We start from the raw sequence: 815,377 nt of genomic DNA, 5'->3' as shown, positions 1-815,377 counted from the left end.
AAAAATTTGTAGGAATAAGGTCAGTTAGAAGCAAAATAATTTTTTTGCAATAAATAATTTTGTAAAAGCAAAAATAAATAAAATTAATATTTGCAATAAATAATTTAGTAAAAATAAAAATAAATTAAATCTATAGGTGATTCATTTCAAACGGGAATATTCTCTCTAAGCTGATATAATATTACAACCAAGAGGTGGTCTGTTTTAAATCTTAAAAATTATTTTGCCACAGTGTTGTTTGATTGAACGATTAAGTTTTACAAATTTAAAATCTATGATTGTGTGATTTATAAATTATGTTTCTTATTGTTTTACTAAATCTATATATAGTTAATCTAAAAATTTGATTTCTTATATGATGTAAGTATTATTAGTTGAAATTTAAAATAGTCGTATAAATTTATTATAAGCCTGAAATTTTCTTTGTTATTCTCGAAATGTTTCTTGAAGCATTTGCTTTCTTTATAATTCCAGTTTTTGCAACTTTCATTAACTCAGAGTTCAACTTTGGCAAGAATTTTAGAGCTTCATCTTTTTTCTTTTCTACCAAAAGAAGGTTCATTTTTTTTATAGCATTTCTGTACTTGCTCTTACGAGCCTTATTAACCAATGTTTGTGTAGCAATTCTTCTAATTCTTTTAATTGCTGATTTTGTGTTTGCCATAAGCGCAGTGGTATAGCTTGAGAATTTATACTGGTCAATAGAATAATTCCCTATTTTTGGCATGTATTACAATAGAATGTTGACCTATTAGATATAAATATTTTCTGAATTTTCCCATTACATTTAGTTCTTAAGCAGCTTAGATTTTCTCTTTGATACACCCTAAATTCTTTTTGGAAATTTCCACTTTTTCCAGTGATGTTTTTAAAATCTCGAATACTTGACCCTCCTTTTTTAATAGCCCTATTAAGTACACTTTTTGAATAAGTAATAATTTTTTTGCAATCTTGCTTAGTTAACTTTGATGCATAGGTAATTGGATTAATTTTACATAAAAATAAAATTTCACTAGCATAAATATTTCCAATTCCTGATACAAATTTTTGATCTAATAAGAAACTTTTTATATCCTTTTTTTTATTTGTGAAATAACCAATTAAATATTCTAAGTTAAAATTTTTAAAAAATGGTTCAGGTCCTAAATGACTAAATCTTTTTTCAAGTTCCTTCTTGTTTTCTATAAATTTAAAAAATCCAAATCTTCTAGGATCATTGTATATAACTCTTAAACCTTTAAAATGAATTTCAACATGATTATGTTTTTTTGGTAGGCTTGGTGAATTATAAAAACTAGTATTGGTAAACTTACTAATATTATTTTTTTTTATTAAATGAACAGTTCCAGACATCCCTAAATGAATTAAACAAAAAGATTGATCAGAAAAATTCAAGATCAAATACTTTGAAAATCTAGTTACTTTTTTAATAATTTTATTTTTTAATAATTCTTCAAATTTTAAAGGAATTTTAAACCTTAAATTTCTATTCGTAATTATTATTTTTTTGATTTTTTTATGCTCTAATTTTTTAGATAGCGATTGTTTGACTATTTCTACTTCTGGTAATTCTGGCATTTGAGACTATATTATCAATAAATAATAAATTTAATATGCAGCAATATCTCCAAAACAAAAAGGGCCTTGTCCAAAGTGTCTTTGATAATGTCTATGACAAATATGATTTAATGAATGACTTTATGTCATTGGGTGTTCATAGAATTTGGAAAAAAGATCTATTAAGTTGGATGAACCCTTCAAATAATAAAACTTTAATTGATGTCGCCTGCGGAACTGGAGATCTTGGTAAACTTTTTTTAGATGCAACTGATAAAAATGGTGAAATATTTTGCGTTGATCCAAATAAAGGGATGATTGGTAAAGGCAAAGAAAAGTTAAATACTTATAAAAATATCAATTGGATAATTGCTCCAGCTGAAAAGTTGCCTATTAAAGATAATTCTTGTGATTATTATACAATTAGTTTTGGACTACGAAATACTAAAGATCTAAATAAAGCTTTATCAGAAGCTTATAGAGTTTTAAAACCAGGAGGTCGTTACTTATGTTTAGAATTTTCTAAAATTCAAAACTCTAATTTAGACTTTATATATAAAAATTATTCAAAACTTATTCCTTTAGTTGGAAAAGCTATAGTTGGACAAAAAGAACCTTATGAATATCTGGTTAAAAGTATTGAAGAGTTTATTAATCAAGAAGAGTTAATTGATTTAATGAATAAAAATAAATTTGTTAACTGCAGTTATAGAAACTTATCAGGTGGAATTGTAGCTATTCATTCAGGCTGGAAAATCTAATGTTAAAAAAAATATTCATCTTATTTAAATTAGGAAGAAAATTAGCTCGTTCTGATATATTAACTATTCTTTCTAAATTTAAAAAACCACCATTAGCAATTAAGATTCTCTTCCAAATACTTTCATTTTCTTTTTCTCCACCTAATAAAAATAATTTAAACGAAAATGAAGGAGCAAAACTTTCTAAGTCGCTACAATCAATGGGAACTACATTTATTAAGTTAGGACAATTTTTGGTTACTAGACCTGATATTATCGGAGATGATTTAGCAAAACAGTTAGAGGGCTTACAAGATAGATTGCCCGCTTTTACTTTAACTGAAGCAAAGGCAATAATTAAAAAAGACCTAGGAGATGATACTTTCAATTCAATCATTGATTTAAGTGAACCAGTTGCAGCAGCTTCAATAGCACAGGTTCATAAAGCAAAAATAAATGACAATGGAACCATAAAAGATGTTGCTATTAAAATTTTAAGACCAAATATAAAAAAAGTATTTAATGAAGAGATAGATGCTTTGATGCTTTTTGCTTTTATGGTTGAGTCATTTATAAAAAAAACAAAAAGGCTGAAATTGGTAGAAGTAGTTTTTCTTCTTAAAGAAATAACTAATTTAGAAATGGATTTAAGATTTGAAGCAGCAGCTGCAAATGAATATGCCGAAAATACAAAGAATGATGCAGGTTTTAGAGTTCCTGCTATTTATTGGAATTTTACAAGCGAAAATGTCATGACACTTGATTGGGTAGAAGGCGTTTCTATTCGTGAAACAGAAGATTTACAAAAAAGAAATATAGATACTAAGAGAATAGCCTCTGATGTAATTCAGCATTTTTTAAGACATGCTGTTAGAGACGGTTTTTTTCATGCTGATATGCATCAAGGAAACATATTTATTGACGATAATGGGCAAATTGTTCCTATAGATTTTGGAATAATGGGAAGATTAGACAATCTTAGCAAAAGATTTTTAGCTGAAATTTTATTTGGATTTATTCAAAGAGACTACAAAAAAGTTGCTGAGGTACATTTGGTTGCTGGTCTAGTTCCTAAAGATGTGCCTGTTAATGATTTAGCACAAGCATTAAGATCAATTGGTGAACCAATTTTTGGTCAATCTGTAAAAGATATTTCTGGGGGAAAATTATTAAAACAACTTTTTGAAGTTACTGAAAAATTTAATATGCAAACTCAACCTCAATTATTAATGTTACAAAAAACAATGGTAGTGGTTGAGGGTGTTGCGAGAAAACTTAACCCTAATACCAATATATGGGAAACTTCAAAACCAGTTTTAGAAAGTTGGTTAAGAGAAACAAAAGATCCAATTAATACCTTAAATGAAAGTTTAAAAAGTACTACTGAGGTAATTAAAAGATTGCCTGATTTTCCAGAGATTATGGATAAAGCCAATCAAGCTTTATCATTTTTAGCAAGTGGGCAGATCCCCCAAAATTCAAATTCATTTACAGCCTTAAATGAAAAGAGATCTGAAATGACTGCCTTTAGAAATCAGTCTATTGTTGGTTTATTACTGCTTGTAATTTTTGGTCTAGTAGTATTTTAATTCTCACAATGAATAATATATCTGAAAGAAAAATACTTTTAATAATATGTGGTGGCATATCTGCTTACAAAAGTTTAGAATTAATCAGATCATTAAAAAAATTAGGTGCAAAGGTTAAAACTATTCTTACTAAAAGTGCTAAAGAATTTGTAACTCCTTTGTCCGTTGCCTCACTATCTCAAGAAAAAGTTTATGACGATTTATTTAGCCCTGAAAATGAGGCTGAAATGGATCATATTTCACTATCTAGATGGGCAGACTTAATTGTTGTAGCTCCAGCTACCGCTAATACAATCTCAAAATTAAGCACAGGGTCTTCAGATGATCTTGCTTCAACTGTAATTTTGGCTTCAGATAAAGATATTTTTTTAACACCAGCAATGAATGTTAGAATGTGGAACCATCCATCGACGAAAGAACACCTTAAAAAATTAAAATCATTTGGTTATAAAATTATAGGTCCTGAAATTGGAGATATGGCCTGTGGAGAATTTGGTGAAGGGAAAATGACTGAACCAGATAATATTGTTCAAGAAATTAATTTATACTTTAGTGAATTAAGTAAAAATTATAAATTAAAAGCCTTAGTAACGGCTGGACCAACTAATGAATATATTGACCCTGTAAGATTTATAACAAATAAATCTTCTGGAAAACAAGGTTATGCTTTAGCAAAAGCATTTGCTAAAAAAGGATTTCAAACCACTTTAATTTCTGGACCTACAAATTTAGAAGTAGGCAACAATATAAACTTAATTAAAGTAGAAACTGCAGACGAAATGTTTAAAGCTGCACAAAATAATTTACCAACAGATGTAGCAATTTTTTCAGCAGCTGTTGCTGACTTTAAAGTTAAAGAAATAAGTAATAGCAAAATTAAAAAGCAAGAAAAATTAAATCTAGAACTAGAAAAAAATATTGATATTTTAAATTATGTATCAAAACATAATTCTCTTAGACCAAAGTTGGTAATTGGATTTGCTGCAGAAACTAATAATATAGAAGAAAATGCAAAAAAAAAATTAGATGAAAAAAACTGTGATTGGATAATTGCAAATGATGTTTCCAATAAAGCAATTGGATTTGACTCTAGTTTTAATGAAGTTTCGATTTATTATAGAGATAAAAATATGGATGATGAAAGGCTTACAATAAAAAGTAAATCTGAAATTTCTGATGAAATAGTAGATAGAGTTATTAAAAGATTAAATTAAAATTCAGTGGCTAAAGTATTAATCAAAAAATTAAATCCTAAAGTAGAATTACCTGCTTACAAAACAGATGGTGCTTCAGGTATGGATTTGATGGCTTTTATAGAGGAGCCTATTAGAATAGCACCTAATAGCTCATATTTGGTTCCTACAGGGCTTTCAATGGCATTTTCAGAGGATTATGAAGTTCAAATTCGTCCTCGATCTGGTTTGGCTGCTAAAAAAAGTATTACAGTTTTAAACACTCCGGGGACAATTGATAGTGATTATAGAGGAGAAATTAAAGTTATACTTTTTAATCATGGTAAAGAAGATTTCCTTATCAACAATAAAGATAGAATAGCACAAATGGTCTTAATGCCTGTAATTAAGATGGAGTTTGAAGAAACAGATAATTTACCTGATACATTGCGAGGTGACGGTGGATTTGGCTCAACAGGTAAATGAATAGCCAATTAAAAAAAGCATCAATAGAAAGATACTCAAGACAAATAGTACTAAAAGATATTGGCACTATTGGACAAAAAAAAATTATATCTTCAAAAGTTTTAATTGTTGGAATGGGTGGTTTAGGATCTCCTGTTGCAGAATTTCTTGCAAGAGCTGGGGTTGGTTCGATAGGTATAGTTGATGATGATAAAGTTAGTTTATCTAATCTGCACAGACAAAGTCTTTATAACACCAGCGATATAGGAAAATTTAAAGTTCAAGTAGCAAGGGTTAAAATTAAAAAAATAAACCCAAGTATTAAAATTAAAATTTACAAAATAAGACTTGATAAAAATAACTTTAAGAAAATTATAAAAGATTATGATTATATAGTTGACGGTTCTGATAATTTTTCAACAAAATTTTTATTAAATGATTTTTGTTATAAATTTAAAAAAATACTTGTAACCGGAGCCATAAGTAAATTTGACGGTCATATATTTACTTTTAATTTTAAAAATAAAAAAATTCCATGTTTAAGATGTTTTTTTCAAGACTCTGATATTTCAGATGACTTATTAAATTGCGAGTCAGAAGGTATTCTTGGCACTGTTGCTGGTATAATTGGAACAATACAAGCAAATGAAGTTTTAAAGAAAATACTTGGTATTGGAAAAAGTCTTGATGGATATATTTTTATCTTAGATTTATTACAATTAAATTTTAGAAAAGTTAAATTTAAAAAAAGAAAAAACTGTTTTTGTAAATGATAAAAAAAATAGCTATCTGGTTTTTGTGTCTATCAGTTTTATTTGGTCAATTTTCAATGGCAGAAGAAAAGTTTCTTTCTTTAAAAAAAAGTAAAGTAAATGTTCGATATGGACCAAGTTTTGATTCAAAAATCAAATATATTTATAAAAAAATAAATTTACCGATAAAACAAATAGATCAAAAAGAAAATTTTAGGAGAATTGTAGATTTAAAAAATAATAGTGGATGGATCCACATTTCTCAGATTAAAAAATCAAATTCTATTATTATTTTAGAAGATAAAATTTTATATAAAAAACCATCTAACTTTTCAAAACCAATAGCCAAACTAGAAAAGGGAAGACTATTAATCTTAAAAAAATGTGAAAATATATGGTGTAACGTAAAAACTGAAGATTATTCAGGCTGGGTCAAAACTGAAAATATCTGGGGTTCTATTAGATAAAATCATCACATAGCGATTTAATGCTATTTTCTGATAGTTTTGTTGTGTGAGTATACTCTTTATGATCAATCCCAAGTTCAATAGTTGCACTATCTGATTTAAATTTAGAAATTTGATCACCATTTAATTTGAAATGGATAAACTGTACTGAAGAAGCTTTTCCTTCTGCTGATGTTCTGTCAACATCTGCTTCTGGAACTGCTTTAACAATTTCATTATTAATTTTCATAAATACCTTTTCTTCGATACCTCCAACTTTACCTAAAAATTTAGCTCTTGAAATTGGATTATCAATTTCAAACATTAATGTTGCTATAAGTTCTTTTCCACTTGGTACTAAGGGATTGTAGGCTATTAATTCATCTTTTAATTGCTCATCTCCACCTTTTTCGATGTGAAGCATTTCTTGAACTTGGGCAACCATAGTTTCAAAACTTTCAAAATAAAAAGTAGCATAAGGACCAAGTGCTATTCTTCTATCTTTTTTAAACTCAACTAAATCTTTTCTGATTTGTTTTCTACTTTTTGCGTAAACATCAGATGGTAGTAAGTCTTCTTTTTCTATTAGTCTTTTTTCTTTACTCATAATTACAATCTATAACTTTTTGCCATTAATTCGATAGGATGAAGTGCCTCATCATTTGAAATATTTGTGTCTGTTTCTAATTGTTTCAAATGCTTACCTGCCAAAGGACAATCTGAAGCCATGTATTTATTATTTTTATTTTTAATTTGTTTTGCTGTTGGTGTTCCAACTTTTATAGCTAGATCGTGAGTTTCCTTCATCACACCAAAAGTTCCTCCGTGACCAGCACATCTTTCAACAACATCCATTTTTATATTAGGAATGAATTTAAGCATATCTCTAGATTTAATACCCATATTTTGTGCTCTTGCATGACAAGCGTTGTGAACTGTAACCCCGCCATCAATTTCTTGTAAGCCCTCTGCTAAGCCTTCGTTTTGTGCTATATCAACGATATACTCATCTATATCACTAACACTTTTTGAAAGTCTTTTAATATTTTCATCGTTTGGTAATAGCAATGGCCATTCAAATTTTAACATTAGACCACAGCTGGCTGTTAGAGTAATAATTTGATAACCCTTATCTACCCACTCTAATAAATCTTTGGAAACTTTTTTAGCTTGCTCCACAACTTTTGGTAAATCTGCTTGCTCGAGATAAGGCATTCCACAACAACCTGGGTAAGCCTCTTGAACCTCTACTCCATTTTTTTTTAAAACTTTTAATGCAGCTACACCAGTGTCTTTTTTATTAAAATTAACAAAGCATGTTGAATAAATTACAACTTTTCTATCTTTAGATGGAGCTTCACTGTTTACTGGAATATTATTTTTTTTAAAATATTTTGTAAATGTTTCTGAATTGTAGGTTGGAAGCTTAACCCTCATATCAATTCCAGCAACTAATTCTAATATTTTTCTAAAAAATGTATTTTTAATGTTTGATGCCCAGTTTATAAGTGATGATAACATTACACCAATTTTTGCATTTCTATCAATTCGAGCTAATTGTGCCGGTACTGCAGGTAATTTATTTAATTTTTTTTGAGCTGTTCTGTATCTCAACATTAAGTGAGGAAAGTCTAAATCAAAATCATGTGGCGGTACATAAGGACACTTGGTCATAAAACACATATCACACAATGTGCAAGCATCTACTACAGGTTCAAACTGTTCACTTTTTAAACTTTCTACATCCTCATTTTCTGACTCATCTATCATGTCAAATAATTTTGGAAACGAGTCACATAAATTAAAACATCTTCTACATCCATGGCAGATATCGAATGCTCTTCTCATTTCATCATCTAATTTTTTAGGATCTAAAAAATCTGGATGCTCAAAATTGATTGGGTGTCTAATGGGTGCGTCTATACTGCCTTCTTTACTCATATTTAAAATTTTAGGATTTAATGGTGGGGGAAAACCCCACCATAAATTAAGTTTTATTTACGCAATAGATTCTAATGTTTTTTGGAATTTACCTGCGTGTGATTTTTCAGCTTTTGCTAAAGTTTCAAACCAATCAGCTATTTCTGGAAAACCTTCTTCTCTAGCTGTTTTTGCCATACCTGGGTACATGTCTGTATATTCATGAGTTTCACCTTGTACTGCTGAAGCTAAATTTGCTTTAGTCTCACCAATTGGTAGTCCCGTTGCTGGATCTCCAACTTCTTCAAGATACTCAAGGTGTCCATGTGCATGACCTGTTTCACCTTCGGCTGTAGATCTAAATACAGATGCTACATCGTTATAGCCTTCGATATCTGCTTTTTGAGCAAAATATAAATAACGTCTGTTTGCTTGGCTCTCACCTGCAAATGCATCCTTTAAGTTTTCTTCTGTTTTACTTCCTTTTAATGACATATTTTTCTCCTTAATGATTATGGTGCACATATAATCATTCTAAACTGTAAGTCAACAGTTTAGAATTATTTTAATGTAATTATTAAATTATTGAAATTATTGAATTATTTTTGAGTTTGATTATCAGTTGCAACTTTAATCAATACTTCTACTGATTTTATTTTTTTTCCTGTGATATTTCTTTTTATATTCACTGAATCAATTTCTTCGTTGCTACAATCAATCAACTCATTTGTATCTTCGTCAAAAAAGTGATGGTGTTCAGTTACGTTAGTGTCAAAATAACTTTTATCACTATTAATTGAAATTTCTTTTAAGTATCCTTTTTTCTTAAATGCATGAATTGTATTATAAACTGTTGCTAGGGAAATTTTTTCACTCAACTTTTCTTCAATAATTTTGGTCAAATCATTTATCGTAAAATGAAAAGTTTTTTCAGGTGAAAACAATACTTCACAGATTTTTAACCTTTGTCTAGTTGGTCTTAAGCCAGATTCTCTCAGTTTTTCTTTGTATATATTAATATTATTCATTGTTGTTTATAATAATTCTAAACTATTTCTATATTATAATCATCATAAATCAAGTATTAAGGGACTGAAATTTATGAAAAAAAACTCATTCACATATAATGAGCTAATAAGCTGCGGAAATGGAGAACTTTTTGGCCCAGGTAATGCAAAATTACCGCTTCCACCAATGCTCATGTTTGATAGAATAACAGAAATCAACGAGGACAATGGTACTTTTAGCAAAGGCTCTTTAAAAGCGGAGCTTGATATCAAAAAAGACCTTTGGTTTTTTGATTGTCACTTTAAAGGAGACCCTGTTATGCCAGGTTGTCTTGGCTTGGATGCTATGTGGCAGTTAGTTGGTTTTTATCTTGGTTGGCTTGGCAATCCAGGCAAAGGGAGAGCTTTAGGTGTGAGTACAGTAAAATTCACTGGTGAAGTTTTACAAAATGTTAAAAATGTAAGATATGAAATTGATATGAAAAAAATTATGGCACCAGGTGGAACAACAGTTGGTTTGGCAAATGGTTTAGTATTTGCCGATGACAAGAAAATATATTCAGCAGAAAGTTTAAAAGTGGGGTTATTTAAATAATGAGAAGAGTAGTAGTTACAGGTTTGGGAGTTGTTTCTTGTTTGGGGAATAATCAAGAAGAAGTTTATCAATCTCTTTTAAATTCAAAATCTGGAATATCTTTTTGCGAGGAATATAAAGAGCATAATTTAAGAAGCCACATTCATGGCAAACCAAATATTAAACTTGAAGATCATGTCGATAGAAAAACTATCAGATTTATGGGCTCTGGATCTGCATATAATTACATTGCAATGAAAGAAGCTATTAAGGATTCAGGATTAGAGGATAAGGATATAAGTAATTTTAAAACTGGAATAGTTATGGGTTCTGGGGGTCCTTCAATAGAGAATGTTGTTTTATCAGTTGATAAGACTAGAGCCAAAACTCCAAAGTTAATGGGACCATTTATTGTTCCAAGAACTATGGCTAGTACATCTTCAGCAACTCTTGCTGTACCTTTTAAAATTAAAGGAGTTAATTATACGATGAGTTCTGCGTGTGCAACTAGCGGACACTGTATCGGTCATGCAAGTGAATTAATTCAAATGGGTAAACAAGACGTTGTGTTTGCAGGTGGTAGTGAAGAATTACACTGGGCAATGACTGCAATGTTTGATGCGATGACTGCATTATCTTCTAAATACAATGATGCACCTGAAACTGCTTCTAGAGCTTATGATAAGACTAGAGATGGCTTTGTAATAGCAGGTGGTGGTGGAGTTTTGGTGCTTGAGGAATACGAGCATGCAAAAGCAAGAGGTGCAAACGTATATGCTGAATTAACAGGCTATGGCGCGACTTCTGACGGGTATGATATGGTAGCCCCATCTGGTGAAGGTGCTGTTAGATGTATGAAAATGGCTTTAGCAACTGCTAAGAATAAAATGGACTACTTAAACACTCACGGAACTTCAACTCCTGTTGGAGATATAACAGAACTTAGAGGTGTTGGAGAAGCATTTGGTGCTGAGGTACCAAAAATAAGTTCTACTAAATCCCTTTCTGGTCACCCACTAGGTGCTGCTTCAGTTCATGAGGCAATTTATAGTTTAATCATGATGAAAAATAATTTTATCACAGCTTCAGCTAACATCACTGAAATGGATGATGAAGCAAAAAAATTCCCAATCGTTACTAAAACTGAAACAGATGTTAAATTAAACTCTGTTATGTCTAACAGCTTTGGTTTTGGCGGAACAAATGCAACTTTAATTTTTGAAAAGGTTTAAATGAGTTTAATGAAAGGCAAAAGAGGATTAATCATGGGCGTTGCCAATGAAAGGTCTATCGCTTGGGGTATTTCGCAGAAACTTGCAGAAGCTGGAGCAGAACTTGCATTCACTTATCTTGGTGATGCATTAAAGAAAAGAGTAATCCCTTTAGCAGAAAAATTAAATTCAAAAGCTACATTTAGTTGTGATGTTGAGAATAAAGAAGAAGTAATAAAACTTTTTGAAGATATTAAATCTGAATGGGGACAAATAGATTTTGTGGTTCACGCAGTTGCATTTTCAGATAAATCAGAATTATCAGGTGAGTATTTAAACACTACTAGAGAAAACTTTTTAAGAAGTATGTTAATCTCATGTTTTTCATTTACAGAAGTTGCAAAAGAAGCATCTAAAATAATGAAAGAAGGTGGAAGCATGTTAACCTTAACTTACGAATCTACTAAAGCTATTCCAAATTATAACGTAATGGGTGTTTGTAAATCAGCTCTTGAGGCAAGTGTTAAGTATCTTGCAAGAGATTTAGGTGCTAAAGGCATGAGAGTGAATGCTATAAGTGCTGGACCCATTAAGACTTTAGCAGCTTCTGCTATTGGAGATGCAAAATTCTTATACAAGTGGAATGAAGATCATTCTTTCCTTAAAAGAAACGTAGATATTCATGATGTTGGAAATTCAGCATTATATCTATTAAGCGACCTTGCAAATGGTGTTACTGGTGAAATTCATTATGTAGATGCTGGATACAACAAGGTTGGAATGCCAGATCCTAAAAATATTACTTAAAATATAGTTAAATTTAGTTAAAAAAATTTGGAAGAATTTTTTAGACTTAATAATTTATATTTAAAAAAAATAAAACATAAGCTAAGATTTTGAATGATTTTTGTAAAAAATCTTGCTTCTGTTTTAAGTCAAGAATGGTCATCAACTGAAAAGTATCCTGGAGTAAGGTGGAAATTTTTAATTGATGCAGATTTTGATGGTAGTTCTGGTTTATCCCTTGGTTTTGCTGAAATAGCGCCTGGTGGAGATTTAACCCTTCATTATCACTCACCAGCGGAAATATATGTAGTTACCAGTGGTACAGGAATATTAAATAAATCAGGTGAATTTGAGACAATTAAAAAGGGCGATGTAGTTTATATAGCTGGAAATGCTGAACATGCATTAAAAAATAATGGAAAAGAAACCCTTGAGTTTTATTGGATTTTTCCGACAGATCGTTTTTCAGAAGTAGAATACTTTCCAGCAAAACAAAAGAGTGTGTAAGGTTTTTAATAAAAGCCCCATAAAAAAAAACCCCCAGAACTTTCATTCCAGGGGTTTAGAATTTTAATTTAAAAATTATTCAGCAGCTTGTTTCATAGAAAGTTTAACTTTACCTCTATCGAAACCAATCACTTTAACTTTTACTTCATCACCTTCTTTAACAATATCAGTAACTTTTTCTACTCTTTTAGTAGCAAGTTCTGAAATGTGAACAAGACCATCTTGTTTGCCTAAGAAATTTACAAATGCTCCAAACTCCATAATCTTCATTACTTTACCTGAGTAAATTTTATTTAGTTCAGCTTTTGCTGTGATGTCTTTGATCATTTGCATAGCAATGTTTCTAGACTCTTCGTCCGGAGCAGCAACAGTGACCACACCTTCATCGTTTACATCTAGTTTAGCGCCTGATTTTTCAACAATCTCTCTAATCGTTGCTCCACCTTTTCCAATTACAGCTGCAATATCTTTTTTATCAACAGTAATTTGTTCCATTTTTGGAGTGTGTTCACCAACATCAGCTCTTGATTCACTTAAAGCTTTATTCATTTCACCTAAGATATGAATTCTTCCTTCTTTTGCTTGTTTTAAAGCCTGCTCCATGATTTCAAATGTGATACCTGTAATTTTAATATCCATTTGAAGCGAAGTAATTCCATCTTTAGTTCCAGCAACTTTAAAGTCCATATCTCCTAGGTGATCTTCATCACCTAAAATATCTGACAAGACACTAAAGTCATCGCCTTCTTTAATTAACCCCATTGCAATACCTGCAACTGGCTCTTTAATTGGCACTCCAGCATCCATAAGTGCAAGAGATGCACCACAAACACTCGCCATTGATGAAGAACCATTGGATTCTGTAATTTCTGATACTATTCTGAAAGTATATGGAAACTCTTCCTTTGGGGGTAATGAAGAGTTAATTGCTCTCCATGCTAATTTTCCATGACCAACTTCACGTCTTCCAGTTCCAATTCTTCCAGTTTCACCAACTGAGAAAGGAGGGAAGTTGTAATGAAGCATAAATCTTTCTCTATGCTGTCCATCTAAACTTTCCAATCTTTGTTCGTCATCAGATGTACCTAAAGTAGTAACCACAATCGCTTGTGTTTCACCTCTTGTAAATAAAGCTGATCCGTGAGTTCTTGGTAAAACACCAACTTCACACTCAATAGCTCTTACATCAGCCAAGCCTCTGCCATCAATTCTTTTTTTATTTTTAAGAATATCAGTTCTAACAATTTTCTTTTCAAGATTTTTTAATTCATCATTAACATTGAAATCAGAGTAATTTTCATCATCTGCAAAAAGTTGTTTTGCTTTATCAGAAATTTCTGAAATTTGATTTGATCGTTCTTGTTTGTCTATTGCTGCAAAAGCTTTAGTTAAATCTTCTGTAAAGTTTTCTTCAAGTTTTTTCTTAACTTCCGATAAATCTTTTTTTTCAACAGTCCATTCTGGTTTCCTGCATTCTTTTGCAAGTTCCTCTATCATTTCGATTACTGGGACAAAACCTTCGTGACCAAATTTAACTGCATCTAACATTACTTCTTCTGTTAAACCTGACGTTTCTGACTCAACCATAAGCACAGCATCTTTAGTACCAGCCACAACTAAATCTAAAGTAGAGTTTTCTAACTCAGCTTTTGATGGGTTTAATATGTATTTTCCATCAATTAAACCAACTCTTGAAGCACCTACAGGCCCCATAAATGGCATTCCTGAAATGGCTAATGCAGCTGATGAAGCTGTAATTGCTAAAATATCTGGTTGGTTGTCTTTATCATATGAAATTACAGTTGGTAACAACTGAACTTCGTTTTTGAATTCACTTGGAAACAAAGGTCTGATGGGTCTATCAATTAATCTTGAAATCAATTGTTCACTTTCAGTTGGTCTTGCTTCTCTTTTAAAATATCCACCAGGAATTTTACCACCTGCATAATATTTTTCTTGGTAATTTACAGACAGAGGAAAATAATCCATATCTGGATTTACTTTTTTGGCTCCTACTACTGTTGCTAAAATAACTGTTTCACCACATGAAGCAATGATTGCTCCGTCTGCTTGTCTTGCTACTTTACCTGTTTCTAAACTTATCTTCTTACCTGCTACTTCAATTTCCTTCTTGTATACTTTGAACATCTATTTTCCGTTTCCTTCTGTCTATTTTCTTAAATTTAATTGAGTTAATACATTTTTGTAAGAATCAAATTTATTTTTCTTTAAATATTCTAACAATTTTTTTCTTCTATTTACCGCTCTTAATAATCCAACTGAAGAGTGTTTATCTTTTTTGAATTGTTTAATGTGTGCTGAAAGAGTTTCAATTTTTCCTGTTAATAATGCAATTTGTACTTCTGAAGAACCAGTGTCCTTCTCGTGCATTTTTAATTCTTCTGCTTTTTTCGTCATACTATTTATTTTCCTATTTATTTGTTTGTTTTATTAAGTTTTCTATTTTTTCTGCGTACTCAAATGAGTCGTCTTTAGCAAAAAGTATTTTTGGTAAATATTTCATAATTATTTTTTTAGATAAAGCTTTTCTAATTAAGAAAGAATATTCTTTTAATTTTTTAATAACTAGCTCCGTATCTTTACCGCCTAATGGTAATACGTAAGCTTTTGCAATTTTAAGGTCTTGACTCATTTTTACTTCAGTAACCGTTATAGTGTTAGTTTCTAAATTCGGGACCTTAGCTTCATTTCTGGCAAAAATCATGCCTAAAGATTGCCTAATCATCTCTCCAACACGCAATTGTCTCTGTGATACTGGTTTTCCTATTCTATCAGCCATTATACTGTTCTATCCGTTGTGGTCGTACTAAAGGCCTCTATTGTATCGTTTTTCTGGAAATCTATAAAGTCCTTAAGCGTTATTCCACACTCTTGGCCATTACTAACCTGTTTTGCCTGATCTTTTTCTCTAAAAATAGTACTTATTTTACCCGTATAAATAATTGCTCCATCTCTTACTACCCTAGCACTTGCGCCACTAGTTATTTCACCTTCAGTTACTTTTGAGCCTGCAACTTTTCCTGTACCTGAAACTTTGAAAATTTCTAAAATTTGAGCTGTACCAATAATTTTTTCCTGAACATCTGGAGCAAGAAGTCCTGACATTCTTAATTTAATATAATCCAAAACTTCATAAATAATATTATAAGAAGAGATTACAATTTTTTCATTTTCTGCTAATTTTTTTGCTTCCTTACTTGGTTTAACATTGAATGCAATTAGTGCAGCGTTAGATGCTTTTGCTAAAGTTACATCTGTTTCTGTTACCATTCCAATATCAGATAAAATTATTTTAGGTTTTACTTCATCATGGGTAATTTGATTAATCGCACTTTTGATTGCCTCTGCAGATCCATGAACATCTGATTTTACGATAATATTTAATTCTGCCGCTGACTTATCAGCAAAAGCTGAGTCTTGAGTAGCAAAAGTTAAAGGACTTCCACCAGTTTTGCTTTCTTCTGCTCTATTCTGACTTAATGTTTTTGCCTCTTTTTCTGAATCTAGTACAATAAAATCATCTCCAGATTTAGCCGCTCCATTAATTCCAAGAATTTCAACTGGCATTGATGGTGGTGCTTCATTAACATTTTCTCCTTTATCATTAATTAAAGCTCTTACTTTTCCCCATTTTAATCCACTAACAAAGAAATCACCTTTTTTAATTGTTCCAGATGTAACCACAACTGTTGCAACAGCTCCTCTGCCAATATCAATTTTAGATTCTAAAACAATTCCTGTAGCTTTAGATTCAAAGTCAGTTTTTAAGTCTAAAATTTCTGCTTGTAGAACAATCGACTCTACTAACTTATCTAAATTCTTTTTATTTTTTGCAGAAATTTCAACCATTAAAGTATCTCCCGATAGATCTTCTGCAATAAGTTCATATTCTAAAAGTTGGTTCTTTATTTTTTGTGGATCTGCTTCAGGTAGATCACACTTGTTAATTGCTACAACAATTGGAACGTTCGCAGCTTTTGCATGTTTTATAGATTCTATTGTTTGAGGTTTAACACCATCATCTGCAGCAACTACTAATACTACAACGTCTGTTAATTTTGACCCTCTAGCTCTCATTTCTGTAAATGCAGCATGACCTGGTGTATCAATAAAAGTCAGTTTATTAGATTCATGTTGTATTTGGTAAGCTCCAATGTGTTGTGTTATTCCACCAAATTCACCAGAGACAACATTCGCACTTCTTAAAACATCTAATACCGAGGTCTTTCCATGATCCACGTGGCCCATCACAGTTACGATTGGTGGTCTATTCTTTAAATTTTCAGATCTAGACTCTTTTATTTTTTGAATAATTTCTTCTGCTTTTGTTTCTCTAATCGGATTGTGACCAAATTCTTTTACTAAGTATTCAGCAGTATCTGCTGCTAATGTTTGATTAATAGTAACTGTAACACCCATTCCAAATAAATGTTTAATTACATTGCTTGATTGCTCAGCCATTCTGTTAGATAGTTCTCTCACTGTTATAGCTTCAGGAATATTTACATCTCTTTTTACAGGCTTTAAGCTTTCTTGAATTTCTTCTTTAGTTAGTTCTCTATTTTCTTTTAATTTTGCTCTTTTAAGCGAAGCCATACTTCTTGATCTTGCTTCGATCTCATCACTTAATGCTCTTGATACTGTTAATTTTAATTCTCTTTTTTTAGTTTCAGGTTTACCTGTATCCCCTTTCAATCTTCTAGTTGCTCTTTGTTCAGCTAACTTACGTTTTTCATAATCATTAGTTATTGGAGAAGCCGGTTTAGGTGCTGATGTGGTTCTTGGAGGGAAACTACTTGTTGTTGATACTGCTGGTTTTGACCTAACACTAGCAGGTCTAGTAAAGCTACTTCTAGGTGCGAATTTGCTGGGCTTTTTTTCAATTACAACGGAATTTTTACTTTGAGTTTTTGCTAACTCTATATTCTCTATCGATTTCTTGGCTATGCCAGACAGTGTTAATTTTGTTTTTTTGTTTTCCATATTTCATTACTCAATCTTTGTAAATTATGCTTCTTGCAGACATAATTAATTCATCCGCTTCTGTTTTTGATAAAGCAAAATCTTCAAGGTATCCTTGAATCTTAATTCTTTCACCTTTCACAACATCATAACCACCTGTTAATTCATCAGAAGCTAGGTCTGCAAAATCTCCTAATTTTAAAATCTTTTGCTCTCCTAAAGTAACTAACATTCCTGGTGTCAGTCCTTTGTGATTTATAAGATCATCTTGAAGTCCCAAATCTTTAATTCTTTGGGTAATATCTTCTTGATCTTTTTGGTAAAACTCTTTTGCTCTTTCAATCAAAGCCTTCGCAGTGTCTTCCTCTATACCTTCAATTTTCATTAAATTTTCTGGTGAGCTATCTTTAATATCTGAGATTGAAGAAAAACCTTCAGCAACAAGTAATTGTCCTAATGTTTCGTCCAACTCTAAATTTTTAACAAAGTTTTCAGTTTTTTCTTTAAATTCAGATTGTCTTCTTTCAGAATCTTCTGCATCAGTCATTATATTAATTTCGTAATTTAATAATTTAGTAGCAAGTCTTACGTTTTGACCTCTACGACCAATTGCTTTACTTAAATTTTCTTCTGTTAGAATTACATCTAATTTTTTTGCAACACTATCAACATTTACTCTTTGAACTTCAGCAGGTGACAATGCATTTGAAACTACTATTGCTGGATCTTCAGACCAATTAACAATATCAATTTTTTCACCTTGTAATTCGTTAACCACTGCTTGAACTCTTGATCCTCTCATACCGACACAAGCTCCTACTGGATCTAATGAAGTATCAACTGCTTTAACACAGATTTTTGCTCTACTACCAGGATCTCTTGCTGATGATTTGATTTCAATTAAACCATCATAAATTTCAGGAACCTCTTGAACAAATAATTTTTCCATAAATTTTGGATGTGCTCTTGATAAAAATATTTGTTGTCCTCTAGCTTCTCTTTTAACATCATAACAATAAGCTTTAACTCTATCTCCAGCTTTAATGTTTTCTCGAGGGATCATTTCATTTTTTTGAATAATTGCTTCAGTTCTGCCTAAATCGACTATCACATTTCCAAATTCTAGACGTTTAACAATTCCACTTAGAATTGAATCTTTTTTATCTATAAAATCATTGTATTGTCTTTCACGCTCTGCTTCTCTTACATTAAAACTAATAACTTGTTTTGCTGTTTGCGCAGCTATTCTTCCAAAATCAAAAGAGGGAAGCGGTTGTAAAATTTCGTCACCAATTTTTTTATCTTTGTTTGCTTCATTTAAAATGATTGCATCTTGAAGATTAATTTCTGTATTTGTATTTTCTGGTTTTTCTACAACAATTAATTTTCTGAAAATTCCAATATCACCACTTTCTCTGTCTATTAAAACTTTAATTTCATTGTCCTGTCCAAATTTTGATTTGGCAGCTTTTGCAATTCCCGTTTCCATGGAATCTATAATTAATTCTTTATCTATAGACTTTTCCAAAGCAACTGCTTCAGCAATTCTTAATAATTCTAATTTATCTGATCTTCTATTTAACATAAGTTTATTAGCTCCAAAAAAAAATGGGCTAAAGCCCATTCTGTAATTTCAATAATGTAAGGGCAATATATAAAGATTTTTTTTTAATTCAATAGCAACTATTTAGAAAAAACGTCTTTTTTATCAGTTTTTTCCCATGAAAATGAGCCGTTAGCTTCAGGCACTCTTCCAAAATGACCATAAGCTGCTGTTTTTTCATAAATAGGTTTATTTAGGCCAAGCATTTCTCTTATACCTCTTGGGCTTAAATCAAAATTTTCTGAGATTTTTTCTGTTACAAATTTATTTTTTTCTAAATCATTATCAAATAAATCTACATAAATTGATAAAGGTTTAGAAACTCCAATTGCGTATGCTAATTGAATTAAACATTTTTCAGCAATGTTAGATGCAACAATATTTTTAGCAATATATCTTGCTGCATAAGCAGCTGATCTATCAACTTTAGTTGGATCTTTACCAGAGAAAGCTCCTCCACCATGAGGTGCTGCTCCACCATAAGTATCTACAATAATTTTTCTACCTGTTAAGCCACAATCCCCATCTGGGCCACCAATTACAAAATTTCCGGTTGGGTTTATATATAATTCTTCTTCATTAAAATCTTTCAAAAACTTTTCTGGAATTGATTTTAATAAATAAGGTTTTAATAATTCTCTAACTTTAGCTTGATCTACATCTGCTGAGTGCTGTGAAGATATAACAACTGATTTTACTTTGGTTGGTTTTCCATCTTCATACTCAAACGTAACTTGACTTTTTGAATCTGGCTCAATATTTTTTAATTTTCCAGATTTTCGATCTTCCGCCATTAATCTCAAAATCTTATGAGAATAATGAATTGGTGCTGGCATTAATTCTTCAGTTTCGTTACAAGCATAACCAAACATTATTCCTTGGTCACCCGCTCCCTCATCTTTATTACTTGATGAGTCCACACCCATCGCTATATCAGCAGATTGTGCATGAAGGTGGCTTTCTATTTTTGTAGCTTCTCTCCAAGTAAAACCATCTTGATCGTACCCTATATCCTTGATGCATTCTCTTACTTTTTGAATAAGATCTTCTTCTTTGATGCTTGGTCCTCTTACTTCTCCAGCTAAAACAACTTTATTTGTAGTGGTTAAAGTTTCACATGCTACTCTTGAAAAAGGATCACCTGAAAGAAAGCTATCCACAACCATATCAGAAATACGATCTGACACTTTGTCTGGATGTCCTTCAGAAACAGACTCGCTTGTAAATAAAAAATTTTTTAAATTACTCATGTGTGATTTTCTTAAATGAAAAAATTAAAAAAATATATAATAAAATAAGTATAAAAAATATCTTATCCCCATAATTCATATAAGGTGTAGATTTAAGGATTTTACTCTCTTTAAAATCAACATATCCAATAGTGCCAAACTCAACTTTTTTTTCTATAATACCTATTGGATTAACAATGGCAGATATTCCATTGTTTGCTGATCTAATTACATATTTTCCACTTTCAATTGATCTAAAGATACTGTGTGCAAAATGTTGCTTTGGGCCAATAGAATTTCCAAACCACCCATCTTCTGAAATATTGATTATATAATCAAAATTTTTGTCTTTAAATAATCTATTTGAATAAATAATTTCATAACAGATTAAGGGAAGTAATTTTAATTCTATCTTGTCATTTTTTATTAAAAGTGCTTTTTGGTTCTCACCTTTTGAAAAAGATTGGTAATCATTGGTTACTGTTTTAAGTCCTATTAAACTAAGAACTGATTCAAATGGAGTAAACTCTCCAAATGGCACTAAATTAATTTTGTTATAACTATGAATTAAATCCAATTTATTATTAAAAATCGCCATTGAATTAAAAAATAAATTTTCACTATTTTTAATTTTTACACTATTTAGACCCATGATAATTAAATCATCACTCGAAAAACTATTTGAAAATAATTCCTTATATATATCCATATCTCTTAAATAACTGTCTGGAATAATTCCTTCAGGCCATAAAAAAATCGTTGGTTCTTTTTTTTCTGGGCTACTCAAGGTAATTAGTTCTTGTATTATCTTTAATTCATCCTGCTTTGAATAAAATCGGTCTAAACTAATATTGGGTGATACGGCTCTTATTGTAAAATTATTTTTAATATCAGCTGTAGTATTGAATTGATTATATTTTAAATTGCCAAAAACTAAAAAACCTACAGAAATTATTATAAAGAAAAAACAGACAATAATTTCTTTTTTGGTTTTTCTTAAGATAAATACAGCTGGAACAGTAAACAAAGATATACAAATTAAATTGAAAGAATAAGTCCCAATTACTGAAAGAATTTGAATAAAATAAATACTTTCTGAAAAACTAAAAGCAATTAAATTCCATGGAAAACCAGTAAGAATGGACCCTCTAATAAATTCAATAGATCCAAATAAAATTGAAAAAATAAAAAATGTACTAACAATATCTCTAGAATAAAAGACAGAAAACAAATAAGTTATAAATCCATAAAATATTGCAAGAAAAGCAGGAAATAAAACTATAGCTATTGGTATTAAAAATTTAAAGCTTTCATCAAAAGTTAAAGAAATTGCAATCCAATATAAACTACATAAAAAATAACCAAAACCAAAAAACCATCCATATTTAAAGAACGATTTATTATTTGGATTAGTTTTTTTTTGTGTAAAAAGAAAAATAAAGAATAACGAAAAAGTAAAAAAATTAATTATAAAATAATTATAAGGTGGCAAGCTGTAAGAGCTGATAGCACCTAAAAAAAATACATATAATATGTTTAAAAAATTTTTTTTAAGCAAGTTAAGCAACTTTTGTTTTAATGAATTTATAAATTAAATCTTCTTCTTTAATCATTTTTTTAAAATCTTTTAGTTTTATATGATCGTGTCCTAATAAATGAAGAAATCCATGAATAAAAATTTTAACGACTTTTTGTTTAAACTCTAAAATGCTTATATTTTTTGGTTTATTCATAAACTCATAGCTAATTACTATATCACCGAGATAATTTGATTTTTTTGGGTTAAATTTTTTCTCAAATGGAAATGATAATACATCTGTAGGTTTATTTTTATTTCTAAAATCTTTATTAAGCTTTTTAATATTCTTATTATTTGAAAGTAAAATTGTTAGATTTATTTTTTTACCAATAAATTTATATTTTTTTGGAAAAAATTTTAGAATAGAATTAAAAAAAGTTTTATTTCTTTTGATTTTTTTGCTCCAGAGAGTGCACTCCGAAACTACATCAATTTTAATCATTTTCTTGGTCAGAGTACGCTTTTACAATCTTAGATACCAAAGGATGTCTCACCACATCTGAATGATCAAAATCTACAACTGAAATTTCTTTTAAGTGCCCAAGTAATTTCTTAGATCTACTTAGGCCTGACATGTTTTTATTTGGAAGATCTATTTGAGAAGGATCACCATTTATAACAATTTTAGAATTCTCACCTATACGTGTTAAAAACATCTTAATTTGAGTATCTGTTGCATTTTGGGCTTCATCTAAAATTGCAAAAGAATTCTTTAACGTTCTTCCTCTCATGAAAGCAAGTGGTGCTATTTCAATATCACCAATTTCAATCATTCTCTGTATTTTTTCGAAATCAAATAAATCATAGAGAGAATCATATAGAGGCCTTAAATAAGGATCTACTTTCTCCTTCATATCTCCTGGTAAAAAACCAAGTCTCTCACCAGCTTCTACTGCTGGTCTTGATAGAATAATTCTTTCAATCTTTTTATCAAGCAACATAGTTAATCCAACTGCTACTGCTAAAAAAGTTTTACCTGTTCCTGCAGGGCCTGCAGATATGACAATATCACTTTGTCTTAAAGCTCTAACATATTCTTTTTGTCTCTCTGATCTAGGGATAACAGATTTTTTTGGTGTTTTAATTATATCAGAAACATTTTGATTTTTTACTTTTTCTTCAATCATAAATTTATCTATAGATGAGATTATATCTTTTTTCTCAATACTGCCATTGTTAATAAATTGATTTGCAAGAAATTGAATAGCATTTTTTGTAATTTCGTTTTGTTCTGGGGTTGATTTTATTAAAATAGAATTTCCCCTTGAATAAAGATTTGTATTAGTAATTTTTTCAAGTTCTTTTAAATTTTCATTAAACTCACCAACAACTCCCATTAATAAATCATTATCATGGAAGATAACACTTAAAGAGTTATTATCAGAGTATACAAATTTTAATGTTGAATTAATTTTTTTTGAAACTGTATTATTCAATTTTAAGCTACCTTTTTTTTAGAGCTTTCAGTTAATTTTCCAAAAAGACTATTTTGATTGCTACTTGTTATTTCGACTTGCACAAGTTTTCCAATATTTTCTATATTCCCATCAAAAATTACTGATGTCATATATTCTGTTCTGCCAAATAACTTAATCCCATCTTTCATTTTATTTTCTACTAGAACATTTAAAATTTTATTTTCTAAAGATTTATTTTTTTTTATTTGGTTATTAAATAATTTCTCCTGAATTATCTCTAATCTTTGTTTAGATTTTTTTTGATCCACGAGTGTTAAATTTGCAGCAACGGTTCCTGGTCTTGGGCTAAAGATAAACGAATAAGAGTTGATAAATTTTACTTTTTCAATTAGTTCCATTGTCATTTTAAAATCTTGCTCATCTTCTTCTGGATATCCAATAATAAAATCACTAGAAAACTCAATTTTTGGGTTAATCTTCCTTAATTTTTCATAAACTAGCAGGTATTCTTCAATGGTGTGTTTTCTATTCATTAGATTTAAAATTTTATTTGATCCACTTTGTACTGGTAAATGTACAAGGGGCATCAGTTTAGATGATGTCTTATAAACATTAATCAAATCATCTGTCATATCCTTAGGATGAGATGTTGTGTATCGAATTCTTTCAAGTTTATCAAAGCTATCAAGTTTGATTAACAAATCTGATAGTCTATATTCTTTACCTTCCTCATCATAACTGTATGCGTTTACATTTTGACCTAACAAGATAATTTCTTTTGCACCACTTTGAACCAATTCTTTTGCTTCATTTATGATTTGGTCAAAAGGTCTGGAGTATTCTGGTCCACGAGTATAAGGCACTACACAAAAATGACAGAATTTATCACAACCTTCTTGGATTGTTAAAAATGAAGAGACTTTACTGTCTTTATTTTTAATCTGACTTAAATAATTAAATTTAGAAATTGTATCAAATTCTGTTTCTTCCTCTTTTTTTTTGTTTTTTAAATGATTTAATATTGCCTCATTTATTTTATGGTAAGACTGTGGACCAATTACAATATCAATATAAGGTTCTCTTTTTAACATTTCTTGATTTTCAGCTTGAGCAACACAACCAGCAACAATTACAATTGGTTTTTTTTTCTCTCTAAAAATTTTTTTGACTCTTCCTATTTCATGGTAAACCTTTTCTTTTGCTTTATCACGAATATGACAGGTGTTTAAAAGATAACAATTTGCATCCTCATATTTTTCAGTTTTTTCAAAGCCTATTTTTTTTACAGTATCAAATATACGATTTGAATCGTATTCATTCATTTGACAACCGAAAGTTTTAATAAAAATTTTTTTTAACATTGTGTTAGGATTTTTTTTTAACCCCATATAATTCTAATTTGTGATCAACCAATCGATAACCGTATTTATCAGCAATTTTTTCTTGTAGCTTTTCTATCTCTTCATCCACAAATTCAATAATTTCTCCTGATTTAACATCAATTAAATGATCATGATGTCCTTCATTTAATTCCTCGTATCTAGCTTTGCCTCCTTTAAAATCGTGTTTAGCTAAAATTCCAGACTCCTCAAAAAGTTTTACTGTTCTATATACTGTGGCAATACTTATTTTTGGATCAATCTTTGAAACTCTATTATATAGTTCATCTACATCTGGATGGTCATTAGACTCTGACATTACTTTTGCGATAATTTTTCTTTGATCCGTTAGTTTAACTCCTTTAGCTAAACATTTTTGTTCAATATTTTCTGACATTTTTTAATTTTAACTTAAATAAATAGGATTAATCAAATTCTTTTTAATTTTAAATTTTTCACATAAACTAGGGACTTCTTCATACTTAACTTCTTTAAATCCTTTAAAATCTTCAAAACTAAAACAATAATAATTGATTTTTTTTGTTAGAAATAAAGCTTTAATTGTCGCTAATGAATTTCTAATTCCTGCAAAACTACCAGGTCCTCTGTTAACATAAATAATATCAATTTGATCTAAAGTAGAGGAATTTACCTTTAAAAAATCATTAATTAAGATCATTAATTTTTCAAAATTAATTTTACTATTTTCATGAGTACAAGTATAAATATTTTCACTAACTATGAGTGTTAAAAAAATTTTATCTCTTGTGGCATCTACTATTAAATTTTTCATTATAATAATGTTATTTGCTATCAATTCTAAAGCAGAAGAAAATAATATCAAATATTATTCTGAAGATAGTGGCATTCTTTCTTTGATGTATCACCGATTTGATGAAAATAAGTATCCTTCAACAAATATACAAATGGATATTTTCAAAGAACAAATGTCTATAATCAATACCTCAAATTATAAATTTTTTGATCCACAATATTTACAAAAAGAATTTAATTTTCCAAAAAATAAAAAAGAAATACTTATCACTGTAGATGATGCATTCTTATCTTTTTATAAAATTGCGTGGCCATATTTGAAAAGAGAGAAAATTCCTTTTATTTTATTTGTTTCAACTGAAACTGTAGGTAAAACTGGCTATATGAGTTGGCAACAAATACAAGAAGTAGAAAAAGAGTCATATGCTTACATTGGCAATCATTCACATTCTCATAATTACCTGGTTGATATGAAAGCAAAAAATTTTTTGGCTGATATTAATACTTCAATTGAAATTTTTAATCAGAACTTAGGTTATAACCCAATCTTTTTTTCATACCCATTTGGGGAGTATAGCAAAACTATTAAAGATTTTATTTCCAAAAATTTTGATTTTGCTTTTGGACAACATTCTGGTGTTATTGATATTAATAAAGATCCTCATGAATTACCCAGATTCCCAATTAATGAAAAATATGGTGACTTAGAAAGATTCAAATTTTTGATTAATCTTGGGCCACTTCCATACAAATCTTTAAACCCTGAAGACAAGTATATTATCAATAACAATCCACCAAAATTATCTGTTGAATTTTTTGAAAATCAAAAAAATATAGAAAATATTAATTGTTTCTCTGATGAGGGTAGTGGATGGGATAGGTCAAATATTACTTTTAATAAAAATATACTAAACATAAATTTTAGAGAAAAATTTACATTCAGAAGAGGTAGAGTTAATTGTTCACTTAATGATGATGGAATATGGAGATGGTTTGGCGTTCAATTTTCAGTGAATCAAAATTAAATTAAACTTTCTAAATCTTTGCTAGATGGTAATAACTTTGCATCATCAAAATCTGTTAAATCATTTTGTCTAATAATTTGTTGTAAAATTTTAACATACTCTTTTCCTGTCTCCGCATATTTATCTAGGTATTCAGTAAGAATCATACTGTCTAATTCCTTTCCTTCATCTCTCAATTCTGCTCTTGCACTTCTAAAATCTTTATAAGATGAGTGTGTGTTTAAATTTCTTTGATAAGCTTTTACAGACGCCTGCAAAACCTTAAATCTCATAACTTTATGTGTACTATTATCTTCTGCATCGGCTGGTTTTATTCCTTCTCCACTCCACGTCCACTGACCAAACAATGCATTTCCCTCTTGAGCAAACCTTGATGTTCCCCAACCAGTCTCCTTTGCTGCTTGTGCAATTGCCATTGAAACAGGCACTTCATCCATTCTAATTTTCAATGTTGATAAATCTTTATTTACAACTCCATATTGTTTAAATTTTATGTTTAACCACTCTTGTTCTGTCTTTGTATTTTTGCTTTTATTTAAAATACTAAAGAGCTTTATTCTATCTAGTTTAATACTATTATTTTCATCAATGACTAAAGGCAAAATTATCTGAATGAATAAGTCTTTTCTTTTTTTAGTATTTTCTATTTTTCCAATTTCTTTTGGTAATAGATCTAAATTTATAGGCTTTACTAATTTATTTTCTCTAACATCTTTTAAATTATAATTTGTTGATTTAAAAAGTTCTTCAATTGTTGCAGCACTTAATAGTATGGCATCTGAGGGCTGTTCATCGAATGTTAAAACATCTTCATATAAAAACTTTTTATTTAATTGTTCATCTAGTTTTGTTGTTTTGTTTTCTAATAATTTTTTTAAATTATTCTTTGAATTATTTTCATAGTCCTTAGAAAGTATCATTTTTTCTTTTGTAAGATTAATGGCTAATGGAGCTATAAAAAAAATTGATATAATGATTAAACTTGATAAAAAAGTTCTTGAAAGATTATCTAGTCCACTTTTTTGTGCTTTTAATTTATTTTTTTTTTTAAATCTTTTGCAGTTTCAAAAAACGATGTAAGTTTTTTTCTAATAATTATTTCTTTTCTCATAACTATATTGCAACCACTTCTTTAACCTCAGGCAAATAGTGACATAAAAGATTTTGTACTCCTTGTTTTAAGGTCATTGTCGAGCTGGGACAACCAGAGCAGCTTCCCTGTAATTCTACCTTAACAATTCCATCTTTAAATTCTTTAAATTTAATATCACCACCATCTTTTGCAACAGCAGGTCTAATCTTTGATTCTAAGATACTTATAATTTGCTTTTCGATTTCAGTGTGTTCTTCTTTTTTTTCTCCAAGTAACTCATTGGCAATTACAAATTCTTTTCCTGTAGAATAAAAATCATTAATCAGTGAAATAGCTATATGTTTAATATCTTCCCAATTTACTTCTTCATTTTTATTTATAGATATAAAATCTTCTCCTAAAAATACGCCTGTAACCCCATTAATTGATAAAATATTTCTTACTAATTCATTGTCAGTTTCTTCTTTTTTTATCACTTCAAATGAGCCATTATTGGAAACTGTTTTTCCAGGTAAAAACTTTAGTGAATTTGGGTTTGGTGTTACTTCGGTTTGAATAAACATCTTTTTATATATAATGATTACTGAGAAAATTTAAACTAATTAATATAATCTTATTAAAAACCTACTAAATCTTTAATTTCTTTTATTTTTTTTGAAGCAATTTTATTAGCTTTATTAGAACCTTCTAAAAGAATTTTATCTAAATAACCTTCATCGTTTAATAATTTTTTTATTTCTTTTGAGATTGGGTCAATAGTTTCAATTAAAGTCTCTGATAACTTCTCCTTAAACTCTGAAAAATTTTTTTCTTTAAATTCAATAATAGATTTTTCTAAATTTTGATTTTTTAAACTTGAATAGATCCCTAATAAATTTTCTGCTTCTGGTCTCTCATTTAAATCTTTAATATCTGAAGGAAGTGGCAAAGGATCCGTTTTTGCTTTTTTAATTTTATTTAAAATCTCTTCGCTATTATCTGTAAGATTAATTCTGCTCAAATCTGAAGGATCTGATTTGCTCATTTTTTTTAAACCATCTTTAAGACTCATTATTCTAGAAAACTCTTTCTGTATTAAGGGCTCTGGAACTTTTAAAAAATCTGTTGCATTAAAATCGTTATTAAATTTTTGTGCTATATCTCTACAAAGTTCTAAGTGTTGTTTTTGATCATCACCAACAGGAACATGAGTTGCGTCATACAACAGGATATCAGCAGCCATTAATACAGGATAGGAGTAAAGGCCAATACTAGCTTTTTCCTTATCTTTTCCAGCTTTTTCCTTAAACTGAGTCATTCTATTAAGCCAACCAATTCTTGAAACACAACTTAATATCCATGCGGCTTCAGAGTGAGCTGGAACCATTGATTGATTAAAAATTATACTTTTGTTAGGATCTATTCCACTTGCAATAAATGTTGCTGCAGTTTCTCTTATATTCTTTTTTAGTTCCTTAGGATCTTGTTTTACTGTAATTGCATGAAGGTCAACTACACAAAAAATACACTCATTTTCTTTTTCATTTTGGAGTTTTACAAAATTTTTAATTGCTCCGAGATAGTTTCCTAAATGTAGGTTGCCAGTAGGTTGTACTCCAGAAAAAATTTTTTTAATCATATCAATAGTTTAAATTAATATCAGTTCTTTTAAAAGCCTTGATTAAAACTGCAATGAAAAAATAAAATATAAGACCAGTAATAACAGCACCCACTAAATAGATCGCTTTAAAATTTTCCTGATAGGATAATTCATTATTAAAAAAATAAATTATATAATTAAAAAATATTCCCATAATCACTGATGTTGTTAAAATTTTAACTAATCTATCTATAAAGATAAGATTAAAATTGAAAAAACTTTCTTTTTTTAAAAAGATAAACAATAGCAATGCATTAAACCAAGATGAAATGGTAGTTGCGATTGGTATGATTATAAAACCAATTTGTTTAAAAAAAATAACACTTATAAATATATTTAATAAAACAGATAATAATGAAATATAAAACGGTATTTTTGTATTATGTCTTGCGAAAAAAAATGTCGAAAAAACTTTTATTAATGAAAAAGCAGGCAAACCAATTGCAAAATAAAATAGAGCTTTTGCTGAATTCTTAACACTTAACTCATCAAAAGAACCATAGCCAAATAATGAAGAAATAATTTCTTCTGAGGCAATTAATAATGCAACTGTTGCTGGGATACTCAAGAATAGACTAAGTTCTAAAGCTTTATTTTGAATTAAGTTTATTTTATCTTTCTTTTGACTTTTAACATATTTGGATAGTTGGGGTAAAATAACTGTACCAATTGCAATTCCAGCAATGGCTAAATTTATTTGATAAACTCTATCAGCATAATAAAGGTAAGAAACCGCACCAGCTTGAAAAGATGCAATAATTGTTCCTACTAGAATATTTATTTGAGTAACACCTGATGAAAAAATACTTGGTAATAATTTTTTAAAAAAGTTTTTAATTTTTTTATCAATGTTAATTTTAAATTTAATCTTAGGTGAAAAATTTTTTTTTACAAAAAAGTATAGAAAAATAAATTGTACAACGCCTGAAATGGTTACTGCATAAGATAAATAATAAACAAGATTATCGTCTAATATTTTTGCAAATAACAAAACTCCAATTAAAAGTATATTTAAAATAATTGGAGCAGCGGACGCTATTGCAAATTTATTATGTGAATTTAAAATTGCAGAAAAAAATGATGCTAAACTTATAAAAATTAAAAATGGGAAGGTAATTCTTGTTAAGGTTATAGCTAGTTCCATTTTATCATAATCACCTTCAAAACCTGGTGCAATTAGATAAACAAATAAAGGCATCAATATCTCTACAATCAGAACTAAAACTATTAGGCCTAGGGTGAGTAGATTAAAAATACTATTAGCGAAGTTTTGTGCTTTTTTTTTATTATTCAATAATGATGAGTAGCTCGGAACAAAAGCCGCATTAAATGTTCCTTCAGAAAATAACCTTCTAAAAGTATTGGGAATTCTAAACGCCACAAAAAAAGCATCTGCTAAAATTCCAGTTCCAAGGAATACTGCTATTAAAATATCTCTTAAATAGCCCAGTAACCTACTAATTATTGTAAAAAAGCTAAACGTGCTTGTTGACTTAATAAGGTTCATAAATCATATTAGTCTTAAATTTGCTCCATTTGTATATCTAATTAACATAAATGAAAAAAACTAAAATAGATCATTATACTGATAAAGAAGCTCTAGAATTCCACAGCTTAAATAAGCCAGGAAAAATAGAAATAAATTCTTCAAAACCAATGACAACTAAGAGGGATTTGGCATTAGCTTATTCTCCTGGTGTTGCAGTTCCAGTTCAAGCAATCGCTGACGATCCAGAGACAGCATACGATTATACATCTAAAGGAAATTTAGTTGCAGTGATAAGTAATGGCTCAGCTATTTTAGGAATGGGTAATTTAGGAGCACTTGCATCTAAACCTGTCATGGAGGGAAAGGCAGTTTTATTTAAAAGATTTGCCGATATAGATTCTATTGACTTAGAAATTGACTCACAAGATTCTGATGAAATTATTAATAGTATTAAAAACTTTGCATGCAGTTTTGGTGGTATTAACTTAGAAGATATCGCAGCTCCTGATTGTTTTATAATTGAAGAAAAATTAAAAGAAATTTTAGATATTCCAGTTTTTCATGACGATCAACATGGAACAGCAATAATAACTACAGCTGCATTAATTAACGCCCTAGATATTAGTGGCAAATCAATAAAAGACATTAAAGTTGTTGTAAATGGAGCAGGTGCATCAGCAATTGCTTGTACAAATTTATTTAAAAATAGTGGTGTACCTAGTGAAAATGTAATCATGCTTGATCGTAAAGGAGTGGTCTATAGAGGTAGAACTGAGGGAATGGACCAGTGGAAATCTGCCCATGCAGTAGAAACTAAAAAAAGAACTTTAGAAGAAGCTATAAATGGAGCTGACGTATTTTTAGGATTATCTGCCAAAGGAGCTTTGAAAAAAGAGTTAGTAAAAACTATGGCTAAGAACCCAATAATTTTTGCCTGCGCAAATCCTGATCCTGAAATAACACCTGAAGAAATAATGGAAGTTAGAGATGATGCCATTATTGCAACTGGAAGATCTGATTATCCCAATCAAGTAAACAATTTAATTGGTTTTCCTTATATTTTTAGAGGAGCATTAGACGTAAGAGCTACAACTATTAATGAAGAAATGAAGGTTGCAGCTGCAAACGCAATTGCAAAATTAGCAAGAGAAGATGTTCCAGATGAAGTTGTTGCCGCAATGGGAGGAGATCGTCCTAAATATGGAAAGGATTATATAATTCCATCCACGTTTGATCCAAGACTGATTAGTGTAATTCCTGCAGCTGTTGCAAAAGCTGCTATGGATAGTGGTGTTGCAAAAAAACCTATAAAAGATTTTGAGGCTTATAGAGACCAACTCAAACAAAGGCTAGATCCCTCAGTAACTATTATGCAAGGTATTAACTCTCATATCAAAAAAAATCAAAAGAGAATTGTTTTTGCAGATGGAGAAGACGAAAACACTCTTAAGGCGGCAATTGCATTTAAAAATTCTAAATTAGGTACACCAATTTTAATTGGTAAAAAAAATAAAATTAAAGAAAGAATAAAAGAAATTGGCTACAATGAAAATTTTGATATCGAAATAATTAATTCTGAAGACACAACAAAAAGAGAGAAGTACGTAAACTTTTTATTTGAAAAATTGCAAAGAGAGAAAGGTCTTTTGGAAAGAGATTGTGATAGATTAGTTAGAAATGATAGGGTTATATGGGCATCTTGTATGGTTGCTTGTGGTGATGCAGATGGTGCTGTCACTGGAAATACTAGAAGATTTGGAGCTTCTTTTGATAAAGTTACACAAGTTGTAGATGCTAGACCAGGTGAAATCATGTTTGGATTAAATATGGTTGTTGCTAAAGGAAAAACTATTTTTGTTGGAGACACGAGTGTAAATGAATATCCAAGTTCAGAGGAGCTTGCAGAAATTGCAATTTCATCAGCTAGAGTAGTTAAAATGTTTGGCTTTGTTCCAAAAGTAGCTTTTGTTTCTCACTCTACTTTTGGTCAACCTCTAACAAGTAGAACTAAACATATAAAAAAGGCTGTTGAAATTTTAAAAGATAAAAATGTAGATTTTGATTTTGATGGGGACATGCAGCCAGATGTTGCCTTAAATGAAGAATACAAAGAATTATATCCTTTCTCAAGTATTGTTGGAAATGCAAATATATTAATAATGCCAGGCCAACACAGTGCCGCTATTTCTTATAAAATGATGAAAAGCTTAGGTGATACAAAAGTTATTGGTCCTCTTTTAATTGGATTGGGTCAACCCATTGAAATAGCTCCTTTAAGGTCATCTACTTCAGAAATCATAAATTTAGCATCAGTTGCTGCCTACTCTGCTGATGTAATTGATTATAAAAAGAGTTAATTTTTTTGAATTCTTAAATCTTCAACCAAGACAATACTTGCAATAACATCTTCTACATCTAGTATTTCTTTTGCTTCATTTATTACTTCTTTTCTTTCTTCTGTGGTTAAAGAAATCCCATAAATAAATATTTTTTTCTTATAAGTGTCGATTTGATAATTGGTTGCTTTAATTTTTTTGTTAAATATTAAAGCAGTACGAAGTTGGGATGTAATTAACAAATCTTTAGCAGATTGTTGAAAATTAAAATCTTCTTTTATTTTAATATCATTTTTAACTGACCTGGCACCTTTTGTTTCCCATGCAAGTTTAGTAATTTGAAGTTTTTCTTCAGGATCATCTACTTTTCCTGTTACAAATATTTTTCCATCTAAAACTTTTGTGCTAACAGCTAAGATATAGCTCTTGTCTCTTAGGGCTAATCTTGCAGCTAAATTTTTTTGCATTACAGAATCGTCTATTTGGGTCCCTAAAGATCTTGGATCAAACGCAACACTAACACCTGTTCCAAAAACTCCTTTTGAGCTAATCCCAACACATCCTGTTAAAATTAAAAAAATTAAACTTATTAAAAATATTTTATTTTTCATTTTTTATTTTTAGACAATAATTGTAAATTTCTTTTTTTGATACATTAGTATTTTGGCTAATTAAATCTGTAATATCTTTTATGCTTAGTTTTTTAATTAATTTTTGAATAGTCATTTTATCAGATTCTTTTAATATTATCGATGAATTTTTTTCTTTTACCTTTTCAGAAATAACAATTGTTAACTCTCCTTTGGGATCAGATTTAAATGGTTCAAGTGTCTCCACATCTGTTCTTATATATTCCTCATAAAATTTGGTCATTTCTCTGCAAACCAAAATTTTTCTATTTGCAAAGTAACGTTTTAAATCTTTTATCGATCTATTAAATTTTCGTGGAGAAATAAAAAAAACAATACAGCACTCTAAATTTGCAAGCCTTTCGAAATCTTCATTTAATTTGCTATTTTTATCTGGAAAAAAACCATAAAAAAAATATTTTTCATTAAATCCACTTATGGAAACTGCAGAAGAAACAGCTGACGCACCCGGAATTGGAAAGATATCTATTTCGTTAATAGCACATTCATTGACTAATATAGCTCCTGGATCTGAGATAGATGGAGTTCCAGCGTCAGAAATCAAAGAAACGACCGATCCTGATTTTAAAATATCAATTACTTTCGATAAATTTTTTTTTTCATTAAATTTATGATTTGCAATAAGTTTTGATTTAATTTCATACCGTTCTAATAAATTTTTTGAAATACGTGTGTCCTCACACAGTACATAATCCGATTTTTTTAATACTTCTAGGGCTCTTAAAGTGATGTCGCTTAAATTCCCAATAGGAGTAGATACAATATAAAGACCACTTTTAACTTTATTATTTATATTTTCAGTATGTAGAATCATCAAATTATAATAGTTATAATAATAACATTAAAATGAACAAAATTATTAAAATTATACTTTTTTTAGCTTTTGGTTTCTTAATTACTCCAGTAGCACTCTTGGCAAATGAGAAAATTAGGATTGGTCTTCTTGTCCCTTTAACTGGAAAGAACTCTGAAATAGGACAATCTATAATTAAATCTACACGTCTTGCAATCAATACAATAAACAATGCATCAATTGAGATTATACCAAAAGATACACAATCAAACCCTGAGGTAACTTTAGTGGTAGCCAAAGAGTTGGCTAATTCAGGAATAAAAATTGTTGTTGGTCCAGTTTTTAACGAAAGTCTAATTTACCTGGATGAGTTAAGTGAATTAACATTCTTGGCTCTAACGAATAAGAATGATAATTTTTCCAAAAACATTATTAACGCTGGAATTAATGCAACTTCACAACTAAATGCAATTAAGAAGTTTATAGAATTAAACGAAATAAAAAAAACTATCTTTCTTACTCCAGATGTAAGTTTTAAAAATGAAATTGAAAAAGCTATTTCTAATTCTAAAATAAAAACATTAGAAAATTATATTTATAATACTGACCCGACTAAACTTACCAAACAAATTGAAAAAATTACACGTTATGAAATTAGAAAACAAAACCTTGAAGATGAAATAAATAGACTAGAGAAATCGGAACAAAGCAATAAAGAGCTCTTAATTGAAAGGTTAAAAAAGAGAGATACTCTTGGTAGTGTAAAATTTGACTCAGTGGTAATTTCTGATTTTGATGAAAGTTTAAAAAGTGTAACAACTTCCCTGCTTTATACGGATATAACTCCTAAAGAAAAATATTTTATTACTCTTAATCAATGGTTTGATGAGTCTCTTTTAAAAGAGACAAGCTCACAACCCTTGTATTTTCCTTCTGCAAATAAAGATAATTATGATGAATTTTCTAATGAATATTTTGAAAAATATAATCAGTACCCTAATCAATTGTCATTTTTAAGTTATGACTTGGTTGGGCTTGTGTATTATTTAATTCTTCAAAACGAATCTGTTATTGATAAAAAAATGTTTACTAAAAAAACCTTGTTTAAAGGAAAGGTTGGAGTTTTTGAAATTAAAAACAATAAAATTAATCATATTTTAAATTTTTATAAAGCTGAAGATGGAGAATTTAAAAAAGTTTTTTAATTTTTTTAAAAGCTTTAAATCTATGATCTATTTTATATTTCTGTGATGCTCTCATTTCACCAAATGTAATTTTTTTTCCAAGTGGTATGAAAATAGGATCATAACCAAAACCATTTTTACCTTTTATAACTGGTGAAATAAAACCTTCAACCCTTCCAATAGAATTTATTATTTCTTTATTTTTATTATAAATGGTTAAGGCACAAATAAACCTGGCCTTAATTTTTTTCTCTCGCCAATTTTTGTCTTTTTTATCTAACTCCTTAAAAACTCTATTCATTGCTTTTTTAAAATCGCCTTTTTTACCTCCCCATCTAGCTGAATAAATTCCAGGATCTCCATCTAAAACATCTATTTCTAAGCCTGAGTCATCAGATAGACATGTCATTTTTGATTTTTTAGAAAAAAATTTAGCTTTGATTAAAGAGTTTTCCTTAAATGTCTTGCCATTTTCAGGAGGGCTTTTTATTTTAAAGTCCTGTGGAGAGTATATTTCAACATTTTTAGGCAATAAATCCTTAATTTCTCTTAATTTTCCTTTATTATTAGTGCCTACCAACAATTTTATAATTTTATTCTTTAACATCTAGCAATTATCAAATTTCATACCATATAAGTTGTCATGGAAAAAGATCAAAACATTAATTCTGAAAACCAAAATGAAGAAATTAAAGAGAGTGAAGCTGAGGAGCAAAACCAAGTAGAACAAGAAATTTCAGCTGATAAAACTGAAGAGGCAAAAGAGGTTACACCTGAAGAAAAAATTAAGGAGTTAGAAGATAAACTTACAAGAACTTTTGCTGAAATGGAAAATCAAAGAAGAAGATTTGAAAAGGAAAAAGATGATGCTTTTGATTATGGTGGATTTTCTTTTGCAAAAGAAGCTTTAAATTTAATTGATAATCTTGAAAGGTCAAAACAAATTTTAGAAAGTGATGAAGTATTAAAAGATACTGAAGCTTTAAAAAAAACTTTAGAGCATTTTGAAATTATTAGTAAAGATATGGTGTCGATTTTTTCAAAAAATGGAATTACACCTGTTGTTTCTATTGGTAAAAAATTGGATCCCAATCAACACCAAGCTATGATGGAAATTGATGACGATCAAAAAGAACCTGGAACAATAGTTCAGGAAATTCAAAAAGGTTTTATGATGAAAGATAGACTTTTAAGACCAGCATTAGTCGGAGTTTCAAAAAAAACTAAAACTCCAGATGATCAAAAAAGTGAGGAAAATAAAGAAAATTCAGACAATTAATTATAATTGTAAGAACTTGTAGATTGAAAATTAACACTTATATGAAGGAAAGGAATTAAATTATGAGCAAAATTATAGGAATAGATTTAGGAACAACAAATTCATGCGTGTCTATCATGGAAGGTAGTCAGCCAAAAGTTTTAGAAAATGCTGAGGGTGCAAGAACAACTCCTTCGGTTGTAGCTTTTACTGAGGATGGGGAAAAACTTGTAGGTCAACCTGCAAAAAGACAAGCTGTAACTAACCCTGAAAATACTATTTTTGCTGTAAAAAGATTAATTGGAAGAAGTTTTGAAGACCCTACTGTAAAAAAAGATATTGCAGCTGCACCTTTTAAAATTGTGAATTCAGAAAAAGGAGATGCTTGGATTGAAGCTAAAGGGGAAAAATATTCACCTTCTCAAATTTCAGCTTTTATTCTTCAAAAGATGAAAGAAACAGCTGAAAAATATTTAGGCCAAGAAGTAACGAAAGCAGTAATCACGGTTCCTGCATATTTTAATGATGCTCAAAGACAGGCAACAAAAGATGCTGGTAAAATTGCTGGCCTTGAAGTTTTAAGAATTATTAACGAACCAACAGCAGCTTCTCTTGCTTACGGTTTAGATAAAAAACAAAATAAAAAAATAGCTGTTTATGACTTAGGTGGTGGAACTTTTGATGTTTCTATCCTTGAACTGGGTGATGGTGTATTTGAAGTTAAATCTACAAATGGAGATACATTTTTAGGTGGTGAAGACTTTGACAATACAATCGTTGATTACTTAATTGGTGAATTTAAAAAAGATTCTGGAATTGATTTAAGATCAGATAAATTGGCTCTTCAAAGATTAAAAGAAGCTGCTGAAAAAGCAAAAATTGAATTGTCTTCTGCAGAACAAACAGATGTTAATTTACCCTTTATAACAGCTGATAAAACTGGTCCAAAACATATCAATCTAAAAATGACTAGAGCAAAATTAGAAGCTTTGGTTGAAGATTTAATCTCAAGAACATTACCACCATGTAAAACTGCTCTTAAAGATGCAGGGCTTACTGCAAGTGAAATTGATGAAATTGTAATGGTTGGTGGAATGACAAGAATGCCTAAAGTTCTATCTGAAGTTAAAAACTTTTTTGGTAAAGAACCTAATAAAAGTGTAAACCCTGATGAAGTTGTAGCAATGGGTGCTGCAATCCAAGCTGGTGTTCTTCAAGGAGACGTTAAAGATGTCCTTCTTTTAGATGTAACACCTTTATCGCTTGGAATTGAAACATTAGGTGGGGTTTCAACAAAATTAATTGAAAAAAATACAACAATACCAACAAAAAAAAGCCAAGTATTTTCAACAGCTGATGACAATCAACCTGCCGTATCGATAAGAGTGCTTCAAGGTGAAAGAGAGATGGCATCTGACAATAAAATGTTAGGAAACTTTGAACTAGTTGGAATTGCGCCTGCTCCAAGAGGAGTGCCTCAAATAGAAGTAACTTTTGATATTGATGCAAATGGAATTGTGAGTGTTTCTGCTAAAGATAAAGGAACGGGAAAAGAACAAAAAATTCAAATCCAGGCCTCTGGTGGCTTAAGTGATGAAGAGATTGAAAAAATGGTAAAAGATGCTGAAGCAAATAAAGAAGAGGACAAAAAGAAAAGAGAATCTGTTGATGTTAGAAATCAAGCAGACACTCTTTTACACTCTACTGAAAAAAATCTAAAAGAGCATGGTGCCAAAGTTTCTGATGCTGATAAAAAAGCAATTGAAGATGCCTCAACTGACTTGAAAGAAGCTATTAAAGGAACTGATACCGAAGAAATTAAAAAGAAAACTGAAACTTTAGTTCAAGCCTCTATGAAGTTAGGTGAAGCAATTTATAAATCTCAAGAGAAAAAAGAAGGCTCACCAAAAGAAGGTGATAAAAATGATGAAGGAAAAAAAGACGATAATGTAGTTGATGCTGACTTTGAAGAAGTTAAAGAAGAAAGCAAAGAAGGCAAAGAAGAAGATAAAGAAAAAAGCGCCTAAGACTTACAGCAACTATCATCTTAAAGTAACTTATGGCTAAAAGAGATTTTTATGACGTCTTAGGGGTTAGCAAAAGTGCAAGCCCTGAAGAATTAAAATCTGCTTACCGTAAATTAGCTGTAAAATATCACCCAGACAAAAACCCAGGTGATAAAGCCTCAGAAGATAAATTTAAAGAAGCTGGTGAAGCTTACGGCATCCTTTCAGATAAAGAAAAAAAACAAAACTATGATAACTTTGGCCACGCTGCTTTTGAGGGTGGTGGAGGCAGACAAGGAGGAGGCTTTGGTGGTGGTTTTGGTGGAGCTGATTTTTCAGATATATTTGAAGATTTTTTTGGAGATTTTGGTGGTGGACAATCAAGGGGAAGAAGAAAAACTAATAATAGAGGGTCTGATCTTCGATATGATTTATCTATTACCCTTGAAGAAGCATATGAGGGTAAAAAACAAGATATAAAATTCTCAACTACAGAAAAATGTAATACTTGCAGTGGTAATGGTTCTAAACCTGGTCATTCTCCAGACAGATGTACGGTTTGTGGTGGAAATGGAAAAGTAAGATCTAACCAAGGTTTTTTTACTGTTCAACAAACTTGTCCTCAATGTGCAGGCTCTGGTGAAGAAATAACAAATCCATGTACAGATTGTAATGGTCAAGGTAATAAACAAGCCTCCAAAAAAATATCAGTTACAATACCTAAGGGTGTCGATGATGGAACTAGGATTAGATTAGCTGGCAAAGGTGAAGCAGGATCCAAAGGTGGGGCAAATGGTGATCTTTATCTATTTGTAAATGTTCATTCACACGATTTATTTAAAAGATCTGATGAAAACTTATTCTTTGAATTTCCTATATCCATTGCTGATGCAGCTTTAGGAACCACAATAGAGATACCAACAATTGATGGCGGAAAAGCTAAAATTAAAATACCTGATGGAACTCAAAATGGAAAACAATTTAGGCTAAAAGGCAAAGGTATGCCTTATATGAGAGGTAGTGGAAATGGAGACCTTTATGTCCAAGTAAATACTGAAGTTCCTATTTCTTTAAACAAAGAACAAAAAGCTTTACTTGAAAAATTTAGAGAAATTGAAAATGAAAAGTCTAATCCAAGTATCAAACAATTCTTTCAAAAAGCAAAAAGTTTTTGGAAAAACTAAAGACTAATTAACTAAAAAAGGTTAATATTTTCCTAGATGAAAAAAATTAATTTAGCTATTTCTGGCTGTCTAGGTAGAATGGGTCAACAGCTTATTAGATCCTCAAAAAATAATAAAAACTTTAAACTAACTGCTCTAACAGAAAATAAAGCTATCAGTAAAAAAATTGCTGGTATCAAGCTTGATGTAAATACTGAAGAAACTTTTAAAAAAACTGATGTAATAATAGATTTTACAGTTCCAGCCTGTACTTTAGATATTTTAAAAATTGCCTCAAAATTAAAAAAAAGAATAGTAATAGGAACAACGGGATTTGATCAAAAAGAAGAGGCCTTGATTAAAAAATTTTCTAAAACCATTCCAATTTTAAAAGCAGGTAATATGAGCCTTGGCGTTAATTTATTAATGTATTTAACAGAAATTGCCTCAAAATCACTAAATGAAGAATATTTAAGCAAGGTTTTTGAAGTTCATCACAAACACAAGAAAGATTACCCATCAGGAACAGCCTTAATGCTAGGAAAAGGAATTGCAGATGGAAAAAATAAAAACCTTTATAACTTAATGGGTAAAAAATTTTTAAATAAAAAATCTTTTCCTTATGGAAAAAAAATTAATTTCAATTCAATTAGAAAAGGTGAAATTATTGGTGAACATGAAGTTACATTTTCTAGTGGAAAAGAAATAATAAAATTAAGTCATGAGGCTTTTGACAGAGCACTTTATTCAGATGGAGCTCTAACTGCTGCAAAATGGTTGATTAATAAAAAACCAGGACTTTATTCGATGAGAGATTTATTGAACTTTAGATAATGGATGAAAAAGATAAAGCTAAAAGAATACTAAAAATTTTAAATAAACTTTATCCAACAACCCCTATCCCGCTAGATCATATTAATAACTTTACTCTCTTAATGTCAGTTCTTTTATCGGCACAATGCACTGATCTAAATGTTAATAATGTAACTAAAAATATATATCCAAAATATAATAAACCTGAGCATTTTGTAAAATTAGGCAAAAAACGAATAGAAAAATTGATTAAAAGTATTGGTCTCTTTCGAGTTAAGGCTAAAAGTATTTATTTGATGTCTAAACAGCTTCTTGAAAAGCATGGAGGCAAAGTGCCCAAAAGCTTTGAAGAGCTCGAAAAACTGCCTGGTGTAGGCCATAAAACTGCAAGTGTGGTTATGTCTCAAGGTTTTGGAGTTCCAGCTTTTGCAGTTGATACCCACATCCATAGATTAGCTCAAAGATGGGGTTTAACAAATGGCAAAAATGTAATTCAAACTGAAAAAGATTTAAAAAGAATATTCCCAGAAAAAACATGGAGCAAATTGCATTTACAAATAATTTATTATGGAAGAGAATTTTGTAAGGCAAGGGAATGTTATGGTTTGACTTGTAAAATTTGCACGACTTGTTATCCTAATCGAAAAAATCCAGTTAAAATAAAAAAAGCTTAATATGAAAATACTAGGAATTGGTAATGCCATTGTTGACGTCATTTGTAAAGTTGATGACCAATACTTAATAAATAATCAATTAATAAAAAGTACAATGAAACTGGTTGACGAAATAGAATTTAAAAAACTTTTATCAAGTCTTAAGATAGAACAAACTATCTCTGGTGGGTCGGTTGCAAATTCTATTGTTGGACTATCACAATTAGGAAATGATGTTGGGTTTATAGGTAAAGTTAACGATGATAATTTGGGACAAAAATACGAAGAAGGTCTAACTAAAGAAAAAGTTCAATATTTTTATAATAAAAAAAAAGAAATCTCACCAACGGGTACTTGTTTAATCTTAATAACACCAGATGCAGAAAGAACTATGGTTACATTTTTAGGTATTGCTGGAAAAATTAGCCCCAGTGATATTAATGAAAAAGCTATACAAGAAAGTAAAATGATATTTTTAGAAGGATATTTGTGGGATGAGGGAGAACCCAAGTCAGCTTTTGATAAGGCAATGTCAATGTCTAACACTAAAGCAATGTCCTTATCAGATCAATTTTGTGTGGATAGACATAAAAGTGATTTTTTAGATTTAGTTAAAAATAAACTTGATATTACCTTTGCTAACGAACAAGAAATTAGATCATTAATTAATGCTAAAAACTTTGAAGAGGTTATTGAATTTGGAAAACAACTGGGGAAACTTTTAATTATCACACGTGGTGAAAAAGGAAGCATTGCTGTTAAGAATCAAGAAATTACAGAATGTAAAAGTAAACCAAATTTAAAAATTGTAGACTTAACAGGTGCTGGAGATCTATTTGCGGCTGGTTTTCTTCATGGGTTAATCAATAATAGTTCTACTAAAGAATGTCTCGAAAAAGGGACTGCAATGTCTTCAAAGATAATTCAAAAAATTGGTGCTAGACTAGATTAGCTATTTTAGTCAATAAAATAGCCATTTTTATGGCTTAGTATAAATTTTTCATCTTTGAATAAATCACTTATTTTTTTTCGAAGTCTATAAATATGTGTTTCTACCGTGTGGGTTTCCATATTTGCCGAGTAACACCATATATTTTTTTGTAAGTCTTCAACATTGTGTTTAATTTTTTTATTATTTAAATACAAAATAATTTCAATTTCTTTTTCTGTTAACTTTAATTTTAAATTATCTTTAGAAAAGAATTTAGAATTTAAATTTAACTCATAGCCCTTAATTATAATTTTAGACTGTTGGTTAAATTTTAATTTGATTAATTTAATATTGATTAATTCTATTAATTTTTTAAATGATAAGGGCAGATCATTAAAATGTAAAAAATTTTTATCAGTTATATTAATATTTCGTAGTAATTTATGACCTGTTTTTGAAATTATTAAATAATCTAATCTATTTAGATCAAATTTCTTTTGAAAATCTTCTTCATTCTCAATTTTTATAATCGTAAAAGATAAATTTTCTTTTATCTCGTCTAAAATTTCATATAGTGAATGAAAGTTTAAAATAAAAACATTTTGCATAATTATATTTAATATTACTTATGATAATTCATGTGCCAAATAAAAACACTCTTATAATTGACGAATTTAAATTGAAATGCTCTGTTGGAAAAAGTGGCTTAAATTCTAATAAAAAAGAGGGAGATCATTCAACCCCAAAAGGGTTATTTAATTTAAGAAAATTATATTTTAGAAAAGATCGTGTTGGTATCCCAAAATGCAAAATCAATAAAAAGATCATTGAACAAGATATGGCTTGGTGTGATGACCCAAAACACAAAAAATATAATGAAGAAATTACAACAAACAATAAAAATTTTAGAGAAAACCTTCATAGAAAAGATCATAAATATGATTATATAATTTCAATTAGTCACAATGAAAAAAAAACTCCAGGTAAAGGGAGCGCAGTATTTATTCATTTAACAGATGATTATAAACCAACAGCGGGATGTGTTACTCTAAAAAAAAAAGATTTTGAAATTTTACTAAAATTAATAGATAAAAAAACTAAAATTAAAATTGGTTAAGTTCTACTACCAAATATTTTTGAGCCAACTCTAACATATGTTGCATTATATCTAATAGCCTCCAAGTAATCTCCCGACATGCCCATACTTAGCTCTTTAAAGTCTAATTCTTGGTTTATTTCATTCATCTCAGAAAAATATTTTTTGGTATTGTCATCATTTGGTGGAATACACATCGTACCAATGATATCTAAATTTAAATTTTTGCAAAATTTATAAAAATCACTCAGTCTTTCTTTATTTATTCCAGATTTTTGATTTTCGTTACCAATATTGACTTGAATAAATATCTTAGGTTTTTTTCCTTGTTTAGTTTGTTCATCAGCAATTTTATTAGCTAATTTTTCACTATCCAATGCATGAATATAATCAAATATTCTTAAAGCTACTTTTACTTTATTGGTTTGAAGTCTTCCAATTAAATGAAGCTGAATACTCGGATTTTGATTTTTTATGTGAACCCACTTATCAAGGGCTTCTTGAACTTTATTTTCTCCAAAATGAAGATGGCCATACTCAATTAATGGTAAAATATTTTCTATTGGAAAAGTCTTTGATACTGCAATAATTTTAGGCAATTTAACATGATTTACTTTAGATTTAACGAGGTCTTCTATATAAATTAAATTTTTAACTGTATTATGCATAATAAAATTCTAAAAAAATATTACTTCATAAATAAATTTAATCAAAGTCATATAGATAAACAAGATCAAGAAACCACTATAATCTACAGGAATTATGAACAAGATATAGATGAAAAACTAATTTTAAGAATAAAAAGTTATTGTAAAAAGAGAGGTCACAAATTCTTACTATCAAACAACATAAAATTAGCCATAAAACTTAACTTGAATGGGGCGTACATTCCATCTTTTAATAACGACAAAAAACATCTCTCTTATTCTTTTAAAAAAAATTTTATTATTTTAGGTTCTGCTCACAATGTTTTTGAAATAAGAAATAAGGAATCACAAAATGTTAAAGCAATTTTTTTATCATCAATATTTAAAAAAAATAAAAACTTTTTAGGTATTAATAGATTTAAGTTACTATCTCGTCTGAGTAAAAAACCATTTATAGCTCTTGGTGGTATTTCAAAGACTAGTTTGAAAAAATTAAATTTAGTTAACTGTATAGGCTTTGCTGGTATTTCTTTTTTTGAACAAAAAAAAGGCCCCTAAAAAGGGGCCCTTTTATTAATTTGTGTTCTAAATTAATTAGAATGCAAATGCTAAACTTATATCGTAACCTTTAACATCATTAACAGCTGTAGTTAAACCACCTCTGTTTTTCTCTTCAGCAAAACCTGCTGCTAAAGTCATTCCACCTTGAGTGTATGATACTGATAGGTTAGAGTTTTCTTGGTCAGTAGTTTTATCACCTGCATCGTAAGTAGACTCAGCGTAACCAACTGATAGACTATCTGATACAGCGTAAGTAACACCATATGCAGTCCACTCGTCAGAAGCAGCTACTGTATTAGCATCTATTTCTGATTTTTGGTAACCAACAGTTACTGGACCATATGCATATTTAACATACATAGTGTCATTGTCAGTGTTGCTAGTTCCACCAGCAGCATTGTTTTCACCCATAGCATAACCAAGAGTTAAACCTTCGTAGCCAGTGTATTCAAGACCGTAGTCAACTGAACTTTCAACTTCACCTGTTCCTGATGGAACGTATGAAGCAGAAATTTTAAGACCTTCAACAGCAGTTGTGTTGTCGTATCTCATCATGTTGTTACTTCCAGCTGAACCAATAGCACCAAATAGAGTAGAAAGAGTAGCTGTTACTCCACCATTGTCTATATCGTTTCCAATGATATCCCAAGTTTCACCGTAAGCTGTTGGCATTACATCGTCAACACCACCTACAACTGAATCAAGACCATGACCACCAAAAGCAAAAGTTCCAGCATCACCCATATTAATAGTCACACTTCTGTTATCCATATTACCAGTGCCTGTTTCATCATTATCTAATTGCATAGATAAAGTTACATTCCAACCATTATCTAATTCTCCACTACCTGAAAAAGTTACTTCATCATTCATGTAGAAACCGTTTGCAGAAGTACCTTTATCAGCACCACCGAAACCAATACTAGCTGAACCAGATGCAGTTAGTTCAGTTGCATGTACTGAAGATACGGCTAGACAACCAGCTAAAGCTGTTAGTCCTATTTTTTTTAAGTTATTCATATTTTTTCCTTATTGTTATTGTTTATTGTTTAATATTAAACACGGTATCTATATAGAAATCTGGGTTTTCGTTGTTTATAAAGTCCATATATTTAGTAAATTTTTAATATGTGTTGCATATATACATCACATTGTATGTCTATTTTCCTATATTTTTAATGTTTTCTTAAGTAAAGTGTGTAAATTCTCAAAATAACAATAAATTTTTCATGAATATAGCAAAAAACCTAAAATTCTTATTTTTAATATTTCTTTCTGCAATTTTTTTAAATTCTTGTGGTGGTAAATTACCCGGTGCTGACGCAAGAAAATATCCTCCTAACCCCGAAGCACGTGTTAAAAAAAATATTGAGGAAGGTAGAGGTTTTAGACTTTCAGATGTTGGGAAAAATAAAGGTGGAACATTTGAGTTTGCAAGTTCGAATGAATTATGGAGAGCTTCCTTAGACACAATTGATTTTATGCCATTAGCTTCTGTAAATTATAGTGGAGGCATTATAATCACAGATTGGTATTCATCAAATGTTGACAATGAAAGTATTAAAATCTCAATAAGGTTTTTAACTAATGAAGTAAGGTCTGATGCTTTAGATATAAAGGTTTTTAATAGAAAGTGTAATGTGCAATTTAATTGTGTGATAACTGAAAAGTCTGGGAATTTAGTTTCTGAATTGACAAATAAAATTTTAAAAACCGCAGCTGTTTACGAAAAACAAATGAAAGATAAAAACTTCAAACCATATATCACTTCTGACCCCAAAGATTAATAAATAATAATAAAATTAATAATTAATTTTATGGATAGATATAATTTTAAAACTGTAGAAGAAAAATGGCAAAAATTTTGGCATAAGAATAAAGTTTTTTCATCAAAATTAGATAAAACCAAAAAAAAATTTTATTGCCTAGAAATGTTTCCATATCCATCTGGTAAAATCCATATGGGACATGTTAGAAATTATACAATTGGTGATGTGCTAGCACGTTATAAAACATTGCAGGGCTACAATGTTCTTCATCCAATGGGCTGGGACTCGTTTGGTATGCCCGCAGAAAACGCTGCAAGACAAAATAATTTAGATCCTAAAACCTGGACTGAATCAAACATTAAGACTATGAGATCCCAACTTAAAAAGCTTGGGTTATCGATTGACTGGGACAAAGAAATTTCAACTTGTTCTGAAGATTATTATAAACACCAACAAGAATTTTTTTTAGATCTGTACGACAAGGGATTAGTTTACAGAAAAGAAAATTATGTTAACTGGGACCCAGTTGATGAAACTGTTCTTGCCAATGAACAAGTGGTAGATGGGAAAGGTTGGAGGTCAGGAGCTACAGTTGAAAGAAAGAAGCTAAATCAATGGTTTTTTAATATCTCAAAATTTTCAGAAGACCTGTTGCAAGGATTAGATGCATTAGAAAATTGGCCCAATAAAGTAAAAGTGATGCAAAAGAACTGGATAGGTAAATCGTTTGGTTGTGAAGTTGAATTTAAAATTGAAAGTGAAAAGCCTATTGAGAGTATTAAGTGTTATACAACAAGGCCTGATACTTTATTTGGTTTTTCCTTTCTTGCTCTTTCAGTTGACCACCCTTTAGCAAAATATTACGAGGAAGATAAAGAATTTCAAAAATTTAGAGAAGAGTGCTCTAAAACAGGTACTACTGAAGAATCTATTGCTTCTGCAGAAAAGCTTGGTTTTAAAACTGACATGATTGCAGTTAACCCACTAGATAAAAATATGAAAGTTCCAGTTTATTTTGCAAACTTTGTATTAATGGATTATGGGTTAGGTGCTGTTTTTGGTTGTCCAGCACATGATCAACGAGATTTAGATTTTGCAAAAAAATATAATTTAAAAATTACACCTGTTGTTAAACCTGAAAAAGATAAAGACTTTAAAATAAATAATGAGGCTTATACGGGTGAAGGATATCTTTGTAATTCAGATTTTCTTGATGGTTTAAAAGTTCCAAGCCAATCTATTATTAAAACTATAGAATTTCTTGAAAAGAATAATCTAGGAACAAAAAAGACTAATTATCGATTAAAAGATTGGGGTATATCAAGGCAGAGGTACTGGGGCTGTCCTATTCCAATAGCCTATGATGAAAATGATCAGCCTATTAAAATTCCAAGAGATATGTTGCCTGTTAAACTTCCAGAAATTGAAAAATTAAGCAACACAGGAAATCCTTTGGACTCAGAAGATAACTGGAAATTCTTTATCTTAGATGGCAAAAAATATAGAAGAGAAACCGATACATTGGATACTTTTGTCGATTCTTCTTGGTATTTTTTAAGATTTTGTTCACCTCATAATCTAGATCGTGGATTTACTCAAGAAGAGGCTAACTACTGGATGCCAGTTGACCAGTATATTGGAGGTGTTGAACATGCTATTTTACATTTATTATACTCAAGGTTTTTTATGCAAGCACTATCTTATAAAAATGATGATTTTAAATTAAAAGAACCGTTCGATGGATTGTTTACACAAGGAATGGTTTGTCACGAAACTTACAAAGACCAAAATAATAAATGGTTAAGTCCAGAAGAAGTGTCTTCTGAAAATGGTAAAGAATTTTATAAAAAAGATAATCCTTCTGAAAAAATAATTGTTGGACCAACAGAGTCTATGTCAAAATCTAAAAAAAATACAATAGATCCAGAGAATATAATAAAAAATTATGGGGCAGATTCTGTTAGATTATTTATTTTATCAGACAGTCCTCCAGAAAAAGATGTGCAATGGTCAGATCAGGGAATGTTAGCATCATTTAAATTTGTTCAAAAACTATGGACATTAAATTCTAAAATTTTAGATAAAATAAAAAATAATGATCAAGGCAGTGAGGGTAACGATTTAACTAAATTTACTAATCAACTAATTAATAAAATAACCCAAAACCTAGAAAAGTTTCATTATAATGTAATAGTTGCTAACTTTTATGAAATGTATAATTTTTTGATCAAAGAAATAGACAAGCCTATAAAAAAAGAGATTTTAATTGAAAACTATAAAAAAATTTTAATTGTAATGAATCCATTTATTCCACATTTTTCAAATGAGTGCTTAAATACCATTAATGAAAATCAAATTAATTGGCCAAAAATTTCAAAGGAAGATTTAATAGAAGAAGATATTAACTTTGTTATTCAGATAAATGGTAAAAAAAGAGCTATTTTAAAGGTAAAAAGAGATGTGGTTGAAAAAGAAATTTTAGAGATCATAAAAACAAACCTAGAAATTGAAAAATTTTTAAAAGACCAATCGATAAAAAAATCAATATTTGTACCCAACAGGCTTATAAATATTATACTATAAAAAATGCTACGAAAACAAATTATACTTCTTCTTTTATTACTACTATCATCATGTGGGTATGAAGCAATTTACTCCAAAAAGAATTCTGTAAATTATAATTTTTCAGTAAGTGAATTAAATTTTGTTGGAGATAGAATGGTTAATCTAAAGATCAAAGAAAAACTAAATAACTATGCTCAAGCTAAAAAAGATAAAGACTTTACACTAAAAATTTCTAGTACTTCAGAAAAAGTAATTTTATCAAAAAATACTGCCGGTGACGCAACTTCCTTTAAAAATTCAGTTTCTATTAATATAGAAGTTTTGATGAACAATAAATTTAAAAGCAATTTTATAATTTTGGAAAGTTTTAATTATAACAACATTTCTAATAAATTTAATTTAAAGCAGCTTGAAAAAGATATTAAAAATAATTTGGCAGAAATAGCCTCTGATAAATTAATTTTTAAACTATCTAATATTCAATGATACTAAAATCGTTTGAATTAAACAAAATAAAACTAGATAATTATAAATTTTATCTATTCTATGGTGAAAATGAAGGTCTAAAAGAAGAAAATATTAAAAATTTATTTGAAGAAAACTATAAAGATAAAATTCATAGATATGAAGAAAAAGAGATATTAGATGATATTAATATTTTTTTTAATAGTGTTCTTACTAAATCCTTTTTTGATAATGAAAAACTCATAATTATTAATAGAGCTACAGATAAAATTAAAACAATCATAGAAGAATTGATAGAGAAAAACCCTGAGGATATAAAAATTATCTTAAATTCAAAAAATTTAGAAAAAAAATCTACTTTGCGAAAATTTTTTGAAAAAGAAAAATCAATTGTATGTGTCCCGTTTTATGAAGATAATAATCAAACTTTAAACTCAATTATTAGTCTTTTTTTTAGAAATAAAAAAATCCCAATATCTCAGCAATTAATTAATGTCTTAGTAGAAAGAAGCAGGGGTGATAGAAAAAATCTGAATAATGAATTAGAAAAGATTGAAAATTTTTCATTGAATAAAAAAAATTTGAACATTCAAGAAATAATTAAGTTAACTAACCTTGCAGACAACTATAGTGCTTCGGAACTCGTGGATCACTCATTAGCTAAAAATACTAGGAAAACACTCACTATTTTAAGTGAAAACAACTATTCAGACGAAGATAATATCATAATAATTAGAACATTATTAGCTAAACTAAAAAGACTAGTTAAAATTTATGATTTAATTGATGAAAAAAACAATATTGAACAAGCAATTTCTGCTTGTAAACCACCAATTTTTTGGAAAGACAAACCTCTTGTTACTCAACAAGTAAGGTCTTGGAAAAAAGATGGGTTAGAGCAGTTAATTTATAAAACTAATGAAATTGAACTTTTAGTCAAAAAAAACTCAGTGCTTGCTAAAAATATATTGGCAGATTTTATAATTAATAATTCAAAAAAAACTAATAATTAGATTTAATAATTTCAATTATTTTATTCAACTGATCTAAATCTTTATATTCTAATAATAAAGATCCTGAATTATTTTTTTTATTTTTAATTAAAACATTAAGACCAATTTTTTCTCTAATTGAGTTCTCCAATACTTGTAGGTTAATATCCTTAGATGTTTTAAGAGAGTGTTTTTTAGTTTTAAATATTTTAACAAAATTTTCTGACTGTCTAACTGAGAGATTTTTTTCAATTATTTTATTTGCAACAAACTCTGCATTATCCAGACCTACTAAAATTTTTGCATGTCCTGCTGATAATTTTTGCGTTTGAATTAACTTTAAAACTGCTTGTGGAAGGTTAAGTAATCTCAAACAATTAGTAATATGGCTTCTACTTTTTCCAATAAATTGGGCTACTTTTTCTTGATCATATGAAAACTCTTCAATAAGCCGCTGATAACCTTGTGCTTCTTCTATTACATTTAAATCATTTCTTTGAACATTCTCAATAATTGCAAATTCTAAAGATTTTAAATCATCTATGTTCGTTATAACTACTGGAACTTCGTGTAGCCCTGCTTTTTGTGCTGACAACCACCTTCTCTCACCTGCAATTATCTCATACTTTGAGTTATCTTCACTAGACTTTCTGACAATAATTGGCTGAATAATACCCCTCTCTTTTATTGAGTTAGTTAAATCTTGTAAACTTTCCTCATCAAATATTTTTCTTGGTTGAAATTTATTGCTTACGAGATCAGATATCGAAACTTTATTGATATTTGCTTCTGCTTTTGTTTCACCTATTAAAGATGACAAACCTCTACCTAGGCCTTTTTTTATTTTATTTGCATCCATTATGCGGCGCTCCCTATTTTTTGTTCTTGATTAATAAATTCATCTGTAAAGTTAAAATATGATTTACTACCAGGACAAGATTTATCATACATTAAAACTGGCAGGCCATGAGATGGTGCCTCAGACAGTCTAACATTTCTTGGGATCACTGTTAGATAAACTTTTTCATTAAAATAGTCTCTTGCTTCTTTTTCAACTTGTGTGGATAGCTTATTTCTTTTATCAAACATTGTTAAAAGTATGCCTCTAATTTTTAATTCAGGATTTAAATTAATTTTTATCCGTTCTATGGTTTTCATTAGCTGGGTTAAACCCTCCAAAGCAAAAAATTCAGTCTGCAGTGGAACTAATAGTGAGTGAGAAGACACAAGAGACATAACCGTAAGCAAGCTTAGTGATGGTGGGCAGTCTATAAGCACATAATCATAGGTTGCTCTAGAATCATTTAAAAAAGCGGTTAATTCGCGTTTTAAAATAAATGCTCTCATACTATCATCGGCTGTCTCAACCTCAAGCCCAGATAAATCTACATTTGAAGTAATAATATCTAAATTTTTAAACGCTGTTTTTCTAATCACATCAGAAATGATTCTTGTTCCATTTAGCACCCCATAAATAGTATCTGTCGAACTTTCTAAATTGGAAAGACCAAGACCTGTAGTAGCGTTTCCTTGTGGATCAAGGTCTATTACTAAAACTTTTTTTTTGTGTTGGGCTAAACCTGCTGCAAGATTAATTACTGTTGTTGTTTTTCCAACCCCACCCTTTTGATTTATGACAGAAATAATTTGCATTTAGTTTTTTAATTTTTTTTTTAATGTTTTTTATATTTAATAAAAATGAATCTTCGCTCGTAATACTTTTTTTTTTTCAAAATCAAAATCCCAATTCATTAAAGTTTCTTCTAAAACTTTTTCTCCATTTTTTCCCATGAATACAATTAAATTTTTATAACTGCTAAAATTTTTATAAACTAAATCTAAAATTATTGGTAAAGGTTTAAAAGCTCTTGCCATTATTGTACCTGAGTCTAAATTTTCTGCTTCAAAAATATTTTCTTGCATAACTTCAGTATTTAATTTTAAATCTCTAGATACTTTTCTTAAAAAAGAGCTTTTATGGTGACTTTTTTCGTATAAATGAACTTTGGTTGAATTTTTTTGATTTTTAATCATAATTGATATAATTATACCTGGCATACCTCCACCTGAACCTATATCTGTTATAATACTACTATTTAAATCAACAAATTCAATGATTTGTGCTGAATCGATTATATGACGATCTCTAATAACCTTATTTTTAGCTGTTTCTTTACTTATTATATTAATTTTTTCATTTTCTGTTTGAAGCATAGATATGAATAGATCAAAATCAATTAATGTTTCACGTGGAACATTTTGGTTTTTTAGTAGTGGATAATTTTTAAAAATTTCTTCCATTAAGCTATTAGCTTAATAGACTTTCTTTTTACATATGACAACAAAATATATACGGCAGCTGGAGTTATTCCATCAATTCTCAGTGCTTGTCCCATAGTTTTTGGTTTTATTTGTTCAAATTTGGCTTTTACCTCATTTGATAGTCCAGAAAGATCATCATAATTAAGATTTTCAGGTATAACTAAATTTTCATCTCTTTTAAATGCTAATATATCTGCTTTTTGTTTTTTAAGATAACCTCTGTAATGAGCATTTATTTCAATTTGCTCATCTATTTTTTTATCAAAATAAGGAATTTCAGGCCAAATTTCTCTTATTTTTTTCATATTAACACCTTTTTGGGTTAATATTTCATTAGATTTTCTTAGAATGCCATCTTTTGCAATTTTAATATTAAAGCTCTTAATTTTTGTTGGAGAAATTAACGATTCACCCATTATTTTGGATATTATTCCTAGTTTTTTTTCTTTATCCTTAAAAATGTCCTCTCTTTCTTTTGATATTAATCCTATTTCAATTCCCTTATTTGTTAACCTTTGGTCTGCATTATCTGCTCTCAAGCTTAGTCTATATTCTGCTCTTGAGGTAAACATTCTGTAAGGCTCCGCAACACCCTTTGTTACCAAATCATCTATCATAACTCCAATGTATGCATCTGATCTATCTAAAATAAATGGTTCTTGTTTCTTAAAAGATAACGCAGCATTAATTCCCGCTATTAAACCTTGAGCCGCAGCTTCTTCATATCCAGTTGTCCCATTTATCTGTCCAGCAAGATATAAATTTTGAATTTTTTTAGTTTCAAGAGTTAAAAATAGTTCTCTAGGGTCAATATAGTCATATTCTATAGCATAACCGGGTCTAATTATCTTAACATTTTCTAAACCATTGATATTATTACATATTTCTTGCTGTACATCTTCTGGTAGCGAAGTTGATATTCCATTTGGGTATATTGTATGGTCATTTAGCCCCTCGGGCTCTAAATATATTTGGTGGCGGTCCTTATCTGCAAACTTTACTATCTTATCCTCTATTGAAGGGCAATATCTTGGACCAACCCCCTGTATGCTTCCTGAGTACATGGCGCTTCTTTTTAAATTTTTTTGAATTATCTTATGAACCTTTTCATTTGTATATGTCATCCGACATGAAACTTGTTTGTTTAAATTTTTTTTAGTTAAGAAAGAAAAAAAATAAGGATCCTCATCTGCAAACTGTTCTTCTAAATTGTCATACTTAATTGTTCTAGTATCTAGCCTTGGTGGTGTTCCTGTCTTAAGTCTTCCTATTTTGAAATCATATTTTTCAAGTTGTTCACTTAATCCTGTTGAAGGCTTCTCATTAAATCTTCCAGCCGGTGTTCTTTCATCACCAATATGAATCAAGCCATTCAAAAATGTGCCCGTTGTTAAGATTAGCTTACCACATAAAATTTTTTTACCTGAATTTGTTTCAAAACCACTTATAGTGTTTTTATTAAAAATAAATTTTATTACTGGATCAGAAAAAACGCTTAAATTACAATAGTTTAGTAATTTTTCTTGCATATATTTACGGTATAATGATCTGTCTGATTGCGTTCTAGGCCCCTGTACCGCTGGCCCTCTACTTCTATTTAATAATCTAAATTGTATACCTGATTTATCTGCAACATCTCCCATCACACCGTCTAAAGCATCTATCTCTCTAACAAGATGACCTTTGCCAAGACCACCTATCGCTGGGTTACAAGACATCTCTCCTATGGTCTCAATTTTGTGTGTAAAAAGGGCAGTGTTAATTCCAAGACGAGCAGACGCTGCAGCAGCTTCACAGCCAGCATGTCCTCCTCCAATAACTACTACCTCAAATGATAAATCATTTTTCATAAGTTAAATTTATAACTGATATAAATATTTACAAGCAGACAGTATTTTTTTAATAAATATTTCTTAAGTTAATTAAGGCTACTTTTTTATGATTAAAATTGAAGAATTAGTTATGGTTATCAACTAAAATAGAGAAAATAGGCTAAAAAACCCCTCTAATGTTGATTATTTGCCAATGCAAAAATCATTGAAAATACTACCTAATATCTCTTCAACATCTACTTTTCCAACTATCATTCCTAAATGTCGTGTTGCTAAACGAAGATCTTCTGCAGCTTTATCAAAATCTTCTGCTTCATTTTTTTCTTCAAAGTTTTTCAAACAATTTAAGCTTTGTTCAAGATGTTGTCTATGTCTTGCACGGGTAATTAAAATATCCTCACTTGTGATAAATTTATTTTTTAACTTATTTTTAATCTTTGAAATTAAATCTTCTAAATTGAGATTATTTTTTACAGAAATTAAAACATGTTCATAATTTTTTATTTCAGAATTTAAATCTTTATTTAGAAGATCTGATTTATTAATCACTAGTATTGCATTTTCGTCCATCAATTCCTTCAAAACTCCTTTAAAATCAATGCTTTTAGCGTCTATAACAATTAACTTTAAGTCTGCATTTTCTGCTTTATCAAGGGCTAATTTTATTCCTTTTTTTTCTATTTCATTTTTAGAATCTCTAATTCCTGCAGTATCAGAAACAACAACTGGATAACCATCAATATTTAAATGAGTCTCAATTACATCTCTTGTTGTTCCAGCTATTTCTGAAACAATTGCTACATCTCGATTAGAAAGGTGATTTAGTAAGCTAGACTTTCCAGCGTTGGTTGGTCCTATGATTGCAATCTTAAAACCTTCTCTAATTCTTTCACCAACTTTCTGATCGTCTAGAATTTTTTTTATATTTAAAATTACTTCATTAGAAATTTTTTTTATATTTTTTAAAATATCTTCTGGCAGATCTTCATCTGGAAAGTCTATTTTTGCTTCAACGTGTGATAAAATTTTTAAAAGTTTTTCTCTTAAGTTATTAAATTTATCTGCTGATTTTCCATTCATAATCTTAATTGCTTGTTGTCTTTGGATTTCAGTTTCTGCTGAAATTAAATCTGCAATACTCTCTGCCTTAAGCAAATTTATTTTTCCATTTTGAAAGGCAAGCTTTGTAAACTCTCCAGGATCAGCTAAACGACAATTTTTAATTTTTGAAATAGAGTGATGCAGGGCATCAATTACTGCTTTACTTCCATGTATGTGGAATTCCGCCATATCCTCCCCTGTGTAGCTCTCAGGGCCAGGAAACCACAATATTATACCTTCATCAATAAGCTCAGAAGTATTGATTTTATTGATTTTTCTTAAAGTAGCAACTCTTGTCTCTGGGAGAGCCGCGTTGGTTAATAGTTTTATTACTTTTTTAGTATCTTTTCCAGAAACTCTAACAATAGCAATTCCTGAAATACCTGGACCAGTGGAAAGAGCATAAATTGTCATGCTGATATTATAACTTCTATTTTACAGTTCTGTAAAACGTTAAATTGACAAGGATAAAATTATTTTTTCAAAACTCTTAGTAAAATCTTTTGTGTCGAAGAGAGATGATTTTAATACTTTTTCTCTCAAATTTTTTCCAAAATTTTGCAAAGAGTTTTTTTCTTTTTGAAATGAAATAGCTTTGTTAAAATAATCGTCTTTGTTTTTAGCAATAAAGTTTTCCATTTGGAGATTAATATTTATACTTTCTCCACATCGTGAATTAAAATTATGACCTTTCATTGTTAAAACAGGAACACCCATTAGTACGGCATCAAAGCTAGTTGTGACACCTGGGTAGGGGAATGTATCTAGCGCAACATCAACATTATTATAGAGGCCTAAATGGTCTTGGAAATCTTTTTTACGATTAATAAATAAAATTTTTTTTTTTCCACCCCTCTAGCTATAAATTTCTTTAAAAGATTTAATTTTAGTTCTTCACCAACAATACTTGATGGCATAGGGTTTTTTAAAATAATTTGAGAATTAGAATTGTTCAAAATTTTAGACCACACATCTATAGTGTCATCTGATATTTTATGAAAATTATTAAAAGAAGCATATGTAAATATCGAATTATTTTTTTGTATTTCAGGTAAAATGTCTGGTGGGGTCATCGCGTTCCATATTTTTGGTAAAAATAAAACTTTTTCAGAATACAATTTTTCTTCTTCTTTTTTGATTAAATTATGGTCTGCAATAAGATAATCCATGTTTTTAATTCCTGTTGTATTATTGTAGCCAAGCCAACAAGCTTGAATTTTTGCTGCTCTATTTGAAATAACTTGAAATCTATTTCCTCTAAAGAAACCACAAAGATCTATTAAAATATCAAGCTCAAATGATCTCAATAAATTAGTAGCCTCAGAGTCTGATAGACTACTAATATTTATCCAATTTTTAGTTAATAACTTTAATTCATCGGTTATATTATCATAATGAGATTTGTGTAAATTGCTAATTAAACTAATTTCAAATTTATCTTTATTTAAATTTAATAATAAACCTTTTAAAAAAAATGATACTGGATGAGTTTTAAAATCACTTGATAAAAAACCAATTTTTATTTTATTATTTTTTAAATTTTTAAAATTATAATTATAATCTTTTAAGTCTTTATTAGTTTCTATTAATTTTAAATAATTTTTACATTCAGAAAGATAATATTCTTGAGTTATACCGCTGGCATAATTTAAAGATGTTAAAAATTCATCTCTATTAATTTTTGATTTGGGATTAATTTTAAATAGAATTTTATAATATTTTATAGACTCGTTTAAATTAGCTAAATAAAGGTGAATTTTACTTAATCCAAGTAATAGCCTCTCATCACTCTGATTAATTTTATATGCTTCTTCAACATAGGGCAAAACGACTTTAAATTCTTGAGTTCTAAAACTAAGTTCAATCATGTTGCATAATAGTTGCAAGTCATGTCTATTATTAACATAAAGCATCTCAAATAAATTATGTGCGTGTTTGAGATTTTTAATGTTTGAAGATGGATTTAATGTTAAAGCACATGCATAATAAAATATTATTGCAGGTGATTTTTTTTCTGGTTTGGCTAATTTTTCATAATGAAGCTGTAGTTTGTTATACTGTTGTTCATTTAAATATTTTATAAAAATTTTATTAAGATTTATATTTTCTTGTTTTATCGACATTATGATAATAATTACCTCAAAAAAACAACGGATAAAATAAATAAAATTATATTGTTTTATGATCATTTGGTTGGCTTCATATCCAAAAAGTGGAAACACTTGGGTTAGATTATTTTTAGACTCCTTGTTATTTAAGCAAGATGCTAATGTAAATATTAATGATATAGGTATAAAACAATTTCCATTAAGAGGAGATTTTAATGGCCTGACTGATAAAATTGATGATGAAAATGAATTTGTTAAAAATTGTAATCTAGCTCAGACAAAAATAAATTTAGATAATGAAATTAAATTTTTAAAAACTCATCATGCATTATGGCGAAATGGCAATTATTCATTTACAAATACAGAAAATACACTAGGCGTTATTCATATAATTAGAGACCCAAGAAATGTGATTACCTCTATTTTAAATCACTTTAATAGAGATGATTATGTGCATGCATTAGAATTTATGAAAAACCCCCTTCAATGCATAGGAGATAGAGAAAGAGGCAACAGTGCTGACTTGATGACCATTATTTCCTCTTGGGGAAATCATTATAGTTCTTGGAGAAAATTTAAAAAGAATAACCTATTAATTAAATATGAAGATTTAATAAATAAACCAGAGGAAGAATTTTTAAAATTGTGTAATTTTGTTGAGAAAATCACAAGTTTGAAATTTGAAAAAAATCTGGTTTTGAAAGCAATTAAGAATTGTGAATTTGATAAACTAAATAGACAAGAAGAGACTAATGGGTTCAGAGAGGGAGCTAAAAATATAATTGGTAAAAATAATAAGTTTTTTTATTTAGGACCAAAAAATAATTGGAAGAAATTATTGAACAAAGAAATTAAATGTGAAATTGAAAAATTATTTGAAAAGGAAATGTTGGAGATTGGATATCTCTAATAATAGATTAAATACAAAAATTAAAATAATGCTTGGCTTTTCCTGAGAAAGTACAACTTTAAGCTGGTTTGTTCATTGAGCTAAAGAAATCCGCATTACTTTTTGTTTCTTTAAGTTTTGAATTAATAAATTCAATAGCATCCATTGTTCCCATAGGACTGATGATCCTTCTCAATACATTCATTTTTGAAAGGTCATCCTTATCAAAAAGTAATTCTTCTCTTCTTGTTCCAGATTTAGTTATATCAATTGCTGGATAAATTCTTCTTTCTGCAATCTTTCTATCCAAAACTGTTTCACTATTTCCAGTTCCTTTAAATTCTTCAAAAATAACTTCATCCATTCTTGATCCCGTGTCAATCAGTGCAGTTGAGATGATTGTTAATGATCCACCTTCTTCAATATTTCTAGCAGCGCCAAAAAATCTTTTTGGTCTTTGAAGTGCATTTGCGTCAACTCCACCTGTTAGCACCTTTCCAGAACTTGGAATTACTGCATTATAAGCTCTACCCAATCTTGTGATTGAGTCTAATAAAATTACAACATCTTTTTTATGCTCAGTTAATCTTTTTGCTTTTTCAATTACCATTTCAGCTACAGCAACGTGTCTTGATGCAGGCTCATCAAAAGTAGAACTGATAACCTCACCCTTAACCGTTCTTTTCATATCCGTTACTTCTTCTGGTCTTTCATCAATCAATAAAACCATCAAGTAACTTTCTGGATAGTTTTTAGCTATTGAGTTTGCAATACTTTGTAAAATCATTGTCTTACCCGCTTTAGGAGGAGATATAATTATTGATCTTTGACCTTTCCCAATTGGACTTACAAGGTCAATTAATCTTGGAGTTAAATCTGGTTTTTTTTCAATCTTGGTTGTCTCAACTTCCATCACCATTTGTTTGTTTGGGTAGAGTGGAGTTAAATTGTCAAATGCAATTTTGTGACGAGCTTTTTCTGGTTCTTCAAAATTTATTTTTTCTACTTGTAATAATGCAAAATATCTTTCTCCCTCTTTGGGCGCTCTAACAGGACCTTCGACGGTGTCTCCTGTTCTTAAACCAAATTTTCTAATCTGACTTGGACTAACATAGATATCGTCTGGTCCAGCCAAATAGTTTGATTCCATTGCCCTTAAAAAACCAAACCCATCTTGTAATAATTGTAAAACTCCAGCTCCAGTTATCTCCTCTTTTTCTGCAACTTTTTTTAGTATAGCAAATAAAATTTCTTGTTTTCTAAGTGTGCTAGCATTTTCAATCCCAAGCTTTTCTGCTTGAGCTATTAATTGTTCAGACGATTTTAGTTTTAGTTCTTGAATATTCATGTTGAGGGATTGTGTTTAAGGTTATTGGATGATTTCAATATATATACTCTAACGAGTATTTCAAGTCTAGATCGGTTTAAATATAACAATAAAAACAACCAAAATAAGCAATATTGTTGGCACTTCATTAATTATTCTAAAAAATTTAGAGGATTTAGTATTTTGATCTATTTTAAAATCATTAAGTAATTTTCCTAAATAGAAATGATAAATTGTTAATAAAGTTATTAATATTAATTTTAGTTTTAACCAAAGTGTTAAAATAACCTCATGGCCAATAACAGAGATTAATATTAATCCAAAGAGCCAAGATAAAATCATTGCTGGCATCATGATAAAATAAAATAATTTTCTTTCCATTGTTTTAAATATTGAGGAAGAAATTTTATGATCAATATTTTCAATATGGTAAACAAAAATTCTTGGAAGATATAAAAGGCCAGCCATCCAAGAAATTACAGCTATCAGATGGAGGCTTTTAAACAAAAGATAACTATTCATAATTTAAACAAGGACACTTTTTAAAATTTGAAGGACACTGAATTTTGGGAGGATAAAGGTTTTCACTAAATTTATATTCATTTTTTTTTATTATTAATTCCGACATTGCTTTAATAAAATCCTCATTAGTGCCAAGAGCTGGAACTCGTGTATAATTTTTGCATCCATTAGCGTCTGCAATCTCCTTATACTCTATATCTAATTCAACCAGTGTCTCTGAGTGTTCAGAAACAAATGCGATAGGGACCAAAACAATATGCTTGCCAAGTTTAGAATTTTCAATAATTATATCTTCAGTGGACGGACCTATCCATTTCAGTGGTCCAACTCTACTTTGATAACTTAATATCCAATCCAAGTTTTCAATGTTCAAATTTTCAACTATTTTTTTAACAGATTGTTCTACTTGCCATTGATAGGGGTCTCCTTTTTTAATATTTTTTTCTGGCAGGCCGTGCGCAGAAAATATTAATTTAAAATTTTTAAGATCTTTAATTTTTTTTATTATTTCTTTTGTGTGTGCATTGATAAAATTTTGATCTGTTGGATAACAGCATATTGTGTTTGTTTTAACATGGTAGTTGTTTTTTTTACAAACATCTCTCCACTCTTTAATTGAAGACCCAGAAGTTGCAGCAGAATATTGTGGATAAAGAGGCATCAAAATAATTTCTTCAGGGTTAAATGATTGAACGTCTTTGATCACATCATTTGCTCTAGGGTTCCAACACCTCATTACAATAAAACATTTATATTCGCTATCGATTTCGGTTTGGTTTAATTTTGTTTCAAGTGCTTTTGATTGCTCCATGGTTAATTTTAGTATCGGTGATGAGCCACCTAGCTCTTTATAAATTTTTTTAGCAACGGGTGCTCTTCTGTTGGATATCAGTTTTGCCAAAGGGTATCTTAATATAGTTGGTAAATTTAGAATTGCTGGATCATTAAATAAGTTAAATAAAAATGGCTCAACATTTTCAATTTTATCAGGACCACCAAGGTTAAACAAAATTACTGCTTTTTTCATTTAATAATCTTTCACTATTTTAACCAAATACTCTACCATATTTGGATTGGTTTCGGGTAACACCCCATGACCCAAATTAAATATATAGGGATGATCTTTAAAGGTGTTTAAATATTTTAAAGTCTCTTTTTTCAAATTTTCTTTGTCCGTTAATAAAATTTTAGGATCGAGCCCTCCTTGAACTGGTATTTTTATTTCTTTACATGCTGAAACAGGATCAACATCATAATCAATATTAACTGCATCAGGTTTAACAATATCGCAATAATTTTTATAATTTTTTATTCCTCTGGGGAAACAAATTACAGGAATATTTAATGATTTAATATAATTCACTAAATTTAGTGTTGGAACATACACATAGTTTGGTAGGTCTTTTTCTTCCAGGAGACCCGCCCAACTGTCAAAAATTTGAATTACAGTTGCACCGTTTTTAATTTGCTGGTCAATATGTAATTTTAAAAACTTTTCTAAAATTATTAAAACCCTATTTATTAAAAATTCATCTTTAAAAAAATCTTTTACTAATTCTTTTTTTGGGGAATGTTTATTAATCATATAAACTAACAATGTCCATGGTGCACCCACAAATCCTATTAAATTTTTATTTTTTATTAAATTGTCTTCACTAACTTTTTTGATTGATTTATAAACTGGATATAATTTTTCTACAAAATCAATTTCATCAATCTTAGATATTTTTTCTAAATCTAATAAACCCAGTTTTGGACCAAAATTTTTTTCAAATTTTACTTCTTGGTTTAATCCATATGGGATCATTAAAATATCTGAAAAAATTATAGCCGCATCTAAGTCAAATCTTTTAAGAGGTTGTAAGGTTATTTCTGAAGATAGGTTTTCGTTTAGACATAAGTTTATAAAATCTGGATTTAATTTTCTAATTTCTCTAAATTCTGGTAAATATCTACCTGCCTGTCTCATTAACCATATTGGAGAATTATTAGTTTTTTTGTTTATTATGGTTTCTTGGATGGGTGTCATAATAATAAGTAAATATTTAATTATAGTATTAGTTATATAGTATGTGAATAATGGTAATTAATTGTTTTTCAGTTTTTATACATGATTTATTAACAATTAATAATTTATAGAATTAGCACATAGTCTTAAATTTAAGGGTTTATTTAATATTATTAGATAAAATGTATATTATTGCTTAACATGTTTATTAATGTTTATAAAAATGGGTTTTTACAAAGAAAAATAATAAACAAGATTATTTTGAAGAATGATAAAAATAATACTTAATTATCAACATTTTATTCATGAGTAATACATATCAAATATACCTTATTTCTGACTCCACAGGTGAAACACTAGATAGAGTTTTTCTAGCAATTAAGGCTCAATTCAAAAATATAAAATATGATGTTAAATCTTATTTTTTTACAAGAACAGAAAATCAAGTTTCAAAAATAATGGATGAGGCAAAAAAAAATGATAATGCAATAATTTTATATACGATTGTTGACACTTCACTTGCAAAATTTTTAGCAAACAAAGGAGATGAAAAGAAAATTCCATGTTTTAGTGTTTTAGGAAATTTAATAATGAACTTCTCAAAACTTTTAAATCAAAAAGCATCTCACGTTCCAAGCGGGCAACATGCTTTAAATGAAGAGTATTATGAAAGAATAGAGGCCATCCAATTTACTATGGCTCATGATGATGGCAACCTTGTTGAGGATGTAGATAAAGCAGATTTGATATTATTGGGGGTAAGCAGAACAAGCAAAACACCAACATCAATTTATCTTGCTAATAGAGGTTATAAAACTTTGAATATTCCTTTAGTAAATGAACAATCAATACCAGAAAGCTTAAAAAAGAACCCTAAACTTTCTTGTGTAGTGGGTTTAACAACCGAACCTCAGCGCTTAGTTGATATTAGAAAAAACAGAATGAATGCTCTTAAAGAAAAAGAAAATACAAACTATACAAATATCAATAAGATAGAAAAAGAAATTAACGAAGCCAAAAAAACATTTATCAAATACAAATGGCCAACAATTGATGTTACTAGAAAATCAGTGGAAGAGACTGCAGCATCGATCATTAAAATATATGAAATAAACAAAAATAATGGTTAAAGAAATTATACTTGCATCAAAAAGTGGTGTGAGAAAAAAGATTTTAGAGGAAAATAATATTCAATTCAGGGTGGAGCCATCTAATGTGGATGAGGATAGTGTTAAAGAAAGTTTGTTAAAAGAAAAAGTAACTCCAACGATTATTTCAAAAAATCTAGCAGAATTAAAGGCCAATAAAATTAGCCAAAAATTTACAGAAGAAATTGTACTTGGTGCAGATAGCGTAATAGATTTAGAAGGCAAAATAATCTCAAAACCAAATGATAGAGAAGAGGCACTAGAAATTTTAAAAAGGATGAATGGAAAAACTCATCAATTGATAAGTTCAGTTTGTATATCAAGGGGTGGATCAATGATATGGAATTACACTGATAAAGCCTCATTAACCATGAAAAATATGACTTTTTTAGAATTAGAGAACTACCTAAAAAAAATTTCTGATAAGGATCTGTATGCTTATAATGTTTATCAAATTGAAGGAGAAGGAAGAAATTTATTTTCAAAGATAGAAGGAGATGAAGATACAATTATGGGCCTTCCAGTCAAAAAAATTAAAGAATATCTTAAAATTATAAAATGAAAAAAACTTTTTTAGTTATAGGAAATCCAATTAAACATAGCCTATCGCCAAAACTACATAATTATTGGATCAAAAAATATAAAATTAATGCAACCTATGAAAAAAATCTTTTAGATCATAGCGAAATAGAAGATTTAATTTTTAATATTAGAAAAGAAAAAATTCATGGATTAAATATAACAGTCCCTTTTAAAAAGATGATTATACCTTTTTTAGATGAGCTGAGCGAGGAAGCAGAAATTTCTCAATCGGTAAATACAATTTATAAAAGAGATAATAAAATTATAGGTGATAACACTGATATTGAGGGTTTTAAACTTAGTTTAGAAAAAACAGAACAAAATGTTAAAAATAAAAAGGCTCTAATACTTGGGGCGGGTGGAGTTGTCTCTTCAATTATTATTGCACTTAAAAAAATCCAAATTGAAAAAATTTATTTAAGTAATCGTACAGAATTAAAGGCAATAGAGTTGAAGAAACACTTTCCAGAAATTGAGATAATTAAATGGGGAGAAACTATAGATTTTGATATGATCATAAACGCAACAAGCATTGGATTAAAAGAAGAAGATGAAATTAATATTAATTATCAAAAAATAAGCAAAGACAAATTTTTTTATGATGTAATTTATAATCCACCAGAAACAAATTTTTTAAAAAATGCAAAAAAGTACGGTGGAATAACAAAGAATGGTAAAATGATGTTTATTTATCAAGCTCAAAAAGCCTTTTTTATCTGGCATAAAATTGTTCCAGAAGTAGACAGTGAAACAATTAATCTTTTAGATGTATGATTAAAATTGCAGTTGTAGGGGATATTGGTTCTGGAAAAAGTCATATTGCTAAACTTTTTAGTTATCCAGTTTTTAATGCAGATCAAGAAGTAGCAAGTATATATAAAAAAAACAAAAATTGTTTTAGAAAATTAAAAAAAATTTTACCTAAATATTTTTCAGCATTTCCAGCAAACAAAATACAAATTATAAAAGCAATAGAGGACAGTGAAAAAAATTTAAAAAAAATTACTAAAATTATTCATCCAGAAGTTAGAAAGAAATTAACTATTTTTTTAAAAAAAAATAAAAAAAGAAAAGCTATAATTTTAGACATTCCTCTTTTATTAGAAAATAAATTAAACCAAAAAAGTGATATAATAGTTTTTGTTCAGTCAAAAAAAAGTGAAATTATTAAAAGACTAAAAAAAAGAGATAATTTTAATTTAAATTTATATAATCAATTTAAAAAAATACAGTTACCACTTAGTTATAAAAAGAAAAAAGCGAATCATGTTATTAAAAATAATTTTACCAATAAGCTTGTTAAGAAAAGTGTAAAAAAAATACTAAAAGAAATTATATAAAATGAAAGAAGTGATACTAGACACTGAAACAACAGGACTATCTGTTAGAGATGGACATAGAATTGTAGAAATTGGATGCATCGAGTTAGAAAATTTGATACCAACTAAAAATAGATTTCACTGCTATCTTAATCCTGAAAGAAAAGTTTCTGAAAAAGCCCTAGAAGTTCATGGTTATACGGATGAATTTTTATCTACTCACAAAAAGTTTGGAGATATAGTTGATGAGTTTTTAGTTTTTATAGAAAATAAGAGACTTGTAATACATAACGCTGAATTTGATCTATCTCACTTAAATAATGAATTATCATTGCTAGGCAAGGAAAAATTAAATAGTGAAAATGTTGTGGATACGCTTGCTTTAGCCAGGGACAAATTTCCAGGCTCTCCAATAAGTCTTGATGCGTTGTGCAAAAGATACAGAATAGATAACTCAAAAAGAACACAACATACTGCTCTTATTGACTGTGATTTATTAGCTAAAGTTTATATTAATCTTCTTGATCAAAAAGAACCAACTTTAAATTTTAAAAATGAAGATAATGAAAAAATAATAATAAACTCCAATGACACAAATCGGTATTACAAAAAAGTAGTTAAACCATCAGAGGCAGAACTTAAACTTCATAAAGAATATTTAAAAAATAGTTTAAAGAAGAATTTTTTTAATTAGCTCTTTGTTTGTATAATTCAGTAAAATCAATTTTTTTTTCAAATTTTATTCCAGGATAACCAGAGTCGGTTAATAAATTTAAAAATATTCTCTCTAGGTCAGGATAAATTTTATTAGGGACATCACATAGAATAATTTTTTCCATTTCTTTTTTATCAGAAACCTTTTCATCTACTTTAACTATAGATGTGTAAGTTATCTCAAAATGTGCTTTTTTTAAAATTTCAGGTTGGTCTGAAAATCTTAAGATTGTGTTAACTTCAATAATTCCATTTTTCACTGCCTTTGAATTAATATCAATGTTTAATTTGTATTTAGAAATTTTATCTCTTACAAATATATATGTTGGAGTGTCAGGTGTTTCACTCGACATATCTTTAATAAAATTTCCAATGATTTTATAATTTTCTGTCATTTTCATCCTCTATATCTTCAAATTCACCATTAATAAAATCTTGTTTTTTATTTATAGGCTTTTTTTTAATTGATACTTTTTTAAATATCAATTTTCTTGTTGGTGGAAATATTATTAATAAACCCAAGAAGTCTGTAGCAAAACCAGGTAAAATCAAAAGTAATGCTGCAAATGCTAAAGCTGCACCTGAAATAATTTCATAAACTGGCAGTTCATTTTTTACCATTTGAGACATTCCCGACTTTAGAGTGTTAAAGCCCTCATATCTGGCGTAGATAACCCCAAAAAAAGCCGTAATAAAGATAAGTAAAATGGTGTTAAAGGCTCCAATTTGAGAACCCAGCTTGATAAACAAATAAATCTCAACGATTGGAATACCAACTAATAATAATAAAAATGTGTTCATTTGTCCTTAGTCTAAATTGCTAGTTGTAATTAATCAACATAGTAAATATTATTAAATTATGAGTTATAGTTTTGAGTACATAGATATTATTCTTTTAGCAATGATTGCTGGTTTTATCTTTCTTCGTCTAAGAGGAATACTTGGTAAAAAAACTGGTTTCGAAGGAAAAATTCCACCACAATTTGAAAAGGAATTTCAAAAAACAAATATAACCCCAAAACCAGTTAGTGAAAATTTTGATGAAGTGTCACAAAAAGAATTTTTAAAAGGCGCCAAAATTGCTTATGAAACAATTATTACAGATTTTAGTGATAGTGATAATAAGCTGATAGCAAGCAAACCGCTTTTAAGTAAAAAAATTTATGATCAGTTTAAAGAGGCGCTTGAAGATAGAGCTAACAAAGGTCATTTTGCTGAAATAACTTTTATAGGGATTAAGTCAGCTGTAATTAAAACGCATAAAAAAATTGAAGATAGCTTAGAAGTTACAGTAGATTTTGTTAGTGAAATTATAACATGTATAAAAGATAAAGATAAAAATATTGTATCAGGGGATAGTGATAAAATAAAAACTGTTTATGATACTTGGGTTTTTTCAAAAGACATTAAATCATCAAATCCAAATTGGTTATTAATTAATACTATTACCTAATTGATTAAGAAGATAACAGACAAAGATAAAGAAGATTGGGAAAATTTCCTAAACAATAAAAAAAAAATTATCAATAAAAATTCTGCAAAACAAAAAAATATAAATAATCAAGACGAAAACAAACAAGACTGGGAAAACTTTTTAAATAATAAAGATAAAATTCCCAATAAAGATTTTATTCTTAAAAAAAATATAAGATATGAAAAGATAAAGAAAATAGATTTGCATGGTTACACTATTGAAGAAGCAAATAAGGCCATAGAACAATTTATTCAAAAATGTTTTGATGAAAATGTTACTAAAATAATAGTGATTACAGGCAAAGGACTAAGATCTAAAAATATTGAAAATCCTTACCTCTCAAAAGATTTGAGTATACTAAAATATTCAGTTCCAGAATTTATTGAAAAAAATATAAGTTTAACTCAATTTATTATTGAAACAACAGATGCTAAGATTGAAGATGGTGGTAGTGGAGCTTTTTATATTTATCTTAAAAATAAAAACAAATTTAAAGAATAAATTTAGATAAATCTGTATCCTTAACAAGCTCATCTAGATTTTGTTTTACATAATTAGAATCTATTATAATTTTTTCACCAGCCCTATCTGTTGCAGTAAAACTGATATCATCTAATATTCTTTCTATAATAGTATGAAGTCTTCTAGCACCAATATTTTCTACAGTGTTATTAACTTCTGAAGCCATATTAGCAATTGCATCGATACCATCATCAGAAAATTCTAGCTCAACGTTTTCTGTTTTTAAAAGAGCAACATATTGTTTTATCAAACTATAGTCTGGTTCTTTAAGAATTCTTTTAAAGTCATCACTGGTTAAAGCTTCAAGTTCAACTCTTATTGGAAGTCTACCCTGTAACTCTGGAAGTAAGTCTGAAGGTTTAGCAAGCTGGAAGGCTCCAGAGGCAATAAATAAGATATGATCAGTTTTAATTGTACCATATTTTGTACTTACTGTTGTTCCCTCAATTAAAGGAAGTAAATCCCTTTGTACTCCTTCTCTAGAAACATCTCCACCAGATCTATCTGTTCTTCCTGAAATTTTATCTATTTCATCTAAAAAAACTATCCCATTATTTTCTGTTGAATCTTTTGCTGATTTTATAATTTTATCTTCTTCTATTAACTTGTCAGCTTCATCATTAATTAAAATTTCATGAGATTCTTTGACAGTCATTTTCTTCTTTTTCTGTTTATTCCCAACAGATTTTCCAATCATCTCTCCAATATTTATCATTCCTATGTTTGCTCCAGGCATTCCAGGAATTTCAAACGCAGCTTGAGAGCCACTATCGTTTACTACAATTTCAATTTCATTGTCATCTAAATCACCATCTCTTAATCTTTTTCTGAAACTTTCTCTAGTAGCAAGACTTGCTTTATTTCCAACCAAAGCATCTAAAACTTTTTCTTCTGCTAATTTTTGTGCCTTCGTATGAACTTCTTTTCTTTTTTTTACTTTCTCCATTGCAATTGCAATTTCAAGAAGATCTCTTATGATTTGTTCAACATCTCTTCCAACATATCCAACTTCAGTAAATCTTGTAGCCTCTACCTTTACAAAAGGAGCTTCAGCTAACTTAGATAGTCTTCTAGAAATTTCTGTTTTACCAACTCCAGTTGGCCCAATCATTAAAATATTTTTAGGTAAAACTTCATTCTTCATTTCACCTTTTAAAGCTTGTCTTCTCCACCTATTTCTTAAAGCAATAGCCACTGCCTTTTTAGCTTTATTTTGTCCAACAACATATCTGTCTAATTCAGAAACTATTTCTCTAGGTGATAAAGAACTGACTAAAGAGTTATCTTTCTTTTCAGTTTTTTCTTTTGGAAAAGGTGTAACGTTTGTGTCTTCCATTAAATTTTTTCAATTTTAATATTATTATTAGTGAATACACAAATTTCAGATGCAACTTGAATTGCTTTTTTAGCAACTTCTTCAGCACTCAAATCTGTATCTAATAAAACTTTAGCAGCAGCCAAAGCATAATTTCCACCCGATCCTATACCTATGGCATCACCCTCTGGTTCTAACACATCACCTGTTCCTGAAATTATAAAACTATTTTCTTTATCACCAATAGCCATTAAAGCTTCAAGTCTTCTCAAATATTTGTCAGTTCTCCAGTCTTTTGCTAACTCGACAGCTGCTCGTGGAAGATTACCAGCATGTTTTTCAAGCTTTGCTTCTAGTCTTTCAAACAAAGTTAAAGCATCCGCAGTTGATCCAGCAAATCCAGCTATTACATTTCTTTTTTCAATTTTTCTAACTTTTGCAGCAGTACTTTTTATAACAGTATTGCCCATACTAACTTGCCCGTCTCCAGCAACCACTACTTCATTGTTTTTTCTAATAAGTACTATTGTAGTCATAGATTATAAATGGATATTAATTTTTATTCTTCAAGTAGTAGATTGCAAATATTGATATAGTTAATTAATCCCTATATACATATTATATATTATGAGCAGAATTGGAAAAGTTTCCAGAAAAACAAAAGAAACCAGTATTAGTGTTGAAGTTAATATTGATGGGAAAGGTCAATATAAAATTGATACTGGAATAGGTTTTTTAGATCATATGCTTGAACAATTATCAAAGCATTCACTGATTGATTTAAAAGTTAAAGCAAAAGGTGACACTCATATAGATCTTCACCACACAACAGAAGATACTGGAATTGCTATAGGTGAGGCTTTAAAAAAAGCATTGAAAGATTTTAAAGGAATTAAAAGATATGCTCATGCAATGATTCCAATGGATGAAACATTAACAAGAGTTGCAATTGATGTTTCAAATAGACCTTATTTAATATGGAAAGTTAAATTAAAAGTAGAAAGACTTGGAGAAATGGACACAGAACTTTTTAAAGAATGGTTTCAAGCATTCTCTCAATCAGCAGGAATAACTTTGCACATGGAAAATATTTATGGAGATAATAGTCATCATATAATTGAGTCTTGTTATAAGGCTCTAGCAAGGTCATTAAGAACAGCTTTAGAAATAGACCCTAGAAATAAGAAGAGCATTCCATCAACTAAAGGCTCATTATAAGTTTAATGAATGTCACAATTGTTGATTACAACTCAGGAAATATCAGTTCTGTAATAAATTCCTTTAAAGAAGTTGCTAAAGACAAAGTTAATATTGAAGTAACATCAGACTTAAATAAGATTAGATCAAGTGACAAGGTAGTATTGCCTGGACAGGGATCGTTTAAGAGCTGTGTTGATGCATTAAATGCTATAAATGGCCTTGTAGAGACACTAAATGAGTTTGCAGTCACTAATAAAAAACCTCTTCTTGGAATTTGTGTTGGTTTGCAGATGTTTGCAGATTTTGGATATGAAGAAACTAAAACAAAAGGACTTGGTTGGATTTCAGGAAAAGTTTCAAAGATCGACAATCAAAATAATAAATTTAAACTTCCACACATTGGTTGGAATGAAATTAACATTATTAAAGATAGTAAAATTTTTAAGAACATAGAAAATGAATCACACATGTATTTTGTACACAGCTATGAATTTATTCCAGATGATAAAAGTGTAATTTCTTCAACAACAAATTATTCATCAAATATTGTTTGTTCAGTTGAAAAAGAAAATATCTACGGAACCCAGTTTCACCCTGAAAAGAGTGATAAATTAGGGCTTAAAATTATAGAAAATTTTTTAAATTTATAAATATGAAAATATTTCCAGCTATAGATATTAAAGATAAGAAATGTGTAAGATTAATTAAAGGGGACTTTAATAATAAAACTGAATATGAAATATCACCAATAGATCAAGCTGGTAAATACAAAGATTATGGCTTTAAAAATTTACATATTGTTGATTTAGATGGCGCCTTAACGGGAGAGACAGTTAACCTGGATATTATTAAAGAAATAGTTCATAAATTTGATTTAAAAATTGAAGTAGGTGGAGGTGTTAGAAGCATTGATAGTATTAAAAAATATATAAATGCAGGAGTTGAAAAAGTTATTTTAGGAAGCGCAGCTATAAAAGATAAAAATTTTTTAAAAGAAGCATGTCAAAAATTTCCAAACAAAATTGCCTTAGGTCTAGATGCTAAAGATGGATACTTGTCAGTTTCAGGATGGAAGGAAAATTCTAATCAATTGACTTTAGATTTTTTAAAAGAAGTAAACGATTATGGTGCAAGCAGATTAATCTATACAGACATAAATAGAGATGGCACTAAAGAAAGTCCTAATTTTGAAGAAACAACCAATATTGCAAATGTATCTAATTGCCCGGTAATTATTTCGGGAGGGGTGTCTTCAATTGATGACATTAAAAAAGCAAAAGGTTTAAAAAATATTGAAGGAATAATAGTTGGTAAGGCTATTTATGATGGTGATATTAAATTGGAAGAATTAGTAAAAGAATTAGATGCTTAAAAATAGAATTATACCCTGTTTAGATGTTAAAAATGGGAGAGTTGTTAAAGGAATTAACTTTGTAGATTTAAAGGATGCCGGTGATCCAGTTGAGCAAGCTAAAATTTATAGTGATGGTGGTGCTGATGAGATTTGTTTTTTAGACATTACTGCTTCCAATGAAAATAGAGACACAATATATGATGTGGTTGAAAGAACGTCTAAAAAATGTTTTGTGCCGTTAACGGTTGGGGGTGGGGTTAGAGGAGTTGAAGATATTAATAAATTATTAAATTGTGGTGCAGATAAAGTTTCAATCAATACTGCGGCAGTTCAAAACCCTGAAATGATAATTGAAAGTTCAAAAAAATTTGGATCACAGTGCATTGTTGTAGCAATAGATGCTAAAAAAAATGGCAATAAATGGGAAGTTTTTACTCATGGAGGAAGAAATAACTCAAATATAGATGCAATAGAATTTGCAAAAAAAATGGAAGATAATGGAGCAGGAGAATTATTAGTTACTTCTATGGATAGAGATGGCACCCAAATTGGTTATGATAATGATTTAATGTTTAAAATATCTTCAACAGTTAATATACCAGTGATTGCCTCTGGCGGAGTAGGTAACCTGGATCACCTTGTGGATGGTATTAGGCTTGGCAATGCTAGCGCTGTACTAGCAGCTTCAATTTTTCATTACGAAACACATTCTATTAATGAAGTTAAACAATATTTGAATTCAAAAGGAATTCCCGTTAGGATTTAGAGATGTCAGAAAATCTATTAAATTTAGTAAATACAATTAGAGACAGAAAAAATAAGGATGAAGATAAATCTTATACTTCATCATTATTATCAGGTGGCCTGTCAAAATGTATAGATAAAATGGAAGAAGAATTTGATGAACTAAAAGAGGCCCTAAATGATAAATCTAATATAGTTCATGAAGCAGCAGATACAATATATCATATATTAGTTACACTTGAAGCAGCTGATATTAAGTTTGAAGACGTCTTAAAAGAGTTGGAAGGCAGAAAAAAACAATCAGGTATTGAAGAAAAGAATAATAGATAATGAGTTACGACAAAAATAATATTTTTGCAAAAATTTTGAGAAAAGAAATTCCTTGTAAAAAAATATTTGAAAATGAATATGTCCTTTCTTTTCATGATATAAGTCCTCAAAAAAAAATACATGCACTAGTTATTCCAAAAGGTGAGTACATTGATTTAGATGATTTTAATGCTAGAGCTTCAGATCAAGAGATAGTTGCATTAAGTAAAGCTATTTCAGAAGTTTCGAAAATATTAAATATCTCAACAGACACAGGTAAAGGTTATAGAGCTTTAACAAATTTGAGTGAAGATGGCGGTCAAGAGGTTCCACATTTACACTTCCATTTATTTGGAGGAGAAAAAGTTGGAAAAATGGTTGTGTGACAGAAAAAATTTATCGAAGTTATTTAGAGATAAGATCTCTAGATGAATTAAAAGAAGTTAAGAGGCCTGCAGAGAATTATTCTGTAGAGCTTGTAGAACCAAAAGATTTTCAATTAAATAAATTTTTTTACAAATCCATTGGTAAGAATTGTCAATGGATTGATAGACTTATTTGGACAGATTTAAAATGGACAGATTATGTTTCTAATGATCAGTTATTTACATACATTCTTAAAGATAAAGGTGAAATAGCTGGCTATTTTGAACTGTTATTTAATAAACAAAGCAAAGAAGCTGAAATTGCTTATTTTGGAATTTTAGAAGAATATTTTGGAAAAAAATTAGGAGGATATTTATTAAGTGAGGCAATTAAATGCTCATTTAATATGGGTGGTGTAAGAGTTTGGCTTCACACTTGTTCTCTAGATCACAAAAATGCGTTAAAAAATTATCTAGCTAGAGGTATGAAAAATTTTAAGTCTGAAACCTTAATTAGATGATTAATTATTTTCAGGTAATTTAAAAATATTTCCATCTATCTCTTGGTTTTTTTTGATAGAAGAAATAAATGTTATTGATAAATTTTGATAAATATCTTTAGTTTGCCATCCAATCAAATTTAAATCTTTCTTATCAAAAAAAATATTAATTTCATTATTATTCTCAAAAATTTTAAAATTTAAATACTTATTGTCGATATCCCTTGGTTCCAGTTTTTCTATCTTAGAAATTAGATATTCTTTATCTAGTAAAAATTCTAAAGGAGTTTTGTTAAGTGGGTAACGATAATAACTTCCTTTATTATTAGTCTCAATAACTAAAGAACTTCCATTTGAAACTAAAATTTTTTTATTAGCATTATTGTATACACAAAAAATTTTTTTAGGATATTCAATGATACATTTTCCATCTTCACTTTTATCATTAATGGTTTGTTTGAAATTAAAATTTAAATTATTAGTAAGTTTCATTTGCGAAATTATTTTATCTTTTGGGGATGAGTTGCCTGGAAGATAAAAACTGAAAAACAATAAGATGATTATTACTTTAAGCATTAAAGCACATCTCTTTTACCAACATGATTAGCTTTACTCACAACCCCGTCAGCTTCCATCATATCAATAATTCTTGCAGCTCTATTATACCCTATTTGCAATTTTCTTTGTAAAAATGAAGTAGATGCCTTGCCCTCTGATTTAATGATATCAAGTGCAGCCTGGTACAACTCATCTTTATCTCCAGAGCTAGAAGTTTCTCCACTCAATTCTTTCTCATCAGCGAAATTTAGGATTTCATCTATATAATCTGGCTCTGCTTGACTTCTTAAATAATTATTAACTTTTTCAATTTCAGTTTCAGATACAAATGGAGCATGAATTCTAACGATCCTATTTGCTGAAGACATATAAAGCATATCTCCCTTGCCAAGTAGTTGCTCTGCACCTTGTTCGCCTAAAATTGTTCTACTATCTATTTTTGAGGTTACCTGAAAAGATATTCTGGTTGGAAAATTTGCTTTAATAGTTCCTGTAATAACATCAACACTTGGTCTTTGTGTGGCCATTATAATGTGAATTCCAGCAGCTCTTGCCATTTGTGATAATTTTTGAATATAATTTTCTATTTCTTTACCAGCAACAAGCATTAGGTCAGACATTTCATCTACTACAACAACAATATAGGGCATAGCCAAAGTATGCTTAGCATTATAGCCATCAATATTACGAACTCCTTCTTTGGTCATAAGTCGGTATCTATTTTCCATCTCTTTAACAACCCAACCTAAGACAGAAGCAGCTTTTTTTGCCTCAGTAATCACAGGACACAATAAGTGAGGTATGCCTTCATAGGTTGATAGTTCAAGCATTTTAGGATCGATGAGTATGAACTTACATTTGTCTGGTGTGTGCCTGTAGAGTAACGACAAGATAATAGTATTTATACAAACAGATTTACCTGATCCAGTAGTTCCAGCAATTAATAAATGAGGCATAGAAGCTAAGTCTCCAACAATAGGAACACCAGAAATGTTCTTGCCAAGTGCAATTGGTAATCGAATATCTTTTTTATTAAAATCAGAGTTAGAGAGTATTTCACTTAAATAAACATTCTCACGACTAGAATTTGGAAGCTCTATACCGATGGTGCTACGTCCTGGAATAGTAGCAATTCTTGCAGATTCAGAGCTAGTATTCCGAGCAATATCATCTGAAAGATTAATAATTTTTGATACTTTAACACCTGCTGCTGGCTCAAATTCATTTAGTGTTACTACAGGGCCATGACTAACCTTCTTTATATCCCCACTAACCCCAAAATCTAATAAGATTTTTTCTAAAAATTCACTATCAATATAATCTTCATCTTTTAGTTTTCCCCTATCTTTTTGTGTTGGGATTTTAAGTAAGTCGATAGTAGGTAGTTTGAAGCGAATTTTTTTACTTGGAGATTTATTTTCACTTTTTATAAAAGGTAAATCTTCTTGAATTAAATTTGTAATTTCTTCTTGTGGTATAAATTCACTAATTATCTCATTTTCATTAGTATAACTCTTTTCTTTTTTTATAAAGATTAATTTAAAAAGTTTTTTTATTAATTTATAAAAATAAATAATTTTAAAATGAATACTAATTAAAAATAAAACTAAAATAATTAAAATTAAAAAGTAATAAGAAATTTGAGAATTAATATTAATTAAAGAAGTTAAAAAAGTTGTTTCTAAATATTTTCCAATAAAACCACCATTTCCATTAATATAAAGGTTGAAGGCAGTAGGGTAAAAAAAAGAAAAAAATAAAGAACCAAATGAAGAATAAAGAACTGAATAAAAAATACTTTCAAATATCAAAAAAATTTTCTTATTCAGAACTATATTTATGCCAGAAAATATGAGCGTAAATGGAATTAATAAAGAAATGAGTCCAAAGGTTTGAAAAAAAAGATCAGCTGTGTAACTTCCATTAAAACCAAGCAAATTTTTAATTTCTGTATTATCTGGGAAAATAAAATTAGGGTCATCGGGAGAAAAAGTTGCAAGGGAAACCAACAAAAGAAGACCAATTATAACAAAAGCAATTCCAGCAGTTTCTATAATTCTGTTTATACCGAAATTAATTGTATTGTTGGCTAATTTTTTAAATTCCATAAATAAATGAGTCTAATTAATCACTTTGTATCATCTAATTTTTATTGTTAAAATTAAAATTATTATGAATGTTTGTATTATTGGTGAAGGTCTAACTGCTCTATCTTTAGCTAAAAGCCTTATAAATAAAAAAATAAATGTTCATTATTATTATAAGAGTAAAAATAGTAATTTTTCCTCCAATAGAACAATAGGAATATCCAAAAGTAATTTTGAATTTTTCAAAGAAAAAATTTTTCAAATTTCAAAAAATAATTACTGGAAAATAAATAGAATAGAAATTTATACTGATAAAATTGATACAGAAAATTTATTAAAATTTGAAAATGATAAAAATGATCTATTTTATATTATAAAAAATGATGAGCTTCTAAAATCGTTAAATAGTAACCTTATTAAAAATAAATTTTTTAAAAAAATAATATTAAGCAAAAATATAAATGAGGAGTTTTTAAATAAAAAAGGATATGATTTAATAATAAATTGTGATGCAAATAATTTTTTAGCGAAAAAGTACTTTACAAAAAAAATTAGTAAAAATTATTATAATCTTGCTTATACCACTATTTTAAAACATAAAAAAATAGAGAATAATACAGCAACTCAAATTTTTACAAAGCAAGGTCCAATTGCATTTTTACCAATCTCTAGCACCGAAACATCTGTAGTATACTCAATGGATATTAAGAATAAAAAATTTGATAATAGCGATGTAATAGATTTAATTAATAAAAATAACCCCAAATATCTAATTAACAAAATTGATAAATTAAATAGTTTTGAGTTGAGTTCTTCAAATTTAAGAAACTATTATCATAAAAATATCTTAGCTTTTGGAGACATGCTTCACAGAGTGCACCCATTAGCAGGACAGGGATTTAATATGACAATACGAGATCTTAGAATTCTAACTAAAATTATTGAAGACAAAATTGAATTGGGTATGCAATTAGATTCACAAATATTTGATGAATTTGAAAAAAAAACGAAGGATAAAAACTTTGTTTTTTCTAAAGCCATAGACTTAATTTATGAATCTTTCAATTTAGATAAAAAAGTTCAAAATAAAAGCTTTAGCAAAATTATTAAAAACATTGGAAAAAATAAAAATCTAAATAATTATTTTATTAAACTAGCTGATGTAGGAATAAATTTTTAAGTCTACTGAATAGTTGTATTGTGAAAATCATCAAAACTGTAAGTACTCAGTATTTCAGAAATTTTATCTTTTCTTGCTTCTAAATTCTTACTTTCTAATAAAATTTGTTTCTCTTCTAGTGAAAAAGGAGATGCCATTGCTAGAGCATTTATCGTTTCATTCAAATCTTGTTTCTCTAAAGATTTCCAATTTATAATATATCCTTTTTTTTCAAATAATAATTTTAAATCTTTAAATATTGGCTCTAGATCAGAAAGTTTTAATTTCTTTTTTTCAGAAGTTAAATCTAGCTCAAAATTATCATAAGTAGTTTCGCAAATACGATAAGGTTTTGAACTTTTAATTTCTTTAGTTACTTCAAACCGCGTTATACCATTTAGATCAATCATATATCTGCCATCTGATGTATCTTTAAAATTGGTTATTTTACCTAAACAGCCAACCTTATGAAGACCAGGGATTGAACTATCATCATTATTTTTTGGTTGAATCAAACCAATCATCTTGTTTGTTTTCATACTATCATTAATCATTTCAATATATCTTGGTTCAAATATATTTAATGGAACTGTTGTATGAGGAAATATAATAAAGTTACTTAATGGAAATACAGGGATAGTTTTTGGTAAATCTTGTTTTTTCATTCTTTCTTTTAGCAAATTTTTGAAAATCTATATACCAATGAAACACTTTATTATTGATTGAACTAAAAAAACCATCTATTTATAGTGTCTTTTATAAGCGGGTCTAGCTCATTGGTAGAGCGAATCGTTGCCAACGATTAGGTAGAGGGTTCGATTCCCTTGACCCGCTCCAAAATTTTAAAACATATTAATCAATGAGTGATTTACTTAATAAAAAATGTGTACCATGTGAGGGTGGAATTTTACCTTTTGATATTAGTGAAATTCATAAATATCAAAAAAAAGTTGATGGTTGGGATGTTAAAAAAAATACAAAAGAAATATATTTTTTAGAGAAAAATTTTATTTTTAAGAATTTTGTTAATAGTCAAAATTTTATAAATAAAGTTGGTGAAATATCTGAAAATGAAAATCATCATCCAGATATTTCTTTTGGTTGGGGATATGCTAAAATTATAATTACTACTCATGCTATTGAAGGATTGTCAGAAAATGATTTTATTTTAGCAGCAAAAATTGATCAAATTTTTAATGTCTAAAATGTCTTGTTTTAGAGAAAACTAAAATAGTACCAGTTTGGTTTGCAAATTTTATTATCTCCTTATCTCTAATTGATCCAGAAGGCTGTATTACAGCTGAAACTCCTGATTGTACTAATTTTTCAATACCATCAACAAATGGAAAAAATGCATCAGAGGCTGCCACAATATCTTCTTTTAAGTTTTGAAATTTATTCATTTTATCTATAGCAATTTGACAGCTATCAAGTCTACTAGGTTGCCCTGAGCCAATACCAACAGTTGCTTCTTGGCTTGCAAGAACAATTGCATTTGATTTTACATATCTACAAACATTAAATGCAAAAATTAAATTTTTTAATTGAGATTTATTTGGTCTTAGTTTTGAAACAACTTTAAAATCTTTAGGTTCAAAAACTTTTAAATCCTCAGATTGTGTTAATATAGATTCATTCACAGAACCAAATCTAATTAAATCTTTCATCATAAATTCTGATGCATCAATAATTCTTATATTTTTTTTCTTTTTTAAAATTTTTAAAGCATCAGCTTGAAAACCATTAGCAATGATAACCTCTAAGAAAATTTTATTAAGCTCCAATGCTAGAGTTTTATTTATTTTGAAATTACAAGAAACTATTCCTCCAAAAGCGCTAACTGGATCAGAAGCAAGAGCCAATTTATAACTTTTCAAACTATTTTTATTAATCGAAACACCACAAGGATTAGCATGTTTAACTATAACGGTTCCGGAGTTTTTTGGTAAAGATTTTGATATTGTTAATGCAGAAAAAATATCATTATAATTATTATAACTTAACTGCTTACCATGAATTTGTTTAATATTAAGATTTTGAGTTTTAGAATAAATGGCAGCTTCTTGATGTGGATTTTCACCATATCTTAATTTTTCAATTAAATTTCCATAAATAATTTTTTTTTTGGGAAAATTGTTTTTTTTAATTTTATTAAAATAGTTAGAAATTACAGCATCATAATAAGCTGTTTCAGAAAAGGCCTCTAAAGACATCTTTTCTCTAAATTCAATAGATGTTGATCCTTTATTATTTTCCAATTCATTAATTAAGGTTTCATATTGATCTGAGGATGTAATAACAGTAACATCGTTATAGTTTTTGGCAGCTGCCCTAACCATAGTGGGACCTCCAACATCAATATTCTCTATTATTTTTGAATGATTGGTTGTTTGATCTAAAGTTTTTTCAAAAGGATAAAAGTTAACAATAACAAGGTCAATTTCATCATATTGATTAGCTTTTAGTTCTTTAGTGTGAGATTTGTCGTTTCTTTTACTTAATATACCAGCATGAATTTTTGGGTGTAGCGTTTTAACTCTTCCACCAAGAATTTCTGGTGAACCAGTATACTCTGAAACTTCTTGGCATTTAAATTTAAGTTTCTTTATTTCTTTAAAGGTGCCTCCAGAGCTAATTAATTCAATTTTGTATTTCGCTAAAACTCTTAAAAGACTGCCTAAATCTTTTTTATCAGATACTGAAATAAGAGCTTTTTTTATTTTTTTCATTATAATTTTGTGATTTCCCATCTTATAGTTTGATTTTCTTCATTAGTCATTCCTGAAATAAATATATTTTGATTATTTGTAAAAGAATTTTTTTCTCCAAAATATAACCCTTCTTCAATATTTATCTTAGAATTTTCTGAGCTAAATTTCCAACCTTCTCCATCAAGATCAATAAGTATTGATTTTTCATCTTGAGTTTTCATTAATCGAATATTTGGCTCCAAATGAAATCTAATATCAAATTTTAAGTTTTTAATACCCTTGTTAGAAATAATTTTATCATGGCCAATGAATTTTAATTGTTCTGGGTAAAATTCTATTTCTCGATCATGAACAATACCAAGTGGTTTTGAATAGCCATCATGAGAAGCATTAATTTTCCAATAATTTTTTTCAAATACTACTTTTTTTTTTAATATTCTTAATTCTTGATTAATTTTAGATTTTTTACCTCTTACTTTGTTAAAATTACAAGAGGATTTATCATCTAAAATTAGTGTGCTATGGACTGCGCTTGACTTAGATATCTCATTTAATTGATGATCAATTTTTTGAAAATAACCACAATTACTAATTAATTTTTTATTATTTGATATAATCTCAAAAGATAAAGCACCAGCTTGATAATCTGAAGATAATTTTTTATTTGGGCTCGATCCAATATCCATTATTAAAGAATTTTTTTTATTATTAAGGACAACATAGCCACCCAGCTCATTATTTTGATTTTTAAAATTATATCCAAGTCTTTTTAAATAAAGGTCAAAATTATGGTTATTTGTTTTATGATTACCATTAAAGAGAAAATCTATTTTATTGTTTTGCCAAATAAAAGCGTAAGCCTGACCTAAATAATATATATTTTCATTTATAAAATCTGGTATTTCATTTTGAGATTCTTTGAACCATTCCCTAATTAATATAAAATATTTTAAGTAAAAACTTAACTGTCTAATATTCCTTGATTTTGGAAAGCCATCATTATCCAATGAATATTTGGCTAATTTTTTTAGTAAACTTAACCCAGTATTTAAATAATTATTATTTTGAGGGTACGATAGACCAGTTAAAATGATAGCTGCACACCCTATAATTTTATTATCGATTAATTCAGAGGTTTCAATTTCATTAATAAGGTGATTGATCTGCTTCTTTATAGTGCCGTTAAACTTGTCTTTATAATCTATATTGCCATCTTCATAGGTAAGCCTAGAATTTGAAATCCAAGCTATTATTCTTTTTCCAATTATATCAATTTTCCAATTTTTAGAGTTGTACCTGTCATTTGTATTAATCCATTGATTAATGACATTTTGAGTATCTTTTTTTGAAGATCTAAGATCTAGGCTAAATAGCCAAAAAAAACTGTTTAAATTTTGTTGGTCTTTTTCTTTTAAATTTGGATTATCCCAAATTTCATTTAACGAATAATTTTCTATGTTAATCTTTTTTTTATCATATTTTATAAGGCCATCTAACAAGCTAGGGCTTGGCTGATATTCTAGTAACTCAATAGAAGAGGGTGTAATTTTTTTATTATATAGATAGGAGTTTAAATAAAAGTGACGAATTTTTTTTTTAATAAGACTAAATGAATTGTTTAAAATCATTATTCTAACTTGATTTTAAAAGGTCTATATTTTTTTTTATATCTCCATTGTTATTTTTAAATATAGTTGTCCCAGAAACTAAAATATTTGCTCCAGCTTCTATTGCTAGTTTATTATTATCAAAATTGATTCCACCATCAATCTCGATATCAAAATCTATATTTTTTTGATCTCTTATTTTTTTTAATTCTTTAATTTTTTCTAAAACTTCTGGCATAAACTTTTGTCCTCCAAATCCAGGGTTTACGCTCATAATTAAAACTAAATCTATCTGATTTAATAAGTCAGTTATTAAATTAATTTTACTTTCTGGATTTAAAGAAACCCCTACTTTTTTTCCTAAACTTTTAATATGGTTAATAGAGACTGCTAAATTTTCAGTTGCTTCTGGGTGTATAGTAATAATATCTGCACCTGCGTCTGCATAATCTTTAATATACTTATGCACGGGTGAAATCATTAAATGAACATCAAATGGTAGTTTTGTAAATTTTCTTAATGATTTTATGATTGGTGGACCCATGGTTAAATTAGGAACAAAATGACCATCCATCACATCCACATGGATCATATCTGCACCACCTTCTTCAAGTCTTTTTATTTCATTTCTTAATTGACTAAAGTCAGCAGATAAAATTGAAGGGGATATTTGTATTTTTTTCATTGATTGCTAGCTCTACTAGTATCAATTTTTAAAATTTAATTGAATTAAATAATTGATAAATTTGTTTAGAAATTTCACTTTCTAGAGGAAATGACAACATTCCCATTACAGAATAACCTAAGACCCATGGCATAAAGTAAAATCTAATCATATAAAAGAACCATGCTACATATAATGGTACCAGAGGTCCTATAATGAAAGAAGGGGTTATTGGTTTAAAAATTTTTATTAGTGGATCGGTATATTTGACAAAAATCTTCATAAAAAAGAACTCTGAGTCTTCTTTTTGAAAAATATTCATCGCAACTCTTCCTATTAAAGTCCACATAATCATACCAAATAAGTAATCTATAAAATAAATTAAGGGATGGAAGTTTGCTGACATTTAATGAGTTATATTAGAAATGAGATTAAATTAAAAGGGGCGAAATTAATCGCCCCTTAAAATTAAAGTTTATTAGTTCTACTTACCAGTAACAGTTTTACCACTTGGTATACGAACTTCATCAACCATTTTTTGAATTGTTTTATCTGGTTCTTGAGTCATTAAACTCACTACAACCATTGAAACAAAACTAACAGCTGCTCCGAAGATACCAAATGTTAGCTGAGTAAGTCCTAAGAACCCACTTCCACCATTTCTTACCCATACAAGGTACCAAATAGCAGAACCAAGACCTAAAACCATACCAGCAATAGCACCTTCTCTGTTAGCTCTCTTCCACCATACACCAAGTACAAGTGGGAAGAACAATCCAGACATCGCAAAGTCAAAAGCCCAGATCACTGAACCTAAGATACCTTGGATCTCCATTGCCGCAATAGTTGCTCCAGCAAAACCAATTATTACAAGTAATACCCTTGCAACAAGAAGTCTTTTTGCAGTCTCTGCTTTTGGATCAATCATTTTGTAATAAACGTCATGAGAGATCGCATTTGCAATTGCTAGAATCAAACCATCAGCTGTTGACATGGCAGCAGCCATACCTCCAGCAGCAACCAGTCCTGAGATTACATAAGGTAATCCAGCTATTTCTGGTGTTGCTAACACAACCGCTTTACCACCCATGAAAAACTCGTTTAACTCAAGAGTTCCATTGCCGTTAAAGTCACTGATGAACATCAAGTTTGCTTGATTCCAGTTTTGGAACCAATCTATTGATTGAACTTCAGCAAATGATTTACCAATAATACCTGTTGGTAGTGTTGGATCGATCAACGATAGTTTAGATAGTGTTGCTAACATTGGTGCAGAAGAATACAGAAGGAAGATAAAGAATAACGACCAACCAACTGATTTTCTAGCTGCTTTAACGCTTGGAGTAGTAAAGTATCTCATCATCACGTGCGGTAATGAAGCTGTTCCCATCATCATCGCCAATGCTAATGAAATAAATGCCCAAGGCGTTGCATTTACTGCAGAGTGTGCTTTAGTTATTCCAGCTAACCCTTTAGGTACCGTTGCTAGATCAGCAGCAGAGTTTTTAACAAAACCAAACTGTTGTTCTAACTCACCAATTCTAGCTACTTCATCAGCTAACATAAAGTGAGGGAAGAAACCTGCACCCATTTTGTTACTGATCCAAAAAATTGGAAGCAAGTAAGCTATAATTAGTACGATATATTGTGCAACCTGTGTCCAAGTTACCGCTCTCATACCCCCTAACATTGAACAAAGTAAAATACTTATTAGTCCAATATATACAGCGTATTTAAAGTCGATATCTAGAGCAACAGATGCAATAGTACCTGTAGCGTTTATCTGTGCAGTCACATACGTAAATGAAGCAACAGTTAAAACTATTACTGCACATAGTCTAGCTAAATTACCACCGTATCTTGTACCTACAAAATCTGGAACTGTGTAACAGCCAAATTTTCTTAAGTATGGTGCTAATAAAGTTGCAACTAATATGTAACCACCAGTCCAACCGACAAGTAGAGCCATATATCCATAGCCTTTGAAGTAAATACCACCTGCCATTGCAACGAATGAAGCACCAGACATCCAGTCTGCCGCCGTCGCCATTCCATTGAATACAGTGGGCACTTGTCTTCCAGCCACGTAATATGCGTCTGCTTGAGCTGTTCTTGATAGATAACCGATCAATGCATAGATGAATATTGTAAAGGCTACAAAAGCAACACCTATTGCTTTAGCAGTCATACCCATCTGCTCACCAATTGCCATTAAGATTATGAAACCTATAAAACCTCCTGTATAGATTCCGTAAACTTTTGGCAAATTGTCTATAAATTTACCTTTAATCATTATTGATCTCCCCTTTCGTTGAAGCCAAATTCTTCATCGATTTTCTCTTGCCTATTAGCAAACCAGAAACATAAAATTACAAAAATTCCAAGAGATCCTTGACATGTAAACCAGTATGTCCATGGATAACCGAAAGGTCCTGTAACCTCATTCATTTCAGCTGCAAAAAGGAAGATGCCGATTGAGAAAACAAACCAAATAGCCAGTGTTACGAATAACAATGATCTAGTCTTTTCCCAGTGTTTTGTTGCGTTTGACATTTATACCTCTCTATTTTTAGTTATAACTACCCTAAACCATAACCATTCTGTAAGTTTTTAAAAGACTTAAAATTGTTCATATTAGGTGCTTATTTACTTACTTTTTTAAGGTATAATGACCATATATATGAATTTTTATGCAAAAATATAAACTCTCTTGGAAAGACATATCGTTTGATGATTTTAAAGTTTACTTGTTTGCCATGTTTAGGGCTTTTATTCCAAAGAAAAAAATTAAGAATTTAGATGAGCTTGAACACTTTATTCAAACAAAATCTGCTTGGGTAACACAAGTAACTTTATATAGTTATTTAAAAACCAGGATGGGAACAAGGTATGTTCTTCATTTTGACAATGACGTGTTCATGGCATCTCTTGATATTGCCAGATGGAATATTTATTCTGTTGCTTTACAGGATCTGACATTATTTACGTTTTCTTATTTAAAAGTTAATTTTAATTATCAAAACCTTGACCAGTCTAAAGAAATTTTTTCTAAAATTTTAGATGATGAGATTTCTAATAAGATGCCACTTGATATTATTGAGGAAGCAAAAAAAACTTTTAATGAAAGACTTCAAAATATAAACTGGGAAATTTATTATAAAGATTTACCCTTTAATCCAAGTGCTTTGTCATTATACGAATGGGCCCCAATAGCTGAAGAGCTTAAAACTTTAGATCGAAAAATCGTATTGAATTCTATGATATTGAAATGGGATATTATTAAAAAAGAATTTGAGAAATTAATAGAATTTTAAATATTCTTTCTATTATCCACCAAACTTTGCACAACGCTTGGATCAGCTAAAGTTGTTGTATCCCCTAATTGGTCATGTTCATTAGCTGCAATTTTTCTTAAAATTCTTCTCATAATTTTTCCAGACCTTGTTTTTGGAAGTCCAGGTGAGAAATGAATAATGTCAGGTGTCGCTAGTGCACCGATTTGTTTTCTTACCCAAAGCTTTAAATCTCTTTCAAGATCTAAATCTGATTTCTCTTCAACATTTAGAGTTACATAACAATATAGGCCGTTACCTTTAATATCATGTGGATATCCAACCACAGCAGCTTCAGCAACTTTTGGATGAGCAACAAAAGCACTTTCTATCTCGGCAGTTCCAAGGTTATGACCAGAGACAATAATTACATCATCTACACGGCCAGTTATCCAGTAATAGCCATCCTTATCTCTTTTAGCACCATCACCTGTGAAATATTTTCCATCAAACTGAGAAAAATAAGTATCAATAAATCTTTGATGATCACCATAAACAGTTCTCATTTGACCAGGCCAAGATTGAGAAATGCACAATCTTCCTTCACCAGCTCCTTTGATTTCTTTACCATCTTTATCAACTATAGAGGGCTTAATTCCATAAAAGGGTTTACTTGCAGAACCAGGTTTTAAATTCATAGCTCCTGTTTGAGGGCTAATTAAAATTCCACCTGTCTCAGTTTGCCACCATGTATCAACAATTGGACATTTAGAATTTCCAACTGTTTTATAATACCACATCCAAGCCTCAGGATTAATGGGTTCACCAACAGTCCCTAATAATTTTAAAGATTTTCTTGAGGTTTTCTTAACAGGCTTATCACCCTCTCTCATTAAAGCTCTAATAGCAGTGGGCGCTGTATAAAAAATATTAACTTTGTGTTTATCAATAATTTGCCACCACCTTGAGCTGTCTGGATAGGTTGGAATTCCTTCAAACATTATTGTTGTTGCACCATTAGCAAGTGGTCCATAAACAATATAACTGTGACCCGTTACCCAACCAATATCAGCAGTACACCAATAAACATCTTTTGGTTTATAATTAAAAATATATTGATGGGTCATGGATGCATAAACCATATATCCACCTGTTGTATGTAAAACTCCTTTTGGTTTTCCAGTAGAGCCAGATGTGTAAAGAATAAACAAAGGATCTTCTGCATTCATTTCCTCAGGCTCACATTTAGTTGACATATCTTTAATTAAATCGTCAAACCAAACATCTCTTCCTTTAACCCAATTAACTTTATTTCCAGTTCTTTTTACAACAATACATTTTTTGACATTAGGACAACTTCTTAAAGCCTCATCTGTAATTTGTTTTAGTGGAATAGTTTTTCCACCTCTAACTCCTTCATCAGCAGTTATTATGTATTCTGACTCACAGTCATTAACTCTGCCAGAAATAGAGTCTGCCGAAAAACCACCAAAAATAATAGAGTGAACCGCACCAATTCTAGCACAAGCAAGCATTGTTACTGCAAGTTCTGGAATCATAGTTAAATAAATTGTAACTCGATCACCTTTTTTAATTCCTAGTTTTCTTAAACCATTTGCAGCTTTAGAAACTTCATTATGTAATTGTTTATACGAAATTTTTTTAGTATCTTTTGGATCATCACCCACCCAAATAATAGCGGTTTTATCTTTTTTATCTTTAAGGTGACGGTCTATACAATTGGCAGAAGCATTCAATGTGCCATCCTCATACCATTTAATTTTAACCTCTTTTTTACTGTATTTTATATTTTTAATCTTTTTGTACGGTTTAATCCAAGTAATTCTTTTCCCCTCATTCTTCCAAAAGTCATCATTTTTTTTAATCGAGTCTGAGTATTTTTTTTGATATTTCGCTTTATTTACTAGAGCACTTTTTACCCACTCAGGTTTAGTTTTTATGATTAATTCTTTTTCTTCGATTTTTTTTAAAACCTTTTTCTTAAAAGGCTTTACTTTTTTTTTAGCCTTAGTTTTTTTTGAAGTTTTTTTTTTCACTTTTGATAATGATTTTTTTTTAGGCATGAATTTTTTTTATTTAAATACTACTCATCTTATTTAAAATTTTCCAGCTTTTAGAGTCTATCGGCATAACAGATAATCTGCTTTGTCTAATAAGTGATAAATGGCTAAGAGACTTGGTTTTTTTAACCTCTTCTAGAGTTACACTTTTCTTTAATTTTTCTTTAAACTTTACTTGAACAGCTACAAATCGTCCATCTTTGTCAGTTTTATCTAAAAAAGCTTCTTTAATAACCTCAACTATACCAACAATTTCTTTGCCTATATTTGAGTGGTAAAAAAAACAAAGGTCTCCTTTTTTCATTGCTCTTAAATTTTTTGCAGCTTGATAATTTCTTACTCCATCCCAAGGAGCACCTTTAGCACCAGCTTTTTTTTGTTGATCAATTGACCAAACATCAGGTTCTGATTTCATTAACCAGTAGTTCATTTATTTATCTAATTTTTTTAAATAATTATACATATGGATAATCAAGCTCATGTAGATCTTTTTTAAATATTTCATTTATTTGATTTTTTATTTCAAGGGGTAAAATTTTTTGCCAACGGTTGTTAAACCCTAAATTAAAAAAATTTATTTTTTTACCAGTTTTTTTTGAATAAACACTTTCTTCAAAACCTTCGTTGAGCTCCTTATTTTTTAAATTTGAGAAACTGGTTGTTTTAATAGAATTATAAAATTTTTGTTCATCTATTTTTTTATTATCTCCTGTAACTTCATTAATAAAAAAAATAATTTTTTTAAAAATTTCAATTTTATTTTTTCTTAAATCTTCATATTTAATAAAAAGAGTTTTAAATTCAGAATTATTTTTCCATGATTTATAATGATTAGACCATGAGCTTAAATAAGTAAAATTACTATAATCATTATCATGAGATTTCTCTAATAAAGAACTATTTTCATCAGACATTTTTTCTATAGCTTCTTTATAATCAATTACATAATGATGAGTTAGTGAGGTTATTAAGTTTCTTGGATCTCTAACTACATATATTGCTCCCAATGTTTGATTTTTTGATGTAAAATTGTTTCCTTCATACGGATATAAACAATTGTGTGTTTTAACTAAATTAAGTTTATTTTTACTAAAAAAAGTGTTTTGATTAAACATCCAATTTTTACTAGCTTCCTCATTTGTTTTAGGATCAAACTTTGAAAATTTAATATTTGGAAACTGATGGATTTTAAGTAGTTGGTCAAAATTAAAATTTCCATCTTCAGAATAATAATAACTGGCAAGAAAAGATCTTAAATAAGTATTTCCACTTTTAGGGTATGATGCAATCCAGATTATCATTTGCTCTAATTTTATCGCAAATGAGAAATAATTACTAATGATTTTATATGACGGTTATTTTTAGATTAACTAATATTTTGTCATAGTCTTACTCCGGCACCCTTTAAAAAAGCAGCATCTGCATCTAGGGGCCACCTAGGTTTTGCAGGACTATCTAATTCACTAAACTGTTTTAACTTAAATTTTTCTAATCCAACCATTGCAATCATTGCCGCATTATCTCCACATAAATTAATAGGTGGAAATATTGCTTCAAATTCTTCTTCTTTGCAAAGATTAGTTAGAACTTCTCTAATTCTCTTGTTTGCAGCAACACCACCTGCAACTACAAATTTATTTTTAATTGTTGTGTTCATTTTTTTAAATTCTTCAAAAGCAATTTTACTTTTCTTATATAGTATTTCTTCAATTGTTTTTTGAAAAGATGCTGCAAGATCATATTTTTCTTGTTCAGTTTTTATTTGTTTTGATATTTTTAAAACAGCAGTCTTTAAACCCGCAAATGATAAATTACACCCTCCTTTATGAAAAATCGGCTTTGGTAGCTCATATTTATTGGGATCACCTTTTTTTGCATACACTTCAATTTGTGGCCCACCTGGAAATTCTATTCCTAATAATTTTGCTGTTTTATCAAAGGCTTCACCTACAGCATCATCAATAGTTGTTCCTAATCTTTTATAATTTCCCAAGCCCTGCACACTTAAAAATTGAGTGTGACCTCCAGAGATTAAAAGTAATAAATAAGGATAATTTAATTCAGAATTTAGTTTTGGGCTTAATGCATGTCCTTCTAAATGATTAACAGCTATAAAAGGTTTATTTAGCGAGGAGGCCATTGCTTTTCCAAAACTTAAACCAACAGACAGACAGACCATAAGACCAGGTCCTGCTGTGGCTGCTATTGCATCCAGTTCTTCCATTTTTACTCCACTTTCATCAAATGCTTTTTTTGTGATTAAATCTATTTTTTCCATATGGGATCTTGCGGCAAGTTCTGGCACAACACCGCCAAACTCTTTATGAACATCCACCTGACTTGAAACAATACTTGATAAAATTGTTGGCATACCTTGCTCATTTTCAGTTATGATAGAGGCCGCTGTTTCATCACAGCTTGATTCAATTCCTAAGATTATGGGTTTTTTATTCATTAAATTAGTTTTTATTAATAATACATTCTCAATATAAGTATGAAGTATAAAGCAATTAAATGAAAAATAGAAAAATTATTATAGGCTCTAGAGGAAGCAAATTAGCACTAATCTATGCTGAAAAGGCTAGAGAAAAAATTCTCAAACATTCAAAAGATTTTGGAATTGAAGAAGTAATCATTAAAGAAATTGTAACTAAGGGTGATCAAGTTCAAGACAAAAGATTATCAGAAGTAGGGGGTAAGGGACTTTTCTCAAAAACTATAGAGGTTGAATTATTAGAAAAAAAAATAGATATAGCGGTACATGCATTAAAAGATATGCCTTCTGAAGAAACTAGAGGATTGTTAACAGATTGTTTTTTAGAAAGAAATGATCCTAGAGAAATTTTAATTAGCAAAGACAATAAACATCTAAAAGATTTAGCATCAAATTCAATTATTGGAACATCCTCATATAGAAGAGAATTTCAGATTAAAAAAATAAGAGATGATCTTAATTGTAAATTAATTAGAGGAAACGTTGATACAAGGATAAGAAAACTTAAGGAAAATTTATATGATGCAATTATCTTATCTTATGCTGGAATCGATTCTTTAGGATTAAATCAAAATATCTCTCAAACTTTTTCTACTTCAGAAATTATACCTTGTGCTGGACAAGGAGTTATTGCCTTGCAGTGTAGAGATAACGATGAAAGTTTAATTGAATTATTAAAACAAGTTGATCATCAATCAACACATAGCTCAATAAAAGCTGAAAGAAATGTTTTAAAGGTTTTAGAAGGAGATTGTGAAACAGCAGTAGGAGCATTTGCAAATATTGAGGGGAATAAAATTAATCTTGAAGTAGAGCTTTTTTCACTAGACGGCAGTAAAAGATTTTATTTAAAATCATCTGAAAGTGTAGATAAAGCAGAAGAATTGGGAATAGAGATGGGAAAAACTCTTAAAAAGATGTCTAATAATTCTTACAAAAAATAATATGCATATTTTATTTACAAGACCTCTAGAAGATTGTCATGAAATGATATTAAAATTTCAATCATTGGGTCATGAAATATCTCATTTACCTTTAATTAATATTGAAGGTTTAAAATACGAAGCACCAAACTATTCGGAGTTTAAAGCAATTATTTTTACCAGTGCTAATGCTGTTAAATTTTTGGATATTAAGAACATTGATAAAAAATTAAAATGCTTTTGTGTTGGAAGTGCTACTGAAAAAAAAGCCAGAAGTGTTGGTTTTCAAAATGTTTTTGCAGCTGAAGGAAATGTTAGTAATCTTAAGGAATTAATCTTGCAAAATTTTAAACCTTCTGATGGAAAGCTAATTTATATAAGTGGAGAAATAATCTCTAGTGATTTAGACAAAGAGCTTATTTCGAGTGGGTATACGATAGAACGATTAATTAATTACAGAGCTAACCCAATTGAAAAATACGATGAAAGCTTTATCGAAAAACTAAAATTAAAAATGCCTGAAATTACTTACATTTATTCGCAAAATAGTGCGATTAATTTTTTAAAAGTAATTAAAAATTATCAGCTAGAAACCTTATGGATGAATACTAATTTAATGTGCATTGGAGAAAAAACCTCTTCAATTCTTAATGAAATAAAGTGGAAAAAAATTTTTCTTTTTAACCCTGGAGAAGAGGAATTTTTGCTATATAAAATTTAGCTATGGACATTTTTAACAATTTTAGTGACTTATTTTTTTCAGTTTGGTCAAAGGGAATTCACGGTATTGATATTTTTCAAATATTAATTGGAATTGGGATTTTTTTTATTTTTTTAATTTTTAGAGGAATTATCAGTAAAGTAATTATTAAAAGATTAGAAAGTATCTCTAAAAGAACAACCAATAAACTAGATGACACTTTCGTCCATGCAATGGTTGGGCCAGCAAGATTTCTTCCCATTGTTCTAGGTTTTTTTATTGCAAGTTATTACATGTCTTTTGGAGAAGATGGTAAAGTAGCTATTGATACAATTAATAGAACTTTAATAACTATTTTTATTTTTTGGGTGATACATCAAATTGTTGAACCCATCTCTTATATTTTAAGTGGTTTAGATAAAATGTTAACTAGAGAGTTAATTGGCTGGATTATTAAATCATTAAAAATTTTGATTTTCATTCTAGGCTTAGCGGCTGTTCTTGAACTTTGGGGAATAAAAATTGGACCAATTATTGCTGGACTGGGTTTATTTGGTGTTGCAGTTGCTTTAGGTGCACAAGACTTATTTAAAAATTTAATATCAGGAATTTTAGTTTTAGTTGAAAAAAGATTTAAGATCGGCGATTGGATTTTAGTTGAAGGAACAATTGAAGGTATTGTTGAAAAAATTGGATTTAGATCAACAGTGATTAGAAAATTTGATAAATCTTTAGCAATAATTCCAAACTTTCAATTTGCTGAAAACTCAGTAGTTAATATTAGTGAAACAACCAATTGGAGAATAAGATGGTCCATTACTCTTCAATATGATACCACTGTTGCACAGTTAAAAAAAGTAAGAGAAGAAATAGAAAACTATATTAATAAAAGCGAGGACTTTAGCCAAAGTGTTGGTGTTGCGGTAAGAATTGAAAAGTTTTCTGATAGCTCAATAGATTTATTAGTTAGATGTTTTACGGCCAGCAACAGTTGGAGCGACTCTCTTTTAGTTAAAGAAAGATTAGCGATTGCAATTAAAGAAATAGTAGAAGGAAACAAAGCTTCATTTGCATTCCCAAGTCAGTCAATTTATATCGAGAAAAAATGATAGCAATTTTTTATTTGGTTCTTCAAATATTAAAGCTCTATTCTTATGTGGTAATTGCAAATGTAGTTATCAGCTGGCTTGTCGCATTTAATGTTTTAAATACTCAAAATAGATTTGTTTATTCTATTTTAGAGGTGACTTATCGATTAACAAATCCTGCACTTAATAAAATAAGAAGTTTTTTACCTAATTTAGGATCAATAGATATTTCACCAGTTATATTACTTTTATTGATTTGGTTTATAGAAATGTGTATGAAGTTGTACATCGCGCCAATGATTTTTTAGGGGAACATATGATTTTAATAGATGGAAAAAAAATAGCAGCTGAACTTAGAGAAGAATTAAGACAAGAGGTCGTAGAGCTAAAAGCTAAACACAATAAAATTCCTGGGCTTACAGTTATTTTAATTGGAGAAATGGCCCCTAGTCAAATTTATGTTCGTATGAAAGAGAAAGCTGCGAATGAGGTAGGGTTAAAATCTGAAGTAATTAGATACCCTGAAGCTGTGGAGGAAAAAACAGTATTAGATAAAATTGAAGAATTAAATAAAGATGAAAGTATTTCAGGAATTTTAGTTCAACTACCTTTACCAAAACATATCGATAAGCAAAAAGTTATTGAAACTATTTTACCAGGAAAAGATGTTGATGGGTTTCACCCAATGAATGTTGGAAATCTTTCTTCAGGCTATGAAAGCTCAGTTCCTTGTACTCCTTTAGGATGTTATTTAATGATTAAAAAAATTGAACCAAATTTGAGTGGAAAAAAAGCTGTTATGATTGGTAGATCAAATTTAAACGGTAAACCAATGGCGCAGTTACTTTTAAAAGAAAATTGCACAGTAACAATTACTCATTCAAAGACTAAAGATTTAAAAGCAGAATGCTTGGAGGCAGATATTATAGTTGCTGCTGTTGGCATTCCAGAGCTTGTGAAAGCGGACTGGGTTAAAAAAGATGCAATTGTAATAGATGTTGGGATTAATAAAACTGAAAAAGGTATTGTCGGTGACGTTGCATTCGAAGAAGTTTCAAAAGTTGCAAGAGCTTTAACACCTGTTCCAGGTGGAGTAGGGCCAATGACTATTGCCTGCTTGTTAAAAAATACTATTGAGTGTTTTAAAAGATCTCAAAAATAAAAATATCAATATAGGTGGCAAAATTTATAATTTTTATATTTATAATTATTGCATATAACTCATCACTAATTGCTATGGAAAAAAAACCTTATCATCATTTACCAGATGGAACTTTTAGAAATCCAGAAGGATCACCTGTTAGAACTAGTCAAGCGAAGTTTTCTTACACACAATTCATTAAATTGAAAAAGAAAATAGACATGACGGTCCCTAAAGAACACGTTGTTGATAAAGAAAAAGTTTTATCTGATTTAGAAAAGTATAAAAATGAAGATTATATTGCTTGGATTGGTCATGCTACTTACTTAATTAAACTTGGAGATACAACAATTATAACTGATCCAGTGTTTTCAAAAAATGCGGGACCTTTAATTTTTGGCCCAGACAGATTTACTGAGCCTGCCTTAAATTTAAATGAAATTCCAAAGACTGATTTATTGTTATTAACACATAATCACTATGATCATCAAGATATGGGAACCATTAGAAAATATCCGTTCAAGAATACAAAAGTTTTGGCACCACTAAATCTTGGAAAATACTTTACAAAAAATAAATTTAAAGATGTAAATGAAATGGATTGGTATGAGGAAATTCAAGTTAATGATGATCTGAAAGTAACATTACTCCCAGCTGTCCATTGGTCGAAGAGAAGCCTTACAGATATGAACAAAACACTCTGGGGCAATTTCTTAATTGAATATAGGGGTAAAAAAATCTTATTTGCTTGCGATACTGGCTATGGAAATATTTACAAAGAATTAGGTGAAAAATATGGTCCAATTGATTTAACAATGATTAATATTGGAGCTTATGACTTTAAGCCTATGTTTGATAAATCGATTTATCACACAACACCAGAAGAAGCTTTAAATGTAGCAAAAGATTTAAGAAGTAAAAAGGTTATGGGAACACACTGGGGAACTTTTGTTTTATCGCTGGAACCTATTATGGAACCACCAGTAAGATTTAAAGCTAGTGCTGAGGAGTATGGTTTTAAAAAAGGTGATGCTGTAATCTTTAAAATTGGAGAGATAAATTCATTAAAAAATATATTATCTAATTAAGATTATTTTTTTTCCATTAACCATAAAGCATTTTCACTTAAGAAAAATATTTTACCATTAGATGGATGAACTTGAATATCTCTTATTCTTCCAACATTATCTTTAAATATAACATCTTCTTTCACATTAGTTGGATCATTAAATATTAGTTTTCTTAAAGATCTATCTTTTAAAGAAGTAATTAGCGCATGCCCATTCCACTCTTTAAACTCATTTCCTTTGTAAATTGTAATAGCACTTGTAGCTATGGAAGGTACCCAATATTGAATTGCTTTAGTAAAACCTAGCTTCCATTTTGGGCCAATAGGAATTCCAGAATAATTTTTTCCACCCCAGCCTAAAATTTTCCATCCATAATTTTCTCCTTTTTTAGCTTCTCCAAACCAATCACCACCTCTTGCTCCATGATTACTTAAATATATTTTTCCATCATAATCAGAGAGTGTTAAACCTTGTGGATTACGAACACCTATTTGATAAATTTCAGGCAACCAATCTGGTTTACCAGTAAACTTTGGGTTATCTTTAGGAATACGACCATCAGTATGAATTCTAATAATACTACCAGGATGTTTTGTGGGATCTTGGGCAATCATACCTTGGCCTCTTTCACCAGCTGATGCATAAATATAATTATCTTTAATCGCTAATCTTGAACCAAAATGATAACCAGAATCTATAGGAGGGTTTGCTTGAAAAATATTTTTAAAATTTAATTCTTGTTTGTTTAATTGTGCTTTTGCAATTGACGTGCTTGTTTTTAAATTTCCCCTATCTTCTGAATAAGAAATCCACAGAGCATTATCTTGATGAATAATATCTAATAACCCACCTTGGCCGACTTCTAAAAAATTAAGATTATGTTTAATCTCTGTAACTTCTTTTGAAATAATATTAACAATTTTAATTTTTCCACTTTTTTCAGTAATAATGATTTCATCATTGTTAATAAAGGATGATCCCCAAGGTTCATCTAACTCTATAATTTTAGTGAATGTATAATTATTGGAATAGCTTTTTGAAGCAAAGAAAAGAAAAAAAATTACTAATAAAAAATATTTTTTCACTTTAAGAAAGTTTTGATCTACCACCATCAACAGCTATTATCTGTCCAGTAATCCAAGAACTCTCTTCAGTAATTAAAAATTTTGCAAGCGCCGCAGAATCTTTTCCTTCACCCAATCTTTTAAGAGGATGAGCTTTAGCAATTCCTTCTGCAATTGCAGGATTTTTTAACATTGGTTCTGCAATTTTAGATTTTGATAAACTGGGTGCAATACAATTTACTCTAATATGTGGAGCAAACTCAGCAGCCAGTGTAACAGTTAGTCCCTCAACTGCAGCCTTAGCAGAAGCAATAATTGTATGATTAGTAAAACCTCTTTGAGCAGCAACAGTTGAAAATAAAACAACTGAGCCTTTGTTCTTTTTTAAACTTTCTTGAAATCCTTTTATCGCTTCAATAGCTGAATAAAGGTTTAGTTTCATACATTTATTCATGTCTGCTTCTGTAACCATCCTTAATGGTTTTAAATCAATAGATCCCACACAGTAAGCGATACCCTTAATTTCACTAATGTCTGATTTTACTTTTTCTATAAATCCTTCTTCTAAAACGTCAGCAACCGTATAAGTGCAGCCTAATTTTTCTGCAATAGTTTTAACTTCATTTTCATTTCTTGCTATTAGATGAATATCATTTCCTGAATTTTTCAATTGTTCAGCTAAGCTGGAACCCACAGAACCTGTCGCACCAAAAATAAGATATTTTTCTGACATATAATTTTTATTTAGTTATATTTAACTATGAAATTGTTTTTTATACTTGGCAATCAATTATTTCCATTAAAATACGTAGACCGCTTCAAAAAGGACCACTCTTTTTACATGGCAGAAGACTATGAACTATGTACTTATGAAAAGCATCATAAACAAAAGATCCTGCTATTTCTCTCTTCTATGAGGTCTTATGCAGATATGCTTAAGGTGAACAAATACAAACTTGAATATTCTAAAATTGAGGACAAAGGTTTTAAAGATACTTATTTTAAAAAATTAAAAATTATCATTAATCAAAAAAAAATTACTGAAATTTCAAGTTTCGAGGTTGAGGATAAATTTTTTGAAAAGAAAATTTATCAATTTTTAAAAAAAGAAAAAATAAACTGGAATATTATTAAAACTCCAATGTTTTTAAACTCAAGAGATGAGTTTAAAAATTATTTAGTAAAATCAAAAAAACCTTTTATGGCAACATTTTACAAAGAAGTTCGTAAAAAATCTGGAATATTAATGGGAGCAGATGGAAATCCTATTGGGGGTAAATGGAGTTTTGATGAAGATAACAGAAATAAATTACCAAAAGATATATCAATACCAAAATTTCCAAAAATTAACGAAACTAATCATACTAAAAAATTAAAACCAATTATTGAAAAATTATTTAAAGATCATCCTGGTAGCACAAATGATTTTTGGTTAGCAACAGAATACAATGATGTGGTCAAACTTTTAGATTTTTTTATTAAAGAAAAATCAAATTTATTTGGCGATTATGAAGATGCTGTTAATCAAAAAGACAATATTTTATTTCATAGCGCATTAAGCCCGTACATTAATTTAGGATTGATAACCCCTGAAATTATCATTCAAAAAATTTTAGAATTTCATAAAAAACACAAAATTAGAATGAACTCACTTGAAGGTTATATTCGTCAAATAATAGGCTGGAGAGAGTTCATGCGTGGAATTTATCAAGGTTACTCTGATGAAATGGAAACAAAAAATTTTTTCAACCATGAAAGAAAAATGAAAAAGTCTTGGTATGAAGGCACAACAGGTTTGCCTCCACTGGATCATGCAATTAAAAATGCCGTTAATCATGGCTGGTCTCATCATATAGAAAGGTTAATGATTTTATCAAATATAATGAACCTTTGTGAAGTGAAACCAACAATTGTTTATAAGTGGTTTATGGAAATGTTTGTAGATTCTTCTGATTGGGTGATGGTCCCTAATGTTTATGGAATGGGCTTATTTAGTGATGGAGGTATTTTTGCAACGAAACCATACATTTGTGGATCAAGTTATTTTATGAAAATGATGGATTTTAAAAAAGGGGAATGGTGTAATACGATGGATGGTCTTTATTGGAGGTTTATAAATAAAAATAGAAAATTTTTTTTAAAGAACCCTAGATTGTCTATGATGGTTTATGTTTTTGATAAAATGAAAGATGAAAGAAAGAAAATGATTTTATCTGAAGCTGATAAATTTATTAAACAAAATACTATTTAATGAAAAAAGAAAATTTACCTTCAAAAGTTTGTCCTGTTTGTAAAAGACCTTTTGTTTGGCGTAAGAAGTGGAAGCTTAATTGGGATAAGGTAAAGTATTGCTCCAAAAAGTGCTCTAAGTGATTTACTTATCTTTATTTGCTATATCTTTTTTAGCAGCAACCATTTTACCATTTTCATCTGAGCTGACATTGGCAGGATTAATTGCAACATCAAATTTTGATAATTTATTATTGTTAATTGTTGCTAGCTTTGGGAATATTTTGGGATCAGTTGTTAACTGGGTCTTGGGATTCTATTCAAGAAATCTTACTACAAAAAAGTGGTTTCCGTTTAAAGACAAACAAATAGAAAACTCTTCAAAATGGTTTAGTAAATTTGGTAAATGGTCATTATTATTTGCTTGGGTTCCAATAATAGGTGATCCACTGACTTTAGTTGCAGGTTTATTAAGAGTTAGATTTTTAGATTTTATTATTTTAGTGGCAATTGGAAAAGTAAGTAGGTACGTCTTAATTTACTATTTGTTTTAATATTTGCTGAATTTATCCAGGTAACTATGCTAGAAAAGTGAATGCTTGAAATATTTATTCAAACTTTCTTTTTATATTTTATTGTTATTGATCCACTAGGAAATACACCATTATTCTTAGCAGTAACTCAAAATATGAGTAGCCAACAAAGAGTTAAAACTGCATTGAGTGCAACAATAATTGCATCAATCATATTGCTATTCTTTGCATTTCTTGGAAGCACTTTATTAAGTTATTTGAATATATCTTTTCCAGCATTTACAATTGGTGGAGGCATCATTTTATTAATAATTTCGATGGAAATGTTGTTTGATAAAAGACAACAACGAAAAGAAGATGACATTGATTTCAATTCTGAAAATGTAAGTGTGTTTCCTTTAGCAACACCGATTATAGCAGGACCGGCTGCAATCACATCTGTTATTGTTTCTGTTTCAGATATGGGAAGTAATTTTACAAACCAATCTGTCGGAATGATTGCTTTGGCTTCAGTTTTGCTTTTAACTTTTATATTTTTTTTTACTGCTTCAAAATTTTCTCAGATAATAAATAAAAAAGTTATTAGTGTAATTTCAAGAGTAATAGCAATTATTCTAGTTGGATTAAGTGTTCAGTATATTTTAGACGGAATAAAAACCTTTTTAGCTTAAAGTATTGTTCAGTAGACTATTTTAAAATGCTATAAATATAGTAATGAACATAATTGTCTTACAGCATATAAAGATTGAAGACCCAGGCTATATCAAAGATTTAATGTTAGCTGATGGTTTTAACTTAACCACTATAGAGCTAGATGAAGGTGAAAAAATCCCAAGTGATCTAAGAAAATTTGATGGAATGTTTTGTATGGGTGGTCCAATGGATACTTTTATGGAACAAGAATATCCATGGCTAATTGAAGAAAAAAAAGCAATTAAAGAATTTGTTGTTAATTTAAAAAAACCTTATTTAGGTTTTTGTCTTGGGTGTCAGTTATTAGGTGAGGTAATAGGTGGTAAGGTAGTTAAATCAAATCCAGCAGAAATTGGAATAATGGATATAAATTTTACTAAAGAAAAAAAGGAGGATATTTTATTTTCAAAATTTCCAGATCAAATTAAAAGTTTGCAGTGGCATTCATATGAAGTGCAAGGAATAGATAATAATAAGGATGTAACTTTACTAGCATCATCTCCTATTACTAAATATCAAATTTTCAAATACCAAAATCACGCATATGCAATTCAATTTCATATAGAAATTAAAGACACAACAGTTAATGAGTGGGGGTGTGTGCCTGAATATAAAAAAGCTCTTGAAAGTCAATTAGGTGAGGGAGCTTTAGATAAATTTGATCAAGCTGCAAAAAATAATATGCCTGATATGAATAATTATTCTAAGATACTTTATGAGAATTTTAAAAGGCTATTATGAATAATAAATTTTTTGAATGGGCAGGGGTTATTACGGCAATCCTTTATTCTATGTTTGTAGCCTTAAACATTGGAATAGAGTTTTTAGGATTTTGTTTGTTACTGTTGTCTGCCATTTTAATGGGTATCTGGGCATATAGAGGAGGTCACAAGGGAATACTTGTGTTGCAATTTTTTTATGCAACAGCAGGTATAATTGGAATGATACGTTGGTTTTAATTAAAATTAGCAATAATTTTTGGAATATAATTTTTAAAATTAAAAAAACCCTTATTACAATATTGCCAAGAAAACTGATCCAACTTTCTATATAAAAATTTTATATTTTTTAATTGATTATTTTGAATAAAATTTAAATTTTCACCAACGGTTGGATAAAGCGCATAAACTTCTTCGGTAATATTTTTTAAATCATTAATATTAATAGTTTCACAATTTATTGATTTTTCTTTCAATCTTATTTTTTGATCCTCTAAAAGATTTGCTTTAAATTTCAACACCTTTTCACTTAATTTGATAGTTCTATCTGTATTATTTGAGACTAACAAAATTTTTTTAAACTTATGTTCTTTAAAATCAGAAAATTCAAATGTCATATTATTTTCAAATATTAATAAAGTTTTATCTTCCAAAATCTCAGAATTTTTAAAGCCTTTGTTAATAACAGAATATATCTTATCATTGGATATAGGTTTGGCATTTTCACTTAGTTTTATGTTTTTAAATCTATTATTTGTAAATTTATTTATATTCCATTCACTTGCGAGGTAATGCTTGCCTTGAGTTTGAATGCCAGCAACCCATCTCCAACCAAGGGTATTTGATGCAGCATCCCCATCAAATAGATGTTGCATAAAAAACTCAGCCCCCAACTGCCATGGTAATTCTAGTGTAAAAATCCAAATGCTAGCAAACCACATTCTTGTGTGGTTATGAAGATAATTGCTTTCTTTAAGTTCAATTACCCATTGATTAAAACAATCTACATTTGTTTTTCCTTCAGTTGCTCCCAAATAACTTTGATTGTTTTTAAATTCTTTTTTAATTTTATCTAATTCTATTAAGTAATCTGACCAAACATCAGGTCTTAATTCTAGCCAACCTTTCCAATAAACACGCCAAAGAACTTCCTGAATAAATTTTTCATTTTTTGCAAATGAAAACTTTTTAAGAGATTTATTAATTACTTCTAATTCATTAATTATTCCGTGAGTTATATAGGGGGATAAACAAGAAACATTAGATCTATTACTAGGCCCAAAATCAAAATTTCTTAGTTTTGAATAATCTGAAAGATTTTGTTCAACAAAAGTATTTAATTTATCAACGGCTTTAGCCCTTGAAGCTTCAAAAATCATTTTAAACTATTTAGATTTTCTTTTCTTTAGACCCAATTTATCACTGTGTCTTAATCTTAAAATAACTATTGCAGATGCAATTAGAACTATAGCTATAGCTTCATAGACTAATGCTGATGGATCCATTTCTTTTCCTTGTAATATAATAAATCGTGCGAGAGCAGTGATGGCAATTAAAAGAGGTAAAGTTATACTGATTGATTGTTGATTCCAAAAAACACGAACCATTGCTAAGACCTCTAAATAAAGAAACATTAAAAGTAAATCTGCTAGCATTACAGATTGATTTAGAAACATATTATTAATTTCCATACCAACAGCAATTACAGTGCTCACTAAAATAATGCACATTAGTGCAAGCTGTAAAATTTTTGCTATTTTATCCATTACTTATCTTTACTAAATGGTAGCCATTTTTCAAACACTGATTTTACTGGTCCATCATATGGAATTGAATAAGAGCTAGGGTTTGGACTTGTTAAAATTTCTATTCCCTTAGAAAATACAAAGATGAATACAATTACAAAAACAATAACCATAATCTTAAATGGATCAAAGTTTTTAGTTTTGAATACACTGCTAGATTGCGCCTCTGCTTTATGAAAATGTTTGAATGTCATATAAACTGCAAATATCAATCCAATATGAGCAACGTATAAACCAGCCCAACCAAATGCAAAAGTTGTATAAGAAAATATGTATAAACTAAAAACAGTTGTCCAAACGAAACTCAGAACTAATAAAATTTGTAATCTAACAGATCTTGGTAAAGATCTTAGATCATTTTTGCTATCATCAAATAAAATGTTAGCAGCATCTTTCATCCAATTTTTTAGTGCTTCCATATGGCTAGAATAGATATTTATATGTTAAAGGCAAAGGATAAAGTGTCCTTTAATTTTTAGCTTAAATTGGACTTTATTACACTTTTTAAATTTGCAGAGCTTTGGGCGCCTGAAATAAAATCTGTTCCTATTTCAAAGAAGGGTACTCCATTAATTTCTTTCTCTCTTGCGACTGAAATATATGAATTAATTTCTTCAATATTTTTTAAATTAAAAAAATTATTGATTGTATCTCCATTAATATTAAATTCTTTGCCAATATTAATTAAGATTTCTTTATCTCCAATATCAAGACCTTCAATAAAGTATGATTGATATATTTTTTCTTTAATTTCGTTTTGCACATTAGATTGTTCGGCTAATTTTATTAATAAGTGAGAAAATACTGTATTGGGTGTTTTCTTTATCTTATCTAGATTAAAATTAAGATTTTCTTTATTCGCCTCTTCTGTCATTCGATCATACATTGGTTGAGCAAACTCTTTTCCACCAAACTTTATTTCTAAGTACTTGTTTCTTTCAATTCCTTCTTTAGGCATGTCAGTATTTAGTTGAAATGGAACATGCTCTATCTCAAACTTAGTTTCAGGAAAATTTTTTAATGCTTTATTTAATCTTGTTTGACCAATAAAACACCACCCACAAATTGTGTCAGCAAATACTTTTATTTTCATTAATTTATGAACGAAGCTTTTGTTTATGAAAGTTAATAAATCTTTCTACATTTGATTTATTAAAGGTTTTATTTTCTTCAAAAGAAACTTTTTTCATTGAGTAAGCATTACTTTTTGTCTGTCTAGACATTATGGTGATATTACCTTTGTATAATTTAAGCTTAACAGACCCATTAACTTTATTCTTTTTAAGATCGACAATTTTTTGAAGTTTAAATCTTGCTTTTGAGTACCAGTAACCATTGTAAATAAGTTCAGCATATTTAGGCATAATTTCATCTTTTTTATGCATAGTTTCTTTGTCCAAAGTAACAGACTCAATTGCTCTGTGCGCTGACATTAAAAGTGTTCCACCAGGTGTTTCATAAACACCCCTAGATTTAATTCCAATAAATCTGTTTTCAACTAGATCAACTCTACCTATTCCATTTTTACCAGCAACATCGTTAAGTTTTTCTAATAAATTTCCAGGTGATAATTTTTTACCATTAACATTTATGGGGTCTCCATTTTTAAAGCCTATAGTTACAAATGAAGCTTTGTTAGGTGATTTTTCAGGTGACACTGTTCTTTGAAAAAGAAACTCAGGAGCTGAATTTTTTGGGTTTTCTAAAACCTTACCTTCAGTTGATGTGTGGTATAAATTATCATCAATAGAGAAAGGAGGAGCACCTTTTTTATCTGTTGGAATTGGAATATTATTTTTTTTTGCGTATTTAATTAAATCTGTTCTAGAGTTTAATTTCCATATTCTCCATGGTGCAATAATTTTTACTTTTGGACCAAAGTAATGATATCCTAATTCAAATCTCACTTGATCATTTCCTTTGCCAGTTGAACCATGAGAAACTGCATAAGCTCCAAATTTTTTAGCGGCAGCAATTTGACGTTTTGCAATTAAAGGTCTTGCAATTGAAGTACCCAATAAATAAACACCTTCATAAATTGCATGCCCTCTAATCATTGGAAAGACATAGTCTTTTACAAATGTATCTTTTAAATCTTCAATAATGATATTTTTAACACCTAGTCTTTTAGCATTTTTTATAATTTTTTTTCTATCAATTTCTTGCCCAACATCTGCAGTATAACAAATAACTTCTGCATCATAATTTTCTTGAAGCCATTTTAAAATAATAGAAGTGTCTAGTCCGCCAGAATATGCGAGTACAATTTTCTTTTTAGATTTCATTTAATTAACTGCAGCTAGTTTTTGCAGCATTATAGGCTTTAGTAAATCCTAACAATGAATAATGGTCTATAGTTTGAGAGCCTTTTTGATTGTGACCAGTGATCATAATTCTTGATCCTCTCTTCATGGTCTTAATCATTTTATTTTCAAGTTTGTTATCAGCAATCCAAGCAAATCCCTCTTGAGCAATATCAAATTTGTATTTAGATTTACCTGAAGTAGCTATAATAGAATTTTTGTTGTTAAATTCATAGCCACCAGTAATGCTTATTTCATTACTCACTTTTTCACTTGGTCTAAATGAAACAAACATCCTTGCTTCTCTAGGGTTAGATTTTGGAGCTTGTAATACCGGAACTGATTGAGCAAAACAAACTTTACCTGCTTGTTCAGTGATAACCATTGTTTCCCAGTCTTTAAATTTACCAATTTTTTTCACTTCTTGTGAATTTGCACTAAGAGAAAACACACTTACAATAATTAGGATTATGAAATTTTTAATTATGGACATGGATTAGGGTAAATTGTTTGTACTTCATTTATTTCTTTAATTACTTCATCAGTTAAATCTATATTTACACTTTCCACGTTGGTTTTCAACTGCTCCATTGTAGTTGCCCCAATAATAACACTTGTCATAAAAGACTGTATTTCACAAAACTTTAAAGACATTTGAGTTAAATTAAGGTTATGTTTTTTAGCTATTTCAAAGTATGCATCTACTGCTTTACCAGTATTAGGTTTTGCGTACCGAGTCCAAAAACTACCATCACGTTCAATTCTTGAATTTTTTGGCATTTGATTATTTCTATATTTTCCAGATAAATATCCACTTGCTAAAGGAGAGTAGGCCAATAAACCAATTTCATCTCTTACCGAAATTTCAGCAAGACCAACTTCATAAGTTCTGTTTAATAAGTTATAAGGATTTTGAATTGACATCATTCTTGGAAGACCTTTTTCTTTTGATAACTCTAAAAACTTAGAGACACCCCAAGGTGTTTCGTTAGATAAACCCACTTCTCTAATTTTACCAGCATCAACAAATTTTTGTAAGTTGCCTAAAACATCTTCAAATTTATTCCATTCTCCATTATCTTTATGTTCATAACCCAATCTTCCAAACATATTGGTATTTCTTTCTGGCCAGTGTAGTTGATAGAGGTCGATATAATCTGTTTGTAGTCTTTTTAGACTATCATTTACAGCTTGAGTCATTTTCTCTATTCCATAATTATTTCCACCACCTCTTAAATAGGCTCTCATAGGTCCAGCAACTTTAGTTGCTAAAATAACTTTGTCTCTTTTATTGGATTTTTTAAACCAATTACCAATTATGATTTCTGTATGACCGTAAGTTTCTTCTCTTGGAGGAACAGCATAAAGCTCTGCAGTATCCCAAAAATTTACACCTTGATCTAAGGCATAATCCATCTGTTCGAAACCCTCATTTTCAGAGTTTTGCTCACCCCAAGTCATTGTACCGAGACAAATAGTGCTTACTTTTAAATCTGTATTTCCTAATTTTTTATAATTCACAATAATTTAACCTTATTAAGACATCTTGAAATAATAGTAAAAGGCTATTATATATGTGTCATGGAATTCAATAAGCAAAACATATTAAATAAAGTAAAAGAAGCTCAGCAATCAACTGTAGTAATGGATGAGGGCTTAAGAGCCTACATGCTAAAAGTCTATAACTACATGGCTTCTGGTATTTTGTTAACAGGACTTATATCTTTAATATTTTTCAAACTATCTGTAGTAACAGATGCCAATGGATCAATTACAGCATTAACAAGCTTAGGAAATACTATATTTCTTTCAGGCTTTAAATGGATTGTGATGCTTGCTCCACTTGGAGTAGTTTTTTACATGAGTGCTAGAATTAATAAAATGACAGCTTCGGCTGCTCAAACTACTTTTTGGGTTTTTGCCTCTTTAATGGGGTTATCATTATCTTCAATATTCCTAGTTTATACTGGAGCCAGTATCACTAGAGTATTCTTTATTACCTCTATTACTTTTGGTGCAATGAGTTTGTATGGTTACACAACTAAAAGAGATCTTACAAAATTAGGATCATTTTTAATGATGGGCTTAATTGGAATTATTGTTGCATCAGTTGTTAACATGTTCTTAAAATCTTCAATGATGGATTTTGTAATCTCAATTCTAGGTGTTTTAATTTTTGTAGGTCTTACTGCTTATGACACTCAAAAAATTAAAAACATGTATGTATCAAGCGATACGGGTGAGTTGATGGGTAAAAAAGCTGTAATGGGTGCTTTAACTCTTTACCTAGACTTTATAAATTTATTTATAATGTTGTTAAGATTATTTGGTCAAAGACGATAGTCTTTTTATTTCTTAAGGTTTTTCCAATTAGTATTTTTAAGTAAAATTTTTAGATCAAAGGAATTTTTTAAAACTTTCCCATTAGAGTCTGTAATTAAATACTTTAGATTTTTACTACTAGGTTTAAAGTTTTTACAAATTTTATATAAAGCATTCTCTGCTGCATTTTTAAAGACACTAAAGCTAACCTGTCTGTTAGAAATGTTTAGACCATAGTCTTTCCATGATCCTTCAGAGACCATTTTTGCATATAGATCTAAAATGATTTTAAGTTCATTTTTTTCAAAAAATTGTCTTTCTCCTATTTGTTTGTGAGGATTATTTACGACTAGCTTTAAGTTTCTATTCATCAAGCTTGTATTTATTAATCAATGATATTTGAAATGCTGTAAAGACAAGGGTTATTGGTAACATTCCCCATACCTTAAAATTAACCCAAAACTCTTCTGTTTGCGTTCTCCAGACACATTCATTAAGGATTGCAAGAAAGAAGAAAAAGTACATCCATCTTTTGTTTAATAATTCCCAACCCATATCAGTTAGAGCAATTGATTTACCCATAATTTTTTTAAGGACAGGTTCTTTTGTAAAATATTTTCCAAAATATAAAGCAAGGGCAAATAAAATATTAATGATCGTTGGCTTTACATAGATAAAAACTGGATCATTAAAATAAATTGTTAGACCCCCAAAAAATGTAATTAAGATACCACTTATTAATGGCATCATAGGTATTTTTTTTTCAAAAAACCAAACAACTGCTAGTGCAATTAATGTTGCAACTATGAGTGGAGGAATCGCAACTGCTAGGTTCTTATCATTATTATAATAATAATAAAAAAAAACGGCTAAAGGCCCAAAGTCTGTTGCAAATTTAAGAAAAGATTTATTCACTTGACAGATATTAACATAATAAAAAAAATATAAATGTTTTTTATTGATTTTTATTTTTAAACCCCCATATTAATAACAATGGCAATTCAAAAAGCAAAATTTTCAATAGGAGACATTGTAAAACATAAACACTTTGAGTTCAGAGGTGTAATTTATGATGTTGATTTCGAATTTAATAATTCTGAAGAATGGTATCAATCTATTCCAAAGAATGTTCGTCCTAGAAAAGATCAGCCTTTTTATCATTTGTTAGCCGAAAATGATGAAATTACATATGAAGCATATGTTTCAGAACAAAATCTATTAATGGACGATTCAGAAGATCCAATTAAACACCCTTTAATTGAAGAGATTTTTTCTGGTAAAAGAGGCTCTAGCTACTTTAAGCCCTCTAATTAATTCTTTTTTCAAACACAATTAATTCAAATCTTCGACATATATAGTTGTTATCTTTAATTATGTTCTGATCAAGAGTGTTAAATAACGTTTTTATCATTATTGACTCCCTCTGCATTCTTGATCAGGATGACCTTCCATAAAAAAAATTAAATTATCTTTTTTTAATATATATAATTTAAAAATGTTTAAATATTTTGAACCTAATAAAATTTTTGCAATAACCTCTAAAGCACCAAAGTACGTTCTTTTTTTATTTATTATTGTCTTAACAATTGGTTTAACAGAAGCGCTTATACTTTCACCTGAAGATTATAAACAAAGTGATGCAGTAAGAATTATGTATGTTCATGTGCCAGCTGCATGGATATCACTTGGAATATTTACAAGTTTAGCTTTTTTGTCTGTTGGAAGTTTTGTTTTTAAAAATAAAAATTTTGCATTAATTGCTAAAAGTTTAGCACCTTCTGGACTCATCTTTAATATTATAGCATTAGTTACAGGATCAATTTGGGGAAAACCAACTTGGGGTACTTGGTGGGCTTGGGATGCAAGAATAACTTCTATGTTAATTTTAGCCTTGTTTTATGGAATGTATTTATTGGCTTGGAGAATTTATGAGGACAAAGAACAAGTAATAAAGGTTACATCTTTGATTGCAATTTTAGGAGTGGTAAATGTTCCCATCATTAAATTTTCCGTAGACTGGTGGAACACGTTACATCAACCAGCTTCAATTAATATTTTATCAACCAACACAGCAATTCACCCAACAATGTTAGTCCCATTGGGCATTATGACTGCGGCATTTGCCCTTTTTTCATTACTCATTTTTTTGATGAAATATAATACAGAGCTGATAAAAGTTAAAAATAAAGGATTAGATAGATTATGATAAATGAAATAATTTCAATGAATGGATATGGAGCTTACGTTTGGTCAGCTTTTTCATTTACATTGATTAGTTTTACAGCCCTGTACTTTGTAACTAAATTACAACTTTCAAAAGAGCAAAAAAGATTTGCTTCTAAATTTGGTTCTCTAAATGTTGAGAAAGCTAGAGCTGCAAGATCACAAAATATTAATAGAGAAATATTATCCAATACATCAAATATTTAACTAATAAACCATGTATGGTAAAAAGGTTAAATTACGATTTATATTCTTAGCTTTAATCTTAGCCTCGGTAATTTTAACAGTTTTTTTAGTTTTACAATCATTAAAAGAAAACGTTGTATATTTTCAGTCTCCATCTGAAATAAAATCTTTAATAGAATTAAATAAAAAAAAAATAAGAGTGGGTGGGATGGTTAAAGAACAATCGATTTTTATAGATTCTGATAAAGTTAATTTTGTTATTACTGACTTTCAAAACGAAATTAATGTTGTCTATACAGGGGCAGTCCCCAATTTATTTGCTGAAGGAAAAGGAGTAGTTGCTGAAGGCTTTTTAAAAGATAAGAATTATTTTACAGCTACTAAAATTTTAGCAAAACATGATGAAAATTATATGCCCCCAGAAGTTAAAGAAGCCTTAGGAGATAAATAAATTGCTAGCTAATCAGATAGGTTATTATTCTTTAATTTTAGGGTTGTTACTTTCGGTATTGCTTTGTGGAGTTTCAATTAAAGACTTTAATAAAACTAATAAGCAGATTAACCAAAATATATTATCTCTATCATTTCTACAGTTAGTTTTTGTAATTGTGAGTTTTTTGAGTTTGATTATATCTTTTATAAACTCAGACTTTAGTAATGAGACAGTTTTTAATAATTCTCACACAACCAAACCATTATTCTATAAAATCTCAGGAACTTGGGGAAACCATGAAGGAAGTTTGTTATTATGGTTATTAGTATTAACTTTGTTTATTTTTTTGTTTTTAATTAAATCAAGAGAGCAGCCTCAAAAATATAGAATCTTAACTTTATTATTTCAGCAAATAATAATTATTGGGTTTTTCTTATTTGTATTAATGACATCTAATCCTTTTAATTATCTATTTCCAATTCCCAATGAAGGTCTTGGTCTTAACCCAATTTTACAAGATCCAGCTTTAGCAATTCATCCCCCAATTTTATATTTAGGTTATGTTGGTACTTCTATAATATTTTCATCATCTCTTGCTGCAGTTACACAAAATTATGTCACCAAAGAATGGGGGCAGCATATTAAAAAATGGGTTTTAGTTTCTTGGATTTTTCTAACTATTGGAATTATGCTTGGATCAATTTGGGCATATTACGAACTAGGATGGGGAGGTTTTTGGTTTTGGGACCCAGTTGAAAATGTTTCTTTAATGCCATGGCTAACACTAACTGCATTGTTGCATTGCATTGTAGTGTTAGAAAGAAGAGCATCACTAACATCTTGGGTGGTTATACTGTCTATTACAACATTTACCCTAAGTATGTGTGGAACTTTTTTAGTAAGATCCGGAATATTAAATTCTGTACATACATTTGCTAATGATCCTGCAAGAGGTATTTTTATATTAATATTTTTATTTGCACTAATTGTCTTATCGTTAGGAATATTTTTTATATTTCACAAAGAAAATAGTAAAAGTTCAAATAATTTTTTTTGGCTTAGCAGAGAAACCTCTATCTTAATAAACAATTGGTTTATGATGTATTTTTTAGCTGTTGTTTTAATAGGTACGGTATATCCAATATTTCTAGATGTAATATCTAGTGAAAAAATATCAGTAGGGCCTCCTTTTTATCAAAAATTAATTGTTCCTTTTTTAATACCATTTCTATTGTTCATGTCTCTTGGACCAAGACTTAAATGGATTAAATCAAAAATTGAAAATAAGAAATCACTTATTATCACATTTATAATTTCGGTAATGTTAACCTTTTTTATTATAAAAAATTTAACTACTGACTTACTTTTTTATACGGTTTTAATTTCAGCTGCTTTTTTTCTTTTCTTTACAACTTTAAAAGAATTATTTATTAAAAAATTTAATAATATTTCTCAAACTGTTTCACACTTTGGTTTTAGTTTATTAATATTAAGCATTCTATTTAATAGTATTTTATCCTCAGAAATTATAACCAACATAAAAATTGGTGAAAGATATGATTATAATAAAGGCGAAATTTTTTTTAAAAAGATAGAGGAAAGAAAAGAAAGTAATTTTAACTCCATCATTGCCTCTTTTGAAATAAAAGACAAAAATGGCAAAACTATTGAATTAAAACCCGAGATTAGAATTTATAATCAGCCTGTAATTATTACTAGTGAGGCAGATATAAGAACAACACTATTAGAGGACAAGTTTTTAGTAATGAATCTTGTAAAAGGTAATGAATATTTTAATATTAGATATCAAGTAAAACCATTTATGGTTTGGATATGGATATCAGTTTTGTTGTTAAGTCTTGGTGGATTAATGAGTTTATTTAAAAGAGAGATATGAAAAATAAGTTTAGCTTATTTGTTATAGTTATTTTTTTAAGCTTTTGTTTTGTTATTTTTTATAAAGGATTAAATACTCCAAATAACTACACACCCAAGGTTAATGAAAAAAAAAATATCCCAACCTTTAAAGCAAAAGACTTTTATTCAAATAATTATGTAAATTCAGATAACATTTTTGAAGAGAACACCTTTTATATTGTAAATATTTGGGCTTCCTGGTGTGTACCTTGTAGAACAGAACACCCCTTATTAATGCAACTAAGTAAAAACCAATCAATTAAACTAATTGGATTAAATTATAGAGACAATTTTAATAATGCAAAAAAATTTATTAATGACCTTGGCAATCCATATTCAAGAATTTTAATTGATAAAGATGGAACTCTAGGAGTTGAATTTGGAGCTTATGGAGTTCCAGAAACTTTTTTAATAGATAAAAATAAAGATATAATCAAAAAATTTGTTGGTCCAATCAATCAAGAAATTGTTAGTGAAATTAAATTAATTATTAAATGAAAGTATTAAAAATATTTATAATCCTATTTGTAGTTGCAAACTTTTCAGAGTTAAAATCAGCTGAAACAAATGATATTTTAAAGAATAAAATTTTAAAGAATGTTCGTTGTTTAATTTGTCAAGGTCAGTCAGTATACGATTCTGAATCAGAGTTTGCTTCTAGCATCAAATTAATTGTTGATAGAAAAATTAATGAAGGATTAAAAGAAAAACAAATATATCAATTTTTAAGAGAAAAATATGGTGACTGGGTAATTTTTGACCCCCAATTAAACAAAAACACATATGTTTTATGGTTATTACCATTATTGTTATTTTTGTTTGGCGGTGCAATAATATATAAAAAAATAATATTAAATAAAAATAACAAAATTTAAATGAAACATTACAAGTTGATATCAAGATTTATTTTTATCATTTTCTTCAGCCTATTATCTTCAGTTGTTTATGCTGAAGAAAATAGTTCTAAATTTAATGTTTATTCTGGAATGTTTGATTTCAGTGATACTGGTAAAAAATCAACATTAATTGGATTTCAACATCAAAATGAGGATTTAAATAGAGATACTTTTTTAGGTAATATTTCTCCCATAACAGGTGCATTAGTGACTGCAGACTCTGCTGCATATATTTATACAGGTGTTCAGGCACAATATAAGCTAGGTAAAATTAATTTTACACCAAGCTTTGCACCAGGATTATACAGTAAGGGTGATGGTAAAGATCTTGGTCATATTCTAGAATTTAAAAGTGAATTACAAATTTCAGTAGACTTTGTTAGTAATAGTCAACTTGGTTTTTCTTATAATCATCTTTCTAATGCAAGCTTAGGAACAAAAAATCCTGGTGTAAATAGTTATATGTTTAACTTTTTTAAAACATTTTAACTTAATCAATGAACCTAAAAGACTGCTATAATTTTAATGACTTTAGAAAATTAGCAAAAAAACGATTACCTTCTCCAATTTTTCACTACATTGATGGCGGTGCAGATGATGAAAAAACCTTAAAAAGAAATACAGATTCTTTTGATGATTGTGATTTAATTCCAAATATTCTAGCTAGTGTTGGTAAACCAGATCTTTCAACGACTGTTTTTGGAAAAAAAATTGATATGCCAATTTTTCTTTCACCAACTGCAATGCAAAGACTTTACCATCATGAAGGTGACAAAGCCTCAGCAAGAGCTGCTGAAAAATTTGGAACCTTTTATAGTATGTCTACAATGGCTAATAATACCATTGAAGAGGTTGCTGATATTTCAAATGGACCAAAGTTATTTCAATTATATGTTCATAAAGATCAATCAATTACTGACGATCTAATAGACAGATGCAAAGTGTCTGGTTTTAATGGCATGTGTTTGACAGTTGATACATTAGTTGCTGGAAACAGAGAAAGAGATCACAGAACTGGTTTTACTACTCCTCCAAAATTGACACTTCAAAGCTTAATGAGTTTTGCCATGCGACCTGAATGGGTATTTAATTATTTTACTCATAAAAAATTTGAATTATCTAATGTTAAAAATAAAACAGATAAAGGAACCAATATTTCAAAATCAGTCATCGAATATATTAATGAACAATATGATCCGGCCATGAATTGGAAGGATGCTGAATACTGTGTAAAAAGATGGAACGGTCCATTTGCCCTTAAAGGTGTGATGTCAGTTGAAGATGCAAAAAGAGCAATAGATATTGGTTGTACAGCAATAATGATTTCAAATCATGGGGGTAGACAATTAGACGGTTCAAGATCACCCTTTGACCAAGTTAATGTAATTAGAGAGGCTGTTGGTGATAAATTAGAGATTATTTTAGATGGTGGTGTAAGACGTGGAACCCATGTTTTAAAAGCTTTAGCAGCTGGTGCAACGGCATGCAGTTTTGGAAAAATGTTTTTATTTGCTTTAAGTGCTGGAGGTCAACCAGGTGTGGAACGTCTATTGCAAAACATGCATGATGAAATTAATAGAAATATGGTACTAATGGGTTGTAAGACTTTAAAAGGATTAGATATGTCAAAATTAATTTATAGAAAATAGTTTTTACTTATCAAAATTATATATAAAAAAAATAAATTAAATTATATAATATTGATATTAGAATTAAATTATTATGAAATTAGCAAAAAATTTACAAAGACTAGGAACTGAATCTGCATTTAGTGTTTTAGCTGAAGCAAAAAAATTAGAAGCACAAGGCAAACCAATGATTCACTTAGGTCTAGGTCAGCCTGATTTTAAGACACCCCAACACGTAGTAGATGCTGCAAAAAAGGCATTAGATGAGGGTCATCATGGATATGTTTTATCAAACGGAATTTTAGAGTGCAGACAAGCTGTTACTAGAAAAATTAAAAAACTTTATAATAAGGATATTGACCCTGAAAGAGTATTGATAATGCCAGGTGGGAAACCAACAATGTATTATGCGATACAATGTTTTGGGGAGCCAGGTGCGGAAATTATACATCCAACACCAGCATTCCCAATATATGAATCAATGATTAATTACACAGGTTCAACTCCAGTCCCTTATGACTTAACAGAAGATAAAGATTTAAAATTTGATCCAGAAAAAATTCTATCTTTAATTACAGATAAAACTAGATTGTTAATATTAATTAACCCGAATAATCCAACGGGAAGTTTTGTTGAAAAATCTGCAATAGATGTTTTAGCAGAAGGGTTAAAAAAACATCCTCATGTAGCAATCCTAAGTGATGAAATTTATAGTAGACAAATTTATGATGGAAAAGAAATGCCAACATTTTTTAATTATCCTGATCTGCAAGATAGATTAATTGTTTTAGATGGTTGGAGTAAAGCTTATGCAATGACTGGATGGAGAATGGGATGGAGTGTGTGGCCAGAAGAATTAATACCACATGTAAATAAACTAATTATTAATAGTGTTTCATGTGTTAATGCTCCGTCACAATTTGCAGGAATTGCAGCTTTAGACGGACCAGATGATGCAATCCATGAAATGATGGTAAAATTTGATCAAAGAAGGAAATTGATTCACGAAGGTTTAAATAGTTTACCAGGTGTGGAATGCAGTTTACCAGGAGGAGCCTTTTATGCATTTCCTAAAGTTATTGGAACAGGAATGAATGGTTCAGAATTTGCAAAAAAATGTATGCATGAAGCAGGAGTAGCAATAGTTCCAGGAACAGCTTTTGGTAAAACTTGCCAAGATTACGTAAGATTTAGCTTTGCAGCTTCACAAGACAACATATCTAACGCATTGGAAAATATCAAAAAAATGCTAGGCTAAGACTAATGAGTGAATTAGTTCTGCCAAAGATTGACAAAGCAACGATCAATAAAAAAGAATATATTTTTAAAAATCTTGCCAAAATTATCAATCCAGAAAATGTTTTAAGTCATGCAGATGATATTAAACCATATGAAACTGATGCATTAGCAGCTTATACACAAACACCACTCGCTGTTGTGATGCCAGAAAACACTGAAGAAGTAAGTAACATTTTAAAGTTTTGTCACAAAGAAAATATTAAAGTTGTACCAAGAGGTGCTGGCACTGGTCTTTCAGGGGGAGCTCTACCTTTAAATGATGCAATTTTATTAAGTCTTGGAAAATTTAACAAAATTATAGAAATTGATTTTGAAAATAAATGTGTAGTAACCCAACCTGGTGTAACAAATTTAGGAATAACACATGCCGTACAACATAAAAATTTTTACTACGCACCAGACCCATCAAGTCAACTTGCATGCTCAATAGGGGGCAATGTTGCTGAAAATTCTGGAGGCGTTCATTCTCTAAAATATGGAACGACAACTAATAATATTTTAGGTGTTGAAATGGTAATGATGGATGGAACAGTTTGTAGAGTTGGTGGAAAAACTCTTGATCAAGAAGGGTATGATCTAATGGGATTAATTTGTGGTTCAGAAGGATTATTAGGAGTAATTACTGAAGTGACAGTAAAAATTTTAAAAAACCCTCAAGTAGTTAAAGCAGCGCTAATAGGCTTTCCTACAATTGAAGAAGGTGGAAATGCAGCATCGGAAATAATTTCAAGTGGAATTGTTCCAGCAGGTATGGAAATAATGGATAAAGCTTTGATAGAGGCAACAGATAATTTTAGTAAAGCAGGATATCCAAGAGATGCGGAACTTTTATTAATTGTAGAATTAGATGGAACCGAATCTGAGGTAGATGAATTATTAAAACAGGTGAGAAGTATTTGTGAAAAAAATAATTGCTCAAGTTTAAAATTAAGTAAAAATGAAAAAGAAAGACTATCATTTTGGGCAGGTAGAAAAGCAGCATTTCCAGCATGTGGAGCTATGGCACCAGATTATTATTGTATGGACGGATCTATACCAAGAGGAAAACTTGCGGAAGCTTTACTTGAAATAAAAAGACTTTCTGAAAAATATGAGTTGCCAGTAGCAAATTGTTTTCATGCAGGAGATGGAAATTTACATCCATTAATAATGTTTGATGGAAGTGATAAAGAACAACTGCGAAAAACAGAGGAATTTGGAGCCGAGATACTAAAGACGTGCGTTAGATTAGGGGGAGTGATCACTGGAGAACATGGGGTAGGAGTAGAAAAAAGAGAACTAATGTGTGAGATGTTTAATAATACAGATATTCAACAACAATTAGATATTAAAAAATCACTGGATGAAAAAAATTTACTAAACTCAGGAAAAGTTTATCCAATATTAAGAAAATGTGCAGAGGAAGGAAGGGTACATGTCCACAGAAATGAAGAAAAATTCCCAGATCTTCCAAGATTCTAATAATACTTATTATCCAGAAGATGAGCTGCAAGTTTCAAATCTAGTTCAGGAACTTTACAAAAAAAACCAACCAACAGAAATAATTGGCACAGGTTCAAAAAATTTTATTGGTAACAACATTCAATCTGCAAAAAAACTATCTATGTCTAAGTTGTCAGGTGTAATTGAGTATTTGCCTGAAGAACTATATATTAAGGTTAAAGCTAACACGCCATTAGAGTTAGTTGAAAAGGAGTTAGAAAAAAACAATCAAGAACTTGCTTTTGAGCCTATTGATTTTGGATTTATTGAAAATGGAAAATCAAATAAGGGCACCATAGCAGGCCATTTAGCTTGTAACTTTGCTGGCTCTCGAAGATTTAAAGTAGGAAGTTTAAGAGATCACATATTAGGTTTTAGAGGTGTGAATGGTAAAGGAGATATAATTAAATCAGGTGGGACAGTTGTAAAAAATGTTACAGGTTATGATCTATCAAAACTAGTAACAGGATCTTTTGGAACTTTAGTTGCTTTAACTGAAATAACATTGAAGGTTCTACCTAAAAAAAAATTATCTAATACAATTACTATACATACTGATGATAAAAAATTAGTTAAAAATTTATTTGATAAGATATCTAGTTCAAGCAGCGAAGTCTCTGGAGCTGTTTATATTCCTGAAGAACCCAAAGATGAAAATTATGACCAAAACAAAGAGATGGTCTTTAAATTTAATGACTTAAAATACAAAGGTTCATTTTTAGCGCTAAGAATAGAAGGAGATAAAATTTCAATAGATGAAAAATTAAAAGCTTTAACAAATGAACTGGAGCTTAGTAAGCTGAATACAACAGTTTTAGATGTTCATCAATCAACACCATTTTGGAAAAAAATAAATAATCTTGAAATATTCAAATCAACAAAGAATAACCTTTTAAGAGTAGTAGTGCCTCCTTCGAAAGGCCCTAAGTTGATGCAATTCTTAGGTAATAAGTATAAATATTACATTGATTGGTGTGGCTCATTATATTGGATAGAGGTTCAATCAAAGAAGAACTCTAAGGTTAGCGATATTAAAAAATTAACCAAGGAATTAGGTGGTTATTTAACTATCATAAAGACATCGGATGAATATGATTACGAAGAAACAATTTTTACAGTAGATGATACAAGACTTTTAATATCAGAAAAGATCAAAAAAAGTTTTGACCCTAAAAGAATTTTTAATCCTGGAAAAATGTATAGAGGAATTTAATGCAAACAAACTTTACTGAAAAACAATTAAAAGACAGTGACAACGCTGCAACAGAAAAAATTTTTAAAAAGTGTGTTCATTGTGGTTTTTGTAATGCAACTTGTCCAACCCATCAAATATTTGGTGACGAATTAGATGGACCGCGAGGAAGAATTTATTTGATTAAAGATATGTTGGAAAATCAAAAAAAGCCAACAGCAAAAACTGTAAAACATATAGATAGATGTTTATCTTGCTATAGCTGCATGACCACTTGTCCTGCTGGAGTGAATTACATGCACATCATTGATCATGGTAAAAAATATATTGAAAAAAACTATGAAAGATCTTTTTTTGATAGAACAATTAGAAATTTTTTATCAGTAGTGTTACCAAATACAGGATACTTCAGATTAGCAAGTTATATGGTTAAATTAGCTAAACCTTTTAAATTTTTAATGCCATTAAAAATAAAAGATATGATGAATTTGATGCCGACAAGTTTTCCAAAAAAAACCATAAAACAAAAAGAAATTTATTCCGCAACTGGTAAAAATAAAATTGCAAGAGTTGCTCTTTTAACTGGATGTGTTCAAAAAGAAATTTCTCCTCAAATTAATGAGGCAACAATCAGACTTTTAAATAGACATGGAGTTGAAGTAGTTGTGCCTAAAAAGATCAGATGTTGTGGATCATTAAATCATCATTTGGGAAAAGAAGATGACGCGCACCAAGATTTTAGAAATAATATTAATACTTGGTATGACGAACATCAAAAAGGAAATTTAGACGCTATTTTATCAAATACTTCTGGCTGTGGAACTACCATGAAAGACTATGGTTTCATTTTTAAAGATGATGAAGAAATGAAAAAGAAAGCAAAAGTGATTTCTGATTTAACAAAAGATGTTTCTGAATATTTAGATACTAATTTAAAATTAAATTTTAAAGTAAAAGATAAGAAGTACAAAATTGCTTATCATTCTGCATGTTCAATGCAACATGGACAAAAAGTACACAGTCAACCCATGTCATTACTTTCAAAAACAAATAATGAAATTATGGAAATTCCAGAAGGCCACATCTGTTGTGGATCTGCTGGAACTTATAATATTTTGCAAACTGAAATTGCTAAAGAACTATTAAGCAAAAAAGTAAAAAATATTGAAAGTTTGAAACCAGATTTTATATCAACTGGAAATATTGGTTGTATTACTCAAATTTCTAATGGAACGAAAACTCCAATTTTACATACCATTGAGATATTAGATTGGTATACTGGTGGCCCAAAACCAAAAATATTACAAAAAAACTAACTATGAAAAAAATTCTAATTACACGAAGATTGTTAAAAGAATCTGAAGACAAAGCTTCAAAAATGTTTGATGCAAAATTTAATGGCAATGATGAATTATATTCTCAATCAAAGCTTATCGAATTAAGTGAAGGTCATGATGCAATATTAACTTCTTTAACTGATAAAATGGATGAAGAGACCATAAACAAACTTCCAGACAGTATTAAGGTAATTTCTAATTTTGCAGTTGGATTTGGAAACATTGATTTAGAAGCAGCCAAAAAAAGAGGAATAGCTGTAACTAATACACCAGAGGTTTTATCTGATGCCACAGCTGAGATTGGAATTTTATTAATTCTTGGAGCATGTAGAAGAGTTCCAGAGGGCATTCAGGCTGCAAAAGAAAGTAGCTGGAAATGGTCTGCAGATTATTTGATAGGAAAGCAGTTAACTGGTACGAGGCTTGGAATTTTAGGAATGGGGAGAATAGGTCAAAAGATTGCAAAAATTGCAAAATCTTTAGGAATGATTATTCACTATCACAACAGATCAAAATTAAGTGACGAAAAAGAACAAGGTGCCATTTATCATGATAGCATTAAAAGTCTTTTTGGAGTTTCAGATGTATTGTCAATTTGTTGCCCCGCAACAAAAGAAACAGAAAATTTAATTAATAAAGAAACATTAGAATATTTTCCAACAGGTGCGGTTATAACAAATGTAGCTCGTGGAGACATTGTTGAAGATGAAGCTTTAATAGATGCATTAAATAGAAGAAAAATCTATGCAGCAGGACTTGATGTTTATAAAGGTGAACCAAATTTAAATTCAGGCTATCTGAAGATTAAAAGTGTTTTTATTTTGCCTCACCTTGGAAGTGCCACTAAGCACACAAGAATTGCTATGGCTAATCTAGCTATAGACAATATTGATGAGTTTTTCAAAACAGGAAATTGCAAAAATAAAGTTAATTAATACAACTTGGAATTGAAAGTTATTATTTTTTATAACGTTTATAGGAATTAATATAAATTTTACCTATTCACATTTGTTCTGTTTTGAGAGAAGCTTGATCATTGAATAATTAACAATAGAGGAGAGAAGAAAATGAAAAAAATACTTTCAACATTAAGTACTTTTTTGTTCGTAAGCTCAATTGCTACTTCTGTATTTGCTGCTGGTGATGAGGCAACAATTAAAAAGTTAAGTAGTATGTATAAATCAGGCGACGCTACACAAGCAATTGTAATTCCACAGGATACTAAATTTGCTGCAAATGTTAAAAAAAACATTTTGCCAAATATTAATTTGCCTGCTGGGTTTTCAATTAGTGTGTTTGCTATAGTACCTGATGCAAGACACATGGCTGTTGCAAGAAACAAAACAACAGTATGGATTGGAACAAGAAAAGATAAGGTTTGGCAAGCAACTGATAGAGACATGGATGATATTGCAGATACTGTAGAGCAGTTTGCTCCAACAGTTAAGTTTGATATCCCCAATGGTGTTTGTTTTAGTGATGATGGCCATTTGTATGTAGCAGAAAGAAACAGAGTTTTATGGTTCCCAGCTGCTGAATATTTTATGGAAAGTCCTGACACTGTAGCTGTACCGATTATTGATCAAGGTAATTTGATACCAGTTGAGGAGGAATCTTATAACCACACGGCTAGAGTTTGTGCTGTTAATAAAGCAGACAATAAACTTTATGTTAGTTTAGGTCAGCCTCACAACGTAGCTCCAGCTGATAAATTGGATTTATATCAAGAAACTGGAATTGGTGGAATGATTAGCTTTAATCGTTTCCCAGGAGACCTTGATAGAAAAGTTGTAGCAACAGGAATAAGAAATTCTGTTGGTCACGCTTTTAATCCTAAAGATGGATCTTTATGGTTTACTGATAACCAAGTTGACGGTATGGGAGATGAAACTCCTCCAGGTGAGCTAAACAGAATGCCTAAAATGGGCATGTGGTATGGTCACCCGTATACTGGTGGTGGAGAAGTTAGAACCAATGAGTATAAAGGACAAACAATTCCAAAAAAAGATGCTGATAGATATGTTAAGCCTCAAGTTGAGATGGTTGCACATGCTGCTGACTTAGGAATGATGTTTTATACTGGAAAACAGTTTCCAAAAAAATACCATAATGCAATTTTTAGTGCACAACATGGTTCATGGAATGCTGTAAAACCTAGAGGTGCTAGAGTTATGGTTACTTATCTAGACTCAAAAGGCAATGCTAAAAAGACAGAACCTTTTGCTGATGGTTGGATGACTGAAATGGGCACTTACTTAGGTAGACCAGTTGATGTTCAACAATACTTTGATGGCTCTATACTAGTGTCAGATGATAAAGCTGGAGTAGTATACAGAATCAAATACGAAGGTTAATAAAATATAAATTAGGGACCGGCTTAATCTCCGGTCCTTTTTTTTAAACAAAAATTTAAAGGAAACAATTATGATCAAAAAAATTTTAATAATTATATCATTTTTAGCAATTTGCACGGGAGTAAGCTTTGCAAATACAGATGAAAAAAAAGTATGCACAGGTTTTGGTACTTGGACAAAGGATGGAGAATATAAAATTGTAAGAAGTAAATGTATTACTGAAAAAGAATATCAGGCATCATTAAACGCTCCTGATTATCTGTGTAAATATTATCAAAAGTCTATTTGGAAAGAATCTGAAAGACCTTATGGAAAAAAACAGTATCAGTATACAGATTCAAGTTTAACAAAAATAAATGCCCTTAAAGATGAAGGTAAAGCCCTTTGTGATGCTGGAAAATTAAGGGATGGTGAAGCAAAACTTGTAGAAGCTATTAAAATTATTAGCCATACTCGGATGAATTAATAAAGAGTATGAAGAAATTAATTATATTAGCTATATTTTCTTTATCACTTTTGAGTACCCCTCAATTAGCTGCAGAAGTTAATTTAACGGAAACACTTAAAGCTGGTAAAGAAATTGCCCAAAATATTTGTTCTGGTTGTCATGGTGTGAGTGGTAAAGCCGAATCTGGTGGAAATTCTGGTGCAGTACCAAATATATATGCACAAGAAAGAGATTATCTAAAAATAAAGCTTAAAAATTATAAGTCTGCAAAATTACAACATCCTCAAATGACCATGATAGCTCAGATGCTATCAAACGAAGATATTGAAAATGTTTCAGAATGGTATTCAAGAATAAAAGTTAAAGTATTTGATCCAGAGATAGAATTATCAGAACCGAATTAAGTTAAGCAATTAAACTGTTTTTGGAAAACATACACCAACACCTATTTGTCCACCACCTTGTTTATTATAATAAGTATTAGAATATTTTGCATAACGAGTAATTTTATTAAACGTAAAAGTATTAATCATCTTTTCATTTAAAAAATGACCAACTAAAGCTTTTTCATTATTCAGGATAATTTCTAAAGAAAAAAGATATCTTTTTACTTCTTTATCAAAAATTTTAATCTCATCATTATTTGAAATATAAAAATCATAGTCTATAGTTTTTTGGCTCCATTCATTTTTGTCTGTCTCATAAAATTTAGTGTCCATTTTACAAAAATGTTCTAGTTTTTTTTCTTCTGTAAAAGAATTAAAAGGTAAAAAAAGTATAAACAATATAAAAAAATATTTCATATCAATTTTATTTAAAAGAATAATCTTTGAATAAACCAATAAAGACCAATGGATGCAATAATTAATGAAAGAGGTCTTGTAACTTTATTACGATACCATAATCTTTTTTGGAACAACAATGCTATAAAAACATAAGATAAAAAAATTACACTAATTTGCCCAAGTTCAACACCCACATTAAAAGAAATTAGACTTGAAATAAATAATCCATCTGAAATTCCAATTTCATTTAGAATACCAGCAAAACCCAAACCATGAAGTAATCCAAAAATAAAAATTATATAAGGTCTCGTTTTTTTTATATTTTCAGTAAATAAATTTTCAATAGCAATAAAACAAATAGATAAAGCTATAATAGGCTCCACAATAACAGATGGAATTTTAATTAAATTTAATACACCTAAAAATAAAGTAATTGTATGAGCCAATGTAAATATTGATACCTGTAGCAGTAAAGGTTTTATTTTGGGTGTTAACAAAAATAAGGCTAATACAAACAAGATATGATCTAAACCTTTGGGTATTATGTGTTTAAACCCTAAATGAGTGTATGATCTGATATTTTCAAAAAAATCTACTTCTTTTTTATTTTTAGGGTTAAACCAGTCTGATTTTTTACCAGTCGCGATTAGTTTTGAATATAAATCTTCATTATTAGGAGAATTAACTCGTAAAATAATTGATCCTAAATTTTTGTCCCAAAAAAATTTTAAGTCTTCATCCTTTATATTTTGAATATCAAAATCAACAATAGTATCCCTAGCAACGTTGGTATTTCCAACCCCAGGTATATCTATATTCAGTAGAACTAAGTTATAATTAGAGTTAGTTGATATTAAATAAATTTTGTTTTGAAGGTTTTTTATTTTAGAATTAAATTTTTCAAGCAACTCAACTGCACTCATATTTCTTAAGCTTTCATATTTATCAGATTGTTTAGATTCTTTCGTATTCGAGTGATTTATGTCTACTTCTGCAATAATAGCCTCAAGATTTAATCGGATTGATAAAGTGGCATTTGTGATATTGTCTTCTTCATAAATATTGAGATTTGCAATTGCTGGACGCAATTCATGAGCATAAGATGATTGTATGAAAAATAATAAAAATATAAATATCTTAAAAAACATTAACTTATTAAAGCAGATTTTTTATTTTTTTGCAGTCTTATTATTTATTACTTTTTTGAAATTTAATTCATACGCACATGAATTATGGCTTGAGCCAGTTAACTTTAAATTTAACAATAAGGAAGTATCGAAGATACATATTAATATAGGCCAAAATTTTATAGGTTCTCCGTTTGGCTATTATGAACCAAATAAAAAAAGCTTATATTTGGAAAATAAAAATAAAGTAATAAATTTACCTCAGAGAGATGGAAATTTTCCAGCTATCCAAACACTAATTTTAGATAAAGGTTTTCATATTTTAAATTATGAAACAAATTATGAATTCTTAAAATATGAGTCTATTGAAAAGTTTGAAGATTTCTTAAAAGAGCAAAATTTTGAAAGCACTTTAAACAAATTTGATAAAAATAAGCTGCCCACAGAGAGTTATCGAAGATTTGCAAAAGCATTAATGACAAATGGTAATAAAAGTTTTTTTATTCAAAAGCCAAAATTAGACTTTGAGATTATTGCTTTAACTTCACCATATAACTTAAAGGAGGAGATATTTGAGTTTCAACTATTTGAAAAGGGCAACCCTCTAGAAAACTGGCAAATTACTATCTTCAGTAGAGATGAGGAAAATAGCTACAAGGAAATTGTAAAAACAAACCCAAATGGAGTAGGAAAAATAAGGATTTTTGAAAATAGAACCTATTTATTGAGTGCAGTTAAGTTGGACAAAGCAAATTATATAGAAAAACTAAAATATAAATCAGACTGGTTTAGCTTGTGGGCAAGCTTAACATTTAAAAAATAATGCAATTTTAAGTTGTAGTTATAATAGTCGTACCATTGAATTAGCCTTATATAACAAGTGTTTTTTCAACAAAACTAAACACTATTCATTAGACTCTAATTTTATTTTGTGCTTAAAATGATACTAGTTAATTAACTAATATAAATAACAAGGAGAGAGAAATAATGATTAAAGAAAAAAAATCATTGAAGAATTCAACTTCTTCAAGACGTAAGTTCTTTAAGACTGCTGCTAAAGCTGGTGCTGTAGCTGCAGCAACTGTTGCAATGCCAAATATTGCAACTGCAGGATCTCACGCTACTGTATTAAAGATGCAAGCTGCTTGGCCTTCAGGCGCAAACATCTTTTTTGAAATGGCGCAAGACTACTGTAACATGGTTAGCGATATGTCAGGTGGATCACTTAAAATTGATCTTCAGCCTGTAAACGCAATTGTTAAAACTTCAGAAATCGGAGCGGCGGTAAGCGATGGAATCGTTGATATGGGTCACTGGGTGACTGCGTATTGGTACGGTAAAAACGCTGCAGCTTCACTTTTTGGAACTGGTCCTTCATACGGAATGTCATCTCAAGAAGTTATGGGATGGATGGAGTATGGTGGAGGAAGAAAATTATATGAAGAAGCAGTAGCTAGTGTTGGATATAACTACACTGGATTCTTTCATATGCCTATGCCAGCACAACCTTTTGGTTGGTTCAAAAAGAATGTAACTAAAGTATCTGATGTTAAAGGTATGAAGTATAGAACAGTTGGTCTAGCGACTAACGTTTTAACTGCTATGGGGATGGTCGTAAGACAATTACCAGGTGGTGAAATCCAACCAGCAATGAAAACTGGTTTGATCGATGCTGCTGAGTTTAACAACCCAACATCAGACTCACAGTTTGGAATGCAAGATGTCTCTAAACACTATCACTTAGGAAGTTTCCACCAATCTCAAGAGATGTTTGAAATTCCTATGAACACGAAGAGACTGAACAGCCTTTCACCTGCTCATCAAGCTATCTTGAAGAACGCTGCTTATGCTGCTAACTCAGATAACTACTTCAAAGCACTTGTTAGATATTCTGACAGTTTAGCTGATTTGATGAACACACATAAGGTTAACGTTTACCAAACATCTGATGCTATTTTAGCTGAACAGTTAAAAGGTTGGGATAAAGTTGTTGGAGAATTCTCTGGAAAAGATGCATTCTTCAAAAAAGTGGTAGACTCTCAAAAAGCATACGCTAAGAAAGTAATGAAGTACTTGCTGATGAATCAGCCTAATTACAAACTAGCTTATGAAAATGAGTTTGGACCAATTGGAAAAGTTAAAATCTAATTAACTTTTTAATAATTTAAGAAGGGGGTTTCGGCCCCCTTTTTTTATAGTACAGTTTTTAACAAAATTAGAGTATCCTATTCAAATCATGATGAGAGCCTACATAAAATTAGCTGACACGTTAAGCACTTCGATAGGTAAGGCTTTTTCTTGGTGTATAGTTATTTTGATGGGTGGAACTTGTTATGAAGTTATGATGGCCTATGTATTTAATAAGCCAACACTTTGGAATTTTGACTTTAGCATGCAGATGTATGGTGCAATATTAATGATGTCAGGTGCTTATTGTTTAGCAACTGAATCTCATGTTAGAGGAGATGTAATTTACAGATTATTTAAACCAAGAACACAAGGCTATATTGATTTAGTACTTTATTTTATTTTCTTTTTTCCTGGTGTCGTGTCTTTAGCATTTTATGGCTATGAATATGCTGCACTTGCTTGGAAGATAAAAGAAACTAGTTGGAGTAGCCCAGCACAAATTAATATTTATATGGTAAAATCCTTAATACCAGCTGCGGGAGTATTTTTAGTTATTCAGGGAATAGCCGAAGTATTTAGAGCAATTATTTGCATTAAAACTGGACATTGGCCAGCAAGAATGGTTGTTGCAGAAGAAACAGAACAAATTTTAATGAGAACAGCGCAGGACGAGGATCAAAAAGATGTTATTTAGTTTAACAAATCCAGAAGTTGCCATCTTCATGATGGGGATATTTTTATTTGCGGTGCTATTAGGTTTTCCAATTGCCTTCACTTTAATGGCCATGGGAATAGGTTTTGGATATTATGCTTATTACGATCCTGCTTTAATGGATCACATATTTGATAATAGGATATTTTCTTTATTTGTAAAAAATACTTATACCGTTATGGATAATAACGTGCTCACCGCCGTCCCACTATTTCTATTTATGGGGTATCTAGTTGAAAGAGCTGGAATTGTATCAAAATTATTTTTTGCAATAAGACTTGCAGCTCACAGATTGCCAGCTTCAATGGCAGTAGCTGCTCTAATAACATGTACTTTATTTTCTACAGCCACAGGAATTATTGGTGCCGTTGTAACCCTAATGGGTCTACTTGCTTGGCCTGCAATGGTTAAAGCAGGATATGATAAAAAATTTGCTTCAGGAGTAATTTGTGCGGGTGGATGTTTGGGTATTTTAATTCCACCTAGTATCATGTTAATTGTTTATTCAGTAATAGCTCAGTTATCTCCTTTGAGATTATTTGCTGCAGCAATTTTTCCAGGACTTTTACTTGCAGGACTTTATATAGTTTATGCAGTAGGTAGAGCTTGGCTCCAACCATCAATTGCACCTAAGCCAAGAGCAGAAGATATTCCGCCACGAGCTGAAATTTTAAAAGAAGTATTAGTTTCTTTTGTTCCTCTTTTTGGATTAATTATGTTAGTTCTTGGAACAATCTTAGCAGGTATAGCAACGCCAGCAGAGGCAGCAGCAGCAGGAGCATTTGGTGCTATATTGTTATCTTGGTTTTACAAAACACTTAAATGGCAAAGCTTTAAAGAATCTGTTTTTCTAACAGCAAAAACTACAGCAATGATTATGTGGTTATTCATTGGTTCTTGGACTTTTTCTTCTGTATTTTCTTATCTAGGTGGTCATGAAATTTTTGAACATTTTTTTACATCAATTGAAATATCAACTTGGCAATTTTTAATTATTACTCAAGTAATAATTTTTCTTTTAGGATGGCCATTAGAATGGACTGAAATTCTAATTATATTTGTTCCAATATTTTTACCCTTACTTGAGGTGTTTGATGTTAATCCATATTTCTTTGCAATGTTAATCGCTCTAAATTTACAAACATCATTTTTAACGCCTCCTATGGCCATGTCCGCTTATTACTTAAAGGGCGTTCAAAAGAAAAATGTTGAATTGATGGAAATATTTGCCGGAATTATGCCTTTCTTAGGAATAGTAATATTTGCTATGTTTCTTATGTATATGTTTCCAGGTATTGCTTTGTGGCTACCAGAAACGTTATTTGCAAACTAAATAATTTAAAATGTTAAATATATTTACTTTAACAACTAATAAATTAGTTGAGCACTTAAAATCGGGTCAGATTTCTTCAGTAGAGGTTTGTAATCAATATATTGAGAGAATTGAAAAATTTGAAAAAGATGTAAAGGCGTGGGAATATTTTGATAAAAAAAAGCTTTTAGAAAAAGCTGCTGAAGCAGATGAGTATAGAAAATCAGGAAAACCTCTTGGGTCTTTGCACGGTCTACCAATAGCAGTTAAAGATATAATAGGTACTTTTGAAATGCCTACAGAATGTGGCTCTCCTGTCAGAAAAAAAATGCCAAGCTCACAAGATTCTGAAGTTGTTAATCTACTTAAGATTGAGGGAGCAATAGTAATGGGAAAGACTGTAACTACTGAACTTGCATATTTTCACCCAGGCAAAACTACTAACCCACATGATAATTCAAGAACACCTGGAGGATCATCAAGTGGCTCTGCGGCTGTTATAGCAGCACATATGGCACCATTATCAATTGGATCACAAACTAACGGCTCAATTATTAGACCTGCTTCTTACTGTGGAGTTGTTGGTTATAAGCCCTCTTATGGGTTGATTTCACGAAGTGGAGTGATGAGACAATCTGATAAATTAGATCACATCGGAGTGTTCGGAAAAACGGTAGAAGATGTTGCCCTATTTGCAAAATCATTAATAAAAAAAGATTTATACGATCCATCAACTATTCATTATGCGGCAGATGAAATGTTAACTGTTTGTAAAAAAGGACCACTTTATGAGCCAAAATTTATTTTTTATAAAACAAAAAACTGGAAAAATATTGATAAAGAGTCACAAAAATCTTTTGAGTTCTTTATAAAAACTTTTAAAAAAAATATTGAAGTATTCGATACCCCTTCCTATTTTGATGATATTCCAAAATACCATAAAATAATTCATGAAACAGATATGGCAAATAATTTTCAAGGTTATTATAAAAAATCAAAAAAACATCTTTCTAAAGAAATGGTCAGTGCAATTGAAAGAGGACTAAAATACTCAGCCAAAGAATATGCTGAAGCGATAGATTTTATGAAGAGAAGTTATGAATCTTATAAAGAGGTTTTTGAAGATTATCATGGGGTGTTAACTCCATCATCAGCAGGGGTTGCACCTAAGGGTCTCAAGAGCACTGGAAGCCCTGAATTTTGTACTATTTGGACTTATATGGGTCTACCATCTATTTCATTACCTTTACTTGTTGGAGAAAATAATTTACCATTAGGTATACAGCTAATTGGAGACAAGCTAGATGATTTAAGATTTCTAGGTGTAGCTAACTGGCTAGAAAAAAATTGTAAAAAATATGCTAAATAAAATAACAACTCTAATCGGGTCAGGCCTTGCAACATTATTTCTTATTGGCCTTGCAACAACTTTAACTAGATCTTCGATGATAGGATTTTGGGATATATTGCCAGTGTTTATTTTAATGGCAGTAGCAATTTTTATGATGTTCTACGAAGCTTTTTTCGACAAGAATTAAATCTTCTTTTAAGTGAATAATTCTAAAAATAGCTATTTACCTTTCTTATTATTATTTATTCAACCAATTTTTATGGCTAGCAACTTAATCGTTGCAAGAGGTGGGGTTGAGTATGTTCCTCCAATATCTTTAGCTTTTTGGAGATGGACTGCAGTTTTTTTAATATTACTACCATTCACCTACAGTTCTTTAAAAAAAAATTTTAAGTTTGTAAAACAAGAATATAAAAGAATATTTTTCATTGGATCGATGGGTTGTGGAGTTTGTGGAGCTTTTCCATTTTTAGCTGGTCAAACAACAACGGTTACCAACATGGGAATTATATATTCCTCTTCTCCAATTTTTATAATCATAATCTCAAGTTTATTTTTTAAGGAAAAAATCAATCTTCTTAGGATTATTGGACTAGTTTCATGTTTAATAGGTGTTTTTGCCATTATTATTAAAGGTGATTTATCTTTATTAATTAGTCTTAAATTCACAATTGGTGACCTCTGGATGCTAGCTTCTGCAATAGGCTGGGCTCTTTATTCTATCTATCTATTTTATTGGAAAACTAATCTAAAAATTTTTGATAGATTTACTTTGATTGCATTTTTTGGAGTGGTTAGCTTGCTCCCATTTTATCTAATCGAAGAAGCTTTTTTTGTAAGAACTGTATTTAATTCTGATTTTTTTATGTGGGTTTTATTTGCAGCTATTTCACCGGGAATTATAGCTTTTACCTTGTATACAATGGCACAAAAAAAACTTGGGGCATCTATAACTGGATTTACTCTTTACATTTTTACAGTTTATAGTGCTATTTATGGAGTTTTATTCTTTAATGAGCAACTCGAGTATTATCATTATATAGGGACAGCCCTTGTTTTTGGTGGGGTATATATAGTTAAGAGAAAAGTTTAAATAAATTAAGCCACAATCTAAACAAATAATTTACAAATTTCATATTTATACAATAAGTATGAAAAAAATTGTTAGGAATTTATTTATTATAATCTTTGTAGCTAATTTTACTTATGCGGATGAAAAAGATTATTCTGCGGACAATTTTTTTCATATAGGTCAGATGAATTCACATGATGAAAATTTTAGTCTTTATTTTAAAACTAGAGAAAAACCTATTTTAGCACGAGGGGAAGAATCTAATTATATAACTGATTTTCCTCAGGATCTTTATATCTATAACTATAAAACAAAAACTTCACTTCCTCTAATTTCATACGAGTGGTTTCCTTCAAAGGCTAAATTTTTTTTAGAAGAGTATGATTTTCCAGTGTTCCCTGAAGATTTTGCTTATTATTTATTAAAAGATAATAATACATTAGTTATGATTAGTGCTATTAAAAATATTAATAAAAATTTTCAATTCGATATTACTAATAAAAAGTTAAATCAATATCCTTCTAGTGGAAAATTTGAATTTATAATTTCATCGATCGCAAAAAACTGTGGTCACTCACAATTAAAAGAAAATTATAAATGTAATTATTATAAACCTTTAATTTCGAATAATTTAATCAATTAATTTGAGTAAATGCTTCTGCAAATTTTTCTGCATTAAAAATTTGTAAATCATCCTCTTTTTCACCAAGTCCAAGAGCAATTATTGGAAGCTTATATTTTTTAGCAAGGGCTAATAAAATTCCTCCTTTTGCAGTACCATCTAATTTTGTCATTATCAAACCAGTAAGAGGTATAATTTTGTTAAACTCTTCAACTTGACTGATAACATTTTGGCCAGAGGTTGCGTCAAGCACTAGGATTACATCGTGAGGAGCATCTGGATCTATTTTTTTTGTTACATGGGCAATTTTTTTGTATTCTTCCATTAAATTTTTTTTATTTTGTAATCTCCCTGCCGTATCGATCAAAACATGGTTAAAATCGTTCTTTAATGCCTCTTCTATTGCCTTGTAGGCAACTGATGCCGGGTCGGATCCTTGAGTAGATTTTGTAATTTGCACATCAATTTTATTAGCCCAACTTTCTAATTGTTCTATAGCAGCTGCTCTAAACGTATCACAGGCAGAAAACATAACCTTGTTACCATTAGATTTTAAAATTTTACCAACTTTTCCAATAGTTGTTGTTTTTCCAACCCCGTTAACTCCCGATACTAGGACTGCATTAAGTTTTTCTTTTTTATTAAAAAAATTCTCATTTTCCAAAGGTTTCATTAAAGTAACTATATAGTTTCTAAGAATCAAGTTTACCTCATGCATAATATCTTTTTTGGGGTCAATTTTTTCTTGAGCAATAATTTTTTTAATTTCTTCAGCTGCAACAAGACCAACATCTGATTGAATCAAATATTCTTCAATTTGATCTAATGTTTTGTCATCTATTTCTTTTTTTACAATTATATCTCTTAAACCAGATGTAAATGTAGAAGCACTTTTCTTAAAACCAATTTTAAATTTATCAAAAATTCCCATTACAACTTAATGTTGATATTTTTAATATCAGACACAGGTCCTTTCATATGAATGCTATTTCTTTCATCAATAGAAATTGTTAAACTACCTAAGGCAAACTCTATATCTGTAGTTTTTTCTACCAGATTATTAATGTTAGCTGCAACAGCTGTTGCACAAGCTGCCGTCCCACAAGCCTTGGTAAGTCCAGCTCCTCTTTCCCAAACTTTTACTTTTATTAAATTTCTATTTATAACTTTGGCTAGGGTCACATTACATTTTTCAGGAAATAGAGGATGATTTTCAATTTTCGGACCAATATTTTTTAAGTCAAATGCTTCAATATCATCTACAAAAAAAATTATGTGCGGATTGCCTACATTAATGGCTATTCCACCAATATGTTTGGTATTATTTCTATCTATAATTTCAATTTTTAAGTCTTGAGTATCTAGCTGCTTACTTAATGGAATCTCTTGCCAATTAACTTTTGGTATACCAATTTCAGTCTCGACTAAATTATTTCCTAAAATTTTTGATTTTAGTGAGCCAGAAGTTGTTAAGAGCGTTATTTCTTTTTTACCACTTTCTTTTGATAGAAGATCTGCCACACACCTAGTGCCATTTCCACAAGCACCAGATATGCTTCCATCTGAATTAAAAAATTCTATATTTGCATCTATTTCTTTATTTTTCTTAATTAGGATGAGTTGATCGCATCCAATAAAACTACGATCACTTATCTTAATTATTTGATCTTTATCTAAATTAAAATCTTGGCTTCTTTGATCAATAATTACAAAATCATTGCCTAAACCATCCATTTTAAATGCTTTAATATCCATATACAGATATTTAACTTATTTATTGACTTTTTGAACCTCTATTATAGGTTGATTTCGTTTCCACAAAAACGTTAAATTTGTGGTGTCTTTGGAAACAAAGAGATCAACACTAGTCAGCGATATTCGCCCACTAGTGCGAAACTGCTGTGCGTAATAAATATGTTTGAAAACTTAACAAATAAATTCGAAGAAATTTTTTCTTCTTTAAAAAAAGCACCTTCACTTGATGAAAAGCAAGTAGATGAGGGCTTAAGGGCTATTAGGCAGGCCCTCTTAGAAGCTGATGTCTCTTTAGATGTAGCTAAAGATTTTATAACAAAAGTTAAACCTAAAGTATTAGGTCAAGAGATAATCAGATCAACTTCACCAGGAGATATGGTTGTTAAAATTGTTTATGATGAACTAGTAAGCCTTTTAGGCGAAAGTAACACAGATATTAATTTAAATGCAGTTCCGCCAGTTCCAATGATGCTAGTTGGTCTTCAAGGTTCTGGTAAAACTACAACAACAGCAAAATTAGCCAAATACTTAGAAAAAAATAAAAAGAAAAAGATAATGATGGTTAGCCTTGATGTTTACAGGCCTGCTGCCCAAGAACAATTAAGGTCTTTAGGAGAACAAAATAATATTTTAACACTCCCTATAATTGAAGGACAATTACCAGCAGACATTTGTAGAAGAGCAGTTAGTGCTGCAAGCTTAAATGGAGCAGAAATTATATTGTTTGATACAGCTGGTAGAACTCAAATTGACCTTCAGATGATGAGCGAAATTAAACAAATAGAGAATATAATCAATCCAACTGAAACATTTTTAGTTGCAGATTCTTTAACAGGACAAGTTGCTGCAGAAGTTGCAAAAGAATTTAAAAATACGGTAAACTTAACAGGCATTGTTTTAACTAGAGCTGATGGTGATGCAAGAGGTGGTGCAGCTCTTAGTATGAAATATGTTTCTCAAGTACCAATTAAATTTTTAGGGGTAGGAGAAAAAATAGAAAACTTAGAAGTTTTTCATCCAGATAGAATAGCAAATAGAATACTAGGAATGGGAGATATTGTTTCCCTTGTAGAAAAAGCAGCAGAAGATCTTGGTGAAGAAAATTTAAAAAAAGCTGAAGAAAATTTGAAAAAAGGACAATTTTCAATGGAGGACTATCTATCCCAACTAAGACAAATGAAAAAAATGGGTGGTATAGAAGGAATAATGTCATTTATGCCAGGTGTTTCAAAGATGAAGTCACAGATGGATGCTGCGGGAATTGATGAAAGTATTATTACTAAAAACGAAGCAATAATTTTGTCTATGACCAAAAAAGAAAGAGGGAATCCTAAAATCATAGATGGTTCTAGGAAAAAAAGAATTGCTAATGGCTCTGGAACAGATGCGGCCACTATCAATAAATTGCTTAAGCAATTTAAAATGATGTCTGAAATGATGAAGAAGATGTCAAAAGGAAACCTGAAGGGTATGTCTGATAAAGGAATACCTCCAGAGCTACTAAATCAACTTAAATAAAAAAAGGAAAAAAAATGATAAAAATAAGACTATCAAGAGGTGGAACAAAGAAAAGACCAGTATATAAAGTAGTTATAGCTGACAGTCGTCGTGCAAGAGATGGAAGATTTATTGAGAAGGTAGGATTCTTTAATCCACTTTTACCAAAAGATAAAAAAGAAAGAGTAGGACTAGAAGCAGAAAGAATTAAATATTGGTTAGGTCAAGGTGCTCAACCAACTACTAGAGTTGCAAGAATTTTAGGTGAAAATGGTATTATAGCAATGCCTGCAAACGGTAGTAATCCAAGTAAAGCTATTCCTAAAAAAGAAAGAAAAAAAGAAGGAGACGAAGCAGCACCAGCAGCAGCTCCTAAAGCAGAAGCAGCACCAGCAGCAGAAACTCCAAAGGAAGAAGCTCCTAAAGCAGAAGCAGCACCAGCAGCAGAAGCTCCAAAGGAAGAAGCTCCAAAGGAAGAAGCCCCTAAAGCAGAAGCAGCACCAGCAGCAGAAGCTCCAAAGGAAGAAGCTAAATAGTTGGATTCATGTGGCAAGCTCAGATATTCACACTCTATCCTGATTTTTTTCCTGGCCCTTTAAATAAAGGGCTATATGGAAAAGCATTAACAAATAAAATTTGGGATTTAAAAGTTGTAAATTTTAGAGAGGCTGCTGAGGACAAACATAAAACAGTAGACGACACCCCTTTTGGAGGTGGATCTGGAATGCTGTTGAAAGCTGACATTTTAGCAAAATCTCTTGATGAAAATAAAAAAGAAGGAGAAAGAATTTTTTATTTATCACCAAAAGGAAAAAAGCTTGATCAGAAATTAGCACTAGAACTGTCTAAAGAAAAATCTATTAGTTTAATTTGTGGTCATTTTGAAGGTGTTGATGAAAGGTTATTATCTACAAGGAATATAGAAGAACTTAGCATAGGAGATTTTATTTTATCTGGAGGTGAAACAGCAGCATTTGTTGTACTAGATAGTGTTCTAAGATTGCTTCCAGGTGTCTTAGGAAATGAACAATCAAAGAATGATGAGAGTTTTGAGAACGGACTTTTGGAGTATCCTCAATACACAAAACCTCAAATTTGGGAGGAAAAAAGCGTTCCAGAAGTGCTATTATCAGGAGATCACAACAAAATTAAAGACTGGCGTTTATCACAATCAGAGGCTATAACACGCGTCCGAAGACCAGATTTATGGGAAAAATATAAGAAAAATTAATTTGATAAATACTAATATGAAAACAATTGAAGAAATAAATCAACTAAACGTTAAAAAAATACTATCTGAGAAGAAAATCCCAGATTTTTTTCCAGGAGATGTAATAAAAGTTGGTGTTAGAATTACAGAGGGTAAAAAAGATAGAATTCAATATTTTGAAGGTGTGTGTATAGCTAGAAAAAATAGAGATATAAATTCTTCATTCACAGTTAGAAAAATTTCATTTGGTGAAGGTGTTGAAAGAACATTTCCACTATATGGTACTGTTATAGATACAATTACAGTTATCCGTCATGGTAAAGTTAGAAGAGCAAAATTATATTACCTAAGAGACAGAACAGGTAAATCAGCTAGAATTGCAGAAAAAATTAGAAAAAAAATTGGTATAGAAGTTGATGTTAAACCAGAAATGGTAACAGAAGAAACTTTAGCACCAGTAGCTGCAGAAGCAGAAAAACAAACAGAAGTTCAAGCAGAACCTGTAAAACAAGCAGAAGTTCAAGTAGAACCAAAAATAGAAAAATCAGAAGAAAAAAAATAATTTTTTTTTCAATGCCTTTAACTCTTTACGATAAAATTTGGAATGATCATTTAGTAGATCAACAAGATGATGGTACAGCACTATTATTTGTTGATCGACATTTAGTACATGAAGTAACAAGCCCACAAGCTTTTGAAGGATTAAGAAACTCTAATAGAAAAGTTAGACAACCTGGCTTAACACTAGCAGTTGCAGACCATAATGTTCCAACTACTGATAGATCTAAAGGAATAGCGGATGCAGAGTCTAAAATTCAAGTAGATACCTTAGAAAGCAATTGTAAGGAATTTGGAGTTCAATATTTAGGAATGAATGACAAGAGACAAGGAATTGTTCACATAATTGGTCCAGAACAAGGTTTTACACAACCTGGTACAGTAATTGTTTGTGGAGATAGCCACACAGCAACACATGGTGCATTTGGTGCTTTGGCATTTGGAATTGGGACCTCAGAAGTAGAACATGTTCTAGCAACGCAAACATTAGTACAAAAAAAAGCAAAAAATTTTAGAATCAATGTTAACGGAAAACTTCCTATTGGAGTTACCTCTAAAGATGTAATCTTACAAATTATAGGAAATATTGGAACTGCGGGAGGAACAGGATCAGTTATTGAGTATGCCGGCAGTCTAATTTCATCTTTAAGCGTAGAGCAACGAATGACTATTTGCAATATGACTATTGAAGGGGGAGCAAGAGCAGGGTTAATTGCTCCTGATGAAAAAATATTTGAATATTTAAAGGGTAAACCGATGTCTCCAAAAAATGAAAATTGGGATAAGGCTATGAAATATTGGGAAAGTTTAAAAACTGATGATGGAGCTAAATTTGATAAAGAAATCAACTTAGTTGCAGAAGATATTTTACCGATGATTACTTGGGGAACCTCTCCACAAGATGTAATCACTATAGATGGAAAAGTTCCAAATCCTAAAAATGAACAAGATGAAGATAAAAAGAACTCTTTAGAAAGATCATTAAATTATATGGGCTTAAAAGCTGATACACTAGCTACAGATATTAAGATTGATAAAGTTTTCATAGGAAGTTGCACAAATGGTAGAATTGAAGATTTAAGGGAAGCTGCCAAAATATTAAAAGATAAAAAGAAAGCGTCCCATGTTCAGGCAATGGTTGTTCCGGGCTCAGGTTTGGTTAAAGAACAAGCGGAGCAGGAAGGTTTAGATAAAATATTTATAGCTTCAGGTTTTGAATGGAGAGAGCCTGGCTGTTCTATGTGTCTTGCAATGAATGCTGATAAATTAAAACCAGGAGAAAGATGCGCCTCAACTTCAAACAGAAATTTTGAAGGAAGACAAGGTAGAGGTGGAAGAACACATTTAGTAAGTCCTGGAATGGCAGCTGCAGCTGCAATTTCTGGAAACTTAGATGATGTTAGAAAGTATCAAAACTAAAATGCAAAAATTTAATTCACTTACTAGTATCCCAGCATATTTACCAATAGTAAATATTGATACAGATATGATTATTCCAAAACAATTTCTTAAAACGATTAAAAGAACAGGGTTAGGAAAAAACTTATTTTTTGAAATGAGATACGATGATAATGGAAATGAAATTAAAGATTTTATTCTAAATCAAAAACCTCACAATCAATCAAAAATATTAATCGCAGGAAAAAATTTTGGCTGTGGCTCATCAAGAGAACATGCACCTTGGGCACTTCTAGATTTTGGAATAACATGTGTGATAAGCTCTAGTTATGCTGATATTTTTTACAGCAACTGTTTCAAAAATGGAATTTTACCAATTACTCTGCCAGAAGAAAAAATAAAAGAATTATCAGAGTATTCAAAAAGAAAAGAAGAAATTTCAATAGACTTAAATGAAGAAAAAATAATTTTTGGAAATAGTGAAATCAAGTTTGATATTGATCCTTTTAAGAAAAAATGTTTGTTAGAAGGACTTGATGATATTGCACTATCGTTAGCCAAAAAAGAAAAAATTATAACTTTTGAAGAAAATCTAAAAAATAATAAACCATGGATATTTAATGATAAAGATTAAAAAAAGAAAAATTTTACTTCTTCCTGGGGATGGTATTGGACCCGAGGTTATTCAAGAAGTTAAAAAAGTTATTTTATGGTTGAATTCAAATAAATCTCTAGATTTTGAAATTGATGAAGATTTAGCTGGAGGTTGTTCTTATGACAAACATGGGACACCAATCACGGATGAAGTTTTTTACAAAGCTCTAGAAAGTGAATTTGTTATGTTAGGTGCAGTTGGCGGACCAAAATGGGATAACTTAGAGTTTTCAAAAAAGCCTGAAAGAGCCTTATTAAAATTAAGAAAAGAATTAAAACTATTTGCAAATTTAAGACCTGCAATTTGTTTTGAACAATTAGTTGATGCCTCAACCTTAAAACCAGAAATCGTGTCTGGATTAGATATTATGATAGTCAGAGAATTAACAGGTGGAATTTATTTTGGTGAACCAAGAGGAATTAAGCCGATAGAAAATGGTGAAAGAAAAGGGATTAATACCCATTCATACACAACTAGCGAAATAGTCAGAGTTGCAAAAGTAGCTTTTGATTTAGCAAGAAAGAGATCAAATAGAGTTACTTCATGTGAAAAGTCAAATGTAATGGAAGCAGGACAACTTTGGAAAGAAGAAGTTCAAGAACTACACGACAAAGAATATAAAGATGTAGAATTAAGTCATATGCTTGCTGATAATTGTGCAATGCAATTATTAAAAAACCCAAAACAATTTGATGTAATTGTTACGGACAATTTATTTGGAGATATGCTTTCAGACCAAGCCTCAATGTTAACGGGATCTCTAGGTTTATTACCATCTGCTTCTTTAGGTGCAAAAAATAAAGATGGAGAAATGAGAGCTATGTATGAGCCTATTCATGGTTCTGCACCGGATATTGCTGGAAAAGAAATTGCAAACCCAATAGCCTCAATTTTAAGTTTTGCAATGGCTTTAAGATACTCTTTAGATTTAGATAGTGAAGCTGATGCTTTAGAAAAAGCTGTACAAGATGTCTTAAATGATGGTCTTAGAACAAAAGATATTCTTTCTCAGGGAAAAAAAGAAGTATCAACATCAGCTATGGGTGATGCAATCATTTCAAAATTGCAATAATTAAATAATTATTCTAGAGTTCTGGAATGCCAAATTATACTGCTCCAGTCGAAGACATGATGTTTCTTTTTGATAAATTAAGAAATAATAAAAATTATAATGATCTTGAAAAGTATAAAGAGGTTAATTCAGAATTAGTAAAAGATATTTTAGAAGAAGCAGCCAAGATTAATCAAAACTTAATATTACCATTAGCAAAATCTGGTGATGAAAATCCAACAGTTCTAGAGAATGGTGTGGTTAGAACACCGCCAGGCTACAAAGAAGCTTATTCTAAATATATAGAAGATGGTTGGACTTCACTTTCTTGTGATCCAAAATATGGAGGACAAGGAATGCCAAAAACAGTAAGTGCTTTTTTTGACGAAATGTTATCATCTGCAAGTTTATCATTTAAACTTTATAGTGAGTTAAGTATTGGTGCATATAATTGTATTTCTCATCACGCTACAGATGAAATAAAAGAAAAATACCTTCCAAAAATGGTTGAAGGAAAATGGAGTGGCACGATGTGCCTTACTGAACCAGTTTGTGGAACTGATTTAGGTCTTTTAAAAACCAAAGCTATTGAGCAATCTGATGGAACTTTTAAGTTAAGTGGACAGAAAATTTTTATTACATCAGGTGATCAAGATTTAACTGAAAATATTATCCACTTAGTTATTGCAAGAGCAGCTGACTCACCAGCAGGCACAAAAGGAATAAGTTTATTCTTAGTACCTAAATTTTTAGTAAATGAAGATGGATCTATTGGAGCTAGAAATGGAGTTTCTACAGGGTCTATAGAAAGTAAAATGGGAATTAAAGGTTCTGCTACATGTGTATTAAATTTTGATGATGCAACTGGTTATATGATCGGATTGAAGAATAAAGGCTTAAACGCAATGTTTACTATGATGAATTTAGAGAGAATTGTTGTAGGAATTCAAGGCTTGGGGATTTCTGAAATTGCCTATCAAAACTCTTTGAGTTACGCAAAAGAACGAAAACAAGGAAAAACAAATAATACAAAATCAACTAATGGAGCAGATTTTATAATTGAACATGCAGATATTAGAAAATCTTTGCTTAATATGAAATCTATTATTGAAGGCGAAAGAGCTTTATGTTTTTGGCTGTCTCAACAAACAGAAGTTAGCCTTTATCACCCAGATGAAAAAATTAAACAAGAAGCTTCAGATCTTGTGTCGTTAATGACACCTGTGGTTAAAACGATGTTTAGTGATATGGGAATGGAAATAACCAGTGAGGCTATGCAGGTTCATGGTGGTTATGGCTATACGAAAGATCAAGGTATAGAACAGTTGTATAGAGATAATAGAATCACCCCAATTTATGAAGGAACAAATTCTATCCAAGCAGCTGATTTAGTTTTTAGAAAATTGGTAAATAAAAATGGTGATATAATTGACAAATATTTGGAACTGATCAAGAATGATTGCAGTACTGAAAATGAAAAATTAAAACCTTTTATAAAAGAATTAAAAACGCATCTAGAGGTATTATCTACTTTTACTGATTGGATTAAAGAAAAAGTGCAAAACTCAAAAGACGATGCAAGCGCAGCATGCAATGACTATTTAAAAGCATTGGGGTTTGTGTCCATAGCACATGCGTGGATAAAAGTTTTAGAGGTAAGTTTTAAAGATTATGAACAAAACAAAGACTTTTATGAAGATAAAATACAGACTGCAAATTTTTATTTTAAAAGAGTTTTACCAAGAGCCGAAAGTCATTTTAAAACAGCCACATCAGGAAGTGACTATATAATGAATTTTAAATTTAGTTAATATGAGTCATTACGATACAAATTTAGATAAAAATGAGGCTAATTATGTTCCTCTTTCTCCTTTAACATTCTTAGAAAGAACTAAAGATATATATCCAAATTATGAAGCCTTAGTTTATGAAAGTAGGTCGTATACTTGGGAAGAAGTTTATAAAAGATGTGTTAAGTTTGCTAGCGCATTAGATAAATTGGGTGTGAAAACTGGAGATACAGTTTCTATAATGGCTTTCAATACACCAGAAATTTTTGAAGCACATTATTCAATACCGATGGTGGGGGCAGTAATTAATGCAATCAACACAAGACTAGACCCCAATACTATAAGTTATATTTTACAACATAGCGATGCAAAGGTTTTAATTGTAGATAGACAATTTCATGATGTAATTGAGAAGGCTTTAAAAAATGTTAAAAATAAAATTACAATTATTGATATTGACGACCAGGACATAGACACAAGTTCTTTTAAAAAAATAGGTGAACTTGAATATGAAAGTTTCTTAAACACAGGTAATGAAAATTATGAATGGAAAAAACCAAAAGATGAATGGGAAGCGATTTCATTAGGGTATACGTCAGGAACTACTGGAAACCCAAAAGGAGTAGTTTATCATCACAGAGGGTCATATTTGATGGCAACAGGTAGTGTTACAGCTTGGAATATGCCTAACAAATTAAATTTTTTATGTGTTGTCCCAATGTTTCATTGCAATGGTTGGTGTTATCCTTGGACATTAGCAATGCTGCACGCAAGAGTAATTTGTTTAAGAAATATTGATGTTAAAAAGATGTTTGAACTAATTGATAAATATGAAGTAACACATTTTGGTGGAGCTCCAATAGTTTTAAATATGATTGTTAATGCTCCTAAGGAAGATCAAAAAGCCTTAAAAAGAAAAGTCAACGTTTTAACTGCAGGTGCACCTCCACCAAGTATTATTTTTGAAAAAATGGAAAATCTTGGCTTTGAGGTTATGCATGTTTATGGATTAACAGAAACTTATGGTCATATGTTGCAGTGTGCGTGGAATGATGATTGGAATTCTTTAGAAAAAGATAAAAAGAATGAAATCAAAGCAAGGCAAGGTGTACGTTACCCAAACACAGAGGGCGCTATTGTAATGGATCCAGAAACAATGAAGCCAGTACCCAAAGATGGAAAGACTATGGGTGAAATTATGATTAGAGGGAATATTGTAATGAAAGGATATTACAAGGATAAAGAAGCAACAGATAAGTCAATGGCAGGTGGATGGTTTCATTCAGGAGATTTAGCTGTGACCCATCCTGATGGATATATAAAAATTCAAGATAGATCTAAAGATATCATTATTTCTGGAGGAGAAAATATTTCTTCAATAGAAATTGAAAATGCAATTGCAAAACACCCTTCAGTTTCTTTAGCAGCTGTAGTTGCTAAACCAGATGAAAAATGGGGAGAAACACCTTGTGCTTTTGTTGAATTAATTAAAGATAAGCCAGCAACAGAAAAAGAAATAATAGATTTTTGTAGAGAAACATTGGCAGGATTTAAACTTCCTAAGAGTGTTATTTTTTGTGATTTACCAAAAACTTCAACAGGAAAAATTCAAAAATTTGAACTTAGAAAGAAAGTTAAGGAATTAAGTTGATCTTTCAAGTAGACAACAAAAAAGTCTTTGGATCAGATTCAGGCCAAGGTATTGATAAAAAAAAATCCACAATAGTTTTGCTGCATGGAAGTGGTCTCTCACATATTGTTTGGTCCTTAACAGAACAGTATTTATCAAATCAAAATTATAATGTTTTAGCAATAGATTTACCTGGACATGGAAATTCTGAAGGTGATTGTTTAAAATCAATAGAAGAAATTTCAGATTGGTTAGAAAAAGTTTTTAAAAAACTTAATGTTTCTGAATTAACAATAATAGGTCATTCCCAAGGGTGTTTGGAAGCATTGGAATATTCATTAAGGTATTCTAAAAGAGTTAAAAATTTAATATTTATAGGTGGTTCTTACAGAATGCCTGTTAATCAAGATTTAATTGATCTTGCTGAAAATGGAGATGATAAAGCAGTTCAGTTAATGATGAAATGGAGCTATGAGAATTATAAAAAATTCATTGGAGGTAATCCTGTGGAAAAAATTATTAATTCTCCAAGAAATATTAGAGAAGTTTTAGCTATCGATCTTATAGCATGTAATAATTATAAAAATGGATCTGAGGCGTTAAAGTCAATCAAGTGTCCGACATTATTTATCTTTGGTGAGCTAGATAAGATGGTTAATATTGAAAAAGGTAAGAAATTTGCAGAGCTCGTTCTTAATTCAAAAACTCATATAATTAAAAATTGTGGACATATGATTATGTTTGAAAAAGCTTTTGAAATGAGAGAAAAGATCTCTGAATTTTTAAAAAAATGAAAAATTTTTCAATAGCAAAATCAAGAAGATTAAGAAGTACTCCTTATACCTCAAGAATAGAGAAGCAAGGAGTTACAGCATACACAATATATAATCATATGTTGTTACCTGCTGCATTTGGATCAATAGAGGATAGCTACAAACATTTAAAAGAACATGTTCAGATATGGGATGTCGCTGCAGAAAGACAAGTAGAAATATCAGGAAAAGACTCGGCAGAGTTAGTACAATTGATGACATGCCGGGATCTATCAAAATCTAAAATAGGCAGATGTTATTATTGTCCAATAATAGACGAAAATGGAAATTTAGTTAATGACCCAGTTGTTTTAAAACTTGATGAAAATAAATGGTGGATATCAATAGCAGATTCAGATGTAATCTTTTTTGCCAAAGGCTTAGCATCAGGACACAAATTTGATGTTAAAATTGTAGAACCAGTAGTTGATATTATGGCAATACAAGGTCCAAAATCCTTTGCGTTAATGGAAAAAGTTTTTGGAAAAAAAATTACTGAGCTAAAATTCTTTGGGTTTGATTATTTTGATTTTGAAGGCACAAAGCACCTTATAGCTAGATCAGGATGGTCTAAACAAGGAGGATATGAAGTATACGTTGAAAACACACAGTCAGGACAAAAATTGTATGACCATCTTTTTGAAGTTGGAAAAGAATTTAATGTAGGGCCAGGATGTCCGAATTTAATAGAGAGAATTGAGAGTGCGCTGTTATCTTATGGTAATGACTTTGATAATAACGACAATCCATTTGAATGTGGTTTTGATCAATATGTTAGCTTAGATAGTGATATAAATTTTTTAGGAAAAGAAAAATTGAAAGAAATAAAATTAAAAGGACCCAAAAAAAAATTAAGGGGAGTTAAAATTGATATAAAAGAAATTAGTCTTACTGGATCAAAAAACATATATGATGAAAATAATAATGTAATTGGTGAATTAAGATCGGCTTGTTATTCACCTCATTTTCAAAAGGTTATAGGCATAGCAATGATAAAGAAATCCCACTGGGAAGCATCTCAAGGCTTTAAAATTCAAATAAACGATAATACCATTAATGGAAACGTTTGTGATTTACCCTTCATCTAGTATAAAAGTAAAATAATATCATGAATATAGCAATTGTAGGAGCCACAGGTAATGTTGGAAGAAAAATGCTCGAAGTATTAGAGCAGAAAAAAATTTCAATAGACCAATTATTTTTAGTTGCCTCTCCAAGGAGTGCTGGTCAAAAAGTAAATTTTGATGGAAAGGAGCATGAGATTTTTAACTTAGAGACTTATGATTTCTCAAAAGCTGAAATTACCTTTTTTGCAGCTGGTGGAAAAATATCAGAAAAATATGCAGAAAAAGCAGCAAAACATACTACAGTAATTGATAATTCTAGCTTTTTCAGAATGGATCAAGATGTACCTTTAATTGTTCCACAAGTGAATCCAGAAGCAATTAATGTTTTAAAAAAAAATATTATTGCTAATCCAAACTGTTCTACAGCACAATTAGTAATAGCTCTAAAACCCTTACATGATGAATTTAATATAAAAAGAGTAGTTATATCAACTTATCAATCTGTATCTGGTGGTGGTAAAGCATCAATGGATGAATTGATTGAACAAACTAAATTATCATTAGATAAAAAGAAAATAAATTCTAAAAATTTTACTAAACAAATTGCATTTAATGCAATTCCTCACATAGATGTTTTTGCAGATGATGGTTACACAAAAGAAGAATTAAAGATGGTTAACGAAACAAAAAAGATTTTAGATGACAAAATTGAGCTAACTGCAACATGCGTAAGAATTCCAGTGCTAGTTTCTCATGCTGAATCTGTAAATATTGAATTTGAAAAACCATTTAGCTTACAAACAATACACTCTTTATTAGATAGTGCAGAGGGATGTGAGGTGTATGATAAAAGAGAAGATGGAGGTTACATTACTCCTTTAGAGGCAGAAGGTAAAAATGAAACTTATATTTCTAGGATTAGAGAAGATAAAACAAAAAAAAATACACTCAATATGTGGATAGTATCAGATAATTTATTAAGAGGTGCTGCACTGAATGCAGTAGAAATAGCTGAGCTTTTAATTAGGAAGAATAATGGATAATAACAACCCTTTATCACCACACATTCAAATTTATAGATGGCACATATCTTCTTTGGTTTCTATTTCTCATAGGATTACAGGAATAGTTAATATATTTGCAATAACAGTAATTTGTTTGTGGATATTTTCTTTGTTGTTAGGAGAATCTAGCTACGATCTAACAAAATTATTTTTGCAATCTATTTTTGGAAAATTTATTATTATTTGTTTAACTTGGTCTTTTAGCTTTCAGGTATTGAGTGAAATAAGACATTTAGTAATGGATCTTGGTTATGGTTTTGAACTAAAGACCACAAAGATTACAGGTTTATTGGTAATTTTTGGATCTATTTTTTTTACAATTCTATTTTATCTATTAGGAAGGAATTTTATTTAAAATGAACTCTGTAACAAAAAAATGGCTGTTCATGAAAATTAGTTCAGTAATTTTAGTACCTTTAATGATTTGGTTTATTCTAAATTTAGTTTCAATTTTTGATAAAGATTATATTGAGGTTGTTAATTTCTTTACCACTCAACCATCTAAAATTTTAGTTTCTTTAACACTAGTATTTGCTTACTTTTTTTCTGCCCTAAGTATTAGCGAGGTATTTGAAGATTATATTCAGAATGAAAAAATCAAAAATGCCGCAAACAAAGTACTTAATATTTTTGCTATAATAATGCCAATTATAACAATAACTGTAATATTGAATTTAAACTAATGAGCTCATATAAAATAATAGACCATGAATACGATGTCATCGTACTTGGTGCCGGAGGATCAGGTCTAAGAGCTGCTGTTGGTTTAAGTGAAGCTGGTTTAAAGACAGCCTGCATTTCAAAAGTATTTCCAACAAGAAGTCATACCTCAGCTGCTCAAGGAGGAATTTCTGCATCTTTAGGGAATATGGGTGAAGATGATTGGCGTTGGCATATGTATGATACTGTTAAAGGTGCTGACTGGTTAGGTGACCAAGATAGCATTGAGTATCTTTGTAAAGAAGCTCCAGCTGCTGTTATAGAGTTAGAAAAATATGGAGTTCCATTTAGCAGAACTGATGATGGCAAAATTTACCAAAGACCTTTTGGTGGAATGACAAAAAATTATGGTAATGGAATTGTTCAAAGAACATGTGCAGCTGCAGATAGAACTGGACACGCAATACTTCATACTCTTTATGGACAAGCTTTAAAACATAACACTGAATTTTTTATTGAATATTTTGCTTTAGATTTATTAATGAAGGATGGTGAATGCAAAGGTCTTATTGCTTGGAATTTAAATGATGGAACAATTCATAGATTTAGAGCGCACAGCACAATAATTGCAACAGGGGGTTACGGAAAAGCTTATTATTCTGCAACTTCAGCACACACTTGTACTGGAGATGGAAATGCAATGGTTTTAAGAGCAGGCTTACCATTACAAGATATGGAATTTGTACAATTTCACCCAACAGGAATTTATGGGCACGGAACTTTAATTTCTGAAGGTGTTAGAGGTGAAGGTGGATATTTAGTTAATTCAAAAGGTGAAAGATTTATGGAGCGTTACGCACCAAAAGCTAAAGACTTAGCATCTAGAGATGTAGTAAGTAGATCAATGTCAATTGAGATTAACGAAGGAAGAGGTGTGGGTAAAGAACAGGATCATGTTCATTTACACTTAAGTCATTTAGACAAAAATATTATTGAAAGTAGACTTCCAGGAATAACGGAAGCAGCAAGATTATTTGCAAATGTTGATGTAACTAAGGAGCCAATACCAGTAGTGCCCACTGTTCATTATAATATGGGAGGTATCCCAACAAACTATAAAGCTGAAGTATTAACAGGAAATGATTCTGAAACAGTTCCAGGATTAATGGCAATTGGTGAGGCTGCCTGTGTTTCTGTTCATGGAGCAAATAGATTGGGATCTAATTCTTTAATTGATCTAGTTGTATTTGGAAGAGCTGCAGCCAAGAGAGCTGCAGAACTTGTAAAACCAGGAACTCCACACGAGGATATAGGAGAGACTGAAACAGAAAAATGTTTAGAAAGATTTGATAAATTAAGAAACTCTAATGGTGAAAATAGTACTGCAGAACTTAGACTTTCAATGCAAAAAACTATGCAATCAAAGTGTGCTGTTTTTAGAACAGAAAAAACGCTTAAAGAAGGTGTTGATAATATTAGAAAAGCATATGATGGAATGGAATCAATTTCTGTAAAAGATAAGTCACTTGTTTTCAATACTGATTTAGTGGAAACATTGGAATTTGATAATTTGATAAGACAAGCAATTACAACAGTGGATTCTGCTTATAATAGACAAGAGAGTAGAGGTGCGCATGCAAGAGAAGATTTCCCAAAAAGAGATGATGAAAAATTTATGCAACACACTATTGCTTGGTGCAATGGAAAAGATTCAAAAATTGGATATAGACCAGTTACTAAAACAACTTTAACAAATGAAGTTCAATACTTTCCACCTCAAGAAAGAGTTTACTAGTGGTTCAAATAAATTTACCTAAAAATTCAGAAGTTCAAAAAGGTAACTATTACCAAGATAAGACTGGGTCAAAAAATATTAGAAAAGTAAATGTTTACAGATGGGATCCCTCAAATGGAGAAAACCCAAGAGTAGATACCTATGAAGTGGATATGGATAATTGTCCATCAAAAGTATTAGATATTTTAAATAAAATTAAAAACGAAATTGACCCATCATTAGCTTATCGTAGATCGTGTGCACATGGAGTTTGTGGATCTTGTGCAATGAATATGGATGGTAAAAATGGTTTAGCATGTACAAAGCCTCATTCAGAAATTGAAGGTGATATAAATATTTATCCATTACCTCATTTAAAAGTTAAAAAAGATTTAATTGGTGATTTAAGTGGATTATACAAACAGTATGAATCAATCGAGCCATGGCTAAAAACAAATACAAAAGTTGAAACCACTGAGATATTACAAACTAAAGAAGACAGAGTAAAATTAGACGGTGCATATGAATGTATCATGTGTGCATGCTGCTCAACATCTTGTCCAAGTTATTGGTGGAATGGTGATAAATATTTAGGTCCTGCAGTTTTACTTCAGGCTTATAGATGGATAGTTGATAGTAGAGATGATGAAAAAAAAGAGAGATTAAAAAAAGTAGCTGATGAGCTTAAACTTTATAGATGTCATACTATTATGAATTGTACTAATGCTTGTCCAAAGGGATTAAATCCAGCAAAAGCTATAGCTGAATTGAAAAAAATGCTTGCAACAAGCTAATTACCCCTTTAAATAACACCATTCATGAATTTATTAGAACATTTTGTTGGCGGAAAGCTAATTTCAGGCTCTTCTGACAGAAAAAGTAAAGTTTTTAATCCAGCAACTGGTGAACAAGAGTCTGAGGTAAGATTAGCCAGTAAAACTGATCTAGATAAAGCTGTAGAAGTAGCTCAAAAAGCTTTTGAAACTTGGTCTTTAAAACCTTCACTTCAAAGAGCAAGGGTAATGTTTAAATTTAAAGAGTTAATAGAAAAAAATGCCGATGAACTTACAAAGTTAATAGTTTCAGAGCATGGGAAAGTTTATGAAGATGCCAAAGGTTCTTTAACAAGAGGACTAGAAGTTGTTGAATTTGCGTGTGGTATTCCACATTTACTTAAAGGAGAATTTTCAGAAAATGTAGGAACAAATGTAGATAGTTGGTCTATGCGACAACCACTTGGAGTTGTTGCTGGAATTACACCTTTTAATTTTCCTGCAATGGTGCCAATGTGGATGTTTCCTATTGCTATTGCATGTGGAAATACATTTATTTTAAAACCGTCAGAAAAAGATCCATCTTGCCCACTAAGATTAGCAGAATTGCTAACAGAAGCAGGACTACCAGATGGTGTTTTTAATGTTATTAATGGAGATAAAGAAGCTGTTGATGCGATTTTAACAAACAAAGATGTCAAAGCTGTAAGCTTTGTAGGCTCAACACCAATTGCAAAATATATTTATGAAAACTCTGCAAAAAATGAAAAAAGGGTTCAAGCTTTAGGTGGTGCAAAAAATCATTTAGTTGTAATGCCTGACTGTGACCTTGATGGTGCGGTAAATGGATTAATGGGTGCTGCATATGGGTCTGCAGGAGAGAGATGTATGGCACAATCAGTAGCAGTAGCTGTAGGAGATATAGGTGATGAGCTAGTTGCTCGTTTATCAAAAAAAGCTGAAGCATTAAAAGTAGGACCTGGTATGGATAAAACATCTGAGATGGGTCCACTAGTTACCAATGAACATTTAGAAAAAGTAAAAAGTTATGTTGATCTTGGAGTTGAAGAAGGTGCTAAATTAGTTGTTGATGGAAGAAATATAAAACTTCAAGGATATGAAAATGGTTTTTTTATAGGGGGTTGTTTATTTGATCACGTTAAAAAGGATATGAGAATTTATAAAGAAGAAATATTTGGACCTGTTTTATCAGTCATAAGAGCTAAAACTTTTGAAGAAGCAACAAAGTTAATTAACGACCATGAGTATGGTAATGGAGTAAGCATTTACACAAGAGATGGTGATGCTGGAAGAACGTTTGCTAGTAAAATTCAAGTTGGTATGGTTGGAATTAATGTTCCAATACCTGTACCAATGGCATTCCATAGTTTTGGTGGATGGAAAAGATCATTATTTGGAGATAGTGCAATGCACGGAGCTGAAGGAATTAAATTTTATACAAAGCTTAAAACAGTAACATCAAGATGGCCTTCTGGAATAAGATCTAATGCAGAATTTGTCATGCCAACAATGAAATAAGGAGAGAAATGAAAAAAATATCTTTAATAGGAGCAGGTCAAATTGGGGGCACTCTTGCTCACTTAATAGGAACTAAAGAAGTAGCTGATGAGGTGGTACTTTTTGATGTTGCAAGTGGTATAGCTAAAGGAAAAGCTCTAGACATAGCTCAATCTTCCTCTGTTGATGGTTTTAATGTAAAATTTTCAGGTACAGACAATTATGAAGATATAAAAGATTCAGATGTAATAATAATCACTGCAGGAGTTCCAAGAAAACCAGGAATGAGCAGAGATGATTTATTAGGTATTAATTTAAAAATTATTAAACAAGTAGCAGAGGGTATTAAAAAAAATGCACCCAATGCATTTGTAATATGCATTACAAATCCACTAGACGTTATGGTGATGGCCTTTCAAAAATTTTCAGGCTTACCAGCAAATAAAGTAGTTGGAATGGCAGGAATTTTGGACAGCTCAAGATTTAAATTATTTTTATCTCTAGAGCTTAATGTTCCGGTAAAAGAAATTGAAGCAATGGTTATGGGAGGTCATGGAGACACAATGGTTCCCCTACCAAGATTTACAAAAGTTTCAGGTAAACCATTATTAGACTTAGTTAAAGAAGGAAAAATATCTCCAGAAAGGTTAGAAGAAATTAATCAAAGAACTAGAGATGGAGGAGCTGAGATTGTTAAATATCTAGAAAAAGGTTCTGCATTTTATGCACCAGCAGCTTCAGGTGTACAAATGGCAGAAGCATATTTAAAAGATGAAAAAAAATTACTTCCATGTGCAGTTCATTTAAATGGTGAATATGGAGTTAGTAATGTTTATGCTGGTGTACCAGTAATAATTGGTAAAGATGGTGTTGAAAAAATAGAGCAAATAGATTTAGATGAAAAAGAAAAAAAAGAATTTATGCACTCTATAGATGCTGTGAAAGCATTATGGGAAGCTGCATCTAAAATAGATCCAGATCTTTCTAAATAATGAATATTCACGAACACCAGGCCAAGCAAATTTTAAAAAAATATGGAGCGGTAGTTCCTGAAGGAGTTTTTGCTTTTACAGTTGATGAGTTGATTGAAAAAGTAAAATCATTAAAAACAGAAAAATTTGTTTTAAAAGCACAAATTCATGCTGGTGGACGAGGTAAAGCTGGAGGTGTAAAAATTTTAAACACAATTGATGAATTAAGTGTTGCTGCAAAAGAATTGCTTGGAAAAACACTCGTAACACATCAAACTGGCCCAGCAGGAAGAGAAGTAAAAAGATTATATGTAGAAGAGTCCTCTAATATTGATAAAGAATTTTATTTATCTTGTTTAGTAGATAGAGCAAGTTCAAAAATAGTATTTATATCTAGCGATCAAGGTGGAATGGACATTGAAGAAGTTGCAGAAAAAACTCCAGAAAAAATTATAACAACTAAAATAGATATTACTGATGAAATTTCTGATGCTGACTGTGAAAAAATAATTGCAATTTATGCTTTAGCAGATGATGCAAAAAAACAAGCAATAGCGCTGATAAAATCAGTATATAAAATGTTTTTAGGCACAGACGCCAACATGGTTGAAGTTAACCCACTAATATTAACTAAAGAAAAAAAAATAATTTGTTTAGATGCAAAAGTTAATTTTGACTCTAATGCTTTATTTAGACATCCTGAAATAATCGAGCTTAGGGATTTAAATGAAGAAGATCCCACAGAAATAGATGCGAGTAAACACGATCTTGCTTACATAAAGCTAGATGGAAGCATTGGCTGCATGGTCAATGGAGCAGGTCTTGCAATGGCAACAATGGATATAATTAAATTATATGGTGAAGAGCCAGCAAATTTTTTAGATGTTGGAGGAGGAGCTTCAAAAGAAAAAGTTTCAGCTGCTCTTAAGATTATTCTTTCGGACAAAAATGTTAAAGGTATATTAATAAACATTTTTGGGGGAATTATGAGATGTGATGTCCTTGCTCAAGGTGTTGTTGATGCTGCCAAAGAAATAAATATAAGTGTTCCATTAGTAGTTAGACTTGCAGGAACAAACTTTAAAGAAGGAAAAAAAATTTTAGATAATTCAGGATTAAAATTAATTTCAGCAGAAAATTTAGATGATGCTGCACAAAAAATAGTAGAGGCTATAAAATAGAATGTCAGTTTTAATTGATAAAAATACAAAAGTTATATGCCAAGGTTTTACAGGTACACATGGAACTTTTCATTCAGAACAAGCATTAAAATATGGAACTAATCTTGTGGGTGGAGTTACTCCAAAAAAGGGAGGACAAAAACATCTTGACCGTCCAGTATTTAATACTGTAGCTGAAGCAAAACAAGAAGTTGGCGCTGATGCAACTATGATTTATGTGCCAGCAAAATTTGCAGCGGCAGCTATTATAGAAGCAATTGATGCATCCATTGAGCTTATAGTTTGTATTACCGAAGGTGTACCAATTCAAGATATGCTTCGTGTAAAACAAAAGCTAAATAATTCAAAAAGCAGATTGATAGGACCTAATTGTCCAGGAATAATTACTCCTGATGAATGTAAGATTGGGATTATGCCTGGAAATATTCACAAGAAAGGTTCTGTTGGAATTGTTTCAAGATCTGGAACTTTAACTTATGAGGCAGTTGCACAAACAACTGAAAATGGATTAGGACAATCTACTTGTATAGGAATTGGTGGAGACCCGATAAATGGGACAAACTTTATTGATTGTTTAGATTTATTTTTAAATGATGCTGAGACGGAATCTATTCTTATGATTGGTGAAATTGGCGGTTCTGCTGAAGAAGAAGCAGCTGAATTTGTTAAAAACCATAAAATAAAAAAACCTATGGTTGGATTTGTTGCTGGAATAACAGCACCTCCAGGAAGAACAATGGGTCATGCAGGAGCTATTATTTCAGGTGGTAAGGGCGGAGCAGAGGATAAGATAAAAAAGATGGAAGAATGTGGAATTACAATTGCAAAATCACCATCAGAACTTGGCAAAACATTATTTAATAAATTATCTAATTGAAAATTATTTATCTGATATTATATCAATAGAATAGATGTCATCATCAAAAAATCTCGAATTCGAAAAAACTTCATTTCTTAGTAAGTCTAACAGTGCATTTATAGAGCAAATGTATTTAAAGTTTATAAATAAAGACAAAGATCTTCCTGAAAGTTGGCAAAATTATTTTGAGGGTATGAGTGAAGATTTAAGTATGATTGCCAAAGAAATTAATGGTCCATCATGGAGTATAAAAAAAAAATTGATATTGATGAAGTTGAAAAAAGGACTGAAGAAGGCGAAAAAAAACTTTCTAATGAAGGCAACATTGCAAAAGTTAATTCAAAAGATTTAGTCAAAAGCAATATTAACTCAATTAGAGCTGTTGCATTAATTAGAGCATATAGACAAAGAGGACATTTATTAGCTAAGCTTGATCCTCTAGGAATGATGGAAACAGAATATCTAGATGAACTTCATCCTGAGCATTATGGATTTAAAAAAGAAAATTATGATGAGAAAATTTACTTAGATGGTGTAATTAATAAAGAACACTCTACTATAAAAGAAATATTAAATTTCCTAAATAAAACTTACTGTGGTCCAATTGGTTATGAATATATGCATATATCAAACCCAACAGAAAGAAAATGGCTTAGAGATAGAATTGAGCAAGATGAGAACTCTCTTCAATTTACAAAAAATGGTAAAGAAGCTATTTTAATGAAACTAATTCAAGCAGAAGGTTTTGAAAAATTTTTACATAAAAAATATGTGGGAACAAAAAGATTTGGTTTAGATGGGGGAGAAGGTTTAATACCTGCGCTAGAACAAATAATTAAAATTGGTGGGCAAGCTGAAGTTAAAGAAGTCAAAATTGGTATGTCTCATCGAGGAAGACTCAATGTATTAGCAAATGTATTACAAAAATCTTACAAAAGAATATTTAATGAATTTGCAGGAGATGTTCAAACATCAGGGGAAGAAGGTGCAGGAGATGTAAAATACCATCTAGGAGCATCATCAAATAGAGAGTTTGATGGCAATTCTGTGCATGTTAGTCTTACAGATAACCCTTCACATTTAGAGGCAGTCAATCCTGTGGTACTTGGACAAACTCGAGCAAAACAATTTTTTCACAAAGATAAAGAAAGAAATAAAGTTATACCAATTCTGATACATGGAGATGCAGCCTTTGCTGGACAAGGAGTTGTGGCTGAATGTTTTGCCATGTCTGGTTTACCAGGCCATAACACAGGTGGAACAATTCATATTATTGTTAATAATCAAATAGGCTTTACTACAAGCCCAAGATTTGCAAGGTCATCACCATATCCATCTGATGTTGCAAAAATGGTAGACGCTCCAATACTTCATGTGAATGGAGATGATCCAGAAGCAGTTGTTTATGCAACAAGGATTGCAACAGAATTTAGATTAAAATTTAATAGAGACGTAGTGGTTGATTTAATCTGTTATAGAAGATTCGGACATAATGAAGGAGACGAACCTTCTTTTACACAGCCATTGATGTATAAAAAAATTAGGTCTCACCCTACACCAGTTGAGCTGTATGGGAAAAAATTAGTAAATGAAAATACACTTTCTGAAAATGAGTTAAGTAAATTTAAAACAGATTTTAAAAATTTGCTTGATGATCAATATAAAAATGCAAAAGACTATAAACCAAAAATAGAATGGTATGAGGGAACATGGTCAAGATATAAACCAGAAAAAGGAAAAGATAAAAGAGGTGTAAGTGGCTATGATCAACAAAAACTTTTAGAAATTTCTGAAAAAATTAATGCAACTCCAGAAAAATTAAAATTACATAAAACTATTGTTAAAATTTTAGATGCTAGGAAAGCATCGGTATCTAATGGAAAAGGTATTGACTGGTCAACCGCTGAAGCACTAGCATTTGGATCATTGTTAGAAGAAGGTTATCCAGTAAGATTAGTTGGACAAGATTCTGGTAGAGGAACATTTAGTCAAAGACATTCAGTTTTGAGGAATCAAGAAGACAACTCTAGATATATACCTTTAAATAATATTTCAAAAAATCAAATGAGATACGAAATAGTTGATAGTTTTTTATCAGAATTAGCAGTTTTAGGTTTTGAGTATGGATATAGTTTAGTTGAACCTAATACTTTAACTATTTGGGAAGCACAATTTGGAGATTTTGCAAATGGAGCACAAGTAGTTATTGATCAGTTTATTGCATCAGGAGAAAGAAAATGGACTAGAGCATCTGGGCTAGTAATGCTTTTACCTCATGGATATGAAGGCCAAGGACCAGAACACTCTTCAGCAAGACTAGAAAGATTTTTACAACTATGCGCAAATGATAACTTACAAGTATTGAATTGTACAACTCCTGCAAATTATTATCATGCTTTAAGACGACAAATGCATAGAGAATTTAGAAAGCCATTAATAATAATGACTCCAAAATCTTTATTAAGAAATAAGCATTGTGTTTCAAATATAGAAGACTTTGGTAAAGATAACTTTTTTCATAGAATTTTATGGGATCATGCACTAGATGAAGAAAATGGATTTATAAAATTAAAAGAAAGCTCAAAAATTAAAAAAGTAATTTTATGTTCAGGAAAAGTTTATTTTGATCTACTAGAAGCAAGAGAAAAACTTAAGAAAGACGATGTAGTATTGTACAGAATTGAACAACTTTATCCTTTTCCGGTAAAAAGTTTAGTTAGAGAAATTAAAAAATATGCAAAAAATGCTAATTTTTATTGGTGCCAAGAAGAACCAAAAAATATGGGGGCATGGTTTTCTGTAAGAGATTATATACAATGGACATTAGAAACTATTAACGCTAATAATACTGGAATTTCTTATATAGGAAGAAGCCCAGACGCGTCTCCAGCTACAGGTTATGCAAAAAGACATCTTGCCCAACAACAAGAAATTATAAAAAAGGTTTTTGAATAAAAATGAGCGAAAAAATTTTAGTACCAGTTCTTGGAGAAAGCATTACTGAAGCGACAGTTGCTAAGTGGCTTAAGAAAGAAGGCGATACAGTGGTAGCTGATGAGGCAATTGTAGAATTAGAAACTGATAAAGTTAATTTAGAAGTACCATCTCCAATTGATGGGGTTTTGTCTGAAATAAATTCTAAAGATGGAGAAACAGTCGAAGTAGGTGCTCTTCTTGGTATGATAAGTCAAAATGGAGCTCAACCATCTGAAAAAAAGATAATTACAAAAATTGAACCTAAGAAAACAGAAAATAATGTAGTTAATTTAGAAATTAAAAAAGAAGCTCCTAAAGTTCTTAAAGAACCTGAAGAGGAAGAGCCATTGGTATTAACCAATGAGGTTAAAGAGGAGAAAACTAATTCTTCAAATAATAATAATGAAATACTTTCACCAGCAGTAAGAAAAATTGTAGTTGAAAATAAAATTGATTTAAAAAAAGTTAGTGGCTCTGGTAAAGAGGGTAGAGTTCTTAAAGGTGACCTAATTAGTATGATGGGAGAGAACCCTCAACCATCAGAAAGAAAAATTAAATATGGTCAAGAAGAGAGAATTAAAATGTCTAGGCTTAGACAAACAATTGCAAAAAGATTAAAACAAGCACAAGAAAATGCAGCATTATTAACAACTTTCAATGAAGTTGATATGACTGGCATAATGGAAATGAGAAAAGAGAACCAGGAAGACTTCCAAAGCAGGTACGGAATTAAATTAGGGTTCATGTCATTTTTTGTAAAAGCATGTGTTGCTGCACTAAAAATGTATCCATCAGTTAATGCTGAAATTGATGGAGATGAAATTATTTATAAAAATTATTATAATATGAGTTTTGCAGTAGGAACTGAAAAAGGATTAGTAGTACCAGTATTAAGGGATGCAGATCAATTGTCATTTGCTGATATTGAAAAAAATATTAAAACTATTTCTGAAAAAGCGAGAGATGGAAAAATAACCATAGAAGACCTTCAGGGTGGAACTTTTACAATTAGTAATGGTGGAGTGTATGGTTCAATGTTATCTACTCCAATATTAAACTTACCTCAATCTGGTGTATTAGGTATGCATAATATAGTCGAAAGACCAATGGTAGTTGATGGTGAGATTAAAATTAGACCTATTATGTATCTTGCCTTATCTTATGATCACAGAATTATAGATGGAAAAGAGTCAGTATCATTCTTAAAAATGGTTAAAGAAAATTTAGAGGATCCAAGAAGGTTATTTTTAAATATTTAAATGTCAGATAAATTTCAAGCAGTAGTAATAGGTGGTGGTCCAGGAGGCTATGTGTGTGCGATAAGATTAGCACAATTAGGACTTAAAACTGCATGTATAGAATCAAGAGGTTCATTAGGTGGAACCTGTTTAAATGTAGGGTGCATACCTTCTAAAAATTTACTAAATATTTCAGAAAATTATCATAAGGCACAAAATTTTTCTAAACTTGGCATAGAAGTGGGTGAGGTAAAACTTAATCTTCAAAAAATGATGCAAAATAAGGATAAAGCAGTAACAATTTTGACTAAAGGTGTAGAATTTTTATTTAAGAAAAATAAAGTCACTTACTTTAAGGGTACAGGAAGTTTTAAATCTGCAAATAAAATTTCAATATTAGATGATCAAAAAAAAGAAACTATAATTGAAACAGATAAAACAGTTATTAGCACCGGGTCAGTTCCAGTTGCATTACCAGGTATTGAATTTGATGAAAAAATAATTGTATCTTCAACAGGAGCATTAACTTTAGAAACTGTGCCAAAAAAAATGGTTGTTGTTGGTGGTGGTTATATAGGGTTAGAGATGGGATCTGTTTGGTCTAGATTAGGCGCTGAGGTTCATGTGGTTGAATTTTTAGAGCATATTACTCCTGGTATGGATAGAGAAATATCTACAGAGTTTATGAAAATATTAAAGAAACAAGGAATTAATTTTCATATGCAGACAAAAGTAGAAGGAATTAAAAAAAATGCTAATGGTGCTATAGTTTCAACAACAGATAAAGATGGAAAAAAAGCAGATTTTGATTGTGATGTAGTTCTTATATCTGTTGGTAGAAAACCTAATACAACTAACTTAAATTTAGAAGCAATTGGTGTTGAATTAGATCAAAAGAAAAGAATTAAAACTAACAAAACATTTCAAACAAATATTAAGAATGTATATGCTATTGGAGATGTAATTGATGGACCGATGCTTGCTCACAAAGCTGAGGACGAAGGTATTGCAGTTGCAGAAAATATTGCAGGACAATCAGGACATGTTAATTATGATATTATTCCTGGAGTTGTTTATACAACACCAGAGGTTGCTTCAATTGGGAAAACAGAAGAACAATTAAAAGAAGCAAATACTAAATATAAAATTGGTAAATTTTCATTTATGGCAAATTCAAGAGCTAAAGCAATTGATGAAGCAGAAGGTTTTGTGAAAATCTTAGCTGATGAAAAAACAGATAGAGTTTTAGGAGCACATATTATTGGACCTCATGCAGGTGAATTAATTGGAGAAATTGGAGTAGCAATGGAGTTTGGTGCTAGCGCTGAAGATATTGCAAGAACGTGTCATGCGCATCCAACATTCTCAGAAGCTGTAAAAGAAGCAGCTTTATCAGTAGATAAAAGAGCAATACACTCTTAAAGTATTTTCATATTATAAAAATATGAAAGTACCGATTCTTATACCAAATATTTTTAATCATCCATTTACCTATAATTCAGATTTAAATTTAAAGGTTGGAGACTACGTGGCAGTGCCTTTTGGAAAGTCAGAGCTGACTGGAGTTGTATGGGATGATTTTGAAAAAAAAACAAACAAAAATTTTGCTATTAAAAAAGTTTTAAGAAAATTAGATGTTCCACCATTAAAGAAAAATATAATTAAATTCTTAAATTGGTTTTCTGAATACAATATGACTCCTAAAGGCATGGCATTAAAATTGTTATTATTAAGTAGTGGTGCCATAGAAAAGTTACCAATTGAAGCTTATGAGCCATTCAAAATTGATATCAAAGAAAATGAAATAAAACTTTCTAAAGAACAAAGAGATTCATTAAAAAAAATGAATGTATTAAATCAAAAATTTAGAGTTCATGTTTTACAAGGTACTACAGGCTCAGGTAAAACAATGGTCTATTTTGAGGCTTTAAAAGAGATAATTAATAAGGGTTTTCAAGGATTAATTCTATTACCAGAAATCGGATTAACAGGACAATTTCAAAATAAATTTATAGAATTTTTTGGTTTCAAGCCTGCCGTATGGCACTCAGGTATTACAAAAAAAAATAAAGAAATTATTTGGAGTGGAATAGCAAATGATAAAATTAAAGTTGTAATTGGTGCTCGATCTTCATTATTTTTACCTTTTAAAAAACTAGGATTAATCATTGTTGATGAAGAACATGATCAATCATATAAGCAAGATGAGGGAGTAACTTATAGCGCAAGAGATATGGCAATTTCTAGAGCATCCTTTGAAAATATTCCAATCAATTTAATAACAGCCGTACCCTCTATTGAAACTTATGACAATATTAAAAAAGGCAAATATAGTTTATCAAAACTTGATCAAAGATATTTAAATGCATCTTTACCAAAATATGAAATAATTAATCTAAATAATTCCAAACTCGAAACTCAATCTTGGATAGCTAAAGAAACAATTGAGAAAGTAAAATTTCATCTTGAAAAAAAAGATCAAGTATTATTTTTTTTAAATAGAAGAGGATTTTCACCCCATGTTTTATGTAAAAAATGTTTTACTAGTTATTCATGTCCAAATTGTTCAATAAATTTAGTTTATCACAAAAACAAACAAAATTTATTATGTCACTACTGTGGATACAAAACTTTACTAAATAGGGACTGCTCAAAAGAAGGAAAATGTGATTTTATTTTTAGTGGGCCTGGAGTTGAAAGGATATCAGAAGAAGTAAAAAAAATTTTTCCCACCAAGGAAACAACTATATTTTCTAGCGATACAATGAATAAAAAAAGTTCAGCAGATGTTTTAGAAAAAATTATAGATAATAAAATTCAAATTTTAATTGGAACTCAATTAATTTCTAAAGGATTTCACTTTCCAAGTTTAAATTGTATTGTTGTTGTTGATATCGATTTATCATCACAAGGTCACGACCTAAGAGGTGCTGAAAAGAATTTACAATTATATCATCAACTTTCAGGTAGAGCAGGAAGAACAGGAAAGCCAGCAACTGTTTATTTTCAAACTTATAATTTAGATACCAAAATGATAACAGACATTACCAATAAAGATCCTGATATTTTTTTAGATAAAGAACTTGAAATTAGAAGGGAAAATAACCTTCCACCGTTTCAAAGATTTATTGCCTTAATAATTACCGGTAATAATGAAAGAGAACTTGAAAAAGAGGCTTATAAATTTAAAAGTTTTATAGAAAGTGCTGTTGATGGTAGAGTGCTTGGTCCTGTAAATGCACCTATATTTAGATTAAAAAGAAGGTTTAGAGTAAGACTTTTGATCAGGGGTCGAAAATCTCTCAAGGTTCAAAATTCCCTTTCAAAAGTCATTGAAAAATTCAAATTTCCAGCTGGAATGAAACTAACGGTTGATGTTGACCCAATAAACTTCAATTAACAAAGAAAAAACAAGACTTTTAGACAATGTGTGACTTGAAGAGCTAGGAGTCATATGTTAATTAAAACAAAATTTTAATAAATCTTCTAATATTTATAAGGAACAATAAATTGAGCAAAAATAAAGGTTTTTCTGAAACATCAGCAGGTAGATATTCCCTGGCACTTTATGAATTAGCTGTAGAAGCTAATAATTTAAGTGAGATCGAGGTTCATTCTGCTTCAATTATTAATTTAATTACTTCAAGTGAAGATTTTAAATCTTTAATCAAGGATCCAACGAATAACAAAGAAGACCAATTAAATGCTCTAAGTAAAATTTCAGAACAATATAAATTGAATGAATTATTAACTAAATTTTTAAGCTTTCTAATATCTAAAAGAAGATTCTTTTATGTGGATAAAATTCTAAAAAGCTTTGTTGAGACATGTTCAGTCAAAAGAGGTGAATTAAAAGCAGAATTAACTTCTGCAAAAGATCTTACTGAAAATGAAATTAACAATATAAAAGAAGAATTGACTAAAAACTTTAGTTCAAAAATAAAATTAAACTACAAACACGATGCAAGTTTAATTGGGGGTTTGATTGTGCAAGTCGGAAGCACAATGGTGGACACTTCCATTAAAAATAAATTACAACAAATCGAAAATAGGATGATAGAGGCATAAATGGATATAAACCCATCAGAAGTAACAAAGATATTAAAAGAGCAAATTAAAAAATTTGGCGATAAAGCAGAAGTGACTGAGGTTGGTCAAGTTTTGTCAGTAGGAGATGGTATTGCTAGAGTGTACGGATTAGACAATGTTCAAGCTGGAGAGATGGTAGAATTTTCTGATGGATCAAAAGGAATGGCTCTAAACTTAGAAAGTGAAAATGTTGGAGTTGTAATTTTCGGAGACGATAGAAAAATTAAAGAAGGTGACGTTGTTAAAAGAACAGGAAGTATTGTTGATACACCTGTTGGAAAAGAATTATTAGGAAGAGTTGTTGATGGATTAGGAAATCCAATTGATGGCAAAGGTGCTTTAGATAAAGCAACTAAAAGAAGTAGAGTTGAAGTAAAAGCTCCTGGAATTATTCCAAGACAATCTGTTAGTGAACCAATGCAAACAGGCTTAAAATCAATTGACAGTCTAGTTCCAGTTGGAAGAGGACAGCGTGAATTAATTATTGGGGATAGACAAACTGGAAAAACTGCAGTTGCTATCGATGCGATCATTAACCAGAAAAAAATAAATGAATCTGGTGATGAGAAGCAAAAACTTTATTGTATCTATGTTGCTATAGGTCAAAAAAGATCTACCGTTAGACAAATTCAAAAAACTTTAGAAGAAGCTGGTGCAATGGAATATACAACAATTGTTGCTGCTACTGCTTCAGATGCAGCGCCGCTTCAGTTTTTAGCACCATATACAGGCTGTACTATGGGTGAATACTATAGAGATAATGGTATGCATGCATTAATCATTTATGACGATTTATCTAAACAGGCTGTAGCTTATAGACAAATGTCACTTTTATTAAGAAGACCTCCAGGAAGAGAAGCTTATCCGGGAGATGTATTTTATTTACACAGCAGATTACTTGAGAGAGCAGCCAAGCTTAGTGATGAGCATGGTGGAGGTTCGTTAACCGCTCTTCCTATAATTGAAACGCAAGGTGGAGACGTATCTGCTTTTATTCCAACTAACGTTATTTCAATTACGGATGGTCAAATATTTCTTGAAACAGAATTATTTAACCAAGGAATTAGACCAGCGATTAACGTAGGTCTATCAGTTTCTAGAGTTGGATCTGCAGCACAAACAAAAGCAATGAAAAAAGTTTCTGGTTCAATGAAGCTAGAGCTTGCTCAATATAGAGAGATGGCTGCCTTTGCACAATTTGGATCTGATTTAGATGCATCTACACAAAAACTTTTAAATAGAGGTTCAAAACTAACTGAACTTTTAAAACAAAAACAATATTCCCCTATGACAGTTGCTGAACAAGTAATTTCAGTTTTCTGTGGAGTTAAAGGTTATTTGGATGATGTGGAACTTAAAGATATTGCTGAGTTTGAATCTAAGATTATTGAAAAATGTAAATCTGAAAAACCAGAAATTTTAGAATCTGTTTTAAGTTCAGGTAAGCTTGAAGAAGATACTGAAAAATCATTAGTTGATACTATCATGGAACTTAAGAAGAACTTTAATTCTTAAAATATGGCAACACTAGACGACTTAAAAAAAAGAATAGCGAGTGTAAAGTCTACACAAAAAATTACCAAAGCCATGAAAATGGTTGCGGCCGCTAAACTTAGAAGAGCGCAGGAAAATGCTGAAAAGGGAAGACCTTATTCTGAAAAAATGAATAACATTATTCTTAATTTATCTAGTGGCATTTCTGATAAGGAAAATGCTCCTAAGCTTCTTTCAGGAACAGGAGAAGATAAAGTGCATTTATGTATTGTGTTAACATCTGATCGTGGTCTATGTGGTGGTTTTAATACAAATATTATTAAAAAAGCCAAAACATATTTTCAAAAAATATCTGATGAGGGAAAAACTTTAAAAATTATAACTGTTGGATCTAAAGGGTATGATCAATTAAAAAGAGTTTATAAAGATGCTATCGTAGAGAGAATATCTTTTAAAGATTCAAAAACTATCAATTATCTAGATGCTGAAAAAGTGGGAAAAATGATAATTGAAAACTTTGAAAAAGAAGAATTTGATGTGTGTACAATTTTTTATAATAAATTTAAAAATGTAATCACTCAGATACCTCAAGAACAACAAATAATTCCTTTAAAAACATCTGAAGCAGAAGAAAATTCTTCTGAGGATAATTATGAATTTGAACCAGACGAAGATGAAATTTTAAGCAACTTATTGCCTAAAAATATATCTACTCAGATTTTTAAAGCGATGTTAGAAAATTCAGCTAGCGAACAGGGCTCAAGAATGAGTGCAATGGATAATGCAACCCGTAACGCAGGTGAAATGGTTGACAAGCTAACTATTGAGTATAATAGAAGTCGTCAAGCAGCTATTACAAAAGAACTAATTGAAATCATATCAGGAGCGGAAAGTTTATAATTATGAGCAAAGGAAAAATCACACAGATCATTGGAGCAGTAGTAGACGTAAAATTTGATGGAGAACTACCAGAAATTTTATCAGCATTAGAATGTAAAAATGGAGACAACAGATTAGTTTTAGAAGTTGCTCAGCACCTTGGTGAGTCAAGTGTTAGAACAATTGCAATGGATGCTACTGAAGGATTAAAAAGAGGAGACGAAGTAACCGCAACAGGTGCTCCTATACAAGTTCCAGTTGGTCCGGAAACTTTAGGAAGAATTATAAATGTAATAGGTGAACCTATCGATGAAAAAGGTGAAGTTAAAACAAAAGAAAAATGGCCAATTCATAGAGCTGCACCTGAATTTAGTGATCAGTCAACAGAGACAGAAATTCTAGTTACAGGAATTAAAGTAGTTGATCTATTAGCACCATACGCCAAAGGAGGAAAAATTGGTTTATTTGGAGGTGCGGGTGTTGGTAAGACAGTACTTATTATGGAATTAATTAACAACGTAGCAAAAGCTCATGGTGGATTTTCTGTGTTTGCTGGTGTTGGAGAAAGAACTAGAGAAGGAAATGACCTTTATCACGAAATGATAGATTCAGGCGTTATTAAGCCAGAAGGTCCAGGATCAAAAGCTGCATTAGTGTATGGTCAAATGAATGAACCCCCAGGAGCTAGAGCAAGAGTTGCCTTAACAGGTTTAACTGTGGCTGAATATTTTAGAGATCAAGAAGGACAAGACGTATTATTCTTCGTTGATAATATCTTTAGATTTACTCAAGCAGGTTCAGAAGTTTCTGCACTATTAGGAAGAATTCCATCAGCAGTGGGATATCAGCCTACACTTGCAACAGACATGGGTAATCTTCAAGAAAGAATTACGACTACTAACAAGGGTTCTATTACATCTGTACAGGCGATTTATGTACCAGCAGATGACTTAACTGACCCGGCACCTGCTACATCTTTTGCTCACTTAGATGCAACAACTGTATTATCGAGACAGATAGCTGAAATTGGAATTTATCCAGCAGTTGATCCTCTAGATTCCACTTCTAGAATTTTAGATCCTAGAATAGTTGGTGATGAGCACTACAGAGTTGCAAGAGAAGTGCAAAAAATTCTTCAAACTTACAAATCTCTGCAGGATATTATTGCGATTTTAGGAATGGATGAATTATCTGAAGAAGATAAATTAACAGTAGCTAGAGCGCGTAAAATACAAAGATTTTTATCACAACCTTTCTTTGTTGCTGAAGTCTTTACTGGTTCTCCAGGAAAATTAGTAGATTTAGAATCTACAATTAAGGGTTTTGCTGCAATATGTAATGGTGAGTATGATCATTTACCAGAAGCTGCATTTTATATGGTGGGCACAATTGAAGAAGCTGTAGAAAAAGCAGAAAAAATGGCGAAAGATGCTGCTGCATAATGAGTGAAGAGTTCAAAATAGAAATTGTAAACCCAGAAAAATCTTTTCTTTCAAAAGAAGATGTAACAGAAGTTGTTGTACCTGCTTTTGAGGGAGAAATGGGGATTTTAAAGGACCATATCTCAATTATTTCATTTCTAAAGCCAGGGATTATTAAAATCTTTTCTAAATCAGGCGAGGATAATTACTATGTTGAGGATGGAATTGTTGAATTTAAGAATAATAATTTATCAGTTCTAACAAGTTCTATTTTTAATATTAAAGATATTGATAAAGATAAAATTAGTGAACTACTTGCTCAAGCAGAAGAAAATTCAAAAAATAGTAACATTACAGATCAAAATAAATACTTGGTTGATCAAAAAATTGATGTGTTAAAAACTCTTAATTAAGAATTTCTTTTACTTTTTCTTTAACATCTTTGTACACATGTAGTTTAAAGTCTACAACTAGGTCAGTTATATTTTCTAGATCAATCCATTTCCATTCACAAAATTCAGGGTGTTTAGTTTTAATATCAATCTCATTATCTTGTCCTAAAAATCTCATTATAAACCACTTTTGTTCCTGACCTCTATATTTACCTTTCCAAATTATACCTAGTAAGTTTTTTGGTAATTCATAAGAGATTAATCCATCACATTCTTTGATTAGTTCAACATTTTTTATACTAGTTTCTTCTTCTAGCTCTCTGTAAGCAGCAGTTAAATAGTCCTCACCCTTATCAACACCACCTTGGGGCATCTGCCAAAAATTTTTTTGATTATCAATCCTTTTTGCAACAAAAACTTTATTATCTTTGTTCAGGACAACAATTCCAACCCCACTTCTAAGAGGTAAATTCACTTTACTATCTGGCATTTATCCGTTGAATAGTTTTATTGCAAAATTCAATTGATTATCAGTTTCAGAGTTAAATTTAAAATCATCCGAACCTTCTGCAACTTCTATATCAGGTGTTACACCTACTTCAGAAATAGATTTTCCTGAAGGGAGATAATATTTTGCAATTGTTAATCTAATAGCACCTCTATTTTTCAAAGGGATTATTGATTGCACAGAACCTTTTCCATAACTATTTTCTCCAAGTATAATAGCTCTTTTATGATCTTTTAATGCACCAGCTACTATTTCCGATGCTGAAGCTGATCCATAGTTAATAAGTATAATTAGTGTTTTACCATTTGTTAGATCACCTTTTTTAGCAAACCATTTTCTATTCTCTGAAGCTTGTCGACTTCTTGTTGATACAATCTCACCATTTTCTAAAAAAAAGTCTGAAATTTTAATTGCCTGAGAAAGCAAGCCACCTGGGTTGTTTCTTAAATCTAAGATATAACCCTTTAGATCTTTGTTTTTATTTAATTTATTAATTTTATCTTTAATTTGTTCACTGCTATTTTCGTTAAAGGAAGTTAATCTTATATAGCCTATGTTATTATCTATAAGTTCTGATTTTACAGACTGAACCTGAATAACTTCTCTCGTTATATTAAAAATTAATGATTTTTTTACACCTCTTCTTCTAACTGTTATTTCGATACTTGATCCAACAGGTCCCCTCATTAAGTCTACTGCTTGCATTAATGTTTTGCCTTGGACCTGAGTATTATTAATTTTTACAATATAATCACCAGCTTTTAATCCTGCTTTTGATGCTGGAGTATTATCTATTGGTGATATTACTTTTACAACACCTGCTTCCATGCCAACTTCAATACCAAGTCCACCAAACTCTCCACTAGTTTCAGTTTGCATACCCTCAAAACTTTCAGGCGTCATATATGCAGAATAGGGATCAAGAGATTGCAATAAACCATTTATGGCTGAGTCCATACTTTTTGATTGATCAACTTCATCAACGTATTCTTTGCTAATTTTCTCAAGAACCTCACCAAACAAATCAATTTTTTTATATAAGTCGGTGTTTTCAGAAAAACTTTTTTGAAAAGTAAATAATAGTATTATAAAAAAAAGAAAAAATCTTTTAGTCAAAATCATATCATCACTTTTTCTTTAGGAATGATTTCTGACCATATTTTTTCTAATTCATAAAATTTTCTTTTATCAGGATGAAATATATGAACAATCAAATCTATACCATCAACTAATTTCCAATCACCACTTTCTTTTCCTTCAATCTTAGAATTTTTTATTCCATTGGTCTTTAATTTTTCTAGCACCATTTCAGATAAAGCTTGAATATGTCTAGAAGAAGTTCCGCTTGCTATAATCATATAGTCAGCCATTGAACTTTTATTTTTAAGATCTATTGAAATAATATCTAGGGCTTTATTAGAATCTAGGGTTTTTAGGATTAAATCTTTAAGGTCTATGTTTTTTTCCATTAATTTATTTAACCTTATCAAATTTTTCTTAATTGAGAAGATGAAATATTAACCTTTTTAAAATTAATAAAAGATAATCTATTTTTATTTACACCGTTATAGGTCACAGACTTTAGCGATTTAGCTTTATATCCCTGTCGATCAAATACAAGTAGATTGCATTTTTTTATAATGGATTTCCATTTATACCATTTATGAAAATTGATTAGATTGTCAGCACCCATAATAAAATAGATCTCAAATTTTTTATCTTTATTTAAGTAATTGATGAGGTCAATTGTTTTATTGGAGAGAACTTTTTCCTCATAAAATTTTACTTTAATAAAATTATTTTTACCAATAATTTTTTTTGCAAATTTTATTCTATTTTTTAGATCTGTTTTACTTGTATTTTTAAATGGGTTTTGTTTAGTAATTGCCCATATAATATTTTTTAATTCTAATATTTTTTTAGCCTGTTTAGAAATTTCTAAATGACCTTTGTGAGCAGGATCAAAAGTTCCCCCCAAGATTCCAATTTTTGTCTTTTTTTGTTTTAAGTTATTTTCTGGTTTTACCATTACTAATAATTTCGTATTTGTATGAAACGAGCTGCCATAATCCAACAGGTCCTCGTGGAGGTAAAGTATTTGTTGAAATGCCAACCTCACCACCAAAACCAAATTCACCACCATCAGCAAATTGAGTAGATGTGTTATGCATTGCTATTGAACTTTTAACATTTTTTAAGAATTTATTTGCAGTTTTTTTATTTTTAGTAATGATAGAGTCAGTATGCATAGTCCCATATTTGTTAATATGGCTAATAGCGTCGTCACAATCTTTAACTGTTTTTACAGACACTGTTGATGATAAATATTCAGTAGACCAATCCTTTTCTTTTGCTGGATAAATCTTTCCCTTGTAATATTTTTCCAAAAAACGATCTCCATAAATTTTGCAGTTATTTTCTTCTAACTTTTTTAAAATTGGGTTACAGAATTTCTTAACAATTTTTTCATGCATCAAAATTGTTTCAGTAGCGCCACAAATACTAGTGTTTCTTAGCTTTGCATTATAGGTAACGTTTGTAGCCATCTTTAGATTGGCATCCTTATCAATAAAAGTATGACAAAGACCTTCCAAGTGACCGATAATAGGGATGTTAGAAAATTGTTGAACTCTTTTTACTAAATTTTTTCCACCACGAGGTATTATTACATCAATATAATCTTTCATTTTTGAAAGCATAAAGTCGACCATTTTTCTGTCTTTAGAGTCTATAAATTGAATAAAGTTTTCATTCACTCTAGTTTCCTTAAGCGACTTTCGAAATAGTTTTGCTAAAATTTTATTAGTATTTATAGCTTCAGAGCCACCCTTTAAAATTACAGCATTTCCAGATTTAAAGCATAAACTTGCAACATCAGCTGTAACGTTGGGTCTGCTTTCATAAACAACACCTATAACACCAATAGGTATAGACACTCTGCTAATTGTTAAACCATTTGGTCTGCTCCATTTTTCTAAAGTAGCATCAACAGGATCTTTCAATTTAGCAATTTTATTTATAGAATTTTTTATGCCTATTAGCTTTTTTTCATCAATAGTTAATCTTTCTATCAGATTGCTTTTTAGGCCCTTGTTTAGAGCAAATTGAATATCTTTTTGATTAGCTTTAAATATAGATTTTTTTTCTTTGCCTAATAAGAAAGCATATTTTTTTAAAACTTTATTTTTAGTTTTTGAATTAACTTTATCAAGTGATGCCTTTCTTGCATTTTGACCTATTAATCTCATATATCTGCTCATTCTATACCTCTACTATATCATCTTTATGAATTACTTCTGATTTGGAAATATATCCTAGTAATTTTTCTATTTCTTTCGAGTGGTGACCCATTATTTTTTCTATTTCATTAGATGAAAAAGAGCTAAGTCCTCTTGCACATTCGTAATTATTTTTATCTAAAACTTTAATATGATCTCCTTTACTAAATCGCCCAGATACTTTTTTTATTCCTGCTGCTAATAAACTTTTACCATTTGAAAGTGCTTGTTTCGCACCATCATCAATAATCAGCGCACCTTTAGGTGAAACAGAGCTGATAATCCATTTTTTTCTAGCATCTAATTTTGAAACCTTAGGTAAAAACCATGTACAATTATTCTCTTCAGTTATTTTTTTAATAGGTCGGTTTATTAAGCCATTTGCTATTACCATCTGGCATCCTGATAATTGACAGATTTTAGCAGCATCTATTTTAGTTTTCATGCCACCCGTTCCATGCTCACTAATACTTTTGGTCGCTATTTTTTCTATATCTTTATCTATATTTCTTATTTCTTTTATTAATTTTGCATTTTTATATATTTTTGGATTATGTGTATAAAGACCATCTACATCAGAAAGCAAAATAAGGGAGTCTGCACCTGATATTTGTGCAACACGAGATGCTAATCTGTCATTATCACCATACTTAATCTCTGAAGTAGCGATAGTATCATTTTCATTTACTATTGGTACAAAGCCCAGTTTAAATAAATTATCAAAAGTTCTTTTTGCGTTAAGGGCTCTTCTTCTTTGTTCTGTATCTTCTAGAGTGAGAAGAATTTGAGAAATATTAATTTTAAATTTAACAAATGTTTCTGAAAATAAGTTCATTAGTTCAATTTGCCCAATAGAAGCAACAGCCTGACTTTTATCAATCTTAAGATTTTTTTTGCTAATATTTAGTTTTTTGCAACCCATTGCTATTGCTCCAGAGCTTACAATAATAACTTTTTTATTCTGTTTTATTAATTCCTGAATATCTTTAGTAAATTCAGTGAGCCATTTTCTCCTTACTTTTTTTTTGTCATCTATTAACAAGGATGAGCCAATCTTAATTACAATTATTTTAGAATCTTTAAGATACATAGGAGAGCAATTTAGCTTTAATTCTAGATATTGAGCCTTTTTCTAATGTTGAGAGTGTAACCACCTCAGAATCTTTATTTTTAGAAAAATTTTTTAAAATTTCTTTCACTTCTTCTTCTTCTAATAAGTCTGTCTTATTTAATACAATTATCTCTTTTTTTTCTAGTAAATCTTTACTGTAACTCCCCAACTCATTTCGAACTTGTTTATACGTATTTTCAAGGTCCTCATCAGTAATATCTATTAAATGCATTAAAGTTTTGCATCTTTCTATGTGTTTTAAAAATTGAATACCAAGACCTACACCCTCGTGCGCACCTTCAACCAATCCAGGAATATCAGCTAGAGTTATTTCTTTATCATCATAACTTGCAACACCAAGATTTGGATTTAATGTTGTAAATTTATAGTTAGCAATTTTAGGCATCGCATTTGTAATGGAAGCTAATAAGCTTGATTTACCTGCATTAGGTAGTCCAACAATACCAACATCAGCAATAGTTTTTAACTGAAGCCAGATTACATACTCTTCACCAGGCGCACCTTTAGTAAATTTTTTCGGAGCTCTATTAGTGGAACTTTTAAATCGAGTATTTCCTAGACCACCTTTACCACCATTAGCTACAATAAATTCTTCACCTTCTTTTTTAAAATCATAAATTAAGGTTTTATTATCTTCTTCAAAAACTTGCGTACCTATTGGAACTTTTAAAATTAAATCTTCTCCACTGTGACCTGTACGATTTTGTCCAGAGCCATTAACCCCTCTTCCTGCTTTATGGTGTTGTTGAAATCTATAATCGATAAGAGTATTTAAATTTCTTTCTGACCTAAGATATATGGTGCCACCTTTACCTCCATCGCCACCATCAGGTCCGCCGTATTCAATAAATTTTTCTCTACGGAAGCTAGGAGATCCATGTCCTCCATTGCCTGCTTTTACATAAATTTTAACTTGATCTAGAAACTTCATAATACAACTCTTAGTTTTTTAGTTGTACTACTAATTGGGCTTTACTGAAACGAATGTTCTATCTGATTTACCCTTTTTGAAAACAACTTTTCCTTCAACAACAGAAAAAATTGAATGATCTTTACCCATCCCCACGTTTTCACCAGGAAAAATTTTTGTGCCTCTTTGTCTTACAATTATGTTTCCAGGAATTACTACTTCACCACCATACTTTTTAACGCCAAGTCTACGACCGGCACTATCTCGTCCGTTTCTCGATGATCCACCTGCTTTTTTTGTTGCCATAATTTACCTAATTTATTTGCTTGCTACTTCAGTCTCAACTTTTTCAACTTTTTTAGTTGGTTTTACCATTTTCTCAGCTTCTGATAAAACTTTACCATCTTTTGAAAAAATTTTGCTAATTCTAATTAATGAATACTGTTGTCTATGACCATTTTTTCTTCTTGAATTCTGTCTTCTTCTTTTTTTAAATATTAAAATAGTTCTATTTTTACCATTTTCTACAAGGTCGGCTTCAACTTTTGCACCTTCAACTACTGGAGAACCAACTTCAATAGTTTTATCATCTCCATAAGCTAGGATTTCTTTAAATTCGATTTTAGTTTCAGGTTTAGAATCTTCTAATCTTTCAATTTTAAGGATTTCACCAGCTTTAACTTTGTACTGTTTTCCACCTGTTTGTATTATTGCGTATGACATTGTTTAATCTGTTTTTTATAATCAGCAATATAGTCTTGACCAAATTATAGTCAAGCGCGAATAAGCTAAAAATTGTCCTTTAAATCTCTCAATTTTGAAAAGCTTTCCTCTGTACCCGATCTAAGAAAAATATTGCACTCTAATTCCTCTTTAATTGTAGATGGAATAGTAGGTAGGTTTTTTTCTAATTTTTCATCTATAAGTTTAATCTTAACTTTAAGGCTTTCATTATCTTGGTCGTGAGCAATACAAAATTTAGAGTTTTGTTTGGTATATTCATGTCCGCAATAGACCTTAGTTTTTTCTGGCAGAGCTTTTATTTTCATCAATGAATTATACATCTGTGAGTATGTTCCTTCAAAAATCTTGCCACAACCAAGTGAAAAGAGGGTGTCTCCAGTAAAAACAGACTCTTCATTATAAAAATAAAAACATATATGGCCAAGGGTATGACCAGGTATATGAAATATTTTAGCCTGGAAATTTTCTTCATGCCAAATGTCCTGATCACCAACAAGTATATCTATTTCTGGAATTCTATCTTTGTCTCCTTTGTATCCAATAACACTAGCTCCATATTTTTCTTTTAATTCTTTATTTCCCCCAACATGATCATAATGATGATGTGTATTTAATATATATTTTAAATGTATATTTTTATCTTCCAAATATTTGATAACAGGTTTTGCTTCACTAGGGTCAATCACACATGCAATATTTTTAGCTTTATCAATAATTAGATAAGAATAATTATCCTGTAGACAGCGTATTATTTCAATTTCCATTTAACTTTCAATTAAAAAAATACCCAATTCTGCAGATAAATTTTTAGTATTTAGATTAAGTCTATTAATAGAAGATATCTTTTCGTTATGTAGAGCTAATGATTTATCTAATTTAATTTTTCTATTTTCACAAAAATTATAAAAATCTTTTATAGTGCACATATGAAGGTTGGGAGTATTGTACCACTCATCAGGTAGATTTTTTGTAATTGGCATTGTTCCTTTAATTAATAGGTGAAGTCTAACCTTCCAAAAACCAAAATTAGGTATTGTAACAATAGCTTTTTTGCCAACTCTTAATAGTTCTTTGATAACTATTTCAGGATTTAAAAATGCTTGTAATGTTTGACTTAAAATAACGAAATCAAAGGAACTGTCAGGAAATTGTAATAGATCTTTTTCTGCATCACCTTCGATAACAGTTAGTCCTTTTGATAAACATTTTTGAACATTATCTTTTGAGATTTCTATTCCTCTTATGTCTATTTCTTTATTATATTTAAGATATTCCATTAATATGCCATCTCCACACCCCACATCTAAAACTCTAGTATTTTTTTCAATTAAATCGGAGATTATTTTAAATTCTTGTTTCATGTTTAGTTTTTAGAATAAGCTGTTTTAATATAGTCACCTAGAGTATTTAAAAATTTAGGAACTTTTAAAAGGAATGAATCGTGCCCTTTGTCAGATTCAATTTCAACAAATCCGACCTCAGCACCTATAGCATTTAAGGCTATAACAATTTCTTTATTTTCAGAGGTTGGATAAAGCCAATCAGAAGTAAAAGATATAATAAGAAACTTAGTTTTAGTTTTTTCAAATGCTTTAGATAAATTACCATGATGTTCTTTTACTAGATCAAAATAGTCCATTGCTCTTGTTATGTATAGGTAGCTATTGGCGTCAAATCTATCAACAAATACAGATCCTTGATATCTTAAGTAGCTTTCAATTTGAAAGTCAGCATCAAAACCAAATTTCAGATCATCTCTTTCTTGTAACTTCCTTCCAAATTTTTCCTGAAGACCATTTTTAGACAAATAAGTTATATGTGCAGCCATTCTTGCAACAGATAATCCTTTATTAGGATTTTTATTTTGATTGGAATAATCACCGTTCTCCCAATTAGCATCAGCCATAATTGATTGTCTACCAAGTTCATTAAAAGCAATGTTCTGTGCCGAATGACTAGCTGTACAGGCTATTGGAATAGCAACTTTTGCTTTATCAGGGAAGTTATTAACGAATTGAAGTGTCTGCATACCACCCATTGATCCACCCATAACAGCAAATAATTTTTCAATATTAAAAAAATTTAAGAGATTAAATTGCGCGTTAACCATGTCATTAATAGTAATAACAGGAAAAGTAGTGCCATATTTTTTATTGGTATCAGGGTTAATATCACTAGGACCAAATGAACCCATACAGCCACCAATAACATTTGCACAAATTACAAAGTATTTATCAGTATCAATAGCTTTACCAGACCCAACAGCATAAGACCACCAACCTTCTTTTTTAGTAATTGGATTTATTCCAGATACAAATTGATCACCAGTCAAGGCATGAAAAATAAGAATAGCATTATCTTTATTCTCATTTAGAGAGCCATAAGTTTCGTAAGCTAGAGAATAATTATTGATAGTTTGGCCACAATCTAATTTTAATGGTTTATCAATTATAATATTTTTTATGTTCACATTTATATTCATAAGTATTAGCCAAATTTGAATTGTGAGACAAAAAAACTTATTTAGCGGTTTTTTTTAAGCGCTCGCAATTCAGTTAAATCAGCGCATATTTTTTGTACTAGATAGCATTTCTTATGTCAATTTTTTTAAAAAATGACTTATTCTATATGAAAGGATAATATTTTATTTATAAGGTAAATTAAATTAATATAATGACAGTTCCAAAATTTAAAAAATTCAAAATAGAGGCTTATAAACCAGGTAAGTCAAATATAGCAAAAATACGAAATATTATAAAATTATCAGCAAATGAGTCAGCTCTTGGTGTAAGCCCGAGAGTAAAGAAAATTTTACAGAATAAAGAATTGTTAATATCGAAGTATCCAGACGGTAAAGCAAAAAAATTAAGAAAAGAAATTTCAAAGAAATTTAAGTGTGATTTTGAGAGAATAATTTGTGGTGCAGGGTCAGATGAAATTATTCAAATGATTTGTCAGTTATACTTAAAACCTTCTGATGAAGTGATTGTTCCTCAATATAGCTTTTTAATGTACAGGATATATGCACAAATAGTGGGGGCAAAAGTTGTTTTTTCTAAGGAAAAAAATTTTAAAGTTTCGATAAATGAAATTATTAAGAAAGTAACAAGAAAAACCAAGCTAGTATTTATTGCTAATCCAAATAACCCAACAGGAACATACTTAACTAGAGCAGAATTAATAGACTTAAGAAAGAAATTAAATAAAAACATTTTACTAGTTTTAGATGATGCGTATTTTGAATATATAAAAAATAAAGATTATAAATCTGGTTTAGATTTATTTAAAAATAAAGATAATGTTGTTGTGATAAGAACTTTTTCAAAAATATATGGACTGGCCTCCTTAAGAGTTGGCTGGGGTCATGGGCCAAAAAAAATTATATCTGCAATGAACTTAATTAGACCGCCATTTAATGTAAATCAAGTTGCACAGATGGCAGCAATAGAAGCTTTAAAAGATAGAAAATTTATTAATAATTCTGTGAAACACAATATTAGAGAAGCAAATAAAGTTAGAAATGTTTTACAAAAACTAAAAATTTTCTCAAATGAAGTAACGGCTAATTTTTTACTGTTAAATTTTGATAGATGTAAATTTTCAGCTAACTATATTTTTAACAAACTGCAGTCAAAAGGAATTATATTAAGATCTACAGAGGATGGGTATAATATTAAAAACAAATTAAGATTAACAATTGGATCAACAAAAGAGAATATGAGATTCATAACAACAATTAAGGCTATCTTTAATTGATTATGAAAAATGTTTTAATTATAGGCTGTGGTTTAATTGGTTCTTCATTATTAAGAGCAATTTCTGAAAAAAAAATAGCTAAAAAAATATTTGTCTATGAAAAATCAAAATCAAATATTTTAAAAATCAAAAAATTAAAATTACCATGTGAAATTACAAATGATTTAAAGCAAATTATCCCAAACTTAGATTTGATAATATTTTGTACTCCACTAGGAGAATATGAAAAAATAATTTTAAAGATAAACAGATATTTATTACCCAAAACTATTATTACAGATGTTGGATCATCTAAAGAAAAGTCTATGGACTTAATTAAAAGAAAATTAAAAAAAGGAATTTTTTGGACATCCAGTCACCCTATTGCAGGTTCAGAAGTTAGTGGCCCAGAAAACGGAGTAAAAAATTTATTCCTTAATAAATGGTGCATATTAATAAAAGAAAAAAATACTAACAGAAAACATCTTATGATACTTACCAAGTTCTGGAAAAAAATTGGTTCAAAAGTTGCAATTATGGACTCAAAAAAACATGATACGATTTTTTCTATGACCAGTCATTTGCCTCATTTAATTGCATATAATTTGGTTAAAACAGCTACAGACTTCGAAAAACAACAAAGATATGAATTAATAAAATTTAGTGCCGGTGGTTTGAGAGATTTTTCAAGAATTGCTGCATCTAATGAAATTATGTGGAGAGATATTTTTTTTAATAATCAAAAAAATATTTCAAAAGTTATTGATCTGTTTATTAAAAATTTACGTTCATTTAAAAGAGATATTCAATTTAAAAATAATAAATCTATTATTAAAAAATTAGTTAATACTAAGAAGGTTAGGAAAAAAATAATTAAGTTAAAACAAGATATTAATAAGCCAGATTTTGGAAGAAATTAGTATTTTATAGGGGATATTTTTTTTACTGTTAATTTTGCTGTTCTTTCAATTCTATTTATTGTCTCTTTTATATTCATAATCAAAACTTTCTTTTCAGGACCATATGCATGAATTAACTTTTGAGCGTTAATACAAACAGCAACATGACCTTTCCAAAAAATAATATCACCTTTTTTAAAAACTTTACTTCTATTTTTTTTTGCTGAATATTTTATTTGGTCTTTTGTGTCTCGTGGATAAAATTTATTATTATAGTAAAAAAATAATTGTAAAATAGCAGAGCAGTCTATACCTCTATAAGTTTTACCACCCCATAGATATTTAATTTTTAAAAACATTTTTAATACTTTTAAATAATCTTTTTCAATATGATTAATTTTTTTTATATTAACTTTTTTAATCCATTTATTTTTTTCAAACTCTATGAATTTTTTATTTTCATGAATCATTGAAATTCTTGATGCAAAGGGCAAAAAATTTTTTGTTTTATTTTTTTGTTTATTATAAATATTTGCTTTTAGAGTAAATATTTTATGGGTTGGTTGGTGATCTTTTGTGTAATCTTTATTTTTTATGTATCCAGTATAATTATCGAATAAAGCCTTTATTTTTATCCAACTTTTATTCTTAGATATAATTTTAAATTTTTCTCCGTACAAAATTTGAGAGGTAACCTCAGAAAATGCATTGGGCTTTTTATGGATATTTGATAATGGTTTTTTATAAAAATAACTATCTTTCATGAAGTTTTAATTTATCTTTTATAAGCCATAAGCAAATCAAAGAAGGTATTACCATGATGGCTGTAATGATAAAAAATACTCCCCAATCTCCATTAAGCCAATCTACTAATGCTCCAGATGATGATGCAAGTGTAGTTCTACCTGCAGTTCCAATTGATGCAAGTAACGCGTATTGGGTTGCAGTATATGTTCGGTCTACTAGTAATGAAATAAATGCTACAAATGCAACTGTTGCAAATGCTGCTGCTATATCATCAAATATGACTGCTACTGCAAATAACAACTCGGATTTATCACTCCACGCTAAGACTGTGAATAATAAGTTAGTTGCAGCCATTAATATTCCTGCAACAAACATTGCTTTTAAAACACCAGATCTAATTACAAAAAGTCCACCCAGCAATGTAAACATAACTGTAGTAATCCAACCTAAAGTTTTAGAATAAATTGCAATATCACCTTTAGAGAAGCCTATTTCTTTATAAAAAACTATCGACATACGTCCAAGAAAGGCCTCACCAATCTTAAATAAAAAAATAAAACTTAAAATTCCAACAGCAATTGTAAAACCATTTTTCCTAAAAAAGCTTATTATAGGGCCACCTAATGTGCTGCTTATCCATGTTATGAAATTAGTTATAATATTTTTTGATCCAAGTTTACTTTCTATAAGTTTATCAGTTTCTTTTTGTTTTTTTTGTCTGTCAGTATAAAGAGGCTCATGGACAAACATCAAACCTATATTCATTAAAATTACTAGAATTCCTAAAATTAAAAATGTAATTTGCCAGTAATTTGTAACACCCATATTCTCTAAATATTCTGCTGTAAATAAAGCTATTACACCACCTAATTTGTATCCACTCCACCAGCCAACAACAGCCATAGCAGCGCCAGCGGCCATTGATTTACTTTCGTGTTCGCCTATTTGTTCAATTCTTAAAGCATCAACTGTAATATCTTGTGTCGCTGATGCTATAGCAATAATTAAACCAACTGTAATTAGTAGTGCAAGGTTTTCGGTAGGATTAATGAAACTCCAAGTAACAAGACAAGCTAAAATTGCAATTTGCATTGAAACTATCCAGCCTCTTCTATGACCAAGTTTTTTTGTTAGGTAGGGTATTTGAAATCTATCAATAAGGGGGGCCCATAAATAATTAAAAGCATAAACAGCAAATATTAGTCCTGCCCAACCAATTGTTGATCTGCTTAAGCCCTCTTCTTTGAGCCATAGACTTAAACTGCTCCCAATTAAAACCCAGGGAAAACCAGAAATTGCACCTAATAATAATATTCTAAGCATTCTCTTATCAAAGTAGACAGCAAAAGTTTCTGATAAGGATTGTTTTTTAATTTCAATCATAGTTAATTTCTCCAAAATGATGGAAGAAACAATACAAGTATAGCAAATAATTCCAACCTACCCAATATCATTCCGAGACTTAAAATCCATTTAGATATTTCTGGTAAGCTTGAAAAATTGCCATTAGGGCCAATTGTAGAGCCTAATCCTGGACCAACATTTGAGATAGAAGTTGCGGCACCAGAAATTGAAGTAACAAAATCTAGACCACTTAAGGACAAAAATGCAGTTATTAAAAAAAATATAACCAAATAAAGAAAGATAAAAGAAATGATGGAAGCCATAAATTTATCATCAACATTATTTTTATCATATTTTATTATGAATATGCCTTTTGGATAAATAATCTTTTTTAATTGATTAATAATAAAAAGGTATAAAATTTGAATTCTAAAAATTTTAATTCCACATGTGGTAGAACCAGCACAACCACCAATGAACATTAAAGTTAGAAAGAAAATGAGTGGAAAATTACCCCATCCATCAAATTCTCCAGTAACATATCCCGTTCCACTTAATATAGAGATAACATTAAAACAAATAGTCCTAATATTTATTTGAGAAAAATCTTTGTTGTGAAAAAGTAAATAAATAAAAAGTATAATAATTGAAAAAACAATAATTTTTAAAAACGATTTTATTTGAACATCAGAGATAAGAATTTTTCTGTCTCCATTTAAAAATTTTATATAAGCAATAAAAGGTAAACTCCCTAATATGATGAAAACCATGGATGATATTTCGATAGGTAGACTATTAAAATATCCAATAGATTCGTTATAATTTGAAAAGCCACCCGTTGCTATCGTGGTCATTGAATGAGTTAAGCTATCAAAAATATTCATACCAAAAATTTTATATGTAGAAGCACAAAGCACGGTTAGACCTAAATAAACGTAAATTAGTCTAAGTGAAATTTCTTTTGATTTTGGTAATAGTTTTTCAGAAGAATCATTACTTGAAATTTTAAACAATTGCATTCCACCAACATTCATTATTGGCATTAAGGTTATTGCCATTACAATAATACCAATTCCACCTAACCATTGAAGCATTGCTCGCCACAAAAGTATCGATCTTGGAGCACCCTCTAAGTTGGAGATAATTGTCGACCCTGTTGTGGTGATTCCAGACATACTTTCAAAGAAAGAGTCAGTAATTGAAAGTTCAAGAGTAGAAAAAATAAAAGGTAAAGAACCAAATATTGCAATACTTAACCAAGAAAGAGCAGTTAATAAGAACGCTTGTTGTAGATTTAATTTTTTATCATGATTTAAATTTGTTAAAAAAAATAAAACACCAAATATTATAGAAATTATAGAGCCTCCAATAAAAGAGGAGTCAATTTCTGAATATATAAACTGAGCTATAATTGGAATCATCATGGAAATTCCAAGAATAATTTGCAAAACACCCAAGGTAAAAAAAACAGTTTTATAATTAGACATTTTGAAAGAACATTATTTTATGGTAAATAAATTTCAACTCTATAAGAATTAATAAAAACACCAAATATAAGATATTTGTTATTAAACAAAGTGATTGAAAAAGATAATTTAGATAAAACTAACGCATGGCCCTTTGTTGAGGCTAAAAAATTACTGCGTGAAAGAAAGTCCTTTATTGATAAAAAAGGTAAAATAATTTTACAAACTGGTTATGGTCCAAGTGGGCTGCCCCATATAGGTACATTTGGTGAAGTTGCAAGAACATCGATGATGGTTAATGCTTTAAAACAACTCACAGATATACCAACGGAAATCATAACTTTCTCTGATGACATGGATGGCTTTAGAAAAGTTCCAGAAAACGTTCCAAATCAAGAGCTCTTAAATAACAATCTTCATAAGCCTTTAACTCAAGTGCCAGATCCATTTGAAAAATTTTCAAGTTTTGGCGAACACAATAATGAAATGTTAAAAGATTTTTTAAATAAATTTAATTTTGAATATAATTTTCAAAGCTCTTCAGTTCTTTATAAGAGTGGTTTTTTTAATCCCACATTACAGATAATCCTAGAAAATTATCAAGGTATTATGGATATAATTCTTCCAACACTAGGGAAAGAAAGACAAAAAACTTACAGTCCATTTTTACCAATTTGTCCAGACACCGGTAAGGTTTTAGAAATTCCAGTTTTAGAAATACTAAAAGAAAAATCCAAAATTATATTTGATAATAATGGAAAAAAACTTGAGGTAAGTATCTTCGATGGGAATTGCAAATTACAATGGAAAGTAGATTGGGCAATGAGATGGTACGCTCTTGATATAGATTTTGAAATGTATGGAAAAGATCTAATTGAAAGTGCAATATTATCATCAAAAATAATCAAGTTAATTGGAAAAACAAACCCATCTGGGTTTGCTTATGAGCTTTTTTTAGATGAAAAAGGAGAAAAAATATCAAAATCAAAAGGAAATGGAATTACAATTGATCAGTGGCTGGAGTATGCATCACCCGAAAGTCTTTCATTATATATGTATCAAAATCCCAAAAGAGCAAAAAAACTATATAAAGAAATAGTTCCTAAAACAGTCGATGAGTACTTGGACTTTATAGAAAAAGCTAAAACACAAAATGAGTTACAGCTATTAATGAATCCTGTTTGGCATGTGCATAATGGATTAATTCCTAAAGAAGATACTATTATGAGCTTTTCAATGCTTTTAAATTTAGTAGAAACGAGCAATGCAGACTCTAAGGAGTTACTTTGGAAGTTTGTAAAAAAATATAAACAAAACCTTTTAGAAAAAGAACACCCAATTTTTGATAATCTTATAGGTTATGCGATTAAGTATTTTAATGACGTAATAAAATTACAAAAAAAATACAAAACTCCTGACGCAAATGAAAAAGTCGCATTAGAAGCACTGGTTAAGTCTCTTGATAGTTGCAATGATAAGATGTTGCCTGAGGATATTCAGACATTAATTTATTCAACGGGAAAAGAAAATGGTTATGCAGAAAACTTGCGTGATTGGTTTAAATTAATTTATGAGGTTGTTTTTGGAGATGAAAATGGACCAAGAATGGGTTTTTTTATAAGTTTTTTTGGAGTAAACGAAACTAAAGAGTTAATTAAAGAAAAAATAAAATAATGTTTTCAAAATTCAGATCACTAATTTTCAAAATTGATCCTGAAACTGCTCATAATTTAGCAATTAAGTCTTTAAAACTAAACATATTACCAAACATAGCTGATCAAAATAAAGGAGATCCAATATTTAAGACTAATTTATTTGGTAAGAATATAGATAATCCAATAGGAATGGCTGCCGGGTTTGATAAAAATGCTGAAGTTTATAACCCACTGTTTAAACTTGGGTTTGGTTTTGTTGAAGTAGGAACGGTTACCCCACTTGAGCAATATGGAAATCCAAAGCCAAGAGTTTTTAGGTTGGTTGAAGATCAGGCTCTTATAAATAGGTTAGGTTTTAATAATTTAGGAGCAGAAAATATTAGCCATAGAATTAGATCTAATTCACATAAAGGTTTATTAGGAATCAACATAGGTCCCAATAAAGATAGTGAAGATAGATCAAATGATTATTTGATTGGACTTAGAAACTTTTATGATATCGCTGACTATATTACAGTTAATATTTCTTCGCCTAACACAGAAAATCTAAGAGCTTTTCATGATGAGACTAAATTTGATGAATTGTTGAATGCAATAGAAAAAGAAAAAATTAAACTTAAATCAAAAATTCCAATTGTAGTAAAAATCTCTCCAGATATTTCAGACGAACAAATTGAACTAATAAGTAAAATTTTAATTAAACATAAGATTAGTGCAATAATTGTTTCAAATACAACAGCTAAAAATAGAGAAAAATTGAATAATATTTTAAAGCATCAAAAAGGTGGGCTATCAGGCAAGCCACTAGAGGAAGAAGCTAATAAACTAATAAGTAAGTTTTATAAACTGCTTAAGGGCAAGATTGAAATTATAGGTGTAGGGGGTGTAGACTCAGGAGAAAGTGCTTATAAAAAGTTTCAGGCAGGAGCTAGCTATGTTCAGTTATATACAGGAATGGTTTTTCAAGGACCAAACATTGTAGGAAAGATAAAAAAAGAGCTTAAAGAAATATTAATTGACGAAGGTATTAAGAATTTTAAAGAAATAATAGGAAAGAAGCTGACTAATTGATCCTAATAAACTTGACGAGATCATGAACACATCTTATATAGTCACTAAATATTATGTCTAAAAAATGTGAATTAACTGGTAAAATTCCTATGAAAGGTCACAATGTTAGTCACGCTAACAATAAGACTAAAAGAAGATTTTTACCTAATTTAAAAAAAGCTAAATTTACAAGTGAACTTTTGAAAAGAAGCCTAACTTTAACTGTTAGTAATGCCGGTGTTAGATGTGTTGATAAAAAAGGTACTTTTGATCAGTTTTTAAAGACAGTAAAAAATAAAAATATTTCGCCTAGACTAAAAAAATTAAAAAAAAGTATATTAATTAAATCACCTTTTATTAAAAAGGCACCAAAAGCATCTCCTAGTAAATCAGCTTAATGAAAAAGTTTTTTATACTACTCTCATTTATAATGGGAGTTGTTGTCTTAACTTCAAATTATTTAGTACAATTTCCAATCAATTATTATGGTTTAGAAGAAATATTAACTTATGGAGCTTTTAGCTATCCAGTTGCTTTTTTAATTACGGATCTCGCAAATAGATCTTATGGCAAGGTTGTAGCTAGAAAAATTGTTTATGTTGGTTTTATTATAGGGATTGTATTTACTCTTTTCTTTTCAACAAATTTTGCAGACTTAATTTCAGTTAGAATTGCTATAGGTTCAGGTATAGCATTTATGGTTGCACAGTTGTTAGATGTTCAAATTTTTGACTATTTAAGAAAAAAGAAATGGTTTGTTGCTCCATTAACTTCGTCGTTAATCGGGTCTACTGTTGACACATTTTTATTCTTTTCCATCTCGTTTTATGCAACGGGAATACCATGGGTCACTTTATCTCTAGGTGATTTAGCTGTTAAAATATTTGTTGCTTTAGCAATGTTAATTCCATTTAGATTATTATTAGGAACTTTTAAAGCTTCAAAAGCTTAGTATAAAAATTTGTACGACAAGATTTTATAAGCAAGTTTAGCTACAAGAAAATTGTAAGAATTAAAACCTTTAATAGGTGAAAGCTCATTTATATCTGCACCAACAATATTAGAGTTTTTAGCAGCTATCCGTATGATATTTAAAGTTTCATCCCATAATAATCCACCCGGTTCAGGTGTACCTGTTGCAGGCATTATGCTTGAATCTAAACCATCAACATCAAATGTTAAATAAACTGTTTTATTTTTTATCATTTTTTTAAATTTTTTTAGGTCCCATTTATTTTTGTCTTTTGCCCAAAAGATATCAATCCTAGATGAGTTTTTTTTTAAGAATGGTATTTCACTTTGAGATATATTTCTGATCCCAAATGAAATTATAGAAACATTTTTATGATCAAGACATCTCTTAATAGCTGAAGCATGTGAAAATTTTTCACCATTATAACTCTCTCTTAAATCTGCATGCGCATCAAAATGTAGTAAACATATATCTTTGTATTTTTTTACAAATGGAGCAATACATCCAGGTGTTATTGAGTGCTCTCCACCAAAAGTGATTGGAAATAATTTTTTATCTAATATTTCTTGATTTATATCAGACATCTTTTTAAGAGCTTTTTTAATGTCTTTATCAATTTTAAATGGTTTTAAAGTTTTGATCCCAATTTTTTTATAGGGCTCACAATGTAACTCTTCATCATATAGCTCTACTTGATGAGATGCTTTGATGATTTCTTTAGGGCCATTACGAGTGCCACCACCATAACTTACAGTTTTTTCTAAACCAAATGGAACAACTACTACTTTCTCTTTAAAATTAACATCATTGTCAATTCCTAGAAAACCATTTTTATTAGAAAGATATTTCAATTTTATTTAAATATTTTTGAGAAGTTTTTTCTCGTTCTATTTTTCCAGTCACCTTTATGATAAGCATCGCTTGCTATCAAAGGAAGGACACTAGTTGCTTCTGCAAAAACCATTTGTTCTTTAGCAATATCTACTTTACCCCATGAGCTTGCCTCTTTTAATGTAGAGCTGCTGCAAGCACCATCCCTAGAATCTGCTACTGTAATTTGAACTGCATACTTATGCATCTCAACCTCTTTTCCTAAAAGTTCAGCACAGATAACAGTATCTTGAACAAAGTTTTTAGGTACTCCTCCACCAATCATAAATAAGCCAGATCCTTTTGATTGAATCTTTATTTCAGTTAATTCACGAAGCTCTCTAATAGAATCTATCGTAATATGGTTTTTAGGATTATTTTCTTGATGAGTGACCAATCCAAAACCAGCACTTGAGTCTGTAAACGCAGGACAAAAAATGGGAACATTATTGTCATATGCAGTTTCAATTAAAGAGTCTTTTTTTTTAGAATTTTTCTTTAAATATTTTCCCATTTCATAAATAAATTCTCTTGATGTGTAACTTCTAGGATCAAGTGTATCTGCTATTTCACATATTTTTTGATCACATTCCTGTAATTCATCTTCATCAATATATGTATCGTAAATTCTATCTATATAATTTTTTCTTAATTCAGTGTCATCTTGAAATTGTGAACCTTGATAATGTTTAAAACCTAAAGCTTCAAAAAAATCCATATCAACTATTGAAGCTCCTGTAGCAATAATTGCATCAACCATATTGTATTTAACTAAATCTTTATAAATATTCATACATCCCGCAGCAGAAGTTGAGCCAGCAAGTGTTAAAAAAATTGTACAATCCTTATCTTGAATCATTTCATTAAAAATGTTGGCTGCATTTGCTGTTTCTCTTGAAACAAAAGACATTTTTTCCATTGAGGAAATTATCTTTCTTGCATCAAACGATGTAATATCTATGTGTTCAACTGGATTTTGTAAGAAGCTTTTTTTGCTATTATGAGTTAAATTTTTGTTTTCTGACATTAGGCAACTAGTATAGCCTTATTACTGTCTTTACCATACATGGTCATTATTGGCTCATCTTCTACTTCATAAATCTCATTAGAATAAAAACCATTAAATTGAGTTCTAAAAGTTAGACCGTAGGCTCCAAGCTGACCTAGTTCAATATAATCATTTTCTTTAATATTATTTGGAAGTAAAAATGGCCCTTTCATGTAATCCATGCTATCGCAGGTGGGGCCATAAAAATCAAAAGCAGTTAATTTTTTTGATATTATCTTGCTAGATTTAATTAAACGAGATGGGTAAACCATATTTGGTGTACCAGCATCAAAAAGAGTTCCGTATGTTCCATCATTTATATAAAGTTTTTGTTTTTTTCTAAGATTTACTCTGACAATTGTAGAACCACTTTCTGCAACTATTGCCCTTCCAGGCTCACATAATAATTCTGGAAGTTTTTCTAGTTCTAAATTAATTAAACTTTTTTTTATTTCTTCAAAATAATTTTCTAAAGGTTGAGGTACTAAATCAGGATAGATTGCAGGAAATCCACCACCAATGTTAATGTAATCAGGAATAATTTTTGTTTTTTTTATTATGTTTCCAATCTCTCCAATTCCTTTTGCATAAGAAATTGGGTGCATACATTGAGAACCAACGTGAAAACTTAAGCCGATTTTTTTTGCATATTGTTTCGTTAGTCTTAATAAACCAGTAGCTTCAGAGGTTAATACACCAAATTTTTTAGATAGATCTATTTGAGCATGTTCATTTGAAACAGCAACTCTTACAAATAGTTCAAGATCTTTTGCTTGATTGGTTGCTTCAATAATTTTTATTAATTCATCTTTAGTATCTAAAGAAAAAGTTTTAATATTATAGTTAAAGTAAGCTTCCTTAATACTTTCTCTGCTCTTAACAGTATGCATATATGAACATTTTGCATCAGGGGAGATAGCTCTGATGTCTTTAATTTCTTGAATAGAAGCTACATCAAAGTTTTCAATTCCACTTTCTACTATTGTTTTTAAAACCTCAGGATGTGAGTTAGTTTTAACAGCATATAGAACTTTACCAGGAAATTTATTTCTAAAATAAGAAGAGGCAAACTGTATAGATTTTTTTCTAATACAATAAATAGGCTTTTCCGGTTTTAGTTGATTTATAAGCTCATCAACTGTTTTAAATTTTTGCATTTCATATGTCCCCAAAAAAAATTTAATAAAAAAAAGTTCTTAAATACTTAAAAACTTTCATATAAATCATGCAAATAAGGTAATAGTTAATTAATGTAAAGCAAATAATGGGTGTTGAAATTATCAGATAAGGCACCATATTAATAATATGGTTGAAGCAGCTAATTTAAAAAAATTAAGTGATTTTGATAATAAATCCTTATTAATCGTTGATGATGACAACCCCTTTAGAGACAGGCTTGCAAGAGCTATGGAAAAAAAAGGATTTGAGGTTTTTCAAGCTGAGGGTGTACAAAAAGGAATACTATCTGTTAAAGAGAAAAAACCAGCTTTTGCAGTTGTCGACCTAAGACTAGCTGATGGAAATGGACTTGAGGTAGTAAAGCAAATTCAAATTTCTAATCCAAGCAGTAGAATTATAATGTTAACAGGATATGGAAATATTCCAACGGCTGTTGCTGCGATTAAAGAAGGTGCAATTGATTATCTAGCAAAGCCAGCAGACGCAGATGATGTTGAAAAAGCATTACTAGCCGATCCAGAGAAAAAAGCTGAACCACCAGAAAACCCCATGTCAGCTGATAGAGTTAAGTGGGAACATATTCATAGAGTTTTTGAATTATGCAATAGAAATGTATCTGAAACTGCTAGAAGACTTAAAATGCACAGAAGAACGTTACAAAGAATTTTATCTAAAAGATCTCCTAGATAAATTTTCTAAATTTGATAATTTGTTTAGCCAATATAGCTAATAAGCAAATTTTAAATAATTCAGCTAATAAAAATGGTGTCACTCCTAATTGAAGAATTGGTTTATCCCATCCAATTAAAGTTCCCAACCAAATAGCTCCAAATACATAGATTACAGAAACAGAAAATATTAATTTTCCAAAAATTATAAAAATATTTTTATTAAGATTTAAATAGCCTGCAAAAAAAGAAGCAAATAAAAATCCAATTAAATATCCCATTGTTGGACCAGTAAAATAAACTATTCCAATACCTTTTTCTGGTGAGTTAGAAAATACAGGCATACCTAGAATACCCTCCAGAAGATAAACAGCTACAGATGCCAGGCCAATTTTATACCCGAAAGCAATTCCTAAAAAAAGAACTACAAATGTTTGCATTGTCATAGGCACAGGATAAAATGGTATTTTTAATTTAGCTGAAACAGTTAAAGCCATTGTTCCTATAAAAATTAGAATAAATGTTTTTAATACTTTTTGAATTGTGTTTGTTTTTAATAGATCCATATCCACAAATTACTATTTATTAATGTGATAATCTAGTTTTTTATTAATCTTAAAAAAACATCCTCTAAATCACCGTCGTCAGTTGAAATATCTATAATTTTGACGTTATTTTTCTTAATTAAATTAATTAATTCCTCTATATTAATTTTACTTTTTTCATAAGAAACACAAACTTCATTATCTAAGTGTGAAACTATTTTTAAAGATTCTAGATCATCATCGTTAATATTTATCTTTATATCAGTTTTAAAGGTTACTTTTTTGGTTTGAATTCTATCTAATAAATTCTTAGTGCTGTCTAGGGCAACAATATTTCCTTTATTTAATATAGCTATTCTTCCACACATTTCCTCAGCCTCCTCGAGGTAATGAGTTGTTAAAATGATTGTTACACCAAGTTCATTTAATAATTTTACATTTTTCCATAAATTTTGTCTTAACTCCACATCAACACCAGCAGTAGGTTCATCTAGAATAACTATTGGTGGCTGATGAACTAAAGCTTTAGCCATTAACAATCTTCTTTTCATTCCACCAGATAAACTTCTAGCATAGCTGTTAGCTTGTTTTTCTAAGGACACTAATTTTAGAATTGTATCTGTAATTCTATCTTTTTCTTTAATTCCATAAAGACCAGCCTGTAATTCTAATAATTTTCTTGGGCTAAAAAATGGATCAAGATTTACTTCTTGAGGAACTATTCCAACTGAAGCTCTAACTTGTCTTGGGTTTTTATCTAAGTCAAAACCCCAGACACTTACTCGTCCTGCTGTTTTAACCACTGTTCCAGCTAAAATATTTATAAATGTTGTTTTCCCAGCACCATTAGGACCAAGAAGGCCAAAAATTTCTCCCTCTTTCACGTCTAAGTTTAAATCGTTTAATGCAAGGTTGTCCCCAGCTTGTTTGTTTGAATAAATTTTTTTTAAATTTTTAACAGAAAGTATATTTTTTTGCTCCATGCGTGGTAATACATTTATAGTATTTAAAATATTTAAGATAATATTATTTAATGGATAAAATAAAAAAAACAGATCATTTTTATTTAATAGATGGTTCAGGTTACATTTTTAGAGCTTATTATGCATTACCACCCCTAACTAGAAAAAGTGACGGTCTTCCAGTAGGTGCAGTTAGTGGATTTTGCAGTATGCTATTTAAACTATTAGAGGATTCAAAATCAAATGAAAATCTTCAAAAACCAACACACTTTGCTGTAATATTTGATGCTGCTAGAAAAACTTTTAGAAATGAAATTTATTCAGACTATAAAGCTAATAGATCAGAAGCCCCAGATGATTTAGCACCACAGTTTGAATACATAAGAAAGTCAGTAGTTGCTTTTAATTTACCATCTGTAGATCTTCCAAATTATGAAGCAGATGATTTAATAGCCACTTATGTAGAACAAATTTTAGCAAAGGGTGCAAAGGTGACAATAGTCTCTTCAGATAAAGACTTAATGCAATTGTATAGAAAAGACGTTCGTATATTCGATCCTATGAAAAATAAATTTATAACACCTGAAGATATAGTAACTAAATTTGGAGTGGGCCCAGAAAAAGTTATTGATGTTCAATCCTTAGCTGGAGACAGTAGTGATAATGTTCCGGGAGTACCTGGGATAGGTGTAAAAACTGCAGCAGAACTGATTAATAAGTATGGAACCCTAGAAAAATTATTAGATAACGCTCAAGAAATAAAACAAAATAAACGAAGAGAAACACTTATAGAGAACAAAGATAAAGCGATAATTAGCAAAAAATTAGTGACACTAATGAAGGATGCTCCTGTTGAAAGAAAGTTAGAGGAATTTCATCTAAAGAAGATTGATAAAAATAAACTATATAAATTTTTAAGAGAAATGGAGTTTAATAGACTTCTTAGTTCTGTCATTTCTGCATACGGAGAACCACTGTTAGAAGAGACAGCAAAAGAGACAAAGCCTGAAAAAAAACATCAAAATATAAGTAAAAAAAATTATCATCTAATTACTAATGAAAAAGAAATAGATGAGTGGATTAACGAAGCAGAAGAAGCTGGAGAGCTAGCAATTGATACAGAGACTAGTTCTTTAGATGCACATCAGACTGATTTAGTGGGAATTTCATTAAGCACTAAAATTGGCAAGGCTTGTTATATTCCAATCGGTCATAAGTTTAAAGGATGTTTAAAAAAAGAAACTGTAATTAAAAAACTCAAACCACTTTTAGAAGACAAGAGTGTAAAAAAAATTGGTCAAAATATTAAGTTTGATTTTATTGTCTTGTATAAACATGGAATAAATATGAATTCAATGGAAGATACAATGCTGATGTCTTATGTATTAGATGCTGGAAAAAATAGACATAATATGGATACCTTGTCTGAGATTCATCTACAGCATAAAACAATTTCATTTAAAGAAATTGTTGGTACAGGTAAAAAAGAAATAAACTTTAGTGATGTAGAGCTAGATAAGGCAATGGAGTATGCTGCTGAAGATGCTGATATTACTTACAGATTATACAAAATATTTAGTAAAAATTTAAAATTAGAGAAATTAACTAATATTTATGAAATCTTTGAAAAACCTTTAATTAAGATACTAGCATTTATGGAAATTGAAGGAATTAAAATTGATAATAAATTTTTAAAGGTTTTGTCTGAAAAATTTGAAAAAAAAATAAGTAAACTAGAAAAAGAAGTTTTTAAAATTTCAAAAAAAAAATTTAATATTGCATCACCAAAACAATTAGGTGAAATTATTTATAATGATTTGAAAATTGCTGTACTTAAAAAAACTAGAAAAGGTAGTTTTGCCACAAATGCAAGTGTGTTAGAAGACTTAGCGTTTAAAGGACATGAATTTCCAAAATTAATTCTAGATTGGAGACAAGTGTCCAAGCTTAAAAACACTTACTCAGATGCTTTACCTGAACACATTAATCCAAATACTAAACGAGTTCACACATCATTTTTATTGGCAGCAACAACAACAGGAAGATTGGCATCCAGTGATCCAAACCTACAAAATATTCCTATTAAATCAGAGGATGGTAAAGATATAAGAAAAGCTTTTATAGCAGAAAAGGGCTTCACATTAATATCTGCAGATTATAATCAGATTGAAATGAGAATTTTAGCTGATTTGGCAGAGGTTAAAGAGCTGAAAAAAGCGTTTAGTAACAATGAAGATATTCACTCTCTTACAGCAAGCCAGGTATTTAATGTTGATATTAAAAAAGTAGACCAAGACATGAGAAGGAAGGCTAAGGCTATTAATTTTGGAATAATTTATGGTATTTCACAATATGGACTTGCAAAACAAATCAACGTTTCAAATCATGAAGCAGATGAATTTTTAAATGCCTATTTCTTAAAATTTCCCGAAATAAAAATTTATATGGATAATACAATTAAGTTTTGCAGAAAAAGTGGATATGTAACCAATATTTTTGGTCGAAGATCTCACTTTAATGGAATTAATGATAAAAATTTCAATGTGAGAAATTTTCAAGAAAGAGCAGCTATTAATGCTCCTATTCAAGGATCAGCATCAGAAATCATGCGACTTGCAATGATTAGACTTAATAAAAAATTTGAAAGCATTAAAAATAATAAATCAAAAATATTATTACAAATTCATGATGAATTAATTTTTGAGGTTCCAGTAAAAGAAGTCAAAAATATAACTGAAATAATCAAGGATGAAATGACGAGTGTTACAGAAAGTGATTTACACACTTTTTCAACACCATTGACGGTAGACGTGAATACAGGGGACAATTGGGGAATACTTCATTAATTTATCTCCATTGCCTAAATTAGAACAATTTAGTATTTTTAAAGTAGAATATGCAAACTCAAACAATAGCTCTTATTGATGATGATAGAAATATACTCACAAGTATAAGTATAGCTCTTGAAAAAGAAGGCTTTAAAGTTCAAACTTATATTGATGGAGAAAGTGCTTTAATTGGGTTAACTAGAAATCCACCAGACCTTGCTGTTATAGATATAAAGATGCCAAAAATGGATGGTGAAGAGCTTTTAAAAAAGTTAAGAAAAAAAACTTCCTTGCCTGTAATTTTTTTAACTTCAAAAGATGATGAAATAGATGAATTATTAGGCTTAAAATTGGGTGCAGATGATTTTATAAAAAAGTCAGGAGGTTTTTCCATTAAAGTTTTAATAGAAAGAATAAGGGTTCAACTTAGAAAAAAAGATATTAACAACAATCTTGAAGACACAAAAAATATTATTTCGCATGGGAAGCTAAAACTTGACCCTTCACAACTTGAATGTGAATGGGATAACAAGCAACTACCAGATAAACTAACTACTACAGAATTTTTAATAGTTAAAGAATTAGCAAAGAGACCAGGAATAATAAAAGAAAGAGCTCAGCTTATGGACATTGCTTATCGAGAAGATACTGATATTGAAGATAGAACTATTGATAGTCATGTTAAAAGAATTAGAAAAAAATTTAAAAAAGTTGATCCTGATTTTACAGCTATAGAAACAAGATATGGCAGTGGATACAGATGGAACGTTAGTTAATGTTCAGTAATTTTCTAAAAAGTTTATCTATATTAAAAAAATTTTTATTCATTAATTTGGTTATTTTTTTAATTATAGGAATTTTAACAGCACTTTACATTAGCAATGCAAAACCTAATTTAATAAAAAATAAAACCTCCAAACATATTCAAATAATTAACAATACAATTGAGCATATTTTAAGGTTAAATATAAAATTTGAGGAAGAAGATATTAGAAAATTTTTATTTTCAACAAGATTTTTATTTCAAAACTTAGATAGAGTTATCTTATTTGATAATCAATTTAATTTAGTAGGTGATACTGATACGCTAGATTTAGACCCGAGATCCTTTTCTAGTAGACTAGATATAGTTGAGCTAGAAATATTAGACGAAGAAAAAAGCAAAAAAATTGTTGAAACAAAAAACATAAATAAAGAAAAAACCGTTTCATTCAAAGATGTTCTTACAAATTATTCGTGGTCAAAAGACTATGGAAAGCCCTTTACTTTTATACAGGAAGGCTATGATCAATTTTTACTAACAACAGTTAAAAACATTACACTAAATGGAGTTAATATTGGATACCTAGCAATTTCAGAAAATGCTAATGATGTAAAATCTGCTATTGATGAAAGAAAAACATTTATTCTAAGAACAGCAATATTTATAATTATAGTAATATTTGTATTCTCTTTTGTTTTAAATAGATATTTTCTAAAACCTATAAAGAACTTAGTAGCATATACAAAAATTATAAAAGAAAAGAGCAAAAAAAAAACAAATATTAATGAACTTAAAAGTAGAAATGACGAGCTAGGAACTTTGTCAAATTCTTTAGATGATATGACAAGTGAACTTCAAAAAAGAATTTCACATGCAGAAAATTTTTCAACTGATCTTGTTCATGAGATAAGAAACCCCTTAACATCATTAAAAAGTGCTTCAGAAATATTGAACGAGACTGATGATCAATCTCAAAGAAGTAAATTAATTAGTATTCTCAATCACGATGTTCAAAGAATTGAAAGATTGATCACTGATTATTCTCAAATACTAAAAGATGAGGTTGCATTAAGTAAAGAAAAAATGAAAAAAATTAATCTCAAATTAATTGCAAGATCTGTAGTAGATGATTTTAATAATATTTATGAAGCAAAAAGAGGAATTAAAATAATGTTAAATGATCAAGATGATCAAGAAGAATATTTTATTAATGGAATAGAAAATAGAATTGAACAAATTATTGCAAATTTATTAGATAATTCAATTTCATTTAGTGATGATAACAAAAAAATCTTAGTTGAAATTTACAAAGGAGATAAGGATAAAATTATTTTTAAAGTTATTGATGAAGGTAAAGGATTTAAGGAAACAGATACAAAAAAAATATTTAATAGATTTTATAGTAATAGACCTGATACCTTTGGAGAGCATTCTGGTTTAGGCTTAAATATAGTAAAAAACCTTGTTGAACTCCATAGTGCTACCATTAATGCCTCAAACAATGTAACGCAAGAAGGTGCAAATGTTGAGATTGTCTTCCCTAAAGTTTAATCATAAGTTGATTAATTAAATTTTTATTATATAAAACTGAGCAATGGATGATTTTAAAGTCAAAGATATATCGTTAGCAGACTTTGGAAGAAAAGAAATTTCAATAGCTGAAAGTGAAATGCCTGGTCTAATGGCATTAAGAGAAGAATACTCAGGAAAAGCACCCTTAAAAGGAGCAAGAATATTGGGATGTCTTCATATGACAATTCAAACAGCAGTTTTAATTGAAACTTTAGTAGAGCTTGGAGCAGAGGTTAGATGGTCTTCTTGTAATATTTTTTCAACACAAGATCATGCTGCTGCAGCAATAGCTAAAGCAGGAATACCAGTTTTTGCTTGGAAAGGTGAAACTGAAGAGGAAGCTGTATGGTGCATCAGACAAACAATAGAAGGTAAAAAAGACTGGAAAGCAAATATGCTCTTAGATGATGGTGGTGATTTAACTGCAATGATGCACAGTGATTACAAAGATTTGTTAAAGGAAGTAAAAGGTGTCTCAGAAGAAACAACGACTGGAATTAAAGCATTAAACAAAATGGAAAAAGATGGAACATTAATGATTCCAGCAATTAATGTTAATGACTCAGTTACAAAATCAAAATTTGATAACCTATATGGTTGTAGAGAAAGTTTAGTAGATGGAATTAGAAGAGCCACAGATGTAATGATGTCTGGTAAAGTTGCAATTGTAGCAGGCTTTGGGGATGTTGGAAAAGGTAGTGCTGCATCTTTAAGACAAAGTGGTGCTCGAGTGATGGTTACAGAAGCGGATCCAATTTGTGCACTCCAAGCAGCAATGGAAGGTTATGAAGTAGTTTTAATGGATGAAGCTATAAGCAAGGCAGATATTGTTGTTACTGCTACAGGTAATATAGACATTGTTACTGCAGATCATATGAGAAATATGAAAGATAGAGCAATCCTTTGTAATATTGGACACTTCGATAATGAGATTCAAGTAGAAGCCTTAAAAAATTATAAATGGACAGAAGTAAAACCAGAAGTTGATGAAATAGAATTAGTTGATGGAAAGAGAATTATTCTTTTAGCCAAAGGTAGATTGGTAAATTTAGGTTGTGCAACAGGGCATCCAAGTTTTGTAATGAGTGCATCATTTACAAATCAAGTAATGGCACAAATTGAACTTTGGCATAATCATAAAAATTATGAAAATAAAGTTTATGTATTACCAAAATCATTAGATGAGAAAGTGGCAATGCTTCACTTAAAAAAAGTAGGTGCCAAACTTACGAAACTATCAAAAGACCAAGCTGACTATATAAGTGTTGAAACAGAAGGTCCATTCAAACCAGATGCTTATCGCTACTAATAGCGAAAAAATAGATATCTCCCTAGAAGATAAAACATCTGAGCTAGCTAAAAGTTTTTCAAGAACACTACAAAAAGGAGATGTAGCTTATTTTCATGGAGAAATAGGTGTTGGCAAAACCACATTTATAAGACACCTCATTAATAATCTTCAACAATTAAATAAAATCAATTTAACCGAAGTTACTAGTCCTACCTTTAATTTGGTAAATGAATATGATGTTGGAAATTTTATAATACAGCATTACGATTTGTACAGGTTGACTGACTATAGTGAGATAAAAAACATTGGTTTATTTGAAAATAGAGAAGAAGTTGTGACATTAATTGAATGGCCTGAGAAAATAAAAGAAACTATTGATTCCAAAATTGATTTACATTTTGAATACAATGATGATTTAAGTAAAAGATATTTAACAATTAAGGGAGTTAAAAATAAATAATAAATGTTACAAACTAATAATAAATTAAAAAAAATTAAAGGTGACGCATCATTTAGATCTTTTTATAGAAAGTCATCTTCAAAAAAAAAATCAATCATAGTTTTTGCTTCTAATGAAAAAGAGAAAAATTTGCTAATATATGATGCAATAAATAGTCTTCTAATCAAAAATAAAGTTTTAGCACCTAAACTTTATAGCGAAAATTATAAAAAAAATTATATAGAAATTGAAGATTTTGGAGACGACTCAGTTTTTAGTTTATTAAAAAAAAATAAAAACCAAAAAGAAACTCTCTATAAAAAATCTATTGATTTACTTGGAGTAATTCAAAAAATTAAACAAAATCGATCTAAAAACTTTAAAGGCAAAACTTATAAAATACCTATTTATGATAATGTTAAATTATTCAATGAGGCAAATTTATTTTGTGAATGGTATGCAAAAAAATTTATAAAAAAAAATAAACTAACCAAGTTTAAAATTGATATAAAAAAACAAATTAGGTTTTTATTAACACTCCTTCAATCAAAAGAAAAAGTTTTAGTTCATAGAGATTTTCATGCATCGAATTTAATGAAGTACAAAAATAAAATAGGAGTTATCGACTCGCAGGATGCTTTAATTGGAAACAGAGCTTATGATTTAGCTTCCCTAATTGATGATGTTAGATTTAGAACAGATGAAATATTTAAAAATAAAATTTATCGTTATTATCTAAAACTAAATAAAAAAAGAGTTAACAAGGCTACGTTATTAAGTGATTTTGAAATATTATCGATTTTAAGAAATATGAAAATTATTGGAATATTCACAAGATTGGCAATGAGAGATAAGAAAAAGCAATATTTGAAATTAATTCCCTATGCTTGGAAGTTAATTGAATTAAGAATTTCGAACAATAAAAAATTTTCTGAGCTCAAAAGCTTATTAGAGCTTAATTTTTCCAAAAAAATAAGAAATCAGAAATGAAGATTAAAACTGCATTAATTTTATGTGCTGGATATGGTAAGCGCTTAAACCCAATAACACTGACAACCCCGAAGCCTCTACTAAAGATAAACGAAATAACTTTATTAGAAAATTGTATTAATCTAATACATTCTTTGGGAATTGATAAAATTTTAATTAACACATTTTACCTAAGTGAAAAAATTGAACAATTTTTTAAAGATAAGAAATTTAATTTAGAAATTAAAATAATAAATGATGGCTCAAATATTTTAGATACGGGAGGTGGAATTTTAAATTTAATAAATTCATCTAATGAAACAGATTTTATGATATTTAATCCAGACACCGTATGGAATGAGAATTATAAAAAATATATTAAAGATATGGAGAAATTTTATTTTTTAATTAAAGTTAAAAATATACTTTTATTAGCTAATGAAAACTTGAGTTTTGACAAAAATTTGAAGGGTGATTTCAATCTTAAAAAAAATATTATAAAAAAAGATGAACTTAATCACTTAATTTATACAGGGTGCCAAATCATAAATAAGAGTTTATTTGACTCATATGAGGTAGGCAATTTTTCCATTTCAAATATTTGGAATAAATTAATTGATAAAGACGATTTATATGGTTTTGAGAGTTTTGAAGACTTTAGACATTTAACAGATCTCAATATTTACAAAAAATTATTAAAAAACTAACAAGTCCTTAGCTCTATCTTGATTTAGATAAGTGCATTCTTTAATATTTTGCTTTGAATCTAAATTTATCAAGAGGGGATTGCCTGTTGGTATTTCGAGTAATGTTATCCTTTGATTGTCTAATTTAAATAAAAATTTGCATAACGCTCTTATAGAATTCCCATGAGCTGAAATTAAAATATTTTTATCATTTTTTAGTTTCATTTGAATTTCATCAATATAAAATTTCATTACTCTATCGTAGGTATCTTTAAGGGACTCGGTGTCAGGAATATTTTCTTTTGGAATACTTTTATAAACCTCTATATTTAACGGGTGATACGGATTGTTTCTACTTAATGGATTTGGTTTAATATCCCAAGATCTTCTAAAAGCATGTATTTTATCTTCACCAAGCTTTTCTTTCATTTCATCTTTATTTAGCCCCGTTAAAGCTCCATAATGTCTTTCATTTAATTGCCAGGCTTTAACTGGTTCTCTTTTGTCTCTTAATGTGTCCTGAATAAATTTTAGTGTGTTGATAGCCCTTAATTGAAATGATGAATAAAAATAATCAATATCAATTTTAGTTTCCTTAATATTCTCTCCAGCTTTACAGGCTTCCAATTTACCTTGCCCTGTAAGGTCAACATCTACCCAGCCTGTAAATCTTTTTTCAAGATTCCATTCACTTTGACCATGTCTTACTAAAATTAAATGAGCCATTTGATATATTCTGATAACTGATAAAATAAATAAAATAAATAAAATAAATAAGATTATTATGAATAAATTAAAAAACATTTCTAGAATTGGGTTTTATTCTTCTAATATCATATTGATAATATTTTATTTATTCCCAGGCAGTATTCTCGGATGCTTTTTGTATAATGATTGTTATAAACAACCACAAATTACTCAAGATTTTATAATTTCATCAAACCATTTCTATGCTTTTATTGTCCTTACAAGCTTAGGGGTACTTTCTTTTCATAATACTAAAAAGATTAATCTTTTAAGTATTTATTTATTTCTATTATCAATTTTTTTAGAACTATTTCACATTATCATTCCAAATCGTGGATTTGAGATGAGTGATTTATTTGGAAATATTGTAGGTGTAATATTGGTTATACTTATCTATAAGATTGTAATTAAATATGTCAAAACTTAAAAATCATTTTTTAATACTACTAATTATTTTTATAACTGGCTGCTCCTCAATACCTCAAAATACTTCAAATAGTTGCTCAATTTTTAATGAAAGATATCTTTGGTATAAACATGCAAAGAAAACTGAACAAAAATGGGGAACCCCAATTTATATTCAGTTAGCTATAATTAAGATGGAATCTGACTTTGATTGGCTAGCTAAACCTCCAAGGCAAAAATTATTTAAGATTATACCATTTAAGAGACCCTCTAGTTCATTTGGATATTCACAAGCAGTAAAGGGAACTTGGGAGCAGTATAAAAATGAAACTGGAAATAAATTAGCAACAAGAACAAGATTTAAAGATAGTGTAGATTTTATTGGTTGGTATACTGATAAAACTGAGTCTCTTTTAAAAATTTCTAAGAAAGATGCCTTTAGACAGTATCTAGCATATCATGAAGGGTGGGGTGGTTATAAAGATTATAAGAATAATCAGAAAGTTATAGGTTTAGCTAAAAAAGTAGAAAAACAATCTAATAAATACAAATCACAATTACAAGATTGCCAGAAAAGATTAAATAAAAATAAATATATTATATTTTAACGAAGTTGTTTTTTTAGCTCAATATCAACCGCATCAATTCGTTTCGTATTCTTTGCTAATACCAAATACATGGTTGGCGTTACATATAATGTAAAGAATGTTGATATAATCATTCCTCCCAGAATAGTTGCACCCACTGCTAATCTTGAAGCTTCACCTGCGCCTGGTCCAATATTTCCTATAACCAATGGCATCATTGCTATCATTGTGCTTATTGACGTCATCATTATGGGTCTAAATCTTAATTGACAAGCTTCCTTAACAGATGTTTCTATATTTTTTCCAGCTGTTCTTAACTGATTGGCATAATCAACAATTAGAATACTATTTTTAGTTGATATTCCAATTAGTATGACAAGCGCTATTTGTGAGAAGATATTAATAGAACTGTTCAGGAATAATATAAAGACCAAACCTCCAAACAAAGCAAGTGGAACAGTTAACATAATAATAAATGGATGAATAAATGAATTAAAGGTTGCAGCCATTACTAGGTACGCAGTTAGAAAAGCTAATCCAAAAATAATAAATAGTTCATTACTAGTTTCTTTTATTTCTTCTGATTTACCTTTCCATGCAATTTGATTAGAAGAGCCAATTTCTTCCATTGTTTCTTCTAAATATGCAATTGCTTCTGTAAGTGTATAAGATTCCGATATATTTGCAGATATTGTTACAGCTCTCTGCCTATTATATCTTGCTAATTTTTTTGCAGATCCAATTTCACTGAACTCTACTAAATTTGATAAAGAGATAAGTTTACCAGAGCTTTCAGATCTAACAAATATTTTAGAAAGACCTTCTTGCGATCGTCTATCTGCCAAGTATTGTTGAAGTATAATTGGGTATTCTTTACCAAGTCTATTAAATTTTGTTACAGTTTTTCCACCATAAAGAGTTTCTAAGGTTTTGCCAATTGAGTCAGTAGACACACTTAAATCCTTAGCCTTATTTTTATTAATTACTAATTTGACTTCCGGTTTGTCTCTAGAATAGTCCGATTCTATTCTAGATAAATTTTTATTTTGTCTTAATTTATTGATAACTTTTGACTGTATTTCCTCTAACTCCTCATAAGTGCTGCCCAATATAACCATTTGAACAGGTTTATTGTAACTAGAAACTCTAATAGATTGAGGTGATATTGGAAAAGCTACTGTTTCAGGAACAGTCACAATTTTTCCAATTGCTTCTCTCATTATTGTTTGTGAACTTTTATCTCGTTCAGCCCATTCATCTAATAATGCAATTATTATAAAGCTATTAAAAGAATTTTTATTGCTACCAAAGCCTGGCACTCTCATTATAAATCTTTTGTATGGACTGTCCTCAGCTTGAAGAAGAGGAATTAATCTTTTTTCAACATCTTCTGCTCTTTTTTCAGTATATTCAAAAGAGCTTCCTTCATCTGTAAACCCTAGAACAAGATAAACCCCTCGATCTTCTAATGGTAATAATTCCTTTTTTGTAAAATGAAATAAAACACCAGAGACAATAATAGTGAAGACTATAAATGAAATTATGATTTTTTTCTTATTAAGCCAATACCCCAATGTTTCCTCATAAAATTTTAAAAATGATTTAAAAAATTTATCAAATTTAGTGACTATAAAATTTTGTTTTGGCTCTTTCTTTAAAAACTTACTCGCTAACATAGGTGATAGTGTAAGAGCAACAAAAGAGGACACCACAACAGAAACAGATAATGCTATTGCTGTTTCTCTAAATAATGTTCCTGCAATTCCATCTATGAAAATTAAAGGAATAAAAACCGCAACTAGAATTAAAGTTGTTGCAATGATTGCAAAGCTGATTTGCTTTGACCCTTTGTAAGCTGCAATTAATGGACTCTCTCCATTTTCAATTCTTCTATAAATTGCATCTGTCATTATGACCGAGTCGTCAGTAATTATTCCAATAGCTAAAATAAAACTTAATAAGACAAATATGTTTATTGATAAACCAAATAAATAAAGACCCAAAAACGATGCTATTAAGCTTACAGGTAGTGCAACTGCTGGTACAATTACAGCTTTTATATTACCTAAGAATAAATAAATAATAATGACCACAAGAATAAAAGCAATGATTAAAGTTTTGTATACTTCATCGATAGCTGTACCCACATATGTTGCTCTGTTAAAAGCTACTTCTATATTTAGGTCATCTGGCAATGTTTTTTTAACTTCTTCAATTTTTTTACTTATTTCTTTAGAAAGCTCTACTGTTGAGGCACCACTTTTCGCATAAATACCAATTCCTACAGTGTTTAAATCTAAAGCATCTTTACTTTGGGCTTTAAAAAGATTTTTTTCTGAAACCGGGCCAAACTCAACATTTGCAATATCTGAAAGTCTTACAACACTATTTTGATTTTTTTTAATAGGTAATGTTTTTAGTTTTTCTATATTGTTATATGACTTATCTAAATTTAGTATTAAATCTATGTTGGTAGCTTCTAATGTTCCTGCGGGTAGGCTGACATTTTCTTTCCTTATTGCTCCTTCAACTTCTTGAATAGTTAAATTATTTGCAGCAAGTTTAATTGGATCAATCCAGATCCTAACACTTAAATCTCTTAAGCCACCAGTTGAGATTGTTCCAACATTTTTAACACTTGAAAATTGATCTACTAAATATCTTTCAACATAATCTCCAAGCTCTAAATCACTCCAGGTTGCTGAAGATACGGCCAGCCACATAGTGGTTGAAAATCCTGCTGATTGTTTAAGTATTTGAGGCGCTGCTGCTTCACTTGGCAATCTATCGACAACTCTTGCAACTCTTTCTCTTATATCATTAGCAGCATTATCAAGATCTATATCAGGATTAAATTCAACATTAATTGAACTACTCCCATTTTCTGATGTTGAGTTAATATTTTTTATTCCTTCTACTCCACCTATTACATCTTCTATTACTTGTGTTACTTCCTGATCAATTATAGGAGCTGATGCAGATTTGTAGTCTACTTTAACTTGAACTACAGGTGGTTGTAAGCCCTCGGGTAGTTCTCTTACTGGCAATTGTGAAAAAACAAATATTCCAAAAACAATTAATATAAGAGACATTACCCAAGCAACAACTGGTCTTCTTATACTTACGTCAGTTATAAACATTATTTTTTAATTGGTTTAATTTTGCCTCTTGGTCTAACTTTTTTTAAACCTTCAGCTACAATGTTATCTCCATTAGCTAAACCTGAAACCACTTCAATAAAACCAGAATCTCTTATTCCAATAACAATTTCAGTTTTATTAGTCACATTATCTTCTGCAACTTTATAAACATAAGTTTTGTTACCTTCCATGATTAAACTTGTATCCGGAATACTCATGGAATTTCTCTCATTATATTTAACTATAATTTCCAAAAGAGAACCTGGTAAAATTTCAAAATTATCATTTTCTAATTTTATTCTTATAGCTAAAGATCTTGTATCCACATCAATCCTGCCAGCTGTTGAGTCAACAACACCTGAATAAATTTTTTCACTATTACCTGAAAATTTAACATCAACATTTAAATTTTCTTTAATAAAACTTGCGTAAAGCTCAGGAATATCTACATCTACATAAATTGTCGAAGTATCTTCTAGTTGTATTAAAAGTGAACTTTCAGAAACTTTAATATCATTTGAAAAATCTCTTTTAGTCACCACTCCATCAAAAGATGCTATTAAATTTCTAGTTTTTAATTTTGTTATTAAATCACCTTTTTTTAATTTTCTATTGAATTCTATTGGGTTAACTATTTCATATTTTTCAATTTTGTATGATTTAGTTCTAAAAGGAATTGCTGTTCCATAAGTTGAAACTTTTTGAGCAAATTTTTTTGCTACAACCTCAGTTACTATTATGCCTGGAGGAGGTCTTTTGCTAAATTTTTTTTTAAAATGATTTCCTATCATTGTTCTTCCAACAATTACTATTGTAATAATTAAAAAGAAGGCAAGGATTGCAGTTCCAATTTTTGTAGATCTTTTCATATTTTAATTCTTTCCATATTCACTCCATGATCCGTCATAAATGGTAGGCATATATTTATTATCTATTAAAGAATAAGCAAGAGCCAAAACTGAAGCAGTAACACCAGAACCACAAGTAAACACAATGTTTTTACCTATCTCATATCCAGTTGATTTAAACTTTTCATGAATCTTTTCTTTACTAATAAATGTATGATCTTTATTTATAAGTTCAGAGAAAGGTAGACAAAAAGAGTTTTTGATTGAGCCACTTCGTAATCCTTTTCTTGGCTCTGGAACCTTACCCTTAAATCTCTCTAAACTTCTTGCATCAATAACATTAAAATTGTTTTCTAAAATATTTTTGTTAATTTGGTTTATATCTTTTACTAACTCTCTTTTTTCATTTGCAATATAGTTAGAGGGAATAATCTTAATTATATCACTAGTGGTAGCTTTATCTTCCTTAATCCATTTTTTAAATCCTCCATCTAAAACATGGACTAATTCTGGATTGTGACCAAAATAGATAAAATTATACCAACATCTACATGAACTAATTACATCCGAATTATCATAGATAACTATTTGATCATCATTTTTAATTCCCATGCTAGAGACAATATTTTGCCATGACTTAGCATCTGTTAACATATGAGGTAGATCAGTATCTATTTTAGAGTTTTTATCTAAATCAAAAAAAATTGCGTTTTTAATATGATTGTTTTTATATTCATCAAAACCATTACGTTCTGTCTGAGGCATGTGCCATGAGCAATCAATAATTTTTACTTTATCTAAATTTTCTTCTAACCAATTTGTATCAACTAAAGACATATTATCTTTTTTCCAAATATCTCTGATGATATTCTTCTGCTGGACAATAATTTTTTAATAAAGAAGATTTTGTTACAACATTTCCTGATAGTTTTAAATTTACTTTTTTTATAACACTCTCAGCAATTTCTTTTTGTCTGTCACTTAGGTAAAATATTTCACTTCTATATTGCGTCCCAAAATCAGGTCCTTGTGAATTTAAGGTTGTAGGGTCATGAATTTCAAAGAAGAAATCTAAAATCTTTTCATAAGAGATAATTTTAGGATCAAAATCTAACTTAACAACTTCTGCATGATTTGTATTACCAGTACATACCTCTTTGTAAGTGACTGTTTGGCTGTCACCTCCACAATAGCCAACTTCAGTTTTAATAACTCCCTCAAGTTTACTAAACTTAATTTCTGGCCCCCAAAAACATCCCAATCCTAATACTGCTATTTCCATTGATTATACTTTAATTTGATTTACAAATTATTGCTATGCTAACTAAAAATCAATTAGGTTTTTTGTACATGTTTCTATCTGTATGCACCTTTTCTGTTATGGATTTGCTGGTAAAATGGTCAAGCGACTATCCAACTGGGGAAGTTTTATTTTTTAGAGGCTTTTTTGGTCTGTTGCCCACATATTTTTTAATTCCAAAAGGTAAATTAAAAACTTTTTATACAACTGAAAGATCAAAAGAACATTTATTCAGATGCCTTATGGGTTTAATGGCCTTGATAGCAATAGTTGTTGCGTTAAGAGAACTTCCTTTGGCAGTCGTTGTCAGCCTGTCGTATGCGGCACCATTATTTATTACTGTATTATCAATTTTTCTATTAAGTGAAAAAGTGGGTATTTTTAGATGGTTAGCTGTCTTAATTGGATTTATAGGTGTTATTATAATTGCTGAGCCTGGCTTTAAGGGTATGAATTATCTTTATTTCCTTCCTCTAATATTTTGTATTGGAATGGCTTTTGTAACCATCACAATTAGAAAGCTATCAACAACAGAACCTATTTGGCTTATATCAATTTTTTTTACAATTACTATTTCAATTGCTGGCTTGGCCACAATTCCAATGGGATGGAAAATGCCAAATTTTCAAGACTTTATTCTTTTAGCTTTAATTGGAGTAACAGGAGGTTCTGCAAATTTATTTTTAACTCAATCATATAAACTTTCAGAAGTATCTTTGGTAGCACCTTTAAAATATTTAGCTTTGGTATTTGCTATATTTTTTGGTTATTTTATTTGGAATGAGATACCAACTATAAAAACACTAATTGGTGCATCGCTTGTAGTTCTTGCATCTCTTATAATTTTTAGAAGAGAAATTTATCATAAACAAAAAATACCATCAACGACTAGACATGAATAAAAAACCAAAATATTGGAATACGGCAAAAAAATATTTATCCAATAAAGATAAAGTAATGTCATCATTGATAAATAAATATAAATCTCCTTCAGAGGCTGTGCTTACATCTAGAAAAGATATATTTTTTTCATTATGCAAGAGTATCATTGGACAACAAATCAGTGTTGCTGCAGCTAACTCAGTTTTTTTGAAATTTAAAAAGAAATGTAAAAATAAGATTAATGCAAAAACAGTCTCTAAACTTTCTTCTGTCCAAATTAAAAGCTGTGGATTAAGTGGACAAAAGGTTAGGGGAATAAAAAGTTTGGCTAAACAAATATTAGATAAATCATTTAATCCTAGATTAATTCCCAAGATGTCAGATGAAGAGGCTATTATTTATTTATCTCAGTTAAGACAAATTGGAAGATGGTCAGCTGAAATGATTTTATTGTTTACTTATAATCGGTCAAATATTTGGCCTATACAAGATATTGGTCTTTTAAGAGGAATTTCAAAAAATTATAAAAAAAAATATCTACCACCTGAATCTTATGTAAAATTATTAAACAAAAGATTTAGTCCATACTGTTCAGTTGCAACTTGGTATTTATGGAGAAGCATAGATCCAGAACCTATTCAGTACTAAAACCTTCTACTATTTGTAGGTTTCGCTCAGTAGTATCTCTAGCTATAGCCCAACCATCTTGATACTCTTTAGAATCGTGACACTTCATAGCTTGCTCATAATTTGGAAATTCCCAAATTACAGTTCTTGGGTAAGTTTCACCCTCTAAAGTTTCAAATTTTCCACCTCTTACAAGGGGCTTTCCTCCATAACTTTTTATTATTCCAGTAACTTTTGCCCCATAATTTTTTAAATTTTCTTGGCTATCTATTCTTTTGTATAAAGCGATCCAGTAGGCTTTCATTATTTCTCCTTTTTAAATAATTTTTTATATGATAATGAATTTTATGGCAGAGAAATTAATTATCACTTTTGATCAGTATACAAAAATTGTAGAAAAACTAGCAATAGAAATTCACAATAATTATAAGCCAACAGTACTAGTAGGCATTATGAGAGGGGCTGCTCCTATACTAGATATCCTCTCTAGAATTTTAAAATTACCTATAGCTTATATAGTTATCCAAAGTTATTCAGGAAAAGGAATGGAAGATAAACAGGGTCAATTAATGTTTGCAAGAGAAATTAGTTCTTTAGCTGAGAATAAAGATTTTAATAAAGTTTTATTAGTAGATGATTTATCTGACACAGGATTAACTTTAAACAAAAGTATTGAGTGGTTAAAGAATTATGAACCAACTAAAGATTATATAAATGAAGTTAAAACAGCCTGTTTATGGAAAAAAAAATCATCCACATTTGAGCCAGATTTTTGTCCAGTAAAACTTGATTCAGATCCATGGATTGTTCAGCCTACGGAACATTATGAAGAGATGTCTATGGAAGAAATAATTAAGAAAAATAAATAGGGCTGGAATAATTCCAGCCCTAAAAATTATATTTTAAGCAACTGCAAAACTTACAACACTCAAAATTGCAATAATCCATATCGCTGGTGAAGTTGAAGAAAACTTACCAGTAAATAATCTGATTAATGCGTATGATACAAATGCTAAAGCAATACCATTACTAATACTATATGTTAACGGCATAGCAATCATAGCAAGAATAGCAGGAGCTGCTTCACCAATATCATCCCATTCAATATCAGTTATGTTTCTAACAAAAAGAACAGAAACAAATACTAAAGCTGCACCATCAATTTGCTTAGGTAAACTTGTTGCTAAAGGAGCAAAGAATATACAAGCTAAAAACAGAAGACCAATTACTAAAGAGGTCATTCCTGTTTTTCCACCAGCTTTTACACCAGCACCAGACTCAACATAACTAGTTACAGTTGTTGTTCCCATCATTGCACCCGCTACAGTTCCAACACTGTCAGCCATCATCGCTTTTTCAATGTCTTTAACTTTACCATTTTTATCAACCTTACCAGCAACGTTTGCTACTGAAGTTAATGTTCCTGCAGTATCAAAGAAATCAACAAATAATAAAGTAAACACTACAGTTGTCATACCAGCTGTTAATGCTGCTGATAAATCAAAATCAAATAGATAAGTCATTGGAGGTGGTGAGCTTGCAATTCCATTAAATTTAGCAAGTCCAGTAGCCCATGCAATAATACTGAATAGTAAAATACCAATAATGATATTTCCCTTAACTTTCATTTTTTCAAGAACAACCATCAAAATAAATGCTGCACAACCCAATAGAACAAGGGGATCACTCAAGTCACCTAATTGAACTAATGTTACTGGGTTATCAACAACAACTTCCATGATCTGAAGTCCAATTATTGCTAAGAATAATCCTATACCAGCGCCAATTCCTAATTTTAAACTTCTTGGAATTGAATTAATTAACCACGCTCTGATAGGTGTTAATGAAATGATTAAGAATAAAACCCCAGCAACTAGTACAGCTCCTAAAGCTTCTTGAGGCGTATAGCCCATTCCAGCACAAACACCAAATGCAACGAATGCATTAATTCCCATACCTGGCGCCAAACCTATCGGCCATGTTTTTCCATAAAATGCCATTATGAAACAAGCAAGCGCTGTTGCAACAATTGTTGCCGTGTATACTGCTCCAAATTCAAAGAACCCTTTTTCTGGTCCAGCAAATTCACCTGATAGTATAAATGGATTTAAAAACATAATGTAAGCCATTGTCAAAAATGTTGTTACACCAGCTATTACTTCTGTTTTAAAATCGGTCTTGTGTTTTTTATAGTCGAAATATTTTTCTAACATTGATCCTCCTAAGATTAAGATGGACTAATATTAGATTAATTAAGAAATTACTCTTAAAAATCTAAGTTTATCAACATATTTCAACTTATAAGTTTATATTTATGCCATATTTTGAGTGTTATCATTGAAGCATGCATAAATTAAAATTTATTTTAATAAGCTTATTTTTTTTAACTCTTGTTGCCGGCTGTCAAACAATCAAAAATAAAACAGACGCAATTGTTGAAAAAGAAAATGCTAAGTTAAGTGAATACATTGGAAAAACTTCAAGCAATTTGCAAATGGAATTAGGTAAGCCAGATGAAGATTTTAAAAATGATAAAGGTAACTTAGAGCTTGTTTACAACACCAAAAAATATGGAATACTTTGCGAAAGAAGATTTGAGGTAGATTCTAATTCTATAGTGATTGGTTTTGTTTCAAACGGTTGTTTTTAAAAACTTAATACTTGTGGGGAATGTACCCCACAAGTAAGGTTTTTACTTATTTAATTTCAATAAGTTTTTTCTTTTTATATTCAGGTACAATTCTTTCACAGGCAATTGTTAAAAGACCATCTTTTAATTCAGCACCATTAACTTTCACATCCTCAGCGATTGTAAATGATCTTGCAAATTGTCTTTGTGAAATACCTTTATGAATAATTTCACCATCATCAGATTTGTCCTCAGATTTATCAACCTGTTTAGTTCTTACAGTTAATAAATTGTCTTCAAACTCCACCTCTACATCATTTTTATTAAAACCAGCTAAAGCAACTTCAATAGCGTAGTTGTCTTTTCCAGTTTTTCTAATGTTGTACGGTGGATAATTGGACTGCATAGTTAACCCTCCATTTCCCAACATATTTTCAAATTGGTCAAACATATCGTCAAATCCAATTGAAAAAGGTCTTAGAGTGTTAAATATAGATAGATCCCTACTTGTCATAGTTTCCTCCTTTGTTAGCAAGGTTAATTTAGTAAGCCCCATTAGGCGACTTACGTATGTTATTTAGGAATTATGCTAAAAATTTCAAGATAGGACGACTAAATTTTTTTAGAAATTTTTAATGCAAATGCATAATCTAGTGCAATTTCTTCTATAGCCCCATCTCTACCTGATTTACCACCATGACCTGCGTTCATTTCAGTTTTTAAAAGCAATAAATTATTATCAGTTTTATATTCTCTTAGTTTGGCAGTAAATTTTGCTGGTTCATCAAACAATACTCTGTTGTCGCTTAAACTTGTTGTGATCAACATATGAGGATAATCCATTTTCTTAATATTATTATAGGGAGCATAAGAATAAATATAATCAAAGTGATCTTTTTTATCTTTTGCATTTCCAAACTCATCGAATTCTCCAACTGTTAAAGGTAAAGAGTGATCTAGATTAGTTGTCAGAGAGTCTACAAATGGTACTGCCATTATAATTCCTAGAAATAATTCCGGGGCTTGATTAACTACAGCACCCATAAGAAGACCACCTGCGGAGCCACCCATACCTATTATTTGATTTTTTGAAGTATATTTATTTTCAATTAAGTATTTTGCAGAAGCAATATAATCTTCAAAAGTATTTTTTTTATTCAGCAGCTTTCCTTCTTTCCACCACTTCATACCTCTTTCCATACCCCCTCTAATATGGGCTGTAACCCAGATGATATCTCTATTAATCAAACTTAATCTAGTAGTAGAAAAACTAGGGCTCATAGAACTCCCATATGATCCATAACCATAAAGTAGCAATTGAGCACTTCCATCCATTTTAGTATTTTTGTGTCTTGTAATTGTAAGAGGAACCAGTCTTCCATCGTGTGATTTACAATCTACTCTTTCTACAATGTAGTCATCAGGATTATGACCGGATGGGATCTCTTGTTCTTTAACTAATTTTTTTTCTTTTGTGCTTAAGTTATAAGAATAAACTCTAGACTGCGTCTTGGGTGAAGAATAACTTATATATATCTCATCTGTATTTTTATCTCTTTGCATCAAAGAGGCACCAGGAACATATACAATTTCATCAGAAAAAATTAATTCTTCTTCTGTTCCAGTTGTAATATTTTTTACAAATAATTTATCTAAAGCATCTGAAGTTTCAGATCTAATGATCCAATTTTTTAAGAATGTTAAACCTCCAATTAGAACCTCATCTTTTGCAGCAATAAAGGTTTTCCAGTCTGGTTTTTCCAAACTATTACTTATGTCTATTTTAAAATCTTCAGCATTTTCATTAGTATGATTGTAAAATTTACCATCCCAAGAATTGACAGAATAAAGAATTCCTCTTTGTCTTTTTTTTATTAATTTAGGTTTGGGATCTTTTTCATTAACATCAAAGTAATATTGCTCAGATGTATTATGGTCTGAAGAGTTGATAAAGAAATATTTATCATCTGCACTTAAACCAATTCCAACCGTAAAGGCTTCACTTTTTTCTTCGAAAATTAATTGATCTTCACTAACTTTAGTACCTAATTTGTGTCTATAAATTTTTCTTGGTCTATGATTTTCATCAAGTTTTGAATAAAAAACATACTGATCATCTAAACTGAAAGTTATGCTACCTGATGTTTCCTCAATCTTTTCAGTAACTAATTTTTTTGTATTTATATCTCTAATATATATTGTGTAATATTCAGAACCCTTTGTATCTAAAGAGTATCCCAAATATTTGTCATTAAAACTAACCTCCAAATCTCCAACACCAAAGTATTCTACTTTTAGTTTTTCTTTTTCTTCATCTCCATTCCAAATTTCTTCAATATTATTAGTTCCAATTTTTTTCCTTAATTTTATGGAATAATTTCCTTTGGTAGTTGTTTTTGACCAATACTCATAATCAAAATCTTTAAAAGGTAAAGACTCATCATCTAATTTTATTCTTCCTTTGATTTCATCAAATAATTTTTTTTGAATGGTCTTGGTATCTGACAAGTGAAAATCAGTATAAGAGTTTTCTTCTTCAAGATATTTTCTGACTTCAGGGTTTAATTTTTTGCTATCTTTTAAAACCTCCAGGATGTCATCTTGATGTATCCAACTATAATCATCTTCCCAGCTAATATTATGACACGTTTTTATTTCTGATTTTTTTTTAAGATGTGGTATTTTCATGGATACAAATTAAATATATGAATATTATTATTTATACACTAGTTTTTTTAGGAATTACTTACTTTTTACTTAAATTAGTAGCGAATACTTCATCAAAAAAAATATCAAAACATTTAAGAAAATTAATTTTTTTGGGTTTAATAATTTTAGCAGTATTACTTTTAGTTGCTGGCAAGTTTTTATTAAGCATACCACTTACATTGCTTAGCTTAGCTTTAGTTAAGTTGAAAGGGTTTTCAATATTTCAATTAATTGGTTTATTTAGACTTATACAAACACTTAGAAACTCTGGGAGATTTTCATTTAACCAAAATCAAAATATTAAAAATTCTTCCACAATAACTATAGAAGAGGCTTATAAGATCTTAAACTTAGATATTAAAAAAAAAATTACTAAAGATGATGTTCAAAAAGCATACATAAAAATCCAAAAAAAAATACATCCTGATATTTCACCAGAGACCACAAGATTATCGATGATTGTAAATGAAGCAAAGGAAGTAGTTTTAAAAAATTTAGTCTAGAATTTATTATTAAGAATTTCTTGATAGACTTTTTCAATAGATACATCGTCTGGGTTTAAATTTGATCCATGAGTTATATTTTCAATTTTAATATTTTCCGGAAATATTCTCTGATAATTTTTACTATAATCCGTGTATGCTTTAGGAGAATCTAAGAGTATTACTAAACTTTTTATTCCTGACTGAGCTGTTATATGAGATCCAAATGAATCATTACCAACATACATGTTGGCGGAACATAAAAATGGAATAACTTCTTCTATTTTTTTATCATATAATGAAATATAATTATTACTTTTAATATTATTTGTAATTTCATTAGATAAATCTTTATCTTTTGGACCACAAAGAATAAAAAAATAATAATCTCCATTATTGTTAAGTTTGTTTATCAAGTTAGAATAATTTTTAGCACCCCACTTTGTTGTAGGTCCAGAAGATCCAGCCCCAATAACAATTATAAATTTTTTTGTGTCTATGTTTTTTTTTATATTTTGTATTTTATTTTCATTAATGAAATAGTTTGCTTCAGTTGAGCAATCAGTTACTCCCAAAGATTTTTCAGTGAATTTTTTTGCAGCATCAACTAAATGCAAGCTATCTTTTTTGAATAATGGATAACAAAAAACTTTCTTAATATTAGATAAAACTGAAGCTAGATAAATTCTTACACTTGGATAAAAAATAAAGATTTGATCAAAATTAAAAGAGTTAAAAAAGCTTCTTAACCTTAAAATATCAATAAATCTTTTATGATATTTATTTATAAAGATAATTTTATCAATTAATGGGTCATCCTTTAAAGCAGCCTCTAAATTATTGCACAATGTAATAATCGTGACAGGACCATATTTTCGAGCTATCTCGTGACAGTAAGCAAGGTGTAATAAATTTGCACCTAAACCTTTATAGCTTAAGTATATACATGTTTTCATATTGAGTTAAAAATCTTTTTGACTAATTTTGCACCACCAATTTTTATTTGATATTTAAATTTTTTATTTAATATTTCATAATTTTTTTTTGATCCCATCATTATATCAACTTCATCAGGTCTAATAAATTTTTTATTAATTGAAAAATATTTTCTGTAATTAAGTTTATTTTGTTCATAGGCAATTTTTAAAATTTCATAGCCAGAAATTCCCTGACCACTTGATAACATCAAATCTCTAGGTTTAATTTTTGTAAGATGATAAATGCCTTCAACAATTTCTGGAGCCCAGGAATAATCTCGTATCGTATTAAGATTACCAACAGTAATATTCTTTTTTAACTTAGCATGTGTACAAATTTTTTTTATAAAAAAATCATTATTTCTTAATGGAGATTCAACTTGTAAAAAAAATATACTAGAGCAATTAACTCCTTTTTTTCTGAATTTTTTGACATCTTTATGAGCCTTAATTTGTGATTGAATATAAGGGTTTTTATTTTTTGAAATTTTAGATTTTATATTAACCAATCCTTTATTTGGTTCAAATATATATCCTGAATTAGCCTTATAAAAATTTGTTTTTAATTCATATTTATGAAGAATTTCCAAAATCTTTTTAGCACCAATATAATTGGAGTCATTGGTTACTTTTTTAAGTTTGATACTTTTAGTAAGAGAGCTTTGCCCAGAAAAGTAAAATATATTTTTTGGAGTATATTTTTTTAAAAGTTTTAATATTTCGTCTTTTTTTAAAAAATTTAACTTCTCAAATATTATTTTATTTTCAATATTTAATTTATTATAATTTGTATAAGACTTTTTTCTTTTTCTTGAAGTTACTATAATCTTTTGTCTTTTTGATAATAGAAATTTTGCTAAATAACTCCCTATAACTCCAGAACCTATGATTATTGAATTATTCTTTTTCATTTTTAATTGTTTAAAGTATATAAGTAATCATTATAGGAATTAATATGAAAAAAATTAAAGGTATTTACGCAGCTGGAATGTCAGTTTTTAATGATGATTTAAGTCTAAATATATCCAAGACTATAAATCATGCAGAAAGAATAATAGATCAAGGTTGTCACGGTGTTGCTATTTTTGGAAGCACTGGGCAAGCACAACTTATATCTATAAGTGAAAAAATTAGCCTCTTAAATGAATTATCGAATAGTAAATATAGAGATAAATATTTAATTGGAACTGGGCTAAATTCTTTAAATGAAACTATAAATTTAATGAAAGTGGCTAACTCTTTAAACTTTAGTGATTTTTTAATAATGCCACCAGCTTATTATAAGTATGGTGATACTGAGGTAATAGAATTTTACTCAAAAGTAGTTGAAGCTGTGCCAGACAGTAAGATTATTTTATATAATTTTGAAAAGTTGTGTGGCTACAAATTTAGCGTTGAGTGTGTTAAGGAGCTTGTTAAGAAATTTCCAAAACAAATAGTTGGTGTCAAAGATAGCTCCTATAACCTATATGAAAATTTAAGGATTGATAATTTTTCTGTTATGCCGGGATCAGAATTGAAACTCCTAAAGGGTCTTGAGCTTGGATGTGATGGAATTATTACGGCAACTTGCAATGTAACTGCTAATTTATCTAGAAAAGTTTACGATGATTTTAACGAAAAAAAAGAACAAACTGTAAATGATATACTATGCAAGGTTAGGGGTACTTTTGACCAATACAATTTAATATCAGGATTACATTCTTTTATGTCAGATCAAGACGATTGTTACAAAAATGTTATACCACCGATTAGTCTTTTAAACGAAAAAGATAAAAAACAACTTGTGGAAGATCTCGGTAAGCTTAATTTTACATTAGGATCACTTAAGGCAGCTTAAATATAGCTAGCAAATTTTTTAACAACATTTTGAAACAAGAGACTATATTTATCAGTAATTAATTGATAAATCTAATTTTCTTAAAGTATGAAAAAAATAAAAAAAAATTCAGCTAAAAAAAAACCTTTAGTAAAAAAGAAGGTTAAAAAAATTACAAATAAAAATCATAAAAAAGATTTAAAAGTAAAAAAAAATATTTATAAAAAAAAAAAATAAGTAAAAATATAAAAACAAAAAAGAAAAAACAAAAAGTTAACACTAGAAAAAAAGTAACCTTAATATCAAGAGTAGTTACACTTCAGAATTCTTTAAAACCAGAATTTAACTTTAAAATTAATTTTAATTTAGAAAAATACATTCAAGCTTTTTTTGATAGTATCGCCAATAGAATATCTGAATATAAAACCTTAAAAGCTGAAGAAAAAAGAAGAAGACAACTTGAGGAAATTGAAAAAAAAGAACAAGAAAAATTACAAATCCAAAAACAAAAAGTAAAAGAAGAACAGGAGCAAACTAAACTTAAAGAAAAAGCATTAAAAGAAGAAATTAAACTTGAAAAGGAAAGAGCAAGAGACATAAAATTATTTTTACGTAAGGAGCAAGCACTACTTAGAATTGAACATGCTGAAAGGCAAAAACAGTTTTTAAAACAATTACAATTAGAAAAACAGATAGAAAAATTTAGAATAAGAGAGATTAAAGAATTAGAAAAACTTGAAAAGATTTCATTAAAAGAAAAAAGAGATGATTATGCTGGTCTTCAAGCAAGGATAGAGAAACTAAAAGATAAATATAGAATCATAAGAGACCAAAAAATTAGAGAGAGAGTAGAAGCTTTAGGAGTAAAAATCCAAGGTGATGAGGATAGAGATACTTTACTTCAAAAAGAGAAAGATTATAAAGTTGCGAGGCAGAAAATTGAACTTTCTCTTGAAAGCTTTTACAGAAGTGCCAGTAGTTTAGTTTTTCAACTAAATAAACGGCACATCACTAGACACATGTCTATTTTTAGATGCATTGATCAAAGATTTGAAACTGGTGAGATCTTTATCAAATGGGATGAAGCACCTGATGAAGAGTGGCTGCTATTAATTTATATAAAAAATAATTCTCCTGATGAAGGGATAGTCATTGAAGATAAATCAGATCCTGAAAAAAATTTATCTCATGAATTCAAATCAAATGAAATATTTAAAGCATCAGATCTAATGGTTGACTCGTTAACTCAGTTAATTTCAAGAAAAAGAGCCAAAAAAGATTAAATTAGATACTATCTTCTTTAATCAATCTTTCAATTTCAGGTATTAGTTCACGACTTTTAAATGATGGATAGAATTTTAATGCACTTTCAATACTCTTAATTGCTTTTTCATATTCTTGAAGTTTTATGAAAATTCTTGCTTGTCCTGATAAAGCCCCAAAGTGTCTAGGCTCTATATCTAAAACTTTATCAATATCATTTAATGAATTTTTAAACTGACTCATTAAAAAATATACTGTTGCTCTTTTATTCCAGGCTTCAGACCATTTAGGGTCATTCTCCAAGATATTACTAAAAACTTTTAATGCATAATTATAATCACCATATTGCATTAACTCTGTTCCAAACTCTAACTTTTCAGTTAATTTAAAATCACTAGGATGTTCATTCCAAACAGACCAAATTTTTTGCTCCAATAGAGCAGCACTTTTTGAATTATCAATAATTTGAAGTTGGTCAAAAAGATTATTTAAAATAACTTTCTGAGATGACTGAGCAGAAGAAACAAAACTAAATATAAATACGAATAGTATAAAAACTTTCATAATTAAAATATATTTTATTCAGTACCTCATCTCAACATTAAAAACTTATTTTAAAAGTTGTTTTTTATTTTTTAAAAATAAAAAGAAAGCAATAATCTCATAAAAAAATGAAAATAAAGTAAAAATTATAGGAGTTTTAAAAAAGCTATAAAGAAACTTATATTTAGGAATTTTTTTCCACACTAATAAAAAAGCTTCTGCCCCTCCAATTACTTTCTCCCCATCTTTAATATGAAGTCTACGCAAAAGGTTTTTAGCATTTCTTTGAGTTTCTATTTCTGCAGATTTATTATTTGTAATATCCACCCATTCTATGTCTTTAATATTTTGTTTTTTATACAAATTTATCTCAGCACGGCAAATTTTACATGAATTATTAAAATAAACTTTCACAATCTATTTTTTATCTTTCCAAGCTGTCATTCCACCAGTCATATTTTTCACATTTTTTATTCCCATGTCCTGCATAGTTTTTGTTGCAAGTGTGCTTTGACCTCCAAGACCGCAAAAAACTATATATTCTTTGTCAGGATTTTTCTTAAACATTTCATTTTCTAAAGGACTACCATCAGCTAAATAAAACTCTAATAAGCCTCTTTCTAAATTTACAGCATTACCAATAGTTTCTGACTCAAAACTATTTTTATCTCTTACGTCTATAAATTGAACATTTGGGTCATTTAGTTTTTCTTTGGCTTCATCAACTGAAATATTTTTTATCTCGCTAGAAACGTTCATTAATTCATCAAATTTTTTCATTATATTGTCCTTTTTTTTAATTTATTCCTAAAATTATATAGAATCCGATAGATTGTATATGTGCGAAATACGACAATTGAAAAAATAATTATAACTATTACTTGTTATGTATGAATGATTTTTTTACTAAAACAGATTTATCAAGAAAAGATGCTGAGAGCATTATATCAGAAACATTAAATAGTTGTGATGATGGTGAGCTTTACTTAGAAAACTCTAAAAGCGAATCTATTGTACTTGATGATGATAAAATAAAGAGTTCTAGTTATAGTTCTGATCTAGGATACGGTTTAAGAGCGGTTACTGGTGAAGTAGTAGCATATTCTCATTCAAATGAAATTTCAAAAAAATCATTAAAACAATCAGCTAGCAATCTAAGCTCAACATTAAAATCTCAAAAAGGTATTTACAATCATGAAATTCCACAAACTAATGAAAAATTTTATAAAGATGTGAATCCGATAGAAGAAAAATCACTACAATCTAAATTGGATCTTTTAAAAGAAGTTAATAACTATACAAGAGCTAAAGGTGGAATGGTAAAACAAGTCACTGCTAGTTTTGCAGGTGAGCATAAATCTATAGAAATTATAAGATCTGGAGGTGAAGTGTTAACAGATGTTAGGCCTTTAATTCGTTTTAATGTTTCAGTCATGCTTGAGAAAGATGGAAAAAAAGAAACAGGAGTTTATGGAATTGGTGGAAGACAATCTTATGATGAATATCTTAAAGATGATAATTGGAAAAAAGTATGTGATGAAGCATTTAGAATTGCTTCAGTAAATCTTGAAAGTAAACCTGCACCAGCAGGAGAAATGAAAGTTGTTTTAGGATCGGGCTGGCCAGCAATACTAATTCATGAAGCTATAGGGCATGGTCTTGAAGGTGACTTTAACAGAAAAAAAACATCTGCTTTCCATAATTTAATGGGTCAAAGAGTTGCTAGTGAGGGTGTTACTATAGTTGATGATGGAACTCTTCATAATAGAAGAGGAAGTTTAACAATAGATGATGAAGGGACACCTACTGAAAAAACTGTCTTAATAGAAAATGGTATATTAAAAAATTTTATGCAAGATCGACTAAATGCTAGATTGATGAACACAAGATCAACAGGTAGTGGAAGACGAGAAAGCTACAAGCATGTTGTTCTACCAAGAATGAGAAATACCATGATGTTAAATGGAAAATATTCTCAAGAAGAGATGATTAAATCAGTTGATAAAGGAATATTTGCAGTAAGTTTTGGTGGTGGGCAAGTAGATATTACTTCAGGAAAATTTGTATTTAACTGTACAGAAGCTTATGAAATTATTAATGGTAAAATTGGATCACCTATTAAAGGTGCAACATTAATTGGTGATGGACCTTCAATTTTAAAGGAGGTTTCATTGGTTGGCAACAACATGATGCTTGACCCAGGTATTGGAACTTGTGGAAAAGCAGGGCAAGGTGTTCCAGTAGGTGTGGCACAACCATCGATCTTAATTGATAAAATGACTGTTGGTGGAACGCAATTATAAATCATATGGTTAAAGATCAAGATTATTTAAAAAAGACAGCTTCTTTTTGTATAGATTTAGCAAAAAAACTTGGAGCAACAGACTCAACTGCTGCTGTGATGCACTCCATCTCAGAAACAGTAAATTTTAGAAATAAAAAATTAGACGAATCTGATCGGTCAGATAGCCTAGGGGTTAGTCTTACAACTTATATCGGCAAAAAAAAATCAAGTATTTCTTCTTCAAATCTTACTGAAGAAAATATCAAGATATTGGTTGAAAGATGTATTGAGACAACAAAAATTACTCCAGAGGATGAATATAATTCATTACCAGATAAAGACTTACTGGCTAATAAAATTAATGATCTAAATTTATATGATGATGACCATATAGAGAATGATGAAAAAATTGAATATTTAAAAGAAGTAGAAGAGGCTGCATTTCAAAAAAAAGAAATTATTAATACAGAAACTGGTTTCTCTGAGTCAAAATCAAATTTTATATTAGCTAGCAGTGATGGTTTTTTAAATGGTTATAAATCCTCTTCTTTTTCAGCATCATGTGTGGCTGTAGCAAAAGATTCTAATAATAAAATGGAAAGAGATTATGAATTTACCAGCACTTGTCATTTAAATGATATGTTAAAACCTAGTCAAATTGGTGAAATGGCAGCAAAAAAAACACTACAAAAATTAGATCCAAGAAAAATAGAAAGTGAAAAAATTAGTATTGTCTTTGATAGAAGAATTTCAAAAGGAATATTGAGTACATTTGCAAGTGCAATATCTGCTTCCTCAATTGCAAGAGGCACATCTTTTTTAAAAGATAAAATTAATGAGGAAATATTTACCTCTTCAATAAATATTTTTGATAAACCTAATATAGTTAAAGGATTAGGGTCAAGGTATTTTGACTCTGAAGGAGTGAAAACTGATGAATTAAAGTTGGTAGATCAAGGTGTTTTAAAACATTATTTAGTAGATACCTATAATGGAAAAAAATTAAATCTTAAGTCAAATGGTAGAAGTGGTGGAACAAGTAATTTATATTTTGAAAAAGGTTCCATTTCTTACAAAGACTTATTAAAATTAAATCAAAGAACTTTATATATTACAGAAACAATCGGTCATGGAAGCAATTTAGTTACAGGAGATTATTCTGTGGGTGCCACTGGGTTTATGGTTGAAAATGGAGTATTTAAATATCCAGTAAGTGAAATAACTATTGCTGGAAATTTTAAAGATATATTCAAAAACATTACTTTGGCTGATGATCTTGAGTTTAAATATTCTACCAATGCTCCTACGATGTTAATAGAAGGCATGGTAGTTGCGGGTAAATGAAGGATTTCTGTATTATTGGCTCAGGTATTTCTGGCGCAACAATTGCCAATATTCTTAATAAAAAATATTCATTAGATGTTTATGACAAAGCGAGAGGAGTTGGGGGAAGATCGTCTAATAAAAAGCTTAATAAGAATGAAAGCTTTGATCATGGTGTTCAGTATATTTCACCAAAAAGTATTCAATTTAAAAAATTTATAAAAAGTTTAATTTTAAAAAAAATTGTTAAGAAATGGCCAGGAAAACATTTATTTTTAAATACTGATAAGCAAGAAGACAAAAAACATACTAAAATAATTGGAAAAAAAGGTAACAACGCAATCAGCAAATATCTATTAAAAGATATCAACTGCAATTTTAATAGTGAAGTAATTAAAATTTTTAATAAAAATAAAGTTTGGGAAATATATTTTTCTGATGGGTCAAAAAAATTATATAAATCATTGATATTAACCTGTCCATTTCCTCAATTAAAAAAACTTTCAAAAAAATATATTAAACATTCATTTATTAATCAAAAAATAAAAATGGATGCAAATATAACAGTCATGATGGCAACAAAAAAAAGTAAACTTAATGTTAGCAGTTATTTTTTTAATGATAAAATTTTAGGTTGGGCTGGCAACGAAAATAGTAAAATGAGATTTAAAAGTAAAAATGATCTTTGGACTTTGCAGAGCACTTACTCATGGGCAAATAAAAAAATTGATAAAAATCGAGAAAATAAAAAATTAAACACAAAGATTATGATTGAGCAGTTTTTTAAACTTACAGGTATCAAAAAAACCAAAGTTTTATTTTCATTAAACCATGGCTGGAAATATTCATCTAACTCAAAACCTTTGAGAATTAAAAGTTATTGGAATTCTTCCTTAAACCTAGGAGTTTGTGCGGATTGGTTTGTTGGACCTAGACTAGAGTCGGGATGGATAAGTGCTCAAGATCTTTTTAATAAAATAAATAAATAGTTTTATTCAAACTTTTTAACCTTATATTCCCAATTTCCTAATCTAGAATAAGCAACCTTTAAAATTAATGAATTTTTTTTATCAAACCATATATCAAAATTAAGTCTTTTATCTTTTGGTAAAGACATGTCTTTTGAGGTTAATTTAAAATGATCCACGTCATAAGTTTTACCGTAGAGTTCGATTTTTTCTTTAGCAACAAAGGTTACTACTTGTTCTTTGATGCTACCTGATATTGGACTAATTTGACTATCAGTTTGTAAAATTTTATGGCTCCACCAGTTTCCAACTACGTTATTTATTGATGCTATACCACTATAGGAAGAACCCTGAATATCAAATTTATTTGTTTGTTTATTAAATTCTAAATTTACATATTTTTTTTTATCATTTTGAAGTGTTTTAGAATTAAAAGAAATTAATTGATCTTTAACATACTTTTCTTCTCCAAACCCTTCAACTTCAAAAATTGTTGCACCAAATAATTTCACTGTAAATTTAATTTGATTTGTAACTATTGTCTTATCTCCATCCTTTTTAAAAAAATAATAATTATAACCAATAACTTCACCATCTTTTAAAATCTCCATTTCAATTTTATTAAATTTATTATAATGCGCCATATGAGCATTAGAGCTGAGTGAATATGCTAAGAAAAATATTATAATAAAAAATTTTTTCATAAAGGAGTAACAATAATAGACTTTAGTTTTAAAAGAAGTAATTTATTGAAAATATGTTCTTGAAAATTAAAGATATTCCTAAAGTATATTGGAGTTCTGAAAAACCATTAAATCTTAAACCAAAAATTTCAACTTTCTTTTTTTTGTGTCTTGGATTAGTTTTATTTGGTCTAGGTGAGGGATTATTAATAGTTTCTTTTGCGGGGGCTTCCCCTTGGTCTATTCTTGCACAAGGTATTGCATTGAATGTTGATCTTTCAATTGGAATAATAACAGTATTAATTAGTATTGGAGTTTTGTTTCTTTGGTTGCCACTTAAACAAAAACCTGGAATTGGAACAATTTTAAATGCAATAATTATTGGTTTAATGATCGATGTCTGCATAAAATTTATACCAACCCCCGAAAATTATTTAAATCAATTAATTTTAGCAACAATTGCTGTACTTACGGTTGGTCTTGGTGGGGGGATTTATCTTGTTGCAAACCTAGGTGCAGGACCAAGAGATGGACTAATGGTTGGTTTACAAAAAAAAACTAACTTACCCATTGCAACTGTAAGAGCTTTTCTTGAAATAACAGTGATGTCTATTGGGTGGTATTTAGGTGGAACAGTTGGAATTGGAACTTTATTATTTGCTTTTGGAATAGGACCTTCGGTTGCTTTAGGATTATATCTTGTTGGAAAAACTTTTAATTAAAGAGGCGTTCCAGATTTCTCATTCTTTTTTCTGTCATTAGGATTTAGAATAGCTTTTCTTAATCTAAGAGATTTTGGAGTAATCTCCAAAGCTTCATCAGTATTTAGCATACTTAATTGTTCAGCAATTGACATTTGTCTTACTGGTGTAAGTACAACATTTTCATCAGTTCCTTGAGTTCTCATATTCGTTAACTGCTTACCTTTCATGACATTAATAATCATATCACCTGGTTTTGGGGCTAATCCGACAATCATTCCTTCATAAACGGGATCATTATGAGTTACAAACATTTCACCTCTTGCCTGCAAGTTAAATATTGCAAATGCAACAGCTTTTCCGTTTGCCATTGAAATTAAAGCACCATTTTTTCTGCCATCCATTTCACCTTCAAATTTTCCATAACCATGGAAGATTCTATTAATTACACCAGTTCCTTTTGTTAAAGTTAAAAATCTACTTGTGTATCCCATCAAGCCTCTTGTTGGTGCATGAAAGATTAATCTTTTTTTATCTTTTCCTGTATCTTTAAGATCAAGTAATTTACCTTTTCTTCTATTCATTGAGTCAATAATCTTTGATGAAAACTCTTCATCTACATCAACAGTAATCTCTTCAATTGGCTCTAGTCTGTTACCATTATCATCTTTTTGGTACAAAACTTTTGGAGGACTTACAGTCATTTCAAAACCTTCACGTCTCATTTGTGTCAGTAGAATTTCAAGCATTAGCTCACCACGACCACTAATTACAAAAGCATCTACGTTTGCATTTTGAGAAAAAGAAATTCCAACATTATTTTGTGCTTCAGTAACCAGTCTATCTCTGATTTGAGTACTTGTTAATTTTTTACCTTCTGTCCCAGCTAAAGGTGAACTATTCACACTTATAGTAATAGACATTGTTGGAGGATCTATTGGAGTTGCTGGAAGTGGATCGTTTACTTCAAGATCACAAATTGTATCTGCTACATTAGCTTTTTCTAAACCTGCAATTACAACAATATCTCCTGCTTCACCAACTTCAATGGGTACTTTTTTAGTTCCTTCGTATCTAAAAATTTTAGTTAATCTACCTTCATCAACTTTCTCACCTTTAAGATTTATTGCTTTAATAGCTTGGTTAGCTTTTGCTGTTCCTTGAGATATTTTTCCAACTAAACTTCTACCTAAGAAACTATCTGCGTATAATAAAGTAGATAGCATTGCGAAAGGTTTAGTTTTATCAAGATCTGCTGGCTTAACATGTTCTATAATTAAATCTAATAATGGGTGTAAATTTTCTCTTGGTCCATCTACTTCTTTATCTGCCCATCCAGATCTGCCACTTGCATACATAACTGGAAAATCTAACTGTTCTTCGTTTGCATCTAAACTTACAAATAAGTCAAATGTTTCATCTAAAACTTCATTAGCTCTTTGATCAGCTTTATCCAGTTTGTTAATTACAACAATGGGCTTTAAACCTTGCTTAAGAGCTTTTGCTAACACGAATTTTGTTTGTGGCATTACACCTTCAGCAGAATCAATTAATAATAAAGCACCATCAGCCATACTTAAAACACGTTCTACTTCAGCTGCAAAATCTCTGTGACCTGGTGTATCAATAATATTAACTCTAGTACCTTGCCAATCAATAGAAGCAGGTTTAGCTAGAATAGTAATTCCTCTTTCTTTTTCCAACTCCCCAGAGTCCATCAATCTTTCATCTACAACTTCATTTTCTCTAAATGAACCACTTTGCTTCATTAGATTGTCAATCATAGTTGTTTTACCATGGTCAACGTGAGCGATAATTGTGATGTTTCGAATATTGTTACTCATAATTTGACGCTCTTATACATTAATTGAGTCAATTGAAAACTTAAAAAAAATCAATATTTACTTACTTAAATTAATTATTCTAAAAATTCACTTCTTGTGATTGTTATAAAAACGTATAGATATCCCTATATAAATTAGACGTATTAAAGGATTAAGAGCATATCTCCTTAAATTTTAAAAAATCTAAATACCTAAATGGAAAACTTTAAATTACTAAAAATAGAAGATTCGTTAAAGAATTCATTGGAAAAAATGAAGTTTACGAAACCGACTCCAATTCAGGCGATGGCAATTCCTGTTGCTTTAGAGGGAAAAGATATTTTAGGAACAGCTCAAACAGGAACTGGAAAAACATTGGCATTCAGCATTCCTCTAATAAATAAATTAATATTAGATAAAAATGCATTTGCATTAGTTATGTGTCCAACTAGAGAGCTTGCAACTCAAGTAATGGCTGCAATTAAAAGCATTATTAGTGATAAAATTAACATTAAAACTGCCTTACTTATTGGTGGAGAGGCAATGCAAAAACAACTTAGACAACTAGGTAATAGATCAAGAATAATAGTTGGAACTCCTGGAAGAATTAATGACCACTTAAAAAGAAAAAGTTTAAATCTATCAGCCACTAAATACCTAGTACTAGATGAAACTGACAGAATGTTAGATATGGGTTTTACCCCTCAAATAGAATTAATTTTAAAATTTGTTCCAAAAGATCATCAAACTTTATTATTTTCTGCAACACTACCTCAGAATATTGTTAGAATTTCTGAGAGATATCTAAATGAGCCTCAAAGAATTTCAACAGGGTCAACATCAGTACCTATTGCAAAAATTAAACAAGAAACTTTTCAAGTTTTTAAAGAGAATAAATACGATCAACTAGTAGACCAATTTATAGCAAGAAAAGGATCAATATTAGTTTTTGTTAAAACTAAAAGAGGTGCTGATAAAATGGTTAAGCGTCTTAAAGAAGAGGGTCATTCAGCGGATGCTATTCATGGAGATCTTCGTCAAAGTAAAAGAGATCGTGTAATTACCTCATTTAGAAAAGGCCTTAAGAGAATATTAATTGCAACAGATGTTGCTGCAAGAGGTTTAGATATTCCTTTAATTCAACATGTAATTAATTTTGATCTTCCACAAGTACCAGAAGATTACGTCCACAGAATTGGAAGAACTGCTAGAGCAGGAACAGAAGGTTCTGCTTTAACTTTTCTTACCCCAGATGATAGATCGATGTGGAATGAAATTAGTAAATTAATTGATCCAAACTTTAAACCTGCACCTCGTGGCGCAAGAGGAGACTCAAGAGGAGGAAAAAGAGGAAAAGCTCCTTACAATAAAAAAAGAAAATTCAGAGATGAAAAAAAATCATTCGGTAAAGGAAGACCTGATCGATCATCAAGAGATGGAGAGAAAAAAAGTTTCGGGTACAAAGGAAAATCTAGTTTTGGAGATAAATCAAAACCCTCTAGTTATGGAAGACCTGATCGATCATCAAGAGATGGAGAGAAAAAAAGTTTCGGGTACAAAGGAAAATCTAGTTTTGGAGATAAATCAAAACCCTCTAGTTATGGAAGACCTGATCGATCATCAAGAGATGGAGAGAAAAAAAGTTTCGGGTACAAAGGAAAATCTAGTTTTAGAGATAAATCAAAACCATCTAGTTATGGAAGATCTAGTTCATCATCAAGAGATGGAGAGAAAAAAAGTTTCGGTTACAAAGGAAAATCTAGTTTTACAAAAAAAGATAACTCGAAACCTACTGGTTTCACAAATAATCCAAAATACTTTGGAAAAAAAACATCTGAAAGTTCATCCACTAGTGGAGAGAAAAAAAGCACTAGTTTTGATGGAAAGAAGAAGTTTAAAAGCAGAAGTGATAGACCTAAAAGCTTCACCTTCAAAAAACATAGTCAAAAAAGAGCTAAAGTCTAAGATTTTTTAGATTTCTCTTTTTTATTTTTTCTTTTTTCTTTCAGGCTTAATTTTGGTTTTTTAGCAGTACTTGAATCTTTAAATGATTTCCCACTGTATCTTTTTGACATGTCTTAAACTTATAACAGCTTAATAAAAAAAAAGCCCAGTAAAAACTGGGCTTTTTATAATTTTTAGTAAAGTGAATGGGTTTACATTCTCATAAGATTATTAAATGAGCGTTGATTTACTTAACTTTCTTAAAATGGTTCATCTATATTCATCACTTTTCATAAACAATTTAAAAGGAAGTCAAAAGATGACTTCATTGAGAAACGGGTTACTAAGGGTTTTTTTTAATTCTTTATTTTCTTATATACTATTTTTTTCCAATTATAGTTTCTGTATAATGAACTAACTACTATTATTCTTTTATTATCTAAATCGATTAATATTTGCTGACCTGCAAAACCACTCAATCCTAAAATTTTTCTTGTCTTATCAATTCCAAAAATATCAAAATGGATTTGGCCACCATAGGATTTTGTATAAAGACCTACATCAGTTGTATGCTTTATGTTGTCTTTCTTTTGAATTCTATTTTCATAAATAGTTTTTAAATATTTACCAGCACAAGTATCGTTATGCCAATCCTCCATCATTGTTTTAGCAATTCTTAAATAATCATATCTATTTGCATAAAAAGAATATCTTGCAGAAACGAAATCTTCATTAAAATATTTTTTGGATCTTTGAAATTGAACACTATTTTTAACTTTAACATGTTCATTAAAAACTTTATATAATAATTTTTCCCAATCAGCGCCAGCCTTATGTTTTACATAATTCATAATTACATTAGTGGTCAAGGCACTATAATTATAAATTAATTTACTTTTTTCCGTACCTCTTAAATATTTATTCATTACTCTCTCTAGACCAATAACATTTACATTTTCTTCTTTCTTTTCACCTTTGATCCTATTATCTGATGAGCCTTCATTTCTTCTTTCACCAACCCATTTTTGGTCTCCACCTCTCATATTTAAGAGATCAAGCAGTACTGCATCTTCGTAAAGAGTATCTTTAATTAATGGCCAATCATTTAATTTTACATTTACGTTATCAATATAACCTTCACAAATTGCGTGCCCTGTTACATAAGACACTAAACTTTTACCCATTGAATGTGATGGTAATAAACCATCGAGTATTGTATGCCCACTGCTAACTTTTTTAGGAATATCAGACACATCAATAACAATTTTATCGTCTTCAAATAACAAATAACTAATTATCCCTGTATTTTTGTTATTTTTAAATTCTTTTAGAACGTCTTTATCTTCTCTTAAATTTGATTGAAATTTGTAATGATTTTCTGAACCTTTTATTACCCATCCACTATATTCTAAAAGAGGATAATCCCAGGTCCTCTTATTTTTATTTGCTTGTGCGTTGGATGAGAGAAAAATTACTAAAATAATAGAAAAAAATATTTTTTTCATAAATAAAAATAAACAAGTTCTAAAGTAGTGTCAATTCTAACTTTGTTTCATCACTTGTTCATCACAAAGTTCATCACAAGTCAGAACAAAAAAAACCCCAAAAGTATTGCTACCGTTGGGGTTTTTAAATTTCGTGAGTACGAAAAGGGTATTACATTCTCATTCACTAGTTCAATAAGTCTTAAATTACCTATCTTTTCTTAAAATTGTTCATCTATGTTCATCTAAATTAAGGGCAAATTCAAAAGGAACTCAAAAGATAATGTGTGAATAATTGGAAAGTTCAACTTTAATAAAAGGTATGTTCATTATATCTTTAGTAATGGATGTTGAACTATCATTAATCAAATTTATCAATCACTACACTAAACATAACCGTGATGATAATGGAGAAAAATATAGTGAAGACCAAGCAAATTTAATTGAAACTTTTGGGTATTCATTTGTAGAACACATTCATCCAAGAGTATTTGAGAAAAATATTACTGAAAATAAGATTAAACTAAAATCAAAAAGGAGAAAAAGTGGTTTTGTTAAAATCCCATTAAATCCAGTTCAAATACTTCATTTTAAATTATTATATAATCTTGCTTATATTAAGCGTTTTTATCCCGCTAAAATTTCTAAGTTTGATTTCTCAGAGGATTTGAGTGAATTATTAGACAATGAAGATAAGATAATTAATTTATATTCAGAAGTGAAGAAGATTGATTTAAATTAATAAGACTATTTTTTTCTACAATTGAAATTTATTTTACCATTTCTACCCAAATCGGGATTGTAAACAATATCAAATGTTCCACTCTCTGTAATAGTATTAAATGTTAAAGTAGTTGTAACATTTTTTACTTTTTGAACTGATATATAATTATAGTTTGTGGATAAATTTTTATCAAATGTAAAACCACCCCCAGTAGTTGTTCTTGTACCATATTTATCTTTAATTAATGTTAATGGACCTCCAGTTCCAAACCAAGTTCCCATTCCTTGAGTTCTACTTGTATCAACACATAGATAATCAATGTATTCTGTTTTTTTTTCTTCTGAACAACTGGATAACAAAAATATTGATAATATTGAGATTAATAATCTTTTTATCATTTATCTTTTAATTCTCTTTTAAATAGCGCTGTTAAATAATCAGAATCACCTTTAATGATATTAATTAATTCCCAACCTTCTTTTCCAAATTCATTTAATTTAGTTTCGTCAATACCATTAAGGATAAAATCACTTGTTGCTTGACCTTTTTCACCCACATAAACAGTTTTATATTCAAACTTCTTCATAAATAATTCTAACAAATCAACATCTATTTTACTACTTTGAAATTATTAGGGATTCTTTTATGTAGTTTGATTAATGCCTCATCAGAATTACCTAGATAAACACTCATTACCATTCTTGGACTTGTGTTCATCAATTTTGATATGTCTTCAATTACAGTTCCTTTTTTCCATTGTTCAGTAGCGTATGTATGTCTGATTGAATAAAGAGGTCTTGTTCCACCTTTGTAATAATAAAGATTTAAGTCTTTTGAAAATCTGGAAAAGGTTTTACCTGTCTTGTTCTTTAATGTCTTTCTGTCTTTGATAAATGGAAAAAGTAAATAGTCATCATCTTTTATATCTGAATGTCTGTTTAAGATTTCTGGAAAAATATGTTTGGTAAAAAAGTCATTAGCGATTGGATAATGAATTGGTTTAGTTTTGGTATTTCTTACTGTAAATTTAAGAATATCGGTTTCTGGATTATCTCTATCTTTTATAAACTCATAATCACTTCGTTTCATATTTAATGGTTCTAATCCTGGTCTAAATCCAGCGCTTCTTAATAAGTTGTAATAATCTTTACACTCAAGGAAATACATCTCTTTTGTTTTTTCATACTCTTTCTTACATCTGTTGTTAATCAAATTAAGTTCATTATTTTCATAAGGTTCTCTTGGAGTATTAATTACTTGTTGTGTTGGAGTATCAGGAATGTAATTAACCGTTCCTCTATCTTTCGCTCTTTTAAACATTTGAGTGAGAACAGAAAAGTATTTGTTGATTGTACTTCCACTTCTACCATCTTCTTGTAATGATGATAAAATCTCATCATCAACGATTTGTTCAACTGTTTCTATATCTTTGTAGTCAATATCTTCAAAAAAAGGTTTTAGATAATTCCATTTTGACTTATCTCTTTCACCTTGTTCGTTATTCTTTAAATGAGTTTTGTGTTTATATTTTCTAATCTTAAACATTAAATATGGTTGAGCGATGTCTAAATCAAAAGACTTCTCTCTATCGTATTTTGAGTCAATGTGATTTTTAAACCAATCAACATAGTATTCTTTCGCTTTTGATATTGCTTCATTTATGTTTTTTGTTTTACAAGTTTTTTGAAAATGATTTGATGGATATTTTTTATACCCAGTACCAATATAAAAAGAACAAGTATAAGTTTGTTTGTTTTCAAACTTGTAAATTCTAATTTTCTGTTTTGTTAATATCTTCAATGTACTCTTATCTATCTTTGGCATAACTTTTTTCCTATCTTCATTATAATAAATGGACTTTTGAGGTAATCAAATGGATTACCTCAAATCGTTTGGTAAGTTATTAATCCAACACAAATCATCGAATATCTTCCACTTCTTTTTAAAACTATCTGTGTAATCTTCTCCCTTTCCAATTGCTCTTTTTAAACTTTTCTTTAAGATAAAATAATTTCTAGTTATCAAGTACTGTTTATATTCTTGTTCAATATCAATACTATTGTTGGGTAATTTTGGAATTTTCACAAATTCATCAAATGATAAAGTTCTTTTCCAAATACTTTTATGTTTGTTTTTTTTCATAGTTATTTTCCTTTCGTTGTTAAGTTTAACTATGAGTACATATTACCAGAATAGAGTGATGAAATCGTTTACCTGTGATGATGTCTTTACAGAGGTAACTTAATTATCTGAATATTCGCCAGGAAAATTACCTTTACAGACATTTTCCAATATCTTTGACGCTTTGAGTATGTTTCTACTAATAATGACAGACTTGTTTTTAAATGACTTAATTCCACTACCAATTCCTTGTAGTTTTCGTCTTCTTAACTTTCCTTTTTGAAGTAGTGATTTAACCTTACTTTGTCTTTCATCAATTTTGTTGTTAGTTAATTCCCAGATATCTTCCAATCTTTTGTCTTTATTTTTTTGTCTAAACTTCCAAGCAATTAAAAAACTATCTAATGCTATGGTTTTAATATTTTTTCTTTGATGTGTTAAAACAAATCTAGATGTCGATTTATTAACCTTATTTTTCAGTATTTTAGGTATTTCTCTCTGAATTTCTTTAATCTTAAAGTTGGTTGGAATTTCTAATGTAATCGCTTGTGGATTTGAAACTTTAGTAACAATCTTAATAGTTCCTTTAGAAGTAAAAAGACTTGAATGAGTTTTAAACCATTTATCAAATTTAGAGTTCTTAATTTCACTTAAATTCCAAGTTTTGTAATATTCTTTATCAATTTTTTTACTTAATTCTTTATCTAATAAACAAGTTTTTAAGTAATCAAACCAAACTCTATAAGGTTGTAGTTCACCAAATTTAATCATTTTTGTAATGTTGTGTATATCCTCCAAAGAATTTGTAAATTATTGCTGAGTAAATAATGAAAGTACCTAAAGAAATTAGGTGAGAGTCCATTTCTCTAAAAAAAGTTTTTGTTATAAAAAATGAGATAACTACTACAAAAAAGCATCCAAAAATTCTCCAATGTAATTTAATCTTTTCTTTGATAGGACTTACATTTTTCATACTTTTGAATACCATTTTTTTTAAACAAAAACATTAACTTTTGACTAGATTCTATCAAATGTTAATGCTTTTTGTTGAGGTATCTAGGTTTCCTGTTAGCGTATTCTAATCAAGTTCTCGGTTAGAACATAACGAAAGGAAAAAAATGACAGTATATTTTTATGGAAGAAACAGTGATGTAGAGAGTTTTGACAGACAATCTAGTATTCAAACTCAATTATCTAAGTGTCAATCTTATGCTAATATCAAGGATTTAAAGATTGATGTTGAAATAACCGAACAAGTATCTGGTACAACTTGTTTTGAAAGAAGAATTAAAGGTTCTGAACTAATGAGTTTCTTAAAGAGAGGTGACCATATCATCTGTTCACATTTAGATAGATTTAGTCGTAATACTTTAAATCTACTTCAACTTGTTGAAAAATTTAGAAAACAAAAAGTAAGTCTTCACTTTGTAGATGTTGGAGGAGAGGTAACAGGAACTGACGCTATTGGTTCTGTATTTCTTAAACTACTTTCTGTTTTCGCTGAATTTTACGCCAAACAAGTGAGTGAAAAATCTAAAGCGACTAAACAAAGAATGATTAAAGAAAACAAGTACACTGGTGGTTTTAGACCTAAGTTTGGATATGATGTTGATGATAATGGATATCTAGTGCCTTGTGAAAAGGAACAATCAATCATTCGTCTTATGAAGATTTTACGAAAGAAAGGTAACTCTTATAAAAAGATTGCTGAAGTTGTTACTAAATCAACTCGTAAGAAATTTGCTCAATCTTGGGTTTTTAATATCTTAAAAAGAGAGAGTTCTATTCCACCAAATGAAGAAATCATTAGACACAATATTTGTAATGTAGAATTACAACCAACTATTGCTGATATTTAAACAAAAATCTAATTGTTTGAATGTAATAATATTGGTAGGTTTGTATAACCACTAGGAGAGTTGTGTCTAAAAAATACTCAAAACTTAAAAATTACATTTCAAAGAAAATGAGTATGTCTCATATCTATCAACCATTAATGTTGATTGAACTTATTAAAGGTAATGGAAAAGCGTCTGGAAATAACATAGCAAAATCATTTTTAAGTTATGATGAAACACAGATAGATTATTATAAAAAGATTACTACCTTAATGCCATTTAAGTATCTTTCTAAACACTTAAATGAAATTAAGAAATCAAAAGACAATTATTCATTCGAAGACTTTGACTTAGAGGAAAGTCAAAAGGATGAGTTAATCAAAATGTGTTCTAATAAACTCGAAAGTTATATTAAGAAAAGAGGTATTAAAAAAATCTTTGGTCACAGAACTTTAGCGAGTGGAGTTATTTCAGGAAGTATTAGATATAAAGTATTGTTAAGAGCAAAGAATAGATGTGAAAGTTGTGGAATATCTAACAAAGAAAAGGCATTAGAAGTTGACCACATTATTCCAAGAACTAAAGGTGGAAAAGATGAACTAAGTAACTTCCAAGCACTTTGTTACACCTGTAATTCTCAAAAGAGTAATAAAGATGACACACATTTTAAGAAGATATTAGAGAGTTATAATCATAGAAAAAAAGGATGTATCTTTTGTAATATTTCACAAAGTAAAGTTGTTAAATCAAATGAACTTGCTGTTGTAATTAAAGACAATTATCCCGTTACAAAACACCACTGTTTAATTATTCCAAAACGCCATTGTTCTGATTACTTTGATTTATATCAACCTGAAATTAATGCTATTTCTCAACTCATTAATGAGATGAAAACTGAATTACAAAAAAAAGACAAAACTATAAAAGGATTTAATATTGGTAACAATTCAGGTGAAGTATCTGGTCAAACAATCTTTCATTGTCATATTCACTTAATACCAAGAAGAAAAGGGGATACTTTAAATCCTAGAGGTGGTGTTAGAGGGGTGATAAAAGATAAACAGGATTATTAAATGAAAAAAAAATATATCAAGTGGATTATAGGATTTATAATTATTGTTATAATTTATGTTGTTTCGGGACTTCTTTATATAGAAATAGAGAAAAGAAATAATGTTAAAGAAATTTCTGAAAAAAGAGAAAGACAAGTAAAAATAACCAAAGGTTTATACACCACAAAATTATTTGGTATTAAATTACAACAACAAGCAGATATTCTTTTATTTTCATTACAAAATGTAGCGTCAACATATGGAAATATAGATAAAGTTTATGATGAAAAAGGTTTAATAAAAAATACAGAAAATTTATTTTATTATGATTATTCAGTTAAATTAAATTCATTTATTAATGATGAGGGAATAGAAAGCACAAAGCAGTCTTGTGTGGATATGTATAAAAAACTTGAAAGAGAAAATCCTGAAGAACTATGTATTAAACCAATTATTAAAAATGAAAATTTTTCTGACTATTATATTAAGTATCATCCCTATGGTTATAGAATTTGGTCAATAACAGGTAAATTAAACAAAAACCATTCTGATAAAAATAAATGTGTTGAAGATTTAAAACCATATGCCAATATTTTAATGAATAATATTAAAAAACAAAACCCTAGTGAAAGAATTGTTGTTGAAGATAAATTTTATCCATCTGAAAGAAAACCAAAAGTAATTTTTTCTTATAAATCTGAATTTGATAACGACACTACTTCAACACTCATTATTGAAGGTGTTTGTAAAAATAACTCATCCTATATTTCATTAAGTGCTCCACTACTTCAACCTAATAGTGGTGAATTAAAAAGAATTAGAAAACAAATAATAGAAAAAAAACAACTCAATAAAAAAGAGAATTTTGATAAAAGTGTTAAAGAAAAAGAGAAGTCAATAAATTCTCAAGGTCTTCAATAAATATTTAGACTATCTACTATCTACAAACCGTCTAATAGCATTCTCAACAAAGACAGACATTATTAGTCCATTCTTGTTACATAATTCTTTAAATCTATTTCTATAGTCTTTTGAAATTAAAAAATTAACTCTTTCTTTTTTCTTATTTTGTTTCATTATTTTATCTGATTGGACTGACCACATTGTTATTACTCCTTGATTTCGTATTTGATTTTAAGTTCATTGATTAAGTCTGATAGAAACTTACCTGTTTCTCTAATATTGTAACTATCACCACTTTTACCTGAAATTTGTTTGATGAAATCTAATGTTCTATCTTTCATCATATAAAGACGGTTTGATTGTAACATATTAAATAACTCATCTTCTGCTTGTTCTGTGTCATAGTAATTCTTTAGATTTTCTCTAGTAATTTGTTGAACAGATTGTTGTATTAAGTTCATTTCTTTTCTCTTTGAAACTTGGTTATCAATTCATTCTTATATTTGGTTACTAATTCATCTAGTTCTTTGGTTAAGGCAATCTTACTAAAGGTGTTTCTAGTGGACTTTATCTTATTCCAGATACTTGTTATTTTGTTTTCCATAATAGTATTTATAAGTGTTGAACTTGATGTAGTTGACTTCGTCAACAAGACTAGCGTCTTGGTCTCATTGGTGATTATTAACTTGAGGTAATGTTTCATTCAGACAAAACTTTGCTATCAACTAATACTTAAAAAAATATTAGAAGTTAGAAAAGTCTTGCCCTTGAGTACAATGTACAAACAGACACTTACCTTGGAGTATTGAAAATTGGCATTCACAGACAAACGGTCAGCGCTTCAATCTGCTGGATGAACCAGATACTTACCACTTTGTAGTCTTCAAACTACTAACGCTAGATTTAATATCTTGGTAAGTTTGATATTAAATTCTATAGGATTTGACAGTCAGCGTCTCACCTTCGTTTTTCCTTAAAATGAGTTTAAGGTCTCGTATGTTGTAATAAGAAAAGTTCCAATTAAATTCTTAATACGATTTTAATAAAGTCTGATAAATGTTTCTCTTTAATCACATCGCTATACGCTTAAAATGACTATTTAAAATATCGTACTTCTTAATATCTATTTATACATCACAGATACTTCACTTTAGATTTTTTTGATAAGTTTTTGTCAGAGGTAACCTTCAATCTAATCTCAACTATATTCTAATTGTTAATCAATCATATAGTGTGTGTATTTTGGTGTAGAGAGTGTTTGAGTAGATTGTATCGTATTAAGATTTTTAGACACTCCAGCGTCTTAAATTGTTCATCTATCGTTCATCTAATTGTTCATCTAAATTTAGAACAAAAAAAAACCCCAAAAGTATTACTACCGTTGGGGTTTTTAAATTTCGTAGGTACGAAAAGGGTATTACATTCTCATTCACTAGTTCAATTAGTCTTAATTTACTTATCTTTCCTTAAAATTGTTCATCTATGTTCATCTAAATTAAGGTCAAATTCAAAAGGAACTCAAAAGATGACTTTATTTTATAGGTGGGTTAAGGTTATTTTGATGAATAAATTATCACTATATGTTTTTTTGATTTTGATGTGGTGCAATGTTGGTTTTGCTGAATGTGTGGAAGGTAACTGCATTAGTGGTCAAGGAACTTTAATTGATAATGGGCATACTTATGTTGGTGAATTTAAAGATGGTAAAGTACACGGACAAGGAAATCTAATATATCCAAATGGAGATAAATATGTTGGAGAATATCAGAATGGAAAAAGACACGGTCAAGGAACTTTTACTAAAAAAAATGGTGACACTTATGTTGGTGAATGGAAGAATAGTATGAAACACGGTCAAGGAACATATACATTTGCAAATGGTGACGAATATTTTGGAGAATATAAAAAAGATAAAAAAGATGGATTAGGAATTTATACCTTTGCAGATGGAGATGTGACTGGGGGAGAATTTAAAGAGGGCAAGTTATTCAAAAAAAATTCACTTTTTAAAAAAGATAATAAAAAAAGAGAAACTGTCAAAAAAAAAGAAAAGTAAAAACTTCCCCTTAAATTTTAGTAGAATTGGAGTCCACAGAAACAACTGACATTGAATAGTGAAATTAAAAAAATCCCTGAAACTTTTATTTAAAAATAAAGTTATAAATCTGGATTATTAATAAAACAGGTGAAATAAAAGTACATAATACAAACAACCAGTTTAATAAATTTTTAATAAATCTTATTATCAAAAATATATATTTATTTTTTACATCATAACCTTCTTTAATTCTCCAATCGCCTCCATACTGATTGTACATCTTCTTTTCTGCTTTAATTTGTTCAGAAGTTCTATTTTGTAAACTTTTCCATACAGATAAATCACTATCAAAAGTGTAAGACAAGGTTGGCAATGTTGCTATTAATATTAAGTAAATGAATGAGTCTAAATAGAATGACCGATAATAAAGTACTGATATAAATACTATTAAATACCAAAAAAACATAAATACTTTGTCTTGTTGATTAAATTTAGTATTCATACCTAACCCTAGCAAATCGACATCTATTTTACTACTTTGAAATTGTTAGGTATTCTTTTATGTAATTTAATTAATGCTTCATCAGAATTACCTAGATAGACACTCATTACCATTCTTGGACTTGTGTTCATCAATTTTGATATGTCTTCAATTACAGTTCCTTTTTTCCATTCCAGCGTCTTAAATTGTTCATCTATCGTTCATCTAATTGTTCATCTAAATTTAGAACAAAAAAAAACGCCAGAGTGATTGATTTCTCTGGCGTTTTTAAATTTCGTAGGTACGAAAAGGGTATTACATGCCCATTCCGCCCATGCCACCCATGCCGCCCATTCCACCAGGCATTCCACCAGGCATTCCACCGGCACCAGAATCTTTGTCGTCTGGTTTGTCAGCAATCATGGCTTCAGTAGTTACAAGTAATCCAGCAATCGAAGCCGCATCTTGTAAAGCTGTTCTTACAACTTTAACAGGATCGATGATACCTTTCGCAAACATATCAACGTATTCTTCGTTCTGAGCATCGTAACCCATATTCTTTTTATTTTGTTCAAGTAGTTTTCCAACTACAACTGAACCGTCAACTCCAGCATTTAAAGTTATTTGTCTAATAGGAGCTTGTAAAGCTTTAGCAACTAATGCAACACCAGCTTTTTGATCGTCTCCTTTAACTTTAAGTGTGTCAAGACTTTGTGAAGCGTATAAAAGAGCACAACCACCACCAACAACTATTCCTTCTTCAGCAGCAGCTCTAGTTGCATTAAGAGCATCTTCAACTCTATCTTTTCTTTCTTTAACTTCTACTTCAGTTGCACCACCAACTTTGATTACAGCAACTCCACCAGCAAGTTTTGCTAGTCTTTCTTGAAGTTTTTCTCTGTCATAATCAGAAGTTGTTTCACCTACTTGTTGTTTGATTTGAGCACATCTAGCTTCAATTTCAGATTTTTTACCATTGCCGCTAATGATTGTGCTGTTATCTTTATCAACTTTAACTCTCTTACAAGATCCAAGATCAGTAAGTTTAACGTTTTCAAGTTTAACACCAATATCTTCAGAGATAACCTGACCGCCTGTTAAAATTGCAATATCATCAAGCATTGATTTTCTTCTATCACCAAAACCTGGAGCTTTAACTGCAACAACTTTTAAACCACCTCTAAGTTTATTTACCACAAGAGTTGCAAGAGCTTCGCCCTCAACATCTTCAGAAATAATCATTAGTGGTCTACCAGCTTGTACAACAGCTTCTAAAAGTGGAACCATTGGTTGTAAGTTAGTTAATTTCTTTTCATGCAATAAGATGAAAGGGTTTTCTAACTCTGTAGTCATTTTATCAGCGTTAGTAATAAAGTATGGTGATAAATAACCTCTATCAAACTGCATACCTTCAACAACGTCTAACTCAGTTTCTACTCCCTTAGCTTCTTCAACAGTGATAACACCTTCATTGCCAACTTTTTGCATAGCTTTTGCAATCATGTTACCAATTTCTTTATCACCATTAGCTGAAATAGTTCCAACTTGAGCAATCTCATCAGTATCTTTAACTTTTTTTGCTGAAGCAATTAAGCTCGCTTTAACATGTTCTACTGCTGCATCTATTCCTCTTTTAACATCCATAGGGTTCATGCCAGCTGTTACATATTTTACACCTTCTTTAACAATTGCTTGTGCTAAAATAGTTGCTGTAGTTGTTCCATCACCAGCTTCCTCATTTGTTTTGCTAGCAACTTCCTTAACCATTTGAGCACCCATGTTTTCAAATTTATCTTCAAGATCAATTTCTTTTGCAACAGAAACACCATCTTTAGTAATTCTTGGTGCACCATAAGATTTGTCGATAACAACGTTTCTACCTTTTGGTCCAAGAGTAACTTTTACTGTGTTAGCAAGGATATCAACACCTCTTATCATTGCTGCTCTTGCTTCAGAGTCGAATTTTACAACTTTTGCCATTTTATTTTCTCCTTTAAATTAAATTATTTGCCAGAAATACCCATAATGTCAGACTCTTTCATTATGCTGTATTCTTTGCCATCTATTTTGATTTCAGTTCCTGACCATTTGCCAAAAAGAACTTTGTCTCCAACTTTCACATCCATTGGAATTAGTTTTCCATCTTCAGTTTTTGCACCACCACCAACAGCAATAACTTTACCTTCTTGAGGCTTTTCTTGAGCTGTATCGGGGATAATTATTCCTCCAGCAGTTTTTTCACTACTGTCTAAAACTTCTATTAAAACTCTATCGTGTAACGGTTTAAATTTCATAAATTCTCCTTTTATTATGCGACTCATATAGCTATTAGGTTTACTATTTCAAGAGATGTTAAAAAAAATATGTAGGGCAAAAAACCAGAGAAATTGTGTTTTTTATAAGTTATACCTCCCATAATGACTAAGAATTTAGATAAGGATGGATTAAGGTCGATTGTAGAGAATTATGATATTTTTTATATCGATTTATGGGGTGTTGTTCATAATGGGATAACTCTTCATAAAAACGCAATCGAAGCCTTAGAAGAAATCACCAAAGCAAACAAAGACTATGTGCTTTTAACCAATGCGCCAAGACCCAATAAAACAGTAAATAATTTTTTAGAAAAAATGGGAATGAACAAAGAAATTAGAGAAAAAGTTTATTCTTCAGGAGAAGCAGCGCTGAATTATTTAAAAAAAAATTCTCTAGAAGAAAAGTTTTATCATGTGGGACCACCAAGAGATTTTGATTTATTTTTAGATTTTAAAAAAAATAAGACTAATAACATTAAAGAAAGCTCATACTTACTCTGTACAGGATTATTTGAAGAGCAAGGTGAGGATTTAAAATATTACAAAGAGTTATTCAATGATCATATGGATAAGAAAATGATATGCACTAATCCAGATTTAATTGTTGATAGAGGTGAAAAAAGAGAATTATGTGCAGGGTCTGTAGCTCTTGTTTTTGAAAAAATGGGTGGAGAGGTTATTTATTTTGGAAAACCATTTCCTGAAGTTTATAATCAAGCAATTAATAACGAAGGAAAAAGAGTTTTATCTATCGGCGATAATTTAAATACGGATATTAAGGGAGCCAATCTTTTAAATTTTAATTCATTAATTATATCAAATGGTGTTCATAAAGATGAAATTAAAAAAGAAGGCATTGATGTAATTTCAAAAAAATATGAAGTTGTTGTAAACTTTATTCAAACAGAATTAAAATGGTAAAATATGAAGTTGTATAAAGATTTTAATATTTCAAACAATCATAAAAAATCAATTATCTTGATTGGAAATTTTGATGGCGTTCATTTAGGTCATCAAAAATTATTTAAATTAGCAAATACTTATAAAAAAAAATTTAATCTAAAAATTGGTGTTTTAACATTTGAGCCAATGCCTAAAATGTTTTTTAATAAAAATTTTAAAAACTTTAGAATTTCAAATATAAATCAAAAAAAAATAATTTTAGATCATTTAGGGGTCGATTTTATAATTACTAAAAAATTTGATAAAAAATTTTCTGCAATTAAGTCTGATTTTTTTATTAAAGAAATTTTATCAAAAAAATTAGAAGCTCAATACATATTTGTTAGCAATAACTTTAGATTTGGCAACAAAAGAGAGGGAGATGTTAGGCAGTTAATAAATAATGAGGGAAGATACCATTACAAAATAGTAAAACCACAACCATTAATTTTAAATAAAAAAGTTATCTCCTCAACATATATCCGTTCTCTTCTAGAAAAAGGGCAGTTAAAGAAAACTAATAAGTTATTAAGTCGAAATTGGTCAATTGAAGGAATTGTTCAAAAGGGAAGACAGCAAGGAAAAAAAATTGGTTTTCCAACGTGCAATATTGATATTAAAGATTATGTGATAGCAATGCCCGGAGTGTATGCCGTTAAAGTAAAACAAAAAAACTCCAATAAATCACTAAAAGCGATTGCCAATCTTGGTTATAGACCAACTTTTAATCAAAAAAAAATTTTATTAGAAGTGCATATTTTTAATTTTTCTGGAAATCTTTATAATAAGTATTTATCAGTAGAGTTCACAAAATTTATAAGAAAAGAGAAAAAATTCAAAAACGTTGATCAATTAAAAAAACAAATTCAAAGTGATTTAAAAGTCGCTAAAAAAAGTTAACATGAGCAAAGAAAATATAAATTTACCTAAAACAGCTTTCTCCATGAAAGCAAATTTACAGAACAAAGAACCTGAAATTTTAGAATATTGGAAAAAAATTGACCTTTATAAGGAGTTGAGAAAATCTAATAAGGGAAAAGAGAAGTTCATACTTCACGATGGCCCACCATATGCGAATGGTAATATTCACATGGGCACTGCTTTAAATAAGATTTTGAAAGATATCATTGTTAAATTTCATCAAATGGATGGTAAAGATTCTGTATATGTTCCAGGATGGGATTGTCATGGTTTACCGATTGAGTGGAAAATCGAAGAGCAATATAAAAAAAATAAAAAAAATAAAAATGAAGTTCCAATAACAGAATTTAGAAAAGAGTGTAGAGAGTTTGCTGAAAAATGGATTGAAGTTCACAAAACACAATTTAAACGATTAGGTGTTGTTGGAGATTGGGAAAATCATTACGCAACAATGAGCTTTGAAGCAGAAGCTCAAATCGTAAGAGAATTAGGAAAATTTTTAAAAGAAGGAAGTCTTTATAGAGGTTTTAAACCTGTTCTTTGGTCAACTGTAGAAAAAACAGCTTTAGCAGATGCTGAGGTTGAGTATCAAGATCATAAATCAGATACAATTTATACAGCATTCCCAGTTAAGAAAACAAATATAAAAGAATTAGAAAATACAGATGTTATTATATGGACAACCACACCATGGACTATACCTGCAAACAAAGCTCTAGCTTATAATGAAGCCTTAGATTATTTAATAATTGAATTAGGTGATGAAGGAGATTTTAAGAATAAAAAAATAGTTGTTGCGGAAGCTCTACTAGAATCTGTAATCAAAGATTGTGAAATCAAAAGTTATAAAGAAATAAAAAAATTTAAGGGTAAGGATTTTAAAGATACAATTTGTAGTCACCCTTTCTTAGAGCTAGGTTATGATTATGATATACCAATGCTTGAAGCAAGATTTGTTACAACAGAACAGGGAACAGGTATTGTTCATTGTGCACCCAGTCATGGTCCTGATGATTTTAATCTTTGTTTAAAGTATGGGATAAAAGCCATAGAGACAGTAGATGGTGATGGTAAATACACTAAAAACCTTCCTTTATTTGAGGGAACTCATATTTTTAAAGCTAATCCAATTGTTATTGAAAAATTAAAAGAACAAAAAAAATTATTATCTAATGGAGAGCTAGTTCATTCATATCCACATTCATGGAGATCAAAAGCACCTCTTGTTCATAGAGCAACTCCGCAATGGTTTATTTCAATGGAAAGTCATGGCTTGAGAAAAAAAGCGTTAAAAGCTCTTGATGATACTAAATTTTATCCAGACAAAGGCAGAGAAAGAATAAAAGCAATGATTGAAACAAGGCCAGATTGGTGTGTTTCAAGACAAAGAGTTTGGGGAGTTCCACTTCCAATATTTGTTCATAAAACTACTAAAGAAATTTTAGTAGATGATAATGTAAATGAGAATATTGCGAGCATTTATGAAAAAGAAGGTTCTGATTGTTGGTTTTCTGACAGTCCTCAAAGATTTTTAGGGGATAAATATAAAGCAGAAGATTACGAAAAAATAAGTGATATTGTTGAAGTTTGGTTTGATAGCGGTTGCACTCATGCATTTGTTTTGGAAAAAAGAGAAGATCTTCAATGGCCAGCATCAATGTATTTAGAAGGCTCAGATCAGCATAGAGGATGGTTCCATTCGTCACTTTTAGAATCTTGTGGAACAAGAGGGAGAGCACCTTATGAATCGATATTATCACATGGATTTGTTGTGGATGGCAAAGGTCTGAAAATGTCAAAATCTGTAGGAAACGTAATTGCACCTGAGGATATTTTAAAAAAGTATGGTGCAGATATTTTAAGAATATGGGTTGCATCATCTAATTATGCTGAGGATTTAAGAATTGATTATTCTATTTTAGAACAACACGCTGATTCATATAGAAAAATTAGAAATACATTTAGATATTTGCTAGGTAACTTAAATGATGATTTCCAAAAAATTGATTTGGAAAGTCTAGACATTAAACAATTGCCAGAGCTAGAGAGATATATGCTTCATAGAGTGTATGAGCTAAATAATAATTTTAAAAATTATTTTAAATCTTATGATTTTCACAATCTTTATAAAGAGCTTTTAAATTTTTGCACAGTAGACCTATCTTCATTTTATTTTGATATTAGGAAAGACGCTTTATATTGTGACTCAAAAAATTCTGATAGAAGAAAGAGTAGTATAGTAGTTTTAAATATTATTTTAGAATCTTTGGTTAAATGGTTTGCACCAATACTTTCATTTACAACCGAAGAAATTTTTACCCTGATAAACAAAGAGCAAAAAAGTATTCATCTTGAACAATTCATGAAATATCCAGAGTCTTTTCAAGATGAAGAACTGCATAAGAAATGGATAGAGTTAAAAAAAATTAGAGATATCTGTAATATAAGTATTGAAGCAAAAAGAGCTAGCAAAGAAATAGGATCAAGCTTAGAAGCTAGTCTAATTATTAATCTAAATAAATCATTATTCGAAATTTCAAAAAATGTAGATTTTTCAGAAATATGCATCACATCCTCTGCTTTAGTTCATCAATCAAACACTGATGAAATAATTATTAAAACGATTAAAGCCGAAGGAAATAAATGCCCAGTTTGTTGGAAGATCAATAAAGTTAAATGTGAGAGACATTCAGATTAACTAAAAAGGTTGATGAACAAAATTAACTTAAAAAACTTTTATTTAAATTTAGTAATTATATTAGTAGTTTTTATATTTGATCGTACAACAAAGCTATATATCTTAAAACTTGCAGAAGTAGAAACATCAGTTGATATTTATATCACTCCTTTTTTAAACTTATTTTTAATCTGGAACAAAGGAATAGCTTTTGGATTATTTTCTATAGATGGAAGTGTTATTTATAATTCTATTACAATCTTAATTGGTCTTATCATTATTGCTATTATATTTATGATGTTAAAAAATGATAATATTCAGCGTTACTTTTTTGCTTTAATTGCAGGTGGCGCTTTTGGGAACTTTTATGACAGGATAGTTTATACAGCCGTTCCAGATTTTATTGATTTACATTTTTATGGCTTTCATTGGTTTGTTTTTAATGTAGCTGACATATTTATTACCATTGGAGTTTTTTGCCTTATTTTAGTAGAACTTTTCTTTAATAATAAAAAAACAAATGAAAAAAACTAATCCATTAATAGCTTCTTTTTTAATAATTCTCTTTTTAAACTCTTGTGGCACAATTGCTGAAGGATTGGGAGGAAGCAAAAAAAAAGGAAGTGACGAATTTTTGGTTGAAAAAAAGTCACCATTAGTACTACCACCTAGCTTTGGAGAGTTGCCAGAACCTGGAAAGCAACCTGAAGAAAACATAATATCAGATAAAAAAGATACATCAGATATTGAAGATATAATAAATCAAAGCTCTTCTATAAGCACAAGTGAAAAAAGTGATGATGCAAAAAATTCTATTGAGCAATCTATTATTAAAAAGATTAATGAAAAAAAAGTTAATTTAATAGAAACTACAGAAATAAATTTAGATAAAGTTATAGAAGATAATGAAGAACCAAAAAAAAAAGGTTTTTTTAAAAAACTAAAAAATAAATTCAATAATCTAGAGCATTAAAGAAATGATATTTAAAAATTTTTTAAATATCAAAAGTTCTAAAATAATAAAAAAAGATTTTTTAAAACTACTAAAAAATCAGCCAGCATTGTTTGAAACTTTAAAACCCACGTATAAATATAGCTATTCAAAAAAAATGATTAAAAAATATAAAAAATTATCAAATTTAAGAATAATTGGTATGGGTGGATCTGTTCTTGGCTCTGAAGCTATTTATGATTTTTTAAAACCTAAAATAAAAAAAAAAATTACTTTTGTAAATAATTTAAACAGCAATGCAGATTATTTTAATAATAAAAATATAAATTTAAATTTAATTATTTCTAAATCAGGAAATACATTGGAGACAATAGCGAATGCTAATGCATTAATTACCAAAAAAGAAAAAAATATTATTATTACTGAGTCAAAAAATAGCTATCTAACTAACTTAGCAGCAAAACTAAAGGCAGAAATATTTGAGCATAAAAATTACGTAGGAGGCAGGTATTCTGTGTTGTCAGAAGTTGGAATGCTACCTGCAGAATTAATGAATTTGAATGAAAAGAAATTTAAGCAATTTAATAATCTTATTAAAAATAAAAATTTTATTAATAATTTAGTAAGCAACGTGTCAACTACGTTAAACTTAATTAAGAGTGGAAAACAAACGTCAATAATTTTAAATTATGATGAGCAATCTGAAAATTTATTTAAATGGTATCAGCAACTAATAGCTGAAAGTTTAGGAAAAAAATCACTTGGATTATTACCCGTTGTTTCTTCAATGCCAAAAGATAATCATAGTTTAATGCAACTTTATTTAGATGGCCCAAATAAATATTTTTATACATTTTTTAATGTTCTAGAAAATAGAAATGTTAAAATTAAGAATGATAGTGTGTTAAATACTCATAAGTTTTTAAAAAACCTATCAATAGAAAAAATAAAACAATCTCAAATGATTGCCACAGAGAAAGTTTTTATTTCAAAAAAAATACCTTTTAGAAGCTTTAGAATTTTAAAAAGAAATGAACAGTCTCTAGGTGAATTGTTCTGTTTCTTTATATTAGAGACTATTTTACTTGGTCGAGCTTTAAATGTTAATCCATTTGATCAACCTTCTGTTGAGTTGATAAAAATAGAAACAAAAAAAATATTAAGTTAAAACATTTCCAAATATAATTTTTGAAATACCATAATTTTTTTCTAGAATTAGGTTGAATTCCTTTGGTAGGTCGTCATCTTCTTTTTTATGTCTGTGAATAATTATGATGCCATCTGTGTTAAGCAATTCTAATTTAGTTATTGCATTCAGCAGAAAAGGTAATTTTTTTTCCTTATAGGGAGGGTCCATAAAAATAATATCAAATTTGTCATTTAATAGTTTAAGTGTATTTTCAGAAAAAATATCTTTTTCAATTATTTTTGTTTGATTTTGTTGATTTAAATTATCTATATTTTTTTTTAAAATATTTAATACTTCTGTGTAACTCTCCAAGAAGGTAATATTTCTAGCTCCTCTTGATAAACATTCGAGACCAAATGATCCAACACCTGAAAATAAATCTAAAATATTAGAATTTTCTAACTCTACATTTAATAATTTAGAATGTTTTAATATATTAAAAATTGACTCTTTTGTTAAATCTTTGAGAGGTCTTGTTAGTTTATCTTTAGGTAGAAGAATTTTTTTGCCTTTAAAATTTCCTGAAATAATTCTCATTCATCAATCACCTTATGACCAATATCTTTTCTATAGAAACCATCTTTCCAATTTAGGTTTTTAATTAAATTTATTGCTTTATCTCTACTATTTTTAAAATTTGATGACAGACTAACAAAATTAATTACTCTTCCACCATTTGAATAAACCTGATCGTTTATTTTTTTTGTACCAGCGTGAAAAAAATAATCATCCTCATCAAGCTTTAGATTTCCAATATTATCTATTAAAATTTGATTATTATATTTATCTGGGTAGCCCTTTGAACATAAAACAATACATAGACTTTTTTTTTCATGCCACTCTAAATTTATATCTTTTAGGTTTTCATTGCAGCACGCATTGATAATTTCAAATAAATCTGTTTTTAATTTTGGTAAAATAGTCTGACACTCTGGATCTCCCATTCGTACATTGTATTCAATCAAATAAGGTTCATCTTTAACTATCATTAAGCCAGCGTATAAGAATCCTTTATAATTAGATCCCATTTCTTCTAGAGCGTTAATGGTAGGTTTGATTATTTTATTTAATATTTTTTCTTCCAAAGGTTGATTGAGTAGTCTTGAAGGTGAATAAGCACCCATTCCGCCTGTATTCGCTCCTTTATCACCTTCTAGAACTCTTTTATGATCTTGTGCAGTTTCAAAACCCTTGATTTCTTTACCATCACTTATAATAAAATAGCTCATTTCTTCACCAACAAGAAATTCCTCAATTAATATATTTTTTGCTAATCCAAACTTTCCATCAAAAACTTCTTTTATTGCTAAATTTGCATCATCTTTATTTTCACAAATATAAACACCTTTTCCAGATGCAAGACCATCAGCTTTGACAACAAGTGGAAACTGAGTTTTATCTAAAAAAGATATTGCATCATTGGCATTTTCAAAAATACCAAATTTAGCAGTTGGTATATTGTGCTTTTCACATATTTTTTTTGTAAATATTTTTGATCCTTCTAACTGAGAAGAAATTTTATCAGGACCAAAAATACTTATTTCAGTATCTTTAAAGAAATCCACTATTCCATCAACTAATGGTTTTTCTGGTCCAACAATTAATAAACTAATTTCATTTTTGATTGAAAATTCTTTAATCTTGTTAAAGTCTGATAAATCAATTTCAATATTCTCAGCTATATCAGAAGTTCCTGCATTACCAGGAAAGCAGTATATCTTGTTAACTCTAGGTGATTTTTTGATGGACAGACATAGAGCGTGCTCTCTTCCACCACTTCCAATTATTCCAACTTTCATATAGATGTATATAAACTAAAAATGAATAAAAAATTAGCAAAATTAAAATATTTACCAAATAACTTTGAAATTATTGAAAATGGTGATCATGTCGTTTGTGCTGTATCAGGAAAATCAATTAGTTTAGAAAATCTTAATTATTGGAATGTTGAGCTTCAAGAACCATATTTTTCATATGTAGAAGCTCATAAAAAAAAAGAGACACACTAAATTCTTACTTCCATCTATCATGAGACCATATCCATTCCCCTGGATTTTTTAAAATTGTTTTCTCCAGCCAAATGTTTAGCTCTCTAGTAATTTTTTCAGTAGAGGAGTTTTTTGAAAACTCAATAGGTTTTTCAACTTTAATATTAAAATTTACACCATTATGCCTTTTAATAGAAATTGGTACTACTTTACAATTAAATTTTTTTATAAATTGTGCGGGAATTGTTGTGGTGAATGCTTCTTGATTAAAGAATTTAGATTTTATTCCTTGAGAGACTCTCTGATCAATCATTAAGGCTATAGAGTAGCCTTTTTTATATAATTTTAATAATTCTCTAACTCCACTAGTTCCTTTTTTAATTTGATTTTTGCAAATATATTTTTTTCTAATTCTTTCCATTAATATATTTAAGAAAATATTGTTTAATGGTCGATATATTGCTGATAGATTTACACCAGATTTTTCAATTTCCATCGCCATTAATTCAAAATTACTAAAATGACCAGAAACAAAAATTACTGGGGTTTTTTCAAACTTTATTTTTTGAAGAATTTCTTTACCTGTAATATTAATATTTGATCTAAATTGATCATTTCTAAAACCTTTAAGAAACATATATTCAGACAATGTCCTTCCATAATTATTCCACATATCTTTTGTAATACTCTTAATTTTTGAGGTATTAATTTTAGGAATAGCTCTTTGAATATTAGTTTTAATGAGGTTTTTTGATCTGAAAATTGGACCAAATGTTTCAAATAATTTTCCACTGAAGTGAGATGAAATTTTTAATCCTAAAAATTTATAAATAATAAAAAGAGAAGATATAATTAAAAATTCAAAAAAATATTTAATTTTTTTCATTTAATTTAATTAGTTTGTTTGTGAGATTTTTCTCATCTGATATATCAAGACTTGATTTAACATAAAAAATTTCATTTTTATTTAAGTTTTCTAGCCTTAAATAATCTTTTTCAGTAGTTATAATATGTGCGTTGAATTTTTTTGCATTGATTATTATTTCATCAAAATCTTTTTTTGAATACTGGTAATGATCTGGATATTCTAAATCACTTACAATTTTTAATTTATTATTTTTTAACATCTCTACAAAAGTTTTGTGATTACCAATACCAGAAAAAACCAAGTAATTTTGATCTTTATCAAATTCATCTATGTTTAACGGTATATATTTTCCAGAATTAATATTAATATTTGGGTTAATTCTTTTAATTTGTTCTTTGATGGCAATTAGACTTTCTTCATTTCCATTTAAAAAAACATTTTCATAAGATTTCAGATTATTAATATTTTCTCTTAAAGGTCCTGATGGTAGTGTAAGTCCATTTCCGATCCAATTTAGATTATTAAAACAAACAATTTCTAAGTCATATTTGATAGTGCTATCTTGTAGTCCATCATCAAAGATAGCAACTTCAAAACCTTCTGAAATGGCTTCATTAAGTGCAGTAATTCTTTTCAAATTGCTAAACAAAACTCCGTTTTTACTAAGTAGTTTTTGCTCATCAGTTTGATTGGGATAAAATTTTTTAATAAAACAAGCTCTGATATTATTTTTATCTAAAATTTCTTTTATCTTGATGGCCAGTGATGTCTTGCCTGTTCCCCCAATATAGATGTTTCCAACACAGATTGTTTTAATTTTTGAATTAGAAAATTTAGGTTTTGATTTTATTTTAGTGATTAAGCCTAAAATTATTGAAAAAGGTAATAGTAGATATGAAAAAAAGGATGGTTTTTTATGATCCCAGAATTTAGGTTTTTTTAATTTCATTATTAAATAAACTATTTATCTCATCTTTAGTTTCATTAAGTATTTTTTTTCCTATTTTTGCAATTTTTAAATAGTTTTTTTTGTTATTGGGATTAGTAATTAATTTGTCTATTGATTGAGTTAAGCTTTTTACTCCATTAACTTTATAAGCAATCTTTAGTTTATTGAGTAATTTGTAGGTATCTTTAAAGTTATCTACGTGTGGCCCATACAAAACAGTAGAACCTAAGTTGGTAGGTTCAAGAGGGTTTTGACCACCATTTCCCGATATTGATTTACCCATAAAAACTATATTAGAAGATTGATAAAATTTCTTTGTCTCACCATATGTGTCCACCAAATAAATGTCTGTATTATTTAATTTTTTTGGTTTTGAACTGTGTAAAACTATATTCAAATCTAAACCTTTAATTTCATCAACTATTTTACTAACACGATGAATATGTCTTGGTATTATTATTGTTAATAAATTTTTATATTTTTTCTTTAGTTTTATGTGAGTATTTGCACAAATGATTTCTTCACCTGGATGTGTGCTTGAAGCACACCAAACTTTTTTAGGATTTATATTTTTTAAAAAAATTTTGTCTAGTTTAGTAAATTTAGATTGTTGATTATTGAAAAACTTAAGATTTCCTATTTTTTTTACTTTTGAGACGTTTAATTTTTTAAGATAATTAAATGTTTCTTCATTTTGAGGGTAGGCAATTGAAATATTTTGAAATACTGAGTTTGAAAATTTTTTTACACCCCTCCATTTATCAAAAGTCTTTTTTGTAATTCTTGCATTAAGAAGTGTTAATGGAATTTTTTTTTTATTAATAATCTTAAAGATGCTAGGCCAAATCTCAGACTCAATAAATATTGCAATAGTTGGCTTCCAGTAATTCAAAAATTTATAAGAAAAGAATATCGAGTCTATTGGAAAAAATTGATGAACAGTTTTTTTAAAATTAAATTTTTTAAATATTTGAGCAGAACTCAAAGTTGAAGTAGTTATTAAAATTTGGTTTATAGACTTATTTTTTTCAAGCTCTTGAACTAGAGGTAAAATACTTAAAAGTTCACCCACACTTGATCCATGAAACCAAATTAAATTACCACTAATACGTTTTTTTGATGGAAAGCAAAATTTTTCTTTATATCTTTTTTTATCTTCTTTTTTTTTAAAATTCTAAAAAATATAATTAATGGAGAGAATATTAGAGTAAGGGTAATTATTATTTGATATAAAAAAAACATTATTCTTTACGAATTTGCTTCTCATAGAAATTTTTATAAAGTTCTGAATTATTTAATAATTCATCATGTTTACCGTTCGCAACAACATTTCCAGAGTCAATAATGTAAATTTGATCAGAGCTTAAAATTGTTGACAGTCTATGGGCTATTACAATGGTTGTCTTATCTTTAGTTAATATTTTTAAGGCATCTTGAATTTTACTTTCAGTTTCAGAATCTAATGATGAAGTTGCTTCATCTAAGAGAATTATTGGACTTTTCTTGATCATGGCTCTCGCAATTGATAACCTTTGCTTCTCCCCCCCGGATAGCCTAATTCCATTTTCACCTATTATAGTTTCATACTTGTTGGGCAATTGTTCTATAAATTCATTCGCATAAGAAAATTTTGCTGCTGAAATTACCTCTTCATCAGAGACATTATCTTTTGCATATTTGATATTATTTTTTATCGTATCATCAAACAAAGTTGTATCTTGACTTACAAGTGAGATTTTATCTCTTAGAGATTTAATTTTTACTTTGTATATAGATTGATTATCAATCACGATATCTCCTGATTGTGCATCATAAAATCTAGGTATTAAGTTTAAAATTGTTGATTTTCCAGAACCACTGTGTCCAACTAAAGATGTCATTTTACCACCGGCTATATCAATATTAATATTCTTTAAGACATTTTCTTCATTAGAATTGTATTTAAAGTTTAATTTATTAAATTTAATGGAGGCATCGGTGATATTTAAATCCTTAGAATCGTCGAGATCTATAATTGTATTTTTATGATCAATAATAGGTAGAATTCTATTGGCTGCTGATAACCCTTGTTTTAAAGTTAAATTGATTGTTGATAAAGCTCTAACTGGCTGATAAGCGAGCATCATTGCTGCTAGAAAAGAAAAAAAATTACCTATTTCAATTTCACTCTTAAGAGCCAATTTTCCTGAATAGAATATTAAAATTGCGATCATTATTCCTGTTAAGGTTTCCATGATTGGAGACATTCTAACAAATACTGTATTTATTTTTATATTTTTATCCTTTAATTGGTCCAAATGTTCGTCAGTCCTTTTGCTTTCATATTCTTCTCTTTGAAATATTTTTACTAATTTGTGGTTTTTAAATAATTCAATTAAGTGTGTGTTTAAAAAACCTGATTTTTCTTGAGCCTCAGTAACGACTTTCCCCATTCTTTTACCAAGAGTTTTTGAAGCTAAACCAGCAATAGGAATCATTATTATTGCAATCAATGATAATTTCCAGTTCTGATAAAACATCACAAATAACAACCCAAATAGAGTTAAGCTATCCTTAAATAAATTTAAAACGGCAGTACTAAGCAATGTTGTAATATGAGTTACATCATATGTTAGGTTTGAGATGAATTTTCCAGAATGTTTTTGATCAATTAATTGAGTATCTGCTTTAATTAGAGATTTTACCATTTGTGATTGGAGAATTTTTTTAATTTCTTCTGCAACCTTAATCATAATTGCTTTTGCAAAATAGAGTGCAAAACCTTTGATTGTAAATGCTACAATTATTAATAGAGGAATTACAATTATTAAAGATTGGTCTTTTTCAACAAATATTTTTTTAATAGCAGGATCCAAAAGCCAAGCTATAGCAGAAGTGCTTGCTGCAACAAGAACTCCAAAAAAAACTGATATTAATATCTTATTAATATATTTTTTTGAGTAATCTTTATAAAGTCTTTTATAAATCTCTGAATTATTCATTAAAATTTCCCGATTACAATATTACAAAAAATAAGAAGACCAATTAAATTATTACTTTTAAAAACTTTTAAGCACATAGATGGGATTTTAGGGTTAAAAGATTTAATTTGGTAAAAAAATAAGTGAGCAATTGTTATCAACAAGCTTGCATAAAAAAAGTAATTATAATTCATCATATAGCCCACAATTAAAATAGAAAAAATTAGAAAAACATAACATGTAGATACAAAGTTTTTTGGTTTATTTTTGAATTTTATTGAAGTTGATTTTACACCTATAATTTCGTCATCTTTAATATCTTGAAACCCATAAATTGTGTCGTATCCTAGTGTCCAAAATATGGCTCCAAAGTAAAAGATAATAGCAATAGCATTTATTTCACCCTGAATTGCAGTCCATCCTAAAATTAGACCATAATTAAATGTTATTCCTAAAAATAATTGAGGCCAATAAGTAAATCTTTTCATTAAAGGGTAAGTGAAGGCTAGAGGCATAGACCCAAGAGCAAGTAAGATTGTTAAGTTATTAAAGTTAATTAAAACCAAAAGTGCAAGTAGACATAAAATCAAAGTATAAAATATTCCTAATTTTATGGAAACTTGATTAGATGCAATAGGTCTATTTTTTGTTCTTGAAACTTTTTTATCAAATTCTTTGTCGGAAATATCATTTACAATGCATCCTGCAGAACGCATTAGAACTGATCCTAAAAAAAATAATAATAAGTAAAAAAAATAATCATTTAAGTTTTTTGAGAAATCATAAGCAAGAGTTAGTCCCCATGCACAAGGCCAAAATAATAACATATAGCCAATAGGTCTTTTCAATCTTGTTAGTTCAATAAAGAGATTTAATTGTTTCATAATAATTTACTTGTAAATAACAAAGGCTAGTTTCATAATCAAACTGATTCGTATGAATATAGATTACACAGTTACAGCATTGATGTTTCCAGCCATTCCTTTATTGATGAGTGTATATAGCAACAGATTTCATTCTTTGAGCAAGCTTATTAGGCAGCTTCATGATGAACATGTGTATGAAAATCATATTCCTCCTGAGTGGAAAAAACAGTTTATAAATTTAAGTGGAAGAATTGTTCTTTTAAAATGGACTATTATGTTTGCTGCATTTGGTTTCTTATTTAATATGTTGACTGTGTTTGCCCTTTATTTGAATGAAATTTTTGCTGCAAGATTAATCTTTGGATCTTGTTGTTTATCGATGATGATTTCAATCGTTGTTTTTATGAGAGAAATTCAAGTATCAACAAATGCATTAAAATTGCATATGTCTGATATGGATGTTAATTTAGATTAATTAGGAATAATAACTGCAGGACCGGTTAATAGTCTTGCTTCTAATTCTTCATGAGCTTTTTTAGCATCATCAAGTGAGTATTTTTTTGAAATTTCAACTTTAAATTTTCTAGACAAAATTGCATCAAAAACTTTTTTAGCTGACTCAACTAATTCTTCCCTTGTCATTGTATAATGTGCAATAGAAGGACGAGTAAAAAATAATCCTTTTGCATTAATATGTTTTTTAACATCTATCGTATCAACGTAACCTGATGCGTTACCAAAAGCGACCATCATGCCTCTAACCTTTAAGGTTTCAATCGATCCATCAAATGTTTTAATACCAACACCATCATAGACAACATCAACTCCATTTTTACCTGCAATTTTTTCCACCTCTTCAACAAAGTTTGTATCTGTATAATTTATTACATGATGACAACCATTTTTTTTAGCAATAGCTTCTTTTTCTTTAGAGCCAACAGTTCCAATGACTTCAGCTCCTAATGCATTAGCCCACTGACATAAAATTTGACCCACACCACCAGCGGCTGCGTGGTATAATACTTTATCCCCTTTTTTAATTGGATAAGCTCTGTGTAATAAATATTCAGCAGTAATCCCTTTAAGCATAATACAAGATGCAATTTCATCTGAGATACCCTCTGGAACTAAAACTAATTTTTCTTGAGGAAACAATTGTTTTTCTGAATAACTTCCAATTGGCATTGAAGAGTGAGCCACTCTATCTCCAACTTTAAACAGATCAACTTCAGAACCAACTTCTTCAATTATTCCACATGCCTCTAGGCCAATTCCACTTGGAAGAGGAATAGGATACAAACCTGTTCGATGATAAACATCAATATAGTTAAGACCAATTGATAGATTTTTTATAAGAACTTCTTTTGGACCTGGTTTACCGATTTCAATATCTTTAACTTCTAAGACTTCAGGACCACCAAATTTTTCTATTTTAATAGTTTTCATTATTTTACAAATGTATCATTATGATAATCTTGAACTGCTTGCAAGATCTCTGCTTTAGTATTCATTACAAATGGACCCCCTCTAGCAATAGGCTCACCAATTGGCTTTCCAGATATCAATAAAAACTTGGCTTTAGTTAAGCTAGATACTTTTAATTTTTCACCTCTAGTTAGAATAATTAAAGTAGAATCTTTAACGGCATCATGATCTTGATTGCCAACTTTAATTTCACCCTCAACTAAATATATTAATGAATTGTGAGTTGAGGGAAGATCAAAATTAAATTCTTTTCCTTTTTCAAGCTCTACATCAAAATAAACAGGTTCAACATTGTGACCTTTAACAGGTCCTTCTGCATCTTGAAATTTTCCAGCAATCACTTTGACAGTTTTATCATCATCTTTATGAGTGCTCATTTTATCTGCATCAATATAAATATATTCAGGTTTAGTCATTTTCAATTTAGCAGGCATGTTTACCCATAATTGAAATCCATGAAGCTTACCTTCTTTCATTGCAGGCATTTCTGAATGAATGATACCACTTCCAGTTTTCATCCACTGAACATCTCCAGCAGTCATTATTCCTTCGCCACCTGTACTGTCTTTATGTTCAAAGTCGCCAGCAAGCATATACGTTACTGTTTCAATTCCTCTATGAGGGTGAGGAGGAAAGCCTCCAATATAATCATCTTTATTTTCAGAACCAAATTCATCTAACATTAAAAAGGGATCATGGTAATCAATAAGGTGAGTGCCAATACTTCTCTTTAATTTAACACCAGCACCATCTGATGCCGCAACTGGCTCTATTATTTTTTCTACTTCAATATTATTCATTTCTATCCTCTATTTATTGTTTTGCTTATTATTTATAACTCCACCAAATGACACACCAGATAGCTCGCTCATTTCCTTTTTCCACGTTGTTAAGTCGTTTATATAAAGTTTATTAAGATGATCATGTCCGCATGCTCTTGCTAATATTTTCATTAGATCTACAGATGCATTAAAAAATCTAGTTAATCTTGCAGAAGATTCGTCAATATTTAATTTTTTTCTAAGTTCTGGTTTTTGAGTGGCAATACCAGCGGGGCAATTATTTGTATTACACATTCTAGCACCTACGCATCCTATTGCTTGCATAGCTGAGTTAGAGATTGCAATACCGTCTGCTCCAAGAGCAAGTGCTTTTACAAAATCTGCGGAAGTTCTTAATCCACCTGTTACAATTAATGATACATGGTCATAACCTTTTTTATCTAAATAGATTCTAGCTCTTGCTAAGGCTGGAATTGTAGGAACAGAAATATTATCTCTAAATATTAAAGGAGCAGCCCCGGTTCCACCACCACGCCCATCAAGAATAATATAATCAGCACTAGCACTTACTGCAAATTCAATGTCATCTTCTATATGTTGAGCAGATAATTTAAATCCTATTGGAATACCACCAGTTAACTCTCTAACTCTGTTTGAAAATTTTAAAAAATCATCAACAGTTGTTAGGTCTTTGAAAGTAGAAGGAGAGATAGCATCTTCACCTTCTGGAATTTGTCTTACCTCAGATATTTTACCTTTAACTTTGTTCCCTGGTAAATGTCCACCTGTTCCAGTTTTTGCAGCTTGACCACCTTTAAAATGAAAAGCTTGAATGTTTTTTAACTTATCTTCTGAATAACCAAATTTAGCTGAGGCAAGCTCATAAAAATACTTTGAATTATTATTTTGTTCTTCTAGAAGCATTCCTCCTTCTCCTGAACAAATTCCTGTGCCAGCTCCCTCTGCACCTTTTGCTAAAGCAATTTTTGCCTCCTCTGAAAGTGCACCAAAACTCATGTCAGATACAAAAATTGGAATATTTAACGTTAGAGGTTTTTTTGAGTTTTTACCTATAATTATATCAGTCCCAACTTTATCATTATCTAGAAGAGGTTTTTTTGCTAGTTGGGCTGTAAGTATTTGAATATCTTCCCATCTTGGTAGGTCTTTAGAGGGAACACCCATTGCTCCCATTTCTCCATGATGACCAAGTTTTGTTAAACCATTTTTTGCAAGCTCATGGATGTATGCAAGATGTGGCTCTTCTTCTGTACTCGTTATTTCATTAGTGCTTGAAACTTCTTCTGATTTATTAATTTGATCAGAGGTAAAATTTTTATGCGTACCATCACAATAAGGTTTGGTGCTACTATGTTTACACATACAAAGATAAGCATCACCAGTTTCTTCAGCTTTAAAATTTATAGGCTCAAATGAAGTACCAGCATGAGACCAATCACAAAATGGTTGGTTTTTAGATTTTCCACAAGTACAAAACATGTATTCTTCATTTTGTACTAGTTCTACTTTTTTAGGTTTGTTATCTGCTATAGTCGGCTTGTCCATTAATACCCTTACTCTAATAAATTAAATCTTAAAATAATATGTAATTTTTTATAAGTGTCTTAATTTAAAGCATCAAGACACTTATATATTTAGTTAATTAACGATTATTTAATTTTTTATCTAGACTGAAATCTTTTGTTTCATTAACAACTAAGAATAAAAAACCCCCAGCAAGAGCAATATTTTTCATAAAAGATATAAACTGCATTTGATCAGAAAGATTATTATGAAAAATAACTGCTGTAGCGATGCAAAATATACTTAATAAAGCTGCTGAAACTTTTACTTTATATCCAATCATAATTAATATTGGTGCACCTATCTCAAGTATGATTGCGGGTATTAAAAAAATGCCAGGCACACCTAAAGACTCCATCCAACCAACTGTTCCTTCATAGTTTCCAATTTTATTAATTCCACTTAACAAAAAAATTAGAGAGATAAGTATTCTACCAGTCAGATCTAAGATATTGTTCATATTTTTAGTTCTTTTACTTGCTTTAATCATTACTTGCTGTGTGAACCATCGCAAAGAGGCTGGTTGTTAGTTTGTTTACAAGCACAAAAAAATACTTTTTTTGTTTCTTCTGCTTTGTAAGCTAGAGGAGTGAATTCTGAACCTTGATGAGATCCATCACAAAATGGTTGCTTTGAACTCTTTCCACATGAACACCAGTAGTAAGATTTATCTTTCTCTACATCTACTGCAATTGGTCCGTTACCTGCGTTTTGTCCTTTAGTCATATTGATCCTTTCAATTTATTTGACTTCTATTTAGTGCTTTGGTATTAATAAAGCAATAACGCAAAGTAAACATACTAGTATACAAAAACATACCATGAAAAATTTAATAGATTGTCCAGCTGAAAGAGCCGTTTACTTTCTTGGAGGTAAATGGAAAATTAGAATTTTGTTTAGTTTGCTGCAAAGTAAAAAAATTAGATTTGGTGAGCTCAAAAAAGGATTAAAAACCATTACACAACAAATGTTATCCAAGCAGCTTAAGGAACTAGAAGGAGATGGAATAATTAATAGAAAAGTAATTCGAATAATGCCCCCAAAAGTTGAGTATTCACTTACAGAATTTGGGCTTTCGGTTATGCCTATCTTAAGATCCTTTTCAGAGTGGAATAAAAGAAATACTCGAACTATTTCAGTAAAACTAAATAAGAATTTTGAAGAAAATAGAATTAGATAATATCAAGCAATTGTTTTAAGTTTTTAACCTCTTCTTTAGGTTTATAATCAAGATTATCAAAAATATTATTATTTCTGTTTACCCAAATAGAACTGTAACCATAATTTCCACCACCAGAAACATCCCAAGTATTAGCACTTAAAAATGCGACTTCTTCTTTTTGTATTTTGTATTTTTTAATTGGCATGTCATAAACTTTTGAGTCTGGTTTATAAATTCCAACTTCTTCAATTGAAAAAATATCATCAAATATATTATCTAAATTATTACTCTTAACTAATTCGTTAAGAAGAGAGGGTGTTCCATTTGAAAGAATACCTAATTTATAATTTTTTTCTTTTAATCTTTTTAAAATTTCAGGTACTTCAGGAAAAGGTGAGAGCACCTTATAAAGATTTAATAATTCATTTTTCATTGATAAATCTATTTCGTAAGCCTTCATAGATTTATCCAAACTATCTTCTGTCACCTGCCAAAAGTCTTTATGTCTATTCATTAGACTTCTAAGCCAAGTGTATTCTAATTGAGTAGTTCGCCAATAATTAGCAAAGCCTTCCCATTTATCACCAATTTTATCTTTACATTTTTCTGCTGCTGAATTGACATCAAATAAAGTGCCATATGCATCAAAAATTATTGCTTTAATATTTTTCATAAATTAACTTAACATTAATGAGTAATATTAGATTATTTTTTAAAGAAAGTTTATCACTTAATTTAACTGCTAAGCTTGATAAATCTCAATCTCACTATGTGAATAAAGTAATGAGAATCAAAGTGGGCGAGGTTTTTTCTTTATTTAATAACAGTGGAGAGTGGGAAGCAAAAATTTTAACTATTTCAAAAAGTATAGTTGAATTTAATATTACAAAACAATTAAGACAAAAAGAAAATGTAAAAGATTTGTGGTTAGCTTTTTCACCCATTAAATCAAATTATTTTAATTTTATGATTCAAAAAGCAACAGAGCTTGGTGTTACAAAATTTTTACCAATAATATTTGATAGAACAATTGTTAGAAAAATAAATAAAGAAAGATTAGAAAAAGTAATCATAGAAGCTGCTGAGCAATCTAATCGTATTAATGTTCCGCTTATTGAAGATCCCCAATCATTAAAAAGTTTTTTAAATCATGAAAAGATGGACCTAATATTCACAGATTTAAATTCTGAAAATAAAAAATTAGATTTTAATAAATTAGCTCATAATCCAACTTGTGTAATTATTGGTCCAGAGGGAGATTTTTCTGAAGAAGAAAGGGGGGAGATTCTTGCCTTTAAAGGGGTTCAGCCAATTAAAATAAACGAAAATATACTTAGATCAGAAACTGCTGTAATTTCAGCCTTATCAATTGTTAATTACCTAATTAATTGATATTTTGTCGCGAAAACTAAAGTGTAATTTTTTAAAAGACACTTTATATAGTGTGTAACAAATGAAAAAATTTTTAATAACAATTATAACTACAATGTTAATAACTAGCGCCTGGGCGGATCAGCCTAAAAACTGGCAGCTAGGCTTTCAAGATTCTGCCTCTCAAAGTATGACTGAGATTGTTAGTTTTCATAACAACATTCTCCTTCCTGTAATTATTGCTATTAGTGTTTTTGTTTTATTTCTTATGATTTATGTTTGTATAAGATTTAGAGCGTCAAAAAATCCTAACCCATCAAAAACTACTCACAATGTTGCTGTAGAGGTTTTGTGGACACTGATTCCATGTTTAATTTTGATAGTGATGGCAGTTCCATCTTTTAAAATTTTGTATAAACAAGATACTATTCCAAAAGCTGACCTAACAATTAAAGCTGTTGGTTACCAGTGGTACTGGGGCTACGAGTATCCTGATGAAAATATTATTTTTGAATCGTATATGATTAAAGAAGCTGAATTAAAAGAAAACCAACCTAGATTATTAACTGTTGATAATGAAGTTATTGTTCCAGTTAATAAAGTGGTTAAAGTTTTAATTACAGCCAACGATGTTTTGCATGCTTGGGCATTACCATCATTTGGAGTTAAGAGAGACGCAGTTCCTGGAAGAATAAACGAAACTTGGTTTAAAGCTGAAAAAGTTGGAACGTACTATGGTCAATGTTCTGAACTTTGTGGAATTGAGCATGCTTTTATGCCTATCACAGTAAAAGTTGTGACAGATGAAGAATATGCAATATGGTTAGCAGAGGCTAAAATGAAATTTGCAAAAGAGCCAATTGCAGTAAATGAATATAAAAAACTAGCGAGTAAATAAAAATGTACACAAAAACAGCATCACACGACGATCATCACACACCAACAGGTTGGAAACGTTGGGCTTACTCAACTAACCACAAAGACATTGGTACAATGTATTTAATTTTTGCAATTGTTGCAGGAATTATTGGTACAGCTTTTTCAGTATTAATGAGAATTGAATTGATGCATCCAGGTGATGGAATTTTAGGTGGCAACTATCACTTATATAATGTGTTGGTTACAGGCCATGGATTAATAATGATTTTCTTTATGGTAATGCCTGCAATGATTGGTGGATTTGGTAATTGGTTTGTCCCAATTATGATCGGTGCACCTGATATGGCTTTTCCAAGAATGAATAATATTTCATTTTGGTTATTACCAGCTTCATTTATTTTACTATTACTTTCAATATTTGTAGATGGCCCTCCAGGTCAGCAAGGTGTTGGTGGAGGATGGACTTTATATCCACCTTTATCGTCAAAAGCTGGACAACCAGGACCTGCTATGGATTTTGCTATTTTAAGCTTACACTTAGCTGGAGCTTCTTCAATTTTAGGAGCAGTTAACTTTATTACAACAATTTTAAATATGAGAACGCCAGGCATGACTTTGCATAAAATGCCTTTATTTGCTTGGTCTGTTTTAGTTACAGCATTTTTATTATTACTATCACTACCTGTTTTAGCTGGTGCTATCACAATGCTTTTAACAGATAGAAATTTTGGAACAGCATTTTTTGATGCTCAAACTGGAGGAGATCCAGTTTTATACCAACACTTATTTTGGTTCTTTGGTCACCCTGAAGTTTATATTTTAATTTTACCTGGCTTTGGAATGATCAGTCATATCGTTTCAACATTTTCTAAGAAACCTGTATTTGGATATTTAGGAATGGCTTATGCGATGGTTTCAATTGGGGTTGTTGGGTTTGTTGTTTGGGCTCACCACATGTATACGGTAGGTTTAAGTACAGACACTAAAGCATATTTTTTAGCTGCAACAATGATTATTGCGGTCCCAACAGGGATTAAAATATTTTCATGGATTGCAACAATGTGGGGTGGATCAATTTCATTTAAAACTCCCATGATGTGGGCATTAGGTTTTATATTTTTATTTACAGTAGGTGGTGTAACAGGTGTTGTTCTTGCAAATGCAGGTGTTGATACTGCAATGCATGATACTTATTATGTAGTTGCTCACTTTCATTATGTATTATCTTTAGGTGCAGTATTTGCAATCTTTGCAGGATTTTATTATTGGTTTGGTAAAATGTCTGGGTATGAGTATTCAGAATGGATGGGACAATTACATTTTTGGTTAACATTCATTGGAGTGAACTTAGTATTTTTCCCTCAACATTTTTTAGGTTTAGCTGGAATGCCAAGAAGATATGCTGATTACCCTGATGCATTTGCTGGATGGAATTATGTTTCGTCAATCGGCTCATACATAGCGGTTGCTGGCTTACTAGTATTTTTTGCTAACTTAATTTATTCTTTTTCTAAGAAAAAAGCTGCAGCTCAGAGCCCTTGGGGAGAAGGAGCTACAACTCTAGAATGGACTGTACCATCACCACCAAATTTTCATACTTTTGAGGAATTACCAAAATTTGAAGATCCAGATGGTGCTGAAAAAGTATCTAGTTAATAAAGTTACAGCTTTTTCTATATTAAATATTGATGATTAACTCTAAATTAAAAAATAGAAATTTAAACCAAGTGAATGTGTTTAATTTTTCTGAATTATTCAAGCTAATGAAACCAAGGGTAATGTCTTTGGTAATCTTCACGTGTGCTGTGGGTTTATTAATGGCGCCTTCTACAGTTTCTACAAAAGATGCAATGATTGCAATTCTTTTAGTATCAATTGGTGCAGGAGCCGCTGGTGCTCTAAATATGTGGTACGAATCTGATCTTGATGCATTAATGACAAGAACTTGCTTGAGACCAATTCCAATGGGAAAGGTTAATAAAAACCAAGCCTTAATTTTTGGAACATCACTTTCATTTTTTTCAGTAATCGCATTAGATTATTTTGCTAATACAATTTCAGCAGTATTACTGCTGTTTACAATTTTATTTTATGTTTTTGTTTATACAATCTGGTTAAAGAGAAAAACTCCACAAAACATTGTCATTGGAGGTGCTGCAGGAGCATTACCGCCAGTAATTGGATGGACTATAGCAACTAACTCATTATCTCTTGAGCCAATAACCTTTTTTCTGATTATATTTTTTTGGACACCATCGCATTTTTGGGCGTTAAGTCTTTATAAATCAGATGATTATAAAAAGGCAAAAATTCCAATGCTTCCATTAACTAATGGGATAGAGAGCACTAAAATAAATATTTTAGTTTATTCATTATTAATGTTGCCAATGGTTATTTTACCCTACGCAATAGATTTTGTTGGATTAGTATTTCTAGTACCAGCCCTAATGCTTACATTGTATTATAACATTTTATGTTTTGAGCTTTATAAGTTTAAAAAAAATAAATTTAACCCCAAGAAAGCAAAAACAATATTTGGATATTCAATTTTATATTTGTTTTTGATATTCGTTATTTTTTTGATAGATAAGATATTATGATGATACCAGACAAAAAAACTAAGCGAAAAAATATTTTAACAGCAGTAGCAATAATAGGATTTATGATATTTCTGTTTTTTTTTACACTTTATAATACGGGTGTTTTTGATAGATCAATATAGTGAAAAATAAAACCTTAACTCCAATTCTTTTAGCTGGAATATTTTTTTTAATGTTAGGACTCTCATTTGCTGCAGTACCCTTGTATGATTTATTTTGTAGAGTAACTGGGTTTGGTGGAACAACACAAATATCAAGAGAAGCGCCAGATATAATTTTAAACCAAAAAGTTAGCGTTCGTTTTGATACAAATGTAAATAAACTTCCTTGGAATTTTAAAGCAAAAACAAATGTTATGGATGTTAAAATTGGTCAAGTGAACCGAATCGAATTTGAAGTTGAAAACTATGGCAATGAAACGACTTATGGAGTTGCATCTTTCAATGTTTCTCCATCATCATTTGGTAAATATTATAGCAAATTGGGATGTTTTTGTTTTGAAAAACAGGCCTTAAAAGCAGGCGAAAAGGCCACTTATATTATGACTTTTTATTTGGATCCAGAAATGGTAAATGATCCCAATACTAAAAATATTAAAGATGTAACTATGTCCTATACTTTTTTTTCATCAGATTACTATAACCAATCAAAATTATAAAAATGTCCGCAGAAAAAAAACATGACTATCATTTAGTAGACCCAAGTCCATGGCCTATCTACGTTTCATTTTCATGCTTAATTTTAGCAATAGGTTCAGTTTATTATCTACATAGCGAAGTTTCTTGGGGAATGTATTTGGGATTAGCACTACTATTATATGGAACATACATGTGGTTTAGAGATGTTGTTATCGAAGCAGAGCACCAAGGTCATCACACACCAGTAGTACAAATTCACCACAGATATGGAATGACATTGTTCATTGCTTCAGAAGTTATGTTCTTTGTTGCATGGTTTTGGGCTTATTTTGATGCAAGTTTATTTCCATCTTTAGCAATAGGAGGAATATGGCCACCTAAAGATATTGTAACTTTTGATCCATGGGATATCCCACTAATCAATACATTAATTTTATTATTATCAGGAACGACAGTAACATGGTCACACCACGCATTGCTAGAAGGTGATAGAAAAAGCTTTATTCAAGGACTAGTTCTAACAGTGATACTTGGTTTTTCTTTTTCACTACTGCAAGTTTATGAATATCAGCATGCAACTTTTGATTTTGCAGGAAATATATATGGCTCAGTATTTTATATGGCAACAGGCTTTCATGGTTTTCACGTTATCATTGGTACTATATTTTTAGCGGTATGTTTAATGAGAGCAAGAAAAGGTCACTTTACTGAAGAGCATCACTTTGGATTTGAAGCAGCTGCTTGGTATTGGCACTTTGTAGATGTTGTGTGGCTATTTTTATTTGCTGCCATTTATATTTGGGGAAGTTAATTTTTAGCTCTTGAGATATAAATTTTCATTTTCTATTTTTGTATTTTTCTTCATTTCTGTCTTTCTAGCATTAGGGAGTTGGCAAATTATTAGACTTAATTGGAAATTAGAATTAATTAATCAAATAGAGACATCTCTGAAAGACATACCTGTCAATTTATCAAACAGTAAACATAAAAATTATCTTAGAGTTAAAACTAGAGGATCAATTGATTTTGAAAAACAAATTTATCTTTATAACTTAAATGAAAAAGGGAAACCGGGCTTTGAAGTTATTAACCCATTAAAAGTTGGCAATAATAACTATTTATTAAATAGAGGCTGGATACCATTTAATAAAAAAGAAGATGAAACTATAAACGTAATAGATGAAAACTATATTAATGGAGTTTTGAGAAAACAAATCAAACCCAATATATTTAAGCCTGAAAACGATCTATCTGAAAATTACTGGTTTACATTAGATAGAGATGATATTTTTAAATTCACAGGTAAAAATTTTTCTCCTTATGTAATTTATCTTTCTGGAAATAATGAATTTCCTAAACCAAAATCAATTACAGCAAATATTTCAAATAATCATAAAAAATATGCATTAACTTGGTTTTCGTTAGCGATTTCAATTCTTTTAATATATTTATATTTGAGAAAAAAAAATTATTAGATGAAATATATAAGCACTAGAGATAACTCAAAAGAGTACAGTTTTGAGGAGGTATTTATCAAAGGACTAGCAGATGATGGTGGTCTATTTATCCCAAAAAAAATAAAAAAATACACTACTGAAGAATTAAACTCTTTAAGTAATTTAAGCTATCAAGACTTAGCAAAAAAAATAATTTTCCCATTTATTGGTGATTTCATGACAGAAGCAGAGCTGTCATTAATTGTAGACAAGTCATATTCTTCATTTCGAAAAGATAACGTCGTAGATTTGATAAAAATTGGTGATGCTAAGATTTTAGAATTATTTCATGGTCCAACACTTGCTTTTAAGGATATAGCAATGCAGTTACTTGGTAATTTTTATGAATATTATCTAAGTAAAAATAGTAAACAAATTAATATTATAGTTGCAACATCAGGAGATACTGGTGCTGCTGCTATAGATGCAATTAAGGGTAAAGAGAATATAAATATATTTGTTCTACACCCACACAATAAAGTTTCACAGGTTCAGAGAAAAATAATGTCTACAGTTAAAGAAAAAAATGTATTTAATATTGCTATAAATGGTAATTTTGATGATTGTCAAAATTTAGTTAAGGCAATGTTTGCAGATAAAGAATTCTCTAATTCAATAAACATGTCTGGTGTAAATTCAATAAATTGGGCAAGAATTATTGCACAAGCTGTTTATTATTTTTATACATATTTTCAAATACGGGATGACAGGCTTGTTAATTTTTCAGTTCCAACTGGTAATTTTGGCGATGTTTATGCTGGTTATCTTTCTAAAAAAATGGGTCTACCAATAAATAAACTTATAGTAGCGACAAATCAAAATGATATTTTGCATAGAGCAATCACAAATGGAAAATATGAAGCTGAAACAGTGATTGAAACAAATTCGCCAAGTATGGATATTCAAATTGCAAGTAATTTTGAAAGATTAATTTATGATTTAAATGATTTTAATGATGTTGAAACTGGCAATGTTATGAAAAAAATTAAAGAAGAGGGAAAATATATTATTCCAAAAGATAAATTACAAAAAATTAGTAAAGATTTTCTTTCAGAAAATATGAGTGAAACTGAAGTTTTAAATATTATTAAAGATGTTCATAATAGATATAATGTTATATTAGACCCCCACAGTGCAATAGGCTTTGGTGCATTAAAAAAAATTAACCCAGAAGGTAACAATATTGTTTTAGCAACAGCACACCCCTGTAAGTTTCCAGACGCAATTGATAAATCAATTGGTATCAAGTCAAGTCTTCCAAATGAATTACAATATATAATGAATGAAAAAGAAAATTATGATATAATTTCTAATAATATAAATGAAACTCAAAAATATATTAAGGAAAAATTATAATGAAATTAAAAGAGAACGATAACATACCAAATTCAGAATTTTTTATTATGGAAGATGGTAATCCTACTAAAAAAAATACGCATGAATTTTATAAGGATAAAAAAATTGTTCTTTTTGGTTTACCAGGAGCATATACATCCGTTTGTTCAGCTAAACACTTGCCTGGATACGTAAATAACTATGAAAAATATAAAGAAAAAGGCATAGATCACATCGTCTGTATTTCTGTAAATGATCCGTTTGTAATGGACTCTTGGGGGAAAAGCCAAAATGTAGAAAATAAAATTATAATGATGGCAGATCCTTTCTTAGAATTTACAAAAGCAATAGGTGCAGATGTAGATAAAAGTGCCAGAGGATTGGGAATTAGATCTAATAGATACACAATGTTAATTGATAATCTTAAAGTTATTAAATTACAAGAAGAGGAAGACGTTGGTGCTTGTGAAATTTCAGCAGCACAAAATTTTCTATCATTAGTTTAATTCAGCAGCTTTTTTTGCGAGTAAATCTACTTCTTCATTTAGGGCATTACCTGCATGTGCTTTAACCCAAATCCATTTTATTTCAAATTGATTTGTTAGCTCGTATAGTTGTATCCAAAGTTCTTTATTCTTAACAGGTTCTTTCTTTGAAGTTTGCCAATTATTTTTTATCCATTTATGCACCCATTCAGTAATTCCTAATCTTACATATTGTGAGTCTGTATAGATTTCAATTTGATCATTTTGTTTAATTTGTTTTAGAGCCATAATAGGAGCCATCAATTCCATTTTATTATTAGTAGTGTCTTTTACGCTCCCACTAATTTCTTTGACTTCACCATTTTGGTTTATAATTGCAGCCCAACCACCATTACCGGGGTTATTTAAACATGATCCATCTGTATAAATTTTAATCATTACTTATAATAATCTTTATAGTGACTAAGATTATTGTGAATAATTAATTTTTGTAGATATTCCATAGGGTCTTTTATTTTAATCAAAGCAGTTTTTGGAGTGTTAAAATAATCATATATCCTTGTTAAAAGATATCGTAATGCAGCACCTCTACACATTACATTTAGTGCATCTTTTTCTTTTTTAGATAAAGTTCTTATACTTTCATATCCATTAATTAAGTTTTTAATTTTACTACTATTCATTACAAACATATTTTTTTTTTATCAAAGCATAAAGCATTAATGCAGATTGCAATTTCATATATCAAATAGTCATTAGATGAAAAATAAAAATCAATAAAACCTGAAAATTTATTTTTATTAAAAAAAATATTATCTATAAAAAGATCACCATGAATAATTCCTTGAGGTAGATTTTTGGGCCATTTATTTTTGATATCTTTTAGACACAGGTTGAGCGTGTTTTTAAGATTAGGTGTAATTTGATTAGATTTAAATTTTATAGTTTTCAACAAACCATTAAGTCTATGTATCGACATAGAATTTTGCCTATATAATTTTAATTTTGTAGTAACTTTATGAAATTTTGCAATATTTTTTCCTACATCAAAACAGTTTTTATTGTTAAGGATTTTTTTATCTTTGCCTTCTAAAAAACTTACAATACAGGCTGATTTTGTTTTAATATTGGTTATATGCGTTCCCTTTTTAGCTCTTAAAGGTTTAGGACAAATAATTTTTTTATGATTTAACTTCTCCATTAAATTCATAAAAAAAGGTAGATCCTTTTTTTTAACCCGCTTTTCAAAAATTGTTAAAATAAATTTATTCTGTTTTGTTTTTAATAAATAATTTGTATTTTCAATTCCTTTTTTTATACCTTGGAATTTTTCTATTTTATTAATTTGATAATTGTTAATTAATGATGAAATATCTTTTTTAATTAACTTCGTGTATACAGCCATTTAATTCAATTTTCCTGGAACTTTAAATACAATGTTTTCTTTTATGATCTCAGCTATTTCGATTTTTACTTTAAATTTACTTTTAATTTCGTTAATAAAGTTTTCAACTAAAATTTCTGGTGCAGAGGCTCCAGAGGAAATACCAATAACTTTGCAATTTTCTAATTTTTCAAATGGAATTTCACTATCGGAGTGTATCAATTCAGAATGAGGACACCCTGATTGTTCAGCTACCTCAACTAGGCGCACAGAATTTGAAGAATTTCTGCTTCCTAAAACAAAAAACATGTCACATTTTTTAGCTATATTTTTTACAGCAGATTGACGATTAGTAGTTGCGTAACAAATATCCTCTTTAAATGGTTCTTTAATTTTAGGAAACTTTTTTTTTAAAGCTTTAATTATATTTTTTGTGTCATCAACTGAGAGTGTTGTCTGGGTAACATAAGCAATTTTTTTATTGTCATCTAGTTCATAAGTCTCAACATCATGTTCATCCTGAATTAAATCAATTGAGCCTTCAGGCAATTGCCCCATAGTTCCTATAACTTCGGGATGATTAATATGTCCTATAAGGACAATATGGTATCCAGCTTTATAAAGATTTTCTGCTTCTCTATGTACTTTGGATACAAGTGGACAAGTAGCATCTATATATTCCATTTTATAGCCATTTGCTTGTTCTGGTACTGATTTTGGAACACCATGAGCAGAAAATATTACAGGCCTACTTTTATCTTTAATCTCATCAAGTTCTTCTACAAATATTGCACCAATTGTCTTAAGACTATCCACAACATATTTGTTATGAACTATTTCATGACGCACATAAACTGGAGCTCCATATTTTGTAATACTTTTTTTGACAATTTCTATAGCTCGCTCAACACCAGCGCAAAAGCCACGTGGTGCTGATAATAATATTTTAATTTCTTTATTTTTCATTTTTTTCTAGAAAGTATTCAAGCAATATATGTGGAAAGGTTAAGGACGCCAAACCAATAAATATAACTTTATATATTGCCTCGTTTACTAGGTAGTGATTTGAAAGATAATATAAGCTTAGCAAATAGAAAATAGCAGTCAAAATGGTCAAGGGCGCAGCTTTTTTGATAAAAATTAATAGCCCATTTTTAAAATTATACTTATCTAATTCAGTAATTAATGAAAGAGAGTGCCTAAAAGAATGCAAAAAGCAAAAATATAATGTGAAGGCTACCAAAGGTGCAAAGAAGTAATTTAAAATTAAAATTGATGTGAAGTCAAAAAATATCAATAAGTTAACTAGTTTGAAACCTTTCAAAAAAAAATAAATATTTGTGAGTAAGGAGATTAAAAAAATAAAAGAAATTATATAATTATTTTCTATAAAATTTAAAAATAAATAAAAACTTTCATTTTGTATTAATAATAATTTAAAAATATTGATTGTTTCAACAAAATGAAACATTAAGGGTGCAATAATAATTAATATTCCTTTTAGAAAATAAAGAATTATATCTATGTTAGATTTTTTAGTTATTAGAAATTCTGTATCTTCTTTACCAAAATGATAGGCAGCAACAACTAAAAAAATAATCAGTGATAAAGTTGGCGCAAGCAGCCAAATAATAATTATAGTAGCAGCAATTATTAAATAAATTAAGTAAAAATAATAAATATTATTAATATTATATAATTTTATCAGCCTTTTACCTTTTTGATTATCCAATGCACCATGTGAGATTCCAATTGATAGGATTAGTAATAGACAAATAATTGGAGATATAGACAGACTTTTAAATTGATCAAAAATAAGAGCAAGTGAAGTAGAAAAAAATAAAAAAATAATAGAATGAAAGAAATTAATTTTTTTAATTTGATTATTTATCATTTTTAAAAAATATTTTGATAAAAAGCCATTTAGGCATTTTAAGTATTATAAATAAATCTTGTAATAAAGTACTTTTATTAGACAAAAATTTAATAATTGTCTCAGGCGAATTGTTAAACATATCAAAAAATATATTTGCCATTTTTTCAGGATGGTAATTAAGAACTTTTAAAAATATTTCGTCCAAAAATTTATATTTTTTATTAATTTCATATCTTTTACTCTCTTTGATAGTGTGAATATTTTTTCTTATGTATTTGCTGTGCTCTTGTATATTTAAAAAGGTATAACCAGTACTCAATCGAGTCATTCCCCCAGCAGTACCAATGTTCATTTTATTTCTTTCATTAGAAATTGTGGGATGAAATAATGGGATTGCACCTACTTCGCTATAGTTAACTTTATAATCTCTGATATTAAGATGATTTCTTATATAATTTTTTAATTGTTCATCATAATCTTTTAAAGAATCATTTTTTATCTTAGATAACCAAGTAGTTTCAATTAAAGCTTTATTTTCTGTATAAGGTAATGTGTAAAAAAAATGAACACTATCACGTTGATCACAATCAAAATCCATCAAATTAAAAATTTCATCATCAAATACGTTTTTTTTAGTTTCAATTTCAATACCTTTAAAATGTTGCCAGAGCTTATCCTCTTTAGAATCCAGTAGGGGAACGCTATTAAAGATAAAAGCACTATTTAGGTCTATTTCATTAGTATTTTTGTAAAAGCTAATATTTTTATTTTTTTTTAATCGTGTATTTATTTTTTCATAAAATAAACCACTATCTATAGCTTCATAAGGTAATCCGTTGCACTCTAAAAATTTTGTTTTTCCAGGTATATTTATTGAAAAATTATTCCAAGTTTTCTGAACACAATCTTGAAAGTTATGATCTATGGTCTTCCAATAAGACCAAGTCTTATCTCTTTTGTATTCTAATCGTGGCTCTATGATTGCTAAGGTTGCATCTTTTAGCTTGTTATGAAGGTCCAACTCATACGCAAGTGACAATCCTGCACATCCACCTCCAATTATGATATAATCAAATTCTTTCATTTAAATCTATTTCTTCATTGATTAAAAGATGCTCTTTATTTCTAAGGTGGTTTTTTTCATTTATAAATATGAGTTTTATCAAGTCTAATATAGATAGAAATGTTTGGTACAACTTACCTAAATTAGCTACATATATTTTTCCGCTTCTATTGTAATTGTATATATTTTCTTTATGTAAAATTTTAGCACCAATTTTTCTATAAATTCTTCTAGCAACAAGTATTGCAAACCTAAACCTAAAAGGAATTTCTTTTATAGAGGCAAAGGAGCTTTCGTAGAACAAATCAGCCATACTTAATGTATTCTTTATAGTCTCGAAGTCATGATTAATATAAAATCTATTATTATTCATATCCTCAATTACATCTCTTGAAATATTTGTTAATTGCATTGCAATACCAAGATCTATTGCTGATTTCATGGAGTTTTTATTTTGTACACCTAAAATTTTTGCCATCATTAAGCCTACAGTACCAGCAACCCTATAAGAGTATATTAACAATTCTTTTTTTTTGTTAAATTTAACTACCTCATTTAAATCAGACTCAATACCATCAAATAAATCTTCAACAATCTTGATTGAAATTTTATTTTCCTCCATAAGGATCCACATATTTTTTATTATCAAATTATCAAAATTTTTATTTATAAAATTATTCTTAAAAATTAATAAATTTTTCTTTTTAATACTTAGTTCATTTTTATCATCAGCAATATTATCTATTGTTCGACAAAAATCATAAAGAGATGAGCATTTTTCATAAATATTTTTTGGTAAAAAAAAACCTGCCCAGTTAAACGACTTGGCATAAATAGATAAATAATTATTTTTTGACATTATAATATTTTATCTAAAACCTTTGCTGAAGAGAGTACACCTGGAACCCCTGCACCGGGGTGCGTTCCTGCTCCAACAAAGTATAATCCATCATAAATTTCTGATTTATTATGAAATCTAAAATATGCAGATTGAGTAAATTTTGGCTGGATCGAAAAACCTGATCCAAATTTGGTATTCAATTTATTTTCAAAATAATCTGGCGTTAAGTAGAAATCTTCAATAATATTTTTTCTAAGATTCGGTAGTAATGCTTTTTCCATTTTATCTATTACTAAATTCTTCATTTTTTCACCTTCAATTTTCCAATCAATTTTGGATTGATTGTTTGGGACGGGCACAAGAACATAAAAGCAATCATTTCCTTCAGGCGCCATTGATTTGTCTGTAGCTGATGGTCTATGAAGGTAATAGCTTATGTCATCATTTAATTTTTTATTATCAAAAATATCACACAGGTGTTCTTTATATTTATCACCAAATTTGATTGTGTGATGCTCAACATCTGGGTATGTTTTTTTTGTTCCAAAATAGTAAACAAATAGACCCATAGAATACTGCATTCGATTTTGTTTCCATTTAAATAGAGGGCTTGTTTTATTTAGACTTAGAAGTTTTTCATATACAGCAGGAGGATCAGCATTACATATTACATTATTTGAAAGTATTTCTTTTTGATTGTCTAATTTTACTCCACTAATTTTTCCATTACTTGAAATTATTTCTGTTACTTCATGTCCCTTGATTAATTCAATTTCTTGTTCAATCATTAATTTTTCTAAGCCACTGATTATGTTCCCAGTTCCACCCATTGAGTAATGTATGCCCCATTTTTTTTCGAGATATAGAATTAATCCGTATATTGATGTTGTAGTAAAGGGGTTTCCGCCAACTAATAGAGGATGCATACTTAGCATACGTCTTAATTTTTCATTTTTTATATATGAAGAAACTAATGAATAAACTGATTTATAGCTTTTAAGTTTTAGTAAAGAAGGTAATTGTTTCATCATCACAAGAGGTTTATCAAATGGAACATCAGCTAGTTCTGTGAAGCCTTTATCAAATATTTTTTTTGTAAATTTTACAAGTTGTTCATATCCTTTGACATCATCTTTGTTTATTTCTTCAATTTGTTTTTTCATTTGATCTTCATCACCAGAGTAATCAAATACACCTCCATCTTCATAAATAAATCTATACCAAATTTTTAAGGGAGTGAGTTTTATGTAATCTTGAGACTTCTTATTAAATAAAGTGAAAAGCTCTTCAATTAGATATGGCGCAGTAATTACTGTTGGACCAGCGTCAAAAGTAAAACCATTTTTTTTAAACACTCTAGCTCTTCCACCCAAGTCAGGGTGTTTTTCTATTAAAGTTACTTTATGATTTTTGGCTCTTAATCTTAATGCTGCAGCTATACCACCAAATCCAGAACCAATGACAATAGATTTCATTGGGTTAATTTATAGTTTTTTTAAAAAATTGTAAGGTAATTATGAGCTTATTTTTTTTAAAGCTATTTTTGTTTCTTCAAGGTTTTTTTCAAAAAGACCATCAAGTTTTGATTTATCAACAGATGTGTTAATAATTTTTTTAACAGAATCAACAGCAATTTTAATTGAAACATCTTTTATTTCTTTAAGTGCAGCTTCTTTCATTTGTGAAATTTTATTTTCTGCTAAACTTTTTTTAATTTCTGAAGATTTATGAAATTTATCATTCATTTCGATTATAAGATGATCGCTATCTTTTTTGGCTTGTTGTAAAATATCATTGCTCACAGTTTGTGCGGTATCAAGTTTATTTTGAGCGTTATCCAATAAAACCTTTGCCTCTTGTCTTAGTTTTTCACTTTCATCTATTTCATTTTTAATATCAAGGATAAGCTTATTTAAAAGTTCATTAATCTTTTGAGGTATTTTTAAATAAACTAAAGCTCCAATAAATATTAAAAAGGATATAGCTACCCAAAAAGTTGCATCAATTACCATAATATTCATCCATTTTTTTTCTTGAAAGATCTTCTACTATTGCAGAAATACTACTACTGTTAACTTCAGCTCCTATTAGCTCCTGTAGTAAGTCCGAAGAGGTCTCTACAGCAATTTTTTTGATTTTTTCTGGTGCATTATCTCTAAAAGTTTTTATCTCAATCTCAGCTTTATTAACTTCTTCATCAAGCTCTTTTTCTAGTATTTCCTTCTTTACACCAATATCTTTCAGTACTTTTTCTCTAGCTTGTTTAAAGTAGTTTTTTGCTTCATTCTTGCTCGATTGTACTATCTTTTCGTATTCTTCAATTTTTTGTTCACTTTCTTCTCTTTGCTTTTCTGCAGCCTCAATATTTTCTAAAATTTGAGATTTTCTAGTTTCTAGATTGGCACTTATTTTTGGAAGTATAAGTTTAGATAAAACAACATATAAAATTCCAAAAGTAATAATTAACCAAAAAATTTGAGAAACCCAAAACTCTGAATTTAATTGAGGCATTCCACCGCTTTCAGCTGCAAAAGCTTCCATAAAAAACAGGAAGCTTAAAAATATCGACTGAAAAAATATTTTTTTAATCATTAAATTTAAAATGCAAATAAAATAATTAACGCTACAACTAATCCAAATAGGCCCGTTGCTTCAGCTAAAGCAAAACCTAATAAAAGATTAGGAAATTGTTTTTGAGCTGCAGATGGGTTTCTCATCGCGCCAGAAAGGTAATTACCAAAGATAATTCCGATCCCAACACCGGCACCCGCTAGAGCTATTGCTGCTAGTCCTGCTCCGATCATTTTTGCTGCTTCTAATTCCATTATATCCTCCTTATGTTAGTTAATGGTGTAAATTTAATGCATCATTCAAGTAGATGCAGGTTAAGATTGCGAAAACATATGCTTGAAGAAAAGCAACTAGTATTTCCAAGCCAGTTAATGCAACCGAAAAACTCAGTGGAAGCCATCCACCAACTATTCCAAGGCTTATTACAAAGCCTCCGAAAACTTTCATCATTGTATGACCAGCCATCATGTTTGCAAATAAACGAACTGAAAGACTAACCGGTCTACTTAAGTAAGAAATTATTTCTATAACAACTATTAGTGGTAATAGTACTGCAGGTACTCCGCTAGGTACAAATAGTTTTAAATATCCTAATCCATGTTTCATAAATCCAATAATTGTTACACCCACAAAAATAAATGAAGCCAAGATAAAAGTAACAATGATATGGCTAGTTACTGTAAAGGCATAAGGGATCATCCCAAACATGTTACAGAATAGCACAAACATAAATATTGAGAAGATAAACGCAAAGTAAGGTTTTGCTTTTGATCCTGCGGTATCACTAATCATTTTGGAAACAAAAGTGTAACTTAATTCAGAAAGAAGTTGCATCTTGCTTGGTAGTAAAGAATTTTTTTTTGACCCTAAATTAAAAATTAGTAAGATTGCAAGAGAACTAATCACCATAAACAAGCTTGCATTTGTGAAAGAAATATCTATTGCGCCTAATTTAATTTCTGGTCCAATTCTATAAACTTCGAATTGGTTCATTGGGTTTGTAGCCATAATTTTTTAAGTCTATTTTTGCATATTTTTTGCAGATCTGAATACGTTTATAATTCCAGCAACAACACCTACAAAAAAAAATATTAATATTAACCAGGGCTTAGTACCAAAGGTCTTGTCTAAAATAAACCCTATAATTGTCCCAACTGCTACTGCGGACACTAATTCTGTACTTAATTTAAAGGCAGTTCCAATAGAAGAGGGTGCCTCTTCATTTTTATACAGATTTTTCTTAGAAAGCTTATTTTTTGCAATCTCCAAGCGAGTTTTAAGGCTATCTTTTGGCATTCAAATTATTAAGCAACCATGCTCTCTGCTTTTTGTAAATCAACAGCAACAAGTTGGCTAATACCTTTTTCAGGCATTGTAACTCCATAAAGTCTATTCATTTTTGACATAGTTAGAGCATGGTGAGTTACGATAATAAATTTAGTGTCAGTTATTTTAGTTAAATCATCAAGAAGTCCACAAAATCTTGTTACGTTAGCATCATCTAGTGGAGCATCAACCTCATCTAAAACACAGATTGGAGATGGGTTAGTAAGGAACACTGCAAAAATAAGAGACAAGGCTGTTAAAGCTTGTTCACCACCAGATAATAAAGTTATAGACTGAAGTCTTTTACCAGGAGGACTTACCAGCATTTCTAAACCAGCTTCAAGTGGGTCATCAGAATCTACTAACTCTAGTTTTGCATTTCCACCGTTAAATAGTTTTGTATAAACTTCATTAAATTTTCTATTAACTTTTTCAAAAGCTTCTAACAGTCTTTCTCTTCCTTTTTGATTTAATTCATTAATACTTTCTTTTAATTTTATAATAGCAGATACAAGATCTTCTCTATCTTGTTCCATCTTTTTAATTTCTATTTCATATTTACTGGTTTCTTCATCAGCTCTAAGGTTAACTGATCCCAATTTTTCTCTTTCTCTTTTTTTCTCATCAAGAGCATCTTCTTGCGCAACAGAGTCAGGTAGCTCTTCAACACCATTTAAATTAGAATTTTCTAGAATATCATTTTCTTCAAGATTAAGTTCAGAACTAACTCTTTCTAACAGATCTTCTTTACGTTTTTTTAAACCTTCGACAGTTGCTCCTGAGCTTGCTTTTCTTTCTCTGATTTGAATAGATCTTTCTTGAACGTCATTTAACTCAAGTCTTAAAGAGTTTATCTTTTTATCTGTTTCTTCAATTATTTTTTCATTTTCAATTTTTTCATTTTGTGAAATTCTTAGACCCTCAGTAATTTGCCCTTTTCTTTCTGCTTGGGCTTTGGGTTGTTGGTCACGCTCATTTAACTGTGATAGTAATTTATTTTTTCTTTCAGTTAGCTCAGAAACCATTTTTTCAGAATTAGAGAGTAAGTTTTTCCAACTTTCAACTTCTGATTCTATAGCTTTAATTCTTTCATTTCTTTTTACAGACTCTTTTTTTATTGATTGATTTTTACTAAAACTATCAGCATATTTTTCTTGCAATAATTTTATATTTTCATTTTTTTCATTAATATTAGAAAGCTTTTTCTTACTCTCTTCATCTTCAAGATTATCTAAAAAACCATCTATTTCAATTTGACATCTATCAAGTAAAGTAAGTGCTTGATTAATTTCATTGTTATTAATCAATTCTTTAGCTCTGGTGATTGTATTTTTAACATTTTTAATTGGCCCAATAGCAATATTTATATTTCCATCAGCAAAAATATTAATAATTTCATCAACAGATTTTTGTTCATCTTTTAATAGGTTTTTTGCCTTCTCAAGATCTTCGTTTGATAATTTTTCTGTTTCAAAATATTTAGAATCTATTTCTATTAATTCAGCTTTCTCTTCTTTTAGGCGTCTTTCATTTGAGTTAGCATCAATTACAATCCCCTTTTCTCTGTCTATATCTTCCTCGATAGTTTTTAGGGATTTTTTAATATTTTCAATTTCATCTTGAGTTCTAACATTTTCTTCATCTAAATTTTGTAGCTCTAAATTTAATCTTTGAATTTTGGATAGATTTTCTATATTTTTTTCTCTTAAGGGAGAAACTTTATCTGTTTCAGTTTTAATTAAATTTTCAAATTGAGCAATCTGTTGATTGAAGTTACTTACCTCTCCTTCAGCTTCATTGTTAATTTCATTTTCTATTCTAATCTCATTATCAATGTCTAATAATTTTAAATAATATAGCCCTGCTTCAATTTTTTTTATTTCTTCAGATATAAGTTTATATTTCGTTGCCTCTTCAGCTTGTTTCTGAAGGTTTGCTAATTGTTTTTCTTGTTGTCTTCTTAATTCATCAGCTCTTTTTAAGTTTGTCTCTGCAGCATTTAATCTAAGTTCAGCCTCATGCCTTCTCACATGTAACCCTGAAATATTAGCTGCTTCCTCCAAGATTGCACGCCTGTCAGTAGGCTTAGCAGTTACTAAAGCTCCAATTCGTCCCTGACTAATCATTGATGGTGAATGAGCACCCGTAGATAAATCTGCAAAAAACATTTGAGCGTCTCTAGCTCTAACTTCTTTGTCATTTATATAAAATTTTGAACCCTTATCTTTTTCAATCTTTCTTCTAACTTCAATATGATCTAAATCTTTATATTGCATTGGACCATCATGACTTGCATTATCTACACTAATAGAAACTTCTGCTATATTTTTAGAAGATTTATTAGATGTACCATTAAAGATAACATCTTCCATACCTGAACCACGCATACTCTTAGCTGAGGTTTCACCCATAACCCATCTTAAGGATTCCACAATATTAGATTTCCCACAACCGTTTGGACCAACGATGCCGGTTAAGCCGTGCTCTATAAGAAAATTTGTTTTTTCAGCAAATGATTTAAATCCGTTTAATTGGATTTTTTTAAACTCCATGGACTAACTTATATCAGTTTTTCCAGATATTTTTTTAAATTCTTATAATTTAGGGCTTTATCAAACTTTTTATCATTAATTATTATCGTAGGAGTAGCATTAACTTCAAATTTTTTTACCCCATCGATTCGATCATTTAAAACGTAATCTTCTATAGCTTTATCACTTAAGCATTTTTCAAAATCTAAGTTTACACTTTCACTTTCTAAGAATTTTTTTAAATAACCCGTTGCTTCTTCTGGAGTTTTTCCTCTAGCCCATTTTTTTTGCCCAGAGTATAAAATATTCAAAATATTTGAATTACCATCGTTATTACACTGAGCAATTTTTGATGCATTAAAAGCTGCTAAATCTAATGGAAAATGTCTAAATTCTATTTTTACTAATCCTTTATCAATGAAGTCTTTTTTAAGTTCAGGATATACATCTTTATGAAAATTTGCACAGTGACCACAAGTCAATGACTCGTATGCAATTATTGTTATTTTAGCACTTTCTTCTCCTTCAGAAATTCTTTTGACCATTTCATTATCTGCAGCAAGCGCTTTAGCGGAGAAGATTAAAAATATTATAAATAATGTTGAGGTGAATTTTTTCATCGTTGTTTAAATAGTTTTGTTAATTCAAGTAATGATTTTTTAATTTTATCATTCTTAATACTATTTATCCTATCTGCATATTTAATATTTGTCACATGATTTTCATTAGAGTCTAATTTTTTGAACTTTGTTTGGGCGTCATCAAAGCTTATGAATTTCAATTTCTCAACAACGGCATAGCCAAAAAAACTATTCATTTTATCCATTATTACTTTTTTAGAATACTCTAAATCAATCTCATGTCCTCTCTTTACCATTATTTGAAGAGTGCTTACTCCAAATTTATTCGAATTTTTAAAGGATTTGGGATAGCATATTTGAAAAAGATCACCCCCAACTATGTACTTCCAGTTATTAAGTGTTTCAGAAAATATATGACCCTTTTTTTTGATTATTTTTTTAATGTTTTTTGGCAAAGTGTCTTTAAAAGACCTTAAGCCTTGAATAGTTTTAAACCTCTGCTTAGTATTATTTTTAAATTGCATATGACCAAATCCATACTAACAAAAAAAATTCTTTATTGGTACGATAATAATAAAAGATCACTCCCATGGAGAAAAGAGTTATCACAAGTTAAGCGAGAATATTTCACGTTAGTAAGTGAATTTATGTTACAGCAAACGCAGGTTGCAACTGTAATTCCATACTTTAATAATTTTATAAAAGATATTCCAGATATTAAATCTCTATCAAAAATTAAGGAACATAAGCTTTTAAAATATTGGGAGGGCCTTGGTTATTATTCAAGAGTAAAAAACTTAAAAAAGACTGCACAAATATTAGAAAAAAATTTTAATAGAAGGTTACCAAACACGATTGATGAATTAAAATTATTACCTGGAATAGGTGACTACACTTCTAATGCAATAATGGCAATTGCCTTTAACAAGCCATTTATTCCCTTAGATGGAAATATTGAAAGAGTAATTAAAAGATTATTAAATTTAAAATTACCCAAAGAAATTACAAAAGATAATCTTGTTAAGAATAAAAAAATATTAGGTAATTCAACTAGAGCAAGCGATTATGCTCAAGCGCTAATGGAGCTAGGTGCATTGATTTGTCGACCTAAAAATCCCTTATGTCACCAATGTCCTTTAATTAAAAATTGTAAGTCTTTTAAAAAAAAAGATTTTGAAATAATAAAAGAAAGAAAAAAGAAGATTGATAAATTTTATTTATTAGAAGTTTATAAAAAGAATAATAAATTTTTGTTAATCAAAAATACTAAATTTAATTTTTTAAAGAATTTGCAAATATTTCCCATGAAGCAAATATCCAAACCTGATAATTTAGCAAAAGCTTTAAACTTCAAGATATCCAATATGAATATGAATGTAATAATCAAGTTTTCCAAGTTAAAAGGTGAAATTTCTAACTCTTCTTGGATTGATAGCTCTAAGCTTGAAGATTATACTTTGCCCACATTTACTAAAAAAATTTTTAATTATTTAAAAAAGATTTAATGAAAAATATAGCAATAATAGGAGCTGGTATTTCAGGCCTGTATATTGCAAATCTTTTAAGTCAAAACTCTAATTACCAAGTGACAATTTATGAGAAAAATGCTTCTGTTAATTTGGAAAAAGGATATGGAATTCAACTTTCAGTTAATAGCATCAAACTATTAAATCAAATAAATTTTCAAAAAATCAGGATAGAAGATAAATTTCACCCCAATAAACTAGATTTTTATTCTTTAAAAAATAATAAAAAAATATGTGATTTAGATATATCCATGTTTAACAGCACTGATACAAAATATACTACCTTACAACGCTCTACTTTAATTAATTTCTTAAAAGATGGGCTTCATGAAAATATTATTCATTATAATAAAAAAGTTATAAAAATTAATGAAGAAGCAGAAAGTAAAGAAGTTTCTTTTGAGGATGGTTTATCAGTTAAATGTGATTACTTAATTATCTCCGATGGAACTTTTTCAAAGACAAAATCATTAATTGCCAATAAAGAAACTAAGCCAAAGTATTTTAACTCTATTGCCTTAAGAGCAACAATTGACCAGGATGCCCTTAAGGGCATTAACCCAGAGAATATATCTTTGTTTTTAGGGTCTAATTTACACTCAGTTCTTTATCCAGTTAATAGCAAAGGACAGTTTAATTTTATTACCATTTTTAGAAAAAAGCTTAGCACTAAAGAGTTATCTGATTATTCTTTATTTGAGAACAAAGATTTTGCTGCATCTATTATATCTGAAATATCAAAGCAAGTACCCCCCGAAACAATGAACAATCTAAAAAGTATTAAATGTTTTCCAATATTTGTGAGTTCTGATGTCAATGAACCAAAAAATAAAGATACTTTTATCATTGGAGATGCCTTTTTTGCTTTACCCCCAACCTTTGCTCAAGGCGCCTCTCAATCAATAGAGGTTGCCAATGAACTTTATAAAAATTTAGAAAATGAAAACACTCAATTTAATTCTGAAAGAGTTAAAAGAGTAAGGATGATTGATATGAAATCAAAACTTAATTATTTTGCTTTTCATTTATCTAATCCATTAATAATTTGGATTAGAAACTTAGTAATAAAAAAATTAGTTAAAAATGAAAAATTTATTAACAGTTATCTTGGTAAAATTTATAAAGACTAATTTTTAGAAATTAATCTTTGTCTTAAATTATCAATTGGCACAGAAACGCCATTCACTGTACAATGCCAGTAAGTCCATCCATTACAGCTTTCAGAACCAAGTATTGTTGCTGCAACTTTATGAATTGATCCTTCAGCTTGATTATGCTTGATACTTCCATCTGCCATAATCTTAGCAACTATTTTTTTCTTTTGATCAAAAATACTTGTTCCAGGCTTTATTATTCCAAGCTCTACTAGTGATCCAAAAGGTATTCTAGGCTTAGATCGATTATTTTTTAAAGTGTCTAAGAAATTATCCTCTAAAGGTTTTGTATTTTTTAACCTTTCTTCTGCTGCTTTAAAATAAGTCTTCTCTTTCTCTATACCATAATATTTTCTACCTAATTTTTTTGCAACCGTTGCAGTTGTTCCAGATCCTAAGAATGGGTCTAGAATTAAATCGTCCTTGTTTGATGATGCCAATAAAACTCTATGTAATAAAGATTCTGGTTTTTGAGTAGAGTGAACTTTTTTACCATTTTTTTTAAGTCTTTCTGCACCATTACAAATAGGTAAATTCCAATTAGATCTCATTTGAAGATCGTCATTTAAACATTTCAAAGATTGATAGTTAAAAGTATATTTTGACTTCTCACTTTTAGAAGCCCAAATTAAAGTTTCATGAGCGTTTGTAAACCTTGTTCCTCTGAAATTAGGCATTGGGTTATTCTTATTCCAGATAACATCATTTAAAATCCAAAAACCCAAATTTTGTATTGCAGTGCCTACTCTAAAAATATTATGATAACTTCCTATGACCCAGATGGCTCCATCTTTTTTTAATATTCTTCTACATTCAGAAAGCCAAGCAACCGTAAAGTCATCATATTTTTTAAAGCTTTCAAACTGATCCCATTTATCGTTAACAGCACTGACTTTGCTTCTGTCTGGTCTAGTAAGTGAATTTTTTAATTGTAAATTGTATGGTGGATCAGCGAAAACAAGATCAAAGGTTTCGCTTGGAATTTTTTTTAATTCCTCAAGACTGTCACCATTAATAATCTTATTTTTAAAATTGTTTTCCATTTTGTATAAAACAATTAGACTCCATACGGATTCTTGCGTCAACCTGAGATTGAAATAACTAGATTCAAATTGTGTCTAAATTTTTAAGAGAACTAGATGTTGTGCTGTTACACGTGAAAATTATAAAAGATCACAAATAGGTGAGAAAGTTTTTCGATGATATTTAGTAATACCAAATTTCTTAATTGCGTTTAAATGTTCTTTGGTTCCATAACCAGAGTTTGTGTCCCATCCATAATTATTAAACTTTTTTGAAAGTTTTGTAATAAATTTATCTCTACTGACTTTTGCAACAATTGATGCAGCAGAAATGCTTGGAATTTTTTGATCTCCTTTAATTACATATTTTAATTTATAGTTTTTAAGATCAGGCAGTTTGTTGCCATCAATTAAAACAAGTGAAGGTTTTGTTTTCAATTTAAGAATAGCTCTTTTCATTGCAAGTAAACTTGCCTGCAATATATTAATTTTTTCAATTTCTTTAGTCGATGCCTGGCCTATAGCCCATATAGAATTTTTTTTAATATATTTTTCAAGCTCTTCTCTTTTGTCCTTTGTTAGAGTTTTTGAATCTTTCAATAATTTTTTATCAATAGAATTATTTAATATGATAGCTGCTGCATAAACAGGCCCGATTAAACTTCCTCTGCCAACTTCATCAACACCTGCTAAAATTTTCATTAAATGGATAGTTTTAGATCTAAGATTTTTTGTTTAATCTTTTTTAAGTCATCCCATGAATGTTTTTTATTTTCAGGAGCTCTTAAAAGATAAGAGGGATTAAAAGTTATGATAACGTTGTAACTTGTATTTTTGATAATTACTTCCTTCCATTTTCCTCGCTCAATAGAAATTTTACTATTTAAACCTGTTAAAGATTCCATAGCAGTACTACACATAAGAATTATTATTTTAGGATTTATTATTGAAATATGTTTTTGTAAAAATTGGGAATATCTTTTAATTTCTGTAGAATTTGGTTTTCGATCCTCAGGAGGTCTAAAGTTTACAGCATAAGTTGCGTAAATATTTTGTTTTTTTATGTTTATTGCAATCAGCATTTTTTTTAAAAGATCTCCTACTTCACCCATAAAAGTTAATCCGGCGTTATCTTCTTCAATGCCTGGGGCTTCACCAATTATCATTATTAAGCTATTAATATTCCCATCTCCTAAAATTATTTTTTTTGAATTATTCTTTAAGTTACAATCACTAATTGAGTTTATTTGTTCTTTAAGATTCTCAAGCTCTTTAACTTTATCTATTTTTTGAATACTCAGATCTTTTTTTAAATCATTACTAGTATTTTTTAGTCTATTGATTGGTTTTTCATCAAAAATAAAGTCAGATCCAGTAGAGTTTAAGAACTCAGAGTCAAAATTCGTTTTTTGATTTATTACTTTTTTAGACATAGAATGGCCAAATGTTGGTAAAGTTTTTTAAATTCTTTTTAATATTAATACTTTATCAGAGTCCATTATACTCAAAAAATACCAGTTTAAATGATTTTAATGCAAGGTATTTGTCTAATTATTTTTCAGGAATTGTAGCTTATGAAAATCTAGATAATACAGAAGCTTTAAAATTTTTTAATTCATCAAAAATATTAATAAAACAGCATGATGCCTATCTTGAGAGGTATGTATTTTCCTTAGTACTTGATGGCAAAGTTAAGGAAGCAATTAATCAAGTTAAACAGAACTCAACAAAAAACAACTCTGACTTTTTTCAGGCTAATCTGTTGCTGGCAGTTGATAGTTTAAAGAAAAAAAACTTTAAAAAAAGTAAAGTTTATATTGATAGATCATATGAATTTATTAACAATGATAGACTTTCATTAATCATTGCAGAAACCTTCAAGCAATATTTATCAGTTTTTGAAGAAAAAAAATTAGTGAAACAAACTAATACGTTTGGAAATTTTTCATTTATTAACGAAGTTTTTCAAAGATGTTATTTAAATGATAAAGATACAGAGAGATATTTTAATACATTAATTAATTCACAAAACGATGCTGATTATTCAAGGTATGTATTTTTTTTGATCAGTTATTTAATCAAGAAAGATAATTACGATAAGGCAAAAAAAGTTACTAATAATTTTGATTATTTAAATTCATCAGTATTAATTTCTCAAGGTAAAAAATGGATAGAAGATAAAAACTTAGATAATTTTCAAGAAATTTTTTCATGTACAAATTCGAATGACATTGTTAGTGAACTATTTTTTCTAATAGCAAATCTCTATTCCTCTCAGAATGATTATGAGAAATCAAATTTTTATTTAAATATAGCTAACTATTTAAATCCTAAATTTATTTTCAATTTGTCTTTATTAGCTGAAAATTATTATTTGAGTGATGATTATTCCAATACATTAAAAACTCTTGAAGCATTTGATAAAAAGCATGAATTTTATTATTGGTTTAAGTTAAAAAAAGAGTCTCAAATTATTTTAAAAAAAAATAATAAAGAAGCATCTCTAAAATTTATCAATGAAAAATTTAAAGAAATTAAAAACCCAAATAAAAAAATTATATTTGATATTGCAAATATGCATAAAAATGCAAAAAAATATATTGAAGCAATAAATTTTTATGATCAAATACTTTTAAAAATGAACGCTAATTCTGACTTATACGCTGAAATATTATATCGGCGTGGAGGAAGTTACGAGAGATCTGGAGATTATGTAAAAGCAGATAAAGATTTATTAAAGTCTCTAGAAGCCAACCCAGATGATGCTTATGTTTTAAATTATTTAGCTTACTCATGGTTGGAAAGAGAGCATAAAATTGATACTGCTCTTAAAATGCTTGAAAAAGCTTATGAAGCCAGAAGTAACGATCCATACATTATTGATTCAATCGGTTGGGCATATTACTTAGTTGACGAATATGAAAAGGCAGAAAATTTTCTTAAAAGAGCAGTTGAATTAATGCCTCAGGATCCAGTAGTTAATGATCATTACGGTGATATTCTTTGGCAGCTTGATAGAAAAATTCAAGCAAGATATTTTTGGCAAGCTGTTTTAAATTTAGATGAGACTGAAGATGCCATGAAAAAAATTATTAAAAATAAATTATTAGAGGGATTAAAAAATTCCTAAATTATGAATAGTTTTAAGATAAAGTCTTATGCAAAGATAAATTTAGCTCTAAACGTTACAGGAAAGAAATCAAAGCTTCATAATATCGAAAGTTTAATTTCTTTTATTGATTTACATGATTCAATTACAATAACAGAAAGCAATACAAAACAGCATAAAATCAATTTTATTGGAAGATTTTCTAAAAATATCAGTAAAATTAATACTATTTCAAAATTATTAAAAATTTTAGATAACAAAAAACTTTTGAATAATAAAAAATTTGAAATTAAAGTTATAAAAAATATACCTCAAAAAGCTGGAATGGGAGGTGGGTCTATGAATGCTGCCAGTCTATTAAATTTTTTTATTGAAAAAAAATTAATTAAAATAAAAAAAAATGACTCAAAAAAAATAAGTAATGAAATAGGATCAGATGTGATTTTAGGTATAAAGCCATCACTTGCTATTCTTTTATCTAATGGAGATATTAAAAAGTTCAAAAATAAAATTAAATTTCATATATTAATTACGAAACCTAACTTTGGATGTTCTACAAAATATATTTATTCTAAAGTTAATTCATTCTCTAAACCTCAATTTAACCCTCCTAAACAGAAACTATTTGAAGCAAAATATTTAAAAAATTTAGACAATGATCTTGAAAAGGTTGCCTTAAATAAATATCCAGAACTTAAAAGAATTAAATCCTACCTCAATGGTTTACCTAACACCCTATTTGTTAGAATGTCCGGATCAGGATCCTCAATAGTGGCTTATTTTCATTCCAAAAAGGCCTGCAAAAAAGCATGCAGCCAATATAAACAAAAATTTAATAACCACTGGTGTATTGAATCAAAAACTATATAATTTTTTTTTTTTGTGATATATGCAACTAATATTGGCCCATGGTGAAGTGGTATCACATCTGTTTTTGGTACAGAGATCCGAGGTTCGAATCCTTGTGGGCCAGCCATATATGAATAATTTATTAGATAAAATTTTTTTTAGATCTCAAAACCTTAATCACATAAATTTAGGCTTCAAAAATATTAAAAAGGAAACAGAGGTTTCAAAAATATTTGAAGCAATTCATTCATACTCTAGCAATAGTGAAATCCGGTATGTAGGTGGATGTGTAAGAAAGATTATTAATAAAGAAGCATATGATGACATAGATTTAGCAGTTAATTTAAATCCAAAAGAGGTTTGTGAGGCTCTTACTAAAAAGGACATAAAATATTACGCGAGTGGAATAGAACATGGAACAATTACAGCGTTAATTAATGATATAAAGTTTGAGATTACATCATTGAGAAAAGACATTGATACAGATGGACGACATGCAAAAGTAGAGTTCTCTGATAGCTGGAAAGAAGATGCTTCTAGAAGAGATTTTACTATCAATTCTATATACGCGGATATTGAAGGAAGTTTATTTGACCCATTTGATGGAAAAAAAGATTTAGAAAGTGGAAAAATTAATTTTATTGGAAATGTAGAAACCAGAATTAAAGAAGATTATTTGAGGGTATTAAGATATGTCAGATTTTTTCTTAGTTATTCTAAGCATAGTCATGACCCACAAGTCATTAAAGCAATTAAAAAAAACCTAAGCGGTGTTTCAAGTATTTCCTCAGAAAGATTAATAGATGAATTTCAAAAATTATTAAAATCAAATGGTTTTCTAAAGTTAACTAAGGATAAGGATTGTTTAGAGATTATAAATCTTATTTTTCCACAAATAAAAAATATTTCTCTATTCAATAAAATGAATAGTTTTGCAAAAAAAAACTTTCTTGAAATGGACTTTATTTTCTTATTATCTTTAATGATTATTGATGGAACTGATAATGTAGATTACTTTATTTATAAATTTAATTTATCCAAAAAAGATCAAAAAAGACTTATATTTTTAAATAAGTTTAATTTAGAAAAAAATACGAACCAAACCTTTTCAGAAAAAAATCTAAATAAAATTTTTTATTTTAATGGCAGGGAGGCATTATTAGATGTTCTTTATTTTAAAATTTTTAAATCCAAAAAAGTAGACAATAAGTTAATTAAAATGATTGAAATTTTTAAAAAAAAAGAAATGCCTGTTATGCCATTTAAAGCTAGTACTTTGATGGAAAAATATCAAATTCCTGAGGGAAGGGAGCTGGGACAGAAGTTAAAAGCAATAGAAGAAGTCTGGACTAGTAATGATTTTAAAATTTCAGATAAAGAGCTTCAAAAAATAGTAAGTAATTAAACGTACTTTACATCTTTAATTTCAAAGTTTTTTACACCTGCGGGAGTTTTAATTTCAACTAAATCATTTTTGTTTTTTCCAATTAAACCTCTACCTATAGGTGATTGAAAAAATATCAGTTTTTTTTGAAGGTCAGCCTCGTCTTTTCCAACTATTTTATAGGTAATTTTTTCTCCAGTATCCAAATTTTCTAAATCTACAGTTGAGCCAAAGATGACTTTGCCATCATTACTCATTTTGGTTACATCAATAACATTTGCTCTTGCAATAATATCATTTATTTCTGTAATCCTTCCTTCGTTATGAGATTGTTCTTCTTTTGCAGCATGATATTCAGCATTCTCTTTCAGATCTCCATGAGATCTTGCTTCAGATATCGCAGCAACTATTTGAGGTCTTTTTTTTTCTTTTAAAAAAATTAACTCTTCCTTTAAACTTTCAAGACCATCTGCTGTTATTGGTTCTTTATCCATTTTAATTCCATTTTGCTATTGGAGGTAAAGACATTAATATTGCCTCAACATTACCACCTGTTTGTAGGCCAAATTTTGTTCCTCTATCATATAGTAAGTTAAACTCAGCATATCTACCTCTTTTAATATATTGTATCTCCTTTTGTTTTACAGTCCATTTCTTTTTGTGTTTCAATTGTATTATCGAGTTAAATAACATTTGAAAGGTAACTCCAAGATCTGTTACAAATTTAAAGTCTTTCTCCCAATCTTTTTTTTTGTAATCAAAAAAAATACCACCAATTCCCCTTGTTTCTTTTCTATGGGGTAAATAAAAATATTCATCACACCACTTTTTATATTTTTTATAAAATTTTTTATCATGTCGATCACACATTTTTTTTAATTCAGTATGAAGGAAGCTTTTTTCTTTAAGATCTTGGATGCAAGGGGTTACGTCCATACCACCACCAAACCATCCATGTGTTGTGTAGATAAATCTAGTGTTAAAATGAATTGCTGGAACATGAGGATTTTTCATATGCATTACAATAGAAATTCCTGATGCCCAAAAATTTGGATTTTTAGAGGCACCTGGGATTTTTTTACTCATTTTTTTTGAAAACTTTCCATGCACTTCTGAAAAATTTACACCAACTTTTTCAAAAATCTTACCATTTTTTAAAATTCTAAACTCTCCACCACCTTCATCCTTAATTTCACTTCTATTCCAAGTTTTAGATTTAAACTTAGATTTCTTACCTTCTAGTTTTTCAATGTCATTACAAATTGTGTTTTGCAGCAACTTAAACCAATTAGAAGCAAGTTTTTTTTTAATTTCTTTGTCCATTATTTATTAAAGTTAGTTTGCCTTAAATTTTCTGAAAGAATTATAGCAACTGAAGAGGCTATATTTAAAGATCTTTTATTGTCCATCATGGGTATTTTTAACCTATACTTAATTAAATTATGAACATGGTCTGGTACGCCAGCACTTTCTCTTCCAAATAAAAGTGTATCATTACTCTCAAATTTGAAGTCAGTATAAGAATCTGCTGATTTAGTTGTTAATAATATTACTCTCTCATTCTTTTTTGATTTAAAAAATTCATCTGAACTTTGATAAAATCTTATCATTTTTTCATCCATATAATCCATCACAACTCTTTTAAATCTTTTATCGCTGAATAAAAAACCACATGGTTCAATTATTTCTAAATCAGCCCCTAGACACGCACATGTTCTGATAATAGCAGCTGTATTTTGAGGAATATCAGGTTCATATAAGGCTATTTTAGGTCTCAAATTCATGTTTTATGTGTCATTGTTTCAGTGGAAAAAAAACTTTTTTCTTATATGAAATCATATATTAGATAACAATATACAAAAAATTAAAGATGTCTGAAAAAAAACCTGAAAGAAGAGAATTTTTATTTACAGCCTCATATGCGGTAGGTGCTGTTGGGGTAGGAGCTGTTGTTTGGCCACTTATTGATCAAATGAACCCAGATGCATCTGTTAAAGCATTAGCTAGCACAGAAGTTGATGTAAGTTCAGTTCAGCCTGGAAAAACAATCACTGTACTCTGGAGAGGAAAACCAGTTTTTATTAAAAGAAGAACACCCGAGGAAGTAGCTGAAGCAAGAGCTGTTAAAATGGAAGATTTAAAAGACCCTCAAAAAGATGAGGACAGAGCAAAAGATCCAGAATGGTTAGTTATGTTAGGTGTCTGTACGCATTTAGGATGCGTCCCTTTAAATGATAAAGGAGACTACAATGGTTGGTTTTGTCCTTGTCATGGTTCACATTATGATATCTCTGGAAGAATTAGAAAAGGTCCTGCTCCAACAAACATGGAAGTTCCAAAATATGAATTTGTTAACAGCAACACTATTAAAATTGGATAATAAATAATTATGAGTGATCACGAGTACGTTCCTAGTTCAAAATTTGGAAAATGGTTTAATGATAGGCTTCCACTTTTATCACTCGCTAGTCATTTAACTGATTATCCAACACCTAAGAATTTAAATTATTGGTGGACATTTGGTGGAATTTTAACTTTTTGTTTAATTACACAAATCGTTACCGGTTTAACTTTGGCTATGCACTACATTGCTCATGCTGACATGGCTTTTGAAAGTGTTGAACATATCATGCGGGACGTTAACTATGGTTGGTTAATAAGATATATTCATGCAAACGGTGCTTCAATGTTTTTCTTAGCAGTTTATATTCACATATTTAGATCTTTGTTTTATGGATCATATAAATCTCCAAGAGAAATTATTTGGATTATTGGAATAATAATTTACCTTTTAATGATGGCAGCAGCATTTATGGGTTATGTTTTACCATGGGGTCAGATGAGTTTTTGGGGAGCAACAGTTATTACAAATCTTTTTAGCGCCATACCTTTAGTGGGTGAGGGAATAGTTAATTGGTTGTGGGGAGGTTATTCTGTAGATAACCCAACTTTAACAAGGTTTTTCACATTACATTACTTAATACCATTTTTAATCTTGGGCTTAGTCGTTCTTCATATTTGGGCGTTGCATGTTCCTGGAAACAATAACCCAGTGGGGATTGATGTTAAAAAACCTTCTAAGGATACAGTACCATTCCATCCATATATTGTGATCAAGGATGGCTTTGCATTATTAATGTTTATGATTGTATTTGCATTTTTTGTTTTTTATTCACCAAATATTTTAGGGCATGCAGATAATTATATAGAAGCAAACCCAATGGTAACACCAGCCCATATCGTTCCTGAGTGGTATCTATTACCATTTTATGCAATCCTAAGATCAGTTCCTGATAAATTAATGGGAGTAGTTGCAATGTTATCAGCAATTTTAATTTTAGCTGCACTGCCTTGGTTAGATACTTCAAAAATTAGATCAGCAGTATTTAGACCTCTTTACAAACAATTTTATTGGATACTAGTAGTGGATGTATTAGTTCTAGGTTACGTAGGTGCGATGCCAGCTGAGGGGCTTTACTTATTGATTGCCAGGGTTGCCACAGCTTACTACTTTATTCACTTTTTAATAATCTTACCGGTATTAGGATTTAAAGAAAAAACCATACCTTTACCCTTAAGTATTACAGAACCAGTACTTGGAGGGATGCCAATGGCATCAGCTGTTAAAAAAAAAGAAAGTTTAGATTAATTAAGTGAAAAATATTTTAAAAATTAGTTATTCAATTATTTTTTTATTAGTAGGAACTCTTACAGTTAATGCTGCAGAAAAAGTAGATCTTTTAAAAACAGATTGGAGTTTTAAGGGATTATTTGGAAAATTTGACAGAGGTTCACTTCAAAGAGGATATCAAGTTTATACTGAGGTTTGTGCGTCGTGCCATTCAATGAAATATGTAAGTTATAGAAACTTATTTGAGCCAGGTGGACCAGAGTTTACTGAAGAGCAGGCTAAAGCAATAGCTGCAAGTTTTGAAATTACAGATGGACCCAATAATGATGGAGAAATGTTTGTAAGACCTGCTAAGTTATCTGATAAATTTGTCATGCCTTATGAAAATGTTAAAGCAGCTCAAGCAGCAAATGGAGGAGCTTATCCTCCTGATATGTCTGTGCTAGCAAAAGCTAGAACTGGTGGGGTTGATTATATTTACTCATTGCTACTTGGTTACGAAGATCCACCGAGTGGTGTAACGCTTGATGATGGTGTTTACTATAACAAGTTTATGTATGGAAATAATATTAAGATGGCAGAACCATTATCAGATGGTTTGGTAGAATATAGTGATGGAACTACAGCATCTAAAGAGCAAATGGCAAAAGATGTTACAACATTTTTAATGTGGGCAGCTGAACCTCATTTAGAAAGCAGACACAAGATGGGCTTTAAGGCTATCTTGTATTTAATTATTTTAACTATTCTAGTTTACTTTAGTATGAAGAAAATTTGGTCACGTATTGAATCTGAAGTTTAATATATCACCATCTTTGACAATATAATCTTTTCCTTCAAGTCTCATTTTTCCATTTGTCTTTGAATTGACCCAACCATCATTAGCTATGAAGTCTTCATAAGCAATTGTTTCAGCTCTTATAAAACCTTTTTCAAAATCAGTGTGTATTTCACCAGCTGCTTTTGGTGCAGTACAATTTTTTTGGATAGTCCAAGCTCTAGTTTCTTCAGGCCCAGATGTAAAATAAGTGTCTAGCTCTAAAATATTGTAACCTTTTTGAATTAACATATTTAAACCAGTTCTTTTTAATCCAATCATCTCCATATAATTCTCTTTTTCTTCATTTTCTAATTGATTTATTTGGTTCTCAATATCAGCTGAAACTATTAAGGTATTTTTTTCACCATATTTATCAATAAATGCTTGAGTGTATTTATTTCCATTTTGAACACTTGCCTCATCAACATTACATACAAAAATTTTAGGCTTTAAAGATAATAAACCACTTTGGCTTATTAATTTTTTATCAAATTGTTCATAAAGTATTTGAATATCTTTGGAATTATTTATGCAGTCAGAAGCAATTTCTAATATTTTTAATTGCTCCTCATCTACATTTTTCTTATTATTTTTTTCTAATCTTTTTTGTATTGACTCAAGGTCAGCCAACATCATTTCTGTTTCAATAATTTCCAAATCTCTAATTGGATCAACAGTTGGGTTCACATTTTGAATATCATCAGAGTCAAAACATCTGATCATATGAATGACTGCATCGACTTCTCTTATATGAGATAAGAATTTATTTCCTAAGCCTTCACCTTTAGAGGCGCCCGCTACCAGTCCGGCTATATCCACAAACTCAATAGTAGTATTAATTTTTTTTTTTGATTTTGATATTTCTACCAATTTGTCTAGTCTTTCATCTGGCACAGGAACCACACCAACATTTGGCTCTATCGTACAAAAAGGGAAGTTTGCTGCTTGTGCCTTACTAGAATTTGTAAGTGCATTAAATAGTGTAGATTTACCAACATTAGGTAAGCCAACAATTCCACACTTAAAACTCATTATTTATTATTTACAGTGCTTGAGAATAAATCTAATTTTTTATCAATTAATATAGCCATTGAATCAATAATATTTTTAGTAATTTTTTCTAGTTGTATCATTTCATCTTCATCAAAATCTTTTAATACATGATCTGCAACATCAGCCTTAGTTTTGGGTCTTCCAATTCCTATTCTAACTCTTGAATAATCTTTACCAATAAATTTATCTATAGATTCAATTCCATTATGTCCTGCACTTGATCCTGCAAATTTTGCTTTCACTTTTCCAAATTCAAGGTCAAGGTCATCATGGAAGACAATCACATCTTCAGCATCAATTTTGAAGTATTCAATTAATTCCCTTATACAAATTCCAGAATTATTCATAAAGGTTAATGGTTTTATTGCATAAACCTTTTTATCTTCAATATTACCTGTAGTTAATAATCCTTTAAATTTTGGTTTTTGTTTAGACAAACCAAACTTTTGATTAAGAGCATCAATTAATTTGAAACCAATATTGTGTCTGTTGTTTTCGCTATCGGGTGTTGGATTTCCTAAGCCTACAAATAAAAGCATATTTTTTTTAAATCGTATCTAGGAGTCTTCACTATGATAAGTTGATTATTTTTTTTCTTCAGTGGCTTTTTTTTCGCCGTCATCTTTTTTATCACCCTCAGCTGCTGGTGCTGCTTCTTTACCATCTTCTGCTGCTTCTGCTTCAGCTTCAGCTGGTTTTTCTGGCTCTTTCATCACTGTAGGTGCTGCTAAAGTTGCAATTACAAAATCTCTTCCAATAATAGTTGGTGTAACACCTTCTTCTAATTTTACTGAAGATATTTTGAAACTTTCCCCAATATCCACCCCATCTAAATCAATAGTTATTGCAGATGGAATTTTTTCACTTGGACATTTTAATTCTATTTTTCTTCTCACAATGTTTAGTACTCCACCTCTTTTTAGGCCTGGTGAAGTTTCATGATTAATAAATACCACAGGCACTTCTATTCTAATTTTTACACCTGGTACAACTCTTAGAAAATCAATATGAGTTGGCTCGTCAGATATTACGTTATAAGTAATTTCTCTTGGTAAAACATTTTGAGGTTTGCCATCTAAATTAAGAGTTATTATGTTTGATAAGAAACTTCCTTTATCTATTAAAGATTTTAATGTTTTTTTTAATACAGTAACTTTTTGATTTTGATCTGGTCCCCCATAGATTATGCCAGGGATATTTCCAGCCGATCTAAGAGAACGGACATCTCCTTTTGACTTAGTATTTCTAGTATTTGCATCAAGTGAATTCATAAAAAGATGGCTTTTAGCCCAAGTTTCTTAATAACTCAAGATAATTATTTAAATAAATCGGATACAGATGTTGAGTTAGAGATCCTTTTAATTGCCTCACCCATAAGTACTGAAATAGGCAAAACTTCTATATTTTTAACATTTTTAATTTTATCGTGATTATCAATTGTATCCGTTATTACTAATTTTCTAATAACTGATTTTTTAATTTTATCTACTGCTTCTCCACTTAAGACTCCGTGAGTAATATAAACATAAACCTCTTTAGCGCCTCTATCCTTTAAAGCTTTCGCAGCGTTTACTATAGTTCCACCTGAATCAATTATATCATCAACTATAATACAGGTTTTCCCTTTAACATTTCCTATAACATTCATAACTTTGGATTGTCCTGGTTTAGGTCTTCTTTTATCCACAATAGCAAGTTCCACATTTAAAATTTTACCAAGTGCTCTCGCTCTTTCAGTTCCACCAACGTCTGGTGCAACACAAATAATATTTTTACTTTTAATATTTTTTTTAGCATGTCTTGCAAAAATTGGTGTAGCAAATAAATTATCTACAGGAATGTCAAAAAAGCCCTGAATTTGTCCTGCATGAAGGTCTACAGTAACAACTCTGTCAGCACCTGCTTTAGTAATTAAATTAGAAACCAGTTTTGCAGAAATAGAAGTTCTAGGCACTACTTTTCTGTCTTGTCGTGCATATCCAAAATAAGGAATGACGGCAGTAATATTTTTTGCTGAAGATCTTTTTAAAGCATCAATGCAAAGTAGTAATTCCATTAGGTTGTCGTTTGCAGGTGATGAAATAGACTGAATTATAAAGATACTATTACCTCTAATATTTTCATTAATTTCTATATAAATTTCTCCATCAGAAAACTTTTTTATACTTGAGTTTACAAGCTTAGTTTTTAAATATTTTGCAATATTTTTACTTAGAGGTTTATTGCTGTTTCCAGTTAATAATTTCATGAGATATTATGAATTAATCATAATTACAGAAATATTTCTACCATAATCATTCTCATTGCGGCTAATAGATCTTCGTGCACTAAAAAAATTATTTTTAGGATTAAATGTATTCTTATTAATTATATCAATTTTCTTTATATTTAAGGCTTTTAATTGAGAAAGGACGTATTTCTTTAAATCAAAGAAATCTTTATTTTGAATTTTTTTAAAAAATTTTTTATTTTTTCCATCTTTTTTAATGAGTTTTTTAATAAAATCTTTTTTTACCTCATAATTTTTTACTGAAATACATGGTCCAATTACTGCAGTAACATTTTTAGGATCACATCCTTTTTTTATCATAAAATTTAAGGTTTTTTTAATTATCCCTTTGAAAGCACCCTTCCAGCCAGCATGGATTGCAGCAATCATCTTTTCTTTCTCATCATAAACAAGTATTGGAGCACAATCTGCAGTTAATATAGCTATAGGAAATTCCTTTTTATTTGTGACTAGTGCATCTCCTTCAAAATTATAATTTTTAAGTTTTAGATTTTTATCTATAAAATGAAATTTATTGCTGTGAATTTGCTTTAGTAAAATAATTTTTTTAAGCTTAGTTTTAATTTTCCTTTGAACGATTTGAAGATTTTTTAAAACATTTTTTTTATTGTCTGAGGACCCAGGGCCACAATTTAAGCTCTTAAAAATACCTAGAGATTTTCCGCCCTTTCTATTAAAGAAAGCATGCTGTAAGTTTTTAAATTTACTGAGTTTCTTTGACTTAATCAGTTTAAAATCCCAATTTAAATTTATTTTTATTTGCTGTTATTAGCATTACCTTAAACAATTCACCCATTTGATTTTTATCTATAAGTCTTTTTATTCTAAAATAAATATCAGCTTTTTCACTAAATAACATTTTCTTGGACAATATTTCTGCTCTTTCAAGAATACCAAGTTTTGTTAAAAATTCACCTTGAGTAGTATTCATTGAGGTAAGTGAGCTTAATTCTTTAACTATTCTATTTAATAAACTAAAACTTAAATTGTAGGTAATATCAGAATTACCAAACCCTTTTAGTACATCACAATATTTATGTTTGGATACAGCTTGCAGGGTATTTTTCATTTTTTTATCAGTATACGCATAATCTATTATTAAAATTCCACCATTATTACGTTTAATCTTATTGAAGATAATTTTTAGGTATTCGGTTGATTGTGGTGAATACTCGATAAAGTTCTGCTGATTTGTAATTTTAAATTTAATTTTATTTTCAAATTTTTCCATATCAAAAGGAACATCAAAATACTCAAATTTATTGTTAAAAAATCTGACATGTCTTTCAAACCATTTTCTTTCTTTCTTTATGAATTGCTTAATAGGTAAAGCGTCAAAAAATTCGTTTGCCAAAAAAATACATGGCGAATTATCTAATTCGCTTAAATCATTTAACCATTGAATATTTTTTTTATTGATATTAATTTTTTGTTTTTTTCGAAGCAATTTGCTTCTTTCTAAAATCTTAATGTGACAAGAATTTTTAAATATTTGAAATTTTTCAAAGGTATTGACTAAAACTTTCATCATTTCACCATTACCGGCCCCTAATTCGATTAAATTAAATTTTTTAGGGCAACCTAGATTTTGCCAAAATGAAACCACCCAAATTGCAATCATTTCTGAAAATAGTACAGATATGTTGGGTGAAGTTATGAAATCACCCTTTTTGCCAAAGGGATTTTTTTTCATGTAGTAGCCTGATGTTTTATTATAAAGAGACTCCTCTATAAATTTATCTAGGGTAAACGACTGATTATTCTTAATTTTCATTTTTTGAAGATAAAAGGTAAACCCCAGTCAGAAAAAAAAGAACACTTATCAATTGACCTAATGTTAGATTTAAAACTAAGTAACCAATTTGTGGATCCGGAGATCTGAAAAACTCTATAAAAAATCTAAATAGAGAATAAAAGATCAGGAATAAAGCAGAGATTTTTCCAGGTACTTTTAAATAATCTTTTTTAAAGAAATACCCAAGTACAAAGAAAAGAATTATTCCCTCAAAAAAAGCCTCATATAATTGTGAAGGATGCCTTTTGATATTATCTATTAGAACAAATTGAACTGACCAAGGAAGGTCTGTAGCTCTTCCATAAAGCTCTGAGTTTATAAAATTGGCAATTCTACCAAAAAAGATTCCAATTGGAGCAGATAGGGCAACCAAGTCTAAAAATATAAACGAATTTGTATTGTGTTTTTTTGAGAACAATATTGATGCAATTATAATTCCAATTAAAGCACCATGAAATGACATTCCTCCATTCCAAACCATCAATATTTCTATAGGGTTATCTAAATAATATTTTAGATTATAAAATAAAGTATAACCAAGCCGACCTCCCAAAATCATACCTAAAATGAGATAGGTTATAAAGTCATCAAATAGCTGAAGAATATGAGAGTCTTTTATTAATTTTTTTTTACAATACAGCCAACCAAGTGCAATACCCACAATATAAGCCAAAGAATACCATCTGATTTCTAATGAAAATATTTGAAACGCAACTGGGTCAAAATTATTAATAAACATTTTTAAAAAACTACGTATAAAGTATATTAATTTTATAAGCGAATATATGACAAAATCAAAATTTGTAATTGATAAATTAACAAAGCTATTTGAACAAGGGCTAATTTCTTATAAAGATTTAAACTCTGAAATAATAAATGTTTTAAGATCTAAAAGAGAAGAGATCATTTTTAAAATGAAATTAACTAGCAAAGAAGAAATGGATATATTAATTAAAAGAGTTGAAAATTTAGAAAAAAAAATCAATAAATTTGAAAAAAAAAGTCCAAATAAAAAACCTATAAAGGTAAAAAAATCTTAACTCTAAGGCCGTTTAAAGGAGACTTATCTAATAAAATATTTCCTCCATGGGATTTGATTATGTCAGATGTAATTGACAATCCAAGACCAACACTAGATTTAGAATCCCCTCTACTTTTATCTACTTTATAAAATGGTTTGAAAACATTCTCGAACTCTTCTTTAGGAATACCGACTCCATCATCATCAATAGTAATTATTATGTTACTATCTTTTTTTGATAGATGAAAATTTATATTTTCAGCATATTTAATTGAATTATCAATTAAATTATTTATAGATCTTTGTATTAAATTTTTTCTTCCATTCATGTAAATTCTTGGAATTATTTCTTTAGTTATTTTATCATTATTATAATTATTTATTGTAGTTTCGATTAATTCTGAAATATCAAAGGTTTCATCTTTTTCTAAATAAGATGAACTTGTAAACTGCAGATATTCATTAAGCATTTTTTCCATTTCATCTATATCTAAAGACATTTTTTTTGATAAATCTTTATCTTTCATAAAAGATAGCTGAAGTTTTAGTCTTGTTAAGGGTGTTCTTAAATCATGGCTTATGCCAGATAACATTTCAGATCTTTGATTGAGGTGTCTCATTATTCTTTTTCTCATTTTATCAAATTCCAAACCTGCTTGTCTGATCTCTAAGGCACCTGATGGCCTGTACTCATCAATGTTTTCTCCTTTACCAAATCTTTCTGCAGCTTTAGCCAGGTTTATAATTGGTCTAGTTTGATTTTTTAGAAATAGTATAGCTATGGTTATCATTAGTAGAGCTGGTATAGTGATCCATAACGCAAATATTCTAGCAGTTGAGCTTGCAACCCTGTCTTTTGGAATAAAAAATTCAAAGTAACCCTCGTTATGTTTAATATTTATATGAATAAGCTCTTTATAACTTGTTGTATCGAACCAGAAATTTTGAGTGCCCATATTAGATTTCAGTTCTCTTCTAAGTGTTCTATCTATTGGACTAAACCATCTTTCTTTTTGAGCTTTTTCAAATAAATCATCTTTTTTAAACTGAACATTAAGATCTAAATAAATTGAGAATAAGCCTGAAAGGTCGTTATTATTATATTTTCCATTATCGTAAGCTGTTATGAATGTTTTCATCTCACCGATTAATGCTCTTGTCATACCTTTATTTGTTTTAATCCAAAGACTATCAAAAAAAACAATCGATATGACTACTTGAAGAACAATTATTGGAACTGCTACGATTAATAAAGCTCTATAAAATAATCTTTTTGGTAGTAAATTTTTTACAAAATTATTCAATCCATAAAACATAGCCAGCACCTCTTAAAGTTTGTAAGTATTTTGGATTTTTTGGGTCCATTTCAATTTTTTTTCTAAGTCTTGTAATTATCACATCTATTGACCTTTCTTTATCAAGATCAGTTAGTTTGCCAATATCCTCTCTTGAAAAGGTTTTGCCAGGATTGTTAATCATTTTTTCTAATATAATTTTTTCAGTACTATTTATTTTATATTCAATATCATTTTTTATGATTAAAAGTTTGTTAAGATCAATTTTAATATTATCAAAGGTTATAATTCTTTTTTCATCATTTCTTTTTGTTTTATTTAAAATATTTTTTATTCTTAAAATAAGTTCTTTTGGCTCAAAAGGTTTTGGTAAATAATCATCAGCACCTATCTCTAAACCTTCAACCCTATTTTCAGCTTCTCCTTTAGCCGTTAATAAAATTATAGGGGTATCAATTTTAGATTTATTTTGTTTGATAAAATCCAACCCACTTTTGCCTGTCATCATTATATCCAAAACGATTAAATCAAATTTAATTATTGAAATTTTTTCTTCTGCATTTTCTGCACTATTTGATGTAGTAACCAGAAAATTATTTTCATTTAAATATTGTTTAATTAGGGATCTAATTCCCTCATCATCATCTACAACTAAAATATGGGCTACAAAATCATTCATTAATTATTTTCTTTAAAACATTGTCAAAGTTTAAGACTTGATCTGAACTTGAATTTAAAAGAGCATTATAAATTCTTTTTTTTTGTATCGAAAATATTTCGTCAAAAATTTTTTCTCCTTTTTCATTTAAAAAAATGTGTTTTACTCTTGTGTCTTGTTGGTCTTTTTCAAAAAAAACCACATCAAGTTTAATTAAATCTTTTAAAACTCTATTTAAACTCTGCTTGGTAACCTTTAACTTCTTTAATAGATCAGAAATTGTAATCCCTTTATACATTGATAAAAGATGTAAAACTTTGTGGTGAGCTATACCTATAGAGTATTTATCTAATGTTTTCTTGGCATCTGAAAAAGACTCACGGTAACTTGTAAATAACTTTTCAATCAGCTGCTTTAACTGAGTATCCTTTAAATATAAAAGTTCTTTCATTATGGGTAAGTTATATTGACATATTATAGATACAAAGATAATTTTAGATAAAATTTAAATTATTTCATTCATGATACCATACGATAAAAGATCAGGTAAAATTTGGTTTAATGGCGAGCTCGTTGATTGGGCTGATGCTAAAATTCATGTTTTAAATCATGGCCTTCACTATGCTAGTTGTGTTTTTGAAGGTGAAAGAGTCTATGATAATTCAATTTTCAAATTAGAAGAACACACATCTAGACTTTTTTATTCTGCAAAAAGAATGGGTATTAAAATTCCTTATACTGAAGAAGAAATAAATTTAGCATCAAAAAAAATAATTTCAGTTCAGGGTGTCAAAGATGGATATGTTAGACCAACAATATGGAGAGGTAGCGAGATGATGGCTATATCTGCTCAACAAACAAAAATTCATGTTGCCATAGCAACTTGGGAGTGGGGTTCATATTTTGATCCAAAACTAAAAATAGAAGGTATTAAATTGAATATATCAAATTGGAGAAGACCTGCGCCTAATACGATACCTTGGGATACAAAAGCTTCTGGATTATATATGATTTGTACTTTATCAAAACATGAAGCTGAACAACAAGGCTATACAGATTCTCTAATGCTTGATCATGAAGGAAATGTTGCGGAAGCAACAGGTGCTAACATTTTTTTTAAAGATAAAAATGGAGAAATTCACACACCCATTCCAGATTCTTTTTTAGACGGCATTACAAGAAGAACGGTAATTGAAATTGCAAAATCTAAAGGAATAAAAGTCAATGAACGAAAAATTGCACCAGCTGAATTATCAAATTTTGTAGGCTGTTTTTTAACAGGTACAGCAGCAGAAGTTACGCCAGTTTCATGTATTGCTGAAAATAAATTTAAAGTTTGCGAAACTATAATTGACTTAAATGAAAGTTACCAAGCATTAGTTAGAAAAAGAAAAGCAGCTTAGTTTTTGTTATCTTCAGATATTGCATGGTCAATGCCTTTTCTTAAATATTCATAACCAGTATACAAAGTTAAAAATGCAGAAAGCCAAAGCAGGATTATGCCAATAGTTTGAGCATTATAATCTTGAAAATTTAAAATTTTATTACCAGTTTCACCAGTTAGTAAAAGAGCTATAGCAACCATTTGTAAAAAAGTTTTTAATTTTGCTAAGTTAGTTACTGGTAATTTAATTTGTCCTCTAGCTAAAAACTCTCTTAAGCCTGAAATTAGTATTTCTCGTGTAAGTATTATAATTGCTGCAATAACCTCGTAATGTTTAATTGTTCCACTCATGACAAGCAATATAAGTGCAGTAGCAACAATAATTTTATCTGCTATAGGATCAAGTAATTCACCCAACTTAGACTCTTCACTCATCATTCTTGCCAACATTCCATCCAAAAAATCAGTAAATGAAGCAATTACAAACAATACGCATGCAGTTAAATCACCATAAAAACCAGGTAAATAAAATGCTAGAACAAAAAAAGGTACAATTATTATCCTACCTATTGTTAAAATATTTGGAATTTTTTTAAGCATAATTATTCGTGAAAAAAGTTATATATCTTTTTTGCAACTTTTTCCTCAACACCTTCAACTGATTTAATTTCATCAAAACTTGCAGATTCTACTGCTCTAGCAGAGCCAAAATGGTTCAATAGTGCTCTTTTTCTAATCGATCCAATACCATCAATTTGATCCAGCAAGGATTTTGTAATTCCTTTTGCTCTTTTTGCTCTATGAGAGGTGATAGCAAATCTATGTGCTTCATCACGTAGTCTCTGCATAAAAAATAGAGTGGGGTCATTCTTATCAAATTTAAATGATTTTCCTTTGTAAAAAAAAGTTTCATCTCCACTATTTCTTAGTTTACCTTTAGCAATGGCTATCATAGGAAGATCATGTAAACCAAATTCATCTAACACTTCTTTGGCAGATGAATATTGACCTTTACCACCATCAATTAAAATTAAATCAGGAAGAGTTAAATAATTTCCTTTTTCTAACATTGCTCTTTTAAATCTTCTCGTAAGTACTTCTTTTAACATTGCAAAATCGTCTTGTTCATTACCTTTTGTCTTAATATCAAATTTTCTATATCTTTTTTTAACAAATCCTTCATTTCCAAATGTAATCATAGCACCCACACTATTTGTTCCTGAGATGTGACTATTATCATAAACCTCAACTAAGTTTAGGCCATTTTTAAGATCAAATTTTTTAGCAACACCCTCAAATAAATTTTTATTATTATTTGTTTCATAAATTTTTCTATTAAGTGACTCTTTGGCATTTTTTTCTGCCATAGCAATTACTTTAGCTTTAGTGCCTTTTTTTGCTACATTAATAGAAATCGCACTATTTTCTTTTTTGCTTAAAGTTTCTTCAATTAATTTTTTGTCTTCTATTTCTGTATTAATGATTATTAATTTTGGAACATTTTTATTTTCATAAAACTGCATCAAGAACGAAGACATTATTTCAGATAAGCTTTGATCAGGATCATGTTTTGGAAAATAAGCTTGGTTGCCCCAATTTTGTTTAGACCTATAAAAAAATACTTGAATACACGTTTTACCAGATTCTTTGTATGCAGCAATTACATCTGCATCAATTAAATTTGCTTCATTAATTCTTTGTGAAGATTGAATTATATTTAAAGATTTAATTCTATCTCTAAAAATAGAAGCTCTTTCAAAATCTAGCTTTTCACTAGCTTCCTCCATTTGTTTAGATAGATTTTTTTGTATATCTCTTGATTTACCCGATACAAACTGAATTGCTTGATCTACTGATTTTTTATAATCTTCTTTATCAATATAATCGACACAAGGACCAGAACATCTTTTTATCTGATAAAGAATGCAGGGTCTTTTTCTATTCTTGAACGTGCTATCATCACAAACTCGAATTTGAAATATTTTTTGAAGCATCTTAATAGTCCAATTTGCAGTTCCTGCTGAAGCAAACGGTCCAAAGTAAAATCCTTCTTTATCCTTTTTGCCTCTATGTTTTGTAACTTGTGCCCATTGGTCTTTATTGCTGATGAAAACAAAGGGAAATGACTTGTCATCTTTGAGTAATATATTGAATTTAGGTTTATGTTTTTTTATTAAATTAGCCTCTAAAAGTAGAGCTTCACTTTCATTGGCAGTAGTTGTTATCTCTAGCTTAAAAGTTTGAGAGAGCATTCTTGCTGTTCTAATAATGTGGTTTTTTTCAGCTACATAGCTTTTTAATCTATTGGGTAGGTTTTTTGCTTTACCTACATACAAAATCACATCTTTATGATCAAGCATTCGATAAACTCCAGGGCTTTTAGGAATTAATGGGAGCTCTTTTCTAATTACGTCTTTACCTAATTCAGAGCTCTTCATGACTTCTTTTTTTGGTAATTTGGATACCAACAGAGGCACACTCTTTTATAATTTCTAATTTTTCAATCTGAAGCATAATTTTTCCAATTCGTTTGTCTTTAAATAATACATCAAAAACATCTTCAGCAAGTGTTTCTAAAAAATTATAATGTTTATTTTTTGCAAGTTTTGTAATTAATTTCACAACCTGACCATAATTAACAATTGATTTAATATCTTTGTCATTTGTTGGTTTTCTATCTTCATAATCAATCTCTAAGCTAAATTTTACTTTTTGAGTTTTTTCTTTTTCAAAATCATAATAACCAAGCTTTAAATCTAGAGTTAACTCTTTAATAAGAATTTTTTTTTCGTAATTAAATAAACTTTTATTTTTATCTATTTTAATAATATTTAAATTAGTTTTTTTCATTCTTTTCCGATTGCATCTGGTGTTTGCCAGTTTAAACTTTGTCCACTATCTATTGCTATTACTTGACCTGTAATTGAACTGTTTTTGATAAAAAAGTCAACAGCAGAACATATATCCTGTACATTTACCTGCTGTTTTAAAGGAGTTGCCAAGTACTGCTTTTTAAAATGTTTATCACTCTGTCTTTTATTTTTAATAGTAGGACCAGGAGCTATTCCATTAACTCTTATATTTGGAGCTAATTCCATGGCGCTAGTTTTTGTTAGAGTATAAAGCCCTGTTTTACTTAAAGTATAAGAAAAGAAAAAGGGAGTTAACTTAAAAACTCTTTGATCAATTATATTTATAATATTGTTATTTTTACCCTTAACGTTTTTTGAAAATTCTTTTGTAAGATATGCGGGTGCTTTTAAATTTACATCAATATGTTGGTTCCAGCTTTTAGAAGAAAAATTTTTAAGACTATCATTTTCAAATAATGAAGCATTATTAATTAAACAATCAAAATATTTTAATTTTAACTTTGAGAATTTTATAATTTTTTTTAAATCTTGTTCTTTTGCAAGATTACCTTTTACCAAGTAAACTTTTGTTTTATTTTTTGATAATTCTTTTTGTAATTTTTCAGCTTCAGATTTAGAGCTATTGTAATGAATAACCATTTCAACTCCTGGACCTGAGAGTTTCTTTGCAATAGCAGCGCCCATTCTTGTTGCGGCTCCTGTGATAATTATTTTGTTTGCTTCCATTTTTTCTTACCTTTTTGTGCTCTTGTACCAGGTAAGCCCATCTTTGATCTACCTTTTGGATACACTCTATTTTCTTGATTATAGTGTTTTACTTTTGGATTTAATACAATTTCTAACTCTGACGCTTCAAGGTTTCTTATTTCATCTCTAATTTTTGCAGCTTCTTCAAATTCAAGGTTTGTTGCAGCATCTTTCATTCTTTTATTTAATTGTTTTAAATGTTTCTTTAAATTGCCACCAATATTGTCACCTGTTCCAACTTTTAGGTAGTCTTTTTCATAAACACTTTCTAAAACATCGCTAATTTCTTTTTTAATTGAGGTTGCATCAATGTTATGTTTTTTGTTATAGGCTACCTGAATTGTTCTTCTTCTATCAGTTTCTTGAATTGCTTTTTTTATACTTTTAGTTTCTTTGTCAGCATAAAGAATGACTCTACCATCTAAATTTCTTGCTGCTCTTCCTATGGTTTGGATTAGTGATGTTTCAGATCTTAGAAATCCCTCTTTATCAGCGTCTAGAATTGCAACTAATGCACACTCAGGTATATCAAGCCCCTCTCTTAAAAGATTTATACCAACCAAGACGTCGAAAACTCCTAGTCTTAGATCTCTCATAATTTCTATTCTCTCAAGTGTATCAATGTCAGAATGCAAATATCTAACTCTAATACCATTTTCGTGAAAATATTCAGTTAAGTCTTCAGCCATTTTTTTAGTTAAAGTTGTAATCAATACTCTAAAATTTTTATCGATTGTTTTCTTACACTCATGCATTACGTCATCGACTTGGTTTTTAGCTGGTTTGATTTCAACTGGTGGATCAATTAAGCCAGTAGGCCTTATTATTTGTTCAACGAACTTACCTTTAGTCTGTTCTAACTCCCATGGACCAGGTGTTGCTGATACAAAAACTGTCTGCGTTCTCATTGCGTCCCACTCTTCAAATTTAAGTGGCCTGTTATCCATACAAGAGGGTAGTCTAAAACCATATTCTGCAAGATTACTTTTCCTTGATCTGTCCCCTTTGTACATTCCATTTAATTGTGGAACAGTAACGTGACATTCATCTACAAATATAAGTGTGTTGTCTGGAAAATATTCAAATAGAGTAGGAGGTGGCTCTCCAGGTTTTCGTCCTGATAAAAATCTAGAATAGTTTTCAATACCAGCACAAGAACCAGTAGCCTCAATCATCTCTAAATCAAATTTTGTTCTCTCTTCTAATCGTTGAGCCTCAAGAAGTTTATTTTGTTCTTTAAATTTCTTAAGAGTAACCTCAAGCTCTCTTTTAATTTTTATTACTGCTTGTTCGATAGTAGGTTTTGGAGTGATGTAGTGACTATTCGCATAAACTTTTATAACATCTAAATCTTTTAATAGATCTCCTGTTAAAGGATCAAATTCTTCGATTTTTTCTAGTTTATCTCCAAATAAACTTAACCTCCATGCTCTATCCTCAAGGTGTGATGGAAATATTTCGATATATTCACCTCGTGCTCTAAAGGTACCTCTATAAAAACTTTGATCATTTCTTTTGTATTGTAGGTGTACTAAAGTTTTTATTAATTGTTCTCTATTGTAGTCGTAATCTTTCTTTAAACTTAAAGTCATTTTACTGTAAGCTTCAACTGAGCCTAGTCCATAAATACAAGAAACACTGGATACAATAATTACGTCATCTCTCTCCAGTAGCGACCTCGTTGCTGAGTGACGCATTCGATCTATTTGTTCATTAATAGAGGCCTCTTTTTCTATATAAGTGTCTGATCTTGGAACGTATGCTTCTGGTGTGTAGTAATCATAGTAAGAGACAAAATATTCAACAGCATTTTCTGGAAAAAATGATTTCATCTCTCCATAAAGTTGAGCTGCTAATGTTTTATTGGGAGCAAGTATAAGGGCAGGTCTATTAGTTCGTTCAATAACTTGAGCCATTGTAAAAGTTTTTCCAGAACCAGTTACACCAAGTAAAACCTGACTTAACTCTTCTTTATTTGCACCTTTAACTAATTTTTTAATTGCCTCAGGTTGATCACCTGCCGGTTTAAAATCTGTTACAAGTTTAAACTTTTGCCCACCTTCCAGTTTTTGGTGAATTTCTGGGTTTTTACTTTGGATTTCAGTAATTAAATCTTGATAAGTATTTTGCATTATCTATAAAACTATTAGAATAAAATTATATTTCAATGAGCATTATATCAGACAGTCTAAAAAAAATTAAACCATCACCAACTATTGCTGTAACTCAAAAGGCAAGGGAGTTAAAGGCTGCTGGAAAAGACGTTATAGGTCTTGGAGCAGGAGAGCCTGACTTTGATACACCAGATAATATCAAACAAGCGGCTATAAAAGCCATTAATGATGGTGATACTAAATATACAGCAGTTGATGGAACTGCTGCTTTAAAAGATGCCATTGTTAAAAAATTTAAAAGAGAAAACAATCTAGATTATACAACTGATCAAATTACAGTTGGTGCTGGCGGAAAACATGTAATTTATAATGCCATGATGGCAACTCTAAATGAAGGAGACGAAGTTATAGTTCCTGCGCCTTATTGGGTTTCGTATCCTGACATGGTTTTATTAGCCGGTGGAACTCCAATTATTTTAGAGTGTAATGAAAAACAAGGATTTAAAATTAATCCAGCTAAATTAGAAAAATCTATAACACCAAAAACAAAGTGGATAATATTAAATTCACCATCAAATCCAACGGGTGCTTGTTATACTGAAAGTGACATTAAAGAAATTGCATATGTTTTAGCAAAACATCCTCATGTTCATATTTTAAGTGATGATATTTATGAGCACGTAACATATGAAGGATTTAAATTTTTCACCATTGCCCAAATTGATAGCTTGAAAGAAAGAGTTCTAACAATGAATGGTGTAAGTAAAGCTTACTCAATGACTGGCTGGAGAATAGGGTATGCGGCTGGTCCTAAAGAAATTATTAAAGCAATTGCTAAAATACAATCGCAATCAACAACAAATCCATCTTCAATTAGTCAAGCTGCAGCTGTTGAAGCATTAAATGGAACTCAAGATTTTATAAAAGAAAGAGCAATATCTTTTCAAGAAAGAAGAAATTTTGTTGTTAAAGCACTAAATGAAATTGATGGAATTGAATGTTTAAATCCAGATGGAGCATTTTATGTTTTTCCAAGTTGCAAAGGATTAATGGGGAAAAAAGATACAAGTGGCAAAGAACTTAAGACAGATACTGATTTTGTTCAGTCTTTATTAGAGAATAGTGGTGTAGCAGTTGTTCAGGGCTCTGCATTTGGGTTAGAAGGTTTTTTTAGAATTTCATATGCAACTTCAATGGACAATCTTAAAAAAGCTTTAGAAAAAATATCTACTTTTTGTAAAAGCTTAAACTAATGTTAAACGTATATTTAGCAGGTGAAATTCACAGTAATTGGAGAGAAGAAATTATTCAACTTTGTGAAAAAGAGAAATTAGATGTTAAATTTACCTCTCCTGTCACTGACCATGAAGCCTCTGACAATTGTGGTGTAGAAATTCTAGGAGCTGAAGAAAAAAATTTTTGGAAAGATAGAAAAGGCGCTAATATTAATTCAATTAGAACCAAAAAATCTATTCAAGATTGTGATGTAATTATTGTTAAGTTTGGTGAAAAATTTAAACAATGGAATGCAGCTTTTGATGCAGGTTATGCTACTGCACTTAATAAATCTATGATTGTTATTCATAACGACGATCATCAACATGCTCTTAAAGAAGTGGATGGTTCAGCTGCTGCTGTTGCATCAGATCAAAAACAAGCCTTTCGTATATTGAAATATATATTGGAAGGGTCTTTAGACTAACCCAAGTCTAATTACTGAGTTCCCAGCATCTACAATACTTTCTTTTGCAGGTTTAAATTTCATACCCAATAAATCTTCAGAATATGAAGTGTCTGTCTGCATTAAAATTCCAAGATCAGGCAACATAATCTTTACAGAAGAATCTAAGTAACTGATCAATTTAACCACGAAATTTGGCATTTCTTTTTTTGGAAGTTTTTTTGCATACTTTGGAAATGCTTCAGCCATAATTTTAGAAACTTCGAGCATTTTTTTTACTTCTGAACCAATAATCAATCGTCTTCCATTAACCTTGGGATTTTTTATAGATAAAACATGAGCTCTTGCTACATCTTTTACATCAGAAATTAATATTCCAAAATTTGGCGCCATAGGATATTTTCCTTTAAGGAAAAGTTCAACATAGCTAGTTGAAGTGTTTGTTTTTTTATCTAAAGCATCACCAAAAACTCCTCCTGGATTAATTACAGTTAATTTATCTTTTAATCCTTTGCTTTCCATTAATTCCCATGCAGCTTGTTCAGCTTTTGCCTTTGATATAGTGTAGTCATTCGACCCACTCCAATCAGTATCTGTCCAATCACTTTCCCCAAAAGTATATGGGTTTGTTCTGTTAGGTTTTTTAAACATTGCTACTATTGACGAAGTAAGAATTATTTTTTCAACATTAGCTTCTATACCAGCATTTAAAACTCTTAACGCCCCACCTTTAGCAGCTGGAACTAAAGCTTCTCTATTTCTTGAACTTTTCATAGGGTAGGGAGAAGCAGTATGTATAATATATTTACAATCTTTAGCAGCCTCAACCCAACCATCATCTTTTAATAGGTCCAATTCAACAAATGATAATTTATCTGTTGAAATATATTCACTTAGAGTTTTCTTTGTTTCATCTAATGAATTTTGACTTCTAACAGTTCCTAAAACTTCATATCCAGAATTTAATAATTCAATTGCTATATGTTTTGCTATCCAGCCACTTATTCCAGTTAGTAGTACTTTGTCAGTCATTTTGTTTCCCTTTAGTTTGTATTAAGTTTTAATGGTTCTTATCAGTGAGATAAAAATTTTTCAGCTTCAAGCGCAGCCATACAACCCATTCCAGCAGCTGTAACTGCTTGTCTAAACGTTTTGTCTTTAACATCACCCGCAGCATAAACTCCAGGGATATTCGTCTCTGTTGAATCTGGTTTGGTCAATAAATAACCTTCTTTATCCATTTCTAACTGTTCTTTAAATAAAGCTGTTGCTGGGTCGTGACCAATTGCAATAAATAAGCCATCTATTTTCATTTCTTCAATTTTATTAGTTTTTAAATTTTTAATCTTAATAGCTTTAACATTTTTAGGTTCGCTATCCCCAATAACCTCTTCAACAGCACTATCCCAAATTATTTCAATTTTTTTATTTTCCATTAATTTTTTCTGAAGTAATTTTTCTGCTCTTAAAGTATCTCTTCTATGAATTAATTTTACTTTTGATGCAAATTTTGTAAGAAACATTGCCTCTTCAACTGCAGCGTTTCCACCACCAACAACTGCTACAACTTTTTCTTTAAAGAAAAAACCATCACATGTTGCGCATGCTGAAACTCCAAAGCCTCTATAAGCTTGTTCTGATTCTAAGTTTAACCATCTTGCTTGAGCACCAGTTGAAATAATTATGCTGTCAGCTGTATATTTTTGTCCACTATCTCCAATAGCTTCAAAGGGTGTAGATTTTAAATTAACTGAAGAAATATGATCTTCAATTAGATCTGTTCCAACTGCTTTTGCTTGATCTCTCATTTGATCCATTAACCATGGACCCTGAATTACATCTGAAAACCCAGGATAATTTTCTACATCGGTTGTTGTCGTTAATTGCCCACCAGGCTGAACTCCATAAACTAGAATAGGATTTAGCATTGCTCGGGCAGCATATACAGCGGCTGTATAGCCAGCTGGACCTGACCCTATTATTAACACTTTTGTGTGTTTAATTGGATTTTCACTCATGCAGAAGTTATATAAGGATAAATGACAAAATTAAAAGGGATATTATTGACTGAGGGTATGCACGGCATGATCAGCCAAGTAGAAGGTTTAGCAAAGGCCCTAGATTTAGATTTTATACACGAGAAGATTGAACTTAATAATTTTTGGAAATTATTTCCCCCAAAGCTAACGCCAGTTTCAAGTAATGTTTATAAAAAAGTAGAATCTTCTGATTTTGATGTAATCATTTCATGTGGAAGAAAAAGTGTAATTCCATCTATTCATTTAAAAAAGAATTCTAATAAAAGAGTTATTAATATTCATATTCAAAATCCAAAAGTTAATTTTAAAAATTTTGATTTCATTGTGGCACCAGAACATGATGGAATTGAAGGCCAAAATGTTATCAGTACAAAAGGTGCAATTCATTACCTTACTGAAAGTGAAATAAATGAAAATAAAGATTATTTAAATTCATTTATAAAAAAAGATGAAAGAAAAATTTGGGCTTTAATAATGGGTGGTCCTACAAAGTATTATGAATATTCAAGAGAAAATATTAAAGCTATTTTTGAAAATTTAAACAACTTAAATAAACAGAACAACTTTCAACTAGTTGTGATCCCTTCAATGAGAACACCAAAAAATATAATTCAATATGTAAAAGATTATTTTGGTGAAAATCATACAGTTATTGAAACTATTGATAAGAAAGCTTATCTATCAGCTTTAGCAATTTCAGAAAAAATTGTAGTAACATGTGACTCTAGCTCCATGATATCAGAAGCTGCTTTAACTGGAAAACCAATCTACGTAGCTAATATTTCACCTAAAAAAAATGACAAAAGATTTCAAAGATTTAGAAATTTATTTAAAGAATTAAATATTACTAGAAATTTAGGTGAAGAAGTAGAGAATTGGAACTATCAAAAATTGGATGAAACGAATAGAGTAGCAAATATTATTAAACAAAAAATTAATTCTTAATGTCATTCTTAAATTCAATTCAAAATCAGGCAAAAAAACATGAATTTCCTTTTGATCACTGGGAATATAATAATGCACTATCTGACGGGGCCATTGAGGAAATTATTAAAGCTGATATTCCAGATGTCAGTAAGCACAATCTTAATTATGATGGCACCAGAGCAATTGATGGTGGTGCTGCAGAGTTTAGAGAGGGAATAGCTTCGGGCGGTGAGGCAATTAAATTTAGATGTTTTGTAACAAAAGAAAATGAAAAAAAATTTCCAAACTTAGTAAAATTTATTAAAGAACTTCAATCCAAGGAAGTTCATGGAACTATTTCAAAAATGATCGATAGAGATTTATCGAACTCATATGTTAGAGTTGAAGTTATTTGTGATAGGGAGGGTTTTTGGTTAAAGCCCCACTGCGATATCAAAGAAAAACTGATGTCTGGATTAATTTTTATAAATAATGCTAACGAGTCTGAAGATCTTGGAACAGATTTTTATAATGAAAAATTAGAAAAAGTTAAAACAGTTCCTTACAAAAATAACTATGGCTACATGTTTACTAGTGGGCCCAACACTTGGCATGGTATGGAAAAGAAAAAAATAGTTAAGGAAAGACGATGCATTCAGGTTAACTATGTTACTTTTGAAACAGATTGGAAAGTTCTGTAATTAAATTAAAACTCTTTCATTATTAACAATAACATCTATTAGTCCCCATTCTGATTGCTTCATTACCTCCAAATAAAAGAAAAAACTTATTTTGAACACAGATGACTAAGTAAACATTGTTTTTGTTAATATTTGTATGTAAAAATTCATCATGTTTGAAAAATTAGAAGAATTAGCAAAAAATAATAAAAAAATTTCAGATTTTCATATTAGAACTGGTTGGCCATTAGCGTTTAGGCAAACTGGAGAAATACACAAAATTCAAGAAATTGTTGTTAAAGAACAAGATCTTCAAGATCTAATATCTACTAATTGTAACGAAACTGAAATGAAAAAGTTTAGTGAAACTCATGAGTTAGATTCATCAGTTACATTAAGTGGATTAAGATTTAGAGCTAATTTTTATAAAACTATTCAAGGACCAGCTGCTGTATTAAGAAGAGTAGAGAGCGTTATTCCTGAAATGGATCAATTTGATTTACCCCAAGTTCTTTATGATATTGTCGATATGCATAAAGGATTAGTTTTAGTAACTGGACCAACAGGGTCTGGTAAGTCTACAACACTTGCGGCAATTGTAAATGAGATTAATAAAACTAGAACTTCAAATATTATTACAGTTGAAGATCCAGTTGAATTTATTCATAAAGATTTAAAAAGTATTGTGTCTCATCGAGAAGTAGGAAAGCAAACCAAAACATTTTCTAGTGCATTAAAAGCTGCACTTAGAGAAGACCCAGATGTAATTCTAGTTGGGGAGATGAGAGATTTAGAAACAGTTTCACTTGCATTAACTGCTGCTGAAACAGGACACCTAGTTTTTGGAACCCTTCACACTAGTGGTGCTCCTAATACCATCAATAGAATTATTGACGTTTTTCCACCTGAGCAACAAGCTCAAATAAGAGCACAGATATCTTCTTCTTTAAAGATGGTGGTTACTCAAAGACTTCTTAAAACAAAAGATGGTCAAGGCCGTTGTGCAGCGTTTGAAGTGATGAAGTGTACGCCTCCAATTCAAAACTTAATTAGAGAAGCTAAAATTCATCAAATACCTAGCATCATGCAAACTTCTGTGAGAGATGGTATGATTACTATGACTAAATCATTAGAAGAATTAGTTAAGGCAGGTAAGATAGATGCGAGTGCAGGACGAGAAGATTAAAGGATTTAACGTCCTTGAATTAATTGTTGTCGTTGTACTTATTGGCGTCATCTCAGCCATAGGTTATCCCAATTTTTCTGAATGGCGAAAAGATAGAGAGACTAGAAGCGCAGTACTTAGCATAAAATCTTTAATCGAAGGAATAAATTCACAAGTTCAAAGAGGTCAATATGCATTTGTTCAAGTACATATATTAGAAGAAGTGAATGGCGCAGAAAGAAATTTAATTGTTACATCAAAAGGAATGAAACCAGAAAAACTAGCAAGTTTGTTAAATGATGGAACTAGTGACTGGTGGGCAAAAATTGGTGATCGATGTAATATAACAGACGATGCATATTGGGATGATGATCCAGATCAAGGTGCTGATAATGTTGAGGTAAGACAAATTACTTATGATAATATGGCAACCTCTTGGGAAGGGGATGATGGAGCTATTTGTTTCAGTAAAAATGAGAAATGGTACAGTGGTGCAGGTAAATTACAATCATCCTTGCCTGAAGAGGGAGATGTAGCAAGATCTGTAGATAATACTTTATTTATTTGCAGAAGAACAAATGATCGATCAAGTTGTGATGTTGATAGCAATGGAATACCTGCTTCAGAGCATGATCATTTATATGTTATTGAATGGTCAAGATTTGGCAATGTGATACTTGAAAAATGGGATACAAGAAATTCTGATTGGGTTAAACAATAACAAGATGAAAAAACAAAAACATAATATTTCTGGACTTTCTTTAATAGAAGCACTTGTCTCAGTAGTGATTATTGGAATTGGATTTGTTTCAATTTTACAAATGACAAATTTTTCTGTTCAATCAATAGATAATTCAGGAGATAGAACTAAGGCAAATTTTTTAACTGAGATGATAGTAGAAGACGTCATTGGAAGTAAAAATTCTTTCTATGGAGTAAATTCTGATAATGAAAATATAATTTATAGTACTGATGGGACCGCATCACTAGATGGAGATACATTAAATACATTTTCAAAGCATCTAAGTGACAATAGTTGGAGTGCAGATCTGAGCTGTGGTGGAAGCAGTTCTAATACCACTACACCAGTTGAGAATAAACAAAACATCTATGAAACTCAACAAGTGGATGCTCCTCGAAATAAACAAGCTAAGTGGAATACTATATTTGAAGAAAATAGATTTTTAAAATGTAAAAGCACAACTGAAGAAAAAAAATTGCAAGTATTTGAAATATGTAAGTGGGATGCTTGTGATTATAAATTAGATTCTATAACAGATGAGCCTTTGTACATTGGTAGAGTGGAGATGAAATTAAATGAAGGTAAAAAAAGAAAATTTATATATTTTCAGTCAGACTATAAACTTAAACAATGAATAAAAAAAATTTAAAATCTATTGCTGGTCTTACATTAATTGAGATTTTAATTAGTGTGGTGGTGTCATCGATAATGATGGCTGCAATTTATACAACTTATTCAATTGTAAATTCAACTTATACTCAAGTGTTAGAAAAAGCTAAAGTAAGCAGATCTTCTAGAGATTTAATCGAGTTATTAATTCGTGATACACGAATGGCAGGATTTAAATATTATTTAGGTGATAATGATTTGGGTTTTCCAGTAGAAAGTTATTTAGAATTTGTTGGTGGTGCTACTACGGTGAAAGATAGCCATGATCCAATTGTGATAATTCCAAATGAACTTGGACATTCACTAAGTGATGCTATTGCTACTCCAACTCCAAAACATAACTTAGATGATACTTGCTGTGATAAAATTCATATTGTTTATGATGATTTTAATCAAAATGATGCTACTCAACCTTACAAAAGATATAAGCTAACTTATTTTGCAAATCCATTATCAGATGGTTCTAATGCTGATGGCCCTATAAATCCAAGATACGGCATATACAAATCCAAAATTAGTTGGCAACAAAATATTGGTCAAGAAACTGGAAGTTGGGTTTCAGATTGTTCCGAGTGTTATCACAATGAATTAGTAAGAGATTATGTTGAAGATATGGAATTTATTGCATTAGATCAAAATGGAAAAGTTTTAAGTCCTTACCCAAATACAAATTCTGAAGCTTCGAGGGGAAATTTATATAAAATTAGAGCAGTAGATATTAGGATCGCATTTATTTCTGAAAAGCCTTTCTTTAGATTTGAAAGTAGGACAGGAAATGAAAGACAATTAAGTGGATTTTCTAGAGCGATAAGATCTTTTTCAGATAGAAACTTAAGGGATAATGTAGTGGTGACCGTATACACAAGAAATATTGTTGGACAGGATATATTTTAATGAAAAAAAATAATCAAAATGGATTTACACTAATTTTATCACTTGTGATGTTATTAGTAATGTCGTTGATGGGAGGCGCTTTAATTGTAATTTCTTCAGGGGATCATCAAAGCAATAATACTAGTGATCAATATCAACAAACTTTTTATGTTGCTGAACATGCCTTAATTGAAGCAGAGAAAAGAATAATTAATAGAATGATTGGACCTTGGACAGAAGTGAGTACGATTACCACACCACCAGTTGGATCTACACCTACAGAGATCACTGCTCACAATAATTATATTGAGCAACTTACAGCCACAGCAATTGATGGCTTTGCAAGAAACACAGATGGAAGAGATACTCCTAGAAATACTCTTACTCCTGTAGAAACTCCTTGTTTTAAAAGTTTTAGAAATTTAATCAGAAATGATAGTGGGGGAAATTTATCTTTAGTTACAGATCATTTTACTAATCAAAATTTTGGAAGTTTAATTGAGCCAATTTTAAATACCCCAAGTGATGTAGGATTAGAGGCAGATGATGCAGAAAAAGAAAAAGAATATTTAAAAAGGTATAGATATGAGTTTTTTTCAATTAATGTTGGTTCCTCTACCTTTAAAGGAGCGGGGGCTAGTCTTAAAAAAACCTCTACTAACGCTCAAAGACAAGGAACAGCTTATAGAATATATGGTTGTGGATATTTAATGCCTAAGGGCGCAGAATTAGGCGAATTTGAGGATCCTGAAATTTTAATTCCTTTAGAAACTTTAATTATTTTATCTAGTTAAACACAAAATGAACACCATAATCATTACTTTAATTACAATCTTAATTACAATCTTTTAAAATACGGGCTATTATTAATGATAATGAAAAATATCTTTATTGGATTTTTATCACTTTTTTTATATTTCAGTTCATTAAGCATGAGCGGGGCGTGTGAATTTTTAAAAGAACAAATTGGTACCCCAGTTTCAAGCATCATTGAAAAATATGATAATTTAGACGAGCCTCCGGGTGGTGGTGATCCAACTGCTACCTACGTTAAAGAATATGACAGTTTAAATTTATGTGAAAATTCTCAATTAGAAAATAGTGTTTTAAAAGTATTTATTAAAGAAGGAAAACTCATTGGAACTGAAATTGAAGGTGCTTTGGGTGAAGCAAAAAATAACAAAATTATAGACTTTGCAAAAACACATTTAGGGTACAAAAGTGAAGTAGATTTTGATGAAGAGTGGACAGGGGCTATATCTTTGTCATCTTTTGGTGATGACGTCATTTATGGTAGAGTTAGTGATTCAAGTGGAATTTATGAAATGTTAATTATTACAAAGCCAGAGTTTGATTCATTTTTGTTCGGACCTAATGTCATAAAGTTTTTTTAATTTATGAAAATATTATTTAAATTATTTAGTTTATTAATTTTAATTATTAATTTTAATCAAACATCTTATGCAAAACCATTGCCACCTGGATCAGGTGAAGGGGATGTACCAGCTAATATTTTAATTTTATTAGATAGCTCCGCTAGTATGAGACGTACATTAGGAGATGGTATTCCTGTTATAAGCTCTGCTGCAATCGATGGAAATGGAAATAGGGTTTTAACAAGTGCCGATAAATCGCTGGGAGGATTATATCTTTTTAATTCTGCCGGTGAGAGAATTAACTTTACTGGAACCAATCAATCAGGCGGATCTTATACAAGAGATACTTGGTGGGCAGGAAGTAATACTGATCAACGATGTGATTACCGTTTAAGGGATGGATCCAGAACAACTAATCATCTTATTTCTACAACTAGAAAATATCATGAAGCTCGCTATGTAACAGGAGTAACTGTTCCAGGAACTAATATCAGTAACGAAAATCTTTTATTTGCTGTTCAATTTGATGATGGGTCCTCTTCTGTTGCAGTTATTGCCCTTGATACACAATATAGATGTAGACTTGCACTAACGGTAAATAGTGTAAAACATATTCGCGGTATGGACATTAGTGCTAATGCAGCAGGACATATTATTGTAGGAGTTTTTGGTAGATCGGGTAGAAAAAATGCTTTTCAAATGACCTGTAATCTAAATCAAGCTGATTGCGAAGAAATTACAGGTAGAGGTAAAGGTCAAACGGATGTGTTTGGCAGAATATATGACGGAAACCGTTATAGATTAAATAGCGACTCTACAAGAATGTATATTTCTGATGATGGGAATCTTTATGAATATGCAACAAGAAATGTTGGAGGACAAAATGTAATTTCATATGCCTGGGGTGAAAAAAAGGAGTGTCGTGCTAGCCGTAACTCAACTATAAACCAAATTACACAATTTGAGTTATCTAGCAATGACGATGATATTTTTTTTGTAGGAGGTAGCGGAAGAGAACTTGTAAGAGTACAATGGACTGCTGGGTACAACATTTGTACACGTATTACCGGTCTAGGAACCGCTAGTTCACTTTCAAACGCTGGTCAAGCTGCTGGAAATTTAGCTGCTGATAGCGTTAGAGTTACAAATGCACTAACTGCTATAAGTAAATCTGGTGGGAGAATTTTATTTAGTCATAATAGTTATGTTGATGAATTAACAGAAGCTAATTTTACATCTGCAAATAGAAATACAGCTTGGCAAATTCAATATGGTGGGCCAAAAATAACAAGACTAGACGGAGCAAAAGCAGCAATTATTGCCGTTTTGACAGATAGTACTTTAACTAGTGGTGCTAATTTTGGTTTTGGTCACTGGAACGCTGGCGAAGGTAGTCAGGGAAAAACTGATAGAAGAGGTGGCAAATATTGCCATGGTAGTGGTACTTCTTGCAATTATTATGGAGGTTGGTCCGGCAATCATCCTGCTGGTCAAAGCAGAATATGTACTGGTAATTCTTGTTTAAATGTTGGAATTGGTCCAGAGGGTGCTGGTAACGCTATTCCTGTTGTTGAGAGATTAGGAGTGGAGTGGGGCACAGACTCTGAAGCATTTTCTCAGATTGCTCATGATTATTTTTTTGGTCCAGTTTCTCCTCATGACCCAAACTCTGACTGTCAGTTAAATTATGTAATTGTTATTGGTGATGGTGAGATGTCTGGTACAGGAACTGCTTCAACTAGTTTTCAAGGGCGGACGGCAGGCAGACTTACGAGAATGAGAGAAGAATTAGGAATTAAAACTTTGATGGTTGCTTATGGAGATGGAATAAAAGCTAGTGGCATGAATAGATTTAATGAATTAGCTTTAGTTGGTTCATGTGATGCAGCAGGTGGTGAAGATTGTGAACAAACTATTGTAGCCACTACACCTCTGGAACTTCAGACTGAGCTTCAGCAGAAAATTAGACAAATTTTAGCTGAGCGATTAGCATTTACCGCACCATCCATTACAGCAACCATTCAACAAGGGGGTTCATTATACCAAGCGCAATTTGCTTATGAACAATTTGGAGAGTGGAAAGGAACCATATTGAGGAAAACTTTAAATGCAGATGGAACAGTTGAACATGATCCTAACGCACCAGGAAACTGGGATGCAGCAGCTCGAGTAAGAACGCAAGCAGCTGGCGGGCCTACAGATCCTGGTACAGCTGATAGCAGAAATATATGGACACCCATTGCAGATCAAAGTTTAGATTATTTAGGAAATTGGGATAACGTTAATGAGGCTACTGCACCAACTTTAGAACCTGAGATGGAAAGACTAGGATATGTTCTTAGAAATTATCATTCCTCAACATCAAAATGTGGTGGAGATGATACCACAGATGATGAGCGAGATGGAATTCTACGTTTTTTAGCTGGTCAAGATTTTTTTGATTATGATGGAGATTGTGACACTACAGAATTAAGAAGCCATGTTCTTGGAGATATATATCATTCTCAATTAATTGAAATTGGCGCACCAGATGGAAATACCCAATTTACTGATAATAACCAAGAAGCTTACTTTAGAACTATAAATAATTATCAAGCCTTTAAAGCTTCACAACAAAGTAGAAGAAATATTTTATATGCAGGTTCTAACAGTGGATTACTCCATGCTTTTTCTGCTGAAACAGGAAATGAAGAATGGGCATTCTTACCACCCTTTTTAATTGGAAAATTACCTACATTAATTAACTCCAGACTTGATGGAGCAATTGATGGATTTAAGGGAGGTAGTAATGCAGTGTTTGGAGTAGACGGCTCTCCAGTTGTCCATGATGTGTTTATGAAAGGCTTAACTCCAGAGGGTGATGTCGAAGGTTCCGCTAGTTGGCATACCATATTATTCCAACCGTTTGGAAGAGGTGGATCTGGTTTTTCAGTATTAGATGTAACCACTCCACTAGTAAGAGATGGTTTAGGACCAATGCATATGTTCAGTGTATATAATGATTATATTAATAATGTTGTATATATCATGGACAACGAAGGAGAAGTTAGAGAATTAGAGTATTTTTCAAGCTCTGCAGAAATATCTGCTTCAGATGAAGCCCTAAAAGCGCAATCAAATTTTAATGAAGCTGTTACTGCTGATGAAGCCATCGACTCGGAGACGACTACTAATCAAGATGCAATTGCTGTATGTCAGTCTGATGCAGATGTGACTGGAGAATTTAAAACTGCTGGAACTGCTTCTTGTTACATAGGAAGAACTTTCACTTTTAGTGATATATCTTTTAATACCCCAAATAATCAATCCATACCTGAAAACATGATAAATGTTTCAGAAATGGTTGATGGTGAATTTTTGCCAGTAGAATTTTCAGATGCAAGAATGATCGATGGCCAATTTGTAATTACTTTTGATGAAGATAAAATTTATAATCCAGGTGGAAGTGTAAATGAAACAAGAGAAACAACAAATATATTTGTTCAAACCTCATGCACATCATCTTCTGGAATTGATCCATTCTTTGACTATAGTAAATTAGGTGAAACTTGGTCAACACCAAGAATTGTAAGATTACCATCAGACATTGAAGCAGAGAGAGAAGACCCAGCAAATGATAAATATGTTGCAATTATGGGTGCAGGAATGGCTAATAATAATTTATGTGCGGGCTCTGCTTTGTTTATGGTTGAATTAGACAATATGGATGAGCCAGGAAAACTTTACGGTGGAGATCAAAACGGTGGACCAATTACAATTGTTGATACATCGCCATCAGGCGTGGCTCTTGGAAATGATATAATTGAAACACCTAACGGTAGCAATATTAATAATGCGGTTCCAACGTCCCCACTTGTGATCACTCCTGATACTGGATTTGGAATTCCTTGGCGTGGGGCAATGGTTTATATTAATGATAGAGAAGGAAAAATTACTAAAATAAATTTAACAGACTCTACAAAAAATGATGCTAAATTATTTGATCAAACAACCTTATTTAGATTAAACGCAAGTACTACCAATAAAAGATATACTTTTTTCTCAATGGATGCAGGTGTAGGAGTTACCACAAAAGATTTTTGGTTGTTTGGTGGTACTGGAGACTTTAATAAACTTGGAGATATAGATAGAAATATGGATAATATTTTATATGGGATTAGAGATTTTGATTATCCTTATTTTAAACATTTAAATGGAGTGACTATTCCTTCATTTGATGATCAAGCTTTTACATCCACAGCTCATCAAGGAGCTGATAATGCTAAATCGATTGATGATGCAACTGTTTGCTCAGATGTTACAGGAGATACTGATGCTAGTCTTTGCCCAGATTCTGCAGAAAGTGCCTGGGTAATCCATTTAGATACACAAGGTGATAATAATTCACACAGAAAAGCATCTGCCCCACCAACTTTATTTAAAGGACAAGTATATTTTCCAGTTTATGAACCGCCTCCAGGATCAAATCGATGTAATATTGGAAATGCATATATTTGTGTAGCAGATGATGAATGTGGAACTAATAATTCACATAAACTTGTTAAAGGCGCAGAAGCTAACGGAAGCAACTGTACATTCATTAGAGAAGGGGTTTTATCTGAATTAGTAATATTTGGTGACAAACTTTACGCAAACGTTGCAGGGCCTAGTGAAGACAGTGATACTTTATATTCTGTTATAGCTGTTCCTGGTGAGATCTTGTCAAATACAGGTGGTTGGAGAGATACAGGATATTAATTCAAGTTATAACACTCTCACAAGTGGATCTAAGAAGCTGAAAACAACCTAAAATAGGAATATATAACCCACACAAACATATCAAGCATAGTTATAAATATAATTGCCAAACCAACAATTGAATCTTGTTTTATTTTTTTTCTCCATTTGATTGGAAAAAAATTTAAAGAATATGCATAAACTAAAATGAATATATTTAATGATGCAATAATAATGTTGATAAATAAAAAAGTATTCATTTAGTTAATCAAACCTTTCAGCTTGTTCTTTAATTTGTCTTTTACTGTATCCTCTATTTGCTTGATATCCAAATTTTTAACAGCATCTAATAAATTATTACTCATTATTTTTTCTCGTACATCAACCACCATGTCTTTAAATACTTTTTTTAAAATATCTTTGTAGTTTTTACTATCCTTAGTATTACCAATATCTTTAAAATTCATATCATTAATTGTAAAGGTTTTTTCAAAATCAAAATCAGAAGATAATACGGCTAAATTAATATTTTTAGCATCTAGGTTTTTAATATTAAAGTATTTGCTTGATTGAGAGTCGGTATTTTTAAATTCAAGATCTTGTTGAAGATTTCTTAGATTGTCTGAAGTAATTCTGTCAGAAAATTTAAAATAATAATTTAAATTTATATTGTTTAATTGAACATCGTTAATCAATATATCATTAGAAAAAATTGAGAATGTATCTAAATTTACTTTAACAAAATCTACTTCTGCTAAATTACCATCAAACTTTTTGTTAAGTATCTTAATGTTATTTGCACGAGCTTCACCACTTAAATAATCAATACTTAATTTTTTAATTGATACTTCTCTATTTAATGAACTTGAAATATTATCTTCTAATATATTTTTAATTAATCTGTCTCCTATAAATTCAACCAATATATAAAAAGATAAAGTGAATATGGTTATTATGGAAAGAAATTTTTTCATACACACTGATCTATATTAATTTAAAAAATAATTCTAATGGTTAATCGACCACTCTGGGTTATATTCTTAATTCAAAAATAATCTTATCTGTTCATTAAAAATAAGAAAAACTAAGTTTCCTATAATTAAATAAGGACCAAAAGGAATTTGAGACGAAAGATCTTTTTTATTTTTAATTATATCTGGGACAACACTTAAAAGTGCAATGAGAGATGAAAAAAATATTACAAAAGGAATTGAAGCCCATCCAAACCAAAAACCAATTACAGAAAGTAATTTAGCATCACCCAAACCCATTCCTTCTTTGTTTCTTAATTTTTTATAAGTAAAAATTATTAACCAAATGATTATGTAACCAAACAAACCACCTATTAAAGAGTTAACTAAATTTGGAAACAGAGTGGTATTTAAATTTGGATCAAATGATTTTAATAAACCAATTATCATAAGAGGGTATGTTAACTCATTTGGAATTATGAAATGTTTTAAATCAATAAAAAAAATAATCACAAAACAGATGCTTAAAATAAAAAAAAGAAGAGTAGTTAATGAAACTCCAAAGAAATGAAAAATTACTACAAAATTTATTGCTGATATTAATTCTACTAAAAAATATTTAATATTAATTTTAGCCGAACAACCTCTGCATTTTGCTTTTAAAAACAAATATGAAAATAATGGAATGTTATCGTGCCATTTAATTAGGGTTTTACAGGATGGACAGTGGGATCTTCCTGTTACAACGCTTATATCGTCAGGAATTCTATGGATACAAACGTTACTAAAGCTGCCCCATATACTTCCAAAGATAAATGCTATAAGATATAACACAACTTATAATTTAATTTTGGAGGACAGTTCTATGAAACCATCAATGCAATATTGTACAAGCATCATTGCGTCTGTAAGGTGTAAGTAGAAGTTAGGACTATGAATAATGAGTTCCATCAGTCTCAAAACTATCAAAAATTTAATGAATATCAATTTATAAATAACATGTTCTTTGGTGCTAAAAAAACAGAAACAATAAAAGTCGACAATACAAGCGTTAAAGACTTAGAATTGGTTACAAAAATGGGCCAGGAGTTTGCTAAAACTCTTGATTTAAAAGAAACACTACAAACTTCATTAGAGCTAATTATTAAAAGAATTAATGCTCAAGCTGCTAACATTTTTTTAATAGATAATGATAAGCAAAACTTTCAATGTATTGCATCAAAACACCAAGCATATCTAGAAGATTTTGAAATTCCAATTACTCAAGGTGTCATGGGAAAAGCAGCACTCATGAAACAATGTATAAGAGTTGGAGATGTTAGAAAGGATGTAAGAGAAATTGCAGAATTTTATTTTGATTTAGATAATAAAACAAATTTTACAACTTATTCTGTTTTATGTTCACCATTAATTGTTTCAGATGAATGTATTGGTGTTATTCATTGTTTAAATAAAAAAACAGACAACAAACTTTTTGAAGAAAGCGATAGAAAACTTTTAGAAACTTTATCTGGTCCTGCTGCATTAGCAATTAGAAATGCTAAGATGGCAAAAGATTTGATTGTTAAAAATAGAATAGAAAAAGAAATAGAAATTGTTGGAGAGATTCAAAAAACATTACTATCTCAAAACATTAAAGAAAATTTTCCTATTGCTGGAATAAATATTCCTGCCAAAGTTGTTTCTGGAGACTTTTATAATTTTTCAGAATTATCTAATGGAGTTTACGGATTTGGAGTTGCAGATGTTTCAGGTAAAGGAATTAAATCTTCATTACTAATGTCTAAAGCATCTAGTCTTTATAGATGTTTAAGTAAAACAAATTTTTCTGCAGCAGGTCTTTTAGATATTTTAAATACAGAAATTTGTGAAACTACTTCAAGAGGAATGTTTGTAACAATGCTGGTTGGAATTTACGATAGTAACAAAAAAGAATTAACTTTATCAAACGCTGGTCATGAACCTCCGTTAATTTATTCTAAAGATGGAAACTTTTCTAATTTTGAAGAAGCAGGACCTCCTTTAGGCATTGCTCCTAAGTTTAAATTTAAAGAAACCAAAATTAATTTTTCAAACAGCTCAATGTATATTTTTACTGATGGTATTACGGAAATAAGAGATGCTAAAGGAAGTATGTTAGAGGCAGAAGGATTTAAAGATTATATAAAAAAGTATCAACAAATTCCAAACCATGAAAGATTAAACAAGATTATCGAGGATATAATTAAATCTGGTCGAATACAAAAGGATGATTTAACAATTGTAACGGTTGATGGTTAATAATTATGGATAGATGTTTTTATTTACACTCTTTAAGATAGAGTAAAAATGTTTATGGGATAGTTTCCAGTTAATAAGAGTAATTACCCCCAGTTTCATGTAATAATTCTAATTTTGGGTCAAATATCTGATAATTAGAAATAAATCCTGCAATCCTAGTCAAATCTCTAATTTAGAGTGAAATCTCTCATAATTTGCTATAAATCCTATACTGGTAGTCAAATCTCTAATTTAGAGTGAAATCTCTCATAATTTGCCACAAATCAGATTTAATTAGTTAATTTGAGTTTAGTCCCCAGATTTAGGCTTTAACCATAATATAAATTGTATCAAAATCTAATATTGCCATCCGCAATAATCAACAATTTGATGGATCAATGTTAAAATTTATATATATTATCCCAAAGGGATGAGTGATGTAAGGCTGTTTGAGCTTTTGTTAATATTCATATTTATCTCTAACACACAGCATAAAAAATATAAATTATCTCTAACACATAGGATAAAAATTAAAATTATCTCTAACACAAATCAATAAATTTATTGAAAATATAAAAAATGTTGATTTTATTGACTTTTTTAAAAATATGATAATATTAATAATTATAACACAAAATAAATATAGCTCTAACACATTTTATGTTTTATATTCATAATATTAAAAACGTTGATTTTGCTTACTTTTTTAAAAAAGAATATTATGTTAATTTTCTAACACAAAATGAAATAATTTTTTTTTTTAAATGTGTTAGAATAAAATTTTTGTGTTAGAGAAAAAAAAATAATTTTTTTTTTTATAAATTAGAATAATTCTAAAATTTGCAAAAAATATATTAGAATCTTTCTAAAGTAAAATAAAAATATATTAGAATCTTTCTAAAGAGAAAAAAAATAGTTTGGAATATTTCTAATGTAGGAAAAAAAAATATATTAGAATAATTCTAAACAAAAAAAATTAAAAAAATTATAACACAAATAAATTTTTCTCTCACACAAAAAAAATTTTCTCTCACACAAAAAACAATTAAAAGTTGTTTTAATAAAAAATAGCTATTTTACTTATTTTTTAAAAATAGAAAAAAATATTAAATTTCTAACACAATATAAAAAGATAAAATTATGATAAATGTGTTAGAGAAAATATTATTTAGAAAAAAATATCTTAAATTTAATTTTTTTCAATGATTTTAATAAACTGTTGATTTAATTGAATATTTTGTATTTCATTATTAAATTCAACCCATTTTGAACATAATGATTATAATCTTGTGTTAGAATTTTATTAATTTTGTGTTAGAGAATCAATTAACAATTTAAATATTAATTTTTATTTATAAGTTTTATGGACGAAGATAATAAAGATAAATTTGATTATAAAGAGGAAGATACTCTCAAGAGTGATCAGGAAAACCAATCTGAAAACGATTCAACTGATACTTTAAATCCTCAAGAAACTGATAATAATGAATCAGAAAAATCCAATGAAAATGATAATTTAACTGAAAATTCAGAAACTTTACAATCTCAAGATGAATCTGTTGAGCAAAATGTAAGTGCATCAAATACTAATAATGATGAAGAGACTTTAAAGAGTGATCAGGAAAACCAATCTGAAAACGATTCAACTGATACTTTAAATCCTCAAGAAACTGATAATAATGAATCAGAAAAATCCAATGAAAATGATAATTTAACTGAAAATTCAGAAACTTTACAATCTCAAGATGAATCTGTTGAGCAAAATGTAAGTGCATCAAATACTAATAATGAGGAACAAAAAAAAGAGCATGAGGTAATTCATAAAAAAGATGGAAGACTACATATATATGTAAGGCAAGATAAATATAAAGGTGAACTTAAATCAAGAAACTGGGTAGGTAGACTTTATATTGATGGTAAACAAAAAATTTCATCTTCTGGAACAACAAATTTAGATGATGCAATACCAATTTTGGAAAAATGGTTTGATGATGTTCATGAAGAAAGTAAAAAATTAAAAATTGAAGAAAATATTAAGCCAGAAGAGGGTGAATCTTCACAAATTGATATTTCAACAACCAATCAAAGTAATAATGAAGCACAACCACAAACTTCAAGTGTTCCATTAAATGAAAACTCAGAAATATCTACCCAAGATCAGGTAAAAAGTAAATTATCAAATATTTTTGGAAAAATTAAGGAAATTAAAATTAAAAAACCAGATTTTGCTAAAAATATAAAAAAATCATCTTTTAATAATTCTAAAGTTGGAAATTATAAATCAAAAATACAAAATTTTTTCAAATCCAAATTAGGTAAATCTAGTGTTCAAGGCGAAGAAATAATTGGTATTGAGTTAGCAAATAAAGAAATAAGAATAGTCCAAGTTTCTAGTAACAAAGCTAATCAATGGGTGTTAGAAAAATTACATATTCACCCCGTCGACATTACAGATGATAGTACTCCAATTGATAATGCGGATAAATTTTCAGAAGAATTAGTATTAGCAATTCAAAAATACAAAATAACTTCACCAAATGCAGCAATTGCTATTCCGGTAACTAGTGCAATCATAAGAGTAGTCACCGCACCTTTAATGAAAGAAGATGAATTAAATAAAGCAATCGAAACTAATTCATTGTGGGAAAACCTAGTTCAACTAACAGATAGTTTGGAAGATTATTCTATTTTTCATCAAGTCATAAATAGAAATGATAAAGAAAATACAATGGATATTTTATTCGTTGCATCAAAATTAACTGATATAAATAGTTATACTTCAATAATTAAAAATGCAGGTTTAAATCCTGTAATCATAGATGTTAAATGTTTTGCTTTAAAGTCATCAGTTGATCAAGTTAATCAAATAACAAATAAAACTGAGGATGCCAATTTAACTGCTGTTTTAGAATTTGGATTAGATGAAAATTATTTAATGATCCTCTATAATAATAACCCAATAATAACTGATATTTTTATTAGAGGGCAAGATAGAAAAATTTTACAAGATTCCCAAGATACTGAAGAAAAAGAAGGATTAGTTAGAAGATATGTTACTCAAGTTAAGCAAGCAATTCAAGATTTTGAGACTAAATATGAAAAGAGAATTCGAAACATAAAAGTTGTTTCAGATATTAAAAATGTCGATGAATATTTAGGAAGTTTTAGAAAAATTTTAATGAATGTTGGATTTAACACTTTTGATCCCACAGAAGGATTAAAAATTCCAAGTCAGTATCAACAAATTTTAGATAATAAGTTAAATAGATCTTATCTATCTACTTCTGTTGGCTTAGCCTTTAGAAAACTTGATGTCTTTGGTTATTATAAATTTGTTACTGCAGTTAAAAATATAAATCTTCTTCCAGATAGATCAAATGTAATGAAGCAAAAGAAGATGAAAGCAATTTCAGGTTTTGCATTCAAGGGTATTACTGCTGCTGTAGTTGCAATTTATGTGGTATTATTTGGTTTATCTTTTTGGAATATTGTTTCCTATAATAATAAATTAAAACAATATGAAACTGTAAAAATAGATCATGCTAAAATTATTAAACAGAAAAATATAGTTTCAAAAGAACTTAGTGTAATTAATACGTCTTTAAAATTAAGTAGAACACTTAAATCAAATAAAGAATTAACTTATAGAATTTTAGCTCAAGTAGCCTCAAGTGTTCCAAACCGTGTAAAATTTGATCAAGTTGAATTTAATGGATCTAGAAGATTAACTATTCAAGGAATAGCTGCAAGTGATCAAGATATTTTGAAATTTATAGAAAATTTAGGAAATCAAAAATTGGTTGAGCAAGCATCATTATCATCAATGCGATTACCAAAATCTACAGCAGGTGGTGCTACAATGAAAGGTTTTAGAGTGTTTGTAAAAATTAAAACAGGTAAAATATAGCAATGGATATAGATTTAAAAAATATTAACATGTCTGATATCAAGGATCAGATTACAAAATTAGCTGATAAAAAAACTCTTATAAAAATAGGAATAATCTTTGGTGCAATTGTTTTTTTCTTAATAATTTATTACGCAATTTTAAATCCAATGGTTGAGTCTAGAAAAGCTAAATTGGACGACATGAATTTGAAAATACAAGAAACTGCAAAATTTACTTCTGAAATTTATTCAATGAGAGCAAGAATTAAAAAACTTAAGCCTGATTATGAAAAATACTCTAGCTTGTTTCATTCTAAAGCTGAAGTAGAGGGTCTTTATCAAACATTAAGTGAATACGCCGGACAAAATGATCTAGTAATCACTAGAATTGAAAAAAAGGTAATTCAAGAAGTATTAAAAGCACAAGCCTTAGCCCAAGCAGACGGTAAAAAAACGAAAAAAAAGAAAAACAACCAAGTTAAAAATGTTGCAAATATTGCCTATTATTTGATCCCTGTTGATTTTGAAATTGATGGTAATTTTATTGGTTACATAAAATTTAAAAGAGCTCTATCGCTTTCTAACAAAATGTTAAACTTTGACAAAGAGTCTATTCAGGTGGTAAAAGGGAATACAACTGGAGCGATAAAAGTAAAAGGTACGTTAACAATAGTGGGGTTACCAAATGAATTTTTTTAAAATAATCATTATTTCAGTGTTTTTTATGTTGCTATCAAAAGTTTCCATGGCTGATAGTCATGATAAAGAGCAAAACATTATTGATAAAGCTAAAGAGATAAATAAAAAGATCAAAGAAAAACAGGCAAATTCACAATCGAATATTTCATCAGAAATTAAAGATGAAGAGCCTCTTCCATTAAACGATCCTTTTGCTGGAGATAGTTCATTAACTGGTGGTAATACAATTTTATCAAGTAATCCAGAAGAGGCACAAAATGAAATGAGCTTATATAAGTTTAAATTAGTTGGGATAATGACCTCTGCAAATGATGATGGGTTCGTATCTTTAATTAATTCAAGTGGAAATATAATTACTTTAGCTAGGTTTGAAGAATTAAGCCCTGGAGTAAAATTAGTTGGATTAAATAATAGAGAAGCAGTTTTTGAAAAAAATGAAAACTCTCTCTTAGTGATAAATTTTAATAATAAAATTACAGAAAGAACAAAATAATTATGAAATTTAAAAACAAAATATTATTTTTAATTTTACCTTTTTTATTTATTTTTTTAACAGGTTGTGCTGAAAAATTTGCTAAAAACACTGGTTCTTTTAAACACGACACCCCACTAATAAAAACTGATATCAAGAAAACTGGAAAACTAGAGGTTGAAAAAAGTGTAGAAATGGGACCAACTCCTGCTGAAGGTGATGTCATAAAGCTTAAAAAAAGAAAACAAATATCATCTGTTAAAGAGAGAAATTATTTATTAATTTCGGAAGATTTCAAATCTTTAAAACAAAATGTTTCTTTTAAATTTCAAGCTTTAGATTTTAAAGAAGCAATGAAATTAATGTCTGAAGTTGGTCAAATTAATATTTTAGTAGGTGACGATGTGGCAGGATCAATAAGTGCAGAGTTAGATAATGTTCCATGGGATAAAGCATTTAATGCATTATTAGATTTAAAAAATTATGCAGCAGACATAGATGTAGCAAGTAATATTATTAGAGTTTCAACTCCTGCTAATCTAACGTCACAAGAAGGTTATAAATCAGCGAGAGCTTCAGCAGTTAAGAAAAAAGTTGAATTAGAAGATTCAGTAGAACCAATTATTTCAGAAATTTTTAGACTTTATTATATAACCCCATCAGAAGCTAAAGCCACAATCACAGAATTATTTACATCTGTTGGAACGAATGGGAATTTTATACCAATACAAGTAACGGAAGAAGCAACCACAAGATCAATTATTGTTAGAGGTAAAGAGAAAGATTTAGATATCGTTGATAAAGTTATTCGAGAAATTGATAAAAGAACAAAACAAGTTTTAATAGAAGCTTTTATAGTTGAAGCTACTTCAACATTTGAGCAAAGTTTAGGAAAAAGACTTGGAGCTGCTTACACAAGAAAAAGTTTAAGAATGGGTGGTACACAAGGAGGTAGCAGTGTAGGAGCTGCATCAGGAACAGGGGCTGCATTATCTGATTCAACAGGTGCTTTTACAAGCGGTGCTGGAACAGATAATTTAGTAAATTTTGGGTCAGCTGCTGCAACAAGTGGAATTGGAATATTGAAAAAAACAGGTTCTGCTGTTTTAAAACTTGAACTTGATTTTTTAGAAGCTCAAGGCTTATCAAAAACAGTATCTAATCCAAAATTATTTACATTAGATAATCAACAAGCAAGTATTAATCAGGGTGAAACAATTTATATTGATGGTGGAGAAGGGGAAGATAAACCAGTTGATGCATCATTAAAACTGATAGTTACTCCTAATATCATAGGTGATGGAAACGTTATGCTTTCAATTCAAGTAAACAATGATACTCCAAATAGAGCAAATGCAGCATCGGTAGGTGTAAATAAAATGGAGATAAATACAAAATTATTAGTAGCTGATGGGGATATAGTTGTAATTGGTGGTATTAAAAAAAATAACGTAGCGAATAATAGACAAGGTGTTCCAGGAACGTCAAAAGTACCAATTCTAGGAAAAGTACTTAGTGGAAAATCAAATTCTGATACAATGAACGAGTTATTGGTATTTATCGCTCCAAGAATTTTATAATGTTTAAAATAAGTAGAGAGAGTGAAATTAATTTAGTTAATGTCTTAATTGATAATGACATTATTTCTGGAAAAGATTTAATAGATATTAAAAAAGTAAGCACTGAAAACAATAAATCTCAAATTGATGCAATATTTGAATTAAAGCTTACTGATGAAAAAAAAATAATTGATTTATTAATTAAAGAACAAAATCTAGAAATAATTGATCTAAAGTCAGTTGAAATTACTGAAGAAGTAAAAACAGTTTTACCATCAAACTATATTAAGATGAATTTTGTAGCACCATTTAAAATTGATGGAAAAACTTTACACATGGCAATCCCAGATAGTTCAAAATTGGGATTGATGCGAAATTTAAAAGCTATTACAAAAAAAAACATAGAACTTCATGCTGCAAAAATAGGTGATATTTCTGAATATATTGAAAGATTATCAAGTGAAACAGATGAAGTAACTATTGCGTCAATTCGAAATGAGAATAGGAGAAAAACAAAAACTTTTGAAACAGATTTAGGAGATGCAGGGGAAGTTTTAGACAATAAACCAGAAGAAGATATTGAAGCAATTGAAAATGAGTCAGAGGTAATCAAATTTAGTACAGCGGTGGTAGCAGATGCAATTAAAATGGGTGTTAGTGATATTCATATAGAGCCTTACCGATTTAGTTCAAGAGTAAGATATCGATTAGACGGTATGCTTCAAGAACAAGAAACCTATAGACAGTTTCTGCATGACAATTACGGGGCAGTAGTTACTCGATTTAAAATTATGGGTAAATTAGATATTGCAGAAAGAAGATTACCACAAGATGGAGCTATTAATTTTAAAATTGGTAATAAAGTAGTTGACTTACGTTTATCAATTTTACCTACTGCAAATAATGAGAGAATTGTTATGCGTATTCTTAACAAAGACGCGGGAGATATTACCCTTGAACAATTAAATTTTGAAAAGCAAGATTTAGAAAGTCTAAGAAAAGGAATTCACGGTAGTCAGGGATTAATTTTGGTAACTGGACCAACAGGATCTGGGAAATCAACAACGTTATATAGTATTTTAAAAGAAGTAAGTAAGCCCCATTTAAATATTTTAACAGCTGAAGATCCTGTGGAATATGAATTAGATGGTGTAGGACAAGTACAAATTAAAGATGATATCGGTTTTACCTTTGCTAAAGCTTTAAGATCTTTTTTAAGACAAGACCCTGAAATTATTCTAGTTGGTGAGATGAGGGATAAAGAAACAGTTGATATCGGATTAAAGGCTGCCCTTACAGGTCACTTAGTATTTAGTACTCTACACACTAATGACGCTCCAAGTACTATTACTAGATTACAAAACATGGGAACGCCAGATTATTTAATAAGTGCTGCCTGCCAACTTGTTGTAGCCCAAAGACTAGCTAGAAAAAATTGTAAAGATTGTAGAGTGCCTGATGATGATGTTAATCCTAAGGTTCTTAAAGATATGGGGTTTAGTGATGAAGACGCTTCAAAAGTAAAAGCCATCAAAGGTAAAGGTTGTGCAAAATGTAGTGACTCAGGATACAAAGGTCGACAAGGTATTTATGAAATCTTAGTGGTCTCAAAACCAATTAAAGAAGCTATTTTAAAACAAGCAACCACTCCTGAATTAAGAGAAATAGCTATTAAGGAAGGATTTAGAACGATGCAAGATATGGGTAGAAGAATGATTGCATCTGGTGAGCTTAATTTTAGAGAGTATGAGAGAATTCTTTCAAGCGAATAAAAATGGAAGCTTTTACTTATAAAGGAATATCCGAAGGTAAATATGTAGAAGGAGATATTGAGGCAATCAACCTTGATGAAGCTTCTCATTTATTAAAAGAAAAAAAAGTAATAATCACCAACATAATTAAGTCTAAGAAAAAAAAGGTGAAGCAAAAAAAAAATCAGGTGGCTCATCTCTTTTTGGGAAAAAAAAAGTTAAAGTAGAAGAAATTCTTATATTCTCAAAGCAATTTGCAACCATGGTTAAGGCGGGCTTACCTATTTTGCAGGTTTTAATAATGTTAAGGGACCAATTAGAAAGTCCTGCTCTTAAAGACATTATAGAAGATATTAGAAAAAGTTTAGAAGGGGGTGTGAACCTATCAAAATGTTTTGAAAAGTATCCGCAATACTTTGATAATATTTATGTCAACTTGATTAAGGCTGGTGAAGCAAGTGGTAAGCTAGATGTATTTTTACTTAAAATAGTAGATTCTTTAGAGAAAAAAGAAAAGATTAAGAAAAAAATTAAGGGAGCTTTAATGTATCCAGCGATAATGTTTACAGTAGCGATTACTGTAAGTGCTTTTATGTTGATTAAAGTAGTTCCAGTATTTGCAAAAATGTACGATGGAATGGGCTTAGAATTACCCGCTGCAACAGCAACCATCATGGCAATGAGTGATTTTTTAAGTGGTACAGGTGGAAAAGTAATCCTGTTTGGTGGAATAGGCGGATATTTCGGGTTTAATTTTATTGTAAAAAGAAATGCTGCAATTCGTTTTAGATGGCATAAACAAATTTTAAAATTACCTATTTTTGGAGATATGATCTTAAAATCTCTACTGGCAAGAATTGCATTGATTTTGGGTAATTTAAGTGCAGCAGGTGTAAATTTATTAGAGAGTTTAGAAATTGCAAAATCAGTTAGTAATAATGATGTGATAACTGATGCACTAGAGAGTGTAAAAAAAGGTGTGTTCTCTGGTGATACCTTAACAAAACTTTTTTTAAAAGAACCACTCTTCCCACCAACTTTTAGTCAATTAATTTCTGTCGGAGAACAAACAGGTCAATTAGATGAAATGTTTAATTCAGTATCTGCTTATTATGAAGAAGAATTTGATACGACAGTCGATAACATGTCTGCTTTAATTGAACCTATCATGATTGTTTTCATGGGAGTAATGATTGGTGGTTTAATGATAGCCATGTACTCACCAATATTTAACGTGGGTGCTTTAATTAACTAATTTTTAATTTTTTGGTTAAAACTAAATTATTAATCCAGGGTTCTTTTCCTGGTTCAAAATTAATTGAATCCATAATTTGTTGAATAAAAAATGTTCCTAGTCCACCTGGTTTAATATCATCGATTGCTCTATGCTTAACTTTGCTTTTTTCTACTGGTTTACCTTTATCAAAGAAAGAAATCTCTAGAACATCATCACTACAAGATATTCTTACAACCATTTTATCTTGAGTGTCAGGCATATCTTTATATGCATGTTTAACTATATTTTGCGCAGCTTCAGCAATCGCTAAAACTAACTCTTCTCTTAAATCTTCATCAATTTTAAATTTTTCAAAAACATCTCTAGAAAAAGCTCTGACATCTTTCAAACTTGCTGAGCTAACTAAAAAATCTTTTTTTTCTGAACGATTAAAGTTTTCTAAACTCATAATTTATTTACTCCAAATTTAAAATTTGTTCTAACTTTGCCATCATGATTACTTTTAAAACAGATTTACTCACATCTTTAATGACAAGCTTGGTTCCCTTCTCAAGGGCTTTTTGATGACTTTCTATTAAAACTGAAATACCAGAAGAATCCATGTATTGAACATTACTTAGATTTAAAGCAACATTTTTACCAGAGTCGATAACAGGAAAGATAACTCCCTTAACTTCATCCGTTTTATCCATGTCTATTTCACCATCTAAAAATATGGTGCTTATATTGTCTTCTTCTGTAATTTTGTATGTCATAAAAACTTTCTTGCCATTGCTAGAACTTTTTCAACAGGTTGACTAACCTCTTTAAGTTCAACTTTAGTATTTTTCTCTCGAGCTCTTTGATTGCTTTCTATAATTATCGATATACCAGAAGAGTCCATGTAGGGTACATCTTTTAAATTTAAATGAACTTCTTTTCCAGCATCAATTAAAGGAAAAACAATTTCTCTTACCTCATCTGCAACATCCATATCTATTTCTCCAGTAAGAAAAACAGTGCTTACATTTTCATTATCTGTAACTTTATATTTCATATTTTATTTACTATTTATAGCTATTAACAAAAATAAGAAACAAGTAAACCCAATATGGTCAATTATCTTTGATTATTATTTAATATAATAAGATTTTTAGTTTACATCATCAATAATTATAATAAATTTAATAATAATAACTAATAACAGAGGAAATTATGAAAAATAATAAAGGTTTTACACTTATTGAATTGCTAGTTGTTGTAGCAATTATAGGTATTTTAGCTGCGGTAGGTGTTGTTGCTTACAATGGTTACACTAAGAGTGCAAAAATTAATGCTTCTAAATCAAACCAAGGGGCAGTAACAAAATATTTAGCTGCTGAAATTCAAAAATGTAACATGGGTACAGAGTCTACTGCAATGAGTGGAAACTTAACATGTTCAGGCAGAACAGAAGCTTTAATCATGAGTGGTGCTGTTGCTGCACTAGCAGATTTTAAAAACACATACACGCCAGTTTGTAAAGGAGTAACAGACGGTAGTACTGTGCCAACGGCTTCAGATGGTAGTACAACATGTCTAGCATCAGGAAAAGGTGTTACAACAATAACAGGGGATGATGCTGGAACTATTACCGTTTCAACACAGTATGGTGACGACGCAACTGTTGACGTACTAACTAATGCTGTTGCAATAGAATAATCATCTCGATTGCAAGAAACAAAAAAAATAAAAATTAAAAGCTCACTAGGGTTTTCCCTGGTTGAGCTTTTAGTTGTGGTAGCAATAATTGGTATTTTAGCTTCTGTAGGAGTTATTACTTACAGCGGTTATATTTCAGGCACTAAAGAAAAATCTGCAAAAAATGTGATGCTACAAATATCACTAGCTCAAACAGAAGAATATTCAAATAGTGGAAATTATTACACGCAGGATAATGATAGCTGCACACCTACCTCATCAACATCAAATGATATTGAAACAATTTTGTTTGGTGGAGGAGATCAAATTGGTAAAGATATGGGTTATGAAATTTGTGTTGCAAGCATAGGTTCTTCAAATTTTAATATAATTGCTAAAGAAATCGATGGAGCTTGCCAATTAATCCTTAGTCGTAACGGCAATTTTACTAGAGGCGATGATTGCTAAAAAAATTAGCTAACCACCCATAATGGATAGTTTTACAGTTTCAAATTAAATATTCTTGTATAAATTGATGATGTGAAAAAAATTATTTTAATATTCTTGCTTATACCGTTATTAAATAATTGCGGTCCATATTCTGCAGCACTTGGGCCAAGCTTAACTCTAGTTAACTCTGGAAGTATTTTACAAGCTTCAGCATCTTATGCTGGCTCCTCAACAATGAAAAAATTTAAAAAAGATTATATTAATGAATTAAATGTAGAAAAAATTTGTCCAACGGTTCATTCTAGTGAGTTAAATGAAATTTTTTTTGAAACTATAGATCATATGGATTGTTATTTTGATCCAATGAGTATTCATAGATAATATATAAATTATTCAAGAAATATAGATATTTGAGTTCATCTTAATCAAAAAGGCTCATTTTGGGCGATTGACGAATTTTAAAATGAATTGATGCGTGATAGCTTTGACTTATAATTAACAATAGGAAAAACTATGTTCAAAAAATATATACTATTTTTAGGTTTTGTTTTATTTTCAACCAATTTATTTGCAGCTCAAACTCAAATTGCCCAAGTAAATGGAATGATGTGTATTAAATGCCAAAAAATGGTAACTAAAGCACTTCAAGCAGCTAGCCCATCTGCTACTGTTAAAGTCTCATGGCCAGAAGGTGTTGCGGTATCATCTTACCCTGATAAATCTGATTTATCTAATGAAGATTATAAAAAAGCAATCCTTGGAACCGGCTTTGAAGTTATTAAAGTGGTGAGTGTTGATAAGATTATTACTGATGCTGGTGAAGCTAGAAAATTAGTAGATTAATTAAAATAAAATTATGACTGCAGCTGATACTCAGATATTGCTCAATAAGCTGCAGTCCAACATAAATCAATTAGAGCTTACTAATAAGGGAGCTTTAAATGCATTAGAATTTCGCTTAGATGCAATCTTACAAGCAAATTTAGATACCTTTTGGCTTTTAATTTGTGCAATCCTTGTTTTTTTAATGCAGGCAGGCTTTATGTGTTTAGAGACTGGTTTGTCTCGGAACAAGAACAGTATTAACGTTGCCCTTAAAAATGTTTCAGACTTTGGAATATCTGTTGTAGTTTTTTGGGCGTTTGGTTTCGCATTAATGTATGGAACCAGTGTATCAGGACTGTTTGGTACCAAATTTTTTTTCTTCACCACTAAGGTTGCAGGCTATCAAACATATTTTGTCTTCCAAGCAATGTTTGTTGCAACAGCTGCAACTATTATCTCAGGTGCAGTTGCAGAAAGATTAAAGTTTTTCTCATATATAATTATTACATTATTAGTTTCTGGCCTCTTTTATCCAATTGTAGGTCACTGGTCTTGGGCATTTAATTTTGAAAATCCTGATCAAAAATTTGGTTGGTTAGGTCAATTAGGATATTTAGATTTTGCAGGTGCATCCGTTGTACACTCTGTAGGAGGATGGATTGCTTTATCAGTATTACTGGTAGTTGGTAACCGTACTGGAAGATTTAGAGAAGATGATAAAAAAAAATCTTTTCAAGGAAGCAATACACCAATGGCAGCTTTAGGTGCTTTAATTTTGTGGTTTGGTTGGTTTGGATTTAATGGAGGTGCTAATGGTGCAATGGATTTAAAAATTCCATTAATTTTAATTAATACTTTTTTATCAGCATCCTTTGGACTTATTTTCTCAAGTGTTATGGGTATCATTGTTTTAAAAAAACCAGAGCCATTATTTATGATCACGGGTCCCCTTGCTGGACTAGTTTCAATAACTGCTTCTTGTGCTTATGTTGATCCCACTCATGCAATTATAATAGGAAGTATTGGTGGAATTATTTCAGGCTCAACAATTGTATTACTTGAAAAAATTAAAATTGATGATGTGGTTAGTGCAATACCAGTTCACTTAGCATGTGGAATTTGGGGAACTATTGCAGTTGCTTTGTTTGCAAATTTTGAATTGATGGGTGTTGAAAAAACAAGATTAGAACAAATATATATTCAACTAATTGGCATAAGTTCAATTGGTGCTTTTTGTTTCATTGGTTCTTATTTAATATTAAAAACTATTAATTCATTTTTCCCTCTAAGAGTAAGTAAAATTCATGAAGAACTTGGTTTAAATATTTCAGAACACAATGCATCAACGGACACGCACGAATTACTTGAGGTATTAACTAATCAAGCAAAATCAGACAATTATTCAAGCCGCGCACCACAAGATCCTTTTACTGAAAGTGGAATTATTGGCACGCAATATAATGTCATAATGAACAAATTGGAACAAAGTGAAAAGCAAAAAAACAAATGGAAGAATAGAGTTTCTAAAGAAATTAAACTTGCAATGAATGTTCAGCAACGATTAATGCCAAAAAGAGATATAGAAAACTATCCAATATTTGGATTAAATATTCCTGCAAGAGAAATCTCGGGAGATTTTTATGATTTTTACCTTCATGATGATGAGGTGTATTTCACCCTATCTGATGTTTCAGGAAAAGGGGTGAATGCAGGAATGGTTATGGCAAAAGCTATTACTTTATTTAAGATCTTCGCTAAGCAAAAATTTAAGCCTAACGAAATTTTATTAGAGATGAATAATGATTTGAAAGAAACTAATCCTGTTGGTACCTTTATTACTTCAATTGTTGGAAGATATAATTTGAAAACAGATTTAGTTGAAATTGCAAATGCTGGACATCAGCCAACTTTATTAAAAGTGGGTAAAGATTTTAAAGAATATCCTTCAAGCTCAATGCCTTTGGCAGTGATTAAGCACAAAGATGAAAGTGTTTATCAATTAGAAAGCTTTAAATTAAATGGTGGACGAATTTACTGTTTTACAGATGGATTTTCAGAATGCTTGGATGAAAATAAACAAGAAATTGGAATTGATGGTGTAAAAGAATTAATTTTAAAACACACAAACTCTTCATTACAAAAAGAATTAACAAGTGCGACAGAAGAAATTCGTTTAAAAAGTTTAAAAAAAGAAATTGTGGAAGATGGTGTTAAAAAAGATAACGATATTCTTGATGATGATTTAACAATTATTGCAATTGGTAAATAAGAAATTTTAAGAGTTATTATTAATTTTAGCTAATTAATCGCATCTATAACGATTGATAAATTTTAAAATAAATTTAAAGATGATATTTATAAATTGATAGAAAATGGAAAGTATTAGTTTGGAATCTGTAAAATCGTTTGTTGATACTCTTTGGGTTATTGATTGTGCGATATTAGTTTTCATCATGCAAGCTGGTTTCATGTGTATGGAAACTGGTCTTTCACGACACAAAAATAGTATTAACGTTGCTCTTAAGAATGCTGCTGATTTTGGTTTATCAGTTGTAGTTTTTTGGATTTTTGGTTTCGGCTTAATGTTTGGGACAAGTTATAATGGTTTTTTTGGAACAGATCTTTTTTTCTTTAAAACCGAAAAAGCTGATTACATGACATATTTTGTGTTCCAAGCCATGTTTGTTGCAACTGCTGCAACAATAGTTTCTGGAGCTGTGGCTGAAAGAATGAAATTTAATGGATATTTAATAATAACGATAATTGCAACTGGCATAATTTATCCAATTGTTGGTCATTGGGCCTGGTCATCCAGTTATCTAAATAATATGAATGATACTGTAATGCAGTTATCGGCTGTTACGGGAGAAATTAAAAATACTGGATGGTTAACAGAACTTGGTTTTGTTGATTTTGCTGGTAGCACTATTGTTCATTCTGTTGGAGGATGGATTGCACTTGCTGCTGTATTAATTTTAGGGCCAAGAATTGGTAAATATTCTGAGTCTAATAAAGGTAAATTTACTGGCTCTAGTTTTCCGTTAGCCGTTTTAGGAACCTTAATTTTATGGTTTGGTTGGTTTGGTTTTAATGGCGGAAGTAATGGAGCAATGGATGAAACAGTGCCATTAATATTGATAAATACATTTCTTTCTGCTGCTTTTGGGTTGTTAACTGGACTAGGTATTTCATTTTTATTATTTAAAAAACCAGATCCATTTTATGTAATATTAGGTCCTCTTGCAGGATTGGTTGCTATAACAGCTGGTTGTAATTCAATGACATCAGTTACGGCAATTTTTGTTGGTATTATTGGTGCAATCGTAGCAATTTTTATAAATGAACTGTTAAACAAATATGAGATAGATGATGTCGTAGGTGCAGTGCCAGTTCATTTAGGAGCAGGTGTATGGGGAACTATTTCAGTTGGTTTGTTCAGTGATTTAGAAAAATTAGGAACAGGACTTACAAGGTTAGAGCAAATTGAAGTCCAGGTTATAGGAATATTAGCAATTGGTGCTTTCGCATTTTTTGGATCTTATATTATTTTAAAAATTTTAAATTATTTTTATCCATTAAGAGTAACTCCTTTACAAGAGGAATTAGGATTAAATATTGCTGAACATAATGCAGTTTCAGTAGAACATGATTTAATTTCAATCCTTGAAAAACAGTCTGAAAGTGGAGATCTCTCTGTTAGAGGCCCACAAGATCCTTTCACTGCAGGAGGGGTAATAGGACTTTATTATAATAAATTGATGAACAAGCTTGAGGTTAGCGAAAATGAAAAAGAAAAGTGGCGAAGTAGAATTTCCAAAGAAATAAATTTGGCTGTAAAAGTTCAAGAAAATTTTTTACCAAAAAGAGATTTACAAAATTATCCTGTGCAAGGAATTAATATTGCTTCGAGAGAAGTTTCAGGTGATTTTTTTAGTTTTTATCCCCATAATGATAGTATTAATTTTATAATTGCAGATGTAGCAGGTAAGGGAGTTCATGCTGGAATGGTGATGGCAAAAGCCTCTACTTTATTTGAAGTCATGTCAAGAGATCAGGTAGATCCAGATGAAATGATGCTTCATATGAATAACGATTTATTTCTCACCAAAACATCAGGCATGTTTGTGACATGTGTTCTTGGAAAATATGATTTAATTACCAAAGAAGTTTCATGGGTAAATGCGGGACATCAACCAGCTATCATTAGAGACAAAAATGGTAAATACCAAAATTTTGATAGTGAAGCGCCGCCGATGGGGGTTATTCACCAAAAAAATAAATCAATTTATAAAATTAATAAACAAGTTTTAAATGGAAACAAATTTTATGTTTTTACAGATGGATTGTCTGAAAGTTTAAATGCTGAAGGACAAGAAATAGGTATTGAAGGTTCAATTGAAATAATTGAAGATAACTACACAAAAGATTCGAAGAAACACTTATCAGATATTAGTAAAAAAATAATTGACAGCTCTAAATCTGGAAAATTAAGTGATGATCTTACTTTAATATCAATTGGATAGTTTTTGCTTTTTTTAAACACCATCTTTTAAAAGATAAAAATCTTATAATTTCTTAAGCATCTTAGTGTATTTAGAATAAATCTTTATTAGTTCTTTAATCGAATTAACTTTAATATTTGTAGTTTTTTTTTAGGATTTATCTTGTCCTGTTTACAACCGACCAAAATGGGTTGACAAATGATCAAAATGGGTGGAACTATGCATGAAATTTTAAATTAAATTAATGGAAATAGTAACCAACATCGCTCCAATCGCTCTAGCTATTATTATGCTTGGACTAGGAGCTTCTTTAACAGTAGATGACTTTTTAAGAGTTGCAAAAAACCCTAAAGATTTTTTTATTGGTTTTATTTGTCAGTTAATTGTTTTACCAATCGTTGCCTATCTACTTATCATTACCTTAGGTGTGCCGATTGAAATGGCCTTAGGAGTAATGCTAATTGCAGCTGCTCCAGGGGGTGTAACCTCCAATGTTCTTACAAAATTTGCAGAGGGTGATGTAGCGCTATCAATATCACTGACAGCAGTTATGAGCTTATTAAGTATAGTAACAGTGCCATTCATTGTGATCAATTCAATTAATCTGTTTGATATCACCTATGTTGAGAGAGAAATAACAATGGTATCCATTTCTTTAAAAATGTTTTTTGTAGTTACGGTTCCAGTAATAATTGGAATGACTATCAGGCATTTTACTGGTGACCTTGTCATAAAAAATTTGAAGTTTATTCAAAGATTTTCTATTGCATTATTTTTACTTGTTTTTGCTGCAATATATATTGAAGAGTGGGATAAAATTGTAAGCTTTTTAACTCGAGCAGGTTTAATAGCCTTAATATTAAATGTAACTATGATGGTGATAGGATTTTATGTTGCTAAATTTTTTGCATCAGGGACACCTCAACAAAGAGCTATCTCTTTAGAATGTGGTTTGCAAAATGGAACCCTAGCAGTTTTTGTTGCTACTCAATTATTTGATAATATTATTTATATGGTACCCACAGCTGCCTATGCATTAGTAATGATGGCAACCTCCGTAATCTTTGTTTTTATTTTAAGAAAATCTAATTAGTGTTTATTATTTTAATCTGATTAAAAACCTTATACAAAAATTTACCCAAAGCTTTCATATTTTTATCTTGTAATTTAGTGAGCACTTTAAATTGTTTAGTTTGTGTCCCCATAGCAAAGTTATAAAGTTTTTTTTCACTAATATTTAAAAATTTGTTTTCGATTAAAAATTGTAATTTTCTTACAACGGTAGCCCTTGGAATTCCCGTAATATCAGCTATAGAAAATGCGTTAATACCAATGTGATTAGATTTTTGAACTGCTTTAAAATATTTTTGTCTATCTAAATTCTTGTCTTTGAAACCCCTATTTTGAACAGTATTAATCATTACAATTAATCCCACACATATTGTTTCTAAATCCTGAGTTTTAGTATCTGTTTTCCAACGGTTAGAAAATATGAATAAAAATTTGTAAAATTGATACCAACAAAAAGAAAAATTTTCTTTAATTAAATTTGAAATTTGATCTGTGTTTAAAGGTTCTTTAATTATTTTTTTATCTTTTAAAATTTCACTAAACGTAGAAACCAAACTACTAAAATCTTTTAAAGTTATATTAGCTTTTGTTTGTATAAAGCCAGGTCTTTCAATAAAGATCTTTTTTCCTGCTCTTTTAATAATACCTTTTTTCTCTAATTCAGATATTTTTCTTCTTACATTTTCCTTAGGTATAAGAAGGTCTCTTGCAATATCTGAAATATTAATATTTGGAATTTCTAGTGTTTTATCCTTATAAAACGTATCATAATCAACCATTAGTCCATTTTTTCTATAGTGAATAAAGTCTTTATTAATCAGATAAATTAAAATTATATACTTATCGATACCTTTAAAATTTTTATAAGCATTAATAAACCAATGAGTTACCAACGAATAATATGAGGGTGCTAACTGACTAAAATTTTCATTAATAATTTTGAAGATTTGTTCTTCATTAGTTTTATTTGTAATTTTAATCATGATTTCTATTAAAGTCTTACAAGTTGTTTTTTCCACCCATTTTGATCAGTTGTCAACACGACATGTGAGAAAACTCTAAAATGATATTATAGCTAACAAATTTAATTCGATTTGGGCACCAACACGGTTGTATTTATCCTAATTTCATTAATCTGCTAAGGTGAAAAAAATTCTCAAAACATCATTTTTTGTATTTAGCTTTTTAGCATTATTTTATTCTAATGCTTTTGCTTTTTTAGAATTTCAAAAAGAAAAAATACTATCCACAGATGTACCTGGTGTTAGAGGAATAAACTTTAAACCAGACGGAAGCATAATGTATATAACAAATCGTGTTGCAAATCATGATGCCTACATAGTTCAATATTCGCTCAGCACTCCATTCGATATAAGTACAGCAACAAGAACATTTGTTGATGGAGCTGGAACAAAATTAACATGTAGTACAGATATGCAGTTACCACACGCTATTGAATTTAAACCTGATGGAACAAGAATGTTTATAACTACCAACAAAGATCACTCTGGAAATCCTGGAGTTGCAGTCTATCAATTTAAATTAACAACTGCTTGGGATACTTCTACATTGGATTGTGAGAAAATATTTGAAGTAGACATAACGGGTGTTGGCAATGAAGATCAAGTAAGAACTTTAACATTTAAACCTGACGGAACACGTATGTTTGTGGGTGGAAAAACTCAAGATAAAATAAGAGAATATATATTAACAACTCCTTTTGATCTTCGATCTGGAGTTTCAGTGGGTTCTTTATCAGCCAGTCTAGCCAGCTCTTCTGACGGAGGAATGAGAAATATTCAATTGCATTCGGATGGGTCAATTTTGTATGTCGCAGGTGATGGTAATAATAATATACATAAATACACTCTAAGTACACCTTGGGATATCACAACTATTTCTTCTACTTCTACTGAATACGAGCTAGGTAGCAGAGTTAGTCATATGAGAGGCTTTATTTTCACAGCAAATTTTACGAAGTTGTTTGTTACTAATGATGCTGGCTCTACTGCTTCAACAAATAAAATTTTTGAATATAGTTTAGCTTGCGCTGGTACCATTACTTGTATTGATGCCTCAAATAATAATGATGTTAAAGCAATCATAGAAGCTAATGTAGAATTATCAAAACGTATAATTAAGAATAATACGCTTCCAATCTTTCATCGAATTGAGTGGTTAAGAAGACATAAAAATAAAGATAATTTATCAAATCTTAATGCAGAAATTGATTTTACAAATGAAAAAATATCAAAATTAGTTAGTGCTCTTAAAAATTCTAAAAAAGAAAATGATAGAAGTTATGATAGTGAGGATTGGTTTAAATGGAGTGAAGGTAGAATTAGCTTAGGTAAAAATAAATCTATAAATTCATCATCAAGAGACTTTCACAGTTATGGTATCTCAGTTGGTGCAGATAAAATTAAAGATGATGATAGAGATGCTATGCATGGATACGTTTTTCAGTATGCAAACGATAATGTTGATATTGGAAGTAGTGGAACAAAATTAGAGACAGATGCATATAGTTTTGCCTTATATGATACCAAACTTAGAGATGATCATTTTTTTACAGATGCATTAATTGGAGTTAGTTTACTAGATATAAATCAAAAAAGGGTTATTTATGGTAACATTTTAGAGGGAAACCGAGAAGGTCAACAGATATATGGATCATTTAATTTTGGAAAAAGAATAGTTGATGAAGATTTAAATCTCAATCCAGGTATTAAATTAGATTTAGGGTACACAAAACTAAAAGCATTTAGAGAAAGAACTATTGTTGGAGATAGTTTAGCTGATGCACTACTTTATAAAGAGCAAAATATTAAATCAGCATTAATAACACTTGGTGTCCTTTTAGATAAAACAGATACAGATAAAGAAGAAGATGAAATTATTAATCACCATGGTCGATTAGAATATATTGCAGATCTAAGCCCATCATCAGATGCAGAATTTTATTATCTTAATAGTCAAAGTACAGTTTACAATTATAATGTAGAAAATAAATCAAAGCATAATCTTAGAATTGGTTATGGTTTTGATGTCACTTCCATAACAGGATGGTCATTCGTTGGAAATTTTGAGAGACTTCAATCTAATGGAAAAGGTTATAGTAATGACATTTATTTATCTGTAGGGTATGTTCCAATAGACGCAATGAAATTTGTATTTGATTTGAATAATTTTGAAAATACTAGTTTCTCATATAAGAATAACATAAATGGTTTTGATTTAAAGATGAGCTCTAATTATAATTTTATAAGTGATGTACCTGACTATGGTGCAAATATAGAAATTTCAAATAAATTTTAATTTAATAATTATTCTATAACTTCAATTTCATTAATAATGCTTACAATTTTTCCACCTTTAAGGACGGCGTTCACTCTTGCGCATTCATAGTATGCAGAGGAGCTCTCTTCTGCTGTTTGTCTCATTTCTAAACACCTAGATTTATTCTTAGTTAATAAATGTTCATATAACTCTGGTGGGTCACCTAAATACATCATGAGACCAATTACTTCACCTTCTTTTTCAAAATCTGCTTTTTCTTCTATAGATGCAACCCTGTCATCAACACCAATTTCAAAATTTTGAAATGCAACAAAGCCTTTATAAAAAATAAAAGCTAAAGCTAAGTAGAAAACTATTTTTATTTTACTCATTAAAATTTACTTAATATAGATAAGTTAGCATTATGATTTTCTTGATTTGAAAAATTATTTTCTAAATCAAATTCTAAATCAAATACACCTAGTGCTTTAGAAATTTTAAAGCTCGAAGTCATTTCTTCATCAAGACCAAGTGCAAACTCTGTTTCTTTTCTATATAAAAAGCCTGCTGATAATGTAAATTTATTAATATAACCATGACCCTTGATTTGCTGTCTTTCGTAATCAGTACTAATTATTAACCCTTGGTCATGCTTAAAATCTAAACCAAGTCCTGCTGTGTATATATCTCTATTTTTGTTATCAGCTTGATATTCAAAACTTTCACTGTTTGATACGTAGCTTGTTACCACCTTAGAGCTTGAGGCAAACTCTTTACTGTATTCAAGATTAATTCTAGATCTTACAGTTGAATTTTCTAGATCAACATCTTGGTCTATTAATACTCCTAAAGAAGCCATTAAAGATTTAATGTCTTGATCATTATAACTAAGTGCTGCAGCGCTGCCACTTTCTGTATAACCATTAAGTGCTGTATAACTTCCATCGATACGACCTGTTGGAGTAATAATTAAATCACCATTTTCATACTCTCTTCCAAAATTAAGTGAACCAAAAACCTGCTTACCTTCACGGTCACCCGTATTTATGTCGGTATTTCCTTCATATTTTCTTACAATATCACTATCTAAATAACTAACTCCAAAAACGTGTTTTAAAAAATTACTGTTTTCTAAACTGTTAATTCCATAAAGAGATAAACTTAATGCATTTGTATCAACTTTAGAACCAAAGGTTCCAACATCAACATCAGTGTTACCTACTCTTAAAGCAACTCCTAATATTTGGTCATTATCCATTTTTGTATCAACACCCACAGTTATACCAAGGCTATCAATATCTTGAGCAGAACTTAAGGAACTCTCACCAATTTTTCCAAAACTAATACTACCTTCAGACCATACCTCCCAATCATTAGGTAAAATTTGATCTAATTTTTGAAGTGGATTTAGTTTAGCTTGTGCGGAACTTAAAACATTATTGGATACTTTCTTTAATAATTCATTTTGAAAGTTTAACTCTATATTTTGTGCACTTGCGTTGTAGTATTTATTCGCTCTTAAAATAGATAGTCTTTTTAAAGCAGACTGACTTGAATCTTTTGCAAAATTTTTAGCAGTATTAATTTGTGCATCAACTACACCCCTTACATCTTTATTTTTTTGTGGTGCATCACATGTTGATGAACTAGTGACTTTAAAAGGACAGCTTAAGCTATACTCTCGAACTTCATCATCACGCCAATTTATGTGATACATTTTTGTTCCAGAACCATTGAAAGCCATGCCACTTAAGTATTCATCACTGGAATGAGTTGGTGAGAATGTACCAGTTAATGTTGCGCTTGAGCTTGATATATCGAAAGCAGTAGATAAAGCGTATTCATCAATTTTATTATCAGTGTTAGAGCCACCTCTTGATTTTACTACAAACATTTTTGATCCATCAGCATTGAAGCCTAGTCCTTGATGAAAATTACTACTTGTTGCATTAGTAAGTGTGTTGGTTAAAGTTTTAGTATCAGGGTTATATGGTGTTGAAAGATTATATTCTTCTACCCGCGTATTTGTCTGATTCAAAACAAACATTTTTGTTCCATCATTATTAAAAGCAAGTCCTCTTGGATCACCACCAATAGAAGTAAAAGTGGTATCTGCTGCAGTGATCGATCCAATATCATATGGTGTACTTAAAGACCATCTATCAATCCCATTACCTCCAGTTCCTAAAATAAAAATTACAGTTCCATCTGAATTAAATTTTACATCTTCTGGTGCACCCTCTACTGTTCTTATAAGCACTGACTTTTCTAAAGCTGCTGAAGTAATATCAAAAGCTGTCGTTAGATTATATTGTAATATTTTATCAGCACCAATTCCTGTAATATACATTTTGGTACCATCAGGTTTAAATGTTATCCCAGTAGCGCTTCCTTCATCGTCGCTGATATCAAGATTAGCAATAAATGTAGGTTCAGCTAAAGCTAGTGATGAAAAAAATAAACTAAATAAAACTAAAAATACCTTTAGTTTAAGAGCACCTTTTATAATTAATTTTTTACTTTTTTTTATTAAATTAAGCATCTTGATTTATTAAAATTTATATATTTGAATTTTTGATGAAGATTATTTTATCCTCGATAAAACGCACTCAATATCAGAATTTCTGCCCGTTTTGAGCACTTAAAAGAACTGAAAAACCGCTAAATTAAATTTTATATAGTATTTTTCATTATGGTATTTTTTTTAAGAAAATTAGCTGTTGGTCTATTTTTGTCATCATTTTTTATTTTGATGCAATCACAAGCTGGAATAGTTGAACTGGTAAATAAACAATTTAAAGACTTGAGTATTAAATTGCCAGCAACATTTTAATCTTATGAAATTTATAAAAAACTTTATTTTAATTTTATTATTTATACTTCCCATCTCTAATTCATTTGGAGCTATGGTTACCCATATACAGTCAGCAACAGTCAGTGATGGGGGAGCTAACCATATACAAGGTATTCAGTTTAATAAAAATGGGACAAAAATGTTCACACTTAATAATACAACTGATGGAGAAACTTATACACATATAAATGAATACACCCTATCTACACCATTTGATATCTCCACACGAATTTATGCGGGGGCCAATGAAAGATGCGAATTAGATCACGGGGGGGACAACAACGGTTCATATGATTTAGAATTTAGTAGTGATGGAATGAAACTATTTTTTGCAGAGGGTAAATCCAGTGATGGTGCAGATTTTGACAAAGTATTTAGATTTGATTTAACTACAGCCTATGATATTTCAACATGTTTATATGCAAATAATGCAACTTCAAATCTTGACAGTGATGCCTTACAAAATGGTAGTAATGCTGGAGATGTAACTTCCGGTAAAGGCAAAAATCGTCTTCAAGGTTTGGAAATTAATGATGATGGAACAAAATTATTTTTAATCTTTCATGGCTTTAGCTCAACCTTCGCACCTAATACCAGACTTTTGGAGTACCAACTTTCAACTCCATATGACTTAACTACTATATCACTTGTTACCACTGCAGGAATTGAGCTAGAGGGTGAAACAGCAAATCCTTACTCTATTAGATTTAGCGCAAATGGAAAAAGGATTTTTTCTGTTGACCATAATCTTGGTTCACAAGATGTGACTCAAATTTCACTTACATCGGCATACGATACATCAGGATTTACTATAGATGGTACAGTCTCTTTAGATTCTTTAAAAAGTACCGTAACTCAACCAAGAGGAATTGCATTCAGTGCAAGTGGTTTAAAAATGTATATAGGTAATGACAAAACTGTTGGTGGGAGTGATACAATTCACGAATTTGATTTAGTTTGTCCCTTTAATATTATTGCAGGAAAATGTCCTCCAGTTACAGAAAATAGTGTCAGAACGGGAATAGCTATTGCACAAATAGAAGTTGCAACAAGAACCATTGAACACTCAACGGACACTGCTTTAAATAGATTGAAGTGGATTAGAAGAAATAAAGATAGTCAAAACTTAACTAATCTTAATTTAGATTTTAATTTTACCAATCAAATGCTTGCCTCTCTTACTAAAGTTGTAAAAACCTCAGCTACTACAAAGAAAAAAGAGGAAAAACAACAAGATGTATTTTATTGGAGCGAAGGAAGTATTGCTGTGGGTAGAGTTGGAGACACAAAAGTTTCTTCATTTAAAAAGATTAAAACTAACGTAATTACAGTTGGAGCAGATAAATTTACTAAAAATAATGGCATAAGGGGGCTTGCTTTTAGGTTTGGTAAAAATGATGTTAAAGTTGGCTCAGCTGGAAGCAATTTAGACACGGATACTTATAATTTAACCCATTATACCTCATCACCAATTGAAGATGACACAAAATTTATAGACACTGTTTTTGGAGTGGGCGTTCTTAACTCGGATATTTTGTCAGTACTTGATGGTAAACGTGTAACCGCTGATAGAAAAGGTAGACAAATATATGGAACAATTAAATTAAAAGATGAGATTAAGAAAAATAATTTAATTCTAATTCCTTCTGGACAAATAGACCTTGGTTATACCCGGTTAGATAGCTATCAAGAAAGTGGTAACACTGCTATGAAATTTAAAAAGCAAGGCATTCAATCAAGAAATGCAAGGCTTTCAATTGCTGCAATTGATGAATTAGAAAATGATAATTATAAAATCAGAAAGCATGGAAAATTAGAATACAAAGCAAACTTAAATCGCTCTTCTAATATAAAATATTCTTATGTCTCTGATGCAACAAGTGGTGAATTTGATACCAAACTAAATTCAGGTGCTTTGCATAATTTAAATGGTGAATTAGGTATAGATATAATTTTACCTGATAGTTTTAGTATCTTTTTAATTTATGAGAGAAATCAAGCATTAGGCACGGGTCATACTGATAAAATACATTTAGCGATAGGATATTTACCTAACAGAAAAACTAACTATGCTTTTAAATTAGTAGGCTCAGAAAATTTAGGATCTGAGTATAAGATAAGTAAAAATATCGATGATTTTGAAATTGATTTTAAATTAAATAATCAAGATGCCTTAAAACCAAATACTTTTGATGAAGCAACGATTAATTTAAAGAAAATCTTTTAATTTAATATTTTTCAGACAAACTTTTAAAGCTCAGTAAATTCAGTATAAATGTTAGTTAAACCCACTCGGTTTGAGCACTAACAAAGGTAGGCTAAGTATTAAAATAAATTTTATAGGCTATTTTCCATTATGGAATTTATTTTAAGAAAACTGGCTTGTCTTCACATTAAATATCTTGAAGCGCAGTTACTGTAATCTCTTTTGTCTTTAAAGATCTAATCCCCATTAAGCAAGCTTGAGCAGTAGACATGTTTGTACAATAAGGAACTTTATTCCCTAGGGTTGCTCTTCTTAAAGCCATTGCATCATGAAGACGATGCTCACTATTTCCACCACCCGTATTAATAACTAAAGCAATTTTTTTAGAATTTAGTACATCAACAATGTGAGGAGAGCCTCCGCTTACCTTGTTTATTGTTTTACACTTTATTCCATGTTTACGAATGTAATCAGCAGTTCCACCAGTGCCACATAAAGTGAAATTTAATTTTATTAATTGTTTTGCAAGATCTACACCTTCATCTTTATGACCATCTTTTAGAGAGATAAATGCTAGACCTTTAGTGGGCAATGAGTTTGAAGCAGCAATTTGGCTTTTTGCGTAAGCCATACCAAAGTCTTTATCAAATCCCATAACTTCACCTGTTGATTTCATCTCAGGCCCTAACAATAGATCACTATTTGGAAATTTATTAAAAGGAAATACAGCCTCTTTAACTGCAAATAGGTTTTTGTTTTTATTTTTTAAATTGAACTTTGATAGTTTTTCACCAGCCATTACACGTGATGCAATTTTAGCAAGAGGAAGACCTTTTGCTTTAGACACAAAAGGAACCGTTCTACTTGCTCTTGGATTAACTTCAATTACATAAATTTCATCATTTTTAATAGCAAATTGAATATTCATAAAACCTTTAACATTTAATGCTAGAGCTAATTTTTTAGTTTGAATTTCTATTTCAGAAATTAGTTTAGGTTTAATAGATACAGGAGGCAGACAACAAGCAGAATCTCCTGAGTGAATACCCGCTTCTTCAATATGCTGCATGATACCTGCAACAAATACTTGCTTACCATCAGATATCGCATCAACATCAACTTCCATAGCATGACTAATAAACTTATCTATTAATATCGGATTATCTTCCGCAGCTTTAAATGCTTCTTCTACAAAATTTTTTAATTGGCTTTTCTCATGAACAATTTCCATTGCTCTTCCACCTAATACATAAGAAGGTCTTACCATTAAGGGTAGTCCAATTTTTTCAGCAATTTGAATGGCTTGCTTGTAAGTTTTAGCAATACCACTTTCTGCTTGTTTTAATTTTAATCTATCAAGTAATTTTCTAAATCTATCTCTATCTTCAGCTAAATCTATTGAAGTGTACTGCGTACCTAAAATTGGAAGTTTGTTATCGTGTAAAAACTTTGCAAGTCTTATAGGGGTTTGCCCACCGAACTGAGCAATGATACCTACAAGGTTTCCTTTCTGCTGTTCTTTTTTAATAATATTATAAACATACTCTTCTTTAAGAGGTTCAAAATAAAGTCGGTCACTTGTGTCGTAGTCTGTTGAAACCGTCTCTGGATTACAGTTAATCATTATAGTTTCAAAACCACTATCTTTAAGAGCATAACTCGCTTGGCAACAACAATAATCAAACTCAATACCTTGGCCTATACGGTTTGGTCCACCACCCAAGATTATAATTTTTTTTCTTGAAGAAGGTTCTGCCTCACATTCTGAGTTTAAAGCATAATTTCTTTGGTAGGTTGAGTACATATAAGGAGTGAATGATTTAAATTCAGCAGCACAGGTATCTACTTTTTTGTAAACGGGTAATACTTTTAAAGCAGTTCTTTTTTTTCTAACAAGGTCTTCAGGAATTTTAGTGATTTCAGATAATTTTTTATCAGAAAAACCTATTGATTTAATTCTGTTAAACTCATTATAGTCTTTAGGAAGACCTTTTTTTTGTATTTTATTTTCTTCATCAACAATTTCCTTTATTTGCTGTAAAAACCAAGGGTCTATTTTGCAAAGTTGGTGAATTCTTTTAAGATTTATTTTTTTTCTAAACGCTTCAGCAGCTAATAATATTCTGTTTGGAATATTTTTTTTCAATTCTTTTTCAATTTGTTTTTTGTTTAATAGAAAAATACGATCTAAGCCTGAAAAGCCAATTTCAAGAGAAACCAATGCTTTTTGAAGAGATTCTTTAAAGTTTCTCCCAATTGCCATTGCTTCACCAACTGACTTCATTGATGTTCCAAGAACCGCCTCAGAAGAAGAGAATTTTTCAAAGGTAAACCTTGGTATTTTTGTTACCACATAATCAATACTAGGTTCAAAAGAAGCAGGCGTTGTTTTAGTAATTTCATTTTTTAATTCATCAAGAGTGTAACCAACTGCTAGTTTTGCTGCAACTTTTGCAATTGGAAATCCAGTTGCTTTAGATGCAAGGGCAGATGAACGTGACACTCTTGGGTTCATTTCAATAATAACCATTCTGCCATCTTTAGGATTGATTGCAAATTGAACATTTGATCCACCTGTTTCTACTCCAATTTTTCTAAGACAAGCAATTGAGGCATTTCTCATAACTTGATATTCTTTATCTGTGAGTGTTAGAGCGGGTGCAACGGTAATCGAATCTCCCGTGTGAATTCCCATTGGATCAATGTTTTCAATAGAACAAATAATAATACAGTTGTCTTTTTTATCCCTGACAACCTCCATTTCAAATTCTTTCCAACCCTCAAGGCATTCTTCAATTAAAATTTGGTTAACAGGGGATTCGTGCAATCCATCTTTAACTATTTTAAGATATTCTTTTTCAGTTTTAGCAATTCCTCCACCCAAACCACCCAAAGTAAAAGCAGGTCTAATGATTGCAGGCAACCCAATTTGTTTTAAAGCTTTTGCAGCATCTCTAATATGAGATACCACTTTAGATTTTGGTAAGTCCAAACCAATATCTAACATATTTTTTCTGAATTTTTTTCTGTCCTCTGCATTAGAGATCGCTTTAGAATTAGCTCCAATTAACTCAATTTTATATTTTTTAAGAATTCCCTTTTTTTCTGCTTCCATTGCTAAATTCAAAGCAGTTTGACCACCCATTGTTGGTAAAATTGCATCTGGTTTTTCTTTTTTTAGAATTTTTTCTAATACTTCTAACGTTATTGGCTCGATATAAGTTTTATCTGCAACACCAGGATCTGTCATGATCGTTGCTGGGTTAGAGTTAATTAAAATAACTTTATAACCTTCATCTTTAAGGGCTTTACAGGCTTGTGTCCCTGAGTAGTCAAACTCACATGCTTGACCTATGATAATGGGTCCAGCACCAACGACTAATATAGTTTTAAGATCTTTTCTTTTTGGCATTTTTTTTTATGTTGTTAATAAATTCTTCAAATAAGTAAACACTATCTTGTGGTCCTGGATTTGATTCAGGGTGATATTGAACAGAAAAAACAGGTTTATTTTTTAATCTAATTCCTTCAATACAATTATCAAATAAAGATTTGTGAGTGACTTCAATATTTTTTGGCAATGATGCTCTTACAATTTCAAAGCCATGGTTTTGACTGGTGATTTCAACATTGTCTTTAATTAAATTTTTAACTGGATGGTTAGCGCCTCTATGACCTAGTTTCATTTTTTTAGTTTTTGCACCTAGTGTTAGAGCTAGAATTTGATGACCAAGACAAATACCAAAAATAGGTAAATTATTTTTTATTAATTCTTTAATGATTCCAATTGCATATTTACCAGTTGCTGCAGGGTCACCAGGACCATTAGATAAAAAGATCCCATTTGGCTTTAATTTAAGTATGTCTTTTGCACTCGTTTTGCACGAAACCACTGTTACTTTACAATTAAGATCTGAGAAATATCTTAGAATATTTTTCTTTATCCCATAGTCAATAGCAACAACATGTAATGAACTTTTCTTATTTTTTAAATAACCAGTTTCTTTTTTCCAAGTTTTAAAACCTGACCAAATATAATTTTTTTTAGTAGTTACTTGTTCTGCTAAATCTAAATTATTTAATCCACTCCATTTCGCTGTGATATTTGCTAATTTACTAATATTGAAATTTCTTTTACTAGAAAAAGAAATAGTACCTTTAGGGGCTCCTTTATCTCTAATATAATTAGTCAAGCCTCTTGTATCTAAACCAGTGATCCCAACAATTTTATTTTTTTTTAACCACAGGTCTAAATTAGCTAAAGATCTATAGTTAGAAGGACTTGTTATTTCAGAGTTAAAAATTACACCTTTGGTCCAAACTTTATCAGACTCTAAATCTTCTTTATTAGTTCCAACGTTACCAACGTGAGGGAAGGTAAAATTGATAATTTGTCCAGCGTAAGAGGGGTCTGAAATAATTTCTTGATAACCAGTTAGAGAAGTATTGAAACATACTTCACCCGTTGCTGTTCCTTGATAGCCAATACCAACTCCTTTAAAGATAGTTTTATTTTCAAGAACTAAAACGCCTGTGTGAATCTGTGAGATTTTGTTAGAGCTAATCTTTTTTGCTTTTTTGATCAATTACAACTCATGAGTTAAAGGTTAATACAATAAAACCCTAATTATCGCAACAGAGATGTATTATAAAATTATAAAAAAACAATTTTTCTTTTGAAGAATTTTCACTTTGCAGTAGATTAAAAAATATTATGACATTGAAAGAAAAAATAGAAACTAACTATAAAAATTCTCTAAAATCAAAAAATAAGGTTGAAATCTCAACCTACAGGTTAATTTTATCTGGAATAAAAGATCTTGATATTGTCAATCGATCTGGAGCCAACATAAAAGAAACAGACGATGATGATATAAAAAAACTTTTAAAGAAAATGATTAAGCAAAGAACCGAATCAATAGAGATCTATAAAAAGAATGAAAGATTGGATTTGTTAGAAGTTGAGCAAAATGAATTTGATCTTTTATCTAGTTTTTTACCACAGCAGTTAAGTGATGAAGAAACTAAAAAAATATGTGTAGATACAATAAGTAAATTGGGTGCTGCATCAATTAAAGACATGGGTAAAGTAATGGGTGAATTAAAGAAGTCATACCCTGACAATCTAGATTTTGCTAAAGCTGGACCTTTGCTAAAAGAACTATTAAATAAATAATGAAATACCCAAAAGAGTATTTGGACGAAATTAAAACTCGTTTAAAGGTTTCGACAGTTGTATCAAAGTCTGTCAGTCTAAAAAAAGAGGCAAAGAATTTGTAGGTTTATCACCCTTTAAAACTGAAAAAACGCCTTCATTTACAGTTAATGATGAAAAAGAATTTTATCATTGTTTTGCAACATCGGAACATGGAAATATTTTTGATTTTGTAATGAAAACTCAAAATTTGAAATTTGGAGAAGCGGTAAAATCATTAGCAAATCTTGCAGGTATGAGACCTTACACATTTTCAAAGCAAGATGAAGAACGTGAAAAAAATTGGCAAGAATATTGCTCAATCTACAATCAATATGTTCAATTTTATCATGATGAAATTTTAAAAAATGAAAGTTTAACTATTGCAAGAGATTATTTAAAAAAAAGAAACCTTAGTAAAGAAGAGGTTAAAAATTTTAAAATAGGTTTTATTGAAAGAAACTCAAATTTTTATGAAAAATTAAAAGATGAATTTAGTGAAAAAGTTTTGGTTGAAAGTGGTCTTTTTTATTTAGATGAAAAAAAGAATACATACGTTGAAAGATTTCGAGATAGAATAATATTTCCAATTAATAATATTTCAGGCCAACCTATTGGATTAGGAGGAAGAACCATCCAGGAAAATAGTTATTCAGCAAAATATATTAATTCTCCCGAAACACCTTTTTTTAAAAAGGGTTCTAATTTATATAATTTAGACTTAGCTAGAAGATTATCTAATAAAATAGATCATGTATATTTAGTTGAGGGATATATGGATGTAGTTGGTTTAAGTAAAAATGGAATTGAAAATGTTGTGGCAAATCTTGGAACTTCTTTAACGGATCGTCAAATTTTAATGCTTAACCAATTCTTTGAAGATATTATTATTTGTTTTGATGGTGATGAAAGTGGATACAAAGCAGCTCTTAGAGCAGCAGAAAATTCAATTAAAGAGTTACAACCAGAAAAACAAATCTCGTTCCTTTTTTTACCAGATGGAGAAGACCCTGATAGTTATGCAAATAAAAATGGTAAAGCAAATTTTATTGATTTTACAAAACAGGCAAAAATTTCAATTCATCAGTTTATATTTAACCATTATAAACAACAAACTGATAACAATCCTTCATCAATGGCTATTTTTGAAAAAAAATTAAGAACTATTGCCGCAACTATTAAAGATGATTTCATAAAAAAATATGTACTAGAGTTTTTTTTGGAGAAAATTTCATCTTTAACCCCACATAGCAATATCGGAAAAAAACAATTTTATACCAAAAAAGTTAAATCATTACAGTCTACTCAAAAACACTTTAATGAAAGTAAATTATTGAGTGGTGTTGAGCTTAAAGAATTTTCATTGCTTTATTTAATAATGAATAACTTAGATTTATTTCAAGAAAATATTCACATGATTGAAAATATAAATCTATTTAGCGAAGAAAATAAATTAATCCTTGAAACTTTGATAATTAAACTAAAGAGTGGAGAAAAACTTACCTTAGATCAAATTCCAATTGACCCTCAATTAACTGAAAAAATCTTCAAATTTGCCTCAATAAAACATATTCTAAATAATCACCAAAATGATCAGAATAAAATGTTTGAATTATTAGACGAAGTTTCTAGAGACCTCAAAAACTACGATTTAGAGTTTAGGATTGAAGAGCTCGAGTCGAAGTTCTCTAAAGATTTAAGTGAAAGCACTTTCAACGAAATAAGAGAGCTAAAAAAACAAAAAAACATCAATTAAATCCTTCAAAAAATACGTGGATTTTTCTCAAATTGGGCTTATATAAGTCTTCTCAAATATACTATTGTGGAAAGAATAATTACAAAATCATTTGCTAGACTTATGGGTCGTGGAACCCATAGAGGATTTATAACTTTTGATGAGCTAAATAAATCATTAGGTAAAAGAAATCTTTCAGACGAAAATTTAGAACAAGCCTTCATGCACATTCTTGATGAGAGTGTAGCATTGGTTGAAAAAAAATCTGACTTTAAAGTTTTAAGAAAAAAAGAAAATTCATCTAAAGAAGAAGGCAAGACAATTGAAAAAAGTGATGACCCTATAAGAATGTATTTAAGAGAGATGGGTGGAGTAGAGCTCTTGTCTCGTGAAGGTGAAATTGCAATTGCAAAAAGAATAGAAGCTGGAAAAGATGTAATGCTTATCGCATTAGCACAAAGTCCAATTACTGCACAACAATTTGTAGAGTGGGATGAAAAACTTCAAAGTGATGAAATATTAGTTAGAGAAATTATTGATATTGATACTAACTACATGGAAGATGAAAATACAGGGCCAAGTGCTAAACAAAGAAATTCTGGGGAAACTGATAAAAATGAAGAGAATAATGGAGACGATGATGAGTTTAATCCAACGCTTGCAGCAATGGAAACTGAAATTAAACCAAAAGTTTTAAAAACTGTTAATACTTTAACAAAAGAATATGCAAAATTAATCAAGTATCAAAAAGAAAAACTTGATTGTATTTTAAATGCAGTAAGTTTCTCAGCTGCTAAAGAAAAAGGACATGATAAAATTGTAAGTGATATTTTAGAAAATATTAAATCATTACAATTGTCACCCTCTGTATTAGAGGAATTGGTTCAAAAACACTATGTGGAAAATAAAAAAATTGTTTCACTAGAAGGAAATCTTCTAAGGTTGGCAATGGATCAAAAAATTCCAAGAAATGAATTTATTAAGTTTTATATTGGCAATGAAATTAACCCAAATCTTAAAAAGTTCTTGGATACTAACCCCATGTGGAAACAGTTTTTTTCAAAAAATAAAGATGAATTTAAAAACATAAGAGAGAGATTAATTGAGATTAGTCATAAACTTGGAATTTCAGTAACTGATTATAAAAAAATAGTTAGCAGAGTTCAAAAAGGTGAAAAAGAATCTAGAATTGCAAAAAAAGAAATGGTTGAAGCAAACTTAAGATTGGTAATTTCAATTGCAAAAAAATATACAAATAGAGGACTTCAGTTTCTAGATCTTATTCAAGAAGGAAATATCGGTCTTATGAAAGCTGTAGATAAATTTGAATACAGAAGGGGCTATAAATTTTCAACATATGCCACTTGGTGGATTAGACAAGCAATCACTAGATCTATTGCTGACCAAGCTCGAACGATTAGAATTCCAGTTCATATGATTGAAACTATAAATAAAATTGTAAGAACCCAAAGATTAATTTTAAGTGAGTTTGGTAGAGAGGCTACGCCTGAAGAACTAGCACAAAAATTAAGAATGCCTTTAGATAAAGTTAGAAAAGTTTTAAAAATATCAAAAGAACCAGTATCTCTTGAAAAACCAGTTGGAGATGAAGAGGATAGTAGTTTAGGTGATTTTATCGAAGATACAAAAGCATTAGCACCTTTAGAACAAGCTATTAAATCTAATCTAAGTGAAGCTACGACTAAAATTTTATCAACTTTAACACCAAGAGAAGAAAGAGTTCTTAGAATGAGATTTGGTGTTGGAATGAATACAGACCATACTCTTGAAGAAGTGGGTCTTCAGTTTTCTGTAACAAGAGAGCGTATTAGACAGATAGAAGCTAAAGCTTTAAGAAAATTAAAACACCCAAGCAGATCCAAACAGTTAAAAAGCTTTTTAGAAAGTTAAAATTCAAAGGGACTGTAGCTCAATAGTAGAGTACTGCATTGACATTGCAGGGGTAGTTGGAGCGTAACCAACCAGTCCCACCATTTTCATTATCTTTTACCTATGCTAGACATCGGTTACATTATAATATAATTAAAGCTTAATTTTTAGGGCCTGTAGCTCAGTTGGTTAGAGCAGTACACTCATAATGTATTGGTCCCAGGTTCGAGTCCTGGCGGGCCCACCAAAAATTATTTTTATAGATGATTATTTAATAAACTCTTTTAAAATAGAAAAAAGAGCGTTGATATCCCCATCATTACTTTGAATGATAGAAGAAAATTCTTCCTTTTGAGTTCTTGCTAGACTTAAGCCCTCAATAATTAAATCTCTGATTAAAGGATTTTCTGGATTTTTTGTATAAATTCTCCAATCAATTTTAACCTCAGGCCTTTGTTCTGTTCCAACTAAAATACTAGATACCATTGTATAATTTTCATTTAATTTCTCTTTAGATACAACTTCAATCTCTGGATTTGAGTATTCAGCCAGTCGACTAGAAAAACTTTTTAGAAAATATTGTTCAAAAAGCATCTCATATTGATTTATTTCATTGTCACTTATATTTTTTCTATAAGCTCCTAAAGTGTAATAACCAATACCATTGATATCAACTGTTTCACTTGCAATTTGTTTTAGCTTTTCTATTTTTTCTTCTTTTGAATATTTGTTATTTAAGGCCTCAGAGGCTCTATTCACAGTTGATTGAACAAATACATCTGGTTCAATTGAATATGATTGATTAATACCAACAAAGTTAATTATGACGAAGGTAAATATTAAAAACTTTTTTAATCTCATTAAGTTTTATAATTTATTGAGCTTCTATTTCTTCCCAATCACTATCGTTTTGGGTTTCAGTTATTGCATTAGAGTTAGCTATTTTTTGTTGTCTATCTTGCAAATATAAACTTCTAACTGAAGCATAAAAATCTATTGAATTTTTTTCCAAGTTTTCAAACGAGTCTATATTTTTTGCTCTAAAATCTATCCCAGAACTTGCTCTTGATGCATAATAATCAAAGTCAGAAAAATGCTGAGTATCATTAGCTACAGTAACGTTATACCAAGCATCTCCGCCTAATATATTTGCAAATGATCCAGCTGTGTCTCTAACAGTGGATGGTCCTAAAACAGGTAGAACAAGATAACATCCTGGACCAACACCCATTACACCAAGTGTTTGGCCATAATCTTCTTTTTCATACTCTGGAAAACCAATTTTTTCAGCCACATCAAATATTCCAACAACTCCAACTGTTGTATTAACAATAAATCTACCTGTGTTAACTCCAGCTTTTTTAAATTCTCCTTGGAGAATATTATTAGGTATTGTTACAAGTGTAGAGAGATTGTCTAAAGCATTACCTGTCCCAGCTCTAACTGGAGAGGGTAAAATTCTATAAGCTTTTGCAACAGGTTCAAAAATAACACCATCTAACACTTGGTTAAATTTAAAAGTTGCTCTATTTACATTTTCAAAACAGTCTTTAACTTCACCAGAATTTTTTTTAGATAAGTTGTTTTCACCGTCTGTATCAGCACTCACATTTGTTGCTAACATTAAACTTATTAGTGAAGTTATTAAAATTTTTTTCATTATCCTATGATTATATAATGTATATAATATCAATGTAAATCTAGATTTAGCTCTAAATATGACGCAAAAATGGCTTTAAAAACAATATTAAACTATTCCCCAAATTTTAATCCTAAAAAAAGAACCTCTAAGCAAATCAAATTTATTATCTTTCATTATACGGGTATGAAAAGCGAATCTGATGCTTTGAAAAGATTAACAGAAATACAATCTGAGGTTAGCTGTCATTATTTAATCAAAAATAATGGAGAAATTGTAAAAATAGTACCTGATTTATATATTGCATGGCATGCAGGAAAATCTTCTTGGAAAAATTATAAGTCTTTAAATCAAAATTCTATTGGTATTGAAATTACAAACCCAGGACATGAGTACGGTTATAAAAATTTTACACAAAAACAAATTACTACTCTTGTAAAGTTAAGTAAGTTTTTAATAAAAAAATATAAAATTAATCCTAAGAATATTTTGGGACACTCAGACATAGCAGTACTTAGAAAAAAAGATCCAGGTGAAAAGTTCCCATGGGAATATTTGGCTAAAAATAAAATAGGGATATGGCACACATTAAATAAGCAAGATTTACTAAAGAATAGAAAGCTAAAAATAAGCAAGGTAGAAGAGAATATTTTTTTTAGAAACCTGTTTAAGATTGGATATTCAAAAACATTTCCAAAAAATATTGGTAGGAATAAATATTTAATAGAATTAATAAAATCTTTTCAAAGAAGATTTAGACAAGAGTTGGTTGATGGAAAAATTGATCAAGAGTCCTTATTAATCAATAAAAGCCTCATCAAAGCATACAATTAAATTTTTCTTGAAGTTCTATAATTAAGTAATAAATTACATTTGCTAGATGAACGACTTATCGCTTTAATTTATTAAAGAGGAAAGTCCGGGCTCCGCAAAGACACAGTGCCAGATAATACCTGGCGGGGGAAACCCTAGGGATAGTGCCACAGAAAATATACCGCCATAACATGGCAAGGGTGAAAAGGTGTGGTAAGAGCGCACCGGTTCTATTGGTAACAATGAACGCTGGAAAACCCCACTGGGAGCAAGACTAAGTAGAGATGACATTGTTGCAAAACTAAAAGCCGTCTTTGGCTAGTCATCAGGGTTAGTTGCATGAGCTTAAGAGTGATCTTAAGCCTAGAGAAATGATAGGTTTAAATGACAGAACCCGGCTTATAGTTTGTCTAGCAAACTTATCCACAGTTCAATTTTAATTAACTTTAGATGTTCACCTTTTGATTCATAATTGAATCATTTCTGTTCTTATTTTTAGTCTTAGAATTGTATTGAGTTAAAACTAAAAATTGATTTTTGACTTTATGTAGATACATAAAAGTTATCTACAATCATTGCCAATTAAGCCTAAAATGAACATATTGACTCTATCTTTAAAAACCCATATTGTCCCATATATTCCCAAATATGGAATTTATGAAATATAAAAAATATGTTTTTATCTACTTACGAGAACAAAATAGACAAAAAGGGAAGGGTATCTGTGCCTGCTAGTTTTAGATCTCACCTTTCTAACTTAGGATACAATGGTGTTATCTGTTATCCCTCATTTAATAATCAGTCTATAGAAGCTTGCTCACAAGATAGAATTGAAAAACTTTCTGCAAGTATAGATTCATTAAGTCCATTTGAAGAAAAAAGAGATTATTTTGCAACATCAATTTTATCTGAGAGTATGAATTTACAATTTGATAGTGAAGGTAGAATTTCATTATCAACAAAATTATTAAAACATGCAAAAATAAAAAATAGCATGTTGTTTGTTGGTCAAGGTCAAACATTCCAAATATGGGAACCAGCAGCATTTGAAAAATTTAAGATCAACGCAAGAAAAAAAGCAAATCTAAATCGTGCAAGTCTTAAATGGGAAAAACATTTTAATAACAATGAGGGGAAATAAAAATGACAATTAACTTTAAATCACCAGAAATAAAAGAATTACAACCAAGATTATTAGTAGTGGGAGTTGGCGGAGCAGGTGGAAATGCACTTAATGAAATGATTGATAATGGACTTCAAGGAGTAGAGTTCATAGCAGTAAATACAGATGCTCAAGATTTAAAGTTAAGTAAAGCTAAAGCAAGAATTCAAATTGGCCTAAGTTTAACAAAAGGTTTAGGTGCTGGAGCAAAACATGACATTGGTCAAGCAGCTGCAGATGAATCTTTAAATGAAATTGTAAATACTCTTCAGGGTGCAAACATGGTTTTTATAACTGCTGGTATGGGTGGTGGAACTGGCACAGGTGCTGCACACGTTATTGCAAGAGCTGCTAAAGAATTAAATATTTTAACAGTAGGTGTTGTAACACTTCCTTTTTTATATGAAGGGCCATCAAGAATGAGAAGAGCTCAGGTAGGCCTAGAAGAATTAAGAAAACATGTGGATACAATTATTGTAATTCCAAATCAAAACCTATTTAAGGTTGCAAATGAACAAACTACATTTGAAGAATCTTTTAATCTTTCAAATAATGTTTTAATGCAAGGTGTACAGAGTGTGACCGATCTTATGGTTAGACCAGGTATAGTTAATCTAGATTTTGCTGATGTTGAAACTGTAATGGCTTCAATGGGTAAAGCAATGATGGGAACTGGTGAAGCTGAAGGAGAAGGTAGAGCAGCTAAAGCAGCAGACATGGCAATTAGCAACCCATTGATTGATGATTATACGTTAAAAGGTGCGAAAGGATTACTAGTAAATATTACCGGTGGTAAGGATCTTAAACTTTTTGAGGTTGATGAAGTGGTTAATAAAATAAGAGCTGAAGTAGATCCTGAAGCAGAGGTGATTATTGGTGCTATTACATCTGGCGACCTTGATGGAAAAATTAGAGTATCAATAGTTGCAACGGCACTAGATGGACAACAACCAGAAAGTAAATCTGTAATCAATATGGTTCACAGAATACAAAATAGAAATCCTGGTTATTCAGATTTTAACAGTGCTAGTTCTGCTCAATCGTTTAATTTTTCACCTACAATGACTAGCCCTATTTCTCATGGAGCAAATGCATTAAAGTTAGAAAATGAAATAATTGCAGAACCAGTTACAAATACTACATCATCAGAAATGATGAATGAGCAAACTGTTAGCAATCAAGAAGTTGAAAGTATTGTTGAAAACAATCAATCAAATGATTATGAGCAATCTTTTTCAGAGGAGGCACTTACAACTGCAAAGCCTGAAGAAAATAGCCCAATGGAGGAGGAGCATGTTTCTAATGGACTTGAAAACTTTGGTGTAGAAGGTGAAGACGCGCCAGATCTATTTAGTTCGGATAGTGCAACTTCAGAGACAGAAGGATTTTTATCAACTGAAACTTCGGAAAATACCTCAGAAGATGATGATCTAGAAATTCCAGCATTTTTAAGAAGACAAAAGAATTAATGGTCTTCAAAAAAATAAATGATAGCCACCATAATACCAGATGTGAGAAATCATTATCCGGTATTGCTAAGTGAAATAATTAGCATTATTACCCCTCAATATGGTGGCACATTTATTGACTGTACGTTTGGTCAAGGCGGATACACAAAAAGAATATTAAACTTTCCTGAAACAAAAGTAATTGCATTAGATAGAGATTCTGAGAGCTCTATAAAAGCTCAAGAACTTCAAAATAGTTTTGAGGATAGGCTATTATTTAAAAATATAAAATTCAGTCAATTAAACAATCTAAAGTTAAAACATGAAAATATAAAAGCTGTAATTTTTGATTTAGGGTATTCCTTGAACCAGATTAAAGACCCAAAAAAAGGTCTTTCATTCGATAGCATTGGTGAACTTAATATGAAAATGGGTATAAATGAATTTTCAGCAAAAGAAGCAATTAATCAATTAGATGAAAAAGAACTTACCAAAATATTTAAATATTTTGGGGATGAAGCAGACAGTAAAAGAATAGCACACAATATTGTTGAAGACAGATCTAAAAGAGAGATCACAACAGAAGAGCTAGTTAGGATTATAGAATCTTCGAAAAGAAAAAGAAATTATAAGACACATAGTGCAACTAAAATTTTCCAAGCATTAAGAATATTTGTAAATAAAGAAATTAGTGAACTAATTTATGGATTAATTAATGCTGCTAAAGTTGTTAAAAAGGATGGAGTTATTGCAGTTGTAACATTTCATTCTTTAGAAGATAAAATTGTTAAATACTTTTTTAAAAGTTTATCTGAAAATAAAAGCATCTCAAGACATATGCCAAAAACAGAAGAAAAATTAAATTTATTTAAATCTGTTATAAAAAAACCAATAGTACCAAGTGATAAAGAAATTAGAGAAAATCCACCTTCTAGATCAGCCAAGTTACGTTATGTAATTAAAAAAGAAGATTTTTTCGATTTTGAAACAGATATCTTGGATAAATTTAAACATTTAATTGACATTGAAAATTTGTCAAAAAAACTATGAAACAATTAGTGGTAGCTGTTATTTTAGTATTAATATTAATTACATCACTTATTAAAAATTCTACAAAAGAAATAGAAGATCAAATTTTTATAGTTAAAGAAAATATAAGACCTTTAAAATCGGAACTTGAAGATGTATTGCTTGAGTTTAACTATTTGAGCTCTCCTGAAAAACTAGTTCAGTATCAAACGCAATATTTTGAAAAAGATTTAATCAAAATTGAAATTATGAATATTAAGGAAATCTTTAAAAATAATGAAACTTTAGAAATAAAAGACTTAATCAGCAAAAATGGAAATGAATAATAAAAAGAATATTATTCTAGAAGAATATGAAAATGAATTTTCATATAAAAAAAGTAAAACTAATTTAGACATACAATTTAATAGAATAGCGTTTATTTTTTTTGTTTTTTTGGTGATTTCAGTAATTTATTCAATACAATTGCTTCATTTAGGCTCGTTAAAAGAAGAAAATAGCAAGGAATTCTCAACTATAAATAAAAACTATAGAGCAGACATACTTGATAGAAATGGAAATTATTTAGTTAAAACAGTTAAGTCGATAGATATTGGTATTAACCCTATTGAAGTAATTGATAAAAAAAAACTATTAATTAATTTACAGTTAATATTCCCAGATAAAAACTATGAAGAGATTACTAAGAAGCTTGAAAAAAATAAATTCTTTTATTTGGAAAAAAAAATATCTTCTGACAATTATGAAAAAATTATGTTACTTGGAGATAAATCAATTAAGTCAGAAGAAAAATTAACTAGAATTTATCCTCAAAAAAATCTCTTTAGTCACATCATTGGTCAAATAGATGATGACAATAAAGGTATATCAGGACTTGAAAAATCCTTTAATGAAAAATTAAAACAAACAAATAAACCACTTAAATTAACAGTAGATACTGACATACAATTTTTAATTAGAGAAGAGTTAGTAAAGTTTCAATCTATATTTAGAAGTAAAGGTAGTACAGCAATTTTGATGAATGTTAATAATGGAGAAATTATATCTATGGTTTCATATCCAGATTTTGATCTAAATAAAAGAGAGAAGATAGTTGATCTCAACTTTATTAATAGAGCAACAAAAGGAGTGTATGAGCTGGGCTCGGTATTTAAAACTTTTACAGTAGCAGCTGGATTAGAGGAAGGCTTAATTGATACTGACACAGAATTTTTAAATTTAGAAAAAAAACTACAATGTGGAAAAAGTAGTATTTCTGAATATGACAATAAAATACCATCACATCTTACTGTAGAACAAATTTTAATTAGGTCTGGAAATATAGGATCTGTAAGAATTGGACAAAAATTAGAAATTATTAAATTAAAAGCTTTTTTAGAAAAAATTGGAATCTTAAGTAAAATAAATTTTGACATAGAGGAGGTTGGAGAGCCTATTCCATTTAAGTGGGGAAAATGTAAACTTGCGACAGTGTCTTTTGGACATGGAATAACTACCACTCCATTACAATTAGCAAAAGCTTATGCAATAATTTCAAATGGTGGTTTTGCTATTGAGCCCAGCTTAATAAAAAAAGAATTAAAAGATCCTGAAAAAGAAAGAAGAATAATCAAAGCTGGTATTTCAGAGAAGATAAATCCAATACTTAGAAAAATTGTAAATACTAAAGAAGGTACAGCAGGACTTGTAAACATTGAAGGTTATGAAGTTGGTGGAAAAACAGGAACTGCTCAAAAAACAATAGTAGGAGGTTATTCTAAAGCAAAAGTAAATACATTTGCAGGTATTTTCCCCACTTCTAAACCTAAATATGTGCTGATAGTTCTACTTGATGAGCCAAAAACTTCATCAGACTACGTATATGAATATAAAAATAAAAAAGGTTCATATAAAGGAACCCCATTTAATACAGCAGGGTGGACATCTGTTGAAGTAGCTGGAAAAATCATAGAAAAAATTGGGCCTATTTTGGCCACAAAACATATAGAAAATTAATACTTATATGTTGATTGGCAACTTCCTTAAAAATATTAAAAAAGAATTTAAAAATCATCAGTTTGCTGGTCTTAGTTTTAACAGTGAAGATTGTAAAAAGAATTATATTTTTTTTGCAATCCAGGGAACAAAATCAGATGGAACTAAATTCATAGACCATGCAATTAAAAAGGGTGCAACAGTTATTATTTCAGAGCAAAAATTTGAAGGTATTAAAAATAAAGTGTTATTTTTAAGATCAAAAAATGTAAGAAAAGTATTATCAGAATTATCATATAAGACAAAAAAAAATATACCTAAAAATTTAATTGCTGTGACAGGAACAAATGGAAAGTCATCAATTGCAGATTTTTATTTTCAGCTACTCAACTTAGGTAATAAAAAAGTAGCTTCTATTGGAACATTAGGAGTTAAGACAAAAAATAGTTTAAAGAAAGTTTCTAATACAACATTAGATCCAATTAAATTAAGCAAAATATTAAATGATTTAAAAAAACAAAAAATTGACAATGTTATAATGGAAGCTTCTAGTCATGGTCTTAAGCAAAATAGACTTGATGGTTTAAAATTTAATACTACAATTTTTACAAATTTGTCTCATGATCATTTAGATTATCACAAAACATTTAATGATTATCTCAAATCAAAGTTATATCTTTTTGAGAAGCTATTAAAACCTAGAGGAACTATCATCACCGATAGTAAAATTCCCGAATATAAAAATTTAAAAAGAATATCGCTAAATAATAAATTGGATCTTCAGGCTTTATCAAAAAGTAATAATGGAATAGATATTTATTCTCATCAATTTAGGGATGATAAACAAATAGTCGAAATTAAATATAATCAGAAACATTATAAATTAAAAATAAACTTAATTGGTAAAATTCAATTAAAAAACTTATTTATGGCAATGCTTGCTGCTAAAAAAAGTAATTTAAAATTTGATCAAATAGTAAAATTAGCTTCAAGAGTAAAATCAGTAATTGGTAGGTTTGAAAAAATTGGAACTTTAAAAAATAATTCAAAGGTTATTTTAGATTATGCTCATACACCTGATGCATTAAAAACTTGTTTGACTAATTTGAAAGAACAATTTGAAAATAAAAGAATTTTCATTGTATTTGGATGTGGTGGTAATAGAGATAAAGACAAGAGACCCATAATGGGAAAAATAGCCAATCAATATTGTGACAGAGTTTATTTAACTGACGACAATCCAAGAGACGAAAATCCAAAAAAAATAAGACTAGCTATTAAAAAAACTATTGATAAATCAAAAGTTTTTGAGATTTCAAGCAGGTCTAAAGCTATTCATAAGGCTATATTAGACTTAAAAACTGGTGATATCTTAGTTATTGCAGGCAAAGGTCATGAACAGACACAAGATTATGGAAATTTTGTAAACAAATTTTCTGACAGATTAGAAATACTTAAGAATATTAAATTAAAAAATAAAATTCTTTCAACTAATATTAAAATAAATATTTTAAAAGAAATCAGCAACTCTCCCCAAATTAATTCAAATATAAAAATAAAAAATGCATCAATTAATTCAAAAACAATAAAAAAAAATGACATATTTTTTGCAATAAAAGGAAATAATAAAGATGGAAATCTATATGTTAATGAAGCTTTCCAAAATGGTGCATCATTAGTAATAGCTAACAATCAAAAAAAATCTAAAAAAAAAATTGTAGTAGATGATACATTGCAACTTTTAACAGAGGCTTCATCAAAATTAAGAGAAAATTTATCTAGTAAAATTATATCTATAACAGGCAGTTGTGGAAAAACTTCTCTTAAAGAATTATTAGGAAAAACTTTAAGTAAGATTAGTAATGTAACTTATTCACCAAAATCTTTTAATAATAAATTTGGTGTACCATTAAGTTTATTTAATCTAAAAAAAAATGATGAATTTGGTATTTTTGAGATTGGAATGGATAAAAAAGGTGAGATTGATTATCTATCAAAAATTATCAAGCCTGATGTGGGTGTTATTACAAATATTTCCTACGCACATATTAAAAATTTTAAAAACATTCATCAAGTAGCTTTAGCAAAGTCAGAAATTATTAATAATATAAAAACAAATGGAATTCTTGTTTTAAACCAAGATGACAGATTTTATAATTTACATAAAAAAATTGCCAAGAAAAAAAACATAAATATTTTTACATTTAGTTTAAAAAATAAATCAGCAAATATTTATCTAGAAAAAATAGTTAAAGAAAGATCTAAATACAAAATATTTGTAAATGTTAATAAAAAACAAATTTATTTTTATGTAAGATTAATTTTTGAAAATAATTTAAAAAACTTATTAGCCTCAATTGCAATTATATCAATTTTTAAAGATACACAAAAATTAGAAAAAAATATATTTCTTGATTATGAGATGACAAAAGGCCGTGGTGATATTATAAAAGTTAAATTAAAAAAAAAGAGTATTTACATTGTAGATGAGAGTTATAACTCTAATCCATTATCATTAAAGTCTGCTATAAAAAATTTTGATGAATTAAAAATTGATAATTCTAAAAAAAAATTAATACTGAGTGACATGTTGGAGTTAGGAAATTATTCAAAGAAACTACACTTAGAGGCTGGCAAAGAAATTAATAAAACTTCTCTTAAAAATATTAATGTAGTGGGTAAACATATTTTACATACTTATAAAAACCTTGATAAGCACCGAAGAGGGGTCATTTTGAAAGATAAGTCTAAAATAATTGATTTGATTAAAAATGATTTAAATAATAATGATTATTTAATGATTAAGGGCTCAAACTCTACTGGACTTAACAATCTAGTTAACAAATTAAAAACTGGAAAGTTTAATGCTTTATAGTCTTATTACGCAATTAATTGATCAATATAGTTTTCTAAATGTATTTAAGTATTTAACATTTAGAACGGGCCTTTCAATGTTTACATCAATGTTTGTAGTTTTATTAATTGGCACTCCTTTTATTAAATTTTTTTCAGCAAGAAAAATATTAAATCCAATAAGAGATGATGGTCCTACTGAACATATCGTTAAGAAAATTGGAACACCAACAATGGGAGGTGTTTTAATTTTACTTGGACTTTTTTCAGGAATATTACTTTGGGGTGATTTATCAAATTACCATATATGGTTTTTGTTATTTATTGTTTCGGGGTTTGGGCTATTAGGTGCATATGATGATTATAAAAAAATTAAGTTTAAAAATTCATCTGGCGTTTCATTTAAATTTAAGATTATTTCTCAAATTTTAATAGCCATTGTTGGAATTTATGGTTTAACTCAATTATCTCAAAACACTGAACTTACCAATTTATATTTTCCTTTTTTTAAAAATTTAATTATTAATCTTGGATGGTTTTTTATTCCATTTTCAATTTTTATAATTGTTGGATCCTCCAACGCAGTTAATTTAACAGATGGTTTAGATGGCTTAGCAACGGTGCCAGTGATATTAGTTGCAGCATGTTTTGCATTTATTAGTTACGTAACGGGCAATATTGTATTTTCTGAATATTTAAATATTCCCTATCTTGAAGGTATGGGGGAAGTTTCAGTTTTTTGTGGATCAATTATAGGAGCTTGTTTAGGATTTTTATGGTTCAATGCTCCACCTGCTAAAATATTTATGGGTGACACTGGTTCATTAGCATTAGGTGGATCTTTAGGGGCAATTAGTATTATTACTAAACATGAGATTGTTTTAGCAATAACAGGAGGGTTATTTGTACTAGAAGCTGTATCAGTTATAATCCAAGTATTTTCATTCAAACTTACAGGTAAAAGAATTTTTAGAATGGCACCTATACATCATCATTTTGAAAAAAAAGGTTGGGCAGAATCAACAGTTGTAATTAGGTTTTGGATTATATCAATAATTTTAGCAATGATTGGATTAGCGACATTAAAACTTAGATAATGTTAAATCTAGAAAAAAACTTTTTAAAAAAAAAATACTGATTTATGGTCTGGGTAAAAGTGGTCTATCCACTTATAGTTATTTAAAAAAAAATAATATTATTAGTTTATATGATGATCAAATAATTACTAAAAAAAATATAAAAGATACTCACACAACATACAAAGAAATAATTAAAAAAGAATTTGACTGTATTATAATTAGTCCAGGAATAGATATTAATAATTGTAAATTAAGTAGATTTTTAAAAAAAAACCATAAAAAAATTTATACAGATTTAGACATTTTTTATAGTCGATATGCTTTTAATCAAAAAATAACTATTACAGGAACAAACGGAAAATCAACTACCGCTAAGCTTTTGTACGATATATTAAAGGATCAAAAAAAAGATGTTCGTTTAGTTGGCAATATAGGAAATCCAGTTTTACTTGAAAAAAAGATCAAAAAAGACACTTTGTTTGTAATAGAAGCTTCATCCTATCAACTAGAATACAGCAAGTTATTTAAAACAAATATATCTTTAATCTTAAACATTTCACCAGATCACCTCGAAAGACACAAGACTATAAATAAATATGTAAGTGCTAAATTTAAATTAATAAAAAATCAATCTAAAAATGATATTGCAATTTTAAATACAAAAAATTTTTACATTAAAAGAAAATTAAAGCAAAAAAAATTTGCACCAACAATTTTGAAAATAGAAAAATATATAAGTGATAGGTTTATTAAAAAAATTGATAATCATTATTTTGATACAGATGGTAATAAAGAAAATTTGACATTTGTGCTGAAGGTTTCAAAGATATTAAAGTTAAAGAATAACTTGCTATTAAAATCATTAAAAAATTTTAAAGGACTAAGTTTTAGACAAGAAATAATTCATAATTCTAAATTTTTAAAAATTATTAATGATTCTAAAGCAACAAGCTTTTCTTCATCAGAAAAATTATTGAAATCATTAAAAAATATTTATTGGATAGTAGGTGGTTTACCTAAAAAACGAGATAAATTTCTACTTAAAAAAAACGATTGTAAAAAGATCAAATTATACATTTTTGGTAAAAATCAAAAATTTTTTATTAATGAATTAAAAAATAAGATGGCGTTTAAATCATTTTTAAATTTAAAGAGTCTAATTGCTAAGGTTTTTTTAGATATTAAAAATGAAAATAATTTTATTAAAAAGACAATTCTTTTTAGTCCAGCCTCTGCATCATTTGATACTTTTAAAAACTTTGAACAAAGAGGTAGATATTTTAATAAACTTATTAAAAATTATATAAAATGATAAATAATAGTTCGCTCAACTCAATATATTATAACTGGTGGAAAAATATAGATAAAACAATTTTTTTATTGATAATAATTTTGTTTAGTTTGGGTTTATTTTTTTCTTTAGTTTCAACTTCATTAATTGCTTCTGATAAATTAGATACAAATAATTATTTTTTCTTTTTTAAACATTTGGTATATATTTTCATTGGCTTGTTGACCTTAGTGTTTTTCTCTTCTCTAAGTGAAAAGAATCTTTTTAGATTCTCTATTTATCTTTTTTTTATTACTTTATTTTTTTTATTTTTAGTGCCAATTTTTGGTACTGAAGTTAAAGGATCAAAAAGATGGTTAAATCTTTTTTTTCTTCCTCAATTTCAACCAATTGAATTACTAAAACCATTTATAATTATTTTTGTGGCAACAATTTTATGTAGTGAAAAAAATTATAATATTTATATCAAATACTTATTGACTATCATTTCTATTATCCCAACTGGGTTACTATTAATAATGCAGCCTGACATCGGACAAACACTTTTGGTGTTTTTATCCTGGGTAATATTAGTTTTTGTATCTGGCATAAACTTATTATTCATTTTATTATTTATAAGTCTTTCTATTATAAGCCTGCTATATGTAGTTTTTTTTATCCCAAAATTTATTTATATTAAAAGTCGTATACTTTCTTTCTTCAACCCTGATGGTGGAACCCATAATTTTCAATCTGATAAAGCTATAGAAGCAATTAGTAGTGGTGGTTTTTTTGGTAAAGGAATAGGAGAAGGTACCTTAAAAACAAGAGTTCCAGAGGCTCATACCGACTATATAGTTTCAGTTATTTCAGAGGAGTTTGGTGTTATTGCAATAATATTTTTATTAATTTTATTTTTATTTTTTATTTATTCTGTTTTTAAAAAAATTTATTTAGAAAAAAGTGATAAAAATAAACTAGTGCTAACTGGATCAATAAGTCTAATAATTTTTCAAGCATTAATACATCTTGGGGTGAATATAAGACTATTTCCTACAACTGGAATGACATTGCCATTTTTAAGTTATGGAGGTTCTTCAATTATAGGAGTTTCTATATTATCTGGAATAATTTTAAATTTAACAAAAAGAAAAATTAATTAAATGAATAAAAAAATACTAATTAGTACTGGTGGATCAGGAGGTCACGTTATACCCGCAACCATAATATATAAACATTTAGAGGACAATTTTGATGTTTCAATGACATCTGACTTTAGGGGTGTCAAATTTTTAAACAAAGATGAGTACAATTTAAAAATATTTAATGTGAGGCCAATTTCAAAAAACTTATTAATCATACCACTTGATTTTATTTTTATGATATTTTTGATTTTTAAATCAATTTCTTTTTTTAGAAAAAATAAAATTGATACATTAATTTCAACAGGTGGATACATGTCACTACCCTTATGCTTAGGAGCTAGAATTTTAAATATTAAGCTGTTATTATTTGAACCAAATATGGTTTTAGGTAGATCAAACAAATTTTTTTTAAGTTACTGTCAAAAAATATTTTGTTATTCTAATAATATCAAAAAATTTCCTATTAAATTTAAAAATAAAATTAAAGTAATTCCAGCATTATTAAGAAAAAATTTTTATAATAAGAGAGATTACAATAAATCCTTAGATACAATTAATTTACTTATAATAGGCGGTAGTCAAGGAGCTAAAATATTTGATGATTTAGTTAAAAATGCAATTATTGAATTAGCTAAAAAATATAAACTAAAAATTTACCAACAAACTAGTTCTATTAACTTTGAAAGTTTTAAAAAAACTTACGAAGATAAGAATATTCAATGTGAATTATTCAATTTTAACGATGATGTCATAAATTTTATGCAAAAAACAGACCTGTGTATTACTAGAGCAGGAGCATCAACATTAGCTGAGTTAAATTTTACTGAGACTCCATATTTAGCAATACCTTTGCCAACTGCGAAAGATAACCATCAATTTGAAAATGCACATTTTTATAATAAACTTGGCTTTAATTGGTTGTTAAATCAAAAAGAAATAGATGAGAAAACATTACTCAATAAACTAATTAATATTATTGATAATAAAGAAGAATATCTTGTTAAAAAAAAGAACATGAAGGATTTTAACTATGAAAACACATGGAATAATATAAATCTGAAAATTATATCTGTTATTAATGAAAATTGAATTAGCTAAAACTGAAATTATACATTTTGTTGGTATAGGGGGTATTGGAATGAGTGGCCTTGCACTCATTATGAAAAGGATGGGATTTAATGTTCAAGGGAGTGACGTCCTTGGAAATAAAAATATTGAAAGATTAAAAAAAGATAAGATCAAAATTACAATTAGTCATACTAAAAAAAATATAGCAAAAGCAACAATTGTTGTCATTTCGTCAGCTATTAAAAATAATAACCCTGAATTAATTGAAGCCAAACTAAAACAATTACCTATTTATAAAAGAGGAGAGATGTTGGCAAATATAGTCTCTTTAACAAAAAATATAGTTGTTACCGGTTCACATGGAAAAACAACAACTACATCTTTATTAGCCTCAATATTTTCAAAGACAAAATTGGACCCAACAATTATTAATGGAGGTGTCCTTAATGCAATAAAAAATTCTGCAAAACTAGGTAAAAGTGATTGGTGTATATTAGAAGCTGATGAGTCAGATGGTAGTTTTATACATGTGCCACCAACTTATTCTATAGTAACAAATATTGATCGTGAGCATATGGATTTTTATAATTCAATGAAAGATCTTAAAGAATTATTTATAAAATTTATCAATAAGGTCCCTTCGTTTGGGAAGTCTTTTATTTGTATAGATGACAAGAACAATAAAGATTTATTAAGTAAATTAAAAATGAAGAATTATTATACATATGGAACTGATAATAAATCAAATTTCTATATTAAGAATATAAAACAAGAAAAAGAATATTCTCAATATGATTTAGCTATAAATTTGCCAGGAAAAAAGAATTTAACTATAAGAAAAATTAAATTACCATTATTAGGAATTCACAATATTAGAAACTCTACAGCAGCAATTGCTGTGGCAGTAACAATAGGAATATCACAAAATATAATCAAAAAAGGATTAAAAGAATTTAAGGGTGTTCAAAGAAGATTTAATAAAATTTTTACACATAGAGAAACTAATTTTTATGATGATTATGCCCATCATCCAACTGAAATTAGAGAAGTATTAAATGGTGTGCGAGCTGCTTATAAAAAGGAAGAAGTGATTTGCATATTTCAACCACACAGAATTTCCAGATTAAAAGATCTTAAAAAAGAATTCAGCTTATCATTTAAAAAAGCTGATGTTGTAATATTATGCCCTATTTATACCGCTGGAGAAAAAATAAAATTAGGTTTTAAATATAATAATTTTGCAAAAGATATTATTAAAAATTCAAAAGTAAGATTGTTTATGGTTGAAGATCAGTACCAGTTAGCAAAATTTATTAAAAATACTATTTTTGGCAAAAAGATAGTTGTTGGTATGGGTGCTGGTACAATTTCAGCATGGATGAGACAATTACCAGAATTGATCTAATGAGCATTGAAGAAATAAGAAAATTTTCTAATGAAATTAGTAGTAAAATTAACTTTGATTATGATTTAAAAAAGAGCAATTGGTTTAATATTGGTGGACAAACTAAAGTTTACTTTAGACCAGATAATTTACCTGACTTAATTTTGTTTTTAAAAAAATTTGGAGAAAAAGAAAAAATACATATTTTAGGTGCAGGCTCGAATACTCTTATAAGTGATGAAAAATTTGAAGGTGTTGTTATCAAACTAGGAAAAAATTTTTCCAACATCTCTATATTACCAAATGATGTCATTATAGCTGGCAGTGCCTGTCTTGATAAAAAGCTTTCTGATTTTGCACTGAATAATGGAATAGGTGGATTTGAATTTTTAGCATGCATACCTGGTACTATAGGTGGTGGATTAAAGATGAATGCTGGATGCTTTAATAAAGAGTTTAAAGATGTGCTAGTATCAATCCAAGCAATTGATAAAAATGGACAGGTTTTTACAATACCAGCGAGTAAAGTTATATTTAAATACCGAAGCAATGATTTAAAAGAGGACTTAATTTTTTTAAGTGCATCTTTTAAAGGAACAAAAAAAAATAAAGAAGAAATAGAAAACGAAGTTTTAGAATTAAAGAAAAAGAAAGATAAAGCACAACCAACAAAATTAAAAACAAGTGGTAGCACATTCAAGAATCCAATTGATCAAACTGATAAAAAAGTCTGGGAGCTGATAAAAGATTCTGTACCACTAGATATAAGCTTTGGGGATGCTCATATTTCAAATAAGCACTGTAATTTTTTTGTAAATAAAAATAATGCTAGTTTTGAGGATATGAATAAATTGATTGAATTTGTTAAGACAAGTGTGGAAAAAAAAACTGGAATAGTGCTAGAAAAAGAAATTAAAATTTTAAAATAAAATGACAAAAAAAATCTTAATATTATCTGGTGGTATATCTAAGGAAAGGTTAATTAGCTTAGATACTGGAAAGCAAGTTGCCAAAGAGTTAATTAAAAATGGATATAAGGTTTTAATTAGTGAACCTGATAAAAATCTTTCAAAGAATATCACTTCATTTAAACCAGATGTTATTTTTAATGCGCTACATGGACAATTTGGTGAAGATGGATACATTCAAGCAATTTTAGAGACTAAAAAAATTCCATACACACACTCAGGTGTAATTGCATCATCAATAGCAATGGATAAAGAAATTTCAAAAAAAATTTTTATAAAAAATAAAATACTAACTCCAAGATATATTAAATTTAATCATAAAAAAAATAAACTTAACATTATAAAATTAATTGAAAAAATTTTAAAATTCCCTGTAGTAGTAAAACCTATAAATGAAGGGTCTAGCGTCCATGTATATATTTGTGACAAGACCAATATAATAAAAAACTTAAAAGCATTAAAAAGTTATAATGAAATATTAATTGAGGAATTTATACCAGGTAGAGAAATCCAAGTTGCAATAATGAATAATAAATCACTTGGTGCAATTGAACTTGAGCCTAAAAGAAAGTTTTATGATTATGAGGCAAAATATAATTCTAGTGCTAAGACAAAGCACTTAATTCCTGTAGATTTGAGTAAAAATAATCAAGCTAAAATTACTGGCATAGCAAGAGCAGCTCATAAAATTATAGGCTGCAAAGGTGTTACAAGATCTGACTTTAAATTTTTTAACGGAAAGTTTTATTTATTAGAGATTAATACTCAGCCTGGAATGACTAAACTTTCATTAGTCCCTGAGATTGCAAAACATAAGGGTATAAGTTTTATAAAATTAATTGAATGGATTTTAAAAGATGCATCAATCAATAGGTAAAAAAAATAAAATAATAATTTATTTATTATTTTTATTCATTTTAAGCACTACTAGTGCAAAATTTATAAACGATCAAAAAAAATTATCTTCATCAATAACTAAAATAAACATTACAGGTCTTTCTGAGAGAAAAAATTTGGAGATCTTAAATAACCTTAATAACCTTTTATACAAAAGTATATTTATCATTAATGAGGAAGAAATAATAAAAATTTTAGAAAAACATAATATTATACAAGACTTTAATATAAAAAAAATTTACCCATCAACACTTAACATTGAAATTAAACCAACTAAATTAATTGCTCGAGTTTCTAATAATAGTCAATATCTAGTAGGTGCCAATGGTAAGCTAATTGAAGATAAAAGTAACAATGAACTACTCCCATACATTTTTGGTGAATTTAATTCTCAAGATTTTTTATCATTTAAAAAAAATATTGAAAAATCTATGTGGTCTTTTTCAAATTTAAAAGAATTATCTTTTTTCCCATCAGGTAGATGGGATATTTTAACTGATAAAGATATTTTGATTAAGCTACCACAAGAACATATTGTAGCGTCATTAAACTTATCTAAGGAACTTATCAATAATGATAATTTTAAAGATTTTAAATTTATTGATTTGAGAATTAAAAATCATTTAGTTGCTAAGTAATGAGTGATAAAAAATTTCAAATAATAATTGATTGTGGTTCTTCAAAAATAAGAGCAGGTGCATTTAATGAGGAAAGTAAGAATAATCCTTTTTTTATTGAGAGTAATTTTTATACAGAGCAATTTAATCTTAAACCAGATATCCAAAAAATTATTGCATCGCTAGAAAAATCCACAAATGAATATATTGATAATATAGATTTGATGATAGATAGTTCAAAAACGATTTCTGTTGCAATTTCTGTATTTAAAAAAATTGAAGAACTGAAATTAAGACAAGATGATATCATATTTTTAATTCAAGAAGCAAAGCAGCAAATAAAAAAATATTATTCAGATTATAATATTGCACACATAATTATAAATAATTATAAAATTGATAATGTTGATTATTCTGAGTTACCAGATGAAATCGATTGCCAATTTATATCACTAGACATTATTTTTATCTGTCTTCCAAGTGAATTAGTCTTTAGCTTTAAAAATATTTTTTCAGAATTAAATATATCAATTAATCAAATAATTTGCTCTAGTTATGCAAAATCAATCAATTATAAAAATAATTTAAATTTATCAGGAGAGGTATCTTTCATTGATATTGCTTTTAAAAAAACATCAATTATTTCCTTTTATAATGATAAATTAATCTTTTTGGACGTTCTGCCGATAGGTGGAAACCATATTACTAAAGATATTTCTCTACTTTTAAAAATTGATATTAATGAAGCAGAAAACCTTAAATTAAATTTTGAAAAAAATAACGAACATACTGATAATCCAAATTTTTCTTTGGAAATGCTACAAAAAATAGCTTTTGCTAGAACGGAAGAGATTCTTGAATTATGTGATAAATCTCTTGTCTCAAATGCAAAGGTAAAGACCCAATCTAAGATGATACTGATGGGAGAAGGATCAAAAATTTTAGATAATAAATTTAAAGATAAAATTTCATTTTCTAAAGATATTGATTTTTTAGAGGAAACCCTAGGTGATGTTTGTCAATCTGGGTACAAACTAAGAAAAATGTATGACAAACAAGAGGTTGTAGTTGTGCCAAAAAAACAAATAAAACAAGGTTTTTTTGAAAAACTTTTTCATTTTTTCAAATAGACTAGTATTTTCTCGTAACATTTGTTGTTTTTCTAAATTTAAACCTATTATTTATAAGAATAATAATGTCTGTTCTTAAACAAAAAACTATCAATAGAGATATTATCTTTAAAGGCGTTGGGCTTCATAGTGGAGCAAATGTAACTATGACGGTTAAGCCAGCAAAACCAAATTCTGGAATCCTTTTTAAAAGAGTTGATTTAAAAGAAAATAATATAGTAGTTCCAAACATTTTTAATGTTAGTAGTGCAGTATTTTGTACAACCATAGCTAATGAAAGTGGGGTTAGTATATCAACAATAGAGCATTTAATGGGAGCATTATATGGTTTAGGAATTGATAACGCCCTAGTAGAGATTGATAATCAGGAAGTACCAATTCTTGACGGGTCAGCAAAAATTTTTATTGAAGAAATATCAAAAGCTGGAATAAAAAATTGTGAAGCACCAATAAAGATTATTAAAATTGAAAAAAGAATTAAATTTAATGATGGTAAAAAAACAATTTCTATAGAGCCAAGCAAAGTTAGTTTGGATATAGATTTTGAACTAAAATATGAAAATAATTTAATTGGAACGCAAAGAAATTTAGTAAGTGTATTCGAGTCAGATTTGACTGATATTTATAATTCAAGAACCTTCTGTCTTTTTGAGGATATTGCAAAGCTAAAAGAAATGGGATTAGCTCAAGGAGGGAGTCTTGAAAATGCAATAGTTGTTAAGGACAATGAAATTTTAAATGAAAAAGGTCTTAGAAATAAAAAAGAATTTGTAAACCATAAGATTTTAGATTGTATGGGAGATTTATATCTAGCAGGTTATAAAATAATTGGAAAAATTATTTGTTCTCAAGGAGGGCATAAATTAACTAACCAATTATTGAGAAAAGTTTTTCAACAAGACGAAAATTTTTCATTAATAGAGATTACAGAAAAACATTTGCCAAATACCTTCATAAATAAGAGTCACCTAAGATCTATTGCTTAAAAAATAGAGTTTTATTCATAATCTGTTAGAATAAGACCATGCTTTCAAAATTAAAAATTATACTTCTTTTAATCACTTTTATCTTTATTTGGTCTTGTGGAGATAAAACAAAACAAATATCTGAAATTATAGAAGTGGATATGGAAATGCAGATGTCTGATGCATACAAAGAGGGTTATTTTGAACTTCAAAGAGGAGATGTTTTATTAGCAGCTAAAAAATTTAATGAGGCTGAGTTGTTATTTCCACAGTCACCCTGGGCTGCAAAATCTGCAATTATGGCAGCTTATGCATACTATACTCAAGATTATTACGGTGATGCAATTTTTGAGTTAGAAAGATATTTAGTAACATATCCAAATCATAAAGATAAAGTTTATGCACATTTTCTTCTAGGCATGAGTTTTTATGAACAAATAGTTGATGAAAAAAAAGACTTAAAATCAATATTAGATTCTAAGGAGCAATTTGAAACTTTAATTAGAGATTATCCTAGTACAGAATTTGCCATGGATGCTAAATTTAAAATAGATTTAATTAATGAAATTTTGGCAGCAAAAGAGATGTATATAGCTAGATATTATCTAAAAAAAACTAAGTGGATCCCAGCACTTAATCGATTTAAAACAGTTGTTAAAGATTACAATACAACCATTTATACAGAGGAAGCTCTTCATAGACTGGTTGAAATTAATTATAGACTTGGATTAATTAATGAGTCAAAAAAATATGCAAGCACTTTAGGATACAATTACCAATCTTCTGATTGGTATAAAAATTCTTACAAAGTATTTAATAAAGATTATAGAGATGGTGTAAAAGAATTACAAAAAGATAAAAAGAAAAAGATAGGCTTAATAAAAAGATTTAAGGGATTGTTCGAGTAAAATGAATGATAAAGATCTTGAAATTGAATACTTAAAAAAAATTGATTTATTTCAGACACATAACAAGCATTATTATGATAAAAACAAACCTATTGTATCAGACCAAGAATTTGATCTTTTAAAAAAAGATATAATAGATTTAGAGAGTAAATATAAATTTTTAAAAAGTGAATATTCTCCCACTAAATCCATAGGATTTAAACCATCAAAAAACTTTCAAAAAATAAAACATAAAGTTCCAATGTTGTCACTTGGAAATGCTTTTAATGAAGAAGACTTAAAAAATTTTGAAAAAAAAATAATTAATTTCTTAAGTTTAAAAGATGTAAATACTATCGAATATAGTGCTGAACCAAAAATTGATGGAATATCTGCATCTCTAATTTATATTAATGGAAAATTAACCAAAGGACTTTCTAGAGGAGATGGTAATGAAGGAGAGGATATTACACAAAATTTAAAAACTATTAAGGATATACCTTTGGAGATTACTAAGAGTAACTTCCCTAAAGAAATAGATATTAGAGGTGAAGTTTTTATAGAAAATAATGATTTTAAAAAAATTAAAGACAAGTTTGCAAACCCTAGAAATGCTGCTTCTGGATCATTAAGACAAAAAAATTCATTAATAACTGAAAAAATTCCATTAAAATTTATTGCTTACACATATGGTTATGAAAAAAAAATGAATATCAAAAATCAAACAAGTTTCTTAGAAAATTTAAAATTATGGGGGTTTAAAACAAACCCATTTAATAAAAAAATTATTGGGGTTAAAAATTTAATGTTAAATCATAAAGAATTAGAGGAAAAAAGAAAAGAGCTGGCATTTGATATAGATGGAATTGTTTATAAAGTTAATGATTTTGATTTACAAAAAAGACTGGGTTTTGCTGCTAATGCACCAAGATGGGCGATAGCACATAAGTTTTCAGCTAATAGCTCAATTTCAGAAATAATGAATATTGAAATACAAATTGGTAGAACGGGGGCACTTACCCCGGTTGCAAAAATTAAACCAGTTAATATAGGGGGAGTAATAGTTTCAAATGCAACGCTTCACAATGAAGATGAAATTGTTAGAAAAGATATAAGAGTAGGGGATACGGTCACTGTTGAAAGAGCTGGAGATGTAATTCCACATGTAGTTTCAGTAGATTTAAAAAAAAGAAAACAAAATTCAAAGAAATTTATTTTTCCATTAAAGTGCCCATCGTGTGGAAGCAAAACAATTAAAGATTATAATGAGACAACTAAAAGACAAGATGCTGTAAGAAGGTGTGCTAGTGAGGGGTTTGAATGTGAAAAAATTGCCATAGAGAGAATTAAACATTTTGTTTCTAAGGACGCATTTAACATAGACGGATTTGGCAAGAAAATTGTTGAAAATTTTTGGAATCTAAAATTAGTAAGACTTCCACAGGATATATTTAAGCTTAATTATAATAAAATAGAAGAACTCGAAGGATGGGGAAAATTATCAGTTGCTAATTTAAGATTCTCAATTGAAGAAAAAAAAAATATTTCTCTAGAGCGATTTATTTATTCATTAGGAATAAGACATATTGGACAAGAAAATGCTAAGCTTATTGCAAGACACCTTAAAACAGCATCTAATTTTTTTAGATTATCAGGTGAAAAGAATATTGAAAGTTTATCTAATATTGATGGAATTGGAATAACTCAAATTCAATCCATTAAAAAATTTTTCCTAAATAAAACTAATCTTAAAGTGTTGTCTGAGTTAGAAAAAAATTTATTAATCAAAGATATAATTTTAATAAATAATAATGGATTATTAAAAAATAAAACTTTTATGTTAACTGGGAAGTTAAATGGAATAAGCAGGGCGGAAGCAAAATCATTGATAGAGCAAAATTCAGGAAAAATAATTAGTAACGTTAATAAAAAACTTGATTATTTAATTGCTGGAGACAAACCAACTCTAAAAAAAATAAACACAGCTAAAGAGTGGAATATAAAAATTATTAATCAGACAGAATGGTTAAAAATGTTAAATAAGAGTGGCTAACCACTTTCTTTCTTTTTTATTAAGCAAACCAGAAAATTCTGAATAAATATTTAAATGATATTTAAATAAGTAATCTTTTTCTATTTTATTTAATAACTCGTAGTTAATTAAATCTTTTTCTAAAGGAGCAAGTGTAAGGTTTTCAAAATTAAAGCTTCTTTTGGTTTTTTTGGCATAGATTAAGTTTTCGATCCTAATACCAAAGTGGTTTTTTTTATAAAAACCTGGTTCATTACTCAGGATCATTCCATTTTTTATCTTTATCGAATTATGTTTTGAGATAGATTGAGGTCCTTCATGGACGTTTAAAAAAAAACCAACTCCATGGCCTGTTCCGTGAGCATAATCTTGACCTTCTTTTTTTAAATATTTTCTAGCTCTTATGTCGATTCTTTTTCCAGTGTCATCTTTATTCAAATTTGTTAAGGCAACTGCAATATGTCCTTTTAATACGTTCGTATAAGCATTTTTGATAAATTTGTTTTGTTTTGAGAATGAAATAGTCCTCGTAACATCTGTAGTACCGTAATGATATTGTCCACCCGAATCTACCAATAAAATATCATTCTGTTCAATTTTTTTAGTTGTTTTTTTATTAGCCCTATAATGAACAATTGCCCCATTTGAGCCAGCGCCAGCAATAGTATCAAAACTTGGAAATAAATAATCTTTATTTAGTTTTCTGAATTTTTCTAATTTGTTTTGTGCATACACTTCTGTAATTTTTTTTTTATTAACATTTTTAATCCAATAAATAAATCTTGTTAACGCTAAGCCATCTTTTTTATGGGCTTCGATCATATGTTTTATTTCATTAGAATTTTTCATTGATTTTAATTCATAAACAGGATCATCAAATTTAAGTATATTAAAATTTGATTTAATTATTTTTTCATAAAAAATTGAGCAGGTTTTATTATCAATAATAAAATTTTTACCTTTTAAATTATCTAAAAATTGTGGAAGTGATTTGATTGGTAAAATTTGTTTCTTTTTAATCTTTTTATCTAATAGAAGATTCTTTAATTTTTTTTCATTTGTTATTAAAAAAAATTCTTTTTTTTTATTTAGTATCAATCTTGCATTCGCAATTGGGCTATTTGGATTATCATATCCACGAATATTTAAAAGCCATGCCACATTTTCAGGTGCAGAAATGAAACAATAATCTGCTTTGTTGTTTTTAAGAAATCGCACTACTTTAGAAATTTTAGAACTATATGGCTCACTTACAATTTTTGTGTCTAAAGAGTAGAATGGCTTAGTAGGTTTTTTTTTGAATTTAAATATTTGGTCAATTAAGTTTTGGTCAATTGAAATTAAGTTATTATTCTTGAAATATTTATTAAGTAATTTTGATGTAAATAGTGTTGGGTCATAACCTAAATTAAAATTTTTAATAATTGTATGAGGTAGTTTTTTATGAATTTCAATAATCTTAAAATTTTTAGATGATTGTTGATGTGCTTGAATAGTATACCTTCCATCGACAAATAAATAATTTTGTTTTTTTAAAACTACAGCAAAACCTGCAGAACCTGAAAATCCTGTAATATTCTTTAACCTATCATTTTTTGCATATTCAGAAAAATATTCATCATTTTTTGGAATAATATAACCATCAATGTTATATTGTTTAAATTTTTTTCTTAGAATTTTTATTTTTTTTAAAATCATTTAATTCTTTTTTGATATCTTATCCATCCAGGACTTCTAGTTCCTTCTTCAATTTCAAAATCTTGATTAAATTCAAAATCTTCTTCATTATCTTTAGAGTCGTCAAAAAAAGAATTCTTTTCTAAAAATTTTTCTGGTAATTCCTCAATAAATCTTGAAGCCATACTGTCTATCCAATTTCCTTGATAAAACCTATTCATAGCAAAAGATATTAGCGCTTTTTTTTTTGCCCTTGTTATTCCCACATATGCCAATCGCCTTTCTTCTTCAAGCCCATTTTGGCCTTTCTCTTCAATAGATTTTTGGTGTGGGAAAAGACCTTCTTCCCAACCGGGTAAGAAAACCACATCAAATTCAAGTCCTTTAGATCCATGCATTGTCATCATGTTAACTTTTTCTCCATCCCAATCCTGATCAACTGAGGTGGCAAGAGCCACATGTTCTAGAAAATTTTCTAAATTATCAAAATCTTTCATCGCACTTAAAAGCTCTTTAATATTTTCAAGTCTGTTTTCATTTTCCAAATCTTTTTTGTTTTTTAACATACTTGAATAACCAGATTCATCTAAAACTAGTTGTAATAATTTAACATGGTTAATTTTTTTAATATTAATGTCATTCCTCCACTTATCCATTAAGAATAAAAAAGAGCTTAGACCAATTTTAGTTTTGGGTTTAATTAAATTTTCTTCAATTAATTTTTTAGAAGCAATTTCTAAACTAACAGCGTTTGTTTTTGAAAACTCATGAATTAATTTTATAGTACTTTCTCCAATTGCTCTTTTGGGATTATTGACTATTCTATCAAAAGCTAAATCATCTTTTGGCTGGTGAATCAATCTTAAATAGGCAACACAATCTTTAATTTCTGCTCTTTCATAAAATTTTGTCCCACCAAGAATTCTGTAGGGTAAGCCAATTTTTAAAAATCTTTCCTCAAATTCTCTTGTCTGAAAAATAGCTCTAACTAGAATAGCAATATTATTAAAAGAATATTTTTTTTTAAGTTTTTTTTCAATTTCATCAGAAACCCCTATTGCTTCATCTTTTCCATTCTTAAAACAATTAAGCTTAACAAGATCTCCTTCCTCCATAGTTGTCTTTAAAGTTTTTCCAACTCTGTTTTGATTGTTAGCTATAAGATTTGAAGCAACAGATAATATATTTTGTGAGGAACGATAATTTTCTTCTAATCTTATTACTTTTGAATTTTTATATACTTGATCAAACTCTAAGAAATTTTTTATCTCTGCTCCACGCCAACTATAAATGGATTGATCATCATCTCCAACGCAGCATAAATTTTTATGCTTTTCTGAGAGCAAGTTTAGCCATCTACTTTGTATATAATTAGTATCTTGGTATTCATCCACAAGTATATATTTAAAATTATTTGAATAAATATTTCTAATGTCATGATTTTTTTCTAAAATTTTAACCACGTGTAAAATTAAATCTCCAAAGTCACATGCATTTAAATCTAATAACTTTTGTTGATAAATTTTATATAGAGGACGTATAGTTCTTTCAAAAATATCATTTTTATTGATAACGACTTCATCTGGATGGAAGCCTTTATTTTTCCACCTATCAATTATTGAAAGAATAAATTTTGGGGCTAATTGTTTTATGTCTATATTTTCAGCTTTACATATATTTTTGATTAATCTTACCTGGTCATCTGTATCAATAATTGTAAAGTTTGAAGTTAATCCAGCTGCTGGTGCGTGCTTTCTAAGTAGTTTTGCACATATAGAGTGAAAGGTTCCAAGCCAAGAAAGTCCTATAGCCTCAGAATTTAATATTGAGCTTACTCTGTTTTGCATTTCTTTTGCAGCCTTATTAGTAAAAGTCACTGATAAGATTTGGTTTGGAAAAGCTTTTTTTTCGTTGATTATATGAGCAATTCTTGAAGTGAGAACTTTCGTTTTTCCTGATCCAGCTCCTGCAACAATTAGTAACGGTCCATCAAGATATAAAACAGCTTCTTTTTGAGCATTATTCAGGTTGTTTAAATATTCAGAGTTTATCATTTTTTAAATTTGATTATAAGCTGTTAAACTTTCAATGTAATTTATGAAACAAATTGTTAAAAATTTTAATAACTTAATTAAAAAGACAATATTCAAAGTTGAGAATAAAACAAATGATAAGTTTCATGTCAGCAAATTTAGTAAATATTTAATATCTGCAATAGTTGTATTATTTATTTACATTTTTTATTTATCAATACCCCTTTTATATGACAAAAATTGGATACAAAATAAAATTGTAACTGAATTAGGTAATGAATTTAATATAAATCCAGGCAATTCATTTGATTTTTCTTATCGTATTTTACCAAAACCTCATTATTTAATTAGAGACGGCAAAACTCCTTTAGCGGAGATTAAAACATTAAATGTTTTTATTAGTCAAAATAATTTTTTCAATAAGGATAGTATTAGAATAAACGAAGTAGTTATTGAAGAAGCAAATTTTTCTTTATTAAGCAATGATTTAAAACCACTTTATAAAGAAAGTGAAAATAAATTTTCTAAAAAAAAAATTAAAATTAATGATAGTAATGTTTTTTTTAAGAACAATTTAAATGAAGTAATTTCAATTATAAAAATCTCCAATGCATTTTTATTGTTTGATGAAAAAAATTTATTTAACCTTTTTGATTTAAATGGAGAAATTTTTAATATACCTTTCAAACTAAAATATGAAAATGCACTTAATTTACGAAAACAAATTGAGATAAATGCTCCCGATCTTAAACTAAAAGTTATAAATAATTTTTTTAAAAAAGATGAAAACTTAAGTAGTGGAATAAGTAATATTTCTATTTTAGGTTCATCTATTAATACAAAATTTAATATTAAAGATCAAATAGCAATATTTCAATCAGATGGTTCTAGAATTTATAATTCTAAAATAGATTACAATGGACAACTTGCAATAAATCCATTTGATCTAAATCTAAAAATTAATTTATACGATTATAGAATTTCAAATTTATTTACACCAAACTCTATAATCAATGAATTTATTAAATCAGGTTTATTATTTAATGAAAATATTAGTGTACAAACTTTAGTAAATATTAAGTCTACTAAAAAAGATGAAATTTTTAATGAAGTTAAACTAGAGTTAAGAATTTTAAATGGCAAAATCAGCTTTGATAATTCAGTATTTATCAACAATAACATTGGTTTAATGGAAATCTCTAATAGCGATTTATTTTTATACAATGATAAGTTATTTTTAAGTTCTAATTTATCAATAGACATTAAAGATATTGATAAATTATACTCTTTTTTAAACACCAGTAAAAATTCAAGAAAAAACATTAGAAATATTAAGTTAAATATAATTTATGATTTCTTGAGTAATCAAATTGAACTTAATAATATTAAGATAAACGATAATGATGTGAGTTCTCAATTTAACAATATAGCCGAAGGTTTTATTGATATTAATTCTAATAATTTAACTAAAAGCAGAAAGTTGCTGAACGAATTAATTAACCTTTATGATGGGTAAATCATTTTTTTAGGATCTACTATTTTCTCATAATCTTTCTCATCAACAAGACCTGTTTTAAGTGTTTCATACTTTAGTGTTGTCCCATTTTTTAAAGCAGTCTTTGCAATTTTTGCTGCATTATCATATCCAATGTGTGGAGCTAACGCTGTTACTAGCATTAAAGAATTATCCAGATGCTCTTTAATTCTTTTCTTGTTAGCTTTTATTCCTTTAACACAATAAATTGCAAAATTTTTAGTACTATCTGCAATAAGATCTATCGATTGAAGGATATTATGAGCAATCATTGGCTTAAATACATTCAATTCAAAATGCCCATGTGATCCAGCAATTGTAATTCCAGTATGATTGCCTATTACTTTCGCACAAACCATTGTTACTGCCTCACATTGAGTAGGGTTAACTTTACCTGGCATAATAGATGAACCAGGTTCATTTTCTGGCAATATTAATTCACCATATCCAGCACGAGGCCCTGAACCTAAAAATCTCACATCATTGGATATTTTCATTAATGCAACAGCACAGGTATTTAGTGTGCCTGAAAAATTTACAATAGAGTCGTGAGCTGCAAGTTCTGCAAATTTATTTGGAGCTGGTTTAAAGGGGATTTTTGTGTATTTAGCAATCTCTTTAACAATTTTTTTATCAAAACCTTTTTTAGAGTTAATACCTGTTCCAACAGCCGTCCCGCCTTGCGCTAAAAAATATATTTCTTTAAGTGAAAGCTCTACTCTTTCAATGCATTTTTTTAGCTGTACCTGGTAGCCTGAAAATTCTTGCCCAAGTGATAATGGTGTTGCATCTTGTAAATGGGTTCTGCCAATTTTAATAATATTTTTAAATTCTTTAGATTTTTTCGCTAACTCTTTTTCTAAAATTTTTAAGTTAGGTAATAGTTTTGATATAGTCTCTTGAGCAACGGATATATGCATAGCTGTTGGAAAAACATCATTTGTTGATTGAGATTTATTTACATGATCATTTGGATGAACTGGTTTTTTTGAACCTTTTTTTCCACCCAATATTTCAATTGCTCTGTTTGCAATTACCTCATTAACATTCATATTTGTTTGTGTGCCAGATCCTGTTTGCCAAACCTTTAAAGGAAAATTTTCATCTAGTTTTCCTTTTATAACTTCATCTGAAGCTTTAATTATTGAATTAGTAATTTTTTTATTTATTTGCTTTTCTTTATAATGCACTAAAGCAGCAGATCTTTTAATGATCGCAATAGATTTTATTATAGAAATATTAACTAAAATTTTTCCAATATTAAAAAACTTATTAGATCTTTGAGTTGATGCACCCCAATACTTATCACTAGGTACGTTGATGCTTCCAATACTGTCAAACTCTTTTCTTAATTTCATTGATTAATATATAATTAGTAATTTAATATACTTATATATTAATTATTAAAAACTTACAGGAGCTAAATGTCAAATTTTAACAAAGTAAAAACTTTTATGGAAACCTTTGGTCAAGAAGTCAAAACTAAGCCATCTTTTAGCACTGATAAGATCAATAGTCTTAGATATGATTTAATAAAAGAGGAATTAGAAGAGCTTAAAGAAGCAATGGAAAATAAAGATCTTTTAGAAGTTGCAGATGCTTTAACAGACATATTGTATGTCACTTATGGGGCTGGACATGCGTTTGGTATTGACCTTGATAAGTGCTTTGAGGAAGTGCAAAACTCAAATATGAGTAAGTTAGGTGAAGATGGTAAACCAATCTATAACGAATCTGGAAAAGTTATGAAGGGCCCTAAATATTTTAAACCTGATCTAACTAAATTTGTAAATTAGTAGGGGCGTTCTGTTACCCGGTGCCCCAGACCGTGCTTCTATAATTAACCTAAGTTAATTATGCAGCAAGTGCGTAACTTTCGTCAGCATTTAAAGTTTAGCCCGTTACGGTGGAACAATCCCGAACGAAAGAATAGCCTTTAGTCACCCGTCGATCCTATTTCACCCCCGTAAGTTGTAAATGGTGGAGGTGGTGGGTACTGCCCCCACGTCCGTAATGGTTATTACGAAATTCGTTTATCGTCGTAGTTGGCAAGCCAACACTATTACTATAAAAGCATTTGAGAGAGATTCAATAAAAATCATGAAATTAACTAAAGAACAATCACAAGAGATCAAAGATCAACAAGGTCAGCAAAATCAAACGAAAAGGGTTACTGCCCCAGCGCTTGAAAATATTTTGTATGAGGCAATGCCAGCATTAGACCATGGTTTTGTAAGAGTTATTGATTACATGGGAGATGACACTTCAATTGTTCAGTCAGCTAGAGTTTCATATGGAAAAGGAACCAAACAAGTTTCAACAGATGCAGGTTTAATTAAATATTTAATGAGACATTGGCACAGCACTCCATTTGAAATGTGTGAAATCAAATATCATGTGAAGCTTCCAATTTTTATTGCTCGTCAATGGATAAGACATAGAACAGCAAATGTTAATGAGTACTCAGCTAGGTATTCAATTTTAGATAAAGAATTTTATTTGCCATCTGCAGAAAATTTAGCAGCTCAATCTTCAAGCAACAGACAAGGTAGAGGTGATGTTATTGAAGGTGAGCAAGCAAAAGAAGTTTTAGAACTTTTAAAAAATGATGCTGAACAAACTTATGATAATTATGAGATGATGCTCAATCAAAGATTTGATGGATCAACGATTGATGAAAATAAAAAAGGGTTAGCAAGAGAACTTGCAAGAATGAATTTAACTTTAAACACTTATACCCAGTGGTATTGGAAAACTGATTTATTAAACTTAATGAATTTTTTAAGATTAAGAGCTGATAGTCATGCTCAGTATGAAATAAGAGTTTATGCCGACATCATGTTGGATACTGTTAAGAAATGGGTGCCCATAACTTATGATGCGTTCATGGATTATAGAGTAGGGGGCACAGAAGTTTCAGCTAAAGGAAAAATTATCATTCAAAAACTTATTAAAGGTGAGGATGTTAATCCAGATAGTTCAGGCTTATCCAAAAGAGAATGGAATGAACTTATGGTTTCTTTTGATCTTAAAGATAAGTTGATTTAATTTTTCTAGCAAAGTCTAAATATATTTTAGAAATTTCGTGTTCAGGATTTGCTTCAACAATTGGCTTTCCTTCATCTCCACATTTTCCAACCTCAGGATTTATTGGAATTTCTCCTAAAAATTCTTTTTCAAATTCTTCTGCAGTTCGCTTAACTCCACCTTCACCAAATATTTTATATTTTTTACCATCATCACCAGTGAAATAGCTCATGTTATCAACTAAACCTAAAATCTTAACTCCAAGCTTGTCAAACATTTTAATCCCTCTTTTAACATCAAGAAGAGCTACTTCTTGAGGAGTTGAGACAATGATTGCTCCATCCATCTTAATTTCTTGAGAAAAAGTTAATTGGGTATCTCCAGTTCCTGGAGGCATATCAACAATGATAAAATCTAAATCTTTCCAACCAACTTTTTGTGTAAATGTTTTAATTGCACTAGTAACCATAGGTCCACGCCAAATCATTGGAGTTTGTTGATCTGCAAGAAAACCAATGGACATACATTGAATGTCATATTTTGTAATTGGAGTTAAGGTTTGACCATCACTTTTTGGTTTTTCATTAATATCAAACATCTTTGGAATTGAAGGACCATAAATATCAGCGTCAAGTAAACCAACTTTGCAGCCAATTTGTTTTAATGCTAAAGCAAGGTTGGTTGCAAAAGTTGATTTTCCAACTCCTCCTTTTGCACTTGAAACAGCTATTGTAAATTTTGTTCCTAAAATTGGGTTCTTTGTGAACTTTCTAGGTTCCAGTTTTTTTTTCATTGCGTCACTTAGTTCTGGCTTTTTATCTGTCATATTTTTATCATTACTTGTTTTTTGTAAGAAAGACATTATATACTTTGTCATATGTCAGATGATTTTCAAGGTAGAGGCGGAAGCCCATGGGGAACACCTCCAGGAGGAGGAAATGGTTCGGGAAAAGGACCTACACCACCTGATATAGATGCAATCATTAGAGATATTCAAAGTAAAATAAATAAATTTTTACCTGGTGGAAGCTCATCAGGAGGAAAACCAATTATATTAGTTCTAATTATTTTAGCCTTCGTGTGGTTAGCAAGTGGCCTATATAGAGTACTTCCAGATGAGCAAGGTGTTGTTCTTAGATTTGGTAAGTTTATTAAAACTACACAACCAGGATTAAATTATCATATTCCTTTTCCAGTAGAGGCTGTTGAAACACCAAAAGTTACAAAAGTTAATAGAATGGATATTGGTTTTAGATCTGAAAGAGAAAGTGGCTTTTCACAAGGTGGAGGAGTGGCAGACATCCCTCAAGAAAGTTTAATGTTAACAGGGGATGAAAATATTGTTAATATCGATTTTTCAGTATTCTGGATAATTAAAGATGCAGGAAAATTCTTATTTGAGGTCCAAGACCCAGAAAGTACAGTGAAAGCTGCTGCAGAAACTGCAATGAGAGAAGTTGTTGCTAAAAGTAATATTCAATCAATTTTAACTGAAGGAAGAGCTAAAATTGAAATTGAAACACAAGAAATTATTCAAAAGATATTAGATGAATACAATAGTGGTATTCAGGTAACTCAAGTACAAACGCAAAAAGCAGACCCACCTAATCAGGTAATTGATTCTTTTAGAGACGTGCAAGCTGCAAGAGCGGATATGGAAAGATCAAAAAATGAAGCTGAAGCTTATGCAAACGATGTGATCCCAAGAGCTAGAGGAGAAGCTGCAAAAATTATGCAAGCAGCTGAAGCTTATAAACAACAAGTGGTTGCTCAAGCAGAAGGTGAAGCTAGCAGATTCGTATCTATCTATGAAGAGTATGCGAAAGCAAAAGAAGTTACTCAAGAAAGAATGTACCTAGAGACTATGGAAAAAGTTTTGGCTGATATTGATAAAGTAATTATAGAAAAAAATGCAGGTTCAGGTGTGGTGCCGTATTTACCATTACCAGAGCTAGGTAAAAAAAAGGCAAGTAACTAATGAAAGTACAAAAAATTTTATTACCAATAATTATTGCAGTAGGAGCATTAGCGTTTCTATCTATGTTTATAGTTAAAGAGACAAACCAAGCGATTGTTCTCCAATTTGGTGATCCTAAAAGAATTATTACAAAACCAGGTTTAAATTTTAAAATTCCTTTTATTCAAAACGTAGTTTTTCTAGATACAAGAATTTTAAATTTAGATACACCACCAGAAGAAGTTATTGCATCAGATCAAAAGCGTTTAATTGTTGATGCATTTGCAAGATTTAGAATTGTAGATCCTTTAAAATTTTATATTTCAGTTGGCAATGAAAGAGTTGCAAGATCAAGACTAGCAACGATTATTAACTCAAGACTGAGAAATGTACTCGGTCAGCAAGAATTACAAACTTTACTTTCAAAAGATAGAACTAAACAAATGGCTTTGATACAAGAAGGCGTAAATACTGAAGCTGAAAGTTTTGGAATTAAAATAGTAGATGTTAGAATTAAAAGAGCGGACCTTCCACAAGCAAACAGTGATGCAATTTATAGAAGAATGCAGACTGAAAGGGAAAGAGAAGCAAAAGAATTTAGAGCAAGAGGTGCTGAGATGGCGGTTACAATTACTTCAACTGCAGACAAAGATGTTTCTGTAATTTTAGCAAATGCTAATAAAGATTCTGAAATCATGAAGGGTCAAGGAGATGGTGAAAGAAATAAGATCTTTGCAGAAGCCTTTGGAAGAGATGCAGAATTTTTTGCTTTCTACAGAGCGATGCAAGCCTATGAAACTGCTTTAATTGGTGGACAGACATCTTTAATTTTATCACCTGACAGTGAATTCTTTAAATTTTTTGGTAACATAAAACCAAAAAATTAATCTAAAATAATGAAAGAGCTAATTATAGCTTTTGGACTTTTTCTTTTTATAGAAGGAATTTTATATGCCTTATTTCCATCAAAAATGAAAAGTATGTTAAAAAAAATGGAGATGATAAAAGATTCACAATTAAGAAGTGGTGGATTAATTTTTGCAGTTATAGGTTTTATAATTATTTGGTATATAAAAAGTTAAAATGAACAGAATTAAAAAATTATTTATTATATTTTTTGCAATAAGTTTTGCATCACAAGGGTTTGCAAAAGATGCACCAGCATCATTTGCGGATCTGGCAGAAAAATTAATGCCATCTGTTGTAAACATTTCTACAACGACAACAGTTACTACAAATTCAAATCCATTTCCTGGTTTTCAGTTTCCCCCTGGATCACCTTTTGAAGATATGTTCAAAGAATTTGGAACACCTCAAACAAGGAAGTCTGCTGCACTAGGTTCAGGATTTATAATAGAAGAGAGTGGAATTGTAATCACTAACAATCATGTTATTCAAAATGCAGAAGATATTTTAGTTCGAGTTGATGGTGATAAAGAATATAAAGCGACGGTTGTTGGTGCTGATCCCTTATCTGATATTGCAGTCCTTCAAATAGATTCAAAAGAAAAATTTATACCAGTTAAATTTGGAAATTCTGATCAAGCAAGAATTGGTGATTGGGTTATTGCAATCGGTAATCCCTTTGGCTTAGGAGGAACGGTTACTGCAGGAATAATATCAGCAAGAAATAGATCAATTGGTCTGTCTCGTTATGAAGATTACATTCAAACTGATGCATCAATAAACTCAGGAAACTCAGGCGGACCTTTATTTGATATGAATGGTGATGTAATTGGAATTAACACAGCAATTTTGGGTAAAGGTGGCTCTATTGGGATAGGTTTTTCGATACCATCGAACGATGCAAAAAGAGTTGTAAATCAATTGATAGAATTTGGTGAAACTAAAAGAGGATGGCTGGGTGTTAGAATTCAGGTAGTTTCTGAAGAAATTGCTGAAGTTGAAAAATTAGATGAACCTAGAGGAGCATTAGTTGCTAGTGTTGCAGAAAATAGCCCATCTGACAAAGCAGGAATTAAAGCAGGAGACATTATATTAGAGTTTAATAACACTAAGATTAAAGAGATGAAAGAATTACCAATAATTGTTGCACAAACAGAAGTTGGTAAAACTGTAGATGTTAAAATCTGGAGAAATAAAAGAGAGATTACAAAAAAAATTAAACTAGGAAGACTTGAAACTTCAGAGGATTTTAAAGTAGAAAAAAAAGAAACTAAAGAAGAAACACCTGAAATTTCTGAAATTAAATCTTTAAAAATAATTGTAAGACCATTGAATGATGAAGATATTGAGCAAAGAAAATTACCTAATCAAACAACAGGTTTAGTTATAACAAATATTGGAAAAAATAGCCCAATAGATTACTTAAATGTTGGAGATGTTATTGTTGAAGCTCAAAAGAAAAAAATAAAATCTACTAAAGATCTTGAAGATATTGTAAGCACTGTTTTAAAATCTAATCAAAAAACTATTTTGATTGTAATTTACAATAATCAAAACCAAAGAAGATATATTGGTGTTAAGCTAGATTAATAATGGACAAACAGTCCAAAATTATCTTAATTTCAGGACCGACTGCATCAGGTAAATCAAATTTTGCTGTTAAGATTGCAAAAAAAATTGAAGGAGAAATCATCAATGCTGACAGCATGCAGGTTTACAAAAAATTAAAAATATTAACTGCAAGACCCAACAGGCAAGAACAAAAAAATATTAAACATCATCTATATGGATTTGTTGATTTAAATGAAAAATTTTCAACTGGACAATGGTTAGAACTCACAATTAAAAAAATTAAAAATATTCAAAAAAAGAAAAAAATTCCAATTTTGGTTGGTGGAACAGGTCTATATTTTCAATCATTAATCAATGGACTAGTTAAAATTCCAGAGATACCTCTTAAGTTTAGAAACAAAGTTAGACTAATGTCTAAAAAAGAAGGACAAAAAAAATTTTATAAAAAACTTTTAAAACTTGATCCTAAAATTAAAGACAAATTTGATCCAAATGATACTCAAAGATCCATAAGAGCTTATGAGATTAAATCTTTTACAAATATATCTATGTATGATTGGTTAGCTAAGACTAAATCAGAATTTAAAAATAGTGATTTTTTAAAACTGCATATTGAAACAAAAAGAGAAAAGCTTATTGAAAGAATTAATTTAAGAACTTCTAGCATGGTAAATAGTGGAGCCATTTCTGAAGTTAAAAAGTTTCTTAAACTTAAAATTAAAAAAGATCAGAGTGTAAACAAGGTAATTGGGATTGCCGAATTGACACAGTATCTAAATCATGAAATTACCTTGGATGAAGCAGAAGAGTTAATATCAATTAAAACAAGACAATACGCTAAAAGACAAGCGACTTGGGCAAGAACTAGGATGACATCTTGGATTAAAATTGATCCAATCAAATTAAATGGTTATATAAAAAAATTAAAAAAATCTTCTCTTAAACTTGACCAATTAACATAAAGTCCGATAGATTGCCTGGATGCCAAAATTATATTCAGGAGCAGAGATAGTATTCAAGTGTCTTGAAGACCAAAAAGTTGAACATATTTTTGGATATCCAGGTGGAGCAGTTCTTCCTATCTATGATGAACTAAAAAATCACCCAACTATAAAACATATTTTAGTTAGGCATGAACAAGGAGCGGGTCATGCTGCAGAAGGTTATGCAAGATCAACTGGAAAACCAGGTGTTGTATTGGTTACTTCAGGACCGGGTGCAACAAATGTTGTAACCGCATTAACCGACGCGTATATGGATTCAGTTCCTTTAGTTTGTATTTCAGGACAAGTACCTACACACTTAATTGGAACAGATGCTTTTCAAGAATGCGATACTACAGGAATTACAAGACCTTGCACCAAACATAACTGGTTAGTTAAAGATATATATGATTTGCCAAGAATTATGCATGAAGCCTTTGAGGTTGCAACAACAGGAAGACCAGGACCAGTATTAGTTGATATTCCAAAAGATATTCAATTTGCAAAAACAAAATACTCAAAACCAAATAAAGATAAAAAAGTTGTTACTAAAAATTTAAATAGATTTAATCAAAAAGACATAGATCAACTTATTGATTTAATGAGTGAGTCTAAAAAACCAATATTTTATACTGGTGGTGGAGTAATTAACTCAGGACCCAAAGCAAGTGAATTGTTAAGAGAGTTAGTTTCTTTAACAGGGTTTCCTATAACCTCAACTTTACAAGGCCTAGGTGCTTATCCTGGAAATGATAATCAATTTTTAGGAATGCTTGGAATGCACGGAACTTATGAAGCTAATAATGCAATGCATGACTGTGACTTATTAATTAATATTGGTGCAAGGTTTGATGATAGGATCACAGGAAAAATAGATGAGTTCTCCCCTAAATCAAAAAAGGTTCATATTGATATAGATCCATCTTCAATCAATAAGATAGTTAAAGTTGATTTATCAATAGTTGGTGATGTATCGGATGTAATCAGTTCAACGACTAAAACATTAAAAAAGAAAAAATTAAATCTAGAAAAATCTAATAAACAAAAAATTTCAAACTGGTGGCTACAAATTGAAAAATGGCGGACTAAACAATCTTTAAGTTTTGTGAACAGTGATACAATTATTAAACCTCAGTATGCAGTTCAACGATTGTACGAATTAACAAAAAATAGTGACACTTATATTACAACTGAAGTCGGACAGCATCAAATGTGGGCAGCACAGCATTATAAATTTGATAAACCTAATAGATGGATGACATCTGGGGGCCTTGGAACAATGGGCTATGGATTACCAGCAGCTATTGGTGTTCAGGTAGCTCATCCAAAAAAACTAGTGGTAGATATAGCAGGTGAAGCCTCAATTCTTATGAATATGCAGGAGATATCAACAGCAGTTCAGTATAATTTGCCAATAAAGATATTTATTTTAAATAACCAATATATGGGAATGGTTAGACAGTGGCAGGAGCTACTACACGAAAAAAATTATTCTGAAAGTTATTCAAAAGCTTTACCAGATTTTGTTAAATTAGCAGAAGCTTATGGATGTGTTGGTATTAGAGCAAAAGATCCAAGTGAATTAGATGAAAAAATTGAAGAAATGATTAACACAGATAGACCTGTTATTTTTGACTGTCTTGTAGATCAAGGAGAAAATTGTTTTCCAATGATCCCATCGGGAAAACCTCACAACCAAATGCTTTTAGGTCCAAAGGATCAGGATGCAAATAAAATTACAGGAAAAGGAAAAGCGTTAGTTTAAATGGTAAAATCTAAATCCGCATATAGCACACCTAGTAAATCTGGAAAAATTGATACACACATTATTGTTGTATGGGTTGATAACGAAGCAAGTGTTTTATCCAGAGTAGTAGGGCTATTTTCAGGTAGAGGATATAATATTGAATCTTTAGCAGTTGCTGAAATTGATCATAAAAAAAACCTTTCTAGAATTACTATTGTCACAACAGGGACACCACAAGTTATAGAACAAATTGTATTGCAGCTTAAAAAATTAGTTCCAGTGCATAATGTTGTTAATTTTAAAAGAGAAGATAAAAAAGTGATATTTAAAGAAATGGCTCTATTAAAAATTGTTGCAAATTCTATCAAAATTAAGAAAGCTTTAAATGCTTGTAAAAAGTATAATCCAGTTATATTAGATCAGACAAATAAATCTGCTGTAATTCAAATTACAGCATTAAGAAGAGAAATAGATAGTATGATAAAGAATTTAAAACCACTTGGTCTTGTCAGCGCCTCAAGAACTGGAGCGGTAGCAATGACTAGAGGTGCAGAAATTTTAAATTAATTACCAATAGGAGAAAAAAAATGAAAATGTTTTATGAAAAAGATGCAGATGTAGATTTAATTAAAAGTAAAAAAATAGCAATTTTTGGTTATGGAAGCCAAGGTCATGCACATGCACTAAATTTAAAAGATAGTGGAGCCAAAGAAGTTGTTGTAGCACTTAGAGATGGATCAGCGAGTAAAGCCAAAGCTGAGTCAAAAGGATTAAGAGTTATGAATATGTCAGATGCTGCTGAATGGGCAGAAGTTGCAATGATCTTAACACCTGATGAATTACAAGCTTCAATTTATAAAAATCATATTGAGCAAAGAATTAAACAAGGAACAAGTTTAGCTTTCGCTCATGGGTTAAATATTCATTACAAGCTGATTGATGCTAGAAAAGATTTAGATGTATTTATGGTTGCTCCAAAAGGACCAGGTCACTTGGTTAGAAGTGAGTTTGAAAGAGGTGGTGGAGTTCCATGTTTATTTGCAGTTCATCAAGATGGAACAGGTAAAGCAAGAGACCTTGCATTATCATATGCCTCAGCAATAGGTGGGGGAAAATCTGGTATTATTGAAACTACCTTTAAAGATGAGTGTGAAACAGATTTATTTGGTGAACAATCAGTTTTATGTGGTGGATTAGTTGAGCTTATTAAAAATGGCTTTGAAACCCTAACTGAAGCTGGTTATGAACCAGAAATGGCATACTTTGAATGTCTACATGAAGTAAAGTTGATAGTAGACTTAATTTACGAAGGTGGAATTGCTAATATGAATTACTCAATTTCCAATACAGCAGAGTATGGAGAGTATGTATCTGGTAAAAAGGTTGTTGATAGTGAGAGCAAGAAAAGAATGAAGGAAGTTCTAGCTGATATTCAATCTGGTAAGTTCACAAAAGACTGGATGAAAGAGTGTGAAGGCGGCCAAAAGAACTTTTTAAAAATGAGAAAAGATCTTGCGGATCATCCAATTGAAAAGGTTGGTGCTGAACTTAGAGCCATGATGCCTTGGATTGGTAAGAAAAAATTAATAGATAGTGATAAGAGTTAATTTTTACTAAAAACCTCAATCGATCATAAATTATAGCCAAAATATAACATTTATTTTGCAATCTCTATTATAGATTGTATTATAGATTTTCTAAAATTATTGGTTATGAGCAACAAAGATAAAATTTTTATATTTGATACTACGATGCGAGATGGTGAGCAATCACCTGGTGCATCAATGAGTCTTGAAGAAAAAATTCAAATTGCAAGAATTTTTGATGAATTAGGTATAGATGTAATTGAAGCTGGTTTTCCAATTGCATCCCCTGGTGACTTTGAAGCGGTAACTGCGATAAGTAAAATTCTAAAAAATTCTATTCCCTGTGGATTATCAAGAGCAAGTAAAAAAGATATAGATGTATGCCATGAAGCATTAAAAGCTTCCCCTAGATTTAGAATTCATACTTTTATTTCAACAAGTCCATTACACATGAAGCACAAGTTGAATAAATCACCAGAACAAGTTTTAGATGCAATTAAAGAAAGTGTAACTTATGCAAGAAATTTAACAGATGATGTTGAGTGGTCATGCGAGGATGGCACAAGAACAGATATGGATTATATGTGTAAGTCAGTTGAGCTTGCAATCAGTTGTGGCGCTAAAACAATAAATATTCCAGATACTGTTGGTTATACAATTCCAGCTGAATTTACAAAAATAATTACAACATTAAAAAACAAAGTTCCAAATATTGATAAAGCAATTTTATCCGTTCACTGTCATAATGATTTAGGGTTAGCAGTTGCAAATTCACTTGCAGGGGTTGCAGCAGGAGCAAGACAAGTAGAGTGCACTATAAATGGTATTGGTGAGAGAGCGGGTAATGCAGCACTTGAAGAAATTGTAATGGCAATAAGAACAAGAAATGATCTAATGCCTTATTCAACTGGAATTAAAACTGAATTGTTAAGTAAAGCTTCTAAAGTTGTTTCAAATGCAACCTTTCCTGTTCAGTTTAATAAAGCAATTGTTGGAAAAAATGCTTTTGCACACGAAGCAGGCATTCATCAAGATGGAATGCTTAAAAATAGAGAAACATATGAAATTATGACGCCTGAAAGTGTAGGAGTTAAAAAAACATCTCTTGTTATGGGAAAACATTCAGGACGACATGCATTTAAAGAAAAATTAAATGATCTTGGTTATGCAGATGTAACTGATGATGTAATTCAAACAGCTTTTGGAAAATTTAAGATTTTAGCTGATAAGAAAAAACATGTTTATGATGATGATATTGCAGCACTAGTTGATGATAGTTTGGTTTTAGATAAATATATGATTAATTTAAAATCATTGAAAGTTTTTGCAGGAACAGGTGAACCTCAAAAAGCAGAAATGACACTAGATGTTTATGGAGAAGTTAAAAAAACATCTGAAACAGGAGATGGACCTGTAGATGCTATTTTTAAATGCATCAAAGTATTATATCCTCATGATGTAAAATTGTTATTGTATCAAGTTCATGCAGTTACTGAAGGAACTGATGCACAAGCTACAGTAAGTGTTAGAATTGAAGAAGAAGGAAAGACTGCAGTTGGACAAGCTGCGGATACTGACACATTGGTAGCATCAGCTAATGCTTATTTAAGTGCTTTAAATAAAATGATTATTAAAAGAAAAAAAACTGCTCCAATGGAGCATGAAACTCAAAAAGTGAAAGGTATATAACTAAGATGGCTAATTGGTTTAAAAATTTAAGTAGTATTTGGAGTCAAGATATGGCGATTGATCTTGGAACTGCTAACACACTTGTTGTTTTAAAAGGGCAAGGAGTAGTTTTAAATGAACCCTCTGTAGTAGCCATTGCTGATAATAATGGAAAAAAAACTGTGTTAGCTGTAGGTGATGAAGCAAAGACGATGCTTGGAAGAACACCTGGTAACATTAGTGCTATTAGACCTTTGAGAGATGGAGTGATTGCAGACTTTATAGTTACAGAGGAAATGATTAAACATTTTATAAAAAAAGTTCACAAAAATAAAACTTTTGCAAACCCAAGAATTTTGATCTGCGTTCCTACAGGGTCAACACCAGTTGAAAGAAAAGCCATTCAAGATAGTGCGTTAGCAGCAGGTGCGAGAAGAGTACAATTAATTGAGGAACCTATCGCTGCAGCAATTGGTGCAGGTCTTCCAATCTCAGAAGCAACAGGATCAATGGTTGTTGATATAGGTGGAGGTACTACGGAGATAGCCGTTATGTCACTAGGTGGTCTTGTTTATTCTAGATCTTTAAGAGTTGCTGGAGATGCAATGGATACAGCATTAGTTAATTATATGAGAAAAGAATATAATTTAATGATTGGAGATAGTACTGCTGAAAAAATAAAAAAAGAAATTGGTACTGCTATACCATCGAACAGCAATACTTATGCTGTTAAAGGTAGAGATTTAAGATCAGGAACACCTAAAGAAGTAAATATTACTGAAGAAGATACAGCGGAAGCTTTAAATGATATTTTAAAAGAAATGGTAAATGGGATAAAAGATGCTCTGGAAAATACTCCTCCTGAGTTGTCAGCTGATTTAGTAGATATGGGTTTAACGTTAACAGGCGGTGGAGCTTTATTAAAAAATATTGATAAAAGATTCTCAAAAGAAACTGGATTGCCAGTTTTTATAGCAGATGATCCTTTAGCATGTGTTGCTATTGGTACTGGAAAAGCTCTAGAGCAAGAAGAAACATTCTCTACTATGCTATCTGAATATTAGAAATAATGGAACCAAGCAGAGATGATTTTGTAATTGCATTAAGATCTGCTTTTTTAAAAAAAGGAACACAGCAAAGATTCTCATTATTAAGTTTAATATTTTTTTCTATAGTTTTTTTAATTTTGGGCAGTTTTAACTTTAAAATTATAAACTATGTAAAAGCAGGCATTAAGGAAGTAGTTTATAGATCGTCTTTTATAGTTTCTGTGCCAGAAAATTTATTAAAAGATAGTTATCTTACAATCCAAAATCATAAAAAACTTTATAAGGAAAATGAAAAAATTAAGTCTGAACTAGAGATTTTAAAAGCCAAAGATTTATTAAATGAATTTATAATTTCAGAAAACCAAAGATTAAAAAATATTGTTGATGATCATTTGGTTAAATCAGACACTATAATTGCTAAAGTTTTAAGTGATAAAAGTAGTCCTTACTTAAGATCAATCATCATTAACAAAGGCAGTAAACATAAAGTAAACCTTGGAATGGTTGTAATAGATGGTGAATATCTTGTTGGAAAAATTGTTGAGGTTAACTATTCATCATCTAGGGTATTATTACTTTCAGATTTGAATAGTAAAATTCCAGTCATAGTAGAACCGAATACAGTAATTTCTATACTTTCAGGGACGGGTAAAGATTATGGGGTAATTCAGTATAGCAAAAAATATGAGGATATCAAAAATGAGTCTGTTATTTACACTTCTGGAGCAGGCAGCTTATTCAAGGCTGGAATACCTATAGGAAGAATGAATATTAATAACTTGAGTGATGAAAAAAAAGTAGATTTTTTTTCAGATTTTTCTCAATTAAAATTTGTAAAAGTTGTTTCATTTAAAAAAAGTGAGAACAAATGACAGGGTTAAGAAATAAAAATTTTATTAGAATAATATTATTAAAAGTACCCGTAATTTTACTTTTTGTATCTGTTTTAAATGATTATGATTTTAATTATTCAGGTTTAAAATATTTTTCATTTAATTTTTCATATATTTTAATTTTTTATTATAGTTTAAAAAAAACTGAAAGTTTAGGATATACTTATATTTTTATTGCAGGTTTGTTTAACGATGTTGTGATAGGAACTCCAATTGGATTAAGCAGCTTAATGTATCTAATACTTTGTGTAGCAGCATCCTATCTTAGAAATATCACTTTAAGACCAAGTTTACTAAAAGATGGTATATTTTTTCTTTTAACAATTTTAATTATAAATTCATTATTGTTTTTATCTTTAAAATTTATTTTTAATTATGAGTTAAATTATTTTGACCAAATAATAAATATGGTATTCACTTTTTTGTTTTATTTTTTATTTTCAAATTTATTTAATTTTTTTGAAAATTATGTAGTGAGAAATAATAATGCTGGGTGAAGATTTTGGTGTAAAAAAAGTTCAAACCATTAATAGAAGAATGTTTATTATTGGTGCTGCTAAGATTATTGTATTTACTGGAATAATAGCTCGATTATTTTCATTACAAATTACAGAGAATAAAAAATATTTAACTCTATCTGACAAAAATAGATTACGTGAATGGAAATTACCTCCAATTAGAGGTGAGTTTTTAGATTATTTTGAAAATGTTATTGCCGGTAATTTAAAAGTATATCAACTTCATGTTACTCCTGAAGAAGTAGAAGATTTTAAATATTTGATGGTAAGGTTAAAAGAAATTTTAAATATTAGTAATAATGATTTTAAAAAAATAATAGACCAAAAAAATAAACAAAAACCTTGGGAAACTATAATCATTTCTAAAAATTTAACATGGGAGCAGTTTACAAAAGTCAATTATTACTTGCACGATTTAGTAGGAGCCAAACCAGTTCTATCTGTATCACGAAACTATCCCTTTAGTGAAAGTTATACACATGTCTTGGGCTATGTTAGTGAAGCGAGTGAAAAAGATATTCTAAATAATGAAATTATAAGAAGTACACATGTACCAGGTCTCAAAGTGGGAAAAAATGGTTTAGAAAAAACTTTTGAAGATGAATTAATTGGTACGAATGGTATCCAAAGGTATGAAGTTAATGCCTATGGAAAAAGAATTAGCCAACTTGATCATACCGATGGATTAAATGGCAAAACAATTAAACTGACAGTAGATACAGAAATTCAAAAGTTTTGTAATGAGCTTTTAAAAGGTGTAGCTGGCTCAATAAGTGTAATGGATATTTATACGGGTGATATAATTGCTATGCAGTCATCACCATCATTTGACCCTAATTTATTTCTTTTTGGAATTAATCAAGATGACTGGCAGTTAATTAGAAACAATCCATTAAAACCATTAGTTAATAAAACTTTATCTGGTTTGTATTCACCAGGCTCAACATTCAAACCAATGGTAGCTTTATCAGCACTAGAAAATAAAATTATTGATGAAAATTTCAAAGTTAACTGTACAGGAAAAATTGAAATGTATGGACAAACTTATCATTGCTGGAAAAAAAGAGGACATGGCATTGTAGATTTAAAGGACGCAATGAAGCAGTCTTGTGATACATATTTTTATGAGATTGCGAGAAAACTTGGTGTAGATCGATTAAAAGAAACATCTATAAAATTTGGCCTTGGTGAAAAAGTTTTAAATGAAACATTTAGTATTGAGAAAAAAGGGTTAATTCCTGACACCAAATGGAAAAAAAATAATTTAGGAAAAGGTTGGGTTATAGGTGAAACATTAATCACAGGTATTGGACAAGGCTATACTCAAACAACACCTCTACAATTATGTCAAATGACAGCTCAGCTTGCAAATGGAGGATTTAAGATTTATCCAAAAATAATAGTAGAAGAGGATAGTAAAACTGCAGATGAAATTAGATTCATAATGAATGAAAATAGAAGACAATTAAATAAAAAAGACAGTGGATTAAAAGATACAACAGAAGAACTTTTAGGGTTTTTAGATAAAAAGGAACATGAAACTTTATTTAAAAGTTCTAAAAATATAAACTTAGTTTGTGAAGCGATATTTGCATCTACAAATGAAGTCAGAGGGACTTCTTACAATTCACGTATCGAAGATCCCAAATACCAATTTGCTGGAAAGACAGGAACATCACAAGTTAAAAGAATAACTGAAGCTGCAAGAGAACTTGATTTAAGTACCTCTGAAATTCCATATAATGAGAGGGATCACGCTTTATATATAGCGTTTGGTCCATATAAGAATCCAAGATACGCATTAAGTATTGTTATAGAGCATGGTGGATCAGGTAGTTCAGCTGCTGCACCGATTGCAAAAAAACTGTTTAAATTAATTATAGATAGACATGAGCTAAGAGAGAAACAAACTAAACAAAATGATTTAAAAATATAAATGCAATACAATTCATTTAATACACAACCCACTTTTTTTCAAAAATTAAGAAATTTTGATTACATTTTGTTAATTTGTATTTTATTGCTTGGGTTAATTAGTGCTTTGTCCATGTACTCAACCGATGGGGGGCAAATCTTATTTCATAGCAAAAGTCATATTTCAAAATTTTTAATTTTTTTCACAATGATGATTTTTATGTCATTTTTTAATATTAAATTTTGGCATTACTTTGCTTACTTTTTTTATATTGTAGTTTTATTTTTTCTAGTCTGGGCTTCCTTGTATGGCATTAAAGCTTCAGGATCACAAAGATGGATCAATTTATATTTTATTAATTTACAGCCATCTGAATTAATGAAAATTGCAATAATAGTATGCCTTGCTAAATATTATCACCGTATACAATTGAATAAAGTTAATAGTTTTCAAGTTATGTTTGTTGCTTTGGTAATTTTAATTTTACCAATCATGCTTGTTATTACTCAACCTGATTTGGGAACTTCAATTTTAATTGCTTTAAGTGGATTAGTTGTCATATGGCTTGCAGGAATTAATATTAAATATTTTGTTTATTCATTTATAACTTTATTAATTTCAATGCCTTTTGCCATTGCTTTTTTACAACCTTATCAAAAGCTTAGAATTTTGACTTTTCTTAATCCAGATAGGGATCCTCTAGGTGCAGGTTACCAAATTATTCAATCTAAAATAGCAGTTGGATCTGGAGGTTTAACTGGCAAAGGTTTTTTAAAAGGAACTCAAAGTTATTTAGAATTTTTACCAGAAAAACATACAGATTTCATTTTCACTTTATTTGCTGAGGAGCAAGGTTTTTTAGGTTCTCTAGTTTTATTGTTAATTTATATAATCATTATTTATAGAGTATTAAGAATTGGTGCAATCTCGAGGAGTTATTTTGCTAAACTTTTTTGCTACGGCTATGGGTCTGCAATATTTTTTTATGTAACAGTAAATATGTCAATGGTTTTAGGTTTACTGCCTATCGTTGGATCTCCACTGCCAATTATGTCATATGGAGGGTCTTCAATGCTTGCAACCATGATTGGATTTGCAATTGTTATGAGTGCTAAAATTAATCATAAACAGCTAATAGCGTAAGTATTTTAATGTTTTACTTGTCGAATTTGTCGCGAGAATATTTAATTTTAAGAATTATATAAAGTGTCATGGAAAAAAATTTAAAAATTGGAATTGTTGGTGCTGGTATACAAGGTATTTCAAATGCTTTATTTTTACAAAAAAAAGGTTTTAGTGTAACAATTTTTGATAGAGATGAACCGGGAAGTCCTGCTGCATCCTACGGTAATGCAGGTCACTTTTCTCCATATGCATCTGTTCCTATAAATAGACCTGATGTATTAACTGATGTACCTGCAATGCTTTTAAGTTCTACAGGTCCACTTGCTTTAAAATGGAACTATGTTCCAAAAATGATGCCTTGGTTTTTACAATTTATAAGAAACTGTACTACAAAAAGAATGATGCATACTGCTAAAAACATGCATCAAATTTTAGATTTAGCATTACCTGCTTATGATGAATTATTTGATGAAGTAGAGCTTGGAGGATTGGTTGAAAAAAAAGGTATTTTATATATTTGGAACGATCAAAGTTTAAAAAGTAGAGAACTAGAGATTAAAGTTAGAAATGAACTGGGGGTTGATCAACAAGTAATTACTCCAAAAGAAATTCATGACTTAGAACCGAATATAAAACCTATCTATCATGGAGGTGTTTATTATCAATATGGCAGACATGCGAGAAACCCTAAGAAAATTCTTTTAAAACTTTATGATCTTTTTTTGAAAAAGGGGGGTAAGTTTTTAAAAATGAATATTAAAGACATAAATTTTAATGATGAAAAGCCAGTTATAAAAGCTGAAACACAAAGTTTTCTATTTGATAAAATTGTTATTGCCTGCGGTTCATTTTCAAAAAAATTAACAGATAATTTAGATGAAAAAATACCTCTAGATACTGAAAGAGGGTATCATGTGCATTTTAAAAATTGCGATCATCTTTTAAGTAGACCCGTAATTTTCCAAAATAGAGGATTTGGTATTACACCCATGGAACAGGGACTTAGAGTTGTAGGTACGGTTGAATTTGGTGGATTAGACAACCCATTATCAAAATCAAGAGTTAAAAATTTAATTAATAATGCAAAATACATGATGGGTGATTTACCCGAACATGAAGATGAGTGGCTTGGTTTTAGACCTACATTACCAGACTACTTGCCTGTAATAGGACCTTCAAAAAAATATAAAAATGTTTTTTATTGCTTTGGTCATCATCATTTAGGATGGACATTAGGACCTATTTCAGGGAAAATAATCTCTGGAATGATTGCTGAAGAAAATACAAACTTAGACTTAAAGCCATATAGCTCTCTTAGGTTTAGCTAAGTGATAAATAAAAATAATGTTGCTTATATTTTTTTATTTTTAGCAGCTTTATTTTGGTCAGGAAATTTTTTAGTTGGAAAATTTGCTAGTCAATATCAAGTACCTCCATTTTCATTAAATTTTTATAGATGGCTTTTTGCTTGGTTGATCTTAGCTCCATTTACAATTCAAGAACTATTTAACAAAAGAAGTTATATTTTAGAAAATTATAAATATTACACAATTCTTGGAATAACGAGCGTCACTATCTTTAATTCAATTGTCTATTATTCTTTAAACTTTACGCAAGTAATCAGTGGAGTGTTGATGATATCAACAATACCAGTGATGATCATTTTCATTTCTTCAATTTTAAAAATTGAAAAAACTAATACTTTTCAAATAATGGGCGTTACATGTTCTTTTATTGGAGTTGTTTTAATTATAACCAAAGCAAATCTTGGAATATTAATGAATTTAGACTTCAACAAGGGTGACATCACGATGGTTTTTGGAATGCTTTCTTGGGCTACTTATTCAGCTCTTTTAAAGAAAAAAAAACACGAACTATCTCAACTAGGTTTACTAGAAGTAGTAATTTCATTTGGCTTTATTTTTTTAATACCAATTTACTTTATAGAGTATCAAATGGGCTTTAGAATTGTTTTAAATCAAAACTTTTACATGATTTTATTTTATGTAGTTCTATTTCCAGGTCTTGCTTCTTTTATTTTTTGGATAAAGGGAGTTGCTTTAATTGGTGCTAACAGAGCAGGTGTTTTTTTACATATGATGCCTATTTTAAGTGCAATTATGGCAATGATTATTTTTAATGAAAAATTTATGTTTTATCATATGTTGGGCGCAATATTTATTTTAACAGGAATTCTTTTATCAAACAGAAAGATTAAAAATGCTTAAAGTTGCTATCTTAGATGATTACCAAAACGTGTCTCACGAATTTGTTGATTTAAAAAAATTATCTGGCAAATATGAATTTAAAATATTCAGTAAACCCTTTGAAGATGAAGCAGATGCCATAGAGCAATTATCAGACTTTGAAGCATTATTGATAATGAGAGAGCGAACTCCTATTACTAAAAATTTAATCGATAATTTAAATGACCTTAAATATATCATTACCAGTGGTTCAAGAAATAAAGCAATAGACTTAGCTGCTGCTAAAAAGAGAAAAATTACTGTGTGTGGTACTGACATTGATTTTGCAGGCACAACAGAATTAACCTGGGGTTTAATCTTAGGGTTAGCTAGAAATTTTAAAGAAGAAATTGACAACATGTACCAAGGTTACTGGCAAACCACTATTGGGTTTGAGCTTAAAGGAAAGATTTTGGGGTTAGTTGGACTTGGAAGAGTTGGTTCACAAGTTGCTAAAATTGCTAAAGCTTTTGGCATGGAAGTTATGGCTTGGAGTGAAAATTTAAACTTGGATACCTGTAAAGAACTTGGTGTCCTTCCATGCAGTAAAGAAGATCTATTTCAAAATTCTGATTTTTTATCGATCCATGTGCAAGGTGGAGAAAGATATAAAGAGTTAATAAAACTAAAAGAATTAGACTCAATGAAAAAAACTGCTTTTTTAATTAATACATCTAGAGGATCAATTATTAATGAAGATGATTTAATTATAGCATTATCAACCAATGTTATTGCTGGAGCAGGACTTGATGTTTATGAAAAAGAACCTCTACCAGAAGGAAATAAATTAAGATTTTTACCAAATGCATTGTTGATGCCACATGTTGGCTATGTAACAGCAGAAAATTATAGTATATTTTATACACAGATGATTGAAGGATTAGAGGCATGTGTTGCAGGTAAACCCTTAAGAGTATTAGAATAAACCATGACAAAAAAAATTAACAAAGACCTTACAGCTGAACAAAAATTAGTTCTATTTGAAGATGGTACAGAAGCGCCTGGTACAAGTGAATTAAATCACGAGAAGAGAGAAGGAAGCTATCATTGTGCTAATTGTGGTGAAAAATTATTTGACTCAAATGCCAAATATGAAAGTGGTTCAGGTTGGCCTTCATTTTATCAATCGTTACCGGATGCATTTGAAACTAAAACAGATACTCTATTAGGTTATGAGCGGGTAGAATATCATTGCAAAAAATGTGGTGGACATCATGGTCATATCTTTGAAGATGGACCTAAACCAACTGGTAAAAGATATTGTAATAATGGTGTTTGTCTGACTTTTAAACCTAAAAACTAGTTTATTTTAAAAGTTCTAGTAATTTATTTTCTTTTTCAAGAGCTCTAACATCATCGTAACCACCAATATGATTATCATCAAAAAAGATTTGTGGAATAGTTCTTTTTCCATTAGCTTTAGTAATCATTTCATCCATTGCTCCATCTACTGTTGCAATATTAATTTCTTTATATTCAACGTTGTTTCTAGCTAATAATCTTTTTGCTGCATCACAAAAATTACAAAGTGGACCTGTATAAATAGTTACATTTTTCATATCTTATAAATAATCATTCTTTTTAATTTTACTAGTAATTTCTTTTCTAGAGTATTCAAATTTTTTTCTATGTTTAATACTTTTTTGATTAACTCTTTTTCTCCACAATCTAAAAGAAACAGGCTTTATAGAACGCCTCATAATCTTGATTACTTCACCTTCTGTCTTTCCAGTTTTTTGCTCTATTTCTTCAAAGGTAATCCGGTCAGCCCAAGCAGCCCAGATGATCCATTCAGGATCTGATACATGAGGCTCTGGATTTTTAACCCTAGTTATAGGGGTGTGACCTTTTTTTTTCATAAATACCTTATATTTGAAAAAAATGGTTAATGCATTTTATTTCAGCTCATGATATTATCATTCCTAAGATAGTCCTATTTAGCCATCTTTAGCTCCCGGTTTTATTTAGGACTATCCAAACAACAAAATGCTTCCCTTAAATTATTTTCTTTTTTTACAGATTATTTTATTTTTATTTATCACTCCTGGCACACCTAGAATTGTAATCATTTCGTATTCCATGAATTATGGAGTTCAAAAATGTATCTGGACAGGTCTTGGAGATGTTACGGCAAATATTATTCAAGCCACTTTAGTAATTTTTGTTTTAGGATCTTTTTTTGTCGATAATCCAAACTTTCTAAATACTTTTAAGTGGATTGGTATAGCTTACTTACTTTATCTTGCTTATGATATTTATAATTCAAGACCAAAAGATATAAATTCAAATAATATTTCGTCAAAAAGCTTTTTTTCTTTTTTTAAAGATGGTTTTTTAGTTGCAGGAACAAGTCCAAAAGCTTGGATGTTTTTTCCTTTAATATTCCCACAGTTTATAGATTTTAATTCAAATTATATTGTCCAATTTATAATTTTAATTACAACATATGCAGTTTTAGATTTTTTATCTTTAATTGCTTATGCTGTTCTTGCTAGAAAATTAATTGTTTGGATAAAAGCAAACCCAAAAGTTATTAATACAATTTCAGCGTGTGTATTGATATTAATCGCTTTAATCATAGCATTTATTCAAAACTATTAGGTCACACTTTTGTCTTAAGGACTTGCGTGTAATTACATTTAAGGGTTAAATATTTATTTAAATTTAAAAAACTAATAGAGGGAAATAAAAATGAAAATCAGAAATATAATTATTACTTTAGTTTCTGCAATTGCTCTTTTAATTTCAGCTTCAACAATATCTTTCGCGAAGGTTGTTGGGGATAAAATTATTTTAGGTGCAGCTATTTCATTGACTGGAAAATACTCATCAAATGGTGTTCATACTCAAAACGGCTATAACTTAGCAGTTGACAGAATAAATGACATGGGTGGTATTAAGGTTGGTGGAAAAACTTACAAGTTTGAAATCATTTATTACGATGACGAGTCAAACTCTGGAAGGGCAGCACAACTTGCAGAAAGATTAATTCAACAAGATGGTGTTCAATACATGCTTGGGCCTTATAGCTCAGGTTTGACTAAAGCTATGGCTCCTGTAACTGAAAAATATGGAATTCCTATGGTTGAAGCAAACGGTGCGTCTAGATCGTTATTCACTAAGGGTTATAAATATTTATTTGCAGTACTAGCTCCTGCGAACTTATATCTTGATGTAGCAATTGATCTTGCAGTTGAAAAAAACGGTGGAAAACCAGTTAAGATTGCAATGGCATTTGAACAAGATGCTTTCTCTCAAGATGTGAGATTAGGTATTCTTGATGCTGCTAAAAGAACAGGTTCTAAAATCATAATTGATGACAAGTTACCGAAAGAACTTAATGATATGGCTGCTACTTTATCTAAAGTAAAAGCTGTAAAACCAGATGTTCTTGTGGTTTCAGGTCACACAAAAGGAGCTTTAACAGCTGTTAGGCAAATTTCAGAAATGAAAGTTGATGTTCCTATGTTAGCAATGACTCACTGTGATGCCGCTAAATTATCTAAGATGCATGGTAAAGCTTCTGAGTATGCACTTTGTGCTTCTCAATGGCATAAATCATTATCTTACAAAGATGATTTCTTTAAAGATGGAACTACCTATGATGCAGATTTTACAAAAGCATTTGGTTATGCACCGCCATACCAAGCTGCAGAGTCGTCAGCTGCTTTATTAGTATTTAAAGATGCATTCGAAAGAGCGCAATCATTTGACACTAAAAAAGTTAGAGACGCTTTAGCTGCAACTGATATGCAAACTTTTTATGGGAACATAAAATTTGCAGAAGGTGGGCAGAACGTATCAAAACCAATGGTACTTTTCCAAGTATCATGTAACGATGATGGTAGTAAGTGTGAAAACAAAGTTGTTGCTCCTACAAAATGGGCATCAGCTGAGTTGGTACACCCAATTCCATCTTGGTCAAAAAGATAATACCTAATATGTAAAATGCTCCCTAGAAATAGGGGGCATTTTTTTATAAACATTTAAATAATTTATGGATTTTCTAATTTTTCAAGCACCAATACTAATGGTCCAAGCCTCAATGGATGGAATACTTCTAGGTATTTTATTTGCATTAATTGCTTATGGAATGGCTCTGCAGTGGGGAGTAATGAATATAATAAACATTGCTCAAGGAGAATTAGTAATTATGGGTGGTTACATTGCTTACTTTATGTATCTCTCAGGAATTCATCCAGCCTTTGGTATAATTGTATCTCCAATTGTAATGTATTGTGTTGGATGGGGAATGTACAAGCTGGTTATTAATAAAGTGGTAGATAAAGATTTATTTACATCAATTCTTGCAACTTTTGGAATTAGTATTTTAGCACAACAGTTAATGAATTTTGCATTTGGCGCAGACGTAGTTGTTGCTCAATCAGATTTTGGAACAACAATGTTATTTAACGATATGGTTACAATTCCTAATGCTAAGTTATTTTCAGGAGCTGTTTGTGTCATATCTGCATTTATTTTGGTGATCTATATGAGAAAATCAAAATTAGGTAGAGCAATTAGAGCAACCGCACAAAATGCAAGAGCTGCTAAAATTTTAGGTGTAGATACAGAAAAAGTTTATGCTGCAACATTTGGAATAAATGCAGCATTATGTGGAATAGCAGGAGCTTGTGTTGCGATCACATTTACACTTCATCCATACACAGGATTACCTTACACGGTAAGATCATTCATGATTGTAATCATTGCTGGACTTGGAAATTTACCAGCTGTTGCAATATCTGGTATGGGTCTTGGTATATTTGAAGAATGGGCAGATTATCTACTTGGAACAGAATTTAGAATAGCAGCTGTATTCTCGCTACTCGTATTAATTCTTGTTTACAGAAGATTTAAATTATCAAGAAAAAGAGAATATCTAAAATAATGAATAAAAATACTCTTTTATACATGGGTCTAATAATTTTTGGCTTAGCTGGTGCATTTATATTTCCTGCTTACAAACTTCAGATGTCGTTTCTTTATATTTTAATCGTTCTTGCGATGACTTGGGACGTTCAAGGTGGACAAATGGGCTACAATACATTTGGAAATATTTTATTTTTTGGAGTTGGAATGTATGTTGCTTCAAGTACACAAATAGCAATGTTTTTTTCATTAGCTGAGTGGACGGATGCTGGTGGAGAAAAAACTTTTGTTCATACGGTTCCACAATTTTTTCAAGGGTTTGGAGTTGGAATATTGTTAGCAGGAATTATTCCAACAATAATTGCAGGAGTAATTGGTTATGGAATTTTAGGTTTAAGAGGGCATTACTTTGCAATTTGTACTTTAGCTTTAGGAATTGCTGCTGGCGAAATTGCAGGTGGAATTGAAATTATTGGAGCAGGACAAGGTATGACGGTTCCTGTTTGGCCAAAAGATTTAGGATCTAACGCATCATCATCACAGTTTATGTACTATTTAAGTTTTGGTTTAGCAGTTATAACTTTTATTACTTTAAAGTGGGCCTACAGTACAAGATTTGGATTAGTTTTAAATGCAATAAGAGATAACGAAGATAAAGCTGAAGCAATGGGCATTCACACTATGAGGTATAAAATTATAGGTTGGATGGTATCAGCGTTCTTTGTTGGAATTGCAGGAGGACTAATGGGTCATATTAATGGTTACATTGAACCTAATGAAATTGCATTTGCTGGACCTACATTTGGAGTGTTTATGGTGTTAATGGCAATTCTTGGTGGTAAAGGAACTTTATGGGGACCACTAGTTGGTGCTGTTTTATTTCATTTATTTAAAGAAGGATTTTGGACTTACTTTTTAGGATGGCAGTATGTAGCTCTTGGAGTTTTAATTATTGTAATCGTTGTTTATTTTCCTGAAGGTTTAATGGGATGGTTAAGAGAGAAATATCCTGAAAGATTTGGAGAAGTAATTGATGAAGCTGACCGAAAAGCACAGGTAGAATTAAAATAATGGCTATATTAGATATATCAAATGTAAGTAAATCTTTTGGCGGTGTTAAAGCCAACGTAGATATCTCTATGTCAGTTGAACAAGGTTCAATAGTTGGATTAATTGGGCCAAATGGTTCTGGAAAAACTACTTTATTTAACTCAATAGTTGGAACTTATCCAATTGATGGGGGTTCAATTAAATTTAACAACAGAGAAGTCTCTGAGTTACCAGTACCTGTTATTGCTAAACTTGGATTACTTAGAACTTTTCAACAAACCCGAATTTATGGAAAATTAAACTGTATTCAAAATATGCTAATCAGCCACAAACCTGAAAATGATGGAATTTTAACAGTTTTCCAAAAAATACCTTCAGGTTTAACTGATAAAGCAGAAACATTATTAAAGTTTGTAGGACTTCATCAAAAAAGAAAACTTAGAGCAGGAGATCTTTCTTTTGGTCAGCAAAAATTATTAGAACTAGCAATGGCATTAATGAATGAGCCCAAAATGCTCTTGTTAGATGAGCCAACAGCTGGAATTAATCCAACATTAATTAATGGAATTATTGATCGTTTAATTAGTGTTAATAAAGATTATGGGATTACCCTGTTAGTTATAGAGCATAATATGAAAGTAGTTATGAATTTAGCACAAAGAGTTTTTTGTTTAGCACATGGTCAAATGTTGGCAAACGGAACTCCAGATGAAATTAAAAATGATAAGCGTGTGCTAGACGCTTACTTGGGAGCACAATAATGTCAAATCAATATGATGTATTAGGAAAAGCACCAGGACCTGAAGAATTAAAAAAACTATCTCCAGGCAATAACCATGTAACGATTAAAAATTTATCTGCTGGTTATGGTAAGATGGAAATTCTACATGATTTTGATTTGTGTGTAAGTAAAGCTCAATCTCTATGTTTAATTGGTCCAAATGGTGCTGGAAAATCTACAATTCTTCACTCTATTTATGGATTTACAAATATCTTTTCAGGGCAAATAGAAATTGATGGTAAAGAAATTACGCATCTAACCCCAGCAGAAAAACTTAAGTCGTGTGGAATAGCATATATCTTACAAGATAATTCAGTCTTTCCAGATATGACGGTTGAAGAAAATTTACTAATGGGTGGTTATACTAAAGAAAACACAGACGAATCTTATCAAGAAGCTGAAAGAATTTTTGAAAAATATGAAAGATTAAGAAACAGAAGAAACCAACCTGCAAAAGTTTTATCTGGTGGGGAAAGAAGATTATTAGAAATTTCTAGAGCACTAGTTATGAAACCTTCTGTATTACTTGTTGATGAACCTTCAATTGGTTTAGAACCGAGATATATAGATATGGTTTTTGAAATATTAAGAGACCTTCAACAAACAGAAAAGAAAACTATTATCCTAGTGGAACAAAATGCTAAAAAAGGATTAGAGTTTGCTGATATAGGTTATGTTTTAGTATCAGGACAAACTGCTATTGCTGGCAAAGGGGACGATTTATTAAAAAATCCTGACGTTGGTAGATTATTCCTTGGTGGTTAATGATTAATAAAGAATTTTTCTTTAAAGGTTTCAAATCTATTTTAGCTCCAGATAGCCCAGCCCTTGCACTTGGATGTTGTTTTATAGCAATTGGGGCACTTCTTAAAAATTTAGGATTTAATATTCAAGAAAGTATTTTTTCAACTATGCTTACTTATGCTTTGCCTGGATCATTAGTTATGGCAGAGTCGTTATTAGTTGGAGCTTCATTATTAAATATTTTTTTAGCTGTTTGGTTTGTTAATGCTCGTCTTTATCCAATGGCTGTTTCTTTATTTCCATTAATGATGCACAAAAGCCAACCAAAATGGAAATATTACTTTTCATGTCATTTTATAGCAGTATCTGCATGGCTAATTATGAAAAGTAATTACAAAAGTATTGAAAAAAAACATAGAATTGATTTTTGGATTGGAATTGGTTGTGCTACTTGGACTACAGCAGTAATAGGAACTTTTATAGGATTTTATGCATCTGATTATTTGGATAAGAATATGATGATGGGCTTAGCAATTTTAAACCCAATTTATTTTTTATGCATGATGGTTGGGGCAATGAAAACTATTCAAATTACAACTGCAGTAATTTTAGGTCTGATATTAGGACCAATTTTTTATTTTCTATCTCCAGAGTGGTCAATTTTATTGGGAGGACTTGTTGGTGGAACAATTGCTTATTTTATAGGAGAGCTAAATGTCAACTAGTGTATTTCTTGCAATCTTAGTCACGTCCCTTGCAACTTTCTCTTCAAGGTTTTTAGGTGCAATTTCTTCACAAGGAATAAAAGTAACTTCAAAATTATTTAAATGGTTTAATTGTCTTGCCTACTCAACACTAGCTGCATTAATAGCAAGAACAATTATATTTCCGGTAGGTGTTTTGTCTGATGCTAGTTACTTAAGTAGAGTAACTGTTGTTTTATTTTGTTTATTTATATTTTTTATATCTAAAAGAAATTTTGTTTATCCTACTGTTATTTCTGCTATCATGATGGCGGTACTAAGTAATTATTTCTAATGGAAAATATCTCTGGAATAACAATAACAGAACATCAAAATTCAAAAAGAATAATTGACATTAGAATTGAAGATGAAATTTTAGATAAATTAATATTTCCATTCAATAAATTTGATATCACTGCCTTAGAGTACAAACCATTTACCAGATTTACTATTGCTAAAAGTTTAGATGATTTAACTTCTAATAAATTAAGCAAATTACTTAATTCAATAGTAAGAGATAGAGAAACAGGTTGTTTTATAATTGGACCAAAAAAAGTAAGTGCAAAAATTAATGATATCTTTTTAGTAAAGCTATCAACAGCAATTGCCTATTTAATTGGTAATCCAAATTATGATGCCATGGCTGGAAAATATTATGCAAGATTTTTTGTAAAGCATGAAGATAAAAGTGACTCGTACTTAAGAAAAGCTTACACAAATATGGATCTTCATACGGATGGGACATATGTTAAAGAGATCACAGATTGGCTTTTGATGACTAAAATTGAAGAACAAAATGTCCAAGGAGGAGAAACAGCAATGTTGCATCTTGATGACTGGGAACATTGTGAGGATTTATTCAATGACCCCATTGGAAAACAAAATTTTGTATGGGGGTCTCCTAAAAGTAAAAATATAGAATATAAAGTTGAACATCCAGTTTTCACAACAGATGATAACGGTAAGCCAAATATTTCTTATATTGATCAATTCCCTGAACCAAAAAATATGGATCAAGGAATTTTCTTACAAAAATTATCAGATGCTTTAGAGGAGAGTAAGAATAAAGTAATCACTAAATTAGTACCTGGATCAACCATTGTGGCTAATAATTATTTTTGGTTACACGGAAGAAAACCTTTCAAAGAAAATAAAGATTTAAGCAGAGAACTATTGAGAATTAGAGGTTCTTTTTTTATTAATTAATTCACTAATATCACTATAAAGTAACTATATTTATGAAATTAGGCTTTATAGGAACAGGTAAAATTACGTCTGCCGTTATCACTGGTATTTGCAGTTCCAGTATTTCGTATAACAAAATAATCATCTCTGAGAGAAATAAATCTACATCTAGTATTTTAAAAAAAAAGTTTAAAAAGATAACTGTTAGTAAAGATAACCAGGAAATTATTAATTCTTGTGATTGGATATTTTTATCAGTAACTCCAACAGTGGGTGAAAAAATTATTAAAAATTTAAAGTTTAGATCAAATCAAACTGTAATTAGTTTCATATCAACAATTACTTTAGCTCAACTTAAAAAAGCAATCAAAGTTAAAGCAAAAATTATAAGAGCGATACCATTACCTCCTATATCTTTAAAAAAAGGACCAGTACCCATTTGTCCACCCAATAAAAAAGTTAAAGATTTTTTTAATAAAATTGGCACAACCGTTGAAATTAAAAATGAAAAATCTTCAATCAATTTTTGGTCAACCTCTGGAATGATGGCACCCTTTTATGAATTACTAAGAGTAATGACAGACTGGTTAGTGAAAAGAGGAGTTAAACGAAATAATGCACAAAAATATATAACATCTTTATTTTTAGCATTATCAGAAGATGCAGTTGTAAACTCTAAAAAAGATTTAAAATTTTTAGTAAAAGAGTCTCAAACACCTAAAGGATTGAATGAACAAGGAGTTAAAGAATTAAGCAAAGCAGGTTTTTATAAATCTTTAGAAAAGACACTCAACAGTATACATAGAAGATTAAATAAATAAATTTCATGGATCAAGAACAGAGCATCTTACAAATTGAAAATCTATCTAAATATTTTGGAGGTTTGGCTGCAGTGTCAGATTGTTCATTAAAGATTAAGAAAGGATCTATTACAGGAATTATAGGACCTAATGGCTCAGGCAAGACCACCTTGTTCAATCTAATAGCTGGAAATTTAAAATCCTCACAAGGAAAAGTATTGTTTAATAATGAGGATGTTACTGACGTTCCTTCATATGAATTATTTTCTAAAGGAATTTTAAGAACTTTTCAAATAGCACATGAGTTTACTAATCTTTCTGTGCTTGAAAATTTAATGATGGTTCCTGCAAATCAGTCAGGTGAAAATTTAATGACTGCTTTATTAAAACCAAGTTTAGTTAGAACGGAAGAACTTAAAGTTAAACAAAAAGCCCAAGACGTAGTTGATTTTTTAAATCTGACTCATTTATCAAATGAATTAGCTGGGAATTTATCTGGAGGCCAAAAAAAATTATTAGAACTTGGAAGAACCATGATGGTTGATGCAAAATTAGTATTACTTGATGAAGTAGGTGCTGGTGTTAATAGAACACTGCTTAAAGATTTAGGAACTGCTATTCTTAAGTTAAATAAGGAAGAAGGTTATACATTCTGTATGATCGAACATGATATGGAGTTTATAAGTAGATTATGTAACCCTGTTATTGTTATGGCAGAAGGTTCAGTTTTATTTGAAGGGACCGCTGAAGAAGCTAAGAAAGATGAAAAAGTTATAGAAAGCTATTTAGGCAGAGGATCAAAGATAAAGGATGAGAACTAATGGCTTTTTTTGAAGGTTTAAAAATGACAGGTGGTTACGGTAATGGACCTGATATCATCAACTCTTGTTCAGTTAATGTAAACAGAGGCGAAATAGTTTCAATTCTTGGACCTAATGGTGCTGGTAAATCAACAGCCATGAAAGCAATGCTTGGTCTTTTAAATTTAAAATCTGGTTCAGTTATAATTGATGGCAAAGATATTTCAAAACTTTCACCACAAGATAGGGTGAGAGAAGGTATTTCATTTGTACCACAGACAAAAAATGTATTTTCTGGAATGAGTGTTGAAGAAAATTTAGAGATGGGAGCTTATTTAAGAGATGACAATTATCAAAATATTATAGAAGAAATTTATGAACTATTTCCAATACTTAGAGAAAAAAGAAACCAATTAGTTGGTGAATTATCTGGAGGTCAAAGACAACAAGTGGCTCTTGGAAGAGCATTAATGATAAAACCATCTGTATTAATGTTAGATGAACCCACTGCTGGTGTTTCTCCAATAGTAATGGATGAATTATTTGATCATATCATCAAAGTAAAAAGAACTAATGTTGCAATTTTAATGGTTGAGCAAAATGCTAAACAAGCGCTTAATATTTCTGATCGTGGATATGTACTAGTTACAGGTGAAAATAAGTATTCAGGAACAGGAAAAGAATTATTAAACGACCCAAGAGTAAGAAGCTCTTTTTTAGGTGGATAGTATGGAATTCTTAAACGCAATTATATTATTATTAAATTATATTTTTATGCCAGCTCTTACGTATGGCTCTCAACTAGCACTAGGTGCAATATTTGTAACTTTAATTTATGGAATTTTAAGGTTTGCTAATTTTGCAACTGGGGACATGATGGCTTTTGGTACGATGGTCACCATATTATTTACTTGGTATTTTCAATCACTTGGAATTTCTTTAGGTGTTTTACCAACAGCGTTACTTGCCATCCCTTTTGCAATTGTTTTAACAATTGGATATATGCTCCTAATTGATAAATTTGTTTTTAGATATTATAGAGTGAGCAAAAGTCCTCCTGTTCAACTTGCAATGGTTAGTATTGGTGTAATGTTTGTAACTCAAGCTGTTGTTAGAATAATAATCGGTCCATCAGATCAGAGGTTTTTTGATGGAGAAAAATTTATTATCAAAGCAGGTGAGTTTAAAGAAATGACAGGACTTAATGAAGGTTTAGCAATTAAATCTAGTCAGGTATTAACTATATTTGTAACAATTGTATTGGTTTCTATTTTATTTTGGTTTTTAAACAAAACTAAGACAGGAAAAAGCATGCGTGCTTATTCTGATAATGAGGATTTAGCTTTATTGTCTGGAATTGATCCTAAAAGAGTAGTTATGATTACTTGGATTATTGCAGGAATTTTAGCGACAATTGGTGGAGCTTTATATGGATTGGACAAAAGTTTTAAGCCATTTACCTACTTTAATAACATGTTGCCAATTTTTGCTGCAGCAATTGTTGGAGGTATTGGAAACCCCTTTGGAGCATTTTTAGGAGGATATGTCATAGCATTTTCAGAAATATTCCTAACTTATGCTTATAAAAAATTCTTTATGTATGTTTTGCCAGCAAGCATGGAGCCAGAAACGTTAGTTCAGTTATTATCAACAGATTATAAATTTGCTGTCTCATTTTCTATACTGGTGATTGTCTTACTTTATAGACCTAATGGAATATTCAAAGGGAAGGTACTGTGAGAAAGCACTTAAATGTAATTATAGCTTACGCAATCATGTTGGGGCTTATTATTTTAGTTGGAATATTTCAATCTTGGAATGTAGCTCTATCAATTTTTAACATGTGTTTAATTTCTGCTGTAATGACTATGGGGGCAAATATTCAATGGGGGTATGCAGGGTTAATCAATTTTGGTCTAATGGGATATGCGGCATTAGGTGGATTAGCTGCAGTTTTAATTTCTGTTGAACCTGTACAAGAAGCATGGGTTGCGGGAGGTTTTAGTATTCTAATGTCTTTATGGTTAATTGTTGCAATGGTCCTTGCAATACGTTTTGTATTAAAAAATTTTGAAAAATCTAAAATTAGAACTTATGGTATTGCTACAATTATTATTGCTGGAATTATAATTATAAGAGTTACATCAGAGACAAGTATTGAAGCTATTGAAAATGTTAACCCAGCAACAACAGGATTTCTTGGTGGATTAGGATTGCCAATTATGTTTTCTTGGATCGTAGGTGCATTTTTTGCAGCAGGTCTAGCATTTATAGTTGGTAAAGTTGCTTTAGGTTTACGTGCAGACTATTTAGCTATTGCCACACTATTAATATCAGAAATAGTTATAGCCATAATCAAGCATGAAGATTGGTTAACAAGAGGTGTTAAAAATGTAATTGGACTGGATCGACCAGTGCCTTATGAAATTGAACTCCAAACTAAAGAATGGTTTATAAATTTAGTTGCAAAATTTAATTCTGGGAAATTAGATTTAATCTCCAGTATTACTGATAAACAATCAGCTCTTAACCAATTAGTAATTGAGGGATCATCAGTTTTTGTAAAACTTTGTTATTCAGGTTTATTTTTAATTGTTGTTATAGCCTTGTTAATAGTAACTCAAAAAGCTCTTTACTCTCCATGGGGAAGAATGATGCGTGCGATAAGAGACAATGAAGAAGCTGCTAATGCAATGGGAAAAAATGTCGTCAAGCAACATTTATTAATCTTTATTTTAGGCTCAGCTATAGTTGGAATTGCTGGCGCTATGTTAGTCACTCAAGATGGTTTATTTACTCCAGGTAGTTACCAACCTATGAGATATACTTTTTTAATCTGGGTTATGGTTATTGTTGGAGGAAGTGGGAATAATTTTGGAGCAATTTTAGGAGGTTTTGCAGTCTGGTTTCTATGGATTGAGGCAGCGCCAATTGCATTATTCTTGATTAATTTATTTACAGCAGGTTTAGCAGATACACATTCATTAAAAATTCATTTAATTGAAAGCGTTCCTTACTTTAGATATTTAATGATGGGGATGGGTCTTCTGTTGATCATGAGGTATAGACCTAAAGGTATACTTCCTGAAAAAATAGAAATAAAATAAACTTTATTATGAAATATATTTTATTAGGGATGGCTCTAGGTTTTGCTCTTTATCTTAGTGATAAATACATTTTTTAATGAATAAAAATTTATGGCTGCTAATTTTAAGTCAAATTTTTGCTTTTACAGCAGCACCCGTAACAGTTTTCTTAAGTGGAATAATTGGCTCTCAGTTTAGTCCAGTAAAATCTTTAGCAACTTTACCGATGGCTTTATCAATTGTTGGTATTGCAATTTTTGCAATCTTTGCAGCAAAGGTTATGAGTATAATTGGTCGAAGAGCAGGCTTTATGTTTGCTTCTGTAGTGAGCTCCTTATCATCTGTTCTAGCGGCGTACGCAATAATTATTGAAAGCTTTATCCTTTTTAATTTTTCATGTTTTTTACTTGGTGCAGGAGTAGCCTTTAGTCATCAATATCGTTTTGCAGCAGTTGAGACTGTTAAAAAAGATATGGCACCAAAAGCTATTTCAATAATATTATTAGCAGGAATAGGTTCGGCTTTTATAGGACCAAATGTTGCTAATATAACAAAAGGTTTTATAGCCGAACATTTATATGCCGGATCTTATATTGCGCTTGCTGCTTTAACTCTTACTTCAACAATTTTTCTATTATTTTATGAGGATGGACATAAACCCAATCATGTTAACAAGAAAATCAAACGTAGTTATTTGGAGTTAATTTCTCAACCAAGATTTCTACAAGCATTAGTGGCTTCGGCATTTGCTTATGCAGTGATGTCATTTTTAATGACTGCAACTCCAATAAGTATGCATGTAATGGAAAAAATAAGTTTAACTAAAACAGGTTTTGTAATTCAACTTCATATCGCAGCTATGTTTTTACCTTCATTGATAACAGGTAATTTGATAAAAAAATTTGGACATAGTAAAATTATGTACGCTGGTGTTGTTTTATTTTTTATAACAATTTTGACTAGTTTATTTGAGCAAAATTTTATTAATTATTTAATTGCATTAATATTTTTAGGATTTGGTTGGAACTTTTTATTTATATCTGGAACAAGTTTACTAGTTTTATCTTATAGAGAGGATGAAAAATTTAAAGCACAAGGCTTTAATGATTTAATTGTTTATTCAATTCAGGCAGTAGCAAGCTTATCGGCTGGAGTTTTTTTAACCTTAACAAGTTGGAAAACAATGAATTTAGTTTGTATAATATTTTTAGTAATAATTGTTTTATCAACATTAAGAGCAGACTTTAAAAAAAGAAAATAGAGTGGATTTTTTATCTAATCTTCAACTGAGTTTAATTGAAATCTATTTTGTAATATTTACCGTATTTATTGCATCTATTATAAGAGGTTTTAATGGCTTTGGCTTTTCTGCAATATGTATTTCTGGCTTTTCTTTTATTCTTCCAGCAATAGAGATAGTCCCAATTATTCTAATACTTGAGGTTATTATTAGTATTTTTATGGTTCCATATATATGGAACAAAATAGACTGGAATTTTGTTTTAAAATTATTGATAGGAATAATCATTGGGTCACCTATTGGGCTTTATTTATTGAAGTATTTATCTCCAGATACAACACACCTGTCAGTTTGCGCATTAGTTATATTTTTTTCATTTTTATTAATGAAAGGATATGAGAATAAAAAAATTAATAATAATTATGGAAAACTTATTACTGGAATAGTCTCTGGAACATTAAATGGATTAACCACATTAGGTGGAATGCCTGTGGCACTTTTTTTATTAGTTACAAGTATTCAACCAGCAGTAATTAGAGGTTCATTAGCAGCCTTATTCTTTTTAACAGATATTTATGCATTTACTCTAAGTTTTTTTGCAGGAATTGTAGATCTGACAACTATTTATAGAACTATTCCACTGATTATTATTTTACCAATAGGTGTTTATATTGGTGATAAATTTTTTGTTAAAAGCAAAGAGAAAACTTATAGAAAAGTTGTTTTTTATTTTCTTATATTAATTTCGATATTTGGTTTTTTTAGGATTATTAGTAATTTTTAAATAAAAAAAACCCCCAGCAATTTTCACTGCTGAGGGTTTTAAAATTAAAATTTTAATTATCTTTGTTTTTTATTTTTGAATTTTCCACCTTTGATTTCTTTTTCTAGGAAAGAACCTTCAGCTTCACCTACGTTAGTAAAAGTAACACCAGTTGCACCTTCGTAGTCAACTTTTTTACCTTTAGCTAGTAAGTCTAAACCTTTTTTAAGTTCACCTGGGTAAATCTTAGTACCAGGGGCATTAGCAACATCCATTACATTTTTTGCAATAGAAGCTCTATCTGCTGATCCACCTGCTTGCATCGCAAGGACGATTAAAGCTGCTGCATCATAAGATTCACCAGTGTAAGGTCCAGATGAGTCGATACCCGCTGCTTTAGCAACAGAGGCAAAAGTACCTGCTGTTTTTTTATTCATTGAACCAGGAATTGAACCAAAAGATTTATTTAAATCTTTTCCAAAAGCTTCAGTTAATGAGTCACCGATCATACCATCAGATAAAATAAATTTATCAAATGCACCAGAGTCTAAAGAACCTTGAATAATTCCTTTTCCACCTTGGTCTAGGTAACCAATTACTGCTACGGCATCACCACCTGCTGAAGCTAAAGTTGCTACTTCAGATGAGTAATCTGCTTTACCATCTTCGTGTGCAGATACAGTTGTTACTTTAATACCATGAGCTTTTACAGCTGCTTCATAAACATCAGCCAAACCTTTTCCATAGTCATTGTTAGTGTAAGTAATTGCTACACTTTTGATTTTTCTGTCTTTAGTAATATCAGCTAAAATCTGACCACCTCTAGCATCAGATGGGGCTGTTCTAAAAAAGAAGCCTTTATCATCTAAAGCTGTAAGTCCTGGAGAAGTTGCTGAAGGTGAAATCATTACTACACCATTTGGTACAGCAACATTAGATGCAATAGCACCAGTTACACCTGAACAGTCAGCACCCATAATTGCTGCAACACCTTGTGCAATAACACCTTCTGCTGCTGCTGTTGCTGCTGCAGAATCAACGCAAGTTGAATCTGCTCTTACTACTGAAATAGTTTCTCCACCTAATAGTGAACCTGAGTCAGAAGCTTCTTTAAATGCAAGCTCTGCAGATGCAGCCATAGCTGGTGTTAGAGATTCAATAGGACCAGTAAATCCTAAAATGATTCCCATTTTAACTTCTGCGAATGTATTCGTTGTAAAAGTAGAAACGAATATAAAAGCAGCAATAAATAGTTTTTTCATTATTTTCCTCTTTGATTGTTAACAATTTATAAAAATCAAATTAAAGACTATTTAAACGAATTTTCAATAGGAGAATTATCTAATTTTTTGAAGCCTATATACAGAAAATATTATAATTAAACCGCCAATCGCACTAAGTAGAGTTGGGATTTCTCCGAATATAAAGAACGTTAGGATTAGGCCAAATACTGGAAATAAAGAATAAAAGGGCATAATTTTATTTACTGAATAAAATTTATATAAATAAAATAATGAGGTGTGTGCAATTACAGAAACCATCACCCCATTATGGAGTAATAAAAGCCAAGTATAAAAATCAATATTTAGTAATTGATAAACTGTGTTTCCTTCAAAAAAAATGGAAAAAAGAAAAAGCAGTATAAAACCAGTAAAGCCCATAACTGTGTTGGTTAATTTAACATCTATATCTTTAATATATCTAGAAAACACATTCGCAACACCATAGAAAAAAGCAGAAATTGCACAAAGAAAAATTGCAAAAATTTCACTTTTTAAATTTGGATCATAACCAATTAAAAAAATTCCAAAAAAAGAAATAAATATTAATACCCACATTTTAGGAGTTACCTTTTCACCTAAAAATAAAGAGCTTGCCAGAATTGCAAAGGGTATTGCTAGTTGAGCTCCAATAATTATAGGAGCAACCATAGTTGCTTTTTGCAGAGATAAATTTAAAAAAATAAAAACACCAAAGCCCATTGAAAAAGAAAAACCTGCTAAAGGCAGATAGTATTTTTTGTTTGGGATTTTAAATTTACAAAAAGGAACAAGACAAACAAAAAGTATAAACATTCTCAATGAGGCTGCCAATACAGGGGTGAGGGATGTGTTTAATGCAAGTTTATTAATTGGATAAGAACTACCAAAAAGAAACATGATAAATAAAACTAAAAAATAATGTCTGACAGTCAAAAAATTAACCCATTGTAAATGGATCAGTCATTGGTTTATCCGATGAATTTAACCATGTGGTTTTTATTCTTGTGTATTCTTTAATTGACTCAATTCCTGCTTCTTTTCCATATCCACTATCTTTAATTCCTCCAAACGGGGCCATGGGTGAAATTAACCTATAAGTATTTACAAAAGTAATTCCAGCTCTAATTGCTTTTGATACTCTCAAACCTCTTCCGAAGTTTGAGGTATAAACTCCAGAAGATAAGCCATATTTATTATCATTCATTAATTTAATCACATCCTCTTCTGTTTCAAATTTCATAACAGATAAAACTGGACCAAATAATTCATTCTCTGCTGTAGGCAAATTATGATTTTCACACTCAATAATTGTAGCTGGAAAATAATAAGCTTTACTAGATATATTGGACCTTTTTCCACCGCATCTAATTTTTCCACCTTGCTCAATTGTAGCTTTGATATTTTTTTCTATATTTTCTAGTTGTTTATAACTATTTAAAGGTCCCATTTGAGTTTCATTATCCATAGGAGCTCCTAATTTTATTTTTTCAGCCTTGGCTATTAGCTTATTTAAGAAGTCATCATAAATTTTAGATTGGATGTAAAGTCGTGATCCTGCAATACAGCTTTGACCACTTGCACCAAAGATACCAGCAGTAATTCCATTTAGTGCGTTCTCTTGCTCGGCATCATCGAATACGACAACAGGACTTTTTCCACCAAGTTCTAAGCTTACTTGCGATAAATTTTCTGCTGAATTTTTAACAATATGTTTTGCGGTTTCAGGACCACCTGTAAAAGCAATTCTTTCTACAAGGTCATGTGTAGTTAGAGCTTTACCACAAGGCTCACCTAGACCAGTAATTATATTTACAACACCTTTAGGTATACCTGATTTTTCAACTAGTTTTGCAAATTCTAATAATGTTACAGGCGCTAGTTCAGAAGCTTTTATTACAACTGTATTACCCATTGCTAATGCGGGTGCTAATTTTACTGCAGTTAATAACATTTGGGAGTTCCAAGGAATTATCGCAGCAACAACACCAATAGGTATTCTAGTAGTTGTTACTTGCATGTCTGGCTTATCAATTGGTACAACTGTTCCTTCAACTTTATCGGCTAGTCCTGCAAAATAATCGTAATACTCAGCAATATAGTTAGCTTGTGTTTTTGTTTCTCTAAAAATTTTTCCTGTATCAATTGTTTCTATAGTTCCAAGATGTTCAGCATTTTGTCTTAATTGATCTGCAAGAGACCTTAAGTATTTAGCTCTTTCTCTTGGGTGTAAATTTGACCAAGATTTTTCAAAAGCATTTTGTGCGGCCTTAACTGCTTTATCTACATCCTTCTCGTTAGCTTCAGGAACAGTTGCCCAAACTTCGTTGTTTTCTGGGTTTACAGTTTCTATTGTTTTTCCAGACTCTGAATTAACCCACAGTCCATTTATATACATTTTAAAGTTTTGAATTTTTGTCATTTATCTATTAATAAAATTTTTAAGATTGATATTAACATCATCTGCACACTCTATACTACAAAGATGTTTTCCATTATTTATCTCAATAAAACTTGAGTTTATTAAATCTTCACATAAAGATTTTGACATCTCGACAGTAGATCCTGAATCATTTGAACCTGTCATCACAAGAGTCCTAGTTTTAATATTTTTAATTATATCTGTATTGTCCTCATGATAAGCAAATAATTTGTAAGCTTTTAAAAAATTTAAATGATCTTTTTTATTTTTTGTCAAAATTTTTATAAATTGATTATAAGTTTCTGGATGGTCATTTAAGTATTGATTGGTAAACCATCTTTTTAGGGCTTGTTTTGAAATAGGTTTGTTTAATTTAGCCTGTTCAAATCTTTCTATAACCAAAGACCTTTGTTCTGAAGTTCTTTTATATGTTGTACCCATTACAACAAGGCTGTTTAGTTTGTCTTGAAATTTAGAGGCAAAATTTAGTGCAATTAAAGAACCTAAAGAAAAACCAACAAGATTAATCTTATCCACTTTTAAATATTCTAATATCGATTTTAGTTGGTTTGAAAAATCATTTAATGTTACATCTTCTTTATTGAGAATAGTTTTTCCATGCCCTAATAAATCATATGTAATTAATGAATATTCTTTGAAAGCTTCAATTTGAGGTTCCCACATCCGCTGATCAAGTCCGACACCATGAATAAAAACTACAGGAACTGTATTTTTATCATTAAATGAATAATAATTTTGATTTGGATCAAAATTTTGAAACATTAATTTATTTGGGATCTATTCCCATTTCTTTCATGTCTTGATAACGATCACCCGTTCTAGCATGAGCTCTACCTGTGGAGGCTCCACCAATTGCTATAACAATTTCATCATCAAAAGGAGCATCATGAATCGTAAATTCATGAGTTAAATAATAAGGCCTTAGACCTGAATCTGTTTTATGCATCATTGGAATAGACATTTTGGATCCAGCTGGACCTCTGGTATTGGTAAAGCTTAAATAAGATGTTCCCCCAACCGCATCTCTAAATTTATTTCCAAATCTTAAAGTGTGAATAAATGCTGAGGCATGCTCAATTTCACCATCAAGTCCGACCGTACCAGCTTTTCCATACGCCAAAATTTTTTCAGGTGATCCAATCTCCTTTATTAACTCTGGAACTAAAATATCACCTAATTTAGGTGCTAAATCTAAAATAATTGGTTTTAAATCTTCAACAAAGCCTTTTCCATGCCATGGATTTTTAAATACAGCTGCAACAGAAACCATCAAAACAGGCTCTTTAGCTTCCTTACCACCTTCGATAAAAGTTTTATCTACAAATTTTGTAAACTTTCTAAGCTCTAATTTCATTAACTTGCCTTTTCGATACTTGAATTGTCTAAATTAATCTTTGGTATAACCTCATCATTAAACAGTTTTATACTTCTCATGCAAGCCTCATGATCTATTCCAGGAAAATTAGACCAAACTTGAAGATTTTGTAAATTTAATTCTGATTTTAATTCATTTATTTTATTAACAACATATTCTGGTGTTCCAAATAATAAATTTCTTTTATGTAAAAAATCATAATTAAGTAAGTCTAATTTATGTTTTGTTTCTGGTAGTTCTTCTCCTGGATCCATATGATTACCCAAACCTCTCCAATGACAAACCCATTTCATATAATTGATAATATGCTCACCAGCCATTTTTTCAGCTTCTTGCATAGTTTCAGCAACAAACATATCTCTAACTAAAGATACACCTTCGCCAAGTGGAACATCTCTATCTTCTGCTTTAGATTTTGCGTCTCTATAAATTTCAAACCTTTTCTTTAACGCTTTAACAGTAGGTATCCACATTATTGTATTTAATCCATTTTGTGCTGCCCATTCAATTGATCGTGCACCATCAACAACTTGCCATATTGGTGGATGAGGTTGTTGTTTTGGTTTTGGTACAACACTTATTTTTTTTATTTCATTTGTTGTTGTATCTAAAAATTTTTTACTAGGAGGACTCATGTCGTGTTGCCAAGTAAAATTTGGTGATGGATAGGTATAAAATTCACCCTTGTGACTAAAAAATTCTTCTGTCCAAGCCTTTTTCATTATTGTTAAAGTCTCATCAAACAACCTAAAATTTTTAGCTTGATCTTTTAGGTCAGCTTCTTTGTTCATATTGATAGCTTCTCTTCCATAAATTCCTCTTCCAATACCAACATCAACTCTCCCTCCAGACAATTGATCTAGCAAAGCTATGTCTTCAGCAAGACGGATTGGATTATGAAAGGTAATTACATTGCAAGCTTGACCTATTCTAATTTTTTTTGTTCTGGCGGCAGCATCAACTCCCATCATTAATGGGTTGGTACAAGACTCCATTCCTTCATGATTGAAGTGATGTTCTGTATACCAAATAGAGTCCCAATTATTTTCATCACAGTAAGTAGTGATCTCTTTAGTTTCGTTTAATAATTGATTGTATGGTTTATGATTCCAATTAGTAGTGTTACAAAAATATCCAAATTTCATTCAAACCTCCTTAAATAATTAAATTTAAAGACGACTGATCCCACTTTCGTATTCTTTAGTACCGTTTAAACCTTAAGTAACGACGAGTTATGTGCGCTTTTATTAAACTCTATTTTAACTAGACTCCTAATTCAATATATATTTAATCAAAGTATTGCTGGTAATTTATGAAATTAAACAAGGTTGAACCAAAATACATTTCAAAATCTAACCCAAGAATTGGACTTATAACGCTTGGTAGCGATTTTAGAATTGAAAAGGACTTTAATAATGTGATCTATGGAAGAGATGTAGATCTGTATGTTAATCGAATACATTGTTACAATCCCTTGACCAACGAAACGTTAGCTAAAATGGCAGATGATATTACCGATGTCACTAAAGATATTTTACCAGATCAAAAAATAGATTGTGTTGCTTATGGATGTACATCAGGAACAATTGCAGCAGGTTATGATGTGATTGAAAAAAATGTGAAGTTAGCCAAGCCTGAAGCAAAAGTTACCACCCCAATTACATCTGCTATTAAGGCTTTAAAAGCTTTTAACATTAACAAAGTATCGGTTTTTACCCCTTATACAAAAAGTATAAACGACTCAGTTATAAATTATTTTAATAAAGAAAATATTGCAGTTAATGGATTAACATATTTTGATATTGAGTCTGATTTAGATATTGGAAAAGTAGATGAAGAATATTTATTTGAAGTTTTGTCAAAAATTAATTTAGAAGATAGTGAGGCATTATTTGTGTCTTGTACGGCATTACCAGTATTATCGATAATCGATAAGCTTGAAAAAAAAATGAATAAAGTCATTTTATCTAGCAATCAAACATTAATTTGGGAAAGTCTAAATGCTATTGGCTATAAAAATAGTATTGAAGGTTTTGGAAAACTATTTAAATTTAACTAAATGAATTTTACAAAAGAAGAATACAAAAATAGATTAAAGAAGGTTCAAAAATCAATGCAAGATAAAGGCATTGATGTATTAATCTCTCAGGATCCATCGAATATGAATTATTTAACAGGTTATGATGCTTGGTCGTTTTATTATGCCCAATGTGTCATAGTTCATATTAATGCAGATGAGCCCTTATGTTTTGTTAGAGACCAAGATGCTGGTGGAGCATATATTAAAACTTATTTGAAAGATGAAAATATTATAAAGTATGGTGAAAAATATATTCATAATTGGCCGCTTCACCCTTATGAAGCTTTAACAGATATTATTAAAGAAAGAAAATGGGATAAACTTTCTATTGGAGTTGAAATGGACAGTCATTATTTTACTGCCTACTGTTATGAAAAAATAAAATCAGGTTTACCCAATGCAAAAATTTCAGATTGTGAAAGATTAGTCAACTGGGTTAGAGTTGTAAAATCAGATACTGAAATTAATTTAATGAAAGCTGCATCATTAATCGTTCAAACAGGAATGAAGAAAGCTTTTGAAGTAATCAATCCTGGGGTAAGACAATGTGATGCTGTATCAGAAATACAAGCGGCTCTAATAAAGGGAACTCCTGAGTTTGGTGGAGATTATGCGTCTATTGTTCCAATGCTTCCAACTGGCAAAGGTACATCAGCATCTCATTTAACATGGACAGAAGATAAATTTGTAGAAGGCGAAGCAACAATTATTGAACTTTCAGGTTCTCATAAAAAATACCATTGTCCTATGGCAAGAACAGTGCTTCTTGGAAAAGCTGACCAGCTTAAAATTGATACAATGAAAAAAACAAACGAAGCCTTGCAGGCAGGTATTGATGCTATCAAACCAGGAAAAACTGCAGATGATGTGGCTCAGGCATTTTGGAAGGTTCTAGATAAGTACGGTATAGAGAAAACCTCTCGTACTGGATATTCTATCGGAATTGGTTACCCACCTGATTGGGGGGAACACACTTTAAATATATCAAAAGGAGATATGACAATTTTAGAGCCAAATATTACTTTTCATATGATTGCTGTTATGCAATTTGGAAATTGGGGAGTTGAAGCTTCTGAAGCAATAAGAGTTACGGATCAAGGAAGTGAGCTATTTTGTAATTTTTCAAAAGATCTTCACATTAAATAATTAAAATAAAAAAACTTGATAAATAAGCTCACAAATGTTTTAAATCCATTTAGAAAATATGACTAAAAACAAAGAATTTGTAAAATTTGACAATGTAGACAAAAGCTATGATGGCAAAGTATTGGTCGTTAAAGGATTAAATCTAGACATTGAAGAAGGTGAGTTTGTAACTATGCTAGGACCCTCTGGTTCTGGTAAAACAACTTGTCTTATGATGCTGGCTGGTTTTGAAACACCAACTCATGGAGAAATTTATTTAGATGGTAAGGTTATTTCAAATATTCCACCTCACAAAAGAGGAATAGGAATGGTATTCCAGAACTATGCTTTATTTCCACACATGACTGTTTATGAAAATTTAGCTTTTCCATTAAGAGTTAGAAAAATTCCAAAAGATGAAGCTGATAAAAAAATAGATAAAGCTTTATCCATGGTTTCACTTCATGGTTTTGAAGCAAGAATGCCGATGCAATTATCAGGTGGACAACAACAGCGTGTTGCTGTTGCAAGATCATTAGTTTTTGATCCACAAGTGGTATTAATGGATGAACCACTTGGAGCATTAGATAAAAATTTAAGAGAAAGCATGCAATATGAAATTAAACATATTCACGAAAGTATTGGTGTAACAGTTGTTTATGTAACACATGATCAAACCGAGGCGTTAACAATGTCAAATCGAATTGCAGTTTTCAATGATGGTAAAGTTCAACAGTTATCAAGCCCTGATGAATTATATGAAAAACCAGTTAATTCTTTTGTTGCTGAGTTCATTGGAGAAAATAATAAATTTTCAGGACAAGTTTTAGATATTTCAGGAGATAAATGCAAAGTAAAATTAGAAGATGGTACAGAAATTTTAGCAAATCCAGTTGCTGTAAAAGCAAAAGGAGATAAGACTAAAGTTTCACTAAGACCTGAAAGAGCAATTATAGATCCTTCAGATAAGATGGATAATAATCATAAAGGAAAAATAGAAGAAATAATTTATCACGGCGATCACACAAGACTTAGAGTTGACTTACTAGGTAATAAAGATTTTATCCTTAAAGTACCAAATAGTACTGCAAGATTAGACCTTAAAAAGGGTAATGTACTAGATATAGGCTGGAATAGTATTGACTGTAGAGCCTTAGATCCAAAATAATTTAAAAACTATCCTAATAAAATATAAATAAAATAAAGGCAAATTAGCCATAATTGCCTGTTGACTAAAGTATCCTATATTGTTTTACTTTCACTTTATAAAATAACAAACGTTAACGTTAAATAGGAGAGAAAATGAAAAAATTAAGTAAATTATTACTTGCTCTATCTTTTGTACTTTCTATCACGACTTCAGCATTTGCAGTTACTGTAGTGTCTTGGGGTGGTGCTTATACTGAAAGTCAAAAATTAGGGTATGGTGATCCTACTGCTGCTAAATTAGGTATACCTGTAAACTGGGTAGACTACACTGGTGGATTATCAGAGATTAAAGCTCAAAAAGAAGCTGGAAAAATCACTTGGGACATCATCGATGTTTACGCAAAAGACACTATCGTTGGATGTGACGAAGGAATTTTCCATGAATTCGATTTTGATAAAGACTTTGCACCTGCTCCAGATGGAACACCTGCAAGTCAGGACTTCTTTACAAGCATGCCTTCAAAATGTGCAGTTGGAAACATTCTGTACTCTTGGAACTATGCTTATAACGATGCAACAATCGGTGCTAAAAAGCCTAACTCATTGAAAGACTTTTTTGATACTAAAAACTTCCCTGGTAAAAGAGCAATTTACAAAGGTGCAATGTCTAACTTAGAGATTGCTATCACTGCAGACGGTGTAAACCCTGGTAAAGGTTCTGACTTAACTTACAGAAAACTTGAAGCAGATGGCGGTATTGATAGAGCTATGAACAAGCTTAAAGCACTTTGTACAGATCCAAATGGTGGATGTGTATTCTGGAATGCTGGAGCTCAACCACCAGAACTACTAGCTAATGGTGAAGTAGTAATGGCAACTGGTTGGAACGGTAGATTCTTTAATGCGCAAATGGAAGGAACTCCACTTGTACAAGTATGGGATGGACAAATTCTTGACTATGAATATTTTGCATTAGTTAAAGATGGTCCAGGTTATGCTGACGGTAGCGCTATGAAAGTACTTAGAGAAATGACTAGCTCAGAAGGTTTAGCTGGAAGTGCTAAGTATATTGCATACGCACCTTGGAGAAAATCTTCAATTGCTGTTATGGAAGCTGGAGAGCCTTGGTTTAAAGATGGTAAAACAAGTATGGTACCACATATGCCAACAGCACCTGCTAACACAAAAAGATACATTCTTATGAACCCTGATTTCTGGGCAGATAACCAAGATGAAATCGGTGAAAAATGGGAAGCAATGAAAGCTGGTCTATAATTTAGTTTTATAGATTAAGTTTTTGTTATAAAATATTAGGGCGGTTATAAAATAACCGCCCTTTTTTTTTAAGAATTTTAAATATGAGTACAGAAAAAATATTATCATCAGACGGGATACCTCTAGAGATAAGCCTAAAAAAAGCTGAGAGAAAAAATAAGCTAAAGGCTTTAATGCTTGTAGGTCCGTTATTTTTATTCCTTATAATTACATACATATTTCCAATAGGAGACATGCTATTTAGAAGTGTAGATGATCGTATGATCACACAAAAATTACCTAACACATTTGCTGCTTTAGAAAAATGGGATGGAAAAGAATTGCCTGATGAAGCAACTTATGAGGCGTTTTATAAAGATTTCTATCCATTGGCTATAAACAAAGAAGCTGGAAAATTATATCAGAGATTAAACTATGAAAAATCTGGTTTTAGTAGTGGATTAAAAAAAACAAATAGAACAATTAAAAAATTTGAAAAAGCTAATTATAAAGAACAATTTATGGCAACCCATAAAATATGGAAAGACGTGGATTATTGGATTGCTTTAAAGAATACTGCTCCAAATTGGTCTTATGCAAAATATCTAAAAGGTCTTGATTTAAAATTTGATCAAGACAGAAATATTATTCAACAAGATGAAGACAGGAGAATTCATAAAATCCTCTGGTTAAGAACTATAAAAGTTGCATTCTGGGTAACTGTATTCTGCTTTTTGCTTGCTTACCCAATTTCACATTTATTGGCCACACTACCAATGAAATATAGTAATTTATTGATGATATGTGTGTTGTTGCCCTTTTGGACATCACTATTAGTTAGAACTTCTAGCTGGATGGTTTTACTTCAACAACAGGGCCCTATAAACGACCTAATTGTTTGGCTAGGTTGGGCTGCTGATGATAATAGACCTGAGTTAATGTATAATGTTGTTGGCACTTTTGTTGCAATGACACAAATTTTATTACCTTTTATGGTTTTGCCACTTTACAGTGTGATGAAAACAATATCTCCAAGCTTAATGAGAGCTGGAAAATCATTAGGTGGAACTCCATTTACTGCATTTAGACAAATTTATTTTCCATTAACAATTCCAGGAATTGGTGCAGGCTGTTTATTAGTTTTTATTTTAGCTATAGGTTACTATATCACTCCAGCATTAGTTGGTGGAGCGAGTGGATCATTGATTAGTAATACGATTGCGTATCATATGAAGAGTTCTTTAGATTGGTCGTTTGCTGCAGCATTAGGTTCTATGCTGTTAGTTGGAGTGTTAACAATCTACTGGATCTATAATAAATTAGTGGGAATTGATAATATTAAACTAGGATAAATTATGGCATTACCAACTTACACATCCTGGAATTATAGAATTTGGCATTATACTTATTTAACAATTTGTGGGTTGGTATTTTTCTTTTTAATAGCACCGCTATTTGTAATTTTACCACTTTCATTTAATGCAGAACAATACATTCACTTTTCCAAGGGAATGATAGCCCTTGACCCAGACGCATTTTCATTAAGATGGTACGAAGACATGATCTATGGGACTAAAAATCCTTGGGGACTTGCGACAAAAAACAGTTTAATAATAGCTTTCTTTGCTACAATTGGATCTACAGTACTTGGAACGGTAGCTGCTCTAGGGTTAAGTAGTAGGCATATGCCATATAAAGCAGCGTTCATGGCTTTATTAATATCTCCAATGATTGTGCCATTAATTATCTCAGGAACAGCAATATTCTTCTTTATGGCAAAAGTAGGTTTAGCTGCAACACATACAGGAATAATTTTATCTCATATTATTTTGGGTACACCGTTTGTAGTTATTACAGTTACAGCAACTTTAACAGGTTTTGATCATAGTGTAACACGTGCTGCATCAAGTTTGGGGAGTAATCCAGTTAATACTTTTATGAAAATAACATTACCATTAATTTTACCTGGTGTTATTTCTGGTGCATTATTTGCCTTTGTAACTTCATTTGATGAAGTTGTTGTTGTGTTATTCTTAGCAGGACTTGAAAACACTACTATTCCAATTCAAATGTGGGTTGGTCTAAGGGAACAGCTAAGCCCAACAATAATGGCAGTGGCAACTTGTTTAATTATAATGTCCACATTAATTCTTGTTAGTGCAGAACTTTTAAGAAGAAGGTCTGAAAGACTAAGAGGAATTAATAGGTAATTGATTTACTAAGATCATTTTTTTTATTATAAACAATTCTTCAATTTTTAAATCTTATGGAAATTAAAAAAGTAGTAGTTATAGGTTCAGGAACTATGGGTAGTGGAATTGCAGCGCATTTGTGTAATGCAAATATTCCAGTAACTTTATTGGATTTAAAAACTGAAATAAGTGAGCAAGCACGGGATAAAATTTACAAATCGAGACCACCACTTTTGTTAGATAAGTCCAAAATAAAAAACATTAAAGTAGGAAACATTTTAGATAATTTTGATGAAGTAAAAGAAGCTGACTGGGTAGTAGAAGCTGTTGTTGAAAGAATAGATATTAAACATGATATCTATAAAAAAATATTCAAAGAAAGAAAAAAAGGTGCGATAGTATCTTCAAACACATCATCTATTCCTATCAAAATATTATCTCAACACTTATCAGAGGAAGAAAAAAAAGATTTTTGTATTACTCACTTTTTTAATCCAGTCAGATACATGGGATTATTAGAGATAGTTAAAAATGAAAATAATGATTTAGATAAAATAAACTCTCTAAAAGCTTTTTGTGAAACAGAACTTGGAAAAGGTGCAATTATTTGTAATGACACGCCAGGCTTTTTAGGAAATAGAATAGGTGTTTATGCAATGCAAGTTGCAATGACTGAAGCTTTTAAAATGAAACTTAGCATAGAAGAAGCTGATGCAATTTTTGGAAGACCAATGGGTATACCAAAAACAGGTGTGTTTGGTCTTTATGACTTAATTGGTATTGATTTAATGGCCGATGTTTTAAAAAGTTTTATTAAAGAATTATCAGAAAATGACCCTTTTCAAGTAGTTGCAAAAGAAATTCCTTTAGTAAAAAAATTAATTGAAACAGGATATACCGGCCGAAAAGGCAAGGGTGGATTCTATAGAGTTAACAAAACTGGTGAAGTTAAGGTTATGGAAGCAATTAATCTTGAAACTGGAGAATACTCTGCAAGTAAAAAAATTAATATTAAATCAGACAAAATAGACCTTAAAGAATTAATTTCTAGAGAGGATAAGTATGGTGAGTATGCTTGGTCTGTTATTTCTAAGATTATCAAATATGCTTCTTCTTTAGTTCCATCAATTACAAAAGATTTCAATGATATTGATGAAGCAATGAGATTAGGTTTTAATTGGACTAAAGGTCCATTTGAAATGTTAGAAGAAATCAGAGTTGAAACTTTTTTTGGTAAGATTGATGACGTTAAAGGAAATGCTTTTTTAGAAAATTTATCTAAAAACAGAAATCAAGATTTTTATGGATCTAGACAAAAATACACTGACATTGAAACGTTTGGAAAAGCTAAAAAGAAAGCATTAAGTGTAGATGGAAACAGTTCAGCACAGATATATAGATTTAATGATTATAATATTGTTGAGTTTACCACTAAAGCAAATGCTCTAGATTATGATTCAATGGATGCTTTAAAAAAAGCCACAGACAAACCTTTAATTATAATAAATGAAAGCATGCAGTTTTCTGCTGGAGTAAACTTGAGTTATACAATGGATTTTGCGAACAAAAATGATTTTAAATCCATAGAAAAATTTATTAGATATTTTCAAGAAACCTGCAAGCATCTTAAGTATTCTAATCACCCGGTGATATCTGCACCATCAGGTTTAACTCTTGGAGGTGGATTTGAAGTAATGGTCCAAAGTAATTTTGTTGCTTCACATACAAATATTGTAGTTGGATTAGTGGAAACAATAGTTGGACTGATACCAGCTGGAGGTGGATGTAAGGAAATGTTGGCAAGATGGCTTGATACAGACGAGGCTAAAAAAGACCCTCATTATGCACCACTTAAAGTATTTGATATTATTGGTTATGGAAAAACAGCAACTTCACCAATTGAGGCAGAACCATTAAAATACTTAAGACCAGAAGATAAAAAAATAATGAATAGAAATAGTTTACTAGAAGTTTCAAAAAAGATCTTAGACGACAATAAAGAATTTAAAACTCCAACAGAGACTGAATTTAAATTACCAGGAAAAGAAATTTTAATAGAAATGAATAAAATTATAGAAAAACTTTATAAAGAAAAAATTATTCGTGAGCACGGTGTTACAGTTGCAAAGGAATTGGCCCATGTCTTGAGTGGGGGAGACACAACTATTCATAAGACTTTATCGGAAGATGATTTATTTAAGCTAGAATTAGATGCGTTTATGAGATTAATCGAAACAAAAGAAACACAAGATAGAATTAAACACACACTAGCAACAGGAAAACCTTTAATTAATTAAGCATTTTAAAGGAATTAATAAAATCTGGTCTTAAAATATATTCTGAGCGTTTTTCATATTTTATTTTTTTTAAGACTTCTAGACCGTAAAGAACTTTACCAACAGGTGTATATTCACCTTCAAATAATGGTTCATCCTGTAAGATAATAAAAAATTGACTGTCTTCAGTATCGTTCTTAAATGTTCGAGCTAATCCCACACTACCTTTTGTGTAATTAAAGTTATTATCAATTTCTGATTTAATTGTACCTAAACCTGATTTTCCAGTACCAATTTTTCCATAATCTAAGTTTCCCTTCTTACCAAACTCTAAGTCACCAGCCTGAATAAGTTTATTTTCAATTACCCTATGAAAAGCAATATTTTCATAAGCGTTAGATCTAATTAAAGTTACAAATCTTTGAACGGCATTAGGTGAGATATTGGGATAAAGTTCTATAATTACATTTCCACAAGGTGCATTTAAAATTGCTATATTATTTGGTTCCTTAAAGACAATATCCTTTGGATTAATATCTTCGATAAATAAACATTTATTTTTAACTATAAAATATGTGCAGAAAGTTGCGATACCTAATAAAATTAAAAAAACAAAAATAAATTTTTCTGATGTGGAAGCTTTAATTTTTTTTATCATTAGAAAGTAAAAGAATTATCTATTTCTTTTATTTTATTTTCAATATACGAAATTTTATTATTTAAAATAGGATCTAATTTACGAATTTGATTAATTTCTTTTTTCTCTAAGAAGATCATATGCGAATAAACTTCTGCCATATCTTCTGAGGCTGTTGATTTAGAGTATTCTGTAAAAAACCCATCAGTCTCTTGATATTTTTCTAAAGATATATTCTTTGTGCATGTAGAACATTCAGCGTATTTAAATTCAAAATTATTAAATTTAGCCCATTCTTCTTCATTAAAAATATTTTGGTACTGAAGATGCATTACATGAAAAACTTCATGATGAATTACTCTTTCAAAATATTTCTCATTAAATTTGATATCTAGTATTAATGTTTTCATTATATTATCTGGAATACCAGCTGTATATAGTTCTGAGATAGATAAATTTTGACACATTACAATATATTTGAGATTAATTTTTTTTAGATAGTCATAAGAGTATCTATTAAGATTTTTATGAATAATCTTATATTTTAATTCTAAATCTTTCTTATTCGGATTTGAACAAACAATGTTTTTTTGAGTGCCTAGTTGGAAGGGTCTTGCTGCATAAAAATATCTAAGTTTATTTTTGGTATTTATTTCATAAATCTCTAAGTTAGGTATCTTAATTAAATCATAAATAGTATTTGCCTTTAGAGGTGTAATTAAAAAAATTAATAGTAAAATAGCTCTTATTAAGTTCATAATTTTAAAGATAGAAGATATTCCATTCTTAAGGAATGTGGTACATTTTATTTATAAATGAAAAAAGAAAGAAACAAAAATCCAGTACAACCAATAAGTGGAACTAAAGTTCCAAGATTTGCTGGGCCATCTACTTTTGCAAGATTACCAGAATTAAGAGATGTTGAGAGTTGTGACGTAGCAATTGTTGGAATCCCATTTGATGCAGGTACTAGTTACAGACCTGGTGCGAGATTTGGACCTATGAGTATTAGACAGGCGTCAAGACATTTAAGAACTAATTATCATCCAAGTTACGATGTTGAACCATTTAAAGTTCAGCAAGTTGCTGATGCAGGCGACATCACATGTAACCCATTTAACATTGATGAAGCCATTAAACAAATAGAAGAGGGCGCTACGGAACTTTTAAATAAAGTAGGTGGCATTATTAGTTTAGGAGGTGATCATACAATTGCTCTTCCTTTGCTAAGAGCTATTAATAAAATGAATAATGGGCCAGTTGCTTTAGTACATTTTGATGCTCACCTAGATACATGGGACACATATTTTGGAGCGCCCTATACTCATGGAACTCCTTTTAGAAGAGCAAGAGAAGAAAATTTATTTTTAGATGATGCTTCAATGCATGTTGGGATTAGAGGTCCTCTTTACAGTAGAGATGATATTAAAAATGATGAAGAGTTTGGTTTTAAAATCATTCACTGTGATGAATTTCAAACACAAGGTACAGATAAAATTGCTGAAAGAATAAGAAAAAGAGTTGGGAACAATCCACTTTATTTATCTATTGACATAGATGTTTTGGATCCTGCTTTTGCACCAGGAACGGGTACACCCGAAATTGCAGGAATGACTACAAGAGAAATGGTTAATGTTATAAGAGGCCTTTCAGGTTTAAATTTAATTTCTGCGGATGTAGTTGAAGTGTCTCCAGCATATGACCATGCAGAAGTTACATCTTTAGCAGCAGCTACAATTGTTTATGAATTAACTAATTTGTTTGCAAAAGTTAAAAGATAATATAATTTTTAGAAATGCTAGATAAAAAAAAATTTTATATAAATGGAGAATGGGTTTCTCCAAAAAAATCAAATGATTTCAAAGTAATTGACCCTTCAACTGAAGAGGAATGCGCAGTTATATCTTTAGCTGGAGTTGATGATGTAAATGATGCTGTAAGTGCTGCAACTAGAGCATTTGAAACTTGGGCCTTTTCCACTAAAGAAGAAAGATTAAAGTATTTAGAAGCCCTTTATGAAGTTTATAAAAAAAGATGGAATGATATGGCTGAGGCAATCTCACTTGAAATGGGATCGCCGATAGATTTTTCAACACAATTACAAGCGGGAACTGGAGCTAGCCACATAAAATCCTATATAAAAGTTTTAAAAGAATACACATTTGAAGCAAAATTAGGAGAACATGCTCTTAATAATAATATTTTGCATGAACCAAAAGGAGTTTGTGCATTAATTACTCCATGGAATTGGCCAATGAATCAGGTTTGCTTGAAAGTGATTCCTGCTATAGCAGCTGGATGTACAATGGTTCTTAAACCATCTGAGATAGCTCCATTATCATCAATAATTTTAGCAGAAATGATTGACGAAATTAAACTACCAAAAGGCGTTTTTAATCTTATTAACGGAGATGGTGCTGTTGCTGGTAATGCACTTACTAGTCATCCAGATGTAAACATGGTTTCATTTACAGGATCAACTAGAGCAGGTGCTTTAATTTCTCAAAATGCTGCAAGTGATTTTAAAAGAATTAGTCTTGAACTTGGAGGGAAAGGTGCAAATATCATATTTAAAGATGCTGACGCTGAAGCAGTTGAAAGAGGTGCTTTAAGATGTTTTAGAAATTCAGGGCAATCATGTAATGCTCCAACAAGAATGTTAGTTGAAAAATCAATCTATGCAGATGCAGTGGAAAGAGTTAAAAATTTTGCTAACTCAATGAAAGTTGATGTTGCAACAAAAAATGGTGATCATATTGGTCCTGTTGTTTCAAAAACTCAATTTGAAAAAATTCAAACATTAATACAGATTGGAATTGACGAAGGTGCAAAATTAGTTGCTGGTGGAACAGGCAAACCAGATGGCCTTGATAAAGGTTATTTTGTTAAACCTACAGCATTTGCGGATGTTAATAACCAAATGCAGATTGCAAGAACAGAAATATTTGGTCCTGTTTTGTCAATTATACCTTTTGAAACTGAAGAAGAAGCTATTGCTATAGCTAATGACACTCCGTATGGATTATTAAATTTTATTCAAACTCAAGATCAAGAAAAAGCGAATAGAGTTGCTAGAAAATTAAGATCAGGAATGGTCGATATTAATGGTGCAGGCTTAGCTCCTGATGCCCCTTTTGGTGGATACAAACATTCAGGTATTGGCCGTGAAGCTGGTAAATTAGGTTTAGAAGAATATTTAGAAGTTAAGGTAGTTAGTGGTTGGAACGATTAATTTAACTAAATTAACAATTTGTTAATTTATTACAGATTTTTCTTTAATGCCATCAAGCAAGCTTAAACATTTTTTAAGCTCATCAAGAATTATAAATTCATCAATTTTGTGAGCTTGCTCAATCGAGCCTGGTCCACACACAACTGTGCTTATTCCTATTTCTTGAAATAAACCAGCTTCAGTTCCAAATGACACAACTTCTCTTGTGTTGTCTCCTGTTAAACTTGAAACTAGTTCACAAGCATTCGATTTTTCATCTCTATCAAAACCAGTGACTTCACCAATAATTTTTTTTTTAATTGATGCGTTAGGAAAAACTTTTTTCATATCTGGTAAAAGTATTTCATTTGCATATTTATCTATTTTTGCATTTAAAAAAACACCATCTTCTTTGACGACAGGTCTTGTTTCCCAATTCACATGACATTTATCCGCTATTACATTGTGTGCTATACCGCCAAAAATCCCTCCAATTGATAAAGTAGAGTGAGGAGGGTCAAAAATAGAGTCTTTAGGTGATCTTTCTTTTAATTCTTCTCTTAATTCAATTAGTTTATTCACATATCTTGATGCGTATTCAACAGCACTAACTCCCTTGTGTGGAGCAGAACTATGACCTGCTAAACCCTCAAAATAAGTTGTGTATTCATAACATCCTTTGTGTGCATCTATTATTTTCATATTAGTAGGCTCACCAATTATACAAATTCCATCTTTAACACCTCTTTTTTTTAACTCTTCAATTAAAATTGGAGCTCCTATACAGGCAGTTTCTTCATCAAACGTATATGAGAAATGAATATCTCTATCTAAATTAGCTTTTGCATAAATAGGAGCAAAAGCTAACGTGCAAGCTATAAAACCTTTCATATCACAAGAACCTCTACCAAAAAGTTTGTCATCTTTTATTGTTGCAACAAATGGATCGGTACTCCATCCCTTAGAAACTGGAACAACATCAGTATGACCTGATAAAATTATAGGTTTTTTATTACTAGGTTTCTTTGCTTTAAGTGTAGCAAAAAGATTAACTCTTTTTTTTTCATCGTCAAAAGTTTTAAATGAAGTAGCACCTAGTTTGTTTAGAATTTCATCACAATAGTTAATTAATGAACTATTGTCTTCTCCAGATATAGTTTTGAAACTAATTAAATCAGTTAAGATTTTAACAGAGTTGTTGAATAATTGATCTGAACTATTTTCTGTACTCATAATATAGTTGTATTATATATTAAATTTATGAAAGAACAAATAACCTATGATATTTTTGATAAAATAGACATTAGAGTAGGCACTGTAATATCAGTTAAAAAAAATGAAAAAGCTAGAAAACCCTCACTAGTAATTGAAGTGGATTTTGGAAAAGATATAGGTGTTAAACAATCATCCGCACAAATTACGCATTATTACAATGAAGAAAATTTAAAAGGTAAACAAGTTATTGGTGTTTGTAACTTTCCAGAAAAAAATATTGCAGGTGTAGTTTCACAAGTTCTTATTTTAGGTTCGATTGATAATGAAGGCAAAGTTATACTAGTTCACCCATCTCAACAATCAGAGAATGGGCTTCCAATAGCTTAAACTTTATGCATCCTGAATTATTTTTATTGATTGGAATTTCTTGTTCATTAGGTTTTACACCAGGACCTAATAATGCTGTTGCTTCTTACTCAGGTTTTAATTTTGGTATAAAAAAAACAATTCCATTGATAATGGGAGTTTGGTTGGGTTATACTGTGTTAGTAATTTTGATCAATTTTGTATTGATATCAACTTTTATTAAATATCCACTAATCCAGGAAGTGATCAGAATATTAGGAACTTTATTCCTCATATATTTAGCTTATAAAATTTCATTTTCTGAAACATCCAAAGAGGGTAAAAAAATTAATCCAGTAAAATTTATCGATACTTTTACATTCCAGTTTTTAAACCCTAAAGGAGTAATGGCAGCTATTACATTGATCTCAAAATTTGTATTAGAAAACGATTACTTAAATAGTTCTTTAACAGTTATTATCGTTTGCTCTTTGACAGCTCTAACAAGTATTACAGCATGGGCTTTTTTAGGTAAGTTTTTAAGGAATTTTGCGACAAATAATAATTTTATTAAACGATTTAATTATGCTATGTCCTTGCTACTTATTGTTTGTATAATAGGGTTCTATATCTAAATTAAATGAAACCAGGAAATCAAAATTCTTATAACTCCCTAAAAACTATCAGTATTAATGATAGGGACTACAAATATTATGCTTTAGTAGAAGCAGAAAAGAACGGTTTAGATGGAATTTCAAAACTTCCAAAGTCATTAAAAGTTTTGTTAGAAAATCTTTTAAGATACGAGGACGATCTGTCAGTTACTAAAAGTCAAATAGAAGCAATTAAAGAATGGCTAAAGACAAAAAAATCATTAACTGAGATAGCTTATAGACCAGCTAGAGTTTTGTTACAGGACTACACGGGAATACCAGCAGTTGCTGATCTTGCAGCTATGAGAGAAGCGGTTAAAGAAAAAAATAAAGATCCCAATACAATCAACCCACTTTCTGCAGTTGATCTAGTTATTGATCACTCTGTACAAGTAGATAAATCTGCAAACTCAGATTCATTTGAAAAAAATGTTGATATTGAATTTAAAAGAAATGGTGAGAGATATTCTTTTTTAAAATGGGGACAACAAGCTTTTAATAACTTTAGAATTGTTCCCCCTGGAACTGGGATTTGTCACCAGGTCAATTTAGAATATTTATCAAAAGTAGTCTGGTCTGAAAAATTTCAAAACGAAGACTATTTATTTCCTGACACGTTAGTTGGTACTGATAGTCACACTACTATGGTTAATGGTTTATCAGTTCTTGGTTGGGGTGTTGGTGGAATAGAAGCTGAAGCTGGAATGTTAGGTCAGCCAATTTCAATGTTAATTCCAGAAGTAATAGGATTTGAAGTTAAAAATAAAATGCCAGAAGGTACTACTGCGACAGATTTAGTTTTAACAGTTGTAAAAATGTTAAGAGATAAAGGAGTTGTTGGAAAATTTGTTGAATTTTATGGTGAAGGTTTAAAGAATTTAACTCTTGCTGATAGAGCAACAATTGCAAATATGGCACCAGAATATGGAGCAACATGTGGCTTTTTCCCAATTGATGAAGAGACATTAAAGTATTTAAGATTCTCAGGTAGAGATGAGAACACAGTAAATATAGTTGAGAAATATGCAAAAGAACAAGGTTTATGGGCTAATGACCAAGTTGAATTTACTGATACCTTATCGTTAGATATGTCTACAGTTGTTCCAACTATTTCAGGACCTAAAAGACCTCAGGACAAAGTTTTATTAACAGATGCATCTACCGGATTTAAAAAAGTTTTTGAAGATGCAACTAATAGAAAAGAACAGCATATTTCAAAAGTATCAGGAACAGATTATGAAATTAAAGATGGCTCAATATTAATTGCAGCTATTACTTCATGTACAAATACATCCAATCCAAATGTATTAATTGGTGCTGGGTTATTAGCAAAAAAAGCAGTTGAACTTGGTTTAGAAACCAAACCTTGGGTTAAAACATCATTAGCACCAGGCTCACAAGTAGTTACAGATTATTTAGCAAAAGCAGGACTGAATGTATTTTTAGATAAACTTGGTTTCAATTTGGTTGGATATGGTTGCACGACTTGCATAGGAAATTCAGGCCCTTTACCAGAGGAAATTGTTAAAGCAATAGACAAGGAAAACATCTACGCTGTGTCAGTTTTATCTGGAAATAGAAATTTTGAAGGAAGAATTTCTCCACATATAAAAGCTAATTACTTAGCATCACCACCACTTGTAGTAGCTTATGCACTTGCTGGTCACATGGAATTTGATTTATACAAAGAGCCTTTAGGAAAAAGTAAAGATGGTAAAGATGTATTTTTAAAAGATATTTGGCCATCTAATAAGGAAATTGAAGACACATTAAGAGAATCTCTAAATGCAGAGATGTTTGTTAAAAGATATTCAAATGTTTCAGAAGGCCCTAAACAGTGGCAAGAAATTAAAACTGAAAATACCAGTATTTACAATTGGGATTCAAGTTCAACTTATGTGAAGAAACCGCCATTTTTTGAAAATTTATCTGATCAACCTGAGGGTTTTAAACCTATTAAAGAGGCAAGACCACTTTTGATTTTAGGGGATATGGTTACAACTGATCATATTTCTCCAGCAGGAAATATTCAAAAAGAAAGCCCAACAGGTGAGTATTTTATGGAACATCAAATACTTCCAACAGATTATAACTCTTATGGATCAAGAAGAGGAAACCATGAGGTAATGATGAGAGGAACTTTTGCAAATATTAGAATAAGAAATGAAATGGCACCAGGAACAGAAGGTGGGTTTACAAAATTATATCCAGAAGAAAAAGTAATGCCAGTTTATAATGCTGTTGAGGAATATAAAAAAAGAGGCACAGACCTTGTTGTTATAGGTGGAAAAGAATATGGAACAGGATCGTCAAGAGATTGGGCTGCCAAAGGAACAAAACTATTAGGTGTTAAAGTTGTAATAGCAGAAAGTTTTGAAAGAATTCATAGATCTAATTTAATTGGAATGGGTGTTTTACCTCTACAATTTACCGAAGGACACGATAGGGTAAACTTAAAATTAATTGGTTCAGAGTTGATAACAGTTCTTCAAATTGAAGAGGGTATAAATGCATCAGATCATGTTCAAGTTGAAATAAAATATGCCTCGGGAGACATTAAAAAGATCAAAACGCTATGTAGAATAGACACTAAAAACGAATTAGAGTATTATAAAAATGGTGGAATACTTCAGTATGTATTAAGGAATATGATATAGAAATGGACGAAGAAATTACAATCATAGATACAAACGCAAGAAATGAGAGAATAAAAAATTTTTTTATAGATAATAAAAAAAAACTTATAATAATTATTTCAATAATATTAGTAATTATAATTGGCTATCTATCATTTGAAAATTCTAAAGAAAAAAATAAAATTAAATTAGCTAATCAATACAACTTAGCATTAATAGATCTTAATCCTGAAAATAAACAAAAAACAATTGATGAAATGGTTAATGTTGTAAAAAGTAATGATGCAACTTATTCTCCATTAGCTTTATACCATCTACTAGACAATAATTTATTAGAGAACAATGATGAGATAAATATATTATTTAATGAGTTAATTGAAAATACAAAACTTGATAATGAAATTAAGAATTTGATTATATATAAAAAAGCATTATTTAATTCAGACTTTGTTAGTGAAAATGAATTATTGAAAATACTTAATCCAGTAATTAATTCTGAAAGTATCTGGAAGTCTCATGCATTATACTTACTTGCAGAATTTTTTTATTCAAAAGATGAAAAACAAAAAGCTAAAGAATTTTTTAACCAAATTATAATTTTACCTAATGCTAACAACACAATTAAAACTGAGTCACAAAAGAGACTAAACAGAGACCTTGGTGAATAAAGTACTATTATCAGTCCTAATCCTCTTAATTTTAAACAATTGCTCAACTAGTAAAAAAGCAGGTTTTTGGAATAAAGATGACAAAAATCAACAGCAAATTGAAAATAACAAAACTATTTTAACCAAACAAATAAGACCTGAAGAAGAATTTAATTCAAATCTTTATGTTAAAATATCAAATGGCAAGCTAAATCAAAACAGCTTGAATGATCAAAATGATACTGGCGAACTAACTTATGAAGGGGTCTTAGAAAAAATTGGAAAATATAACTTTTCTAAATTTAATGATTTTGATTTTATAAGTCCCAGCCCTTTATTTTATAATAATAATTTAGTTTTTTATGACAACAAAGGTGAAATAACTTTTTACGATGAAAACCAAAAAACTTTATGGAAAAATAATTTTTACAATAAAAGTGAAAAAAAAATTAGGCCAAGACTAAATTTTGCATTAAAAAACAATATATTAATTGTAACAGATGATGTGGCAAAATATTATGCAATTAATATTGATACAGGAGAGCTATTATGGACAAAAACAAACATAGTTCCTTTTAACTCTAACATTAAAATAAAAAATGATGTTTTTTATGTGGTCGATTATAAAAATATTCTAAGATCAATATCAATAAAGGATGGATCAGAAATATGGAATTTAAAAACTGAAGAGTCTTTAACAAAATCAAATACCCAAATATCAATTGCGATCGATGATAAAAATATTTATTTTAATAATTCAATTGGAGACATCACAGCGGTAGATATAAAATCTGGTCAACTGGTGTGGCAACTACCCACACAAAATAATAATATTAGTCAAAATGCATTTCAATTATCTAATTCAGAATTAGTTATCAATGAAAACACAATATTTTTCTCTAATAATAAAAATGAATTTTATTCTATTGATAGTGCTACAGGATTAATTAATTGGAAAACTGAGATTAGCTCAGATCTTAAACCTGTTGTTATTGGCAAACTTATAATAACCATATCTGAAAAAGGATATTTATATATTATTGACAAAAAATCAGGGAATATAATAAGAATTAACGATTTATATAAAAACTATAAAGATAAAAAAAGAAACCAAATAAAACCTACTGGTTTTATCGTAGCTTTGAATAAAATATATTTAACTAATAGTGACGGAAAATTAATTATTGTAAATAGTAATGAAGGTAACATCTTGAATGTAGTAAAAGTTTCAGGAAGTAAAATTTTGCAGCCATTTATAAATGAAAATAATCTTTTTTTAATAAGCAACGGTTCTATTATCAAATTTAATTAGTAATGTTTCTTAAGTTACTCGATAAATTAGGAAGAAAAAAAGTTGTTTTAGATCGTGGACCTTCCCACCCCAAATTTAATGAAGCTAAACCCTGGATGAATAGATATTATGTTTTATTAAGACATAGGCCTAAATGGTTTCCATTTAATATTTTATTACATGAAATGTTAGCAGACGATCATGGGGAAGGGGTTCATAATCACACATTTCCTTACATAACTGTTATATTAAGAGGGGGGTATTGGGAAACGTTAAAAAATGGAAGATTTTGGAGACCGCCTGGATATATTGGTTTTAGATCAGCAAATAATTTACACAGAGTTGATCTTAAACCAGGAACAAGACCTCTTACATTATTTTTATCTGGTCCTTTTGGATTAAGAAAAGGGCCTAGATCAGAATATGGTATAGATTTTAAAACAACAAATGAATTTAAATAAATTATTTCTTAGTTATTGTAAAATTAACAATTTAGAAATTAATCCCAATCAATTAGGCTCAATCGATGAGCTGAATTTATTCTATAATCAAAACTTTAATAAATCACTTCTAAAAAAAATATTTACTAAACAAAATTATAAAACAGGGTTTTATTTACAAGGGGATGTGGGTGTGGGTAAAACCATGATACTAAATTTTTTTTATAATAAATTTGATAAAACTAAACAAAGATTTCACTTTAACGAGTTTATGATTAGTTTTCATGACTTTGTATTTAAAAACAAAGAAAATAAACAAGAAAATATTATAGATAAATTTGTTCAAAAACTAAAAAATAAATCTAAATTAATTTATTTTGATGAGTTTCAGGTTACAAATATTGTAGATGCTATGATTTTAGGTAGCTTATTCAAAAAAATATTTGATGAGAATATTAAAGTTTTATTTTCATCAAATACTAAAATAAATGATCTTTACAAAGATGGATTACAAAGAGATCAATTTCTTCCCTTTATTAAAATAATGAAGGAAAGATCTTATGAGACACAATTAATTATCCAAGATGATTATAGGAAGTCTGTAAAAAACAGAAATGAAAGATATTTTTATCCATTAAATGAATCAACTAATTTTAAACTTAATAAATTTTTTAGAAAAATAACAAAAAATCTTACTAATCAAGAAATGATCTTAAGTATTAAAGGTAGAAAGCTTACTATTAAGAATTACTTTAATGGAATAGCACGTTTTGATTTTAAAGAGTTATGTTCTAAAAATATTGGAGCTGAAGATTACATTAAAATAACTGAAGTATGCAATTTTATTGTTATAGAAAATATTCCAATTTTTAATAGTGATAATTCTAATCAACAACAAAGATTTATTACTTTAATTGATATTCTTTATGAAAAAAATATACCACTTATGATAACTTCTCAACTACAATTAGATTTATTAAGCTCTTCTGAAGATTTAAAAAAGATATTTAAAAGAACCATTAGTAGGTTGTATGAATTAACATCTATTAAGTATACGAAGTTATGAGACAAGAGTTTTTTAATTTAGAATTGAGTACTAATGGCCAGAGTCTCTATGAATTTACAAGCGAAACTAATAAATGGATCAAGGATAATGAATTTAATAATGGAATTATCAATATAAGTATTCAACACACCAGTGCTTCTTTAATAATTCAAGAGAATGCTGATCCAGATGTTCAGAGTGATTTAGTAAATTTTTTTAATAAGCTCGTACCTATGGACAATTCCCTTTACATCCATACAGCTGAGGGAAAAGATGACATGCCTGCACATATAAAATCTGCGTTAACTAATAATCAAATCTCTTTAAGCGTTAAAAACAATGAGTTATTACTTGGTACCTGGCAGGGTTTATATCTTTTTGAGCACAGAATTGAGAAGCAAAAAAGATTGATTATTCTTCATTATTTAGGAGATTAGTTTTTTTTAATTGTTTTAAAAGCATCTAGAGCAGCATTTCTTGCTTCAACGTGATCTACAATTGGTTTTGGATAGTTGATACCAACAATTAATTTAATCTGTTCTTGGTATTTGGTTTCAAGTTCCCATGGCTTGTATAAAAATTTATTAGGCATGTTTTTAAGTTCAGGAACCCACTTTTTTGTATAAATCCCATCTTTGTCAAATTTTTCACCCTGGAGAATAGGATTGAAGATTCTAAAGTATGGAGCTGCATCTGCACCACATCCTGCAACCCATTGCCATTGAGCAACGTTACTAGCTTCATTATAATCAACTAAACAATTTTTAAAATGTTTTTCACCCTCCATCCAATGAATTCTTAAATGCTTAACAAGAAAAGAAGCAACAATCATTCGAACTCTATTGTGCATCCATCCTGTTTCGTATAGTTCTCTCATTCCAGCATCTACAATAGGGTATCCTGTCATGCCTGCTTTCCAAGCTTTAAGAAATTTATCATTTTTAACCCAAGGAAAATTGTCAAAATCTTTTCTAAGATTGCCTTTTAACATTTGTGGAAAGTAATTAATTAAACTATGAGAAAATTCTCTCCATCCTAATTCATTAATATACTTTCTATATCCAATTTTTTTAATTTTAATGTCTTGGCATTTCTTCCAAATTGTTTCTACATGTATTTGACCAAATTTTAAGAAAGGAGATAACTTGGAGGTTCCATTAACACCTGGAACATCTCGTGCATCACCATAGTCCTCAATTTTATTATTTATTAATTCTTGTAAATATTTTTTAGCTTCTTTTTCTGATGGGTTCCAGTATTTCTCAAATTTTTTATACCAATTTTTTTTAGGTAAAATTTCTTTTATAGAAATTGAATTTTTAAATATGTTTATCTTTTTAGTTTTTGATTTAACTTGTATTAATTTTGAAGGTGCTTTTGAAATATAATGCTGTTCAGTTTTTTTCCAAAATGGAGTGAATACTTTATAGGGAGTGCCATCGTCTTTAGTCATTTCTTGAAATTCTACAAGAATGTTTCCTTTAAAATATTTATATTGAATCTCATTTTTAATAAATAGATCTCTTATCTTTTTGCCTTTATTAATTACATCTGGCTCATAAACTTTACTCCAATAGACAGTAACATCATCTTTCTTTTTTAAAATTGATAATACCTCTAGTTCATCACCTAACTGAACTTCCAATGTGATATTTAATTTCTTTAGATCTATACTTAAATTTTCTAATGATTTGGACAGCCACCATTTTTGAGCCTCTCTTTTTTTATCAAAGTTTTTTGGGTTATATATATAAAGAGCACTTACATACTCATGATTTTGAGTTGCTGTCGCTAAGGCTTCGTTATATTCAATTCTAAAATCTTCTCTAATCCAAACAATGGCTTTTTTTGTCATATTTACTCAGATTTTTTGCAATCCATCACTTAGTAGTTTTTGATACATTGCACTATCAGTTAAACCTTCACAACCAAATAAAAGTACATTTGATTGTTCATTTAACTCTAGCTTATCTAGGTATTCTTTATTGTTAAATGAGCTTATTAACGCGATTATACCTGGGACCGCACATTCACCAGCTATTATTTTTTCATCGGATAAACACTTTTCTGTTAGCAATGCTACAGTAGTTGAGATTGCTTCATCAGATATAGTTAAACAATAATTCGAAGAATTTTTTAAAATTTCCCAGGCAATACTTGATACATCACCACATGACATTCCACCCATTACTGTTTCCTTTTTAATATCAACACTTGTGGGTTTATTATTCTTAATACTTTGAAATACACAGTCTGCATTTTCTGGTTCAACAATAATAAATTTTGGAATGTTTTGTGATAATTTTGCAAAGCCAGCAATCATTGCTGCAGCCATTCCACCAACTCCAGCTTGAAGAAATACGTGTGATATTGAATTAGATTTTACTTCATCTAAAATTTCTTTAATCATTATGGTGTATCCAGCCATAATTAATTTTGGTACTTCCTTGTAACCTTCCCAAGACACATCTTGCACAATTTCCCAATTATTTTCTTTAGATTGTTTTATGCATTCTTTTAATGAATTATCATAATTACCTTTAACTCTAATCACTTCAGCATCCAATTTACGCATTGCTTCAGCTCTAGATTCACTAACAAATTCACTTATAAATATTTTACATTTTAATCCAAGTCTTTGAGCTCCCCAGGCTACAGATCGACCATGATTTCCAGCTGTTGCTGTTGATACAGTTATATTCTTTTTTTCACTGGCAATCTTGTAAACAGCAAAAGCTCCACCTAAAGCTTTAAAAGATTTTAGATCAAACCGTTTATCCTCATCTTTGTAGTAAATATTTTTAAACTTTAATTCATCATTTAGTTTATTTAATTTAACCAATGGAGTGGGGGCATAATTATCCCAACTAGATATAGCCTTAATTGCTTCATCTATAAATTTTTCTGGAAGTTGCGTAAGTATATTTTCTTTATTAAATTTATAATTTTTATTCTCTAAAAATGATGTAATAGACCAAAGGTCTTTCTGCATGATTGATTTCATTTATTAACAATCAAGAGTGCTATTTTTTTCCCAGTGAGTTACCGAGCTTTTTTTATCAAATTTTTCTTCTTGATTAAAATCATTAATTTCAGACCTTTTTAACTTTAGATAGCTTTTAATAGTATCACCGCCAAATGCTTCCTTAATTTCTTTACTATTTTCTAGTTGATCTAATGCATCTTCAATTATGTCAGGTAATTTTTTTAGGTGAGGGTAATTTTTATGATCAGTGTACATATTACAAGATAAAGGTTCACCAGGATCTATTTTATTATTTATTCCATGTAAACCAGCAGCTATTACTCCAGCTTGAAGCAAATAAGGATTTACTGCTCCGTCCATTAACCTTAGTTCAAATCTACCTTTATCTGGAATTCTTATCATATGAGTTCTATTATTTCCTGTATAAGAAATACTACTAGGTGACCATGTAGCTCCCGATTTTGTTGGTGGTGCATTTATTCTTCTATAACTATTAATTGTCGGATTAAAAAATGCTGTCAAAGGCTGAGTAAGTTTCATAATTCCACCTAGAAAATTATATGCTAATTTGCTCAAACCTAATTTGTCTCCATTATCTAGAAATTTATTAATTTTTCCATTCCATAAAGAGATGTGAGCATGACAGCCATTTCCTGTTAAATTGCTAAAAGGTTTTGGCATAAATGTTGCTCTCAAACCATGTTTTTCAGCTAATGATTTCACCATATATTTAAAGAATACATGTCTATCAGCTGTAGTTAAACAATCTGTATAATCCCAATTCATTTCAAACTGGCCATTAGCGTCCTCATGATCATTTTGGTATGGGTTCCAACCCATAGTAATCATGCTATCGCATATTTCTTTGATTAAATCATATCTCCTCATTAAAGCAGACTGATCGTAACAAGGTTTTGATTGAGTGTCTCTTGCATCAGCAATTTTACTCCCATCTTCTGAGATCAAAAAATATTCACACTCTACACCTGACTTCATGACTAAATCTTTTTTATGTAATTTATTAATTTGCTCTTTGAGCATTACTCTAGGTGAAGCCTTAACTGGTTTACCATACATATATAAATCAGAAGCTAACCAGCCAATTTCTTTGTTCCAAGGCAATTGAATTAAACTTTTAGGATCTGGTAGAGCAAACATATCCCCATCTGCAGGAGACATATCTAGCCAAGTTGCAAAACCCGCAAAACCCGCCCCATTCTTTTGCATGTCTGCAATCGCTTGTGCTGGTACTAATTTTGATCTCAAGACACCAAAAAAATCTACAAAACTAATCAAAAAATATTTTATTTTTTTAGCTTTAGCAATTTTAGATAAATTAATAGGCATATTTTATTTCTTAATTTACAACTGTTAATTAGTCTTCACAATACTATTTTTTATTTTTTAGTCCTGGTATCCAATCTGTTCCAGCCAGCGGAACTCTTGCCATAGCTGCAGCTTCTACTGTTAAAGCTGCTAAATCTTCAGGTTCTAAATTTCTTACATCTGATTTTCCATTTGCTCTTGCTAATGTTTGCAACTCTAGGGTTAATGTGGATAAATAATTTTTTAATCTTTTACCCCCCTCTATAGGATTGAGTCTTTTTTCTAGTATAGGATCTTGTGTAGCAACACCTACAGGACATTTTCCTGTATGACAGTGATGACAGTAACCTGGCTCTGTTCCAAGTTTTTCGTAATCTTTTCTATAAAGATCTGCATTACAATTTAAAGCCATCATAGCAGCAGATCCTATTGATACAGCATCTGCTCCCATTGCAATTGCTTTTGCAACATCAGCACCAGTTCTAATTCCACCAGAAACAATTAATTGAACTTTTCTATGCATGTTCAATTCTTTTAAAGCATCTACAGATTCTCTTAAGGCACCAAGAGTTGGTATTCCCACATGTTCTATAAAAACATCTTGTGTTGCAGCTGTTCCACCTTGCATTCCATCTAACACAACAACATCAGCACCAGCTTTTACTGCTAAAGTCGTATCATAGTATGGCCTTGCTGCTCCAACTTTTATATAAATTGGTTTTTCCCAATTTGTAATCTCTCTCAATTCTTGAATTTTTATTTCTAAATCGTCAGGTCCTGTCCAATCTGGATGTCGACAAGCACTTCTTTGATCTATGCCCTCAGGTAAAGTTCTCATACCAGCAACTCTTTTATTAATCTTTTGTCCAAGAAGCATTCCACCCCCTCCAGGTTTTGCGCCTTGTCCCACAACTATTTCTATAGCATCTGCTTTTCTTAAATCATCTGGATTCATACCGTATCGAGAAGGTAATAATTGATATACTAGATATTTAGAAGATCCTCTTTCTTCTTTTGTCATGCCTCCATCTCCAGTGGTTGTCGAAGTTCCCATAGCAGAAGCACCTCTGCCTAAAGCTTCCTTTGCATTGGCACCTAAAGCTCCAAAACTCATTCCAGCAATAGTAATTGGTATATCTAATTTAATAGGATTTTTTGCAAAACGGTCCCCAAGTATTACAGAGGTATTACATTTCTCTCTATAACCTTCTAATGGATATCTAGACATGGAAGCTCCTAAAAATACCAAGTCATCAAAGTCTGGAACTTTTCTTTTAGCACCCAATCCTCTGATTTGGTAAATTCCTTCCTTAGCAGCTCTTTGAATTTCTTTAATTGTTGAAGATGGAAATGTTTTAAATTCTTTTAAATCTTTTTTCATAACTAATATGAGCTCACATTATCAATTTTAAAATTATATAAATTTCTCGCAGATCCATATCTTTTAAATTTTTTAGCATCCTCAGATATATTCAAATCTTTAAAAATCTTATTTAATTCTTTTATATTTTTATCATCCATTTTTTTTTCTATACAATCAGAACCTAAACTTTTAACCTTACCTTTAACAAATATTTTAGCCTCATAAATTGAGTCTCCTAAATCAGCATCAGCGTCTCCCAAAATAATTAAATTACCTTTTTGAGCCATAAATGCTGACATATGACCAACAGATCCCTTTACAATAATGTTAATCCCTTTCATTGATATGCCACATCTTGAACTTGCGTCTCCTTCAATAATTAAAGAACCACCATGACCAGTTGCACCAGCAGATTGAGAAGCATTGCCTTTGATAATTACTTTACCAGACATCATGTTTTCAGCTACACCCGTTCCAACATTTCCGTGTACGGTAATAGAAGCATTTTTATTCATCCCAGCACAATAATAGCCAGTGTGTCCTTTTATTGAAACTTCAATATCATCTTTTAAACCTGCACAAATAGCGTGTTGACCTTGGGGGTTTAAAATTTGGAAACTTCTGTTATTTTTTTCTCTACTAACATTTTGTAGTAGTTGATTAATTTCTCTTAGTTTTTTTTTATTTAGATCTAAATTCATAATTTACCAGTGATAAACAATACCAGGTTTTGGTTCAAAAATTTTAGCTGTGTTTACATTTGGCAAGTGCGCCATACATTGAAATTCTGAAGCAACCGCTACATAATCTTTTGTTTCTGCAACAACTGCTGGCTTGCAAGCTATTTCATCTCTCAACAATGCAAAACCATCTTTAGTACCAGCTATAAAGGTGTAAAAACCATCCAAATCTTTTAGGCTATTCTTTAGGGTTTCTTCTAGATTTTCTCCTTTTGAAATTTGATTAGAGATGTAACCAGCCGCAACCTCAGTATCATTTTCTGAATTAAATTTCTGACCTTCTTTTTTTAAAGATCTTCGAATGTTGTTATGATTTGAAAGAGATCCATTATGAACCAAGCACTCATCCTCTGATGTAGAGTAGGGATGAGAACCTTGAGTTGTAATTGCACTTTCTGTTGCCATTCTAGTATGCCCTATTGCATGAGTTCCTGAAAAAGAAGATAATTTAAATTTTCTAACAACGTCTTTAGGGTTACCTGTTTGTTTAAAAATATTAATACTTTTACCATAACCCACCAAAGAAACTTCTTTTAATTTAGAGTCTAAGATTTCTAATACTTTTTTTGGTTTTTCATCTGTTTCAAGCACTACATGATCTGAAAAAGTTTTAAGTGTTATTTTTTTTAAAAATTTAGATATTTTTTTTTTAAATTCTTTATCTGTTAATTGATTTAAACAAATAGAGTATTTAAATTTATTCTTATTTTGCTTTGTATATATTGCAAATCCAGCACTATCAGGGCCTCTAGTCGCCATACCATCAAGCATTCCAGACAGAAATTTACCAAGATCTTTTTCGTATTTTTTTGTTTTAAGATAAATTCCTACTATTCCACACATAGATTTTTAAGTTTATTTAATTAAAGATATTAAAAATTCCTTATAGTAGAAAATATTTCCTACTACAATGATGATAATAGCTGCTATCACTCCGTACTTTGCTTTTGGAAAAACGACACCTCTCATCTTACTTGGTCTTTGATCTTCTTGATTATTCTCATTCATATAGAATTTTTATAAAAAAAAGGGCGCCACAATTAAGCAGCGCCCAAAGTTTATTTAATATTACCAGTCGGTAATATTGCTTTTATGATCATTTGCACCATGTCTTTTCTTAGCTAATCTTGAGAGTTTTTCACTCTCAGATTTAGCTGTGATGACATGCCACCCAATCCAAAAAACTACACCAAGAATAACTAGCAAAGTTTCAGTGGATCCAGCTCCCGGATAAATGGCTCCGACAACCTCTTCTGCACTTAAATGATCTATCCAGTTTGTAACTGTAGCCATATTTTTCTCCTTTACCTAGTTGAAGAGGCGACCGCTTTTTCAGCTTCTCTATCGTCCTCCATTATTTCATAGTCTAGTCCAGCTATTTCAACTTCACGTGGTATTCTTAATTTACCAAATGCACTTAGTATTTTAGCTAAAACATAACCTGGTAACATTCCAAGAACTCCGAACATTATAATTGCTCCAAGGAATTGTCCCAGTGGATTGATTGATGCATAAGTTGATCCGTCCCACATAGCTCCAACACTGTATCCAGATGAAGGATAGCCATTTAAAACAAATCCACAAATTACAAGACCAACAAACCCTGCATAACCATGCACTGCTACTGCACCAACTGCATCATCGATTTTGAACTTACGTTCAACCCAGTAATGCATTTTATATGCAATAACTACACCGATCGCACCAATAAGCATTGCTTGTATCGGGTGATACAAATCATTACCTGCAGATGCACAGATGATACCAGCCAGTCCACTTGAGTAAGTCCAGAATGGATCACCTTTAGCGACCACGTATCCAGCCAATAATCCACCTGATAGTGACATCAAGAAGTTATAGGTTATTCCACTCAGTGTGGTTGGGGTTACATATATGTTTGTTGCTGTCCAGTATGTGACACCTTCCATTCCATACTCAGGTCCAAGATCAAATATTGGTATATTACATGCCGCATAAAATCCCCAGAAACCAGTATAGATTAAAAATAATCCAACTGTAACTAGCCATGGATTTCTTGGTCCTATATTTCTTGGTTCACCACTTGATGAGAATTTTCCAATTCTAGGTCCTAGTACGATTAGAACACCTAAAGCAAATCCACCCGCAATTGCGTGAATTACTCCTGATGCATAAGCGTCATGATACCCTAAAATTTTAAGCATCCATCCATCAAAGTGCCATCCCCAAGCAGCATCAATTACCCAGAAACACGAACCAATTGCAATTGCTAAAATACCAAATGCAAAAGTTGTAATTCTTTCAATGATTGCTCCAGAAACAATTGAAGCAGCTGTCCATGAAAATAGTAAGAATGCAGCCCAGAATACTCCACTTATACGGTCACCTAAGTTGACAGCCATAAATTCAGTATTTGCCACATACCATTTCGCACTAAAAGTACTTTCATCAGTAATTAATGCTGAACTCTCATTCATTATTGAAGGTGCTATTCCCGGTCCTGTTGGGAATGCCCAGTAAATCCACCAACCAAAGAAAAACCAGGTTACCGTTACTAGTGGTATTACCATGGTATTTTTCATTAAAGTATGTTGGTGATGCTTGTATCGTGAGGCTCCAACTTCATACATACAAAACCCGACGTGAATCAGGAACATTAATACCACTGTTACCCAGTAGTAAAATTCTGTAAATATAACTGTAAGAGCGCCTAATTGATCATCCATAATCTCTCTCCTATTAGTTTTAAGAAAGACTATAAAATTTATAGAGACGTGACAAACTATACATTGCTTAAATAAGCAAGTAATAACTACAAGTTTTGAAAAATAATCAACCTTTGATTGAGGTACTAAAACTTAAGGTAAGCTTTTTTCAAATCAACAAGAGGGTGTTTTTTAGACATTTGAAACTTAACTAAAAGCTCTCTTGCGATCATATCTCTGTCTTGTTGGTTGTTTGGCAATTTGATTGATTTTGGAATTGTAACCCAGCCATTTGCATTTCTACAAAATACAGCAGGTCTATCTTCTTCATAACCCATGTGTATATCTTCTAGCCAATTAAGATCATCCCATCCCATTGCTTCAATATACTTTTTTAAGAATGGAGTGATTTTTTTATAATCAGGGAGTAAGTTAACATCATATCTATAACCAATATGTTGCCCAATCATTTTTTCTCTAGCAGTTTCTTTAGACTTTCCACCTAGATTTTCTTTTTTTACTTTTATTTTCGTTTTTTTCTTAACCATATTTACCTCTTATATTTTGTGATAGTTATCAACACCAACAGTGAAGTTGGTTCCTGTTAAAGGAACTTTTGCTAGTGCAGAAGCTTCCATTGTTAGTGCAGCTAAATCCTCTGGTTCTAATGAGTGAATATTAGTTTTACCACAAGCTCTTGCTAAAAGTTGAGCCTCTAATGTCATTGCATGCAAGTAATTATAAACTCTTAAAGCAGCATCATCAGGATTTAATCTAGCTCTTAATTTAGGATCTTGGGTTGCAACACCAACTGGACAACGACCAGTGTGGCAGTGATAACAGTCACCAGCCTTAACACCCATTTCTTTTTCAAAGTTTGCTTCTGGAATATCTTTATTGCAGTTTAAGGCTATTAAAGCACCAGTTCCAATTGCTATTGCATCAGCACCTAAGGCTAAAGCCTTCGCCATATCAGCACCATCTCTAATACCACCTGCATAAATTAAAGTTACCTGTCCAGTTTTACCCACATCATCAATAGCTCTTCTTGCTTCTCTGATTGCAGCAATTCCTGGGATACCAGTATTTGCAGCAGCTATATGTGGACCAGCTCCAGTTGAACCTTCCATACCATCTAAAAAGATTGAGTCAGGATTACATTTTGCAGCCATACGAACATCATCATAAACTTTTGATGCACCTAGTTTTAACTGAATTGGTACTTTGTTTTTTGTAAGTTGTCTTAATTCTTCAACTTTTAAAGCTAAATCATCTGGACCTAGCCAGTCGGGGTGTCTTGCTGGAGATCTTTGATCAATACCAGATGGTAAAGATCTCATTTCTGCAACTTGATCAGTAACTTTTTGACCCATTAAATGTCCACCCATTCCAACTTTTTGTCCTTGACCAATAAACACTTCTATTGCATCAGCAAGTTGAGCGTGGTGAGGGTTAAACCCGTATCTTGATTGAATACATTGATAGTACCATTTTTCAGAATATCTTCTTTCATCTGGAATCATTCCACCCTCTCCTGAACAAGTAGCACTTCCAGCCATTGTTGCTCCTCTTGCTAAAGCAGTTTTAGCTTCATAAGAAAGCGCACCAAAACTCATACCTGTAATATATACTGGTATATCTAGTTCAATCGGGTTCTCACAATTAGGACCGATAATAGTTTTTGTTTCACATTTTTCTCTATAACCTTCAATTACAAATCTAGTAAGAGTTCCTGGTAGGAATACTAAATCATCAAATGTTGGAATTTTTTTCATTAATGCCATTCCACGCATTCTGTATCTTCCAAGTTGAGCTTTGATGTGAATATCGTCTATAACTTCAGGAGTAAAAATAGCATTGTGACCTAATAGACTTTTATTTCTTTTACCATCTTCATGTGCATGAACATCAGCTTTTCCACCAACACTACCTTTAGCTTTTTTTAATTTTTTTTCATTTTTTTTTGTTTTCTTTTTAGCCATTAGATAGCTCCTTTCTTTTCATGAGGTTCTAGATTGTCATAGTTCCAAAGTTTTTTACCAGCTACAATTTTAGTCATTTTACTAACATCAAATTTTTCACCAATTTCTGCAACTTTTAATTTTCGTTTTAACCAATCTTGATCACTAGCAGTTAGATCAGCAGGCACAGCATCACTTCCAAATGATCCTATTTTTCCACCAATAAAGATTGTGCCATCATACATAGAGTCACCCAAGTTTATTCCAACATCACCAAGAATAATTATTCTTCCTCTTTGCATCATAAAACCAGTGAACGCTCCAGCATCACCACCAACAATGATAGTTCCACCCTTCATGTCAATTCCAGTTCTTGCACCAACACTTCCTTTGCAAATTAAATCACCACCTCTTATAGCGGCACCAAAGCAAGACCCTGCATTTTTCTCTATAACAACTTTTCCTGCCATTAAGTTTTCTGCACAAGACCAACCAACTCTACCATTAATTCTAACAGTAGGTCCATCACACGACCCCATACCAAAATAACCTAAACTTCCCTCAAAAATTAAATTTAATTTATTTAAAATACCAACCCCTAAACTATGTTTACCTTGAGGGTTTTTAATAACAATTGTGCCAAATCCTTGGCTCATTAAGTTATCAATTTCTTTATTAGCTTCTGGAGCTGTCATATCTTTAACATCTAGCTCTGTTCTTTTATTAAAATCTACATCGTAAGTTCCAAAATAATAAAGGTTTTCACCTTCATCAGGATTAAAAAACTTTTGTTGAGTTCTTCCTGTTAAAACTTCTGAGTGCATACCCATTGACTGGGCTTTAGTTTTTTTCTCTGTATTCTTTAAATTTGCCATACTTTTACCTCTCCATCAAATGGATCATATGTATCTATCTCTTGTGGTAGAACTGATCTGATTGCTATTTCTTCTGAGCCCATTGCCACTAAATCATCTGACTCATAAAGAACCAAAGGTTTTGCAGCCATAGTATCTTTTGCCATTCCTAAAGAATCTTTAGTTGCAACAAAATATGTAAACACTCCATCAAGACCTGTTAATGAAGCTTTCATGCCCTCTTCAAGGCTTGCTCCTTCTTTCATTTTTTGAGCAATATAAACCGCTATTAATTCTGAATCGCACTCAGACATAAATCTCATGCCTTTATTTTCAAGCATTCTTCTATTGTTCCAATAGTTAGTTAACTGACCGTTATGAACTACTGATACATCACTGAAAGGATAACCCCAAAAAGGGTGGGCTGATTTAATATCTACACCAGATTCTGTAGCCATTCTTGCATGGCCAATTGCATGAGTTCCAACTACTTTACCTAAATCATACCTATCAAGAACCATTTGAGCATTTCCTAAATCTTTAATTACCTCTAAGGATTTTCCCATAGATAAAATTTCAACACCTGGAATACTTTCAATCTTTTGTGAAAATTCTAGTAGATCTTTTACATCATAATCAAGCTCATATCTCAAAGAGTAGGGTAAAATTCTTTCCTCTTTTACTATTTTAGCACCTAGTTCAGATAAATATTGATCAACAATTTTCTTTCTTTTGTCATAAACAGAAACATCTTCCATTATGGATGAACTTCCTTCACCAACATTTTCTCCAACTTTAAAACGCATGATAAAATTTTTACCATCAGTATCTCCATACAAAGCATAACCTGTAGAATCTTCTCCTCTATGTTTTAAAGCTTGAAGCATTCCTTGTAGCTCACTTCCTACATTGGATGATTTTCCTCTATGTATTAATCCTGCTATTCCACACATATATTTCCCCTATTTTATTAAAGATTACGGTAGACAATCTAGATAAGTATCTAAGTCCCACTGAGTTGTTGCCCCTAAAAATCTTTCCCATTCATCATTTTTATACCAATGGAAAACTTTATACATTTCATCTGGCATAGCTGCTTTGATCACTTCATCTTCTGCCAGACGATCTAAAGCTTCACCTAGACTTAAAGGTAATTTTTTAACTTCTTTACCAGCTGCCTGAGCATCGTACATACTTCTAGATTCTGGTTTTCCTGGATCAATATTATTTGTTATCCCATCATCAAAACATTTCAATAATCCTGAACCCATCAAGTAAGGATTATGCATTGAGTCAACTGAACGATATTCAAATCTTCCTGGTGCAGAAACTCTTAATCCACATGTTCTGTTTTGAAATCCCCAATCAGCATAAACAGGAGCCCAAAAACCTGTATCCCATAATCTTCTATAAGAGTTTACAGTTGATGATCCAATTGCAGTTAATGCACCTAAATGTTTCATTACTCCACCAATTGCTTTTAATCCAACCTTACCTGGTAACTGAATATCTTTAGTATCAGGCATAAAGTAATTAGTTCCACCTTCAACATAAGTGAAAACTTCATCCATCGCTGGTATTGATTTGTGGGATAATTTATTAACTTTATCTTTTCCACCTTTCCACAAAGACATATTAGTATGACAACCACTTGCTGACACTCCCATAAAAGGTTTTGTCATAAAGCAAGCTATCAAATTAAACTCTCTTGCAACTTGAGCACAAATTTGTCTATAAGTTGAAAGTCTATCTGCATTTCTTAATACGTCATCATACATCCAGTTTAATTCTAATTGTCCTGGTGCATCCTCATGATCACCTTGAATCATGTCAAAGCCCATTGCTCTAGCGTATTCAAAAACTTTCATAAATACTGGTCTTAACGACTCGAATTGATCAATATGATAGCAGTAGGGTTTAGAAAAACCTTTACCTGTTGGTGAACCATCTTCATTTTTAGTTAACCACATCATTTCAGGCTCTGTTCCAACTCTTAATTGGTAGCCGTGTTTCTTTTTAAATTCTTGAGCGTGTATTCTTAAATTTCCACGGCAGTCTGAAGTTAAGTGTGCACCTGGGTTTTCTCTTTCTTCTCTATTTCTAAAGCAAGTAACAAACACTCTTGCAACTTTTTTATCCCAAGGGAGTTGGCAAAAAGTTTCAGGATCAGGAATACCAACTAGCTCTTTTGCTTCTGGACCATAACCAATATAATCTCCATGACGATCAACAAATAAGTTAGCTGTAGCACCGTAAACTAATTGAAAACCTTTTTCGCAAGTTCTTTCCCAGTGATCAGTAGGAATACCTTTACCTACAACTCTTCCAGTTACTGAAATAAATTGAAAAAAAATATATTCAACACCTAGCTCATTAATCTTAGCTCTAACTTGCTTTACTAATTTGTCTCTACCAGGTTGTCTTACGTGTCTATCTAAATCTGTCATTATCTCTCCCTCTAATGAATTTTTATTTAACGAACCGTAACTGAAAAATTTATTAGTGTCTAGGCTTGAAGTTTAACTCCAAGGGAACGGACTGTTAGAAGTTGGGTGAAGTTCACCTTTCTCGTAACGGTTGAATCTAAACGGTTTTAATAAATCACTTTCAGTTCCAAGAATTTCTTTTGCAACAAGTTCACCAACACCAATCATTTTGTAACCGTGGTTAGCATCAGCAATCATATAAACATTTTCTAAAAATTTATCAAAAATTGGAAATGAGTCAGGGGTCATGCAACCAAGTCCACCTGAAGGGCCTTTTCTATAAAGATCAGATTTTCCTTCAAATCTTTTTTGACAATGAGCTAAAGCCGAGCACCACATATCATTAAACTCTTCTGTAGTTTGAAATTCAGGAGATTCAATTCCATAGGGGTCAACATTAACTTTATCAAAATGTTTATCAACTATGTAGGGTGACGTTCCGCCTTGTACTCCCAAACCTTCAATATCAGGTTTATAATAAATTCCCCAAATCTTATCTGTAATTAATTTTTTTGTTTTATCTGAATATAAAGGAGCCGTAGAGTCGACATGAATTACAGGTGGTTGACCACCATTGTCCATTTTTAAAAAATCTGCATCAACCCCAATTACACCTTCTTGCAACATCCAGTATTTCCACATTTCAGTTTCATGAAATTTACCATCATTATCCTTAATTTTTGCAGTTTTTGGAAGCTCTAACATATTCCAAAAATCTCTCACCCATGGGCCAGCCCCGACAACAACTTGATCGCACTCAATAATACCTTTGTCTGTTTCAACACCTGTAACAGCTTTACTGTTACTACCTCTTTTAAAACCTGTAACAGTTACCCCTTTAACAACCTTGACCCCATTTGATGTTGATTTTTCTTCAAGCGCTTTAATAGAATCTTTATTAAATGCGTAACCACCTTTTTTTTCATGAAGAACTGAAGTTATTCCTTGAGCCTGCCAATCACTAAACATATTTTTCATATACTTCATACAGTCTGCTTCACCTTCTATAAATTCTGAATCGTATCCTATTGCTTTTTGCTGTTTAGCTATTGAAGCAACATCTTCGTGCATAACCTCTGGTGAAATTTGCAAATAACCGACAGAGTTATATTTAAATGCTTTGGGATCACTTTCCCAAACCGATACTGAGTGAGCCATTAATTCTCTCATAGCAGGCTGAAAATAATTATTTCTAACAACACCACAAGCAATTCCACTTGCACCTGCTGCAATATCTTTTTTTTCTAGAACAACTATGTCATTTTCATTTTTATAAGTTTCAGAAAGTTTCCATGCTGTACTTAAGCCATGAATTCCACCACCTATAATTACTACTTTTGCTTTTTTTGGTAAAGTTGACATACCCAAACATTATTTTTCTGGATAAAAAAAAATACAATTTTTTATAGATCTATAAATTATATATATAAATTATATATTATAGATTTTTTTTAAAAAGTGACTAATAACTTATCTTTTTCAGCGTATCTAAATATTCTTTAAACTCATTAATAAAAGACTCGCTAGGCATTATGTTTTTTATTCGCTGGTCAGTTGAAGTCTTTTCAAGACGAAAGAATCCTTTTTCACAAGCTTCATTAATAATCAATGCAGATTTTGGTCTAGAAGTTTTGAATAGTTTTGTCTTTAGCCCTTCAACAGATAGCTTTTCATTATGTTTGTAAGCTGACATTACAAGTAGCATCATATGATAATGAGAAGGGGATTTTCTAAAAAAATAGTTACTTGAAGTATGGGATTGCTTCATCTGGTCTTCCCAAAAACTTAAAAGATCTTTACTGCTATCTGGCATTTATTACGCTCTAACTCTTGATTTTGTTGGATCGTAGAAAGGAAAGGGTACAACTTTCGCTCCAATTCTTTTTTGATGACCATCAAGTTTACCAATTTCAACTTCAGTTCCAATCTCAGAATATTTTACATCTATTCTACAAAGCGCAATATTTTTCCCAAGTTTAGGTGATAGCATTCCACTTGTTATCACACCTACCTGACCACGACCTACATGAACACAATCTCCATGTACTGCCGGTTCATGACCTACTAATTCCAGACCAACTAATTTTTTTTGTGGATTTGCTTTTCTTTTAATTAATTCTTCTTTACCTATAAAATCATCTTCCTTAGTTTTAAGTGGAACTGTAAAACCAATTCCTGCTTCAAAGGGATCTGTTTGATCATCAAACTCATAACCATAAAAAATAAGTCCAGCTTCAATACGAACCATATCTAAAGCTTCTAAACCTAATGGAGTAATATTAAATTCTTTTCCTGCTTCCCAAACCTTATCCCAAACTTCAGAAGCATCTTTTGGATGACACCATATTTCATATCCAAGTTCACCAGTATAACCTGTTCTTGAAATCATAATTGGAGTTCCTGTTTCATGATCTATTCTTGCAATATTAAATTTAAACCATTCAAGTTCAGTGATTGATGGTTGGATTGGCGCCGTCCATACAAACTTTTCTAAAATTTTTCTACTATTTGGACCTTGAACAGCAATGTTGTGAATATGATCTGTTGCAGATTTTATCCAAACTTTATAATTTTTCTTCTTTGCTTGTTCTTTTAACCATTCACCACTGTATTCATCTCCACCTATCCACCTAAAATTATCTTGCCCCATTTTAAATAAGGTTCCATCATCCAGCATGCATCCATTTTCATAACACATAGCCGTATAAACAACTTGGCCTACAGATAATTTTTTAACATTTCTAGTTAATGTGTATTGCATTAGGTTTTCAGCATCAGGACCCAAAATTTCAAATTTTCTAAGAGGAGAAAGATCAGTTGCTATCGCACTTTCTCTACAAGCTGTATATTCTTTTATTGTTCCAGAGTTAGTAAAGTTATTAGCCAACCAAAACCCTTTATATTCAACAAAATTTCTTGTTAGCTCTGATGTCTTTTTATGAAAACCTGTTTCTTGAGTTAGTTTTGGTTCAGAGTCTGTTTTCATTCTAAATGCTATTGCTTTTGAATATTTTTTATCTTTTGAGTAAGTCCTAACAAATATATCAGTGGGATTCCAGCCATTTGCAGCATCAACATCACATGGGCAAGCAGATGATATGCAGGTTAAATCCTTTAAAGCTCTAAATAAAACATAATCTCCTGGTCTTGACCAAGGTTCATCAAAAGATGCAACATTGTTAGCGTCAATTCCTGTATTAAAAAAAAGATTTATTGCCGACCAACCTTTTCTAGAATTGACGTCATATTTACCAAGCTTATTATTAAAATTATCTGTACAATTTATGTGCCCCATATATCCCATATCTTCATAATATTTTGATGTGCAAGCAAGATTAAAAGTGTCGTGTCTACCAACTGTATCTCTTACAACTTCAATCATAGCTTCATGATCACCATCATAAAACTTTGAAAATAATCCTGGCCCTGGATAAGCTCCACCCATAAAAGTTCTGGTTGCCTTATCATCTATGATACTTTCAATTCCATCATTTAACTTTTGTGTATCAAAAGCCAAAAAATCTGAACATTGTCTTCCACCTGGATCAATTATTTGAATATATTCACCAGCTTTAACCTGATAAGTTTCAGCAGTTCTTCTTTTTATAAGCTGTTCTATAATTGGATCACTAAGTGGTTCTGGTAAAATGAATTGCTCATCTGTTTCTATAAATTTAGCTTTATTTAAAAAAATTGTTAAATCTGTGGGTGGATTTTGTTCATGAACATTCATTGCATTACCAGGTGCAGCAATCATAACTACGCATTTATCTTTAGAGGTTAATGTTATTTTTTCACCCATCACACAATCATCATTAAAAATAATTGATGATTTCGCATTGTTTAAATTAAGATTTTTTTTCTTAAGTAGTTTTGAAATTTTTTCATCATTAAAAATAGTTTTTTTAGAAAAATCACCATTGGCATTTTCTTTTAAATTTAAAATAGATAAATCAGACTTGCCTTTTGAATTGAAAACAATTATTTCACAAATTTGTTTTCCCTCTTCGTTTATTATCTCTATTTTATCTTCTGGTGAAACTTCAATTATTGATAAACCTCCACCTTTTACAAAGTATCGCTCAACTCCAGGTGGCAAAGTTCTTAAACCAGGATTTCTTATATCGTTACTAGTATGTAGCATTGTTACTGTAAATTTTACTTATTTGTTTGAAGCATAATATAATCAAAGGGGATTGACTATAAATTTAATAAGTGAGAACATGCTTATATAACTTAATATTAGGGAGAGAATAAAATGAAAAAGTTAATATCATTAATATCTGCTCTTGTTATTTCTGTTGTAAGTTTTGCAGGAATATCTAATGCAGCGGATAGTAAAAAGCCTATCGTGATCCCAACTCATAACTGGTCAAGTCAAATTGTAATGGCACATGTTATTGGTGGAATTTTCGAAAGTATGGGAAATAATGTAAAATATGTTAATGCCGATTCACAAGCAGTTTATGAAGCAATAAGAATTGGTGATGTATCAATTTCTCATGAAGTTTGGGAATCTGCTTTTGGTAAGTCATTTACTACAGCACTTGATAAAGGTGGAATTCTTGACTGGGGTGATCACGAAGCAAGAACTCTAGAGGATATGGGATATCCAAACTGGGTTGCTGAAAAAGGATTATGTCCAGGTCTACCAGATTGGACTGCTTTAAAAAATCCAGCTTGTGCTAAAAACTTTACAACACCTGACTCAGGTGGAAAAGGAAGAATGTTAGAAGGACCTCAAACTTGGCATGGAGATTTGATACCTCAAAGGGTTGATGCTTTAGGCTTAGGAGATCTATGGACAGTTAAATTTGCTGGAAGTGCAGACGCACTTTGGGCAGAATTAGTAGCTGCTGAAAAAGAAGGAAGAGGAACTATCATCTTTAACTGGACACCAAACTTCACTGATGGTGCTGGTTTTACTTTTATAGACTTCCCTCCATACTCTGCAGGTTGCAGACCAGAAGATGGTGGTGATGGTAAATGTGGTTCTCCAGATGGTTATTTGAAAAAAGCTGTAAATGCAGATTTTCCAAAAACTCATCCGGCTGCAGCTGCAGCATTTAAGAAAATGTCATTCTCAACAAGTCACATTGGTGCAATGGCAGCTTTAGTTGATGTTGACAAAATGACTCATGAAGATGCAGCAAAAAAATGGCTTGCAGACAATAAGTCAGTTTGGACTCCTTTTACTAAGTAAGGATAAAAAAAATAATCTGAAATCTCTCCCAACTTTTGTTGGGGGGGATTTTTTTACATATAATATTTCTAGAAATACTTACAATCTTAATGAAAAAAATTACAAAAATTATTAAATGTTTTTTTTACATTTTTATAAATTTATTTTTTTTTAATTTTGTTTTAGCACAAGATATCAATATTGAAGAGAGTGTTAGCCTTAGTTATGTATGCGAATTAGAAAAAAAAATACTTAAAAATTCTGAATATAATTACCAAACTTTTCTAGCAAAAGATTTAGAGGCTAAAGATTTAGAAAAATTTGAAATTAGTGCAAAACAGCCAAAAACACTTTTAATTAATGGCTTATCTTTATTTTTATCAAAAGAAGAAAGGTTAATCGTTAAAGTTGTAAATAAAGATATAGTTTTATTTAAAGCTATCGATAAAGAAAAAAATTACTCTGAGTCCGGAATTATAGATAGAAAATCAGGTGAATTAATTCACGAAATTACAAAAAAATTAAAAAGTGAAAACTCTGAAAAAGATATTTCTTTTTATTCTTGTAGCGAAAATGAGAAAAAAGTCTGATTTTTTTTAATTTAATTTTGTGTAAAATATAACAATGAAAAAATATTTACTTTATATAATTTTAAGTTTTTTAATTACATCTATAGCGTTAGCACGAAGCACAGGATGTAAGGAAGGAAACTGTGAAAATGGTGTTGGTAAATGGGTTTATACAGATAAAACAACCTATGAAGGCCAATGGGTTCAAACAAAAAAACATGGTCAAGGAACCGAAACTTGGCCTAATGGATATATTTATAAAGGTGAATTCAAAAATAGTGAGTGGAGTGGTCAGGGAATTTTAACTTTTCCAGACGGATCAACTTACGAGGGGCAATGGAACAAAGGTTTCATGAATGGTGAAGGAAAGTTTACTTGGTCTGATGGTAAAGAAAAAATTGGAATTTGGAAAAATGGAAAATTACAAGAATAGCTAAAATAATAATGAAAAATAAACTAATAAAATTATCTGACGAACTAAACCAATTTATTGGTCTTATTTTTATTACAGCAGCTGTAATTCTATCTTTTGTAATTTTGAATATTTTTTTTGGCCAAGGAGATGAATTAGTTAAAAAAATGAAAATTGAAGAAGAAAGAATTGCACAAGAAAGAAAACTTAACGAACTAACTGCAAGTCTACCATCTGGCATTTTAGTAACGTTTGATGGAACAAGTCACTTTAAGTTAACAGATGAACTGTATGAAGCAGTTTGTAATGCCACAAAAATTATTCCACAACGTGCAATTATGGGTGCAAATTTTTTAAATTTTAAAGCACATGAAATTTATACAATGAATGGCAATCTAATTGATGAAACATTTGTTAAATGGGACAAAGAAAAAAACAAATGTTTTGCCGGTTACAAAGTAAGTGGAAATAATGTTGGGATAGATGAAACAATTACTGTTACAGGTGAGGCTTTAAGTTTTTTAAGCACAGGAATTGATACGAGAGTTTATTTTATTAAAAATTTTTAAGGAGGAAAAACAATAAATATAAACAATATACCGTGTATTTTATTTATATTTCGTATAACTTATTGATATATTATGAGCAATTCGGTTATTAAATGTGAGTCTGTTTACAAAATTTTTGGTGCTAATGCCAAGAAGATGCTTGATGAAGCAAAAGGAAATGTAGATGCCAAAACATTTCAAGACAATGGATGCATAGTTGGTGTAAACAACGCTTCTTTTGAAGTTGCAAAAGGTGAAATGCTAGTTGTGATGGGACTGTCTGGTTCTGGAAAATCAACATTACTAAGATGTATTTCTAGATTAACAGATGCAACAAGTGGAAAAATTTTTATAGATGGCCACGATTTGCTTTCATTAAACAACAAAGAATTAATTGAGCTTAGAAGGAATAAGATGGGTATGGTTTTTCAAAGCTTTGCTTTGCTGCCCCATAAAACAGTTGTTGAAAATATTGCTTTTCCGCTACAAATCAAAGGGATTAAAACTCAAGACAGTATCAATAAAGCAATGGAAATGGTCAAGCTTGTAGGTCTTGAGGGAAGAGAAAACTATTTTCCAAGAGAACTTTCTGGTGGGCAACAACAAAGAGTTGGTATTGCTAGATCATTAGCTGTAGAGCCTGATATTTGGTTTTTAGATGAACCTTTCTCAGCATTAGATCCATTAATTAGAAAAGAAATGCAGGATGAGTTTTTAAGACTTCAGGAAAAATTACAAAAAACAATTATGTTTATTACACATGATTTTGATGAAGCTCTAAGACTTGCTGACCGCATTGCAATTATGAAAGATGGAATTATTGAACAATTAGATACTCCTGCCAATATTGTATTAAATCCAGCAACTGAATATGTAAGAAAATTTACAGAAGAAGTTCCTCGAGGAAAGGTTTTAAAAATAGAAGATCTAATGGAAAAATCAGAAAATAAAAATTTAAGTGATTTTAAAGTTTCAAAAGATGAAATAATTGAAAATGTAGCTGAAAAAATTTTAACACAAGAAAAATCTGTACCTGTTATCGACAAAAATAATAACATTGTAGGATGTGTTCACCCTTCAAAAATAATTCATACTGTTTTTTCGAGGGAGAAAAAATAGAGATAAAATATGGAATTATTAAAAAAATATCCAAAATTTTTTCAATGGTTTTTTTTATTAGGTGTATTTTTTTCTTTATGTTTTGCAATTGATGTTCCTGAGACTTACAATTTTATAAGAGGCCAAGCTGAATTTATTAAAGATCCTAATCAAAGTACTTATACATTGTTTGGTGCAGAGGTAAGGTATTTTGCTTTTGATGTTTTATGGAGATTACCTCCTTTATTAGGATGGTTACCTATTTGGATTAACGATTCATTATTCTTTTTAATGAATGATTGGATGCCAATAGAATTTTGGAATGAAGACACTCAAGAATTTAGAACTCAACCCTTAGTCTTACAAATAACAAGAAATTTAACTTCATTTATGACATTTCTCATAGAGTTAATTAGAGAAATTTTATTAGGTGGAATGGAAACTATTGTTGCGTTCACTAGTTGGGATTGGATTGATGCTAATCCCTGGGCAGAATTACCAGGACTTCCATGGACAATTGTAGCGGCAGGAGCAGCTATATTAGGCTACAAGTTAAGTGGTAAGGGTCTTGCTTTGTTTGCAGGTTTAGTAATGATTTATATTTCTGTTTTTGGTCAATGGAAGCCATCAATGCAAACTCTTTCTTTTATATTGGTAGCCGCACCACTTTCTTTTATTTTTGGTTTAACTTTGGGTGTTATGGCATTCAAAAGCAAACGTGTTGAAAAACTTTTATATCCAATACTTTTAGTTATGCAGACTATGCCTCAATATGCTGTATTAGTTCCTGCAATTGTTCTTTTCGGTATTGGTGACCATGCTGCTGTTATCATAACTATGGTTGTGGCTGTTCCACCAATGATATTATTAACTTTGTTGGGTCTAAGAGGAATACCCCCTGAAGTTATTGAGGCCGGTAGAATGAGTGGGTGTAATAATTGGCAACTTATGACTAAAGTGTTAATTCCTACTGCTAGAAGAGACATTTTAATTGGAGTTAACCAGGTCATAATGGTGTGTTTTTCTATGGCAGTTATTTCAGCATTTATAGGCGCAAAAGGTTTAGGGTTTAATTTATTATTAGCATTAAACCAGCTAAATATTGGATTAGCATTAGAGGCTGGTTTATGTATTAGTTTGATTGCAATACTTTTGGATAAGATGTCCTTAGCTTGGGCAAATAAGCAAATAGATTATTTTGGTAACTTGACTTATTTTCAGCGTAATAAAAATATATTATTTTTTGCAGCTGCTGTAATTCTAGGAATTATTTTTTCATATCTGGGGTCATTTTATTTTAAAGATGGGTCTAATTATTTATTTGAAGTTCCTCACAATAAAGGAATATCAACAGCAGATTTTTGGAATAAAGGTGTGGATTGGATTTGGGATACTTTCTTTCATACTTTAAAGATTTTTAATACTTGGTTGATAGTAGATGTGTTGCAACCCATGAGAGCTTTATATTTAAGAATGCCAGCAGTTGCTACTTTAGTTTTAGTCATTGGGGCGGGTTATATAATTGGAGGAATTCGTTCAGCTATTGTTGTGGGTGGATTAACTTTATTTATCGCATTGAGTCCTTGGTGGGATAGAGCTTTAGTTACATTGTACATGGCAACTTTTGGAGTTTTTATATCCACTATAATTGGATTTACAGTTGGAATTATATCATTTCAAAACAAGCATACTGCAAATTTTATGCTGGGCGTTTGTGATATCTTTCAAACCTTCCCTTCGTTTGTATACTTAATTCCTGTGATGATGCTTTTTGGAGTTACAGATACTTCAGTATTAATTGCTGTAATAGTTTATGCAACTATACCTGCAACAAGGTATACTATTGAAGGTTTAAGAAGTGTTCCAGAAGCTTTACATGACGCTGCCACAATGTCAGGTGTAACTAAAGTACAAAGGTTATTAAAAATTGAATTCCCTTTAGCTTTTCCTCATATGATGCTTGGTTTAAATCAAACAATTGTATTTGCTTTGTTCATGGTAATTATCGGGGCTTTTATTGGAACAGAAGATTTAGGACAGTACATTCTAAAAGCTCTATCTGATAAAAAGGGTGCAGGTATAGGATTGACATTGGGACTTTGTGTTGCTTTTATTGGCCTAATATTTGACCATTTAATCAGAACGTGGGTTGGAAAAAGAAAAAAACACCTTGGTATAGGATAGCTAACATTTTCTTAAACTAGTTAATAAATTTTTTATTTATTTAAAAATGTTTTTAAAGAGTCGTCCATAGCTTCTTCCCATGGTGTATGGTGAATTGGTCCAACAGAGCCTGTCACTGGTGAAGCAAATGATTTATTTCTATAAGTCATTATATTTTCCACTTTATGATGTTCCCATTCTTTAAAAGTTTTTCTAATTAATTCAAAATCAATTTTAGGATAATCAGATAAATCATGAAGTTCTTTGGTGTACTCAGTTTGAAAATCTATCATTTGTTCAGGATTTTCTAATTTTTCTTCCATTGATACCCATTTATTAATATCTTTTTCAATTTCAGATTCATTTGGAACTTTAATTTTCCCCATTATAACATCCCTTGCAAACCAAGCCTGACAATCAAACATATTAAAAGTATGAAATTGATCTTGCATACCTAAATACATTAATTTGTGATTATTTTGCCAAACCACACCTTTGTATAGCATCGGAGGATACAATCTATTGCCAGTTTTTAATTTAAGATCTTCAGATATAAAAGGGAAATGATGAAGATATCCAGTACATAAAATTACAGCATCTGCTTCTTGCACGTGGCCATCTTTAAATATTGCCTTATTTCCCTCAAGTCTATCTAAGTGAAAAACTTCTTTCATGCCTTTGGGCCATTTAAATCCCATCGGATTGTGTCTATAACCAATAGTAACACTTTTTGCCCCATACTTATGACACTGAAGAGCAACATCTTCAGCAGAATAACTACTTCCTAAAACAACAACATTCTTGCCTCGAAATTCTTCTGCATCTCTAAAATCATGAGAATGCATTATTCTTCCAGGAAATGATTTCATTCCAGGATATTCTGGGATGAATGGAACCGAAAAATGACCAGTAGATACAATTACGTAATCAAAAATATCTTTCGAAATTTTGTCATTTTTTTTATCTCGATAAGTAACCTCAAAGTTACTGTTTACATAAGAAATATTAGTAACAGAGGTGTTAAATTTTATTTTAGATTTTATATTTCCCTTTTTAACTCTACCTAAAATATAATCATATAAAACTGCTCTAGGTGGAAAAGAAGGAATTGGTTTTCCAAAGTGTTCATCAAATGAGTAGTCAGCAAATTCTAAACATTCTTTAGGGCCGTTTGACCAAAGATATCGATACATACTATTAGGTACAGGGTCACCGTATTGATCAGATCCAGTTCTCCAACTGTAGTTCCATAATCCTCCCCAATCTTCTTGCTTATCAAAACAAACTATTTCAGGTATTTTTTCACCATTTTTTTCTGCTTGTTCAAAGGATCTTAAAGCGGACAAACCACAAGGGCCAGCGCCAATAATAGCTACTTTTGTCATAATATCATCTCTCTCTATAAATTTATAACTGTACTTTACCAACAAAATGCTAAAAATTAATATAAAAAAATACTAAATTATGAAAAAAATTATTATTATTGGTGCTGGAGCAATGGGATCAGCTTTTGCTGTACCATGTCTTGAAAACCAAAATGAGGTAACACTCGTTGGTACGCATTTAGAAGATGATTTAATAAATAATATTAAATCTAATAACAATCTTCATCCAGCTTTAAATATTGAATTACCATCAAAATTGAAGGTAGAAAAATTTGAAAAATTACAATCAATACTTGAAGAGGGAGTAGACATCATGGTTGCTGGAGTTAGCTCGGTAGGAATTGAATGGTTTGTTAAGCAAATTACAAAGAGCTACAAAAAAAATCTTCCCATTATTTTATTAACCAAAGGCCTGGCTATTGAGGGAAATGAATTAATAACACTTTCAGATAAAATTAAAAAACTTCTCAAAGATGAAGGTCATACACAAGTAAATATTTCAGCGATTAAAGGACCCTGTTTGGCAGCAGGTCTTGCATATAAAATGAGGACAGGCACAGTTATTGCAAACCCAGATATCAAAGAAACTGAAAAATTAAAAAAAATTATATCAACAGATTACTATTCAACAGAAGTATCAGATGACTTAACTGGCATTGAATTATCAGGTGCAATTAAAAATATTTATTCTATGTTAATTGGAGCCTCAGAAGGGTTAAGTAATTCAAAAGCACCTAAAGAAATTCAATCTAAATATTATTTAAATACATCAGCCTCATTAATTCATAGATCAATATCTGAAATGGTTGAGTTTGTTTCTTTCTATGGAGGAAGACCTGAAACTGTTTATGGCCTAGCTGGTTTAGGTGATTTGTATGTTAGTGCAATAGGAGGAAGAAATAGCTTGATGGGAAAATATTTAGGCGAAGGATACCTTTATAAAGAAGCTAAAGAAAAATTTATGAAAAATATTACAGTTGAAGGTGCACAACTTGCATTGGAAATTGGTCCTAAAATTTTACAAGATCTTAATTCTAAACATTTTCCATTAATGTTTAGTATGTTAAATACTATATGCGATAATAAGAAATTAGAAATTCAATGGTAAAAAATATATTAATATTTGTTTTTATAATACTTGGAATGGTGGTTATTTTAAATTTTAGCGACCATAATCTTAAAAGAGCAGTAGATGCCTGTTTAGCTGGAAGCCAAAAACTATCTAAATCTAAAATTACTGATCTTGCGGAAGCTAAAAAATTTTGTGAAGAAGAAATTAAAAAAAATAAAAATTAGAAATTTATGCCAAAAATATTTTCAATTTATGTAAATATAATAGACAACATTTGTGTCAAAGTTGGCAGATTTGTAATGTACGGTGTTTTTTTTATGATGTTTCTTTTAATATTATCTTTCGTTACGAGAAACATTATTAACTATCCTTTAATGTGGATTATAGAGATGGCTCAATTTACTCTTACAGCGTATTATTTACTTGGGGGTGGTTACTCGATGATTACTGATGATCATGTTAGAATGGATTTATTCTATGGGAAACTATCTGCAAAAGGTAAAGCTAAAATGGATGTTTTTACAAGTATTTTCTTGATTTTTTTCTTGGTAGTTCTTCTTTATGGCTCTATTTCAAGTTTACAATATACATTGGAATACAAACAAAAACTTTTTACTGCTTGGGCGCCTTATCTTTGGCCCATAAAATCTTTGATGTTACTGGGTATACTCTTGATGTTATTACAAGCTTTTTCAATGTTAATTAAAGATATCGCAAAAATTAAAGGTATTAAAATATAATGCTCGCTCAATATCTAAGTTATGAATTTATTGCATTGTTCATGTTCATAACGATGTTGGCAATGATGTTTACTGGTCAAAGAGTGTTTGGTGCAATTGGATTTGTGGCTGTTATTTCAGCATTATTAGTTTGGGGAAATGGAGCTATTGAAATGCCATATACGGCTACATGGAAACTTTTTAAGTGGTATCCAATGCTTACGCTTCCACTTTTTATTTACATGGGTTTTATGATTTCAGAGTCAGGTATTGCTAGCGATTTATATAAAATGTTCCATGTATTTTTTGGTGGAATAAAAGGAGGCTTAGCAATTGGTACAATGTTCATGATGGTTGGAATTTCAGCTATGAATGGATTAAGTGTTGCTGGTATGGCTATAGGGGCAACTATTGCTCTCCCTGAAATGTTAAAACGTAATTATGATAAAAGAATGATTACTGGTGTCGTTCAAGCAGGAAGTTCGTTAGGAATTTTAATACCTCCAAGTGTTGTGATGGTTCTTTATGGTATGATCGCACGTCAACCAGTAAGTAAACTTTGGCTTGCAGGACTTTTACCAGGCCTTTTAATGGCTACCTTATTTATAATTTATATTTATGTAAGATGTCGTCTTCAACCTGAATTAGGTCCTGTATTAAGTGAAAAAGAAAGAAATATTCCACTTAAAGAAAAACTAAAACTTTTAACAGCTGGAATAATTCCATTTGTAATATTTATGTCCATGACTGGATTATTCTTAATGGGTATAGCAAGTTTAGTTGAGTGTTCTGCTGTAGGTGCTTTACTTGCAACTTTAGCATCCATTTACAAAAAAAGATTTACTCGAAAAGTTCTTGATACAACACTTAGAAAAACTCTTGGTGTTTCTTGCATGTTTATGTGGATAATATTAGCTGCACTATGTTTTGGAGCGGTATTTGATGGTCTTGGTGCTGCGCGTGCAATTGAAACTTTATTTATAGAAAGATGGCATTTAACTCCTTGGGGAGTTTTAATTATGATGCAACTTTCCTATATATTTATGGGAATGTTTTTAGATGATACGGCGATGTTAGTTATAGTGGCGCCACTTTATGTACCTCTAATTATCTCATTGGGATTCGATCCAATCTGGTACGGCGTTCTTTACACAATTACATGTCAGATTGCATATATGACCCCTCCGTTTGGTTATAATTTATTTCTTATGAGAGCAATGGCACCAAAAGAAATAACTTTATCTGATATTTATAAATCTATTACACCGTTTCTCTTAGTGATGCTCTTAGCATTGATTTTGGTTATGGTTTTTCCTCAAATTGCAACTTATCTTCCAAATAAGTACCTATAAAAAATAATAATACAACTTTAGGTTTTAAAGTTGAAAAAATTATCATTTAGTGGAATAAAAAATTTCATTTTTTGGTTTAATCATAATTTTTTTTATAATAGGGTTTAAAAATACTTTTTAACTAATAGGGAGAGTTAATGAAAAAAGAAAAAAAAATAATAACAAGTAAGAGGCGATCGTTTATTAAGAAAGCTGGCTTGTTAACTTTTGGTGTAGCAGGAGCAAGTGTTGTTAAAGCACCTTACGCTTATTCTGCATCAAACCCAATTAAATGGAGGCTTCAAACATATTCTGGAGCTCCGCTTGGTGCACATGTTATCAAACCACAAATTGAAGCATTTAATAAAGCTGCTTATGGTGAAATGGAAATTGAACTGTATTATGCGGATCAATTAGTTCCTACCGATGAACTATTCAGAGCCATGCAAGCAGGAACTCTAGATGCCGTACAAAGTGATGATGCTACAATGGGATCACCAGTTGATATCTCAGTGTTTGGTGGATATTTTCCATTTGCAACTAGATACAGCTTAGACGTTCCAGCTTTATTTAAATATTATGGTTTAAATGAAATTTGGGATGAAGCTTATAGTGAGGTTGAAGGTGTTAAATGGTTGAGCACAAGTGCTTGGGATCCATGTCATCTTTTCACTGTAAACAAAAAAGTTACTTCTTTAGCAGATATGAAGGGCCTAAGAGTTTTTGGTGTTCCTACTGCTGGAAAATTCTTGGCGCAATACGGTCTAATACCAGTTACGGTTCCTTGGGATGATGTGGAAGTTGCTATGCAAACCGGAGAACTAGATGGTGTTGCTTGGTGCGGGTTTACTGAGGCATATGAAGTGGGTTGGGCTGATATCTGCAAGTATGCATTAACTAACTCTGTTACAGGAGCATGGTTTGGATCTTACTTTGCTAATCAAAAAGCTTGGGACAAATTAAGTCCAAAACTTCAAGCACTTTACAGAATGTCTATTAATGACTCTCATTATTATAGACAAGTTTGGTATTGGGGTGGAGAAGCTGATCTTCGTGTTAATGGGAAAAAAATGGAACTAACAAGTCTTCCTGATAATGAATGGGCTAAAGTCGTAAACGACTCTAAAGCATTCTGGGATGAGACTTCAAGTATTAGTCCAAGAGCTAAAAAAGTTGTGGATGCATTTAAGTTATATGCAAACACAATGGAAAAAGCTGGATACCCTTATAGATAATAAATATTTTTTAGGCGCCTCAAGAAAGAGGCGCCTAAAGTTAATAACTACGGATTAGCCGTAAGACCCCCATCAACAATCAATTCAGTTCCAGTAATATAATCTGCTTGATCACTTAATAAGAATAAAGAAGCATTTGAAATATCTTCGGGTTTACCTACTTTATTTAAAGGAATAAATTTTTCTAAATTTTTCTTTGTATTAGGATTTTTTTTCCATCTAATCTGCATACCCGTATCTATTGGCCCAGGTAAGATTATATTTGATCTAATTTTGTTAGATGCAAATTGAATGGCAAAGGACTTTGAAAGTCTAATCATTGCTGCTTTTGAAGCACCATAAGCGTCTTGAGGTTTGTCATCACCAGATAATGCATCAATGGAAGATATATGCACCATTGAACCAAATTTATTTTTAATCATTTTAGGTACAATAATTTTTGAAAGATACATCATAGATTTTAAATTTATTTCAAAAACTTTATCCCATACATTAAAATCTATATTTACCGCTGATACATCTTTATCAAACCAAAGAACACCAGTTGTATTAACTAGGTAGTCCAATCTTTTGTGTTTTTTATAAAAATTATCGATATATACTTTCAATTTATTAAAATTAGTTACATCAACTTTTTTAAATTCACATTTTTTATTATTATCTAAAAATTCTTTACTAGGACTTTTTAAATCTAACATTAAAACTGAAATATTGTTTTGAGATAGTTTTTTTGACATCTCTAAACCCATACCACCACTTGCACCAGTGATTACAGCAGTTTTACCTTTAAAATTTAATTTCATTTTATTGTTCTTTTCTTAAGTGAAAGCTTTTTGGTGAAGTTAATTTTTCATAAGCTACCTCAGATAGCGAACAACCTTTTCCGGTTTCATTAACACCAGTCCATGATAATGCAGGATCTAGATAATCACATCTATTCATATAAAACGTGCCTGTATTAATTTGATTGCCAATTTTTTGAGCAACATCAAGATCTTTTGTCCAAACTGAAGCTGTTAATCCATAAGGACTATCATTCATTAATTTAATTGCTTCATTATCATCTTTAACCTTCATAATCCCAACACAGGGTCCAAAAGTTTCTTCAGTCATAAAAGCCATATCATGGTTCACGTTTGTTAAAACCTGAGGAATTAAATAATTTTTATGTTCTTTTGAAAAGTTAAATTTACTTTCATCAATCATTTTTTTTGCACCTTTATCAATTGCAGAGTTTATTTGTTGTAAAATAAAATCAGCAGCTGATAGTTTAACCACAGGACCTAAGTTGGTTTCTTTTTCTAATGGATTTCCAAGTTTGTAATTATAAGTTTTTGAAACAAACAATTCTAAAAAATTATTATAAATTTTTTCATCAACATAAATTCTTTCTATTCCACAACATGATTGACCTGAGTTAAAAAAAGATCCATCAACCAAATTTTCAACTGTTTTTTCTAAGTCACAATCATATCTGGCATAAGCTGGATCTTTACCACCCAATTCTAAAGTCATATCAATAAATTTATTCTGAGTTGCTCTTTGAACATCGTAACCTGCTTTTACTGATCCAGTGAATGAGACAAAATTAATTCGCTTATCAGAAACAATTTTTAAACTATCTTCATGGTTTAAATGTAAATAATTAAAAATATCCTTAGGCAGAATTTTTTTAGCTGATTGGTAAAGTTGCTCAGAACATAAAGGGGTTTGAGCAGAATGTTTTAATATAACAGAATTACCTGCTGCCATAGCTGGTATTATAGAGTTTACTGCAACGAGGTATGGATAGTTCCATGGCGCTATTACAAAAACTACACCAAGAGCTTTTCTTTTTATATAACTTTTAAAATTATCATCTTTTGCTACATCAATATTTGATAATTTCTTTTCTGCAATAGATAGCATGTAATCGGCTCTTTCTTTAAAGCCCTTTAATTCACCAGCCGCTTGAGAAATAGGTCTACCAATTTGTCTACTTAGTTCTTCACAAATCAGATCGCTTCTTGATAAAAAATCTTCAACAAAACTTGTTAATAGTTTTACTCTTTCTTTAATATCTAGATCGGCCCACATTTTTTGAGCTTTCATTGAGCCATTAATAGTTTCTTCTATTTTAGCTCCATCATAATTTCTTTCGATATAAAGGGTATTATCAATAGGTGTAATAGTTTTTTGCATAAATATTTCGGTTAAAATTATTTTAGAAAGTGATATACATCAACCAACTTTATAAAACACTAAAACATAATATGCAAAAATACAACTGGAATTATCCTACTACAATGTGGGTAGGTGAAAATAGAATTAATGATGTTGCTTCAGCATGTAAAAATTTAAACATTAAAAAGCCACTGCTTGTTACTGATAATGGATTAGCTCAATCAGTTATTGTTAAAAACACTTTATCGATTTTAAAAGAGGGTGGAATTATTGCTGCATTATATTCAAATGTTGTTGGTAACCCAACTGGCACGAATGTTAATGAAGGTGTTGATAGTTATAAAAAAAACAATTGTGATGGTGTTATTGCGTTTGGAGGTGGTAGTGGTTTAGATGTTGGTAAAGCAGTTGCTTTTATGTCAGGTCAAAATCTACCTATTTGGGATTTCGAAGATGTTGGAGATAATTGGACTAAAGCAAACTCTGATAAGATTGCTCCCATTATTGCAGTACCTACTACTGCGGGCACTGGTTCTGAAACTGGCAGAGCATCAGTAATATTAAATGAAGAAACAGGCGTGAAAAATATTATTTTTCATCCAAAATTTTTACCATCAATAGTTATTTTAGATCCAATTTTAACAGTTGGATTACCAGCAAAAATGACTGCAGCAACTGGAATGGATGCACTAGCACATAATTTAGAAGCCTATTGTGCACCAGGCTATCATCCGATGGCAGATGGAATTGCTTTAGAAGGAATGAGATTAATTGATAAGTGGCTATTAGAAGCTGTTAGCAATGGATCTAATATTGAAGCAAGAATGAATATGTTAACAGCAGCTAGTATGGGCTCAACTGCATTTCAAAAAGGACTAGGAGCAATTCATTCTCTAAGTCACCCTGTCAATGCATTAAATAATATTCATCACGGTTTATCTAATGCAATATTTATGCCTTACGTGTTAACTTTTAACAAAGATGTAATTGAAAAGAAAATAATTAAAATTTGTGACTATTTAGAACTTAAAGACAGATCTTTTGATGGTTTTGTTAACTGGGTTTTAGATTTAAGAAAAAAACTTGATATGCCTCATAAATTATCAGAAGTGATTGATGAAAAAGATTTTGATATTGATAGATTATCAAAAATGGCTTTAGCAGACCCATCTACTGGAGGAAATCCAAAAAAATTAACTGAGGATGATATGAGGATAATGTACCAGAACAGTATGACGGGTGAATTGTTTAAATGAGTGATTTAAATATTTTAATTGTTGAAGGAAATATTAGAGAAGATAGTGAGTTTTTTATTAAAGCAGCTGGAGCTTCTGCAGCAGATAATTTAAAAAATTTAATCTTAAAAATAGAACCATCTGCAATTACTGAAATTATAAATCCTGGTAATGATGATGAGACTACGAATGTTCTAAAAGACATGAGTAAATATAATGGTATTGTCTTTACGGGTGGTGCAATGCGAATAAATGATATGACGGATGTGATTAAGAAACATATTAATTTTGCATCAAATTGTTTTACTCAAAAAAAGAAGATTTTAGCTATTTGTTGGGGATTACAAGTTTGTTCTACAGCAGCTGGAGGCAAGGTAAACCCTGGTAAAAATGGTGCTCACATTGGAATTGCATCAGATGTAATTATTAATAATGAAGGTGAGAAGCATTTTATTTACAAAGATAAGAAAAAAATTTTTACATCACCCGCATTTAATTTTGATGAAGTAAGTGAATTACCGGAAAATGCTATTCTTCTATCAAGTGATAAAGTTAACAATGTAATGGGTGTTAGTTTTAGAGCGGGAAACTCTGAAATTATTGGCTTACAGTATCATCCTGATTATGAGTACTTTCAGATGCTTAAACTTATTGAAGGTCGTAAAGAACGACTATTTGTAAATAAAAATTTTTTAAATGAAGAAGAGTATGAAAGTCATATCTCATACATAAAATCTCAAAACGAACTATTAGATTTTAATGACAGAACATGTGAAGTTAGAAACTGGCTTAATTATCTGCGTAACTAGTTTCTAAAATAGACCTTCAATTTCACCATCTTTATTTAGCTTAATTGAATCTGCTGCTGGAACTCTTGGTAACCCAGGCATCGTCATAACAGCTCCACATATAACAACAATAAACTCTGCTCCAGAAGAAAGTTTAATCTCCCTAATTGGTAAAGAGTGTCCTGTTGGTGCACCTTTTAAGCTTGGATCTGTTGAGAAGCTGTATTGGGTTTTTGCAATACAAATTGGAAAGTCACCATATCCAGCATCTTCAAAGCTTTTTAATTGATCTCTAATTTTAGTATCTGCAATAACCTCATCTGCTCTATAAATTTCTTTTGCAATTGTTTCTATTTTTTTAAAAAGAGGAGTTTTACTTTCATATAAGAATTTAAATTTATCCTCATTTTTCTCACATAATTCAGCAACATGACTTGCAAGTTCTTTTGTACCTTCGCCACCATTTGCCCAATGAGTACAAAGACTTGCTTTAACTCCAATAGTGTCACAAAATTCTATCAAAGCTTTTACTTCATTCTCTGTATCTTTAATAAAATGATTAACAGCTACTGCAACTGGTAAACCAAATTTTTTTACATTTTCTACATGTCTTTGAAGGTTAACTAGACCTTTTTTTAAGGCTTCTACATTTTCTGTTTTAAGATCATCTTTTGCTACACCACCATGCATTTTTAATGCTCTAATAGTTGCAACAATTACAACACAACTAGGTTTTAAATCTGATTTTCTACATTTAATATCAAGGAATTTTTCTGCACCAAGGTCTGCACCAAATCCTGCTTCTGTCACAACATAGTCAGCAAGTTTTAGTCCAGTCTTTGTTGCAATTACAGAATTACAGCCATGAGCAATGTTAGCAAAAGGGCCACCATGAATAATTGCAGGATTATTTTCTAAAGTTTGAGTAACGTTAGGTCGAATTGCATCTTTTAATAATACTGTCATTGGACCTTGTGCTTTTAAATCTTTAGCATAAACAGGTTTTTTATCTCTAGTATAAGCAATTGTAATATTTCCTATTCTCTTTTCTAAATCTTCTAAATCATTTGATAAGCAAAAGATTGCCATGATTTCAGATGCAACAGTAATATCAAAACCATCTTCTCTTGGAAAACCATTTGCAACTCCACCTAAGTTTATATTTATAGATCTTAAAGAACGATCGTTCATATCGATTACTCTTTTCCAGACAATTCTTCTAACATCTATATCAAGTTTATTTCCCCAATAGATATGATTATCAATTAAGGCTGACAACAAATTATGAGCTGATGTTATTGCATGAAAATCTCCAGTAAAATGTAAATTAATTTGTTCCATTGGAACTACTTGAGCATAACCACCACCTGCTGCTCCACCTTTCATTCCAAAAGAGGGACCAAGGCTTGGTTCTCTTAAACAAACAATGGATTTTTTTCCAATTTTGTTTAATCCATCATTTAAACCAACTGAAGTTGTGGTTTTTCCTTCACCAGCTGGTGTAGGAGTGATTGCCGTCACTAATACAAGTTTTCCATTTGGTTTATCTTTTAAAGTGTCTAAATATTCTAAATTAATCTTTGCAATGTGTCTTCCCATTGGACTAAAAGCTGAGCTTTCATCGGGCACATTTATCTTGGCTAAAATATCATTTATAGGTTGCATTTTAGCTTCTCTAGCTATTTGAATGTCTGACTTAACTTCGCTCATTTTAAACTCCTATAAAATTAATTTTTAATGCCCAATTGATATCTTATTTTAAATTTTTGGAAACTTCTAAAAAATATATATAAAAAAAATAAGAACTATTTATATTCCTTTGTATAAAATTATTTTATGCAAAAATATTCTATATTTAATTTGATCAAAAATGCCTTCTCTGGTCATCAAAATTGGGATTTGGCTTGGAAAGATCCAACTCCTAAAAAAGAATATGATGTGGTTATAATTGGTGGAGGTGGTCACGGCCTAGCAACTGCTTATTATTTAGCTAAAGAACACAATATCACAAACGTTGCTATCATTGAAAAAGGTTGGATCGGGGGTGGAAATGTTGGAAGAAATACCACAATCATTAGATCGAACTACATGCATGACGATAATGCATTGTTCAGTGAGTTTGGAATGGATTTGTGGAGAAAAATGAGTCAGGATTTAAACTACAATGTAATGTTTTCCCCAAGAGGAATTATTAACCTTGCTCACTCGGATGCACAGATGAATGTTTTCGCAAGGAGAGGAAACTCAATGCGATTAAATGGTATCGATGCAGTTTTATTAAATAGAGAAGAGGTAAAAGAAATTATTCCAATGGCTGACTTTTCAGACAATGTAAGGTTTCCTATATTTGGTGGACTGATGCAACCAAGCGCTGGAACAGCAAGGCATGATGCTGTTGCTTGGGGTTATGCACGTCAAGCGGATTCAATGGGTGTAGATATTATTCAAAATTGTGAAGTAACAGGTTTTGATGTTGTAGGTGGAAAAATTCAAGGAGTTAGAACTTCACGAGGAGATATTAAAGTTAAAAAAATTGGACTGTGTGTTGCAGGTAGTACAAATGTTTTAGCAGAGAAATTAAATATGACAGTACCAATTGAAACACATCTTCTACAAGCTTGTGTTTCAGAACCAGTTAAACCTGTTTTAGATAAAGTTGTAACTTTTGGTGCAGGACACTTTTATATTAGTCAGTCGGATAAAGGTGAGATGGTAATGGGAGGAGATTTGGATGGCTATAATAGCTATGCGCAAAGAGGAAACCTTCCAACCCTTCAACATGTTTTAACTGAAGGAATTGCGATGATGCCTTTTCTTAGCAAACTAAAAATGCTTAGAACTTGGGGTGGGATAATGGATATGTCTATGGACGGCTCGCCTATAATAGATAAAACTCATATTGAAGGATTATATTTAAATTGTGGATGGTGTTATGGTGGATTTAAAGCAACACCAGCATCAGGATGGACATTTGCACATACAATTGCACAAGATAGAGTTCACAAATTAAATGCTGGATATAGTTTAAATAGATTTCACACAGGTCACTTATTAGATGAAAAAGGACTTGGAACTAAAACGTGGATTTCATAAATGCTTCATATTAAATGTCCTCACTGTGGGATGAGATCTCAAAATGAATTTTCATACGGTGGTGATGCAACCGTTAAAAGACCAGAACTTAATAAAGAAGTTTCAGATCAAGATTGGGATAATTTTGTCTATAATAGAAAAAGTTTAAGAGGAAAACACAAAGAGCTATGGCAACATATATCAGGATGCAGACAGTGGATTAAAGTAGAAAGAGACACTGCAACTCACGAAATATTTAAAACCGTTAAAGCTAACGAAGATATTTAAATGACTCAAAATTATAGACTAGATAATGTTGGATTAATAAATAGAGATAAAAAAATCTCATTTAAATTTAATGGCGTGACTTATTTTGGTTATGAGGGAGATACCTTAGCTTCAGCGTTGCTTGCTAATGGAGTTCATTTAATAGGAAGAAGCTTTAAATATCACAGACCCAGAGGTTTTTTTGGTGCAGGAGTGGATGAACCATACGCAATTGTTCAACTATATAGAAATAATGAAACTGAACCAAATGTAAAAGCTACAGAACAAGAGCTCTTTGAAGGTTTGGAAGCAACAAGCGTTAATTGCTGGCCAAGTGTTAATTTTGACATCGGTGCTATCAATAATTTATTAAAAATATTTCTTCCAGCAGGATTTTATTACAAAACTTTTATGTGGCCAAAAAGTTTTTGGTACAAAGTTTATGAACCATTTATAAGAAAAGCAGCAGGACTTGGAGTTGCATCAATTGAACATGATAAGGAAAGATACGAACACAAATATGAGTATTGTGATTTACTAATTGCAGGTTCAGGACCTTCTGGTTTAGCAAGTGCATATGCTGCTGCTAAAAATGGAGCAAGAGTAATTTTAGCAGAAGACAAGCCTAGATTTGGTGGAACTTTATTAACTAGCGAGGTTAATATTGGAAATCAAACAGGAAAAGAATGGGCTGAAAATATTATTTCTGAACTTAAAGAAATGCCTAATGTTATTGTTAAAAATAGATCTCAAGTATTTGGTTACTATGATCACAATATGTTAGTGATGTCAGAAAAATTAAGTGATCACTTACCTAAAACTAAAAAATATAATCCAAAACAAAGACTTTGGTATATTAGAGCAAAAGAAGTTTTAATTTCATCAGGATCAATTGAAAGACCTTTAGTATTTGGAAATAATGATACACCAGGTGTGATGCTGTCTTCTGCAGCAAAAGAATATTTAAAAGTTTATGGAGTGTTAGTTGGTAAAAAACCTTTAATATTTACCAATAATGATAGCGGATATGAAACGGCTATAGAGTTTAAAAAAAATGGTGTTGATCCAATTATTTTAGATACAAGAAAAGAACCAAAGTCAGAAATTATAGATGAAGCAAAAAAACTAGATATTGAAATTAAATTTTCTTACGTAGTAGTTGCTGCTAAAGGGTATAAAAAAGTTAAATCAGCTGAAGTTGCTAAAATTTCTGATGATAAAAACGAACTAGGAACTTTAGAAAATATTAATTGTGATTGTATTTGTGTTTCAGGCTTTTGGACACCAACAATACATTTAGCTTCTCAATCAGGAAATAAAACTACTTTTAATAAGGATATAGATGCATTTGTACCTGGATTATCAAAACAAAATGAAACAACTTTAGGCGCTGCTAATGGAACTTTTACATTAGAAGAAACTTTAAAAAGTTCATTTGAAACTGGATATGAACTTTCAAAAAAAATTACTAATAATGATAACAAAACATCATCACCAACAGTTATGGAAAAAAAATCTACCACCCATGATAAATTTTGGTGTGTGCCTTTGCCTAAAGGAAAAACATATAAAAGATTTTTAGATTTTCAAAACGATGTAGCTGTTTCAGATGTAGAAATTGCACTAAAAGAAGGGTATCGATCCATAGAACATGTAAAAAGATACACGACACTAGGAATGGCCACAGACCAAGGAAAAACAAGTAATCTCAACGGTTTGCAGCTAGTTTCAAATATTGAAAATAAAATAGTGCCAGAAGTAGGTCATACAACTTTTAGGCCTCCATATACACCAGTTACTATTGGTGCAATTGTTGGAAGAGAAGTTGGCAAACATTCAAAACCAACAAGAAAATCACCAATGCACACTTGGCATGAAAAAAATAATGCTGTGTTTGTAGATGCAGGTGTTTGGTTGAGACCAAGATATTATAAAATTGGAGAAGAAACTTTATTTGAAGGTTCAAAAAGAGAAGCTAAAAACGTTAGAACAAATGTAGGTGTTTGTGACGTAACTACTTTAGGTAAAATTGACATTAAAGGACCTGATGCAGCAGAGCTACTAAATAGAGTTTACACTAATGCTTGGTTAAAACTGCCAGTTGGTAAAGCAAGGTATGGTGTAATGTTAAGAGAAGATGGAATTGTTATGGATGATGGAACAACAACAAGAATTTCTGAAAACCATTATCATATGACAACAACAACAGCACAAGCAGCGAATGTTTTATCTCATCTTGAATATTATCTACAACTTGTATGGCCAGAACTAAATGTAAATGTGGTTTCAACTACAGAGCAATGGGCAGGAGCTGCAATTGCTGGGCCAAAATCTAGAGACTTATTACAAAAATTATTTCCAAATATTGATGCTTCAAATGAAGGATTACCTTTTATGGGATATTTAGAAGCAGATTTATTTGGAGTTCACGCACGAATTTTTAGAATTTCATTTTCAGGAGAGCTTGCTTATGAAGTTAATGTCGAATCTGATAATGGAAACTTTATGTGGGAGAAGATAATGGAAGTAGGACAAGAATTTAAAATTCAACCTTATGGCACTGAAGCATTATCAACTCTAAGAATTGAAATGGGTCACATTGCAGGATCAGAACTTGATGGCAGAACCATTCCTTATGATAACTCTTTAGAAGGACTGGTTAGTAAAAAGAAAGATTTTATAGGGAAACGCTCATTAGAAAGAGAAGCATTTATAGCTGAAGATAGACAAAAAGTAGTAGGGGTTGTTCCAATTGATAAGAAAACAAGTATCCCGGAAGGGTCTCATTTAGTTAAAGATGCAATGGCTCCAACACCAAATCCTAAATTAGGATATATTTCAGCATCTTGTTGGAGTGTTGAATACGATAATCCATTTTCACTAGCAATTCTTAAGGATGGAAAAAATATGATAGGGAAAAAACTATTTGCAATGTCTCCTTTAAAAAATAAAACAATACCAGTTGAGATTGTTTCATCGCATTATGTTGATCCAAAAGGTGAAAGAGTAAGATCATGACTTCAATTTCTGCTTTAAAGAATATTCATATCAAAGGTTTATTTGGTGATCATGAAGGAAAAAATGATAAAGAGCTGTTAAAAATAAGCGAATTAAGCGACTATCTAATCATTCAAATTGTTAAGTATAATAGTTCAGCAATAACTATTGAAAATATTAAGTTAGATGATTTGAACTTAAAAAATGAAACTCAAAATATAAGCTGTAACACCAATACAAGAATTTTATGGAATGGACCAAATAACTGGCTTTTAGTTTCTTCAAAGAAAGAAATTTTAAAAGAAATTAATGAAAAATTACCAGAAACAGATTTCGCCATAACAAATATATCTCATAGCAGAGCGATAATTCAAATAGAGGGAAAAAATACAAAAGAGATATTAAAAAAAGGATGTCCTTTTAATTTTAATGAATTGAAAAAAAATACTTGTTTAAATTCAATTTATAACGGAATGTCAGTTACAATTGATATGCTAGATGACAATCCAGATAAAGTTAGAATATTTACATTAAGAAGTTTTGGAGAATCTTTTTATCATTCAATTACTGATGCTTGCTTAGAATTTGGTTATAAAGGAATTTAAAAATTTATTGCTTTCTTGTTGCAATATAAACACCAAAAGTTGCCACAGCAAAACCAACTAAATCTAGATTATTCAATTTTTCATTCAAAAATATCCAGGCCATTATTGCAGTAGTAGGGGGTATTAAAAAAAATATAGAAACAGTTTTACTTGCTGAGTTGTTCTTAATTAAAAACATTAAGATTGTGAAAGCTCCAAAAGATACAAGGAATATCTGATGACTCATTGCTATTAAGAATGTGGATGTAAAATTAATATAAGGTTCACTAAAAATTAAAATAATTATTATATGAAAAGAACAGCCACCTATTGCTTGATACATATTACTTACAGACAAAGGTAAATCATTACTTATTTTCTTTTGCCATAAAGTTGATGTTGTAATAGCTAGAAGAGCAACAAAAGAAGCTATCACTCCCAAAACAGGAAGGCTTGATCCAATATCGAAACCTAAAACTAAAGTAGCACCAATAAATCCAAGGATCACTCCAATCCATTGTTTGAAAGTAACTTTTTCACCTAAAATTTTTCCTGCTAAAGCATTAGTTAAAATAGGCTGCAAAGTTACAATTAATGCAGCAATACCTGTAGGCATTCCTATTGAAACTGAATAAAAAACACCCCCCAAATAAATACCATGAAAAAGTACTCCACTAAAAAGTGACTGCAGAAGGTTTCTTAAATTTGTCAAAATTTTTTGTTTTGTATAAATTGAAAAAATATAGAAACCAAAAGCTACAACAAAAAATCTAAAGGCTAATGCAGCAAAAGGATCACTATTGTCTATTATTGGTTTTGTTGTCACAAAAGCTGAGGACCACAAAATGATAAAAATAAATGGAAAAATTTTAACCATACCGAAGTTATAGGTCATATTTTATATCAATATTAGAGATTAATATCCAAAATGAACACTTTCTCTCTTGAGTTGTACTTATAAATACTTAGGATTAGGTAGGAGTATAATGATTTTAAATAAAATAATTGCTGGATTATTTTTGTTATTTTTTCTTAATGGTTGTGTGCAAAGTGCAGCTTTATTAGGACCTGCCTATACATTAGCTAGTTCTGGTAATATCTATCAAGCTGGCCTTTCATATGGTTCTAATCAAGCAGTTAAAAAAATTACTGGTAAGTCTCCTACTGAAAATATTCAAAATCTTGTAGACAATAAAAAGAAAAAAATTAAGGAAGAAGAAAAACAGGAAGAGTTTTTTGCTTTAGTAAAAAGTAGAATAGAAAAAACAAGTAAAATTATTCAAATAGCTAATCAGTAATACCTAATAAAAGCTGTTCAGATTGCCCAGTTTCTTTACACCACAGCTCATAGCTTTCACACATACGCCATAAGAATTGGTGTGCTCTATCAGAAGCTTCGATGAGAGTATTATTTTCAGTTTCGTAAAGTTTAGGAATTTTAATTAAATTTTTAACAGTCATATCTCTTTGAATTTCTAGAAGTTTAATAGTTTCATCTGGTATTTTATTCCTAGTATCTTTGTCTAGATATTCATTTTTTTTTAATTCATCAAACCATTCATCATGTAATGCACCAGTACTTAATTTTATAAATTCATTAGTTTCCATGAATTTATTAATAGCTTGTTTTACATCAAGCTCCGGATCTTTATTTTTTTCAATAGAAACGTAGGAGTAAATAATTTCAGCCATATATATAACATATGGTTTTTTGACTTTTATATTCATCATCTATTTTTTATATTTTGCCATACAGGAGTTGGCTAATATTAAATTAGGATCAAGGTACAATTTTGAAACTTTAGCATTTTGTAAAGATTTATATGCAAAAATTGCAATAGGTATCTCAGTGCAGCCAAGTATTATTTTTTTACATTTTTGTTTGATTAAATATTTAATTGCAGGCTTAATAGTTTTTTCTGCTAGTTTTATATTGCCCATTTTTACATGTTTGATTGTTTTGTTTACTGAACTTGTTTGTAAATTACTTAAAGGTTTAATCAATACATAATCCTTTTTAAAAATTTTATCATAAATCTCAGTTTTTAAAGTTCCCTCTGTTGCAAGAAGTCCAATTTTAGAATTTTTTTTACAACTTTTTTTTGTTTGTATAAAAACTTCTTTAGGCATGTTAATGATCGGTATCTTGATTTTTTTCTTTAAATCTTCATACCAATAGTGTGCAGTGTTACAGGGTATAACAATAAATTTGCACCCACTTTTTTCTAATGATTTACATCCATCTAACAAACTTTTTAAAACTCTATTATATTTTTTTGTATTTTTTGAGTTTCTTGGAATTGTAGATAATGATTTAGTTTGAACACCAATAGATTCTGGTCTTCCAGGAATATTTGATTTGTTATAAAGCATGAATAAAGGGTATTCTTGATCACTTTTTCCTCTATTTAACATTGCGAGTTTATTGCAAAAATCAAGTCCCGCTTGAGTTCCCATTCCGCCTAAAATTCCAATCATAAATATATATTTTCTATTAAATTTATTTAATAATTCCTTAAAGAGGTTTGTTGATACCTCTCATAAAAACTAAAATTAAGCAACCATCTTTAGTAAAGGATGAGTGTGTAGAGCCTGGTTCAAAAGTAACAAAATCACCTTTTTTAAAAACTTTATTATCTGGATCAGTTAATTCACCTTCTAACATCAAAAATTCCTCAAAGCCTGTATGCACATGGGGCAAACTTTTAGCATTTGGTTCCATCTTTAAAAGATAAGTTCCATTACCACCATTTTCTTTATTATAGCTAATTTTATGCCAACTCATTCCAGGCACAACAACCCCATAATTATCAAATGGAGTGAATTCAACATCATAAAGGTCAGTTATTTTTCTATTTGTCATACTTGTTAGTTACTTATTATTAAATTGTTATATTCGATGATTATTAATAAAATATAAATATGCAAGATATATTTATTGAAGATATGGGAAGTGGCACTCCACTAGTGTTAGTGCATGGTTTTTTAGGATCATCTGAGATGTGGACTTTGCAAACTGACTTTTTTAAAAAGAATTTTAGAGTTTTGGCACCAGCATTACCCGGTTTTGGAAAAAGTAATAAAGTTAACTCATATAATTCAATTGAAGGTATGGCTAAATCTATATTGACATGTTTAGAAAAAAAGAAAATAGAACGTTTTTATTTATTAGGTCACTCAATGGGTGGCATGATTGTGCAAGAAATGGCAAAGTTAGCAGGTGAAAAAATATTAAAGTTAATTTGTTATGGCACAGGACCAAGAGGAAATATACCTGGCAGGTTTGAAACCATAGATGCTTCCAGAGACAAACTAAAAACTAATGGACTGGATAATACAGCTTATAGAATTGCAAAAACATGGTTCATTGAAGAGGATAAATCTAAATATTTTTATTTATGTGAAGAAGCGGGTAAACAAACTTCTTTAGAGGCTGCGGACAATGCTCTTGTTGCTATGAAAAATTGGAGTGGTATTGAAAATTTAAAAAATATTAAGAACGAAACTTTGATAATTTGGGGAGATCAAGACAAAGCCTATAACTTCAACCAAGTAGAAACTTTAAAAGAAAATATTATAAATAGTGATCTAAGAATAGTTAATGGCTGCTCTCACAATGTTCATTTAGAGAAGCCAGATGAATTTAATACAATAGTGAGTGAATTTCTTAAAAAAAACTGATTGGTATTGGCTGAAATATTTAGCTAAATAATTAAAAAATTAATTTAATTAAAAAATCGCAGCCAATAGAAAGTGTGAATATTATGCAGTTTTTAAATTTACCGCTGAAGGACCTTTTGGACCATCTTCAACTTCAAAAGTCAAAGCTTGACCTTCATCTAAACCGTTCATACCAGCATCTCTAACAGCTGAAACGTGAACGAATACATCTTTTTCTTTATCTTCTCTTTCAATAAAACCAAAACCTTTAGTTGGATTGAACCATTTTACTTTTCCTTGTAGACTCATATTTATCTTCTTACTTTTTATTGTGTTACTTTTATTACTTATAATTAAGTAATTCACGCTTTGTTTAGATTTATTGAGGTTTTGTCAACTAAATTTAAAAGAATAAATAATTAAAGATTTATTTGTTGCTTATTAGCATGGTCATATAAATAGAGTTGATATCTTTTTTATAATGAGAGAAGGGCTCGCAGGGCTCAAAACCACACTTACTAAATAGTTTTCTGGCATTTAAAAAGAACTCACCAGCACCTGTTTCTAAACTTAATCTTTTAATATTAAGTTTTTTTGCCTCATTAATTAGATGATTTATGACTTTTGTACCATTTCCTTTACCTCTAAAGTTGTCACTAACCCTTATAGATTTGAATTCACCATGTTCATTATCTAGGAATTTTAATGCGCCACTTCCCATTAGGTTATTTTCTTCCCACAGGCTCCAAAATTTAATAGTTGGATCTTTTAATCCAGCTATATCAAGTACGTGAGCACTACCTTCAGGTGACACAGATCTTAACTCAATGAAATGCTTTATAAGTAGCTCATGAACTTCTGGATTATCAAAATTTCCTTCGATTGATTTTAGCATATGAGTAATATCTACTTAAGAAGAGTTGTTAGGTGCCCCATTTTTCTTTTTGGTTTAATTTCTTTTTTAAGATAATCAAAGAAAAATTCATTTTCATTGTGTTCTTTATTTCTGTAATTAGTAATTTGATCTCCAATTATATTTGTCATCATTGCATTGGATATTTTTTTAAGAGGTATTTGCTCTAGTTTACAAACTGCTCTTACATGATTTTCAAATTGACTTACATTATACGCATTAATTGTTAGATGCCCTGAGTTATGAACTCTTGGTGCAATTTCATTTACATAAAGGTTATCATTCCTGTCAATGAAAAACTCAACACACAAAGTTCCAACATATTTTAATTCTTCTGCAATTGTTGTAGCCCATAGTTTTGATTGTTCTAATATTTTATCACTAATCTCTGCTGGAATTTTAGAATTTCTTAAGATTTGATCTTCATGTTCATTTTCAATGGGTTCATAAATTTCATATTTTTGAATACCAAACCTAGTAATGATTATTGAAATTTCTTTTTTTAATTTTACTAATTTTTCTAAAATATAACCTTTTGAATAATCAACATCAATTGAGTCTAAATTTTCTAAACTGTTAATAGGGTGTTGACCTTTGCCATCATATCCTAATGTAGTAGTTTTGAGTATACCAGGTAATAAATCTTCAACAGAATCTATTTCAGATTTTTTTTCAATAGATACATATCTTGTAGTTCTTATATTTAGATTATTGATAAAATCTTTTTCTGCTAATCTATGCTGAATTATTCTATTTACAGAAGGTTTTGGTAAAACAGGTTTTATTTTATTAATTTCATTTAATGTTTCATAGGGAATATTTTCAAATTCATAAGTTACAACATCAACTTTACTCAAAAACTCATTAATCTTGTTTTTATCATTATATTCACCCTGTACAAAATCATTAGAAAAATTTTGGGCAGGAGCATCAATATCATTGCAAAAAATAACTGTTTTAATTTCAAGTTTATTTGCAGCAATAGCAAGCATACTACCTAACTGACCTCCCCCTATAATTCCAAGAATTGGTTTAGACATATTTTACAACTATTTGGGTTTTTTTTTAACAGATTTGCTTTGATTTAAACGAAACTGATTTAATTTTCTCTTAACAGTTAAATCACTAAGACCAATAATAGATGCAGCTAATAAGGCAGCATTAATTGCACCATCTTCTCCAATTGCTAATGTTCCAACAGGTATTCCTTTTGGCATTTGTGCAATGGATAGAAGACTATCAAGACCTTTCAGCTTTTTACTTTCAATTGGAACACCTAGTACCGGTAGAGAAGTAAGGGCTGAAATCATTCCTGGTAAATGTGCAGATCCACCAGCTCCAGCAATAATTACTGCAATACCATTTTTTTCAGCATTAATAGCAAATTCATACATTCTTTTAGGGGTTCTATGAGCTGATATTATTTTTGTTTCAAATTTTATGTTTAATTTTTTAAGAATATTTTGACAAAATGTCATGGTTTTGTAGTCAGATTGACTACCCATAACAATTGATACTTTGTTTAATTTATTTTTAGCCATTTGTTGTAATTTTATTCTAACGTAAATTGTTATTTCAAATTAAGCCTAAAATTTCAATAAAATTAATAGAATTTATCTATCTTATTGGTATTCTTTAAAACAAAGAAGATCACAATGAATTTTAAAATTGATAATTTACAATATTGTAACTGGTCTAGAGAAATTTTTCAGATCAATAAACAAGCAGGACTGGATGCAATCCATGTAACTATTGTTTACCACGAAGATTTTGATGAGCTAAAAACGGTATTAAAAAATTGGGAAAATCACTTTTCAGAAAATTCCGACTTAATTTTTCACGGTAAAAGTTTTAAAGATATTGAAAAAGCTAAATCTGAAAATAAAACTGCAGTTTTTTTTGGTTTTCAAAATTGTTCACCTATAGAAGATGATATTGGATTGGTTGAAAAAGTTTATGATTTAGGATGTAGGTTTATGCAGCTTACTTATAATAATCAGTCCTTACTAGCGACTGGATGTTATGAAGCAATAGATAGTGGGGTTACTAATTTTGGTAAAGAGGTAATTAAAGAGATGAATAGATTAGGTCTTGTAATAGACATGTCTCATTCAGCAGAAAAAAGTACAATTGATGCAATTGAGATAAGTGAAAAACCAATTGCAATAACTCATGCAAATCCATCATTTTGGCACCCAGCTAAGAGAAACAAATCAAACGAACTATTAAAAATTTTATCAGAACACAAAGGAATATTGGGCCTCTCTTTATACCCTCATCATTTAAAAGATGGAACAGATTGCTCTTTAGAAAGCTTTTGTGAAATGACAGCTAAGACAGCTGAGATTATGGGAGTTGAAAAAATTGGAATAGGTTCAGATCTTTGTTTAAACCAACCAGATACTATTGTTGAGTGGATGAGAAATGGTACTTGGACTAAAAGCAAAAATTATGGAGAAGGGTCTAAAAACAAACCTGGTTTTCCAAAACAACCTGATTGGTTTTTAGATGCAAGAGGATTTGAAAACTTAGAGATAGGACTTAAAAAAGTTGGTTTTTCAGAAAGTGAAGTAAATGGAATTCTTGGAAACAACTGGTACAATTTTTACAAAGAAATGAATCAATGAATATTTCTTTAAGAGATCCCAATGTAGTAATGAAGCTATCAAGACTTGGGTCTTTTCATCAATCTAAACTTTCATTTTTAAGAAGTTTTTTAAAAGAGTTTAAGGATTGGAATTACAAAAGAGATTTATTTGAATTAAACGAACATGGCTATGGTACTGCAGTTTATTCATTTAAGAAAAAAAATAGAGTGTATTCATTAATTTGTTTTGCAAATGAATTAGATGATAATGAAAGATCAGATAGAGTTATAGCTACCAAATGGGATGCAGCCTTCACACTTTTTGATGGTGTTCCAAAAAAACAAGATATTGAAAGATTAAAAAACGAAGTACCAAAACAAGAATTTGGCAGACTTTCTTATAAAGAATTAACTCTTTCAAGAGCTAATAAATCAGTAAGAGTTTTCAATCATGTGGTTGAATGTTTAAGCGAAGGTAAGCAGCCTGATAATGATTTGTTAACTAGTGTTGGTTATTTATATAGAACCACAGCAGTTTATGGGTCAGGTAAATTTGGCTTAGCAGACAGATTTAGAATTAAAGACCGAGAAGAAATATATGGTCCATTTAGATTGGAAATGATGTTGGTTTATCTGGTAAGACAATTTACTTTTGATCAAGTTAATCACGTTGCAAAAAGTAAGAATCCAAAAAAAGCTGTAAATCTTGATATAAATATTTGTAAAGGTTTAGGAATAGGAAATTCTACAGGTCTTGGAATGGCTCCATTTATTGTTAATCATCCAACTCTTTTAAATAACTGGATTTCAGCAAGAGAAATTTCTTTAAAAAAAATAAGAGAGATAAAAACAATATCAGAGAAAGATAAAAACTTATTTTTAGAATGTTTAAAAAAATCAATAAAGAATATCACTTCTTGGAATACTGAAAGTGAATATCAAATAAATAAGATTAAATCTTTATTGAAAGATCTTAATGAATTTATTGTCTATCTAGATAATGAATTTAATTTTAAGCAAGATTATGCCTTTAACGAATTATATCTGTATTTAGAAAAAAAATATTGTGAAGAATGCATTGAATATGTCGTCTCAATGATGATGGAACCTTATGATGATATAACGTCCCCGTTAATTAAAGAAATGAGCTCTGAAGAAGAAAAATATTTCAATATTCCAACTGAGCGAACGGTAGAAGACTTAAAGCTAATTTTAGAAAAAAAATATCCAGATATCTTAACAATAGATTTTACCAAAGATGAAAATAATTTAAATTTTTGGTTTATCTCAAAAAATAAAGAGGAACCTAGACTAGCAAATAGATTTGATGAAGTGGGTGCTGAGTTAGAGCAACCCTTAGCAATTGCAAGAGATATTAAAAAACTTTATGAATCGTTATCGGTTACTAAAAATAGTTGGACTATTGCTAAATTTTTATCAACCAATAATGAGTTAAGACACGTTGTAAGAAGAGCATTTATAGTGGAGAAATTTCCTTATTCGGAAATACAAGACAATACCATTGGCCAAAAAATAATGCCTATTGATATGCTGAGATTAAAGTTATCATTTTTTGGAGCTTTAAAATTTGATCCACGTTCTGATAAATGGTTAAGAATATGTATGTTTCAAGGAGCACCCTTACCAGAACAATTAAAAAACTATGATGAACATTGGGTTTATAATTAATCAACATGAGATCATTAAGTGAAATAGATACAGTTTCTAAAAGATCGAGCAGGGCTGCTGGATATTCATGGGGGATTGCGGAAGAGATTGGAAAAAATATAAGATTACTTGAGATTTTTAGCCTACCTGGAATTAAAAACTTAAATAGTTTTTTTAAGAAAAAAAAAGAATTAAGATTAGAGAATATCAGCATCATAAAGCAAGACAATGAAGCTAATAAAAATGAATATTGTCCAATAATTGCAGGGGTAAATTTTTTAGATCAGATTAAAACTTTAGAAACTTTAAACGAGATAACATTTAAAAAAGTCTCATATCCGTTACTTTTCTTACCATTTGTAAGTAGAGCAGCTGAGGTAATCGGTAAAAGAATATTCTTAAAAATTGATGACAGGGAGTTTTTATTAAACTTTAATAATAATATTTATTCTAATTACACTAAAAACGAAATAATCGAATCTGCTGAAAATATTTATTTAAAAATTTTAGAAAACAGAGACTCGTTTGAAGAAAAAGAATGGAATGAGCTTTATAAGCTTTCAGAAGAAACGTTTGTTGAAGAAAATGAAAGCTTAAAACAAGGTGGAGCAGGAGCTGGCCTTACTGATAATGACTAAAGACTTTAATGATCAAGATAATAGTGATGAAGAAGTTCTTCAATTAGATAATTTTTGTGAAGAGTGTAAAAAAGAAGACCCGAGTGTTTCTCAAAATTTAATTTTAACAGGATTTAAAACCTGTAATTCTTGTAAGCTTTCAAAAACTATATTTCCAATTTAACTGATATTGCTTATAGGCAAAGCATTCATTTTGCTCATTACAAAAGATATTGAAAGAAAAGCAATTATTAAAAAAGCTAAAAAGACTATTCCAAATGATTTAAAATTAGACTTTAGATTTAAAACTTGTTTTGTTGAAATGATTAATCCAGCAAATATCCAGAACTGAGTTAAAAATATAATTGGGATCATTAAATCTGGTGTTACAGCAAAAAATCTTAAAAGCCCTGGTGCATGAGCAAACCCAACAGCTGTTAAAACTTTTTTAAATGAAACTTTAGTATCTTTATCTGGAAATAATTTTACACCGATCACATAAATAAATAGTCCCCATACAAACCAAGTAAGAATGGCAGTTAAACCAGACATTGCAACAGCAGTTTTAATAACAGTGTTTGCTGCAACAGCTCCTGCTAACCCGTCTAGTATCATGATAAGGCCTGCAAAATATATTGCAGCTTCACCAAAGTTCTTATTATCTTTGTAAAGAGATTTATCTAATTTAATAGACCGAACAACTATATTTAAAAATTGACCAAACATTATTTATTTTTTTTACTATTTTTCTGCGCTTTATAAGAAACAAATAGTGGAAAGAGTATTAAAGCAATTATTATTATTATGCAAATTACGATTAGGAATGATTTTGTCATTATTAGTGGGGGAGAATTAACCTCCCCCAAATAATTAATTTAACCTTTAACGACTTCTCTTGTGTTTGCGTTAAACGATTCTGTAAATGGAATATCCACTACCACAGCATCAACAGGCGTTCCTGGTGTGTCAGAATATTTAGCAGGTAAGTGAACTTTGTACTTAGTTCCAACTTTACCTTTAGGGAAACCATTAGCATTTAATGTTCCATCAAATGGCACATATCCCATTGCTATATTTTGACCTTTTTCAGGGTGATACCAAGGTGATGTGATAAATCCTACAGGATCTCCACCACTCTCAGGTGACACTAACCAAAAGTCAGGAGCATATTCTTCAATTGGTTTTCCACCCAACTCAAGACCTACTAACTGAAGTTTATAAGGTTTTTGACCAGCCTTAAGATCTGCACCCATTTTCTCTAATGCAGCTTTTCCAACATAGTCAGCTTTTTTATTCCACTCGCCTTTACCTGATAGTGATACTTGGTAACCAAGGTTACACTGGAAAGGATTGTGTTGATGATCCATATCTTGTCCCCAAGAAAGAATTCCAGCTTGAATTCTTCTGTGGTGAGCAGGGGCTATAACCATTAGGCTATGTTTTTTTCCAGCTTCAAGAACAGCATTCCACATATCATCAGCGTATTTAGTTGCCTCTCTTAAGTAGATTTCATATCCAGCTTCACCTGAGAAACCAGATTGTGAAATAACACAACTTCTACCACCAACTTTTGCTTCAGCTAAACCATAGAAAGGCATGTTATCTAGATCCACTTGATCTCCAATAAGATCCTTCATTAAAGCTTTTGATTTAGGTCCTTGAATTTGCACTGGGCAAACATCAATTTCCTCAATAGTACAATCAAATCTTCCATCAGCGTTAACACCTTGAAGATACATTCCAATATCAGAGTCTGATAGAGAGAACCAAAATTCATCTTTTGAAATTCTAAGAAGAATAGGATCATTTAAAACGCCACCATAAGCATTACATAGAATTACATATCTTGCTCTCATGGGTGAGATTTTAGTTGCATCTCTAGTTATAACGTAGTCAGTAAACTTTTCTGCATCCGGACCTTTAACTCTAATTTGTCTTTCAACAGCAACGTTCCACATTGTAACGTGATTTTTAATTGCCTCATATTCAACCATCGCTCCACCATCTTCGGGCTTTACATATCCTCTTGGGTGATAAATACGATTGTATACAGTTGCTCTCCAACAACCTGCTTGCATTGATAAATGCCAATACGGAGATTTTCTTACTCTTGTTGAAATTAACATTTCAACTTTTGTAGGCCCACTCTGTCTTAAGTTGTATGGTACTTCACGATCTGATTGATCAACTGAAGTTACATGATTTAGTTTAGTATAGTCAAATTCATTAGACATAACCGTTCTCCTTCAACCACTTGTTTGTTTCCTTCAAGCCGCCGAATGTATAAATGTGGAAGTTACCAGTAAACTCTTTCACTTTCCCAATTAATTCATTAGGGTCTTTAGGTTTCAATAAATCTAATGCCTTACTAAAATTAGATTTAAGAAAATTTATAGAATTTTTTGCCCCGACAATATTAGCAAATTTAATTAAGCTAGTTATTTTCATTGGCCCAGTAATTCCTACATGCACTGGTACTGACTGCTTAGAAATGAAATCTACGATAGGTTGACTTTCTAATAACCACTGGGTCACTATATAGTCGGCGTAAGGTTTTTTATCTATCATAGCTTTTTCTAATTCTTTATCAGAAATATCCTGACTTCCCTCTGGATGTCCTGCTATTCCTATTTTAATTCCATCAAAAAATCCTGTTTCTAAAATTTGAATTGAACTATCAAATTTTCCAACTGGCTCTCTACTTCCTCCAATAACTAAAGCTTGTTTAGCACCCACATCTTTACATCTTACAATGTAATCTTTAAGCTGAGCATCATCCGTAATTGATCGTGCTGGAAAATGTGGAACTGGATTAAATCCTTTTTTAACTAACGCCGCTGTTTGGTTAGCTGTCTCTTTATAGTCTCCTCCTGGAAGCATAGTTACATAAACATCCTTAACGGGAGGCAGTGTATTAAGATCTGTTTGAGGTCCAACCTCAAGTGAAAAATTCATTTTTCCTGATGATTATCTTTTTTGTATATGCTGTCAAAGAAATTCATCTTGTGGATAAAATATTTGTTGCCAAAAATTGTGCTGGTGATAATTTTTTTTAATGTCTGAAAATCTTAAAAATCTTCAACTTTCAAAAATCTTGGACTTGGAAAAAATTAGAGTGGTTGGGAACCCCATCGAGAAAGCCCATGGCCTACCAAACGAGTGCTACACTAGCTCTGACTATCTAAGCATTGAAAGAGAGAGGATTTTCAAGGATAAATGGACGGTGATTGGCGTTGGAAGTTCTGTGCCAAATGTAGGAGATGCTCAACCTTATAATTTACTAGGCATCCCTCTTATTATTTTAAGAGATAAAGAGAAAAAAATAAGGGTATTTCACAATGTCTGCAGCCATAGAGGCTTCAAGCTTTTAGATGAGGCTTGTGCTTTGAAAAATGTCTTAAGATGTCCATACCACTCCTGGTCCTACGATTTTGATGGAAAGTTGGTTGCGACACCTCACATAGGAGGCTTAAATGTTCATGAGACAGAAAAATTCGATAAATCATCGAGCAATTTAAAAGAGGTTAAAACCAAAATTTGGATGGATATAATATTTATCAATATAAATAGTAATGAATTAGAGTTTGATGAATATATCAAGCCTCTCGAAGAAAGATGGTCAAAATTTATATCTAAGGAAGATCAAAAATTACTTAAGCACTCAAAAGATCATGGATACTTCAGTCTTGATGTTAAGTGTAATTGGAAGTTTGCAATAGAGAATTACTGTGAAAGTTATCACTTGCCTTGGATACATCCTGAATTAAATAAAGTTTCAAATATTAGTGATCATTACCATATTCAAGGTTTACCAAATAGATTTGCTGGCCAAGGAACAAATAAATATGATCAACCTGTTAAAGGAAATCAAAGTTTCAATAATTTTCCAAATTGGCCTAAAGACTTATTCAAAAAAGCTGAGTATATCGCTTTATTTCCAAATGTAATGATTGGTCTTCATGTAGACCATTTTTATGTTTTTTGGTTAGAACCTAAGTCTTTTAGTGAGACTAAAGAACATTTAACGATGTATTATGTTGGTGATGATAGTGCAAATGGTTCTGAGTTTACTGAGATGAGAAAAAAAAATGCAGAATTTTGGAAGGAAGTAATGATTGAGGATATAAAAGCTATTGAGGGTATGCAAGAAGGTAGAAATTCACCAGTATATAATGGTGGGAATTTTTCACCGATAATGGATAACCCTACACATGAATTTCATAAATGGGTTGCAACAAACTTAGTTTAAAATGAAAATAATATTAATTATGGGTCTTCCAGGATCTGGCAAAACAACTTTAGCAAATGAAATTGCTCCATTACTAAATGCTAAAAGACTTAATGCTGATGAAGTTAGAAAAGAAGCTAATGATTGGGATTTTTCAAAAGAAGGCAGAACAAGACAAGCAAGTAGAATGGCAGATTTTGCAAAAAAATTAAAAGATGATGGAAATTATGTTGTAGCAGACTTTGTTTGCCCAACACCGGAGGCAAGAAACTTGTTTCCTGCAGATTATATAGTTTGGGTAAATACAATAAAAGAAGGACGTTTTGACGATACTAACAAGATGTTTGTAAAGCCTGAAAAATTTGATTGTCAGGTTACAACTCAAGATGCTAAACATTGGGCACCAATAATAGTAAAGGAGATAAAATAATGGCTTACGAATGGGATAATAAAAAACCAACAGCACAAATGCTTGGCAGATGGCAACCATTTCATGATGGTCACTACGCTTTATTTCAAGAAATTATTAAAAAAACGGGACAAGTTTGCATTCAAATAAGAGATGTTCAAGGTGTTGACGATAATCCATTTGATTTTGATACAGTTAAAAAAAATATTGAAGAAAAGTTAAACCCGGAATTTGAAGGAAGATTTAAAATAATGATGGTTCCTAATATTACTAATATTTGTTACGGAAGAGGAGTTGGTTACAAAATAGAAGAAGTTGTTTTGTCAGAAGAAATTCAACAAATTTCTGCAACAAAAATTAGAGCCAAAATGAGAGAAGATGGCAAACTTAAGTAATATTAAAATTAAACTTTTAAATAAAGATATTGCTTCAATCATCATTAATGAACCAAAAACATATAACGCTCTTTCATTAAAAAATTTAGGAGATTTAATTAAAGCTTTTAAAAAATTAGATGAAGACAAAAATATTAAGGTAATAATTATTGAAGGGTCTGGAAAAGGTTTTAGTGCGGGTCACAATTTAAAAGAAGTAAGTGGATTAAAGAAAAGTGAAAAATATCAAAAACTTTTTAATCTTTGCTCAAAGTTGATGCTTCAAATAGTTGAAGGAAAAAAGCCAGTTATTGCAAAAGTTCATGGAGCAGCATTTGCAGCAGGTTGCCAGTTAGTTGCAAGTTGTGATCTTGCTTATAGTTCTAATGATGCAATTTTTGCAACACCAGGAGTGAATATTGGCTTATTTTGTAGTACACCAATGGTTGCAGTTAGTAGAAAGGTTAATAGAAAAAGAATGATGCATATGCTGTTAACGGGAGAGCCTATTAAAGCAGATTACGCAAAAGAAATTGGACTAATTAATAATCATTTTTCTAAATCAAAATTAAACAATGAAGTATTAAAAGTTGCTAAAACTATTGCTTCAAAATCAAGTCTTACAATTAAAATTGGAAAACAAACTTTTTATAATCAATTAGAAATGCCATTGAGAAAAGCTTACGCATACACTAGTAAAATGATGACTAAAAATATGATGGCAATGGATGCTAAAGAAGGCATATCAGCGTTTCTACAAAAGAGAAAACCTAAGTGGAAACATAAGTAGTGAACGATAAAATAAAAGAAATTCTCTCAAAGTATAAAACAATAGCGATGGTGGGTGTTAGTAAAGATGATAAAAAGCCATCAACAATAGTGATGAAGTATATGCAAAAATATGGTTTTAAAGTTATTCCAGTTAATCCAAGTGCCAAAGGTCAAAAGATTTTAGGAGAAGAGGTTTTTGAAAAACTTGAAGATATTAATATACCTATTGATATCGTAGATGTATTTAGACCATCATCTGAAGCTAACAAGTATGCTGAAGAGAGTGTTAAAATTGGAGCTAAAGTTCTTTGGTTACAACTTGGAATTAGAAGCATTGATGCTAAAGAATTAGTGGAGAGTAATGATATTGAGTATATTGAAAATAGATGTACAAAGATGGAATATCAAAAGCTTTTTTTAAATATAAACCCTGCTTTTCCAGTATTACAAAGTTAAATGAATATAGTTAATTTTACTCCAATCTCTGCATTTCTAGGTGGATCCTTAATTGGTTTAGCAGTAATTATTTTTTTTGTATTTAATGGTCGATTAATTGGAATAAGTGGAATTGCCAGTAATTTTTTAACTTCAAAAGATAATAGATTTGATAATTTTTTATTTTTAATTGGATTAATTATCGGACCTATTGTTTATAAAATATTTACTCAACAGGAAATCAATATCACAATTTCAAACTCATTTTATTTATTAGCAATTGCAGGCTTATTGGTTGGAGCTGGTACAAGAATAGGTGGTGGCTGTACTAGTGGACACGGCATCAGTGGTATTGGAAGATTTTCTTTAAGATCAATTATTGCAACAGTAACATTTATGATTGTTGGAATTTTAACTGTTTTGGTAAAAAATTTAATATGAATAAGATTATATCTTTAATTTGTGGAATAATTTTTGGAATAGGTCTTACTGTTTCACAGATGATAGATCCCGCTAAAGTCTTAGGTTTTTTAAATATTTTTGGAGAATGGGACCCATCATTAGCATTTGTTATGATTGGAGCTTTAATAATATCCTCACCATTTTTTCATTTATTTAAAAATAATAAGAAACCAATTTTTGCTGATAAATTTTCTTATTCAAATAATAAAGAACTAAATAAGAAATTAATTATAGGTTCATCACTTTTTGGTGCAGGCTGGGGCTTAGCTGGATTATGTCCAGGACCTGCAATAGCCTCACTGGCTTTATTAAATTTAAATTCTGTAAGCTTTGTAATTTTTATGTTTGTTGGGTTTTATTTGGTTAAATTATTAGATTTAACAATCCAAGCACGATGATAAAAATCATCTATATTTTTTTGAATTAAACTCTTAGCTAAATTATTAGCTTCAATCTCCTCAAAAGGTCCAAATTTTTTTTCTGTATCTTTAATGATAGTTTCAATTTTATTTGGATCTTTATGAATACCAGCAACTACGTAAAAATTTTTCATAGATTTTTAATTTTTCTAGTCTATACACCCTTAATGTAATGAAAAAAATATTTCTTTTATACGGGCACTATAATGAAAAGTCTTTTAATGCAGCTATTAGAGATACATTTATTAAAACAGCAGAAAAAAACGGTAATACAGTTGATTGTGTAGATTTATATAAAGATAAATTCAATCCAGTTTTTGCAGGTGAACAAGCTGGAGAAGACGTTCTAGATCATAGAAGACGTATTGAGAAATGTGATATTATTGTTCTAATTGCACCTATTTGGAACTTTAGAATGCCAGCTATTGTAGAAGGCTGGATAGATAAAGTTTTGTCACCCCCATGGGCTTACACATTTAAAAAATTAGTTGGAAATTATGGTTATCCAATGGGAAACTTAAAAGATAAAAAAGCTATAATCTTTTGTACCTATGGATCCCCAAGGTTAGCGGTTACAACATTTTTTTTAAATTTACCTATTAGAAGGCTAAAAAGAGGTGTGTTTCATATGTGTGGCATTTATAATATTGTATACAGAAGATATTTTGCAGTACCGTTTGTAACAGATGAAAAACGAAAAGAATTTCTTGAGGACGTTAAAAAGACAGCAAATAATATATAAAACCTTATTAATTTACTTTCTAAGTCTTACAATTTCACAAGCAGAATTAATAAAGCCTAATAGTAATATTGAGCCATACCAGGTTGTGGAAATTCAGTTGAAAAGTTTACAAAAAAACAACTCTCCCACTATAGATAATGGCATTGAACAAACCTGGGAATTTGCTCATCCTAGTAATAGAAAAAGCACAGGACCTTTAGATAGATTTAAGACCATGCTGAAGGGCAAGTCATATAAAATATTATTAGATCATTTAGATCATGAAATTGTTCAAGAAAACCTTAACAATTCAGTAGCCTTGTTTGAAGTTAGTGTTCTTGGAAAAGACAAATCCTATTACAAATTTAAATGGCAGGTTGAAAAGTATAAAATAGATGGTCCCTTCAAAGACTGCTGGTTGACCACAATGGTGTCCGCTCCAATGCCCCTAGGATCTTCAATTTAATTTAGAGGGTAAACGAATTTTGTTTCGTTCGTAATGAAAATTTAGTAGGAATCGTGTTAATGAAATCTAAAGCTAAAGTTGTTGTAGTTGGTGGTGGTGTAGTAGGAGTTAGTGCTCTTTATCACTTAGCAAAAAAAGGCTGGTCTGATGTTGTTTTAATTGAGAGAAAAGAATTAACATCTGGATCTACTTGGCATGCAGCAGGTCTACTTCCATTATTTAATATGAGTTATTCGGTTGGACAGCTTCATAAGTATGCAGTGGATCTTTATAAAAAATTAGAAGAAGAGACAGGACAAAATGTTGGTTTTAGTGTCGTATCAAATATTCGTTTAGCAAGCACTAAAGATAGAATGGATGAGTATCATCAATATGCAGGTGTTGCTCAAACAATTGGTGTGGATGTAAAATTTTTAACACCAGATCAAGTAAAAGAAATTTGGCCATTGTGCCGTACAGAAGATTTACTTGGAGCAATCCAACACCCTGAAGATGGATACATTCAACCAGCTGACTTAACACAAGCAATGGCAACAGGTGCTAGAAATTTGGGTGCAGAGATTTATAGAAACACAGCTGTAGTTGGAATGAAACAAACTAAAGATGGCTGGATTGTTGAAACAGATAAAGGTGCTATTGAATGCGAACATGTAATTTCTTGTTCTGGAAACTTTGCTAGACAAACTGGAAAAATGGTTGGATTAGATATTCCAGTAATACCAGTTGAACACCAATATATTGTAACAGAACCTCATCCAGATATCGTAAAAAGAAAAAAAGATGGCTTACCTGAAATGGGAGTTTTAAGAGATAGCGACAGCAGATGGTATATGAGAGAAGAAGCAGGTGGATTAATATTAGGACCATACGAAGATGGTGCACCAGCTTGTTATGTTGATGGGCCATCAAAAGATTCAGAGTATGAATTATTTCAAGAAGATTTAGATAGATTAGCACCGCATATAGAAGGAGCTATTCACCGTGTACCAGCTTTTGGAGAAGTTGGAGTTAAGAAAGTTTATAATGGTGCAATTTGTTATACACCAGATGGAAACCCAATTGTTGGACCTGCATGGGGATTGAAAAATTTTTGGATTAATGAAGGACACAGTTTTGGAATAACTGCAGCAGGAGGAGCGGGTTGGCAACTTGCAGAATGGATAATTGATGGCGAGCCTACAATAGATATGCTTGGAGTTGAACCAAGAAGGTTTGGTGATTATGCAACAAAATCTTATTTAAAAGAAAAAAACGAAGAAGCTTATAATCATGTATTTAAAGTTCACTACCCAGATGAAGAAAGAGAGGCTGCTAGAGAATTAAGAACATCACCTTGTTATGATAGAATGAAAGCATTAGGTGCAGTATTTGGTCAAAAATTTGGTTGGGAAAGACCTAACTTCTTCGCAATCGATGGGATGGAGCAAAAAGATGATTGGTCATTTAGAAGATCAAAATGGTTTAAAGCAATTGAGCAAGAATGCAAAAATGTAAAAGAGAATGTTGGTCTTTTAGATATGACGGCATTTGCTAAATGTAGAATTAAAGGACCTGGTGCTGAAGAGTTTTTAGATTATTTAGTTGCAAACAAACTTCCTAAAAAAATTGGAAGAATTGGATTATGTCATGCACTTAATACTAAGGGTGGAGTGCACTCTGAATTTACAATCATGAAAGAAGCTGATGGAAGTTACTATTTAGTTTCTGCAGGAGCAAACCAAAGATTAGATCATGACTGGATTCAAAAGTGGATGCCAACTGATGGTAGTGTTCAATTTGAAAATTTAACAAACAGTATGGGAGTTCTAGTTGTATCTGGTCCTAAAGCTAGAGAACTAATGAAAAGAGTTTCAAGAGATGATTTTTCAAATGAAAATTTTAAATGGTTGAGTGCAAAAAATATTGATGTTGGTAATGCACCAGTTAACGCTATGAGAGTAAACTTTGTAGGTGAGCTTGGCTGGGAATTGCATCATCCAATTGAATATCAAAATCACATCTTTGATAGATTAATGGAAGCTGGAAAAGATTTAGGTCTTAAGCCTTATGGAATTAGAGCAATGAATAGTTTGAGACTTGAAAAATCTTATAAACTTGTTGGCACAGAATTATCAATTGAATATTCACCTTACGAATCTGGGTTAGATAGATTTGTTCATCCCAACAAAGGAAATTTTATAGGATTGGATGCTTTGAATAAATGGAGAGAAAAAGGATTTTCAAATCAATTGGTTACCTTGGAAGTTCACAATATAGAGGATGCAGATGTTTTAGGGAATAATCCAATTTATGATAATGAAAAAGTTATAGGACGTGCAACTGGTGGAGATTTTGGATTTAGACTTGGAAAATCAATCGCATTAGGAATGGTCAAACCAGAGATTGCGACACCAGGGCAAAAATTGAAAATTGATATTCTTGGTAAAATGTACGATTGTACAATTTTAGAAGAAAGCCCATATGATCCTGAAAACAACTTATTAAGAGCATAATGAAAATATTAGTCGCTGTAAAAAGAGTTATTGATTACAATGTTCAAATCAGAGTTAAAGAAGATGGCACAGGAATTGTTACGGATAATGTTAAGATGTCAACCAACCCACCTGATGATAATGCAATTGAAGAGGCTGTAAAAATTAAAGAAGCAGGTAAAGCAACTGAAATAGTTGCGGTTACTATTGGTGAAGAAAAAGCACAAGAAACAGTTAGAAAAGCATTAGCTGTTGGTGCTGATCGAGGAATTCATGTTAAAGTAGATGGCGTAGTCGAACCCTTAGCAGTAGCTAAAATATTACAAAAAATTGTTGATAAAGAAAAACCTGATCTAGTATTTATGGGTAAACAAGCAATTGATGATGATTGCAACCAAACAGGACAAATGTTGAGTGCTTTATTGAACTGGCCTCAAGCAACTTTTGCATCAAAAATTGACATTAAAGACAATAAATTAGAAATAATTAGAGAAATTGATGAAGGCTTAGAAACTATTGAAGTTAACGTTCCAGCGGTAGTTACTTGTGATTTAAGATTAAATGAACCGCGTTATGCATCTCTACCAAATATTATGAAAGCTAAGAAGAAACCAATAGATCAAATGACAGCTGCAGATTTAGGTGTTGATGCAACACCAAGAGTTCAACAAATTAAAGTTGAAGAGCCACCAAAAAGAAAAGCTGGAATTAAAGTATCAAGTGTAGCTGAACTTGTGCAAAAGCTTAAAAATGAGGCGAAAGTTATATAATGTCAATTTTATTAATTGTTGAACATAACAATAAAGAATTAAGACCATTTACTCTTAACGCTATTACAGCTGCCTCTCAAATTGATGGCGATGTTCATGCATTACTAATAGGAAACAATTGCTCTGATGTTGCAAAAGTTTTATCTGAAATACCCTTGGTTAAAAAAGTAATACAAGTTGAAGCCACTCATTACGAAAATTTTCTACCGGAAAATTTTGCACCATTGATTGTTAAAGTTTCTGAAAATTATTCCCATGTAATTAGTTCGGCTAATACATTTGGTAAAAACTTAATGCCAAGAATAGCAGCTTTAATGGACACATCACAAGTTAGTGACATAATCAAAGTGGTATCTCCAGATACATTTATCAGACCTATTTATGCGGGAAATGCATTTGCAACTGTAAAAAGCACTGATGCAAAAAAATGTGTAACTATTAGACCAACTTCATTTGAACCTTGTGAAACTTCAGGTGGATCAGCACCCATTGAAAAAATGGATTCGGTAAAAGAGTTTACGTTATCTAAATTTATTAAAAGAGAAGAAGTTAAATCAGATAGACCAGAACTTGGAACTGCAAGAATTGTGATCTCAGGTGGAAGAGGTATGCAAAATGGTGACAATTTTAAATTAATTACTGATATTGCAGATAAATTAAATGCTGCAATAGGAGCTTCGCGTGCAGCTGTTGATGCAGGTTACATAAGTAACGAACATCAAGTTGGTCAAACGGGTAAAGTTGTAGTGCCAGATCTATATATTGCAGTTGGTATTTCTGGAGCAATTCAACATTTAGCTGGTATGAAAGAAAGTAAAATTATTGTCGCAATAAACAAAGATGGAGAGGCACCTATTTTTAGTGTTGCTGATTACGGTTTAGAAGCTGATTTGTTTGAAGCCCTTCCTAAATTCCTAGAAGAATTGAATAAATTAAACACTATACAAAAATAACAAATAATATAAAAAATTACCATATGCCTAGAGAAGCAATGGAGTATGACGTGGTAATTGTTGGTGGTGGCCCATCAGGACTATCGACTGCTATTAAACTCAAACAATTAGATCCAGAATTAAATATTTGCCTACTAGAAAAAGCATCCGAAATAGGAGCTCATATTTTAAGTGGCAATGTTTTTGAAACTAGAGCATTAGATGAGTTATTACCAAACTGGAAAGAACTTAATTCACCTATAAAAACTAAGGTTTCTAAAGAAAAATTCTTATTTTTAGGAAAATCTAAATCATTAAGCTGGCCAACATGGCTGCTTCCATCAGTTCAACAAAATCATAATAATTACATAATTAGTTTAGCAAATCTATGCAGATGGCTAGCAGAACAAGCAGAAGCTTTAGGTGTTGAAATATTTCCAGGTTTTCCCGCAAGTGAAATTTTATACAATGAAGATGGATCTGTTAAGGGAGTTGCAACTCAAGACATGGGAGTTGATAAAAATGGAAATAAAAAAGATGGCTTTGAACCAGGCATAGAACTATTAGGAAAAGTTACTGTGTTTGCAGAAGGATGTAGAGGGCATCTTGGAAAACAATTAATAGAAAAATATAATTTATCAGAAGGTAAAGATCCTCAACAATATGGAATAGGTTTTAAAGAAATCTGGGAAATCAGTGAAAAAAATCATGAAGAGGGAATGGTCATGCATACTGCAGGTTGGCCACTTGATAACAATACTTATGGTGGTAGCTTTATGTATCATGCAGAAAATAAACAAGTTTTTTTAGGATATGTAATTGGTCTTGATTATAAAAACCCACATCTTTCACCGTTTGATGAATTTCAAAGATTTAAAACTCACCCTGCAATTAAAAAGATAATTGAAGGTGGAAAACGTATTTCATATGGAGCAAGGGCTTTAATTGAAGGTGGACTTCAGAGTTTACCAAAAATGTTTATGCCTGGAGCTTTATTAATTGGTTGTGATGCGGGAACTTTGAATATGCCTAAGATTAAAGGATCACATACTGCAATGAAAAGTGGAATGATTGCTGCAGAAACAATAAACGAACATTTAAAAGAAAATAAAGATTTATCAATTTATGAGGATAAATTTAAAAAAAGTTGGATTTATGAGGAGCTCCACCAAGCTCGAAATGTTAAACCAAGTTTTAGCTGGGGTTTAATTCTTGGAATAATATTTACAGGAATTGATCAAATATTATTTAGAGGAAAATTACCTTTTACCTTAAGACATAAGCATGCTGACCATGAAACATTAAAACCAGCAAATGAAATGCCAAAAATTGATTACCCTAAACCAGATAATGTGATTACATTTGATAAAACAAGTTCTGTTTATTTAACAGGAACCAATCACACTGATAATCAACCTGTACACTTACAATTAAAAGATCCGAACTTACCGATAAATTATACTTTAGAAAAATTTGATGAACCTGCTCAAAGATATTGCCCCGCAGGCGTTTATGAAGTTCAAAATGAAAATGGTGTAAATAAATTTGTTATAAATTCTCAAAATTGTATTCATTGCAAAACTTGTGATATTAAAGAACCTTCTCAAAATATTACTTGGGTAACACCCGAAGGAAGTGGTGGGCCTAAATATGGAAATATGTAGTTAAAAGGATAAGATAATACCGGCAACAATAATTAAGCAAGACGTTAATCCAACAAAAACTAGGTTTGTTAGATTTTCTTTTTCTTTTTCTTTTCTAGCTCTATTTAAAAGAATATTAATATCTACTCTTCCAGATGATGAAACTTCCTCACTCTTTTCAGGGGTTGCTAAAGGAGGAAGATCATTTAACTCTGTAGAACTTATTTTTTCAGCACTCATGCAGATAATAAACCATCAAAATACAAACGACACAAATCACTAGATGTTCATTTTGGGTTGACTCTTGCTTAAATCATGTCCATTTTGGGTGGAAATATAATTTTATGAAGAAATTATTACCCGAAGTATCAAAGCAAATCCACAGTGAGGATATACTAGAAGTAATTGAGAAAAACTTTGTTTCGATAATGCCTGTTTGGGTACCACTACAATTAGCTTGGGTTAATAATGTTTACAGAACTTTTCATGATTATGAAAAATTTATGATCATTATGCATTTATTAATGAACACATTTGAAGCTTATTCAAAGAATTTTGTGAAGTTAAATTATGAGGAGTATTTTGATCAAAATGAGGTTGAAATAGAAACAATAAATGTAATAGAGATATCCAAATCACTTAATATACCAAAAGAAACTACTAGAAGAAAAATTAATGAATTAGAAGAAATCGGTGTAATAAAAAGAGTAAATAGAAAGATTATAATTGATAGAAACACTTGGCCAAGCATTAAACCTGAAGAAACAATAAAAAGAATGACGAGATTTTTATCAACTCTTTCAAATATATGTGTTGAAGAAGGGATAATATCAGAACCATTCAGCAGTGAACGTTTAACAGAAACAAGCAAGGAATATTTTTCATTTGTTTGGAAACTTTATTATGAAATGCAAATGCCTATGTTATTAGGATATAAAAAAGTTTATGGCGATCTAGAATCCTTTCATATTCATGGCATTTGTTTAGTCAATCACGCTTTGCACTCAAAAAAAAATGATAATAGTGAAATGAATAAAGAATTTTACTTAGAAAAGTACTTCTTTGCTGAGCAAAAGGATGAAGTAGGTGTTAACGCAATGTCTATCTCAGATATTACAGGTATCCCAAGAGCTACAGTTATTAGAAAATTAAATATATTATTAAAACAAAAATTTTTAACAATAGATAGTAAAAAACATTATTCTATAACAGGAGTTCACCAAAAAAAAATATTAGACGTACAAAAAAATACCCTAAACAACTTATCTAAATTTTCTACAAGTATTTATAATTTAAGTTTAATGAAAGATAATTAAATTAATTAAGATAAATCAATAGCATTTTTCTTTAAAACCTCCATTGAAACAAGTTTTAAAGTTTTTTCATGTGTTCTTTTTAAATAAACAGGGCATGGTTTTCCAGCATCAGCAGCTCTTGCATACCAACTAGCACATACACACCAACCATCTCCAGCTTTTAGACCTGGAAACCCAAATTCAGGATGAGGAGTTATTAAATCATTCCCAGCTTCTTTACACCACTCTAAAAATTCTGTTGTAACTTTTGCACAAACCGTATGAACGCCGTGATCATTTTCATCTGTACTACAACAGCCATCTCTATACCACCCTGTTAAAGGATCGTTAGAGCATTCTTCTAGATCCTCACCTAGAACATTTTTTTGATTGTCACTCATTTAAATTTTTGTAGGATTGGGTTGACCTTTATAGACAACCTCAGGATCAAAAGATTTTTCTTTTTCTTCAAATTTCATTTCAACTTCTCTACCATTTTCAATTGGTCCCAGTGGAATTGATCTATAAAAACATGATCGATAACCAACATGACAACTTGAACCATCACCAATATCGACAGTTAACCAAACTGAGTCTTGATCATCATCAATTCTAATTTCAGTTACTTTTTGAGTAAAGCCACTAGTTTTGCCTTTGTGCCAAATTTGCTGTCTAGATCTACTAAAATAATGAGCTTCTTTAGTCTCAATGGTTTTTTTAAAAGCTTCAACATTCATGTAACCATGCATCAAAACATCTTTAGTTTTTGAACACATTGTAATAACTGGAATTAATCCATCATTATCAAATTTTGGTGAAAGGAGTTTGCCCTCCTCGATTTCAACTATATTTTCTCTTTTTTTAAACATAATTAGGTAATTATGTAGCATATTGTTAGATATATTAAATATTTTAAAAACAATGATTTACTGTATAAAGTTGCCTTATGAAATTAGTCGAAGACACAGATAGCAAGATTTTAGATACCAAAAAAGTTTCTGACAAAGAAGCTGAAGAGGCTTTTAAAACTATTTTAACTTGGATGGGTGAAGACCCTAGTAGAGAAGGGTTATTAGAAACTCCCAAAAGAGTTGTTAAAGCATTTAAAGAATATTTTGGTGGATATACTGAAGATGCTGAAAAAATTTTAGAGAAAACCTTTGGTGATGTTGAAGGTTATGACGACATGGTTGTTGAAAAAAATATTTCAGTATCAAGTCATTGTGAGCATCATATGGCTCCAATAGTTGGTACAGCACATGTTGCTTATATTCCAAATGAAAGAGTTGTAGGTTTAAGTAAACTTGCAAGAGTAGTAGAAGTTTTTTCAAAAAGATTACAGACACAAGAAAGATTAACAATGCAGGTTGCTCAAGCTTTAATGAATTCATTAGATGCAAAAGGAGTTGCTGTTACAATTGATGCAGCACACCAATGTATGACAATGAGAGGCATTAAAAAAGAAAATGCAACAACAGTTACAAATTATTTCTTAGGAGAATTTAAAAAAGATTTAAGTATTCAGAATAGATATTTAAGATTTATTAGTAAGTAACCTTCCTAAGGGAGAAAAGCATGTCGGATAATTTTAAAGCACTAGTTCTTAATCAAGAAGGTGAAAATTTTACACGAGAAGTAAAATCAATAGATAAATCATTTTTAAAACATGGTGATGTACTTGTTCAAGTAGATTATTCAGACTTAAACTATAAAGATGCACTTATTTTAAATAATGGGGCAAAATTAGTAAAAGAATTTCCGCATATACCAGGTATTGATTTTGCAGGTACTGTTTTAGAAAGTGATAATTCAAAATTTGTAAAAGGAGATGAAGTGATCCTTACAGGTTGGAGAGTGGGTGAAATTTACTTTGGTGGTTATTCTCAGTTTGCTAAAGTTAATGGAGATTACTTAGTTAAAAAACCAAAAGATATCTCATCTAAACAAGCAATGATTTTAGGGACTGCTGGACTAACAGCATTATTATGTTCTTTTGCAATCAAAGCTAGAGAAGAACTTTTGTTAGGTGAAAAAGTAAAAGATGTTTTAGTTACTGGTGCATCCGGTGGTGTTGGAAGTATTGCAGTGATGATTTTAAATAAATTTGGTTATGATGTTACAGCTGTTACTGGAAAAGCTGAAAATGAAGAATACTTAAGATCATTAGGTGCAAAAAACATAATAAATAAAGCAGATCTAGATAAAGACGCTAGACCATTAGACAAAGGTTTATGGGACGGTGTTGTTGATACTGTTGGTGGAAAAATACTTGCTAATGCACTTGCACAAACTAGAGACAATGGAATTGTTGCAGCTTGTGGTAATGCTTCTGATTATAAATTAAATACTACAGTTATGCCTTTTATTATTAGAGGTGTTAAACTTTGGGGAATTAATTCTGTTACAGCATCAATTAAAAGAAGAGAGTTTGTTTGGAATGAAGTTAAAGATCTTATTGATTTCGAACAATTAGAAAAATCAATTAAAACAGTAAGCTTAGAAGATTTAATAGACATATATCCAAAAATGTTAAAAGGTGAGACATCTGGACGATATATTGTTGACCTTAATAAATAATGGATTGGGATAAATTAAAAATATTTCATGCAGTTGCAGAAGCGGGAAGCTTTACTAACGCAACAATAAACCTAAACTTAAGTCAGTCAGCAATTAGTAGACAAATTCAATCTTTAGAACAAGATCTTAAAGTACAACTCTTTGAAAGACACGCAAGAGGTCTTACATTAACTGAAAATGGTGAATATTTATTTAAAACAGCTCATGATGTAATTAGTAAATTAAAAGAGGTTGAATCAACCCTGGGAGATCAAAAAAATAAACCAACTGGTAAATTAACTATTACAACAGTTAGAAGTTTTGGTACCCACTGGTTAACACCTCGTATTCAAGAATTTATGACTTTAAACCCTGAAATAGAAATTGAATTAATTTTTGAAGATAAGGAATTAGACTTAAGTACGAGACAGGCAGATATAGGTATTTTCATGAGAAGACCTAAGCAGCTTAATTATATTCAAAAAAAATTAGTGGATTTAAAATATTATATTTATGGCTCTAATAAATATTTAGAAAAACATGGGATGCCTAAAACTATTTCAGACCTTAATAAACATAAATTCATTTCATTTGGAAAAGGAGCACCATCTCCTGTCTATGATCCAGATTGGGTTTTAAAACTTGGAATTAAAGATGGTAAAAAAAGAAAACCAGTAATGAAAGTTAATAGTGTTATGGGTTTACTTTTAGCAGTTGAAGCTGGTGTAGGTCTTGCAGCACTTCCAGAGTATTTAGTTTCAAATTCAAATAATATAATAAAAGTACTTCCTAGTTCGGAAGGACCTATAACAGAGGCTCACTTTGTCTATCCTCAATCACTTAAAAACACAGCAAGAATAACCGCTTTTAGGAACTTTTTGTTTAGTAAAATTGGTGATTGGAAGTCTTAATTAACTAGACTTATCATTAACATAAACTGAAACACCTCTAGAATTGATATCTACATCAAATTTTTTGTGTAAAGGTGGAAACGCTCTTTGTGGACAATCCAATCTATCACAAGTTCTGCAAGATACACCAATGGGAATTTCTGTAGTTTTATCACTTACATTAATGTTTTCAGTGTACACAAAATCTTTTGCATACTTTGCGTCACAACCTAGTCCAATTGATAAAATACTTTTTGATTGACCAAATCGTCCGACACCTTTTTCAACTGTTCTTGCAATACACACATATTTTTCACCATTAGTCATTTTACTAACTGCTGCTTGAATAACACCGGGTCTTGTGAAGGCTGAATAAACATTCCATCTAGGACATGCACCACCATATCTTGGTATATCAATTCCTGATAATGAAAATCTTTTTGAAATATTTCCAGCCATATCAACTCTTAACATGTGAAAAGGAATTCCAGGTAATTTTGGGTCTTGTAAACATGTTACACGGTGAGCAACTTGCTCAAAAGAAGTTGCAAATGTATTTTGTAAAAGTTCCAAGTCATATTTTAATTTTTTACATTCAGCATGAAAGGGCTTGTAAGGCATTAAAATTGCAGCACCACAATAATTCAATAATGCAACTTTAGTTAATTTTTTAGACTCATCTGATGGAAAAGAAAATTTTGATAAATAAATATCAATATCTTTCATTGCTCCTTCTTGAGCTATCTGAGCTGCTGCATGAAGTTTTTTTGTTTCTAGGGAACTATAATCACTTAACAAAAGTTCTTTTTTGCTCTTATTATAGATTTTAGAAAAAGGCTTTCCTTCTTCAGGTAAAATATCTTTTACTGTAATTGAATATTCTTTATTTAAATACTCACATAACGCAATATATCGAGTTCTATTATTTTTTTGAATTTTATCAAAAACTTTATTTGCAAATTCTTCTAATTTTGGAAAATAGTTTTTATGCTGTTGAAGAAAATCAGATATTACTTCGCCAGGAAAAGAGTTTTTTCTATTATCCACTATCTTACCTGAAATTTTTTCTATTTTATCAATTAGTTCGTGATCTTTCTTTTTAAGAATATCTCCTAATCTAACAAGGGCTCTACCGATCTTTGGGTTTGTGCCAACAAGGTCTTTAACTTCAGGACCAAGAATATCTAAGTCTTCAAATAATTTATCATCTAAAATTTCTGAAATTGTATTTTCTAAATTAATATCTGATTTTGAAGTTAAGTCTGAAAGTTGAATATTTAATTTTTCACAAACCTTAAGTAATAAATCTCCATCTATTTTTCTTTTTCCACTTTCAATTAAATTCAAATAGCTTGGAGAAATTCCTAGATCCTCTGAAAGTTTATTAGCTTGCAGTCCTAACTGCCTTCTAAAAGCTTTTATTTTTGGACCTATTTTAATATCTAATTGACTCATATAAGTTATTTGTAAATTTTGTAAATTTTAATTTACAATAAATTATGTTGTTTTACAAGGTTTTTAACGATTTTGTTGGAATTTGTAAATTTAGTAAATTATAAAGTTTACATGGACGATAAAATTAAAAATACTGAAAATGAAGCTCAAATCATAAGAGAAGAAGACATTTCTCAATATAATGCAAAAGGCATTTATATGAGAGATGATCACTGTGATTGGGGCTCAAGTGGAATGGATGCTTTAGTTGATCAAATCAACGACAGTAATTAATTCGTTCACTTAAAATATTTTCACAACATAACAGTAAAGGACTAAATGAGTGCTGAGAACATCTCATACGATTTAAAAAGATTTGCAGGAATTAAAAGAGATTATACCCCAGAAGAGGTTGAGAGATTAAGAGGTTCATTTAAAATTGAATACTCTATGTGTAAACACCAATCCAAAAAATTATGGGATTTGTTAAATTCAGAAAATTATATTAATACATTGGGATCTCTATCGGGAAACCATGCTATTCAACATGCGAAAGCTGGATTAAAAGCAATTTATTTAAGTGGATGGCAAGTAGCAGCTGATGCAAATACAGCTGGTGAAATGTATCCTGATCAATCTTTATATCCATATGATAGTGCACCAAAATTAGTTGAGTCTATGAATAATGCATTAATTAGAGCAGATCAAATTCAGCATATGGAATTACAAGATGGTGAAATGAAATCAAAAGATAGAACAGATTATATGTTGCCGATTATTGCAGATGGTGAGGCAGGTTTTGGTGGTCCATTAAATGTTTTTGAATTAGCAAAAAAATTTATTAAAGCAGGTGCGGCTGGAGTTCACTTTGAAGATCAATTAGCTAGCGAAAAAAAATGTGGCCATATGGGTGGAAAAGTTTTAGTTCCAACTGGCACTATGATTAAAAACTTAAAAGCTGCAAGACTTGCAGCGGATATTGCAGATGTACCCTTAATAATTTTAGCAAGAACAGATGCTAATGCTGCAAAATTAATTACGAATGATTTTGATGAAAATGATAAACCATTTTTAACTGGTGAAAGATCACCAGAAGGTTTTTATTATGTTAAACATGGAATTGATCAAGCAATCTCCAGAGGTTTAGCTTATGCTCCTTATTCAGATTTAATCTGGTGTGAAACTGCAACACCAAATCTTGAGGAAGCAAAAAAGTTTGCAGATGCAATTCATGAAAAGTTTCCTGGTAAATTATTAGCTTACAACTGTTCTCCCTCGTTCAATTGGAAAAAGCATTTATCAGATGCTGAGATTGCAACATTTCAGCAAAAAATTAGTGAGATGGGATATAAATTCCAGTTTATAACTCTTGCAGGATTTCATACTCAAAATATTGCAATTTTTGAACTTGCTGAAAGATATAAAACAGAAGGAATGACGGCTTATTCTAAAATCCAAGAGCTTGAATTTGCTAGAGAAAAAGATGGTTACACAAGTGTTAAACACCAACGAGAAGTTGGAACGTCTTATTTTGATGCAGTTTCAAATACCATAAGTAGTGGAAAAAGTTCTACAACTGCTATGGCAGGATCAACAGAATCTGAACAGTTTTAATTAGTCTTTAATAAGCTTTCTAAATATGATTATATATTTGGATGTTTATAAGTAGTTTACTTTTAATTATTCTCTATATTTCTCACAGATACATTGTTGCTTGGATTATCTATTACAATAATACAGATGAACGTTTTGGTAATTCTGTATGGCGTTGGTCATATGACTATCAAGTAATTGGAGAAAGAGATGTTTCAGACCTTGATGATAAGCCATTTGTAAGAAAAAGAAGAGTTAGAAACCGGGCTGTCTCAATAATGTACTGCAATTTCTTTATAGGGTTTTATGCATTCATGTCTTTCCTAAGTAATCTGCTTATCCGGATATTAACTTAATTAACCATTGTAAACTGCGTCAATAAATGCGATTGATAATCATTCGCAATGTTAATAATAAGCATTCTAAACTAATCAAGGGTAAAAAATAAAGGAAAAAATGAAAAAAATTATACTTATTATATTAACCTTGAGTTTTTTTAAAAGCATGACATTAGCTAATGAAGTTAATGTTTTTAGTGCAAGACATTACGATTCAGATATCCAGCTTTACAATAAATTTACATCTCAAACTGGAATTAAAGTGAATGTCATATCCGGCAAAGATAAATCTCTTCAAAAAAGAATTATAGAAGAAGGAAAAGATTCAAAAGCTGATCTTTATATTACAGCTGATGCTGGAAAGTTAGGACTTTTCGATTTAAAAGGGATGTTTCAAAACTCTATGTCGCCAGCAATTAAATCTGCAGTACCGGCAAACTTTAGATCTAAAAATTGGACAGGAATAGCTAAAAGAGCACGAATAATTTATTACTCTCCAGAGAGAGTAAGTGACAATGATCTTAATGGATTGACTTATGAAGGTCTTGCTGATCCTAAGTGGAAAGGTAGAATTGTTATAAGACAATCTAATAATATTTATAATCAATCTCTAGTAGCTTCATTAATAGATAATAATGGAAAAGAGAGCACTACTATTTGGGCAGAAAATTTGGTTAAGAATATGGCTAGAGACTCAAAGGGAAATGATAGAGCTCAGATTTTAGCTGTAGCAGCTGGCGAAGCTGATATTGCTGTTGCAAATACTTATTATTACGCACTTATGCTTTCTGGTAGTAAAGGTGCAGAGCAACAAGAGGCTGCAAAAAAAGTATTACCATTTTTCCCAAATCAGGGTGATAGAGGAACACATATGAATATTAGTGGAGGTGGAATATTAAAATATGCTCCAAATAAAGATAACGCAATTAAACTGTTAGAGTTTTTATTAACTAAAGATGCTCAACGACATATTGTTAATAATACGTATGAATATCCAATGATTGAAGGTGTTGAGCCTCATGGATTAATTACACAAATGGGGTTTAATTTTAAACAAGACCTTAAAACTAAAGTAGCTAATTACGGAAAAAATCAAGCTATCGCATTAGAGATAATGCTTAACGCGAAGTGGAAATAAAGAGGTTATAACACAGCGCGCTTTTAATATTAAGTTAATTACCCTGCTTGATGTTATTAGTGCGTTGTTAAAAAATGGGTAATAAGATTAACATTTGGTATTTTAGTTCTTTTGTCATATCCATAATTGTAGCTGTACCCATTATAACTGTATTCAGTAGTTTCTTTGAAACAACTGGAGACTACGTTTCAGTTTTAAAAAATACTTTTCTTTTAGATTATATTTATAATTCATTAATACTTTTGACAGGTGTTTTAACCTTAACTTTTATTATAGGAGTTGGTTGTGCTTATTTAGTTTCATTTTATAAATTTCCTGGTGTTAATTTCTTTAAATGGGCTTTAATCCTATCTTTTGCAGTACCAGCCTATATTTATGCATATTCATTAACTGCTTTTTTTGAAAACTATGGAACGGCTTTTTCAATTTTAAAAAACTTATTGGGCGAGGGAAATTACAACGCTCATATTCCAAAGTTTGATGGAATGTTAGGCGCAATAATTTCAATATCATTTTCACTATTTGGTTATATTTACGTATTAACTAGAGCATCATTTCATTATCAGTCACAAAACTTAATAGAACTTGGTAAAAACCTTGGCTTTTCTAAGCAAAAATCATTTTTTAAGATAATCTTACCTTCGGCAAGACCTGCAATAGTTGCTGGCCTTTCTTTGGTTGCAATGGAGACCTTATCAGATTTTGGTTCTGTTTCATTTTTTGGAGTGTCGACTTTAACAACAGGTATTTATAATGCATGGATATCTTTTGACGATCTTACTTTAGCAAACAGGTTATCATCTTACTTGTTAATTTTTATACTTGGACTTTTTGTTATAGAAAATCTATCTAGAAAAAAAGCTCAATATCACACATCATCAAAAGGAGGGTTTAAATCAAAATCTGTAGTTCATTTATATAATTATAAATCAATTTTAGCGTTTTTATTTTGTACGTTAGTATTTTTCTTAAGCTTTTTATTTCCAGTTTTTCAAATGTTATATTGGACAATTATTTTTCCAAAACACTTTTTAGATTTAAATTTAATTGAATTATTCTCAAATACAATGTTGTTAGTTTTTTTATCGTGTTGCTTATTAATATTATTAGCCTTTATTTCAAACTATGGAAACAGAGTTTCAAAAAGTAAATTTTTAGAAGCATTAAATACATTTTCTATTTCCGGATATGCAATACCTGGAATTATTTTAGCTGTTGCTTTTATAACATTTATTTCATGGCTAGATCTTAATATGATTAATTACCTTGGAACAGAATCGATAAAATCTATTTTCATTGGATCTATTTTAGGATTGGTTATAATTTATTTTATAAGATTTTATTCCTTAGCTAATAACGGAATTAAATCTGGCTATCTAAAAATTAATTATTCTATAGATGAGAGCGCATATCTTCTTGGTTATTCAAAATTTAAAACATTTAGAAATATTCACCTTCCTTATTTAAAGAATTCAGTTTTATTAATAGGTATTTTGTTAACAATTGAAATAATCAAGGAATTACCGATTACCTTGATTATGAGACCATTTAACTTTGAAACCTTTGCAACAAAAGCGTATATTTATGCTTCCCAAGATTTACTTGAAGCTGCAGCAGCGCCATCATTACTGCTTATACTTATTGCAAGTTGCTTTATTTTAATTACATCTAGATATATCCTTAAAGATTAAACTTATGACAAAAAATTTCTTAGAAATAAATAATGTAACATTTGCAGCAAGTGCACAAAGTAAAGTGAACAATGTTTCTCTAACGATTGAAAATCAAGGAGACATTGTTTGTTTGTTAGGACCATCTGGTATTGGTAAAACTACTATACTTAGAACAATTGCAGGTTTAGAAAAAGTACAGTCTGGGAAAATTATCTTAAAAAATAAAATTTTGTCATCTGATAATACTCATATTGAACCTGAAAATAGAAATATTTCTATGGGGTTTCAGGACAATTCCCTTTTTCCTCATTATACAGTTTTAGAAAATATAAAATTTGGTGCAGATAGAAATAAAAAGAAGAAGAAAGGTTTAAATTTAAATGAAATAAATAAGCTTCTTCATATCGAGCACATTGTTGATAAATACCCACACCAGATAAGTTCTGGAGAAGCTCAAAGAGCCTCATTAGCAAGGTCTTTGTTATCTAATCCTGATTTATTGTTATTAGACGAGCCTCTTTCAAATGTAGATCAGAACTTTAAAGAAGAAATACAGGTTAAATTAAAGCAAATTTTAACAGAGCATAAGATTACAACAATTATTGTAACACACGACTCTTATGAGGCTTTTTATTTGGGAACTAAATGTGGAATAATTTTAGATGGTCAACTTAAGCAATATGATGACCCATATAATGTTTACCATTTTCCAAACTCAATAGAGGTGGTTAATTTTCTAAATCGAGGGATCTTAATCCCAGCAAAAGTTACAGGTGAAAATAGTTTAGAAAATGATGATCTTGGAACAATAACTGGAGATTTTATAAAACATTATCCAAAAGGATCTGAAGTTCAGCTTTTATTACAGCCTGAGGATCTTGAGCATGATGACAAAAGTAATTTAAAATTAGAAGTTGTGGATAGAAAATTTAGAGGAACAAATTTTATCTATACTCTTAAAACTGCAAGTAATAGATTAGTACCTGTTTTTGTTCATTCACATCATATTCATCAGCATGAAGTTGACGAAAAATTTGGTATAAAGAGACCAATTAATATTGATCATATAGTTTGTTTCTAATACAAAATCCTAAATTAAAATGAATAAAAGATTTAAAACATTGTCCAAGGGGATTATTGATGTAAGCCCTTTAATGATACCGGTAGTTCCGTTTGGAATTATATACGGCGTTATTGGAATGGATGTGGGTTTGAGTGCCTATATGACATTTGGTATGTCTATTATAATTTTTGGTGGAGCTTCTCAAATTGTTTTATTACAATTATTCTCTGGCGGTGCATCATCATTAGTTACAATCACATCAGTTACCGCAGTAAACTCTAGACATTTACTATATGGTGCGGTTTTTTCTGAATATCTTTCTCACTTAAAACTGAGATGGAAAATTATATTATCCTATGTATTAATTGATCAAGCATTTGCTGTTTCAAATATTTATTTTAAAAAAAATAAAGAAAATAAATTTAAACACTACCATTTATTAGGAGCTGGTTTTACCTGTTGGACTATTTGGCAGATATCAACAATTTTAGGTATAGTTCTTGGATCGGTAGTACCTGAAGAGTTAGGTTTAAGTTTTACTATTTCTTTAACATTTTTAGCTTTGTTAATTGATGATTTTAGAAAGTATAAAAATATTATTGTAATGTTAGTCTCAGGAATTGTTGCTACTGTTGGGTATAATACAATACCATTTCAAGCTTACATTATTATAGCAACACTGTCAGCTTTATCGGTTGCTACTATAATCACATTAATTGACCGGAAGAAAAAGTAATGCATTGGACGACAATTATTTATTGTGGAATTTTGACTTACCTAACTAGATTTTCTATGATTTTTTTCTTAAAAAAAGATATTCTAAACGAAAAGACAAAAAAAGTTTTGTCTTACGTTCCATCAGCCATTTTTCCGGCAATAATATTCCCTCCTATATTTCTTGATGCCACAGGATCTATAGATATTGATAGTAATCCCAAGATACTAGCAGCTATAATTGCGATAATTATTGGATATTTTAGTAGAAGTATTATTGTAACTATTCTTGTTGGACTTGCCTCATATTGGTTCTTGATTTTTGTATATTACCAATAAAAAAGCCTATATTTACTCACAAAATGTTTCCTAAAGTTAAAATTAACAATGAGTTATTGGGCATACTTTATATGCTTTTATGTCAGTTTTCATTTGCAACAAATGATGCTTTTGTAAAAAACATATATGAACATTTCGATGAAATATTTGTTTTAAATCAAATAATTTTTATAAGAGGGATTTTTACACTACTATTTATAGTATTATTTCTTTACATAAAAAAACAATTAAATTTTAAGTTAATTTTTTCTTCGACAGAACTAAAGATAAGAGGGCTTCTTGAATCTTTAGCCGCATTATTTTTTTTTATTGGTATTGCCTTACTACCGTTTGCAAAAGTTTATATTCTATTAAGTATGGCACCAATTATCTTAACTGCATTTGGGGCAATCTTTATGAATGAAAAAGTAAGATGGAGAAGATGGAGTGCTGTAATTTTAGGTTTTATTGGAGTGGTAGTAGTTGTTAATCCAGGGAAATTAGAGTTTGGTTATTATTTTATATTTCCAATCTTAGCAGCAATCATGCTTTCAATTAGAGACATGTACACAAAAAATTTTAAAAAAGATTATCACAGTCTTCAAACTGCATTTATGACATGTTTTGTTGTGACTATTTTTTTTGGAATATTAAGTATTTACAAATTTTATGATTTTACGTTAAAAGATATTTTTATTTTATTTATTTCTGCTTTTTTTTTAGCAATGGGTTATATTTTTTCAATTGCAACTATCAAGATTGCACTTGTGTCTGTTACATCAACTTTTAGATATTCAGTGATTTTATGGGGCATTATTTATGGATATTTTTTATTTGATGAAGTTCCTTCGACTAATAGTTATATTGGAGCATTAATTATTATAATTAGTGGTTTAATTATCATATCGAGACAGAAACAAATTGGGGTTATAAAATAAAACAATGAGTTGTTAATTAACTATGTATCTTATACATTAAGACTATGAAAAAAATATTCATCATAATTTTTACACTGATTTCATTTAACTCATTTGCTGTAGATAAAAGTACTACTTTTAATAATGAAATTTTTGAAAAAGCGCAACTTGATGGAAAAATAGTTGTTATAAATTCTTGGAATGAAACATGCACAACCTGTAAGGCTCAAATTAAGATCCTAAATCAAGCTGAAAAAGATTTCGAGGACATCCTCTTTTTAAGCTTCGAGCAAGAAAAGCATAAGACTATTGCAAAACAGCTAGGAATTGACTATTGGACAACAATTGTAATTTACCAAAATAACAAAGAGGTCTATAGAAGCATTGGTCAAATGAATAAAGACAAAATTTATTCTGCTATAAAATCTCTTTAATTTTTAAACAACATCAACATAGTAAAGTTAAAAATAATCGTATTTTAAAGATTTTATTATCTTGTATATTACAGTTTTAGTAGTAGATAATCAGAAATTATACCCATTTAATAACACTTATTTACACACTCTATAAAAATGAAAAAAAAGAAAATTGTTAAAGATAGCTACATTGTAAGAACAAAAAAAAGAATACTTAGAGACACAATAGAAACAGAAAAAAAATATACTACTAATTTTAAAGACATTAGAAATTACTTTAAGATTTTTAATAAATCTTTATTTAATAATAAACTCAACCCTTTTAATGATGTAATGATTAAAAGAATAGTAAGAGGATCAGGGCAATGTGTTGAATATATCTCTTATAGAAAAGGTACAAATAAATTTGTACTTGAGATGATGCCTAAATATAAAAATAAAATGGAATTTTTAAATACCTTGTCACATGAAATGGTTCACTTATGGCAACAAACAATTAAAAAAGATACTGGTAATCATAATAAATTATTTTTTAGTTTTAGAAATAAATTTAAAAGATTAAATTTAAAGTTAAGTTATTAAATTCTAATTTTATAAATCTAAACCTTCTTTTTTCCAATTCTTAAGACCACCAATTAAGTGAAAACAATTGGTAAATTGATAAGATTTTGATAATTGAACTGCTAGAGTTGATCTATGACCATGTGCGCAATAAAATAAAATTCTTTTATCTTTTAAAGTATTTTTGTTTTGTTGTAGATACTCGTTAATTTCTGGAAAACGAACCACTGTACTATTTTTAATCATACCATCTTTATCTATTTCATTTTGCTCTCTAAGATCAATTAAAATTGACTGAGCATCATTTTTAATTTCATTAAATTTTTCTGGTTCGACACCGTTATTTACTTTTTGTCTATTAAAATCTATTCCTAATTGTAAATTACTAGGAACTGCAACATCCATCATACTTGGATTAGGCAAATTTAAATTATTCATAATTTCGATATATTGATCTGCAGAACTTACCTGCAGTCTTGGGTTGAATTTTTTTTCTTCTATTATGGTACTGACCATCTCTCCTTTATAATCATGAGCAGGGTAAATTAATGTTTCATCTGGAAGTTTTAAAAGTTTATTAAAAATAGAATTATACGAATCTCTTGCATTTCCATTTTGAAAATCTGTTCTACCGGTTCCTCTAATTAATAATGCATCTCCAGTGAAAACCCTATCATTCATTAAGAAGCTAAAACTTTCTATGGTGTGACCTGGGGTATAAATTGCCTGTAATTCTAAGCCATCAATTTTAATTGTCTCTTCATCGGCAACTTGCATTGCAACCACATCAGCAGGGGTTTTGTCACCCATTACTGTAACGCAATTCGTTTTATCTCTTAGTTCGGCAATACCTGAGATATGGTCAGCATGGATATGAGTATCAATAACTTTTACTAACTTTAAATCTAGTTCTTTAAGAAGCTTAATATATTGTTCAACATTTTCTAACACTGGATCAATGATTAAGGCCTCTCTTCCTTTTGCAGAAGCTATTAGGTATGTAAATGTACTTGAGACTTTATCAAATAATTGTCGAAATAACATTGATTTACAATATCATTTTATTGAGGGTAGTTGAATTTATTAAGTAGTACGAAATCTTAAATAAATTTTGTCTAAATAATAAAATAAAGATAAAGCCCTTAGCACCATAAACAAGCATAAAGATATCCAGATACCTGTATTACCCATTAATTTTGTTAAATATAAAGACATTAATAGATAAGAAAATACAGAAAAAATCATGGCATTTCTAAGCTCTTTTGTTTGTGATGCACCAATAAATATTCCATCAAATTGATAACAAAATGATGAAATTAAAGGCATTAGTATTAGCCATACTGCATAAGAAGAACTTAGATTTCTAATAGTTTCAATATCAGACATTAGTGTAATGACGTGTTTGTTAATAAAAAAATAAATTATCGAAATAATTAATCCAGTAAGGGTGCTTAAAATAAAAGAGTTTTTAACAATTTTTTTAAACAAGCTTATATCTTTTTTACCTAAGGAATAACCAACCATACCTTCGGTTGAAAATGCATAAGCATCAAGAATGAAAGCAGACAAAAAGACCAGGTTAATAAGAATTGCATTTGCTGCAATGTAATCTTCACCTATTTGACTGCCAAGGTAAGTAAACCAAAAAAATGAAAAAGTTAGTAAAATGGTTCTAATAAATATATTTAGATTAATATTAAAAATGTTTTTAAGTTTATTTAGATCTATTAATTCATTAATATTGATATTGATTTTAGACATTTTATTTAGATACCAAAATGTATAAATTAAAAAAGATGTAGATATCAAAAGTGCAGAGACTAAAGTCCCATAAGCAACCCCTTTGATATTTAAATCAAATTTTGAAACAAAAATAATACTTAAAATTATATTTAGAATCGAAAAAAGACCAACAGCTAAACTTGAAATTTTAGTTTTCTGTAATCCAACAAATAAACCAGTTATAATGTAAAGGGTTAACTCACCAGGCGCTGAATAAATTCTTATTTGAAAGTAATCCTGGTAAAATTCCCTAGTAGTGTCTGATAAATTAAAAATACCCACACTTAGATTAAATATAAAACTTTGTAATAAAATTAAGATCAATGAAATTAGCAAAACAAAAACTAAATTTCGAATAACAATATTAAATATTTCTGTATAATCTTCTTTTCCATAGGCTTGTGAAACCAATCCAACGGTTCCCATTCTTAAAAAACCAAAGCTCCAAAAAATCATAGAAAATAAATTAGCAGCCACTGAAGTTGCTGATAAATATGATAAGTTACCAAGGTTACCCATTAAACCAGTATCAATAATACCAACTAATGGAATAGCCAAATTTGCAAAGAAAATTGGAATAGATAATTTTAAAATGTATTTAATGGATGGGTTTTGCATTTAAGCAATAAATTTCAGTATAGATTTTGCAGGATTTGTTTTTTTTATCCAATCCTGAGGAATACCTTTTAAACCTTTATAAGCTGCAAAATAAGCACCGACAAAATTAGCACGAGAACAATTGCATCCACCAGCTTTAATTGTTTTAATAACCGCAGTTTTAAAACTTTTAGAGGTTATGATTGCATGTATTCCTCCATTAAAAGTACCTGGATAACTACATGCTTTACCAAATTTCTTTACAACAAAATTGTGGGGTTTTGATTTTACCTTTTTAACTTTTTTGATGTTTTCAATGACATTTTTAAAGTATTTATTTTTTATATTTTTTCTTAAAAAGCTATTAACTGGATCCTTGTCCCCCTTATCAGCTAAATCAATAATCTTAAGTTTTGCCAATGCAAATTGTTCGCTAATTTTACCATTAGCAACCGTTCTTATAATTTGTTTTGTTTTGTGGTCAGAATTATTTGAAAAATAAAAGGGTAGGCTTGCACAATACCCATCAGACTCGTTAACTTTAGTCCCACCTGTGATAGTTTTTTTTAATTTAATATTTTTGATAGTTTCTAAAATATTTTGATGGATCCATGGACCTTTCATGGCTGTTTTCCACTTAATCTTTTTGTATTTTTTTCTTAAAGATAAATTTTTCCAATATTTTGACCCTGGTCCAAAATTTTTGACAATATTCTTTTTAAAAAGTTTAATAACCTCTTTATGATTAGTGGTCTTAGTTAATGTTTTAAACATTACTTGACCCACATCATTATATCCTGAAACTTCACCTGTTTTAATAGAGTAGAATGGGGATCTATTTTGTTTAAAGAAAGCAATATTTTTTTTTCCTTTAATATAAGATTTTAGTTTTTTTTCATCATACACCCAGTGCAAAGGTCGGGCTGCTGCATCTGCAACAGTTGCGCCAAGAAATATATGCAACTTTTTAAACATGAGTTACTAATACTTTATTTAAATATAAGTTAAAATGTTTTAAATTAGGTAATGTTAAGTATAAAAAATTGGGATAATAAAACTTGGATTTCATCAGCTAAATATATCCAATCATTCAATAATTTTTTATTAAAACAAAAAAAACTAACTAAACACTCAAAAATTCTAGATATTGGTTGTGGCCGAGGTAAGATAATGGGTTCGTTATCCTCTAAACTCAAATTAATTAATAAGCCTGTTGGACTTGATATTGAAAATCACAAAGATTTTGACAAAAGAATCGTTTTTAAAAAAACAAATGCAATCAAATATCTCAAAAATAATAAAAAAAAATTTGATTTAATACTGATCAAGCAAACAATTCATTTATTTAATTTAAAGGATATTAAGAAGATTTTAGCCCACTCATATTCTAGTTTGAACATTGGAGGAATTATTTTAATCTTAACCTTAGATACAAAAGATAATGAAATACCCACATTTTCTTTGATGAAACAAAAACTTACTCAATCATTTAAAAGAGACAATCTTATTTGGAAAAAACTACTTCAACTTAATATTAAAAAAACTATCATCAAATTTAATTTTAAAGTTAATATCAAAAAAAATATTTACTTAAAGATGATAAGACAACGTTATATATCAACTTTATTAAAGTTTAGTTCACTTCAAATTTTAAATGGCATTAATGAAATTAACCTAAAATATAAAAAAAATATTTTATTCAACGATAAGCTTAAATGCATAATATTTACAAAAGTATAAAGTATTTCTCGATATTTATATTAATCTTACCAATTAAAGTATTTAGTTTTGAAAATGAGAAAATTAACTTTGGAAAATTTTCACTAAATAAATATGAAGTAACAATTATGGAGTTTAATAATTATACAATTAAAAACGAAGTCATTACAGAAGCTGAAAAAAATGGTGGAGGTTACGAATGGGGTGCTGGTTGGGTTAAACGTGATAATTGGAATTATAAAACACCTTATGGAAAAAAACCTGATAGTGAATTAGAGCCCGCTGTTCATCTAAGTAGATTTGAAGTTGAGAATTATTGCAAATTTATAAATGGCCGATTGCCTACATTTGAGGAATGGTCTTATGCAGCTTACACTCAAATATTTGCATCCAATAAATTTGATAAAAATAAAACTTATAGATACCCTAGTGGAGATATAGCTAAAGAAATGAACTCCCAAGGTTTATTAAATTATGACAAGCATGTAGATGTCACAATATTGCCAGAAGGCGTAAATGGATTAGTTGCTATGGGTGGTAATGTTTGGGAGTGGGTGGATGATCAAGAAAAAAATAATTCTTTAACAGCAGGGGCCTCCTGGTGGTATGGAGGTTCAAAGACCAGTATTAATGGAGCTCAATATAAACCCTCGAACTTTTATGCAATCTATGTTGGTTTTAGATGTGCATTTGATAATTAAAAATTATAAAATTCTCTTTAAAATATTTTCCCTTAATAAAAATTTATGAAACAGTACTGCTAAAATATGTAATGCAATTAATCCAATTAATACATAATTTGCTAATACATGAATTGAATAAAACTGTTCTGAGAGTTCAAAATTATAAGTTAGATTAACTTTTTTGAAAAAAATAACTAAACTTTCACCATTAAATAATTTCTTAAAAATACCCGATATAGTTATTGTTAATAAAGCTAAATATAAAAAAAAGTGGTTTAACTTTGCTAAAACTTTTTGACCAGGAAAAGCATTGTCATTGAAATTTGGTGTAGGAGATAATAGTTTAAAAGTTAGCCTTATTAGAGTTGTGTAAAATAGGATTAATCCAAATAATATATGATAATTTTCTATATCAACCCTAAATTGATCAAAGTCTAAATCAACCAAATAAAACCCCAAAGGTATTTGAATTAGTAATCCTGCGGCAGTTAGCCAATGGATTAATTTGGCAAGTAATCCATATTTTGATATGTTATTAAATATAGACATGTTTAAATTAAACATATTATGACATTAATTAAAAACACTTTATTTTTTATATTTATATTATTTTATAGCTTCAGTGCTTTTTCAGAACAAACGGTTGAAGAGATTATCAAAGAAAGAAAATCTATTTTTAGTAAAAATTACAAAACTGCCAAAAGAGTCCAAGGTCTTGCTTCTAATGGAAGTTTAGACGAAGCAAAAAAACTAATGATTGAAATGAGCGATAATTATAAAAGATTAATTGATCTTTTTCCTGAAAATTCAAAAGTAGGATTTAAAACAGAAGCTTTACCTTCTATTTGGGAAAATAAAGATGAATTTAATTTATTAATGACAAAAGCTTCAAGCAATATGATCGAGTTAACGTCTGTCATTGATGGGGCAGAAGATATGAAGGCAACTCTTGGAAAATATATGTGGAGTAGCTGTAAAGCTTGTCACTCAAAATTTAGAGCTGAACATTAAGATTTAGTTGTTTGTATTTAAAAATTTTAATATTGTTTAAATATAAATGTCAGTGGTATTACCAAAATCAGCTAAAGTAGTAGTTATTGGAGGGGGTGTTGCTGGCTGTTCTGTTGCCTATCACCTTGCAAAATATGGTTGGAAAGACACTATATTATTAGAAAGAGATCAACTTACTTCAGGAACTACTTGGCATGCAGCAGGACTTGTTGGTCAATTAGGAGCATCAGCCACTATTACACGGCTTAGAAAATATTCCTTAAATCTTTATAAAGAATTAGAAAAAAAAACTGGATTATCAACTGGATTAAAACAAAATGGTGCAATCACAGTTGCAAGTACACCCGAAAGATTACAAGAATTATTAAGACAAGCAACAGCTGCGCAGTTGTTTGATGTTAATGTTGAAAGCGTTAATAAACAAAGAATAAAAGAACTCTATCCCGTTATAAATGATGATGACATTTTAGGTGGAGTTTATATGCCAGAAGATGGTCAGGCAGATCCTATAGGGGTTACTAATGTATTAGCTAAAGCTGCAAAGATGGAAGGGGCTCAGATATTTGAGAAAACTCCTGTTGAAAAAATATTGGTTAAAGACAAAAAAATTGTTGGTGTTCAAACTAAATTTGGCAAAATTGATTGTGAATACGTTGTAATTGCAACTGGGATGTGGTCGAGGCAAATTGGAGAAGATATTGGTGTAAGTATTCCATTATATCCAAATGAGCACTTTTACATAATCACAGAACCATTAGATAAATTACCTAAAAACTTACCAGTTTTGAGAGACTATAATTCCTGTCTTTATTTAAAAGAAGATGCTGGGAAAATGTTAGTTGGAATATTTGAACCTAATGCAAAACCTGCATTTAAAGACAAAGGAGTGGTGCCACTGGACTTTTCTTTTGGAGAGTTTCCAGATGATTTTGATCACTTTGAGCCTTATCTTGAAAAATCATTTCAAAGATTACCCATGTTAGAAACTGCTGGAATTAGAAAATTTTTTTCAGGGCCTGAATCTTTTACCCCTGACACGCAATATCTTTTAGGAGAAACTCCTGAAGTGAATAACCTTTTTACGTGTTGTGGATTTAATAGTATTGGGATCGCAAGTTCTGGGGGTGCGGGCAGAGTTACTGCTGAATGGATGATTAATGGATATATGAATGAAGATTTATTTTCACTCGATATTAAAAGATTTCAAAAATTTCATTCATCTAAAAAATTTATTATGGAAAGGGTAACGGAAACACTTGGTGATTTATATGGAATGCACTGGCCTTATAAACAGCATAATACTTCAAGAGATCAAAGACTATTACCGTATCATGAAGAATTAAAAAAAGAAGGAGCGTGCTTTGGTGTATCTGGCGAATACGAAAGACCTATGTGGTATGCACTAAATAATGAAAAAGCAGAATATGAATACAGCTTTGATTATCAAAACTGGTATCCTTCAGTTGAATTTGAAACAAAAAATACAATTACCAATGTTGGTCTCTTTGAACTTTCTCCATTTTCCAAATATGAAATAAAAGGAGAGCAAGCACACAGTGAATTGCAAAGAATAAGCACAGCTAATATTAAAGATGAAATAGGAAGATCAACATATACACAAATGTTAAATGAGGCTGGAGGAATTGAAACAGACTTAACGGTTATTTGTATTGATAAAAATAATTTTAGAATAATAAGTTCAGCTGCAACAAGAACTCACGATAAAGCACATATTTTAAAACATTTGTCACCTAATTTAGAATTTAAAGATATTACTGATGATCTTGTTTGTTTGGGAATTTTTGGACCAAAAAGTAGAAATTTAATTTCAAAAATTTCAAATGATGATTTTAGCAATGAAACATTTAAATTTGGTTATGGCAAATTTGTAACGCTTGGTTCAAAAAAAGTTTGGGCCCAAAGATTATCTTATGTGGGTGAATTAGGATTTGAACTTTATATCGAAAATAAAGATGCTAAAGAAATTTATCAATTAATTGTAGATGAGGGAAAAAATTATAATTTATCTCATTGTGGTTCACACGCAATGGATATTATGAGAATGGAAAGTGGGTTTTTACATTGGGGTCATGATATTTCACCAGAAGAAAATCAATATGAAGCAGGATTAAATTTTGCAATTAGTTATAATAAAGAAATCAACTTTATTGGTAAAGAAAGCTTATTAAAAATAAAAGATCAAAAACCAAATAGAAGATTTATTATGCTATCACTTAAAGATAGTAAGCCAGGCACACCTCTATTATTACACGAAGAGCCTATTTATCTAGAAGATAAGATTATTGGGAGAACAACATCTGGCAATTATTCCTTTAATTATAAAAAAAACTTGTCTTTTGGATATGTAAGCTCAATACATTCAAATGAAGAACTTTCAAAAATGAACCTATATATTGAAGTTGCTAAACAAAAATTCCCAGCACTAGTAGAGATCGCTCCCCTAAAAGATAAACGTGCTAGATTGTTATAATTTTAGTTGCCGAGTTTAATAATTGATGGTTAAATAATCTCATGCAAAAAACTTATTTTCACGACAGAAAACATACCAGTGAAAAAAAAGTTCATAAAAAAACTATTCCAGTACAGTATATTGATCAAAAGAGAATTGTAGACATCAATAAATTATTGAACCGAGTAAAAATAGATAAGAAAAACGAAACTAAAAGACAAATCGTTTTTTATAGTTCAGTAATTTTAGCATTAACTCTTTTTTCAACTTTTATAGTGGTTATAAAATAATCATATTGATCAAAAGTTGATTGATCTAAATTAAAAACCTATTATAAATCATCAAGAATTAAGTGGCGGGGTAGCTCAGTCGGTTAGAGCGCAGGACTCATAAGCCTGAGGTCAGTGGTTCGATTCCACTTCCCGCTACCAATTAATGCCCTGGAAAATCCATTAAGTTTTCAACCTTATAACCTTTTTTAACTAAATTATCAGAACCTGTAACTGTTAATTATTTAGTAATTAATTTCAAGATTAGCTCAACAGTGTGACATGAGTGTGACAACAAGATAACATGAGTCATTATGACTCAAAATAATTTATCAGGTTCTATAAACGTTCTGTTGTTCAATCTGAAACAAGTGTGTAAAATCCCTTATAGAGACCAAGGGAAGTAATCTTCAGGGTTAATTCTTCACAACACTAAAGACAGTATTGTTTACATACAATTAACCACTTCATTAACAACACTAAAGACAGTATTGTTTACATACAATTAACCACTTCATTAACAACACTAAAGACAGTATTGTTTACATACAATTAACCACTTCATTAACAACACTAAAAACATTGATAACAAATACATAGTTGCTAATTGTTAAGTAGTAAAACAGTATCCAACAAACACAATTATTTATTGTTTTTAATAAATTTGTTTATGAACTTTGTTGTTTTAATTGGTTGCATTATTTACCGTTTCAACATCACACTTATAATGCTCTAAGAACCTATTATTCTTATAATCGTACTTTGATAATGTCATGCTAGGTTTTGTATCTCCATCAAATACAATCATTTGAAATCCTAATTCATAATCAGCAAATCTTGCTGTCACTTGGTTTTCACCAATATCTAATTTATTAGCTTCAATCATTACAAACTCACCTTTTTTTTTATCAAAGTATTCAAGTCCTACTGCTTGCATTGTAAAATTTAAAGAGTCATGCTTTCTTCCAATGATTACATCCTTCATATTGAGACATGAAATTTTTAAACCTTGGTCGGCGTTAGCTGTTGTTGGTAACAATAGTAAGATAAATAAAATAATTCTTACCATTGCCTAACTACCCACCTGGTCAATAGTTTTACAAAGTTTACGAGCTTCCAGTACAGAGGGTACAAGTTTATCTAATTTCCAATTATTATTTGGGATGTCAAAGTATTTTGCTGCTTTAAAACCAACACCATCAACTATTTCAATTTCAAACCTTTTTTCTTCGTTGTAAAAATCATTTAATTTGTAGATATATTTTTTTAAATCAAACGTACCTATAGAAAACAACACTCTATAACCCATTAAAAAAGGAGTTACTGCTTCAACTTCTGCAGTTTCTTCTTGGTTATTAATTCTTATTGGGATGTGCTTTCCTATTAACTGTTTGATATCACCTGGTTTTTCATAAGTGTAAAATGTAAAAGAATTCCAAACTCGGTCACAATCATCATTAACGTGTATAAAAAAGTTAAGCGAGTCTCCGTGGGTAACTTCACCTGAAACTCTTGCATAAACTAGTTTTTCAAATTTATTAATATTCCATTCTTCCTCTTCCGCTTGAGCTTGATAGGCAATAACTAATAGAAACAAAAACAAATGACCAGAGACAAAAATTAAGAACCGCTTCATGATTTAAGCTCCACATTTATTCCGTTTTTCTTGAGTATTTTGATTATTTTCTCCCAAATGATGCTGTTATGGGTGCTTGGACTGAGTTCAAACTTGAAGGTTTGTTTGTAAACTGGGCTGCAGTTATCATAAGCAATGTAAGCGCTTACATGACAGTATTTATTAATACCGTTTATTTCCATATATCATAACTCCTAATGTTGGTTGTTTTTTTTAAGGTGAGTAGTTTAATGTTAGTAATGGTTTCACCCCTTCTCTTGTCAAGGGGTCTACGTAAAGAGGAGAACAATGAAAAGAAACGTAAACGGGTGAAAAGGAATGAAATCCAATGCATGATTCTATTTAAATCATTAACTTTTGTTTTTAATCTGCCAGAAAAATGTTTTCAAAAAGGCAACAGTCTCTTATGATGCGTAAACATAAATTATGAAAAAGGCTATATCTATTAGGATAAAAGAAATTTTAAAACAATCTCTGAGTAAGAATAAAAAAATTCTAAACTTTAACTATGTATTCTTTGAAAGTTTTTTTCCTGAAAAAGAATTAGCTAACGAAGGTTGTGATATTACAAATAAAACTGGCAATTTTAACGAAGTTTTAGAGGACATAAGTAATTTAGGTGAAGATAAGTATGATTTAATATTTCTTCAGCTACCAGTAGGAATAAGAAAACCAGACCCCCTAATTGCACTTGAAAAATTAATAGACAAAAATTTGGTTAATGGTGGTTTTGTATTGAATATTTCCACAATGAATTACTTTTCAGTAAAATTAGAAAATTACTTTCCTAAATTCACTAGGTTTAGAGAGAATATTTTAGGTGATATTTATAAGAAAGAAACTTCAATTAGCTTTTCCATGTATGAGTATATTAAGGGACCTATTGGAGATTTATGGATGTCAGGTATTTATTCTACAGACTTTAGAGCAATAAATGAAGAAGATAAAAATCTTGATAATCTCAATATTATAAAAACCCCTAAAGCATATTTTCATAGTGCTAAAATGTCGTTTGCTCAAAATAATCAAATTGAAGATTTCAAAAAGAAAAATTTTACACCTAAATATTTAAAAGATGTGGCACTTAAAATTAAATCTGTTGATTTATTAAAAAGTAATAAAAAAAGAGATGATGTTTTAAATGAGTTAAAAAACTTTGCTGGTGAAAACATTGTATTTACCCCAATGATACCTTCGAAATCAAGCAAAACGGAAATAAACATTGAAGATTTAAAAGCTAGTAGATATTGGCTCCTTTTATTTGACTCTGAATTTTTTATAAATGAATACGTTCAGAACTTTTTAAATTCAAATGAGGGTAGGGAGCAATTATTGTCTTTATCCGTGAGCACTATAATTCCACATTTGAATTCACAATCACTTGGTAGGGTTTGTATACCAATGAAAAATACTTCAGAACAAATAACTGTAGTTAAAAATAGAAAAAAAATAGCCGATGCTAAAGAAAAATTAAATAAATATATTGATAAATTAACTAACACTGTTGAAGATGATGATTTTGAATTTGAACCAGATAAACTTTTTGAGGAATTTCCCGACTATTCAATTAGAAATTTAATTAATATGAATGAGTCTATTTCTTTAGAAAGAAAATCAACCTTGAGATGGAGTATTAAAGAAAAAAAAATTAATAATTTTTTAGCTGACAGTGTATTAAAAACTATTGTGGCTTTTTTAAATACAGAAGGTGGTACATTAATTGTTGGTCAAGACGATGATAAAAATATTTTAGGTATTGAAATGGATAGATTTAAGAATCAAGATGATTGCTCAAAATTTTTAAAAGATAAAATTAAATCTAATATTGGTATAAAATATTTAGAAACTTATATAAAATATAGCTTTTATACTATTGAAGATAAAACATTGTTAATAGTTAATTGTACAAAATTACCCATAAAAGAAACTGCTTTTTTAAATGAGACTGATTTTTATAAAAGAACAGGGCCATCTAATGAAAAACTATCAACCAAAGAAACTATTGAATATATCGAGATAAGAAAAGATATAGAGAATATATCCTAATACAAATATTTTTGAAAATTAATAAAAGTATTTTTTATATTATCCGCATCACCTAATGCTTTTTGACCATCATATAGAGATTTGTACTTTAATTTAACTAGACTACTTAATCTATTAATATCAAGCTCTTCAACACCACCTTCTACATATTTGCTTAAGACAAAATCTATAAACTCTTTTTGTTTATCGTTTAAATCTTTATAAATTTCATTCTCTGCATTAGCTACTCTAGTAGCTCTTTGAATAGGTTTTTTGCTATAAGCAACATGCTCTAAAACATCAAAGATATCGCTATCTTCAGCCTCTATTAGTGTTTGGATAGATTTTAAATCTTGTTTAGTGAAGCCATTATCTTCAAGCTTTTTAAGTAGTTCATTCCTAGTTATAGGGGATGACCATAATTCTCTTAGTTCTTCTTCATTTTTTAAAATATTTGGAAGAGTTATTGTATTAAATAATCTTTTAATAAATTCCTCTACAGAAACTGGTATCCCATGAAAATAGAACATAGTTGTCGACATTGATTTAATTGATAATTCTTTGCCTTCAGCCAGTTTAATTATTATCTTTTCTTTGGTTGGAGGCTTAGTTGTATCTCCTCCATCACCAGTATCTCCTCCATCACCAGTATCTCCTCCATCACCAGTATCTCCTCCATCACCAGTATTTCCATCATCTGGCAGCTCGTCTCCATCCCAAGCAGGGTCTGAAAAATTTTTATAAGCACCAACAAAATCAACAATAGTAAAGTAAAACTTATCATCAAATAATCTAGTGCCTCTCCCAATGATTTGTTTAAATTCAATCATATTATTCACTGGTCTCATTAAAACGATATTTCTAATGTTTAAAGCATCAACCCCAGTACTTAATTTTTGACTGGTTGTTAATATTGTTGGAAGTGTTTTGTCATTATCTTGAAATTGTCTAAGATAAGTGTCTCCTATTTTTGCATCTTCAGCTGTTACTCTTACACAATAATCAGCTGGTGGATTAACAGACTCTTGGTTAATCAAATCTCTTATCATGCCAGCGTGTGGAATACTTGCACAAAAAACTAATGTTTTTTCTTTAGGATTAATACTGCTAAGCATTAATTGTACTCTCTTACGCTCTCTCTCTTTGATTATAATTTTTCTATTCATATCTTTTTCTTCAAAAACTTCTCCTTCAGTAACTTCTTGTTTTCCTGAAAGAACCTCGTCCTCACCTGTGTAGGTGTATTCGTCAATAGTGGTTTGAATTCTTTTGACTCTGAATGGTGTTAAAAAACCATCTTTAATTCCATCCTTTAAAGAATATGTATAAACTGGTTCATTAAAGTAAGAATAAGTATCAGCATTGATTTTTCTTCTTGGTGTAGCCGTTAAACCAATTTGAGTTGCTGTTTTGAAGTGATTTAAAATATCTCTCCAATTACTTTCATCGTTAGCTCCACCTCTATGACACTCATCAATAATAACCAAATCAAAGAAGTCAGTAGGGTATTGACCAAAATAAGGTTTATTTTCTGGCCCTGACATAAAGCTCTGAAATATAGTAAAGAATACTGAACCATTAGTTGGAACATGTCCTTTGTCTTTAACATCCTTAGGAGTAATTCTAACTAAAGCATTCTCATCAAAAGCACCAAATGAATTAAAGGCTTGATTGGCTAATATATTTCTATCAGCTAGAAATAATATTCTAGGAACTCTTTTACCATCTCTTTGCATATTCCATCTTGCATGAAACAACTTCCAAGCAATGTGAAATGCAATTACTGTTTTACCAGTACCTGTTGCAAGAGTTAAAAGTATTCTATCTTGTTTATTTGCAATAGCATCAAGCGTGTTATTTATAGCGATTTCTTGATAATATCTTGGTTCCCTAAAACCTTTGAATGTTTTAAAATCAACATCATCAAATTTACTAGACCATTCATTTTTATCTTTAAAAGTTTTAGCCCATAGTTCTTCGGGAGATGGAAATTTATCAACTTCAGCTTCTGAAGTGATAATCATTTCACCATATTCATTAATCTTTATTTCACCTTTTTCATTTTTAGAATAATTAATTTCATAAATTTTGTTACCATTAGTAGAGTAGGTAGTAGGTATTCTTAACTTTTGAGCATAATCTTTTGCCTGACCCACTCCTTCACTAACATCAAGTTCATCTGATTTTGCCTCTATTACTGCAATTTTTCTATTTTTATAAACAAGAACATAGTCAGCTTTATCAAAGCTAGCTCTAATACCACCTGGTTTTATTTCACCATTAGTAATTTTAAACTCTCTTCTAACAACACTTCCTTCAATAGTGCCCCAGCCAGCTTCCTTTATCTTTGGGTCAATTAATTCAGCTCTAGTTTCTGCTTCGTTCATGAGATTTTATTAGTTATTTCTTTTGAAATTATAGATGCTTTTAGAGCTTCTAATTCATTTATTATTTTAGCATTTGTATTAAGACAATATTGAGACGTATTATCTAATGATTTTAAACCTTCTACTACTTTTTTTTGTTGGTTAGTGTTGTCGGGATATTCAATTACAACCTCTTTAATTTCTTGAAGATGTAAATTTTGAACTCCAATACCTTTTGTTCGAGAATTAAATTGGTTTTTTGCCTTTTTTGAGTTTATGTATTCTAATAGGTATTCAGGCAAAACGTTCTTGCTGCTTCTCAACAATGCTAAACTAACATATATATCAAATTCTAAATCTCTATCAACTAATGCCGCTATACCAGTAGTACCATTTTTAGCTAGTAGCACATCTCCCTTTTTAGGAGAAACTCTTTTTTGCATTTCAATATGTTGCTTTTCATCTACAAAGCGAACGTTATTCCAATCAATTACTCTTTTTTTAACATTGGTAGATGACAAAAAAATATAACCACTTTCAGAATATTTAGGTGTTTGATGTATTCCATCAGTAATTTTTTCACAAACTTCTGATAGTTTATTTTTTTTTAAATTCTTAATATTGACAAAAATAGAAGTGACAGCCTTTTCATAAAGAGTATTTATATTTTCTTGTTTTAGTTTAGATGAAGAAATTAATTTATCAATTTTAAAAAAAATAGACTCAATTTTCGAAACTATTTTTTTTTGGATAATTACTTCAGGGAAGTGTATTTCAAAATTTCTAAGTTTAGAAATAGAAACTCCACCTATAACTCCATGAGTAGCTTTTTTAAATTGTTTTTGAAACAAATTACTAAAAGTGTAATAATAGACATATTTTGCAAGTAGCTCCTCATTAGGAGTAATAGATGCGAGTTTATTACCATAATGACACTTTTGATTTGATAGAGCTATTTTACGACCAGCACTACCTCCTTCAACACATATTAATACTGAATGTGCTGGGGAAATTCTAAAATTTACACTTTCATTATGGGGAATAGAAATTCCATTAGTATAATTTATATTACCATTATAATTGATGTCTTTAGTTGCAATATAAGGTGTGCCATCTTTAATATTTGTATATTTTTTATCTTTAGTTTTTTGATTAATACTGTTTCCAGTTATAATATTGCATTCAGTTCCTAATTTAGAAGTTTTCCAAATCATAACATTTTTTTAATATCTCTAAGATTTTCCTCTAAGTTTTTGTTTAGCTTGTCAATTTCACTAATAATTTGGCTTGGAGAACGCTCATCAACTTTTTCAACTATGTTTGGATTAACAACACTCAAGTCATAAGTATCTTGATTTAATTTATCAGCTTCAATAAACCAACTATTCTGTGAAGTTTCAAAGTTTTTTAAATTATTTCTGAATTCAGATAAGTCATTTTCATTAAGAGGAAATCTTTTGCCTAAATTTCGTTCAATATTTGGTTTGTGATACCAAATTTTTTTTGTTTGATTTCCTTTTTTAAAAAATAAAACAACAGTTTGAACACCTGCTCCTAAAAAAGTTCCTCTTGGCATATCTAAAATAGCAAATAAATTGTTTTCTTTAATCAATAATTTTCTTAGAGCTATGCTTGCATTATCTGTATTGCTTAAGAAAGTATTCTTAATAACAACCCCACATCTTCCGCCTACTTTAAGTTTTTTTATGAAATGCTGTAGAAATAAATATGCAGTCTCACTTGATTTTATTTGAAAATTTTCTTGTATTTGTTCTTTTTCACTTCCTCCAAATGGGGGGTTAGCAAGTATAACATCAACTCTATCTTTGTTTTGTATCTCTTGAATATTAGTTTCTAATGTATTTTGATGAATGATATTTGGACTTTCAATGCCATGAAGTATCATATTCATAATACCAATTATGTAAGCTAAGGTTTTCTTTTCAGCTCCATAAAATGATTTTGTTTGAAGTGTTTTAAGCTCTGAAGTTGTTAAAGATTTTGATTGACTCATATATTCAAACGCTTCAACTAAAAAACCAGCACTACCAACTGCACCATCATAAACAGTTTCTCCAACCTTAGGGTCTATTACTTTAATAATAGATTTAATTAAAGGTCTTGGGGTGTAGTATTCACCACCATTACGACCAGCATTACCCATGTTTTTAATCTTCTCTTCATACAAAGCACTCAGCTCATGTTTTTGTTCATTACTTTGAAACTGAAGATTATCTACTTCATTAACAACATCTCTTAATGTGTATCCATCTTGAAGTTTATTTTTAAGCTCAGAGAATATTTCACCAATTTTATATTCGAGTGTATCAAAACTTTCAGCACTACTTCTAAATGAAGAAAGATAAGGGAACAACTTATCATCAACAAACTTTTTTAAATCTGGCCCTGTTAGTGTTTTGTTGAAATCTACTTTACCATCTTTGTCTTTAACAATGGCCCAAGTAGACCACTGAAATTCTTTATCTAGGGTAGGTTTAAACTTTTTGTTTTCTAATTTAGCTTTAGTTTCTTTATCTTTTTCATAATCATCTAACCATTTAAGAAATAGTATCCATGATGATTGTTCAGCATAATCAAGCTCAGTACTACAGCCAGAGTCTTTCCAAAGAATATCGTCTATGTTTTTGAAAGTTTGCTCAAACATTGCCAGCATTATATATATTTTATTTAAGAATAATAATTTTAATGACTAATAAAATACAAAATGAGCACTCAATAAATTGCATATTTTTATGTTGAAGTTATTAATCTTAAACAATGTCAAAATATCTTAAAAAAATTAAATCATTAAAAAAGATAAGTAAATCAACAGTTACTGGAAGTACGTTCTTAATTGCAAAGAAAGATAATATAAAAATATATTATGCACCATTTGAATATATCAATCCTAAGGCAAAAATAATGATTGTGGGTATAACTCCTGGTCTTCAACAAATGTTGCAAAGCTTTGAAGTAATTAAAGAAGGTAAATCATTAAAAGAAGTAAAAGATTTATCTAGTTTTAAAGGCAGTATGAGAACCACCTTAGTTAAATATCTAGATGAATTAAAGATTAATAAAACTCTCAAAATTAAATCTTGTGAAAGTTTATTTCATAAAGACAATAAGTATCTTCACACTACCTCATTAGTTAAATACCCTGTATTTGATAAAGGAAAAAACTATTCAGGTGCAAATATTTTAAAGAAGCAAATACTCTTGGATTTTATTGAGAAAAATTTTTTAAAAGAATTAAAAACTTTAAAGAAATCTATTATAGTTCCTTTGGGCAATACTGTTTCATCTACAATTGAATATTTAAACAGTAAATACAAACTTAAATTAAGATGTTTTCTTGAAGGATTTCCTCATCCATCAGGGGCAAATGCAAGAAAGAATATTCAATTTAAAAAGAACAAAAAAAAAATGAAACTTATTTTAAAGCGTAAATGACCAGAGATTCTTACATTAACTTTTTAAAAACGTTTAAGATTTCAGATGATGATTTTATTGAATACGGGTTGAAAGATATAATCTTTATTTCAAAGGATAAAGTTCATAATGAATGGGAGATTTTAAAAAATAAAGTTTATTCCAATCAAGAAGCATATATTAGAGGCATGGGTAGAGATGCTACGGGTACAAAATATATGCTTGAAGTTCACAAAAGTCTCTTTGGCAATTCAAATATAAAAAAAGACCCTTCAAACAATACACATCCAACAAAAATTTTAGAAAACTTAACAGGATTTTCAAAAAGAAAATTAAAAAATTCGAATTTAATTAGCAATTATCAAGTATCTCATATTTTTGGACATACGAAAAATGCACTCATGTTTATGGCACCATGGAATATTGTTTATATTCCAAAATTATTTGACCCATTTTCAGGCCACGAGTCTAAAGGTGAATTAACTCAAATATTTTCTACAAAATTAAAAGAAATTACTTATGAAAAATTTAAAGACCAAATTGATGATTATAATAACATCATAAATAATTCTAAATTTATAGATAGTCTAAATTCATTAATTGAAAATTTAAAATCTAATAATGATGAGATGTCAGAAAAATTATTAAATTCTATTAAGGATGAATTTTCGGAGATAAAAATATAATGAAAAAAAAAGAAGTAATTTTTTATGATGGTAATGCCTTTCCGTCGAATGGAAACACCCTAGAGCTAAAAGCAGGCAACAAAGGAATCGTTAGTGGAATGGGTTATATGCAAGAAATTCAATTAACTGAAAGAAAGATTAAAAACTTTTGGAAAAAGATGGATGAGCTAGATGTATGGGGTTGGGAAAAAGATTATTCACCCATTGGTTCAATTTGTGATGGTCTTGTTTGGGAACTACGTCTTAGAAATAAAGATGGAAAAGCAAAGGTTGTGAATGGTCATGAAGAATATCCTCATAATTTTAATAAATTAATTAAAGCTTTAAATAATTTATTTGGTTCAAAAATAGAGACTATTGAAGATTTGAATATAGAGAATGAGGTTATTGAATTGCAAGCGTCATATGATACAGGGCCAATTTTTATATCTTTAGATAATAATAAGGGTTTTATTAATGAGCATGGAGAAATCACTGAAGTTAAGATAGATGAATTTAAAAAACAAAACTTTTGGAAAAAAATAGATGAACTGGGTGTTTGGAATTGGCATAGCAAATATCCTCATAGACAACCAAAGTATGCAGCTCCAACATGTCAAGTTCACTGGTCTTTAAAAATAATTAATCATGATAAAGCAAAGTATTGTACTGGCTACTATTTTTTCCCACAAAACTTTAAAAAGTTTATTAAAGAACTAAGCGATTTAATGGGAATAGAAATTAAAATATAATCTTAAAACTAGTTTACAGAGTCTGGTTTACATTCAAATTGTTTTGTGATTCTTTTGCAACACATAATATTTATTTTTTATAAGTGTTCCCATCTGTTAATATGGGGTGTATAATATATATGTAACTCTCCAGGGGGTGAAACATATACATAGATTATAAATATACCTTCTCTGGGGCAGTCCAGCAATATAACAAGCTAATAATAATCCCTTCAACACCCCGCTCTCAATCTAGTTTACACTCTAAACTTAGTCATATTGTGTAAGTAATATATACATACCCCCCATACCCCCCCATGGTGCATACGTACCCCTTATTAATTAAGTTTATTAATTAGATTGTTAATCTTAAGGTGAGTGTATCTCATTAACTGCCTGACATCTTTATGACCTGAGATTAAACTAACTTCAGGAATAGATAATCCTTTTTCAAAGAACCTTGATATTGCTTCATGTCTTAAGTCATGGAAATGTAAATCAACAATACCAGCTCTCTTAATCATCCTATACCAACTAAGTCTTACAGCATTAGAGCTGATAGAGTAGGGAAGCACTGACTTATCTATTATTTGTTTTACTTTATTAGTTAATGGTATTTTTCTAGGCGAACCATTCTTAGTGTCAGCTAAATAGATGTGGTTATCCTTAACATCATCCTTAGTAATAGATAGTATTTCACCTCTTCTCATACCTGTTTCAAGTGCAAGCTCTATTACATGTTCCATATTATTATTCTTAAACTTATGATTAAGAATATATTTAAGCTCATTATCACTTAATCTTCTTTCTCTTGGTGGGTTACACTTTGGTTTTTGGATATTAGATAATGGATTATGTGTTATTGGATAACACCACTGCTTGATAGCTGTGTTGTATATATGATGTAACAACACTAAATCATAGGCACAGGTTCTATTGCCATCCTTTATTCTTACACCTTTAAATTTAACAAAGTCTTTAGTTTTAAGTAGATAAACTTTGGTATTAGTGATGGGTTCTTTTAACAGCCTTAACAACCTTACTCTTTCTTGTATGAAGCCCTTCTTAGTGGGTGTTATCTCTAATAGGTATCTGTTAATTAAATATTTAAGAGTTAGATTTTTATCCAAAACTTCTAAATCAACACCAAGATTAATCTTACTTTCGTAAAACATACTCCATTTTTTAGCATCTTTAAGTTGGGTGAATGTTTTGCTTATTTGTTGTCCTTGTGTACGTACTTGTACTTGATATTTATTGTTTCGTTTTCTTATTGTTGACATTCTTTACTCCTGTGTGTGACAGGTTTGTGACAAAAAAAAGTTACATAGTGTTAATAAATTAAAAACCTATTATAAATCATCAAGAATTAAGTGGCGGGGTAGCTCAGTCGGTTAGAGCGCAGGACTCATAAGCCTGAGGTCAGTGGTTCGATTCCACTTCCCGCTACCAATTAACAAGCCTTATTTAAGGTTGAACATTTTCAAATATTAATTGCTCCACTCATGCTCCAATGAGAATTGGTCATTGCGTTATCTAGAAGAAGAAATAACAAGTGAGAAGCACGTGTTAGATAACAGATTAATTAAAAATTTAAGAACAAGGTGTTCCACTTGAACCTGAACATTTTCCACCTGCTTCATCTCTGATACTATTTTGATTTACTGCCCAAGAGCCATGGATACTTGAATCCCAACCACAATCAGATTGTGCTTGAGCTTGACTTTCTCTTTGGTCTCCACCTACAAGTATTTGATTATAACAATCATTTACAAATTCTCTCATATTACGTTGCCAGCCATCACCAGTGGTTGAAACAATTGTATTATCACACTTTCCATCAGGTGTATTCCATCGTCCTCTATCTTCTTTATAAGCAATCAACAACAATCTACATGCATCAGATGAAATAGGACATCCTCCACCGTCACCGAAACTTGCAAAATGTGAATAGCACACTAATTGAATTTGTCCTTTCCTATGTTGTGATTGCGCTAATGTATCAACTGTTACAGACTCCCATTCTAGATTGTATGGGTTTTTAAAATGACTAAAATGTTGTTGGACTGAAAATGCAAAATTATTACAAGTTGTATTTCCATCCATTTTTTCACTAACCATATTTCCATCTTCATCATATTCTGCAATAAAACTATCAAGACCATTGTTTGCAGCAGCTAATTCTAACTCAATTACTTTTGAAATTGTTTTCCAATTTGCAACAAGCACCCTGTTCTTTGCCATTTTAGTGTAACCTTGAAAACTAACAATACCTACACTTGCAAGAATACCAATGATGGCAACTACCACTAATAATTCAATTAAGGTAAAACCTTTTTTATTATTTATTACTTTCATTTTAAAAAAACATATAAATTTTCAATAGATATCAAATTCGTATTCTATCACTTTATCACGACATTTAGTTATTAGATACAGTTGTCCCTCTGACTGCCAATTATTGCTTAATTCATTTCCACTACTATCTCTTTTTAGAAGAGATACACTACCTCTCATATCATATCTATCTCCATCATAAATTTCCCTCCTTGCAGTACCACCAGAAACAGCACCAGAACCAGTGTAGGGATTAGTCATCGTTTTAAGTGTTGTTCTTGAACCTATATTTGAGTCTGGTTTTCTATGACTATCTTGACTAGAAATATCTCTTACAGTAAGACTGACTAATTGTTCAGTTGTCGTGTACCCCCACTGAGACGCAACTGACATGCCGTTATAGAACATAGTATCACAATCAAATTCCCAAGATTGTTCATTATTCCACAAAAAATTAATTGTTGGGTTAAGCTCACACCACATTATATTTTCATAAACAGCTTTAACTATGGTTCTAAAATTACCTTTGCAAGCTGATTCTTTAGCCCCAGCTGTATACCCATTATAAGCAACAACCCCGACAGATGATAAAATACCAATGATGGCAACTACCACCAATAATTCAATTAAGGTAAAACCTTTTTTATTATTTATTACTTTCATTTTTAAAATTATAATTGATTTGATGTATCTTTTTATATCAAAAGACGTCCATTTTAGGTTTAATAAACTAATGATATTTAAAAACCACTTTCTCTTACAAGAATAGCAATAATATTTTTACATTCTTATTTACGTATAGATATAAGGAGTCCCATTTATAAAAAAGGGTGGTGGGGTCATAACAACTTTCAATTTTCGAAATCCACTTGGTACCTCTATTGATATAAAATCTGTGCTCCACTCATGCTCCAATGCTCCAATAGAAGTTGACTAGAGTCTAAGTTTATGTAAATCTGAGTCTAGAAAGAAAAGAGCAGAGACAAAGGAGTTTTGAAGATGTTCTTGCAGGATGCGTTGGCTCCAAGGGTCATGGCGCAGGACTCATAAGCCTGAGGTCAGTGGTTCGATTCCACTTCCCGCTACCAATTAATGCCCTGGAAAATCCATTAAGTTTTCAACCTTATAACCTTTTTTAACTAAATTATCAGATCCACCTAGGTCAAAAAGATTAATTGCAAAAACAAATGCAGCAATTTTGGCATTAGACATTTCCACAAGTTTAGCTGCTGCTTCAGCTGTTCCACCTGTTGCTATTAAATCATCTATAATTAAAACTGAATCATCTTTGTCAATTGAATCTTTATGAACTTCAATAGTTGCAGTTCCATACTCCAATTCAAAATCAACTGAATGAGTTTCAGCCGGAAGTTTGTTTTTCTTTCTAAACATAATAAAAGGTTTTTTAAGAAGATAAGAAACAGCAGAAGCAAATACAAATCCTCTTGACTCAATTGCAGCAATTTTATCTATTTTATAATTTTTTGATCTTTCAATTATTTGATTAATACATTCTTCAAATGCATCTGCGTCTTTAATTAAAGTTGTAATATCTCTAAATAAAATTCCTTTTTTTGGATAATCTGGAATAGATCTAATATAATCTTTTAAAATCATGATATTAATATATTTATATCTTTAGTAAAAAAAATCTATGGACAAATTATTCCTAGCAGCAATTAAAGAAGAAACGATTGGATTAGACTATTTTAACCATGTTGGAGTTGGAAAAATTAATGCAACTTATAACACATTAAAGTTAATCAATATTTACAAACCAAAACTAATTATCAATTATGGTACTGCAGGTGCAATTAATACTAAGTTAAAAGGAATCGTTGAATGCACCAAATTTTATCAAAGAGATATGGATGTTAGAGGGTTAGATTTTGAATTAGGTGAGACACCTTTTGATAAAATTAAAGAAATTATTACATCAAAAGAAGGTTATTCTTGTGGAACAGGAGATAGTTTTGTTAATAAAAAAATAGATATAGAAGTTGATGTAGTTGATATGGAGGCCTACGCTATTGCAAAAGTTTGCAAGTTAGAGAAAATTGAATTTAAATGTTTTAAATACATATCTGATAATGCAGATGAAAATGCTGATAATGATTGGAACAAAAATCTAGCAAAAGGGGCTAGTGCATTTGCTAGTTTAATTAATGCTCAGTTTTAATTTAATTAAGTAAAATATCAAAAAATTGATTAATTGTTGAAAATTATCAATACACCTATATAAAACCGAGCAACTTAATATTAATAAAAAATTATAAGAGGGAATAATTTTTATGACTAAAGTAGGTGAGCATATAACTTTAGATATCATTGGCACTACTCAAGAATATGACCCTTCAATCTACGAGAACGTAATTCGTAAAATTGCAAAAGCTGCAGAAGTTACAATTCTTGAAATTTCAAAGTATAAATTTGAACCGCAAGGTTTTACTATCCTTGCCTTATTAGCGGAAAGTCATATCAGTTTTCATACGTTTCCAGAAAAAGGAATTATTAGTTTTGATTTTTTCACATGCGGGAAGGTAAGTCCTTCTATCGCCCTCGATATTGTTAAAAAAGAATTTAAACATAAGAGAATTGTCACAAAAGCTTTTGATAGAGATACTAAGTCTTTATATCATGACATTTACAGTTCACCTGGATTACAAAAATCATATGTTGTAAATGAAGTTTTAGAAGATTTTAAATCTAAAGTAGGTCAACATATTGAAATATTAGATTTAGAACAATTTGGTAAATCATTATTTATTGATAACGAAATTCAAGTCGCAACAAATGATGAAGTTTTGTATAGCTCAACATTTGTAAACGCTGCTTTAAAATTGAATAAAGATATGGGAACTGCTGCAATCATTGGTGGAGGTGATGGAGGAGTTGCAAGAGAGTGTACGTCTAAAGGTTTTGATTTTATAGACTGGTATGAACTTGATCCAGAAGTAGTTGAGGTTTGTAATAAACACCTTGGAAGCATTGGCAATAAATCAACTGAGAAAAATTCAGTTAAATGTATTTGGGGAGATGCTTTTGAAAGTATAAAGTCTGTTGAAGATGATAAATATGATAAAATTTTTGTAGATCTTAATGACGATCAGTTTTGCATAGATCTTGCAGCTAATAATATGGATTCGCTAATTAGAATATTAAAGCCAAATGGAGTAATTACTGCTCAAGTAGGCAGCCAAGATAAAAAACCAGAGCAAGTGGAGAAATGGCTAGATGTTTTCAATAAGAATTTTGGAAATACAACTTTGGATAGGGTTTACATCCCAAGTTTTGACTGTTCTTGGAACTTTTCATCATCAATTAATCACTAAAAATTTCTTTTTAAATTCTCAAATTTGTGAAATAAATCCTCATAATCATATGGAGGAAAAAATGAATATATTTAAAAAAACAATATTAAGTGTTCTTGCTTCTTTATTATTAATCGGAAATGTTTACGCTGATAAAATAAAGATTGGAACAGAAGGTGCTTACCCACCATGGAACTCTAAGGATGCTTCAGGTGCTCTTATTGGTTTTGAGGTTGAGTTAGCAGAAGAGCTATGCAAAATCATGGGTCACGAGTGTACTATCGTTGAACAAGATTGGGATGGAATGATTCCAGCTTTGTTAATGAGAAAGTTTGATGCGATCATGGCAGGAATGTCAATTACTGCAGAAAGACAAAAAACAATTACTTTTTCACAAGGTTATGCAGATGAAGTTGCAGCCCTTGCAGTAATGAAAGGTTCAAGTTTAGAAGGCATGGATACACCAGAAGGAATTAATTTAACTTTAGGTGGAAGTGCTGTTAAGAAAACTCTTAAAACTATAACTGCTGCACTTGCTGGAAAAACTGTTTGTACACAAACTGGAACTATTCACCAAAACTTTTTAGAGTCTGGTGATGTAGGCAAAGTAAATGTTAGAACTTATAAAACTCAAGATGAAGTAAATTTAGACTTAACTTCTGGTAGATGTGATGTTGCATTAGCTGCAGCTGTTGCATTCACTGATTATGCGGATAAATCAGGAAAACCAGTAGTATTAGTTGGACCTACTTTTTCAGGTGGTGCTTTTGGTAATGGTGTTGGTGTTGGAATTAGACAAGGTGGAGATGATGCAATCGGTACAAGAGATGCAAAACTTCTTAAAGATTTCAACAAAGCAATTAACACTGCTAGAAAACAAGGAATCATCAGCAAATTAGCGATCAAGCATTTTGGCTTTGACGCTTCTATGTAAATAATATTTTGAAAAGGCGACTATTTATTTAGTCGCCCTTTCGATATGGATCTTTTATCATTCGGAAAAACAGGCTGGGGAGACGAGTTGTTTTATGCAACTCTAATGACAATTGCAGTGGCAGTTACTGCAATGTTAATTGGTTTTTTATTTTCATTAATCTTTACGCCACTTAAATTATCAAATAATAAATTTCTAAATTTTATTGGTAATACGTACACTACAGTAATCAGGGGCGTTCCAGAATTATTAGTAATTTACCTTTTCTTTTTTGGGGGAAGTGGAGCCATAATGTACGTTGCTTCAATTTTTGGATACTTTGAATATATTGAGATTAATGCATTTATTACGGGCTCAGTTGCAATCGGTATTATATCTGGCGCTTATTCAACAGAAGTATTTAGAGGAGCGATACAATCAATAGATAAAGGTCAATTTGAAGCTGCCAAAGTTTTAGGGGTTAGTAAATTTGTACAATTTTATAAAATAATTCTACCTCAAATGTTAAGACTTGCTATTCCAAACTTAAGTAATGTTTGGCAAATCACTTTAAAAGATACATCTTTAATATCAGTTACAGGTTTAGTTGAGATTATGAGACAATCTTATATTGCAGCAGGTTCTACTAGAGATCCCTTATTCTTTTACTGTTTTGCGGCAGTTTTATATTTGATGCTTACGTTTTTAAGCATGAAACTAATTAACAGACTTGAAGTCAAATATAGCAGGGGCTTTTAATGGATTTTGATTTAATGATAACAAGTTTGCCAAAACTACTTAGTGCTGCAGTTATAACTTTAAAATTGTTATCAGCATCATTAATCATTGGTTTATTTATTGGATTTTTATTTGCAGTTTTAAGATTAAACAAAAACCCATTTATTAATAAATTTGCTTATGGATATTCTTATTTATTTAGAGGAACTCCATTATTAGTTCAGATATTTATAATTTATTATGGTCTTGGACAAATCGAGTGGTTAAGGTCAACTTTTCTTTGGGTCATTTTAAAAGAACCCTATTGGTGTGCAATTATTGCATTTGCCTTAAATACAGGGGCTTATACTTCAGAAATTTTAAGATCAGCTTTTCAAACTATAAAACCTGGAATAATTGAAGCGGGTAAAAGTTTAGGGATATCAAGTAAAATTATTTTATATAAAATTCAAATTCCTGTAGCGATCAGACAATCTTTACCAGCTTATGGTAATGAGATTATATTAATGATGAAGGGCACATCTCTTGCAAGCACGGTAACCTTAATGGATATTACAGGAGTTGCAAAACATATTGTATCAACGACTTATAAACCTTTAGAAGTGTTTCTTTTAGCAGGTGGAATTTATTTATTTATGACTTTTATTTTTCACAACTTGATAAAATATTTAGAAAAGAAATATAGTTTTCAATAAGAAGTGTATTCTTTAATCTCTTTAATCTTAGAGCCAGTGTGATTATTCATCTCTAATTTTATTTTAGCACGATCATCATTTAAAAAATGAACATCCCTTGATAATTTTATAAATTTTTCAGTAAAATCAGAATTTTTTTCACACAATCGTTTGTCATCTTCTATCACCCATAATTTTGCATTAATATTTTTCAGTGACTTAAAAAGTGTATTAAGTTTTTCGTCAGATTTAACATTGGTATCTAATTGATTTTTTAAAATACTGTGTTCATCATTAATAAATTTTAATTTTTCAGGATCTTTAATTTTTTCTTGTTTAATCTCTAAAATAGAAATTTTATCTAAAAGTTCACCAACTGATACTTCAACTAGAATTTTATTCATAAAAATTTATACTATGTTAAGTTGTTAGAAATATGTCTAATATTTTAGTTATCAAACATGGTTCTTTAGGAGATATAGCCCAAGCTTGTGGGGCAATTCAAGATATTTCTGAAAACCACCCTGAAGATCAAATACATATCTTAACAACAAAACCTTATTTTGAATTATTTAGGAAAAACCCATTCGTACACAATGTTATTTTAGACAAACGTAAATCAAGATTTAATTTAATTTATCTATATATGTTAATGAGAAACTTGAAAAAGAAGAATTTTAGAAAAGTTTATGATTTACAAAACTCATCTAGAACAAAATTTTATAAAAATATTTTATTTCCAAAAGCAAATTTTAATACTTGGTCTAGCTCAGAAACAACTTTGCCAAGTAATATTTCAAAAGATGAATTTGATAAAGACCCAGTTTTAAATAGATTTGATCATCAACTTAAAACCTCTGGAATTAAAACAGAGTACACCATGAAACCAAATTTTAGTTGGGCTGTCACTAACATTGATAATCTTAAACAAGAATTTAATTTAGATAAATATATTGTTTTATTTCCTTTTTGTTCAGCTCATCTAACTCATAAAAAGTGGCCTCATTACAATGAGCTAATTGAGTTAATTAAAAATAAATATAAAGACCAAATTAAAATTATTGTTGCACCTGGACCATCTGAAATTGACGATGCAAAGAACATTAATGCTATTTCAGTTTTAGATAAAGGTAAAGCTTTAGATATTTCTCAACTTGCAAGTTTGATTAAAGAAAGCTCATTTGTTATTGCAAATGATACTGGTCCAGCTCATATTTCAGCCCACCTTGGAGTGAAAGGTGTGACTTTATTTGGAAAACACACAACTGCTTACAAGGTTAGTATTGATAGAGAAAACTTTAAAGCAATACAAGTTGATGATTTAGAAAAATTAAGTGCAGCTAAAGTTTTAGAAAAAATATTAATTTAATTTATTACCAATAATTTTCAATATTACAGGAACAGTGAAGAGTATCATCAGTAATCTAATAATATGATGAAATGCTACAAAGTTAGGGTCTAAATCAAAAGCAATTGCTATAACTGCTACTTCATAAATTCCCCCAGGAGAAAAAGATAAAAGTAGAGTTAAGAAATTGGTATCAACAAAATATGTTGCAACAATTGCAGCTAATAATCCAAGAGCTACAAGTATTACAGTTGCAACTAAACTATGAAATGAATTACCCGCAACTTCTTTTAGTGATTTATCTGCAAAACGACAACCCACAGAAGCACCTAAAATAAGCAAACAAAAATTTATACTTTCATCTGGTAGTTTGTAGGAGGCAACTTCAGTTATTTGCAAAATTCCACTTGCAACTAATGTCCCAGATAATAATGAAGCAGGAACACCAATTTTATCAAATAAGAAAATTAATAATATCGAACCTATTAAGAGAATTAAAAGATGAAAATGGTTTTGATCAAGATAATTAAATTTTTCAATTGTTAGAGCTTCATTTGTTGAATAGCTAACAACAAAAAAAGGAATGACAGTTATTATTATAATTAACCTAATTAAATGTGATGTAGCAACTTGCGATAAGTCAGATTTTTCATGTTCTGCCAATATCATCAAAGGTCCTAAAGCACCTGGGGCTGCTGAAAAAATAGATGTTTTGACATTATAACCTGAAAATTTTTGTAAATATTTTGAAACAATTAAAATACTTATTAAAATATAGACAAACATTATTATTGAAGTCCACACCCATTCAGTCATCTGATTGATTAAATTTTGATCTATATAATTTCCAATATGAAGACCAAGAACTATTAAAATTGAACTTAAAGCTAGTTTTGGCATTTTAATTTTTAATCCACTTAAGGCTGCAACTGAAACTGCAAGCATAGGACCAAGCATCCACGCTAATGGGATATTAAAATAGTCAGCTACAATTGCGCTCGGAATAGAAATTAAAATAACTAATAGAAATTTTTTAGAAAATAATTCTTTAATGTTTAAGGAATTAAATTGAATAGAAGAATTTTTCATTAACAAATATTCTTTTATCATTTACTTTAAAAAAGATAGCAGAAAAGAAACTTTCGTAATTAAAGATATCTATTTTTTTTATTAATAAAATATTTGAGATAACACTTGCTTATTTCCTAAAGAAAGAAAATCAACGTTAAGTTGCATTCTATTCAAAAACTTGCTTTCAAGACCATAGTATAATTAACTGCAAATATTAAAAACTAACAATAGAGGAATATAATGAAAAACATTAAAAAATTAGTTTCAGTATTATTCTCAGCAATTCTATTATTCTCTGCAACAGCAACAAATTCAATCGCAATGGATAAAATTCATTTCGTAATTGGTGGTGGTGCTGGCGGTGGATGGGATGGAACTGCTAGAGGTACTGGAGAAGCTTTAACAAAATCAGGAATGTTAAAAAGTGCATCATTTGAAAATATGTCAGGTGGTGGTGGTGGAAAAGCTTTAGCTTTCATGATTAACACTAAGCCTAAAAATACAATTTTAGTACAATCTACACCGCTAGTTTTAAGATCTATTACTAGACACGAAGGTTATGTTACAGGATCTGGAGTTTTATCTTATAAAGATGTTACACCGATCGCTGGTGTAATTGGTGACTACGGTGCGATTGCGGTTGCAAAAAACTCACCTTATAAAAACTTTAAAGATGTAGTTGATGCATATAAAAAGAATCCAAGCTCTATCAAAATGGCTGGTGGATCAGTAAGAGGAAGTATGGACCATTTAATTGGTGCTTTAGCTTTCCAAGCTGCTGGTGCTAATCCAAATGATGTTGCTTACATTCCTTATGATGCTGGTGGAAAAGCGTTAGCTGGACTTTTATCTGGAGAAACTCAAATTATCTCTACAGGTTTAGGTGAACTTATGGGTGCAAGAGACCAAGTAAGAATTATTGGTATCACTGCTCCTTCAAGAATAGCTGATGCACCAGATGCACCAACTCTAAAAGAACAAGGATATGATGTTCAGTTCGTAAACTGGAGAGGATTTTTTGGACCTCCAAATATGAGTAATAAAGATAAAAAAGCTTTATCTACAATGTTAGGTAAAGTGATGGAAACTCCTGAATGGGAAGCTGTTAGAAAAAGAAATGCTTGGGTTAATATTTATAACTCAGATAAGGATTTTGTTAAATTCTTAGATGCACAAACTGTAGAAATGACAGCTCTTATGAAGAAATTAGGAGTTATATAATCCTTTAGGATTATTTAAAAATTAGAGCAGTGAATATAAATACTACTAAAATTATATCACTGCTCTTTTTTATTTTTTCAGCATTCTATTTATATATCGCATATCAAATTCAAGTTTTTTCATTTGATGAAAACGCACCTTTTAATGCCAGAACGTTTCCAATTTATTTAGGTTATGCAGGTTTATTTTTTTCTGGTTTAAAAATTATTTTACCAGAGCCCAATACCATTAAAGTTAATCATAAAAACTTAGAGTATAAAAAAACAGCTATACTTGTGCTCATAGCAATTATTTATGGAGTAACTATATTAAAAGTAGGTTATTTTTTAACGACCTCTCTATTTCTAGCATCTTCTTATTATGCGTTAGGTGAGAGAAGGTGGAAGTTAATATTTTTACTCTCTTTCCCTTTTGTGGGTGCTTTTATGTATCTATTGCATGGAGTACTTGAAATTTATTTAAGAGATCCATTTTTAAAACTAATTGGAGTTATGGGATGATTGAAGGAATTTTAATTGGTTTAAAAACAGCTCTTACATTTCAAAACATATTTATGGTTATGATTGGTTGTTTTTTTGGAACCATCATTGGAATGCTACCAGGTCTTGGACCAATGACAGCAATTGCATTAATGATACCTATTACTTATGGTTTTGATCCAGCTACTGGATTAATTTTAATGGCAGGTGTTTATTATGGTGCAGTATTTGGTGGATCAACTTCATCAATTTTATTAAATGCCCCGGGTGTTCCTGGAACTGTTGCAACATCATTTGATGGATATCCAATGGCTCAACAAGGAAAAGCTGGAAAAGCATTAGCGATTGCTGCTTGGAGTTCTTTTGCAGGTGGAACCCTTGCTTCAATTTATTTATTATTTCTTGCACCAAGCTTATCTAAAGTAAGCTTATCTTTCAGATCACCAGATTATTTTGCTTTAATGATTTTAGGTTTAACAGCCATTGCAGCTTTTTCATCAAAGGGGCAATTTTTAAAAGCAATGATGATGGTTGTTTTAGGTTTAATGTTAGCATCAGTTGGTCAAGATTCTTTATCTGATATTTCAAGATTTACTTTTAACAATATGAATTTATCCGATGGGATAAGTTTTGTTTTAGTTGTAATGGCAACTTTTGCTATGAGTGAAGCTTTAACAATTATTTTAAAACGAAATGATCCATCTGCAGTTGCCAAACAAGTTTCATTAACAGAACTTGGTTCGATTAAAATTAACAAGGAAGAAAGAACCAAAATGTTAAAAGCTATTCCTCGAAACTCAGTTATTGGTTTTTTAATTGGAGTTTTACCAGGTGCGGGTGCAACTATTGCTTCATTTCTAGCCTATGGAATGGAAAGAAATTTTGTTAGTGATGAAGAGAAAGAAAAATTTGGTAAAGGTAGTGTTCATGGCTTAACTGCACCAGAAACTGCAAACAATGCAGCATGTTCTGGAGCTTTTGTGCCTTTATTAACTTTAGGAATACCTGGAAGTGGAACAACCGCTGTAATGCTTGGTGCTTTATTAGGATTTGGAATTCAACCAGGCCCTAGACTTTATATAACTAATCCTGAAATCTTTTGGTCAGTTATTATGTCGATGTATATTGGAATGGTAGTATTACTTATTCTAAACTTGCCCTTAATACCTTACATAGCAAGAATACTTGCTGTACCTAAAAATTATTTAATTCCACTTATTTTATTTTTTTCAATTACAGGAATTTACGTAATGTCATTTAATAATTTTGACATTTATTTAATGATTGGAATTGCAGTTGTTGCAACGTTTATGCGCTTATATGATTTTCCAATGCCACCACTTATATTAGCCTTTGTCCTCGGTGGATTAATGGAAGAAAATTTAAGAAGATCTTTATTAATAAGTGATGGTTCTTGGACTTTTTTATGGGACAGACCTCTTACTGCTGCAATAATAGGAGTTACAATTCTAATTGTTGGGTGGCAAATTTATAAAACAATTAAGAGTAAAAAGATTTAGTTTAGAATTTTTTTATATTCTTCAATAATAGTACTCCACTTAAATTTAGCAGAATTTTCTTTGGCAGCTTTTCCATACTCTTGGAATTTATTATTTTCTAACATTAAATTAATTGATGAATAAACTTCATCTAATTCATTGCCATTACAGATTAAACCTGTTTTTTCATGCTCGATTGCATCTGCTGCTCCTCCATCTTTTCCACCAAGAGAGGGCAATCCATATTGAGCAGCTTCAACATAAGCTATCCCAAATCCTTCAACAGATTTTTTATGAACAATAGATGGCATGACAAAAATATTAGATTTAGCAACTAGTGCATTTTTTAATTCGTTAGAAATATCTTTAAAAAACATCACTTGTGGCTGAAGGCCCAATTCTGCTACTAATTTTTTAATATTTTCCTCTTCATCGCCGTAACCCACACAAATGTAAATAATACTAGGGTAGATTTGTTTTAAATTTCGAAGCGCCATGATTACTTTTTCATGGTTTTTTCTTTTATCAAATCTAGAAACAGTAATTAATTTTGGAGACTTATGTTTTAATAAATTCTCTACTTTATCTAAAGTTTTTTTATCTAATTCTTCAACAGGATCAACACCTGGATTTATAACTACAATTTTATCTTGCTGAACTCCCAATGAAATAGCTAAATTTTTAGTGTACTCAGAATTAGCAACGATGGTTTCAACACTATCTAAAACCTCCAATACTCTTTTATTAAGAGAGGTACCTTTTTCATGATTAATTTCTTTACCATGGATCAAGCATATCTTTTTTTTATTAGTTTTAAGATGTTCTAAACTTTTCCAATGATCAGCAATAATGCCATCAATCTTATTTTCTTTAATAAATTCATTAATCAATTGAGCTTTTCTATATTTTCTAAGAAGTTTTATGCCACCTACACGCTCTATTGAAAAAGAAACTTGCTCATCAAATAATTTATGATTTTCATGATAATCAGCGAATACTTTTATCATGTAATGTTTTGAAAGTTCATTTGCTAAACCCCACATTAAATTCTGCATACCTCCAACTTCTGGAGGGAACGTTTTTGTAACTATTAAGTACATTAATTATCTAACCATTTGATACTACAGCCAACACTTGGAATTTGCGTTTCAGGACCTTTGCCCGTCTCTGCAATTTGTTTCATTGCACTATATAAATCACTATCACCAGCTCTTACTGGTTTTAAATTATCCAATTCTCTTATACGACCTCTGTATTGTAATTCTAAATTATTATTGTATCCAAAAAAATCAGGAGTGCATACTGCATCATAACTTTTTGCAACATTTTGAGTTTCATCAAATAAATATGGAAAATTAAATTGATGTTTTCTTGCAAATTCGATCATATTTTCAAAACTATCTTCAGGATAATTTATCGGATCGTTTGCTGAAATAGCCACAGCTTTTACTCCATGTTTTTCTAAATTTTTGCAATCTTCAACAATGTCTTTAATAATTGCTTTTACATAAGGGCAGTGGTTACAAATAAACATAACCAAAGTTCCATTTGTCCCTTTAACATCATTTAATTTAATAATTTCGTTATTAGTGGACTTTAATTCAAAGCTTTTAGCAGCTTGTCCAAAATCACATATTGGAGTTTTTAACGGCATGTTATAATAATATATATGTTATGTTTTATGATTTGGAAGATAAAAAAGTTAAAAATTTAGGTGATAATTGGTCTGCATCTAATGCATCCATCATTGGTGATGTCACGCTAGAAAAAAATACCAGCATTTGGTTTAATGTAACTTTAAGAGGGGATGTTGAAAATATTCATATCGGTGAAGGCTCCAATATACAAGATGGCAGTGTATTGCATACCGATCCAGGTTACCCTTTAAAAATTGGTAAAGATGTAACTATTGGTCACTTGGTTATGTTGCATGGCTGCACGATTGAAGACAATTCTTTAATTGGAATTGGTGCTGTAATTTTAAATGGTGCAAAGATTGGAAAAAATTGCATCATAGGAGCTAATGCATTGATCACAGAAAACAAAGTCATTCCCGACAATTCTCTAGTGATTGGATCCCCTGGTAAAATTGTAAGACAAGTCTCAACAGAAGAGGCAAAGTCAATTACTGAAAATGCAATTCATTACCAAGATAATTGGAAAAAATATTCTAAATCAGTTTTTTAAGGAATTAACCAGGTATCCTTGTTATTTTCTAAATCGAATTTAGCACGACGGTGACCTTTGGCTGCTAAATAAAGCCATTCCATACTTTTAATTTTACATTGAATAACAGTAAAATTTTTATATCCCACTTCACTTTGCTCCATTGTAAATTCAAAATTATCTAGTTCAGGCTTTAGCCCTGAAGTAGGGGTTTCAGATAATGTTCCTGGTCCGTTATCAACTAAATAACATTTTCTACTCATGTGTCCTGTTTTTAACCAAGACTGTTTTGTAATATCATTTTCATGATTAATGATGCACTCAACTTTAAGTCTAACTTGGATTTTCTCATCTTTGTCATAAAATAACATTGCCGCATTCTTATTTGCTTTTAATTTAGCAATTTTATCTGATCTGATATCACTATGGTATTGGATAATATTATTTTCTCTATCCGATTTTCTAAGGACTACAATTCTTCCATCAAAGTCATCTTGATTTCCACAAATAAATACAGGAATTCTAAATTGAGACCCTCTATCTTTGATAGCATTATCCAGCATAGACCAGATTTTATTTTTGATCTCCTCAAAATCTTCGTAGTACGCTGGTTGCATACGAGATTATTTACTTAGTCTTCTAATTAAACTGGAAGTATCCCAACGGTTTCCACCCATCTCTTGAACTTCACCGTAATATTTATCAACGATTTCAGTTACAGGAAGTTGAGAGCCATTATTTTTAGCTTCATCCATAGCAATTTTTAAATCTTTTCTCATCCAATCAACTGCAAAACCAAATTCAAACTGATCATCAATCATCGTTTTATATCTGTTTTCCATTTGCCAAGATTGAGCAGCACCTTTAGATATAACTTCAATTACATCTTCCATATTTAAACCTGCTTTTTTTCCAAAGTTAATTGCTTCTGATAAACCTTGAACAAGACCTGCAATACAAATTTGGTTAACCATTTTTGCTAATTGACCATTACCAGCACCACCTAATAATTTCATCTTTTTGCTGTAACAATCAATAATGTCTTTTGCTTTATCAAAGTTTGCTTGGTCACCACCAATCATAACAGTTAGAGCACCATTTTCAGCACCAGCTTGTCCACCTGATACCGGTGCATCTAAAAAACCAAATTCACTTTTTAATGAATGCTGATAAATTTCTCTAGCAATCGTTGCAGAAGCGGTTGTGTTATCAATGTAAACTGAGCCTTTTTTAATTGTTTTAAAGATACCGTTGTCACCGAAAGTTACTTCTCGTAAATCGTTATCATTACCAACGCAGGTAAATATAAAATCTGCACCGTCAGCAGCTTTTGCAGGAGTATCTGCTTTTGACCCTTTATATTCAGCAACCCATTTATCAGCTTTTGCAGCTGTTCTATTATAAACAGTTACATTGTGACCTGCTTTTGATATATATCCTGCCATTGGATAACCCATGACACCTAAACCTATAAATGCAACATTGCTCATAATTTCTATTTCCTATGTTTAAAAGTTTGAATTTTAAAGTAATTTTATTTGGATTTATATTTACATTTTTTTCAAGCTTTGGACAGAGTTTTTTTCTAGGACTGTTTAATTCAAGCATAAGAGACGCGCTTTCTATCACGCATGGTCAGTTTGGATCTATCTATGCATCTGCTACTCTATTAAGTAGTTTTATACTTGTTTGGGTTGGTAAAAAAATAGATGACTTTAATATTTTAAAATTTGCATCTTATGTCATTGCGTTACTAGCGATCTCTTGTTTTTTATTTTCTAAAATTTCATCAGTCGCTTTCTTATTTTTATCAATTTTCTTAATGAGGTTATCAGGTCAAGGACTAATGTCTCACACTGCAACCACAACAATATCAAGATTTTTTGAAAAGACTAGGGGACGTGCATTAAGCACAACTTGGCTTGGTTTATCGTTAGCTGAATTTATTTTACCCTTATTAATTATTTTTTTATTAACTTTTATTGATTGGAGAAATATTTGGATAGCCATATCAATTTCAGTTATTATCATTTTACCTATTGTCATTGTTACATTAGTTAAAAACGTTAAATTAGACTCAAGAGAAACATCTAGTGCTACAAATATTAAAACTAAAGATATAAAACAATGGACGAGAGGTGAAGTTTTAAAAGATTATCGCTTTTATATTATATGTTTAAGCATGTTAGCGATGCCTTGGATTGCAACGGGTACATTTGTTTATCAATCTTTTATAGTGTCATCTAAAGGTTGGGGACCATATGTTATTGCCCAATCCTTTATGGTGTATTCAATTTTATCAGTGATTACTTTATTTTTAACAGGCTTTTTAATTGATAAGTTTAGTAGTCGAAAATTAATAATTTATATGAACATTCCTTTATTAGTTGCAACGTTTGTGCTTTATTATTTTAACTCACCAATTTCATCATTTGTATTTTTAGGTTTAATTGGAATTTCAAATGGTTTAGCAAATGTTCTAGGTTCTGCTACTTGGGCTGAGATTTATGGAGTGAGATATATTGGTTCCATTAAAGCATTAACCACAGCGTTAATGGTATTTTCAACTGCATTTGGTACAGCACTCTTTGGAATTTTGATTGATAATAGCCTTTCTATTGAGCAAATTGCTCTTGTTTCAGGATCTTATATTTTAATAGCAATATTGTTGTTATTCCTTGTAAAGAACAAGCTTAATCCTGATTATTTATAGAATTATCCTTGATTTTTTTTTAACTACTGTATAGATACTGCGCATGGCTAGAGTAACAGTAGAAGATTGCATAGATAAAGTAGAAAGTCCTTACGAATTAGTTTTAGTTGCTAAAGAAAGAGCAGTTCAATTAAATTCTGGTTTAGAACCAACTTTAGATAGGGATAATGACAAAAACACAGTTATATCTTTAAGAGAAATTGCCGAAGAAACTGTTAAAGTTTCAGACTTAACAGATAGCGCTATTCACAAACTTAGAAAACACGTTGAGCAAGTTGACGATGGTACTGATGATGATGAAATTATTGGTGATGATTTTGAAAGTATGTACAAAGGTGAAATTTCTAAAAGTGGAACTCCTATTTTACCATCTAAAAGAGCTAGAAAAATTCCTGAAAAAATTCAAGTATCCTCTGATGATTTAGAAGAATTAACTGCAAAGGCAGAGCCAGAAGTTGACGTTGATGCAGAGTTAGAAGTGGGAGATGAAGAGACAGCAGTTTCTTTAGATCAAATAGCTGAAGCCGAAACAGAAGCTGAAACAACTGAAGAAAACTCTGACGATTCAGAGACTACAAATAGCTAAAAAAATAATATAAAAGTTTAGTATGAACAGGAAAGTATCCGTTGCACCTATGATGGATTGCACTGATCGTCATGAACGTTTTTTTTTAAGACTGATTAGTAAAAATACATTGCTCTATAGTGAGATGGTTGTCTCTGAAGCTATTCATCGAGGGGATAAAAAAAAACTATTAGAATTTAATATAAATGAAAAACCAATAGCCCTTCAAATTGGTGGATCGTCTCCAACTTTACTTGCAGAGGCAACGAAAGTGGGTGAAGACTTTGGTTATGATGAGATAAATTTAAACCTTGGTTGCCCTTCAAAAAAAGTTGAGAAAAATAAATTTGGTGCATGTTTAATGAAAGAACCAAATTTGGTTGCAGACTGCTTGAGTAAAATGCAATCGGTTACAAAGTTACCGGTCACGATTAAAACAAGAATTGGTTACGATGATACTGAAGACTATGAAAACTTACATCGTTTTATTTCAACTTTAAAAAGCACTGGTGTTAAAACTTTTATTATTCATGCAAGAAAAGCTATTCTTGGAAAATTTACCCCTAAACAAAATCTAAACATTCCTCCTTTAAAGTATGATTTTGTCTATAGATTAAAAAAAGATTTCCCTAATGAAGAAATCATTATTAACGGTGGAATTACCACAACCGATCAAATGAAAGATCACTTAGATAAAGTTGATGGAGTTATGATAGGACGTGCTGCTTACCACACTCCTTATTTATTAGCTGATATTGAAAGAGATATATTTAATAATGAAAATGTACCAAGTCGGCAAGATGTAATTGAACAATTACTACCGTATGTCAGAGAAGAAATTAAAAAAGGAACACGTTTAAATCAAATTATGAGACATACGTTAGGGTTATTTCATGGTCAAACAGGGTCTAGCTTTTGGAAAAGATATTTAAGTGAAAATATGTGTGTTAGAGATGCTGATGTTAAAAAGATTGATCACATCATGGATAAGATTAAATATAATAATTTCGATACTTCGGTAATCCAATCTGCTTAGTTCTCTTTTATCTAACGAGTATATCTACTTTAGTCTACTAATGGCCTTAACCGCTATTCCTGTGGGATTTGTTGCAGGTTTATTTGGAATAGGAGGTGGCTTAATTACTGTTCCATTTTTGTTTTATATTTTTAATTCTTTAGGGATTGATCAACAATATGTCATGCACCTTGCAGTTGGAACATCATTTGCAATCATAATTCCAACCTCAACCGTCTCAGTTTTAACTCATCATAAATTTAAAGCAGTGGATTTTGATATAGTTAAAAGTTATGGAATATTTGTAGTGCTTGGTGTTATTTTTGGAGCAATTTTTGCAGCAACTCTTAAAACTAAAACCTTAGTTCTTTTCTTTGCAATCGTAATATTTTTTTTAAGTATTTATCTTTTATTATTAAAAGAGAAGGAAAAAAATATAACTCTTAAAATTAAGCTTCATTTGAAAATTATTTTAGGATTTTTAGTAGGTTTTATCTCGGCACCCATGGGTATTGGAGGGGCTGTTATGAATGTTCCAATTCTAAAGTTTTTTGGTTACTCAATTAATAGAGCTATAGGTAGTGCTGCGGCTATTGGTTTTTTAATAGCATTATTTGGCGCAATCGGATTTTTGATAACTGGCAGTTATTTAAAAACAAATATTCCATTAAGTATTGGTTTTTTAAATATTCCTGCTTTTTTAATTTTTATACCGATTACAACCTTTATGGCTAGAATTGGTGCAAGAACAGTTCATACAATTGATAAGAATAGAATTAGTAAATATTTTGGAATATTTTTACTTATCATTGCTGCAAAATTTTTATATGAATATTTCAAACTGTAGTTATGGCAAATAAAGTAAGTAAAAGTTTTCTAAAAGATTCTCATTTAATAACTGAATTAAAATTATGTAGTATTCGTTTAATTGATAATGCTAAATTTCCTTGGATCATTTTAATTCCAAAGCGAAAAAATATAACCGATATCTCAGAACTTAATTCAAAAGATCAAATGTTATTAATGAAAGAAATTGTTCATTGCAGCAAGTTAATGAAAAAAATATTTAAAACAAAAAAACTTAATGTTGAAAAAATTGGCAATATTGTTCCTCAATTACATATTCATATTATTGCAAGATCTACTAAAGACAGTACGTGGCCACTTTCAGTTTGGGTTATTAAAGGAAAACCTTATTCAAAAGTTCTATTAGCGAAAACTATTTCAAAAATTAAAAAGTATTTTAAGGGATAAAGACAGAGGTAGTTTTAGTCTCCCGCCACTACCTCTTAATCATTATATATATGATTCGTCTCAAATTTGTTAACACGTATTAATTGAAACTAGACTTTATCAACTGCTTGCTTTACTAAATAGATAACACACCGACTCATAAATAATTAAAATTTAAACACATTGATTAAAACCACACTCTCATCATTTGCAAAATCTATTGGTTTTAATTCACAAAATTATATTCCAAAAGAAGGGGCATCCTTTTCTTTATTTAGAATTGAAGTTTTATCTGGTTTAACAGTTGCTTTAGCGTTAGTCCCTGAAGCTATTGCCTTTGCTTTTGTTGCAGGAGTTGCACCTTTATCAGGGCTTTATGCAGCTTTTATTGTTGGTTTAATTACAGCTGTGTTTGGTGGAAGACCTGGAATGATTTCAGGAGCAACCGGTGCTTTAGCTGTTGTTATGGTGTCCCTTGTTATGGATCACGGTGCACAGTATTTGTTTGCAACCGTAGTTTTGATGGGAATTTTACAATTATTAGCGGGTGTCTTTAAGCTTGGAAAATTTATTAGAATGGTACCCCAACCGGTAATGTTAGGTTTTGTTAATGGCCTTGCAATTGTTATTGGTATTTCACAACTTAGTCAGTTTAAAACCCTTAATGCAATGGGACAATCAGTATGGATTTCAGGAAACACTTTATATTATTCAGTAGGGTTTGTTGTTTTAACCATGTTAATCATTTGGTTATTACCAAAGATTACTAAAGCAGTACCAGCAACTCTTGCTGCAATTTTAGCAACATCCGTATTAGTTTTAGTATTAAAGATTGATATTCCAAGTGTTGGAGATCTTGCAAGTGTTAAAGGAGGATTGCCAATATTCTCAATCCCAAGTGTTCCTTTAAACTTTGAAACTTTAAAGATTATTTTCCCTTATGCATTTATATTGTCTGCAATTGGCTTAATTGAAAGCTTGTTAACTCTTAACTTAGTTGGTGAAATCACTAATAAAAGAGGTGGGGCTAGTCAGGAATGTTTAGCGCAAGGTTTAGCTAATACGGTTACTGGTTTTTTTGGGGGTATGGGTGGATGTGCGATGATCGGTCAATCTATGATTAACGTAAAATCAGGCGGTAGAACAAGAATTGCAGGAATAGCTGCAGCAGTATTCTTATTAATTTTTATTTTATATACATCAAACTATATTGAGATGATCCCAATTGCAGCACTAGTTGGTGTAATGTTTATGGTAGTGATTGGAACCTTTGCCTGGAACTCATTAAAAATATTATTTTTTGTACCAAAGAGTGATGCGTTAGTAATTGTCCTTGTAACCGTTGTAACTGTTTTAGAAGATTTAGCTGTCGCTGTAATTGTTGGAGTAATTGTATCTGCGTTAGTTTTTGCCTGGAAATCTGCATCAAGAATTAGAGCCATAGAGAGACCATCTGTTAGAGAAAAAGGTGCTAAGGTTTATGAAATAGAAGGACCATTATTTTTTAGTTCAACGGATAGCTTTTTAGAATTATTTAAACCAGAAGAAGATCCTGAAGTAATCATTATTGATTTTGCAGGATCAAAAGTAATTGATCAATCAGCATTAAAAGCAATTGAAGACATTGCTGATAAATATAATAGTTTTGGAAAAAAAGTTAAACTTAGACATCTAACTCGTGATTGTCATAGATTATTAAGTAAAGCAGGTCAGCTAGTAGTTGATAGTGATGATGATCCTGATTATGGAATTGCAGTTGATTATGATGTTAAATTAGGTATTTTTGGCAGATAAGATGAGCAAAGAGATTAAAACAGATGATGTTATTTTCAATTTCTTCAAGCAAGTTTGTGATGAGAAAGATGATGTTAAATGTGTTGAACTTGGTAATGGTTGGATTAGTGCCATGGAAACCAATCTTACTAACATGGAAAAAAATCTAGAAGAAACAGATAAAATTAAATACCAAGAAAGTATTAATAGTAATAAACAACAGCTTGATAGTCTTAAAGGCAAAACTGCTAGTGAATGGCGTGAATATGCAACCCAGTGTATGATCGAGATCTTAGATCATAAAACTAAATCGTGAATTTCTTTAAAAGATTATTTTCAAGTAGCAATTTAGAACTAGAAATCAATGATGGAGGCAGAGCTGCTGCTGGATATAAAGGTAAAGCTGGAGACTGTGTAGTTAGATCTATTGCAATTGTAACAAATCTTCCTTATCAAAAAATTTATGATGATCTTTATAAAGCAAATGAAGAATTTAGAACCACATCAAGAACAAAACTTGCTAGAAGCCTAAAACAAAAAAATGATAGCCCAAGATCAGGCACTCATAGAGTGGTGGTTAAAAAATATCTTGAAAAACTTGGGTGGCAGTGGACGCCAACTATGTTTATTGGTCAAGGTTGTAAAGTTCATTTAAAGAAAGATGAACTTCCAAGTGGGACTTTAATTGTATCTTGTTCAAAGCACATAACGGTTGTCAAAGATGGTGTCTTGCATGATACATATGATTGCTCTAGACGGGGCACACGTTGTGTTTATGGTTATTGGAAAAAAATAAATTAAAGATATAATAATTATTAATGAGCTTTAAAGATAACGTCAATTTACATGTAGATAAATCAGCTAAATTACTAAACTTTAGTGATGATTTACTTGAACATTTAAAATCTATTCACTCATTAATTAAAGTAAATGTGGGTGTTGTCTTAGATGGCAAAATTAATAACTTTACTGGATGGAGAGCTGTTCACTCAGAGCACATTCTTCCAACTAAAGGTGGACTAAGATATTCAGAAACGGTTGATCAAGATGATACTGAAGCTCTAGCATCTTTGATGACTTACAAATGTGCAATAGTTAATATCCCTTTTGGAGGAGCTAAAGGGGGTTTAAAAATTAATCCTAAAAATTACACAATGCCTCAACTTAGAGAAATTACTAAAGCGTTTGCTAGTAAATTAATTAATAAAGGTTTTATTTCTCCAGCATTAAATGTTCCAGCTCCAGATGTCGGAACGTCTGAAAGAGAAATGGAATGGATTTTAGAGACTTATAAAACACTTAAACCTGATGATATAAATTATAGAGGTTGTGTAACAGGTAAACCCTTACACAGAGGAGGTATTGCTGGCAGAACAGAAGCAACTGGTAGAGGTATTGAGGAAGTAGTTAGAGAAATATTTAGACATGAAGATGTTGTTAAAGAAGCAGGATTGAAAAATGAATTAAAGGATAATGAAATTATAGTTCAAGGCTTTGGTAATGTTGGAAGTAATTTAGCCAAACATTTATATAATAGAGATAATGCAAAGATTATAGCAATTGGAGAATATGATGGTTATTTATATAACAAAAAAGGTATTGATATAAATGCACTAATTGAATTTTATAAGACAAATAAAACTATCAATAACCCTAAACTTGGAAAATTTAAAAACAATCCAAGTGAACTTTTAGAATTAGATTGTGATATTTTAATTCCAGCTGCATTAGAAAATGCAATCACGGTTGATAACGTAGATAAAATTAAAACAAAATTAATAATTGAGGCTGCTAATGGTCCTGTTTCATTTGAGGCGGATCAAAAATTATTTGAAAAAGGAGTTATGATTATCCCTGATATCTATGTCAATGCGGGTGGGGTAGTAGTTTCTTATTTCGAGTGGGTAAAAGATATTTCTCACATACGTTTTGGTAGAGTTGAAAAAAGATTTCAAGAACAAAAAATATTAGACATTATTGATTTGATAGATAAAAAAACTAATACTAAAACTGATTTTGATACTATTAAAAAAATTATTCATGGAGCGGACGAAGAAGATTTAGCTTTTTCAGGTCTAGAAGACAGTATGAGAAATGCATTTATTGAAATTTATAATGCTAAAAAACAAATTAAAAAATCATTTAGAGATAGCGCTTATTATGTATCTCTAAAGAAGATAAGAAACTTCTATACAGTAGAAGGCTTCCCAAAACGATAATAGCAGCTTAATTTTATCTATAATTAAATTAATAGAAGACTCTCAATCTATGATTTGTTAGCATTTGACATGATAAAATTAATAAGAGCAGGTTTTATGAGCAAGCTTTTTACCATTTTAGTCTTAAGCTTATTATTAACTAGTGGTGCTAAAGCTGGTTGTGATGATGCTCCAACTGATGGAGTAGATTATTCTAATTGCCAATTCTCAGAGGGCCAAGATCTAAGTAGAGCTTATATACCAAACTCTAATCTATCATTTATTAGCTTTATTAAAGTGACCTTTGATAAAGGGGTAATGATGAATGCAACATTAGCTAATGGTAATTTTGTAGAATCTTCTTTTATTAGAACTAATTTATATGAAGCAAATCTTGAAGGGGGTATCTTTGAAAAAGCTAACTTTTCAAGTGCGAACTTAACAAGAGTAAACTTTAAAGGCTCATCATTAATTGAGACCAATTTTACTAACAGCAATCTTTTTGAGGCTGATTTAACAGGTGCTAATATTTTAAATGCCACCTTTGAGGGTGCCAATCTAAACAATGCTACCTGGATAGATGGAACTAAATGTTTACTAGGTTCTATTGGTAAATGTAATAAATAAAAAATTCTTAGAAATTATTTTATTGGTTTAATTTTCTGATTAATAACTAGCACTGCTCCAATTATCAAAATTGGTAACCCTATTATTAAATCTTGCTGCCATTCTAAGTTTTCAAATATTGTTGAGATTAATAAAGCAAGTACAGGCATAACAACTCCTACATAACCAGCTCGTCCAGCTCCAACTTTCTCTAATAATCTTAGATAAAAGATAAAAGCAAATATCGAGCCAACTATTGATAGATAAGCAAGGGATGCGATATAACTGAAGCTATATTCAAATAATAGTTCAGTACCTTTTATTTGAGTGATTAATAGAGTAACTAATGATCCATAAAGCATTGAATATGCAAGTGTTGGTATTAAGGAAAAGTTATTATTTAAGTTTCTCTGATGAACCATATTTCCTGTTGATGCAGAAAATGTACCAAGTAAGGCTAAAAATAATCCAACATGAGTTCCATTAGCAAAGCTGAAATTGAAAATCTCATCATTGAAAATGATTATAATTCCAATCATCCCAATAGTTGCTCCAAGTAAAGTTTTTAAAGAAGGTTTCTTTTTAAAATAAAAGCCTTCTCCTAAAATATTCATAATAACTACCGTTGAAAAGACAACTGCTGGAAATGCGCTTATTAAGTAAGTATTTGATAGATAAAAGAAAACATAGTTTAGAGAATAAAGACAAACACCAAAGAGTAAAAACCAAAGATGCTGATTTAAAGAAAACTTAAGATTTTTCTTCTTATAAATTAAATAAACAAAAATAACTATTGCAGCTATCAAAAATCTATAAAACACCGATACTAATGGATCAACGTAACCTAATTGAAACTTGATGACATACCAAGTAGGGGACCAGCAAAAAAGTGTGACAATAAATAAGAAAAAATTGTTCATTATTAAGGACTATAATCAATCAATCTTAAAAAAATATAAGATTAATCTAACAATTTTTAATATATAAATTTATAAGTTATGAAAAAAATACTTCTAATTTCAACTCTACTTATATCATTAAGTAGCATTTCTTATTCTGATAATCATTATCCAATCACAAGAGATTCTCAATTAATGATTGCTAGAGGTAAAATTGCCTACCAAAATAATTGTGTAAGCTGTCATCAAGTTAATTTGTCAGGTGCTGAAAATTGGAAGGGTGTTGATGAAGACGGCCATAGAAAAGCGCCGCCTTTAAATGGTACAGGTCACACTTGGCACCATGATGATGAGACATTACATAAAATTATTAAATATGGTTTAGTTGGAATAATTAGTGACTATGAAGGAAAAATGGGTGCCTTTGGAGATAAATTAAATGACAAAGATATAGATTCAGTTTTAGCCTACATTAAAAGTTTTTGGCCAGATGATTATTACAAACATCAAATAAATTTAAGTAAATAAATTAAATGGCAACAGACACATTTCATTGGTCGTGTAAACACACGTGGAGAAAAAGTGCTAAGAATACGATGTGGTGTGTTATCGGTTGTGCAATTGGTGACTTTGGAACCATACTATTTTTTCAGTTAAGTAAAATTCCTTTTCCAGTATTAGGTATTATGACTTTAGCAATCATAAATGGTTTATTAACCAGCATTATGCTTGAAACTTTTATTTTAATGAGACAAAATTTTAAATTAATTAATGCTTTAAAGACCGCCTGTGGAATGAGTTTCATCTCAATGGTTAGTATGGAAATTTCTATGAACGCTACAGATTATTTTTTAACCGGTGGAGCGATGCTAACTTGGTGGGTGGTACCTATTATGTTAACTGCGGGATTTTTAACACCCTGGCCTTATAATTATTGGAGACTTAAAAAATTCAATCAAGCCTGTCATTAAATATTAAATGGTTACAACTTCTGAAATCATATTAGCAATTATTATCGTTGCCTTATCTGTTGTTATGCCTATCTATTATTATTACCAAAGGAAGAAAAACCCCAAACAAGATAATAAAGCTCAAGATAACCCTGAGATAAAAAATTATATTGATAGAATTAATGAGATAACACGTAATAAACGTAAATGAAGAAACGTTTATCAGGGTGTAGTGAGTGTGGAGATGATACAGCCATCTTAACACAAGTAAGCTCAGGACCAGAGGTGATCTTACTTTGCACAGATTGTTATAACCTGAAACATTCAAACGAAACACAAAACCATATTGGCTATGAAGAAGAAAAAAGCTAAAAAATTAAAGACTAAAAAAATAGAACCAAATTCCTACGGTCTTGGGAAATTTAATTACTTTATCTTTAAGTTTTTGTGCTCAAGGTTTAAGCTTAAATAATTAATACTTAAAACCAATTATTTGGAATTATGATGTAGTGAATTGCAAGTACAATTCCAACTGACACACTTAATCCGAATATCATTTTAAGAAAGTCTTTACCAATTAGTGGAAACACATATTTGAACTTATAGTCTTTATTCATTGATGCGATTGCTAACTCTCTTCCACATAATAGACCAACAAATACCCAGGTTGTTGACATGGGTAAATCATTAAGCTCTTTAAAGTAGTAAAGTACAGCTGCATAAATAATATTGATTATAGTTGCTGATCTTGCATATCTTGTTCCAGTTTTCTCTAAGACAACCTTTTGAATAGCCCCTCCATGAATGTAGAAGATATAAAAAAGTAGTGCTGTAAAGTAACCCAGAACAACTAATAAAAGAGCAACATCTAATTGTCTTGGAAGGTATACAGCAATGTTTGCTACATCATGAGATAACCAAACCCACCATAACCAGCCTGAAGTTATCCAAACAGAGTTACGCCAAAAGGAAATCCATTTGTCATTAACTTCATCTAATTTTTCATTAATAAATTTAGAGATAACGATCCAGCAAATATAAGCAGCAGCTGCAGCAAGACCATAGCCGACAACACTTTTCATAAGCATCTTTTCAAGTACTACCGTTGATGCAAAAGCTGATAAAACTAAGAAGGTTGTTGAAACAGGTATACCTACTCTTGTTAATACAAGAAGTATTCCTGGTGCCACAGCGTGATACCATTGTATTTCTTGGAAAGGTATTCTTGTTAATCTACCGTAAGAGATATCTCCATTATTACTGTACCAACCCCAAGTAATAGCAAGTATCATTACAAATGATGCTGCACTAGCAAGAGTGTACCATTTAAACCATTTTTGTTTTGACGCGATAAAAGTTCCCAATGTTTGAATTGAGTCATTTGCAATAACACTGTACCCCGCTAAAGCAAAGCCGACGATTGTATAAAACAGTGTAAGAGTCATTAAAACTTTCTATATAATTAATTATTAATTACAAATTTATTTTTAGAGTTATAATACTACCTCTGGTTTTAAAATTATGAGCTCTGATATTAAAATAAAAGATCAAAAAATGATATTTCTTGATGAGATGATGGATCAAGTAATTATCCTTGATAAATTTAAAAATGTTTTTTTTGCAAATAAAAGCGCTGTTGCAGGATTTGGTAATGATATTATTGGTAAAAATATTTCATTAATTTTAAGAGATGCTAATTTATTAGAAAGTATTGATCTTGCAATTCAGGATAAAAGTTCACAAGTTTTAGATGTGGAAATTAAACTTCCTATTTTTCAATTCTATAATGTAAATATTATCCCAGAGTCTTTAAATGAATCTGAAGATGAACATTCTGTAATAATATTTTTAAAAGATTTAACTGAAATATATAAGACACAACAATTTAAATCAGATTTTGTTGCTAATGTTTCTCATGAGTTAAGAACACCCTTGCAGTCAATTAAGTTAGGATTAGAGACAATAAATGATGGTCATGCTTCAAATGATTTTGAAATGCAAAAGAAATTTTTACCCATTATGATGCAACAAACAGAGCGTATGGAAAATTTGATTAATGATTTACTTTCATTGTCAAAAATCGAATTACAAGAACATATTAGACCCACCACTGAGTTAGATTTAAAAGAAATAATAACTCACGTGATTAAATTGAATTCAGAGCTTGTTAAGAAAAAAAAGATAAAAATAGAAAACAATATTACAGATGATGCTTATAAAATTTCTGGAGATAGAAATAGATTAATAGAAATTTTTACTAATTTAATTGATAATGCTTGCAAGTATAGCGATAGTGATACTGTCATTAAAATTTCCTTGGTTAAGAAAATGGACACTATTTTGTTTTCTATTAAAGACCAAGGGGTTGGAATTCCTAAAAAATATTTATCCCGAATCACTGAGCGTTTTTTCAGAGTAGATCCTGCAAGAAGCAAAGATGCAGGGGGTACTGGTTTAGGTTTGGCTATTGTTAAACATATAGTAAATCAACACCGTGCAACTATGGATATTATCAGTACTGAAGGAAAAGGTACTGAATTTACCATTGAATTTCCAAAAGTATAAAATTTTAGAAGATAATAAAATATTCTTTGTCATAAAAGTTTCATAAACTTGTAATAAAATTGAAACAAAGAAATTTTATAAGAATTAAATATAAATAAACAAAGGAAAAATAAAAATGAAAAATGTTAAAATTATTTTATCAATCTTGACGGTGATGCTATTTGCGTCAAATGTTCAAGCAAGAGATCAAATCCGGATAGTGGGGTCATCAACTGTTTACCCATATGCAACTGTTGTTGCTGAAAATTTTGGTAAAACAGGAAAATTTAAAACGCCCGTAATTGAAAGCACTGGAACGGGTGGTGGTATGAAATTATTTTGTGCTGGTGTTGGCACTGACCACCCAGATATTACTAATGCATCAAGAGCTATAAAATCTAAAGAAAAAGCATTATGTGAAAAAAATGGTGTAACTGAAATTATAGAAATTATTGTAGGAAATGACGGTATTTCTTTAGCTCACGCAGTAGATTCTCCAGATTCAAATTTTACTAAAGAACAACTTTGGAGAGCACTAGCAAATGAAGTAGATGTAGATGGTAAATTGGTTGCTAATCCATATAAACAATGGAGCGACATTGATCCATCACTTCCTTCTAAAAAGATAGAAATTCTTATTGCCCCACCAACATCAGGTACAAGAGATGCATGGAATTCTTTAGTAATGAGCAAAGGTTGTTCTAAAGAGGCAAAAGCACTTTTTGGTGACAAAGCTAGTAGCGAATGTACTAAAATCCGTGAAGACGGTTATGCAGTAGAAGCAGGTGAAAACGATACTCTAATTGTTCAAAAACTAGCATCAAATCCTGACGCATACGGCTTTTTTGGTTATAGCTATTTAGTTGGCAATAAAGACAAGGTGAAAGCTGCAGCTATAGAAGGAGTTAAACCTAGTCTTGAAGGTATTCAAGATTACTCATATCCAATAGCTAGACCTTTATTCTTTTATGTAAAAAAAGCACATATTGGAGTAGTTCCTGGAATTGACGCATTTATTAAAGATTTTACGTCAAAAAAAGCAATGGGACCAAGAGGTTACTTAGCTGAGATCGGTTTAGTACCTTTAGCTAAAGCAAAATATGATGTTGTAAGAACTGCAGCGGTCGAATTAAACACTATTAGCATCAAGTAATTTAAATTCCTCAAACACAATCAAGGCCAGAATAAACTTCTGGCCTTTTTTATTAGTACAATTTGTAGTTTAAAATTGTAACAAATCTGTAACATTAAAACTGTAATACATAAGCTCATGAATATTATAATTTTATTATTAGTTACAATATTTAGCTATCTATCATTTTTATATGGTCGCTCTAGAATAAGAAAAATTACATCAACACAATCTATAAAGATTAACGCTCTACCAAATTATTATGGTTATTATCTAGCTTTATGGTGCGCGTTACCAGCATTAATTATATTATTATTTTGGTCTATATTTGAACCAGCGATTATTAAATATTTGATCTCACAAACTTTAATTCAAAACGATTTAAATTATTCCAGTGACCAACTTAATTTACTTTATCAAAAAATTAGATCACTTTATGAGGGTAATTTTTCAGGAACCTTAACTGAAGAAATTAAAATAGGTGTTAAGAATTATGAAAATTTACAAACAATTGCTCAAAATTCTAAAATTGTTTTATTATTATCAACTTTTATTGCTGCTATCTCATATGGGATTTTTAGAATTTCAAAAAATAATAAAGCAAGACATGATGTTGAAAAAATTTTAACAGGGTTACTTTTTGTATGTTCTCTAGTTGCTATATTAACAACAATGGGAATTATTTTCTCTCTTTTATTTGAAAGTTTAAAATTTTTTTCAGCAATTAATATTTTTGATTTTTTGTTTGGAATGAATTGGAGTCCTCAAAGAGCTTTCGTTAGTGATGCCTCAGCAATTACAGCTTTAGAATATGAAAATTTAAAAGGTGCTTTTGGTTCTGTTCCTTTATTTGCTGGTACAGCATTTATAGCTCTGATTGCAATGCTTGTAGCTGTTCCTATTGGATTATTTTCTGGAATTTATATGGCAGAGTACGCAAGTTCTAAAGTTAGAAAATATTCTAAACCAATTATTGAAATCCTGGCTGGAATTCCAACAGTTGTATATGGCTTTTTTGCAGCGCTTACTGTTGGCCCCTTTTTTAGAGAATTAGGTGAAAAGTTAAACTTAGAGGTATCTTCTGAAAGTGCTCTTGCTGCAGGATTGGTAATGGGGGTTATGATTATTCCTTATGTGTCTTCATTATCTGATGACGTGATTAATGCAGTCCCTCAATCTTTAAGAGATGGATCTTATGCAATTGGAGCAACCAAATCAGAAACTATTAAAAATGTTGTAATTCCTGCTGCATTACCAGGGATTGTGGGCTCGGTTTTATTAGCTGTATCAAGAGCCATTGGTGAAACAATGATTGTGGTAATGGCTGCTGGTTTAGCCGCAAATCTAACCATTAATCCACTTGAGTCTACCACTACCATCACCACTCAAATTGTAATGTTATTAATTGGCGATCAGGAGTTCGATAGTCCAAAAACACAATCTGCTTTTGCATTGGGCTTAACACTTTTCTTTGCAACATTAATTTTAAACTACATAGCCTTAAGATTTGTTAAAAAATATAGAGAAAAATATGAATAAAGAGCAACGATTAAAAAAACGACATAATGCTGAAAAAAGATTTAAGCTCTATGGATTAACTTCTATTTTACTAGCAATTTTTTTTGTAATCTTTTTATTAAATGCTATCTTTTCAAAAGGCAGTGGCGCATTTTTAAAAACAACTATCGATGTTGAGGTAAATTTTGATGCTGACACTTTAGAATTAAGTGAATCGCCTCCACTCGAAGATTTAGAAAATACAGATTACTATGAACTAGCAATTGATAGTATTCTTAAAGTAAAAAAAGTTAATGGTTTAACTGAAGAAAAGTTATTAATTAATTTATTTAGTCCTGATTATGAATATGAAATAAGAAACTTTTTACTTGATAATCCAAAAGCTTTAAATCAAACCACTGTATTAAAACTAACTGCATCAGATGATTTTGATCAATTGCATAAAGGTAATTACCCTAGAGAACTTCCAGAAGAGCGAAGACGGATTAATAATTTTCAATTAAATCTTTATGACGAATTAGTTAATGAAGGAAAAGTTAATAAAATATTTAACTCATATTTGTTTACTAAAGGAGATTCAAGAAACCCTGAACTTGCAGGAATTGGTGGAGCCTTAGTGGGTTCATTTTTTACCATTGTAATTACTTTATTATTATCTTTTCCAATCGCGATTGCAGCTTCAGTTTATTTAGAGGAATTTGCTCCTAAAAATAAAATTACTGATTTTATAGAAATTAATATAAATAATTTAGCAGCAGTACCTTCCATTGTATTTGGATTATTAGGTTTGGGTATTTTGCTTGGGACCTTTCATCTACCAAGATCAACTCCATTAGTTGCAGGAATTACTTTAGCCTTAATGACTTTACCAAGAATTATTATTCCATGTAGAGCTTCCTTAAAAGCAGTACCTCCTTCAATTAGAGAAGGAGCGCTTGCAATTGGCGCATCTAAAGTTCAATCAGTTACGCATCATGTTCTGCCTTTAGCAATTCCAGGCACTTTGTCAGGAACTATTATTGGTTTGGCCCAAGCGCTTGGGGAAACAGCGCCCTTAATATTGATTGGTATGGTTGCTTTTGTGGTCGATATTCCATCTATTCCAACGGATCCATCAGCTTCGTTGCCAGTACAGGTTTATTTATGGTCTGAACAAGCAGAAAGAGGGTTTGTAGAAAAAACATCAGCAACTATTATGGTTCTTTTAAGTTTTTTAATTACATTAAATTTTATAGCAGTTTACTTACGACAAAAATTTGAAAGGAAGTGGTAATGAAAAATAATAAAATAAAAATTAAAAGCAGTAATTTAAATGTGCATTATGGAGAAAAACAAGCGCTCTTTGATGTAGATTTGGATATCTATGACAAAGAAGTTACAGCTTTAATCGGTCCTTCTGGATGTGGAAAATCAACCTTCATAAGATGCATAAACAGAATGAATGATGTTATTGATATTTGTAAAGTTGAAGGATCAATTACAATAGATGATGAAGAGATCATTGACAAAAATCTGGATGTTGTAGGACTTCGAGAGAAAATTGGTATGGTTTTTCAAAAACCCAATCCTTTTCCAAAAAGTATTTATGATAATATTTCTTATGGACCAACCATTCATGGTTTAGCAGAAAATAAAACAGATATGGATGAAATTGTTGAGAATAGTTTAAAAAAAGCAGCTTTATGGAACGAAGTTAAAGACAGGTTAAATGAAGCAGGCACAGGTTTATCTGGAGGTCAGCAGCAAAGATTATGTATTGCAAGAGCCATATCAGTAAATCCTCAAGTTATTTTAATGGATGAACCGTGTTCGGCACTAGACCCTATTGCCACTGCTAAAATTGAAGAATTAATTGATGAACTTAAAAAAAGTTATACAATAGTCATTGTTACTCATTCAATGTCCCAAGCTGTAAGAGTTTCTCAAAGAACTGGCTTTTTCCATTTAGGAAAAATAATTGAAGTGGATACAACAGAGAAAATATTTAAAAACCCTGGAAATAAAATGACCCAGGATTATATTACAGGGAGGTTTGGTTAATCATGTCAGATATTACACATATTGTTAAATCCTACGAGGATGAATTACAAAGTTTAAATGATAACTTAATTAAAATGGGTAGCTTAGTCGAAGCTCAGTTGACAGACTCAATGGAGGCCATCATCAAAGTTGATAAAGAAGCTGCTGAAAACATTATTAAAAATGATGAAAAAATTAATGAGTTAAGAGCAACTATTGAAGAGCAGATTGTAACAGTACTCGTTAAAAGAGCCCCGATGGCAATTGATTTAAGATTAACTATTTCAACTTTAAAAATTTCAAGTGATCTTGAACGTATTGGTGATTTAGCAAAAAGTGTTGCTAAAAAGATCAAACCTTTACCACGCGATCTTCCAGAAGAGTTAATTGCCAGTTTAAAAAGATTAGGGGAGTTAGTTCAAAGACAATTGAAAGATGTTTTGGATGCTTATCTTAACCAGTCAAAAGAAGCTGCTGTTAAAATTTGGAAATCAGATGAGAGAGTAGATGATTTAACACATATCGCAATGAATGAAGTTGCAAATTTCTTGAGCAAAGATAAAAAAAATTTAGATCTAGCAACACACTTATTGTTTGTGACTAAAAATATTGAAAGAGCAGGAGATCATATTACTAATATTGCTGAAGCTTTATTTTATCTAATCGAGGGAGAGCATATTGAAGGAGCAAGACCTAAAGGTAAAGATTTTGATCCAAACTAATGAGCGTTAGCATTCATATTGTAGAAGACGAACAACCCATTATCACTTTAGTTAAATATAACCTTGAAAAAGAAGGTTATAAAGTTTCATCATCAGACAATGGCAATGAGGGTATTGAAGATATTAAAAAATTATTTCCTGATCTTGTTTTATTAGACTGGATGTTACCTGATTTTTCTGGCGTAGAAATTTGTAAAATTTTAAAAAAAGAAAAAAAATTTAAAGAAATTCCAATCATAATGCTTACTGCTAAGGGTGAGGATGAAGATAAGATTAAAGGGTTAAACTCTGGTGCAGATGATTACATCACCAAACCCTTTAGTTTCCCAGAATTACTTGCAAGAATAAAAGCGCTACTTCGAAGATCTAAGCCCTCATTAGTTTCTGATATTGTTGAATTCGAAGACCTTAAGGTGGATAGATTAACACGACGTGTTTTTAGAAAAAACAAAGAAATTCATTTGGGACCCAAGGAATATGATTTAATCAATTTTTTTATTAAAAACCCTAAACGTGTTTACTCAAGAGATCAAATTCTAGAGAATGTTTGGTCTGATAATATCAATGTTGAAACAAGAACAGTTGATGTTCATATAAGAAGACTTAGACAAAGTATTAATATTGATGGATTTAAAGAATTAATTAGAACCGTAAGATCAGCTGGCTATTCATTAAATTAGTAATGACTGTAGAAGCATAAAGACTTAAAATAATAATAATAAACTGAACATAGACACATGATTTAGGACTTGTTAAGGTCTGATTATGAAAGGTTATAGATTTATTACAAGTGACGACACTTCAGAATTTTGCCATCGTGTAACGGAGGCCATATCCAATGGATGGAAATTGTATGGTGAACCCAAAATGACTTTTGATAAAAAAAGAGGGGTCATGCGTTGTGCTCAAGCAGTTATAAAAAATTCACCTCAGAAAAAGTATTCCAAAAAGATGAAGCTATCATCGATATAAATGGCAGATCAGATATTACCCTTTGTTTATATGCTAGGGATACTCTTATTAGTACTCCCAGCTTTTCTACAATCTAATTCTAAATTAAAGCAGTTTTTAACTAATCTTACTATTTGGATTGTCATTATCCTTCTAATTCTAACCATCATCTATTTCATTTGACATTTTGAGAGAAAGTTGATTATATTTGGTTGCGCTGATTTAAGTTAAATTGCAGAGCGCGTTATAAATCCTGCTAAAGCGACGCTTCAACCACCGCTTTAGACAGGTGGTTTTTTTTTATCTTTCATAAAATTAAGCCGGGCAGTTGAACCATATTGTGCGCCCTGCATTTGCTTAAGCACTAAAAAGGAGAAAAGAGGCCTATGAATATAACCTCTTATTATTTTGTGACCTTTTTTCCCCAAAACAAGAGGAAAAAAAATGAGCACAAATAAATTAAAAGAAAGATTAGATAAAGGACCGGTTATATGCGCAGAAGGTTTTTTATTTGAGATAGAAAGACGTGGCTACATGTCATCAGGGGAATTTGTTCCAATGGTGTCATTAGATCATCCTGAAGTTTTAGAGAACTTACATAGAGAATTTCAACACGCAGGATCTGATGTAGTTGAGGCCTTTACTTATAATGGACACAGAGAAAAAATGCGTGTTATTGGTAAAGAAGAACTTCTTGAACCACTAAATCGTTCAGCATTAAAAATTGCTAAAAAAGTAGCATTAGATACTCCTAAAGGATCAAAACCAAATTTGATGGCAGGTAATATTTCAAATTCAAATATCTGGAAACATAATGATCCACAATCTCAAAAAGAAGTTGAAGGAATGTTTACAGAAATGATTGGTTGGGCCGTTGAAGAAGGTGCTGATATGTTAATTGGTGAAACTTTTTATTATGCTGAAGAAGCTTTTAAAGCTTTAGAGATAATGAAAAAAACAGGTTTACCAACTGTATTAACCATATCTCCAATGGGTGAAAATAAAATGAGAGATGGAAAATCCGTTGTTGATACCTGTAAAGAGCTAGAGCAATTAGGGGCTGATGTTGTTGGTTTAAATTGTTTTAGAGGACCTGCTACTATGTTTCCTTTTTTAAAAGAAATTAGAAAAGCAGTTAAATGCCATGTTGGAGCTTTACCTATTCCTTATAGAACCAGTGAAGATTACCCAACATTTTTTAATCTACCGGACAGAAGTAATTGTGCATGTCCATCGCCTCATGGAAGAACGTTTCCAACAGCATTGGACCCACATTTTTGTAATAGATATGAAATAGGTAAATTTGCAAAAGACGCTTATGCCCTAGGCATTAATTACCTTGGAGTATGTTGTGGAGCAAACCCAATGTTGATTAGGGAAGTTGCTGAATCAATTGGTTTAACTGTTCCAGCAAGTAAATATCGAGAGAACATGGAAAATCATTTTATGTATGGAAAAAATAAAAGAATTCCAAAACATATGACTGAATATGGAGACAAAGCGTAAATAAATTAAGAAGGGCATTTAACTAAATTGTGCGCCTGACATATGTCGAAGCACTAAAACAGGAGAAAAAAAATGAGTAACAATCTAAAAGAAACAATCAGTAATCTACAGAAGGATTTTACAGCCAACCCCAAAAATGCTTTGGTCCAATATGAAAGCAATTCAATTCTTAAGGAAGGACTTCAATCTGTAGTCACTCTTAGAGAGCATAAATTAGTTGTTGATGAACCCAAAAGTTTTGGTGGAAAAGATGAGGGACCCAGCCCAGTAGAGTTAATATTAGCAGCGTTAGCAACGTGTCAGGAGATAACCTATAAAGCATTTGCTACAGCAGCGGGTATTAATATTGAGAGTGTTAGTGTTAAATTAAAAGGTGAATTAGATCTTCAGGGTTTTTTAGCTTTAAATAAAAACACTAGACCTGGCTTTCAATCCATCTCTGGTACTGTTGATATTAAATCTTCATCACCTAAAGCAGAAATAGATAAATTGATTGATACGGTAAATACACATTGCCCGGTATTAGATATTTTATCAAAAGGAGTTCCTATTAAATTGTTTCAAAAGGTTTCTTCAAGTTCTAATAATAAAGAGCACATAGAGCAAAGAGCAAGTGCTGCTTAACTAATCTAATTTAAGCCCTATGAAAATAGGGCTTAAGTCTTTTAAGTTCATTTCAAATCCTAAAAAATTAGAAGTTTGACTAGAATTAAGTATTAATTGCGTGCTAGGGTCTTGTTAATGAAAAATATTTATCATTCTGATATTTATCAATTTAACACCCCAGTTAGTAGTTATTGGGAAGATCATTCAAGCGAAAATTTAAATCTAGATAAACTTAATAAAGATGTCAGCTCAGAAATTGTTGTAATAGGTGGAGGGTACACAGGTTTATCCTGTGCAATTAATTTAATAGAAAATCATAATTTAGAGGTCATTTTAGTTGAAGCTGGAAAAATAGGTTGGGGGGCTTCATCTCGTAATGCAGGTTTCTGTTCTCTACCGCCAAGTAAGATGTCTTTTAAAAAGATGCAATCTATTTACGGCAATGATGAAACTAAAAAGTTCTTTAAAAACTCTGTTGAAGGCTCAAATTATACAAAAGATATTATACAAGAATATAATATTGATTGTGATGTAACGGGGGATAGTAATTACGTTGTAGCCCATCATCCAAATAAGTTTAAAGATATTAAAGAACAAGCCAAAGCTTACAAAGAAGAGTTTGGCATTGAAACTGAAATTTATTCAAAAGAAGACTTTGATAAAATTGGCCATGGGGGCACAGAGCAATTTGGAGCCTTTTCATATAAACCTGGTTTTGCAATCAATCCTCTTAAGTTTGTTAATGGCATTGCAAAATACGCTTTATCTAAACAATTAAAAATCTTCGAGCACACCAAAGTTGATAAAATTGATAAAGATAAGGGTGCTTATATTTTAAGGACTAAAGAAGGATCTATTCGTTCAAAAAAAATAGTCGTTGCAACAAATGGGTTCTACCAAGAAGGTTTAATCCCAGAGATGAATTCAAGAATTTTACCAGTAATTTCAAATATTATTGTCACCAGAGTCTTAACGAAGCAAGAAATTGACCAACATAATTTTACAACATTTTCACCAATAGCTAATACTAAAAATCTTTTATATTATTATCGAAAGTTACCTGACAACCGAATTTTATTTGGCACTAGAGGGGATTTAAGTGGCAGTGATCAATCTAATTTAAATATGTCTAAGAAAATGGAAAAGTTTTTAAAAGATATTTTTCCTAAATGGAAAGACATTAATATTGATTATAATTGGCGGGGATTAATTGCTTTATCTCAAAAATTAACTCCCTCCATTGGTAAAATTGATAATGAAGAGATTTATTATGGATTTGGCTATAATGGGGTTGGAGTGAGTGCTGCTCCTTGGACTGGAAAACAATTGTCTAAGTTAGTATTATCAAACAGTAAAGAGTTAGATATTTCAAAAATTTATAAAGGATTGCCTAAGAAATTTATCTTCCCTAAGTTAAGAACATTTTATTTTAGATTAGCGGTGTGGTTTTATATAATTAAAGACAGATTTAATATTAACTAATTCCATTACCTAGACACCTGATTAGAGGTTTCGCAATATTGAGTTATGAAACTCGCTATGAGTGAAGCTGATAAAAAAAATAGCATTTTATATTTATAAATTTATTTTAAATAATATTTGTTAAAGGTAGCTTTTGTTGCTACCTCAAGTTGATTTATTAATCATCACAAACTAAACGATAAGTTTTTATTAAACTTATTTCCGTGAAATTTTTCTTAAATTGCATCATTTGGTAAATTAATTTAAAATATTATTTGTAATCTTAATAAAATTCAAAAAAAAATGAAACAAACTGCAATTATGTCATATTGGTTAAGTGCTACAACCAAGTGCACATCTATGGGCATGGGAAATCAAAAAGGTTGGTTTTCAAATTTAAACCATGCCCCACCCAAAATACAAGTTAAGAAAATATGAAACGACTAAAAAGTTTTTTAACTTGGTTATTTATCTATCTCCTTAGTATTGGAAATCCATACACCTATTCATTTGCCGATATTGCAGCAACAACACTTCCAACTGGTGGAAATGTAATTAGTGGAAACGTAACAATTTCAATACCAGAAGTTGGAAAGATGGATGTAAATCAAACATCTAATCAAGGAATAGTGAATTGGGATACTTTTAATGTAGGTTCAAGTGCATCAGTACATTTTAATCAACCAACCTCAAGATCAAGTATTTTAAATAATGTATTAAGTGGTCAATCAATCATCAATGGATCTATTTTTTCTAATGGTCGTCTAATTTTAGTAAACCCAACTGGAATTTTAACTGGACCTACGTCTGCAATTAGATCTGAGGGTGCAATTTTATCAACTTTAAATTTAACTAATCAAAATTATTTAAATAGCACTTATAACTTTTCAACTAACAATAATTCAACTTTAATAAACGAAGGTAACATAGAGGGTGAGTATGTTGCTTTGCTTTCTCCAATAATTACTAATAAAGGAACTATTAATACAAATGTTGCAACAAGCCTTGCTGCTGGAGATAATCTAAAATTAAGTATAAGTGATAGCAATCTTTTAACGGTATCAGTCAATCCTTCAAAACTTAAAACTTTAGTTAAAAATGAGGGAAATATTAAAACACAAAATGGAATTGTGACTTTAAAAACAGATGTAGCTCAATCTGTTGTTGATCAAGTAATTAAAACTGAAAATGCCAAAGCAGATGGTTTAATATCAGAGAATGGAATTGTTAAATTAGTTACTAATACTGGAGCAATTACAGCCAAAGATATTAAAATTGATGCAGGTTCAAATGGTGCTTCAACAATTTCAGGTACATTAAATTCTAACTCTGACACTTCAAATAGTGGCTCAGTAGAAGTAACTGCAAAAGAAATTGATATCAATACTGCAACAATATCAGCTGATGGTAAAACAGGGGGAGGAAAAGTTTTAATTGGTGGAGATTGGCAAGGTTCAGGTGATTTACTTCAAGCAACATATCTAAATATTGATTCAAATTCTAAAATCACAGCAAACGCCTTAACAAGTGGATCAGGTGGAACAATTGTAGCATGGTCTGATATAAAAAATTCAAATTCACTCACAACAGTAAGCGGAACATTAGAAGCTAAAGGTATCGATGGCAGTGGTGGTCAAATTGAAACTTCTGGAGCAGATCTTGATATTAATGGAATTAGAGTTAATACCAGTTCTGTTAGCGGAAGTTATGGAAATTGGTTAGTTGATCCAACTGATTTAACAATCGGATCATCAGAAGCCTCTACTTATGCCTCTAACTTAGCAAGTACGGATGTAACGTTAACAGCAGATAACACAATCACTTTAAATAATAATATTTCTTACTCAGGATCTAGAAATTCTACTTTAACATTTGATGCTACAACCACGGTTTTGAATGCAAATATTACATCTTCTAATGGAACTTTATCTATTGATATAAATACAATTTTAGAAATTGGAGCAACCAATACGACATTTACCACAAACGGAGGTAATGTAGATATTAGTGGTGTTATTCGAGCTGTTACTGGAGAAAATAGTAATAATTTTACAATTAATGCTGGCACGGGAAATGTCACTTTTTCATCTAATGTAGTTAAACAAGTAGGTGATTATTCTGCAGGATTTGCTCAAGGTAATTTTACATCAATAAGTGATTTAGATTTTAGTGGTACTTTCTTGAACGCGATTAACATAGCTGGAACAGCAACCACTATAGGTGATGTGACATTTCAAGATGGTCGCGCATCTAATAATACCTCAAATGCAAATGAGTCATTCCAACATGAAATCCAAAATTGGAATTCAAGAAATTATGGCAACACAGGTTTGAATAACATAATGAAGGGTATTAGATGGTCTGGTGGAACGGGACATTCTCCTTATGTCCAATTTACAAATGCTACAGCTGGCCAAAAATATAAGATTCAAGCTTTATTTAAAGAACAAAATTATAATAGATATTTTGATGTCTATGTAGATGGAACAAAAATTGTAGATGATTTTAGACCTTTAGATGCTGGAAGCACCAGTGTTAATCGAGGAAGATATTTGACCTATCAATTTGAGGCAGCGTCAACAAATGTAATGTTTAGATTATCAGGAAGAACTGCTGAAAATAGTGGAGGGAGATTACATGGCAATGACGTTAATCCAATTTTGAATGCGATATCAATTGAAGCAGTAGATGCAGGTGCCGCAATAAACAATTTATCTATAACTGCAAATCAGTTTAGCGCTCAAGCTATAGAAGTTGGTGGAGATTTGACAGTAACAAACTCTGGTGGCTCAACTATTTCAGGAGTGATTAGTGGAGATACTGCTTTAGTTAAAGCTGGAACTTCAAGATTAACCACTTCAGCAAATAATACCTATACAGGAGGCACAACAGTTAGCGCTGGTACATTATTTGGTGGTGCCGCAAGTAGATCAAATAATGTTTTTGGAACAGGATCAATCTCAGTTGCAAGTGGTGCAACGCTTTGGATTGATCGAAGTGATGATGGCGCTTTAACTAATGCACTAACTTTAAATGGCGGAACACTTCGTGGAACAAATGGTTTTGGTCAGTATTGGGATGGAAATATTACTTTAGGAGCACACTCAACTATCAAAGCTGATAATAATTTAATTATTGATGGAGTAATTAGTGGAAGCAGTAAAAATTTAACTAAAACTGGAAATGGTAATTTACTTTTAAGAGGAAATAATACTTACACAGGCAGCACTACTATTTCGGCAGGGACACTTACATTAAGTGGCTCAGGAAATTTAGGCGCTGGTTCATATGCTGGAGCAATTGCAAATAGTGGAGTTTTTAAATTTGATACAAGTGCAAATTTAATTTCAACTGGTGTAATTTCAGGATCTGGAAATGTTTTAGTTACTGGAACAGGAACCTATGAACCAAAAGCTACCAATACCTATACAGGTGGAACGGTAATTGATGGTGGAATTATTGCAGCATTCACTGACAGAAACTGGGGAGCATTACCAGGATCAGTAGACCCAGATAACATTATTTTAAAAAACGGTGGTAAAGCAATCTTTGGAAGTAAAAATAGCTCTAACACTGCGGGCCATACATACTGGTCAGCTAATCGAGGTATTAATCTACCAACCTCAGGTCAGCAATTTATTGAAACGGGCTCAGGTGGAAGCGGCGCCGCACACATTCAAGGAGTTGTAAATGGCATCGGTGGAATAACTTTTACAAGATCAGGTTCAAAAACAATAAGATTTTATGGAGAGAATACCTATACCGGAGATACAAAATTTAATTTTACTTCAGGAAGTAATAACAATATTGAAATAACACCAAAAGCTTTCCAAAACAGTACAGTTTATTTATCACCAACAAGGACAAACGTTGGTAGAGGTTTTAGCAGAACAAGTGGAAGTGGAAATATTATTCTTGGAGGTCTAGCTGGAGATATGACTGATTGGAGACTTGTGGGTGGTCGAAATATAGAATTTGGTTCAAATAACGCAAACACTTCTGTAGCCGGTGGTATTTCAAGATACGCTGCTGCAGGTAACTTAATTAAAAAAGGATCAGGCACAACAACTTTTGCTGCAACATCTGGTCAAGAATTAAATAGTAGCTCAATTGGTTTACAGATTGATGCTGGAAAATTAGTTCTTAATGGAGACTGGGGACGAAGTAACACAGCCGCAGGAACTGTTGCAATAGCTGCTGGTGCTACTTTAGAAATTGATACTGCTCAAAATAATACTTACTCAGGTGTTCTATCTGGCGCAGGTACTTTATTATTAGGTGGAACAGGTACTTCAACATTTAGTGGCAATAATACTTTTGCAGGTGCATTAAATATTGCAGACGGTGGGTTTAAAGCAGGTCATGCAAACTCATTTGGTTCTGCAACAATTACCTCTTCTGGAGGTAGAATTTCAACAGCTTCAAGTATAACTTTACCTTCATTAACAGTTTCTGGAAATGTTCAATTAGACTCAGGAATTACAACGACCGGTGCACAGATTTATAATAACAACGTTGTAGTAAAAGCGGGGTCAAGAGCAACACCTGCTGAAATTTCAACTACAAACTCTGATATTAGTTTTAAAGGAACTTTAAAAGGAGAAGGTAATGCTAAAGCTAGATCTCTTAACATTGATGCAGGTACAGGAAATGTTTTATTTGGAGATAGAGTTGGTTACGCTTTTAATGATGAAGTTGTAAACATTAATAATACAGCAGATAGTTTTTATAAATTAGAGGTAGATGCTAATGAAATTACCCTCAAAGGCGATGTAATGACTTATGAAGAGCAAATTTATAATGGTGATGTATTAATTGGAAGTACAGCAACGAATGGCACCACTAGAACATTTTTATCAATGGATCCTAAAGTTGAATTCAATGGCACAGTAAATGATACTGTTAAAGGAAAACACACTTTGATTGCTAAAGCCATTGAAATTGATCGAGGTGCAAATTCTATACCTGTGGTAAATTTTAATTCAACAGTTGGAAGAAGTCTTGCACTTGCTGGCTATAATGGTCTTACTGGTTATCAAGTGATTAACAGAAATTATGGAACCATTAATAACTCTGTTCCAGTTGGAACTAAAAAAGGATTGGGACAAACTATGGGGTCATCATCAAGTTCAAACGATAGAGCAAAAAAAGCCGAGAAAGGAGCAAATCAAATTACAAAAATATTAAGAAATTCTTTTTTAGATACTTTTAAAAACATCTCATTTTCAGGAAATAGATCAATAGGTTTTAAAAGATCTGTAGAAATTGTTTATGGAGATAGCTCTGATTTTGGAAAAGATATAAATCCTAAGCCAAGAAATAATACTCAAGGATTTTTTAACAATTTCGAAGGCGCAAGAAATAATTTAGCTACGATAAAATCAAACACATCTAGTAAAAATGATTTTTCAAATGATAATTTTAATAAAGCACCAAGGGACATTAAAGAATTATTTTTAAAAGGACCTGGTGGAAAAATAAAAGCTAGTTTTTTAAATCCAAATACAAGCAAAGAAAACCCTGATTTAGGAGCATGTGAAGTAGATCAAAATCTAAGTTGTTAAACAGATTATGTTTAATTTTTCTTTAAAAGTTTTGTTTTTAATTTTATTCAGTAGCTCTTTACATGCTGAAACTATTCCAACAGTAGACGATCTTAATAAAGAACTTCCACAATTACCTCAACAACAAGAGGAACAAACTTTAATTGAGCCCAAAACTAATATTGAGCAAGATAATCAAGATCAGCTTTTAAAAATTTTAGTTACAGATATTTTATTTGATGGAAATATTAAATATTCAAGTGATGAATTAAAAAAAAGTATAGAAAATTTTATTTCTCAAGAACTTAACTATGATGATTTACTTAATGTAACCAACATTATATCAAATTATTATAGAACAAGAGGTTTTCTAGCTACAGCCTATTTACCAGAACAAAACATTAATGAAGGAATAATAATTATTAAGATTGTAGAGGGTAAATTAGGTAAAATTATAATTGACACAGGATCATCTGAAATAAATCTATCAAATAAAAAAATTGAAAAATTTATTAATAACAAATTAGAAAAAGAATCTGTTTTAAACATAGGTCAGTTAGACAAAAATATTAGACAAATTAATAGTTTATATGGAATAAATGCTATAGCTGAACTTCAAGAAGGAGAAAACTTTGGTGAAACAGATATTAAAATTCAAATATTTAATACACCAATGTTTTCAGGATCTACAATCACAAATAATCATGGATCCAGATCATCAGGAACTGGAAGATTATCAAACTCAATTAATATAGACGGTCTTTTTAATCTTGGAGAACGATTTATTTTTTCTAGCACAATGACGGGAGATGTCTTGAATGAAGACCGGTATGAAAAATCTAATTACTATGCCTTAAGTGCAATTTTTCCATTGGGTCATAATGGTCTCCAGGCAACATTTAGAACATCAAAAATGGAATATAAATTGTCTGATCCATTTGATTCAACCATGCCATCTGGTTATTCAACCGAATATAATTTTTCTTTAAGTAAAAAATTAATTGAAACTTTAAGATTTAATCTAAATACCTCTTTATCACTTTCAAGAAACGACTATGTCAATAATCTCAATACTGGAAATAATAGTGATAAAGACACCACAAAAGCTCTGCTAAATGTGGGGTTTGATAAAACAGACAATGCATTTGGTGGGGGTGTAAATTTTGGTTCGATATCTTTTTCTTTGGGAGATGTTGATTTAACAGATAATCAAACAAATTTTGAAACAGATCAAACCACCACTGATACCAATGGAAGAAATTTAAAGAGTAATTTGATTTTAAATAGATTGCAAAATTTAAATCAAAAAACAAATTTATTAATTAAATTTAATGGTCAATATGCAGCAGATAATCTTGATGGGTCTGATCAATTTTCACTTGGTGGAGTTAATGGTGTTAGAGCATATCCATCCAGTGAGGCATCTGGTGATTTAGGCTTTGTTACAAACTTAGAGCTTAAGAGAAATTTTGATAAATTTGAAGGTACACTTTTTTATGATTATGGAAAAATAAAACTTCACAAACATCTTTATGAAAATTGGAATTCAACAAATCCAAAGCTAAAAAATAATTATATCTTAAGAGGATGGGGTTTTGCTTTAGATGCTACAATATTTAAAGATATTAATTTTAATGCTACCTATGCTTTTACAATTGGTAATAATTCAGGATCAGATACAGAAACCAAAGATGTAGATGGACTTACAAAAGGAAATCGTGCATATTTTAGTTTAACAAAAAATTATTAATGAAAATTATACATCTTTTTATTTTTTTACTTGTTTCAACTTTAGTAGTAGCTGAAGAATTACCACCAAAAGTAATCACCCAACAATATGAAAATTGGACATATCAATGTATAGAAAGTACTGATAAAAAAAATTGTGAAGTTTCACAATCAGTTAGAATTCAAAATTCTAATATTAATTTTTCAATTATTTATTCAAAATTTACTAATTCAAAAAACCAACTGAATAAAATAATTACAATAATTTCACCACTAGGAATAGATTTGCAAAGTAATTTACAATTAAAATTTGATGATAACGAAATAATAGAGTTAAAATGGGCTAATTGTGAGAGTTTTGGATGTTTAGTTTTATTAAAAACAGATACTGAAATAAAAGATGAGCAGGCTCAATATGATAAGGTTTATGAAAGTTTAATAAAAAGTCAAAAACTACTAATGTCCGTTAAAGGTTTTTCTAATAAACAAGTAATTAATATTGACACAAACCTTGCTGGTTTTTCCAAAGCTTCGAAACAACTAGATCTGGTTAAACTTATTAATTAAAGACAGATTTAATATTTAAGAAAATATATGATAAAAGTTAATTTATGAATGTATTTATAATTTTATCAGTATTGGTAATTGTTGTTGGGGTTATTTTACTAGTTGCATCACCATCTGCGTTATTTACTTTAAATTGGAAAGAAAAGTCAGGAAAAGACAAATTTCTAATGTTCTTATTTTATGGTATTTTGGTTTATATAATAAATATCATTTTTTGGATTATTAAATAACAATATTAACCATTCCCGAGATCTCTTTATTCCTATTTACTATTAGCTAATTCCATCACCTAGACACCTGATTTAAGTTTTGGTAGGGTTTGTTGGTGAGTGATATTTTTCCAAAAGGATCGGCATGGATGAACAGTGAGTTCATTCAACTTTCTGAAGCAAAAATTCCTATTTTAGATTGGGGTTTTTTAAGATCTGATGCCACATATGATGTTGTTCATGTTTGGAAGGGTAGATTTTTTCAATTAGATAAACATATTGATCGTTTCTTTAAATCAACAGAAAAACTGAGAATGCCATGCAGACTTAGTCGTGAAGAAATAAAAAAAATATTAGCAGGTTGTGTTAAAAAAGCTGATCTTGAAGACTCTTATGTTGAAATGATACAAACAAGAGGAATGTCTCCAAACTTTGTTAGAGATCCTCGTAAAGCGACACCACGTTTTATGGCTTTTGCAGTACCCTTTGGTTGGATACTTAAGCCAGAAGATTTTGAAAAAGGATTAGATGTATATTTAACCGATATAACAAGAATCCCTCCAAGTTCAGTTGATCCAACTATTAAAAATTATCATTGGATGGATTTAGTCACCGGTATGCTTGATGCTTATGAGAGAGGACATCATACTGCTTTATTAGTTGATGAGGATAATAATATCTCTGAAGGCCCAGGCTTTAATATTTTCTCTGTTGATGAAAATGGAATTAATACCCCAGACCATGGAGTACTAGAAGGAATTACAAGACAAACCGTTATTGATTTAGCTAAAGAACTAAATATCAAAGTTAATAAAAAATCTATAACGATTGAAATGTTAAAATCATCTAAAGAATTATTTGCAACTTCAACAGCAGGAGGGGTAATGCCAATAACAAAAGTAAGTGGGGAAAATATTAAACAAGGAACGGTAGGGGATATTACAAGAAAAATTCACAAACTCTATTGGGATAAGCATTCAGATCCTATGTGGAGCACATCTATAAATGACATATTATAGATAGGGAATATTACTAGAAATAGAGACGGTACATGAAGTTAACTGAGACTACTGTTAAGATAATAACTAGTAAGTAAAGGGAGATATAATCTTTTGGAGTTAACATGATTTATAAATACTCTTATTGCTACGAACTTGCTAGCTTCTTTTTAGGATCATAGAAAGGTTTTTCAACAACGGTTGCTTTAATGATTTTGTCATTCATTTTAACATCGAGCACTGTTCCAATCTCTGAATTATTAATTGATACCATTGCAAGGGCAATGTTTTGTTTTAGTCTTGGTGAATAAACGGCAGATGTAATTTTACCAACTATTTGTTTGTCTTTTAAGATTTCCCAAAAAGTAGTGTTAGGTCCAGTTAAAGGATCACAGTCTAAGATCACTCCAACCTGTTTTCTTTTAACACCATCCTTGTTTATTTTTTGTAAAGCTTCTTTTCCAATAAAGTTTATATCAGTATCTAAATTAACAAGTCTTCCTAAATTTAGCTCATAAGGGTTGGTGTTTATATCAGCATCAGCATGGTACGATAACATTCCACCTTCAATACGTCTAATCGATGATGTATGACCTGGTTTTAAACCATAAGATTTACCAGCTGCCATTATTTTTTCCCAAAGTTTGTCCCCCATAGAGCCATCTCTTAAATATAACTCATAACCTAGTTCACTAGACCAACCAGTACGGGACACAATTAAAGGAATGCCGTCTAAATCTAATTCACGTAACCAATAATATTTAAGATCATTAATACTTTCACCAAATAAAGCCTCCATAATTTTTCCAGAGTTTGGTCCTTGTAATTGAAGAGGGGAGACATCGGGTTCAGAAATTTTAACATTAAGACCTGAATTGACTGCAACGCCTTGTGCCCATAATAAAATATCACTATCAGCAAGAGATAACCAATAATGGTTTTCTTTTAATCTTAATAAAACTGGATCATTTAAAATTCCACCTTCATTATTAACTATTAAAACATATTTACATTGACCCACTGCAAGCTTTGATAAATCTCGAGGGGTTAACAGTTGAATAAATTTTGTAGCATCGGGTCCTGTAATTTCAACCTGTCGCTCCACTGCAACATCACATAAAATTGCTTCATTGACTAAATTCCAAAAGTTTTGTTCAGGAGAACCAAAGTCACGAGGAATATACATGTGATTGTAAACTGAAAAGCCAGTTGCACCCCATTTAACAGTTGAATTAAAGTAAGGGGATTTTCTAATCTGTGTTCCAAAACCGAAGTTTTTTTTATCTTCCATTTTCAAAACCTATTAATTATTTGATTATTTTAAAAGCTTTAATTATTATTTTTCACAATCTTCTGTCGCAAATGCTGTTTGCTCCATAATCTCTTCAGGCTCTTTGCTGAAGACTTCATCCATCTCTTCATCACTAAATTTTGCGCTTAATTTATCAACGGTACACTGACAGTATATTTTAGCGCCATCTGGGCCAATATAAGCTTTAGAGTTAGAGTAACAGCCAATGTACAATTCCTTCTCATATTCAGGGCTTAAAGCGTGACTTTTAGAGGTAAACAGGAGGATAAAAATTAGTAAATATTTATATTTTTTGATCATATTCGCCAACTTTGCCAGTTTTTTGTAAAAGATCATCAATAAAATCAAAGATCTTTTTCTTTCTCTCATTCGATGTTGGACTTTCAGTAACAATTACAAGAGATGGTTTATTAGATGAGGCTCTAATTAATCCCCATGATCCATCTTTAAAAGAAAATCTGATACCATTAACGGTTAGTACTTCACTAATCTCCTGGTCATCAATTTTAGTTTTATTAACTTTAATTTCATTTACTTGTTTAACTAATTCTTCAACTACTTGATATTTTTCTTCATCTTTACAAAAAGGTGCCATGGTTGGAGTTTGAAAAGTATTAGGCAGTTCTTTTATAATCTCATTCATCGATTTGTTTTCGTTATCTAATAAATGACACACATGAATTGCAGAATTAATTCCATCATCATAACCAAAACCTAAAGGTTGGTTAAAGAAAAAGTGACCACTTTTCTCAAATCCAGCTAAAGCTTTTTCAGTATTAACTTTTCTTTTAATGTGAGAATGTCCCGTCTTCCAATAAATGGTTTGACAGTTATTCTTACTTAAAACTTTATCAGTTGCGTACAGTCCAGTTGATTTAACATCGACAATAAACTTCGAATTTTTATGAGTTTTAGATAAGTTTCTTGCAATCAATAATCCAATTTTATCTGAAAAGATTTCATCTCCAATGTTGTCTATCACACCAACTCTGTCACCATCACCATCAAAGCCAAAACCAATATCAGCATTATTATCTTTTACAGCTTTTGCGATTGCATGTAACATTTCTAAATCTTCTGGATTTGGATTATATTTTGGAAAAGTCCAATCAAGATCACAATCAAGCTCAATTACTTCACAACCAATTCCTCTTAAAATTTCAGGGGCAAATATTCCAGCCGTCCCATTACCACATGCAACAACTGCTTTAATTTTTTTTGTGATTTTATTTTTATTTATTAAATCATCTTTATAAATTTGTTGAAAACCTTCTATTTGTTTTTCAACTCCTTCACCTTTTGTGAAATTTTCATTTAAAGTTATTTCTTTTAATTCTTTCATCTCTTCTGGTGCATGGGTTAATCCTTTTTTGATACCCATTTTAACTCCAGTCCAACCATTTTCATTGTGACTAGCAGTTACCATTGCAACAGCATCAGCATCTAAATTAAATTGCGCGAAATAAACAGTAGGGGACAATGACAAACCTATATCTTCAATATTGCATCCCGTTGAAAGTAGTCCTTTTTTAAGAGCAGATTTTATTTCTTCACTGTAAGATCTATAATCATGACCAACAATTACTCTTGGGTTAGTTTTTTTTGTATGTTTTATAATTTGAGTGCCTAAACCTTTACCTAGATTCTCTATTCCAAGTTGGTTTATGTCCTTCTCATACAGCCACCTTGCGTCATACTCTCTAAAGCCATATGGATCTATTTTTAATTCTGTTGTCATTGTTAACCTTTCTTACATTCATTTTATTTTTTTATTGATATTTTTTTTATATGTTCTATAAATGTTCTGTTGAATAATGATTTATATGGTGTATCAATGCTTTCAGCATACAACATGTAGTTGTTTTGTAAAAAAAACTTAAAAAACTTAAAATTTATGAACAAAATTCTATCACAGGCACTCAAGAAAGCTGTCTCCGAGTATAGCCCAGATAATAGCGAACTTTCAAAAAATAAAGGACCAGATTTATTTTCACTTAGTAATGACACTGAACTTTTTCAAAATGAAAAAGGCATCATTATTAAAATTGATAGATCAAGAGATAGTAAATTAACTGACTTTGGTAGAGCAACTTTAAAAGATAGATACTTGGGTCATAACGAATCTTATCAAGATTTATTTGCTCGTGTTGCAAGTTCATATGCAGATGACAATTTACATGCACAAAGAATTTATAACTACATTAGTAATTTATGGTTCATGCCAGCAACTCCAGTTTTATCAAATGGTGGAACTAAAAGAGGTTTACCCATTTCATGTTTTTTAAATGAAGCATCAGATAGTTTAAATGGAATATTAGATTTATGGAGTGAGAACGTTTGGTTAGCTGCTAAAGGTGGTGGGATCGGAAGTTACTGGGGTAACCTTAGATCTATTGGAGAAAAAATTGGTAAAGTTGGAAAGACATCTGGAATAATTCCTTTCATTAAAGTAATGGACTCGTTAACAATGGCGATTAGCCAAGGTTCATTAAGAAGAGGATCTGCTGCTTGTTATCTTCCAATTGAGCATCCTGAAATTGAAGAGTTTATTGAAATGAGAAGACCCACAGGTGGAGATCCAAATAGAAAAGCATTAAATCTTCATCACGGCGTTTTAGTATCTGATGCATTTATGAGAGCGGTTGAAACAGATGGGCAGTGGGCACTAAAAAGTCCTGCTGATGGAACTGTACAACAAACGATCTCTGCAAGAAATTTATGGATTAGATTATTAACTGCAAGAATTGAAACGGGTGAACCTTATATTATCTATATCGATACAGTTAACAGACAAATTCCACAACACCATAAGTTAGCAAATCTAACTGTTAAAACTTCTAACCTTTGTAGTGAGATCACATTACCTACTGGAATAGATAAAAATGGCAGAGATAGAACTGCTGTATGTTGTTTATCATCTTTAAACTTAGAAAAGTATGATGAGTGGAAAGACGATAACGTTATGATCAATGATGTTATGAGATTTTTAGATAACGTATTAACTGATTTTATTGAAAGAGCTCCAGAGCAATTTGATGATGCAAAATATTCTGCTGAAAAAGAAAGAAGTGTTGGCCTAGGTGTTATGGGTTTCCATTCTTATTTGCAAAAGCATAGTATTCCACTTGAATCTGTGATGAGTAAAGCTTGGAATAAAAAGATATTCAAACATATTCAAGAACATGTTGATCAAGCCTCAAAAGATTTAGCTGATGAAAGAGGAGCTTGTCCAGATGCTGCTGACTATGGTTATAATGAAAGATTTTCTAACAAAACAGCAATTGCACCAACAGCTTCTATTTCTATTATCTGTGGTGGAGCATCCCCTGGAGTAGAGCCAGTTGCAGCAAATAGTTACACGCACAAAACTCTTTCAGGTTCATTTAATGTTAGAAACAGATACTTAGTAGAATTATTAGAAAAACATGGGAAAAATACTGATGAAGTTTGGTCTGGTATTACAACAAATCAAGGGTCCGTTTCTCATTTAGATTTTTTAACTGATTTAGAAAAAGATGTTTTCAAAACTGCTTTTGAGTTGGATCAAAAATGGATTATTGAGTTAAGTGGAGATAGAACACCGTATATTTCTCAAGCTCAATCAATTAACTTATTTGTACCAGCTGATATTCACAAAAGAGAATTACACAAAATTCATTTTGATGCTTGGAAAAAAGGTTTAAAGAGCCTTTATTACTGTAGATCAAAATCAATTCAACGTGCGGAAAATGTTAATGACACTAAAGCAACAGATGTTAACGCAAATGTTTACAAATCAAAACCACAAACAACTGAACAACCAGAATACGAGGAGTGCCTATCATGTCAGTAGAAAAAATGAATACTAAAATTATTCAACCACCAAAAGAGGAAATAGTTAAACCCCAAAAAATGGGACTACTAGTTGAAAACCCAGTTTACAAACCTTTTAGATACCCATGGTGTTATGATGCTTGGTTAACTCAACAAAGAATCCATTGGTTACCAGAGGAAGTGCCTCTTGGTGATGATGTTAGAGATTGGCAGAAAAATTTAACTCAGTCAGAAAAAAATTTATTAACACAAATTTTTAGATTTTTTACTCAAGCTGATGTTGAAGTACAAAATTGTTATTTAAGACATTATACAACTGTGTTTAAACCTACAGAAGTTTTAATGATGATGACTGCTTTTGCTTCGATGGAAACAGTTCACATCGCTGCTTACTCTCATTTACTTGATACGATTGGAATGCCTGAATCTGAATATTCAGCGTTCATGAAATATAAAGAGATGAAAGATAAATACGATTACATGCAAAATTTTGACATGAGTTCAAAAAAAGATATTGCGTTAACGGTAGCTGTATTTAGTGCGTTCACTGAAGGCTTACAATTGTTTGCAAGTTTTGCAATCTTACTTAACTTCCCAAGACATAATAAAATGAAAGGGATGGGCCAAATTGTTACTTGGTCAGTAAGAGATGAAACGTTGCACTGTAATTCTATGATTAGATTGTTTAAAGAGTTCATTCATGAGAACCCAGAAATCTGGACTCCTGAATTAAAAGCAGAACTTTACAAAGCATGTAGAACAATCATTGAGCATGAAGATGCTTTCATTGATTTAGCTTTTGAAATGGGTCCTATGCAAGGTCTTACAGCACAAGATGTAAAACTTTATATAAGATTTATTGCTAACAGAAGATTATCTCAGCTTGGATTAGAGCCAATTTATGATGTGGACAAAAATCCACTTACTTGGTTAGATTCTATGTTGAATGCGGTTGAGCATATGAACTTCTTTGAAGGTCGTTCTACTGAATATTCTAAAGCAGCAACTCAAGGAACTTGGACAGAAGCTTTTAGTTAATCTTTTGAAATATAAGAAATATTTTAGAAAAACTAGCCTTAAACAAGAAGGTATTGGAGAGCATTTTCTTAATGAAATAGCCTCCAAGAAACCTAAAAATTTCCTAGAGATTGGTGTGTTTCATGGTGTTACTGCACGAAATGTTTGTGAGTTATTACACAGCATTCATGGAAGTGATTTCAAATATATAGGATTAGATTTGTTTGGTGAAAGTGCTGAAAATGCTAATGAAGTTATACCAAACACTAAGTTTAATAATCCGTTAAAGCAAATATATTTCAAGTATATCTTAAGACAAGATCCATACTCAGTTGAGGCGGTAACCTATCTTTTAAAAAAATTTAAAGAAAATATTCATTTAATTAAAGGGAATTCAAATTTACTTTTAAAAAAGATGGATATGTCTCAAATTGACTATGTCTTTTTAGATGGAGGACATGCTTATGAGACGGTTAAAAATGACCTTCATTATTCAAAACCAGTTCTAGATAATAATGGAACCATTCTTTGTGATGACTACAACTTAAGTCAAGCACCAGGGGTCAAACAAGCCATAGATGAATTTGTTAGAGATAACAATCTCAAATCAGAAATTATTTTCGAAAGATTTGCTAAAATAGAAAAAAATTAATTATCTTTGGTTAAGCTGTATTACTTTTCTGTGCTTACTACCTTTATAACTTGCAAGCGGTCTAATTAATTTATTAGCAGCATGCTGCTCCATAATATGAGCTGACCAACCTGTAATTCTTGAAATTACAAATATTGGGGTAAAGAAATCAGTATCAAAACCCATTAAATGGTAAGTAGGACCTGTTGGATAATCAACATTTGGATAAATATTCTTTTCTTTAATCATTACCTTTTCAACAATGTCATAAATTTTTTCAAATGTTTTATCTTTTTTAATAATAGCTACTCTTTTAAAGTATTCTCTCATGGTTGGAACTCTTGAATCTCCACTTTTGTAAACTCTATGACCAAATCCCATCACCACATCTTTGTTTTTAAGAGCCTTCGTAATCCATTTTAAAGCGTTCTCAGGTTTTTTAATTTTCTTCATCATGTGCATTACTTCTTCATTAGCACCACCATGAAGAGGACCTTTTAAACTAGCAATCGCACCTGTGATTGCTCCATGAATATCAGATAAACTACTGGTAATAGTTCTTGCAGTAAATGTGGATACGTTAAAACTATGCTCAGCGTATAAAATTAGTGATACATCGAAAGCTTTAACAATTTCTTTTTCAGGAACTTTTCCAAAACACATATGGAAAAAGTTTTCAGAAAAAGTAAGATTTTTTTTTGGAGCTATAATTTTTTTCCCTTTTCGAAGTCTGTAAAAAGCTGCTAGGGCAGTAGGTGTTTTTGCAAGAATTCTAATAGCCTTTCTTAAATTTGCTTTTGGTGAGCTATCTTTAGTTTGTTTGTCTTCAAGACCCATGACACTAACAGCTGTTCTTGCAACATCCATTGGATGAGAATTTTTAGGTATTTTTTTTAAAATACTTAATAAATTTTTAGATAAAGTTATTTCTTTAGATAATTCTTTCTTAAATTCCTTTAATTGTTTTTTATTAGGTAATTCTTTATTTAAAATTAAGTAAGCAACTTCTTCAAAATCACATCTTGCACATAAATCTTGAGCTGCATAACCTCTATAAGTAAGAGAGTTGATTTCTGGCATAACTTTTGAAATTTCTGTTTCATCAACAACTATCCCTAGTAAACCTTTTTTAATATCATCACTCATTATTCATGTCCTTCCGTACTAAAGTTATAAATTTTTTCATCTAACGAATTGTACTTTTCATATTCTACTAATTCGTAAAGTCTTTTTCTAGTTTGCATTTTATCAATAATGTTGTTCTGATGTCCATTCACAAAAATGTCTCTAAGACCATCTTCTACATTTTTCATAGCTAATCTTTGTGTGGTTACTGGATAAATCACAATATTATACCCAAAATTTTCTAACTCTTTGTAATTGAATAACTTAGATTTTCCAAATTCTGTCATATTAGCCAGTAAGTAACATGATAATTCTTTTCTAACTTTTTCAAAATCTTTTTCATCCTGTAAAGCTTCTGGGAAAATAATTTCAGCTCCAGCATCAATATATGCCTTACATCTATCAATCATCTTATCTATTCCCTCAACTCCTTTAGCATCAGATCTTGCTATAATTTTAAAATTTTCATCTTGTTTTGCGGCTACACATTCTTTAATTTTCTTAACCATTGCTTCAGTTGAAATTAATTCTTTGTTATCTAAGTGCCCACATCTTTTTCGTTCTACTTGATCTTCTAAGTGAACTGCTGACACCCCAAATTCTTCAAAAGTTTTAATAGTTTCTTCACAAGACTTAAAGCCAGTGTCGATATCAACGATGGTAGGTAAACTTGTAACTCTAGATATTAAATAAGATCTAGTACTAACATCTTGAAGCGTAGTTAAACCTATATCTGGAAAACCTAAATCATTAGCCATAACTCCACCTGATACATAAACTGCATCATACCCAATTTCTTCAATTAGTTTTGCTGTTAGTGGATTATAAGCACCAGGAACTCTTAAAATTTTATTTGATTTTAGTTTACTAACAAAGTCAGCTCTTTTTTGACTGGGCTCTTTTTCTACAAAATGCATTAAAAAATTCCTTGTTTCGTATTTTTCTTTATCTGACTTCTTTTAACCTGGATGTTTAATTTATTTAACTCTCCAGCTTTCAGGTTTTTAAGATTTTGAACAACTTTTAAGAAACGTGCACTCTCTTTTTTATCTAAGATACCGTCTGTTAACGTTAAAAACTTATTTATATAATTTTGTCTTTTAAACGGACGTGCTCCATAAGGATGAGCATCTGCTCTATCTAATTGTTCTGTAATTTTTTTACCATTATTTAAAGTAACTACAACTCTTGCACCAAATGATTTATTTTTTGGATTAGGATCGTGATATTTTTTAGTCCATTTTTTATCTTCAAACGTCGTAATTGATTTCCAAATTTTTATAGTGCTTTTTCTATTAGCTCTTTGTTTAGTATATGATTTAACATGGTGCCAATCAGCATCCTCAAGTGCTACTGCAAAAATGTACATAATAGAGTGATCAAGTGTTTCTCTACTTGCATTTGGATCCATTTTTTGTGGATCATTTGCACCAGTTCCAATTACGTAATGAGTGTGATGACTTGTGTGAATATCAATTTTTTTAATTTGATTTAAATTAGGAATTTTCTTATTAAGTTTTTTAGCAATATCTATTAGTGCTTGAGACTGATACTCAGCTGAATATTCTTTTGTATAGGTCTCAAGTATCGCTTTCTTAGATTCTTTTTTCTTAGGAAGAGGAACACTGTATAAAGCTTTCTTGCCATCTAATATTCTAGCTATAACACTGTCTTCTCCTTCATAAATAGGACTTGGCGCACCTTCACCACGCATTGCTCTATCAACTGCTTCAATTGCAAGTTTACCAGCATGAGCAGGGGCGTAAGCTTTCCAACTAGAGATTTCACCTTTTCTAGATTGTCTTGTTGAAACTGTTGTATGTAGAGCTTGTTGAACTGCTTGATAAATTGTTTCAGTGTTTAGCTTTAACATTGTACCCAAACCTGCAGCAACACTTGGTCCTAAGTGTGCTATGTGATCTATTTTATGTTTATGCAAACAAATTCCTTTAACTAAATTAACTTGAACTTCATAACCAGTGATAATTCCTCTTAACAAATCTAGTCCACTTTTTTTAGTTTGTTGTGCAACACTTAAGATGGGTGGAATGTTATCTCCAGGGTGACTGTAATCTTCTGCTAAAAAAGTATCATGAAAATCAAGCTCTCTAACAGCTGTTCCATTGGACCAAGCAGCCCATTCACAATCAAATTTTAATTTTGAATCAATACCAAATAAATTTGCACCATTTTTTCTAGGATGCTTTAGGGCCATTTCTCTTGAAGAGATAACCGCTCTCCTATTTAAAGAAGCAATGGCAACTGAAGCATTATCAATTATTCTATTAATAACCATCTCAATGGCTGCCTTATCTAATTTTGCATTATCAGAGGCAATTTCAGCAATTTTCCATGCTAATTGATTTTTTTTAGGTAAATCAATTTTTGATGGGTAAACTTTAACTTTATGTGAAATCATTAGGCCTCCTTAATTGTGCAAACCTATTAATAGTAAGAAAAAAAATTAAATCAATCTTTTAAGTAAGTTGAAACTATTTTTTCAACACCAATAAAGTCTTTTATTAAATGATTATGGTAAATTTCATTAGAATTTTTTTCTGTATAACCATTTTCTAATAAAATAACAGGAACAGAGGCAGCCTTTGCTGCATTTGCATCAGTTTCACTATCACCAAACATTAGAGATTTTTTTACATCACCCCCGATGATTTCAATAATACTTGTTATGTGTCTAGGATCGGGTTTGCAATAATCAAAAGTATCTGAACCAGCAACGTACTCAAAGTAATCATAAATTCCAATCTTTTTTAAAAGATCAATTGCTAAGTGTTCTTGTTTATTAGTACAAACTGCCATTGAAATTTCTTTTTCTTTACACCATTTTAGAAATTCTTTTACCCCGTTAATAAGTGTGCTTTCTTTAATGATATTTTTTCCATAAAAATTAACAAAATCTTTAACCATTTCAGCTTTAATTTTTTGATCATCAATTTTACCAAATTCTTTTTTTGCTTGTCCCCATATAGATCTACCAATCATTGCTCCAGCGCCTTGACCTACTAAATTTCTAATGTCAGCAGTAGATTTGGTAGGATAACCATATTTTCTCATTACATGATTATGAGCATTCATTAAATCAGGTGCGGTATCGACTAATGTTCCATCTAGGTCAAATAATATTGAGTATTTTTGAGTCATTAATAAAGTATTTTTAAGAAATAAATTGTGAATTAAGCTATCTATACACTTAATATAAAAATATTTCCAGATGAAACAAATAAATTCTAATATTGAACAAGAAAAACTTCGTAAATTTTTTATCAAGTCTGGTGTAAAGATGATTGGTCCTGAAACTATTTTTTTTTCTAAAGACACAAAGATTGGAAAAAACGTTACTATTAATCCATATGTAGTCATTGGGAAAAAAGTTAAAATTGGCAACAATGTAACCATCAATTCATTTTCACATTTAGAAGACTGTAAAATAAAAAATAAAGTTGAAGTCGGACCTTATGCACGACTAAGACCAGGAACTATTCTTGAAGATGGATCAAAAATTGGAAATTTTGTAGAAGTTAAGAAAAGTTCAGTTGGGAAAAAATCAAAAATTAATCATTTATCCTACATTGGTGATAGTGAATTGGGTAAAGGTGTAAATGTTGGAGCTGGTACAATTACCTGCAATTATGACGGTGTTAAAAAAAGTAAAACAAAAATTAGAGATAATGTATTTATAGGATCTAACTCATCATTAGTTGCACCAATTACTCTTGAAAAAAATAGTATTGTTGGGGCAGGATCAGTTATTACAAAGAAAGTTAAAAAAAATTCATTAGCTTTAACTAGAAGCGCTCAAACAGAAGTTAAAAACTACAAAAGAAGAACAAAATAAAATGTGTGGAATAATAGGTATAGCTAGTAATAAACCGGTTTCATCTACAATTATTAATTCTCTTAGAAAATTAGAATATAGAGGATACGACTCTGCAGGAATTGCCACATTATCAAATGGAATTGTAAGTGAAGCAAAATCAGAAGGTAGAGTTGATATTTTAGAAAAAAACCTTGCTGTTAAGAATATGTCAGGCCCTATTGGAATTGGGCATGTTAGATGGGCAACGCACGGTATTCCAAATACTATTAACGCACATCCTCATTCTTCAGAGAGTGTATCGGTTGTACATAATGGGATTATTGAAAATTCTACACTTTTAAAAAAGTATTTAATAAACAAGGGTCATGTATTTAAATCTCAAACAGATACCGAGGTAATTGTACATTTAATAACAGAGTATTTAAAAGAACTAAATTTAAAAGAGGCAATTATTAAAACCCTTAAACAATTACATGGAAGTTTTGCTTTAGGTATAATTTTTAAAGATCAACCAGATCTTATAGTGGGTGCTAGAAGAGGGTCTCCACTTGCAGTTGGTTATGGTCCTAATGAAAATTATTTAGGTTCAGACTCTTACGCTTTAAAGTCTATGACTAATAAAATTTCATATTTAAATGATGGAGAGTTTTGCATTATAAAAAAAGACCAAGTTGAGTTTTTTGATGAAGAAGGCTTAAAGGTTAATAAAAAAGTTTTAGAATTATCTTCAAAAGAACAGGATTATGACAAAGGTGATTTTAAACACTTTATGGCAAAAGAGATTGAAGAACAGCCTACAACATTAAAGAACTGTATAAATGAGTATGTAGATAAGATTAACAACGACATCAACATCTACAATTTTCCCTGGAATATTAAAGAAATTTCTTCAGTTACTTTAATTGGTTGTGGTACAGCTTATCACTCTTGTTTAATGGCAAAGTATTGGTTTGAAGAAAATACTACACTTGAAGTAACAATTGATATTGCATCTGAGTTTAGATACCGAAAAAATAGATTTAAAGATGATAATTTATATATTTTTGTTTCTCAGTCTGGTGAAACAGCGGACACTTATGCGGCCCTAGATTTATGTAATAAAAATAACATGAAAACTTGCAGTGTAGTTAATGTTATAGAAAGCTCTATTGCAAGGGACTCTAACTTTGTTTTACCCATTCATTGTGGGCAAGAAATTGGTGTTGCATCCACAAAAGCTTTTATGGGTCAAATGTTGGTTTTATATATTTTGGTATTAAAATTAGGAATTTTAAGAAAAGACTTGGACAAAGATTTATATTTAAACAAAATTAAAGACTTAAAGTTATTACCTAAATTAGTTGAGCAAACTTTACTTACAGAGAGTAAAATCCAGACAGTTTCAAGTTCATTTACTGATGCAAAAGGTTCGATGTTTTTAGGCAGAGGCTTTTCTTACCCAATTGCATTAGAAGGGGCGTTAAAATTAAAAGAATTAGCTTACGTTCATGCTGAAGGGTACCCTGCAGGTGAGATGAAACATGGTCCTTTAGCTTTAATTGAAGATGGAATGCCAGTTGTTGTCTTAGCTCCAAGAGATAATTATTATAAAAAAACAATTTCCAATATGCAGGAAGTAATAGCAAGAGGAGCTAAAGTTTTATTGATTACTAACAAGAGCAAAGACGAAGTTTTTTCAGAAAATATTTGGGAAACGGTATTAGTTGAAAGTGCCAATGATGACTTGTTACCTTTTTTATTAACTGTTCCATTGCAAAAATTAGCTTATTATTCAGCTCTAAAAAAAGGGTATGACATTGATAAACCTAGAAATTTAGCAAAATCAGTCACAGTTGAATAATAATTAAACTCTGCTACAACACCCCTAGGTTGAACATGAAAAATTGGAAAATAAATAGCTGGAGAAATTATCCTGTAAAACACATTCCTGAATATCCTGATCAAAAAGAATTGGATGGTGTTTTAAGTAAAATTAAAGATTTTCCCCCATTAGTTTTTGCTGGTGAGACGAGACATTTAAAAGAACAATTAGCTGATGTTGTCGATGGAAAAGCTTTTTTATTACAAGGTGGAGATTGTGCAGAAAGTTTTGCAGAATTTCATCCTGACAACATTAGAGATACATTTAAACTGATACTGCAAATGTCGTTAGTGCTTACTTATTCGGCATCATTACCTGTTATTAAACTTGGAAGAATTGCTGGACAGTTTTCAAAACCAAGAAGTTCTCCTGTTGAAAATATTGATGGTGTTGAACTGCCTAGTTACCTAGGTGATAATATTAATGGAATGGAATTTAATGAAAAATCAAGAGTTCCTGATCCAAAAAGACTTTTTAAAGCTTATTCTCAATCTGCATCAACGCTTAACCTTATAAGAGCCTTCTCTCATGGAGGTTTTGCTGATCTTAAAAAAGTACATACTTGGAACTTAGGGTTTATTAAAAACTCTCCAGCTGCAAAAAAATTTAAAGATTTAGAAGATAGAATTGCAGATGCCTTAGCATTTATGGATGCTTGTGGAATTAATTCTGACTTTAATAGAAGATTAAAAACAGTAAACTTTTGGACTTCACATGAAGCTTTATTACTTCCTTTTGAACAAGCAATGACGAGAGTAGATTCAACAACAGGTGAATATCATGATACCTCAGCTCACTTTGTTTGGATAGGAGATAGAACAAGACAACTAGATGGTGGACATGTTGAGTTTTGTAGAGGAATTGAAAATCCAATTGGAATTAAATGTGGACCAACATTAAAAGCTGAAGACTTGATAAATCTTTGCAATAAAATTAATCCAAATAATGAAAAAGGTAAAATAACTTTAATTTCTAGATTTGGTCATGAAAATGTTTCTAAATTTTTACCAAAATTAATAAGAGCAATTAAAAAAGAAGGTTTAAATGTAATATGGTCATGTGATCCTTGTCATGGAAATACAATTAAAGCTACAACTGGATTTAAAACAAGACCCTTTAATAGTGTTGTCAAAGAAGTAAAAAATGTTTTTGAATGCCACCAAAGTGAAGGAAGTTATGCAGGTGGATTACACATTGAAATGACTGGTCAAAATGTTACGGAATGCACAGGTGGTGCTCAGAAAATATCTGACCAAGATTTATCTAGCCGTTACCACACTCATTGCGATCCAAGACTTAATGCTAACCAAGCATTAGAGTTAGCTTTTTTAATTTCTGATGAGATTAAAAAAAATGCCGCTTATTCTAAAAAAAATATTAAAGCGGCATCTTAAACCATTGTATTGAATACAATTTCGTTTAAATTTTAGGAAATGAAACCATTAGAAAAAGCACAATTTATAAGCAATTGGATTAAAGATTACGTTAACAAGATGCCAAGTAAGGCTCAATCTTTAATCATTGGAATTTCTGGGGGAATAGACTCTTCTGTATCAAGTACATTGAGCGCAATGACAGGTATTAAAACAATTGTTTTATCAATGCCCATTAAACAAAAATCATCACAACATGACTTAAGCTTAAAACATCAAGAATGGCTTGTTAAAAATTTTGATAATGTTGAAGCACACACAATAAATTTAGATAAATTATTTGAAACGTTTGAGAGTACGCTATCTAATTTTGATAGTGAACTTGGAATGGCAAATTCTAGAGCAAGAATTAGAATGACCACTCTTTATCAAGTAGCAGCTGCAAACAAAGGTATTGTAGTTGGTACTGGAAATAAAGTTGAGGATTTTGGAGTAGGGTTTTATACAAAATATGGAGATGGTGGAGTTGATATATCTCCTATTGCGGATTGCAATAAATCAGAAGTATGGGAAATAGGTAAATCTATTAATATTCTTCAAGAGATAATTGATGCTGCTCCAACAGATGGATTATGGGATGATGGTAGAACTGATGAAGGTCAGTTAGGTCTTAAATACGAGGAATTAGAAGAAGCTATGAACAATGTTAATTCAATAAATCGTGAAAAATACGAAAAAATAAGAAAGATAAACTTGCATAAAATGGAACCAATCCCAGTTTGCAAGATTCCCAACTAATCTTATAGATTCACAAATCTATAATTAAAGTATAATTCTAAGATAATGAACAAGGATATTTTTTTAACAAACAATCTAAACAATAAAAAAGAAAAATTTGTTCCAATAAATAAAGAAAACATTGGAATGTATGTTTGTGGTCCAACCGTTTATGACAACCCACACATTGGGAACGCAAGACCTCTTGTTATTTTTGATATTTTGTTCAAAGTTTTAAAATCAAAATATGGTCATGATAAAATAAATTATATAAGAAATATTACAGACGTTGATGATAAGATAATTAAATCAGCAAAAGAAAAAAATCTTTCAATATCAGAATTAACAAACAATGTTATTAAAGATTTTAATGATGATTGTAATTACTTAAATTTAGATAATCCATCACAACAACCAAAAGCAACAGATCATATTGATCTCATGATTAAAATGATATCAACTTTAATAGAAAAAGATTTTGCTTATGTGGTAAACGACCATGTTTATTTTGAAGTTAGCAAATTTGATGATTATGGAAAATTATCGAATAAAAAACTAGAAGATTTAATTGCAGGATCTAGAGTAGAAGTTTCAGAGAATAAAAAAAAATCAGAAGACTTTGTATTATGGAAACCCTCTAAGGATGATGAACCTTCTTGGGATTCTCCTTGGGGTAAAGGAAGACCTGGTTGGCATTTAGAATGTTCTGCAATGTCTAAAAAATATCTAGGTAACATATTCGATATTCACGGAGGTGGAATTGATTTAATTTTTCCACATCACGAAAATGAAATTGCACAATCAAGATGTGCGAATGATACTAAAGTTTTTGCAAATTATTGGATCCATAACGCATTTATTACTATGTCCAATGAAAAAATGGCTAAATCAACTGGCAACATACTTAAGATTAAAGATTTTAAAGATACTGTTGATGGACAAGTTTTAAAACTTGCTCTTATGAGTGCTCACTACAAACAACCATTAGACTGGAACGAAAAGCTCTTAGAAGATTGCAAAAATACTATTGATAAATGGTATGAAGTTTATTTACCCCCAAAAGACAAAATAGTTTTAGATGAAGATATTTTGTCTCCATTATACGATGATTTGAATACACCTGGCTACATTGCAAAGTTACATCAACTGTATGATAAGGCCTTAAAAGGAGGAAATGAAGAGAAAAGTTTATTTGTATTAGCTTGTAATTTTATTGGTATTTTAAATAAAACAAAAGAAGAGTGGATGGAATTTAAAAAGAAAAAATTATCCATTAATGAAGATGATATTTTGGAAATGATTTCACTTAGAAACAAAGCAAGAGAAGATAAGAATTATAAAGAAGCTGATATCATTAGAGATAAGCTTTTAGATAAAGGGGTTTTAATAGAAGACAAAGATGGTAAAACAATTTGGAAACTAAAATGAGCAAACAACAACTTTTTATATTTGATACAACACTAAGAGATGGTGCACAAACACAAGGTGTAGACTTTTCTGTAGATGATAAATTGAAAATTGCCTCAGCTTTAGATAATTTAGGTGTTGATTATATTGAGGGTGGGTGGCCAGGAGCCAACCCTACGGATACTGAATTTTTTCAAAAAAAACATTCATTTAATAATGCTAAACTAACATCTTTTGGTATGACCAAAAGAACTGGTCGTAGTGCCGATAATGATCCTGGACTATCAGCACTTTTAAACTCAAACACACCGGCAGTTTGTATTGTAGGAAAATCTTGGGATTTTCATGTTGATATAGCACTTGGGATTTCTAATGAAGAAAACTTAGAAAACATTAAAGAGACAGCAAAACACTTTGTTAAAATGAATAAAGAATTCATGTTTGATGCAGAACATTTCTTTGATGGATACAAAGCCAATCCAAATTATGCTTTATCATGTCTTAAAGCAGCATTTGATGAGGGAGCAAGGTGGATTGTTTTATGTGACACTAATGGTGGAACCTTACCTCATGAAATTACAAAAATAGTTACAGAAGTTTCTAAAACTATACCTGGAAAAAATTTAGGGATACATGCACACAATGATACGGGTAATGCAGTTGCGAATTCTTTAGCTGCAGTTTGGGCTGGAGTTAGACAGGTGCAAGGAACCATTAATGGTTTAGGTGAAAGGTGTGGTAATGCTAATTTAATGTCACTAATTCCTACTTTTTTTTTAAAAGAAGATTTTGCAACTAATTTTGAATTAAAAATTAAACCAGACAATATTAAAAAATTAACAGAATGCTCTAGATTGTTAGATGAGATTTTAAATAGAAAACCTAACAAACATCTTCCATACGTTGGTGCTGCTGCTTTTTCTCATAAAGGTGGCCTTCATGTATCAGCGGTTCAAAAAGATCCAAAAACTTACGAACATATTGATCCAGTAGAAGTTGGAAATTCTCGAAACATAGTAGTTTCAGATCAATCTGGAAAATCCAATATAATCTCAAGATTAAAAACTATTGGTATAGAAATAGAAGAGAGCGATCCAAAAATTAAAAAACTTTTAGATGAAGTAAAAGATAGAGAATTTATAGGTTATAGTTATGATGGTGCTGACGCATCTTTTGAATTATTGGCCAGAAGGATTATTAGCAAAATACCAAGGTATATATTGATTAAAGAATACGATGTTTCTGTTAAAAAAGATTCATCAGGCACAATTGTTTCTTCTGCAAAAGCTCAGCTTGAAGTTGATGGTGAAAAAATTATGTGTACGGGTGAAGGAAATGGTCCTGTTAATGCACTAGATAATGCTATTAGACAAAATGTAGATCGATTAAACAAATACTCTAAATATTTAAAAGATTTAAAATTAGTTGATTACAAAGTTAGAATTTTAAATACAGGTACTGAGGCAATCACTAGAGTTTCAATAGAAAGCACAGATTCAAAAGGCAAAAATTGGTTCACCATTGGTGTTTCAGCAAATATAATTGATGCTTCATTTAAAGCATTGGTGGATAGTTTAGATTATAAATTATTTAAAGATAAAGCTCCTGCAAGTCTTTAATGTCTTTTAATAATATCTCATTTATCTTACATCAACCTCAATTATCTGAAAATATTGGAGCTTGTGCTAGAGCTGTTAAAAACTTTAACTTTAAAAAGTTAGTTATTGTTAAACCAAAACCAATTTTCCCAAATGATAAAATTTTAGCAACGTCAGTTGGTGCAAAAGATCTAATTATTAATGCTAAAGTACATGAAACTTTAGAATCTGCTGTAAAAAAGGTAGATTGTGTTATTGCAACATCTGCAAGGTTTAGAAATAAAAATATTAAACATATTAATTTAGACGATTTAAAAAAAATTGATTTTAATAAAAAGATAGCTTTTTTATTTGGCTCTGAGGCATCTGGTTTATCTAATAATGAGATTAGTTATGCTAATTTCACCATGCAAATCCCAACTAACCCTGATTTTAAATCTTTAAACCTGTCACATAGTGTTATTATTATTGCTCATACAGTAGCAAGCATCATTAATCTAAAAGGTGCAAAATATTCTAAATCAAAAAAAGTAACCTTAGCTAGCAAAAAGGATATTCAAGCTATGACTAACTTGTGTATCAAAAAACTAGAGGAAAAACACTTTTTTAAACCCTTGGAGAAGAGACCTATTATGCTTGAAAACTTAAGAAGCATTTTTTCTAAAATGGAGCTTTCTGAGAAAGAAACACGTATTTTATCCAGTGTATTTGCAAGTTTGTCCAAAAAAGGTTGATTGACAAAATAATGAGTAAGTTTATAAACCCACCTATCAAATGACAAAAAGAATAAGCGCTAAACATAAAATAGATAGAAGGTTAAAAATTAACCTATGGGGCAGACCTAAAAGTCCTTTTAATAAAAGGGATTATGGTCCAGGACAACATGGACAAGGTAGAAAAGGAAAACCTTCTGATTACGGAATTCAGCTACAAGCTAAACAAAAATTAAAAGGTTACTACGGTAACATTAACGAAAGACAATTCAGAAATATTTATAAAAAAGCTACCATGTTAAAAGGGGATACCGGTGAAAATTTAATTGGTTTGCTTGAAAGAAGATTAGATTCTGTTGTTTATAGAGCAAGATTTTCAACAACAGTATTTTCAGCGAGACAACTTATTAACCATGGTCACGTAAGAGTTAACGGTAAAAAAGTTAACATTGGAAGTTACGTTGTTAAAGAAGAAGATATAATTGAAATTAGAGATAAATCTAAACAGTTGGCTATAATTGATATTGCTCTAGCTAGTAAAGAAAGAGAAACTCCTGAATACATTAATTTAGATGAAAAAAATAAAAAAGTTACTTTTGTTAGAACACCTAAGTTCGACGAAGTTCCTTATCCAGTAATAATGGAACCTAATCTAGTAATTGAATATTACTCTAGATAATAAATATCCTTTTTTTTAAATAATTCTTTTAATATTGTTCTTAAAATTCCAATAAAATTGTGAATTAATCCTAAGTGAATTTTACATAAATTCATTATATATTTTTTCTTATAAATAAAATTTTTATGAGATTTTAAATGCAACTGGCAAGATATCTAAATAAATTGTTCCAGAAAGATGGTTTTTTATTAATTGATGCAAATTCTAATAAATATATCATAGGCACACCAAAAAATAAAACTCCAATTACAGTTAAGATTTTAGATAAGAAACTCCATTATAAATTATTTTTTAGGCCAGATTTATATTTTGGAGAAGCTTATTCTAATGGAGATATACAAATTGAAAACGGAAGTTTAACTGATTTCTTAGATATAGCGCTTATGAATATAGGAAGAGGTGAATTAAATTTTTTTAGTATGTTGATAAATAAGCTTTATGGATCTTATAGATATTTAACAAACTTTAACTTTATAAAAAAATCAAAAATGAATGTGGCACATCATTATGATCTCTCAGATGATTTATACAGTTTATTTTTAGATCCTAAAAAACAATACTCGTGTGGGTATTTTATAAATGAAAATGATACTTTAGAAGATGCTCAAAATAATAAAATACAACACATAATAAAAAAACTTAATATAAAGCCAAATCAAAAAGTTCTTGATATAGGTTGTGGCTGGGGATCTTTAGCTATTGATATTGCAAAAAGTAATAATTGTGAAGTTACAGGGATTACTCTATCTGAAAATCAGTTTAACTACTGTGTTAAAAAAGCCAAAAAGCTTAATTTAGAAAACCAAGTTACCTTTAAATTAATAGATTATCGTCAGTTAGATGAAAAGTTTGATAGAATTGTAAGTGTTGGAATGTTTGAACATGTGGGTAGGAAGTTTTATAAAAATTTTTTTAAGAAGATTAATAATTTGCTTAATGATGATGGTGTTTCACTAGTTCACACTATTGGCTCAGTTAATCCTCCTAGAGACCCACACCCTTGGATAACTAAGTATATTTTTCCAGGTGGTTATACGCCTAGTCTCAGTGAGGTGGTAACACCTGTTGAGAAAGCTGGATTAATAGTATCTGACATAGAGGTTCTTAAATTACATTATGCTCACACTCTAAGGCACTGGAAAGAAAATTGTATTAAAAATAAAATCCAAATAATTAATATGTTTGATGAAAAGTTTTTTAGGATGTGGGAATTTTATTTAGCTAGCTGTGAAAGTGCTTTTAAATGGGGAGATCAAGTTGTTTATCAGTTCCAACTAACAAAGAACTATATGTCAACTCCTAATACTAGAGATTATATTTATAAGTAATAAATTATTTTTTAAAATTAATTCCTTTATCCTCAAGAACTTTTTTGAGCTCACCGTTTTCATACATTTCCTTAACGATGTCACAGCCACCAACAAATTCACCTTTAATATAAACTTGTGGAATAGTAGGCCAGTCACTAAATTCTTTTATACCTTCTCTCAAAGACTGAGACTCAAGAACATTTATTCCTTTGTAATTTACTTCTAAAATTTTTAACATATTTGACACAGCCATAGAAAATCCACATTGAGGAGCATCTGGCGTTCCTTTCATATATAAACATACTTCGTTCGTGTCTATATGACTTTGAATTAAATTTTTTGTGCTATCGTCCATTATTGTTCCTTTGTTTTAATTGCTAATGCATGAAGTTCGTTACCCATTTTCCCTTTTAAAGAATTGTATACCATTTTGTGTTGTTCAATTTTACTTTTTCCTGAAAATTCTTTAGACGTTATCGTTGCTGAGTAGTGATTGCTATCTCCAGCAAGATCTTGAATTTCTATTATAGCATCTGGTAAAGCTTCTTTAATGAGTGTTTCAACTTCTTTTATATCCATTGCCATTTTAATTTTCCATGTAGTTCGTTAACCAATTTGTATGTGATTTAATTAAATCGTCAATTGATACTTTTGTCTTGTCGTCAATTATTAAACTATCCTCATTTACTAACCCAAGTTCATCAAAATGTACTGAGTTTTCTTGAAGTATTTTAGTAGCATTTTCTAGATCATCTTTACTAATTTCAATAATGTATCTTCCTTGATCTTCACCAAATAAGTATTCAAATTGATTAATTAAGTAATTAGATTTTTTAAGAGTTGCACCTTTTTTACCTTTAATACACATTTTAGAAAGAGCAGTAATTATTCCACCTAAAGAAACATCGTGAGCAGATTTTATAAATTTTTTATCAATAAGCTTTAAAATTGTTTCACCATTATTTTTTTCATTAAAAAGATTAATTTCAGGAGGAGGTCCATTTTTTTCATTTAGAATATCTCTTGCAAATAAACTTTGATCCAAGTGACCTTCAGTTTTACCAATAACTAAAAGTATATTATCAGCTTCTTTTAAATCCATTGTAACCATGTTTTGGTAATCTTTAATTAAACCAACCCCCCCAATTGCTGGTGTAGGTTTAATCCCAATATCTTTAGTTTGGTTGTAAAATGAAACGTTTCCAGAAACTACTGGAAACTCTAAGTAAGCACTCGCTTCCCCTAAACCTTGAACACACTCAACAAACTCACCCATATTTTCTTCATTTTCAGGACTACCAAAATTTAAGCAATTAGTAATAGCAATTGGTTTAGCACCAACTGAAATTAAGTTTCTCCAGCTTTCACAAACAATTTGCTTTCCACCACTCAATGGATGAGCCCAACAATATACAGCAGATGAATCTACAGATGCAGCAACAGCTTTATTGGTACCATGAACTCTAACAACACCAGCATCTCCGCCAGGTTTTTGAATAGTATCACCCATAACGGTATGATCGTATTGTTGCCAAATCCACTCTTTGCTACAAACATTTGGATTAGATAATATTTTATTTAAAACATTTTTTACTTTTAAGGTTTTAAATTGTTCTTTATCAACTTTAATTCTTTTAGGTAATTTAGCTTTTTTCCATTTTCGATCATACATAGGTGAGTTTTCAACCAATGTGTTAACAGGAATATCTGCTACTTTTTCTTCATTAAAATAAAGTTCAATTTTTTTACTTTTTGTTGTTTGACCAATTACAGCAAAATCTAAATTCCATTTATCAAATATTTTTTTAGCCATTTCTTCTTTGCCATTTTCTAAAACAATAAGCATTCGCTCTTGGCTTTCTGATAACATAATTTCATAAGGTGACATGTTTGCCTCTCTACAAGGAACTTTACTTAAATTGATCTCAATTCCTAAATTTCCTTTTGAAGCCATTTCAATACTTGAAGAAGTTAATCCTGCAGCACCCATATCCTGAATAGCAATAATCGAATCTCCTGCCATTAATTCTAAACAAGCTTCTAATAATAGTTTTTCTGTAAAAGGATCACCAACTTGAACAGTCGGTTTTTTTTCTTCAATTTTATCATCAAATGAAGCTGATGCCATGCTTGCACCATGAATTCCATCTCGACCTGTTTTTGAACCAACATAGATCACAGGTTTCCCTAAACCTGCAGCTTTTGAATAAAAAATTTTATCTTTTTTTACATGACCTAGGGTCATAGCATTTACTAAAATATTACCATTATAAGATTCGTCAAAACTAGTTTGACCAGCAATTGTTGGAACCCCCATACAATTACCATATCCACCTATACCGTGAACAACTCCACGTAATAAATTCTTAGTTTTTTTATGCTGAGGTGAGCCAAAATGAATTGAGTTTAAATTAGCTATTGGTCTTGCTCCCATTGTAAAGACATCTCTCATAATTCCACCAACACCCGTTGCGGCACCTTGATAAGGTTCAATAAATGAAGGGTGATTATGACTTTCAATTTTAAATACTATTGCATCATCATCGCCAATATCAATAACACCAGCATTTTCACCAGGACCTTGAATTACGTTTTTTCCTTTAGTAGGTAAGTTTTTAAGATGAAATCTTGAAGATTTATAAGAACAATGCTCATTCCACATTGCTGAGAAAATACCAAGCTCAGTAATATTGGGAACTCTTTTTAACAAATCACAGATTTTTTTATATTCATCTTTTTTTAAACCATGATCAATTGCAAGCTGTTCGTTAACTATCATTATTTTAAATTATTAATTAAGTTTTGAAAAAAAATTGAACCATCTTCACCTGAAAGAGCAGGGTCTATCATTCTTTCTGGATGAGGCATCATTCCTAAAACATTTTTTTGTTTATTAAACACACCAGCTATATTTTGTAATGAACCATTTGGATTAGATTGTTCATTAACATTTCCGTTTTCATCTGAATAAAATAAAGCTATTTGGTTATTGTCATTAATTTCTTTAATTTGATCATTAGAGCAAAAGTAATTTCCCTCATTATGAGCTATATGAAACTCGTAGATGTTTTTTTTATCATCTTTAAAATAAGAGTTATCTTTATTGTTAGCTTTAACAAAAACATTTTTGCAAATAAATTCTAAATATTTATTTCTAAGCAGCACACCAGGCAGTAATCCAGATTCAACTAAAATTTGAAACCCATTACAAACTCCCATAACTTTACCACCCCCTTGAGCAAAGTTTAGAACCGATTTCATAATTTTTGATTTTGATGCCATACTTCCACATCTAAGGTAATCCCCGTATGAAAAACCACCTGGTAAAACTACTAAATCACTTTTTGGCAGCTCAACATCGTCATGCCAAACCATTTTGTTTTTAAAACCAAACTTCTTTAAAGCAACATCCATGTCTCTATCACAATTAGATCCAGGAAAGGTTATTACAGATGAATGCATTTTTTATTATTGTGATCCAATAATTTTAAAGTCTTCTATCACTAAGTTTGCTAAAAGTTTCTTACACATTTCTTCAACTTTTTTTTCAGCTTTTTTCTTATCGTCTTCTTTAGTGTCAATTTCAAAATATTTTCCTTGTCTTACTTCATTAATCCCTTCAAATCCCATACCGTCCAGGGTTTGATGGATAACTTTACCTTGAGGATCTAAAACATCTTTTTTAAGTGTTATAATTACAGATATTTTCATATTATTTTCTTTTTTTAACTGATCTTAACTTTGTAACATTAACAGCACTTAAATTTGATTGCTCATGCAATATACCAAGTCTTTTTGCAACTTCAGTATATGCAGGTATTAAATCACCCAAATCTTTACGAAATCTATCTTTATCTAGTTTTTTATCAGTAATACTGTCCCATAATCTGCAAGTGTCAGGACTAATCTCATCAGCCAGAATAACCTCATTTTTCCCATTTTCTTTAAGTCTTCCAAATTCAAGTTTGAAATCAATTAGTTTAATCCCAACTCCTCTAAACATTCCAATCATAAAATCATTAATTCTAAGAATCATTTTTTTAACTTTTTCTAATTCAGATTTTGTAGCCCAATCAAAAGCTAAAATATGCTCTTCAGCAATAAGTGGATCACCTAATTTATCATCTTTAAGGCAATACTCTAATAGTGGCTGTTTTAGAACTGTTCCATCCTCGATACCTAATCTTTTAGTAATAGAGCCTGTTGCAACATTACGAACAATGAATTCAATAGGTATAATTTCAACTAATTTGATAATTTGTTCTCTCATATTTAGTCTTTTTACTAAATGATTTTTAATCCCAATTTGAGTTAAGTTTGATAAAATATGTTCTGAAATTCTATTGTTTAAAACACCTTTGCCTTCAATTGTTGATTTTTTCAAATTATTAAAAGCAGTTGCATCATCTTTGAAATATTGAATAACCAAATTTTTATCAGATGTTGCGTAAATTATTTTAGCTTTACCTTCGTATAATTTTTTACCTTTTTTCATTATTTGAATACTCTTCTAAAAATTAAATCTACGTTTTTAAAATGCGATGAATAATTGAATATAGCCCTTAATCTTTTTGATGAAATTTTAGCCATTATGAATTTATCATCTGATATAACATCAAATAAATTTAGATTTTCTGCAAAACATTTTTTTGCATAATTTTGAACCATTTTGTAAGATTGTTCTCTACTTAAACCTGATTTTGTTAGCTCTAACATTACTTCTTGTGAAAAAATTAAACCTTTAGTTATATTTAAATTTTCAATCATTTTTTTTGGATAGACAATCATTTTATCTAAAATATTACTTAGTCTTGCTAAAGCAAAATCTAAGGTAATATTTGCGTCTGGACCAATATTTCTTTCAACACTTGAGTGAGAAATATCTCTTTCATGCCATAGTGCAATATTTTCAAGAGCAGGGATAACAGCACTTCGAACCATTCTAGCAAGTCCTGTTAAATTTTCACTTAAGATTGGATTTTTTTTATGAGGCATTGCAGAAGAACCTTTTTGATCCTTTGAAAAAAACTCTTGCACTTCATAAACTTCAGTTCTCTGTAAATGTCTAATCTCAACTGCAACTCTTTCAACTGATCCTGCAATAATTCCAAGAATTGAAAAATAAAAAGCATGCCTATCTCTTGGTATTACCTGTGTTGATATAGGCTCAACTTTTAATCCAAGTTTTTTTGCTACATGTTTTTCAACATTAGGATTAATATTTGCAAATGTGCCAACAGCACCAGAGATTGCGCATGTTGAAATTTCATCAATTGCATCAACTAATCTTTTTCTATTTCTCTTAAACTCCTCATAAAATGATGCTAATTTTAAACCAAAAGTTATAGGTTCAGCGTGAATTCCGTGACTTCTACCCATGCAAGGAGTGTATTTGTATTTTTTGGCTTGTTTCTTTAAAACTTTTAGAATTTGATCAATATCACTGAGTAGAATTTTACCTGATTGAACTAATTGAATATTTAAACTGGTATCCAAAACATCAGAAGAGGTCATACCTTGGTGAAGGTATCTTGCTTTAATCCCTGCTTTTTCAGTAATAGAGGTTAAAAATGCTATTACATCGTGCTTAACTTTACTCTCAATTTGATGAATTCTTTTAACGTTTATTTTAGCTTTTTTTCTAACAACTGATGCAACACCTTTAGGAATTTGACCTAATTTTTCCATGGCTTCTGCTGCTGCAACCTCTACATCGAGCCAAATTTGGTATTTGTTTTGTTCTGACCATATGTCAGTTAGTTGTTTTCTAGAATATCGTTCAATCATTAATTATAAGTAAGGGGGCTTAGAATAACCTTTAACAGATTCTGTAAAGATTTCATAACCATTTTGAGTAATACCTAGCGTATGCTCAAATTGTGCTGATAAAGATTTGTCTTTTGTAACTGCTGTCCAGCCATCTTTTAGCATCTTCACATCCCATTCACCGATATTTATCATAGGCTCAATTGTAAAAGTCATTCCAGGTCTAAGTTCCATCCCTGTATTTCTTCTTCCATAATGTAAAATATTAGGTGGTTCGTGGAATGTTGTGCTTATTCCATGACCACAAAAATCTCTAACAACAGAGTAGCCTTTTTTTTCAACAAAAGATTGTATTTCATATCCAATGTCACCCAATTTTAATCCTGGCTTTAATAAATTAATTGCTCTCATCATCGACTCGTATGTAGCATCAATTAAGTTATTAACTTTAATAGGAGTTTTTCCAACACAAAACATTCGACTTGTATCACCATAATGTTCATCAACTATAGCTGTTACATCAACATTTAAGGCATCACCTTCAACTAAAACTCTATCAGAAGGTATACCGTGACAGACAACATGATTTAAAGAAGTGCATAATGATTTTTTAAAACCTCTATAAAATAGTGGAGCTGAGTAACCACCGTTGTCCCTAATAAATTCATATCCTAGTTTATCTACAAACTCTGTAGTTACACCTGGCTTAATATTATCTGTAAGCATATCAAGAGTTCTTGCTGCAAGATTTCCAGCAACTCTCATCTTTTCAAATTTTTCTAAATAATCAGGCATTATTAATTTTAATTTTTTTATCTATTTTAATTTCTTTTGAATTTATTTTACATTGATAAGCTAAAAAGTTAACTCCAGCTTTTTTTGCAAGTAAATAATTTTTATAATATTCTTTATCAATGTCTTTTGCTATTTTAAAATTATTCACACCCTCTATTTGGACTAAAAATAATAGATAGGATTTATAGCCCTTTTTAACTGCCTCTATAAGTGTTTTTAAATGCTTTGACCCTCTAGTGGTAACGGCATCTGGAAATTCTGCAGTTTTTTCTTCTCTGAATAAAGTAACATTTTTAACTTCTACAAATATTTTTTGTTTATTTTTTTCAACTAAAAAATCAAACCGTGTTTCTTTATCAAAAAATACCTCAGCCTTGATACTGTCATTGTTTGCAACTTCTTTAACTAGATTATTTACTAAACCATGGAAGGCAATTTTATTTGCAAAATGAGTATTAACACCAACTAAATTTTTTTTAACTTTAACTATTTCAAGAGTATATTTTAATTTTCTTTTTGGGTCATCATTTTTAGATACATAAACCTCATTTCCTTCATCTAATAAGCCCTTCATAGATCCAGTATTAGGGCAATGCGCTGTAACAATTTCCTTGCCAATTTTAACGTCTGCAAAAAACCTCTTATAACGTTTGATCAGTTTGCCTTTTATTAAAGCTTTGGTAAATTCCATATTTAAATTGTATATTTAATAATGACCCAAAATACAAAATTTAATGCAGCAATACTTATTATTGGTAATGAGATCCTATCTGGAAGAACGCAAGACACTAATACCAGCACAATTGCACAATGGTTAAACTCAATTGGTGTAAAAGTTAACGAGGTTAGGGTTATTCCAGATATAGAAAATACAATTATTGAGACCGTTAATCATTTAAGAAAAGTTAATAATTATGTATTTACAACTGGTGGTATAGGACCAACTCATGATGATATTACTGCTCAGTCTATTTCTAAAGCATTTAATCTTGAGTATGAAATTCATAAAGAAGCTTTTAAAATATTAGAAGCTTACTACAAAGTAGGTGAATTTAATGAAGGTCGACAAAAAATGGTATGGATGCCACGTAATGCTAATTTAATATTAAATCCAACAAGTGGTGCTCCAGGATTTAATATAGAAAACGTTTTTTGCTTACCAGGAGTTCCTTCAATTTTAAAATCAATGTTGGGTGGATTAAAAAACAAGATAGTAGGGGGAGATCCAATATTAAGCCATACAATAAGTTTAAAAACTGTTGAAAGTGAAATTGCAAACTCTTTAACCAATGTTCAAGACAACAATAAAGATGTTGAAATTGGAAGTTACCCATTTTTTCATGCAGGAAAATTAGGCGTATCAATAGTAATAAGATCTGAAGACCAACTTAAAATTGATAAGTGTAGTTCTGAAGTATTAGAGTTTGTTAATCAAAAAAAAATAGAAGTAGTTGTTAGATAGTTTAATGCTTTATTTTGCTTACGGAAGTAATCTTAATCATTTTCAAATGAAAAGAAGATGCAAGGACAGTGTCTTTTTAAAAAAAATTAATTTAACTAATTTTAAACTAACCTTTAGAAGCAAATATAGAGCTGCTGATATAGAACCTAAAAAAAACTCAATTGTTCCTGGTGCTTTATTTGAAATATCTAAAAGTGATGAAAAAAAATTAGATGTTTATGAAGATTATCCAGTTCTATATAAAAAATATTATTTTACTTATTATGGTAAAAAAGTAATGACCTATACCATGACTAAAAAAACTTTATTTGCATATCCAACAGAACGATATTTAAATGTTGTAAAGAGAGGTTATAAAGATTGTAATTTAGATAATCGTATTCTTAAAAAAGCATTAAAAGCTTAATTAAAATATTGATATGATTTGTTAACAAAAAGAAGTTGAGTTATAAATAAAAACAGTTAAACAAATGAAAATAGTACATGCCCTCGTGGTGAAATTGGTAGACACAACGGACTTAAAATCCGTGCCTTTTTGGAGTGCCAGTTCGAGTCTGGCCGAGGGCACCACTAAATGAGAGATAAAGTATATTTAGTATTTGATAAAACCAAAGTCTCTCTTAAGATTAAATCAATTCTTATTAAAAAAGTTAACATTACATCTTTAAGAAAATCCAACATAATAATTGTTCTAGGAGGAGATGGTTTCATGCTTCAAACTTTAAAAAAATTACATAAATATAAAAAACCTTTCTATGGAATTAATTCTGGAAACTATGGTTTTTTGATGAATAAGTTTTCTAATGAAAACTTTATTAAAAATTTGAATATCTCTAATAGTGTTAAAATTTATCCTCTACAAATGACTGTGACTAATAAAAAAAATCAAACAAAAAAATCAATAGCTATCAATGAGGTGTCAATATTAAGACAAAGTAAGCAAGCATCATCAATTTCGATTACTGCTAATAATAAAAATATTATTAAAAATCTAATCTCTGATGGCGTTTTAGTTTCAACACCTGCAGGTAGTACGGCTTATAATTTATCAGCACATGGACCAATTCTAAATTTAGATTCAAGAAAGCTAGCAGTAACTCCGATTAGTCCTTTTAGACCTAGAAGATGGAAGGGTACAATTATTAGTGATAAATCTAAAATTTTAATAAAAAATTTAGATACAAATAAAAGACCTATCAGCGCTGTTGCAGATAATTTTGAGGTTAGAAATGCAAAAACAATTAAAATTCAAGCCAATAAAAAAATTAGCTTTGAATTATTATATGATAAAAATAACAGTCTTCACAAAAAAATAAAGATTGAACAAACGCGTAAAGAAACTTCAAATAATTAAGTGATGGTGCCCCCGCACGGAGTCGAACCGCGGACCTATTGATTACAAATCAATTGCTCTACCAGCTGAGCTACAAGGGCATAAACGATTTCTATTAAGAAATCTTAGACTAATCAAGAATTTTTTTTCAAATAACTTAAATGATGAAACACAATCGCTGCACTATTTGAGATATTTAAGCTTTCTACATCCTTATTTATGTCAATCTTCACAAAAAAATCTGTGTACTTTCCAGTATGTTCTCTCATACCGAAACCTTCAGATCCAAATAAAAGAACATTCTTTCCTTCCCATTTAATTTCTGTAAAGTCTTTTTCTCCTCTTGCATCAAACCCATAAACCCAAAAATTCTTTTCTCTTAAATTTTTAAGTGTTGAATTTATGTTTGATACTTCAAAAATATTAATATGCTCCATGCATCCACTTGCGGCTTTATACATAAGCTTACTATCAGACGGGAATTGTCTTTCTTTAACTATTAATCCATCTATATGAAATGAAGAAGCACTTCTAATTAACGATCCAATATTTCTAGGATCTGTTACTTCATCTATGCAAACAAATGTTAATTCATTTTTTCCTTTTATAAATTCTTTTAAGTCGGGTTGATCGATATGCTCAACTTCTGCAATGTACCCACCGTGCATAATTTGATCTTTAGAGGTATACTTATCTAATTCTTTTTTTGATTTAAAATAGACTTTAACGTCTTCAAGGACATTCTTCTTTGGGTTTTTTCTATGAATATTTTTTTTACTTTCTTCTGTTAAAAAAACTTTTAAAACCTTTCTTTTTGGGTTTCTTAAAGCCTCAATTACAGCATGTTGACCAACGATTAAAAAAGATGATTTATTCATAAAATTATCTTTGTTTTATACGTATTTTCCTCCATTTTCACAGTAAATCTCGTGTTGCAATTGCATAATAAAAATATATAAAACGCATGTTGTTTGAAGCTTTATTGAGCAAGGGGACACTTCCCCAAAAAGGAGGGGTTCCAGAGCGGTCAAATGGGGCGGGCTGTAAACCCGTTGACTTCGGTCTTCGAAAGTTCGAATCTTTCCCCCTCCACCAATCAATAAAATTTTTTATAACAATGGAGTGTTATTCTTGATGTTGTGCGGGTGTAGTTCAATGGTAGAACGCTAGCCTTCCAAGCTGGATGTAAGAGTTCGATTCTCTTTACCCGCTCCAAGAAAAAAAGAAATTATTAATAAAACTAAAACTGAGGTAAAAACGTAATGTCAAAAGAAAAGTTCGTAAGAAATAAACCACACTGTAACATCGGTACAATTGGTCATGTCGACCATGGTAAGACAACATTAACAGCTGCTATCACAATTACATTAGCAGAACTTGGTGGAGGAAAAGCTGTTGCTTACGATCAGATTGATAAAGCCCCTGAAGAAAAAGAAAGAGGGATTACAATTTCAACTGCTCACGTTGAATATGAAACTGAAAAAAGACACTACGCACACGTTGATTGCCCAGGTCACGCTGACTATGTAAAAAACATGATTACCGGTGCAGCTCAAATGGATGGAGCTATCTTAGTGGTTAATGCTGCTGATGGTCCTATGCCTCAAACTAGAGAACACATTCTTTTAGGAAGACAAGTTGGTATTCCTGCAATTGTTGTTTACTTAAATAAAGTAGATCAAGTTGATGATAAAGATATGATTGAACTTGTTGAAGAAGAAATTAGAGAACTTTTAACTTCATACAAATATCCAGGTGATAAAACTCCTATCGTTAAAGGATCTGCATTAGCTGCTGTTGAAGGTAGAGATGAAGAAATTGGAAAAAATTCTATTATAGAATTAATGAAAGCTGTTGATGAATTTATTCCTCAACCAACTAGAGATATTGACAAACCTTTCCTAATGCCTGTTGAGGATGTTTTCTCAATTTCAGGTAGAGGAACTGTTGCAACTGGAAGAATTGAATCTGGTGTTATTAAAACTGGTGAAGAAGTTGAAATTGTAGGGGTTACTGCAACTAAAAAATCAGTTTGTACTGGTGTTGAAATGTTCAGAAAACTTTTAGATTCTGGTGAAGCAGGGGATAACGTTGGTATACTATTAAGAGGTGTTGAACGTGATGACATTCAAAGAGGACAAGTTCTTTGTAAACCTGCTTCAATTACACCACACACTAAATTTGAAGCTCAGGCCTATGTACTTAAAAAAGATGAGGGTGGAAGACACACTCCTTTCTTTACTAAATACAGACCTCAGTTTTACTTTAGAACAACTGATGTAACTGGAGAAGTTACATTACCAGCTGGAACTGAAATGGTTATGCCTGGTGATGACGCTAAATTCACTGTTACATTAATTACTCCAATTGCGATGAGCGAAAAATTAAACTTTGCTATTCGTGAAGGTGGTAGAACAGTTGGAGCTGGAGTAGTAACTAAAATTATAGAGTAAACTCTATAGGAGTGTAGCTCAATTGGTAGAGTGCCGGTCTCCAAAACCGGAGGTTGAGGGTTCGATTCCCTCCGCTCCTGCCAATAAGCTAAACAGTATATTATGAAAAACCCGATAAAATTTATCCAAGAAGTTAAACAAGAAGCCTTTAAAGTTTCTTGGCCTACCGGAAAAGAGACAATGCAAGGTGCATTAATGGTATTTGCTATGGCAGTTATTATGTCTCTTTTCTTTTTGCTTCTTGATCAAGTACTTAAATTTTTATTGGAAGCTTTACTAAAGGTAAGTATTTAATGAAAAATTGGTATATTGTTCAATCACACTCAAATTTTGAGAATAAAGTTGCTGGATTAATTAAGGAAGAAGCTGAAAAAGCAAAAATTTCTGACAAAATTGAAGAAATTGTTGTTCCAACACACGATGTAACAGAAGTAAAAAGAGGAAAGAGAATTCAGAGAAAAAAGAAATACTTTCCTGGTTATGTTTTGATTAAAAGTGAAATGGATAATGATCTTTATCATTTAATTAAAAACTTAAAGCGTGTGAGTGGGTTTTTAGGTTCAAAGGGCATTCCTGTTCCTGTTTCAGATAAAGAAATAGAAAAGATTTTAGGACAAATAAAAGATGGTGTAGCTCAGCCAAAATCTGGTATAGAATACAGCATTGGTGAAAAAGTTCAGGTCGTTGACGGTCCTTTTGCATCATTCAGCGGTATGGTTGAAGATATAGATGAAGAGAAATCAAGACTTAAGGTTTCAGTTTCAATATTTGGAAGACCAACACCAGTTGATTTAGAATATAACCAAGTAGAGAAAGCAAGTTAATGGCAAAAGAAATTAGTGGATATATAAAGTTACAAATTATGGGTGGCCAAGCCAATCCAGCACCGCCAGTTGGTCCTGCGTTAGGTCAACGTGGAATTAATATAATGGAATTTTGTAAAGCTTTTAACGATAAAACAAAAGCATTTGCTGGAAAACCAATTCCAGTAGTTATCACAGTATATAAAGATAAAAAATTTGATTTTGAAATTAAATCACCGCCAGCATCACATTTTATTAAAGAAGCTGCTAAACTTAAAGGTGGATCTAAAGAGCCAGGCAGAAGTATTGCTGGATCAATTACAAAAAAACAAGCAGAAGAAATTGCAACCCAAAAGATGAAAGATCTTAATGCTCACGATCTTGAGCAAGCGGTAAAAATTATTGCAGGATCAGCAAGATCAATGGGGATAGAGGTTAAAGACTAATGCCATCAAAAAGATTTAAACAATTACCTGAAAAAACAAAAGATTTAACTGCTGATGTTATTGAAAATTTATTAGCGACTGTTAAAAAAAATTGTACTACAAAATTTGATGAATCAATTGACTTGAGCTTTCAAGTGAACAACAAACAAAAAAAAGGTGAAGTAAATATTAGAACTGTAGTTAACTTACCTGGTGGAACAGGTAAGAAAGTGAAAGTAGCTGTTGTTTGTGAGGATACAAAAGCCAAAGAAGCCAAAGATGCTGGCGCTGATATAGTTGGTAGCGATGAATTTATTGATAAAATTAAAGCTGGTGAACTTAATTTTGAAAAATTAATTTGTACACCAGGTATGATGGTTAAATTATCTAAGCTTGGAAAAGTTTTAGGTCCAAAAGGATTAATGCCTAACCCAAAATTAGGATCAGTTTCAGAGGACATTAAGCAAGCTGTAACAAATGCTAAATCAGGACAAGCAGAAATTAGAAACGATAAAGATGGAAATATTGGTGTAAGTATAGGCAAGAAATCTTTCCATGATGATCAATTACTTAAAAATTTTCATGCTATTTTAGATACTTTAGAAAAAGAAAAAGGAAACCTAACTTTAAAAGGTGACTTAATAAAAAATACTTTTATAACGTCAAGCATGGGTGTTTCGTATAAAGTTAAATTAGGAAAAGCTATATAGTTATGATGAACAAGGAACAAAAAAAGAATTATATTAGTGAAATGGAAACACAGTTTCAGAATAATGAAGCTGTAATGGTAACTCACTACCAAGGACTTACAATGTCTCAACTTGATGAACTTAGAGCGCAAATGAGAGAACATGGCATTAAGTTCACTATAACAAAAAATAGAATTACAAAAATTGCACTAGAAAAAACTAAGTGTAAGGAGCTATCAAATTTATTTACAGGCGCTACTGCAGTTGCTTTTTCTAATGACGCGATAATATCAGCTAGAATTTTATCTAAATTTGCCAAAACAAACGAAAGTTTGAAACTTTTAGGTGGAATTATGGGTAATGAGGTATTAGACCAAGCTGCAGTTCAAAATGTAGCAAATTTACCAACACTTGATGAAGCAAGAGCTAATCTTGTCGGAATTTTGGCTACACCAGCATCAAAATTAGTAAGTATTTTACTTGCACGATCCGAAAAAATGAGTAGTTTGAGCCCAGAAAATTCTTAAAAAACAACCTAAAGAGTAAAAAAAAATATGCCTGATCTAAACAAAATTATTGAAGACTTATCAAGTTTAACTGTCGTTGAAGCAGCTGAACTTTCAAAACAGCTTGAAGAAAAGTGGGGTGTTACAGCTATGGCTGCAGCAGCACCAGCAGCAGCAGCAGGCGGTGCAGCTGAAGAAGCAAAAGATGATTTTACAATCATGTTAATTTCTGCAGGTGATAAAAAAATTAATGTTATTAAAGAAGTTAGAGCAGCAACATCTTTAGGTCTTAAAGAAGCAAAAGATTTAGTTGAGGGTGCACCAAAAGAAGTTAAGTCTGGTGTAAACAAAAAAGATGCTGAAGAGATCAAGGCTAAGTTGGAAGCAGCTGGCGCAAAAGTAGAACTTAAATAAATTAATTAGAAAGATTTCATAACTGGTTAATTTATTAATCAGCGATTAGTAATAAATGCAATTATCTTTTACTCAAAAGAAAAATGTAAGAAAAAGCTTTGGAAAGCTTGCGGAAACTTTATCTATTCCAAATTTAATTGAAGTTCAAAAAAATTCATACAAACAACTTACTGATTTTGACAGTGAAGCTGGAGATTTATCAAAAGGATTTGATAGAGTTTTTAAAAGTATTTTTCCGATAGAAGATTTAAATGATAAAGCCACATTAGAATACGTTTCTTATAGACTTGAAAAACCAAAATTTGATACTGAAGAATGTATTCAAAGAGGATTATCTTTTACGTCAGCACTAAAATGTACTTTAAGATTGGTTGTTTACGAAATTGACCAAGAAAACAATACTAAAGATATTTTATCTGCCAAAGAGCAGGAAGTTTATATGGGTGAAGTACCTATGATGACTGATAGTGGAACTTTTATAACAAACGGTGTTCAAAGAGTTGTTGTAAACCAAATGCACAGAAGTCCGGGTGTTTTCTTTGATCATGATAAAGGCAAATCACATGCAAGTGGTAAATTATTATTTAATTGTAGAGTTATTCCTAACAGAGGATCTTGGTTAGATTTAGAATACGATGTTAAAGATTTTTTATATTTCAAGATTGATAGAAAGAAAAAAATATTTGCTTCAACTCTTTTGATGGCTTTAGGTTTAACTAAATCAGAAATAGCGGATGAGTTTTATGATAAAGACACTTATTCATTTGATGCAAAAACAGGTAAATGGAAAACAAAATTTAATCCTGAAAATTACAAAGCAAAAAATTTTTCTGAAGAAGTTACTGATGCTAAAACAGGAAATGTTGTAATTAAGCTTGGGGATAAAATTAATTTTTTAACTGCTAAAAAGTTAGCTTCAGATGGGCTTAAAGACATTCTTGTATCTCAAGAGTCTTTAATTGGAAAATATTTGCATAATGAAGTTAAAGTTAGTGATGATGAAGAAGAAGGTACTTTTGGAATAGGTACAGAGTTAAATGACACCATTATTAAGCAAATTTTAGAGGCTAACATTAGCTCAATTGAAATTTCTATTACTAATTCTATTAATAAAGGACCTTATTTATTAACAACTATCTTAAATGATAAAAATAATTCAAAAAATGATGCAATTACTGAAATTTACAAGGTTTTAAGACCAGGTGAACCGCCAACAGTTGAGATAGCTACACAGATATTTAATAACCTATTCTTTAGTTCAGATAGATATGACCTTTCTGATGTTGGTAGAGTTAAGATGAACTCGAGACTTAACCTTGAGTGTTCTGATAAAATTACAATTTTAAGAAATGACGACATAATTGCTATCGTTCATAAAATGTTAGATTTACGAGATGGTAAAGATGAAGTTGATGATATTGATCATTTGGGCAACAGAAGAGTAAGATCTGTTGGTGAACTTGTTGAAAACCAAGCGCGTATTGGTGTTTACAGAATGGAAAGAGCGATTAAAGAAAAAATGACAACTCTTGATATTGAATCAGCAATGCCACAAGATTTGATTAATGCAAAACCATTAACAGTTTCTCTTAAAGATTTTTTTGTTAGTTCACAACTTTCTCAATTTATGGATCAAACAAATCCATTATCAGAAATTACACACAAAAGAAGAGTTTCAGCTTTAGGACCAGGTGGATTAACTAGAGAAAGAGCTGGATTTGAAGTACGTGACGTTCACCCAACTCACTACGGAAGAATTTGTCCAATCGAAACGCCTGAAGGACCGAATATTGGTTTGATTAATAGCTTATCTACTTATGCTAAAATTAATAAATATGGTTTCATTGAAAGTCCTTATAAAAAAGTTCTAAACGGTGTAGTTCAAGATAAAGTTGAATATCTTTCAGCGATGGAAGAAACAAAATATACAATTGCTCAAGCTAATGCAAAAATAGATAAATCTGGAAAAATTTTAGAAGAACTTGTTCCTTGTAGAGAAAATTTGAACTTCGTTTTGTCAAATCCAAGTAAAATTGATTATATTGATGTTTCACCTAAACAGTTAGTTTCTGTCGCAGCCTCTCTAATCCCTTTCTTAGAAAATGATGATGCAAACAGAGCTCTAATGGGATCTAACATGATGAGACAAGCGGTTCCTTTATTAAAACCAGAGTCTCCTTTAGTTGGTACTGGAATTGAAAGTGATGTTGCTCTTGATTCAGGTGTAACTATTGTTGCTAGTCGTGATGGTATAGTAGATAAAATTGATGGAAAAAGAATTGTAATCAAAGCAACTGAAGAAACGGATTTCACTAAATCAGGTGTGGATATTTATAACCTGCAAAAATTTAAAAGATCAAACCAAAATACATGTATTAACCAAAAACCACTTGTTAGAGTAGGTGATAAAGTTAAATCAGGAGATATTATTGCTGACGGACCATCTACTAAACTAGGTGAGTTAGCACTCGGAAAAAATGTGACAGTAGCATTTATGCCTTGGCAAGGTTACAATTTTGAAGACTCTATTTTAATTTCAGAAAGATGTGTCACGGATGATGTATTTACATCAGTTCATATTGTTGAATATGAAGTTATGGCTAGAGATACAAAATTGGGTGAGGAAGAAATCACTAGGGATATTCCAAATGTAAATGAAGAAGCCCTAAAAAACCTTGATGAATCTGGAATTGTTTATATTGGCGCTGAAGTAAAAGCTGGCGATATATTAGTTGGTAAAGTTACACCTAAAGGAGATTCAGCATCTGGACCTGAGGAAAAATTATTAAGATCTATTTTTGGTGAAAAAGCAATCGATGTAACTGACACATCATTAAAGATGTCTCGAGGAAGCAGTGGAACGGTTGTTGATGTTAGAGTATTTAATAGACATGGTATAGAAAAAGATGAAAGATCTATTACAATTGAAAGAGCAGAAATTGATACTGTTCAACAAGACAAAATTGTAGAGGAAGAGATTCTAGAAAGAAGCATAAAACAAAGAGCTAATCAAATTTTATCAGGAGCTTCTTTAACTAAAAAAATAAAAGATTTAGACGAAGGTACCAAACTTGATCTTGAGACAATTAATAAAATTAATATTAACGATGTATTCAAAATAACAGTAGGCAATGTTAATGATGAAGCGAGTATTGCTCAATTAAAAGATCAATACAATCAAGCAAAACAAGATATTCAAGAAAGATTCGAAGATAAGGTTTTAAAGATTAGAAGTGGTGATGATTTATTACCAAGTGTTATGAAAATGGTAAAAGTTTTTGTTGCGATTAAAAGAAGATTAAGACCAGGTGATAAGATGTCGGGTAGACACGGAAACAAGGGTGTAGTCAGTAAAATTGTCCCTGTTGAAGATATGCCTTATAGGGAAGATGGAAGACCTGTTGACATTGTATTAAATCCACTTGGAGTTCCAAGTCGTATGAACGTAGGTCAAATCTTAGAAACTCACCTTGGTTGGGCTTGTAAAGAATTTGGTGAAGAAGTTAAAAGATTGGTTAATGAAAATAATAAAAAATTTGAAAAAACTGAAAAAATTTCATCATTCCTAAAATCTGTTTATGGTAAAGAAGTGTTTGATGGTGGAATTGATAAATTAAACAAAACTGAATTTTCAGATTTATGTGAAAACTTACAAAATGGTATAGCTATTTCAACTCCAGTATTTGATGGAGCTAAAGAAAAAGATGTTTCTGAAATGCTTGAGTTAGCAAAATTACCCACTTCAGGTCAAACTAATTTATGGGATGGTAGAACAGGTGAAATGTTTGATAGACCTGTAACTGTTGGTATTATTTATATGCTTAAACTGCATCACTTGGTTGAAGATAAAATTCACGCAAGATCTACTGGTCCTTATAGTCTTGTTACACAGCAGCCATTGGGTGGTAAAGCACAACTTGGTGGACAAAGATTTGGTGAAATGGAAGTGTGGGCTCTTGAAGCGTATGGAGCTTCGTACACATTACAAGAAATTTTAACAGTCAAGTCAGATGATGTTGCTGGAAGAGTTAAAGTTTACGAAACGATTGTTAAAGGTGAAGAGAATTTTGAGTCAGGTATTCCAGAGTCATTCAACGTTCTAGTTAAAGAAATTAAATCATTAGCACTAAACATAGAGTTAAATTAAATATGAAAAAAGAATTAACAGATTTATTTAAAAATAGTGAAGTTTCTGAAGCACAAAATTTTAATAGCATTAAAATTACTTTAGCTAGCCCTGAAAAAATTAAATCTTGGACATATGGTGAAATTAAAAAACCTGAAACTATTAACTATAGAACTTTTAGACCAGAAAAAGATGGTTTGTTTTGTGCTAGAATTTTTGGACCGATAAAAGATTACGAATGTTTGTGCGGTAAGTACAAGCGTATGAAGTTTAGAGGTATTATTTGTGAAAAATGTGGAGTTGAAGTTACAAAATCCAATGTAAGAAGAGAGAGAATGGGTCACATAAACCTTGCTACTCCTGTTGCACACATTTGGTTTTTAAAATCTTTACCTAGTAGAATTTCATTAGCCGTTGATATGAAGTTAAAAGAAGTTGAAAGAGTTCTCTATTTCGAAAACTTCATAGTTATCGAGCCTGGTTTAACTGGTCTTCAAAAAAATCAATTACTTAACGAAGAAGAATTAGCAAAATACCAAGACGAATTTGGTGAAGAGTCATTTGAAGCTGGTATTGGAGCTGAAGCAATTTTATCTATTCTTAAATCAATGGATCTTGAGCTTGAAAGAAAGCTTTTAATTAATACAATTAAAGAAACAAAATCAAAAGTTAATGAAGAAAGATCAATTAAAAGACTTAAATTGATCGAGTCATTTATTGAAACTGGTCAAAAGCCAGAATGGATGATTTTAACTGTAATACCAGTTATACCACCTGAATTAAGACCTTTAGTTCCATTAGATGGTGGACGATTTGCTACATCAGATCTTAATGACCTTTATAGAAGAGTTATAAACAGAAATAATCGTCTTAAGAGATTAATGGATTTAAAGGCTCCAGATATCATTGTTAGAAATGAGAAAAGAATGCTTCAAGAATCTGTTGATGCATTATTTGATAATGGTCGTAGAGGAAGAGTAATTACTGGAACTGGTAAACGTCCACTCAAATCTTTAGCAGAGATGCTTAAAGGTAAACAAGGTAGATTTAGACAAAACTTACTAGGAAAAAGAGTAGATTATTCAGGAAGATCTGTAATTGTTGTAGGGCCAGACCTTAAATTGCATGAATGTGGTTTGCCTAAGAAGATGGCTTTAGAATTATTCAAGCCATTCTTGTATGCTAGATTAAATAAACTAGGATTAGCTTCTACAATCAAACAAGCAAAAAAATTGGTAGAAAAAGAAACTAATGCTGTTTGGGATGCATTAGAACTTATTGTGAGAGAACACCCAGTTTTATTAAACCGTGCACCAACACTTCACAGACTTGGAGTTCAAGCTTTTGAACCTAAGTTAATTGAAGGAGATGCAATTGAACTTCATCCTTTATGTTGTGCAGCCTTTAATGCTGACTTTGATGGTGACCAAATGGCTGTTCACGTTCCTCTAAGTTTAGAAGCTCAACTAGAAGCAAGAATTTTAATGTTATCAACAAATAACATTTTAAGTCCATCAAACGGTAAACCTATAATAGTACCAAGTCAGGATATGATCTTAGGTCTTTACTATTTATCTCAAGCGCCTTTTCAAACTGAAAAGCCAGATGGTTACTTCATAAATAATGATGAAATTGAACATGCGTTATCTACAGGTCAAATAAAAGTTCACTCTACTATTGTTTCTAGATTTGAAACATTAGATGAGAAAGGCAACAAAAGAGTTGAAAAACACACTACGACTGCTGGAAGATTCTTATTAGCTAATTTACTTCCAAAACATAAAGATATTACTTTTTCAATGATTGATAGATTGCTTCCTAAAAAAACTGTTTCAGAGATTATTGATAGTGTTTTTAGATTTTGTGGTCAGAAAACTACAGTTATATTTTGTGATCATTTAAAAGATTTAGGTTTCAAACACGCATTTAAAGCTGGTATTTCTTTTGGTAAAGATGATTTGGTTATTCCTGTAAATAAAGGACAACTAATTGAAGATACTAAAAAATTAATTGCAGATTATGAAAATCAATATTCAGAAGGTTTAATTACTAGAGGTGAAAAATATAACAAAGTTGTTGATGCTTGGTCAAAATGTACAGATAAAGTTGCTGGTGAAATGATGAGAGGTATTTCAGCCACTGAAAGTACTCCTGATGGCATGAAAATTAACTCAGTATTTATGATGGCAGATAGTGGAGCCAGAGGTTCAGCTGCACAAATGAAACAGTTGGCTGGTATGAGAGGTCTTATTGCAAAACCATCTGGTGAAATTATCGAAACTCCAATTATTTCTAACTTCAAAGAAGGTTTAACTGCACTAGAATATTTTAACTCAACACACGGAGCCAGAAAAGGTTTAGCTGATACAGCCCTGAAAACTGCAAGCTCGGGTTATTTAACAAGAAGACTTTGTGACGTAGCTCAAGATCTTACTATATCTAAAATTAAGTGTGATAATCCAGGGTTTATTGAATTAGCAGAAATTTTGGAAGGTGGAAATGTTGTTGTTAGTTTATCAGAAAGAGCACTTGGTAGAGTTACAGCTTTTGATGTAAAAAATCCAATTACAGGTGAAGTAGTTATTAAAAAAGAAACAATGATTGATGAAGCTGGTTGCGATAAAATTGATGCAGCTGGTGTTAAATTTATCAAAGCTTATTCAGTTATGACTTGTAGCTCTAAACTTGGTGTTTGTGCTACCTGTTATGGAAGAGATTTATCTAGAGGAAAAATGGTTCATGTTGGTGAGGCAATTGGTATGATTTCAGCACAATCAATTGGTGAACCAGGTACGCAATTAACAATGAGAACCTTCCACGTTGGTGGTACTGCTTCTGTTAAACAAGAGTCTCAGATCGTAACGAAAACAGCTGGAACTTTAAAAATTATAAACTCAAACCTTTTAGAAGATTCTAAGAAAAATCTAATTGTAATGGGAAGAAATACTCAATTATCAATTGAAGATAATAATGGAGTTCAAGTTGCTGTTTATAAGGTTGCTTACGGCTCGAAATTATTTTTCCAGAATGGTGATAAAGTTAAAGCAAATGAAAAAATTTGTGAATGGGATCCTTATACAACTCCAGTTATCGCAGAGAAAAGTGGTATAGCAGGTTATGTAGATTTAATTGATGGTGTTTCAATTCAAGAAACAACTGATGATGCAACAGGAATTTCATCTAAATCTGTTATTGATTGGAGAGCTCAATCTAAAAACACAGATTTGAAACCAAGAATTACTTTAAGAGATGATAAAGGTAATGTTATTAAAAAAGCTGACGATAATGAAGCCAGATATTATTTAGTTCCAGATTCAATTCTTTCAGTGAAAGATGGTCAAAAAATATTTGCTGGTGACATAATAGCTAGACTTCCAAAGGAAACTACTAAAACAAAAGATATTACTGGAGGATTACCTCGTGTTGCAGAATTGTTTGAAGCTAGAAAAGCAAAAGATAGCGCAATAATTGCAGAAAATGATGGCCAAGTTTTATTTGGTAAAGAAGTTAGAGGAAAACAAAGAATTTCGATCCAACCAGATAATGGTGAACCCTCAAATTATCTAATTCCAAAAGGTAAACATATTAATTTTAACCAAGGTGAAAAAATAAAAAAAGGTGAGTATCTTTTAGATGGACAACCGTTGCCCCATGATATTTTAAGAATACTTGGTATAAAAGATTTAACAGAATACTTTGTTAACCAAGTACAAGAAGTTTATAGGTTGCAAGGTGTAATTATTAACGACAAACATATCGAAACGATATTAAGACAAATGCTTAAAAAAGTTGAAATCAAAGAGTCTGGCGACTCGTCTTACTTACCTGGTGAAATGATTGACAGAATTAAGTTTGATAATACAAATGAAAAGTTAGTTGCTGAAGGAAAAAATCCAGCATCTGGTGAAAGAGTTTTAATGGGTATTACTAAAGCTTCACTTCAAACTGAATCATTTATTTCTGCTGCTTCATTCCAAGAAACTACTAGAGTTTTAACTGATGCTGCTATTAAAGGTAAAGTTGACCCATTAAATGGCTTAAAAGAGAACGTTATTGTAGGTAGATTAGTTCCAGCAGGAACAGGTCACATTAAGAATAAATGGAATAAGAATGCCATTGATGCTGATAATAAATTCTTAGCTGAGCAAGAGAAAATCGAGCCTTTAGAGGCTTCAGAAACTCCAGCAAATTAATAAAAAAAACACGTTTAACTTGTAGTTTTAGTTTGACAATCAGAGATTTAATAGTATTTTGACGCTGTTTTTGGTTGGAATGTAGTACCTACTTTGCGGAACTAAACGCTGCCACAAAATAACCTGTCAGTTATTTTCACTCAAAAATATATTAATTAATTAAAAAAATTTATGCCAACTATTAACCAGTTGTTAAGAAAAAAAAGAATTAAACCTGTTGCTAGGAATAAAGTTCCTGCACTTCAGAAACAACCTTTGAAGAGAGGCGTTTGTGTAAAAGTTTACACAACAACTCCTAAAAAGCCCAACTCAGCATTAAGAAAAGTTGCCAGAGTTAGACTATCTAATGGTTTTGAAGTTACAGCTTATATTGGTGGTGAAGGTCATAATTTACAAGAACACTCAGTTGTTTTAATTAGGGGCGGTCGTGTAAAAGATTTACCTGGTGTTCGTTATCATATCCTTAGAGGAAACCTAGACACACAAGGTGTTGCAAATAGAAAGAAACGTAGATCTTTGTATGGAACTAAAAAAGGTAAATAATTATGTCTAGAAAAAAAACACAACCCAAAAAAGTTGTTACTCCAGACCCAATATTTAATTCTACAATAATCCCTAAATTAATTAACTCAATAATGTACGACGGCAAAAAAGTAGTTGCTGAAAAAATTGTCTATGAAGCTATAGAAAAAATAAAATCAAAAACAAAAGAAGAGCCCATTAATGTTTTTAATGAAGCGATAAATAATATTAAACCCACTGTAGAAGTTAGATCACGTAGAGTAGGTGGCGCAACTTATCAAGTTCCTGTTGAAGTTAAAACTAAACGTGCACAAGCACTAGCAATTAGATGGTTAGTTGATGCTTCTAGAAAAAGAAAAGACAAACATATGTCAGATAAAATTTTTAACGAACTGTATGATGCTTATGAAAAAAAAGGTTCTGCAGTTAAAAAAAGAGAAGATGTACATAAAATGGCAGAATCAAATAAAGCTTTTGCTCATTTTAGGTGGTAATAAATTATGGCTAGAACACATACATTAAATAAATATAGAAATATTGGTATCATGGCTCATATTGATGCTGGTAAAACTACTACCACCGAAAGAATTTTATATTACACAGGAAAAAGTCATAAAATTGGTGAAGTACATGATGGTGCTGCAACAATGGATTGGATGGAACAAGAACAAGAAAGAGGTATTACGATTACATCAGCAGCAACAACTTGCTTCTGGAATGATCATAGAATTAATATCATCGACACTCCTGGACACGTTGACTTTACGATTGAAGTAGAAAGATCATTAAAAGTTTTAGATGGTGCTGTTTGTGTTTTTGATGGTGTTGCCGGTGTAGAACCTCAATCTGAAACAGTATGGAGACAGGCTGATAAATATAAAGTTCCAAGAATTTGTTTTGTAAACAAGTTAGATAGAACGGGTGCTGATTTTTATAGATGTGTTGAAATGATTAAGGATAGATTAGGCTGTAAGCCTCTACCAATTCAAATCCCTATTGGTATTGAAGCAGATTTATCTGGCGTTGTTGACTTAGTTAAAATGAAAGCTCAAGTTTGGAAAAATGAAGCTTTAGGAGCTGAATGGGAATACAAAGAAATTCCTGATGATTTAAAAGAAATTTCACAAAAATACAGAACTGAATTAGTTGAAATGGCTGTAGAGCAAGATGAAAAACTAATGGAAGCTTACCTAAATGGGGAAGAAATCAAAGAAGAAGATTTAGTAAAATGCATAAGAAAAGGAACTTTAAATTTTAGTTTTGTTCCAATAACTACTGGTTCAGCTTTTAAAAACAAAGGTGTTCAACCTTTACTTGACGCTGTAATTAACTACTTACCAAGCCCGATCGATATTGGATCTATTAATGGAACTAAACCAGGTAGTGAAGATGTTGTTGAAATGAAGTTTGATGATGGTACAGGATTTTCTGCATTAGCATTTAAAGTTGCTAATGACCCATTTGTTGGTTCATTAACTTTTATTAGAATTTACTCGGGAACGATTAGAACTGGAACTGCTGTTTATAATACTTCAAAAGATAAAGAAGAAAGAGTTGGTAGAATGCTTTTAATGCATGCGAACTCAAGAGAGGATATCAAAGAAGCAAATACGGGTGACATTGTTGCTTTAGCTGGTTTAAAATATACGATAACAGGACATACTCTTTGTGATGAAGCTAATCCTGTTTTATTAGAACCAATGGAGTTCCCAGAACCTGTAATCGAAATTGCCGTTGAACCTAAAACAAAAGCTGACCAAGAAAAAATGGGTGAAGCATTAGGAAGATTGGCTAAAGAAGACCCATCATTCAGAGTAACGTCAGATGAAGAATCTGGTCAAACTATTATTAAAGGAATGGGTGAGTTACACCTTGATATTATTGTCGATAGAATGAAAAGAGAATTTAATGTAGAGGCAAATGTAGGTGCTCCTCAAGTTGCTTATAGAGAAACATTACAAAATGCCTCAGAATTTGAATATACTCATAAAAAACAAAGTGGTGGTGCTGGTCAGTTTGCAAAAGTTAAACTTTTGGTTGAGCCACAAGAGCCTGGTTCAGGTAGATCTGTCGAAAGCAAAATTAAAGGTGGTGCAATTCCTAAAGAATTTATTCCTGGTGTTGAAAAAGGAATTGAAACAATTTCAGATGGCGGAATTTTAGCAGGGTTTCCAATGATTGATTATAAAGTTACAATTTTAGATGGATTACATCATGATGTTGACTCAAGTGTTCTTGCATTTGAATTAGCAGGTAGAGCTTGCTTTAAAGAAGCGTGTACTAGAGGAACTTTGAAATTATTAGAACCAGTTATGAGAGTTGAAGTTGTTACACCTGAAGATTATATGGGTGATGTTATTGGTGACCTGAATAGTAGAAGAGGCCAAATCAGTACTCAAGAAAATAGAGGAAATGCAACAGTGATTACAGCTATGGTTCCTTTAGCTAATATGTTTGGTTATATAAATAGTTTAAGATCAATGTCTCAAGGTAGAGCTCAGTATTCAATGTTTTTTGATCATTACTCTAAAGTCCCACAAAATGTTCAGGATGAAGTAACTAAAAAGATTGCAGGCTAATTATTATGGAAAAACAAAATATAAGAATTAAATTAAGAGCATACGACAATAAGATTCTAGATGCATCTACAGAAGAAATTGTAAATACTGTAAAAAGAACAGGTGCCACGATAAAAGGACCAATACCTTTACCAACTAGAATTGAAAGATACACTGTTTTAAAAGGTCCTCACATTGATAAAAAAAGTAGAGAGCAATTTGAAACAAGAACACACAAAAGATTAATAGATATTATAGAGCCAACACCTCAAACTGTTGAAGCTTTAATGAAACTTGATTTAGCATCAGGTGTTGATGTGGAGATAAAAATTTAATTATGAGTGAAATTGCATTAATTGGAAAAAAAATTGGTATGACTAGAGAGTTCTATAAAACAGGACGTTTAGTTCCTGTGACTGTTATTAAAATGGAAAAGGCTAGAGTGATCCAAGTTATTGAACAAGAAAAACGTGGATACAAAGCTGTGCAATTAGGGTTTGGTAAAATTAAAGCATCTAAACTTACAAAAGCAATGAAGGGCTTGTATGCAAAGAAAAATACAGAAGCTAAGAAAAAATTAAAAGAATTTAGAGTTAAAGATACAGAATTATATAAAGAAGGTAACGAATTTGGTCTTGAAATATTTAATGAAGTTAAGTTTGTTGATACAACTTCAAAAACTATTGGTAAAGGTTTTGCAGGTGCCATGAAGAGACACAATTTTGGTGGGTTAAGAGCTACTCACGGTGTTTCTGTATCACATAGATCTCACGGATCTACTGGACAAAGACAAGATCCTGGTAAAGTTTTTAAAGGTAAAAAAATGGCTGGTCATATGGGTGATAGAGTTAGAACTATGCAAAATTTAGAGATTATTAAGACAGATATTGAAAATGAATTGTTATATTTAAAAGGATCAATTCCTGGATCAAAAAATACTGAAATCTTAGTTAAAAAATCAGTAAAAGTTATAAACAAAATGACTATTAATGAAAAAATTGCTGCTGCTGAAGAAGCTAAAAAAACACCAGATAAAAAGAAAAAATAATGAAAATTGATAAATTAAACTTAGACGGTAAAAAAGATTCAATTGAAGTTTTAGATAAAATTTTCTCTGCTAAAATTAACAAAAGATTGGTTGATAACGTATTATATAAAACTAATGCTAATTACAAAGGTAGACACGCAAAAACTAAACAACAAAATGAGATTACTGGATCTACATCTAAAATTTATGCTCAAAAAGGTACTGGTGGAGCTAGACACGCAAGTAGAAAAGCACCTATTTTCGTTGGTGGTGGTGTTGCACATGGACCTAAAGGTGAACTGGCATACAAAAAAAGAAAATTAAATAAAAGTGAAAAAAAACTAAGTATTGCTTCACTAATTACTGAGAAGAATAAACTTAATAATTTGATAATTTTTAGTGATTTTGGAAATGAGATTAAAAAAACTAAAGAAATGCATTCAATTATTAAAAAATTTGAAATTACAAATTCATTAATCATTTTAGATAAATCATCTAAAGAGAAAATTGAAAAGTCAGTTAGAAATATTCCAAATGTTAAAGTTACGGATATTAATCATTTCAGTGCATTTGATATTATAAAGTTTAAAAAAGTAGTTTTTACAGAAAGTTCAATTAAAGAACTAGAAAAGAGATATTCCTAAAATGGATAAAATACATTTATACGATAAAATTCTGTCACCAATGGTTACTGAGAAAACTACTAATTTGTCAGAACAAAATAAAATTGTTTTTAAAGTACCCAGAGCTGCCAACAAGACTAATTTGAAGAAAAATATTGAAAAGATTTTTAAAGTTAATGTTACAAAAATAAATATTATCAATAAACAAAATAGAACCAAAGTAACTAGAGGTAAAAAAGTTAATGTTCAAGGTTACAAAAAAGCAATAATAACACTTAAAAAGGGTCAAAGTATTGATCTAACATCTGGAATTTAAAAATGGCATTAAAAACATTCAAACCCTATACAAAATCAACAAGAGGAACAATCTTAGTTGATAGAGCTGGTCTTTGGAAAGGCAAGCCATTTAAGGCCTTAGTTGAGCCAAAAAATTCAATGCGTGGAAGAAATAATAATGGACACATAACTTCTCGTAATATGTCAGGCGGTGGGCACAAGAAAATGTATAGGTTGGTTGATTTCTACAGAAAGAAAATCGACATGCCAGGCACTGTCGAAAGAATTGAATATGATCCAAATAGATCTTGCTACATCATGTTAGTTAAGTTTGATGATGGACAACATTTTTACTATTTAGCTCCTCAAAAAATTAAAGTAGGTGATAAAGTTGAAAATGGATCGGAAAAAGAAATTAAAGTTGGAAACTGTATGCCACTTAGAGATATTCCTGTTGGTATCAATATCCATAATGTAGAGCTCAAACCTGGAGCTGGTGGAAAAATAGCTAGATCTGCAGGTACATCAGTTACTATCAGTGGATTAGATGGAAATTACTCATTAATTAAAATGACCTCTGGAGAAGTTAGAAAAATCGACTCAAGATGCATGGCAACAATTGGCGTGCTTTCAAACCCAGATCAAAAAAACATTAAGATTGGTAAAGCTGGAAGATCAAGATGGCTTGGTAGAAGACCTCATACTAGAGGAGTTGTGATGAATCCTGTTGATCACCCACACGGAGGTGGTGAAGGTAAAACTGCAGGTGGAAGACATCCAGTATCTCCAACAGGTCAATCTGCAAAAGGATTAAAAACTAGAGACAATAAGAGTACAGATAAATTTATAGTTAGAAGAAGAAATAACAGGAAGGATTCTAAAAAATAATGGCTAGATCAGTATGGAAAGGACCTTTTGTTGAAGAGAGCTTGATTAAAAAAGTTGAAAAACAAAAATTAGATCCAAAAAAAATGCCTATTAAAACGTGGTCAAGAAAATCAACAATTATTCCTGAGTTTATAGGGGTTAGTTTTTTGATTTATAATGGAAAAAAATTCATTCCAGTTACTATATCTGAAGATATGGTGGGTCATAAATTAGGTGAATTTTCTCCCACTAGAACATTTTTTGGACATACACCAGCTGAAAAAAAAGGAAAACCAGCTGAGAAGAAAAAATAATTATGAATAAAAAAAAGAAAATTAACAGAACTAAAGTGGATACAGTTAGATCTGTGAATAATAATATTAGATCTAGTGTTAGAAAACTTAACCCAATACTTAAAGCAATTGTTGGAAAAAAAGTTGATGTAGCTATTAGAGAGCTTCAATTTTCTGCAAAAAGAATTACTAGGGAAATAAGAAAAACAGTTTCATCAGCTGTTGCTAACGCTGAAAATAACAATCAATACGACATAGATAAACTAATTGTTAAAGAAGCATACTGTGGGAAAAAAGTTGTTATGAAAAGATTTAGACCAAGAGCAAAAGGTAGAGCTGCACCAATTTTAAAACCTTATTCAACTATTACAATTATATTATCAGAAGCAAAACAAATGGAGAGTCATGGGTCAAAAAGTTAATCCTGTTGGTTTCAGACTAGGTGTAAACAGAGGTTGGGATTCTGTCTGGTATGCAAAAAAGAAAGATTTTGGAAATTATCTTATCGAAGATTTTAAGATCAGAGCATATATCAAGAAAAATGTTGTTAATTCTGGTGTATCTAAAGTTATGATAGAGAGAACCTCTAATAAATGTTTTGTTACTATTTACACATCAAGACCTGGATTTGTAATTGGAAAGAAAGGTAGCGATATTGATAAAATAAAAAATAATTTATCTAAATTTACCAACAATGAAGTAACGCTTAATATTAAAGAAGTTAAAAAACCGGAAACAAATGCTTATTTAGTTGCTGAAAATATAGCACAACAATTAGTTAAAAGAATATCATATAGAAGAGCCATGAAGAGAGCTATGCAATCATGTTTAAGACTTGGTGCAAAAGGCATTAAAGTTTCTATTAGTGGTAGACTAGGTGGAAATGAAATAGCTAGAACTGAATGGTTAAGAGAAGGAAGTATACCATCACATACTTTAAGAGCAGATATTGACTATGCAGAAGCTGAAGCATTAACAACATTTGGTATTATTGGAATAAAAATTTGGATTTACAAAGGTGAAGTATTCGCTAAAGAATTTAGCCAAGAAACTAACAAGATAGTTCCTAAAGAGGTTAAAGAATAATTATGTTACAGCCAGTTAGAACAAAATACAGAAAAGCACATAAAGGAAGAATTCATGGAACAGCTACACGTGCTAGCAAGATTAACTATGGATCTTTTGCATTAAAAGCTATGGCGCCAGAGAGAATTATAGGAAAACAAATAGAAGCTGCTAGAGTTGCTTTAACAAGACACATGAAAAGACAGGGACGTGTTTGGACAAGAATCTTTCCAAATATACCTGTTTCAAAAAAACCTGTTGAAGTACGTATGGGTAAAGGTAAAGGAGCTCCTGAATATTGGGCTTGTAGAGTGAAGCCAGGTAGAATTTTATTTGAAATTGATGGTGTTTCAGAAACAATAGCAAAAGAAGCACTTTATAAGGCTTCAGCTAAACTACCTATAAAAACAAAATTTATTAAGAGATTTGCATAATATGAAAAAACAAGAAATTAAAAAATTATCTAAGGATGAAGTTATCAAAAATATTGATAAATTAAAAAAAGATTTATTTAACTTTAGATTTCAAAAAATTAATTCACAAGTTACAGATCCATCTAAAATTGGACAAACTAAAAAAACTATAGCTAGATTAAAAACTACACTAAAAGGAAAATTAAATGCCTAAAAAAATATTAACAGGAGTAGTAACAAGCGATAAACCAAACAAAACTATAACTGTATCTGTTGAAAGAAAATATTCACACCCAGTATTAAAAAAAGTAGTTAAAGTTAGAAAAAAATATAACGCTCACGATGAAAATAATAAATTTAAAACTGGAGACACAGTGTCAATAATTGAGTGTAAGCCTTTTTCTAAGAATAAAAAATTTCAAGTAATGGATGGATCTAAATGATACAAGTACAAACTGAATTATTAGTAGCTGATAACACTGGTGCAAAAAGAATAGAATGCATTAAAGTTTTAGGTGGCTCTAAACGTAGATACGCAAGTATTGGTGATACTATCGTTATCGCAGTTAAAGAGGCTTTACCTAAAGGAAAAGTTAAAAAAGGTTCTGTTCATAAAGCTGTTGTAGTTAGAGTTAAAAAGGGAATTCATAGGGAAGATGGATCTAAAGTTAGATTTGATAATAATGCAGCTGTTTTAGTTGATGATAAAGGTGAACCAGTGGGGACTAGGATTTTTGGTCCAGTAACAAGAGAATTAAGAAGTAGAGGTCAAATGAAAATAATTTCATTGGCTCCAGAGGTTTTATAAATGATTAAAAAAGGATTAAAAGTTAGAGTTTTAACTGGAAGAGATAAAAAAAAAGAGGGTGAGGTTATTGAAATCGATAGACCTAATAACAGAGCAAAAGTTCAAGGAATTAATATTGTGAAAAAACATGTTAAAACTACAAAAGAAAAAAAAGGTGGAATAGTCTCTAAAGAGAGCTTCATCCACATTTCAAACCTTAAACTTATTGACGAAAAAGCTAAAACAAAAAAAACCGAGGCTAAGAAATAATGATACCTAGATTAAAAGAACTTTATTACAAAGAAATCCAACCACAGCTTAAAGAAACCCTTGGATATAAAAATACCTATATGGGGCCAAAAGTTGAAAAAGTTGTTATTAACATGGGTCTTGGTCTTGATGGTGCTGATGCAAAGATTATGAAATCTACTGAAGAAGATTTAGGAAAAATTACAGGTCAAAAACCAACTGTGACTAAATTTAAAAAATCAGTAGCAAACTTTAAAACGAGAAAAGGTACAAACGCTGGTTTAAAAGTTACTTTAAGAGGTAACAAAATGTATGAATTTTTAGATAGACTTGTAAATATTGCTTTACCAAGAATTAAAGACTTTAGAGGCTTATCACCCAAAGGATTTGATAAGTTTGGTAATTATACGTTTGGCATTAAAGAACATATAATTTTTCCAGAAGTTAATTTTGATAGAATTGATAAGATTAGAGGTCTTGATGTTGTAGTTGTGATCTCTGCTTTAAATAAAGATCATAGTTTTGCTCTTTTAGAAAAACTAAATTTTCCATTTATTAAAAAAGGAGACAATTAAGAATGGCTAAAGTAAGCGCAGTAAATAAAAATAATAAAAGAATTAAACTTTCAGATAGGCTTTTCAAAAAAAGACAAGCATTAAAGAAAATTGTAATGGATAAAAAAATATCATTAGAAGAAAGATTTAAAGCACAGCAAAAGCTTTCAAATTTACCTCGTAATTCTGCAAAAAACAGAGTTATGAATAGATGCCAAATTACTGGAAGACCACACGGTGTTTACAGAAAATTAAAAATATCAAGAATAGCCTTAAGAGACTTGGGACTGCATGGATTAATTCCTGGCATGACTAAGTCGAGTTGGTAGAAAGGATAATATGAGTTTAAGTGACCCAATAGGGGATATGATTGCAAGAATAAAAAATGCACAAGTGAGAAATCATAAGAAAGTAGCATTACCTTCTTCTAACTTTAAAGTTAAGATTGCAGATATTCTTAAAAGTGAAGGATTTATAAAAGACTATAAAATTGAAACTGAAAATAATAAACCCACATTGTCAGTTGACTTAAAATATTATTCTGGAAATCCAGTAATTAGTACTTTTGAGAGAGTATCTAAGCCTGGTAGAAGAATATTTTCAAGTGCTGATAGTTTGCCAAAAATTAATGGCGGACTAGGAATAGCTATTGTATCAACACCAAAAGGTGTAATGACTGATATTGAAGCTAGAAAACAAAAAGTTGGTGGCGAAATAATTTGTAAGGTATTTTAATGTCTAAAATTGGTAAAATAAGTATTTCAATCCCTGAAAAAGTTAAAGCAGTACTATCTGGTAGTGTTCTTAACATTGAGGGACCATTAGGTAAAAAATCACTTAATATTGATCTTGAAATGTTTAATCTTGACGTTACCGAAGGAAAAGAAATATCTATCAGCCCTAAAGTAAAGGATCAAAACTCAAAAAGATTATGGGGCATGAATAGAAGCTTAATCAATAATGCTGTTATTGGGTCAAGTACTGGCTATGAAAAAATTCTTGAGCTTGTTGGAGTGGGTTACAGAGCTGCATTAAAAGATAAACAGTTAAATTTGCAATTAGGTTATAGCCACGATATTAATTTTGATATTCCTGAAGGAATTAAAATTGTTGTTGAAAAACAGACGGTAGTTAAAGTTAGTGGATCTGATAAACAGCAAGTAGGTATGGTTGTTTCAAAAATCAAAGCTTTTAGAAAACCAGAGCCATATAAAGGCAAAGGTATTAGAGAGCAAGGTCAATACATTCTAAGAAAAGAAGGGAAGAAGAAATAATGAAATTAAATACCATCCAAAGAAAGAAATTTAGAGTAACTGGTAAATTAAAAAAAGTTGCATCATCTGATAGATTAAGACTTAGCATATCAAGATCTGCAAAAAATATTTCAGCTCAAATTATTGATGATGTTAAAAACATTACTTTAGTGTCATGTTCTTCTGTTGAAAAAGACATTCGTTCTATGGACAAAGTAAATAAAACAGAAATTTCTAAAATAGTAGCAGAGAAACTTGCAAAGAAAGCCCAAGAAAAGAAAATATCAAAAATATTTTTTGATAGAGGTATATACAAATACCACGGCAGAGTTAAAGTTTTTGCTGAAACACTACGTAAAAATGGAATGGAATTTTAATTATGGATTTTAAAGACAAAAAAGACGACGGTATTTTAGAAAAATTAGTTCACATCAACAGAATTACAAAAGTAGTAAAAGGTGGTCGTAGATTTGGTTTTTCAGCTTTAGTAGTAGTTGGTAATCAAGCAGGTAAAATTGGAGTAGCACATGCTAAAGCCAAACAGGTGCCTGATGCAATTAAAAAAGCCAATGAAACAGCAAGAAGAGTTTTAATCCATGTGCCGCTAAGAGAAGGTAGAACTATTCATCATGATGTTTATGGTAAAGATGGTGCTGGTAAAATTATTTTAAGATCTGCTCCTAAGGGAACAGGTATTATTGCAGGAGGTCCTGTAAGAGCAGTTTGTGAAGTTTTAGGAATTAAAGATATAGTTGCTAAATCAATGGGCACATCAAACCCTCACAATATGATAAGAGCGACGATGAAAGCTCTTTCAAAACAAAATTCACCAAAGCATATTGCAACAATTAGAAATAAAAAAATTTCTGATGTAATCGAAAAAAGAGGATAATGACTACATTAAATACTACAGGAAAAGTTTTATACAAAAAAAAGATGAGAGTCGGTAGAGGTATCGGTTCTGGAAAAGGAAAAACATCTGGCAGAGGTGTTAAAGGTCAAAAATCTAGATCTGGTGTTGCTATTAAAGCTTTTGAAGGTGGTCAAATGCCTTTATATAGAAGATTACCTAAAAGAGGCTTTAATGCAATTAAGAGATACCAAGCTGTTATTGCAATAATGAACTTGGAAAAAATTCAAACTTTTATAACTGAAAAAACAATTAATTCTGGTGAAGTTATTAATATGGCATTACTTAAAAAACTTAAATTGATCAATAAAAATTCACAAAAATTAAAGATACTAGGTACAGGTGAAATTAAAGATAAAGTTAATATCGAAGCTGACTTAATCTCTAAATCTGCTGTAGAAAAATTAGAGAAAGCTGGCGGAACAATACAATTAAAAAAATAATTAAGATATTATGAGCTCTTCTTCTCAAACTAATGATCTTAAAAATCGTATAATCTTTACAATATTTATCTTAGCAGTTTATAGATTTGGTACTTTTGTGCCAATTCCAGGCATTGACCCTGAGCAATTACAAACAATGATGAGTGGTAATCAAAAAGGATTACTTGGAATGTTCAATGTTTTTTCAGGCGGGGCTGTAAGTAGAATGGCTATATTCGCACTTGGAATTATGCCTTATATTTCATCTTCAATCATAGTTCAGTTATTAACTGGCGTATCTGATTATTTTAAAAATTTAAAGGCACAAGGTGAAACTGGAAGAGCAAAAATAACTCAAATCACAAGATATGGAACTGTAATTCTTGCTACTATTCAGGGTTACGGATTATCTATAGGTTTACAATCTTCTGCTGACTTAGTTATTAATCCAGGCTTATTTTTTACTATAACAGCGGTATCAACCATTGTTGCTGGTACAATGTTTTTAATGTGGCTTGGTGAACAAATAACACAAAGAGGTATCGGTAATGGTATTTCGTTGATTATTTTTGCTGGTATTGTTGCTGAAATTCCACGTGCTTTAGTTACTACATTCGAGTTGGGTAGAACGGGCGCTGTATCTACAATTATGATTATTGGAATTTTTGTATTATTAGTCGCAACAATTATGTTCATTGTTTTCATGGAAAGAGCATTAAGAAAAATTTTAATAAATTACCCTAAAAGACAAATGGGAAATAAAATGTACGGTGGTGAATCTTCTCATTTACCTTTAAAGATTAACCAAGCCGGTGTTATTCCAGCAATCTTTGCTTCAGCTTTATTATTATTGCCTGTTACCTTTTCTAATTTTAGTTTTTCAGACAATGATACATTCTTAAATTTAAGTTCATACTTTACACAAGGACAACCCCTTTACATGTTGCTTTATGCTTCTGGAATAATATTTTTTACTTTTTTCTACACATCCATAACATTTAATCCAACTGAGACTGCTGATAATTTAAGAAAATATGGTGGTTTTGTACCTGGAATTAGACCAGGTGAAAATACAGCTTTGTATATTGAAAAAATTTTGACAAAACTTACGACAATTGGGGCATTGTATTTAACAATAGTTTGTTTAATGCCAGAATTTCTAATTGCTAATTATCCAATACCCTTTTATTTAGGTGGAACTTCAATCTTGATTGTTGTTGTAGTTGCAATTGATACCGTTACACAAATCCAAACTAGATTAATGAGCTCTCAATATGAGCAATTAATTAAAAAAACAAAATTCGGAAAATAATTAAGTGAATATAATTCTTTTTGGTCCTCCAGGAGCGGGTAAGGGGACTCAAGCTCAATCTATTGTTAAAAAACATAATTACTTCCAATTATCAACAGGAAATCTATTAAGAGATGAAGTTAAATCTAAAACTGATCTTGGAGTGGATATAGAAAAGCTAATATCTAATGGCAAATTTGTTTCAGATGAGATCGTAAATACTTTATTAAGACAATCTTTAACTAATTTAAAATATAGAGATAGAATTATTTTTGATGGCTATCCAAGAAATGTTGAACAAGCTATTAATTTAGAAGTTTTATTAAATGAGTTTAACCAAACAATAGGGCATACTATATTTTTAAATGTATCAAGAGACATTATTGAAAAACGTATTATGGGCAGAATGACCTGTGAAAAATGTAATATGACGTTAAATGAATATTTTAATAAGGAGCAAATAGAGCTTCATCCTTGTGGTGTTGAACACTTAAAGAAAAGAAAAGATGACAATCTTGAAATTGTTATTTCTAGATATGACACTTATATGTCTTCAACAAAACCAGTGTTAGAATTCTATTCAAAAAATTCAAATTTCACTGAAATTGATGGAGCAGGTGAAATTGATCAAATAACCAATAAAATTAATGAAATTCTTAAGGTTTAAGACGTTGACTTTGGAACATCTTCTTATATAAAAGGCTAAATTTATTCTCAAAAATATGGCTCGTATAGCAGGTGTAAACATTCCGCAAAACAAACTTGTCCACATAGGACTAACGTACATCTATGGTATTGGTAATAAATTTTCTAGCCAAATTTGTACTTCTTTAGAAATTCCTAAAGCAAAAAGAATAAATGAACTTACTGACGAAGATATTTTAAAAATTAGAGAATACATTGATGCAAATTTTAAAGTCGAAGGTGATCTTAGAAGAGATTACTCTTTAACTATTAAAAGATTAATTGACCTTGCTTGTTACAGGGGATCTAGACATAGAAAAAAACTTCCTGTTAGAGGACAAAGAACAAGATGTAATGCAAGAACAAGAAAAGGTAAAGCAATAGCAATTGCTGGTAAAAAATTAACTCCACTTAAAAAATAATTAATTTATGGCTAAAGTAGATAAAGTTGAGAATAAAGATGCTGTTGTAGAAAAAAAAGTAGATAAAAAATCTAAGAAAAGTTCTTATTCCAAAAAAAAGAAAATAAAAAAAAATATTCTTAATGGTATTGCTTATGTACAGTCTACTTTTAACAATACAATAATTTCAATTGCAGATACTAATGGAAATGTAATTTCTTGGGCATCCGCTGGACAAAAAGGTTTTAAAGGTTCAAGAAAATCAACACCTTATGCTGCACAAATTGCTGCAGATTCTGCTGCATCTAAAGCTTTAGAATATGGAATGAAAACTTTATCAGTTGAGGTTAAAGGACCTGGTTCAGGAAGAGAAACCGCATTAAGAGCTTTACAAGCGAGAGGATTTAAAATTCTTTCAATAAAAGATACAACACCAATGCCACATAACGGCGTAAGACCACCAAAAAAAAGGAGAGTTTAATAAATGGAAAGTTTAAATGTAAATGCTAAAAATTGGAAAGCATTAATTAAACCAGCTCAATTAGATGTTAAAATTAGTGATGACAAATCACATGCAAAAATTATCGCAGAACCTTTAGAAAAAGGATATGGTTTAACTTTAGGTAATTCTTTAAGAAGAATTTTACTTTCATCAATCAGAGGTGCTGCTGTAACTTCAATTCAAATTGATGGTGTTTTACATGAATTTACATCTATCAAAGGTGTTAGAGAAGATGTTACTGACATAGTTTTAAACGTTAAATCATTAGCTTTAAAAAGCTCATCAGAAACTACTAAAAAACTTATTTTAGATGCTAAAGGTCCTGGAGAAATTAAAGCTTCTGACATAGCACCAGTTGCCGATATTGAAATTTTAAATCCTGATCTGGTTATTTGTAATTTAGATGAAAATACGCATTTCCATATGGAAATGAATGTTGGAACAGGTAAGGGATACGTTCCTGCAGTAATGAACAAACCAGAAGAACCACCTTTGGGATTAATTGCTATAGATTCTTTATATAGTCCAGTTAAGAAGGTTTCTTACTCTATAAGCACAGCAAGAGAAGGAAAAGCCCTTGATTATGATAAATTAATTATGGAAGTTGAAACTAATGGATCAATTTCTGCTGAAGATGCCGTTGCTTATTCTGCTAGAATTTTCCAAGATCAACTAAATATGTTTGTTAATTTTGACGAACCTGTTGAAGTACCTGTAAAAGAAGTTTCATCTGAGCCTGAATTCAATAAGAATTTATTAAGAAAAGTTGATGAACTTGAATTATCTGTGCGTTCTATGAATTGTCTTAAAAATGATAATATTATTTACATTGGAGATCTAGTTCAAAAGTCAGAAGGTGAAATGCTTAGAACACCTAACTTTGGAAGAAAATCACTTAATGAAATAAAAGAAGTTTTAACTGGTATGTCTTTATACTTAGGTATGGAGATTCCGAACTGGCCACCAGAAAATATAGCTGAAATGTCTAAAAAGTTAGAGGAGCAAATCTAATGAGACATGGTATGGCTAATAAGAAGTTAAATAGAACTTCTGAACATAGAAAAGCTTTATTGAAGAATATGCTTAATTCTTTAATAAAATATGAGCAGATCACTACAACACTTCCAAAAGCTAAATTCTTAAAACCTCAAGCTGATAAAATCATAACTTTAGGAAAAAAAGAGACTCTTCAAACTACAAAAATGTTAATGTCTAAATTACAAGATATAACATCTGCGAATAAAGTCAAAAAAACATTGTCAAAAAGATATGAAGCAAGAAATGGTGGCTACACAAGAATCATCAAAGCTGGCTTTAGATATGGTGACAATGCACCTATGGCTGTAATTGAATTTGTAGATAGAGATGTTGAGGCAAAAAGAGTTGATAGAAAGAAAAAAGATCCAGCTAAAGATAAAACTGAAGAGAAAAAATTAGCTACTGCTTAATTTTTTATATAAAATTATATCATCATGAAAAAGTCTTTTAACGTTGATTCAACGTTTAACGATATGCGTATCGATAGATGGATACGTAATAATCTTGGCAATTACCCTCAAGGTCTAATTGAAAAAAGTTTAAAAAGTGGAAAAGTTAAAATCAATAATAAAAAAATTAAAAGCTCTCATAAAGTAAAGACCGGTGACACTATAGATTTATTCAACTTTGATTTTAAAGAAACAATTGTTCAAAAGACAATTAAATTTGTACCTTCAGAAGAAGTTATTAAAGAAAATGAAGAATTAATAATTGATAATAATGATGATTTCATTGTTCTTAATAAAAGCTCTGGTATTTCAGTTCAAGGTGGAACTAAATCTAAAAAAAATCTTGTAGATATATTTGCTCGTAGTGAAATTTTTCAGGACACTAAACCATTTTCTGTACATAGACTTGATAAAGATACGTCTGGAGTTTTTATTATGGCAAAACATAGACAATCTGCCCAGTTATTAACCTCTTTATTTAGACTTCGAAAAGTTCATAAAACTTATCTGGCCATATGTCATGGAGAGCTGCAAAAGGACTCTGGTGAGTGGAATGATGATTTAACCAGATACGATAATGATAGAGAAGTAGTTGAAAAAGCTAGAACACTTTACAAAGTGTTAGATAAAAATTCTATATGCAGTCTAGTTGAAATGAAACCAATTACAGGAAGAAAACATCAATTAAGAAAACAACTTTATGCTGTAGGATGTCCAATCTATGGGGATCAAAAATATAAATTTAGTAACACAGATAAAGCAATAAATAAAAATTTAATGCTTCATTCATATCAAATTAAATTTATGATAAATGATAAAAAATATACCTACACAGCATTATTACCAGATTATTTTAAAAAACTTTTAAAAACAAAAAGACTTAGATTTCCAAATTCTTAGAAAAGGTTTCAATAATAATTTCATCTAAATTCTTATAGTCTTGATCTTTAATTTCTTTAAGATTGATTACGCCTTTGTCTGAAATACCACACGGAATAATATTTTTATATTTTGAAAGATCGTTATTAATATTTATTGCAAATCCATGATATGCTATCCACTTACTTACTCTTACACCAATTGCTGCAACTTTATTAATTTTACCTTTATGGTCAGTCCAAATACCAATGTTTTTTGGATCACCAAATGTCTTAATATTAAATTTTGATAAACTGTCAATAATCGTCTCTTCAATTAAAGTTATAAATTTTCTTATATCTTTTTTTCTTTTTTTTAAATCTATCACAAAATAACAAATCAATTGACCTGGACCATGATAAGTAATTTTTCCTCCACGGTTTGTTTTTACTAGACTAATATCTTTATTAAGAATTTCTTTTTCTTTGTAACTCGTACCTGCTGAATAAACCTCTTCATGTTCTAAGATCCATATTAAATCCTCTTTTTGACCATTGTTTATCTCTAATAATCTTTCTTCAAGTAGTTTTATTGCATCTTCATATTTTATTGGTTTTATTGACTTTTTAATCTCTATATTCATTTATAAATTGTATTATTTTTATTATGCACTATTAGTGCAAAATTGATTTATAGGTAAATTTATGTCTTTAATAAAAAAAATAAAAGATAAAAAAGTTAATTTTGAGTTTAATAAAGAGTACATAAAAGTTGTTACTTCTAAGATTGCTAATAATGATGCTCAATTTATTACTAATTCTTTTAATGAGATGCACCCAGCTGATGCGGCTGATATAATTGAACATCTTGGTCAAAATGATAGAGAAAGCTTAATTAAACTTAATAATTTCAATATAGATCCAGAAGTTTTTATTGAATTAAACGAGTCGGTGCAGTCTGAAATCATAGCTTATCTTTCACCTGATACTATTGTTAGACTTTTAAAAAATCTTGAATCTGATGATGCGATTACAATTTTAGAAAATGTTGATGAAAAAGATAAGAATACAATATTAAGCTCCTTACCTCCAAAAGATAGATTTGCTTTACTTGAAAGCTTAAGTTATCCGGAAGACACAGCTGCTAGAATAATGCAACGTGAATTCACGGCAGTTCCTAGTAATTGGTCAGTTGGTCAAACAATTGACTATTTAAGAGAAAATAAAGATTTACCTGAGGAATTTCTTGAAATTTTTATTATAGATGAAGATTTTAAACCGATTGGAACTGTTCCATCATCTAAAGTTTTAACTACTTCGAGAGAAACTAAAATGCTTTCTATTATGTCAGAATCTCAACTACTTATTCCTGTTGATATGGACAAAGAAGAAGTTGGTAACGTGTTTGAAAACTATAGCTTAAATTCAGCAGCTGTTGTTGATAAATCAAACAAGTTGGTTGGTATGATCATGTATGACGATGTTTTAACTGTATTAAAAGAAGAAGCCGAAGAAGATGCCTTAAGATTAGCTGGGGTAGGGGATGAAGAAATTACTGATGGAGTTTTTAAGAAAACTAGAAGAAGATTTAACTGGCTTTTATTAAACTTATTTACAGCATTTCTTGCAACGTGGGTTATTAGTTTATTTGGTGCAACAATCGAACAAATGGTTGTGCTTGCATTTCTTATGCCAATCGTTGCATCTATGGGTGGTAATGCTGGAATGCAAACTTTGGCTGTAACTGTAAGAACATTAGCAACAAATGACTTAACAAAAAACAATTTTACTCAAAATATTTTAAAAGAATTTAATATTGGTATTTTAAATGGTATCATATTTGCAATAATAAGTGCTTTAGTAGTTCAAGTTTGGTTTCAAGATTCTCTACTTTCTTTAATAATTTCTATGTCAATGATAGTTACGATGATTGTTGCAGGTTTATTTGGAATTTTAGTACCTATAACTTTAAAAAAAATGGATATTGATCCTGCTATTGCATCAAGTGTGTTTGTAACAACTATTACTGATGTTATAGGTTTTGTTTCATTTCTTGGTGTTAGTGCTTATTTTCTCTAAAAATTGTCAATTAAACGTACGTTATTAATATAATAAGCCACAAAAAGTTTAAAAGGTTTGTTCATAATATTTGTGCTTAAATTATGTGTGTTTCTACATTCCAAATATTCAATTTTAATATCAAAATTTTTAGATAGCTCTTCCTTTAAATAAAATATCATTTTTTTGTAATTTTTTTTGTTTTTCTTAATTTCATTTTTTAAAGATAATAATTTTTTTGCAATTATTCCTGAATTAATAAAACTTTTCTTATTTAATAAAGAGTTTCTGGAAGATAAAGCTAGTTTGTTTTTTTCTCTGACTGTTTTACATGCGTGAACTTTGGTATTGTACTTATTTTCAATATAGTTTTTAACCAAGAAAAATTGTTGAAAATCTTTTTCTCCCATAAACATTTTTTGTGGAGAAATTAATTCAATAAAACGATCTAAAACATTAAGTACACCTTCAAAATGTCCTTTTCTAAATTTTGCACATAATATTTTTTGTGATTTATTTAGTTTAATTTCATTATTTTTTTTCCAATAAATTTGTTTAATGGTTGGCAAATATACATAGTCAACTTTAAGTTTTTTAAGGTAACTCAAATCTTGCTTTAAATTCTTTGGGTATGTTTTATAATCTTTTTTATTATTAAATTGAGTTGGATTAATAAAAATACTGACTAATGTTTTTTTGCAGTTTTTTTGTGATGTTTTTATTAATGTTTTGTGACCTTCGTGCAAACTACCCATTGTTGGGACAAAACCTAATCTTCTATCTAACTCAATTGCCTTAATTAAATCATTTTTTAATTTTATTAATTTCATTTGTAATAAGAATATTAATAAGTAAAACATTTATATGATTAAACAAGCTATAATTCCTTTAGCTGGTCTTGGTACTAGACTACTACCACTAACAAGTGTTTTTGCTAAAGAGCTTCTACCTATTAATGGAAAACCAGGCTTAGAATATATTATCGAAGAATGTATTGAGGCTGGTATTAAGGAAATTGTATTTATTATTTCTAAAAAAAAATTGATGATAAAGAAATATTTTTATAATGATAAATTTTACAAAGATATTATCAAGAAAAAAAATGATCCAAAAATTATCAAAGAATATAATAAAATTCTCAAATATAAAAAAATGATTAAATTTGTTTTTCAAGACAAACCATTAGGAACTGGTGATGCTGTCTACAAGACTAAAAAATTTATTACAGATAAATATTTTTTAATGTTATTACCTGATGATTTGATAATTAAAAAAAACTGCTCTAAGTCCATGATTGCTGTGCATAATAAATTCAAAGCATCAGTTATGGCAAGTATGAAGGTTAATAAAAATGATGTATCTAGGTGGGGTATCTACAACATCAGAAAAAAAATTGATAAAAATAATTTTATTATAAATAATGTTGTTGAAAAACCTTCTATAAAAACTTCACCTTCTAATTATGCTGTAATAGGAAGATATATATTACCTAAAACAATTTTTTCTAAATTAAAATCTCTTAAACCAGGTAAAAGTGGTGAATTTCATATCACTGACGCTATCCAAGCTTTAATAGAAGATGATAATCAATTTATTGGTCACAATTTTTCAGGTAAATACTTAGATTGTGGAACAATGAAGGGTTATATTAAATCAACGTTGGAGATTTCTAAACAATGAAACTTTGCATGATAGGAACAGGATATGTTGGTTTAGTAAGCGGCGTTTGTTTTTCCGATTTAGGAAATGATGTTATTTGTGTTGATAAAGATTTAAATAAAATTGAAAACTTAAAAAATGGTATTATCCCTATATACGAACCTGGTTTAGAAGAATTAGTTATTAAAAATTATAAAAATAATCGTTTAAAGTTCTCTACGAATTTAAAGGACTCAATTTCAAAGTCAGATATTATTTTTATTTGCGTTGGCACACCCACTAAAAAAAATGGAAATAATGCTGATTTAAGTCAGGTATACAATGTTGCAAAAGAAATTAGCAAATCTATTAAAAGATTTAAAATTATTATAACTAAATCTACTGTACCTATGACAACTGGAGACGAAATAGAAAAGATTATTTCAAAAAAAGTATCAAAAAAACTTTTTTCAGTGGTTTCAAATCCTGAATTTCTGCGGGAAGGTGAGGCAATAAGAGATTTTTATAAACCAGATAGAATTATCATAGGGGCACACAATACAAAAACTAATAATGTTTTAAAAAATCTTTACACACCATTAACATCTAGAGGTGCTAAATATATTAATACTTCTAGAAGGGCAGCAGAATTAATAAAATATTCTTCTAACGCTTTTTTGGCAACAAAAATTACTTTTATTAATGAAATGGCTAATTTGTGTGAGAAAATTAATGTCAATATTGAAGATATCTCTATTGGCATAGGTCTTGATAAAAGAATTGGTAGTCGTTTTTTAAGAGCGGGTCCTGCTTATGGTGGATCTTGCTTTCCAAAAGATACTAAAGCTATTATAGCCACTGCTGATAAATTTAAAACCAATTTAACAGTTATTAAAAGTGTTATTAAATCAAATGAAAATAGATCGTCATTAATGCTGAAAAGAGTTTTTGATATTTTGAAAAATAAAGTAAAAAATAAAAGTATTTGTTTCTTGGGAGTTACATTTAAGGCAAATACTGATGATATGAGGGACTCTTCAAGTTTATCCATGATCCCTGCATTATCAAAAAAAGGTGCAAAAATTAATTATTTTGACCCCACTGGAGAAAAGTTAGAATTTAAAAAAATTAAGAATGTTGTTTTTTCAAACAATATAAAAGCCGCTATTAAAAAATCAGATTTAATTATTATTCACACAGAATGGAATGATTTTAAAAATATTAATTTTAAAAAAGATGTGAAAAATAAAAAATTCTCAATTTTTGATATGAGAAATATTTACTCAGTTGATAAAATGAAAGAAAATAAAATTAAATATTTTAGTATTGGAAATTAATTTAATTCAAAAATAGCATCAACTTCAACGGATACACCAAGGGGCAAACTGTTTGTACTAACAGCCGCTCTTGTATGCATTCCAAAGTCTCCAAAAACTGAAACTATTAAATCTGACGCACCATTTATTACTTTTGGTTGTTCTATAAAATCTTCTGTTGAATTAACAAATCCCGTAAGCTTTATGCAAGATTTTACTTTTGAAAGATCATTACCACAAGCTTTTTTAACTTGAGATATTATGTTTAGACCACAACGTTTAGCTGCTTCATATCCATCTTCAGTTTTTAGATCCTTACCAATTTTACCTTTGATTAATTCTCCATTTGCTGCAGTAGAAATTTGTCCTGAGATAAATAACATTTTACCAATTTGTTTTGATGCAAGATATGATCCAACAGGATCTCTTGCTTCTGGCAGTTCTAACTTTAATTCTTTTATTTTATCTTCATATGACATGATTATTTCTCCATAAATTCAGTTAATGTTTTACTGTTTTTAAATTTAACAAGTTTTTCTTTTAAATTAAGTTTGTCAAATTTCTTTTTTCCACTCTTAGCATTAGTAGTTATTTTATCTTTAAGTTCTTCAGCTCCAACCGTTGCTTTTAATTTAAGTTCTGAAGATTTTTCTTTTAGATTTTTTGCTGAACACTCTATGTATTTGGCACTAACCTTTTCAAATTGATTACAATCATTTTTTTCAGCCATAGCATTAGACATAAGTGCCGATGTAATTAATGTTATAAATATTATCTTTTTCATTTCTTTTTCTTTTTTTTAACTTTTTTATTTTTATCGTATTCTTTTCTTTTCTCAATTAATATTAAAGCTTCTTCCATATTAAGTTCTAAAGGGTCTTTTTCCTCTGGAATTGTTGCATTAAGAGATTTGTATTTAATATAAGGTCCATATTGTCCTTTCATTACTCTAACAGGTTTTTTGTCTTCAGGGTGTTCTCCTAGATCTTTTATAATTGATGCAGACATTCTACCAGGTTTAGCCTCCGCTATTAGAGTTATTGCTCTATTAAGCCCAATTGAGAAGATCTCCTCAACATTTTCAATTCTTGCTGATTTGTTTTCACATTTCAAATATGGGCCAAATCTTCCTGAGTTTAATATTATATCTTTTTGATTTTCAGGGTTAATGCCTAAACTTTTTGGTAATGAGCATAAAAATTTAGCTCTATCAAGATCCACGCTATCTAATGTAATTCCTTTAGGTATTGAGACATTTCTTAAATTATTATCTTCTTTTTCTATCTTCTTTTTTTTTGATTTCTTTTTCTTTTTTGTTTCAATTATAACCTCTTCTTTTATTTCCTCAATTTTTTCATACTGTAAGTAGGGACCAAACCTTCCATTTTTAAGGTACATGTCATTTCCATTTTCATGTTTACCTATAAATTTTGGTTCAGCTAATTGAGATTGAGCAGCTGCTTTTGCTTTAGACAGGGGTCTGGTAAATTTACAATCTGGATAATTTGAGCAACCAATAAAAGCACCACCTCTAAAACTATTTTTTAAACTTAATGATCCACTTTCACATAACTTGCAATGTCTATTAATATTTCCATCTGCATCTCTTTCAAAAATTAAACTTCCTAGACTATCGTTTAATAGATCTAAAACCTCCCTAGTTCTTTTCTCTTTAACGTCAGATACGTTTTGATTAAAGTCTTTCCAAAATAACTCTAGAACTTTTATCCATCCTTCCTTCCCGGTAGTAATATCATCAAGTTGATTTTCTAAACTTGCTGTGAAATTATAATCAACATATTTAGAGAAAAGCTTTTCAAGAAAAGCAGAAATTAATTTACCACGATCAGTTGGATGAAATCTTTTATTAATTGTTTCCGCATATCCTCTAGTAGATATAACAGATATTATACTTGCATATGTTGAAGGTCTTCCAATACCTAATTCTTCTAATTTTTTAACTAAACTTGCTTCTGAGTATCTTGGTGGTGGCTGTGTAAAATGCTGTTCATCTAATAGAGATTCTATATTAACTGGACCCTTGTTCATTTCAGGAAGGATATCTTCATCATCATCTTTTTTAGTATCTTTCATAACTTTTAAAAAGCCATCAAATTTAATAACAGATCCACTAGCTTTACAAATTGTTCCATTATCATCCGAAGATATCGTTATAGTATTTCTATCAAATTGAGCGGGTTTCATTTGAGAGGATAGGGCTCTACTCCAAATTAAATCATATAATTTATGCTGATCTGGACTTAGGTATTTTTTAACTGTATCAGGTGCTCGCATTATATCTGTGGGTCTAATTGCTTCATGTGCCTCTTGAGCATTTTTAGCTTTTTTCCCTGAGTAACTTGCAGCGTTATCTGGAACATATTCATCACCAAATTCATTTTTTATATATTTTCTAAAAGTATCTATAGCGTCTGTGGACAGGTTAGTGCCATCTGTTCGCATATACGTGATAAGACCAATAGTTTCACCGTCAATTTCTATACCTTGATAAAGTTTTTGAGCTATTTGCATTGTACGTGACGCTCCAAATCCTAACCTACCAGAAGAAACTTGCTGTAATGTGGAGGTAGTAAAAGGGCCAGAAGGGTTTCTATTAACTACTTTACTAGAGATGTCATTTATATTGAAATTCTTAGATTTAACCTCTTCCATTGCTTTATCAATTTCAGCTTTATTTTTAAAAGAAAATTTTTCAATTTTTTTATCATTCAATTGAGTGATACTTGCTAATATAGAATTTTTATCACTATCGTTGAATTGAATACCTAAAGTCCAAAATTCCTCAGGATCAAAAAGCTCTATTTCATGTTCTCGTTCTGTAATTAATTTTAAGGCAACTGACTGAACACGACCTGCAGATTTAGAACCTGGTAACTTTGTCCACAAAATTGGTGATATATTAAAGCCAACTAAATAGTCTAAGGCTCTTCTAGCCATATAGGCATCAACAAGTAATGGCTCTATTTGTCGAGGATTTTCAATTCCATGAATAACAGCTTTTTTTGTAATTTCATTAAAAACAACTCTTTCTATATGCTTGTCTTTAATTAATTTTTTTTCATTTAAATATTCTTTTACATGCCAAGCAATTGCTTCTCCCTCTCTGTCTGGGTCAGTTGCTAATATGATTTTTGATGAAATCTTAGCTGCATCTGTAATTTCTTTAAGATATTTTTTAGAAAAACTATCCACTTCCCATTCCATTTTAAAATTATTTTCTGGATCAACAGAGCCATTTTTTGAGGGAAGGTCTCTAATATGACCATAACTCGCTAAAACAATATATTCATCACCAAGATATTTGTTGATAGTTTTAGCTTTAGCTGGACTTTCTACGACTACAAGATTCATTACTAAACAAATTACTTAAAAGACTTAGATAGTCAAATCAATAAATTTTAGTCTTTGTTTCTTCTTTGTTTTTCAATCGTTTGACGTTTTCTCTGTGCGTGTAGAATATAAGCACAAACATTATTATGAAAAATATTGAATTATAATTTTCAAAAATTATTAAATACATTGGCACCATTAAACTACCAACTAGTGATGAAAGTGATGAGTATTTTGAAATAAGAAATGTAACAGCCCAACTAATAATAAATACTAAACCCAAAACTATGTTTATCGAAAATAATATTCCAACATATGTTGCAACACCTTTGCCTCCTCTAAACTTAAGCCATATTGGAAAAACATGACCTAAAAATGCACTTAATGATGCAATAAAGATAAAATCAGGATAATTAAATTTTACATATAATACAGGCAATACAGCTTTTGTTATATCTAGTAGTAAAGTTGCGTAGCCTAATGTTTTATTACCTGTTCTAAGAGCGTTTGTAGCTCCAATGTTTCCTGAGCCAATATCTCTAATATCTTTTTTTAAAAATATTTTTGTAAGTATAAAACCAAAGGGTATTGATCCTAATAAATATGAGCTTAATGCAACAATTAAATATTCCATTATTATAACTTAAATAATTCTTCACCTTTTACAAATGTATTAGTGACTTTTCCTTGGAGTTTTTTGTCTTCAATAGAGGTATTTTTTGATTTGGAGACAAGCTTATCTTTTTTGACAACCCATGGTTTATCAATATCAACAATGCAAAAATCTGCTTCATTGCCCACTGAAAGATTACCCTTATCAATTTTTAAAATTTTTGCAGGGTTTGATGTTAAAGCTTTAATGATAGTTTCTAATTTAACAGAGCCATTGTGATATAATTCTAGACTTAATGATAAAAGCGTTTCTATTCCAGAGGCCCCTGTAGACGCTTGTGCAAATGTTAATCTTTTTTGCTCTTCGTCTTCTGGTTTGTGATCAGATACAATAACGTCGATTGTTTCATCTTTTAGTCCTTGTACTAGAGCAATTCTATCTTCTTCAGTTCTTAATGGCGGTGATAATTTTAAAAAAGTTCTAAAATCTCCTATATCATTTTCATTTAAAGAAAGATTATTTATAGATACACCTGTCGTAAATTTAACTTTATTTTTTCTTTCCTCGATAATTTCTACTGATTTAGCAGCTGAAATCTGTGATATGTGATATCTGCATTTAATGTTTTCAAGTAACGTTAAATCTCTTTCAATAATTATTCTTTCAGCAACAGCAGGAATTCCAGATAATCCAAGTTTAGTTGCAATAATTCCAGAATTAATCATTCCATTTTTGGATAAATCATAATCTTCAGCATGTTGCATGATTAGTGTGCCCAAGTCTTTAGCTGAATTCATTATACGTGACATTAATCTAGTATTTTGAATTGTTTTAACTCCATCAGTAAATCCAATTATTCCTCTGCTTTGAAGTAGACCAAATTCAGTCATGGTAGTTCCTTCAATATTTTTGGTAAGGGCTGCACTTGGAAAAACATTAATTTTAGATTTATCTCTTCCACGTCTTTTTAAAAAATCTACTATTGAAACGTTATCAATAATTGGATCTGTATTTGGCATAGTAACAACTGAAGTAACACCTCCTGCAAGAGCTGCATTACTTAGCGTTCTAAAATTTTCTTTATATTCATAACCAGGCTCACCTGCAAAGACACGCATATCAACTAGACCTGGGAATATATATTTGCCATTTAAATCTATTACTTTTTCTCTTGAAGGAATGTTATTAATATTTACTTTTTTACCAACAGCTTCAATAAAGCCATCTTCTCCAATAATTAATCCGCCATTCTCATTGATAGAGTTATAAGGGTCAATTATATTTGCATTTATAAAGTATTGTTTTTTCATTTATTCACAAAATATTTTTAAACAAGCCATTCTTACTGCAACACCTAGTTCAACCTGTTCCTTAATTACGCTTCTGTTAATGTCATCTGCTAATTTAGTGTCAATTTCGATCCCTCTATTCATAGGGCCTGGATGCATAATTAAAGCATCATCTTTCGCATAAGCAAGCTTATCTGGAGTTAGTCCATAATATTCATAGTACTCTCTATTAGAAGACAAGAAAGAACTAGTCATCCTTTCATTTTGTAACCTTAACATCATTACAATATCACAATCTTTCAAACCTTTTTTCATATCTGTAAATGTATTAACCCCAAACTTTTCTATTTCTTTTGGCATTAAATTTGATGGTGCAATAATGTTAACTTCTGCACCCAACATATTTAAAAGATAAATATTTGATCTTGCAACACGTGAATGAGTTATGTCACCACAAATCGCAACTCTCAAACCTTCAATTTTCTTTTTTCGATTTATAATTGTTAAAGCATCTAGTAAAGCTTGAGTAGGGTGTTCACGGCTTCCATCTCCAGCATTAAGCACTGCACAATTTACTTTTTGTGATAAAAGATTACACGCTCCTGAATCTTGGTGTCTAATTACAATTATATCAGGATGCATTGCATTTAAAGTCATTGCGGTATCTATTAGTGTTTCACCTTTCTTAATAGCTGAATTTGCCATATTCATTGACATAACATCTGCACCTAATCTTTTTCCAGCTAATTCAAATGAACTCTGTGTTCTTGTTGAAGGTTCAAAAAACAAATTAATTTGAGTTTTACCACTTAAGACATTTAATCTTTTGTTTTTACTTTGATTTAATTTGATGAAACTTTTAGCTTCTTCTAAAATAAAATTAACATCATTAATTGATAGATCTTGAATCCCTAGGAGGTGTTTTTGAGAGATTTTAATAGCTTTATTTATTTTGGTTGCCATTAAAATTAACTCTATAACTATTAACCATCACTATGGCAAGTATTAATTATTTAAAAAGTCTATTGCCCCTTGTAAAATAAAGGCCGCAGCATTTTGATCAATTGTTTTAACTCTTTTTGAAACGTTAACGTCTAATAAACTCGATAGATTAAATGCTCCAACTGTTGAAAGTCTCTCATCCCACAAAATTACTGGTAGGTCTATAGATTTTGATATATTTGATGCAACATCATTAACTGATTGAGCGGATCTACCTAGACTGCCATCCATATTAACTGGGTTCCCTACAATTATTCCACCAATATTATTATCTTTAATTATTATCTTAAGTTCATCAATTAGTTCGTTTGTGTTGGTTTTGTTTATGGTTTTAAAGGGTGTGGCTATGGATTGTCTTTCATCACAAATTGAGACGCCAATTCTTTTAGACCCTAAATCTAAACCAATAAATCTCACCTTATTTGTGTGTTTTATTTTAAAATCTTCAATTGTGATCATATTGTATATTTTATACTTAAGTGATAGTTTGCCGACATATTTAATTACCACATGACAATTGATCTTAAAACAATAAAGCATATATCTAAATTATCAAGAATCTCAGTTGATGATGCAAAAGCTAATAAATTAGCTGGAGATCTTAACTCTATATTTGATTTTATTGAAAAATTAAATGAACTCAATACTGATAATATTGAGCCTTTAACTTCTGTTGCAGAGACCACATTAAAATTAAGAGCCGACGAGGTTAAAAGTGAAAATATTAGAGATCAAATATTAAAAAACTCACCAGAGGAAAATGAAGATTTTTTTGTAGTACCAAGGGTTGTTGAATAATGTCTGATATTACATCACTCACTTTAACTGAATTAGTTAAAAATATTAAAGATAAAAAGATTTCTTCTGAAGAAACTACAAAAGCTTTTATTGATAGAGGAGAAAAATCTAGAGATTTAAATACATACATAACAGAAGATTTTTCTAATGCACTTTTGAAAGCTAAAAGTTTTGATCAAAAACCAAATTTTGATTTAAAACTTCCGGGTGTTCCAATAGCTGTTAAGGATTTGTTTTGTACCAAAGATGTTAAAACTACAGCAGGTAGTAAAATTTTAAATAATTTTATTCCACCATACGAGTCTACTGTTACTCAAAATATTTGGAATGAAGGTGCGATATTACTTGGTAAGTTAAATTGTGATGAATTTGCAATGGGCTCATCTAATGAAACTAGTTTTTTTGGAAATGTACAAAGTCCAATAGACAAAGGTTTAGTACCAGGTGGCTCTTCAGGAGGCTCTGCATCAGCTCTAGCAGCTAATTTAACGCCTATTACAATTGGAACTGATACAGGTGGCTCTATTAGACAACCTGCTTCATTTACAGGTACCGTTGGATTAAAGCCTACTTATGGAAGTTGTTCACGATATGGAATTGTTGCTTTTGCATCTTCATTAGATCAAGCAGGACCAATGTCTAAAGATGTAAAAGATTGCGCATTGCTTCAAGAAATAATTAGTACTTATGATGAAAAAGACTCAACATCAATTGATTTTAAAAGAAATGAATACAGTAAAGAATTAACAAATAATATTAAAGGTAAGAAAATTGGAATTCCTAAAGAATATAGAGTTGATGGAATGCCAAAAGAAATAGAGGATTTATGGACGAAGGGCATTGAGTATGCAAAAGATTGTGGTGCTGAAATTGTAGAAATTTCATTACCTCATACAAACTATGCTCTACCTACTTATTATATAGTGGCCCCTGCGGAAGCTTCTTCAAACTTAGCAAGATATGATGGTGTTAAGTATGGTTTTAGATCTAAAGGTGAAAACCTTATTGATATGTATGAAAAGACAAGATCTGAAGGTTTTGGTAGCGAAGTTCAAAGAAGAATAATGATTGGGACTTATGTTTTGTCCTCTGGTTATTATGATGCTTATTATCTAAAGGCTCAAAAAGTTAGGAAATTAATAAAAAACGATTTTGATGAAGCTTATAAAAAAGTTGATGCAATTTTAACCCCATCAACACCAAGTGCTGCTTTTAAAATTGGTGAAAAAACTAATGACCCAGTTTCAATGTATTTAAATGATATATTTACAGTTCCAGTGAATTTAGCTGGATTACCAGCAATTTCAATTCCAGCAGGAATAGATGTTAAAGGTTATCCATTGGGACTACAAATTATTGGTAAAGCTTTTGATGAACAAAATATTTTAAACATTGCTTATGCTATGGAAGAGAAAATTCAGTTTAAAAATAAAATTACTGACTGGTGGATTAAATAGATGACTAAAGATAATTCAGAATATTTAATTGAAAGACAAGATAATGTTTATGAAGTAGTAATCGGCCTTGAAGTTCATGCTCAAGTTACATCGAATTCTAAATTATTTTCATCTTCATCAACTACCTTTGGTGCTGAACCTAATACACAAGTAAGTTTAGTGGATGCTGCATTTCCAGGAATGCTTCCAGTTATTAATGAGTACTGTGTAAAACAGGCAATTAAAACGGGCATAGGTTTAAGAGCTCAAATTAATAAAAGATCAGTTTTTGATAGAAAAAATTATTTTTATGCAGATCTTCCACAAGGTTATCAGATCTCACAGTTTAAGTATCCAATAGTAGGAGAGGGAACAGTTATTCTTGATATGGCACATGGCCAAAAAGAAGTAGGGATTGAAAGATTACACCTAGAACAAGATGCTGGAAAAAGTATTCATGATATGGACCCACAAAATACATTGGTTGACTTAAATAGATCTGGTGTAGCTTTGATGGAAATTGTTAGCAAACCAGACATGAGAACTCCAGATGAAGTTAGTGCTTATATTAAAAAATTAAGATCTATTATGAGATACCTTGGTACGTGTGATGGAAATATGCAGGAAGGCTCTTTAAGAGCTGATGTCAATATTTCTGTTAGAATTAAAGGTTCTGATAAACTTGGAACTCGTTGTGAGATTAAAAATGTTAACTCAATTAAATTTATGCAAATGGCTATTGATTATGAAGCTAATAGACAAGTTGATTTAATTGAAGATGGTAAAACAATTGATCAAGAAACAAGATTATTTGATACTAAAAAAAATGAAACAAGATCTATGAGATCTAAAGAAGATGCTCATGATTATCGATATTTTCCAGATCCAGACCTATTACCATTAGAAGTAACAGATGAATTTATTGAAAAACTTAAAGCAGATATCCCAGAATTACCAGACGATAAGAAAAAAAGATTTATTGATGAGTTTAAAGTCTCTGCTTACGAAGCAACAATTTTAGTATCAGATATTGAAACAGCTAAATATTTTGAAGAGGTAGTTGCTAAAATGGGCAAAAACAAAGATATGAAGTTAGCAGTTAACTGGATTACAGGTGAATTATTTGCTGTTTTAAATAATAAAAATTTAGAAATATCTGAAAGCCCAGTAAGTGCCAAAAATTTAGCAAAGTTAATTAATCTAATTAAGAATGGAACAATTTCTGGAAAAATAGCTAAAACAATATTTGAATTGATGATTGATGGAGACATAGATCCTCAAATAATTGTTGAAGAAAAAAGTTTAAAACAGGAAAGTGACCCTAAAGCTTTAGAGGCGTTAATAGATAAAATAATTGATACTAATAGAGAAAAAGCTATTGAATATAAGAATGGTAAAGAAAAGCTATTTGGTTTCTTTGTAGGTCAAGCAATGAAAGTTTCAGGTGGTAAAGCTAATCCACAACTAATAAATGAAATATTAAAGAAAAAACTTCAATAGTCTTAAAATAGGTAGACACAAAGGACTTAAAATACCATGGGTAAAGCAATTAGAATTACTGAAAAGCTTGAAAAATATATAAATAATTTTAGTTTAAAGTTAAATCCCATCCAGCAAGAAATAATCGAATACAATAATACACTTGGGGATGTTAAGAGAATGCAAGTTGCAACATCTCAATGTCATTTTCTTCATTTAATTATAAAAACCTCTAACATTAAAAATGTACTTGAAATTGGTACTTTTACTGGGTTAAGTGCACTTTCAATAGCTTTAGCACTACCAGATGATGGCAAACTTATAGCGCTAGATAAAGACAAAGAAACCAACAAGATTGCAGTAAATTTTTTTAAAAAAGCTAATCTTAATAATAAAATTCAAACAATTGTTAAGCCTGCATTAGATAGTTTAGATGAATTAAAGAATAGTAAATTTGATATGGTTTTTATTGATGCCGATAAAATAAATTATAAAGAATATTATGAAAGATCACTGAAGTTATTAGATAAAGGAGGATTGATTATTGTAGACAATGTTTTATGGCATGGTGAGGTCGCTGATGAAGATAATTTAGATAAATTCACTGTAAATATTAGAGATTTTAATACTTATGTTGCAAACGATAAAAGAGTGGAACAAATCATTGTCCCTTTAGGTGACGGTATGACTGTTTGTAGAGTGATATAATGTTTGATGTTTTTGGTTTTTACAAATTTAAAAAACTCACTTCTTTAAAAAAAAATAAGATTTTACTACAGGATTATTTGATTAAAAAAAATATTCGAGGAACAATAATTATAGCTAATGAAGGAGTAAATGCAACAATCTCAGGAAATGCTAACGATCTAAAGTCAACTATCACCAAGATTAAAAAGATATTGAATTTTAAAAAGTTTGATAGTGAAAATATTTCAAAAAGTAAATTTCAACCATTTCATAAGCCAAAAGTAAAAATTAAAAAAGAAGTAGTTCCCATGGGTCTTTCTTTGTCATCAAAAAATAAGAAAAATAATCATATAGATCCTAAAAAATGGAATAAGTTAATTAATGATAAAGACACATTAGTTTTAGATTCAAGAAAACCATTTGAATATAATGTGGGTACCTTTAAAAGATCAGTTAATCCTGATGTTGCTAATTTTAGAGAATTTCCAAAATACCTGAATAAACTAAAAAAAACAAAACCAATTGCAATGTTTTGTACTGGTGGAATAAGATGTGAGAAAGCTTCAGTATTTTTAGAAAAAAAAGGTTTTAAAAATGTTTATCAGTTAAAAGGTGGAATTTTAAATTATTTAAAAAATATTAAGAAAAAGGAAAGTTTATGGAATGGGGAATGTTTTGTCTTTGATAACAGAATCAGTGTTAAACATGGATTAATAACTGGCACATACTCAATGTGTAGTGGATGTAGAAAACCGGTTTCACCAAAAGATAAGAAGTCTAAAAAATATGAGGAGGGTGTTTCATGCGTAAACTGTCATGATAATTTAACTCAAACTCAAAAAGAGAGATTTCGAATGAGACAAAAGCAAATAAACCTTGCTAAAAAGACTGGATCGAAGCATATATTTCAAAAAGAATTTAAATAGGAAAAATAATTGTCCAAAGCCATTAATTTAACTAAAGATCCAATTTGGGAATTACTTAGAAAAGTAACTATCCCAGCAAGTGTTGGTTCATTATTTCAAACATTTTATAATTTAGTTGATACATGGTTTGCGGGTAGAATTTCTGCAGAAGCTATAGGTGCTATTGCTAAGTCATTTCCCATATATTTTGTTATCATTGCTGTTGGTGTTGGTATTGGAGCTGCAACGAACTCATGTATTGGCAATTTATTAGGTGCTAAAAAAATTAATAAAGCTTCACTATTTATTGCTCAATCAGTAATTTTTTCATTGGTTACTTCTATTGTAGTTACTTTATTTGGATTAAACGCCTCTAATTTTCTCTTGAGTGTTATGGGCTCTGATACTGCTGGTATCGCTTTAACTAGAGAGTATTTAGATATAATTTTTTATGGAACATTTATAGTTATGATCCAAATCTCTTTAAATGGAGCTTTAAATGCACAGGGAGATACTAAAAGTTATAGAAATGTTCTTATCTTTAGCTTCTTTTTAAATATTTTTTTAAACCCATTATTTATCTGGGGATACGGAATTGTTCCAGCTTATGGTATAGGTGGCCTTGCAATAGCAACTGTTATCGCTCAATCTATTGGTACTATTTATTTAGCCTATAAAATTAACTCATGTAAATTAAGAAAGTATTTATCTATTAAATGCTTTATTCCTAAGTTTATTCTTCTTAAAGAATTGTTCGCACAAGCAATGCCAATTATGATTAGTATGTTGTTTATTGGAGTAGGTATTTTTAACATATTATATTTTATTGGACAATTTGGTGATCTTGCAACAGCAGGCTATGGTGCAGCTTTAAGAGTTGAGCAAGTCTTCTTACTTCCAGTAATTGGTTTAAATACAGCAGTACTTTCTATCGGTGGACAAAACTTTGGTGCTAAAAATTATAACCGTATTAGAGAGCTTTATACTAAGGCATTATTTTTTGGATCATCGTTTATGGCCGTAGCAGGTGTGGTTTTATTCTTCGGTGCAGAGTTTTTTGTATCTCAGTTTACAGATAATGTAGAAGCTATTTATCATGGTGCTATATATTTAAAAGTTGCTGCATTAATAGCTCCTATTTACCCAGTATTCTTTATTACAACAGCAGTCTTTCAGGCACTTAAAAAACCAATTTATAGTCTTTACTTAAGCGTTCTAAGGTTAACTGCATTTCCGTTCTTATCATTATGGTATGTAATTAATATTAGAGGAGGAGATTATGCGGATATTTTTTATACCATCATGGCAACCAATTGGTTTATGGGTATTGCGGTAATCATCTTTATTGGATATTTTTTAAATAATGTTTTTAAACAAAAAAAAAGTCATTTTTCTTATTAGTGTCTCAGTACTAATATTTATTTTAACTATTAACCAAGTCAAATCTCAAACAATCAAAATTGTAGATGGAGACACAATTCATCTTAATGGAGAAAAAATTAGATTTACAGGGATAGATACACCTGAATTAAAACAAACTTGCCTTAACGAAGGAGCTAAGGATTCTTGTGGAATTACAGCAAAACAAATCCTTATTGATAAAATTTCAAACAATAGCGTTGAATGTATTAGTGAAGGAAAAGATCAATACAAAAGAACACTGGCTGAATGTTTTGTTAATAACGAAAGCTTATCAAGTTATTTAGTTAGAAGTGGCTATGCATTTGCCTATAGAAGGTATTCAAAAAAATTTGTATCTGATGAAGATTATGCAAGAATTAATAAAATAGGTATGTGGTCTATGGAATTTGATTATCCTTGGGATTACAGAAAATCTAAGAAAAATTAAAGCTAATAGGGTAGTTCTGTTAACAGGTGCTCCAAAATTCTAGTTAATCTCTTGTTTATTAATTTTAAAGAGCTTTTCACCTAAAGGACTGATTGGGTCTTGAGGTGTGGGTTTGATTTTAGTTTTTTCCTCAACGATACTTAATAGTTTTTTAGCAAGTCCTTGACGTCTAAACATGGGGTTAACAAAAATATACTCCACTTCGGCTGTCTCATTATACCGAACAAAACCAAGTGTAGTATTAATGTTTTTAAAAGTAATAACACCATCATTTAGTTCAACATCATAGTCTAAATTACTCATTAATTATTACCATCTTGTTTAAGTTTTTTTTCAAATTTTCTTACTATGAAAGAAACAATTAATATCAAAATTAAATATTCCAAGATTAAAAATGTATAAATTTCTAATGGTCTATAGGTTGACACAACTAATTCATTTGCTTTTCTTGTTAAGTCACCAATACCTATAATTGATACCAATGAAGACATTTTTAATACATATACAAACTGGTTGCCTAATGCAGGAAGGATATTTTTAATTGCTTGTGGAAGAATTACTAATCTTAACCTTTTATAAAAAGTTAAACCCAGTGATGAGCCTGCTTCCCATTGTGATTTTTTAATTGAGTTTATTCCTGCTCTAAAAATTTCTGCTTGAAAAGCACTTTCACTTATTGCCAGCGCAATTATTCCAGACACAAATGGACTGAAACTTAATCCAGTCATTATAGGTAAACCATAATAAATCCATAATATTAAAACAAGTAACGGTATTGCTCTAACAATTTCCACATATCCAATATTTATGTATGTTAAAAATTTATTCTTAGCTAAAGAAGGAATTGCAACGATAAACCCTAAAATTGCAGATATAATTATAGATACTACTGAAATATAAATAGTTGTAGTTAAACCACTTAATAAAAATTTTAGGTTTGTTAAACCTTCAACATTGTTAGGTGAGAGAATAAACCAACCCAATTCCTGACCACTACAAGAGGTAAGGGGTAAAATTAAAAGTAAAAAAAGTAAATTTTTCACTCTTAAAGTTATAATGAATTAGAGATTAATATCTAATTTTTTATAAGCTTTTTAAATTATATTTAGCGAGTAGTTTATTAAAGAAACCAGAGGATTTTTTACTTTTGATCCACTCATTTACATAATCATTCCAAACTTGATCATTTTTACTAACCATCATTGCTAAAAAGGCAGGATTTTTTTCTCCATCAGGAACAATTGCTAATTGAGGGTACTTGACAACTAATTTATTAGCCTCTGTTGAACTTGTAATGTTTCCATCAGCTCTTCCAGCTAATACTTCTTGAAAGTCTCTTGCAGGTGACTCAACTGATTGTAATTTAGACAAAGGAAAGAACTCTTTAGCTTTTTCCTCTTGAGAAGTCCCAAGTGTTGTAGCAATCGTTACATCTTTATTGTTTAAAGATTTCCATGTTGAATATTTTTTTAAATTCTTTTTAAGTACCAATGGAACAGTTCCATACTTGTAATAAGAATCTGTAAATCCAGCAACTTCTGCTCTTTTTGGAGTTTTAGTGACACTTGTGGAAATATCATATCTTCCTGCGGTAATTCCTGAAACAATTGTTTTCCATTCAGTTGGTACAAAGGTAATTTTCACACCCATATCTTTTGCTAATTCTTGCATGACATCAATATCAAATCCCTTATATTTATTTGTAGCAGGATCTTTCATGGTCATTGGATCCCAGTCGCCTGTTGTTCCAACTTTTAACTCACCAGAGGATAAAATCTGTTCAAGTTTTGATTCTGCGTTAAGAGAGAAGGGTAAAAGTGCTAATAGCACCACAAGAAGTATTTTTTTCATAAACTTTATATAACAATAATTTTAATAAATATAAGCTTATAACCTTGACGCACTATCACTCAACCAAGAGTGTAAATGCTCAGAAAAAGACCTTCTAACAAATAAATTTACCTCATTAATCTCTTTATGATGAATAATTACATCAATATGAGATAATATTGTTTGAACAACTGGTCCTTTTTTTGTTTTAAAATCATTAAAATTGAAAGGGGAACCTGTAGCAAATAAATCAAAAACCTTACCACCTTTGATATTTAACATTACAAATTGGTCGCTAACATCAGTTACAGCGCCCAATTTAACTTTAGATATATTTTTAATTAATTCATCTTCAACTTGATAAGTGTTACTTTCCTCACTCACAGTTTCATTTGATATTAACATCCATTCATCGGGACTTAACCAAAATGCAGTTAATTTCTCTGCTGATGTAGACGTATTAGCCTCAGTGGGTAAAACCATATTAAGATTTTTACCTACTGCAGTAATAAAATCTTTTGTTTTACCTCTTATGATTAATTTCATAATAGGTTTGATTTCTTTAATTTCTAAATCAGAATATGTTATATCCCCTTTAATAGAAGTTTTATAATTAAGCATTTAACCTCAAATTTTCTTTGTCAAAAAAAACAGGATCAACAATCGTCACATTAATATTTTTATTTTCCATTGGGATAAATAATTTTTGACCTAGCATATTTTTTCCACCTCTAACTACTGCTAGGGCAATTGATTTATTTAAATTAGGGCTATAGTAACTTGAAGTTACATGACCTAGCATTTCAACTGGTTTTAAACTAGTGTCAGCAACTATCTGAGCTCCTTCTTCTAAAACTTCACTTGGATTATCTGTCAGTAAACCTACTAATTGTTTTCTATCTTCTTTCATGGTGTCAGACCTATAAAGAGATCTTTTACCAATAAAGTCATATTTTTTTTTACTAACAATCCAATCCATTTGTAAATCTATAGGAGTCATTGTTGCATCTGTATCTTGGCCAACAATAATAAATCCTTTTTCTGCTCTTAATAAGTGCATTGTCTCAGTGCCATAAGGAGTGATGTTAAATTCTTTACCTGCTTCCATGCATTTTTTCCATAAGTCTTCACCATAGTTAGCTTGGATATTAATTTCATAACTATGTTCACCTGTAAAACTAATACGCATAATTCTACATTTAATATTACCAATTTTTACATTTTTGAATGACATGTGTGGAAAGCTTTCATCTGAAAGATCAAGATCAGGTATTAATTTATTAAGAATTTTTTTACTATTAGGCCCACAGATGCTAGCTGTTGCATAATGATCCGTTACAGATGACAAATACACATCTAGTTCAGGCCATTCAGTTTGTAGGTAATCTTCTAGTTTTCCTAATACGTTTGCAGCACCACCTGTTGTTGTGGTCATAATATAATGATTTTCATCAAGTCTAGTTGTGACCCCATCATCGTAAACCATACCATCTTCATTAAGCATTAAACCATAACGACATTTTCCAATGGCAAGTTTTGACCAAGCATTTGTATAAACTCTGTTTAAAAATTCTGAAGCATCCGTTCCTTGAATATCAATTTTACCAAGAGTTGAAGCATCTAATATACCAGCGCTATTTCTTGCAGCTTTACTTTCCCTTTGAACGGCCTCATGCATTGTTTCATTATTTTTTGGATAGTACCAAGCTCTTTTCCACTGACCAACATTTTCAAATTCAGCTTTATTTTCTATGTGCCAGTCATTCATTGGCGTTCTTCTAAATGTATCAAAATATTCACCAACATTTCGTCCAACAATTGTTCCAAATGTTAATGGAGTGTAAGGAGGTCTAAACGTTGTAGTTCCAAGCTCACCCATCTTAACACCTGCAGTTTCTGCAATAATACCAAGGGCATGCATATTACCAAGCTTTCCTTGATCGGTACCCATTCCAGTTGTTGTATATCTTTTTACATGTTCAATCGATCTAAAACCTTCTCTTAGAGCAAGTTTTATATCTTTTGCAGTTGCATCATTTTGATAATCTACGAAAGGTTTTGTTTTTCCTAAAACTTTATCGGATGGAAGTAGCCAAATATTTCTAATCTCATTATCTTTAGGACAATTTATTTCTAAATTGTCAAATTCAGTTTCATTTATATTTAAAAATTCTTTTAAAGATTTTGTAGAATTTTTTATAACATCATCTAAATCAAAATCACCATTACAAGAACCAATGCTAATTTGAGCTGATGAATATATATCAGGAATAAATACTTGATCTTTTTCTCTAAATTTTAATTTACCTCCTGATTGAGTAAACAAATGAACGGCTGGCGTCCATCCACCTGCAGTTGCTAGGCAATCACAATCAAGTTCTATTTTTTCTGGATTTGCAAAAGATTGACCATCTTCTGACAATTCCATTATTGTAATTTTATTAATTCTTTTATAACCCTCAGTATTTACAACTGTGTGTGATCTATAAACTTTAATCCCTAAATCGTCAGCTTCTTTAGTAAATGCAGTTTTAGATTGCTTTCTAATATCTATGATTGCTTCAACTTTAATACCTTTTTTTTGTAATGAAATTGCACTTTCATAAGCTGTGTCATTATTAGTAAGAAATATATTTTTTTGACCAGTTGCAACACCATAATAATCTGCATACTTTTTAACTGCAGATGAAAGCATAATACCAGGTCTATCGTTATTATTAAATACCAGAGGTCTTTCTAAAGAACCAGTAGCAACAATAACCTTTTTAGCTCTAATTTTTAATAATCTTTGTCTTACTTCTTTATTTTTTTCATTTTTAGGAAGGTGATCAGTTAAATTTTCTCTAGCTAATAAATAGTTATATCCATGATAAGCAGCAACACTAGTTCTTGTTTTAACTTCTAGGTTTTCAATATTTCTTAATTCATTAATTTCATTTTCTAACCAAACAGAAGAATTTTGATCGTTTATTTTTACATGATCTGAATTTTGGAAAATTGTAGATCCTCCGATTTCATTTTTTTCATCAAGTAATAATGTTTTAAGATTATTTTTTGCAGCAGTTTTTGCGGCTATAATTCCACTAATACCAGCTCCAATAACCAAAACATCACAGTGAATGTATTTATGATCATATATGTCAGGGTCAGGAACTGTTGGAGATTTTCCTAGTCCTGCTGAATGTCTTATAACATATTCATACTTTTCCCAAAAATTAGCAGGCCACATAAATGTTTTATAATAAAAACCAGCAGGTAGAAGTGGGGATAAGAAATTATTTATACCTCCAATATCAAAGTCAACACTAGGCCAACAGTTTTGACTGTTTGCCTCAAGCCCATGATAGATTTCTAGTTCGGTTGCTCTAACATTGGGTTCTGTTAGTGCTGTGTTGTTATTAACTTGTACAATTGCATTAGGTTCTTCAGATCCTGAAGTCATTATTCCTCGTGGCCTATGATATTTAAAACTTCTTCCTACTAAATGAATCCCATTAGCTAGCAAAGCTGAGGCAAGGGTATCACCTTTGTATCCAAAATAAGATTTTCCATTGAATTTAAAAGAAACTCTGGAAGTTTCATCAATATATTTACTAGTTGTAACTCTTAAATTTTTTAGCATTAAATTATTTTATAGGAGGTTTTTCACCCATTTTATAAACAGCTTTAATTTGGTCATTTGAAGTATCCCTCACCATGTTAAACCACTTTCTACATCCGTGAGCATGGTTCCATCTTTCAAATTGAATTCCTTTAATGTTTTTTCTCATAAATAAGTATTCTGCCCATTCATCATCACTTAATTCCGTGGGTTGTTTAGGTCTTTCAATGTGAGCTTCACCACCAGCTTTAAATTCACTTTGTTCTCGTTCACCACAAAAAGGACAAGTAATTAAAAACATTAATGAGCTACCGCCGCTGCACCATGTTCATCAACAAGGTCTCCACTGATAAACCTATTTAAATTAAATGCAGCATTTAGTTTGTGCGGTTCATCATTTGCGATTGTGTGAGCAAATAAATCACCTGATCCAGGTGTTGCTTTAAATCCACCAGTTCCCCAACCACAATTAAAGTACAAACCTTTTATCGTCGTTTTACTAATAATAGGACTAGCATCTGGGCAGATATCTACAATTCCACCCCATTGTCGAAGCATTCTCATTCTACTAAAAATTGGGTAAAGTTCTAAGATTGCATTTAATGTTCCCTCAACAATATCGTGACTACCTTTTTGTGAATAGGAAACATAATCATCAGTGCCTGCACCTATTACTAGCTCACCTTTGTCAGACTGACTAACATATGCATGTACAGCGTTAGACATCACTACTGTATCAATAATAGGTTTAACTGGTTCTGAAACTAGAGCTTGAAGAGGTTTACTTTCTAAAGGTAATCTTAAACCTGCCATGTTTGCTAGCACACTTGAATGACCAGCAGCAACTACTCCAACTTTTTTAGTTTTTATAAAACCTTTGGTTGTTTCAATACCTTCTACTTCATCACCATTTCTTTTAATTCCTTTAACTTCACAATTTTGAATTATATCTACACCCATTTCATCTGCACCTCTAGCATACCCCCAAGCAACAGCATCATGCCTTGCGGTACCAGCTCTTCTTTGTAAAGTTCCACCCAGTACAGGATATCGAATATCTTGTGAGGTATTAATAATAGGGCAAAATTTTTTGACTTCTTCTGTGCTTAAGTAAACTGCGTCTATGCCATTTAATCTATTAGCATGTGTTCGTCTTTTTAAATCTCTAACATCCTGTAAGTTATGTGCAAGATTCATCACACCTCTTTGACTAAACATTACATTGTAATTTATTTCTTGAGATAAACCTTCCCACAATTTTAAAGCATGATCATAAAGACCAGCACTAGCATCCCATAAATAATTAGATCTTATAATCGTAGTATTTCTTCCTGTATTACCACCACCAATCCAGCCTTTTTCTACTACTGCAATATTTGTCATATTATGTTTTTTTGCTAAATAGTAAGCAGTTGCCAAACCATGACCACCACCACCAATAATAACCGCATCATATTCTTTTTTTACAGTGGGATCTTTCCAGGCTTTTTGCCAATTTTCATGATAGGAAAAAGCATTTTTGACTAATGAGAATATTGAATACTTATTTTTCATAATATTATTCAAGAATTACTTTATAAATATTGAATATTCAATACAATCGGTTATATCAATGTCGCAGTGGAAGAGTGGGTGAGAGGCTGAAACCAGTCGTTTGCTAAATGACCGTGCGGGGAAACTTGTACCGAGGGTTCGAATCCCTCCTCTTCCGCCATTAAAATAAAGGCTGATCCTTAAAAAAGTCTTTCATTTTAATAGGCTTTTTTTCCAAGATATATCTGTAAACGTTGTAATTTTCCATAACACGTTGAACATAGTTACGAGTTTCTTTAAATGGAATTAATTCAACCCAGTCTACAAAATCAATTTGTTTTTTTTGAGGATCTTTGTTTATTTTTTTCCAGTGTTTAACTCTTTTAGGACCGGCATTATATGCGGCGGTAGCAAAAGGGTAGGCACCATCATATTGTAAAATTAAACCAGCTATATAATGAGAACCTAGATTAATATTGTATTCAGGATCAGAAGTTAACCTTGATTTTGAATATGGTAGCTTTGCTTGTTTAGCAACTAGCTTAGCTGTATAGGGCATTATTTGCATTAATCCTTGTGCACCAACATGACTGTTTGCTCTCATATCAAACTCACTTTCTTGTCTTATAAGAGAAAGTATAAATGCTGTTTCTGGTATTTTTCTACCATTAACATACTGCGGGACACTTATAATTGGATAATTAAAAGTATTATGAAATCTTTTTTCATATGAGGCTAACTTTGACACTTGGATCGCAAAATCGTATCTTGATATATTTGTAGCAAGTTCAGCTGCTAAAATCTCACTTCCACTTGCAATATTGTCATTAGCCAAATGTCTCAGTATATTTTTGGTATATTTATCTTTATTTAATTCATTTAAAAGATGTGTAATTTTTACAAGCTCTTTATTGTAAAAATATTTTCGATAGTCATCTTCAACATCAGCTTGTTCTTCAAGTTCAAAATTTTGACTAGGGTTGATTTTTAAAAAGGCTAATTGACCATAGTAAGTTGTTAGATATTTTGTTGCTTCACGATACCAATCTTCTGATTGTCGTTTATCACCAATTTTTTCATAAGATCTACCAAGCCAATAAGCGCCTCTTGCCAAACTTATAGGGTAGCTAACGTTTTGATAAAAGTTATTGAAATGGTCAACTGCTAAAATAGGGTCATTTAAAAAACTTAATGCAATCCAACCACTCAACCATTCAGCCTCAGCAAACTCTGATCCTTTATCTAGTGAGTGTTGGCTAGCAACTTTATAAGCCGTCTCATATTTGTTTTTATAAATAAGAGCTCGTGACATGATTGCTCTCTCAACCCACCATTTATCTGGTCTCACTAGATAATCTTTATTATTTTTAATTGAAGACAATATTTCAAGTGAACTATCAATTCTGCCCCTTTTTCTTCTCCATTTAAGTCGGTCATGATTTAGACCAGCATCATTTTTGAATTTTTGTGGAACATTTTTTATTGCCTGGTCAACACCATAAGATTTACTCATCAAAATTTGTCTAGCTGTATAAAGTAGTTGATAATCTTTAGGTAAATAAGGAAGCATTCTTTTTAAATCCCAATATTTATTTTCCCATGCTAAATAATCAGCTCTATTTATATAATCTTTTGAGTCTAAATATTTTCTATATTTTTTACTTAAAGATTTCATGCTAGCTCTAGAAAGTTCTGCTGTAATCCAGCCTCTCTTAATTAAAGCAATTCCTTTTTCATTATCTCCAGTTTGTATAAAGCTTTCACCTAATACCAGCATACCATAGCCACTTAAGGGCTCATCAACTCCAAACCAATTAATAATTTTTTTAGGAGAAATTTTATCCGTTGAAAGTTTTTGTTCTGCTAAATATTTTATTCTACTTATTCTTGGGTAGTGTTTATTGTTTTGTATAAAAGTCATGTAGTCATAAAACGTAGCTTGGTTTCCTGTTGTTAATAAATGTCTCCATTGTATAAAATTATATATGGATTTATCTTTAGCATTTTTTGAATTTTTCAATGCAGTTGTCCATTGACTTTTTCCCATTGCCTGGATAGATTTTTTTGCAATATCATAGTCTTTTTGGCTGTAGTATTTTGATCTTTTTTGAACTTCAGATTTTTCACTTTTAACTATTAATGGCTTACTTTTAGGAATGAGAAAATTAATTTTTTTTTTATTTTTTTTGACTGTTACGATTTTGACTTCTTTTTTTTTTTGTGATGGTTTAGGTTTAGGTTTAAGGATCCCTTGAGATATCTTTTGCCTCTTAACTTCTTCATCTAAAATAGGTTTTTTTAAAGGAATTATTGATATTTCAGCAGCAAATATATTCCCTATAATTACCAAACTTAATAATAGTGATTTTATAAAAAAAATTATCTTTCTGGGCATAAATTTACTAAATGAATCTTTAAACTATGTTATAAGTATTTATGTTCAAAGGATCAAATGTTGCTTTAATAACCCCATTTAAGAATAATGAGCTAGATGTTGAGGCTTATATTAAGCTAATTCATTTTCAAATATCAAACGGTACAAACGGCTTAGTTCCTGCTGGGACAACAGGTGAGTCGCCAACATTAAGCCATGATGAACATCAAAAAGTAATAGATTTATGTGTTAAAGAAAGTAATGGAAAAAATATAGTTATTGCTGGTACTGGTTCTAATTCGACTAAAGAAGCAATTTCTTTAACAACTCATGCAGAAAAAGCGGGAGCAGATGCGGCCCTAGTAGTAACTCCATATTACAACAAACCAACTCAAGAGGGTTTATATCAACATTATAAAGCAATAAACGATAAATGTGGGATACCAATTATAATTTATAATATTCCTGGAAGATCTGTAATTGATATGTCTGTTGATACAATGGCTAGATTATTTGAATTGAAAAATATTGTTGGCGTTAAAGATGCAACTGGTGATCTAGATAGAGTTAATCAACAAAAAGATAAAATGGGAACTGATTTTGTTCAACTAACAGGTAATGATGATAACGCTTTAGAATTTAATAACAGAGGTGGGATAGGCTCTATAAGTGTAACCGCTAACATTGCTCCTAAGTTATGTTCTGATTTTCAAAAAGCCTCAAAAATAGAAAATAATGAAAGTAAGCTTGAAGCAATCAGGTTAGATAAAATTTTACAACCCATTCACAGCTCAATGTTTATAGAAAGCAATCCAAGCCCTGTTAAGTATGCTGCAAAACTTCTGGGTCTTTGTGATGATGAGGTTAGATTACCTTTAGTTAAAGTTACAGACCCAACCAAAGATATTGTTAAAGAAGCTTTAGTATCAGCAAATCTACTCTAATGAACAAGAAAGCCAATTCTGGTTTAAAAATTATTTGTTTAAATAGAAAAGCAAGTTTTAATTTTTTTTTTGAAGACTTAATTGAAGCTGGGATAGTTCTTAAAGGGTCTGAGATTAAATCTATTAGAGATGGAAAAGTTAATATTGCAGACTCTTATGCTGTAGAGAAAGACGGTGAAATAGTTTTAATTAACTCTCATATTGCTGCATTTAAGCAAGCCAGTTATTCAAATCATAATCCAACAGATGAACGAAAATTATTATTAAACAAAAAGGAAATTAACAAATTAATTGGTAAAATGCAGAGGGATGGCTTTACACTTGTTCCAACAAAGATGTATTTTAAAAAGGGAAAAGCTAAAATAGAAATAGCAGTCGCAAAAGGTAAAAAACAATTTGATAAAAGAGCTACTAAAAAAAATAGAGACTGGAATCGTGAAAAAGCAAGACATATTAGAAAATCAAGTTAAACAATCATACTTAGCAATAGGATCAAATTTAGGTAATAAAATTACCAACATTCATATAGCCTTGTCTGAACTTAAGAAAAATAAAATTAAGATAAAAAAAGTTTCATCTCACTATTTATCAAAATCTTGGCCAAATCCTTTAATGCCAAGTTTCATAAATATTGTAATAGAAATCGAGACAATCTTAACACCTTTAGAATTATTAAAGATTTGTAACAATATTGAATTAAAATTAGGCAGGGTTAGACTAAAAAAAAATGCTCCACGAACATGTGATATTGATATAATTGATTATGATAAAAAAATTTTGAATATAAATAGTGACAAGTTAATAATACCCCATCCAGAGATGACTAAGAGAAATTTTGTATTGCTACCATTATTTGAGATAAATAGAAGTTGGAAGCATCCAGAATCTAAGATTAATATAGTAAATTTAATTAATTCTTTATCAATTAAAGATTTAAGATCTATTAAACAAATATAAATTGGTGTTATAGTTAAAAATGATTAATTCAGAAGAGTTAATAAATAAAGTTAAAACTTATAATAAATTTTTAAATCCAGAAAAATTAAGTAAAGCATATAATTATGCTGTTAAAGCTCACGAAAATCAAAAACGTGATTCAGGTGATCCTTATTCAAATCACCCTATAGCTGTTGCTTCAATACTTAGTGAGCTAGAGTTAGACAGTGCTACTATTGTTACAGGGCTTTTACATGATACGATTGAGGATACTCACGCAACTTATGAAAATATTAAAGATGAATTTGGTGAAGAGATTGCCAATCTTGTAGATGGTGTAACCAAAATTTCTGTTTTTGAAAACCAAGCAACATCATCATCTAAAGCAGAAAATTTTAGAAAATTAATCTTAGCTACATCAAAAGACATAAGAGTATTACTTGTAAAGCTGGCAGATCGTTTACATAATATGAGAACTATTGATGCTATATCTAAAGTTGAAAAAAAAGAACGTATAGCGAGAGAGACAATGGAAATTTATGCTCCTTTAGCAGATAGAATGGGCATGCATAGAATTAGAGATGAACTTGAAGACTTATCATTTAAAGTTTTGAATAATGAAGCACGTGAACTTATTAAAAAAAGATTAGACGAAATTAAAGAAGACAAAGTAAATAGTTTTAATTCTATTTCTTTACAATTAAGTGAGCTTTTAAACGAACATAAGATTAATGCTGAAATTTTTGGAAGAGAAAAAACTCCATTTTCTATATGGAGAAAAGTTCAAAAAAAAAGAACATCATTAGAGCAAATTACAGACATAATTGGATTTAGAGTTATTCTTAATAGTGGAGAAGATTGCTATAAAGCATTAGGAATTTTTCATCAACACTGGAATTGTATACCAGGAAAATTTAAAGATTATATATCATCACCAAAAATAAACAATTATCAGTCATTGCACACAGCTGTGATAGGTCCAAATAGAAGACCTATTGAAATTCAAATAAGAACTATGCCAATGCATGAATTTGCCGAAAGAGGTATTGCATCCCATTGGAAATATAAATCATCTGAAAAATTTGACTCATTAACATGGAAAGAATATGACTGGTTAGCTGACCTTGTGGAAATTATTGGTAAAAATGAAAACCCTGAACATTTTTTTGAGTATACAAAACTACAAATGTTTCAAGAAAATGTTTTTTGCTTTACACCAAAAGGCTTAGTTATCAAATTACCAAAAGATGCAACACCAATAGATTTTGCATATGCTGTTCATACAAAAGTTGGCGATCATGCAATATCTTGTAAAATTAACGGTAATGACAGTGAATTACAAAACATACTTTATAACGGTGACGTAGTTGAAATCATAACCTCTAAAAATAAATCACCATCATTGCATTGGATACCAATTACAAAAACTGGAAAAGCAAGAGCTGCTATTAGAAGATACTGGCATTCTAAAGGTGAACAAAAAGAGGAAAGAATAAAAAAATACAATACAACACTTTGGATTTCTCTCCCAGATCAACCTGGTAAACTTGGTGAAATAACCACATCATTAGGCTCTCATAAACTGAATATATCCAGTGTAGAGATGAAAGAAAAAACAAAAGATTATATTAACTTCAGATTTAACCTTATTATTAGAGACTTGAAAAACTTTACAAATTTTATCAGTGAGCTAAAACAAAAAGATATTAAATTTAAAATCATTAGACATGAGGAAAAAAGAAATGCTTTCACACAAAAAATCTTTAAATATTTTAAAAAAAACTAATGCTCTTTTAGAAGGTCATTTTGTTCTTTCATCAGGTTTGCATTCACCTAAATATATTCAATGTGCCAAACTTTTAAGTTTTCCACATTTAGCAAAAGATATTTGCAATTCATTAGCAAAAAAAATTAAAAAAAAGTTTAAATCTATAGATTTGATTTTAGCTCCGGCAATGGGTGGAGTTATTATTGGTTATGAAATTGGTAAAATTTTAAAAAAAGAAACAATTTTTTGTGAAAGAGTTAATGGTAAATTTGCTTTAAGACGAGGTTTTCATATAAAAAAAGGATCAAAAGTTTTAATAATCGAAGACGTTATAACAACTGGTAAATCGAGTTTAGAGTGTGTTAAATTGATAACAAAACCTGGTGCAAAACTTATTGGTTTTGCTTCAATTATTGACAGATCAACTAAGAATTCATTAAAAATAAAAAAAAATATTATCTCACATATGAAGATAGATGTTCCAACATTTAAGAATAATAAATTACCTGAAAGTCTTAAAAATACTCCAATTACAGTACCTGGAAGTAGATTTATTAAATGAAAAGACTAGGAGTTAATATTGATCATGTTGCTACAGTAAGAAATGCAAGAGGATCTTTTCATCCTGACCCATTTACTATTGCCAAACATGTAATTAAATGTGGAGCACATTCGGTTACTATTCATTTAAGAGAAGACAGAAGACATATAAAAGATTCTGATGTTGTTAAAATTTGCAAAAGTAGAAAAATAATTACCAATTTAGAAATTTCACTCAATAAAGAAATAATTGATATAGCATTAAAGAATAGACCTAATTTTATTTGCATAGTTCCCGAAAAAAGAAAAGAGGTGACAACAGAAGGTGGATTAAATTTAATTAAAAATAAGAAAAAAATTAAATCTATAATATCATTATTTAATAAGAAGAATATTAGAACAAGTCTATTTATTGACCCAAACTTAAAAGATATTAAAATTGCAAAAGAATTAAATACTACTTGTGTTGAGCTGCATACAGGAAAAATTTCAAATTTAATAAAAGAAAATAAAAGTTATAAAAATGAATATTTAAAAATAAAAAAATGTTCAGAACTGGGCGTTAAACTTGGTATCGAAGTTCATGCAGGTCATGGTCTTGACTACAAAACTACCTCTATACTAAGTAAAATTAAAGAAATTACGGAATTTAATATTGGTCATTTTATAATTGGTGAGTCACTTACTCATGGTTTAAAAAAAACCATTAAAATTTTTAAAAAAATAACCAATAAATAAATATGAAAATTCTTGGTATTGGTGTTGATATAGTAGAAAATATTAGAATACATAAATATTTAAAAAATGTTAATTTTATTAAAAGAGTTTTTTCTAGTTCAGAAATATTGTCAGCAAAAAAAATAAACAATAAAAAATCTTTTTATTCCAAAAGATTTGCTGCTAAAGAAGCATTTTCTAAAGCAATTGGAACTGGTTTTAGAGAGAATTTGAATTTCAAGGATATAAGTGTAATTAACGATAAGTTAGGTAAACCCTCATTTGTTGTCACAGACAAAATAAAAAAAATTGTTAAAAAGCGATTTAAAATATCTTCCTTTAATTTCTTTCTGTCAATTTCAGATGAAAAAAAATATTCTGTAGCCTACGTGATTTTACAAAAAAAATGATATCAAAAAAAGTTATAATCGATAATATTAAAACAATTTTTTATGCTTTAGTTATAGCTATTGTTATTAGATCTCTTTTTATTCAACCTTTTTATATTCCCTCATCATCAATGGAACCAACGTTATTAATTGGTGATAGATTGTTTGTTACGAAATATTCTTATGGTTATAGCAAGCATTCTTTTCCTTTTAGTCCACCAATAATAAATGGAAGACTATTTTATAACAAACCTAAGGTTGGAGATATTATTGTTTTTAAAACACCAGCTGACAACAGAACTGATTATATTAAAAGATTAATTGGTCTCCCAGGAGACAATATTCAATTTATTAACGGCGATTTATTCGTAAATAATAATCAAATATTAAAATCTAGAATTTCCCAAAATGATAAAATTTATTGTGGAAATCAAACAATAGATGTTAATACATTTGAGGAAAAGCTTCCAAATGGAAAAACACATAACAGTGTATATTTAAAAAGTTATAGTTTTCAAAGTTCAGATAACTTTATAGTTCCGCCTCAACACTACTTTTTTTTAGGCGATAATAGAGACTGTTCTAAAGATAGTAGATATTTGACTAGTGTTGGATATGTACATGAAGATAATTTAGTCGGTAAAGCTCAATTTATTTTTTTTTCATCTGATTTTAGAATTGGAAATATTTTTTCTTTTTGGAAATGGCATAAGACAATTAGATTCGATAGGTTTTTTAAGAAAATTATTTAATGAAAACTAACCCCATAAAATTAGAAAAAAAATTAAAGTTAAAGTTTTCTGATCAAAAGATTTTTATTAAGAGTTTAACGCATAAAAGTTTTGATTCAATAAACAACAATGAAAAGATTGAATTCTTAGGGGATAGAGTTTTAGGTCTTATTATTGCAAAAAAATTACTAGAACTTTATCCTGAAGAAAAAGAAGGGGTGTTAGATAAAAAATTTGCTTCATTAGTAAATAAAAAAAAATGTTTAGAAATTGCAAAAAAAATAGAATTAGAGAAATATATTTTAGTTTTAAACCCCAAGAATAAAAAAATTGAAATTGAAGATAAAATTGTAGCAGACTGTTTAGAGGCTTTAATCGGAGCGATATATCTCGATAAAGGTTTAAATTTTACTGAAAAATTTATTCTTAATTTATGGAGCGAACATATTACAGCGAGTGTTATAACTCAAATTGATGCTAAGACAAAACTACAAGAATATTCACTTAAAATTTTCAAAGTTTTGCCTATTTATAAACTAATCTCAAATACAGGGCCCCGACATAAACCTCTTTTTAAGGTTGCCGTTAAATTAAAAAATACTAAATTTTTTACAGCAGAAGGAACTTCTAAAAAAGATGCAGAACAGAATGCTGCTTCTTTATGTTTAGAGGATATTTTTAAAAAATGAATTGGGACGATAGCGCTTATTTAGTTTCTAAAAATAAATATAGTGAAAATTCAATAATCGCTGAGGTCTTTACAGAAAACCATGGAAAAATCTCAGGGATAATTTTTGGTGGAACTTCAAAAAAAATCAAAAACTACTTGCAAATTGGTAATAAGATTTATGTAAACTATAATTCTAAAAGTGTTACTAGAATTGGTTATTTCAAAATAGAGATTTTAAAAGCTTTAACACCACTCTATTTTGATGAAAATCAGAAACTATCATGCATTACATCGGCAATGCACCTTATAAAACTTCTTACTGCTGAAGCACAATCTAATAAAGAAATTTTTAAATTAATTAATAAATTTTTTGAAATATTAAACTCTGAAAATTGGATTCAAAAATATATTTTCTGGGAGTTAGAACTTTTAAAATTATTGGGATATGATTTGGAATTAAAAACTATGGCTGAAAAAGTAATTGTTGATAGTGAAGTCAATTATTACGTTAAATCCTCAACTGAAAAAAAAAGTATTCCAAATTTTTTAATAGATGAAAATGATATGGATGTTAATTTAAATAATTTACTTAAAGGTCTCAAGCTTGTTAGTGATTACCTTGAAAAAAGTATTCTAAAACCAAATAATTTAAATCTTCCTACTTCTAGAACTCATTTTATTAATCTTTTAAAATAGTTATTTTATTAAATCTTCAATTCTATCTGCGTAATAGCTTACTATAGCGTTTGCTCCGGCTCTTTTAAAAGCAATCAAGCTCTCTAACACTGAGTTTTTATCTATTAGACCTTTTTTGATACTATTACTTAATAGTGAGTATTCACCTGATACTTGGTAAGCAAGAACAGGAATTTTAAAATTATCTTTAACTGTTTTAATTATATCAAGATAGGGCATACCGGGTTTAACCATAACCATATCAGCTCCTTCTTTAATATCTAACGCCACTTCTCTTATTGCCTCATTGCTATTTCTAAAGTCCATTTGATAATTTTTCTTATCACCCTTTAACAAACCTTTAGAACCAACTGCATCTCTGAATGGACCATAAAAACTTGAAGCATATTTTACTGCATAAGAAAGTAGTTGAACCATTTCATGACCCTCCTTATCTAAAGCTTTTCTTATTTTACCTATTCTTCCATCCATCATGTCTGAGGGAGCCAGAATATCACAGCCAATTTCTGCTTGTAACAATGATTGATTTATTAATACTTCAATAGTTTCATCATTTAACACGTAGCCTGATTTTATTAAACCATCATGACCATGTGAGGTATAAGGATCTAAAGCTACATCACACATAATACCAATTTCATTTTTATATCTTTTTTTAATATATCGAATGGCCTTACAAACAAGATTGTCTTCATTCAATGCCTCAGTTCCAATTTCATTTTTTTTTGTTTTATTTGTATAAGGGAACAATGCAACCATAGGTATTTTGCTTTTGATTGCTCTATCAACAATAATTCCAAGTTTATCTATTGTGTATCTATAAACATCAGGCATTGTTTTAATGGATTGTTTTATATTTTTTCCATCAATCAAAAATATAGGTAATATAAAATCGCTAGATGACAGGCTATTTTCTTGAACTAATCTTCTAGACCAATCATTTTTACGACTACGTCTAAGTCTTAAATTTGGGTAATTTCCTGTAATCATGTTTAAATCTGCTTTTAAAATGCGACAAATGTATTATACAAATATATATTAAAAAAGGTAGAAAACAACTGCATGAGCTTAGACAACAAAAACATAATTGACTTAAATCTAAAAAAAGATCAAAAAGTTTTAGATTTTAGTGATTTTCAAAAACAAGATATTAAATTTGATATTAATAAACTCCAAGAAGCTTATAACCAAATTGTTCAAACAAGAAAATTTGATGATGGCGGTGGTATTGCTCACTTTGGGGCTATTTGTTTAACACAAATTCCTGGAGATCCAGATTCTATTAAAGGAAGCAATGCTAGAGGCTCTTACTGGACAAAACCAGACAAATCAGGAAAAGAAGTTACTAGAGATGTTTCAATAGATGAGGCTGCATACTCTGAATTTATACCAGACTATGAAAACACTTATTTCAAGGAAGTATTTGATGCACTTTCTTCAAAATACAAATTAGGTAGAGTTAGAATTTTACTTAAGGAGCCAAGATCAACATTGAGTTGGCATAGAGATCCAGAGCCAAGGTTACATATACCTATAATTACAAACCCTGGTTGCTTAATGGTTATTGATAATGTTGCAAAACATATGCCTGCTGATGGCTCAGTGTGGGTAACTAATAATGTAAAATACCATAATGCCTTTAATGGTGGTGAAGAAAACAGAGTTCACTTGGTAGCCTGTGTTTTAGATTATAAGTTTAATTAAATTGAAAAAAATATTTTTATCCTCTGATCACGCTGGTTATAAATTAAAAGAATTAATTAAACTTCATTTAGATAAAAAGAAAATTAACTATACAGACTTAGGTCCATTCAATAGTGAAAGTGTTGACTATCCAGACTATGCTCATAAAGTTGCTAAAAAGGTTAAAACAAACAATAATCATGCAGGCATACTCGTATGTGGCTCTGGGATGGGAATGAATATTGCTGCAAATAGACATAAAAATATACGCGCCGCTCAGTGTTTTAATTTGAAATCAACTAAATTATCAAGATTGCATAACGATGCAAATATCATTACATTAGGTTCAAGACTTCTTACTAAAAAAACTGCTATAAATTGTGTAAGCGTTTTTTTAAATACAAAGTTTGAAGGTGGAAGACACGCAAAAAGAATTAAAAAGATTTAATTATGTCTAGTGAAAAAAACTATTTAAATGAAAATTATAAAAGCTTTTTTGAAGACAGCTTATCTGTAACTGATCCAGAATTACATAAAGCCATAAGTGATGAGCTAAAAAGACAACAACAACATATAGAATTAATTGCTTCTGAAAATATAGTTTCTCAAGCTGTTTTAGAGGCTCAAGGCTCTGTATTAACAAATAAATATGCAGAAGGATATCCTGGAAAAAGATACTATAATGGATGTGAGCATGTTGATGTTGCTGAAAATTTAGCCATAGAGAGATTAAAGAAACTTTTTGATTGCAAATTTGCAAATGCCCAACCACATTCTGGGGCTCAAGCAAATGGTGCTGTATTTTTGGCACTATTAAATCCTGGTGATACGTTTATGGGAATGAGTTTAAATTCTGGTGGACATATTACTCATGGATTAAAAATATCAATGTCAGGTAAATGGTTTAATCCTATAGGGTATGACGTTGATAAAGAGTCAGAACTTATTGATTATGATAATGTCGAAAAACTTGCATTAGAACATAAACCAAAACTTATAATTTGTGGTGGTAGCGCTTACTCTAGAGTAATTGACTTTAAAAGATTTAGAGAGATTGCTGATAAAGTAGGGGCATATTTGATGGTTGATATGGCTCATTTTTCAGGTTTAGTTGCTGGTAAAGGTTATCCTAACCCATGTGAACACGCACACGTAGTTACTTCAACAACTCATAAAGTTTTCAGAAGTGCTAGAGGTGGAATTATTTTAACTAATTATGAAGACCTGGCAAAAAAATTTAACACTGCAGTATTCCCTGGTTATCAAGGTGGACCGTTGATGCATGTCATCGCTGGAAAGGCTGCTGGGTTTTTGGAAGCTTTAAGACCAGATTTTAAAGATTATATCAAATCAGTTTTGGCAAATGCCAAAATTTTATCTGAGACACTTAAGAATAATGGTTTTAAAATTTATTCTGGTGGAACTGATACACACTTAATGTTAGTTGATCTAAGACCTTTCAATGTTAAGGGTAATGCCGCTGCTGAAAGCCTTTCAAATGCTAATATTACCTGTAACAAAAATGGAATACCTTTTGATTCTGAAAAGCCAATGATTACTTCTGGGATAAGACTTGGAACTCAAGCTGCAACAACTAGAGGCTTTGGTTTAAAAGAATTTGAGAAAGTAGGAGAATTAATTACCAAAGTTGTAAAAGGTTTGTCTAAAAACCCTGAGGATAACAGTAAAATTGAAGAAGAGGTTAGAAATGAAGTTATAGATCTTACATCTAACTTTCCAATCTATAAAAATTTAAAATAATGATTTGTTCAATTTGTAAAAAAGGTGAAACATCAGTAGTAGATTCTAGACCTACAGAAGATGGAACAGCTATAAGAAGAAGAAGACTTTGTGTGTGTGGAGCTAGATTCACAACTTTCGAAAGAGTACAATTTAGAGAAATAATGGTAGTCAAAAAGAATGGAAGAAAATCATCGTTTGATAGAGATAAACTTTCTAAATCAATTTATATAGCCTTAAAGAAAAGACCTATTGATACCGAAACTGCAGAAAAATTTATTAGTCGAACTTCAAGAGCTTTAGAAGAACTTGGTCAAAGTGAAATTTCATCAAATACAATTGGCACAATGGTTATGGAAGGTTTGAAAGATCTTGATCCTGTTGCATACGTTAGATTTGCATCTGTTTATAGAAATTTTAGAGAAGAAAAAGACTTTGTGCAATTCGTGGACAAATTAGATGTCTACAAAAAAAGATAAATTTTCAATTAAAGATAAAATTTTTATGGAGCTTGCCTTGAATTTGGCAAAAGCTCGTCATGGACTAACTGGAATTAATCCTTCTGTAGGTTGTGTGATTGTCAAAAATAATAAAATACTTTCAATTGGTCAAACAGGTTTTAAAGGTACACCTCATGCAGAATTTAATGCCATTAAAAATTCACATGAAAATATAGAAGGCTCAAAAATGTATGTCACCCTTGAACCATGTAGTCATTATGGAAAAACTCCTCCATGCACAAATATTATAATTAAAAATAAAATTAAAGAAGTTGTCTATGGAGTTGAAGATATTGATAAAAAAGTTAAAGGTAAAACTTTAAAAATTCTTAAGTCAAAAAATATTTTAGTAAAAAAAGATTTACTCAAAAAACAAATTAATAAATTTTATGCACCTTATTTTTTTAATAGAAAAAAAAACCTTCCTTATGTTACTGGTAAAATTGCAATTTCTAAAAATAATTTGATATATAGCAAAGATACTAAAAGAATTTCAGATATTCATACTGATAAATTTACACATTTTCTTAGATATAAAAATGACTCGTTAATGATTTCCTCCAAAACTTTAAATAAAGATGACCCAAAACTCAATTGCAGACTAGAAGGTTTGAGTAAATTTTCTCCTAAAAGAATAATTTTAGATAGAAACTTAGAAATTAAAAAGAATTCATATATTTTTAAAACAGCAAATAAAGACAATACTATAATTTTTTATCATAACGCCAAAGCTGAGGTGAAATTAATGTTAAAAAAAAAAGGTATAACTTTAATCAAAAGTAAATTAGATAAAAATAGCTTTGATATTAAATCAATTTTAATGAAACTCTATGTCCTTGGCTGTAGGAATTTATTAGTTGAAGGGGGAAATGATCTTTCTAAACACATTATTAAAAAAAAATTATTTAATGAATTTTATTTATACAAATGTAGTAAAAGTTTATCAAAGTTAGTTAATCATAAAGAGTTTGGTTTTCTTAAAGAACTAAAGAAAAATTATAAAAATAAATTGAAAATTAATAAAAAATTAGGCAAAGATGTAATTACACTTTACAAATAATATTATGTTTAATGGAATAATTTTTAATCAAGGTTTAATTACTAAATTTGAAAAAAGATCAAAAGGTATTAATATTTTTGTAAAAGCTGATTTAAAATTAACACGTAAAGATTTGGGCGTATCAGTTGCTTGTGATGGTGTTTGTTTAACATTAATCGATATTAAAAATCAGATAATGGAATTTTATCTTTCTGATGAAACTATACAAAGATCAAAATTTAAATTCCTAAAAATAAATGATAAAATAAATCTTGAACTTCCTTTAAAATTTGGCCAAAAAATATCAGGACATATTTGCCAAGGCCACATCGATGCGGTAGGTAAAATACAGAGCATTAAAAAAATTGATAAATCATATTTATTTGATTTTGAAATTCTTAAAAAAGAACGAGCAAATTTAATTGATAAAGCCTCTATATGTATAAATGGAATTTCTTTAACAATTTCCAAAGTAACCAAAAAAGGTTTTCAAGTTTGGGTTATTCCACACACCTTTAAGCTAACTAATTTATCTTCGTTAAAAAAAGGCAGTCTAGTTAATATAGAGATAGATATCTTATCTAAATACGTTAGAAATTATTTTAATGAAAAAAAATAATTATGCATCCATTGAAAGTATAATAAATATCGCAAAGAAGGGTGGTATGTTCATCTTAGTTGATGATGAGAAAAGAGAAAACGAAGGAGACTTAATAATATCAACCACTGACTCAAGTGCTAAAAATATAAATTTTATGGCAAAATATGGTCGTGGATTAATTTGTCTGGCGCTAGATAGTGTACAAGCAAAGCGATTAAATTTATCTTTGATGTCACCAATAAATCAATCAAGGAATAAAACTGCATTTACAATTTCTATTGAAGCAAAAAAAGGAATAACAACAGGTATCTCAGCAAAAGATAGAGCAAAGACAATTAAAATTGCTTCAAAAAAAAATGCAAATAAGAAAGACATAGTTTCACCTGGACATGTTTTTCCAATTATTGCGAAAGACGGCGGCGTTTTAGTAAGAGCTGGTCACACAGAAGCCTCTGTTGATATTTCAAAACTTGCAAAAAAAAATAACTCTGCAGTTATTTGTGAAATAATGAATGAGGATGGGACAATGGCAAAAGGCCAAGATTTATTCGATTTTGCAAACAAACATAATTTAAAGATAGGTAAAATCGAAGATCTTATTGCTTATCGTTTAAAAAAAGAAAAATTAATTAAACTTAAAAAACAATCAGATATTAAAGTAAAAAATCAAAAATATAAAATTCGAATTTATGAAAACCTTTTAGATGGATCTGAGCATTTTGCTTTGATTAAAGGAAATATTAAAAAAGGGATAATACCAAGAGTTAGAGTAATTTCTTCTAACGTAGTTCAAAATTATTTAATCAATCAACAATTACCAAATTCATTTGATAAAACTTTAAATTATTTTAAGAAATTTAATAACTGTGTTTTAGTTTTTATAAAAGATACAAATTTAAAATCTGTTACACAAACACTTAAGGATTATAAAAACAAAAATTTCTATAAAAAAGGAAATGATAAGCTTATAAGAAATTATGGTATTGGTGCTCAAATAATTAAAGATTTAAAGATTAAAAATATGATATTAATTACTAAGTCTCTTAAAAAAGTTATTGGTTTGGAAGGTTATGATATAAAGATTACTAAACAGGAAATTATTTAATGAAAAGAAAATATTTAATAGTTATTGCTGATTATTATAAAGATATATCAAAGGGTTTACTAAGTAGTGCAAAGAGCATATTACCCAAATCTAGTTTAATAAAAATTATTAATGTTCCTGGTGTTTTTGAAATACCAGTCACGATTTCAAAGAATATTAAAAAATATGATGCTTTTTTAGCTCTTGGTTGTGTTATTAAAGGCCAAACACCTCATTTTGATTTTATTTCTCATTCTTCAACTGATGCAATAATGAAACTTTCTGTAGATAGCAAAAAACCCATTGGTAATGGAATTATTACCTGTCTTAATATGCGTCAAGCTATAGCTAGGAAGAAAAAGGGTAGAGAAGCAGCTCAAGCTGTAATATCTGTTCTATCTCAATAACAATGAGAACTCCATATAATCCCAATCAAAGTCCGAGGGTAATTATTATCCAAAAATTATATGGAAATTTTTTTAATGATGACACAGACTTAACTTTTCCCAAACATAGATTTAAAAAATTCATTAAGGATGTTGTTTTAGGTACCATTGAAAGAGATGAAGTTATTAAAGAAGAGGTTAAAAAATATCTAAGTGAGGACTTAGAGTTAACTAATTTAGATCAGGTTTTTCAAGTGATAGTAAAATCTGCTATATTTGAGTTTTTATACAAACCTAAAGTTTCTTCTAAAATAATTATTAAAGAATATCTTGATGCATCAAACTTTTTTTTAGAAGATGGTCAAACTAAATATTTAAATGCAATATTAGACAAAATAGCTAAAAAAATAAGAACCACTAATGCATGAATTTGAATTAATAAAAAATTATTTTCAAAAACTTTCTAAAAAATCACCAAGTGCCTTAAATTTGAATGATGATGTTTTTTTTGATAAAAAAAATAAATTAGCAGTATCTGTTGATACATATACAAAAGGCAATCATTTCATAGACTTTAAAAGACCTGATCTTGTCATTAAAAAAATAATTAGATCATCAATTTCAGATTTAATATGCAAAGGTATTAAACCAAAATATTATTTTATTTCTGGTTCTGGTAATAAAAAAAGTTTTTCTAAATTAAATTTATCAAAAATCAGCAAATCACTTAATCAAGAACAAAATAAATATAAAATATTTTTAAGTGGTGGAGATACAGTTTTTTCTAACAAGTTAAGTTTTACAATTACTTCAATAGGTTTTGCCGATAATATTATCTATAGAAACAAAGCTAAACTTTATGATGATGTATATGTCTCTGGAAATATAGGAGACAGCTATTTAGGGCTATTAGTTTTAAAAAATAAAATTAAGCTTAATTCAAGATTAAAAAAATATTTTACTAATCAATATTTTATGCCAAATATTCAATTAAAATTAATTGATCAAATTAAAAAGTTTGCCAATACTTCAATTGATATATCTGATGGACTTATAGCGGACCTTGATAAAATGATTAATAATCAGAAATTATCTTATAAAATTTTTTTAAAAGATATTCCAATTTCAAGTAACCTAAAGAAGATACTTGCTCTTAAAAAACTATCTAAGATTAATTACATTTCTAATGGTGATGATTATCAGGTCTTATTTACAGCTTCTAAAAATAAGATGAGAATCATAAGAAAAATAGCTACTAATTGTAGAGTTAAGCTAACTAAAATTGGCACAATTCAAAGCCATGTTAAAAAATCATCCATTGTAGATGATGAAAATCGGCAAATTACCCTTAAAAATAAAGGTTATTTTCATAAGTTTTGAAAAGTTAAATATTGCCTTTTATTGCTTTTTTTGTATTGTCCGGACTTTAAACTATAAAATTTAACAACCAAACAACCAAAGGCAAAATGAACTCACTAATAGAAACAATATTATTATTTACCATAGCAGCTGGATCTCTTTCAATCGTTTATGGTTTTTTTACAGGAATGAATATCCTTAACTCAAGTGCTGGAAATGCCAAGATGCAAGAAATAGCATCAGCAATTCAAATTGGTGCTAAGGCTTATTTAGCAAGACAATATAAAACAATTGCCGTGGTTGGAGTTGTTGTTTTAGTTATTATTTGCTTTGTGTTCAGTCCATTAGTTGGTTTAGGTTATTTTATTGGTGCTACATTATCAGGTATAGCCGGTTATGTTGGAATGTTAGTTTCTGTTCAAGCTAACGTTAGAACTGCAGAAGCATCAAGAAAAGGTTTAGCAAGCGGTCTTGCTGTTGCATTTAAATCAGGTGCTGTAACTGGAATGTTAGTTGCTGGATTAGCTTTACTTGCAATCGCTGTTTATTACTATTTTTTATTAAAAGCAGGTATTGATGACAGAGAAGTTGTTAATGCATTAGTTGCATTAGGTTTTGGTGCTTCTTTAATATCAATTTTTGCAAGATTAGGTGGTGGAATTTTTACAAAAGGTGCTGATGTTGGTGCTGACTTAGTTGGTAAAGTTGAAGCAGGTATTCCAGAAGATGATCCTAGAAATCCAGCTGTAATTGCTGACAATGTTGGAGATAACGTTGGTGATTGTGCTGGTATGGCAGCAGACTTATTTGAAACTTACGCTGTAACAATTGTTGCAACAATGGTTCTTTCTTCGATATTTTTCTATGGTGATATAAATATGATGATCTATCCTCTAACTATTGGTGGGGCTTGTATTTTAACATCAATCTTAGGAACTTTCTTTGTTAAACTTGGAAAAAGTAAAAATGTTATGAACGCTTTATATAAAGGGTTTGTAGTTTCTGCTGTTTCTTCATTAATAATTTTATACCCTGTTACTGATTATGTAATCGGATTTGCAAGCGAATATACTGTTAATGGTAAAAGTTTTACTGGTATGAGTTTGTATTACTGTGGAATAATTGGTTTAGTTATTACTGGACTATTAATTTGGATTACTGAATACTACACTGGTACTGAATACAGACCAGTAAGAAGTATTGCTAAATCTTCTACAACTGGTCATGGAACAAACGTTATCCAAGGCTTAGCTGTTTCTATGGAAGCCACTGCTGTACCAGCTTTAATTATTGTTGCCGGTATATTAGCAACAAATTCAATCGCTGGTCTTTATGGTATCGCTATTTCAGTAACTACAATGCTTGCATTAGCAGGTATGGTTGTTGCTCTTGATGCTTATGGTCCTGTAACAGATAATGCTGGCGGTATTGCTGAAATGGCTAAATTACCAAATAGTGTTAGAAAAACTACTGATGCATTAGATGCAGTAGGTAATACGACTAAAGCTGTTACTAAAGGTTATGCTATAGGTTCAGCAGGTTTAGGTGCTCTAGTATTATTTGCAGCTTATGTTGAGGATATCAAACACTTTTCAGGTGTAGCAGGTTCAAAGCTTGAAGGAATTGTTGTAACTTTTGATTTATCGAATCCTTACGTTGTGGTTGGGTTATTAATTGGTGGAATGCTTCCATATTTATTTGGATCAATGGGTATGCAAGCCGTTGGTAGAGCAGGTGGTGCAGTGGTTGTCGAAGTAAGAAGACAATTTAAAAAATATCCAGGTATCATGAAGGGTAAACAAAAACCTGATTATGCTAAATTAGTAGATTTATTAACTTTAGCTGCAATTAGAGAAATGATTATACCTTCATTATTGCCAGTTCTTTCTCCTATTGTTTTATACTTTGTAATACTAGCTATAGGTGGTCAAGTTGCTGCTTTAGCTGCAGTAGGTGCAATGTTGTTAGGTGTAATTATTACAGGTTTATTTGTAGCTGTTTCAATGACTGCGGGTGGTGGTGCTTGGGATAATGCAAAAAAGTATATTGAAGACGGAAATCACGGTGGAAAAGGTTCTGAAGCACACAAAGCTGCTGTAACTGGTGACACTGTTGGAGACCCGTACAAAGATACTGCTGGTCCTGCTGTAAACCCAATGATTAAGATTACTAATATTGTAGCTTTATTATTGTTAGCTGTAATTGCTGGCTAAGAAAAGATTAATTTCTTTTTCTTTTACCTAAGGGGTCGTTAATTTTCTGTCTCATACTGGATAGAAAGTCGTATACAAATGTGTTTTTCTTGTATTGATTTTCAGTGGTTTGTTCTGCGAATTTCAATTCTTGCATATTAGTGAGATCTAGAAACTCTTTCGTTTCTAGAAGACCCATACTGTTGATTTCTAATAATAGAACATTGTTTACAATAATACTTTCACTGCCAAATTTTGTAAGAGATGAATTATCTGTTTTTCTTTCAATATAAATCCATAAATCATTGTCAAAAGTACTTTTAGTTGATGGTGAACCTAATAATTTTAAAATATCGTTTTTATTTGACTGATTAACAGTAAGTTTTTCTTGTTTTTTATTTAAAAAATGAACACCGTGGTGTTTTTCAACTTTTTTTAAAGTACAAGCTGAAATAAATAATGATATTATAATAAATACAAATAATTTTCTCATGGATAAAAACTATATAAATATTTACAACAATTTAGTTCAATTAACTAGAAATAAAGATTTGTATAAAGATTTTAAAAACCAAGACACTTTTTCTGATAGATTAATATTCTTTTTACTTCATTTTGCTTTCTTTTTGAAAGTTTATAAGGAAAATAATGATAAAAAAATACTACAAGAGATTTATGATTTTACCTTCAGACAAGTAGAATTAAGCATCAGGGAAATTGGTTATGGTGATCAATCAATTAATAAAAAAATGAAAGATTACCTAAACTTATTCTATGGAATGATCGACAAAATTCACAGTTGGGATGAATTAGATATAGAATCTAGAAACTCTATTTTGGTAAATTTTTTAGATAATTCATCTAATATTGAGTATTTGGTTAATTATTTTGAAAATTATAGGTTAAATTTAAAAAATAATACTTTAAATTCTTATATAAAAGGTGTAGTTAAGCACTAATTTTATTATGGCTGTACCTAAACGAAAACAATCACCGTCAAGAACTGGAATGAGAAGAGCTCAGAATATGAAGTTCAAATCTACCAATATTGTTGAGGACAAGAAATCTGGAGAATACAGATTACCTCATCACTTAGATCTAAAAACAGGCATGTATAGAGGTAGACAAGTTTTAGATCCTAAGGAATAAAAGTCCAAAATTAAATGAGCAAAATAATAAAAATTGCAGTTGATGCAATGGGTGGAGATAATTCACCAAAAAAAATTATTGATGGAATTAATCATCATTATAAAAGTAACACTAATACTTTTTATCAAATTTTTGGTGATAAGGAAAAAATCCAAAATTATATCAATCAATTACCCACATCTTCATTTGAAATAATTCACACCAAAGATTTGGTTAAAGGAACTGATAGTCCTTTAGAAGGAGCTAAAAGAGGAAAAAATACTAGTATGTGGTTAGCCATACAAAGTGTTAAAGAAAAAAAATCTGACATAGTTATTTCTGCCGGTAACACTGGAGCATTACTTGTTATTTCAAAACTTAATCTAAAGATGATTGAAAACATTGATAAACCAGCTCTTTCTGCTTTATGGCCAAATAAAAAGAATATGAGTGTAGTGTTAGATTTAGGAGCTAATATCGAATGTAGTCCAAAAAATTTAATTGATTTTTCTATAATGGGATCTTCGTTATTTAAATCGTTATATCCTGATGATACCGCTAAAGTTGCTTTATTAAATATAGGGTCTGAAGAAATTAAAGGTAATGAGACTATCAAAGAAACTTACCAACAATTAAATCAAAGAAATAACACTGACTTTGATTTTAAGGGTTATATAGAAGGTAATCAGTTAATGAATGGCGATGTAAATGTTATCGTTGCAGATGGATTTACTGGGAATATTGCTTTGAAGACAGCCGAAGGTACTGCAAATTTTATTACCAGTGAATTAAAGAAAGCCATGACAGGTAATATTATTGGTAAAATTTCATCTTTACTAAATATTTCAAATTTAAAAAAATTTAAAGAAAGATTAGATCCAAGACTTTATAATGGTGCAATTTTCATAGGTTTAGATTCTCCTGTTATTAAAAGCCATGGTGGAACAGATTATATAGGTTTTTCAAACTCATTAAGTGTTTGCACTAGAATTGTCACTGGAAATTTAATAGAAAAAATAAGAAACAACATAAGTTAATGAAAAGAACTAACTTAACAAAAAAAGATCTTATAAATTCAATTTATATGCAAATTGGTTTTTCAAAAAATATATCTGAAAATTTAATTGATGATTTTCTAATTACAATAGTGGACAATTTAAAAATAGAAAAAAAATTAAAGCTCTCTAAATTTGGTACTTTTTCTATAAGGGCAAAAAAAAGTAGAATTGGACGAAATCCCAAAACAAAAGAACAAACAACTATATCTAATAGAGATGTTGTTTTATTTAAAGCTTCTAAGGAATTTAAAGATTTGGTAAATTCTAAGAATGATTCATAAAAATAGTGATGCTTATAAGTCAATAGGTGAGGTTGCTAAAATTCTTGGTCTTGTAAACAAAAAAAAAGGAACCTTGAGTACTCATACTATTCGATTTTGGGAGAAGGAATTTAAGCAAATTAAGCCAAAAATTTTAAATGGTAATAGAAGATATTATAATAATGATACTATTGAGGTTTTAAAAAAAGTTAAATATCTACTCAAAGATCAAGGAATGACAATTATTGGTGTTAAAAAAGTTCTTAATTCTGATAAATCATTAAAACTTGACGAATTACCAAATAATTCTATAAATGCTGATTATAATTTAAAAAATAAACTTAAGAAGATTTCTGATTTAATAAAAAAAATAAAAAGTTTAAAATAAAATGGCAAAAAAAACGCACGTTAAAGTTAGATTAGTACCAGAGGCTAAACCTGATAGTCCTTTTTTTTATTATGTTAAAAAACCTGCGGGTGGTGAAAAAGCTAAAGTTAAATTGTCTGCAAAGAAATATAACCCTTCTACAAGAAAACATGAAATGTTTGTGGAAAAAAAATTACCTCCACACAGTAAATAGTACTATTTTTTTCTAAAATTTCTTTTTTCGTAATCAATAAAAGACCAAATCATATTTTTCCAAATTCTATTAGTGATTTTTGGGTCAATATTAGTTTGTATTGATTTTTTTTTAATTTTTTTAAGTATAAAATTGATCCTTTTTTGATCAATTATTTCTTTTTTATGGATTTTTACTTTTAGCACTTCATTGACTAATGAAGATCTTTTTTTGATTAATTTAAGTAAATCATTATCAAGTTTATCAAGCTTAATTCTAATCTGATTTAGTTTTTTTTTATTTGTAGGCGACATTTATTCAATTGGTTATTAAGATAATTATTATAAGTATAATTTATGTTTGTAAATAGCGACAACTATATAAAATATTTAAAATTGTGGTTAATAACTTTATTTTCATTAATTGTTCTTATGGTAGCTGTCGGTGGTCTTACTAGATTAACAGACTCTGGTTTATCAATCACAGCTTGGGAGCTTTTTACTGGAATACTCCCACCTATGAATATTAATGAGTGGAATTTTTATTTCACAGAATACAAAAAAATTCCTGAATATAAAAATATTAACTACGGCATGTCCTTAGATGAATTTAAAGTTATTTTTTATTGGGAGTATGCTCATAGATTGTTAGCAAGATTTGTAGGTTTGTTTACTTTAGTGCCTTTGCTTTTCTTTACTCTCTATTTTAAAAAAACTCTGCATTATTCTAATAAATATTATTGGATTTTTTTCCTTGTGTGTCTTCAGGGGTTCATCGGTTGGTATATGGTATCTAGTGGATTAATTGAAAATAATGACGTTAGTCACTTTAGACTTAGCATTCATTTATCTTTGGCTTTATTTATTTTATGTTTAATTTTTTGGTATATTTTAGATATTCATAAAATTAAAAAATTTGAAAATAAAATTCCAAATTTATTTTTATTATTCATACTTAAATTGATAGTTTTGCAGATTGTATTGGGTGCTTTCTTATCAGGTTTAGATGGTGGTCTCATCTATAATTCATGGCCTGATATGAATGGTAGTTTTTTTCCAAATGATGTTAGTTATGGTGATTTAATTACTACTCAATTATTTAACAACCCATCAATTATTCAATTTTTGCATAGATCAACTGCATATTTGCTTCTATTTTTTATAATCATTTTAAATTTTATCTATTTTAAAAAACAATATGATTTTAAATATGTATTATTTTTTGATGTTGCTATCTTGTTTCAAATTTTTTTAGGAATTATAACTTTGATTTCTGGTGTAGAGATTACATACGCTTCACTACACCAGCTAGGTTCAATATTAGTTTTGAGTTCTTATTTTTTGATATTATATAAAAACTCTAACTAACTGCTTTCAAATTTCCTTTAGAAGATTTATTTAAAGCTTGGTCTAAATCCTCAATAATGTCATCTATATGCTCAATACCAATACATAATCTTACGTATCCAGGAGTTACACCTGAGGCTAACAATTCTTTTTCTGTTAACTGACTATGTGTTGTTGTTGCAGGATGAATTGCTAAACTTCTTGCATCTCCAATATTTGCAACATGATAAAACATTTTTAAAGACTCGATAAATCTCTTACCTGCTTCAATACCACCTTTGAGCTCAATACCAACTAAACCACCATTTCCTTCATTAAGGTATTTTTTAGCACGATCAGCAATTTTACCTTCATGTTCTGTTGGATAGATTACTCTTGTTACTTCTTTATTTTTCTTTAAATAGTCAACAACTTTTGATGCATTTGAGCAGTGTTGTTTCATTCTAAGAGCAACTGTTTCAAGCCCTTGAATAATTCCAAATGCATTGTCAGGTGATAGGGCAGAACCAAGATCTCTTAGTAATGTAACCCGCGCTCTTACTGCAAAAGAAACATTAGCCCCAGTTAATTCTGGAACCACTTTTCCCCATATAGCTCCACCGTAACTTGCGTCAGGTTCGTTAAATAAAGGTTGTCTTTTGGGATCAGCTGTCCAATCAAAATTACCTCCATCAACTAAAGCTCCACCCACAACTGTACCGTGACCACCTATATATTTTGTTAATGAATAAACTACTACAGCAGCACCATGTTCTAAAGGTTTGCAAATTACAGGGGCAGCTGTGTTGTCCATTATTAATGGTATATTGTATTTTTTACCAATATCAGAAACTTCTTTAATTGGAAAAACTCTCAAATAAGGATTTGGTAAAGTCTCACCATAAAAAGCTCTAGTTTTATCATCAACAGCTTTTTCAAAGTTTTTTGGGTCAGAAGGGTCTGCATATCTAACTTCAATACCAAGTTTACTTAATGTATGTGTGAATAACGAAATAGTACCTCCATATAAATCCGTAGAGCTGACTATATTATCTCCGGCTTGTGCAACGTTTAAAATTGCAAAAGTTGATGCAGTTTGTCCAGATGCTACTGTTAAACAGGCTAATCCTCCTTCTAATGAAGCAACTCTTTTTTCAAGAGCATCATTTGTTGGATTCATTATTCTTGTATAAATATTTCCAAATTCCTTAAGAGCAAACAAATTCGCAGCATGTTCAGTACTATCAAATTGATACGATGTTGTTCTATAAATTGGAACTGCTACTGCTTTGGTTGTTGGATCACTTCTATAATCACCACCATGTATAGCTATAGTCTCAGGGTTTTGTCTTTTTGTACTCATCTTAATACTCCTTTTTTAGTACTTTTGCTTTATGCAAGGCGTACAATACAGTTCAAATGCGCCTACCGATAATGTGGGTAAAAAATCCTTTTTAGCAATAACTAGCCTGCAATAGGAACAAATCGGCTATATAGAAATATCATTTAAGCAAGATATTGCAAGGGAAATATAAAATTGACATTATATCTAATAATAGTATTAATCCTCGCACAATGACAAAATTTCTAAAAAGTGGTGATTTAAACAGTAACTGGTTTGAGATAGATGCTAAAAATGCTGTAGTTGGCAGATTAGCTTCTATTATTGCTATGATTATTAGAGGAAAAAATAAAACAACTTTTACACCTCATATGGATGATGGTGATTTTGTTGTTGTTAAAAATGTTGAACAAGCAAAGTTCACAGGAAAAAAATTTAAAGATAAAAAATATTATAGACATACTGGTCATCCAGGTGGAATTAAAGAAATTACTCCTGAAAAGTTATTAGAAAAAAATAAACCTGGCGAGACATTAAAATTAGCTATTAAAAGAATGTTACCTGGGGGAGTTCTAGGAAGAAAACAGTTAACTAAAGTAAAAATTTATGCTGGTGAAGAACACCCTCATGCAGCACAAAACCCAAAACTTTTAGACCTAGGTAAATTAAACAGTAAAAATTTAATAAGAAATTAATATGGTAACAGCAGCTACACCAAATAAAGTATCTCCAAAAAAACCTAAAATTAAATTAGATTTTAAAGATAGTAAATACGCAACCGGTAGAAGAAAAAAATCTATTGCAAAAATTTGGGTGAAAAAAGGTACAGGTAAAATTTACGTTAATGGCAGAACTATGGATGAGTATTTCACTAGCGGAAGTCACAAAATGCAAATCACAAGACCATTTGAGATTATAAACCAAGCAACTGATTATGATGTAAGATGTAGCGTAGCAGGTGGTGGTCACACAGGTCAAGCTGGTGCAATGGTTCATGGTATTGCTAAAGCATTAATCTTATTTGATTCAGAGAATAGAGCAGTACTTAAGACAGAAAAGCTTAATACTAGAGACTCTAGATCAGTTGAAAGAAAAAAACCTGGTCGTAGAAAAGCAAGACGAAGCTTCCAATTCTCGAAAAGATAATTCTTTTTTAACTCTAAACTGTTATAATAAAAAAATGCCTAAGCTTAATGTTTTAGTTGCTGGATCAACAGGTTATATTGGTGTTCAATTAATTAAATTATTAGTTAAACACAGCAATGTTAACATTAAATATCTTTGTGGTAATACGTCTGTTGGAAAAAATATCTCTAGTTATGAAAAATCATTAAGTTCAAAAAAATTACCTAAAATTATTAGATACAATAAAGAACTTTTAAAAAACATAGACCTTGTTTTTACAGCTCTACCTAATGGTGAAGCACAAGATATTTCAAATGATTTATTAAAACACAATATATTAATTGATTTAGCTGCAGACTTTAGACTTAATAAAGCATCAAATTATCTAAAATGGTACAAACAAAAACACAGATCTGTCAAAAATATTAAAAAATCAATTTATTCATTACCAGAAATCAATGGTGACAAATTAAAGAAATTTAATATTATTGGATGTCCAGGTTGCTACCCAACATCAATACTTTTACCACTTATTCCATTAGTTAAGAAAAATTTAATAAAAACAGATAATGTTATTATAGATTCAAAATCTGGTTACTCTGGTGCTGGAAGAGGTGTGCATAAAAAATATAAGGATAAAAATCTTTATGAATCCTTAAGCGCTTATGGTGTGGGTTTCCATAGACATAACTCTGAAATTCAACAAGAAATCGAAAACTACACTAAAAAGAAATTTTCTTTTACATTCACACCCCATTTAACACCAATGTTTAGAGGGATACTTAGTACTATTTACTTAGACCTTAACAAAGGTGTAGGTATTAAAAATTTAGAAAACACTTTAAAGAGTCAATATTCAAAAAACAGATTCGTTAAAATTTTAAAAACAAATTCATTGTTAAGTACAAATGACGTAATTAACACAAATAATTGCTCTATAGTAATTTGTAAAACTAAGTATAAAAATAGAGTTATTATTTTATCTGTTATTGATAATTTGATTAAAGGTGGAGCAGGTCAAGCAATACAAAATATGAATATCAAATATGGTTTTAATGAAACAAAAGGATTAATTTGAAATACTTATTTTTATCCCTAATTGTATTTTTAACTTCGTGCTCATTAAACAAAGAGTCTACTTATTGGAATGAAGATCCTATTAAAAAGTCTAATGATGACAAAAAACTTTCTCAAATATTAAAAAAAACAGGTGATTACAAATCAATGACTTTTGATGAATTTAACCTCTTTCTTAAAGATTATTCAGAAAATGCAGAATACCCAGATATTAACCAATAGATGAAAAATTTAATAAACATTGCTGTCGTTGGTTTAGGACAAGTTGGTATTTATTTGTTAAATGAGCTTAATACTAAAAAAAAAGATATTGAACTTAAGACAGGTAAAAAGATTAACGTTGTAGCTGTTTCAGCAAGAAGCATTTCTAAAAAAAGAAGATTTAAAGTTAATAAGAAAATATTTTTTAAAAACCCATTAGAAATCTTTAATAAGACCAAAGTAGATATTTTATTTGAAGCCATAGGTTTGTCAGACGGGATTTCAAAAAAAGTTGTTGAAACTGCTTTAAAAAATCGAATACATGTAATCACTCCTAATAAAGCACTTATCTCTAAACATGGTGATTATTTGGGAAAATTAGCAGAGGAAAATAATGTTAATTTAGAATTTGAAGCATCTGTTGCTGGTGGTATTCCAATATTAAGAACTATTAAAGAGGGTCTTGCAACTAACAAAATTTCTAAAGTTTATGGAATTTTAAATGGTACTTCTAATTATATTCTTTCAGAAATGGAAAATTCTAATGATAGTTTTTCCAACGTATTAAAAAAAGCTCAAAAATTGGGATACGCTGAACCAGGTAACCCTAAATTAGATTTAAATGGTTTTGATGCATTTGCTAAAGTAAGAATTTTATCTGCTCTAGCTTTTAATACTAAAATTTCAAAACATAAATGCTTAATGGAAGGTATTGAAAAAATTGAATTAAAAGACATAGAAATTTCCAATCAATTAAATTTACGTATCAAACTATTAGGCATTTCAGAACTAATTAATGGTCAACTTTTTGAAACTGTACACCCATGCTTAGTTAGTAAAAATTCGTACATAGGTAACGTTGGTGGTGTTATGAATGCTGTTATTCTCGAAGGAAAACCTGTGGGTGAAAGTATATTGCAAGGTGAGGGAGCTGGTCCTGGTCCAACGTCATCATCTTTATTATCAGATTTACTTTCAATTTTAAGAGGTAATATTAAGAAACCATTTGGTATTCCTGGCAATAAACGTAAATTAATTAAATGTTACAACGTTGATAATTATGTGAATTCACTATATTTGAGATTTGAAGTTAAAGACAAACCAGGTGTTTTATCAACAATCACAAACCGACTAGCTAAGTATAAAATTTCAGTAAAAAGATTAATCCAAACTCCTGACAAAAAAAATAATAAAGCTACTATTGTTATTATTACCCATAAAACTAATGAACTTAATTCCAAGAACTGTCTTTCTGTTTTTAATAAAGACAAAAATATTCTTAGATACCCAACATTGATTAGAATTTATAATTAATGGAAATATATCTAAAACTGTTTGAGGTTTTATTTCCTGTCTTTTTTGTTGTTGGTATTGGTTATTATCTTGGCAAAAATAATCCGAAATTAGATACATCTTTTATTACTACCTTTGCAGCAAATATTGGTACTCCAGCAATGATAATATATTCTTTAACATCAACTGGAATGTCTTATGACATTTTTAAAAATTATTTTTGGTACTATTTGATAGCAATTTTTATTTTTACAATAGTAGGTATAGTTTTTTTATTTTTTTTAAATACTAAAGATATTATTCGTGAGTTACCCCCTTTTGTTATGCCTAATACTGGTAATATGGGTTTACCAATATGTTTATTCGCTTATGGCACTCAAGGTTTAGGTATCGCTGCTGCAATTTCAGCCTTAATAGTGCTATGCCATTTTACTCTTGGAGTATTTCTTGCTGATAGAAAATTTGATTTAAGTGTAATTCTTAAAAACCCACCTTTTTATGCAATTATAATTTCAGTAATTTTCCTATACTTTAGAATAGAACTTCCTCTCTTTGTTGAAAATACAACTTTTCTGCTAATGTATGCTACGATTTTTTTAATATTAATGTCTTTAGGAATTGCTCTTACTCGTTTTAAGGTTTTTTCATTCAAAAAAGCACTTATATCATCAATAGGAAGGGTAATACTTGGCCCAATAATTGGTTTTTTAATAATAAAATATTTTAACCTTTCAGGTTTTGCTGCCGGTGTTCTATTAATTCAATGTTCAATGCCCAGTGCTGTTTTAAATTATCTTGTAGCATCAATTTATTCACCAAAAAAAATTGTAGATAGCGTTGCTAGTACCATTGTTGTTTCAACAGTCATGTCTTTTTTTACTATTCCAGTAGTCGTATTCTTTGCTTTAAAATACTTTAATTAAACTGTATCAATTGGCTTATGAAAGCCATCACATTTAACCTTTTAGCATGGGTAATGCTTCCAATCATGGATGGTTTTGCAAAGTATTTAAGTGCCGATATGCCCGTTTTACAGATCACGTGGGCTAGATATTTTTTTACGGTCGCATTCACTCTTCCAATAATGTTCTTGTTTTATAATAAGCAGCTTGTATGGACTGATAAACCTAAGTTACAAATAATAAGAGGGTTAATACTACTTTCTGCTAATATTTGTTTTTTCTACGCAATTTCTGTTATCTCTTTAGCTAAAGCTCTGACACTTGCTTTTGTAGCACCTTTAATTGTTACTGCATTTTCTCCTATATTTTTGGGTGAGAAGGTGGGTATAAGAAGGTGGACTGCTGTTATTATAGGATTTATAGGCTCTCTAGTGGTTATAAGACCAGGTTTTGTGGAGATTAACTTGGCCAGTCTAGCTGCATTAGGAACAGGTGTAATGTATGGGTTCTATTTAATAATTACACGTAAATTGAGCACTTCAGATAACCCTTTATTAACTTTATTACTAACTGGATTAGTTGGGTTAATCGCCGTTTCAGGATTAATGCCATTTGTATGGGTTAATCCAACCCCTTCTCAATGGTCTATGATGGCCTCAATAGGCGTATTTGCCTGTATCGGGCACTTATTTCTTATATTATCACTTAAATACGCTGATGCCTCTAAATTGGCTCCATTTAGCTACTTTGAAATCATTACTAATATAATTATTGGGTATTACTTCTTTAGTGACTTTCCTGATAATTGGACATTCCTAGGCTTATCCATTATTATTATGAGTGGAGTTTATATCTCTAGGAGAGAATCTTATATTAAATCCTATTAACTAGGTATTATTTGTTTACTAATATCTAATATTATACATTAATAGTATAATATATACTACTGTAATTATTGCTTTAATCATAATATAATTAATTTCTAAAAATTACAGATAAAATATAATAATATTTAAAAATAGTTAAATTATAGTTACTAAAATAGCTTAAAAATAAAATAAAAGTAGCATAAATCTATTTTTCTAACGTTGAAAAAGCGAGAATTGGGTAATTTTAATTTTTAGTAAATTAAACATAGTTTTTAAGCTGGCTAAAATGGTGATTTAGTATTGATATTAAATACTTATTTCAATTAATAGGGTATTTTTGTTAAAATTAGAGTATTTATAGAGTAGAATAGGGGGTTAAAAAAGCTAGTAAAATGGTCTTTTTTACTCTCTCTATAATCGTTGCTATTGTTGACAAGTAGAGCAATGCAGTATGAGAATATACTGCTTAAACGCTCATAGGATGGTCTATTTTAGCCAAAAGTCTATTTGTAGTACAACTGAAGGATGTATTACAGCAATTAAACGAAAATATGGCAAAATACCTAAAAAGTGTTTAATAGCAAGGGTTTTAAACGTTTTTTGGGGTTAAAAGTACTATTTTATGAAGACTTTTTCTGATCTCAATAAACGTCGTTTTTCTTGAATTCCACCTTTTCCAGAGTATCCGCCGAGACTTCCATCTGATTTGATTACTCTATGACAGGGTATTTTGGGAGGATAGGGGTTTTTACCTACAGCATTAGCAACTGCCCTGAAAGCTTTAGGTTTGCCGATAGCTTTAGCAACTTCAAAGTAAGTTTTAACTTTTCCTTTGGGTATTTTCTTTAAATAATTCCAGACTTTAAGCTGAAACTTAGTTCCCTTTAAGTTCATATAGTTCAAATCCTGTATTATTTGCTATTTTATCATATAATTTCTTAGCATTTTGGTTGGAAGAGTGAGTGATCCAACGAATTCCATCCCAATTATTAGCTTTAGAAAGGGATTTTAGATGAACAATAAGCTTTTGTGCTATTTTTTGACCTCTAAACTCTGGTTCCACAAATAGATCATCTAAAAAGCCAATATATTGGCCCTTAATTGGTCTTGGCATTGTTCTATAATGAGCAATACCAACAATTTTACCTTCTAATTCAAAGCAAATGCCATTAACAATATGATTATCATCGTGAATCCATTCCCATAAAGTTTCTAAAACCTCTGTATTCATTGGAGCTTTGTAGAAATCAGCATAACCATTATACAATTTAGACCAATTTTCCTTATCTTTTATCATTAATTTTCTAATCATCTAGTTTAGTTATATTGCTTAAATTATTGTTATTATTACAAATATTAGATTATTTAAACCTTGGATCGGGAATAGATTCTGCCATACCGATAGCATCCATATAATCTATAAAAATTTTTTTTTTACATGTCCATAATGTTTTAGCATTTGTCTTAAAAAAACCTTTTACAGAAACCATACTGTAAAAACCTTTCGGGCAGAGAAAAAGGAAATTAACCCCCAGGTCTAGCCATTGAAAAGACTAGGATGGTATCATCATTTAATCTATGGCTATTATTACAGCCACATTCATAAGTAACATTATCGTTATACTTTAAACTGTAAAATTTGGGTCTATAAACTGTTAGTTTTGGAAACTCTAAAGCAAGTTCATTTTTATCTTTTATTAAATTCATTTAGCTTAAAATAAACTATTGACATATAAAATCACTTAATATATTACTAACGATAATTAATGGTTATCAATAGTAATAAGTATGAATAGTATAATAACTGACATAAAGGCTTTACAAGAAGAAACATTATTAAATTTACAAAGCTCTAAAGCAAATAATACTGTAAGAGCTTATAAATCAGATTTTAATGACTTTGGTTTATTTTGTGCAAAAAATGGTTTTAAATCTCTTCCATCAGAACCAAAAATAGTTTCATTATATTTAACACATTTATCAACTAAAGACGTTAGAATGAGTACTTTAAAGCGTAGGTTGGTATCAATAGGTGTCATACATAAGTTAAAAGGTCATTATTTAGATACAAAACATCCCTCAATCGTTGAAAATATTATGGGTATTAAAAGAAGAAAAGGAAGTATTCAAAGAGGAAAAAAACCTCTATTAATCAATAATTTAAAAAAGATTATTAATGTAATTGATCAACAAAAAAAAGAAGAAATAAAAAAATTAAGAGATAGGTCAATTATCCTAATTGGGTTCTCGGGTGGTTTTAGAAGAAATGAGATAGTTTCATTAGATTATGAAGATTTAGATTTTGTGCAAGAGGGTCTTAAAATTAACCTAAGAAGATCTAAAACAGACCAATTTGGTGAAGGTTTCGTAAAAGGGCTACCCTACTTTAAAAATCCACAATATTGCCCAGTAATTTCAATTCATAAATGGATTGAAATATCGAAGATAAAATCTGGAGCGTTATTTAGAAGGTTTATTAAGGGATCAAAAATATCAGATAATAGATTAACTGACCAAACTGTAGCCCTAATAGTAAAAGAGTATTTAAAATTAGCAGGTATAGATTGTAAAAATTACTCTGGACATAGTTTAAGATCTGGTTTTGCGACATCTGCCGCAGAGTCTGGAGCAGAAGAGAGAAGTATAATGGCTATGACAGGACATAAATCAACTGAAATGGTTAGAAGATATATAAAAGAAGCAAATCTTTTTAAAAATAACGCATTAAAAAACATCAAATTTTAAAATATTTTTATATTTGACTTAAGTCAATTGACTCTAATTCATTAATTTTTTTTTCTAATATCTTTCTGTCGCTAATTTGAATATTATTTTCCCAACTTTTCGCTGATAAATTGTTTATAATTAAGGGTTCTACCAGCTGATTATTCATGCTTAAAAAATAATCATTAAATTTCCAATTACCACCAATAATTTTATTGCTTATTTTCATCCAAACATGAGGTATATTTAGGGAGTCTGCAGCGATTAAACCATGCAAACTTGATGATATTATAAAATTACATGACGCAATAAGAGTAGCAGTTTCTAAAGGATTATTGTTAGAAGGGTCAATAATAATACAATTCTTATTTGTATTTTGCATCTCTTTTAAAATTGCTAAGTTTTTTTCAAATACATGAGGAATGATTCCCCAAGTAAACCTTTTAATTGTTTTTTTAATTAGGCTAGAAATTATAATACCAGGATCACATAGAATAGGATTATTGATATTGTTAAATAAATTGTTAGTTAAAGGCCCTCTTAACGATAAAATACTTAAATTATGATTTTTTGTAATGATATTAGAGCCTATAGATCCAGTTCCTAATATTGTTATAGGTTTGAAATTTAGTCTTAAAAGTCTTTTCCATTTTTTTTTAAAACTTTGTCTATCACACTACCTATAGAAACACAGTCGCAGCTATCTATATCAGCATAAATAATTTTTCTACCAGACAAGTAAGAAACTATTAGTGGAGATATGCTATCTCCAAAATTGAAATTATTTTTTTTTCCACCAGAATAATATAATTTTAATACTTTATTCATTTATCAAAATTTATAATATTATATATTTTCCCAAATAAATTTATTTTTACTTTTATAGTCAAAGGTTTTTGAAAGAATAAAATCAGCCACAATTGTAGAGTTGAAGTTTTTTAAATAAGTATCACGACCATTTTTTGCAATTATTCTTGCTTCTTTTTTGTCTTTTTTATATTTATTAATTTTATAGCCAAGGTCATTTATGTCATTATAAAAGATAATTTCTTTATTTGAGAGGAAATCATTAAAACAAGTTTTTTTATCAATAAATGTTAATAAACCATTTCCCAAAAGTTGTGCAATCCGGTCGCTACTATAGTATTTAACAGGCTCTCCCCTACTCAAGTTAATACCCATTTTTGATTTTGAAATTGCTTTTATAAAATTATCACCCCATATAGGTTGAATATTATTCATACCATATATATCAAAACTAATTTCTTTATTTAATCTTTTAAGCTTATTAATGAATAATTCTCTATCATCAAATTTCCCTTTTTTAAGTTCCCCTCTATGAACACCATGACTCATTGCAAAAAAAACATCATTTTTACATTTATTTTCATAATTTTTTAAAATTTCAAACGATACATCCGAAGGATTAGGCATGAAATATGAATTTTTAATTTCTTTATGTAAAGCGCTCGGGCTTGAAGTTAAAAATGTGCTATCAATAAAATTAACTTTTTCTGTGATTCTATTATTATTTCTTAGATAATCTGGGCCTTTTTTACCAATAGGGTCTAAGAACCATTGACAGATTTTCAAATTTTTATTTTTATTTCTAATAACGTCTAAAGTTTCATTTGTAATTGAATCTGCGTGTCCCAAAACTAGGCAGTCTGCCTTGAAATTAATTGAATTTTCGATCAAATCTTTTTGTAATTTTTTTTTACCATTAATATCAAATATATTCTTATTATCATGAGTCAAATCCCTATCACTTATCGTTAATACGTTGTGACCAAGTCTTACAAATCCATTATTAAGTCTCCTACTTGTATTATAATGAAGTCTACCGTTAAAACGTCTATTAAAGTTTGTTGTATGTATTATTTTTAAAACAATTTTTTTTTTGATGTTGAATAATTTGATTGATTTATCATGGTAATCAATTTTTCTTAAATCATCTAAAATTTTAGCAACATAAGAATGGGTAAATTTAAAATTTTTGTAATTTTTTGTTTGAAATGATAATAATCTTTTTTTATTAATAATAAGAGCTTCAATTTCTTTAAAAATATTTTCTGAATTTAATGTCTTTAGCTTTATAGCATGAAGTGCTGTTTCGGGAAGACCTCCTCTATTACTTATTATTACAGCTGACCCTCTACTAGCTGCTTCTAGACTAGTTCTTCCAAATGGCTCCTCCCATCTTGAACAAATAACAGAAATACTGACTTTTTTAAGATCATTAAGAATAATATTGTTATTTTTAAAACCAAAAATTTTTAGATTTTTATGATTAAAAATATGTTTTTCTCTTGGTTCATCACCATAGACCATTGATTTCCAATTAGGGTATTTGTCTAAAATTTTAATTATTGCTTTACCAAATAAGTCATAACCTTTTGCTCGATTTAATTTACCAATAAAAGTGATTATATTTTTTTTCTTTTTGAAATTAATCTTAACCTTAGATGATGATTGAAAACATACGGATGTTTTTTTAATGTAATGCTGATAATTATCTAAATTGATAAAAAATCTACTTCTAGTCCACTCACTATTAAATATTATTTTATCAACATTATTGAGTAAACTCATCCGCTCTTTAGTAGTTTTAGAGCCATTCATTTGTAATGGGTCATTATGAAAATATAAAAATAACCTATTTTGATATTTTGTGTTAATGATTTTAATATAATTAGGTCTATTATGAACTTCGATTAAATCTGAATTTAACGTTTCTCTGTGTTCTAAAAAACTTTTTACATACTGATTATTAGAACTAAAAAATATCTTCTTGTCAAAAACAAGATTGATATAATTGTTGGATAGAATTTTTTTATAAATTGTATTACCAAAAATTTTTGTAGTTTTTTGATAAATACTATTTTTAGTAATATCATTAACAAATAATGATACAGCACCTGCTTTATTAGAAGCAAAATTTTCTTTATAAGGTAGTAATATAGAAATATTCATTAAATAGATTTCTCTAAAAGCTCCTTTCTTAATATTTTATTTTTTTTAAGGCTGTACTCAAAAGACATTGCTTCATTTTTAGTTTTAAATTTTTTACTATATATCAGGATCCATTTATATCCTTTTGTTGATTTGGCGCCTTTATTAGAATTGTGTTTATTTAGTCTTAAATTCAAGTTGTTAGTATACCCAACGTAAGTTTTTTTAACTCCACTAGAAATAGATTTGAGCATATATGTGTAATAAAACATATTTATGGCGGTCCCTGGGGGAATCGAACCCCCCTTTGCAGGATGAAAACCAGCTGTCCTAACCGATAGACGAAGGGACCATGTTGTGATCTTTTATTTTAAAAGTCAATATTTATCAAGCCCAATAAACTATAAGATTAGGTCCTTTATAGTTAATTGATTAGATTTTTTATTATTCCATATATTTTCATTGATTTGACCTATGACATCAATTTTATTTTTATAATTCATTAAATATTCACCAAGCTTAGTATTTATAGAATTAAACGATATTGATTTAATTGAAAATCCAGTTTTTGATTTTAGATTTAAAGAAATGTGCTTTTTGTTTAATACCATGGGTTTAATTATTTTTAAACGTCTTAATAAAAAAGTTGGTACTGGGTTTCCAGTACCGAAGGGTTCTAATTTCTTAATATTATCATAGAAATCTTCATTAAATGCTAATGATGAAATTTCAGATTCATATGAAAATATATTATTAGTTACAGTATTTGATTTAACAAAATCCTCTAAAATATAATTTTCAAAAGCCTTTAGGCTGTCTCTATTCAATGTAAATCCTGCTGCCATATTATGACCACCACCATTTAAAATTAATTTTTGGTCTAGTGAATTTTTAATTACTCTTCCAATATTGTAATTATAAACTGATCTTACAGATCCTTTTAATAATTCATTAGAAGCAGTAATAACAATAGAAGGTTTGTTAAAGTAATCTTTTAATCTTGCTGCAATAATTCCTATTAAACCTTCGTTAATATTTGGATTATAATAAATTATTACATCCTTATTTTCTTTTTCAATCTTTTTAAAGTCAATTTCTTCTAATATTAAGTTTTCAATTTTTTTTCTTTTGTCATTTAGTTTAATTAGGGATTTTGATCTATCATTTATAACTAGATCATTATTAGAAGATAATAATTCTGTTGCATATTGAGACTTTCCCAATCTACCACCAGCATTCAATATAGGACCAATTAAGTAACCTAAATCATTAATATTAATTCTATTTTTTTTTTCATTTAAATCGAATAAAGTACCTATTGGTAAATTTTTCGTTATATCAAAATTTTTAAGAGTCTTTAATGCAATTAATCTATTAAGTTTTCTTAAAGGCATAACATCACATACTGTAGCCAATAAAACATATATTAAATAATCCGATATATTTATTTCACTTTTGATTTTTTTAATCAGTAAATCTAAAAAAAAATATGTAAGTGTTGTTGCACACAAATAATCGTACTCTCTATAACCATTATCCTTTTTTGGGTTTATAATTGAATTTGCATTTGGAAAAGGCTTATTAATTTCGTGATGATCAATGATTAAAGATTTTATTTCATTCTCATTTAAGAAATCTATTGCATCATTAGATGTTGAGCCACAATCTACCATAATAATTAATTTAGGGTTTTTTAAGATCAGTTTTTTGAATAGTTTTTTGGTAGCTCCATAACCATCTTTTTCTCTATCAGGTATATAATAAAAAAATGGATGATTTATACCCTCAAAAAATTTAACAAATAAAGATGTAGCTGCAGAGCCATCAACGTCATAATCGCCTAAAATGCATATTTTTTCATTATTATTGATAGAATTTACAACAAGGTTAATAGATTGACTGAAATCTTTATTATTTAAAAAAACGTTGTTTAAATCTAAATCTGCATTGATTGTTGCTATTTCATCATTATCAAATTTTCTTGAAATAATTAATCTAGATAAAAATTCATTAAAATTATATTCTTGTTTTAATTTATCAACAATGTTTTGATTAATTTTTTTTTGTTCCCACTTCTTACCTGAGACAGAAATCATTCTGAAATAAGATTTGTTCTCTTTAAGATTTTTGTAAATTTTAAACTTTTATGTGTAACTAATGTTTCGGTTGTATATTTGTTATTTTTAATTTCTACACCAGCTAACATCTCATTTGTAGTGATTCCTGTGGAGCAGAATATAGAGTCTCCTCTTATAATTTCATTTAATTCGTATTTTTTGTTTAAATCAGTTATACCCATATTGTTTGCGTCTTTAATATCTTTATCGTTATCAAATATAAATCTCCCTTGAAAATGGCAGTCAAAAGCATCAAGGGCTGATGCCGCTAACACTCCTTCTGGACCGCCGCCAATACCCAAAAATATATCAACATTATATTTTGGATTTGTCACATACAATGCTCCAAGAACATCACCGTCAGTAATTAATTTAATATTTATATTTAGTTGCTTTAATTCATCAATTATTTTTTTGTGTCTTGGTCTATCCATTACACAGGCTGTTAGTGATGAAATATCTTTGTTTAGAAAGTCCGCAAGATTTGTTACATTTTTTTTTAATGAAAAATCTAAATCAACCAATCCTTTTTCAATTGGTCCTGTTGCAATTTTATCCATATACGTTTCTGGCGCATTAAAAAGATTTCCTTTTTCTGCAATGGCAATAACAGAAGTTGCACCAGGTAAATTATTTGCTGCAAAATTTGTACCCTCTAAAGGATCAACAGCAATATCAAAATAGGGTCCATTTTTATTTCCAAGTTTTTCACCTGTATAAAGCATGGGTGCCTCATCGAGTGAACCTTCACCAATAACAACTTCAGCATTCATATCTATTTTATTTAATTCTGATCGCATAGCGTCAACAGCTGCTTGATCTGCTGCAATCTTGTCTTTTTTTCCAACCAAATAAGAAGAGGCTAGTGCTGCTTTTTCAGAAACTTTTACAATTTGATCAACATATTTTTTATCAATAGCCATTAATCTTTTTGAGTAATTGATTCAGTGGTATTAATTTTAGATTCAAATTCTTTTAATCTTTTATAAACACTGGCTAACTCTATGATTGTAGGCCATGATCTAAAAATATATTGCATGGACCCCTCTACTCTTCCAAAAGCTCTTATGATTTGCTGCATTACACCTAATGTCACAACACCAGCAACTATTGCTGGAGCCAAAAAAACATAAGCTGAAAGAACATTAGCTTGAAGATAAGTTATACGACCTAGATTAAAATAAAAATATCTTAAGTAAGACTTAAAATGAATTTTTCTTACATCATTAAATAATTCATCTAAGTTCTTTGGTCTTACTGTTATATCATCTTCAGCTATAACAAGTAATTTTCTATAAGAAGCCTCATTCTTTTGGAGGTCATACTCAACACCAACTAATCTTAAAATTGAACCTAATATTATTAAAAAAAGAGTTCCACCTACAGTCCATATAAATGCACCTGTAACCAAACCATAATTCCAATCCCCAAAAAATAGAATAGGTATTCCAACACTTAAACCAAATAATATAGGGGTGAACTCAACAAGCATCATTATTGCTTCTATAAAACTTGTACCAAGTCCTTCCATAATTCTTGAAAACTTTATTGTGTCTTCCTGAACCCTTTGTGAAGCCCCTTCAATAGTTCGAGCCTTATCATAGACACTGTGATACCAATCAATCATTGCAGTTCTCCATCTAAATAAATAATGTGAGGTAAAGAAAGCAACAACTGTAGCTAAAGCCACATAAATACCTGCTAATGTAATAAATGATAACAAACTTGCCCAGTACTCTCCAATTGTGATTGAGTTCGGGGCTGCTAAGGCTTTTTGTATCATGTCATAGAACTGACCAAACCATTCATTTATTCTAACATCAATTTGTACCTGAACCCAAAGCGATGAAAGAATAATAAATGAACCAACCCATGACCATAATCGCCATTCTTTTTGAGTGAAAAATTTAAACATTATTATTTTAAAAAATTATCTGCGTAAGATTTTTTAACAGTTTTTCTTTTTTGAGGTTCAATGATTTCAAAGTCAATTTTATTTTTTTTTGCATATTCTATTGCTAATTCTTTAGAAGAAAATTCTAAATTTAATTCTGAAAGAGTATTAGAGTTAGTTTCCCAACCCATTAAAGGATTAATTCCTGTATCTTCAGTTTCAAATTCAATTAACCATTTGTCTGATTTACCTAAACCAGACTGCATTGAATTTTTAGTGGGTATATAAATCTTTGCTTTTTTCATAAAATGGTCGGGGCGGCAGGATTTGAACCTATAGACTACAACCTCGATTTCTTAAGTGTTTATACCAATTCATCTAGAAATAGAATTAGAAAAATTGACATTTTCACCATAAAATTAATGTTGTTTAGCAAGTGATATATCAGATTGAAGTATCATTTACCCTCCGAAAATCCTCTCGTTTTATAATTTGATTTATAGAAACAATTTTTTTGTAATGTATATTAATTTATTATTATGATTGAGTTGAAAAAACCAATTGAACTATTGTCAGCTCCTAGAAATGACGGAGGAGACGCTGTAGCTTCTGCTAGTACAGTAGATGGTGGAGTTGCTTTTGTTCGTTGGGATCCAAAAGCTAGAGTTTGGATTATTGATGAAGATTTAACTGCTGGAGATGTACTTACCCTACCCCCTGTATCTGAAAAAATGCTTTTAAATATTAAAATAGATGTAGAAAAGGCTATTATTGAAGGGGCAAAATTAGCTGATGAGCTAGAATTAACTAAATTAAAACTTAGAAACGAAAAATATTTGAAAAATAAGAATAAGAAATAATATAACCCTCCTGTAAACCCAATCTTTGTGATAAGTTTTTTAATGGATCCTTTAAAGTTCATAAAAGACAATACGACAGGAATTAACTCATCAAACATCTCTCCTGATAAAAAAGTTGAAAAATTACTTATGGTATTTTCAACTGTTTGTGCAGCAACAGCTGTTCAACCAATACCATTTGCAGATATATTTGTTCTAACACCAATACAATTATATATGGGAACATTAATAGCTGAAGCTAGAGGATATAAATTTTCAATGTCAGAAATTTATAAAGAAATTATAGGATTATTAGGGTTATCCTTTTTGGCTCAACAAACAGCAATAGGTTTATATAAGTTGGGTTTGCCTTTTATTGGTGGATTCATGACCATACCATTGGTGTTTGTTTTAACCTATTCAATTGGAAAAGTTATGAATTTTTATTTTATATCAAAAACACAGGGTAAAACTTTAACTAAAGATGATTTAAAAAACTTTTTTAAACAAGCAAAAAAAGATGCAAAAAAAAATTTTAGTAAAGATGAGATAAAAAAAAGAACTCAAGAGGTTAGAGAACAGATGGATAATTACAAACCATCTGCCAAAAAGTTTGTGCAAAAGAATATAGATGAACTTGGTGTAATTTCAGTTTTATCAAAATTAAGGAATGGTGAAAAAGTTGTTACAGAAGAAGAAATTATCATTTTGGAGGCAATGATTAGATCAGCTAATAGAATAACAGATTTAGAAAGTGCTATTGAATTTGCCAAACAAACAGCAGCAAAAGGTTCGGAATCACTAATGGGTGCAGCAAATAATATTAAAGGTATTGCTCATGAGCTTAAATATATTAAAGAAGAAAATGAAGATGGTGACACTATTTTTGCATTCATGCCAGACAATACTAGTTACCCTAAATTTGATGTTTTAAATGTAGATAAGTTAACCGGTGTTCAAGAATGGGTTCAATTAAAAACGACTATGAATTCACAAGTGGTTTATGATTGGATAGAAAAATATCCAGGTTCAGAATCTAGTTTAAGAGTTAATGAAGAAATGGCTACAAAACTTGGATTTGAAAGCACAGGAATTAATGATCAAGAAATATCAATTGAAGTAGATGATTTTCTAAATAAATTAATACAAATGGATGAAGCTTTAATATCTAAAATTTTTATATTAGCTCCTCCTCTAACAATTATTGCTTCATCATTTGCTGTATATAATTTGTTCAAAAGGTTCAAAAATAATGATATTTCAAAAAAACAATTTATTTTTTTGTCAAGTAAGATAACAGGAATGAAAGCTGCAAAAATAATAACCTTAATGGTGCTTTTAACAGTACCTGTGGTTGGTCAGGTATTAGGTGTTTATTTAATTTCACAATTAATGCTTTCTGTACTAGGAGTTTCTGAAGTTACAAAAGAAAAATTATTACTACCTGCAAAATAAAATGATTTATTGAAAAAAATTATTTATTTACCCTCCCGTTTACCCTCTCGTTTTGTTTAATGATAAAATAAGTGTTGATAGACTTGTCAAACAATGGTCGGGGCGGCAGGATTTGAACCTGCGACCCTCTGGTCCCAAACCAGATGCGCTACCAGGCTGCGCTACGCCCCGATTGAGGTACTAATACATTAGATATCGATAATTTCAAAGAATAAAGAACATCAAAAATAAGGCTTTTTTACAAGAATCAGATATACATCATTTATGATCATCACTTGCAATAATTGTAATAAAAAATTCGATGTAGACTCGAGTTTAATTCCCGACATGGGTCGTTTATTGCAGTGTGCTAGCTGTGATCATAAATGGTTTTTTAAAAAAGTAGTTCCTGAAAACCCAGTAAGTTCAATTGATGAAGATATTGCTAATGATAATGCTAATATTTTTGAACAAAATAATTCACCGATCATTGATGTAGAAAGTGTATCAGATGCGTCTAATGACGAAATAGAAGTTAACTTAGAAGAAAAAAATAAAGAAAAAATTGAGATAAATAAAGGTGAAAGCAAACAAGTAAATACACAGCCAAAAAAACAAAAAAATTTTAAAATATTAAATATTTTTGTTGTATCAATCATCTCATTTGTAGCTTTTATAATTATTGTGGACACGTTTAAATATCCTATAGGGAAAATTGTCCCAAATATAGAATTTATACTTTATAATCTGTATGAAAGTATTAAAGATATCTCATTATTTATTAGAGATTTAATATAAAATTATGATTAAAAATCTTTCAAAGCCTTTTAAATGGTTTTTTCAATTAGAAGCAGCAAGTGGTCTTGTATTGTTAATTGCAGCAATTATTGCTCTGGTAATAAGTAATTCTAGTTTAAGTAATTTATATTTTGATACATTAAACCAATACCTATTTATAGGTATTAATGATTTCGGTTTAAAACTTTCCGTACATCACTGGATTAATGACTTATTAATGGCAATTTTCTTTTTCTTTGTAACACTAGAAATAAAACGAGAGTTTATTCAAGGTGAGCTTTCTAATTTAAAAAAAGCATTACTGCCAATTATAGGAGCGGTTGGGGGAATGGTAGTCCCTGCTCTAGTCTATGTTTTTATAAACCTTGATAATTCTGAAACATTGAATGGTTGGGCAATTCCATCAGCTACTGACATAGCATTTTCATTGGGAATTTTATCCTTACTTGGTTCAAGAGTTCCAATTTCTTTAAAAGTTTTTTTAACGGCTCTTGCTATAATCGATGATCTTGGTGCAATATTAATCATCGCTTTTTTCTACTCAGGTGACTTAAGCATAAGTTATTTAAGTTTAATCTTAATTTCATATATTTTATTACTTACTTTAAATAAATTTGGTGTTAAAAAGTTTATTCCCTATTTAATAATTGGTGCCTTCATGTGGTTCTTCACATATAAGTCTGGAATTCATGCAACTATAGCAGGTGTTCTTTTAGCTTCAACCATACCTCACAGAATTAAAGAAAAAGATTTCTCTTTATTAATTAAATTAGAACATGCAATCAGTCCTTACGTTGCTTTTATGATAATGCCTATATTTGCATTTGCTAATGCAGGCGTATCTTTGGAGGGGCTATCATTAACTTCATTATTAGAACCTGTTCCATTAGGTATTCTTTTGGGGTTATTCGTGGGTAAACAAGTTGGGGTTATGGTTGTTTCTTTCATTGCTGTTAAATTTGGTGTGGCGCAAATGCCAGATAAGTCTAGCTGGTTAAGTTTATATGGAGTTTCAATTTTAACAGGGGTTGGTTTTACTATGAGTTTATTTGTTGGAAACTTAGCCTTTGCTGAAAATATTCAGTATATTGATGGAGTAAAAATTGGTGTTCTTGCTGGATCCTTACTGTCTACTGTATTTGGATATTTTATATTATTGTATGCTTCTAAAAAATAAGTCATGGTTTATAAAAATAATTTATTAATTCTATTAATCCTATCTATGTTTACATTTTTTGAAAAAGTTGATGCTAAATACGAAAAGCTATTTTTTGATCATTCAATAAAAAATATAAATAATGAAACTATTGATTTAAATCAATACAAAGGAAAAACTATACTTTTAGTAAATGTTGCTAGTAAGTGTGGATTTACTAAGCAATATACAGGTCTGCAAGAACTTTATGAAAAGTATAAAGACAGGGGCTTCTATGTAATTGGCGTTCCATCAAATCAATTTGGTGGGCAAGAACCAGGCACTAATTCAGAAATTAAAGATTTTTGTGAAACTAATTTTAATATAACTTTTCCAATAACAGACAAAACTGATGTTAAAGGTAATAATGCCCATGACTTATATAAATGGGCAAAAAAAAATTATGGTAACTCAACTGTTCCTAAGTGGAACTTTCATAAGATTTTAATTAATAAAGAAGGAAAAATACAGGACACGTTCAATTCTTTTATTACACCAATGTCAGATAAGATAACAAAACAAATAGATTTAATTCTTTAAACTAACAGTCAAACCATCAAAACCAGGAATAATATTTTTGGGTAATTTTTTCTTAAGTTTTACATAATCTAAATCGCTATGCATATTTGTTAATATAGTTTTTTTAGGAGTAAGGATTTTAACTATTTCTAAAACCTGATTTAAATTGAAATGAGCTGAATGATTACGGTACCACAGACAATCAATAATTAGATATTCTAAATTTTTTAATTTTTTGAAATCTTTTTTAAAGAATAAGCTAATATCACTTGCATAGGCTAATTTATTGTTAATTAAATAGCAAATACTTTTAATCTTACCATGTTGAACAGGTATTGATTCAATTTTAATTTTTTTATCTTTAATTATAAATTCATGTTTTTTTTTAAGGCTATTAATATTTAAAGTTGATGGATAACCATAGGATGATTTAAAACAATATTTAAAAGTTGAAAGCAGATATTTCTTAGTATTAATGTCCGCATAGACTGGAATTTGTTTCTTGTTTATCAAAAAAAATGGTCGAAGGTCATTAATACCATGTGTCTGGTCAGCATGAAGATGGGTATAAAAAACTTTACTAATAGATTTAATTTCATTTTTTAGAAGTTGTGATCTTAAATCTGGCGATGTATCTATTAAAATATTTTGATCATTAAATTTAATTAGAGCAGAACACCTTGTTCTAAAATTCTTTTTATTATTTAAATCACAATCTCCAGAATATCCATCTGCTCTAGGTACGCCCAATGAGCTACCACTACCCAAAATGACAAATTTAAGAGACATTATAGATTAAAAAGTTTATTAAAATTTTGAGTAGTTAAATCTGACATTTCTTGATCAGTTTTTTCTTTTAAAATAGATAATTTTTCTAAAGTATATTTAATAAAACTTGGTTCATTTTTTTTTCCTCTCATTGGTATGGGCGCTAAAAATGGACTATCTGTTTCAACAAGCAGTTTATCTAAGGGAATATTTTTAAAAGTTTCCTGAAGTTCTAAACTATTTTTAAAAGTAATTATTCCGCTTGCTGAAAAAAAGGCATTTAATTCTATTAATTTATTTGCAAAATTTAACGAACCAGTAAAACAGTGCATCAAAATTTTAAGTTTTTCTGATTTATATGATTTTAAAATTTCATACGTTTCATCCTCTGCATTTCTAGAATGTATGATAATAGGCATATTAAGCTCTATAGAAGCCTCTATATGAGCTTTAAAGCTATCAATTTGCCTTTCTTTATTACTATGATTATAAAAAAAATCTAAGCCTGTTTCACCAATACCAATAATTCGTTCATTTTTATTTACTTGATTTGTTATATAATTTTTATCAATTAAATGACTTTTCTCAGTCTCATGGGGGTGAATACCAAAAGTTCCATAAATCATCGGGTCGGTTATAATAATTTTTTTTATCCTATCAAAACTTTCAGGTGTAGTGCATATGGTTAATAATTTTGAGATTCCGACTTCTTTAGATCTTTTTATAACTTCATTTAAATTTTCAAGTAAAGGTTCATGATCTAAATGACAATGAGAATCAATCATGTTTTTTTTCAATTTTTTTAAACATAATATCTATTTTGTTGATTGGTTTTCCAGATATTAGATAGTTATTGTTTGCGATAGATTCAAAATTAATTGCATCAATATTTAAATCAAAAATCTTTAAGGCTTTTTCTATTGAGCTTGGAATTATTGGATAAAGCATAAATGAAATTTTTCTAATCATTTCTAAAGATGTATAGACAATGGTATTCAATCTATGTTTATCATCTTTTTTTTTCCAAGGTTCTTGATCGTTAAAATACTTATTTGCTTCAAATAAAGCACTAACAATGAAATTAATATAATAATTAATATTTTGATTATCAATTTCAGTTCGTATTAGATCTAAATTATCAGTAAATTTATTTAGCATCACTAAATCTTCATCATTAAATTTTATATTATCTGGTACTAATGAAGAGCAATTCTTCTCAGCAAATGCAGTCACTCTTTGACATAAATTACCATAATTATTAGCCAAATCACTATTGATACAATCCTCTAATCTATCTTGTGAAATATTACCATCATTTCCAAATGAAACTTCTTTAATCAAATAATATCTTAATGGATCAAGTCCATAAATTTCGATAATATCTAAGGGATCAAGAATATTTCCTTTTGATTTTGACATCTTTTCATCACCAGATAAAATCCAGCCATGACCATATACTTTCTTAGGTAAAGGTATTTTTGCAGCCATTAAAAATGCCGGCCAATAAACAGAATGAAATCTTAATATATCCTTACCTATTAAATGAAGAGATGCAGGCCAAAATTTTTTAAACAGCTCATCATTTGTATCTGGGTAGTTTAAAGCACTTATGTAATTGGTTAGAGCATCAAGCCAAACATAAATTACATGATCTTGACTATTAGGAACTTTGATGCCCCAAGAGAATGCTTTACGGCTTATGGATAAGTCTTTTAACCCACCTTTTACAAAACTAATTACTTCATTTTTTCTGGATTTTGGTGAAATAAAGTCTGGATTTTTTTCATAATATTTTAGTAGTTCATCTTGCCACTTAGATAATCTAAAAAAATAAGACTCTTCCTCTATCCATTCAACCGAAGAACCAGATGAAATGGCTATTTTAACGTTTTCTTTCACAATAATTTCTTCATCACTGTAATAAGCTTCGTCAGAAACAGAATACCAACCAGAATATTTTGATAAATAAATATCGTCATTTTTTTCAAGTTCATTCCACAGATGTTGAACTGTTTTTTTGTGTCTTTCTTCAGTAGTTCTAATGAAATCAGTATTAGATAAATTTAATGTTTTTGAAAGATCTCTAAACGTTTGACTAATTTCATCACAAAAAGTTTGAGGATCAATTTTTTTTCTCTCTGCTGCTCGTTGTATTTTTAAACCATGCTCATCCGTACCTGTTAAAAAATGAACATTGAACCCATCTATACGTTTAAATCTTGCAAAAAAATCAGCAACAATACTTGAGTATGCATGACCCATATGGGGTCTCGCTGAAGGATAATAAATTGGTGTAGTTATATAGTAATTTTTATCCATTTATAACAATTTTGATTTAAATTCTAAAAATAAACTTTCTTCGTCTAGATTAAATTTTTCCGTATTATAAATTTTTTTTATAAATCTTTGATAAAAATTAATTAATGTAACCTTTGAATTTGTTAACAGATATTTTTTCAAAAAGAATAGCTCGATTAAATTTATTAATAAAATTTTGACAGGTTTATTTTTCTTATAGTAATTATTTTCTATTATCGAACTTATAAAACTTGAAATAGTGTGATCCTTTAAATTAATAGATTTTTCTTCTGCAAAATTAAACAAACTAATAATTTCACCGGGTGAATTATAAAAACTTAGTAAGTCATAATTAATAAAATCAAGTACATTTTTATCCAGTATTAAATTTGAAATACTTAAGGACTCATTAAATGTAAAATTAATCTTGAATGTTAAACATCTTGATTTTAGTGTGGGTAGTATATTTTTTTCACTATTATTTATTAAGATAAAAAAAACATTTTCATTTGGTTCTTCAATAATTTTAAGTAATGCGTTGACAGAATTCTTATTTAGATTTTCAACATTATCTATTAAAATAAATCTTGCCATATTATTAAATGTTGATTTATTTGTGTAACTAATCATTTCACGTATTTGACCTACATCAATGCTTTTTTTTTCTGTTAATAAATCTATTAAATAGAAATTTGGATGGGAGTTATTTTGCAAAAGTTTATAAGATTTATTGTCCTTATGGATGCAAAAATTTTCTAAATTATATTTATAATCCTCATTTTCGGATAAAATATAGTTGATTAAATGATAGGCTAATGTTGATTTTCCTAATCCTTTTTTTCCAGACAGTAAAATTTTATTAGGCAATTTTTTGTGCTTATATAGTCCACTTAATTCATGAAAAAAATTTTCCATACCATAAATTTTAGTGTTTTCAGATGGTTTTAAATTCATAAATCTAAATTAAGTCTTTAATTTTATTTAATATTATATTTTCATTAAGATCTATATCTAGATTTGAATTTATTCTAATATATTTTTTAGGATTTTTTTTTAATATCTTTATAAAACCATTTTGTACTTTTTCATAAAATTTACTGTTAAATTTATCATATCTGTTAAGCTTTTTTCTTAGTTTAAGCCTTTTTTTCATATTTGATAAATTTACTGTATTTAAAAAAGTAAAATCAATTTTAATATTTTTTAAAAGATGGTCGTTAATATTTTGTATTAACTTAAGGTTTACACCCATACCATAATGCTGATAGGCAATCGTTGAATCTGAAAACCTATCTATCAATATTATTTTTTTACCAAAATTTTTTCTTATAATTTCCATATTTTCACTTCTTGCCGAAAGATAAAGTAGTAAGTCAGTTTCTTTATTAAATGTAGATTTGTTATTAAGAATAAGGTTTCTTATTTTTTCTGAATTTGTACTGCCACCAGGTTCTCTAATTTGAATAAATTTAATCCTTTTACGTGTTAAGTAGTCAGCAACATTTTTAATATGATGAGATTTACCTGTCCCCTCTATACCTTCAAATACAATTATTGGTTTTTTAGACATCGCCCCAAATTAAAAAATTAATTGATTTCATTAACCTTGAAAAAACATTTAATTTCTTAACATCTTCATAAGCAAGTAGATCATATTCTTCAATAAGTTCACCATCAAAGATTAGCTTTAATTTTCCTAAGATATCATCCTTTTTAATAGGTGCTTGAATTGGACCATTATAATTCAATGATACCTTCAATAGTCTTTTTTTTGCTTTAGGAATAGTTTTGTAGATATCGTTTTTTATATAAGTTTTAACAGTATCCTTTTTACCCAACCAAACATCAATGTCTTCTATTGGTGTGTTTGCTTTTGTAATTTCAACCAGGTCAAAATTAGTTAAACCCCATGTTAAAAGTTTGGCACTTTCACGAGATCTATCATTTTTAGTATTGAAGCCACTACCTACAGCTATTAGTCGTCTTCCATTTCTTTCAACAGATGATGCCAGTGAATATTTTTCAACAGTTAAATAACCAGTTTTAATTCCATCTGCCCCAAGGCTTTTATATAATAACGGATTTCTATTACCTTGAGTAATGGGATCACCCCCTGTTCTATCCCAAGTAAATTCCTTTTCTGCAAAATACTTATATTCTTCAGGAAACTCTTTAATAAGATAATTAGACATAAGCATAATATCTCTTACAGTTGATAGGTTTTCAGTATCATTAATACCTGATGAATTAGCAAAATTAGTATTATTCATTCCTATTTCTTTGGCTTTCGCTGTCATCATCACTGCAAATTCATCCTCTGTTCCAGCTATACCTTCAGCTAACGCAACACAAGCATCATTACCAGATGCAACAATTATTCCCCTAAGTAAATTTTCCACACTAACTTCATCACCAACCATTATAAACATTGAAGAATAGCCAGCTGATGAAAGTCTCCAGGCATTCTCTGATACTAAAAATTTTTCATCTAAACTTAGGTCACCACTTCTAATTAAATCAAACGCAATAATGGTTGTCATAATTTTTGTCATTGATGCAGGATAAATTGTTTTATCGGCATCTTTTTCAAATAATATTTCACCAGAAAGATAATCTTGTAATATTGCAGTTCTAGCCTTTACATCAAATGCTGCATTAGCATTAGTTGTTAGTAAGAGCGTCAATAAAATCGTTATAAATCTTAATTTAATCATTTTTAATAATCTCAATATTTTCAAATTCAAGTATGCTTATATCATTAAATGATTTTTGTAGAGAGTTAATGTTATTAAAAGGACCTGCATATACTCTATATTTTTTTTCATTAATTTTTTTGATTTTGACATTTTTAATCATGGTTTCTTTTACGATTCTATCAACTAACAATGATGCTGTATCATTAAAATAAAAATCGGCTATTTTTATTTCATAAGAAAATTTTTTACTTAATTCATTTTTAGTGTTTGTCTGTTTAGTGCTAAGATCACTAATATTAATATTGTTAACTGGTGCTTTGTTAGCAACTTTTTTTTCTTCTTCAAATGTTTTTGCTCTTTTTGCAACAAATATTGCATCTTCTAGGACCTGTAAAATCTCTACATAAGGTTCATTTTCATTCAAACCAATTTCATCTGCTATTCTCAATGATAATACTGCATTGTTAAATAAAGGATAATCAGCATTACTACCAACAGTACCTATAATAGATTTGTTATTTAAAATATTAGTAATTTTAACAATTGTATTTTTTTTTAAATTTTTTTGAAAAATAACTAAGCTTCGTTCATCAATTTTTTTGGAAATAACCTTATCATAATAAAGTTTATCATTATATATAAGACTAAATCCTTTATTTATAAATGGATTTTCTAATGAATTAAGATTTTTATTTTTGGTTGTGGTTGTTGCTGTACAGTTATTTAATAAAATTAAACAGCATAAAATTAATAGTTTTTTATAAAGCATTTTCAAACTTTTCTTTTAATGTGCATACTGCGAGACTGAATCTTAAAGATCTATTCCATTGTAGTATTTTTTCATAATTATCAAAAACTATGTAGGCTGGATCTAAGTTTTGTGCATCTGGTATTATATCTTTGTCTGGCGTTATTATTGATGCAATCAAATTTTCATTAATAGAATTAAAACTATCTTCATTAATTATATATTTCTTTAAAAGTTTAAATTTAATTTTATTGTGAAGTTTTTTTGCAGATACATTTAATATATTGTTAGGTATATTTTCTTTTAATTTGACTTTAATGAAACAAGGTTGGTTTTTTTTCCATCCTATTTTATTTATGTAGTTAGCTGCAGATGCAAATGAATCTTTAGTTGATTTAAGCTCAATAATGTTATTTTTATCATAGTCTATTGCATAGTTGTCTATTGTAGATGGCATAAATTGAAAAAAACCAAAGGCACCTGCCCATGACCCATATAAAATGTTATGGTTTATTTTCCCCTCATCTATTAATTGAAGAATAGTAATTAATTCTTTGGTAAAGAAATCAGATCTACGTTGATCATAACTTAAAGTTGCAAGTGATGATAATATATCCATTTTTCCAACATAAGTTCCAAAATTAGTCTCTATTCCCATTAATGCTAAAAGCAACTCTTTCTCAACAGAAAATTTATTGTCGACAGAATTTATGAAATCTTTATTTAATTCATAAAGTTTAATGCCCGCACTTACTTTTTGTTTAGAAGTTCTTTTGGATATGTAAGTTTTGGTATCTTCATAAAACTCAGGCTGAAAACGGTCATATTTTATTACATCAGGTAAAAACACAACATCAGACATTGCTAAATTGAATGTCTTTTCTGAGATTTTTTTTTCTAAAGCATAAGCTTTGAAATTAACCAACCACTCCTTAAATTCTTTTTCATTGGCATATAGTGTTCCGTGAATAAATGTGAAAAATATAATTATAAAATATTTAATTATGTTCATATAAATCTTTTAAATAAATAATTACAGCAATCCATATTAAAATGAAACTTAATGATTTATCAAAAGAAAAAGCCTCATCATAATAAAAAAAGCCCAATAAAAATTGAAATGTTGGGGTTATGTAGAAAATCATTCCAGTGGGTCCAAGGCCACACAACTCAACACCTCTTACATATAGAAATAGAGGTATAACAGTCATTGGTCCAGCTAACATTAGTATAAACATCAATGAAGGCTCGTTAATACTAAAAATATTTAAATTATTTTTAAAAAGTAAAAAAAAAGCAAATAATGCAAATGGTAGTATAAAAAGACTTTCTATTAAAAGTCCAACATCGGTATCAACATTTACTTTTTTTCTAAGAAGATTATAAAAACCCCAACTTAGAGCTACAATTATTCCAACCCATGGTATCGAATGAAAACTTTTAAATAAAAGAAATGAAATAGACAGCAAAACAAGAAGTATGGAAAGACCTCTTCTTTTATTAATTTTTTCACCATAAAAGATATATCCCAGGAATACGCTTAAGATTGGCATAATAAAATAACCAAAGCTTGCATCGATAATTTTTTCAGTACCCACTGCATAAATCCAGGTTGCCCAATTTATAAAAATTAGTAAGCTTGAAAAAAATAAATAAATTATATTTCTTTTATTTTTTATAATTTCAAAAAAAATATCCCATTTAGAAAAATAAAAAGTAGTTATTATTAAAGCTACAGATGTCCACACACAACGATGGATCACTACCTCTATAGAGCCTGCAAATGAAATATATTTGAAGTAAATAACACCAATAACACCCCACCAAAAAGAACCTAGTGCAGTTAATCCTATACCTGTATTGAATTTTTGCTTTTCCACAGTAATAAATTTATACCTATTAAATGATTATCTGTTTAATTTATCAATTTTATTGTTGAATTAAAAATTTATAATAATAAAACGTTGCTAACGGAGAGATGGCAGAGTGGTTGAATGCACCGGTCTTGAAAACCGGCAAAGGGGCAACTCTTTCCTGAGTTCGAATCTCAGTCTCTCCGCCACTATTCACTTGCATAATTATAGTTTTGAAACATCTCTGTAACTTTGTTTAATTCAATTTGAATCGTTGGATTTTGACCTTGATTAAATTTATAAAGATTCTCATCATCTAAGTCTAACAAATCACACAAAAGAGTTAGCTCTTGTTCATTAAACTGATCAATATATTTTTTAGTAAATGAACCTAACAACTTATCCATTTCTTTAGTGCCTCTATAGTTAGCTCTATAAGTTATTTTATTTTTTAAATCCTTTATATTAATGGTCATAATATTTAATATATTACAACTAATATGAAAAATAAGAATAATTATGATTATTTATTAGCTGATCTAACCAAATTAAATGGTGTGGGTAAAAAAACCATGGAAATTTTGAAGAAAAAAAAAGTAAATAATATTTTTGACTTGATGTGGAGACTGCCTAAATCATATACAGACAGAACGCTCGTTAGTAAAGTTTGCGATCTTCAAATAGGTGTAATCCAAACTATCAGGATTGTTCCATTAAAATATCAATTTCCAAGAGTTAGAAACTTACCCAATAGAGTTAATTGTATTGATGAAACTGGAAAGATTGATTGTATATTCTTTAATAGTCATGAAGGATACGTAAGAAAAATTTTACCACTAAATGAAGAAGTGACAATTAGCGGTAAGATAGGCAATTATAAAGGACGATATCAAATAACGAATCCAACATATATTTCACAAGACAGTTCATTAATTGAAAATATTGATAATAAATACTCATTAACAGAAGGTATTACTGAAAAAACCTATAATAAAATTATTAATCAAATTTTAAAAAACTTACCTATTTTACCAGAGTGGCACGATAAAGATATTCTAAAAATTTTTAACAATCAAAGTTGGAATGAATCTATAATAAAATTACATGATCCAAAAAATATTGAAAATTATAAATCCGACTTTTATAAAAGACTTGCTTATGATGAAATATTAGCATCTTTTTTAGTTAATTCAGAAATTCGAAAAAAAATTAAGAAAATTAAAAAAATTTCTAAAAACTTCAGTGAAAAAGCTCATAAGAATATAGTTAATAAATTAAACTTTACACTTACCAATGATCAAAAAATTTCATTAGGTGATATTAATAAGGATCTAAATTCTAAAAGTAAAATGTTTAGACTTTTGCAAGGTGACGTTGGGAGTGGTAAAACTATTGTTGCATTGATTTCTTCGTTGAATGTCATTAATTCAGGGTTCCAAGTTGCATTAATGGCTCCTACTGAAATATTGGCCAGACAGCATTATACTTTAGCAAAAAAACTATTTCCTAAAGATATCAAAATTGAATTACTTTCTAGTAAGAGTGAAAATAGTGAAAAAAAGAGAATTATAAAAAAACTGGAAAACAATGAAATTCAAATGGTATTTGGCACACATGCAATTTTTCAAAAAAAAATTATTTTTGCAAACCTTGGTTATATTATAATTGATGAACAGCACAAATTTGGTGTTAGACAAAGAAAACTTTTATCAGATAAAGGGGGTGATAATTGTGATGTTCTTTTAATGTCAGCGACACCAATTCCGAGAACTCTAACTATGTCAGTTTATGGTGATATGGATGTTTCTATTATTAAAGAAAAACCAAGTAATAGAAAAGAAGTTAAAACTTATAGCAAATTAGAAAGTAAAATAGACGATGTTATCAACTTTGTAAAAAAAGAAATAAATGAAGGAAACCAAATCTTCTGGGTGTGTCCTTTGATAGAGGAATCAAAAAAATTAGATCACCAATCATCTGTTACGAAATATAAATTTCTTAATGAAATTTTTCCAAATAAAGTTGCACTACTACATGGAAAAATTGAAAATGAAGAGAAGGAAGAAATATTAAATAAATTTCTTAATAAAAAATATTCAATTTTAGTTTCGACAACAATTATAGAAGTTGGTATTGACTTTCCTAATGCTAATGTAATCATAATAGAAAATGCTAACAAATTTGGATTATCTCAGCTACATCAGTTAAGAGGAAGAGTTGGACGTGGAACAAAACAGGCAAGCTGTATATTGATGTTTAAGTCGAATTTAAGTGTGAATGCTAAAAAAAGAATTAATATTTTAAAAAACTCTAATGATGGTTTTGAAATTTCAGAAGAAGATATGAAGTTAAGAGGTTTTGGTGATTTACTTGGTTTTAAACAAAGTGGAATTAAAAATTTTAGGTTAGCAGACCCCATTCAAAATGAAGATTTATTTTTAATGGCAGAGAAACAAATCAAAAGGATAGAATTAGAAAATACTGATATCAAGAAATATAAAGCTTTACTCAAGTTATATGATCAAGCAGATATAATTAATGATATGGTTTAGCTTTTAGGCTTAGAGGTTCCAGCTGAGACTATAAATTTTGATGCTTCTTCAAATGTCATATCTAAATAGATCAAATCGTCTTTTGGTATCATTAATAAAAAACCACTTGTTGGGTTAGGAGTTGTTGGAACAAAAACATTAACTAAGTTAATATTTGTTTTGGCTTTAATTTCACCTGAATTTTCTTTCGTAGCAAAACCTACTGCCCAAGATCCTTTTCTTGGATACTCAACTAGTACAACACTTTTTTTATTGCCTTCTTGCTCCCGAAAGGAATCTGTCATTTGTCCAATGGCAGAGTAGATTGTTCTTAATATTGGCATTCTTTTAAACAAATCATCAATTATTTGTAAAAATTTTTTACCTATAAAAGTTAAAGAAAGACCACCAACAACTGTAATAAAAATAATTGTTAAAATTATTTCAATACCTGGTATCGCATAAGGAAGATAAGTATTAGGATTTAGACCTGATGGTACTAATTTAGTAGAAAAATTAATTAAAAATTTGCTTAAATAAAGGGTAAAACCAATTGGAATTAAAACAATTACACCTGTAAAAAAATAGTTTCTTAATCTTAAAGCAAATGATTTTTTCTTCTTAATAGACATAAAAATTTAATGATAGCTAGAATAAATTACAAAAGATACAGCTATAACAAAAAGCACAACCAAGATTTTATTGTTTAAATTCATAAAAGTATATATTTATATGATTATCAAAATTTTAATAAAATGAATAGAAGAAAATTTTTAAATTATATTGGATGTGGATGTTCGGGCTTAATGCTCGGTGCTTGTTCTACGGCCCCAATAACAGACAGAAGACAATTGAAAATTATACCTGAATCAAAATTAAATGCTCAGGCAGCTCAAATTTTTGAAAAAGTTAAAGAAAAAGAAAAAATGAGTGATGACGCTAAAACACTCAATGAAATTAAAGATATTGGAAAAAGAATGGAAGACGCTATTTCTGAGTATTTTTATAGAGCAGGTCAAAATGATCCAACTGTTAATTTTGATTGGGAGTATATTTTAATAGATAATAAAAAAGTAAAAAATGCTTGGTGCATGCCAGGTGGTAAAATAGCTGTGTACACAGGAATACTTGATGTTACAAAAAATACAAACGGTCTTGCCTCAATAATGGGTCATGAGATTGCACATGCTGTTGCTAAACATTCGGTTGAAAGAGCCAGTAGAAGTGCACTTTTACAAACTGGAACTTCTTTGATCGATATTTTTTCAGGTGGAAAGTTAGGGCAAATCAATCAAGCTACAGGCATGAACACCGTAGGTTTATTATCACAAATAGGAATAATGAATCCTTTCTCAAGGACTCAAGAAAGTGAAGCTGATTACCTGGGAATGATTTTTGCATCTTTATCTGGCTTTGATATAAGGGAAACTAAAAAGTTATGGGAAAGGATGAAGGCAGAAAATAAAGGCAAAGAACCACCTCAATTTATGAGCACCCACCCATCATCCTCAAAAAGAATAAAAGATTTATCAGAATGGGAAAATAGTGTCATTTTAGACTATCCACCGATTACAATTAGCTAATATTTAAAAGATTATTTTAGTGGTGAGCCCTGATGGACTCGAACCATCGACCCATTCCTTAAAAGGGAATTGCTCTACCAACTGAGCTAAGGGCCCACATATAAATTATTAAAGTTGAGATAAATGTTTTTTTTTATTTAATTTTAAAAAAAAACTTTTGGTGAAGTCTTCTTTAAAATTTTTAAATTTCTTTACACTTAAAAATTTAAACAATAAAAAAATATTTAACTTAAATAATTTTTATTACCAAAAAACAATTATTTATTCCATAACATCGGAAATTGCAAATATTTAAATTACAACTTATCAATGTATTCATCATGAAATTTATCAAATGTACCTTTTTTAATATTTTCTCTAATAGAAGACATTAATTCTTGATAAAAGTTGATGTTATGTAGGGTTAAAAGTGTCGAACCTAAGATTTCATTTGTATTGAAGAGGTGATTTAAATAGTTTTTTGAATACTTGTTAAGATTTAAATTTGAACAATTTGGATCAAGTGGTTCATTATCATTTTTATATTTGTTATTTTTGATATTTATACGGCCATTCCATGTAAAAGCTAAACCAGTTCTCCCAGATCTCGTAGGCATTACACAATCAAACATATCAACACCTCTCTTAACAGCTCCAAGAATATCGGCTGGCGTCCCCACACCCATTAAATATCTTGGTTTATCATCGGGCATAATATTTTTTAAATCATCTAAAACACTAAACATTTCATTTTGACTTTCTCCTACAGCAAGTCCTCCAATGGCATATCCATCAAAACCAATTTTAATTAACTCATTAAGAGATTTAGTTCTTAAATCTTCGAATAAACCACCCTGGACTATTCCAAATAAAGCTTTGTGTGGATTTAAACCAAAAGCTATTTTAGACCTTTCGGCCCAGTATATTGATAGCTCCATAGATTTATTTATTACATCGTAGTCCGTAGTTTTTTTAGGACACTCATCCATAATCATAACAATATCCGAGTCTAAACCTTTTTGAATTCTTATGCTTTCTTCTGGACTTAATATAAATTTTTTACCGTCTACATGAGAGTTGAATATTGCACCCTTTTCTCTGTCTACTTTGTTTAATTTAGAAAGAGACATAACTTGAAACCCACCAGAATCAGTAAGTATGGGAAGTTTGCAATTCATAAATTTATGTAGACCGCCAGCAGAAATAATTCTATCAACACCTGGTCTGATCATTAAATGATAGGTATTTGATAAAATTATTTCAGACCCAGTTTTAACAACATCATCAATTAAACATGCTTTAACTGTAGCTTGTGTTCCAACAGGCATAAAAGCAGGTGTTTGAATATTGCCTCTATGAGTTTCGATTACTCCAACTCTAGCAAATTTATCGCTCTCTATGACATTAAATTTGAAATTCTTTAACGTCATGAAATTTGTGAACTAAAATTATTTAAAGCTAATGATTTTATCTGGGTTAGAAACAGAACCGTTATTGTTTTGATCTCCTCTTTTGATTTTATCAACAAGATCCATGCCTTCAATAACTTTACCAAATACCGTATATTGTCTATCTAGAAAAGACGCCTCTTTAAAACATATAAAAAATTGGCTGTTTGCACTATTTGGATCTTGTGATCTAGCCATAGATAGCGTTCCTCTTTCATGAGGTAAATCATTAAATTCCTCTTTAAGATCAGGTAAATCAGAGCCACCCATTCCAGCTCTTCTTAAATCAAATTGATCATTAGAAGAGTTACCAAACTGAACATCACCAGTTTGCGCCATAAAGCCATCAATCACTCTGTGAAATACGACACCATCGTATTTACCATCTTTTGCTAATTGCTTAATTCTTTTGACATGATTAGGTGCCACATCTTCAAAAAGTTCTATTTTAACGTCTCCATCTTTAAGCTTTAAAATCATAATATTCTCCTCTGCGATTGTGTTGTTGGTTAGTATAAAAAATAAAATTAAAAATTTTGTTATAAGTTTATTCATATTTTTCTTTTAAAGATTTTATTGTGCTTTTTGTAGTAAATTTTTTGATATCGCCTTTTAGTCTCACTATTTCTTTAACAAATCTTGATGAAATGATTTGATTTTCAACATCAGACATTAAAAAAATTGTTTCTATATTATTGTTCAATTTTCTATTCATTCCAGCTAGTTGAAATTCATATTCGAAATCAGATACTGCTCTTAAACCTCTTAAAATAATATTAGATTTATATTTTTTACATAAATCAGTTGTTAATGATGTAAATGAAATAACTTCAATCTTCTTTTTATCAAACTTTAAATCAACAAATAAGGCTTTTTTAATTAATTGTACTCTTTCAAATGAATTGAAAAGATAATTTTTATTAGCACCATCAGAAGCAGCAATAATAACTTTATCAAATAATTTTAAAGCTTTATTTATAACATCAATATGACCAAAGGTAATTGGGTCAAATGTTCCGGGATATACGGCAACTTTTTTCATTACTCCAAGTTATCATCAATTTTTATTGCTGAAACAACTTTTTCATCACCAGATAATTTGATAATTCTTACACCTTGAGTATTTCTTCCTGCTGTTCTGATTTCTTTAACAGCAACTCTAATCACTCTACCTTTATTTGTTGAAATCATCACATCATCTCCCTCTATAACAGGAAATGACGAACATATACTGCCATTTCTAGGTGAGTTAACAATTCCAATTATGCCTTTACCACCTCTATTGGTAACTCTATATTCATTGTTTATAGTTTTTTTGCCGTATCCATTTTCTGTAATTGATAAAACAAATCTTCCATCAGATTTATTATCGTTTTTGATTTTTTCTTTATTTGTTATTGAAAGAGAAACAATCTCATCATTAGGAGATAGCTCTATACCCTTTATACCTTTGGAGGATCTACCCTTAAATATTCTTAGTTTCTTTGATTCAAATCTAATGCATTTACCATTTTTTGTACTTAGCATTACATCTTGATCATCTTTACAAATTTCAACTCCTACGATTTTATCATTGGGATCTAATTTTATTGCAATTTTTCCAGCTGAATTAATGGAAGAAAAGTCTTCTAGACTGTTTTTTCTAACCTTGCCCTTTGCAGTTGCAAAAACAATTTGAAGGTTTTTCGTATCACTTTCTTCATCAGGGAATGGCATAATTGAACTGATTGATTGATGATTTTTTAAAGGTAAGATATTAAATAGGGATTTACCTTTTGATGTAGTTGATCCCTCAGGTATCTTCCAAGCTTTAATTTTGTAGACAAGTCCTTCTGTCGAAAAGAAAAGAACAGAAGTGTGTGTGTTAACTGATAAAGTTTGTACTACAGAATCTTCATCTCTCGTTGTAATCCCAGATTTACCCTTGCCACCTCTTTTTTGTTGTTTAACACTGCTTAATGCTCCTCTTTTAATATATCCTTGAAGTGTAACTGTAATAATAACAGACTCTTTTTGAATAGTTTCTTCAATATCATAGTTTAAAATAGCATCTATAATTTTAGTTCTTCGTGGTACAGCAAATTTTTCTTTAATAGTTTTAAGCTCTTCACTTATTACGTTTAAAAGTTCTTTTTTGGAATTAATTATTTTCTTATATCCCTTAATTAAATCAGCTAATTTTTTAATTTCGACTTCTATTTCATTAATACCAAGAGCTGTAAGTTTTTGAAGTCTAAGTTCTAAAATAGCAATTACTTGAGGGTCAGATAATGAGTATAAATTTTTTCCCTTCTTATCTTCGACAAGTGAAATTAACTTTAAAGATTTATTAATTTTCCACTTAGTGTTTAATAATGACTTTTTAGCATCATCAGGAGTTTTTGAAGACCGTATAATTTTTATAATCTTATCTAAATTTTCAACAGATACAGATAACCCAATCAAAATATGAGCTCTGTCCTCTGCTTTTTTTAAGTCAAATTTAGTTTTCTTAATAACAACATCTTCACGAAATGTTAAAAAATTTGTTAAAAACTCTTTTAAATTACATATTTTAGGTTTGCCATCAACGATCGCTAAAGTATTAAAACCAAAAGAACTTTCTATCGAAGTATTTTTATAAAGTAATCGCTTAATAGTTTCTGGCTCAACACCATTTCTTAAATCAATTGCTACTCTAATCCCTTCTCTATTAGACTCATCCCTAATATCTTTTATTCCTTCAATTTTTTTTTCTCTAACCAGTTGGGCAATTCTTTCATTTAAAACTGATTTATTTACTTGATAAGGTACAGATGTAATAACTAGTCTTTCTCTACCATTTTTTTGTGCTTCAACACTTATTTCACCTCTAATTTTAAATGATCCACGACCCACATTATATCCTGCTTTAATAATTTCTTTACCGATGATGACACCACCTGTAGGAAAATCAGGACCCGGAATGTGTTTCATTAATTCTTTAATCTTAATATCTTTATTCTCAATTAAGGCTAATGTTCCATCAATAATTTCACCTAAATTATGTGGAGGTATGCTTGTTGCCATTCCAACTGCTATACCACCAGCTCCATTAACCAATAAATTGGGATATTGAGCGGGTAAAACTGATGGTTCTTTTTCTGTTTCATCGTAGTTACTCTTGTATTCGATGGTATCCTTTTCAATATCGTCTATTAAGTATTGCGAAACTTTAGCCAATCTAGTCTCAGTATATCTCATAGCCGCAGCTGGATCTCCATCAATAGATCCAAAGTTACCTTGGCCCTGAACAAGAGGTAAACTCATAGAAAAATCCTGAACCATTCTAACTAGAGCATCATAAACAGATTGATCTCCATGTGGGTGATATTTACCAATAACATCTCCAACTATTCTTGCAGATTTTCTAAATTGTTTTGACCAATCGTAACCACCTTTATACATGGCAAATAATATTCTTCTATGAACAGGTTTAAGTCCGTCCCTAACATCAGGAAGAGCCCTACTCACAATTACACTCATCGCATATGACAAATACGATGAACTCATCTCATCATGCATGGAGATAAGTTTAATATTTTTATCTTTAGGTATTTCTGTGTCTTTCATAGAAATTAAAATGGAATTTCGTCATCCATATCATTTGAAGTTTGTAGACTATCTTCAAAATTATTAGCAGGTGCTTGTGTGTTATCATTTTGGATTCCACCACCAGTATTTCCTCCACCTAACATTGTTAGTGAAGAGTTATATCCTTGAATTACAATTTCTGTAGAATATTTGTCTTGTCCAGATTGTTCATCTTTCCATTTTCTAGTAGCTATTTGTCCTTCAACATAAATTTGAGCTCCTTTTTTTAAATATTGCTGAACAACATTTACTAACCCATCATTGAATACAACTATTCGGTGCCACTCAGTCTTTTCTTTTTTTTCACCTGTTGTCTTGTCTTTCCATGATTGACTAGTTGCTAAACTCAATCTTGCAACGCTTTTGCCGTTTACCATTTGTTTAATTTCAGGGTCTGCGCCTAAACGCCCAATTAATAATACTTTATTTAAACTTCCAGCCATAATATTTTATAAGTGTTTATTTATTTATTTAGTTTTATATCACAATATAAACTCAATATTAATTTTATTAATTTAAAGCAACTAAAATTATGATCAAAAAGATAGTTATCAAGGGTGCAAAGGAGCATAATTTAAAGAATGTTTCTGTAGAAATACCCAAAGATCAATTTGTTGTTATTACTGGACTTTCCGGTTCTGGAAAATCTTCATTAGCATTTGACACTATCTATGCAGAAGGACAAAGAAGATATGTTGAAAGTTTATCTGCTTATGCTCGTCAATTTTTAGATAAAATGAAAAAACCTAACGTTGACCTTATTGAAGGATTGAGTCCAGCAATAGCTATTGAACAAAAAAATACATCAAAGAACCCAAGATCAACTGTTGCTACAGTTACAGAAATTTATGATTACATGCGAGTGCTCTATGCAAGAGCTGGTGTGCCCTATTCTCCATTTACTGGAAAGCCAATAACTTCACAAACAATTACACAGATTGTTGATTTAATAAAAAAACTTCCCAAAAAATCTACAATTTATATATATGCGCCAGTGGTCCGTGGCCGTAAAGGTGAATATAGAAAAGATATTTTAAGCTATAAAAGAAGAGGCTTTAGAAAAATTAAAATTGATGAGGTTCTTTATGACATAGATAAAGCACCTGAATTAGATAAAAAACTTAAGCATGATATATCTGTTTTAATTGACAGAATTGTTTTGAACTCAAATCTAGGAAATCGTTTAGCAGAAAGTATTGAAACAGCTGTAAATTTATCAAATGGTCTTGTATTTGTTGAGTACGAAGACGAAACTTTACCTCAAAAATTTAGAAAAATTGAAAAATTAATTTACTCGACAAAATTTGCATGTCCAGAAAGTGGTTTTACAATCGAAGAAATTGAACCAAGACTTTTTTCTTTTAATAGTCCATATGGGGCCTGTGCTGAATGTGAAGGTATTGGTATTAAATTAAATGTAGATCCAAATTTAGTAGTTCCTGATGAAAAAAAAAGTATAGCTGATGGTGCTATAGAACCATGGGCTAAATCGACCACACTATATTATGCTCAAACATTAGCCTCTATTGCTAAACACTATGGATTTTCTTTAGATGAAAAATGGAAAAAATTACCCAAAAAATTTAAAGATGTAGTTTTATTTGGATCAGACGAAGAAGAAATAAAATTTGTCTATGATGATGGATATGAAAAATACTCTCATAAAAAAACTTTTGAAGGTGTTATAAACAATCTTGAAAGAAGATTTCTAGAATCTGACAGTGAGTGGAAGAGAGAAGCTATAGCGGAATATCAATCAGATTCTGCATGTGAAGGTTGTAATGGTAATAGACTAAAAGAGGAAGCTTTATGTGTTAAAATTGATAATCAAAATATAAGCGATGTTACAAAAAAATCTATTTTAGATGCTGCTAACTGGTTTAAGGGGTTGGAACAAAATCTTGATAAAAGACAATTTAAAATAGCAGAACATATTCTAAAAGAAATTAATGAGAGGTTAACGTTTCTTTTAAATGTTGGACTTGAGTATTTAACTTTATCAAGAGAGTCCGGGACTCTTTCTGGTGGAGAAGCACAAAGAATTAGGCTTGCTTCGCAAATTGGTTCAGGATTGACAGGAGTATTATATGTTCTTGACGAACCTTCTATAGGTTTGCACCAAAAAGATAATGTTAAACTAATTAATGCATTGAAAAGACTAAGAGATCTTGGAAACACAGTAATCGTTGTTGAGCATGACACTGAAACTATGGAAAATGCTGACCACATAATAGATTTAGGACCAGAAGCTGGTACTAACGGTGGTGAGATCATTGCACAAGGAACTTATAACGAGATACTTAAAAATAAAAATAGTATCACTGGTCAATACCTATCTCATAAAAAATATATAGAAATTCCGAGAACTAGAAGACTTGCTAAGAATGGTAGATTTGTAGAAATTAATGGAGCTAGTGGAAATAATTTGAATAACGTTAATCTTAAAATTCCAACAGGAAGCTTTACTTGCGTTACTGGAGTTTCTGGCAGTGGTAAATCTACATTGATATTGCAAACATTATATCATGCATTAAATTTAACCTTAAATAACAAAGCTAGAAAAGTTCCAAAAGCATTTAAAGGTTATAAGGGTGTTGAGCTTATAGATAAGATAATTGATATAGATCAATCACCAATTGGGAGAACACCAAGATCAAATCCAGCAACCTATACCGGAGCCTTTGGGCCTATCAGAGATTGGTTTACTGCACTACCTGAGTCAAAAACAAGAGGGTATAAACCTGGAAGATTTTCATTTAATGTTAAAGGTGGAAGATGTGAAGCTTGTGAAGGCGATGGCGTAATTACATACGAGATGCATTTCTTACCTGATGTTTATATACAATGTGATGAATGTAAGGGAACTAGGTATAATAGAGAAACTCTTGAAATAAAGTTTAAGGATAAAAGTATAGCCGATGTATTAAATATGTCTGTTGATGAAGGATGTGAATACTTTGAAAATATTTCAAATATAAAAACCAAACTATTAACATTAAAAAAAGTTGGGCTTGGTTATATAAAGATTGGACAACAGGCTACAACATTATCTGGTGGAGAAGCTCAGCGTATTAAGTTAGCCAAGGAACTATCGAAAAGATCTACAGGAAGAACTATGTATATTTTAGATGAACCAACTACTGGACTTCACCAGCATGATATTAAAAAATTATTAGAAATACTACATACGTTTGTAGCACTAGGAAATACCGTTGTTGTTATTGAGCATAATTTAGATGTAATTAAAACAGCTGATTATATTGTTGATATGGGTCCTGAGGGTGGTGTCAAAGGAGGAAATATTATCGCAGAAGGCAAACCTGAGGATATTATAAAAATAAAAGGTAGTTATACTGGGGAATTCTTAAAACCTATGCTGGAAGAAAAATTTAAAAAGAAGTTAAAGATTTAAAAAATTAGTGTATAAGTGATTCTAATTATGGGTAATTTACTATCATCGCTTCCAAAGACAATACATGCATCATTAGCTTTAGCTATTATCCTTTTTCTAAGATTATTTTATGGTAATGGTGGTTTTGATTTTGATACAATTTTTTGGAGTTGGTTAACAAGATTTATTCATGTAACTGTTGCTATTATGTGGATTGGACTTCTTTGGTATTTTAACTTTGTTCAAATTCCCAACATGCCTAAAATTCCTGACGAACAAAAACCTGCTATAGGTAAAGTTATTGCGCCAGCAGCTTTGTTTTATTTTAGATGGGCAGCTTTACTAACAGTATTGTCTGGATTAATTTTAGCTTATTTAAATGGTTATTTACACGATGCTATGACTTTAGGTGGTGGTGGAAAAAGTACAGCTATTGGTATTGGAATGTGGCTTGGCTTATACATGGCTTTTAATGTTTGGTTTATAATTTGGCCAAATCAAAAAAGAGCACTAGGTATTGTTGAGTGCGAACCTGATGTTAAAACAAAATCAGCAAGGACAGCAATGTTGTTTTCAAGAACAAATACTCTTTTATCGTTACCAATGTTACTTTCAATGGTAGCAGCTCAAAATCTTTATTAAATCTATTCTGTATCTTCTTTTAGGATTGTTTTTTGGGAAACTCTAAGTTTCACAAGTATAGGATTAGCTATATAAATTGAAGAATAAGTTCCAAATACAACACCCATTATCATAGCTAGTGAAAAACCTTTTAATATTTCTCCACCAAATAAATAAATTGAAACTAAAGCAAGCAATGTCGTGACTGATGTGATTATAGTTCTAGAAAGTGTTTCATTGATTGAGATATTTGTAAGTTCATAAATCTTGATATCAGAAAACTTTCTTAAATTTTCTCTAACTCTGTCATAAATGACAACGGTATCATTCATAGAATAACCAACTATAGTTAAAACTGCTGCAACTATTGATAGATTTATTTCCAAACTAAATAGTGAAAAAAGACCAAGTGTTATAATGACATCATGAAATAAGGCTAAAATTGCACCTAAGCTAAATTGCCATTCAAATCTTATCCATATGTAAAATAACATTGCAGCTAGAGATAGTGCGATTGCAATAATACCAGACTTTAATAATTCAGAACTAACTTTTGGACCTACGTTTTCAACTCTTCTGAAATTAAAAGAACTCCCCAATGAAGATGTTAAATCTTTTTTTATAACTTCTATAGCATTTGCACTTGTATCTTTTTTTTCTATTTTGATTAAAAAATCATTTTCATTGCCAAATTTTTTAATATTAAAATCTCCTAATTTCATTTTGTTAAAAGATTGCCTTAAAGAAGTAACGTTAATATTTTTATCGTTAGACCTTAGTTCTATTAAAGTTCCACCTTTAAAATCTACACCAAAATTAAGTCCTTTAAAAAATAATAATAGAACAGATGCAACAACTAAACTTAAAGAGATTAGATTAAATAGTTTATAAAATTTATTAAAATTAATCATTATATTAGTTCAGTCTTTTCTTTATTTCTTACGACATAAAGGCCAGTAAGCATTCTTGCAATAAAATAAACTGAAAACAGTGTTGTAAAAATTCCTATAGCTAAAGTCACAGAGAAACCTTTAACAGGTCCAGAGCCCATAAAGAATAAGATTACAGCTGCAATTAATGTGGTTATATTTGCGTCTATAATTGCAGTTTTTGATTTCACATAACCTGTATCAAAAGCTATAATATTATTTTTTTCTTTCTTGCATTCTTCTTTAATTCTTTCAAAAATTAACACGTTAGCATCAACTGCCATACCAACCGTTAAAATGATACCTGCTATTCCAGGAAGTGTTAATGTTGCTTCAAATAAAGTTAAAATACCGACTAAAAAAAGTAAGTTAATTAATAGTGTTATGTTAGCAATTAGACCAAAAATTCTATATTTAACAAACATAAAAATTATCACCAATAAGAAACCAATCATAAGGGCGATAACTCCTGCATTAATTGAATCTTGACCAAGGTCAGGTCCAACTGTTCTTTCTTCAATAATGTTAAGCGGCGCTGGTAACGCTCCTGATCTTAGAAGTAATGCCAAGTCTGTTGCAGACTGAAATGTAAAATTTCCACTGATCTGACCATTTCCACTTGCTATAGTATCCCTTATTACTGGAGCACTAACAATTTTACCATCTAGAACAATTGCTAATTGTTTGCCAATTCCTGTACTGGTTGCTTTACCAAATCTTTTTGCCCCCACTCTATCAAGTGTAAATGATACTACTGTTTCGTTGGTTTGATTATTCATTTGTGGTTGAGCATCCAATAAATTCTCACCATTTAAGATTATTCTTTTGCTAACCATTGCTTCGTTAGTTCCATCTTCAAATTGAAGCATTTCAGTACCAAAAGTGTCATTATTATTTTGAGTGACAAATCTAAATGTTAAATTTGCAGTTTTTCCTAAAAGTGACTTGATACGCATGGGATCATCAAGACCAGGAAGCTCAACTAGAATTCTATTATTACCTCTTTTCAGTATATTGGGTTCATTTGTACCAACTTCATCAACTCTTCTTCTAACTATTTCTATAGCTTGATCTTGTGAAGATGTTTTAATTTCAATAAGTCCATATTTTGATAGAGTTAGTATAAATTCATTATCTTGAATATTTACATCAAACTGATGTGATTTATATTGAAAATAATAAGGGTTAATATCACTTTCTTTATCAAGAAAAAAAGATTGAACCGACTCAATATTATCATTGGGTATACTGAATATTATTTTTTTATCTTTAATTCTTAGATCATTAAAAGATATTTTCTTATCTTTTAAAAAATTTCTAATAACAGTTGTTGTATTTTGTAATTTTTGAATCTCAACGGGTTCATTATCAATTTCAAGCAAAAGATATGATCCGCCTTGTAAATCTAAACCTAGATTTATCTTTTTTGAAATAAAACTGTCTTCAGGGTTCTGAAAATTTGATGCAGCAATAAAAATAAAAAAAATTGATACTAAAGAAACTAAGGTAATTCTTAATTTAGAAAAGTATAACACTTTAGTAAAATGTTATTTTTTTACTTCAGGGGAGTTAAGTAATCCTTGAATACCTGTAGATTTCATAATTTCTACTTTAACGTTGTCAGCAATTTGCACTTCAACTTTTTCATTATCAATAATTCTTTCAACTGTCCCAATAATACCAGCAGAAGTTACAACCTTGTCTCCTCTTGATAAGTTTTCTACCATGGCTTTATGCTCTTTAACTTTCTTTTGTTGAGGTCTTATTAAAAAAAAGTAAAAAATAACAAAAATTAAAATTAGTGGTATAAATTGGCCTATTCCTTGATCCATAATTCTCCTTAATTAAAATGAATTCTTACAACATCTATCTAATTAAAACAACTTTAAATCTTAACGATTTTTTCAATATTATTCATGTAAGGCTTTAAAGCTTCTGGCACTAGAATAGACCCGTCTTCTTGTTGATAATTTTCTAATATAGCAACTAATGTTCTACCAACTGCTAAACCACTGCCGTTTAAGGTGCCAACAAGCACAGTTTCTTTTTTTTCGTTTTTATATCTGGCTTTCATTCTTCTAGCTTGAAATGATCCACATGAAGAGCAACTTGAGATTTCTCTGTATTTATCTTCCGATGGAAGCCACACCTCAATATCAAAAGTTTTTTCAGCACTAAAACCCATATCACCAGTACATAAAACAATTTTTCGGTATGGAAGTTTTAGTAAATCTAAAATTTTAGTTGCACAATCAGTCATTCTATCAAGTTCTGGTAAGCACTTATCAATTTCAACAATACTCACCATTTCAACTTTGTAAAATTGGTGCTGTCTAATCATTCCCTTAGTATCTTTACCATAACTTCCTGCTTCTTTTCTAAAACAGGGTGTTGAGGCAACCATTCGCATTGGAAGTTTTTTTTTATCAATAATTTGGTCTTTTACAATATTGGTTAAAATAACTTCAGCAGTTGGAATTAAAAATTTTCTGTCACTAGAGTCGTCTAATTTAAGTTCAAACTGGTCATTATCAAATTTAGGTAATTGTCCCGTACCATACATAGTAGCATCAGTTGCAATTAGTGGCGGAGATATTTCTTCATAACCATTAGTATTCACATGTGTATCAAGCATAAAATTTGATAAAGCTCTTTCTAGCATGGCCAATTTATCTTTTACAAAAACAAATCTTGAACCAGTAGTTTTCGTTGCTAGATCAAAATCAAGCATGTTTAAGTCTTCGCCTAATTCATAATGTGATTTAGGTTTAAATTTAAAATTTGGTATTGTTCCTGATTTAGAAATTTCTACATTTGAGTTTTCATCTTTACCTGTAGGAACGTCTGGATGAGGTATATTTGGTATTGATGACAAAATTGTTTCCAATTCATTTTTAACACTAGCTTGTAATTTACTAATATTATCTATTTTAACAGTTATCTTTTTTGATTTTTCAAAAAGTGATTGATCTTTAGACTTTGAGATATTTTTTTTTCTTTTTCAAGTAATTCTCTTTGTTGGATGTACTCTCTATTATTCTCATCCAACGATAAAATCTTATCCACATCTATTTCTATAAATCTTTTATTCAAAGCTTTTTTAAAAGCCTCAACATCATTTCTAATTTCTTTAATATTATGCATTTTTTTTATTTTTCTTATCTATAATGTTTACAGAAAATATAGATAATTCATATAAAATCAATAATGGTATTGCTAGTCCAATTTGAGTTATGGGATCAGGTGGTGTTAATAGTGCAGCTGCAGCAAAAATCATTACAACGACATATTTTCTTTTTTTTCTAAGAAATTCAGCATCAACAATACCTACTCTAGCTAATAAGCTAAGGACAACTGGTAACTGAAAACTTATACCGAATGCAAAAATTAATTTCATAACTAGAGAAAGATATTCGCTAACTTTAGCTTCCAATTGAATGGGTAATCCTGTTGAAGCTCCTGTACTCTCAAAAGAGAGAAAAAACTTAATAGCTAGTGGCATTATTAAATAATAAACAAGCATGCCTCCTAGAAAAAATAATATAGGCGTTAAAACTAGATAAGGAACAATTGCAATTTTTTCATGCTTATAGAGACCTGGTGCAATAAATTTCCATATTTGTACCAATATATAGGGACAAGTAACAAAGAATGCTGCAAAAAAAGAAACCTTTAAATATGTTAAAAATGTTTCCTGTAAAGCTGTAAAAATTAACCTTCTATCAGTTCCACTTTCATTTACTGCTTTAGCAAAAGGCTCAACTAAAAAACCATATAAATGTTCTGAAAAAAAATAACATCCAATAAAAAAAATGAATAAAAAAATAAAAGAATGAATTAGTCTTTTTCTAAGTTCAGTTAGATGGCTTACAAAACCGCCTTCATTTTCAGATTTTGTCATTATCTTTTTTTTCTTCTATAGGTTTTTCTATTTCATTAGAATTGATATCAAGGTCAGCTACCTCATTTTGTATATTGCTAATATATCTTTTTGTGGTTCCAATCCACGAACCAACTTTTTTTAACATATAGGGGAAGTCCTTGGGTCCAATAACAATGATTGCAACAGCAACTACTATTAAAATCTCAAACCAGCCAATAGTGGGCATTTAATCTATTCTTTGTCTTTGCTATCTTGATTATTTTCTGAAACATTTTTAGGCTCAGGTTCGTCTGTAATGTCTGTAGCCATACCTTTTTTAAAACTTTTTATACCTTTGGCTACATCGCCCATTAAGCTAGATATCTTGCCTCTACCAAATAAAAGTACAACAAGAATAACTACGATTGCTATTTGCCAAATTCCAATGCTCATAATATTTTATACCTCTTTTAAATTTATTTTTAAAGTAACTTTTTACTTTTCTTCATCTGGACTTAGTGTTCCACCTAACATCTCATCGATATTTTCATAAATATCCTCTTTTTTTTCAACTTGTTTCTCTTTGTAAAATTTACCAGTACCAAATATTGCATTATCAATATTTGAGCTATCAATAAGGCCGGCAGATCCCAATTCGTCAACTGTAGGCAAATCAGACAATTTTTGAAGACTAAAATGACTTAAGAAATCATCAGTTGTTCCATACTGAATTGGTTTACCGGGTACATCTTTACGGCCTTGTGGTTTTACCCAATTTAACTCCATTAAAATCTCAAGTGTGTTTGTTCCAAAAGCAACACCTCTTATTTCTTCTATTTCAGCTCTAGTAACAGGTTGGTGATAAACAATTATTGCTAATGTTTCAACTGCAGCTCTTGACAATTTTTTTTCTACAGTTTTTTCCTGAGACATAAGGTTCGATAAATTTTCAGAAGTTCTAAAAGACCATTTATTAGAAATACAAACTAAATTAATTCCTCTTGATGAATATTCTTTTTGTAATTTCTGTAATGATTTTAAAACATCAATTTTTTTTGAAATTTTAGATTCGATAGTGTCAATATCTAATGGTTCAGCAGCAGCAAAAATTATTGCCTCAACTTCTCTTTCACCATCATTCATTTTTGATGGGAAAGTAACTATATTGTTATTTGTTTCTTTTTTTATTTTTGTCATTTTAATTCTTTAATATAAATATCATCAAATAAGTTTTCTTGCTTTATAGTCAGATTGCCCTCTTTAACCAGCTCTAAGGAACCAGCAAAAATTCCTGCTTTACCAGTTGTTTTATATTTTGAGCCACTTTTAAATGAAGAAGGTATTAGTTCATTAATATTTCTCCAATCAATTAACTTACCAAAGAATTCTTTTATTCTTTTAATGCCATCTTCAGTGGTAAAAACTGGAAGTTTAGGAATATTCATCCTTTGAAAATCTTTGGTCATAATAATTGAGGAATAAGATTTTAAAAGTTCGTAAAGATTTAGTTTATATTCAGTACTATATATAGATCGTATATTTCCTTTAATTCCTCTAGTTCTTATTTCTCTACCAAGTCTTTTTCTTTGTAACATTTGGTCAGAAAGTAATCTAATCAATTCTAATTTTTTTAATTGTAATTTTAATTTTTCAGCAACTTCTAAAACTTTAAATTCTTCTTCTGGATTTCCTGGCAATAAAAGTTTTGATTTAAGATAAGTTAACCATGTAGCCATCAACAAGTATTCTGATGCAGATTCTAGATTTAGATTTTTTTCATTAGTAATATAATTGTGAAATTGATCAGCCAGTAATGTTATAGAAATATCCTCAAGGTTAACTTTTTGAGCTTTTGCCAAATCTAATAACACATCAAGTGGGCCGTTATAATTGTCAAGATCTACATTAAAGTTTTTAGAATCAGTATCAGACATGTCAAATATTAGCTTATAATCTTATAAAATTGTGATGTTTTTTTTATAATAAACTTACTTATAACTGGTGAATATAGGGCCACATCATTCATTTCTTTTAAATCTCCATTACAATGAAGAACTAAATCACAACCTGCAGTGAAGGATTTCTTTGTATTAATTGCTATAGAGCCCTTTAAACTTTTCATTGATATATCGTCAGACATCAAAATATTTCTAAATTTAATTTTATTTCTTATTAATTTTATAATTTTCTTTGAATGTGTTGCGGTGTTGACTTTGTCAATTTTTTTATAAATAAGATGTGCAGTCATTGCAAATAAACTATTTTTATTTTTGAATGCCATAAAGTCATGATTATTCAAATATCTTAATTCCTTATTGATTGTAGGGGTTTTTTTATGACTATCGACCTTTGCTAAGCCATGGCCTGGTATATGCTTTATCACAGTGGCAATTTTATTATTATGAAACTCTTTAATACAAATATCTCCAATTTCTGAAACAATCTTTGTATTGTCTGAAAAGGCTCTGTCACCAATTATTGCACTTGATCCTTTGGATCTAACATCAAGGACTGGTAAAGTATTTATGTTAATTCCTATATTTTTTAATAATAAGACAGTTTTATTGATAAACTTTTTGTATTCGATATAAAATTTTTTTTTATCTTTAAGATAAAGATTACCAAAAAATTCTCCTGTAAACTTATCTGCTTTAAAAAATTTTTTTAATCTATTAACTCTACCACCCTCTTGATCAATTAAAATAGGATATTTTTTATCATTGAATATTTTTCTAATTTGACCTGTTAATTTTTTTACTTGTGTAATATTTTTAATATTTCTTGAAAAAAGTATTATTCCCCAAGGTTTATGTTTAATTAGAAATTTTTTTTCACTAGTCAATAATTTAGTAGATTTTAAACCAACTATGAAACTTTTACGATTATCCATCATTATTAATTAGTTCCCAAAACTTGTAATTCTTTTTATTTTTATCTATGGTTTTTTCAACATATTCAACAATATCAACAGTATCACTTTTAAGTATAATAAGATTACGAGAATAATTTTCAGTTTTATCCTCAATATTTTTCAAAGATCGGTATGAATTTTTTTTATTTTCATTTGAAAAATAATATTTGAAAGATAGAAAAAAAAATAAAATTATAACAATCAAAAATAAAAGATATTTAAGTTCTTTTAACATTACATTTTTTGAGGAGTGTCTACTCCAACAATATCCATTCCAGATTTGATAACATTAGATATAACTTTTAAAAAAACTAATTTATCATTTGAAATTTTCTTTTGTTCGTTAATAAACCTTTTTGATTGATCCTCTTTGCCCATATTCCAATAAGAATGAAATTCTGATGATAGTTCGTAAAGATAAACTGGTATTCTGTGGGGTTCAAGTCTTAGACTTGCAGCTTCAATACACTTAGGCCATTCTGCTATTTTTTTTAATATCTTTATTTCATCACCCGTATATGCAAATTCGTAATCTTTTATATTCAAATCATTTTCTATATTAAGATTTACGTGTCTAAAGACAGATGATATTCTAGCATAACAGTATTGGACATAATAAAGTGGGTTATCTTTAGATTTTTCTTTAACTTTTGTAAAATCAAAATCTAACTCTACATCGCTACTTCTATTAAGCATAATAAATCTCGTGGCATCTTTACCTACTTCGGCTATCAAGTCTTCAACTGTTATATAGTCACCTTTTCTTTTTGACATTTTAAAAGGTTTTCCATCTTTAATTAATTTGACGAGTTGACTTACTTTACAAATCAATTTTTTTTTATCTCCTGATAGAGCTTCAACGACAGAAGTTATCCTTTTAATATAACCAGCATGGTCAGCCCCTAATATATTAATAAGTGTATCGTAATTTCTATTTAATTTATTATCATGATAGGCAACATCACTAGCAAAGTAAGTCCATGATTTATCAGACTTTTGTAGCGCTCTATCTTTATCATCACCAAAATCTGTTGATTTAAATAAAAGTTGCTCCCTTTCTACCCAGTTTTCATCATTTTCACCTTTGGGGGCCTTAATTTTTCCACTATATACTAGCTTTTTTTCTTTTAATTTATCAATTGCTTTCTGAACTTCATTATTTAGGACAATATCAGTTTCACTTGTAAATCTATCGTGCACTATTCCAAGATTTGATAAATTATTTTTAATCAATTTTAAAGATTCTGAAACCGATAATAAAGTTAGTTCTTTTGAAACGTTTTCAAATTTATCAAATTTTAAAACTTTATTAGATTTTATAATATTTTTAGCAATACCAACTAAGTAATCACCAGGATATAAATCAGAGTTTTCAATTGGGAATTTTTCATTAAAAAGTATTTCCCTAATTCTAAAAAAAACAGATTTTGTAAAATTTATGATTTGATTACCATAATCGTTAACATAATATTCTTTTGAAACATCATGCTTGTTAAAAATTAATATATTTGAAATAACATCTCCCAATATTGCTCCTCTACAATGTCCAACATGAAGAGGGCCAGTGGGATTAGCTGAAACAAATTCTATAAGATATTTTTGTTTTTTTTCTTTATTATTGACACCATAATCCTTGTGATTTTGATTAATACTTTTAATAAAATTATTCCAATATATTGTCTTAAATTTAATATTAATAAATCCTGGTTTTGCTACAGAAATAGATTCTATTTTTTCATCTTCATTTTTAATTAATTCAATTAAAATATTTGCAATATCAATTGGAGATTTTTTATTAGCCTTAGAGAGAACCATGGCTACATTGGTTGATATATCGCAGTCAAAATTTGATGGTGGTATATCTACATTAATTCCATTTAAAGATTCAGGTAATTCTAAAGTACCATCTTTATTAAGCTTTTTAATCAAGATTATTATTTTATCCAAGTAGAGATCAAAAATGTTCATTAAATACCTTTATTTAAATTGATTGCATATCTATCTGTCATACCAGAAATAAAATCAGCTATTGCTCTATTTGGGTCATTCTTTAATTGATCACCGTTTAAAAATTTTTTGGGCTTATTCTTAATTTTATAAAAGAGTTTATTAATAATTTTTTTTCCATGATTATTTTTAGATAATACATTTTTATTGTTATACATTTTGCTTCTTAGGAAAAACCTAACTTCTTTTTCAATTTTAAGAAATTTACTTGAAAAACATACTATAGGATCATCTAAGTTATAAACATCTTTTAAAGATTTGACTTTATTATTTTTTAAATTATTTTTAGTATTCTTAATTAAATCTCTAACCATTAAATCAATTGAATCTCGTATTATTTGATATATCAAAATATCTTTATTGTTGTTTTTAATATTATTTTTGTGTGATTTATAAATATCTTTAAAAAAATTAATTTCAATCAAGTCGTTTAAATTAAACATTTTGGCTCTAATTCCATCTTGTATGTCATGATTATTATAAGCAATGTCATCTGAGATTGCTGATATTTGAGCTTCTAATGAACCAGAGTTAGTAAAGTTTATTTTATTCTTAAAACTTTTTAATCCAATCAACCTATTAACAGTAAAGAGATCATCAATTGGGCCATTGTGCTTTAATAATCCATCTAAAGTTTCTAATGTTAAGTTCAGGCCTTTAAATTTAAGGTATTTATGCTCAAGAAACATAACTATTCTTAAGGTTTGAAGATTGTGGTCAAAGCCTCCAAAGTTAACCATACATTCATTAAGAGCATCTTCTCCAGCATGTCCGAACGGAGTATGCCCTAAGTCGTGAGCCAAACTTAAGGTTTCAGCTAGATCATCATTTAAACCTAAATGTTTAGCTATTGATCTTGCAATTTGCGCAACCTCAATTGAATGGGTAATTCTAGTTCTAAAATGATCCCCTTCTGTGTTAACAAAAACTTGTGTTTTATGTTTTAACCTTCTGAATGAGGCACTGTGAATAATTCTATCTCTGTCTCTTTGAAATGGAGTTCTGTAAAGTGAATTAGCTTCTTTAAAAATACGACCTTTGCTTTTAGATAAAGCTAAATTTGAGTAATTATTCATACTTTAAATTTAATAAATTGATATTATATTAGTATTATCAGTGTTGTTATATGATTAAAGAAATTAAATTTACAGATAAAGCTATAAAACAGATTAATAATTTGTTGTCTCAAAAAGATCCAGGGTCATTTTTTAGAATCGCTATTAAAGGCGGTGGTTGCTCAGGTTTTCAATATGAGTTTACTTTTGACAAAAAATTAGAAGCAGACGACTTAAAACATGAAAATATTCTTATAGATAAAACTTCAGCAGACTTATTAAAAGGTTCAGAAGTGGACTTTGTTTCGGAACTAATTGGCGATCAATTCAAGATCACTAACCCACAAAGCAAATCTTCTTGCGGTTGTGGTGTTTCTTTCTCTATATAATGATTATTACATCTTGGAATGTTAATTCTGTTAGAGCAAGAATTGAAAATATTAAAGAATACCTTCAAAAATTTTCTCCTAATGTTGTTATGATGCAGGAAATTAAAACGCAAGATGAGACCTTTCCCTATGATGATTTTTCAGCATTAGATTATGAGAGTCATGTATTTGGACAAAAAAGTTATAATGGTGTTGCTATTATATCCAAACATAAACTAGAAAATGTTAGAATAGATTTGATTAAAGATAAATTGAAACAATCTAGAATTATTTCAGCAGAACTAAAACATAAGAAAAAAAATGTTCAACTGATTAATATTTATACTCCAAATGGTAATCCTGTAGATACTGATAAATACACTTATAAAAAAGACTGGTTAGATAAATTAATTAAACAATTAAAAACTCTTTCAAAGAAAAATGAAAATATTATCTTAGCTGGTGATTTTAATATTCTTCCTTCAGCTGAAGATGCTTATAATATTAAAGGGTTTGAAGATGATGCTTTATACAGACTTGAGATAAGAAAAAAATTTAGAGAAATGATTAATCTAGGTTTTCATGATGCCTACCGTCACATTCATGGTGAAAAGGAAGGCTATACTTATTGGGATTATATGAGAGGTGCTTGGCAGAAAAATAATGGATTAAGAATTGACCACTTCTTAGTTTCAAATTCTTTATTAAATATAGTAAAAAATGTTAATATTAATAAAGACCCAAGAGGAAAAGAAAAACCTTCTGATCACACACCTATTGAAATTGAATTAGCTTAAAGATTTAATTTTATTAAAGAGTTCTTCATTAATATTTCTTGGTCCTTTATTTAATCTATTTTTATGTCTTCTTTCTCCAGGAAGCCTAACACCCTCCATAGCTGACATTTTACTAAAAAATTCATCTGCATGTTTATCCCAACCTTTACCAGAAATTTTATCTGGTGAGATTGCTATGATAAATTCACCTCCACTTGGGGGACCACCATCGTTATTATCTTTTGCAGCAGTTTCAAAACTAAAATTTTCACCTATTAATGCTCCAGCTAATAATTCAACCATCATTGCAATACTAGATCCTTTATAGCCTCCAAAAGGAAGTATAACTCCACCATCAGCTATTTCTCCAGGATCAGTTGTTTCTTTACCCTCTTTAGTTAAACCCGTTCCAAGGGGAACTTTGTGCCCTTCTCTTTTTGCAATTTGAACTTCACCCATTGCCATTGAAGCAGTTGCCATATCATAGACAACAGGAGTTTTACCAGGTCTAGGCCAAGCAAAAGAAATTGGATTTGTCCCATATAAAGGTTTAGTGGCACCCGCTGGTGCAACAGCTGGCTTATAAGATGTGCAAGCAATACCAACAAGTCCAGCTTCAGCAATAGCTTCAGTTTCAGGCCAAAGGGCTGCCATGTGATGTGAATTTTTTATGGCAAGAACTGCTACACCATTTTTTTTTGCTAATTCAATAACTGCAGGTAATCCTAAACTTAAAACCATAGGAGCAACTGCATTGTTGCCTAGTACTTTAATAATACTTGGAGCAACATTTTCTAATTCGGGTCTTGCCTTACCATTAATCTTTTTACTTTTTAAGCCTGCTACATAAGCTGGTAATCTAAACAAACCATGAGAAACAGAACCATCTCTTTCAGCTCTCATAATAGTATCCGCTAGAATACTAGCATTTTCCTCATCACAACCATTAGCTAATAGTGTTTTTTTGGCTAGTTCTAAAATTTCTTTTAATGTTAAGGGAACTGTACTCATCCCAATATTAAATATTATTTATGCTTGCTTTTCAAATCTTTTTTTAGATCTTCATGATCACCAACAACATTATGGTATTGGCTTTTCGTTACATATTTTTCTAAAAAAGGTACCGCTAATAAAGGTAAGAAGCCACCAAGAACAATTCCAAAGGCAGCACTTTTTAAATTTGGATCAAGTAATGCTGCTATAAAGTCTGCTATAATATGAGCTAAAACTATTCCAATTATTCCAGCAATTGCACCATTAGAAACTAATTTCAAAAAACGGTTTATGCTCCAACCTGAATAAAAACCAATTAATGGTATTAACGTATGAACAAAACCAAATACAAATCCTCTTAATATTCCATATTCCTCTATAAGTTCTTCTAAAAAGTGAAGAAATTCTGGTAATTCATGTGCGTGTTCCATTAGTTACATCTCCTACATTTTGTTGAGACTTCAAGCTGAAAATCACTGAAGTCATATTTTTTGATTGGGTTTTTTTTAAATATTGTTTCAAATAATTCTGATTTAAGCTCTTCTGTGTCTCCACAATCTCTACAAATAGCTATAGATGGATTATGCTTAACATGCTCATGACTACACAATACATAGGTCTTATTTTGATTAGATTTATGTATCTTATCTTCTTCAATTAGTTTTTTTAAAGATCTGTAAACAGCCATTGGCTGTATCTTTTTAAATTTTTGAAATTTATCTAATATTTCATAAGCCGTTAAATGCTTTTTAGATTTCTTAATTATATCAAAAACTATGTCGTGATTATTCATTTTGTTATGTTATAACATAACATTTTTTTATGTCAATACCCCAGTAATAAAGGTTTTTGTTTGTTCTATAATTGTAATAAATTCCTAACAAAACTTACATTTAAAGGAGACTATGCTTATAAAAAAATACCTAAAATGGATCAGCACTGCTTTAGTATTAACTGGAATATTATTAACTAACTTAAATATCTACCCTATTAACATCTACTTCCATGGTCTTGGAGTTATTGGTTGGACAATAGCTGGTTTTATATCAAAAGATAAAGCCATATTAACAAACTTTGGGTTACAGATACCATTATTTTTAATTGGAATTTATAAGATTATATTTTAGGATTAATTGAATAGAACAAGCTGTATCTTACATCTTTATGTAGCTGTATTAATATTATTAAGTACGACCATACACATCTTGAAACCTGACAATATCACCTTCTTTTAATATCGATCCAACTTGTGCTTCAATAATTTTAACAGGCTTTGTGCCTTTATTTTCAATTCTATGAATTGCTTCTAATGGAATGAATATATGATCATTTTTTTTTCTAAAAAAACTATCTTTATTAAGTGTAATTTTAGGCGTTCCTTGAGTTACAAACCAATGTTCTGATCGATGATGATGTTTTTGTAAACTTAAAACACCTTTAGGCTTAACAAATAGTTCTTTGATTAAAAAACCTTTACCTTCGAATAAATTAACGTACCTACCCCAAGGCCGGTAATAAACATTTTTTTTCTTATAATATTTATTCTTATTTTTATCATACATTTTTAAGATCTCTTTCCAGCTGCCAAGATCTGACCAAGGAATGTCTAATTTAATAGCATTAATTTGTTTGGTTTTTTCTAAAATTGCATAATCAAAAGATTTTGCTGTAGCTTTTTCAAATGAAGCTTTATTTAAATAATAAGTGTTATCTTTAAGTTTAGCTTTTGAAACAGCATTAAGACAATTTTTATACATTGTAGGTTGGTATTTCTTAAAGTTATTTATTATTGAGTCTTTTCTCAAAAAAAACATACCAGAATTCCAATAACCTTTTTGTTTAATGACTTGTTTAGCTTTAGCTTCTTTAGGTTTTTCAATAAATTTTGTTACTTTATTAATATTTCCTTTAACTTTTTTTGTTAAAAAATAACCATATTCACTTGATGGAGATGTTGGTTTAATTCCAAAGATGAATATATTTTGGTCTGTTAAATTAGTTTTATTTTTATTAATAGCTTTATTAAAAATATTAGCTTTTTCTATTAAGTGGTCTGCTGCAAAAAACATTAAGGGTTGTTCATTTGGAATATCTTTAATTAATGCTGATGCAAGAATTGCTGGTGCTGTATTTCTTTTTGCGGGTTCTAAAACAATTTTATATTTACTTATCTTATGTTTCTTAAGATGTTTTTTTACCTCTTTTAAATATTTAAGATTTGTACTTATGATCGGTACATCAAAGGTCGAAGATTTAACTCTTTCAAGAGTTTTTCCTAATAAAGTCCAATTACCAAAATCAATAAATTGTTTTGCTTGATGATTTTTAGAATTAGGCCAAAGTCTAGTTCCTGCTCCGCCACATAATATAACGGGTCTAATTTTCATTAAATATCAGCGTAAACTTTTACTTCTTTTCTTTTACCGGGATGTGTTGGTGCACCTAAATAAGCGGGACCTACTGTTTGAGCATATTTCCAAATAGTACCCGATCCAAAGCTTGATTTTTTTGCTTTCCACTTCTTATGTCTTGTGGCTAATTGTGATTTAGTTAATCTAACGTTAATAGTCCCTTTTTTGGCATCTATATCAATTACATCTCCATTGCGTAAAAGAGCTAAAGGGCCGCCTAAGGCCGCCTCAGGGCCAACATGACCCACACAAAAACCTCTTGTAGCCCCAGAAAATCTACCATCTGTAATTAGAGCAACCTTCTCACCCATACCTTGACCATAAATAGCACCTGTTGTTGAAAGCATTTCTCTCATACCAGGACCGCCAACTGGTCCTTCGTAACGAATAATAATTACATCACCTGCTTTATATTTTTTCTTTTGCACACAAGCCATTGCTGCTTCTTCATTATCAAAACATCTAGCTTTTCCAGTGAATTGTAATTTTTTTAAACCAGCAATTTTAACAATTCCACCATCAGGAGCTAAGTTACCTTTAAGACCTACAACACCGCCATCTGGTGATAAAGGATTATCATATGCTCTTAATACTTTTTGCTTAGGATTAAATTTAATATTTTTTAAATTTTGTTTCATTGTTTTTCCAGTAACAGTCATGCAATCACCATGTATAAAACCACCATCAAAAAGAGTTTTTAATAACATAGGTACTCCACCAGCTAACCACATATCTTTTGCAACATATTTTCCACCTGGTTTTAAATCTGCAAGATATGGAGTTTTTTTAAAAATTTTAGCTACATCCATTAAATCAAACTTAATTCCAATTTCATTAGCTATAGCTGGTAGGTGTAAAGCAGCATTTGTCGATCCACCAGTAGCCGCTACAATTGTTGCAGCATTTTCTAAAGATTTTTTTGTAACAATGTCTCTTGGACGAATATTTTTTTGTAATAAATTCATTACAGTCTTGCCACTTAATAATGCATACTTATCACGTTCTTCGTATGGAGCAGGTGTTCCAGCTGAATAAGGTAATGCTAAACCAATAGCTTCAGAAACGCAGGCCATAGTATTTGCAGTAAATTGACCTCCACATGCACCTGCACTTGGGCAAGCAACTAACTCTAATTTTCTTAATTCCTTTGCAGACATTTTTCCAGCTGAGTGTTTTCCAACTGCTTCAAAAACATCAACAACAGTTACATCTTTACCTTTATATTGACCTGGAAGTATTGAACCACCATAAATAAATACACTTGGGACATTTAATCTAACCATTGCCATCATTAAAGCAGGTAAAGATTTATCACATCCTGCAATACCAACTAATGCATCATAACAATGACCACGCACAGTAAGTTCAGTTGAGTCTGCAATTACTTCACGAGAAATTAAAGACGATTTCATTCCCTCATGACCCATCGCAATACCATCAGTTACTGTTATTGTACAAAATTCTCTAGGAGTACCACCTGAGGCTCTAACACCTTTTTTAACCGATTGAGCTTGTCTCATTAAAGCAATATTACAAGGAGCAGCTTCATTCCAAGTTGACACAACACCAACAAAAGGTTTTGCTACATCTTTTTCAGTTTCACCCATCGCATAGTAAAATGATCTATGTGGAGCTCTATCAGCACCTAATGAAGTATGTCTGCTTGGTAATTTCTTTTTATTAAATTTTGCCATTATATACCCTTTATAGTTATTGATATTCTCTCAACATCATTTTTTAAATTATTATAATTAGTTTTTTCTTGATCAACAATATCTTTTGGTGCTCTATCAACAAAGCTTTTATTAGCTAATCTTTCTGATATCTTATTCATTTCCTCTTGGTATTTATCTTGTCTTGTAGTTAAGTTTTTTTTGATTAATTTTAAATCAACATCTTCATCAAAATATACTTTAAACAGATCACCAGAAACCATCAATGTAGCCGCTGGTTTGTCTAAATCTTTATTATGTAAATTTCTAATGCGACCAAGTTTTTTAAGAATAATTTCATTATCAATAAAAAATGATTGCTCTTTTTTACTAACAGTTTCTATTGAAATATCTATAAATGACCCAGGGCTTACACTTAATTCATTTTTAAACGATCTTAATTCTGAGACTATACTTATAATCTTCTTTACTTGATTATTAGATGAATCACTTTCAAGCTCTCCAGAAGGCCAATTAGCTAACATTAAAAAGTCTTTACCCGAGTTATCAAATTTATTATTTAGCCAAATTTCTTCAGTCACGAACGGAATAAATGGATGTAATATTATTAATATTTGTCTAAACACATAAGCAGATACCTGTCTTACTTCATCTTTTGCTTTTTCATCTTCTGAAAATAGGATTGTTTTAGATAGTTCTAAATACCAATCACAATAAGAGTGCCAAGTGAATTGATAAGCATTTTTTGCAGCTTCATCGAACCTGTAATCTTTTAGATTTTTTTCAATTTTATTTTTAGTTTCTATAAGTTCAGAATAGATCCATTTATTAATATTAGTTGATAAACTTGGTTTTTCATCAATTTTAGAAAAATCACAATTATTGGTAATTAAAAAATTATTTGCATTCCATAATTTATTTAAAAAATTTCTATAACCTTTAACTCTATCTTCAGAAAGTTTTACATCTGTTCCAGGTGATGCCATTGAAAGTAAAGTAAATCTTAAAGCATCTGCACTATATTTTTCAATCAAATCTAAAGGGTTAATTACATTTCCTTTAGATTTAGACATTTTCTGTCCTTTCTCATCTTTAACAAGGGCGTGAACATAAACATCTTTAAAAGGTTCTTTGTCTAGAAACTCCATTCCAAACATAATCATTCGAGCTACCCAGAAAAATATAATATCAAATCCTGTAACAAGTACTGATGTAGGGTAAAATTTATCAACATATTCTTTATCATCAGGCCACCCTAATGTAGCAAAGGGCCATAAGCCTGATGAAAACCAGGTATCTAATACATCTGGATCACGAATTAAATCTACTTCTTTATTGTAGAATTTTTTGGCTTCAGCTTTTGCTTCGTCTTCATTTATTGCAACGAAGATTTTTTTATCTGGCCCATACCATGCTGGTATTTGATGTCCCCACCAAAGTTGTCTTGAGATACACCATGGCTCAATATTGTTCATCCATTGAAAATAGGTTTTTGACCAATTAGCAGGAAAAAAATTAGTTTTTTTAGAGTTAACTATATCTTTAGCTTTAACTGATAATTTTTTTGCATCTACAAACCATTGTTCTGTTAAAAAAGGTTCAATTATCGAGTTAGATCTATCCCCATAGGGAACTTTATTCTTTATATTTTCTTCCTTAACAAAGAATTCTTTTTCTTTAAGTTCTTTTAAAATTCTTTTTCTAGCTTCAAATCTATCAAGGCCAATATATTCTTTGGGGGCATTATCATTAACTTTACCACCTTCAGTAAAAATATTTATGATTTCTAAATTATTTCTTTGTCCAACTTGATAGTCATTAAAATCATGAGCAGGCGTTATTTTTAAAGCACCAGTTCCCATTTCTGGATCAGCATAATCATCTTTGATGATTTTTATTTTTCTTCCAACAATTGGAACTGTTACAAATTTATCAACTAAATGTTTAAATCGATCATCTTTAGGATTTACCGCGATGGCTGTATCACCCAACATAGTTTCAGGTCTAGTTGTAGCTATAGTTATAAAATCACTAGAACCTTCAATTGGATATTGAATGTAATAAATTTTAGAATTAACTTCTCGTTGATCAACTTCTAAGTCAGATATTGCAGTTTTTAAAACTGTATCCCAATTAACTAGTTTTTTATCCTTATAGATTAAATCTTTTTTATGAAGCTCTACAAAAACTTTTAAAACTGATTTTGAAAGGTTTTCATCCATTGTAAAAGCATTTCTCGACCAATCACAAGAGCACCCTAATTTTTTTAGTTGATTTAAAATGATATCACCATGCTCTTCTTTCCATTCCCAAACCTTTTCTATAAATTTTTTCCTTCCAATTTGATTTTTATCAATACCTTCAGTCGTTAATTTTTTCTCAACTAAAGCCTGTGTAGCAATGCCTGCGTGATCTGTTCCTGGTTGCCATAAGGTTTCGTAATTATTCATACGGTGGTATCTAACCAAAAGATCTTGAATTGAATTATTCAAAGCGTGACCCATATGAAGGCTACCTGTTACATTGGGTGGAGGTATAACCACTGAAAATTGTTTCTTATTTTTAGTGGGTTTAAATAAATTATTTTTTTCCCAATAAGAATAAATCTTATCTTCAACATCTGTATGTATGTATTTGTCATTACTCATAGGTGATAATAAGTTTATAATTTAATAATATTAATTAACAATAATCATTTTGAAGGCTTATTTGGTAGACTAATTTTATATATTTAATATATAAAAGGCTCTCTATTTGTTTTAAATTGAGATGAAAAGGCATCGTGGCGGAATGGTTACGCAGAGGATTGCAAATCCTTGTATCCCAGTTCGATTCTGGGCGATGCCTCCAAAAAAAATGTTGTTTTACTCTTAAAAAAAAGTAAGTTGTGTTTTTGATATTCCTCGGTAGCTCAGTTGGTAGAGCAGTTGACTGTTAATCAATTGGTCGCAGGTTCGAGTCCTGCCCGAGGAGCCAAAATCTTTATCTTTTAGATTTATCGAATTATACAATTGGGATTGAAACCAATTAGATCATCTATCCCATCAGGCGTATGCATTTTTCTTTTTCGTAAGTATATCGGATCATGTTCCAATTTTATACCTGTCACTATTTCCATAAGAGTGTCTATAGCTATAGCCATTTGATGTGTATGAGGTGTTGCTTTTTTTGGATCTGTAATTCTATTTCTCGCTAGACCATTAGGATTTTTTCTTTCTAAAAACTTTTCAGGATCAGTAATCGCTAAATTTACTACTTTTACTGAATTAAATAGTTTCTCATGTATATTTTTTGGAACATTAGCTCCCCATAATTCAGCAATATAAATATATCCTAGGGCAATATCAACTCCATATGAATGGTACCATTGCCCTCTGAGACCCCTGAAAGAGTTATCGTTAATGTATCCATCATCATAAAATAGTTTGTCTATTTGTTTTAATGTGTGATTAATTTCTTTAGCAGCAAGTTTTTTATCTTCTGTCCATGATGCATAAACTAATGTTGATAATCCTCCATTAGCCATTGCATAAAACCCTTTGTCATTTTTTTTAAATTGAATTGGTTTTAAGAACTTTTTGTACATTTTTTTAATGTAATTATTCACAATCTTAAACTCCTCTTTATTCAATTCAGATTTAAGCATTACTGCACTAATCATATAATTTCCAAACCATTGACCTGCAAATTCATATTCATGGTACCAACAAGGAGCTTTGGGGTTATTATCTTTCCAACACTTTCCTTTTTTTTTAATTCTTCATAACTTATGCTGTTATATAAAGTATTTGCCTTAGCTATTTCTAATAATAAACCTTTGGCTATATTGATGTTAGTTTGATTTTTATCACCAATAGCCATGTGGGTTCCTGCAATCATAACTTTTATAGGTTTCGTGATTGCTGCATGTTCTACCAAAATAGAATTACTATATTTCTCATGGTAAGCTGACCAATCAAAACCAACTACACTGTTAACGGTATCAATAGTTGATTTATTACTAAATGATTTATCCTTAGGAATTGCTGAACAAGTCTTAATTTCTTTAGTATAATATTTGCCTGGAAAATTAATGTCTTTAGATTTTACTTTTGCAAAAGCATTTCCACTTAATAATATAAATAATAAAAAAACTTTTAATAAACTTTTCATTACAAATATGAAATTATAAAAAATTTTTTTTAAAATGATTTTCAAAATTTATAGGGGGTCATTAATTTAATAAAAATTAAACTGCTTTTGAAATCCCAATATTTGAAGACTGTAAAGATTTACTAAACTTTAACTTTTGATCGTTATTAAGTTCAGAATATAATTTAACTAAAAAATTATAATTTACATTCATGTGACCTTCTTGAGATCTTTCTAGATTTATTAAATATTCTGAAAAATCTTCAAAAAAATAATTTACTGGAACTTTTAAATAATTTGCTAATTGAAGAAGTCTTATTGAGCTAACTCCATTAGTTCCTTTTTCATATTTTTGAATTTGTTGAAATGTAACATTAATTGCTTTTGCTACTTTTGTTTGTGTGAGACCTAAAGCTAATCTTCTTAGCTTTAATTTGTTACCTAAATGTTTGTTGAAATTATCTTCCATTAAGACCCCTCTTAAAGTTTGTTTTTAAAAACATATTGAACTAATTTTTGACTGTTATCGCAACACAAAAATTTATTTATTTTATAAAGTTAAGTAGAAAATAACAAAATGTGTCAAGAACTTATAATATAAAATGAAAAAATAAAATTGTTGAACTATAAGCTTTAAAAAGACTTATAAAATTTGGCTTAAGAAAAGTTTAGTACGATCACTTTTAGGATTAGCAAAAAAGTCTTTAGTAGTGGCCTTTTCTACAATCATTCCTTCATCCATAAATATCATTTGGTCAGCTACCTCTTTAGCAAAGCCCATCTCATGAGTTACAACAATCATTGTCATACCTTGTTTTGCTAAATTAACCATAACATCTAGTACCTCTTTAATCATTTCAGGATCTAACGCAGAAGTAGGTTCATCAAATAACATAATTTTAGGTTCCATACAAAGTGCTCTTGCAATAGCAACTCTTTGTTGTTGTCCACCCGATAATTGACCTGGGAATTTTTGAGCTTGATCTAAAATTTGTACTCTTTCAAGGTGTTCTAATGCTAATTTTTCTGCTTCTTTTTTGGGCATTTTTTTTACCCAAATTGGAGCTAACGTACAATTATCTAAAATAGATAAATGAGGAAATAAATTAAATTGTTGAAAAACCATCCCAACTTCAGCTCTAACTTGTTCTATATTTTTTGTATCTTCTGAAATTTCAGTACCATCAACAATGATTGATCCTTTTTGATGCTCTTCTAGTCTATTAATACATCTAATTAGTGTAGATTTTCCAGATCCAGATGGTCCACACACAACGATTTTTTCTTTAGGTTTAACTTCAAGATTTATTTCTTTTAATACTTGAAAATCCCCAAACCACTTGTTTACATTTTGAATTTGAATAATTGAATCTGACATAATTTATCTATCTGTTTTATATTTTAATTCTAATTTCTGGCTATATTTACTCATACTATAACAAATAATCCAGAATATTATTCCAGCAAATACATATCCTTCCATCGAAAATCCTAGCCATTCGGGATTAGTTTTAGCTAAATTTAACATACCAACTACCTCTAAAAGACCTACTACAAAAATTAGTGGTGTATCTTTTACAAGTGCTAAGAACGTATTCGCTATTCCTGGTATTACTAATTTTAAAGCTTGTGGAAGAATAACAAAAATATGAAGTTTCCAGTAACCCATACCAAGTGATTTAGCTGCATCATACTGGCCTCGCGGAAGTGCTTGTAATCCTCCCCTTATAACTTCAGCTGTATAAGCCGCTTCAAATAAAGTAATTGCTACAACAACTCTAATTAGTTTATCTACATATGTTCCATCAGGTAAAAACATTGGAAACATTACAGCTGACATAAATAAAACTGTAATTAAAGGAACACCTCTCCAAAATTCAATGAATGAAAGAGATGAATATTTAACAACAGGTAAATCAGATCTTCTACCAAGAGCCAGCATCATGCCAATTGGAAAACAAAAAATTAATGAGAAAAAAGAAACTATAAAAGTTAAAGATAAGCCACCCCACGCACCTGTTTCAACCCACTCTAGTCCAAAAGAACCTCCTGAAATCAAATAGTAGATTAAGATAAAAGAAATAATTGGTAATATAAGGGTGTAATAAAGAGAAAGATAATTTCTAAATTTAGCAGGTACAAAAAATCCAGCTGCCATAAAGACTAATACAGTAATAAATGTAATATTAATTCTCCATTGTTCTGCATTAGGATACATTCCATACATAAATCTATTAAACCAAACTTTGATATAAACCCAACAAGCACCACCACCTGTACACGCTTCTTTAGTGTCACCAGAAATATTAGCATCAAAAATGAACCAATTTAATAATGGAGGAAATGAAAATAATATAAGAAAAATAATACACAAACTTAAAGCTGCGTTAAAATTACTTGAGTTAATATTTTTATTAAGGCTATCTAAAATTTTAATACCTGAAAATTCAATTCTAATAAAATGAAGACCAATTACCCCAAAGATTAAGGGAGTAAAAAAGTTAATAAACCTAGGTAAGAAAGAGGTAATATTTGCACCAAAGAAATTATTTAAACAAAAATCAAAAATACCTAAGAAAAAAAATAAAATTCCAATAATCAGAGAAGTATTTCTATTTATTTGAATTTTAGATTTTGATAAATCAAGATTTTTTGAATTCATTATTTTTCCTTTATCGCTATTCTTTGGTTGTACCAATTCATTAGTAATGAAATTGCTATACTAATAGTTAAATATGTGGCCATTGTAATACCAACAATTTCAATTGCCTTTCCTGTTTGCATCATTGCAGTACCCGCAAAAACTAAAACTAGATCTGGATAAGCAATTGCTGCTGCTAAAGAAGAGTTTTTGGTTAAATTTAAATATTGATTAGTAGTAGGTGGTATAATTATTCTTAACGCTTGAGGCATAATTACTAATTTCAAAACTTGGCTTGGTGTTAAACCAATTGATGCAGCAGCTTCTTTTTGCCCTTTACCAATACCTTGAATACCTGCTCTTACATTTTCTGCAATAAAAGTTGCCGTATAGAGAGTTAAGGCTAAAGTTAGCGCAATTAGCTCAGGTGGTATACCCATACCCCCATCAAATGTGTAAGAAGATTGAGACATTTTTCTTAATTCTGGAAAGCTAAAAGATAAATCAACACCAGCTACTAAAAATGTTAACAGTGGTAGACCTATAAAAATAGCTAATGAGATAATTAATACTGGCAATTGTTTTCCTTCTTGTTCTTGTTTCTTTTTCGCAAATTTGACAAAAAAGAAAATTAAAATCATTGCTACAATTAACGTTGTAAAAAAAATATCGAAATTTGTCCAAATTGGAGCTGGTGTATAAAGTCCCTTTATGGTCATAAAAGATGAACCTAATAATAATGTAGCATCTTGAGGCATTGGCAGAGCTCTTAGAGCTGCAAAATACCAAAAGAAAATCTGTAATAATAATGGAACATTTCTAAAAAATTCTATGTAAAAAGAAGCAGTTTTTCTAATCAAATAATTTGGAGATAATCTTGCAACACCAACAATAAGACCCAATAATGTAGCTAAAATAATTCCAATGAAAGCTACTAAGAGTGTATTTAATAATCCAACAAGATATGCTCTTGCATAGGAGTGTGACCCATCATAATCAATTAAAGAAAATTGTATATCAAATGATGCCTCTTGAGTTAAAAAACCAAAACCAAACTGAATACCTCTTGTATCCATGTTCTCTTGAGCATTCATGGTAAAAAAACCAAATATTAAAACTATAAATAATAATGTTAATAGTTGAGGTAAGATTTTTTTTAATTTCATGTGATGAGTATTATAAAAAAAGGGCTAGATAAATCTAGCCCTTTTTATGTTTTGTTAGATAATAATTATCTTGCTGGTGGTACGTATAGTAGTCCACCTTTAGTCCAAATTTGGTTTGGACCTCTGTCAGGTAAAATACCAGTATCAGCGATATTTCTCTTGTAGCTTTCTCCATAATTACCAACTTGTTTGATAATTCTTAAGCTCCAATCGTTATCTAAACCAAATGCTGCACCTAATTCACCTTCAGAACCAACAAGTCTTTTGATTTGTGGGTTTTCAGAAGTTTTCATCATGTCAGCGTTTGCAGAGTTAATACCGTACTCTTCAGCTTCGATCATTACGTTTAGTGACCATCTTACGATGTCTTCCCAAACTGCATCACCTTGACGTACAACAGGTCCTAGAGGCTCTTTAGAAATAGTCTCTGGTAACACTACGTGATCATCAGGGTTAGTCATTTTTGTTCTTTGTGCTGCTAGACCAGATTTGTCAGTTGTGTAAGTATCACATCTGCCTGAGTCATAAGCTGCAACAACTTCATCAGCTTTTTCGAAAGCTACTGGCTCATAAGAAATTCCTTTTGAATTAAAGAAATCTCTCATGTTTAGTTCAGTTGTAGTACCAATGTTAGTACATGCTGAAATTCCATTTTTGAATTGGCTCGTAGAAGTAATTCCTGAGTCTTTTCTTACCATGAAACCTTGGCCATCGTAGAAGTTAACTCCAACGAATGTTAAACCAATGTCAGCATCTCTAGAAAGTGTCCAAGTTGTGTTTCTTGATAAGATATCAATCTCACCAGAAGTTAGAGCTGTGAATCTTTCTTTAGCACTTAGTGGAGTGAACTTAACTTTGTTCGCATCACCTAATACTGCAGCAGCAACCGCTCTACATACATCAACGTCAACACCAGTCCAATTTCCAGCAGCGTCAGCATTTGAAAATCCAGGTAGACCTTGAGATACACCGCATCTTACGAAACCTTTTTTCTGAGTGTTCTTAAGAGTTTTTGACTTCTTAGCGGCCATTGTTTCTGTTGTAAAAGCAAACAGAACTGCAACCATAGCAACTAGAGAAGTTAATTGTTTTACGTATTTTAACATTTTTTATTCCTCTGTTTTATTTATTTATTTGTTAACAAATAATTCAAAATGATTTGAATTAAGTGAGATGTTTAACATTTTATAACTCGCATCAAAATAAAAATTTATTTTTTAGAATTGTTCCAACTATATGTTGTGCTCCATTAAAAACAATGTGTTACATATAGTGATGGTGCGCTCTGGTGGACTCGAACCACCGACCCTCGGTTTAGAAAACCGATGCTCTATCCAGCTGAGCTAAGAGCGCAAATTAATATTTGTATATTTATAGTACGAATTTAATTTTTAAAAAGAAATTTTTTACAAATAATTAATAAAGTTAGAAGCTCTAGTCTACCAATAATCATAAAGAAAATTAGATAATACTTAGTGATAAAATGTAGATCATAAAAACTAAAATCAGCTAACCCAAACATTGATGAATTTACTGTATTCATTATGGTTAATATTGAGAGTTTAAAAGAGCTTTCAAAATCAATTCCACTTAAAGTTAATAGAAAGGTTAAAATTAATAAAGAAATTATAAAAACTATTACAGATAAAAAATATTTATAAATTTCATCTAATTTAAATGTATCTTTTGAAAACAAGTGTTTATTTATGTAAATATTTTTAGGTCTACTGTAAGAAAGAATTTCGTTAATTGAATATTTAAATAAAGAATAAATTTTTAAAAACCTAATACCAGAACTTGTCGAAAAAAAAGATCCTCCAATAATAACAAGTATTAGAAAAACAAAAGATAAATTATTAGAAGAATTATTAAGAGAAAAACCTACATTAGAAATACTGCTCGTTAAGGATAAAAATAATTCACTAAAATTATTTTCAAAATTTAAAAATACAAAAAAAATAATCAACAAAAATAAGAAATAAAATAACAGATGAATATCTTCATTAAAGAAATTAAGGTTATGGTTTTTTGTAAAGATTAAATTGTAAATTAAAAAAATACTAAAAAAAGAAGATAGTAATAAAGTTGATATAATTATAACTTGGGAATTATTGACCAATATATTAGACAAATTATTAGATGGTAAAAAACCACCTGATGAAATTATGGTCATTGCTAAATTTAGAGAATTAAATAACCTAATATCAAATAAACTTAGAATTATAAAAATTGAAAGTGTAATTAATGAATAAAATAAAAAAATTTTAAATGCTTGCTTGAATGTTTCAGATTTATTAAAAGATAAAAAATTAGTTAAAGATTTTTTAAAACTATGATCAAAAATATCAATTAAAAGTATTATAGAAAATAAAAAATAAAGACCCCCTATCCATTGAGATGCAGATCTCCATAATATTAAGCTTTGATCAATATGATTAATATTGTTAAAAATAGTAAAGCCTGTTGAGGTAAATCCAGAAATTGATTCGAAGAAAGCGTTAACAAAAGTTAAATTATAAATACTAAAATAAAAAGGTATAGAAATAACTAGTGGTAATAAAAAATAACCAAGAAGTATTGTTAATATTTTATCATATATAGTTATTTTTTTTTCATCATTATTTTTTGAATAATAAAATAATATTGTTAAAAGAATAGAGACTATAAATGTAAATATATAAGTATTTAGATTTAGATAGAGGTTTAGATAGTAAGAGTAAGTGATATTAAAAAAAGCTAAAATTGAAACTATTCCAAAAAAAACACTCAAGTAAATGAGTTTAAAGTATTTCATTAAATTAAATAGAGCTTATACGAAACATGTTTTCTACAACATGTAAGAAATCTTTATTAGCCAAAAGAACAACAATATCCTCTTTTTTAAATACAAAATTTGATCTAGGAATAATTACTTCTTCACCTCTTAAAACTGCACCTATTCTTATTTCATCTGGTAAGTTAGAATTTTTTAACTCTTTATTTACTAACTCTGAAGTTTCAATAATTTCAGCTTCAATAATCTCATATTCACCATTCAAAATACTATAAGCATTTTCAATAGTGCCTTTATGAATGTGTTTTAAGATACTTGATACAGTATTCATTCTAGGATCAATAAAATCATCAATTTTTAAAGAAGATTGTAAAAGAGAATAATTAGGCTTGTTAATTAAAGCCATAGTTCTTTTGTCACTTAATTCATCATTGTCTTTAGCAAATTTTTCAACCAATACACTTATCATTAAATTATCTTCGTCGTCATTTGTCAGAGCCAAAACAGTTTGAACCTCTTCTAAATTTGCCTCCAATAAAACTTCTTCATCTAAAGCATCTCCATTTATAACAATTGTGTTATTTAATTGACTTGCAATAAGTTCTGCTCTTTCCTTATCTTTTTCTATTATCTTAACTCTTGCAGAATCAAAACTTTCTTCTAAATTTTTTGCTAAGTTAAATCCTATATTTCCTCCTCCAATTATTAAAATTTTATTAGAAATTTTTTCTGTATGACCAAAGGCTGCTAAGGTTTCATTCATTTGTGAGGCATTAATTACAACATAAGCTTTATCTTCTTTAAGCATTACATCCGTTTTTTTTAATAAAACAAATTTTTCATCTCTAATTACTCCCATTATATTAGAATTAAGTTTTGGAAATTTTTTTGTAAGTTCATTAAGTTTGATATCTTTTATTGGACAATTTTCATCTATCAAAATCTCAAGCAATCTAATTTTATTATTAGCAAAAGGAACATTATCTAGTGAACCAGGGGCTTCTAGTTTTCTTTGAAGTGACTTTGCTATCTCAATCTCAGGTGAGATAATAACATCTATTGGTAAATTTTCTTTATTATAAACTTTTGTAAATTTTGGATTTAAATAATCTTGTGATCTGATCCTTGCTATTTTTTTTGGAACATTAAATATTGAAAATGCAATTTGACATATCAACATGTTAATTTCATCATTACGAGTTACTGCGATAATCATATCAGCTTCGGTTGCGTTTGCCTTTTCCAAGATTGATGGATAAGTAGCTTTACCCACAATAGACTTTACATCTAGTGTGTCATCAATCTTTTGTATATCTTCACTTGATTGATCAATTATGGTTATTGAGTGTCCTTGCTCACTTAAAATTTTTGCGATAGTAAAGCCCACTCTACCAGCTCCACAAATTATAATATTCATTTAGTTTAATTCCTTGATCCCTAAACCTTTAAGCTTTCTATGTAAGGCAGATCTTTCCATTCCAATAAAATCGGCAGTTTTTGATATATTGCCATTAAATTTTTTTAATTGGGTAGTTAAATACTCTTTTTCAAAATTTTCTCTAGCTTCTTTTAATGGTATAGATAAAGAGTTTTCTGATGGTATATTTCTAATATCAGGTGTTTTTAGAGATTCTTTAATAATATTTGAAATTTTATCAGTACTATCAGGCGCAAGTATTGCTATTCTCTCTATTAAATTTCTTAATTCTCTAACATTTCCTGGCCAATCATAATTGAGTAAATATTTATTATTTGTATCAATACTTAGTTTTTTTAAATTGTAGTTTATTGAAATTTTTTCAGAAAAATATTCAACTAACAAAGGTATATCTGAAACCCTGTCTTTTAAAGGGTCGATGTTAATTTCAAATACATTAAGTCGATGATATAAGTCTTCTCTAAAATTACCATTTTTTATTTCTTTTTTTATATCTTTACTAGATGAGCATATAATTCTTACATCAACATTAATATCATGGCTGCCATTAATTCTTCTAAATTTTTGATCTATTAAAACTCTTAAAATTTTAGATTGAGTATCAAGTGGGATTTCAGAAATTTCATCTATTAAAAGTATACCCTTTGTTGATTTCTCTAAAGCGCCATAAGTTATAGAGCCATTATTTTTTTCTTCACCAAATAATTCTAATTCATATTTTTTAATATCAAGTAATGCGCCATTCAGAATAACAAAAGGACCCTTCTGTCTTTTGGATTCTTTATGTATCTTTCTTGCTATCAACTCTTTACCTGAGCCAGTAGGTCCATTGATAAAAATTCTACTTTCAGAAACTGATATTTTATCTATTTGATCTTTTATTTTTTTAATATTGTCACTAACACCAATTAGTTCATAAGAATAAAAAAGTTTACTTTCAAATTCTTTATTCTTATTTTTAAGATTTAAGTTTTCAACAGCTCTATCAACAAAGTTTAATAATCTCTCCTGATTAAAAGGTTTTTCAATAAATTCAAAAGCGCCAGCTTTTAAAGCTTTGATTGCCATTTCAACATTCGCATGCCCTGTAATTATTATAACTGGAATATTTTTATCCTTAGTCTTGATGTGTGATAACAGCTCTAAACCATCATTTTCACTTTTATCTAACTTAACATCTATTATTGCAACATCAGGGAGTTTTTTATCAATCTCATTTAATGCTTGATTATAGTTTGCAGCTAATCTTGTTTTATAACCAGCTTCAATTATTAGGTCATTAATAATGTTTCTAATATCTGCATTATCATCAATAATTAATATTTCAGTACTCATTATTTTGTAAATGTAATTTCAATTTTTGCACCCATTTTAAGTGATATAAAATTTATTTTACCATTATGATCATTTATTATTTTATTAACAATAGATAAACCTAAGCCCGTACCTTTTTTTTTAGTTGTAAAATAAGGATTTAGAATGTCTTTTATATTGTTTTTAAATATTCCAAATCCTAATCCATTATCGATAATTATGAAGTTAATTATTTCCTCATTCTCATTTATAGAGATATCGATTTTTCCATTAAAATTAACATTATTAATTTTCTTATCCTGTATACTTTCAATAGAATTTTTAATTAAATTGAAGAAAACTCTGCTTAATTGTTCACTATCAGAGTTTAAAAGAATTTTAGATTTACTTGATTTAAAATCAATTATGATTTCATTATCTAATTCATTTATTAATTTAACATTATCTTTTATCAAAGAAACTAGGTTGTTATTTTTGAGAATTGGTTTTGGCATTCTTGCAAAATCTGAAAATTCATTAACTAAATTTTCAATTTGTTTAATTTGCTTTCCAATAATCAATAAACTTTTGGAAAAATCTTCTTTTTCATGATCTGCTATTTTTTCAGAATATTTATTTTTCAATTTATCGATAGTTAATTGAATAGGTGTGAGTGGATTTTTAATTTCATGAGCTAATTTTCTAGCTAAATTTTCCCAGGCTTCGTGTCTTTCTTTTGTTATAATTTTTTCTTGTTGTGATTTTAATTTATCTATCATTAAATTAAAATTTTGATTTAAAATCTCCATGTCTTTATCAGTTTTAATTTCTGGTACTTTAATATCTAGATTCCCTTTTCCAATATTAGAAGATGCAATAATTAAATTATTAATAGACCTAAAAAATCTTGATGAAAATCTTATAGCTATTGATATGGATAAAAATAATAATAGTGAAACTATAACTAGATAAATAAATACAAATGATATCTTAATCCCAGTTTGTTTATTTAAAACTGTGTAGTAAAAATTAAGAGCTTCTTGAGATTCTAGTAAATATTGAGAAATTTTTTTATCTAAATACTTTACAATGTATAAATACTTACCTTCAAAGTTTTCAAGCTTTATAATGGATGCTGTTTGATTTTTATAAGCATTAATAATCTTAAGTGGTCTTTTATCATTTTGGACCATTTCTAAAGCATCACTTAAAGGAGGTGTATATAAAGTAGTATCTTCTAAAGTTGATAAATATAAATTTCCATTACCTTCAATAATATGAACTTCATCCATACCTCTAATTAGTTTTTGAGTTTTAAGAAAACTTTTAAATTGATTAATATTTGTATTTAAAAAATTGATACTTTTGTTTAAATCAAATGCTATTAAAATTATTTCTGATTGTGTTTTTGTTCTAACTTCCTCAGTATAGCTTTTTGCAATTTCATAAGAATTATTAACAGCTGTTGTTATTTTTTTATCTAAATATTTATCAAGAGCAAATGAAAGGAGAAATAATGAAAATAAAGAAATTAAAATCGAAGGAATTAAAGTAAATAATGCAAAGAATGTTATATATTTTCTATTGGCTTTAGAGCCACTTACATCAACATCTATCTTTAAAGAATTTCTTACTTCTGAAAATATCATAAAAAAAAGAAGTATTAACAATGCAATATTTCCAATTAATAATAGTTGGAGATTGTCATCAGATAATTTTAAAAAACTTTTATCAATAAACGTTAAAAAAGTTATAAAACCTATGAATAAAGTAATTAAAAATACTAGAATGATGAATATATTTTTTTTAATAAAATCAATCATTTTGAACAAAATAATGTGTTATATATTTTTATCATGAATAGTTGCTTTATAATACTTGCTGGAGGTGAAAGTAAAAGATTTAATTCAAATACTCCAAAACCCTACACAAATTATAAAGGTAAACCTTTATTATTGCATTCAATTGATAAAGCTAAAGTTTTTAATAAATTTAATAAAATTGTTCTGGTAGTAAATAAAAAACACAAAAATTTTATCAAGAAACTTAATATTAAAAACATCAGAATTATCACAGGTGGAAAAACAAGAGCAGAGTCTGCTTATAATGCCTTAAAAAGTATTAAAGAAAATAATTTTAAAAATGTAATAATTCATGATGCTGCAAGACCAAATTTTTCTTTAAAACTTTTAAATAAATTAATGAATGAATTAAAATTAAATGATTGTGTAATTCCCGCAATTCAAACTGCAGATACAGTTAAGCAGAAAATATCGAATAATGTTAAAAATTTAAAAAGAGAAAATATTTACTTAATCCAAACACCTCAAGCTTTTAACTATAAAAAACTTTTTGAACTTCAAAATAATAAAAGTGAGGAAGTTACTGATGATGCTAACTTATTTGTAAGAGCTGGTAAAAAAATAAAGATTATAAAGGGCGAAACTACTAATAATAAAATTACAATAAATTCAGATATTAAATTTAATAATTTAATAAAATTTGGAATAGGTTTTGATGTTCATAGGTTGGTTCCTAATAAGAAGCTTTACATAGGTGGAATTAAGATACCCTCACCTATTGGTACATTAGGTCATTCAGATGGAGATCCTGTGTTACACGCTGTAACAGATGCTATACTTGGAGCTTGCTCTATGGGTGATATTGGTGAAAAATTCTCTGATAATAATAAGAAATTTAAAAATATCAGATCTACAATTCTGTTAAGCGAAATAATAAAGCAAACTGTAAAAAAAGGTTATCTATTAAATAATCTTGATATTAATATCATTACTCAAAAACCTAAAATTCAAAAATATAAAAAACAAATATTAAACTGTATTGCAAAAATTTGTAATATCTCTCCCACTCAAATTAATATAAAAGGTAAAACAACTGAAAAGTTAGGTGTAATTGGTAAAGAAAAAGCTATAGCTTGTGAAGTTATAGCCTCAGTTATTAAAAATGACTAATTCCTTCAACTCATTATTAGTTACTATGTTTGGTCTTGGTAAAATTAAATATATGCCTGGAACATTTGGGTCACTGGCGACTGTAATTATTCTTTATTATCTATTCCACACTTTAAATATTTCACCAAATATAATCTTATTTGGATTGATAATAATATTTATTTACTCATTTTATGCTGTTTCAAATTATATAGAAAATAGTGAAAATAAGGATCCTGGTGAAATAATAATTGATGAATTTTTAGGTCAATCAATACCCATATATCTTTATGAGATATCTCATGGAACAACAAAAGATGCTGGTGAAGCAATTGTTTATTATGCTCTATTTTTTATTCTTTTTAGATATTTTGATATCATGAAGCCATTTCCTGTAAACTTTTTTGATAAAAACTTTAAGAATAGTTTTGGTGTAATTATGGATGATATCTGTGCTGGTTTTTATGTGGTTCTAACTCTTGTGTGTTTCATGATTTTAAAGAGCTACATTTTATAATGAAAAATATTGTAAAAAAATTAATCAAAAAAAAACTTAAAATATCTTTTGCTGAGTCTTGCACAGGAGGGATGTTAGCTGCATCTATTACTTCTATTAGTGGTGCATCTAAAGTATTCAACATAGGTCTTATTACCTATTCTAATCAAGCAAAAATCAATATTTTAAAAGTAAATAAAAATATTATTAAGAAATATGGTGCTGTTAGTGCTGAATGTTGTGAGGCTATGGTTAAAAATTTAACAAAGATTTCTAAAGCTCAAATAAATGTATCTGTCACTGGAATTGCAGGTCCTAATGGCGCAACTAAAAACAAACCCATCGGATTAGTCTATATAGGAGTAAAAAGATCCAATAAATTGTTGATAACAAAAAATATTTTTAAACAAAAAACAAGAAGCTCAATTCAAAAAGCTTCAGTTAAAAGGGCCTTGGATATTGTTAGCTCTTTAATTTGAGCAGTTTTTTAAATTTTTTATACAGTTTCAGCTCTTTTTTGAAAAGCATCAGCAATTTTATTTAAACCAAATTCAAAAGATTTTTCCATTAACAAATTTAAAAACTTATTTTTAATTTCAAAATCAACATCAAAATAAACCTCAGTGATGTTATTATTTTCTATAAATTTCCAATTATTTTGTAAATGTTTTAGTGGTCCATCTAAATTAGTAACATTAATCGTGTCATCTTTTTTATTAAATCTAACGTCACTTTTATAAGTATCGCTAAAAGGACCCTTTCCAATTGTTAAATCTGCTATGATTAAAATTTGATTATTTTCATCTTTTCTATCGTAGACTTTTGAGTCTAGGCAAAAAGGGATGAATTCTGGATATTTTTCGATATCCAAAACAAACTCAATAAGTTTATTTTTTTTTTTATTTATACTTCTCTTAACTGATGCCTTAGGCATTAATGATTATTAATTCTATTTTGTTGAAGTTTAGCGAAATCTTCATCTGCATGATATGAAGATCTAGTTAAAGGTGTCGATGAAACTAATAAAAATCCTTTTGATTTTGCAATAGTTTCTAACTCTTTAAATTCATCTGGATGGTAATAACGATCTAAAGGGTGATGTCTTACAGAGGGTTGCAAGTATTGACCAACAGTTAAAAAATCTACATCAGCTGCTTTTAGATCATCCATCACTTGAATGATCTCCTCTTTATTTTCACCTAATCCAACCATTAATCCTGATTTTGTGAAAACATTTTTATTAACTAATTTTGCATTCTTTAAGAGTTCTAATGATGAAAAATATCTAGAGCCTGGTCTTACTTTTAAATAAAGTCTAGGCACAGTTTCAATGTTATGATTAAAAACATCAGGATTAGCTTCTAGTACTTTTTTATAAGCATCTCCTTTTCTTAGAAAATCAGGTGTTAAAACTTCAATTGATGTATTAGGATTTTTTTTTCTTGTTTGATCAATTACCTCAAAAAAATGATTTGATCCTCCATCGTCGAGATCATCTCTATCAACAGAAGTGATTACGACATGTTTTAAATTTAATTTTTTTACGGCTTCAGCTATTTTAACGGGTTCTAATGAGTCTAGTTTTCCTGGCTTGCCTGTTTTTACATCACAAAAAGCACATGCTCTTGTGCAAGTATCACCCATTATCATAAATGTTGCATGTCTTTTGCTCCAACATTCTGTGATATTTGGACAGTTAGCTTCCTGACATACCGTTACTAAATTATTATTATTAACAATTGTTTTTGTTAGAAAAAACTCTTTACTATTAACAAGTTTAGATCTTATCCAATCAGGTTTTTTTTTGATTGGATTTAAAGGTTTGTTAACTTTTTCTGGATGTCTTGGCTTAGTTGTCATTCTTTTTAATTATATAAAGGGTCTCTCCTTCTTTGCCAAACATAAATTTTTCTCTAATTAAGGTTTCAACATAATCTAGGTCTAATTTAGTACTTAATAGAGAGTTTTTAAATTCAAGCTCTTTGATTTTATTAGATAAATTAGCTTCTTCAATTTTTAAATTAACTAAAATTTCTTTTTTTTTAAAATAAGAAAAAAGACCTCTTTCACCATCTAGAAGGTTAAAGAAAAAATAAAGTATTAAAAAAGTAGAGATTAATAAAAAATAATTTTTTTTTAATTTCCCCAGCATTAATGAATTTTACTCATTGATGCTTTTTTTCCAAGCTCTTCTTCTATACGTAATAATTGATTATATTTTGCAACACGTTCTGATCTAGCTAAAGATCCAGTTTTTATTTGATTTGAATTTGTACCTACAGCCAGGTCTGCTATAAAAGTGTCTTCGCTATCTCCAGATCTATGAGAAATTATTGTTTTATATCCAATAATTTGTGCAAACTTTATAACTTCAAGTGTTTCAGATACCGTACCAATTTGATTGAGTTTAATTAATATAGAGTTTGAAGAATTATTTAAAAAGCCTTTTTTAAGTCTTTCTAAATTAGTTACATACAAATCATCTCCAACTATTTGCACATTATTAGTATTTTTCATTAATTTACTCCATGCCATCCAATCATTTTCTCCAAATGGATCTTCAATAGATTTAATTTTGTATTTATTTATTATTTTCTTATATTCTTTAATAGATTGATCTACCGAAACAAATTTTTTTGAATGAATAGAATACTTATCTTTCTTCATTAATTCATTTGCCGCTACATCTAAGCAAATCGAAACATCTTTGCCATTTTTAAAACCAGACTTATTAATTGCAGCAACAACTAAATCTAAAGCTTTTTCATTATTACTAATCATTGGAGCAAAGCCCCCCTCATCTCCTACAGATGTTGACAACCCTTTCTTTATAATTAGCTTTTTTAAGTTATTAATTACAACAAAGCATATTCTCATAGCTTCTGAAAAACTCTTAGCTTTATCGGGTCTAATCATGAACTCTTGAATTCTTAATCCGTTATTAGCATGTGCTCCACCATTAATAATATTCATTAATGGATATGGTAATTTATAATTATTTTTTACTAAAAAAGTTTTATACAGTGGAACATTCTTAATCTTTGCTGAAAGCTTTTTAGCAGCCATTGATACAGCTAAAATTGCATTAGCACCTAAATTTGTTTTTTGCCTAGTACCATCAAGATTAATTAAGATTGTATCAATACGTGTTTGATCATGAATATTTGTACCTATTAATTTTTTTGAAATTTTCGTATTAACTAAATTGACTGTACCTAAAACACTTTTACCTAAATATTTTTTATTGTTATCGTCTCTTTTTTCAAATGCTTCATAAGTTCCGGTTGAAGCACCCGATGGACAAATGGCAGACGCACTTAATTTTTTTGAATAAACTTCAGCTTCAATTGTGGGGTTTCCTCTACTATCAAAAACTTGACGAGCTTTAATCTTTAAAATCTTACTCATTTATTTTTTAATCAGATTATCTATTTCAAATAATTGAGATAATAATTTTTCTAATTTATCTAATGGAACCATGTTAGGTCCATCAGATGGAGCATTATCTGGGTCTTGATGTGTTTCAATAAAAACACCCGCAACACCTACAGCAACCGCAGCTCTTGCTAAGTACTCAACAAACTCTCTTTGACCACCACTAGTCTCGCCTAGGCCTCCAGGTTGTTGAACTGAATGTGTGGCATCAAAAATAACAGGATAACCATTTTTTGCCATTATGGGTAGAGATCTCATGTCAGAGACAAGAGTATTATAACCAAAGCTTGCTCCTCTTTCTGTAACTAAAATGTTATTATTACCCGAGTCTGAAATTTTTTTTGTAACATTAACCATATCCCATGGTGCTAGGAATTGACCTTTTTTAACATTTATAATTTTATTCGTTTTTGCAGCAGCGATTAACAGATCCGTTTGCCTACATAGAAATGCAGGTATTTGCAAAATATCAACATGATCTTTTAATAATGAACATTGTTCTGCGTTATGAATGTCGGTTAAAATTGGAACGTTGAGTTCTTTTTTAATTTTATCAAATACGGGAAGGGAAGCTTCTAAACCGGCCCCTCTTTGCCCTTTTAAACTGGTTCTATTCGCTTTATCAAATGAAGTTTTATAGATAAATCCAAGACCTAATTTTTTTGTAATTTCTTGAATTTTACCTGCCATGTCCATTGCATGTTGTTCAGTTTCAAGCTGACAAGGTCCAGCAATAATACAAATCTTATTATCGTTTGAAATTTCTATATTTCCGCAATTAACTTTTTTACTACTCATTTATGATTTTTAGCTGCCTTGATAAATGAAGAGAATAAAGGATGAGGAGCTAAAGGTCTAGATTTAAATTCAGGGTGAAACTGAACCCCTATAAACCATGGGTGATTTTTTAACTCTATAATCTCAGGTAACTTATTATCAGGCGATAACCCTGAAAAAATCATCCCTTTTTTTTCAAATTTATCTTTAAAAGCAATATTGACTTCATATCTATGTCTGTGTCTCTCTTTAATTAATTTGGATTTATAAATTTTACTGATTTTTGAATTATCTTTTAGTTTTGCATCATAAGAACCCAGTCTCATTGTGCCTCCTAAATCTTTATCGGTTCCTTTAATCTTTTTACCATCTTTGGTCCATTCATTGATTAATCCAATAATAGGTAATCCTTTTTTATCAAACTCACTTGAGGTAGCATTTTTTAAATTCAATTGATTTCTTGCAAATTCAATGATGGCCATTTGCATTCCATAACAAATTCCAAGGAATGGAATTTTATTTAGTCTGGCGTGTTTGATAGCTTCAATTTTTCCATCTGTGCCTCTTTTACCAAATCCACCGGGAATTAATATGCCTGAAATATTTTTAAGCTTCTTCTTAATTTCAGAAATTTTTAATTTTTCAGAATCTATTCTAACTAAATTGACTTTAACTTTATTATCAATTCCTCCATGGGTTAATGCTTCATCTAAAGATTTATAAGCATCTTTTAACTCCACGTATTTTCCAATGATTGCAATATTAACTTGTTTTTTATTATGTAAAATTATTTTAGTTATTTTTTTCCAAGGATTTAAGTTTGCAGGTTTTTTTGATTTTAATTTAAAATAATTTAAAACTTGCAAATCTAATTTTTCTTTAAAAAAGCTCATTGGAGCTTCATAAATAGTTCTTACATCTACTGTCTCAATAACATTTTTAATATCCACATTACAAAATAATGATATTTTTTTTCTATGATCTAATGGAATAGGTCTTTCCGATCTACAAATGATGATATCTGGTTGAATACCTATACTTCTTAATTCTTTAACTGAGTGTTGGGTTGGTTTTGTTTTTATTTCATCCGATGCTTTTAAGTAAGGAACTAAGGTTAAATGAATGAATAATGCATTTTTTTTACCCACATCATTTGCAAATTGTCTAATCGCCTCTACAAATGGCAGGCTTTCTATATCCCCTACTATTCCACCTATTTCACAAATAACAAAATCTTCTTTGGATGAATCGTGTTTGATAAATTGTTTTATACGATCAGTAATATGTGGAATAACTTGGACAGTTTTTCCTAAATATTCTCCTTTTCTTTCTTTTCTAAGAACATCGCTATAAATTTTTCCTGTTGTAATATTATCTGATTTTTTTGCAGACACTCCTGAAAATCTTTCATAGTGACCTAAATCTAAATCTGTTTCAGCTCCATCATCGGTTACAAAAACTTCTCCATGTTGAAATGGGCTCATAGTTCCTGGATCTACATTTAAATACGGATCTAGTTTTCTAATTCTAACTTTGTAACCTCTTGATTGTAATAGATAAGCTAATGATGCTGAAGAGAGACCTTTACCAAGGGAAGAAACCACACCGCCGGTGACAAAGATATATCGCGCCATGGTAGTATCTTATAGACATTAAATATGAAAATGGAAAGAAGTATTTTATGTTAATTATTTATCCATTTTAAGAAAACATATAAATTTTCAATAGATATCAAATTCGTATTCTATCACTTTATCACGACATTTAGTTATTAGAAACAGTTGTCCCTCTTCCTCCGCCTTCCAATTTGCAAAGCCTAATTCATTTCCACTACTATCTTTTTTTCCAAGAGTTACTTTACCTCTCATATCATAGTTATCTCCATAATAATATGCATTGGGTGATGCAGCATCAAGAACAGTATAACCAGTGTAGGGATTAGTCATCGTTTTAAGTGTTGATCTTGAATCTAATTTTGTCTCTTGCCCTCTTGCAGCGGCAAGCTCTCTAATTCTATCCATATTACCAAGTTGATGTACAGTAAGCTTGGCTAATATTTCTTCTGAAGTTGCATTTAAGCTTCTGTTATAGTTTTCTTCCTCCAAATTACCACAATCATATTCTCGAGATTGTTGTGAACCCCACAAAAAATTAATTGTTGGGTTAAGCTCACACCACATTATATTTTCATAAACAGCTTTAACTATGGTTCTAAAATTACCTTTGCAAGCTGATTCTTTAGCCCCAGCTGTATACCCATTATAAGCAACAACCCCGACAGATGATAAAATACCAATGATGGCAACTACCACCAATAATTCAATTAAGGTAAAACCATTTTTAATTTTTTTCATTGATTAAATATTTTTCCCATTAATAGCTAAAATTGTAAGATCATCCTTAATTATACTTTGTTCTTCATTTGACATATTTTGCAATGCACCAAACGCGGAAATTTCTATAAAAATATTTTCCAATTGTGTTGCAATATCGTGATCTTTATTCTTATTTAACAAATCTATTATACCCTCAGCTTCAATTTCATTTCCTTCAAAATCTTTACTTTCGCTTAAGCCATCGCTGTATATATAAAAAATTTTATCCTTCAATGAAATTTTATTTAAAACACTATTTAAATCAAGATTAATAGGCTGAACTCCAAGCGGCGGAATTTTGCTAGAAACATGTTCAGTAATTTTTTTATTCTCTGAAATTATACTTTCTGAATGGCCAGCATTAATAAATTCAAGATTTTTAGATTTTTTATCGTATACAGCAAATATTCCTGTTAAAAATTTTCCTGAACGTAAATTATATAAATTATCATTTATTAATGACACAATTTCAATAAGACTCTTTTTTTCCTCAACAAGGATTTCAAACAATGCGGTAACTCTTGCCATAATGAGTCCTGCATCCACTCCTTTGCCAGAAACATCGCCAAGAGTAAAAAAGATTTTATCTTCTAAATTTTTGAAATTATAAAAATCACCAGAAACATCCAAAGAAGGTACATTTTTTGCTAAAAGAATATTTTCCTCATTATTCTTTGGAAACATGAGTCTTTGTACTCTTGTTCCTTTTTTAAGTTCTTTTTCTGCTGAACTTTTTCTATTTAAAAATTTTAGATTTGTTTTTTCAATTCTTTCCCATGCTTCCTTAGGTGTGAGCCCTTGTTCTTTTGCTAATGCTATTAAGTCTTCCCAATTATTTATTTTTATCATCAAATAAATATTACCAAAATTTATTAATTATGAATTCTGTTATTTTGATACAATATGTTCTGAAAGTGGAGCGACAACACCAATGATGGTGTCAACATCTTGGCTTTCAACATTTAGTTCTTCCAAGGTTTGTTTTAGATGTCCAGCAACTCCATTAAAGTCTTCTTGAGATATTTTCATGCCTTGATGAGCAGTTTTCATATCAAGACCAGTATATTCTTTTGGCCCACCTAAAGCTTGGGAAATGAAATTAGTTTGGTGTGAAATCAAAACTTTCATATCAGAATTTGTAAAAAATTTTTTTAAATTTTCATCAGCCATAAGCTTTTGATAAAAATTAATAACAATTTGACCAACTGTTTTTTTTCCGCCATATTTTTCAAAAAGTGTTTGAGTCATAATTTTAAAATATATACTTATATTTAATGTAATCAAAGTCATACTATGTTTATTTTGGGTTTTATTTGAAAGCTTTTAATAATTTTGATAAGTTAAAGCTGTTAGTGATTGGAACTAACTTTTTTTGCTCCACTCATGCTCCAATGAGAATTGGTCATAGCGTTATCTAGAAGAAAACATATAAATTTTCAATAGATATCAAATTCGTGTTCTATCACCTTATCACCACATCTAGTTATTAGATACAGTTGTCCCTCTGACTGCCAATTATTGCTTAATTCATTTCCACTACTATCTCTTTTTCTAAGAGATAATTTACCTCTCATATCATATTTATCTCCATAATAATATTCACTGGGTGTGTCATCATAAACATAACGACCAGTGTAGGGATTAGAAATCGTGTTAAGTGTTGTTCTTGAACCTATTGTTGAGTCTGGTTCTCTATGTCTATCTCGATTACTAATTTCAGTTATAGTAAGGTGGGCTATTTTTTCATTTGTCGTGTACCCAAGCTGAGACGAAACTGACATGCCGCCAACGAACATAGTATTACAATCATATTCCCAAACTTGTTTATCATTACCCCCTATAAAATTAATTGTTGGGTTAAGCTCACACCACATTATATTTTCATAAACAGATTTAACTATGGTTCTAAAATTACCTTTGCAAGCTGATTCTTTAGCCCCAGCTGTATACCCATTATAAGCAACAACCCCGACAGATGATAAAATACCAATGATGGCAACTACCACCAATAATTCAATTAAGGTAAAACCTTTTTTATTATTTATTACTTTCATTTTTAAAATTATAATTGATTTGATGTATCTTTTTATATCAAAAGACGTCCATTTTAGGTTTAATAAACTAATGATATTTAAAAACCACTTTCTCTTACAAGAATAGCAATAATATTTTTAAACAATTTTGTAAAAGGGCTGTATCGACTCCCTTCAATATGAACATAACCAGGTAATTCGAATTGAATTTTACTACGTTTCGCAAGTTTGAAGTCTGCAATATAATGTGCTGTTTGTGGACGATATTGAAATTTTCCTCCTGTAAAATTTCTTATAGCAACTGGACCATTATGAATTGAGCTTAATGAAATGTAAGGAAGATTATTAACAGCAGATAAATCTAGTGATTTTGAAACTAAATAAACTTTATCATGAATTCCATCGTTTGGAATAAAGACAGCTGGGTTTTTTTCTAAAAATCGATCTATTTGTTCTTCTTTAATAAATCCTTTTACTTTTCCAGTACCGAATTGAACAATACCTAAAAGTTGATCTAAATTACTAACCCACATATCTTCAGATAAATTATAAAAATCTTTTATCTTTCCTTTAATGGGTGCTTTAATTAAAAGCTTATTTTGAACTTTTGTAAGACCAGATAATTCTGTTTGTAGAGCAATTAATCTTTGTTGTAACGTTAAGTATTGATCCATATTTCCTGCTGAATTACTTAATCGATTAATCTTTGTCTTGATTAGTTTTATATTTCTTCTTAATGAAATAATTTCATTCTCTAAATCAGGCGAATAAAGTTCAATTAGATTTTGTCCTTTTTCAACTTCATCATCTTTTTCAACTAATATTCTTTTAATCATTGAAGGATAAGGTGCGTAAATTTTTAAATACTGCTCAGAAATATATACTGCAGGTATTTTTAAAGATGACTTCCAGGGTAAGAATAAAACCATTAATAAAGCAGTAATAATGATTAAAGTTCTTTTGGTTTGTTTGTTAAATTTTATTTCAGATTTTAATTTGTACCAATTATTCACTTCACGAATTACCGGTAACATAATGAACCAATAAATTTCAACCGCAAACAGTATGATTCCTAAAAATTTAAATGCTAGGTGATAAACTAAAAGTGCAATACCTAAAAATAGAAAAAATCGATACAGCCATGTCGCCCAAGCATAAACGATAAAAGTCCATCTTCTTGAGGGGTTAATTTCTTCTGGAGGACTATGATTAAGACCAAATAAAGTTTCCCTTATTTTCCACCTTGCAAGAGCAAATGAACGAGGTTGTAAATTTTCAGCTTTTAACCAATCGGAAAAAACATAGTAGCCATCAAATCTCATGAAAGGACTTACATTAATTGTTAAGGATGAAATCCATGATGTTGTTGCAATGAAAAAGGCTGCACTTTTAAATCCACCCTCAGGTAAAATTCCCCAAATAAAAGTTGCAAATAACGCTAGATGTAATTCTGTAAGTATACCACCAAAGTTTATTAATAATCTTTCTTTGTGATTTCTAAGTCTCCAGGCATCAGTTGTATCGGTATATAAAAATGGAAAAAAAACTAAAAAAGCTATTCCAATCGCAGATACTCTGCAACCATAGTGTTTTGCAATATAAGCATGTCCTAATTCATGAAGACATTTTACAAAAACTAAAGTTAAGAAATAAAGCATTAACCCTTGAAAAGAAAAGAAATAAAGAAAAGTGCTTTTAAAGGTTTCAAATTGTTGAGCGACTAAAAATAAACCAACAAAACCAAAGAAGTAAGTAATATTTCTAAATCGTTTTGAACCAAAATATTTTACATATTTTAAAGTTTTAGAAAGCCAATTGTCTGGTTTAAATAATGGAATTTTAAAAAATAGATAACTGTGTATTAAATATAATAACCAGCTCTTCTTCATGCTATTTTTTTGTTGTAGTAAATAGCTAACGTTTTGACCGGAAGGTTGGACAATTAAATTATTTTGGTGAAGAAAACTAATAAAACTTTTTATTTCATCTTCACTGGTTTCAATTCCTGATGAATTAATTTTCTTTTCAAAGTTTTTAATATCTTCACCCCCACTCCAGTTTTTAATAAGTTTAAAAGCAGTTAAACCAAGTGTGAAGTATTTATTTCGAATTGCATCATACAAAAGCCATGCGGGCGAACCATCTTCACGGCTATTACCACGAAAAACTTCTAAATCTTGTCTTAGATAAGGAACGATCATATTCCTATTAATTGTCTTACAAAAGTAATTGGTTTTCTAAGAACATAATAGAATAGAAAAACTCTTGAACCATAAACTTTAGCCGTTCCTCTCAATCCTATTCTTGGAGGTTTTTTTCCATCAAAACTAGCTCCTAATTTATAAGATAATATTTCTTCAGGAGACAAAGAAGGTTCGTAAGAAGATCTTAAAAGTTTTCCTTTTAACGAGCTAATTGGATTAATGTCTAAAAACACTTTAACTTTAGAATTTTCTTTAATCACTAACGAGTCTTTAACCGGCAACCATATCAAAAACTCAACTTCATCAGGATTTGCAACAGTCATAATTTTTTCACCCACTGCAACGGGTCGTCCTTGCCAATCATTTTTTTGATCTACAATTGCAATTCCTTTTTGTTTTGCAAATAATTTTGTATTTTTTAGCTTTTCTTGTGCTGATGCTACTTCTACTTTTTTTAATTCTACTTGTGCCACTAATTCTGCTAATCGAGCTTTTTCCTCATTATTCGTAAAGGATGATTGTCTGCTTCGAAGAAGTTCTTTTTGAGCTACTTGAAGGGATTGGTTTGTAATATTTAAATTATTCTTAAGTTCGATATCTTCTAATAAAACCAATAAATCACCTTGCTTAATTTTATCGTTATTACTTGCTACAATATTTTTAACCACCCCATCAAATGGTGAAGTAACTAAGCTTGGATTTTTTGCTATAACCTCAACTGGAGCCGTACTAGTTATTCGAATAGGTAAAATTAAAATTATAAAAATAGCTGCATAAATTTTCCATGATTTTTTTCCAGTTAAATATTTTTTATAATGATTTTTAATTGAAAAATCTTTTAAGAACGAATTAAAAGCATGACCATAAGTTGAAGACAAATGTCCGGCAAGTTCAATTTCGTTTTCAGAAAATTTTTCACTTCTTACTAATAATAAATAACCTTGTAGGCCTTTTTGAGGTGAAATAATTGGAATAAATAAAATGTTTTCGGGTAAATTTTTTGGTTTCTCAGAATTAATATTTTTAGCAATTTTGTCTAATTCTAAATTTTGAATTTCTTTATCACTTAACGATTTATCGTTGTTCACAAAGTTTTCTATAAAAGTAAGTAAAGGTGACGTTCTATCAACTGTAGCTAAATCAGAGGTTGCTTTAATATTAAATTTATCCGCTGGTGTTTTTAATAATAAAAACGCACTGATATAATCGATAATTTGTCTTGTCTCATTTGCGATTACAAAATGTAGTTCGTCTTGAGATCTTGCTTCTCTTGCTTTTTTTTCTAAACCAAATAACCGAGCAACTTTTATGTTTTTATCTTCGCTCAAAATTTAACGATCCCACTCATTCCAGGTATTAATGAATCGTATTTTTCATTAAACTGTGCTTTTAATTCTATTGTTTGACTAATTGCATCCACTGTAGCTCCTAAACTAATAACGGTTGCATCTAACGTTTCTCCAGTTTCATCAATAATGATTTTTACGTTATGTCCTTTTTTTAACCATTTAAGCCAATTACTTGGAGCAACAATTTCAGCTTCTAATAATCCATCCCCAACAATGTCCATTAAGGGTTGTCTTTGTTCTATACTGGTAAAAATAGTTGTATAAACATCCATCACTTTTCCATCATAAGGAGCAATGATTTCACATCGATCCACATTTAAAGTTGCAATACTCAATTCTGCTTTAGCCTTTTCATAATTTGAAACTGTTAATTGGTATTGGAGTTTACCAATTGATCTTAGTTCTAATAACTCTTTATCATTTTCTAATTGTATTCTTGCACTCTCATGTTCGGCTTTAATTACATCTTTTTGTGCTTTATAAATTTCACAATCAAAACTAATCAGCACATCCCCTTCTTTAAAAGCATCTCCTAATAAAAAATTAATACTTTGAACTCTTGCAGCAATTTCACTGGAAATGGAAACTTTCTCCGTTGCGCTCACTAAACCTCGAGCTTCCCTTTCTTCAGAATGAACAGGGTTTAAAAATGATAAATAAATTAATAATATAAATAGTAATTGTTTCATGAGGCTATGTTAATTTATAGTCTATTAATAAGGTCATTACCATAATCTTCCCAATCATTAAATTCTTTATCTAATTGGTCGCTTAAAGTAACAAATCTATTATTTTCACCCCCATCAAAATTTTGGGATACATATTGCTCTTGTAAATCAACTTCTAAATCTTTTACAATAATTTTTCCATCTTGCTCAATAATAAGTTTTAATTCTAATTGAGAAACATCTTCAGGTGGATTTTCTGCAATAATTTGACCCGTTACAGGATCATACTCAAGCCAGTCAGGTACTTCGGTTCCATCTTTAAGAACAAGTTTAGTATTATTAAAATTACCTTTTAGCTCATTGGGTAAATCTATAATTAAATCATTTCCAATATTTAAAGGTTTAAGTTGAAAAATTTTTTCTGGTTTAAACGTTTCAATAATTTCATTGATATCTGCTTGATTGTTAAAATTTAATGTTTTGTTAAATGATCTTTCAACTAATCCATCTTCATTTTGTTTTACAATATTAACCGTACCGTCTTCATTAACAGTAATTGAAGAATTTGTTCTTTTTGCTTGTTTGATAATTTTTCTATCTTGTTTTATTTTTTCAGGATCAATTTCAACTGCAATTTCTCGAGTTTCATTGTTTTTATCCGTTGCAATAATCATAATTTCAACTTTATCTACACCTTCTGGAATATTTGTGGTTGTTTGACCTGTTTTAGGATTAATTTTAATCCACTCAGGTAATGCAGAACCATCACTCATTTTTCCATCAAATTTAACAATCTCATTGTCGGCTTCATTCATGACACCAAATTTCAATTTTAAACCTTCTTGTTTGTCTTTAACTTTAAGGTTTGAAAGTTCTCCTTCTGAAATTTGAAGAGAGTCTGTTTCGGCAACTAAATCAACTAATTTAAGACCTTGGGAATAATCTGTTTTTCTTGCAGTTTGTTCAAATTCAAAATTATTTAAATCAAATTCTGTTGATTGATTTAGTTCTGTGAAAGTATTTTCAACTTGAACTCTTGCTTCCATTCTAGCTTGATTTATAATAATTCTTTCAGCTTTCTTTTCTCTAATTTCTTTAACAACACCACCACCATTTTGTAATTTTAATACAATTGAACTTGTATCCGTAACACCGCTGCCATCTCTAACTGTATAATTAAAATATTCATAAACTATTTCACCTGGATCCAATGTATCTTTTAAACCTTCATTAACTATATATGTGTAGCTACCATTTGAGTTCATTATCAAAGAACCATAAGTTCCAATTAATGCCTCCCCTAATGTTCCAGCAGTACCTGAGCCTTCAGTTGATCCTGTTCTTATCTCGGTTACTATTGATGTATCATTTGAATCTGGATCAGTATCGTTAGTTAACACATCTTTTTCAGAGTCATTTGTGACTGTTAAAGTTGAAGTTGCTGCTATATCAATTGTATTACTATCATTAACACCAACTGGGGCATCATTAGCACCTGTAACCGTTATAGTAAGTTGTCCTGTATCTGTTCCACCATTACCGTCTGAAACTGTATATGTAAAATAATCTATTCCAGTTTCTCCACTACCTAAAACATCATTAGGCGTATAACTATATGTTCCATCTGAATTAATTGTTAAAGATCCATAAGTACCAGTTAAAGGTGTAGATATTGCTCCAAATGTTCCAGAGCCAGACTCTGTTCCTGTTCTTATGCCTGATATTTCTAATGTATCTCCCTCTGTATCTGTGTCGCCATAGAGAATATCTGAAGTCCCGTCTGTGACTGTTGTAGTAGTGCCTTCTGTTGCGGTATTCGTTTCATTATCAGCAACTGGATTATCATTTATAGCGGTTACGTTAATTGTCATAGTGTAACTTGAAGCACTATCTGCATCGCCATCATTTACAGAGAAACCAATTGTTGTATAAGGAGATCCATTTTCATCTGCAGTAGGATTTAATCTTAAATAACTATTTGAGATATCTGTTGCAGTTATTACTTGATTTAAGGTTACATCTACCCAGTTTGATCCATTGTAATACTGCAACGCACCAGCGTCTTCTAATGTTGTAATTTTTACACTTACTAATGCATCGTCATCATCTGCATCTGTGTAGCCAAAATCAGATGTTGAAAATACATATGGTGTATCCTCTTCTGTTGAAACTGCATTGTTTGATGCTGTTGGCACATCATTAACACCAGTTACTGTAAAGATTAATGTTGCAGTGTCTGTCGCATTACTATCTGAAACTGTGTAAGTGAAACTATCTGTTGCAGTATCTGAGGCATCTAAATCGTCTGACGCTGATTGATCTGCAACGTAAGTGTATGTTCCGTTAGCTCCTATTTTTAATGTTCCATAAGTTCCAGTAACTGAGGTAAAATTGCTGTTATAAGTACTACTTCCAGCAACTGAACTATTGGATCCACCTGTTACTGCAATTTGAGTTACTGTTAAAGTGTCACTATCAGCATCCGTATCTCCATGTAAAACATCTGAAGTTCCATCGGTGACTGTGACCGTTGCATCTTCATTCACTGAATTAATTTCGTTGTCAGCTACTGGAGCATCATTTGTATTGATTACATTAACGGTCATTGTATACGAAGATGAACTGTCCGCATCTCCATCATTTACAGAAAAACCAATTGTTGTATAGGGTGAGCCTGTTTCATTTTCAGTAGGATTTAATCTTAAATAATTATTTGAGATATCGGTTGCAGTTATTACTTGATTTAAGGTTACATCTACCCAAGCGCTACCATTATAATATTGTAATGCACCAGCACTTTCTAATGTTGTAATTTTTACACTTACTAACACATCATCGTCATCTGCATCTGTGTAGCCAAAATCAGAAGTTGAAAATACGTAAGGGGTATCCTCTTGTGTTGAAACTGTATTGTTTGATGCTGTTGGAATGTCATTAATTCCAGTTACTGTAAAGATTAATGTTGCAGTATCTGTTGCTGTTCCATCCGATATTGTATAAGTGAAACTATCTGTTGCAGTATCTGAAGCATCTAAATCGTCTGAAGCACTTTGATCTGCAACGTAAGTATAAGTACCATCAGCACCAACTTTTAATGTTCCATAAGTTCCAGTAACTGAAGTAAAATTATTGTTATAAGTACTACTTCCAGCAACTGAACTATTTGATCCACCTGTTACTCCTATTTGAGTTACGGTAAAACTATCATCATCATCAGCATCACTATCATCATCCATTAATAAACTTGATCCTGAACTTCTTGTAACTGTCGCATCTTCGTTAACAGCATCAGTATCATTGACTGCAACTGGAGCATCATTGATACCTGTCACTGTTATTGTAATTGTTGCAGTATCGGTTGCCGTTCCATCTGAAACTGTATAAGTAAAACTATCTGTTACTTGGTCGTTTAAATCTAAATCATCAGCAGCACTTTGATCGGCTACATATGTATATGTTCCATCACTTGCTAAAGTTAAAGTTCCATAAGTACCGGTTAAACCAGAGCCAATTGAGCCTGAGGTTCCACTTCCATCTTCAGCCCCAGTTCTAATTGCTGAAACTGTTAAAGATGCACTATCATCAGCATCCGTATCTCCATGTAAAACATCTGAAGTTCCATCGGTGACTGTTAATGTTGCATCTTCATTTACTGCCCCTGTTTCATTATCCGCAACTGGAGCATCGTTAATTCCTGTCACTGTAAAGATTAATGTTGCAGTGTCAGTAGCTGTTCCGTCTGAAACTGTATAAGTGAAACTATCTGTTGCAGTGTCTGAAGCATCTAAATCATCAGCAGCACTTTGATCTGCAACGTAAGTGTATGTTCCATCAGCACCCACTTTTAATGTTCCATAAGTTCCAGTAACTGAAGTAAAATTGCTATTATAAGAACTTGAGCTTGCAACTGAAGAATTAGAAGCTCCTGTTACTGCAATTTGAGTTACGGTAAAACTATCATCATCATCAGCATCACTATCATCTGCCATTAATAAATTATCACCTGAAGTTCTGGTAACTGTTGCATCTTCGTTAACTGCATCAGTATCGTTGACTGCAACTGGAGCATCGTTAATTCCTGTCACTGTTATTGTAATTGTTGCAGTATCCGTTGCTGTTCCATCTGATAGTGTATAGGTAAAGACATCTGTTGCAGTATCTGAAGCATCTAAATCATCAGCAGCACTTTGATCTGCTACATATGTATATGTTCCATCAGCACCCACTGTTAAAGTACCATAAGTTCCAGTAATTGATTGACCATTTAAATAAGTGGTGCTCGATGTAACGCTTTCTGTGTTTCCATTTGTATGAGCAACGTTAGTTAAAGTTAAAGTATCTGATGAATCTGGATCTGTATCATTGTCATCTATTACTCCACTTGATGCAGATGAAATGGTTGTAGTAGCATCTTCATTAACACTAGCTGTATCATCAGTAGCTGTTGGAGTATCATTAACTGCTGTTACATTTACCGTAATAGTATTAGGTGTTGAACTACTTGCATCCCCATCATTTACTGTAAAATTAAAAGTAGTGTAAGGAGATCCATTCTCATCTGCAGTAGGATTTAATCTTAATTTATTAGCAGCAATGTCTGTTGCTGTTATCACCTGATTTAAAGTTACATCTACCCAAGCGCTACCATTATAATATTGTAATGCACCAGCATCTTCTAAAGTTGTAATTTTTACACTTACTAATGCATCATCATCATCTGCATCTGTGTATCCAAAATCTGATGCTGAAAATACATAAGGGGTATCTTCGTTTGTAGTAACTGCATTATCAGATGCAGTTGGCACATCATTAATTCCGGTTACTGTAAAGATTAATGTTGCAGTGTCAGTAGTATCACCATCTGAAATTGTGTAAGTGAAACTATCTGTTACAGAATCTGAGGCATCTAAATCATCAGCTGCACTTTGATCGGCTACATATGTATAAGTACCATCAGCACCAACAGTAAGTGTACCGTATGTACCTGTAACTTGAGTCCCACTTGAATTATAAGAACTTGAGCTTGCAACTGAACTGTTTGATCCACCTGTTACTGCAATTTGAGTTACTGTAAATGCATCATCATCATCAGCATCACTATCATCTGCCATTAATAAACTTGAGCCTGAACTTCTGGTTACTGTGGCATCTTCATTTAATGCATCAGTATCGTTGACTGCAACGGGAGCATCATTGATACCTGTCACTGTAAAGATTAAAGTAGCTGTATCCGTAGCTGTTCCATCTGAAACTGTATAAGTAAAACTATCTGTTGCAGTATCTGAAGCATCTAAATCGTCTGAAGCACTTTGATCTGCAACGTAAGTATAAGTACCATCAGCACCAACTTTTAATGTTCCATAAGTTCCAGTAATTGAAGTAAAATTACTATTGTAAGAACTTGAGCTTGCAACTGAACTGTTTGATCCACCTGTTAGTGCAATTTGTGTAACAGTAAAACTATCATCATCATCAGCATCACTATCATCTGCCATTAATAAACTTGAGCCTGAAGTTTGTGTTACTGTTGCGTCCTCATTAACTACATCGCTATCGTTAACTGCTACAGGAGCATCATTAATTCCTGTAACTGTAAAGATTAATGTTGCAGTGTCTGTCGCTGTTCCATCTGAAACTGTATAAGTAAAACTATCTGTTGCAGTATCTGAGGCATCTAAATCATCAGCTGCACTTTGATCTGCAACGTAAGTGTAAGTACCATCAGCACCTATAGTTAAAGTACCATATGTACCCGTTACTGATCTACCATTAGAATTATATGAACTTGAACTTGCAACTGAACTATTTGATCCACCTGTTACTGCAATTTGAGTTACTGTTAAGGTATCACCACTATCAACATCAGTATCTCCATGTAAAACATCTGAGGTTCCATCAGTCACAGTTACTGTTGCATCTTCATTGACTGAATTAGTTTCATCATCTGCAACAGGTGCATCGTTAACTGCTGTTACATTGACTGTAATTGTATTAGCTGAGGCACTATCTGCATCGCCATCATTTACTGTAAAATCAAAACTAGTGTAAGAAGATCCATTTTCATTTGCAGCTGGGTTAAATCTCAATTTATCATTACCGATATCCGTTGCTGTTATCACTTGATTTGCAGTTACATCTACCCAAGCACTACCATTATTATATTGTAAAGCACCTGCATCTTCTAATCCTGTAATTTTTACACTTACTAACGCATCATCGTCATCTGCATCTGTGTAGCCAAAATCTGATGCTGAAAATACATAAGCTGTATCCTCATTTGTAGTTACAGTTTTATCTGCAGCAGTTGGTACATCATTAATTCCTGTTACCGTAAAGATTAATGTTGCAGTGTCTGTTGTTGTTCCATCCGATATTGTATAAGTGAAACTATCTGTTGCAGTGTCTGAAGCATCTAAATCATCAGACGCTGATTGATCTGCAACGTAAGTATATGTTCCATCTGCACCAACTTTTAATGTTCCATAAGTTCCAGTAACTGAGGTAAAATTATTGTTATAAGTACTACTTCCAGCAACTGAACTATTGGATCCACCTGTTACTGCAATTTGAGTTACTGTAAATGCATCATCATCATCAGCATCACTATCATCTGCCATTAATAAACTTGAGCCTGAACTTCTGGTTACTGTGGCATCTTCATTAACAGCATCAGTATCATTGACTGCAACTGGAGCATCGTTAATTCCTGTCACTGTAAAGATTAATGTTGCAGTGTCTGTTGCCGTTCCATCCGATATTGTATATGTAAAACTATCTGTTACTTGGTCGTTTAAATCTAAATCATCAGCAGCACTTTGATCTGCTTCATATGTATATGATCCGTCAGCTCCAACAACTAGAGTACCGTATGTTCCAGTTACTGAAGTTCCATTAGAATAAGTAGTGCTTGAGTTTACACTTGAATTTGATCCACCTGTTACTGCAATTTGTGTAACAGTAAAACTATCATCATCATCAGCATCACTATCATCTGCCATTAATAAATTATCACCTGAACTTCTGGTAACTGTTGCATCTTCATTTAATGCATCGGTGTCATTGACTGCAACTGGAGCATCATTGATACCTGTCACTGTAAAGATTAATGTTGCAGTGTCTGTTGTTGTTCCGTCTGAAACTGTGTAAGTGAAACTATCTGTTGCAGTATCATTTAAATCTAAATCATCTGCAGCACTTTGATCGGCTACATATGTATAAGTACCATTTGCGCCAATAACCAGTGTACCATAAGTTCCCGTTACAGAAGTTCCATTAGAATAAGTAGTACTTGAAGTAACACTTGAGTTTGAACTTCCAGTAACAGCTATTTGTGTAACTGTTAAAGATGAAACTGTATCATCACCATCTACATCTGTATCGTTATCTTGTGTAACTCCACTTGAAGCTGAGGAAACTGTCAAGGTTGCGTCTTCATTTACTGAACCAGTATCGTTATTAGCAACGGGAGCATCGTTTGCTCCAAGAATTGTAATTGTAATTACTCCAATATCTGTTGCTGTTCCATCTGATAATGTATAATTAAATGAGTCTGTGACTGAGTCACCTGCATCTAATGCATCCGCTGCATCTTGATTGGCTACATAAGAATAAGAACCATCTGCTGCAATGGTTAATTGACCATAAGTACCTGTTAAAGCTGAACCAATGGATCCTGCTGTTCCTGAACCTTCACTTGAGCCTACTCTAATTGCAGTAACAGTTAGAGATGCACTATCATCAGCATCACTATCTGTATGAGAACTTGAACTAGTATCAATAATATCACCAGAGTGTTCACCTGTTACATCATAACTTCCTGATAAATTGGCATTAGCACCATTTGAAACTGTTAAAGTTCCATCTTCGACAATAACTCCTACATCATTTTGTGCAACTGGAGCGTCATTAATTCCGGTTACTGTAAAGATTAATGTTGCAGTGTCTGTTGCTGTTCCATCCGATATTGTATATGTGAAACTATCTGTTACTTGGTCGTTTAAATCTAAATCATCAGCAGCATTTTGATCAGCTACATATGTATATGTTCCATTAGCACCAACAGTAAGTGTACCATAAGTTCCTGTTACTGTTTCTGGTGAACCAGAATTATAAGTACTATTTGCAGTAACTGCGTCATCAGAGCTACCAGTAACTGCTATTTGAGTTACTGTGAAACTATCATCATCATCAGCATCGCTGTCATCAGCCATTAATAAATTATCACCTGAAGTTCTGGTAACTGTTGCATCTTCGTTAACTGCATCAGTATCGTTGACTGCAACTGGAGCATCGTTAATTCCTGTTACTGTAAAGATTAATGTTGCAGTGTCTGTCGCTGTTCCATCTGAAACTGTATAAGTAAAACTATCAGTTGCAGTATCTGAGGCATCTAAATCATCAGACGCTGATTGATCAGCTACATAAGTATATGTTCCATTAGCACCTATTTTTAATGTTCCATAAGTTCCAGTAACTGAAGTAAAATTGCTGTTATAAGCACTGCTTCCAGCAACTGAACTATTTGATCCACCTGTTACTGCAATTTGAGTTACTGTTAAGGTATCACCACTATCTGCATCCGTATCTCCATGTAAAACATCAGACGTTCCATCTGTGACTGTGACTGTTGCATCTTCATTAACTGAATTAGTTTCATTATCTGCAACAGGTGCGTTATTTACATTTGTAACATTTACCGTAATTGTATTTGGAGTTGCGCTATCTGCATCCCCATCA

The 815,377-nt window shown here is 30.0% G+C and carries 853 protein-coding genes, 19 tRNA genes, 2 other RNA genes, 6 pseudogenes and 3 riboswitches (1 of these 883 only partly in view); of the genes and pseudogenes, 507 read left to right on the top strand and 373 right to left on the bottom strand.

Annotated elements, in window-relative coordinates:
* Window positions 1-403: 403 nt before the first annotated feature.
* Window positions 404-664: a 30S ribosomal protein S20 gene (gene rpsT / locus AC5SL4_RS07090; RefSeq protein WP_026362696.1), complete on the bottom strand. Its 261-nt coding sequence runs from the start codon at window positions 662-664 to the stop codon at window positions 404-406.
* 50 nt (window positions 665-714) lie between these two features.
* The gene (gene mutM, locus AC5SL4_RS07085) at window positions 715-1,578 is read right to left on the bottom strand and encodes a bifunctional DNA-formamidopyrimidine glycosylase/DNA-(apurinic or apyrimidinic site) lyase (RefSeq protein WP_494587332.1); all 864 of its coding nucleotides are present in this window, start codon (window positions 1,576-1,578) and stop codon (window positions 715-717) included.
* Window positions 1,579-1,613: 35 nt separating this feature from the next.
* On the opposite strand from mutM, the gene ubiE reads away from it, so the two are divergent.
* From ubiE to AC5SL4_RS07055, 6 genes are read left to right on the top strand one after another with little or no spacing between them, the layout of a single operon-like run.
* Window positions 1,614-2,318, top strand: a complete 705-nt coding sequence (ubiE, locus tag AC5SL4_RS07080; RefSeq protein ID WP_011281685.1) for a bifunctional demethylmenaquinone methyltransferase/2-methoxy-6-polyprenyl-1,4-benzoquinol methylase UbiE — start codon at window positions 1,614-1,616, stop codon at window positions 2,316-2,318.
* Window positions 2,318-3,886: a 2-polyprenylphenol 6-hydroxylase gene (gene ubiB / locus AC5SL4_RS07075; protein ID WP_006997502.1), complete on the top strand. Its 1,569-nt coding sequence runs from the start codon at window positions 2,318-2,320 to the stop codon at window positions 3,884-3,886. Before ubiE ends, ubiB begins: the two co-directional genes overlap by 1 nt.
* Window positions 3,887-3,894: 8 nt before the next feature.
* Complete coding sequence (gene coaBC, locus AC5SL4_RS07070; RefSeq protein WP_494587331.1) at window positions 3,895-5,100, top strand: bifunctional phosphopantothenoylcysteine decarboxylase/phosphopantothenate--cysteine ligase CoaBC; 1,206 nt, start codon at window positions 3,895-3,897, stop codon at window positions 5,098-5,100.
* 6 nt (window positions 5,101-5,106) lie between these two features.
* A complete protein-coding gene (dut, locus tag AC5SL4_RS07065; protein ID WP_006997504.1) occupies window positions 5,107-5,544 on the top strand; it encodes a dUTP diphosphatase in 438 nt (145 codons plus the stop codon).
* Window positions 5,541-6,296 carry a HesA/MoeB/ThiF family protein gene (locus AC5SL4_RS07060; protein WP_494578106.1) on the top strand — a complete coding sequence of 252 codons (756 nt, stop codon included), beginning with the start codon at window positions 5,541-5,543 and terminating at the stop codon, window positions 6,294-6,296. The genes dut and AC5SL4_RS07060 overlap by 4 nt, the downstream gene beginning before the upstream one ends.
* Window positions 6,293-6,742: an SH3 domain-containing protein gene (locus AC5SL4_RS07055; RefSeq protein ID WP_006997506.1), complete on the top strand. Its 450-nt coding sequence runs from the start codon at window positions 6,293-6,295 to the stop codon at window positions 6,740-6,742. The genes AC5SL4_RS07060 and AC5SL4_RS07055 overlap by 4 nt, the downstream gene beginning before the upstream one ends.
* On the opposite strand, the gene AC5SL4_RS07050 is transcribed toward AC5SL4_RS07055, so the two are convergent.
* The 4 genes from AC5SL4_RS07050 to AC5SL4_RS07035 all read right to left on the bottom strand — a co-directional run bounded on the left by AC5SL4_RS07050 (window position 6,735) and on the right by AC5SL4_RS07035 (window position 9,669).
* Window positions 6,735-7,328: a DUF3501 family protein gene (locus tag AC5SL4_RS07050; RefSeq protein WP_494587330.1), complete on the bottom strand. Its 594-nt coding sequence runs from the start codon at window positions 7,326-7,328 to the stop codon at window positions 6,735-6,737. The two genes, AC5SL4_RS07055 and AC5SL4_RS07050, sit on opposite strands and share 8 nt — an antisense overlap.
* A 2-nt stretch (window positions 7,329-7,330) precedes the next feature.
* A complete protein-coding gene (locus AC5SL4_RS07045) occupies window positions 7,331-8,662 on the bottom strand; it encodes a (Fe-S)-binding protein (RefSeq protein ID WP_006997508.1) in 1,332 nt (443 codons plus the stop codon).
* A gap of 57 nt (window positions 8,663-8,719) precedes the next feature.
* Window positions 8,720-9,136: a rubrerythrin family protein gene (locus tag AC5SL4_RS07040; RefSeq protein ID WP_006997509.1), complete on the bottom strand. Its 417-nt coding sequence runs from the start codon at window positions 9,134-9,136 to the stop codon at window positions 8,720-8,722.
* A gap of 104 nt (window positions 9,137-9,240) precedes the next feature.
* Window positions 9,241-9,669: a Fur family transcriptional regulator gene (locus tag AC5SL4_RS07035; protein ID WP_006997510.1), complete on the bottom strand. Its 429-nt coding sequence runs from the start codon at window positions 9,667-9,669 to the stop codon at window positions 9,241-9,243.
* A gap of 73 nt (window positions 9,670-9,742) precedes the next feature.
* On the opposite strand from AC5SL4_RS07035, the gene fabA reads away from it, so the two are divergent.
* From fabA to AC5SL4_RS07015, 4 genes are all read left to right on the top strand, one after another.
* A complete protein-coding gene (gene fabA, locus AC5SL4_RS07030) occupies window positions 9,743-10,243 on the top strand; it encodes a bifunctional 3-hydroxydecanoyl-ACP dehydratase/trans-2-decenoyl-ACP isomerase (RefSeq protein WP_494587329.1) in 501 nt (166 codons plus the stop codon).
* Window positions 10,243-11,454 carry a beta-ketoacyl-ACP synthase I gene (fabB, locus tag AC5SL4_RS07025; RefSeq protein WP_494587328.1) on the top strand — a complete coding sequence of 404 codons (1,212 nt, stop codon included), beginning with the start codon at window positions 10,243-10,245 and terminating at the stop codon, window positions 11,452-11,454. The genes fabA and fabB overlap by 1 nt, the downstream gene beginning before the upstream one ends.
* Window positions 11,455-12,240, top strand: a complete 786-nt coding sequence (locus AC5SL4_RS07020) for an enoyl-ACP reductase FabI (RefSeq protein WP_006997513.1) — start codon at window positions 11,455-11,457, stop codon at window positions 12,238-12,240.
* A 93-nt stretch (window positions 12,241-12,333) separates the two neighbouring features.
* On the top strand, window positions 12,334-12,726 hold the full coding sequence (locus tag AC5SL4_RS07015; RefSeq protein WP_271564422.1) for a cupin domain-containing protein: 393 nt from the start codon (window positions 12,334-12,336) through the stop codon (window positions 12,724-12,726).
* Window positions 12,727-12,801: 75 nt separating this feature from the next.
* On the opposite strand, the gene pnp is transcribed toward AC5SL4_RS07015, so the two are convergent.
* The 12 genes from pnp to AC5SL4_RS06955 form a co-directional block, all read right to left on the bottom strand.
* Window positions 12,802-14,874, bottom strand: coding sequence for a polyribonucleotide nucleotidyltransferase (gene pnp, locus AC5SL4_RS07010; protein WP_494587327.1), 2,073 nt, complete (start codon window positions 14,872-14,874; stop codon window positions 12,802-12,804).
* A gap of 21 nt (window positions 14,875-14,895) precedes the next feature.
* Complete coding sequence (rpsO, locus tag AC5SL4_RS07005; RefSeq protein WP_006997516.1) at window positions 14,896-15,144, bottom strand: 30S ribosomal protein S15; 249 nt, start codon at window positions 15,142-15,144, stop codon at window positions 14,896-14,898.
* A 13-nt stretch (window positions 15,145-15,157) separates the two neighbouring features.
* Entirely contained in the window at window positions 15,158-15,526 is a 369-nt protein-coding gene (rbfA, locus tag AC5SL4_RS07000; RefSeq protein ID WP_271480381.1) for a 30S ribosome-binding factor RbfA, read from the bottom strand.
* Window positions 15,526-17,730, bottom strand: a complete 2,205-nt coding sequence (infB, locus tag AC5SL4_RS06995) for a translation initiation factor IF-2 (RefSeq protein WP_271480380.1) — start codon at window positions 17,728-17,730, stop codon at window positions 15,526-15,528. The genes rbfA and infB overlap by 1 nt, the downstream gene beginning before the upstream one ends.
* Before the next feature lie 10 nt (window positions 17,731-17,740).
* Window positions 17,741-19,294 (bottom strand): transcription termination factor NusA, encoded by a 1,554-nt coding sequence (gene nusA / locus AC5SL4_RS06990; RefSeq protein ID WP_494587326.1) that lies wholly within the window; start codon window positions 19,292-19,294, stop codon window positions 17,741-17,743.
* A gap of 98 nt (window positions 19,295-19,392) precedes the next feature.
* Window positions 19,393-20,562 carry a methionine adenosyltransferase gene (gene metK / locus AC5SL4_RS06985; RefSeq protein WP_494587325.1) on the bottom strand — a complete coding sequence of 390 codons (1,170 nt, stop codon included), beginning with the start codon at window positions 20,560-20,562 and terminating at the stop codon, window positions 19,393-19,395.
* Window positions 20,555-22,099, bottom strand: coding sequence for an apolipoprotein N-acyltransferase (lnt, locus tag AC5SL4_RS06980; RefSeq protein ID WP_494587324.1), 1,545 nt, complete (start codon window positions 22,097-22,099; stop codon window positions 20,555-20,557). Before lnt ends, metK begins: the two co-directional genes overlap by 8 nt.
* A gap of 1 nt (window position 22,100) precedes the next feature.
* Window positions 22,101-22,562 carry an rRNA maturation RNase YbeY gene (gene ybeY, locus AC5SL4_RS06975; protein WP_011281671.1) on the bottom strand — a complete coding sequence of 154 codons (462 nt, stop codon included), beginning with the start codon at window positions 22,560-22,562 and terminating at the stop codon, window positions 22,101-22,103.
* Entirely contained in the window at window positions 22,555-23,556 is a 1,002-nt protein-coding gene (locus AC5SL4_RS06970; protein ID WP_011281670.1) for a PhoH family protein, read from the bottom strand. The genes ybeY and AC5SL4_RS06970 overlap by 8 nt, the downstream gene beginning before the upstream one ends.
* 2 nt (window positions 23,557-23,558) lie before the next feature.
* Complete coding sequence (miaB, locus tag AC5SL4_RS06965) at window positions 23,559-24,926, bottom strand: tRNA (N6-isopentenyl adenosine(37)-C2)-methylthiotransferase MiaB (RefSeq protein ID WP_494587323.1); 1,368 nt, start codon at window positions 24,924-24,926, stop codon at window positions 23,559-23,561.
* Complete coding sequence (locus AC5SL4_RS06960; RefSeq protein WP_006997525.1) at window positions 24,904-25,314, bottom strand: Fur family transcriptional regulator; 411 nt, start codon at window positions 25,312-25,314, stop codon at window positions 24,904-24,906. Before AC5SL4_RS06960 ends, miaB begins: the two co-directional genes overlap by 23 nt.
* 9 nt (window positions 25,315-25,323) lie before the next feature.
* Window positions 25,324-25,710, bottom strand: a complete 387-nt coding sequence (locus AC5SL4_RS06955; protein WP_006997526.1) for a peptidase M22 — start codon at window positions 25,708-25,710, stop codon at window positions 25,324-25,326.
* A 7-nt stretch (window positions 25,711-25,717) separates the two neighbouring features.
* On the opposite strand from AC5SL4_RS06955, the gene AC5SL4_RS06950 reads away from it, so the two are divergent.
* Window positions 25,718-26,716: a polysaccharide deacetylase family protein gene (locus AC5SL4_RS06950; protein ID WP_006997527.1), complete on the top strand. Its 999-nt coding sequence runs from the start codon at window positions 25,718-25,720 to the stop codon at window positions 26,714-26,716.
* Here AC5SL4_RS06950 and AC5SL4_RS06945 read toward each other — a convergent pair.
* On the bottom strand, window positions 26,713-27,636 hold the full coding sequence (locus AC5SL4_RS06945) for a glucosaminidase domain-containing protein (RefSeq protein WP_494587322.1): 924 nt from the start codon (window positions 27,634-27,636) through the stop codon (window positions 26,713-26,715). The genes AC5SL4_RS06950 and AC5SL4_RS06945 overlap by 4 nt on opposite strands.
* A gap of 19 nt (window positions 27,637-27,655) precedes the next feature.
* On the opposite strand from AC5SL4_RS06945, the gene AC5SL4_RS06940 reads away from it, so the two are divergent.
* Window positions 27,656-27,796, top strand: coding sequence for a hypothetical protein (locus AC5SL4_RS06940; RefSeq protein ID WP_494587321.1), 141 nt, complete (start codon window positions 27,656-27,658; stop codon window positions 27,794-27,796).
* A gap of 33 nt (window positions 27,797-27,829) precedes the next feature.
* On the opposite strand, the gene AC5SL4_RS06935 is transcribed toward AC5SL4_RS06940, so the two are convergent.
* The 3 genes from AC5SL4_RS06935 to murJ are packed head-to-tail and all read right to left on the bottom strand — an operon-like array spanning window position 27,830 to window position 30,955.
* A complete protein-coding gene (locus AC5SL4_RS06935; RefSeq protein WP_006997529.1) occupies window positions 27,830-28,372 on the bottom strand; it encodes a NifU family protein in 543 nt (180 codons plus the stop codon).
* A gap of 53 nt (window positions 28,373-28,425) precedes the next feature.
* Window positions 28,426-29,427: a tryptophan--tRNA ligase gene (gene trpS, locus AC5SL4_RS06930; protein ID WP_006997530.1), complete on the bottom strand. Its 1,002-nt coding sequence runs from the start codon at window positions 29,425-29,427 to the stop codon at window positions 28,426-28,428.
* A gap of 1 nt (window position 29,428) precedes the next feature.
* On the bottom strand, window positions 29,429-30,955 hold the full coding sequence (gene murJ, locus AC5SL4_RS06925; RefSeq protein WP_006997531.1) for a murein biosynthesis integral membrane protein MurJ: 1,527 nt from the start codon (window positions 30,953-30,955) through the stop codon (window positions 29,429-29,431).
* Between the two features lie 50 nt (window positions 30,956-31,005).
* Here murJ and AC5SL4_RS06920 point away from each other — a divergent pair, with 50 nt between their 5' ends.
* A complete protein-coding gene (locus AC5SL4_RS06920) occupies window positions 31,006-33,294 on the top strand; it encodes an NADP-dependent malic enzyme (RefSeq protein WP_006997533.1) in 2,289 nt (762 codons plus the stop codon).
* Here AC5SL4_RS06920 and AC5SL4_RS06915 read toward each other — a convergent pair.
* Window positions 33,291-33,884, bottom strand: coding sequence for a BON domain-containing protein (locus AC5SL4_RS06915; protein ID WP_494587320.1), 594 nt, complete (start codon window positions 33,882-33,884; stop codon window positions 33,291-33,293). The genes AC5SL4_RS06920 and AC5SL4_RS06915 overlap by 4 nt on opposite strands.
* Window positions 33,874-34,737 (bottom strand): 16S rRNA (cytidine(1402)-2'-O)-methyltransferase, encoded by an 864-nt coding sequence (gene rsmI, locus AC5SL4_RS06910; RefSeq protein WP_494587319.1) that lies wholly within the window; start codon window positions 34,735-34,737, stop codon window positions 33,874-33,876. Before rsmI ends, AC5SL4_RS06915 begins: the two co-directional genes overlap by 11 nt.
* A gap of 32 nt (window positions 34,738-34,769) precedes the next feature.
* Here rsmI and AC5SL4_RS06905 point away from each other — a divergent pair, with 32 nt between their 5' ends.
* The gene (locus AC5SL4_RS06905; RefSeq protein ID WP_006997536.1) at window positions 34,770-35,921 is read left to right on the top strand and encodes an ABC transporter substrate-binding protein; all 1,152 of its coding nucleotides are present in this window, start codon (window positions 34,770-34,772) and stop codon (window positions 35,919-35,921) included.
* Here the strand turns inward: AC5SL4_RS06905 and rdgB are convergent.
* Window positions 35,905-36,507, bottom strand: coding sequence for an RdgB/HAM1 family non-canonical purine NTP pyrophosphatase (gene rdgB, locus AC5SL4_RS06900; RefSeq protein ID WP_006997537.1), 603 nt, complete (start codon window positions 36,505-36,507; stop codon window positions 35,905-35,907). The genes AC5SL4_RS06905 and rdgB overlap by 17 nt on opposite strands.
* A gap of 36 nt (window positions 36,508-36,543) precedes the next feature.
* On the opposite strand from rdgB, the gene AC5SL4_RS06895 reads away from it, so the two are divergent.
* The 6 genes from AC5SL4_RS06895 to AC5SL4_RS06870 all read left to right on the top strand — a co-directional run bounded on the left by AC5SL4_RS06895 (window position 36,544) and on the right by AC5SL4_RS06870 (window position 42,745).
* Window positions 36,544-37,179, top strand: coding sequence for a nucleotide exchange factor GrpE (locus AC5SL4_RS06895; protein WP_006997538.1), 636 nt, complete (start codon window positions 36,544-36,546; stop codon window positions 37,177-37,179).
* Window positions 37,180-37,241: 62 nt separating this feature from the next.
* Window positions 37,242-39,185 (top strand): molecular chaperone DnaK, encoded by a 1,944-nt coding sequence (gene dnaK, locus AC5SL4_RS06890; protein WP_006997539.1) that lies wholly within the window; start codon window positions 37,242-37,244, stop codon window positions 39,183-39,185.
* A 32-nt stretch (window positions 39,186-39,217) separates the two neighbouring features.
* On the top strand, window positions 39,218-40,348 hold the full coding sequence (dnaJ, locus tag AC5SL4_RS06885; protein WP_006997540.1) for a molecular chaperone DnaJ: 1,131 nt from the start codon (window positions 39,218-39,220) through the stop codon (window positions 40,346-40,348).
* A gap of 36 nt (window positions 40,349-40,384) precedes the next feature.
* The gene (gene dapB, locus AC5SL4_RS06880; protein ID WP_006997541.1) at window positions 40,385-41,161 is read left to right on the top strand and encodes a 4-hydroxy-tetrahydrodipicolinate reductase; all 777 of its coding nucleotides are present in this window, start codon (window positions 40,385-40,387) and stop codon (window positions 41,159-41,161) included.
* A complete protein-coding gene (nth, locus tag AC5SL4_RS06875) occupies window positions 41,161-41,814 on the top strand; it encodes an endonuclease III (protein ID WP_006997542.1) in 654 nt (217 codons plus the stop codon). The genes dapB and nth overlap by 1 nt, the downstream gene beginning before the upstream one ends.
* 1 nt (window position 41,815) lies before the next feature.
* Window positions 41,816-42,745, top strand: a complete 930-nt coding sequence (locus tag AC5SL4_RS06870; protein ID WP_006997543.1) for an adenosine kinase — start codon at window positions 41,816-41,818, stop codon at window positions 42,743-42,745.
* Between the two features lie 5 nt (window positions 42,746-42,750).
* Here AC5SL4_RS06870 and AC5SL4_RS06865 read toward each other — a convergent pair whose 3' ends face one another.
* Window positions 42,751-43,332: a helix-turn-helix domain-containing protein gene (locus tag AC5SL4_RS06865; RefSeq protein WP_494587318.1), complete on the bottom strand. Its 582-nt coding sequence runs from the start codon at window positions 43,330-43,332 to the stop codon at window positions 42,751-42,753.
* A 32-nt stretch (window positions 43,333-43,364) separates the two neighbouring features.
* On the opposite strand from AC5SL4_RS06865, the gene AC5SL4_RS06860 reads away from it, so the two are divergent.
* Window positions 43,365-43,841 carry a L,D-transpeptidase family protein gene (locus AC5SL4_RS06860; RefSeq protein ID WP_230454314.1) on the top strand — a complete coding sequence of 159 codons (477 nt, stop codon included), beginning with the start codon at window positions 43,365-43,367 and terminating at the stop codon, window positions 43,839-43,841.
* On the opposite strand, the gene AC5SL4_RS06855 is transcribed toward AC5SL4_RS06860, so the two are convergent.
* A complete protein-coding gene (locus AC5SL4_RS06855; protein WP_006997546.1) occupies window positions 43,838-44,488 on the bottom strand; it encodes a YggS family pyridoxal phosphate-dependent enzyme in 651 nt (216 codons plus the stop codon). The two genes, AC5SL4_RS06860 and AC5SL4_RS06855, sit on opposite strands and share 4 nt — an antisense overlap.
* Between AC5SL4_RS06855 and AC5SL4_RS06850 the strand changes: the two genes are divergently transcribed.
* A complete protein-coding gene (locus AC5SL4_RS06850) occupies window positions 44,483-45,025 on the top strand; it encodes a thiamine phosphate synthase (RefSeq protein ID WP_494587317.1) in 543 nt (180 codons plus the stop codon). The two genes, AC5SL4_RS06855 and AC5SL4_RS06850, sit on opposite strands and share 6 nt — an antisense overlap.
* Window positions 45,026-45,061: 36 nt before the next feature.
* Here AC5SL4_RS06850 and AC5SL4_RS06845 read toward each other — a convergent pair whose 3' ends face one another.
* Window positions 45,062-46,048, bottom strand: a complete 987-nt coding sequence (locus AC5SL4_RS06845; protein WP_494587316.1) for a porin — start codon at window positions 46,046-46,048, stop codon at window positions 45,062-45,064.
* Between the two features lie 209 nt (window positions 46,049-46,257).
* Here AC5SL4_RS06845 and AC5SL4_RS06840 point away from each other — a divergent pair, with 209 nt between their 5' ends.
* The 4 genes from AC5SL4_RS06840 to holA are packed head-to-tail and all read left to right on the top strand — an operon-like array spanning window position 46,258 to window position 50,840.
* Window positions 46,258-46,815, top strand: a complete 558-nt coding sequence (locus tag AC5SL4_RS06840) for a DUF3576 domain-containing protein (protein ID WP_027306848.1) — start codon at window positions 46,258-46,260, stop codon at window positions 46,813-46,815.
* 30 nt (window positions 46,816-46,845) lie between these two features.
* Complete coding sequence (gene leuS, locus AC5SL4_RS06835) at window positions 46,846-49,380, top strand: leucine--tRNA ligase (RefSeq protein ID WP_494587315.1); 2,535 nt, start codon at window positions 46,846-46,848, stop codon at window positions 49,378-49,380.
* A 3-nt stretch (window positions 49,381-49,383) separates the two neighbouring features.
* The gene (locus tag AC5SL4_RS06830; RefSeq protein ID WP_006997551.1) at window positions 49,384-49,848 is read left to right on the top strand and encodes a hypothetical protein; all 465 of its coding nucleotides are present in this window, start codon (window positions 49,384-49,386) and stop codon (window positions 49,846-49,848) included.
* Complete coding sequence (gene holA, locus AC5SL4_RS06825) at window positions 49,845-50,840, top strand: DNA polymerase III subunit delta (protein WP_494587314.1); 996 nt, start codon at window positions 49,845-49,847, stop codon at window positions 50,838-50,840. Before AC5SL4_RS06830 ends, holA begins: the two co-directional genes overlap by 4 nt.
* Here holA and AC5SL4_RS06820 read toward each other — a convergent pair.
* The 7 genes and pseudogenes from AC5SL4_RS06820 to AC5SL4_RS06790 form a co-directional block, all read right to left on the bottom strand.
* Window positions 50,830-51,678, bottom strand: coding sequence for a ParB/RepB/Spo0J family partition protein (locus AC5SL4_RS06820; protein WP_494587313.1), 849 nt, complete (start codon window positions 51,676-51,678; stop codon window positions 50,830-50,832). The genes holA and AC5SL4_RS06820 overlap by 11 nt on opposite strands.
* A complete protein-coding gene (locus AC5SL4_RS06815) occupies window positions 51,678-52,472 on the bottom strand; it encodes a ParA family protein (protein ID WP_006997554.1) in 795 nt (264 codons plus the stop codon). Before AC5SL4_RS06815 ends, AC5SL4_RS06820 begins: the two co-directional genes overlap by 1 nt.
* A gap of 13 nt (window positions 52,473-52,485) precedes the next feature.
* Window positions 52,486-53,120, bottom strand: a pseudogene (locus AC5SL4_RS06810) (16S rRNA (guanine(527)-N(7))-methyltransferase RsmG); the annotation flags it as partial.
* Window positions 53,120-54,991, bottom strand: a complete 1,872-nt coding sequence (gene mnmG / locus AC5SL4_RS06805; protein WP_494587312.1) for a tRNA uridine-5-carboxymethylaminomethyl(34) synthesis enzyme MnmG — start codon at window positions 54,989-54,991, stop codon at window positions 53,120-53,122. The pseudogene AC5SL4_RS06810 and the gene mnmG, both read right to left, overlap by 1 nt.
* 165 nt (window positions 54,992-55,156) lie before the next feature.
* A complete protein-coding gene (mnmE, locus tag AC5SL4_RS06800; RefSeq protein WP_494587311.1) occupies window positions 55,157-56,488 on the bottom strand; it encodes a tRNA uridine-5-carboxymethylaminomethyl(34) synthesis GTPase MnmE in 1,332 nt (443 codons plus the stop codon).
* Between the two features lie 39 nt (window positions 56,489-56,527).
* Window positions 56,528-56,902: an O-linked N-acetylglucosamine transferase family protein gene (locus tag AC5SL4_RS06795; protein ID WP_494587615.1), complete on the bottom strand. Its 375-nt coding sequence runs from the start codon at window positions 56,900-56,902 to the stop codon at window positions 56,528-56,530.
* On the bottom strand, window positions 56,869-58,197 hold the full coding sequence (locus AC5SL4_RS06790; protein WP_494587310.1) for an O-linked N-acetylglucosamine transferase family protein: 1,329 nt from the start codon (window positions 58,195-58,197) through the stop codon (window positions 56,869-56,871). Before AC5SL4_RS06790 ends, AC5SL4_RS06795 begins: the two co-directional genes overlap by 34 nt.
* A 58-nt stretch (window positions 58,198-58,255) precedes the next feature.
* Between AC5SL4_RS06790 and AC5SL4_RS06785 the strand changes: the two genes are divergently transcribed.
* A complete protein-coding gene (locus AC5SL4_RS06785; RefSeq protein ID WP_006997559.1) occupies window positions 58,256-59,092 on the top strand; it encodes a sulfotransferase domain-containing protein in 837 nt (278 codons plus the stop codon).
* Window positions 59,093-59,150: 58 nt separating this feature from the next.
* Here AC5SL4_RS06785 and rho read toward each other — a convergent pair whose 3' ends face one another.
* The 4 genes from rho to hemE form a co-directional block, all read right to left on the bottom strand.
* The gene (gene rho, locus AC5SL4_RS06780) at window positions 59,151-60,419 is read right to left on the bottom strand and encodes a transcription termination factor Rho (protein WP_006997560.1); all 1,269 of its coding nucleotides are present in this window, start codon (window positions 60,417-60,419) and stop codon (window positions 59,151-59,153) included.
* Window positions 60,420-60,485: 66 nt separating this feature from the next.
* Window positions 60,486-60,920, bottom strand: a complete 435-nt coding sequence (gene hemJ, locus AC5SL4_RS06775) for a protoporphyrinogen oxidase HemJ (RefSeq protein ID WP_494587309.1) — start codon at window positions 60,918-60,920, stop codon at window positions 60,486-60,488.
* Complete coding sequence (gene hemH, locus AC5SL4_RS06770; protein ID WP_006997562.1) at window positions 60,913-61,947, bottom strand: ferrochelatase; 1,035 nt, start codon at window positions 61,945-61,947, stop codon at window positions 60,913-60,915. Before hemH ends, hemJ begins: the two co-directional genes overlap by 8 nt.
* Window positions 61,948-62,949, bottom strand: a complete 1,002-nt coding sequence (gene hemE / locus AC5SL4_RS06765; RefSeq protein ID WP_011281638.1) for a uroporphyrinogen decarboxylase — start codon at window positions 62,947-62,949, stop codon at window positions 61,948-61,950.
* 284 nt (window positions 62,950-63,233) lie between these two features.
* On the opposite strand from hemE, the gene AC5SL4_RS06760 reads away from it, so the two are divergent.
* The 5 genes from AC5SL4_RS06760 to dnaQ are packed head-to-tail and all read left to right on the top strand — an operon-like array spanning window position 63,234 to window position 66,671.
* Window positions 63,234-64,058: a pyruvate, water dikinase regulatory protein gene (locus AC5SL4_RS06760; RefSeq protein WP_006997564.1), complete on the top strand. Its 825-nt coding sequence runs from the start codon at window positions 63,234-63,236 to the stop codon at window positions 64,056-64,058.
* A complete protein-coding gene (locus AC5SL4_RS06755) occupies window positions 64,051-64,638 on the top strand; it encodes a Maf family protein (protein ID WP_011281637.1) in 588 nt (195 codons plus the stop codon). The genes AC5SL4_RS06760 and AC5SL4_RS06755 overlap by 8 nt, the downstream gene beginning before the upstream one ends.
* Window positions 64,635-65,432, top strand: a complete 798-nt coding sequence (gene aroE / locus AC5SL4_RS06750) for a shikimate dehydrogenase (protein WP_006997566.1) — start codon at window positions 64,635-64,637, stop codon at window positions 65,430-65,432. The genes AC5SL4_RS06755 and aroE overlap by 4 nt, the downstream gene beginning before the upstream one ends.
* Window positions 65,429-65,998, top strand: coding sequence for a dephospho-CoA kinase (gene coaE / locus AC5SL4_RS06745; protein WP_006997567.1), 570 nt, complete (start codon window positions 65,429-65,431; stop codon window positions 65,996-65,998). Before aroE ends, coaE begins: the two co-directional genes overlap by 4 nt.
* Before the next feature lies 1 nt (window position 65,999).
* The gene (dnaQ, locus tag AC5SL4_RS06740) at window positions 66,000-66,671 is read left to right on the top strand and encodes a DNA polymerase III subunit epsilon (protein WP_006997568.1); all 672 of its coding nucleotides are present in this window, start codon (window positions 66,000-66,002) and stop codon (window positions 66,669-66,671) included.
* Here dnaQ and AC5SL4_RS06735 read toward each other — a convergent pair.
* Both AC5SL4_RS06735 and AC5SL4_RS06730 read right to left on the bottom strand, forming a co-directional pair.
* A complete protein-coding gene (locus AC5SL4_RS06735; protein ID WP_006997569.1) occupies window positions 66,664-67,086 on the bottom strand; it encodes a protein-export chaperone SecB in 423 nt (140 codons plus the stop codon). The two genes, dnaQ and AC5SL4_RS06735, sit on opposite strands and share 8 nt — an antisense overlap.
* Window positions 67,070-67,492 (bottom strand): FxsA family protein, encoded by a 423-nt coding sequence (locus AC5SL4_RS06730; RefSeq protein WP_006997570.1) that lies wholly within the window; start codon window positions 67,490-67,492, stop codon window positions 67,070-67,072. The genes AC5SL4_RS06735 and AC5SL4_RS06730 overlap by 17 nt, the downstream gene beginning before the upstream one ends.
* Before the next feature lie 58 nt (window positions 67,493-67,550).
* Here AC5SL4_RS06730 and AC5SL4_RS06725 point away from each other — a divergent pair, with 58 nt between their 5' ends.
* Window positions 67,551-68,144 (top strand): Tim44/TimA family putative adaptor protein, encoded by a 594-nt coding sequence (locus AC5SL4_RS06725; protein WP_011281635.1) that lies wholly within the window; start codon window positions 67,551-67,553, stop codon window positions 68,142-68,144.
* Window positions 68,145-68,666: a Smr/MutS family protein gene (locus AC5SL4_RS06720; RefSeq protein WP_494587308.1), complete on the top strand. Its 522-nt coding sequence runs from the start codon at window positions 68,145-68,147 to the stop codon at window positions 68,664-68,666.
* On the opposite strand, the gene hslU is transcribed toward AC5SL4_RS06720, so the two are convergent.
* A complete protein-coding gene (hslU, locus tag AC5SL4_RS06715; protein ID WP_494587307.1) occupies window positions 68,656-70,023 on the bottom strand; it encodes an ATP-dependent protease ATPase subunit HslU in 1,368 nt (455 codons plus the stop codon). The two genes, AC5SL4_RS06720 and hslU, sit on opposite strands and share 11 nt — an antisense overlap.
* Complete coding sequence (gene hslV / locus AC5SL4_RS06710; RefSeq protein ID WP_006997574.1) at window positions 70,023-70,538, bottom strand: ATP-dependent protease subunit HslV; 516 nt, start codon at window positions 70,536-70,538, stop codon at window positions 70,023-70,025. The genes hslU and hslV overlap by 1 nt, the downstream gene beginning before the upstream one ends.
* 91 nt (window positions 70,539-70,629) lie before the next feature.
* On the opposite strand from hslV, the gene hisB reads away from it, so the two are divergent.
* The 7 genes from hisB to AC5SL4_RS06675 are packed head-to-tail and all read left to right on the top strand — an operon-like array spanning window position 70,630 to window position 74,495.
* Entirely contained in the window at window positions 70,630-71,220 is a 591-nt protein-coding gene (gene hisB, locus AC5SL4_RS06705; RefSeq protein WP_018413686.1) for an imidazoleglycerol-phosphate dehydratase HisB, read from the top strand.
* Window positions 71,221-71,225: 5 nt separating this feature from the next.
* Window positions 71,226-71,852 (top strand): imidazole glycerol phosphate synthase subunit HisH, encoded by a 627-nt coding sequence (hisH, locus tag AC5SL4_RS06700; protein ID WP_494587306.1) that lies wholly within the window; start codon window positions 71,226-71,228, stop codon window positions 71,850-71,852.
* A 2-nt stretch (window positions 71,853-71,854) separates the two neighbouring features.
* Window positions 71,855-72,574 (top strand): 1-(5-phosphoribosyl)-5-[(5-phosphoribosylamino)methylideneamino]imidazole-4-carboxamide isomerase, encoded by a 720-nt coding sequence (gene hisA / locus AC5SL4_RS06695; protein WP_494587305.1) that lies wholly within the window; start codon window positions 71,855-71,857, stop codon window positions 72,572-72,574.
* Window positions 72,567-73,322, top strand: a complete 756-nt coding sequence (gene hisF, locus AC5SL4_RS06690; protein WP_494587304.1) for an imidazole glycerol phosphate synthase subunit HisF — start codon at window positions 72,567-72,569, stop codon at window positions 73,320-73,322. Before hisA ends, hisF begins: the two co-directional genes overlap by 8 nt.
* 2 nt (window positions 73,323-73,324) lie before the next feature.
* Window positions 73,325-73,630, top strand: coding sequence for a phosphoribosyl-ATP diphosphatase (gene hisE, locus AC5SL4_RS06685; RefSeq protein ID WP_006997579.1), 306 nt, complete (start codon window positions 73,325-73,327; stop codon window positions 73,628-73,630).
* A complete protein-coding gene (locus tag AC5SL4_RS06680; RefSeq protein ID WP_494587303.1) occupies window positions 73,630-73,995 on the top strand; it encodes an HIT domain-containing protein in 366 nt (121 codons plus the stop codon). Before hisE ends, AC5SL4_RS06680 begins: the two co-directional genes overlap by 1 nt.
* Window positions 73,992-74,495, top strand: a complete 504-nt coding sequence (locus tag AC5SL4_RS06675) for a GNAT family N-acetyltransferase (protein ID WP_006997581.1) — start codon at window positions 73,992-73,994, stop codon at window positions 74,493-74,495. Before AC5SL4_RS06680 ends, AC5SL4_RS06675 begins: the two co-directional genes overlap by 4 nt.
* Here AC5SL4_RS06675 and AC5SL4_RS06670 read toward each other — a convergent pair whose 3' ends face one another.
* Window positions 74,496-75,050: a LolA family protein gene (locus AC5SL4_RS06670; RefSeq protein ID WP_006997582.1), complete on the bottom strand. Its 555-nt coding sequence runs from the start codon at window positions 75,048-75,050 to the stop codon at window positions 74,496-74,498. It abuts the gene before it with no gap.
* Window positions 75,050-77,140, bottom strand: coding sequence for an FtsK/SpoIIIE family DNA translocase (locus tag AC5SL4_RS06665; protein WP_011281630.1), 2,091 nt, complete (start codon window positions 77,138-77,140; stop codon window positions 75,050-75,052). The genes AC5SL4_RS06670 and AC5SL4_RS06665 overlap by 1 nt, the downstream gene beginning before the upstream one ends.
* Before the next feature lie 64 nt (window positions 77,141-77,204).
* Between AC5SL4_RS06665 and AC5SL4_RS06660 the strand changes: the two genes are divergently transcribed.
* The gene (locus AC5SL4_RS06660; RefSeq protein WP_230454316.1) at window positions 77,205-78,299 is read left to right on the top strand and encodes an FAD-dependent monooxygenase; all 1,095 of its coding nucleotides are present in this window, start codon (window positions 77,205-77,207) and stop codon (window positions 78,297-78,299) included.
* A gap of 2 nt (window positions 78,300-78,301) precedes the next feature.
* On the opposite strand, the gene AC5SL4_RS06655 is transcribed toward AC5SL4_RS06660, so the two are convergent.
* On the bottom strand, window positions 78,302-78,943 hold the full coding sequence (locus AC5SL4_RS06655; RefSeq protein ID WP_006997585.1) for an LON peptidase substrate-binding domain-containing protein: 642 nt from the start codon (window positions 78,941-78,943) through the stop codon (window positions 78,302-78,304).
* Window positions 78,944-79,040: 97 nt separating this feature from the next.
* Here AC5SL4_RS06655 and AC5SL4_RS06650 point away from each other — a divergent pair.
* Both AC5SL4_RS06650 and AC5SL4_RS06645 read left to right on the top strand, forming a co-directional pair.
* A tRNA-Gly gene (locus AC5SL4_RS06650) sits at window positions 79,041-79,115 on the top strand.
* A 22-nt stretch (window positions 79,116-79,137) separates the two neighbouring features.
* Window positions 79,138-79,482, top strand: a complete 345-nt coding sequence (locus AC5SL4_RS06645; protein ID WP_006997586.1) for a 4a-hydroxytetrahydrobiopterin dehydratase — start codon at window positions 79,138-79,140, stop codon at window positions 79,480-79,482.
* Here AC5SL4_RS06645 and purH read toward each other — a convergent pair.
* The 6 genes from purH to AC5SL4_RS06615 form a co-directional block, all read right to left on the bottom strand.
* Window positions 79,472-81,028, bottom strand: a complete 1,557-nt coding sequence (purH, locus tag AC5SL4_RS06640; RefSeq protein ID WP_006997587.1) for a bifunctional phosphoribosylaminoimidazolecarboxamide formyltransferase/IMP cyclohydrolase — start codon at window positions 81,026-81,028, stop codon at window positions 79,472-79,474. The genes AC5SL4_RS06645 and purH overlap by 11 nt on opposite strands.
* Entirely contained in the window at window positions 81,007-82,617 is a 1,611-nt protein-coding gene (locus AC5SL4_RS06635; RefSeq protein ID WP_011281628.1) for a heparinase II/III family protein, read from the bottom strand. The genes purH and AC5SL4_RS06635 overlap by 22 nt, the downstream gene beginning before the upstream one ends.
* Window positions 82,618-82,621: 4 nt before the next feature.
* On the bottom strand, window positions 82,622-83,281 hold the full coding sequence (gene rpe, locus AC5SL4_RS06630) for a ribulose-phosphate 3-epimerase (protein WP_006997589.1): 660 nt from the start codon (window positions 83,279-83,281) through the stop codon (window positions 82,622-82,624).
* A 28-nt stretch (window positions 83,282-83,309) separates the two neighbouring features.
* Complete coding sequence (locus tag AC5SL4_RS06625) at window positions 83,310-83,666, bottom strand: hypothetical protein (protein ID WP_006997590.1); 357 nt, start codon at window positions 83,664-83,666, stop codon at window positions 83,310-83,312.
* 78 nt (window positions 83,667-83,744) lie between these two features.
* Window positions 83,745-85,553 carry a sodium:solute symporter family protein gene (locus AC5SL4_RS06620; protein ID WP_020168931.1) on the bottom strand — a complete coding sequence of 603 codons (1,809 nt, stop codon included), beginning with the start codon at window positions 85,551-85,553 and terminating at the stop codon, window positions 83,745-83,747.
* Entirely contained in the window at window positions 85,553-85,813 is a 261-nt protein-coding gene (locus tag AC5SL4_RS06615) for a DUF4212 domain-containing protein (RefSeq protein WP_006997592.1), read from the bottom strand. Before AC5SL4_RS06615 ends, AC5SL4_RS06620 begins: the two co-directional genes overlap by 1 nt.
* Window positions 85,814-85,950: 137 nt before the next feature.
* On the opposite strand from AC5SL4_RS06615, the gene AC5SL4_RS06610 reads away from it, so the two are divergent.
* Window positions 85,951-86,574: a hypothetical protein gene (locus AC5SL4_RS06610; RefSeq protein ID WP_006997593.1), complete on the top strand. Its 624-nt coding sequence runs from the start codon at window positions 85,951-85,953 to the stop codon at window positions 86,572-86,574.
* Here AC5SL4_RS06610 and acs read toward each other — a convergent pair.
* The 4 genes from acs to tsaD all read right to left on the bottom strand — a co-directional run bounded on the left by acs (window position 86,571) and on the right by tsaD (window position 91,068).
* The gene (gene acs / locus AC5SL4_RS06605; protein WP_494587302.1) at window positions 86,571-88,616 is read right to left on the bottom strand and encodes an acetate--CoA ligase; all 2,046 of its coding nucleotides are present in this window, start codon (window positions 88,614-88,616) and stop codon (window positions 86,571-86,573) included. The two genes, AC5SL4_RS06610 and acs, sit on opposite strands and share 4 nt — an antisense overlap.
* 13 nt (window positions 88,617-88,629) lie before the next feature.
* Window positions 88,630-89,043 (bottom strand): EVE domain-containing protein, encoded by a 414-nt coding sequence (locus AC5SL4_RS06600; protein ID WP_006997595.1) that lies wholly within the window; start codon window positions 89,041-89,043, stop codon window positions 88,630-88,632.
* A gap of 25 nt (window positions 89,044-89,068) precedes the next feature.
* A complete protein-coding gene (locus tag AC5SL4_RS06595; RefSeq protein ID WP_006997596.1) occupies window positions 89,069-89,914 on the bottom strand; it encodes a sulfotransferase domain-containing protein in 846 nt (281 codons plus the stop codon).
* A gap of 80 nt (window positions 89,915-89,994) precedes the next feature.
* Entirely contained in the window at window positions 89,995-91,068 is a 1,074-nt protein-coding gene (tsaD, locus tag AC5SL4_RS06590; RefSeq protein ID WP_006997597.1) for a tRNA (adenosine(37)-N6)-threonylcarbamoyltransferase complex transferase subunit TsaD, read from the bottom strand.
* Between the two features lie 59 nt (window positions 91,069-91,127).
* On the opposite strand from tsaD, the gene hemC reads away from it, so the two are divergent.
* The 6 genes from hemC to AC5SL4_RS06560 are packed head-to-tail and all read left to right on the top strand — an operon-like array spanning window position 91,128 to window position 96,047.
* Window positions 91,128-92,051, top strand: coding sequence for a hydroxymethylbilane synthase (gene hemC, locus AC5SL4_RS06585; protein ID WP_006997598.1), 924 nt, complete (start codon window positions 91,128-91,130; stop codon window positions 92,049-92,051).
* 1 nt (window position 92,052) lies between these two features.
* Window positions 92,053-92,751, top strand: a complete 699-nt coding sequence (locus tag AC5SL4_RS06580; protein ID WP_006997599.1) for a uroporphyrinogen-III synthase — start codon at window positions 92,053-92,055, stop codon at window positions 92,749-92,751.
* Window positions 92,752-92,753: 2 nt separating this feature from the next.
* Complete coding sequence (locus AC5SL4_RS06575) at window positions 92,754-93,839, top strand: mechanosensitive ion channel family protein (protein ID WP_006997600.1); 1,086 nt, start codon at window positions 92,754-92,756, stop codon at window positions 93,837-93,839.
* Window positions 93,836-94,126 (top strand): YggT family protein, encoded by a 291-nt coding sequence (locus tag AC5SL4_RS06570; RefSeq protein WP_006997601.1) that lies wholly within the window; start codon window positions 93,836-93,838, stop codon window positions 94,124-94,126. Before AC5SL4_RS06575 ends, AC5SL4_RS06570 begins: the two co-directional genes overlap by 4 nt.
* An 8-nt stretch (window positions 94,127-94,134) precedes the next feature.
* Complete coding sequence (locus tag AC5SL4_RS06565) at window positions 94,135-94,980, top strand: bifunctional 5,10-methylenetetrahydrofolate dehydrogenase/5,10-methenyltetrahydrofolate cyclohydrolase (protein ID WP_494587301.1); 846 nt, start codon at window positions 94,135-94,137, stop codon at window positions 94,978-94,980.
* 14 nt (window positions 94,981-94,994) lie between these two features.
* The gene (locus AC5SL4_RS06560; protein ID WP_494587300.1) at window positions 94,995-96,047 is read left to right on the top strand and encodes an MBL fold metallo-hydrolase; all 1,053 of its coding nucleotides are present in this window, start codon (window positions 94,995-94,997) and stop codon (window positions 96,045-96,047) included.
* 2 nt (window positions 96,048-96,049) lie between these two features.
* On the opposite strand, the gene AC5SL4_RS06555 is transcribed toward AC5SL4_RS06560, so the two are convergent.
* A complete protein-coding gene (locus AC5SL4_RS06555; protein ID WP_494587299.1) occupies window positions 96,050-97,141 on the bottom strand; it encodes a PQQ-dependent sugar dehydrogenase in 1,092 nt (363 codons plus the stop codon).
* A complete protein-coding gene (locus tag AC5SL4_RS06550) occupies window positions 97,116-97,826 on the bottom strand; it encodes an SDR family NAD(P)-dependent oxidoreductase (protein ID WP_011281617.1) in 711 nt (236 codons plus the stop codon). Before AC5SL4_RS06550 ends, AC5SL4_RS06555 begins: the two co-directional genes overlap by 26 nt.
* Window positions 97,827-97,853: 27 nt before the next feature.
* Between AC5SL4_RS06550 and AC5SL4_RS06545 the strand changes: the two genes are divergently transcribed.
* Genes AC5SL4_RS06545 through AC5SL4_RS06520 form a run of 6 tightly spaced genes read left to right on the top strand, consistent with a single transcriptional unit; the run spans window position 97,854 to window position 101,507 of the window.
* Window positions 97,854-99,344: a cryptochrome/photolyase family protein gene (locus AC5SL4_RS06545; RefSeq protein ID WP_494587298.1), complete on the top strand. Its 1,491-nt coding sequence runs from the start codon at window positions 97,854-97,856 to the stop codon at window positions 99,342-99,344.
* Complete coding sequence (locus AC5SL4_RS06540; protein WP_018413654.1) at window positions 99,344-99,466, top strand: DUF2256 domain-containing protein; 123 nt, start codon at window positions 99,344-99,346, stop codon at window positions 99,464-99,466. Before AC5SL4_RS06545 ends, AC5SL4_RS06540 begins: the two co-directional genes overlap by 1 nt.
* Window positions 99,463-99,876, top strand: a complete 414-nt coding sequence (locus AC5SL4_RS06535; protein WP_027306869.1) for a YqaA family protein — start codon at window positions 99,463-99,465, stop codon at window positions 99,874-99,876. Before AC5SL4_RS06540 ends, AC5SL4_RS06535 begins: the two co-directional genes overlap by 4 nt.
* Window positions 99,877-99,917: 41 nt before the next feature.
* Window positions 99,918-100,526, top strand: a complete 609-nt coding sequence (locus tag AC5SL4_RS06530) for a MarC family protein (RefSeq protein ID WP_018413652.1) — start codon at window positions 99,918-99,920, stop codon at window positions 100,524-100,526.
* A 43-nt stretch (window positions 100,527-100,569) separates the two neighbouring features.
* On the top strand, window positions 100,570-101,289 hold the full coding sequence (locus tag AC5SL4_RS06525; protein WP_011281613.1) for a type 1 glutamine amidotransferase: 720 nt from the start codon (window positions 100,570-100,572) through the stop codon (window positions 101,287-101,289).
* Window positions 101,286-101,507 carry a hypothetical protein gene (locus tag AC5SL4_RS06520; RefSeq protein ID WP_494587297.1) on the top strand — a complete coding sequence of 74 codons (222 nt, stop codon included), beginning with the start codon at window positions 101,286-101,288 and terminating at the stop codon, window positions 101,505-101,507. Before AC5SL4_RS06525 ends, AC5SL4_RS06520 begins: the two co-directional genes overlap by 4 nt.
* Here AC5SL4_RS06520 and AC5SL4_RS06515 read toward each other — a convergent pair.
* The 7 genes from AC5SL4_RS06515 to AC5SL4_RS06485 are packed head-to-tail and all read right to left on the bottom strand — an operon-like array spanning window position 101,504 to window position 106,896.
* Window positions 101,504-102,646: an FAD-binding domain-containing protein gene (locus AC5SL4_RS06515; protein WP_494587296.1), complete on the bottom strand. Its 1,143-nt coding sequence runs from the start codon at window positions 102,644-102,646 to the stop codon at window positions 101,504-101,506. The two genes, AC5SL4_RS06520 and AC5SL4_RS06515, sit on opposite strands and share 4 nt — an antisense overlap.
* A 6-nt stretch (window positions 102,647-102,652) precedes the next feature.
* Window positions 102,653-103,033 carry a phosphate-starvation-inducible PsiE family protein gene (locus tag AC5SL4_RS06510; RefSeq protein ID WP_011281610.1) on the bottom strand — a complete coding sequence of 127 codons (381 nt, stop codon included), beginning with the start codon at window positions 103,031-103,033 and terminating at the stop codon, window positions 102,653-102,655.
* On the bottom strand, window positions 103,033-103,491 hold the full coding sequence (locus AC5SL4_RS06505; RefSeq protein WP_011281609.1) for a membrane protein: 459 nt from the start codon (window positions 103,489-103,491) through the stop codon (window positions 103,033-103,035). The genes AC5SL4_RS06510 and AC5SL4_RS06505 overlap by 1 nt, the downstream gene beginning before the upstream one ends.
* A 56-nt stretch (window positions 103,492-103,547) precedes the next feature.
* Window positions 103,548-104,165: a DsbA family oxidoreductase gene (locus AC5SL4_RS06500; protein WP_494587295.1), complete on the bottom strand. Its 618-nt coding sequence runs from the start codon at window positions 104,163-104,165 to the stop codon at window positions 103,548-103,550.
* A 4-nt stretch (window positions 104,166-104,169) separates the two neighbouring features.
* Window positions 104,170-105,357, bottom strand: a complete 1,188-nt coding sequence (locus AC5SL4_RS06495) for an argininosuccinate synthase (RefSeq protein ID WP_494587294.1) — start codon at window positions 105,355-105,357, stop codon at window positions 104,170-104,172.
* Between the two features lie 4 nt (window positions 105,358-105,361).
* Window positions 105,362-105,868: an invasion associated locus B family protein gene (locus AC5SL4_RS06490; RefSeq protein WP_271564332.1), complete on the bottom strand. Its 507-nt coding sequence runs from the start codon at window positions 105,866-105,868 to the stop codon at window positions 105,362-105,364.
* Window positions 105,859-106,896 (bottom strand): aldo/keto reductase, encoded by a 1,038-nt coding sequence (locus AC5SL4_RS06485; RefSeq protein WP_494587293.1) that lies wholly within the window; start codon window positions 106,894-106,896, stop codon window positions 105,859-105,861. Before AC5SL4_RS06485 ends, AC5SL4_RS06490 begins: the two co-directional genes overlap by 10 nt.
* 60 nt (window positions 106,897-106,956) lie before the next feature.
* Between AC5SL4_RS06485 and AC5SL4_RS06480 the strand changes: the two genes are divergently transcribed.
* Complete coding sequence (locus AC5SL4_RS06480; RefSeq protein WP_271564556.1) at window positions 106,957-107,718, top strand: Bax inhibitor-1/YccA family protein; 762 nt, start codon at window positions 106,957-106,959, stop codon at window positions 107,716-107,718.
* A gap of 5 nt (window positions 107,719-107,723) precedes the next feature.
* On the opposite strand, the gene AC5SL4_RS06475 is transcribed toward AC5SL4_RS06480, so the two are convergent.
* Together AC5SL4_RS06475 and AC5SL4_RS06470 are read right to left on the bottom strand one after the other, a co-directional pair.
* Entirely contained in the window at window positions 107,724-108,068 is a 345-nt protein-coding gene (locus AC5SL4_RS06475; protein ID WP_494587292.1) for a DUF2794 domain-containing protein, read from the bottom strand.
* Window positions 108,061-108,612: a septation protein A gene (locus AC5SL4_RS06470; RefSeq protein WP_494587291.1), complete on the bottom strand. Its 552-nt coding sequence runs from the start codon at window positions 108,610-108,612 to the stop codon at window positions 108,061-108,063. The genes AC5SL4_RS06475 and AC5SL4_RS06470 overlap by 8 nt, the downstream gene beginning before the upstream one ends.
* Window positions 108,613-108,690: 78 nt before the next feature.
* Here AC5SL4_RS06470 and hspQ point away from each other — a divergent pair, with 78 nt between their 5' ends.
* The 17 genes from hspQ (at window position 108,691) to AC5SL4_RS06385 (ending at window position 123,496) form a co-directional block, all read left to right on the top strand.
* Window positions 108,691-109,011, top strand: a complete 321-nt coding sequence (hspQ, locus tag AC5SL4_RS06465) for a heat shock protein HspQ (protein ID WP_006997624.1) — start codon at window positions 108,691-108,693, stop codon at window positions 109,009-109,011.
* A gap of 181 nt (window positions 109,012-109,192) precedes the next feature.
* Window positions 109,193-109,903, top strand: coding sequence for a heme ABC transporter permease CcmC (gene ccmC / locus AC5SL4_RS06460; protein WP_271767015.1), 711 nt, complete (start codon window positions 109,193-109,195; stop codon window positions 109,901-109,903).
* Window positions 109,900-110,127, top strand: a complete 228-nt coding sequence (locus AC5SL4_RS06455; protein WP_011281601.1) for a heme exporter protein CcmD — start codon at window positions 109,900-109,902, stop codon at window positions 110,125-110,127. The genes ccmC and AC5SL4_RS06455 overlap by 4 nt, the downstream gene beginning before the upstream one ends.
* Window positions 110,128-110,137: 10 nt before the next feature.
* A complete protein-coding gene (ccmE, locus tag AC5SL4_RS06450; RefSeq protein ID WP_271481648.1) occupies window positions 110,138-110,557 on the top strand; it encodes a cytochrome c maturation protein CcmE in 420 nt (139 codons plus the stop codon).
* A 1-nt stretch (window position 110,558) separates the two neighbouring features.
* The gene (locus AC5SL4_RS06445) at window positions 110,559-112,436 is read left to right on the top strand and encodes a heme lyase CcmF/NrfE family subunit (protein WP_494587290.1); all 1,878 of its coding nucleotides are present in this window, start codon (window positions 110,559-110,561) and stop codon (window positions 112,434-112,436) included.
* On the top strand, window positions 112,433-112,954 hold the full coding sequence (locus AC5SL4_RS06440) for a DsbE family thiol:disulfide interchange protein (protein ID WP_494587289.1): 522 nt from the start codon (window positions 112,433-112,435) through the stop codon (window positions 112,952-112,954). The genes AC5SL4_RS06445 and AC5SL4_RS06440 overlap by 4 nt, the downstream gene beginning before the upstream one ends.
* Complete coding sequence (locus tag AC5SL4_RS06435; RefSeq protein WP_011281597.1) at window positions 112,951-113,331, top strand: cytochrome c-type biogenesis protein; 381 nt, start codon at window positions 112,951-112,953, stop codon at window positions 113,329-113,331. The genes AC5SL4_RS06440 and AC5SL4_RS06435 overlap by 4 nt, the downstream gene beginning before the upstream one ends.
* Entirely contained in the window at window positions 113,332-113,841 is a 510-nt protein-coding gene (locus tag AC5SL4_RS06430) for an acyloxyacyl hydrolase (protein ID WP_494587288.1), read from the top strand.
* 8 nt (window positions 113,842-113,849) lie between these two features.
* The gene (locus tag AC5SL4_RS06425) at window positions 113,850-115,001 is read left to right on the top strand and encodes an alpha-hydroxy acid oxidase (protein ID WP_494587287.1); all 1,152 of its coding nucleotides are present in this window, start codon (window positions 113,850-113,852) and stop codon (window positions 114,999-115,001) included.
* 73 nt (window positions 115,002-115,074) lie between these two features.
* A complete protein-coding gene (locus AC5SL4_RS06420) occupies window positions 115,075-116,238 on the top strand; it encodes a pyridoxal phosphate-dependent aminotransferase (protein WP_006997633.1) in 1,164 nt (387 codons plus the stop codon).
* A 5-nt stretch (window positions 116,239-116,243) separates the two neighbouring features.
* Window positions 116,244-117,740 (top strand): FAD-linked oxidase C-terminal domain-containing protein, encoded by a 1,497-nt coding sequence (locus AC5SL4_RS06415; protein ID WP_494587286.1) that lies wholly within the window; start codon window positions 116,244-116,246, stop codon window positions 117,738-117,740.
* Complete coding sequence (locus AC5SL4_RS06410) at window positions 117,706-118,974, top strand: FAD-binding protein (protein ID WP_006997635.1); 1,269 nt, start codon at window positions 117,706-117,708, stop codon at window positions 118,972-118,974. Before AC5SL4_RS06415 ends, AC5SL4_RS06410 begins: the two co-directional genes overlap by 35 nt.
* On the top strand, window positions 118,974-120,269 hold the full coding sequence (glcF, locus tag AC5SL4_RS06405; protein WP_006997636.1) for a glycolate oxidase subunit GlcF: 1,296 nt from the start codon (window positions 118,974-118,976) through the stop codon (window positions 120,267-120,269). The genes AC5SL4_RS06410 and glcF overlap by 1 nt, the downstream gene beginning before the upstream one ends.
* A 2-nt stretch (window positions 120,270-120,271) precedes the next feature.
* Entirely contained in the window at window positions 120,272-121,225 is a 954-nt protein-coding gene (locus AC5SL4_RS06400; RefSeq protein ID WP_006997637.1) for a 2-hydroxyacid dehydrogenase, read from the top strand.
* A 132-nt stretch (window positions 121,226-121,357) separates the two neighbouring features.
* On the top strand, window positions 121,358-122,644 hold the full coding sequence (locus AC5SL4_RS06395; RefSeq protein ID WP_006997638.1) for a PQQ-dependent sugar dehydrogenase: 1,287 nt from the start codon (window positions 121,358-121,360) through the stop codon (window positions 122,642-122,644).
* 70 nt (window positions 122,645-122,714) lie between these two features.
* On the top strand, window positions 122,715-123,110 hold the full coding sequence (locus tag AC5SL4_RS06390; RefSeq protein ID WP_006997639.1) for a hypothetical protein: 396 nt from the start codon (window positions 122,715-122,717) through the stop codon (window positions 123,108-123,110).
* Between the two features lie 8 nt (window positions 123,111-123,118).
* The gene (locus AC5SL4_RS06385; RefSeq protein ID WP_006997640.1) at window positions 123,119-123,496 is read left to right on the top strand and encodes a c-type cytochrome; all 378 of its coding nucleotides are present in this window, start codon (window positions 123,119-123,121) and stop codon (window positions 123,494-123,496) included.
* A gap of 9 nt (window positions 123,497-123,505) precedes the next feature.
* Here AC5SL4_RS06385 and AC5SL4_RS06380 read toward each other — a convergent pair whose 3' ends face one another.
* Both AC5SL4_RS06380 and AC5SL4_RS06375 read right to left on the bottom strand, forming a co-directional pair.
* A complete protein-coding gene (locus AC5SL4_RS06380; protein ID WP_494573995.1) occupies window positions 123,506-123,895 on the bottom strand; it encodes a hypothetical protein in 390 nt (129 codons plus the stop codon).
* An 11-nt stretch (window positions 123,896-123,906) separates the two neighbouring features.
* Window positions 123,907-125,025, bottom strand: coding sequence for a HupE/UreJ family protein (locus AC5SL4_RS06375; protein ID WP_006997642.1), 1,119 nt, complete (start codon window positions 125,023-125,025; stop codon window positions 123,907-123,909).
* Window positions 125,026-125,080: 55 nt separating this feature from the next.
* Here AC5SL4_RS06375 and AC5SL4_RS06370 point away from each other — a divergent pair, with 55 nt between their 5' ends.
* From AC5SL4_RS06370 to AC5SL4_RS06335, 8 genes are all read left to right on the top strand, one after another.
* Complete coding sequence (locus AC5SL4_RS06370; protein ID WP_494574987.1) at window positions 125,081-125,827, top strand: DUF4198 domain-containing protein; 747 nt, start codon at window positions 125,081-125,083, stop codon at window positions 125,825-125,827.
* A gap of 164 nt (window positions 125,828-125,991) precedes the next feature.
* Complete coding sequence (locus AC5SL4_RS06365) at window positions 125,992-127,152, top strand: TRAP transporter substrate-binding protein (protein WP_006997644.1); 1,161 nt, start codon at window positions 125,992-125,994, stop codon at window positions 127,150-127,152.
* A 91-nt stretch (window positions 127,153-127,243) separates the two neighbouring features.
* A complete protein-coding gene (locus AC5SL4_RS06360) occupies window positions 127,244-127,828 on the top strand; it encodes a TRAP transporter small permease subunit (RefSeq protein ID WP_011281580.1) in 585 nt (194 codons plus the stop codon).
* A complete protein-coding gene (locus AC5SL4_RS06355; RefSeq protein ID WP_494587285.1) occupies window positions 127,818-129,179 on the top strand; it encodes a TRAP transporter large permease in 1,362 nt (453 codons plus the stop codon). Before AC5SL4_RS06360 ends, AC5SL4_RS06355 begins: the two co-directional genes overlap by 11 nt.
* 10 nt (window positions 129,180-129,189) lie before the next feature.
* Window positions 129,190-130,527: an amidase gene (locus tag AC5SL4_RS06350; protein ID WP_006997647.1), complete on the top strand. Its 1,338-nt coding sequence runs from the start codon at window positions 129,190-129,192 to the stop codon at window positions 130,525-130,527.
* The gene (locus AC5SL4_RS06345; RefSeq protein WP_011281579.1) at window positions 130,517-130,696 is read left to right on the top strand and encodes a hypothetical protein; all 180 of its coding nucleotides are present in this window, start codon (window positions 130,517-130,519) and stop codon (window positions 130,694-130,696) included. The genes AC5SL4_RS06350 and AC5SL4_RS06345 overlap by 11 nt, the downstream gene beginning before the upstream one ends.
* Before the next feature lie 12 nt (window positions 130,697-130,708).
* On the top strand, window positions 130,709-131,602 hold the full coding sequence (locus tag AC5SL4_RS06340) for a DMT family transporter (RefSeq protein WP_011281578.1): 894 nt from the start codon (window positions 130,709-130,711) through the stop codon (window positions 131,600-131,602).
* A gap of 58 nt (window positions 131,603-131,660) precedes the next feature.
* On the top strand, window positions 131,661-132,224 hold the full coding sequence (locus AC5SL4_RS06335; protein ID WP_494587284.1) for a hypothetical protein: 564 nt from the start codon (window positions 131,661-131,663) through the stop codon (window positions 132,222-132,224).
* Here the strand turns inward: AC5SL4_RS06335 and ftsY are convergent.
* Complete coding sequence (ftsY, locus tag AC5SL4_RS06330) at window positions 132,217-133,134, bottom strand: signal recognition particle-docking protein FtsY (RefSeq protein ID WP_006997651.1); 918 nt, start codon at window positions 133,132-133,134, stop codon at window positions 132,217-132,219. The genes AC5SL4_RS06335 and ftsY overlap by 8 nt on opposite strands.
* Window positions 133,134-133,958 carry a diaminopimelate epimerase gene (dapF, locus tag AC5SL4_RS06325; protein ID WP_494587283.1) on the bottom strand — a complete coding sequence of 275 codons (825 nt, stop codon included), beginning with the start codon at window positions 133,956-133,958 and terminating at the stop codon, window positions 133,134-133,136. The genes ftsY and dapF overlap by 1 nt, the downstream gene beginning before the upstream one ends.
* Window positions 133,959-134,117: 159 nt before the next feature.
* Here dapF and ffh point away from each other — a divergent pair, with 159 nt between their 5' ends.
* From ffh to atpC, 29 genes and pseudogenes are all read left to right on the top strand, one after another.
* Complete coding sequence (gene ffh / locus AC5SL4_RS06320; RefSeq protein WP_006997653.1) at window positions 134,118-135,476, top strand: signal recognition particle protein; 1,359 nt, start codon at window positions 134,118-134,120, stop codon at window positions 135,474-135,476.
* 14 nt (window positions 135,477-135,490) lie between these two features.
* Window positions 135,491-135,991: a 30S ribosomal protein S16 gene (gene rpsP / locus AC5SL4_RS06315; protein ID WP_494587282.1), complete on the top strand. Its 501-nt coding sequence runs from the start codon at window positions 135,491-135,493 to the stop codon at window positions 135,989-135,991.
* A gap of 8 nt (window positions 135,992-135,999) precedes the next feature.
* Window positions 136,000-136,686 (top strand): tRNA (guanosine(37)-N1)-methyltransferase TrmD, encoded by a 687-nt coding sequence (gene trmD, locus AC5SL4_RS06310; RefSeq protein WP_011281574.1) that lies wholly within the window; start codon window positions 136,000-136,002, stop codon window positions 136,684-136,686.
* 16 nt (window positions 136,687-136,702) lie between these two features.
* Window positions 136,703-137,227 (top strand): 50S ribosomal protein L19, encoded by a 525-nt coding sequence (gene rplS / locus AC5SL4_RS06305; RefSeq protein ID WP_494587281.1) that lies wholly within the window; start codon window positions 136,703-136,705, stop codon window positions 137,225-137,227.
* A gap of 11 nt (window positions 137,228-137,238) precedes the next feature.
* Window positions 137,239-138,642, top strand: a complete 1,404-nt coding sequence (gene leuC, locus AC5SL4_RS06300; RefSeq protein WP_018413624.1) for a 3-isopropylmalate dehydratase large subunit — start codon at window positions 137,239-137,241, stop codon at window positions 138,640-138,642.
* A gap of 1 nt (window position 138,643) precedes the next feature.
* Window positions 138,644-139,255 (top strand): 3-isopropylmalate dehydratase small subunit, encoded by a 612-nt coding sequence (leuD, locus tag AC5SL4_RS06295; RefSeq protein WP_494587280.1) that lies wholly within the window; start codon window positions 138,644-138,646, stop codon window positions 139,253-139,255.
* Window positions 139,242-140,348 carry a 3-isopropylmalate dehydrogenase gene (gene leuB, locus AC5SL4_RS06290; RefSeq protein WP_006997659.1) on the top strand — a complete coding sequence of 369 codons (1,107 nt, stop codon included), beginning with the start codon at window positions 139,242-139,244 and terminating at the stop codon, window positions 140,346-140,348. Before leuD ends, leuB begins: the two co-directional genes overlap by 14 nt.
* A gap of 26 nt (window positions 140,349-140,374) precedes the next feature.
* Window positions 140,375-142,138, top strand: a complete 1,764-nt coding sequence (locus AC5SL4_RS06285) for an acyl-CoA dehydrogenase C-terminal domain-containing protein (RefSeq protein WP_018413623.1) — start codon at window positions 140,375-140,377, stop codon at window positions 142,136-142,138.
* 1 nt (window position 142,139) lies between these two features.
* Entirely contained in the window at window positions 142,140-143,768 is a 1,629-nt protein-coding gene (locus AC5SL4_RS06280; protein ID WP_271499539.1) for an acyl-CoA synthetase, read from the top strand.
* Window positions 143,765-144,541, top strand: coding sequence for an alpha/beta fold hydrolase (locus AC5SL4_RS06275; RefSeq protein ID WP_027306881.1), 777 nt, complete (start codon window positions 143,765-143,767; stop codon window positions 144,539-144,541). Before AC5SL4_RS06280 ends, AC5SL4_RS06275 begins: the two co-directional genes overlap by 4 nt.
* On the top strand, window positions 144,538-145,647 hold the full coding sequence (locus AC5SL4_RS06270) for a dimethylsulfoniopropionate demethylase (protein ID WP_494587279.1): 1,110 nt from the start codon (window positions 144,538-144,540) through the stop codon (window positions 145,645-145,647). Before AC5SL4_RS06275 ends, AC5SL4_RS06270 begins: the two co-directional genes overlap by 4 nt.
* Window positions 145,648-145,667: 20 nt before the next feature.
* A complete protein-coding gene (locus AC5SL4_RS06265; protein ID WP_494587278.1) occupies window positions 145,668-146,669 on the top strand; it encodes an aspartate-semialdehyde dehydrogenase in 1,002 nt (333 codons plus the stop codon).
* On the top strand, window positions 146,662-147,045 hold the full coding sequence (sdhC, locus tag AC5SL4_RS06260; RefSeq protein WP_006997665.1) for a succinate dehydrogenase, cytochrome b556 subunit: 384 nt from the start codon (window positions 146,662-146,664) through the stop codon (window positions 147,043-147,045). The genes AC5SL4_RS06265 and sdhC overlap by 8 nt, the downstream gene beginning before the upstream one ends.
* Before the next feature lies 1 nt (window position 147,046).
* The gene (gene sdhD, locus AC5SL4_RS06255; protein WP_018413620.1) at window positions 147,047-147,373 is read left to right on the top strand and encodes a succinate dehydrogenase, hydrophobic membrane anchor protein; all 327 of its coding nucleotides are present in this window, start codon (window positions 147,047-147,049) and stop codon (window positions 147,371-147,373) included.
* A complete protein-coding gene (sdhA, locus tag AC5SL4_RS06250; RefSeq protein ID WP_494576722.1) occupies window positions 147,373-149,145 on the top strand; it encodes a succinate dehydrogenase flavoprotein subunit in 1,773 nt (590 codons plus the stop codon). The genes sdhD and sdhA overlap by 1 nt, the downstream gene beginning before the upstream one ends.
* The gene (locus tag AC5SL4_RS06245; RefSeq protein ID WP_011281565.1) at window positions 149,145-149,918 is read left to right on the top strand and encodes a succinate dehydrogenase iron-sulfur subunit; all 774 of its coding nucleotides are present in this window, start codon (window positions 149,145-149,147) and stop codon (window positions 149,916-149,918) included. Before sdhA ends, AC5SL4_RS06245 begins: the two co-directional genes overlap by 1 nt.
* A 24-nt stretch (window positions 149,919-149,942) precedes the next feature.
* The gene (locus tag AC5SL4_RS06240; protein ID WP_494587277.1) at window positions 149,943-151,436 is read left to right on the top strand and encodes a CoA-acylating methylmalonate-semialdehyde dehydrogenase; all 1,494 of its coding nucleotides are present in this window, start codon (window positions 149,943-149,945) and stop codon (window positions 151,434-151,436) included.
* Window positions 151,437-151,444: 8 nt separating this feature from the next.
* Complete coding sequence (gene mdh / locus AC5SL4_RS06235; protein WP_011281563.1) at window positions 151,445-152,407, top strand: malate dehydrogenase; 963 nt, start codon at window positions 151,445-151,447, stop codon at window positions 152,405-152,407.
* Window positions 152,407-153,567: an ADP-forming succinate--CoA ligase subunit beta gene (sucC, locus tag AC5SL4_RS06230; protein WP_271626402.1), complete on the top strand. Its 1,161-nt coding sequence runs from the start codon at window positions 152,407-152,409 to the stop codon at window positions 153,565-153,567. Before mdh ends, sucC begins: the two co-directional genes overlap by 1 nt.
* Before the next feature lies 1 nt (window position 153,568).
* Window positions 153,569-154,444 carry a succinate--CoA ligase subunit alpha gene (gene sucD / locus AC5SL4_RS06225; protein WP_011281561.1) on the top strand — a complete coding sequence of 292 codons (876 nt, stop codon included), beginning with the start codon at window positions 153,569-153,571 and terminating at the stop codon, window positions 154,442-154,444.
* 34 nt (window positions 154,445-154,478) lie between these two features.
* Window positions 154,479-157,381, top strand: a pseudogene (locus tag AC5SL4_RS06220) (2-oxoglutarate dehydrogenase E1 component).
* Between the two features lie 2 nt (window positions 157,382-157,383).
* Window positions 157,384-158,661: a 2-oxoglutarate dehydrogenase complex dihydrolipoyllysine-residue succinyltransferase gene (odhB, locus tag AC5SL4_RS06215; RefSeq protein ID WP_011281559.1), complete on the top strand. Its 1,278-nt coding sequence runs from the start codon at window positions 157,384-157,386 to the stop codon at window positions 158,659-158,661.
* Window positions 158,662-160,062 carry a dihydrolipoyl dehydrogenase gene (lpdA, locus tag AC5SL4_RS06210; RefSeq protein WP_018413616.1) on the top strand — a complete coding sequence of 467 codons (1,401 nt, stop codon included), beginning with the start codon at window positions 158,662-158,664 and terminating at the stop codon, window positions 160,060-160,062. It abuts the gene before it with no gap.
* 22 nt (window positions 160,063-160,084) lie between these two features.
* A complete protein-coding gene (gene priA, locus AC5SL4_RS06205) occupies window positions 160,085-162,040 on the top strand; it encodes a replication restart helicase PriA (RefSeq protein WP_494587276.1) in 1,956 nt (651 codons plus the stop codon).
* A gap of 110 nt (window positions 162,041-162,150) precedes the next feature.
* Window positions 162,151-162,708: an ATP synthase F1 subunit delta gene (atpH, locus tag AC5SL4_RS06200; protein WP_018413614.1), complete on the top strand. Its 558-nt coding sequence runs from the start codon at window positions 162,151-162,153 to the stop codon at window positions 162,706-162,708.
* Window positions 162,709-164,244 (top strand): F0F1 ATP synthase subunit alpha, encoded by a 1,536-nt coding sequence (atpA, locus tag AC5SL4_RS06195; protein WP_006997678.1) that lies wholly within the window; start codon window positions 162,709-162,711, stop codon window positions 164,242-164,244.
* A gap of 3 nt (window positions 164,245-164,247) precedes the next feature.
* Window positions 164,248-165,123 carry a F0F1 ATP synthase subunit gamma gene (locus AC5SL4_RS06190; protein ID WP_011281555.1) on the top strand — a complete coding sequence of 292 codons (876 nt, stop codon included), beginning with the start codon at window positions 164,248-164,250 and terminating at the stop codon, window positions 165,121-165,123.
* A gap of 2 nt (window positions 165,124-165,125) precedes the next feature.
* The gene (gene atpD / locus AC5SL4_RS06185) at window positions 165,126-166,544 is read left to right on the top strand and encodes a F0F1 ATP synthase subunit beta (RefSeq protein WP_006997680.1); all 1,419 of its coding nucleotides are present in this window, start codon (window positions 165,126-165,128) and stop codon (window positions 166,542-166,544) included.
* A complete protein-coding gene (gene atpC, locus AC5SL4_RS06180) occupies window positions 166,544-166,936 on the top strand; it encodes an ATP synthase F1 subunit epsilon (protein ID WP_271766757.1) in 393 nt (130 codons plus the stop codon). The genes atpD and atpC overlap by 1 nt, the downstream gene beginning before the upstream one ends.
* Here the strand turns inward: atpC and AC5SL4_RS06175 are convergent.
* The 12 genes from AC5SL4_RS06175 to metX all read right to left on the bottom strand — a co-directional run bounded on the left by AC5SL4_RS06175 (window position 166,929) and on the right by metX (window position 175,969).
* On the bottom strand, window positions 166,929-167,405 hold the full coding sequence (locus tag AC5SL4_RS06175; protein ID WP_020168880.1) for an RNA pyrophosphohydrolase: 477 nt from the start codon (window positions 167,403-167,405) through the stop codon (window positions 166,929-166,931). The two genes, atpC and AC5SL4_RS06175, sit on opposite strands and share 8 nt — an antisense overlap.
* Window positions 167,406-168,545: a S41 family peptidase gene (locus AC5SL4_RS06170; RefSeq protein ID WP_494587275.1), complete on the bottom strand. Its 1,140-nt coding sequence runs from the start codon at window positions 168,543-168,545 to the stop codon at window positions 167,406-167,408. It abuts the gene before it with no gap.
* Window positions 168,542-168,892, bottom strand: coding sequence for a ribosome silencing factor (gene rsfS / locus AC5SL4_RS06165; RefSeq protein ID WP_006997684.1), 351 nt, complete (start codon window positions 168,890-168,892; stop codon window positions 168,542-168,544). Before rsfS ends, AC5SL4_RS06170 begins: the two co-directional genes overlap by 4 nt.
* Before the next feature lie 17 nt (window positions 168,893-168,909).
* Complete coding sequence (gene nadD / locus AC5SL4_RS06160; RefSeq protein WP_006997685.1) at window positions 168,910-169,452, bottom strand: nicotinate (nicotinamide) nucleotide adenylyltransferase; 543 nt, start codon at window positions 169,450-169,452, stop codon at window positions 168,910-168,912.
* Window positions 169,433-170,683, bottom strand: coding sequence for a glutamate-5-semialdehyde dehydrogenase (locus tag AC5SL4_RS06155; RefSeq protein ID WP_494587274.1), 1,251 nt, complete (start codon window positions 170,681-170,683; stop codon window positions 169,433-169,435). Before AC5SL4_RS06155 ends, nadD begins: the two co-directional genes overlap by 20 nt.
* 1 nt (window position 170,684) lies before the next feature.
* A complete protein-coding gene (proB, locus tag AC5SL4_RS06150) occupies window positions 170,685-171,791 on the bottom strand; it encodes a glutamate 5-kinase (protein WP_494587273.1) in 1,107 nt (368 codons plus the stop codon).
* On the bottom strand, window positions 171,781-172,764 hold the full coding sequence (gene cgtA / locus AC5SL4_RS06145) for an Obg family GTPase CgtA (RefSeq protein WP_006997688.1): 984 nt from the start codon (window positions 172,762-172,764) through the stop codon (window positions 171,781-171,783). The genes proB and cgtA overlap by 11 nt, the downstream gene beginning before the upstream one ends.
* Before the next feature lie 30 nt (window positions 172,765-172,794).
* Window positions 172,795-173,049: a 50S ribosomal protein L27 gene (rpmA, locus tag AC5SL4_RS06140; protein WP_006997689.1), complete on the bottom strand. Its 255-nt coding sequence runs from the start codon at window positions 173,047-173,049 to the stop codon at window positions 172,795-172,797.
* Between the two features lie 12 nt (window positions 173,050-173,061).
* Window positions 173,062-173,466 (bottom strand): 50S ribosomal protein L21, encoded by a 405-nt coding sequence (gene rplU, locus AC5SL4_RS06135; protein WP_006997690.1) that lies wholly within the window; start codon window positions 173,464-173,466, stop codon window positions 173,062-173,064.
* A 65-nt stretch (window positions 173,467-173,531) separates the two neighbouring features.
* On the bottom strand, window positions 173,532-174,251 hold the full coding sequence (gene gloB, locus AC5SL4_RS06130; RefSeq protein WP_494587272.1) for a hydroxyacylglutathione hydrolase: 720 nt from the start codon (window positions 174,249-174,251) through the stop codon (window positions 173,532-173,534).
* Window positions 174,252-174,848 (bottom strand): methionine biosynthesis protein MetW, encoded by a 597-nt coding sequence (gene metW / locus AC5SL4_RS06125; RefSeq protein WP_018413606.1) that lies wholly within the window; start codon window positions 174,846-174,848, stop codon window positions 174,252-174,254.
* A gap of 2 nt (window positions 174,849-174,850) precedes the next feature.
* A complete protein-coding gene (gene metX, locus AC5SL4_RS06120; protein WP_020168877.1) occupies window positions 174,851-175,969 on the bottom strand; it encodes a homoserine O-acetyltransferase MetX in 1,119 nt (372 codons plus the stop codon).
* 191 nt (window positions 175,970-176,160) lie between these two features.
* On the opposite strand from metX, the gene hisC reads away from it, so the two are divergent.
* Together hisC and AC5SL4_RS06110 are read left to right on the top strand one after the other, a co-directional pair.
* A complete protein-coding gene (gene hisC / locus AC5SL4_RS06115) occupies window positions 176,161-177,243 on the top strand; it encodes a histidinol-phosphate transaminase (protein WP_494587271.1) in 1,083 nt (360 codons plus the stop codon).
* Window positions 177,244-177,245: 2 nt separating this feature from the next.
* Entirely contained in the window at window positions 177,246-178,142 is an 897-nt protein-coding gene (locus AC5SL4_RS06110; RefSeq protein WP_271623132.1) for a prephenate dehydrogenase/arogenate dehydrogenase family protein, read from the top strand.
* Here the strand turns inward: AC5SL4_RS06110 and AC5SL4_RS06105 are convergent.
* Genes AC5SL4_RS06105 through AC5SL4_RS06095 form a run of 3 tightly spaced genes read right to left on the bottom strand, consistent with a single transcriptional unit; the run spans window position 178,139 to window position 181,699 of the window.
* Window positions 178,139-178,885 (bottom strand): C40 family peptidase, encoded by a 747-nt coding sequence (locus AC5SL4_RS06105; protein WP_494587270.1) that lies wholly within the window; start codon window positions 178,883-178,885, stop codon window positions 178,139-178,141. The two genes, AC5SL4_RS06110 and AC5SL4_RS06105, sit on opposite strands and share 4 nt — an antisense overlap.
* Entirely contained in the window at window positions 178,875-180,251 is a 1,377-nt protein-coding gene (locus AC5SL4_RS06100; protein WP_494587269.1) for an AmpG family muropeptide MFS transporter, read from the bottom strand. Before AC5SL4_RS06100 ends, AC5SL4_RS06105 begins: the two co-directional genes overlap by 11 nt.
* A 2-nt stretch (window positions 180,252-180,253) precedes the next feature.
* On the bottom strand, window positions 180,254-181,699 hold the full coding sequence (locus AC5SL4_RS06095) for a TrkH family potassium uptake protein (RefSeq protein WP_494587268.1): 1,446 nt from the start codon (window positions 181,697-181,699) through the stop codon (window positions 180,254-180,256).
* A 90-nt stretch (window positions 181,700-181,789) separates the two neighbouring features.
* On the opposite strand from AC5SL4_RS06095, the gene AC5SL4_RS06090 reads away from it, so the two are divergent.
* From AC5SL4_RS06090 to AC5SL4_RS06075, 4 genes are read left to right on the top strand one after another with little or no spacing between them, the layout of a single operon-like run.
* Complete coding sequence (locus AC5SL4_RS06090; RefSeq protein ID WP_271616152.1) at window positions 181,790-183,352, top strand: lysine--tRNA ligase; 1,563 nt, start codon at window positions 181,790-181,792, stop codon at window positions 183,350-183,352.
* Window positions 183,352-184,404, top strand: a complete 1,053-nt coding sequence (locus tag AC5SL4_RS06085) for a quinone-dependent dihydroorotate dehydrogenase (protein ID WP_494587267.1) — start codon at window positions 183,352-183,354, stop codon at window positions 184,402-184,404. Before AC5SL4_RS06090 ends, AC5SL4_RS06085 begins: the two co-directional genes overlap by 1 nt.
* A 53-nt stretch (window positions 184,405-184,457) precedes the next feature.
* Window positions 184,458-184,781 (top strand): 50S ribosomal protein L28, encoded by a 324-nt coding sequence (gene rpmB / locus AC5SL4_RS06080; RefSeq protein WP_018413598.1) that lies wholly within the window; start codon window positions 184,458-184,460, stop codon window positions 184,779-184,781.
* Window positions 184,781-185,335 carry a queuosine precursor transporter gene (locus AC5SL4_RS06075; RefSeq protein WP_018413597.1) on the top strand — a complete coding sequence of 185 codons (555 nt, stop codon included), beginning with the start codon at window positions 184,781-184,783 and terminating at the stop codon, window positions 185,333-185,335. The genes rpmB and AC5SL4_RS06075 overlap by 1 nt, the downstream gene beginning before the upstream one ends.
* Here AC5SL4_RS06075 and speB (AC5SL4_RS06070) read toward each other — a convergent pair.
* The 3 genes from speB (AC5SL4_RS06070) to AC5SL4_RS06060 are packed head-to-tail and all read right to left on the bottom strand — an operon-like array spanning window position 185,332 to window position 188,431.
* Window positions 185,332-186,207 (bottom strand): agmatinase, encoded by an 876-nt coding sequence (speB, locus tag AC5SL4_RS06070; RefSeq protein ID WP_271616154.1) that lies wholly within the window; start codon window positions 186,205-186,207, stop codon window positions 185,332-185,334. The genes AC5SL4_RS06075 and speB (AC5SL4_RS06070) overlap by 4 nt on opposite strands.
* Window positions 186,208-186,209: 2 nt before the next feature.
* Complete coding sequence (locus tag AC5SL4_RS06065) at window positions 186,210-187,253, bottom strand: 1,9-bis(guanidino)-5-aza-nonane synthase (protein ID WP_271480731.1); 1,044 nt, start codon at window positions 187,251-187,253, stop codon at window positions 186,210-186,212.
* Window positions 187,253-188,431, bottom strand: a complete 1,179-nt coding sequence (locus AC5SL4_RS06060; protein WP_494587266.1) for a type III PLP-dependent enzyme — start codon at window positions 188,429-188,431, stop codon at window positions 187,253-187,255. Before AC5SL4_RS06060 ends, AC5SL4_RS06065 begins: the two co-directional genes overlap by 1 nt.
* A 148-nt stretch (window positions 188,432-188,579) precedes the next feature.
* Here AC5SL4_RS06060 and AC5SL4_RS06055 point away from each other — a divergent pair, with 148 nt between their 5' ends.
* Window positions 188,580-189,143 (top strand): ActR/PrrA/RegA family redox response regulator transcription factor, encoded by a 564-nt coding sequence (locus AC5SL4_RS06055; RefSeq protein WP_006997707.1) that lies wholly within the window; start codon window positions 188,580-188,582, stop codon window positions 189,141-189,143.
* On the opposite strand, the gene AC5SL4_RS06050 is transcribed toward AC5SL4_RS06055, so the two are convergent.
* Both AC5SL4_RS06050 and AC5SL4_RS06045 read right to left on the bottom strand, forming a co-directional pair.
* Window positions 189,136-189,687: a biotin transporter BioY gene (locus tag AC5SL4_RS06050; RefSeq protein ID WP_006997708.1), complete on the bottom strand. Its 552-nt coding sequence runs from the start codon at window positions 189,685-189,687 to the stop codon at window positions 189,136-189,138. The genes AC5SL4_RS06055 and AC5SL4_RS06050 overlap by 8 nt on opposite strands.
* A gap of 32 nt (window positions 189,688-189,719) precedes the next feature.
* A complete protein-coding gene (locus AC5SL4_RS06045; protein WP_006997709.1) occupies window positions 189,720-190,649 on the bottom strand; it encodes an ABC transporter ATP-binding protein in 930 nt (309 codons plus the stop codon).
* A 50-nt stretch (window positions 190,650-190,699) separates the two neighbouring features.
* Here AC5SL4_RS06045 and polA point away from each other — a divergent pair, with 50 nt between their 5' ends.
* From polA to AC5SL4_RS06010, 7 genes are read left to right on the top strand one after another with little or no spacing between them, the layout of a single operon-like run.
* Window positions 190,700-193,474 (top strand): DNA polymerase I, encoded by a 2,775-nt coding sequence (gene polA, locus AC5SL4_RS06040; RefSeq protein ID WP_006997710.1) that lies wholly within the window; start codon window positions 190,700-190,702, stop codon window positions 193,472-193,474.
* Between the two features lie 50 nt (window positions 193,475-193,524).
* Window positions 193,525-194,232: a response regulator transcription factor gene (locus tag AC5SL4_RS06035; RefSeq protein ID WP_006997711.1), complete on the top strand. Its 708-nt coding sequence runs from the start codon at window positions 193,525-193,527 to the stop codon at window positions 194,230-194,232.
* Window positions 194,232-195,770 (top strand): sensor histidine kinase, encoded by a 1,539-nt coding sequence (locus AC5SL4_RS06030; RefSeq protein ID WP_011281542.1) that lies wholly within the window; start codon window positions 194,232-194,234, stop codon window positions 195,768-195,770. Before AC5SL4_RS06035 ends, AC5SL4_RS06030 begins: the two co-directional genes overlap by 1 nt.
* A gap of 43 nt (window positions 195,771-195,813) precedes the next feature.
* The gene (gene ahcY / locus AC5SL4_RS06025; protein WP_006997713.1) at window positions 195,814-197,100 is read left to right on the top strand and encodes an adenosylhomocysteinase; all 1,287 of its coding nucleotides are present in this window, start codon (window positions 195,814-195,816) and stop codon (window positions 197,098-197,100) included.
* Window positions 197,084-197,542, top strand: coding sequence for a bifunctional tRNA (adenosine(37)-N6)-threonylcarbamoyltransferase complex ATPase subunit type 1 TsaE/phosphotransferase (locus tag AC5SL4_RS06020; protein WP_006997714.1), 459 nt, complete (start codon window positions 197,084-197,086; stop codon window positions 197,540-197,542). The genes ahcY and AC5SL4_RS06020 overlap by 17 nt, the downstream gene beginning before the upstream one ends.
* Before the next feature lie 3 nt (window positions 197,543-197,545).
* Entirely contained in the window at window positions 197,546-198,511 is a 966-nt protein-coding gene (locus AC5SL4_RS06015) for an aminoglycoside phosphotransferase family protein (protein ID WP_006997715.1), read from the top strand.
* Window positions 198,508-199,197 (top strand): sugar phosphate nucleotidyltransferase, encoded by a 690-nt coding sequence (locus AC5SL4_RS06010; RefSeq protein WP_006997716.1) that lies wholly within the window; start codon window positions 198,508-198,510, stop codon window positions 199,195-199,197. Before AC5SL4_RS06015 ends, AC5SL4_RS06010 begins: the two co-directional genes overlap by 4 nt.
* Here the strand turns inward: AC5SL4_RS06010 and AC5SL4_RS06005 are convergent.
* Window positions 199,186-199,902 (bottom strand): 2,3-bisphosphoglycerate-dependent phosphoglycerate mutase, encoded by a 717-nt coding sequence (locus AC5SL4_RS06005; RefSeq protein WP_034400347.1) that lies wholly within the window; start codon window positions 199,900-199,902, stop codon window positions 199,186-199,188. The two genes, AC5SL4_RS06010 and AC5SL4_RS06005, sit on opposite strands and share 12 nt — an antisense overlap.
* A gap of 58 nt (window positions 199,903-199,960) precedes the next feature.
* On the opposite strand from AC5SL4_RS06005, the gene AC5SL4_RS06000 reads away from it, so the two are divergent.
* Complete coding sequence (locus AC5SL4_RS06000; RefSeq protein ID WP_006997718.1) at window positions 199,961-200,350, top strand: VanZ family protein; 390 nt, start codon at window positions 199,961-199,963, stop codon at window positions 200,348-200,350.
* Window positions 200,337-200,936 carry a transglycosylase SLT domain-containing protein gene (locus tag AC5SL4_RS05995; RefSeq protein ID WP_006997719.1) on the top strand — a complete coding sequence of 200 codons (600 nt, stop codon included), beginning with the start codon at window positions 200,337-200,339 and terminating at the stop codon, window positions 200,934-200,936. The genes AC5SL4_RS06000 and AC5SL4_RS05995 overlap by 14 nt, the downstream gene beginning before the upstream one ends.
* Here the strand turns inward: AC5SL4_RS05995 and AC5SL4_RS05990 are convergent.
* The 4 genes from AC5SL4_RS05990 to msrA are packed head-to-tail and all read right to left on the bottom strand — an operon-like array spanning window position 200,933 to window position 206,185.
* A complete protein-coding gene (locus tag AC5SL4_RS05990) occupies window positions 200,933-204,055 on the bottom strand; it encodes an efflux RND transporter permease subunit (RefSeq protein ID WP_006997720.1) in 3,123 nt (1,040 codons plus the stop codon). The two genes, AC5SL4_RS05995 and AC5SL4_RS05990, sit on opposite strands and share 4 nt — an antisense overlap.
* Window positions 204,055-204,924, bottom strand: a complete 870-nt coding sequence (locus AC5SL4_RS05985; protein ID WP_020168859.1) for an efflux RND transporter periplasmic adaptor subunit — start codon at window positions 204,922-204,924, stop codon at window positions 204,055-204,057. Before AC5SL4_RS05985 ends, AC5SL4_RS05990 begins: the two co-directional genes overlap by 1 nt.
* 3 nt (window positions 204,925-204,927) lie before the next feature.
* Window positions 204,928-205,740 carry a sulfurtransferase gene (locus AC5SL4_RS05980; protein ID WP_494587265.1) on the bottom strand — a complete coding sequence of 271 codons (813 nt, stop codon included), beginning with the start codon at window positions 205,738-205,740 and terminating at the stop codon, window positions 204,928-204,930.
* A 1-nt stretch (window position 205,741) separates the two neighbouring features.
* The gene (gene msrA, locus AC5SL4_RS05975) at window positions 205,742-206,185 is read right to left on the bottom strand and encodes a peptide-methionine (S)-S-oxide reductase MsrA (protein ID WP_494587264.1); all 444 of its coding nucleotides are present in this window, start codon (window positions 206,183-206,185) and stop codon (window positions 205,742-205,744) included.
* 35 nt (window positions 206,186-206,220) lie between these two features.
* Here msrA and AC5SL4_RS05970 point away from each other — a divergent pair, with 35 nt between their 5' ends.
* Together AC5SL4_RS05970 and AC5SL4_RS05965 are read left to right on the top strand one after the other, a co-directional pair.
* Window positions 206,221-207,105, top strand: a complete 885-nt coding sequence (locus AC5SL4_RS05970) for a DMT family transporter (protein WP_011281531.1) — start codon at window positions 206,221-206,223, stop codon at window positions 207,103-207,105.
* Window positions 207,098-207,733 carry a DNA-3-methyladenine glycosylase family protein gene (locus AC5SL4_RS05965; protein ID WP_494587263.1) on the top strand — a complete coding sequence of 212 codons (636 nt, stop codon included), beginning with the start codon at window positions 207,098-207,100 and terminating at the stop codon, window positions 207,731-207,733. Before AC5SL4_RS05970 ends, AC5SL4_RS05965 begins: the two co-directional genes overlap by 8 nt.
* Here AC5SL4_RS05965 and AC5SL4_RS05960 read toward each other — a convergent pair.
* Window positions 207,720-208,016 carry a DUF1330 domain-containing protein gene (locus AC5SL4_RS05960; RefSeq protein WP_011281529.1) on the bottom strand — a complete coding sequence of 99 codons (297 nt, stop codon included), beginning with the start codon at window positions 208,014-208,016 and terminating at the stop codon, window positions 207,720-207,722. The two genes, AC5SL4_RS05965 and AC5SL4_RS05960, sit on opposite strands and share 14 nt — an antisense overlap.
* A gap of 28 nt (window positions 208,017-208,044) precedes the next feature.
* On the opposite strand from AC5SL4_RS05960, the gene AC5SL4_RS05955 reads away from it, so the two are divergent.
* Complete coding sequence (locus AC5SL4_RS05955) at window positions 208,045-208,581, top strand: phosphoribosyltransferase (protein WP_011281528.1); 537 nt, start codon at window positions 208,045-208,047, stop codon at window positions 208,579-208,581.
* Window positions 208,582-208,614: 33 nt separating this feature from the next.
* On the opposite strand, the gene AC5SL4_RS05950 is transcribed toward AC5SL4_RS05955, so the two are convergent.
* Window positions 208,615-209,925 (bottom strand): NCS2 family permease, encoded by a 1,311-nt coding sequence (locus AC5SL4_RS05950; RefSeq protein ID WP_011281527.1) that lies wholly within the window; start codon window positions 209,923-209,925, stop codon window positions 208,615-208,617.
* Window positions 209,926-210,056: 131 nt separating this feature from the next.
* On the opposite strand from AC5SL4_RS05950, the gene AC5SL4_RS05945 reads away from it, so the two are divergent.
* Window positions 210,057-210,362 carry a hypothetical protein gene (locus AC5SL4_RS05945; protein WP_011281526.1) on the top strand — a complete coding sequence of 102 codons (306 nt, stop codon included), beginning with the start codon at window positions 210,057-210,059 and terminating at the stop codon, window positions 210,360-210,362.
* Between the two features lie 46 nt (window positions 210,363-210,408).
* On the opposite strand, the gene AC5SL4_RS05940 is transcribed toward AC5SL4_RS05945, so the two are convergent.
* On the bottom strand, window positions 210,409-210,855 hold the full coding sequence (locus AC5SL4_RS05940) for an Hsp20 family protein (protein WP_006997730.1): 447 nt from the start codon (window positions 210,853-210,855) through the stop codon (window positions 210,409-210,411).
* Window positions 210,856-210,953: 98 nt separating this feature from the next.
* Window positions 210,954-213,029, bottom strand: a complete 2,076-nt coding sequence (locus tag AC5SL4_RS05935; RefSeq protein ID WP_494587262.1) for a S9 family peptidase — start codon at window positions 213,027-213,029, stop codon at window positions 210,954-210,956.
* Between the two features lie 17 nt (window positions 213,030-213,046).
* Here AC5SL4_RS05935 and AC5SL4_RS05930 point away from each other — a divergent pair, with 17 nt between their 5' ends.
* Window positions 213,047-213,553 (top strand): J domain-containing protein, encoded by a 507-nt coding sequence (locus AC5SL4_RS05930; RefSeq protein ID WP_494587261.1) that lies wholly within the window; start codon window positions 213,047-213,049, stop codon window positions 213,551-213,553.
* On the opposite strand, the gene AC5SL4_RS05925 is transcribed toward AC5SL4_RS05930, so the two are convergent.
* Both AC5SL4_RS05925 and AC5SL4_RS05920 read right to left on the bottom strand, forming a co-directional pair.
* The gene (locus AC5SL4_RS05925; RefSeq protein ID WP_494587260.1) at window positions 213,550-214,488 is read right to left on the bottom strand and encodes a glycosyltransferase family 9 protein; all 939 of its coding nucleotides are present in this window, start codon (window positions 214,486-214,488) and stop codon (window positions 213,550-213,552) included. The two genes, AC5SL4_RS05930 and AC5SL4_RS05925, sit on opposite strands and share 4 nt — an antisense overlap.
* On the bottom strand, window positions 214,485-215,420 hold the full coding sequence (locus AC5SL4_RS05920; RefSeq protein WP_494587259.1) for a GDP-mannose 4,6-dehydratase: 936 nt from the start codon (window positions 215,418-215,420) through the stop codon (window positions 214,485-214,487). Before AC5SL4_RS05920 ends, AC5SL4_RS05925 begins: the two co-directional genes overlap by 4 nt.
* 44 nt (window positions 215,421-215,464) lie before the next feature.
* Between AC5SL4_RS05920 and AC5SL4_RS05915 the strand changes: the two genes are divergently transcribed.
* The 3 genes from AC5SL4_RS05915 (at window position 215,465) to AC5SL4_RS05905 (ending at window position 217,611) form a co-directional block, all read left to right on the top strand.
* Complete coding sequence (locus AC5SL4_RS05915) at window positions 215,465-216,349, top strand: dihydrodipicolinate synthase family protein (protein ID WP_494587258.1); 885 nt, start codon at window positions 215,465-215,467, stop codon at window positions 216,347-216,349.
* An 87-nt stretch (window positions 216,350-216,436) separates the two neighbouring features.
* Window positions 216,437-216,565, top strand: a complete 129-nt coding sequence (locus AC5SL4_RS05910; protein WP_494574910.1) for a hypothetical protein — start codon at window positions 216,437-216,439, stop codon at window positions 216,563-216,565.
* A 782-nt stretch (window positions 216,566-217,347) separates the two neighbouring features.
* The gene (locus AC5SL4_RS05905; RefSeq protein WP_494573954.1) at window positions 217,348-217,611 is read left to right on the top strand and encodes a hypothetical protein; all 264 of its coding nucleotides are present in this window, start codon (window positions 217,348-217,350) and stop codon (window positions 217,609-217,611) included.
* Window position 217,612: 1 nt separating this feature from the next.
* Here AC5SL4_RS05905 and AC5SL4_RS05900 read toward each other — a convergent pair whose 3' ends face one another.
* Genes AC5SL4_RS05900 through AC5SL4_RS05890 form a run of 3 tightly spaced genes read right to left on the bottom strand, consistent with a single transcriptional unit; the run spans window position 217,613 to window position 218,914 of the window.
* Window positions 217,613-218,155, bottom strand: a complete 543-nt coding sequence (locus AC5SL4_RS05900) for a tetratricopeptide repeat protein (protein WP_494587257.1) — start codon at window positions 218,153-218,155, stop codon at window positions 217,613-217,615.
* Between the two features lie 45 nt (window positions 218,156-218,200).
* A complete protein-coding gene (locus AC5SL4_RS05895) occupies window positions 218,201-218,548 on the bottom strand; it encodes a thiol-disulfide oxidoreductase DCC family protein (RefSeq protein WP_006997738.1) in 348 nt (115 codons plus the stop codon).
* A gap of 3 nt (window positions 218,549-218,551) precedes the next feature.
* The gene (locus AC5SL4_RS05890) at window positions 218,552-218,914 is read right to left on the bottom strand and encodes a rhodanese-like domain-containing protein (protein ID WP_011281518.1); all 363 of its coding nucleotides are present in this window, start codon (window positions 218,912-218,914) and stop codon (window positions 218,552-218,554) included.
* Window positions 218,915-219,024: 110 nt separating this feature from the next.
* On the opposite strand from AC5SL4_RS05890, the gene tldD reads away from it, so the two are divergent.
* Genes tldD through AC5SL4_RS05875 form a run of 3 tightly spaced genes read left to right on the top strand, consistent with a single transcriptional unit; the run spans window position 219,025 to window position 222,730 of the window.
* Window positions 219,025-220,437, top strand: a complete 1,413-nt coding sequence (gene tldD, locus AC5SL4_RS05885) for a metalloprotease TldD (RefSeq protein WP_011281517.1) — start codon at window positions 219,025-219,027, stop codon at window positions 220,435-220,437.
* 5 nt (window positions 220,438-220,442) lie between these two features.
* On the top strand, window positions 220,443-221,762 hold the full coding sequence (locus AC5SL4_RS05880; RefSeq protein WP_011281516.1) for a TldD/PmbA family protein: 1,320 nt from the start codon (window positions 220,443-220,445) through the stop codon (window positions 221,760-221,762).
* Entirely contained in the window at window positions 221,759-222,730 is a 972-nt protein-coding gene (locus AC5SL4_RS05875; RefSeq protein ID WP_011281515.1) for an NAD(P)/FAD-dependent oxidoreductase, read from the top strand. Before AC5SL4_RS05880 ends, AC5SL4_RS05875 begins: the two co-directional genes overlap by 4 nt.
* A 2-nt stretch (window positions 222,731-222,732) precedes the next feature.
* Here AC5SL4_RS05875 and AC5SL4_RS05870 read toward each other — a convergent pair whose 3' ends face one another.
* Window positions 222,733-223,413, bottom strand: a complete 681-nt coding sequence (locus AC5SL4_RS05870) for a DUF6134 family protein (RefSeq protein WP_011281514.1) — start codon at window positions 223,411-223,413, stop codon at window positions 222,733-222,735.
* Window positions 223,414-223,466: 53 nt separating this feature from the next.
* Between AC5SL4_RS05870 and yczE the strand changes: the two genes are divergently transcribed.
* Window positions 223,467-224,114 (top strand): membrane protein YczE, encoded by a 648-nt coding sequence (gene yczE, locus AC5SL4_RS05865; RefSeq protein ID WP_011281513.1) that lies wholly within the window; start codon window positions 223,467-223,469, stop codon window positions 224,112-224,114.
* On the opposite strand, the gene typA is transcribed toward yczE, so the two are convergent.
* Complete coding sequence (gene typA / locus AC5SL4_RS05860) at window positions 224,111-225,937, bottom strand: translational GTPase TypA (protein ID WP_011281512.1); 1,827 nt, start codon at window positions 225,935-225,937, stop codon at window positions 224,111-224,113. The two genes, yczE and typA, sit on opposite strands and share 4 nt — an antisense overlap.
* Window positions 225,938-226,132: 195 nt before the next feature.
* Between typA and AC5SL4_RS05855 the strand changes: the two genes are divergently transcribed.
* Window positions 226,133-227,881, top strand: coding sequence for a DEAD/DEAH box helicase (locus tag AC5SL4_RS05855; RefSeq protein WP_494587256.1), 1,749 nt, complete (start codon window positions 226,133-226,135; stop codon window positions 227,879-227,881).
* A gap of 335 nt (window positions 227,882-228,216) precedes the next feature.
* Here AC5SL4_RS05855 and AC5SL4_RS05850 read toward each other — a convergent pair whose 3' ends face one another.
* Window positions 228,217-229,365: a hypothetical protein gene (locus AC5SL4_RS05850; RefSeq protein WP_494587255.1), complete on the bottom strand. Its 1,149-nt coding sequence runs from the start codon at window positions 229,363-229,365 to the stop codon at window positions 228,217-228,219.
* 301 nt (window positions 229,366-229,666) lie between these two features.
* On the opposite strand from AC5SL4_RS05850, the gene AC5SL4_RS05845 reads away from it, so the two are divergent.
* Window positions 229,667-230,086, top strand: coding sequence for a hypothetical protein (locus AC5SL4_RS05845; protein WP_494587254.1), 420 nt, complete (start codon window positions 229,667-229,669; stop codon window positions 230,084-230,086).
* Between the two features lie 5 nt (window positions 230,087-230,091).
* Here the strand turns inward: AC5SL4_RS05845 and AC5SL4_RS05840 are convergent, their stop codons facing one another.
* From AC5SL4_RS05840 to AC5SL4_RS05815, 6 genes are all read right to left on the bottom strand, one after another.
* Window positions 230,092-230,466, bottom strand: a complete 375-nt coding sequence (locus AC5SL4_RS05840) for a hypothetical protein (protein WP_494587253.1) — start codon at window positions 230,464-230,466, stop codon at window positions 230,092-230,094.
* Window positions 230,463-230,654 carry a DUF4177 domain-containing protein gene (locus AC5SL4_RS05835; RefSeq protein WP_494587252.1) on the bottom strand — a complete coding sequence of 64 codons (192 nt, stop codon included), beginning with the start codon at window positions 230,652-230,654 and terminating at the stop codon, window positions 230,463-230,465. The genes AC5SL4_RS05840 and AC5SL4_RS05835 overlap by 4 nt, the downstream gene beginning before the upstream one ends.
* Window positions 230,655-230,677: 23 nt before the next feature.
* Window positions 230,678-231,892, bottom strand: coding sequence for a site-specific integrase (locus tag AC5SL4_RS05830; protein WP_494587251.1), 1,215 nt, complete (start codon window positions 231,890-231,892; stop codon window positions 230,678-230,680).
* Window positions 231,893-231,946: 54 nt separating this feature from the next.
* Window positions 231,947-232,210, bottom strand: a complete 264-nt coding sequence (locus tag AC5SL4_RS05825) for a hypothetical protein (protein ID WP_494587250.1) — start codon at window positions 232,208-232,210, stop codon at window positions 231,947-231,949.
* Window positions 232,211-232,309: 99 nt separating this feature from the next.
* A complete protein-coding gene (locus AC5SL4_RS05820; RefSeq protein ID WP_494587249.1) occupies window positions 232,310-232,960 on the bottom strand; it encodes a hypothetical protein in 651 nt (216 codons plus the stop codon).
* On the bottom strand, window positions 232,953-233,162 hold the full coding sequence (locus AC5SL4_RS05815) for a hypothetical protein (protein WP_494587248.1): 210 nt from the start codon (window positions 233,160-233,162) through the stop codon (window positions 232,953-232,955). The genes AC5SL4_RS05820 and AC5SL4_RS05815 overlap by 8 nt, the downstream gene beginning before the upstream one ends.
* 145 nt (window positions 233,163-233,307) lie before the next feature.
* Between AC5SL4_RS05815 and AC5SL4_RS05810 the strand changes: the two genes are divergently transcribed.
* The 3 genes from AC5SL4_RS05810 to AC5SL4_RS05800 all read left to right on the top strand — a co-directional run bounded on the left by AC5SL4_RS05810 (window position 233,308) and on the right by AC5SL4_RS05800 (window position 236,000).
* Window positions 233,308-234,048 carry a recombinase family protein gene (locus AC5SL4_RS05810; protein ID WP_494587247.1) on the top strand — a complete coding sequence of 247 codons (741 nt, stop codon included), beginning with the start codon at window positions 233,308-233,310 and terminating at the stop codon, window positions 234,046-234,048.
* A gap of 62 nt (window positions 234,049-234,110) precedes the next feature.
* A complete protein-coding gene (locus tag AC5SL4_RS05805; protein WP_494587246.1) occupies window positions 234,111-235,100 on the top strand; it encodes an HIT domain-containing protein in 990 nt (329 codons plus the stop codon).
* Complete coding sequence (locus AC5SL4_RS05800) at window positions 235,101-236,000, top strand: hypothetical protein (protein WP_494587245.1); 900 nt, start codon at window positions 235,101-235,103, stop codon at window positions 235,998-236,000.
* Window positions 236,001-236,009: 9 nt separating this feature from the next.
* On the opposite strand, the gene AC5SL4_RS05795 is transcribed toward AC5SL4_RS05800, so the two are convergent.
* Together AC5SL4_RS05795 and AC5SL4_RS05790 are read right to left on the bottom strand one after the other, a co-directional pair.
* Window positions 236,010-236,156, bottom strand: a complete 147-nt coding sequence (locus AC5SL4_RS05795) for a hypothetical protein (protein ID WP_494587244.1) — start codon at window positions 236,154-236,156, stop codon at window positions 236,010-236,012.
* Between the two features lie 32 nt (window positions 236,157-236,188).
* On the bottom strand, window positions 236,189-236,443 hold the full coding sequence (locus AC5SL4_RS05790; RefSeq protein WP_494587243.1) for a hypothetical protein: 255 nt from the start codon (window positions 236,441-236,443) through the stop codon (window positions 236,189-236,191).
* A 1,100-nt stretch (window positions 236,444-237,543) separates the two neighbouring features.
* Here AC5SL4_RS05790 and AC5SL4_RS05785 point away from each other — a divergent pair.
* Window positions 237,544-238,038, top strand: a complete 495-nt coding sequence (locus tag AC5SL4_RS05785; protein WP_494587242.1) for an MORN repeat-containing protein — start codon at window positions 237,544-237,546, stop codon at window positions 238,036-238,038.
* Window positions 238,039-238,123: 85 nt separating this feature from the next.
* On the opposite strand, the gene AC5SL4_RS05780 is transcribed toward AC5SL4_RS05785, so the two are convergent.
* From AC5SL4_RS05780 to groES, 3 genes are all read right to left on the bottom strand, one after another.
* Window positions 238,124-238,522: a hypothetical protein gene (locus AC5SL4_RS05780; protein WP_494587241.1), complete on the bottom strand. Its 399-nt coding sequence runs from the start codon at window positions 238,520-238,522 to the stop codon at window positions 238,124-238,126.
* Between the two features lie 294 nt (window positions 238,523-238,816).
* Window positions 238,817-240,481: a chaperonin GroEL gene (gene groL, locus AC5SL4_RS05775; RefSeq protein WP_271579926.1), complete on the bottom strand. Its 1,665-nt coding sequence runs from the start codon at window positions 240,479-240,481 to the stop codon at window positions 238,817-238,819.
* A gap of 23 nt (window positions 240,482-240,504) precedes the next feature.
* Window positions 240,505-240,795 carry a co-chaperone GroES gene (groES, locus tag AC5SL4_RS05770; protein ID WP_006997749.1) on the bottom strand — a complete coding sequence of 97 codons (291 nt, stop codon included), beginning with the start codon at window positions 240,793-240,795 and terminating at the stop codon, window positions 240,505-240,507.
* Window positions 240,796-240,918: 123 nt separating this feature from the next.
* On the opposite strand from groES, the gene AC5SL4_RS05765 reads away from it, so the two are divergent.
* Genes AC5SL4_RS05765 through AC5SL4_RS05740 form a run of 6 tightly spaced genes read left to right on the top strand, consistent with a single transcriptional unit; the run spans window position 240,919 to window position 247,476 of the window.
* Window positions 240,919-241,737, top strand: coding sequence for a TIGR01459 family HAD-type hydrolase (locus AC5SL4_RS05765; RefSeq protein ID WP_494587240.1), 819 nt, complete (start codon window positions 240,919-240,921; stop codon window positions 241,735-241,737).
* Window positions 241,738-241,740: 3 nt separating this feature from the next.
* Window positions 241,741-242,658 carry a riboflavin biosynthesis protein RibF gene (gene ribF / locus AC5SL4_RS05760; RefSeq protein ID WP_494587239.1) on the top strand — a complete coding sequence of 306 codons (918 nt, stop codon included), beginning with the start codon at window positions 241,741-241,743 and terminating at the stop codon, window positions 242,656-242,658.
* A gap of 1 nt (window position 242,659) precedes the next feature.
* Window positions 242,660-245,377, top strand: coding sequence for an isoleucine--tRNA ligase (ileS, locus tag AC5SL4_RS05755; RefSeq protein ID WP_006997752.1), 2,718 nt, complete (start codon window positions 242,660-242,662; stop codon window positions 245,375-245,377).
* 12 nt (window positions 245,378-245,389) lie between these two features.
* Complete coding sequence (gene lspA, locus AC5SL4_RS05750) at window positions 245,390-245,890, top strand: signal peptidase II (RefSeq protein WP_011281507.1); 501 nt, start codon at window positions 245,390-245,392, stop codon at window positions 245,888-245,890.
* Window positions 245,877-246,329: a DUF3035 domain-containing protein gene (locus AC5SL4_RS05745; protein WP_271480784.1), complete on the top strand. Its 453-nt coding sequence runs from the start codon at window positions 245,877-245,879 to the stop codon at window positions 246,327-246,329. Before lspA ends, AC5SL4_RS05745 begins: the two co-directional genes overlap by 14 nt.
* A gap of 4 nt (window positions 246,330-246,333) precedes the next feature.
* On the top strand, window positions 246,334-247,476 hold the full coding sequence (locus AC5SL4_RS05740; RefSeq protein ID WP_271480786.1) for a phosphoglucose isomerase-related protein: 1,143 nt from the start codon (window positions 246,334-246,336) through the stop codon (window positions 247,474-247,476).
* Here the strand turns inward: AC5SL4_RS05740 and rsmD are convergent.
* On the bottom strand, window positions 247,468-248,034 hold the full coding sequence (rsmD, locus tag AC5SL4_RS05735) for a 16S rRNA (guanine(966)-N(2))-methyltransferase RsmD (RefSeq protein WP_006997756.1): 567 nt from the start codon (window positions 248,032-248,034) through the stop codon (window positions 247,468-247,470). The genes AC5SL4_RS05740 and rsmD overlap by 9 nt on opposite strands.
* Complete coding sequence (gene purD, locus AC5SL4_RS05730) at window positions 248,031-249,296, bottom strand: phosphoribosylamine--glycine ligase (RefSeq protein WP_006997757.1); 1,266 nt, start codon at window positions 249,294-249,296, stop codon at window positions 248,031-248,033. Before purD ends, rsmD begins: the two co-directional genes overlap by 4 nt.
* A 21-nt stretch (window positions 249,297-249,317) precedes the next feature.
* Between purD and AC5SL4_RS05725 the strand changes: the two genes are divergently transcribed.
* On the top strand, window positions 249,318-249,506 hold the full coding sequence (locus tag AC5SL4_RS05725) for a DUF2093 domain-containing protein (protein WP_006997758.1): 189 nt from the start codon (window positions 249,318-249,320) through the stop codon (window positions 249,504-249,506).
* Window positions 249,507-249,510: 4 nt separating this feature from the next.
* On the opposite strand, the gene AC5SL4_RS05720 is transcribed toward AC5SL4_RS05725, so the two are convergent.
* From AC5SL4_RS05720 to ubiA, 5 genes are all read right to left on the bottom strand, one after another.
* Entirely contained in the window at window positions 249,511-250,371 is an 861-nt protein-coding gene (locus AC5SL4_RS05720; protein ID WP_006997759.1) for a lysophospholipid acyltransferase family protein, read from the bottom strand.
* The gene (lpxK, locus tag AC5SL4_RS05715) at window positions 250,358-251,302 is read right to left on the bottom strand and encodes a tetraacyldisaccharide 4'-kinase (protein WP_011281505.1); all 945 of its coding nucleotides are present in this window, start codon (window positions 251,300-251,302) and stop codon (window positions 250,358-250,360) included. The genes AC5SL4_RS05720 and lpxK overlap by 14 nt, the downstream gene beginning before the upstream one ends.
* Window positions 251,283-252,395, bottom strand: a complete 1,113-nt coding sequence (locus AC5SL4_RS05710; protein WP_494587614.1) for a 3-deoxy-D-manno-octulosonic acid transferase — start codon at window positions 252,393-252,395, stop codon at window positions 251,283-251,285. The genes lpxK and AC5SL4_RS05710 overlap by 20 nt, the downstream gene beginning before the upstream one ends.
* Before the next feature lie 148 nt (window positions 252,396-252,543).
* The gene (locus AC5SL4_RS05705) at window positions 252,544-254,283 is read right to left on the bottom strand and encodes an ABC transporter ATP-binding protein (RefSeq protein ID WP_494587237.1); all 1,740 of its coding nucleotides are present in this window, start codon (window positions 254,281-254,283) and stop codon (window positions 252,544-252,546) included.
* Entirely contained in the window at window positions 254,283-255,146 is an 864-nt protein-coding gene (ubiA, locus tag AC5SL4_RS05700) for a 4-hydroxybenzoate octaprenyltransferase (protein ID WP_494587236.1), read from the bottom strand. Before ubiA ends, AC5SL4_RS05705 begins: the two co-directional genes overlap by 1 nt.
* Window positions 255,147-255,198: 52 nt before the next feature.
* Here ubiA and AC5SL4_RS05695 point away from each other — a divergent pair, with 52 nt between their 5' ends.
* A complete protein-coding gene (locus tag AC5SL4_RS05695; protein WP_011281502.1) occupies window positions 255,199-255,603 on the top strand; it encodes a DUF2721 domain-containing protein in 405 nt (134 codons plus the stop codon).
* On the opposite strand, the gene AC5SL4_RS05690 is transcribed toward AC5SL4_RS05695, so the two are convergent.
* The 5 genes from AC5SL4_RS05690 to AC5SL4_RS05670 all read right to left on the bottom strand — a co-directional run bounded on the left by AC5SL4_RS05690 (window position 255,600) and on the right by AC5SL4_RS05670 (window position 259,705).
* On the bottom strand, window positions 255,600-256,574 hold the full coding sequence (locus AC5SL4_RS05690; RefSeq protein WP_494587235.1) for a quinone oxidoreductase family protein: 975 nt from the start codon (window positions 256,572-256,574) through the stop codon (window positions 255,600-255,602). The two genes, AC5SL4_RS05695 and AC5SL4_RS05690, sit on opposite strands and share 4 nt — an antisense overlap.
* A complete protein-coding gene (locus tag AC5SL4_RS05685) occupies window positions 256,574-257,413 on the bottom strand; it encodes a pirin family protein (RefSeq protein WP_494587234.1) in 840 nt (279 codons plus the stop codon). Before AC5SL4_RS05685 ends, AC5SL4_RS05690 begins: the two co-directional genes overlap by 1 nt.
* Before the next feature lie 9 nt (window positions 257,414-257,422).
* Window positions 257,423-258,961 (bottom strand): glutamate synthase-related protein, encoded by a 1,539-nt coding sequence (locus AC5SL4_RS05680; protein WP_494587233.1) that lies wholly within the window; start codon window positions 258,959-258,961, stop codon window positions 257,423-257,425.
* A gap of 97 nt (window positions 258,962-259,058) precedes the next feature.
* Window positions 259,059-259,469 (bottom strand): DoxX family protein, encoded by a 411-nt coding sequence (locus AC5SL4_RS05675; protein WP_018413556.1) that lies wholly within the window; start codon window positions 259,467-259,469, stop codon window positions 259,059-259,061.
* On the bottom strand, window positions 259,469-259,705 hold the full coding sequence (locus AC5SL4_RS05670) for a CDGSH iron-sulfur domain-containing protein (RefSeq protein ID WP_006997769.1): 237 nt from the start codon (window positions 259,703-259,705) through the stop codon (window positions 259,469-259,471). Before AC5SL4_RS05670 ends, AC5SL4_RS05675 begins: the two co-directional genes overlap by 1 nt.
* Window positions 259,706-259,799: 94 nt before the next feature.
* Between AC5SL4_RS05670 and AC5SL4_RS05665 the strand changes: the two genes are divergently transcribed.
* The gene (locus tag AC5SL4_RS05665) at window positions 259,800-260,159 is read left to right on the top strand and encodes a winged helix-turn-helix transcriptional regulator (RefSeq protein WP_006997770.1); all 360 of its coding nucleotides are present in this window, start codon (window positions 259,800-259,802) and stop codon (window positions 260,157-260,159) included.
* Here the strand turns inward: AC5SL4_RS05665 and AC5SL4_RS05660 are convergent.
* A complete protein-coding gene (locus AC5SL4_RS05660) occupies window positions 260,152-260,814 on the bottom strand; it encodes a haloacid dehalogenase type II (protein ID WP_494587232.1) in 663 nt (220 codons plus the stop codon). The two genes, AC5SL4_RS05665 and AC5SL4_RS05660, sit on opposite strands and share 8 nt — an antisense overlap.
* A gap of 17 nt (window positions 260,815-260,831) precedes the next feature.
* Here AC5SL4_RS05660 and AC5SL4_RS05655 point away from each other — a divergent pair, with 17 nt between their 5' ends.
* From AC5SL4_RS05655 to AC5SL4_RS05615, 9 genes are all read left to right on the top strand, one after another.
* Entirely contained in the window at window positions 260,832-261,533 is a 702-nt protein-coding gene (locus tag AC5SL4_RS05655; RefSeq protein WP_011281498.1) for an RsmE family RNA methyltransferase, read from the top strand.
* Window positions 261,534-261,594: 61 nt separating this feature from the next.
* Window positions 261,595-262,410 (top strand): cytochrome c oxidase subunit II, encoded by an 816-nt coding sequence (gene coxB / locus AC5SL4_RS05650; protein ID WP_271623272.1) that lies wholly within the window; start codon window positions 261,595-261,597, stop codon window positions 262,408-262,410.
* 2 nt (window positions 262,411-262,412) lie between these two features.
* On the top strand, window positions 262,413-264,047 hold the full coding sequence (ctaD, locus tag AC5SL4_RS05645) for a cytochrome c oxidase subunit I (RefSeq protein WP_494587231.1): 1,635 nt from the start codon (window positions 262,413-262,415) through the stop codon (window positions 264,045-264,047).
* A gap of 32 nt (window positions 264,048-264,079) precedes the next feature.
* Entirely contained in the window at window positions 264,080-264,991 is a 912-nt protein-coding gene (gene cyoE, locus AC5SL4_RS05640) for a heme o synthase (RefSeq protein WP_006997775.1), read from the top strand.
* Window positions 264,992-265,112: 121 nt separating this feature from the next.
* A complete protein-coding gene (locus AC5SL4_RS05635; RefSeq protein ID WP_011281494.1) occupies window positions 265,113-265,649 on the top strand; it encodes a cytochrome c oxidase assembly protein in 537 nt (178 codons plus the stop codon).
* 2 nt (window positions 265,650-265,651) lie between these two features.
* Window positions 265,652-266,440: a cytochrome c oxidase subunit 3 gene (locus tag AC5SL4_RS05630; protein WP_006997778.1), complete on the top strand. Its 789-nt coding sequence runs from the start codon at window positions 265,652-265,654 to the stop codon at window positions 266,438-266,440.
* A 10-nt stretch (window positions 266,441-266,450) separates the two neighbouring features.
* The gene (locus tag AC5SL4_RS05625; protein ID WP_494587230.1) at window positions 266,451-267,104 is read left to right on the top strand and encodes an SURF1 family protein; all 654 of its coding nucleotides are present in this window, start codon (window positions 266,451-266,453) and stop codon (window positions 267,102-267,104) included.
* A complete protein-coding gene (gene thrC / locus AC5SL4_RS05620) occupies window positions 267,105-268,481 on the top strand; it encodes a threonine synthase (RefSeq protein ID WP_494587229.1) in 1,377 nt (458 codons plus the stop codon).
* A complete protein-coding gene (locus AC5SL4_RS05615) occupies window positions 268,481-268,966 on the top strand; it encodes a peroxiredoxin (RefSeq protein ID WP_494587228.1) in 486 nt (161 codons plus the stop codon). The genes thrC and AC5SL4_RS05615 overlap by 1 nt, the downstream gene beginning before the upstream one ends.
* Here AC5SL4_RS05615 and rnhA read toward each other — a convergent pair.
* The 15 genes and pseudogenes from rnhA to AC5SL4_RS05540 all read right to left on the bottom strand — a co-directional run bounded on the left by rnhA (window position 268,958) and on the right by AC5SL4_RS05540 (window position 281,642).
* Window positions 268,958-269,383: a ribonuclease HI gene (rnhA, locus tag AC5SL4_RS05610; protein ID WP_011281491.1), complete on the bottom strand. Its 426-nt coding sequence runs from the start codon at window positions 269,381-269,383 to the stop codon at window positions 268,958-268,960. The genes AC5SL4_RS05615 and rnhA overlap by 9 nt on opposite strands.
* Window positions 269,383-270,350, bottom strand: a pseudogene (locus AC5SL4_RS05605) (homoserine kinase). The gene rnhA and the pseudogene AC5SL4_RS05605 overlap by 1 nt, the downstream one beginning before the upstream one ends.
* A complete protein-coding gene (gene ispH, locus AC5SL4_RS05600) occupies window positions 270,351-271,295 on the bottom strand; it encodes a 4-hydroxy-3-methylbut-2-enyl diphosphate reductase (RefSeq protein ID WP_494587227.1) in 945 nt (314 codons plus the stop codon).
* Window positions 271,285-272,223: a Brp/Blh family beta-carotene 15,15'-dioxygenase gene (locus AC5SL4_RS05595; RefSeq protein WP_027307172.1), complete on the bottom strand. Its 939-nt coding sequence runs from the start codon at window positions 272,221-272,223 to the stop codon at window positions 271,285-271,287. The genes ispH and AC5SL4_RS05595 overlap by 11 nt, the downstream gene beginning before the upstream one ends.
* Window positions 272,213-273,289 (bottom strand): lycopene cyclase family protein, encoded by a 1,077-nt coding sequence (locus AC5SL4_RS05590; protein WP_494587226.1) that lies wholly within the window; start codon window positions 273,287-273,289, stop codon window positions 272,213-272,215. Before AC5SL4_RS05590 ends, AC5SL4_RS05595 begins: the two co-directional genes overlap by 11 nt.
* Complete coding sequence (locus AC5SL4_RS05585) at window positions 273,276-274,127, bottom strand: phytoene/squalene synthase family protein (RefSeq protein ID WP_006997787.1); 852 nt, start codon at window positions 274,125-274,127, stop codon at window positions 273,276-273,278. The genes AC5SL4_RS05590 and AC5SL4_RS05585 overlap by 14 nt, the downstream gene beginning before the upstream one ends.
* Entirely contained in the window at window positions 274,127-275,584 is a 1,458-nt protein-coding gene (crtI, locus tag AC5SL4_RS05580) for a phytoene desaturase family protein (protein WP_494587225.1), read from the bottom strand. Before crtI ends, AC5SL4_RS05585 begins: the two co-directional genes overlap by 1 nt.
* A 39-nt stretch (window positions 275,585-275,623) precedes the next feature.
* Window positions 275,624-276,130 (bottom strand): F0F1 ATP synthase subunit B family protein, encoded by a 507-nt coding sequence (locus AC5SL4_RS05575; RefSeq protein ID WP_006997789.1) that lies wholly within the window; start codon window positions 276,128-276,130, stop codon window positions 275,624-275,626.
* Window positions 276,111-276,701, bottom strand: coding sequence for a F0F1 ATP synthase subunit B family protein (locus tag AC5SL4_RS05570; protein WP_494587224.1), 591 nt, complete (start codon window positions 276,699-276,701; stop codon window positions 276,111-276,113). Before AC5SL4_RS05570 ends, AC5SL4_RS05575 begins: the two co-directional genes overlap by 20 nt.
* A gap of 5 nt (window positions 276,702-276,706) precedes the next feature.
* Window positions 276,707-276,934: a F0F1 ATP synthase subunit C gene (locus AC5SL4_RS05565; RefSeq protein WP_006997791.1), complete on the bottom strand. Its 228-nt coding sequence runs from the start codon at window positions 276,932-276,934 to the stop codon at window positions 276,707-276,709.
* A gap of 19 nt (window positions 276,935-276,953) precedes the next feature.
* Window positions 276,954-277,688: a F0F1 ATP synthase subunit A gene (locus tag AC5SL4_RS05560; protein ID WP_006997792.1), complete on the bottom strand. Its 735-nt coding sequence runs from the start codon at window positions 277,686-277,688 to the stop codon at window positions 276,954-276,956.
* Window positions 277,689-277,700: 12 nt separating this feature from the next.
* Window positions 277,701-277,976: an AtpZ/AtpI family protein gene (locus AC5SL4_RS05555; protein WP_006997793.1), complete on the bottom strand. Its 276-nt coding sequence runs from the start codon at window positions 277,974-277,976 to the stop codon at window positions 277,701-277,703.
* Window positions 277,977-277,984: 8 nt separating this feature from the next.
* On the bottom strand, window positions 277,985-280,558 hold the full coding sequence (locus AC5SL4_RS05550; RefSeq protein ID WP_006997794.1) for a chromosome segregation SMC family protein: 2,574 nt from the start codon (window positions 280,556-280,558) through the stop codon (window positions 277,985-277,987).
* Window positions 280,559-280,566: 8 nt separating this feature from the next.
* Window positions 280,567-281,157 (bottom strand): thioredoxin domain-containing protein, encoded by a 591-nt coding sequence (locus AC5SL4_RS05545; RefSeq protein ID WP_006997795.1) that lies wholly within the window; start codon window positions 281,155-281,157, stop codon window positions 280,567-280,569.
* On the bottom strand, window positions 281,154-281,642 hold the full coding sequence (locus tag AC5SL4_RS05540; protein ID WP_006997796.1) for a DciA family protein: 489 nt from the start codon (window positions 281,640-281,642) through the stop codon (window positions 281,154-281,156). The genes AC5SL4_RS05545 and AC5SL4_RS05540 overlap by 4 nt, the downstream gene beginning before the upstream one ends.
* Between AC5SL4_RS05540 and AC5SL4_RS05535 the strand changes: the two genes are divergently transcribed.
* Together AC5SL4_RS05535 and AC5SL4_RS05530 are read left to right on the top strand one after the other, a co-directional pair.
* Complete coding sequence (locus tag AC5SL4_RS05535; protein WP_006997797.1) at window positions 281,643-282,623, top strand: A/G-specific adenine glycosylase; 981 nt, start codon at window positions 281,643-281,645, stop codon at window positions 282,621-282,623.
* The gene (locus AC5SL4_RS05530; protein ID WP_006997798.1) at window positions 282,623-283,774 is read left to right on the top strand and encodes an FAD-dependent monooxygenase; all 1,152 of its coding nucleotides are present in this window, start codon (window positions 282,623-282,625) and stop codon (window positions 283,772-283,774) included. Before AC5SL4_RS05535 ends, AC5SL4_RS05530 begins: the two co-directional genes overlap by 1 nt.
* On the opposite strand, the gene AC5SL4_RS05525 is transcribed toward AC5SL4_RS05530, so the two are convergent.
* The 3 genes from AC5SL4_RS05525 to AC5SL4_RS05515 form a co-directional block, all read right to left on the bottom strand.
* A complete protein-coding gene (locus AC5SL4_RS05525; protein WP_006997799.1) occupies window positions 283,771-284,841 on the bottom strand; it encodes a site-specific DNA-methyltransferase in 1,071 nt (356 codons plus the stop codon). The two genes, AC5SL4_RS05530 and AC5SL4_RS05525, sit on opposite strands and share 4 nt — an antisense overlap.
* Before the next feature lie 120 nt (window positions 284,842-284,961).
* Window positions 284,962-285,522, bottom strand: a complete 561-nt coding sequence (gene rnhB, locus AC5SL4_RS05520) for a ribonuclease HII (protein WP_006997800.1) — start codon at window positions 285,520-285,522, stop codon at window positions 284,962-284,964.
* Window positions 285,522-286,253, bottom strand: coding sequence for a uracil-DNA glycosylase (locus tag AC5SL4_RS05515; protein ID WP_494587223.1), 732 nt, complete (start codon window positions 286,251-286,253; stop codon window positions 285,522-285,524). Before AC5SL4_RS05515 ends, rnhB begins: the two co-directional genes overlap by 1 nt.
* A gap of 11 nt (window positions 286,254-286,264) precedes the next feature.
* Here AC5SL4_RS05515 and AC5SL4_RS05510 point away from each other — a divergent pair, with 11 nt between their 5' ends.
* The 4 genes from AC5SL4_RS05510 (at window position 286,265) to AC5SL4_RS05495 (ending at window position 290,183) form a co-directional block, all read left to right on the top strand.
* Window positions 286,265-287,950, top strand: a complete 1,686-nt coding sequence (locus AC5SL4_RS05510; RefSeq protein ID WP_494587222.1) for a tetratricopeptide repeat protein — start codon at window positions 286,265-286,267, stop codon at window positions 287,948-287,950.
* Window positions 287,951-287,953: 3 nt separating this feature from the next.
* Window positions 287,954-288,799: a 4-(cytidine 5'-diphospho)-2-C-methyl-D-erythritol kinase gene (locus AC5SL4_RS05505; protein ID WP_006997803.1), complete on the top strand. Its 846-nt coding sequence runs from the start codon at window positions 287,954-287,956 to the stop codon at window positions 288,797-288,799.
* 32 nt (window positions 288,800-288,831) lie between these two features.
* Window positions 288,832-288,905, top strand: a tRNA-Gln gene (locus tag AC5SL4_RS05500).
* Between the two features lie 3 nt (window positions 288,906-288,908).
* Window positions 288,909-290,183, top strand: coding sequence for a CCA tRNA nucleotidyltransferase (locus tag AC5SL4_RS05495; protein ID WP_006997804.1), 1,275 nt, complete (start codon window positions 288,909-288,911; stop codon window positions 290,181-290,183).
* On the opposite strand, the gene greA is transcribed toward AC5SL4_RS05495, so the two are convergent.
* The 3 genes from greA to AC5SL4_RS05480 are packed head-to-tail and all read right to left on the bottom strand — an operon-like array spanning window position 290,180 to window position 291,946.
* Window positions 290,180-290,656 (bottom strand): transcription elongation factor GreA, encoded by a 477-nt coding sequence (greA, locus tag AC5SL4_RS05490; RefSeq protein ID WP_006997805.1) that lies wholly within the window; start codon window positions 290,654-290,656, stop codon window positions 290,180-290,182. The two genes, AC5SL4_RS05495 and greA, sit on opposite strands and share 4 nt — an antisense overlap.
* A gap of 1 nt (window position 290,657) precedes the next feature.
* Entirely contained in the window at window positions 290,658-291,485 is an 828-nt protein-coding gene (hemF, locus tag AC5SL4_RS05485) for an oxygen-dependent coproporphyrinogen oxidase (protein ID WP_006997806.1), read from the bottom strand.
* Window positions 291,485-291,946 (bottom strand): tRNA (cytidine(34)-2'-O)-methyltransferase, encoded by a 462-nt coding sequence (locus AC5SL4_RS05480; protein WP_006997807.1) that lies wholly within the window; start codon window positions 291,944-291,946, stop codon window positions 291,485-291,487. Before AC5SL4_RS05480 ends, hemF begins: the two co-directional genes overlap by 1 nt.
* A gap of 86 nt (window positions 291,947-292,032) precedes the next feature.
* Here AC5SL4_RS05480 and petA point away from each other — a divergent pair, with 86 nt between their 5' ends.
* From petA to AC5SL4_RS05465, 3 genes are read left to right on the top strand one after another with little or no spacing between them, the layout of a single operon-like run.
* A complete protein-coding gene (gene petA, locus AC5SL4_RS05475) occupies window positions 292,033-292,542 on the top strand; it encodes a ubiquinol-cytochrome c reductase iron-sulfur subunit (protein WP_006997808.1) in 510 nt (169 codons plus the stop codon).
* Between the two features lie 9 nt (window positions 292,543-292,551).
* Window positions 292,552-293,811 carry a cytochrome b gene (locus tag AC5SL4_RS05470; RefSeq protein ID WP_006997809.1) on the top strand — a complete coding sequence of 420 codons (1,260 nt, stop codon included), beginning with the start codon at window positions 292,552-292,554 and terminating at the stop codon, window positions 293,809-293,811.
* A 4-nt stretch (window positions 293,812-293,815) separates the two neighbouring features.
* The gene (locus tag AC5SL4_RS05465; protein ID WP_006997810.1) at window positions 293,816-294,595 is read left to right on the top strand and encodes a cytochrome c1; all 780 of its coding nucleotides are present in this window, start codon (window positions 293,816-293,818) and stop codon (window positions 294,593-294,595) included.
* Here the strand turns inward: AC5SL4_RS05465 and ychF are convergent.
* From ychF to lgt, 7 genes are read right to left on the bottom strand one after another with little or no spacing between them, the layout of a single operon-like run.
* A complete protein-coding gene (gene ychF, locus AC5SL4_RS05460; protein WP_006997811.1) occupies window positions 294,572-295,645 on the bottom strand; it encodes a redox-regulated ATPase YchF in 1,074 nt (357 codons plus the stop codon). The genes AC5SL4_RS05465 and ychF overlap by 24 nt on opposite strands.
* The gene (pth, locus tag AC5SL4_RS05455; RefSeq protein ID WP_271486918.1) at window positions 295,645-296,205 is read right to left on the bottom strand and encodes an aminoacyl-tRNA hydrolase; all 561 of its coding nucleotides are present in this window, start codon (window positions 296,203-296,205) and stop codon (window positions 295,645-295,647) included. The genes ychF and pth overlap by 1 nt, the downstream gene beginning before the upstream one ends.
* A 45-nt stretch (window positions 296,206-296,250) precedes the next feature.
* On the bottom strand, window positions 296,251-296,937 hold the full coding sequence (locus tag AC5SL4_RS05450) for a 50S ribosomal protein L25/general stress protein Ctc (RefSeq protein WP_011281467.1): 687 nt from the start codon (window positions 296,935-296,937) through the stop codon (window positions 296,251-296,253).
* A gap of 44 nt (window positions 296,938-296,981) precedes the next feature.
* Window positions 296,982-297,914: a ribose-phosphate pyrophosphokinase gene (locus AC5SL4_RS05445; protein ID WP_494587221.1), complete on the bottom strand. Its 933-nt coding sequence runs from the start codon at window positions 297,912-297,914 to the stop codon at window positions 296,982-296,984.
* A gap of 6 nt (window positions 297,915-297,920) precedes the next feature.
* Entirely contained in the window at window positions 297,921-298,682 is a 762-nt protein-coding gene (gene pgeF / locus AC5SL4_RS05440; RefSeq protein ID WP_494587613.1) for a peptidoglycan editing factor PgeF, read from the bottom strand.
* Between the two features lie 4 nt (window positions 298,683-298,686).
* Window positions 298,687-299,730: an SAM-dependent methyltransferase gene (locus AC5SL4_RS05435; RefSeq protein ID WP_494587220.1), complete on the bottom strand. Its 1,044-nt coding sequence runs from the start codon at window positions 299,728-299,730 to the stop codon at window positions 298,687-298,689.
* The gene (lgt, locus tag AC5SL4_RS05430) at window positions 299,720-300,490 is read right to left on the bottom strand and encodes a prolipoprotein diacylglyceryl transferase (protein WP_494587219.1); all 771 of its coding nucleotides are present in this window, start codon (window positions 300,488-300,490) and stop codon (window positions 299,720-299,722) included. Before lgt ends, AC5SL4_RS05435 begins: the two co-directional genes overlap by 11 nt.
* A 46-nt stretch (window positions 300,491-300,536) precedes the next feature.
* Here lgt and AC5SL4_RS05425 point away from each other — a divergent pair, with 46 nt between their 5' ends.
* Window positions 300,537-300,791 carry a hypothetical protein gene (locus tag AC5SL4_RS05425; RefSeq protein ID WP_494587218.1) on the top strand — a complete coding sequence of 85 codons (255 nt, stop codon included), beginning with the start codon at window positions 300,537-300,539 and terminating at the stop codon, window positions 300,789-300,791.
* Here AC5SL4_RS05425 and AC5SL4_RS05420 read toward each other — a convergent pair.
* From AC5SL4_RS05420 to AC5SL4_RS05410, 3 genes are read right to left on the bottom strand one after another with little or no spacing between them, the layout of a single operon-like run.
* Window positions 300,769-302,088 (bottom strand): ATP-binding protein, encoded by a 1,320-nt coding sequence (locus AC5SL4_RS05420; protein ID WP_494587217.1) that lies wholly within the window; start codon window positions 302,086-302,088, stop codon window positions 300,769-300,771. The two genes, AC5SL4_RS05425 and AC5SL4_RS05420, sit on opposite strands and share 23 nt — an antisense overlap.
* Window positions 302,069-302,746: a response regulator gene (locus AC5SL4_RS05415; RefSeq protein ID WP_006997820.1), complete on the bottom strand. Its 678-nt coding sequence runs from the start codon at window positions 302,744-302,746 to the stop codon at window positions 302,069-302,071. The genes AC5SL4_RS05420 and AC5SL4_RS05415 overlap by 20 nt, the downstream gene beginning before the upstream one ends.
* Window positions 302,739-303,176: a MarR family winged helix-turn-helix transcriptional regulator gene (locus tag AC5SL4_RS05410; protein ID WP_006997821.1), complete on the bottom strand. Its 438-nt coding sequence runs from the start codon at window positions 303,174-303,176 to the stop codon at window positions 302,739-302,741. Before AC5SL4_RS05410 ends, AC5SL4_RS05415 begins: the two co-directional genes overlap by 8 nt.
* A 70-nt stretch (window positions 303,177-303,246) precedes the next feature.
* Between AC5SL4_RS05410 and AC5SL4_RS05405 the strand changes: the two genes are divergently transcribed.
* The gene (locus AC5SL4_RS05405) at window positions 303,247-304,128 is read left to right on the top strand and encodes a branched-chain amino acid aminotransferase (RefSeq protein ID WP_006997822.1); all 882 of its coding nucleotides are present in this window, start codon (window positions 303,247-303,249) and stop codon (window positions 304,126-304,128) included.
* Here AC5SL4_RS05405 and pgsA read toward each other — a convergent pair.
* From pgsA to uvrB, 5 genes are read right to left on the bottom strand one after another with little or no spacing between them, the layout of a single operon-like run.
* Window positions 304,125-304,709 carry a CDP-diacylglycerol--glycerol-3-phosphate 3-phosphatidyltransferase gene (gene pgsA / locus AC5SL4_RS05400; RefSeq protein WP_494587216.1) on the bottom strand — a complete coding sequence of 195 codons (585 nt, stop codon included), beginning with the start codon at window positions 304,707-304,709 and terminating at the stop codon, window positions 304,125-304,127. The two genes, AC5SL4_RS05405 and pgsA, sit on opposite strands and share 4 nt — an antisense overlap.
* A gap of 2 nt (window positions 304,710-304,711) precedes the next feature.
* A complete protein-coding gene (uvrC, locus tag AC5SL4_RS05395) occupies window positions 304,712-306,547 on the bottom strand; it encodes an excinuclease ABC subunit UvrC (protein ID WP_006997824.1) in 1,836 nt (611 codons plus the stop codon).
* Window positions 306,534-306,959 (bottom strand): dihydroneopterin aldolase, encoded by a 426-nt coding sequence (locus AC5SL4_RS05390; RefSeq protein WP_011281463.1) that lies wholly within the window; start codon window positions 306,957-306,959, stop codon window positions 306,534-306,536. Before AC5SL4_RS05390 ends, uvrC begins: the two co-directional genes overlap by 14 nt.
* Window positions 306,956-307,708, bottom strand: a complete 753-nt coding sequence (locus AC5SL4_RS05385; protein ID WP_494587215.1) for an SDR family oxidoreductase — start codon at window positions 307,706-307,708, stop codon at window positions 306,956-306,958. The genes AC5SL4_RS05390 and AC5SL4_RS05385 overlap by 4 nt, the downstream gene beginning before the upstream one ends.
* Entirely contained in the window at window positions 307,690-309,861 is a 2,172-nt protein-coding gene (uvrB, locus tag AC5SL4_RS05380) for an excinuclease ABC subunit UvrB (RefSeq protein WP_006997827.1), read from the bottom strand. Before uvrB ends, AC5SL4_RS05385 begins: the two co-directional genes overlap by 19 nt.
* A 35-nt stretch (window positions 309,862-309,896) precedes the next feature.
* Between uvrB and AC5SL4_RS05375 the strand changes: the two genes are divergently transcribed.
* Together AC5SL4_RS05375 and AC5SL4_RS05370 are read left to right on the top strand one after the other, a co-directional pair.
* A complete protein-coding gene (locus tag AC5SL4_RS05375; protein WP_494587214.1) occupies window positions 309,897-311,096 on the top strand; it encodes a pyridoxal phosphate-dependent aminotransferase in 1,200 nt (399 codons plus the stop codon).
* Complete coding sequence (locus AC5SL4_RS05370; protein WP_494587213.1) at window positions 311,096-311,545, top strand: YtoQ family protein; 450 nt, start codon at window positions 311,096-311,098, stop codon at window positions 311,543-311,545. Before AC5SL4_RS05375 ends, AC5SL4_RS05370 begins: the two co-directional genes overlap by 1 nt.
* Here the strand turns inward: AC5SL4_RS05370 and AC5SL4_RS05365 are convergent.
* Complete coding sequence (locus AC5SL4_RS05365) at window positions 311,537-312,556, bottom strand: NAD-dependent epimerase/dehydratase family protein (RefSeq protein ID WP_011281458.1); 1,020 nt, start codon at window positions 312,554-312,556, stop codon at window positions 311,537-311,539. The two genes, AC5SL4_RS05370 and AC5SL4_RS05365, sit on opposite strands and share 9 nt — an antisense overlap.
* A 41-nt stretch (window positions 312,557-312,597) precedes the next feature.
* Window positions 312,598-313,542: a thioredoxin-disulfide reductase gene (gene trxB, locus AC5SL4_RS05360; protein WP_011281457.1), complete on the bottom strand. Its 945-nt coding sequence runs from the start codon at window positions 313,540-313,542 to the stop codon at window positions 312,598-312,600.
* A gap of 21 nt (window positions 313,543-313,563) precedes the next feature.
* Here trxB and AC5SL4_RS05355 point away from each other — a divergent pair, with 21 nt between their 5' ends.
* The 9 genes from AC5SL4_RS05355 (at window position 313,564) to AC5SL4_RS05315 (ending at window position 324,711) form a co-directional block, all read left to right on the top strand.
* Entirely contained in the window at window positions 313,564-314,508 is a 945-nt protein-coding gene (locus AC5SL4_RS05355; protein ID WP_006997831.1) for a mitochondrial fission ELM1 family protein, read from the top strand.
* Window positions 314,508-315,170: a hypothetical protein gene (locus AC5SL4_RS05350; RefSeq protein WP_006997832.1), complete on the top strand. Its 663-nt coding sequence runs from the start codon at window positions 314,508-314,510 to the stop codon at window positions 315,168-315,170. The genes AC5SL4_RS05355 and AC5SL4_RS05350 overlap by 1 nt, the downstream gene beginning before the upstream one ends.
* Window positions 315,171-315,321: 151 nt before the next feature.
* Window positions 315,322-316,335: a type IV pilus twitching motility protein PilT gene (locus AC5SL4_RS05345; RefSeq protein ID WP_006997834.1), complete on the top strand. Its 1,014-nt coding sequence runs from the start codon at window positions 315,322-315,324 to the stop codon at window positions 316,333-316,335.
* Window positions 316,310-317,035, top strand: coding sequence for a prepilin-type N-terminal cleavage/methylation domain-containing protein (locus AC5SL4_RS05340; RefSeq protein WP_494587212.1), 726 nt, complete (start codon window positions 316,310-316,312; stop codon window positions 317,033-317,035). The genes AC5SL4_RS05345 and AC5SL4_RS05340 overlap by 26 nt, the downstream gene beginning before the upstream one ends.
* Before the next feature lie 4 nt (window positions 317,036-317,039).
* Complete coding sequence (locus AC5SL4_RS05335; RefSeq protein ID WP_011281455.1) at window positions 317,040-317,690, top strand: prepilin-type N-terminal cleavage/methylation domain-containing protein; 651 nt, start codon at window positions 317,040-317,042, stop codon at window positions 317,688-317,690.
* On the top strand, window positions 317,687-318,619 hold the full coding sequence (locus AC5SL4_RS05330) for a PilW family protein (protein WP_006997837.1): 933 nt from the start codon (window positions 317,687-317,689) through the stop codon (window positions 318,617-318,619). Before AC5SL4_RS05335 ends, AC5SL4_RS05330 begins: the two co-directional genes overlap by 4 nt.
* Window positions 318,619-319,392, top strand: coding sequence for a pilus assembly protein (locus AC5SL4_RS05325; protein ID WP_018413518.1), 774 nt, complete (start codon window positions 318,619-318,621; stop codon window positions 319,390-319,392). The genes AC5SL4_RS05330 and AC5SL4_RS05325 overlap by 1 nt, the downstream gene beginning before the upstream one ends.
* An 81-nt stretch (window positions 319,393-319,473) precedes the next feature.
* Window positions 319,474-319,992: a hypothetical protein gene (locus AC5SL4_RS05320; RefSeq protein ID WP_027307144.1), complete on the top strand. Its 519-nt coding sequence runs from the start codon at window positions 319,474-319,476 to the stop codon at window positions 319,990-319,992.
* Between the two features lie 3 nt (window positions 319,993-319,995).
* Window positions 319,996-324,711 carry a PilC/PilY family type IV pilus protein gene (locus tag AC5SL4_RS05315; protein WP_494587211.1) on the top strand — a complete coding sequence of 1,572 codons (4,716 nt, stop codon included), beginning with the start codon at window positions 319,996-319,998 and terminating at the stop codon, window positions 324,709-324,711.
* 29 nt (window positions 324,712-324,740) lie between these two features.
* Here AC5SL4_RS05315 and AC5SL4_RS05310 read toward each other — a convergent pair whose 3' ends face one another.
* The 3 genes from AC5SL4_RS05310 to AC5SL4_RS05300 all read right to left on the bottom strand — a co-directional run bounded on the left by AC5SL4_RS05310 (window position 324,741) and on the right by AC5SL4_RS05300 (window position 326,495).
* On the bottom strand, window positions 324,741-324,950 hold the full coding sequence (locus AC5SL4_RS05310) for a hypothetical protein (protein ID WP_006997841.1): 210 nt from the start codon (window positions 324,948-324,950) through the stop codon (window positions 324,741-324,743).
* A complete protein-coding gene (locus tag AC5SL4_RS05305; RefSeq protein WP_006997842.1) occupies window positions 324,951-325,664 on the bottom strand; it encodes an AsmA family protein in 714 nt (237 codons plus the stop codon).
* Between the two features lie 66 nt (window positions 325,665-325,730).
* Window positions 325,731-326,495 carry a prepilin peptidase gene (locus AC5SL4_RS05300; RefSeq protein ID WP_494587210.1) on the bottom strand — a complete coding sequence of 255 codons (765 nt, stop codon included), beginning with the start codon at window positions 326,493-326,495 and terminating at the stop codon, window positions 325,731-325,733.
* Between the two features lie 99 nt (window positions 326,496-326,594).
* On the opposite strand from AC5SL4_RS05300, the gene AC5SL4_RS05295 reads away from it, so the two are divergent.
* From AC5SL4_RS05295 to AC5SL4_RS05260, 8 genes are all read left to right on the top strand, one after another.
* Complete coding sequence (locus tag AC5SL4_RS05295) at window positions 326,595-327,941, top strand: GAF domain-containing SpoIIE family protein phosphatase (protein WP_006997844.1); 1,347 nt, start codon at window positions 326,595-326,597, stop codon at window positions 327,939-327,941.
* Window positions 327,942-329,283: 1,342 nt separating this feature from the next.
* Complete coding sequence (pilM, locus tag AC5SL4_RS05290) at window positions 329,284-331,827, top strand: pilus assembly protein PilM (RefSeq protein WP_494587209.1); 2,544 nt, start codon at window positions 329,284-329,286, stop codon at window positions 331,825-331,827.
* A gap of 2 nt (window positions 331,828-331,829) precedes the next feature.
* Window positions 331,830-332,507, top strand: coding sequence for a hypothetical protein (locus AC5SL4_RS05285; protein ID WP_006997846.1), 678 nt, complete (start codon window positions 331,830-331,832; stop codon window positions 332,505-332,507).
* Entirely contained in the window at window positions 332,494-333,000 is a 507-nt protein-coding gene (locus AC5SL4_RS05280; protein WP_006997847.1) for a hypothetical protein, read from the top strand. Before AC5SL4_RS05285 ends, AC5SL4_RS05280 begins: the two co-directional genes overlap by 14 nt.
* 2 nt (window positions 333,001-333,002) lie before the next feature.
* Window positions 333,003-334,559, top strand: coding sequence for a secretin GspD/PilQ domain-containing protein (locus AC5SL4_RS05275; protein ID WP_006997848.1), 1,557 nt, complete (start codon window positions 333,003-333,005; stop codon window positions 334,557-334,559).
* Window positions 334,559-336,310: a GspE/PulE family protein gene (locus AC5SL4_RS05270; RefSeq protein WP_006997849.1), complete on the top strand. Its 1,752-nt coding sequence runs from the start codon at window positions 334,559-334,561 to the stop codon at window positions 336,308-336,310. The genes AC5SL4_RS05275 and AC5SL4_RS05270 overlap by 1 nt, the downstream gene beginning before the upstream one ends.
* Window positions 336,311-336,312: 2 nt before the next feature.
* Window positions 336,313-336,516: a hypothetical protein gene (locus AC5SL4_RS05265; RefSeq protein ID WP_494587208.1), complete on the top strand. Its 204-nt coding sequence runs from the start codon at window positions 336,313-336,315 to the stop codon at window positions 336,514-336,516.
* A 35-nt stretch (window positions 336,517-336,551) separates the two neighbouring features.
* On the top strand, window positions 336,552-337,544 hold the full coding sequence (locus AC5SL4_RS05260; protein WP_494587207.1) for a type II secretion system F family protein: 993 nt from the start codon (window positions 336,552-336,554) through the stop codon (window positions 337,542-337,544).
* Here AC5SL4_RS05260 and AC5SL4_RS05255 read toward each other — a convergent pair.
* From AC5SL4_RS05255 to AC5SL4_RS05245, 3 genes are read right to left on the bottom strand one after another with little or no spacing between them, the layout of a single operon-like run.
* On the bottom strand, window positions 337,537-337,974 hold the full coding sequence (locus AC5SL4_RS05255) for an ATP-binding protein (protein ID WP_027307138.1): 438 nt from the start codon (window positions 337,972-337,974) through the stop codon (window positions 337,537-337,539). The two genes, AC5SL4_RS05260 and AC5SL4_RS05255, sit on opposite strands and share 8 nt — an antisense overlap.
* Window positions 337,975-337,981: 7 nt before the next feature.
* Window positions 337,982-338,281, bottom strand: a complete 300-nt coding sequence (locus AC5SL4_RS05250; protein WP_006997852.1) for an STAS domain-containing protein — start codon at window positions 338,279-338,281, stop codon at window positions 337,982-337,984.
* Window positions 338,278-338,562 (bottom strand): STAS domain-containing protein, encoded by a 285-nt coding sequence (locus AC5SL4_RS05245; protein ID WP_006997853.1) that lies wholly within the window; start codon window positions 338,560-338,562, stop codon window positions 338,278-338,280. Before AC5SL4_RS05245 ends, AC5SL4_RS05250 begins: the two co-directional genes overlap by 4 nt.
* 158 nt (window positions 338,563-338,720) lie before the next feature.
* On the opposite strand from AC5SL4_RS05245, the gene AC5SL4_RS05240 reads away from it, so the two are divergent.
* From AC5SL4_RS05240 to AC5SL4_RS05210, 7 genes are all read left to right on the top strand, one after another.
* Window positions 338,721-339,206, top strand: a complete 486-nt coding sequence (locus AC5SL4_RS05240; RefSeq protein ID WP_011281445.1) for a prepilin-type N-terminal cleavage/methylation domain-containing protein — start codon at window positions 338,721-338,723, stop codon at window positions 339,204-339,206.
* Window positions 339,207-339,215: 9 nt separating this feature from the next.
* Window positions 339,216-339,653, top strand: a complete 438-nt coding sequence (locus AC5SL4_RS05235) for a type IV pilin protein (RefSeq protein WP_027307137.1) — start codon at window positions 339,216-339,218, stop codon at window positions 339,651-339,653.
* A 72-nt stretch (window positions 339,654-339,725) separates the two neighbouring features.
* Entirely contained in the window at window positions 339,726-340,016 is a 291-nt protein-coding gene (locus tag AC5SL4_RS05230) for a hypothetical protein (RefSeq protein ID WP_011281443.1), read from the top strand.
* Between the two features lie 132 nt (window positions 340,017-340,148).
* Window positions 340,149-340,478, top strand: coding sequence for a heavy-metal-associated domain-containing protein (locus AC5SL4_RS05225; RefSeq protein ID WP_011281442.1), 330 nt, complete (start codon window positions 340,149-340,151; stop codon window positions 340,476-340,478).
* Between the two features lie 13 nt (window positions 340,479-340,491).
* Window positions 340,492-342,729 carry an ammonium transporter gene (amt, locus tag AC5SL4_RS05220; RefSeq protein ID WP_027307136.1) on the top strand — a complete coding sequence of 746 codons (2,238 nt, stop codon included), beginning with the start codon at window positions 340,492-340,494 and terminating at the stop codon, window positions 342,727-342,729.
* 118 nt (window positions 342,730-342,847) lie between these two features.
* On the top strand, window positions 342,848-344,983 hold the full coding sequence (gene amt, locus AC5SL4_RS05215; RefSeq protein ID WP_011281440.1) for an ammonium transporter: 2,136 nt from the start codon (window positions 342,848-342,850) through the stop codon (window positions 344,981-344,983).
* 223 nt (window positions 344,984-345,206) lie between these two features.
* Complete coding sequence (locus AC5SL4_RS05210) at window positions 345,207-346,055, top strand: bile acid:sodium symporter family protein (protein WP_006997859.1); 849 nt, start codon at window positions 345,207-345,209, stop codon at window positions 346,053-346,055.
* Here the strand turns inward: AC5SL4_RS05210 and AC5SL4_RS05205 are convergent.
* The gene (locus AC5SL4_RS05205) at window positions 346,048-347,016 is read right to left on the bottom strand and encodes a MarR family transcriptional regulator (RefSeq protein ID WP_027307134.1); all 969 of its coding nucleotides are present in this window, start codon (window positions 347,014-347,016) and stop codon (window positions 346,048-346,050) included. The genes AC5SL4_RS05210 and AC5SL4_RS05205 overlap by 8 nt on opposite strands.
* Window positions 347,017-347,176: 160 nt before the next feature.
* On the opposite strand from AC5SL4_RS05205, the gene AC5SL4_RS05200 reads away from it, so the two are divergent.
* Window positions 347,177-349,351, top strand: a complete 2,175-nt coding sequence (locus AC5SL4_RS05200) for an autotransporter domain-containing protein (protein WP_494587206.1) — start codon at window positions 347,177-347,179, stop codon at window positions 349,349-349,351.
* A gap of 8 nt (window positions 349,352-349,359) precedes the next feature.
* On the opposite strand, the gene AC5SL4_RS05195 is transcribed toward AC5SL4_RS05200, so the two are convergent.
* Together AC5SL4_RS05195 and AC5SL4_RS05190 are read right to left on the bottom strand one after the other, a co-directional pair.
* A complete protein-coding gene (locus AC5SL4_RS05195; RefSeq protein WP_011281436.1) occupies window positions 349,360-349,704 on the bottom strand; it encodes a hypothetical protein in 345 nt (114 codons plus the stop codon).
* Window positions 349,704-351,854 carry an autotransporter domain-containing protein gene (locus tag AC5SL4_RS05190; RefSeq protein WP_494587205.1) on the bottom strand — a complete coding sequence of 717 codons (2,151 nt, stop codon included), beginning with the start codon at window positions 351,852-351,854 and terminating at the stop codon, window positions 349,704-349,706. The genes AC5SL4_RS05195 and AC5SL4_RS05190 overlap by 1 nt, the downstream gene beginning before the upstream one ends.
* Window positions 351,855-352,004: 150 nt before the next feature.
* On the opposite strand from AC5SL4_RS05190, the gene AC5SL4_RS05185 reads away from it, so the two are divergent.
* Together AC5SL4_RS05185 and AC5SL4_RS05180 are read left to right on the top strand one after the other, a co-directional pair.
* Window positions 352,005-352,145: a hypothetical protein gene (locus AC5SL4_RS05185; protein ID WP_006997864.1), complete on the top strand. Its 141-nt coding sequence runs from the start codon at window positions 352,005-352,007 to the stop codon at window positions 352,143-352,145.
* Between the two features lie 4 nt (window positions 352,146-352,149).
* Complete coding sequence (locus AC5SL4_RS05180; RefSeq protein WP_494587204.1) at window positions 352,150-354,393, top strand: autotransporter domain-containing protein; 2,244 nt, start codon at window positions 352,150-352,152, stop codon at window positions 354,391-354,393.
* A gap of 166 nt (window positions 354,394-354,559) precedes the next feature.
* On the opposite strand, the gene carB is transcribed toward AC5SL4_RS05180, so the two are convergent.
* Both carB and carA read right to left on the bottom strand, forming a co-directional pair.
* Window positions 354,560-357,784 (bottom strand): carbamoyl-phosphate synthase large subunit, encoded by a 3,225-nt coding sequence (gene carB / locus AC5SL4_RS05175; RefSeq protein ID WP_494587203.1) that lies wholly within the window; start codon window positions 357,782-357,784, stop codon window positions 354,560-354,562.
* Window positions 357,762-358,958, bottom strand: coding sequence for a glutamine-hydrolyzing carbamoyl-phosphate synthase small subunit (carA, locus tag AC5SL4_RS05170; RefSeq protein ID WP_494587202.1), 1,197 nt, complete (start codon window positions 358,956-358,958; stop codon window positions 357,762-357,764). The genes carB and carA overlap by 23 nt, the downstream gene beginning before the upstream one ends.
* A 128-nt stretch (window positions 358,959-359,086) precedes the next feature.
* Between carA and AC5SL4_RS05165 the strand changes: the two genes are divergently transcribed.
* The 5 genes from AC5SL4_RS05165 (at window position 359,087) to AC5SL4_RS05145 (ending at window position 363,438) form a co-directional block, all read left to right on the top strand.
* Window positions 359,087-359,548 (top strand): GatB/YqeY domain-containing protein, encoded by a 462-nt coding sequence (locus AC5SL4_RS05165; RefSeq protein WP_020169684.1) that lies wholly within the window; start codon window positions 359,087-359,089, stop codon window positions 359,546-359,548.
* 61 nt (window positions 359,549-359,609) lie between these two features.
* Window positions 359,610-361,322: a DNA primase gene (dnaG, locus tag AC5SL4_RS05160; RefSeq protein ID WP_494587612.1), complete on the top strand. Its 1,713-nt coding sequence runs from the start codon at window positions 359,610-359,612 to the stop codon at window positions 361,320-361,322.
* Window positions 361,323-361,388: 66 nt separating this feature from the next.
* Window positions 361,389-363,212: an RNA polymerase sigma factor RpoD gene (gene rpoD, locus AC5SL4_RS05155; RefSeq protein WP_006997871.1), complete on the top strand. Its 1,824-nt coding sequence runs from the start codon at window positions 361,389-361,391 to the stop codon at window positions 363,210-363,212.
* A gap of 8 nt (window positions 363,213-363,220) precedes the next feature.
* Window positions 363,221-363,295, top strand: a tRNA-Val gene (locus AC5SL4_RS05150).
* 66 nt (window positions 363,296-363,361) lie between these two features.
* A tRNA-Ile gene (locus tag AC5SL4_RS05145) sits at window positions 363,362-363,438 on the top strand.
* A gap of 20 nt (window positions 363,439-363,458) precedes the next feature.
* Here AC5SL4_RS05145 and AC5SL4_RS05140 read toward each other — a convergent pair.
* Both AC5SL4_RS05140 and AC5SL4_RS05135 read right to left on the bottom strand, forming a co-directional pair.
* On the bottom strand, window positions 363,459-364,052 hold the full coding sequence (locus tag AC5SL4_RS05140) for a Tgt2/MlaC family protein (RefSeq protein ID WP_018414348.1): 594 nt from the start codon (window positions 364,050-364,052) through the stop codon (window positions 363,459-363,461).
* A gap of 13 nt (window positions 364,053-364,065) precedes the next feature.
* A complete protein-coding gene (locus tag AC5SL4_RS05135; RefSeq protein WP_006997873.1) occupies window positions 364,066-364,851 on the bottom strand; it encodes an MlaA family lipoprotein in 786 nt (261 codons plus the stop codon).
* A gap of 69 nt (window positions 364,852-364,920) precedes the next feature.
* Here AC5SL4_RS05135 and AC5SL4_RS05130 point away from each other — a divergent pair, with 69 nt between their 5' ends.
* The 20 genes from AC5SL4_RS05130 to ligA all read left to right on the top strand — a co-directional run bounded on the left by AC5SL4_RS05130 (window position 364,921) and on the right by ligA (window position 387,572).
* Window positions 364,921-365,664: an N-acetylmuramoyl-L-alanine amidase gene (locus AC5SL4_RS05130; protein ID WP_011281426.1), complete on the top strand. Its 744-nt coding sequence runs from the start codon at window positions 364,921-364,923 to the stop codon at window positions 365,662-365,664.
* A 42-nt stretch (window positions 365,665-365,706) separates the two neighbouring features.
* Window positions 365,707-366,061: RNase P RNA component class A (gene rnpB / locus AC5SL4_RS05125), an RNA gene on the top strand.
* A 255-nt stretch (window positions 366,062-366,316) separates the two neighbouring features.
* Entirely contained in the window at window positions 366,317-366,784 is a 468-nt protein-coding gene (mraZ, locus tag AC5SL4_RS05120) for a division/cell wall cluster transcriptional repressor MraZ (RefSeq protein WP_006997875.1), read from the top strand.
* A 2-nt stretch (window positions 366,785-366,786) separates the two neighbouring features.
* A complete protein-coding gene (gene ftsZ, locus AC5SL4_RS05115) occupies window positions 366,787-368,274 on the top strand; it encodes a cell division protein FtsZ (protein ID WP_011281425.1) in 1,488 nt (495 codons plus the stop codon).
* Window positions 368,275-368,292: 18 nt separating this feature from the next.
* Window positions 368,293-369,303 (top strand): 16S rRNA (cytosine(1402)-N(4))-methyltransferase RsmH, encoded by a 1,011-nt coding sequence (gene rsmH, locus AC5SL4_RS05110; RefSeq protein WP_006997877.1) that lies wholly within the window; start codon window positions 368,293-368,295, stop codon window positions 369,301-369,303.
* On the top strand, window positions 369,300-369,608 hold the full coding sequence (locus tag AC5SL4_RS05105) for a hypothetical protein (RefSeq protein WP_011281424.1): 309 nt from the start codon (window positions 369,300-369,302) through the stop codon (window positions 369,606-369,608). The genes rsmH and AC5SL4_RS05105 overlap by 4 nt, the downstream gene beginning before the upstream one ends.
* Window positions 369,595-371,277 carry a peptidoglycan D,D-transpeptidase FtsI family protein gene (locus AC5SL4_RS05100; protein WP_494587201.1) on the top strand — a complete coding sequence of 561 codons (1,683 nt, stop codon included), beginning with the start codon at window positions 369,595-369,597 and terminating at the stop codon, window positions 371,275-371,277. The genes AC5SL4_RS05105 and AC5SL4_RS05100 overlap by 14 nt, the downstream gene beginning before the upstream one ends.
* A gap of 7 nt (window positions 371,278-371,284) precedes the next feature.
* On the top strand, window positions 371,285-374,131 hold the full coding sequence (murF, locus tag AC5SL4_RS05095; RefSeq protein ID WP_494587200.1) for a bifunctional UDP-N-acetylmuramoyl-L-alanyl-D-glutamate--2,6-diaminopimelate ligase MurE/UDP-N-acetylmuramoyl-tripeptide--D-alanyl-D-alanine ligase MurF: 2,847 nt from the start codon (window positions 371,285-371,287) through the stop codon (window positions 374,129-374,131).
* Window positions 374,121-375,206: a phospho-N-acetylmuramoyl-pentapeptide-transferase gene (gene mraY / locus AC5SL4_RS05090; RefSeq protein WP_494587199.1), complete on the top strand. Its 1,086-nt coding sequence runs from the start codon at window positions 374,121-374,123 to the stop codon at window positions 375,204-375,206. The genes murF and mraY overlap by 11 nt, the downstream gene beginning before the upstream one ends.
* 34 nt (window positions 375,207-375,240) lie before the next feature.
* Entirely contained in the window at window positions 375,241-376,500 is a 1,260-nt protein-coding gene (murD, locus tag AC5SL4_RS05085) for a UDP-N-acetylmuramoyl-L-alanine--D-glutamate ligase (RefSeq protein WP_494587611.1), read from the top strand.
* Window positions 376,497-377,621: an FtsW/RodA/SpoVE family cell cycle protein gene (locus AC5SL4_RS05080; RefSeq protein WP_494587198.1), complete on the top strand. Its 1,125-nt coding sequence runs from the start codon at window positions 376,497-376,499 to the stop codon at window positions 377,619-377,621. Before murD ends, AC5SL4_RS05080 begins: the two co-directional genes overlap by 4 nt.
* Window positions 377,622-378,692 carry a UDP-N-acetylglucosamine--N-acetylmuramyl-(pentapeptide) pyrophosphoryl-undecaprenol N-acetylglucosamine transferase gene (locus AC5SL4_RS05075; protein ID WP_494587197.1) on the top strand — a complete coding sequence of 357 codons (1,071 nt, stop codon included), beginning with the start codon at window positions 377,622-377,624 and terminating at the stop codon, window positions 378,690-378,692.
* Window positions 378,682-380,076, top strand: a complete 1,395-nt coding sequence (gene murC, locus AC5SL4_RS05070) for a UDP-N-acetylmuramate--L-alanine ligase (RefSeq protein WP_006997885.1) — start codon at window positions 378,682-378,684, stop codon at window positions 380,074-380,076. Before AC5SL4_RS05075 ends, murC begins: the two co-directional genes overlap by 11 nt.
* Window positions 380,046-380,984 (top strand): UDP-N-acetylmuramate dehydrogenase, encoded by a 939-nt coding sequence (gene murB, locus AC5SL4_RS05065; RefSeq protein ID WP_494587195.1) that lies wholly within the window; start codon window positions 380,046-380,048, stop codon window positions 380,982-380,984. The genes murC and murB overlap by 31 nt, the downstream gene beginning before the upstream one ends.
* Before the next feature lies 1 nt (window position 380,985).
* Window positions 380,986-381,900, top strand: coding sequence for a D-alanine--D-alanine ligase (locus AC5SL4_RS05060; protein ID WP_006997887.1), 915 nt, complete (start codon window positions 380,986-380,988; stop codon window positions 381,898-381,900).
* Entirely contained in the window at window positions 381,881-382,558 is a 678-nt protein-coding gene (locus AC5SL4_RS05055) for a cell division protein FtsQ/DivIB (RefSeq protein ID WP_494587194.1), read from the top strand. The genes AC5SL4_RS05060 and AC5SL4_RS05055 overlap by 20 nt, the downstream gene beginning before the upstream one ends.
* Window positions 382,558-383,667, top strand: coding sequence for a cell division FtsA domain-containing protein (locus AC5SL4_RS05050; RefSeq protein ID WP_494587193.1), 1,110 nt, complete (start codon window positions 382,558-382,560; stop codon window positions 383,665-383,667). Before AC5SL4_RS05055 ends, AC5SL4_RS05050 begins: the two co-directional genes overlap by 1 nt.
* Before the next feature lie 65 nt (window positions 383,668-383,732).
* On the top strand, window positions 383,733-384,653 hold the full coding sequence (gene lpxC, locus AC5SL4_RS05045) for a UDP-3-O-acyl-N-acetylglucosamine deacetylase (RefSeq protein ID WP_494587192.1): 921 nt from the start codon (window positions 383,733-383,735) through the stop codon (window positions 384,651-384,653).
* A 38-nt stretch (window positions 384,654-384,691) separates the two neighbouring features.
* Entirely contained in the window at window positions 384,692-385,540 is an 849-nt protein-coding gene (locus AC5SL4_RS05040) for an outer membrane protein assembly factor BamD (RefSeq protein ID WP_494587191.1), read from the top strand.
* A gap of 1 nt (window position 385,541) precedes the next feature.
* Window positions 385,542-387,572 (top strand): NAD-dependent DNA ligase LigA, encoded by a 2,031-nt coding sequence (gene ligA / locus AC5SL4_RS05035; RefSeq protein WP_494587190.1) that lies wholly within the window; start codon window positions 385,542-385,544, stop codon window positions 387,570-387,572.
* On the opposite strand, the gene AC5SL4_RS05030 is transcribed toward ligA, so the two are convergent.
* Window positions 387,555-389,249 (bottom strand): M24 family metallopeptidase, encoded by a 1,695-nt coding sequence (locus AC5SL4_RS05030; RefSeq protein ID WP_494587189.1) that lies wholly within the window; start codon window positions 389,247-389,249, stop codon window positions 387,555-387,557. The two genes, ligA and AC5SL4_RS05030, sit on opposite strands and share 18 nt — an antisense overlap.
* The gene (locus AC5SL4_RS05025; protein WP_011281410.1) at window positions 389,246-391,282 is read right to left on the bottom strand and encodes an ATP-dependent helicase; all 2,037 of its coding nucleotides are present in this window, start codon (window positions 391,280-391,282) and stop codon (window positions 389,246-389,248) included. Before AC5SL4_RS05025 ends, AC5SL4_RS05030 begins: the two co-directional genes overlap by 4 nt.
* Before the next feature lie 43 nt (window positions 391,283-391,325).
* On the opposite strand from AC5SL4_RS05025, the gene AC5SL4_RS05020 reads away from it, so the two are divergent.
* Window positions 391,326-392,777: an AsmA family protein gene (locus AC5SL4_RS05020; RefSeq protein WP_494587188.1), complete on the top strand. Its 1,452-nt coding sequence runs from the start codon at window positions 391,326-391,328 to the stop codon at window positions 392,775-392,777.
* On the opposite strand, the gene fumC is transcribed toward AC5SL4_RS05020, so the two are convergent.
* Window positions 392,765-394,153: a class II fumarate hydratase gene (gene fumC / locus AC5SL4_RS05015; RefSeq protein WP_494587187.1), complete on the bottom strand. Its 1,389-nt coding sequence runs from the start codon at window positions 394,151-394,153 to the stop codon at window positions 392,765-392,767. The two genes, AC5SL4_RS05020 and fumC, sit on opposite strands and share 13 nt — an antisense overlap.
* Window positions 394,154-394,219: 66 nt before the next feature.
* Between fumC and AC5SL4_RS05010 the strand changes: the two genes are divergently transcribed.
* Entirely contained in the window at window positions 394,220-394,591 is a 372-nt protein-coding gene (locus tag AC5SL4_RS05010; RefSeq protein WP_006997897.1) for a pyrophosphohydrolase domain-containing protein, read from the top strand.
* On the opposite strand, the gene ssrA is transcribed toward AC5SL4_RS05010, so the two are convergent.
* Window positions 394,590-394,891, bottom strand: a transfer-messenger RNA (tmRNA) gene (ssrA, locus tag AC5SL4_RS05005). The two genes, AC5SL4_RS05010 and ssrA, sit on opposite strands and share 2 nt — an antisense overlap.
* A gap of 4 nt (window positions 394,892-394,895) precedes the next feature.
* Here ssrA and thyX point away from each other — a divergent pair.
* Complete coding sequence (gene thyX, locus AC5SL4_RS05000; RefSeq protein ID WP_006997900.1) at window positions 394,896-395,843, top strand: FAD-dependent thymidylate synthase; 948 nt, start codon at window positions 394,896-394,898, stop codon at window positions 395,841-395,843.
* Here thyX and AC5SL4_RS04995 read toward each other — a convergent pair.
* Window positions 395,824-396,699: an Mrp/NBP35 family ATP-binding protein gene (locus AC5SL4_RS04995; protein ID WP_494587186.1), complete on the bottom strand. Its 876-nt coding sequence runs from the start codon at window positions 396,697-396,699 to the stop codon at window positions 395,824-395,826. The two genes, thyX and AC5SL4_RS04995, sit on opposite strands and share 20 nt — an antisense overlap.
* Here AC5SL4_RS04995 and hflK point away from each other — a divergent pair, their 5' ends adjacent.
* From hflK to msrB, 18 genes are all read left to right on the top strand, one after another.
* Window positions 396,700-397,800 carry an FtsH protease activity modulator HflK gene (hflK, locus tag AC5SL4_RS04990; protein ID WP_006997902.1) on the top strand — a complete coding sequence of 367 codons (1,101 nt, stop codon included), beginning with the start codon at window positions 396,700-396,702 and terminating at the stop codon, window positions 397,798-397,800.
* On the top strand, window positions 397,800-398,666 hold the full coding sequence (gene hflC / locus AC5SL4_RS04985) for a protease modulator HflC (RefSeq protein ID WP_006997903.1): 867 nt from the start codon (window positions 397,800-397,802) through the stop codon (window positions 398,664-398,666). Before hflK ends, hflC begins: the two co-directional genes overlap by 1 nt.
* A 9-nt stretch (window positions 398,667-398,675) precedes the next feature.
* Complete coding sequence (locus AC5SL4_RS04980; protein ID WP_006997904.1) at window positions 398,676-398,861, top strand: DUF2065 domain-containing protein; 186 nt, start codon at window positions 398,676-398,678, stop codon at window positions 398,859-398,861.
* 1 nt (window position 398,862) lies between these two features.
* Entirely contained in the window at window positions 398,863-400,275 is a 1,413-nt protein-coding gene (locus tag AC5SL4_RS04975; RefSeq protein ID WP_494573904.1) for a Do family serine endopeptidase, read from the top strand.
* A 2-nt stretch (window positions 400,276-400,277) separates the two neighbouring features.
* Window positions 400,278-401,219 carry a tRNA (adenosine(37)-N6)-dimethylallyltransferase MiaA gene (gene miaA, locus AC5SL4_RS04970; RefSeq protein ID WP_494573903.1) on the top strand — a complete coding sequence of 314 codons (942 nt, stop codon included), beginning with the start codon at window positions 400,278-400,280 and terminating at the stop codon, window positions 401,217-401,219.
* Window positions 401,220-401,238: 19 nt separating this feature from the next.
* Window positions 401,239-403,005 carry an acetolactate synthase 3 large subunit gene (locus AC5SL4_RS04965; protein WP_494573902.1) on the top strand — a complete coding sequence of 589 codons (1,767 nt, stop codon included), beginning with the start codon at window positions 401,239-401,241 and terminating at the stop codon, window positions 403,003-403,005.
* A complete protein-coding gene (ilvN, locus tag AC5SL4_RS04960) occupies window positions 403,006-403,554 on the top strand; it encodes an acetolactate synthase small subunit (RefSeq protein ID WP_006997908.1) in 549 nt (182 codons plus the stop codon).
* Between the two features lie 20 nt (window positions 403,555-403,574).
* Window positions 403,575-404,594, top strand: a complete 1,020-nt coding sequence (gene ilvC / locus AC5SL4_RS04955; protein ID WP_006997909.1) for a ketol-acid reductoisomerase — start codon at window positions 403,575-403,577, stop codon at window positions 404,592-404,594.
* Window positions 404,595-404,699: 105 nt separating this feature from the next.
* On the top strand, window positions 404,700-406,262 hold the full coding sequence (locus AC5SL4_RS04950) for a 2-isopropylmalate synthase (protein WP_494587184.1): 1,563 nt from the start codon (window positions 404,700-404,702) through the stop codon (window positions 406,260-406,262).
* 5 nt (window positions 406,263-406,267) lie between these two features.
* Complete coding sequence (locus AC5SL4_RS04945; protein ID WP_006997911.1) at window positions 406,268-407,305, top strand: rod shape-determining protein; 1,038 nt, start codon at window positions 406,268-406,270, stop codon at window positions 407,303-407,305.
* A 5-nt stretch (window positions 407,306-407,310) separates the two neighbouring features.
* Entirely contained in the window at window positions 407,311-408,162 is an 852-nt protein-coding gene (gene mreC, locus AC5SL4_RS04940) for a rod shape-determining protein MreC (protein WP_020169655.1), read from the top strand.
* The gene (locus AC5SL4_RS04935) at window positions 408,159-408,680 is read left to right on the top strand and encodes a hypothetical protein (protein ID WP_011282344.1); all 522 of its coding nucleotides are present in this window, start codon (window positions 408,159-408,161) and stop codon (window positions 408,678-408,680) included. The genes mreC and AC5SL4_RS04935 overlap by 4 nt, the downstream gene beginning before the upstream one ends.
* Entirely contained in the window at window positions 408,670-410,637 is a 1,968-nt protein-coding gene (mrdA, locus tag AC5SL4_RS04930; protein ID WP_494573901.1) for a penicillin-binding protein 2, read from the top strand. The genes AC5SL4_RS04935 and mrdA overlap by 11 nt, the downstream gene beginning before the upstream one ends.
* Complete coding sequence (gene rodA, locus AC5SL4_RS04925; RefSeq protein ID WP_494573900.1) at window positions 410,638-411,759, top strand: rod shape-determining protein RodA; 1,122 nt, start codon at window positions 410,638-410,640, stop codon at window positions 411,757-411,759. It abuts the gene before it with no gap.
* A gap of 68 nt (window positions 411,760-411,827) precedes the next feature.
* Complete coding sequence (locus AC5SL4_RS04920) at window positions 411,828-413,069, top strand: NAD(P)/FAD-dependent oxidoreductase (protein WP_006997916.1); 1,242 nt, start codon at window positions 411,828-411,830, stop codon at window positions 413,067-413,069.
* A complete protein-coding gene (locus tag AC5SL4_RS04915) occupies window positions 413,070-413,969 on the top strand; it encodes a DMT family transporter (RefSeq protein WP_006997917.1) in 900 nt (299 codons plus the stop codon).
* A complete protein-coding gene (locus AC5SL4_RS04910) occupies window positions 413,962-414,912 on the top strand; it encodes a D-2-hydroxyacid dehydrogenase family protein (protein WP_006997918.1) in 951 nt (316 codons plus the stop codon). The genes AC5SL4_RS04915 and AC5SL4_RS04910 overlap by 8 nt, the downstream gene beginning before the upstream one ends.
* Window positions 414,913-414,915: 3 nt before the next feature.
* A complete protein-coding gene (gene msrB, locus AC5SL4_RS04905) occupies window positions 414,916-415,290 on the top strand; it encodes a peptide-methionine (R)-S-oxide reductase MsrB (protein ID WP_011282340.1) in 375 nt (124 codons plus the stop codon).
* 1 nt (window position 415,291) lies between these two features.
* On the opposite strand, the gene grxC is transcribed toward msrB, so the two are convergent.
* On the bottom strand, window positions 415,292-415,546 hold the full coding sequence (grxC, locus tag AC5SL4_RS04900; protein WP_006997920.1) for a glutaredoxin 3: 255 nt from the start codon (window positions 415,544-415,546) through the stop codon (window positions 415,292-415,294).
* Window positions 415,547-415,549: 3 nt separating this feature from the next.
* Window positions 415,550-415,846 carry a TIGR03643 family protein gene (locus tag AC5SL4_RS04895; protein WP_006997921.1) on the bottom strand — a complete coding sequence of 99 codons (297 nt, stop codon included), beginning with the start codon at window positions 415,844-415,846 and terminating at the stop codon, window positions 415,550-415,552.
* A gap of 127 nt (window positions 415,847-415,973) precedes the next feature.
* On the opposite strand from AC5SL4_RS04895, the gene AC5SL4_RS04890 reads away from it, so the two are divergent.
* The 16 genes from AC5SL4_RS04890 to AC5SL4_RS04815 all read left to right on the top strand — a co-directional run bounded on the left by AC5SL4_RS04890 (window position 415,974) and on the right by AC5SL4_RS04815 (window position 430,072).
* Window positions 415,974-416,588 carry a LysE family translocator gene (locus AC5SL4_RS04890; protein WP_494587183.1) on the top strand — a complete coding sequence of 205 codons (615 nt, stop codon included), beginning with the start codon at window positions 415,974-415,976 and terminating at the stop codon, window positions 416,586-416,588.
* A gap of 90 nt (window positions 416,589-416,678) precedes the next feature.
* On the top strand, window positions 416,679-417,920 hold the full coding sequence (locus AC5SL4_RS04885) for an amino acid ABC transporter substrate-binding protein (protein ID WP_011282338.1): 1,242 nt from the start codon (window positions 416,679-416,681) through the stop codon (window positions 417,918-417,920).
* A 64-nt stretch (window positions 417,921-417,984) separates the two neighbouring features.
* Window positions 417,985-418,878, top strand: a complete 894-nt coding sequence (locus AC5SL4_RS04880; protein ID WP_027307112.1) for a branched-chain amino acid ABC transporter permease — start codon at window positions 417,985-417,987, stop codon at window positions 418,876-418,878.
* Window positions 418,878-419,930, top strand: coding sequence for a branched-chain amino acid ABC transporter permease (locus tag AC5SL4_RS04875; protein ID WP_271766662.1), 1,053 nt, complete (start codon window positions 418,878-418,880; stop codon window positions 419,928-419,930). The genes AC5SL4_RS04880 and AC5SL4_RS04875 overlap by 1 nt, the downstream gene beginning before the upstream one ends.
* Complete coding sequence (locus AC5SL4_RS04870; RefSeq protein ID WP_271766664.1) at window positions 419,930-420,670, top strand: ABC transporter ATP-binding protein; 741 nt, start codon at window positions 419,930-419,932, stop codon at window positions 420,668-420,670. The genes AC5SL4_RS04875 and AC5SL4_RS04870 overlap by 1 nt, the downstream gene beginning before the upstream one ends.
* Window positions 420,670-421,455 (top strand): ABC transporter ATP-binding protein, encoded by a 786-nt coding sequence (locus tag AC5SL4_RS04865; protein ID WP_494587182.1) that lies wholly within the window; start codon window positions 420,670-420,672, stop codon window positions 421,453-421,455. The genes AC5SL4_RS04870 and AC5SL4_RS04865 overlap by 1 nt, the downstream gene beginning before the upstream one ends.
* On the top strand, window positions 421,455-422,159 hold the full coding sequence (locus AC5SL4_RS04860) for an AzlC family ABC transporter permease (protein ID WP_018414318.1): 705 nt from the start codon (window positions 421,455-421,457) through the stop codon (window positions 422,157-422,159). The genes AC5SL4_RS04865 and AC5SL4_RS04860 overlap by 1 nt, the downstream gene beginning before the upstream one ends.
* Window positions 422,149-422,472, top strand: coding sequence for an AzlD domain-containing protein (locus AC5SL4_RS04855; RefSeq protein WP_027307110.1), 324 nt, complete (start codon window positions 422,149-422,151; stop codon window positions 422,470-422,472). The genes AC5SL4_RS04860 and AC5SL4_RS04855 overlap by 11 nt, the downstream gene beginning before the upstream one ends.
* Window positions 422,472-423,383 carry a glutarate dioxygenase GlaH gene (gene glaH / locus AC5SL4_RS04850; RefSeq protein WP_011282331.1) on the top strand — a complete coding sequence of 304 codons (912 nt, stop codon included), beginning with the start codon at window positions 422,472-422,474 and terminating at the stop codon, window positions 423,381-423,383. The genes AC5SL4_RS04855 and glaH overlap by 1 nt, the downstream gene beginning before the upstream one ends.
* A 32-nt stretch (window positions 423,384-423,415) precedes the next feature.
* Window positions 423,416-424,183, top strand: a complete 768-nt coding sequence (locus tag AC5SL4_RS04845; protein WP_271564990.1) for a pyrroline-5-carboxylate reductase — start codon at window positions 423,416-423,418, stop codon at window positions 424,181-424,183.
* Window positions 424,184-424,188: 5 nt separating this feature from the next.
* The gene (locus tag AC5SL4_RS04840) at window positions 424,189-424,983 is read left to right on the top strand and encodes an ABC transporter ATP-binding protein (protein ID WP_494587181.1); all 795 of its coding nucleotides are present in this window, start codon (window positions 424,189-424,191) and stop codon (window positions 424,981-424,983) included.
* Window positions 424,983-425,690, top strand: coding sequence for an ABC transporter ATP-binding protein (locus AC5SL4_RS04835; RefSeq protein ID WP_011282328.1), 708 nt, complete (start codon window positions 424,983-424,985; stop codon window positions 425,688-425,690). Before AC5SL4_RS04840 ends, AC5SL4_RS04835 begins: the two co-directional genes overlap by 1 nt.
* 1 nt (window position 425,691) lies before the next feature.
* The gene (locus AC5SL4_RS04830; protein ID WP_006997934.1) at window positions 425,692-426,702 is read left to right on the top strand and encodes a branched-chain amino acid ABC transporter permease; all 1,011 of its coding nucleotides are present in this window, start codon (window positions 425,692-425,694) and stop codon (window positions 426,700-426,702) included.
* 35 nt (window positions 426,703-426,737) lie between these two features.
* Window positions 426,738-428,069 carry a branched-chain amino acid ABC transporter permease gene (locus tag AC5SL4_RS04825; protein WP_006997935.1) on the top strand — a complete coding sequence of 444 codons (1,332 nt, stop codon included), beginning with the start codon at window positions 426,738-426,740 and terminating at the stop codon, window positions 428,067-428,069.
* Window positions 428,070-428,145: 76 nt separating this feature from the next.
* A complete protein-coding gene (locus AC5SL4_RS04820) occupies window positions 428,146-429,309 on the top strand; it encodes an MFS transporter (protein ID WP_011282326.1) in 1,164 nt (387 codons plus the stop codon).
* A 1-nt stretch (window position 429,310) separates the two neighbouring features.
* The gene (locus AC5SL4_RS04815) at window positions 429,311-430,072 is read left to right on the top strand and encodes a sulfite exporter TauE/SafE family protein (protein WP_494573896.1); all 762 of its coding nucleotides are present in this window, start codon (window positions 429,311-429,313) and stop codon (window positions 430,070-430,072) included.
* Window positions 430,073-430,128: 56 nt separating this feature from the next.
* On the opposite strand, the gene AC5SL4_RS04810 is transcribed toward AC5SL4_RS04815, so the two are convergent.
* The 6 genes from AC5SL4_RS04810 to AC5SL4_RS04785 form a co-directional block, all read right to left on the bottom strand.
* Entirely contained in the window at window positions 430,129-431,313 is a 1,185-nt protein-coding gene (locus tag AC5SL4_RS04810) for an ABC transporter substrate-binding protein (protein ID WP_006997938.1), read from the bottom strand.
* 75 nt (window positions 431,314-431,388) lie between these two features.
* Window positions 431,389-432,246: a DMT family transporter gene (locus AC5SL4_RS04805; RefSeq protein WP_011282324.1), complete on the bottom strand. Its 858-nt coding sequence runs from the start codon at window positions 432,244-432,246 to the stop codon at window positions 431,389-431,391.
* Between the two features lie 4 nt (window positions 432,247-432,250).
* On the bottom strand, window positions 432,251-433,732 hold the full coding sequence (locus tag AC5SL4_RS04800; protein ID WP_006997940.1) for an aldehyde dehydrogenase: 1,482 nt from the start codon (window positions 433,730-433,732) through the stop codon (window positions 432,251-432,253).
* Window positions 433,733-434,515, bottom strand: a complete 783-nt coding sequence (locus AC5SL4_RS04795) for an alpha/beta fold hydrolase (RefSeq protein WP_011282323.1) — start codon at window positions 434,513-434,515, stop codon at window positions 433,733-433,735.
* 4 nt (window positions 434,516-434,519) lie between these two features.
* Window positions 434,520-435,107, bottom strand: coding sequence for an amino acid synthesis family protein (locus AC5SL4_RS04790; RefSeq protein ID WP_006997942.1), 588 nt, complete (start codon window positions 435,105-435,107; stop codon window positions 434,520-434,522).
* Window positions 435,107-436,273: an LLM class flavin-dependent oxidoreductase gene (locus AC5SL4_RS04785; protein ID WP_494587180.1), complete on the bottom strand. Its 1,167-nt coding sequence runs from the start codon at window positions 436,271-436,273 to the stop codon at window positions 435,107-435,109. The genes AC5SL4_RS04790 and AC5SL4_RS04785 overlap by 1 nt, the downstream gene beginning before the upstream one ends.
* Before the next feature lie 167 nt (window positions 436,274-436,440).
* Here AC5SL4_RS04785 and AC5SL4_RS04780 point away from each other — a divergent pair, with 167 nt between their 5' ends.
* The 7 genes from AC5SL4_RS04780 (at window position 436,441) to AC5SL4_RS04750 (ending at window position 445,225) form a co-directional block, all read left to right on the top strand.
* The gene (locus AC5SL4_RS04780) at window positions 436,441-437,187 is read left to right on the top strand and encodes a maleate cis-trans isomerase family protein (RefSeq protein WP_027307101.1); all 747 of its coding nucleotides are present in this window, start codon (window positions 436,441-436,443) and stop codon (window positions 437,185-437,187) included.
* Window positions 437,188-438,354 carry a M24 family metallopeptidase gene (locus AC5SL4_RS04775; RefSeq protein ID WP_011282320.1) on the top strand — a complete coding sequence of 389 codons (1,167 nt, stop codon included), beginning with the start codon at window positions 437,188-437,190 and terminating at the stop codon, window positions 438,352-438,354.
* Window positions 438,355-438,412: 58 nt separating this feature from the next.
* On the top strand, window positions 438,413-439,501 hold the full coding sequence (locus AC5SL4_RS04770; protein ID WP_494587179.1) for an ABC transporter ATP-binding protein: 1,089 nt from the start codon (window positions 438,413-438,415) through the stop codon (window positions 439,499-439,501).
* Between the two features lie 134 nt (window positions 439,502-439,635).
* Window positions 439,636-440,757, top strand: a complete 1,122-nt coding sequence (locus AC5SL4_RS04765) for an extracellular solute-binding protein (RefSeq protein ID WP_494587178.1) — start codon at window positions 439,636-439,638, stop codon at window positions 440,755-440,757.
* Between the two features lie 83 nt (window positions 440,758-440,840).
* Entirely contained in the window at window positions 440,841-442,088 is a 1,248-nt protein-coding gene (locus tag AC5SL4_RS04760; protein ID WP_006997948.1) for an ABC transporter permease, read from the top strand.
* A 3-nt stretch (window positions 442,089-442,091) separates the two neighbouring features.
* Window positions 442,092-442,946 carry an ABC transporter permease gene (locus AC5SL4_RS04755; protein WP_006997949.1) on the top strand — a complete coding sequence of 285 codons (855 nt, stop codon included), beginning with the start codon at window positions 442,092-442,094 and terminating at the stop codon, window positions 442,944-442,946.
* 56 nt (window positions 442,947-443,002) lie between these two features.
* Window positions 443,003-445,225 carry a 3-hydroxyacyl-CoA dehydrogenase/enoyl-CoA hydratase family protein gene (locus AC5SL4_RS04750; RefSeq protein ID WP_494587177.1) on the top strand — a complete coding sequence of 741 codons (2,223 nt, stop codon included), beginning with the start codon at window positions 443,003-443,005 and terminating at the stop codon, window positions 445,223-445,225.
* Here the strand turns inward: AC5SL4_RS04750 and AC5SL4_RS04745 are convergent.
* Window positions 445,218-445,862, bottom strand: a complete 645-nt coding sequence (locus AC5SL4_RS04745) for a peptidylprolyl isomerase (RefSeq protein ID WP_494587176.1) — start codon at window positions 445,860-445,862, stop codon at window positions 445,218-445,220. The two genes, AC5SL4_RS04750 and AC5SL4_RS04745, sit on opposite strands and share 8 nt — an antisense overlap.
* On the bottom strand, window positions 445,862-446,599 hold the full coding sequence (locus AC5SL4_RS04740; RefSeq protein ID WP_494587175.1) for a putative zinc-binding metallopeptidase: 738 nt from the start codon (window positions 446,597-446,599) through the stop codon (window positions 445,862-445,864). Before AC5SL4_RS04740 ends, AC5SL4_RS04745 begins: the two co-directional genes overlap by 1 nt.
* Window positions 446,600-446,656: 57 nt before the next feature.
* On the opposite strand from AC5SL4_RS04740, the gene speB (AC5SL4_RS04735) reads away from it, so the two are divergent.
* Together speB (AC5SL4_RS04735) and AC5SL4_RS04730 are read left to right on the top strand one after the other, a co-directional pair.
* Complete coding sequence (gene speB / locus AC5SL4_RS04735) at window positions 446,657-447,622, top strand: agmatinase (protein WP_271499193.1); 966 nt, start codon at window positions 446,657-446,659, stop codon at window positions 447,620-447,622.
* Window positions 447,623-447,636: 14 nt separating this feature from the next.
* Window positions 447,637-449,073 (top strand): aldehyde dehydrogenase family protein, encoded by a 1,437-nt coding sequence (locus AC5SL4_RS04730; protein ID WP_494587174.1) that lies wholly within the window; start codon window positions 447,637-447,639, stop codon window positions 449,071-449,073.
* Between the two features lie 21 nt (window positions 449,074-449,094).
* Here the strand turns inward: AC5SL4_RS04730 and argE are convergent, their stop codons facing one another.
* The gene (argE, locus tag AC5SL4_RS04725; RefSeq protein WP_011282310.1) at window positions 449,095-450,285 is read right to left on the bottom strand and encodes an acetylornithine deacetylase; all 1,191 of its coding nucleotides are present in this window, start codon (window positions 450,283-450,285) and stop codon (window positions 449,095-449,097) included.
* Window positions 450,286-450,312: 27 nt separating this feature from the next.
* Here argE and AC5SL4_RS04720 point away from each other — a divergent pair, with 27 nt between their 5' ends.
* The 8 genes from AC5SL4_RS04720 to AC5SL4_RS04685 are packed head-to-tail and all read left to right on the top strand — an operon-like array spanning window position 450,313 to window position 457,761.
* On the top strand, window positions 450,313-450,654 hold the full coding sequence (locus AC5SL4_RS04720) for a tRNA-binding protein (protein ID WP_271481508.1): 342 nt from the start codon (window positions 450,313-450,315) through the stop codon (window positions 450,652-450,654).
* 5 nt (window positions 450,655-450,659) lie between these two features.
* Entirely contained in the window at window positions 450,660-451,247 is a 588-nt protein-coding gene (locus AC5SL4_RS04715) for a LysE family translocator (RefSeq protein ID WP_271486577.1), read from the top strand.
* A 5-nt stretch (window positions 451,248-451,252) separates the two neighbouring features.
* Window positions 451,253-453,922, top strand: coding sequence for an aconitate hydratase AcnA (gene acnA, locus AC5SL4_RS04710; RefSeq protein ID WP_494587173.1), 2,670 nt, complete (start codon window positions 451,253-451,255; stop codon window positions 453,920-453,922).
* 2 nt (window positions 453,923-453,924) lie between these two features.
* Window positions 453,925-454,569, top strand: coding sequence for a hypothetical protein (locus AC5SL4_RS04705; RefSeq protein WP_494587172.1), 645 nt, complete (start codon window positions 453,925-453,927; stop codon window positions 454,567-454,569).
* On the top strand, window positions 454,562-455,860 hold the full coding sequence (locus AC5SL4_RS04700; protein ID WP_494587171.1) for a PQQ-binding-like beta-propeller repeat protein: 1,299 nt from the start codon (window positions 454,562-454,564) through the stop codon (window positions 455,858-455,860). Before AC5SL4_RS04705 ends, AC5SL4_RS04700 begins: the two co-directional genes overlap by 8 nt.
* A 2-nt stretch (window positions 455,861-455,862) precedes the next feature.
* Complete coding sequence (locus tag AC5SL4_RS04695) at window positions 455,863-456,300, top strand: hypothetical protein (RefSeq protein WP_011282304.1); 438 nt, start codon at window positions 455,863-455,865, stop codon at window positions 456,298-456,300.
* Window positions 456,287-457,345 (top strand): cell division protein ZapE, encoded by a 1,059-nt coding sequence (zapE, locus tag AC5SL4_RS04690; RefSeq protein WP_494587170.1) that lies wholly within the window; start codon window positions 456,287-456,289, stop codon window positions 457,343-457,345. Before AC5SL4_RS04695 ends, zapE begins: the two co-directional genes overlap by 14 nt.
* Window positions 457,342-457,761, top strand: a complete 420-nt coding sequence (locus AC5SL4_RS04685) for a secondary thiamine-phosphate synthase enzyme YjbQ (protein WP_006997968.1) — start codon at window positions 457,342-457,344, stop codon at window positions 457,759-457,761. Before zapE ends, AC5SL4_RS04685 begins: the two co-directional genes overlap by 4 nt.
* Here the strand turns inward: AC5SL4_RS04685 and AC5SL4_RS04680 are convergent.
* The 17 genes from AC5SL4_RS04680 to AC5SL4_RS04600 form a co-directional block, all read right to left on the bottom strand.
* Window positions 457,758-459,179, bottom strand: a complete 1,422-nt coding sequence (locus AC5SL4_RS04680; RefSeq protein ID WP_494587169.1) for a cryptochrome/photolyase family protein — start codon at window positions 459,177-459,179, stop codon at window positions 457,758-457,760. The genes AC5SL4_RS04685 and AC5SL4_RS04680 overlap by 4 nt on opposite strands.
* Before the next feature lie 6 nt (window positions 459,180-459,185).
* Window positions 459,186-460,316 carry a diaminopropionate ammonia-lyase gene (locus AC5SL4_RS04675; RefSeq protein ID WP_494587168.1) on the bottom strand — a complete coding sequence of 377 codons (1,131 nt, stop codon included), beginning with the start codon at window positions 460,314-460,316 and terminating at the stop codon, window positions 459,186-459,188.
* A gap of 15 nt (window positions 460,317-460,331) precedes the next feature.
* Complete coding sequence (gene glnT, locus AC5SL4_RS04670) at window positions 460,332-461,657, bottom strand: type III glutamate--ammonia ligase (RefSeq protein WP_006997971.1); 1,326 nt, start codon at window positions 461,655-461,657, stop codon at window positions 460,332-460,334.
* A gap of 43 nt (window positions 461,658-461,700) precedes the next feature.
* The gene (locus AC5SL4_RS04665) at window positions 461,701-463,017 is read right to left on the bottom strand and encodes an FMN-binding glutamate synthase family protein (protein ID WP_006997972.1); all 1,317 of its coding nucleotides are present in this window, start codon (window positions 463,015-463,017) and stop codon (window positions 461,701-461,703) included.
* A gap of 2 nt (window positions 463,018-463,019) precedes the next feature.
* Window positions 463,020-463,700 (bottom strand): GltB/FmdC/FwdC-like GXGXG domain-containing protein, encoded by a 681-nt coding sequence (locus tag AC5SL4_RS04660; RefSeq protein WP_494587167.1) that lies wholly within the window; start codon window positions 463,698-463,700, stop codon window positions 463,020-463,022.
* 3 nt (window positions 463,701-463,703) lie between these two features.
* Window positions 463,704-464,582 carry a class II glutamine amidotransferase gene (locus tag AC5SL4_RS04655; protein ID WP_271616134.1) on the bottom strand — a complete coding sequence of 293 codons (879 nt, stop codon included), beginning with the start codon at window positions 464,580-464,582 and terminating at the stop codon, window positions 463,704-463,706.
* 12 nt (window positions 464,583-464,594) lie between these two features.
* Entirely contained in the window at window positions 464,595-464,747 is a 153-nt protein-coding gene (locus AC5SL4_RS04650; RefSeq protein WP_020169607.1) for a hypothetical protein, read from the bottom strand.
* Window positions 464,748-464,807: 60 nt separating this feature from the next.
* The gene (locus tag AC5SL4_RS04645; RefSeq protein ID WP_006997976.1) at window positions 464,808-465,032 is read right to left on the bottom strand and encodes a hypothetical protein; all 225 of its coding nucleotides are present in this window, start codon (window positions 465,030-465,032) and stop codon (window positions 464,808-464,810) included.
* Between the two features lie 11 nt (window positions 465,033-465,043).
* Window positions 465,044-466,444, bottom strand: a complete 1,401-nt coding sequence (locus AC5SL4_RS04640) for an ammonium transporter (RefSeq protein ID WP_494587166.1) — start codon at window positions 466,442-466,444, stop codon at window positions 465,044-465,046.
* A 125-nt stretch (window positions 466,445-466,569) separates the two neighbouring features.
* Window positions 466,570-466,971 (bottom strand): hypothetical protein, encoded by a 402-nt coding sequence (locus AC5SL4_RS04635; protein WP_006997978.1) that lies wholly within the window; start codon window positions 466,969-466,971, stop codon window positions 466,570-466,572.
* A gap of 9 nt (window positions 466,972-466,980) precedes the next feature.
* Entirely contained in the window at window positions 466,981-468,405 is a 1,425-nt protein-coding gene (locus AC5SL4_RS04630) for an FMN-binding glutamate synthase family protein (protein ID WP_006997979.1), read from the bottom strand.
* Window positions 468,405-469,259, bottom strand: coding sequence for a GltB/FmdC/FwdC-like GXGXG domain-containing protein (locus AC5SL4_RS04625; protein WP_011282296.1), 855 nt, complete (start codon window positions 469,257-469,259; stop codon window positions 468,405-468,407). The genes AC5SL4_RS04630 and AC5SL4_RS04625 overlap by 1 nt, the downstream gene beginning before the upstream one ends.
* Entirely contained in the window at window positions 469,247-470,191 is a 945-nt protein-coding gene (locus AC5SL4_RS04620; RefSeq protein ID WP_011282295.1) for a class II glutamine amidotransferase, read from the bottom strand. Before AC5SL4_RS04620 ends, AC5SL4_RS04625 begins: the two co-directional genes overlap by 13 nt.
* A 24-nt stretch (window positions 470,192-470,215) precedes the next feature.
* The gene (locus AC5SL4_RS04615) at window positions 470,216-471,685 is read right to left on the bottom strand and encodes a glutamine synthetase family protein (RefSeq protein WP_027307086.1); all 1,470 of its coding nucleotides are present in this window, start codon (window positions 471,683-471,685) and stop codon (window positions 470,216-470,218) included.
* A 72-nt stretch (window positions 471,686-471,757) separates the two neighbouring features.
* The gene (locus tag AC5SL4_RS04610) at window positions 471,758-473,086 is read right to left on the bottom strand and encodes an NAD(P)/FAD-dependent oxidoreductase (protein WP_020169599.1); all 1,329 of its coding nucleotides are present in this window, start codon (window positions 473,084-473,086) and stop codon (window positions 471,758-471,760) included.
* A gap of 100 nt (window positions 473,087-473,186) precedes the next feature.
* Window positions 473,187-473,537: a hypothetical protein gene (locus tag AC5SL4_RS04605; RefSeq protein ID WP_494587165.1), complete on the bottom strand. Its 351-nt coding sequence runs from the start codon at window positions 473,535-473,537 to the stop codon at window positions 473,187-473,189.
* 3 nt (window positions 473,538-473,540) lie between these two features.
* Window positions 473,541-475,868 (bottom strand): trimethylamine N-oxide demethylase, encoded by a 2,328-nt coding sequence (locus tag AC5SL4_RS04600; RefSeq protein WP_494587164.1) that lies wholly within the window; start codon window positions 475,866-475,868, stop codon window positions 473,541-473,543.
* 114 nt (window positions 475,869-475,982) lie between these two features.
* Between AC5SL4_RS04600 and tmoX the strand changes: the two genes are divergently transcribed.
* The 6 genes from tmoX (at window position 475,983) to tmoV (ending at window position 481,717) form a co-directional block, all read left to right on the top strand.
* Entirely contained in the window at window positions 475,983-476,927 is a 945-nt protein-coding gene (tmoX, locus tag AC5SL4_RS04595) for a trimethylamine N-oxide ABC transporter substrate-binding protein TmoX (protein ID WP_494587163.1), read from the top strand.
* An 89-nt stretch (window positions 476,928-477,016) separates the two neighbouring features.
* Window positions 477,017-477,496: a hypothetical protein gene (locus tag AC5SL4_RS04590; RefSeq protein ID WP_494587162.1), complete on the top strand. Its 480-nt coding sequence runs from the start codon at window positions 477,017-477,019 to the stop codon at window positions 477,494-477,496.
* A gap of 34 nt (window positions 477,497-477,530) precedes the next feature.
* Window positions 477,531-477,908: an MORN repeat-containing protein gene (locus AC5SL4_RS04585; RefSeq protein ID WP_020169594.1), complete on the top strand. Its 378-nt coding sequence runs from the start codon at window positions 477,531-477,533 to the stop codon at window positions 477,906-477,908.
* 11 nt (window positions 477,909-477,919) lie between these two features.
* On the top strand, window positions 477,920-478,456 hold the full coding sequence (locus AC5SL4_RS04580; protein ID WP_494587161.1) for a hypothetical protein: 537 nt from the start codon (window positions 477,920-477,922) through the stop codon (window positions 478,454-478,456).
* A 72-nt stretch (window positions 478,457-478,528) separates the two neighbouring features.
* Complete coding sequence (gene tmoW, locus AC5SL4_RS04575) at window positions 478,529-479,554, top strand: trimethylamine N-oxide ABC transporter ATP-binding protein TmoW (protein ID WP_271626174.1); 1,026 nt, start codon at window positions 478,529-478,531, stop codon at window positions 479,552-479,554.
* 9 nt (window positions 479,555-479,563) lie between these two features.
* Entirely contained in the window at window positions 479,564-481,717 is a 2,154-nt protein-coding gene (gene tmoV, locus AC5SL4_RS04570) for a trimethylamine N-oxide ABC transporter permease protein TmoV (RefSeq protein WP_020169591.1), read from the top strand.
* Between the two features lie 32 nt (window positions 481,718-481,749).
* Here tmoV and AC5SL4_RS04565 read toward each other — a convergent pair whose 3' ends face one another.
* Window positions 481,750-483,081 (bottom strand): trimethylamine monooxygenase, encoded by a 1,332-nt coding sequence (locus AC5SL4_RS04565; protein WP_027307082.1) that lies wholly within the window; start codon window positions 483,079-483,081, stop codon window positions 481,750-481,752.
* A gap of 79 nt (window positions 483,082-483,160) precedes the next feature.
* Between AC5SL4_RS04565 and AC5SL4_RS04560 the strand changes: the two genes are divergently transcribed.
* From AC5SL4_RS04560 to AC5SL4_RS04540, 5 genes are all read left to right on the top strand, one after another.
* Entirely contained in the window at window positions 483,161-484,189 is a 1,029-nt protein-coding gene (locus AC5SL4_RS04560) for a glycerol-3-phosphate dehydrogenase (RefSeq protein ID WP_006997993.1), read from the top strand.
* On the top strand, window positions 484,183-484,377 hold the full coding sequence (locus tag AC5SL4_RS04555) for a hypothetical protein (RefSeq protein WP_011282287.1): 195 nt from the start codon (window positions 484,183-484,185) through the stop codon (window positions 484,375-484,377). The genes AC5SL4_RS04560 and AC5SL4_RS04555 overlap by 7 nt, the downstream gene beginning before the upstream one ends.
* Window positions 484,378-484,383: 6 nt before the next feature.
* Window positions 484,384-484,893, top strand: coding sequence for a TRAP transporter small permease subunit (locus tag AC5SL4_RS04550; RefSeq protein ID WP_011282286.1), 510 nt, complete (start codon window positions 484,384-484,386; stop codon window positions 484,891-484,893).
* Window positions 484,893-486,224, top strand: coding sequence for a TRAP transporter large permease (locus AC5SL4_RS04545; protein WP_011282285.1), 1,332 nt, complete (start codon window positions 484,893-484,895; stop codon window positions 486,222-486,224). Before AC5SL4_RS04550 ends, AC5SL4_RS04545 begins: the two co-directional genes overlap by 1 nt.
* Window positions 486,225-486,361: 137 nt before the next feature.
* Entirely contained in the window at window positions 486,362-487,438 is a 1,077-nt protein-coding gene (locus tag AC5SL4_RS04540) for a type 2 periplasmic-binding domain-containing protein (protein WP_011282284.1), read from the top strand.
* 47 nt (window positions 487,439-487,485) lie between these two features.
* Here AC5SL4_RS04540 and AC5SL4_RS04535 read toward each other — a convergent pair whose 3' ends face one another.
* On the bottom strand, window positions 487,486-488,241 hold the full coding sequence (locus tag AC5SL4_RS04535; protein ID WP_027307077.1) for an SDR family NAD(P)-dependent oxidoreductase: 756 nt from the start codon (window positions 488,239-488,241) through the stop codon (window positions 487,486-487,488).
* 1 nt (window position 488,242) lies between these two features.
* Complete coding sequence (locus tag AC5SL4_RS04530; protein WP_027307076.1) at window positions 488,243-489,619, bottom strand: aldehyde dehydrogenase family protein; 1,377 nt, start codon at window positions 489,617-489,619, stop codon at window positions 488,243-488,245.
* Between the two features lie 71 nt (window positions 489,620-489,690).
* Here AC5SL4_RS04530 and AC5SL4_RS04525 point away from each other — a divergent pair, with 71 nt between their 5' ends.
* Window positions 489,691-490,857 carry an iron-containing alcohol dehydrogenase gene (locus AC5SL4_RS04525; protein ID WP_020169583.1) on the top strand — a complete coding sequence of 389 codons (1,167 nt, stop codon included), beginning with the start codon at window positions 489,691-489,693 and terminating at the stop codon, window positions 490,855-490,857.
* Window positions 490,854-491,645 (top strand): type 1 glutamine amidotransferase, encoded by a 792-nt coding sequence (locus AC5SL4_RS04520; protein WP_494587160.1) that lies wholly within the window; start codon window positions 490,854-490,856, stop codon window positions 491,643-491,645. Before AC5SL4_RS04525 ends, AC5SL4_RS04520 begins: the two co-directional genes overlap by 4 nt.
* 3 nt (window positions 491,646-491,648) lie before the next feature.
* On the opposite strand, the gene AC5SL4_RS04515 is transcribed toward AC5SL4_RS04520, so the two are convergent.
* Entirely contained in the window at window positions 491,649-493,334 is a 1,686-nt protein-coding gene (locus tag AC5SL4_RS04515) for a formate--tetrahydrofolate ligase (protein ID WP_027307074.1), read from the bottom strand.
* 126 nt (window positions 493,335-493,460) lie between these two features.
* Here AC5SL4_RS04515 and AC5SL4_RS04510 point away from each other — a divergent pair, with 126 nt between their 5' ends.
* The 4 genes from AC5SL4_RS04510 to AC5SL4_RS04495 are packed head-to-tail and all read left to right on the top strand — an operon-like array spanning window position 493,461 to window position 498,565.
* On the top strand, window positions 493,461-494,717 hold the full coding sequence (locus AC5SL4_RS04510) for a sarcosine oxidase subunit beta family protein (protein WP_027307073.1): 1,257 nt from the start codon (window positions 493,461-493,463) through the stop codon (window positions 494,715-494,717).
* Window positions 494,718-494,984 carry a sarcosine oxidase subunit delta gene (locus tag AC5SL4_RS04505; protein WP_271499032.1) on the top strand — a complete coding sequence of 89 codons (267 nt, stop codon included), beginning with the start codon at window positions 494,718-494,720 and terminating at the stop codon, window positions 494,982-494,984.
* Window positions 494,985-497,981 carry a sarcosine oxidase subunit alpha family protein gene (locus tag AC5SL4_RS04500; RefSeq protein WP_006998000.1) on the top strand — a complete coding sequence of 999 codons (2,997 nt, stop codon included), beginning with the start codon at window positions 494,985-494,987 and terminating at the stop codon, window positions 497,979-497,981.
* The gene (locus tag AC5SL4_RS04495; RefSeq protein ID WP_018414298.1) at window positions 497,978-498,565 is read left to right on the top strand and encodes a sarcosine oxidase subunit gamma family protein; all 588 of its coding nucleotides are present in this window, start codon (window positions 497,978-497,980) and stop codon (window positions 498,563-498,565) included. The genes AC5SL4_RS04500 and AC5SL4_RS04495 overlap by 4 nt, the downstream gene beginning before the upstream one ends.
* 4 nt (window positions 498,566-498,569) lie before the next feature.
* Here the strand turns inward: AC5SL4_RS04495 and AC5SL4_RS04490 are convergent, their stop codons facing one another.
* On the bottom strand, window positions 498,570-499,421 hold the full coding sequence (locus AC5SL4_RS04490; protein ID WP_026225083.1) for a DMT family transporter: 852 nt from the start codon (window positions 499,419-499,421) through the stop codon (window positions 498,570-498,572).
* A 109-nt stretch (window positions 499,422-499,530) separates the two neighbouring features.
* On the opposite strand from AC5SL4_RS04490, the gene AC5SL4_RS04485 reads away from it, so the two are divergent.
* A complete protein-coding gene (locus tag AC5SL4_RS04485) occupies window positions 499,531-499,842 on the top strand; it encodes a hypothetical protein (protein ID WP_018414296.1) in 312 nt (103 codons plus the stop codon).
* On the opposite strand, the gene AC5SL4_RS04480 is transcribed toward AC5SL4_RS04485, so the two are convergent.
* The 3 genes from AC5SL4_RS04480 to AC5SL4_RS04470 are packed head-to-tail and all read right to left on the bottom strand — an operon-like array spanning window position 499,832 to window position 501,407.
* Window positions 499,832-500,236, bottom strand: a complete 405-nt coding sequence (locus AC5SL4_RS04480; protein ID WP_494587159.1) for a hypothetical protein — start codon at window positions 500,234-500,236, stop codon at window positions 499,832-499,834. The two genes, AC5SL4_RS04485 and AC5SL4_RS04480, sit on opposite strands and share 11 nt — an antisense overlap.
* 39 nt (window positions 500,237-500,275) lie before the next feature.
* A complete protein-coding gene (locus AC5SL4_RS04475; protein WP_006998005.1) occupies window positions 500,276-501,022 on the bottom strand; it encodes an aspartate/glutamate racemase family protein in 747 nt (248 codons plus the stop codon).
* Between the two features lie 37 nt (window positions 501,023-501,059).
* Window positions 501,060-501,407, bottom strand: a complete 348-nt coding sequence (locus tag AC5SL4_RS04470) for a cupin domain-containing protein (protein ID WP_006998006.1) — start codon at window positions 501,405-501,407, stop codon at window positions 501,060-501,062.
* 59 nt (window positions 501,408-501,466) lie between these two features.
* Here AC5SL4_RS04470 and AC5SL4_RS04465 point away from each other — a divergent pair, with 59 nt between their 5' ends.
* On the top strand, window positions 501,467-502,225 hold the full coding sequence (locus AC5SL4_RS04465) for an alpha/beta fold hydrolase (protein ID WP_494587158.1): 759 nt from the start codon (window positions 501,467-501,469) through the stop codon (window positions 502,223-502,225).
* 81 nt (window positions 502,226-502,306) lie between these two features.
* On the opposite strand, the gene AC5SL4_RS04460 is transcribed toward AC5SL4_RS04465, so the two are convergent.
* The 4 genes from AC5SL4_RS04460 to purE all read right to left on the bottom strand — a co-directional run bounded on the left by AC5SL4_RS04460 (window position 502,307) and on the right by purE (window position 504,658).
* Entirely contained in the window at window positions 502,307-502,513 is a 207-nt protein-coding gene (locus AC5SL4_RS04460) for a cold-shock protein (RefSeq protein ID WP_006998008.1), read from the bottom strand.
* Window positions 502,514-502,631: 118 nt separating this feature from the next.
* Complete coding sequence (locus AC5SL4_RS04455; protein WP_018414294.1) at window positions 502,632-503,099, bottom strand: GNAT family N-acetyltransferase; 468 nt, start codon at window positions 503,097-503,099, stop codon at window positions 502,632-502,634.
* An 11-nt stretch (window positions 503,100-503,110) separates the two neighbouring features.
* Window positions 503,111-504,157 carry a 5-(carboxyamino)imidazole ribonucleotide synthase gene (locus AC5SL4_RS04450; protein ID WP_006998010.1) on the bottom strand — a complete coding sequence of 349 codons (1,047 nt, stop codon included), beginning with the start codon at window positions 504,155-504,157 and terminating at the stop codon, window positions 503,111-503,113.
* 9 nt (window positions 504,158-504,166) lie between these two features.
* Entirely contained in the window at window positions 504,167-504,658 is a 492-nt protein-coding gene (gene purE, locus AC5SL4_RS04445) for a 5-(carboxyamino)imidazole ribonucleotide mutase (RefSeq protein WP_006998011.1), read from the bottom strand.
* Between the two features lie 114 nt (window positions 504,659-504,772).
* Between purE and AC5SL4_RS04440 the strand changes: the two genes are divergently transcribed.
* Genes AC5SL4_RS04440 through AC5SL4_RS04425 form a run of 4 tightly spaced genes read left to right on the top strand, consistent with a single transcriptional unit; the run spans window position 504,773 to window position 508,173 of the window.
* On the top strand, window positions 504,773-505,744 hold the full coding sequence (locus AC5SL4_RS04440; RefSeq protein WP_494587157.1) for a membrane dipeptidase: 972 nt from the start codon (window positions 504,773-504,775) through the stop codon (window positions 505,742-505,744).
* A complete protein-coding gene (locus AC5SL4_RS04435) occupies window positions 505,741-507,393 on the top strand; it encodes a hypothetical protein (RefSeq protein WP_494587156.1) in 1,653 nt (550 codons plus the stop codon). Before AC5SL4_RS04440 ends, AC5SL4_RS04435 begins: the two co-directional genes overlap by 4 nt.
* 5 nt (window positions 507,394-507,398) lie before the next feature.
* Window positions 507,399-508,010: a DUF3726 domain-containing protein gene (locus AC5SL4_RS04430; protein WP_271564501.1), complete on the top strand. Its 612-nt coding sequence runs from the start codon at window positions 507,399-507,401 to the stop codon at window positions 508,008-508,010.
* Window positions 508,003-508,173, top strand: a complete 171-nt coding sequence (locus AC5SL4_RS04425; protein ID WP_271563586.1) for a hypothetical protein — start codon at window positions 508,003-508,005, stop codon at window positions 508,171-508,173. Before AC5SL4_RS04430 ends, AC5SL4_RS04425 begins: the two co-directional genes overlap by 8 nt.
* Here AC5SL4_RS04425 and AC5SL4_RS04420 read toward each other — a convergent pair.
* From AC5SL4_RS04420 to AC5SL4_RS04410, 3 genes are all read right to left on the bottom strand, one after another.
* Window positions 508,170-508,715 (bottom strand): hypothetical protein, encoded by a 546-nt coding sequence (locus AC5SL4_RS04420; protein ID WP_006998016.1) that lies wholly within the window; start codon window positions 508,713-508,715, stop codon window positions 508,170-508,172. The two genes, AC5SL4_RS04425 and AC5SL4_RS04420, sit on opposite strands and share 4 nt — an antisense overlap.
* 149 nt (window positions 508,716-508,864) lie before the next feature.
* A complete protein-coding gene (locus AC5SL4_RS04415) occupies window positions 508,865-510,223 on the bottom strand; it encodes a glycine cleavage T C-terminal barrel domain-containing protein (RefSeq protein WP_494587155.1) in 1,359 nt (452 codons plus the stop codon).
* A complete protein-coding gene (locus AC5SL4_RS04410; protein WP_006998018.1) occupies window positions 510,216-510,944 on the bottom strand; it encodes a methylenetetrahydrofolate reductase in 729 nt (242 codons plus the stop codon). The genes AC5SL4_RS04415 and AC5SL4_RS04410 overlap by 8 nt, the downstream gene beginning before the upstream one ends.
* 100 nt (window positions 510,945-511,044) lie before the next feature.
* Here AC5SL4_RS04410 and AC5SL4_RS04405 point away from each other — a divergent pair, with 100 nt between their 5' ends.
* The 7 genes from AC5SL4_RS04405 to AC5SL4_RS04375 are packed head-to-tail and all read left to right on the top strand — an operon-like array spanning window position 511,045 to window position 515,066.
* Complete coding sequence (locus tag AC5SL4_RS04405) at window positions 511,045-512,238, top strand: aromatic ring-hydroxylating oxygenase subunit alpha (RefSeq protein WP_494587154.1); 1,194 nt, start codon at window positions 511,045-511,047, stop codon at window positions 512,236-512,238.
* A 1-nt stretch (window position 512,239) separates the two neighbouring features.
* Window positions 512,240-512,647: a P-loop nucleotide/nucleoside kinase family protein gene (locus AC5SL4_RS04400; RefSeq protein ID WP_027307058.1), complete on the top strand. Its 408-nt coding sequence runs from the start codon at window positions 512,240-512,242 to the stop codon at window positions 512,645-512,647.
* Entirely contained in the window at window positions 512,647-513,021 is a 375-nt protein-coding gene (locus AC5SL4_RS04395; RefSeq protein ID WP_006998022.1) for a hypothetical protein, read from the top strand. Before AC5SL4_RS04400 ends, AC5SL4_RS04395 begins: the two co-directional genes overlap by 1 nt.
* Window positions 513,005-513,790 carry an enoyl-CoA hydratase gene (locus AC5SL4_RS04390; protein WP_494587153.1) on the top strand — a complete coding sequence of 262 codons (786 nt, stop codon included), beginning with the start codon at window positions 513,005-513,007 and terminating at the stop codon, window positions 513,788-513,790. The genes AC5SL4_RS04395 and AC5SL4_RS04390 overlap by 17 nt, the downstream gene beginning before the upstream one ends.
* The gene (locus AC5SL4_RS04385) at window positions 513,790-514,227 is read left to right on the top strand and encodes a CoA-binding protein (protein WP_011282262.1); all 438 of its coding nucleotides are present in this window, start codon (window positions 513,790-513,792) and stop codon (window positions 514,225-514,227) included. Before AC5SL4_RS04390 ends, AC5SL4_RS04385 begins: the two co-directional genes overlap by 1 nt.
* Window positions 514,228-514,647 (top strand): YeeE/YedE family protein, encoded by a 420-nt coding sequence (locus AC5SL4_RS04380; RefSeq protein WP_011282261.1) that lies wholly within the window; start codon window positions 514,228-514,230, stop codon window positions 514,645-514,647. It abuts the gene before it with no gap.
* Window positions 514,644-515,066, top strand: coding sequence for a DUF6691 family protein (locus AC5SL4_RS04375; RefSeq protein ID WP_011282260.1), 423 nt, complete (start codon window positions 514,644-514,646; stop codon window positions 515,064-515,066). The genes AC5SL4_RS04380 and AC5SL4_RS04375 overlap by 4 nt, the downstream gene beginning before the upstream one ends.
* On the opposite strand, the gene AC5SL4_RS04370 is transcribed toward AC5SL4_RS04375, so the two are convergent.
* The gene (locus AC5SL4_RS04370; RefSeq protein ID WP_011282259.1) at window positions 515,024-515,221 is read right to left on the bottom strand and encodes a DUF4170 domain-containing protein; all 198 of its coding nucleotides are present in this window, start codon (window positions 515,219-515,221) and stop codon (window positions 515,024-515,026) included. The two genes, AC5SL4_RS04375 and AC5SL4_RS04370, sit on opposite strands and share 43 nt — an antisense overlap.
* Window positions 515,222-515,259: 38 nt before the next feature.
* On the opposite strand from AC5SL4_RS04370, the gene AC5SL4_RS04365 reads away from it, so the two are divergent.
* The 6 genes from AC5SL4_RS04365 to AC5SL4_RS04340 all read left to right on the top strand — a co-directional run bounded on the left by AC5SL4_RS04365 (window position 515,260) and on the right by AC5SL4_RS04340 (window position 522,111).
* Window positions 515,260-515,829 carry an NAD(P)H-dependent oxidoreductase gene (locus AC5SL4_RS04365; protein ID WP_011282258.1) on the top strand — a complete coding sequence of 190 codons (570 nt, stop codon included), beginning with the start codon at window positions 515,260-515,262 and terminating at the stop codon, window positions 515,827-515,829.
* Between the two features lie 97 nt (window positions 515,830-515,926).
* Window positions 515,927-516,274 (top strand): hypothetical protein, encoded by a 348-nt coding sequence (locus AC5SL4_RS04360; RefSeq protein WP_230454324.1) that lies wholly within the window; start codon window positions 515,927-515,929, stop codon window positions 516,272-516,274.
* 59 nt (window positions 516,275-516,333) lie between these two features.
* Window positions 516,334-518,766 (top strand): GcvT family protein, encoded by a 2,433-nt coding sequence (locus AC5SL4_RS04355; RefSeq protein ID WP_011282256.1) that lies wholly within the window; start codon window positions 516,334-516,336, stop codon window positions 518,764-518,766.
* Complete coding sequence (locus AC5SL4_RS04350; protein WP_018414290.1) at window positions 518,766-519,515, top strand: electron transfer flavoprotein subunit beta/FixA family protein; 750 nt, start codon at window positions 518,766-518,768, stop codon at window positions 519,513-519,515. Before AC5SL4_RS04355 ends, AC5SL4_RS04350 begins: the two co-directional genes overlap by 1 nt.
* The gene (locus AC5SL4_RS04345) at window positions 519,515-520,468 is read left to right on the top strand and encodes an electron transfer flavoprotein subunit alpha/FixB family protein (RefSeq protein WP_494587152.1); all 954 of its coding nucleotides are present in this window, start codon (window positions 519,515-519,517) and stop codon (window positions 520,466-520,468) included. Before AC5SL4_RS04350 ends, AC5SL4_RS04345 begins: the two co-directional genes overlap by 1 nt.
* A gap of 23 nt (window positions 520,469-520,491) precedes the next feature.
* Window positions 520,492-522,111: an electron transfer flavoprotein-ubiquinone oxidoreductase gene (locus tag AC5SL4_RS04340; protein WP_018414289.1), complete on the top strand. Its 1,620-nt coding sequence runs from the start codon at window positions 520,492-520,494 to the stop codon at window positions 522,109-522,111.
* Here AC5SL4_RS04340 and AC5SL4_RS04335 read toward each other — a convergent pair whose 3' ends face one another.
* Window positions 522,112-522,330, bottom strand: a complete 219-nt coding sequence (locus AC5SL4_RS04335; protein WP_494587151.1) for a hypothetical protein — start codon at window positions 522,328-522,330, stop codon at window positions 522,112-522,114.
* A 104-nt stretch (window positions 522,331-522,434) separates the two neighbouring features.
* Between AC5SL4_RS04335 and AC5SL4_RS04330 the strand changes: the two genes are divergently transcribed.
* Window positions 522,435-523,406 (top strand): helix-turn-helix domain-containing protein, encoded by a 972-nt coding sequence (locus tag AC5SL4_RS04330; protein WP_027307053.1) that lies wholly within the window; start codon window positions 522,435-522,437, stop codon window positions 523,404-523,406.
* A 5-nt stretch (window positions 523,407-523,411) separates the two neighbouring features.
* Here the strand turns inward: AC5SL4_RS04330 and AC5SL4_RS04325 are convergent, their stop codons facing one another.
* Together AC5SL4_RS04325 and hisI are read right to left on the bottom strand one after the other, a co-directional pair.
* On the bottom strand, window positions 523,412-523,786 hold the full coding sequence (locus AC5SL4_RS04325; RefSeq protein ID WP_018414286.1) for a DUF2237 family protein: 375 nt from the start codon (window positions 523,784-523,786) through the stop codon (window positions 523,412-523,414).
* Window positions 523,787-524,254: a phosphoribosyl-AMP cyclohydrolase gene (gene hisI / locus AC5SL4_RS04320; protein ID WP_027307052.1), complete on the bottom strand. Its 468-nt coding sequence runs from the start codon at window positions 524,252-524,254 to the stop codon at window positions 523,787-523,789.
* A gap of 77 nt (window positions 524,255-524,331) precedes the next feature.
* Here hisI and folE point away from each other — a divergent pair, with 77 nt between their 5' ends.
* Genes folE through AC5SL4_RS04305 form a run of 3 tightly spaced genes read left to right on the top strand, consistent with a single transcriptional unit; the run spans window position 524,332 to window position 526,852 of the window.
* Window positions 524,332-524,940 carry a GTP cyclohydrolase I FolE gene (gene folE, locus AC5SL4_RS04315; protein ID WP_006996650.1) on the top strand — a complete coding sequence of 203 codons (609 nt, stop codon included), beginning with the start codon at window positions 524,332-524,334 and terminating at the stop codon, window positions 524,938-524,940.
* Window positions 524,941-524,960: 20 nt separating this feature from the next.
* Window positions 524,961-525,962 (top strand): oxidoreductase, encoded by a 1,002-nt coding sequence (locus tag AC5SL4_RS04310; protein ID WP_494587150.1) that lies wholly within the window; start codon window positions 524,961-524,963, stop codon window positions 525,960-525,962.
* Window positions 525,962-526,852 carry a LysR family transcriptional regulator gene (locus AC5SL4_RS04305; protein WP_494587148.1) on the top strand — a complete coding sequence of 297 codons (891 nt, stop codon included), beginning with the start codon at window positions 525,962-525,964 and terminating at the stop codon, window positions 526,850-526,852. Before AC5SL4_RS04310 ends, AC5SL4_RS04305 begins: the two co-directional genes overlap by 1 nt.
* Here AC5SL4_RS04305 and AC5SL4_RS04300 read toward each other — a convergent pair whose 3' ends face one another.
* Window positions 526,853-528,286 carry a helix-turn-helix domain-containing protein gene (locus AC5SL4_RS04300; RefSeq protein WP_006996653.1) on the bottom strand — a complete coding sequence of 478 codons (1,434 nt, stop codon included), beginning with the start codon at window positions 528,284-528,286 and terminating at the stop codon, window positions 526,853-526,855.
* A 111-nt stretch (window positions 528,287-528,397) separates the two neighbouring features.
* Here AC5SL4_RS04300 and AC5SL4_RS04295 point away from each other — a divergent pair, with 111 nt between their 5' ends.
* From AC5SL4_RS04295 to AC5SL4_RS04250, 10 genes are all read left to right on the top strand, one after another.
* Window positions 528,398-528,559, top strand: coding sequence for a hypothetical protein (locus AC5SL4_RS04295; protein ID WP_006996654.1), 162 nt, complete (start codon window positions 528,398-528,400; stop codon window positions 528,557-528,559).
* Window positions 528,560-528,604: 45 nt separating this feature from the next.
* The gene (gene aceA, locus AC5SL4_RS04290; protein ID WP_494587147.1) at window positions 528,605-529,879 is read left to right on the top strand and encodes an isocitrate lyase; all 1,275 of its coding nucleotides are present in this window, start codon (window positions 528,605-528,607) and stop codon (window positions 529,877-529,879) included.
* 435 nt (window positions 529,880-530,314) lie between these two features.
* On the top strand, window positions 530,315-531,334 hold the full coding sequence (locus AC5SL4_RS04285; RefSeq protein ID WP_494587146.1) for an extracellular solute-binding protein: 1,020 nt from the start codon (window positions 530,315-530,317) through the stop codon (window positions 531,332-531,334).
* A 74-nt stretch (window positions 531,335-531,408) separates the two neighbouring features.
* A complete protein-coding gene (locus AC5SL4_RS04280; protein WP_006996658.1) occupies window positions 531,409-533,025 on the top strand; it encodes an ABC transporter permease in 1,617 nt (538 codons plus the stop codon).
* A 4-nt stretch (window positions 533,026-533,029) separates the two neighbouring features.
* Complete coding sequence (locus AC5SL4_RS04275; protein ID WP_020169555.1) at window positions 533,030-534,088, top strand: ABC transporter ATP-binding protein; 1,059 nt, start codon at window positions 533,030-533,032, stop codon at window positions 534,086-534,088.
* A 19-nt stretch (window positions 534,089-534,107) separates the two neighbouring features.
* Complete coding sequence (locus tag AC5SL4_RS04270) at window positions 534,108-534,806, top strand: AzlC family ABC transporter permease (RefSeq protein ID WP_494587145.1); 699 nt, start codon at window positions 534,108-534,110, stop codon at window positions 534,804-534,806.
* Window positions 534,806-535,123, top strand: a complete 318-nt coding sequence (locus tag AC5SL4_RS04265) for an AzlD domain-containing protein (RefSeq protein WP_006996661.1) — start codon at window positions 534,806-534,808, stop codon at window positions 535,121-535,123. The genes AC5SL4_RS04270 and AC5SL4_RS04265 overlap by 1 nt, the downstream gene beginning before the upstream one ends.
* Window positions 535,093-536,040 carry a DMT family transporter gene (locus AC5SL4_RS04260; RefSeq protein WP_027307050.1) on the top strand — a complete coding sequence of 316 codons (948 nt, stop codon included), beginning with the start codon at window positions 535,093-535,095 and terminating at the stop codon, window positions 536,038-536,040. Before AC5SL4_RS04265 ends, AC5SL4_RS04260 begins: the two co-directional genes overlap by 31 nt.
* A gap of 44 nt (window positions 536,041-536,084) precedes the next feature.
* Window positions 536,085-536,453 (top strand): TlpA family protein disulfide reductase, encoded by a 369-nt coding sequence (locus AC5SL4_RS04255; protein ID WP_006996663.1) that lies wholly within the window; start codon window positions 536,085-536,087, stop codon window positions 536,451-536,453.
* A 138-nt stretch (window positions 536,454-536,591) separates the two neighbouring features.
* Window positions 536,592-537,017 (top strand): hypothetical protein, encoded by a 426-nt coding sequence (locus AC5SL4_RS04250; protein WP_006996664.1) that lies wholly within the window; start codon window positions 536,592-536,594, stop codon window positions 537,015-537,017.
* A gap of 9 nt (window positions 537,018-537,026) precedes the next feature.
* Here AC5SL4_RS04250 and AC5SL4_RS04245 read toward each other — a convergent pair whose 3' ends face one another.
* Genes AC5SL4_RS04245 through AC5SL4_RS04235 form a run of 3 tightly spaced genes read right to left on the bottom strand, consistent with a single transcriptional unit; the run spans window position 537,027 to window position 540,350 of the window.
* The gene (locus AC5SL4_RS04245) at window positions 537,027-538,040 is read right to left on the bottom strand and encodes an MBL fold metallo-hydrolase (RefSeq protein WP_006996665.1); all 1,014 of its coding nucleotides are present in this window, start codon (window positions 538,038-538,040) and stop codon (window positions 537,027-537,029) included.
* Between the two features lie 39 nt (window positions 538,041-538,079).
* Window positions 538,080-539,396, bottom strand: coding sequence for an MATE family efflux transporter (locus AC5SL4_RS04240; RefSeq protein WP_494587144.1), 1,317 nt, complete (start codon window positions 539,394-539,396; stop codon window positions 538,080-538,082).
* Window positions 539,397-540,350 (bottom strand): ADP-ribosylglycohydrolase family protein, encoded by a 954-nt coding sequence (locus AC5SL4_RS04235; protein ID WP_006996667.1) that lies wholly within the window; start codon window positions 540,348-540,350, stop codon window positions 539,397-539,399. It abuts the gene before it with no gap.
* A gap of 51 nt (window positions 540,351-540,401) precedes the next feature.
* Here AC5SL4_RS04235 and AC5SL4_RS04230 point away from each other — a divergent pair, with 51 nt between their 5' ends.
* Together AC5SL4_RS04230 and AC5SL4_RS04225 are read left to right on the top strand one after the other, a co-directional pair.
* The gene (locus tag AC5SL4_RS04230) at window positions 540,402-541,115 is read left to right on the top strand and encodes a class I SAM-dependent methyltransferase (protein ID WP_006996668.1); all 714 of its coding nucleotides are present in this window, start codon (window positions 540,402-540,404) and stop codon (window positions 541,113-541,115) included.
* On the top strand, window positions 541,091-541,795 hold the full coding sequence (locus AC5SL4_RS04225; protein WP_494587143.1) for a formylglycine-generating enzyme family protein: 705 nt from the start codon (window positions 541,091-541,093) through the stop codon (window positions 541,793-541,795). The genes AC5SL4_RS04230 and AC5SL4_RS04225 overlap by 25 nt, the downstream gene beginning before the upstream one ends.
* A gap of 3 nt (window positions 541,796-541,798) precedes the next feature.
* Here AC5SL4_RS04225 and AC5SL4_RS04220 read toward each other — a convergent pair whose 3' ends face one another.
* On the bottom strand, window positions 541,799-542,341 hold the full coding sequence (locus tag AC5SL4_RS04220; RefSeq protein ID WP_006996670.1) for a cytochrome b: 543 nt from the start codon (window positions 542,339-542,341) through the stop codon (window positions 541,799-541,801).
* A gap of 3 nt (window positions 542,342-542,344) precedes the next feature.
* On the opposite strand from AC5SL4_RS04220, the gene AC5SL4_RS04215 reads away from it, so the two are divergent.
* The 4 genes from AC5SL4_RS04215 (at window position 542,345) to AC5SL4_RS04200 (ending at window position 545,689) form a co-directional block, all read left to right on the top strand.
* On the top strand, window positions 542,345-542,788 hold the full coding sequence (locus AC5SL4_RS04215; RefSeq protein WP_006996671.1) for a cytochrome c: 444 nt from the start codon (window positions 542,345-542,347) through the stop codon (window positions 542,786-542,788).
* Between the two features lie 46 nt (window positions 542,789-542,834).
* A complete protein-coding gene (locus AC5SL4_RS04210; RefSeq protein ID WP_494587142.1) occupies window positions 542,835-545,279 on the top strand; it encodes a GcvT family protein in 2,445 nt (814 codons plus the stop codon).
* 41 nt (window positions 545,280-545,320) lie between these two features.
* Window positions 545,321-545,548, top strand: coding sequence for a hypothetical protein (locus AC5SL4_RS04205; RefSeq protein WP_006996673.1), 228 nt, complete (start codon window positions 545,321-545,323; stop codon window positions 545,546-545,548).
* Between the two features lie 64 nt (window positions 545,549-545,612).
* Window positions 545,613-545,689: transfer RNA gene (locus tag AC5SL4_RS04200), tRNA-Met, on the top strand.
* A gap of 1 nt (window position 545,690) precedes the next feature.
* Here the strand turns inward: AC5SL4_RS04200 and AC5SL4_RS04195 are convergent.
* The 3 genes and pseudogenes from AC5SL4_RS04195 to AC5SL4_RS04185 all read right to left on the bottom strand — a co-directional run.
* Window positions 545,691-545,756: pseudogene (locus AC5SL4_RS04195) on the bottom strand (adenine phosphoribosyltransferase); the annotation flags it as partial.
* Window positions 545,757-546,212: 456 nt separating this feature from the next.
* On the bottom strand, window positions 546,213-546,596 hold the full coding sequence (locus AC5SL4_RS04190) for a hypothetical protein (protein ID WP_494587141.1): 384 nt from the start codon (window positions 546,594-546,596) through the stop codon (window positions 546,213-546,215).
* A gap of 3 nt (window positions 546,597-546,599) precedes the next feature.
* Window positions 546,600-547,163: a hypothetical protein gene (locus AC5SL4_RS04185; protein ID WP_494587140.1), complete on the bottom strand. Its 564-nt coding sequence runs from the start codon at window positions 547,161-547,163 to the stop codon at window positions 546,600-546,602.
* 426 nt (window positions 547,164-547,589) lie between these two features.
* Between AC5SL4_RS04185 and AC5SL4_RS04180 the strand changes: the two genes are divergently transcribed.
* The gene (locus tag AC5SL4_RS04180) at window positions 547,590-549,209 is read left to right on the top strand and encodes an ATP-binding protein (RefSeq protein ID WP_494587139.1); all 1,620 of its coding nucleotides are present in this window, start codon (window positions 547,590-547,592) and stop codon (window positions 549,207-549,209) included.
* Here AC5SL4_RS04180 and hsdR read toward each other — a convergent pair.
* Genes hsdR through AC5SL4_RS04165 form a run of 3 tightly spaced genes read right to left on the bottom strand, consistent with a single transcriptional unit; the run spans window position 549,206 to window position 554,219 of the window.
* Window positions 549,206-551,575: an EcoAI/FtnUII family type I restriction enzme subunit R gene (gene hsdR, locus AC5SL4_RS04175; RefSeq protein WP_494587138.1), complete on the bottom strand. Its 2,370-nt coding sequence runs from the start codon at window positions 551,573-551,575 to the stop codon at window positions 549,206-549,208. The two genes, AC5SL4_RS04180 and hsdR, sit on opposite strands and share 4 nt — an antisense overlap.
* The gene (locus AC5SL4_RS04170) at window positions 551,572-552,768 is read right to left on the bottom strand and encodes a restriction endonuclease subunit S (RefSeq protein ID WP_494587137.1); all 1,197 of its coding nucleotides are present in this window, start codon (window positions 552,766-552,768) and stop codon (window positions 551,572-551,574) included. Before AC5SL4_RS04170 ends, hsdR begins: the two co-directional genes overlap by 4 nt.
* On the bottom strand, window positions 552,765-554,219 hold the full coding sequence (locus AC5SL4_RS04165; protein ID WP_494587136.1) for a class I SAM-dependent DNA methyltransferase: 1,455 nt from the start codon (window positions 554,217-554,219) through the stop codon (window positions 552,765-552,767). The genes AC5SL4_RS04170 and AC5SL4_RS04165 overlap by 4 nt, the downstream gene beginning before the upstream one ends.
* 113 nt (window positions 554,220-554,332) lie before the next feature.
* On the opposite strand from AC5SL4_RS04165, the gene AC5SL4_RS04160 reads away from it, so the two are divergent.
* Genes AC5SL4_RS04160 through AC5SL4_RS04150 form a run of 3 tightly spaced genes read left to right on the top strand, consistent with a single transcriptional unit; the run spans window position 554,333 to window position 556,403 of the window.
* Window positions 554,333-555,007, top strand: a complete 675-nt coding sequence (locus AC5SL4_RS04160) for a uracil-DNA glycosylase family protein (protein WP_494587135.1) — start codon at window positions 554,333-554,335, stop codon at window positions 555,005-555,007.
* Complete coding sequence (locus AC5SL4_RS04155; protein ID WP_494587134.1) at window positions 555,004-555,672, top strand: hypothetical protein; 669 nt, start codon at window positions 555,004-555,006, stop codon at window positions 555,670-555,672. The genes AC5SL4_RS04160 and AC5SL4_RS04155 overlap by 4 nt, the downstream gene beginning before the upstream one ends.
* The gene (locus AC5SL4_RS04150) at window positions 555,672-556,403 is read left to right on the top strand and encodes a hypothetical protein (RefSeq protein WP_494587133.1); all 732 of its coding nucleotides are present in this window, start codon (window positions 555,672-555,674) and stop codon (window positions 556,401-556,403) included. The genes AC5SL4_RS04155 and AC5SL4_RS04150 overlap by 1 nt, the downstream gene beginning before the upstream one ends.
* A 317-nt stretch (window positions 556,404-556,720) precedes the next feature.
* Here the strand turns inward: AC5SL4_RS04150 and AC5SL4_RS04145 are convergent, their stop codons facing one another.
* Complete coding sequence (locus AC5SL4_RS04145) at window positions 556,721-557,665, bottom strand: site-specific integrase (RefSeq protein ID WP_494587132.1); 945 nt, start codon at window positions 557,663-557,665, stop codon at window positions 556,721-556,723.
* A gap of 92 nt (window positions 557,666-557,757) precedes the next feature.
* On the opposite strand from AC5SL4_RS04145, the gene AC5SL4_RS04140 reads away from it, so the two are divergent.
* A tRNA-Met gene (locus AC5SL4_RS04140) sits at window positions 557,758-557,834 on the top strand.
* A 141-nt stretch (window positions 557,835-557,975) separates the two neighbouring features.
* On the opposite strand, the gene AC5SL4_RS04135 is transcribed toward AC5SL4_RS04140, so the two are convergent.
* The 3 genes from AC5SL4_RS04135 to AC5SL4_RS04125 form a co-directional block, all read right to left on the bottom strand.
* Window positions 557,976-558,740 carry a type IV pilin protein gene (locus AC5SL4_RS04135; RefSeq protein ID WP_494587131.1) on the bottom strand — a complete coding sequence of 255 codons (765 nt, stop codon included), beginning with the start codon at window positions 558,738-558,740 and terminating at the stop codon, window positions 557,976-557,978.
* A gap of 21 nt (window positions 558,741-558,761) precedes the next feature.
* Complete coding sequence (locus tag AC5SL4_RS04130; RefSeq protein WP_494587130.1) at window positions 558,762-559,382, bottom strand: pilin; 621 nt, start codon at window positions 559,380-559,382, stop codon at window positions 558,762-558,764.
* Between the two features lie 426 nt (window positions 559,383-559,808).
* Window positions 559,809-560,336, bottom strand: a complete 528-nt coding sequence (locus AC5SL4_RS04125) for an adenine phosphoribosyltransferase (protein WP_494587129.1) — start codon at window positions 560,334-560,336, stop codon at window positions 559,809-559,811.
* A 37-nt stretch (window positions 560,337-560,373) separates the two neighbouring features.
* Between AC5SL4_RS04125 and AC5SL4_RS04120 the strand changes: the two genes are divergently transcribed.
* The 5 genes from AC5SL4_RS04120 to AC5SL4_RS04100 all read left to right on the top strand — a co-directional run bounded on the left by AC5SL4_RS04120 (window position 560,374) and on the right by AC5SL4_RS04100 (window position 564,376).
* Entirely contained in the window at window positions 560,374-560,898 is a 525-nt protein-coding gene (locus AC5SL4_RS04120; protein WP_494587128.1) for a 5'-methylthioadenosine/S-adenosylhomocysteine nucleosidase, read from the top strand.
* A gap of 112 nt (window positions 560,899-561,010) precedes the next feature.
* Entirely contained in the window at window positions 561,011-562,051 is a 1,041-nt protein-coding gene (gene speD / locus AC5SL4_RS04115) for an adenosylmethionine decarboxylase (protein ID WP_494587127.1), read from the top strand.
* The gene (locus tag AC5SL4_RS04110; protein WP_494587125.1) at window positions 561,954-562,964 is read left to right on the top strand and encodes a transporter substrate-binding domain-containing protein; all 1,011 of its coding nucleotides are present in this window, start codon (window positions 561,954-561,956) and stop codon (window positions 562,962-562,964) included. The genes speD and AC5SL4_RS04110 overlap by 98 nt, the downstream gene beginning before the upstream one ends.
* Before the next feature lie 45 nt (window positions 562,965-563,009).
* Window positions 563,010-563,702 (top strand): ABC transporter permease, encoded by a 693-nt coding sequence (locus AC5SL4_RS04105; protein WP_006996681.1) that lies wholly within the window; start codon window positions 563,010-563,012, stop codon window positions 563,700-563,702.
* Window positions 563,702-564,376 carry an ABC transporter permease gene (locus AC5SL4_RS04100; RefSeq protein ID WP_006996682.1) on the top strand — a complete coding sequence of 225 codons (675 nt, stop codon included), beginning with the start codon at window positions 563,702-563,704 and terminating at the stop codon, window positions 564,374-564,376. The genes AC5SL4_RS04105 and AC5SL4_RS04100 overlap by 1 nt, the downstream gene beginning before the upstream one ends.
* On the opposite strand, the gene AC5SL4_RS04095 is transcribed toward AC5SL4_RS04100, so the two are convergent.
* Window positions 564,370-564,759, bottom strand: coding sequence for a DUF6165 family protein (locus AC5SL4_RS04095; RefSeq protein WP_494587124.1), 390 nt, complete (start codon window positions 564,757-564,759; stop codon window positions 564,370-564,372). The genes AC5SL4_RS04100 and AC5SL4_RS04095 overlap by 7 nt on opposite strands.
* Before the next feature lie 32 nt (window positions 564,760-564,791).
* Between AC5SL4_RS04095 and AC5SL4_RS04090 the strand changes: the two genes are divergently transcribed.
* A complete protein-coding gene (locus AC5SL4_RS04090; protein ID WP_494587123.1) occupies window positions 564,792-565,724 on the top strand; it encodes a glycosyltransferase family 9 protein in 933 nt (310 codons plus the stop codon).
* Here the strand turns inward: AC5SL4_RS04090 and AC5SL4_RS04085 are convergent.
* Window positions 565,716-566,792 (bottom strand): AbrB family transcriptional regulator, encoded by a 1,077-nt coding sequence (locus tag AC5SL4_RS04085; RefSeq protein ID WP_494587122.1) that lies wholly within the window; start codon window positions 566,790-566,792, stop codon window positions 565,716-565,718. The genes AC5SL4_RS04090 and AC5SL4_RS04085 overlap by 9 nt on opposite strands.
* A gap of 222 nt (window positions 566,793-567,014) precedes the next feature.
* Here AC5SL4_RS04085 and AC5SL4_RS04080 point away from each other — a divergent pair, with 222 nt between their 5' ends.
* The 3 genes from AC5SL4_RS04080 to AC5SL4_RS04070 are packed head-to-tail and all read left to right on the top strand — an operon-like array spanning window position 567,015 to window position 569,994.
* On the top strand, window positions 567,015-567,995 hold the full coding sequence (locus AC5SL4_RS04080; protein ID WP_027307035.1) for a tripartite tricarboxylate transporter substrate binding protein: 981 nt from the start codon (window positions 567,015-567,017) through the stop codon (window positions 567,993-567,995).
* 29 nt (window positions 567,996-568,024) lie between these two features.
* Window positions 568,025-568,495 carry a tripartite tricarboxylate transporter TctB family protein gene (locus AC5SL4_RS04075; protein ID WP_011282218.1) on the top strand — a complete coding sequence of 157 codons (471 nt, stop codon included), beginning with the start codon at window positions 568,025-568,027 and terminating at the stop codon, window positions 568,493-568,495.
* Window positions 568,492-569,994 (top strand): tripartite tricarboxylate transporter permease, encoded by a 1,503-nt coding sequence (locus AC5SL4_RS04070; RefSeq protein WP_494587121.1) that lies wholly within the window; start codon window positions 568,492-568,494, stop codon window positions 569,992-569,994. The genes AC5SL4_RS04075 and AC5SL4_RS04070 overlap by 4 nt, the downstream gene beginning before the upstream one ends.
* On the opposite strand, the gene AC5SL4_RS04065 is transcribed toward AC5SL4_RS04070, so the two are convergent.
* Both AC5SL4_RS04065 and AC5SL4_RS04060 read right to left on the bottom strand, forming a co-directional pair.
* Window positions 569,991-571,073, bottom strand: coding sequence for a glycosyltransferase family 4 protein (locus AC5SL4_RS04065; RefSeq protein WP_041185794.1), 1,083 nt, complete (start codon window positions 571,071-571,073; stop codon window positions 569,991-569,993). The two genes, AC5SL4_RS04070 and AC5SL4_RS04065, sit on opposite strands and share 4 nt — an antisense overlap.
* Window positions 571,073-571,627, bottom strand: coding sequence for a thioredoxin family protein (locus tag AC5SL4_RS04060; RefSeq protein ID WP_494587119.1), 555 nt, complete (start codon window positions 571,625-571,627; stop codon window positions 571,073-571,075). Before AC5SL4_RS04060 ends, AC5SL4_RS04065 begins: the two co-directional genes overlap by 1 nt.
* Window positions 571,628-571,647: 20 nt before the next feature.
* Here AC5SL4_RS04060 and AC5SL4_RS04055 point away from each other — a divergent pair, with 20 nt between their 5' ends.
* Entirely contained in the window at window positions 571,648-572,160 is a 513-nt protein-coding gene (locus AC5SL4_RS04055; RefSeq protein WP_011282214.1) for a gamma carbonic anhydrase family protein, read from the top strand.
* On the opposite strand, the gene AC5SL4_RS04050 is transcribed toward AC5SL4_RS04055, so the two are convergent.
* Window positions 572,157-572,756: a PNPOx family protein gene (locus AC5SL4_RS04050; RefSeq protein WP_027307033.1), complete on the bottom strand. Its 600-nt coding sequence runs from the start codon at window positions 572,754-572,756 to the stop codon at window positions 572,157-572,159. The two genes, AC5SL4_RS04055 and AC5SL4_RS04050, sit on opposite strands and share 4 nt — an antisense overlap.
* 6 nt (window positions 572,757-572,762) lie before the next feature.
* Window positions 572,763-573,629: an NAD(P)-dependent oxidoreductase gene (locus AC5SL4_RS04045; RefSeq protein WP_494587118.1), complete on the bottom strand. Its 867-nt coding sequence runs from the start codon at window positions 573,627-573,629 to the stop codon at window positions 572,763-572,765.
* A gap of 14 nt (window positions 573,630-573,643) precedes the next feature.
* Between AC5SL4_RS04045 and AC5SL4_RS04040 the strand changes: the two genes are divergently transcribed.
* The 10 genes from AC5SL4_RS04040 to AC5SL4_RS03995 all read left to right on the top strand — a co-directional run bounded on the left by AC5SL4_RS04040 (window position 573,644) and on the right by AC5SL4_RS03995 (window position 582,263).
* Complete coding sequence (locus AC5SL4_RS04040; RefSeq protein ID WP_271486678.1) at window positions 573,644-574,852, top strand: MFS transporter; 1,209 nt, start codon at window positions 573,644-573,646, stop codon at window positions 574,850-574,852.
* A 43-nt stretch (window positions 574,853-574,895) separates the two neighbouring features.
* The gene (rpoZ, locus tag AC5SL4_RS04035) at window positions 574,896-575,438 is read left to right on the top strand and encodes a DNA-directed RNA polymerase subunit omega (protein ID WP_494574641.1); all 543 of its coding nucleotides are present in this window, start codon (window positions 574,896-574,898) and stop codon (window positions 575,436-575,438) included.
* A 22-nt stretch (window positions 575,439-575,460) separates the two neighbouring features.
* Window positions 575,461-576,453 carry a tRNA dihydrouridine(20/20a) synthase DusA gene (dusA, locus tag AC5SL4_RS04030; protein ID WP_020169528.1) on the top strand — a complete coding sequence of 331 codons (993 nt, stop codon included), beginning with the start codon at window positions 575,461-575,463 and terminating at the stop codon, window positions 576,451-576,453.
* Between the two features lie 40 nt (window positions 576,454-576,493).
* Window positions 576,494-577,279, top strand: a complete 786-nt coding sequence (locus AC5SL4_RS04025) for a sulfite exporter TauE/SafE family protein (RefSeq protein ID WP_494587117.1) — start codon at window positions 576,494-576,496, stop codon at window positions 577,277-577,279.
* 2 nt (window positions 577,280-577,281) lie between these two features.
* On the top strand, window positions 577,282-577,686 hold the full coding sequence (locus AC5SL4_RS04020) for an HIT domain-containing protein (protein WP_011282207.1): 405 nt from the start codon (window positions 577,282-577,284) through the stop codon (window positions 577,684-577,686).
* A 162-nt stretch (window positions 577,687-577,848) separates the two neighbouring features.
* The gene (locus AC5SL4_RS04015) at window positions 577,849-579,459 is read left to right on the top strand and encodes a SulP family inorganic anion transporter (protein WP_494587116.1); all 1,611 of its coding nucleotides are present in this window, start codon (window positions 577,849-577,851) and stop codon (window positions 579,457-579,459) included.
* A gap of 1 nt (window position 579,460) precedes the next feature.
* Window positions 579,461-579,754 (top strand): hypothetical protein, encoded by a 294-nt coding sequence (locus AC5SL4_RS04010; protein WP_494587115.1) that lies wholly within the window; start codon window positions 579,461-579,463, stop codon window positions 579,752-579,754.
* A complete protein-coding gene (locus AC5SL4_RS04005; RefSeq protein ID WP_011282205.1) occupies window positions 579,751-580,239 on the top strand; it encodes a hypothetical protein in 489 nt (162 codons plus the stop codon). Before AC5SL4_RS04010 ends, AC5SL4_RS04005 begins: the two co-directional genes overlap by 4 nt.
* A gap of 17 nt (window positions 580,240-580,256) precedes the next feature.
* Window positions 580,257-581,657: a Glu/Leu/Phe/Val family dehydrogenase gene (locus AC5SL4_RS04000; RefSeq protein ID WP_494587114.1), complete on the top strand. Its 1,401-nt coding sequence runs from the start codon at window positions 580,257-580,259 to the stop codon at window positions 581,655-581,657.
* Window positions 581,658-581,753: 96 nt separating this feature from the next.
* A complete protein-coding gene (locus tag AC5SL4_RS03995) occupies window positions 581,754-582,263 on the top strand; it encodes a pentapeptide repeat-containing protein (RefSeq protein ID WP_494587113.1) in 510 nt (169 codons plus the stop codon).
* A gap of 14 nt (window positions 582,264-582,277) precedes the next feature.
* Here the strand turns inward: AC5SL4_RS03995 and AC5SL4_RS03990 are convergent, their stop codons facing one another.
* The gene (locus tag AC5SL4_RS03990) at window positions 582,278-583,162 is read right to left on the bottom strand and encodes a DMT family transporter (protein WP_494587112.1); all 885 of its coding nucleotides are present in this window, start codon (window positions 583,160-583,162) and stop codon (window positions 582,278-582,280) included.
* Between the two features lie 78 nt (window positions 583,163-583,240).
* Between AC5SL4_RS03990 and AC5SL4_RS03985 the strand changes: the two genes are divergently transcribed.
* Genes AC5SL4_RS03985 through AC5SL4_RS03970 form a run of 4 tightly spaced genes read left to right on the top strand, consistent with a single transcriptional unit; the run spans window position 583,241 to window position 584,463 of the window.
* Window positions 583,241-583,669 carry a c-type cytochrome gene (locus AC5SL4_RS03985; RefSeq protein ID WP_011282201.1) on the top strand — a complete coding sequence of 143 codons (429 nt, stop codon included), beginning with the start codon at window positions 583,241-583,243 and terminating at the stop codon, window positions 583,667-583,669.
* A gap of 5 nt (window positions 583,670-583,674) precedes the next feature.
* Complete coding sequence (locus AC5SL4_RS03980; protein ID WP_018414244.1) at window positions 583,675-584,112, top strand: DUF4396 domain-containing protein; 438 nt, start codon at window positions 583,675-583,677, stop codon at window positions 584,110-584,112.
* Between the two features lie 7 nt (window positions 584,113-584,119).
* Complete coding sequence (locus tag AC5SL4_RS03975) at window positions 584,120-584,302, top strand: hypothetical protein (RefSeq protein ID WP_494587111.1); 183 nt, start codon at window positions 584,120-584,122, stop codon at window positions 584,300-584,302.
* Window positions 584,299-584,463, top strand: coding sequence for a hypothetical protein (locus AC5SL4_RS03970; protein ID WP_006996709.1), 165 nt, complete (start codon window positions 584,299-584,301; stop codon window positions 584,461-584,463). The genes AC5SL4_RS03975 and AC5SL4_RS03970 overlap by 4 nt, the downstream gene beginning before the upstream one ends.
* A 107-nt stretch (window positions 584,464-584,570) precedes the next feature.
* Here AC5SL4_RS03970 and AC5SL4_RS03965 read toward each other — a convergent pair whose 3' ends face one another.
* Window positions 584,571-585,536 carry a hypothetical protein gene (locus tag AC5SL4_RS03965; RefSeq protein ID WP_011282198.1) on the bottom strand — a complete coding sequence of 322 codons (966 nt, stop codon included), beginning with the start codon at window positions 585,534-585,536 and terminating at the stop codon, window positions 584,571-584,573.
* A gap of 76 nt (window positions 585,537-585,612) precedes the next feature.
* On the opposite strand from AC5SL4_RS03965, the gene AC5SL4_RS03960 reads away from it, so the two are divergent.
* From AC5SL4_RS03960 to AC5SL4_RS03885, 16 genes are all read left to right on the top strand, one after another.
* Complete coding sequence (locus AC5SL4_RS03960; protein WP_494587110.1) at window positions 585,613-586,656, top strand: ATP-binding protein; 1,044 nt, start codon at window positions 585,613-585,615, stop codon at window positions 586,654-586,656.
* A 115-nt stretch (window positions 586,657-586,771) separates the two neighbouring features.
* Entirely contained in the window at window positions 586,772-587,788 is a 1,017-nt protein-coding gene (locus AC5SL4_RS03955; RefSeq protein ID WP_011282196.1) for a substrate-binding domain-containing protein, read from the top strand.
* 117 nt (window positions 587,789-587,905) lie between these two features.
* Window positions 587,906-589,306, top strand: a complete 1,401-nt coding sequence (gene pstC / locus AC5SL4_RS03950) for a phosphate ABC transporter permease subunit PstC (protein ID WP_020169520.1) — start codon at window positions 587,906-587,908, stop codon at window positions 589,304-589,306.
* Window positions 589,299-590,558 (top strand): phosphate ABC transporter permease PstA, encoded by a 1,260-nt coding sequence (gene pstA, locus AC5SL4_RS03945; RefSeq protein ID WP_011282194.1) that lies wholly within the window; start codon window positions 589,299-589,301, stop codon window positions 590,556-590,558. Before pstC ends, pstA begins: the two co-directional genes overlap by 8 nt.
* Window positions 590,558-591,325 carry a phosphate ABC transporter ATP-binding protein PstB gene (gene pstB / locus AC5SL4_RS03940; protein ID WP_020169518.1) on the top strand — a complete coding sequence of 256 codons (768 nt, stop codon included), beginning with the start codon at window positions 590,558-590,560 and terminating at the stop codon, window positions 591,323-591,325. Before pstA ends, pstB begins: the two co-directional genes overlap by 1 nt.
* A 2-nt stretch (window positions 591,326-591,327) precedes the next feature.
* The gene (phoU, locus tag AC5SL4_RS03935) at window positions 591,328-592,026 is read left to right on the top strand and encodes a phosphate signaling complex protein PhoU (RefSeq protein ID WP_011282192.1); all 699 of its coding nucleotides are present in this window, start codon (window positions 591,328-591,330) and stop codon (window positions 592,024-592,026) included.
* Window positions 592,026-592,706, top strand: a complete 681-nt coding sequence (phoB, locus tag AC5SL4_RS03930) for a phosphate regulon transcriptional regulator PhoB (protein ID WP_011282191.1) — start codon at window positions 592,026-592,028, stop codon at window positions 592,704-592,706. The genes phoU and phoB overlap by 1 nt, the downstream gene beginning before the upstream one ends.
* Before the next feature lie 85 nt (window positions 592,707-592,791).
* Window positions 592,792-592,998: a DUF1737 domain-containing protein gene (locus AC5SL4_RS03925; protein ID WP_006996714.1), complete on the top strand. Its 207-nt coding sequence runs from the start codon at window positions 592,792-592,794 to the stop codon at window positions 592,996-592,998.
* 292 nt (window positions 592,999-593,290) lie between these two features.
* A riboswitch (SAM riboswitch) is annotated at window positions 593,291-593,355 on the top strand.
* 66 nt (window positions 593,356-593,421) lie between these two features.
* Window positions 593,422-594,483, top strand: a complete 1,062-nt coding sequence (locus AC5SL4_RS03920) for a homocysteine S-methyltransferase family protein (protein WP_011282189.1) — start codon at window positions 593,422-593,424, stop codon at window positions 594,481-594,483.
* 3 nt (window positions 594,484-594,486) lie between these two features.
* Window positions 594,487-594,551, top strand: a riboswitch (SAM riboswitch).
* Window positions 594,552-594,555: 4 nt separating this feature from the next.
* Complete coding sequence (locus AC5SL4_RS03915) at window positions 594,556-595,107, top strand: OsmC family protein (RefSeq protein ID WP_494574628.1); 552 nt, start codon at window positions 594,556-594,558, stop codon at window positions 595,105-595,107.
* Between the two features lie 117 nt (window positions 595,108-595,224).
* Window positions 595,225-596,571 carry an NAD(P)/FAD-dependent oxidoreductase gene (locus AC5SL4_RS03910; RefSeq protein WP_494587109.1) on the top strand — a complete coding sequence of 449 codons (1,347 nt, stop codon included), beginning with the start codon at window positions 595,225-595,227 and terminating at the stop codon, window positions 596,569-596,571.
* 413 nt (window positions 596,572-596,984) lie between these two features.
* The gene (locus AC5SL4_RS03905; RefSeq protein ID WP_494587108.1) at window positions 596,985-602,114 is read left to right on the top strand and encodes a beta strand repeat-containing protein; all 5,130 of its coding nucleotides are present in this window, start codon (window positions 596,985-596,987) and stop codon (window positions 602,112-602,114) included.
* Window positions 602,115-602,121: 7 nt separating this feature from the next.
* Window positions 602,122-603,843: a ShlB/FhaC/HecB family hemolysin secretion/activation protein gene (locus tag AC5SL4_RS03900; protein WP_494587107.1), complete on the top strand. Its 1,722-nt coding sequence runs from the start codon at window positions 602,122-602,124 to the stop codon at window positions 603,841-603,843.
* A complete protein-coding gene (locus AC5SL4_RS03895; protein ID WP_494587106.1) occupies window positions 603,843-604,388 on the top strand; it encodes an invasion associated locus B family protein in 546 nt (181 codons plus the stop codon). Before AC5SL4_RS03900 ends, AC5SL4_RS03895 begins: the two co-directional genes overlap by 1 nt.
* 44 nt (window positions 604,389-604,432) lie before the next feature.
* The gene (locus AC5SL4_RS03890) at window positions 604,433-604,618 is read left to right on the top strand and encodes a hypothetical protein (RefSeq protein WP_271564929.1); all 186 of its coding nucleotides are present in this window, start codon (window positions 604,433-604,435) and stop codon (window positions 604,616-604,618) included.
* Between the two features lie 92 nt (window positions 604,619-604,710).
* On the top strand, window positions 604,711-605,616 hold the full coding sequence (locus tag AC5SL4_RS03885) for an aminotransferase class IV (RefSeq protein WP_494587105.1): 906 nt from the start codon (window positions 604,711-604,713) through the stop codon (window positions 605,614-605,616).
* Between the two features lie 127 nt (window positions 605,617-605,743).
* Here AC5SL4_RS03885 and AC5SL4_RS03880 read toward each other — a convergent pair whose 3' ends face one another.
* Genes AC5SL4_RS03880 through AC5SL4_RS03870 form a run of 3 tightly spaced genes read right to left on the bottom strand, consistent with a single transcriptional unit; the run spans window position 605,744 to window position 608,645 of the window.
* Entirely contained in the window at window positions 605,744-606,886 is a 1,143-nt protein-coding gene (locus AC5SL4_RS03880; protein ID WP_494587104.1) for a glycine cleavage T C-terminal barrel domain-containing protein, read from the bottom strand.
* 45 nt (window positions 606,887-606,931) lie between these two features.
* On the bottom strand, window positions 606,932-607,207 hold the full coding sequence (locus AC5SL4_RS03875) for a hypothetical protein (protein ID WP_006996766.1): 276 nt from the start codon (window positions 607,205-607,207) through the stop codon (window positions 606,932-606,934).
* Window positions 607,191-608,645, bottom strand: a complete 1,455-nt coding sequence (locus AC5SL4_RS03870; RefSeq protein ID WP_494587103.1) for a phosphomannomutase/phosphoglucomutase — start codon at window positions 608,643-608,645, stop codon at window positions 607,191-607,193. The genes AC5SL4_RS03875 and AC5SL4_RS03870 overlap by 17 nt, the downstream gene beginning before the upstream one ends.
* A 156-nt stretch (window positions 608,646-608,801) precedes the next feature.
* Here AC5SL4_RS03870 and AC5SL4_RS03865 point away from each other — a divergent pair, with 156 nt between their 5' ends.
* Genes AC5SL4_RS03865 through AC5SL4_RS03855 form a run of 3 tightly spaced genes read left to right on the top strand, consistent with a single transcriptional unit; the run spans window position 608,802 to window position 612,389 of the window.
* Window positions 608,802-610,739 (top strand): ribonucleoside-diphosphate reductase subunit alpha, encoded by a 1,938-nt coding sequence (locus AC5SL4_RS03865; RefSeq protein ID WP_494587102.1) that lies wholly within the window; start codon window positions 608,802-608,804, stop codon window positions 610,737-610,739.
* 5 nt (window positions 610,740-610,744) lie between these two features.
* Complete coding sequence (locus AC5SL4_RS03860) at window positions 610,745-611,758, top strand: ribonucleotide-diphosphate reductase subunit beta (protein WP_011282174.1); 1,014 nt, start codon at window positions 610,745-610,747, stop codon at window positions 611,756-611,758.
* Between the two features lie 4 nt (window positions 611,759-611,762).
* Window positions 611,763-612,389 (top strand): class I SAM-dependent methyltransferase, encoded by a 627-nt coding sequence (locus AC5SL4_RS03855; protein ID WP_494587101.1) that lies wholly within the window; start codon window positions 611,763-611,765, stop codon window positions 612,387-612,389.
* Here the strand turns inward: AC5SL4_RS03855 and AC5SL4_RS03850 are convergent, their stop codons facing one another.
* From AC5SL4_RS03850 to AC5SL4_RS03835, 4 genes are read right to left on the bottom strand one after another with little or no spacing between them, the layout of a single operon-like run.
* Window positions 612,390-613,514, bottom strand: a complete 1,125-nt coding sequence (locus AC5SL4_RS03850; RefSeq protein WP_494587100.1) for a bifunctional 2-methylcitrate synthase/citrate synthase — start codon at window positions 613,512-613,514, stop codon at window positions 612,390-612,392.
* Entirely contained in the window at window positions 613,514-614,410 is an 897-nt protein-coding gene (gene prpB, locus AC5SL4_RS03845) for a methylisocitrate lyase (protein ID WP_006996772.1), read from the bottom strand. Before prpB ends, AC5SL4_RS03850 begins: the two co-directional genes overlap by 1 nt.
* The gene (locus tag AC5SL4_RS03840) at window positions 614,410-615,912 is read right to left on the bottom strand and encodes an MmgE/PrpD family protein (protein ID WP_494587099.1); all 1,503 of its coding nucleotides are present in this window, start codon (window positions 615,910-615,912) and stop codon (window positions 614,410-614,412) included. Before AC5SL4_RS03840 ends, prpB begins: the two co-directional genes overlap by 1 nt.
* A 50-nt stretch (window positions 615,913-615,962) precedes the next feature.
* Window positions 615,963-616,652 carry an HAD-IA family hydrolase gene (locus AC5SL4_RS03835; protein ID WP_026225075.1) on the bottom strand — a complete coding sequence of 230 codons (690 nt, stop codon included), beginning with the start codon at window positions 616,650-616,652 and terminating at the stop codon, window positions 615,963-615,965.
* A gap of 70 nt (window positions 616,653-616,722) precedes the next feature.
* Here AC5SL4_RS03835 and AC5SL4_RS03830 point away from each other — a divergent pair, with 70 nt between their 5' ends.
* The 9 genes from AC5SL4_RS03830 to AC5SL4_RS03790 all read left to right on the top strand — a co-directional run bounded on the left by AC5SL4_RS03830 (window position 616,723) and on the right by AC5SL4_RS03790 (window position 627,064).
* Entirely contained in the window at window positions 616,723-617,346 is a 624-nt protein-coding gene (locus AC5SL4_RS03830; RefSeq protein WP_494587098.1) for a DapH/DapD/GlmU-related protein, read from the top strand.
* Window position 617,347: 1 nt separating this feature from the next.
* Entirely contained in the window at window positions 617,348-619,168 is a 1,821-nt protein-coding gene (glmS, locus tag AC5SL4_RS03825; RefSeq protein WP_494587096.1) for a glutamine--fructose-6-phosphate transaminase (isomerizing), read from the top strand.
* A 35-nt stretch (window positions 619,169-619,203) separates the two neighbouring features.
* The gene (locus tag AC5SL4_RS03820) at window positions 619,204-620,583 is read left to right on the top strand and encodes a class II 3-deoxy-7-phosphoheptulonate synthase (RefSeq protein WP_011282167.1); all 1,380 of its coding nucleotides are present in this window, start codon (window positions 619,204-619,206) and stop codon (window positions 620,581-620,583) included.
* A 39-nt stretch (window positions 620,584-620,622) separates the two neighbouring features.
* Entirely contained in the window at window positions 620,623-621,360 is a 738-nt protein-coding gene (gene nadE / locus AC5SL4_RS03815; protein ID WP_271485685.1) for an NAD(+) synthase, read from the top strand.
* A 45-nt stretch (window positions 621,361-621,405) separates the two neighbouring features.
* Window positions 621,406-622,767, top strand: coding sequence for a cysteine--tRNA ligase (cysS, locus tag AC5SL4_RS03810; protein ID WP_494587095.1), 1,362 nt, complete (start codon window positions 621,406-621,408; stop codon window positions 622,765-622,767).
* Entirely contained in the window at window positions 622,764-624,365 is a 1,602-nt protein-coding gene (cimA, locus tag AC5SL4_RS03805) for a citramalate synthase (RefSeq protein WP_271616015.1), read from the top strand. The genes cysS and cimA overlap by 4 nt, the downstream gene beginning before the upstream one ends.
* Complete coding sequence (locus AC5SL4_RS03800) at window positions 624,365-625,078, top strand: RNA methyltransferase (RefSeq protein ID WP_271499695.1); 714 nt, start codon at window positions 624,365-624,367, stop codon at window positions 625,076-625,078. The genes cimA and AC5SL4_RS03800 overlap by 1 nt, the downstream gene beginning before the upstream one ends.
* Window positions 625,079-625,118: 40 nt before the next feature.
* The gene (rpsD, locus tag AC5SL4_RS03795) at window positions 625,119-625,736 is read left to right on the top strand and encodes a 30S ribosomal protein S4 (protein WP_006996782.1); all 618 of its coding nucleotides are present in this window, start codon (window positions 625,119-625,121) and stop codon (window positions 625,734-625,736) included.
* A 137-nt stretch (window positions 625,737-625,873) separates the two neighbouring features.
* On the top strand, window positions 625,874-627,064 hold the full coding sequence (locus tag AC5SL4_RS03790) for a class I SAM-dependent methyltransferase (protein WP_494587094.1): 1,191 nt from the start codon (window positions 625,874-625,876) through the stop codon (window positions 627,062-627,064).
* 4 nt (window positions 627,065-627,068) lie between these two features.
* Here the strand turns inward: AC5SL4_RS03790 and grxD are convergent, their stop codons facing one another.
* The 9 genes from grxD to sfsA are packed head-to-tail and all read right to left on the bottom strand — an operon-like array spanning window position 627,069 to window position 634,298.
* Complete coding sequence (gene grxD / locus AC5SL4_RS03785) at window positions 627,069-627,401, bottom strand: Grx4 family monothiol glutaredoxin (RefSeq protein WP_494587093.1); 333 nt, start codon at window positions 627,399-627,401, stop codon at window positions 627,069-627,071.
* A complete protein-coding gene (locus AC5SL4_RS03780) occupies window positions 627,401-627,631 on the bottom strand; it encodes a BolA/IbaG family iron-sulfur metabolism protein (protein ID WP_006996786.1) in 231 nt (76 codons plus the stop codon). The genes grxD and AC5SL4_RS03780 overlap by 1 nt, the downstream gene beginning before the upstream one ends.
* A 1-nt stretch (window position 627,632) precedes the next feature.
* Entirely contained in the window at window positions 627,633-629,825 is a 2,193-nt protein-coding gene (gene purL, locus AC5SL4_RS03775) for a phosphoribosylformylglycinamidine synthase subunit PurL (protein ID WP_494587092.1), read from the bottom strand.
* Window positions 629,825-630,508 (bottom strand): phosphoribosylformylglycinamidine synthase I, encoded by a 684-nt coding sequence (gene purQ, locus AC5SL4_RS03770; protein WP_006996788.1) that lies wholly within the window; start codon window positions 630,506-630,508, stop codon window positions 629,825-629,827. Before purQ ends, purL begins: the two co-directional genes overlap by 1 nt.
* A gap of 6 nt (window positions 630,509-630,514) precedes the next feature.
* Window positions 630,515-630,757 (bottom strand): phosphoribosylformylglycinamidine synthase subunit PurS, encoded by a 243-nt coding sequence (gene purS / locus AC5SL4_RS03765; RefSeq protein WP_006996789.1) that lies wholly within the window; start codon window positions 630,755-630,757, stop codon window positions 630,515-630,517.
* 1 nt (window position 630,758) lies between these two features.
* Window positions 630,759-631,541 (bottom strand): phosphoribosylaminoimidazolesuccinocarboxamide synthase, encoded by a 783-nt coding sequence (gene purC / locus AC5SL4_RS03760; RefSeq protein ID WP_006996790.1) that lies wholly within the window; start codon window positions 631,539-631,541, stop codon window positions 630,759-630,761.
* Window positions 631,541-632,833, bottom strand: a complete 1,293-nt coding sequence (gene purB, locus AC5SL4_RS03755; RefSeq protein ID WP_006996791.1) for an adenylosuccinate lyase — start codon at window positions 632,831-632,833, stop codon at window positions 631,541-631,543. Before purB ends, purC begins: the two co-directional genes overlap by 1 nt.
* 3 nt (window positions 632,834-632,836) lie before the next feature.
* Window positions 632,837-633,607: a type I methionyl aminopeptidase gene (gene map / locus AC5SL4_RS03750; RefSeq protein WP_494587091.1), complete on the bottom strand. Its 771-nt coding sequence runs from the start codon at window positions 633,605-633,607 to the stop codon at window positions 632,837-632,839.
* Entirely contained in the window at window positions 633,600-634,298 is a 699-nt protein-coding gene (gene sfsA, locus AC5SL4_RS03745) for a DNA/RNA nuclease SfsA (RefSeq protein WP_494587090.1), read from the bottom strand. Before sfsA ends, map begins: the two co-directional genes overlap by 8 nt.
* Window positions 634,299-634,319: 21 nt before the next feature.
* Here sfsA and AC5SL4_RS03740 point away from each other — a divergent pair, with 21 nt between their 5' ends.
* From AC5SL4_RS03740 to AC5SL4_RS03725, 4 genes are all read left to right on the top strand, one after another.
* Entirely contained in the window at window positions 634,320-635,069 is a 750-nt protein-coding gene (locus AC5SL4_RS03740; protein WP_018414180.1) for a competence/damage-inducible protein A, read from the top strand.
* Between the two features lie 4 nt (window positions 635,070-635,073).
* A complete protein-coding gene (locus AC5SL4_RS03735) occupies window positions 635,074-635,475 on the top strand; it encodes a gamma-glutamylcyclotransferase family protein (RefSeq protein WP_011282161.1) in 402 nt (133 codons plus the stop codon).
* 79 nt (window positions 635,476-635,554) lie between these two features.
* A tRNA-Leu gene (locus AC5SL4_RS03730) sits at window positions 635,555-635,639 on the top strand.
* Between the two features lie 4 nt (window positions 635,640-635,643).
* On the top strand, window positions 635,644-636,423 hold the full coding sequence (locus AC5SL4_RS03725; RefSeq protein WP_006996796.1) for an NAD kinase: 780 nt from the start codon (window positions 635,644-635,646) through the stop codon (window positions 636,421-636,423).
* Window positions 636,424-636,427: 4 nt separating this feature from the next.
* On the opposite strand, the gene AC5SL4_RS03720 is transcribed toward AC5SL4_RS03725, so the two are convergent.
* Window positions 636,428-636,503 (bottom strand) — tRNA-Thr (locus tag AC5SL4_RS03720).
* A gap of 33 nt (window positions 636,504-636,536) precedes the next feature.
* Window positions 636,537-637,280 carry a 23S rRNA (guanosine(2251)-2'-O)-methyltransferase RlmB gene (rlmB, locus tag AC5SL4_RS03715; RefSeq protein ID WP_006996797.1) on the bottom strand — a complete coding sequence of 248 codons (744 nt, stop codon included), beginning with the start codon at window positions 637,278-637,280 and terminating at the stop codon, window positions 636,537-636,539.
* A gap of 131 nt (window positions 637,281-637,411) precedes the next feature.
* On the opposite strand from rlmB, the gene AC5SL4_RS03710 reads away from it, so the two are divergent.
* The 42 genes from AC5SL4_RS03710 to AC5SL4_RS03505 all read left to right on the top strand — a co-directional run bounded on the left by AC5SL4_RS03710 (window position 637,412) and on the right by AC5SL4_RS03505 (window position 667,095).
* Window positions 637,412-637,497 (top strand) — tRNA-Tyr (locus AC5SL4_RS03710).
* Between the two features lie 46 nt (window positions 637,498-637,543).
* A tRNA-Gly gene (locus tag AC5SL4_RS03705) sits at window positions 637,544-637,617 on the top strand.
* Between the two features lie 47 nt (window positions 637,618-637,664).
* Complete coding sequence (gene tuf, locus AC5SL4_RS03700; RefSeq protein WP_006996798.1) at window positions 637,665-638,855, top strand: elongation factor Tu; 1,191 nt, start codon at window positions 637,665-637,667, stop codon at window positions 638,853-638,855.
* A gap of 7 nt (window positions 638,856-638,862) precedes the next feature.
* A tRNA-Trp gene (locus tag AC5SL4_RS03695) sits at window positions 638,863-638,938 on the top strand.
* Between the two features lie 19 nt (window positions 638,939-638,957).
* The gene (secE, locus tag AC5SL4_RS03690) at window positions 638,958-639,149 is read left to right on the top strand and encodes a preprotein translocase subunit SecE (RefSeq protein ID WP_006996799.1); all 192 of its coding nucleotides are present in this window, start codon (window positions 638,958-638,960) and stop codon (window positions 639,147-639,149) included.
* Window positions 639,149-639,679, top strand: a complete 531-nt coding sequence (gene nusG / locus AC5SL4_RS03685; protein WP_006996800.1) for a transcription termination/antitermination protein NusG — start codon at window positions 639,149-639,151, stop codon at window positions 639,677-639,679. The genes secE and nusG overlap by 1 nt, the downstream gene beginning before the upstream one ends.
* Window positions 639,679-640,104, top strand: coding sequence for a 50S ribosomal protein L11 (rplK, locus tag AC5SL4_RS03680; protein WP_006996801.1), 426 nt, complete (start codon window positions 639,679-639,681; stop codon window positions 640,102-640,104). The genes nusG and rplK overlap by 1 nt, the downstream gene beginning before the upstream one ends.
* Window positions 640,104-640,793, top strand: coding sequence for a 50S ribosomal protein L1 (gene rplA / locus AC5SL4_RS03675; protein WP_011282160.1), 690 nt, complete (start codon window positions 640,104-640,106; stop codon window positions 640,791-640,793). The genes rplK and rplA overlap by 1 nt, the downstream gene beginning before the upstream one ends.
* Before the next feature lie 5 nt (window positions 640,794-640,798).
* On the top strand, window positions 640,799-641,299 hold the full coding sequence (gene rplJ / locus AC5SL4_RS03670; RefSeq protein WP_006996803.1) for a 50S ribosomal protein L10: 501 nt from the start codon (window positions 640,799-640,801) through the stop codon (window positions 641,297-641,299).
* A 27-nt stretch (window positions 641,300-641,326) separates the two neighbouring features.
* On the top strand, window positions 641,327-641,692 hold the full coding sequence (gene rplL / locus AC5SL4_RS03665; RefSeq protein ID WP_006996804.1) for a 50S ribosomal protein L7/L12: 366 nt from the start codon (window positions 641,327-641,329) through the stop codon (window positions 641,690-641,692).
* A gap of 55 nt (window positions 641,693-641,747) precedes the next feature.
* A complete protein-coding gene (rpoB, locus tag AC5SL4_RS03660) occupies window positions 641,748-645,839 on the top strand; it encodes a DNA-directed RNA polymerase subunit beta (protein WP_494587089.1) in 4,092 nt (1,363 codons plus the stop codon).
* A gap of 2 nt (window positions 645,840-645,841) precedes the next feature.
* Complete coding sequence (gene rpoC, locus AC5SL4_RS03655) at window positions 645,842-650,011, top strand: DNA-directed RNA polymerase subunit beta' (RefSeq protein WP_494587087.1); 4,170 nt, start codon at window positions 645,842-645,844, stop codon at window positions 650,009-650,011.
* Between the two features lie 171 nt (window positions 650,012-650,182).
* Entirely contained in the window at window positions 650,183-650,554 is a 372-nt protein-coding gene (gene rpsL / locus AC5SL4_RS03650; RefSeq protein ID WP_006996807.1) for a 30S ribosomal protein S12, read from the top strand.
* Between the two features lie 2 nt (window positions 650,555-650,556).
* The gene (gene rpsG, locus AC5SL4_RS03645) at window positions 650,557-651,027 is read left to right on the top strand and encodes a 30S ribosomal protein S7 (RefSeq protein WP_006996808.1); all 471 of its coding nucleotides are present in this window, start codon (window positions 650,557-650,559) and stop codon (window positions 651,025-651,027) included.
* A 6-nt stretch (window positions 651,028-651,033) separates the two neighbouring features.
* On the top strand, window positions 651,034-653,112 hold the full coding sequence (fusA, locus tag AC5SL4_RS03640) for an elongation factor G (RefSeq protein ID WP_006996809.1): 2,079 nt from the start codon (window positions 651,034-651,036) through the stop codon (window positions 653,110-653,112).
* A 5-nt stretch (window positions 653,113-653,117) separates the two neighbouring features.
* Window positions 653,118-653,426 (top strand): 30S ribosomal protein S10, encoded by a 309-nt coding sequence (rpsJ, locus tag AC5SL4_RS03635; RefSeq protein ID WP_006996810.1) that lies wholly within the window; start codon window positions 653,118-653,120, stop codon window positions 653,424-653,426.
* 2 nt (window positions 653,427-653,428) lie between these two features.
* A complete protein-coding gene (gene rplC / locus AC5SL4_RS03630) occupies window positions 653,429-654,139 on the top strand; it encodes a 50S ribosomal protein L3 (protein ID WP_494587086.1) in 711 nt (236 codons plus the stop codon).
* Entirely contained in the window at window positions 654,139-654,762 is a 624-nt protein-coding gene (gene rplD / locus AC5SL4_RS03625) for a 50S ribosomal protein L4 (RefSeq protein WP_011282156.1), read from the top strand. The genes rplC and rplD overlap by 1 nt, the downstream gene beginning before the upstream one ends.
* Window position 654,763: 1 nt before the next feature.
* Window positions 654,764-655,057 (top strand): 50S ribosomal protein L23, encoded by a 294-nt coding sequence (rplW, locus tag AC5SL4_RS03620; RefSeq protein ID WP_020169482.1) that lies wholly within the window; start codon window positions 654,764-654,766, stop codon window positions 655,055-655,057.
* 2 nt (window positions 655,058-655,059) lie between these two features.
* On the top strand, window positions 655,060-655,905 hold the full coding sequence (gene rplB / locus AC5SL4_RS03615; RefSeq protein ID WP_006996814.1) for a 50S ribosomal protein L2: 846 nt from the start codon (window positions 655,060-655,062) through the stop codon (window positions 655,903-655,905).
* The gene (rpsS, locus tag AC5SL4_RS03610) at window positions 655,905-656,198 is read left to right on the top strand and encodes a 30S ribosomal protein S19 (protein ID WP_006996815.1); all 294 of its coding nucleotides are present in this window, start codon (window positions 655,905-655,907) and stop codon (window positions 656,196-656,198) included. Before rplB ends, rpsS begins: the two co-directional genes overlap by 1 nt.
* A gap of 2 nt (window positions 656,199-656,200) precedes the next feature.
* On the top strand, window positions 656,201-656,599 hold the full coding sequence (gene rplV, locus AC5SL4_RS03605; RefSeq protein ID WP_006996816.1) for a 50S ribosomal protein L22: 399 nt from the start codon (window positions 656,201-656,203) through the stop codon (window positions 656,597-656,599).
* The gene (rpsC, locus tag AC5SL4_RS03600) at window positions 656,583-657,263 is read left to right on the top strand and encodes a 30S ribosomal protein S3 (protein WP_011282155.1); all 681 of its coding nucleotides are present in this window, start codon (window positions 656,583-656,585) and stop codon (window positions 657,261-657,263) included. Before rplV ends, rpsC begins: the two co-directional genes overlap by 17 nt.
* 2 nt (window positions 657,264-657,265) lie before the next feature.
* Window positions 657,266-657,676, top strand: coding sequence for a 50S ribosomal protein L16 (gene rplP, locus AC5SL4_RS03595; RefSeq protein ID WP_006996818.1), 411 nt, complete (start codon window positions 657,266-657,268; stop codon window positions 657,674-657,676).
* 1 nt (window position 657,677) lies between these two features.
* Window positions 657,678-657,869, top strand: a complete 192-nt coding sequence (gene rpmC, locus AC5SL4_RS03590; protein ID WP_006996819.1) for a 50S ribosomal protein L29 — start codon at window positions 657,678-657,680, stop codon at window positions 657,867-657,869.
* A complete protein-coding gene (rpsQ, locus tag AC5SL4_RS03585; protein ID WP_006996820.1) occupies window positions 657,862-658,098 on the top strand; it encodes a 30S ribosomal protein S17 in 237 nt (78 codons plus the stop codon). Before rpmC ends, rpsQ begins: the two co-directional genes overlap by 8 nt.
* Window positions 658,095-658,463 carry a 50S ribosomal protein L14 gene (gene rplN / locus AC5SL4_RS03580; protein ID WP_006996821.1) on the top strand — a complete coding sequence of 123 codons (369 nt, stop codon included), beginning with the start codon at window positions 658,095-658,097 and terminating at the stop codon, window positions 658,461-658,463. The genes rpsQ and rplN overlap by 4 nt, the downstream gene beginning before the upstream one ends.
* Window positions 658,464-658,712: a 50S ribosomal protein L24 gene (rplX, locus tag AC5SL4_RS03575; RefSeq protein WP_006996822.1), complete on the top strand. Its 249-nt coding sequence runs from the start codon at window positions 658,464-658,466 to the stop codon at window positions 658,710-658,712. It begins immediately after the preceding gene.
* Window positions 658,712-659,266 carry a 50S ribosomal protein L5 gene (gene rplE, locus AC5SL4_RS03570; protein ID WP_006996823.1) on the top strand — a complete coding sequence of 185 codons (555 nt, stop codon included), beginning with the start codon at window positions 658,712-658,714 and terminating at the stop codon, window positions 659,264-659,266. Before rplX ends, rplE begins: the two co-directional genes overlap by 1 nt.
* A 2-nt stretch (window positions 659,267-659,268) precedes the next feature.
* A complete protein-coding gene (rpsN, locus tag AC5SL4_RS03565; protein WP_006996824.1) occupies window positions 659,269-659,574 on the top strand; it encodes a 30S ribosomal protein S14 in 306 nt (101 codons plus the stop codon).
* Window positions 659,575-659,584: 10 nt separating this feature from the next.
* Window positions 659,585-659,980, top strand: coding sequence for a 30S ribosomal protein S8 (gene rpsH / locus AC5SL4_RS03560; protein WP_006996825.1), 396 nt, complete (start codon window positions 659,585-659,587; stop codon window positions 659,978-659,980).
* Window positions 659,980-660,519: a 50S ribosomal protein L6 gene (rplF, locus tag AC5SL4_RS03555; protein WP_006996826.1), complete on the top strand. Its 540-nt coding sequence runs from the start codon at window positions 659,980-659,982 to the stop codon at window positions 660,517-660,519. The genes rpsH and rplF overlap by 1 nt, the downstream gene beginning before the upstream one ends.
* On the top strand, window positions 660,519-660,875 hold the full coding sequence (gene rplR / locus AC5SL4_RS03550) for a 50S ribosomal protein L18 (protein ID WP_006996827.1): 357 nt from the start codon (window positions 660,519-660,521) through the stop codon (window positions 660,873-660,875). The genes rplF and rplR overlap by 1 nt, the downstream gene beginning before the upstream one ends.
* 2 nt (window positions 660,876-660,877) lie before the next feature.
* Window positions 660,878-661,390 carry a 30S ribosomal protein S5 gene (gene rpsE / locus AC5SL4_RS03545; RefSeq protein WP_006996828.1) on the top strand — a complete coding sequence of 171 codons (513 nt, stop codon included), beginning with the start codon at window positions 660,878-660,880 and terminating at the stop codon, window positions 661,388-661,390.
* The gene (gene rplO / locus AC5SL4_RS03540) at window positions 661,390-661,851 is read left to right on the top strand and encodes a 50S ribosomal protein L15 (RefSeq protein ID WP_494587085.1); all 462 of its coding nucleotides are present in this window, start codon (window positions 661,390-661,392) and stop codon (window positions 661,849-661,851) included. The genes rpsE and rplO overlap by 1 nt, the downstream gene beginning before the upstream one ends.
* A gap of 10 nt (window positions 661,852-661,861) precedes the next feature.
* A complete protein-coding gene (secY, locus tag AC5SL4_RS03535; protein ID WP_011282152.1) occupies window positions 661,862-663,142 on the top strand; it encodes a preprotein translocase subunit SecY in 1,281 nt (426 codons plus the stop codon).
* A 4-nt stretch (window positions 663,143-663,146) separates the two neighbouring features.
* Complete coding sequence (locus AC5SL4_RS03530) at window positions 663,147-663,788, top strand: adenylate kinase (protein WP_006996831.1); 642 nt, start codon at window positions 663,147-663,149, stop codon at window positions 663,786-663,788.
* Window positions 663,789-663,843: 55 nt separating this feature from the next.
* Entirely contained in the window at window positions 663,844-664,227 is a 384-nt protein-coding gene (rpsM, locus tag AC5SL4_RS03525) for a 30S ribosomal protein S13 (protein ID WP_006996832.1), read from the top strand.
* A 7-nt stretch (window positions 664,228-664,234) separates the two neighbouring features.
* Window positions 664,235-664,687 (top strand): 30S ribosomal protein S11, encoded by a 453-nt coding sequence (rpsK, locus tag AC5SL4_RS03520; protein WP_006996833.1) that lies wholly within the window; start codon window positions 664,235-664,237, stop codon window positions 664,685-664,687.
* Between the two features lie 3 nt (window positions 664,688-664,690).
* Window positions 664,691-665,719 carry a DNA-directed RNA polymerase subunit alpha gene (locus tag AC5SL4_RS03515; RefSeq protein ID WP_006996834.1) on the top strand — a complete coding sequence of 343 codons (1,029 nt, stop codon included), beginning with the start codon at window positions 664,691-664,693 and terminating at the stop codon, window positions 665,717-665,719.
* Window positions 665,719-666,156, top strand: a complete 438-nt coding sequence (rplQ, locus tag AC5SL4_RS03510; RefSeq protein WP_006996835.1) for a 50S ribosomal protein L17 — start codon at window positions 665,719-665,721, stop codon at window positions 666,154-666,156. The genes AC5SL4_RS03515 and rplQ overlap by 1 nt, the downstream gene beginning before the upstream one ends.
* A 24-nt stretch (window positions 666,157-666,180) precedes the next feature.
* Window positions 666,181-667,095: an RluA family pseudouridine synthase gene (locus tag AC5SL4_RS03505; RefSeq protein WP_006996836.1), complete on the top strand. Its 915-nt coding sequence runs from the start codon at window positions 666,181-666,183 to the stop codon at window positions 667,093-667,095.
* Here the strand turns inward: AC5SL4_RS03505 and lipB are convergent.
* Entirely contained in the window at window positions 667,076-667,696 is a 621-nt protein-coding gene (lipB, locus tag AC5SL4_RS03500; protein ID WP_006996837.1) for a lipoyl(octanoyl) transferase LipB, read from the bottom strand. The genes AC5SL4_RS03505 and lipB overlap by 20 nt on opposite strands.
* Before the next feature lie 61 nt (window positions 667,697-667,757).
* On the opposite strand from lipB, the gene mgtE reads away from it, so the two are divergent.
* Window positions 667,758-669,131 (top strand): magnesium transporter, encoded by a 1,374-nt coding sequence (gene mgtE, locus AC5SL4_RS03495; protein WP_006996838.1) that lies wholly within the window; start codon window positions 667,758-667,760, stop codon window positions 669,129-669,131.
* Here the strand turns inward: mgtE and panC are convergent.
* A complete protein-coding gene (gene panC, locus AC5SL4_RS03490; protein WP_494587608.1) occupies window positions 669,128-669,970 on the bottom strand; it encodes a pantoate--beta-alanine ligase in 843 nt (280 codons plus the stop codon). The two genes, mgtE and panC, sit on opposite strands and share 4 nt — an antisense overlap.
* 4 nt (window positions 669,971-669,974) lie before the next feature.
* Between panC and AC5SL4_RS03485 the strand changes: the two genes are divergently transcribed.
* Both AC5SL4_RS03485 and AC5SL4_RS03480 read left to right on the top strand, forming a co-directional pair.
* A complete protein-coding gene (locus tag AC5SL4_RS03485) occupies window positions 669,975-670,790 on the top strand; it encodes a sugar phosphate nucleotidyltransferase (RefSeq protein WP_494587607.1) in 816 nt (271 codons plus the stop codon).
* Window positions 670,787-672,085, top strand: coding sequence for a UDP-glucose dehydrogenase family protein (locus AC5SL4_RS03480; protein ID WP_494587606.1), 1,299 nt, complete (start codon window positions 670,787-670,789; stop codon window positions 672,083-672,085). Before AC5SL4_RS03485 ends, AC5SL4_RS03480 begins: the two co-directional genes overlap by 4 nt.
* Here the strand turns inward: AC5SL4_RS03480 and AC5SL4_RS03475 are convergent.
* From AC5SL4_RS03475 to ruvX, 7 genes are read right to left on the bottom strand one after another with little or no spacing between them, the layout of a single operon-like run.
* Window positions 672,082-672,543: a RidA family protein gene (locus tag AC5SL4_RS03475; RefSeq protein WP_271563427.1), complete on the bottom strand. Its 462-nt coding sequence runs from the start codon at window positions 672,541-672,543 to the stop codon at window positions 672,082-672,084. The genes AC5SL4_RS03480 and AC5SL4_RS03475 overlap by 4 nt on opposite strands.
* Before the next feature lie 2 nt (window positions 672,544-672,545).
* The gene (locus AC5SL4_RS03470) at window positions 672,546-672,848 is read right to left on the bottom strand and encodes a hypothetical protein (RefSeq protein WP_271563429.1); all 303 of its coding nucleotides are present in this window, start codon (window positions 672,846-672,848) and stop codon (window positions 672,546-672,548) included.
* On the bottom strand, window positions 672,845-675,436 hold the full coding sequence (gene topA / locus AC5SL4_RS03465; RefSeq protein WP_494587605.1) for a type I DNA topoisomerase: 2,592 nt from the start codon (window positions 675,434-675,436) through the stop codon (window positions 672,845-672,847). The genes AC5SL4_RS03470 and topA overlap by 4 nt, the downstream gene beginning before the upstream one ends.
* Before the next feature lie 37 nt (window positions 675,437-675,473).
* Window positions 675,474-676,049, bottom strand: coding sequence for a glycerol-3-phosphate 1-O-acyltransferase PlsY (plsY, locus tag AC5SL4_RS03460; protein WP_018414163.1), 576 nt, complete (start codon window positions 676,047-676,049; stop codon window positions 675,474-675,476).
* A gap of 2 nt (window positions 676,050-676,051) precedes the next feature.
* Window positions 676,052-677,338, bottom strand: a complete 1,287-nt coding sequence (gene pyrC, locus AC5SL4_RS03455; RefSeq protein WP_271479699.1) for a dihydroorotase — start codon at window positions 677,336-677,338, stop codon at window positions 676,052-676,054.
* Complete coding sequence (locus AC5SL4_RS03450) at window positions 677,339-678,280, bottom strand: aspartate carbamoyltransferase catalytic subunit (protein WP_271479697.1); 942 nt, start codon at window positions 678,278-678,280, stop codon at window positions 677,339-677,341.
* Between the two features lie 42 nt (window positions 678,281-678,322).
* Window positions 678,323-678,778: a Holliday junction resolvase RuvX gene (gene ruvX, locus AC5SL4_RS03445; protein ID WP_006996848.1), complete on the bottom strand. Its 456-nt coding sequence runs from the start codon at window positions 678,776-678,778 to the stop codon at window positions 678,323-678,325.
* A gap of 51 nt (window positions 678,779-678,829) precedes the next feature.
* Between ruvX and gatC the strand changes: the two genes are divergently transcribed.
* Genes gatC through AC5SL4_RS03410 form a run of 7 tightly spaced genes read left to right on the top strand, consistent with a single transcriptional unit; the run spans window position 678,830 to window position 685,473 of the window.
* Complete coding sequence (gene gatC, locus AC5SL4_RS03440) at window positions 678,830-679,117, top strand: Asp-tRNA(Asn)/Glu-tRNA(Gln) amidotransferase subunit GatC (RefSeq protein ID WP_006996849.1); 288 nt, start codon at window positions 678,830-678,832, stop codon at window positions 679,115-679,117.
* Entirely contained in the window at window positions 679,117-680,574 is a 1,458-nt protein-coding gene (gene gatA, locus AC5SL4_RS03435; protein ID WP_011282145.1) for an Asp-tRNA(Asn)/Glu-tRNA(Gln) amidotransferase subunit GatA, read from the top strand. Before gatC ends, gatA begins: the two co-directional genes overlap by 1 nt.
* Window positions 680,575-682,053 (top strand): Asp-tRNA(Asn)/Glu-tRNA(Gln) amidotransferase subunit GatB, encoded by a 1,479-nt coding sequence (gene gatB / locus AC5SL4_RS03430; RefSeq protein ID WP_494587604.1) that lies wholly within the window; start codon window positions 680,575-680,577, stop codon window positions 682,051-682,053.
* A 36-nt stretch (window positions 682,054-682,089) separates the two neighbouring features.
* Window positions 682,090-682,740 carry an O-methyltransferase gene (locus AC5SL4_RS03425; RefSeq protein ID WP_494587603.1) on the top strand — a complete coding sequence of 217 codons (651 nt, stop codon included), beginning with the start codon at window positions 682,090-682,092 and terminating at the stop codon, window positions 682,738-682,740.
* A complete protein-coding gene (gene trhO / locus AC5SL4_RS03420; RefSeq protein WP_494587602.1) occupies window positions 682,740-683,645 on the top strand; it encodes an oxygen-dependent tRNA uridine(34) hydroxylase TrhO in 906 nt (301 codons plus the stop codon). Before AC5SL4_RS03425 ends, trhO begins: the two co-directional genes overlap by 1 nt.
* 9 nt (window positions 683,646-683,654) lie before the next feature.
* Window positions 683,655-685,025, top strand: coding sequence for an MATE family efflux transporter (locus tag AC5SL4_RS03415; protein WP_494587601.1), 1,371 nt, complete (start codon window positions 683,655-683,657; stop codon window positions 685,023-685,025).
* Window positions 684,988-685,473: a thermonuclease family protein gene (locus AC5SL4_RS03410; RefSeq protein WP_494587600.1), complete on the top strand. Its 486-nt coding sequence runs from the start codon at window positions 684,988-684,990 to the stop codon at window positions 685,471-685,473. The genes AC5SL4_RS03415 and AC5SL4_RS03410 overlap by 38 nt, the downstream gene beginning before the upstream one ends.
* A gap of 39 nt (window positions 685,474-685,512) precedes the next feature.
* Here the strand turns inward: AC5SL4_RS03410 and AC5SL4_RS03405 are convergent, their stop codons facing one another.
* Genes AC5SL4_RS03405 through AC5SL4_RS03375 form a run of 7 tightly spaced genes read right to left on the bottom strand, consistent with a single transcriptional unit; the run spans window position 685,513 to window position 692,458 of the window.
* Complete coding sequence (locus AC5SL4_RS03405) at window positions 685,513-685,776, bottom strand: GNAT family N-acetyltransferase (protein ID WP_006996856.1); 264 nt, start codon at window positions 685,774-685,776, stop codon at window positions 685,513-685,515.
* Window positions 685,776-686,516, bottom strand: coding sequence for an amino acid ABC transporter permease (locus AC5SL4_RS03400; RefSeq protein ID WP_006996857.1), 741 nt, complete (start codon window positions 686,514-686,516; stop codon window positions 685,776-685,778). Before AC5SL4_RS03400 ends, AC5SL4_RS03405 begins: the two co-directional genes overlap by 1 nt.
* A 40-nt stretch (window positions 686,517-686,556) precedes the next feature.
* A complete protein-coding gene (locus AC5SL4_RS03395) occupies window positions 686,557-687,324 on the bottom strand; it encodes a transporter substrate-binding domain-containing protein (RefSeq protein WP_020169467.1) in 768 nt (255 codons plus the stop codon).
* A gap of 36 nt (window positions 687,325-687,360) precedes the next feature.
* Window positions 687,361-687,924 (bottom strand): sarcosine oxidase subunit gamma, encoded by a 564-nt coding sequence (locus tag AC5SL4_RS03390; RefSeq protein ID WP_006996859.1) that lies wholly within the window; start codon window positions 687,922-687,924, stop codon window positions 687,361-687,363.
* Window positions 687,917-690,925, bottom strand: coding sequence for a sarcosine oxidase subunit alpha family protein (locus tag AC5SL4_RS03385; protein ID WP_494587599.1), 3,009 nt, complete (start codon window positions 690,923-690,925; stop codon window positions 687,917-687,919). Before AC5SL4_RS03385 ends, AC5SL4_RS03390 begins: the two co-directional genes overlap by 8 nt.
* Window positions 690,926-690,929: 4 nt before the next feature.
* Window positions 690,930-691,205 carry a sarcosine oxidase subunit delta gene (locus AC5SL4_RS03380; protein WP_006996861.1) on the bottom strand — a complete coding sequence of 92 codons (276 nt, stop codon included), beginning with the start codon at window positions 691,203-691,205 and terminating at the stop codon, window positions 690,930-690,932.
* Window positions 691,205-692,458 (bottom strand): sarcosine oxidase subunit beta family protein, encoded by a 1,254-nt coding sequence (locus AC5SL4_RS03375; protein ID WP_006996862.1) that lies wholly within the window; start codon window positions 692,456-692,458, stop codon window positions 691,205-691,207. The genes AC5SL4_RS03380 and AC5SL4_RS03375 overlap by 1 nt, the downstream gene beginning before the upstream one ends.
* A 68-nt stretch (window positions 692,459-692,526) precedes the next feature.
* Between AC5SL4_RS03375 and AC5SL4_RS03370 the strand changes: the two genes are divergently transcribed.
* Window positions 692,527-692,618 (top strand) — tRNA-Ser (locus AC5SL4_RS03370).
* Here the strand turns inward: AC5SL4_RS03370 and AC5SL4_RS03365 are convergent.
* The gene (locus AC5SL4_RS03365; protein ID WP_494587598.1) at window positions 692,619-694,832 is read right to left on the bottom strand and encodes a lytic transglycosylase domain-containing protein; all 2,214 of its coding nucleotides are present in this window, start codon (window positions 694,830-694,832) and stop codon (window positions 692,619-692,621) included. It lies immediately after the preceding tRNA gene.
* A gap of 41 nt (window positions 694,833-694,873) precedes the next feature.
* On the opposite strand from AC5SL4_RS03365, the gene dapA reads away from it, so the two are divergent.
* The 10 genes from dapA to recO are packed head-to-tail and all read left to right on the top strand — an operon-like array spanning window position 694,874 to window position 702,202.
* On the top strand, window positions 694,874-695,755 hold the full coding sequence (gene dapA / locus AC5SL4_RS03360; protein WP_271626739.1) for a 4-hydroxy-tetrahydrodipicolinate synthase: 882 nt from the start codon (window positions 694,874-694,876) through the stop codon (window positions 695,753-695,755).
* The gene (gene smpB / locus AC5SL4_RS03355; RefSeq protein ID WP_020169462.1) at window positions 695,755-696,225 is read left to right on the top strand and encodes an SsrA-binding protein SmpB; all 471 of its coding nucleotides are present in this window, start codon (window positions 695,755-695,757) and stop codon (window positions 696,223-696,225) included. Before dapA ends, smpB begins: the two co-directional genes overlap by 1 nt.
* The gene (folK, locus tag AC5SL4_RS03350; protein ID WP_006996866.1) at window positions 696,191-696,712 is read left to right on the top strand and encodes a 2-amino-4-hydroxy-6-hydroxymethyldihydropteridine diphosphokinase; all 522 of its coding nucleotides are present in this window, start codon (window positions 696,191-696,193) and stop codon (window positions 696,710-696,712) included. The genes smpB and folK overlap by 35 nt, the downstream gene beginning before the upstream one ends.
* 19 nt (window positions 696,713-696,731) lie before the next feature.
* On the top strand, window positions 696,732-698,477 hold the full coding sequence (locus tag AC5SL4_RS03345) for a bifunctional (p)ppGpp synthetase/guanosine-3',5'-bis(diphosphate) 3'-pyrophosphohydrolase (RefSeq protein WP_006996867.1): 1,746 nt from the start codon (window positions 696,732-696,734) through the stop codon (window positions 698,475-698,477).
* Window positions 698,434-699,021 carry an orotate phosphoribosyltransferase gene (gene pyrE / locus AC5SL4_RS03340; protein ID WP_494587597.1) on the top strand — a complete coding sequence of 196 codons (588 nt, stop codon included), beginning with the start codon at window positions 698,434-698,436 and terminating at the stop codon, window positions 699,019-699,021. The genes AC5SL4_RS03345 and pyrE overlap by 44 nt, the downstream gene beginning before the upstream one ends.
* A complete protein-coding gene (locus AC5SL4_RS03335; protein ID WP_271626737.1) occupies window positions 699,018-699,737 on the top strand; it encodes a pyridoxine 5'-phosphate synthase in 720 nt (239 codons plus the stop codon). Before pyrE ends, AC5SL4_RS03335 begins: the two co-directional genes overlap by 4 nt.
* Before the next feature lie 2 nt (window positions 699,738-699,739).
* A complete protein-coding gene (gene acpS / locus AC5SL4_RS03330; RefSeq protein ID WP_494587596.1) occupies window positions 699,740-700,126 on the top strand; it encodes a holo-ACP synthase in 387 nt (128 codons plus the stop codon).
* Window positions 700,123-700,857: a signal peptidase I gene (gene lepB, locus AC5SL4_RS03325; RefSeq protein ID WP_271480930.1), complete on the top strand. Its 735-nt coding sequence runs from the start codon at window positions 700,123-700,125 to the stop codon at window positions 700,855-700,857. Before acpS ends, lepB begins: the two co-directional genes overlap by 4 nt.
* Window positions 700,857-701,525, top strand: coding sequence for a ribonuclease III (rnc, locus tag AC5SL4_RS03320; protein WP_494587595.1), 669 nt, complete (start codon window positions 700,857-700,859; stop codon window positions 701,523-701,525). The genes lepB and rnc overlap by 1 nt, the downstream gene beginning before the upstream one ends.
* Window positions 701,522-702,202 (top strand): DNA repair protein RecO, encoded by a 681-nt coding sequence (gene recO / locus AC5SL4_RS03315; RefSeq protein WP_494587594.1) that lies wholly within the window; start codon window positions 701,522-701,524, stop codon window positions 702,200-702,202. The genes rnc and recO overlap by 4 nt, the downstream gene beginning before the upstream one ends.
* On the opposite strand, the gene hemB is transcribed toward recO, so the two are convergent.
* Window positions 702,203-703,192, bottom strand: coding sequence for a porphobilinogen synthase (hemB, locus tag AC5SL4_RS03310; RefSeq protein ID WP_020169453.1), 990 nt, complete (start codon window positions 703,190-703,192; stop codon window positions 702,203-702,205).
* A gap of 72 nt (window positions 703,193-703,264) precedes the next feature.
* Here hemB and AC5SL4_RS03305 point away from each other — a divergent pair, with 72 nt between their 5' ends.
* The 11 genes from AC5SL4_RS03305 (at window position 703,265) to AC5SL4_RS03255 (ending at window position 712,807) form a co-directional block, all read left to right on the top strand.
* Window positions 703,265-703,906, top strand: coding sequence for an aspartyl/asparaginyl beta-hydroxylase domain-containing protein (locus AC5SL4_RS03305; protein WP_494587593.1), 642 nt, complete (start codon window positions 703,265-703,267; stop codon window positions 703,904-703,906).
* Between the two features lies 1 nt (window position 703,907).
* On the top strand, window positions 703,908-704,333 hold the full coding sequence (rpiB, locus tag AC5SL4_RS03300) for a ribose 5-phosphate isomerase B (RefSeq protein ID WP_271726250.1): 426 nt from the start codon (window positions 703,908-703,910) through the stop codon (window positions 704,331-704,333).
* Window positions 704,334-704,335: 2 nt separating this feature from the next.
* A complete protein-coding gene (glyA, locus tag AC5SL4_RS03295; protein ID WP_494587591.1) occupies window positions 704,336-705,646 on the top strand; it encodes a serine hydroxymethyltransferase in 1,311 nt (436 codons plus the stop codon).
* Window positions 705,646-706,104, top strand: coding sequence for a transcriptional regulator NrdR (nrdR, locus tag AC5SL4_RS03290; RefSeq protein ID WP_006996878.1), 459 nt, complete (start codon window positions 705,646-705,648; stop codon window positions 706,102-706,104). Before glyA ends, nrdR begins: the two co-directional genes overlap by 1 nt.
* Window positions 706,085-707,185 carry a bifunctional diaminohydroxyphosphoribosylaminopyrimidine deaminase/5-amino-6-(5-phosphoribosylamino)uracil reductase RibD gene (ribD, locus tag AC5SL4_RS03285; RefSeq protein ID WP_494587590.1) on the top strand — a complete coding sequence of 367 codons (1,101 nt, stop codon included), beginning with the start codon at window positions 706,085-706,087 and terminating at the stop codon, window positions 707,183-707,185. Before nrdR ends, ribD begins: the two co-directional genes overlap by 20 nt.
* Before the next feature lie 4 nt (window positions 707,186-707,189).
* Window positions 707,190-707,783, top strand: coding sequence for a riboflavin synthase (locus AC5SL4_RS03280; RefSeq protein ID WP_494587589.1), 594 nt, complete (start codon window positions 707,190-707,192; stop codon window positions 707,781-707,783).
* Entirely contained in the window at window positions 707,770-708,870 is a 1,101-nt protein-coding gene (gene ribB / locus AC5SL4_RS03275) for a 3,4-dihydroxy-2-butanone-4-phosphate synthase (RefSeq protein ID WP_006996881.1), read from the top strand. The genes AC5SL4_RS03280 and ribB overlap by 14 nt, the downstream gene beginning before the upstream one ends.
* The gene (gene ribH / locus AC5SL4_RS03270) at window positions 708,870-709,256 is read left to right on the top strand and encodes a 6,7-dimethyl-8-ribityllumazine synthase (RefSeq protein ID WP_006996882.1); all 387 of its coding nucleotides are present in this window, start codon (window positions 708,870-708,872) and stop codon (window positions 709,254-709,256) included. The genes ribB and ribH overlap by 1 nt, the downstream gene beginning before the upstream one ends.
* Window positions 709,257-709,258: 2 nt before the next feature.
* Window positions 709,259-709,663: a transcription antitermination factor NusB gene (locus tag AC5SL4_RS03265; RefSeq protein WP_011282132.1), complete on the top strand. Its 405-nt coding sequence runs from the start codon at window positions 709,259-709,261 to the stop codon at window positions 709,661-709,663.
* Window positions 709,656-710,615 (top strand): thiamine-phosphate kinase, encoded by a 960-nt coding sequence (thiL, locus tag AC5SL4_RS03260; RefSeq protein ID WP_271564668.1) that lies wholly within the window; start codon window positions 709,656-709,658, stop codon window positions 710,613-710,615. The genes AC5SL4_RS03265 and thiL overlap by 8 nt, the downstream gene beginning before the upstream one ends.
* Before the next feature lie 86 nt (window positions 710,616-710,701).
* Window positions 710,702-712,807, top strand: coding sequence for a sodium-translocating pyrophosphatase (locus AC5SL4_RS03255; RefSeq protein ID WP_494587588.1), 2,106 nt, complete (start codon window positions 710,702-710,704; stop codon window positions 712,805-712,807).
* A gap of 7 nt (window positions 712,808-712,814) precedes the next feature.
* Here the strand turns inward: AC5SL4_RS03255 and bamE are convergent, their stop codons facing one another.
* Window positions 712,815-713,279, bottom strand: coding sequence for an outer membrane protein assembly factor BamE domain-containing protein (bamE, locus tag AC5SL4_RS03250; protein WP_494587587.1), 465 nt, complete (start codon window positions 713,277-713,279; stop codon window positions 712,815-712,817).
* Between bamE and AC5SL4_RS03245 the strand changes: the two genes are divergently transcribed.
* Genes AC5SL4_RS03245 through AC5SL4_RS03220 form a run of 6 tightly spaced genes read left to right on the top strand, consistent with a single transcriptional unit; the run spans window position 713,278 to window position 715,813 of the window.
* Window positions 713,278-713,745, top strand: a complete 468-nt coding sequence (locus AC5SL4_RS03245) for a ubiquinol-cytochrome C chaperone family protein (RefSeq protein WP_006996887.1) — start codon at window positions 713,278-713,280, stop codon at window positions 713,743-713,745. The genes bamE and AC5SL4_RS03245 overlap by 2 nt on opposite strands.
* Before the next feature lie 7 nt (window positions 713,746-713,752).
* Window positions 713,753-713,935, top strand: coding sequence for a 50S ribosomal protein L32 (gene rpmF / locus AC5SL4_RS03240; protein WP_011282128.1), 183 nt, complete (start codon window positions 713,753-713,755; stop codon window positions 713,933-713,935).
* Window positions 713,936-713,949: 14 nt separating this feature from the next.
* Window positions 713,950-714,951 carry a phosphate acyltransferase PlsX gene (gene plsX, locus AC5SL4_RS03235; RefSeq protein WP_494587586.1) on the top strand — a complete coding sequence of 334 codons (1,002 nt, stop codon included), beginning with the start codon at window positions 713,950-713,952 and terminating at the stop codon, window positions 714,949-714,951.
* On the top strand, window positions 714,951-715,253 hold the full coding sequence (locus AC5SL4_RS03230) for an HU family DNA-binding protein (protein WP_018414148.1): 303 nt from the start codon (window positions 714,951-714,953) through the stop codon (window positions 715,251-715,253). The genes plsX and AC5SL4_RS03230 overlap by 1 nt, the downstream gene beginning before the upstream one ends.
* Window positions 715,243-715,620 (top strand): MerR family transcriptional regulator, encoded by a 378-nt coding sequence (locus AC5SL4_RS03225; RefSeq protein ID WP_494587585.1) that lies wholly within the window; start codon window positions 715,243-715,245, stop codon window positions 715,618-715,620. Before AC5SL4_RS03230 ends, AC5SL4_RS03225 begins: the two co-directional genes overlap by 11 nt.
* A gap of 1 nt (window position 715,621) precedes the next feature.
* Window positions 715,622-715,813 (top strand): 50S ribosomal protein L33, encoded by a 192-nt coding sequence (locus AC5SL4_RS03220; protein ID WP_006996892.1) that lies wholly within the window; start codon window positions 715,622-715,624, stop codon window positions 715,811-715,813.
* Window positions 715,814-715,815: 2 nt separating this feature from the next.
* Here the strand turns inward: AC5SL4_RS03220 and AC5SL4_RS03215 are convergent, their stop codons facing one another.
* Complete coding sequence (locus AC5SL4_RS03215; RefSeq protein ID WP_006996893.1) at window positions 715,816-716,106, bottom strand: chorismate mutase; 291 nt, start codon at window positions 716,104-716,106, stop codon at window positions 715,816-715,818.
* A gap of 42 nt (window positions 716,107-716,148) precedes the next feature.
* Between AC5SL4_RS03215 and AC5SL4_RS03210 the strand changes: the two genes are divergently transcribed.
* Complete coding sequence (locus AC5SL4_RS03210; RefSeq protein WP_011282124.1) at window positions 716,149-717,159, top strand: COX15/CtaA family protein; 1,011 nt, start codon at window positions 716,149-716,151, stop codon at window positions 717,157-717,159.
* On the opposite strand, the gene AC5SL4_RS03205 is transcribed toward AC5SL4_RS03210, so the two are convergent.
* Entirely contained in the window at window positions 717,152-718,480 is a 1,329-nt protein-coding gene (locus AC5SL4_RS03205) for an O-acetylhomoserine aminocarboxypropyltransferase/cysteine synthase family protein (RefSeq protein WP_006996895.1), read from the bottom strand. The two genes, AC5SL4_RS03210 and AC5SL4_RS03205, sit on opposite strands and share 8 nt — an antisense overlap.
* A gap of 4 nt (window positions 718,481-718,484) precedes the next feature.
* A riboswitch (SAM riboswitch) is annotated at window positions 718,485-718,553 on the bottom strand.
* 139 nt (window positions 718,554-718,692) lie between these two features.
* Between AC5SL4_RS03205 and rplM the strand changes: the two genes are divergently transcribed.
* Genes rplM through AC5SL4_RS03170 form a run of 7 tightly spaced genes read left to right on the top strand, consistent with a single transcriptional unit; the run spans window position 718,693 to window position 723,944 of the window.
* Window positions 718,693-719,154, top strand: a complete 462-nt coding sequence (gene rplM, locus AC5SL4_RS03200) for a 50S ribosomal protein L13 (protein ID WP_494587584.1) — start codon at window positions 718,693-718,695, stop codon at window positions 719,152-719,154.
* A 1-nt stretch (window position 719,155) separates the two neighbouring features.
* On the top strand, window positions 719,156-719,605 hold the full coding sequence (gene rpsI, locus AC5SL4_RS03195; protein ID WP_271741976.1) for a 30S ribosomal protein S9: 450 nt from the start codon (window positions 719,156-719,158) through the stop codon (window positions 719,603-719,605).
* A 34-nt stretch (window positions 719,606-719,639) separates the two neighbouring features.
* Window positions 719,640-720,662, top strand: coding sequence for an N-acetyl-gamma-glutamyl-phosphate reductase (gene argC / locus AC5SL4_RS03190; RefSeq protein ID WP_020169441.1), 1,023 nt, complete (start codon window positions 719,640-719,642; stop codon window positions 720,660-720,662).
* Entirely contained in the window at window positions 720,659-720,883 is a 225-nt protein-coding gene (locus tag AC5SL4_RS03185; protein WP_018414144.1) for a hypothetical protein, read from the top strand. Before argC ends, AC5SL4_RS03185 begins: the two co-directional genes overlap by 4 nt.
* The gene (locus tag AC5SL4_RS03180; protein WP_494587583.1) at window positions 720,884-722,176 is read left to right on the top strand and encodes a homoserine dehydrogenase; all 1,293 of its coding nucleotides are present in this window, start codon (window positions 720,884-720,886) and stop codon (window positions 722,174-722,176) included.
* Window positions 722,176-723,078: an AEC family transporter gene (locus tag AC5SL4_RS03175; RefSeq protein WP_494587582.1), complete on the top strand. Its 903-nt coding sequence runs from the start codon at window positions 722,176-722,178 to the stop codon at window positions 723,076-723,078. The genes AC5SL4_RS03180 and AC5SL4_RS03175 overlap by 1 nt, the downstream gene beginning before the upstream one ends.
* 17 nt (window positions 723,079-723,095) lie before the next feature.
* Window positions 723,096-723,944 carry a DMT family transporter gene (locus tag AC5SL4_RS03170; protein WP_006996902.1) on the top strand — a complete coding sequence of 283 codons (849 nt, stop codon included), beginning with the start codon at window positions 723,096-723,098 and terminating at the stop codon, window positions 723,942-723,944.
* 597 nt (window positions 723,945-724,541) lie between these two features.
* Here the strand turns inward: AC5SL4_RS03170 and AC5SL4_RS03165 are convergent.
* Genes AC5SL4_RS03165 through AC5SL4_RS03150 form a run of 4 tightly spaced genes read right to left on the bottom strand, consistent with a single transcriptional unit; the run spans window position 724,542 to window position 725,633 of the window.
* On the bottom strand, window positions 724,542-724,820 hold the full coding sequence (locus AC5SL4_RS03165; protein ID WP_494587581.1) for a methylated-DNA--[protein]-cysteine S-methyltransferase: 279 nt from the start codon (window positions 724,818-724,820) through the stop codon (window positions 724,542-724,544).
* Window positions 724,801-725,238, bottom strand: coding sequence for a GNAT family N-acetyltransferase (locus AC5SL4_RS03160; RefSeq protein WP_494587580.1), 438 nt, complete (start codon window positions 725,236-725,238; stop codon window positions 724,801-724,803). The genes AC5SL4_RS03165 and AC5SL4_RS03160 overlap by 20 nt, the downstream gene beginning before the upstream one ends.
* A gap of 49 nt (window positions 725,239-725,287) precedes the next feature.
* Window positions 725,288-725,416 (bottom strand): hypothetical protein, encoded by a 129-nt coding sequence (locus AC5SL4_RS03155; protein WP_494587579.1) that lies wholly within the window; start codon window positions 725,414-725,416, stop codon window positions 725,288-725,290.
* Window positions 725,417-725,450: 34 nt separating this feature from the next.
* Complete coding sequence (locus AC5SL4_RS03150) at window positions 725,451-725,633, bottom strand: hypothetical protein (RefSeq protein WP_494587578.1); 183 nt, start codon at window positions 725,631-725,633, stop codon at window positions 725,451-725,453.
* 81 nt (window positions 725,634-725,714) lie between these two features.
* Here AC5SL4_RS03150 and AC5SL4_RS03145 point away from each other — a divergent pair, with 81 nt between their 5' ends.
* The gene (locus tag AC5SL4_RS03145) at window positions 725,715-726,671 is read left to right on the top strand and encodes a site-specific integrase (RefSeq protein WP_494587577.1); all 957 of its coding nucleotides are present in this window, start codon (window positions 725,715-725,717) and stop codon (window positions 726,669-726,671) included.
* A 7-nt stretch (window positions 726,672-726,678) separates the two neighbouring features.
* Here the strand turns inward: AC5SL4_RS03145 and AC5SL4_RS03140 are convergent.
* The 9 genes and pseudogenes from AC5SL4_RS03140 to AC5SL4_RS03100 form a co-directional block, all read right to left on the bottom strand.
* A pseudogene (locus AC5SL4_RS03140) lies at window positions 726,679-727,272 on the bottom strand (polysaccharide pyruvyl transferase family protein); the annotation flags it as partial.
* 11 nt (window positions 727,273-727,283) lie between these two features.
* The gene (locus AC5SL4_RS03135) at window positions 727,284-727,478 is read right to left on the bottom strand and encodes a hypothetical protein (protein ID WP_494587576.1); all 195 of its coding nucleotides are present in this window, start codon (window positions 727,476-727,478) and stop codon (window positions 727,284-727,286) included.
* 18 nt (window positions 727,479-727,496) lie between these two features.
* Window positions 727,497-729,623 carry a glycosyltransferase gene (locus tag AC5SL4_RS03130; protein ID WP_494587575.1) on the bottom strand — a complete coding sequence of 709 codons (2,127 nt, stop codon included), beginning with the start codon at window positions 729,621-729,623 and terminating at the stop codon, window positions 727,497-727,499.
* The gene (locus AC5SL4_RS03125; RefSeq protein WP_006996909.1) at window positions 729,623-729,856 is read right to left on the bottom strand and encodes a GIY-YIG nuclease family protein; all 234 of its coding nucleotides are present in this window, start codon (window positions 729,854-729,856) and stop codon (window positions 729,623-729,625) included. Before AC5SL4_RS03125 ends, AC5SL4_RS03130 begins: the two co-directional genes overlap by 1 nt.
* A 23-nt stretch (window positions 729,857-729,879) precedes the next feature.
* Window positions 729,880-729,954 (bottom strand) — tRNA-Glu (locus tag AC5SL4_RS03120).
* A gap of 49 nt (window positions 729,955-730,003) precedes the next feature.
* A complete protein-coding gene (gene recJ, locus AC5SL4_RS03115) occupies window positions 730,004-731,698 on the bottom strand; it encodes a single-stranded-DNA-specific exonuclease RecJ (protein WP_494587574.1) in 1,695 nt (564 codons plus the stop codon).
* On the bottom strand, window positions 731,695-732,642 hold the full coding sequence (gene glpX / locus AC5SL4_RS03110) for a class II fructose-bisphosphatase (RefSeq protein ID WP_494587573.1): 948 nt from the start codon (window positions 732,640-732,642) through the stop codon (window positions 731,695-731,697). The genes recJ and glpX overlap by 4 nt, the downstream gene beginning before the upstream one ends.
* Window positions 732,642-733,634, bottom strand: coding sequence for a putative transporter (locus AC5SL4_RS03105; RefSeq protein ID WP_006996912.1), 993 nt, complete (start codon window positions 733,632-733,634; stop codon window positions 732,642-732,644). The genes glpX and AC5SL4_RS03105 overlap by 1 nt, the downstream gene beginning before the upstream one ends.
* Window positions 733,635-733,636: 2 nt before the next feature.
* Entirely contained in the window at window positions 733,637-733,918 is a 282-nt protein-coding gene (locus AC5SL4_RS03100; protein ID WP_006996913.1) for an ETC complex I subunit, read from the bottom strand.
* Between the two features lie 234 nt (window positions 733,919-734,152).
* Between AC5SL4_RS03100 and AC5SL4_RS03095 the strand changes: the two genes are divergently transcribed.
* Entirely contained in the window at window positions 734,153-734,473 is a 321-nt protein-coding gene (locus AC5SL4_RS03095) for a hypothetical protein (protein WP_494587572.1), read from the top strand.
* A 42-nt stretch (window positions 734,474-734,515) separates the two neighbouring features.
* A complete protein-coding gene (locus AC5SL4_RS03090; RefSeq protein WP_494587571.1) occupies window positions 734,516-735,907 on the top strand; it encodes a YcjF family protein in 1,392 nt (463 codons plus the stop codon).
* A 94-nt stretch (window positions 735,908-736,001) separates the two neighbouring features.
* Here AC5SL4_RS03090 and AC5SL4_RS03085 read toward each other — a convergent pair.
* Window positions 736,002-736,078: transfer RNA gene (locus AC5SL4_RS03085), tRNA-Pro, on the bottom strand.
* Between the two features lie 93 nt (window positions 736,079-736,171).
* Here AC5SL4_RS03085 and AC5SL4_RS03080 point away from each other — a divergent pair.
* Genes AC5SL4_RS03080 through AC5SL4_RS03070 form a run of 3 tightly spaced genes read left to right on the top strand, consistent with a single transcriptional unit; the run spans window position 736,172 to window position 738,419 of the window.
* A complete protein-coding gene (locus AC5SL4_RS03080; RefSeq protein WP_494587570.1) occupies window positions 736,172-736,684 on the top strand; it encodes a zinc-ribbon domain-containing protein in 513 nt (170 codons plus the stop codon).
* Between the two features lie 4 nt (window positions 736,685-736,688).
* Window positions 736,689-737,861, top strand: coding sequence for a Na+/H+ antiporter NhaA (gene nhaA / locus AC5SL4_RS03075; protein WP_018414126.1), 1,173 nt, complete (start codon window positions 736,689-736,691; stop codon window positions 737,859-737,861).
* A gap of 45 nt (window positions 737,862-737,906) precedes the next feature.
* Window positions 737,907-738,419 (top strand): glutathione peroxidase, encoded by a 513-nt coding sequence (locus AC5SL4_RS03070; RefSeq protein WP_006996916.1) that lies wholly within the window; start codon window positions 737,907-737,909, stop codon window positions 738,417-738,419.
* Here AC5SL4_RS03070 and AC5SL4_RS03065 read toward each other — a convergent pair.
* The 9 genes from AC5SL4_RS03065 to rarD are packed head-to-tail and all read right to left on the bottom strand — an operon-like array spanning window position 738,408 to window position 746,788.
* A complete protein-coding gene (locus tag AC5SL4_RS03065; protein ID WP_494587569.1) occupies window positions 738,408-739,187 on the bottom strand; it encodes an MBL fold metallo-hydrolase in 780 nt (259 codons plus the stop codon). The two genes, AC5SL4_RS03070 and AC5SL4_RS03065, sit on opposite strands and share 12 nt — an antisense overlap.
* On the bottom strand, window positions 739,187-739,951 hold the full coding sequence (locus AC5SL4_RS03060) for a TatD family hydrolase (RefSeq protein WP_271564272.1): 765 nt from the start codon (window positions 739,949-739,951) through the stop codon (window positions 739,187-739,189). Before AC5SL4_RS03060 ends, AC5SL4_RS03065 begins: the two co-directional genes overlap by 1 nt.
* Window positions 739,944-741,485, bottom strand: a complete 1,542-nt coding sequence (metG, locus tag AC5SL4_RS03055; protein WP_494587568.1) for a methionine--tRNA ligase — start codon at window positions 741,483-741,485, stop codon at window positions 739,944-739,946. The genes AC5SL4_RS03060 and metG overlap by 8 nt, the downstream gene beginning before the upstream one ends.
* A complete protein-coding gene (locus AC5SL4_RS03050) occupies window positions 741,486-742,418 on the bottom strand; it encodes a DNA polymerase III delta subunit-related protein (RefSeq protein WP_494587567.1) in 933 nt (310 codons plus the stop codon).
* Between the two features lie 4 nt (window positions 742,419-742,422).
* Window positions 742,423-743,034: a dTMP kinase gene (gene tmk, locus AC5SL4_RS03045; RefSeq protein WP_494587566.1), complete on the bottom strand. Its 612-nt coding sequence runs from the start codon at window positions 743,032-743,034 to the stop codon at window positions 742,423-742,425.
* On the bottom strand, window positions 743,027-744,178 hold the full coding sequence (locus tag AC5SL4_RS03040; protein WP_494587565.1) for a D-alanyl-D-alanine carboxypeptidase family protein: 1,152 nt from the start codon (window positions 744,176-744,178) through the stop codon (window positions 743,027-743,029). The genes tmk and AC5SL4_RS03040 overlap by 8 nt, the downstream gene beginning before the upstream one ends.
* Window positions 744,171-744,929, bottom strand: a complete 759-nt coding sequence (locus AC5SL4_RS03035) for a hypothetical protein (protein ID WP_494587564.1) — start codon at window positions 744,927-744,929, stop codon at window positions 744,171-744,173. The genes AC5SL4_RS03040 and AC5SL4_RS03035 overlap by 8 nt, the downstream gene beginning before the upstream one ends.
* Window positions 744,919-745,920 (bottom strand): lytic murein transglycosylase, encoded by a 1,002-nt coding sequence (locus AC5SL4_RS03030; protein ID WP_494587563.1) that lies wholly within the window; start codon window positions 745,918-745,920, stop codon window positions 744,919-744,921. The genes AC5SL4_RS03035 and AC5SL4_RS03030 overlap by 11 nt, the downstream gene beginning before the upstream one ends.
* On the bottom strand, window positions 745,907-746,788 hold the full coding sequence (rarD, locus tag AC5SL4_RS03025; RefSeq protein WP_494577367.1) for an EamA family transporter RarD: 882 nt from the start codon (window positions 746,786-746,788) through the stop codon (window positions 745,907-745,909). The genes AC5SL4_RS03030 and rarD overlap by 14 nt, the downstream gene beginning before the upstream one ends.
* Window positions 746,789-746,880: 92 nt before the next feature.
* Here rarD and AC5SL4_RS03020 point away from each other — a divergent pair.
* A tRNA-Ser gene (locus AC5SL4_RS03020) sits at window positions 746,881-746,970 on the top strand.
* Here the strand turns inward: AC5SL4_RS03020 and AC5SL4_RS03015 are convergent.
* Window positions 746,971-747,237 carry a succinate dehydrogenase assembly factor 2 gene (locus AC5SL4_RS03015; protein WP_271481469.1) on the bottom strand — a complete coding sequence of 89 codons (267 nt, stop codon included), beginning with the start codon at window positions 747,235-747,237 and terminating at the stop codon, window positions 746,971-746,973.
* A gap of 24 nt (window positions 747,238-747,261) precedes the next feature.
* On the opposite strand from AC5SL4_RS03015, the gene AC5SL4_RS03010 reads away from it, so the two are divergent.
* Window positions 747,262-749,313: an ATP-dependent DNA helicase RecG gene (locus AC5SL4_RS03010; RefSeq protein WP_494587562.1), complete on the top strand. Its 2,052-nt coding sequence runs from the start codon at window positions 747,262-747,264 to the stop codon at window positions 749,311-749,313.
* Here the strand turns inward: AC5SL4_RS03010 and AC5SL4_RS03005 are convergent.
* The gene (locus tag AC5SL4_RS03005) at window positions 749,310-749,924 is read right to left on the bottom strand and encodes a DUF502 domain-containing protein (protein ID WP_020169412.1); all 615 of its coding nucleotides are present in this window, start codon (window positions 749,922-749,924) and stop codon (window positions 749,310-749,312) included. The genes AC5SL4_RS03010 and AC5SL4_RS03005 overlap by 4 nt on opposite strands.
* Window positions 749,925-750,047: 123 nt before the next feature.
* On the opposite strand from AC5SL4_RS03005, the gene AC5SL4_RS03000 reads away from it, so the two are divergent.
* Window positions 750,048-750,875, top strand: a complete 828-nt coding sequence (locus tag AC5SL4_RS03000; RefSeq protein ID WP_494587561.1) for a M48 family metallopeptidase — start codon at window positions 750,048-750,050, stop codon at window positions 750,873-750,875.
* Window positions 750,876-750,895: 20 nt separating this feature from the next.
* Here AC5SL4_RS03000 and AC5SL4_RS02995 read toward each other — a convergent pair.
* From AC5SL4_RS02995 to ssb, 6 genes are all read right to left on the bottom strand, one after another.
* Window positions 750,896-750,971: transfer RNA gene (locus AC5SL4_RS02995), tRNA-Lys, on the bottom strand.
* 200 nt (window positions 750,972-751,171) lie between these two features.
* Window positions 751,172-752,284 carry a tRNA guanosine(34) transglycosylase Tgt gene (tgt, locus tag AC5SL4_RS02990; protein ID WP_494587560.1) on the bottom strand — a complete coding sequence of 371 codons (1,113 nt, stop codon included), beginning with the start codon at window positions 752,282-752,284 and terminating at the stop codon, window positions 751,172-751,174.
* Window positions 752,285-752,302: 18 nt separating this feature from the next.
* Complete coding sequence (locus AC5SL4_RS02985) at window positions 752,303-752,857, bottom strand: peptidylprolyl isomerase (RefSeq protein WP_271626971.1); 555 nt, start codon at window positions 752,855-752,857, stop codon at window positions 752,303-752,305.
* On the bottom strand, window positions 752,850-753,344 hold the full coding sequence (gene coaD / locus AC5SL4_RS02980; protein ID WP_494587559.1) for a pantetheine-phosphate adenylyltransferase: 495 nt from the start codon (window positions 753,342-753,344) through the stop codon (window positions 752,850-752,852). Before coaD ends, AC5SL4_RS02985 begins: the two co-directional genes overlap by 8 nt.
* Window positions 753,344-755,893 carry a DNA gyrase subunit A gene (gyrA, locus tag AC5SL4_RS02975; protein WP_494587558.1) on the bottom strand — a complete coding sequence of 850 codons (2,550 nt, stop codon included), beginning with the start codon at window positions 755,891-755,893 and terminating at the stop codon, window positions 753,344-753,346. Before gyrA ends, coaD begins: the two co-directional genes overlap by 1 nt.
* Before the next feature lie 5 nt (window positions 755,894-755,898).
* Window positions 755,899-756,357 carry a single-stranded DNA-binding protein gene (gene ssb, locus AC5SL4_RS02970; RefSeq protein ID WP_494575703.1) on the bottom strand — a complete coding sequence of 153 codons (459 nt, stop codon included), beginning with the start codon at window positions 756,355-756,357 and terminating at the stop codon, window positions 755,899-755,901.
* A gap of 89 nt (window positions 756,358-756,446) precedes the next feature.
* On the opposite strand from ssb, the gene uvrA reads away from it, so the two are divergent.
* Both uvrA and AC5SL4_RS02960 read left to right on the top strand, forming a co-directional pair.
* Window positions 756,447-759,326 carry an excinuclease ABC subunit UvrA gene (gene uvrA, locus AC5SL4_RS02965; RefSeq protein ID WP_494587557.1) on the top strand — a complete coding sequence of 960 codons (2,880 nt, stop codon included), beginning with the start codon at window positions 756,447-756,449 and terminating at the stop codon, window positions 759,324-759,326.
* A gap of 27 nt (window positions 759,327-759,353) precedes the next feature.
* Window positions 759,354-759,947 (top strand): urate hydroxylase PuuD, encoded by a 594-nt coding sequence (locus AC5SL4_RS02960; RefSeq protein ID WP_494587556.1) that lies wholly within the window; start codon window positions 759,354-759,356, stop codon window positions 759,945-759,947.
* 2 nt (window positions 759,948-759,949) lie between these two features.
* Here the strand turns inward: AC5SL4_RS02960 and secF are convergent, their stop codons facing one another.
* The 13 genes and pseudogenes from secF to AC5SL4_RS02895 all read right to left on the bottom strand — a co-directional run bounded on the left by secF (window position 759,950) and on the right by AC5SL4_RS02895 (window position 770,711).
* Window positions 759,950-760,837, bottom strand: coding sequence for a protein translocase subunit SecF (gene secF / locus AC5SL4_RS02955; protein WP_484014221.1), 888 nt, complete (start codon window positions 760,835-760,837; stop codon window positions 759,950-759,952).
* Complete coding sequence (gene secD / locus AC5SL4_RS02950; protein WP_494587555.1) at window positions 760,837-762,390, bottom strand: protein translocase subunit SecD; 1,554 nt, start codon at window positions 762,388-762,390, stop codon at window positions 760,837-760,839. The genes secF and secD overlap by 1 nt, the downstream gene beginning before the upstream one ends.
* A 12-nt stretch (window positions 762,391-762,402) precedes the next feature.
* A complete protein-coding gene (gene yajC / locus AC5SL4_RS02945) occupies window positions 762,403-762,690 on the bottom strand; it encodes a preprotein translocase subunit YajC (RefSeq protein WP_494575821.1) in 288 nt (95 codons plus the stop codon).
* Between the two features lie 50 nt (window positions 762,691-762,740).
* A pseudogene (gene serS / locus AC5SL4_RS02940) lies at window positions 762,741-763,999 on the bottom strand (serine--tRNA ligase).
* A complete protein-coding gene (gene tatC / locus AC5SL4_RS02935) occupies window positions 763,992-764,756 on the bottom strand; it encodes a twin-arginine translocase subunit TatC (RefSeq protein ID WP_006996941.1) in 765 nt (254 codons plus the stop codon). The pseudogene serS and the gene tatC overlap by 8 nt, the downstream one beginning before the upstream one ends.
* On the bottom strand, window positions 764,743-764,964 hold the full coding sequence (tatB, locus tag AC5SL4_RS02930) for a Sec-independent protein translocase protein TatB (RefSeq protein ID WP_020169402.1): 222 nt from the start codon (window positions 764,962-764,964) through the stop codon (window positions 764,743-764,745). Before tatB ends, tatC begins: the two co-directional genes overlap by 14 nt.
* A 5-nt stretch (window positions 764,965-764,969) precedes the next feature.
* A complete protein-coding gene (gene tatA, locus AC5SL4_RS02925; RefSeq protein ID WP_006996943.1) occupies window positions 764,970-765,170 on the bottom strand; it encodes a twin-arginine translocase TatA/TatE family subunit in 201 nt (66 codons plus the stop codon).
* Between the two features lie 42 nt (window positions 765,171-765,212).
* Window positions 765,213-765,914 (bottom strand): SMC-Scp complex subunit ScpB, encoded by a 702-nt coding sequence (scpB, locus tag AC5SL4_RS02920; RefSeq protein ID WP_006996944.1) that lies wholly within the window; start codon window positions 765,912-765,914, stop codon window positions 765,213-765,215.
* A complete protein-coding gene (locus AC5SL4_RS02915; RefSeq protein ID WP_271564864.1) occupies window positions 765,911-766,651 on the bottom strand; it encodes a segregation and condensation protein A in 741 nt (246 codons plus the stop codon). Before AC5SL4_RS02915 ends, scpB begins: the two co-directional genes overlap by 4 nt.
* 8 nt (window positions 766,652-766,659) lie before the next feature.
* Window positions 766,660-767,610 carry a glycoside hydrolase family 3 N-terminal domain-containing protein gene (locus AC5SL4_RS02910; protein WP_494587553.1) on the bottom strand — a complete coding sequence of 317 codons (951 nt, stop codon included), beginning with the start codon at window positions 767,608-767,610 and terminating at the stop codon, window positions 766,660-766,662.
* Window positions 767,600-767,863 carry a hypothetical protein gene (locus tag AC5SL4_RS02905; protein WP_011282074.1) on the bottom strand — a complete coding sequence of 88 codons (264 nt, stop codon included), beginning with the start codon at window positions 767,861-767,863 and terminating at the stop codon, window positions 767,600-767,602. The genes AC5SL4_RS02910 and AC5SL4_RS02905 overlap by 11 nt, the downstream gene beginning before the upstream one ends.
* Entirely contained in the window at window positions 767,863-769,596 is a 1,734-nt protein-coding gene (gene argS / locus AC5SL4_RS02900; RefSeq protein ID WP_494587552.1) for an arginine--tRNA ligase, read from the bottom strand. The genes AC5SL4_RS02905 and argS overlap by 1 nt, the downstream gene beginning before the upstream one ends.
* Entirely contained in the window at window positions 769,596-770,711 is a 1,116-nt protein-coding gene (locus tag AC5SL4_RS02895) for a deoxyguanosinetriphosphate triphosphohydrolase (RefSeq protein ID WP_006996949.1), read from the bottom strand. Before AC5SL4_RS02895 ends, argS begins: the two co-directional genes overlap by 1 nt.
* A 50-nt stretch (window positions 770,712-770,761) precedes the next feature.
* Here AC5SL4_RS02895 and AC5SL4_RS02890 point away from each other — a divergent pair, with 50 nt between their 5' ends.
* Together AC5SL4_RS02890 and xth are read left to right on the top strand one after the other, a co-directional pair.
* A complete protein-coding gene (locus AC5SL4_RS02890; RefSeq protein ID WP_006996950.1) occupies window positions 770,762-771,079 on the top strand; it encodes a HesB/IscA family protein in 318 nt (105 codons plus the stop codon).
* Window positions 771,079-771,855: an exodeoxyribonuclease III gene (gene xth / locus AC5SL4_RS02885; protein WP_006996951.1), complete on the top strand. Its 777-nt coding sequence runs from the start codon at window positions 771,079-771,081 to the stop codon at window positions 771,853-771,855. Before AC5SL4_RS02890 ends, xth begins: the two co-directional genes overlap by 1 nt.
* On the opposite strand, the gene AC5SL4_RS02880 is transcribed toward xth, so the two are convergent.
* Genes AC5SL4_RS02880 through AC5SL4_RS02870 form a run of 3 tightly spaced genes read right to left on the bottom strand, consistent with a single transcriptional unit; the run spans window position 771,847 to window position 773,620 of the window.
* Window positions 771,847-772,845, bottom strand: coding sequence for an Ldh family oxidoreductase (locus AC5SL4_RS02880; protein ID WP_006996952.1), 999 nt, complete (start codon window positions 772,843-772,845; stop codon window positions 771,847-771,849). The two genes, xth and AC5SL4_RS02880, sit on opposite strands and share 9 nt — an antisense overlap.
* A gap of 14 nt (window positions 772,846-772,859) precedes the next feature.
* Window positions 772,860-773,258, bottom strand: coding sequence for a hypothetical protein (locus tag AC5SL4_RS02875; protein WP_006996953.1), 399 nt, complete (start codon window positions 773,256-773,258; stop codon window positions 772,860-772,862).
* Window positions 773,258-773,620 carry a Fur family transcriptional regulator gene (locus AC5SL4_RS02870; protein WP_006996954.1) on the bottom strand — a complete coding sequence of 121 codons (363 nt, stop codon included), beginning with the start codon at window positions 773,618-773,620 and terminating at the stop codon, window positions 773,258-773,260. Before AC5SL4_RS02870 ends, AC5SL4_RS02875 begins: the two co-directional genes overlap by 1 nt.
* 112 nt (window positions 773,621-773,732) lie before the next feature.
* Between AC5SL4_RS02870 and AC5SL4_RS02865 the strand changes: the two genes are divergently transcribed.
* Window positions 773,733-773,954: a DUF6552 family protein gene (locus AC5SL4_RS02865; protein ID WP_006996955.1), complete on the top strand. Its 222-nt coding sequence runs from the start codon at window positions 773,733-773,735 to the stop codon at window positions 773,952-773,954.
* 57 nt (window positions 773,955-774,011) lie between these two features.
* Here the strand turns inward: AC5SL4_RS02865 and AC5SL4_RS02860 are convergent, their stop codons facing one another.
* From AC5SL4_RS02860 to AC5SL4_RS02850, 3 genes are read right to left on the bottom strand one after another with little or no spacing between them, the layout of a single operon-like run.
* Window positions 774,012-775,214, bottom strand: coding sequence for a sugar phosphate nucleotidyltransferase (locus AC5SL4_RS02860; protein ID WP_494574326.1), 1,203 nt, complete (start codon window positions 775,212-775,214; stop codon window positions 774,012-774,014).
* Window positions 775,214-776,932: a dihydroxy-acid dehydratase gene (gene ilvD, locus AC5SL4_RS02855; RefSeq protein ID WP_011282068.1), complete on the bottom strand. Its 1,719-nt coding sequence runs from the start codon at window positions 776,930-776,932 to the stop codon at window positions 775,214-775,216. The genes AC5SL4_RS02860 and ilvD overlap by 1 nt, the downstream gene beginning before the upstream one ends.
* On the bottom strand, window positions 776,932-779,559 hold the full coding sequence (locus AC5SL4_RS02850; RefSeq protein ID WP_494587550.1) for a valine--tRNA ligase: 2,628 nt from the start codon (window positions 779,557-779,559) through the stop codon (window positions 776,932-776,934). The genes ilvD and AC5SL4_RS02850 overlap by 1 nt, the downstream gene beginning before the upstream one ends.
* 128 nt (window positions 779,560-779,687) lie before the next feature.
* Here AC5SL4_RS02850 and AC5SL4_RS02845 point away from each other — a divergent pair.
* Window positions 779,688-779,761: transfer RNA gene (locus tag AC5SL4_RS02845), tRNA-Cys, on the top strand.
* Window positions 779,762-779,811: 50 nt separating this feature from the next.
* A tRNA-Asn gene (locus AC5SL4_RS02840) sits at window positions 779,812-779,887 on the top strand.
* Between the two features lie 19 nt (window positions 779,888-779,906).
* Here AC5SL4_RS02840 and AC5SL4_RS02835 read toward each other — a convergent pair.
* From AC5SL4_RS02835 to AC5SL4_RS02780, 12 genes are all read right to left on the bottom strand, one after another.
* Window positions 779,907-780,572, bottom strand: a complete 666-nt coding sequence (locus AC5SL4_RS02835; protein WP_494574325.1) for a hypothetical protein — start codon at window positions 780,570-780,572, stop codon at window positions 779,907-779,909.
* Window positions 780,569-781,063, bottom strand: a complete 495-nt coding sequence (locus tag AC5SL4_RS02830; RefSeq protein ID WP_494574324.1) for a hypothetical protein — start codon at window positions 781,061-781,063, stop codon at window positions 780,569-780,571. The genes AC5SL4_RS02835 and AC5SL4_RS02830 overlap by 4 nt, the downstream gene beginning before the upstream one ends.
* Before the next feature lie 76 nt (window positions 781,064-781,139).
* Window positions 781,140-781,511, bottom strand: coding sequence for a helix-turn-helix domain-containing protein (locus tag AC5SL4_RS02825; protein WP_006996960.1), 372 nt, complete (start codon window positions 781,509-781,511; stop codon window positions 781,140-781,142).
* Window positions 781,512-781,685: 174 nt separating this feature from the next.
* Window positions 781,686-782,420 carry an amino acid ABC transporter ATP-binding protein gene (locus AC5SL4_RS02820; RefSeq protein WP_006996961.1) on the bottom strand — a complete coding sequence of 245 codons (735 nt, stop codon included), beginning with the start codon at window positions 782,418-782,420 and terminating at the stop codon, window positions 781,686-781,688.
* 3 nt (window positions 782,421-782,423) lie between these two features.
* A complete protein-coding gene (locus AC5SL4_RS02815; RefSeq protein ID WP_494587548.1) occupies window positions 782,424-783,704 on the bottom strand; it encodes an amino acid ABC transporter permease in 1,281 nt (426 codons plus the stop codon).
* Window positions 783,704-784,849 carry an amino acid ABC transporter permease gene (locus tag AC5SL4_RS02810; RefSeq protein WP_494587546.1) on the bottom strand — a complete coding sequence of 382 codons (1,146 nt, stop codon included), beginning with the start codon at window positions 784,847-784,849 and terminating at the stop codon, window positions 783,704-783,706. The genes AC5SL4_RS02815 and AC5SL4_RS02810 overlap by 1 nt, the downstream gene beginning before the upstream one ends.
* Window positions 784,850-784,914: 65 nt before the next feature.
* The gene (locus AC5SL4_RS02805; RefSeq protein WP_494587544.1) at window positions 784,915-785,955 is read right to left on the bottom strand and encodes an amino acid ABC transporter substrate-binding protein; all 1,041 of its coding nucleotides are present in this window, start codon (window positions 785,953-785,955) and stop codon (window positions 784,915-784,917) included.
* 170 nt (window positions 785,956-786,125) lie between these two features.
* Window positions 786,126-786,202, bottom strand: a tRNA-Arg gene (locus AC5SL4_RS02800).
* Window positions 786,203-786,233: 31 nt separating this feature from the next.
* Window positions 786,234-787,643, bottom strand: a complete 1,410-nt coding sequence (locus AC5SL4_RS02795; protein WP_494587543.1) for a TrkH family potassium uptake protein — start codon at window positions 787,641-787,643, stop codon at window positions 786,234-786,236.
* A 4-nt stretch (window positions 787,644-787,647) separates the two neighbouring features.
* Complete coding sequence (gene trkA / locus AC5SL4_RS02790; protein WP_011282062.1) at window positions 787,648-789,039, bottom strand: Trk system potassium transporter TrkA; 1,392 nt, start codon at window positions 789,037-789,039, stop codon at window positions 787,648-787,650.
* Window positions 789,040-790,395 (bottom strand): sigma-54-dependent transcriptional regulator, encoded by a 1,356-nt coding sequence (locus AC5SL4_RS02785; RefSeq protein WP_494587542.1) that lies wholly within the window; start codon window positions 790,393-790,395, stop codon window positions 789,040-789,042.
* A complete protein-coding gene (locus AC5SL4_RS02780) occupies window positions 790,395-792,176 on the bottom strand; it encodes a sensor histidine kinase (RefSeq protein WP_494587541.1) in 1,782 nt (593 codons plus the stop codon). Before AC5SL4_RS02780 ends, AC5SL4_RS02785 begins: the two co-directional genes overlap by 1 nt.
* A gap of 33 nt (window positions 792,177-792,209) precedes the next feature.
* Here AC5SL4_RS02780 and ispD point away from each other — a divergent pair, with 33 nt between their 5' ends.
* Genes ispD through AC5SL4_RS02765 form a run of 3 tightly spaced genes read left to right on the top strand, consistent with a single transcriptional unit; the run spans window position 792,210 to window position 794,279 of the window.
* Window positions 792,210-793,325: a 2-C-methyl-D-erythritol 4-phosphate cytidylyltransferase gene (gene ispD / locus AC5SL4_RS02775; protein WP_494587539.1), complete on the top strand. Its 1,116-nt coding sequence runs from the start codon at window positions 792,210-792,212 to the stop codon at window positions 793,323-793,325.
* Window positions 793,318-793,821, top strand: coding sequence for a phosphatidylglycerophosphatase A family protein (locus AC5SL4_RS02770; RefSeq protein WP_494587538.1), 504 nt, complete (start codon window positions 793,318-793,320; stop codon window positions 793,819-793,821). Before ispD ends, AC5SL4_RS02770 begins: the two co-directional genes overlap by 8 nt.
* Window positions 793,788-794,279, top strand: a complete 492-nt coding sequence (locus AC5SL4_RS02765) for a CinA family protein (protein WP_494587537.1) — start codon at window positions 793,788-793,790, stop codon at window positions 794,277-794,279. Before AC5SL4_RS02770 ends, AC5SL4_RS02765 begins: the two co-directional genes overlap by 34 nt.
* 17 nt (window positions 794,280-794,296) lie before the next feature.
* Here AC5SL4_RS02765 and AC5SL4_RS02760 read toward each other — a convergent pair whose 3' ends face one another.
* The 14 genes from AC5SL4_RS02760 to AC5SL4_RS02695 all read right to left on the bottom strand — a co-directional run.
* Entirely contained in the window at window positions 794,297-794,734 is a 438-nt protein-coding gene (locus AC5SL4_RS02760) for a type II toxin-antitoxin system RatA family toxin (protein ID WP_006996973.1), read from the bottom strand.
* Window positions 794,734-795,660: a lipoyl synthase gene (gene lipA / locus AC5SL4_RS02755; protein ID WP_018414093.1), complete on the bottom strand. Its 927-nt coding sequence runs from the start codon at window positions 795,658-795,660 to the stop codon at window positions 794,734-794,736. Before lipA ends, AC5SL4_RS02760 begins: the two co-directional genes overlap by 1 nt.
* Window positions 795,650-795,952, bottom strand: coding sequence for an FtsB family cell division protein (locus tag AC5SL4_RS02750; protein WP_006996975.1), 303 nt, complete (start codon window positions 795,950-795,952; stop codon window positions 795,650-795,652). Before AC5SL4_RS02750 ends, lipA begins: the two co-directional genes overlap by 11 nt.
* The gene (gene eno / locus AC5SL4_RS02745) at window positions 795,952-797,208 is read right to left on the bottom strand and encodes a phosphopyruvate hydratase (protein ID WP_027306928.1); all 1,257 of its coding nucleotides are present in this window, start codon (window positions 797,206-797,208) and stop codon (window positions 795,952-795,954) included. The genes AC5SL4_RS02750 and eno overlap by 1 nt, the downstream gene beginning before the upstream one ends.
* The gene (gene kdsA / locus AC5SL4_RS02740) at window positions 797,209-798,033 is read right to left on the bottom strand and encodes a 3-deoxy-8-phosphooctulonate synthase (RefSeq protein WP_011282054.1); all 825 of its coding nucleotides are present in this window, start codon (window positions 798,031-798,033) and stop codon (window positions 797,209-797,211) included.
* Window positions 798,030-799,646, bottom strand: a complete 1,617-nt coding sequence (gene pyrG, locus AC5SL4_RS02735) for a CTP synthase (RefSeq protein ID WP_011282053.1) — start codon at window positions 799,644-799,646, stop codon at window positions 798,030-798,032. The genes kdsA and pyrG overlap by 4 nt, the downstream gene beginning before the upstream one ends.
* A gap of 87 nt (window positions 799,647-799,733) precedes the next feature.
* Window positions 799,734-800,366 (bottom strand): pilin, encoded by a 633-nt coding sequence (locus AC5SL4_RS02730; protein WP_006996979.1) that lies wholly within the window; start codon window positions 800,364-800,366, stop codon window positions 799,734-799,736.
* Window positions 800,367-800,369: 3 nt separating this feature from the next.
* Window positions 800,370-801,236, bottom strand: a complete 867-nt coding sequence (locus AC5SL4_RS02725; RefSeq protein ID WP_494587536.1) for a PP2C family protein-serine/threonine phosphatase — start codon at window positions 801,234-801,236, stop codon at window positions 800,370-800,372.
* A gap of 39 nt (window positions 801,237-801,275) precedes the next feature.
* Window positions 801,276-801,635, bottom strand: coding sequence for a group I truncated hemoglobin (locus tag AC5SL4_RS02720; protein ID WP_006996981.1), 360 nt, complete (start codon window positions 801,633-801,635; stop codon window positions 801,276-801,278).
* A gap of 188 nt (window positions 801,636-801,823) precedes the next feature.
* Complete coding sequence (locus tag AC5SL4_RS02715) at window positions 801,824-802,441, bottom strand: type IV pilin protein (RefSeq protein WP_494587535.1); 618 nt, start codon at window positions 802,439-802,441, stop codon at window positions 801,824-801,826.
* 77 nt (window positions 802,442-802,518) lie between these two features.
* Complete coding sequence (locus AC5SL4_RS02710) at window positions 802,519-804,621, bottom strand: site-2 protease family protein (protein WP_494574314.1); 2,103 nt, start codon at window positions 804,619-804,621, stop codon at window positions 802,519-802,521.
* Window positions 804,618-805,952 carry an efflux RND transporter periplasmic adaptor subunit gene (locus AC5SL4_RS02705; RefSeq protein WP_494587534.1) on the bottom strand — a complete coding sequence of 445 codons (1,335 nt, stop codon included), beginning with the start codon at window positions 805,950-805,952 and terminating at the stop codon, window positions 804,618-804,620. Before AC5SL4_RS02705 ends, AC5SL4_RS02710 begins: the two co-directional genes overlap by 4 nt.
* Entirely contained in the window at window positions 805,949-806,662 is a 714-nt protein-coding gene (locus AC5SL4_RS02700; RefSeq protein ID WP_494587533.1) for an efflux RND transporter periplasmic adaptor subunit, read from the bottom strand. Before AC5SL4_RS02700 ends, AC5SL4_RS02705 begins: the two co-directional genes overlap by 4 nt.
* 14 nt (window positions 806,663-806,676) lie before the next feature.
* Window positions 806,677-815,377, bottom strand: partial view of a beta strand repeat-containing protein gene (locus AC5SL4_RS02695; protein WP_494587532.1) — the 3' portion only. It continues 10,187 nt past the right edge of the window; the window shows 8,701 of its 18,888 coding nt (coding positions 10,188-18,888); its start codon lies beyond the right edge, outside the window; it ends in the stop codon at window positions 806,677-806,679.

Source organism: Candidatus Pelagibacter sp. PS_02 (assembly GCF_059418065.1).
This window is presented reverse-complemented; position numbering and strand designations above follow the sequence as displayed.

Excerpts from the sequence above, each read along its gene's own strand:
- AC5SL4_RS04830 (WP_006997934.1), top strand. The coding sequence starts at position 425,692 with ATGGAATTCTTAAACGCAATTATATTATTATTAAATTATATTTTTATG.
- ftsZ (WP_011281425.1), top strand. The coding sequence starts at position 366,787 with ATGACAATTAACTTTAAATCACCAGAAATAAAAGAATTACAACCAAGA.
- AC5SL4_RS04250 (WP_006996664.1), top strand. The coding sequence starts at position 536,592 with ATGAAAAAAAAGAAAATTGTTAAAGATAGCTACATTGTAAGAACAAAA.
- hemF (WP_006997806.1), bottom strand. The coding sequence starts at position 291,485 with ATGGACAAAGAAATTAAAAAAAAACTTGCTTCTAATTGGTTTAAGTTG.
- AC5SL4_RS06730 (WP_006997570.1), bottom strand. The coding sequence starts at position 67,492 with ATGAACACATTTTTATTATTATTAGTTGGTATTCCAATCGTTGAGATT.
- AC5SL4_RS04835 (WP_011282328.1), top strand. The coding sequence starts at position 424,983 with ATGGCTTTTTTTGAAGGTTTAAAAATGACAGGTGGTTACGGTAATGGA.
- AC5SL4_RS06895 (WP_006997538.1), top strand. The coding sequence starts at position 36,544 with ATGGAAAAAGATCAAAACATTAATTCTGAAAACCAAAATGAAGAAATT.
- miaA (WP_494573903.1), top strand. The coding sequence starts at position 400,278 with ATGGACAAACAGTCCAAAATTATCTTAATTTCAGGACCGACTGCATCA.
- ctaD (WP_494587231.1), top strand. The coding sequence starts at position 262,413 with ATGTACACAAAAACAGCATCACACGACGATCATCACACACCAACAGGT.
- uvrA (WP_494587557.1), top strand. The coding sequence starts at position 756,447 with ATGATCAAAAAGATAGTTATCAAGGGTGCAAAGGAGCATAATTTAAAG.
- AC5SL4_RS03890 (WP_271564929.1), top strand. The coding sequence starts at position 604,433 with ATGAATGTATTTATAATTTTATCAGTATTGGTAATTGTTGTTGGGGTT.
- rplC (WP_494587086.1), top strand. The coding sequence starts at position 653,429 with ATGAGTGAAATTGCATTAATTGGAAAAAAAATTGGTATGACTAGAGAG.
- AC5SL4_RS04080 (WP_027307035.1), top strand. The coding sequence starts at position 567,015 with ATGAAAAACATTAAAAAATTAGTTTCAGTATTATTCTCAGCAATTCTA.
- AC5SL4_RS05140 (WP_018414348.1), bottom strand. The coding sequence starts at position 364,052 with ATGAGATTAAAAAAGTTTTTAATATTTACCTTCGTCATAATTAACTTT.
- AC5SL4_RS06760 (WP_006997564.1), top strand. The coding sequence starts at position 63,234 with ATGAGTAATACATATCAAATATACCTTATTTCTGACTCCACAGGTGAA.
- thiL (WP_271564668.1), top strand. The coding sequence starts at position 709,656 with ATGCATGAATTTGAATTAATAAAAAATTATTTTCAAAAACTTTCTAAA.
- AC5SL4_RS06335 (WP_494587284.1), top strand. The coding sequence starts at position 131,661 with ATGAAAAAAATTGTTAGGAATTTATTTATTATAATCTTTGTAGCTAAT.
- AC5SL4_RS04565 (WP_027307082.1), bottom strand. The coding sequence starts at position 483,081 with ATGACAAAAGTAGCTATTATTGGCGCTGGCCCTTGTGGTTTGTCCGCT.
- AC5SL4_RS02725 (WP_494587536.1), bottom strand. The coding sequence starts at position 801,236 with ATGATAAAAATAAATAATTGGGAAGACTTAATAGCATTAGCAAAAGAA.
- rpmB (WP_018413598.1), top strand. The coding sequence starts at position 184,458 with ATGTCTAAAAAATGTGAATTAACTGGTAAAATTCCTATGAAAGGTCAC.
- cysS (WP_494587095.1), top strand. The coding sequence starts at position 621,406 with ATGAACAAGGATATTTTTTTAACAAACAATCTAAACAATAAAAAAGAA.
- AC5SL4_RS06525 (WP_011281613.1), top strand. The coding sequence starts at position 100,570 with ATGAACATAATTGTCTTACAGCATATAAAGATTGAAGACCCAGGCTAT.
- AC5SL4_RS06075 (WP_018413597.1), top strand. The coding sequence starts at position 184,781 with ATGAAAAAGTTTTTTATACTACTCTCATTTATAATGGGAGTTGTTGTC.
- speB (WP_271499193.1), top strand. The coding sequence starts at position 446,657 with ATGAAAAAAGAAAGAAACAAAAATCCAGTACAACCAATAAGTGGAACT.
- AC5SL4_RS06110 (WP_271623132.1), top strand. The coding sequence starts at position 177,246 with ATGAAAAATGTTTTAATTATAGGCTGTGGTTTAATTGGTTCTTCATTA.
- AC5SL4_RS04530 (WP_027307076.1), bottom strand. The coding sequence starts at position 489,619 with ATGCAAAAAACTATTACACCTATTGATAATACCCTTTATATCGAAAGA.
- recO (WP_494587594.1), top strand. The coding sequence starts at position 701,522 with ATGAATTGGGACGATAGCGCTTATTTAGTTTCTAAAAATAAATATAGT.
- AC5SL4_RS03990 (WP_494587112.1), bottom strand. The coding sequence starts at position 583,162 with ATGAACAATTTTTTCTTATTTATTGTCACACTTTTTTGCTGGTCCCCT.
- AC5SL4_RS06550 (WP_011281617.1), bottom strand. The coding sequence starts at position 97,826 with ATGTCAGAAAAATATCTTATTTTTGGTGCGACAGGTTCTGTGGGTTCC.
- AC5SL4_RS03910 (WP_494587109.1), top strand. The coding sequence starts at position 595,225 with ATGAAAAATATTTATCATTCTGATATTTATCAATTTAACACCCCAGTT.
- acpS (WP_494587596.1), top strand. The coding sequence starts at position 699,740 with ATGAAAATTCTTGGTATTGGTGTTGATATAGTAGAAAATATTAGAATA.
- uvrB (WP_006997827.1), bottom strand. The coding sequence starts at position 309,861 with ATGCAAAATACTTATCAAGATTTAATTACTGAAATCCAAAGTAAAAAC.
- AC5SL4_RS03160 (WP_494587580.1), bottom strand. The coding sequence starts at position 725,238 with ATGATTAGAAAATTAATGATAAAAGATAAGGAAAATTGGTCTAAATTG.
- AC5SL4_RS05965 (WP_494587263.1), top strand. The coding sequence starts at position 207,098 with ATGAATAAAAAACCAAAATATTGGAATACGGCAAAAAAATATTTATCC.
- msrB (WP_011282340.1), top strand. The coding sequence starts at position 414,916 with ATGACAAAAAAAATTAACAAAGACCTTACAGCTGAACAAAAATTAGTT.
- AC5SL4_RS06270 (WP_494587279.1), top strand. The coding sequence starts at position 144,538 with ATGAAAAATTTTTCAATAGCAAAATCAAGAAGATTAAGAAGTACTCCT.
- AC5SL4_RS06945 (WP_494587322.1), bottom strand. The coding sequence starts at position 27,636 with ATGATACTTTCTAAGGACTATGAAAATAATTCAAAGAATAATTTAAAA.
- rlmB (WP_006996797.1), bottom strand. The coding sequence starts at position 637,280 with ATGAATAAATCATCTTTTTTAATCGTTGGTCAACATGCTGTAATTGAG.
- AC5SL4_RS06660 (WP_230454316.1), top strand. The coding sequence starts at position 77,205 with ATGAATGTTTGTATTATTGGTGAAGGTCTAACTGCTCTATCTTTAGCT.
- AC5SL4_RS05480 (WP_006997807.1), bottom strand. The coding sequence starts at position 291,946 with ATGAATTTGAGACCTAAAATAGCCTTATATGAACCTGATATTCCTCAA.
- AC5SL4_RS05560 (WP_006997792.1), bottom strand. The coding sequence starts at position 277,688 with ATGGCTACAAACCCAATGAACCAATTCGAAGTTTATAGAATTGGACCA.
- AC5SL4_RS03820 (WP_011282167.1), top strand. The coding sequence starts at position 619,204 with ATGAAAAATTGGAAAATAAATAGCTGGAGAAATTATCCTGTAAAACAC.
- hemJ (WP_494587309.1), bottom strand. The coding sequence starts at position 60,920 with ATGAATAGTTATCTTTTGTTTAAAAGCCTCCATCTGATAGCTGTAATT.
- rplE (WP_006996823.1), top strand. The coding sequence starts at position 658,712 with ATGATACCTAGATTAAAAGAACTTTATTACAAAGAAATCCAACCACAG.
- AC5SL4_RS03900 (WP_494587107.1), top strand. The coding sequence starts at position 602,122 with ATGTTTAATTTTTCTTTAAAAGTTTTGTTTTTAATTTTATTCAGTAGC.
- AC5SL4_RS03030 (WP_494587563.1), bottom strand. The coding sequence starts at position 745,920 with ATGAACATAATTAAATATTTTATAATTATATTTTTCACATTTATTCAC.
- AC5SL4_RS04760 (WP_006997948.1), top strand. The coding sequence starts at position 440,841 with ATGAGTACAGAAAAAATATTATCATCAGACGGGATACCTCTAGAGATA.
- amt (WP_027307136.1), top strand. The coding sequence starts at position 340,492 with ATGACTGCAGCTGATACTCAGATATTGCTCAATAAGCTGCAGTCCAAC.
- mreC (WP_020169655.1), top strand. The coding sequence starts at position 407,311 with ATGGAACCAAGCAGAGATGATTTTGTAATTGCATTAAGATCTGCTTTT.
- AC5SL4_RS05390 (WP_011281463.1), bottom strand. The coding sequence starts at position 306,959 with ATGAAAAAAACTAATTTAAATATTATTAAAATAGATAAAAATAAAAGT.
- rpsE (WP_006996828.1), top strand. The coding sequence starts at position 660,878 with ATGGATTTTAAAGACAAAAAAGACGACGGTATTTTAGAAAAATTAGTT.
- AC5SL4_RS05075 (WP_494587197.1), top strand. The coding sequence starts at position 377,622 with ATGAATAAAAAAATACTAATTAGTACTGGTGGATCAGGAGGTCACGTT.
- trkA (WP_011282062.1), bottom strand. The coding sequence starts at position 789,039 with ATGAATATTATAATTTGTGGAGCTGGTAGAGTGGGCTTTACTATCGCA.
- AC5SL4_RS05915 (WP_494587258.1), top strand. The coding sequence starts at position 215,465 with ATGAAAAAAATTAAAGGTATTTACGCAGCTGGAATGTCAGTTTTTAAT.
- rplR (WP_006996827.1), top strand. The coding sequence starts at position 660,519 with ATGAAATTAAATACCATCCAAAGAAAGAAATTTAGAGTAACTGGTAAA.
- fabB (WP_494587328.1), top strand. The coding sequence starts at position 10,243 with ATGAGAAGAGTAGTAGTTACAGGTTTGGGAGTTGTTTCTTGTTTGGGG.
- AC5SL4_RS04580 (WP_494587161.1), top strand. The coding sequence starts at position 477,920 with ATGAAAAATAAACTAATAAAATTATCTGACGAACTAAACCAATTTATT.
- AC5SL4_RS04680 (WP_494587169.1), bottom strand. The coding sequence starts at position 459,179 with ATGACAAAAAAAGCCATTGTTTGGATTAGAGAAGATTTTAGAATTGAA.
- AC5SL4_RS04610 (WP_020169599.1), bottom strand. The coding sequence starts at position 473,086 with ATGTCAACTTTACCAAAAAAAGCAAAAGTAGTAATTATAGGTGGTGGA.
- AC5SL4_RS04240 (WP_494587144.1), bottom strand. The coding sequence starts at position 539,396 with ATGCAAAACCCATCCATTAAATACATTTTAAAATTATCTATTCCAATT.
- AC5SL4_RS04505 (WP_271499032.1), top strand. The coding sequence starts at position 494,718 with ATGCTTCATATTAAATGTCCTCACTGTGGGATGAGATCTCAAAATGAA.
- leuC (WP_018413624.1), top strand. The coding sequence starts at position 137,239 with ATGCCTTTAACTCTTTACGATAAAATTTGGAATGATCATTTAGTAGAT.
- AC5SL4_RS04235 (WP_006996667.1), bottom strand. The coding sequence starts at position 540,350 with ATGTTTAAAAAGTTGCATATATTTCTTGGCGCAACTGTTGCAGATGCA.
- AC5SL4_RS06265 (WP_494587278.1), top strand. The coding sequence starts at position 145,668 with ATGAATATAGCAATTGTAGGAGCCACAGGTAATGTTGGAAGAAAAATG.
- hslV (WP_006997574.1), bottom strand. The coding sequence starts at position 70,538 with ATGACTACAATAGTACTTATTAGAAAAAACAATGAAGTAGTGGTTGCT.
- rpsH (WP_006996825.1), top strand. The coding sequence starts at position 659,585 with ATGAGTTTAAGTGACCCAATAGGGGATATGATTGCAAGAATAAAAAAT.
- AC5SL4_RS05690 (WP_494587235.1), bottom strand. The coding sequence starts at position 256,574 with ATGAAAACTATTAAAATAGAAAAATTTGGTGGTCCTGAAGTCTTAGAA.
- AC5SL4_RS04875 (WP_271766662.1), top strand. The coding sequence starts at position 418,878 with ATGAATAAAAATACTCTTTTATACATGGGTCTAATAATTTTTGGCTTA.
- AC5SL4_RS04245 (WP_006996665.1), bottom strand. The coding sequence starts at position 538,040 with ATGTTATTTCGACAATTATTTGATAAAGTCTCAAGTACATTTACATAC.
- dusA (WP_020169528.1), top strand. The coding sequence starts at position 575,461 with ATGAACAGGAAAGTATCCGTTGCACCTATGATGGATTGCACTGATCGT.
- AC5SL4_RS05740 (WP_271480786.1), top strand. The coding sequence starts at position 246,334 with ATGATATTTAAAAATTTTTTAAATATCAAAAGTTCTAAAATAATAAAA.
- gatC (WP_006996849.1), top strand. The coding sequence starts at position 678,830 with ATGACAATTGATCTTAAAACAATAAAGCATATATCTAAATTATCAAGA.
- AC5SL4_RS06240 (WP_494587277.1), top strand. The coding sequence starts at position 149,943 with ATGAATTTATTAGAACATTTTGTTGGCGGAAAGCTAATTTCAGGCTCT.
- sucD (WP_011281561.1), top strand. The coding sequence starts at position 153,569 with ATGTCAGTTTTAATTGATAAAAATACAAAAGTTATATGCCAAGGTTTT.
- AC5SL4_RS04635 (WP_006997978.1), bottom strand. The coding sequence starts at position 466,971 with ATGGTTAAGAAAAAAACGAAAATAAAAGTAAAAAAAGAAAATCTAGGT.
- gatA (WP_011282145.1), top strand. The coding sequence starts at position 679,117 with ATGTCTGATATTACATCACTCACTTTAACTGAATTAGTTAAAAATATT.
- AC5SL4_RS06420 (WP_006997633.1), top strand. The coding sequence starts at position 115,075 with ATGAAATTAGCAAAAAATTTACAAAGACTAGGAACTGAATCTGCATTT.
- rho (WP_006997560.1), bottom strand. The coding sequence starts at position 60,419 with ATGAATATTCAAGAACTAAAACTAAAATCGTCTGAACAATTAATAGCT.
- hisE (WP_006997579.1), top strand. The coding sequence starts at position 73,325 with ATGTCAGAAAATCTATTAAATTTAGTAAATACAATTAGAGACAGAAAA.
- AC5SL4_RS03010 (WP_494587562.1), top strand. The coding sequence starts at position 747,262 with ATGAAAAATAAGAATAATTATGATTATTTATTAGCTGATCTAACCAAA.
- AC5SL4_RS03475 (WP_271563427.1), bottom strand. The coding sequence starts at position 672,543 with ATGTCATATGAAGATAAAATAAAAGAATTAAAGTTAGAACTGCCAGAA.
- AC5SL4_RS05800 (WP_494587245.1), top strand. The coding sequence starts at position 235,101 with ATGAAAAAAAAATATATCAAGTGGATTATAGGATTTATAATTATTGTT.
- AC5SL4_RS06505 (WP_011281609.1), bottom strand. The coding sequence starts at position 103,491 with ATGGAAGCACTAAAAAATTGGATGAAAGATGCTGCTAACATTTTATTT.
- coxB (WP_271623272.1), top strand. The coding sequence starts at position 261,595 with ATGAAAAAATTTTTAATAACAATTATAACTACAATGTTAATAACTAGC.
- priA (WP_494587276.1), top strand. The coding sequence starts at position 160,085 with ATGAAAGTACCGATTCTTATACCAAATATTTTTAATCATCCATTTACC.
- pyrE (WP_494587597.1), top strand. The coding sequence starts at position 698,434 with ATGCTTTCACACAAAAAATCTTTAAATATTTTAAAAAAAACTAATGCT.
- AC5SL4_RS07020 (WP_006997513.1), top strand. The coding sequence starts at position 11,455 with ATGAGTTTAATGAAAGGCAAAAGAGGATTAATCATGGGCGTTGCCAAT.
- tatC (WP_006996941.1), bottom strand. The coding sequence starts at position 764,756 with ATGACAAAATCTGAAAATGAAGGCGGTTTTGTAAGCCATCTAACTGAA.
- AC5SL4_RS05270 (WP_006997849.1), top strand. The coding sequence starts at position 334,559 with ATGTTTAAAATAAGTAGAGAGAGTGAAATTAATTTAGTTAATGTCTTA.
- fabA (WP_494587329.1), top strand. The coding sequence starts at position 9,743 with ATGAAAAAAAACTCATTCACATATAATGAGCTAATAAGCTGCGGAAAT.
- AC5SL4_RS02860 (WP_494574326.1), bottom strand. The coding sequence starts at position 775,214 with ATGAAAATTAGACCCGTTATATTATGTGGCGGAGCAGGAACTAGACTT.
- AC5SL4_RS03335 (WP_271626737.1), top strand. The coding sequence starts at position 699,018 with ATGAAAAGACTAGGAGTTAATATTGATCATGTTGCTACAGTAAGAAAT.
- AC5SL4_RS04695 (WP_011282304.1), top strand. The coding sequence starts at position 455,863 with ATGTTTCTTAAGTTACTCGATAAATTAGGAAGAAAAAAAGTTGTTTTA.
- AC5SL4_RS04045 (WP_494587118.1), bottom strand. The coding sequence starts at position 573,629 with ATGAGCAATGTTGCATTTATAGGTTTAGGTGTCATGGGTTATCCAATG.
- AC5SL4_RS03925 (WP_006996714.1), top strand. The coding sequence starts at position 592,792 with ATGAAAGGTTATAGATTTATTACAAGTGACGACACTTCAGAATTTTGC.
- AC5SL4_RS05905 (WP_494573954.1), top strand. The coding sequence starts at position 217,348 with ATGTCTATTTTTAGATGCATTGATCAAAGATTTGAAACTGGTGAGATC.
- AC5SL4_RS03735 (WP_011282161.1), top strand. The coding sequence starts at position 635,074 with ATGCTTTATTTTGCTTACGGAAGTAATCTTAATCATTTTCAAATGAAA.
- rnhB (WP_006997800.1), bottom strand. The coding sequence starts at position 285,522 with ATGAAAATTTTAGCAGGTGTTGATGAAGTTGGCAGAGGAAGTTTAATC.
- AC5SL4_RS05255 (WP_027307138.1), bottom strand. The coding sequence starts at position 337,974 with ATGAGTTTAGAAAACTTTAATCGTTCAGAAAAAAAAGATTTTTTAGTT.
- cgtA (WP_006997688.1), bottom strand. The coding sequence starts at position 172,764 with ATGAAGTTTCTAGATCAAGTTAAAATTTATGTAAAAGCAGGCAATGGA.
- AC5SL4_RS04020 (WP_011282207.1), top strand. The coding sequence starts at position 577,282 with ATGGCAAATAAAGTAAGTAAAAGTTTTCTAAAAGATTCTCATTTAATA.
- lipB (WP_006996837.1), bottom strand. The coding sequence starts at position 667,696 with ATGAATATAGAGATTAAAAAGTCAATAAAACCAATAAAATATGAAGAT.
- AC5SL4_RS05350 (WP_006997832.1), top strand. The coding sequence starts at position 314,508 with ATGTCATTCTTAAATTCAATTCAAAATCAGGCAAAAAAACATGAATTT.
- AC5SL4_RS03050 (WP_494587567.1), bottom strand. The coding sequence starts at position 742,418 with ATGAATTTAAAACCATCTGAAAACACTAAAATTTATGGTATGGAAAAT.
- AC5SL4_RS05820 (WP_494587249.1), bottom strand. The coding sequence starts at position 232,960 with ATGATTAAATTTGGTGAACTACAACCTTATAGAGTTTGGTTTGATTAC.
- AC5SL4_RS05040 (WP_494587191.1), top strand. The coding sequence starts at position 384,692 with ATGCTTTCAAAATTAAAAATTATACTTCTTTTAATCACTTTTATCTTT.
- ribF (WP_494587239.1), top strand. The coding sequence starts at position 241,741 with ATGAAGTTGTATAAAGATTTTAATATTTCAAACAATCATAAAAAATCA.
- AC5SL4_RS02910 (WP_494587553.1), bottom strand. The coding sequence starts at position 767,610 with ATGATGGATAATCGTAAAAGTTTCATAGTTGGTTTAAAATCTACTAAA.
- hflC (WP_006997903.1), top strand. The coding sequence starts at position 397,800 with ATGAAAGTACAAAAAATTTTATTACCAATAATTATTGCAGTAGGAGCA.
- rsfS (WP_006997684.1), bottom strand. The coding sequence starts at position 168,892 with ATGGAAAAAAACATAGACCTTAAAGATTTAATCCTAAAAACCCTAGAT.
- AC5SL4_RS05295 (WP_006997844.1), top strand. The coding sequence starts at position 326,595 with ATGAATAATGAGTTCCATCAGTCTCAAAACTATCAAAAATTTAATGAA.
- AC5SL4_RS04740 (WP_494587175.1), bottom strand. The coding sequence starts at position 446,599 with ATGAACTTAATAAGAGCTATTTTACTATTAATTTTTTTAATTACACCT.
- mdh (WP_011281563.1), top strand. The coding sequence starts at position 151,445 with ATGAAAAAAATATCTTTAATAGGAGCAGGTCAAATTGGGGGCACTCTT.
- AC5SL4_RS05055 (WP_494587194.1), top strand. The coding sequence starts at position 381,881 with ATGCATCAATCAATAGGTAAAAAAAATAAAATAATAATTTATTTATTA.
- murC (WP_006997885.1), top strand. The coding sequence starts at position 378,682 with ATGAAAATTGAATTAGCTAAAACTGAAATTATACATTTTGTTGGTATA.
- AC5SL4_RS04135 (WP_494587131.1), bottom strand. The coding sequence starts at position 558,740 with ATGAAAGTAATAAATAATAAAAAAGGTTTTACCTTAATTGAATTATTA.
- AC5SL4_RS04540 (WP_011282284.1), top strand. The coding sequence starts at position 486,362 with ATGAAAAAAGAAAAAAAAATAATAACAAGTAAGAGGCGATCGTTTATT.
- AC5SL4_RS06415 (WP_494587286.1), top strand. The coding sequence starts at position 116,244 with ATGAGTGAATTAGTTCTGCCAAAGATTGACAAAGCAACGATCAATAAA.
- AC5SL4_RS06645 (WP_006997586.1), top strand. The coding sequence starts at position 79,138 with ATGAGTGATTTACTTAATAAAAAATGTGTACCATGTGAGGGTGGAATT.
- AC5SL4_RS03515 (WP_006996834.1), top strand. The coding sequence starts at position 664,691 with ATGGAAAGTTTAAATGTAAATGCTAAAAATTGGAAAGCATTAATTAAA.
- rplA (WP_011282160.1), top strand. The coding sequence starts at position 640,104 with ATGCCATCAAAAAGATTTAAACAATTACCTGAAAAAACAAAAGATTTA.
- AC5SL4_RS05630 (WP_006997778.1), top strand. The coding sequence starts at position 265,652 with ATGTCCGCAGAAAAAAAACATGACTATCATTTAGTAGACCCAAGTCCA.
- AC5SL4_RS04270 (WP_494587145.1), top strand. The coding sequence starts at position 534,108 with ATGAATAAAAGATTTAAAACATTGTCCAAGGGGATTATTGATGTAAGC.
- AC5SL4_RS05355 (WP_006997831.1), top strand. The coding sequence starts at position 313,564 with ATGACAAAATTAAAAGGGATATTATTGACTGAGGGTATGCACGGCATG.
- AC5SL4_RS05995 (WP_006997719.1), top strand. The coding sequence starts at position 200,337 with ATGTCAAAACTTAAAAATCATTTTTTAATACTACTAATTATTTTTATA.
- rplP (WP_006996818.1), top strand. The coding sequence starts at position 657,266 with ATGTTACAGCCAGTTAGAACAAAATACAGAAAAGCACATAAAGGAAGA.
- ribD (WP_494587590.1), top strand. The coding sequence starts at position 706,085 with ATGTCTACAAAAAAAGATAAATTTTCAATTAAAGATAAAATTTTTATG.
- sfsA (WP_494587090.1), bottom strand. The coding sequence starts at position 634,298 with ATGGAATTTACCAAAGCTTTAATAAAAGGCAAACTGATCAAACGTTAT.
- AC5SL4_RS04675 (WP_494587168.1), bottom strand. The coding sequence starts at position 460,316 with ATGCAGAAAGACCTTTGGTCTATTACATCATTTTTAGAGAATAAAAAT.
- AC5SL4_RS03065 (WP_494587569.1), bottom strand. The coding sequence starts at position 739,187 with ATGTCTCTTAAATTTGTCATTTTGGGTAGTGGTAGCTCATTGGGCGTA.
- AC5SL4_RS04085 (WP_494587122.1), bottom strand. The coding sequence starts at position 566,792 with ATGAAAAATTCTTCTATTCAATTTAATTCCTTAAACATTAAAGAATTA.
- AC5SL4_RS06565 (WP_494587301.1), top strand. The coding sequence starts at position 94,135 with ATGATTTTAATAGATGGAAAAAAAATAGCAGCTGAACTTAGAGAAGAA.
- pnp (WP_494587327.1), bottom strand. The coding sequence starts at position 14,874 with ATGTTCAAAGTATACAAGAAGGAAATTGAAGTAGCAGGTAAGAAGATA.
- AC5SL4_RS05105 (WP_011281424.1), top strand. The coding sequence starts at position 369,300 with ATGAAACAATTAGTGGTAGCTGTTATTTTAGTATTAATATTAATTACA.
- recJ (WP_494587574.1), bottom strand. The coding sequence starts at position 731,698 with ATGATTTCTGTCTCAGGTAAGAAGTGGGAACAAAAAAAAATTAATCAA.
- AC5SL4_RS02835 (WP_494574325.1), bottom strand. The coding sequence starts at position 780,572 with ATGATTAGTGCAGTAATGCTTAAATCTGAATTGAATAAAGAGGAGTTT.
- hisI (WP_027307052.1), bottom strand. The coding sequence starts at position 524,254 with ATGTTTAAAAAAAGAGAAAATATAGTTGAAATCGAGGAGGGCAAACTC.
- AC5SL4_RS05260 (WP_494587207.1), top strand. The coding sequence starts at position 336,552 with ATGGTTAAGGCGGGCTTACCTATTTTGCAGGTTTTAATAATGTTAAGG.
- AC5SL4_RS06580 (WP_006997599.1), top strand. The coding sequence starts at position 92,053 with ATGCATATTTTATTTACAAGACCTCTAGAAGATTGTCATGAAATGATA.
- secY (WP_011282152.1), top strand. The coding sequence starts at position 661,862 with ATGAGCTCTTCTTCTCAAACTAATGATCTTAAAAATCGTATAATCTTT.
- AC5SL4_RS04460 (WP_006998008.1), bottom strand. The coding sequence starts at position 502,513 with ATGAGTCTACAAGGAAAAGTAAAATGGTTCAATCCAACTAAAGGTTTT.
- folE (WP_006996650.1), top strand. The coding sequence starts at position 524,332 with ATGAAATTAGTCGAAGACACAGATAGCAAGATTTTAGATACCAAAAAA.
- AC5SL4_RS04650 (WP_020169607.1), bottom strand. The coding sequence starts at position 464,747 with ATGAATGAGAATAATCAAGAAGATCAAAGACCAAGTAAGATGAGAGGT.
- AC5SL4_RS03970 (WP_006996709.1), top strand. The coding sequence starts at position 584,299 with ATGAAGAAACGTTTATCAGGGTGTAGTGAGTGTGGAGATGATACAGCC.
- ubiB (WP_006997502.1), top strand. The coding sequence starts at position 2,318 with ATGTTAAAAAAAATATTCATCTTATTTAAATTAGGAAGAAAATTAGCT.
- AC5SL4_RS06395 (WP_006997638.1), top strand. The coding sequence starts at position 121,358 with ATGAAAAAAATACTTTCAACATTAAGTACTTTTTTGTTCGTAAGCTCA.
- AC5SL4_RS03425 (WP_494587603.1), top strand. The coding sequence starts at position 682,090 with ATGGGTAAAGCAATTAGAATTACTGAAAAGCTTGAAAAATATATAAAT.
- ruvX (WP_006996848.1), bottom strand. The coding sequence starts at position 678,778 with ATGATCACAATTGAAGATTTTAAAATAAAACACACAAATAAGGTGAGA.
- AC5SL4_RS03505 (WP_006996836.1), top strand. The coding sequence starts at position 666,181 with ATGAAAAAGTCTTTTAACGTTGATTCAACGTTTAACGATATGCGTATC.
- argS (WP_494587552.1), bottom strand. The coding sequence starts at position 769,596 with ATGAACATTTTTGATCTCTACTTGGATAAAATAATAATCTTGATTAAA.
- hflK (WP_006997902.1), top strand. The coding sequence starts at position 396,700 with ATGTCAGATGATTTTCAAGGTAGAGGCGGAAGCCCATGGGGAACACCT.
- AC5SL4_RS06790 (WP_494587310.1), bottom strand. The coding sequence starts at position 58,197 with ATGTCGATAAAACAAGAAAATATAAATCTTAATAAAATTTTTATAAAA.
- AC5SL4_RS05415 (WP_006997820.1), bottom strand. The coding sequence starts at position 302,746 with ATGAATGATTTTGTAGCCCATATTTTAGTTGTAGATGATGATGAGGGA.
- AC5SL4_RS03375 (WP_006996862.1), bottom strand. The coding sequence starts at position 692,458 with ATGAAAAATAAGTATTCAATATTCTCATTAGTCAAAAATGCTTTTTCC.
- purD (WP_006997757.1), bottom strand. The coding sequence starts at position 249,296 with ATGAAAGTTGGAATAATTGGAAGTGGTGGAAGAGAGCACGCTCTATGT.
- pgsA (WP_494587216.1), bottom strand. The coding sequence starts at position 304,709 with ATGCTTAAAAAAATTCCAAATATTTTAACAATAGGTAGGATAATAATT.
- AC5SL4_RS05365 (WP_011281458.1), bottom strand. The coding sequence starts at position 312,556 with ATGACTGACAAAGTACTACTAACTGGAATAAGTGGCTGGATAGCAAAA.
- AC5SL4_RS04720 (WP_271481508.1), top strand. The coding sequence starts at position 450,313 with ATGAAAGAACAAATAACCTATGATATTTTTGATAAAATAGACATTAGA.
- AC5SL4_RS04485 (WP_018414296.1), top strand. The coding sequence starts at position 499,531 with ATGATTTTAAATAAAATAATTGCTGGATTATTTTTGTTATTTTTTCTT.
- AC5SL4_RS02985 (WP_271626971.1), bottom strand. The coding sequence starts at position 752,857 with ATGAATAAACTTATAACAAAATTTTTAATTTTATTTTTTATACTAACC.
- rodA (WP_494573900.1), top strand. The coding sequence starts at position 410,638 with ATGCAATACAATTCATTTAATACACAACCCACTTTTTTTCAAAAATTA.
- AC5SL4_RS05845 (WP_494587254.1), top strand. The coding sequence starts at position 229,667 with ATGTTCATTATATCTTTAGTAATGGATGTTGAACTATCATTAATCAAA.
- AC5SL4_RS05190 (WP_494587205.1), bottom strand. The coding sequence starts at position 351,854 with ATGCTTAATTTAATAAAAAAAAGTAAAAAATTAATTATAAAAGGTGCT.
- purE (WP_006998011.1), bottom strand. The coding sequence starts at position 504,658 with ATGGCTAAAAATAAATTAAACAAAGTATCAATTGTTATGGGTAGTCAA.
- AC5SL4_RS03975 (WP_494587111.1), top strand. The coding sequence starts at position 584,120 with ATGGTTACAACTTCTGAAATCATATTAGCAATTATTATCGTTGCCTTA.
- AC5SL4_RS06455 (WP_011281601.1), top strand. The coding sequence starts at position 109,900 with ATGATAAATGAAATAATTTCAATGAATGGATATGGAGCTTACGTTTGG.
- AC5SL4_RS06105 (WP_494587270.1), bottom strand. The coding sequence starts at position 178,885 with ATGAAAGATAGTTATTTTTATAAAAAACCATTATCAAATATCCATAAA.
- AC5SL4_RS03130 (WP_494587575.1), bottom strand. The coding sequence starts at position 729,623 with ATGAATATTTCTATATTACTACCTTATAAAGAAAATTTTGCTTCTAAT.
- mraY (WP_494587199.1), top strand. The coding sequence starts at position 374,121 with ATGCTTTATAGTCTTATTACGCAATTAATTGATCAATATAGTTTTCTA.
- AC5SL4_RS06050 (WP_006997708.1), bottom strand. The coding sequence starts at position 189,687 with ATGGATCTATTAAAAACAAACACAATTCAAAAAGTATTAAAAACATTT.
- AC5SL4_RS06530 (WP_018413652.1), top strand. The coding sequence starts at position 99,918 with ATGCTTGAAATATTTATTCAAACTTTCTTTTTATATTTTATTGTTATT.
- dapA (WP_271626739.1), top strand. The coding sequence starts at position 694,874 with ATGTTCAAAGGATCAAATGTTGCTTTAATAACCCCATTTAAGAATAAT.
- AC5SL4_RS06490 (WP_271564332.1), bottom strand. The coding sequence starts at position 105,868 with ATGTCCATAATTAAAAATTTCATAATCCTAATTATTGTAAGTGTGTTT.
- rplF (WP_006996826.1), top strand. The coding sequence starts at position 659,980 with ATGTCTAAAATTGGTAAAATAAGTATTTCAATCCCTGAAAAAGTTAAA.
- AC5SL4_RS04100 (WP_006996682.1), top strand. The coding sequence starts at position 563,702 with ATGGATTTTGATTTAATGATAACAAGTTTGCCAAAACTACTTAGTGCT.
- AC5SL4_RS05870 (WP_011281514.1), bottom strand. The coding sequence starts at position 223,413 with ATGAAAAAATTTTTTATTATAATATTTTTCTTAGCATATTCACTCAGC.
- AC5SL4_RS03850 (WP_494587100.1), bottom strand. The coding sequence starts at position 613,514 with ATGAGTGATGATATTAAAAAAGGTTTACTAGGGATAGTTGTTGATGAA.
- AC5SL4_RS05445 (WP_494587221.1), bottom strand. The coding sequence starts at position 297,914 with ATGAAATTATTAACTGGAAACAGCAATAAACCTCTAAGTAAAAATATT.
- ubiE (WP_011281685.1), top strand. The coding sequence starts at position 1,614 with ATGCAGCAATATCTCCAAAACAAAAAGGGCCTTGTCCAAAGTGTCTTT.
- eno (WP_027306928.1), bottom strand. The coding sequence starts at position 797,208 with ATGAGTAAGATTTTAAAGATTAAAGCTCGTCAAGTTTTTGATAGTAGA.
- AC5SL4_RS03780 (WP_006996786.1), bottom strand. The coding sequence starts at position 627,631 with ATGGCAATGGATATAAAAGAAGTTGAAACACTCATTAAAGAAGCTTTA.
- AC5SL4_RS05515 (WP_494587223.1), bottom strand. The coding sequence starts at position 286,253 with ATGTCTAAAAAAGTAATAAATCAAAAAACGAATTTTGACTCTGAGTTC.
- AC5SL4_RS06035 (WP_006997711.1), top strand. The coding sequence starts at position 193,525 with ATGCAAACTCAAACAATAGCTCTTATTGATGATGATAGAAATATACTC.
- AC5SL4_RS06510 (WP_011281610.1), bottom strand. The coding sequence starts at position 103,033 with ATGGATAAAATAGCAAAAATTTTACAGCTTGCACTAATGTGCATTATT.
- AC5SL4_RS04380 (WP_011282261.1), top strand. The coding sequence starts at position 514,228 with ATGAATATAGTTAATTTTACTCCAATCTCTGCATTTCTAGGTGGATCC.
- AC5SL4_RS04055 (WP_011282214.1), top strand. The coding sequence starts at position 571,648 with ATGTTTTATGATTTGGAAGATAAAAAAGTTAAAAATTTAGGTGATAAT.
- AC5SL4_RS02730 (WP_006996979.1), bottom strand. The coding sequence starts at position 800,366 with ATGAAAAAAATTAAAAATGGTTTTACCTTAATTGAATTATTGGTGGTA.
- AC5SL4_RS05825 (WP_494587250.1), bottom strand. The coding sequence starts at position 232,210 with ATGAAAAAAAACAAACATAAAAGTATTTGGAAAAGAACTTTATCATTT.
- AC5SL4_RS04660 (WP_494587167.1), bottom strand. The coding sequence starts at position 463,700 with ATGAATTTAGATCTAAATAAAAAAAAACTAAGAGAAATTAATCAACTA.
- grxD (WP_494587093.1), bottom strand. The coding sequence starts at position 627,401 with ATGGACGATAGCACAAAAAATTTAATTCAAAGTCATATAGACACGAAC.
- AC5SL4_RS05680 (WP_494587233.1), bottom strand. The coding sequence starts at position 258,961 with ATGGACAAGCCGACTATAGCAGATAACAAACCTAAAAAAGTAGAACTA.
- AC5SL4_RS04545 (WP_011282285.1), top strand. The coding sequence starts at position 484,893 with ATGCTCGCTCAATATCTAAGTTATGAATTTATTGCATTGTTCATGTTC.
- rplV (WP_006996816.1), top strand. The coding sequence starts at position 656,201 with ATGAATAAAAAAAAGAAAATTAACAGAACTAAAGTGGATACAGTTAGA.
- rpmF (WP_011282128.1), top strand. The coding sequence starts at position 713,753 with ATGGCTGTACCTAAACGAAAACAATCACCGTCAAGAACTGGAATGAGA.
- AC5SL4_RS05470 (WP_006997809.1), top strand. The coding sequence starts at position 292,552 with ATGAGTGATCACGAGTACGTTCCTAGTTCAAAATTTGGAAAATGGTTT.
- lgt (WP_494587219.1), bottom strand. The coding sequence starts at position 300,490 with ATGTTTATTAATAATTTTGACCCAGTTGCGTTTCAAATATTTTCATTA.
- AC5SL4_RS04050 (WP_027307033.1), bottom strand. The coding sequence starts at position 572,756 with ATGCAACCAGCGTACTACGAAGATTTTGAGGAGATCAAAAATAAAATC.
- AC5SL4_RS04895 (WP_006997921.1), bottom strand. The coding sequence starts at position 415,846 with ATGAAAAAAAAAGGTCACACCCCTATAACTAGGGTTAAAAATCCAGAG.
- tmoV (WP_020169591.1), top strand. The coding sequence starts at position 479,564 with ATGGAATTATTAAAAAAATATCCAAAATTTTTTCAATGGTTTTTTTTA.
- rsmD (WP_006997756.1), bottom strand. The coding sequence starts at position 248,034 with ATGAGAATTATTTCAGGAAATTTTAAAGGCAAAAAAATTCTTCTACCT.
- AC5SL4_RS04420 (WP_006998016.1), bottom strand. The coding sequence starts at position 508,715 with ATGTTTGGTCAATTTTTAAATATAGTTGTTCGGTCTATTAAATTAGAT.
- AC5SL4_RS02895 (WP_006996949.1), bottom strand. The coding sequence starts at position 770,711 with ATGAATAATTACTCAAATTTAGCTTTATCTAAAAGCAAAGGTCGTATT.
- AC5SL4_RS04110 (WP_494587125.1), top strand. The coding sequence starts at position 561,954 with ATGTTTTCAATAAGAATTTTGGAAATACAACTTTGGATAGGGTTTACA.
- AC5SL4_RS05425 (WP_494587218.1), top strand. The coding sequence starts at position 300,537 with ATGACAAAATCAAAATTTGTAATTGATAAATTAACAAAGCTATTTGAA.
- fumC (WP_494587187.1), bottom strand. The coding sequence starts at position 394,153 with ATGAAATTAAGAAAAGAGTTTGACAGTATTGGAAGCATCAACGTACCT.
- AC5SL4_RS06430 (WP_494587288.1), top strand. The coding sequence starts at position 113,332 with ATGAAACATTACAAGTTGATATCAAGATTTATTTTTATCATTTTCTTC.
- AC5SL4_RS04935 (WP_011282344.1), top strand. The coding sequence starts at position 408,159 with ATGACAGGGTTAAGAAATAAAAATTTTATTAGAATAATATTATTAAAA.
- proB (WP_494587273.1), bottom strand. The coding sequence starts at position 171,791 with ATGTATCTTAAAGATTCTAAAATAATTGTAATTAAGATTGGCTCATCC.
- AC5SL4_RS05505 (WP_006997803.1), top strand. The coding sequence starts at position 287,954 with ATGAATAGTTTTAAGATAAAGTCTTATGCAAAGATAAATTTAGCTCTA.
- AC5SL4_RS06820 (WP_494587313.1), bottom strand. The coding sequence starts at position 51,678 with ATGGATGCAAATAAAATAAAAAAAGGCCTAGGTAGAGGTTTGTCATCT.
- AC5SL4_RS02870 (WP_006996954.1), bottom strand. The coding sequence starts at position 773,620 with ATGAATAATCACGACATAGTTTTTGATATAATTAAGAAATCTAAAAAG.
- AC5SL4_RS05435 (WP_494587220.1), bottom strand. The coding sequence starts at position 299,730 with ATGAAAATTAAGAATAATCAGTCGTTTACCCTAGATAAATTTATAGAG.
- AC5SL4_RS02830 (WP_494574324.1), bottom strand. The coding sequence starts at position 781,063 with ATGAAAAGTTTATTAAAAGTTTTTTTATTATTTATATTATTAAGTGGA.
- murJ (WP_006997531.1), bottom strand. The coding sequence starts at position 30,955 with ATGAACCTTATTAAGTCAACAAGCACGTTTAGCTTTTTTACAATAATT.
- rpoC (WP_494587087.1), top strand. The coding sequence starts at position 645,842 with ATGAAAAAAGAATTAACAGATTTATTTAAAAATAGTGAAGTTTCTGAA.
- purL (WP_494587092.1), bottom strand. The coding sequence starts at position 629,825 with ATGATAGTTAACGAACAGCTTGCAATTGATCATGGTTTAAAAAAAGAT.
- AC5SL4_RS04325 (WP_018414286.1), bottom strand. The coding sequence starts at position 523,786 with ATGAGTGACAATCAAAAAAATGTTCTAGGTGAGGATCTAGAAGAATGC.
- ilvN (WP_006997908.1), top strand. The coding sequence starts at position 403,006 with ATGGTAAAATCTAAATCCGCATATAGCACACCTAGTAAATCTGGAAAA.
- carB (WP_494587203.1), bottom strand. The coding sequence starts at position 357,784 with ATGCCAAAAAGAAAAGATCTTAAAACTATATTAGTCGTTGGTGCTGGA.
- AC5SL4_RS05970 (WP_011281531.1), top strand. The coding sequence starts at position 206,221 with ATGCTAACTAAAAATCAATTAGGTTTTTTGTACATGTTTCTATCTGTA.
- AC5SL4_RS06020 (WP_006997714.1), top strand. The coding sequence starts at position 197,084 with ATGCTTATCGCTACTAATAGCGAAAAAATAGATATCTCCCTAGAAGAT.
- atpC (WP_271766757.1), top strand. The coding sequence starts at position 166,544 with ATGAGTGAAGAGTTCAAAATAGAAATTGTAAACCCAGAAAAATCTTTT.
- dnaK (WP_006997539.1), top strand. The coding sequence starts at position 37,242 with ATGAGCAAAATTATAGGAATAGATTTAGGAACAACAAATTCATGCGTG.
- ribH (WP_006996882.1), top strand. The coding sequence starts at position 708,870 with ATGAAAAGAAAATATTTAATAGTTATTGCTGATTATTATAAAGATATA.
- AC5SL4_RS03040 (WP_494587565.1), bottom strand. The coding sequence starts at position 744,178 with ATGATTAAATTAAGATTTATAACGATTTTATTGACGCTCTTACTAACA.
- rnc (WP_494587595.1), top strand. The coding sequence starts at position 700,857 with ATGAAAACTAACCCCATAAAATTAGAAAAAAAATTAAAGTTAAAGTTT.
- AC5SL4_RS03480 (WP_494587606.1), top strand. The coding sequence starts at position 670,787 with ATGAAACTTTGCATGATAGGAACAGGATATGTTGGTTTAGTAAGCGGC.
- AC5SL4_RS03000 (WP_494587561.1), top strand. The coding sequence starts at position 750,048 with ATGAATAGAAGAAAATTTTTAAATTATATTGGATGTGGATGTTCGGGC.
- AC5SL4_RS05675 (WP_018413556.1), bottom strand. The coding sequence starts at position 259,469 with ATGATTAAAGCAAGTAAAAGAACTAAAAATATGAACAATATCTTAGAT.
- AC5SL4_RS04745 (WP_494587176.1), bottom strand. The coding sequence starts at position 445,862 with ATGATAAAAAAAATTAAAGCTTCCACATCAGAAAAATTTATTTTTGTT.
- AC5SL4_RS03980 (WP_018414244.1), top strand. The coding sequence starts at position 583,675 with ATGGCAACAGACACATTTCATTGGTCGTGTAAACACACGTGGAGAAAA.
- AC5SL4_RS03015 (WP_271481469.1), bottom strand. The coding sequence starts at position 747,237 with ATGACCATTAATATAAAGGATTTAAAAAATAAAATAACTTATAGAGCT.
- AC5SL4_RS03245 (WP_006996887.1), top strand. The coding sequence starts at position 713,278 with ATGGATAAAAACTATATAAATATTTACAACAATTTAGTTCAATTAACT.
- AC5SL4_RS04560 (WP_006997993.1), top strand. The coding sequence starts at position 483,161 with ATGAAAAAAATTATTATTATTGGTGCTGGAGCAATGGGATCAGCTTTT.
- argE (WP_011282310.1), bottom strand. The coding sequence starts at position 450,285 with ATGAGTACAGAAAATAGTTCAGATCAATTATTCAACAACTCTGTTAAA.
- AC5SL4_RS04370 (WP_011282259.1), bottom strand. The coding sequence starts at position 515,221 with ATGAAAAATTTTTACGTAGTTGCTGGTATTCATAAAGATCCAAATAAA.
- AC5SL4_RS05705 (WP_494587237.1), bottom strand. The coding sequence starts at position 254,283 with ATGAATAATTCAGAGATTTATAAAAGACTTTATAAAGATTACTCAAAA.
- AC5SL4_RS06855 (WP_006997546.1), bottom strand. The coding sequence starts at position 44,488 with ATGCATAATACAGTTAAAAATTTAATTTATATAGAAGACCTCGTTAAA.
- AC5SL4_RS04345 (WP_494587152.1), top strand. The coding sequence starts at position 519,515 with ATGTCAATTTTATTAATTGTTGAACATAACAATAAAGAATTAAGACCA.
- rplJ (WP_006996803.1), top strand. The coding sequence starts at position 640,799 with ATGAACAAGGAACAAAAAAAGAATTATATTAGTGAAATGGAAACACAG.
- AC5SL4_RS03305 (WP_494587593.1), top strand. The coding sequence starts at position 703,265 with ATGAGCTTAGACAACAAAAACATAATTGACTTAAATCTAAAAAAAGAT.
- rplM (WP_494587584.1), top strand. The coding sequence starts at position 718,693 with ATGACAAAATTTCTAAAAAGTGGTGATTTAAACAGTAACTGGTTTGAG.
- AC5SL4_RS05920 (WP_494587259.1), bottom strand. The coding sequence starts at position 215,420 with ATGAAAAAGAATAATTCAATAATCATAGGTTCTGGAGTTATAGGGAGT.
- AC5SL4_RS02770 (WP_494587538.1), top strand. The coding sequence starts at position 793,318 with ATGACTAATTCCTTCAACTCATTATTAGTTACTATGTTTGGTCTTGGT.
- AC5SL4_RS05320 (WP_027307144.1), top strand. The coding sequence starts at position 319,474 with ATGAAAAATATCTTTATTGGATTTTTATCACTTTTTTTATATTTCAGT.
- AC5SL4_RS04820 (WP_011282326.1), top strand. The coding sequence starts at position 428,146 with ATGAATAAAAATTTATGGCTGCTAATTTTAAGTCAAATTTTTGCTTTT.
- AC5SL4_RS04180 (WP_494587139.1), top strand. The coding sequence starts at position 547,590 with ATGAAAAAGGCTATATCTATTAGGATAAAAGAAATTTTAAAACAATCT.
- yczE (WP_011281513.1), top strand. The coding sequence starts at position 223,467 with ATGTTCTTGAAAATTAAAGATATTCCTAAAGTATATTGGAGTTCTGAA.
- AC5SL4_RS05960 (WP_011281529.1), bottom strand. The coding sequence starts at position 208,016 with ATGAAAGCCTACTGGATCGCTTTATACAAAAGAATAGATAGCCAAGAA.
- AC5SL4_RS04145 (WP_494587132.1), bottom strand. The coding sequence starts at position 557,665 with ATGTCAACAATAAGAAAACGAAACAATAAATATCAAGTACAAGTACGT.
- AC5SL4_RS04785 (WP_494587180.1), bottom strand. The coding sequence starts at position 436,273 with ATGAAATTTGGATATTTTTGTAACACTACTAATTGGAATCATAAACCA.
- bamE (WP_494587587.1), bottom strand. The coding sequence starts at position 713,279 with ATGAGAAAATTATTTGTATTTATTATAATATCATTATTTATTTCAGCT.
- AC5SL4_RS05830 (WP_494587251.1), bottom strand. The coding sequence starts at position 231,892 with ATGCCAAAGATAGATAAGAGTACATTGAAGATATTAACAAAACAGAAA.
- AC5SL4_RS05100 (WP_494587201.1), top strand. The coding sequence starts at position 369,595 with ATGGAAATGAATAATAAAAAGAATATTATTCTAGAAGAATATGAAAAT.
- AC5SL4_RS07060 (WP_494578106.1), top strand. The coding sequence starts at position 5,541 with ATGAATAGCCAATTAAAAAAAGCATCAATAGAAAGATACTCAAGACAA.
- prpB (WP_006996772.1), bottom strand. The coding sequence starts at position 614,410 with ATGCATTTTGTAGAAAAAGAGCCCAGTCAAAAAAGAGCTGACTTTGTT.
- miaB (WP_494587323.1), bottom strand. The coding sequence starts at position 24,926 with ATGGGGTTAAAAAAAAATCCTAACACAATGTTAAAAAAAATTTTTATT.
- AC5SL4_RS03830 (WP_494587098.1), top strand. The coding sequence starts at position 616,723 with ATGAAACAAATAAATTCTAATATTGAACAAGAAAAACTTCGTAAATTT.
- AC5SL4_RS04040 (WP_271486678.1), top strand. The coding sequence starts at position 573,644 with ATGTTTAAAAGTTTGAATTTTAAAGTAATTTTATTTGGATTTATATTT.
- AC5SL4_RS04025 (WP_494587117.1), top strand. The coding sequence starts at position 576,494 with ATGGCCTTAACCGCTATTCCTGTGGGATTTGTTGCAGGTTTATTTGGA.
- map (WP_494587091.1), bottom strand. The coding sequence starts at position 633,607 with ATGCCTGATTATTTAGAAAAATTTGAAAAGATGAGAGTTGCTGGAAAT.
- AC5SL4_RS04630 (WP_006997979.1), bottom strand. The coding sequence starts at position 468,405 with ATGGCTAAAAAGAAAACAAAAAAAAATGAAAAAAAATTAAAAAAAGCT.
- AC5SL4_RS05370 (WP_494587213.1), top strand. The coding sequence starts at position 311,096 with ATGTTAAACGTATATTTAGCAGGTGAAATTCACAGTAATTGGAGAGAA.
- nhaA (WP_018414126.1), top strand. The coding sequence starts at position 736,689 with ATGATTAAAAATCTTTCAAAGCCTTTTAAATGGTTTTTTCAATTAGAA.
- murF (WP_494587200.1), top strand. The coding sequence starts at position 371,285 with ATGTTGATTGGCAACTTCCTTAAAAATATTAAAAAAGAATTTAAAAAT.
- AC5SL4_RS03740 (WP_018414180.1), top strand. The coding sequence starts at position 634,320 with ATGACCCAAAATACAAAATTTAATGCAGCAATACTTATTATTGGTAAT.
- AC5SL4_RS04215 (WP_006996671.1), top strand. The coding sequence starts at position 542,345 with ATGACATTAATTAAAAACACTTTATTTTTTATATTTATATTATTTTAT.
- glyA (WP_494587591.1), top strand. The coding sequence starts at position 704,336 with ATGTCTAGTGAAAAAAACTATTTAAATGAAAATTATAAAAGCTTTTTT.
- AC5SL4_RS04615 (WP_027307086.1), bottom strand. The coding sequence starts at position 471,685 with ATGACAGATTTAGATAGACACGTAAGACAACCTGGTAGAGACAAATTA.
- AC5SL4_RS06960 (WP_006997525.1), bottom strand. The coding sequence starts at position 25,314 with ATGTCAGAAAATATTGAACAAAAATGTTTAGCTAAAGGAGTTAAACTA.
- AC5SL4_RS04405 (WP_494587154.1), top strand. The coding sequence starts at position 511,045 with ATGTCTGAAAATCTTAAAAATCTTCAACTTTCAAAAATCTTGGACTTG.
- AC5SL4_RS05850 (WP_494587255.1), bottom strand. The coding sequence starts at position 229,365 with ATGAAAAAAATATTTTTTTCTATTATTTTAGTAATTTTTCTCTCATCC.
- ahcY (WP_006997713.1), top strand. The coding sequence starts at position 195,814 with ATGGATGATTTTAAAGTCAAAGATATATCGTTAGCAGACTTTGGAAGA.
- AC5SL4_RS06920 (WP_006997533.1), top strand. The coding sequence starts at position 31,006 with ATGAAAAAAACTAAAATAGATCATTATACTGATAAAGAAGCTCTAGAA.
- ccmC (WP_271767015.1), top strand. The coding sequence starts at position 109,193 with ATGTTTAAATATTTTGAACCTAATAAAATTTTTGCAATAACCTCTAAA.
- atpA (WP_006997678.1), top strand. The coding sequence starts at position 162,709 with ATGGATATAAACCCATCAGAAGTAACAAAGATATTAAAAGAGCAAATT.
- cimA (WP_271616015.1), top strand. The coding sequence starts at position 622,764 with ATGAGCAAACAACAACTTTTTATATTTGATACAACACTAAGAGATGGT.
- AC5SL4_RS04535 (WP_027307077.1), bottom strand. The coding sequence starts at position 488,241 with ATGAAATTAAATTTTAAAGGTAAAACTGCTGTAATCACTGGTGCAAGT.
- AC5SL4_RS03280 (WP_494587589.1), top strand. The coding sequence starts at position 707,190 with ATGTTTAATGGAATAATTTTTAATCAAGGTTTAATTACTAAATTTGAA.
- AC5SL4_RS04765 (WP_494587178.1), top strand. The coding sequence starts at position 439,636 with ATGAAAAAATTAAGTAAATTATTACTTGCTCTATCTTTTGTACTTTCT.
- AC5SL4_RS05555 (WP_006997793.1), bottom strand. The coding sequence starts at position 277,976 with ATGCCAAAAGATAGCCTTAAAACTCGCTTGGAGATTGCAAAAAATAAG.
- AC5SL4_RS04775 (WP_011282320.1), top strand. The coding sequence starts at position 437,188 with ATGAATTTTACAAAAGAAGAATACAAAAATAGATTAAAGAAGGTTCAA.
- AC5SL4_RS04375 (WP_011282260.1), top strand. The coding sequence starts at position 514,644 with ATGAATAAGATTATATCTTTAATTTGTGGAATAATTTTTGGAATAGGT.
- tuf (WP_006996798.1), top strand. The coding sequence starts at position 637,665 with ATGTCAAAAGAAAAGTTCGTAAGAAATAAACCACACTGTAACATCGGT.
- AC5SL4_RS03105 (WP_006996912.1), bottom strand. The coding sequence starts at position 733,634 with ATGTTTAAATTTTTCACTCAAAAAGAATGGCGATTATGGTCATGGGTT.
- AC5SL4_RS05280 (WP_006997847.1), top strand. The coding sequence starts at position 332,494 with ATGAATTTTTTTAAAATAATCATTATTTCAGTGTTTTTTATGTTGCTA.
- polA (WP_006997710.1), top strand. The coding sequence starts at position 190,700 with ATGGATAAAATAAAAAAAACAGATCATTTTTATTTAATAGATGGTTCA.
- AC5SL4_RS03870 (WP_494587103.1), bottom strand. The coding sequence starts at position 608,645 with ATGACAACAGAATTAAAAATAGATCCATATGGCTTTAGAGAGTATGAC.
- AC5SL4_RS03225 (WP_494587585.1), top strand. The coding sequence starts at position 715,243 with ATGATTCATAAAAATAGTGATGCTTATAAGTCAATAGGTGAGGTTGCT.
- AC5SL4_RS06500 (WP_494587295.1), bottom strand. The coding sequence starts at position 104,165 with ATGAAAATAAAAGTATTTGCTGACACAATTTGTGGGTGGTGTTTTATT.
- AC5SL4_RS05875 (WP_011281515.1), top strand. The coding sequence starts at position 221,759 with ATGAAGGATTTCTGTATTATTGGCTCAGGTATTTCTGGCGCAACAATT.
- tatB (WP_020169402.1), bottom strand. The coding sequence starts at position 764,964 with ATGCCCACTATTGGCTGGTTTGAGATTTTAATAGTAGTTGCTGTTGCA.
- rpsG (WP_006996808.1), top strand. The coding sequence starts at position 650,557 with ATGTCTAGAAAAAAAACACAACCCAAAAAAGTTGTTACTCCAGACCCA.
- nadE (WP_271485685.1), top strand. The coding sequence starts at position 620,623 with ATGAAACCATTAGAAAAAGCACAATTTATAAGCAATTGGATTAAAGAT.
- pstA (WP_011282194.1), top strand. The coding sequence starts at position 589,299 with ATGAATAAAGAGCAACGATTAAAAAAACGACATAATGCTGAAAAAAGA.
- AC5SL4_RS05195 (WP_011281436.1), bottom strand. The coding sequence starts at position 349,704 with ATGAGTAAAATAAAAATAGTTTTCTACTTAGCTTTAGCTTTTATTTTT.
- AC5SL4_RS07035 (WP_006997510.1), bottom strand. The coding sequence starts at position 9,669 with ATGAATAATATTAATATATACAAAGAAAAACTGAGAGAATCTGGCTTA.
- AC5SL4_RS06435 (WP_011281597.1), top strand. The coding sequence starts at position 112,951 with ATGAAAGTATTAAAAATATTTATAATCCTATTTGTAGTTGCAAACTTT.
- AC5SL4_RS03840 (WP_494587099.1), bottom strand. The coding sequence starts at position 615,912 with ATGATTTCACATAAAGTTAAAGTTTACCCATCAAAAATTGATTTACCT.
- pilM (WP_494587209.1), top strand. The coding sequence starts at position 329,284 with ATGGACGAAGATAATAAAGATAAATTTGATTATAAAGAGGAAGATACT.
- groES (WP_006997749.1), bottom strand. The coding sequence starts at position 240,795 with ATGAAATTTAAACCGTTACACGATAGAGTTTTAATAGAAGTTTTAGAC.
- AC5SL4_RS02960 (WP_494587556.1), top strand. The coding sequence starts at position 759,354 with ATGGGTAATTTACTATCATCGCTTCCAAAGACAATACATGCATCATTA.
- AC5SL4_RS03090 (WP_494587571.1), top strand. The coding sequence starts at position 734,516 with ATGGATCCTTTAAAGTTCATAAAAGACAATACGACAGGAATTAACTCA.
- trpS (WP_006997530.1), bottom strand. The coding sequence starts at position 29,427 with ATGATTAAAAAAATTTTTTCTGGAGTACAACCTACTGGCAACCTACAT.
- AC5SL4_RS02815 (WP_494587548.1), bottom strand. The coding sequence starts at position 783,704 with ATGAATTCAAAAAATCTTGATTTATCAAAATCTAAAATTCAAATAAAT.
- AC5SL4_RS03880 (WP_494587104.1), bottom strand. The coding sequence starts at position 606,886 with ATGGAAGATAAAAAAAACTTCGGTTTTGGAACACAGATTAGAAAATCC.
- AC5SL4_RS05405 (WP_006997822.1), top strand. The coding sequence starts at position 303,247 with ATGATACCATACGATAAAAGATCAGGTAAAATTTGGTTTAATGGCGAG.
- AC5SL4_RS03860 (WP_011282174.1), top strand. The coding sequence starts at position 610,745 with ATGAATACTAAAATTATTCAACCACCAAAAGAGGAAATAGTTAAACCC.
- secF (WP_484014221.1), bottom strand. The coding sequence starts at position 760,837 with ATGATTAATTTTAATAAATTTTATAAACTATTTAATCTAATCTCTTTA.
- AC5SL4_RS03165 (WP_494587581.1), bottom strand. The coding sequence starts at position 724,820 with ATGAACTTAAAGGGAACTAAGTTTCAGCTTAAAGTCTGGAATTATTTA.
- AC5SL4_RS06190 (WP_011281555.1), top strand. The coding sequence starts at position 164,248 with ATGGCAACACTAGACGACTTAAAAAAAAGAATAGCGAGTGTAAAGTCT.
- AC5SL4_RS03230 (WP_018414148.1), top strand. The coding sequence starts at position 714,951 with ATGAAAAGAACTAACTTAACAAAAAAAGATCTTATAAATTCAATTTAT.
- AC5SL4_RS06735 (WP_006997569.1), bottom strand. The coding sequence starts at position 67,086 with ATGACAGAAAATTATAAAATCATTGGAAATTTTATTAAAGATATGTCG.
- AC5SL4_RS04225 (WP_494587143.1), top strand. The coding sequence starts at position 541,091 with ATGCATAATATTTACAAAAGTATAAAGTATTTCTCGATATTTATATTA.
- AC5SL4_RS07015 (WP_271564422.1), top strand. The coding sequence starts at position 12,334 with ATGATTTTTGTAAAAAATCTTGCTTCTGTTTTAAGTCAAGAATGGTCA.
- AC5SL4_RS04185 (WP_494587140.1), bottom strand. The coding sequence starts at position 547,163 with ATGAAGCGGTTCTTAATTTTTGTCTCTGGTCATTTGTTTTTGTTTCTA.
- coaE (WP_006997567.1), top strand. The coding sequence starts at position 65,429 with ATGATTAAAATTGCAGTTGTAGGGGATATTGGTTCTGGAAAAAGTCAT.
- AC5SL4_RS06085 (WP_494587267.1), top strand. The coding sequence starts at position 183,352 with ATGTTTTCAAAATTCAGATCACTAATTTTCAAAATTGATCCTGAAACT.
- AC5SL4_RS05250 (WP_006997852.1), bottom strand. The coding sequence starts at position 338,281 with ATGACATACAAAATTACAGAAGAAGACAATATAAGCACCATATTTTTA.
- AC5SL4_RS03170 (WP_006996902.1), top strand. The coding sequence starts at position 723,096 with ATGAAAGCCATCACATTTAACCTTTTAGCATGGGTAATGCTTCCAATC.
- msrA (WP_494587264.1), bottom strand. The coding sequence starts at position 206,185 with ATGGAAATAGCAGTATTAGGATTGGGATGTTTTTGGGGGCCAGAAATT.
- AC5SL4_RS03955 (WP_011282196.1), top strand. The coding sequence starts at position 586,772 with ATGAAAAATGTTAAAATTATTTTATCAATCTTGACGGTGATGCTATTT.
- AC5SL4_RS03385 (WP_494587599.1), bottom strand. The coding sequence starts at position 690,925 with ATGCTAAAAAATTTAAGAGTTACAACTAGTAAATATATTGATGAAACT.
- AC5SL4_RS06940 (WP_494587321.1), top strand. The coding sequence starts at position 27,656 with ATGGCTAATGGAGCTATAAAAAAAATTGATATAATGATTAAACTTGAT.
- purB (WP_006996791.1), bottom strand. The coding sequence starts at position 632,833 with ATGATTGAACGATATTCTAGAAAACAACTAACTGACATATGGTCAGAA.
- AC5SL4_RS03125 (WP_006996909.1), bottom strand. The coding sequence starts at position 729,856 with ATGCTCAAATCTATTTCTAGTGGAGTTAAAAAAACTTACGTTGGGTAT.
- AC5SL4_RS03175 (WP_494587582.1), top strand. The coding sequence starts at position 722,176 with ATGGAAATATATCTAAAACTGTTTGAGGTTTTATTTCCTGTCTTTTTT.
- AC5SL4_RS02890 (WP_006996950.1), top strand. The coding sequence starts at position 770,762 with ATGATTAAAGAAATTAAATTTACAGATAAAGCTATAAAACAGATTAAT.
- AC5SL4_RS04155 (WP_494587134.1), top strand. The coding sequence starts at position 555,004 with ATGACCAGAGATTCTTACATTAACTTTTTAAAAACGTTTAAGATTTCA.
- AC5SL4_RS04810 (WP_006997938.1), bottom strand. The coding sequence starts at position 431,313 with ATGAAAAAACTATTTATTGCTGCTTTTATATTCGTTTCTACTTTTACA.
- panC (WP_494587608.1), bottom strand. The coding sequence starts at position 669,970 with ATGTTTTACTTATTAATATTCTTATTACAAATGAAATTAATAAAATTA.
- nusG (WP_006996800.1), top strand. The coding sequence starts at position 639,149 with ATGAAAAATTGGTATATTGTTCAATCACACTCAAATTTTGAGAATAAA.
- AC5SL4_RS06100 (WP_494587269.1), bottom strand. The coding sequence starts at position 180,251 with ATGATTGAAATTAAAAAACAATCCTTATCAGAAACTTTTGCTGTCTAC.
- AC5SL4_RS06830 (WP_006997551.1), top strand. The coding sequence starts at position 49,384 with ATGCTACGAAAACAAATTATACTTCTTCTTTTATTACTACTATCATCA.
- nusA (WP_494587326.1), bottom strand. The coding sequence starts at position 19,294 with ATGTTAAATAGAAGATCAGATAAATTAGAATTATTAAGAATTGCTGAA.
- rplS (WP_494587281.1), top strand. The coding sequence starts at position 136,703 with ATGAAAACAATTGAAGAAATAAATCAACTAAACGTTAAAAAAATACTA.
- rpsP (WP_494587282.1), top strand. The coding sequence starts at position 135,491 with ATGATAAAAATAAGACTATCAAGAGGTGGAACAAAGAAAAGACCAGTA.
- trxB (WP_011281457.1), bottom strand. The coding sequence starts at position 313,542 with ATGAGTGAAAATCCAATTAAACACACAAAAGTGTTAATAATAGGGTCA.
- AC5SL4_RS03485 (WP_494587607.1), top strand. The coding sequence starts at position 669,975 with ATGATTAAACAAGCTATAATTCCTTTAGCTGGTCTTGGTACTAGACTA.
- ileS (WP_006997752.1), top strand. The coding sequence starts at position 242,660 with ATGAGCAAAGAAAATATAAATTTACCTAAAACAGCTTTCTCCATGAAA.
- AC5SL4_RS05185 (WP_006997864.1), top strand. The coding sequence starts at position 352,005 with ATGGTATTTTTTTTAAGAAAATTAGCTGTTGGTCTATTTTTGTCATCA.
- sucC (WP_271626402.1), top strand. The coding sequence starts at position 152,407 with ATGAATATTCACGAACACCAGGCCAAGCAAATTTTAAAAAAATATGGA.
- AC5SL4_RS03150 (WP_494587578.1), bottom strand. The coding sequence starts at position 725,633 with ATGAATTTAATAAAAGATAAAAATGAACTTGCTTTAGAGTTTCCAAAA.
- AC5SL4_RS06570 (WP_006997601.1), top strand. The coding sequence starts at position 93,836 with ATGATAGCAATTTTTTATTTGGTTCTTCAAATATTAAAGCTCTATTCT.
- AC5SL4_RS04205 (WP_006996673.1), top strand. The coding sequence starts at position 545,321 with ATGCAAAAAACTTATTTTCACGACAGAAAACATACCAGTGAAAAAAAA.
- mnmG (WP_494587312.1), bottom strand. The coding sequence starts at position 54,991 with ATGAAAAATGATTTATCATTTGAGGTAGTAGTTATTGGAGGAGGACAT.
- AC5SL4_RS05565 (WP_006997791.1), bottom strand. The coding sequence starts at position 276,934 with ATGGAATTAGAAGCAGCAAAAATGATCGGAGCAGGACTAGCAGCAATA.
- AC5SL4_RS03405 (WP_006996856.1), bottom strand. The coding sequence starts at position 685,776 with ATGAGTAATTTAGACTATGATGTTGAACTAAATGATGGTGTTATTACT.
- AC5SL4_RS05050 (WP_494587193.1), top strand. The coding sequence starts at position 382,558 with ATGAGTGATAAAAAATTTCAAATAATAATTGATTGTGGTTCTTCAAAA.
- AC5SL4_RS05340 (WP_494587212.1), top strand. The coding sequence starts at position 316,310 with ATGCGAGTGCAGGACGAGAAGATTAAAGGATTTAACGTCCTTGAATTA.
- AC5SL4_RS05980 (WP_494587265.1), bottom strand. The coding sequence starts at position 205,740 with ATGTCTTTAGTTGATACAAATTGGTTAGAAGAAAATTTAGATAAAGTA.
- AC5SL4_RS05060 (WP_006997887.1), top strand. The coding sequence starts at position 380,986 with ATGACAAAAAAAATCTTAATATTATCTGGTGGTATATCTAAGGAAAGG.
- AC5SL4_RS04255 (WP_006996663.1), top strand. The coding sequence starts at position 536,085 with ATGAAAAAAATATTCATCATAATTTTTACACTGATTTCATTTAACTCA.
- AC5SL4_RS06005 (WP_034400347.1), bottom strand. The coding sequence starts at position 199,902 with ATGGCTCATTTAATTTTAGTAAGACATGGTCAAAGTGAATGGAATCTT.
- AC5SL4_RS04890 (WP_494587183.1), top strand. The coding sequence starts at position 415,974 with ATGCTTCCCTTAAATTATTTTCTTTTTTTACAGATTATTTTATTTTTA.
- AC5SL4_RS04190 (WP_494587141.1), bottom strand. The coding sequence starts at position 546,596 with ATGGTAAGAATTATTTTATTTATCTTACTATTGTTACCAACAACAGCT.
- AC5SL4_RS04410 (WP_006998018.1), bottom strand. The coding sequence starts at position 510,944 with ATGAATTTTTCACTTGAGGTTGGACCTCAAACAGATCTTAATACACTG.
- AC5SL4_RS06055 (WP_006997707.1), top strand. The coding sequence starts at position 188,580 with ATGGTTGAAGCAGCTAATTTAAAAAAATTAAGTGATTTTGATAATAAA.
- glaH (WP_011282331.1), top strand. The coding sequence starts at position 422,472 with ATGGAAAATATCTCTGGAATAACAATAACAGAACATCAAAATTCAAAA.
- ybeY (WP_011281671.1), bottom strand. The coding sequence starts at position 22,562 with ATGATTAAAATTGATGTAGTTTCGGAGTGCACTCTCTGGAGCAAAAAA.
- AC5SL4_RS06665 (WP_011281630.1), bottom strand. The coding sequence starts at position 77,140 with ATGGAATTTAAAAAATTAGCCAACAATACAATTAATTTCGGTATAAAC.
- AC5SL4_RS06365 (WP_006997644.1), top strand. The coding sequence starts at position 125,992 with ATGATTAAAGAAAAAAAATCATTGAAGAATTCAACTTCTTCAAGACGT.
- AC5SL4_RS05785 (WP_494587242.1), top strand. The coding sequence starts at position 237,544 with ATGAATAAATTATCACTATATGTTTTTTTGATTTTGATGTGGTGCAAT.
- groL (WP_271579926.1), bottom strand. The coding sequence starts at position 240,481 with ATGGCAAAAGTTGTAAAATTCGACTCTGAAGCAAGAGCAGCAATGATA.
- AC5SL4_RS05210 (WP_006997859.1), top strand. The coding sequence starts at position 345,207 with ATGGAAATAGTAACCAACATCGCTCCAATCGCTCTAGCTATTATTATG.
- pyrG (WP_011282053.1), bottom strand. The coding sequence starts at position 799,646 with ATGGCGCGATATATCTTTGTCACCGGCGGTGTGGTTTCTTCCCTTGGT.
- rnhA (WP_011281491.1), bottom strand. The coding sequence starts at position 269,383 with ATGATTAAAATTTATACAGATGGATCATGTTTAAATAACCCCGGTAAT.
- tsaD (WP_006997597.1), bottom strand. The coding sequence starts at position 91,068 with ATGAATAAAAAACCCATAATCTTAGGAATTGAATCAAGCTGTGATGAA.
- AC5SL4_RS06425 (WP_494587287.1), top strand. The coding sequence starts at position 113,850 with ATGAACCTAAAAGACTGCTATAATTTTAATGACTTTAGAAAATTAGCA.
- AC5SL4_RS03800 (WP_271499695.1), top strand. The coding sequence starts at position 624,365 with ATGTCTTTTAATAATATCTCATTTATCTTACATCAACCTCAATTATCT.
- AC5SL4_RS06410 (WP_006997635.1), top strand. The coding sequence starts at position 117,706 with ATGAAGAAAAATTCCCAGATCTTCCAAGATTCTAATAATACTTATTAT.
- pyrC (WP_271479699.1), bottom strand. The coding sequence starts at position 677,338 with ATGAAAAAACAATACTTTATAAATGCAAATATAATTGACCCTTATAAC.
- AC5SL4_RS05535 (WP_006997797.1), top strand. The coding sequence starts at position 281,643 with ATGACCAAATCCATACTAACAAAAAAAATTCTTTATTGGTACGATAAT.
- hisF (WP_494587304.1), top strand. The coding sequence starts at position 72,567 with ATGCTTAAAAATAGAATTATACCCTGTTTAGATGTTAAAAATGGGAGA.
- AC5SL4_RS04865 (WP_494587182.1), top strand. The coding sequence starts at position 420,670 with ATGTCAAATCAATATGATGTATTAGGAAAAGCACCAGGACCTGAAGAA.
- AC5SL4_RS05880 (WP_011281516.1), top strand. The coding sequence starts at position 220,443 with ATGGTTAAAGATCAAGATTATTTAAAAAAGACAGCTTCTTTTTGTATA.
- AC5SL4_RS02915 (WP_271564864.1), bottom strand. The coding sequence starts at position 766,651 with ATGTCTGATACTGATTCTAAAAACTTTAATGTAGATCTTGACAATTAT.
- rpoZ (WP_494574641.1), top strand. The coding sequence starts at position 574,896 with ATGGCTAGAGTAACAGTAGAAGATTGCATAGATAAAGTAGAAAGTCCT.
- trmD (WP_011281574.1), top strand. The coding sequence starts at position 136,000 with ATGTGGCAAGCTCAGATATTCACACTCTATCCTGATTTTTTTCCTGGC.
- AC5SL4_RS03220 (WP_006996892.1), top strand. The coding sequence starts at position 715,622 with ATGGCAAAAAAAACGCACGTTAAAGTTAGATTAGTACCAGAGGCTAAA.
- AC5SL4_RS06625 (WP_006997590.1), bottom strand. The coding sequence starts at position 83,666 with ATGTCAGCAAACTTCCATCCCTTAATTTATTTTATAGATTACTTATTT.
- AC5SL4_RS05030 (WP_494587189.1), bottom strand. The coding sequence starts at position 389,249 with ATGATTTTAAAAAAAATAAAAATTCTAAGAAAAAAATTTAAACAATAT.
- rplL (WP_006996804.1), top strand. The coding sequence starts at position 641,327 with ATGCCTGATCTAAACAAAATTATTGAAGACTTATCAAGTTTAACTGTC.
- AC5SL4_RS04010 (WP_494587115.1), top strand. The coding sequence starts at position 579,461 with ATGAGCAAAGAGATTAAAACAGATGATGTTATTTTCAATTTCTTCAAG.
- lpdA (WP_018413616.1), top strand. The coding sequence starts at position 158,662 with ATGTCAGATAAATTTCAAGCAGTAGTAATAGGTGGTGGTCCAGGAGGC.
- AC5SL4_RS02795 (WP_494587543.1), bottom strand. The coding sequence starts at position 787,643 with ATGAAATACTTTAAACTCATTTACTTGAGTGTTTTTTTTGGAATAGTT.
- AC5SL4_RS03100 (WP_006996913.1), bottom strand. The coding sequence starts at position 733,918 with ATGAAAAAAGCAAAGATTTATATACCCACTAAAAATTCAATGCAGTCT.
- AC5SL4_RS04310 (WP_494587150.1), top strand. The coding sequence starts at position 524,961 with ATGTCGGATAATTTTAAAGCACTAGTTCTTAATCAAGAAGGTGAAAAT.
- AC5SL4_RS05795 (WP_494587244.1), bottom strand. The coding sequence starts at position 236,156 with ATGAAACAAAATAAGAAAAAAGAAAGAGTTAATTTTTTAATTTCAAAA.
- AC5SL4_RS04730 (WP_494587174.1), top strand. The coding sequence starts at position 447,637 with ATGCTAGATAAAAAAAAATTTTATATAAATGGAGAATGGGTTTCTCCA.
- AC5SL4_RS05855 (WP_494587256.1), top strand. The coding sequence starts at position 226,133 with ATGGAAAACTTTAAATTACTAAAAATAGAAGATTCGTTAAAGAATTCA.
- AC5SL4_RS05225 (WP_011281442.1), top strand. The coding sequence starts at position 340,149 with ATGTTCAAAAAATATATACTATTTTTAGGTTTTGTTTTATTTTCAACC.
- AC5SL4_RS06725 (WP_011281635.1), top strand. The coding sequence starts at position 67,551 with ATGAGTTATAGTTTTGAGTACATAGATATTATTCTTTTAGCAATGATT.
- AC5SL4_RS03255 (WP_494587588.1), top strand. The coding sequence starts at position 710,702 with ATGAACTCACTAATAGAAACAATATTATTATTTACCATAGCAGCTGGA.
- AC5SL4_RS05540 (WP_006997796.1), bottom strand. The coding sequence starts at position 281,642 with ATGCAATTTAAAAATAATACTAAGCAGAGGTTTAAAACTATTCAAGGC.
- AC5SL4_RS05890 (WP_011281518.1), bottom strand. The coding sequence starts at position 218,914 with ATGAAAAAATTTGATGAATTAATGAACGTTTCTAGCGAGATAAAAAAT.
- AC5SL4_RS06045 (WP_006997709.1), bottom strand. The coding sequence starts at position 190,649 with ATGGAGCAAAAAAATATACTTTCTGTTAAAAATTTAAAAAAAATTTAT.
- AC5SL4_RS04500 (WP_006998000.1), top strand. The coding sequence starts at position 494,985 with ATGACTCAAAATTATAGACTAGATAATGTTGGATTAATAAATAGAGAT.
- odhB (WP_011281559.1), top strand. The coding sequence starts at position 157,384 with ATGAGCGAAAAAATTTTAGTACCAGTTCTTGGAGAAAGCATTACTGAA.
- AC5SL4_RS02785 (WP_494587542.1), bottom strand. The coding sequence starts at position 790,395 with ATGAGTACTGAAATATTAATTATTGATGATAATGCAGATATTAGAAAC.
- AC5SL4_RS03345 (WP_006996867.1), top strand. The coding sequence starts at position 696,732 with ATGATTAATTCAGAAGAGTTAATAAATAAAGTTAAAACTTATAATAAA.
- AC5SL4_RS06280 (WP_271499539.1), top strand. The coding sequence starts at position 142,140 with ATGAGTCATTACGATACAAATTTAGATAAAAATGAGGCTAATTATGTT.
- AC5SL4_RS04160 (WP_494587135.1), top strand. The coding sequence starts at position 554,333 with ATGTCAAAATATCTTAAAAAAATTAAATCATTAAAAAAGATAAGTAAA.
- AC5SL4_RS06095 (WP_494587268.1), bottom strand. The coding sequence starts at position 181,699 with ATGTCTAATTATAAAACTGTTTTTTTTACCTTGGGTGTTTTGCAAATT.
- AC5SL4_RS06955 (WP_006997526.1), bottom strand. The coding sequence starts at position 25,710 with ATGAAAAATTTAATAGTAGATGCCACAAGAGATAAAATTTTTTTAACA.
- AC5SL4_RS03060 (WP_271564272.1), bottom strand. The coding sequence starts at position 739,951 with ATGATTGATTCTCATTGTCATTTAGATCATGAACCTTTACTTGAAAAT.
- gatB (WP_494587604.1), top strand. The coding sequence starts at position 680,575 with ATGACTAAAGATAATTCAGAATATTTAATTGAAAGACAAGATAATGTT.
- AC5SL4_RS05990 (WP_006997720.1), bottom strand. The coding sequence starts at position 204,055 with ATGTTTATAACTGACGTAAGTATAAGAAGACCAGTTGTTGCTTGGGTA.
- AC5SL4_RS06285 (WP_018413623.1), top strand. The coding sequence starts at position 140,375 with ATGCCAAATTATACTGCTCCAGTCGAAGACATGATGTTTCTTTTTGAT.
- AC5SL4_RS06375 (WP_006997642.1), bottom strand. The coding sequence starts at position 125,025 with ATGTTTTTTAAGATATTTATATTTTTATTATTTTTCATACAATCATCT.
- AC5SL4_RS03095 (WP_494587572.1), top strand. The coding sequence starts at position 734,153 with ATGATTGAGTTGAAAAAACCAATTGAACTATTGTCAGCTCCTAGAAAT.
- AC5SL4_RS06170 (WP_494587275.1), bottom strand. The coding sequence starts at position 168,545 with ATGATTTTGACTAAAAGATTTTTTCTTTTTTTTATAATACTATTATTT.
- AC5SL4_RS06480 (WP_271564556.1), top strand. The coding sequence starts at position 106,957 with ATGGAATTCAATAAGCAAAACATATTAAATAAAGTAAAAGAAGCTCAG.
- AC5SL4_RS05495 (WP_006997804.1), top strand. The coding sequence starts at position 288,909 with ATGAATAATTTATTAGATAAAATTTTTTTTAGATCTCAAAACCTTAAT.
- AC5SL4_RS04665 (WP_006997972.1), bottom strand. The coding sequence starts at position 463,017 with ATGAAAAAAGATTTAAAAGAATTTAAAACATTTCCATCTTCAACAATT.
- AC5SL4_RS06495 (WP_494587294.1), bottom strand. The coding sequence starts at position 105,357 with ATGAAATCTAAAAAGAAAATTGTACTCGCATATTCTGGCGGACTAGAC.
- AC5SL4_RS05670 (WP_006997769.1), bottom strand. The coding sequence starts at position 259,705 with ATGACTAAAGGACAAAACGCAGGTAACGGACCAATTGCAGTAGATGTA.
- AC5SL4_RS04950 (WP_494587184.1), top strand. The coding sequence starts at position 404,700 with ATGAGCAACAAAGATAAAATTTTTATATTTGATACTACGATGCGAGAT.
- AC5SL4_RS06065 (WP_271480731.1), bottom strand. The coding sequence starts at position 187,253 with ATGTCAGAAAACAAAAATTTAACTCATAATAGCAAAAAAAGCTTCTTA.
- AC5SL4_RS06670 (WP_006997582.1), bottom strand. The coding sequence starts at position 75,050 with ATGCTTAAAGTAATAATCATCTTATTGTTTTTCAGTTTTTATCTTCCA.
- lipA (WP_018414093.1), bottom strand. The coding sequence starts at position 795,660 with ATGACAACTAAGCCAAGACATCCAGAAAAAGTTAACAAACCTTTAAAT.
- secE (WP_006996799.1), top strand. The coding sequence starts at position 638,958 with ATGAAAAACCCGATAAAATTTATCCAAGAAGTTAAACAAGAAGCCTTT.
- hemC (WP_006997598.1), top strand. The coding sequence starts at position 91,128 with ATGAAAAATAGAAAAATTATTATAGGCTCTAGAGGAAGCAAATTAGCA.
- ffh (WP_006997653.1), top strand. The coding sequence starts at position 134,118 with ATGTTTGAAAACTTAACAAATAAATTCGAAGAAATTTTTTCTTCTTTA.
- AC5SL4_RS02875 (WP_006996953.1), bottom strand. The coding sequence starts at position 773,258 with ATGGAACACGCACATGAATTACCAGAATTTCTTCACTTTTTAGAAGAA.
- AC5SL4_RS06520 (WP_494587297.1), top strand. The coding sequence starts at position 101,286 with ATGAATAATAAATTTTTTGAATGGGCAGGGGTTATTACGGCAATCCTT.
- AC5SL4_RS04415 (WP_494587155.1), bottom strand. The coding sequence starts at position 510,223 with ATGTCTAATGAATTTGACTATACTAAACTAAATCATGTAACTTCAGTT.
- AC5SL4_RS02880 (WP_006996952.1), bottom strand. The coding sequence starts at position 772,845 with ATGAGTACAGTTCCCTTAACATTAAAAGAAATTTTAGAACTAGCCAAA.
- AC5SL4_RS06850 (WP_494587317.1), top strand. The coding sequence starts at position 44,483 with ATGCATAATAAAATTCTAAAAAAATATTACTTCATAAATAAATTTAAT.
- AC5SL4_RS03965 (WP_011282198.1), bottom strand. The coding sequence starts at position 585,536 with ATGACTCTTACACTGTTTTATACAATCGTCGGCTTTGCTTTAGCGGGG.
- rpsC (WP_011282155.1), top strand. The coding sequence starts at position 656,583 with ATGGGTCAAAAAGTTAATCCTGTTGGTTTCAGACTAGGTGTAAACAGA.
- tatA (WP_006996943.1), bottom strand. The coding sequence starts at position 765,170 with ATGAGCATTGGAATTTGGCAAATAGCAATCGTAGTTATTCTTGTTGTA.
- glpX (WP_494587573.1), bottom strand. The coding sequence starts at position 732,642 with ATGGCTATTGATAAAAAATATGTTGATCAAATTGTAAAAGTTTCTGAA.
- AC5SL4_RS05925 (WP_494587260.1), bottom strand. The coding sequence starts at position 214,488 with ATGAAAACATGTATATACTTAAGCTATAAAGGTTTAGGTGCAAATTTA.
- gyrA (WP_494587558.1), bottom strand. The coding sequence starts at position 755,893 with ATGAAAGACACAGAAATACCTAAAGATAAAAATATTAAACTTATCTCC.
- AC5SL4_RS03380 (WP_006996861.1), bottom strand. The coding sequence starts at position 691,205 with ATGTTTTTAATTACTTGTCCTTTTTGTGGTGAACGAGAACAAAGTGAA.
- AC5SL4_RS03180 (WP_494587583.1), top strand. The coding sequence starts at position 720,884 with ATGAAAAATTTAATAAACATTGCTGTCGTTGGTTTAGGACAAGTTGGT.
- purC (WP_006996790.1), bottom strand. The coding sequence starts at position 631,541 with ATGAAAAAAGGTAAAAAATTATACGAAGGTAAAGCTAAAATAATTTAC.
- AC5SL4_RS06350 (WP_006997647.1), top strand. The coding sequence starts at position 129,190 with ATGTTAAATATATTTACTTTAACAACTAATAAATTAGTTGAGCACTTA.
- AC5SL4_RS04620 (WP_011282295.1), bottom strand. The coding sequence starts at position 470,191 with ATGTGTGGAATAGCAGGATTAATACATAGAGGAAAATCATCCAATGTA.
- lpxK (WP_011281505.1), bottom strand. The coding sequence starts at position 251,302 with ATGAAATTAAAAAAACCTAAATTCTGGGATCATAAAAAACCATCCTTT.
- AC5SL4_RS04490 (WP_026225083.1), bottom strand. The coding sequence starts at position 499,421 with ATGGTTAAAATTTTTCCATTTATTTTTATCATTTTGTGGTCCTCAGCT.
- AC5SL4_RS04300 (WP_006996653.1), bottom strand. The coding sequence starts at position 528,286 with ATGAGTCAATTAGATATTAAAATAGGTCCAAAAATAAAAGCTTTTAGA.
- rplX (WP_006996822.1), top strand. The coding sequence starts at position 658,464 with ATGATTAAAAAAGGATTAAAAGTTAGAGTTTTAACTGGAAGAGATAAA.
- dapF (WP_494587283.1), bottom strand. The coding sequence starts at position 133,958 with ATGGATATTAAAGCATTTAAAATGGATGGTTTAGGCAATGATTTTGTA.
- AC5SL4_RS06030 (WP_011281542.1), top strand. The coding sequence starts at position 194,232 with ATGTTCAGTAATTTTCTAAAAAGTTTATCTATATTAAAAAAATTTTTA.
- AC5SL4_RS02820 (WP_006996961.1), bottom strand. The coding sequence starts at position 782,420 with ATGTCAGATTCAATTATTCAAATTCAAAATGTAAACAAGTGGTTTGGG.
- AC5SL4_RS05595 (WP_027307172.1), bottom strand. The coding sequence starts at position 272,223 with ATGATAAATAATCAAATTAAAAAAATTAATTTCTTTCATTCTATTATT.
- sdhC (WP_006997665.1), top strand. The coding sequence starts at position 146,662 with ATGGATAATAACAACCCTTTATCACCACACATTCAAATTTATAGATGG.
- AC5SL4_RS04920 (WP_006997916.1), top strand. The coding sequence starts at position 411,828 with ATGGAAAAAAATTTAAAAATTGGAATTGTTGGTGCTGGTATACAAGGT.
- AC5SL4_RS03410 (WP_494587600.1), top strand. The coding sequence starts at position 684,988 with ATGTTTTTAAACAAAAAAAAAGTCATTTTTCTTATTAGTGTCTCAGTA.
- AC5SL4_RS04480 (WP_494587159.1), bottom strand. The coding sequence starts at position 500,236 with ATGGCTGAAATTATTTACTCCTACGTTTCTATTGAAAAAAATAAAGAT.
- AC5SL4_RS04995 (WP_494587186.1), bottom strand. The coding sequence starts at position 396,699 with ATGACAAAGTATATAATGTCTTTCTTACAAAAAACAAGTAATGATAAA.
- AC5SL4_RS05985 (WP_020168859.1), bottom strand. The coding sequence starts at position 204,924 with ATGAAAAGATCTACAAAAATTGGAACTGCAATCCTTGCCTTCTTTTTA.
- mrdA (WP_494573901.1), top strand. The coding sequence starts at position 408,670 with ATGCTGGGTGAAGATTTTGGTGTAAAAAAAGTTCAAACCATTAATAGA.
- AC5SL4_RS04125 (WP_494587129.1), bottom strand. The coding sequence starts at position 560,336 with ATGATTTTAAAAGATTATATTAGATCTATTCCAGATTATCCAAAAAAA.
- hisH (WP_494587306.1), top strand. The coding sequence starts at position 71,226 with ATGAATGTCACAATTGTTGATTACAACTCAGGAAATATCAGTTCTGTA.
- leuS (WP_494587315.1), top strand. The coding sequence starts at position 46,846 with ATGGATAGATATAATTTTAAAACTGTAGAAGAAAAATGGCAAAAATTT.
- AC5SL4_RS06175 (WP_020168880.1), bottom strand. The coding sequence starts at position 167,405 with ATGCCAGATAGTAAAGTGAATTTACCTCTTAGAAGTGGGGTTGGAATT.
- coaD (WP_494587559.1), bottom strand. The coding sequence starts at position 753,344 with ATGAAAAAAGTTGCCGTATATCCCGGAACATTTGACCCAATTACCTTT.
- AC5SL4_RS05510 (WP_494587222.1), top strand. The coding sequence starts at position 286,265 with ATGTTGGTAAAGTTTTTTAAATTCTTTTTAATATTAATACTTTATCAG.
- AC5SL4_RS05660 (WP_494587232.1), bottom strand. The coding sequence starts at position 260,814 with ATGAAAAATATTAAAGCAATAATTTTTGATGCATATGGCACTTTATTT.
- AC5SL4_RS04640 (WP_494587166.1), bottom strand. The coding sequence starts at position 466,444 with ATGGATGATCAATTAGGCGCTCTTACAGTTATATTTACAGAATTTTAC.
- ilvC (WP_006997909.1), top strand. The coding sequence starts at position 403,575 with ATGAAAATGTTTTATGAAAAAGATGCAGATGTAGATTTAATTAAAAGT.
- AC5SL4_RS04510 (WP_027307073.1), top strand. The coding sequence starts at position 493,461 with ATGCAAAAATATTCTATATTTAATTTGATCAAAAATGCCTTCTCTGGT.
- topA (WP_494587605.1), bottom strand. The coding sequence starts at position 675,436 with ATGAATCTTGTAGTCGTAGAAAGTCCAGCTAAAGCTAAAACTATCAAC.
- rpsN (WP_006996824.1), top strand. The coding sequence starts at position 659,269 with ATGGCTAAAGTAAGCGCAGTAAATAAAAATAATAAAAGAATTAAACTT.
- rsmI (WP_494587319.1), bottom strand. The coding sequence starts at position 34,737 with ATGATTCTACATACTGAAAATATAAATAATAAAGTTAAAAGTGGTCTT.
- AC5SL4_RS02720 (WP_006996981.1), bottom strand. The coding sequence starts at position 801,635 with ATGACTCAAACACTTTTTGAAAAATATGGCGGAAAAAAAACAGTTGGT.
- AC5SL4_RS02810 (WP_494587546.1), bottom strand. The coding sequence starts at position 784,849 with ATGAAATTAAAAAAAATCTTACCTCAACTATTAACATTATTATTTATA.
- aroE (WP_006997566.1), top strand. The coding sequence starts at position 64,635 with ATGAAAAAAACTTTTTTAGTTATAGGAAATCCAATTAAACATAGCCTA.
- AC5SL4_RS04790 (WP_006997942.1), bottom strand. The coding sequence starts at position 435,107 with ATGAAATTAGAGCTTAGAAAGTTTACAAAATTTGTAGATAAAACTTTT.
- ccmE (WP_271481648.1), top strand. The coding sequence starts at position 110,138 with ATGTATGGTAAAAAGGTTAAATTACGATTTATATTCTTAGCTTTAATC.
- AC5SL4_RS02700 (WP_494587533.1), bottom strand. The coding sequence starts at position 806,662 with ATGAAACAATTACTATTTATATTATTAATTTATTTATCATTTTTAAAC.
- hemH (WP_006997562.1), bottom strand. The coding sequence starts at position 61,947 with ATGAAAAAAGCAGTAATTTTGTTTAACCTTGGTGGTCCTGATAAAATT.
- AC5SL4_RS04750 (WP_494587177.1), top strand. The coding sequence starts at position 443,003 with ATGGAAATTAAAAAAGTAGTAGTTATAGGTTCAGGAACTATGGGTAGT.
- rplU (WP_006997690.1), bottom strand. The coding sequence starts at position 173,466 with ATGTCATACGCAATAATACAAACAGGTGGAAAACAGTACAAAGTTAAA.
- pstC (WP_020169520.1), top strand. The coding sequence starts at position 587,906 with ATGAATATTATAATTTTATTATTAGTTACAATATTTAGCTATCTATCA.
- AC5SL4_RS05945 (WP_011281526.1), top strand. The coding sequence starts at position 210,057 with ATGCATAAATTAAAATTTATTTTAATAAGCTTATTTTTTTTAACTCTT.
- AC5SL4_RS06540 (WP_018413654.1), top strand. The coding sequence starts at position 99,344 with ATGAAAAAAGAAAATTTACCTTCAAAAGTTTGTCCTGTTTGTAAAAGA.
- AC5SL4_RS05780 (WP_494587241.1), bottom strand. The coding sequence starts at position 238,522 with ATGAATACTAAATTTAATCAACAAGACAAAGTATTTATGTTTTTTTGG.
- metX (WP_020168877.1), bottom strand. The coding sequence starts at position 175,969 with ATGAATATAAATGTGAACATAAAAAATATTATAATTGATAAACCATTA.
- AC5SL4_RS03985 (WP_011282201.1), top strand. The coding sequence starts at position 583,241 with ATGAAAAAAATACTTCTAATTTCAACTCTACTTATATCATTAAGTAGC.
- argC (WP_020169441.1), top strand. The coding sequence starts at position 719,640 with ATGCCTAAGCTTAATGTTTTAGTTGCTGGATCAACAGGTTATATTGGT.
- AC5SL4_RS04885 (WP_011282338.1), top strand. The coding sequence starts at position 416,679 with ATGAAAATCAGAAATATAATTATTACTTTAGTTTCTGCAATTGCTCTT.
- rpmC (WP_006996819.1), top strand. The coding sequence starts at position 657,678 with ATGAAAAAACAAGAAATTAAAAAATTATCTAAGGATGAAGTTATCAAA.
- uvrC (WP_006997824.1), bottom strand. The coding sequence starts at position 306,547 with ATGAAGAGCTCTGAATTAGGTAAAGACGTAATTAGAAAAGAGCTCCCA.
- AC5SL4_RS03390 (WP_006996859.1), bottom strand. The coding sequence starts at position 687,924 with ATGCTTAATTATAAAACTTCTATTAAAGGGGATATAACATATTCTGAT.
- AC5SL4_RS02750 (WP_006996975.1), bottom strand. The coding sequence starts at position 795,952 with ATGCTGGGGAAATTAAAAAAAAATTATTTTTTATTAATCTCTACTTTT.
- AC5SL4_RS04065 (WP_041185794.1), bottom strand. The coding sequence starts at position 571,073 with ATGTACTTAATAGTTACAAAAACGTTCCCTCCAGAAGTTGGAGGTATG.
- AC5SL4_RS05570 (WP_494587224.1), bottom strand. The coding sequence starts at position 276,701 with ATGATTAAAAAAATATTTTTTCAGTCGATATTTTTAAGCTTCCTGTTT.
- AC5SL4_RS06515 (WP_494587296.1), bottom strand. The coding sequence starts at position 102,646 with ATGATTTTTGAAGCTTCAAGGGCTAAAGCCGTTGATAAATTAAATACT.
- AC5SL4_RS02905 (WP_011282074.1), bottom strand. The coding sequence starts at position 767,863 with ATGTTAAAAGAACTTAAATATCTTTTATTTTTGATTGTTATAATTTTA.
- AC5SL4_RS06360 (WP_011281580.1), top strand. The coding sequence starts at position 127,244 with ATGAGAGCCTACATAAAATTAGCTGACACGTTAAGCACTTCGATAGGT.
- rpmA (WP_006997689.1), bottom strand. The coding sequence starts at position 173,049 with ATGGCAACAAAAAAAGCAGGTGGATCATCGAGAAACGGACGAGATAGT.
- AC5SL4_RS05240 (WP_011281445.1), top strand. The coding sequence starts at position 338,721 with ATGAAAAATAATAAAGGTTTTACACTTATTGAATTGCTAGTTGTTGTA.
- AC5SL4_RS06555 (WP_494587299.1), bottom strand. The coding sequence starts at position 97,141 with ATGGTGGTAGATCAAAACTTTCTTAAAGTGAAAAAATATTTTTTATTA.
- AC5SL4_RS04770 (WP_494587179.1), top strand. The coding sequence starts at position 438,413 with ATGACTAAAAACAAAGAATTTGTAAAATTTGACAATGTAGACAAAAGC.
- AC5SL4_RS04585 (WP_020169594.1), top strand. The coding sequence starts at position 477,531 with ATGAAAAAATATTTACTTTATATAATTTTAAGTTTTTTAATTACATCT.
- AC5SL4_RS04340 (WP_018414289.1), top strand. The coding sequence starts at position 520,492 with ATGCCTAGAGAAGCAATGGAGTATGACGTGGTAATTGTTGGTGGTGGC.
- AC5SL4_RS05385 (WP_494587215.1), bottom strand. The coding sequence starts at position 307,708 with ATGGAAGCAAACAAAATAATTATCACAGGAGCCGCAACAAGAATGGGC.
- AC5SL4_RS04495 (WP_018414298.1), top strand. The coding sequence starts at position 497,978 with ATGACTTCAATTTCTGCTTTAAAGAATATTCATATCAAAGGTTTATTT.
- nrdR (WP_006996878.1), top strand. The coding sequence starts at position 705,646 with ATGATTTGTTCAATTTGTAAAAAAGGTGAAACATCAGTAGTAGATTCT.
- AC5SL4_RS06355 (WP_494587285.1), top strand. The coding sequence starts at position 127,818 with ATGTTATTTAGTTTAACAAATCCAGAAGTTGCCATCTTCATGATGGGG.
- AC5SL4_RS03875 (WP_006996766.1), bottom strand. The coding sequence starts at position 607,207 with ATGATCAAAAAATATAAATATTTACTAATTTTTATCCTCCTGTTTACC.
- AC5SL4_RS05550 (WP_006997794.1), bottom strand. The coding sequence starts at position 280,558 with ATGGAGTTTAAAAAAATCCAATTAAACGGATTTAAATCATTTGCTGAA.
- ligA (WP_494587190.1), top strand. The coding sequence starts at position 385,542 with ATGAATGATAAAGATCTTGAAATTGAATACTTAAAAAAAATTGATTTA.
- AC5SL4_RS03035 (WP_494587564.1), bottom strand. The coding sequence starts at position 744,929 with ATGCTTTATAAAAAACTATTAATTTTATGCTGTTTAATTTTATTAAAT.
- sdhD (WP_018413620.1), top strand. The coding sequence starts at position 147,047 with ATGAACTCTGTAACAAAAAAATGGCTGTTCATGAAAATTAGTTCAGTA.
- AC5SL4_RS04755 (WP_006997949.1), top strand. The coding sequence starts at position 442,092 with ATGGCATTACCAACTTACACATCCTGGAATTATAGAATTTGGCATTAT.
- AC5SL4_RS05165 (WP_020169684.1), top strand. The coding sequence starts at position 359,087 with ATGACATTGAAAGAAAAAATAGAAACTAACTATAAAAATTCTCTAAAA.
- atpD (WP_006997680.1), top strand. The coding sequence starts at position 165,126 with ATGAGCAAAGGAAAAATCACACAGATCATTGGAGCAGTAGTAGACGTA.
- tldD (WP_011281517.1), top strand. The coding sequence starts at position 219,025 with ATGAATGATTTTTTTACTAAAACAGATTTATCAAGAAAAGATGCTGAG.
- AC5SL4_RS05245 (WP_006997853.1), bottom strand. The coding sequence starts at position 338,562 with ATGAAATATAAAGTTACAGATAATGAAAATGTAAGCACTGTTTTTCTT.
- AC5SL4_RS02760 (WP_006996973.1), bottom strand. The coding sequence starts at position 794,734 with ATGCCTAAGGCATCAGTTAAGAGAAGTATAAATAAAAAAAAAAATAAA.
- AC5SL4_RS05310 (WP_006997841.1), bottom strand. The coding sequence starts at position 324,950 with ATGAATACTTTTTTATTTATCAACATTATTATTGCATCATTAAATATA.
- speD (WP_494587127.1), top strand. The coding sequence starts at position 561,011 with ATGACTAAAGTAGGTGAGCATATAACTTTAGATATCATTGGCACTACT.
- AC5SL4_RS06655 (WP_006997585.1), bottom strand. The coding sequence starts at position 78,943 with ATGAAAAAACAAGATTTACCAAAAACTATCCCTGTATTTCCATTAAGT.
- AC5SL4_RS05745 (WP_271480784.1), top strand. The coding sequence starts at position 245,877 with ATGAAAAAAACTAATCCATTAATAGCTTCTTTTTTAATAATTCTCTTT.
- AC5SL4_RS06620 (WP_020168931.1), bottom strand. The coding sequence starts at position 85,553 with ATGATTAAAGGTAAATTTATAGACAATTTGCCAAAAGTTTACGGAATC.
- AC5SL4_RS05955 (WP_011281528.1), top strand. The coding sequence starts at position 208,045 with ATGATAATGAATTTTATGGCAGAGAAATTAATTATCACTTTTGATCAG.
- AC5SL4_RS05525 (WP_006997799.1), bottom strand. The coding sequence starts at position 284,841 with ATGGAAAACAATTTTAAAAATAAGATTATTAATGGTGACAGTCTTGAG.
- AC5SL4_RS04520 (WP_494587160.1), top strand. The coding sequence starts at position 490,854 with ATGAGTGATTTAAATATTTTAATTGTTGAAGGAAATATTAGAGAAGAT.
- AC5SL4_RS04170 (WP_494587137.1), bottom strand. The coding sequence starts at position 552,768 with ATGATTTGGAAAACTTCTAAATTAGGAACTGAATGCAATATTATAACT.
- AC5SL4_RS04645 (WP_006997976.1), bottom strand. The coding sequence starts at position 465,032 with ATGGCTACAGTTACAAACTGGATAGATCATTTAAGTGCAGAAGAGGTT.
- AC5SL4_RS05840 (WP_494587253.1), bottom strand. The coding sequence starts at position 230,466 with ATGATAAAAAGATTATTAATCTCAATATTATCAATATTTTTGTTATCC.
- AC5SL4_RS04455 (WP_018414294.1), bottom strand. The coding sequence starts at position 503,099 with ATGCTAAAATCAATCGAAGGAAATTTTGATAATCCAGAAGTTCATGAG.
- AC5SL4_RS05585 (WP_006997787.1), bottom strand. The coding sequence starts at position 274,127 with ATGTCAAAAAATAATTATTTATCTATTTATGCCAAGTCGTTTAACTGG.
- AC5SL4_RS07055 (WP_006997506.1), top strand. The coding sequence starts at position 6,293 with ATGATAAAAAAAATAGCTATCTGGTTTTTGTGTCTATCAGTTTTATTT.
- purH (WP_006997587.1), bottom strand. The coding sequence starts at position 81,028 with ATGGGAAATCACAAAATTATAATGAAAAAAATAAAAAAAGCTCTTATT.
- AC5SL4_RS04440 (WP_494587157.1), top strand. The coding sequence starts at position 504,773 with ATGAATTTTAAAATTGATAATTTACAATATTGTAACTGGTCTAGAGAA.
- AC5SL4_RS03005 (WP_020169412.1), bottom strand. The coding sequence starts at position 749,924 with ATGTCTATTAAGAAGAAAAAATCATTTGCTTTAAGATTAAGAAACTAT.
- AC5SL4_RS06950 (WP_006997527.1), top strand. The coding sequence starts at position 25,718 with ATGTTATTTGCTATCAATTCTAAAGCAGAAGAAAATAATATCAAATAT.
- AC5SL4_RS05545 (WP_006997795.1), bottom strand. The coding sequence starts at position 281,157 with ATGAAAAAATTCACCTCAACATTATTTATAATATTTTTAATCTTCTCC.
- AC5SL4_RS06845 (WP_494587316.1), bottom strand. The coding sequence starts at position 46,048 with ATGAATAACTTAAAAAAAATAGGACTAACAGCTTTAGCTGGTTGTCTA.
- AC5SL4_RS02710 (WP_494574314.1), bottom strand. The coding sequence starts at position 804,621 with ATGATCGTTCCTTATCTAAGACAAGATTTAGAAGTTTTTCGTGGTAAT.
- gloB (WP_494587272.1), bottom strand. The coding sequence starts at position 174,251 with ATGGAAATTGAAATAATACGCTGTCTACAGGATAATTATTCTTATCTA.
- AC5SL4_RS04715 (WP_271486577.1), top strand. The coding sequence starts at position 450,660 with ATGCATCCTGAATTATTTTTATTGATTGGAATTTCTTGTTCATTAGGT.
- AC5SL4_RS06815 (WP_006997554.1), bottom strand. The coding sequence starts at position 52,472 with ATGCAAATTATTTCTGTCATAAATCAAAAGGGTGGGGTTGGAAAAACA.
- AC5SL4_RS04000 (WP_494587114.1), top strand. The coding sequence starts at position 580,257 with ATGAGCTTTAAAGATAACGTCAATTTACATGTAGATAAATCAGCTAAA.
- AC5SL4_RS05275 (WP_006997848.1), top strand. The coding sequence starts at position 333,003 with ATGAAATTTAAAAACAAAATATTATTTTTAATTTTACCTTTTTTATTT.
- AC5SL4_RS04435 (WP_494587156.1), top strand. The coding sequence starts at position 505,741 with ATGAATATTTCTTTAAGAGATCCCAATGTAGTAATGAAGCTATCAAGA.
- AC5SL4_RS06345 (WP_011281579.1), top strand. The coding sequence starts at position 130,517 with ATGCTAAATAAAATAACAACTCTAATCGGGTCAGGCCTTGCAACATTA.
- nth (WP_006997542.1), top strand. The coding sequence starts at position 41,161 with ATGGATGAAAAAGATAAAGCTAAAAGAATACTAAAAATTTTAAATAAA.
- AC5SL4_RS04880 (WP_027307112.1), top strand. The coding sequence starts at position 417,985 with ATGGATTTTCTAATTTTTCAAGCACCAATACTAATGGTCCAAGCCTCA.
- AC5SL4_RS05590 (WP_494587226.1), bottom strand. The coding sequence starts at position 273,289 with ATGAAAGAATTTGATTATATCATAATTGGAGGTGGATGTGCAGGATTG.
- hisA (WP_494587305.1), top strand. The coding sequence starts at position 71,855 with ATGAAAATATTTCCAGCTATAGATATTAAAGATAAGAAATGTGTAAGA.
- phoB (WP_011282191.1), top strand. The coding sequence starts at position 592,026 with ATGAGCGTTAGCATTCATATTGTAGAAGACGAACAACCCATTATCACT.
- rpe (WP_006997589.1), bottom strand. The coding sequence starts at position 83,281 with ATGAAAAAAATACAAATATCCCCTTCAATTTTATCTGCTGACTTTAGT.
- AC5SL4_RS06385 (WP_006997640.1), top strand. The coding sequence starts at position 123,119 with ATGAAGAAATTAATTATATTAGCTATATTTTCTTTATCACTTTTGAGT.
- scpB (WP_006996944.1), bottom strand. The coding sequence starts at position 765,914 with ATGACAAAAATAAAAAAAGAAACAAATAACAATATAGTTACTTTCCCA.
- AC5SL4_RS05080 (WP_494587198.1), top strand. The coding sequence starts at position 376,497 with ATGATAAATAATAGTTCGCTCAACTCAATATATTATAACTGGTGGAAA.
- typA (WP_011281512.1), bottom strand. The coding sequence starts at position 225,937 with ATGAGTAACAATATTCGAAACATCACAATTATCGCTCACGTTGACCAT.
- AC5SL4_RS04095 (WP_494587124.1), bottom strand. The coding sequence starts at position 564,759 with ATGAATAAAATTCTAGTTGAAGTATCAGTTGGTGAACTTTTAGATAAA.
- AC5SL4_RS05305 (WP_006997842.1), bottom strand. The coding sequence starts at position 325,664 with ATGAAAAAATTTCTTTCCATAATAACCATATTCACTTTATCTTTTTAT.
- tmoW (WP_271626174.1), top strand. The coding sequence starts at position 478,529 with ATGAGCAATTCGGTTATTAAATGTGAGTCTGTTTACAAAATTTTTGGT.
- AC5SL4_RS05900 (WP_494587257.1), bottom strand. The coding sequence starts at position 218,155 with ATGAAAGTTTTTATACTATTCGTATTTATATTTAGTTTTGTTTCTTCT.
- AC5SL4_RS05135 (WP_006997873.1), bottom strand. The coding sequence starts at position 364,851 with ATGAAAAAAATTTTAATAACTTCACTAATAAGTTTAATGTTAGCAACA.
- AC5SL4_RS06400 (WP_006997637.1), top strand. The coding sequence starts at position 120,272 with ATGAAAAAAATTCTAATTACACGAAGATTGTTAAAAGAATCTGAAGAC.
- AC5SL4_RS06545 (WP_494587298.1), top strand. The coding sequence starts at position 97,854 with ATGAAATTGTTTTTTATACTTGGCAATCAATTATTTCCATTAAAATAC.
- AC5SL4_RS04705 (WP_494587172.1), top strand. The coding sequence starts at position 453,925 with ATGGACGAAGAAATTACAATCATAGATACAAACGCAAGAAATGAGAGA.
- murB (WP_494587195.1), top strand. The coding sequence starts at position 380,046 with ATGGATGAGACAATTACCAGAATTGATCTAATGAGCATTGAAGAAATA.
- AC5SL4_RS03960 (WP_494587110.1), top strand. The coding sequence starts at position 585,613 with ATGAGCTCTGATATTAAAATAAAAGATCAAAAAATGATATTTCTTGAT.
- AC5SL4_RS05420 (WP_494587217.1), bottom strand. The coding sequence starts at position 302,088 with ATGTTTTATGGATTGAATAATTTTGTAAAAAATTTACTACCAAAAAGA.
- AC5SL4_RS06060 (WP_494587266.1), bottom strand. The coding sequence starts at position 188,431 with ATGCAAAAATTTAAAACAGTTGATGAGCTTATAAATCAACTAAAACCG.
- AC5SL4_RS03215 (WP_006996893.1), bottom strand. The coding sequence starts at position 716,106 with ATGTCGCCTACAAATAAAAAAAAACTAAATCAGATTAGAATTAAGCTT.
- AC5SL4_RS04685 (WP_006997968.1), top strand. The coding sequence starts at position 457,342 with ATGAGACAAGAGTTTTTTAATTTAGAATTGAGTACTAATGGCCAGAGT.
- AC5SL4_RS04965 (WP_494573902.1), top strand. The coding sequence starts at position 401,239 with ATGCCAAAATTATATTCAGGAGCAGAGATAGTATTCAAGTGTCTTGAA.
- AC5SL4_RS04600 (WP_494587164.1), bottom strand. The coding sequence starts at position 475,868 with ATGCTACATACTAGTAACGATATAAGAAATCCTGGTTTAAGAACTTTG.
- purS (WP_006996789.1), bottom strand. The coding sequence starts at position 630,757 with ATGAAAATATCTGTAATTATAACACTTAAAAAAGATGTTTTAGATCCT.
- AC5SL4_RS04450 (WP_006998010.1), bottom strand. The coding sequence starts at position 504,157 with ATGTCTAAACCAATTCTTGGAATTATAGGGGGAGGTCAGTTAGGTAGT.
- hisC (WP_494587271.1), top strand. The coding sequence starts at position 176,161 with ATGACAGTTCCAAAATTTAAAAAATTCAAAATAGAGGCTTATAAACCA.
- AC5SL4_RS04350 (WP_018414290.1), top strand. The coding sequence starts at position 518,766 with ATGAAAATATTAGTCGCTGTAAAAAGAGTTATTGATTACAATGTTCAA.
- AC5SL4_RS05815 (WP_494587248.1), bottom strand. The coding sequence starts at position 233,162 with ATGAAAAATGTAAGTCCTATCAAAGAAAAGATTAAATTACATTGGAGA.
- smpB (WP_020169462.1), top strand. The coding sequence starts at position 695,755 with ATGAACAAGAAAGCCAATTCTGGTTTAAAAATTATTTGTTTAAATAGA.
- AC5SL4_RS05025 (WP_011281410.1), bottom strand. The coding sequence starts at position 391,282 with ATGATAAACTCTGAATATTTAAACAACCTGAATAATGCTCAAAAAGAA.
- leuD (WP_494587280.1), top strand. The coding sequence starts at position 138,644 with ATGCAAAAATTTAATTCACTTACTAGTATCCCAGCATATTTACCAATA.
- rpsI (WP_271741976.1), top strand. The coding sequence starts at position 719,156 with ATGGTAACAGCAGCTACACCAAATAAAGTATCTCCAAAAAAACCTAAA.
- AC5SL4_RS05335 (WP_011281455.1), top strand. The coding sequence starts at position 317,040 with ATGAAAAAACAAAAACATAATATTTCTGGACTTTCTTTAATAGAAGCA.
- AC5SL4_RS06635 (WP_011281628.1), bottom strand. The coding sequence starts at position 82,617 with ATGATTTTAAACAATTCATTTAGTCTTATTAAAAAAAAAATTCGTCAC.
- plsX (WP_494587586.1), top strand. The coding sequence starts at position 713,950 with ATGAGCAAAATAATAAAAATTGCAGTTGATGCAATGGGTGGAGATAAT.
- AC5SL4_RS03835 (WP_026225075.1), bottom strand. The coding sequence starts at position 616,652 with ATGACTCAAAAATACTCAATATTATTTGACCTAGATGGAACATTAGTC.
- AC5SL4_RS05910 (WP_494574910.1), top strand. The coding sequence starts at position 216,437 with ATGAAAAAAATAAAAAAAAATTCAGCTAAAAAAAAACCTTTAGTAAAA.
- pstB (WP_020169518.1), top strand. The coding sequence starts at position 590,558 with ATGAAAAATAATAAAATAAAAATTAAAAGCAGTAATTTAAATGTGCAT.
- ilvD (WP_011282068.1), bottom strand. The coding sequence starts at position 776,932 with ATGGCAAAATTTAATAAAAAGAAATTACCAAGCAGACATACTTCATTA.
- AC5SL4_RS04400 (WP_027307058.1), top strand. The coding sequence starts at position 512,240 with ATGAAAATAATATTAATTATGGGTCTTCCAGGATCTGGCAAAACAACT.
- AC5SL4_RS06390 (WP_006997639.1), top strand. The coding sequence starts at position 122,715 with ATGATCAAAAAAATTTTAATAATTATATCATTTTTAGCAATTTGCACG.
- AC5SL4_RS04800 (WP_006997940.1), bottom strand. The coding sequence starts at position 433,732 with ATGACAAAAATTCAAAACTTTAAAATGTATATAAATGGACTGTGGGTT.
- AC5SL4_RS04870 (WP_271766664.1), top strand. The coding sequence starts at position 419,930 with ATGGCTATATTAGATATATCAAATGTAAGTAAATCTTTTGGCGGTGTT.
- hisB (WP_018413686.1), top strand. The coding sequence starts at position 70,630 with ATGAGCAGAATTGGAAAAGTTTCCAGAAAAACAAAAGAAACCAGTATT.
- AC5SL4_RS04230 (WP_006996668.1), top strand. The coding sequence starts at position 540,402 with ATGTTAAGTATAAAAAATTGGGATAATAAAACTTGGATTTCATCAGCT.
- AC5SL4_RS04090 (WP_494587123.1), top strand. The coding sequence starts at position 564,792 with ATGTCTAATATTTTAGTTATCAAACATGGTTCTTTAGGAGATATAGCC.
- AC5SL4_RS04060 (WP_494587119.1), bottom strand. The coding sequence starts at position 571,627 with ATGCCGTTAAAAACTCCAATATGTGATTTTGGACAAGCTGCTAAAAGC.
- acs (WP_494587302.1), bottom strand. The coding sequence starts at position 88,616 with ATGCCTAAAAAAAAATCATTATCAAAAGTGAAAAAAAAAACTTCAAAA.
- AC5SL4_RS06615 (WP_006997592.1), bottom strand. The coding sequence starts at position 85,813 with ATGTCAAACGCAACAAAACACTGGGAAAAGACTAGATCATTGTTATTC.
- greA (WP_006997805.1), bottom strand. The coding sequence starts at position 290,656 with ATGGATAAAGAACCAATAACAGCAGATGGTCTTGAAAGTTTAAAGGAA.
- infB (WP_271480380.1), bottom strand. The coding sequence starts at position 17,730 with ATGGAAAACAAAAAAACAAAATTAACACTGTCTGGCATAGCCAAGAAA.
- mraZ (WP_006997875.1), top strand. The coding sequence starts at position 366,317 with ATGTTTTTATCTACTTACGAGAACAAAATAGACAAAAAGGGAAGGGTA.
- AC5SL4_RS05530 (WP_006997798.1), top strand. The coding sequence starts at position 282,623 with ATGAAAAATATAGCAATAATAGGAGCTGGTATTTCAGGCCTGTATATT.
- dnaQ (WP_006997568.1), top strand. The coding sequence starts at position 66,000 with ATGAAAGAAGTGATACTAGACACTGAAACAACAGGACTATCTGTTAGA.
- AC5SL4_RS05940 (WP_006997730.1), bottom strand. The coding sequence starts at position 210,855 with ATGACAAGTAGGGATCTATCTATATTTAACACTCTAAGACCTTTTTCA.
- AC5SL4_RS03790 (WP_494587094.1), top strand. The coding sequence starts at position 625,874 with ATGCAACTGGCAAGATATCTAAATAAATTGTTCCAGAAAGATGGTTTT.
- AC5SL4_RS05375 (WP_494587214.1), top strand. The coding sequence starts at position 309,897 with ATGAGCATTATATCAGACAGTCTAAAAAAAATTAAACCATCACCAACT.
- hslU (WP_494587307.1), bottom strand. The coding sequence starts at position 70,023 with ATGGAAGACACAAACGTTACACCTTTTCCAAAAGAAAAAACTGAAAAG.
- phoU (WP_011282192.1), top strand. The coding sequence starts at position 591,328 with ATGTCAGATATTACACATATTGTTAAATCCTACGAGGATGAATTACAA.
- pth (WP_271486918.1), bottom strand. The coding sequence starts at position 296,205 with ATGCTTTTATTTGTAGGCTTAGGAAATCCAACACCCGATAGCGAAAAC.
- AC5SL4_RS03155 (WP_494587579.1), bottom strand. The coding sequence starts at position 725,416 with ATGGTTTCTGTAAAAGGTTTTTTTAAGACAAATGCTAAAACATTATGG.
- rpoB (WP_494587089.1), top strand. The coding sequence starts at position 641,748 with ATGCAATTATCTTTTACTCAAAAGAAAAATGTAAGAAAAAGCTTTGGA.
- AC5SL4_RS04795 (WP_011282323.1), bottom strand. The coding sequence starts at position 434,515 with ATGTTTCAAAATTTTGATCCAAATCAAAATTATTATTCATTTAATGAT.
- AC5SL4_RS04355 (WP_011282256.1), top strand. The coding sequence starts at position 516,334 with ATGAAATCTAAAGCTAAAGTTGTTGTAGTTGGTGGTGGTGTAGTAGGA.
- AC5SL4_RS02865 (WP_006996955.1), top strand. The coding sequence starts at position 773,733 with ATGCTTATAAAAAAATACCTAAAATGGATCAGCACTGCTTTAGTATTA.
- rpsT (WP_026362696.1), bottom strand. The coding sequence starts at position 664 with ATGGCAAACACAAAATCAGCAATTAAAAGAATTAGAAGAATTGCTACA.
- AC5SL4_RS04130 (WP_494587130.1), bottom strand. The coding sequence starts at position 559,382 with ATGAAAGTAATAAATAATAAAAAAGGTTTTACCTTAATTGAATTATTG.
- AC5SL4_RS03205 (WP_006996895.1), bottom strand. The coding sequence starts at position 718,480 with ATGAGTACAAAAAGACAAAACCCTGAGACTATAGCTATACATGGTGGT.
- AC5SL4_RS05410 (WP_006997821.1), bottom strand. The coding sequence starts at position 303,176 with ATGAAAGAACTTTTATATTTAAAGGATACTCAGTTAAAGCAGCTGATT.
- rpsO (WP_006997516.1), bottom strand. The coding sequence starts at position 15,144 with ATGACGAAAAAAGCAGAAGAATTAAAAATGCACGAGAAGGACACTGGT.
- AC5SL4_RS06440 (WP_494587289.1), top strand. The coding sequence starts at position 112,433 with ATGAAAAATAAGTTTAGCTTATTTGTTATAGTTATTTTTTTAAGCTTT.
- rplO (WP_494587085.1), top strand. The coding sequence starts at position 661,390 with ATGACTACATTAAATACTACAGGAAAAGTTTTATACAAAAAAAAGATG.
- AC5SL4_RS06870 (WP_006997543.1), top strand. The coding sequence starts at position 41,816 with ATGAAAATACTAGGAATTGGTAATGCCATTGTTGACGTCATTTGTAAA.
- AC5SL4_RS04860 (WP_018414318.1), top strand. The coding sequence starts at position 421,455 with ATGATTAATAAAGAATTTTTCTTTAAAGGTTTCAAATCTATTTTAGCT.
- AC5SL4_RS05835 (WP_494587252.1), bottom strand. The coding sequence starts at position 230,654 with ATGAAGAAGTTTGAATATAAAACTGTTTATGTGGGTGAAAAAGGTCAA.
- AC5SL4_RS04910 (WP_006997918.1), top strand. The coding sequence starts at position 413,962 with ATGCTTAAAGTTGCTATCTTAGATGATTACCAAAACGTGTCTCACGAA.
- AC5SL4_RS05950 (WP_011281527.1), bottom strand. The coding sequence starts at position 209,925 with ATGTTAGAAAAATATTTCGACTATAAAAAACACAAGACCGATTTTAAA.
- AC5SL4_RS06475 (WP_494587292.1), bottom strand. The coding sequence starts at position 108,068 with ATGAATAGAAACTTAAAGCTAGTCGTAAATAATCCTCACAAACAAATA.
- AC5SL4_RS05010 (WP_006997897.1), top strand. The coding sequence starts at position 394,220 with ATGTCAAATTTTAACAAAGTAAAAACTTTTATGGAAACCTTTGGTCAA.
- AC5SL4_RS04390 (WP_494587153.1), top strand. The coding sequence starts at position 513,005 with ATGGCAAACTTAAGTAATATTAAAATTAAACTTTTAAATAAAGATATT.
- AC5SL4_RS02805 (WP_494587544.1), bottom strand. The coding sequence starts at position 785,955 with ATGTTAAAATACGTAAAACAATTAACTTCTCTAGTTGCTATGGTTGCA.
- cyoE (WP_006997775.1), top strand. The coding sequence starts at position 264,080 with ATGATTAACTCTAAATTAAAAAATAGAAATTTAAACCAAGTGAATGTG.
- AC5SL4_RS05695 (WP_011281502.1), top strand. The coding sequence starts at position 255,199 with ATGAATATAGATTACACAGTTACAGCATTGATGTTTCCAGCCATTCCT.
- rpsD (WP_006996782.1), top strand. The coding sequence starts at position 625,119 with ATGACAAAAAGAATAAGCGCTAAACATAAAATAGATAGAAGGTTAAAA.
- lspA (WP_011281507.1), top strand. The coding sequence starts at position 245,390 with ATGAACAAAATTAACTTAAAAAACTTTTATTTAAATTTAGTAATTATA.
- AC5SL4_RS04515 (WP_027307074.1), bottom strand. The coding sequence starts at position 493,334 with ATGAGCGAAGTTAAGTCAGACATTCAAATAGCTAGAGAAGCTAAAATG.
- AC5SL4_RS03470 (WP_271563429.1), bottom strand. The coding sequence starts at position 672,848 with ATGAAAAAGATAATATTTATAACATTAATTACATCGGCACTTATGTCT.
- hsdR (WP_494587138.1), bottom strand. The coding sequence starts at position 551,575 with ATGAACGAAGCAGAAACTAGAGCTGAATTAATTGACCCAAAGATAAAG.
- AC5SL4_RS04120 (WP_494587128.1), top strand. The coding sequence starts at position 560,374 with ATGGACAAATTATTCCTAGCAGCAATTAAAGAAGAAACGATTGGATTA.
- rpsK (WP_006996833.1), top strand. The coding sequence starts at position 664,235 with ATGGCTAAAGTAGATAAAGTTGAGAATAAAGATGCTGTTGTAGAAAAA.
- AC5SL4_RS06015 (WP_006997715.1), top strand. The coding sequence starts at position 197,546 with ATGTTACAAACTAATAATAAATTAAAAAAAATTAAAGGTGACGCATCA.
- AC5SL4_RS05685 (WP_494587234.1), bottom strand. The coding sequence starts at position 257,413 with ATGAATAATATTGAAGTAGAAAAAATAATAGAGCCAGTTGCGGCATCA.
- AC5SL4_RS05315 (WP_494587211.1), top strand. The coding sequence starts at position 319,996 with ATGAAAATATTATTTAAATTATTTAGTTTATTAATTTTAATTATTAAT.
- mnmE (WP_494587311.1), bottom strand. The coding sequence starts at position 56,488 with ATGACAATTTATGCTCTTTCCACTGGTCCAGGTATTTCAGGAATTGCT.
- AC5SL4_RS06610 (WP_006997593.1), top strand. The coding sequence starts at position 85,951 with ATGCAAAAATATAAACTCTCTTGGAAAGACATATCGTTTGATGATTTT.
- glcF (WP_006997636.1), top strand. The coding sequence starts at position 118,974 with ATGCAAACAAACTTTACTGAAAAACAATTAAAAGACAGTGACAACGCT.
- ispH (WP_494587227.1), bottom strand. The coding sequence starts at position 271,295 with ATGAAAAATAAAGAAATTAAAATATTATTATCAGCACCACGTGGCTTT.
- acnA (WP_494587173.1), top strand. The coding sequence starts at position 451,253 with ATGAAACCAGGAAATCAAAATTCTTATAACTCCCTAAAAACTATCAGT.
- AC5SL4_RS04980 (WP_006997904.1), top strand. The coding sequence starts at position 398,676 with ATGAAAGAGCTAATTATAGCTTTTGGACTTTTTCTTTTTATAGAAGGA.
- tgt (WP_494587560.1), bottom strand. The coding sequence starts at position 752,284 with ATGACGTTAAAGAATTTCAAATTTAATGTCATAGAGAGCGATAAATTT.
- AC5SL4_RS03145 (WP_494587577.1), top strand. The coding sequence starts at position 725,715 with ATGAATAGTATAATAACTGACATAAAGGCTTTACAAGAAGAAACATTA.
- AC5SL4_RS04525 (WP_020169583.1), top strand. The coding sequence starts at position 489,691 with ATGCAAAAATACAACTGGAATTATCCTACTACAATGTGGGTAGGTGAA.
- AC5SL4_RS04590 (WP_494587162.1), top strand. The coding sequence starts at position 477,017 with ATGAAAAAAATTACAAAAATTATTAAATGTTTTTTTTACATTTTTATA.
- AC5SL4_RS03725 (WP_006996796.1), top strand. The coding sequence starts at position 635,644 with ATGAGAGATAAAGTATATTTAGTATTTGATAAAACCAAAGTCTCTCTT.
- AC5SL4_RS03395 (WP_020169467.1), bottom strand. The coding sequence starts at position 687,324 with ATGAAAAAAATACTTCTTGTGGTGCTATTAGCACTTTTACCCTTCTCT.
- AC5SL4_RS03080 (WP_494587570.1), top strand. The coding sequence starts at position 736,172 with ATGATCATCACTTGCAATAATTGTAATAAAAAATTCGATGTAGACTCG.
- mutM (WP_494587332.1), bottom strand. The coding sequence starts at position 1,578 with ATGCCAGAATTACCAGAAGTAGAAATAGTCAAACAATCGCTATCTAAA.
- AC5SL4_RS04430 (WP_271564501.1), top strand. The coding sequence starts at position 507,399 with ATGAGATCATTAAGTGAAATAGATACAGTTTCTAAAAGATCGAGCAGG.
- glnT (WP_006997971.1), bottom strand. The coding sequence starts at position 461,657 with ATGCCTATTAATTTATCTAAAATTGCTAAAGCTAAAAAAATAAAATAT.
- AC5SL4_RS05615 (WP_494587228.1), top strand. The coding sequence starts at position 268,481 with ATGAAATTAAAAGAGAACGATAACATACCAAATTCAGAATTTTTTATT.
- AC5SL4_RS03905 (WP_494587108.1), top strand. The coding sequence starts at position 596,985 with ATGAAACGACTAAAAAGTTTTTTAACTTGGTTATTTATCTATCTCCTT.
- AC5SL4_RS05330 (WP_006997837.1), top strand. The coding sequence starts at position 317,687 with ATGAATAAAAAAAATTTAAAATCTATTGCTGGTCTTACATTAATTGAG.
- AC5SL4_RS04285 (WP_494587146.1), top strand. The coding sequence starts at position 530,315 with ATGAAAAAAATTATACTTATTATATTAACCTTGAGTTTTTTTAAAAGC.
- AC5SL4_RS05020 (WP_494587188.1), top strand. The coding sequence starts at position 391,326 with ATGAAACAAATTGTTAAAAATTTTAATAACTTAATTAAAAAGACAATA.
- AC5SL4_RS05130 (WP_011281426.1), top strand. The coding sequence starts at position 364,921 with ATGGCTTTAAAAACAATATTAAACTATTCCCCAAATTTTAATCCTAAA.
- xth (WP_006996951.1), top strand. The coding sequence starts at position 771,079 with ATGATTATTACATCTTGGAATGTTAATTCTGTTAGAGCAAGAATTGAA.
- AC5SL4_RS04070 (WP_494587121.1), top strand. The coding sequence starts at position 568,492 with ATGATTGAAGGAATTTTAATTGGTTTAAAAACAGCTCTTACATTTCAA.
- AC5SL4_RS03915 (WP_494574628.1), top strand. The coding sequence starts at position 594,556 with ATGAGTAACAATCTAAAAGAAACAATCAGTAATCTACAGAAGGATTTT.
- ssb (WP_494575703.1), bottom strand. The coding sequence starts at position 756,357 with ATGGCTGGAAGTTTAAATAAAGTATTATTAATTGGGCGTTTAGGCGCA.
- AC5SL4_RS06380 (WP_494573995.1), bottom strand. The coding sequence starts at position 123,895 with ATGAAATATTTTTTTATATTGTTTATACTTTTTTTACCTTTTAATTCT.
- AC5SL4_RS04840 (WP_494587181.1), top strand. The coding sequence starts at position 424,189 with ATGGATCAAGAACAGAGCATCTTACAAATTGAAAATCTATCTAAATAT.
- hemE (WP_011281638.1), bottom strand. The coding sequence starts at position 62,949 with ATGACACCCATCCAAGAAACCATAATAAACAAAAAAACTAATAATTCT.
- AC5SL4_RS05575 (WP_006997789.1), bottom strand. The coding sequence starts at position 276,130 with ATGAATATTATGGTAATTGATGCAACTTTTTGGGTAGCTATATCCTTT.
- ftsY (WP_006997651.1), bottom strand. The coding sequence starts at position 133,134 with ATGGGAATTTTTGATAAATTTAAAATTGGTTTTAAGAAAAGTGCTTCT.
- plsY (WP_018414163.1), bottom strand. The coding sequence starts at position 676,049 with ATGGAATATTTAATTGTTGCATTAAGCTCATATTTATTAGGATCAATA.
- AC5SL4_RS05180 (WP_494587204.1), top strand. The coding sequence starts at position 352,150 with ATGAAATTTATAAAAAACTTTATTTTAATTTTATTATTTATACTTCCC.
- sdhA (WP_494576722.1), top strand. The coding sequence starts at position 147,373 with ATGAGCTCATATAAAATAATAGACCATGAATACGATGTCATCGTACTT.
- AC5SL4_RS04855 (WP_027307110.1), top strand. The coding sequence starts at position 422,149 with ATGTCAACTAGTGTATTTCTTGCAATCTTAGTCACGTCCCTTGCAACT.
- aceA (WP_494587147.1), top strand. The coding sequence starts at position 528,605 with ATGAGTGCTGAGAACATCTCATACGATTTAAAAAGATTTGCAGGAATT.
- AC5SL4_RS03920 (WP_011282189.1), top strand. The coding sequence starts at position 593,422 with ATGAGCACAAATAAATTAAAAGAAAGATTAGATAAAGGACCGGTTATA.
- AC5SL4_RS07045 (WP_006997508.1), bottom strand. The coding sequence starts at position 8,662 with ATGAGTAAAGAAGGCAGTATAGACGCACCCATTAGACACCCAATCAAT.
- AC5SL4_RS04330 (WP_027307053.1), top strand. The coding sequence starts at position 522,435 with ATGAAGAAATTATTACCCGAAGTATCAAAGCAAATCCACAGTGAGGAT.
- AC5SL4_RS06595 (WP_006997596.1), bottom strand. The coding sequence starts at position 89,914 with ATGATAATCTGGATTGCATCATACCCTAAAAGTGGAAATACTTATTTA.
- AC5SL4_RS02825 (WP_006996960.1), bottom strand. The coding sequence starts at position 781,511 with ATGGAAGATAATTTCAACAAACATTTAGGTAACAAATTAAAGCTAAGA.
- AC5SL4_RS04105 (WP_006996681.1), top strand. The coding sequence starts at position 563,010 with ATGGATCTTTTATCATTCGGAAAAACAGGCTGGGGAGACGAGTTGTTT.
- AC5SL4_RS05935 (WP_494587262.1), bottom strand. The coding sequence starts at position 213,029 with ATGAAAATACCACATCTTAAAAAAAAATCAGAAATAAAAACGTGTCAT.
- rpsL (WP_006996807.1), top strand. The coding sequence starts at position 650,183 with ATGCCAACTATTAACCAGTTGTTAAGAAAAAAAAGAATTAAACCTGTT.
- AC5SL4_RS03365 (WP_494587598.1), bottom strand. The coding sequence starts at position 694,832 with ATGCCCAGAAAGATAATTTTTTTTATAAAATCACTATTATTAAGTTTG.
- AC5SL4_RS03450 (WP_271479697.1), bottom strand. The coding sequence starts at position 678,280 with ATGGCAACCAAAATAAATAAAGCTATTAAAATCTCTCAAAAACACCTC.
- AC5SL4_RS06935 (WP_006997529.1), bottom strand. The coding sequence starts at position 28,372 with ATGTTTATTCAAACCGAAGTAACACCAAACCCAAATTCACTAAAGTTT.
- AC5SL4_RS03135 (WP_494587576.1), bottom strand. The coding sequence starts at position 727,478 with ATGAATAAAGTATTAAAATTATATTATTCTGGTGGAAAAAAAAATAAT.
- AC5SL4_RS04265 (WP_006996661.1), top strand. The coding sequence starts at position 534,806 with ATGCATTGGACGACAATTATTTATTGTGGAATTTTGACTTACCTAACT.
- leuB (WP_006997659.1), top strand. The coding sequence starts at position 139,242 with ATGATAAAGATTAAAAAAAGAAAAATTTTACTTCTTCCTGGGGATGGT.
- AC5SL4_RS03995 (WP_494587113.1), top strand. The coding sequence starts at position 581,754 with ATGAGCAAGCTTTTTACCATTTTAGTCTTAAGCTTATTATTAACTAGT.
- AC5SL4_RS04555 (WP_011282287.1), top strand. The coding sequence starts at position 484,183 with ATGGTAAAAAATATATTAATATTTGTTTTTATAATACTTGGAATGGTG.
- AC5SL4_RS05265 (WP_494587208.1), top strand. The coding sequence starts at position 336,313 with ATGGAAGCTTTTACTTATAAAGGAATATCCGAAGGTAAATATGTAGAA.
- AC5SL4_RS03865 (WP_494587102.1), top strand. The coding sequence starts at position 608,802 with ATGAACAAAATTCTATCACAGGCACTCAAGAAAGCTGTCTCCGAGTAT.
- AC5SL4_RS05930 (WP_494587261.1), top strand. The coding sequence starts at position 213,047 with ATGAATATTATTATTTATACACTAGTTTTTTTAGGAATTACTTACTTT.
- AC5SL4_RS04335 (WP_494587151.1), bottom strand. The coding sequence starts at position 522,330 with ATGAGTGCTGAAAAAATAAGTTCTACAGAGTTAAATGATCTTCCTCCT.
- AC5SL4_RS05790 (WP_494587243.1), bottom strand. The coding sequence starts at position 236,443 with ATGAACTTAATACAACAATCTGTTCAACAAATTACTAGAGAAAATCTA.
- AC5SL4_RS04465 (WP_494587158.1), top strand. The coding sequence starts at position 501,467 with ATGCAAGATATATTTATTGAAGATATGGGAAGTGGCACTCCACTAGTG.
- AC5SL4_RS04470 (WP_006998006.1), bottom strand. The coding sequence starts at position 501,407 with ATGACAAATAGAAAAATAACTGACCTTTATGATGTTGAATTCACTCCA.
- AC5SL4_RS04655 (WP_271616134.1), bottom strand. The coding sequence starts at position 464,582 with ATGTGTGGAATAGTAGGAATTTATCTTAAAACAAAAAAATACGAAAAA.
- AC5SL4_RS04625 (WP_011282296.1), bottom strand. The coding sequence starts at position 469,259 with ATGGCAAATTTAAAGAATACAGAGAAAAAAACTAAAGCCCAGTCAATG.
- AC5SL4_RS06840 (WP_027306848.1), top strand. The coding sequence starts at position 46,258 with ATGAATATAGCAAAAAACCTAAAATTCTTATTTTTAATATTTCTTTCT.
- AC5SL4_RS05325 (WP_018413518.1), top strand. The coding sequence starts at position 318,619 with ATGAAAAAAAATAATCAAAATGGATTTACACTAATTTTATCACTTGTG.
- AC5SL4_RS06905 (WP_006997536.1), top strand. The coding sequence starts at position 34,770 with ATGAACAAAATTATTAAAATTATACTTTTTTTAGCTTTTGGTTTCTTA.
- tmk (WP_494587566.1), bottom strand. The coding sequence starts at position 743,034 with ATGTCTAAAAAACCAATAATTGTATTTGAAGGTATAGAGGGGACAGGT.
- AC5SL4_RS04275 (WP_020169555.1), top strand. The coding sequence starts at position 533,030 with ATGACAAAAAATTTCTTAGAAATAAATAATGTAACATTTGCAGCAAGT.
- AC5SL4_RS03210 (WP_011282124.1), top strand. The coding sequence starts at position 716,149 with ATGTTTGTAAATAGCGACAACTATATAAAATATTTAAAATTGTGGTTA.
- rpsS (WP_006996815.1), top strand. The coding sequence starts at position 655,905 with ATGGCTAGATCAGTATGGAAAGGACCTTTTGTTGAAGAGAGCTTGATT.
- AC5SL4_RS05205 (WP_027307134.1), bottom strand. The coding sequence starts at position 347,016 with ATGATTAAAATTACAAATAAAACTAATGAAGAACAAATCTTCAAAATT.
- rsmH (WP_006997877.1), top strand. The coding sequence starts at position 368,293 with ATGATAGCCACCATAATACCAGATGTGAGAAATCATTATCCGGTATTG.
- fusA (WP_006996809.1), top strand. The coding sequence starts at position 651,034 with ATGGCTAGAACACATACATTAAATAAATATAGAAATATTGGTATCATG.
- AC5SL4_RS07040 (WP_006997509.1), bottom strand. The coding sequence starts at position 9,136 with ATGTCATTAAAAGGAAGTAAAACAGAAGAAAACTTAAAGGATGCATTT.
- lpxC (WP_494587192.1), top strand. The coding sequence starts at position 383,733 with ATGTCTGTTCTTAAACAAAAAACTATCAATAGAGATATTATCTTTAAA.
- mgtE (WP_006996838.1), top strand. The coding sequence starts at position 667,758 with ATGTCTTTAATAAAAAAAATAAAAGATAAAAAAGTTAATTTTGAGTTT.
- metK (WP_494587325.1), bottom strand. The coding sequence starts at position 20,562 with ATGAGTAATTTAAAAAATTTTTTATTTACAAGCGAGTCTGTTTCTGAA.
- rplK (WP_006996801.1), top strand. The coding sequence starts at position 639,679 with ATGGCAAAAGAAATTAGTGGATATATAAAGTTACAAATTATGGGTGGC.
- kdsA (WP_011282054.1), bottom strand. The coding sequence starts at position 798,033 with ATGAGTAGTAAAAAAGTTAATTGCGGAAATATAGAAATTTCAAACGAT.
- AC5SL4_RS03265 (WP_011282132.1), top strand. The coding sequence starts at position 709,259 with ATGAGAACTCCATATAATCCCAATCAAAGTCCGAGGGTAATTATTATC.
- AC5SL4_RS02715 (WP_494587535.1), bottom strand. The coding sequence starts at position 802,441 with ATGAAAGTAATAAATAATAAAAAAGGTTTTACCTTAATTGAATTATTG.
- hspQ (WP_006997624.1), top strand. The coding sequence starts at position 108,691 with ATGGCAATTCAAAAAGCAAAATTTTCAATAGGAGACATTGTAAAACAT.
- rpsJ (WP_006996810.1), top strand. The coding sequence starts at position 653,118 with ATGGAAAAACAAAATATAAGAATTAAATTAAGAGCATACGACAATAAG.
- purQ (WP_006996788.1), bottom strand. The coding sequence starts at position 630,508 with ATGCATTCATCTGTAATAACCTTTCCTGGATCTAATTGTGATAGAGAC.
- AC5SL4_RS06755 (WP_011281637.1), top strand. The coding sequence starts at position 64,051 with ATGGTTAAAGAAATTATACTTGCATCAAAAAGTGGTGTGAGAAAAAAG.
- AC5SL4_RS05765 (WP_494587240.1), top strand. The coding sequence starts at position 240,919 with ATGACTAAGAATTTAGATAAGGATGGATTAAGGTCGATTGTAGAGAAT.
- AC5SL4_RS04825 (WP_006997935.1), top strand. The coding sequence starts at position 426,738 with ATGTTGGGGCTTATTATTTTAGTTGGAATATTTCAATCTTGGAATGTA.
- AC5SL4_RS04365 (WP_011282258.1), top strand. The coding sequence starts at position 515,260 with ATGAAAAAAATATTTCTTTTATACGGGCACTATAATGAAAAGTCTTTT.
- rdgB (WP_006997537.1), bottom strand. The coding sequence starts at position 36,507 with ATGTTAAAGAATAAAATTATAAAATTGTTGGTAGGCACTAATAATAAA.
- AC5SL4_RS05655 (WP_011281498.1), top strand. The coding sequence starts at position 260,832 with ATGAGTAATATTAGATTATTTTTTAAAGAAAGTTTATCACTTAATTTA.
- petA (WP_006997808.1), top strand. The coding sequence starts at position 292,033 with ATGTCTGAAAAAAAACCTGAAAGAAGAGAATTTTTATTTACAGCCTCA.
- zapE (WP_494587170.1), top strand. The coding sequence starts at position 456,287 with ATGAATTTAAATAAATTATTTCTTAGTTATTGTAAAATTAACAATTTA.
- AC5SL4_RS04550 (WP_011282286.1), top strand. The coding sequence starts at position 484,384 with ATGCCAAAAATATTTTCAATTTATGTAAATATAATAGACAACATTTGT.
- rplB (WP_006996814.1), top strand. The coding sequence starts at position 655,060 with ATGGCATTAAAAACATTCAAACCCTATACAAAATCAACAAGAGGAACA.
- rbfA (WP_271480381.1), bottom strand. The coding sequence starts at position 15,526 with ATGGCTGATAGAATAGGAAAACCAGTATCACAGAGACAATTGCGTGTT.
- crtI (WP_494587225.1), bottom strand. The coding sequence starts at position 275,584 with ATGAAATCTATTGTCATTGGTTCTGGATTTGGTGGTATAGCTGCAGCA.
- AC5SL4_RS03895 (WP_494587106.1), top strand. The coding sequence starts at position 603,843 with ATGAAAATTATACATCTTTTTATTTTTTTACTTGTTTCAACTTTAGTA.
- AC5SL4_RS06010 (WP_006997716.1), top strand. The coding sequence starts at position 198,508 with ATGAAGATTAAAACTGCATTAATTTTATGTGCTGGATATGGTAAGCGC.
- AC5SL4_RS06575 (WP_006997600.1), top strand. The coding sequence starts at position 92,754 with ATGGACATTTTTAACAATTTTAGTGACTTATTTTTTTCAGTTTGGTCA.
- AC5SL4_RS06785 (WP_006997559.1), top strand. The coding sequence starts at position 58,256 with ATGATCATTTGGTTGGCTTCATATCCAAAAAGTGGAAACACTTGGGTT.
- AC5SL4_RS04165 (WP_494587136.1), bottom strand. The coding sequence starts at position 554,219 with ATGTTTGAGCAAACTTTCAAAAACATAGACGATATTCTTTGGAAAGAC.
- trhO (WP_494587602.1), top strand. The coding sequence starts at position 682,740 with ATGTTTGATGTTTTTGGTTTTTACAAATTTAAAAAACTCACTTCTTTA.
- metG (WP_494587568.1), bottom strand. The coding sequence starts at position 741,485 with ATGGATAAAAATTACTATATAACTACACCAATTTATTATCCTTCAGCG.
- AC5SL4_RS04425 (WP_271563586.1), top strand. The coding sequence starts at position 508,003 with ATGACTAAAGACTTTAATGATCAAGATAATAGTGATGAAGAAGTTCTT.
- thyX (WP_006997900.1), top strand. The coding sequence starts at position 394,896 with ATGAAATTAACTAAAGAACAATCACAAGAGATCAAAGATCAACAAGGT.
- AC5SL4_RS04475 (WP_006998005.1), bottom strand. The coding sequence starts at position 501,022 with ATGATTGGAATTTTAGGCGGAATGGGAACTCAAGCGGGACTTGATTTT.
- rplN (WP_006996821.1), top strand. The coding sequence starts at position 658,095 with ATGATACAAGTACAAACTGAATTATTAGTAGCTGATAACACTGGTGCA.
- dapB (WP_006997541.1), top strand. The coding sequence starts at position 40,385 with ATGAAAAAAATTAATTTAGCTATTTCTGGCTGTCTAGGTAGAATGGGT.
- AC5SL4_RS04220 (WP_006996670.1), bottom strand. The coding sequence starts at position 542,341 with ATGTTTAATTTAAACATGTCTATATTTAATAACATATCAAAATATGGA.
- rplW (WP_020169482.1), top strand. The coding sequence starts at position 654,764 with ATGGATAAAATACATTTATACGATAAAATTCTGTCACCAATGGTTACT.
- AC5SL4_RS06865 (WP_494587318.1), bottom strand. The coding sequence starts at position 43,332 with ATGCAAAATGTTTTTATTTTAAACTTTCATTCACTATATGAAATTTTA.
- AC5SL4_RS06000 (WP_006997718.1), top strand. The coding sequence starts at position 199,961 with ATGAATAAATTAAAAAACATTTCTAGAATTGGGTTTTATTCTTCTAAT.
- holA (WP_494587314.1), top strand. The coding sequence starts at position 49,845 with ATGATACTAAAATCGTTTGAATTAAACAAAATAAAACTAGATAATTAT.
- thrC (WP_494587229.1), top strand. The coding sequence starts at position 267,105 with ATGAAATATATAAGCACTAGAGATAACTCAAAAGAGTACAGTTTTGAG.
- AC5SL4_RS05810 (WP_494587247.1), top strand. The coding sequence starts at position 233,308 with ATGACAGTATATTTTTATGGAAGAAACAGTGATGTAGAGAGTTTTGAC.
- AC5SL4_RS05665 (WP_006997770.1), top strand. The coding sequence starts at position 259,800 with ATGAAAAATTTAATAGATTGTCCAGCTGAAAGAGCCGTTTACTTTCTT.
- AC5SL4_RS04845 (WP_271564990.1), top strand. The coding sequence starts at position 423,416 with ATGAAATTAGGCTTTATAGGAACAGGTAAAATTACGTCTGCCGTTATC.
- AC5SL4_RS04305 (WP_494587148.1), top strand. The coding sequence starts at position 525,962 with ATGGATTGGGATAAATTAAAAATATTTCATGCAGTTGCAGAAGCGGGA.
- AC5SL4_RS04395 (WP_006998022.1), top strand. The coding sequence starts at position 512,647 with ATGGCTTACGAATGGGATAATAAAAAACCAACAGCACAAATGCTTGGC.
- nadD (WP_006997685.1), bottom strand. The coding sequence starts at position 169,452 with ATGGTAAAACCAGAAAATAACTTAAAACAAAAAAAGACAAAAATTGGA.
- ychF (WP_006997811.1), bottom strand. The coding sequence starts at position 295,645 with ATGAGTTTTAAGTGTGGAATTGTTGGCTTACCTAATGTTGGTAAATCT.
- ribB (WP_006996881.1), top strand. The coding sequence starts at position 707,770 with ATGAAAAAAAATAATTATGCATCCATTGAAAGTATAATAAATATCGCA.
- AC5SL4_RS06155 (WP_494587274.1), bottom strand. The coding sequence starts at position 170,683 with ATGAGCAGATATATGAGATTAATAGGTCAAAATGCAAGAAAGGCATCA.
- rpsQ (WP_006996820.1), top strand. The coding sequence starts at position 657,862 with ATGCCTAAAAAAATATTAACAGGAGTAGTAACAAGCGATAAACCAAAC.
- AC5SL4_RS04605 (WP_494587165.1), bottom strand. The coding sequence starts at position 473,537 with ATGCCAGATAGCAGTAAAGATCTTTTAAGTTTTTGGGAAGACCAGATG.
- rpsM (WP_006996832.1), top strand. The coding sequence starts at position 663,844 with ATGGCTCGTATAGCAGGTGTAAACATTCCGCAAAACAAACTTGTCCAC.
- AC5SL4_RS03070 (WP_006996916.1), top strand. The coding sequence starts at position 737,907 with ATGTTTACATTTTTTGAAAAAGTTGATGCTAAATACGAAAAGCTATTT.
- AC5SL4_RS05725 (WP_006997758.1), top strand. The coding sequence starts at position 249,318 with ATGAATAAAAAATTAGCAAAATTAAAATATTTACCAAATAACTTTGAA.
- grxC (WP_006997920.1), bottom strand. The coding sequence starts at position 415,546 with ATGAAAAATGTAACTATTTATACAGGTCCACTTTGTAATTTTTGTGAT.
- AC5SL4_RS05285 (WP_006997846.1), top strand. The coding sequence starts at position 331,830 with ATGGATATAGATTTAAAAAATATTAACATGTCTGATATCAAGGATCAG.
- AC5SL4_RS06915 (WP_494587320.1), bottom strand. The coding sequence starts at position 33,884 with ATGAAAAATAAAATATTTTTAATAAGTTTAATTTTTTTAATTTTAACA.
- AC5SL4_RS02850 (WP_494587550.1), bottom strand. The coding sequence starts at position 779,559 with ATGAGTAATGACAAATACATACATACAGATGTTGAAGATAAGATTTAT.
- AC5SL4_RS04780 (WP_027307101.1), top strand. The coding sequence starts at position 436,441 with ATGAAATTAAACAAGGTTGAACCAAAATACATTTCAAAATCTAACCCA.
- lepB (WP_271480930.1), top strand. The coding sequence starts at position 700,123 with ATGATATCAAAAAAAGTTATAATCGATAATATTAAAACAATTTTTTAT.
- AC5SL4_RS04975 (WP_494573904.1), top strand. The coding sequence starts at position 398,863 with ATGAACAGAATTAAAAAATTATTTATTATATTTTTTGCAATAAGTTTT.
- AC5SL4_RS05720 (WP_006997759.1), bottom strand. The coding sequence starts at position 250,371 with ATGAAAAAAATTAAATATTTTTTTGAATTTTTAATTATATCTTCTCTT.
- AC5SL4_RS05450 (WP_011281467.1), bottom strand. The coding sequence starts at position 296,937 with ATGAATTCACTTGATGCAAATACTAGAAATACTAAGTCAAAAGGAGAT.
- AC5SL4_RS02780 (WP_494587541.1), bottom strand. The coding sequence starts at position 792,176 with ATGATTGATTTTATTAAAAAAAATATATTCATCATTCTAGTATTTTTA.
- AC5SL4_RS04210 (WP_494587142.1), top strand. The coding sequence starts at position 542,835 with ATGTCAGTGGTATTACCAAAATCAGCTAAAGTAGTAGTTATTGGAGGG.
- hemB (WP_020169453.1), bottom strand. The coding sequence starts at position 703,192 with ATGATTACAGGAAATTACCCAAATTTAAGACTTAGACGTAGTCGTAAA.
- ispD (WP_494587539.1), top strand. The coding sequence starts at position 792,210 with ATGAATAGTTGCTTTATAATACTTGCTGGAGGTGAAAGTAAAAGATTT.
- AC5SL4_RS05345 (WP_006997834.1), top strand. The coding sequence starts at position 315,322 with ATGTTTGAAAAATTAGAAGAATTAGCAAAAAATAATAAAAAAATTTCA.
- glmS (WP_494587096.1), top strand. The coding sequence starts at position 617,348 with ATGTGTGGAATAATAGGTATAGCTAGTAATAAACCGGTTTCATCTACA.
- rplD (WP_011282156.1), top strand. The coding sequence starts at position 654,139 with ATGAAAATTGATAAATTAAACTTAGACGGTAAAAAAGATTCAATTGAA.
- AC5SL4_RS04150 (WP_494587133.1), top strand. The coding sequence starts at position 555,672 with ATGAAAAAAAAAGAAGTAATTTTTTATGATGGTAATGCCTTTCCGTCG.
- AC5SL4_RS06600 (WP_006997595.1), bottom strand. The coding sequence starts at position 89,043 with ATGAACTACTGGTTAATGAAATCAGAACCTGATGTTTGGTCAATTGAT.
- tmoX (WP_494587163.1), top strand. The coding sequence starts at position 475,983 with ATGAAAAAGTTAATATCATTAATATCTGCTCTTGTTATTTCTGTTGTA.
- AC5SL4_RS04295 (WP_006996654.1), top strand. The coding sequence starts at position 528,398 with ATGGACGATAAAATTAAAAATACTGAAAATGAAGCTCAAATCATAAGA.
- dnaJ (WP_006997540.1), top strand. The coding sequence starts at position 39,218 with ATGGCTAAAAGAGATTTTTATGACGTCTTAGGGGTTAGCAAAAGTGCA.
- AC5SL4_RS06680 (WP_494587303.1), top strand. The coding sequence starts at position 73,630 with ATGAGTTACGACAAAAATAATATTTTTGCAAAAATTTTGAGAAAAGAA.
- AC5SL4_RS07050 (WP_494587330.1), bottom strand. The coding sequence starts at position 7,328 with ATGAGTAAAGAAAAAAGACTAATAGAAAAAGAAGACTTACTACCATCT.
- AC5SL4_RS04945 (WP_006997911.1), top strand. The coding sequence starts at position 406,268 with ATGGCTAATTGGTTTAAAAATTTAAGTAGTATTTGGAGTCAAGATATG.
- coaBC (WP_494587331.1), top strand. The coding sequence starts at position 3,895 with ATGAATAATATATCTGAAAGAAAAATACTTTTAATAATATGTGGTGGC.
- rplQ (WP_006996835.1), top strand. The coding sequence starts at position 665,719 with ATGAGACATGGTATGGCTAATAAGAAGTTAAATAGAACTTCTGAACAT.
- AC5SL4_RS04280 (WP_006996658.1), top strand. The coding sequence starts at position 531,409 with ATGGGTAATAAGATTAACATTTGGTATTTTAGTTCTTTTGTCATATCC.
- ubiA (WP_494587236.1), bottom strand. The coding sequence starts at position 255,146 with ATGAAACAATTAAATCTCTTTATTGAACTAACAAGATTGAAAAGACCT.
- metW (WP_018413606.1), bottom strand. The coding sequence starts at position 174,848 with ATGAAACAAGAATTTAAAATAATCTCCGATTTAATTGAAAAAAATACT.